624 protein-coding genes, 10 tRNA genes, 1 other RNA gene and 2 pseudogenes are annotated in these 683,368 nt (G+C 42.7%); 313 read left to right on the forward strand and 324 right to left on the reverse strand.

Annotation, left to right across the window (positions count from 1 at the left end; translation table 11 throughout):
- Nucleotides 1-334: 334 nt before the first annotated feature.
- From FW774_RS08685 to FW774_RS08740, 12 genes are all read right to left on the reverse strand, one after another.
- The gene (locus tag FW774_RS08685) at nt 335-1,282 is read right to left on the reverse strand and encodes an aldo/keto reductase (RefSeq protein ID WP_149347804.1); all 948 of its coding nucleotides are present in this window, start codon (nt 1,280-1,282) and stop codon (nt 335-337) included.
- Between the two features lie 19 nt (nt 1,283-1,301).
- Complete coding sequence (locus tag FW774_RS08690) at nt 1,302-1,892, reverse strand: NAD(P)H-dependent oxidoreductase (protein WP_149347805.1); 591 nt, start codon at nt 1,890-1,892, stop codon at nt 1,302-1,304.
- A gap of 29 nt (nt 1,893-1,921) precedes the next feature.
- Nucleotides 1,922-2,860, reverse strand: coding sequence for an MBL fold metallo-hydrolase (locus FW774_RS08695; RefSeq protein ID WP_149347806.1), 939 nt, complete (start codon nt 2,858-2,860; stop codon nt 1,922-1,924).
- A 12-nt stretch (nt 2,861-2,872) separates the two neighbouring features.
- Entirely contained in the window at nt 2,873-3,667 is a 795-nt protein-coding gene (locus FW774_RS08700; RefSeq protein ID WP_149347807.1) for an SDR family NAD(P)-dependent oxidoreductase, read from the reverse strand.
- Nucleotides 3,668-3,685: 18 nt separating this feature from the next.
- Nucleotides 3,686-4,798: a major royal jelly family protein gene (locus FW774_RS08705; protein ID WP_242457776.1), complete on the reverse strand. Its 1,113-nt coding sequence runs from the start codon at nt 4,796-4,798 to the stop codon at nt 3,686-3,688.
- Between the two features lie 2 nt (nt 4,799-4,800).
- A complete protein-coding gene (locus FW774_RS08710) occupies nt 4,801-5,856 on the reverse strand; it encodes a Gfo/Idh/MocA family oxidoreductase (protein WP_149347808.1) in 1,056 nt (351 codons plus the stop codon).
- 10 nt (nt 5,857-5,866) lie between these two features.
- Nucleotides 5,867-7,051 (reverse strand): MFS transporter, encoded by a 1,185-nt coding sequence (locus FW774_RS08715; RefSeq protein WP_149347809.1) that lies wholly within the window; start codon nt 7,049-7,051, stop codon nt 5,867-5,869.
- Entirely contained in the window at nt 7,051-8,052 is a 1,002-nt protein-coding gene (locus FW774_RS08720; protein WP_187774879.1) for an alpha/beta fold hydrolase, read from the reverse strand. Before FW774_RS08720 ends, FW774_RS08715 begins: the two co-directional genes overlap by 1 nt.
- 102 nt (nt 8,053-8,154) lie before the next feature.
- Nucleotides 8,155-8,931 carry a putative quinol monooxygenase gene (locus FW774_RS08725; protein WP_149347810.1) on the reverse strand — a complete coding sequence of 259 codons (777 nt, stop codon included), beginning with the start codon at nt 8,929-8,931 and terminating at the stop codon, nt 8,155-8,157.
- A 25-nt stretch (nt 8,932-8,956) separates the two neighbouring features.
- Nucleotides 8,957-9,244, reverse strand: a complete 288-nt coding sequence (locus FW774_RS08730; protein WP_149347811.1) for a putative quinol monooxygenase — start codon at nt 9,242-9,244, stop codon at nt 8,957-8,959.
- Nucleotides 9,245-9,270: 26 nt separating this feature from the next.
- Complete coding sequence (locus FW774_RS08735; protein WP_242457777.1) at nt 9,271-10,164, reverse strand: polysaccharide deacetylase family protein; 894 nt, start codon at nt 10,162-10,164, stop codon at nt 9,271-9,273.
- A 50-nt stretch (nt 10,165-10,214) separates the two neighbouring features.
- Nucleotides 10,215-10,607 (reverse strand): DoxX family protein, encoded by a 393-nt coding sequence (locus FW774_RS08740; protein ID WP_149347813.1) that lies wholly within the window; start codon nt 10,605-10,607, stop codon nt 10,215-10,217.
- Between the two features lie 99 nt (nt 10,608-10,706).
- Between FW774_RS08740 and FW774_RS08745 the strand changes: the two genes are divergently transcribed.
- Nucleotides 10,707-11,540, forward strand: a complete 834-nt coding sequence (locus tag FW774_RS08745; RefSeq protein ID WP_149347814.1) for an AraC family transcriptional regulator — start codon at nt 10,707-10,709, stop codon at nt 11,538-11,540.
- Between the two features lie 379 nt (nt 11,541-11,919).
- On the opposite strand, the gene FW774_RS08750 is transcribed toward FW774_RS08745, so the two are convergent.
- The 3 genes from FW774_RS08750 to FW774_RS08760 form a co-directional block, all read right to left on the reverse strand.
- Nucleotides 11,920-12,510: a MarC family protein gene (locus FW774_RS08750; protein ID WP_242457778.1), complete on the reverse strand. Its 591-nt coding sequence runs from the start codon at nt 12,508-12,510 to the stop codon at nt 11,920-11,922.
- Between the two features lie 75 nt (nt 12,511-12,585).
- Nucleotides 12,586-14,061, reverse strand: coding sequence for an amino acid permease (locus FW774_RS08755; protein ID WP_149347815.1), 1,476 nt, complete (start codon nt 14,059-14,061; stop codon nt 12,586-12,588).
- A 287-nt stretch (nt 14,062-14,348) separates the two neighbouring features.
- Nucleotides 14,349-16,610 carry a sodium-translocating pyrophosphatase gene (locus FW774_RS08760; protein WP_149347816.1) on the reverse strand — a complete coding sequence of 754 codons (2,262 nt, stop codon included), beginning with the start codon at nt 16,608-16,610 and terminating at the stop codon, nt 14,349-14,351.
- A 123-nt stretch (nt 16,611-16,733) separates the two neighbouring features.
- On the opposite strand from FW774_RS08760, the gene FW774_RS08765 reads away from it, so the two are divergent.
- Both FW774_RS08765 and FW774_RS08770 read left to right on the forward strand, forming a co-directional pair.
- A complete protein-coding gene (locus tag FW774_RS08765; RefSeq protein ID WP_149347817.1) occupies nt 16,734-18,179 on the forward strand; it encodes an APC family permease in 1,446 nt (481 codons plus the stop codon).
- Between the two features lie 153 nt (nt 18,180-18,332).
- A complete protein-coding gene (locus tag FW774_RS08770; RefSeq protein ID WP_149347818.1) occupies nt 18,333-20,330 on the forward strand; it encodes a glycoside hydrolase family 97 protein in 1,998 nt (665 codons plus the stop codon).
- Between the two features lie 83 nt (nt 20,331-20,413).
- Here FW774_RS08770 and FW774_RS08775 read toward each other — a convergent pair.
- From FW774_RS08775 to FW774_RS08800, 6 genes are all read right to left on the reverse strand, one after another.
- Nucleotides 20,414-20,497 (reverse strand) — tRNA-Leu (locus FW774_RS08775).
- Between the two features lie 20 nt (nt 20,498-20,517).
- Nucleotides 20,518-20,600: transfer RNA gene (locus FW774_RS08780), tRNA-Leu, on the reverse strand.
- A gap of 58 nt (nt 20,601-20,658) precedes the next feature.
- On the reverse strand, nt 20,659-21,261 hold the full coding sequence (locus FW774_RS08785) for a trimeric intracellular cation channel family protein (RefSeq protein ID WP_149347819.1): 603 nt from the start codon (nt 21,259-21,261) through the stop codon (nt 20,659-20,661).
- A gap of 82 nt (nt 21,262-21,343) precedes the next feature.
- A complete protein-coding gene (locus tag FW774_RS08790) occupies nt 21,344-22,699 on the reverse strand; it encodes an MATE family efflux transporter (protein WP_149347820.1) in 1,356 nt (451 codons plus the stop codon).
- Between the two features lie 107 nt (nt 22,700-22,806).
- Nucleotides 22,807-23,430, reverse strand: a complete 624-nt coding sequence (locus tag FW774_RS08795) for a helix-turn-helix domain-containing protein (RefSeq protein WP_149347821.1) — start codon at nt 23,428-23,430, stop codon at nt 22,807-22,809.
- Nucleotides 23,431-23,578: 148 nt separating this feature from the next.
- Nucleotides 23,579-24,064 carry a YiiD C-terminal domain-containing protein gene (locus FW774_RS08800; protein WP_149347822.1) on the reverse strand — a complete coding sequence of 162 codons (486 nt, stop codon included), beginning with the start codon at nt 24,062-24,064 and terminating at the stop codon, nt 23,579-23,581.
- Nucleotides 24,065-24,912: 848 nt separating this feature from the next.
- Here FW774_RS08800 and FW774_RS08805 point away from each other — a divergent pair.
- The 13 genes from FW774_RS08805 (at nt 24,913) to FW774_RS08865 (ending at nt 41,992) form a co-directional block, all read left to right on the forward strand.
- The gene (locus FW774_RS08805; RefSeq protein ID WP_149347823.1) at nt 24,913-26,139 is read left to right on the forward strand and encodes an MFS transporter; all 1,227 of its coding nucleotides are present in this window, start codon (nt 24,913-24,915) and stop codon (nt 26,137-26,139) included.
- 63 nt (nt 26,140-26,202) lie between these two features.
- Nucleotides 26,203-26,697 carry a D-glycero-alpha-D-manno-heptose-1,7-bisphosphate 7-phosphatase gene (locus FW774_RS08810; protein ID WP_242457779.1) on the forward strand — a complete coding sequence of 165 codons (495 nt, stop codon included), beginning with the start codon at nt 26,203-26,205 and terminating at the stop codon, nt 26,695-26,697.
- A gap of 332 nt (nt 26,698-27,029) precedes the next feature.
- On the forward strand, nt 27,030-27,770 hold the full coding sequence (locus FW774_RS08815; protein ID WP_149347824.1) for a tetratricopeptide repeat protein: 741 nt from the start codon (nt 27,030-27,032) through the stop codon (nt 27,768-27,770).
- A gap of 334 nt (nt 27,771-28,104) precedes the next feature.
- Nucleotides 28,105-28,998, forward strand: coding sequence for a hypothetical protein (locus FW774_RS08820; protein ID WP_149347825.1), 894 nt, complete (start codon nt 28,105-28,107; stop codon nt 28,996-28,998).
- A 63-nt stretch (nt 28,999-29,061) separates the two neighbouring features.
- Nucleotides 29,062-29,799: a FadR/GntR family transcriptional regulator gene (locus tag FW774_RS08825; protein ID WP_149347826.1), complete on the forward strand. Its 738-nt coding sequence runs from the start codon at nt 29,062-29,064 to the stop codon at nt 29,797-29,799.
- Between the two features lie 138 nt (nt 29,800-29,937).
- Nucleotides 29,938-31,986, forward strand: a complete 2,049-nt coding sequence (locus FW774_RS08830; protein ID WP_242457780.1) for a heparinase II/III family protein — start codon at nt 29,938-29,940, stop codon at nt 31,984-31,986.
- A gap of 26 nt (nt 31,987-32,012) precedes the next feature.
- Nucleotides 32,013-35,279: a SusC/RagA family TonB-linked outer membrane protein gene (locus FW774_RS08835; RefSeq protein ID WP_149347828.1), complete on the forward strand. Its 3,267-nt coding sequence runs from the start codon at nt 32,013-32,015 to the stop codon at nt 35,277-35,279.
- 39 nt (nt 35,280-35,318) lie between these two features.
- A complete protein-coding gene (locus FW774_RS08840) occupies nt 35,319-36,914 on the forward strand; it encodes a RagB/SusD family nutrient uptake outer membrane protein (protein ID WP_149347829.1) in 1,596 nt (531 codons plus the stop codon).
- Nucleotides 36,915-36,929: 15 nt separating this feature from the next.
- Nucleotides 36,930-38,516: a hypothetical protein gene (locus FW774_RS08845; RefSeq protein ID WP_149347830.1), complete on the forward strand. Its 1,587-nt coding sequence runs from the start codon at nt 36,930-36,932 to the stop codon at nt 38,514-38,516.
- Between the two features lie 183 nt (nt 38,517-38,699).
- Nucleotides 38,700-39,044, forward strand: a complete 345-nt coding sequence (locus FW774_RS08850; RefSeq protein ID WP_149347831.1) for a cupin domain-containing protein — start codon at nt 38,700-38,702, stop codon at nt 39,042-39,044.
- A 7-nt stretch (nt 39,045-39,051) separates the two neighbouring features.
- Nucleotides 39,052-39,945 carry an alpha/beta hydrolase gene (locus FW774_RS08855; protein ID WP_149347832.1) on the forward strand — a complete coding sequence of 298 codons (894 nt, stop codon included), beginning with the start codon at nt 39,052-39,054 and terminating at the stop codon, nt 39,943-39,945.
- 1 nt (nt 39,946) lies between these two features.
- A complete protein-coding gene (locus tag FW774_RS08860) occupies nt 39,947-41,236 on the forward strand; it encodes an MFS transporter (RefSeq protein ID WP_149347833.1) in 1,290 nt (429 codons plus the stop codon).
- A gap of 3 nt (nt 41,237-41,239) precedes the next feature.
- The gene (locus FW774_RS08865; RefSeq protein ID WP_149347834.1) at nt 41,240-41,992 is read left to right on the forward strand and encodes an SDR family NAD(P)-dependent oxidoreductase; all 753 of its coding nucleotides are present in this window, start codon (nt 41,240-41,242) and stop codon (nt 41,990-41,992) included.
- Nucleotides 41,993-42,117: 125 nt separating this feature from the next.
- On the opposite strand, the gene FW774_RS08870 is transcribed toward FW774_RS08865, so the two are convergent.
- From FW774_RS08870 to cobA, 4 genes are read right to left on the reverse strand one after another with little or no spacing between them, the layout of a single operon-like run.
- Nucleotides 42,118-42,825, reverse strand: a complete 708-nt coding sequence (locus FW774_RS08870; RefSeq protein ID WP_149347835.1) for an SMUG2 DNA glycosylase family protein — start codon at nt 42,823-42,825, stop codon at nt 42,118-42,120.
- Entirely contained in the window at nt 42,826-43,038 is a 213-nt protein-coding gene (locus FW774_RS08875; RefSeq protein ID WP_149347836.1) for a DUF2945 domain-containing protein, read from the reverse strand. It lies immediately after the preceding gene.
- On the reverse strand, nt 43,022-43,597 hold the full coding sequence (locus FW774_RS08880; protein ID WP_149347837.1) for a DUF488 family protein: 576 nt from the start codon (nt 43,595-43,597) through the stop codon (nt 43,022-43,024). The genes FW774_RS08875 and FW774_RS08880 overlap by 17 nt, the downstream gene beginning before the upstream one ends.
- Nucleotides 43,598-43,615: 18 nt before the next feature.
- Nucleotides 43,616-44,368 (reverse strand): uroporphyrinogen-III C-methyltransferase, encoded by a 753-nt coding sequence (gene cobA, locus FW774_RS08885; protein ID WP_149347838.1) that lies wholly within the window; start codon nt 44,366-44,368, stop codon nt 43,616-43,618.
- Between the two features lie 68 nt (nt 44,369-44,436).
- Here cobA and FW774_RS08890 point away from each other — a divergent pair, with 68 nt between their 5' ends.
- Nucleotides 44,437-45,000 (forward strand): helix-turn-helix domain-containing protein, encoded by a 564-nt coding sequence (locus FW774_RS08890; RefSeq protein ID WP_149347839.1) that lies wholly within the window; start codon nt 44,437-44,439, stop codon nt 44,998-45,000.
- Nucleotides 45,001-45,008: 8 nt separating this feature from the next.
- On the opposite strand, the gene FW774_RS08895 is transcribed toward FW774_RS08890, so the two are convergent.
- The 4 genes from FW774_RS08895 to FW774_RS08905 form a co-directional block, all read right to left on the reverse strand.
- Nucleotides 45,009-45,926 carry a class I SAM-dependent methyltransferase gene (locus FW774_RS08895; RefSeq protein ID WP_197739827.1) on the reverse strand — a complete coding sequence of 306 codons (918 nt, stop codon included), beginning with the start codon at nt 45,924-45,926 and terminating at the stop codon, nt 45,009-45,011.
- Between the two features lies 1 nt (nt 45,927).
- Nucleotides 45,928-46,107, reverse strand: coding sequence for a hypothetical protein (locus tag FW774_RS20510; protein WP_197739828.1), 180 nt, complete (start codon nt 46,105-46,107; stop codon nt 45,928-45,930).
- 150 nt (nt 46,108-46,257) lie between these two features.
- Nucleotides 46,258-47,235: a bifunctional heptose 7-phosphate kinase/heptose 1-phosphate adenyltransferase gene (locus FW774_RS08900; protein WP_149347840.1), complete on the reverse strand. Its 978-nt coding sequence runs from the start codon at nt 47,233-47,235 to the stop codon at nt 46,258-46,260.
- Nucleotides 47,210-48,430: a pyridoxal phosphate-dependent aminotransferase gene (locus FW774_RS08905; protein WP_187774862.1), complete on the reverse strand. Its 1,221-nt coding sequence runs from the start codon at nt 48,428-48,430 to the stop codon at nt 47,210-47,212. The genes FW774_RS08900 and FW774_RS08905 overlap by 26 nt, the downstream gene beginning before the upstream one ends.
- A gap of 717 nt (nt 48,431-49,147) precedes the next feature.
- Here FW774_RS08905 and FW774_RS08915 point away from each other — a divergent pair.
- The gene (locus FW774_RS08915; protein WP_197739829.1) at nt 49,148-50,362 is read left to right on the forward strand and encodes a glycoside hydrolase family 2 protein; all 1,215 of its coding nucleotides are present in this window, start codon (nt 49,148-49,150) and stop codon (nt 50,360-50,362) included.
- Between the two features lie 473 nt (nt 50,363-50,835).
- On the opposite strand, the gene mnmA is transcribed toward FW774_RS08915, so the two are convergent.
- Nucleotides 50,836-51,927, reverse strand: a complete 1,092-nt coding sequence (gene mnmA / locus FW774_RS08920; protein ID WP_149347841.1) for a tRNA 2-thiouridine(34) synthase MnmA — start codon at nt 51,925-51,927, stop codon at nt 50,836-50,838.
- A 158-nt stretch (nt 51,928-52,085) separates the two neighbouring features.
- Nucleotides 52,086-53,456 (reverse strand): NAD-dependent succinate-semialdehyde dehydrogenase, encoded by a 1,371-nt coding sequence (locus FW774_RS08925; protein ID WP_149347842.1) that lies wholly within the window; start codon nt 53,454-53,456, stop codon nt 52,086-52,088.
- A gap of 119 nt (nt 53,457-53,575) precedes the next feature.
- Here FW774_RS08925 and FW774_RS08930 point away from each other — a divergent pair, with 119 nt between their 5' ends.
- Together FW774_RS08930 and FW774_RS08935 are read left to right on the forward strand one after the other, a co-directional pair.
- The gene (locus FW774_RS08930) at nt 53,576-53,887 is read left to right on the forward strand and encodes a hypothetical protein (RefSeq protein ID WP_149347843.1); all 312 of its coding nucleotides are present in this window, start codon (nt 53,576-53,578) and stop codon (nt 53,885-53,887) included.
- Between the two features lie 97 nt (nt 53,888-53,984).
- Nucleotides 53,985-54,572 carry a TMEM175 family protein gene (locus FW774_RS08935; protein ID WP_149347844.1) on the forward strand — a complete coding sequence of 196 codons (588 nt, stop codon included), beginning with the start codon at nt 53,985-53,987 and terminating at the stop codon, nt 54,570-54,572.
- A 27-nt stretch (nt 54,573-54,599) separates the two neighbouring features.
- Here the strand turns inward: FW774_RS08935 and FW774_RS08940 are convergent, their stop codons facing one another.
- On the reverse strand, nt 54,600-54,887 hold the full coding sequence (locus FW774_RS08940; RefSeq protein ID WP_149347845.1) for a hypothetical protein: 288 nt from the start codon (nt 54,885-54,887) through the stop codon (nt 54,600-54,602).
- Between the two features lie 163 nt (nt 54,888-55,050).
- Here FW774_RS08940 and FW774_RS08945 point away from each other — a divergent pair, with 163 nt between their 5' ends.
- On the forward strand, nt 55,051-56,439 hold the full coding sequence (locus tag FW774_RS08945; RefSeq protein ID WP_149347846.1) for an arginine decarboxylase: 1,389 nt from the start codon (nt 55,051-55,053) through the stop codon (nt 56,437-56,439).
- 83 nt (nt 56,440-56,522) lie between these two features.
- A complete protein-coding gene (locus FW774_RS08950; RefSeq protein WP_149347847.1) occupies nt 56,523-56,735 on the forward strand; it encodes a hypothetical protein in 213 nt (70 codons plus the stop codon).
- Nucleotides 56,736-56,799: 64 nt separating this feature from the next.
- Here the strand turns inward: FW774_RS08950 and FW774_RS08955 are convergent, their stop codons facing one another.
- A complete protein-coding gene (locus FW774_RS08955) occupies nt 56,800-58,356 on the reverse strand; it encodes a carbohydrate-binding domain-containing protein (protein WP_197739830.1) in 1,557 nt (518 codons plus the stop codon).
- Nucleotides 58,357-58,472: 116 nt separating this feature from the next.
- Nucleotides 58,473-60,716, reverse strand: a complete 2,244-nt coding sequence (locus tag FW774_RS08960; RefSeq protein WP_149347848.1) for a TonB-dependent receptor — start codon at nt 60,714-60,716, stop codon at nt 58,473-58,475.
- 104 nt (nt 60,717-60,820) lie between these two features.
- Here FW774_RS08960 and FW774_RS08965 point away from each other — a divergent pair, with 104 nt between their 5' ends.
- The gene (locus FW774_RS08965; protein ID WP_149347849.1) at nt 60,821-61,480 is read left to right on the forward strand and encodes a metal-dependent transcriptional regulator; all 660 of its coding nucleotides are present in this window, start codon (nt 60,821-60,823) and stop codon (nt 61,478-61,480) included.
- 168 nt (nt 61,481-61,648) lie between these two features.
- Complete coding sequence (locus tag FW774_RS08970) at nt 61,649-61,939, forward strand: molybdenum ABC transporter permease (RefSeq protein ID WP_149347850.1); 291 nt, start codon at nt 61,649-61,651, stop codon at nt 61,937-61,939.
- Nucleotides 61,940-62,085: 146 nt separating this feature from the next.
- Here the strand turns inward: FW774_RS08970 and FW774_RS08975 are convergent, their stop codons facing one another.
- The gene (locus FW774_RS08975; RefSeq protein ID WP_149347851.1) at nt 62,086-62,523 is read right to left on the reverse strand and encodes an Hsp20/alpha crystallin family protein; all 438 of its coding nucleotides are present in this window, start codon (nt 62,521-62,523) and stop codon (nt 62,086-62,088) included.
- A gap of 159 nt (nt 62,524-62,682) precedes the next feature.
- Between FW774_RS08975 and FW774_RS08980 the strand changes: the two genes are divergently transcribed.
- From FW774_RS08980 to FW774_RS20875, 7 genes are all read left to right on the forward strand, one after another.
- Entirely contained in the window at nt 62,683-63,111 is a 429-nt protein-coding gene (locus FW774_RS08980; RefSeq protein ID WP_149347852.1) for an acyl-CoA thioesterase, read from the forward strand.
- A gap of 193 nt (nt 63,112-63,304) precedes the next feature.
- Nucleotides 63,305-64,267, forward strand: coding sequence for a YpdA family putative bacillithiol disulfide reductase (locus tag FW774_RS08985; RefSeq protein ID WP_149347853.1), 963 nt, complete (start codon nt 63,305-63,307; stop codon nt 64,265-64,267).
- Between the two features lie 401 nt (nt 64,268-64,668).
- A complete protein-coding gene (locus tag FW774_RS08990) occupies nt 64,669-65,685 on the forward strand; it encodes a hypothetical protein (RefSeq protein WP_149347854.1) in 1,017 nt (338 codons plus the stop codon).
- Between the two features lie 348 nt (nt 65,686-66,033).
- Nucleotides 66,034-66,606 carry a hypothetical protein gene (locus FW774_RS08995; RefSeq protein WP_149347855.1) on the forward strand — a complete coding sequence of 191 codons (573 nt, stop codon included), beginning with the start codon at nt 66,034-66,036 and terminating at the stop codon, nt 66,604-66,606.
- 42 nt (nt 66,607-66,648) lie between these two features.
- Nucleotides 66,649-66,900, forward strand: a complete 252-nt coding sequence (locus tag FW774_RS09000; protein ID WP_149347856.1) for a hypothetical protein — start codon at nt 66,649-66,651, stop codon at nt 66,898-66,900.
- A 465-nt stretch (nt 66,901-67,365) separates the two neighbouring features.
- Entirely contained in the window at nt 67,366-67,578 is a 213-nt protein-coding gene (locus tag FW774_RS09005; RefSeq protein WP_149347857.1) for a hypothetical protein, read from the forward strand.
- A gap of 113 nt (nt 67,579-67,691) precedes the next feature.
- Nucleotides 67,692-67,862 (forward strand): type II toxin-antitoxin system mRNA interferase toxin, RelE/StbE family, encoded by a 171-nt coding sequence (locus FW774_RS20875; RefSeq protein WP_197739831.1) that lies wholly within the window; start codon nt 67,692-67,694, stop codon nt 67,860-67,862.
- Nucleotides 67,863-67,938: 76 nt separating this feature from the next.
- Here the strand turns inward: FW774_RS20875 and FW774_RS09015 are convergent, their stop codons facing one another.
- The 13 genes from FW774_RS09015 to FW774_RS09075 all read right to left on the reverse strand — a co-directional run bounded on the left by FW774_RS09015 (nt 67,939) and on the right by FW774_RS09075 (nt 88,445).
- Complete coding sequence (locus FW774_RS09015; RefSeq protein ID WP_149347858.1) at nt 67,939-71,376, reverse strand: efflux RND transporter permease subunit; 3,438 nt, start codon at nt 71,374-71,376, stop codon at nt 67,939-67,941.
- A 186-nt stretch (nt 71,377-71,562) separates the two neighbouring features.
- On the reverse strand, nt 71,563-72,657 hold the full coding sequence (locus FW774_RS09020; RefSeq protein WP_149347859.1) for an efflux RND transporter periplasmic adaptor subunit: 1,095 nt from the start codon (nt 72,655-72,657) through the stop codon (nt 71,563-71,565).
- Nucleotides 72,658-72,676: 19 nt separating this feature from the next.
- Nucleotides 72,677-74,092, reverse strand: coding sequence for a TolC family protein (locus FW774_RS09025; protein WP_149347860.1), 1,416 nt, complete (start codon nt 74,090-74,092; stop codon nt 72,677-72,679).
- A 40-nt stretch (nt 74,093-74,132) separates the two neighbouring features.
- Nucleotides 74,133-74,756 carry a TetR/AcrR family transcriptional regulator gene (locus tag FW774_RS09030; RefSeq protein WP_149347861.1) on the reverse strand — a complete coding sequence of 208 codons (624 nt, stop codon included), beginning with the start codon at nt 74,754-74,756 and terminating at the stop codon, nt 74,133-74,135.
- Between the two features lie 453 nt (nt 74,757-75,209).
- Nucleotides 75,210-75,458, reverse strand: a complete 249-nt coding sequence (locus tag FW774_RS09035) for a twin-arginine translocase TatA/TatE family subunit (protein WP_149347862.1) — start codon at nt 75,456-75,458, stop codon at nt 75,210-75,212.
- Between the two features lie 108 nt (nt 75,459-75,566).
- Nucleotides 75,567-78,695: an efflux RND transporter permease subunit gene (locus tag FW774_RS09040; RefSeq protein WP_149347863.1), complete on the reverse strand. Its 3,129-nt coding sequence runs from the start codon at nt 78,693-78,695 to the stop codon at nt 75,567-75,569.
- A 38-nt stretch (nt 78,696-78,733) separates the two neighbouring features.
- Complete coding sequence (locus FW774_RS09045; protein ID WP_242457781.1) at nt 78,734-79,804, reverse strand: efflux RND transporter periplasmic adaptor subunit; 1,071 nt, start codon at nt 79,802-79,804, stop codon at nt 78,734-78,736.
- Nucleotides 79,805-79,844: 40 nt separating this feature from the next.
- Nucleotides 79,845-81,128 carry a TolC family protein gene (locus tag FW774_RS09050; protein ID WP_149347865.1) on the reverse strand — a complete coding sequence of 428 codons (1,284 nt, stop codon included), beginning with the start codon at nt 81,126-81,128 and terminating at the stop codon, nt 79,845-79,847.
- 162 nt (nt 81,129-81,290) lie between these two features.
- Nucleotides 81,291-82,661, reverse strand: coding sequence for a sensor histidine kinase (locus tag FW774_RS09055; protein ID WP_149347866.1), 1,371 nt, complete (start codon nt 82,659-82,661; stop codon nt 81,291-81,293).
- 13 nt (nt 82,662-82,674) lie between these two features.
- Complete coding sequence (locus tag FW774_RS09060) at nt 82,675-83,367, reverse strand: response regulator transcription factor (protein WP_149347867.1); 693 nt, start codon at nt 83,365-83,367, stop codon at nt 82,675-82,677.
- 3 nt (nt 83,368-83,370) lie between these two features.
- On the reverse strand, nt 83,371-85,068 hold the full coding sequence (locus FW774_RS09065) for a protein-disulfide reductase DsbD family protein (RefSeq protein ID WP_149347868.1): 1,698 nt from the start codon (nt 85,066-85,068) through the stop codon (nt 83,371-83,373).
- A gap of 238 nt (nt 85,069-85,306) precedes the next feature.
- The gene (locus tag FW774_RS09070) at nt 85,307-85,921 is read right to left on the reverse strand and encodes a DUF502 domain-containing protein (protein ID WP_149347869.1); all 615 of its coding nucleotides are present in this window, start codon (nt 85,919-85,921) and stop codon (nt 85,307-85,309) included.
- Between the two features lie 58 nt (nt 85,922-85,979).
- Nucleotides 85,980-88,445, reverse strand: coding sequence for a bifunctional UDP-N-acetylmuramoyl-tripeptide:D-alanyl-D-alanine ligase/alanine racemase (locus FW774_RS09075; protein ID WP_149347870.1), 2,466 nt, complete (start codon nt 88,443-88,445; stop codon nt 85,980-85,982).
- Between the two features lie 64 nt (nt 88,446-88,509).
- Here FW774_RS09075 and FW774_RS09080 point away from each other — a divergent pair, with 64 nt between their 5' ends.
- The 3 genes from FW774_RS09080 (at nt 88,510) to FW774_RS09090 (ending at nt 89,288) form a co-directional block, all read left to right on the forward strand.
- Nucleotides 88,510-88,983 (forward strand): regulatory protein RecX, encoded by a 474-nt coding sequence (locus FW774_RS09080; protein WP_149347871.1) that lies wholly within the window; start codon nt 88,510-88,512, stop codon nt 88,981-88,983.
- A 94-nt stretch (nt 88,984-89,077) separates the two neighbouring features.
- Nucleotides 89,078-89,153, forward strand: a tRNA-Gly gene (locus tag FW774_RS09085).
- A 49-nt stretch (nt 89,154-89,202) separates the two neighbouring features.
- Nucleotides 89,203-89,288: transfer RNA gene (locus FW774_RS09090), tRNA-Leu, on the forward strand.
- Between the two features lie 909 nt (nt 89,289-90,197).
- On the opposite strand, the gene FW774_RS09095 is transcribed toward FW774_RS09090, so the two are convergent.
- Nucleotides 90,198-90,584 carry a hypothetical protein gene (locus tag FW774_RS09095; RefSeq protein WP_149347872.1) on the reverse strand — a complete coding sequence of 129 codons (387 nt, stop codon included), beginning with the start codon at nt 90,582-90,584 and terminating at the stop codon, nt 90,198-90,200.
- Nucleotides 90,585-90,624: 40 nt separating this feature from the next.
- Nucleotides 90,625-91,509, reverse strand: coding sequence for a LysR family transcriptional regulator (locus FW774_RS09100; protein ID WP_149347873.1), 885 nt, complete (start codon nt 91,507-91,509; stop codon nt 90,625-90,627).
- A gap of 86 nt (nt 91,510-91,595) precedes the next feature.
- Between FW774_RS09100 and FW774_RS09105 the strand changes: the two genes are divergently transcribed.
- Together FW774_RS09105 and FW774_RS09110 are read left to right on the forward strand one after the other, a co-directional pair.
- Nucleotides 91,596-92,318 (forward strand): class I SAM-dependent methyltransferase, encoded by a 723-nt coding sequence (locus FW774_RS09105; protein WP_149347874.1) that lies wholly within the window; start codon nt 91,596-91,598, stop codon nt 92,316-92,318.
- 310 nt (nt 92,319-92,628) lie between these two features.
- Nucleotides 92,629-92,835, forward strand: a complete 207-nt coding sequence (locus FW774_RS09110) for a hypothetical protein (RefSeq protein WP_149347875.1) — start codon at nt 92,629-92,631, stop codon at nt 92,833-92,835.
- Between the two features lie 137 nt (nt 92,836-92,972).
- Here the strand turns inward: FW774_RS09110 and FW774_RS09115 are convergent, their stop codons facing one another.
- Nucleotides 92,973-93,863 (reverse strand): polyphosphate kinase 2 family protein, encoded by an 891-nt coding sequence (locus FW774_RS09115; protein WP_149347876.1) that lies wholly within the window; start codon nt 93,861-93,863, stop codon nt 92,973-92,975.
- A gap of 92 nt (nt 93,864-93,955) precedes the next feature.
- Between FW774_RS09115 and FW774_RS09120 the strand changes: the two genes are divergently transcribed.
- Nucleotides 93,956-96,427 carry a penicillin-binding protein 1A gene (locus FW774_RS09120; protein ID WP_149347877.1) on the forward strand — a complete coding sequence of 824 codons (2,472 nt, stop codon included), beginning with the start codon at nt 93,956-93,958 and terminating at the stop codon, nt 96,425-96,427.
- Nucleotides 96,428-96,591: 164 nt separating this feature from the next.
- Nucleotides 96,592-99,750 carry a DPP IV N-terminal domain-containing protein gene (locus FW774_RS09125; protein ID WP_149347878.1) on the forward strand — a complete coding sequence of 1,053 codons (3,159 nt, stop codon included), beginning with the start codon at nt 96,592-96,594 and terminating at the stop codon, nt 99,748-99,750.
- A gap of 256 nt (nt 99,751-100,006) precedes the next feature.
- On the opposite strand, the gene FW774_RS09130 is transcribed toward FW774_RS09125, so the two are convergent.
- The gene (locus FW774_RS09130; protein ID WP_149347879.1) at nt 100,007-100,375 is read right to left on the reverse strand and encodes a GIY-YIG nuclease family protein; all 369 of its coding nucleotides are present in this window, start codon (nt 100,373-100,375) and stop codon (nt 100,007-100,009) included.
- 128 nt (nt 100,376-100,503) lie between these two features.
- Between FW774_RS09130 and FW774_RS09135 the strand changes: the two genes are divergently transcribed.
- The 5 genes from FW774_RS09135 (at nt 100,504) to FW774_RS09155 (ending at nt 105,252) form a co-directional block, all read left to right on the forward strand.
- Entirely contained in the window at nt 100,504-101,277 is a 774-nt protein-coding gene (locus FW774_RS09135) for an XRE family transcriptional regulator (RefSeq protein ID WP_149347880.1), read from the forward strand.
- A 67-nt stretch (nt 101,278-101,344) separates the two neighbouring features.
- Nucleotides 101,345-101,746 carry a DUF4890 domain-containing protein gene (locus tag FW774_RS09140; RefSeq protein WP_149347881.1) on the forward strand — a complete coding sequence of 134 codons (402 nt, stop codon included), beginning with the start codon at nt 101,345-101,347 and terminating at the stop codon, nt 101,744-101,746.
- Between the two features lie 132 nt (nt 101,747-101,878).
- Nucleotides 101,879-102,724 (forward strand): alpha-1,2-fucosyltransferase, encoded by an 846-nt coding sequence (locus FW774_RS09145; RefSeq protein WP_149347882.1) that lies wholly within the window; start codon nt 101,879-101,881, stop codon nt 102,722-102,724.
- Between the two features lie 21 nt (nt 102,725-102,745).
- The gene (locus FW774_RS09150) at nt 102,746-104,287 is read left to right on the forward strand and encodes a sugar transporter (protein ID WP_149347883.1); all 1,542 of its coding nucleotides are present in this window, start codon (nt 102,746-102,748) and stop codon (nt 104,285-104,287) included.
- A gap of 17 nt (nt 104,288-104,304) precedes the next feature.
- Nucleotides 104,305-105,252 carry a glycosyltransferase family 2 protein gene (locus tag FW774_RS09155; RefSeq protein ID WP_187774863.1) on the forward strand — a complete coding sequence of 316 codons (948 nt, stop codon included), beginning with the start codon at nt 104,305-104,307 and terminating at the stop codon, nt 105,250-105,252.
- Here FW774_RS09155 and FW774_RS09160 read toward each other — a convergent pair.
- Nucleotides 105,236-106,402: a glycosyltransferase gene (locus tag FW774_RS09160; RefSeq protein WP_149347885.1), complete on the reverse strand. Its 1,167-nt coding sequence runs from the start codon at nt 106,400-106,402 to the stop codon at nt 105,236-105,238. The two genes, FW774_RS09155 and FW774_RS09160, sit on opposite strands and share 17 nt — an antisense overlap.
- A gap of 64 nt (nt 106,403-106,466) precedes the next feature.
- On the opposite strand from FW774_RS09160, the gene FW774_RS09165 reads away from it, so the two are divergent.
- A complete protein-coding gene (locus tag FW774_RS09165; RefSeq protein WP_149347886.1) occupies nt 106,467-111,383 on the forward strand; it encodes a C25 family cysteine peptidase in 4,917 nt (1,638 codons plus the stop codon).
- Nucleotides 111,383-113,188, forward strand: coding sequence for an asparagine synthase (glutamine-hydrolyzing) (gene asnB, locus FW774_RS09170; RefSeq protein ID WP_149347887.1), 1,806 nt, complete (start codon nt 111,383-111,385; stop codon nt 113,186-113,188). The genes FW774_RS09165 and asnB overlap by 1 nt, the downstream gene beginning before the upstream one ends.
- Here asnB and FW774_RS09175 read toward each other — a convergent pair.
- Both FW774_RS09175 and FW774_RS09180 read right to left on the reverse strand, forming a co-directional pair.
- Entirely contained in the window at nt 113,185-114,099 is a 915-nt protein-coding gene (locus tag FW774_RS09175; RefSeq protein ID WP_149347888.1) for a hypothetical protein, read from the reverse strand. The genes asnB and FW774_RS09175 overlap by 4 nt on opposite strands.
- A gap of 99 nt (nt 114,100-114,198) precedes the next feature.
- On the reverse strand, nt 114,199-115,101 hold the full coding sequence (locus FW774_RS09180; protein WP_149347889.1) for a histone deacetylase: 903 nt from the start codon (nt 115,099-115,101) through the stop codon (nt 114,199-114,201).
- Nucleotides 115,102-115,244: 143 nt separating this feature from the next.
- On the opposite strand from FW774_RS09180, the gene FW774_RS09185 reads away from it, so the two are divergent.
- Entirely contained in the window at nt 115,245-116,024 is a 780-nt protein-coding gene (locus FW774_RS09185) for a DUF4350 domain-containing protein (protein ID WP_242457782.1), read from the forward strand.
- A gap of 148 nt (nt 116,025-116,172) precedes the next feature.
- Here the strand turns inward: FW774_RS09185 and FW774_RS09190 are convergent, their stop codons facing one another.
- From FW774_RS09190 to FW774_RS09205, 4 genes are all read right to left on the reverse strand, one after another.
- Nucleotides 116,173-117,321, reverse strand: a complete 1,149-nt coding sequence (locus FW774_RS09190) for a T9SS type A sorting domain-containing protein (RefSeq protein ID WP_149347891.1) — start codon at nt 117,319-117,321, stop codon at nt 116,173-116,175.
- A gap of 46 nt (nt 117,322-117,367) precedes the next feature.
- Nucleotides 117,368-120,970: a T9SS type A sorting domain-containing protein gene (locus FW774_RS09195; RefSeq protein WP_149347892.1), complete on the reverse strand. Its 3,603-nt coding sequence runs from the start codon at nt 120,968-120,970 to the stop codon at nt 117,368-117,370.
- Nucleotides 120,971-121,049: 79 nt separating this feature from the next.
- On the reverse strand, nt 121,050-122,813 hold the full coding sequence (locus FW774_RS09200; RefSeq protein ID WP_149347893.1) for a RagB/SusD family nutrient uptake outer membrane protein: 1,764 nt from the start codon (nt 122,811-122,813) through the stop codon (nt 121,050-121,052).
- 12 nt (nt 122,814-122,825) lie between these two features.
- Nucleotides 122,826-126,086: a SusC/RagA family TonB-linked outer membrane protein gene (locus FW774_RS09205; RefSeq protein WP_149347894.1), complete on the reverse strand. Its 3,261-nt coding sequence runs from the start codon at nt 126,084-126,086 to the stop codon at nt 122,826-122,828.
- Nucleotides 126,087-126,265: 179 nt separating this feature from the next.
- Here FW774_RS09205 and FW774_RS09210 point away from each other — a divergent pair, with 179 nt between their 5' ends.
- Both FW774_RS09210 and FW774_RS09215 read left to right on the forward strand, forming a co-directional pair.
- A complete protein-coding gene (locus FW774_RS09210; protein ID WP_242457783.1) occupies nt 126,266-127,177 on the forward strand; it encodes a rhamnogalacturonan acetylesterase in 912 nt (303 codons plus the stop codon).
- Nucleotides 127,178-127,337: 160 nt separating this feature from the next.
- Nucleotides 127,338-128,099 (forward strand): rhamnogalacturonan acetylesterase, encoded by a 762-nt coding sequence (locus FW774_RS09215; RefSeq protein WP_149347895.1) that lies wholly within the window; start codon nt 127,338-127,340, stop codon nt 128,097-128,099.
- A gap of 485 nt (nt 128,100-128,584) precedes the next feature.
- Here the strand turns inward: FW774_RS09215 and FW774_RS09220 are convergent, their stop codons facing one another.
- From FW774_RS09220 to FW774_RS09235, 4 genes are all read right to left on the reverse strand, one after another.
- Nucleotides 128,585-130,711 (reverse strand): alpha-amylase family protein, encoded by a 2,127-nt coding sequence (locus FW774_RS09220; protein ID WP_149347896.1) that lies wholly within the window; start codon nt 130,709-130,711, stop codon nt 128,585-128,587.
- A 90-nt stretch (nt 130,712-130,801) separates the two neighbouring features.
- The gene (locus tag FW774_RS09225) at nt 130,802-132,001 is read right to left on the reverse strand and encodes a putative glycoside hydrolase (RefSeq protein ID WP_149347897.1); all 1,200 of its coding nucleotides are present in this window, start codon (nt 131,999-132,001) and stop codon (nt 130,802-130,804) included.
- Between the two features lie 10 nt (nt 132,002-132,011).
- The gene (locus FW774_RS09230) at nt 132,012-132,761 is read right to left on the reverse strand and encodes a glucosamine-6-phosphate deaminase (RefSeq protein WP_149347898.1); all 750 of its coding nucleotides are present in this window, start codon (nt 132,759-132,761) and stop codon (nt 132,012-132,014) included.
- Between the two features lie 55 nt (nt 132,762-132,816).
- The gene (locus FW774_RS09235) at nt 132,817-134,226 is read right to left on the reverse strand and encodes a Gfo/Idh/MocA family protein (protein WP_149347899.1); all 1,410 of its coding nucleotides are present in this window, start codon (nt 134,224-134,226) and stop codon (nt 132,817-132,819) included.
- 254 nt (nt 134,227-134,480) lie between these two features.
- On the opposite strand from FW774_RS09235, the gene FW774_RS09240 reads away from it, so the two are divergent.
- Genes FW774_RS09240 through FW774_RS09250 form a run of 3 tightly spaced genes read left to right on the forward strand, consistent with a single transcriptional unit; the run spans nt 134,481 to nt 138,343 of the window.
- Nucleotides 134,481-135,806, forward strand: coding sequence for a sugar MFS transporter (locus tag FW774_RS09240; RefSeq protein ID WP_149347900.1), 1,326 nt, complete (start codon nt 134,481-134,483; stop codon nt 135,804-135,806).
- 32 nt (nt 135,807-135,838) lie between these two features.
- Entirely contained in the window at nt 135,839-137,071 is a 1,233-nt protein-coding gene (gene nagA / locus FW774_RS09245) for an N-acetylglucosamine-6-phosphate deacetylase (protein WP_149347901.1), read from the forward strand.
- A gap of 48 nt (nt 137,072-137,119) precedes the next feature.
- Nucleotides 137,120-138,343: a Gfo/Idh/MocA family protein gene (locus FW774_RS09250; RefSeq protein ID WP_149347902.1), complete on the forward strand. Its 1,224-nt coding sequence runs from the start codon at nt 137,120-137,122 to the stop codon at nt 138,341-138,343.
- A 46-nt stretch (nt 138,344-138,389) separates the two neighbouring features.
- On the opposite strand, the gene FW774_RS09255 is transcribed toward FW774_RS09250, so the two are convergent.
- On the reverse strand, nt 138,390-139,400 hold the full coding sequence (locus FW774_RS09255; protein ID WP_149347903.1) for a LacI family DNA-binding transcriptional regulator: 1,011 nt from the start codon (nt 139,398-139,400) through the stop codon (nt 138,390-138,392).
- 359 nt (nt 139,401-139,759) lie between these two features.
- On the opposite strand from FW774_RS09255, the gene FW774_RS09260 reads away from it, so the two are divergent.
- From FW774_RS09260 to pbpC, 3 genes are all read left to right on the forward strand, one after another.
- Complete coding sequence (locus tag FW774_RS09260) at nt 139,760-145,339, forward strand: alpha-2-macroglobulin family protein (protein ID WP_149347904.1); 5,580 nt, start codon at nt 139,760-139,762, stop codon at nt 145,337-145,339.
- 468 nt (nt 145,340-145,807) lie between these two features.
- Nucleotides 145,808-146,365, forward strand: a complete 558-nt coding sequence (locus FW774_RS09265; RefSeq protein WP_197739832.1) for a transposase — start codon at nt 145,808-145,810, stop codon at nt 146,363-146,365.
- A gap of 106 nt (nt 146,366-146,471) precedes the next feature.
- The gene (gene pbpC / locus FW774_RS09270) at nt 146,472-148,922 is read left to right on the forward strand and encodes a penicillin-binding protein 1C (RefSeq protein WP_149347905.1); all 2,451 of its coding nucleotides are present in this window, start codon (nt 146,472-146,474) and stop codon (nt 148,920-148,922) included.
- A gap of 86 nt (nt 148,923-149,008) precedes the next feature.
- On the opposite strand, the gene FW774_RS09275 is transcribed toward pbpC, so the two are convergent.
- Together FW774_RS09275 and FW774_RS09280 are read right to left on the reverse strand one after the other, a co-directional pair.
- Nucleotides 149,009-149,668 (reverse strand): CAP domain-containing protein, encoded by a 660-nt coding sequence (locus FW774_RS09275; RefSeq protein ID WP_242457784.1) that lies wholly within the window; start codon nt 149,666-149,668, stop codon nt 149,009-149,011.
- Nucleotides 149,669-149,744: 76 nt separating this feature from the next.
- Complete coding sequence (locus FW774_RS09280; RefSeq protein WP_149347907.1) at nt 149,745-151,550, reverse strand: response regulator; 1,806 nt, start codon at nt 151,548-151,550, stop codon at nt 149,745-149,747.
- Nucleotides 151,551-151,677: 127 nt separating this feature from the next.
- On the opposite strand from FW774_RS09280, the gene FW774_RS09285 reads away from it, so the two are divergent.
- The 5 genes from FW774_RS09285 to FW774_RS09305 all read left to right on the forward strand — a co-directional run bounded on the left by FW774_RS09285 (nt 151,678) and on the right by FW774_RS09305 (nt 156,637).
- A complete protein-coding gene (locus FW774_RS09285) occupies nt 151,678-152,244 on the forward strand; it encodes a UbiX family flavin prenyltransferase (RefSeq protein ID WP_187774864.1) in 567 nt (188 codons plus the stop codon).
- 440 nt (nt 152,245-152,684) lie between these two features.
- Nucleotides 152,685-153,995, forward strand: a complete 1,311-nt coding sequence (locus FW774_RS09290) for an aspartate kinase (RefSeq protein WP_149347908.1) — start codon at nt 152,685-152,687, stop codon at nt 153,993-153,995.
- Between the two features lie 11 nt (nt 153,996-154,006).
- Complete coding sequence (gene lysA, locus FW774_RS09295; protein ID WP_149347909.1) at nt 154,007-155,164, forward strand: diaminopimelate decarboxylase; 1,158 nt, start codon at nt 154,007-154,009, stop codon at nt 155,162-155,164.
- Nucleotides 155,165-155,399: 235 nt separating this feature from the next.
- On the forward strand, nt 155,400-156,224 hold the full coding sequence (locus FW774_RS09300; protein ID WP_149347910.1) for a KilA-N domain-containing protein: 825 nt from the start codon (nt 155,400-155,402) through the stop codon (nt 156,222-156,224).
- A gap of 56 nt (nt 156,225-156,280) precedes the next feature.
- Nucleotides 156,281-156,637, forward strand: a complete 357-nt coding sequence (locus FW774_RS09305) for an MmcQ/YjbR family DNA-binding protein (RefSeq protein ID WP_149347911.1) — start codon at nt 156,281-156,283, stop codon at nt 156,635-156,637.
- 68 nt (nt 156,638-156,705) lie between these two features.
- Here the strand turns inward: FW774_RS09305 and FW774_RS09310 are convergent, their stop codons facing one another.
- Both FW774_RS09310 and FW774_RS09315 read right to left on the reverse strand, forming a co-directional pair.
- Nucleotides 156,706-157,494 (reverse strand): PhzF family phenazine biosynthesis protein, encoded by a 789-nt coding sequence (locus FW774_RS09310; protein WP_149347912.1) that lies wholly within the window; start codon nt 157,492-157,494, stop codon nt 156,706-156,708.
- A 294-nt stretch (nt 157,495-157,788) separates the two neighbouring features.
- A complete protein-coding gene (locus tag FW774_RS09315; RefSeq protein ID WP_149347913.1) occupies nt 157,789-158,076 on the reverse strand; it encodes a helix-turn-helix domain-containing protein in 288 nt (95 codons plus the stop codon).
- A 101-nt stretch (nt 158,077-158,177) separates the two neighbouring features.
- On the opposite strand from FW774_RS09315, the gene FW774_RS20715 reads away from it, so the two are divergent.
- From FW774_RS20715 to FW774_RS09335, 5 genes are all read left to right on the forward strand, one after another.
- Complete coding sequence (locus tag FW774_RS20715) at nt 158,178-158,306, forward strand: hypothetical protein (RefSeq protein WP_262714434.1); 129 nt, start codon at nt 158,178-158,180, stop codon at nt 158,304-158,306.
- Nucleotides 158,307-158,316: 10 nt separating this feature from the next.
- Nucleotides 158,317-158,565 (forward strand): hypothetical protein, encoded by a 249-nt coding sequence (locus FW774_RS09320; RefSeq protein ID WP_149347914.1) that lies wholly within the window; start codon nt 158,317-158,319, stop codon nt 158,563-158,565.
- Between the two features lie 25 nt (nt 158,566-158,590).
- Nucleotides 158,591-159,496: a hypothetical protein gene (locus tag FW774_RS09325; protein WP_149347915.1), complete on the forward strand. Its 906-nt coding sequence runs from the start codon at nt 158,591-158,593 to the stop codon at nt 159,494-159,496.
- Nucleotides 159,497-159,509: 13 nt separating this feature from the next.
- Entirely contained in the window at nt 159,510-159,782 is a 273-nt protein-coding gene (locus tag FW774_RS09330; protein WP_149347916.1) for a hypothetical protein, read from the forward strand.
- A gap of 240 nt (nt 159,783-160,022) precedes the next feature.
- Nucleotides 160,023-161,027 carry a hypothetical protein gene (locus tag FW774_RS09335; RefSeq protein WP_149347917.1) on the forward strand — a complete coding sequence of 335 codons (1,005 nt, stop codon included), beginning with the start codon at nt 160,023-160,025 and terminating at the stop codon, nt 161,025-161,027.
- Between the two features lie 99 nt (nt 161,028-161,126).
- Here FW774_RS09335 and FW774_RS09340 read toward each other — a convergent pair whose 3' ends face one another.
- From FW774_RS09340 to trpS, 6 genes are all read right to left on the reverse strand, one after another.
- Complete coding sequence (locus FW774_RS09340) at nt 161,127-161,363, reverse strand: hypothetical protein (protein WP_149347918.1); 237 nt, start codon at nt 161,361-161,363, stop codon at nt 161,127-161,129.
- A gap of 469 nt (nt 161,364-161,832) precedes the next feature.
- On the reverse strand, nt 161,833-163,761 hold the full coding sequence (locus tag FW774_RS09345; RefSeq protein ID WP_149347919.1) for an LTA synthase family protein: 1,929 nt from the start codon (nt 163,759-163,761) through the stop codon (nt 161,833-161,835).
- A 260-nt stretch (nt 163,762-164,021) separates the two neighbouring features.
- Nucleotides 164,022-164,861, reverse strand: coding sequence for a formyltetrahydrofolate deformylase (gene purU / locus FW774_RS09350; protein ID WP_149347920.1), 840 nt, complete (start codon nt 164,859-164,861; stop codon nt 164,022-164,024).
- A gap of 107 nt (nt 164,862-164,968) precedes the next feature.
- On the reverse strand, nt 164,969-165,709 hold the full coding sequence (gene kdsB, locus FW774_RS09355; protein ID WP_149347921.1) for a 3-deoxy-manno-octulosonate cytidylyltransferase: 741 nt from the start codon (nt 165,707-165,709) through the stop codon (nt 164,969-164,971).
- A gap of 75 nt (nt 165,710-165,784) precedes the next feature.
- On the reverse strand, nt 165,785-166,399 hold the full coding sequence (locus FW774_RS09360) for a deoxynucleoside kinase (RefSeq protein WP_149347922.1): 615 nt from the start codon (nt 166,397-166,399) through the stop codon (nt 165,785-165,787).
- Between the two features lie 52 nt (nt 166,400-166,451).
- Nucleotides 166,452-167,447, reverse strand: a complete 996-nt coding sequence (gene trpS, locus FW774_RS09365) for a tryptophan--tRNA ligase (protein WP_149347923.1) — start codon at nt 167,445-167,447, stop codon at nt 166,452-166,454.
- A 53-nt stretch (nt 167,448-167,500) separates the two neighbouring features.
- On the opposite strand from trpS, the gene FW774_RS09370 reads away from it, so the two are divergent.
- The 7 genes from FW774_RS09370 (at nt 167,501) to FW774_RS09395 (ending at nt 174,517) form a co-directional block, all read left to right on the forward strand.
- A complete protein-coding gene (locus FW774_RS09370) occupies nt 167,501-168,217 on the forward strand; it encodes a lysophospholipid acyltransferase family protein (RefSeq protein WP_317132759.1) in 717 nt (238 codons plus the stop codon).
- 62 nt (nt 168,218-168,279) lie between these two features.
- Nucleotides 168,280-168,573, forward strand: a complete 294-nt coding sequence (gene gatC, locus FW774_RS09375) for an Asp-tRNA(Asn)/Glu-tRNA(Gln) amidotransferase subunit GatC (protein ID WP_149347925.1) — start codon at nt 168,280-168,282, stop codon at nt 168,571-168,573.
- A 125-nt stretch (nt 168,574-168,698) separates the two neighbouring features.
- Entirely contained in the window at nt 168,699-169,460 is a 762-nt protein-coding gene (locus FW774_RS09380) for an ABC transporter ATP-binding protein (RefSeq protein WP_149347926.1), read from the forward strand.
- 363 nt (nt 169,461-169,823) lie between these two features.
- Nucleotides 169,824-170,363 carry a sterol desaturase family protein gene (locus FW774_RS09385; protein ID WP_242457785.1) on the forward strand — a complete coding sequence of 180 codons (540 nt, stop codon included), beginning with the start codon at nt 169,824-169,826 and terminating at the stop codon, nt 170,361-170,363.
- A gap of 368 nt (nt 170,364-170,731) precedes the next feature.
- Nucleotides 170,732-171,484, forward strand: a complete 753-nt coding sequence (locus FW774_RS09390) for a dienelactone hydrolase family protein (RefSeq protein WP_149347928.1) — start codon at nt 170,732-170,734, stop codon at nt 171,482-171,484.
- An 86-nt stretch (nt 171,485-171,570) separates the two neighbouring features.
- Nucleotides 171,571-171,699 carry a hypothetical protein gene (locus tag FW774_RS20720; protein ID WP_262714435.1) on the forward strand — a complete coding sequence of 43 codons (129 nt, stop codon included), beginning with the start codon at nt 171,571-171,573 and terminating at the stop codon, nt 171,697-171,699.
- A 238-nt stretch (nt 171,700-171,937) separates the two neighbouring features.
- Nucleotides 171,938-174,517 carry a TonB-dependent receptor gene (locus tag FW774_RS09395; protein WP_149347929.1) on the forward strand — a complete coding sequence of 860 codons (2,580 nt, stop codon included), beginning with the start codon at nt 171,938-171,940 and terminating at the stop codon, nt 174,515-174,517.
- 272 nt (nt 174,518-174,789) lie between these two features.
- On the opposite strand, the gene FW774_RS09400 is transcribed toward FW774_RS09395, so the two are convergent.
- A complete protein-coding gene (locus FW774_RS09400) occupies nt 174,790-175,665 on the reverse strand; it encodes a TIGR02757 family protein (RefSeq protein WP_149347930.1) in 876 nt (291 codons plus the stop codon).
- A gap of 19 nt (nt 175,666-175,684) precedes the next feature.
- On the reverse strand, nt 175,685-176,824 hold the full coding sequence (locus FW774_RS09405; RefSeq protein ID WP_149347931.1) for a cystathionine gamma-synthase: 1,140 nt from the start codon (nt 176,822-176,824) through the stop codon (nt 175,685-175,687).
- Between the two features lie 465 nt (nt 176,825-177,289).
- Here FW774_RS09405 and FW774_RS09410 point away from each other — a divergent pair, with 465 nt between their 5' ends.
- The gene (locus FW774_RS09410) at nt 177,290-177,505 is read left to right on the forward strand and encodes a hypothetical protein (RefSeq protein ID WP_149347932.1); all 216 of its coding nucleotides are present in this window, start codon (nt 177,290-177,292) and stop codon (nt 177,503-177,505) included.
- Between the two features lie 187 nt (nt 177,506-177,692).
- Here FW774_RS09410 and FW774_RS09415 read toward each other — a convergent pair whose 3' ends face one another.
- On the reverse strand, nt 177,693-178,325 hold the full coding sequence (locus FW774_RS09415; RefSeq protein WP_149347933.1) for a hypothetical protein: 633 nt from the start codon (nt 178,323-178,325) through the stop codon (nt 177,693-177,695).
- 154 nt (nt 178,326-178,479) lie between these two features.
- Nucleotides 178,480-179,463, reverse strand: a complete 984-nt coding sequence (locus FW774_RS09420; RefSeq protein WP_149347934.1) for a D-alanine--D-alanine ligase — start codon at nt 179,461-179,463, stop codon at nt 178,480-178,482.
- Nucleotides 179,464-179,565: 102 nt separating this feature from the next.
- Between FW774_RS09420 and FW774_RS09425 the strand changes: the two genes are divergently transcribed.
- The 6 genes from FW774_RS09425 (at nt 179,566) to FW774_RS09450 (ending at nt 183,880) form a co-directional block, all read left to right on the forward strand.
- Nucleotides 179,566-180,327 carry a PASTA domain-containing protein gene (locus FW774_RS09425; protein ID WP_149347935.1) on the forward strand — a complete coding sequence of 254 codons (762 nt, stop codon included), beginning with the start codon at nt 179,566-179,568 and terminating at the stop codon, nt 180,325-180,327.
- Between the two features lie 8 nt (nt 180,328-180,335).
- Entirely contained in the window at nt 180,336-180,635 is a 300-nt protein-coding gene (locus FW774_RS09430; protein WP_149347936.1) for a rhodanese-like domain-containing protein, read from the forward strand.
- A 49-nt stretch (nt 180,636-180,684) separates the two neighbouring features.
- Nucleotides 180,685-181,734: an endolytic transglycosylase MltG gene (gene mltG / locus FW774_RS09435; RefSeq protein ID WP_149347937.1), complete on the forward strand. Its 1,050-nt coding sequence runs from the start codon at nt 180,685-180,687 to the stop codon at nt 181,732-181,734.
- A complete protein-coding gene (locus FW774_RS09440) occupies nt 181,734-182,138 on the forward strand; it encodes an acyl-CoA thioesterase (protein WP_149347938.1) in 405 nt (134 codons plus the stop codon). The genes mltG and FW774_RS09440 overlap by 1 nt, the downstream gene beginning before the upstream one ends.
- A 127-nt stretch (nt 182,139-182,265) precedes the next feature.
- The gene (locus FW774_RS09445; RefSeq protein WP_149347939.1) at nt 182,266-183,240 is read left to right on the forward strand and encodes a YihY/virulence factor BrkB family protein; all 975 of its coding nucleotides are present in this window, start codon (nt 182,266-182,268) and stop codon (nt 183,238-183,240) included.
- A 319-nt stretch (nt 183,241-183,559) separates the two neighbouring features.
- A complete protein-coding gene (locus FW774_RS09450; protein ID WP_149347940.1) occupies nt 183,560-183,880 on the forward strand; it encodes an RNA recognition motif domain-containing protein in 321 nt (106 codons plus the stop codon).
- A gap of 146 nt (nt 183,881-184,026) precedes the next feature.
- Here FW774_RS09450 and FW774_RS09455 read toward each other — a convergent pair whose 3' ends face one another.
- From FW774_RS09455 to FW774_RS09465, 3 genes are all read right to left on the reverse strand, one after another.
- Nucleotides 184,027-184,500 carry a CinA family protein gene (locus FW774_RS09455; RefSeq protein WP_149347941.1) on the reverse strand — a complete coding sequence of 158 codons (474 nt, stop codon included), beginning with the start codon at nt 184,498-184,500 and terminating at the stop codon, nt 184,027-184,029.
- Nucleotides 184,501-184,575: 75 nt separating this feature from the next.
- A complete protein-coding gene (locus tag FW774_RS09460) occupies nt 184,576-185,238 on the reverse strand; it encodes a DUF6766 family protein (protein WP_149347942.1) in 663 nt (220 codons plus the stop codon).
- Between the two features lie 190 nt (nt 185,239-185,428).
- Nucleotides 185,429-185,833: a PleD family two-component system response regulator gene (locus FW774_RS09465; protein ID WP_187774865.1), complete on the reverse strand. Its 405-nt coding sequence runs from the start codon at nt 185,831-185,833 to the stop codon at nt 185,429-185,431.
- 249 nt (nt 185,834-186,082) lie between these two features.
- On the opposite strand from FW774_RS09465, the gene FW774_RS09470 reads away from it, so the two are divergent.
- A complete protein-coding gene (locus FW774_RS09470) occupies nt 186,083-188,230 on the forward strand; it encodes a PAS domain-containing protein (protein WP_149347944.1) in 2,148 nt (715 codons plus the stop codon).
- On the opposite strand, the gene FW774_RS09475 is transcribed toward FW774_RS09470, so the two are convergent.
- Nucleotides 188,220-188,867, reverse strand: coding sequence for a response regulator transcription factor (locus FW774_RS09475; protein WP_149347945.1), 648 nt, complete (start codon nt 188,865-188,867; stop codon nt 188,220-188,222). The genes FW774_RS09470 and FW774_RS09475 overlap by 11 nt on opposite strands.
- Before the next feature lie 485 nt (nt 188,868-189,352).
- Here FW774_RS09475 and FW774_RS09480 point away from each other — a divergent pair, with 485 nt between their 5' ends.
- The 13 genes from FW774_RS09480 (at nt 189,353) to lysS (ending at nt 202,385) form a co-directional block, all read left to right on the forward strand.
- Nucleotides 189,353-190,621, forward strand: a complete 1,269-nt coding sequence (locus tag FW774_RS09480) for a glycosyltransferase family 4 protein (RefSeq protein WP_149347946.1) — start codon at nt 189,353-189,355, stop codon at nt 190,619-190,621.
- 2 nt (nt 190,622-190,623) lie between these two features.
- Nucleotides 190,624-191,226: a D-glycero-alpha-D-manno-heptose-1,7-bisphosphate 7-phosphatase gene (locus FW774_RS09485; protein WP_149347947.1), complete on the forward strand. Its 603-nt coding sequence runs from the start codon at nt 190,624-190,626 to the stop codon at nt 191,224-191,226.
- Nucleotides 191,201-192,346, forward strand: coding sequence for a glycosyltransferase family 9 protein (locus FW774_RS09490; protein ID WP_149347948.1), 1,146 nt, complete (start codon nt 191,201-191,203; stop codon nt 192,344-192,346). The genes FW774_RS09485 and FW774_RS09490 overlap by 26 nt, the downstream gene beginning before the upstream one ends.
- A 146-nt stretch (nt 192,347-192,492) precedes the next feature.
- Nucleotides 192,493-193,128, forward strand: a complete 636-nt coding sequence (locus tag FW774_RS09495) for a TetR/AcrR family transcriptional regulator (protein ID WP_149347949.1) — start codon at nt 192,493-192,495, stop codon at nt 193,126-193,128.
- 50 nt (nt 193,129-193,178) lie between these two features.
- Nucleotides 193,179-194,468, forward strand: coding sequence for a TolC family protein (locus FW774_RS09500; RefSeq protein ID WP_149347950.1), 1,290 nt, complete (start codon nt 193,179-193,181; stop codon nt 194,466-194,468).
- 10 nt (nt 194,469-194,478) lie between these two features.
- Nucleotides 194,479-195,420 (forward strand): HlyD family secretion protein, encoded by a 942-nt coding sequence (locus FW774_RS09505; RefSeq protein WP_149347951.1) that lies wholly within the window; start codon nt 194,479-194,481, stop codon nt 195,418-195,420.
- Between the two features lie 152 nt (nt 195,421-195,572).
- Nucleotides 195,573-196,526: an ABC transporter ATP-binding protein gene (locus FW774_RS09510; protein ID WP_149347952.1), complete on the forward strand. Its 954-nt coding sequence runs from the start codon at nt 195,573-195,575 to the stop codon at nt 196,524-196,526.
- Nucleotide 196,527: 1 nt separating this feature from the next.
- Nucleotides 196,528-197,274 (forward strand): ABC transporter ATP-binding protein, encoded by a 747-nt coding sequence (locus FW774_RS09515; RefSeq protein WP_149347953.1) that lies wholly within the window; start codon nt 196,528-196,530, stop codon nt 197,272-197,274.
- Between the two features lie 215 nt (nt 197,275-197,489).
- Nucleotides 197,490-197,840 carry a four helix bundle protein gene (locus FW774_RS09520; protein WP_149347954.1) on the forward strand — a complete coding sequence of 117 codons (351 nt, stop codon included), beginning with the start codon at nt 197,490-197,492 and terminating at the stop codon, nt 197,838-197,840.
- Between the two features lie 36 nt (nt 197,841-197,876).
- Nucleotides 197,877-198,983, forward strand: coding sequence for an ABC transporter permease (locus FW774_RS09525; protein WP_149347955.1), 1,107 nt, complete (start codon nt 197,877-197,879; stop codon nt 198,981-198,983).
- Nucleotides 198,980-200,098: an ABC transporter permease gene (locus FW774_RS09530; protein WP_149347956.1), complete on the forward strand. Its 1,119-nt coding sequence runs from the start codon at nt 198,980-198,982 to the stop codon at nt 200,096-200,098. The genes FW774_RS09525 and FW774_RS09530 overlap by 4 nt, the downstream gene beginning before the upstream one ends.
- A 152-nt stretch (nt 200,099-200,250) precedes the next feature.
- Entirely contained in the window at nt 200,251-200,568 is a 318-nt protein-coding gene (locus tag FW774_RS09535; protein ID WP_149347957.1) for a DUF6686 family protein, read from the forward strand.
- A 98-nt stretch (nt 200,569-200,666) separates the two neighbouring features.
- A complete protein-coding gene (lysS, locus tag FW774_RS09540; protein ID WP_149347958.1) occupies nt 200,667-202,385 on the forward strand; it encodes a lysine--tRNA ligase in 1,719 nt (572 codons plus the stop codon).
- A 106-nt stretch (nt 202,386-202,491) separates the two neighbouring features.
- Here the strand turns inward: lysS and FW774_RS09545 are convergent, their stop codons facing one another.
- On the reverse strand, nt 202,492-203,052 hold the full coding sequence (locus FW774_RS09545; RefSeq protein ID WP_149347959.1) for an RNA polymerase sigma factor: 561 nt from the start codon (nt 203,050-203,052) through the stop codon (nt 202,492-202,494).
- A gap of 332 nt (nt 203,053-203,384) precedes the next feature.
- On the opposite strand from FW774_RS09545, the gene FW774_RS09550 reads away from it, so the two are divergent.
- Both FW774_RS09550 and FW774_RS09555 read left to right on the forward strand, forming a co-directional pair.
- Entirely contained in the window at nt 203,385-204,626 is a 1,242-nt protein-coding gene (locus FW774_RS09550) for a nucleoside recognition domain-containing protein (protein WP_149347960.1), read from the forward strand.
- A gap of 120 nt (nt 204,627-204,746) precedes the next feature.
- The gene (locus tag FW774_RS09555) at nt 204,747-205,124 is read left to right on the forward strand and encodes a methylglyoxal synthase (protein ID WP_149347961.1); all 378 of its coding nucleotides are present in this window, start codon (nt 204,747-204,749) and stop codon (nt 205,122-205,124) included.
- Nucleotides 205,125-205,495: 371 nt separating this feature from the next.
- Here FW774_RS09555 and FW774_RS09560 read toward each other — a convergent pair whose 3' ends face one another.
- Complete coding sequence (locus FW774_RS09560) at nt 205,496-206,404, reverse strand: AraC family transcriptional regulator (RefSeq protein ID WP_149347962.1); 909 nt, start codon at nt 206,402-206,404, stop codon at nt 205,496-205,498.
- Between the two features lie 278 nt (nt 206,405-206,682).
- Between FW774_RS09560 and FW774_RS09565 the strand changes: the two genes are divergently transcribed.
- The 3 genes from FW774_RS09565 to smpB all read left to right on the forward strand — a co-directional run bounded on the left by FW774_RS09565 (nt 206,683) and on the right by smpB (nt 210,064).
- Nucleotides 206,683-207,339, forward strand: coding sequence for a metal-dependent transcriptional regulator (locus tag FW774_RS09565; protein ID WP_317132760.1), 657 nt, complete (start codon nt 206,683-206,685; stop codon nt 207,337-207,339).
- Nucleotides 207,336-209,207: an Nramp family divalent metal transporter gene (locus tag FW774_RS09570; protein WP_410522732.1), complete on the forward strand. Its 1,872-nt coding sequence runs from the start codon at nt 207,336-207,338 to the stop codon at nt 209,205-209,207. Before FW774_RS09565 ends, FW774_RS09570 begins: the two co-directional genes overlap by 4 nt.
- Nucleotides 209,208-209,620: 413 nt before the next feature.
- On the forward strand, nt 209,621-210,064 hold the full coding sequence (gene smpB, locus FW774_RS09575; RefSeq protein ID WP_149347963.1) for an SsrA-binding protein SmpB: 444 nt from the start codon (nt 209,621-209,623) through the stop codon (nt 210,062-210,064).
- A 328-nt stretch (nt 210,065-210,392) separates the two neighbouring features.
- Here the strand turns inward: smpB and FW774_RS09580 are convergent, their stop codons facing one another.
- The 9 genes from FW774_RS09580 to recQ all read right to left on the reverse strand — a co-directional run bounded on the left by FW774_RS09580 (nt 210,393) and on the right by recQ (nt 220,278).
- Nucleotides 210,393-210,908, reverse strand: a complete 516-nt coding sequence (locus tag FW774_RS09580) for an outer membrane beta-barrel protein (RefSeq protein ID WP_149347964.1) — start codon at nt 210,906-210,908, stop codon at nt 210,393-210,395.
- Between the two features lie 159 nt (nt 210,909-211,067).
- The gene (locus FW774_RS09585) at nt 211,068-211,901 is read right to left on the reverse strand and encodes an aminotransferase class IV (RefSeq protein WP_149347965.1); all 834 of its coding nucleotides are present in this window, start codon (nt 211,899-211,901) and stop codon (nt 211,068-211,070) included.
- A gap of 81 nt (nt 211,902-211,982) precedes the next feature.
- Nucleotides 211,983-213,011, reverse strand: coding sequence for an RluA family pseudouridine synthase (locus tag FW774_RS09590; protein WP_149347966.1), 1,029 nt, complete (start codon nt 213,009-213,011; stop codon nt 211,983-211,985).
- A gap of 205 nt (nt 213,012-213,216) precedes the next feature.
- Nucleotides 213,217-213,903 carry a response regulator transcription factor gene (locus FW774_RS09595; protein ID WP_149347967.1) on the reverse strand — a complete coding sequence of 229 codons (687 nt, stop codon included), beginning with the start codon at nt 213,901-213,903 and terminating at the stop codon, nt 213,217-213,219.
- Nucleotides 213,904-214,021: 118 nt separating this feature from the next.
- Nucleotides 214,022-215,116: a redoxin domain-containing protein gene (locus FW774_RS09600; RefSeq protein WP_242457786.1), complete on the reverse strand. Its 1,095-nt coding sequence runs from the start codon at nt 215,114-215,116 to the stop codon at nt 214,022-214,024.
- Between the two features lie 19 nt (nt 215,117-215,135).
- Entirely contained in the window at nt 215,136-216,605 is a 1,470-nt protein-coding gene (gene gatB, locus FW774_RS09605) for an Asp-tRNA(Asn)/Glu-tRNA(Gln) amidotransferase subunit GatB (RefSeq protein ID WP_149347969.1), read from the reverse strand.
- Between the two features lie 197 nt (nt 216,606-216,802).
- Nucleotides 216,803-217,159 carry a hypothetical protein gene (locus FW774_RS09610; protein WP_149347970.1) on the reverse strand — a complete coding sequence of 119 codons (357 nt, stop codon included), beginning with the start codon at nt 217,157-217,159 and terminating at the stop codon, nt 216,803-216,805.
- Between the two features lie 23 nt (nt 217,160-217,182).
- Nucleotides 217,183-217,992: a 3-deoxy-8-phosphooctulonate synthase gene (gene kdsA, locus FW774_RS09615; protein WP_149347971.1), complete on the reverse strand. Its 810-nt coding sequence runs from the start codon at nt 217,990-217,992 to the stop codon at nt 217,183-217,185.
- A 96-nt stretch (nt 217,993-218,088) separates the two neighbouring features.
- Nucleotides 218,089-220,278: a DNA helicase RecQ gene (gene recQ, locus FW774_RS09620; protein ID WP_149347972.1), complete on the reverse strand. Its 2,190-nt coding sequence runs from the start codon at nt 220,276-220,278 to the stop codon at nt 218,089-218,091.
- Between the two features lie 282 nt (nt 220,279-220,560).
- On the opposite strand from recQ, the gene FW774_RS09625 reads away from it, so the two are divergent.
- Both FW774_RS09625 and FW774_RS09630 read left to right on the forward strand, forming a co-directional pair.
- Complete coding sequence (locus tag FW774_RS09625) at nt 220,561-221,526, forward strand: SIS domain-containing protein (RefSeq protein ID WP_149347973.1); 966 nt, start codon at nt 220,561-220,563, stop codon at nt 221,524-221,526.
- 216 nt (nt 221,527-221,742) lie between these two features.
- Nucleotides 221,743-222,825: a mannose-1-phosphate guanylyltransferase gene (locus tag FW774_RS09630; protein ID WP_149347974.1), complete on the forward strand. Its 1,083-nt coding sequence runs from the start codon at nt 221,743-221,745 to the stop codon at nt 222,823-222,825.
- 610 nt (nt 222,826-223,435) lie between these two features.
- Here the strand turns inward: FW774_RS09630 and FW774_RS09635 are convergent.
- From FW774_RS09635 to FW774_RS09695, 13 genes are all read right to left on the reverse strand, one after another.
- Nucleotides 223,436-224,008, reverse strand: a complete 573-nt coding sequence (locus FW774_RS09635) for a Maf family protein (RefSeq protein ID WP_149347975.1) — start codon at nt 224,006-224,008, stop codon at nt 223,436-223,438.
- Nucleotides 224,009-224,083: 75 nt separating this feature from the next.
- Nucleotides 224,084-224,620: a KdsC family phosphatase gene (locus FW774_RS09640; protein WP_149347976.1), complete on the reverse strand. Its 537-nt coding sequence runs from the start codon at nt 224,618-224,620 to the stop codon at nt 224,084-224,086.
- A gap of 57 nt (nt 224,621-224,677) precedes the next feature.
- The gene (gene iscX / locus FW774_RS09645) at nt 224,678-224,917 is read right to left on the reverse strand and encodes a Fe-S cluster assembly protein IscX (RefSeq protein WP_149347977.1); all 240 of its coding nucleotides are present in this window, start codon (nt 224,915-224,917) and stop codon (nt 224,678-224,680) included.
- A gap of 77 nt (nt 224,918-224,994) precedes the next feature.
- A complete protein-coding gene (locus FW774_RS09650; protein ID WP_149347978.1) occupies nt 224,995-225,327 on the reverse strand; it encodes a 2Fe-2S iron-sulfur cluster-binding protein in 333 nt (110 codons plus the stop codon).
- Between the two features lie 27 nt (nt 225,328-225,354).
- A complete protein-coding gene (locus tag FW774_RS09655) occupies nt 225,355-226,131 on the reverse strand; it encodes a Rossmann-like and DUF2520 domain-containing protein (protein WP_149347979.1) in 777 nt (258 codons plus the stop codon).
- Nucleotide 226,132: 1 nt separating this feature from the next.
- Nucleotides 226,133-228,586, reverse strand: coding sequence for a heme lyase CcmF/NrfE family subunit (locus FW774_RS09660; RefSeq protein WP_149347980.1), 2,454 nt, complete (start codon nt 228,584-228,586; stop codon nt 226,133-226,135).
- Nucleotides 228,587-228,594: 8 nt separating this feature from the next.
- Nucleotides 228,595-229,005, reverse strand: a complete 411-nt coding sequence (locus tag FW774_RS09665) for a cytochrome c maturation protein CcmE (RefSeq protein ID WP_149347981.1) — start codon at nt 229,003-229,005, stop codon at nt 228,595-228,597.
- A 345-nt stretch (nt 229,006-229,350) separates the two neighbouring features.
- Nucleotides 229,351-230,394: a hypothetical protein gene (locus FW774_RS09670; RefSeq protein ID WP_149347982.1), complete on the reverse strand. Its 1,044-nt coding sequence runs from the start codon at nt 230,392-230,394 to the stop codon at nt 229,351-229,353.
- A gap of 454 nt (nt 230,395-230,848) precedes the next feature.
- Nucleotides 230,849-231,634 (reverse strand): M48 family metallopeptidase, encoded by a 786-nt coding sequence (locus tag FW774_RS09675; RefSeq protein WP_149347983.1) that lies wholly within the window; start codon nt 231,632-231,634, stop codon nt 230,849-230,851.
- 37 nt (nt 231,635-231,671) lie between these two features.
- Nucleotides 231,672-232,319, reverse strand: coding sequence for a glycerol-3-phosphate 1-O-acyltransferase PlsY (gene plsY / locus FW774_RS09680; RefSeq protein WP_149347984.1), 648 nt, complete (start codon nt 232,317-232,319; stop codon nt 231,672-231,674).
- Between the two features lie 55 nt (nt 232,320-232,374).
- On the reverse strand, nt 232,375-233,229 hold the full coding sequence (gene nadC, locus FW774_RS09685) for a carboxylating nicotinate-nucleotide diphosphorylase (protein ID WP_149347985.1): 855 nt from the start codon (nt 233,227-233,229) through the stop codon (nt 232,375-232,377).
- A 28-nt stretch (nt 233,230-233,257) separates the two neighbouring features.
- Nucleotides 233,258-233,656: a DUF4783 domain-containing protein gene (locus FW774_RS09690; protein ID WP_149347986.1), complete on the reverse strand. Its 399-nt coding sequence runs from the start codon at nt 233,654-233,656 to the stop codon at nt 233,258-233,260.
- Nucleotides 233,657-233,805: 149 nt separating this feature from the next.
- Entirely contained in the window at nt 233,806-234,159 is a 354-nt protein-coding gene (locus tag FW774_RS09695; protein WP_149347987.1) for a 4Fe-4S dicluster domain-containing protein, read from the reverse strand.
- 97 nt (nt 234,160-234,256) lie between these two features.
- Between FW774_RS09695 and FW774_RS09700 the strand changes: the two genes are divergently transcribed.
- The gene (locus tag FW774_RS09700; protein ID WP_187774866.1) at nt 234,257-235,285 is read left to right on the forward strand and encodes an acyl-CoA reductase; all 1,029 of its coding nucleotides are present in this window, start codon (nt 234,257-234,259) and stop codon (nt 235,283-235,285) included.
- Nucleotides 235,286-235,495: 210 nt separating this feature from the next.
- Here the strand turns inward: FW774_RS09700 and FW774_RS09705 are convergent, their stop codons facing one another.
- The gene (locus tag FW774_RS09705) at nt 235,496-236,644 is read right to left on the reverse strand and encodes a putative sensor domain DACNV-containing protein (RefSeq protein WP_149347988.1); all 1,149 of its coding nucleotides are present in this window, start codon (nt 236,642-236,644) and stop codon (nt 235,496-235,498) included.
- 259 nt (nt 236,645-236,903) lie between these two features.
- On the opposite strand from FW774_RS09705, the gene FW774_RS09710 reads away from it, so the two are divergent.
- The gene (locus FW774_RS09710; protein WP_149348382.1) at nt 236,904-237,773 is read left to right on the forward strand and encodes a pirin family protein; all 870 of its coding nucleotides are present in this window, start codon (nt 236,904-236,906) and stop codon (nt 237,771-237,773) included.
- 1 nt (nt 237,774) lies between these two features.
- On the opposite strand, the gene coaD is transcribed toward FW774_RS09710, so the two are convergent.
- From coaD to ccsA, 5 genes are all read right to left on the reverse strand, one after another.
- Nucleotides 237,775-238,239 carry a pantetheine-phosphate adenylyltransferase gene (gene coaD, locus FW774_RS09715; protein ID WP_149347989.1) on the reverse strand — a complete coding sequence of 155 codons (465 nt, stop codon included), beginning with the start codon at nt 238,237-238,239 and terminating at the stop codon, nt 237,775-237,777.
- Between the two features lie 90 nt (nt 238,240-238,329).
- Nucleotides 238,330-238,473 carry a hypothetical protein gene (locus tag FW774_RS09720; RefSeq protein WP_197739833.1) on the reverse strand — a complete coding sequence of 48 codons (144 nt, stop codon included), beginning with the start codon at nt 238,471-238,473 and terminating at the stop codon, nt 238,330-238,332.
- A 294-nt stretch (nt 238,474-238,767) separates the two neighbouring features.
- Nucleotides 238,768-240,201: a Glu/Leu/Phe/Val family dehydrogenase gene (locus FW774_RS09725; protein WP_149347990.1), complete on the reverse strand. Its 1,434-nt coding sequence runs from the start codon at nt 240,199-240,201 to the stop codon at nt 238,768-238,770.
- A 94-nt stretch (nt 240,202-240,295) separates the two neighbouring features.
- Entirely contained in the window at nt 240,296-240,496 is a 201-nt protein-coding gene (locus tag FW774_RS09730; protein WP_149347991.1) for a CcmD family protein, read from the reverse strand.
- A gap of 216 nt (nt 240,497-240,712) precedes the next feature.
- Complete coding sequence (ccsA, locus tag FW774_RS09735) at nt 240,713-241,387, reverse strand: cytochrome c biogenesis protein CcsA (protein ID WP_410522733.1); 675 nt, start codon at nt 241,385-241,387, stop codon at nt 240,713-240,715.
- Nucleotides 241,388-241,506: 119 nt separating this feature from the next.
- Between ccsA and FW774_RS09740 the strand changes: the two genes are divergently transcribed.
- A complete protein-coding gene (locus FW774_RS09740) occupies nt 241,507-242,142 on the forward strand; it encodes an HAD family hydrolase (protein ID WP_149347992.1) in 636 nt (211 codons plus the stop codon).
- A 39-nt stretch (nt 242,143-242,181) separates the two neighbouring features.
- Nucleotides 242,182-242,487 carry a phosphoribosylpyrophosphate synthetase gene (locus tag FW774_RS09745; RefSeq protein WP_149347993.1) on the forward strand — a complete coding sequence of 102 codons (306 nt, stop codon included), beginning with the start codon at nt 242,182-242,184 and terminating at the stop codon, nt 242,485-242,487.
- A gap of 1 nt (nt 242,488) precedes the next feature.
- On the opposite strand, the gene FW774_RS09750 is transcribed toward FW774_RS09745, so the two are convergent.
- Entirely contained in the window at nt 242,489-243,691 is a 1,203-nt protein-coding gene (locus FW774_RS09750) for a proline dehydrogenase family protein (RefSeq protein ID WP_149347994.1), read from the reverse strand.
- A 58-nt stretch (nt 243,692-243,749) separates the two neighbouring features.
- Here FW774_RS09750 and FW774_RS09755 point away from each other — a divergent pair, with 58 nt between their 5' ends.
- From FW774_RS09755 to pabB, 8 genes are all read left to right on the forward strand, one after another.
- On the forward strand, nt 243,750-243,956 hold the full coding sequence (locus FW774_RS09755) for an RNA-binding S4 domain-containing protein (protein ID WP_149347995.1): 207 nt from the start codon (nt 243,750-243,752) through the stop codon (nt 243,954-243,956).
- Nucleotides 243,957-245,027 (forward strand): 3-dehydroquinate synthase, encoded by a 1,071-nt coding sequence (aroB, locus tag FW774_RS09760; RefSeq protein ID WP_149347996.1) that lies wholly within the window; start codon nt 243,957-243,959, stop codon nt 245,025-245,027. It abuts the gene before it with no gap.
- A gap of 2 nt (nt 245,028-245,029) precedes the next feature.
- A complete protein-coding gene (locus FW774_RS09765) occupies nt 245,030-245,989 on the forward strand; it encodes a sterol desaturase family protein (RefSeq protein WP_242457787.1) in 960 nt (319 codons plus the stop codon).
- Nucleotides 245,990-246,045: 56 nt separating this feature from the next.
- A complete protein-coding gene (locus FW774_RS09770; protein WP_149347997.1) occupies nt 246,046-246,519 on the forward strand; it encodes a Fur family transcriptional regulator in 474 nt (157 codons plus the stop codon).
- A 3-nt stretch (nt 246,520-246,522) separates the two neighbouring features.
- Nucleotides 246,523-246,822: a DUF6922 domain-containing protein gene (locus tag FW774_RS09775; protein ID WP_149347998.1), complete on the forward strand. Its 300-nt coding sequence runs from the start codon at nt 246,523-246,525 to the stop codon at nt 246,820-246,822.
- A gap of 14 nt (nt 246,823-246,836) precedes the next feature.
- Entirely contained in the window at nt 246,837-247,412 is a 576-nt protein-coding gene (locus FW774_RS09780; RefSeq protein ID WP_187774867.1) for a nucleotidyl transferase AbiEii/AbiGii toxin family protein, read from the forward strand.
- A complete protein-coding gene (locus FW774_RS09785) occupies nt 247,413-248,687 on the forward strand; it encodes an adenylosuccinate synthase (RefSeq protein WP_149348000.1) in 1,275 nt (424 codons plus the stop codon).
- Nucleotides 248,688-248,761: 74 nt separating this feature from the next.
- Nucleotides 248,762-250,045 carry an aminodeoxychorismate synthase component I gene (gene pabB, locus FW774_RS09790; protein ID WP_149348001.1) on the forward strand — a complete coding sequence of 428 codons (1,284 nt, stop codon included), beginning with the start codon at nt 248,762-248,764 and terminating at the stop codon, nt 250,043-250,045.
- A 174-nt stretch (nt 250,046-250,219) separates the two neighbouring features.
- On the opposite strand, the gene FW774_RS09795 is transcribed toward pabB, so the two are convergent.
- From FW774_RS09795 to FW774_RS09815, 5 genes are all read right to left on the reverse strand, one after another.
- Entirely contained in the window at nt 250,220-251,017 is a 798-nt protein-coding gene (locus tag FW774_RS09795) for a DUF4249 domain-containing protein (RefSeq protein ID WP_187774868.1), read from the reverse strand.
- A gap of 174 nt (nt 251,018-251,191) precedes the next feature.
- Entirely contained in the window at nt 251,192-253,513 is a 2,322-nt protein-coding gene (locus FW774_RS09800; RefSeq protein WP_149348003.1) for a TonB-dependent receptor, read from the reverse strand.
- 408 nt (nt 253,514-253,921) lie between these two features.
- Nucleotides 253,922-254,818, reverse strand: coding sequence for an exopolyphosphatase (locus FW774_RS09805; protein ID WP_149348004.1), 897 nt, complete (start codon nt 254,816-254,818; stop codon nt 253,922-253,924).
- Nucleotides 254,815-256,878, reverse strand: a complete 2,064-nt coding sequence (gene ppk1 / locus FW774_RS09810; protein WP_149348005.1) for a polyphosphate kinase 1 — start codon at nt 256,876-256,878, stop codon at nt 254,815-254,817. The genes FW774_RS09805 and ppk1 overlap by 4 nt, the downstream gene beginning before the upstream one ends.
- Before the next feature lie 353 nt (nt 256,879-257,231).
- Entirely contained in the window at nt 257,232-257,780 is a 549-nt protein-coding gene (locus FW774_RS09815; protein WP_149348006.1) for a hypothetical protein, read from the reverse strand.
- Between the two features lie 146 nt (nt 257,781-257,926).
- Between FW774_RS09815 and FW774_RS09820 the strand changes: the two genes are divergently transcribed.
- Both FW774_RS09820 and rnhA read left to right on the forward strand, forming a co-directional pair.
- Nucleotides 257,927-258,418: a YajQ family cyclic di-GMP-binding protein gene (locus tag FW774_RS09820; RefSeq protein WP_149348007.1), complete on the forward strand. Its 492-nt coding sequence runs from the start codon at nt 257,927-257,929 to the stop codon at nt 258,416-258,418.
- Nucleotides 258,419-258,458: 40 nt separating this feature from the next.
- Nucleotides 258,459-258,926: a ribonuclease HI gene (gene rnhA / locus FW774_RS09825; protein WP_149348008.1), complete on the forward strand. Its 468-nt coding sequence runs from the start codon at nt 258,459-258,461 to the stop codon at nt 258,924-258,926.
- A 321-nt stretch (nt 258,927-259,247) separates the two neighbouring features.
- Here rnhA and FW774_RS09830 read toward each other — a convergent pair whose 3' ends face one another.
- The 4 genes from FW774_RS09830 to FW774_RS09845 all read right to left on the reverse strand — a co-directional run bounded on the left by FW774_RS09830 (nt 259,248) and on the right by FW774_RS09845 (nt 260,461).
- Nucleotides 259,248-259,490 carry a 4a-hydroxytetrahydrobiopterin dehydratase gene (locus FW774_RS09830; RefSeq protein ID WP_149348009.1) on the reverse strand — a complete coding sequence of 81 codons (243 nt, stop codon included), beginning with the start codon at nt 259,488-259,490 and terminating at the stop codon, nt 259,248-259,250.
- A gap of 143 nt (nt 259,491-259,633) precedes the next feature.
- A complete protein-coding gene (locus FW774_RS09835) occupies nt 259,634-259,885 on the reverse strand; it encodes a hypothetical protein (RefSeq protein WP_149348010.1) in 252 nt (83 codons plus the stop codon).
- A gap of 73 nt (nt 259,886-259,958) precedes the next feature.
- Entirely contained in the window at nt 259,959-260,228 is a 270-nt protein-coding gene (locus tag FW774_RS09840) for a hypothetical protein (RefSeq protein WP_149348011.1), read from the reverse strand.
- A 35-nt stretch (nt 260,229-260,263) separates the two neighbouring features.
- Nucleotides 260,264-260,461, reverse strand: coding sequence for an entericidin (locus tag FW774_RS09845; protein WP_149348012.1), 198 nt, complete (start codon nt 260,459-260,461; stop codon nt 260,264-260,266).
- Nucleotides 260,462-261,080: 619 nt separating this feature from the next.
- Here FW774_RS09845 and FW774_RS09850 point away from each other — a divergent pair.
- A complete protein-coding gene (locus tag FW774_RS09850; RefSeq protein WP_149348013.1) occupies nt 261,081-261,659 on the forward strand; it encodes a DUF4142 domain-containing protein in 579 nt (192 codons plus the stop codon).
- A gap of 67 nt (nt 261,660-261,726) precedes the next feature.
- Here FW774_RS09850 and FW774_RS09855 read toward each other — a convergent pair whose 3' ends face one another.
- From FW774_RS09855 to FW774_RS09900, 10 genes are all read right to left on the reverse strand, one after another.
- Nucleotides 261,727-261,924, reverse strand: a complete 198-nt coding sequence (locus tag FW774_RS09855; protein WP_149348014.1) for a cold-shock protein — start codon at nt 261,922-261,924, stop codon at nt 261,727-261,729.
- 129 nt (nt 261,925-262,053) lie between these two features.
- Nucleotides 262,054-262,689, reverse strand: coding sequence for a peroxiredoxin (locus tag FW774_RS09860; RefSeq protein WP_149348015.1), 636 nt, complete (start codon nt 262,687-262,689; stop codon nt 262,054-262,056).
- Nucleotides 262,690-262,777: 88 nt separating this feature from the next.
- The gene (locus FW774_RS09865) at nt 262,778-263,695 is read right to left on the reverse strand and encodes a DUF72 domain-containing protein (protein WP_149348016.1); all 918 of its coding nucleotides are present in this window, start codon (nt 263,693-263,695) and stop codon (nt 262,778-262,780) included.
- Between the two features lie 92 nt (nt 263,696-263,787).
- Entirely contained in the window at nt 263,788-264,132 is a 345-nt protein-coding gene (gene rplT, locus FW774_RS09870) for a 50S ribosomal protein L20 (protein ID WP_149348017.1), read from the reverse strand.
- A 90-nt stretch (nt 264,133-264,222) separates the two neighbouring features.
- The gene (gene rpmI / locus FW774_RS09875) at nt 264,223-264,423 is read right to left on the reverse strand and encodes a 50S ribosomal protein L35 (protein WP_149348018.1); all 201 of its coding nucleotides are present in this window, start codon (nt 264,421-264,423) and stop codon (nt 264,223-264,225) included.
- A gap of 32 nt (nt 264,424-264,455) precedes the next feature.
- Complete coding sequence (infC, locus tag FW774_RS09880) at nt 264,456-265,025, reverse strand: translation initiation factor IF-3 (RefSeq protein ID WP_149348019.1); 570 nt, start codon at nt 265,023-265,025, stop codon at nt 264,456-264,458.
- Nucleotides 265,026-265,037: 12 nt separating this feature from the next.
- The gene (gene thrS / locus FW774_RS09885) at nt 265,038-266,963 is read right to left on the reverse strand and encodes a threonine--tRNA ligase (protein ID WP_149348020.1); all 1,926 of its coding nucleotides are present in this window, start codon (nt 266,961-266,963) and stop codon (nt 265,038-265,040) included.
- Nucleotides 266,964-267,321: 358 nt separating this feature from the next.
- The gene (locus FW774_RS09890) at nt 267,322-268,050 is read right to left on the reverse strand and encodes a (Fe-S)-binding protein (RefSeq protein ID WP_149348021.1); all 729 of its coding nucleotides are present in this window, start codon (nt 268,048-268,050) and stop codon (nt 267,322-267,324) included.
- 49 nt (nt 268,051-268,099) lie between these two features.
- A complete protein-coding gene (locus FW774_RS09895; RefSeq protein WP_149348022.1) occupies nt 268,100-269,407 on the reverse strand; it encodes an MFS transporter in 1,308 nt (435 codons plus the stop codon).
- A gap of 144 nt (nt 269,408-269,551) precedes the next feature.
- On the reverse strand, nt 269,552-270,970 hold the full coding sequence (locus FW774_RS09900) for an ATP-dependent RecD-like DNA helicase (protein WP_149348023.1): 1,419 nt from the start codon (nt 270,968-270,970) through the stop codon (nt 269,552-269,554).
- Nucleotides 270,971-271,026: 56 nt separating this feature from the next.
- On the opposite strand from FW774_RS09900, the gene FW774_RS09905 reads away from it, so the two are divergent.
- Nucleotides 271,027-271,860 (forward strand): DUF3822 family protein, encoded by an 834-nt coding sequence (locus FW774_RS09905; RefSeq protein WP_187774869.1) that lies wholly within the window; start codon nt 271,027-271,029, stop codon nt 271,858-271,860.
- Nucleotides 271,851-272,384: an RsmD family RNA methyltransferase gene (locus tag FW774_RS09910; RefSeq protein ID WP_149348025.1), complete on the forward strand. Its 534-nt coding sequence runs from the start codon at nt 271,851-271,853 to the stop codon at nt 272,382-272,384. The genes FW774_RS09905 and FW774_RS09910 overlap by 10 nt, the downstream gene beginning before the upstream one ends.
- 139 nt (nt 272,385-272,523) lie before the next feature.
- Here FW774_RS09910 and FW774_RS09915 read toward each other — a convergent pair whose 3' ends face one another.
- Together FW774_RS09915 and FW774_RS09920 are read right to left on the reverse strand one after the other, a co-directional pair.
- On the reverse strand, nt 272,524-273,864 hold the full coding sequence (locus tag FW774_RS09915) for a dihydrolipoamide acetyltransferase family protein (RefSeq protein WP_149348026.1): 1,341 nt from the start codon (nt 273,862-273,864) through the stop codon (nt 272,524-272,526).
- A 58-nt stretch (nt 273,865-273,922) separates the two neighbouring features.
- The gene (locus FW774_RS09920; RefSeq protein WP_149348027.1) at nt 273,923-275,179 is read right to left on the reverse strand and encodes a competence/damage-inducible protein A; all 1,257 of its coding nucleotides are present in this window, start codon (nt 275,177-275,179) and stop codon (nt 273,923-273,925) included.
- Nucleotides 275,180-275,439: 260 nt separating this feature from the next.
- Between FW774_RS09920 and FW774_RS09925 the strand changes: the two genes are divergently transcribed.
- Nucleotides 275,440-276,213, forward strand: coding sequence for a hypothetical protein (locus FW774_RS09925; RefSeq protein ID WP_149348028.1), 774 nt, complete (start codon nt 275,440-275,442; stop codon nt 276,211-276,213).
- Between the two features lie 78 nt (nt 276,214-276,291).
- On the forward strand, nt 276,292-277,044 hold the full coding sequence (locus tag FW774_RS09930; RefSeq protein WP_149348029.1) for a hypothetical protein: 753 nt from the start codon (nt 276,292-276,294) through the stop codon (nt 277,042-277,044).
- Between the two features lie 247 nt (nt 277,045-277,291).
- Here the strand turns inward: FW774_RS09930 and FW774_RS09935 are convergent, their stop codons facing one another.
- Complete coding sequence (locus FW774_RS09935; RefSeq protein ID WP_317132761.1) at nt 277,292-279,946, reverse strand: putative LPS assembly protein LptD; 2,655 nt, start codon at nt 279,944-279,946, stop codon at nt 277,292-277,294.
- 63 nt (nt 279,947-280,009) lie between these two features.
- Here FW774_RS09935 and FW774_RS09940 point away from each other — a divergent pair, with 63 nt between their 5' ends.
- A complete protein-coding gene (locus tag FW774_RS09940) occupies nt 280,010-280,879 on the forward strand; it encodes an N-acetylmuramoyl-L-alanine amidase (protein WP_149348030.1) in 870 nt (289 codons plus the stop codon).
- Nucleotides 280,880-281,070: 191 nt separating this feature from the next.
- Nucleotides 281,071-282,018 carry an MlaD family protein gene (locus FW774_RS09945; protein ID WP_149348031.1) on the forward strand — a complete coding sequence of 316 codons (948 nt, stop codon included), beginning with the start codon at nt 281,071-281,073 and terminating at the stop codon, nt 282,016-282,018.
- Nucleotides 282,019-282,283: 265 nt separating this feature from the next.
- Here the strand turns inward: FW774_RS09945 and fbp are convergent, their stop codons facing one another.
- The 15 genes from fbp to FW774_RS10020 all read right to left on the reverse strand — a co-directional run bounded on the left by fbp (nt 282,284) and on the right by FW774_RS10020 (nt 301,795).
- Nucleotides 282,284-283,315, reverse strand: coding sequence for a class 1 fructose-bisphosphatase (gene fbp / locus FW774_RS09950; RefSeq protein WP_149348032.1), 1,032 nt, complete (start codon nt 283,313-283,315; stop codon nt 282,284-282,286).
- A 19-nt stretch (nt 283,316-283,334) separates the two neighbouring features.
- A complete protein-coding gene (locus FW774_RS09955) occupies nt 283,335-283,826 on the reverse strand; it encodes a metallophosphoesterase family protein (RefSeq protein ID WP_149348033.1) in 492 nt (163 codons plus the stop codon).
- A gap of 30 nt (nt 283,827-283,856) precedes the next feature.
- A complete protein-coding gene (locus tag FW774_RS09960; RefSeq protein ID WP_149348034.1) occupies nt 283,857-284,564 on the reverse strand; it encodes a tRNA1(Val) (adenine(37)-N6)-methyltransferase in 708 nt (235 codons plus the stop codon).
- Nucleotides 284,554-284,937 (reverse strand): VOC family protein, encoded by a 384-nt coding sequence (locus FW774_RS09965; protein ID WP_149348035.1) that lies wholly within the window; start codon nt 284,935-284,937, stop codon nt 284,554-284,556. The genes FW774_RS09960 and FW774_RS09965 overlap by 11 nt, the downstream gene beginning before the upstream one ends.
- Before the next feature lie 257 nt (nt 284,938-285,194).
- Nucleotides 285,195-286,115 (reverse strand): carbohydrate kinase family protein, encoded by a 921-nt coding sequence (locus FW774_RS09970; protein ID WP_149348036.1) that lies wholly within the window; start codon nt 286,113-286,115, stop codon nt 285,195-285,197.
- 19 nt (nt 286,116-286,134) lie between these two features.
- On the reverse strand, nt 286,135-287,592 hold the full coding sequence (locus FW774_RS09975) for a mannitol dehydrogenase family protein (RefSeq protein ID WP_149348037.1): 1,458 nt from the start codon (nt 287,590-287,592) through the stop codon (nt 286,135-286,137).
- 75 nt (nt 287,593-287,667) lie between these two features.
- Nucleotides 287,668-288,612: an ABC transporter permease gene (locus FW774_RS09980; RefSeq protein ID WP_149348038.1), complete on the reverse strand. Its 945-nt coding sequence runs from the start codon at nt 288,610-288,612 to the stop codon at nt 287,668-287,670.
- A gap of 45 nt (nt 288,613-288,657) precedes the next feature.
- A complete protein-coding gene (locus FW774_RS09985) occupies nt 288,658-290,184 on the reverse strand; it encodes a sugar ABC transporter ATP-binding protein (protein ID WP_242457788.1) in 1,527 nt (508 codons plus the stop codon).
- Nucleotides 290,185-290,210: 26 nt separating this feature from the next.
- Nucleotides 290,211-291,263 (reverse strand): substrate-binding domain-containing protein, encoded by a 1,053-nt coding sequence (locus FW774_RS09990; protein WP_149348039.1) that lies wholly within the window; start codon nt 291,261-291,263, stop codon nt 290,211-290,213.
- A gap of 229 nt (nt 291,264-291,492) precedes the next feature.
- Entirely contained in the window at nt 291,493-292,371 is an 879-nt protein-coding gene (locus FW774_RS09995; RefSeq protein ID WP_149348387.1) for a glycerophosphodiester phosphodiesterase family protein, read from the reverse strand.
- A gap of 20 nt (nt 292,372-292,391) precedes the next feature.
- The gene (locus tag FW774_RS10000; RefSeq protein WP_149348040.1) at nt 292,392-293,822 is read right to left on the reverse strand and encodes a sialate O-acetylesterase; all 1,431 of its coding nucleotides are present in this window, start codon (nt 293,820-293,822) and stop codon (nt 292,392-292,394) included.
- A 48-nt stretch (nt 293,823-293,870) separates the two neighbouring features.
- Entirely contained in the window at nt 293,871-294,869 is a 999-nt protein-coding gene (locus FW774_RS10005; RefSeq protein ID WP_149348041.1) for a LacI family DNA-binding transcriptional regulator, read from the reverse strand.
- 219 nt (nt 294,870-295,088) lie between these two features.
- Entirely contained in the window at nt 295,089-296,645 is a 1,557-nt protein-coding gene (locus FW774_RS10010; protein WP_149348042.1) for a calcineurin-like phosphoesterase C-terminal domain-containing protein, read from the reverse strand.
- 31 nt (nt 296,646-296,676) lie between these two features.
- The gene (locus FW774_RS10015) at nt 296,677-298,491 is read right to left on the reverse strand and encodes a RagB/SusD family nutrient uptake outer membrane protein (protein ID WP_149348043.1); all 1,815 of its coding nucleotides are present in this window, start codon (nt 298,489-298,491) and stop codon (nt 296,677-296,679) included.
- A 19-nt stretch (nt 298,492-298,510) separates the two neighbouring features.
- A complete protein-coding gene (locus tag FW774_RS10020) occupies nt 298,511-301,795 on the reverse strand; it encodes a SusC/RagA family TonB-linked outer membrane protein (RefSeq protein ID WP_242457789.1) in 3,285 nt (1,094 codons plus the stop codon).
- Between the two features lie 352 nt (nt 301,796-302,147).
- On the opposite strand from FW774_RS10020, the gene FW774_RS10025 reads away from it, so the two are divergent.
- Nucleotides 302,148-303,464, forward strand: coding sequence for a BACON domain-containing protein (locus FW774_RS10025; protein WP_149348045.1), 1,317 nt, complete (start codon nt 302,148-302,150; stop codon nt 303,462-303,464).
- A gap of 10 nt (nt 303,465-303,474) precedes the next feature.
- Nucleotides 303,475-304,911, forward strand: coding sequence for a fibronectin type III domain-containing protein (locus FW774_RS10030; RefSeq protein WP_149348046.1), 1,437 nt, complete (start codon nt 303,475-303,477; stop codon nt 304,909-304,911).
- A gap of 160 nt (nt 304,912-305,071) precedes the next feature.
- Here the strand turns inward: FW774_RS10030 and FW774_RS20880 are convergent, their stop codons facing one another.
- The 8 genes from FW774_RS20880 to FW774_RS10065 form a co-directional block, all read right to left on the reverse strand.
- Nucleotides 305,072-305,356: an endonuclease/exonuclease/phosphatase family protein gene (locus tag FW774_RS20880; RefSeq protein ID WP_410522735.1), complete on the reverse strand. Its 285-nt coding sequence runs from the start codon at nt 305,354-305,356 to the stop codon at nt 305,072-305,074.
- Complete coding sequence (locus FW774_RS10035; protein WP_149348047.1) at nt 305,308-305,742, reverse strand: hypothetical protein; 435 nt, start codon at nt 305,740-305,742, stop codon at nt 305,308-305,310. The genes FW774_RS20880 and FW774_RS10035 overlap by 49 nt, the downstream gene beginning before the upstream one ends.
- Nucleotides 305,743-305,975: 233 nt before the next feature.
- A complete protein-coding gene (locus tag FW774_RS10040; protein ID WP_149348048.1) occupies nt 305,976-306,557 on the reverse strand; it encodes a hypothetical protein in 582 nt (193 codons plus the stop codon).
- Between the two features lie 69 nt (nt 306,558-306,626).
- On the reverse strand, nt 306,627-308,420 hold the full coding sequence (locus FW774_RS10045; protein WP_149348049.1) for a T9SS type A sorting domain-containing protein: 1,794 nt from the start codon (nt 308,418-308,420) through the stop codon (nt 306,627-306,629).
- Between the two features lie 114 nt (nt 308,421-308,534).
- On the reverse strand, nt 308,535-310,454 hold the full coding sequence (locus tag FW774_RS10050; RefSeq protein WP_149348050.1) for a DUF5689 domain-containing protein: 1,920 nt from the start codon (nt 310,452-310,454) through the stop codon (nt 308,535-308,537).
- Between the two features lie 51 nt (nt 310,455-310,505).
- Nucleotides 310,506-312,017 carry a SusD/RagB family nutrient-binding outer membrane lipoprotein gene (locus tag FW774_RS10055; RefSeq protein WP_149348051.1) on the reverse strand — a complete coding sequence of 504 codons (1,512 nt, stop codon included), beginning with the start codon at nt 312,015-312,017 and terminating at the stop codon, nt 310,506-310,508.
- A 10-nt stretch (nt 312,018-312,027) separates the two neighbouring features.
- Entirely contained in the window at nt 312,028-312,756 is a 729-nt protein-coding gene (locus tag FW774_RS10060; protein WP_149348052.1) for a hypothetical protein, read from the reverse strand.
- Nucleotides 312,757-312,769: 13 nt separating this feature from the next.
- Nucleotides 312,770-313,021 (reverse strand): RNA polymerase sigma factor, encoded by a 252-nt coding sequence (locus FW774_RS10065; protein ID WP_149348053.1) that lies wholly within the window; start codon nt 313,019-313,021, stop codon nt 312,770-312,772.
- A gap of 373 nt (nt 313,022-313,394) precedes the next feature.
- On the opposite strand from FW774_RS10065, the gene FW774_RS10070 reads away from it, so the two are divergent.
- The 3 genes from FW774_RS10070 (at nt 313,395) to FW774_RS10080 (ending at nt 315,325) form a co-directional block, all read left to right on the forward strand.
- On the forward strand, nt 313,395-314,252 hold the full coding sequence (locus tag FW774_RS10070) for a bifunctional helix-turn-helix domain-containing protein/methylated-DNA--[protein]-cysteine S-methyltransferase (protein WP_149348054.1): 858 nt from the start codon (nt 313,395-313,397) through the stop codon (nt 314,250-314,252).
- Nucleotides 314,253-314,344: 92 nt separating this feature from the next.
- Complete coding sequence (locus FW774_RS10075; RefSeq protein ID WP_149348055.1) at nt 314,345-314,701, forward strand: VOC family protein; 357 nt, start codon at nt 314,345-314,347, stop codon at nt 314,699-314,701.
- 9 nt (nt 314,702-314,710) lie between these two features.
- A complete protein-coding gene (locus tag FW774_RS10080) occupies nt 314,711-315,325 on the forward strand; it encodes an alpha-ketoglutarate-dependent dioxygenase AlkB family protein (protein ID WP_149348056.1) in 615 nt (204 codons plus the stop codon).
- 79 nt (nt 315,326-315,404) lie between these two features.
- Here the strand turns inward: FW774_RS10080 and bshB1 are convergent, their stop codons facing one another.
- The 3 genes from bshB1 to FW774_RS10095 are packed head-to-tail and all read right to left on the reverse strand — an operon-like array spanning nt 315,405 to nt 317,263.
- Nucleotides 315,405-316,124: a bacillithiol biosynthesis deacetylase BshB1 gene (gene bshB1, locus FW774_RS10085; RefSeq protein WP_149348057.1), complete on the reverse strand. Its 720-nt coding sequence runs from the start codon at nt 316,122-316,124 to the stop codon at nt 315,405-315,407.
- Entirely contained in the window at nt 316,121-316,642 is a 522-nt protein-coding gene (locus tag FW774_RS10090; RefSeq protein WP_149348058.1) for a glutathione peroxidase, read from the reverse strand. Before FW774_RS10090 ends, bshB1 begins: the two co-directional genes overlap by 4 nt.
- Nucleotides 316,643-316,645: 3 nt before the next feature.
- Entirely contained in the window at nt 316,646-317,263 is a 618-nt protein-coding gene (locus FW774_RS10095) for a DUF4294 domain-containing protein (protein ID WP_149348059.1), read from the reverse strand.
- 116 nt (nt 317,264-317,379) lie between these two features.
- Here FW774_RS10095 and FW774_RS10100 point away from each other — a divergent pair, with 116 nt between their 5' ends.
- Nucleotides 317,380-319,587, forward strand: coding sequence for a RelA/SpoT family protein (locus FW774_RS10100; RefSeq protein WP_149348060.1), 2,208 nt, complete (start codon nt 317,380-317,382; stop codon nt 319,585-319,587).
- A 6-nt stretch (nt 319,588-319,593) separates the two neighbouring features.
- Here FW774_RS10100 and FW774_RS10105 read toward each other — a convergent pair whose 3' ends face one another.
- Nucleotides 319,594-320,055 (reverse strand): hypothetical protein, encoded by a 462-nt coding sequence (locus tag FW774_RS10105; protein ID WP_149348061.1) that lies wholly within the window; start codon nt 320,053-320,055, stop codon nt 319,594-319,596.
- A gap of 317 nt (nt 320,056-320,372) precedes the next feature.
- Between FW774_RS10105 and FW774_RS10110 the strand changes: the two genes are divergently transcribed.
- The 11 genes from FW774_RS10110 to FW774_RS10160 all read left to right on the forward strand — a co-directional run bounded on the left by FW774_RS10110 (nt 320,373) and on the right by FW774_RS10160 (nt 331,627).
- A complete protein-coding gene (locus FW774_RS10110) occupies nt 320,373-321,080 on the forward strand; it encodes a hypothetical protein (protein WP_149348062.1) in 708 nt (235 codons plus the stop codon).
- A gap of 397 nt (nt 321,081-321,477) precedes the next feature.
- A complete protein-coding gene (locus tag FW774_RS10115; protein WP_149348063.1) occupies nt 321,478-322,305 on the forward strand; it encodes a prephenate dehydratase in 828 nt (275 codons plus the stop codon).
- Between the two features lie 170 nt (nt 322,306-322,475).
- Nucleotides 322,476-323,582 carry a chorismate mutase gene (locus tag FW774_RS10120; RefSeq protein ID WP_149348064.1) on the forward strand — a complete coding sequence of 369 codons (1,107 nt, stop codon included), beginning with the start codon at nt 322,476-322,478 and terminating at the stop codon, nt 323,580-323,582.
- A gap of 6 nt (nt 323,583-323,588) precedes the next feature.
- Nucleotides 323,589-324,854 (forward strand): 3-phosphoshikimate 1-carboxyvinyltransferase, encoded by a 1,266-nt coding sequence (gene aroA / locus FW774_RS10125; RefSeq protein ID WP_149348065.1) that lies wholly within the window; start codon nt 323,589-323,591, stop codon nt 324,852-324,854.
- A gap of 59 nt (nt 324,855-324,913) precedes the next feature.
- Nucleotides 324,914-326,011, forward strand: coding sequence for a chorismate synthase (gene aroC, locus FW774_RS10130; RefSeq protein WP_149348066.1), 1,098 nt, complete (start codon nt 324,914-324,916; stop codon nt 326,009-326,011).
- Nucleotides 326,012-326,369: 358 nt separating this feature from the next.
- A complete protein-coding gene (locus tag FW774_RS10135) occupies nt 326,370-327,728 on the forward strand; it encodes an acyl-CoA dehydrogenase family protein (RefSeq protein ID WP_149348067.1) in 1,359 nt (452 codons plus the stop codon).
- 68 nt (nt 327,729-327,796) lie between these two features.
- The gene (locus FW774_RS10140) at nt 327,797-329,239 is read left to right on the forward strand and encodes an exo-alpha-sialidase (RefSeq protein WP_149348068.1); all 1,443 of its coding nucleotides are present in this window, start codon (nt 327,797-327,799) and stop codon (nt 329,237-329,239) included.
- Nucleotides 329,240-329,395: 156 nt separating this feature from the next.
- Entirely contained in the window at nt 329,396-329,737 is a 342-nt protein-coding gene (locus FW774_RS10145) for an ArsR/SmtB family transcription factor (protein WP_149348069.1), read from the forward strand.
- The gene (locus FW774_RS10150) at nt 329,724-330,233 is read left to right on the forward strand and encodes an SRPBCC domain-containing protein (protein WP_149348070.1); all 510 of its coding nucleotides are present in this window, start codon (nt 329,724-329,726) and stop codon (nt 330,231-330,233) included. The genes FW774_RS10145 and FW774_RS10150 overlap by 14 nt, the downstream gene beginning before the upstream one ends.
- An 11-nt stretch (nt 330,234-330,244) precedes the next feature.
- Complete coding sequence (locus tag FW774_RS10155; RefSeq protein ID WP_149348071.1) at nt 330,245-331,129, forward strand: alpha/beta fold hydrolase; 885 nt, start codon at nt 330,245-330,247, stop codon at nt 331,127-331,129.
- 165 nt (nt 331,130-331,294) lie between these two features.
- Complete coding sequence (locus tag FW774_RS10160; RefSeq protein ID WP_149348072.1) at nt 331,295-331,627, forward strand: hypothetical protein; 333 nt, start codon at nt 331,295-331,297, stop codon at nt 331,625-331,627.
- Between the two features lie 296 nt (nt 331,628-331,923).
- Here the strand turns inward: FW774_RS10160 and FW774_RS10165 are convergent, their stop codons facing one another.
- The 5 genes from FW774_RS10165 to mqnE all read right to left on the reverse strand — a co-directional run bounded on the left by FW774_RS10165 (nt 331,924) and on the right by mqnE (nt 336,914).
- Nucleotides 331,924-332,361, reverse strand: coding sequence for a VOC family protein (locus FW774_RS10165; RefSeq protein WP_149348073.1), 438 nt, complete (start codon nt 332,359-332,361; stop codon nt 331,924-331,926).
- Between the two features lie 240 nt (nt 332,362-332,601).
- On the reverse strand, nt 332,602-333,195 hold the full coding sequence (locus FW774_RS10170; protein WP_149348074.1) for a dihydrofolate reductase family protein: 594 nt from the start codon (nt 333,193-333,195) through the stop codon (nt 332,602-332,604).
- A gap of 1,090 nt (nt 333,196-334,285) precedes the next feature.
- On the reverse strand, nt 334,286-335,026 hold the full coding sequence (locus tag FW774_RS10175) for a menaquinone biosynthetic enzyme MqnA/MqnD family protein (protein ID WP_149348075.1): 741 nt from the start codon (nt 335,024-335,026) through the stop codon (nt 334,286-334,288).
- Nucleotides 335,023-335,691 carry a histidine phosphatase family protein gene (locus tag FW774_RS10180; protein WP_149348076.1) on the reverse strand — a complete coding sequence of 223 codons (669 nt, stop codon included), beginning with the start codon at nt 335,689-335,691 and terminating at the stop codon, nt 335,023-335,025. The genes FW774_RS10175 and FW774_RS10180 overlap by 4 nt, the downstream gene beginning before the upstream one ends.
- 5 nt (nt 335,692-335,696) lie before the next feature.
- Nucleotides 335,697-336,914 carry an aminofutalosine synthase MqnE gene (mqnE, locus tag FW774_RS10185; protein ID WP_149348077.1) on the reverse strand — a complete coding sequence of 406 codons (1,218 nt, stop codon included), beginning with the start codon at nt 336,912-336,914 and terminating at the stop codon, nt 335,697-335,699.
- Nucleotides 336,915-337,071: 157 nt separating this feature from the next.
- On the opposite strand from mqnE, the gene FW774_RS20725 reads away from it, so the two are divergent.
- Nucleotides 337,072-337,194: a hypothetical protein gene (locus FW774_RS20725; protein WP_262714436.1), complete on the forward strand. Its 123-nt coding sequence runs from the start codon at nt 337,072-337,074 to the stop codon at nt 337,192-337,194.
- A 250-nt stretch (nt 337,195-337,444) separates the two neighbouring features.
- Here the strand turns inward: FW774_RS20725 and corA are convergent, their stop codons facing one another.
- Together corA and FW774_RS10195 are read right to left on the reverse strand one after the other, a co-directional pair.
- Complete coding sequence (gene corA, locus FW774_RS10190; protein ID WP_149348078.1) at nt 337,445-338,563, reverse strand: magnesium/cobalt transporter CorA; 1,119 nt, start codon at nt 338,561-338,563, stop codon at nt 337,445-337,447.
- A gap of 2 nt (nt 338,564-338,565) precedes the next feature.
- Nucleotides 338,566-339,174, reverse strand: coding sequence for a WbqC family protein (locus tag FW774_RS10195; RefSeq protein WP_149348079.1), 609 nt, complete (start codon nt 339,172-339,174; stop codon nt 338,566-338,568).
- 74 nt (nt 339,175-339,248) lie between these two features.
- Here FW774_RS10195 and FW774_RS10200 point away from each other — a divergent pair, with 74 nt between their 5' ends.
- The 7 genes and pseudogenes from FW774_RS10200 (at nt 339,249) to FW774_RS10235 (ending at nt 345,825) form a co-directional block, all read left to right on the forward strand.
- On the forward strand, nt 339,249-340,136 hold the full coding sequence (locus FW774_RS10200) for a lysophospholipid acyltransferase family protein (protein ID WP_149348080.1): 888 nt from the start codon (nt 339,249-339,251) through the stop codon (nt 340,134-340,136).
- Nucleotides 340,133-341,149, forward strand: a complete 1,017-nt coding sequence (locus FW774_RS10205; protein ID WP_149348081.1) for a glycosyltransferase family 2 protein — start codon at nt 340,133-340,135, stop codon at nt 341,147-341,149. The genes FW774_RS10200 and FW774_RS10205 overlap by 4 nt, the downstream gene beginning before the upstream one ends.
- A gap of 165 nt (nt 341,150-341,314) precedes the next feature.
- Nucleotides 341,315-341,655 (forward strand): annotated as a pseudogene (locus FW774_RS20885) (type II toxin-antitoxin system RelE/ParE family toxin).
- Nucleotides 341,642-341,944: a helix-turn-helix domain-containing protein gene (locus tag FW774_RS10215; protein WP_149348082.1), complete on the forward strand. Its 303-nt coding sequence runs from the start codon at nt 341,642-341,644 to the stop codon at nt 341,942-341,944. The pseudogene FW774_RS20885 and the gene FW774_RS10215 overlap by 14 nt, the downstream one beginning before the upstream one ends.
- A gap of 409 nt (nt 341,945-342,353) precedes the next feature.
- Nucleotides 342,354-344,951, forward strand: coding sequence for an ATP-dependent chaperone ClpB (clpB, locus tag FW774_RS10225; RefSeq protein ID WP_149348083.1), 2,598 nt, complete (start codon nt 342,354-342,356; stop codon nt 344,949-344,951).
- A gap of 21 nt (nt 344,952-344,972) precedes the next feature.
- On the forward strand, nt 344,973-345,242 hold the full coding sequence (locus tag FW774_RS10230; protein WP_149348084.1) for a hypothetical protein: 270 nt from the start codon (nt 344,973-344,975) through the stop codon (nt 345,240-345,242).
- Between the two features lie 148 nt (nt 345,243-345,390).
- Complete coding sequence (locus FW774_RS10235) at nt 345,391-345,825, forward strand: DUF2147 domain-containing protein (RefSeq protein ID WP_149348085.1); 435 nt, start codon at nt 345,391-345,393, stop codon at nt 345,823-345,825.
- A gap of 125 nt (nt 345,826-345,950) precedes the next feature.
- Here FW774_RS10235 and FW774_RS10240 read toward each other — a convergent pair whose 3' ends face one another.
- Nucleotides 345,951-347,483, reverse strand: a complete 1,533-nt coding sequence (locus FW774_RS10240) for an ArnT family glycosyltransferase (protein WP_149348086.1) — start codon at nt 347,481-347,483, stop codon at nt 345,951-345,953.
- A gap of 154 nt (nt 347,484-347,637) precedes the next feature.
- Between FW774_RS10240 and FW774_RS10245 the strand changes: the two genes are divergently transcribed.
- Entirely contained in the window at nt 347,638-350,400 is a 2,763-nt protein-coding gene (locus tag FW774_RS10245) for a family 78 glycoside hydrolase catalytic domain (protein WP_149348087.1), read from the forward strand.
- Nucleotides 350,401-350,451: 51 nt separating this feature from the next.
- Here the strand turns inward: FW774_RS10245 and gap are convergent, their stop codons facing one another.
- The 5 genes from gap to FW774_RS10270 all read right to left on the reverse strand — a co-directional run bounded on the left by gap (nt 350,452) and on the right by FW774_RS10270 (nt 354,597).
- Nucleotides 350,452-351,447, reverse strand: a complete 996-nt coding sequence (gene gap / locus FW774_RS10250; protein WP_149348088.1) for a type I glyceraldehyde-3-phosphate dehydrogenase — start codon at nt 351,445-351,447, stop codon at nt 350,452-350,454.
- A gap of 7 nt (nt 351,448-351,454) precedes the next feature.
- Nucleotides 351,455-352,303, reverse strand: a complete 849-nt coding sequence (locus FW774_RS10255) for a hypothetical protein (protein ID WP_149348089.1) — start codon at nt 352,301-352,303, stop codon at nt 351,455-351,457.
- A gap of 1 nt (nt 352,304) precedes the next feature.
- Nucleotides 352,305-353,288 (reverse strand): 6-phosphofructokinase, encoded by a 984-nt coding sequence (pfkA, locus tag FW774_RS10260; protein ID WP_149348090.1) that lies wholly within the window; start codon nt 353,286-353,288, stop codon nt 352,305-352,307.
- Between the two features lie 542 nt (nt 353,289-353,830).
- On the reverse strand, nt 353,831-354,343 hold the full coding sequence (locus FW774_RS10265) for a hypothetical protein (protein ID WP_149348091.1): 513 nt from the start codon (nt 354,341-354,343) through the stop codon (nt 353,831-353,833).
- 2 nt (nt 354,344-354,345) lie between these two features.
- Nucleotides 354,346-354,597: a hypothetical protein gene (locus FW774_RS10270; RefSeq protein ID WP_149348092.1), complete on the reverse strand. Its 252-nt coding sequence runs from the start codon at nt 354,595-354,597 to the stop codon at nt 354,346-354,348.
- Between FW774_RS10270 and FW774_RS10275 the strand changes: the two genes are divergently transcribed.
- Together FW774_RS10275 and FW774_RS10280 are read left to right on the forward strand one after the other, a co-directional pair.
- Nucleotides 354,587-354,889 carry a hypothetical protein gene (locus FW774_RS10275; protein ID WP_242457790.1) on the forward strand — a complete coding sequence of 101 codons (303 nt, stop codon included), beginning with the start codon at nt 354,587-354,589 and terminating at the stop codon, nt 354,887-354,889. The two genes, FW774_RS10270 and FW774_RS10275, sit on opposite strands and share 11 nt — an antisense overlap.
- Nucleotides 354,889-355,428, forward strand: coding sequence for an RNA methyltransferase (locus FW774_RS10280; RefSeq protein WP_149348093.1), 540 nt, complete (start codon nt 354,889-354,891; stop codon nt 355,426-355,428). The genes FW774_RS10275 and FW774_RS10280 overlap by 1 nt, the downstream gene beginning before the upstream one ends.
- 218 nt (nt 355,429-355,646) lie before the next feature.
- Here the strand turns inward: FW774_RS10280 and FW774_RS10285 are convergent, their stop codons facing one another.
- Nucleotides 355,647-358,391 (reverse strand): SusC/RagA family TonB-linked outer membrane protein, encoded by a 2,745-nt coding sequence (locus FW774_RS10285; RefSeq protein ID WP_149348094.1) that lies wholly within the window; start codon nt 358,389-358,391, stop codon nt 355,647-355,649.
- A 551-nt stretch (nt 358,392-358,942) separates the two neighbouring features.
- On the opposite strand from FW774_RS10285, the gene lpdA reads away from it, so the two are divergent.
- The 7 genes from lpdA to FW774_RS10320 all read left to right on the forward strand — a co-directional run bounded on the left by lpdA (nt 358,943) and on the right by FW774_RS10320 (nt 365,596).
- Nucleotides 358,943-360,331: a dihydrolipoyl dehydrogenase gene (lpdA, locus tag FW774_RS10290; RefSeq protein WP_149348095.1), complete on the forward strand. Its 1,389-nt coding sequence runs from the start codon at nt 358,943-358,945 to the stop codon at nt 360,329-360,331.
- Nucleotides 360,332-360,505: 174 nt separating this feature from the next.
- Nucleotides 360,506-361,348, forward strand: coding sequence for an MBL fold metallo-hydrolase (locus tag FW774_RS10295; RefSeq protein WP_149348096.1), 843 nt, complete (start codon nt 360,506-360,508; stop codon nt 361,346-361,348).
- An 81-nt stretch (nt 361,349-361,429) separates the two neighbouring features.
- Complete coding sequence (locus FW774_RS10300; protein ID WP_149348097.1) at nt 361,430-362,248, forward strand: metallophosphoesterase family protein; 819 nt, start codon at nt 361,430-361,432, stop codon at nt 362,246-362,248.
- A complete protein-coding gene (locus FW774_RS10305; RefSeq protein ID WP_242457791.1) occupies nt 362,229-362,837 on the forward strand; it encodes a hypothetical protein in 609 nt (202 codons plus the stop codon). Before FW774_RS10300 ends, FW774_RS10305 begins: the two co-directional genes overlap by 20 nt.
- Before the next feature lie 166 nt (nt 362,838-363,003).
- Nucleotides 363,004-363,864 (forward strand): RNA polymerase sigma factor RpoD/SigA, encoded by an 861-nt coding sequence (locus FW774_RS10310; RefSeq protein ID WP_149348098.1) that lies wholly within the window; start codon nt 363,004-363,006, stop codon nt 363,862-363,864.
- Nucleotides 363,865-364,118: 254 nt separating this feature from the next.
- Nucleotides 364,119-364,775 carry a deoxyribonuclease V gene (gene nfi / locus FW774_RS10315; protein WP_262714439.1) on the forward strand — a complete coding sequence of 219 codons (657 nt, stop codon included), beginning with the start codon at nt 364,119-364,121 and terminating at the stop codon, nt 364,773-364,775.
- Between the two features lie 104 nt (nt 364,776-364,879).
- Nucleotides 364,880-365,596 carry a 3'-5' exonuclease gene (locus FW774_RS10320; protein ID WP_149348100.1) on the forward strand — a complete coding sequence of 239 codons (717 nt, stop codon included), beginning with the start codon at nt 364,880-364,882 and terminating at the stop codon, nt 365,594-365,596.
- Here FW774_RS10320 and holA read toward each other — a convergent pair.
- Complete coding sequence (gene holA / locus FW774_RS10325) at nt 365,586-366,614, reverse strand: DNA polymerase III subunit delta (protein ID WP_149348101.1); 1,029 nt, start codon at nt 366,612-366,614, stop codon at nt 365,586-365,588. The two genes, FW774_RS10320 and holA, sit on opposite strands and share 11 nt — an antisense overlap.
- Nucleotides 366,615-366,892: 278 nt before the next feature.
- Here holA and FW774_RS10335 point away from each other — a divergent pair, with 278 nt between their 5' ends.
- From FW774_RS10335 to dnaJ, 4 genes are all read left to right on the forward strand, one after another.
- Nucleotides 366,893-367,096 carry a fructose-6-phosphate aldolase gene (locus FW774_RS10335; protein WP_149348103.1) on the forward strand — a complete coding sequence of 68 codons (204 nt, stop codon included), beginning with the start codon at nt 366,893-366,895 and terminating at the stop codon, nt 367,094-367,096.
- A gap of 132 nt (nt 367,097-367,228) precedes the next feature.
- On the forward strand, nt 367,229-367,912 hold the full coding sequence (locus FW774_RS10340) for a cell division ATP-binding protein FtsE (RefSeq protein WP_149348104.1): 684 nt from the start codon (nt 367,229-367,231) through the stop codon (nt 367,910-367,912).
- Between the two features lie 324 nt (nt 367,913-368,236).
- Entirely contained in the window at nt 368,237-368,818 is a 582-nt protein-coding gene (locus tag FW774_RS10345) for a nucleotide exchange factor GrpE (protein WP_149348105.1), read from the forward strand.
- Nucleotides 368,819-368,880: 62 nt separating this feature from the next.
- Nucleotides 368,881-370,020 (forward strand): molecular chaperone DnaJ, encoded by a 1,140-nt coding sequence (dnaJ, locus tag FW774_RS10350; RefSeq protein WP_149348106.1) that lies wholly within the window; start codon nt 368,881-368,883, stop codon nt 370,018-370,020.
- Between the two features lie 339 nt (nt 370,021-370,359).
- On the opposite strand, the gene FW774_RS10355 is transcribed toward dnaJ, so the two are convergent.
- The 4 genes from FW774_RS10355 to FW774_RS10370 all read right to left on the reverse strand — a co-directional run bounded on the left by FW774_RS10355 (nt 370,360) and on the right by FW774_RS10370 (nt 372,904).
- On the reverse strand, nt 370,360-370,767 hold the full coding sequence (locus FW774_RS10355; RefSeq protein ID WP_149348107.1) for a hypothetical protein: 408 nt from the start codon (nt 370,765-370,767) through the stop codon (nt 370,360-370,362).
- A 27-nt stretch (nt 370,768-370,794) separates the two neighbouring features.
- Complete coding sequence (gene gldC / locus FW774_RS10360; protein WP_149348108.1) at nt 370,795-371,130, reverse strand: gliding motility protein GldC; 336 nt, start codon at nt 371,128-371,130, stop codon at nt 370,795-370,797.
- A gap of 182 nt (nt 371,131-371,312) precedes the next feature.
- Nucleotides 371,313-371,573 carry a hypothetical protein gene (locus tag FW774_RS10365; protein WP_149348109.1) on the reverse strand — a complete coding sequence of 87 codons (261 nt, stop codon included), beginning with the start codon at nt 371,571-371,573 and terminating at the stop codon, nt 371,313-371,315.
- Entirely contained in the window at nt 371,570-372,904 is a 1,335-nt protein-coding gene (locus tag FW774_RS10370) for a DEAD/DEAH box helicase (RefSeq protein WP_149348110.1), read from the reverse strand. Before FW774_RS10370 ends, FW774_RS10365 begins: the two co-directional genes overlap by 4 nt.
- Before the next feature lie 669 nt (nt 372,905-373,573).
- On the opposite strand from FW774_RS10370, the gene FW774_RS10375 reads away from it, so the two are divergent.
- From FW774_RS10375 to FW774_RS10400, 6 genes are all read left to right on the forward strand, one after another.
- Nucleotides 373,574-374,848, forward strand: a complete 1,275-nt coding sequence (locus FW774_RS10375; protein WP_149348111.1) for a NupC/NupG family nucleoside CNT transporter — start codon at nt 373,574-373,576, stop codon at nt 374,846-374,848.
- A gap of 168 nt (nt 374,849-375,016) precedes the next feature.
- Complete coding sequence (locus FW774_RS10380; protein WP_149348112.1) at nt 375,017-376,924, forward strand: ABC-F family ATP-binding cassette domain-containing protein; 1,908 nt, start codon at nt 375,017-375,019, stop codon at nt 376,922-376,924.
- Between the two features lie 119 nt (nt 376,925-377,043).
- Nucleotides 377,044-378,342 (forward strand): DUF5103 domain-containing protein, encoded by a 1,299-nt coding sequence (locus tag FW774_RS10385; protein WP_149348113.1) that lies wholly within the window; start codon nt 377,044-377,046, stop codon nt 378,340-378,342.
- An 83-nt stretch (nt 378,343-378,425) separates the two neighbouring features.
- Nucleotides 378,426-378,935, forward strand: coding sequence for an acyl-CoA thioesterase (locus FW774_RS10390; protein ID WP_149348114.1), 510 nt, complete (start codon nt 378,426-378,428; stop codon nt 378,933-378,935).
- Nucleotides 378,936-378,993: 58 nt separating this feature from the next.
- Nucleotides 378,994-379,818 (forward strand): MBL fold metallo-hydrolase, encoded by an 825-nt coding sequence (locus FW774_RS10395; protein ID WP_149348115.1) that lies wholly within the window; start codon nt 378,994-378,996, stop codon nt 379,816-379,818.
- A 129-nt stretch (nt 379,819-379,947) separates the two neighbouring features.
- Nucleotides 379,948-382,182 carry a helix-turn-helix domain-containing protein gene (locus FW774_RS10400; protein ID WP_149348116.1) on the forward strand — a complete coding sequence of 745 codons (2,235 nt, stop codon included), beginning with the start codon at nt 379,948-379,950 and terminating at the stop codon, nt 382,180-382,182.
- Nucleotides 382,183-382,725: 543 nt separating this feature from the next.
- Here FW774_RS10400 and FW774_RS10405 read toward each other — a convergent pair.
- Complete coding sequence (locus FW774_RS10405) at nt 382,726-383,970, reverse strand: ABC transporter permease (RefSeq protein WP_262714437.1); 1,245 nt, start codon at nt 383,968-383,970, stop codon at nt 382,726-382,728.
- Between the two features lie 232 nt (nt 383,971-384,202).
- Here FW774_RS10405 and FW774_RS10410 point away from each other — a divergent pair, with 232 nt between their 5' ends.
- Entirely contained in the window at nt 384,203-385,468 is a 1,266-nt protein-coding gene (locus tag FW774_RS10410) for an exo-beta-N-acetylmuramidase NamZ domain-containing protein (RefSeq protein WP_149348391.1), read from the forward strand.
- Between the two features lie 107 nt (nt 385,469-385,575).
- Nucleotides 385,576-386,493 (forward strand): methionyl-tRNA formyltransferase, encoded by a 918-nt coding sequence (fmt, locus tag FW774_RS10415; protein WP_149348117.1) that lies wholly within the window; start codon nt 385,576-385,578, stop codon nt 386,491-386,493.
- Between the two features lie 297 nt (nt 386,494-386,790).
- Here the strand turns inward: fmt and rlmB are convergent, their stop codons facing one another.
- Nucleotides 386,791-387,546, reverse strand: a complete 756-nt coding sequence (gene rlmB / locus FW774_RS10420) for a 23S rRNA (guanosine(2251)-2'-O)-methyltransferase RlmB (RefSeq protein WP_149348118.1) — start codon at nt 387,544-387,546, stop codon at nt 386,791-386,793.
- Nucleotides 387,547-387,803: 257 nt separating this feature from the next.
- Here rlmB and dnaB point away from each other — a divergent pair, with 257 nt between their 5' ends.
- Nucleotides 387,804-389,372 carry a replicative DNA helicase gene (gene dnaB, locus FW774_RS10425; protein ID WP_149348119.1) on the forward strand — a complete coding sequence of 523 codons (1,569 nt, stop codon included), beginning with the start codon at nt 387,804-387,806 and terminating at the stop codon, nt 389,370-389,372.
- A gap of 634 nt (nt 389,373-390,006) precedes the next feature.
- Here dnaB and FW774_RS10430 read toward each other — a convergent pair.
- Complete coding sequence (locus FW774_RS10430; protein WP_149348120.1) at nt 390,007-391,440, reverse strand: arabinose isomerase; 1,434 nt, start codon at nt 391,438-391,440, stop codon at nt 390,007-390,009.
- Nucleotides 391,441-391,735: 295 nt separating this feature from the next.
- Here FW774_RS10430 and FW774_RS10435 point away from each other — a divergent pair, with 295 nt between their 5' ends.
- The 4 genes from FW774_RS10435 (at nt 391,736) to FW774_RS10450 (ending at nt 397,459) form a co-directional block, all read left to right on the forward strand.
- The gene (locus FW774_RS10435) at nt 391,736-392,374 is read left to right on the forward strand and encodes a PIG-L deacetylase family protein (RefSeq protein WP_149348121.1); all 639 of its coding nucleotides are present in this window, start codon (nt 391,736-391,738) and stop codon (nt 392,372-392,374) included.
- A complete protein-coding gene (locus tag FW774_RS10440; RefSeq protein WP_149348122.1) occupies nt 392,371-393,513 on the forward strand; it encodes a glycosyltransferase family 4 protein in 1,143 nt (380 codons plus the stop codon). Before FW774_RS10435 ends, FW774_RS10440 begins: the two co-directional genes overlap by 4 nt.
- Nucleotides 393,434-394,693, forward strand: a complete 1,260-nt coding sequence (locus tag FW774_RS10445) for a glycoside hydrolase 100 family protein (RefSeq protein WP_242457793.1) — start codon at nt 393,434-393,436, stop codon at nt 394,691-394,693. Before FW774_RS10440 ends, FW774_RS10445 begins: the two co-directional genes overlap by 80 nt.
- A gap of 396 nt (nt 394,694-395,089) precedes the next feature.
- The gene (locus FW774_RS10450; RefSeq protein ID WP_149348123.1) at nt 395,090-397,459 is read left to right on the forward strand and encodes an ATP-binding protein; all 2,370 of its coding nucleotides are present in this window, start codon (nt 395,090-395,092) and stop codon (nt 397,457-397,459) included.
- A 205-nt stretch (nt 397,460-397,664) separates the two neighbouring features.
- On the opposite strand, the gene pruA is transcribed toward FW774_RS10450, so the two are convergent.
- Nucleotides 397,665-399,293, reverse strand: a complete 1,629-nt coding sequence (gene pruA / locus FW774_RS10455; RefSeq protein WP_149348124.1) for an L-glutamate gamma-semialdehyde dehydrogenase — start codon at nt 399,291-399,293, stop codon at nt 397,665-397,667.
- A 120-nt stretch (nt 399,294-399,413) separates the two neighbouring features.
- Nucleotides 399,414-400,268, reverse strand: coding sequence for an energy transducer TonB (locus tag FW774_RS10460; protein ID WP_149348125.1), 855 nt, complete (start codon nt 400,266-400,268; stop codon nt 399,414-399,416).
- 236 nt (nt 400,269-400,504) lie between these two features.
- Here FW774_RS10460 and FW774_RS10465 point away from each other — a divergent pair, with 236 nt between their 5' ends.
- Complete coding sequence (locus FW774_RS10465; protein WP_149348126.1) at nt 400,505-402,676, forward strand: glutamine synthetase III; 2,172 nt, start codon at nt 400,505-400,507, stop codon at nt 402,674-402,676.
- A 202-nt stretch (nt 402,677-402,878) separates the two neighbouring features.
- Here the strand turns inward: FW774_RS10465 and abc-f are convergent, their stop codons facing one another.
- Nucleotides 402,879-404,468, reverse strand: a complete 1,590-nt coding sequence (gene abc-f, locus FW774_RS10470; protein WP_149348127.1) for a ribosomal protection-like ABC-F family protein — start codon at nt 404,466-404,468, stop codon at nt 402,879-402,881.
- Nucleotides 404,469-404,698: 230 nt separating this feature from the next.
- Complete coding sequence (locus FW774_RS10475) at nt 404,699-405,355, reverse strand: protein-L-isoaspartate(D-aspartate) O-methyltransferase (protein ID WP_149348128.1); 657 nt, start codon at nt 405,353-405,355, stop codon at nt 404,699-404,701.
- 152 nt (nt 405,356-405,507) lie between these two features.
- On the opposite strand from FW774_RS10475, the gene FW774_RS10480 reads away from it, so the two are divergent.
- The 3 genes from FW774_RS10480 (at nt 405,508) to FW774_RS10490 (ending at nt 407,780) form a co-directional block, all read left to right on the forward strand.
- The gene (locus FW774_RS10480; RefSeq protein WP_149348129.1) at nt 405,508-406,251 is read left to right on the forward strand and encodes a hypothetical protein; all 744 of its coding nucleotides are present in this window, start codon (nt 405,508-405,510) and stop codon (nt 406,249-406,251) included.
- Between the two features lie 221 nt (nt 406,252-406,472).
- The gene (locus FW774_RS10485; protein ID WP_149348130.1) at nt 406,473-407,168 is read left to right on the forward strand and encodes an NUDIX hydrolase; all 696 of its coding nucleotides are present in this window, start codon (nt 406,473-406,475) and stop codon (nt 407,166-407,168) included.
- 78 nt (nt 407,169-407,246) lie between these two features.
- Nucleotides 407,247-407,780 carry a hypothetical protein gene (locus FW774_RS10490; RefSeq protein ID WP_149348131.1) on the forward strand — a complete coding sequence of 178 codons (534 nt, stop codon included), beginning with the start codon at nt 407,247-407,249 and terminating at the stop codon, nt 407,778-407,780.
- 319 nt (nt 407,781-408,099) lie between these two features.
- Here FW774_RS10490 and FW774_RS10495 read toward each other — a convergent pair whose 3' ends face one another.
- From FW774_RS10495 to FW774_RS10530, 8 genes are all read right to left on the reverse strand, one after another.
- Complete coding sequence (locus FW774_RS10495; RefSeq protein ID WP_187774870.1) at nt 408,100-408,510, reverse strand: DUF5017 domain-containing protein; 411 nt, start codon at nt 408,508-408,510, stop codon at nt 408,100-408,102.
- A 59-nt stretch (nt 408,511-408,569) separates the two neighbouring features.
- Nucleotides 408,570-410,414, reverse strand: coding sequence for a RagB/SusD family nutrient uptake outer membrane protein (locus FW774_RS10500; protein WP_149348133.1), 1,845 nt, complete (start codon nt 410,412-410,414; stop codon nt 408,570-408,572).
- 46 nt (nt 410,415-410,460) lie between these two features.
- Complete coding sequence (locus FW774_RS10505) at nt 410,461-413,895, reverse strand: TonB-dependent receptor (RefSeq protein ID WP_149348134.1); 3,435 nt, start codon at nt 413,893-413,895, stop codon at nt 410,461-410,463.
- A 193-nt stretch (nt 413,896-414,088) separates the two neighbouring features.
- Nucleotides 414,089-415,096, reverse strand: a complete 1,008-nt coding sequence (locus FW774_RS10510) for a FecR family protein (protein ID WP_149348135.1) — start codon at nt 415,094-415,096, stop codon at nt 414,089-414,091.
- A gap of 66 nt (nt 415,097-415,162) precedes the next feature.
- A complete protein-coding gene (locus FW774_RS10515; protein ID WP_149348136.1) occupies nt 415,163-415,747 on the reverse strand; it encodes an RNA polymerase sigma-70 factor in 585 nt (194 codons plus the stop codon).
- Between the two features lie 143 nt (nt 415,748-415,890).
- The gene (locus FW774_RS10520) at nt 415,891-416,961 is read right to left on the reverse strand and encodes an agmatine/peptidylarginine deiminase (RefSeq protein ID WP_149348137.1); all 1,071 of its coding nucleotides are present in this window, start codon (nt 416,959-416,961) and stop codon (nt 415,891-415,893) included.
- A gap of 9 nt (nt 416,962-416,970) precedes the next feature.
- Nucleotides 416,971-417,321, reverse strand: a complete 351-nt coding sequence (locus tag FW774_RS10525; protein ID WP_149348138.1) for a four helix bundle protein — start codon at nt 417,319-417,321, stop codon at nt 416,971-416,973.
- A gap of 45 nt (nt 417,322-417,366) precedes the next feature.
- Nucleotides 417,367-418,239 carry a carbon-nitrogen hydrolase gene (locus FW774_RS10530; RefSeq protein ID WP_149348139.1) on the reverse strand — a complete coding sequence of 291 codons (873 nt, stop codon included), beginning with the start codon at nt 418,237-418,239 and terminating at the stop codon, nt 417,367-417,369.
- 252 nt (nt 418,240-418,491) lie between these two features.
- Between FW774_RS10530 and cmoA the strand changes: the two genes are divergently transcribed.
- Both cmoA and FW774_RS10540 read left to right on the forward strand, forming a co-directional pair.
- The gene (cmoA, locus tag FW774_RS10535; RefSeq protein ID WP_149348140.1) at nt 418,492-419,247 is read left to right on the forward strand and encodes a carboxy-S-adenosyl-L-methionine synthase CmoA; all 756 of its coding nucleotides are present in this window, start codon (nt 418,492-418,494) and stop codon (nt 419,245-419,247) included.
- The gene (locus FW774_RS10540; protein ID WP_149348141.1) at nt 419,244-419,966 is read left to right on the forward strand and encodes a methyltransferase family protein; all 723 of its coding nucleotides are present in this window, start codon (nt 419,244-419,246) and stop codon (nt 419,964-419,966) included. Before cmoA ends, FW774_RS10540 begins: the two co-directional genes overlap by 4 nt.
- A gap of 164 nt (nt 419,967-420,130) precedes the next feature.
- Here FW774_RS10540 and cysM read toward each other — a convergent pair whose 3' ends face one another.
- Together cysM and epsC are read right to left on the reverse strand one after the other, a co-directional pair.
- Nucleotides 420,131-421,003, reverse strand: coding sequence for a cysteine synthase CysM (cysM, locus tag FW774_RS10545; RefSeq protein ID WP_149348142.1), 873 nt, complete (start codon nt 421,001-421,003; stop codon nt 420,131-420,133).
- A 1-nt stretch (nt 421,004) separates the two neighbouring features.
- A complete protein-coding gene (gene epsC / locus FW774_RS10550; protein WP_149348143.1) occupies nt 421,005-421,814 on the reverse strand; it encodes a serine O-acetyltransferase EpsC in 810 nt (269 codons plus the stop codon).
- Between the two features lie 353 nt (nt 421,815-422,167).
- Here epsC and smc point away from each other — a divergent pair, with 353 nt between their 5' ends.
- Entirely contained in the window at nt 422,168-425,713 is a 3,546-nt protein-coding gene (gene smc / locus FW774_RS10555) for a chromosome segregation protein SMC (RefSeq protein ID WP_149348144.1), read from the forward strand.
- A 179-nt stretch (nt 425,714-425,892) separates the two neighbouring features.
- Here the strand turns inward: smc and FW774_RS10560 are convergent, their stop codons facing one another.
- On the reverse strand, nt 425,893-426,102 hold the full coding sequence (locus tag FW774_RS10560; protein WP_149348145.1) for a hypothetical protein: 210 nt from the start codon (nt 426,100-426,102) through the stop codon (nt 425,893-425,895).
- A 235-nt stretch (nt 426,103-426,337) separates the two neighbouring features.
- On the opposite strand from FW774_RS10560, the gene FW774_RS10565 reads away from it, so the two are divergent.
- The 7 genes from FW774_RS10565 to FW774_RS10595 all read left to right on the forward strand — a co-directional run bounded on the left by FW774_RS10565 (nt 426,338) and on the right by FW774_RS10595 (nt 431,808).
- Nucleotides 426,338-426,928, forward strand: coding sequence for an RNA polymerase sigma factor (locus FW774_RS10565; RefSeq protein WP_149348146.1), 591 nt, complete (start codon nt 426,338-426,340; stop codon nt 426,926-426,928).
- On the forward strand, nt 426,918-428,021 hold the full coding sequence (locus FW774_RS10570; protein WP_149348147.1) for a S1C family serine protease: 1,104 nt from the start codon (nt 426,918-426,920) through the stop codon (nt 428,019-428,021). Before FW774_RS10565 ends, FW774_RS10570 begins: the two co-directional genes overlap by 11 nt.
- Before the next feature lie 309 nt (nt 428,022-428,330).
- Nucleotides 428,331-429,680, forward strand: a complete 1,350-nt coding sequence (mgtE, locus tag FW774_RS10575; RefSeq protein ID WP_149348148.1) for a magnesium transporter — start codon at nt 428,331-428,333, stop codon at nt 429,678-429,680.
- Nucleotides 429,681-429,908: 228 nt separating this feature from the next.
- A complete protein-coding gene (gene bioB, locus FW774_RS10580) occupies nt 429,909-430,913 on the forward strand; it encodes a biotin synthase BioB (RefSeq protein ID WP_149348149.1) in 1,005 nt (334 codons plus the stop codon).
- A gap of 45 nt (nt 430,914-430,958) precedes the next feature.
- A complete protein-coding gene (locus FW774_RS10585; RefSeq protein ID WP_149348150.1) occupies nt 430,959-431,438 on the forward strand; it encodes a hypothetical protein in 480 nt (159 codons plus the stop codon).
- 158 nt (nt 431,439-431,596) lie between these two features.
- Nucleotides 431,597-431,681, forward strand: a tRNA-Ser gene (locus FW774_RS10590).
- A gap of 53 nt (nt 431,682-431,734) precedes the next feature.
- Nucleotides 431,735-431,808: transfer RNA gene (locus FW774_RS10595), tRNA-Pro, on the forward strand.
- Nucleotides 431,809-431,990: 182 nt separating this feature from the next.
- Here the strand turns inward: FW774_RS10595 and FW774_RS10600 are convergent.
- On the reverse strand, nt 431,991-432,830 hold the full coding sequence (locus FW774_RS10600) for a tyrosine-type recombinase/integrase (RefSeq protein WP_187774871.1): 840 nt from the start codon (nt 432,828-432,830) through the stop codon (nt 431,991-431,993).
- Between the two features lie 199 nt (nt 432,831-433,029).
- Here FW774_RS10600 and FW774_RS10605 point away from each other — a divergent pair, with 199 nt between their 5' ends.
- From FW774_RS10605 to FW774_RS10655, 12 genes are all read left to right on the forward strand, one after another.
- Nucleotides 433,030-434,871, forward strand: coding sequence for a serine/threonine-protein kinase (locus FW774_RS10605; protein ID WP_149348152.1), 1,842 nt, complete (start codon nt 433,030-433,032; stop codon nt 434,869-434,871).
- 642 nt (nt 434,872-435,513) lie between these two features.
- On the forward strand, nt 435,514-436,107 hold the full coding sequence (locus FW774_RS10610) for a TerD family protein (RefSeq protein WP_149348153.1): 594 nt from the start codon (nt 435,514-435,516) through the stop codon (nt 436,105-436,107).
- A gap of 11 nt (nt 436,108-436,118) precedes the next feature.
- Nucleotides 436,119-436,793 (forward strand): TerD family protein, encoded by a 675-nt coding sequence (locus tag FW774_RS10615; protein ID WP_149348154.1) that lies wholly within the window; start codon nt 436,119-436,121, stop codon nt 436,791-436,793.
- A gap of 2 nt (nt 436,794-436,795) precedes the next feature.
- Complete coding sequence (locus tag FW774_RS10620) at nt 436,796-437,434, forward strand: vWA domain-containing protein (RefSeq protein ID WP_149348155.1); 639 nt, start codon at nt 436,796-436,798, stop codon at nt 437,432-437,434.
- Nucleotides 437,435-437,451: 17 nt separating this feature from the next.
- On the forward strand, nt 437,452-437,829 hold the full coding sequence (locus FW774_RS10625; RefSeq protein ID WP_149348156.1) for a TerB family tellurite resistance protein: 378 nt from the start codon (nt 437,452-437,454) through the stop codon (nt 437,827-437,829).
- Between the two features lie 5 nt (nt 437,830-437,834).
- Nucleotides 437,835-438,002, forward strand: coding sequence for a hypothetical protein (locus FW774_RS20400; RefSeq protein ID WP_187774872.1), 168 nt, complete (start codon nt 437,835-437,837; stop codon nt 438,000-438,002).
- A 2-nt stretch (nt 438,003-438,004) separates the two neighbouring features.
- A complete protein-coding gene (locus FW774_RS10630) occupies nt 438,005-438,640 on the forward strand; it encodes a vWA domain-containing protein (protein WP_149348157.1) in 636 nt (211 codons plus the stop codon).
- 6 nt (nt 438,641-438,646) lie between these two features.
- Nucleotides 438,647-439,711 carry a TerY-C metal binding domain-containing protein gene (locus FW774_RS10635; RefSeq protein ID WP_149348158.1) on the forward strand — a complete coding sequence of 355 codons (1,065 nt, stop codon included), beginning with the start codon at nt 438,647-438,649 and terminating at the stop codon, nt 439,709-439,711.
- A gap of 10 nt (nt 439,712-439,721) precedes the next feature.
- A complete protein-coding gene (locus tag FW774_RS10640) occupies nt 439,722-441,182 on the forward strand; it encodes a PP2C family serine/threonine-protein phosphatase (protein WP_149348159.1) in 1,461 nt (486 codons plus the stop codon).
- 11 nt (nt 441,183-441,193) lie between these two features.
- Nucleotides 441,194-442,720, forward strand: coding sequence for a helix-hairpin-helix domain-containing protein (locus FW774_RS10645; RefSeq protein WP_149348160.1), 1,527 nt, complete (start codon nt 441,194-441,196; stop codon nt 442,718-442,720).
- A 34-nt stretch (nt 442,721-442,754) separates the two neighbouring features.
- On the forward strand, nt 442,755-443,774 hold the full coding sequence (locus tag FW774_RS10650) for a TerC family protein (RefSeq protein WP_149348161.1): 1,020 nt from the start codon (nt 442,755-442,757) through the stop codon (nt 443,772-443,774).
- A gap of 50 nt (nt 443,775-443,824) precedes the next feature.
- Nucleotides 443,825-444,511, forward strand: coding sequence for a BRO family protein (locus tag FW774_RS10655; RefSeq protein WP_197739835.1), 687 nt, complete (start codon nt 443,825-443,827; stop codon nt 444,509-444,511).
- A 455-nt stretch (nt 444,512-444,966) separates the two neighbouring features.
- On the opposite strand, the gene FW774_RS10660 is transcribed toward FW774_RS10655, so the two are convergent.
- Nucleotides 444,967-445,197, reverse strand: a complete 231-nt coding sequence (locus FW774_RS10660) for a hypothetical protein (RefSeq protein WP_149348162.1) — start codon at nt 445,195-445,197, stop codon at nt 444,967-444,969.
- A gap of 162 nt (nt 445,198-445,359) precedes the next feature.
- Nucleotides 445,360-445,905 (reverse strand): sugar-phospahte nucleotidyltransferase, encoded by a 546-nt coding sequence (locus tag FW774_RS10665; RefSeq protein ID WP_149348163.1) that lies wholly within the window; start codon nt 445,903-445,905, stop codon nt 445,360-445,362.
- Between the two features lie 474 nt (nt 445,906-446,379).
- On the opposite strand from FW774_RS10665, the gene FW774_RS10670 reads away from it, so the two are divergent.
- The 14 genes from FW774_RS10670 (at nt 446,380) to FW774_RS10730 (ending at nt 465,387) form a co-directional block, all read left to right on the forward strand.
- A complete protein-coding gene (locus FW774_RS10670; RefSeq protein WP_149348164.1) occupies nt 446,380-451,587 on the forward strand; it encodes an AAA domain-containing protein in 5,208 nt (1,735 codons plus the stop codon).
- A 6-nt stretch (nt 451,588-451,593) separates the two neighbouring features.
- On the forward strand, nt 451,594-452,358 hold the full coding sequence (locus FW774_RS10675) for a hypothetical protein (RefSeq protein ID WP_149348165.1): 765 nt from the start codon (nt 451,594-451,596) through the stop codon (nt 452,356-452,358).
- Between the two features lie 622 nt (nt 452,359-452,980).
- Nucleotides 452,981-453,103, forward strand: coding sequence for a hypothetical protein (locus FW774_RS20730; RefSeq protein WP_262714438.1), 123 nt, complete (start codon nt 452,981-452,983; stop codon nt 453,101-453,103).
- Nucleotides 453,103-454,566 carry an N-6 DNA methylase gene (locus tag FW774_RS10680; protein ID WP_149348166.1) on the forward strand — a complete coding sequence of 488 codons (1,464 nt, stop codon included), beginning with the start codon at nt 453,103-453,105 and terminating at the stop codon, nt 454,564-454,566. The genes FW774_RS20730 and FW774_RS10680 overlap by 1 nt, the downstream gene beginning before the upstream one ends.
- Nucleotides 454,559-455,914, forward strand: a complete 1,356-nt coding sequence (locus tag FW774_RS10685) for a restriction endonuclease subunit S (protein WP_197739836.1) — start codon at nt 454,559-454,561, stop codon at nt 455,912-455,914. The genes FW774_RS10680 and FW774_RS10685 overlap by 8 nt, the downstream gene beginning before the upstream one ends.
- A gap of 4 nt (nt 455,915-455,918) precedes the next feature.
- Nucleotides 455,919-456,380, forward strand: coding sequence for an IS200/IS605 family transposase (tnpA, locus tag FW774_RS10690; RefSeq protein WP_149348167.1), 462 nt, complete (start codon nt 455,919-455,921; stop codon nt 456,378-456,380).
- Between the two features lie 358 nt (nt 456,381-456,738).
- The gene (hsdR, locus tag FW774_RS10695; protein WP_149348168.1) at nt 456,739-459,129 is read left to right on the forward strand and encodes an EcoAI/FtnUII family type I restriction enzme subunit R; all 2,391 of its coding nucleotides are present in this window, start codon (nt 456,739-456,741) and stop codon (nt 459,127-459,129) included.
- The gene (locus FW774_RS10700; protein ID WP_149348169.1) at nt 459,129-459,503 is read left to right on the forward strand and encodes a hypothetical protein; all 375 of its coding nucleotides are present in this window, start codon (nt 459,129-459,131) and stop codon (nt 459,501-459,503) included. The genes hsdR and FW774_RS10700 overlap by 1 nt, the downstream gene beginning before the upstream one ends.
- A gap of 55 nt (nt 459,504-459,558) precedes the next feature.
- Entirely contained in the window at nt 459,559-461,838 is a 2,280-nt protein-coding gene (locus FW774_RS10705) for a hypothetical protein (protein WP_149348170.1), read from the forward strand.
- A 27-nt stretch (nt 461,839-461,865) separates the two neighbouring features.
- The gene (locus FW774_RS10710) at nt 461,866-463,146 is read left to right on the forward strand and encodes a tetratricopeptide repeat protein (protein WP_149348171.1); all 1,281 of its coding nucleotides are present in this window, start codon (nt 461,866-461,868) and stop codon (nt 463,144-463,146) included.
- A 379-nt stretch (nt 463,147-463,525) separates the two neighbouring features.
- Nucleotides 463,526-464,329, forward strand: coding sequence for a hypothetical protein (locus FW774_RS10715; protein ID WP_149348172.1), 804 nt, complete (start codon nt 463,526-463,528; stop codon nt 464,327-464,329).
- Nucleotides 464,330-464,396: 67 nt separating this feature from the next.
- The gene (locus FW774_RS10720; RefSeq protein ID WP_149348173.1) at nt 464,397-464,849 is read left to right on the forward strand and encodes a DUF5675 family protein; all 453 of its coding nucleotides are present in this window, start codon (nt 464,397-464,399) and stop codon (nt 464,847-464,849) included.
- 12 nt (nt 464,850-464,861) lie between these two features.
- Nucleotides 464,862-465,134, forward strand: a complete 273-nt coding sequence (locus tag FW774_RS10725; protein ID WP_149348174.1) for a DUF5426 family protein — start codon at nt 464,862-464,864, stop codon at nt 465,132-465,134.
- Nucleotides 465,115-465,387, forward strand: coding sequence for a hypothetical protein (locus FW774_RS10730; RefSeq protein WP_149348175.1), 273 nt, complete (start codon nt 465,115-465,117; stop codon nt 465,385-465,387). The genes FW774_RS10725 and FW774_RS10730 overlap by 20 nt, the downstream gene beginning before the upstream one ends.
- A gap of 183 nt (nt 465,388-465,570) precedes the next feature.
- On the opposite strand, the gene FW774_RS10735 is transcribed toward FW774_RS10730, so the two are convergent.
- The 3 genes from FW774_RS10735 to FW774_RS10745 all read right to left on the reverse strand — a co-directional run bounded on the left by FW774_RS10735 (nt 465,571) and on the right by FW774_RS10745 (nt 470,288).
- Entirely contained in the window at nt 465,571-465,993 is a 423-nt protein-coding gene (locus FW774_RS10735) for a DUF6943 family protein (protein WP_149348176.1), read from the reverse strand.
- Nucleotides 465,994-467,149: 1,156 nt separating this feature from the next.
- Nucleotides 467,150-468,421, reverse strand: coding sequence for a 5-methylcytosine restriction system specificity protein McrC (locus FW774_RS10740; RefSeq protein ID WP_149348177.1), 1,272 nt, complete (start codon nt 468,419-468,421; stop codon nt 467,150-467,152).
- Entirely contained in the window at nt 468,414-470,288 is a 1,875-nt protein-coding gene (locus tag FW774_RS10745; protein ID WP_149348178.1) for an McrB family protein, read from the reverse strand. The genes FW774_RS10740 and FW774_RS10745 overlap by 8 nt, the downstream gene beginning before the upstream one ends.
- A gap of 84 nt (nt 470,289-470,372) precedes the next feature.
- Between FW774_RS10745 and FW774_RS10750 the strand changes: the two genes are divergently transcribed.
- Complete coding sequence (locus FW774_RS10750; RefSeq protein ID WP_149348179.1) at nt 470,373-471,281, forward strand: IS1595 family transposase; 909 nt, start codon at nt 470,373-470,375, stop codon at nt 471,279-471,281.
- 34 nt (nt 471,282-471,315) lie between these two features.
- Here FW774_RS10750 and FW774_RS10755 read toward each other — a convergent pair whose 3' ends face one another.
- The 16 genes from FW774_RS10755 to FW774_RS10830 all read right to left on the reverse strand — a co-directional run bounded on the left by FW774_RS10755 (nt 471,316) and on the right by FW774_RS10830 (nt 482,854).
- Nucleotides 471,316-472,335, reverse strand: coding sequence for a YhcG family protein (locus FW774_RS10755; protein WP_149348180.1), 1,020 nt, complete (start codon nt 472,333-472,335; stop codon nt 471,316-471,318).
- A gap of 322 nt (nt 472,336-472,657) precedes the next feature.
- Entirely contained in the window at nt 472,658-474,832 is a 2,175-nt protein-coding gene (locus FW774_RS10760; protein ID WP_149348181.1) for a VapE domain-containing protein, read from the reverse strand.
- A gap of 39 nt (nt 474,833-474,871) precedes the next feature.
- Complete coding sequence (locus tag FW774_RS10765; protein WP_149348182.1) at nt 474,872-475,153, reverse strand: helix-turn-helix domain-containing protein; 282 nt, start codon at nt 475,151-475,153, stop codon at nt 474,872-474,874.
- 89 nt (nt 475,154-475,242) lie between these two features.
- A complete protein-coding gene (locus FW774_RS20405) occupies nt 475,243-476,154 on the reverse strand; it encodes a hypothetical protein (protein ID WP_242457794.1) in 912 nt (303 codons plus the stop codon).
- 10 nt (nt 476,155-476,164) lie between these two features.
- Nucleotides 476,165-476,509: a cupin domain-containing protein gene (locus FW774_RS10775; protein ID WP_149348395.1), complete on the reverse strand. Its 345-nt coding sequence runs from the start codon at nt 476,507-476,509 to the stop codon at nt 476,165-476,167.
- Nucleotides 476,510-476,522: 13 nt separating this feature from the next.
- Entirely contained in the window at nt 476,523-477,074 is a 552-nt protein-coding gene (locus FW774_RS10780; protein WP_149348183.1) for a DUF1572 domain-containing protein, read from the reverse strand.
- A gap of 4 nt (nt 477,075-477,078) precedes the next feature.
- Complete coding sequence (locus tag FW774_RS10785; protein ID WP_149348184.1) at nt 477,079-477,618, reverse strand: AAA family ATPase; 540 nt, start codon at nt 477,616-477,618, stop codon at nt 477,079-477,081.
- A complete protein-coding gene (locus FW774_RS10790) occupies nt 477,618-477,968 on the reverse strand; it encodes a nuclear transport factor 2 family protein (protein ID WP_149348185.1) in 351 nt (116 codons plus the stop codon). The genes FW774_RS10785 and FW774_RS10790 overlap by 1 nt, the downstream gene beginning before the upstream one ends.
- Nucleotides 477,969-477,974: 6 nt before the next feature.
- Nucleotides 477,975-478,478 carry a DinB family protein gene (locus tag FW774_RS10795; protein WP_149348186.1) on the reverse strand — a complete coding sequence of 168 codons (504 nt, stop codon included), beginning with the start codon at nt 478,476-478,478 and terminating at the stop codon, nt 477,975-477,977.
- 6 nt (nt 478,479-478,484) lie between these two features.
- Nucleotides 478,485-478,931 carry a PaaI family thioesterase gene (locus FW774_RS10800; protein WP_149348187.1) on the reverse strand — a complete coding sequence of 149 codons (447 nt, stop codon included), beginning with the start codon at nt 478,929-478,931 and terminating at the stop codon, nt 478,485-478,487.
- A gap of 3 nt (nt 478,932-478,934) precedes the next feature.
- The gene (locus tag FW774_RS10805; RefSeq protein WP_149348188.1) at nt 478,935-479,375 is read right to left on the reverse strand and encodes a GNAT family N-acetyltransferase; all 441 of its coding nucleotides are present in this window, start codon (nt 479,373-479,375) and stop codon (nt 478,935-478,937) included.
- Entirely contained in the window at nt 479,366-479,899 is a 534-nt protein-coding gene (locus tag FW774_RS10810) for a YfiT family bacillithiol transferase (protein WP_149348189.1), read from the reverse strand. The genes FW774_RS10805 and FW774_RS10810 overlap by 10 nt, the downstream gene beginning before the upstream one ends.
- Before the next feature lie 10 nt (nt 479,900-479,909).
- Nucleotides 479,910-480,956 carry a branched-chain amino acid aminotransferase gene (locus FW774_RS10815; protein ID WP_149348190.1) on the reverse strand — a complete coding sequence of 349 codons (1,047 nt, stop codon included), beginning with the start codon at nt 480,954-480,956 and terminating at the stop codon, nt 479,910-479,912.
- 13 nt (nt 480,957-480,969) lie between these two features.
- Nucleotides 480,970-481,443 carry a GNAT family N-acetyltransferase gene (locus tag FW774_RS10820; protein ID WP_149348191.1) on the reverse strand — a complete coding sequence of 158 codons (474 nt, stop codon included), beginning with the start codon at nt 481,441-481,443 and terminating at the stop codon, nt 480,970-480,972.
- Nucleotides 481,440-481,949, reverse strand: coding sequence for a GNAT family N-acetyltransferase (locus FW774_RS10825; RefSeq protein WP_149348192.1), 510 nt, complete (start codon nt 481,947-481,949; stop codon nt 481,440-481,442). The genes FW774_RS10820 and FW774_RS10825 overlap by 4 nt, the downstream gene beginning before the upstream one ends.
- Nucleotides 481,946-482,854 (reverse strand): EamA family transporter, encoded by a 909-nt coding sequence (locus FW774_RS10830; protein ID WP_197739837.1) that lies wholly within the window; start codon nt 482,852-482,854, stop codon nt 481,946-481,948. Before FW774_RS10830 ends, FW774_RS10825 begins: the two co-directional genes overlap by 4 nt.
- Nucleotides 482,855-482,948: 94 nt before the next feature.
- Between FW774_RS10830 and FW774_RS10835 the strand changes: the two genes are divergently transcribed.
- Entirely contained in the window at nt 482,949-484,358 is a 1,410-nt protein-coding gene (locus tag FW774_RS10835; protein WP_149348194.1) for a PLP-dependent aminotransferase family protein, read from the forward strand.
- Here FW774_RS10835 and FW774_RS10840 read toward each other — a convergent pair.
- The 7 genes from FW774_RS10840 to FW774_RS10870 form a co-directional block, all read right to left on the reverse strand.
- On the reverse strand, nt 484,355-485,062 hold the full coding sequence (locus FW774_RS10840; RefSeq protein ID WP_149348195.1) for a type 1 glutamine amidotransferase: 708 nt from the start codon (nt 485,060-485,062) through the stop codon (nt 484,355-484,357). The genes FW774_RS10835 and FW774_RS10840 overlap by 4 nt on opposite strands.
- A 3-nt stretch (nt 485,063-485,065) precedes the next feature.
- Nucleotides 485,066-485,851: a YggS family pyridoxal phosphate-dependent enzyme gene (locus FW774_RS10845; protein WP_242457795.1), complete on the reverse strand. Its 786-nt coding sequence runs from the start codon at nt 485,849-485,851 to the stop codon at nt 485,066-485,068.
- Nucleotides 485,828-485,898, reverse strand: a tRNA-Ala gene (locus FW774_RS10850). The genes FW774_RS10845 and FW774_RS10850 overlap by 24 nt, the downstream gene beginning before the upstream one ends.
- Nucleotides 485,899-485,943: 45 nt before the next feature.
- Nucleotides 485,944-486,381, reverse strand: a complete 438-nt coding sequence (locus tag FW774_RS10855) for a GNAT family N-acetyltransferase (RefSeq protein WP_149348196.1) — start codon at nt 486,379-486,381, stop codon at nt 485,944-485,946.
- A 95-nt stretch (nt 486,382-486,476) separates the two neighbouring features.
- A complete protein-coding gene (locus FW774_RS10860; protein WP_149348197.1) occupies nt 486,477-486,809 on the reverse strand; it encodes a 2Fe-2S iron-sulfur cluster-binding protein in 333 nt (110 codons plus the stop codon).
- A gap of 67 nt (nt 486,810-486,876) precedes the next feature.
- On the reverse strand, nt 486,877-487,773 hold the full coding sequence (locus FW774_RS10865; protein WP_149348198.1) for a dihydrodipicolinate synthase family protein: 897 nt from the start codon (nt 487,771-487,773) through the stop codon (nt 486,877-486,879).
- 20 nt (nt 487,774-487,793) lie between these two features.
- Complete coding sequence (locus FW774_RS10870; RefSeq protein WP_149348199.1) at nt 487,794-488,294, reverse strand: cupin domain-containing protein; 501 nt, start codon at nt 488,292-488,294, stop codon at nt 487,794-487,796.
- Between the two features lie 101 nt (nt 488,295-488,395).
- Between FW774_RS10870 and FW774_RS10875 the strand changes: the two genes are divergently transcribed.
- Nucleotides 488,396-489,817: a PLP-dependent aminotransferase family protein gene (locus FW774_RS10875; RefSeq protein WP_149348200.1), complete on the forward strand. Its 1,422-nt coding sequence runs from the start codon at nt 488,396-488,398 to the stop codon at nt 489,815-489,817.
- Nucleotides 489,818-489,839: 22 nt separating this feature from the next.
- Here FW774_RS10875 and FW774_RS10880 read toward each other — a convergent pair whose 3' ends face one another.
- Together FW774_RS10880 and FW774_RS10885 are read right to left on the reverse strand one after the other, a co-directional pair.
- On the reverse strand, nt 489,840-490,352 hold the full coding sequence (locus FW774_RS10880; RefSeq protein ID WP_149348201.1) for a nucleoside deaminase: 513 nt from the start codon (nt 490,350-490,352) through the stop codon (nt 489,840-489,842).
- A gap of 41 nt (nt 490,353-490,393) precedes the next feature.
- Entirely contained in the window at nt 490,394-491,611 is a 1,218-nt protein-coding gene (locus FW774_RS10885; protein ID WP_149348202.1) for a site-specific integrase, read from the reverse strand.
- A 481-nt stretch (nt 491,612-492,092) separates the two neighbouring features.
- On the opposite strand from FW774_RS10885, the gene FW774_RS10890 reads away from it, so the two are divergent.
- From FW774_RS10890 to FW774_RS10950, 13 genes are all read left to right on the forward strand, one after another.
- Nucleotides 492,093-493,019, forward strand: a complete 927-nt coding sequence (locus FW774_RS10890; RefSeq protein ID WP_149348203.1) for a DNA adenine methylase — start codon at nt 492,093-492,095, stop codon at nt 493,017-493,019.
- The gene (locus tag FW774_RS10895) at nt 493,003-493,842 is read left to right on the forward strand and encodes a type II restriction endonuclease (protein WP_149348204.1); all 840 of its coding nucleotides are present in this window, start codon (nt 493,003-493,005) and stop codon (nt 493,840-493,842) included. Before FW774_RS10890 ends, FW774_RS10895 begins: the two co-directional genes overlap by 17 nt.
- Complete coding sequence (locus FW774_RS10900) at nt 493,843-494,808, forward strand: DNA-methyltransferase (RefSeq protein ID WP_197739838.1); 966 nt, start codon at nt 493,843-493,845, stop codon at nt 494,806-494,808.
- Between the two features lie 116 nt (nt 494,809-494,924).
- Nucleotides 494,925-495,716 carry a DUF6597 domain-containing transcriptional factor gene (locus tag FW774_RS10905; RefSeq protein WP_149348205.1) on the forward strand — a complete coding sequence of 264 codons (792 nt, stop codon included), beginning with the start codon at nt 494,925-494,927 and terminating at the stop codon, nt 495,714-495,716.
- 76 nt (nt 495,717-495,792) lie between these two features.
- Nucleotides 495,793-496,188, forward strand: a complete 396-nt coding sequence (locus FW774_RS10910; protein WP_197739839.1) for a VOC family protein — start codon at nt 495,793-495,795, stop codon at nt 496,186-496,188.
- Between the two features lie 3 nt (nt 496,189-496,191).
- Nucleotides 496,192-496,617 (forward strand): LIC_13387 family protein, encoded by a 426-nt coding sequence (locus FW774_RS10915; protein ID WP_149348206.1) that lies wholly within the window; start codon nt 496,192-496,194, stop codon nt 496,615-496,617.
- Nucleotides 496,618-496,685: 68 nt separating this feature from the next.
- On the forward strand, nt 496,686-496,865 hold the full coding sequence (locus FW774_RS10920) for a hypothetical protein (protein WP_149348207.1): 180 nt from the start codon (nt 496,686-496,688) through the stop codon (nt 496,863-496,865).
- 209 nt (nt 496,866-497,074) lie between these two features.
- Nucleotides 497,075-497,899, forward strand: a complete 825-nt coding sequence (locus FW774_RS10925; RefSeq protein WP_149348208.1) for a helix-turn-helix domain-containing protein — start codon at nt 497,075-497,077, stop codon at nt 497,897-497,899.
- A gap of 71 nt (nt 497,900-497,970) precedes the next feature.
- Entirely contained in the window at nt 497,971-498,342 is a 372-nt protein-coding gene (locus FW774_RS10930; protein WP_149348209.1) for a VOC family protein, read from the forward strand.
- Between the two features lie 12 nt (nt 498,343-498,354).
- Nucleotides 498,355-498,786, forward strand: a complete 432-nt coding sequence (locus FW774_RS10935; protein ID WP_149348210.1) for an SRPBCC domain-containing protein — start codon at nt 498,355-498,357, stop codon at nt 498,784-498,786.
- A gap of 41 nt (nt 498,787-498,827) precedes the next feature.
- The gene (locus FW774_RS10940; RefSeq protein ID WP_149348211.1) at nt 498,828-499,091 is read left to right on the forward strand and encodes a YciI family protein; all 264 of its coding nucleotides are present in this window, start codon (nt 498,828-498,830) and stop codon (nt 499,089-499,091) included.
- A 192-nt stretch (nt 499,092-499,283) separates the two neighbouring features.
- The gene (locus tag FW774_RS10945) at nt 499,284-499,892 is read left to right on the forward strand and encodes a hypothetical protein (RefSeq protein ID WP_149348212.1); all 609 of its coding nucleotides are present in this window, start codon (nt 499,284-499,286) and stop codon (nt 499,890-499,892) included.
- 63 nt (nt 499,893-499,955) lie between these two features.
- The gene (locus FW774_RS10950) at nt 499,956-500,390 is read left to right on the forward strand and encodes an SRPBCC domain-containing protein (protein WP_149348213.1); all 435 of its coding nucleotides are present in this window, start codon (nt 499,956-499,958) and stop codon (nt 500,388-500,390) included.
- A gap of 199 nt (nt 500,391-500,589) precedes the next feature.
- On the opposite strand, the gene FW774_RS10955 is transcribed toward FW774_RS10950, so the two are convergent.
- The gene (locus tag FW774_RS10955; RefSeq protein WP_149348214.1) at nt 500,590-500,964 is read right to left on the reverse strand and encodes a Fur family transcriptional regulator; all 375 of its coding nucleotides are present in this window, start codon (nt 500,962-500,964) and stop codon (nt 500,590-500,592) included.
- 105 nt (nt 500,965-501,069) lie between these two features.
- Here FW774_RS10955 and FW774_RS10960 point away from each other — a divergent pair, with 105 nt between their 5' ends.
- From FW774_RS10960 to FW774_RS10995, 8 genes are all read left to right on the forward strand, one after another.
- Nucleotides 501,070-502,071, forward strand: a complete 1,002-nt coding sequence (locus tag FW774_RS10960; protein ID WP_187774873.1) for an NAD(P)/FAD-dependent oxidoreductase — start codon at nt 501,070-501,072, stop codon at nt 502,069-502,071.
- A gap of 228 nt (nt 502,072-502,299) precedes the next feature.
- Nucleotides 502,300-502,869, forward strand: coding sequence for a Crp/Fnr family transcriptional regulator (locus tag FW774_RS10965; protein WP_149348215.1), 570 nt, complete (start codon nt 502,300-502,302; stop codon nt 502,867-502,869).
- 80 nt (nt 502,870-502,949) lie between these two features.
- Nucleotides 502,950-503,924 (forward strand): aldo/keto reductase, encoded by a 975-nt coding sequence (locus tag FW774_RS10970; RefSeq protein WP_149348216.1) that lies wholly within the window; start codon nt 502,950-502,952, stop codon nt 503,922-503,924.
- A 281-nt stretch (nt 503,925-504,205) separates the two neighbouring features.
- A complete protein-coding gene (locus tag FW774_RS10975; RefSeq protein ID WP_149348217.1) occupies nt 504,206-504,796 on the forward strand; it encodes a TetR/AcrR family transcriptional regulator in 591 nt (196 codons plus the stop codon).
- Between the two features lie 77 nt (nt 504,797-504,873).
- A complete protein-coding gene (gene map / locus FW774_RS10980; protein WP_149348218.1) occupies nt 504,874-505,638 on the forward strand; it encodes a type I methionyl aminopeptidase in 765 nt (254 codons plus the stop codon).
- A gap of 206 nt (nt 505,639-505,844) precedes the next feature.
- Nucleotides 505,845-506,282 (forward strand): DUF6010 family protein, encoded by a 438-nt coding sequence (locus tag FW774_RS10985; protein ID WP_149348219.1) that lies wholly within the window; start codon nt 505,845-505,847, stop codon nt 506,280-506,282.
- A gap of 1 nt (nt 506,283) precedes the next feature.
- Complete coding sequence (locus tag FW774_RS10990; protein ID WP_149348220.1) at nt 506,284-506,748, forward strand: hypothetical protein; 465 nt, start codon at nt 506,284-506,286, stop codon at nt 506,746-506,748.
- A 2-nt stretch (nt 506,749-506,750) separates the two neighbouring features.
- Nucleotides 506,751-507,068 (forward strand): DUF3817 domain-containing protein, encoded by a 318-nt coding sequence (locus FW774_RS10995; RefSeq protein ID WP_149348221.1) that lies wholly within the window; start codon nt 506,751-506,753, stop codon nt 507,066-507,068.
- Between the two features lie 147 nt (nt 507,069-507,215).
- Here FW774_RS10995 and FW774_RS11000 read toward each other — a convergent pair whose 3' ends face one another.
- Genes FW774_RS11000 through mobC form a run of 4 tightly spaced genes read right to left on the reverse strand, consistent with a single transcriptional unit; the run spans nt 507,216 to nt 508,991 of the window.
- Nucleotides 507,216-507,890, reverse strand: a complete 675-nt coding sequence (locus FW774_RS11000) for a hypothetical protein (protein ID WP_149348222.1) — start codon at nt 507,888-507,890, stop codon at nt 507,216-507,218.
- A gap of 5 nt (nt 507,891-507,895) precedes the next feature.
- Nucleotides 507,896-508,060: a hypothetical protein gene (locus FW774_RS20660; protein ID WP_242457796.1), complete on the reverse strand. Its 165-nt coding sequence runs from the start codon at nt 508,058-508,060 to the stop codon at nt 507,896-507,898.
- A 9-nt stretch (nt 508,061-508,069) separates the two neighbouring features.
- A complete protein-coding gene (locus FW774_RS11005; protein WP_242457797.1) occupies nt 508,070-508,807 on the reverse strand; it encodes a relaxase/mobilization nuclease domain-containing protein in 738 nt (245 codons plus the stop codon).
- On the reverse strand, nt 508,788-508,991 hold the full coding sequence (gene mobC / locus FW774_RS11010; RefSeq protein WP_149348223.1) for a plasmid mobilization relaxosome protein MobC: 204 nt from the start codon (nt 508,989-508,991) through the stop codon (nt 508,788-508,790). Before mobC ends, FW774_RS11005 begins: the two co-directional genes overlap by 20 nt.
- Before the next feature lie 153 nt (nt 508,992-509,144).
- Between mobC and FW774_RS11015 the strand changes: the two genes are divergently transcribed.
- Nucleotides 509,145-509,372 carry a hypothetical protein gene (locus tag FW774_RS11015; RefSeq protein ID WP_149348224.1) on the forward strand — a complete coding sequence of 76 codons (228 nt, stop codon included), beginning with the start codon at nt 509,145-509,147 and terminating at the stop codon, nt 509,370-509,372.
- On the opposite strand, the gene FW774_RS11020 is transcribed toward FW774_RS11015, so the two are convergent.
- From FW774_RS11020 to mtaB, 9 genes are all read right to left on the reverse strand, one after another.
- Nucleotides 509,356-509,541, reverse strand: coding sequence for a plasmid mobilization protein (locus FW774_RS11020; protein WP_242457798.1), 186 nt, complete (start codon nt 509,539-509,541; stop codon nt 509,356-509,358). The two genes, FW774_RS11015 and FW774_RS11020, sit on opposite strands and share 17 nt — an antisense overlap.
- A 70-nt stretch (nt 509,542-509,611) precedes the next feature.
- Nucleotides 509,612-510,565 carry a toprim domain-containing protein gene (locus FW774_RS11025; protein WP_187774874.1) on the reverse strand — a complete coding sequence of 318 codons (954 nt, stop codon included), beginning with the start codon at nt 510,563-510,565 and terminating at the stop codon, nt 509,612-509,614.
- 70 nt (nt 510,566-510,635) lie between these two features.
- Nucleotides 510,636-511,676, reverse strand: a complete 1,041-nt coding sequence (locus tag FW774_RS11030; RefSeq protein ID WP_242457799.1) for an AAA family ATPase — start codon at nt 511,674-511,676, stop codon at nt 510,636-510,638.
- Entirely contained in the window at nt 511,673-511,972 is a 300-nt protein-coding gene (locus FW774_RS11035; RefSeq protein ID WP_149348226.1) for a helix-turn-helix domain-containing protein, read from the reverse strand. The genes FW774_RS11030 and FW774_RS11035 overlap by 4 nt, the downstream gene beginning before the upstream one ends.
- 164 nt (nt 511,973-512,136) lie before the next feature.
- Nucleotides 512,137-512,631 (reverse strand): hypothetical protein, encoded by a 495-nt coding sequence (locus FW774_RS11040; protein WP_149348227.1) that lies wholly within the window; start codon nt 512,629-512,631, stop codon nt 512,137-512,139.
- Nucleotides 512,632-513,042: 411 nt separating this feature from the next.
- A complete protein-coding gene (locus FW774_RS11045; protein WP_149348228.1) occupies nt 513,043-514,374 on the reverse strand; it encodes a site-specific integrase in 1,332 nt (443 codons plus the stop codon).
- 831 nt (nt 514,375-515,205) lie between these two features.
- Entirely contained in the window at nt 515,206-515,994 is a 789-nt protein-coding gene (locus FW774_RS11050) for an inositol monophosphatase family protein (protein ID WP_149348229.1), read from the reverse strand.
- A complete protein-coding gene (locus FW774_RS11055; RefSeq protein ID WP_149348230.1) occupies nt 515,984-517,153 on the reverse strand; it encodes a prolipoprotein diacylglyceryl transferase in 1,170 nt (389 codons plus the stop codon). Before FW774_RS11055 ends, FW774_RS11050 begins: the two co-directional genes overlap by 11 nt.
- 133 nt (nt 517,154-517,286) lie before the next feature.
- Nucleotides 517,287-518,606, reverse strand: coding sequence for a tRNA (N(6)-L-threonylcarbamoyladenosine(37)-C(2))-methylthiotransferase MtaB (mtaB, locus tag FW774_RS11060; RefSeq protein ID WP_149348231.1), 1,320 nt, complete (start codon nt 518,604-518,606; stop codon nt 517,287-517,289).
- A 154-nt stretch (nt 518,607-518,760) separates the two neighbouring features.
- Here mtaB and FW774_RS11065 point away from each other — a divergent pair, with 154 nt between their 5' ends.
- Nucleotides 518,761-520,623, forward strand: coding sequence for an LTA synthase family protein (locus FW774_RS11065; RefSeq protein WP_149348232.1), 1,863 nt, complete (start codon nt 518,761-518,763; stop codon nt 520,621-520,623).
- Nucleotides 520,624-520,743: 120 nt separating this feature from the next.
- Here FW774_RS11065 and FW774_RS11070 read toward each other — a convergent pair whose 3' ends face one another.
- From FW774_RS11070 to FW774_RS11085, 4 genes are all read right to left on the reverse strand, one after another.
- On the reverse strand, nt 520,744-521,349 hold the full coding sequence (locus FW774_RS11070; protein ID WP_149348233.1) for a hypothetical protein: 606 nt from the start codon (nt 521,347-521,349) through the stop codon (nt 520,744-520,746).
- Nucleotides 521,350-521,424: 75 nt separating this feature from the next.
- Complete coding sequence (bioA, locus tag FW774_RS11075; protein ID WP_149348234.1) at nt 521,425-522,699, reverse strand: adenosylmethionine--8-amino-7-oxononanoate transaminase; 1,275 nt, start codon at nt 522,697-522,699, stop codon at nt 521,425-521,427.
- Nucleotides 522,681-523,133: an NUDIX domain-containing protein gene (locus FW774_RS11080; RefSeq protein ID WP_149348235.1), complete on the reverse strand. Its 453-nt coding sequence runs from the start codon at nt 523,131-523,133 to the stop codon at nt 522,681-522,683. Before FW774_RS11080 ends, bioA begins: the two co-directional genes overlap by 19 nt.
- A complete protein-coding gene (locus FW774_RS11085; protein ID WP_149348236.1) occupies nt 523,126-524,109 on the reverse strand; it encodes a cation diffusion facilitator family transporter in 984 nt (327 codons plus the stop codon). The genes FW774_RS11080 and FW774_RS11085 overlap by 8 nt, the downstream gene beginning before the upstream one ends.
- 145 nt (nt 524,110-524,254) lie before the next feature.
- On the opposite strand from FW774_RS11085, the gene FW774_RS11090 reads away from it, so the two are divergent.
- From FW774_RS11090 to FW774_RS11115, 6 genes are all read left to right on the forward strand, one after another.
- The gene (locus FW774_RS11090; RefSeq protein WP_149348237.1) at nt 524,255-525,292 is read left to right on the forward strand and encodes a ligase-associated DNA damage response exonuclease; all 1,038 of its coding nucleotides are present in this window, start codon (nt 524,255-524,257) and stop codon (nt 525,290-525,292) included.
- A gap of 20 nt (nt 525,293-525,312) precedes the next feature.
- Nucleotides 525,313-526,929 (forward strand): ATP-dependent DNA ligase, encoded by a 1,617-nt coding sequence (locus FW774_RS11095; RefSeq protein WP_149348238.1) that lies wholly within the window; start codon nt 525,313-525,315, stop codon nt 526,927-526,929.
- Nucleotides 526,916-529,435 (forward strand): ligase-associated DNA damage response DEXH box helicase, encoded by a 2,520-nt coding sequence (locus tag FW774_RS11100; RefSeq protein ID WP_149348239.1) that lies wholly within the window; start codon nt 526,916-526,918, stop codon nt 529,433-529,435. Before FW774_RS11095 ends, FW774_RS11100 begins: the two co-directional genes overlap by 14 nt.
- Complete coding sequence (gene pdeM, locus FW774_RS11105) at nt 529,395-530,033, forward strand: ligase-associated DNA damage response endonuclease PdeM (protein ID WP_149348240.1); 639 nt, start codon at nt 529,395-529,397, stop codon at nt 530,031-530,033. The genes FW774_RS11100 and pdeM overlap by 41 nt, the downstream gene beginning before the upstream one ends.
- Before the next feature lie 348 nt (nt 530,034-530,381).
- A complete protein-coding gene (locus FW774_RS11110; RefSeq protein WP_149348241.1) occupies nt 530,382-530,846 on the forward strand; it encodes a hypothetical protein in 465 nt (154 codons plus the stop codon).
- Between the two features lie 23 nt (nt 530,847-530,869).
- Entirely contained in the window at nt 530,870-531,322 is a 453-nt protein-coding gene (locus FW774_RS11115; RefSeq protein WP_149348242.1) for a hypothetical protein, read from the forward strand.
- 131 nt (nt 531,323-531,453) lie between these two features.
- On the opposite strand, the gene FW774_RS11120 is transcribed toward FW774_RS11115, so the two are convergent.
- From FW774_RS11120 to FW774_RS11130, 3 genes are all read right to left on the reverse strand, one after another.
- Nucleotides 531,454-531,837 carry a DUF3037 domain-containing protein gene (locus FW774_RS11120; RefSeq protein ID WP_149348243.1) on the reverse strand — a complete coding sequence of 128 codons (384 nt, stop codon included), beginning with the start codon at nt 531,835-531,837 and terminating at the stop codon, nt 531,454-531,456.
- A complete protein-coding gene (locus FW774_RS11125) occupies nt 531,815-532,603 on the reverse strand; it encodes a HipA family kinase (RefSeq protein WP_149348244.1) in 789 nt (262 codons plus the stop codon). The genes FW774_RS11120 and FW774_RS11125 overlap by 23 nt, the downstream gene beginning before the upstream one ends.
- Nucleotides 532,604-532,673: 70 nt before the next feature.
- Nucleotides 532,674-533,129, reverse strand: a complete 456-nt coding sequence (locus FW774_RS11130; protein ID WP_149348245.1) for an NUDIX hydrolase — start codon at nt 533,127-533,129, stop codon at nt 532,674-532,676.
- 154 nt (nt 533,130-533,283) lie between these two features.
- Between FW774_RS11130 and FW774_RS11135 the strand changes: the two genes are divergently transcribed.
- Nucleotides 533,284-533,637, forward strand: a complete 354-nt coding sequence (locus FW774_RS11135; RefSeq protein ID WP_149348246.1) for a VOC family protein — start codon at nt 533,284-533,286, stop codon at nt 533,635-533,637.
- A 27-nt stretch (nt 533,638-533,664) separates the two neighbouring features.
- On the opposite strand, the gene FW774_RS11140 is transcribed toward FW774_RS11135, so the two are convergent.
- Entirely contained in the window at nt 533,665-534,225 is a 561-nt protein-coding gene (locus FW774_RS11140; protein WP_149348247.1) for a YqgE/AlgH family protein, read from the reverse strand.
- A 170-nt stretch (nt 534,226-534,395) separates the two neighbouring features.
- Between FW774_RS11140 and pdxH the strand changes: the two genes are divergently transcribed.
- From pdxH to FW774_RS11165, 5 genes and pseudogenes are all read left to right on the forward strand, one after another.
- Entirely contained in the window at nt 534,396-535,049 is a 654-nt protein-coding gene (gene pdxH / locus FW774_RS11145; protein ID WP_149348248.1) for a pyridoxamine 5'-phosphate oxidase, read from the forward strand.
- The gene (locus tag FW774_RS11150) at nt 535,046-535,543 is read left to right on the forward strand and encodes an NADH-quinone oxidoreductase subunit C (RefSeq protein WP_149348249.1); all 498 of its coding nucleotides are present in this window, start codon (nt 535,046-535,048) and stop codon (nt 535,541-535,543) included. Before pdxH ends, FW774_RS11150 begins: the two co-directional genes overlap by 4 nt.
- A 42-nt stretch (nt 535,544-535,585) precedes the next feature.
- A pseudogene (locus FW774_RS11155) lies at nt 535,586-535,687 on the forward strand (type II toxin-antitoxin system RelE/ParE family toxin); the annotation flags it as partial.
- The gene (locus FW774_RS11160; RefSeq protein WP_149348250.1) at nt 535,680-535,988 is read left to right on the forward strand and encodes a helix-turn-helix domain-containing protein; all 309 of its coding nucleotides are present in this window, start codon (nt 535,680-535,682) and stop codon (nt 535,986-535,988) included. The pseudogene FW774_RS11155 and the gene FW774_RS11160, both read left to right, overlap by 8 nt.
- Before the next feature lie 52 nt (nt 535,989-536,040).
- On the forward strand, nt 536,041-537,210 hold the full coding sequence (locus FW774_RS11165) for an NADH-quinone oxidoreductase subunit D (protein WP_149348251.1): 1,170 nt from the start codon (nt 536,041-536,043) through the stop codon (nt 537,208-537,210).
- Between the two features lie 304 nt (nt 537,211-537,514).
- Here FW774_RS11165 and FW774_RS11170 read toward each other — a convergent pair whose 3' ends face one another.
- Nucleotides 537,515-538,987, reverse strand: coding sequence for a glutamate synthase subunit beta (locus tag FW774_RS11170; RefSeq protein ID WP_149348252.1), 1,473 nt, complete (start codon nt 538,985-538,987; stop codon nt 537,515-537,517).
- Nucleotides 538,988-538,990: 3 nt separating this feature from the next.
- Nucleotides 538,991-543,514 carry a glutamate synthase large subunit gene (gene gltB / locus FW774_RS11175; protein WP_149348253.1) on the reverse strand — a complete coding sequence of 1,508 codons (4,524 nt, stop codon included), beginning with the start codon at nt 543,512-543,514 and terminating at the stop codon, nt 538,991-538,993.
- Nucleotides 543,515-544,123: 609 nt separating this feature from the next.
- Here gltB and ffs point away from each other — a divergent pair.
- Nucleotides 544,124-544,223, forward strand: an RNA gene (ffs, locus tag FW774_RS11180) — signal recognition particle sRNA small type.
- 78 nt (nt 544,224-544,301) lie between these two features.
- The gene (gene fsa / locus FW774_RS11185; RefSeq protein ID WP_149348254.1) at nt 544,302-544,961 is read left to right on the forward strand and encodes a fructose-6-phosphate aldolase; all 660 of its coding nucleotides are present in this window, start codon (nt 544,302-544,304) and stop codon (nt 544,959-544,961) included.
- A gap of 405 nt (nt 544,962-545,366) precedes the next feature.
- Here the strand turns inward: fsa and FW774_RS11190 are convergent, their stop codons facing one another.
- The gene (locus FW774_RS11190) at nt 545,367-546,560 is read right to left on the reverse strand and encodes an NAD(P)/FAD-dependent oxidoreductase (RefSeq protein WP_149348255.1); all 1,194 of its coding nucleotides are present in this window, start codon (nt 546,558-546,560) and stop codon (nt 545,367-545,369) included.
- Between the two features lie 29 nt (nt 546,561-546,589).
- Between FW774_RS11190 and FW774_RS11195 the strand changes: the two genes are divergently transcribed.
- The 7 genes from FW774_RS11195 to FW774_RS11225 all read left to right on the forward strand — a co-directional run bounded on the left by FW774_RS11195 (nt 546,590) and on the right by FW774_RS11225 (nt 553,227).
- Nucleotides 546,590-547,192 (forward strand): NADH-quinone oxidoreductase subunit A, encoded by a 603-nt coding sequence (locus FW774_RS11195; RefSeq protein WP_149348256.1) that lies wholly within the window; start codon nt 546,590-546,592, stop codon nt 547,190-547,192.
- A complete protein-coding gene (locus FW774_RS11200; RefSeq protein ID WP_149348257.1) occupies nt 547,189-547,671 on the forward strand; it encodes an NADH-quinone oxidoreductase subunit B in 483 nt (160 codons plus the stop codon). The genes FW774_RS11195 and FW774_RS11200 overlap by 4 nt, the downstream gene beginning before the upstream one ends.
- A gap of 8 nt (nt 547,672-547,679) precedes the next feature.
- Nucleotides 547,680-548,819, forward strand: coding sequence for a 5-(carboxyamino)imidazole ribonucleotide synthase (locus FW774_RS11205; protein WP_149348258.1), 1,140 nt, complete (start codon nt 547,680-547,682; stop codon nt 548,817-548,819).
- Nucleotides 548,820-548,915: 96 nt separating this feature from the next.
- Complete coding sequence (purE, locus tag FW774_RS11210) at nt 548,916-549,413, forward strand: 5-(carboxyamino)imidazole ribonucleotide mutase (RefSeq protein WP_149348259.1); 498 nt, start codon at nt 548,916-548,918, stop codon at nt 549,411-549,413.
- A 179-nt stretch (nt 549,414-549,592) separates the two neighbouring features.
- Nucleotides 549,593-550,762, forward strand: coding sequence for a Na+/H+ antiporter NhaA (nhaA, locus tag FW774_RS11215; RefSeq protein ID WP_149348260.1), 1,170 nt, complete (start codon nt 549,593-549,595; stop codon nt 550,760-550,762).
- A gap of 170 nt (nt 550,763-550,932) precedes the next feature.
- Nucleotides 550,933-552,594, forward strand: coding sequence for a hypothetical protein (locus FW774_RS11220; protein WP_149348261.1), 1,662 nt, complete (start codon nt 550,933-550,935; stop codon nt 552,592-552,594).
- A 228-nt stretch (nt 552,595-552,822) separates the two neighbouring features.
- Nucleotides 552,823-553,227: a hypothetical protein gene (locus FW774_RS11225; protein WP_149348262.1), complete on the forward strand. Its 405-nt coding sequence runs from the start codon at nt 552,823-552,825 to the stop codon at nt 553,225-553,227.
- Between the two features lie 184 nt (nt 553,228-553,411).
- On the opposite strand, the gene priA is transcribed toward FW774_RS11225, so the two are convergent.
- Nucleotides 553,412-555,892: a primosomal protein N' gene (gene priA / locus FW774_RS11230; protein ID WP_149348263.1), complete on the reverse strand. Its 2,481-nt coding sequence runs from the start codon at nt 555,890-555,892 to the stop codon at nt 553,412-553,414.
- On the reverse strand, nt 555,885-556,277 hold the full coding sequence (locus FW774_RS11235; protein ID WP_149348264.1) for a DUF423 domain-containing protein: 393 nt from the start codon (nt 556,275-556,277) through the stop codon (nt 555,885-555,887). Before FW774_RS11235 ends, priA begins: the two co-directional genes overlap by 8 nt.
- Before the next feature lie 189 nt (nt 556,278-556,466).
- Here FW774_RS11235 and FW774_RS11240 point away from each other — a divergent pair, with 189 nt between their 5' ends.
- Nucleotides 556,467-559,079: a hypothetical protein gene (locus FW774_RS11240; protein ID WP_149348265.1), complete on the forward strand. Its 2,613-nt coding sequence runs from the start codon at nt 556,467-556,469 to the stop codon at nt 559,077-559,079.
- A gap of 1 nt (nt 559,080) precedes the next feature.
- Nucleotides 559,081-560,514, forward strand: coding sequence for a DUF5723 family protein (locus FW774_RS11245; protein WP_149348266.1), 1,434 nt, complete (start codon nt 559,081-559,083; stop codon nt 560,512-560,514).
- Nucleotides 560,515-560,690: 176 nt separating this feature from the next.
- Here FW774_RS11245 and tsaB read toward each other — a convergent pair whose 3' ends face one another.
- A complete protein-coding gene (gene tsaB, locus FW774_RS11250; protein WP_149348267.1) occupies nt 560,691-561,362 on the reverse strand; it encodes a tRNA (adenosine(37)-N6)-threonylcarbamoyltransferase complex dimerization subunit type 1 TsaB in 672 nt (223 codons plus the stop codon).
- 197 nt (nt 561,363-561,559) lie between these two features.
- Between tsaB and FW774_RS11255 the strand changes: the two genes are divergently transcribed.
- On the forward strand, nt 561,560-561,856 hold the full coding sequence (locus FW774_RS11255; RefSeq protein WP_149348268.1) for a type II toxin-antitoxin system HigB family toxin: 297 nt from the start codon (nt 561,560-561,562) through the stop codon (nt 561,854-561,856).
- Nucleotides 561,857-561,858: 2 nt separating this feature from the next.
- A complete protein-coding gene (locus FW774_RS11260; protein ID WP_149348269.1) occupies nt 561,859-562,224 on the forward strand; it encodes a type II toxin-antitoxin system HigA family antitoxin in 366 nt (121 codons plus the stop codon).
- 165 nt (nt 562,225-562,389) lie between these two features.
- On the opposite strand, the gene FW774_RS11265 is transcribed toward FW774_RS11260, so the two are convergent.
- Together FW774_RS11265 and FW774_RS11270 are read right to left on the reverse strand one after the other, a co-directional pair.
- Nucleotides 562,390-564,288 (reverse strand): FAD-dependent oxidoreductase, encoded by a 1,899-nt coding sequence (locus FW774_RS11265; RefSeq protein ID WP_149348270.1) that lies wholly within the window; start codon nt 564,286-564,288, stop codon nt 562,390-562,392.
- Nucleotides 564,289-564,290: 2 nt separating this feature from the next.
- Nucleotides 564,291-565,277, reverse strand: coding sequence for a hypothetical protein (locus FW774_RS11270; RefSeq protein WP_149348271.1), 987 nt, complete (start codon nt 565,275-565,277; stop codon nt 564,291-564,293).
- 126 nt (nt 565,278-565,403) lie between these two features.
- Between FW774_RS11270 and FW774_RS11275 the strand changes: the two genes are divergently transcribed.
- Nucleotides 565,404-565,712 carry a HigA family addiction module antitoxin gene (locus FW774_RS11275; protein WP_149348272.1) on the forward strand — a complete coding sequence of 103 codons (309 nt, stop codon included), beginning with the start codon at nt 565,404-565,406 and terminating at the stop codon, nt 565,710-565,712.
- A 333-nt stretch (nt 565,713-566,045) separates the two neighbouring features.
- Here FW774_RS11275 and FW774_RS11280 read toward each other — a convergent pair whose 3' ends face one another.
- The 6 genes from FW774_RS11280 to FW774_RS11305 form a co-directional block, all read right to left on the reverse strand.
- Entirely contained in the window at nt 566,046-567,746 is a 1,701-nt protein-coding gene (locus FW774_RS11280; protein ID WP_149348273.1) for a hypothetical protein, read from the reverse strand.
- 124 nt (nt 567,747-567,870) lie between these two features.
- Nucleotides 567,871-569,442 carry an SLC5 family protein gene (locus FW774_RS11285; protein ID WP_149348274.1) on the reverse strand — a complete coding sequence of 524 codons (1,572 nt, stop codon included), beginning with the start codon at nt 569,440-569,442 and terminating at the stop codon, nt 567,871-567,873.
- 7 nt (nt 569,443-569,449) lie between these two features.
- Nucleotides 569,450-570,835 carry a neutral/alkaline non-lysosomal ceramidase N-terminal domain-containing protein gene (locus FW774_RS11290; protein ID WP_149348275.1) on the reverse strand — a complete coding sequence of 462 codons (1,386 nt, stop codon included), beginning with the start codon at nt 570,833-570,835 and terminating at the stop codon, nt 569,450-569,452.
- Between the two features lie 6 nt (nt 570,836-570,841).
- Nucleotides 570,842-571,609: an SDR family NAD(P)-dependent oxidoreductase gene (locus FW774_RS11295; protein WP_149348276.1), complete on the reverse strand. Its 768-nt coding sequence runs from the start codon at nt 571,607-571,609 to the stop codon at nt 570,842-570,844.
- A gap of 21 nt (nt 571,610-571,630) precedes the next feature.
- Nucleotides 571,631-572,803, reverse strand: a complete 1,173-nt coding sequence (gene dgoD / locus FW774_RS11300; RefSeq protein ID WP_149348277.1) for a galactonate dehydratase — start codon at nt 572,801-572,803, stop codon at nt 571,631-571,633.
- A 20-nt stretch (nt 572,804-572,823) separates the two neighbouring features.
- Complete coding sequence (locus FW774_RS11305; protein WP_149348278.1) at nt 572,824-574,179, reverse strand: aspartate aminotransferase family protein; 1,356 nt, start codon at nt 574,177-574,179, stop codon at nt 572,824-572,826.
- Between the two features lie 339 nt (nt 574,180-574,518).
- Here FW774_RS11305 and FW774_RS11310 point away from each other — a divergent pair, with 339 nt between their 5' ends.
- A complete protein-coding gene (locus tag FW774_RS11310) occupies nt 574,519-575,373 on the forward strand; it encodes an AraC family transcriptional regulator (RefSeq protein ID WP_187774875.1) in 855 nt (284 codons plus the stop codon).
- Between the two features lie 107 nt (nt 575,374-575,480).
- Here the strand turns inward: FW774_RS11310 and FW774_RS11315 are convergent, their stop codons facing one another.
- From FW774_RS11315 to FW774_RS11365, 11 genes are all read right to left on the reverse strand, one after another.
- Nucleotides 575,481-576,845 (reverse strand): pyridoxal-phosphate dependent enzyme, encoded by a 1,365-nt coding sequence (locus FW774_RS11315; RefSeq protein WP_149348280.1) that lies wholly within the window; start codon nt 576,843-576,845, stop codon nt 575,481-575,483.
- Nucleotides 576,846-577,001: 156 nt separating this feature from the next.
- Complete coding sequence (locus FW774_RS11320) at nt 577,002-578,351, reverse strand: ATP-binding protein (RefSeq protein WP_149348281.1); 1,350 nt, start codon at nt 578,349-578,351, stop codon at nt 577,002-577,004.
- A gap of 191 nt (nt 578,352-578,542) precedes the next feature.
- Nucleotides 578,543-579,406 (reverse strand): AMP nucleosidase, encoded by an 864-nt coding sequence (locus FW774_RS11325; RefSeq protein WP_149348282.1) that lies wholly within the window; start codon nt 579,404-579,406, stop codon nt 578,543-578,545.
- A 46-nt stretch (nt 579,407-579,452) separates the two neighbouring features.
- Nucleotides 579,453-580,694, reverse strand: coding sequence for an ATP-dependent Clp protease ATP-binding subunit ClpX (clpX, locus tag FW774_RS11330; RefSeq protein WP_149348283.1), 1,242 nt, complete (start codon nt 580,692-580,694; stop codon nt 579,453-579,455).
- A complete protein-coding gene (gene clpP / locus FW774_RS11335; RefSeq protein ID WP_149348284.1) occupies nt 580,687-581,394 on the reverse strand; it encodes an ATP-dependent Clp endopeptidase proteolytic subunit ClpP in 708 nt (235 codons plus the stop codon). The genes clpX and clpP overlap by 8 nt, the downstream gene beginning before the upstream one ends.
- A 276-nt stretch (nt 581,395-581,670) precedes the next feature.
- Nucleotides 581,671-583,014, reverse strand: coding sequence for a trigger factor (tig, locus tag FW774_RS11340; RefSeq protein WP_149348285.1), 1,344 nt, complete (start codon nt 583,012-583,014; stop codon nt 581,671-581,673).
- A gap of 61 nt (nt 583,015-583,075) precedes the next feature.
- Nucleotides 583,076-583,157 (reverse strand) — tRNA-Leu (locus tag FW774_RS11345).
- Between the two features lie 291 nt (nt 583,158-583,448).
- Nucleotides 583,449-585,062: a response regulator gene (locus FW774_RS11350; RefSeq protein WP_149348286.1), complete on the reverse strand. Its 1,614-nt coding sequence runs from the start codon at nt 585,060-585,062 to the stop codon at nt 583,449-583,451.
- Complete coding sequence (locus FW774_RS11355; protein WP_149348287.1) at nt 585,059-585,676, reverse strand: chemotaxis protein CheB; 618 nt, start codon at nt 585,674-585,676, stop codon at nt 585,059-585,061. The genes FW774_RS11350 and FW774_RS11355 overlap by 4 nt, the downstream gene beginning before the upstream one ends.
- Complete coding sequence (locus FW774_RS11360; protein WP_149348288.1) at nt 585,669-586,499, reverse strand: CheR family methyltransferase; 831 nt, start codon at nt 586,497-586,499, stop codon at nt 585,669-585,671. The genes FW774_RS11355 and FW774_RS11360 overlap by 8 nt, the downstream gene beginning before the upstream one ends.
- Before the next feature lie 74 nt (nt 586,500-586,573).
- Entirely contained in the window at nt 586,574-590,056 is a 3,483-nt protein-coding gene (locus FW774_RS11365; RefSeq protein WP_149348289.1) for a response regulator, read from the reverse strand.
- 64 nt (nt 590,057-590,120) lie between these two features.
- Here FW774_RS11365 and FW774_RS20410 point away from each other — a divergent pair, with 64 nt between their 5' ends.
- Nucleotides 590,121-590,282 carry a hypothetical protein gene (locus FW774_RS20410; protein ID WP_187774876.1) on the forward strand — a complete coding sequence of 54 codons (162 nt, stop codon included), beginning with the start codon at nt 590,121-590,123 and terminating at the stop codon, nt 590,280-590,282.
- Nucleotides 590,283-590,311: 29 nt separating this feature from the next.
- Here FW774_RS20410 and FW774_RS11370 read toward each other — a convergent pair whose 3' ends face one another.
- From FW774_RS11370 to FW774_RS11425, 12 genes are all read right to left on the reverse strand, one after another.
- Complete coding sequence (locus FW774_RS11370; RefSeq protein ID WP_149348290.1) at nt 590,312-590,635, reverse strand: 2Fe-2S iron-sulfur cluster-binding protein; 324 nt, start codon at nt 590,633-590,635, stop codon at nt 590,312-590,314.
- Entirely contained in the window at nt 590,635-591,108 is a 474-nt protein-coding gene (locus FW774_RS11375; protein ID WP_149348291.1) for a hemerythrin domain-containing protein, read from the reverse strand. Before FW774_RS11375 ends, FW774_RS11370 begins: the two co-directional genes overlap by 1 nt.
- A gap of 6 nt (nt 591,109-591,114) precedes the next feature.
- Nucleotides 591,115-591,471 carry a DUF488 domain-containing protein gene (locus FW774_RS11380; RefSeq protein WP_149348292.1) on the reverse strand — a complete coding sequence of 119 codons (357 nt, stop codon included), beginning with the start codon at nt 591,469-591,471 and terminating at the stop codon, nt 591,115-591,117.
- Nucleotides 591,472-591,523: 52 nt separating this feature from the next.
- Complete coding sequence (ric, locus tag FW774_RS11385; protein WP_149348293.1) at nt 591,524-592,249, reverse strand: iron-sulfur cluster repair di-iron protein; 726 nt, start codon at nt 592,247-592,249, stop codon at nt 591,524-591,526.
- Nucleotides 592,250-592,374: 125 nt separating this feature from the next.
- Nucleotides 592,375-592,815: a hypothetical protein gene (locus FW774_RS11390; protein WP_149348294.1), complete on the reverse strand. Its 441-nt coding sequence runs from the start codon at nt 592,813-592,815 to the stop codon at nt 592,375-592,377.
- Complete coding sequence (locus tag FW774_RS11395) at nt 592,815-593,216, reverse strand: group III truncated hemoglobin (RefSeq protein WP_242457801.1); 402 nt, start codon at nt 593,214-593,216, stop codon at nt 592,815-592,817. The genes FW774_RS11390 and FW774_RS11395 overlap by 1 nt, the downstream gene beginning before the upstream one ends.
- A 1-nt stretch (nt 593,217) precedes the next feature.
- Nucleotides 593,218-593,622 carry a cytochrome C gene (locus FW774_RS11400; RefSeq protein ID WP_149348295.1) on the reverse strand — a complete coding sequence of 135 codons (405 nt, stop codon included), beginning with the start codon at nt 593,620-593,622 and terminating at the stop codon, nt 593,218-593,220.
- A 1-nt stretch (nt 593,623) separates the two neighbouring features.
- On the reverse strand, nt 593,624-593,896 hold the full coding sequence (locus FW774_RS11405) for a hypothetical protein (protein WP_149348296.1): 273 nt from the start codon (nt 593,894-593,896) through the stop codon (nt 593,624-593,626).
- A complete protein-coding gene (locus tag FW774_RS11410) occupies nt 593,893-594,909 on the reverse strand; it encodes a cytochrome c (RefSeq protein WP_149348297.1) in 1,017 nt (338 codons plus the stop codon). Before FW774_RS11410 ends, FW774_RS11405 begins: the two co-directional genes overlap by 4 nt.
- Before the next feature lie 51 nt (nt 594,910-594,960).
- The gene (locus tag FW774_RS11415; RefSeq protein ID WP_197739840.1) at nt 594,961-597,108 is read right to left on the reverse strand and encodes a cbb3-type cytochrome c oxidase subunit I; all 2,148 of its coding nucleotides are present in this window, start codon (nt 597,106-597,108) and stop codon (nt 594,961-594,963) included.
- An 81-nt stretch (nt 597,109-597,189) separates the two neighbouring features.
- Nucleotides 597,190-597,624, reverse strand: coding sequence for an RrF2 family transcriptional regulator (locus FW774_RS11420; protein ID WP_149348298.1), 435 nt, complete (start codon nt 597,622-597,624; stop codon nt 597,190-597,192).
- Between the two features lie 442 nt (nt 597,625-598,066).
- Nucleotides 598,067-599,815, reverse strand: a complete 1,749-nt coding sequence (locus tag FW774_RS11425) for a M61 family metallopeptidase (RefSeq protein WP_149348402.1) — start codon at nt 599,813-599,815, stop codon at nt 598,067-598,069.
- A 447-nt stretch (nt 599,816-600,262) separates the two neighbouring features.
- On the opposite strand from FW774_RS11425, the gene FW774_RS11430 reads away from it, so the two are divergent.
- The 5 genes from FW774_RS11430 (at nt 600,263) to FW774_RS11450 (ending at nt 607,419) form a co-directional block, all read left to right on the forward strand.
- Nucleotides 600,263-601,339, forward strand: a complete 1,077-nt coding sequence (locus tag FW774_RS11430) for an efflux RND transporter periplasmic adaptor subunit (RefSeq protein ID WP_149348299.1) — start codon at nt 600,263-600,265, stop codon at nt 601,337-601,339.
- Nucleotides 601,340-601,629: 290 nt separating this feature from the next.
- Nucleotides 601,630-604,743 (forward strand): efflux RND transporter permease subunit, encoded by a 3,114-nt coding sequence (locus FW774_RS11435; protein ID WP_149348300.1) that lies wholly within the window; start codon nt 601,630-601,632, stop codon nt 604,741-604,743.
- Nucleotides 604,740-606,056: a TolC family protein gene (locus FW774_RS11440; RefSeq protein WP_149348301.1), complete on the forward strand. Its 1,317-nt coding sequence runs from the start codon at nt 604,740-604,742 to the stop codon at nt 606,054-606,056. Before FW774_RS11435 ends, FW774_RS11440 begins: the two co-directional genes overlap by 4 nt.
- A 114-nt stretch (nt 606,057-606,170) precedes the next feature.
- On the forward strand, nt 606,171-606,584 hold the full coding sequence (locus tag FW774_RS11445) for a response regulator (protein ID WP_149348302.1): 414 nt from the start codon (nt 606,171-606,173) through the stop codon (nt 606,582-606,584).
- On the forward strand, nt 606,565-607,419 hold the full coding sequence (locus FW774_RS11450) for an N-acetylglucosamine kinase (protein WP_149348303.1): 855 nt from the start codon (nt 606,565-606,567) through the stop codon (nt 607,417-607,419). Before FW774_RS11445 ends, FW774_RS11450 begins: the two co-directional genes overlap by 20 nt.
- Nucleotides 607,420-607,604: 185 nt before the next feature.
- Here FW774_RS11450 and FW774_RS11455 read toward each other — a convergent pair whose 3' ends face one another.
- Nucleotides 607,605-608,087, reverse strand: coding sequence for a hypothetical protein (locus FW774_RS11455; RefSeq protein WP_149348304.1), 483 nt, complete (start codon nt 608,085-608,087; stop codon nt 607,605-607,607).
- A gap of 6 nt (nt 608,088-608,093) precedes the next feature.
- Nucleotides 608,094-608,279 carry a hypothetical protein gene (locus FW774_RS11460; protein WP_149348305.1) on the reverse strand — a complete coding sequence of 62 codons (186 nt, stop codon included), beginning with the start codon at nt 608,277-608,279 and terminating at the stop codon, nt 608,094-608,096.
- A gap of 227 nt (nt 608,280-608,506) precedes the next feature.
- On the opposite strand from FW774_RS11460, the gene FW774_RS11465 reads away from it, so the two are divergent.
- Both FW774_RS11465 and FW774_RS11470 read left to right on the forward strand, forming a co-directional pair.
- Nucleotides 608,507-608,704 carry a hypothetical protein gene (locus FW774_RS11465; protein ID WP_149348306.1) on the forward strand — a complete coding sequence of 66 codons (198 nt, stop codon included), beginning with the start codon at nt 608,507-608,509 and terminating at the stop codon, nt 608,702-608,704.
- Between the two features lie 14 nt (nt 608,705-608,718).
- On the forward strand, nt 608,719-609,114 hold the full coding sequence (locus tag FW774_RS11470; RefSeq protein ID WP_262714440.1) for a PIN domain-containing protein: 396 nt from the start codon (nt 608,719-608,721) through the stop codon (nt 609,112-609,114).
- 220 nt (nt 609,115-609,334) lie between these two features.
- Here FW774_RS11470 and FW774_RS11475 read toward each other — a convergent pair whose 3' ends face one another.
- Complete coding sequence (locus FW774_RS11475) at nt 609,335-610,681, reverse strand: Gfo/Idh/MocA family protein (protein ID WP_149348308.1); 1,347 nt, start codon at nt 610,679-610,681, stop codon at nt 609,335-609,337.
- Between the two features lie 299 nt (nt 610,682-610,980).
- Here FW774_RS11475 and FW774_RS11480 point away from each other — a divergent pair, with 299 nt between their 5' ends.
- The 7 genes from FW774_RS11480 to FW774_RS11510 all read left to right on the forward strand — a co-directional run bounded on the left by FW774_RS11480 (nt 610,981) and on the right by FW774_RS11510 (nt 616,581).
- Entirely contained in the window at nt 610,981-611,994 is a 1,014-nt protein-coding gene (locus tag FW774_RS11480; protein WP_149348309.1) for a LacI family DNA-binding transcriptional regulator, read from the forward strand.
- A 78-nt stretch (nt 611,995-612,072) separates the two neighbouring features.
- Nucleotides 612,073-613,143 carry a phosphotransferase enzyme family protein gene (locus FW774_RS11485; protein WP_149348310.1) on the forward strand — a complete coding sequence of 357 codons (1,071 nt, stop codon included), beginning with the start codon at nt 612,073-612,075 and terminating at the stop codon, nt 613,141-613,143.
- Between the two features lie 360 nt (nt 613,144-613,503).
- Nucleotides 613,504-613,944, forward strand: coding sequence for a heavy metal-binding domain-containing protein (locus FW774_RS11490; RefSeq protein ID WP_149348311.1), 441 nt, complete (start codon nt 613,504-613,506; stop codon nt 613,942-613,944).
- Nucleotides 613,945-613,954: 10 nt separating this feature from the next.
- The gene (locus FW774_RS11495; protein WP_149348312.1) at nt 613,955-614,920 is read left to right on the forward strand and encodes a hypothetical protein; all 966 of its coding nucleotides are present in this window, start codon (nt 613,955-613,957) and stop codon (nt 614,918-614,920) included.
- Nucleotides 614,920-615,207, forward strand: a complete 288-nt coding sequence (locus FW774_RS11500) for a hypothetical protein (RefSeq protein ID WP_149348313.1) — start codon at nt 614,920-614,922, stop codon at nt 615,205-615,207. The genes FW774_RS11495 and FW774_RS11500 overlap by 1 nt, the downstream gene beginning before the upstream one ends.
- A gap of 9 nt (nt 615,208-615,216) precedes the next feature.
- Nucleotides 615,217-615,423, forward strand: a complete 207-nt coding sequence (locus tag FW774_RS11505; protein ID WP_149348314.1) for a hypothetical protein — start codon at nt 615,217-615,219, stop codon at nt 615,421-615,423.
- Nucleotides 615,424-615,948: 525 nt separating this feature from the next.
- Nucleotides 615,949-616,581 (forward strand): DUF6266 family protein, encoded by a 633-nt coding sequence (locus FW774_RS11510; protein WP_149348315.1) that lies wholly within the window; start codon nt 615,949-615,951, stop codon nt 616,579-616,581.
- Nucleotides 616,582-616,664: 83 nt separating this feature from the next.
- On the opposite strand, the gene FW774_RS11515 is transcribed toward FW774_RS11510, so the two are convergent.
- The 8 genes from FW774_RS11515 to FW774_RS11550 form a co-directional block, all read right to left on the reverse strand.
- Complete coding sequence (locus tag FW774_RS11515) at nt 616,665-617,672, reverse strand: hypothetical protein (RefSeq protein WP_149348316.1); 1,008 nt, start codon at nt 617,670-617,672, stop codon at nt 616,665-616,667.
- Nucleotides 617,663-618,988, reverse strand: coding sequence for a sulfatase-like hydrolase/transferase (locus FW774_RS11520; RefSeq protein ID WP_149348317.1), 1,326 nt, complete (start codon nt 618,986-618,988; stop codon nt 617,663-617,665). Before FW774_RS11520 ends, FW774_RS11515 begins: the two co-directional genes overlap by 10 nt.
- Before the next feature lie 14 nt (nt 618,989-619,002).
- The gene (locus FW774_RS11525) at nt 619,003-620,484 is read right to left on the reverse strand and encodes an arylsulfatase (RefSeq protein WP_149348318.1); all 1,482 of its coding nucleotides are present in this window, start codon (nt 620,482-620,484) and stop codon (nt 619,003-619,005) included.
- A 77-nt stretch (nt 620,485-620,561) separates the two neighbouring features.
- On the reverse strand, nt 620,562-622,109 hold the full coding sequence (locus FW774_RS11530; RefSeq protein ID WP_242457802.1) for a sulfatase: 1,548 nt from the start codon (nt 622,107-622,109) through the stop codon (nt 620,562-620,564).
- Between the two features lie 321 nt (nt 622,110-622,430).
- Nucleotides 622,431-623,432, reverse strand: a complete 1,002-nt coding sequence (gene obgE / locus FW774_RS11535) for a GTPase ObgE (RefSeq protein ID WP_149348319.1) — start codon at nt 623,430-623,432, stop codon at nt 622,431-622,433.
- A gap of 180 nt (nt 623,433-623,612) precedes the next feature.
- Complete coding sequence (locus FW774_RS11540) at nt 623,613-624,182, reverse strand: adenylate kinase (protein WP_149348320.1); 570 nt, start codon at nt 624,180-624,182, stop codon at nt 623,613-623,615.
- 77 nt (nt 624,183-624,259) lie between these two features.
- A tRNA-Arg gene (locus FW774_RS11545) sits at nt 624,260-624,333 on the reverse strand.
- Nucleotides 624,334-624,568: 235 nt separating this feature from the next.
- Nucleotides 624,569-625,294, reverse strand: coding sequence for a DUF72 domain-containing protein (locus tag FW774_RS11550; protein WP_149348321.1), 726 nt, complete (start codon nt 625,292-625,294; stop codon nt 624,569-624,571).
- Nucleotides 625,295-625,671: 377 nt separating this feature from the next.
- Between FW774_RS11550 and FW774_RS11555 the strand changes: the two genes are divergently transcribed.
- The 14 genes from FW774_RS11555 to FW774_RS20415 all read left to right on the forward strand — a co-directional run bounded on the left by FW774_RS11555 (nt 625,672) and on the right by FW774_RS20415 (nt 636,693).
- Nucleotides 625,672-627,486, forward strand: a complete 1,815-nt coding sequence (locus FW774_RS11555) for a tetratricopeptide repeat-containing sensor histidine kinase (protein WP_149348322.1) — start codon at nt 625,672-625,674, stop codon at nt 627,484-627,486.
- 48 nt (nt 627,487-627,534) lie between these two features.
- The gene (locus tag FW774_RS11560; RefSeq protein WP_149348323.1) at nt 627,535-628,170 is read left to right on the forward strand and encodes a response regulator transcription factor; all 636 of its coding nucleotides are present in this window, start codon (nt 627,535-627,537) and stop codon (nt 628,168-628,170) included.
- Nucleotides 628,171-628,594: 424 nt separating this feature from the next.
- Nucleotides 628,595-629,152 (forward strand): outer membrane beta-barrel protein, encoded by a 558-nt coding sequence (locus FW774_RS11565; RefSeq protein ID WP_149348324.1) that lies wholly within the window; start codon nt 628,595-628,597, stop codon nt 629,150-629,152.
- Nucleotides 629,153-629,435: 283 nt separating this feature from the next.
- Nucleotides 629,436-629,663, forward strand: a complete 228-nt coding sequence (locus tag FW774_RS11570; protein ID WP_197739841.1) for a WG repeat-containing protein — start codon at nt 629,436-629,438, stop codon at nt 629,661-629,663.
- A 13-nt stretch (nt 629,664-629,676) separates the two neighbouring features.
- Nucleotides 629,677-631,284 (forward strand): WG repeat-containing protein, encoded by a 1,608-nt coding sequence (locus tag FW774_RS11575; RefSeq protein ID WP_149348326.1) that lies wholly within the window; start codon nt 629,677-629,679, stop codon nt 631,282-631,284.
- Nucleotides 631,285-631,307: 23 nt separating this feature from the next.
- Nucleotides 631,308-631,814, forward strand: a complete 507-nt coding sequence (locus tag FW774_RS11580; RefSeq protein WP_149348327.1) for a PAS domain-containing protein — start codon at nt 631,308-631,310, stop codon at nt 631,812-631,814.
- A 17-nt stretch (nt 631,815-631,831) separates the two neighbouring features.
- The gene (locus tag FW774_RS20515; protein ID WP_197739842.1) at nt 631,832-632,107 is read left to right on the forward strand and encodes a response regulator transcription factor; all 276 of its coding nucleotides are present in this window, start codon (nt 631,832-631,834) and stop codon (nt 632,105-632,107) included.
- Nucleotides 632,108-632,197: 90 nt separating this feature from the next.
- Nucleotides 632,198-632,806, forward strand: coding sequence for a hypothetical protein (locus FW774_RS11590; RefSeq protein ID WP_149348328.1), 609 nt, complete (start codon nt 632,198-632,200; stop codon nt 632,804-632,806).
- 336 nt (nt 632,807-633,142) lie between these two features.
- Nucleotides 633,143-633,379: a WG repeat-containing protein gene (locus FW774_RS11595; RefSeq protein ID WP_149348329.1), complete on the forward strand. Its 237-nt coding sequence runs from the start codon at nt 633,143-633,145 to the stop codon at nt 633,377-633,379.
- Between the two features lie 139 nt (nt 633,380-633,518).
- Nucleotides 633,519-634,067, forward strand: a complete 549-nt coding sequence (locus FW774_RS11600; protein WP_149348330.1) for a WG repeat-containing protein — start codon at nt 633,519-633,521, stop codon at nt 634,065-634,067.
- Nucleotides 634,068-634,103: 36 nt separating this feature from the next.
- Nucleotides 634,104-634,652: a WG repeat-containing protein gene (locus tag FW774_RS11605; protein ID WP_149348331.1), complete on the forward strand. Its 549-nt coding sequence runs from the start codon at nt 634,104-634,106 to the stop codon at nt 634,650-634,652.
- Nucleotides 634,653-634,903: 251 nt separating this feature from the next.
- Complete coding sequence (locus FW774_RS11610; protein WP_149348332.1) at nt 634,904-636,133, forward strand: IS256 family transposase; 1,230 nt, start codon at nt 634,904-634,906, stop codon at nt 636,131-636,133.
- 2 nt (nt 636,134-636,135) lie between these two features.
- The gene (locus FW774_RS11615; protein WP_149348333.1) at nt 636,136-636,522 is read left to right on the forward strand and encodes a hypothetical protein; all 387 of its coding nucleotides are present in this window, start codon (nt 636,136-636,138) and stop codon (nt 636,520-636,522) included.
- A gap of 12 nt (nt 636,523-636,534) precedes the next feature.
- A complete protein-coding gene (locus FW774_RS20415; RefSeq protein ID WP_187774877.1) occupies nt 636,535-636,693 on the forward strand; it encodes a hypothetical protein in 159 nt (52 codons plus the stop codon).
- Nucleotides 636,694-636,926: 233 nt separating this feature from the next.
- Here the strand turns inward: FW774_RS20415 and FW774_RS11620 are convergent, their stop codons facing one another.
- A complete protein-coding gene (locus tag FW774_RS11620; protein ID WP_149348334.1) occupies nt 636,927-638,783 on the reverse strand; it encodes a DNA topoisomerase IV subunit B in 1,857 nt (618 codons plus the stop codon).
- Nucleotides 638,784-639,047: 264 nt separating this feature from the next.
- Between FW774_RS11620 and FW774_RS11625 the strand changes: the two genes are divergently transcribed.
- Both FW774_RS11625 and FW774_RS20420 read left to right on the forward strand, forming a co-directional pair.
- On the forward strand, nt 639,048-639,245 hold the full coding sequence (locus FW774_RS11625) for a hypothetical protein (RefSeq protein WP_149348335.1): 198 nt from the start codon (nt 639,048-639,050) through the stop codon (nt 639,243-639,245).
- Nucleotides 639,246-639,271: 26 nt separating this feature from the next.
- Entirely contained in the window at nt 639,272-639,439 is a 168-nt protein-coding gene (locus FW774_RS20420; protein WP_187774878.1) for a hypothetical protein, read from the forward strand.
- A gap of 171 nt (nt 639,440-639,610) precedes the next feature.
- Here FW774_RS20420 and FW774_RS11630 read toward each other — a convergent pair whose 3' ends face one another.
- The gene (locus FW774_RS11630) at nt 639,611-640,642 is read right to left on the reverse strand and encodes a GntR family transcriptional regulator (RefSeq protein ID WP_149348336.1); all 1,032 of its coding nucleotides are present in this window, start codon (nt 640,640-640,642) and stop codon (nt 639,611-639,613) included.
- Between the two features lie 333 nt (nt 640,643-640,975).
- Between FW774_RS11630 and pncB the strand changes: the two genes are divergently transcribed.
- The 3 genes from pncB (at nt 640,976) to FW774_RS11645 (ending at nt 644,036) form a co-directional block, all read left to right on the forward strand.
- Nucleotides 640,976-642,148, forward strand: coding sequence for a nicotinate phosphoribosyltransferase (gene pncB / locus FW774_RS11635; protein ID WP_149348337.1), 1,173 nt, complete (start codon nt 640,976-640,978; stop codon nt 642,146-642,148).
- Nucleotides 642,149-642,226: 78 nt separating this feature from the next.
- Nucleotides 642,227-643,351, forward strand: a complete 1,125-nt coding sequence (locus FW774_RS11640; RefSeq protein ID WP_197739843.1) for an ATP-binding protein — start codon at nt 642,227-642,229, stop codon at nt 643,349-643,351.
- A gap of 325 nt (nt 643,352-643,676) precedes the next feature.
- Nucleotides 643,677-644,036: a DUF6970 domain-containing protein gene (locus FW774_RS11645; protein WP_197739844.1), complete on the forward strand. Its 360-nt coding sequence runs from the start codon at nt 643,677-643,679 to the stop codon at nt 644,034-644,036.
- A 54-nt stretch (nt 644,037-644,090) separates the two neighbouring features.
- Here FW774_RS11645 and FW774_RS11650 read toward each other — a convergent pair whose 3' ends face one another.
- From FW774_RS11650 to rhaT, 7 genes are all read right to left on the reverse strand, one after another.
- Nucleotides 644,091-644,675, reverse strand: coding sequence for a lactate utilization protein C (locus tag FW774_RS11650; protein WP_149348339.1), 585 nt, complete (start codon nt 644,673-644,675; stop codon nt 644,091-644,093).
- Nucleotides 644,676-644,769: 94 nt separating this feature from the next.
- Complete coding sequence (locus tag FW774_RS11655; protein WP_149348340.1) at nt 644,770-646,143, reverse strand: lactate utilization protein B; 1,374 nt, start codon at nt 646,141-646,143, stop codon at nt 644,770-644,772.
- Between the two features lie 12 nt (nt 646,144-646,155).
- A complete protein-coding gene (locus tag FW774_RS11660) occupies nt 646,156-646,890 on the reverse strand; it encodes a (Fe-S)-binding protein (RefSeq protein WP_149348341.1) in 735 nt (244 codons plus the stop codon).
- Nucleotides 646,887-648,278: an FGGY-family carbohydrate kinase gene (locus FW774_RS11665; protein WP_149348342.1), complete on the reverse strand. Its 1,392-nt coding sequence runs from the start codon at nt 648,276-648,278 to the stop codon at nt 646,887-646,889. Before FW774_RS11665 ends, FW774_RS11660 begins: the two co-directional genes overlap by 4 nt.
- Nucleotides 648,279-648,396: 118 nt before the next feature.
- Entirely contained in the window at nt 648,397-649,671 is a 1,275-nt protein-coding gene (locus FW774_RS11670) for a sugar isomerase (RefSeq protein ID WP_149348343.1), read from the reverse strand.
- 114 nt (nt 649,672-649,785) lie between these two features.
- Nucleotides 649,786-651,906, reverse strand: a complete 2,121-nt coding sequence (locus FW774_RS11675) for a bifunctional aldolase/short-chain dehydrogenase (protein ID WP_149348344.1) — start codon at nt 651,904-651,906, stop codon at nt 649,786-649,788.
- 152 nt (nt 651,907-652,058) lie between these two features.
- Nucleotides 652,059-653,111: an L-rhamnose/proton symporter RhaT gene (gene rhaT / locus FW774_RS11680; RefSeq protein WP_149348345.1), complete on the reverse strand. Its 1,053-nt coding sequence runs from the start codon at nt 653,109-653,111 to the stop codon at nt 652,059-652,061.
- A gap of 489 nt (nt 653,112-653,600) precedes the next feature.
- On the opposite strand from rhaT, the gene FW774_RS11685 reads away from it, so the two are divergent.
- The 8 genes from FW774_RS11685 to FW774_RS11720 all read left to right on the forward strand — a co-directional run bounded on the left by FW774_RS11685 (nt 653,601) and on the right by FW774_RS11720 (nt 663,488).
- Complete coding sequence (locus FW774_RS11685) at nt 653,601-654,791, forward strand: sodium:proton antiporter (protein ID WP_149348346.1); 1,191 nt, start codon at nt 653,601-653,603, stop codon at nt 654,789-654,791.
- A gap of 211 nt (nt 654,792-655,002) precedes the next feature.
- Nucleotides 655,003-655,533 (forward strand): RNA polymerase sigma-70 factor, encoded by a 531-nt coding sequence (locus FW774_RS11690; RefSeq protein WP_149348347.1) that lies wholly within the window; start codon nt 655,003-655,005, stop codon nt 655,531-655,533.
- 67 nt (nt 655,534-655,600) lie between these two features.
- Nucleotides 655,601-656,251, forward strand: a complete 651-nt coding sequence (locus FW774_RS11695) for a hypothetical protein (protein WP_149348348.1) — start codon at nt 655,601-655,603, stop codon at nt 656,249-656,251.
- 19 nt (nt 656,252-656,270) lie between these two features.
- Complete coding sequence (locus FW774_RS11700) at nt 656,271-657,494, forward strand: hypothetical protein (RefSeq protein ID WP_149348349.1); 1,224 nt, start codon at nt 656,271-656,273, stop codon at nt 657,492-657,494.
- Between the two features lie 149 nt (nt 657,495-657,643).
- Complete coding sequence (locus FW774_RS11705) at nt 657,644-660,031, forward strand: TonB-dependent receptor (protein ID WP_149348350.1); 2,388 nt, start codon at nt 657,644-657,646, stop codon at nt 660,029-660,031.
- Between the two features lie 28 nt (nt 660,032-660,059).
- The gene (locus tag FW774_RS11710; RefSeq protein WP_149348351.1) at nt 660,060-661,262 is read left to right on the forward strand and encodes a hypothetical protein; all 1,203 of its coding nucleotides are present in this window, start codon (nt 660,060-660,062) and stop codon (nt 661,260-661,262) included.
- A gap of 69 nt (nt 661,263-661,331) precedes the next feature.
- The gene (locus FW774_RS11715) at nt 661,332-662,480 is read left to right on the forward strand and encodes a PepSY-associated TM helix domain-containing protein (protein WP_242457803.1); all 1,149 of its coding nucleotides are present in this window, start codon (nt 661,332-661,334) and stop codon (nt 662,478-662,480) included.
- A gap of 327 nt (nt 662,481-662,807) precedes the next feature.
- Nucleotides 662,808-663,488, forward strand: coding sequence for a hypothetical protein (locus FW774_RS11720; protein ID WP_149348352.1), 681 nt, complete (start codon nt 662,808-662,810; stop codon nt 663,486-663,488).
- 82 nt (nt 663,489-663,570) lie between these two features.
- Here the strand turns inward: FW774_RS11720 and FW774_RS11725 are convergent, their stop codons facing one another.
- Nucleotides 663,571-664,131, reverse strand: a complete 561-nt coding sequence (locus FW774_RS11725) for a helix-turn-helix transcriptional regulator (protein ID WP_149348353.1) — start codon at nt 664,129-664,131, stop codon at nt 663,571-663,573.
- 23 nt (nt 664,132-664,154) lie between these two features.
- On the opposite strand from FW774_RS11725, the gene FW774_RS11730 reads away from it, so the two are divergent.
- Entirely contained in the window at nt 664,155-665,105 is a 951-nt protein-coding gene (locus tag FW774_RS11730; RefSeq protein ID WP_197739845.1) for a PepSY-associated TM helix domain-containing protein, read from the forward strand.
- A 10-nt stretch (nt 665,106-665,115) separates the two neighbouring features.
- Nucleotides 665,116-665,337 (forward strand): hypothetical protein, encoded by a 222-nt coding sequence (locus FW774_RS11735; protein WP_149348354.1) that lies wholly within the window; start codon nt 665,116-665,118, stop codon nt 665,335-665,337.
- A gap of 221 nt (nt 665,338-665,558) precedes the next feature.
- Here FW774_RS11735 and FW774_RS11740 read toward each other — a convergent pair whose 3' ends face one another.
- Entirely contained in the window at nt 665,559-665,915 is a 357-nt protein-coding gene (locus tag FW774_RS11740) for a hypothetical protein (protein ID WP_149348355.1), read from the reverse strand.
- 190 nt (nt 665,916-666,105) lie between these two features.
- A complete protein-coding gene (locus FW774_RS11745) occupies nt 666,106-667,542 on the reverse strand; it encodes a sugar MFS transporter (protein WP_242457804.1) in 1,437 nt (478 codons plus the stop codon).
- Nucleotides 667,543-667,677: 135 nt separating this feature from the next.
- Between FW774_RS11745 and mgtA the strand changes: the two genes are divergently transcribed.
- Complete coding sequence (mgtA, locus tag FW774_RS11750) at nt 667,678-670,236, forward strand: magnesium-translocating P-type ATPase (protein WP_242457805.1); 2,559 nt, start codon at nt 667,678-667,680, stop codon at nt 670,234-670,236.
- A 79-nt stretch (nt 670,237-670,315) separates the two neighbouring features.
- Here mgtA and FW774_RS11755 read toward each other — a convergent pair whose 3' ends face one another.
- Genes FW774_RS11755 through FW774_RS11770 form a run of 4 tightly spaced genes read right to left on the reverse strand, consistent with a single transcriptional unit; the run spans nt 670,316 to nt 674,448 of the window.
- Entirely contained in the window at nt 670,316-671,704 is a 1,389-nt protein-coding gene (locus FW774_RS11755; protein WP_197739846.1) for a di-heme oxidoredictase family protein, read from the reverse strand.
- The gene (locus FW774_RS11760; protein ID WP_149348356.1) at nt 671,704-672,765 is read right to left on the reverse strand and encodes an imelysin family protein; all 1,062 of its coding nucleotides are present in this window, start codon (nt 672,763-672,765) and stop codon (nt 671,704-671,706) included. Before FW774_RS11760 ends, FW774_RS11755 begins: the two co-directional genes overlap by 1 nt.
- Complete coding sequence (locus tag FW774_RS11765) at nt 672,762-673,196, reverse strand: ubiquinol-cytochrome c reductase iron-sulfur subunit (protein ID WP_149348357.1); 435 nt, start codon at nt 673,194-673,196, stop codon at nt 672,762-672,764. The genes FW774_RS11760 and FW774_RS11765 overlap by 4 nt, the downstream gene beginning before the upstream one ends.
- A 4-nt stretch (nt 673,197-673,200) precedes the next feature.
- Nucleotides 673,201-674,448 (reverse strand): hypothetical protein, encoded by a 1,248-nt coding sequence (locus tag FW774_RS11770; RefSeq protein WP_149348358.1) that lies wholly within the window; start codon nt 674,446-674,448, stop codon nt 673,201-673,203.
- Nucleotides 674,449-674,688: 240 nt separating this feature from the next.
- Here FW774_RS11770 and FW774_RS11775 point away from each other — a divergent pair, with 240 nt between their 5' ends.
- Entirely contained in the window at nt 674,689-675,150 is a 462-nt protein-coding gene (locus FW774_RS11775) for an SRPBCC family protein (RefSeq protein WP_149348359.1), read from the forward strand.
- Between the two features lie 104 nt (nt 675,151-675,254).
- Nucleotides 675,255-675,608 carry a DUF2200 domain-containing protein gene (locus tag FW774_RS11780; RefSeq protein ID WP_149348360.1) on the forward strand — a complete coding sequence of 118 codons (354 nt, stop codon included), beginning with the start codon at nt 675,255-675,257 and terminating at the stop codon, nt 675,606-675,608.
- Between the two features lie 53 nt (nt 675,609-675,661).
- Here the strand turns inward: FW774_RS11780 and FW774_RS11785 are convergent.
- Nucleotides 675,662-675,735, reverse strand: a tRNA-Ala gene (locus FW774_RS11785).
- A 257-nt stretch (nt 675,736-675,992) separates the two neighbouring features.
- On the opposite strand from FW774_RS11785, the gene FW774_RS11790 reads away from it, so the two are divergent.
- On the forward strand, nt 675,993-677,822 hold the full coding sequence (locus FW774_RS11790) for an ATP-binding protein (RefSeq protein ID WP_149348361.1): 1,830 nt from the start codon (nt 675,993-675,995) through the stop codon (nt 677,820-677,822).
- Nucleotides 677,823-678,016: 194 nt separating this feature from the next.
- Here FW774_RS11790 and lpxB read toward each other — a convergent pair whose 3' ends face one another.
- The 7 genes from lpxB to bshA all read right to left on the reverse strand — a co-directional run bounded on the left by lpxB (nt 678,017) and on the right by bshA (nt 683,050).
- Complete coding sequence (gene lpxB, locus FW774_RS11795; RefSeq protein WP_149348362.1) at nt 678,017-679,126, reverse strand: lipid-A-disaccharide synthase; 1,110 nt, start codon at nt 679,124-679,126, stop codon at nt 678,017-678,019.
- A gap of 264 nt (nt 679,127-679,390) precedes the next feature.
- The gene (locus FW774_RS11800) at nt 679,391-679,660 is read right to left on the reverse strand and encodes a stationary phase survival protein SurE (RefSeq protein ID WP_149348363.1); all 270 of its coding nucleotides are present in this window, start codon (nt 679,658-679,660) and stop codon (nt 679,391-679,393) included.
- On the reverse strand, nt 679,644-680,429 hold the full coding sequence (gene surE / locus FW774_RS11805; RefSeq protein ID WP_149348364.1) for a 5'/3'-nucleotidase SurE: 786 nt from the start codon (nt 680,427-680,429) through the stop codon (nt 679,644-679,646). Before surE ends, FW774_RS11800 begins: the two co-directional genes overlap by 17 nt.
- A gap of 96 nt (nt 680,430-680,525) precedes the next feature.
- Complete coding sequence (locus tag FW774_RS11810) at nt 680,526-680,711, reverse strand: CsbD family protein (RefSeq protein WP_149348365.1); 186 nt, start codon at nt 680,709-680,711, stop codon at nt 680,526-680,528.
- A gap of 189 nt (nt 680,712-680,900) precedes the next feature.
- A complete protein-coding gene (locus tag FW774_RS11815; RefSeq protein ID WP_149348366.1) occupies nt 680,901-681,254 on the reverse strand; it encodes a septal ring lytic transglycosylase RlpA family protein in 354 nt (117 codons plus the stop codon).
- A gap of 104 nt (nt 681,255-681,358) precedes the next feature.
- Nucleotides 681,359-681,832, reverse strand: coding sequence for a methionine-R-sulfoxide reductase (locus tag FW774_RS11820; protein ID WP_410522734.1), 474 nt, complete (start codon nt 681,830-681,832; stop codon nt 681,359-681,361).
- A 69-nt stretch (nt 681,833-681,901) separates the two neighbouring features.
- Nucleotides 681,902-683,050, reverse strand: a complete 1,149-nt coding sequence (bshA, locus tag FW774_RS11825) for an N-acetyl-alpha-D-glucosaminyl L-malate synthase BshA (RefSeq protein ID WP_149348367.1) — start codon at nt 683,048-683,050, stop codon at nt 681,902-681,904.
- Nucleotides 683,051-683,368 lie beyond the last annotated feature (318 nt).

A 683,368-nucleotide genomic window follows, 5' to 3' on the forward strand; every position in this document is an offset into this window, starting at 1 on the left:
TAAAGTTCTGAATTTCTTTAATCACAATAGGAATGACCTACATCTTTTTTTACTTACACAAAATTCAAGACACTACCCCGGCCTTTGTCAGGATTTATTTACTTTTCCTTTTTCCTGCCATCTCTTTGGCAGCTTTGCTTTTTTCTTCTTTAGAAGTGTTTGAGCTTCTTAATTCGTGAGAGGCTTTGCTCTTCTCATCTTTCTTCATGTTACGCATAACGGTTCGGGGCTTGGCGTTCGGGCGTGAAAGTTCCTGCGGACTTTCACGTTTGAACGTCAGCCCGCCTGACGCCAAGCCCTTGTTGGTGGCTGCCCTTTTCTGTCTGTCGTGGTTTTACTTACTTGCTTTGTCCAACAATTCCAAATCTTCGCTGTCTAATTTCAATTCGGGTGCTGCAAACAAAGTTTCTAATTGTGCTTTGCTTGTTGCACTTACAATCGTTGCCCCGATGTGTGGTTGTGCCAACAACCAAGCTAATGCAACTGTTGCCTGTTGTGTGTTGTGTTTGCCTGCAACATTGTCTAATGCGTTCAATACTGCAAAACCTTTTTCGTTAAGATATTTTGAAGCACCGCCACCACGAACGCTTTTACTAAAATCGGCTTCGCTTCTGTATTTTCCTGTTAAGAAACCTGCTGCCAATGACCAATAAGGAAAAACAGTTAAACCGTATTTTTCTACTAACGGTAAGTATTCCGTTTCATATTTTGTTCGCTCCACTAAATTGTAATGCGGTTGCAAGGCTACATATTTCGGAAAGCCGTTTTTCTCGGAAACCTCAAATGATTGTTGCAAACGTTCGGGTGAAACGTTGGAAGCTGCGATGTAACGCACTTTTCCTGCTTTTACAATTTCATCGTAAGCCGATAATGTTTCTTCAATAGGTGTTACATTGTCGTCAAAATGGGTGTAATACAAATCAATGTAGTCTGTTTGTAAGCGTTGCAGACTTTCGTCCACTGATTTTAAGATGTGTTTTTTGCTGATGTCAAAACCGTGTTCTTTTGTTTCTGAACCTACTTTTGTAGCAATTACTAAATCCTTGCGGTTTCCTCTTGCTTTGAGCCAATTTCCAATTATGGTTTCCGACTGTCCGCCTTTTCCGTTTACCCACCACGAATAAGTGTCTGCAGTATCAATAAAGTTGAACCCTGCACCTGCAAAAGCATCTAAAATTTCAAATGATTTTTGCTCGTCTAATGTCCAACCAAATACATTTCCGCCAAAATTGATACGACTTACTTCTAAATCTGTATTGCTGATTTTAATTTTTGTTGCCATACTTTTTATTTTATAATTGTTAGATTATTTGTTCCAAATGTTGCTGATACGCCTGCCTGTATGCTTCAATTCTTTCGGGTGTTCCACCTTTTGCGACATCATAAAAATGCATACCGTCCAATTGGGTTAAGCCTACAAATTTCATGGCAATATGAAATCCATATAGAACTCCTTTGTCAGGCGAAAAGCCGTACATAATTTCACCCGGTATGGTAAATGCACCTTCCGGAGCATTCCAGCTGCTGGTAACCATGTATTTTCTTCCTTGCAACAAACCACCTGTACCATAGTTGTACTCCGGATTGCTGTGCGTACGGCCATCACTTTTGTAGATGGTACCGCGTCCCTGTTGGAAAACGTCATCAATAAAGAGTTTCAGTCTATTCGGAACCTGAAACCACCAAATCGGCGTGTGGAAGATGATAATATCTGCCCAGACAAAATTTTCAATTTCCTTTGCCGTGTCATACTCTTCCCCCGTCTTGGTGATTCGGACCTCAAATCCGTTTTCTGTCAAAAAACCTGAAGTCCAATCCGTTAAGGTATTGTTGAATTTTCCTCCACTTTCATCATAAACTTGTCCTCCGTTAATAATCAATACTTTTTTCATCTTTTCTTTATTTATTATTTACGTGATTTTTATCTCAAGATAAATCCCTTTTTCATGATTCCTTTTTTGATAAGCTGTGGCTGAATAATATCATCATGGCTTACTATCAGTTGGACTCCTTTAGACGGAAGTTGATTAAGCCAGTCCAGTTGATATTGGATTCTTACGGCATCTTCACCAATGCGTTTGACTTGCGATGCGGGTTTCTGTTTGCGTTCTTCTATACCGACATAGCTCCAGCTGACATCTCCCGTAAAGATGTATTCTTTACCGTTTTCAAATTGGGTGTATACCATAATTTCGCCAGGTGTATGTCCCGGAGCCTTGATTAAAACAATACCGGGAGCTACCGGAAGTACATCGTAAAAATCTACGGTAACAAAGTTTTTCACTTTTTCTATATCTGTTTTCAGTTGGGGCATCTGCGGTTTGTTGACCAAGGTGTTGAGCATCTGATAGGTAAGGATAGTCTTGGGGGCAATTTCATCAAAGTATTTTGTACGTAAAACACCTGCAACATGGTCGCCGTGTTCATGTGTGATGAGAATTTTCACAGCTTGTCTCAGGGCCTGTTGAACGCTGTCATTTGCCGATGGAAAGTACGGTTGTTTCTTTCCGTTTCCGAAAAATTCATGCACTTCTTCATCCATTCCGGCATCCAACATAATTGTGGAATGCGGAAAGACAATCTGATAAGCGGTTCTTGCCTGAATATACGGTTCATCGGTGCCGCCTTCTACGGTTTGTGCAAACGTACGGGGGCTTTCGGCAAATTTGATGTAGCGTATTTCGGTGGCTTTTTCGCCTTGAATGGTATTGGCTTCCAGCCGGATTTTTGCCAGCAAATCGTCATTGTATTGAATTTCCGGAAAGGTTAAATTTAGGGTTTCCTGAGCAGTCAAAGAATTGTGAAACAAACCCGAAAGCAACACAAAAAGAATACTGATTTTTAAATAGATATTATTCATAATTTCAATTAATTAAAAAGCACTATTTACCACACCGCCATCCACTCTCAGGGCAGCTCCGGTAGTAGCAGATGACAACGGGCTTGATATATATACGATTAAGTTGGCGACCTCTTCGGGTTCGGCGAAACGTTCAATGATGGATGAAGGTCTTTTTTCTCTGATAAATTCCAATGAAGCTTCAACCTCTGAAATGCCTCTTTCTTCTGCCAGTTTTTTCATTCCCGCATGATTTCCGGCAGACCAGGTAGGTCCGGGAAGAACGGCATTTACAGTAACATTTGTTCCACTCAGGTATTTTGCCAAACCACGGCTTAGTGCGAGATAGGCTGTTTTGGTGACGCCATACAGAATCATATCATCCGGAATATTGATAGCTGATTCGCTGGAAAGAAAAATGATTCTGCCCCAGTTTTTTGCTTTCATTTTCTGAACATAAAAACGGGAAAGACGCACACCGCTCATCACGTTTACTTCAAAATCCTGAAACCAGGCTTCATCATCGGTAGATTCAAACGGTTGCGGACTGTAAGTGCCGACATTGTTGATGAGAATGTCCACTTCGGGAAGTTTTTCCAAGAGTGCAACCACTTCTTCCACTTTGCTAAAATCCGCCGCAATTCCATGCACATCGGCATCACGAATATCTTTTTTGATTTCGACAATAACTTCTTCTATTTTAGCCAGATGACGGCCATTGATGTATACTTTTGCGCCTTCTTTGAGCAATCCTTTTGCTGTTGCTAAACCAATTCCATCTGTGGAACCGGTCACCAAAGCTGTTTTATTCTTTAACTGTAAATCCATTATATGATATTTTATAGGTTATGGTAATGCTATTTTGTATGCAGTATAGGGATATTCCGTTTTGTCCACACCGTTGTTCCACTGCGGAAGACGCTGTAATTGTGAATCGGAAAAATAAAGAAATCCATCGCTGCCGATGCCCAAAGAATCCGGCCAGTGGAGACGTTTGTCTTTTACCAATACTTTTAATTCCCCTTTGGGAGTCAGGTAAGAAATCGAATGTGATTCGGAAGTAGTGAGGTAAATATTTCCTTTTTTATCGGCGATTAAACCGTGCGTAACACCCACTTTGGCAACGGTTTCTACTTTGCTTTCTAGTGCTTCTTCGGAAAGATTTTTATCGGCTAGGTATCGGGTTTCAATACGGAAAAGTTCCCGTTTATTGATCGGTTTGAAATAGAAATACTTGAAGTCATCTGTTAAAGCGATTCCATTGACATTGGAGGAAAAAGGCTTTCCGTTCTTATCTTTCATTTCCACTCCATCATAATTTAAACTAATGTTGTCAGCCTTCGTAAATTTAGTATTTACTAAAACAGTTCTCGCTTCATCCGTGTTTAAGTCTAAAATAACGATAGCCGCTTGTGCAGGATCTGAAAGATAAGCAACGTTGTTTTTCAAATCTATACGGACGTCATTTAACGCGGATTTAGAAAAGTCCAGGTTTTTAAAAGAATACACTTTTTCTACCTGATTGGTTTGGGTGTTGATTTTTACGAGCTTAAATAGCCCTTTATCATTGCTGCTGCCATCAGCAAAAATATTTCCGGAAGCCGCAGGTTTGGAGTCTAAAACCCAAAGATTATCTTTTGCATCCACAAAAATATCCTGAACCCGTAAAAAGGAGTTTTTGTAGTTACCTTTTGTATTCCATGACAAAGTTGGATATGCAGTTATCTTCCCATTTTTTTCTTCTGCTAAAGCCAGATTGCCGTTGCCATCATAATTCGGGAAGGAAACAAAGACCCTGTCTTGCGAATTGATACTTAAGCCGATGACCATTTCTTTTTCAAAATGGGCGAAAGGAATCAGTTCCTGAGCAGAAACCGTATTCATAAGGTTAAGTGCCGAAACAATAAAAATGATGATGGGCAATTTCAAATCAGTATTTCCAAACGTTCTATATTGCATGATTATTGATTTTTTAGGTAAATAATCTTTCCTTCTTCTACGCTTTTGCGGACAGCGTCCATCACGAGCATATTTTGGTAGCCTTCAAAACCCGTCATGGGCGAGGGTTTGCTGTTTCTGAAATTTTGAAAAACAGCTTCAAAATAGTTGTAATAATTTCCGTCTTCGGTCGGAATCGTTTCGGAGATTTTCTGACCGTTTTCCATATAAGTCAGTGTTCCCTGTTCCGAAGCATCCTCCAAACTCCAAGATGTAGATTTCGGTTTTTCGCCTTTTAATAAACGTTCTTCCTGAATATCGGAACGCGATTTCAGAAAACTCCCTTTCGTTCCATGAATGATATATCCGGGCTGATTGCTCAGCGAAATATCCGTACCGCGGATCTTTACCCTTTTATCGGGATAATACAAAATCGCTTCAAAATAATCTTCCACCGGAGAATGCGGGCGGAATGCGGCAAAATCCGCAAACACTTTTTCCGGCAGACCGAACAATTTTACGGCTTGATCGGTAACGTGAGAACCTCTGTTATTAAATTCACCTCCACTTAATTTTTCTTCGGTATGGAAAGCACCACGAATTTCTGGCAGGTATATATCGTAAGAAAGTGTTGCCTCTTTTATCTCACCCAATTTACCGGATTTGATCACTTTTTCTACCGTTAAAAAATCGCTGTCGAATCTTCTGTTCTGATAAACATAAAGTTTTAATTTTTTTGCTTTTGCAAGGTCATCCAATTCTTTGGCTTGCGCTGCGGTATTTGTAAAAGCTTTTTCTACAATAGCTGATTTTCCTGCTTCCAGAACTTGTTTGGCTAATTCGTAATGTGTTCCGATGGGCGTATTGACTACTACCAATTCCACTTCGGAATCGGCGAGAATTTCCTCCAGCGTAGTGTAAGACCGGGTATAAGGATAATCGTTCTGAATTTTCTTTTTGCTTCGTTCCAAAGCACCAATTAATTGGAAACCCGGATGCAAATCCAAAAAAGGCGCAAAAAAAACAGAACCCGAAAATCCGTAACCGAGAATGACCGTATTTATTTTTTGTTGAGACATGAATGTTTTTTTATTTAATTTTATTTAAAACAAATTTTGTTCCTATAAAATGTACGATTAAAATGACAATACCGAAAAATAATCCCGCTACCGAAACGCCTAACCATTTATAATATTGCCAAAGCAGGCTGCCGATGAATGTTCCGAAAGCGCCCCCTACGAAATACCAAACCATATAGACCGTATTGATACGGTTTCTTGCGGAAGGATTTCCTTCAAAAATGATGGTCTGATTGGTAATGTGTACTGATTGTACGCCCAAATCCAAAACAAATGCACCAATGATGATTCCGATTAAGCTCCGGGAAGAAAAACCGAGAACTATCCATGCAAAGATGATCACCAAAGTTCCAGTATAGATGATGGTGTTTTTATTAAAGCGGTCGCTGAGCCTCCCAACGAAAGAAGCTACTGTAGCGCCTGCGATGCCGACCAGCCCCAATGAACCCGCCACATCACTTCCCATGTGGAACGGCTCGCCTTCCAATAGAAAAACCACCGTTGTCCAGAAAATCGTAAAAGCTCCAAAGTCAAATGCTCCGCGAACTGAAGCCAGACGAAGTTTCGGAATGCTCACAAACTGCTTTGTAATAGATTTTAAAAGCTGAGGATAAGTTCCTTTAAAGTCGGGATAGATTTCAGGTAAAAATTTCAATAGAGCGAAAAATAAAGCGGCCATGATGCCGGCTGCAATAAGAAACATTTCCTGCCAGCCGAGATGTGCTCCCACAAAACCACTTAACGTTCTTGACCCCAAAATCCCAATGAACATGCCCGTCATTACCGTACCAATGGCTGCACCACGTTTTTCGTCTTCGGCAAGTTGCGCCGCCATGGGTACCATGACCTGCGGAACCACCGATGTTAGGCCAATAAAGAAACTTGCCATTTTTAGTTGAAATGGTGTTTGTGAATATGCTGCTGCCAGAAGTGCTGCAATAATGAAAAAGAAATCTATCAGAATCAATCTTTTCCTCCTCAGCATATCGCCAAGCGGAACTATGAGAAACAGCCCGACAGCGTAGCCCACCTGTGTCAGCATGGGAACGGAAGAAATTTCCAATTCACTGACGTTGAAGTATTTCGCCATCAGACCGAGAAGCGGCTGGTTGTAATAATTATTGGCAACCACCAATCCGGTAGTTGCCGCCAGTAGAAACAGAAGCCCTTTGCTGAGTGTTTGATTTACTGTCATTAATTTTTCAAAAATTGTTTCATTGGCTGGATAAAGCGGTCAAATGCTTCTATGTGCGGCAAGTGCCCTACATTGTCTAATTCCACCAACTGTGAACCTGAAATTTTTTGTTGCGTTTTTTTTCCGAGTGTTTGGTATTGTCCCATTTTATCTGCTACTTCCGGATCTTTTACACCAGCTTTGCCAATGGCTGTTCGGTCTCTGGTACCGATAATCAAAAGCGTTGGAACTTTTATATTCTGAAATTCATAGACCACCGGTTGCGTGAAAATCATATCGGAAGTTTTCGCATTAACCAATGCAACTTTTGGATAATCCGGATGTTTCACCCAGCCGGTAAGCAGGTACACCCATTCGTCGTATTCTGGTTTCCACTTATTGTCGTAATAAAATCCCAGCTGATATTTTTTGGTCGTTTCATAATCAGCCTTCAATTCCTTTCCATAATTTGCATCAATGGAAGTGTAAGGAGCTACTAATTTCCAATCTTCCAAACCAAGCGGATTTTCCAGAATCAGTTTTTCAACCGTTTCGGGATACATCAATGTAAAACGCGTGGCAATCATCCCACCCATGGAATGACCTAACAAGTAGATTTTATTGATTTTTAATTCATCCAACACGGCTTTGGTATTTTGTGCAAGCTGTTGAAATGTAAACTGATAGTCAGTCGGTTTTGATGATTTTCCAAAACCGATTTGATCGGGCACCACCACACGATAACCTTCTTTTGTGAGGGCTTCAATAGTGGTTTTCCAATAAGCACCGTTGAAGTTTTTACCGTGCAACAAAACAATGGTTTTCCCATTTGGCTTTTCAGGATTTATGTCCATATACGCCATTTTCAACGCTTCGTTCTGCGATTTGAAATTCAGGTAATGCACTTCGTAGGGATATTCGTAATTGGTAAGCATAATATCCAGAACGGGACGTTGCTGTGCCATTGCCATATTTATAGAAACCAAACACAATAGGAATGTTGTGTATTTCTTTATTGTCATCATTTTTCTGTTTTTACGTATCTTCATTTATCTTCTTTCCCAATATGAACGGATAAAATGGCAGCACTATCAATGTCTTAACCCCACCAACCGATAGTATTACTATTTTGAAATATCTTTCGCCAACCAGCGTGTATCTACCGGATTGGAAACAAAAATGCCTTTGATGGCGGCATCAAATTTCTTGGAATAATCCTGTGCTAAATGTGCTTCGTGGTCGGGTACGCTTTCCCAGCTTTCTACTAAAAGAAATTTATTGGCATTTTCTACATATTGAAAAACATTGAAACGCGTATTTCCCTTCGCTTGCCGAGCACGGGGTGTTACTGCTGCTATTGCGTCCAAAAACACCTGTCTTTTTTCTGGTTTTACGTCAAAAGTTACCAATACGTTGCGTGGACTATATATCTCATCAGCATTTTCAGGTTCTACTGCAGGCACTTCCGCTAATTCTTTCAGCTCTTTCATTTCCATAGGATCATTAGCCTCTTTAGCTTCTTTCCACACCTGATGAGGCAAATACGGCTTTTTTAAATGGTCTTCAAATACCGCTCTGTTTTTGAATCGTTCCAGTAACGCTACTTCGTAACGACCATCTTCAGGCTGAAAGAACGTAAACAAAACGCTGCCCGGTTCCTTACGGGTTTGGACGACATTATTGTACATTGCCTTCATCAAGGTATCCCATTTTTCAGGTTTCACCTTGACAAACATAATGTGTTGATAACCTACCGTATCCACTATGGAAGTGGTATCTGAGGCTATGGTTTCTGTAAACTTTTCTTTTTTATTTGTATTGCCTGTACAACTGGTCAAAGCAAAAAGCAATGCTATTGCTCCTGTTTTTAGGGTTAAAATGTTTCTGTTTGAAGATGTCATGATTTTTTATTTTTTTGATAATAATTCACTTTAATAATTTAGCCTTTACTATCGACAATTCCTGCACTTTTTCTTGTATTACTTTTTGAAACTCTACGAAATACGGCTGCTTGTTATGTTCATTTAAGCCCTCTTGGTTTTCCCAATTTTCATAAAAGAAAAAGGTGTTTTCATCTTCTATACTTTGGTGTAGTTGGTATAAAATGGCAGCTTTTTCTTTTCGTGATTGCTCTAACAAATTCAACAAAAATGCTTTTACTTCGGTAGTAAATTCGGGTTTGCTTTTGATGATTGCTGTGATGTAAATGTTCATTTTCTTATTGTTTTATTGATTGTTCTTTACTCTCTGATTGTTGTTTTGTCGTGCAAAGCGATTTCGGCAATTTCATCTTTACGTTTGAATGAAACGCCTTTGTGCGACTGAATGTATTTTATCAAATCGTAGGCGGTTTTTACCATTTGCGGCGTTCCACCAATACGGTCGTGAAAACTGATTGAAAGTTGCCGTCTTTTATATTCACTCTCGGCATACAGTTGGTCAAACTCGGCTTTCACTTGGTTAAAAAACTGGTCGGTAGAAAAGCCTTTGCCCTCAATCAATAAAATATCGTTGCAACGCAAGGTGTAAGGCACTACAACAAAATCTTTATTGTTTACTTGAATGATAAAAGGTTCATCACGGCTCAAATCGTCAATGTGATATTTGAAACCTAATTCCTGCAAAACGCTTAATGTGTTTTCGCCCCTGCGAAGCCAATTTGCATTATAGCCGATTGGCGTTGCTCCTGTTGCATTTTTTACGGCATCAACTCCGTCTTTGATAAATTTTGTTTCATCTTCATAAGACATATTGTAAGAGTTGCTCCAATTCATTCCGTGTGCTGCTGCTTCGTGTCCTCTGCTTACAATTTCTTTTGCTAATTCGGGGTTTTTCAATACGGCTGCCCCAACCATATGCGAAGTAACTTTTATGCCTAACTTGTCCCAATTATCTAACATTCTCGGAATGCCCTCTTTGTAGCCGTATTGAAACCAAGTATCAGCGGGCAAATCTTTGAAGCCGTCTTTTATTTTAGGAAACGGACTATCGGCATTGTTCGGTTGATTGCCTGCTTCAAACTGCATAGAAACGGAAACAACCAAACGTGAGCCGTCAGCCCATTTTGTTTTTTCGTTTGTTGTTGCTTGTGGAATGGTTGCCAATGTTTCAAAAGGATTTACTACACTTGCCAAACCAACCAAACTGCTTTGCTTTATGAAATCTCGTCTTGTTCCCATTGCTTTTATTTTTTGAGTAAGTTATCTATCGACAAGGTGTTATACTGAATGAAAAAAAGTATAACGCCTAAATAAATAGAATGAATAAGCTGGGCAGTAATCGGGTCCCAATTTTCAATGGTAGTGTTTCCGAAAATGAACGCTGCCATTAGTAGTAATGCGGCATAAATTGCTTCCCGTGTGCGGAAGCCTGTCAAAATCATTACTCCTGTAACGACTTCAATAATAGGGACTGCATAACCAAAACCAAGTATTAAAGGTTTTGGTAAATAAGACTTTTCCATAAATCCGAGCATCCAATTAGCGAAGTCCTGCAATTTTGGCAAGCGAACTAATCCGTGCCCTAATAGTGATGCCGCTATTGGCAAACGTAGAAGAAAATAAGCTGTACTATTCATTGTTTTGCGTTGTTTTACTTTAAATTACTCTGCAAAGGTGCAATCATTTTTTCGTTCAACTGTTGTATAATCATTGGAAGTGTTTGTATCTTTGCAGGTATGGAAATACGGAATTTATATCAACCTTTTGAGTTGGATTTGGTTGAAGTAACCGAATATGAAGCCCAAAAGCATAAGAATACTTTTTTTGAAATGGTGTTTGTGCTTGACGGAAAGGGAACGCAGATAATCAACAATCACAAGCTGCCGTATTGCAGTGATAAATTGTTTCTGATTTTTCCGCAAGACACACATACTTTTGAAGTAAGCACACCAAGCAAATTTTTCTTTATTCGTTTCAACGAAACATATTTGAAAACACAAAGCAAAGAATGGGTGCAGAAGTTGGAATTTATTTTTCACAACAGCAATCATTCGCCAAGTTGTATTTTGAAGACTATAACTGACAAACCTTTGGTCAGGTCTTTGGTAGAAGCGTTAATAAGGGAACACGTTAATAATCAGCCACAACAACAGGAAGTAATTAAACAACTTATCAATACGATTATTACGATTGCTGCAAGAAATATCGTTTTAGCACCGTCTGCAACTTTGAATAACCTAAAATCAGAAAATGCCTTTCTATTGCTTAATTACATTCACCAAAACATTTATGAGCCAAAGAATTTGAAAGCCGAAACAATATCAAAGCATTTCAATGTTTCGCCTACTTATATCAGCGAATATTTTAAAACGCAAATAGGGCAAAGTCTACAAGAATATATAACATCTTATAAACTAAAACTGATTGAAACCCGATTGCAGTTTACGGATATGCAGATAAATGAAATTGTACACGAATTGGGTTTTAGCGATGCAAGCCATTTGAACAGGTTGTTCAAGAAATACAAAGGTGTTAGTCCAAGTGAGTTTAAGAAGTCTGTCAGCAAGTAATTTGGGTGGTGGGTGGGCTTGGTTTCCCGTTTTTGTCCGTCTGTTGATGTTAGCACGGTGGTCGGTTAGGGTTGCCACCAACAGTACTTTTTAAATGTTTAACAATAGGTTATTTGTTAGTACAACACAAGCCGTGAACGTTGGTTTGAAAATTTTGATTTTTTAAATAGGGATGCATATTGGGTTTTACATTGCTGAATTGTTCTATTGTTGAATTGCTAAATTGCTGCGGGTTAAAACCTAAAACGTACCACGTAAACCCTCTGCCGCTTCCGGTCTTTTCTGACTTTCCGACTTCCGGACTATCCGCCATGAACTATGAACCATAAGCTAATAGCTATCAGCCACGTAAAACGTATAACGTAAAACTTTTCACTCTCTACAGCCCCGTATTACTCCTGAATAATTTAATGGCGATAGCCAGCAGGATCACCCCAAACGCCTTACGAAGAACCTCTAATCCTGTTTTACCGATGAGTTGCTCAATACGTTGGGTGTTTTTTAATACAATATAAACAACGATGGTATTGAGCAGGATACCTACAATGATGTTGGGCATGGTATATTGTGTTTTAAGCGACAGCAAGGTCGTCATAGTACCCGCCCCGGCAATCAGCGGAAAGGCCAGCGGCACAATAGAAGCCGAGGCTGAAATTTCCTCTTCCTTAAAGAATTTTATCCCTAAAGTCATTTCCAGGGCAATGAAGAAGATAACCAGTGACCCCGCAATGGCGAAAGACGAGATATCCAAACCAATAATATCCAGCAGTTCATTACCCAAAAAGAGGAAGATGATCATCAGGGCCAGTACAGTAAGCGAGGCCTTTTCAGATTCAATATGGCCCACGCGGCGGCGCACATCGATGATAATAGGGATGGAGCCCAGTATATCAATGATGGCAAACAAGATCATGGTCACCGAGACAATCTGTTTCAGGTCAAACGTGGGCATAATTAAACAATTGGTCATGTAAAGCTACAGAAAAACCCATAAAAGCTGTCTCCGGATTTTCAGAAACAGCTTTTATAGTGCTTTAATATAAAACTACAGTTCCGGTTCCGGGGGATCTACCGGGAACTTAACAATACCTTTACGGATGTGTGAGTGCCTCTTGCTGTAGGTAAAATAAATGATCAATCCAATGATCAGCCAGATAATCAGCCGTTCCCAGGTGTGCCAGGGTAATCCGGCCATCAGGTAAAAGCAGGTTAACATGCCCAGAATAGGAACTACGGGAAAAAACGGAGTTTTAAATGGTCGTTTTAGTTCAGGGCTGGTATATCGTAAAACTAAAATGCCGCCGCATACAATGGTAAAGGCTAATAATGTACCTATCGATACCAATTCGCCTAATAAATTAATCGGCCCAAAACCAGCAATAGCCATAGCTATAATACCTGTAATAATGGTAGTAATGTACGGCGTTTTGAATTTAGGATGTATCTTACTGAAAACAGCAGGTAATAATCCATCATTTGCCATAGAATAAAATATACGGGGTTGCCCCATCAGCATAACCAGAATAACAGAGCTCAAACCGGCAATAGCGCCGATCTTGATCGGGAATCGCAGCCAGAATAAGCTACTGCCACCGGCATTTACGGCTACGGCAATCGGATCCGGAACATTAAGCTCTTTGTAATTAACCATACCCGTCATTACCCAACCTACCAGGATGTAAATGATTGTACAGATAACCAGCGAGCCTAAGATGCCTCTTGGCATGTCTTTTTGTGGATTTATAGCTTCCTGCGCTGCGGTAGAAACGGCATCAAACCCAATGTAAGCGAAGAAGATGATACCGGCTCCCCGTACAATGCCATCAAAGCCAAACTCTCCGGGGCCTTTAGCGTCAGGGATAAACGGTACCAGGTTATCCTGATTGATATATGAAATGCCGAATCCAACAAACAGCAGGATAACAGCAACTTTTACTACTACAATGATGTTATTAAAACGTGCCGATTCGCGTATACCGATAACCAGTAAGGTGGTAATAATGGCAATCACAAACATAGCCGGGAAATTGATGATAGCTCCCGTAGGCGTGAAAGTGCCAGCTGTGGAGTCGTAATTATAGGGGGCCTGAGCAATGTTTGCCGGTATATGAATACCAAAATCCTTTAAAAAGCTCACCACGTATCCCGACCAGCTTACGGCTACTGTAGATGATGCAAATAAATATTCGATGATCAGATCCCAACCGATGATCCAGGCCAGAAATTCACCCATAGTTGCGTATGCATACGTATACGCACTTCCTGCAATGGGGATCATAGAAGCAAACTCAGAGTAGCAAAGACCGGCAAAGGCACAGGCTACACCTGCCAGGATGAACGATAATACTACTGCTGGACCGGTATGCAATGCAGCAGCAGTTCCGGTTAATGTAAAAATACCGGCGCCTATAATGGCTCCAATGCCTAATGAGATAAGATTAGTGGCATTTAATGTGCGTTTTAGTCCACCTTCGGTTCCGGCCTCTTTAATTAATTGCGATATAGGTTTTTTGTAAAGCATAAAGTCGTATTAAGTGAAAAAGCATATTAAATTATAATCGAATATAAATAAAATTTAATTCCTACCTTTTTATAAGCTATTTTATTGGCATTGGATAATTATTGATAGCTTGAGCGTAAAATTTGTTTATAAACTAATTTGGTATAAAACTGATTCGTTTAAATTGTTGAATTTTCCTGTTAGATATTTGAAATACTTGCCTTTTGTTTTATTTTAAAATGATATCAATAATTGTTTCAAAACAAAAAAGAGAATGCTTGCATTCTCTTTTTTGTTAGGGGTGATTTTTACCGGATAACCGTATCTTTTTTATTCAGAATGGTATCACTTCCTGCGTTTTGCAGGCTATCGGTTTGAATAACCCGGATCTCTTTTTTAATTTCCTTTTCCCCTGCGTGTTCGGCAATGCCGTGCGAAAGGTGAGGGGCAATAATTAACGATACAATAGACATCAGCTTGATCAGGATATTCATCGATGGGCCGGATGTATCCTTGAATGGATCACCTACAGTATCGCCAGTAACGGAAGCCTTGTGCGGTTCTGATTTTTTGTAATGCGTTTCGCCGTTGATCTCCACACCCTGCTCAAATGATTTCTTGGCATTATCCCAGGCGCCGCCGGCATTGCTTTGGAACATGCCCATCAGTACGCCCGAAACGGTTACCCCGGCTAATAAACCGCCCAGGATTTCTGCTGAACTGGTATCGGCGAAAACACCTTTAAATCCAAATCCGACAATGATAGGAACCAACAGCGCAATAGCTCCCGGCAGCATCATCTCGCGAATAGATGCTTTGGTAGAAATGGCCACACATTTTTCGTATTCAGGTTTAGCCTTATATTCCATAATACCGGGAATTTCCCTGAACTGGCGGCGTACTTCCTGCACCATGTCCATGGCAGCACGTCCAACGGCAGAAATACATAAAGCCGAAAAGATGAACGGAATCATAGCGCCAATCAGTAATCCGGCTAAAACCGGTGCTTTATAAATATCGATACGGTCAATGCCCGCGATACCTACAAATGCGGCAAAAAGTGCCAGTGAGGTTAACGCTGCCGATGCGATGGCAAAGCCTTTTCCGGTAGCGGCGGTAGTGTTTCCAACGGCATCCAGGTTATCGGTACGGTGACGAACCTGCTCCGGCAACTGGCTCATTTCAGCGATTCCGCCTGCATTATCGGCAATAGGGCCAAAAGCATCAATAGCCAGTTGCATAGCCGTTGTGGCCATCATTCCGGCTGCCGCGATGGCTACACCATATAATCCCGCAAAGGAATATGAAAAGACAATTCCGGCAGCTAATACAATAACCGGTAATACGGTTGATTCCATCCCGATAGCCAAACCACCAATAATATTGGTAGCATGCCCGGTTGACGATTGCTGTACAATAGCCTTTACCGGACGTTTACCCATAGCGGTATAGTATTCGGTAATGATGCTCATCAGCGTACCTACAATAAGACCCACCACGATAGAAAGGAATACGTCTGTTTTAGTGAATTCGAATCCGCGGATCACCATAGTTTCGGGCAGCAGCCAGCGCACCGCGAAAAAGGCTGCAATTGCCGTCATAATAATGGATGACCAGTTTCCGGTATTCAGTGCGCTCTGAACACTGTCTGTTTCTTTTTTAATGCGAACAAAGGCAGTAGCAATGATAGAGAAGATCAATCCCAGGCCGGCAATAAGCATCGGTAATAACACGGGAGCAATGCCGCCGAAGTTATCATTGGAAATGATCTCACGGCCCAATACCATCGTAGCTAAAATGGTTGCCACGTACGAACCGAACAGATCGGCGCCCATACCGGCAACGTCACCCACGTTATCGCCTACGTTATCGGCAATAGTAGCAGGATTACGTACGTCATCTTCAGGAATACCGGCTTCCACTTTTCCTACCAGATCGGCGCCTACGTCAGCAGCTTTGGTATAGATGCCTCCGCCTACACGGGCAAACAACGCAATCGATTCCGCTCCGAGAGAAAAGCCAGCCAGCACTTCCAGGGCCTTCTCCATTTCCTTACCGTTAACCGAAGCGCCCATTACGTTAACCACGTAGATATGGTAAAATACAATAAATAATGAGCCTAATCCTAAAACCGCTAATCCGGCAACGCCGATACCCATCACGCTTCCACCGGTAAACGATACCTTTAACGCTTTTTCAAGGCTGGTACGTGCGGCCTGGGTAGTGCGCACATTAGCTTTAGTGGCGATGTTCATACCGATGTATCCCGCTAAGGCGGATGTAAAAGCACCAATAATAAAGGATATGGCAATAACAGGGCTCGAGGTTTCAACGAGCGTACCTGAATAAGCCAGCAGTATACCGGCTATAATAGCAAAATACGAAAGGATTTTCCATTCTGCCCTTAAAAAGGCCATTGCGCCGTTGGCAATGTACCCGGAAAGGGTTTTCATGTTCTCGTCACCTGCATCCTGTTTGCTTACCCATGCCGATTTTAACAGCATCACCACTATTCCTGCAAGTCCGAGTAGGGGTATTACGTAAATTAAATGATCTTGTAGATATTCCATATATAATAACAAATTGAAATTGGTTAAACCCCAAAAATAAGAGGGGAAATGAATTAATCAAATTTAATTTTGACGTAATAGAAAAGTAATTTTAATATATTCGTTTCTCTAAACCTTATAACAATGGAAAATACTGTACCCGGTACCGCTATGAAGCGGGAAATAAGCCTTCTGGATGCGACCCTGCTGGTGGCAGGAAGCATGATTGGCTCAGGGATTTTTATTGTAAGCGCAGACATTACCCGTAATGTGGGATCTGCCGGCTGGTTGATTTTAATTTGGCTGATAACCGGTTTTATGACCCTGACTGCCGCATTAAGCTATGGCGAACTAAGCGGCATGTATCCCAAAGCCGGCGGACAATATGTTTACCTGAAAGAAGCATATAACCCGTTAGTTGCCTTTTTATACGGATGGAGCCTGTTCCTGGTGATACAAACCGGAACGATTGCTGCGGTAGGAGTGGCTTTCTCTAAATTTATGGCTTACCTGGTTCCGCAGGTAAGCGAAGATAATTTTATTTTATCGATGCAAACCAGCACAGATGCAGCCGGAAACGCTACTTTTTTTCATGTCAGCGCTGCCCAACTGGTATCTATTTTACTGATCGTATGTCTCACGTATTTTAACACTAAAGGTATTAAAGGTGGAAAAATCGTGCAAACTACCTTTACGCTGACCAAAATTATGAGCTTGTTCGGCTTAATTGCTTTCGGCCTGATCATGCTGAAGCCGGATATCTGGCAGGCTAACTGGTCGGATATGTGGGATCTTCATAAACTAAACGTAGATGGTTCATTCACAGGCTATACCACGGCTGCTGCTATGGGCGCTATCGCCGCGGCTATGGTAGGATCTATCTTCAGCAGCGATGCCTGGAATAACGTAACCTTTGTTGCCGGCGAAGTAAGCAATCCTAAACGGAATATTGGCCTGAGCCTTTTCCTCGGGACACTGATTGTTACTATTATCTATGTTTTAATTAATGTGGTATATACTGCTGTTCTCCCGCTGCATGAAATTGCTACGGCAGAAAAAGATCGCGTGGCAGTTGCCGCGTCACATGCCATATTTGGCAATATCGGGACGGTAGTTATCGCCTTAATGATCATGATCTCTACATTTGGTTGTAATAACGGCTTAATTCTGTCGGGAGCGAGGGTATATTATACCATGGCTAAAGACGGCTTGTTTTTCAAAAAAACAGCCAGCTTAAATCAGTATTCTGTTCCCGGGTTTGCTTTATGGGTACAATGTATTGTTGCCTGTATACTGTGCCTGAGCGGGAAATATGGCGACCTGCTCGATATGATTTGCTTTGTGGTGGTAATTTTTTATGTGCTGACTATAGCGGGAGTGTATATTCTGCGGAAAAAGCGCCCGGATGCGGAGCGCCCGTACAAAGCTTTCGGATACCCCGTATTGCCTGCCATTTATATCCTGATGGGACTGGCTTTCTGTATCCTGCTCATTATCTATAAACCTAATTTTACCTGGCCGGGATTATTTATCGTGCTGATAGGTTTACCGGTGTATTATTTGTGGCGGTTAGGTAATAAGCGTAGTTGAATTGCTGGAAGCTTTTGTTTTATTCTTTTTTGCTTTGATGTAACTGGTAATTTGTTTAGAATTGTTCCGGTTTGTAACTGAAGATCATGATGTGTATTCAGTTATGAAGAAATGAACAGCCTTTATAATCCAGTTATAACTTTAGCATATCACATGAAACAATCCTTACTCTTTTTAGCGTTAAGTCTGGCTGTAAACACGGCAATGGCCGGGATAGGCTATGTCGTAAAATCGCCGGATGGGCAATTGAAAGCCGTAATCAGAACTAATGAAAAGCTTACCTATTTTGTTATGCACAATGCCGACACCTTACTTGCTCCGTCTGCTATCGCGATGCATTTAAGCGGAGGTGAGGTGTTGGGTCACAATGCCAAAGTGAAAAGCGCTAAAACCAGTACGGTAAACCAGGAAATAGAAGCGCCGTTTTATAAACGTAGCCGCATAAAAGATAATTACAATGAGTTAGTTATCAGCTTCAATAAAGATTACAGTGTTGTTTTCAGAGCGTATAACGAGGGTATTGCCTATCGTTTTGTAACCAGTCGGAAGCAGAATTTTAATGTAGAAAGTGAAGAAGCCACCTTTAGCTTTCCGGCAGATTACCCGGCAATAGTCCCTTACGTAAACAGCAAAAAGAAAAACGCCACTTTCGAGGAGCAGTTCTTTAATTCATTTGAGAATACCTATACACATGCACCGCTTTCCAAATTAGATGTAACGCGTTTAGCCTTTCTGCCCCTGGTTGTTGAGGCCGCTAACGGTAAAAAAGTATGTATTACCGAAGCCGATCTGGAAGAATATCCTGGCATGTACTTAAATCATCAGTCAGGAAATACGCTGACCGGCGTTTTTGCGCCTTATCCTAAAAAAATTGAGCAAGGCGGACATAACCAGTTGCAGCAGCTGGTAAAAGAGCGTGAAAATTACATCGCGAAAAGCAAAGGAACACGCAGTTTCCCCTGGCGGATCATAGCCGTTTCTACGCAGGATAAGCAACTGGCTGATAATGATCTGGTTTATAAGCTGGCTTCTCCATCCCGCGTAAGCGATGTTTCATGGATAAAGCCCGGTAAGGTTGCCTGGGATTGGTGGAACGACTGGAATATTTCAGGTGTTGATTTTAAATCGGGAGTAAATAATGCAACTTACAAATACTACATTGATTTCGCTTCAAAAAATAACATTGAATACGTTATCCTTGACGAAGGCTGGGCGGTAAACCTGAAAGCCGATCTGTTGCAGGTTGTGCCCGAAATTAATATCAAAGAGCTGGTTGATTATGCCCGGCAGAAAAATGTAGACATTATTCTCTGGGCCGGTTTTTATGCGGTAGACAGGGATATGGAAAACGTATTTAAGTATTATTCCGGTTTGGGTGTTAAAGGGTTTAAGGTCGATTTTATGGATCGCGACGATCAGCTGGCGGTAAATTTTTACTATCGCGTAGCTCAGTTGGCGGCAAAATATAAATTGCTGGTAGATTTTCACGGCGCCTATAAACCCACCGGTTTGCAGCGTACCTATCCCAATGTACTTAACTTTGAAGGAGTACACGGTTTAGAGCAAATGAAATGGGCCTCGCCGAAGGTTGACCAGGTTACTTACGATGTAACCATTCCCTTTATCAGGATGCTGGCCGGCCCCATGGATTATACGCAGGGAGCGATGCGTAATGCCATAAAGAAAAATTATTATCCCGTTTGGAATGACCCGATGAGTCAGGGTACACGTTGTCGTCAGCTGGCGGAATATGTGATATTCGAAGCGCCGCTGAATATGCTGTGCGATAATCCCACACATTATTTAAAAGAGCCTGAATGTGCTAAGTTTATTGCGTCCGTTCCCAAAATATGGGATGAAACCGTAGCCCTGGATGGCGAAATTGCCAAACACATTGCCATCGCCCGGAAAAAAGGTAACGATTGGTACGTGGGAGCCTTAACCAATTGGGATAGCCGGGATACCGAGCTCGACCTGAGTTTCCTGGGTAAGGGAAATTATAAAGCTGAAGTATTTCGCGACGGTGTCAATGCCGACCGTGAAGCATCGGATTATAAACATGAAGTGATAGATGTTCCCCAAAACCGTAAGCTGAAAATCAGCATGGCGCCGGGCGGGGGATATGTTGCCCGGATATTTGATGAAAAGTGAACGGATATTGTCCCCCTTCTTAAAGCTCGATGGCTTGTCCTGAAATAAAAAAACCGGCTTTAAAGGCCGGTTTTGCACTTTCGTGCCCAGGGAGAGACTCGAACTCTCAAGGGACAATTCCCAACGGCTTCTGAGACCGCAACGTTTACCAATTTCGCCACCTGGGCGGTGAGCTTTATTTTCGGTGTGCCCGGAAGCGGATTCGAACCGCTACGCCCGTAAGGCGCCACCCCCTCAAGATGGTGCGTCTACCAATTTCGCCACCCGGGCTCAAGGGACTGCAAATATAAGGGTTAGCACCAAATTGGAAACAGATTTTTTAAAAAAATCATATTTCGGGCAATTGCCAGCTTTTCCGGATAGAAACAATGCGGATAGCCACAATGGTTAACACGCAGATAACCAAATTGATATCGTGCGAAATAGGGTAGTGCAGTAACAGCATGTATAAGCCACCGCCAATGGCGCAGGCGGTAGCGTACAGCTCACCGCGTTTTAGCAGGCTGGGCACAGTGTTGCTGATAATGTCGACTACCAGGCCGCCAAAAGTGGCAGAAATTACGCCCATCAATACGGCATACACATCATTGATACCATTGGCCAGACTTCTCTCAATGCCCACCACGGTAAACATACCGATACCTATGGCATCGGTAATAATAATGGTACGTTGAAACCGGTGAAGACCTCTTTTCAGCAGAAAGGTGATAATAACAGCGCTGATAACCAGGATAAGCGCCAGATAATCGTTGAGCCAGTTAATGGGCCGGGTTCCTATCAGCAGGTCGCGTATGGTGCCACCGCCATACGCATTCACAAAGGCAATAACGCAGGCGCCGAAAATATCCATACGGTGCGTACGGGCTTTTAATGCACCCGTAATAGCGAAAACGAATATCCCGGTATAAACAATAATATCAACTAAATCCACAATACGGTTAACTCAAAATATGTGTAATTATAAGCGTTTTAAACGAATCTAAGTCAGAGACAGGTTTATAATTGACTTTTCACTAATAAATATGCAGTTTTTTGCTGCTTCGCTGGAATCGCAGGAACAGCAATACCGACGAGACCAGGAGGCCGAGTGTCAGGCCGTACCATATCCCGGTAGCACCTGCGTGAAGCTGTATTCCCAGGAAATAGGCAACAGGCAGTCCGATTATCCAATAGGCCAGTAAGGTGATCCAGGTGGGGATATTTACATCGCCGATGCCGCGTAAAATGCCTAAACCCACAACCTGTGCACCGTCAAACAGTTGAAAGACGCCAGCAATAACCAATAACCGTGATGCAATAGCGATAACCCGTTCGTCGCTGGTGTACAGCCAGGGCAGGTATTGGTTAAAGGTGATAAATAGCAGGGCGGTCACGCTCATAAATACCAGCACAATATGATAGCTGGATATGGCCGATAAACGCAACTGGACAAAATCTTTTTTGCCAAAATGGTTACCTGAGCGGATGGCTGCCGCTGCAGAAATACCGCTGGCCATCATATACGTAGTAGCTGCCAGGCTGATGGCCACCTGATGCGCAGCCTGCTCGGCTATACCGATAATCCCCATTAAAATGGCTGCACCGCTAAAGGCGCTAACCTCAAACGTGTATTGCAGGGCTACCGGGGCGCCGATCTTCAGGATATTAAACGTACGTTTTTTACTGAAACGTTTTAAAGCCCGGGCTTGCAGGTAAGGCTTAAAGTGCTTTGAAAAGAAAATGTAAAAGCCCATCGCGAAAGCCATTACAGTACGGTCAATAAGCGTGCTGTAACCCACGCCGCGTACCCCCATCGGCTCAATGCCGAACAGACCTTTTACAAAAATTATTCCCAGGATAATGTTCAGCACATTTCCCCAGATAGAGATCATCATAGCCTGTTTGGTGAAGCCCAGGCCTTCGGCAAATTGTTTGAAGGTATTAAATATCATCAGCGGAATAATAGAAATACCCAAAAGCGCTAAAAAAGATTTTGTCTGCTCAACAACCAACGGCGATTGATCTAAATGGTCAATAAAAGCCAGTATGCCCATATATACCGTAAGGAATAAAATAATCCCTGAAATGATATTGATGTACAGGCTGTTATATAGCAACCTTCCGCATTCATTAAAATTGTTCCTGCCGCTTTGCTGTGCAATAAGCGGGGTAAGGCCATAAGATATGCCGATACCAATAACCAGGATGATGGTAAATATACTATTGCCCAATGACACAGCCGCCAGGGGAATAGTGCCGGCAAAATGACCAACAATAACGCCATCGGCTACCTGAACCAGCGTATGGCCCAGTTGTGAAATAACCACCGGGATTGCCAGCTTTAAATTGCTGCTGTAATGCGATTTATAGGTATTATACAATGCTTTCAAGGTATCTGAGCATTAAAATGAGGTAAATGTTGTAATGAGATAATCTTTTATTTAAACACAGGTTGGCCTGTGCCTGGCCTTTTTGACTTTTGACTTTTGACTTTTTATCAGGATGCCGTATAATATTCCTCTTTCTCGGTAGTATGCAGCCTGATGATGCCAGCCAGCAGCAGGTTCACCAGTATTCGCTGTGCCTTTCGGCGGGGCAATTTCATCAGCTTGCCATATTCCTCCGAAGTAATACGCTGATGGTTATCCAGGTATTCCAGCAATGTTTTCTCCTTGTCAGAATATTCAATATGAGTTCCCGTAGTGTTGTTGCCGCGTTTTAATACATCAACAACTATTTTGCTGGCCAGCAGGCTTTTATCTTTCACGCGGATATATACCCACCATTTTTTGTCTTCGCCTAAAGCAGCATGAGGTTTGGTATCGCTTTCTTTTATTTCGGCTACCAGCACGACCTTGTCATCTACGTAAATTTCTTCAAAAACCGGTTCGAGAGCAGGCCGGCAATAAATATGAGCGGCCTTATTGAGCATGTATTTCTCTTCGTCCTCAGATTTAACACCCTTTATGGTGCCGTCATCGGCAACGCCCACTAATAGCCTGCCGCCTTTATTATTGGCAAAAGCTACCAGCGTTTTGGCTATTTTTTCACAATTGGTTATGGTCTTCTTAAAATCCAGCGTATCGCTTTCGCCTTCAAAAATTAGTTTCCTGATATTCATAACACGGGATGGCAAGTTAAAAGTAAAAAGTTGAAAGTAAAAAGTTGAACGTAGTGAAATCCCGACTATTCGGGATTGAGCCCGGTATGTGTGGGGAAAATCCCCCGGTACTTATCCCGAACAATTCGGGCTTCGGGATCAAAATGCCTCAATAAGCAATGGTCCGGTTTTCGCCGGGATGCAGATTGCGTATATAGACTTCGTTTAAAACAGTTGCGCACAGCTCGCCATGCTTATTTACAATTTCCATAGGGTAGGCTTTAACAAATTTACCGTTGGTATTTAAAGCCCTACAGGCCTCATCAATATCTTCATCGTGCAAACGTATGGCGAAATACAGATTAGAGCGTCCGGGTTTCAGGTAATTAATCTGTGCGCTTTTTAACCATACACGTACTTTATATCCTTTTCGCTGCATAATCTGGTCGAATAAAATGGCGTAAAACGGGTCGGATGCACTGTATATGCTACCTCCAAATATAGATTTATTGTAATTGATATTCAGAATGCTTTTGGCAATCTTTACCCTCACACCGGTAAAATCCCGGTCAAATTGTTGTACCCATACCCGCTGAAAAAACAAAGGAGGGTAGAGGCGGAGCGCCCATTTTAATATACCGGCTGAAACAATCATCTGTTGCTAATATCTGAAACTCTATGCAGCTAAAAAAATTACTTTTTAAAAGCAGGTTAACAGCATTGGTACATGGTGGAACTTTTCAGGATCAGGTTAGAGAAGAAGATATTTGGGCTCCTGCCGGTGTTTAAAATTGCCGGAGACCTTTCGTTGGTAAATCTATTTTTTTAATTTTACTAAAACTCTTTTGATTATGGATATCCAGGCAACAAAGTTGGAATTAATCCGCCACTTATTGAACACCCAAAAAGAATCGTTACTAATATAAGGTAAAAGAACTGGTTTTAAAGGAAATCGGGGAAGTTATCGGCTATGAGGCAAAAGCCGATTTGAAAGATATTTATACTTTCATCAAAAAGAGCATCCCGTGAAACTTTCGGAACTATGAAAAACCTAACCAGAATTAGGTTTGAAGGGCTCGATTTTTACAAATTAAACATTGTGCATTTTGCTGCTACCAAAGCAACACTGACCTGCGTAAGCTAAACCGGATAGGAGCGGATACCGGCCTCGCGGCTAAAGCCTTGCAGGGATTGTGGGTTGGCTGCGCAGTATAAGCGTATAGCCGGACTACCGGAAGTAAAGCAGCACAGGTTTAGCTTTTCACAAGAAACACCTCTCTCACCCCTCCACACTCGCTTACATTTAATTTTTGCTCTTGCAAAAGTCAACTTAAGCATATTCCATGCTAACCCGAAACCCAATCCGGCTTCTAAACTTAACCCGGTCAGAGCTAAAATATTTGAACCAATATCTATCTTTTTAATTTTTTTTAAAAAGATAGATGCGAGCATTTTGTTTATTCACTTTGATTTGTAATTTAGCCGCGTTAAAAAGCTAAACCAATGTCGCAAACCAAAATCTCAAACCGGAACGTTATTATCTTAGTTATTGTAGCCGCTTTAGGCTATTTCGTAGATATTTACGATCTGCTTTTATTTTCCATTGTACGTGTAGAGAGCTTTACGGATATTGGTGTTTCTGCTGCCGATATGCGTACTAAAGGCGAATTTGTGATCAATATGCAGATGCTCGGACTGCTGTTAGGCGGTATTATCTGGGGTATCATCGGCGACAAGCTGGGACGGGTTAAGGTGCTGTTTGGTTCTATTTTGCTGTATTCTATCGCCAACATCGCCAATGGTTTGGTAACCAGCGTAAATATGTATGCCCTGATACGGTTCATAGCCGGTATTGGTCTGGCCGGAGAGCTTGGCGCCGGTATCACACTGGTAAGCGAAACCATGGATAAAGAAAAACGCGGCTACGGAACCATGATCGTGGCCGGCGTAGGTTTACTTGGTGCCGCTACGGCAACTACCATAGCACATGAATTTACCTGGCAAACGGCATATTTTGTCGGCGGAGGTTTAGGTTTATTGCTGCTGCTATTGCGGGTAGGTACATTTGAATCCGGTATATACAAGGAAGCCGAGCATAAGAACATTGAGCGGGGAAACTTCCTGATGCTGTTTACCGACAGAAAACGTTTTCTGAAATACCTGTATTGCATATTGATCGGCGTTCCCCTGTGGTTTGTGGTAGGTATCCTGGTAACCCAATCGCCGGAATTTGGCAAGGCGCTTCATGCAGCGCAACCGCTCAGCGCTGGCGTTGGCGTAATGTACACCTATTTTGGTATCGCTATAGGCGATATAGCCGCCGGAGTATTTTCCCAGGTAACAAGGTCACGCCGTTTAACCGTATTGGTTTTCCAGGTACTCACAGTGATCAGCATCTGCATGTACCTGAACAGCCAGGGCATCACCGAAAGCCGTTTTATCTGGCTGTGCCTGTTCATGGGATTTGCCGTAGGCTATTGGGCCACGTTTGTAACCATTGCTTCCGAGCAGTTCGGTACCAACATCCGGGCAACCGTAACCACTACAGCGCCGAATTTTGTCAGAGGCTCGCTTATACCCATCACATTTGCGTTCGAGTTTTTCCTTGAAAAGTATAACATCATTACCGCGGCATATATCATGACGGCCATTCTGACCATCGTGGCCATGTTCGCCCTCAGCCAGCTAAAGGAAAGCTTTAACAAAGACCTGAACTATATTGAAGAATAAAGCGGTAACGAAATTACAGGCTGCGTAATTGCCAGCATCAGATTTTTTAATAGTTTTGGCGCCATGATGCAAAAAACTAAGGCTGTATTTCTCGACCGTGATGGCGTGCTAAACAAAGAAATGGGCGATTACGTATGTCGCCTGGAGGATTTTACCGTGCTGGAGCATAATTTTAAGTCGCTTAAAGAATTGCAGGACAGGGGATATCTGCTCATTGTCATTACCAACCAGGGCGGTTTGGCCAAAGGCTGGTACAGCGATGAGGTATTGCAGCAAATGCATCAGAAGCTGAAAAAGACTTACCAGGATCAGGGAATTACCTTGACCGATATTTATTACTGCAATCATCATCCCGAATACAATGGCAAATGCCTTTGCCGTAAACCAGGTTCGCTGATGCTGGAAAAAGCCGCCGCCCGTTATAATGCCGACCCTTCAAGATCTTATTTTATTGGTGACCGCGAACGTGATGTATTGGCCGGTGAGGCTGCCGGCATGACCGGTATTTTGATCGATTCAGACCAGCCCATAAGCGAGGTGTTACACCTGATAGCGTAGGCGGACAGGAAATGTTAGATGTTAGACAGTGAATACCTAACGGGCCGGACGGTTTAAGAAGTTGCCAGGATGCTGAAATACAGATAATAAAGCATTAACCTTTTGTGGCTTTGGAGCATTTCTTATAGATACCAATAAACTTCTACAAAGTTATTTCATAGCTTAGCACCTGTTAACGTTGAATTGCTTATTTTACCTGAAATCAGTAGGTTATGAAATTTTTGACTCCTTTGCTTCTGTTCACCTTCTTTATATCAGCTATTGAAGCTAAAGCACAATCCCAATCCCCGTTTCAATTCAATAAGCCTTTTTATGAGGCTATAGATAAATAGGTGGTATTTCCAAAAGCTGAGAAAGATTCTCTTTATGGCTATGGGTTCATTTATTTAGATGTAGTAGCTGGCCCCACAGTAAACTACGAAGGGAAAATAAAAGTTAACGGAGCTGAAATTGAAAAAATAATAGATCCCTCCACTCTTAAGGCGGGTTTTAAATACAGATTAGGCCAAAATACCAGACTGGTGCATATCTTATCCTCACAACAGGTGGAGAAGCTTCAGCTAAAACCTGTACCAGATTGGTTGTCTATATATAAAAGTGCTGATAATTCTACTTATCAAACCGCCTTAGGCTCTATGTATAATGCAGTGGGGAGATCTGATATGGCTTTGCCCTTGCTGGAGGCCATCTACCAGAAAGATACCAAAAATCAAAAGCTTGTTTTTGAGCTTGCTTTTGCCTACAATGCATTACAAAATTATAAAAAGGCCATTGATGTTCTGGTTGCGGCCCTTAAGCAGGATCCGGATAATGCCTTATATTACAAAGAATTGGTTTATAGTTACTGTAAACTCAACAACCCGAAACAGGCAGAAGATACTTATACGGATTTTTTGCAAAAAGCTCATAATAAAACGTACCAGTACGAAATGGCATACAATATTATGTACCAGTACTTTTTAGATAGAAACAGAGCAGGTTTTGATAAATGGGCATCTGTTGTTGAAGCATCCCGGCAGGCAGCAATGCTTAAGAATTTAGAAGCCATGCGGCAAGACTGGGATAAAAAATAAAGAGCGTCTTATTGACGGTTAGAGATATACTCCTATCCGATACGAAGGTTGCCTCCCCGAAGACCGCTCCGTACAAATGGTAAACGGACAGGTCATTACACTGCCGTTTGAACGATAAGCATTTTATTTTCGATAATAGCTATCGTTTGGATACATCTTTTGTGAGAGCTTTATTTTACTCATAGCTCATAGAAAGCCCCATCAATTGTCCACTGTCCATTATCCACTGTCACTTGTCCACTGTCAATTGCTAATATTCTTTTTTAAACAAAATTTGCTATTCCAATAATAATATCTAAATTTGGTAAACCAATTAATTGGATAACCAAATCAGATGAAGCGAACTTTCTTGTCATTAATATTGTTGTGTCATGTTTTAGCCGGTTTTTCATCCTGTAAAAAAGGAACGGCAACAGCAAACAAAGAAAAAGAAGACACTAATCCCCCGGTGAGTACTCCTCAGCAGCAGGGCGCTCTATTATCCGCAACCGGCAGTAAAGATACTTACGCGTTGATCAACAGTGTTTTGGGTGGAAAGGGCGATGTGGTTGAAGCGCCGGATTGTGCGCATCCTGACTTTGGAAAGCATATCCGTGAAGTATATGATAACGATCTTAAAAAATATGTATTTGCATTTTACCTGCATAAATCACCGGACAATGACCGGTGTAACGGTAAGACAGACCGGCAGCGGAATGAGATCAAAACCTACGATCAATCGCCTGATAGCTTAATTGCTCATAACGGCGAAAGCTTTACGTATAAATGGAAGTTTAAGCTGGATGCCGGTTTTCAGCCATCGCCGGGCTTTACCCATATTCACCAGATAAAACCAGGTGACGGTGATGCCGATATGCCTATCATTACGCTAACGGCACGTTATAAAAAAGATGGCGACCAACTGGAACTGATCCATACCGGTGGTTCGGATGTAAATACCTCTTTAGGAAAGGTTGCGTCGGTAGATTTGGCGCCCTTTAAAGGAAGCTGGGTGGAAGTGACAGAAAACGTAACATTTGGCGGAACAGGTAAATATGAAATTACGATTAAGAGTGTAGATAAGCAGAAGGTGTTGCTTTCATACAGCACGTCATCCATAGATTTATGGCGCAGCCAGACCACGTTTTGCCGGCCGAAATGGGGAATGTACCGCAGCTTATTGTATCCGGATTATATACGTGATGAGGAGATCAGGTTTGATGATTTCCGGATCATAAAGAATAAGTAAGTAAATTTTCACATTTTAGACAAAAATAAATGATTGATTAGCTTTTAACCTTCAACTTACATCATGAGTTCCTTTATTGAAAATATTAAAGCCATACAGGTAGAATCTACAGTTGATAAGATCATCAGCCAGCTAAAACAGCTGATTGTATCGGGCCAATTAAAACCCGGGGACAGGTTGCCGGCAGAACGTGTATTGGCAGAAAAATTTGGCGTGGGCCGCAGCTACGTCCGAGAAGCCATTTTGCGTCTTGAATTTTATGGCCTGCTCAGAACGTCGCCGCAAAGCGGAACATACGTTTCGGGATTGAGCATTAAGGTGCTGGATAACCTCATAACCGATATCATTAAGTTTAACAAAGATGATTTTAATGCGCTGATCGAAGCCCGTTATTACCTGGAGCTCGATTCTGTGAAACTTGCTGCCGAACGCCGTACCGATGAAGATCTGAAAATTATTGAAACTGCTCTTACTGATTACGAGAACAAAATTAACGAAGGTTTGCCGGCAGTAGAAGAAGACATGTTATTCCACATGCAGATTGCAAAGGCAACCAAAAACACGATCATTGAATCGATGATCTTTATTCTCATCCCTGATCTGATAAGGAACATTGTTGAAAGTAAAATTTGCGGCGACGGACGGGGACAACGGGCAATCCCGGAACACCGTAACATATTCGAAGCGCTTGTTAATAAAGATATTGATGCTGCTGAAAATGCAATGGCAGGTCACCTGGATGAGATATTCCAGGTTAGCCGTGCCGGCTTTGAAGCCAAGCGCCTGATCGATGAATCATAAATCTGATAGCGATTATAGTCTGATAGATAATTAAATAAAATACATAATTAATTGATAATGAATTACTTGAATAAAGTGATAAGGGCTCTTATTTTCCTGTGTTTTTCCTGTAGCTGCTTTGCCCAGGTACATCCTAACATGATGTTGACTAAAGGCAATGTTGCTGCGGTACGCCAGGGATGCCAGCAATATCCGTTATTGAAAAGCTCCTTTATAAAGGTAAAAGCGGATGCGGATAAGGCGATAAACAGCCCGATAGAAGTTCCTGTTCCTAAGGATGGCGGCGGTGGACCCACGCATGAGCAGCATAAAAGGAATTACCAGAACATTCTGAATTGCGGCATTGCCTACCAGATAACCGGAGAGAAAAAATATGCCGATTATGTACGTAACATCCTGTTAAAATATGCCGATCAGTACGAAAAATGGCCCATGCATCCAAAAGCCAAAGATGAGGAGCCCGGTCGCATATTCTGGCAATCGCTGAATGATTTTGTATGGCAGGTACACGTAATACAAGGATATGATCTGGTATACGATGCTATTCCGGCCACAGATCGTGCAACCATTGAGCAGCACCTGTTCATGCCCATCCTGAACTTTTTTACTAAAGACTGCTACAAAACCTTTAATCTCATTCATAATCACGGTACGTGGTGTCTGGCTGCCGTAGGCATGACCGGTTATGTGCTGCATAAGCCCGAATATGTGGAGATGGCCCTGAAAGGTTCCGCAAAAGATGGTAAAACCGGCTACCTGGCCCAATTGCAGCAATTATTTTCGCCCGTCGGGTATTATACCGAAGGCCCGTATTACCAGCGTTATGCCATTTTACCGTTCGTGATATTTGCCAAGGCCATTCAGCAATACCAACCGCAAATGCATATCTACAATTATGCAAACGGGGTGTTAGCCAAGGCAATCAATACCTCGTTACAGCTAACTTATACCAATGGGCTGTTTTTCCCGCTGAACGATGCTATAAAAGACAAAAGCTTTGAATCGGTAGAGCTGGTTTACGGCGTTGATCTGGCATACAGTGACATGGGTGGTTCTGCCGATCTGCTGGATATTGCACAGCAGCAAAACCAGGTTATCGTATCGGATGCCGGCCTGAAAGTGGCTAAAGCCGTTGCCGAAGGTAAAACACAGCCTTTCCGCTATAAAAGTATGTGGTTCAGAGATGGAAACAAAGGCGACGAAGGCGGTTTAGGCGTGCTCCGTTATGGAAAAAATACCGACCAGCAATGCGTGGTGGTGAAAGCCGCCGCTCAGGGTATGGGGCACGGCCATTTTGATCGCCTGAACCTGTTATATTATGATCACGGTACTGAAGTATTTTCAGATTACGGTTCAGCCCGTTTCCTGAACATTGATACCAAAAGCGGTGGCGGCTACCTGCCCGAAAATAAAAGCTGGGCGAAGCAAACGGTAGCGCATAATACGGTAGTTGTCGATCAAACGTCGCATTTTAAGGCCAAAGTAGGCGATGCTGAAAAATATTATCCCAAACTGTTGTCCTTCTCAGATAAACCCGGCTTACAGGTAGTAAGTGTAAAAGAAGAGCACGCTTACAAGGATGTTGCCCTGGTTCGTACCAGCATATTGTTCAAGCCGGAAGGAGCGGACAAGGAATTACTGATCGACGTGTTTAAAACGTTATCAGACCAGCCGCACCAATACGATCTGCCATTCTGGTATCAGGGGCACATTACCGATATCTCGTTCAAAACCGTATTTAATAGCAATAATTTGCAGGCTTTAGGCAAAGACTTCGGTTATCAGCACTTATGGTTAAATGCCGTTTCTGATGTCACAGACCAGGGCTATATCACAGTGCTCAATAACAAGCGCTTTTACACTACCTCGTTTTTGGCAGGCAAAGGCATGAAAGTACAGTTTGTTACAGTGGGCGCTAATGATCCGCAAAATAATTTAAGGAATGAAAAAGCATTCATCCTGTCGCAGAAAGCTAATAATGGCTGCTCTTTTATTTCACTTACCGAAACCCACGGTGCAACTGATCCCATAGCAGAAACGGTGGTGGGTTCAGTGAAGAGATCGGGTAACCTAAGCCTGATCAAAGACGATAAGCAGCAAACTTCATTCTCATTTGCTTATAAAAAACATACCTATACCGTCACTATAAACTATACCGATAACACTTCTAATGTGCAGATAAATTAACCAACGCTAAAATAAAACGAAAGATCATGTATTATAAACCAAAACGATTATTTAATTGCCGTAGCAGCGCCCTGGTTTGCGCCATTGCATTGCTTGGTTACTTTAATCCTGTAGCTGCCGAAACCACAGTGCCGGATAGCCGTTTGACATATCTTCTGAAGGATATCACCGTAAGCGGTCAAGTTACCGATACCAGGGGCGAGCCGCTGGCAGGCGTAAGCATCACCATAAAAGGTAAGGCAACCGGTACTACTACCGGTATTGATGGAAAATATGTTCTGAAAGGCGTGCCTGAACAAGGAACACTGCTGTTCAGGTATATCGGTTTTAAGCCGCTAACTGTTGCTGTAAATAACCGTAAAACCATTAATGTAAAGCTGGAAGAAGAAGTTAAAGACCTGGACGAAGTGGTGGTAGTAGGTTATGGTACGGTAAAAAAATCGCATTTAACAGGCGCTGTGGCCAAGCTGAAGAATGATAATTTGGATGAAATTCCCACATCGCGGCTGGATAATGCCTTGATCGGGAAACTGGCCGGGTTAACCGTTCAGAACAATACCTCTGAGGTTGGTACAGAGCCAACACTGCGCATCCGCGGGGCAAGCTCTATCAGCGCCAATGCCGATCCGTTGGTAGTAGTAGACGGTCACCCGATAGAAGATGGACTGGCATACGTTAACCCGCAGGATGTAGAATCCATCGAAGTGCTGAAAGATGCTGCATCGGCAGCTATCTACGGTTCTCGTGGAGCAAACGGGGTAATTATTGTAACTACTAAAAAGGGTGTGGCCGATAGGCCGAAGTTTACCTTTAAAACCTATTACGGCATTAAGCAGGCATACAGTACGTTGCCCATAATGAATACTACCGAATATACCAATTTACTGTTCGCTGAAGCCGCCTTGCGGGCCAATGATCCATCGGTTGCAACGGCAAACCAGAACCTGATAACCGCAAACGAGCGTGCCGCGTATATCATCGAAAACCAGATTAGCGGTACACCAACCGATTGGCAGCAGGTAGCTTTACGCGATGCCAGCATTTATAACGTACAATTGGCAGCATCCGGCGGGAAAAAAGATTTGCGTTATTATGTTTCAGGCAATTTGCAGCAGGATCAGGGGGTGATGAAGTTCAGCGAGAACAATCGTGGAAATTTTAAAGCCCGGATAGACGCAAATCTGAGTCCTAAGTTAAATATTAGTGTAAATATCAATCCTACTTATACCAAAACCCGGCGGCCTGCGGTAAACTTTACCGATTACTATCGCTTTTATTCCTTCCTGCCGGTATATCATACACCATTTACGGCAGAGTTTGTAGATCAGAATGCGCAATGGGCTGATATCCGTCCGGGAGATTATGCCCAGGCACGTCATTTTACCAATTTGTATTATGCAGGTACGATGCCTGATGGCTCTTTCTGGACAAGCAGCGGAACTATTGAGCCGTTCTCTACCCAGAATAACACGCCATTGTCTATTGCCAATCGCGAAAACCGCTATTCTACCACCTACCGCTTTCAGGGTAGTACCGATCTGAGCTACAATTTTACCAAAGACCTGGTGTTTAAAACTTCGGTAAGCGCCTACTACAGTAACCGCGAGGACGATACCTTTACCAAGAGCAATGCCCGTAAAGATGGAGATGTTAATTCAGGCACTATTCATACCCTTAGAACGATCGACCTGCTTTGGGAAAATACGCTGAATTATAATCGCAGCTTTGGCAGCCATAACTTTAGTGGGTTGTTAGGTTATACGGTACAAAAGACCACGCTGGATGAGTCGAATATCGTAGGTTCAGATTCACCTTCCGATGATTTTACAAGCCTGAGTCAGGCTGCTTATATCGATCAGCTGCAAACCTATACCACCAGGACGCCAATTGGCTTGCTTTCATACCTGGGACGTATTAATTACGATTATAAAGGAAAGTATCTTTTTTCAACCAGCCTGCGTACAGATGGCAGCTCTAAGTTCCGGGATGGCCGCCGCTGGGGATGGTTTCCCTCGGTTTCAGGAGGCTGGGTGATTAGCAGCGAGCCTTTTATGCAGAAATCACAAAGCTGGATGAACAACTTAAAAGTAAGGGCCAGCTACGGGGTGACCGGTAATAACCGGATCGAGGATTTTTCATACCTCGATCTGTTATACAAAACCACATATTCGTTTGGTGATGGCACCGGTACAGTATCGCAGGGACAGTCGCCCAATAATGCAGTAATATTCGGGCCTGATATTACCTGGGAAACCACCAGCTCATTTGATGCCGGCGTTGACTTTGGTTTTCTTAAAAACAGGTTCACGTTAACCGTAGATTATTACCGTTCGCAAACCGATAAATTATTGTTACAGCAAGGCACGCAATCCATTACGGGGTCTAACGTTTTCTGGAACAATAACGGTAAGATCCAGAATCATGGTCTGGAAATAGAGCTAAGCTCGGCCAACATCAATCACAAAAACTTTAAATGGAACACATCGCTTAACTTCTCAGCGAACCGCAATAAGCTGCTCAAATTAGGCGGCGAACCTTACCAGTACAACTATGGCGAGCGCAACGAAATTTATGCGTCCATTGTCGGACAGCCTTATATCCAGTTTTACGGATATAAAACCGACGGGGTATGGCTTTCGCAGGCCGATGCCGATGCAGCCGTAGCCGCCGGGCAGACATCCATCCTGCAAAAGTATTTCCAGGAAGGTGGTCTAAAGCTAAAAGACCTTAACGGCGATAACAAAATTGACGAACAGGACAGAACCGTAATAGGCTCGCCGTTCCCGGATTTTACCTGGGGAATTAACAACAGCTTCAGGTACAAGAACTTCGATCTGAATTTTCTTATCCAGGGTTCACAGGGCGGCCAGCTCATTGATGGCGATGTATATTACAACGAAACCAAAAAGCTGAACCGCAATTTTACGGATAATCGCTGGGTAAGTCCGGCAAATCCCGGCGACGGAAAAACGCCGTATTACACCAACGGTATAGCCGCCGATGTGCTGCTGACCGATTATGCTGTTGAAGATGCATCGTATGCTTTTTTACGTAATGTGAGTTTAGGATATACCTTCCAGAAGCCGTTGCTTAAAAAGCTGTCGGTTAAGTCACTACGATTATATGCTGCGGCAGACAATGTATTTTTTGTTACGGCAAAATCATACCGCGGAATCAATCCCGAAGCCCGGGTAACCTCTTCGGCTTATGCTTCGCCCGTAGTGGCAGGATACCAGCGTGGTGGCTTCCCGGTGAATCGTACATTTACCCTGGGCCTCGATGTTAATTTTTAGAATCCGATAGAACAGAATAAACCATAAAGGCATAAAGAGATGAAAAAGATCATACAAATACAGGTAATTGTGCTGCTGTTGGCAGGCATAAGCTCCTGTAAAAAAGTAATAGATGTCAGCCCGGTTTCAAACGAAGTGGCTTCAAACTATTACCGGAATTATACCGAAGTTAATGTAGCCCTTACGGGATGTTATAATGGTTTACAGGAACCGCTTACCACCGAGTGGATGATGACCGAGCTTCGCAGCGATATATCCAAGCAGCGTGCAACCAGCAGTACCAGTAACCCGAATATTGAGCTGAACCAGTTGAACCTGTATATGGTAAGTCCGCAGCATCAGCAGGTATATAATTACTGGCTTAGCTCGTATAAAAATATCCGTAACATCAATTATGTGCTCAGAAGCCTGGGCATAACGTACCAGAACGGGCAATTGGTTTACGGGCAGCCGACAGCAGTGGTAACCGATGCACAAAAAGCCGAGCTGGCCGGACAGGCTTTGTTCCTGCGGGCATATCATTATTTTAACCTCGTGCGTCTGTTCGGCGGCGTCTTCCTGGTCACAGAACCCTTAGATCCCAAAGCCGCCAAGCAGGTTAACCGTTCGTCGGTAGATGAATGTTACCAGTTAATTATGGCCGATCTGCTTGCAGCAGCAGAAATGCTTCCTAAAAATACCTATAGCCAGATACCGTCGGCCGATTTAGGCAGGGCCAATGCCTGGGCTGCCGAGGCGCTGCTGGCAAAAGTATATTTAACGTTGCCAACACCACGTAAAACCGATGCCCTTACACTGCTTAACGATATCATTGATAACAGCGGTTACGGGCTGGAAAGCAGTTACGACAGGGTATTTTCCATCACCAATGAGATGAATAAAGAAATACTGTTTGCTGTGCGCTATAAAGCAGGATTAGTAGGCCTGGGCAATCCCATGGCCAACCTGTTTGCACCGGCAAGCAGCGGCGATGCCATTGTAAACGGCGATGGCAGCGGTTATAATTATCCCACAACAGATCTGTACGCAGCCTATATATCCTCAACAAGCAGTTTTTCTGATGCCCGTAAGCCGGTGAACATTGGTGTTTTTACCAGTTCTACGCCATATTATGTAAATAAATTTATATCCAAAGTGGTTATCAAGAACGATGCAGAGAACGATTTTCCGGTTATCCGTTTCCCGGATGTACTGCTGATGAAAGCCGAAGCAACAGGCTTTGACGGCTCCTCGGGAACATCCGTAAGCATCATTAACCAGATACGCCAGCGGGCAGGGGCCGGCAATTACACTACCGGTTCATTTACCGCGGCATTTTATAAATATCCGGCAAGCGGAGCCAATGCCATCACTACATCCGATGCTTTCTTAACCGCCTTGTTAACCGAGCGGCGCCTGGAGTTTGCTTTTGAGAACCAGCGTTTGTTTGACCTGGAACGGAACGGGCAGGCTGTTACAGCGATACGTAATTATTACGCATCCGAATACAAATCACATTACAGTAAATACAAACCGGTAATAGCTTTGGAGACGTTACAGGCTAACGTTACACAGGAGCATTTGTTGCTGCCCATACCACAGCGTGAAATTGATACCAATAATGAAATTACCATACAGCAAAATCCGGGTTATTAATAAAAAGACAGGATAATGAAAACATTTTTAAAATTATCAATGTGCCTGCTGCTTGTGGGCGCATTGTTCAGCATATCATCCTGCAAAAAGGATGAGCTCAGTTCGGGAGACGGTACTGTAACTGCCGAAGGTTATACCTTCAATAAGGCAAATCAGAAATTTACGCCCGATGATGACGTAAAAGCTGAAATTACTTCGGGGCAGGGTATACGCTTTGTATATTGTTACCTGGTACGCAGCAACGCTACAGATTCATTGATCTATGTCACCAATAATACTTCCGATCTGCCGCGTGACTACACCCTGACCATACCGGCAGCATCATTTCCGGTTAATAATATGGCGCATGTAAAAGGCGTAAAAGTAATGGTGAAACAGGCGGATAACAGCTCACTTGAAGGTTTTATTACCATTACATTCTTTGATCCCGATCTACCACAGTTAACCGGTTTTCCTCAAAGCCTTACGGCTGATATTAATGGCGGGAATACCCAGATAAAAGGTACGGTTACATCAGCTTACGGATTGAAGCAGATAGACATATATGATGATTATCAGACAGAAAATACGTATGTGCTGGTAAACAGTATCACCGGTTTAAATGATGTTAAGCAATATGCCGTAGATTATGCCTATAAATACCGGAAAGCAGCACAGCATATAAAAGTAGCAGCAACCGATATCTATGGTCAGGTTAACGAGCTGATTATCGATATGCCGGTAGATGTTTCTATATTCAAGCCGCAGTTTACAGGCTTTGCCGCATCCATAACACCTAATCAGAGCGGTACAACACCGGTTACCGGTACCATTACTTCTGTAACCGGGTTAAAACGGATCGATATTTACGACGATTACCAGGGCAGCTATGAGCTGGTAGGCAGCATCAGTAACCTGAACAATGCGCTGAGCTATAACATGAGCTACGATTATACGTTTCGCAAGCGTGCCGCTCATATCAAAGTGGTGGCCGAAGATGCGGATGGTTTACAGGCCGAGCTTATTATCCCCTTAGATATTGTTTACTATACAACGCTTTATAAGGATGTGTTCATGACAGGTCAAACTACGGCAACCAACACCATCTTTTTTGACAGTAATGGCACTACCGGCAGTAATTGCGATATCAGTGCCAATGAGGCAACTATGGCATTTTTGTATTATGGAACAAGTACCGGCCCGGCATTTTACAGTCCGACCAATACCACCAATGTAGCTGCTAATTACAAATGTAGCGGTACATCGTGGGTAATAAGTAATCAATCGGTTTTACGGGCAACCCGCTTCCGCGTATTGGTTCCCGGTACAACCGGAATAGATAATGTGTACGCGTTATATAATGCCGATGCTATTGATAAACTGGATGATGCTTTTTTTGATGCCAATTCGATAGCTGCACCTGGAGGAAGTTCGGCTAAGTATGATCCCTCAGCATCAGCCACAACCAGCGTGTTTAATACTGCCAGCGCTTACCTGATCTATGCCCGCATACCGGATGCCAATGGAGGCACAACACATAAAAATGCACTAATCCGGGTAAAAGAAGCTACTTCTTCTACCGGAACGTCAACCATAAAGTTTGATATTATGATAGAGAAATAGTAATTGAGCTGAAAGTAAAAAGTGAAAAGTAAAAAGTTGAGCGAAGCCGATATTGTCCCGGGCAATTCGGGGTTTGGGATTGAAAATAAAAAGTAAACTTACCCGGGATAAGCAATTTAACAATACAACAATTAAACATAAACAATAACAGCAATCCAACAATAGAAAAGAAACAATAGCAAGATGATACAAAGCAGTTTATTTCAGATTGAAGCAGAAACTCAATGGAACGACCTCGGTAACGGCGTGCAACGTAAAATTTATGGTTATGATGACAAGATCATGCTGGTAAAGGCCAGGTTTGAAAAAGATGCCGTAGGTGAGTTGCACCAACATCCGCATTCGCAGGTAACCTACGTAGAAAGTGGTGTGTTCAGAATGACTATTGGCGAAGAAGTGCGTATTATCCGCACCGGCGATGGTTATTATGTTCCGCCGCATGTTATGCACGGTTGCGTTTGCATAGAGCCCGGCCTGTTGATCGATGTATTCAGCCCTCACCGTGAGGATTTTTTAACCAGTAAATAATCAGAAAATGATAAGGAAAATAAGCACCGCCGTTTTACTTTTTACGGCGTTAAACAGCAGCTACGCACAGGAGGAGACGGCGCCCGTAAAAAAAGTAGAATTTCCCGAAGGATATACCTCGCAAATTGATGTAGTATACACCAAAGTTGGCGATTGGGATGGACGGATGGACCTGTACCTTCCGCCAAACAAAGGAAAAGCTACTCCCATAGTGATAAACATCCACGGTGGTGGCTGGAACCACGGAACCAAAGAATCACAAACCGGGTTTTCAACCTTTTTTAAGATGGGCTTTGGTGTAGCCAATGTAGAATATCGCCTGACGCCACAGGCAACGGCGCCCGCAGCGGTAGAAGACGTACGTTGCGCACTGATCTACCTGATAAAAAACGCCAAAAAACTCAATATCGATCCTAACAGGATCGTGGTAATGGGTGGTAGTGCCGGCGGACACCTTGCGTTAATGGCCGGAATGCTGGGCAATAATCATATTTATGATACGAATTGTCCCGGCGTAGATAATATTAAAGTAGCCGCAATAGTAGATAAATACGGTATTACCGACGTTTGGGATTGGGCTTACGGACCAAACATTACCAGCAAATCGGCTACCAACTGGCTGGGCAGCCGGGCCAAAGACGAAGCCTTTGCACGGTCGCTATCGCCAGTTACCTATGTCTCAAAAAATACACCACCCACCTTTATTGTACATGGTGATGCCGACCCGACAGTGCCTTACCAGGAATCTGTTACATTGGCTGAGAAATTAAAGGAAGCCGGCGTTAACGTAAAGTTTATGACCGTCCCCGGAGGTAAGCACGGAAAGTTTGATGCAGATAAAAACCGTGAGGTGAACAAGGCAATTGCAGATTTCCTGAAAAGCCTTGGTTTAGACAAGTAGTATGAAGATCAGAGGATTAAGATGGTATATCATTAGCCTGATAGCGCTGGCTACGGTTATCAATTACATTGACCGTAGCGCTATCAACATCATGTGGCCGTATATCTATAAAGATTTTGGCATAGCCGATGTTGATAATAAAAATGCCCTGGCACTGATCACCACATTTTTTATGATAGCCTATGCCATCGGGCAGACCCTTACTGGTAAAATGATGGACAGCATCGGCACCCGGCTGGGCATGGCTGTGTCCATTGTGGGGTGGAGCATATCTATTGCCCTGCATTCGGTGGCACGGTCGCTGGCATCGTTCAATGTTTTCCGGTTTATGCTGGGTGTGAGCGAGGCTGGTAACTGGCCCGGGGCAACTAAAAATAATGCCGAGTGGTTCCCGGCCAGGGAGCGGGCCATAGCACAGGGCATTTTTGGTGCAGGTGCATCGTTGGGATCGGTGGTTTCGGCGCCGGTAATTGCCTTGTTATACTTAGCGTTTGGCTGGAAAGTGAGCTTTTTACTGATAGCTGTGCTAGGTTTTTTATGGCTTATTCCGTGGCTGGTGGTTAACAAGGCTACGCCCGATAAACATCCCTGGATAACCGAAGAAGAGCGAAACTATATACTGGATAACCGGGCAAAACCTGCCGAACGTGAGGTTGCGACCGAAGTGTATACCTGGAAACAATTGCTGCGGTTTAAAGATACCTGGGGCATTATCCTGTCGCGGTTTTTTATCGATCCCGTTTGGTGGTTGTTTGTAACCTGGCTACCCACATTTTTAAAAGAGCAGTTCCATTTTAATATCAAAGAGATAGGCGCTTTTGCATGGGTTCCGTACCTGTTTGCAGCCATAGGCGGCTTACTGGGCGGGTATTACTCGGCATACCTGATAAAAAGAGGAATGGCAGCCTCAAAAGCCCGGAAAAAAGCGATAGCAATAGGCAGTGTCATCATGCTTGTATCGCTGGCTGTAACCGCATTCTTCCTGGAAGATTTTAAAGATCGCCCGGATATTATAATTGGCCTGATCAGCGCCACGCTGTTCGGCTTCCAGTTCGTAATTGGCAATATACAAACGCTGCCAAGCGATTATTTTCACGGAAAGAACGTAGGCACGGTTGCCGGCTTAGGCGGTACAACGGCGGTGATAGGCACACTGTTCACCACCTGGGCCGTTCCGGCTATTACCCGGCAGCATTACGAAGGATTTTTTATACTGGGAGCGGTTCTTGTACCCGTTGCCTGGTTGTGCATCCGGTTTATTTATACAAAAACTAAAACAACAAATACATAATTTATGAAGCTTAAGAATAAAGTTGCGGTGATTACCGGAGGAGCCCGTGATATTGGCAGGGCCACATCGTTAAAACTGGCACGTGAAGGTGCCAAAGTGGTAATTAATTACTTTCAGCAGGAAGAACTGGCAAAAGAAACATTAGAGCTGATAAAACAACAGGGAGGTGAAGCCATTATTGTGCATGGCGATATGACCAAAGCCGCTGATGTATCAAACCTGATCAATAAAGCACGTGAAGCATTTGGCGATGAAATACATATTCTGGTAAATGTTGCCGGAGGTTTGGTAGCCCGGAAAACTATTACAGAAATGGATGAGGAGTTTTGGGACTTCGTGATGGATCTGAACCTGAAATCAGTTTTCCTGGTGAGTCGTGAAACCGTTCCGTACATGCCGCAGGGTTCGGCCATTATCAATTTCACTTCACTTGCCGGTCGCGACGGCGGCGGCCCCGGAGCCAGCGTATATGCTACAGCAAAAGGAGCTTTGATGACTTACACACGCTCGCTGGCGAAGGAATTAGGGCCTAAAGGCATCCGGGTAAATGCAGTGGCGCCGGGTATGATTGCCACTACATTTCACGATGTGTTTACCAAGCCCGAAGTACGTGCCAATGTAGCCAATGCTACTCCGTTGAAAAGAGAGGGTAGGGCAGAAGAAGTTGCCGATCTGGTTGCTTACCTTGCCTCAGATGAATCCAGCTTTATCACCGGAACAAATATCGACATTAACGGTGGTGTAGCATTTTCGTAGAAATATTATCCAAAAGGCTGTCCGAAAAGCCCGGTTTTCGTTGTCCTGTTCTTCGAAGAAGTCCTTTGTCCGATCGAGTACCTGGAAGCAAAATGACGTTAAGGATTTTTCGGACAGCCTTTTTATTATAAATCAGGAAGTTTTGCTTTCTGAAGCGCCAACAGGTAATTACACAAATACTTCTCTTTGTCTTTTGACCTGTATTGCTCGATGTAGCGGGGATGTTCCAGCACCACGATGTTATCGAAAAGCTTTTCTTTCTGGTTGATGCGGCTAATGAACGAAGCATTCTTCTTACCCAATACATAAACCTCCGAAGTATCAAGCCCCAAAGCAATGTGCTGTCGCAGCGATTGTACCATAAACGGCTCTACGCATTGCATTAACGCCTTATCATCGTAATAATTGGCATTCAGCCATTTGCCCATCCCATTATTGCGAATAATGGCCAGCGGGAACGGCGAATTAATGTAAAAATCAGCATAGAACTTGCTGGCTCCGCCATATTGTGCTATCAGATCGTAAATAAAAACAGATGATACCTCGTGCGAGTAAGCACTGTGCATTTTGATGCCGCAAACCGTATCAAGCCGTTTGGTATCGGTAAACGGAACGCCGGTTAAGCCTGCACCGTGCCTGCTGGGGTTGATACCAATAATAAACCGGCGTGCATTGTTGTCGTTGTAAAATTTGTAATAAAATGCTTCCATGGTCTGCATGGTCTCCGGGTTATCCTTAAAAGGATTTAACACACCAAAACCGTTTGGTAGTTCGCCGGTATAATGCAGGTTTTTATTGAAAGCGATAATGTTATCAGCTAACGTATTTCCCATTTACTTAATTTTGGTTAAGGCTGCACCTTTGTGCACAGCTATATGATCTGTTTTATCACTTTTAATTTCGTATTGCGGGTTATCTGCATCGGCATGATGCGTATAGCCTTTGTAATCGAAATCCTTGCGATGTACTTTGATGATCTTTCCCGAAACCCTGCCTGCTTCTGAGTTCCAGCTCACGTGGTCGCCTGTTTTAAATTTTGCTTTCATCGGTTTTACTATTATTATCAAACAATGTATCCTCGGTATAAAACACCTTATTATTTTTTATCCTGGCTGCCGCCGTATACGGATGTTCCTGCACTTTATCGGCCGACATAATATGCATCACCCGCCAGCCTTTCGCTTTCAGATAATCAGAGATCAGGGAGCGATGACAACGCCACCATACGGCCTCAGAGCACATATAAGCTGTTGTTTTCGCTAATGCAAGATGTTCCAGTTCATTCACCGATTTTTTAAAGGCAGACGTTTCCATATAATCGGCATAACCCCGAAAGGCTTCATTATGCCAGCGGGTATTGGGCGAATTTTTTTCAGCCTTACGCCGGCCACCTAAATCGGCCAGGTGAATGTATTGAATATCAACACCGGCTAATGATTTTTGCAGGTTTTGCTCGTTAAATTGAGGAAATTTCCTCGACATGGGAAAACGCCTGACATCCACCAGGAGCTGTATACCGTATGGCTGAAGCATGGCAATAAATTCTGCTATAGTATGCGTAGAATGTCCAATGGTATAAACGGTATGTACTGTTTGCTCAGGCATCAGATTATCAATACAATGTTATTGCAGGCTCTCCACCGCGACAACCCGGCCGATAATAATAATAGCCGGGTGAGTAATATTGTTTTCACGGGCCATAGCAGGCAAATCCTTCACCAAACCGCGGGCAAACTTTTTATGAGGCAATGAAGCATGCTGTATAATAGCTGCCGGAATATCGCCCTTACCGGAATGAATATAGGTTTCGGCTATAGCATCCAGTTTTTTCATACCCATATAAATTACCACGGTGGTATTGCTGTGCATCGCCAGTTTCAGGTCATCAGAAAGCGAACCGTCTTTCTTAGTGCCGGTAACCACCCAGATACCCTCGCTCACCGAACGGTGGGTCAGGGGGATATCCTCTAATCCGGCGGCTTGCATGCTGGTAATGCCCGGAATGTAATACGTTTTAATTCCCAGCGAACGGGCGAAAAGCACTTCCTCCAATCCGCGGCCGAAAATAAACGGGTCGCCGCCTTTTAAACGCACCACGCTTCCTTTTTCAAACGCTTTTTCACGGATAAGCTCATGGATAGTTTCCTGCCGGGTAGCAAGATCGTCATAAGGTAGCTTACCCACGTAGATCAGCTCGCAATCTGCAGGAGCCAAAGCCAATAGATCTTTATTGGCCAGGTTATCGTACAAAATTACTTTTGCCTGCTGCAGAATACGCTGCCCCTTCACAGTAATTAATTCCGGGTCGCCGGGACCTGCGCCAATAACATATAACTCGGGGACGGTAGAAGTGGAAGTATCTGGCTGCTTTATCATTTCATGGTAATTATACTCAATTTCTATGTTTTTTGTGGCAGGATATTTTGTATTATTACGTAGAAATTATGCAATTGTATATAAAAAATATGGTTTGCGACCGCTGTAAGCTGGTGGTTAAGGCTGAGTTGGAAAAGCTGGATCTGCATCCGGTTAACTTGGCGCTGGGTGAAGTAGATTTACAGGAAGAAGAGGTACCGGCCAAAACCCTGCAACAACTGGAGCAAGCCTTGCATAACCTGGGATTTGAGCTGCTTGGCGACAAGAAAGACCGGTTAGTAGAGAATATTAAACATATTGTTATAGAGCTGGTTCATCGTACAGACGATATCCCTAAAGAAAAATACAGTCATATTATTGCCGATAAGCTGAATTACGATTATTCTCACCTGAGCAAACTGTTCTCGGAAGCTGAGGGCGTTACGCTTGAGCATTATATTATTAACCAGAAAACAGAGCGAGTTAAAGAATTGCTGACATATAACGAGCTGTCGCTAAAAGAGATAGCTTATTTAATGGGATATAGTAGCGTGGCGCATTTATCGGCACAATTTAAAAAAGTTACAGGGCTTACGCCGAGCCAGTTTAAGTCGCAAAAAAATAAAACCCGGAAACCGCTGGATGCCGTTTGATCATTTTGTTACTGTATGAATTGGGCAAGTCTTAATCCCGAAAGGTGATGCAGGTGCTCATCCTTCTGTTGTACCAATACTTTGAATTTATTGCCCATTTCCATAAGGAAGGTATGTAACATGAGGGTTTGATTGGCTATATCGGCCGATTGTTCATTATTTTTCTCCATTCGGCGTATATGTTCGGTCAGTCCCAGGTCGAGCATAAACCGTGTTTGACTGGTTAGCCCGCAACAATCCAGGCCATACGCTGCCCCCCAGTGCTGTAAAGCAGAGAAATTTACATGAGCCGTAATATCCTGCCTGCCAATATCCTGGTAGGGATGAGTGTTTACCTGGTGCTTGTTATAGCAAAGCAGGGTTCCTGCGCTCCGGTAAGGGCGATAAAATTCATCGGATGGATAACCGTAATCTATGGTTATAACGAAGCCTTTTTTCAGAGCTTGGGCAATTTCTTGTATCCAATGGTTGGCTTCAAGGTTTATTTCGGTACGGAAGCCTTTGGGTAAGCTTACCTGCAACTGTTCCAAATAGGTATGAAGCTCCGGCGAAGCGGGTTGTAAAACCTCATGAAAGCCTTCGTTATAATCAACAAATACTTCCATAAGCTCCTGTTGCATAATTACCGGGTGCACAGCGAAATTATCCAGCACTTCGTTGGATAATACACAGGCCGAGGTATGCGGAATATCCTGTATGGAGCTGTGCCAGCTAACTTTCTCGCATAAATGAGCCTTCTCTTTTTCACGCATGGCCGGGCTTTTTTCAATGATGCAATAGTTGAGGTTATTATACATAACTTTATTGTTTTTTAGGTAGTTAAGAATATCCCGGCATAGAAGACCAGTTCCGGCGCCGTATTCAATAATGGTAAAGTCGGTTTTACCTAATATAGCCCACATTTCCTCGATCTGTGTGGCAATCATTTCACCGAACAGGCGGGGTAAGGCAGGGACTGGTATAATAGTCGCCCTGTTCACCAATAGTTTCTTTTGACGATGTGTAGTAACCCAATTCAGGATAATACAGGGCCATTTCCATAAAATCATGAAAACTTATTGGCCCCCGCGACCGTATCTCGCGAATGATAATATCAGTTAATGTCATAGGTAGTGGCAGATGAAATTACAACAACGGTACGCATTGATGGTTTGGCTGAGTTTTAGGCAGACAGGGCTTTTACCTGAATACAGTTTGCTGTTGTTCAGGGTAAAGGAAGTAAAGATAGGATGGAAGCTGTAATCGGGAGAAGAAGACCTAAATCTTCTTTTGCGCTTCGTTAAGCAGTTGTTCTTTATCAACAGGAACTACGCCTACGTATTCGCAGACTAAACCGCCGGCTAAATTGGCAATGGCTGCGGTGGTAAACTCATCCATACCGGATGCCAGGCATACGGCTGTGGTTGCAATCACGGTATCACCGGCGCCGGAAACGTCAGCAATATTGCGGATATGGGCCGGAATGCGTTGTTTGCCCTTTGCCGAGCTGATGTACACCCCACGCTCAGACAGGGTAACCATAGCCATTTTGCAGTTCAGCTTATCCTGTAAAAGGCTGATGGCATCTTCAACCTCGTTGGGAGACGAAGCGTCAATGGAAATTTTCAGCCCTTCGCGTAATTCTTTAAGATTGGGCTTGAAAAGTGTAACATCCTTATAATCCAGGAAATTGCGCTTTTTGGGGTCAACTACGGTGATGATCTGCTTTTGGTTGGCCAGTTCTACAATTTCGGTGATCAGATAAGGCGAAAGCACGCCTTTATCATAATCTTCAAATATAATGGCATGTATAGGCCTGCTTTCAATGATCTTCCGGATGGTATGGAGCAGGCTTTGCGTCATTTCTTCGTCCAGCAGCTCATCATTTTCAGAATCAATGCGAACGATCTGCTGGCTGTGACCAATAACGCGGGTTTTTACCGTGGTAGGCCGTGAAGGGTCTTTGATAATCCCTTCGGCGGGTAGGTTCAGCTCGTTTAACAGGTTGTGAAACTCTGCTGCATCCAGGTCATCGCCGGTAACGGCACATATTATGGGATTTGCGCCTAATGCCCGTACGTTCAGTGCTACGTTTGCAGCACCGCCGAGCCGGTTCTCCCGTTTGTTAACGGAGACAACCGGCACAGGGGCTTCTGGTGAGATGCGGTCGACCTTACCCCACAGGTAGGCATCGATCATCACATCCCCAACAATAAGTATATTCAGGTTATTAAACTGCCGGAACAGGTTTTCCATCCTTTAATTGCGCAAGGGCAGATTTAATGCGTTTAATAGCCTCAACTAATTTATCATCGGCAGCAGCGTACGATAAGCGTATCGATTTCGGATCACCGAACGCGTCGCCGCTAACGGTAGCAACATGCCCTTTGTTCAGCAGGTAAAGCGCTAAATCGTCGGCATCTTTAATAACCTCGCCATCATCGCTTACTTTACCAAAAAATGAGCTTACATCCGGGAAGAAATAGAAGGCGCCTCCGGGCAGGTTAACCTTTAATCCGTCAATATCTTTTAACAGGCTGTAAACCAGGTCTCTTCTGCGCAGGAAAACTTCCTTCATTTCATGAACGGTATCTAATCCGCCTTCGTAAGCTGCAATAGCGGCACGCTGGGTAATAGAGCAGGTTCCTGAAGTGATCTGGCTTTGCAGCTTATCGCAGGCAGCGGCAATTTCCTTGTTGCTGGCTGAATAACCCAGGCGCCAGCCGGTCATGGCATAGGCTTTAGATAAGCCGTTAATAACAATTACGCGGTCTTTTATGCTTTCAAACTCGGCAATAGAGGTGTGTTTGCCGATGAAGTTGATATGCTCGTAAATCTCGTCGGAAATGATGTAGATCTCCGGGTGCTTTTCGAACACTTTTACCAAAGCGGCCAGCTCATCGCGGGTATAAACGGTACCGGTAGGGTTGTTTGGCGATGAGAACATGAACAGCTTGCTTTTAGGCGTAATAACCGCCTCAAGCTCTTCAGGGGTGATCTTAAAGTCGCTTTCAATAGATGTATTGATGAATACCGATTCGCCTTCTGCCAGCTTAACCAGCTCTGAATACGATACCCAGTAAGGTGTAGGGATAATTACTTCGTCGCCGGGGTTGATCAGGCACATGATCACATTGGCCAATGCTTGTTTGGCGCCTGTTGAAACTACGATCTGGTCGATGCCGTATTCCAGGTTGTTTTCGCGTTTCAGTTTGGCGGCAATGGCTTTCCGCAGATCCGGGTAACCGGTAACCGGAGTGTAGTAAGAATAATTCTGGTCGATGGCTTCCTTAGCGGCCGATTTTACAAAATCAGGGGTATAAAAATCTGTTTCTCCGAGGCTCAGGCTGATCACATCAACGCCTTTTGCTGCTAATTCCCGGCCCAGTTTAGACATTTTGATGGTTGCCGACTCTGCCAGGTTGTTAATTCTATCCGATAAAACTGTCATGGTTATGATTAAAATATTGCAAATATAGAAAGCTAAAATCAATAGCCATAGAAAAAGTGGTAATAATCAGGAAAACACAATAATACCGTATCAGCTTATTTGTACTTTGATTCTAATAACGGCCTTGATATTTGCTGTTGAGATAAGGAAATTTGTTAACATTACCCTGCTAAGATAATTTTGCCTTTTGACTTAGTACCAGTATTGCCTGTTCCAAAACTGTTATCTTCTCTTTTTTCTTTAACATTTTAATCAACTGCTGTACGGTTATTTTTTTCTGGTTGCAATCCCTTAAATACTACGCAGCTTAGCGGCTGATTTTATAACTTTTATTCACATAAGCATCAATTTTGATTTATCAAAAATCAAGGCTAACCAGGCTGTTGGGCCGTATGAGTGTGTTTTTCAGAAAAATGCGCTGCAACATTTTTATATGAAGAATGCATGAAATTTCTACCATCGGGCACACCCCGGAGACCTACATTTGGCTTTATGTTTCTGATTAGCTGACGGGAAATTACAGCTAAGATTCATAACAATTATAAAACTAAAGTATAGCCTTTTATCTGTAAAACTCCTGTTTAGAGATGATTTTCAGCAACTGGAAAATTTGTCGTCTGTAAGTTTTGGTTATGAAAAAGGATAAAAGAGCGATACCAGGGACACATTAAATTATAAACGATACAACATTATTTATATCAGAATTATTTATATCAGATGAAGTTTTTGAAACCATTCTTCCTTCTTAATATTTGTTTTCTTTCTGCAATAACGGCACAGGAAAGGTTAGTTGCTACGATTAATAGTAACTGGTTGTTTTTTAAAGGCGACACGGCTAAAATATCTTCATCAGATACCTGGAAAAGAATATCCATACCTCATACCTGGAATGCCGAAGATGTAATGGATGATGAGCCTGGTTATTATAGGGGAGATGCCTGGTATAAAAAAACTATTTATGTGCCAGCCGGCTGGAAAGAAAAGGATGTGTATATTTTCTTCGAAGGAGCGGCACAGGTTGCAGAAGTATTTATTAATGGTAAACTGGTAGGAAAACATACAGGAAGCTATACTGCCTTCAGTTTTCTTATCAGCAAATACTTAACATATAAAAATGGTGCAAATGCAGCCAATCAGCTTGTAGTAAAATTAAATAATAGCCATAATGATGATATTCCGCCCCTTTCCGGAGATTACACGTTCTTCGGTGGTATCTATCGTGATGTTTATTTACAAGCTATCAATAAAGTTCATTTTGCTGCCGAAAATAATGCCTCAAGCGGAATTTTTATCACTACCCCATCTGTAACAGATCATACCGCGGTTGTAAACCTGAAAGGGGCCCTTGTAAATAAAAGCGATTCTGACAGAAACCTGGTGATCAGCCATCAGATTTTTGATGCTGAGGGGAAATTGATTGCAGTTCAAAAAAACAACTTCAGCGCAAAAGCAGGTGAGAAAATAACCTTTAACCAGGAGATCAGGAACATCCAGGATCCCAATCTATGGTCGATAGAAAACCCGTATTTATACCGTGTGGTGTCCACTATTACCGATGCTGATACTAACCAAAAAGTAGATGAAATAAGCAATCCATTAGGATTCAGGTGGTATGGTTTTGATGCTGCCAAAGGTTTTTTCCTGAATGGAAAACCGGTAAAGCTGATTGGCGCAAGCAGGCACCAGGATTTTAAAGGCTTGGGAAATGCCTTACCGGATGCTATGCATGTAAGAGATGTGAAATTGCTGAAAGAAATGGGAGGTAATTTTTTACGCATAGCGCATTACCCTCAGGATCCGGCCGTTTTACAGGCTTGCGACAGGTTAGGCATTTGGGCTTCTGTAGAAACACCCATAGCCAAGCTTCGTGTCTTCACGAAGCTTCTTATACCGATTCGTGAAGACACGAACCGGGGCGTATGTTTATCGTGATTTGTATTTTCGTTAAAAATCATTCTAAGCCAAGCTTTGTGTGGCCAAGCTTCGTGTCTTCACGAAGCTTCTTATTCCGATTCGTGGAGACACGAATCGGGGCGTTAGATTCGCTAAGACAGGAGCCGGGGCGAAATTAAAACTCAAATCTTAAATCTTTTAAAAAGGTATATTTATTTTCTCCCAATTCATAAAATGATGCGGAAGAATATTCATAATCACAGGGATGGGTAACAAGATTCCAATGTGCAGCCAAAGGATTGTTATGGATATAGTCCAATTTTTGAAAGGCTACCTCTCTGCTATACAATTCAACAGCCAGTGAGTCTTTCTGCCAGAATTCATATTGCTTATTACTGGCGTTTACCAAATAGGGGCTACAGCGGATGGCGGGACTATCAGCACAAAAATGCTGCCGCAAGTGCTTTTCAAAATCTTATTTTATTGATATAAAGGAATTTGAACAGGTATACTTAAATTAAAAATCCACCTCCAAGCAGATCATTCCCTTCGTAAAATACGGCGGATTGCCCGGGAGCTATGCCTGAAACCGCGTGATGAAAATCAATTTTCATCAGCTCGCCATCCTGCACAATGGTGCTGGTTGTACCGGCATCTTTATACCGTATTTTGGTTACGGCTTCAAGAGGTTGGATGATATGTTCGTATTTAACAAGGTTGAGGTTTTTAACAAAGGCTACAGAGCGTTTCAGCTCATCCTGTGTTCCCAAAGTAACCCGGTTGGTGGCAGGGTCTATATGCGTTACAAACATGGGTTGACCAAGCGCTATTCCCAAGCCTTTACGCTGGCCAATAGTATAAAAAGGGTAACCCTGGTGTTTTCCGACAACTGTGCCGTCTGTTAGCACAAAATCGCCACCGGCAACACGGGCATCCAGGTCGTCTACTTTATGGCGCAGAAAAGCCCGGTAATCGTTATCGGGCACAAAACAGATCTCGTAGCTTTCGCTTTTATGCGCAAGCTCTACCTGGCCCATTTCTAAAGCCATTTGCCTGATTTCAGCCTTGGTGAAGCTGCCTAAGGGAAATTTGGTGCGGGCAAGGTTTTGCTGAGACACACCCCAAAGCACATACGACTGGTCTTTATGCTCATCGCGACCTTTGGATATCACATAACGGTTGTTTTCGGGCTGTAAACGGATGTTGGCGTAATGCCCGGTGGCTATAAATTCGCAGTCCAGCTTATCGGCACGCTTTAAAAGCGCTTCCCATTTAATGTGCGTGTTGCACAATACGCAGGGGTTAGGCGTGCGGCCGGCCAGGTACTCATCAACAAAGTTATCGATGACAAAATCGCCAAATTCATTGCGTATATCCAGGATATAGTGCGGAAACCCATAGGCGACGGCCAGTGCACGGGCATCATTAATGCTGTCCAGGCTGCAACACCCGGTTTCTTTAGACGAACCTCCCGCCGAAGCATAATCCCAGGTTTTCATGGTAAGGCCGATAACCTCGTAGCCCTGCTCATGCAGCATTACCGCTGCTACAGAACTGTCAACCCCGCCACTCATGGCTACCAATATTCGGCCGTGCTTACTCATAATGCCGCAAAGATACGGAATATGCTTTTATCCGGCTTTGATAGTGGTCAGCCAGCGGTAAAATTCGCAGATTTGGAGAGGAGTGAGGGTTGAATTTGATATTTACTTTAAGTTAATTGATATTAATAATCAGATATTTAAGATGTTTATCTAATTTTTTATTTTATATAAATGGTTTTGATATTCACAAACTCCTTTATGCCATATATTCCCAATTCACGACCGTATCCGGATTGGTTAATTCCACCAAATGGCAGCCGTGGATCTGACTTAACCAATGAGTTGACAAAGCAGCTTCCGGCATTTAGCTGATGTGCGATTTCTTCGCCACGTTGTTTGTCGGAAGTAAATACGGCAGCTCCTAAGCCAAAAGAAGTGTCGTTTGCTATCGCGATAGCGTCCTTTTCGTTTTTAGCCGTAATTACGGAAGCAACCGGCCCGAACAGTTCTTCATTGTAGGCCGGCATGCCAGGTTTGACATTAACCAGTAAGGTGGGAGGGTAGAAGGCGTGCTTGCTTTTGAGTTTTGGTATTTCGCCACCCAGCATGCATTTAGCGCCGGCTTTTATGGATTTTTGCACCTGTTCGTGTAGATCGTCGCGAAGATCCATTCGTGCCAGCGGGCCGACAGTATTGACCGTATCTAAGGGATCGCCCACGGTATTAGCTGATAATTTCTCTTTAAACAGGGCTGTAAATTGCTTTTCGACCGCTTTTACCACGATAAAGCGTTTGGCGGCTATGCAGCTTTGTCCGCTGTTAATTAAGCGGCTTTCGGCGCAGATAGTGGCTGCCTGCTCCAGGTCGGCATCTTCCAATATGATATATGGATCGCTTCCGCCAAGCTCAAGTACCGTTTTTTTAAGCAGCGATGCGGCATGTTGTGCAACGGCCATGCCGGCCTGCGTGCTTCCTGTAAGGGTTACCGCTTTGACTAAGGGATGTTCAATAACCTGGTTAACACCTTCGCCGCCAATAAGCAGGATTTGGAAAACGTGTTTCGGGAACCGGGCTTCCTGAATAATTTGTTCAATAGCCAGTGCGCATTGCGGTACATTTGAGGCGTGTTTCAATACCCCGCAATTGCCGGCCATCAGGGCAGGGGCCAGGAAACGAAAAACCTGCCAAAAGGGGAAATTCCAGGGCATAACAGCCAGTACTACGCCCAACGGCTGAAACTGGATATAGCTTTTACCGGCATCGGTTTTAACCGGTTCATCGGCAAGAAAGGCCTCGGCATTTTTAGCATAATAATCGCATACCAGGGCACATTTCTCTATTTCGGAAATACCTTGCTTAAGTGGTTTTCCCATTTCTAAGGCCATCAGGTGTGCAAGCTCATCTTTACGTTTATGCAATACTGCGGCCATGTTCCGCATTAAAGCAGCACGTTCTGCAAAGGAGGTGTTTTTCCAACCAAGCCAGGCCTGGTGTGTTTGCTCAATTTTCCGGCTAACCGTCTCGGGATTTATCGGTTTAAAGCTTTTCAGCACCTTTCCGTTTACGGGATTTACAGACTGTATACTCATAATTAATGAAGGGTTTATGTTTATGAACAAGTGGTTTATCATGTCGGTTTTTGCAAAAAATATAAAACTTTAATGCCAGACCGGTTGTCATTTATATACCAACCTAATATTTAAACGCCATGATACCTGACAAAGAAAACAAAAAAGAAGACCTGCTTACTGAGGATAATAATTTTGGAACAGCAGGAACCGAAACCGATGCAGAATATCGCAAACCTCGCAATGATCATGCTGTAAAAACGAATGAATATGGCATTGCAGAGAATGAGGAGTGGCACAGTCCGCGTGATGCCGGACATCCTGTTATACACAGTTCCGGTGAAAGTCCAACCACCGGAGACCTGGAAAGTTACCCGGGCAACCAGCCGGCAAAAGACCAGATAACGCATTCGGATAATGTGGGCGGTACGCCGGCATCAGCAAGTGATTAAAAATGGTAAACGGAGCAGTAAGTGCTCCGTTTTTTTGAAGGGTAGGAGCTTTTCTATTTGAAAAAATATAAATTAGTAGCTGTAAAACAGCTAAAAGATGCACAAAAATCGTTTAGAGGCCTTTAGTGATGGCGTTATTGCCATTATCATCACCATTATGGTTTTAGAGCTGAAGGTTCCGCATAGCGATAACATCGCAGAGCTTAAGCCATTAATTCCGGTTTTAATGAGCTATGTTCTCAGCTTTCTTTACGTAGGCATTTACTGGAATAATCATCATCACATGCTGTTTGCGGTTGAAAAAATAAATGGAACCGCATTGTGGGCAAACCTGCATTTACTATTCTGGTTATCATTAATTCCGTTTGTAACCGCCTGGATGGGTGAGAATCATTTTACGCAATGGCCGGTAGTAATGTATGGCGTCGCATTGATTATGAATGCTATTGCATATACTATTCTGGCTACAGTTCTGATGAAACAGGAAGGCAAGGGTTCTAAACTTGCCAAAGCATTTGGAAACGACCGTAAAGGAAAATTATCCATACTGATTTATGCCGTAGCTATCGCGATGGCATTTGTGTCAACCACCATAAGCTTAATATTGTATTTTGTTGTTGCGGTTATCTGGTTTTTTCCTGACCCAAGAATTGAACGTACATTGTTAGGGAGAGAACAGTGTTAAAATCTATCTGTTAAAGCGCTTTCTAAATCATTGCCCATTTTTACACGATCTGTCCGGCCCATGGCTTTCCAGTTTATAGTAGAATTGGTTAACGTCATTAAAATGTGGAAATTTCAAATACACAAATGATGATACCAGATTTACGGAAACATAATGATCAATAACTTTTACAATCAGGTTGTGATACGGCTGTGATTTTAGAATTACACAATTCTCACCATTGAGCGTATAAGCGATCTTCTTCTTAGGGAAATTTTGCAGCAGGGCCAGGAAATAGGGAGCGTTATTAATATCTGTTATTTTATTACTTAACATAATATTAATTATAGGACAAAATATAGAATTATAATTCATCTATGCTTTTTCCATAATTCACAAACTTATTCCGGATAATTTAATTACATATAATATTACATCCATTAACATTAAAAAATTCACTAAAAAATCACATTTTTGCCAAAATTTTTTTAATTAAAAAATGCAGAGCTACCAGGAGTTTTTAGATTTAAGCGTAGGCTTTCCACAGGAAGGTTTTGAGATCATCGACGACGAGCTTTATTTTCACGACCTTAACCTCATGGAGATGATCGAGACGTATGGCACGCCTTTACGTTTTACATATCTTCCCATCATCTCAAAGAAAATACAGCAGGCAAAGCTGTTGTTTAAAAGGGCTATTGTAAATAACAATTACAGAGGTAGTTATAAATACTGTTATTGTACTAAAAGCTCGCACTTCAGGCATGTGGTTGAGGAAGCACTGAAGAACAATATTCACCTGGAAACTTCATCTGCATTCGACATGCCGGTTATTGACAACCTGGAGAAAAAAGGAATTGTAAATAAGGACATCACGGTAATCTGCAACGGCTTTAAAACCTACCAGTATAAACAGTATATTATTGATATGCTGCACGACGGCTTTTCTAACATTATTCCGGTGCTGGATAATAAGGAAGAGTTTAACCTGTACGATGATGAGCTGGATATTGCCTGTAACCTGGGGATCCGTATAGCAGCCGAAGAACAGCCCGATTCACAATTCTATACTTCCCGTTTAGGTATACGTATGGAAGATGTGATTGATTTTTACAACAGTAAAATAGCATCTAACCCCAATTTTAAGGTTAAGCTGCTGCATTTCTTTATTAATTCCGGCATTTCGGACACGCCGTATTACTGGAACGAGCTGGAGAAATACGTTACGTTGTATTGCAAATTCAAGAAAATCAACCCTGAGCTGGATACGCTGGATATTGGCGGCGGTATGCCATTTAAAGATTCGCTGGTATTTGATTTCGATTACGAATACATGGTAAATGAGATCGTTAAGCGTATCAAGGAAATTTGTTCGGAGCATGATGTGGTTGAGCCCGATATCATTACCGAGTTCGGGAAATATACAGTGGCCGAAGCATCGGGTATTTTATATAAGGTGCTTGGTCGTAAACAGCAGAATGACCGTGAGCGCTGGTTAATGCTCGATGGCTCGTTTATTACCAATTTACCTGATGTGTGGGCGCTGAACCAAAAATATATTTTGCTGCCGGTTAATAACTGGGATGCCGAATATGAGCGGGTAAACCTGGGTGGCATTACCTGCGACGGACAGGATTACTATAACCAGGAAGCGCACATGAACAGCGTATTTATGCCTAAAACCCGTAAGGTGCAATACCTGGGATTTTTCCATACAGGCGCTTACCAGGAAGTATTGAGCGGCTATGGAGGTATTCATCACTGCCTCCTGCCCTCTCCAAAGCATGTTATTATACGGCGCAATCGCGATGAAACGTTCAATTTTGAAGTTTTCGGCGAAGAACAGAACAGTAAGCAGGTGTTAAAAATACTGGGATATAGCTCGTGAACAAAACCGGATTAAAAATAATTGATAACTTTACCGGCGGTTATTCGGTCAGGATTAACTAAAAACAACTAAATAATTTTCAGATGAAAAAAACAAGTATAATTCTCATGGTGTTAGGGGTAATTGCTATCGCTATTTGCCTTTTCTATTTCAGAAGTCAGAATAATGTGGTTGATTCATTACCCATGACTGCTAATCCGAAAGGCGAATTAACTACAGAATGGCCATTATTTATCGGCATTATTCTGGTGTTTGTAGGCGGAACATTTTATTCCATCAGCACAGAGAAGCACTAAAGTTTTTGTTAAGGAAGCTGCTCATAACATTCAACCTGATAAAATGTTGAGCAGCTTCTTCAGTTTATCCCCTGCTTATGCTTCCCCCTATCTGGGTTACCATACCCGATGTGGTAAACGTAGCCGATTTCGTTCCTTTTGTGTAAGTCCCGGCCGAATAGAGTCCGGAAAAGTCAGTGCCATTGGCTACACTCCCACCGGTATACACATTATAGGTAGTGCTGCCTTTCAACTTAGCGCTGGCAAATAGTAACGTACTGTATGAAACGGGCGCCAGAAAAGTTAATGCCTCTGTTCCGTCAGCCGCTTCAATATGAACAATTTTACCGGCAGTTCCGCTGCCCATTACCACAGAATGAATGGTTGAAACCGATGAACTGGGCCCGCTGGTAGCCCCGGCAATTCCCACTAATGTACCGCCGGTAATTTTGAATGTACGGGCATCGCAATCAAAGCTGGCTTCGGGCGCTCTGGCTCCTACAGCAACAATAATACCGCCGGTAACAGTCAGCGTTCCGTTAGAATCAATAGCATCATTACCAGTACTGTAAGCATAGATATTACCACCGTTAATGTAAATGGCAGTACCCGCGTTCAGGCCGTCATCAGTTGTTTTTGTTGTAATATTACCCGCATTAATAGTGAGTATACTTTTACTTTCGATACCCTCGCCGGCAGTTGAATTAACGGTGATTGTGCCTCCGTTAATAGTTATATATGGCGTAATGGTTGTATCCGTTTCATCGTAAGAAGCCGCTATACCATCATCCCCGGTGTTAAGGGTAAACGTGCCATTATTAATAATGATATATCCTTCTTCCGTTTCAATACCATCGCTGCTTGCTGTTATTTTCAGTGTACCGCCATCGGCAATAAAGGCATCGTTGGTATGAATGCCATCGGTAACAGCTCCGGAAACGGTGATGTTCCCACTAACAATACGAATATAATCATCGCTGACTATAGCATGTTTATAGTTTCCTTTTACGGTTAAGCTACCATTTCCTGTAAAAATCAATTGTCCTTCGCTAAATATAGTACCTTTCATATCTTCCGTTGAAGTAGCGTATGCAGAGCCATCTGTCAGCGAATTTGTAGTGCCATCAGCTAAAACAATAAAGGCCCGTTTGGATGATTGTATATTAATGGCAGGGCCATCGTTGTTGGTAATTGACACGCCGTTCAGGGTGAGTTTGAACTTTTTATCGCTGTATATCTTTACCGAGCCGTTTGTGGTAGTACCGGATAACTGGTACTCCACCCCTGCAACGGTTGCATTGATAACCACATCTCCCCCGCTTTGCGTAATGGTTACACCGCTTCCGGATAATGGATTGCTAATGTTTAATGTGGTGCCAAAGGCAATGCTGACGATGCTTGAAAACGTAGAATTCTCGATATTGTCTTCATCATTAGCGCCGGTTTCTGTTGAACCTTCCACGGTACCCGATGTAACGGTAGTGCTTTCAATGGTAGTTGTTCCGCCCGATGAGCTTTCATCATCGCTAACTGTATTTTTGCTTTTGGAACATCCTCCCAGCATCCAAACGGAAAAAAATAGTAAGCCCATCAGGAACATGTTCCTGAAAAGGGCTGTCAACTGTTTTGTGGTGGTAATCATGATCTTATACTATTTGGTTAGTATAAAAATCCGGACTTCGAACCGAGAGGCATCATGAGTACCGATAAACAGGTGAATTATATCGATAAATTCAATGTAAACTCACATCTCCTAACTTAAAACAGATCGTACCGTATGCCCAAAAAACTCCGGATACCCTGTAACGACGCATAATTATATTCGGTATCAAACGTATAACCGTTCGGGTTGCTTACTGCATTATTTGCTGTTTTATCAAACGGGTCAAAAGGACGCATGAGCGGATATTTTGGAACGAAGTTCAGCAGATTCTTCACTCCGCCATAAATCGTAAAGCCTTTATTGAATTTTTTAGTTATCTGTAAATTGGCCATACAAAACCAGGGCGAATATTCCGGACGGTAATCATTAGGTTGAATTGGTAAACGCATAGGCCCATCCCACTGCCCGGTTAAATCTAATGTAAAATTCTTAGGCAACGTATAGCTGATGGTGAATGTTCCCGACCATTCAGGTGCATGTATCTGTTGCTTCTTTATATGATGCTCTACCTGGAAAACATCCATCCACGTAATGCCTGCGAGTATTTTTAAAGGGAAATTAAAGGTTAGATCAGAATTGAGCGAGATACCTTTTGATATGGCATGACCTGCCAGGTTACTGTAAATGATTTTATCAGGGTCTGTATCAAAATCGCCGGTAATTCTGTTGGTGAAATAGGAATAGAACCCGGTAACATCAAAACTGAGGAAAAATTTATCGGCAGGTATGCGAAGAACGTAGTTCAGGTTGCTGTTGTATGAACGTTCCGGGTTTAGCTTTTCTGCTATAACAACCTGCCTTGCTCCGGTCAGTGCAGCATGATCTTCGGTAAACAGGTTAACTACCCTGAAACCCGTTCCAAAACTCGTCCGGATAGTATTATTTTTATTAGGTGATAATTTATAAGCCAGTCTTGGCGAATGTACGCTGCCATGATATTGATCATAATCATACCTGTAACCCAGCAATAAGGTGTTTTTAGTATCGATAGCCCATTCGTCCTGTATAAACGCTCCTGGAAGCGGTGTTACAGATGGTTTATTTTTAGTGCCATCGGCAGAAGCCGTTGCCGGTGTATTATCGTCATAAACGGTATACCGCACAGCAGCGCCTAACAAAAAATTATGTTCAGTACCAAGCTTACGGTTCCAGTATGTTTGCAAAAATGCCACTTGCTGCGTAGCCATATAAGGCGTATTGCCATACCAGGAATTCTGGTTATGCCAGTTGTACGAGAACTGAACATAGATTTTTTCTTTTACGGGCAACTGATATAATCCAATTATTTCGGCACGTTTGGTATAAATGCTCTCACCGTACACCTCATCACTTCCCCGGAATGATTTATTCCAGTTCATTTCTCCACCCCAGCGATCTTCATATACATACCGGGCCGCCAGGCTGCCTGCCCGATTGTTCTTAGGCCCGAAATCCCATTTATTAAACAGCGAAATACGGTTTTGCAGGGTCATATCCGTAAAATTATCATGGTTATTATCCACCCTGTTTTCAAAATTATAATAGTTCAGCCCCAGCAATGCCGTTGCTTTACCCATTTTGAGTTTCATGCCGGCATCGGCGCTCAGCTCTCCCCACGAGGTACCAAATACATCGGCACTTAGTGCCGGTGCTTTAAGTGGATTTTTTGTAATAACGTTAATAATACCGCCCATGGCTTCAGAGCCATATAATGATGAAGCAGGTCCTTTTACTACTTCCAGCCGCTCAACCATGCTATTAGGAATACCGCTAAGACCATAAACCGTAGAGAGGGCGCTTACAATAGGCATACCATCAATTAAAATCATAGTATACGGCCCTTCCATACCGTTAATGTGGATGTCGCCGGTATTGCATACGTTACAGTTTAACTGTGGTTTTACGCCATTGATCATACATACAGCGTCAAATAAGCTGGGTGTAGGATTTTTCTTAAAGAAAGCGGGTGTATATACTTCTACAGGTACAGGGCTTTCCAGGCGGCTTACCTCACGCATAGTGCCTGTAATTACCACTTCGTTAAGCGCCGATAGATCCTGCATCTTCAGCGAGGTATCCGGTATGCGTGTAGTTTGTTTTTTTATCATGATCTCTTGCTGATAGGTTTTATAACCTGTATAACGCACCTGTAGCAACCAACTCCCGTAAGGGATTTTTTTCAATTGGTAAACGCCGGTGCTGTCGGTTGCTGTTGCGAGATTTAATTCAGGAATAGCAACAGTTGCCCCTTCCAGCTTTTTGCCATCAGCATCTGAAACAGTACCACTTATCTGTGCAGTTTGAGCCTGAACTGCCGAGCGGTATAGCATTAACAACAAGATTAATGAATATATTTTCATACTTCTAAATACAATATTAGAATACAAAAATATAAAAGTTAGAATAATCTAATAATTATATTGGCGAATTATTTTCTACCTTTAAATCCGTTAGATACTGAAGCATGTATTCGCAAACAGAGGAAAATTACCTGAAAGCGCTTTTTAACTTAGGCAATCACAAAGGTGAGGTCAATGTAAATGAACTGAGCAGGGAGCTGGATCTGAAAATGCCGACGGTAAACAGCATGATGAAAAAGCTGGCCGAAAAAGGGCTGATCCATTACGAAAGCTATAAACCGGTGCGACTATCTGAAAAAGGTAAGAAGGAAGCTGCCTTGATCATCAGGAAACATCGTTTAACGGAGATGTTCCTGGTAGAAAAAATGGGCTTTGGATGGGATGAAGTACATAATATTGCCGAGCAGGTAGAACATATTCAATCGCCGGAGTTTTTTGCAAAGATGGATGAACTGTTAGGGTTTCCAAAGATCGACCCGCATGGCTCACCCATCCCCGATCAAAGCGGAAAAATGGCCTGGCCGGAATATATTAAACTGAGCGAATGTAAAGCCGGTGACACTGTACGCTTTCGTGCCGTTACACATTCGTCGGATGAATTTTTAAAATTTCTGAACAGCCGCGAGCTGTTGTTGGGCACCATTATCCATATCCAGTCGGTTGAACCCTTTGATAATACGTTCACTGTAAGCTACGGTAACCGGGCATCGGCAATGCTAAGCCATATTGCTGCCGAAAAGCTGCTGACCGAAAAGGTTTCGTGATTTCCAGGCCTGATAAGCGTTTACGAAGACAAGGTCATCTTACGCCGATTCTGTTTTTGCGACTTTGGTATTAACTAATGGAGATTTTTCAGGCTTATTCTGGTAATACTGTTTAACTTTTAATACATTGCATCAGGGAGAGCGTGTTTTTTAATAAGGGAGGTGCGTATGAATTTTTACTACATTACCGGGATCATCATGATTGCAGTGGCGATAGTTATTAACTATTCAATTAACCGGAGAAGGTTTTACCGGAGAGGGCCGGGCGGATTACAGCACTTTAACAGGTATAGTGAATCGGTAATTGTAACCGTTGCAGAACGATTGGGAAAGTTTATTGCGCTTGTGCTGTTCCTGTTAGGTATTGGCGCCCTTATGGCAGGCCGTCATCAGCAAAACCTTCAAAAAAAGATAGGGCCAACAAGTGAGCATCTGCAGCGTAACAGTAACCGGCAATAGTACGTTTCATTTAATTTGCTAATAGTGATATATGCTGTAAAACTACCGGCAAACTGTACTGTAAAATAGTAGTTCTATGCTATAAAAATAAAAAAGCGCCCGCATTGGCGGGCACCCTAAACCAAACATCAAACAATCAACAAATCTTACTTCACCGCAATCTCTCTCGGTTGATATTTGGCTTCTTCCTTCTTAGCGACATTGATTTTCAATACACCATCGGTATATTCTGCATCGATTTTAGCATGATCTGCGCTTTCGGGCAAGGTGAATGAGCGTACAAACGAGGTGTAGCTGTATTCCCTGCGTGAATATTTTTTGTTTTCATCGGTAGTCTCGTTCTTGCTTTCTACAGATATACTCAATACGTCTTTGTCAAGGTTGATCTTAAAATCATCCTTTTTTAAACCCGGAGCTGCCAGTTCAATATGATACTCGTTCTCGGTTTCGGCAATATTAACGGCCGGAACACGACTGGTTAAACGGTCTGAAACAAATGAATCGTTAAAAAACGAATCAAATACATCATTAAACCAGGTAGCGGGTGTTGAACTTTTAGGATTAGCAAATTTTACCAGTGTCATTTTTATTTCCTCCTTAAATTAATTTATCGTTGTTCTGCAAAGAGATAATCAAGCACCATACCATAAACAAAAAGCCTGTAATATTGTTGATATATTAAGACAATTTGACATTAATTCGCGATATGTTAATGACAAATTGTCTTAATTTAAAACTAACTTATGAACCTGAAACAGTTCAATTTTAAAGCTTATATTCCCGTAAGGTTTGCCGACCTGGATGTTTCAGGTCATGTAAGTAATGCCACCTGTCTTACTTATTTTGAAATTGCCCGCTGCAATTATTGGAGAGAAGTGATCAACTGGAACTGGGAAGAAATGGGTATTGTCGTCGCCCGGGCTGAAATTGATTATATAAGCCCGGTAAAATTGTACGATGAGGTCTTTGTGTATGTACGAACCTCGCGGACAGGCAATACCAGCTTTGACCTGGAATATGTACTCACTGTTAAAAGAGGCAACGAAGATACGGTATGCGCCACCGGAAAAACGGTTTGTGTAGCATTTGATTATGATCAAAATAAACCGGCCCCTATTCCCGATCACCAGCTTGTGCGAATGAAAAGCTTTGAATTTTTATGTAATACCTGATCATACTGATCGCATTCAGCATTGTAGTCCCCTGCTGACGACAAGAGATTTTTGTAATCCGGGAGAATAAGATGAATATAAAGTGAAAATATTATAGATGCGCCTGCGCTACTACACTAACACAGGCTTTAATACTTGAACCAATATCCGGTCATCTAACCAACAACCGCTTTCTTTATGTACTTTTGCCTGCATGGCAACAATCTACGATGTTCTGGTTATTGGCGGAGGGCCTATCGGTCTGGCCTGCGGTATTGAGGCGAAAAAGGCCGGGTTGAATTATATTATTATCGAAAAAGGAAGCCTGACGAACTCGCTGTACAAATACCCGGCAAACATGACTTTTTTCTCTACATCCGAACGCCTGGAAATTGGCGGTGTGCCGTTTGTATCCAATAATCCCAAGCCTACCCGTCCCGAAGCGCTGGAATATTACCGCCGGGTTGCCCTGAAATTTGATCTGGATATCCGCCTGTTTGAAAAAGTGGAACAGGTAAGCGGCGAAAAGGGCAATTTCAGCATACAAACCTCAAAAACAACTTACCAGGCCCGGAATATCATCATAGCAACGGGCTTTTACGATATTCCTAACCTGATGCATATTCCGGGTGAAGATCTGCCGAAAGTGCGTCACTACTATGAGGAACCCCATTTTTATGCCATGCAAAACGTTATTGTAGTGGGCGCCAATAATTCTTCGGTCGATGCGGCGCTTGAAACCTACCGCAAGGGCGCCCAGGTAACCATGGTTATCCGCGGAAACGAAATTGGCAAACGGGTGAAATATTGGGTAAGACCTGATATCGAGAACCGCATAGCCGAGGGCAGCATTAAGGCTTACTTTAATTCAAGCCTCGCTGCCATACGACCAACCGAAGCGGATATCCAAACGCCTGATGGGCTTATAACAATTCCTAACGATTTTGTGCTGGCCATGACCGGCTATCAGCCTGACTTTAACCTGCTGGAGCGGTTCGGCCTAACGTTATCTGCCGATGAAAAACGGCTTCCGGTACATAATCCCGACACCATGGAAAGTAACCGGGAAGGCATTTACCTGGCCGGTGTGGTTTGCGGCGGCATGGAAACGCATATCTGGTTTATTGAAAACTCACGCGAGCATGCCGTAAAAATTATACGGAGTATTGTGGGTTAGTGGATTGTTGAATTGCTCAATTGTTGTATTGCGGCATTGTTACTCCTCCCGTAACACACAACAATTTAATTGTGAAATTGCGATATTGCTGTATTGTTAGCCACGTTGTATTGCTATTCCACGTAACCCATAATAAAACTCAAATCGCCGAAGCACTGAATATAACACAATAGCACTGCCAAGCTCCCTCCCTCAGGGAGGGTTGGGTTGGGCCTTCTTCCTCCTTTCAAAATCCGTATTTCTGGGTATATATCCGGCATAGGTACGCTATTACATTTACTTGTCTTTCTGTAATAGCATATCATAAACACTTACTGTTATGAAACCTATAAAACAGGGAAAGAGGTAACAATGACACAATGCCCATACATACTATTTATTAACAATCTAAATTTAAAAAAATGAACAAAAAAACTATTATCACTTTGGCGGTATTATTTGCCCTCAGCACGCCATCAATGGCTCAAAAGAAAAAAGACGACCCCAAGGAGAAGCCCGATGCTACCCAATTTAATTGGGAAAAGTCCAAACTCATCCCTAAACTTAAAAAGTTAGCCATTACCGAACTCACGGTTAACTACAAACTGACCACCACCGCAAGAACTGTTGTGCAGGAAAAAGGCTCACGTCAGATTGCCGGAGCAAGGGTTACAGCGTATCTTGAAACTACCGATGGTGATCTTACAAACGACGATTTTCAGGGCCTTACCGATCACTTTTATGATTACTTTCAAAAGAAGCTGAAAGAGAATGGTATCGATACCGTTGGATGGAACCAGGTTACAGCCACCGAATTTTACCAGAAAATTGGCAGTGATGACGAAAAATCAGAAGATGATTCAAAGAAAGAAACCGGTGGCAACAAATGGGTAGCATCAACCGCACATAAAGGAAAGATCGTGCACTCCGGCATGGCTGGTTTTGCTGGTGGAAAGGGTAAACGGGCACAGGATTTTGCGAAAGACCTTGACTGTGTAGCGGCAGCCTTCAAAGTAAATGTGGATTTTGCCGATGTAGTGCTTAATCTCGATCTCAAAACTACGGCCCGCAAAGATCTTTTCGATGGTTGGTACTACCCTGCAACCACCACTAAGAAATACACATGGGCAATCAACCCCGAGTTTCGTGTAGGCGATCAGGATAATAAACAATGGACTTATGCCTGGGGCTCTAAAGGCTGGCCTGAATACCTGTACCAATGGAATGATATTCCTGCCCCCGGAGCGTATGCAGAGACCATGACCGAAGACCCTTCGAAAGCCAGAAGCGGCCTTGCTAAGCAATTTGCCTTTGCAAAAGAATTGACACCCGTGCTCATTCAAACTACACGCAGTAAGTACAAGGCTGCCGCAACACATGCCATTGAAAAATGGGTGGATGCTTTTGTGGCACGTGCAGTGCAAATGCGCAAAGGCTAACTTATAATACTATAATTATGGAACGATTTGTATATGTAATAGTCGTTAAAATGCCTGTACTGATGCCCGGGCAGGTTGAAATGAATTAACCAATGGTTCAGGATAGTCCTTTTAAAATTATCCTGAACCATTAAAATCTCATAAACAAGAGAAACAGCACTCAGGATAATTTGCCTGTTGCTGCCCAAATACAACGCCATTGTTTTTGATGAAACTATAATAGAAAAGTCCACATTTAGTAAAGCGGCAGAGCCTTTTTATAGATGAAACCAGCAAAGAAGTGTAATAGACTTCCTGGTTAATCCTGGTTAAGTAATAAGTGATTAAAACTAAATTAAAAACAAAACTATGAATACCAGCTATATATTCAGAAAATCAGCGCTCGAAAAAACCCAGTATTGGGAGCTTACAGATGAAGGTATACTATGCCGGCAGGAAGGCAAAACCGATGCGTTAATTCCATACCAGAAAGTGCAAAGCATCAGGCTAAGCTACCTGGCCAATAACCGTTACCGGCTTAACAATTACTGCTGCAAAATAACCGCAGGGCAAAAAACAGCCGATATTCTTTCAAGCAGCTACGAAGGTATGGCCACATTTAATAACCAGGCCGATACGTACATACCCTTTGTTAAAGAGCTGGTAAAAAGGGTAAAGAACACAAACCCGTATTGCAATTTGTACGCCGGGCAAACGCCCTTTGTTTTTTATGGCAACATAGCGTTTACTTTTGTAATAGTAGTCATCCTGTTCCTGATATTTTATTACCTGCCTATATCCGGCGGGCTCAGCATATTCGTCAGGCTGATGCTGATCGGGTATTACGCGATATTTCTTGTCAAATCATTCCGGGTAAATAAACCGCAGCAGATTACGGGTTATGAAATTCCTGCTAATATTTTACCCGAAATCGCTAAGTAATCCGGGGGTGCTGCATTAACAACCCATTTAATAGCAAAACTTATGGTAACAAAAAATGACATCTGTTTTAGTATTGCCATGCTGTTTGCATGCTGGTTTGCCGTTACCGGAGTAGTCTGGGTTTACTGGATAGCCTTGGTTGTCGCCTACCCTTTTGGCATTGCCAGCTTTTTTATGTGGAGGGCCCTAAAAAAAGACAGGAAGAAAAGAAACGTCGCCATACCGGTTATCTTACTTGCAGGGTTGGTTGCTTCTGTCAGCGTATTAATTTACCTGGTTTTGGGCAACAGATGATTTATAAACTACCGTTTGTCTAATTCATACAAAAACCAGGTCAACAAACCCCATTTGAAGACAACAGCAGGCCTGAAGGTTTTGCAGTTTAATGGACGGTGAAGACACCGTCCATGACTTTCCGCCGCTGCTGGTGTCCCCCACCAGCAGCTAACTTAACAGACTCTAAAAGAATAGTGCGCTCAAAACACTGGGTCCCCTTTGCGGACTTGGCGTAAAACCGTCATGAGTTTTGCGTGAAGAATATCTGCCGAAAATAGTTATTGACCTGAGTTCCTTTAGATTTACAAAGTATTACAATTCAGTTGTTAATATTGCTTTTTCATTTTGCTTCTCTATTCTTTTGTTGACATAGCTTTGTCAGCTTTACTTTGCAACGGTACAGAAAGTTGACAAAGCCGGTTACTTGCGTGAAGAATATCCATCGAAAATATTTATTGGTATATTTGTATAAAACTCACAGGCATGACAACACTAACTATACAGGTACCTGATAAGAAAGCCAATCTGATTAAACAGCTTTTAAAAGAACTTGATGTTAAGATAGTGACCCCAACTAACGAAGGTTGTGACCTTGATCATACACCTAATACCGAAACTATTAAGGCTATAGAAGATGCCCGGAAAGGTAAAACAAAACGGATTACAGACTTAAAGGCGTTTTTTGATGGTATCTAATGTTTGTATTAGACTAATACTAACAAGTTTCTTAAAGATTTAAAACTGCTTAAGAAACGGTCTATAAAAGATTTTGGGCTGGTTAAAAATTTATAGAAAAAGAATTAGCGATCGTGGGTTCTAAAGGGCTTGATAGAAAGTACAAAGTCCATAAGTTATCTGGCAATTATAAAGATAATTGGGAATGCCATATTAAGTCCGACCTGCTTATTATTTGGATTGAAATAAGTAATGACAATACAATTAAACTAGTGCGATTGGGCTCTCATTCAGATCTTTTCTAAGCAAAACAATATTGTTTTAAGCGGAGATGCCTCTACCATTCAAACAAAAACGCCGGGTAAAGCCCGGCGTTTTCTATTATGCATGTTCAGTTGCTGGTTGCAGCACAGCTTGTTCGTTTGGCTTTTTGCCCAACTTTTTCCTGATCCAGTTTTTCACATTAATACGTATTAAATACATACATGGAACTAATATCAGGGTCAGGAATGTTCCGAAAGCCAAACCGAATATCATGGTCCACGATAATGGCCCCCAGAAAGCTACGTTATCGCCACCCAGGTAAATGTGCGGATTGAGTTCGGTGAACAATGCTACAAAGTCTATATTGAATCCTATTGCCAACGGCAGCAGACCCAATATAGCGGCAATAGCCGTTAAAATTACCGGCGTCATCCGGGTACGACCGGCCTCTACAGCCGCTTCATAGCCCGACATCCCTTGCACCATCATATAATCTGAGAACTCTACCAGCAAAATACCGTTACGTACCACCACACCGGCCAGGGCTATAATTCCGACCATGGTCATTACAATCACAAAGCTCATGTTAAAGATTGACAAGCCTAACAGCACACCGATGATACTAAAGAATATCTCGCTCAGGATGATGAGGGTTTTACCCACCGAGTTAAACAGCAGGATCAGGATCAGCACGATCATCCCAATGGCCGAAAGTAATGCTCCAAATAAGAATGAAGCAGCTTCTTTCTGGTCTTCCTGCTCACCGGCCATTTTTATGGTTACCCCTGCCGGAGCCTTGAAACTGTTGATATTTCGCTGTATAGCGGCTACCACCTCATTGGCGTTATATCCGGTAAGCACGTTTGACGACAATATAATGATGCGTTTTTGCTGCTTACGTTTGATGCCGCCATACGAGTTTACATAATTCACATCAGCTACAGCTGAAACGGGAACCTGCCTGATCTGACCGCCCATTGCCATATCCCGGTAGGTCATTTTCATGTTGCGCAAGGCATCTATACTGTTACGCTGCGATTCTATGGCCCGTACATTGATCGGGTAATCCTCTTTCTGGTCATGGAATTTGGAAGCCTCGGCACCATATATTGCTGCTCCCAGGTTTTGTGCAATCTGGTTCGATGTAATATTTTGCCGGTTGGCACGCTCACGGTCAACATCGAATACTACTTCGGGCTTATTATTCTGAAAATCAGATTTCAGCTCTTCAACACCCTCAATGTTCTTTTTAACCAGATAGTTTTTTAAACGTTCTGAAGCTTTGACCAGCGTATCCAGGTTATCGCCTGTAATTTCAATACTGATAGGCTTTTGCGTTGGCGGGCCGCCCTGCTCCTGCGCTACACTGATTTCGGCGCCAGGTATTCCCTGCACAGCATTCCGTATTTTCGACAAATATTGCTTGGTATCAGCCCCGTTACGCTTGCCGTATTCCACAAAGGCAACAGTCACCTTACCTTTATTCGGGTAATTTCCCTGGTCTTCATCCTGCGGGTCGGTCACCCCGATAGTCACGTTTGAAATAATGGAAGATACTGCAGGATCGATTTTGCCGTCTTTATTGGTTACCGCTTTCGTTACGCGATCTTCTACCTGTTTGGTTACCTGGTTGGTGTAAGCCTGATCGGTACCTACGGGCAACGAAATATATACATATACAAAGTTAGGGTCTGCCGATGGGAAAAACTCTACTTTGGGATTACGAACAATGGTAAACCCGATGGCAACAAAGAACAGCCCGAACGTTCCTAACAGGGTTGTCCACGGGCGATGCAGGAACCAAACCAGGCGTTTTACGTACCAGCCCTGGAACTTCGGCCAGGCGTTTTCCTGGAAACGCTTAATAATTCCTTCGAGCACAAAATGATGGAGCAGGTACAGCACCAGCATGAAAACCACGAAGTTGCCTATACCTATATTGATCAGGTAACCAATTATTGCGAAAATGGCAAAACCAATTACTGTACGTTTCACCTTACGATCAAAGGTCGGTTTGCCATGTTCATGCTCCTGATGAGGCTTCATGAAATCAACGGCAAAAACCGGATTGATGATGTAGGCCACAATAAGCGACGCGACCAGGGTAACAATCAGGGTTGCCGGCAGGAAGAACATGAACTTACCGATAATACTGTTCCAGAACAGCAGGGGCACAAACGGAGCCAACGTGGTCAGGGTTCCCGAAAGTACGGGCATGAACACTTCGCCAGCCGCGATTTTAGCAGCCTTTACAATCGGCACTTCCCCGTTATTAAAAATTCGGTGTGTATTTTCAATCACCACAATGGCATCGTCTACCACAATACCCAGAGCCAGCAGCAGCGAGAAGAGCACGATCATGTTCAGCGTAAACGAAAACCCGAATATCCCGCCCAGGGCCGGCATGGCAAGGAAAGCCAGGAAGCATGAAATAGGAACAGACAATGCCACAAACACGGCATTAGTTACGCCCATAAAGAACATCAGGATAACGGTTACCAGTATAAAGCCGATAATAATGGTATTTATCAGATCGTGCAGTGTAACACGGGTCTGGTCAGACTGGTCGCCGGTAATGGTCACCTTTAAACCTCTTGGAAGTTCGGTTTTCTGCATTTCGGTAATCAGATCCCGTATCTTATCCGATGCCTCGATCAGGTTCTGACCACTGCGTTTTACTACGTTCAGCGTGATCACATTTTTGCCATATAACCGGGCATAGCTTTCCTGTGTCTTAAAATCATCCTTTACCTCGGCAATATCACGCAGGTAAATAGCTTTCCCCGACGGATTTTCAATAACCAGGTTATTGATCTGGTCGGCAGCTTTAAAGTCCATCTTTACGTTAATGGTTCGACGTACACCATCAATGGGCACAGTCCCGCCAGATGACGTAATATTTTCATTGCCTACAGCCTGAATAATATCGGCGAAGCCCAATTGAGCTGCCGCCATCTTGTTCAGATCAACATTAATTTGTATCTCGCGGTCAAGCGCTCCCACAATATCTACCTTTGATATTTCGGGGAAGCTTTCAATGCGCTCCTGCAAACCATCGGCATACTCTTTTAACCGTTTCAGGTTATAATCTCCCGAAAGGTTAATATACATGATGGGCAAATCCGAAAGGTTAATGTCAATTACCTGCGGCTCCTTAAAGCGGCTGTCGCCTTGTGGAAGATCCGGCCGGGCTTTATCCACAGCATCCTGCACACGCTGCTTAGCCACCGTTTTATCCACATTAATATCAAACTCGGCGGTAATGAACGAGTAATCCTGGTAAGAGTTTGAGGTCAGCTTTTTTAGTCCTTGCGTAGACTTTAACTGCTTCTCAATCTGCTTGGTAACCAGCTTCTCCATATTTTCGGGCGATGTCCCCGGATATACGGTCTGTACAAATACCTTTGGTATCTGCACCTCGGGAAAGTTCTCTTTGGGCAGGTTTACATACCCGATAAGCCCCATAACGGCGATAATAAACGTAAGCACATAAATGGCCGTTTTATTATCAATGGCCCAGCTTGACGGCTTAAATTCTTTTTCTATGTCTTTCATGCTATACTTAAGTCAAAATTCAAAAGTTGAATCCCGTATCCCGAATGGTCGGGAGAAAAATTCCCCCGAGTAATTCGGGGTTCGGGATCAAAAGCCAAAACAGATAACAGACTTAAAATCAACAATATGAAAACCGATTTTATACATCTGTCTATATTTGACATAATCCTATTGATACCTTTATAATTACTCTACGATATTCACCTGATCGCCTTCTTCCAGCTCCTGGGCTCCTTCAACAATCACCTTATCGCCGGTTTTTAAACCTGAAAGCACTTCGGTTTTGCCGCCATACGTATTGCCAATTTTTATATCGGCTTTTTTGGCTTTATTGCCTTCGGCAAGAAATACAAATGTGCCCTGCCCGGTTTTCTGTATCGCTTTAAGCGGAACGGTAATGGCATTAGCTTTCTTATAGCCTACAATGTTCAGCTCGGCGGTCATATTAGGTTTCAGATTTTTCTTAGCGGGAAGTTTAACTTCAACATTAAAGCTTCGTGAGCTGGGATCAATTACTTTTGATGCGTAGCTGATGGTTGTGCTCACCGAATCAGCAGCATCCGGAATTTTAACCAGCACGCGATCGCCCTGGTTCACCATTCCGGCGTACGATTCTGCCACGCCGGCTTTAACTTTTAGCTTGTTAAGGTTAACAATGCGCAAGCCCTGCATTCCGGGTTGTATTGCCTGGCCTATTTTTAAATCCATCTGGTCTACCGTGCCATCAATAGGCGATACCATACGATACATGGATGCCTGTGCCTTTAATGTTGATAGCTGACGTTGTGCAACATCGCGGTTTGTTTTGGCCTGAAGATATTGTACTTCGGTGCCTATTTTCTGATCCCACAGGTTTTTCTGACGCTCATACAGGGTATTGGTTAACTGCACCTGGCTTTCGGCCTGGGCTATCTGCTGTTGCATGGCCTTGTTATCTAATTGCACCAGCACCTGACCTTTATGTACCTGCTGACCAGCCTTTACATAAATGTTGGTTATTACCCCGCCCATTTCAGCGTTAGCTGTTACATTCTCGTCGGCATCTATGGTTCCCTGTACCTGGATATAGGTGGTAAACGGAGCCGGTGCAATGGCAATTGCCGAAACATCTATGGTACGCGTAGAATCTTTAGTGCCCATTTCAGCTTCCAGCTTTTCTATTTTCTGGGCAATTTCGGCTTGCTGCTTTTTGAGCTTAGCCAGCTCTGCCTGTTTATTTTGTGGCTTATTTCCGCATGAGTAGAGGAAAACAAGCAATAATAAGTAAGTTACGTGTTTCATGTTTTTTATTGAGATATGATTATTTAATATTTCCGTATGCTTTGTTTAAATCAACTTTACTAACCAGTGCATTATATAATGCCTCGATATAGTTTACTTCGGCTGTTTCCAGCGATGTTTGCGCCTGGGTTACTTCAACGCTTGAACCCACGCCCTGCTGGTATTTGATCTTGGATACCCGCAACACCTCGTTAGCCAGATCCATGTTCTTTTTCTGGTTATTGAGCGAATTGATGTTATTGCGGAAATTGATCCGGGCCTGCTCTACTTCGAGGTTGATACCATTTTTGGCATTCAGCAGGGTATTTTTACTTTTTTCAACCTCTACTTTGGCCTGCCGAACCTGGTTTAAACGCTGTAATCCGCTAAAAATGGGCACGTTTAATTGTAAACCGACAACAGTAGTGGGATAGCTGGTGTCGTACAATTTTTTAAATGAGTTTTCCTGGTACATTAATGAGCTGCTTCCAAATGCCGCCAACGATGGCAGATACTGGCTTTTATACCGTTTCAGATCCAACTGGTTCAATTTTAACTGAGTTTCCAATAACTGATACTCTATCCTGTTCCGGTAAGCGGTTGTATCGGTTGTCGCGGCAAGCTCGCCTTCATCCAGTTTGATATCTTCTATCTTTTCCGGGATGATCAGCATGTCGGAAACCGGCATACCCATCTGGAATTTGAGCATCTGGTAGCCTAAGGCCATTGACCGTATGGCGTTATCGCGATTGGTTATCAGGTTATTGTACTGTACGGTGAGCCTGTCAACATCTACCTTTTCTGCAAAGCCTTGTTTGTTTAACGCGGTGGTTTCGTCAAGCTGCTGCTTCAGCGTTTTAATATTAGCATCAAATAACCTGATCTGCTGATCGCTTACCAAAACCTGGTAATAGGCTTTCGATACGGCCGCGTTTGTTTCCACACGGGTACGGGCATAGCTTCTGCTGGATAGTTCCTTGTATGTTTTTGATGCCTGCAGCCCTACTAAATAACTTCCGTCAAATAGCAACTGCGTTACATTCAATCCTAAGCTTGAATTGTATTTCTGCTGGAATGAAACTTCCTGCGTACCGCCTAAGTTGGAGGGCATGGTTATAGGCTGACCGTTAGCGTCGCGGATATCCTCATTTTTAATTACGCCATAAATTGCCTGGCTGATAAAATCGGGAAACAAGATGGTAGGACTTTTCACGTAATCCTGAAAATCGGCTTTTCCGCTAATTTGCGGCAGGCCAATGCCAATAGTTTCTTTTACTTTATACTCTGCTTTTTTAATATCCAGTGCAGCATTTTTCATATCTACCTGGTGCTCATAGGCGTAATCAATACATTGCTGTAAGTTAAATGTATGGGTACGGCTGGTATCGGGCTGCTGGGCATATAAACTTATCCCCGGAAGCAGCAGTGAATATGCTATAAGAAATAGTCGCTTCATTGATTATTTGTTTTAAATAGTTGTGTCTCTGTTTATGCTTTTATTGTAGTTTATTAGCTTCAGTATTTTGTTTCAGTTTCTCAATCATTTTATATCCCTTAGCATTGCAAATGCCGTACAAATAATGCTCCGTTAATTCTACCATAACCTGCAGCACACTGTGTTTGCTGTCGGGATGCAGGCTCTGGTTAAACGCTACGTCAATCTGCTCAACCCGCATCATGGTTATAATTTCAAGGTTCATTTCAGTCCTGAAATAACCTTCTTTTATTCCGCGTTCCAGGTTAGCATATACTTTATCATACAAGCACTTTTCCCTGAACCTTTTAAACAGCAACCACGCATCCGGATGATATTTCTGCAAGTCGTAAAATAACATCACATGGGTATTAGACAACAAATGCTGCATTTGTGTTACAGACAAATAAATTTCTTCTACCGCGTTGGTCGCAACCTGGCTGTTTTCGTCAATAATGCACATCTGACTTTGCAGCCGATTGTCTATTAACTGATAAACCAGGTCACTTTTGTCTTTAAAATGCTGGTATATTGTTTTCTTTGATATGCCCAGATGCCTGGCTATATCATCCATGGTAACACTTTTTATGCCATAACGGCAAAATAAAGTATCGCATTCTGTCAATATCCGTTCTTTTACATCCACATCGTCAAACTTAAAAAGCGATGCAAAACTATGGAAACTTTTTTCAATTCAAAAGTTTCCATAGCAAAATCATTAACTTTAGCTTTTAATTGCTTTGGTATGAAAAAAGATTGTTTACCTGTGTGAGGTTATCCAGCCCCCGTAGTCTTTTGCGGAGTAAAAGTCGGAAACTTATGGGTAATAGCCTAAGCCGGAGTTTAGCGTTATCGAACAGAACAACGGTTTTATATGAATTCTATACGGAGCTAACCAAAAAGCCCTCGTCACCCCTATCCTAAAGTTTCAGGAGAAGGATTTACGCCAGAAGTGCTTAGGAAGAAGATTTTGCTTCGCAGCTACTTCGTGGTCTCCTCTCCCGAGACTTCGGGATCGTCGAAATGACGCTGCTTTTTGACTTTTGGTCAGCCCTGTATCAGATAAAACCAGAGCAACGCAATAATTATATTTGAATTATTAATCCTGGTTCTCAGGATCTTCCGAAGAAGCTTGTTCAGGGTGCTCATTTTTTGCTTTGTCGGCAAAGTTATTTATCTCTGAGTTCAGATCACGCTTAATCCCTTCAGATGCATCCTTAAACTCCCGAATTCCTTTACCTAATCCCTTAGCAATTTCAGGTAATTTTTTACCACCGAATAGCAGCAGCACAACAAATAATATCAGCATGAGCTCCGGTGTACCAATGTTTAGAAATAATAATATCATTCTTATTGTTTGTTAGTATTGTTAGAGTATTGAGTATCAATTATTTAGTATCGAGTATCAAGGGCTGGGGCTATATTTTAACCTTATATATAACGTACAACGTATAACTTACAACGTACCAAGATGATGCTTCTGTACAGCTTTATTATACGCCCAGTAAAATATTACCGGGAATACAAATAGATTGAACAAAGTACCGCTTATCAGTCCGCTGATAACCACAATGGCTAGGGGTTTAGAGGCTTCAGAGCCGATACCTGTAGAGATTGCCGCCGGTAATAACCCGATGGCAGCCATCATAGCAGTCATAACAACCGGCCGGATGCGCACCTGCACCCCTTGCTTCAATGCATCTACCAGCGTAATGCCGGGGTGATGCCTCATCTCTTGTATGTTCGACTTAAATTTAGCGATAAGAATTACGCCGTTCTGTACGCAAATACCAAATAACGCGATAAACCCTATCCCCGCCGATATGCTGAAATTAACGCCGGTGAACAGTAAGGCTAATATGCCTCCCATAATGGCAAAAGGCACATTATTCAGCACCAGTAACGCGTCTTTCACATTACCAAACAATACAAAGAGGATAAAAAATATAATGAGCAAGCTCACAGGTACTACCTGCGAAAGACGTGCTGTAGCCCGTTGCTGGTTTTCAAAATCACCGGCCCACTCCAGGTGATAATCTTTATGAAGCTTTATCTGCGCATTAACTTTCTGACGGGCTTCCTGCACAGCGCTCCCCATATCACGGCCTCTTACCGAAAATTTAATCGCCCCGTAACGCTGGTGCTTATCCCGGTATATCATGCTTAGTCCTGTAATTTTACGGATGGTGGCAATTTCGCCTAAAGGCACTTTATTGCCGTTAAGGGCGGGTACACGCAGGGCGGCAATAGATTGCTCGTTATTCCTGAAATCTTCGGGATAGCGTATGCGCAAATCAAATTTACGTTCTCCTTCATAAATCTGTGTCGCGGCCTTCCCTCCTATGGCCATCTCTACTACAGCATTGGCATCGGCAGCCGTTACACCGTACAGGGCCATTTTTTGCTGGTCCAGCTCAATACGTAATTCCGGCTGACCCAGGTTCCGCAAAATCCCCAGATCTTCAATACCTTTTACCTTTGCCAGGATAGCCATTATCTGCTCTTCCTGCTGCTCGATATAATGAAAATCCTCCCCGAACAATTTCACCACAATAGAGCCTTTTACACCCGATACCGCTTCTTCCACATTATCCATAATGGGCTGCGAAAAATTCAGGTCGATACCGGGAAAAGCGCTTAATTTTTGCTGCATACGCTCAATAAGCTGCTCTTTGGTCTCCTTGCGTTTCCAGGTATTCTGCGGATAGATATCTACATGAAACTCTATATTATAAAAGCCGGTGGCATCGGTTCCGTCATTGGGGCGTCCCGTTTGCGATAATACCTGCTTCACCTCATCGAAGCTCAGAAATATCTTCCGGATATCATCAGCCATTTTTTTCGATTCGTCAAGCGAGATGCTCAGCGGCCCCGTAGCACGCACATAAATAGAGCCCTCGTTCAGCTCGGGCAGGAACTCCGTTCCCAGCAGCTTGAAGCAAAACAAGCTGACACCCAGGGTCAATAATGCCACCACAACCACCATTTTCCTGAATTTAAAGCAGAAATGAGACAGGCACATGGCATTACGGATAAGTCCTTCTACAAAAATGTTGTGCTTCTCCCTGACATTCTTTTTCAGCAATACGCCGGACAAAGCAGGAACCAGCGTAAACGTAAATATCAACGCTCCAAGCAAGGCAAAGCCCAGTGTCCAGGCCAGGGGCGAGAACATCTTGCCTTCCACTTTTTCAAATGTAAAAATGGGCATCAGGCCGGTGATGATAATGAGCTTGGCAAAAAATATCCCTTTACCATTCTCCAGACAGGCTTTTTTGATAATGCCGGCTTTGCTCAGGCGGTTAAACCGTTCCATACCCGTTTGCCGGGCCTTATGGTCTAACGCCACAAATATACCTTCTACCATAACCACGGCCCCGTCTATAATAATACCGAAGTCAATGGCGCCCATAGATAACAGGTTAGCCGACATTCCTTTAAGCTTGAGGCAGATAAAGGCAAACAGCAGAGCTAATGGTATGATAACGCCCACAACCAGCGTAGTGCGCCAATCGGCCATAAACAGGAATACAATCACGGTAACAAACAAAATCCCTTCAAGCATATTATGTATAACCGTATGCGAAGCCAGGTTTACCAGGTCTTCACGGTCATAAAACGGCTTTATCCTCACGTCATCAGGTAACGTATGCGTATTTAACTGCCTGATCTTTTCCTTGAGATTCCTGATCACTTCGCTGGGATTTTCGCCCTTACGCATCACCACAATACCTTCCAGCACATCGGGATCCCTGTCGCGGCCTACCTGTCCCAAACGGGGTAATGATGATTCCGTAACTTCGGCTATATTGCTCACATAAACCGGTGTCCCGTTAATGTTATCAACAATAATATTGTTGATCTCGCTGATATTATTCAATACCCCGATACCCCGCACCACATACGCCTGACCGCTCTGCACAATAACATCGCCGCCAACGTTTACATTGCTTTTTGATACAGCTTCGTACAGCTCCAGCGGGGTCACACCATATTGCATGGCTTTCTGGGCGTCAACAGTGATCTGGTAAGTCTTTACCTCGCCGCCAAAACTCACTACATCTGCCACGCCCGAAACGGACAGCAACTCACGTTCTATTACCCAGTCTTGCAGGGTTTTCAATTCGCGTATGGATTTTTTATTACTGGTAAGCGTATAGCGGTAGATCTCACCGGTTGGGCCGGTGTTAGGCTGAATTTCCGGCTGTATACCTTCGGGCAGGTCGGCATCGGCAATATGATTATTCACCTGGACACGTGCAAACGCATAATCCACATCATCGTCAAATGCTATTTTAACCACCGAAAGCCCAAACAGCGATGACGACCGGATGGAGATTTTCTTCTCGGCCGGATTAAGCGCTATTTCAATGGGCCGGGTTACAAAACGCTCTACCTCTTCGGCGCTTCTGCCAGGCCATTGGGTAATAATGGTTACCGAAGTATTGGTAACATCAGGATAAGCTTCGATGCTTATTTTTTTAAAGCTGACATATCCTAAAATGGCCAGCAGGCCTGTTACAAAGAATACAAAATATTTGTTTTTAAGCGCAAAAGCAATTACCGCTTTAATGAATTTGTTCATGCCGTTTGAAATGATTTGGGCAGATGTAGGTTCTTACTTTAGTTTTTTAATGATTCATACAAAAATACCTGCCGCGATGCAATGATCCTGTCGCCGGGATGAAGCCCTTTGCTGATAAAGACCTTATCGCCGGCTTTTCGGTCTATAACCACGGGCTGCACCCGCACATGGTTGGCGGTATCAACCGCCACCACATAACTTTTATCATCATCAAACACCAGGCAACGTGCATTAATTACCGGGAGTGTTTGCCGTTCGCGGGTCGTAATGGTCACCGTGGCAAACATACCGGGCTTCAGCAGCAATTGCGGATTATTTACCCGGATACGGGCTCCCATAACCTTGCTTTGCGGGTCAATAACGTTATAAACCTTGTCTATTTTCCCTTTAAATACTTTATCGGGGTATGACAGTGTGCTTATCCATACATCATCGCCCGTCTTTACTTTGGCAATATCAGATTCATACACGTTAGCCATTACCCACATATCCGAAAGGTTGGCCACGGTAAACAGGTTTTCCGCGTTATCGCTCCTTACCTGCATGTTATTGGTAATATTTTTCTCGATAACAAAACCTGATACCGGCGATTTAATTACATAACTCATACCCTTTGAGGGATTCAGCTGCATAGTAGCCTTTGCCCGCTGATACTCGGCTTCGGCTTTGCGGTATTCATCGGCAGCCAGCTCTACATCACGGTCTGAAGCTAACCCGCTTTTACTCCAATCGGCTGTTACCTGCTGATTACGCTGCGCTGTTTTTAACGCGGCTTCGGCGCTTATAAGTTCGGTAGAAAAACCGGCAACCTCGGCGCTTTGCAGGGTAGCCAGCACCTGTCCCCGGTTAACAAAATCGCCCGATTGCACTTTCACATCCTGCACTAATCCGCTTACCATAGGATATATTTTAACCATTTTATCTTCATCGGGAGTTACCTTACCGGTCAATGTAAGCTCTGAAACGGCTGCCTCACGGGCAACGGTATCAATAAGCAGCTGCTTTAACAAGGAATCTGTTACGGTAAACTTCTGGTCCGTTTTTTCCTGGATGGTGTTATTATCGCCAGTTGAGCAAGCGCTGAACAGCGAAACAATAATGGCTGGCATTATGATGACATATAAAAACAATCGTAGATTTTGCATGGCTTTAGCGGTTGAATGAAGAGTTGCCTGTTACATAGTTTATATTTTCAAGACTGGTTAGATAATTGAGCCTTGTTGTATTAAACTGGATAGCATTTTCTTTATAGGAATCATAAAAATCAAGAAATTCCAGTAAGCTGATGGTACGTTTCTGATAACTCCGGCCTACTTCGGCGATCAGGCGGTTATAGTCATCATTAAAATTTTTGTCAATACCTTCGTAAGCCTGTTGCATACGTACAGCATTCAGGTAGCTGCCCGATACCTCGTTCTCAATTAGCTGCTGCTGTTTCTGCTCCTGTATGCTGCCTGCATCCGCATCTATCCGTGCCTGCTTAATAGCTCCCTGGTTACGGTTAAACAAAGGCAAAGGCAGGCTTATACCGATGCCGGTATAATGTTTAATATAGCTGCCCTGTAGATCTGTGGTAAGCGACAGGGTAATATCGGGCACAGCCGACGCCTTTTGCAGGTTAAGATTTGCCCGGGCATATTGCAGGTTCAGCTTAACAAGCTGCATATCCGGACGGTGTAACATGGCCGAATCTACGAGCGCCTGGTACGAAATACCTGTTAACGAGGGGATATGATCAAAATCGGGCTGACAGGAAGCCTGAATACATGCCGGGGGCGCTATACCAACCAACTGTCGTAATTCTGCCTGGGTATCTTCAAGAGCAGCCAACGCTTCATTGTATTCTGATTGCAGGCTGTACAGCATAGATTGGATCCGCAGCAGATCCTTCAGCGCAATATTTCCTTTGCTGTATTGCTGCCGGAACGCCGCTAGTATTTCCTTTAGTGATTCTATCTGCCGAACATATACATCGGCGGTCTGCTGCTGGTAATATAGCTTATAAAAATCGGTGCGCAGGGTATAACGAAGCGTACGCAGCAAATCGTAAAAGCGGGCTTCGGCCATACGTGCATCGGTTTTTGCCAGCTGTATATTTTTATTGCGTTTGCCGGCAAGCGTGATCAGCTGCGAGAGCTGCGCTGAGTACTGCCCGTCGGGATATGATGATTGAAAGAATTTCTTCGTTTCTGGATTATAAAGCGCATTTTCAAAGCTAAGCTCCGGATTGTCGAACAACCGGGCGGTAATGATGCCGGCTTTTGCCCGGTCAATATCATAACGGCTTATTATTAAATCAAGATTATTGGCTAAAAAGCGTTTTTCCGCCTCACTAATAGTTAGGGTAACCGTGTCCCTGACCGGTATACTGGCCAATAATACAGACGGCATCAGGATGAATATTCCAACAAGATAGCGCTTTGCAAATAACATAGTATCGTTTGCAGGCAAAGCTACCGGGGCAACATTGGAGACGGATTAAAAGCAGATTAGAATTCCATTAGATTTATTACGTTATACGTTGTAAGTTATACGTTGTACGTTAGACCAGTCCTTGATACTTGATACTCACTACTTGATACCCAACACCCCAAACTAACCGGCACAAACGGCTGTAAACCTCACTGTAATAACGGTTCCTTCATGAACAACAGACGATACCTGTATTGTACCTCTGAACAGGTGAACTATTTTACCGGTAACATACAAACCGATACCGCTGCCTGAGTAAGTCCTGGCATTCGGAGCCCGGTAAAACGGTTCAAATAAATGCGTTATATCGCTTTCGCGGATGCCTATTCCCTGGTCACGAATGGCTATTTCAATAATATCGCCGGCAATAGTTAATGATAAGGTTACAGGCTGATGATTTGAAAACTTCAGGGCATTGCCAATAATGTTATTGAATGCAATGACAAGCAGTGTTTTGGTAGCCTGTATAGTTAACCGTTCTTCTTCGCTGGGCAGGTCATTCATTTCAACAAGTAGCAGTGGTTTTTCCTGCTTACTGTTCCATTCATCCTGCAACTGCCATACAACATCATCAATCCGTATATCCGAAAACGTCGCGGCAGTAAAGTTCATGTCAATCTGGGCCAGCTCCATCAGGCCGCTGATGGTTTCCTGTAAAACATCAGCTTCTGCCAATATCGCCTGCAGCACTTGTTTATATTCGTCAACATTGCGCTCTTTGAGCAAGGCTACATCGGCCTGACCGGTAATAGTGGTTACCGGCGTACGCAGCTCATGCGACGCATTGGCCACAAAAGTACGCTGCATTTCAAAGGCGTTCTGCAAATGGTCTAACAAGTGGTTAAAATCCTGCGCCAACATACCGATCTCATCGTGCTGATTGCTGACGTATATCCGTGTATCAAGGCTGCTTACCCGGATATCACGTATTTTTTTAATGAGCACCTGTAAAGGCGATAGCATTTTCCGGGCCAGCCACCTTCCGCTAATAAAAATCAGGATGCTAACCAGCACAAATACCAGCGCCATGACCCTGACCAGCCTGTTCAATCGCCACACGGTTTCGGCATCGCTGGCCGAGGCCAGTATCACAAAATTGCCTTGGTTATCATGATAATAAATGCCTACCACCTGCCGGGTATTATCACTGTATTGGATATAACCCTTTTTCCGGACTTCCTCGATAATACGCTGATCCCAGTATTGCTGCTTATCGGGGATGAAAGCGGCGGCATTCCTCGAATCATAAATGCGGATAACTTCGCCGGGGATTTTAATCAGGTAACGCTCCCTGATTTTATCTAACGAATCGCTGGATATTTCATCCGCTTCCAGGTAAAGCCGGGCGGCCACCATTGTACGGTCTTTCAGGCGGTGTGAAAATTCATTTTTCATGCTGCTTGAGAACACGAAGTAAATGACAATCATTGCCCCCACCATAATTCCCCCGCATAACAGGGTAAAATACAGCGATAATCGATCTTTAATTTTCATTGCCGGCAATACGCTACTTCTTTGATTTCAGAATATAACCCATACCAATCACCGTATGTATCAGCTTATCACCGAAGCTTTTATCCACCTTATTCCTCACGTAATTTACATACACATCGATAATATTGGTGCCGGTATCAAAATGTATTCCCCAGGCCTTATCTGCAATATATTGGCGGGACAAGAGCTTATCCGGGTTTTTAAGAAACAGCTCCAGCAGCACATATTCTTTAGCCGTCAATGCAATACTTTTACCGGAACGCTGCGCCGTTTTATTCCAGGTATCTAATGTCAGATCGGCATAGCTCAGGTAACGACTTTGCTTTTCTTCTGCCCTACGCCGGCGCAACAATGCTTCAATACGGGCAAGCAATTCGGCAAAATGGAAAGGTTTAACCAGGTAATCATCCGCCCCGGCCTTCAGGCCCGCAACCTTATCGTCTGTAGTTCCCAGCGCTGTGAGCATCAAGATAGGCAAGGTATCATCCTGCTGCCTGATATAACGGCAAAGCTCAATACCATTACTGCCATTGGCCAGCATAATGTCAATCAGCAACAACTGGAACGCTGCATGCTGAACCAGCTTTTTAGCGGATTCAACGTCGGGAGCATGCTCCACTTCGTACCCCTGCTCCGTAAGCCCTTTTTTTACAAATGATGCTACCTGCTCATCATCTTCAACCAAACAGATACGGACTTCTGACATAAACTAAAGGACTGTATTTTTCTTTTTAAATGCCTCCAATCCCTGATCTAAAAAGGCTGTAAAGCTTTTTACGTCGTAATCAGCGCCCCGAGGTTCAACAAGCAAATTACCCTGTGTATCCAGTAGCACATAAAATGGCTGCGAGTTGGCATGAAAACGACTAGCCTGATAATAGCTCCACTTTTTACCAATAGTAGTTAACTTTCTTCCATCGGGCATTACCAGCTCATCGCCGGGTAACAGGTCGGTTTTATCGTCTACATAAAGCTGGATAAGCACATAATCCTGGCTAATGCGTTTATATACTTCCTTATCCGGCCAAACGCTTGCTTCCATTTTCCGGCAATTTACACAGGCATGCCCGGTAAAATCAATCATTACCGGCTTATTTACTTTGCGGGCATAAGCTAACCCTTCATCGTAATCAAAAAAAGGTTCCAGGCCAAGTGGCTTGTCAAACCGGCCTGCATACTTACGTGAAGCTGTTTGTCCGGACGGTGAAGCACCTGATTTAAAACTGCTGGTGTATAAATCAAAATCCTGCGTTGCCTGCGGCGGTAAAAATGCAGCGATCGACTTTAACGGTGCTCCCCACAAACCCGGAACCATATATACTACAAAGGCAAATACAGCAATGGCCAAAAAGGTACGCGGGACAGAAAGATAAGGCGGCCCGCTGTCATGGGCAAAACGAATTTTTCCTAACAGGTATAATCCCATCAAGGCAAAAATAACGATCCAGAGCGCCAGAAATATTTCGCGGTCAAACCAATGCCAGCGATAAGCTAAATCAACATTGGATAAAAATTTCAGCGAAAGCGCCAGTTCCAGGAAGCCCAGCACGACTTTAACGCTGTTCAGCCATCTGCCTGATTTAGGCAGGGATTGCAACCATGAAGGGAACATGGCAAATAAAGTGAACGGAATGGCCAATGCCAGCGAAAAACCAAGCATACCCACCACCGGACCTAAAATGGCTCCTTTTACGGCCGCATCAACCAACAGGTAACCGATAATGGGGCCGGTGCAGGAAAACGATACCAATGCCAGCGTAGCTGCCATAAAAAATATACCGCTCAGGTTTTGCGCATTTGACTTTTCATCCATCTTGTTTACCCATTTGGATGGTAGCGTTAATTCAAAAGCCCCCAGAAAAGAGGCCGCAAATACTACGATAATCAGGAAGAAAATAAAATTGAATATCCCGTTCGTGGATAAATCGTTCAGGCTGTCGGCACCGAACAATACGGTGATCAGCAGCCCCAGCACAACGTAAATTACAATAATGGAAACCCCGTATAGTGTGGCTTTGCCTATAGCGCCGCTTTTTGATTTGGCTTTTTTAGTGAAATAACTAACGGTTAAAGGCAGCATGGGGAAAATACAAGGCATGATAAGCGCTGCAAAGCCGCCTAACAACCCGGCTATAAATATGCCCAAAAGTGATTTCTGTGAATTACTTTTTGTTTCTGTGTTTGTACCTGAAACCGCCGCTACAACCTGTTTTGAACTACTATCTGCCTTCGAAAGCGATGTATCTCCCTGCGTTGCGCTATCCGGATTGATCTCGGTAAACTCAATGCCTTCTGTTGAGATAGTATCCGGAACTTGTTGTGCTGTTGCCCAGGTAACTGTGCAAAGCGTGAAGAATATCACTAAAAAAAACAAAGGTATGTTGACAAGTTGAGGTTTTATCTGCATGCCGGTTTTAAAAGTTAAAAGTCAAAATTATCTTCGATGAGCTCGCTAAAGCTTGGTTAAAAGTCAAAAGTTGCATAAAGCGAAATCCCCCGAGCAATTCGGGATTTGTGATTAAAAATCAAGATCTGCAAAGTTTATTGTCATCTTTAATGAAATAAATACAAATTGACAATTTAAAACTCTGAAAGATTATATTTTCACAAAGTTATATTCTACAACTTACTTATCAGCCTGGAATCTATTCTTTTACAAAACGATGAGGCATACCGCTCACTCCACCTGAAACTACGAACTTCATCGCATCGGGGCCACTCATACTCAGCGGCTTTACTTTCTCCCTGCGCACCACACAAAGTTGTCCTGCAAATGAATAGCTGTAAGGAAAATATACAGCTACCTCGCCGGGAAGATTTAATACGGTCAGATCTTTCTGTGTAAGAAAGCCGATCTGTTTCAAGCCTGTCTCGTTAATTTCTACCAATACCGGCTCACTGAACTTTTTCTCATCCCCTACAAAAGCTTCTGTAAGGTCTTTAATGGACGAGTACAAGAAATTAAACAAAGGCAGGCGATTTAGCCAGCGACCTGCCCACTGTTTGATCGGGTCGGTTACAAAATTGGTAACAATAATACCGGCAAGTAAGATGATAAATAATACCGTAAGAATACCCAGACCGGGAATGTATATCGGCTTACGGGTTTTAGGGTCGACCCACAGCACATCACTTAAATTAAGCGATGAGTCCAGCGTAGCCATGATCCAGTATATCAGGAAGATAGCTGCACCTATAGGCACTACTACTAAAATTCCTTTAACAAAATAATTGAGTAAGGCCCTGAATACCCTGTTCATAGTTTTCGCAGCAATTTCTAACCCACGGCAAAGATAAGCTATTTAAGTGGCATATTGCTTACTCGTAATAATAAACGCGTTTAACCCGCTGCGAAATGCCGGTCAGGATTTCGTACGGAATAGTTCCAAGCTGATCTGCCAGTTGCTGAACGGGTACAGATTCGCCAAAAACAATCACTTCATCACCTTCTTCCGCATGAACGCCGGTAATATCCAGCATGCACATATCCATGCAAATGCTGCCAATAGTGGGTACAATATGACCGTTTACCTGCATTTTACCAACTCCATTGCCCAGCTTACGATTATAACCATCGGCATACCCGATTTTAACGGTGGCAATTTTTCCGCCTTCGGGCAATTTCCCGCGACGGTTATAACCTACGGTTTCTCCGGGCTCAATATGTTTGATCTGCGAGATGCTGGTTTTAAGCGTAGTTACCGTTTCTAAGGGTGATTTTTGTTTTATGGAGCTATCTATACCATACAGACCGATACCCAAACGCACCATATCCAACTGGGCTTCGGGCCAGCGACTTATGCCTGAAGTATTAGCGATATGGCGTAAAAACTGATATCCTATTCCCTTTTCTATATGATGGGTTGTTTCCGCAAATAATTGTACCTGTCGCTGGGTAAACTCATCTTCCACAGGATCTTCGCTTGCCGCAAGATGCGAAAACACGCTCTTGACAAGGACATCGTCCGAACTGTTCAGGATACTTACCAACGCTTCCACCTCATGTGGCATAAAACCTAACCGGTGCATGCCTGTATCTATTTTCAGGTGAACAGGATACCGGGTTTTATTTTTCTGTTTCAGTATCGTTATAAAATCATGTAAAATCCTGAAGCTGTAAATTTCAGGCTCTAACCGGTGCTCAATTAACGTATCATACGCAGCTTCTTCGGCATTCATTACCATAATGGGCAGCGTGATACCAGCCTTACGTAGGGCAACACCTTCATCGGCAAAAGCCACAGCCAGGTAATCTACCTTATTAAACTGCAACAGGTTGGCAATCTCAAAGCTGCCGCTGCCATACGAGAAGGCCTTGACCATTACCATCAGCTTTACGTTCGGGTGAAGTAATGATTTGTAATAATTCAGATTATGCTCTAACGCGTTCAGGTTAATTTCCAGAACAGTTTCGTGCACTTTCTGAATAAGTTGTTTACTGATTTTTTCAAATTCAAAGACTCTTGCGCCCTTTAACAGGATGGTTTCATCGCTAAAATTCAAGCTGCTCCAATTATTCAGCAATTCTTCCGTCGAAGAATAAAACTGCTTATCGATTGGAAATGATTCAGCGCAAGCGCTTATTTGCGGTCCCACACCTATCAAACGATCAACCTGTTTACTTTCAAGCAGATGTGCCACCTGTTGATAGAGCTCCTCCGGCTTTATACCGGCCTGAGGAATATCCGACAGGATAAGCGTTCTCCGGGGATGCTGATTTTGCTGTTTCAGAAAATCGAGCGCAATAGTTAAAGATGCCAAATCAAGACTATACGAATCGTCAATCACAGAACAATTATTAATGCCGGTTTTTAGTTCCAGCCGCATGGTTACTGGTTGGAGTTTCTCCAGTCGCTCATCGGGAATTGCCGGATGATAACCCAAAGCCAGCATTACCGCCCAACAGCAAACCGCGTTTTCTACCGAAGCGGCATCGGCAAACGGAACAAGGCACTGCACATCGTTATGCTGATAAATGCCACGCAGGTAGCGATATCTATTTTCCAGCACCTCCTCGCCTATTACTTCCAGGTCGGCAGGAGCATTAATGCACCAGGTAAACTGCTTTTTTCCGGGAATTTTGCCGCTGTAAGCCTGTAAGTATTTCGGCGAATAAATAAACAGATCGGCCTCCTGAAATAACGTCAGCTTTTCGGCGATCTTATCCTGCAGGGTTAAAAAACCCTCGTTGTGTGCATCGCCAATATTGGTCAATACGCCAATAGTTGGCTGAATGATATGGGCCAATGCGGCCATTTCATCGGCTTTGGAAATTCCGGTTTCAATAATGGCCAGCGTATGGTCATCGGTCATTTGCCATACCGACAAGGGCACGCCGATCTGTGAGTTGTAACTTTTCGGACTCCGGATAATGGTGTACTCCGGCGAAAGCAGCTGGTATAACCACTCTTTGACAATAGTTTTGCCATTGCTGCCGGTTATCGCAATCACCGGGTAAGTGAATTGCCGGCGATGATAAGCTGCCAGATCCTGCAACGCTTTCAGCGGGTTATTTACAACCAGGAAATTAGCCCCGGGATATGCTTGCCGGTCAATTTTCTTATCGGATATGACGAAATTCCGCACACCACTCCGGTAGGCATCCGGAATATACGTATGTCCATCCCGGCGACCATGCAAAGCAAAGAACAGGTTATGTTCCGTGTCCGATAATTTCCGGCTATCGTAGCTTAACGTTTGAATGACAGCTTCAGGAACAGTGATATATGCCGTTGCGCCTGCAATTTCAGCAACCTGCGTAATGGGATAAGGTTTGTGACTCATGCTATGCAAATTTCTACATTTTTTTAGGATATAGTCCGGTTTTTCACAACTTTGAACGGTTGTTATGAATTGTAAATCCCTCACCAAAAACCAGGCCATTGAAAAAGCCGAGCATTATTGCGCTTACCAGGAACGCTCTCAACAGGAAGTGCGGGATAAATTGTATGATTTGGGCATGAACACATCCGATGTTGACGACATTATCAGTTACCTGATATCAACAAATTTTCTGAATGAAGAACGCTTCGCATTGGCTTATACCCGCGGTAAGCTGCGGCAAAAGCATTGGGGGCGATTAAAAATCAAACAAGGATTAAAATTAAAAAAGGTCTCTGAACCGTTAATCCGCAAAGCGATGCGGAGCATAGATGCTGATGAATACATGGATATTCTGAGCCAAATATTACAGAAAAAAGCATCGCTATTACACGAAAAGGATACGTTTAAACGCTATTATAAGCTCATGCGTTTTGCCTTATCCCGCGGTTTTGAAACCGACCTGATTTCTGATGCACTGAAACAGAATAACTTAGCCTGAAAACAAAAATATTTTAAAAAAATATTGACAGATTTGCTTTTCTGCCTATATTTGCACTCACCAAAACGCAAGAAACATACTATATCTTGCAGATGCGAAAGTAGCTCAGTTGGTAGAGCGCAACCTTGCCAAGGTTGAGGTCGCGAGTTCGAACCTCGTCTTTCGCTCCACAAGTCCCTTCCACGTGAAGGGATTTAATGTTTTAAAAGGTAATCACCTGCCTGGGTGGTGGAACTGGTAGACACGCAGGACTTAAAATCCTGTTCGCCCTAAAGCGAGTGCGGGTTCGATTCCCGCCCCAGGTACTAAGCGGGACTTCTGTCCTGTTTTTGAAAGACTCCTCTACACAAAGGAGTCTTTTTTCATTGCTGGGTTTGAAATTCTATACATCTGCATACCAGTTCATCAGCGTCAAGCAGAATAATTCGTTTCACTATGTACTGGCACGAGAGTGCCAAAAATAGAAACGGGAACCCGCCTCTGTTCGATTTGGATTCCCGTTTACTTTCACTTAAACCGTAGTTTAAATGAAAAATATCAAGTGTTCTGTATCTTTGGCAGATTATCCGGATTACCCCGGTGGGCATCCTCGTAATCCTTATGAGCTGGCCTGTCTCCTATGAAACAGCTCGTCTCATAATTCCTGTTTAATCCCGCTGCATCAAAACCCGTAGGTTGCATGCTGCTTTGTTAACTTGAAAGTCCGAAACTGCTTTCCCGTAGGCGCTGGCTTCTTTTGGTCTTTCAATATCAGGCTGTCAAAGTACTTCCTTCTTGATATATACTAAGGTAGCACATTATCCCGGAACTGCAAAGAAAAAAAGGACATTTTTATAAACAGCTTATTAACAGCAATCCACATCCGTGATAATTACTAAATCAACGTCATATTATACTATAACTTGCTTATATTGAGTAAACTATAGGTCTTGTTTTTGACTTTTAATTGTTGAGTCTTGACTTTACAACGGGTTATCCACATCCAGTTGAAATCGGTTTTCCACCTGTTGCTAAGTAAAAAGTAAAAATTATCTTCGATGAGTTCGCCAAAGGCTCGGTTCAAAAGTAAAAACCTGCAAGGGTTCATTGGATACCTTAATGAAAAATTAAAAGTGTATCCATAGGTCCTGCTGCTCAACCTATATTTTTTGGACGTTTGAGTAAGATATTCGTAGTCACGACATTACCCTTTGATTTAGGGCAAAATTCTGCCGTTACTTTTTAGCCGTAACACGGGTAGATTGCTGTTCCATGTTCTGAAATACCAACTCATCGGGGGTAAGTTTTTGCACCAGGAACGGAAATTCGCGTATGCGTCCGCCGTCTAAAATTTCCTGGTAGCGTATCAGGTTGTCTGCTATGGTATATTTTCCGTGCGATAGCACTTTTCCGTTCCATACCATAATCAGGTCGCCATTCCTGGAAAATTCAATATACGGTTTGTTAGCCGCCACTTCCTGCGCATCCATTGCTTTTGCTTCAGGATTATTGAGGTATTCTACCTTAACATAATGCCACCGTCCGTATAGTAGCTCAGGCTTTATGCTGCTGTTGCAGGACACCAATACCAGACTGATGATTATCCAAATAAGATATTTCATTTTTTTAATGTCAAATGCTTAACGATGTAAAGCTATAAAACTATGGTAAAAGCACACAATCCGCATAGCGTTTGGTAAACCAGCGGATAGCCTCGTTACTGTGCCGGCTGGCCAGTACCACTTCTGTAGAAACCGGGATGTCATCCAGGTTATAATACCGCAATTTCAGGTACGGATATTGCCATTGAAGCGATTTGGGTAAGATGGAAACTCCTATCCCACTCTCTACCAGCCGCAAAATAGAGTGCACGTTGTTAGCTTCGTGACTGATATCGGGCTGAAAGCCCAATCGCTGACAGATTTCAACCAGCTTCCGGTGATAATCAGGCGCATAATCACCGTTGAAAAATATAAAAGGCTGCTGTTGCAGATATTCGCTCAAGGCTTCAGTGGTAGTAAACCCGCCGGTTTCCTGTGGCATAACCACTACAAACGGGTCATGAAAAAGCGACGTCAGCTTTAGCGTTTCCGTATTAACCGGCGTACGCATAATGCCTACATCAAGCTTATTACTGTTGAGCGCCTGCACCTGCTTAACGGTTGGAACCTCAAACAGCCTGATTTTGAGGAACGGAAATTCCTGGCGCATCTCTTTCAACACAGTAATTAGTTGTGTATGATACGTCGAGCTAATGTAACCGATGTTGAACTGTCCGCTTAGGTTATGGTGAATCTGTTTTACCATGTTCTGACTGTCGGTCAGTCGCCCCAGAATAGCATCCACTTCCTTTTTAAAATACAGGCCAGCGTCCGTGAGCTTCACCCGCTTATTGTTCCGTTCAAATAATTGCACGCCAAGCTCTTCTTCCAACTCACGTATCTGCCTGCTTAACGGCGGTTGCGAAATAAATAAACGTGAAGCCGCTTTCCTGAAATGCAGTTCCTCGGCCACAGTTTTAAAATAAAGCAGGTGTCGTAATTCCATTGATACCTAATTAATATCAATTATTAACAAAATTGATATTTTACAAATATCATACTTCCGGTTAACTTTGACAAAAACAAAACAACATGGAAACAGATTATTCGTCAAAATCCTCTTTAGAAGAAATCAGGGAACGGTTTGATAACGATGTGGAACGTTTTTCAAACCTTGAGACGGGGCAGCAAACTACACTCGATGCTGTTTTAAGTATGGAACTCATTACCGATGCCGCCAAATACATCAATCCACAGGCAACCGCGGTATTAGATATTGGCTGTGGCGCCGGAAACTATACCCTAAAGCTGCTTTCCAAAATTCCAAACCTGAACTGTACCCTGATTGACCTTAGCTTGCCAATGCTGGAACGGGCCCGGCAACGGGTTTTGGAAGCTACATGGGGGACTGTTGAAACAATTCAAACCGACATTCGCGAGGCGAATTTGGGCGACCAGCAGTTTGATGTAGTGCTTGCGGCCGCCGTATTGCATCATTTACGCGGCGATAACGATTGGGAGCTGGTATTCGCTAAGATATACCAGGCGCTTAAACCCGGCGGCAGCTTCTGGATTTCAGATTTGATTATTCACGACACTCCCGAACTTGATAAATTGTTCACCGACCGGTTTGCAACTTACCTGGAATCGCTTGGCGGAGCTGAATACCGGCAAAAAGTGTTCGATTACATTGAACACGAAGACACCCCTCGGTCTGTAAATTACCAGCTGAACCTGATGAAACGTGCAGGCTTCAGGCATACCGAAGTGCTGCACAAAAACGGATGCTTTGCCGCTTTTGGCGGAGTGAAGTAAGTTTAGTTTCAAACGAAAAGCAGAAGGCCTAAAGCAGAAAGCATTTTTTAGAAAAGCAAAGTTCTGTAATAATGGGTTCCGGTAGTCAGGCTGTACGCTCATACGCCTGCAACCTGCCCCCATACCTCGTGGGGCATTACACTCAAGGCCGGTATCCGCTCCCATCCTGTTTAGATTGGCCGGGATAGTGCTGTAAACTCAGTTCTGACTTAGTTTTGCCAACTTTTAAAAAGTTGGCAGAACTGTTAATATCACAAAGCAGTCTATTAATAAATTTTTAACTGTTGCAATACAGTTAAATTGAAAATTGATGAAACTACTGCTGGAGATAAAAGACGATAAGGCCTCATTTATAATGGAAGTTTTAAAAAACTTTAAGGACATAAAAGTTAAGCCTCTTACAGCTCATAAAGCAGACGTGCTGGAAGGTTTAAAAGAAGCTGTTAACGAAGTTAACCTTATAAAGCAGGGAAAGTTAAAAGGTATTTCAGCTAAAGAGTTACTAAATGAACTATGAAGTTATAGCCACTCCACGGTTTAGAAAAGACATTAAAAGTATCCGTAATATTTAATCCCGAAATTTCAGCACAATGCCAGATTGAAGCCCCGTAACACTTAACTCACAACACATAACAATCAAACAATCCGGCAATTCTACCCCTCCCCTTCCAACAACCGCTTACTTTCGGCTAATGCTTCGGTTTCTGATGCGGATAATTGAGGCATTTGAATATCCAGCGCTTTTAACCGTTCCGTAATAACCTGGCTGATGGCTATCCGGGTAAACCATTTTTTATCAGCAGGTACAATATACCAGGGCGCATGTTCAGTCGCAGTAGCGTTAATGGCATCTTCGTATGCGTTCATGTAATCATTCCAGTACGAACGTTCCTGCACATCAAACGAAGAAAATTTCCAGTTTTTTGCCGGGTCATCAATCCGTTCCAAAAAACGCTCTTTCTGCTCCTTTTTAGACACATGCAAAAAGAACTTGATAATTATCGTACCGTTACGGGCAAGATGCTTTTCAAAATCACGGATGCTTTCGTAACGCTGCTCCCAGAATTTCTTATCAACTTTATCAACATCTGTATAATCATGCAGACGCTCTTTCAAAACAATTTCCGGGTGAACCCTGCATATCAGCACATTTTCGTAGTGCGAGCGGTTATGTATCCCAATACGGCCTTTTTCGGGCAACGCCTTATAATGACGCCATAAAAAATCATGGTCATATTCTTCGACCGAAGGTTGTTTAAATGAATACACCTGGCAGCCCTGTGGATTCAGACCGCTCATGACATGCTCAATGGCGCTATCCTTACCGCCAGCATCCATTGCCTGAAAAAGTATCAGCACCGCATATTGATTGGCGGCATACAATTTCTCCTGTATTTCGCTAAGCTCTTTTTTAGCGGTATCCAATACCGATTCAGCTTCATCCTTATCATAATCGGCTGTAAAATCGGTATCAAACTGCTTTAGCGAGATTTTTTGTTTGCCGTCAACGGTTAGTTTCTCAATAAATTTATCTGGCTTGCTCATAAGCAGTGCTAAAATTTTTACAATCAAAATTCGTTATCATCCGTATTTATCAATAATTCCCCGTTATATTCGCATTTGAATAATACGATACAATGTTTAAAGAGATTAAGAATAAACCCCTGCGTTATATTATTATTTTTCTATACGCAGTTATACTATTTTTCTGTGCGCTTGAACTAAACTTTCTTGGCTTATTCGGCTACTCTCCTACCATCAAAGATATTAAATCGCCCAATATGCGCATAGCATCCGAGCTGTATACTGCCGACGGTAAACTAATTGGCCGGTATTATAAGGAAAATCGCAGCCCGGTAAGCTTTAATAAAATAGCCCCCAGCGTATTAAATGCTTTGGTAGCTACCGAAGATGTGCGCTTTTATCAGCATAGTGGTATCGATTTGCGTTCACTGATATCGAGCACTATTTCTACCGCTTCTGGCGATAAACGCGGCGCCAGTACCATTACACAACAGTTGGCCAAAAACCTGTACCGTACCCGTTATAATAAATCGCAGGGATTGGTAAAATATATTCCCTTAGTGCGCACTGTTGTGTTTAAGCTAAAAGAATGGATGACCGCCTTAAAGCTGGAACGGCAATACACCAAACAGGAAATCATCACCCTATATCTTAATACCGTTCCGTTTGGCAATAATACTTACGGTATTAAAACGGCGGCAAAAAAATACTTCAATAAAGAGCCTGATAAATTAAGTGTGGAAGAATCGGCATTGCTGGTAGGCATGCTAAAGGCAACTACTACCTATAACCCGGCACGTTATCCCGAAAAATCGCTGGAAAGGCGTAACACCGTGTTATCCCAAATGGAAAAATACCATTATATAACACCGCAGCAATATAAACAATACAGCGCCAAACCTTTGAAATTGTCGATGGGGCAGTTGGAGGACGACAACCAGGGAAACTCTTATTTACGTGCCGCCGTTGCCCGCTACCTGGATAAATGGTGCGAAGATAATAACTACGATTTGTACGAAGACGGCTTGAAAATATATACTACCATCGATTCTAAGCTCCAGCAATACGCAGAGGAAGCCGTACATGAAAAAATGAAAATGCTGCAACGACGCTTTGATAATGTGTGGGGCAATGAAATTCCCTGGCGGGATTCGCAGGGCAATGTTATTGCTGATTTTGTGGAAAAGGCCGTACAACGATTGCCTTTATATGAGCAGCTGCAAAAACAATATCATGGCAATAAAGACTCTATTGATGCCTGGTTGAACAGGAAGAAAAAAATGAAGGTTTTTACCTGGGATGGTGAGAAAGAAGTTGATTATTCTACCATTGACTCAATAAAATACTATGCCAAATTACTGAATACCGGTATGATGACGCTGGACCCATTTTCCGGAAAAATCAAGGTGTGGGTTGGCGGCATCGACTTCAAATATTTTAAATACGACCATGTGAACCAGGCCAAACGTCAGGCTGGCTCAACATTTAAACCATTTGCTTACCTGGCTGCGTTGGAAAGCGGCATGAGCCCTTGCGATAAGTTTGTAGATAAGCCGGTAAAAATAGCTTACCAGGAAGATGGGCAAACCAAATACTGGGAACCTAAAAACGCTGATTTTTCCTTTTCCGGCCGTGAGATGTCATTACGCTGGGCTATGGGAAAATCGGTCAATTCCATAACGGCACAAATTACCGAGAAGGTTGGCTGGGATAACGTAGTAAAATATGCCCATGAGTGCGGTATTGAAAGTCCGCTGAAGTCAGTGCCGTCTGTTAGCTTAGGTTCAAACGATGTGTCAGTGTACGAAATGGTAAAGGCTTACGGCACATTCCTAAACAAGGGAAATCGCGTTGAGCCTATATTGGTTGAAAAAATCACCGATCGCGAGGGCAATGTTCTTGCCAGCTTTAAACCCAAAACCCACCGGGCAATCAGCGAAGAAATAGCCTGGCTGATGTTGTATATGTTCCGTGGCGGCATGGACGAACCCGGAGGCACCTCGCAATCACTTTGGGAATACGACCTCTGGAAAAAGAACAACCAGATTGGCGGCAAAACCGGTACATCGTCTGACTACGTAGATGGCTGGTATATGGGTATCACCAAAGATCTGGTAACCGGTGTTTGGGTGGGCTGTGATGACCGGAGTATACATTTCCGTACGTCGGGTACCGGCGAAGGCGCACATACAGCCTTACCTATTTTCGGTCGGTTTATGGAAAAAGTTTACCACGATGCTTCAAGCGGTTATACCTATGGGCCTTTCCCGAAACCGGATGTTAAAATCACCCGCGAATACAATTGTCCAAGCCCGCGTATTGTAATCGATACAACAAGTGTAGATAGCACAGATATAGACTCTCTGGTAATACCACAGGAATTGACCGTGCCAGACATGGAAGAGCCAACATTTGATAATAATAAATCCGCTAAACCATCTAAAGTATCGCCACAGCAGCCTGCAGAAAAACAACCTGCAGAACAGGTAAAACCTCAACAGGATAATACTGTTGATGATAAGAAAACCCGGCGGGAAAAACGACAAGAAGCCAGAAGATTGCGACGAGAGGGTGCAGCTAATTAGTTAAAAAATTGCAATATTGTTATGTCAATATTCACCGGAACATATAAACTGTATCAAATCAGCTGTAGAAAACGTTATTTGCTTCTAATTAACAACAATTACATTTTTTAACATTTGCTTAGGCAGGAATTCCATAAATTTAGAATCTGTTAACAATCTGATAAATGAAACAACCAAACTTTTTTTTAAAAAAACGGTCGCTGAAACTCTTTGGGTATCTTTTGATCCTGATTTTCAGCACGTATTCTAATCAGGCTGATGCCCAATACTTCGGACAAAACAAGGTTCGCTATAAAAACCTGAAATTTAAGGTTTACGAAACACCACACTTCAATATTTACTATTATTTGCAGAATGATAGCTTATTAAAACGTTTCGCCAAAGAAAGTGAAGTTTGGTACGATTTACATCAGCAGGTATTTCGTGATACGTTCAAAAAGAAAAACCCGATCATCCTGTATGCCAATAGCCCTGATTTCCAACAAACTACCGCTATAGAAGGCGAAATCGGTGTTGGAACAGGCGGTGTTACCGAAGGAATGAAAAACCGTGTGGTCATGCCAGTGATGCAGATAAATCAGCAAACCCGTCACGTATTAGGACATGAGTTGGTACACGCGTTTCAATATCATTCGTTGATAGAAGGCGATTCTACAAACCTTGAAAATATCGGCAATCTGCCTTTATGGATGGTTGAAGGTATGGCCGAATATCTTTCTATCGGTAAAAAGGATGCTTATACCGCCATGTGGATGCGTGACGCCTACCTGAACAAAGACATTCCTTCGTTAAAAGACCTCACTACATCCAATAAATATTTCCCTTACCGTTACGGACAAGCCTTTTGGGCTTACATCGGTTCTACGTATGGCGATACGGTAATTGTTCCGTTTTTCAAGGCTACCGCTAAATATGGTTATGAAATGGCCATCAGGCGAACCTTTGGTTACGATGAACGCACATTATCCAATTTATGGAAAACAAGTATTGAAAATACGTATCGTCCCTTGTTAAAAGACACAGCCCAGGTTCCTATAGGACGCAAACTAATTGATGAAAAGAACGGCGGCGAAACGTATAACCTGGCTCCAGCGATATCGCCGGATGGCAAATATGTCGCTTTTTTATCAGAGCGTGATTTACTCAGCATCGACTTGTTTCTTGCCGATGCCCAGACGGGCAAAGTGATACGAAAACTTACCAGTAAGGCCCGTGACAGCCACATTGATGAAATAAGTTTTATTGAATCAGCCGGAGCATGGTCGCCGGATGGCTCAAAATTTGCCTTTGCCATTTACAGTGCCGGGCGCATCAAAATGCTGGTTGTAGATGCTAAAACAGGTCGCACACTGTTGACCCAAAGTATGGGTGATGTTGGTGAGTTCGGCAATCTTACGTGGTCGCCAAACGGTAGGGATATTGCTTTTGCCGGTTTGAAAAATGGTCAGAGCGATTTGTTTATGTTCAATTTCGATACCAAAAAAGTAACCCAGCTTACTAATGATGTGTATTCGGATTACCACCCGGCCTTTTCTAATGACGGAACTAAGATTGTTTTCAGCACCGACCGTAAAAGCTACGACCGCTCCGGAAAAAGCGCTGAAATTCCGTTTAACCTGGCCGTTATCGATGTAAATACCAAACAAATAACCAATATCGACGTATTTCCGGGAGCCAATAACCTGAACCCGCAATTTTCAGGAAATGACCAACAAATCTACTTCCTGTCAAATCACGATGGTTTCCGCAACCTGTATCGTTATACATTGGCTAATGGCAATTTAGAGCAGCTAACTGATTATTTTACCGGCATCAGTGGTATTACAGAATATTCGCCAGCATTGAGTATATCCCGTAATGATGATGTAGTGTATTCATACTACAGAGCCCAGAAATACCGGATATACAGCGCCAAAGCCAGCGATTTTAAGGCCGTTACTACACAATACAATGCCGTAAACTTTGATGCGGCTCTCTTGCCTCCGCAAAAATCGTACGGGGTTGACCTGATAAATGCCAATCTCAAAAACTTTGAACGCTTTGAACAGATACCCACATCCTCTATTCAGCAGATTCCATACAGGCCTTACTTCAAATTAGACTATATTGCAAGTAATGGTGTTGGTGCTTCTGTCGGACAGTTTGGAACAGGTTTGTCCAGCGGTATACAAGGTATATTCAGTGATATTTTGGGACGTAACCAGATTTACGCGGCAGCAGCCGTAAACGGCGAAATTTACGATTTTGGCGGACAGGTCGCTTATCTTAACCAGGAAGGCCGTATTAACTGGGGAGGTGCTATATCACATATCCCCTATTTATCGGCTTACTCATCCTATACTCCTGCAACCACTGATTCTTACGCGTCTATCAATACCGACCTGATACGAACTTTCGAAGACCAGATACAGATTTTGGGAAGTTACCCCTTTTCACGGATACATCGTTTTGAAGTTGGCGGTTCTTTTGCCAATTACAGTTACCGTATTGACCGTTATAGCGATTATTATGATTTGGCGGGGTATTATGTTGGAACAGAACGGCATAAGGTATCGTTGGATGAGGCAAACCAGTTTTATGAGCAATATTATGGCTTCGGCTTCAGAAGCTTTAAAATATTTGGTACCAGCGCCGCTTTTGTGGGTGATAATTCATTTTTCGGCGTTACAGCTCCGCTTAGCGGATTCAGGTACCGTTTAGGTTATTCCAACTATGCCGGCGATTATAATTTCGGTGAGATCATAGCCGATTTCAGGAAATATGTCCGTTTAAAGCCGATCACTATTGCCGGACGTATTTACAGCGACACACGTGTGGGAAGGGATCAGGACAGGTTATATTCCAATTTTGTGGGTTATCCTTACCTGATACGTGGATATGAATATAATTCGTTTTACAAAAACGGCAACCTGCAACAGACCGGCTCCGGATTTGACCTGGATCAGTTGATAGGTTCTAAAATCGCGGTAGCCAATTTTGAAGTACGCTTACCGTTTACCGGTCCTAAAAAACTGGCCGCCATAGAATCTAAGTTCCTGTTTACCGATTTGAACGCCTTTTTTGATATCGGTTTAGCTTATAACAAGGGCTCGAAAGTCGCGTTTCGGTCTAAACCTCGTGTAGTCGGTAAAACAGATTACATAAATCCTAATACTGGAGAACCTGATGATGTTTACGAACGAGTGCCGGCAATGAGTGCCGGTTTGTCGTTACGGGTTAATGTATTTGGTTATTTCGTACTGGAACCTTATGCGGCCTTTCCATTCCAGCGTACCGATGTTACCGGACCAGTATTCGGACTGACATTTGCACCTGGATGGTAGTTGGATTTATGAATTACGATGTTAGATTTACGAACCTGAGATTATCCGCTCATCGGGATTTGTAATCCCGATGCTCATAACCCCGGATTTATAATCTGGCATTATCTATATCTATACTATTACAATAAATCAAAACAATAAAAGCCCATTATTATCGGCGTTACAAACGCCGGAGATTGATGCGCTCGTTTTGCAAACGAGCGCAAACAGAAATCGTAATTCGTAAATCTAACATTATAAACTCCACAGCTATTTCCTACGCTGTTTTTCTTACAATCAACGTATCTCTAATCAATTTATGTGAAGGAATAGTTTCTAATTTGCGGTAAACCACATGCTCAAAATCCAGCCCGATAGTTAAATCAATCCAATCAGGATTTACCTGGCGTATAAGCCTCTCCTTTTGAGTGCGGGTATAGGTGCTGATCAATTGAAATCGATCTAAAGCGGCTTGTTCCGTATTCAACTCTTCAAAATATACCAACCGGGTAGCGTGGTTGCTTGTATCGAAAAATAAACTGGGCATATCCCGGTAAAACTTTACCGTTTTAATCAGATCTGTGCTGGTACCTACATGCAATGAATTTCTGTTGCGGTCTGTAACGATATAAACATATTTCTTCATAATAATAAACTTATCGGCTCTTGGATAACTAAGTTAATTAGCTATATTTGTTTTGTATTTTATTAAAGCTAAATTTATGAGCATAAAGTTACTAATAATATTAGCAATTGCAAATTAATTTTAAAATTATGAGCAACATCTCGCAAAACCTCAAATATCTGCGCAAAAAACAAGGGTTAACCCAGCAGCAATTCGCCGATAAAATGGATATCAAGCGTTCGTTGGTAGGCGCCTATGAAGAAGATCGTGCCGAACCAAGATATGAATTGCTAAAAAAATTCGCCGACTTCTATGACCTGAGCATGGACGAACTGGTTAATGAAAAGATCACGGATAAATGGAAACCCAAACCAAAAAATGATGGCAGTAACCTGCGCATTTTAAGTGTTACAGTAGACCGGGATGAACGCGAAAATATTGAGCTGGTTCCGGTTAAGGCCAGTGCCGGGTATTTAAACGGTTACGCAGATCCGGAATATATCAGCGAGCTGCCTAAATTTCATCTGCCCATGTTCAAACAAGGGACTTACCGGGCATTTGAAATTAAAGGCGATTCCATGCTTCCGTTGCAGTCGGGCACCATTATTATTGGCGAATATCTTGAGAACTGGAATGATATAAAGATCGGTGATACGTATGTTATTATCAGTAAAACCGAAGGTATTGTATACAAACGTGCCGGCAGCAAGCTAAAAGGTAACAAAAGCCTGAAACTGGTTTCGGACAATACAGTATATGGGCCCTACTCTATTCCGGCAGAAGATGTACTGGAAATATGGAAATCCAAGGCTTATATCTCGACATCGTTCCCTGAGCCAAGTCCGGAACCAACCATGGAAAGCCTGACCAGCATGATGGCACAAATGCAGAAATCGCTTTCACAACTGCAAGGCAATAAATAAAATTTATAAGTCGCATTAAACTATTTGCCATTGTCCATCTCTAAGCTACATTAAACTTAATAATGAGATGAAAAAATTAGCAATTATCTGCGCTTTTATGCTTGGAATAGTTTCCTTAAGCAACGCCCAAAACCGTAAAATGCCCTCTCCCGAAGAACGGGCAAAAAGAAACACCGACATGCTGGCAAGTAAATTGAACCTTTCTGATGATCAGAAAGCCAAAGTAATGGCCATCAACCTGGAACAAGCTACCCGTGTAGACAGTCTGATGAAAGCCTCGACCGACATGAAGGCAAATCGCAGCGCTATGAAAGGCATCCGCGAAACCGCTAATACCAAGATCAAAGCTGTTTTAACCGATGATCAGAAAAAGCAATACGAGACCATGCAGGAAGAAATGCGCAACAGAATGCAGAACCGGCAAGGCGGCGGCGCTCCCCGTCCGGCTGGACAAGCAGAAGAGAATTAACGATTATTAAATTGTTTAGCAAAAGCCCCGGAGATTTTTCTTTGGGGCTTTTTTGTTTGAATAAATAATATATTTGGAATAATATATTTAAATCAATGCCAGTTAATAATATCTAAAGTTATAGATCTGACTATGATTATTTCAAATGTTATGGGTGGATTGGGCAATCAACTGTTCCAATATGCTTTAGGCAGACATTTATCATTAAAAAATAATACTATTTTATTACTTGATATATCAGATTATAACACAGATTCTCGGAAGTTCGAATTACATAATTTTAATATAACTTTAAATATTGCCAGGCAAGAAGACTTACCATATAGTAAACGAAAGTCCAATACAAATAAATATAAAGCATATATTTACGATATGCTCTTTTCTAAACTCAAAGTTAGGCATGAACAATTTTTTCATTTCGACCCCACCGTTTTATATTATCCAGATAATACATATTTATATGGTTATTGGCAAAGTGAAAAATATTTCAGGTCTATCGAAGATACACTTAGACGAGATTTAACCTTCGTCAATAGATTAAGTAAAGAGCAACTACATTTAGAAGAGAGAATCAAAACAGAAAACTCTATTGCATTACATGTACGTAGAGGCGATTATATAAACCACATGCTTCACCCCACTTGTTCTCTGGAATACTATACGGATGCAATAACTATTATTACACAACAAATACCTAATCCAATATTTTATATTTTTTCCGATGACATAGAATGGGCTCAAAGAAATTTAAAAATCAGGCATCCGCATCAGTTCATAACAAATAATAATGCCATTACTGACCTGAGATTAATGAGTGCTTGTAAACATTATATCATAGCTAATAGCACCTTTAGTTGGTGGGGAGCTTATTTGGGCTCATTTGAAAAGAAAATAGTAATTGCTCCTAAAAAGTGGTTTAATGACACTGTAAACTATAGTATTCGAGATTTATTACCCAAGCATTGGATCAAAATATGATATATATTTTGACTTATTGACATGTCAAGAGTTAAAAATACCCTGTTAAATTCAAAGGTTAATCTAATATTTTATACGTTAACAACCTTAATTAGTATATATTCCAGAAAAATATTTTTAAACTATTTAGGAGCGGAATATTTAGGGCTGGGCACAACTGTAGGAAACCTACTTTCACTTTTAAACCTTGCTGAATTAGGTATGGGAACAGCTATTGCTTATTCCTTATACACCCCTCTGTATAATAATGATAAGCAACAGATAGAATATATAGTTTCAATATTAGGATATCTTTATAAAAGAATAGGTATATTAATCACTACCCTGGGAATTATTCTTAGCCTATTTCTCCCTCATATATTTAAAAAATCACAAATTTCGGAAACAGCCATTTATGCTACGTTCTTTTCTTACTTATTGGGTTCCACTATTAGTTATTTTATCAATTATAAACAGCTATTACTCATAGCTGACCAGAAAAACTATTTAGTAACAGTTTACTTAAATAGCACTACTATATGTAAAATTATGGTTCAGATCTTAGTTGTTATATATTCAAAGGGAAACTTCTATTTCTATCTTATCATAGAAGTTATATTTACATTAATTCAAGCACTCTTAATAAATCACAGAGTATCAAAGGAATATAATTGGCTAAAGCCACAACTTATAACCAGAAAAATCATTATCCATAAATACGATAAAATTTTATCAAATGTCAAACAGATATTTTCTCATCATTTAGCAAGCTTTGTATTAACTCAAACAGACCAACTTCTCATTTTTGCCTTTTTATCTTTAAAAATGGTTACATATTACTCCAATTATCTTCTTGTGATTCAGAAACTAATTATCTTATCTAACCAGATTCTGAGCAGTAATCTTGCGGGTATTGGACATCTGATAGCTTCCAATAATTATAGCAAAATAAAAGGTGTCTTTCAAGAATTATTGGTATTAAGATATTGGGCCGCAGGAATAATAATATTTTGTTTATATCAATTTCTTCCTTTATTTATAAACTTGTGGATAGGCCCTCAATTTATATTAAATAAATATATACTCGTTTTATTATTAATAAATTCATTTATTATAATTACAAGGCAAACTGTAGATAATTTCCTTACCGGGTATGGTATATTCAAGGATACCTGGGCTCCATGGACAGAAGCCGGCTTAAACATTATATTTTCAATTGCTTTAGGCTCTAAATTTGGCATAACAGGTATATTAATGGGTACAACAATCAGTTTGATTGCAATTGTTGTTATATGGAAACCTTGCTTACTTTATAAAAGTGGGTTTAAAGAAAGTGTACGTAATTATTGGACTTCAATTACAGGTTATATCATTTTATGTTTTACATGCATGATATTTATGAATTATTTTCTATCTCATACCTTTATCAAAATTGACAATAAATATTTTCTTTTTATCATACAAGTAATTATAGGTATATGTGGTTATAGTTTATTATATACAAGTTCCTTATATGTTACATCAAAGGCAATGCGTACATTATTACTTAGGTTTTGGAATTTGATAAAAAATGATAGCAAATGACTTTTGTTAGCATAATAATGCCCGTCTATAATGCAGAAAAGTATTTAAAGGAGTCCATTGAGAGTATACTAAACCAATCTTATCCAGACTTTGAGTTTATTATTATAAACGATGGCTCTACTGACGATAGTTTAAATATTATTCAGAGCTATCAAGAGCAGGATAAACGGATTAAAATAATCAATCAAAGTAATCAAGGCATTTCAAAAGCCTTAAACAATGGCATCAGTATAGCTAAAGGTAAATATATAGCTCGCATGGATGCTGACGATATCTCAATGCCTCATAGATTAAAAGTACAAATAGACTTCCTTAATAAAACTTCTAAGGCTTTAGCGGTGGGTTCAAATGCTATGTATATAGATGTTGATGGTAACTATCTCTATACTTCCAGTAGTGCTGTTTCATGGTTCGCAATACAAAGAGAATTGCCTCAAAATCCATTTTTCCATAGTTCTGTTATGTTTAAAAAAGCCGCTTGGAGCCAAGTCGGTGGATATAGAGAAGATATTGTGCATTATTTTGAAGATAAAATATTATGGAATCAATTTGCCCAAATAGGTGAACTACATAACATAAAAGAACCATTAATATATTATAGACTCAACCCTGAATCAGTATCGAACAACACTACATATACTATAAAATTATTAAGAGAGATATATGATAAAGTGATTAGAACTGGTAATTTATCTCAAAAACAGTTCTATGAGCTTAAGAAAATTACCTCAGTAAGTAAAAAAAAGAAACTTAGTAATTATTATTTACTGCTGGGAAGCATATATCTCAATCAAAATTTCAATAAAAATCTTGCTATTAAAAATTTATTACAAGGTCTTTATCATACTCCTATAAATATGTCTCTTTGGCTGAGAATCGGCATTTCGATTTTGCCTAAAACAACTATTCTATTTATAAGAAGGTTGAAAAACAGAATGGGAATAATCATTAACAGCTTAACTTAATAACCTTTTTATATATTTCACAAATAGATCGAGTAACATTATTATAATTAAATTTTTTTATAGCTTCCTTTGATATTTCTTCCCTATTGTAGGTATCAATGTTATCAATCATCGCACCTATTGCTTCGTTTAATGCGGTCTCACACTCAGATTTAATTAAAATGCCATTATATTGGCTTATCACCTCTCTTATACCACCTACATCTGTAGCAATTACAGGCAGACCGCAACACAATGCTTCTAATATTACACAAGGTAGGCTCTCATACCTGCTAAACATAACCAAGCAATCATGTTCTTTCATGTAATGAGAAACCTGGTTATATGCAATTTCCCCTTTATAGTCTATAACTGATTGTAGTACTCTTGACCCATTAATGATATGCCTAATATGATCAGGCATATACCCAATTAAACTCAATTCAACATTATCTCGTTCTATTGCGATATTCTCAAATACCCGCAACAACCCTTCGACATTCTTAGCATAGTACATAGATGATATATGCAAAAATTTAAATGTCTTCCCTCTATTTTCGTAACTATAGTTAAACGAAGATGTATCTACTACATTCGGGATCACTGTTTGTGGAATGCCGGGAGCCCATTGTTTTATAAAATATCCTAATTTATGAGCTACTGGTATAATATGATTAACGGATTTCAATAAATTTCTGATAAGCAGCCTTTTTAGAATGGAAGATCGCATAAAGCTATCTTTAGCTTCAGGATAATAGGCAGACCAATGTTCGGTAAGAATGATTGGAATTTTATATCGCCATTTAACGAACTTTGCCATTATACCTGCGGGAAATATCACATAACAATGAATAAGCTTAGGTAATCCAAATTTTCGGATTATTATGTTAGTATATTTTATGCTGATATAAGCATATCTACAGAATAAAAAAAACTTACTAATTATCGAGTTTCCTTTAGCAGGATAATAAATTATATAGGTAATTATTTTATCATCTTCCTCAACCTCAATTTGTGTTTCCTTAATAGTAGCATCCTTTATCACATACAATACTATTTGTTTAATATACTTTGATGTAGCATTAACCAAACGTTCATTGAAATCACCATTAAAACGATGAACCCTGCTTGGGTACCAACTTGGCAACACTAATACATAATCTTTATTCATTTAGAACAATATTGATAAAATTATTTAATATACAACAAACAGAAACTTTTATATTTGATGTAGAATGAAATATTTATTGGTCTTTATTTGCTTATTTGCAATCCTGCCAACAAACGCTCAAACTCCGTACGGTAACGATTGGATAAACTTTACTCAAACCTACTTTAAAATTAAAGTAGCTGAAGATGGCATTTACCGTATTAATCAGTCTCAGTTACAGCAAGCGGGGGTTTCTATATCGTCCATAAATCCAAAAAACATACAAATGTTTTATCGCGGGAAGGAAATAGCTTTATATGTTTCAGGAGAAGATGATAATCAATTTAACAATCAGGATTTTATTGAATTTTACGGTAAAAAAAATGACGGTGGCTTAGATAAACCTTTGTATAGTAATCCTAATGATCAACCACACGATTATTATAGTTTATATACAGATACTTCGGCCTATTTTTTAACCTGGTCCGCTACTACTCAGGGTAAACGTTATCAGAATGTTCGCTTAAGTAACGTAGGCCTGTCTCCCGAGCCATATTTTATGTACCAGGCTTATACCTATTTTACCGATGGGGGCTATTATCCGGGGAATTATATTTTAGCAGCCTTAAGTTTGTCAGAATATACGGAAGGTGAAGGTTTTTTGGGCGCATTAATCTCTAAAGGCACCTCTCAAATTAAAACGTTATCTACTCCAGGACTATATACAGGAACAGTTCAATCAATTCAAGCCGAAACTTATGTGGCGGGCAGGTCAAACGCCGGAACGTCAAATAGCCAAGGCATGAATCATCATTTCCGTATTGAGGTTAGCAATAATGGTTCTGTATTTAAAACCAGGAAAGATACATTATTTAAAGCATATCAAGTGGCAAAGAATAAGTTTCAGTTAGACTTATCGGATATTGGAACAACGACTTACTTTCGACTTTCATCCATTGATGATTTAGGGGCGGAGACAGATTACCTGGCACCTGGATACATAAAGGTTAGTTATCCAAGACAATATAATTTGCAAGGTGTTACTAACCTGAAATTTACTTTAAAAGGATTAAATACAGGCGAGAATTCATTTGTCCGTTTTAATAATTCGAGTCTTGCCAATCCTGTTTTACTGGATTTGACCAATGCCAAGCGAATTTATGTGAATAATATATCTAACACAATAGAAAGCGTCATTCCAGGAGCTGGTACGGAAAAAGACATTTTTCTATATGATAGTCTACAATACAGAACCACTACACTTATACCTGTTAATTTTACAAATTTAAATCCCTCAACCTCTGATAAAAATTTTATAATAATAACAAACCAATCTTTATTATCAAAAGCCCAGGAATATGCAGATTATAGAGATCAAACCGGATACAAAACCTTATTAATAACAACAGATCAGTTATATGATCAATTTTATTATGGTGTACATCATGCACTCGCTATTCGCAATTTTGCTAAATTTTTATTAGATAAAGCCGGCACAAAACCACAATATCTCTTACTTCTCGGAAAGGGATACTCTCATAGTTATTTGCGATCACCAACGGGATTAGCTAACGATCTGGTGCCTACAATTGGCAACCCGCCATCGGATAATATGTTTACCAGCGGTTTAAATGGAACTACATGGGAACCTGCTATCCCAACCGGGCGTGTATCGGCAAGAACGGTTAATGATGTTGAAGTGTATCTGCAAAAGCTAAAAATGTATGAACAACAGCCGGACTCATTATGGCGTAAAAATATTATTCATGTAAGTGGTGGTGGCCAATTATCAGAAAATCTGCAATGGTCTGGTTATCAAAAAAACTTTGAAAATATTTCCAAAGGGCCTTATTTCGGATCAAATACCATAAACTTTCACAAATTTGTTAATGAACCTATTTCAGATAATCTTCAAACAAAAATAGCAGGAGCAATTAATAACGGTGTAGCCTTCCTATCCTTTCTGGGACATGGTAGCACACAGGCAACTGAAGTAAATCTGGGAGAACCGGAAGAACTTCGTAATCAAAATAAGCTTATGGTTTATCAGATTAATGGATGCAGTGCTGGAAATGCATTTGTGGAAACATCTATTGGTGAAAAATTTCTTCTGCTGCCCCAAAAGGGTGCTATTGGATGGCTCGCTACTACAGACGAAGGAGTTGCCAGTTATCTTGCTTCTTTTACCATGATTTTTTATAACAATGCCTTCAATATTGGTTATGGTAAGCCAATAGCAGAAAACATTAAAGATGCTATAAAAGCATATCAACGATCTGGAGATCAATTAAATCAGGCACATTGCAGGGAATATCTGTGGCAGGGAGACCCGGCTTTGAAATTTTATAGTCCTGCCAAACCAGATTATTATATTGAGAACAAAGATCTGTTCATATATCCTGAAAACGCTACAGCAGTAAGCGATTCATTTGCAGTTGCTATTATAGCCAAAAATCTGGGCAAAGCGTTAAATGATTCATTATCCGTGTCTGTTAAACGCACTTTACCTGATAATAGTATAGTAACGTACACTATTAAGAATTTCAAGCCAGTATACAATACAGATACATTATTTTATTGGATAAAATCCAACGATGTTAAAACCGGAGGAAATAATAAGTTTAGTGTTACTCTTGATGCGAATAATCACTTCGATGAACTTTCAGAAGCTAACAATACAGCGTCTTTCGATTTTCTAATGCCTTCCAACGGGGTTAATATTTTGTATCCTAAATTATATAGCATCGTCGGCACCCCAGATATAGAGCTACAATGTGGTTCCAATAATCTTTTATCTCAAAATGCAGAATATTTGTTTGAAATAGATACAGTAAAGAATTTTAATAGCAGTTGGAAGAAAAGCTCAGGAGTTATTAATCAGGGCTTTATTGCAACATGGAAACCATCATTTACCCCCGAAAATAATAAAGTTTACTATTGGAGAGCAAAACTTAATAATTCAGGCCAATCGGAGCAGAGTTGGCAAGAGGGATCATTTACTTATATAACGCATAGTCCTGATGGTTGGAATCAATCGCATATACAACAATTTGACAATGTCGATTATAAATTTATTCATCAGGATAATATAACAAAGAAATTTAAGTTCGATAATACTTCGTTTAGTATTTCTGTACAGACTCGTGGTGACGATGCGTCAACCGCAGATGAACGGACCATACGGGTAAATTCAGGAGGACGAGTTGGATTTCAGGGATACGAATTTACCGGCTTATCATTAACAACGTTTATTCCAGAAAATTTTGATACCTATTCATATCCTTCCCCATACAATGTAGATGGTTACAAGACACCTTCCGGTGAATTTATCTTTAATATAAACAATAGCGTTGAAGTTGATAGCTTAATACGTTACATCAATAACATTCCCAATGGATATTTTGTTGTAGGGTACAATGGGAGGAATATATCATTAAAAGACTTGCCAGACGCAGCTAAAACAGCATTATCTCAATTAGGATGCTCATTATTTAGCACTGTTGGCCCTGGTGAGCCTTATATGTTCTGGGGGCAGAAAGGAAGTGCACCGGGATCGGCAATGGAAAGGACAGCAGATTATTCATCTATAGTCCCGGCACGAGGCCAACTTATAAAAGACCGATATGAATATCCATATCCATTCGATAGTGGAGGTTATGTCTCAGAAAAAGCCGGCCCTTCACAAAAATGGACAAAAGCTTATTATGAATTTGAGAAGGACGACGCCGATCAAATATCATTGTCATTAATGGGAATTAACAGAACCGGAACAGAAAGTACACTAATATCATCTCTACCTGCTGATTCAGTAGACCTGAGTAACATCGACGCAAATATTTATCCTTATTTAAGAATAAAGGCGGATGTTACAGATAATATAAATAGAACACCAGCCCAACTAAAGTCTTGGAAATTTCTATATGACGAATATCCGGAAGGAACAATAAATCCACTTATTAAAAATAATTTTTATTCAAAAACAGTGCAAGAGGGGGACTCTATTAAATGGGAACTCAGCTATCAGAACATTTCAAAGTATATTACAGATTCTATTCAAGCTTATTATACACTTACTAAAAGCGATCGAAGTGTCTCCCGTAGCTATTTAGGCACATATGGCCCGCTTAAAATAGACGAAAGTTTAACTTCAATGCTTACACTATCAACCCGTGGATTGCAAGGAATCAATAGTTTAAAATTTGAATTTGTTCCTAAAAATAATCAAGACTCTTATGTATTCAATAACATATTAACTCAAACGTTTACTGTTGAAACCGATAAAAAGACGCCGTTAGTTGATGTTCTATTTGATGGGAAGCATATTATTAATGGAGAAATTATATCTCCAAGGCCAAGTATCAATATAAACTTGACCGATGAGAACCAATATATCTTGTTAAACGATACTAGTGTAATTAATGTATATCTGAAAAGACAGGATGATGTTAGTTTTAAACGGATTAATTATTCTGATAATAAACTAATGTTTGTAGCAGCCGAATCAACCTCGAACAATAAAGCTTCGGTAATTTATCAGCCAGATAAGCTCGAAGATGGTATTTATACATTAAAAATACAGGGAAAAGATTCATCAGGAAATACTAATAATGTAAATGATTATCTCACTGATTTTGAGGTAATCAATGAGTCCTCCATCACAAACTTCTATCCATATCCTAATCCGTTTACTACAAAAATGAAGTTTGTATTTACATTAACCGGTGAGAAGGTCCCTGATAAAATAAAAATTCAGATTATGACTATAAGCGGTAAAATAGTTCGTGAAATTTTTAAAGATGAACTAGGCCCTGTACATATCGGCAATAACATATCTGAGTTTACCTGGGATGGAACGGATCAATATGGAGACAGATTGGCTAATGGTGTTTACTTTTATCACGTTATTACTGAAAATTCAGATAATTCAGAATTAAAGCACAGGTTTACCGCAGGCGATGCGTTTTATAAAAAGGGGTTTGGTAAAATTTATTTGATGCGCTAATGTGTGGAATTACCGGATTTGTTGATTTTGAGAATATATACGACCTAAATGACTTAAGACTTATTACGGATAGCATCAGGCATCGCGGACCGGATGATTCAGGCTATATATTTGAGCAAACAGATAGTTTTTCAATAGGTTTCGGTAACCGGAGACTATCTGTTATTGACTTATCAGAAAGAGGACATCAGCCATTTTGCAGTCCATGTGGTAATTATGTACTGGTTTTTAACGGGATGATCTATAATTACCGGCAACTACAGGTTGAGCTTATACAACTCGGCATACAGTTTCGTTCAAATTCAGATACTGAGGTGTTATTACAAGCCATTCTCAACTGGCCCGATAATTACCTGACCAAAATTGAAGGAATTTTTTCGTTTGCTTTTTATGATAAGCCTAAAGCTGAAGTCCATTTAGTACGTGATCCTATCGGTGTTAAACCGCTATTTTACACTTATACCGGTAACACACTGGTATGGGGGTCTGAGTTAAGAACCTTTCTAATAAACAGACACTTTAGAAAGCAACTTGACATACCTTCATTAAACTTATATTTTCAGTATGCTTATTTTCCAGGGAATAGCAGCATACTAAAGCATGTAAGGAAAATACTTCCGGGCGAAAAGTTGGTTTTTAAAATCAGAAACAGAGAACTAAAGGCAAATAAATACTGGCAGTTTTGCGGACAATCTATTACAAATCAGCTTCCTGAAAAAGAAGTTATTAACCGTACACACCAATTATTAAAGCAATCTATTGGCCAAAGATTGGTTGCCGACGTTCCCATCGGTGTGCTATTAAGCGGAGGCTATGATAGCACAACTGTTGCCGCTATTGCCAGAAACATCTCTGATAAAGTAATTAAAACGTTTACCGTTGGGTTTGAAGAAGATAAATTTAATGAAGCGCATTATGCGAAAGTAATAGCAAATTATTTAGGTACGGAGCACCATGAAATCTATTTCACACAAAAAGATGCAACAGACATTATACACAATATAGGAGAATACTTTGATGAGCCTATGGGCGATAGTGGGGCTGTATCGGTAATTCTTGCTGCACAGTTAGTTAAACCTTATGCAAAGGTAGTATTATCTTCAGAAGGTGGCGATGAACTTTTTGGCGGATATACCGGTTATTTCAAAGCGCTAAATGCAGCCAAACTTACATCATTTATTCCACAGGTTCCCCAGTTTAATAACAGGAAACTCTATCTTCTGAACCAGAAGAACGCTTTAGATTTATATGATGCCATAACACATTATTTCCCTCCTAATGAAGCTTTCCGACTTACCAATGTTCATGCGAAACGTTCATTATTAAAATCCACTCACCAAGGCCTCAATCAGTTACTTTATTATGATTTATCTTATTACTTGCCAGATGATTTATTAATGAAAACCGACCGGGCAATGATGCATTTCGGCATTGAAAACCGGGATCCCCTACTTTCACCTCAACTTGTTCAGTTTCTGATGCAGTTAGATGCGAAATTAAAATGTCCTCAACTTTCCCCTAAAGGATTACTGAAACAAATTACCCATCAATACATTCCTCAAGAGCTACTTAGCAGACCTAAAATGGGATTTTCTATTCCACTGCAAATATGGCTAACTACACTCCTTAGGGACTTTGTATCTGACAATATTTCATATCTAAAACGTACCAATTTACTGGATTCAAAGGTTATAGACAGGATATTGAGAAGTTCTCAAAATAAACCGGATTATCACATAATCAAAAAAGTATGGGCATTACTCGCTTTCTCATTATGGTATCAGCGCTGGTTTGTTGCAGATTAAAATTTTCTGATAACCCTTAGCAATATCCTAAGCAAAGGATTAGCAGGAGAATATGATACATAAAAATGATTCTCCAACTTTGGATTAAAAAATGCTTTAAACCGGGATATTCCTTCCATGTCTGCACCACAAAGATCCATATAGGTAAAATCGTTATTGCACATCCAGTCTATCCTTCCCTGATATAATAGTGTGTGCGCATAAGCATGCTCCCTATTTATTTTATTCGACAATAGTGTATATGATTTATTTTTTTTCTTATCCAGCAACACCAAGCTTGAACAGATATGCTTTTCTTCATAAAAAACATTAAAGGCTTGCAAATAACCTTTTATTGTAAGAAGCTGCATCAGCTTAATAAAGCTAACAGCTTTAATTTTGAAAAAAAACAGTTCGGATAAAAAAGCAACATTAATATCAATCGATTTATCGTCGGGGAAATGAGTTTCTAAGGTATAATGTGTTGCCTTATTCAAATTCTTATATATGCTTGGATGTACCGGTTCATCCGTTTTTTTGATATAGGTATATCGTATATCGGCTACAAACCCTTGCCATAAAAATGGACGGATATCTTTAATATCTACATCTAATTTAAGTGCTATTTTCCGGTACTGCCTTTTGAGGTGGGTAATAATTTCTTTTAAAATGTCATTACATTTTACCTCGCTCAACCCCTCCTCTACCCAAAAAGGTGTATAAGTAAACTGTTCAGGCATAACAATATTTCGGCCTTTTTTAAATACTGCGAGGGCTGCAAGAACCTTACCTTTTTTAGTATAAATATAATACTTGACCGAAACACGAAAGGCTTCTGCAACCGCGTTCAGGTAATCCGGTTGAAAGAAAATAGAATGCTGCTCCAGGTTTAACGCGGTTTTCCAGCCTGCTTCGTCAACTTCGGTTAGCATATTAATAGTTGTTCGTTTTTTGTTGTTCAGTTCAACTCTCTCAACCCGGGCATTATTGTCAGTTATTCTAATTGTCCATTATCAACTATACACTGTCAATTATCCCCATAACTCCTCCCCGATTTTGAAAGTATTACAGTGAGCGTTAACAATATCGCGAATGTCGGGTGAGTAACCTCCGCCCATGCTCACCTGAACCGGCACATCATAGCGCTTGCAATATTCAAGTACCAGTTTGTCACGTTGTTTACAGCCATCTGTGCTAAGAGCTAGCTTTCCCAACTTGTCAGTAGCAAGCACATCCACTCCCGAAAGATAAAAAACAAAATCGGGTTTTACATCCTGAAATAATGTTGATAAGGTATTTTGTAAGATTTGCAGGTATTCTTCATCGCCAATAACAGCCGGCAGACCAATATCCCAATCGGATTTTTCCTTACGGAACGGGAAATTATGCTCGGCATGCATGGAAAAGGTAAACACTTGTGGATTTTGTTGAAAAATTTCGGCAGTGCCATTGCCCTGATGCACATCCAGGTCAATAATCAATACCGATGTTGCCAGGTTTTGAGATAGTAAATAATTAGCTGCAATAGCCTGATCGTTTAACAGGCAAAAGCCTTCGCCCCAGTTGCTTCCGGCATGATGCGTGCCACCTGCAACATTAAACGCTATCCCCTCATTGAGCGCATAAACGGCTCCTTCAACCGTTCCTCCGGCTATTAACCGTTCCCGCTCAACTAATCGCGGTGATAATTTAAACCCTGTACGACGCTCTTCATCGGCAGTAAGCTGTAAATCGCGTAGGCGCCGCCAATAATCCATTTCGTGCGTAAGCAGGATAATTTCCTCATCAACCGGCTGTGGCTCAAAAAAATGATTTCGGCTGACAATACCTTCGTATAACAATTGCTCCGGGATAAGTTCATATTTCAGCATAGGAAAACGGTGTCCGGCCGGCAAAGGATGTACATACAACGGATGATAAGCTATCTTCAGCAAGATTATTTAACAAATTTTAGGCACGAATATACAAAGACACTGCCTATAGCAGCCCTAAGCATGTAAAAATAACATCACAAGTTTGTAGGATAAGATTTTGATTTGCATATTGGCAACATAAAAAGACAATTAAAATGATGAAAATGGCATTTAAATCCGCCGTGCTGCTTTTAGCCCTGACTTGTATTGGCAGTGCTCAGGCCCAGGTAGTAACCCTCGATTATTTTTTCAATCATGAAACCCGTAAAAGTAAAACCGGCGAAATGGTTCAGTATCATTACACCTGGGAAGATAAAACCAATACCGGCTATTCGGTATGGGGCGACATTTTCAAACAAAACGGGGCTCAGCTAAAATCATTGAGCGAAGCGCCTGCTGCCGCCAATTTGAAAGGAACGGATATCTATATCATCCCTGACCCGGACACAAAGAAAGAAAGCCCATCGCCTAATTATATTGAGCCAGCCCATATTAAGGCTATTTCGCAATGGGTAAAAGCCGGTGGTGTATTGGTAATGCTGGCTAATGATAGTGCCAACGTAGAATTACAGCATTTCAACAATCTTGCCGCAGCGTTCGGTATGCATTTCAACACAGACCTGCAAAATCATGTAATTGATGATAACCATTTTGAAGACGGAGCTATTGTAACAACCGGCAACCCTGTTTTTAAAACTGCAAAGAAGATCTTCATGAAAGATGTTTGCTCCATTTCGGTGCAGCGTCCGGCTCAAGCCGTTTTGAAGAATAAACAAGGAGCTATTGTTATTGCTTCGGCTAACGTTGGCAAAGGTAAAGTTGTTGCTGTTAGCGATCCCTGGATATACAATGAATATTGTAACGGGCGGCTACCTGCTCAATATGAGAATTACAAAGGTGCCGAGGATTTTTCGAAATGGCTGATTGGTTTGGCTAAGAAATAGGTAAGAGAGTATCCGAAAAGTAATATTTTGCCACAAAGGCTCTAAGGCATAAAGAAAATCAACATTGACAATCAAGCCTTTTGCATTCTCGTACCTTGGTGGCATCTTTTTAAACCAGGCCTTTTCGGACAATCTCTTATAATCACCTTTACTGCTTCACAAAAGTAGAACAACCTGATTTTCCGCCTGCCTTAAAAAACAGTATATATACTCCTGGTGCAAGAGCCGATACATCTGTTGATGCGCTTGTTGAGCCCGTTAAAACCAGCTGACTACTTAGCAGTTTTCCCTGGGTATTCATGATTTTTATTTCGCCGTTTGCGCTTGTTTCAGGGTAAGCTACAGTTACGTTCTGCAATGCAGGATTAGGATATAACGATATGGCTTGTACCCCAAGCTTATTATTAATGCTTTTTACATCACTGTACGTGAATTTGCCATCAATATCCAGTTGTCTGATACGATAATAATTCATTCCTGCCAAAGGATGATTGTCTGCAAATGTATAGCTGTGAGCACCCGGAGTATTTTTAGCAGGAATATTGCCTATGGTATAAAAAGCACCACTGTCATTAGCCCGTTCTATTTCAAACGTACGGGTATTCACTTCATTCGCGGTTGTCCACGACAGGTTAGTCTGATTACCGGTTGGGTTTAATTCAGCATCAAAGGATGTAAAATTCAGCGGCAGGGTGCCTTCGGCGCCGGTAAAGCCGCTAATAATAACATTTTTGCTGACAAAAAATTTATCAGCCTGAACTGAAGTAACCCACGGAGAAATACGAATAGTTAGCGATTTACCGGCAGGAGTAAACAAATTCAAATCATTAAAGGAATAATTTACTGTTGAATTGTTTGTACCATACGAAGCAATAGCATAATCTGTTACAATATTATTAAAATCAACTCCATCTATTGACCATGAAATGTTCACCTTACAGGCTGAACTTGAATTGAAGGCCATACCAATGGAAAGAGAGGTTATTAACATTTCGTCAGAGCTATTAGGGGCAAGGATATAATCGATATGCCTGCCAGCCTGTGGCCCTGTTTCTGCCGGCCAGTTAGCGTATGTATCACTTAATCTCTGCCCTTTTTCGCCATTTATATAAGCAGATACAGCCATTCCTGTTGGGGATTGTACCTGCGCTGTTATATTGCCTGTTGTTGTAGGTGTTCGTGTGGCTTCAGAAACTAAGCCCCAGGTTGCACTTGCCGCTGTTTGCGCATAAAGTTGTGCTGTGGTTAATACGATTATACCTGATAAGAGTGCCGAATACATACTTTTCTTTTTCATAATTGCTGATTATTAGTGATTTTTAATTTGGTTTTTTAGTTTTTGCTCATCTCTTTACAAACATTATCTGCTGTTTAGCAGTAACATTATTTAATTCAAGAATATATACCCCGGACGCAAGCGATGCTGTACCGACTTGTGTCTGTGTAACGCCTTGTTGAAGCGTTTGCCGGTACAATTGTTTGCCATCGCGGGTATAAATAATGATCTCTGCCGAAGCATTAGCATTGGAGTGGTTTACAGTTAATAAGCTGTTTACCGGGTTTGGATAAACTACCAGTTTTTTTACATCAGCCTGGTTTTTCACGGCAGTAGCGTTTTTTGAGGAATCTGCCACCAGGTTTAAAACAAGCAGGTCATCTGTGTTTACGGTTATTACATCGCTATAAACAGTATTCCCGCTTCCATCAGACCTATAGCTTCCTACTTTGTAATACACTAATCCTGCAGGTGCAGAAAGATCAGTGATAACATACCGGGTTTTGTTAATATCCGGAAAGATCTCTGTGATTTTGGTAAATGTGCTGTCATCCGTTGAGCGGTATAAGGCAAATTTGAACTGATCCTTCGCCCAATCGATAGTAAAATCCACGCTAACAGCATCGCCACTAAGGTGTGTACCGTTGATCTGTTCAAACGTAACAGGCTTATCGGGGGAAGGTATGGCATTCAGGTATTTTTCCAGCATGGTATAACCGTCATCGGCGTAGCTGGTTGCATTCACACTGGTGGAATCGGTTCCGCCGCCGTTAATTTTAGCTTCCCACCAATCCGGCATACCATCGTTATCGCTGTCGTTTGGATATGTGGTACTATTTAAGGCCGGCCATCCCCCTACCGTTTCCTGGCTATCTATAATGCCGGATGGGTTGCTTATTCCTGCCGGGTGATAGCTAGTATCGGCGTAGGTAGCTGTACCGGTACGGGTCTCACGGATAATACGGCGATCAAGCGTATCCCTGCGAGGCAAAATGGCCCCGGCGCTATCTGTTACCAATAAATAAGCGTTCTCTGCTGTTTGTGTGGTAACCGGGGTATACGGAAAAGGCGTATCCACACGGGCATTGATCACATCCTGTGAGGTTCCGTTAGCATCCGGATACACACCATACGTCCAGTTATTATCATCCGTATCACTTGCTTCTGTTACACACGAATAGCCCGGAACATAATTTCCTTTGATGTAAAATTTGCCCCCTCTTACGGTATCGCCCGAAGTATTTATACTATACGTTGTGTACGAAAGAATACGATGGCGATGGTTACCAATAGTACAGAACGCACTACCGGTAGTTGCAGGACCCGGCTTGTAATAATTATTAACCATGTTGATATGTCCCCCTTCGCCGCCATACGATGAACCGCCCCAGTTATAAATCACATTATTCCTAAAATCGACATACTCCAGCTCAGGCTGCATGGTAGCAAGGCTTCCCGAAAACCGGGGATTACGATTAGTGTTGCTGGCCAATAGATTGTGATGAAATGAAGCATTCTGCCCACCCCAGATACCGCCATATCCATGCCCGGTATGGTCGCCGCCGGTTGTTTTATGATGATATGAGTAATACAGGCTTTCGCTTAACAGGCTCCATTGAAGCGTAAAATCAGAAACAGCGTAAAATGATCCTATTTCGTCTGTTGACCAGCTCAGCGAACAATGATCTATAATAATATTGGAATAAGGATGTGTCAGCGGCACGCCAAATCCATTTCCCATGGCATCCAGATCGGTATGAGCCGGGTCGCCCGGACGTAAACGGATATAACGGATAATGATATTGTTGGCTTTAATGGCAATTCCCCATTTTTTCAGGCAAATGCCATCGCCCGGAGCCGTTTGCCCGGCTATGGTAATATTATCTTTGATGATATTAATCCGGCTTTGCAGTTCGATAGTCCCCGAAACCTTAAATAATACCGTCCGGAAAGGCTGACTGACAGCATCACGTAAGCTGCCCGGGCCGGAGTCGTTCAGGTTGGTAACATAGTAAACACTTCCTCCCCGCCCACCTTTGGCAAAGCGTCCTCCTCCTTCGGCTCCGGGAAACGCTACCTGCCGGAAAGGTTCTGTAAGACCGCTAATCACTACATTTCTTGATACCAGGTAACGGCCATCGCTAATCAAAGCGCCTGTCCAGGGAGAAACCTTCAGGTAAAGGGTTTTCCCGGTAGGGATTTCAATATTCAGGTTATCAAATGTATAGCTGTGCGGTACAGATCCTGATGCTAAAGGCTGGTCGGCCACCAGGTTAGTATAACTTACGTTATCCAGCGACCAGGAAATGCGGACATGGCCATAGCCGGATGAATTGAAGCTTAACGGTACCGTGATTTGATTAACGGTAAAGTTATTCCCGGCAACGGGAGAAACTGTGTACAGCACATAACGGCTATTGTTCGGGCCGGTTTCCGCGGGCCATATTCCTCCCGATGGCAGTAAGCGTTGTCCCCCATTTCCGGGAATGTAATTATTCACAGTCAAACCGGTCAGGGCCTGGTCTGTCGCAGCAATATTACCACTAACCGTAGCCGACTGGTTTGCGGTTAATGCCCAGGTGGCTACGGGAACGCTCCTGGCATAACCCGAAACGGTTACATTTTTTGAAACAAGGTATTTACCACTAATGGAGGCTGTTGTCCAGGGAAATACCCGCAGGTACAATGTTTTTCCTTCGGGGACATCAATATCCAGGTCGCTCCTGGTAAGTAATGTGGCATCTGTACCTGATGATAGCGTAACGGGCGCTCCCAGTTGTTCAAAATGAATACCATCGGTTGAGTATGCAAGCTGCGCCCTTGCCGCGGATGAGCTGTTAAAGCTTAGATAAAGCGAAATGTCGGTAACCGTTAATGCCTTGCCGCTGGTTGGAGAAACCGTATATTGCAGGTACCGGTTACTATTCGGGCCCGTTTCTGCAGGCCATGTTCCGGTGCCGTCTGTTACCTGCTGACCTTTATTCCCGGAGATATAACTGTAAACAGACAGGCCGGTTACTGTTTGTGCACCGGCAGTAATATCGCCGCTGGTTGTAACCTGCTGATTTGCTGTAAGCTGCCAGTTTGCAACCGGTGCTGTTGTAGTTGTACCGGAAATTGTTATCCCCTTAGTAACCAGGTATCTGGAATTGATTACCCCGGTTGTATACGGAGAAATCCTGAAATATAACGTTTTGCCACTCTGAACGGTAATATTCAAATCACTGAACGTGTATTCTGTTGGTGTGGATGAAGAAGTCAGCCAGAAATCGGGCGTGATACTGGTAAAATGAACACTATCTGTAGACCACGACAGGTTTGCCCGGGCCGCCCCGGAACTATTGAAACTCAACGCGATCTTAATTTCATCAACCAGCAGGTTATTGCCATTAACCGGGGCCACACGATATTGTAAAAAACGGGTACTATCCGGCGCTGTTTGCGCCGGCCATGAATTACCGGGCGGAATAGTCCGTTCGCCGCCGCTGATGTAATCGTAATGATTTAATCCTTCCAGTTGCCCGGCGGAAGCCGTAATATTACCAGTAACAATCGCATTATGATTAGCAGTAAGCGCCCATGTTGCACTGGCAGCAGTTTGTGCCATCGCATAAAAACAACTGCTGGTTAGCAGGCAAATAATGATTAGGCTGAGTAAAACTTTGTTCATGCGCACCGTTATTAAAAGTTCAATAAAACTTCCGGTAACAGGCGCTTATGTATCGACCTGTTCCCGGAAGCCTGAGTTATCAATACCCGTAATCCTGGGTTATTAGCGGATTCGCGTCCCGTGCCGATTGCGGTATGGGCAGCAGTTCACTGTGATTTGGCCGAAACAACTGTGCCAGATTGGTTATCCAGGTGGTGGTTATTGAGGCTACCCAATTTACCCGTGTATAGCCTGTTGGTGCGGTAGCCGGCGATGGTTCATACAATGAATTACCCCATATAACTTCTGTAGATCCCGGTTTATAATACATGTATTTCGGAAGCTTATCGTAAGGCGCCTCCTGGTTTAACATTTTGGTATAATTATCCCGGGCTTCCTGTATTTTCTGTCCCAGCAAATTCCACCGGATGAGATCGTACTTTCGTATACCCTCGCCCCCAAACTCAAAATAACGTTCATTTACAATAGCGTTAAAAAAATCTTCTTTGGTTGATGGCGTTACACCGATTTCTGTTTCATGGCCTTTAAAAGCCCGTTTTCTTACTTCTTCATACGCGTTTTTAGCATCAGCCGTAGGCCCATTGTTCAGCTCATTTTCGGCTTCGGCAAACATCAGCAGCACATCAGAAAAACGGATGATCGGCCAGTTAATACCGGTTGCCTGTATAGCTGAGGTTAGTGCCGGATTGATCCAGTCTGACCGGAATTTCCCGCTGGTCATATTTACCAGTGTTTGTACAGCCTTGGTTTTATCGGCATTATTGTAATACGGAGTTGTAGTTACATCGCGACGGGTATCCAGCGAATTAAAGGCGTAAAAATATACGGGAACAACACGTACCGAACCATTACCTAGTAAAGCAGTATTACCGGGAATGTAAAACCTCGGACCATCGTAATATCCCAGTTTACTGTCCACCTCACGAGCCATCGCTACCTCGAACATGACTTCGCCGTGAGGCTCTATTTTATAGGAATCTATACCATCTTTAAATACAGCCTGGAAACTTGGGTTCAGGGTATGCTGATCGCGATGCTGCATAATATCATAGCACTCATCGCGTGCAATCTGGTAATAGGTAAGATAGTCTGGCCGGCGCTCCATAACGCCGGATTCGCGGCGCAGCGAATATCCCCCACGGTACAGCGCCATGCGGGCACGCAAAGCCTTCACAGCCCCTTTGGTGATGCGTTCATCCGAAGCTACTTCTGTACGCCAGGGTACCAAATCTTCGGCAGTTTTCAGATCGGCTATCAATCGGTCGTAAATCTCATCGCGATCTGTTTTTGGCAGGAACAGATCCGGCTGATCGATAGATGGCTCAAACTGGGCCGGAATATCTCCCCAATTTCGGATAAGTTCAAGATAAAACTGGGCCCTGAGGGTAAGCGCCTCGCCATACAGGCGCTGCAACTGTTTTTTATCGTCAGCACTGCCATTGGTGTACAGATCCATGGCTGGTATATTCTTGATACAGATATTAGCCCGTTCTACCCCGGCATACAATTGGTTAAATGGTGCAGATAATTGGGCATTACTGGGTTGCAGATTATATCGCGAAAGATCCCGTGAACTGTTATCTGGTGAAGCTGCATTAGTAACACCGATCATTTCGTCGGTATCATAAGGATACATCATGCTGAGACGGCTGCCATAAGCCTGGTCGCCGGCAAGCCGATCATAAACGCCCAGAACAGCGCTTGTTGCACTGCTAACACTGCTGAACACGTATTTTTCGTCAAATGCAGATGGCGGTTCCAGGTCGAGGTATTTTTTACATGCGCTGCTCAATGTAATTAAGGCTGCAACCATCAGTACCAGGTAATATCTTGTTGTTTTCATCACGCTGAGTTTTTATAATGAAAGATTTAATCCTAAAATAAAGCTCCGGCTTCTGGGATATGCCGACCAGTCAACTCCCGGTGTAACCGGTGTAGTTCGCCGTGTATTCACTTCGGGGTCATACCCGGAATAACCGGTAATCACGGCCAGGTTATTGACTGTACCGTAAACCCGCAGATTTTTTATTTTCAGCGGGCTTAACAAACGGACTGGAAAAGTATAGCCGAGTGTAATGTTATTGATCCGCAAAAACGAGCCGTCTTCCATAGCCCATGATGTAGGATACCAGGCTCCCACGCCGCTTATCGGCATCCATATCGAAGCGTTTTTGTTAATGGCAGCCAATTCTTCCGGCGGCACACCGGTTACTACCTGCTGGCCTGAAATGGTAACTACCTGCTGAATAACATTACCATTATTATCAATGGTGCGCCAGCGGTTATTCATGATGGCCAGCGAATTGTTATTCCGGCTGTATCCGTTTGTAAATTCAATTTTATTGGCATTATACACTTTATTGCCGTACACAAAGTTTACGAATACGCTTAAATCGAAATTTTTATACGTAAACTGTTGGTTGAGGCCACCGGTAAACTTGGGATTGGCGTTACCGATAATAGTTTTGTCGCTTTCATCGATAACCTGGTTGCCATCCAGATCTTTCAGTTTCATCCATCCTGGCTGAGCAATACCTATTGCATTCGAAACATCGGTTACGCCGGGTTTGAGTGTGTACTGACTTGTTGCCGCATCGTAGTTAAAATCATCAACAGTATAAAACCCGTCGGAAACAAAGCCGTACATGGTTCCTACCGGCTCGCCTACTTTTACAATATAGTCTGCCGGCTGCCCCGATATTCCGAACCCTGAATTTGTAAGATAACTGTTTTGCTGATTGGATAGCTTTTCAATCTTGTTGCGGTTAAAAGCCATGTTGAAGTTAGTGCTCCAGGTAAAGTTTTTATGCCGGATGGCCACTGCATTTAGCTGAAATTCCAGTCCACGGTTGGATGTGCTTCCCACATTCTGCATTTGAGTAGTATAGCCAGCTGTGGGTGGTATGGGAACAAGGATCAGCAGATCACGCACAGAATTTTTATAGGCATCAACGGTTAGTTGGATACGGTCTTTAAGTAACGACAGGTCAAGCCCGATATTCCGCGATACGGTGGTCTCCCATTTCAGGTTCTTATTAGCCAGGCTGCTTACGGTATATCCCGGCACTACCTGCTCATTAAGCGCATATTTAACCGGCAGATCATTATACGTGCTGCTAAAAATATTCATGTACAAATAATCGTCCATACGGTTATTACCGGATGTACCGTAGCTGGCACGAAGTTTCAGATCGGATATTACCGGGATATTTTTCATAAAATCTTCCTGCGATATACGCCAGGCGACTGCTCCCGACGGGAAATAACCCCAGCGCTTATCGGGTGCGAATTTTGACGATCCGTCTGCACGCATACTGAATGTAGCCAGGTATTTGTCTTTGTAGGCGTAATTGGCCCGGCCAAAGAACGATACAATACGGCTCTCGTAAGCTGTTGCTAAAGGATATGAAGGAACAGATGTACCAATATTCAGCTGATTCAGCGCTTTTTCGGCCGTGATACCAACCGGAAAATTTTTCAGCTCGTTATCCAGGCTTTTTGCCGATACATTATAAAATTCGTTTCCAAGCAAGGCATCAAAATGATGATCTGACTTTTTTGAATTAGTATAAGAGAACACATTGGAATTGGTTAAGCTGCTGATATTATTGGTTACCACGCTAACCATCGGCATGCCGGCACCCTGGTTTCTTGCCTTCGATGTGATATAATCATAGAAGCTGTTTAGCGTTTGATTCGTATAATTTACGCCCAGTGTTGACTTGAATGAAAAGTGTTTATTAAACGTATAGTTGATATAGCCGTTCAGGTTGGTAACTTTAGTATACCGTTTACGGTACATGGCGTCACTTAATAGCACCGGATTAATAATGCCCACACCGTTACCGGTATTGGTTTCCTCATAATAGGCCTCGTCCAGATCTTCGGGCGATAAATTACCAATGAGCAAAGGCCGGTATTTAATGGTATGCCGTAACAAGTTATATGACACCGCTCCTGCATCAGATGTACCTGCGCCCGTAATAACCTGGTTGTTGTACCGTATATTAAAGCCTGCTCTTAACGCGTTACTTACGTGGGTATCAAACCTGAAATTAACAAGCTTACGGTCAAAATCAGAGTTGAGCATGATACCATCTTCGCCATTGCTGGTCATGCTCAGGTTAAATTGCGTGGTTTTGGTTCCGCCTACAATGCTTACATTATGGGTCTGGGTGATGGCATCGTTACCAAATGTTTTTTTCTGCCAGTCTATAAACGGTACACTTTTATACTGATCTAAATCTTCCCAATTGCCATACGTTTCGGCAAAACCGTTTTCTGTAGTGGTTAATCCGCGTGATCTTTCATATTGGCTGATCACGAAATCATAAGGATGCATAACATCAAGCTCATTAGCCAGGCTTTTAAGACCTACCAGGCCATTATAATTTACCCGTGTTTTCATCACCTTCCCTCCTTTGGTCGTGATAATAACCACTCCATTGGCCCCACGTGCACCATATATGGAAGTTGCCGAAGCATCTTTCAGTACATCCACAGATTCTATATCCTGCGGCGACAGGCTGGATAAACCATCATCCACAACAATACCATCTATAACATATAACGGTGAATTGTCCTGGGTAATTGAACCACCGCCCCGCACTTTAATCTGCACTTCAGAGCCCGGCGCTCCTTCGGAAGAAGTAACCTGTACACCAGCCAGCCGGCCGGCCAGCGCCTCGGCGGCAGAGTTAATGGGAATATCTTTTAACTGCTTTTCGCCAACTGAAGAAACCGAGCCGGTCAGATCTCTCCGGTTTACCGTAGCGTATCCGATAGCTACCACTTCATTGAGCTGAATATTATCATTTTTTAGCCGGAAATGAGCAGTATTCTGGTTACCGGTAACAGTAATTTCCTGTGTTTTATAACCTATATAACGTGCTACTAACGTAATGTTGCCCTTAGCAGAAGTAGTTATGCTGAAATTGCCATTCGCATCGGTCTGTGTGCCTTTTGTCTCCCCTTTTATTACAATACTTACGCCAATCAATGACTCGTTGGTATCTGCATCTTTTACATTGCCGGTAATTTGCCTGGCAGTTTGAGCATTGGTTAGTGTTGCAACTCCCAGCATCAGCGAAAAACAAAGCGGTAAAATCTTTTTCATCCTGTTTTTTTATTTCCTAATTATTAAACGTTATTTCAAAACAATCCTCATTGAATAACATATACGTTATCCAAGACCGATTCTTCATTTTAATCAGGTAATGGTTTATAATAGTTGACTATGGTTTATCATAATCGTCAGAACAAGCTTACGTATTTTTATAGGAATGTAGATGCAACATGCCGCTAAAAATCTATGCAAGCGTTCTCGATAACGCTACCGGTAACGATTGCACAAATTTTTCTGAAGGATACCGGATTACCGACAGGCAAAAGCAGGTATATTCGGTAAAAGAAAATAACCAACTGATCTTTCAGTTCAATTTAAAACCAACGAATATGAAAACCAATTTCAGAATTATCTTAACATCCGCTACCTTACTTTTAATATTCCTTTGCTGGAAAAACGACCACAAACTGACTATTTATTCCATTGGTGATTCTACCATGTGCAATACCACAACAATAGACAATTACCCCGGTCGCGGCTGGATGCAAATGATTGCTCCTTACTTCGACGAACAAACCACTATTAATAACATGGCCGCCAGCGGACGCAGCTCCAAGTCATTTCGCAGCGAAGGAAGATGGGCACAGGTTATCGCGAAGGTTCAGCCCGGCGATTATGTGTTTATTCAATTTGGACATAATGACGAAAAACCGGATACGTTACGGCATACCGACCCTGAAACGACTTTCCGCCAGAATATAATTAATTATGTTAACGAAGTAAAAGCTAAGGGCGCCCACCCCGTACTGTTCACTTCCATTACCCGAAGAAGGTTTGATAAAAGCGGGAAACTGATAGACACCCATGGAAAGTATGTTTCTGTAATACGTGAGTTAGCACCCGAATTAAATATTCCCCTGGTTGATTTAAATAAAAAAACCACCGAGATGGTGCAGGAATTTGGCCCCGAAGAATCTAAAAAGCTGTACATGTATGTTGAGCCCGGTGTAACATCCAGATTACCACAGGGTAGAAAAGACGATACGCATTTATGTATATATGGCGCTACCAAAGTTGCCGGCCTGGCTGCCCGGGAACTGAAGGCGTTAAACCTTCCGGGATTGAGCGAGCATATTAAATAGTCCACCTAACCCCTCTCCTTTGGAGAGGGGAACTGAACCATGCAGACATTGTAAACTATCCATTGTCCACTGTCAATTATTAAAACTTGCTTCCGGTCTTTTCTGACTTTCCGATATCCGGACTATCTGCTATGAACCTAAACCACAAAAAAAATAATTCATGAAAAAGAAACTATTGTTATTGTGCTGTGCGCTCGTATCGCTCTGTTTTAAAGATGACCCGAAAAACATCACCATCTATTCTATTGGCGATTCTACCATGTGCGACTTTAGCGAACGGTATTTATCAGCCTTTGGCGGCCCGAACTATCCTATACGGGGATGGATGCAAGTGATGCCCCAGTTTTTTAATGACCAGGTAATTATACATAATGCCGCCAGAAGCGGACGAAGCTCTAAAAGCTTTCGCGATGAAGGTTTCTGGAAACCAGTAATTGATAGTGTTAAACCCGGCGATTATGTATTCATTATGTTCGGCGGCAACGACCAGAAGCCGGACACGCTGCGCCATACAGAACCGTTTACCACCTACCGGGAAAACATGATGAACTATGTTAAGGAAGTGAGGGCAAAAGGCGCTAACCCCGTGCTGTTTACCTCTATTGTACGCCGTAAGTTTGATAAAAACGGCAAGCTGGTTGACACATACGGAGATTATGTTGTCGCAGTACGGAATTTGGCAAAAGAAATGCATGTCCCGATGATTGACCTGTATAAAAAAACAGGCGATTTAGTTCAAAGCTACGGCCCGGAAGAATCTAAAAAATTGTTCCTGTACATTGAACCCGGAAAATTCACCAAGTTACCCAATGGGAAGAAAGACGATAGCCATTTATGTATTTTCGGTGCAACGAAAGTTGCAGCATTAGCCGCCGAGGGATTAAAGGAACTAAAGCTCCCGATAGCAAAATACCTGAAATAGCTTCACACAACGAACTGTTAATTTTTTGCTCGATGGGATTTGTTCCTTTATAGGAGTCCTTTAGACACAGGAATCACTATGTACCTCAGTTTGATTAATAATCCTACTAAAAAACAGGTTGAACAGAGATTATTCATTAGTTTTTATGTTTTTCAATGGTATTCATGAGCTCACTTCGTTCGGTTGCTTCGTCGTACCTCCTCGCAATGACGTAAATAGGTACGTCATTGTCCCGAGATTTCGGGAAAGGGCTGGAATTGTGCGTTGGAATGAAGCAATCTGTTACTAATCAAATAAATAACAATCGAACTCAGGTTATTTGTAATCCCGTCGCCAATAGCACCGGATTTGTAATCCGAAGAACATAAAAAGAGACTTCTGAAGTTTAATTTGCAAGCGACTAGAAGACTTCGGAAGTTTTATAAAACAAAAACGCTGACAGGGTTTGAAACCCTGTCAGCGTTGAAAGAAAAACTAATTCTTTCTTACTTCAATTTCATCACAACCACATCGTAAACAGCTAATTGCGGGACTGTAAATGTAGCCCGGTTACTGTTTTCTTTAAAAGGTATCACGTTTTCAGAAGTATTATCAGGCGATAATATCATCACCTGCTTTACTTTCTTTCCTGCCGGTACTTTTACGTCGACATGGATATTCTGTACAGCCGATTTTTGATAATTAAAATTCACCAGGTGAAGCAGCATAGCGCTTTTGTCCGTTTTCTCTGTAAGCTCCATAGTCACAGTTTCAGGTCCGTCAATATACAGGGACAAATTGTCGCCCGACGCCCATTTTACCGATTCTATCAGTTCCTGGTTGTTAAGCGGAAGTTTCAGGTACTTGCCTGACATGGCTGCTGCAGTTGGTTTGGGCACTGCGGCACGTACTTCGGGAATATAAACCACCCGGCCTTTCCCAATTTGGTTTTTCTGTACCGGTATTTTTAAAATATCTTCCGGTTTGCTACGCAGATGCCATTCGGGAGCCTGTACTTTAAATAAATCACGAAGTCCGAAATCGGCCTTCCGCCGGTACCAGTCTGTATATAACGACGTATGCTCTGTAGCGACTAACCCGCCGCCTTTACTGACAAAATTCCGGATGAGGTTGAGCTGTTCTTCAGTTAAACATTCCTGATCAGCTAAAACCAATACTTTGTATTTACCCAGGTTATTCAGTTGATCATCAAAAATAATATCAAAAGGAATTTTACTCTGAATGAGGCTCTGCTCAAACAAAAATGTGCTTTGATACGGCCTGTCACTATCATACGTCATTGTGGCGTATGAATGAAGCACCGCTACATCGGCAATATTCGTTACATCACGATAGTAATCGAACTGCTTGTGAAAAAACTTCACATATTCTTTCTCATCATCAGACAAATGATATTCCTTACCCAGGTTCCCTCCTTCTATCTCTGTCATTCCGCCAATTAAACCCAGCCCCTGCCGGTCGTAGGCCATTGTTTCCGCCATTTCCAGTTTGTTTGTGGTATTAACCAGCACCCTGTTGTTTAGGGTACGACCCATTTTAAACGTGCGAATCTTGGAGATTAAAACGCCGTCTGCCATAAGCCCGGTTTTCTCACCTTCGGTCCAGAAAAAATCAGAGTGAGCCAGTATCCGTGGAAAATCAACACTCTGCTGCCACATGGTATTCATACCAGCCAGCCCATGCGGGTTACATTCTACCGCTACTTCGGGGTTAAGCTCACGAATATATTTTGCCATTTCGCCATAATAATCGGCAAGCTGCTGACACCTGAAATCTGTCCATTCCTGCAAAAGCGGATCATACATCCGGCTAACGTTCTTGTTGTACGGAGGCGGCTCCACATAGCTTACATCACTAAACCCGAACCGTTGCTTTAGTTGTGCCGGCGTATATTTATGCTTTAAAAACGTTCTGAAATTTTCCGCGGCCAACGGGTGATAAAACACCGGCGGAATACCCTGAACCGATGAATTATCAAAGTGGATCATATCAACTTTGAAATCTTCTATGGCGATTTTAAGTACACGCTTGATATAGGCTTTATAACCTTCGTGCTGAAAATATACGAGTTTACGGAAAGTCTGGCTGCCATAAGTAACCGGCTGCCCCATATAATCGGGAACAATCCAGGCCTTAGCTTCGGGCATTTCAGCTAAAAATGTTTCATACGCCATAGTCGCTCCAATATAAGCTGCTATTTTCAGACCGTATTTCTTACACAAAGCCACTTCCTTTTTGGCATCTTCAATTTCTTCCTTTTCAGCAGTTAACCCAAACCCTTTATAGAAATTCATCACAAGCACCGTTGCGCCCATTTCCTTAAACTTTTTAATACGCTCTTCGGTATGCGCTTGTGCGTAAGCATCATCCATCCATTCCGGGTTAGCCCCAACCCGGCGCCTGAATGTAAGCTTAATATCATGGTCGCAAACCAAAACCATCGGGTAATCGGCAACCCATGATGGCTGAGTCAATGCCTTTCCGGGGGCAGCGTTATTACGTTTTGCCTCTTGTGCAAAGCATAAAGTGGTTGCCAGGAAAAACAAGGCGGTTAAGCCGGACACATAACGCTTTTTATAAGGGGAATTGCTGTTAGTGATAACTTTTCTCATTATTCAGGTTTAGTTAGTGTTTAGAATTTTCTTAAAAGAATCCAATATAAACTTTATCGGGTTAATCTCAATAATAACAAATGCTTAACATTATTTCTTTGTCAGCACAGCGCCCGATGCCGGTTGCAATACCACAGTTCCGGATACGGTATCTCCGTTAAGCGTTTTCCATTTGCCTTTAGGCAGTTTTACGGTAACCGTATCTTTTGACGAAGGATTAACCAAAACCATTCCCTTCTGGTAAGCTCTCATCCAGGCATCACTGCTGTCTTTACGAGGGTCTTCAAGCGGTTTACCGATATTGACATCCATTTCGGGCCGGTAATTAAACTGCTGATACATGGCCTTCTTATTGGACATATCAAAACCTGCGACAGATAACATACTTTTCGGTCCGCGGCACAATAAAAAATTGGCGATTACCCATTCTATCTGCTCGTGCGGCGCTTCTTCAACGGTACCGTTAACCTGGTTAACACCAAAATAACCTTTTGAAGGGGTTATTTCCATAAGCGATGAGAATTCTCTTTCCCAGGACGCATCGGTTAGATTTTTTCCGCCATGGCTAAATCCTGTTTCGTCTCCCCATACATCAACGGCGTTTAACATTCTCAACCTTATCTCTTTGGGGGCGGTGGTAGCTTTTATATTGGCAGCAATGCTAACATCCAGAGGGTGCAGTCTGTCACGAAGAAACTCTATCCAGCTAACCAGGTCCTTTTGAAATGCCGGATCATCCCTTTTGCCTGAATATAACGGCACCCACTTTGTGCCCGAATAATGTCCAACGCATTTAGGCATATTGCTTAGACTCACATTATCCATAGCTACCATTTTATAACCGGCCTTTATAGCCGGTAATATGAACTCATTCATGTAATATTCCCTGACTTCGGGGTTGGAAATATCAAGCGGCGTTGCGCCACCCCAGCTGTAAATAAATCCATACGCGGGCGTTACGCGATCTTCCTGGTACATAATCCAATCCGGGTGATGCTCTTTATACCAGTCAATAGTTCGTTTTCTATCCGGGTTACGCATGGATGGAAAATATTTGCTGGCCATAACGCCATCGGGTTGCTGTGGTGACCTTGCGCCCCAGATGTAATATACTTTATTAGCATGCTGACGGTATACAGCAGGATCCGGCACTCTGGAGTCAAATGCCTGCGCCAAAGGCACTCCGTCGTACGGAATTTGCGATAACCAGGCTGTAGCGCTATCAGACTGCGCACTGGCGCTCAATGCTATTAAAATTACTGAAAGACAGCAAATAATGTTCTTTTTCATAACTTAAGGCTTAAACCAAATGTTTTGATGAAAGTAAAGCTGCCGATGACTGGTCTAAATAGAAGCTGCAGGATGGATGCAGTTGCAAAATACTTGCGGGAAAAAGATTGCTCACCGGCTGCTCCAGGCTGTCTCTTACGGCCTGGGCCTTGCGGCTATCAGGTACTGAACAAATAATGTGTTTTGATTTCATAATTTGCTTTACCGACATGCTGATGGCCTGCGAGGGAACATCATCTACCGATTTAAACCAGCCTTCGCCAAATTGCTGCATCCGGCATTTCTCGTCCAGGTCAACAATAATATAGGGGTCTTCCACGTCAAAATCTGCCGGCGGATCGTTAAACGCCAGATGCCCGTTTTCGCCAATACCTACCAGCGCCACGTCGATAGGATGCTGTTCAATGATGTTCTTTAACCGCCGGCGTTCTTCTTCCGGATCAGCTTCGCCATTAATCAGGTAACTGGCTTTTAACGCCGGTACTTTAGCCAGGAAACGTTCTTTAAGATATTTTCTGAAGCTTGCCGGCTCGGTAATGGGTAAACCGATATATTCATCCAAATGGAACATCACCACTTTGCTCCAGTCAATATCCTTTTCCGTGATTAACTGGTTCAGGGTTTCAAACTGACTGGTGCCGGTGGCAAGGATAACATTTGCCTGACCTTTTTCTTTAATTGCTTCTTTTATCAGGCTGGCCGCATCTTTTCCGGCCGCTTCACCTAATTCATAGTGGTTGTTTGTAACTATAATTTTCATAAACGATTAAATTATTTACTAATTATTGCGATAGATGTAATAAGAATGTTATTTATCAGATAATGCGGGTAGTACCTCCGGATTCAAGGGATATATCTACCGGTTTATTGGTTTTCCAGGAACCTGCAGTAAAATCAGGTACGTCAATAGAGTTAGATCGGTGTGCTACAGACCATTCACTAAGCGGACCTATAGCGCTCCATAAAGCGGCATCGTAAACATCCTGATCTAAAGGCAAACCGTTTCTTAAGCAATCGATAGTACGCCAGTCCATAAAGAAATCCATCCCCCCGTGACCGCCGTATTTTTTAGCCTTATCTCCTATTTTCTTTACCAAAGGCGGATTATATTGCTCCTGTAAAGCCTTAAATTCCTCTGCACTGGCCCACTTATCTCCTATGGCCAGCCGGTTTGGCAGCGGGTCGCCCTGGGCGGTAGCTTTAGTACCGCTAATCAGTTGTATGGTAGATTTCGGCCTGGGAGATGTTACATCGTGCTGAATCATGATAGTACGCCCTTTGCTGGTACGTATGGTCGTGGTATTCATGTTGCCCCGGTATGCTTTATCAACATAAGGCTTATAAAACGCGTCGTTAGCCGCCAGTTTTTTAGCCAGATCATTCATCATAAAATCATTGCTGGAAACAGAAGTAAGATATTCCATCTTGTCGCCGCGATTTATATTCATAACCTGTGCAACCGGACCCAGGCCATGTGTTGGATATAAATTACCGTTACGACCAATATTCTCTTTTAACCGCCACAGGTTCCAGTATTTCTCTTTGGAAAAATGCCCGGCAAGCAGGTTATGGATATAGGCGCCTTCGCAGTGAACTATCTCCCCGAAAAAGCCCTGTCTTGCCATACTTAACGTTAGCATTTCAAAAAAGCCGTAGCAATTATTTTCCAGCATCATGCAGTGCTTTTTAGTGCTTTCTGATGCTTTGACCAATTGCCAGCATTCATCAATAGTAGTAGCGGCAGGTACTTCCACGCAAACATGTTTACCATGATTCATGGCATATACCGCCATGGGCGTATGCAAATTCCACGGAGTAGCTATATAAACCAGGTCGATGTCGTCGCGTTCGCACATCTTCTTCCAGTCATCTTCCGTTTTACCGTATAGCACCGGTTGATGTGCTGTACCGGCCAGTTTTTTGTTTACTAACTGAAGTTTCTCCGGCCGCAGATCGCATAAGCCTTTAATTTCTACACCCTCAATATGGGTCATCCGGGTAACTGCTGCCGGACCGCGGTTACCTAACCCGATAAATCCAATCCGGACCTTGTCTAATTTAGGAGCGGCATAACCACACATATTAAACCGTTGAGCCGCGTTTTTTTCAGCGAAGTAACTTGCTGTCGCCTCATCTGCTGTAAATCCCTGCAGCAGTCCCGCCCCTGCAAGGCTCATGCCGGCAAGACCGGACAGTTTCAGAAATTCTCTGCGATTAGTTTCCATGATATTTAAAGGTGATTGTTAAGATTAAAAACACGGTTAGCACTTCCAATACCGGTTCAAATGTATTAATTAGACATTCCCGTTTTGAGCATTAAACCAATTAAAATAGCGAGAACGTTGCCGGGAACGGTATCGAGAACGTTACCATTTATTTATCCGGAAATAACGATATAAACCGAACCAATAATCAATACTTTAGTCGCATCAATTACAAGCATAAACTCTTAAATTAAACCTGACAATCACGTGTTTTTATGAGAAAAGACAGCTCAGCCATACATGCTTCATCGCTTACCAGGCAACAAACCACCATCTCTATACTGATTATTGGTGTGATGTTTTTTGTCATCGGCTTTATTTCCTGGGTAAACTCCATTCTGATTCCTTATTTTAAGATTGCCTGCGAGCTCACCAACTTTGAATCTTATTTTGTCACTTTCGCTTTTTATATCTCTTATTTCGTCATATCGGTGCCCTCCTCCTACCTGCTAAAAAAAACAGGGTTTAAAAAAGGAATCATGATTGGGTTCTGGATTATGGCCCTGGGAGCCTTTATTTTTGTACCGGCCGCCCTTGCCCGTACTTATGGATTATTTTTAACCGGTTTATTTTCTTTGGGCGTAGGTCTGGCTATTTTACAAACGGCAGCCAACCCGTACGTTACCATTCTGGGGCCTGTGGAACGGGCCGCACAACGCTTTAGCATATTGGGTATATGCAATAAAGGCGCAGGCATTGTAGCGCCACTAATTTTTGCCGCTGTAATTCTACGCAGCACCGACAGCGAATTGTTTAAGCAAATTCCCCTGATGGGAGAAGCCGAGCGGAGCGTGGTGCTCGATGAACTTATCCGGCGGGTGATAGTTCCCTATGCTATAGTAGGAAGCATCCTTGTTCTTCTTGGGCTGGTGGTATTGTATTCGCCGTTGCCCGAAATTGACACCGAACATGAAAACCCGGAAGTCGCCGAAGCTAATTCAGGTAAGAAGAACATCTTTCAGTTTCCGTACCTGGTACTGGGTGCTTTCGCCATTTTTCTGCATGTAGGCACACAGGTAATTTCCATCGATACCATTATCGGGTATGCCACATCCATGCATATTCCCCTGCTTGAAGCCAAGGTATTCCCGTCATATACCCTATTCGCCACAATATGCGGCTACCTGATTGGAATCGTCGCAATACCCAGATACATCAGCCAGAAAGCCGCTTTACAGCTTTGTACTCTATTGGGAACTATCCTTACCCTGCTTATTGTATTTGTAAAGGGACAAATGATACTGCTGGGACATACGGCCGATATTTCTATCTGGTTTGTAGTGTTGCTTGGTTTAGCTAACTCGCTGATATGGCCCGGAATATGGCCGTTAGCATTAAACAATCTGGGACGCTTTACTAAATTGGGCGCATCGCTTATGATTATGGGCTTATGCGGAAATGCCATACTGCCACTTTTTTACGGACATTTAGCCGATATTTATACTACCAGAACCGCATATTGGGTATTATTGCCCTGCTACGCCTACCTGGTTTATTATTCATTTTATGGATATAAAATAAAAAAGTGGTCCATTAAATAAAGGAACCCGTTTTCCATTAAACAATATATATTATGCAACAGCATCTGAAAATTTTTAACGCACAGGCAATTACACCGCATCGTATGATCAGGAATGCTACTATTGTGGTTACCGATGGGATTATCAGCTATGTGGGAGATAAAAATATGGAAATTGATGACGCATACGAAATAGATGCGCAGGGAAAATATGTCAGCCCCGGTTTTATCGACATCCACCTGCATGGCGGAGGTGGCGGTGATTTTATGGATGGTGATGTGAATGCCTTTTTAGCAATAGCCGAAACTCATGCCAGGTACGGAATGACGGCCATGTGTCCTACCACATTAACCAGTGAAAAGGAAGGGTTGCTTGAAACACTGAAAATTTACGAAAAAGCCGATAAGCTAAATACCAAAGGCGCTCAGTTTATCGGGATGCATCTTGAAGGGCCTTATTTCGCGTTGAGCCAGCGTGGCGCCCAGGATCCCAAGTATATCAGGGATCCCAACCCGGAAGAATACCAGGAGATAGTTGCCAGCTCGTCCGTTATTAAACGGTGGAGTGCCGCTCCTGAGCTGAATGGAGCCATAGAATTCGGCCGATATATGCGTTCTAACGGTATATTACCCGCCATTGCTCATACCGATGCCGTTTACGATGACGTAATCAAGGCGTTTGAAGCCGGTTATACGCTGGCCACCCATTTTTATTCGAGCATGTCCGGTGTTACCCGGCGCAACTGTTTCCGCCACGCCGGCGTAATAGAAAGCGGTTACCTCATTGATGAAATGGATATTGAAATGATTGCCGATGGTGTGCACTTGCCAGCCGAGCTACTAAAACTAATCTATAAAATTAAAGGCTCAGACCGGGTAGCTTTAATTACCGACGCCATGCGGGGAGCCGGAATGCCTCCGGGCGACAGCGTAATTGGCAACCTCCATACCGGACTTAAAGTAATTATAGAGGATGGCGTTGCTAAATTACCCGATCGCAGTTCGTTTGCAGGCAGCATTGCAACAGCAGACAGGCTGGTGAGAAATGTAATTCAGATGGCAGAAGTACCTCTTACCGAGGCGGTAAAAATGATGACCAGCACACCGGCCAGAATTATGGGTGTGGACGACAAAAAAGGTTCATTGTTTCCCGGGAAGGATGCCGACCTGGTAATTTTTGATGAGAATATAACTATTGAAACAACAATAATTAAAGGAAACATTATTTACCAGCGTGCAGGCTCACTTTCAACCGGAAAACCGGCAGAGGCGGTTTCTTTGGAATAGCTCCTTTTTTATTAATATTAACCGGTTCAATTATAATTCACTAACATAATGACAGGTAATACCATCTCCAGGAGAAAATTTGTGTCAGCCGGCGCTTTAGCTTTATCAGGAACGGTTTTAGGTACATTTCCGTTATCGCTTATTGGCCGGGAAAAAATAAGTGCGAATGATATCATTAACTTAGGAATTATCGGAACGGGTAATCGTGGCGGAGGAACGGCCAGATTAATTAAAGCTTTGCCGGGTATCAGGATAATGGCATGTTGCGATATTATTCCCGGAAATCTTCAGCGTGGTATGCAGCATGCGGCAACAGGTGCAAAAGCATATACCGATTATCGTGAGCTGATTGAGGATAAAAATATCGATGCTGTATTTATAGCTACTCCCTTGTATCTGCATGCACCGATGGCTCTCGATGCCATACGTAAGGGAAAGCACGTTTACCTCGAAAAAACCATGAGCTACAATATTCCGCAAACGCTTGACCTTGTTCAGGCTGTAAAAAAATCGGGACTGGCATTCCAGGTAGGACATCAATATCGTTACTATGCTTTATATCACCGGATTAAAGAAATTATATCACAAAACTGGTTAGGTGAAATCACACACTTCGAGTGCCAGTATCACCGGAATTCAAACTGGCGTTTTCCGGTTGTTCCGCCAGCTACGGAACGGCAGGTTAACTGGCGCATGTACAAGGAATATTCCGGGGGATTAATGGCCGAATTGTGCGGTCACCAGATTGACATTGTAAACTGGATGCTGGATAGCCATCCGGTTAAAGTAACCGGCATTGGCGGGATAAACTATTGGAAAGACGGCCGGGAAGTTTACGATAATGTCCGGGCGGTATTTGAGTATCCCAATGGTGTTAAGTCCAACGTATCGTCAATCCTCTCAAATGCTTATCACGGCTACGAAATCCGCATATTGGGCAGCAAGGCAACGCTGCAAATACAACGCGATGAAGCTTTGCTGTATGCAGAAGCCACTAAAAAGCAAACCGGAACTGTGGATGGCGTTACGGGAGCTACTATTCTGAATGCTACCCAGGGGAAAGCCGTTCCATTAACCTTTAATTATCAGGATAATGAGAAACGGGATCCCACATCGTACGCCTTTCTTGACTTTGCAGATTGTATCCGTACCGGCCGGAAACCCTTTTCTGGCGTGGACACAGGCAAAGACGCGGCTATAGCTGTACACCTGGCTAACCTTGCTATGGAAACCGAAACGTTTCAGCGATGGAAACCGGAGTATGATAGTTGAGCTAACACGCTTCAATTTTATTACCCCGGCACCGGTGGAGTGAATATTAACGCATTGTTGATTCCCGGGCAATCAGTCTGCCGGGCAACACAATTTCTTCGGGATGAAAATAACTTTTGGCGATGTGCTTTAGCAGTAGTTCACAGCTTTTTCGCCCGATATCAAAAGCAGGCTCGGCCATGGTAGTCAGCGTAGGCGAAATAATGGTCGATGCCGGATCGTTGGTAAAACCCATCACGCCCATCTCTTTACCTATTTTAATGTTTCGTTTTTTCAGGGTGAGCATTGCCCCGATTGCTTTACGATCGTTAACGGCAAAAATAGCATCCGGTACATCGGCACATTCCAGCAACTGGTACGCGTCAGATTCACCGCACTCCTGCGAAAAGCCCGAGCAGATAATCCAATCTTCTTTTACCGGGATATCGTGTTTTTTCAATGCGTCCAGGTATCCCTGCATCCGTCTTTGCGTAAAAGTAAGACCTTCCGGGCCGGCAATATGCGCTATTTTTTTATAACCACAGGATATCAGGTATTCAACAGCTTCAAAAGCGCCATTGTAATCGTCCTGCATTACTTTTGAAGTTTCTATGTTAGCGGCAACCCGGTCAAAAAATACAACCGGAACACCCATGTTCATCACTTCCTGGAAATGATTACAGGCATCTGAACTGGATGAAATGGAAACCAGCAGGCCATCTAAACTGGTAATGGGCAGGTTGTTAACAATAGATAACTCCCGTTCGGGAGAATCGTTGGTAACGTGCAGCACAATATTGTAACCGCCTTGGTAAGCCACTTCCTGGATACCCGTAATTACAGTTGAGAAATAGTAATTGGTAATAAAGGGCAATATGACGGCAATATTATGCGAGCTCCCTTTTGCCAGACCGGTGGCATTAAAATTGGGTTTGTAGTTCAGTTCAGCAGCCATTGCCAGCACTTTATCACGGGTTTCCTTATTGACATCATAAGTATCCCGCAAGGCACGCGACACCGTTGAAACCGATATATTTAGTTCCCTGGCTATATCCTTAATCGTGGTAAAATGCTTCATGTTACGTTAGTGTTAAATCAAAAGTGAAAAGTAAAAATATTAAAAAATGACGAACCGAAGCGTCGGAAATGTGGATAGAATATTCATCAGGCTTCTGCCGGAAAGCGATCTCGTCTTCAATTGAAAGATGATATGTCCGTCCAACCAGCAGCAAGCAATTAGATGCGCCTGCCGCAGCGTAACAAGTGACAACAGCGAATGCTCTGAGATTATGGATTATGATACATCCATATAGCAACAATCTGCCTTGAAAAGTATTTATACTATCTAACAACTAACATCTAACCATCCATCCAACAAATCCATTTGACTTTTCTCCTGACATTCCTTATTTTCAATCCATCTTTTATAAACCGGCTATGAAAAACCAAAATCCCAGTTCCTCGCTCAGTAAAAAGCTTATTGTAATTATTCCGGCGGTTATCTTGCTGGCACTGATTGCTTTTCTGGTAAGCAAACGGCATAAAAGCGTTACCGATAAGCAACGTTACGCTCAATACATTGATGCCTATACATCGGGTATCATTTCCAAAAAAAGCGCCATCCGCATTCACCTGACCGGTTCGGTGCAAACCCTTGGCGCTGTTGGCGAAGCTGATAAACGGGAACTGTTCAGCTTCTCGCCGGAGATAAAAGGAAAAGCCTACTGGATAGATGCCCAGACCATTGAGTTCAGGCCGGACGAAGACCTCTCTCCCGGCAAGGAATATGACGCTACTTTTCACCTCAGCGAGGTATCGCCTACGGAAAAGGGACTGGAAGATTTTGATTTTACTTTTACCATTATGAAACCGGGACTTAGCCTGAGCCAGAATGGCCTGGTTTCTCAAAACAATACTTCCCTGGATTACATGAAGCTTACGGGCGAGATCGTTACAGCCGATTCGGAAAAGCCGGAAACCATAGAGAAATGCCTGCAGGTTATGTACACTCAGCAGCTTCGTGTTAAATGGCAGCATAATCCCGAAAAAAAGACATCTGTATTTACCATAGACAGCATTAAGAGAGAAAAAACGGAGCAATCCTTACAATTAAACTGGAACGGCGACGCCATCCACGCGAACGATAACGGTAAAGAAATACTCCCCGTTCCTGCGGTAGGCGATTTTAAGGTGCTAGCTATTAAAGCCGTGCAGCAGGACGAAGATTACGCGTTGGTGCAGTTTTCCGATCCGGTAAGTGTATCGCAAGACCTTACGGGACTAATTACTCTTGGCACTTTAACCGATTTACGTTATACCATTGAGGGAAGCCAGGTTAAAGTTTATTCGCCCGACCCGCTGGAAGGCAATTATGCCGTAACGGTGCTTCAGGGCATTGAAAATATCAGCAATAAAAAACTTCAGGGCGGCGTCACTTCAAACGTTGTTTTTGAAAATAAGCTGCCGGCCGTAAGCATTGAAGGTACGGGAACCATCCTGCCCAATTCAGGAAAGCTGCTGCTACCCTTTGAGGCTATAAACCTGAACGCGGTTGATGTAACCATTATCAAAATTTATGAGAACAATGTGCCCCAGTTTTTCCAGAGCAATAATTACAAGGAAAGCAATGATTTACGGCGTGTCGGCAAGCCTGTTGTGCAGAAAACTATCCGCCTTGACGAAGATAAATCACTCAACCTGCACAAAAAGAACCGCTTTACCTTAGACCTGGACAAGCTGTTAAAAACAGAACCCGGCGCCATTTACCATGTCACCATCGGTTTCAGGCAGGAATATAACGTGTATAAATGCGGTTCGGCAAAACAGGCAGCCGACAATAACGAAGATGAAGGAGCGTATGATTATTATGGCTATGGCGAGAAAATTGACGAGGATGATGATTTCTGGGAACGTTATAATAATTACTACCCGCCGCATTATCGCTGGAACGACCGGGATAATCCCTGTACACCCTCCTACTACACTAACGACCGCTGGGCAAGCCGTAACCTGATGGCTTCTAACATTGGCCTTATGGCTAAACGCGGCAACGACAACAGCATGCTGGTTGCGGCAACCGATTTACTGACCACCCAGCCGCTCAGTGGTATCACCATAGAACTATTAGATTACCAGAAACAGGTGCTATATACAACAAAAACGGGTTCCGACGGCTTAGCTTCGTTTGAGCTGAAACGCAAACCGTTCCTGTTAATCGCCAAAAATGGTAGCGAACGCGGGTATCTTAAGCTGGATGACGGAAATTCCCTACCGCTTAGCCGCTTCGATGTAGGCGGCGATGTGATACAAAACGGGCTGAAAGGTTTCATCTATGGTGAACGTGGCGTATGGCGACCCGGCGATTCCATTTACCTGTCATTCATACTCGAAGATAAACAGCAAAAATTGCCTCCAACCTACCCGGTCACTTTTGAATTTTATAATCCCCGCGGGCAACTAGTGCAGAAAACCATTAACGGCAAACCGCTTAACGGGTTTTACACCTTTAAAACCGCAACCATAAGCACTGCTCCCACAGGTAACTGGACAGCTAAAGTAAAGGCCGGCGGCGCTGTTTTCCAGAAAACGGTAAAGGTAGAAACCATTATGCCCAACCGCCTGAAAATCAATTTCGATATTGGTAACCGCACCTATCTCACCAATCAGAACGGTTCGGCAGCGACACTCTCGGCAAAATGGCTGTTCGGCACCATTGCCAAAAATCTCAAAGCCAAAGTGGATGTAAACCTGAACACCATGCAAACCACGTTTAAAGGCTTTGAAGATTATACATTTGATAATCCAACTGTCGCGTTTCAATCGCAGCTAACATCGGTATTTGAAGGAACCTTAGATGAAAATGGCTCTACCCGTGTTAATACCAACCTGAACGAAGGACATGCCGCTCCCGGGGTGCTGAAAGCCAATTTTACCACCAAAGTGTTTGAGCCCGGCGGCAACTTCAGTATCGATAACTTCAGTATTCCCTATCACGTTTATAGCAATTACCTGGGAATAAGAACGCCGCAGGGCGATAAGCTGAGCGGCATGCTGGTAACCGGAAAAGACCATCGTATAGATTTCGTAGATGTTGACCGCGACGGCAAGCTGCTCAGCGGCACTAAAACCGTGCAGCTTGAATTGTATAAAGTGCAATGGCGCTGGTGGTGGGAACAGGATAACCAGGAAACGTATGCCAATTTCACGCAGGATAACTACAATAAAATCCTGAAGAAGGATTACGTTACACTAACCAACGGACGCGGCTCATGGACATTGCGTATCAATGAACCTGAATGGGGCCGTTATCTCATACTTGTCCGCGATTTAAGTGGCGGACATGTTACCGGTAAATCGGTATATGTCGACTGGCCGGGATGGGCACAGCGTGAACAACGCGACAACCCTACAGAAGCGTCCATGCTTTCGTTTACAGCCAATAAAACCAAATTTACCGTCGGCGAAAACATCGTGCTAACCATTCCTACCGCTAAGAACGGCCGGGCGCTTATTTCCATAGAAAATGGCAGCAAGATTTTAAAAACCTATTGGACGGATACCCGTGCGGGACAAACACAATTTACATTCAGGGCCGAAAAGGAAATGGCGCCTAACGTATTTGCCAATGTTACGCTGCTGCAGCCTCACGCCCAAACGGTGAATGACCTGCCTATACGCATGTACGGCGCTATTCCGCTCCTTATTGAAGACCCGCAGACCATACTGAAACCGGTTATCAGAATGGCGGATAAGCTGCGTCCCGAAACCGAAAGCAGCATCACGGTAAGCGAGCAGCAGGGCAAAGCCATGACGTATACCATCGCCCTGGTTGACGAAGGGCTGCTTGACCTCACCCGCTTTAAAACTCCCGATCCGCACAGCGTATTTTACGCCCGTGAAGGTCTCGGTGTAAAAACCTGGGATTTATTTGATAACGTACTGGGCGCCTGGGGCGGCGATTTACAACGCATACTCAGTATCGGCGGCGACGGAAGCATCAACCGGAATCTGAACCCGGCCAAGGCCAACCGATTTAAACCCGTAATTAAGTTCATGGGGCCGTTTTACCTGCCTAAAGGCGATAGTAAAACCCACCGCTTCAAGCTGCCGCAATATGTGGGCGCTGTACGGGCGATGGTCATTGCCGGTCAGGATGGCGCTTATGGCAATGCCGAGAAATCGGTGCAGGTTAAAAAGCCGTTAATGCTGATGGCTACCCTGCCGCGGGTAATCGGCCCCGGCGAAACCTTTACCCTACCGGCAACGGTATTTGCCACCGAAAACAATATCAAAAAGGTCAACGTACAGTTGCAAACCAGGAATCTACAGGTAAGCGGCAGCGCCACACAGCAGATAAGCTACGCACAACCCGGCGAGCAAATGGTATATTACCAGGTAAAAGTGCCCGAAATTACCGGTGTTGCTACCGTTCGCCTTATCGCACAAAGCGGTACTGAAAAAGCCGTTTATGATACCGAAATCGAAATCAGGAACCCGAACCCATATATTACCAATACCACGGCATCAGTTATACAGCCCGGTGATACCTGGAAAACAAGCTATACGGCCATCGGTATAGCTGGCACCAACTCCGGCAGTGTGGAAGTTTCGTCCATTCCGGCAATCAACCTCAAAAAACGCCTGGGCTTCCTGATACAATACCCGCATGGCTGTGTAGAGCAAACCACTTCATCCGTATTCCCGCAGTTGTATTTAGACCGGCTGATGGAGCTTTCGCAATCGCAAAAAGCGGGCACCGAACGAAACATTAAAGCCGGTATCAACAAATTAAGGGAATTTCAAACGGCCGATGGCGGTTTAAGTTACTGGCCGGGTAATTCCGAAGCCGACGAATGGGGCAGCAACTATGCCGGTCATTTCCTGGTCGAAGCCCAGAAATCAGGCTATAGCCTTCCTGTTGGTATGCTCGATGGCTTAACCCGGTATCTCAGGAACAAGGCGGCAAACTGGGCGCCCGGCACGACCAATTTCTATGGCGGCGATTTAGTGCAAGCCTATCGTTTATATGTGCTTGCGCTGGCCGGTAAAGCCGATATCGCGGCCATGAACCGCTTACGGGCATTTCAGTATCTTTCCGTGAGCGCCAAATGGCGACTCGCCGCGGCTTATAAGTTAGCCGGTCAGACTGATATTGCCGTAAAACTGATTAGCGGACTGGAAACCAGCATAAAACCCTACCACCAATCGGGCGGCACGTATGGCTCCGATGTTCGCGATGAAGCCATGATACTGGAAACCCTCACCTTGCTTGGTCAGCGGTCAAAAGCCGTACAACTGGTGCAGCACCTGGCGTCAAAGCTTGGCGAAGATAGCTGGTACAGCACGCAAACTACCGCTTACAGCCTGTTAGCCATCGCCAAATTCTGCGGTACCGGCAAAAGTCAGCTGAACTATACCTGCACATTAAATGGCAAAAAGGCTGCTGTTCACACCAATAAATACGTAAATACCATGCCGCTCGACTTTAACGGCAACAGCCTGGTTATCAATAATACCGGCAGCCAGGTGCTGTTTGTCACCGTAACGGTGCAGGGACAGCCTGCCGCGGGGCAGAATAATTTCATGCCCAACCGCAACGATGTGCTGCAAATGAACGTCAGCTATAAATATCTGAACGGAAAGCCCATCGACCCTGCCGAAATCAAACAGGGAACAGACTTTTACGCCGAAGTCACGTTGAAAAATCCGGGCGGCAGAGGTTATTACGAGCAAATGGCCTTAACGCAGATATTTCCGTCGGGTTGGGAGATTATCAATACCCGCTTAAACGACAACGAAGGAGCGCTGGCGTCGTCGCCCTATACGTACCGCGACATCCGCGACGACCGGGTGTTTACCTACTTTAATATCCGGGAATACGAAACGCTGACCTTTAAAGTGCTGCTCAACGCGTCGTACGCCGGGAGCTATTACCTGCCGGCCGTTCAATGCGAAGCCATGTACGATAATACCATCAGTGCGATGGAACGCGGCGAGTGGGTGCAGGTAGTACGGTAAATGAAGATGGCTTTTAGAAAAGCAGGTGCAGTAAAACGTGGGCAACGATAGTCCCGTGTTACGCTCATACGCCTACATGCGTTATGCACAAGGCCGGTATCCGCTGCACCCGGGTTTAACTGGCGGGGACTGTGCTGGTATGATGCAAACTAACGCCCCGATTCGTGTCTCCACGAATCGGTAAAAGGAGGCTTGATGGAGACACAAAATCTGGCTTGGATAAATAATAACTAAAATGGATAAGAACCTGTTTACTAACGCCCCGGTTCGTGTCTTCACGAATCGGTAAAAAGCATCGTGAAGACACGAAGCTTGGCCCGGAGATTTGATAATTGATTTAAACAAACGATAATGAGAAAGCTAATTGCAGCAATCAATATGGCTAACGCCCCGGTTCGTGTCTTCACGAACCGGCATAAGGAGGCTTGATGGAGACACAAAATCTGGCTTGGATAAATAATAACTAAAATGGATAAGAACCTGTTTACCGCCCGAAGAAAATCATTTATAGAAACTGGCAAAATTTACTTTTGGACAGCTACCATGAATAAGTGGATGCGCCTGTTTGAAAATAACTCTTTTAAAATACCGGTTTTAGATTCGTTATCCTATTTGAGCCGGATGGCCAAAATAGATGTTTTTGGATTTGTAATCATGCCCAATCACATTCACCTCATCTGGCGGATGAACGCATTAAACGGGAAAGAATCGGCACATGGCTCCTTTTTGAAATATACTGCTCATCAATTCAAGAAACTGATGCAGAAAGAGAAGATGAATATGCATCCCTATTTGGTAAACGCCAGTAATAAGCAATATGAATTCTGGCAGAAAGATTCTCTGGCTGTTGAATTGTATAGCAGAGAGGTAGCCTTTCAAAAATTGGACTATATTCATAACAATCCTTTGGCTGCACATTGGAATCTTGTTACCCATCCCTGTGATTATGAATATTCTTCCGCATCATTTTATGAATTGGGAGAAAATAAACATACCTTTTTAAAAGATTTAAGATTTGAGTTTTAATTTCGCCTTGACTCCTGTCTTCTAACGCCCCGATTCGTGTCTCCACGAATCGGAATAAGAAGCTTCGTGAAGACACGAAGCTTGGCCACACAAAGCTTGGCTTAGAATGATTTTTAACGAAAATACAAATCACGATAAACATACGCCCCGGTTCGTGTCTTCACGAATCGGTATAAAAAAGCTTCACGAAAAAATAAATTGGAGCATACTCATCAGCGATGGCGTATTTCTGCTGCTTTTCCTGGCATTCTGGTTTTCTCTGCCACGGAAATTGTTCCGGTCGCCTACCTCTTACGTTATTGAAGCAGCCGACGGGCGTTTGCTCAGCGCTGCCATTGCATCCGATGGGCAATGGCGTTTCCCCCCGCCCGATACCGTTCCGGATAAATTTATCAAGTGCATTCTCGCTTTCGAGGATAAGCGCTTTTACCATCATCCGGGTATCGACATTTTCGCTCTGGCACGTGCCATCCGGCAGGATATCCGGGCCAAAGCCATCGTGAGCGGTGGTAGCACCATCAGCATGCAGGTTATTCGCTTATCGCGAAACAGGGAACGTACCATTGGGCAAAAGTTAGTGGAAATGCTTCTTGCTGTGCGATTGGAATTGCGTTATTCCAAACAGCAGATTATGCAACTATATGCCGGTAACGCTCCCTTTGGCAGCAACGTAGTTGGTCTTGATGCGGCCGCGTGGCGCTATTACGGACGAAGCGCAGAAAACCTTTCCTGGGGCGAGATGGCTACGCTGGCCGTATTGCCCAACAGCCCGGCGCTGGTACATCCCGGCAGAAACGAAAAGCAGCTTATCCGCAAACGCAACCAGCTCATTGACCGTTTGCACGAGCTCGGGTACATCGACCCGTCAACCGCCGAACTTTCCAAGCTGGAGCCTGTTCCCGGAAAACCGTTTCCTTTGCCCAATGAAGCTCCTCACCTGCTCAGTCGTTTTAAAACCGAAAGGTCAAAGCTCCATGTGTCATCCACTCGGATTATCACCACCATCAATTATAACCTGCAAACCCAGATTAACGATTTACTGAAACGTTACAATAACCGTTACCGGGCCAATGATATCAATAATATTGCTGCCCTGGTGCTGGACGTAAAAACTGGTACTGTGCGGTGTTACGCCGGTAATATCTATGAGCCAGCCAATAAAGAGCTGGAAAGTCACGTGGATATGATACGTGCGCCTCGAAGCCCGGGCAGCACGCTGAAACCCTTGCTCTATGCCAGCATGCTTACCGATGGCTTTTTATTACCCCACACACTGGTGCCCGATATTCCAACCCAGATTGCCGGTTATTCGCCGCAAAACTATGATTTAGGCTACGATGGCGCCATCCCCGCAGATAAGGCGCTCAGTCGTTCGCTGAATGTACCAGCAGTCCGTATGCTTCAGCAATATAAATACGAGCGCTTTTATGACCAGCTGAAAAAGCTCGGTTTCTCCACCCTCACCCAGCCCGCCGACCATTATGGACTATCGCTGATACTGGGCGGCAGCGAGGTAACTCTGTGGGATTTGGCACGAACCTATATGGGTATGGCCCGGACATTAAACCATTTTAACGATTACCGGGGCCGCTACAATCCGCACGATTACGACAATCCGGTTTATATCCGGCAAAATGCCCCGGAACATATCCGGGTTGACCATTTACCGGCCAGGTATATATTAGACCATGCGGCAATCTGGTCGGCCTTTAACGCCATGGAAGAAGTGATGCGTCCCGGCGATGAAGGCTTATGGGAGCAGTTTACCTCGTCGCAGCGTATCGCCTGGAAAACCGGAACAAGCTTTGGCTTTCGTGATGCCTGGGCCGTGGGGTTAACACCCGGATATGTAGTATGCGTATGGGTGGGCAATGCCGACGGCGAAGGACGCCCGGGTCTTACCGGAATTGAAGCGGCGGCTCCGGTACTGTTTGATATTTTCAGGTTGCTGCCACAAGGCAAATGGTTCCCAGTTCCTAAAACCAAGCTCAGAAAACTGAAAGTTTGCAAGCAAAGCGGGTATAAGGCCGGCGATTACTGTACCGATATTGTCGAAGAGCTTGTTCCGGCAGCGGGATTACGCACCCCGGTTTGCCCCTATCACCGCCTCATCCACCTGGATAAAACCGGCACGTACCAGGTCACCGACCGTTGCGAAAGCGTGGTTAATATGATTCACAGATCGTGGTTCGTGCTTCCTCCTTCTATGGAATACTACTATAAGATCCGCAATAGCGGTTACAAAATGTTGCCTCCTTTTAAACCGGGCTGCGATGATACCGGCAGCAATGCGGTAATGGATATGATCTATCCTAAAAACAACGCATCGGTATATATTCCATTAGAAATTGACGGCAGCCGCGGTAAGCTGATCCTTTCGGTAGCGCACCGTAATCCCGGTATTACCATTTACTGGCACATCGATAATCAATATATCGGCAGCACACGAAGCTTTCATCAGATGGCTGTAAGTCCGCCACCCGGCAGGCATATCCTCACCTTGGTCGATGAAAACGGTGAGCGTTTGGTACAAACGTTTACGATATTGGAGAAGTAAGCCGGTTATTTATTGATCATTGTTTGGTTGATCGTATACGATCAACTGCTTTTGACTTCTGTTTTTAACCTTAACTTAAAAACTCTTTAATGTAACGCTACAAAATCTATAACTGAGCAAAACCGGTAAGAAGGATGACGGGCGATACTTACGCCGACAAAATTAAAGCGATAACTGGTATTCAGTATATTGATACGATGCCCCAACGAAGGTACGCCTTTATCAAGCAGCAGGTTGCATACAATGTTCAGGCCTTTGCTGTTACCAAATTCACAGTTCTCGGCCAAAGCTTTTCGCGGGTAAATTTTGCCAATACGCATAGCCGGCGTGGTTCCTGTGCTCGAAATATGTCCTGTAAGGTTGTGCCGGTTCAGGTCACCGGCCTGGTTGGCCGCTACCTGGCATAAGGCTTTATCGGGGTAAAGCATAGGCAATCCTTTAATTTGTTGCAGATCTTTTTTTAGCGACTTATAATAGGATGTGTGTTTTTCAATCTTAAGCTCATCGTAATTGCTGTACTGCTTCATTTCTTCGTTGTTGGCTTCAACATATTCCATAAAGCAGGTTTTAAAAAACTTCTCGCCGTCAAGGCGGGCAAGATTCATATAAAAGATAATATTTTTCTCCTCGGCGCTTAGATAGTTTGCATTGGCTGCGGTATTGGCAGCTTTCAATTCCCCGGAAGTCCAGGTTTGTGCATAAACAGGTACATACAATATCCAAAATAAGGCGGTGAGTAATTTCATAACCGGCATATAACGCAAATCGTGTCCTGATATTTTACCAGTATGGCCGTAAGCCGGTTTGCCGGAACAATATCTGTCAGGTAATATTTAATTTGGATACGGACGACAATTCCAGCAGTTTTCTGTACAAATGCTCAGGATTGAATGGTTTTGACAGGTATCCGTCCATTCCGGCTTCTATTACTTCTTTAGCTACGCTATTATTAACGGTAGCCGTAAACGCTATAATGGGTACATTGGCCTTAACGGGATTATCCATTTTCCGTATCGCTTTGGCTACCTCATAACCATCCATCTGCGGCATGTAAAGATCCATCAATATAATATCGAAGTCCTCCTGTTCTAATTTCCCGAGTGCAGCCGGCCCGTTTTCGGCCACTACCGGCTTTATGTTCCATAGTTCGAGTGTTTTTTTGACAACCAGGATATTTACAGCATTATCTTCGGCAACCAGAATTTTAAGATGTGCCAGCTCTGAGGTGCGGCTTGTTGATTTAAGAGCTACCGGCGCCGGCTCCTGCTGGTACCTGAAATCAATATCAAAAATAAATTTTGTGCCTACGGCAGGTGTACTGATCAGCCTGATCTGGCTTTTGAACATCTTTAAAACCTTTTTAACAATAGGAAGCCCCAAACCGGTACCCCCATAATGCCTGTTGGTGCTTGTTGAAGCCTGAATAAATGCATCGAAGATGGTTTGCTGCCTGTCCGGCTCAATACCAATACCGGTATCTTCAACAGTAAAACGAACGGTTATCTGGCTATCTTTTATCCTGGCAGTTTGGGCTTCCAAGCTAACAAAGCCTGTTTCTGTAAACTTTATAGCGTTGTTTAACAGGTTCAGCAACACCTGCGTTAAACGGGTAGGATCGCTGATCACCGTTTTATCTTCGATCTCCTTATCAATAGATAGCTTCAGCTCCAGGTGCTTTTCCTCGGCCTTTGGCTTAAGACTGGCGTGATTATTTCTTAAAACGTTTGCAAGATTGAATGGAATGCTCTCCAGCTCGGCCTTTTGAGAATCCAGCTTATTGAAATCGAGAATATCATTAATAAGCGACAATAAATTTTCGGCAGAGAACTTAAGCACAGAAAGGTTTTCCTGCTGGTCTTCACGCGGGTTTTGAAGCAATAAGGCGTTCGATAAGCCAATTACCCCGTTTAATGGCGTACGCAGTTCATGCGACATGGTCGACAGGAATTCCATACGGGCGTTGGCCAGTTTTTTAAGGTCGGCCAGGGTGACAGCCAGCTTTTTATTGAGCTCGTTCAGCTCGTTTTTGGTACGTGTAAGCTTAATGAAATTATGGTTGAATGCCCTAAAAAAGTAATAATGAAGAAAAATGATAAGCAGAAAATTGTAAGTGATCACAAACAGGTAAGTGGCCTGGCTAACCGGTTGAGCGCCCATACCGATATAGAAATAGTTTTTATTATCAATGGCGGTATATACCAATACCGGAAGCACATTAATGCTTGAATAAAACCATCCCCATTTTAACCCGTGCATATAAAAGCCCAGCGCTGCAGCCAGCCAGATGTATTGCAGGGTTGAGATATTTACTCCCTGTACAAACAATAATACATTGGTCCAAACCATCATGGTAACCAGCCAGAGCACAATGTGCGAAACCAGCTTCCAGGCATGGAAATAACGGACTATGGCAAAAAGTGACCAGGCAAATACCGAAGCTACACAGGCCCGGAGCAGTTGCAGGGTTTCGCCTCCGATAAAGTAAGATATGGTTAAAATGCCGGTAAACAGTATGTTTAAAAACAGCGCATATATAAATATTTTTACACGGGCCTGGTTTATAGGGTCTGTTTCGCGATTTACTGACTTGGCTACGATACTGTTAAGATAGTTAAGCAAGGGAGGCATTAATTTCGTTATGACCGTACAAATTTAAAACAATTGAATGTAATTTGTTATGAATTGTTATTTAAAGTTGTGATTGCTTTATGCCGGTAAGTTTATTCTTTACGAAAGCTATATTTGCAAGCATATTATGAAGAGAAAAATAGTAGTTGCGGTAACGGGTGCAAGCGGAGCTATTTATGCAAAAGTACTTCTGGATAGCCTGGGTACATTGTCAGACCAGATTGCAGATATAGGCTTTGTGATGTCTGATAATGCCCGTGAGGTTTGGAAGCATGAGCTGAGGAACGAAAGCTATACCACTTATCCGTTTCACTTGTACACTAAAAACGATTTCAATGCGCCGTTTGCATCAGGATCTGCCCATTACGATACCATGATCGTTTGTCCCTGCTCTATGGGTACCCTGGGCCGCATTGCCTCCGGTGTTTCAGACGATCTGCTTACCCGTGCTGCCGATGTGATGCTCAAAGAACGTCGCAGGCTTATTCTGGTAGTTCGGGATACTCCCTTCAACCTGATACATATCAATAACATGAAAACGGTAACCGAGGCCGGCGGTATTATTTGCCCTGCAAATCCCTCATTTTACAGCTTACCCAAAACCATTGAAGACGTAGCCGCCACAGTAACCAACCGGGTTTTAGATTTAGCAGGCTTTAAAGTGAACAGCTACCGCTGGCAGGAAGGATATTAATTGCCCGAAGGATGATTTATTGAGATACGATCTTAGCTGTACGAACAATACAGCACTACTACCCCGATTAACCGTTAAGCAGCAACCTTCCGGATACTTTAATAGCAGCGATGCCTGGTGTTAGCTAAACCGGATGGCAGCGGATACCGGCCTTGTGCGGTTAGGCTTGCAGGCGTATGAGCGTACAGCCGGGCTACCGGAACCCAAGCGATGCGGACACTGCTTTTCAAGAGCGAATGATGTGCTATAAGGCTCTTATCCGGGGTAAATTTACCGTCTTAAATTAATTTACTTTAACTACCCGTTTTATCAGGCTTTTAACTATTTTTAGCGCCGCAATGAAAAGGCCTTGTTTACCCTTTTTGACGGGTTTTTAACAAATTTTTTATTGTGGTTTCTGGTAAAATTGCAGATTAACGATTAAGTACAGTTTAAAACGAATGAAAATTTTAAAATTTGGCGGGACATCGGTAGGGAGCCCGGAGCGGATGAAAAGGTTATTGGATATCATCCGTCCCCAAGAGAAGCAAATTGTTGTATTATCGGCTGTGGCCGGAACAACAAACAGCCTGGTAGAAATTGCGAATGCGTATCAGAATAGCGATAAGCAAAAGGCCAAGGAGTTGATCAAGGCGCTTCATGCCAAATACGAAGTTTTTATTAAGGAGTTATTCAGTTCTGATGAGGGTTTGGCAAGCGGCCGGGAACTGATTGATTATCATTTTGCGCTGATATCGGATTTTGCCAATGAGCTATTTACACCGATAGAGGAAAAAATCATCCTGGCCCAGGGCGAATTGCTGTCAACTACTTTATATCATTTTTACCTGAAAGAAATTGGTGTGAAATCGGTGCTGCTGCCGGCGCTTGACTTCATGAAAATAGATGAAGATAACGAGCCGATGGTTGAGTATATCGGTGAGCATTTGCAGCCGTTGCTGGATAAACACGCCGATAATACCTTGTTCATCACACAGGGCTATATTTGCCGTAACTCTTTTGGCGAGATAGATAATTTGCGTCGTGGCGGAAGCGATTATACTGCATCGCTGATTGGCGCTGCCATTAAGGCGGAGGAAGTGCAGATATGGACCGATATTGACGGTATGCACAACAACGATCCGCGTATTGTGAAAGGAACAACGCCAATTGCCCAGCTTTCATTTGACGAGGCGGCCGAGCTGGCTTACTTCGGTGCAAAAATTCTGCATCCGCAGAGTGTTTTCCCGGCACAGAAGTATAAAATCCCGGTAAGGTTGCTGAATACGATGGAGCCAGCGGCTGCCGGTACATTGATCACCAACGAAAGCGAAAAAGGCAAAATCAAATCTATTGCAGCAAAAGACGGCATTACAGCCATAAAAATACAGTCGAGCCGGATGTTGCTGGCTTACGGGTTTTTGCGCCGCGTATTTGAGATCTTTGAACGGTACAAAACTCCTATCGATTTAATTACCACATCGGAAGTTGCGGTTTCGCTTACCATTGATGAGACCCGTTACTTAGATGATATTATACGTGAGCTTAAAGATTTCGGCACGGTAGAGGTTGATGATAACCAAACCATTATCTGCGTTGTTGGTGATTTTAGCGTGGGTGTACATGGTTTTGCATCGCGTGTATTGGATGCGCTGAAACATATTCCGCTGCGTATGGTATCGTACGGAGGCAGCAATCACAATATTTCCTTGCTGGTAAAAACCGATGATAAGACCGAGGCCCTGAGAAGTTTACATAACCGCTTATTTTAATTGTTTATTTTATGTTTAGCGAGGATGTTATTCAGCAGTTCGGGCAACAGGAAACCCCTTTTTATCACTATAACCTGGCATTGCTGAAAAAAACGCTATCGGCCTGCACACAGGCTGCTGCACGGTATGATTTCCATGTGCATTATGCGCTGAAAGCCAATTTTAACCCCAGGGTACTGGAAATGATCATGCAATGGGGCATAGGTGCCGATTGTGTAAGCGGCAACGAAGTGCAAAAGGCGGCTGAGGTTGGTTTTGACCGGAACAAAATTGTTTTTGCCGGTGTCGGTAAATCCGATAAGGAAATTAACCAGGCCATTGACCTGGATATTTTTTGCTTCAATGTGGAATCTATCCAGGAACTAACAGTAATAGATTCGCTGGCCGCAGCCAAAGGCAAAAAAGTTCGTGTTGCTATACGCATTAACCCTAACGTAGATGCGCACACACACCACAATATTACCACCGGGCTGGAAGAAAATAAATTTGGCATAAATAGTTGGGAATTAACCGATTGTATTCATGTAATTCAAGAATGCGATCATGTTGAACTGGTGGGTATTCATTTCCACGTAGGTTCCCAAATTACAGATATGACGGTATTCAAAAGCCTGTGCGTAAAGGTTAATGAGATTCACCAATGGTTTGAAGAACATGGCTTTAACCTAAAGGTATTGAACGTTGGTGGTGGTTTAGGTATAGATTATCACCAGCCGGACGAACAGCCCATTGCTGATTTTGAAAGCTATTTTGCTGTGTTCAACCAGTTCTTGGAGCGCAAACCGGGACAGGAAGTTCATTTTGAGTTGGGCCGGGCCCTGGTAGCACAATCGGGTAACCTGGTTAGCCGGGTGCTGTATGTAAAACATGGTATCAAGAAAAACTTTTTGATATTGGATGCCGGAATGACCGAGCTGATGAGGCCTATGCTGTACCAGGCTTATCATAAGATCGAAAACCTGTCAAAAAGCGAGTCGGATTTTGATGCAGTGAAATACGATGTGGTTGGTCCGATCTGTGAGTCGACCGATTGTTTCGGTAAAGAGGTAGATTTACCGGTTTCAGAGCGTGGCGACCTGATTGCCATACGTACCGCCGGCGCTTATGGCGAAGTAATGGCCTCAGGGTATAACCTGCGGGACACTATCCGGCATTTTTATACGGAGTAAACCGGTAATTATACCAAGTCAAGTTTCGTGTTACCATGAAGCTTTCCTTATACCGGTTCGTAAAGAACGAATCGGGACGTTAGCCTTATTTTTTCTGGATTACAAACAAAAATCACCCGGCTTTCGCCCCGGTTGGTGTCTCCACCAACCGGCGACAATTTGAATTGCACCCACAAAAATCACCTTAACTATATTAACGTTAGCTTTTTGTAGATTTAGCATTCACAAAAAGCGTATGGCGAAGAACACAAAGATAAATGTCCAGGGAGTTGATATTGTTTTATATGAAGACAATATCACAGACTTTATTTCACTCACCGATATAGCCCGGCATAAAGATCCTGAGCATATAGATACAATTATTCAGAATTGGATGAGGAACCGAAATACCATTGAACTTTTAGGATTTTGGGAAACGATTTACAACTCTGATTTTAAACCCCTCGAATTCGAGGGGTTTAGAAAACAGGCTGGGCTGAACAGCTTTGTAATGACGCCAAAACGTTGGATAGAGAGTACAAATGCCATTGGTATAGTTTCAAAATCGGGTAGATATGGCGGTACTTTTGCGCATAAAGATATTGCTTTAGAATTCGCTTCCTGGATTTCCATCGAATTCAAGTTGTATGTAATCAAGGAATTTCAGCGTCTGAAAGATGATGAAAACGACAGGCTTCAATTAGAGTGGAATTTACAACGGACTATTTCAAAAATTAATTATCAGATACATACCGATGCTATTAAAGAAAACATGGTGCCGAAAGAAGTTACCCGGCAACAGGCAAGCTATACTTATGCCAACGAAGCGGATTTACTGAACGTTGCTCTTTTCGGAATTACAGCAAAAGAATGGCGAGATAATAATCCCGGTAAAAGCGGAAATATGAGAGATTATGCAACTTTAGAGCAATTGGTTGTATTGAGCAATATGGAAAGCATCAATGCGTTACTTATTGGACAAAATTTGTCGCAAAGTGAACGGCTTATTCAGCTTAATAAGGTTGCTATTACTCAAATGAAATCTTTAACAGAAAGTAAAGCGATTAAGAAGCTGAACTAATGAATATTAAAAGCGGTGCTTACTACAAGTAATCCGCCAGTATCTGATTTAGCTCAATGGATATAGAAACGTTACGTGATTATTGCCTGTCTAAGCCAGCGGTAGAAGAGTGTATGCCGTTTGGCGATGATACCTTAGTGTTTAAGGTTGCGGGTAAGATTTTCCTGCTGGCCCCATTAAGTACCAGCCTGAGCATGAACGTAAAGTGCGATCCGGAGCTGGCTGTTGAGCTGCGGGAAAAGCATCCGGAAGTAAAGCCTGGATATCACATGAATAAAAAAATGTGGAATACGGTTGATTTAACCGGTACACTCAGCGACAAGCAAATTACCGGATTTATTGATCATTCATATCAGCAGGTTGTTGCAGGGCTGCCAAAGAAAATACAACAGGAAATTTTAAGTGCCGGATAACCCGGAAACCTCGTGCCTGTTATCGCGGATATTAGGATGTGACCGCTGTTTTCAGTCCTAAGCTCAACCTAAAGTACATATATTTCTCCTTTAAGATAAGTAACGGCCTTACCTGAAATCAATACGCGATCACCTTGCAGGGTGCACCAGAGTTCGCCTTGCCGGGATGACAACTGGAGGGCGTGAAGGTTGTTTTTGCCCAATCGTTTGGCCCAGTAGGGAATCAGGTTGCAATGTGCCGACCCGGTAACAGGATCTTCGTTAATACCTGCTTTTGGAGCAAAGCAACGGGAAACAAAATCGCTGTTATTGCCTGGAGCAGTAACAATAACGGCTATGGTGTCGAATTGGCTTAATGCGTTGAAATCGGGTTTTATTGCTTTTATCTGTTCTTCGGTCTCATAAACCAGCATATAATCGCGGGCACGCCGGCACTCAACAGGTATATCTGTGCCTAAGGCTTCTGCCATTCCGCCGGGTAACACTACCTGCTCTGTTGGCCGTGAGGGGAAATTAAGGGTGTATAATCCTTCCCGGCGGCTAACTATTAAGGTTCCGGCCTTTAGCGTATGAAAATGTATGGTGTCTTTTGAATAACCCAATTCGGTATATAAAATATGAGCCGTAGCCAGTGTGGCATGTCCGCATAAGTCTATTTCCAGCTCCGGGGTAAACCAACGCAGTTCAAAATCATCGCCTTGCGGAACGAAAAAAGCCGTTTCGGCCAGGTTATTTTCCGCTGCAATTTTTTGCATTTCAGGAACGGGCAGCCATTGTTCTAATGGGCAAATCGCCGCCGGGTTGCCACCAAATAGTTTACCGGTAAAAGCATCGGCCTGGTAAATAGGAATTTTCATAGTGTACAAATATAGTGTTAAGTTAAAATACAAAAGCTGAGTGAAACGAGATGCCTTTGCATACGCGTTAAGGTTAATTTTACGTAAGGGAGTCCCGGTATTCCGAATACCGGCAGGTAGAATGACGCAAGAGCTCTTAGCCTCTTAACGTGACGCTTATGTGAAACTGCAGGAAAATAACTCAATAAAAACAACCTGTCAAACCAGAAAGCCCCCGCAAGCCTACTTCCCAGCCAGCCTGCTTTCCAACTCTTTTATACGTTCTTCCAGCAGCTTTATTTTATCCTCGTATAGCTACTTAATTTCACGACTTATCTGGTATTGATGCACTATATTATTATTAGTTGAGTGCTCATTATTACTAAAGTTAAACACATATCGTTCATCAAAACCCAGGATAGATTCCTTGTCGGTTCCCAAAATATCCGCGATTTTTAGCAACCGGTCTTCACTCAAGCCTATATCTTCGTTTTCTATACGGGCATAATTGCTCTGGCTTATGCCCAAACGTTCGGCCACATATCCTTGTGTAAAATTCCGTAACTCCCTGAATTTCTTAATCTTTTTACCAGCGGCTCGCATAATTATAATAAATTATGCACGAATATACATAAAGTTTGCAAGCAGAGAAATAATATTTTAACCGGGTTTGAGAATATTTGGCAGAACTAAATTAAGAACTCATGAAAAAACTATTATTAAGCTCTATTGTACTGTTTATCTTTTCGCTCTCTATCCTGATTTTCCAGATAAGCTGTAAGAAATCAGCTAAAGGCAGATCAACCGAAAGAAACATCCACCGTCAGCAGTAAAATACTATACATGGTCTACAATTCTGACAATAGCTCATTTTGGATTGCAAACAACGATGGAACCGACAAGCAGAAATTAAATATTCCATTACCATCGGGGCATACATGGTCTTATGTCGAACATTTTGCTATATCTCCCGATGGGAAAAAGATTTTTATAGGATTTGCTGATGCTCCTAATGCCATTTATTCATGTAATATTGATGGAAGCGACATGAAAAAAATTGTAGATGACGCGGTGAACTTTGTATTGTATTAGATATATCTAATTCCTTTCCATTAAAATGAATAATAATTTTTGTAATGCGTGTGGGGCAAAATTCTATAGTCTGGAAAAGTTTTGTCCAAACTGTGGGACAAAACGAGAAACTACTGACAATAGCATAGAGAGTAATAAAAAAAGTCACTCCAAAAGCTTACCAGAAGGCTATAAAGAATTAAAACAAAGAATTTCGCATCTGGTAAAGAATAAAGGATTTATTGTCGCCAGTCTTCTGGAAGAATATTATATCCAATTTTTAAAAGAAGATAGCGATTTTCTATACTATGAAATTGTGACATCAGCCAATAATTCCAAAATCACCCAACAAATGGACGCAGAGGTTGAAGCATTGGGATATAAAGTAAATAAAGAAGGCACAAACTATTATAAAACGACAGATGATCTATCCATTACATCAATAAACAATATTATCGAAGAAGCACATCACATTTTTCACAATATATATAAAGTTGACAGCGACGAAAAGTTCAGTTTTGAAGAACAAATACAACTTGTCAGCGATACAATGCTTGCTTCTCATAACGAAGCCAGTTCTGTAAGTAGTGAACCAACCTCCAATCAGAAATATGGTTGTATAATAGGCATCATACTTTTGGCAGCTATAGGTTACTATAGTCAAAGCCCCTCAGAAAAAGCAGCAGATAAAGCCAGACAAGATATTGAATCAAAGTTTAGTGCTTGGGATGGTTCGCATATAAAATTGGTAGAATATGTTAAACCACGATTACGTGACCCCAGTAGTTTTGAACACGTTGAAACAACATACATAGATAAGGGAGATGAAATTTTTGTCACGATGCACTTTCGTTGTAAAAATGGATTTAATGGCGTAAACAACTGTTATGCTTATGCCTATTGTGATAAGGCCACAGGTGAGGTATTAAGTTGTAAAATTATGGATGAATAAAAAATCAAACATCATGACAGAGATCATAAGAAACAGAACTATTAGGCCCTCGTCCCGGCAAAGACAGTCAATAAGTTATAAAATAGATACTACAAAAATAGGTGCAGAGGATATATTAATAGTCAATATAACACATGAAAACAACTCCTTTAACAGAACATATAAATTTAAAGGGTCGGATGTTGCACACAGAAATAGTATTCACTTTATTGTTATTGATCCGGATACTTCAATAAATATTAGTTGGAGCGGAGCTCAACCCATAGAATCAATAATAAACACTTAAACAGCGACATTATGAAAGATGCTCAGGAAACGCCTGATGGAGCGAAGCTCCAGCTTCGTTCTGTCACTTTAAAGCCTTCGGCTTTACTTATACATCTTGATAGGAAAAATATCTTTACAGGATTCTCTGACACTATCAATGTCATTCATTCCTGTAACATGGATGAAACGACATGAAAAAATCATAGATAATGCGTGGGGCTTTGATTTGTATTAAAAGCTCTAATCGATCTCCATTAAAATGAATAATAACTTTTGTATTGCGTGTGGAACAAAATTCTATAATCTGGAAAAGTTTTGTCCGAACTGCGGAGTTAAGCGATTAACAGATAGTAGCAATACAGAAACTAATATAATTAAACTGCCATCTGTTGAGCTGCCAGAAAGCTACAAAGCACTAAAAACAAAACTTCTATATCTGATCAAAAGCGACGGCTTTTGCTTTCTTGTTGCTGATATTTCGGACTATTATATCCAGTTTGTAAAAGACAGCGGTTATCTGCATTACGAAGTTATTTCATCTGCCTACAATTCTAAAATTACGCAACAAATGGATATCGAAGTAGAGGCACTTGGATATAAATTAGATTCAGATCCCAATCGCAAAAACCGCTATAAAACAACTGAAGATCTCTCTGAGACTTCAATTGATGCTATTGTTAGAGAGGCGTATTATATATTTCGGCATATTTATAAAATCTCTGACAGCGAATTTTTTTCTTTTGAACAAGAAGACAACAATAAACGCTTAAACAGCGACATTATGAAAGATGCTCAGGAAACGTCCTCGGGAAAAACAATATTTTTTATTGTCATAGCTGTAATATTGGTCATTGCTTATTGTACCGGATCTAATAAAAATGAGTATACTAATAATTCACCAGCAGAAAACGAGACTGTAAATCTGAATAATTTCTCCGGGCGGCAATTTACATTTAAAAGCACATTATATGATAAGGAGGTTGATGGCACGACAGTATCAACCCGACATGAGGTCACTTATCATACGTTTGATTTTATAAATATGACGGTTACCCAGAAATCTCCCCTAAATGGAAAATGGGTAACAATAACATATTCTATAAACGATGTCTATCAGGAAAAAGGAATGCTTGCTACAACTTATGTCATAAAAGTCGGCACACTCGGTGTGCAGGAGATTTGGTTTAGCCCTGATGTACCTAATTTAGGCTATGATTATGATGATGGTTCCCGAATTGCTTTTTATAAAATTACAAAAGAATAAAATAATTAAAGTAATAGAGCGAAGCTTCCACCGCCGGATCAAACTTAAACAACTGACTGTGTGTCGGCTTAACTTGTGCCTTTGCTTTTAAAGGGTCGATTAAAGCTTTAAATACAATCCAATAATCATTAATGCTAATGTGAGAAAAAGCCCTACAAACCATTTGATCATATCTGTTTTAGCATTAGCCAAGTCGGCCTTTGATGCAAGATGCTGTGTTTTATCAACAACACTATGCTCTATTTTAGCCTCAATATAAGTTGTCAGACTTTCTGCTGTTTCTTTACCAACCTTCTCACTCAATAAAGTATATAACTGAGTTATCGTAATGTTCATAGCAATAAATTTAGAACTTTATATTAAAATGCCGCAAATCATAATCAATGTTTCGCACCCTCATAACAAAGATACGTGAATATATATAACTACAAAACCCTACTACCGGCGCAAGCCCAATGTCATTAAGTTAAGCCTTTTGAACTATAAACATTTTATCATATCTGATAATAGAAAGTATCTATTCGGGCTAAAAACAGATTCTTCACTACGTTCAGAATGACAGTATTCCTTAACTTAATGACATTGGGCGCAAGCTTAAGCGGCTGATTGCGTACCTGCTTAGCATGTGCCTTTATTTCTAAAAAGGTCCGAGCCGAAGGCTCGAACTAGCAAGTGATGTTTCTTTATAAACCGTAATAAAACAACGAGATAGAGCGAAGCTCCGGCTTCGCTCTTTTACCTTAAAGCCTCCGGCTTTACTTATAAAACATCCGTCATCCCGTATTTACCCGCAACCAATCAATTATCACCTCACTACCAAGGCATTATCCACCATGTGCCGGTTATATTGCTGTAAAAAGGCCTTTATGTATTGTTCCAGCTTCTGCTGTACCTCAGGCTGCTTGCCGCGTAAGTTGTGCTGTAGTAAAATATCCTCCCGGTAATTATATAAGCCAACCGTTTCCTTACCATCCCATTGCAGCACATAATCACCCGCAATAACCTGGTAAAGCCCGTTTATAGACTGAACAATAAAATGATCAGGCCGGTAATGAATCATATCATTACCAAAAGCGAAATACGGTTTATCAAAATGCAGGTAATTCAGCAGACTAGGCATAATATCCGCTTGCTGCACCGGCTGTTTCACTTCTCCTTTCAGCTCGCCCGAAGGGTCAAAAATTAAAATCGGTATGGCAAAAGCGCCAAGCGAAGTTTTATACTCATCATGCCACGCCACGCTCGAATGATCGGCGGTAATAACAAAAATGGTATTTTTATACCAGGGCATTTTTGATGCCGTAGCAAAAAATTCCTTTAAAGCCATATCCGTATAGCCAATTCCCTGATGTACCGGCAACGTGCCTTTCGGGAATTTCCCTTCATATTTTTCAGGAACCTTAAACGGATGATGCGACGAAAGCGTAAACACCGCACTGAAGAATGGCTGCTTAAACGTATTCAGCGTTTTAGCGAAATACTGCAAAAACGGCTCGTCCCATATCCCCCACATACCGTCAAAATCCGCGTCATTATTATATTCGGTTTTGCCGTAATAGTGCTCAATACCAGCCATCTTAATGTACGACGAGAAACCCATAGAGCCATTGGGCGCACCATGAAAAAACGCCGTATAATAACCCTTTTGCTTTAGCAAACCACCTATGCTGCTTATCTTGTTGCCCGAATAATAGCCCAGCACAAAAGGCTCATTAATACCCGGTATGCTCGAAATTACCGAAGGCAACGCTTCAATAGATTTCCGGCCATTAGCGTACGCATTGTCAAAAGCCAGTGATTGCTGCTTCAGCGAATCTATAAAAGGAGCATACCCTTTATAGTTACCATGTTCCAGGTCAGGATTAAAGCTGCCCACATATTCCCGGCTCAGGCTTTCCCAGATAATGATCACAATGTTTTTTGGTCTGAACCCCACGCTGTCTGCCGGTTGCTTAACCGGATTATAAATACTGTTTAATTGTTCAGTACTAAAGTAATTCAGCTTTTTTAAGGGTTGAGTATGAATTGTCCGGATAATAGAAAAAGGCGTATTGATCACAATACTAATTTCATCCGGGTGCGTCACATATTCCCCGGCATTGCTCAGGGTAATTGGCCGCGTACTGTGCCTGAAACCGCCCCGTATACCAGCCACCACACATCCCGAAACAAGCACCAGGGCCAGCAAAGACGATAAATAATAAGCCGGATAACCAAAATGCCGGGGCTTAGCCACCCTTATCTTCCGGTACAGCCAAACCATGGCAAACAGCAGCGCAACATAAAACAGGGTAATATACCAGTAATCTACAAAAATGAATTTAAACAGCAGCCGGCCCTTATTTTCCTCGTTGGCAAACTGCGAAAAAAGCGTGAATGTGGTACGTTTCAGCGTAAACGGATAATAGGCAACATCCGCCACGTTCATGGCAAGCGCAATGCCGTTGGTTACATAAAAAATCCAGGAGCTTATTTTCTGGTACGTTTTACCATACCGGAACCGGAAAGGAATGATCTGACTGACAATAAACAGCAGGTTAACGTACATAATAGCGCTGATGTCAAACTTCAGCCCACCCCATAGCATGGTCAGGAAATCCGGGATCCCGATCGGGTTAAAAAGCCCGGCATTCGCCCGGTAAAACACCAGCCGGCAAAGCGTAAACAAAACCAGAATAATACCTAAACGCAGAATGAGCGCCTTGTAGATATTCCCCTTCCAATATTCAGACATACTAAACTCTCAATGCCTGTGTTAACAGAAAACAGGCCGCAGCAAAGTTCCCGATGTTTTCACAGAATTACAAATAAACATAGTAGCACTACCCTAACAAAAATAAACCCGGGTGCAGCGGATACCGGCCTTGTGCGTAACGCCCCACGAGGTATCGGGGCAGGGTTGCAGGCGTATGAGCGCAACACGGGACTATCGGTGCCAACGCTTTACTGCATCTGCTTTTCTAATTATTTTGAAAAACTTGTTGGCTTTATTCTTTATTCAAATACGATGGTTTTATTTCCGGTGATAAAAACACGGTCTTCGAGCACCAGCTTGAGGGCCTGGCTCAATACGGCCTTTTCGATCTCTTTACCGGATGTTACCATTTGTGCTACGCCAAAAGTATGGTTTACCGGTATGGTTTGCTGGGCAATGATGGGGCCCTCGTCCAGATCATTAGTAACAAAATGTGCGGTTGCTCCGATCAGCTTCACGCCGCGTTCAAATGCCTGTTTATAGGGCCGGGCGCCAATAAAAGCGGGTAAAAAGGAATGATGAATATTGATGATACGGTTGGTGAATTGCGCTATAAATGCCGGGGAGAGAATACGCATGAACTTGGCAAGCACAATATAATCTATGTTATAATGGGTTAACAGGGCTGCAATTTCTGATTCAAATGCTTCTTTGCTTTTGTCTTCATGACTGATGTAATGGAACGGAACCTGGTTCTGTACGGTATATTGCTCTAACGTATTGTAATTACCTATCACGCAGCTAACTTCTGCACTTAAAGTGTTAAATGAGTTGCGGGCCAGTATATCGCTTAAACAGTGATACTCTTTGGTAACCAGTATGGCTATTTTTTTCCTGCTTTTGGGGTTAATGGTGATACCGGCATCGCCGGGCAGCTGATCTTTTAATTCGGTGTACAACAGTTGTTCATTGCCGAGGTTGCCGATGCAATCAATTCGTGTAAAAAAGCGTGAAGCCTGTTCATCTACAAATTCACGCATGGCGGTAATGTTGAGATTATGGCTTGCCAGTATTTGTGATATGAGCGCTACCAGTCCGACATTATCTTTACACTGAATTAAAATGAGATGTCTGTCCATTGAGAAGTCAAAAGTTAAAAATCAAAAGTCAAAAACTACGGATGCCTTAAAAATAAAAACCTGTTAATAATTCAGCGGGCAAAACGGGATGAATCGGTTTGCCCGTGTTATACTAACCCGGAGCGTAATATTTTTTGCAGGTCTTCGGGTGTATCAACGGCCTGCGTTTCCACATCGGTTACCGCTACTTTAATGCTATAGCCGTTCTCGATCCACCGTAGCTGCTCTAAACCTTCGGCCCGCTCAAGCGACGAAACCTCCAGGCCGGTGATGGCCAGCAAAGTATCTTTACGGTAACCGTAAATGCCGATATGCTTATAATATACCTGCTGGCGAAGCCATTCGGATTGCTCTTTTCCTTTGAGATAGGGAATGGGATTACGGCTAAAATAAATGGCTTGCGAAGCTTTATTTAAAACTACCTTGGGCGAATTGGGATTGAACAGTTCATCAGCAGAGGTGATCTCTTTTACCAATGTGGCCAGTGTTGTCTGCGGATCTGAGAAACAGGTGCATAGCAGGTTAATCTGTACCGGGTCAATAAAAGGTTCATCGCCCTGGATGTTGACGACCACATCAAAACCGGGTAATTTTTTAATGACTTCGGCACAACGGTCTGTTCCGCTTTGATGCTGATCGGACGTTAAAATAGCTTTGCCGCCAAAGTCATGTACGCACAGCAAAATACGTTCATCGTCGGTAGCAACTACCACATCATCCAGTTGGGTGGCGGTTTTAGCCTTTTCGTACACACGCTGTATCATGGTTTTGCCTCCGATTTCAATCAGCGGCTTTCCGGGATATCGCGTTGACGCGTAACGTGCAGGTATAATGCCCAGTATTTTCATCTACGATTTACGAATTTTGATTTACGATCTACTAATAACTAACCATCTAACCAACTAAAAAACTAACCAACCATCTTAAAAAAGTCCATGCATTTCACGTTCAATTCGCTGTATGATCAGTCCGAGATCTTCGGGGTTATTGGCAAAATCGAGCGTATCTTTATCTAATACCAGTAATTTACCTTCCTGGTAGCTGTTTATCCATTTGGTATATTTATCATTCAGCTTGGAGAGATAATCCAGCCGGATGCCGGCTTCGTATTCGCGACCCCGGCGTTGTATGTTGTTTACCAGTGTAGGCACCGAGGCTTTCAGATAGATCAGCAGATCGGGAGGCTTAATAAACGAGGTGATATTACTGAAAATAGACAGGTAATTTTCATAATCGCGGGTAGTCATTAAGCCCATTTCGTGCAGGTTTTCGGCAAAGATGTAAGCATCTTCATAAATGGTACGGTCTTGCACGATGTTACGATCCTGCTTTTGTATCTCTATTAGCTGGTTAAAGCGACTGTTCAGGAAGTAGATCTGGAGGTTAAAGCTCCAGCGTTTCATATCGCTGTAAAAATCTTCCAGATAGGGATTATGGTCAACTACCTCAAACTGCGGGTCCCAGCCTAAATATTTGGCCAACAGTTCGGTTAAGGTAGTTTTTCCGGCTCCGATATTACCTACTATAGCTATATGCATGGGTTTAATGTAAAAGTAAAGGCCTAAAATAAGTTATTCCTGCCATAAATACTCAGAATCGTTTAAAGCCAATAAATTCCCTGACAGCAGTGAGGGTTTTGCGGGCGCTTTCACGGGCTTTTTCTGCGCCAAAGGTGGCTACTTTATGGAGATAATTAGTATCTGATGCGATTTCCTGGATGCGTTCACGTACCGGTTGGGTAGCAATGATCATATCCTCGGCCAGTTGTTTCTTAAAATCGCCATAGCGTATCTGGCAGGAATTATACAACTGGTCAAAATGCTGATAAGTATCTTCGGAGGATACAATTTTCATCAGATCGAACAGATTTTGAATAGCTTCGGGCTTTTGCTGGTTCGGTTCCGTTGGGCCGCTATCGCTGACCGCCCGCATTACTTTTTTGCGGATTATTTCCGGTGTATCTGATAGATATACGGCGTTAGCCTCGCCTTCAGATTTTCCCATTTTGCCTTTCCCGTCGAGGCCGGGAACCTTAACCAGCTTATCAGAAAAGCTGAATGCATAAGGCTCGGGGAAATAGTCCACGTTATACATCCGGTTAAACCGGTTACCAAAAGTTCTTGCCATTTCCAGGTGCTGTTCCTGGTCTTTTCCAACCGGAACTTTGGTTGCCCGGTGGATCAGGATATCGGCGGCCATAAGCACCGGATAGGTTAACAATCCGGCATTAACGTTATTGGGCTGTGCCCGTACTTTATCTTTAAAAGAAGTGCTTCGCTCCAGTTCGCCCAGGTACGCATTCATATTTAAGAATAAATATAATTCGATCACCTCAGGCACGTCAGATTGCAGATATATGGTAGCTTTTTCGGGATCAATGCCTGCCGCCAGGTATTCAACCAGTACGTGCTTTACATTTTCGTGCAGGTTTTGCGGGGTTGGATGGGTAGTTAATGAATGATAATCAGCAATGAAGAAAAAACAATGATACTCATGCTGCATTTTTACAAAATTCTGAATGGCTCCGTAATAATTTCCTAAGTGAAGTTTTCCGGTACTCCGGATGCCGCTGACAACAGTTTCCATATACGGCGAAAGTAAGTATTTTTTCTATTTTTGATGGCGCTATGCTCCGACTTTTGAAAAAAGTACACCTTTGGTTTTACGCTATTGAAGTATGCTTATATTTCTTTTTGCTGTATCCGCTTTTGTACTACTTTTCACGCAAGGTATCGCGATTTTCACGTTTGAATAAAGTACGCCGGTTTTTAGGATTCATCAGCTCGGCAACAGCCGGATTTTTTTATTCCTTTTCATACGAAGTACCCGTTGACTGGTCAAAAACCTACATTATCTGTCCAAACCATACGTCTTTTCTGGATATATCTGCCGTTAGCGTAATGATAACCGGTAATTTTGCTTTTATGGGCAAGGATGAGCTGTTGGAGAACCCGGTAACCCGGTTGTTTTTTAAAACGATTGATATTCCTTTAAACCGTCAAAGTAAAATATCGTCGTTCAGGGCATTTAAGCGAGCCGAAACCTATCTGAAACAAGGCATCAGCATGGTCATCTTCCCCGAAGGAAAGATCGGAGATACTTATCCGCCGGTGTTACATTCGTTCAAAGACGGGCCGTTCAGGCTGGCCATAGAGCAGCAGATACCCATTGTACCGGTAACCATACGTGATACCTGGAAAAAAATGTGGGATAATGGTTTTAAATATGGAAGTAGACCGGGGATTTGCGATATTTGCGTGCACAAACCCATAGAAACATCCGGGTTAACGGTAAATGATGAGGATAGTTTGCGGGAAACGGTTTTCCGGATTATCCAAAAAGAGTTTCGGACATAGATGCAAAGATTGATTGGGATTTCGTTGTACTCAATTTTTAACTTTTGACTTTTTACTTAGAAATGAAGCTTGATAACGCTACTATTGATAAAATTGCTCACCTGGCACGTCTTAACGTTGCCGATAGCGAACGCGAAAACCTGCTGAAGGATATGAACAATATCCTCAATTTTATGGAAAAGCTGAACGAACTGGACACTACCGGCGTTGAGCCGCTTATTTACCTGACAGACAGCGTAAATGTTTGCCGCGAGGATGTGGTAAATAAGGAGATCACTGTTGAAGAAGCGCTTAGAAATGCTCCCTTGCACGATGAACACTATTTTAAGGTAGCTAAGGTTATTCATAAGCAGTAATTGGTTGGTTAGTGGTTAGTTGTTAGTGATTAGATGGCTGTATCTCCTATCTCCCTCCCTCAGGTAGGGTTGGGCTACCAACTCTGTAACAAATCTTACTGGCCGGTGTCTAAAGAAATAAAAACATGCCCGATAAGCCGTTAATCAGCATTAAAGACATTGGCCGGAAATACGTCATTGGTGCAGAAACCATCTATGCCCTGAAATCTGTAAGCCTGGAAATTCACAAAGGTGAGTTTGTTGCTTTGATGGGCCCGTCGGGTTCGGGAAAATCTACGCTGATGAATATTCTGGGCTGCCTGGATACGCCATCTAAAGGCGACTATATCCTTAACGGGATACACGTAAGCCAGATGAGCGATAGTGAGCTGGCTGAGGTACGTAATAAAGAGATCGGATTTGTTTTCCAGACATTTAACCTGCTGCCGCGTTCATCGTCGTTAGATAATGTGGCGTTGCCTTTAGTTTATGCCGGTATTAGTAAAAGCGAGCGTACCGAGCGGGCAAAAAAAGCTCTGGAGAATGTAGGTCTGGGAAACCGTATCGATCATAAGCCTAATGAATTATCCGGCGGACAGCGCCAGCGGGTGGCTGTAGCACGGGCGTTGATCAATGATCCATCTATTATTCTGGCCGATGAACCTACCGGTAACCTCGATACCAAAACCTCAGTAGAGATCATGGGCTTGCTGGAAGAGATCCATTCACGAGGCAATACGATTATCCTGGTGACCCACGAGGAAGATATTGCGCAACATGCCCATCGTATTGTGCGTATGCGTGACGGCCTGATAGAAAACGATTATAAAAACACTGATATCAAATCCGTTTCACCGCGTTTACAGGCCTTCAAAGATAACGGTTCAGACTGGGAGAAAATCCCATGAAGTCTGTTGCTTAGTTTTTTAGTTTGTTGGCTGTTTAGCAGGATTTGTATTTGCCCCATTTTTGAAGAATAAGACTGCATATTTTACAACTGTAATTCACTGCAACGTATCATGTACAGCATTTTCCATCATCATTTTTAAGTAAAAACTTCAAATGCGACGTTCATTAACCAGGCAAATATCTTTAAATTTACCCATCAAAAAACATCTGCGTAAACATCATTGTTTATAGTACAAATCCGTAACCGAGAAATTTTATTTTGTATGCATTTTGAGAAAATACATAACAAAGGTCAAGCCCGATTATTCCAGAACAATTTTTTAGAAAGTCTCACAAAAACCCGCCCCTGGGTTATTTATATCATGTATATTCCCCTGTCGGCCTGGATGCTTTATCACAGTTATGCAGCATTTGGCTGGTCGCTGGGTTTTATTGCCGGGCTATTTTTGCTGGCTTTTTTCAGCTGGACGTTATTTGAGTATTTTGCCCACCGTTACCTGTTCCACTACGAGGCAACCTCAACGTTGGGACAGCGTATTGTGTACATATTTCACGGCAACCATCATGAATATCCCCGCGACAGGATGCGCCTGTTTATGCCGCCCGTACCCAGCATTATCCTGGCAGCAGTTATATTTTCGCTCATTTACGGACTGTCGGCACTGTTTACCGGAAACGGCGATTACGCCTTTGTCTATTTTCCCGGCTTCCTGATGGGCTACCTGGCGTATGTCTCCATGCACTATGCCATACACGCCTACCCGCCGCCCAGAATGCTCAAATCCCTGTGGCGAAACCATCACCTGCATCATTACAAATATCCCGAAAAAGGCTTTGGCGTAAGCTCCGTTTTCTGGGACAAAGTGTTCAGAACCGAACCCAGGGAAGAAATACAATCGTAAAATTCTTCATTTTTATTGAAAAGCAAGTTCCGGCAACTATCGGTCACGATAGCCCGGCTTTACGCTTATACTGCACAAGCATTAGCCACAGGCCGGTATCCGCTCCAATCCGGTTTATTGATCAATGGTCAGTGCAGTTAATAAAAATGAGGGTGTCTCAAAAGTCAGTAAAACCATCTATTTACAGTCACGCTTCCCCCGAATTCTCGGGGGAAGCGCCTGTAGCCATAATGAACCAATCCTTCGACAGGCTCAGGATGACCATAGGGGACTTTTGAGACACCCTCATTTCAGTACGCCGGAATGCTATTGTCAAACTTTGCAGTGATTATATTGTTTTGGCTTATATTATTATTTAAAATAGCAACATGAAAATATTAACCTTATCAGCAGTAATGCTATATTTTTCTGTTCCGGTAATGGCACAAGACCTAAAACAAGTTAGCTACTGGGATGGGCAGCAAAAACTAAATGGCCTGGTAACCAAAAACACAGGTAAAAAGCTTCCCGGTGTTTTAATACTTCCCGCCTGGAAAGGAATTGACGAGGAAGCAAAGAATGCCGCGTTAGCATTAGAAAAGCAGGGCTACGTAGCATTCATCGCCGATATCTATGGTGAAGGCAATATTCCTGCCGATAATGCTGCGGCTGCCCGTATATCATCCAGCTTTAAAAACGATTACAAAGCCTACCAGAAAAGAATCAGTCTGGCGTTAGAGCAGCTAAAAAAGAACGCCAACAGTCAGAAGCTGGCTGTTATCGGTTATTGTTTTGGAGGAACAGGAGCATTGGAGGCGGCCCGTGCCAATCTCCCGGTGCAAGGCGTAGTGTCTATTCATGGCGGGCTTGGCAAAGCCAGCGACAGGAAAAACGGCCCATTAAGCACCAAGATACTGATTGAGAATCCCGCAGATGATAAGAGCGTAACTCCCGAAATCATGACCAACCTGATTGCGGAAATGAATGAAGCCAATGCCGATTGGCAGATCATCACTTATGCTCATTCAAAGCACACATTTACAGACCCCAAATCGCCGGATTATAATGAGATAATGGCTAAAAGAGCCTGGAACCATACCTTGTTATTTTTGAATGAGGTGCTGAGAAGTCAACAATTTTGATAGTTTTGACAACTTTAAAAAGTTGTCAAAACTCAGCTATCAAACCCAAAACTGTGTACAGCACTGCCCCACCCTATCTAAACCGGATGGCAGCGGATACCGGCCTTGTGCGGTTAGGCTTGCAGGCGTATGAGCGTACAGCCGGACTACCGGAACCCATCATTACAGAATCCTGCTTTTCTAAAATGCTAAACCAACCTATCTCCGGCTCATAGTTTATTTTTTATCGCTGATTATCAACGACTTAAACCTATAATTCTATATAATCTACAAAATATATAGATTTTATATAAAATATATTATTTTTGCAGCCAAATACACACGAATGATATCTTACAAGCTATTTATCAGGCCATACTGTATGGCGCAGGCAAATACCAGCACGCACTGAAAGCGTGATCCAATCCCGATTTCACTAAATCTATTATCAACAATTAATCATACACAACAATCATGAAACAACTTCTATATTTTACCTTATTCATTTTATTATGGGGCAGCACCGTATTTGCCCAGCAAAGTTTAACAGGAACGGTTAAAAACAACAAAGGCGAGGTTTTAGAAGGGACAACGCTCCGGATAAAAGGAACCACCGCGTATGCCATTTCAGATAACAACGGAAAGTTCACCATCACCCTGAGAAAAGCTCCCCCCTTCTCACTTCTGGTTAGCCAGGTTGGTTATAAACTAAGAGAAGTTCCGGTTAGCACATTACCTGATACCCCGTTAGAGATAGTTCTTGACAACGACGACCAATTGTCGGAAATTGTGGTTACAGCCCGGCGAAGAAAAGAAATCGTACAGGATATTCCTATCCCTATCTCGGTAGTAAGCGGCGCTGCAGCAGAGAATGCGGGTGCTTTTAATGTAAACCGCTTAAAGGAGCTGGTACCTTCTGTTCAGTTATATGCATCAAACGCCAGAAACACTACGCTCAATATCCGCGGATTGGGCTCTACCTTTGGATTAACCAATGATGGTATTGATCCGGGTGTTGGTTTTTATGTAGACGGAGTTTACTACGCTCGTCCGGCAGCTACCGCCGTAGATTTTATTGATGTAGATCAGATAGAAATATTGCGGGGCCCCCAGGGCACTTTATTTGGCAAGAACACTACTGCGGGCGCATTTAACATTACTACCAAAAAGCCCAGCCAGATACCCAGCGCAAAGGTAGAGCTTAGCTACGGAAACTATAATTACATACAGGCTAAAACATCGGTTACGGGGCCTGTAGCAAAAAATCTGGCGGCAAGAATATCCATTTCGGGCACGCAAAGAGATGGTACGATCTGGAACGCCAATGAAGAACGAAGGTATAATGGGCTAAATAACCTGGGCGCTAAAGGGCAATTATACTTTACACCGTCCGATAAATTTGAGCTGCTGTTAAGCGGAGACGTAAATATTCAGCATCCTGCCGGTTATCCTTTGGTAGTGGCAGGAATTACTACAACCGAAAGAAGCGCTTATCGTCAATACGACCGGATCATTGCCGATCTGGGCTATCAGCCAACTAAAGTTGATCCTTTTTCAAGAGTGATATATACGAATACGCCCTGGAAACAAGATCAATCCATAGGCGGAATATCGCTGAACGCGGATTATAAAATAGGCAAAGGGACATTAACCTCTACCACGGCCTGGAGATTCTGGAACTGGGATCCTACAAACGACAGGGATTTTACCGAGGTGGTGGCGCTTACCAAATCACAGGGCAATAGCCGCCATGACCAATATTCGCAGGAAGTGAGATATGCAGGTAACATCAATGATAAACTAAGCGGCGTTATTGGCGTTTTCCTGCTGGGACAAAAATTGCAGGGATTAGACCAAACCGAAGAGGTTGGCAAAGATCAGTGGCGGTTTGTGCAAACCAGCAACAACGGACAACAAGCAAAATATTCGACCCCGGGCCTGCTAGATGGGTACGGTATAAAAACAAATTCGGTAATTAACTCGTTAAGTACAGCCATATTTGCCCAGGTTGACTGGGAGTTTGTAAAGCATCTGCACATCTTACCGGGAATACGATTTACCTACGACAAAAAAGATGTTGATTACAACAGAACTACATACGGAGGATTGGAAACTACAGATCCGGACTTGCTTGCTCTGAAAAAGGCGGTTTATTCCGATCAAAAATTCAATACCAGTACACACAATAACAACATTTCGGGCAACTTAACCTTGTCTTACAGACCGGCAGATAAGTTTAACGTTTTCGCCACCTACTCTACTGCTTACAAACCGGTTGGTGTAAACGTAGGTGGATTGCCGACAACGTCTACCGGAGATCCGGATCTGTCTGTAGCGGTAGTAAAACCGGAATATGTGAAACATTACGAATTAGGTATTAAAACCCAACCGGTAAAAGGCGCTATATTCAATGTAACGGCATTCAATTCTGATATTAAGGATTATCAAACTACTGTTCAATCGCCGCAATTAGGTGTAAACAGGGGTTATCTGGCCAATGCGGAAAAAGTAAATGTAAAAGGTTTAGAAGTTGAAGGAAACTACCAGTTAGAACGTTTTTTGACCTTAAACGCCGCGGTTACCTATCTGGATGGTAAATATGTATCATTTAAAAACGCTCCTCTGCCATTGGAAGAAACCGGTCATACCGAAGTAATTGATGGTGTAAGCACGCAGGTGGCGTTCAAGGATGCTTCCGGAGGTGTACTACCGGGAATTTCAAAGTGGAACGCCGCGGGAGGTGCGGAATTTAGTACGGCGGGTAGTTTAATTAATAAACAAGGCCGGTATTTTATTGCGGGTGATGTTACCTACCGTTCATCTTACTCATCAAATGCAACACCTTCTAACGTGTTGGTAGTAGACGGTTATTCTTTATTGAATGTCCGGTTAGGATTCCAGTCGGCAGCATTCTCGCTGTTTGTTTGGAGCAGAAACCTAACCAATAAGAATTATTTTGAGCAGTTGCAGCCTGCTTCCGGAAACGCCGGTTTGTATGCCGGTGTACTTGGTGACCCAAGAACTTATGGAGCAACGGTACGTTATGCGTTTTAATATGATGGTTTAACTAACACCTATTGGAAAAGAAAGAGTGGTTTCGTACCACTCTTTTTTTGTTTGCTAGATTAACGTGAGTTCGGGATAGGAAACGCACAACCTGTTTGCGCTCGTTTGCAAAACGAGTGCATCAATCTCCGGCGTTTGTAACGCCGGTAATAGCGGCCTTTGCTTGTTTTAAGCAACATTGCGGCGTTGAAAACGCCGTTTTATGGCATCCCGATTGCAAATCGGGACGAGCCTCCGCCTTAACCCGAACTCACGTTAACTTAAAACCGCTCTTCTATCCCCAAACCAAATAAAGCAAAATCGTACTTCACGGGGTCATTGGCATCAAATTCCCGTAGCCGGGCAGTAAGTTCTACAGCGGTTTGCCAATCGGTTTGCTTGCGGGTAATCAGCCTAAGCTTACGGGCAACACGGTCAACATGCAAATCGCAGGGGCAAATAAGCTGCGATGGCTTAACCTGATTCCAGATTCCAAAGTCAACGCCATTGTTATCTTTTCTCACCATCCAGCGTAAAAACATGTTTAACCGCTTACAGGTAGATTTTTGCTGTGGTGACGATACGTGCTTAACCGTACGGTGGGGATAATCGGGCAAGCTGAAAAAATACCCGCGAAAGTAGTTCAATGCGCTTTCAATAGTCAGTCCTTTGAGCTCATGCTGATAACACACCGAAGATGTGTTCGCCTGTGCTTGTTCTGTTATAATTGAATTATCCAGGTATTCTTCACGGAAATTGTTTTTTTCCTTAAAAGGCATAAACGCTTGCTCCAGCGAGTCGAACTGCCGGTAATGTTCTGCAAAGAAACTGATAAAATATAGCAGGTCGGTATCGTTAAAAGTGCGATGCTTGAACCCGAGCAGGCTTTTTAAATCCGAGTCACTGTGATTTAAAACAAAATCGTGTGGCGCATTATCCATACGGGCCATCAGCTCGCGGCATTTGCTGATGATAGTTTTGCGTTGTCCCCAGGCTAATATCGCTGCAAAAAATCCCGAAATTTCAATATCCTGTTTTTTTGAAAAACCATGCGGAATTACAACAGGATCATTTTCGATAAAACCCGGCTGGTTATATTGTTCGGCTTTGGCATCCAGAAATGCCTTGAGATTTGTAATAACGGGCTGATAGTGCATCGTGTAAAGCTTACCTGGATTAGTTCAACGCCTGTTCTAAATCGGCCAGCAAATCATCAATATCCTCAACGCCCACACTTAAACGCAACAGGTTATCCACCACACCGGCCTTTTCGCGTTCTTCGCGGGGAATAGACGCATGAGTCATGGTTGCGGGGTGATTAACCAGCGACTCCACTCCTCCCAGCGATTCTGCCAGTGTAAACACTTTGAAAGATGAAGCGATTTTGAACGTTTCCTGCAACCCGGCGTTTTTCAATACGATGGAAATCATGCCGCCGAAATCACGCATCTGCGCTTTCGCGATGTGGTGATTGGGATGATGTTCAAAGCCCGGCCAATATACTTTTTCTATTCTGGGATGATTTTGCAGAAACTCCGCCACCCTGCGTCCGTTAGCGCAATGAGCCTGCATACGCAGATGCAGCGTTTTTATTCCACGTAGCACCAAAAAGCTATCCATTGGCCCCGGAGTTGCCCCACACGAATTATAGATAAACCATAAATCCTTATACAACTGTTCGTTGTTGGTCATTAATGCGCCCATAACCACGTCAGAATGGCCGCCAATGTATTTGGTAACCGAGTGCATGACTAAATCAGCACCTAAATCAATCGGGTTTTGCAGATAAGGCGAGGCAAAGGTATTATCTACGGTTAACAACACATTCTCCGCTTTCGCGATAGCTGCCACAGCCCGGATGTCAATAACCTGCATCGTAGGATTGGTAGGTGTTTCTATCCATATCAGGCGTGTTTTTTCTGAAATGTGATGACGAATAATTTCGGGATCAGAGAGATTGAGAAAATGGAATTTGATACCGTAATTAGCGAAAACCTTAGTAAAGATACGATAAGAACCACCGTACAGATCGTTACCGGTAATTACCTCATCGCCGGGTTTCAGCAGCTTCAAAACAGCATCGGTTGCAGCCATACCGCTGGCAAATGCCAATCCGAATTTTGCGTTTTCCAAAGCCGCCATACAATCCTCAAGCGCTTTTCGGGTAGGATTTGTTCCCCTCGAGTATTCATATCCTTTATGGTCGCCGGGCGATTTTTGGGCGTATGTAGATGTTTGATAAACGGGAGTCATTACAGCGCCGGTAGCCGGATCGGGATGCTGACCGGCATGTATGGCTTTGGTTGCAAATTTCATAGTATATTAATTCAAAAGTAAAAATTCAAAATTCAAAAGTTGAACGTAGTGAAATCCCGGCTTTCCGGGATTGAGTCCCGTATCCCGAATCGTTCCTCTCGGGACAGGCAGTACGGGAAAGTCCCGACCACTCGGGATAAAATCGGGTACGAAGCTCAATATCTCAGTATAAAAATCAGAGCGTACATTACTCATATCAGACTTTGTATTCAATTATCCTGCAAAGATAGCCTTTTTGAAAACGAGCTGAAAGCCTATAGAGAGGTAAAAGGTAGAAGGTAGAAGGTGTAAGGTATAAGGCTCAATACGCAAATGAGAAGCAAGAACATAGATGCAAGAAACAAGAGAGGAACATAGTCCTGCCCCTCTTCCGCCAGCCGGCGGAGGGTCGGGGGAGAGGCTTCTAACAACTAAAGCAAAACCGCAATGCCTGTACATTGTTCTATCAGTATAATTGATTTACTTATGAAAAATTCGAAAAACAAACCCGGGCAGGTGCGGGAGCAAAGCAGTGAGCAGGGAACTCCGCTTGGAAACAAGTATGATAAGGATAAAAAGTCTAAGCCTTCAGTTAAACCGGATGCGGAAAATAAAAAGCAGAAAATACACGAAGATAAAGGCAGTATAGAAGATTACAGCAAGGTTCAGCAGCACGGTGGTGATGAGGTGAAGACCTATTAACCTCAGTTCGATTAATAATACTGCTCAAAGCAGGTTTAACAAAGATTGCTTCGTCCTATCGTCCTCGCAAAGACGAAAATAGGAGCGTCATTGCGAATCGAAGGGCTGGAATTGAGCGTTGGAATGAAGCAATCTATTCATAATCAAGCAAATAATAATCGAACTGAGGTTATTAGCTTGTAAAGCTCTACTTCTTCTCCAGGTCTTCCGGCTTTAATTCATGCAGGTCAAAGCTGTTATTCCGGATGTCATATTGAACAATTTTTTTGCCTCCGGTAGGTTTATTGTCAGCATCGGCATCCTGGTAAAGCGGGAATTCACGTATCAGCTTACCTTCTTTCATATAAACAGAATCGCGGCCGCGATAACTTTCCTGCGTTTTAGCTGTTAGCTTCGGGAAGCTGATTTCGCGACCGTTGCCGTTGTTATCAAATTCGTACACATACATATCCAGGTAATTCCGTTCGCCGGAAATAACAGCCTGAATAAATATCTCCGGGTTACCGTCGTTATCCAGATCGGTATTCCAGACATCCACAATTTTACCACCCATCGCCCCGCTTAACGACTGAAATCTGTTATGCGTGGAATCAGAGCGCAGGATCACATAGGCTCCTTCCCCATCTTTACCTCTCCCCCACGCCAGCACGTCAAATATCAGTCCCGGCTTTACCTCCACTACTTTGTGATAGGTAAACGGTCTGGGCAATACCGTACGCACTACCGGCTTACTGGATTTCTCAGGTTGGTTATCTGTACAGGCCGAAAAAAGCGTAAGCCCGGACAGCAAACTTATGATGATAAAAACACTATGCTTCATTTTGTTAAGTCAAAATTAAAAATTTAAAAGTCAAAACATTTGAACCGGTTAAAATCAATAAATATAAAAACAGATTGATGTAACAGTCTGAAATTGACGATATACTAAGTTACAACGTTTATAGGTTAAGCCTATTATATTTATTTTCAGCATTTTACTTCATAAGCGCCTGCTCAATCAGCTCACCATAAAAATCAGCAATGTCTTTACCGGCCGCCTTTACCTGTTGCGGAATAAAGCTGGTTGCTGTTTGTCCCGGTATGGTATTGATTTCCACGAAATAAAAATTCCCGGTTTCATGTTCCAGGAAATAATCTACACGTACCATTCCACGGCAATTCAGAACCTGGTAAATATCGGTAATAATGCGCTCTACCCTGCTTCGTTCCTCCGCCGACATGCGCCCGGGAGTAATTTCTTCGGTAACGCCGGGAGTATATTTTGCTTCAAAATCAAAAAATTCCTTACTGCTAATCACCTCGGTCGCAGGCAGTACCTCGATACCATTTTTACCGGTGTAAGCGCCAACGGAAAATTCCCGGCCGTTAATAAATTCTTCTACCAGCACCTGCTCATCCTCGGCGAAAGCCTTTCTGAGCGCTTCGGGTAATTCATCTTCGGTCTTCACCTTGCTCATCCCGATGCTGCTGCCACCGTTATTGGGCTTTATAAAATAAGGCAGCTTAAGTGCACCGGTTACTTTTTGAATATTATCGGGCGAATCGTTAAACAACTGCAATGATTTAGCCACATGCAATTGTTCAACGTTGCTTACAATGGCCTTGGTATAACCCTTATTCATGGTAAGCGATGAAGTCAGCGCATTACAACTGGTATAGGGCAAACCTATCATATCAAAATATCCCTGTAGCCTACCGTCTTCGCCCGGCGAGCCGTGCAGGATAATAAAGGCCACATCAAACGTTATTTTTTTCCCCGAAAGGGTTAATGAAAAATCATTTTTATCGATGTTATGCCTGCCGCTTTCATCCTCGTAATACCATTGCTTTGGCGATATAATGATAGTATAAACAGTATATTTTTCGGGATTGAGCTTAGAGGCTACAAAGGCGGCGCTTTTTAACGAAACAACAGATTCGCCGGTAAAACCACCGGTTATTAGGGCAACGGTTTTCATGGTTTCAAAGATATTTTAAATTCACAGTTCCGCAATTACTGTGAATCATTATCTTACAAAAAATATTACTTTTGACAGCCCGAAAGACATAGATTTGAGATAATGAGTAAACTCTTTTTATACCTGAAAACAAAAACCTTCCGCAACAACCTGTTGGTTGCTATTGGTTCGGTCATTGGCTTTGTACTGATTGTATTTTTCTGTTTGCGCTTTTATACCCGTCATGGCGAGGGCCTGCCAGTACCTAAACTTAAAGGACTTTCGGTTGAAAATGCTATCCAGTTGCTGGAATCGCAGGGATTTAAGTACCAGATAGATTCGGTTTTCCAGATGGACAAAGCGCCGGGACTGGTTGTGGAACAAGACCCGGACCCGAATACGAACGTAAAAAATAACCGTACGATTTACCTTACCATTATCACCCGGCAGGCTCCGAATGTTGGTTTCCCTGATATACAAAACATCACCTTCCTGGAAGCTCAGGCTATTTTAAGCAATTACGGTCTTAAAATAGGCGATACTACCTATATTTCTGATATTGCCCGCGACCGGGTTCTGGCCGCTAAATTTGGTGGTGAACCGGTAGAAAAAGGTCAGATGCTACCCAAAGGTTCGAAAGTTGACCTGGTGCTGGGCGATGGCAAAGGTGCCAGCGAGGTTGACCTGCCCGATTTAAAAGGTTTAACGCTCAGCGAAGCCATCTTTTCGCTAAAAGGCGCATCACTCAGTTTAGGCACCGTGATGTACGAAGGCGCTATAACCGATTCGCTCAATGCGCATATCATCCGGCAATATCCCGCTTTAAGCGATTCGCTGAGCAAAGTTGCCATTGGAACAAAGGTTGATGTGGTGGTTTCAAATTAACGTATCCGATGATTATCAACCCGGCAGAACTTAAAGAGCGGCTGTCACACCACGAAGCATTAAACCTGGTTGATGTGCGGGAGCCTGTTGAATTCAGCACGTTCAATATTGGTGGCATCAACATCCCGTTACAGACATTGCATCAGCACATTGATGCCCTGAAGCACCTGGCTAACCAGGAAATTATTGTAATATGTCAACGCGGCCTACGCAGCCGAACCGCACAAAAGCTGCTGATTGACGCCGGGTTTACTTCGGTAAAAAACCTGGAAGGCGGCCTGCTGGCCTACAACCTCATAAATTCTTAAAACCCGTTTACAGTATACTTGTTAATAAAAACCGTTTCGTTTTAACTATATGGCATCCAAATCTTCATCCGGTTTGTTCAGAAAAACCATCATCGCATTAGTAATTATCCTGGTTATTGCCCTGGGGATTACGTTTGTAAATTACTACCTTAAATATTTTGGCCCAAACGTTACCGGCAACAAAAAGTACCTGTATATACGTACAGGCTCTGATTTTGCCGCAGTTTTCGATAGCATTAAGCAGGGCGATATGCTAAAAGACACTACCTCATTTTTATGGGCAGCCGATAAAATGAAGTATACCAACCACGTAAAACCGGGACGGTACACGCTTACCAAAGGGATGAGCAACCGCACCCTCATTAACATGCTGAAATCCGGCAACCAGCAACCCGTTACATTACGGTTCCATAACCTGCGCTTAAAGGAAGATTTTGCACGATACGTATCCAGCCAGTTGGAAACCGACTCTATGGAGTTAATTAACCTGCTGGACTCGGCAACATTTGTTGGCCGTTATGGCTTTACGCCGGATAACGTTTACACGATGTTTATACCCAACTCGTACGAAATTTACTGGAACACCAACGCTGCCAAATTTTATGAGCGCATGTACAGCGAGTACCAGAAATTCTGGAACAGCGACCGCAAGAACAAAGCCGAAGCCATCGGACTCTCCCCCATCCAGGTAACTATACTGGCATCCATTGTTGATGCCGAAGCCCTGCATGATGATGAAATGCCGGATATTGCCGGACTTTATATGAACCGCTATAAACGCGGCATGAAGCTGGAAGCTGACCCGACGGTAATTTTTGCCACCCAGGATTTCACCATCCGCAGGGTACTGAATAAGCATCTCAGAACCCTGTCGCCATACAATACCTATTTACATACCGGCTTGCCTCCCGGGCCCATTATGATGCCCAGCGTAAACGCGATAGATGCTGTTTTGAACTATAAACATCATGATTATTTGTACATGTGCGCCAAAGACGATTTTTCAGGCTACCATAATTTTGCATCGACAATGGCGCAGCACCTGGTTAATGCCCGGAAATTCCAGGAGGCTCTTAACAAGCGAAATATCAAGAAGTAATGTTTACACACGAAACTAAAATACGCGTACGTTATGGCGAAACCGACCAGATGGGTTACATGTATTACGGCAATTACGCTTCGTTTTACGAAGTCGGCCGGGTAGAAATGCTCCGCAGCCTCGGTTTAACCTATAAAGGTATGGAAGCATCCGGCATTATGCTGCCAGTGCTTGAGCTACGCTGCAAATACATCAAACCGGCTTTTTACGATGAGGAGATTCGTGTAAAAATCATTCTTGAAAAACTTCCGGGCATCCGGATACATTTCACTTATGAGCTGTATAATGAACAGGATGAGCTGATCAACATCGGCGAAACTACGCTGGTATTTGTTGATATGAAAAAAAACAAACCCTGCAATCCGCCGGAGGATTTTATTGAAAAACTAAAGCCGTATTTTTAGGTTAGCGTATACCTTTGTTGCTAAGTTAATTACGAATTGGTCTGTGTATTCTTTAACAGTATTTGATTTTAAACCGTTACCCATTTTTGACTTTTAACTTTTTACTTTTTACTTTCAACTACAACGTATGGGATGGATACATAAAACCTTGTTGAAATTTAAGCCTTACCATTACCTGATAGAATGGACCAAGGTTATTATTTTTCCGGGTTTTAGTCCGCTGCCTTTATATACTGTCGGCGTTTTCTTTTTCCAGGAGATAAAAAAGGAATCGCTAACAAATAAGGCATCGTCTCTGGCTTATAACTTTATGCTGGCCATATTTCCCGGCCTGCTGTTTTTATTCACCCTAATACCCTATATACCCATAGCCAATTTCCAGGATCAGCTGATCTCGCTGATCGCCCTGGTATTACCGCACAACGCTTACATGGCTGTTGAATCAACCTTACAGGATATTGTTAAAAAGCAAAACGGCGGATTGCTTTCTTTCGGTTTCTTTGCGGCATTATACTTTGCTACCAATGGCGTGCATAAGCTGATGCAGGCCTTTAACAAGGCATCGCTCACGTTAGAGACCCGGGGCTGGTTTAAACAACGTGTTATCGCCTTAAACCTTACTTTATTAATGGTTAGCGCCTTAATTGTAGGGCTTGTTATTATTACCATCGGCGAGTATATCCTGAACTTCTTAAAAAGCGAACTGGAATTAAAAGATTCATTCTGGATCTATGTGCTTATGCTTTCCCGCTGGATCATCATGATCGCCATTTATTTCACAACCATATCCATTTTATACCGCTATGGGCCGGCAAATCCTAAGCGATGGCGGCTTTTCAGCGCCGGAGCCTGGCTGGCTACCTTTCTGGCCATACTAACTTCCCTGGGTTTTGCCTTTTACATCAATAATTTTGGCAATTACAACAAATTATATGGTTCTATAGGTACACTTATCGTTATCATGATATGGCTTTACCTTAATTCGCTGATTATTTTAGTCGGATTCGAGCTAAATGCCAGCATAGACCTCTCCAAAAAGAGCATAAAAATTGTTAAACCGGTATTTAACTCGTTTAAGAGACAGCCTGCTGATAACCAGTGAGCCGCGTCATTGAATAAACCTGTGGATTTATTAAGGAATGTTTATAAAAACAGCCTTAAAAATATACGCAAAAACCTTTGGTTAAGTAACTTAAACCACTATCTTTGTGAAATAAATAACATATTTTATTACATTAAACATTTAAACACTGACAGAAGCTACACATAAGAGGCATATTTCTTCCAAGAATAGTTCTAAAACATCAGGCTTCCACATCATATAAATCCTTTTCTTCAGCGGTTTTCATCTCAAATATATTTCCCACATACGCTTCTTAATCCTGTTCTATTTAACCACTCAATTACATATCAATTATCAAATGAAAATTTTTGTTGCCAGTCTTCCTTTCCAATTAGAGGAAACAGACGTAAAGGAAACTTTTGAAGAGTACGGCGAGGTATCTTCAGTAAAGTTAATTCTGGACAAAGAAACCGGAAGAAAAAGAGGCTTTGGATTCGTAGAAATGCCTAACGACGACGAAGCCGGGAAAGCAATTGAAGAGCTGAACGGCTTTGAGATCTATGGCCGCTCTATTGCTGTTTCAAAAGCCGAAGACCGTAAGGAAGGTGCAAGACGCCCCGGCTTTAGCAGAGACAATAACCGCCGCCGGGATTTTACCCGTAACGAAAGAAGCTGGTAGCCTTAAAAGGTAAAGGTTTAAGGCGTAAGGTTTAGGCGAAGTGAAATCCCGATACCCGTCCCGGGTAATTCGGGGTTCGGGATACAAGGTTAAATACTGAAATAGCAGTAAGAAAAGCTGGTGTAATGGGGTATTATGCCTGCTTTTCAAATGATATCCAGCAATAGCTGCGCTACTCTATTGGCTGTTTGTAGCACAATGCTCTCCGGGCTGCCGTCAAAAACGTTGTAGTCCCGGTAATCCCGGGCTTTATGCCGGATGTGAATAAACATGCTTCCAACCGGCTTCTCGGGTGTTTCGCTACCACCGGGCTTTGTTAAACCCGTTACTGCAATGTGTATATCTGCCGGCATAATCTGAGATAACTGCACGGCAAGCGCTTCGGTCACCTCGGCTGATTCGGGTGTGTATTTATTGATCAGTTCATCAGAAACGCCCAGCACGTCTTTTTTAATACAAACATTATAACAAACTATTCCGCCACATAAAACCTCACCGGCAAACGGCGTTAACGAAAACTCTGCCGCCAGCCGGCCGGCCGTTGCACTTTCGGCAAAAGCAATAGTGAGCTTTTGCTTAGCCAGTTTTTCGCTGCTTGATATAATGTCTGATGATGGCATGTGTTAAAAAAGTTAAAAGTTAAAAGTTAAAAGTTAAAAGGTCTGAACGCACAACCATAAAAAAGCTAAAAAGAATTATTTCCCTGTTTCCGTATGCGGGGCATCAACCGGTTTGGATTCCGGTGAACCCTTTTGTCGCAGGTAAATGGTTAAAAACACAATAGAAGCAACAGACAAAAATTCGCTTTGCCAGTTCTGAAAAGTTTCAAACCAGAACTCAGGCTTACATAAATATTGTATAACAGTGTCAGGATGTTTGTGATGAATTAATTGCTCGGCGTTATTATCCTGCCAGCTTCCATAAAAATGGAGTCCCCAACTGGCTAAAAATAACAGTACAAAGCTTAACGATAAAGAGTGACTGTACAATTTCAGTATCCAGCCGCCTTTCTTCACCGGCCAGGGCGCATTGGGTGATTTCCGGGGTTCACGGTCAACATCTTCTTTTCCTGACAGCTTTTTCGATTCGCCGGAACCGATTTGCCGTAAAGAAATGGTGAGCACCACATATAAGGCCATTTGCAGAAACTCGCTTTGAAAATTCTCAAACGTTGCGGAAATAAAATGCCCGCAATGAAGGTAACCTGAAAAGCTGAGCGTTTGAACGTGTTCCTGTTTCCGTTCATCATTATACGCTTTCCACCCGGTAAACGCCTGCGCCAGCAGCGTAACCAGAAATAACGTCATGAAAACAATGGTTAACCCATTACGATAAAAGAAAGAGTATTTTTTTGTCATTGCGCCAGGTTAGTGCCATGTCAATGGAATAATGCCCTATTCAGACATTCAAAAACAAGGTTAGCCTGTGCGTGGCCTTTCTTATTTTTGACTTTTTCCTTTTGACTTAGCAACAGTTATGTAACAATAACTAACCTGATGGTATAAAAGTTTGATTAATGAATATCCCGAAACAATATTAGCCAGATATTCAGGTTAATAATTTGTCGTTCTTCTTTTTCTTTTTAGTGCCAGACCACGCTGCCGATACGTAATATTTTATCCGGTCAACCAGCTTAAACAAATCAAAAGGTTTAGGTATAAATTCATTACACCCATACGTTCCAAGCGATAAAAATACGCGGGGATACGCAGACATCATAATTACCGGCAGACTTTGAAAATTTCGCTTTAGCTGGTGGCATATTTCTCCGCCATTGATTCCATTCAATAAATAATCCAACAACACTAAATCAGGCTTGTACTCTTTGATTATTTCAAAAAAGCGGCTGTTATCATTGGTAGCCATTACTTCAAAATTTTCGTAATAGAGCGCTTCTGTAAGCACATCCAGAGTACCTGCGTCATCATCCAGTATTAAAATTCTCTTTTTCATCAGATTAGATTTAAGTGTAATCATTGCATTTTTTATTCCTGGAGAGCGCCTGAACTTACTGGTTATCCTGGTCTGGTTATATGATCCATTTTGAACTGTTTTACAAAGCAGAAAGTCAAATCTACAACTATATCATGCTAACATCAACGCGATTTATACCTGTTTTATCTGTAAAAATACGTTTTTTTTAAATCAATATATTATTAAAGATGTTAACCCTTCGCGGCAACCTATGAAATAATTTAAATTATGAATTTAAACATAGATTTTAAAGCTATAACAGAAAACTCGCCTGATATTATTACGCGGTGGAACAGGCAATGTAAATTAATCTATGCTAATGCCGGCTTCGAAGCAAAAACCGGCATGAAAAACGGCTTTCTGATAGGCAAAACCAAATTAGAAATGGGCTTACCGGCAGATATTGCTCTTCCATGGGCTCAAAGCCTGAAAAAGGTATTTAAAACAGGAATGCCGACAGAGCATTACAACCATTTTCCATTACCTCACGGCAACCTGCATCTTTTTTCGAGAATGGTTCCCGAACTGGATGAACGTGGGAAGGTACAGAGTGTGCTGGCTGTATCGCGTGATATTACCACGCTGAAAAAAATTGAAGAAACACTGAAAGAGCAGGCTCATTTCATAGAGCAGATCAGCAATGCCATGCCCGATATGCTGTATGTTATTGATCCTGTAAAAAAAGAAATAAGCTATGTAAACGAACGGGTACAGCAGATATTAAATATTAAGCCGGCAGATATTTATAAACGAGGCCTTAATGTTGCTAAAAAGGCCTTGCTGCCAGCTGATTATGAACGCTACATAGAACACCTGGATGAATGTACGCGGCTGAAAGACAACCAGGTAAAGGAAATAGAGCTGCCCATACGAACGGAAAATAAAACGATGCGCTGGTTCCGCATACGCGATAAAGTGTTTAAGCGTAATGCCGATGGCTCTGCCGCCCAGCTTATAGGCATTGCCCAGGATATTGACGATCATATTAAGGTGCGTGAAAAATTTACAGCCGATCACCGCCGGTTAAAAGAGGCCCAGGCTATCGGGCATATCGGCAGCTTTGAGTGGCAGGCCGGCGATATCCGCGAGTACTGGACGGATGAGCTTTATCACATCTATGGAATAAAGCCCCGCAACCGCGGAATAACGGTCAATGAGTTGCTCGGGTTTGTTCATAAAGCCGACCGCCCTGAACTGTTAAACGCCATTAAAACTGCCCGGAACGCAGGCCAACCAACAGATATTACGCATCAGATCATACGGAAAGACGGCACTATCCGGTACATCCAGCGACGTTCGCAAAGCATTTTCGATGAAAAGGGCCGCATCCGGAAGGTATATGGCACTGTTCAGGATATTACCGATATTAAGCAGGCCGAAAAAAGCCTGCGTAAAACTACCGAGCTGTTAGAATCTATATTTAATACCACCACAAACGGCATATTCGTACTTCGTTCTGTGCGTAACACCCGCGGCAGGTTAATCGGCTTTAAGCTGGAGCTGATGAACCGGATAGCCCAGGATATGATTGGCGGTAACCTGGTCGGCGAATCGTACACCAATGTGTTTCCGGCAGCCATAGCTGGCGATCTGTTTCATGAATACAGGAAAGTAATTGAAGAAAACAATATCATGGATGTCGAGCAACCTTACGAGCATTTTGGCACTAAAGGTTGTCTGCACCTTGTTGCCGTGAAATTGAACGACGGCCTGGTGGCTACCTGGAATGATATTACCAACCAGAAAAAACTGGAAAAAGAGCGCCGGGAGCTTGAGATCAAACACCGCAATGAGATTTTAGATGCCCAGGAAATTGAACGCAAACGCATCGCGGAAGCTATTCATAATGAAATCGGACAACTGTTGTCTATAGCCAAAATGAAAATAAGCCAGAACGGAGCTGAGGCGGAACGCATATTAAACGAGGCTATAAAAAAAGTGCGTAACATATCGTTTGAGCTGATGCCCGCCATTTTATACGATTTTGGCTTGGAAGCAGCTATCGTAGACCTTTTCCAGTCGAAGCTTCGCCTGGCAGATATTACCTATAACCTCAACTTAACAGGTACGCAATTGCAGCTTGCCAAAAACGCCGAGCTGGCTATATTTCGCATTATCCAGGAGCTGATAACCAACGTTATTAAACATTCGGGCGCCGACCATGTTAACCTGACCATCTCTAAAGAGGAAAACTGGCTGGTAATATACTTTACGGATAATGGCAAGGGCTTTAAAGAAACCGACAAAAAGCCTCGTTTTGGCTGGCGTACCATGGCCGATAGAATTAACCGGCTGAATGGTGAATATGAAATTAATACAGCGGCAAAAAAAGGGTCAGAAATTATTATCCGGATACCGGTAAAAGCTATTGAATAATATTGTTCCGGATAGCAAACCGGATGAGCGAAGCTGTATTTCTCGACCCGGTTTTATCCAGCAGGTTTTGCCGGTGCCCTTCTATGGTTCGCCGGCTTGAAAACAACTTATCGGCAATTTCCATATTGGTAAAACCATCGGCAATAAGCGATAGCACCTCAACTTCCCGCTCAGAAAGCTCCACAGGCGATTCTGACGGTGAAGCCGGAACAGCGCTGTAAAAATATTTTTTAAAGAGCTCGAAAACGAGTTCAGAACAAATATATTTATTCCCTGCGGCCACATGCCTGATGGCAAACACCATCTGGTCTTTATCAATATTTTTTAACAGGTAACCACTGGCGCCATTACGCATAGCCTCCACAATATAATTTTCGTGCTCAAGCATGGAAAGTACCACCGTAATAACGTTAGGGTAAGAAGCGCTTACCTGCTGAATAAGCTCTATGCCGCTTTGGCCCGGCATGTGTATATCGGTAAGCAAAATATCTACAGCTATACCACCTGCTAAAATATCCAGCGCCTCTTTCGCATCCGATGCCTCGGCAACAACCTCCATATCTGGCTCCATATTCAGCAGGGTTTTGATCCCGTTCCGAACAATGGTATGATCTTCAGCAAGTAGTATTTTTATCACAGCTATAACTTATCAGCGTTTATAACAGTTTGTTTATGCAACACCAGAGTGACTATCCTGTTTTAAATTCCGGTAAAATTTATTTCAAATATTATTTTAACCGCTATGATATTAATACGGTTTTTCTAAAGGAAATTACGTGTTTTGCAATTCGCATGTCCAGGTAATTTCAGCAGCAGCTATCCGTACCTGTCTGCTGACTAAGTGTCAGAACCGCTTCTAAACCAGCATTGTTCATCATTTTCAGCTTCCCCGGCCCAGCTCAATATCATTGATATTTATCGGCATAAATACGTTTGCAGGTGTTTTTGCCGGTAAACAAATGCTGATGTCTGTTTGTCAGAAAAGGGACACATCATCTATTAAAAATGGTTGCAAACTATTACATAAATGGTAAAGCTACACTCCGGTACATTGATGTGCCGGTAAACAGTACCTGAACGTCAACATGAATAAATTATCGTAAACATCCTATCTATCTAACCATGAAAAACAAAATTGCATTTATCAGTGAACACGCCTCCCCTTTGGCAACCTTGGGCGGGGCAGACAGCGGCGGACAGAATGTTTATGTTGCAGAGCTGGCTAAACACCTTGTAACCAAGGGTTATGAGGTTGATATATTTACCCGTTGGGATGACCCGCAATTGTCCCGGGTGGTAAACTGGCTGCCGGGAATCAGGATCATACATGCGGAAGCCGGTCCGGTATGCTATATTCCCAAAGAAGAGTTATTAGAATATATACCTGAATTTACCGAGAGCATGCTGGCATTTATCCAGCAGGAAGGTATCAGTTACCAACTGGTACATGCCAATTTCTGGATGTCGGGAATGGTAGCCTGCGAGCTGAAAGCCATTTTAAATATTCCCTTCGTCATTACATTCCATGCCCTGGGTTATATCAGGCTGATGTACCAGAAGGAAGCCGATAAATTCCCGGTAAAACGGGTGGCTATTGAAGAAGAGATTGTAAAATACGCCGACCATATTATTGCTGAGTGTCCGCAGGACAAAGACGATCTGACCATGTATTACCATGCTGCCGAAGATAAAATCAGCATTATTCCCTGCGGGTTCAGCAAACAGGAATTTTATCCTATACAAAAAACGCTGGCCAGAAAACGGCTCGGACTTAACCCGAACGACAACATTATTTTGCAGTTAGGAAGAATGGTTCCGCGTAAAGGCATTGATAATGTTATCAAAGCCATGGGCAAGCTCAAAAACCTGGCAGCATCCACCCGGCTGCTGGTTGTGGGTGGTGATACGGATAAACCTGATCCTGCGCTTAGTCCGGAACTTGCCCGGTTGCAGGATATAGCCCACCAGGAAAAAGTTTTTCAATCGGTGATATTTGCCGGCCGGAAAAACCGCGATATTTTAAAATACTATTATTCCGCGGCTGATATTTTTGTGACCACACCCTGGTACGAGCCTTTTGGTATTACCCCATTAGAAGCCATGGCCTGCGGAACACCGGTAATTGGTTCGGATGTAGGCGGTATCAAATACAGCGTTACCCATAACCATACCGGTTTCCTGGTTCCGCCAAACAATCCGCAGGCGCTTGCCGAAAAAATAAGGCATCTGCTTACTGATAAAAGCACTATGTTTAAAATGCGGCACAATGCTATTAAACGGGTCAACGCCGTATTTACATGGAGCCATGTAGCCAACCAGGTAGCGGCTTTGTATCAACATATAACTCAGCCGGTAAAACAGGTGTCCTCATCAGCTATTAAAGCGGCCTGAATATGAATAAAGCCATTTTCCTGGATAAAGACGGCACTCTCATTCCGGATATACCATTTAATGTCAACCCGGATGTTGTCTCTCTGGAGAAAAACGCAGTTGAGGGATTAATTCAACTACAGGCGCAGGGCTACCTACTTATTGTGGTAAGTAATCAGGCAGGCATTGCTCACGGTTACTTTAAGGAAGCACAGCTTGAACCGGTAAAGCAAAAGCTCTTTGAGCTTTTATCGCAACACGGATTGTACCTGAACGGCTTTTATTACTGCCCGCATCATCCTTACGGGATAATCCGGGCATACAGAAGAAACTGCGAATGCCGGAAACCACAGCCGGGATTACTGCTAAAAGCGGCTGCCGACTGGAATATCGACTTAACGGAATCATGGATGATTGGCGATATTTTACACGACGTGGAAGCAGGTAACCGGGCCGGCTGCAAAAGTATTCTTATTGATAACGGCAGTGAAACCGAATGGGAAATGAACGCTTATAATCAGCCTGATAAAATAGTACGGAATATTAACCAGGCAGCAAACTATATTATTAGTTGTCAGAAAAGTATAGCGAGGCAGGAAAATGCATACAAACTGGGAGAACTGTAAACATATCCTTTGTATCAGGCCCGATAATATGGGCGACCTGGTGATGTCGTCGCCGGCTATACGTGCATTAAAAGAAACGTTCGGTGCAAAAATATCTGTATTAACCTCGTCGGCAGCGGCCGGTATTGCCGGGTTTATTCCTGAAATTGATGATGTTATTGTTTACGATCTCCCCTGGGTTAAGCATCGTCAGCATATAGATCCTGATCAATTTCCATCATTGATCACAACACTTAAAAACAGGCAATTTGATGCCGCTGTGATGTTCTCGGTTTACAGCCAGAATATTCTTCCTACAGCCATGATACCTTACTTTGCCGGTATTCCTAAACGGCTGGCCTACTGCCGTGAAAATCCATACGCATTACTAACAGACTGGGTTCCGGATAAGGAACCGTACAGTTTTATCAGGCACCAGGTAAAACGTGACCTGGATCTGGTTGCTCATGTCGGGGCATTTACATTACAGCAGAAATTGGCATTAAGCATTTCCCCCGATGCATGGGAAAGTGCAAAAAACAAGCTCACACAAAACGGTATATTCACAGATAATTCCTGGTTAATTCTTCACGCGGGCGTCAGCGAAGCCAAGCGTGAATATCCCGAACAGCAATGGGCAGAAACCGCCAGGCAGTTAGTCAACATGGGATACCAGGTTTTATTTACTGGTGGTCCTGACGAAAAAACACTAACCGACCGTCTCTGCCAACTCAGCGGCCCGAACACCTTTTCGCTGGCCGGCAGTTTTTCGCTGGAGGAATATATTGCCTTAATCCGCTATGCCCCGCTGGTCATTTCGGTAAATACGGCCACGATACATCTGGCCGCTGCTACCGAAACACCGGTTATCGTTTTGTATGCATTGAGCAATCCGCAACATACCCCCTGGATGGCTAAAGGCAGCATATTAACGTTTGACGTCCCTTCCTGTTTGCAAAGTAAAAACGAAGTAATCCGGTATGTCTATCAGCTTACAGCAAAACCAGGCAGCATCGTTTCTCCGGATGAAATTGTACATGCGGCCTGGAAAATACTGAACGGTCATGCCGATTATATCCCCGAAATACTCCCGGTAGCTATTCCGGTTGAGTTGTCTGAATCAAGCAATCATACGGACTAAAAGCTGTTAAACAATTCAGTTTTAGTCATCCTGTCGCAGAAGCAGTATGAACTATCTCATACAATAAAGCAAATTTAAATTTTTGTTTTAAACACTTGTTTAATTTTATTGTTTAAACTACATTTGCCTTGTACACTCCATTTGTGATGAAAAAAATTACGAAAGAAAAATTGGATGCCTCTACCGAAGAGAAAATAAAGGAAGCTGCACATACGGTATTCACCCGTAAGGGATATGTGGCTACCAAAGTACGGGATATCGCCGCCGAGGCCGGAATTAACCTTGCCCTGGTTAATTACTATTTCAGGAGTAAGGAAAAACTTTTTGAACTGATTATGGCCGAAACTATCCAGAAAGTACTTTCGGAAGTTAAAATCATCATTACCGATGAGCAAACATCGCTCATTGAAAAAACAGAGCGTATTGCCGACCATTATATTACAATGCTGCTTGACAACCCCGATGTACCTTTATTCATCATTAACGAGACATTTTCCGGGTCCGATAAATTTTCTTCGCTGCTAAAAAACACTGAATTATTTTCCGGGTCGCATTTTGCCAGGCAATTAGCGGAATTAAGCACGGAGCGAAAAATAAACATACATCCTATACACATCCTCATGAACCTGATGGGCCTTATTGTATTCCCGTTTCTGGGAAGAAAAGTACTACTGAAAGCGGCAGGCATACAGGATGAGGAATTTAAAGCGCTGATGGAAGAACGGAAAAAACTTATCCCGGTCTGGATTAAAACGCTGGTGCTCAATAACACAACCAATTAAACCTGCAAACTTTAAAAGCACAATTGAACAAATTTTAAAATAGGTTCACCATGAATTTCAAAACTGTTTTTATCAGATACATTTCAATAGTATACGTCAGCCTTTCGGCGATACCGGTACATGCCCAAAACCAGGTGCTGACACTTGAAACGTGTTACCAACTGGCCCGTGAAAATTACCCGCTCATCCGCAAACAGCAACTGATAACAGAAACAGAGCAATATTCCATCGCTAATGCTTCAAAAGTATACCTGCCTACCCTGTCGTTTGCCGGACAAGCTACCTATCAGTCTGAAACCGTCCACTTTCCTGACGCATTGAGCAGTTTGTCTGGAATTTCTTTTCCCGAAATCAGCAAAGACCAGTACAAAGTACAGGGCGAACTTAACCAGCTGATTTTTGACGGAGGATTGAGCAAAGTCCGGAAAGATGCCGCCCGGGCACAGGCCGAAACTGAGCAGCAAAGCCTGGAAGTAAACCTGTATGCCCTGAAAGAGCGAATCACCCAGATTTATTTTGCCATTTTATTAATGGATGAGCAAATTAAGCAAAACGATTTACGAAAAGCTGATTTGGAAAATATCGCCGGCAAAACACGGGCGGCGCTTAAAAACGGAACAGCATATCGCAGTAATGTTGATGAGCTGGAAGCCGAACTAACCACAGCCGAAATGACCGATATTGAGCTTGCGGCAAACCGGAAGGCTTACCTGCAAATGCTATCGCTATTTACCGGCAAAAATATCAGCAGCAGCAAAGAACTGGTCATGCCGGCCGAACAACCGGTAAACTCAGAAATCAAGCGGCCTGAACTGGCCCTGTTTAACGCACAGAAAAAAACAATTGGTGTCCAAAAAGAACAGCTCCGTACCGGTTACCTGCCTCAAGTGAGCGCATTTTTCCAGGGCGCCTATGGCCGGCCAACGCTTAATTTCCTGGAGAATAAATTCGGGCTGTGGTACATCGGCGGACTAAGACTGAACTGGAACCTGGGAAGTTTATATACGCTCTCAAACAAAAAGCACATGTTGGATATCAGTCAGCAATCGCTTGAGGCCGACAAAGAAACATTCTTATACAACACACGGCTATCGCTGATTCAGCAGAACAGCGAAATAGAAAAATTCCGGCAATTAATCAGTAAAGACGAAAAGACCATCAGCCTTCGGGCATCGGTAAAAAAATCGGCGCAAGCCCAATTAGATAACGGTGTAATTACCGTCAGGGATTACATCAACTATGCCAATGCCGAAAACCAGGCCCGGCAAACACTCATTCTGCATAAAATTCAATTGCTGCAGGCTCAGTATCATTTCAACAATATTTCAGGCACAAACTAAACATATCTTTATGAACCGCTATCACCTATTTATCGCAGTAAACGCCATTTTATTATGCGCATCCTGTTCAGGAAATAAGAACGAATACACGGCTCCGGGCAATTTTGAGGTCGATGAGGTTATTGTCTCGGCTGAACAAACCGGCGAACTACTATCGTTTTCCGTTAACGAGGGCGACCATTTACAGGCGGGAGATGTGGTCGGGCAAATTGACGTCACCATTCCGAAACTTCAGCAAGAACAGGTTCAGGCATCGATTGCGGCATTAAAAAACAAAACGGCCAATGCAGGCGACCAGGTTGCCCTGATAAAAAATCAACTGGCAGTACAACAAACGCAGTTAGCGCATTTGCTGCATGAACAGCAACGCACAGCAAACCTGGTAAAAGCCGATGCCGCCACACAAAAGCAGTTGGACGACATGGATGCACAGGTTGAACAGCTACAAAAGCAAATTAAAGTGACCCGCCAGCAAATCAATGTAGCCATTTCTAATACATCTACACAAAACCGCGGCATTTTAAGCGAAAAAGCACCGCTCGAAAAAACAGCGCAGCAGTTTGAAAGGCAGGTTGAAAAAGGAACCATCATCAACCCCATAAATGGCATGGTGCTGACCCGCTATGCGCTTCGCGGTGAAATGGCCGTAACCGGGAAACCGCTGTATAAAATTGCCAATACCGATACGCTCACCCTAAAAGCGTATGTCACAGGCACACAGTTACCGCATATTAAAACCGGCGACACCGTAACCGTACGGGTTGACAAGGACAAGGATAGTTACAGGAACTACCCGGGAAAAATCACCTGGATTTCGGATAAAGCGGAATTTACCCCGAAAACCATCCAGACTAAAGATGAACGGGCTAACCTGGTTTATGCTATAAAAGTACGGGTTAAAAACGATGGTTACCTGAAAATAGGCATGTACGGGGAAGCCTTGTTTAATTGACAATGGGTAATTGATAGTTGACGGACAATGAACTGATTAATGAACAAATCAGATGAATTATGGAGAATATAATTGCCAGTAAAAGCTATGCTTTTATCTATCTTAAAGTTACTCATCAGCATTGTAAAAACAACTAAGCAAAAATCAGGCAAATGATACAATCATTATCAATTATCAATCGTCAATTGTCCATTAAATGTGAAAATATTACCAAAACCTACAACAAAGGTGAACTATTAGCTGTAGATGATGTATCGTTTGCTGTTGAAAAGGGCGAATTATTTGGTTTGATTGGCCCTGATGGAGCCGGGAAAACATCTATTTTCAGGATATTAACCACCGTTTTACTGGCAGATAAGGGTACAGCTACCGTTGCCGGATTTGATGTGGTGGATGATTACCGGGCCATCCGGAACCGCGTAGGTTATATGCCGGGCAAATTCAGCTTGTACCAGGACCTCACAATTAAAGAAAACCTGGAATTTTTCGCTACCGTCTTTGGAACTACCATCGAAGAGAACTACGAGCTGATTAAAGATATTTACGACCAGATTAAGCCCTTTAATAACCGCCGGGCCGGAAAGCTTTCGGGCGGAATGAAACAAAAGCTGGCTTTGTGCTGCGCCCTGATTCACAAACCGGAAGTATTGCTGCTGGACGAACCGACAACCGGCGTGGACGTAGTTTCGAGAAAGGAATTCTGGGATATGCTGAAAAAGCTGAAACAACAGGGAATCACCATCTTGGTTTCCACGCCTTACATGGACGAGGCTAATTTGTGCGAACGGATCGCCTTGATTCAGAACGGGAAAATCTTATCGGTTGATACACCGCAAAATATCATCAAAGCGTTCCCGGTATCCTTATATGCCGCTAAAGCCGATAATATTTACAAGCTCCTCACCGATTTCAGGAAAAGCGATTTTGTTGCCAGCGCTTACGCCTCCGGCGAATACATGCACCTTACCCTGAAAGAAGATAAGCCGGACAGCATCAGGATGTTAACACAATACGCGGCGCAGCACGGGCACAGCGATGCGGAAATAAAAAAGATAACACCGGGTATTGAAGACAGCTTTATCAGGCTGATGCAGCAACCAAACTAACATGGAAGAAAAAGTAATAACCTGCCGTAACCTCACCAAACAGTTTGGCAATTTTTATGCCGTAAACAATATCAGCTTTGATGTGTACCGGGGCGAAATTTTTGGTTTCCTTGGAGCAAACGGCGCCGGAAAAACTACAGCCATGCGCATTTTATGCGGCTTATCATTTCCCAGCTCCGGCGAGGCCAGCGTTGCCGGTTTTGACGTGTACAGGCAGCAGGAACTCATTAAACAGCATATCGGCTACATGAGCCAGAAATTCTCACTGTACGAAAACCTGACCGTATTAGAAAACATCGAGTTTTTTGGCGGAGCATACGGCATATCACGTAAGGAAATCAATAAACGCAGTGAGGAACTGGTGCGAAAACTCGGGCTACAACGCGAAGCAAAAAAACTGGTTGGTGAGCTTCCTTTAGGCTGGAAACAGAAGCTGGCATTCTCCGTGGCTATTTTTCATCAGCCCAAAATCGTTTTCCTGGATGAGCCCACCGGTGGTGTCGACCCTGTTACCCGGAGACAATTCTGGGACATGATTTACGAAGCCGCGGCTGCGGGCATCACCATTTTTGTAACCACTCATTACATGGATGAAGCTGAATACTGCAACCGGGTTACTATTATGGTTGACGGCAAAATCGAAGCACTCGACTCGCCCGCTAACCTGAAAAAGCAGTTTGCCGCCAATACCGTTGAAGATGTTTTTTATAAACTGGCCCGGGGAGCGAAGAGGGAGAATAGCGGATAGCCTTTGTTAGCTGATGGCTGTTGGCCGATAGCTATTAGCTAAATTTAGAAACATAAAAAAAGTAATAGCTAATAGCCAGCCAGTGGCCAAAGGCTAATAGCCCAAAAAATGTAAAAAGTAACAGCCAATAGCCAACAGCCAAAGGCTAATAGCCCAAAAAATGTAAAAAGTAACAGCCAATAGCCAACAGCTAAAGGCTAATAGCCAAAATAAAAATGAAAAATTATCAGGAATTAAAAACCTGGCAACAGGGAATTGAAATTGTGAAAGGAATTTTCAGATTAACCGAAGCATTACCAAAAACAGAAAAATATGGCTTAATTTCTCAAATGACAAGAGCTGCTGTGTCTATACCCGCCAACATTGCTGAAGGTAGCAGTAGAAACAGTGATAAAGATTATGCCCGTTTTTTACAAATAGCTTTAGGCTCTTCCTTTGAACTTCAAACCTATCTTGTCCTGATAAAAGAATTAGGATGGATAAGCTCAGGCACTGAAGACCTGGAACTATTGTTAGAACAGGAAATAAAAATGATACACGCTTTCATTAAAGCCATTAGCCAATAGCTATCAGCTAACAGCCAATAGCCCCAGATTCATAGAATGAAACAGCTTCTAACATTCGTAAAAAAAGAGTTTTACCATGTGTTTCGCGACAGACGGACATTACTCATTATGTTCGGGTTGCCGCTGGTGCAAATACTCCTGTTTGGCTATGCCCTGACTACAGAGGTAAGGAATATCACCATTGTGATTTCTGATAATGCCAAAGACATCAACTCGCAACAGCTTACCAACAAGATAAAATCATCCGCCTATTTTAACGTGCGTGAAGCCGTAACCGGCAGTAAGGATATTGAAAAGATTCTGAAAAAAGGCGAGGTCAAGGCCGTGGTTATTTTTCCATCCCAGTTCGGCAGCGACTTACAACATTCGGGCAAGGCCCGGGTACAGGTTATTACCGATGGCTCCGACCCTAATACCGCTAAAACCATTGTAAATTACCTTACGGCAATCATTGCCGGTTACCAGCAGCAAATCGCTCCGGCAAGTCCTCTACCCTATACCATTGTTCCCGAAATCCGCATGCTGTATAACGAGGAGGGAAACGGCTCGTTAAACTTTATTCCGGGCGTAATGGCGCTTATACTTATGCTGGTCTGCACAGCCCTTACATCGGTTTCGGTAGTAAAAGAAAAGGAGCTTGGAACCATGGAAGTGCTGCTGGTATCGCCGTTTAAGCCGGTTATGGTACTCATATCCAAAGCCGTACCCTACCTAGTGCTTTCTATGGTAAACTTCATACTCATCGTGCTTTTAGCCGTATTTGTACTGCATGTAGAAGTAAAAGGAAGCCTGTTGCTGCTATTCATGGAAAGCACTTTATTTATCATCACGTGCCTGTCATTCGGGTTAATGATTTCAAACGTTACGTCATCGCAGCAAACGGCCCTGCTCCTTTCTATGATGGGTATGATGATACCAACCATCGTATTTACCGGGTTTCTGTTTCCGCTGGAGAATATGCCCTACATTTTCCAGCTGATTTCAAATATCATCCCATCGCGATGGTATTTCCTCATTATAAAAGCCGTTATGCTGAAAGGTTTGGGATTTGCCTACATCTGGAAGGAAACACTCATCCTCATTGTCATGACGCTGGCTTTGCTGGGTATCGCATTAAAAAATTTTAAAATCAGGCTGGCATGAACAGGTTAACATTTTTATTACGGAAAGAATTCAGGCAGATATTTCGCGATAAAATCATCATTATCATGATGTTTGCCATGCCCACCGTTCAGCTCATTATTCTTCCGCTGGCTATGGATTTCGATGTAAAAAGCGTTAATCTTTCGGTTGTCGACCATGACCATAGCACTTACTCACAGCAGCTGATCACCAAAATCGCCTCCTCCGGATATTTCAAAATGGTAGGCGCAGAAGCCTCTTACCGCGATGCTTTAACTTATATTGAAAAAGGCAAAACCGACCTCATTCTTGAAATCCCGGCAGGATTTGAGCGAAACCTCGTAAGAGAAGGCGCTCAGAAAATAGGCATTTCTGCCGATGCCATTAACGGTACAAAGGCCGCTATTGGCGGAAATTATCTCAATACCGTTATTGCCTCATTCAACGCCGGTTTAGGTATAAATGTTACAGCTAATCTCACATCACCACCCGCAAGTATCATTGATATTACCTGGTCAAACTGGTTTAATCCGCTGGCAGAATACAAATATTACGTTGTTCCGGGAGTCCTGGTGCTGCTGCTTACCATGATTGGCGGTTTCCTTTCCGCGTTAAATATCGTGAAGGAAAAAGAAACAGGAACCATAGAGCAGATTAATGTAACACCCATTAAAAAATGGCAGTTCATTGCCGGGAAGCTTATCCCTTTCTGGATTATGGGCATGATTGTTTTCACATTGGGATTACTGGTTTGCCGTATAGTCTACGGCATTACACCAGAGGGAAGTATTCCGCTGCTTTACCTGTTTGCCGCCATTTACCTTATCGCCCTGCTCGGTTTCGGACTGCTGATTTCAACTTACAGCAACAGCCAGATACAGGCCATGTTTACGGCATTTTTTTTCATGATGATTTTTATGCTGATGAGCGGCCTGTTTACACCGGTAGAAAGCATGCCTCTCTGGGCCAGGTCAATAGCCAATCTTGTTCCTATTACCCATTTCATTAAAGTTGTGCGCATGATTGTGCTCAAAGGCAGCGGCTTTAGCGATGTACAGCCGGAGCTACTTTACATTATTGGTTTTGCCATTATTTTAAATGGCTGGGCCATCTGGAATTACCGGAAAACATCATAATGTTAGCCAGGCAGTATAATTTATCACTTCTTATTATTTTTATTTGGATTTATTATAAATAAGACATTACTTTGTCGAATTACCAATCGAATCTTTTGAATCAAAGGCTTTCCGGGAAAACTTTAGCGTACAGATAAACAAAAACAATAACTATGTGCCAGACCATCGTTTTAAGCAGTAAAGAATCAGTTGTTATCAGCCAGTGTATGGATTGTAAAATGCTGACCATCTGGCATCAGAATATCTTACTGACCTTTACACCGGCACAATTCAGGGCATTCAAATCCTACACCGCTAAGCTAAATATAGAAGAATCCCTGTTCCCTTTCCCTGACGGCGAAGAAAGACTTATCTTACATACCCCATACCATGATATCCGCTTTACATTTACCCTTGAAGAATGGGAGGATTTCAAGATAGCCTTAAACGAGGCTGTTTACATGCAAAACATTTACCAGATGATTTATTAAGCCGGGATTTTAGCCCAGCTTTCCCTATCATTCAAATCCAAAACCATTTCCTGTTTCGTTAGACCATGCAAAAATGTATTTTTGCAAAAATTTTAAACATGAGTATTGGTTTATCTGAACAGGAAATACTACGCCGCGAGGCATTGCAAGAGCTTCGTAAATTAGGTATTAATCCCTACCCTGCTGAATTATTTGATGTAAATGCCACTGCCGCCGATATAAAGAAAAACTTTACAGCCGATAACAACGCCTACCAAAACATCAGTTTTGCGGGCCGCATCATGAGTCGCCGCATTATGGGCAACGCCTCATTTGCAGAGTTGCAGGATTCTACCGGACGCATACAGATTTACATCAAACGCGACGATATTTGTCCCGATGAAGATAAAACCTTATACAATACTGTTTTTAAGAAATTACTGGATATTGGCGACTTCATCGGCGTTAAGGGTTACGTATTTACCACGCAAACCGGCGAAATTTCTATCCACGTTACACAATTTACAGTGCTGGCGAAATCATTAAAACCGCTTCCAGTGGTAAAAGAAGCCGACGGTAAGGTTTTTGATGCCGTTACCGATGCCGAGTTTCGTTACCGTCAGCGTTATGTAGACCTGGTTGTCAATCCCGGCGTACGCGATACCTTTAAGAAAATCACTAAAATAAAAAGCACTATCCGCGAATTTTTGGATGAACGCGGAGCACTTGAAGTAGATACTCCCGTGCTGCAAAGCATTCCCGGAGGCGCTGCTGCACGTCCGTTCATTACCCATCACAATGCGCTGGATATTCCGCTATATCTCCGTATCGCTAATGAGCTGTACCTCAAACGGCTGATTGTTGGCGGCTTTGACTGGGTGTATGAGTTTAGCCGGAACTTTCGCAACGAAGGCATGGATCGTACCCACAATCCCGAATTTACTGTTCTGGAGTTCTACGTGGCCTACAAAGATTATATCTGGATGATGGAAACCACCGAGCAGCTATTTGAGCGTATCGCCCTGGCTGCCAATGGGAATACAGTAGTTCAGGTTGGTGATAAACAGATTGATTTTAAAGCGCCTTACAAACGTATCAGCATATACGATGCTATTAAAGAACATACCGGATTTGACGTAAGCAATATGGACGAAAACGGCTTACGCGATGTTTGCCGCCAGTTAGGTATTGAAACTACCGAAGCGATGGGTAAAGGAAAGCTGATAGATGAAATTTTTGGCGAAAAATGCGAAGAGCACTATATCCAGCCTACTTTCATTATTGATTACCCGGTAGAAATGAGTCCACTTACCAAAAAGCACCGTAACAAAGAAGGGCTGGTTGAGCGTTTTGAGCTGATGATTAACGGCAAAGAGCTGGCTAATGCCTACAGCGAGCTAAACGACCCGATAGACCAGTTGGAACGTTTTGAAGAACAGGTAAAACTCATGGAACGCGGCGACGAGGAAGCCATGTACATTGATTACGATTTCCTGCGGGCATTGGAATACGGCATGCCACCTACTGCCGGAATCGGAATCGGAATAGACCGCCTGTGCATGCTGCTGACCAATCAGCCAAGCATACAGGATGTGCTGTTCTTCCCGCAAATGCGCCCTGAAAAGAAACAGGTAGTTTCATCTACCAAAGATTTTGTAGTTATCGGCGTGCCCGAAGAATGGGTTCCGGTGATCAACAAGATGGGCTTTAACACGGTTGATGAGCTTAAAGCAGCCAATCCAAACAAGGTATTTAACGACCTTGGCGGGATGCGAAAAAAACTAAAACTCGAAATCGCTATTCCTGCCAAGGATGTGGTGATGAGCTGGTTTGAGTAGGTGGTTTGGTGGTTCGTTGTTATTGGTTAGTGATTAGTTTGTTGGTATTTGCTTAGGATCATTTGCAGACCTAACTTCCGGTCTTTCCGACTTTCCGGACTACAATCTATAATTTTACTATAAACAGCAATAAGCTGGCTACGTCTATTAAAGGCCGGAGACGTTTAAGCGCCAGGTTTACCTGGTTTCTAACAGTTTGTTCTGAAATGTTCATCCGCTTGGCAATGTCGGCAACTTCAATATGCTGAATACGATGGAGATAAAACACCTCCCGCATACGTTCGGGAAGTTCGTCCATGCCACTTAAAACAAGCTGGTGCATATCCTTTTCCAATAAACGATCGAACGTATTATTATCCTCTTTAATATTCGCCAAAGCAAAAGCCTGCAAATGCTTATCTTTAATATGCCGGGCCTGAAAATGGTTTAACACCAGCCGCTTGGTACAGGTGAATAAATAAGCCTCAACCTGAGTCACTTCCGGTAATGTGGCATGCTTAACCCATAATTGACTAAATAATTCCTGGATAAGATCCTGTGCTTCATCTTTGTCCTGAAGCAGGCGGGATGCATAGCAGAATAAAGGTTTCCATAAGGATTTATATAACAACCGAAAGCCCTCTTCATCACCGCTACGCATTAAATTCCAGTAATTAACTACATCCATTATGCTTATTTGCTAAATCCGTCTGTCATTTAGATCATATCCAACAGGCAAGGCTAAAATCCGGAATCCTCGTTAGAAACAGGTTAATTTAATATTAAATATCCTTTTCAAACATTTATGTTTCCGCACACATAAGTCAAATATAATTACTGTATCAGATAAAACAAAAAGGGTAAGTTTCAAATTTTGGCCCAAGGCAAAGATTTACAGACTTAAAAATCGTTAGTTCTCCTGGTAATCAAAGACATTTTTCCACATTGATGGTAAAACTGTATCCTGTAGCACTATATCGTCGAAAAAAAGTATAAATTCAGCCCTGAAAATAAATCCTTATGGCATTAAATTATTTATGGATTGCCTTTTTCATCATCGCGTTTATTGTAGCCCTCATCAGGCTGATATTTTTTGGCGATACCGAGATCTTTAAACTGATCATCGACGGCACTTTTGATTCGGCCAAGGTTGGCGTAGTTGATATTGCCCTGCCGCTGATCGGCATTATGACACTATGGCTGGGATTTATGAATATCGGCGAAAAAGCCGGGGCTATTAATTTTCTTTCACGCATCATTGGTCCGTTTTTCAATCGTATTTTCCCGGATGTACCTAAAAATCATCCGGCAACGGGACACATGGTCATGAATTTTTCGGCAAACCTGCTGGGACTCGATAATGCCGCCACGCCCTTCGGCCTCAAGGCCATGCAAAGCCTACAGGATATCAATCCTAAAAAAGAGGAAGCCAGCAACGCCCAGATCATGTTCCTGGTGCTGCATACATCGGGATTAACCCTTATACCGTTAAGTATTATTGCACAGCGGGCTATTCTGGGAGCCAAAGATCCATCGGATATTTTTATTCCCTGCATTATTGCCACTTATGTAGCCACGGTAGTAGGCATGGTAGCCGTAGCCATAAAGCAACGTATTAACCTGTTTAACAGCGTAGTTATTGCCTGGCTGGGTGGTATTACGCTGTTTCTGGCCGGCACTATTTATTATTTCAGCGCTTTTTTAACCAAAGATGAAATAGAAACCGTTTCTAAAGTTGCATCGAATATCACCCTGTTTACCATTATTGTAGCCTTTATAACGGGCGCCCTGATTAAAAGAGTAAATGTGTACGATGCCTTCATTGAAGGCGCAAAAGGAGGTTTCCAGGTGTGCGTTACCATTATTCCGTACCTGGTGGGTATGCTGGTTGCTATTGGCGTGTTGCGAAATTCGGGTGTTTTAGGCTACATTGTCGACGGTTTTAACTGGTGCTTTACACAGGTGGGTATTGATACCGGCTTCACTCCCGCCCTGCCAACGGCGCTGATGAAACCGCTTAGCGGCAGCGGTGCTAAAGCCATGATGATCGACACCATGAAAACGTACGGCCCCGATTCGTTTATCGGACGCCTGTCATGTGTATTTAACGGTTCTGCCGATACTACATTTTATATCGTAGCCTTATATTTCGGCTCGGTGGGAATTAAAAAAACCCGCTATGCCATTCCGTATGGGTTAATTGCCGATCTTGCCGGGATCATAGCCGCTATTTTTGTATCGTACCTGTTCTTTGGAGGATAGCTAATGGTTCATGGTTCATAGCAACAATTAAACACGTCTCAATACACATTACCTAATACCGAATTGGATTAAAGCGAGGCCATTTTGACTTTTAACTTTAGACTTTTAACTTAAAAAGATATGCCAGAAAAAACAATTGCATTAATTGCCCACGACGGTCGTAAAGCAGAGATGGTAGCTTTTGTAAAAGACCATTTCGATGTACTGAACAAAGTAAAGCTGGTAGCTACGGGCACAACCGGTTCATACATTCAGCAAACCGGCTTAAAGGTAACCCGCAAGCTTAGCGGCCCTAAGGGCGGCGACGCACAGATTGCGGCCATGGCTGCCGAAGGAAAGATCGCTGCCATTATCTTTTTCCGCGATCCTTTGGGCAAGCACCCGCATGAACCTGATGTACAGATGCTGCTGCGGATATGCGATGTACACGATGTGCCTCTGGCAACCAACCCGGCAACAGCACGGTTATTGCTAAAGGGAATACAGTTGGAAGGCTAATTTATCATCACTGAAGAGGAAAAGACCCGCGATAAAATATTTTAGAAAAGCAATGCCGGAAAATCATCGGGAACGATAGCCCTGTGTTCCGCTCATACACCTGCAAGCATTCCGCACAAGGCCGGTATCCGCTGCACCCAGGTTTATATAACAAGGGAAAGTGCTGCTATTAACCTTCTAAAATCTAACCGCTTGCTTACTGCCCGTTTATACTAACAGGTGCATCATTATGAGGGTGTCTAAAAATTAAAGACATCGTTGTTTCGACGACTTCAACTTTTTATACACCCTCACTTTAAATAACAGCATTAAGCCGAAGACCTATAAGGTTTTGAAAACCTTATAGGTCTTTTAAACACTTAAATTTCACCTTATTCACTACTTAACCTTACTCCACCTTCACGGTATTTCGACGGCGAAAAGCCTATTTTCTTTTTGAATATCCGCGAAAAATGATATTCAGATACAAATCCGGTTAAAAAAGCTATTTCCGAAACTGTTAAAACAGTTTCTTTTAGCATTTGGCAGGCTTTTTCTAATTTCAAATTAAGATAATACTGTCCCGGAGATATACCCACAACTTCTTTAAACGCCTTTCTGAACCATATATAGCTCACATTATGTTGGGCAGCAAGTTCTTCCATCGTGAGGCCGGATGCCCAGTTTTCGTGCATTTTATACCGCAGGTTATTAATCATCTGCTCCTTACGGTTATGCGGCCTTTCTTTCAGTAAGGCCGATGCATAAACCAGGCCCAAAAGCTGTATGGTCAGGCACGACGAGATTTGAGAGAATGCCACTCCCTCAAACCGTAAAGTATCGATCAGCCGGATAAAAATATTCAGAAAATCTGTATTAAAACCCATGTGGATCAACGGTGTATCGGGATCAAAACATTCCTGCCGCATCAGGTATTCAGCGTAATGACCGTTAAAACCTACCCAATATTCTTCCCAGCCTTTATCATACAGCGGTTTATACCGATGCCATACACCAGGATACAATAAAAAAACAGTACCGGGATCAACAATTACCGAGCCGACTTTCTCCGCTTCAAAAACTCCTCCTCCCGAAGCGATATAAACCAGTTGATATTCATTCAGTACCCGTCCCTCATTCCAGTCAAAACAATACGGATTCGGATGATTTGTATCCGGGTATTTTTTATTACGGGGATGGATATTATGGCCTACGTTCAGCACGTTTACGCCCCAGTCGGGTTTGGTCTGGGCAATTTGCTCCAGTTGTTCAACGGTGAAGTACTTCCGGTATAGCTCCATATTACAAAAATAGCAATGAAAATATTTCATCGCTATTTTTTATGAAATGATAGTTAAGTCAAAATCAAGAATTAAAAAACAAAACAGTTAACGCTTTTAAGATCAGCAGCATAAAATATCTTAATACGACAGTTTATAATAACTCACGTCCTTTAGTAGTGTAACCTGATTTTCCATATAGCCCGGATCGAACAGATTTTTCACATCGGCAAACCAGTCTTAACTGGCATTATTACAATAAATTTAGACTTGTCTAAAAATATACTTAGATTTGCTAAATGATTTTATCGCTAACAGAAGAAAACTACCTGAAATCCATTTTTCATTTAAGCGATAATGGACAAACGGCAGTAAATACCAACCATATTGCCAACCAGCTGAATACGCGGGCTTCATCGGTAACCGATATGCTAAAAAAGCTCGCCGATAAAAGCCTGATCAATTACCAGCCTTACCAGGGCGTTACCTTAACGGCCGAGGGGCGGAAAAAGGCAATAAGCATTGTACGCCGGCATCGCTTATGGGAAGTATTCCTGGTAGATAAGCTCCATTTTGGCTGGGACGAGGTTCACGATATTGCCGAGCAGTTAGAGCATGTACAATCGGATGCACTGACCGACCGGCTGGCCGATTTCCTGGGCAATCCGGTTGCAGACCCTCATGGCGACCTGATACCGGATAAAAACGGTGAGTTTGAACAGACTAAATTCATTCCTGTTGATCAAATGAGTACGGGACACACAGGTATTATCTCGGGAGTTTCTGAACATTCGGTGAGCTTTCTCCAATACCTCCAGAAACACGACCTGGTATTAGGGAAACACATCGCCTTGCTTGAAACCACCGGCTTTGACGGTTCTGTAACCCTATTAATAAACCAAAGCAAAGAATTGACCATCAGTAAAGAAGCGGCAAAAAATATCCTTGTTTTATGATGAGTAAAAATTACGAATCATTAAGCGAAGTTCATTCATCGATACATATTGCCGGGAAAACCGGCTGGCGTAAGCTTCTGGCCTATATCGGGCCGGCTTACCTGGTAAGCGTGGGCTATATGGATCCCGGGAACTGGGCTACCGATATTGCCGGTGGAAGCCAGTTTGGCTACAAGCTGATCTGGGTGCTGCTCATGTCAAATCTCATCGCCCTGCTGCTGCAATCGTTAAGTGCACGCCTGGGTATTGTTAAACAGCTCGATTTGGCACAGGCATCACGCAAGGCATACCCGTCGGCAATTAATTTTTTCCTGTTCATTTTCGCCCAGATCGCCATTATTGCCTGCGACCTGGCCGAGATCATCGGTATGGCCATCGGCTTACAGCTACTGTTCAAGCTACCTTTATTGTGGGGTGTTTCCATCACCATATTAGATACCCTGCTACTGTTGGTTCTGCTCAACAAGGGCATGCGCATGATGGAAAGCTTCATTGTATCTATGGTGTTTATTGTGGGCATCTCATTCCTGGCCGAAATGTTCATTGTAGAGCCCGAGATCACAGAAATAGCCAAAGGACTAAAGCCATCAGCTCTTTCGGGCGATGCCCTGTATATTGCCATCGGTATTATTGGCGCCACGGTGATGCCGCATAACCTGTACCTGCATTCATCGCTGGTGCAAACCCGCAGAATTGACCGCAGCCATAAAGGCATAAAAGAAGCACTGAAATTTAACATTGCGGATACGGCCATTGCCCTTAACCTGGCGTTTTTTGTTAATGCAGCTATCCTGATACTGGCTGCGGCAGCTTTTTACCGCAATGGTTTATATGAGGTTGCCGACATCCGGGATGCCCACAAACTGCTCGAAAATATTTTTGGCCCGGTGGCTCCTGCCCTGTTCGCCATAGCGCTTATTGCATCGGGCCAAAGTTCTACCGTTACCGGCACACTTGCCGGACAGATCATCATGGAGGGACACCTGAACCTGCGTATCGCTCCCTGGGTGCGGCGCCTGCTTACACGATTACTGGCCATCATTCCAGCCTTTTTAACCATTGTTTATTATGGCGATGATGCCCTCGGCGGACTGCTTGTACTGAGCCAGGTAGTATTGAGCCTGCAGCTGGGTTTTGCTATTATTCCACTTATACATTTTACTTCAGATAAAACCCTGATGGATGGATTTGCCATTAAAACCGGCACCAAAATCATTGCCTGGATAAGCGCATTGGTTATTGTGGGCCTGAATATCAGGCTGGTTTCTGAGGAAATTTTAGGATGGATAAACCGCAGCAATAATAACTGGTGGGTGTATGCGCTTATTATTCCGGTTACGGGAGCGGTATTATTACTACTATTATACGTACTGTTTGCTCCCTGGATCGATAAGCGGAAGCACCGGGCAACTAAAACGCCGCATGGCAAAGCCCTGCAAATAGAAAGTATTGAAAATATCCTGTACCAGCATATCGGTATACCGGTAGATTTTTCACAAAACGACCGGAATATCATCCGGCATGCATTAATTCAGGGAGGTAAAAAAGCTGAATATTTCCTGATACACGTTGTTGAAACTGCAGCCGCAAGTTATCACGGCAACAAAGTGTTTGATCACGAAACACAAAGCGACAGGGAAAATCTTGAAAAATACCAGGAGAATCTGCAGGCATTGGGATACAACGTGCAGGTGCTCATCGGCTACGGAAAGGTTTCTAAAGCCATACCCGAATTTGCCAAAGACAAAAAGCTCGATCTGTTAGTAATGGGCGCACATGGTCATACCGGAATTTCAGATCTGATCTTTGGCACCACATTAGATATTGTACGACACCGGGTGAATATTCCTATTCTTGTTGTTAAGTAACAGATGCGTACTTTTGTGGGAAGGTAGAAGGGAGTAATTGGGATAGTTCATGGTTCATAGCTTAGTCCGAAAGCCGGGAAAGTTGAGCGCAACGAAATCCCGATTATTCGGGGTTAGAAAAGACAGGAAGCAACCTTTAATAATTAACAGTTGACAACTGACAGTTGACAATGCCTGTATGATTTATAGGTTATGATTGAGAGACAAAAACATAGAAACAAAACAAAGAGCACAATCCTACTCCCTCCCTCAGGGAGGGCCGGGGTGGGCTAATAGATAAGAAACAAGACGTAACACAGTCTGCTTACTCCCTCCCTTGCGCCACCGCTAAAGCTAAGGCGGCACGCGGTTGGGAGTACCAGAGTGGGCTTTCCAAACAACTAACAAACTAACCAAGCAACTAACAACTACACATGAATATTAACATCCGGAATAAAAAAGCTCACTTTGAGTACCATATTCTCGACACCTATATTGCCGGCATCCAGCTTTTGGGAACCGAGATTAAATCCATCCGCGAAAGCAAAGCGAATATTAATGATGCTTTTTGTGCATTCATAGATGACCATCTGTATGTACGCAACATGCACATTGCCGAATACTCGCATGGCTCATTTTACAATCATGAATCAAAACGCGACCGTATATTGCTGCTGCATAAAAAAGAGCTGAAAAAACTTCGGGAGAAAGGCGAAGAAAAGGGCTTTACCATTGTCCCCCTAAAGCTTTTTATTAACGAACGCGGTTTTGCCAAGCTGGAGATCGGGCTGGCGCAAGGTAAAAAAAGCTTTGATAAACGCGAAACCATCAAAGAACGCGATTCAAAAATTGAAATGGACCGGGCTATGAAGCGGTAGACAAAAGCTATCGCATAATCTTTATAACCTGCTTGCTCAAAACAGGTTTAACAAAGGTTATTCATTAGTTTTTATGTTTTTCAATGGCATTCATGAGCTACTGCGTTCGGGAACAAAAAAGGTACGTCATTGCGAACCGAAGCGTGGAAAATGTGCGCAAGGATGAAGCAATCTATTAATCGAGCTCAGGTTTATAAAAAGATACGCCTGGTTGCTGAGATATCCGGATCTTCCTTTGTGTATGTATTTATTTCTATATATCCAAAAAAAATCCCCAAAGGAAAACCTTTGAGGATCTTTCAATTAAAAGAGTTTTCTACTCAAATGCTTAGAATTTGAAAGCTACGTGGAAAGCAACCTGGTCAATAGAACCATTTTTGTTCCAGCTTTCGTAACGTACACCGGCATCGATATCATTTTTATCAGAAACCGGGAAAGATACACCCACACCAGGAGCCCAGGCAAATGCAGTACTTGAACCAGATTCTGTACCAATGGCGGCACCTAATTCAACCGCACCATAAATGTTTTGTGCAAAGAAATACTTTCCACCAACCTTTACAGGTACAAAGCCAGCTGCTTCAGCACCTAAATCTTTCCATTCTTTCTTAGGAGCCCAGCTGGTGTAACCAGCAGACACAGTACCAAAAAATGATTGCGCAAAAGGAATTTCGGCACGTAATGAGCCACCTAAAGCAACACTGTAAACATCTCCGGCATCGCCTACAGGAATTCCGGCTTCAAAAGCTACACCAAAACGGGTTTTACCTTTTGAGGTACTTTGAGCAGACGCAACGCTAACCGCTAACGCGATAACAGCTGTCAGTAAAAATAACTTTTTCATGTTTGATTAATTTGTTTTAAAACTCCGCTGCAAAAGTATAAAGTGTTTTAATATAAACAAATACTTTCTTCTACAGACGAAACAAACTACCCTCTCATGTAAATGATAAAGGCATAATCAAGGCTATTATCTTGACAAAACAATGACACAATCTGTCAGTTAAATGGAATTTAGCTTGTCTGTAAGGAAGCGGCTTACCTCATAAAAATATCGTTTACGGTTATAGCCCATTACCCATTGTATGCCTCGTGTTGCATTGGTTACAAATAGCTCGTCGGCTTCATTTAATATCTGCGGGTTAATTTGCGCTTCGGTAACCGGGAGCTGATGTTTGGCCGCGATATCCATTACTACACTACGCATAATTCCTTCTACACAACCCTCTGTTAGTGCCGGCGTATAAATTTGCTTATCATACACCACAAACACATTTGAACTGATAGCCTCACACAAAAAACCATGCTGGTTCAGTATTAACGCCTCATCCAGCTTGTGTTGCTGCTTAAATACGCCCGCCAGCACATACACCAGCGAATTACAGGTTTTGTAGTTAGACAATGCATTTACCGGCTTGGTCACATCCTGGAAAACATCAATGATCAGTCCATTACCGTTTGATTTATAAACCACATCCTCCGCTTTGCTGATCTCCATCGCGTAACCTGCCTTATTACCTGCCGGCGAGTATAATCCCTCACCTTCTCTGAAAACCGTTAACCGGATGCGTGCATTCTGTGTAATTTTGTTGCGTTTAGCCAGCTCTTCAACCCGCTGACGCAGAAACCAGGCGTCAAACTGCGAATATCCTTCCAGCTTCAGCGCTTTCATACCACGTTGTAACCGGTCGGCATGCAATTCGGCAAATTTCAACTCTCCCTTAACCATCTTCATCGATTCAAATAACCCATCACCATACCTGAAAGCCCGGTTATGAATGGTTACAACCGCCTGGCCCGATGGGTAAATCTCGCCGTTATAATTGATAAATTTCATTAGTAGTTGCTCGTCTTTCGTTGTTCGTCTTCCGTTGCTCGTTTATCGTTTATCGTGAACTTACAACTTATAACCTAAAACTTATTGCTTCGCATACGCCCGCCATTTTTCAAGTACCGCCGCAAAATCGGCAGGTAGCTCTGCTTCAAAATGCATGTACTCTTTTTTAGTAGGATGTTTAAATCCTAACGTTTGTGCATGCAGGGCCTGCCGGGGCATTAGCTCAAAGCAGTTCTCTATAAACTGCCGGTACTTGTTAAAAATTGTGCCTTTGAGAATTTTATCTCCACCATACATAGCATCACTAAATAAAGGATGGCCGATATGCTTCATGTGCGCCCGGATCTGATGGGTTCGCCCGGTTTCTAACTGGCATTCGATCAGTGTGACATAGCCAAACCGTTCAAGCACCCTGTAATGCGTTACGGCCCATTTGCCCTTGGTTTCATCATCGTAAATGGCCATCACCTTACGGTCTCTCAGGCTGCGACCGATATATCCGGTAACAGTTCCATCTTCTGCTAAATCGCCCCAAACTAATGCCAGATATTTACGGGTAATGGTATGATCAAAAAACTGTTTGGCCAGGTACGTCATAGAGCGCTCATTTTTACTGATGAGCAATAGCCCGGAGGTATCCTTATCAATACGGTGCACCAATCCGGGACGACCGTCATTTCCGGGCAACTGTGGCAATTGATTAAAATGATAAACCAGTGCGTTAACCAGCGTGCCGTGATAATTATTGTACCCGGGATGCACTACCATACCTGCGGGTTTATTCACCAGCAATACATCATCATCTTCGTAGCGTATATCCAGCGGAATATTTTCAGGGTACACCTCGGTGTCACGCGGCGGATGCGGTAATACCACCGAAATAACATCCTCAGGCTTTACCTTATAGCTTGATTTTACGGGTTTATTATTTACAAGGACGCTCTCTGATTCTATGGCGTTTTGTATGCGGTTGCGGGACGCGTTCTCAATACGATGCATCAGGAACTTGTCTATCCGCAACAAGCTCTGGCCTTTATCAACCACTACACGCAGGTGCTCATAAAGGTCCTGCTCATCGCCATCGTTTAATTCTAATGCATCATCAGACATGCTGCAAAAGTAATCTTTGCAAGCGTTATTTGCTATGGAAAGATGAAGAGTATTAAGTCAAAAGTTGAGCGCTGAGAAATCCCGACACCTACCCCGAGTAATTCGGGGTTCGGGATTAAAATTCAAAACCTGTAATCGACCTAATATTAGAGTATACAAATAGAACGATGTGTCAGGTTGAGGATTAACGGTTCAGGATACCCGATTAAGCATCAAACTTATATCCAACGCCTTTTACAGTACTTACGTATTTGTCGCCAAGCTTTTCGCGTATTTTACGGATGTGTACATCAATAGTCCGGTTGGTAACCACAACCGAATCTTCCCAGATGGATCGCAAAATCACTTCGCGGGTATATACTTTGCCGGGCTTTGATGCCAACAGGTATAACAGCTCAAATTCTTTTTTTGCCAGCACAACCTTTTCGCCATTGCGATATACCAGAAATGTTTCCCGGTCAATTACCAGGTCAGCAATCTCCAGCTTGCTATCCTGTATGGTTTCTGTTTGAGTATTGCGCCGTAATATGGCATTGATTCGGCTCACCAAGGCCCGCGGTTTAATGGGCTTGGCAATATAATCATCGGCTCCTACGTTAAAGCCTGCAATTTCTGAATATTCTTCGCTGCGTGCCGTTAAAAACACCATGAAAGTATTTTTAAATTCGGGCATTGTCCGCATGATCCGGCAGGCTTCAATACCGTCCATTTTGGGCATCATGATATCCAGGATGATCAGATCGGGCAAAATTTTACGGGCCAGGGCAACCCCTTCCTGACCATTGGCGGCAGTAAATACCTGGTAACCTTCTTTCTTAAGGCTATATTCTATCAGCTCTAAAATATCGGGTTCGTCGTCAACAATTACTATTTTTTGCCTTACAGTAGCCATACGGTATATATCTTTTCTTTTTTATGACGCTAAAATATAAACCCATTAACAGGATAACATTAACCCAATATTAAAAAATCGTTAACTATACCGATTTATTAACAGCAAGGCGATTTTGCTATAATGTTTTGTTTAAAAATTCTTTAAGCTCGTCGCCACGAAGATTTTTAGCGATAATTTTCCCCTGTGGATCCAATAAGAACGAAGCCGGAATGGCGTCTACCTTATACAAACGGGCTACCTGGCTCTCCCACTCTTTCAGCTCCGATGTTTGTTTCCAGGTAAGATTATCGTCTTTAATGGCTTTCAGCCAGGCATCTTTCTTCTTATCCAGCGAAACTCCCAGGATGGTGAAATTTTTGTCTTTGAACTGCTGATAGGTCTTTACCACATTAGGGTTCTCCTGGCGGCAAGGGCCACACCACGATGCCCAGAAATCAACCAATACATACTTACCTTTAAAATCAGAAAGCTTAACATCCTTGCCTTCGGTATCGGCAATGGTAAAATCTGGCGCCTGCTGACCAATCGATACGGGTTTTATTTCCATCATGTGCGATACAAAAGCCTGCACCGCTTTATTACCCGGAAATTTATTCTTGATATCTTCCGCATAACGGATGAGCTCCGGTTCATATTTTACCTGGTCTATAGAGCCAACCGCATAAAACCCGGCCAGGTTATCTTTATTTTCCGAGCCAAACTTCAGCGCCTCTTTAGAAAAAGCATCCATATTTTTCTGAAATTCGGGCATCAGCACATTATAAAGCGAATCTTTGGCATTGGGATTCTGGGCAACCTGCGTGTTGTACCGGTTCTGTATATCCATGTAGATTTTACCGTACTTATTGGTGATTTTGTTGAAATCCCTGATTTTTTCGGTATCTCCGGAACCCTTAATTTCAAATACACCGGCAGTATCGGTCAAATTGGCCTTAAAATCAAGCTCATCGCCATTACGGGCAATTACCAGGTAATTTTTATCACCTGCAACAATGGTATAAAAATTAGGCTCTGGCGATGTCCGTTTAAACCTGAATTCGTGATCCTCGTTCAGAAATGCCGAATCGACAACCTGGTCATTTTCATACAATAACACTTTTTTAATGGCCCCGGGATTATCAATCTTACCATTTATAACAAACTGGTCTTTGTTTTTACATGCTGAAAATATAGCTATCGCCAGCAAAATACCTTTAATACGTGTTTTCATGCGTAACATTTATTTAATATTATTTTAAAGCTTCAAGCTTCTGTACCATCAGCTTGTTAGCGGTTTTAGGGTCTATTTTTCCTTTGCTGCGTTTCATCACTTCGCCCATAAACAAACCTAAAACGCCTTTTTTACCTTTATTGTATTCAACTACCTTATCGGGATATTGGGCCAGGGCTTCGTTAATAAATTGCAGCAATTCATCTTCGTTGGTATCAATAAGCAGGTTCAAATCGTGCATAAGCCGCTCTACCGGGGTTTCCGGCTGCCGGATTAAGGCCGGGAATAACTGCTGCACCGCTGCTGTATTATTAATTTTCCCGTTGTCTACCAATGCTATAACCTGCGCAATGACCGATGTTTTTACCGGCAATTCGGAGATGGATGTATTACCTTCGTTCAGGTACGATTGAATTGGCCCGATTGTCCAGTTGGCGGCCGCTTTATAGTTCGAAGTATGTGTAATCAGCTCTTCATAAAATTCGGCCACTTCGCGTTCTATGGTGAGCAGGTTGGCATCGTATTCTGAAAGACCATAATCGGCCATATAACGGGCAATACGTTGCTCGGGAAGCTCGGGTAACGATTTTAACAGGTTATCAATCCAGGAATCTTCCAAAACCAGGGGCTGCAAATCGGGTTCGGGAAAATAACGGTAATCGTACGCCATTTCTTTAGAACGCAATACGGATGTTTTGCCAGTTGCAGCATCAAAATTCAACGTGTTCTGACCAATGGTTTCGCCGGCTTCCAGCAATGCTACCTGTCGCTGAAATTCGTAGTTTATAGCCCGCTGAAGGTTACGAATAGAGTTCAGATTCTTCACTTCACAGCGGTTTCCGTAGGTTTCCGCTCCTTTTAGCCTGACTGAAATATTGGCATCGCAACGGATACTGCCTTCTTCCATATTGCCATCGCAGATATCCAGGTAACGGGCTATCTTCCGGATTTCTGTTAAATAAGCAGCCGCTTCTTCGGCCGAACGGATATCCGGCTCCGACACAATTTCTATTAACGGCACACCGGCACGGTTCAGGTCAATCAGCGAGTAACGCGGGTCTTTATCGTGCATACTTTTACCGGCATCTTCTTCCATGTGGATGCGGTTTATGCGTATCTTTTTATCTTCCTTATCTTTAAATACCAGCTGAATGTAGCCGTTAACACATACCGGAGCTTCATCCTGGGTAATCTGGTAGCCTTTGGGCAAATCGGCATAAAAGTAATTTTTGCGGTCAAACCGGTTTTCGCGGTTAATGTGACAATGTGTAGCCAGGCCCATTTTTACAGCATACTCAACTACCTTTTTATTTAACATGGGCAATGTGCCGGGCAAACCTAAAGATACCGGACTGGTATGCTGGTTGGGGCCTGCGCCAAAGCTTGCCGGGTCTGATGAAAAGATTTTTGTTTGGGTAGATAGCTGAACGTGCACCTCAAGGCCAACAACAAGTTCGTATTTATGTAAAGCGCTCTGGCTGGTTTTCATTTTACTTTGCCTGCAACAATTTAATTCTTCAAATATAATGCTTTTTGCGATACCTGCCCGCCGGATTATAGTAAAGGATTTGTGAGGAACGCAGACTTACGGCTCTATGCATGCGGATTACAAATCCGAAGTTAACAATAACGGGATTGCAAATCCCGTTAAGCGTATAGTTACAAATCTCGTTATATGCAGGGATTTTATTTCTGAAATGTCATATAAGTAGTCGGATATTCCGGAATATGAGGATACAAATCTTCAATTTCAAATGTTGAACTATTGATTAATTTAAAACCTAACTCAACAGATGGTGAGTTGTCCCAGGTTGGTGTAAGTTTAATCTTATTTCCTGATATACTGTAATTAAATTCATCTTTTACAGAACTACCGGATTCAGTTTTTACAACCTTATTTTTACTAATAAAAGTAAGTTGAGAGCGCCCTTCAACCGGCGAAGTTTCCGCATAAACACCAGACAACGTTTCTTTATCGTTATCCTTACTACAGGAAATAAACCCAATAATTAGCATGAGCACTATTAAAAAGTTCCTTTTCATTTCATATAGATATTATAATCTACTTATCCCCTCACCGCTTCCCTAATCCGAACCAGCTTCACCAACAAATCTTCCAGCAAGGCAAGGTTTAGCATATTCGCCCCGTCGGATTTAGCGTTTTGCGGTTCGGGATGCGTTTCGATAAACAGGCCATCAGCACCTACGGCAATAGCGGCTTTCGCGATGGTTTCTATCAAGGCGGGCTTTCCCCCGGTTACGCCGCTGGCCTGGTTAGGCTGCTGCAACGAATGTGTACAATCCATCACCACCGGAATATTGAATGAGCGCATTTCGGGTATTCCCCTGAAATCTACAATCAAATCCTGGTAACCGAACGTGTTACCGCGGTCGGTAAGAATAACATTGTCATTCCCGGCCTCCTTAACTTTATCTACGGCATGTTTCATGGAACCTGCCGATAAAAACTGTCCTTTTTTAATGTTTACCGCTTTGCCGGTTTTAGCGGCGGCTATCAGCAAATCAGTTTGACGGCACAGAAAGGCCGGAATCTGCAATACATCTACATATTCGGCAGCCATAGCCGCCTCGGTAGTTTCGTGGATATCGGTAACAGTGGGAACACCAAACTCACGACCTATACGGGCCAATATTCTCAACGCTTTTTCATCGCCGATACCGGTAAATGAATCCACACGTGACCGATTAGCCTTGCGGTATGAACCTTTAAAAATATAGGGTATTTGCAGCTTATCAGTGATGGACACAATGCGTTCGGCAATACGCAAGGCAATATCTTCGCCTTCAATGGCGCAAGGGCCGGCCATAAGGAAAAAATTACCGGATGCCGTATGTTTTAATTTGTCAGAAATCATTGGATTTACGGGTTACGATTTTAGATTCACGAATTGCGCATTTTCAGGGCAGGAAGAAGCAATCATACTTTTTCCCACCCTTCTATGAGCATAATATTAGTTTCCTAACTCCGACAGGAACTTGATTCGCATGAGCTGAATTTCCTCACGGGTATAATCATCGCTGCCAAGCTCTTTCAAGGCCACATCAATAGAATCTACTTCTGAAGATCGGAAATAATCAAATACCTCGTCCTGACGGTCTTCATCAATCAGCTCATCAATATAATAATTCAGGTTCAATTTGGTTCCCGAATTAACAATGGATTCTACTTCGCGTAAAATATCCTCGTAAGAGATGCCTTTTGCCGATGCAATGTCTTCCAACGCAATATGCTTATCAATATTCTGGATAATGGAAACTTTCAACGCCGATTTATTGGCCGTGCTTTTGATAACCAGATCAACGGGACGCTCAATTTCATTTTCTTCCACGTATTTGCTGATAAGCTCAATGAAAGGTGCACCAAATTTCATGGCTTTACCCGCACCTACACCCTGAACCTGCTTTAGCTCATCAATGGTAATGGGATAATGATTACACATTTCCTCGAGCGACGGATCCTGGAATATCACGAACGGCGGCAGGTTTTTCTGCTTGGCGATTTTTTTACGCAGGTCTTTCAGCATTTGCAGCAACTGCGTATCTAACGAAGCACCACCCGAAGGCATATTGTCTTCCTGGTCTTCGTCGCCGGCCTCCATGGGCTGGTTAAGAACAAATTTAATGGCGTACGGGCTTTCGATAAAGGCCTTGCCGGATTTGGTTAACTGTAGCAGGCCGTAATTATCGGTATCCTTTTGCAGGAAATTATTCAGCACTGCCTGGCGCAACAGCGATTTCCATAGCAAAATACCATCTTCTTTACCGCTGCCAAATTCGGGTAGCTTATTATGCTCATACGATGATATTTGCTGATTATCAATACCCATTATCAGGTTAATGATGTGGTGGTCATCAAATTTCTCACCCAGACGCTGTATAAGCTCCAGCGTTTTCTGTAGCTTTTCGGACGCATCGAAATGAGTTTTCGGATGCCGGCAATTATCGCACATATTGCTGCAGCCGGCATCGTTAAAGTTTTCGCCAAAATAATGCAGTATCTGCTTGCGCCGGCATACCGACGATTCGGCATAATCGATAACTTCTTTCAGTATCTGGGTTCCTATTTCACGTTCAGAAACAGGCTTATCCTTCATGAACTTGGCCAGCTTATCAATGTCTTTCTCGGAGTAGAACGCCACGCATAAGCCTTCGCCGCCATCTCTGCCTGCCCGGCCGGTTTCCTGGTAATAACCTTCCATACTTTTGGGTATGTCATGGTGAATTACATAGCGAACGTCGGGTTTATCGATACCCATACCAAACGCAATGGTTGCCACAATGACCTCAACCTCTTCCATCAGGAATTTATCCTGGGTTTCGGCACGCATTTTGGCTTCCAAACCGGCATGATAAGGCAATGCCTTAATGCCATTCAGATTCAGAACTTCGGCTATCTCTTCTACTTTTTTCCGGCTCAGGCAATATACAATACCCGATTTTCCGGGATGCGATTTAATGAACCGGATAATCTCCTTGATGACATTGCGCTTGGCCCTTACCTCGTAATACAAGTTAGGCCGGTTAAATGACGATTTAAACAGCGTTGCGTCGTTCATTTGCAGGTTTTTGATAATATCCTGCTGAACTTTCGGCGTTGCTGTCGCGGTTAACGCAATAATGGGTATATTACTGCCTATATTATTGATTACCTGACGAATTTTGCGGTATTCGGGCCGGAAATCATGCCCCCACTCTGAAATACAGTGAGCTTCGTCAACAGCCACAAAAGAAACCTTGATAAGCCGTAAAAAGTCAACATTATCGGCTTTGGTAAGCGATTCCGGCGCTACATACAGCAGCTTCGTCTCGCCGCTCAATACATCCTGCTTTACCTTGGCAATATCTGTTTTGTTTAACGATGAGTTTAAAAAGTGCGCAATGCTGTCCGTTCCGCCAAAAGCTCTGAGCTGGTCAACCTGATTCTTCATCAGCGCAATAAGCGGCGATATCACAATGGCCGTACCATCGCTCATTAATGCAGGCAGCTGGTAGCAAATGGATTTCCCGCCACCGGTAGGCATAATTACAAATGTGTCTTTTTGCTGCAGGACATTGGTTATGATCGCTTCCTGCTCCCCTTTAAAATTATCAAACCCAAAAAAGTTTTGTAAATTATCAAATAATGATTTTTTTATCTCCATCTCCCGTTAGGAAAAATTATTTAGTAAATTTTAACCGGCGTATCTGTTTAACGCCCTTTTATATTTTTCAGTATATTTCTTTAAATATACAAGAAATAAGCAATAATAACATACCTGTTATAACAGAAATGACCAAAAGTTTTCACCGGGGCAGATTAATAACAGGTTTCGATGATTTTTACACAACAATTACATGCGCTCACAAAGTATAAACCACTTTTAAATAAAGTTCAAAATAACATATTTTTGCGGATATATCGTTACTTGAATTAAAAAAATCGTTTGAAAAATAACTCAGAAATATTACGGTCGGCACGCAGAACGCTACAGGCCGAACAGGAAGGCATTGCCGGGCTGATTGACCGTCTTGATGCTGATTTTGCCGAATGCGTGCAACATATCCTGAAAATTAAGGGAAGAGTGATTGTTACCGGTGTTGGTAAAAGCGCCATTATTGCTCAAAAAATAGTGGCAACGTTTAATTCTACCGGTACACCTGCCGTTTATATGCATGCCGGCGATGCCATACATGGCGATTTGGGTATCATCCAACAGGATGACCTGGTGATATGTATTTCAAAAAGCGGCAACACGCCGGAAATAAAAGTGCTTATTCCTTTTCTGAAATTGGCGGGCAACCTGCTTGTTGGTATGGTTGGCGACCGGGAATCGTACCTGGCCAAACAAGCCGACCTGATACTGGATACTACCGTAACAGCCGAAGCCTGTCCGCACAACCTGGCCCCTACTACCAGTACAACAGCCCAGTTGGCGCTGGGCGATGCGCTGGCCGTTTGCCTGCTGGAATGCCGTGAATTTAGCAGTCGCGATTTTGCACGGTACCATCCGGGCGGCTCATTAGGTAAAAAATTATACCTGAAAGTGGGCGACCTTTCTGTAAATAACGAAAAGCCACAGGTATCGCCTGCTGATAACATCAAGCATGTAATTATTGAGATTACCCGAAACCGGCTTGGTGCCGTTGCTGTTATTGACGATGAGCAGGTTAAGGGTATTATTACCGATGGCGACATCAGACGAATGATTGAAAAGTACGATAACATCGGCAGCCTGAAAGCCTCGGATATTATGGGGACATCGCCCAAAACAATTGATAAGAACGAGCTGGCGATAAACGCTTTTGAGCTGATGCGCAAAAACAATATCACCCAATTATTGGTATTAGATGATGGTTTATATGCTGGCATTGTGCATTTGCACGATTTATTACGCGAAGGAATCATCTAAGCGAAAATGCACTGCTGCCCTATCAAACCAAACTATTTCAAAATGTCCGGCTGTTCGGGTTATTGATACGTTTTTATTAATGCATCAATGAACCTGCCGGTTGACGGGGTTTTTAATTTTTAATTTTTAATTTTGACTTAGCACTAAAATTGTACGCTCGGGGAAATGAATATGCTTAAAACAGCTTCATTGCCATTGAAAAAACAACATACTCAAATGAAAAATTATTATGCCATCATTATGGCCGGCGGCATAGGGAGCCGCTTCTGGCCTATAAGCAGAACTGCACATCCAAAACAATTTATTGATATTCTTGGCACCGGAAAAACACTGATACAAAGCACTTATGACCGCTTTTTAAAAATAGTGCCTAAAGAAAATATTTATATCGCCACCAACGAAATTTACATCAATCTTATTAAGGAACAATTGCCGGATATAACCAGCCAACAAATTCTGGCTGAGCCTGTAATGCGTAACACGGCTCCGTGTATTGCATACGCGTCGCACAAGATATATTCGCTTAATCCGGACGCAACCGTTGTAGTTGCACCGTCAGACCATCTTATACTTGAACCCGAAAAATTTGTTGAAGACATACAGATTTCGCTGGATGCGGCTTCTAAGTATAACCGGTTAATTACTCTGGGTATAAAACCGTCACGCCCTGATACGGGATATGGATATATTCAATACGATACCACCGAATACGACAACGCGTTTTATAAAGTAAAAACCTTTACCGAAAAGCCCAACCTGGAACTGGCGAAAACCTTTATTCAAAGCGGCGATTTTCTATGGAATGCCGGTATCTTCGTCTGGTCGGTCAAATCTATTTTAAATGCCTTCGAGAATCATTTACCCGAGGTTAATGATATCTTTAAAGAAGGATATGCCCATTTCAACACCAATAACGAGCAAAACTTTATTCAGTCGGCATATTACCAGTGTACCAATATCTCAATAGATTACGCCATTATGGAAAAGGCCGATAATGTGTATGTGCTTCCGGCAGATTTTGGCTGGTCTGATTTAGGGACATGGGCCTCTATTTACGAATTAGCCGAAAAAGATTATGTAGGTAACGTGGTTATTCCTCCCGAAAAGGTAATTATGTACGATTCATCAAACTGTATGGTGAATGTCCCCAAAGGCAAACTGGTAGTTTTACAGGGATTACATGATTATATCGTAGTAGAATCCAATGATACGTTGCTTATTTGTCCCCGCGACCAGGAACAGAATGTAAAACGAGTGGTGGCCGATGTGAAATCTAATTTCGGGGTGGAGTATATTTAAGTTGTAGGTTGTACGTGGTAGGTTTTACGTTGTAAGCTTAAAGCAGAAAGCACGGAAGAGAAGCAAGAGCATAGAAGCAAGAGACAAGACAAAACGCAGAAAGGCGGAAGGTTGTACGTGGTAGGTTTTACGTTGTAAGCTTAAAGCAGAAAGCACGGAAGAGAAGCAAGAGCATAGAAGCAAGAGACAAGACAAAACGCAGAAAGGCGGAAGGTTATACGTGGTAAGTTTTACGTTGTAAGCTTAAAGCAGAAAGCACGGAAGAGAAGCAAGAGCATAGAAGCAAGAGACAAGACAAAACGCAGAAAGGCGGAAGGTTATACGTGGTAAGTTTTACGTTGTAAGCTAAAAGTGGAAGGCTCAAAGCAGAAAGCACGGGAGAGACAAAAAATATAATGAATGCATCTAAAAAAATGTAACGTCATTGCAAACTGAAGGGCTGGGCTTTGAGGCAGAGTGAAGCAATCTCGTTGTTAATTGAAGATTGCTTCGGCTCGCACTCCCCCAGACAGCCTCGCAATGACGAAGAAATCAAACGCGTTGTTCTGATAAGTTATGAGCTAAGACGCTCGTAACACGTAACTCATAACACGTAACAATTTACCTTTCACTACTCACTAACAACCAGTACTGATAATTCCCGGTATAGTTTTTCGGTAGGCAGACCCACAATATTGGTGTATGAGCCGTTAATTTTTTCTATGCCCACAAGGCCAATCCATTCCTGGATGCCGTAAGCTCCGGCTTTGTCCAACGGCTGGTATTTTTTTACATAATATTGTATCTGCTCTTCTGTAAGCTTGCGAAAATAAACATCAGAGATATCGGTAAATGTATGGTATCGCTGTTTATAAAGGATACAAACGCCCGTAATCACCTGGTGTTTTTTACCGGACAAAAGCGATAACATCGTTACGGCATGCTCTTCGGAAGATGGTTTACCCAATATTTGTCCGTCAATACAAACAATGGTATCCGCTGTGATAACCAGTTCATTCGTTACGCTTTCATCAAAAGCATGTGCCTTTTTTTCTGCAATATATCTTGCTATTTCTTCGGGCTGTAAATGCTCCGGGTACGATTCATCTACATCCTTTAAAACTACCCGAAAATCCAGGTTCATTAATTTAAGTAACTCCTGGCGCCGCGGCGATTTAGATGCAAGTATGATGGGTGGAAACATACGAAAAGTTGAAAGTTGAAGGTTTAAAGTTAAAAGTTGAGTGCAGCGAAATCCCGACTATTCGGGGTTGAACGGTTAAGCAGATGGAATGCTGTCATCATGTGCAGATGGCTCGGCATCAAACCATTTTCGCTGTACTTTCAGTAATTTTTCAAGAATATCGCGAACACAACCCGCTCCGCCAACTTTTGGCGATATATACATGCTGACCGCTTTTACTTCTTCGGCGGCATCGGCGGGACAAGCGGCAGCTCCGGCTATCTTCATAACCGGCACATCGGGAATATCATCGCCGATATATAATACTTCTCCGGCGTTGAGCGCATGCTGTTCCAGGAAACTGTTAAACACATCCAGCTTTTTATCAATACCTAAATGAATATCGGTAATGCCCAGGCTGTTTAACCTCAGAACCACACTTTTGGACTTTCCACCGGATATAGAACAAACTTTGAACCCCCGTTTAACGGCAAGCTGCATGGCATATCCGTCGCGAACATTAAAACGACGCAATTGCTCACCCGTTTCGGTTACCAGCACCGTAGCATCGGTAAGAACACCGTCTATATCCAGAATGATGCCCTTAATATGATGTAGCTTATCGAGAAACAAGTTTTAAAGTCAAAAGTAAAAATTCAAAAATCAAAACATTAAAACCACTAATCAGTACTATTGATTATCCCGCCATTCGTACACCCAGGCAGATTGTATCTGTTCCAGGTGACCTTCGTTACATTCCTCACGTGTACCGGCAAAATTAGGCAGGGACAGCACCCATTCCATTAAATCGGTAAAGCGTATGCGATATATCTGCGATTCGCCAAACTCATCGCCAAACTTTTCATAAAGTTCCATAGCGATATCCTCATAGTTATTCCAGTATATCGGTAAAGCGTATTTATCTGTCATTATGTAAAGTTAAAAGTTGAAAGCTAAAAGTTGAAAGTAGGCCAACAATAATATTACCCGTATCATTATTTTGGTTGTTAATGACCAAGAAACTGGGTTTGGTCGGGTAGTGTAACTTCAAGGTCGCCGTCTATTACCACACACTGGCAACCCAACCGCGAATTAATCCGTGGGTTTACCGCCCGGTCTATAAAATCTTCTTCCTTATCGGATATTTCCTGGATATTGTCCATTCCCTGATTTACATAGATATGGCAGGTGCTGCATCCGCAAACACCGCCGCAGTTGTGCTGAAGCTCTACACCGTTCTCCAGGCAAACATCCAGCACCGATTCGCCTTCAACAATAGGCAACTCTATGGACTCTTTGCCCGGTTCTTCAAAATTTATCTTGAGTTTAAAAACATTCATTGCTTTGCAAAATTAGTAAAATTGCCATTAGGCGCCGGGATTATCATACAAATTGATGATTTGCTGACTAATCTGCCGGTAAAGCTCTTGCAAAGCTGGTTGTGACAAAAGAAAATCGATATGTTTTTGCAGGATGTATTTATCGTTACGAACAGCGGGCCCTGTTTGTGCATCGGCAGGTAAATGTTCCTGGACTTTTGCTGCTGTTTCAGCTATCAGTGGACGAATAAGGTCAAAATCCAGGTCGTGTTTGGTCAGTATTTGCTGGGCAACGGTATAGAGGTAATTGGTGAAGTTACAGGCAAAAACAGCCGAAACATGCAGAGCAAGCCGTTTTTCGGATGTTAAATAAAACACCTTATCAGAAACATCCTGCATCAGTAAAGTCAGCACTTTTGCATTTTCTTCGCTATTAGCTTCAACAGCCACCGGAACATTCCTGAAATCCACTTCCTTCACCTTCGAAAAGGTTTGTAAGGGGTAAATAACACCGGTATTTTTGGAAACGGGTTTCAAAACGTCCATCCCGGTTGAACCGGATGTATGTACCACCAACGTTTTACCCAATTTTAGCTGCTGCACCAATTGCGGGATGGCATCATCGCTTACAGCGATAATGATCAAATCAACATCGGAATTAAGTTGGGCTAAACCGGTAATGGCTTGTGCACGTACGTGATAGGCCAGCAACGAAGCATGTTGTATATCACGACTGTAAACCTGTGCAATAACATGACCTGCGTTATACAAGGCAGCGGCCAGATGAGTTGCTACATTACCCGAACCGATGAATGAAATCTTCATATCATGCCTGCTTCAGCTCTTTATTCCGACGGAATATGGACAGCAGGAAGCCGATAACCATGATAATGGTTCCTCCCCAGAACAGGTTGATATAAGGGAACATAATGGCTTTCATCACAATCCATTTCTTTTCGGCGGGCTTGCTGCGATAAAGCATCACCTCTAACTTGTTTTTATCCGGTAAAACATTGGTAAAACGCAGTTTTACACCCAGGTTATCGATGGTTTTGCCAAAATCAAACTTATTGCCCGATTTAAGGAGGTAAACCGGCTCGGCTTCTTCGGTTTTGCCGTTCTGATGCACTTCTATCTTTAAGCCTACGGCAATATCGCCATTGGCTAAAGGAATATTGCTGATGCTTGCATTGCGATTAACTGATTTGATGACCAGGAAACCTTCCTTGTAACGTACCGTATCGCCGGGAGACACCTGGTAAGTTATTGGTTCCAGGTATTTACCGTCATCGGCATGGTCGTGGTCATCATGCCCTTCGTGCTCATGTTCCGCTTCCTCGGTTTTAATGGGCACACTGCTTACATGCGTATAAATATCGTATAACAGGTAGTGCTTGGTATCGGGCGAAGCAATCAATCCCATTTTGGGATTTTGCTGCGCATTGGGCAACAGGTTAAAATCTTCCTTAACCTTACCGTCTTTATCAAACGATTTATAATTTACCTTATAAAAGGTATTGGGGCCAATAGTGGTATCGCCAATATACGTTACCGTGTACCGGTCTATCTTAACCGGCTCATTCAGGTTCAGCATCAGGTTATCGCCGGGCTTATTCTCTTTCTCAAATCCGCTTACCGGGATAAATCCGCTTTTATTTACCGATATTACCTTGTTGGTTGCGGCGGCAATCAACGCACCGATAAGCAGCAACCCGAAACCGATATGCGCTACCGCAGAACCAGCCAGCTTCCATTTACCTTTCAAAGCATCGAGCATAATTTTGCCATTGCTCACCACGGTAAATGATGCGGCCAGTATCAAAGCTACAAATATGGGATTACTGTAGATGTGCGCCACATAAGCCAGGATAATGGTTATTACCACGGCTATACCAAACGACACCGCAAGGCTTTGCCAGAATTTCTTAGCGTTAGTGTCCTTGTATTTCAGGAACTGCGCTAAACCTGATAACAACGCCACGATAATTGCAAACGGGGTTTGCCATTTATTATAATGCTGCACCACATCAGTTGGCGGAGCTACCTTGGTTTTAAATACCGCATTAAATACAGGTATCGATGTGGTTGCCACAATCTGCACACAGGCTACCGTCAGCACCAAAGCGCCGATAAACAGCCAGAATTCACGGGAATACGTTTCTTCGTCTTTTTTGGTAATGGGCAGCTCTTTCCAGCGGGCAATAAGAAACCCAATGGCGATAACGGCAAAAACCAGAATGTCAATGACCAGGTGCCAGAACATTCCCAAATCGGTAAAGGCATGTACAGAAGTTTCGCCCAAGATGCCGCTCCGGGTAAGGAATGAAGCATACAACACCAGCACAAAACTAATCAATACCAGGAATGTGGCTGTAAAGTACGAATGTCCGCTGTTTTTATAAGCCAGCAGCACATGCACCGCCGCTATCAGCGTAAGCCAGGGAATAATCGAGGCATTTTCTACCGGGTCCCAGGCCCAGAAACCGCCAAAATTCAGCGCTTCGTAAGCCCAGAACGAACCCATAATAATGCCAGTACCTAAAACCATTACCGCGAACAGCGCCCAGGGCATTACCTGCTTCACCCATTCGGTATACCGTTTTTGCCACAAGCCGGCAATCGCGTAAGCAAACGGAACAACCATCGATGCAAAACCGAGGAAAAGTGTGGGCGGGTGAATCACCATCCAGTAATTTTGCAATAAAGGATTCAACCCGTTACCATCCTGTATCAGGCTCAGGTAATCCGGACGTGAAAAAATGGGCGCCTCAAGCGCATTGCGTAACAGGATGAACGGCGAGCTTCCAACCCGGGTTCCTAAAATATCCACACCGATAAGCATCGATGCAATCAGCGTCTGCGACAGCATAACGATAGCCAGCACCGGGCTTTCCCAGCTTTTGGCTACCCTTACCAGGATATTTGCCAGCACAATCTGCCAGAAAGTCCATAGCCAGAAACTGCCCTCCTGCCCTTCCCAAAAGCTGGAAATAATGTAATATACCGGCAACGAACGCGACGAATGCGCCCAGGCATAATGATATTCAAACAGGTGATTGTAAATGATATAAAACAGGCATGAGCCGATACCAACCACAGCCAGGGTGTTTACCCATAAGGCCGCACGACCGATATTGCGCCACGAATTACCGGGCCTGTCGTTAATTGCCGCGAAATAATAGCTAATGGTCGACAGCAACGCCGAACCAAAAGAAAGAATTACGAAAAATTGTCCTAATTTTCCGGGCAGCAGGTGTTCACCTACAAATTGTACGTCCATTAATTCAATTAGATTTTTGCCTGAGCAGCCGTATTGGCTTTTACCTCAACCTGGTCTTTATTATACTTGGAGGGGCATTTCATCAGTATTTTAGAGGCATGAAACTCATCGCCCTGCATTTTACCGGTCAATACAATTTGCTCTGACTTCTCAAAATCCTGGGGTTTGGTACCGTTAAACACTACCTTGCATTCGGTTCCCTTATTATCACGCATGTAAAAAGCGAAATAATTGGCATTCTCCTGCGGATTATAAATCATGGCTTTATTTTTTTCCAACTGCCCAACCACATGCAATTCGGTTTGTGTTTCCTTTGCTTCTGCAAACGAAGCGTAAGTACTTGAATCAGCGTAAGTACTGATAATAACACCTATTGCCACTGCAATAATAATAATACCAATGATGGCGCTTTTCTTCATAGCTTATCAGGATTTGAAAAAGCAATTACTTTTATGCTGCAAAGGTACGAAATAGTACGATGTTGATATAATATTAACAAGTCTGTTACTTATTAAGAACTGTTCTAAATTATTAGCTTGTAGCTTATGGTTCATAGTTCATGGTGGATAGTCCGGAAGTTGGGAAAGACAGAAAAGTCAGAAAGCAATCTTTACAATTAACAGTTGATAATGGACAGTTGATAATGTCTGTATGATTCATAGGGCATGGTTAATAGTATTTTTAGAGATAAGAATATAGAAACAAGAGACAAGACAAATCGCACAGTCCTACTCCCTCCCTTTGGGAGGGCCGGGGTGGGCTAACTACAACTTCACCTGCCTGATAATATTCTTAATGTTCAGCTCAATAATGTCGGTCATATTGCGGCAGGCACGGTAATTGGCATCCTGGTAATATGTGGCCATGCTTTCCTTCAGTTTAAGAATATTTTCCTGTGTAGTCAGCTCCTCTTTACAGGAGACATCCCGCAAATCGGTAAGGCGATGACGCTCACTGCGCACCCGGTGCACAATAGACGACAATTCTTCCTGCTGATACTGCTGTACGGTTTTTTCAGTGAGATGTTCCATACACAATTTTACCAGGGGATAATTTTCCTTAAAGAACTGCGGCATGTAAACCTTGATATTACCTTCATAAAATTGCTGGTCGAAATCTATAGCCCTGATGCGGAACTGGATATCATCAAAATCGGGCGTAATTTGTACCACAAAGTTGTAAGAGCGCATATCGCCCAACAAGGTTGTCAGACAACGTTCGTTAAATTTTACAAACTCTTTGGCTATACGGGTGGGATTAAAATCGCCCTGGTAAATTTTCCCTTTGTTAAATACATCGCCGGGCAGGCCCACAATATGTTCCTCTACCATAGTATCGCCGTCTACCAGGTAATTTACCTGGTTTGGTGACAATATTTCTTCCAGCTCCAGCCCGTAAATCCGTGAGGCGTCTGCCTTTTTCACGTAGAAATAATCGTAAACATCGTTTAAACGGTTCACTATCCTTATCCTGAAAGGATGCGTGTTGCCAAAAGTGCAATAATCAATCTTGTCTATATACTTATGCTCAACAATACGCAAATTACCCGATGCCTTTAGCTTGGCATAGATAATTTTCAAGCCATTATGCAGCTCTTCTATCTGGTTGGGAGAATAGATAGGGCTCTCCCACAACGTGTCTTTTCCGTCCTTATCTAAAATGGGAAAACTCTCGGTAAAGGCTTTTAGATCTTCGTACTTAACAGGAAACCGGGCATCACGCTGATAGGTACGCAGGTATTTATGCAGATTCTCGCTTACCGGGAAAATGGGTTTCTTTCGGGATATTTTAACCTCGCTGGCTGACATAATTGCATGGTTATGTAAGGCTGCAATTTACCAAAATAGCGGAATGAAAAGCAGGTTTTAATTGGAGACTTTGACAACTTTTAGAAAGTTGTCAAAGTTCAAAGTCTCAGAAAAACAGCACTGGCCTAACCAAACTAAACCCGACAGGAGCGGCAGCCCCGAATGCAATGAGGGCTATAGCGGATGGCGGGGCTATCTTTACCGATGACACTACTGTACCTGCTTTTCAGAAAATAAAATCTGCCTGGTAATATTTAAAGCCTGCAGCCTGTCCTAAACCCTTTAATAGCCATGTACGAGCTAACACCAGCGAAGAAACAGTGCTGCTATGTTCAAAAGAAAACCTCACAGATTTTTGAAACCTGTGAGGTTTACAAGCTTTTAGCATCCTAATTCTTGTCTCTCTTAACCGCTTTCGACTCACCCTACGCCTTAACCCTTTTACCTTAGCCCTCTATTTACCGGTATAATACTTCATCGCTTCCGGCAGGCGTTTCTGAATATCAGCTATCCGGGTAGCATCGCTGGGGTGTGTGCTTAAAAACTCAGGAGGAGCGCCGTTGCTTTGGCTTGCAGTTGCCATACGCTTCCAGAAATCTACAGCAGTATTGGGATTATATCCGGCCATTGCCATAAAAATTAATCCCAGGCGGTCGGCCTCACTTTCCTGGTTACGCGAATATTTCAGTAACGCCAACTGTCCGCCGATGCCATATAACTGGGTCAACGTTTCAGAGCCTGCGGCGCCAAGTAAGCCTCCGCCGGCCTGTGCCAAAGCGGTTTGCGAAGCACGCTCGGCAGAATGCCCTGCAATGGCGTGGGCTATTTCATGACCTAAAACTGTGGCCAGTCCGTTATCATCTTTTGTTACCGGTAATATAGCCGTGTAAACAGCAACTTTTCCGCCAGGCATGCACCAGGCATTAATGTCCTTACTTTGAACCAGGTTAAACTCCCAGGCATAATTATAGCGGTCGCCATAGCCGTTTTGCTGCATATAACGTGTTATTGCGGTAGCTATATTTGAGCCTACCCGTTTAACCCGCTGCGCATCGGTTGTGCCGGTAATAACTTTAGTTTTAGGATCGCTTAAAAACTCTTTATAAGCTGTTGTGGCCTGCTGTTGTATCTGCGATTCATCAACCAGGCTTAATTGTTTGCGACCGGTAAGCGGAACCGTTGAACATGCCGCCAGAATAAGAATGGCAATAAGAGCGGGCAATGATTTAATTCTTTTCATAGATCATATTGTTTGTTTTTTACAAAAAGCAATAAGGTTACGAAATTGTTTTTTTAAACAGCCTGACTTTTGATTCTTTTCCCTTTAATAATCGTTCAATATTTTTCTGGTGGGTTACCAGTATGAGCACACAGATACACATGCCGTATAATACCACCGAGCGCACCGGCGAATGAAACACGAAAATAACGCTTAACGGCAGTGTAAATCCGGCAGCGATAGAACCTAATGAAACATACCCAAATACCAGGAAGAAAACCAGGAAAACCAGTACGCACAGCAAAGCTGCCTGAAGGTGTACGGCCAGGATCATACCAAATAGCGTAGCAATGCCTTTGCCGCCCCTGAAACCGGCAAAAACCGGGAATAAATGCCCCATAACAGCCGTAATGCCCAGGGCTAACTGGTAATTTACAAATTGCACTGAGTTTTGAGGCCCTGTTACTGATAAACCAATAAAAAAAGCCAGATTAGTGGCGGTGTATCCTTTCAGAATATCAAGGATCATAACGGCCGTACCGGCCTTTTTACCCAACACCCGGAAGGTATTGGTAGCACCTGCATTACCGCTACCGTACTCGCGTACATCCACACCATAAAACGCCTGTCCTATCCATACGGCAGTAGGAATTGAACCAAACAAATATGCCCCGATCAGCGCTAAAATTGAATAAATGGAAATCATGCGTTACAATAATACTAAAAACAATAAGCCAGTGGCCCTAAAGTAATCAACATTTTTAATTGTTTACAGCCTTTAAGCTCATATCCAGGCTTTTAACCGAATGCGTTAATGCACCCATAGATACGTAATCTACACCGCACAGGGCATAATCACGCACATTATCTTCGGTTATTCCACCCGATGCCTCTGTAACGAACCTTCCGTTTACCAGCTGTACAGCTTTTTTAAGTGTATCGAAATCAAAATTATCCAGCAAGATCCGGTCCACACCACCGGCTTCTATTACTTCCTGCAGTTCCTGCATTGACCGCACTTCTATTTCTACCGGGATATTCAGCTGATTTTCGTGTACATATTTCTTAGCTGCCGATATAGCCGCCGTAATGCCTCCGGCATAATCCACATGATTATCTTTGATCAGGATCATATCGTACAAACCAAACCGGTGATTAACACCTCCACCGATTTTTACTGCAATCTTTTCTAAAAATCGCATATTAGGCGTGGTTTTACGGGTATCCAGTACCCTGGTACCGGTATCTTTGATCAACTGCGTAATGCGATGCGTAATGCTGGCAATACCGCTCATACGCTGCATGGTATTGAGTACCAAACGTTCGGCTATGAGTATGGCATACAGGTTACCGCGTATAATAAAAGCAACATCGCCGGGCTTTACGGCAGCGCCATCTTCTATAAAAATATCTAAGTGTAGTTGCGGATCTATTTGCCTGAAAATTTCGCGGGCCACTTCAACACCCGCCAAAATACCATCTTCTTTAATAAGCAACCTGGCTGTGCCCTGTTTACCCTGCGGAATGGTAGAAAGTGATGTATAATCGCCGGGGCCAACATCTTCTGCCAACGCAAGCTGCACAAACTGATGCAGTAATTTCTTAAAGTCTTCCATAAAATCGAAGCTAAATTAAGAAATCTCTTTACTCTTTGTTGGTTTCTATGCGTATTTCGGTAATAAGAAAATTACCCTTAAAGTTTTTCATAGAATATGAAACCCTGAAAACGCCGTTGGAGGTATTGAGTGATAGCACATTAAAACGGTAGTTCGGATTTGAGGTAAGCTTGTGAATAACTTTTAATGATTGCGGCAGGTGCTTGGCAAAAAAATCTTTCAATATAATTTCTGCCTGCGATTTAGAATAAACGTCCTCATCGTTCAGGATGGTAATTTCAACATTGCCGGCAAAATACTTTGCAAGTTCTTTGGTGTTAGCAGTGCGTATCAGATTATTTACATCATCTGTAATATCTGCCGCATCGTTAGCAAAACTTATATTTCCGGCAAATAATAATAAAATGAAACAACAAATTTTCACCATATTTAATTTTAGGGTTGCGTGTTCAAACTTACGTTAAAATAACTTAAAATCTGCACTTGCCCTCATTCAAAAATACCGAAAACAAATAAGGCGGTCTGAAAAAGACCGCCTTAAAAAATCATTGTATTGACTTTGTTACACACCAGGTATTATTCTTCGGCATGCAGCCAGGCTTTTTTAGCAAGCAACTCTTCTTTGGTTTCCCGCACATCCTCATCGTCTACACAACAATCAACCGGACATACTGCTGCACATTGCGGTTCATCGTGAAAACCCACACACTCTGTACACTTATCAGATACGATATAGTATACCTCGTCTGAAATTGCGGGTTGAGATTCCTCAGCATCCAGAGTAGTACCATCTCCAAAATCGATAACTCCTCTTAAGCTGGTTCCGTCCGAAAATCTCCATGCTGTGCCGGCATCATAAATTGCGTTATTAGGGCATTCCGGCTCACATGCCCCACAGTTTATGCACTCATCGGTGATTTTAATTGCCATCTTCTACTTAAAAAACTAAATTCTGAATACTTTTGCAGATCCTTATTCAGGTAACAAAAACAATGCAAATATAGTATCTTTCGGCGAACTTATTGGAATGATTGAGATTTTGACACATAATAAACGAATAACCGCACTGGCAAACCTGGGCGACTGGTTAAAACAGGGCGATACGGCCCTTGATACACTGATACAGCACACCAGCATGCATAATGCCTGGTTTACCCCTGCATATACTCAAAAAGCGTTACAGGCTATTGCCAACATGCTAACCATCAGCAATTTAGAACACTGGTTACAGCCATATCCCAATACCTATACAGAGGAACCTAAAAACGTAGGGCTGATACTGGCCGGAAACATTCCATTAGTTGGGTTTCACGATATTTTGTGCGTGCTGATGTCCGGGAACAGGGCTTTGATAAAAATGTCTTCACAAGATCAGCAGCTTATCCCCTATCTGCTTGATCAATTAGTTAAACAGGAACCGACCTTTGCGGGGCAGTTCCGTTTTGTGGAACGGCTTGAAAACTTCGATGCCGTAATTGCCACCGGCAGCAATAATACATCGCGTTATTTTGAATATTATTTCGGGAAAGTTCCGCACATTATCCGTAAAAACCGGAATAGTGTAGCCGTGCTGAACGGCAACGAAAACCCAGCTTCATTATACCGCTTAGGAAATGATATTTTTGATTATTTCGGTTTAGGATGCCGGAATGTCTCTAAAATCTTTGTACCGCAAGGTTATAATTTCAGTACACTGTTCGAGGCTATTGAACCTTTCAAAAAAGTGGCAGAACATCATAAATATAGCAACAATTACGATTACAACAAATCCATTTTCCTGGTAAACGGCGATCATCATTTGGATAACGGATTCGTGTTGCTTAGACCTGACAGCAAACTGGCCTCACCCCTGGCGGTGGTTTATTATGAAGAATATACCGGTTTACCCAGCCTGGAAAGACTATTGAGAGACCAAAGCGATAACATTCAATGTATTGTATCTGAAACACCATTATCAGTAAATAACCAGGTAATAGCCTTTGGACAAAGCCAGCAACCGCAATTATGGGATTATGCCGATGGAATAGATACCATGCAATTTTTGAGTAGCCTGTAAGTTTTACATGCAAATACGCAGGGAAATTGCTTTTAAGCTATTTTTATCCCGATGAACAAGCTATTTATAAATTGCAGTAAGATGGGATATACCGACAGTGTTACGGGTATTCCGGCTCTGTTTCTTTAAAGGAATCAATCATATCTCAATGCGCAATACTTACACACTGCCAAGTGATGGGCTTAGGAGAGCACCAACTAACCAACCAAACTACAGCAACAAGCTGTCAATACGATGCGCCTGCACCATAGACCGATGCTGCGACCATGTGAATATGGTAAAATGACCGTCCTGCGAAGCAACAAGCGCATGCGCATCCGGCTGATCGTGAACAAACTGCGCTGCCGAAAGATGCCTTGTTCCTCCTATTTGCGTTGAATGCACAATAACCGATTCGCCGCCAATAACAGGCTCGCTCATAGCAACCTGCTCCACCGGCTGACGCCCGCTTGCCCGGCCGATCTTTGCACCGAAAGCCAGCAGCTCATACTGCGTATTAATAATGGTAGCACCGTCTACCGCGGTAAGACCGGCCAGGTGCTCAATCTCCCGGTTCAGCGAACTTTGCCGGGCACTTTCGCTGCCGCGGCTTTCCACATCGGTAAAAATCAGTTCGCTAAGTCCCGAAAAAGTAGGCATTACCGGGTATTGTACAGGCTGTATAATAGAATGCTGCCAGCCGGCATCTTCTGCGGAAACCAGCAACAACGTTCCGCCATGCCGATGCGCCCGCATAGATACAGCCAACTGGATCAGCACATTTAACGGGTCATTCCACGACGCGGCCGAATAAAATCCCAGCAGATACTTCAGCATATCGGGGCAATCAGGCACTCCGCCATTATAAGCATCCACAATTTTCACCTGGTCGCCTTTCAACACCGCCACATTGGTATATTTACCATAGCCACATATCCGCCGGTGCTTGATCACCAGCAAACCCGGCTCCGACACATCCAGCACAAAACAGAAGTTCGGCACAGAAAGCGTTGTGCCCCACAAATACAATTCATCGCCATCCGTCCAGACACCCAAATGCACACCGGCCCGCTCCACACCCGGCGCCAGCTTGGTGAGTATAGCAGGACTTAACGGAATGCGATGCCCGAAAAGCAAGGGATTTCCAGCCTGCTCCGGCGGCAAAAAGGCCAGCGAGATACGTGGCGAATGTCCCTCTTCCCGGCGAAGACTGGCCCAGAACGCAGCATCGATCAACGCCTCAATAACTGCCGACGAGGGTACGGGAGCCCGGTTGCTATCTTCACAGGCAGGGTCGCCACCGGCGGCAAGCCTGTTAAAATGCTCTTCTATCGGTGCCGCCACAATTCCGGCGGCCTGGTAGGTTGATCTGTAAGTCATTCACAAAGTTAATGGATTCACATCATAAGCCATGTCAGTTATTTTTCAGAAAAGCAAAGTACGGATTACATCGCTTCCGGTAGTCCGGCTGTACGCTCATACGCCTGCAACCTGTCCCGATACCTCGTGGGGCCTTAACCACAAGGCCGGTATCCGCTGCCATCCGGTTTATTTTACACAGTTCATTGCAGCTATTAATGTTTTTCTTAGGTTTACTTTTAACTTTCGACTTTTAACCTACACTACATTACTAAAAATTATGTCGAACATCGGATTGATTATAGAAGAACGGGCAGCAAATATCGGTAACTTTATGGTGGGGCGCTTATTACCCTTTCGCCAGAAACGTGCAGTCGGCCCTTTTGTATTTATTGACCACATGGGTCCCGTTCATTTAAAAAATTACCAGAATTTTGATGTGCCGCCTCATCCGCATATCGGACTTTCTACACTCACCTACCTGTTCGAGGGAGCAATTATGCATCGCGATAGCCTGGGAACCGAAATGGAAATTCAACCCGGAGCCGTAAACTGGATGACCGCCGGCAAAGGTGTTGTTCACTCCGAGCGGACGCCGGAATATTTACGCACTTCGGATAAAAACCTGCATGGTTTACAGATCTGGGTTGCCCTGCCTAAAGCGATGGAGCAAACCGATCCCTCTTTTTCGCACATTGCTGCACATGAACTGCCTCATTGGGAACAAGACGGGGTTACACTGAGGCTAATTGCCGGAGAAGCCTTCGGCAGGAAATCACCAGTCCCGGTGTACAGTCCGTTATACCTTATTGAAATTAAAAGTACCGCACCGGCGCAACTTAACATTGGAGATGAACTATACGGCGAAAGTGCCCTGTATATCCTGGAAGGAGAAATACGAAACGATGGTAACACATATTCGCCCAGGCAGATACTGGTAGCAAAAGACAGTAAGCTATGCCAGTTTGAAATGGCCCCAAACACCACCGTTTATATTTTCGGCGGAGAACCTTTTCCCGAAGAGCATTTCATTTACTGGAACTTTGTAAGCTCAGACAAAGCATTAATTGAGCAGGCCAAGCAGAATTGGCGGGAACAAAAGTTTCCTGAAGTTCCGGGCGAAACAGGATTTGTTCCACTGCCACAATAAACTATTTCAAAAACGGCAAAGCCTCTTTAGGTACAAACTGGCTTACATCGCCTTTATAACGCAGAATATCACGAACAATGGTGGAGCTTATGGACGAATAACCGGGCTTGCTGACAATAAATATGCTTTCTATATCCGGCTCAAGCGCATGGTTCATTTGTGCAATAGCCTTTTCGTACTCAAAATCCGATACGGTGCGTATTCCCCTGATCATATAGTTAATACCGGCCTTCTTGCAATACTCAACCGTTAAACCCTCGTAGGTAACTATTTCAATCTTAGGCTCGTAGGCAAAAACAGCCTGTAACATGCTTTTACGTGTTTCCGGCGATAAATAGGCCTGCTTATTACTATTAAGTCCCACTCCAACTACAATCTTATCAAAAAGCGGAACAGAACGTTTCAGAATATCAACATGGGCCTTGGTTACGGGGTCAAACGAACCGGGGAATAACGCTGTTTTCATTGTTTAAGATTAAAGGTTTGAGACATTAGATTTGAGATTTGAAGCTGCACAGGTAAAATTAAGATTAACCAATGAAATTGTCATATTGCTTTACTTTCCTTCTTCAAAAGTTTCATCTTCAAAAACATCATCCATTAAAAGTTGGTCATCTTTGTTTTCATGCATCTTTCTGAAAGCTTGTTCCCAATTTTTTCTTGGCTTTTTCTTTTTACCATATTGTTGTAATAATAGCATGTTTAAATTTTCTGAATAAAGTTATTATCCATAGAGGGTGTCTAAAAAGTTCCCCAGACACCGAAAAAACGCGTCATTGCGAGGAAGCATGACGAAGCAATCTGCGTTTTGACATCACAGATTGCTTTCCCGTACGTACGGGATTCCTTCTCGCAATGACGGTAATGTTTGACTTTTTAAACACCCTCTTTAAAATCAAAGTAATTATTTTCTTTCAATTAACCAGGTTTATTTGATCTGGAACCACATTGTCCACTGTCCATTGTCCATTGTCCACTGTTCCATTATCAATTGCTACGGCCATATTCCCAGCGTATTATACGATACGGCAATTTTATCAATAGATTTCACAAATGCCGCTGTGCGTAAGCTGTCTATTTTAGGGTTACTCAGTTTCGTATTGCGAATTTCGTGGTACGAACGTATCATGGTATCTTCCAGTCCCGAATTAACCAGTTCCAGTTCGGAAGCCCCTTTTATAATCGTACGGCGTTGTGTATCAGTAAGCTGTATGCCGCTAACCGACTCCAGGATATTCACCATGTTCATGTTTGCGTTTTCTGCATAGCGTTTATCCATGCGACCAAAAGCTACATGCGACAGGTTTTTAAGCCACTCAAAATACGATACCGTAACACCGCCGGCATTGCAATACATATCCGGAATAATAATACCGCCTTTTTTAAGAAAAGCCCGTGCCGCTTCCGGCGAAGTTGGCCCATTTGCACCTTCAGCAATGATCTTGGCCTGGATACGGTTAATATTTTCCGTCGTGATCTGGTTTTCCAAAGCCGCAGGAACCAAAATATCACAAGGCTGCTCCAAACCTTCGGCCGGCTTCTTGAACTGCTTTTTAGCGCCTTTATATCCCATGATCGAACCGGTTTCCTTACGATGCGCCACAACTTCCTCTACATCCAGTCCGTCGGCATTATAAATAGCACCGTCATATTCGCAGATTCCTACGATCACAGCGCCAAACTCCTGTAAAAACTTTGCCGAATAATAACCCACATTACCCAATCCCTGAACAATTATCCGCTTACCGGTTAAGCCAGGAGTTAATCCGAGTGCTTTCATATCTTCGGCCACGCCTGCACATTCGCGAACAGCAATGGCAACTCCCCTGCCGGTAGCCTCTTTTCTGCCGGCTATTCCATGCAGCGCAATAGGTTTTCCGGTTACGCAGCCCAACGCATCCATCTGCCCGGTGTTCATGGTATAATACGTATCGGCAATCCAACTCATTTCACGCTCACCGGAACCGTAATCAGGTGCAGGGACATCAATACCGGGGCCAATAAAGTTTTTCTTCATCAGCTCTACGGTATAACGACGGGTAATGGTTTCAAGCTCCGCTACAGTATAATTTTTAGGATTAATTTTTATACCGCCCTTAGCTCCGCCGAAAGGCACATTCACAATGGCACATTTATAGGTCATCAGCGCAGCCAGCGCCATCACTTCGTCTTCATTGACCATCTCGCTGTAGCGGATACCGCCTTTGGTTGGCGACATGTGGTGTGAATGTTCCACCCGCCAGGCATGAATTACTTCAAAGCTGTTGCCTTTGCGAATGGGGAATTGGAACCGGTACACGCTGTTACAGGTTTTAATCTGTTCCAGCAGGCCTTTAGGATGTTTGGTAAATTGTGCAGCATAATCAAAAAATTCGCATACATCACCAAAAAATGAAACTTCTTTGGTAGCAGAGTTGGTTTTTGCCATAGCTTAATTTAGATAAAGGTTAGAAAGTTAGATAAAGATTAGAAAGGTGAATACTATTCGTTCGAAAGCATAACACCAAAAACTATATTTAGCTTTAAGAATCTTGTTCCAGTTTCTTTATTCTCCGCTCTATAGCGAATAAAAACAAGGCAATCCCGATAAATATTACCGTAATAACTGCCACCACCACGTAAATCATCCCTGAGCTGCGTATATCAAAACCAGTAGTGGCTGTTTGTGCAGATACCATGTAACTCATTAAAACAAAAGCAATTGCCAGTGATGTTTTTTTCATTGTTTAGTTTGTTAGTAGCCTCACCCCAACTCCGCCACCTGGCGGAAGAGGGAGTTGTTAGTGCATTTATGTTCTTAATTTCTTTATCGCTATTATATTTACTTCTACCATTCTTTCCGCTTCCGGTCTTTTCTGACCCCCGAATAATCGGGATTTCGTTGCGCTCAACTTTCCCGACTTGCGGACTATAAGCTATGAACCATGAACTATTAGCTTTTAATCATCATTCAGCTTTTTGCTTTCCAGCATCCGGATGCGAAACCGTAACGTAGCGATCCAGCTGCCTATCAATATCCAGCCTAAACATGCCGGATAAAACACGGTACGCATGGTATTGTCCAGGTCATATTTTCCGAAAGCAGGGTTTCCGCCGTTTCCGGGATGCAGCGAATCGGTCATACGGGGCAGAATAAAGATCAGCACGATCATTACCGGGAAGGCGAAAATATTATATATGGCCGATATTTTGGCCCGTTTTTGTTCCTCGTCTACAGAATTACGCAATACCAGGTAAGCACAATATACCAAAAAAGCAATGGCAGCGCTGTTCTGCTTCGGATCGTTGCTCCAGGGTTCGCCCCAGGTATAATTTGCCCAGATCATGCCGGTAACCAGGCCCAGTATATAGAACATCAGGCCGGTATTGACACATTCAACCGCAATAAAATCGTATTCCTCTTTCGGGTTACCCAGGTACTTAATGCTATAAAAAACAGAGATGCTGAACAGCACACACATGGCAAACCACATGGGCACGTGAAAATACAGGTTACGTATGGTTTCGTGAATGATAGGCAGCGGAGGAACCGGGAATAACAAACCCGCAATCATGGTGTAAGTTACCAGGATCACACCGAGAACCTTCCACCAGCTTTGATAAATCATTTTCATGCGATACAAAGTTAGAAAAATTGCCTTGTAAAAAGGATTAGCAAAATTGTTAAAGTATAAACAAATATTACTGCTGTTCAATTGAAATATTTCGGTTACTTTCGCAGTTCATCAAAGTTATGCAACATATCAAAAACATTATTTTTGATTACGGAAACGTAATTTTTAGAATTGACTTTAACCGTGCCCAGCACAGTTTTACCGAACTGGGCATTAAAAATGTAGAACGATTTTTTGCTCATAAAGGTCACGATCCGCTTTTTGACCGGTTCGAAACCGGTGACATCTCCGCTGCACAGTTCAGGGATGGCATTCGCCGGATAACCGAAAACTCCGATCTGACCGATGAACAGATTGACCGTGCCTGGAACTCACTGCTGATTGGCGTTCCGCCTGTGAATCACGAGATCCTGTTAAAGGCCAAACAGCAGTACCGTACATTTTTATTAAGCAATATCAACGAGATACACCTGGATTATATTCACAACTATCTTTACCAGGAATATCATATCCGTTCTAACGATGTATTTTTTGAAAAGGTTTATTATTCGCACCTGGTACGTAAGCGTAAACCCAATGCTGAAATTTTTGAGCAGGTGATCAACGAGAATGATCTTCAGATAAACGAAACCCTGTTTATTGATGATAGTCCCCAGCACCTGGAAACAGCGAAAAAATTAGGCTTACACACGCACCTGATGACGGCTGACGATTCCCTTGAGAAATTCATGTACCGGTCAGGACTGTTGCACTGATTGCATAAACAATTACAAGGCGGCAGATGTTAACAAGGTATGAATGATTACAGAACTTTGGTTGACGCCCTGAACGATTTACGTTCGAGAGGTTACACGTTAGATTTTAACCTGACAAAGGATGCACTGCATAACAGCACCCAAAATATCACCTTACACCCGGATGATTTTGAGATCACAGAGCTTTACCGCTTTGAAGGTGAATCAGATCCGGCAGATAACTCAATTTTATACGCTATTAATTCGGACAAACACCAGGTAAAAGGTGTATTTGTGGATGCGTATGGCGTGTATGCCGATGATATTTCGGAGGAATTATTACGTAAGCTGAACACTCCCGGGTAGATCAGTGTTTCCGGCGCTTTAATTCTGCTGAAAGCAAACTGAGCTCCCGTTTGGCGTGGCCGGTAACCGATGTATTTTCTTCCGCCCGCCTGAACAGGTATGGCAAAACAGCCTTTACCGGGCCATAAGGCATATATTTAGCTACACGATATCCCGCATGGGCCAGGTTAAAGCTGATGTGATCGGCCATACCCAGCAATTGTGCGAAATATACATGAGGATGCTGTTTATTGATACGCTGCAGATCCATCAGGCGGGTTAACAGCATACAGTTTTCCTCATTATGCGTGCCTGCAACCAGTGCAACCTGCTGCAGGTTTTCAATACAATATTGCAGACTTTTGTTGTAAGCATTGTCAGTATCGTCTTTATCCGGGTAAACCGGCGATGGATACCCCAATTCTGTTGCACGGGCCCGTTCTTTTTCCATATATGCTCCCCGCACCAGCTTTGCTCCCAATATATATCCACTATGCCTGGCAGTTTCAATATCCGCTTTAAGCGATTCTTCCTTGTGCCGCAAATAGAGCTGATAGGTATTGTATACCACGGCCTTATCGCGGTTAAAGCGCTTCATCATCTCTGTTGCCAGCTTATCAATGGCAGGCTGGATCCAGCTTTCTTCGGCATCGATCATTACCGGAACGCCGGCATGTTCGGCAGCAGCACAGATCATGCTTACCCGGCCGTTGAGCTTTGTCCATTCGGCCCGTTCTGCTGCCGTAAGCGATTCACCGGCGCTTACCTTTTTCAATAATTCAAACCGCCCGATGCCTGAAATCTTAAATACAGCCAGGGGTATGCGCTCATCATGCTGCGCCCGCTTAATGATCCGTATAATTTCATCGGCAGTACGACTAAACGATTGCTCGTCCTGGCTTCCCTCTACCGAGTAATCCAGGATGGTTCCCACACCTCCGTTCGCCAAACGGGCTATGGCAGGTTCGCAGCCGGCAATATCCTCACCGCCGCAAAATTGCTTGAAAACAGTAGATCTTATAACCGATGTCACCGGCAATCCTACCCTAACGGCCCATTTCACCAATTTCTGCCCCGTACGGGACAAAAACGGATTACTGATGATCTTAAATATCCGGTACGAAGTTTTTAGCTCCTTTACGGATTTATCCTGGAAAGCGATCTGTGTATTATTGAAGGATAAGGCTGACTGTTGGGAAACATTTCCACCGGGTTGTGCTGGCATGATACAAAGTTAAAAAATTACACCGGTAACATCGGCTTACATTTCGTAAGTTTGCGCCATGATTTCGTTCAAGCTCGAAAGAGATTACATTCCTTTAATCCAACTGCTCAAAGCCGTTAACCTGGTTGAAACCGGCGGTCAGGCACAGCTGGTGGTTGCAGAAGGACTGGTAAAATACAACGGCCACGTTGATTATCGCAAGCGACTGAAAGTAAAACGCGGCGATACCGTAGAGTTTGACGGCAACACTATACACATTCAGTAAATGCAATCTATAATCAGTAATTCATATTCCGTTTATTTCAATGAGCAGCTTGATGATCTGAAAACCTTCATCGCTCAAGGCAATTATTCAAAGATCTTTTTCCTGGCCGATCGTATCACGATGGATAAATGTCTTCCTTATGTTATTGAGCAGTTAGATACGCTGAAAGAATACGACCTGATCGAGGTGGATGAAGGCGAAGAGAACAAGAATATTGATTTCTGTATCGGGATATGGAATATGCTGCTTGATTTTGGCGCCGACCGTAACAGCCTGCTCATTAACGTGGGCGGCGGCGTGGTAACCGATATGGGAAGTTTTGCGGCGGCAACCTATAAACGCGGTATCGATTTTGTGCAGGTTCCCACTACCCTGCTATCGCAGGTTGACGCTTCTGTAGGCGGCAAAACGGGCATCGATCTGGGCAAAGTAAAAAATATCATCGGCACGTTTACCCAGCCGAAGGGTGTTTTTATTTCCTCTAAATTTTTAAAAACGCTGGATGAGAAGCAACTGGTTTCCGGCTTCGCCGAAGTTATTAAGCATGGCCTTATCTTTGATGAAGCCTATTTCAACGAGCTGAAAACCATCTCGCCACAGCAAATTACCACAGCACAGATTTACCGTTCGGTAGAAATAAAAAATGAAGTGGTTACTACCGATCCTTATGAGAAAGGATTACGGAAAATCCTGAATTTCGGACATACCATCGGCCATGCCATTGAGAGCTTTTCGCTTACCGGAAACCGCCAGCCGCTGCTGCATGGTGAGGCCATCGCCATCGGTATGATCTGCGAAAGCTATATATCACATCGCTGTAATAATTTGAGCCGGCAAAATCTCGACGAGATAACTGCGTATATTCGCAGCATATTTCCTGATTACAGGTTTACGCAGAACGATTACGCCGAGCTGCTCGATTTTATGCAAAACGATAAGAAAAACAGCAACGGTAAGATCGGTTTCGCCCTGTTAAATACCATCGGGAAATGTGATTATAACATCTACCCCACCGAAGAACAGATTTTTGAGAGCTTAGACTTTTACAGGAATTTGTTAAACAATAACTAAAATTGGAACGGAATTTAACTATTGGCATACTTTTCGGATTAGTAGCGCTGCTTACGTTAGCCGAAATGTTCTTCAGCTACTATCACGACCGGAAATATTATAATAAACGAGATACCTGGACCAACCTTTACCTCATGTCGGCCGCTTTTGTGGTTAACCTGGCAACCAAAACACTCACATTCTTTGTGCTCGATTTTTTTTACCGGTTCCGGCTCTTCGAAATTGAGAACGTATTTTGGTATTGGCTGGTATTGGTGCTTGCGCAGGATTTCCTGTACTGGGCATTACACACGTTAGGGCATTATTCCCGTTTTTTCTGGGCTATACATGTTACCCACCACTCCTCAGAGCATTTTAACCTGACTACAGGTTTCCGGTCAACGGTTTTTGAGCCATTGTACCGGATGCTATTTTATGTTCCGCTTGCGCTGATGGGTTTCAATGCCATCGATATTATGTTTTGCTACCTGGCCACACAGATTTACGGCAACCTGGTACACACCCAAACCGTAAAGAAGCTGCATCCTGTTATCGAATATATCTTTGTAACGCCATCACATCACCGGGTGCACCATGCCAGCAATGTGCGGTATTTAGACCGTAACATGGGTATGATACTGATTCTCTGGGACAGGATATTTAATACGTTTCAGGAGGAAACTGATGACGATAAGGTAAAATACGGCTTAACCAAACCGCTGGAAAATCCGGGGCCTGCCGATATTATCTTCCACGAATTTATTGCGCTCTGGCACGATATAAAGAAAGCGCCGACGCTTGCCGATAAAATCAGGTATGTTATCAATCCGCCCGGCTGGAGTCACGATGGCTCTACTCAAACCGCAAAAGTATTACAACGTGAGCTAAAAGCACAGGAATCGGCACAAAACCAAACGACCATTCAGCATATTAGCGATGCTTCTGTCAGAAAGAAGGATACTTTAGTTGAAGATATGGCCTAAAAGAGTTTTACGTTTTGGTATTTTTGAATAACTTTGAGCCTTAGTTATTACCGGATATGGCTGGACAAGAAACCATTGCTATGGTGAAAAAGATTTTCGAGGCCTACCTTGAAAACAAAAACCTTCGGAAAACACCCGAACGCTTCGCTATACTTGAAGAGATTTATTCCCGCTCGGATCATTTCGATGTGGAATCACTGTATATCCACATGAAAAACAAGAAATATCGTGTAAGCCGGGCTACTGTATACAACACGCTCGAATTACTGGTTTCGTGCGACCTGGTTACCAAACATCAGTTTGGTAAGAACATGGCGCAGTTTGAAAAATCGTATGGTTACAAGCAACACGACCACATCATTTGCATTGACTGCGGTAAAGTGGTAGAATTTTGCGATCCCCGGGTTGGCCAGATCCAATCCATGATGGGCGATCTGCTGAAATTCGACATCAAACATCACTCATTAAATCTCTACGGCAACTGTGCAAAGCTGAAAAATGGTTATTGCGAATCATTTTCAAAAAATTAAGCTATGGCCATCCGTAAACCGATATTAAGCAAACAGGCTTTCTGGGACGTAGATATGGAAAAAATAGACTACGAAAAGAATGCCCGTTTTGTGGTAGAAAAGGTGATTGACCGGGGAACTCACCAGGATTTTTTAAATATCCTGAACTTCTATGGCTTTAAAAAAACCAAAGAGCTGGCCCTCAATGCAGGCTGGCTTTCTGATATCAGCATCAATTTTTGCTGTACCTTGTTTGATGTAAATCCTAACGATTTTAAATGTTACGAGAAGAAACAGTTGAACCGTCAACACTGGAACTTCTAAAAAAACTGACATCCATGCCTGAATTATCAAACTTCAGACTGGTTGGTGGAACCGCACTATCGTTGCTGTTAGGACATCGTAAATCTATAGATATTGATCTGTTCACAGATATTCCTTTTGAAAAAGACGAACTGATAAATCTGTTAGATAGTAATTTTCCGGAATATTCCTCGCTCGAAAACAGGAGCAGGTCTATTTTTCAATGCATTATAAAAAATGTAAAAGTAGATTTTGTTTGTGTGAAAGATCCTTTTATTCACCCTGTTGATTACATAAACACTATTCCTTTTGCGAATATAAAAGACATTATTGCACTAAAGCTTAATACAATTAAAGGAAGAGGGGCCAAAAAAGATTTCTGGGATGTGGCAAAATTACTGCAACTTTATGAGCTTGGAGAACTTCTGAATTTCTATCAGGCAAGATATCCCTATGATGATACTTTTGCAGTGATGCGATCTATTGTTTACTTCGACGATGCTGAAGATGATGCAGATCCGGAAATTATTGAGAAGATATCCTGGGAACAGGTGAAAAACATTATAAAAAAAGCATTTAACGATTACTATAAACAAAATACCAAAAACTAAATGGCTGTTGACGTACTATTAGGCCTCCAGTGGGGCGATGAAGGAAAAGGAAAAATTGTCGATGTTTTAAGTCCGGAATATGATTTAATTGCCCGTTTTCAGGGCGGGCCAAACGCCGGGCATACGCTTGAATTTGATGGTCAGAAATATGTATTAAACACCATTCCATCAGGAATATTCAACACCAAAACCATGAACCTGATCGGCAATGGTGTGGTAATAGATCCTATCATTTTAAAACGGGAATTAGAAACGCTGAAAAAAAGCGGCTTTGACCCGGTTGCTGCTCAAAAGCTGGTTATTGCCCGTAAGGCGCACCTGATATTACCTACTCACCAATTACTGGATGCCGCATCCGAAAGTAAAATGGGCGATGGCAAAATAGGTTCAACGTTGAAAGGCATCGGGCCAACCTATATGGACAAAACCGGCCGCAATGGCTTACGTGTCGGCGATACCATGCTTCCTGATTTTAAAGAACGCTATGATAAGCTGGTGTCCAAACATCTTTCCATTTTATCGCATTATGGCGAAGTACCTGATTTCAGCGAGAAAGAACAGCAGCTTTTCGAAGCTATTGATTACCTGAAAACCATTCCGCAGGTTGACAGCGAGCATTTTGTAAATTCATACCTGAAAGCTGGTAAAACCGTACTGGCTGAAGGTGCACAAGGAACCATGCTCGATGTAGATTTCGGTTCTTACCCATTTGTCACCTCATCAAACACCACAACAGCCGGGGCATGCACCGGCTTGGGCATTGCTCCAAGCGCCATTGGAGAGGTAATTGGTATCTTTAAAGCTTACTGTACCCGTGTTGGCGGCGGCCCCTTTCCTACCGAGCTGCACGATGAAACCGGCGAGGAACTTCGTCGCGTAGGTCACGAATTTGGCGCAACAACCGGTCGTCCGCGTCGCTGCGGCTGGATTGATCTACCTGCTCTGCGTTACGCAATTATGCTAAACGGTGTTACCGAATTGGTAATGACCAAAGCCGACGTACTAAGCGGTTTTGATAAGATATATGCCTGTACGCATTATAATCACAATGGTGAGCTTATTGATTACATGCCTTATGACATTTGCTCGGTAAAACCGGAGCCTGTTTACGAAGAAATAGAAGGCTGGAACGAAGATCTGACAGGCATTAAATCGCCAGATGAGATTCCTGCCAAGCTAAAATCCTATGTAAGCTATTTGGAAACTGCGCTTGGCGTGCCGGTTAAATACCTTTCTGTAGGGCCAGACCGGGTACAAACCTTGGTTTTGAGGTAATACACTGAAACCTCACAGGTTTTGAAAACCTGTGAGGTTTTAACTTACTAAAAAACAGTCTGATAATATGCCTTATGGCACAAGAGCAGGTTTTTCATGTAGCTGATATTCCACAGTTCTGCCGGCAGGCTTTGATTTGGGCCTCCGGGTTCGATCAATGCTGTTATTTAGATTCCAATCACTACACCGATCCTTATTCCGCATTTGATGTACTGATCACTGCCGGAAGCGTATCAACGTATGTATTTTCGGCCAATAAACCGCTGCACTGTCTCGACACTTATCTTTCTCAGAATAACACCTATAAGTTCGGTTTTTTGACTTACGATCTGAAAAATGAGATTGAGGATCTACACTCGGCAAACAAAGATTACCTGAATTTTCCTTTGGCTTTCTTTTTCGAACCCAGGCATCTTATCCAGATCAAGAACCGGCAGGTGAGCATTATTTCCCCGGATGCCCGGAATGTATTTGAGAAGATTAGCACACAAGCTATTTCACCGGGAAATGCAGGTTTTACAGGTAAGATCAGCAGCCGTTTTAGCAAAGCCGAATACCTGGAAACCGTTAAACAGTTGCAGGAGCATATTCACCGTGGTGATATTTACGAGGTAAACTTCTGCCAGGAATTTTACGCCGATAAAACCACAATAGATCCTGTGCAATTGTTTTTGCGGTTAAATTCGCTGTCGCCTACTCCATTTGCAACCTTTTTTAAAAATGGATCGCAATATATTATATCGGCCAGCCCGGAACGCTTCCTGAGTAAACGTAACAACAAGCTCATATCGCAACCTATTAAAGGAACGGCTAAACGCGGAGCCACAGCAGCCGAGGATGAAGCTATCAAAGAACAGCTACGTCACGATGCTAAAGAACAGGCAGAGAATGTGATGATTGTAGACCTGGTACGTAATGATCTGACCCGTTGCGCTGAGCCTGGCACCGTAACCGTTGAAGAGCTTTTCGGTATATACAGCTTCAAACAGGTACACCAGATGATCTCTACAGTGGCCTGCACCATCTCCCCGGAAACCTCTTTTAGCGATATCATTAAAGCCACTTTTCCTATGGGTTCCATGACCGGCGCTCCTAAAATCAGGGCGATGCAGCTTATCGAAAAATTTGAGCGCAGTAAACGTGGCGTATTTTCTGGCGCCCTGGGTTATGTTTCCCCTGCCGGGGATTTTGATTTTAACGTGATCATACGCACCCTGCTGTACAATGCTGATACGGCTTATTTATCTTTCCAGGTAGGCAGCGCCATTACCGCCGCTTCGGTAGCCGAAAAAGAATACCAAGAATGCCTGTTAAAAGCTCAGGCGATTATGGAAGCGTTAAATAATTCCTTATTTTAGAAAAAGTTAACCCGTTTGCCTCTAAATACGTAAAACCCACAGGGCAACATTATATTTCTATAGGAGGCAAAAGCTTAAAGCTTTTAAAGCAATGATTAACGGCTAATGTACTAATAGCTATTAGCCATCAGCACGTAAAAACGTATAACGTACAACTTAAAACCTAAAAAACCTTCACTTCACGGTTACGGTTTGCCGGCTCACGGTATAGGCGCTGAAATATCCTAAGGCATTGTTGGTAATGTTTGACGGCGGATTATACGGCGTTGCCGATCCGGTTGGGCCTTTAGGTTGCTGCTGACTCAGGCTGTAAAAATAAGTGTACACATTTTTATCGATACACTGCATTTCCACCTGAACTTTATCGCCTGATTTCAGCTTAATATCGTCGTCATCAAAAAACAACGACTTTTTTACTTCACGTCCATTGGTTAGTTTATCATCATCGGTAAACAGCTCTTTCACCAGCCGGTTGTTGATAGCAACCACAAAACGGTACTGGTTACTCTCCTCTTCCGGATCATGATAGTAAACAAAAATGGACTTTCGGGTATTCGATGCAAAGCTTAATTCCTCAACTCCCAGCGAATCTATTCCAACCTGTTTGGGCATTACCGAAACGGCCTGGTACACCTGGTTATCCACAGCGATTTTTAATGAATAACTGCTACCCGGATTTCCTGTAAAAGTATTGGAAATATACGTACCCGGCTCTGTTTCTATGAAGGGATAAGTATGACCATTGCCGGCAGTAACGGTAACCACGGCGCCCGAAACTGTGGGAAACTGGCTGGTTTGGTTAAAGGGTACGGAGCGGCTTAGCTTCACGGTTTTTGCTTCGCCGGTGTTGGTTACCGTAGCTTCTACCACCAACTGACTGGCTGCATCGTTCACCTTGATATCTATTACTTTCTGACAGGATATGCCCAATATGCTTAACATAATAACTCCAAAAACAGCTCTGACCTTCATTACAGGATGCAGGACAAATTTCCGTTTTATCATACAAAGAGTGCAAAACAAGGTTCTTTGCGTTCTCTGCGCCGAGGCGAAGCGTCTTAATGCTCTTTGCGTGAACGCTTTTAACTCATAAAGGCTTGCTTCACAAGCAGTAACGATTTTTTTGGATACTCCCCTTATCATACCTCAAAATTTAAAATTCCAGCTAACCGAAGGTACTGCCCCAAACAAGCTGGTCTGCACGGCCTCGGTACGCGTAGGATCGTTTTCCTTATCCTGGAATGTAATGGTATACGGATTTTTATGGCTGTAAACATTGTATACGCTGAATGTCCAGCTTGAGCGGAACTTTTTGCCCGGTTTGCCTTCAAGCGTGGCTCCCAGGTCAAGCCGGTGGCTGGCCGGCATCCGGTAGCCGTTGCGTTCGGTATAATAAAATGTGGTCATCCCGGCAACCTGGTATTTCCCTGCCGGAAAAGTTACCGCATTGCCCGTACCATATACAAATGTTCCCGAAAACGTCCAGCGATTATTTAATTTATAGATGCCTACAGCAGTAATATCATGCAGCCTGTCCTGACGGGCCGGGAAATAGTTACCGTTGCTTATGGCATCAAACTTTCGCTCCGTACGCGATAAGGTATAGCCCAGCCATCCGTTAAAATTGCCGTATTTCTTTTTCAGGAATAATTCCAGCCCGTATGCCCGGCCAAGGCCATATAACAATTGTGATTCCACATTCTCATTGGCAATGAGCTGCGCCCCATCGCGATAATCGATCTGGTTTTGCAGCCATTTATAATACACTTCGGCAGAGAACTCAAACACATTGTCTCTGAAATTCCTGTAGTAACCCAAAGCAAGCTGATCGGCAATTTCGGGTTTTACGTTATTGCTGCTCATAATGTAGGCATCCATCGGCGAACCGGTGGTTGAATTGGAAAGTAAATGGATATTCTGCGTATTCCGGTTATACGATGCCTTGATGGAATTTCGATCGTTAAAAGTGTACGCTGCCGATAGACGGGGCTCCAGGCTGACATAATTAGCTACAGTGCGGCCTCCACCGTAATGTTTAGCAGATTGAACGTCTCCATCCTCATTATAGGTATTGAACGTACCTGGCCCCAGCAAGGCAAACCAGCTTGCCCGCAAACCGTACATCACATTCAGCTTACTGCTTATATGCCAATCGTCCGAAATGTACAGGGCATTTTCCATCCCATAACGGGATTCGATGGTTTTGGAATTAAAGCTCGACGTTTGCGAGGTGCTGATACTTCCCGGAAGGATAGTATGATGAATGGCATTTAAACCAAAACGCAGGCTGTGCCTGTTGTTGATAAAATACTGAAAATCTTCCTTAAGATTAACATCCCGGATGGTAGAGGTCGACCTGAAATCGTTACTGTTGCTGAGGCTTTCTACCACATAGTTATAATTGGTATATATCACCGACGAATTAAGAAACAATCTGTTGCTGAACAGATGATTCCACCTGAACGTGCCGGTTACATTGCCCCAATCGGTTGAAAACAACCTTCTTAGCCCCAGCACATCGCGACCGAAATATCCGGAAAGGTACACGGTATTTTTTTCGTTGAACTGGTAATTCAGCTTGGCATTGATATCATAAAAATACAGTGATGCTCCACGCACAGTGGTATCTGCGGACAAGCCCAGGAACATATCGGCATACGTACGTCGGGCGCTGACCATAAATGAGCCTTTGTTCTTTACCACGGGCCCTTCTACCTTTATCCGCGAAGCAATGAGGCCAATACCGCCTTCCACCCCGAATTGCTTGTTATTACCGTCGTTCATTTTGATATCCAGCACCGACGAGAGCCTTCCGCCAAACTGGGCGGGCATACCGCCTTTATATAAGCTGGCATCTTTAATGGCATCCGAATTAAAGGTTGAAAAAAAGCCGAACAGGTGCGATGCATTGTAAACCGTAGCCTCATCAAGCAATATTAAGTTCTGGTCTGCCCCGCCTCCGCGTACATAAAAGCCGGTATTGGCCTCGCCAAAAGTTTTTACGCCGGGCAATAGCTGAATGGTTTTGACGATATCTTTCTCGCCCATCACCACAGGCACACTGTTAATGGTACTCATGTTGAGCTTCTCTACACCCATTTGCACACCCGATACATTTTCATTACCTGATGATGCAGCGCTCACGGTTACTTCCTGCAATTCATTTCCCCCGGCGGTTAATTCTATATTTTGTCGCAGGTCTTTAACCAGAACTATCGTAACGGATTGGGTTGTATATCCCAGGTAACTGGTTACCAGCTCGTATTTCCCGGCAGGGGCCGACAAAGAAAAAAAGCCGTAAGCATTGGTCGATGTGCCGGTTTGCAGTTCCTTAATTTTAACAGATGCGCCAATCAATGTCTCGCCCGTTGCGGCATCTTTAACTGTTCCGCTGACGGTATACCGTGTTTGAGACAGACTGTATTGTGTATATAACAGGCAAAAGAAGCACAGGGCAAACCTTATCATACGTAGTCTGGTAAAAACAGGAAGCGTAACAGCAACGGGTAAAAAACTCATCAGAAAAATTTCCGGCACTAATGATATACGCTATAAACTTACAAAGACTTGCGGATATTGTTACCGGGTCATAGTATTTTTACGCTGTGGGGATTTTTCGAATGAGTTCGATTGATAAATAGCTAAAATTAACGTGAGTTCGGGTTAAGGCGCAGGCTCGTCCCGATTTGCAATCGGGATGCCAGAAAACGGCGTTTGCAACGCCGCAATGTTGCTTAAGACAATCAAAGGCAGCTATTTCCGGCGTTACAAACGCCGGAGATTGATGCACTCGTTTTGCAAACGAGCGCAAACAGGAACTCCGTAATACCATCCACCAGCAATCGGACAAGTTAGTTATAAATAATTATTCCTGTATCAGCTTACATGAGTGTTTTTAGCCAGGTTTTTGTCTATAAGCAGTTGTATAATACCGTCGACAAGCCCGACACGTGGTACGTAAATGCTTTTAACCCCTCCCCACTTCATTACGTTCTGGTAAATCTCGCAGGCAGGTATGATCACATCAGCACGATCCTGGCTGAGGCCTAATACAGTAATGCGATCTTTTAGTGAAAAGGAGTTGAGATAAACAGCAATGGATCTCAGTTTGGCTAAAGAAAGAGCTGTGCCGTCCTTTTCTTCCGACATGCGGAATATTTTGTTGATGTTGCCGCCCGTACCGATACCGTACAGGTTTTTAAATGTTTTGCTGTGGGTTTTGATCCATTCTTTCATTTCCTGCCAGGTTTCTTCTTTGTCCTGGTTGTCTAACATACGTATGGTACCGATGTTGAACGATTGCGATACCTGCGGCTTGCCGGCCGAGAAAAAGGATAATTCGGTGCTCCCGCCACCCACGTCAATGTATAAATAGTTTTTTGCCGGGTCTATCTGCTCGTTGATATTGCTGGCGTAAATAATGCTGGCTTCGCGTTGACCGGATATGATCTCGAGGTTTATATGGGCTTTGTCTTTAATTTCTGCCACGATATCATTTCCGTTAACTGCCTCACGCATAGCTGATGTAGCACATGCCATATAATCTGAAACTTTATATACATCCATCAGGTTACGGAATGCGCTCATGGTTTTAAGCAGGTCGGTTGCTTTTTTGGGGGATATTTTTTTGTCTAAAAAGGCGTCGTCGCCCAGGCGCAACGGAACACGTATCAGGCTGTTTTTTTTAGACGTAATGTTTTTCCCGGTCTGGTTAACTTCGGTTATTAGCATACGGATGGCGTTAGAGCCTATATCAATTGCTGCGTATCTCACGGTTGCTGATTTTTAGTTTTTAAATAAGTATAAATATCATCCTGCGCCCGGTACTTTATTTTGCCCTGCTTTTTGTACGGATTATTGTTCGATCGTGTTATTTCGCGGGCCTTGGTATTATCCTTTAGCTGTATGCTGATGATATCCCTGATCTCCCGGGCCACTTCTTTATCCAGTACCGGGAAGCCTACTTCTACGCGTTTATCCAGGTTGCGGGTCATTAGATCGGCCGAAGAAAGATAGATCTTTTCATCGCCTTCATTGCCGAATATCCACACACGGGCGTGCTCCAGGTATTTATCTACAATGCTTATTACCTCAATATTGGTGCTATACCCGGGCAAACCGGGAATAAGGCAGCACATTCCGCGTACAATGAGTTGGAGCTTAACACCGGCGTTACTGGCTTCGTACAATTTTGTGATCATAGCCTCGTCCGAAAGGCTGTTCATTTTTAAGATCATCCAGGCTTTTTTGCCGGCTAACGCGTTGTTGATCTCGGCATCGATCAGCGCCGTTAGTTTAGTGCGGGTTTCTAACGGAGAAACTATAAGATGCTGATAATGATGATGAAATGTTTTTTTATTTAAACTATTAAAGAAGGTTTTTACTTCGCTGGTTATTTTTTTGTTGGAAGTAAATAAGCTGTGATCGCAGTAAAGCTGGGCTGTTTTTTCATTGTAATTACCGGTTGCCAGGTTGGCGTAATGTACGGCTTTTCCCTTTTCGCGGCGTGTTACCAGGCATAATTTGGAATGAACCTTATAATCAAGCAAGCCGTAATTAACCATAACGCCCTCTTCTTCCAGCCGGTTTGTCCAGAAAATATTGGCTTGCTCATCAAAACGGGCTTTAAGCTCTAAAAAACAGGTTACTTTTTTTCCGTTGCGGGCCGCATTGATAAGCGCATTGATCACCTTGGAGTTTTCCGCCAGGCGGTACAATGTCATGTTTATCTCGGTAACTTTAGGGTCAATGGCTGCTTCGCGTAAAAAGTGGATGATATAATCGAACGACTGATACGGCAGGTTGATCAAAAAATCGCGGGTGGCAATCTGGGACAGGATGCTTTTATTGACTGTAAGCCCTTTAACACGCAAAGGGGGTAATTTGGGATATTCCAGCTCCGGCGAACCTACGTTAGGAAAATCAATAAAATCTTTAAAATTATGATACCTGTTACCGGGAATCAGCGCATCGGCGTCCAGATCGAGCTTGGCTACCAGGTAGGTCAGCATATCCAGTGGCATGCCATTATCGTACAGCAGGCGCATGGGCTTTCCTTTTTTTCGCTTTTGCAGGCTTTTGGTGAGCGCATCAATGAATTTTTCGCTCACGTTGGTATCTAAATCCAGCTCCGCATCCCGCGTAAGCTGTATGGAATAGGCTTCAACGGTATTGTGCTCAAAAATAAAGTAAATATCTTCCAGGCAATACCGGATAATATCATCCAGCAGGATAATGAATTTCAGGTTATTGGTTTCGGGTAGCACCAAAAAACGGCTCATGTTGTCCAGCGGAATTTCAATGAGACTGTACCGTACTTTTTGCTTGTGGTTATTGTGTGTTAATTTTACCAGGAAATAAATAGCACGGTCTTTCAGCTCGGGCAGCGGCTTGTCATCATCAAGCATTACAGGAACCAGGTTAGATAATACCTTTTGTAAGAAATACTGCCTTACGTATTGTCCACGCGATACATTGAGCTGGTTTTCGTTAATAATGAATATCCGCTCCTTGGCCAGCTCTTTGATGATAACATCTTCGTACAGGTGATCAAATTTGCGTTCCTGTTTAACTACAATGTTCTTTATTTCGCCAAGGATTTTTTTAGGATTATAACCCAATACTTCCTTAACCTGGCTGTTTACATTGGTAAGCCGGTTTAGGGTGGCTACACGCACCCGGTAAAACTCGTCGAGGTTGGAAGAAAATATAGCTAAAAACCGTATCCGCTCAATCAGGGGCACTGTTTCGTCGGCAGCTTCCTGCAACACCCGGTCGTTAAAATATAGCCAACTGATCTCGCGGTTTGTAAGCGGTATTTTGTGTTTAGACATGTATAAAAGGCAATTCCAATATAACCAACGGAATCACAAAACTGAACATTATTTTGTTAATATATTATCAATTAATTGTTAAGAGCATGTTTAAATTTCATATATGGTAATTCAGAATGAGGGTGTCTCACCGCCCTTAGCCTTCGCTGGGGCCGACCAAGAAGTCAAAAAGCAGCGCCATTTCGATCCCGAAATCTCGGGAGAGGAGACCACGAAGTAGCTGCGAAGCAAAATCTTCTTCCTAAGCACTTCTGGCGGAGATCCCTCTCCCGATCCCGTATGTACGGGAGGGAGAGGGAGGAGAGCTTTTTGGTCAGCCCCAAAAACATTATTTTATGAAATTTAAACACGTTTCAAGATTTTATTGCCCTTCCGGGTGATCCGGGTTGTTTATCTGCCGGTTTCGCTGTTGACTTTTTAGCGGCAGGTTTCCGGGCGGAAGTGGCTTTGGGTACAGCTGGCTGTTTCTGAACAGGTTTATCAGCAGCCGGCTTTTTGGTACTTTGCCTGTTATCTTCCAGCTTTACTACTGCCGATTTTGAACCAACCGTTGGCGCCGCCCGTTTAATGATTGGCTTAGCCTTTGGCGAAGCGTTTTGGGTTACTTTCTCAACTACCTTGCGGGCTTTGTTGACGGTTTTTTCACTTTGATTTTTTGGACTTTGTACCGGCTTTTTCTCTTTTTCGGGGATTGCTGCGGGGGCCGGAGCAGCGGAAAATTTACCGGCCAGCTTTTTTGCCATCCGTTTACCGGCCTTCCTGATATCTTTGGATAGCTGCTGAGCATCGTGACCTAAGCCCTTTATGGCTTCGATAAACTTTTCACTCAGGCTGTGCTCAATATCTTTTCTTAGCTGTTTTCTGCTTTCTTTTTTAGCAGTGGCTTTTTTACTTTTTTTCATCTTATTTTAGGTTTTATCGTTTTTTATTTGTCTGGCAATCATGATGATCAAATGTTTAATTCAATCAGGCAAGTTTATAACACTAACTTTTCATATTTTTATTTTAAATCTATCGACATATTTTTAAACACACAAATTATTTCACCATGCCATCATTTGATATTGTAAGCAAAATAGACGGACAAACGCTTGATAATGCCATTAACAACGCTAAAAAGGAAATATTGAACCGTTATGATTTCCATGATTCTAAAAGCAGCGTTGACCTGGATAAGAAAACGAATGAAATTACCATTGTTACTGAAAATGACATGCGGCTTAAAGCTATACAGGATGCTATCATATCCCGTATGGTTAAACAGCATCTTGACCCAAAAAGTTTAGATATGGGTAAAGAACAATATGCATCAGGCAATATGATACGTAAGGAGATCAAGGTTAAAGAGGGTATTGATAAGGAGGCGGCCAAGAAAATTGTTAAAAAAATTAAAGACAGCGGCCTTAAGGTGCAGGCTTCTATTATGGACGACCAGGTGCGTGTGCAGGGTAAAAAGATCGATGATCTGCAGGCGGTTATTGCGCTTTGCCGGAATGAAGATTTTGGTCAGCCGTTGCAGTTTATTAATATGCGGAATTAGGGGATAGTGAACCTGCTAAAATGCGTATACTTGTGCCCTAATGGCAATAGAGATTTTTACAGATGGCGCTTCAAGCGGCAATCCCGGCCCTGGCGGCTATGGTGTTATCTTACGTTCGGGGCAGCATTACAAGGAACTTTCGGCTGGATACCGGAAAACTACCAACAACCGGATGGAGCTGCTGGCTGTAATAACCGGCCTGGAAGCACTGAAAAAACCGGGACAAACGGTACTTATTTATTCCGATTCAAAATACATTATTGATGCCGTGGAGAAAAAATGGGTATTTGGCTGGCTGAAGAAAGGTTTTGCCGGCAAAAAGAACAAGGATCTCTGGCTGCGCTTTCTTGAACTGTATAAGCTACATTCCATCCGTTTTATCTGGGTTAAAGGCCATGCCGGTCATCCTGAAAATGAACGTTGCGACCAGTTGGCCGTGGCTGCATCGCAAAATAAACAAACCTGGCTTATTGATACGGTCTTTGAAGCCGAATGTCCGGTTGGTTAGGTAGGTTATACGCCTGATAATTCTGGAATATGTTTAAATTTCACGAAACAATGGTTTTATTGCGGCTGGTGTCTCCACCAGCAGCGGCTGAAGCCATGAGGGTGTCTAAAAAGCCTTCACGTCATTCCGCCCCGAGTACTCGGGGGATCAGGAATCTCCTAAATGTAGCATTGACGGTGCTTTAATATCCTAAATCGAGTTCAGGGTGACGGAAAAAACAAGCTTTTTAGACACCGTCCATCCACAATTACCCACATCTGTGAAATTTAAACATGTTCTAAGTCCCGTACTATTAATTTACAGCGCTTAGGGGGTGAATTTTTATTTACTTTGCCCCGTTAAAAGCTGATCTATTTCGGAGGCAAGCTGCTCGTCTTTTTCAGAAATACGTCCTTCATCATGGGTGTATAACCAGATCTCTACCTTATTCCACACATTAGTCCATTGCGGATGATGCTGGTGCTTTTCCGCCAGCAGAGCTACGCGGGTCATAAAGGCAAATGCCTCCGGGAAATCGGCGAATAAAAATTCCCTGTAAAGTTTGTTATCAATTTGCTGCCACATGAGAAAAAATCAAAAGTCAAAATTAAAAAGTCAAAAGTTAAATCCCGTACATACGGGAAAATCCTGAAGGGCTCATCGAGGTCTGAATAAAAACAAATACATCAATAATTAACAACCCGACTATTCGGATTATGGATTGAAAATTATTCCTGTGCTTTTTCTTTTATCTTTTGGTCAATATGAGCCGACAATTCATTGAGCTCCTCGATAGTTAAACGCCACTTTCCGGGGTCTTCTATTTCCAGCGTACCATCCACAGATCGCTTCAGTAAAACAGGGTTTGGAGCGCCGGTAATCATTTCTACCTTAAACCTGTTTAATTCGGCATCTAAAGGCGTCACAATGAGGCTCATGATCATTCCTCTTACCGGGAACTCTGTCGTAAACAAATCCATACCCTGCTGCATTTAACAGAACAACATACAAAACCGGCAGGAGTTTGCCGAACGCCTTAATTTATTACTTACGTTAAAGGGCATTCACTCCTGACGAAAATGGCTCGGCTTTATTAAGTTCATCGCTTATTTTTTGTCCCAATAGATGAATTTGCTCGTCATCAAGCGACCAATGATCCTGCGACTTACATTTCCAGGTATGATCACAAAGTTCTAAAAGTAATGGATGCGGGTCATTCACATTCCGCATTACGGAATAGCGCATATCATTTGCATCCATCGACTCAACGAGTAACTCGGTTTCCACGCCGTTAAGCGGAAACATTATTTTAAAGGATTTCATCTGTTTATTTATTTTTATGACAGATAATACATAAATCAGGGAGCCGGTGTTGGAGGTACGGTTGTAGTTGTATCGGTAACTCCGGTAGATGTGGTATCCATCATATTCATGCTATCCCGCATGCTTGTGTCAGACATCATGGAATCTGCATTCTGGTTATTCCGGTTTTTCGAATTACATCCTGCAAAAGCTATACCTGCAATGGCAAGAACTGTTAAAAGTTTTGTTTTCATGAGCTGTTTTTTTATAGGTAATACTTACAGTGTAACAATTGTTGCAGGATTCTGATTTCAGAAATTCACTTTTTATTAGCCTATCGCCCTTCCTTGGTTTAGCAAACCATCAACCTGGTAAAAACTATTACCAAACCCAATTGTGTTATACATCATCTTAAAATACATTACTATGAAAACAACAAATTTGGTTATTATTCAAACGCCCTGGTTTGTGTCTCCACGAACCGGTATTGGAGAAGTTTCGTGAAGGCATGAAACTTTGCCGGAGCCGGAGGCTCAAGGGTAAAACGGACGAAGCTGGAGCTTCGCCCGATCGCTACCTTATGAAATGACGTTACGAGAAAGCAACCGAACGAAGTGAGCCAACGCCCCGGTTTGAGTCTCCACGAGCCGGTATCAGAGAAGTTTCGTGAAGACACGAAATATGAGCGAAGCCGGAGGCTTAAATGTAAAACGGACGAAGCCGGAGCTTCGCCCGATCAATTGCAGGATTCTGATTTCAGAAATTCACTTTTTATTAGTCTATCGCCCCTCCTTGGTTTAGCAAACCATCAACCTGGTAAAAACTATTACCAAACCCAATTGTGTTATATACATCATCTTAAAATACATTACTATGAAAACAACAAATTTGGTTATTATTCTGACTGCCGCCCTTTTTCAGTGCTGCCAGAATAGCGGGGACAAGGCTTCTTCCGCCAATAACTTATCTAACGGCACTGCTTTAAACCGGACAGACTACAGCGAAGAATCAGGTGCGGATGCTGACTCTAATGACTTTATTAAAAAAGCTGCCGATGGCGGTATGCTGGAAGTAGAGCTGGGAAAGCTGGCGCAACAAAAGGCCGCATCGGTACGTGTTAAGAATTTCGGCACGATGATGGTCACCGACCATACAAAGGCAAATAATGAACTAAAGCAGATTGCACAGCAACACCAGGTAGTTGTACCATCCGGGCTTAGTCCTGAAAGTAAAAGCCATGTGGATGAACTGGGCAAGCTGTCAGGCTCTCAATTTGATAAAAACTATATCAATATGATGGTGACAGACCATGTAAAAGATATCGGCCTGTTTGAAAATACCGGCGCAAAAAGCAGGATGAATGATTTAAATCAATTTGCAAAGAAAACACTTCCTACCCTTAAAATGCACCTTGATTCGGCTAAGGCTATCCAAGCGGATATCAGCTTATAATTATCACAAAAAAAGAGGCATCCAAATAATGGAATGCCTCTTTTTTACTTCTTTGTATGGTATTTAACTAAGCTCTTTTTACATTAACAGCTTGAAGACCTTTGCGACCTTCGGCTTCTTCATACTCCACATCATCATTGTCGCGAAGCCCGTTTAAGCCTCCTGCAACATCTTTAAAATGTACGAAGATATCTTTACCGTCTTCGCCAACAATAAAACCATAACCTTTCTGGCTGTTAAACCATTTTACTTTTCCAGTTTTCATATATTCTATTTTTATTAATTATACTGTATTGTCTAACTGAAAAATAATGGCTTTTAATCAGAAATCCTGTATACAGTTTGTCAAAGATATGGTTTTATCTCAGAAGTCAACTATCAGCATATAAATAATTTATTTATTCGGCTGGGGCGTTAAACGCAGATAAGGCTTAACTTCTCTGAAACCTTTAGGAAATTTAGCCGGAATATCTTCTGTTTTGATAGCAGGCGAAACCACCACATCTTCACCCTCTTTCCAGTCGGCCGGCGTAGCTACACTATACTTATCGGTTAGCTGTAAGGAATCGATCACACGCAGGATCTCCTGGAAATTACGTCCGGTTGATGCCGGATAGGTGATAATTAACTTAATGGTTTTATCGGGTGCTATTACAAACAACGACCTTACGGTGGCTGTTGCCGATGCATTGGGGTGGATCATATTATAGGCTTCGGCAACTTCACGGTTTTCGTCGGCAATAATGGGGAAGTCAACTTCAACATCCTGGGTTTCGTTAATATCCTTGATCCATCCTTTATGTGATTCTGCCGAATCTACGCTTAACGCGATCACCTTTACGTTACGTTTGGCAAATTCATCTTTTAATGCAGCAGTGCGCCCTAATTCTGTTGTACAAACCGGTGTATAATCGGCCGGGTGCGAGAAAAGAACTGCCCAGCTATCGCCTAAATAATCGTAAAAGTCAATTTCGCCTTGCGAAGTTTGTGCTTTAAAGTTTGGTGCTTTATCACCTAATCGTAAGCTCATAGTTTTAATATTTATTGTTTAACAATTAATGTCTACTAAGTTAGTAGATTTAATATTGAAATAACCAATATAAATTATAATAGTTTGGTCAAAATAATGTATTTTGTTTTTTGATCAGCTTCGGGCCGCTGATATTGAGGCCCGTAAGCGCATTCAGTTTATTCACCGTATAATCAGCCAGTATAGGAGTATCTTTTTCATCATGCTGATGCAGGAAAAAATAAACCGACTGCAAACCGTTCTCTAACCATTCGGTGATGCGTTCGGCCCATTGATCTATACGTTCATAATCAGTAGGATGCAAACCGTTACCTACAAAGCGGACAAATGCTTCCGGTATAGTGAGCTCCATGTGCACGCAATCCCGGCGACCGCTGGCATCGGTAATTACGGCCCCCTTCTTTAATTCAGCAAGCATGGTAAATAATTCGTTCCTTGCTCCGGTATCACTAAACCAATCTTTATGGCGCACTTCAACAAATACCTTAAAATCTTCCGGTAAATGTTCAAGATAGCTTTTCAGAGCCGTAAAGTTCTTCGGGCCAAAGTTATCATTCAGCTGCAGAAAGGCCGGCCCCAGGTAATTGCCAAATGCGGCCATACTTTCCAGGTAACTGTTGGTTGCTTCTTCTGCCCCAAGTAACCGTTTAATATGTGTGATCTGACGTGGAAATTTAGGGCAAAACAAAAATTCCTTTCCGGCCGATTCAGCTTTTTCACGCCAGGCGCTTACCTGTTCAGGCTTTGGCATGGCATAAAAAATGCCATTCATTTCTATGCTGTTAAAATGCTTCACATATTCAGAAAGGAAATCGGCCTCTTTGGTTTTTTCGGGATAAATAAGACCGATCCATTCTTTTCGCCCCCATTTGGCACAACCGGTATATATTCCCGGATGCCGGGCTACGGTTTGCCCGGATAATACTTTTCGTGTAAGCAGGGTATCTTCGGGAAGATCAAAATCAACCTGCAAAAGTTCATTCAAAGGTAAACGGCCAAACTCCATAAGCGGATATTATCAGTTAGGTTTTACCTTACAAAAATAAAAAAGGGAAGCAGATAACTGCTCCCCTTTTTCTATGTTATTTCTGATACTGTTTATTTTACAGCATCAACAATAGCTTTGAACGCTTCCGGCTCATTCATGGCTAAATCGGCCAGTACTTTACGGTTTAAACCGATGTTTTTGGCTGATAATTTACCCATTAACTGTGAATAGGAAATTCCATGATGGCGGGCGCCTGCGTTGATACGTTGTATCCATAAAGCCCTGAATTCTCTCTTTTTAGCTTTACGATCGCGGTAAGCGTATTGTAAACCTTTTTCTACTGTGTTTTTGGCAATGGTGTAAACCTTGCTGCGTGATCCCCAATAACCTTTGGCTAATTTCAGGATCTTTTTTCTTCTTCTTCTTGAAGCTACTGCGTTAACCGAACGTGGCATGTTGTTTTGTTTTTTGGTAAACGGTGTTTAGTTACTCTAAATCTTTGGCCGGATTACCGGCACCGGGTACCTGGTTAAAAAATTTGTTGTTTACTTCCCGATACAAAGCATACGTTTTACGTTACCTAAATCAGCATCAGCTACTAAGCTGCTCTGACCTAAATTACGCTTACGTTTTTTAGACATCTTGGTTAAGATGTGGCTCATGTATGCGTTGTTTCTCTTGATTTTACCTGTTCCAGTAAGCTTAAACCGCTTTTTGGCACTGGAATTGGTTTTCATTTTTGGCATAACAGATATATTAACAATTAATAGTTTACTACTTATTTTTTTGAGCCTTTGGGCGCTACGGTAAGAAACATACGTTTCCCTTCCAGTTTCGGAAGCTGCTCAACCTTGCCGACTTCTTCTAATGCCTGGGCAAACTTTAATAAAAGTATTTCGCCCTGCTCTTTATATACAATTGCCCGGCCCTTAAAATGCACATAGGCCCGAACTTTCTCGCCGTTCTCTAAGAACCCAATGGCATGCTTCAGCTTAAACTGAAAATCATGATCGTTGGTATTAGGGCCAAAGCGTATCTCTTTAATAACGGTTTGCTTGGCGTTGGCCTTGATCTCCTTCAGCTTTTTCTTTTGCTCATATATAAACTTATTATAATCAATAACCTTACATACGGGCGGATTTGCATTCGGTGAGATCTCTACCAAATCTAACTCCTGCTCTTCGGCAATGGCAAGAGCCTGACGCAACGGAAAAATGCCCGGTTCAACATTATCGCCTACCAAACGCACTTCCGGTGCTTTGATATGCTCATTGATGTTGTGTTCTGCTTCTTTCTTTTTAAACGGAGGGCGTGGGCCCCTGTTAAAACCTGGTCTTCCTAATGCCAAATGAAATTAAATTTAAACTGTTATTTCTTTAATTAATTGATTTTTAAACTCTTCCGCTGTAAAGCTTCCCATATCTCCTGCTCCATGCCGGCGTACAGAAACCTTATTTTCATTCATTTCCTTCTCGCCGATGATTAGCATGTACGGGATTTTCTTCACTTCTGCATCACGTATCTTCCTGCCAATCTTCTCGTCTCTTAAATCAATCAAGCCGCGAATATCGGAATTATTAAGAGATTCTAAAACTTTTTTTGCATAATCTTCGAATTTTTCGGAGATGGGCAAAACGATAAATTGCTCAGGGCTAAGCCACAACGGGAAGTTTCCGGCGCAATGCTCAATAAGCACGGCAACAAAGCGTTCCAGCGAGCCAAAAGGCGCCCGGTGTATCATTACCGGCCGGTGTTTGGTATTATCGCTGCCGGTATATTCCAGCTCAAAACGTTCGGGTAAATTGTAGTCTACCTGTATGGTTCCCAGCTGCCATTTCCGGCCAAGCGCATCCTTAACCATAAAATCGAGCTTCGGCCCGTAAAAAGCGGCTTCGCCCAACTCTACAACGGTGTTCAGGCCTTTTTCTTCGGCTGCCTCAATAATAGCGGCTTCGGCCAGCCTCCAGTTTTCATCGCTGCCAATGTACTTTGACTTATTATCGGGATCACGAAGCGAAACCTGGGCGGTGTACTCGTCAAAGCCAAGCGCATTGAATACGTACAATACCAGGTCTATTACTTTCTTAAATTCGTCTTTTACCTGATCCGGACGGCAAAATAAATGGGCATCGTCCTGCGTAAATCCGCGAACGCGGGTCAATCCGTGTAACTCCCCGCTTTGCTCATACCGGTAAACGGTTCCAAACTCGGCGTAACGCACCGGCAAATCTTTGTACGAGCGTGGCTTGGATTTATAAATTTCGCAATGATGCGGGCAATTCATCGGCTTTAACAGGAACTCCTCTCCTTCCTGCGGTGTTTTGATGGGCTGGAAAGAATCGGCGCCATATTTCTCATAATGGCCGGATGTGATGTATAAGTTTTTATGCCCGATATGCGGGGTAACTACCTGCTCATATCCTGCCTTTGCCTGTGCATTTTGTAGAAAACGGGTGAGCTTTTCGCGTAAAGCGGTTCCCTTGGGTAACCATAAGGGAAGCCCCATACCTACTTTCTCTGAAAAAGTAAACAGCTCTAACTCTTTACCCAGCTTGCGATGATCGCGTTTTTTAGCTTCCTCGATCATCTGCAGATATTCGGTCAGCTCGCTTTGCTTGGGGAAGGTAACACCATAAATGCGGGTAAGCTGTTTGCGGGTTTCATCGCCACGCCAGTAAGCGCCAGCCACATTGGTAAGCTTTACGGCTTTTATAAAACCGGTATTGGGGATGTGCGGCCCACGACACAGATCGGTAAAATTACCTTGTGTATAGAAGGTGATGGTTCCGTCGGGCAGATCCTTGATCAGATCCAGCTTGTATTCATCGCCTTTTTCGGTAAAATAAGCTACTGCTTCGGCTTTGCTTACCGGCTTACGAACGTATTCTGACTTGTTCTTAGCCAGCTCAAGCATCTTATCTTCGATCTTTTTGAAATCATCTGAAGAGAATTCCTGATCGCCAAAATCCACATCATAATAAAAGCCGGTTTCTATGGCCGGCCCTATTCCGAATTTTATTCCCGGATAGAGCGCTTCTAATGCTTCGGCCAGTAAGTGAGCAGACGAATGCCAGAAGGTTGATTTTCCGGCGGTATCATTCCACGTAAGCAGCTTTAAGGTAGCATCGGTTTCTATCGGACGGCTGGCATCCCATACCTGTCCGTTAACTTCGGCGCCCAGTACATTGCGGGCTAAACCTTCTGAAATGGATTGAGCAACCTGGTATGAAGTTGTTCCTTTTTCGTATTGCCTGACCGAGCCGTCAGGAAGCGTAATGTTAATCATCTACAACTATGATTTTAATATTTAAGCTGCAAAAATAGATTTTTTACGGCTTGGTTAAGCTAAAAAATTACTTACTTTTTTTAACAACCTTTTTTACTTCTGCCCGTTTATATAGTCAGATTGAAAAAATGAGGTAACAATTCTACCGGTTGCCTGATTTAGTGTAAAAGGATATAGTCATGAGAACAAACTTGTTAACCCGGATTGCTTTTTCAATTATTGTTTATGCATTATTGGTAACAGCTATTATGATGTATATGCTGTAACATAATTAAAAACACTACCCTATGAGCGTTCTAAAAAAGAAAGCAGATAAACCTGATAAAAGCCTGAACAGTTCCTGACCGGTAGCGGCGGATTATACATTTCCCCAGCCGGATGTGAGCACATCGGCAATGTGCATGGTTTTTAGAGGCAGGTTATTTTTATCGATATAGGCTTGCAGGTGCAACAAGCACGAGGCATCTGTAGAAATGATGTATTCTGCGTCCATAGCCAGTGCATTGTCTGTTTTTTGCTGTGCCATAGCGCTTGAAATGGCTTCAAATTTTACAGCGAAGGTTCCGCCAAAACCGCAGCAGGTATCGGTATCTTTCATTTCAACCAAGTCCAGACCATGTACTTTAGACAGCAATTGACGGGGCTCATCCTTTATTTTACATTCCCGCAAGCCGGAGCATGAATCGTGATAAACTGCACGGCCTTCCAGTTCTGCGCCGAAATAGTCTTTCTTAGCGATATTGACCAGGAAATCAGACAATTCATGAATATGATTCTGCACATTGCGGCATTTGTTGTGCACTACCGTATTGGTAAACAGATCGCTGTAATAGTTTTTAACCATGCCCGTGCACGATGCGGATGGTGATACAATGTAACTTTCTTCGGAAAAATCGTTTAAGAATTTACTCCCTACTTTTTTAGCTTCATCCCAGAATCCCGCGTTAAAGGCAGGTTGTCCGCAGCATGTTTGTTGCGGGTTATACGATACCTTGCAACCGGCTTTTTCTAATAACCTGATGGTATTAAATGCGGTCTGAACAAATAGCTGATCAATAAAACAGGGAATAAAAACTTCTACTTTCATGCTTGCGGCTTGAATAATAACGCCCAAAATTCAGAAAAAATATCGGTTCTTACGCAGCCGGGATAGCATTATATGACTTTTTTACTTTCAGAACAGTAGCCAGGATCAGCAAACCAACAATGAAAAATACCGCCAGGGATAACGCCGAATTACGGATATTGTTGGTCAGCTCTTCAATAAATCCAAAACTGAACAAACCGATTACAATGGCTACCTTTTCGGTAACATCGTAAAAGCTGAAGAAGGATGTGGTATCCGGTGTGTTTTCTGGCAGGAACTTGGAATAGGTTGAGCGTGAAAGCGATTGAATACCACCCATAACCAGACCCACCACAACAGCCAGGCCATAAAACTGATACTCATTTTGCAGGTAGTAGGCAACTACACAGACACCTATCCATATACACACTACGCCGATCAGCACAGCGATATTGCCGATCTTTTTTGCGAAAACAGACATGATATACGCTCCCGGAATAGCCACCAGCTGAATAACCAATATAGTTGCTATTAATTTGGATGTACCGAGGTGCAGTACCTTCTCACCGAAGTTGGCGGCCACCAGCATAACGGTTTGTACGCCCATAGAATAAAAGAAAAAGGCCAATAAAAACCGTTTCAATACAGGCATCAGCTTTAGCTGGTGCCATACTTTGCCCAGTTCCTGGAAGCTGTTTCTTACCAGGCTTTTATTCAGCTTTGACTGGTTGCGGTTTCCTTCGGGAAGCTTACTGAAAGGAATTTGAGAAAAAGCTATCCACCATACGCCTACCAGCAGGAAAGATAGCCTTGCCGGGAAGGATTTATCGGCAAACCAGCTATCATTCAGCACGAAAACAAAACAGATGATCTGCAACAAAACACTGCCGATATAACCGTATGCGAAACCCTGGGCGCTTACGCGATCCTGTTCATCGGTAGTGGCAATTTCGGGCAGGTATGAATTGTTAAACAATACTCCGCCGATATAGCCCATGGCCGCAATGGCCGAACAGATCACGCCAAGCTCCAGCGTACTGAGCTTAAAAAAGAACAGGCCGCAACAGGCTAAACCACCCATGTAGGTAAAGAATTTCATGAATGATTTTTTATTGCCATGATAATCTGCCACCGATGATAAAACAGGCAGCAGAATAGCCATGATAAGATAAGCCACCGCCAACGAATAATTTGCCAGGGCCGTATTGATAAACTCCATTCCAAAGAAGCTGACACGGTCGCCGTGCTCTTTGGTAGTTGTAATAATGGTATAATATGCCGGGAATATGGTTGAGGTAATAACCAGGTTATAGGCTGAGTTAGCCCAGTCAAACATGGCCCAGGCACGAATAACGCCTTTATTGTTTTTTTGTTTCATGGCAGGCTAAAAGTATGTAAAAAACCGGAATTGCAACTAATCCGGAAGCAATGCAATTTTAGATGGTAAGCTTTCATGCGCCTCAGCAAAGCGAAGTTATAAAACGTTGCAGACAGGCGTAGCCATTTCAATACCCAATACGCACTACTCAATACCAGCTTGCTCAAAAAACGCGTCACCAAAGTTTACCAGAAACAGTTCTGTAGTAGCACGGGTAACGGCGGTGTACAGCCAGCGCAAAAACTCGGTATCTATCATATCCTCGGTCAAAAAGCCCTGGTCTACGAATACGGCATTCCACTGGCCGCCCTGGGCCTTATGACAGGTAACCGCGTACGCGAATTTAACCTGCAGGGCATTGTAATAGGGATTTGTTTTCAGTTCCAGCATACGCTGATGTTTATTACCGATATGCTCGTAATCCAGCATGACGGTTTCGTATAATCGCTTGCTGTCTTCGCCCGAAAGGCTTGGCGTATCACTATATAACGTATCGATTAAGATTTTGCAGCTTAATGGCTCCTCATCTGGATAATCTACAAATTCAAGCACCACATCGGCAAACCTAAAGCCATACATTTCGTGGATATTGCGCACCCGCCGGATGCGGGCAATATCACCGTTAGCAATAAACGTATTGGCTTCCTCATTTTGTTTCCAGTAATAATTGTTTCGAACAATCATCACGTAATCGCCGCCGGTAAGCTCTTCCTCACGGTACAATATGCGGTTTCGTATCTGCTGGTTGTAGCTGTTGGCACCTTTATTCGAACGGCATATCAGCAGCGTATTTTCCATGCCGTATTTATCATAAGCGTACTGCAAGCCTTCCGCCAAACGCTCACCATTCATCCGGTAAATATCCCTGTAGGATTTTACCGTGAACCGGGGCAGGATTTGCTTCTCCTTACGTATCAGCTCCCTGATGCGTGTGGCATTATACAAAATGCCCGAGCTTTTCTGCTGACGCACCACATCCGTCAGCTCATAACTGAACAAGGTTAGCCCGAAGGTGCTGCTTAGCAATTCCTGGTCTAACGCCGGGCTGCGTTTGCTGCCTACCGGCGGTAGCTGTGCCGTATCGCCAACCAGCATGAGCTTACAGTTTTTACCATTATACACGTAGCTTACCAGGTCATGAAGCAGGCCAAACCGGCTGAAATCCGCATGCTCATTGCTGATCATAGAAGCCTCATCCACAATAAACAGGGTATTTTCGGCCATATTGGGCGCCAGCATAAAAGCGGAAGCCGGGTCCATAGCCGATTTTTTACGGTATATTTTTTTGTGGATAGTAAAAGCCTTCCGGCCCGAATAATTACTGATAACCTTTGCCGCCCGGCCTGTTGGCGCCAGAAGCACCGCTTTTAGCCGTAAAACGGGTAAAGTTTTTACCAGGTTACTTATCAGTGTGGTTTTACCGGTTCCCGCGTATCCTTTCAGCAAAAAACAATCGTCGCCGTTATCAGCCTGTATAAACTGTTCAAAACGTAAAAAAACTTCTTCCTGCTGTTTGGTGGGTATATGATTAAATTGTTTATGAAGCAATGCGGCTACCTGCATGGTGTAAAGTTGCGGAATACTGCCTATTATCCAAAAAAATTTTAGCTTTGTTACGCATGTTAGTAAGTAAAGAATTATATCTGGCCGAAGAGGATTTTAAATCGCAGCATTCTTCCAAGTGTGATTTGCTCATAAAGATTACCGGAACGCAATGTATCTATGCCATTATTGACCAGTTGCACGACCGTATTAAAATACTGGCAGAACACCGCATTCAGAATACTGACGAACTTAAAGCCCTGCTGGATAGCGATGCTCTTTTTAATTACTATTACCGTAAGGTCAAAATTGCGCTGTACACTAAAAAGTTCACGTTTATACCGCACGAGGTTTACAATGTCAATAATCTGTCTGCTTACAGCAAATTTATACAGGCTAAACCCGAAACCGTTTCCGTTATCCCGGTAAAACAGGCCGCTATTCGTAACGTCACTGATTTAAGTCACCCGTTCAGGGAACTTTTACAGGAAAAATTTCCGCAGGCACGCTTCTACAGCCAGGTAGAAACACTGATTGAGCCCGCCATTAAACATCTCCAGAAAGAGGACGGCACGTATCTGCACCTCCATATCAACCAGCATAACCTGGAATTGCTGGCCACCCGCAATAAACAGGTGTTATTGTATAATGTATATCCGGCCGCTACGCCTGATGAATTCAATTATTTTCTACTACTGGCCATTCAGCAGCTTAATCTTTCTGAAACCGACACCGAGGTAACGCTCAGCGGTCAGGTTGATGAGCAGGATGAATGGTATAGCCGTGTGCAAAAGTATTTTCACCATATCCGCTTCGCGGGATGGAATGAAATGATACATATCCCCGAACTGTTTAACGAAATACCTGCTCATCGTTACTTTACCTTAGCCGGACTGAACGAATGCGAATAATCGGCGGTCGGTTAAAAGGATTGCGCTTAAATCCGCCGGCCAATCTGCCGGTAAGGCCAACCACCGACATGGCTAAGGAAGCCTTGTTTAACATCCTGAATAACCTGGTTGATTTTGACGGTCTTACCGTGCTGGATTTGTGCAGCGGTACGGGCAGCATCGCACTGGAATTTGCATCGCGTGGAGCTGCAAAAATTACTGCCGTGGATTTAAGTTCTGCATGCGTACAGTACCTGAAAAACACAGCCAAAAGCTATGAGCTAACCCAAGTAAAAACTATCAAAGGCGACATTTTCAAATATCTGGCTCATGAGACTGTGGCTTACGATTTAATTTTCGCCGACGCCCCTTACGACCATCCTAAGCTGCCTACTATTCCTCAACTGGTTTTTGACAATAACCTGCTCTCACCCGATGGATTGCTGATTGTGGAACACCCGTCTACCATTAAACTGGATTATTATCCGCAGTTTACGCAGCAACGTAAATACGGGTACTCTTCGTTTAGTTTTTTTGAAAATTAGAGTATTGCGTACAGCGTATTGAGTATTGCGACAATAGCTTGTGATTCATGGCTGATGGTCGAAAAGTTAGATAGAAAGTGAGCTAAACTCACTTCATCCCATATCTCAATACGCTATACTCACTACACAATACCGACTCCTAAATCTTCCTATCCACATCCCAGGCTTCCAGGTAATCGGCTATTTTACGTAAGAACATACCGCCCAGAGCGCCGTCAACAATACGATGGTCGTATGAAAGCGAGAGGAACATCATGTGGCGGATTCCAATTACATCGCCATATTGCGTTTCGATAACAGCAGGCTTTTTAATGATGGAACCGATGGCCAGGATAGCTACCTGCGGCTGGTTAATAATGGGCGTACCCATGATATTGCCAAACGAACCGATATTGGTAATGGTAAATGTGCCGTCCTTCACTTCGTCCGGTTGCAGTTTATTGGCCCGGGCACGGTTAGCCAAATCATTTACCGCCTTGGTTAAACCTACCAGGTTAAACTGGTCGGCAGATTTGATGACCGGAACAATTAAATTTCCGGACGGTAAGGCAGTAGCCATACCGATATTAATGCTCTTCTTCTTAATGATACGCGTTCCGTCGAGCGAAATATTTACCATCGGAAAATCGCGGATGGCACGTGCCGCTGCTTCAATAAATATCGGCGTAAAGGTTATCTTCTCCCCTTCCCGTTTCTCAAACTCGCCTTTTATCCGTTCACGCCATTTTACAATATTCGTTACATCAGCTTCCACAAACGAGGTTACGTGCGGCGCTATTTGCTTGCTGGCTACCATGTGGTCGGCAATGAGCTTACGCATACGGTCCATTTCTATAATCTCATCTGTACCGGAAACAGATGTGGCAGGCCTGTAACTATGGGGCTCAGGTTCCGGATGTGTTACCGGATTAGTATTTTCAGGCACAATAGCTGCACCAGACCGCTGTTTCTGTACAAAATCAAGAATATCCTGTTTGGTCACCCGGCCATCAATACCGGTTCCCGGAATTTGCTCAAGCTGCTCCGGGGATATGCCCTCTTCGGCAGCTATGCTTTTCACCAAAGGTGAATAAAAACGTGATGTATTTTTAAAACCGGCCTGTGCGGAGGGTTGAGAAGCACCCAACGATGGCAATTCTTCAGCAGGGCTTATTCCCGGAATAGCAGATAAGAGTTCTTCTGTTACGTTTTCTTCTGCAACTTCCTGCTCCGTAATCGTCGTTTCCGGTTCCGCAACATCTTCGGTTTCTATTAAGGCTATAACATCACCCACCTGAGCTACCTGCTCTTCAGAAAATAACTGCTTTAGCAAGGTACCACTTACCGGCGACGGAACATCGGAGTCTACCTTATCGGTAGCTATTTCAAGTATAGGTTCATCGGCTTCAATACGGTCGCCGGGTTGTTTTAACCATTTTACGATGGTAGCTTCGGCTACACTTTCGCCCATCCTGGGAAGTAATAATTCAAACTGAGCCATCTGTTTTTATTAGCCTTTACCGCAAAAATAAACCTTTTAACGAATTTTGCCCGGCTTATTATGGATTTATCTGAACTTCTTCCCGGAGCAACTGAAACAATAAAGCAAGTCCGGCAACAGCGCTCCGTTCAATATTCTGGATACGTTTGCTTCCGAAAATAAACTGCCGGGCAATGATTTTATCCCGGTTTGCAACTGCAATCCACACTGTTCCAACAGGTTTATCGGGCGTACCGCCATCAGGCCCGGCAATGCCGCTTATGGCGATGCTGTAATCTGCATTATAATGCGATATAACGCCCTTTGCCATTTCCTCTACCGTTTGCTGGCTTACTGCTCCATACTGTTCCAGCGTTTCGGGCGATACTCCAAGCATACGCTGTTTTAATGCATTGGAATACGATACGGCTCCGCCAAGAAACACAGCGCTGCAACCAGGATGCTGCGTAATAAGGTGCGACAAATAACCGCCGGTACAGCTTTCGGCAACAGCCAGCTTAAGATTATTTGCCAGCATCAGGTTCAGAATGGCTTCTTCTATGGCGATATCCTGCGTTGCAATAACATGGTCAGACAAACGCTTAGTAATTTCAGATGTAAACCGGCTAATCTCCTGCTCTATTGCTGCCAAATCATCGCCATAACCGCTTAACCGCAATCGAACATTACCCAGCTTGGGCAGGTAAGCCAGCCTGATATGCGCAGGCAGCCGGTCTTCAATATCGGCAATCTGCTCTGCAAGATACGATTCACCAAGGCCTGCTGTCAGTATCGTTTGATGCACGATGGCACCCATCTTAAACCGGGCCTGCAAACGTGGATATACGTATTGCTGCATGAGGTACTTCATCTCATGCGGTACACCGGGCAACGAAACCAGCACATTATCATCAAATTCAAACCACATTCCGGGAGCTGTACCGTTTTCGTTGAGCAGCACTGTACAATTTTCGGGCACATCAGCCTGCATCCTGTTAATTTCCAGCATCGGGCGATTGGTACGCGAAAATATGCGCTCCACGTTTTTTAATGTGGCCTCATCACGTTTAAAACCGACATTAAAATACCGGGCAAGTGTTTTTTTGGTAATATCATCTTTGGTTGGCCCCAATCCGCCGGTCATGATAATAATATTAGCCCGTTTCGCGGCGGCATTCAGCGCCTCGGTGATATGTCCGGCATCATCAGAAACAGAGGTAATCTGCTTTACGCGGATTCCCCTATCGTTAAGTCCGGTAGCAATCCATGCGGAATTGGTATCAATAACCTGCCCGATGAGTAATTCGTCTCCTATAGTAATAATCTCGGCTTGCATTTTTAGTTGCTGGTTGTTAGTATTAGTTGAAGGACGAAAGTACAAAAAGTGGCTTAATGACGCATTAACCTAAAAGAATAGTTAATAATTGACAAAACATTACGTATTAAACAGACCAAAGTTTATAACTTCGCCTTATTGAGATTTAACTCGTTTAGTTAACAATCCGTAGTTATAATGCTAAAGTCTGACAACAAGGCTATGGGGGCAAGGATAAATACCAGGGAGCCATATTTACATTTTATATTAATTGTTGAAAAATGAAAAATATAATTTACCCGTTGATAATTTTATTTTCTGCTTGCGCTCCAAAGAATAAACATCCTGCTAAACATATTCGGGCCGATGGAACAATAAGCACCGATTCTCTTCAAATAATAACAGATGGCGTCATTATTAAAAACAATCAACAATTAACTGATTCAGCTAAGACTTTTACCCTGCATCCGGGTTTAAAACCACCTCTCACAGGAGATTTACCTTTTGGCAGTGATATTTTGGCAAATACTAAGTTTCCGTCTAAATGGGATACTTCAGAAGAGGCGACTGACAAGGACAAGCAAATAGATGATTTATGGCTCCAAGCTTACCACTATTACAACGTAATAGATGAAAAAAAAGTCATTAGTAAACCTAATATTAAGAACGTTGAATATATACGGCTTAATTACCCCTATAATTTCATAGATTCAATTACAAATTCAATAGATTCAGTAAGATATCAGTTGCCAGATTTCGGCCCTTATAAATGTTACTACGCACAACTGACTTATCTCAAGGCAATAGAAAAGCCATATTGTCGTGAAGCCGGAAATTTAATTTTATATAACCCTGAAACAGGTCACGCAAAAGTTATCAATGTGTTTTTTAGTACAGAGGGTGAAATAGAAGCTGAATATAGATTATTTTATATAGGTAAAAATAGGGTAATTCAGATTTTTTACAGTAAAGGAGGGGAATTGGAGAGCTATTTTAAACGTGAGTTTTTGATAAGAGTAGATGACGATGGAAAAGTTGTAATTAAGAAACTATAAAATTGTTTTAGTTACGCGGTTTAACTCGTTTAGTTAATAAACCTGAATGTGAAATATGGAATAATAAACAGAAATACGATGAAAAGTAAGCAAACTCACCTTGTATACAATCTTAACTTCATATCAAATGGAAAGCGTACTGTTGATGGTCAAACATGCGATTTGATAGATAAAAATGCCAGTCCAAACTATTCGGGTATTTGCATGCTGCTTAATGCTATCCACACCAATTTAGAGGCATTGCTAACCGTGCGAATGCAACTTCAGGGTATTCCCGGCGAAAATTTCAATACAGCTGGCATAACATTAAAATTATTAGGGGATAATTGCCATATTTATGACAATGACAATATGATTGATAATGTTTCACGTGCAGACCTAAGACAAATTATAACAGAGTACAATAATTTCTTGCTGCAACCTTCAGATTGGGATATACTTTCAAGCAAAGCAAAACAATATCATTTAAAATTTGAAGTATTGAGATATGCAGATGGAACCAATTGGCCTAAGATATTTTGCAATAATGATTTTACCGGCTCAACAATTAATAGGTCATTAGCAGATTTCATTGATGGTATGGGACCTAAATCAATAGATTCGGTAATTTATGATATTACGAGCGAGAATCCTTTCAACAGGAGTATTTCTGAATATCAGGTTTGGGGTGGTTATGAAGAAGTAGTAGAAATTTTTTCATCCCCTGCCAGAGCCGTTTTCAATGATGGTATGGAAGTTCCGTTACAGGATTTTTTAGATATACTCCAGGAATGGAAAGATTTCCTGAATTCATTGCCGTACAAACATACACATACACTATCTAACATGTAACGGGCATATTCTGCAAGGCACGTTGAATATAGAACTTAAGCAGAGCGTTATTCATGTTTAGTCCACCCTAGGATTGTGCTCTTTGTATTGCTTCTTACTTCTTTATTCTTGTATCTAAAATAAATCCAACGTTTATCATTGTCAACTGTCAGTTATCAACTATCAATTAATATTGCTTCCGGTCTTTGCTGACTTTCCCGGCCTCCGGACTATAAGCTATGAACCATGAACTATAAGCTATCCGCTATCAATAATTATTAAAGTAATCGCGGCGGCGGTTCAGCTTCAAATCTTGTAAGATAGACGCTTTTACCCGCAGGTCAATGCTGTAACTGCGATATGGGCCGAACGGAACCCAGCGCATGGATAAATCCCAACAATGGAGGTCGCGGTAAATAGAAAACTGCGTAAGGCTTATTTTATGCTGCTGAAAGTCGAATCCCGAAGTGTATTGCACCTTCCATTTGGGCGTCACGTTAAAATCCCCGGAAAAATTCAGCGTATTGGTTATCGTTCGATAGGCGGCCAGTCCCGGGTTGCTGTAATTAAAGCTGTACGATGCCGATATATTCCATGGGATATTGAAATCAACAAACGCATTCGGGTCACGGCTTATGCGGGCCAGCGCTTCGGATAATTGCGGATTCATTGTTCCCTGCTTCATCTGCTCGGTAGCACTGTTCTTGCTTTTGGCGGCTTCGGAGTTGAAACTGAAATCGAACGACAAACCGAAGTTAGTCAAGCGGGCCAGCTTACCATCGGATAAGGCATACTTGTTGATACGTGTTCCGGCAGAATTAATCTCATAAGGGTCAAAGGTTCCGTAAAAGTTCACGCCGAATTTTTGCTTAAAGAAAGCAGTTCTTCCCGAAAAAGAGATGGTAGACAGTTTAAATGAATCGGCTACGAAATTGTAATTTCCACTAAAGGATAATCCCTGCAGAATGGGAATTTTCTCAAACTTTTCTGCGGCGGTATCGGCCTTAGCCTTCACTTTTGCCTCAATGTTGTTATCTACCGAAAAGCTGATACCAGCCTGTCGCCCCATGCCTGGGCCACCAAATATAGCACCGTCATAAATGGAGTATCGTTGGATGGTTCCTGCCGGGTCTATCACCTTATCACGGTAAAAACCGTACCGGTCGGCACCAAAATCAGGGGTGTACACAAAACTGGCTGAAGGTGTAATGACGTGCCTGATAGCTACCAGGTTACCTTTTTTAAAGTTCTTCATCCCATAAATTTTGGTTGAAAAGCCCGAGCTGATAGAATAATTATAAGCCCGGCTAAAGCCTGAGATGGTGTCGCGAACATCCGTGTTGGCCGGTGCAAATAAACGGCGTTGCCGGTATGTTTGCAGATACCAGCGTTCGGTATAGTTTACGCTGCTGTTAAATTGTAAATACTTAAGCACGTTAAGCGATAAGCTTACCGGGATATTGTGCTGAATACCGTTCTGGAAACGGCTCAAAAAGCCTTTTTTAAACAGCAGACTATCATAGGTGGCTATGCTGTTGCTTCCCTGCATGCTATAGCCTACAGAGATACGCTGATACCATTTTTGCTCGCCAACCCTGTCCTTCTTATCAAAAGGGTTAATGGTGCTCATGTTCAGGCTGAACTGGGGCAGTTGCAGATTCACCGTATGCGCCTGTAAGTCCTGGCTATGGCTAAGGCTGGATGTAAAGTTGAACAAACCATTGGCAAACACCTTACCATAGGCAATACTGGATGAAAGACTGTTCCGCGTAAGCTGGTCGATATCGTATGTACCGCCGGCCGCCGTAGTCTGGAAATACTGGCTGGTTCCTACGTTTACGCTTGCGCTGAAGGTTGTTCCGGGGTTAGCCTCCTGCCGCTGGCTATGGCTCCACTGGATGTTAAACTGCCGGGACGCTTTATTGCTTGGCGTACCTTCAATCCCACTTTTAATAGCCGCGTAATGGACGTTTACCGTTCCATCATATTTATAATTTTTACGATATCGGGCCAGTACGCTTCCTTCGTATGAACCTTTGCTGTAAAGCGTTCCGCGAATCTCGGCATCCCAATAATCACTCAAACCCAGATACCAGCCCAGATCACGCATGTAAAATCCACGGGCGCCGTCTTCGCCAAATGTGGGGAACAGCAGTCCCGAAGTACGTTTATTGGTTTTAGGAAAAAAGCCAAACGGTATAGCCGCCGGAATCGGAATGTCTTCAATAACCAGGTATGCCGGTCCGGTTACAATCTGCTTTTCGGTAACCACCCCTTTGACAATATGAATACCGAAATGCGGATGCGGCAGGTTACAAGTGGTGTAAATAGCATCCTTAATGGATATTTCGCCATACTGGTTCTTTTTGGACTGACCGGCCTGAATATATCCCCCTTCTACCTCGCTGGCAACGCCATACGTTTTACCTTTCTTGGTTTTGAAATTGAAATACAGCGAATCTGTTGCGGCGGGCGGCTCCTCGCCCTGTTTAAATATGGGTCGCCCGGTATAATGCTTCGTCTTATCGTCAACAACGCCACGGGCAAAAACCAGATTTTCTTTTTGTTTCAGCTCAATATAATTGGCATCCAGCTCAAAATCCTCATAGGTAATACGGGCTTTCCCGTACAGGTATACAATACTGTTTACCTTATCGAACCTGATAGAATCTTCGGCGCTGTATTTTACCTCGGTATTTAAGCCGGTAGCTGTTTTTACGTTTCCCTTTACCGAATCTGCCTTCACGGTATCTGTGCCTGCCATTTTTACGGTATCAGCAAGTATCAGGCGCTTATCTGGCTTAACCGTATCCTGAACGGTTGTTTGCGCAGACTGCGTTTGCGAAAACAGGTGCATTACACTCATTAACAGTAAAACCAGCAGGACAGCGCTTCGCACAAAAAAAACATTAATAAATTTCAAATTCGGTGCTGAATATTATTTTTGCAATAATAGTTTTCAAATCCGCCAAAATTAATGAAAATAATGCCATTGAAAAGATTGATTTATGGTTTCGTGTGTTTATTTGCAATCCTTCCATTAACATCATTTTCTAATAACTCACCAACAGACACTTATCGTATAAAGACCATCGTAATTGATGCCGGGCACGGCGGAAAAGATGGCTCAACCCACGGTGTTTATTCTAAAGAGAAAGACGTTGCCCTGAAAACCGCACTTAACCTGGGCAAAGCGATAGAAGCCAATTTAAAGGATGTAAAAGTAATTTATACCCGCACAGAGGATGTTTTTATACCTTTGTACGAACGTATCGGGATTGCAAACCGGGTAAAGGCTGACCTGTTTATATCGATACACTGTAACGATATGCCGGTGATATCACGTAAAGTGGCTAACGGTTACTATCGCGATAAGCGTGGCCGGAAGATCACACGATATAAGACAGTTTACAGCAAAAGTACTTCTACTCATGGTGTAGAGACGTTTGTATCGGGCTTTGGCCGTTTGGATGAGCAGGATGTGGTACTACGTGAAAATGCTTCTATCTTACTGGAAAATGATTACCAGGATAAATATGATGGATATGATCCGAAAGACCCGGAAAGTATCATTATGCTTTCGCTGATGAAAAATACGTTCAGAGACCAGAGCATTAAGCTGGCATCGCTGATACAGCAGGAATATGTTAAGGTTGGGCGTATTGATCGTGGTGTGCAGGAAAAAAGTCTGGCTGTACTGGCTCGTGCCGGAATGCCTGCGGTATTGACCGAAATCGGCTTTATCAGCAACCCGGAAGAAGAGGATTATATGAATTCAGAGAGCGGTCAAAACGAAATTGTGTCTTGTTTGTTAAACGCAATCCAGGCATATAAAAAACAAGTAGAAATAAACTAATGTCAAGTCAAAAGTAAAAATTCAAAAGTAAAAAGTTGAGTACAGCAAAATCTCGACTATTCGGGACAAAAACACATAACTATATTTTAATCAACAATATAAAAAATAAACTTATAGGTCGGTAAGGCGGGGGCAGATTGTGAGGCTGAATAAAACAACAATCATTTAATTAATTATATAACTCATATTTTGTGAAAATAACAAACGAAACCAAAGTAGGCGTTTTAACCGCTGTAGCTATCACCATATTAATTTTAGGATACAGCTTTTTAAAGGGAAACGAAATATTCACCAGCGAAAACGACCTGTACGCAAAATACGAGCGTGTAGACGGCCTGGCCGTATCAAAACCGGTACTGATTAACGGTTTCCAGGTTGGCCGCGTGTCGCAAATGCTGTTACAACCCGACGGCGCTATCCTGGTACAGTTAAAAGTTGATCCTAAATATGAGATCCCGAAAAATACTGTGGCCCGTTTAGCCAGCACCGACCTGCTGGGCAGCAAGGCCATTGTATTTGACCTGGGTAACAGTACTGATTACGTAAAAAGCGGTGATACACTGAAAGCCAACATCCAGAAAAACCTGCTGGAACAGGTTGAGCCTGTACAGAAAAAAGCGGAAGTAATGGTCAGTCGTGTGGATTCTATTCTTACTTCAGTTAACGAAACCTTAAGCCCTGATTTTCAGCGCAACTTTAACAGGAGCTTTGCCAGTATAGCACACATGCTCGAAACGCTGGAAGGTACTACCAAAAAGGTGGACAATATGGTGGGTACACAAAGCGACCACATTGCAGCCATCATAGCCAACCTGGAATCCATATCCAGTAATTTCAAGGAAAATAACCAGAAAATATCGGCTATTATGAGCAACCTTAACCAGATAACCGACCAGGTTGCCCGGGCGGATTTTTCACAAACCATTAACAGTGCCAATAAGGCTGTTGCCGATATGCAGACGGCTGTGGATAAAATCAATCGTGGCGAAGGCTCATTAGGTCAGTTAATTAATGATAAACGGCTTTATGAAAACCTGAATCATTCTGCCGAAAACCTGAACAACCTGATGATCGACCTGAAAGCCCATCCGAAACGCTATGTAAGCTTCTCTGTTTTTGGCGGTGGAAAGGATAGGTAGCGAGTGTAAGTCAAAATTCAAATAGTCAACGCATTAAAAATCGATAATGTAAAAACGCATCAACAAGACTATTTATAATTAAAACTTTGCAATAGTTTGTTAGTTGGTTGGGCTGATTAGCGTTATGTGTCGCTTCCGGACTTTTGGCCTTTTCCGACTTTCAGACTACTATCAGCTATGAACTATGAACCATAAGCCACTTAAAACGTATCACTTTTATTCCCGCTTCCGGACTTTCGGTCTTCCTGACTTTCGGACTATAATCTCAACACAGCACTGCTTTTTCCAAAGGCGAGTACTGACGCATATATTCCTCTGCTAACAACACCATATTTTCAGATCCTGCAAAAATAGATGCACGCTGGTGCAGCTCGGTGACTTCCATATCGAGAATACGCTGATACCCATTAGTTGCACGACCGCCTGCCTGCTCCAGTATAAACGCCATCGGGTTACACTCATAAACCAGGCGCAGCTTGCCCTGCGGGGCATGTGCTGTTGTGGGATAAATATAAATTCCTCCTTTTATCATATTACGGTGCAGATCGGCTATCATTGAGCCAATATAGCGTGAGGTATACGGCCGGTGCGTGGCGGGATCTTCCTCCTGGCAATATTTAATATACTTTTTCACACCATCCGGGAAACACTTATAATTACCTTCATTAATGGAATAAATGGTGCCATCTTTCGGGATTTTCATATTGGGGTGCGAAAGGCAAAACTCGCCGATAGAGGGATCGAGCGTAAAGCCATTGACGCCACAACCGGTGGTATAAACCAGCATGGTTGATGATCCGTATACAATATAACCCGCCGCAACCTGCTCTGTTCCCTTTTGTAATACATCTTCCATTGTTGGCCTGCCTTCAACAGATTTACGCCGGTAGATCGAAAAAATAGTACCAACAGCTACATTTACATCGATATTCGAAGAACCGTCAAGCGGATCGATAGCCACAATGTATTTAGCATTTTTTGAAACCGGCGACTCGATATGATTCACTTCCTCGTTTTCTTCAGAAACTACCATGCAACATTCGCCGCCACTGGTAAGGGCACCGATAAAATGATCATTGGCATATACATCCAGCTTTTTCTGCATTTCACCCTGAACATTCACTGTACCCACATCGCCGAGAATATCATTAACCAAGCCGGCTTTATTAATTTCACGGTTAACAACTTTGGCGGCAATTCCTATATCGCGAAGCAGGCGTGACAGCTCGCCTTTGGCATACGGAAATTCGGCTTGTTTTTCTATGATAAACTGACCTAACGTTACAAATCCAGACATACTTAGTGTATTTTATACATTATCTATTGGCTAATTCTATGGCCTCTAAGGTATGGATTTTTTCTTCAGAAACGCAAAAACGAAGCAATGTACGCACTTTTTGCCAACCATGCTTTCCGGCGGCGCCTGGATTTAAGTGTAAACAACCGATTTTTTTATCGTACATAACCTTTAAAATATGCGAGTGTCCGCACACAAACAACTTTGGCGGATTTGCGTAGATTTCTTCACGGATTGCGGGGTTATATTTTCCGGGATAACCGCCAATGTGCGTCATCCACACATCCACCAGTTCGCAATTAAAACGAAGGTGCTCCGGGTAATGAATCCGGATATTTTTTCCGTCAATATTACCGTACACGCCCCGCAAGGGTTTGAAAGCCGCGAGCTTTTCCGCTACGTCCGGACCAAAGTCCCCGGCATGCCATATTTCATCGCAATGCTCAAAGTGCTTAAAAACGGCGTCGTCTAAATAACCGTGCGTATCAGAAATTAATCCTATCTTTTTCAAAGTCAAAAGTTAAAATTCAAAAATTATCGATTAAAAGATCAGAAAAAAATCTTTTAACAGTTGCTTATAAGCTTCGGTATAGGCGCTGTGCGACTGGTAAATCATAAAATCCTGTTCTGTAAAATCTTCGTTCCGGTTACTGAAACAACATATTTGCCTGAAAGCCGGTTTTGAAACATCGGAATGAACCTGAATCCGTTCAGCTAATACCAATCCGAGTCCTGAAGCGTCAGCTATGATCTTCTCTGCCTGCTTTACCGGCAAAATCAGCCATAGCTCCCCTCCTTCGTTGAGCATTGCGGCTGATTTCTGTAAAAGGCACTGAAAAAACGATTCATTGGTGTGCCTTGCTGTTGTTTTCCGTACATCGGGATTTTTTAAATCGTTGACAAAAAACGGAGGGTTTGAAACGATCAGATCGTATTTCTTAGCGGCGCTAAAATCTTCAAATGATATGTGGTATACAACCGGGCGATTGACAAAACCGGAATTTTCAAAATTACGATTTGCCGTATCTGCGGCCTGCGCATCAATTTCTACAGCTTCTACCTGCGCTGCCAGAAAACGCTGTGCCAGCATCAGGGCAATAACACCGGTTCCGGTTCCGATATCAAGTATCTGCCGGGGAGACGGATGATGAGCCATCGCACCAAGCAAAACACCGTCCGTATTGATCTTCATGGGACAATGTGCCTGGTCTACCGAAAATTGCTTAAACCGGAACAGCTCATTTTTCATATAACTCCAAAGGCAATCCGTCAGGATCTGCGAAAAAGGTAAAACGCTTTCCGGTACATTCATCAATTCTTACCGGCTCGGTAATCACGCCTTTCCTGTTCAGTTGTTCGATAACGATATCCAGATTATCCACCTCAAACGCCAGGTGACGTAAACCAGTTGTTTCCGGTCGTGACGGACGTTTAGGTGGTTCGGGAAATGAAAATAATTCTATCTGGTATATGCCGCCAACCTCCAGATCCAGCTTAAAGGAATTTCTATCCTGCCGATATTCCTCATTTTTTATTTTCAGACCCAATATGTCTGTATAAAAATGCTTCGAAACTGCGTAATCGGAACAAATAATGGCGATATGATGAATGCAATTGAACATGATCCGGAGAACCAAACGCCAAAAGTAAAAAAATCCCGGGAGGATGTTCATTGCGAGTGCACGACAAATTCCTTTTGTTATGTTGATCCTGAGTAATTCGGGATCAACAGCTATAAGTCCTACTCCCGTACATACGGGTCAGGACGAACTGTTATATATGGAAAACCGGGGGCCAAGCTTCGTGTCTTCACGAAGCTTTTCTTATACCGGTTCGTGAAGACACAAACCGGGGCGTTAGGGGTTATGGATAACTTATGCTAAGAAATCACAGTCTTCAGTGAAGCCGTATTGTCTATAAATTTTTTGACATCGGCTGGTGTATACGGCGGACACGCTCCTGCCTGCGTGGTAACAAAAGCGGCCACGGCGGAAGCAAATTCCAGTATATGTTCGGGAGTTTCGCCCATTAATTGCTTTGATAGAAAAGCGGCCAGAAAGGAATCGCCGCTGCCAACGGTATCTTTTACCGCTATTTGATAAGCAGGACTATGATATACCTTACCGCCTTTATAATACGAAGCGCCTTTACCGCCTTTGGTCACAATAATCTCGCTAATGGCGAATTTTTCCTGTAACAATCTCACTTTATCTGGTTCATTACTATCTGAATCGCCATACCAGCCTGTAAGCAGGTTTAACTCATAAAGATTCAGTTTGAGCAGATTGGTTTTTGCCAGCAAAGAAGTGATATATGCCTGTTCATAAAACGGAGGTCGCAGGTTAACGTCAAACACGTTAAAAGCCGATAAATTCAGCAGCTTGTTCAATGTTGCCCGTGTTACCTCATTTCTCCCGGCCAGGCTGCCAAACACAAAGGCATCCGATTTTTTTATCAGTTCTTCAAACCGGTTTTCATATTGAATGTAATCCCAGGCTACCGGGAATACAATATCATACGTTACTTCATTATCCGGTGTAATCACTACCTCTACGGTAGAAGTGGACTGTAAATCATCTACCTGGCAATATGTTGTATTTAAATCCAATTGATGCAATACCTGTAGCAATTCCTTACCATTTGCATCATGACCAACCCTGCTGATCAGGCTGGCCGAAACACCCGACCTGGTTAAATGATAAGCGACATTCATGGGCGCACCACCCGGTTTTTTTCCGGAAGGCAGGTTATCCCAAAGTACCTCGCCGAAACATACGATATGCGGATTTTTTGATTGCATAAAATACTATCTAACGCTTTTATTGCATTTGTTCAACTGTTCTTTTGATGCCCTGTTTCCTGATGGATGTTAGTAATTCCAGGTATGTTTCGGTAACACGCTCTGAACCTGACAGTTCACCAAATAGTACCGGTAATTTCAGGAAAGCAAGGGGATCGCCGGAAACCGATTCACGGGCTTTTTGCTGTATTATTTCCCGCATATCATCCTGTATCTCAACAGTCGGAGTATTTTCAAGATAATAGCACCACATAGCAATTAACAGGCACTGTAATATAATTGGGCCATCTTTTTCCAGTTGCTCATTCAGCGTAGGCAAAATAAATTTAGGGATTTTAGCCGATGATTGGGAAATGATGCGGGTAAGCTGATCCTTGATAAACGGATTACCAAAGCGCTCGACAATAACCTGCTGATATGCAGAAAAATCAATCCCGGGAACTTCATCCAAAACCGGAATTACTTCATCGCTGATAAAGCGCTCTAACAGTTGCCGGATGGTTTGATTCTGAATGGCTTCATGCACATAGGTATAGCCAAACAACGTTCCCAGAAAGCCGGTTAAACTATGCCCGCCATTTAAAATCCGTATCTTCATCTTCTCATACGGGGTTACATCGGGAACAAATTGTACTCCTTCACCGCTCCAATCCGGACGCCCGTTACTGAATTTATCTTCAATAATCCATTGCCTGAAAGGTTCGCATACTACAGGCCAGGCATCGTCTATACCGTAATTTTTTTTGAGATTTTCAATATCTGCCGGAGTTGTAACGGGTGTAATGCGGTCTACCATGCTGTTGGGAAACGTCACTTCCCTTTCTACCCAAGCCATCAGCTTGGGGTCAGCTTTACTCAAATAAGCTAAAAGCATCCGCTTAGCGACATCACCATTGTGCTGGATATTATCGCACGATTGGATAGTTATTCCCCGCAATCGCTTGTCTTTACGACGTTTTAACGCGGCAGCCAGGTAACCAAAAACAGTTGTGGGCTGTTCGGGATACGTTAAATCCCATTGTATTGCCGGCGTTTCAAACTGAAACTCGCCGGTTGACGGGTTAAAATTATAGCCGCCTTCGGTAATGGTTAATGTAATGATTTTAATATCCGGGTCGGACATTTTCTCTATCACGGCATTCGGATTTCCGGGTGCAAACAAGCATTCTACAATAGAACCAATTACCCGGACAGCTTGTGAACCATCGGGATTAGTGATTACCAGCGTATATAATCCATCCTGTGCAGTTAAGATATCGTATATTTTTTTATCGGCATTTAGCAACGCTATACCGCAGATGCCCCAATTGCACTGGCCTTGCTGTAATGCTTCATCGGTATATAATGCCTGATGAGCACGATGAAAACCGCCAATACCAATATGAACAATTCCTGTTTTTATTTCTGAGCGGTTATATGCCGGCACTTCAACTTCCGAAGGAAGCGAGGCAAGATTGGCCGCATTAAGTTTAATCATGAGTGTTAATTCAAAAGTCAAAAGTTAAAATTCAAAACCGGCAAGGGCGAAAAATAATCGTACCCTGCTGGTATATTATTTTTCCTGGAAACGTTGCAGCAATACAGCCAGGATAATAATCAATCCCTTGATAACCTGCTGAGAATACGATGCGATATCCATCAGGTTCATGATATTGCCTATCATGCCTAAAATCAATACGCCTAAAAAGGTATTCAGCGCAGAACCTTTACCACCCATCAGGCTGGTGCCGCCAATTACCACAGCGGCTATCACATCCAGCTCCAGACCAATACCGATATTAGGCGAACCTACACCGGTGCGGGCCGTACCTATCATACCCGATATGGCCGCCAGTCCGCCGATAATCGCGTATACGCTGAATTTATAAACCGGTACTTTGATACCGGACAAACGTACCGCTTCTTCATTACTTCCAATAGCGATGAGGATGCGTCCGTAAATATTGTACTTTAACAGCACTGCCGTGATACCGAATACCAGGAACAAAATAATGGCCGGGTTAGGGATTCCCAAAAGACTGCCACTGCCGAAATCTGTCAGCGCCGAAGCTGAATCTGCAACCATAACGGGCGCTCCCTTTGAAAAGATAAAGCCCAGGCCGCGAACAATGGTCATTAAGGCCAGCGTTGCGATAAAGGGCGCCATTTTCTGAACAGACACCAGGTAACCTGAAATACTGCCTACTACTATCCCGGCTAATAAGGATGCCACGATTGCTAATGGTAATGACATGCTTTGTGTAAACAAGGCACATAATACGCCAATCATGGCTACTATTGAACCCACCGAAAGGTCGATACCGCCGGTTAAAATGACCAGCAGCATCCCCATGCTGATTATCCCTACAGGCGCAACCTGCCTGATTAGGTTAGCAAGGTTGTTGGGCGTAAAAAACGCATTTGAGGCTAATGCCGACAGCACCAACATCAGCAGGAAAATAATAATGGTATTGTGCTTTATAATAAAATGTATCGTTCTTTTTAAGCTGCTTTTCATATTTATAATACAGGTTAATCAATTGGTCTAAGGTGGTTCAGTTCGTTAATTTGTCGATAGTGGCTGCCGGTCTGCACCAATGGCGTAGCGTAAAATATGCTCTTCTGTAAACTCATGTTTCTCCAGTTCTCCATGTACCTGTCCATCCCGCATAACCAATATCCGGTCGCAGATGCCCATCAGCTCTGCTGTTTCTGAAGAGATAACCAGGATTGCTACTCCCCTGCCGGCAAGCTCATTTATCAGGTTATAAATCTCGGTTTTAGCGCCTACGTCAACGCCGCGAGTCGGCTCGTCAATAATAATAACATGGCAATCGCGGTTAAACCATTTCGCCAGCACTACTTTCTGCTGGTTTCCACCGCTCAACTGACCTGCCGGTATATCCTCGTGTTGTGTTTTAATAAGCAGCTTTTTAATCAGTTGCTGCACATGAGCGCTTTCCTTGTTACTGCGGATAAAACCCAGCTTACCGGTAACACCGGCAAGATTAGCGAGGCTGATATTCTGTTTAATGGAAAGCGAAAGAATAACGCCCTGTTGTTTACGGTCTTCGGGAACCATTCCAATGCCTTTTTCAACTGCCTGGTGCGGATTTCTCAACCGGACTTTCCGCCCATGTAAAAACACACTGCCTTTTTGCTTTTTATCGGCGGCGAATATGGCTCTTACCACTTCGGTACGACCGCTGCCTACTAACCCGGCAATACCGAGTACCTCACCCGCCTTTACGGTTAATGAAACATCTTTCACTTTATCAGATTGAATATGCTCAACCCGCAGCACTTCGTTTCCGATAACCGGTTTGCGAGGAGGAAACATGGCATCCAGCGACCGGCCCAGCATCAGTTTTATGATGGCATCCCGGTCTGTTTCCGCCACGTTCAGGCTCTCTGATGATTTACCATCTTTTAATACAGTCACACGGTCGGCTATCTGGAAGATTTCACTTAAGTGATGCGAGATATAAATAATGGTAACGCCTTCCTTTTTGAGCTTAAGCAATATATCAAACAGCTTTTGCACTTCGTTAGGCCCTAAAACCGCGGACGGCTCGTCTAATATCAATACCTTCACCTTTTCTGACAAGGCTTTCGCTATTTCAACAATCTGCTGCTGGGCAATGCTCAGGTTAGCCACTTTTGCCGAAGGATTTATGTTAAAACCAATGCTTTGTATCAGTTCCGCGGCTTCTTTCTTCAGGCTATTCCACTTCATCCACACGCCATGTTCGCTTAACCGATTCAGAAAAACATTTTCGGCTACAGACAGCTCGGGCACCAGTGAAAATTCCTGGTAGATAATCCCGATACCCAGTTTTTTACTATCATGCGTGTTTTTAATGTGTACTTCCTCACCATCTATCGCTATCCTGCCGCCATCTTTCTGATGTGCGCCGGAAAGGATTTTCATCAGCGTTGATTTACCGGCGCCGTTCTCTCCCATCAGGGCATGAATCTCACCGGGTAAAGCCTTTAACGTAACATCTTTTAACGCGGCAACACCGCCAAATGACTTGGAAATATTGCTCAGTTCTACCCTGTTCACTAATTGGTCATGAAGCATGTCCATAGGTTTATAAATTACTGGCCGGGATATTAAAATATAGATTTCGGGTCATAAAACTTGTTAACTTCTTCTTTTGAGATAAGCACCGAAGGTGTATAAATGACCTTATCCAGGTATTTATCGCCGTTTAAATACTTTACTACTGATTCGGTAACCAGCTTACCTAACCCTATCGGACTGTTAAGCGCCGTTGCTCCGTATTTGCCTTGTTTTATTAATTCCAGCGCTTCTTTTTGTCCGTCGAAACCAACAATAAGCATATTATCGGCTTTGCCCGCTTCCTGCGCCGCTTTCATTGCGCCCATTGCCATGGCATCGTTTTCGGCCATTAGTACGTTAATATCCGGATGGGCAGCCAGAATATCTTCCATCGCTTTCAGCCCGCCATTATTGGACCAACCGCCCCATCCCTGCGAAACAATGCTGAAATCGGTATAACCGAGGGTACGCAGCTGGGTTTCGGCGATGCCACGTACAAATCCAAGCCGTTTTTCCTTGCCTACCGGATTGCCTTGTGCGCCGCTTATAATAGCCGCCTTAATTTTGGTTTTGCCCAGTTTGTTGGCTATCCATTCGCCCACCAGTTCGCCGTTACCCTGGTTATCTGCCAGCACAGAGGTAATGTAACGGGCTGATGGCTCGATGTAACTATCTACAATAAATACCGGCAAACCGCTTTTTACAGCCGCATTCACAGAGGGAACCAACGCTTTGGGGTCCAACGGATTGATAATTAACACATCCACTCCTTTGGCTATCAGGTCTTCAACGCCTGTAATTTGCTTGGTGATATCTCCCTGGCCATCTACGGATATGAACTTCATTCCATAACCTTCCACGCTGTTCTGTATGGATTTTGATAAAGCCACATAAAAGGACGCATTGAGCGATGGCGTACAATACCCTACTTTAATGTGCGAAAGGTCTTTTTTACTGGTTACAGCGGCTTCACCGGATTGATTCTGTGAATCGCCTGGTTTGGAATTACAGGCTGTTAAACCGTACAACAATACCAGAGCCAGCACACACAGGAAGTTCTGCTTTACAGACAGCCCTCGTTTTAGAAAATTTGCGATTTGCATAATATTTAAGTTAAAAGTTGAAAGTCAAAAGTTAAAAGTCAAATAGCCAACTCATTTAAAATGAGCAACATAAAAATAAACTGGCATTGTTAATTCGAAATTGGTTTTTAAACGTCATAGGTCTTTAAAACCTATGACGTTTGGATATTTAACAGCACTAAAATTCTTAATGTGGTGGAGGGTGAAGACACTCGCCACAGCGATTTATTATTGTATACCTTCATTAAATTCACTTCTTTAAAGGTAATCCTATAAATAGCGACGGATAATCGGTTTCAATAATATCCGGTTTATTGGCTATTTCTTTCAGGTATCCTGCTTTCCTTTGCTTAGGCGGCAGCTTATCCAATGTTGACGGAACAGACGACATACACATCACGCCGTGCTTGTGCAACAAATCATACACCGCCTGTTGCTTCGGGTCCATCGCCAGGCCAACATAAGCCATAATCCGGTTCCACGGAATGCCTGATTGTTCAAATTCCTTGTACTCGTTCATGTTACTTATTTTTACGCAGAGTATGACATCGTCATTACGCTCATAGTAAAACAAGGCTTCTTTAATGCTGCGTACGCTGAGCATGATATTAGGGTATTTATGCGCTTTAAGCAGTTTGGAATACATTTCCCAGGGCACATGCTTATTATCCAGGTTGAATATGGTTTTATCTTTTCCCCAATCCAGCATTTCAATTAAGGTTGGGATTTTATACGATGTTACGTTTCCCTCCCTGTCCTTCAGGTTAAACTGCTGAATTTCTTTATAAGTATAATCCGATACGTTGCCTTTCCCGGTTGTGGTGCGGTCAAGCGTAGCATCATGCATCAGCACCAGCACACTGTCTTTGGTTAAACGGGGGTCTATCTCAAAAAAGGAAGGCATCAGGCTCAATGTCTTCTCACAAGAAGGAATACAGTTTTCCGGGTAACCGGGCAACATCCCTCCGCGGTGTCCGCTGATGATAATATCTTTTTTCGGGCTATACGTGAAATAGTTTTGCAGCTCTTTCAGGTTCTTTACTTTGATAGTGTGCAGTTTCTGGGCATACGTACTTCCTGTAAACCCTCCTGAAAGCATTAAGGCAATTGCAATTATTTTTTTTCTCATCATATTACGGTTAAATAGGTCTAATGATTAGCTGTGGTAAACTGGTTCCAGTCATCTGTCCGGAATAACGCTACCGGTAATCCGTTACTTGAATATAAATTGGTTTCCGCCGTTTCGGAAAAGGCAAATCTTACCGCTACCGGTTTTTTAACGTTATCGCTAAATACAATAAGCTTATTTTTATCTATCCTGGCTTTTGCCGGATAGAACTTTCTATCTTCCCCGGCAATATATAGCTCATTTACATTCTTCCCTTTGATTACTAAATGTTGATTATCCATAAAATAGAAATCTACAATAATCTTATCTCCTTTAACCTGGTGCGATTTGTATACGGGCGAATACGGGTTTTTATTAATTTTTTTGTAATGTTCTGCCAAAGCGATATCCGCCAGCCGCAAAGCGACCTCTTTTTTACGGGTTGGATGGATATCTTTCACATTGGTTACCAAATCTGAGGTGACCACCATTTTTACATCCTGGTTATGCAGCATGGTGTTGGTTTGAGCTTCTCTAAGCAGAGCTGCCTTAGGCAAATCTTTGTTTTTATAGGTATAAGGGGCTATCTGCGCAAAGTAGAACGGGAAGTTATAGCCCCATTCTTCACGCCATTTTGCAATCATTTTACTGAATAAAAGTTCATACGAATCCCAGGATACCACATTATTTTCTCCCTGGTACCATAATGCGCCTGCGATGGTGTAACCTGCATAAGGTGCAATCATGCTGTTCCATGCCCGTCCCGGCAAATTCGGCTTGCGAGGCGCTGTTACCTGTAATTTCGCTTTTTCTGATAACTCTTTATTGGCGGCAATTACTTCCTGCGGCGTCCATACCTCTGCTGACGTACCTCCCCAACTGGCATTGATGATACCCACAGGTATATTCAGCTCCTGTTGCAATTTCTCAGCAAAAAAATACCCAATGGCGCTGAACCTGGCCGCCGAGCTTGAATCGCAGGGCATCCAGACATTATATACATCACTTTGGGGATAAGCGGAGGCAATATTGGCAATTTGCAGCAAACGGATATTGGGATTGCTGATGGTGGGCAACCTGTCTACCATTTCCTGCAGCTTATCACCTGCGTTCCGCTGCATATTGGACTGGCCGGAACAAATCCACACTTCGCCCAGCAATACATCCCGCAAAATGAGGGTATCTCCATCTGAAACAGCCGTAATTTCATAAGGCCCGCCGGGCTTGGCAGTGGGCAGATTTATCTTCCATTGGGCTTCGCCTGTAGCAACGGTTTTTATAGTGTCTTTCATCCAGCCAGCATGTATCTTTACTTCTCTGCCCGCCCTGGCCCAACCCCAAAACGGTGTAATGGTATCGTGCTGAAGCACTAAATGGTCAGAAAAAAAACGCGGCAACCGTAATTGGGCAAAACCGGTTTGTACAATAAACAATGTACCTATAAGTGCTATAACATATTTTATATGTTTCATAATTAATAGTTCTTTATGGTTAGCTCTAAATCGCTATTTCATCCTGTTCTATACGTTTACGTCTATCAATTCACCCTGGAATTCGTAGATGCCATCCTGCGGCTTTTTACCGGTATCAACCAAAAATTGTACGGCCGATTGGCTCATGTCTTTAAGTGGCTGTTTCACATACGATAAGGGGTATGGGAACAAACGGTATGCTTCGGCCTCATCGTAACAGATGATACCCAGTTTTTTTGGCACTTCTATTCCATATTTAAGGATAATGGGCAATGTAGACATGGCAATTTTGTTGGTAAAACAGCAAAGGGCATCTATTTTATCATCATAAATGGCCTTATGAATCAGCGATTCTATCCGGTTGTTCATATCGGATTCATCTACTTCATACACAAATACATTTTCTTTTCCGATGTGTCGCTGAGCTGTTTCGGTGAATCCTCTTTTCCGCTCATGCAGATGGAAAAGATTGGTGCTTAATCCTATTGCTCCCAGGCGTTTATAGCCCCGTTTCAAAAAATCTTCCACTACCATCTCGGATGCTTTAAAGTTATCCAGGCAGATACTGGTAACGTGCTGAAACTTAGGGAAGACCCGGTCTATCACTACAAAGGGTATATTCAGATTTTGCAGGTAAGGGATAACGTCTTCGGCGCCATCGGGTATTGCCAGTATAAGACCATCCACCTGCCGGGACATCATCACATTCAACAGGCTTTTAAACCGCTCCGGGTCTTCGTAGGCGCTGCCAAATAAAACATTATTCCGATACCGGTTGGCCTCGTCTTCTATATACCGGGCAATGTAAGAGTAAAAGAAGTTAGAAATATCGGCCACTATCAATCCCAATGTATGTGTTTTATTGTTTTTTAAGCTTTTGGCTATCTGATTGGGGAAATAGTTTTTTTCACGGGCCAGGTCTAAAATCTTTTTAGCGGTATCGGCATTTATCCGTTTCTGATTTTTTCCATTTAAAACATACGAAACCAGGGCAATAGAAACGCCTAATTCGCCTGCAATGTCTTTCATGGATATTTTTTTCGCCATACTTGGAGCCTGTTTAAATTTTATATAACGGTTTTACAGATTTAATTAATGGACGGTGAAGACACCGTCTATGGCTTCCTGCCGCTGCTGGTGTCACCACCAGCAGCTTTGTATAACTTAACTTTTTCATTTTTAAATTATTCTAATAAACGCTGCTTTACTTGATTTAAAAGTGAATAAATTTAAAAAAATCCCATTACAGACATCCTAAATCAATTATTAATATCCCCCTATTTTAGAATAATCTACTTTTAGCTCGTTGGTTTTATACACGTTGCCAAACCGGTCTGTAGCCCTGACCTCTATATCAGCGCCGGTTACAGGCCCCTGAATCTGTCCGATATAAAAATGGTCAAGCGATTTATCAAAATCCGAACCTTTAGCCTTACCGAGTTCTTCGAGATGGTAGTAAGTAGCCCAGAAATCCCTGGTGGTACGTTTTTGCATATCGCCAACCTTTGTGCCATTTTGAAATAATTCAATTTTCCAGTCGGGGTCTGCGTTCCATACATTGGCCACTACCCACCCATTACCGGCCAGGTTAAGATTTACTGTTGCACCAAAAATATAGGTGTATTTATTTGCCGGCCCGTACATTTGCGAAGCATCGTAAGCTCTAATCTGATAATTCTCATCGTAGCCGGTTGCTTTATATTTCCAGTTTACGATGTTATTACCGTTAACCTGGTAAATAGCATAGCCGTTAGGCGTACCGTCTGAACAGATCGTTGAATTCCACCACGCACCGCAGGCAGCGCCATGTATATGCTCGTAAATCAGCTTACCATTTACCTGGTGTAAATAATTAGCCTGATAATGCGTATGCCCGGTCATGATGTGGGCTTGGGAGAATGTGGACAACAGGTTTAAAATCTCATCATGATAACCGATGTGGTCATATTGCCCACCGCTTCGAAAAGGTATATGGGCCGCATAAATCACCATATTGTCTTTAGGAACCTGCGCTAAATCCTCTTTAAGCCACTCCCACTGTTCATCTGTGATACCGCCCGTATATACCTGCTTAGCGGTATAGATTACATTGTCCATTACCACAACGTGGGTTTTCCCGCGATTGAACGAGTAATCGGTAGGCCCGAAAGTATCCTGGTAATTCTCCACGCTTTTCTCATCGTTGGGCGCTGTTTGCAAGTGGTCGTGGTTACCAATGGTTTGAAAAAACGGCAAACTTTTATTCGACATGGCCGATTTCATGTCACCCCATAGCTCAGGGGTATCAAAAACAATATCGCCTAAGGTAAAAGCGTACGCGTTTTTATATTTCTTCACCACTTCCTCTATGTCTTTCAGCGTCTCGTTTTTATAGCGTGCCAGCTCGTTAACATTACGGCACTGCGGATCGGCTACTGCAAACAGGGTAAATTCATTCTCAACGGCTTGCTTAACCAGCGAAAAATCCTGGCGAATCAACCGGTCTTTGCTTGTCAGTTTCTCATAAAACTTAGGGCAGTTGTTTGCATCAACCATTACCTTACAATCTGACGGTGTGCTGTAAAATACAAACTTCGCTTTCTTGTTTCTTACTAACTGATAAATGCCATTATCATCTGTTTTAGCTGCGGTAAAGCCATCGCTAACGACCACTCCTTCTACCGGCTGATTATTTTCATCGCTTACCAAACCGTAAAGCGTGGTTTTATCATCCAGCTTCGTTTTTATAGGATTTTCTTCCGGTGGAGGCGCTACAGCGTCTTTATGCTTAGAACATGCCACCAGAAAGAAAAAACCGATAACTAAAAACACTACTCTCTTCATAAATCTTACATTAAAAACTGCACAACCTCTGTTATTTATTTTCCCACAAATAATTCTGTTTCAAATTGGGATTTCTTGTAATGGCTTCGGTGGGTATTGGTTTCAGGTATTTATATTCTGCCCATACCCGCTGGTAGTTCCATACCAGGTTTTTATCAGTATTAAAGGAGAAGGTTTGATTGGCATTACTTGAACTTACGGGAACGGTATTGACCGTTTCGGATGAGCTTACGGCAAAATCAGTAATTCCGTCACCATTAAAATCATAGGACGCACCGGGATCTGGTATATAAATACCTGTCCAGGGATTATCGCTGCTATTTAACAAGTCGCCCATGTGCCAGCGCATTAAATCATTCCATCGTAATCCCATTTCCAGGCATAATTCGGTAGCACGTTCCCGGCGCACCTCTAAAATCAATGGGTCCGAAATGGTATTTTTGTAATAATCTTTCAAATAAGGGTCTGCAACGGTTGGATAAATAGAAGTAACTCCGGCCCTGTTGCGCAATAATGTAATGGAGCGAGCCCATTCAGAAATACCCAATTCGCCTAATTCCGCTTTCGCTTCCGCGTAGTTTAGCAGCACTTCTGCATACCTTAATATGGGTAAGCTGTTCCAGCTTGCAGCCCGCGAAAGAATATTATCGGCATCGTCATCTATTGACCATTTTATAGGCTGATAGCCTGTGCGTGTGGTTAACCAACTGGGTGAATAAAGAGCGTTTACCCCATTCCGTGTCATTCTGTACTTGGGCGATATCACCGTTTGCGCCAGCCTCAGATCCCTGTCAGTAAATTCATCACTGTACGTAATGGTTTTATAATTTGATTTTGAAGTAAAAGGCGTCCCGTCCTTCATCAAATAGGTATTGATAAACTTTTTGGTAAGCGACGCTTTACTTCCGTAGGTAGGCGAATAATACACCCAGGAAAGATCATGAAATGTAGAAAGTCCCTTACTAAACTGCCTTCCCCAGATTATTTCTGTGGTATTGAGCTTTTCTGAAGTAAACAAGCTTCTGTAAGCCGTTTCCTTGTTGCCATTCACCAAAGAAAATGTTCCCGACTGCATAATCTCTTCTGACGCGGAAATGGCGGCTCTTAAAAACTTCTTTATATTTTCATCCCTGTTCGTCCAGGCTTGCCCGGTAGATGGATCTACCTGGTGATACGTCCGGTAGGTTCCTTCAAATAAACAAACCCTGGATTTGAAAGCCAATGCCACCCATTTATTTATGGCCGTTCCCCCGGCGCTGTATTTATCGGCTCCTGAACAATTCTGAGAGGCAAAGTCTAAATCTTCCAATATTTTATCCATTACAAACTCCCTGGAATCTTTGGGTTTATTCAGCGCCTCCGTATCATTTGATTTGATAACCTGGTCGTAGAACGGAACCGCACCAAAGGTAGCAACCTTGTCATAGTAAAACCAGGCACGCCAAAACCGGCCGACGCCTTCATAGTGATTGTATACTTCATCGCTGATCTTACCTTTTAACTTTGTCATGTTGTTTAAGAAATAATTAATATTTCTAAGGTTGCTCCACGATCCTTCGGTCCAGCCTCCCTGGTTACCGGGTGACACATTACCGTCAGGGCGTAGCAGGTCGGTAGGAATCTGTACCGCACAATAATCTGCGTTGATATCATTATAGCCGATGGTTGTTGCGGATGGCGTCATATTTTGCAGAAAGCCATTGGCATATAGTTCAAGGTCAGATTCAGACTCAAAGAAATTATCCGAGCTAATGGAGTCATACGTATCTCTTTCCATAAACTTTTTACAGGATACAGCGGATATTATCAGCATGACCACCATGATATGTCTAATTATCTTATTCATTACAGTATATCTAATGTGGTTAAAAACTTAGGTTAAAGCCCAATGTAAAGGTTTTCAGCATCGGGTAGGAAAACCCGTTTCCTGTGCCGTTCAAGCCGGATGTTGTGGAGTTCGCGAAATCACTGTCACCAGATTCTATCACTTCAGGATCAAACATATCGGTGTATTTATACATGGGCGAATACGTCCATAGATTTTCTGCCGACAGGTACACCTTAAAGACATCAACTCCTATTTTTCGCGATATACGTTTTGGTATGGTATAATCTACCGTGATATTTTTCAAACGTATATAAGAAGCATTTTGGAGATAATGGGTATTTTCCCAGGTAAGCGGGCCATCATTTCTATTCGCTGCCAGCGATACCCGGCGTGTCCAGTATGGGTCTTTATCCATATTGGTTACCTGCCAGTTATCCGTAGATTTATCTACCTGCACAATGTTGTCACCGGTTTGCGATTTCATGAGAAATCCATAAGCCCTGTTATGCTGGCCCCAGAAAAATCCGGATTCAGTCCAGGGATACCAGTTTCTTTTTAACACGCCCTGGAAGAACGATGAAATACCAACGCCTTTCCAGTTTGCGGACAGGTTAAACCCGAACTGGTATCGCGGCGTAGTATTACCGATAATTTCCATATCGCCATGACTGCTGAGCGTACGGCTGCCTTTTGTCATAATGCCATCGCCATCAACATCTACAAATTTTAAGTCTCCGGCGTAAGCCTGAAACATCTCCCCGTTCTTAAAAAAATTATACGCGGGCCCGTTATTGGCTTCGGCATTACTTGCATAGATACCCGCCGTTCTGAATCCCCATATCTCTCCTAATTCCATGCCTTTGTAATAGGTTGTCAGGTCACCGTTAGCATTGTAGTAATCGGTCACCCAGCTCCGGCTATCCTCCCACATCATGGCTCTCACGCTGTAATTAAACGGCGATTTAGAAATCATAAATTGGTCTCTCCAGGTCAGGCTGGCTTCCCAGCCCCTGGTTTTCAGGCTGGCAAAATTGCCTTTTGGTGCGGCACTGCCTAATACCTGCGGTAAATTAGGCCCTACAGTATATAGATCATCTGTATAACGGTTATAGATGTCGCCGGTAAAGCTTAACCTGCTTTTCAAAAGCTCTATATCGGCTCCAAGGTTATAGGTTAATACTTTTTCCCAGGTAATACCATCAGGAATTAAATTGGGAACTTCGGTATAGGGCACCTTATTTCCGTTGACCAGTACCGAGCTTTTGCTGAAGTTCATGACTTCCAGGAATTGGTACGGACTGATATTGGCATTTCCTAAGGAACCTACGCTGCCCCGGATCTTAAGGTTATTCAACCACGGGCCTACGTTGTTTTTAAACCATTTTTCTTCTGAGACCAGCCAGCCCAGCGAAGCGGAAGGAAAGAAGCCCCATTGTGAATCTTTCGGAAATTTGGATGAGCCATCGTACCTGAAGCTAAATTCGCCCAGGTAACGGTTCTTAAAATTGTAATTGATACGTGAAAACACACCCATTAATCCCCAGGTATTACCGCCCGACAGCGTGGAGTAGTACTCGCCGTCCATCAGCGTAAAGCTTGGTTTTGAAGGATAAAGATTTCCTGTACGGTACGTTTTTTGATTTCTGTAATGACTGTCTTCCAAATTCCATCCGGCCACCAGGTTCAGCTCATGCCCGCCCGAAAGCTTTGGGGTAAATGTGCCCACTACATTGGATGATATATAATCGGTGTTATATCGCCAGTCTTCAAACGATGATTCATTATAATCTTTTCCCGAAGCCGTTATACCGGTGTAAAACGTGTATAAATTCTCTGCTCGTTGCCGTTGCGAACGCATGGATTTATAGGTAAAATCGGCCCGTACGTTAAATACTTTGGGGACAACATCAATAATCAGTGACGATGTATTGCCAACCTCGATATCTTTATTTTCCTGGAAAGACGTGCCTTCCGCAAAAGCGGCATAACCAACTTTTGCCGCGGTTTGCGTCCACGTTCCGTCAGGATTTTTAATATTGGCAACCGGGAACCCGAAAGCGTCTATTTGCCGGCCTACTACGTTCTGACCGTAATGAATCATGGGTTGCAGGTAATTCCCCTTAATCAGGCTGGTGTTATTTTCAAAAGTCAGCCAGGGGCGAAGCTTTATAGAACCTTTAGCTCTCAGATTATATCGCTTAAAATCTTCATTTCCTACTTTATAGATACCGCTTTGGTCATATATTCTTCCGGAAACATAATAATTAACCAAATCCTGGCCGCCCTGGAAATTTAAGGAGTGCACATACGAATAGTTATGGTTTTTATAAAACTCCTTTAACCAGTTTGTATTTCCATAGTACACATAATTCCCGTTTGCATCTACATTATAGTTATCTAACGTAGGATCGTTCTGCCGTCTCTTTAATTCTGTAAACCAGCTATCGGAATAAGGGAAATAATTATTCATTAAAGAAGGTACTGTAGCGGTAGGAGAAGAATTCAGGTACGATTCTCTGAATCCCTCTACCCATTGAACCGGATCACTCACGATATTATCTTCCCATAAAACGGTTCTTTGTAAAAATGAGGTGGAATTGGCGTACGATATTTTAGTTGTTCCCGCTTTTGGTTTGCGGGTGGTGATTAAAATCACACCAAAAGCCCCCCTGGCCCCATAAACCGCGGCAGACGAAGCGTCTTTAAGCACACTGATGCTCAATATGTCATCGGGATTAACCGTATTGATATCACCTTCCGCCCCATCAATCAAAATCAAGGCCCCGCCACCCTGGCCCAACGTATTACTGTACTGACCACCGCCCTCTTTTCTGGCTTTAAAGCTGGTATTCTGCCCCCGAATAGTCAGATCGCCACCGTGATCAGGTTTGCCGTCTACCTGTACAATGTTAAGACCGGGAACCTGGCCTTGCAATGCACGGGTTATGTTGGGCGTAGGCCGGTCTTTAAGATCGTCACCTGAAATCTCAGCCACAGCTCCCACAACCGATTTCTTTTTCAGTGTTCCGTATCCTACAACCACAACCTCGTCCATAAACAGATTATCGCTTACCATCGTTGTTGTAAGCGTAGCCTGACCCTGGTAAACCATTTCCTGGGTTTTATATCCCAAATAGGAAAATACCAGCGTATCCTGCCTGTTCAAAGCAATGGCGTATTTACCATCCTTATCAGACGAGGTGGCTTTGTTAGTACCTTTTACCTTGATGACCGCACCCTGGATAGGCAAATTGTCTTCTCTCGATAAAATTGTTCCATGTACGGTAGTTTGGGCATAAAGCGTCCCTTCTCCTACAAGCATGATGAAACACAAGGAGGCATTTCGAAATAAGTGTAAACACCTCTTATTTCGAAGTAGAAAATAAAAGTATTTCATTGTTCATTTCTGTTTTAGGTCTATTAGTTTGTTGTTAACAGCAAGTCGTTAATCTCAACCGGTAAGAACCTATCTGGCTAATTTTTTAATGTAATTGGTTAAACGTTTAAACAATGCGCTTCAAATATAGTTAAACGTTTAAACAATGCAAGTATTTTTTTATTTTTTTGATTTGGATATTCAATTATTTTTTTCTATGCTTGCATCAGCAAGTCGAAAAATTTCAACTATAAGAAATATTTGGTTTTAGCAATGTCTAACCAATAATTCTTATTATATGAAATTTCAAAAACCACTCATCACTTTACTCCTTCTTTCAGGGTTCGCTTTATTTTTCTCTTGTAAAGACAATAATAAAGAGCTCTTTCTGAAAAGGAATTTAGAAGAATTATCTTTTGACTATACCGAAAGCAGCCGGGAATTTACTGTTCGTGCCACCGGAGAATGGTCAATTGAAGTACCTTCTGAATATTCATGGATTAAAGTAGAACCATCTTCAGGGATTGGAGATGGCGTAACCTATCAAAAGGTTATTGTAACCTGTAGCCGGAATACGGCAGATTCCCGCGAAGGTACCATTTATTTAAATGGGGCCAATCAATCAAACGTTCCTATTAAGGTTAATCAAAAAGACGGCTTATTTGAATGGACAACTTATTCTAACGGTGCTCATTTAGAATTGCAGAATGCCTTAATTGTAGGGCAGGCTTCTACATCAACCATCAATATTCCTTATAGTAAAGCTGTGGGAAACGAATCTTTTCCCGTTACCGTTACGCTGTCAGGTAAAGGAGCATCGGGCTTATCTGTAGGAACTACAACGGTAACCATTCCTGAAGAGGGCGATGGCTTTATTCGTATCCCTGTATCGGGCACCCCCAACACACAGGGATATATACAAATAGGTGTTAAAATAGACAACCAGGATTTTGGCCAGATCAATTCCATTGCCGCTATGGGTAATACTGTTATAGAACAGCATTTTAATAAATTCTTGTGGGGCGGCGATTGCATTGGTAATAAAGAAGGTATCACTACGGTAAAAGCTACCGCCGAAATGTCTTTAGCAGACGAAACCAAAATTTGTGCTATTGGCGATAACGGAGCTAATGGGTCAGGTGTTACATCAACTATCCGAAGCAGCAATATTAGTTTCTATAAAGAAATAGAAATGGAAAACTGGTTCGGATTGCGGAATTATATGCGCCCCGGATACATCCAATTAGGCGCTGCCAGTGCAACAGCTACCGAATTTGGCTCGCTTATTACTCCCGGACTTGACTTGCCCGGTACTCAAGATCTGTTGGTAACATTCAGGGCAGCCATTTATAATAACCCGGCGCCCGCAACTATCCTCGTTGGTCTCATTCCTAAAAATACCGATGGTATTAAAACTACCAATGTAAACCTGATTAGTAATAAGGAAAGTATCCCGCTAAATATCAGAGCACAAACCTGGGTAAACATTACCTGTGTGGTTAAAAACGCCACTAACGCATCAAGCCTGGTTATCTCTTTACCGGAAGAGCTTAACCAGGGCGGTACCGTGCAGGCGTCACGGGTATATATTGACGATATAGTAGTAACTTATTAAACGATACAACATGAAAATTTTAAAAAATATTCAAGCCATACTCCTGTTATTTGTATGTGTATCTACACTAAACTCCTGCGAGGACAAAGGCGAGATTACCATTACCAATAAGTTTGCGGAAGATGTTCCGGGAAACGTACAGTTATTGGGGTATACCAGTAAAAGCATAACGGTAGCCTGGGATTTTAATGAAAAGGCGACGTCTTATACGGTACAACTTTTAGCCAGTGCTGATGCTGATAATCCATTGTACACTTACACTACTTCTACCGAGGATTATTTTGAATTCAGTAATTTAAATGCCCGGACATCTTATTATGCCCGGGTAAGGGCAAATTTCCCCTACTCGGAAACTTCAAAATGGGTGTATATCATGAACAATGATAGCCGGGCCCGGATTATCCCGGCTTACGGTATTGTTGATGACGATTTCGAGATCACCTATATTAAACTGGTCAATGCTTCTTCATCTACGGTAACGGCCGAATGGTCTTTCACTGATTTTCTTGACATGGACAGTGAAATAAATAACAAATTCACGCTAGGACTTTATAAAGATGCTGCCTGTACTGATCTGTATATCAGCTGGGAAAATATTTCAGGGTTATTCACGGTATCTACAGTAAGTTTACCCAAGCCATTACGCTTTACGTTCTCCGGCTTAGATGCCAATACCGAGTATTATCTCAAGATAAAGGATGAAACCAATAAAATGGAATCAAATGTGCTAAAAGTAAAAACATTAGCGGCTATTGCTGCTCCAAGCGGTAATCCTTCCAAAGCAGATGATATCTTATTATCGCAGGATTTTTCCAAATTTATTCATGGAGGCGATATACTTTTTTCTGCGGCTGGCTATACTGTTAGCACAGCATTGGGAAGAGGCACATGGTCTCCGGCAACGGGAGCAAATCCTGTAAAAGCAGACCTGGGCCAGAATGTATGTGATCTGACTACTGAGTTTAACGTATTTGACGGAGGTAACGTAGCAACGCCCTATACTGTTGGAACAGGCATGGAAAACTGGGGCAAAAATGGCAATACCTCTACCCGACCGGGTTACATAAAAATTGGCGGAAGCGGTGCTGTTGCAGCATTATACACGCCTAAACTAAGCAAGGTAGGTTCGTTTACATCTGTTACAGTGAGCGTTAAAGCAGCTGTATATTCTGAAGGAGCAAATAATTACTGCGACAACATTAAAATCGAAGCTATTGAAGGCGCCACGTTTTCGGCTAAAGGCGCTATAAGCAATTTAAGCAGCATCACGGTAAAAGATTCAAAAACCGTTAATATTGCCGGCTCACTTCACAAATTTGATGAATATTCGGTAACCTTAAATAATATAACACCCGAAACACGCATAGCCATATCCTCCGATCCGGCCGGTGTCAGCGGAAACAAGACCCGGTTCTTATTAGATGATGTTATTGTGAAAATAAAATAGGTAAACGAGGGTGTCTAAAAAGCTCACGTCGTCCCGAGGCATAGCCGAGGGATCTCCGCCAAAAGTGCTTGTGACGGAGATTTCTCCTCCTAAAATCATCGAAATGACGATGTCTTTTGACTTTTTAGACACCCTCGTTTTTCTTTCGTCTATACGTTTGCTATTTTACATTAGGGCTTATTTCTATTAACACAGGATAATGATCTGAAGGCAGCTTATCCTCATAGCTGTCCATAAGAATGTTATATTGCTCTATTTTAAACCGGGAGCCTGTAACAAAAATATGATCTATAGGGCCTTTAGCGGGTGAATTAACGTTAAAATGGTTGAAGGATCCACCGGATGAATACCTGAACGTTGCAAGCTCAAACGCATCTCTTAACAGTCCCGAATTATTCAGCAGTGAATAATCCGGGCTGTTCCGGTCAAAGTTAAAATCGCACAGATCCGTTCAAACTTGGCATCCCAACCTTTGCTTTCCGTATCGGGCGTTGCCGATAACCAGAAATGCCCGCTGTTTTGTAAGGTAAGCCGGTTTTTATTGTATAAAATTCCGGTAGGGATTTTAGTAAACACACCAATACTATCAAACCTGGGCAGTGTGTTGATTAAATAGCCGGCCATATCGGCCTCAGTTTCCTGTAAACCTATAATATCGAACTGGTATTTTTCAATAAGGTTTACTACAAGTAATTTTCTGTCTTCCCACAAATTTCCAATACCGGTGGCCACGTGACCACGAAGATTATAACTGGCTACTACCAGATCCTGACCTTTTGCCTGCAATAAATACAGGCAAAAGATGATTATTGCAGATATAGTACTTTTCATATAACTGGTTATTATCGGTTAGTAAAACGGGGTCAGTAAAAACTGAGCGGGTTGGGAGAGATAATTGAATGAGGGAGACTAAAAAATCGACAAAGTCAATCAGTTTACAGTCACGCTTCCCCCGAAGTATCGGGGGAAGCGTCTGTAACCATGATAAACTCATCCTTCGACAGGCTCAGGATGACTATAAAGGATTGTTTGCCTCTCTCATTCAATCTAATTTGTATTTAAGATCAGTTTTTATAAATGGCAAAATCATCCAGGCTTAACCTGCCGTTAGCAATAGACGGATCATTCTTATCGCTACCTAAAGCGAGCTTGACAATGCGAAAACGCACCTGTCCTTTAATATCTAAGTTATAGGTGGCCTGCTGCTTTACTTTACTTACCGCCTCAATAACTTCGCCGGTTTGTTGCCAGCTTTTGCCATTATCGGTAGAATACTCCAGACGAAATTTACTGGACTTATCTGCTTTAGTAGCATACGAGCTATACCAGAAGGTTACTTTTGATGCACCATCCGGCACGTCAAAATTCATTCTTAAATAGCACTCTTTGGTATTATTGCCCAGCATCCGGACTGCACTGGAACCTGTCACCGGCTTATCATTAGCAAAACTGTCTATTCTTGCACCATATAAAGTCCAGGAACCACTTTTTAATTCAAGGTTTTGCTTACCATACCCGGCCTCTCCGGCTGGTGCATTCTCAAAGCTTTCCGGAAAATTTGTATACAATGTACCTTTTTGAGCTTTCAATGAGCTTATACTAACGGATAAAATTAGAACTGTTAATAGCGTTTTAATAGTTTTCATGTGTGTGTTATTTCAAATAATAATTAATAGGGGTTATTTAATTTTTAAGAACGATAATAAAAGCGGGCATTAAAGCTTCATTATCTTTTTACTGATAACAGGATTACCCTGATTAACCAGCGTAGCTACGTATATACCATTTTGAGCAGATACAGGTACCTGCACCACATTTTGCCCGCTGTTTAACCGGATCAGCTTCCGGTAAATTATTCTGCCCGAAAGATCCGTTAGCAGAAAATCCGATGCTGCTGTTTTTTCTGATGTAAATGATATATTCAAAACATCTCCGTTAAAAAAAGCGTTAAACGCCGGTTGCGTTAAGCCCGATTTTACGGGTATAATGCCAGACAATTCCGCGTTACCGTTGTCATCTACCTGGCGCAGTTGATAGTAATTTGTTCCGTTAACCGGATTAACATCTGTAAAGCTGTATGATTGCGGCTCATTGGTAGTGCCTTTGCCCTGCACAATACCTAACACCAGCGGCTCCTGCCCCTCCCTTATCCGTAATACTTCAAAATAAGCGTTATTCTTTTCTGACGCCGTTTGCCAGTTCAGGAGAATATTACTCCCATTGCTTTTCCCTGTGAAGGAGGTAAGATTTACGGGCAATGTGCTTTCTACCGTACCATCTAAAGACAGTACATAGCTATTTGAAGCATACTGGTCTGATACACCAATATTGGTAGAACCGGTGGAATTATTAGAACCGCTAACATACACCCTGAAATAAACAGTAGTACCCGCAACAACATCTTGTAAGGCATTAACCGATGATAAATCTATTGAGGGCGCATAGATACCGTATGTATTATCTTCCGGCAACAGGTAAGGTTCTGCCAGCTTTACAAAGTGCGTACCATCTACACTATATTTCCAGTACCATACCTGCGATCCTCCGGCGCTCCGTCTCACTTTATAATTCAGCTTACTTAGGGAGATATTATAACCAGTCTTCGCTGTAGCGCTGAATGTAAAATACATATCGTTGGCTACAGCTATGGCCGTGTCTGCAAAGTCATTGGTTGAAGCAAACTTAGCAATAGCACTAAATGCCCGGGAATAAGTGGCGGTATTATTCAACCCGTCTCCACGTGATAAAGTTGCTGTTTCCAGATTACTATTATTCAGGCTGGCAGCAATACTAACTTCATTTCCCGCTGTTGATGGGTTACCAAATTGCCACGCCAATAAAGAAGCAGATGTGGATAGATTTTCTACTGAACCACCAACTGAAAGAGAAAAATCGGCTGATGTTCCGGCTGCAGAACGCCCGATAGCTGTGGTTCCTGTACCACTATTACCAGCGTATAGTCTTAAATAAACTGTAGTTCCGGCCGGAAGATCCTGCAAAGCCGGTATGCCAGACAGATTTACTGTAGGCTGAACAGCACCTTCGCCGGTTGGTGGATTCGCAGAAACATCAACAGGATCGTTAATTTTATTAAAATGAGTTCCGTCTAAGCTGTATTTCCAGAAATAGAGCTTTGCACCGGCCGCACTGCTTAACCTTAATTTATAAATAATATTGCTTAAAGAGGCCTTATAACCAGATTTCACTGTTACATTGAACCCAAAGTACATATCCTGGGCAACCATACCGGTTGTATCAGTAGCTGTACCCACGCGGCTTGAAACAAAGCCCCGTGGCAAAGTAGTACTTGGCGCCATCCAACCTGCACCTCTCGTCAAATCAGTTACTGTTAACCCATCATTTGCATACGAAGCCGGAGCACTGGCCTCATTACCAACACTTTCCGGAGTGGAGAATTGCCAGCCTACAATCTGCGAATAGGCTGCATTACGGATAAATCCTCCCAGCAAAACTGCCAGGATAAGAACACGTACGTAATTTTTCATCATCTTTTAATTTTTAATTGTTTACAACTGTTTTTTACCTTCTTGGGATTTATTAATTCTACTTAAAACGTTTTAGCATAAGGTTATCATTTTATTATATCTGTGTTATTTGTAGTGTTACTGAGAAAGAGAACCGCCTATGCTCAGCACATCAGTGGCAGTACCCGCAGGTGTGCGACCGATAGAGAAAGACCCTGAGCCGATATTAGAAAAACCCCAGCAATACATTCTTAATGTTACCGTAGTACCTGCCGGTATATTTTGCAATTCTGATGTTTGATAGATATAGTATGCCGGCATTTCAGTTCCTTCCGTGTCTGTCCCTTCATAGCTCATATCCCCTGTACCCAGGGTTTCATGGAAGTTGACACCATCTAAGCTGTAATACCATTTGTGATTTCTTGCCCCGGCAGCACTTCGCCTTAGCTTGACGTTAATGGCAGAAAGAGATAGCTTATATCCCGACTGTACGATAAACTTTACCTGGTAATATACATCCTGGCTAAGAGCCAGGGCCTTGGTTGAGGTGATAATGGTTCCCCCGGCAGTTGAGGCAAAGCTTCTTACTAACGACGACGCGGTTAAGCCCGGACCACGTTCAAGCACGGCATTGCTAAGTCCGGCGTGGGTTGTTGTTGAGGTTTTGCTTACTTCATTGCCTGCTGTAGCCGGAGTTCCGAATTGCCAGCCTAAAACCGTTGCGTATTCCGGTACCGGGTTGGTTATAGGGCCACCTGCTTCCGGATTTTTGTAAACCGCAAAATCGTCCATGCTGAAACGCCCGTTCTGGTTATTGGTGGTAGAGTTTCCGATGCCTATTTTGCCTATCCGGAAACGCACCGGCCCTCTGAGATCCATCAGGAAGGTAAATTGCTTTTTCACTTTGCTTATGGTTAGGATATCCTCTCCTACCTGGCTCCAGGTTATTCCCTGATCCTGTGAATACTCCAGGCGCCAGGTAGAACCGAGATCTGCTGATGCGCCATAGGAACCGGCCCATACCGTTACTTTTGTGGCTCCGTTAGGAAGATCATAGTTCATGGTACACCAGGAGCTTGTAGCAGAGCTTCCGACCAACCGTAAAGCATATTGACCTGTAACCGGTAAATCGTTAGCTGTATTTCCTACATATATATTTTGAAGCGTGTAATTTCCGGTACTGAAATTTCCTGTTTTGGTAGAGTAGCCATCAACAAATAAAGCTGCCTCTCCAGACTCAAAACTTTCCGGAAAACCTGTATATATCCTTCCGCTCTCATCTTCAATACCATCTGCATTAACTATCCATAATTGCTTCCTGTGTGTATCGTCAGCATCGCTGTTCCACCTGGCGACAGCTGTATAAGAAGCATTTAAGGCAACGGCTTTATCGGCAAAAGTGGCCGTAGGCTCAGTGTGTAAAATACCGGTGCTACCGGTTGGCTCTGTAATCACAACATCGCCCTGCATTACGTCTCCCGCGGCATCTACGTTGGCTATTTTTATCAGTGTGCCCTCATAATCGTCAAACTTTTCATTCAGCGTTTCGAGCGATACCAGTGTTGGCTCGGCCAGCCGGTTTTCTGCTACTTTGGTAACTCGTTCAATTGAAGATACATGAATTTGTAACGCACCTTTATTCCGGGTAATGGTTGCACCGTTTACATTGACCACTACAGAATCACCAATTTTATAAGGGATATTGGTGGCCTGCGTAACCGAAACTTCAATTCCCCTCTTCAATGTCCTGCTGGTTTGTTGTATGGCAAATACTCCCGGGGGAATGTTTCCCGATGTAGCATCTGAAACAACCACCCCGGTTATTTTGTCCGCACCATCCATATTACTTGTATTCAGCACCACATCAGCCCCTTTATAAATTTTGCGTACATCCAATATAGATATGTATTCATTAGGGGTTCCCGAAGCCGGGAATACATCTTTTTTCAGGCAGGACGCCAGCGTCAATACACATCCAAACAGCACTAAGAACAGGCTATATTTGTGTATTGCGCTTTTATTGACCTTTCTTATTTTAACAAGCTTCAAATTATTCATGAATATTTTATTTCAGAAATTGATTAACTCTTAAATTCCATTTACCAAAACTTATTCTACCTGCCACCAAACCTTAGCTTTAAGATCATCGCCGCCCATTCTCGCCGCAGCTTCCTGGTAATTACTCCGGTTTAACGATTGTACCGTTACGGGGTAATAAAGCCGTGTTGGCATGATGCCATCATTCTTAACTCCGGGCCCTATTGGCAAAGTGGGTCGTTTTGTACGCCTGTATTCAAACCATTGCTGAAAATCTGTAAAGAAGAGCGTGAAATACTTTTGGGTCATGATCTGCTCCATTTTCTGATCTTCCGTACCGGTTACAGGCCACATAATCTCGCCCGTAGTCAGATAGTTTGCCGGCATGATTAGTCCCCAATGTTCAATTCCGGCCTGTACGCCTGCATTATAATAGGTTTTGGGGTCGCCCGGAATATATCCTTTTAGGGCAGCCTCTGCCAGGATAAACTGCAACTCAGCATAATTCATGATATTGCCTAAAAGCGGTTCTAATTTTAAGGCGGAGACATACGTTGAACCACGGGCAGGAATATTTCCATCTGCATATCCGCTTTGTATCCCTTTATATTCATTATCTACCTTTGTGGCCCATAACGGTAAACGGGGATCGCCGGTTTCACTTAACGTATTGATGAAAAATTCGCTCAGGGAACCGGTTCCGCTAAAATCTACATCGCGATAGCCTGCAAAGGGCGAACGTAACGGAAAATCTTCACCGGTTAAACGTAATATCGCCGATTCGGCATTGCTGGTAAAAATTGGATATGTTGTTGGCGATGCAACTATCTCACCAATTTTTTGAACGGCCGTTTTTCCATCTATAACAGCTTCTGTTCTGGCCGATACCCGCATTAACAGGCGGAGATAAAGCGAATTGCCGAATTTACGCCAGCGATCCAGCTCAATGACATTGGTTGCCGAGCTGCCATAAAGTGCGTCGAGGCTTTTTTGATTGTCTGTAAGAAGCTGAGCTGTTACCAGACCGGTAAGCAAGGTATTCGCTTCTTCCAGCTTTCTGAAAATATCTTTGTAGATATCTTCTTGTTTATCAAAAACCGGTGTAAACCGATTTTCCTTTCCTTTATTTGCCTGCGAATAAGGAACATCTCCCCAGGTATCGGTTATCAGGGAGCTGGCCCATGCATCCAAAATATTGGCAATAGCCATATACGGCTCACTCTGACCGGTAACAGCGCTATGGCTGGCGACCGCCAAATTGTACATATCCAGAAAGTTTGTTTTTTCCAGGTACCAGGCATTCCATATCGGATCTGACAAATTGGGCCTGATAATATACTTGTGAATTTCTACCTGCTCGTTTAAGGGAACAAATACCTGCGTCAGCTGATTATTGATCTGCCAGCTCTTGGCAACGTTCGTCTGTACCATAGCGTATAAAGCAGGATTAAGCAAACGCTCAGGAGCGGCAACGCTTACTGCATTCGGGTTTTCGTTTAATTGCTGATAGTTTTTTGTGCAGGAAAAGAGAAGCAACAACACCGAAGATCCTGTTAAAAGCAATATTTTTCTTATTCTCATCATTTTAGTTCTGTTAGAAACTTACATTAAGATTTACTCCAAAGGTTCTGGTAGCGGGAAATTGCCCCACCTCAAAGCCTGATTGTATCAGCCCGTTATTAATGGTTCCGAACTCAGGATCAAAGGATGGCCAGTTACTGATAATAAACAGGTCTCTGCCGTAAATGCCTATCGCGGCCTTTTGGAGCTTCAGCTTTTTCAGAAATTTAGCAGCAAAGGTGTAATCCAGACGGGCTTCACGGAATTTTATAAAATCTGTACTGAAAATATTTGCTTCTACATTATCGGGTATAAAATGCTCTGTGTAGTAAGTCCATATCTCTGTAGCCGGTACATCGTTTTTCCGGAATGTTCCGTCGGGATTTTGTATTACACCATCGCCAACAAGCCCATTATAACGTCCGGGTAAGGTGCTTTTCAACTGCCCGGTCATAGCGTTATTAGCGTAGGTATGAGAATAAGCTTTAGCGCCAAATTGCGCATCGAATAGAACATTCAGCCTGAACCGTTTATACCTGAACTCGTTACCGATACTTGCTTTCCATTTAGGATAGATATTGGTTAAATACCTCACCGTTTGTGATTTTACGGGATAGCCGTTGGAATAGATGATCTGGCCATCGGGAGCCCGCTCGTAGCCAAGACCGTACAGATCGCCCATACTTCCGCCTACATGCGCTTCAACAGACCCACGTCCGCCCGGCCCGCTTTGTAATTGCAGCACCTCTACACTATCCGCCAATGAAAGTACCTTATTACGGTTTGCCGTAAATGTACCGGTAACATTCCATGAAAAACTTTAGCTTAAATTCAGAACGGTTGTTCCACAATACCGTAAATAAATCCTGGACAACATCACGGGCCTGTTCCCTATCCTTCAGCCGCTTATAAGCATGCAGGTATAACAGCCGTGAATACCGGTGGTAAATTTCTGTATAAGCGGCATGGTCGTCTTTTGTTAACAGATTGGCAAGTTCATTATCGGAATAGCGATTGTAAGAGAGCATACTAACAAACAATTTTTATCTTTAAGTATGAACTTGTTTATTACAATTCATCGTTAAAAAACAGTGAGGATATTGCCGTTTACAATGGATACTGTAGTTATAATTAGTAAGAATCCTGAACGAAAATATAAAATTCCGACATAATAAGAAAACGTATCGGTATAATAATACGCTGGAATGCGCTTATATAATTATCTTTATCGCATGGGCCCATTTGATATTTTCAATGATTGGTATGCCAGGGAACTTGCAGTTATTTGAATATATCAGCGGGCAATGGAAATCGCAAATTATCCAGCCGTAAATCAGCAAGTTTCGGGTTTTATAACAGGGACAGGCCCTTTAATTTTGTCCTGATAAAATGAGGTAAGCCATGAACGCACAGGATAATTTCAACTATAACCGTATAGCCCAGGCTATAAATTATATCAGGCAAAATTTCAAAAGCCAGCCTGATTTAGATGAGGTAGCCGAAAAAGTACATTTAAGCCCGTTCCATTTTCAGCGGTTATTTACCGAATGGGCCGGCGTGAGTCCGAAGAAGTTCCTGCAATACATTAGCATTGAACATGCCAAAAAGTTATTGAAAGAGAGCCAGGTAACGTTGTTTGAGGCAGCCGGCGAAACAGGGCTTTCGGGGACAGGCAGGCTGCATGATCTGTTTATTCATATTGAGGGAATGACACCGGCCGAATATAAAAACGGTGGCAGGAACCTGATGATCAATTACAGTTTCGCAGAAAGCCCATTTGGAAATATCCTTGTGGCTTCTACACAAAAAGGCATCTGTTATATGGCTTTCGCCGATGATGAACAACAGGCGTTACAAGGATTACACCATCATTTCCCGAATGCGCAATTCAGGCAAATGACTGACAGGATACAACAAAATGCCTTATCTGTTTTTACACATAACTGGCAGGAACTGAACCAGGTCAAACTCCACCTGAAAGGAACAGATTTCCAGCTAAAAGTTTGGGAGACATTGCTAAAAATTCCCCTGGGAAAAGTGTCTACTTATGGAACCATTGCCCAAACTATAGGAACTCCTCATGCGTCGCGTGCGGTTGGTACGGCAATCGGCAGTAATCCCGTAGCCTTTTTAATTCCCTGTCACCGGGTCATCCGGTCAACAGGCGTAGTTGGAGGTTATATGTGGGGAAATACCAGGAAAACAGCTATTATCGGGTGGGAAAGCGCAAGAGTAAGTGAAAAGTTGAGCACCGAGTAATTCGGGATTCGAAATTAAAAGTCTCAACGCAGCTATTTTGTATGGCTCATTTTATTTATTTTGCACCAACTCATAAAACACCCTTAAAACTCATGATAAATTTCCGTCGTGCAGATCATGTCCTGATCACTATTCCGGTTGGCAAACGTGAAGAAGCCCGCCGTTTTTATACCCAAAAACTCGTATTAACCGAAATACCGGGCGAACACCCGAATAATGCCCTCTGGTTTCAGATAGGCGATATTGAATTACACCTTATAGAAGAAGGAACAGAAAACGACCGGTCAGCACGGCATCCCGCATTTGAAGTAGATGATCTGGAAAAAGCTAAAGCTCACCTGCAAAACCAGGGAATTGAGATCAGCTTTTCTTCAAAGATCAAGGGTCGCGACCGTTGCTTTTTCAGGGATCCGTTTGGCAACCGGTTTGAGCTGTTGTGCTTTGAGTAATACGACGAAGTGGAACTTTTTAATATAGCACCCGACTCCACCAAAAACCTTCTCCCCTGCGATGGCACGGTACATTATTACGGAAAAGTGTTACCGGAAGAACAGGCAAACAATTACTTTAACCGCTTGCTGCACACCATTGAATGGCGAAACGATGAAGCCATGATCATGGGAAAACGAATAGTTACCAAACGCAAAGTAGCCTGGTACGGCGATGCAGCATTTGAGTACACCTATTCTAACGTTAACAAATATGCCCTGCCCTGGACAGAAGAGTTGCTGACACTGAAGCAATTAACAGAAGAGTTGTCGGGAGAATCGTATAATTCATGCCTGTTAAACTTATATCATAACGGAGAAGAAGGCATGGCCTGGCATAGCGATGGCGAAACCGATTTAAAAAAGAATGGTGCTATCGGCTCAGTAAGTTTCGGCGCCGAACGTAAATTTGCCTTCAAACATAAAAAGAGCAAGAAAACCGTATCGCTTATGCTGGAAAATGGCAGTCTACTGGTTATGAAAGGTACTACTCAAACGCACTGGCTGCATCGCCTTCCTCCATCCAGAAAAATTCATTCGGCAAGGATAAATCTCACATTCAGAACAATTGTAGAAAACCAGTAGTATACCGGACACTTCCGATCATTCCGGCCGGTAGTCAAACAAGTTGTGGTTCTATTTTTCAAGGCTTATACAGCTTCTCTTAAAGCAGCTCAAACAAATTGCTTACCCCCAGCTGCCGCCGGCAGGTAAAGCCTTCGCCAAAGGTTACCCCGATGTTTTTACCAAACTCCCGGGCCCGCCCCTCTACAATGTGCATAAATTCGGGCGAAGAGATGTATGTTGCTGTGGGTTCATCATATTCAGGATTATAAAACTGCGTTTTAAATGCCTGTATAGAAGCCACTTTCTGCTGCCAGAAATCCGTTACATCAACAATAATGTCGGGTTTTATGTAGCGGTCCTGTATAAATTGCAGCAGTAAACGCGGACGCCATGCCTGTTGCGGCTGCCCCTCATCATCTGTTACAATCTTGGTTAAACCCGATAAAAACACAGCATCGTTTACCAGGTCTCCGCCACGCCCGTGGTCGGGATGCCTGTCTTCCAGTGCATTACACAATACAATATCCGGCTGATATTGCCGTATCTTCCGGATAACCTGAAGCTGATGCTCCTCATCATTCCTGAAAAACGCGTCACGCATCCAAAGGTTTTCACGAACAGCAAGACCCAATATCCTGGCCGAATCGGCAGCTTCCACATCACGGGTTTCGGCTGTACCACGGCTACCAAGCTCACCGCGGGTAAGATCAATAATACCTACTTTCTTGCCCAGGGCAACATGCTTTAAAATTGTTCCGGAACAGCCTAATTCGGCATCGTCAGGATGTGCGGCAAATACCAGGATATCTAATTTCATGCGGTGCTTTTATCTTGCAATAATAACTGGATACGTTTTCTTACCCGTGTTGCGTTAGGCCGGGTAAACGGATAAAAATAGGTTTCTACCTCGCCATGCCGGTTAACCAGGTATTTATGAAAGTTCCACCTGGGCCGTGCATTCAGCTTACCGTTGCGCCTTCTATCCGACAGGAACTTGAACAAGGGATGCGTATGCTTCCCGCGAACGTGTACTTTCTCAAATAGCGGGTAATTGATCCCAAAATTGATCTTACAGAATTTTGAAATGGCTTTTTCAGGAAGAGGCTCCTGCCGGCCAAAATCATTGGATGGGAAGGCCAGTACCTCAAACCCGGAACCGGCAAACTCTTTTCGCAGGTTTTCCAGGTCTTTTAGCTGAGGCGTAAAACCACATTCGGACGCGGTATTGACAATCAGCAATACTTTGTCTTTAAACTCACTTAAACTTACCTCTTTGCCGTTTATTTGTTTTACAGTAAATTGATAGATGCTTTTCTGCTCACACTGATCGCTCATAGCTTAATTATACATATTATAGTATCCGGCAGTTTGAATGATGTTTTCAATATCGCGTTCACGCTGCGGATCGTACTTTTCTTTCAGGTCATGGCCAAAAACACGGGCAACTGACTGGTAAAAAAAGGCAGTAACCCCTCCCCTTAACTCCCTTACCAGGTCGTAACTGCTGTTACCGGTTTCCCGGTCAATCAGTTTGATCAGTATCTCGCCCTGCGTAATGGTCATATTCTTGATATCTTTATTAAATTTCTCTTTGATTTCCTGTTCACAAACCTTTACCAGCCGTTTTTGCTCCCTCCTGTCGCCGGTAAGCGAGAGGTCACGCTGTAGCTGGGCATAACGGTTTCGTGCATAAATGGCATAAGGGAGTACCTTCAGCACATTATAACGTAGTCTGTTGTAATCCATACGCTGCGCCGATGAACCAAAAACACGTTTGCCGTATATATTTACCTGGTCTAAAGGCAGCCAGGGTATCATTTCTCCGTCAACTTTTGTGACAGCTACTCTTATGGTATCGTTTTTGCCCTTATTAAAAATAGATGTTGTATCCTGTGCATACACTGACACACACAGCAAAAACAAACACAACATACATAAAGGGGCAAAAAATTTCATATTTTTAGACAATGCAAAAATAATTGTTTTTTGTTATTAATATCAGAAATTAACAATTGTAACCCAATTAATTACAGCAACCACAGGTTAACACCCGATTTTGATTTTTAGATGATATGAAGGAACTGGTTATTGATCTTGAAGCCGAGAAGAAAGAAATATTAAAACGATACCGTGCCTTATTGCGTGCCTGCAAGCCCACCTTGCAGAAAGGCGATAAACGTATGATTCGCCGTGCTTTTGACATGGCGCTTGACAGCCATCATGACATGCGGCGCAAATCGGGCGAGCCATATATATATCATCCCATTGCGGTTGCGCAAATAGCCGCAGAGGAAATCGGACTGGGAACTACCTCCATTGTGTGTGCATTGCTGCACGACGTAGTTGAGGATACGGCCATTACCCTTGAGGATATTGAACGTGAATTTGGCAAGAAAGTAGCCAAAATTATCGACGGTCTTACCAAGATATCCGGCGTGTTCGGAGCAAACAGCTCGTTGCAGGCAGAGAATTTCCGTAAGATGCTGCTGACGCTGGCTGATGATGTACGTGTGATACTGATCAAGCTGGCCGACAGGCTGCACAACATGCGGACTATGGATTACATGCCCCGCGATAAGCAGCTAAAGATATCATCCGAAACGGTGTACCTCTACGCTCCCCTCGCCCATCGTTTGGGTCTCTATGCCATGAAATCAGAGCTGGAAGACCTTGCCATGAAGTACATGGAATCTGAAACGTATAAGTTTATCGCTTACAAGCTTAATGAAAAGAAAGCCGAACGGGAGCTGTACATCAAAAACTTTATCGGCCCTATACAGGAGATTTTACAGGAACAGGGATTGAATGCCAAAGTATACGGACGACCAAAATCCATCCATTCCATCTGGAATAAAATGCGCAAAAAAGGTATTCCTTTTGAGGAAGTTTATGACCTGTTTGCCATCCGTATCATTTTAGACAGCACACTTGAAAACGAAAAATCCGACTGCTGGAAGGCGTATTCTATTGTTACTGACTTATACCGGCCCAACCCTGATCGTTTACGCGACTGGATTTCCTCACCGAAAGCAAACGGTTATGAATCATTGCACACTACCGTGATGGGCCCCAAAGGACAATGGGTAGAGGTGCAGATACGTACCGCACGCATGAACGAGATTGCCGAAAAGGGTTTTGCCGCACACTGGAAATATAAGGAATCCACATCTGATAGCGGACTGGATCAATGGATACAAAAGGTGCGTGAACTGTTAGGTAATCCAGAATCAAATGCGCTGGATTTCCTGGATGATTTTAAAATGAACCTGTTCTCTGACGAGATATTCATTTTTACCCCCAAAGGTGCGCTCATTCAGTTACCTATTGATGCTACAGCTCTTGATTTCGCTTTTGAGATACACTCCGATCTGGGCGCCCGGTGTATCGGCGCTAAAGTAAATCACAAGCTGGTTCCTTTATCGTATAAATTGCAGAACGGCGACCAGGTAGAGATCATTACCTCAAACAAGCAAACGCCCAAAGAAGACTGGCTGAATTTCGTGGTAACGGCAAAAGCCAAATCGCGTATCAAGGCTTCGCTTAAAGAAGAAAAACGTCGCAAGGCAGAAGACGGGAAAGACATCCTGGAACGCAAGCTAAAGTCGCTTAAGATCACCTACAATTCAGAAAACCTGCACAAGCTGGCTACATTTTTCAAGCTGAATTCCACTCTGGATCTCTTTTACGGGGTAGCCACAGGCGCCATCGATCTGAAAGACCTGAAAGATTTTCAGACATCCGAAAAATCGGTTGAAAACCGTACACCAAACACCATTGAGCCCAACCAGTTAGAAGGCATTATTAACCGGGTAAAAGCTAAAGACAGCGATACGCTGCTGATTGGCGAGGATATGCAGAAGATTGACTATAAGCTGGCCAATTGCTGCAACCCTATCCCAGGCGATGATGTATTTGGATTCATTACCGTAAACGATGGCATTAAGATCCATCGAACCAATTGTCCAAATGCGGCCAAGCTGATGGCAAGCTACGGTTACCGTATTGTCAAGGCGAAATGGACCTCGCAAAAAGAACTTGCCTTTTTAACCGGCCTGCGTATTACCGGCATTGACGATGTGGGTTTGATAAACAAATTAACCACGGTAATTTCCAACGATTTCAAGGTAAATATGCGCTCCATTACTGTTGACAGTGACAACGGTATATTTGAAGGCTCGATTATGGTGTATGTGAACGACACCCAACATTTAGATAACCTGATCAAAAAGCTGAAACAGGTAAAAGGTGTTACCAGCGTTACCCGATTTGACTCGGAGTAACCCGGATTATTTGACTTGCTTAAAGAAACTGATATTGCCGCCGGCAGGATCTACCTTTACCAGGAATTCCTCTTTGTCGTTCGCAAGATCAACAAAATACGCATGATCATCACCCAGGTACTTGATAACCAGACCGATGGTATATCCGGAATAGGCTTTAGCCAGCTCTTTACGGGCATCGGCAGGTAATTCTGAGGCCGCTACATGTTGTGTGGTAGCCACATGCACGTTGTTCATATCGTAAAATGCGGTAGTATAAACTCCGTCCAGTTCAAAGGTTGCTTTTTGAAGCCTTGAATCGGTTACCGCCCATTCTACATGTTTAGCATTTTCAAAATCAGCATCAAACTGCGCTTGCAGCAAATAAGATGCTTCGGCTTTTTTCTCAGATTTTTTGTCATCACCAAATGCATACGCCGATGCAGTTAGCATAGATACCATTGCTGTTGCGATAAATAACTTTTTCATAGTATTATAATTAATATTTACACAACAAAAATCCAAAATAAATGATAAAATATCAAATAATTAACATAAAAAATATAAATAATTCATAATTTTTACCATTTTATTAAAATAAGCATAAATAACACATCACACTTTAACACTTAAATATGAAAAACTCGATTTAAATGATAAAATATCAATATTATTCCAAATAAATTTTTAAAAAATCAATAAAACGCTTAAAATATTGAAATATTAAACCAAAAATCACCTTATAATTCTTTATCTAAACAAAAATTTTGCCTATTTTAGTATATAACCTAAATAAATCATTAAACATGGATACCAGAAAGGCCATATACTACTTGGCAACTACACTCCTTTCCACTATCCCGTCTTTTGGTCAAACCAATAAAGAAGCGACAGGCGCAACTAATTTCCTGAGCCAGATCAACTATACGGGATTTAAAGCTAAGCCTGAACGTTCAAAACATATTGATTTTATGGCAGAGCCGGCTTCTCCACCTAACTTTGCTTTAGATTCACTTTATCAACCGGAGAAGAACTACCAGTTTGAATTTAGATTGTATCAGGAAACAATGTATAACCAAGGGAATACGGTTTTTGTAATGACACTGGTACATAACCGGTGGACAGCCCGGTATTTTATATATGATACAAGCACTAAACAGGAAGGTCGGTTAAAAGAAGTTAGCATAGATCAGCAATACCTGGATGAGCTTTGGAGTTTACTTGTAAGCCACGCGGTATTGGAACTTCCCGATCAAAAAGCCCTTCAGAGCCAGCTCATTCATTACTCAGCGGACACGTTAGATCTGCCATTTTCACCACAAAAAAGCATAATCACCATAGATGGAACCATGTATCGATTCTCACTAAGCACTCCTCAAAAACAACGAACGTACACTTATGCCAATCCTAAAGGTCAACTGGCAATGAGTTCTAATATTAAAGAATTATACGATGCTTTTGCGATCATTGCGCTGATTAAAAAGTTTCTGAATATTCCATGTGAAGTTGGTTGAACGTGAGTAATATTTTACCACGAAGGCAAAAAAATTAATTTAAAATTTGTGCCTTCAGGATTTTGTGGCACCCTTAAATTTGTGGACTATCTCCCATGTACCAGCTCATGAAGACTATAAGGTATAAAAAAACCAGCCCATAACTTTGTGCCTCGGTGACTTCGTGGCACACCCTATTTTACAGCACATCTCAACCTGAAAAAAAATTATCTTTTTTCTTGATAAAAAAAAATTAGTCCGTACATTTGGCGCAGCAAATAACAAAACAGTGAATTTTACCTACGCATATTTTTACGGATACTTTTACAACAGTAAGAGCCGGGACAATATTGCGTAGACAAAAAAATATAAGCGTAGAGTCCCGGCCGAAAAGCCGGGACTTTTTTTTTAAATTTTTATGCAGAAAAGAATAGCAATACAGGGTATTAAGGCATCATTCCACGAAGAAGCCGCGTTCAAGTTTTTTGGCGAGGACATCAAAACCATTGAATGCGATTCGTTCCGTGCAACCTGCGAGGCCTTAAAAAACAAACAAGCCGATTTTGTGGTAATGGCCATTGAAAATTCCATTGCCGGTAGTATTTTACCCAACTATTCACTTTTGCGTGATTACCATTTTACCATTGTTGGCGAGGTTTATCTGCCGATACAATTACACCTGATGGCATTACCAGGCGTAAAATTCGAACAGATAAAATACGTGGAATCGCATCCAATCGCTATCCGGCAATGTATTGATTTCTTTTACGAATATCCTCACATCAAGGTAGTAGAAAGCACCGATACGGCCGCCTGTGCAAAAAAAATACGCGATAACAAGCTGACAGACACGGTAGCCATTGCCAACCAGCTGGCAGCAAAAACTTATGGTCTTGAAATACTGGAACGTCGCATTGAATCTAACAAGAAAAATTTTACCCGTTTCCTCATTCTTTCAGATAACGGCTCCGCGACCATCGAAAAACCGGATAAGGCCTCGTTAAGTTTCCAGGTGGGTAATGAAGTAGGTTCATTGGCAAAAATCCTGAATATCTTCGCCGAAAGGCAGATAAACCTCAGCAAAATCCAGTCGATGCCGGTGCTGGGAAAACGGAATGAATATAATTTTTACGTAGACATTGAATGGAAAAATCAGGCTGATTACGATTATGCCATCCGCAATGTTTTGCGATACGCCATTAACTTTACTATTATGGGAGAATATAAAAAGAACGAAAAAGCATAGACCTTAAAAAATCAAAAGAATGAAATTCTGAGCATTCAGGATTTAAAATTCAAAAAGCGAAGAAGTAAACAATAATATAAACAAATAACAAACAAATGTATAGCCCCCAAGCTCCCCTCTCCCTCGGAGAGGGGCCGGGGGTGAGGCCGAGTAACGAAATAAAAAACACTATGAAACTGAATTTAAATGTACAACCGCTGTCTACCTGGTTAAAGCCAGTAAATGAGAATACGCCCCTGGTAATTGCAGGGCCATGCAGCGCCGAAACCGAAGATCAATTACTGGCAACAGCACATTTGCTGGCCAAAACCGGTAAGGTTGCCGCCTTACGTGCCGGTATCTGGAAGCCCCGCACCCGCCCCGGCGAATTTGAAGGTATTGGAAGCATTGGCCTGGAATGGTTAAAACGGGCAAAAGCCGAAACCGGCTTACCGGTTGCCACCGAAGTAGCTACCGCTAAGCACGTTGAAGAAGCGCTGGCCGCCGGCGTAGATGTATTATGGGTTGGTGCACGCTCTACCGCGAATCCGTTTACCGTACAGGAAATTGCCGATGCCGTTCGCGGTGTCGACATCCCGGTTATTGTAAAAAACCCGGTTAATCCCGACCTTTCATTATGGATTGGCGCTTTGGAGCGTATCAACAATGCCGGCATTACCAAGCTTGCCGCCATTCACCGTGGATTCAGCTCGCACGAAAAAACAGCATTCCGCAATCAACCGATGTGGGAACTGGCCATCCAGCTAAAAACACTATGCCCGGAATTACCCATCATCAACGACCCAAGCCACATTTGCGGAAACCGGGAGATCATTCCGTACATCAGTCAGAAAGCCTTAGACCTGGATATGCAGGGACTGATCATCGAATCGCATATTGATCCGTCTATTGCCTGGACCGATGCCAAGCAACAGGTTACCCCTTCTGCCCTGGCGGATATTATCGATCACTTAACATTGCGCCACAGCGAAGCTCAGAATGCCGAATTTTCTGATAAGCTGGCTGAGCTCCGTAAAGAGATCGATCGTTTAGACGACCAGATCATCCAGAAAATTGCCGAGCGCATGAATGTGGCTGAGAAAATCGGTGAGTACAAACGCGATAACGATGTAACTGTTCTTCAGGTTAACCGCTGGGATGAGATCCTGCAAAAGCGTATTACGTTCGGAAAAGCGCTTAAACTGGATGAAGATTTCACAGCCAAGCTGCTGGAGCTTCTCCATAACGAATCTATTCGTAAGCAAACCGAAATTATGAACGCTAAACCCGTTGCTTAATAAGAAATGAGTTCCGAAAACGTCATCGTTTCTAACAGCAAACGCAGCTTTAACGGTATTATACAGCTTACCGGCTCTAAAAGCGAGAGCAACCGTGCCCTGATATTGCAGGCGCTCAGCAACGGGAATATCCGTATTGAAAACCTGTCGTCGGCTGCCGATACCGTTACACTGCATCGTATTCTGCAATCGGAAATTCATAATCCCGGTGCAACGGTAGATATCGGTCCGGCCGGTACGGCCATGCGTTTTCTTACCGCCTACAGCGCTGTGAAAGGCCTGGATGTTACGCTCACCGGAACAGCACGTATGAAGCAACGGCCTATCGGCATGTTGGTTGACGCGTTAAGGGTATTAGGAGCCGATATTTCCTATACAGAAAACGAAGGCTTCCCCCCTATTAAAACAGGGAGCAATTTTGTCCAGAAAGCCAATCGCGTAAGCATTAAAGGCAATGTCAGCTCGCAATACATTACAGCATTACTGTTAGTTGCGCCTACCCTGCCGCAAGGCCTCGATATATATATCGAAGGAGAGCTCACCTCGAAACCCTATGTGGAGATGACACTGACCATGCTCGAACAAAGCGGCATTGCGCATACCTGGACAGGCAATACCATTCATATTGACCCGCAGGCGTTCAAACCGGTTACACTGACTGTAGAGCCCGATTGGAGCGCAGCGTCTTACTGGTATTCCATCGCGGCACTTTCTCAGGAAGCTGTCATCGAACTTCCTTACCTGAAAGCCGATAGTTTGCAGGGCGATAGCCGCATTGCTGATATTATGGCGCATTTTGGGATTGTATCCACGTTCACCGGCAAAGGCCTTACCATCCGTAAAACGGATAAAGAGCTTACCCAGCGTGAGTTTGATTTTAAGGAATGCCCCGATTTGGCACAAACCGTTGTGGTTTGCTGCGCCGCATTGGGGCACAATGCTACCTTTACAGGATTAGAAACGCTTAAGATCAAAGAAACAGACCGGGTAAAAGCGTTACAAAACGAGCTGGCTAAGATCGGTGTAACCCTGACCGAGGATAACGAAACGTATTACCTGGATTGCTCGCAAAAGCATATCCCTGAAAAAGTAAGTATTCATACCTACGATGATCATCGCATGGCCATGGCCTTTGCCCCGCTTGCGCTGGTTATTGATGAGGTTGAAATTGAAGATCACCAGGTAGTAGAAAAATCGTATCCCCATTACTGGGATGATTTGAAAAAAGCAGGATTTAATGTACAAGTACAGACATCAGATGTGAGATGTTAGACGTGAGACCGAATTGGAAATCTCACATCTAAAATCGTATATCTAAAATCTAAAATAACATGGCAGGCAATTCATTCGGACAGTTGTTTCGTATCACTACCTTCGGCGAGTCGCATGGGGCGGCTATTGGAGTGGTAATAGACGGCTGTCCGCCCAATGTTGATATTGACGAGAATTTCATACAATCGGAGCTGGACAAGCGTAAACCCGGCCAGTCCAGGATAACCACCCAACGTCGCGAAAGCGATGAGTTCCAAATCCTTAGCGGAATATTTGAAGGAAAAAGTACCGGAACGCCTTTAACCCTGGTTATTCCTAATGCCGACCAACGCTCTAAAGACTACGACCATAACAAAGATATTTTCCGTCCCTCGCATGCTGATTATGTGTACCAGGAAAAATACGGCATCCGCGATCATCGCGGTGGTGGCCGTTCATCGGCACGGGAAACCGCGGCCCGCGTTGCTGCCGGAGCTGTGGCAAAACTGTTCCTGAAAAAACACGGTATCGAATTTTTTGCCCACGTAACCGGTGTGGGTCAGCTTGAAGCCCCCGAAATTACAATTACCGACATTCCTGCACTCACAGAGATCAGGGAAAGTAACCTGGTGCGTTGTGCCGATGCCCACTTTGCCGAAACCATGACCAACTATATTGACGAAGTACGAAAGGCAGGCGATACCGTTGGCGGACGTATTTCCTGTGTTATCCGTAACGTACCGGTTGGCCTGGGCGAGCCTGTTTTTGATAAGCTGCATGCCGACTTAGGCAAGGCCATGCTAAGTATTAACGCCGTACACGGTTTTGAATATGGCTCCGGCTTTGAGGGTTCTGAAATGAGGGGTTCCGAACATAACGACATTCCTGCACCATCGCAGGAAGGAACCGGCATTAAAACACTGACTAACTTTTCCGGTGGCATACAGGGCGGCATTTCCAACGGGATGGATATTACCTTTAAAGTAGCATTTAAGCCAGTAGCCACCATTATGCATAATCAGCCAACGGTTGATAAATATGGCCACGCTGCCGAAATTAAAGGCAAGGGCCGCCACGATCCTTGTGTAGTGCCGCGTGCCGTCGCTATTGTTGAGGCCATGGCAGCGCTGGTTATCGCCGATCATTTTTTACGGGATAAAATTTATAATAGGGAGTAACTCTTCCCAGGTCTGTCGGGGGGACAGACCTGGGAACGGAAACGTTAATTGTGATCTCTGATCATAAGACCGCTTTTTCAGCCAACCGGCAAATTGCAATAACGAGAAAACCAGATCGTTTGCCCCGGCATGAAGTCCCGGGTTTACCCACATCTTTAACTTAACCTTTACAGCCCTTATCTGCACTATACGCTGTTCTCCTTACTTCCTTCGTTAATCGCTGTCCTCTGCCAGCTGGCGGGTGTTAGCAGCAAGGGCATCGAATGGTATTTATCCTGAGCACTTAAAACGCTCCTTGTAAAAAGGCTTAGTATAACAGAGAATACCCCTATATTTACATCATAAAAAACTCACGGTCATGTCCGGAACATTTTCAAAGATCAAACAGGCTTATAAGCTCTTAACAACTATCGATTTTGCCCAGCTCAGCAAGTTATCAGAGAAAGTTGACCTGGCAAAGGTAATGGATAATGTGTCCCGTTTGGATGATAACCAGTTGAATGGCTTATTGAAAATGTTATCCTCGGGTGGCAAAAAAAAGGAATTGCCTCCGCTTAACGCGGATTTTTATGAGCTGGATCTTCGTTTGAGTGATGAAGACCGGGCTTTACAGCTGAAAGTCCGTGAGTTTATGGAAAAAGAGATCAAGCCCATTGTGAACAATTATTGGCTGCACGATGAATTTCCGTTTGATATTATCCCCAAATTTGCTGCCCTGAACATTTGCGGTGTTACTTACCAGGGTTATGGCTGTCCGGGCAGATCCTCGCTGATGGAAGGCATTATCGCTATGGAGATGGCCCGTGTAGACGCTTCCATAGCAACTTTTTTCGGTGTGCAAAGTGGTCTGGCGATGGGTTCGATATACCGGTGTGGTTCTGAAGAGCAAAAGCAGGAATGGCTGCCGGCCTTACAGCAGCTAAAGGTTATCGGTGCATTCGGTCTTACCGAGCCCGAAGTGGGTTCGGCGGTAGCGGGAGGACTGACCACTACAGCTAAAAAGACCGGAGCGGGATGGGTGCTTAACGGTCAGAAAAAATGGATTGGTAATGCTCCTTTTGCTGATGTAACCATTATCTGGGCCCGCGATGTGGACGACAACCAGGTAAAAGGTTTCCTGGTACGGAAAGGTACGTCCGGTTTTGCGGTTGAAAAAATCAAAGGTAAAATGGCTTTGCGCATTGTGCAGAATGGTTTAATTACGCTGACCGATTGTGTGGTTCCTGAAAGCGATCGTTTGCAGCAGGCCAATTCGTTTAAAGATACCGCCGAAATATTGCGCTTAACCCGTGCCGGTGTGGCCTGGATGGCCGTTGGCTGTGCCCGTGGCGCTTACGAGAGTGCGCTCAATTATACCCGTACCCGCAAGCAATTCGGAAAGCCCATCGCGGCGTTTCAGCTGGTGCAAAACCACCTGGTAGAAATGTTGTCGAATCTCACAGCCATGCAAACGCTGGTTTTCCGCTTATCAGAATTACAGGATGGCGGCCTGCTGAAAGATGAGCATGCTTCGCTGGCTAAGGTATTTTGTTCATTGCGTACCCGCGATATTGTAAGCAAGGCCCGTGAGGTAATGGGCGGAAATGGCATCCTGCTGGATTATGATGTGGCCCGTTTTGTTGCCGATGCCGAAGCGATTTATTCGTACGAAGGCACCAAAGAGATCAATTCACTGATCGTGGGACGGGCGATCACGGGTTTTAGTGCGTTTGTATAAGTAATAGAGGCAAGAATATAGAGACAAGAAACAAGAAAAAAGAAACAAGTTAATCTGAAGAAGAAAGAATGAAAAGGATAATCAATTTTTACTTGCTGTTGATATTGCTTTATGCAATGCCATCCTGCACTGGTAGCCATCAGAAGGACGAAAGCATTGCTTCTCCGGTTGCGCTTTCACATGCAGGCAGCAAGGCTTCCTGTGTTTTTATGACAACAGATGAAAAAGGCGCTCCTGTGGTAAGCTGGGTAGAGGCCGACAGCATGGATCACAAGCAATTTTATTTTGCATACTGGGATGCCGGAACCAGGAGGTTTACAGCGCCAAACCTTATTCCAATAGCAAATAATGCCAGCATCCATGAAGAAGGCATGCCCAAAATCGCCATTAAAGGAGATGGCAGCATCATAGCTATTTACGAAACCTCAATTCCTTCGCCTAAAAGTAAGTGGGGTATTTCCGATGTTCGTTATATTCAATCTTTTGATAAAGGTAAAAGCTGGACTGACGCCCGATCCGTCTCTCAAAATAAAACAGCTGAAGCATCCTGCTCTTTTGCAGGGTTATGCAGGCTTGGCGATGGTGAGATCGGCGCATGCTGGTTAGATACCGACCCGGATCCGAAAGAGAAAGGAAGACCGGTAATGTTTGCAAAAACAGCCGCTAAAGAAGGCTTTGAAAAGCCTGTACTGATTGAGCCACGTGCCTGCCAATGTTGCCGCACGGCTATTGCGAGTGATAAAAACGGACACGTAAGCATCGCGTACCGGGATTTGCTTCCCGGCTCCGTAAGAGATATTTCGGTAAGTCTTTCATCAAATGACGGAAAAACGTTTCAACGTCCTGCGCCTTTCAGCAACGACCATTGGGTAATAGACGGATGTCCTCATAATGGGCCTTCCATCGCTACCAGGAATAATAAAACGTATGTTGCCTGGTTTTCGGGCGGTATGAAAAGCGGCGTGCACTATGCTGAGCTTGATAATTCGGGAAAAATGCTGGTAAAGAAAGATATCAGTGCAAACGGCCGGTTTATACAACTGTGCTTGTTGCCCAATGGTACGCGGATTACCGCTTACAATAAAAACTATAAAGACAGGGATTCAATCTTTAGCAAAATCGTATTGAATAAAATTGACGGAAATACTATCCTTGAAAAGGAAATCACACCTCCTCACGTATTTGCTACATACCCTGTGGTACAACCGCTAAACGATAACCATGTTATTGTGGCCTGGAGCGATAGGGGAAGGGTTTATTACCAGGAACTGAATACGGATACTATTTTAGATAATACAAATGAATCCGCTGTGCAGACGATTTCGCCGGAAAAAATTCCGCCATCCGTTTTTGCTGCACTTTCTTCAAAAACTGATCCTGTTTGTGGTATGCCATTAACCAGCAGAACGATCAGCGATACTACCCTATTCCGGGGAAAAATAGCCGGATTTTGTAACAAACACTGTAAGGAACAATTTTTAAAAGAACCGGATAGATACAGCATCCATTGATCATTGTAATGCGTTCTTAGTTTCGCTGGCTGTAAAACACAGACTGATCTAATACAAATGATAGTTGCTACCATAAACGGATCAATATAAAAATCTATAAAAATTTGCGCAAGTAAATACTTGCATTTATATTTGCAAGCAAATAGTTGCATAATAATGAGAACCAGACGAGACGTATTTCAGGCGATAGCAGATCCAACCAGAAGACAGATCATTGACCTTGTTGCTACTCAACCGCTAAATCTTAATGCGCTTGCAGAAAAATTTGATGTAAGCAGGCAAGCAGTGTCACTTCATGTTAAAATCCTGACAGAATGCGGCCTTTTGGTTGCCCGGCAAAAGGGCAGAGAACGGTATTGCGAGGCACAGCTGGACAAACTGGCCGAGGTTTCTTCGTGGGTTGAGCAGTACAAGAAGTTCTGGACAAGCCGGTTTTCTGCCTTAGAAAAACATTTGGAAGAGGTTAAACTAAAAAATGAACAACATGATAGAAAATGAGCAAAACGAAGCAGAAAACCTTAAACAGGAGGAAGTACTGATAACTCATGTATTCGACGCCAGCCGGGAGTTGGTTTTCAGGGCCTGGACAGAGCCTGAACAATTAATAAAATGGTATGCTCCCGAAGGATGCACCATCACATTCAAGCAGATCGATGTCAGGAAAGGTGGGCGGTTTCATTCCTGTATTTACAATCCGTTATATGGAAATTGTTGGTGTAAAGGCACTTATCTGGAACTGGATTTCCCTGAGAGGATTGTGTTTACTATGGAAGTAACCGATGAGGCAGCAAACGATGTACAGCCTGCAGATGCCGGAATGTCTCCCGGCTGGCCGGCAGTAACTAAAGTGACCGTAACATTTGATGAATCAGGGGGCAAAACAAAAATGATCCTTCATCAAACCGTACCTGCATCGCTTGCCAAAGAAACGGGGGCTTATCCAAGCTGGATCCAGATGTTTAACCGGCTTAATCAGATGCTATGTGATGATTAAACAATGAGCAGATGAAAAGAGTCATTTTATGCATTATCCTGATACCGTTTGTGGTTTCAGGTTACGGAAAAGCGAAGTTAATAGACCATCGTATGTCGATAATAACGGATAGTTTGGGTTTTAAGAGCGGTTATGCTGAGGTGAACGGGCTGAAAATGTATTATGAGATTTACGGACAGGGACATCCGCTTGTATTAATTCATGGTGGTGGGTCTACCATTCAAACCACTTTCGGAAGGGTAATACCGCTTTTTGCCATGCACCGGCAGCTTATCTGTGTTGAATTACAGGCTCATGGCCGCACGGGCGACAGAAATACAGGTATTTCGTTTGAGCAGGATGCGGATGATGTTGCAGCCCTTCTGAAAAATCTTCACATTAAAAAAGCTGATATCTTCGGCTTTAGCAATGGCGGGAATACAGCCCTGCAAATGGCTATCAGGTATCCGCAGTTGTGCAATAAAATTATAGCTGGATCAGTATTGCTGAAGCGTAACGGAACGTTTCCGCAGTTTTGGGAGTTTATGAAGAATGGAACATTTAAGCAAATGCCGCAACCGTATAAAGAGGCCTTTTTAAAAGTTAACCCGGATAGCTCAAAGCTGTTCAATATGTATCAAAAGTGTGCAAACAGGATGATAAATTTCAAGGACTTTAGCGATGAACAAATCAAATCCATAAAGGCTCCTGTGCTTCTCATTAACGGCGATGCCGATGTAGCTACGCCAGAGCATATCGTGGCCATGTCAAGGTTAATCCCTAATTGTAGACTGGCTATTATTCCCGGAGGTCACGGAGCGTACATCGGGGAGATCACGTCCTTAAAGCCAAACTATACTGACAAGGATTTCATTGTACCTATAATAGAGCAATTTCTTGATCAGCCGGCAAAATAATATGGTTCATAATGGCTAAATCCCCACTCTTTTATAAACACATGCGGCTAAAAAGACAATGTTGCTATCTGCCAATGATGAGGCATGGTATGATTTTACAAGGATCATCATGTTGTTGAACGTTATATTAGCAATTTTCAAAGATCAAGCTATACCCATATTACAATGAGGATATTTATTATTCCCGCAGGCAGAAGCACTACTGCAATGGCATTGTGGCCTGTTATTTTGATAAACCGTAAATTACGGGGTAAACCGCTTTCAGCAGAGCTCATCAACCATGAACGGATACATCATCGCCAGCAGTTGGAAATGCTGCTCCTGCTATTTTACCTGTGGTATTGTAGTGAGTTCCTGGTACGTTACCTGAAATATCGCAACTGGAATCAGGCTTACAGGAATATATCGTTTGAACGTGAGGCTTATACCCACGAACACAACTTAAACTACCTGGATACCAGAAAACTTTGGAGTTTTATAAACTTATCTTTGAACTAAGCAGATTGGCCGGCAGCTATTACTATTTAGGAGATTCCGGGCTTGGCCCGGAATAATGACGACAGGAGCTTTTTAACTTGGCGCCTATGCGAAGCCCGAGGTCTCGGGAAAACAATCGAATGAAGTGAGCTCATCAAACTCAGGTTGATATAATTTTATTTACGCCCATTTACAATCCGGAGTTGTAAGGTCGTAGCTTTGGCAAAAACTCGTGGAAGTTCTATCCAAAAGCCCTCCTGTTAACAGTTTAAGTCAGACCTGCTCTACTCCCAAATTCCTAAATTAAGTTAGCTTTTTTACTGCTGCTTCTGTTTTTCATTAAAGCTCATCATCCAGTTAATGCCGAATTTATCGGTCAGCATACCGAAGTAATCGCCCCAAAATGTATTATTCATTGGCATGGTAACCTGTCCGCCTGCTGCCAGTGCATTGAAAATCCTGTCGGCTTCTTCTTTACTGTCTGCCGAAACGGAAATAGAAAAGTTATTGCCCTGCTTAAAGTTTGGAGCCCATTCGCAACCGTAATCGCTTCCCATAAGCATGGATGTCCCAATGGGTAATCCTACGTGCATGATTTTGTTCCTGTCTGCTTCGGGTACTTTATATTCCCCACTTTCGGGCATTTCGCCAAAGCGCCCGATATAGCTAAATTCTCCGCCGAATACGGATTTATAAAAGTTGAATGCTTCCTCGCAATTTCCGTTAAAGTTCAGATAGGTGTTTGTTGTTGCCATTGTTGTAATTGTTTAGAGATTAATAATTTTTGTTTTCACGTAGGCTTTTTAACATCCCCAAGCCTTTTTATACCCGATAAGAGCCAACATAAGTTCAAAATTAGTAATTAATTTTACAGGAACATGCTTCTTTATAGCGCTAATCCTGCATGTGCTATCTTTAAAAAAACAGATAGTGTATTGTGATTCTGTTGCCATTCGTCCTGATGAAACGTTATTTTTCTGCATTTTATTTCTTTCTTAAGCTCCAACAGTACCTGTTCTGACTTCTCCGGCCCGCTTGTAATGGGCAATAATTACTCCACCTGGTGTAAAAATACTTTCTATCAATGTAAATGCTGCCGGGATCGGGCCATTGTCAAATAACTTTTTTCCTTTACCTAAAGTCAGGGGATGGATTTTGAGCCGGAGCTCGTCTACAAGATCATTTTTAAGCAGCAGCTTAACAAGCTCACTGCTGCCCCAAACCTGAATGTCGGAGCCATTTGAATTTTTGAGCTTTTTGATATCTGCCACACTTTTGAGGAATACAGAATTTTTCCATTCTGATTCTTTCATGGTGTTTGACAGGACGTATTTTGTACCTTCATTGATACCCGGCCAAAAGTCGCCATGTTGAGGCCAGTAGCCGGCCCAGATCTCAAATGTTTTTCTGCCCAAAAGATAATCTGCAGGTTTCAGCTCCTCCTGCACCACCTTACTATAAACTTCGTCAGTATACGGTGCTACCCATCCGCCATATTTGAAGCCGCCGGATGTATCTTCCCCTGGTCCGCCGGGCGCCTGCATAACCCCATCTAATGTGATCATTGATAAGACGATTATTTTTCTCATAGCCTGTTCTTTAAAAATTGGTTTTGTTACAATACAAATCTCGCCAACAACCATCATGCTGTTGCTGTGCAAATGCGACAATCTTAGTGGCTGAATGCGAAATGTAGGGATAGTTCTACGTTAGCGGGCTATAGCTACCGGAAAGCGAAGCCAAGCTTCGTGTCTTCACGAAGCTTCCTTATACCGGTTCGTGAAGACACAAACCGGGGCGTTAGTACTATAAAGGATGGAAAAACCACTGCACTATCCGTAGAGTTCCGAAGGGCTCTACGGATCAACATATAGAAAAGAGTCTGCAGACTCTCGTAAAATAAATATAAAGGCCCACGCCAGTATGCCACGTATGTTTCTATGAGTTCAAAAACTCATCATCATTTTACCAATCCGGAGTGACGCTTGCGCTGAACACTCCGGACAGTTGAGTATCACTTAGTCAGTAATAATAAAGCCCGGAGGCTTTTAAGTAACAGCACTAAGCCGGAGCTTAGCGCTATCAGTACCGGAAAGCCAAGCTTCGTGTCTTCACGAAGCTTCCTTATACCGGTTCGTGAAGACACAAACCGGGGCGTTAGTACTATAAAGGATGGAAAAACCACTGCACTATCCGTAGAGTTCCGAAGGGCTCTACGGATCAACATATAGAAAAGAGTCTGCAGACTCTCGTAAAATAAATATAAAGGCCACGCCAGTATGCCAGGTATGTTTCTATGAGTTCAAAAACTCATCATCATTTTACCAATCCGGAGTGACGCTTGCGCTGAACACTCCGGACAGTTGAGTATCACTTAGTCAGTAATAATAAAGCCCGGAAGCTTTTAAGTAACAGCACTAAGCCGGAGCTTAGCGCTATCGGTACTATAGCTACCGGAAAGCGAAGCCAAGCTTCGTGTCTTCACGAAGCTTCCTTATACCGGTTCGTGAAGACACAAACCGGGGCGTTAGAGTTTGCATGGACATAACAGTACTGCCCTAACAAAGCTAAACCCGATAGCAGCAAATACCGGCCTCGTGTGGAATGCTTGCAGGCGTATATGCGGATAGCGGGACTACCGGAACAAACAGGGCTGTGAACCTGCTTTTCTAAAAAATATCAACCGGGCAACTCAACGGTATCTAAAGCCTGTACCAGGGCCAGAAATTTGTTTAAACCCTGCCGTTTGGCTGGTGTAAGCGCATAATCAATACGATTGGTGAGGTAGTCGTGCAGGTCAAAATCAGCACGGGGCGGCAAACCGGCAACCACTTCTTCGCGGTGATTGAGCCCGTATTGCAATGCCTGGTTAAACTCATCGATAAAATCCTGCGAAATGGGTTTATTGGCAGCCCACACGGCAAACACAAAAGGCAGACCGGTAAAGTTTATCCATTCTTCGGCCAGATCATACACATAAGGATATTGCGAGGTTTTACCGAAGGTACGGTCGCCGATCTCTACAAAAGCATCGGCCTGGCCGGAGCTAACCCATTGCGGCTGGTGCTGCCAGTAATTTTTAAGCAATACCCGCGACAGGCTATTGGAGGTACGCGACTGGGAATCGGACCGGATGGTTTTTATTTGCCGGATTGGTTTATTACTGAAAATAAATACCGAATTGACCGGCCCAACGGCGCCTATGCAAAAATCTGAAACGATATGCGCATCGGGTATCTGCAACAGGGCAACGGCCGGAACCAAACCGATATCAGCCTGGTTATCAATTAATTTCCTGGCGCAATCTGAAGGAATATCTAAGCTCAAATCTATTTTATTCAATACTTCGGCATGCTGAATGCCATACACAAAGGGACTGGTGTTGGTATATGAAACGGCTGAAACTCTGATGGTACTCACGGATGGGATAATAAATAGTGTAAATGATCGGTGTTATTAAAATCAACAATGGTGAAATCTGCTCCGTCATATTCCAGACGGTAAAGCGCTGTATTCTGGTGCGGAAACTTTTCCATATTGTAAAGCGGCTGGTTGGTAAGCAGGCACAGGAAAAGGCGTAAAGCCCGGCCGTGCATACAAATCAGTATATTTTTGTGATCGTTTTTTTCAATGAGCTTTTCGAGCACGGTCAGTTGGCGTTCTTTTACTTCCAGCGGACTTTCGCCGCTATCGAATTTAAGGTGAAGGTCGCCCTGCTGCCAGCTTTCGATCATATTTTTAAAGGCCTGGCGGATATCTTCGGTGCTCTCCTGCCCCTCGTAAACGCCCCAAGCCAGCTCATCTAAACCGGCATATTGTGTCCAGGGAATACCTGAATCAATAAACTGCTGTACGGTCTGGTGCGTACGTTTTAAGGTAGAGGTATAAATGTGGTCGAACGGGATATGTTTGTAAGCCCTGAAAAACGCGTCGGCCTGCTTACGGCCGGTTTCATTCAGGTCAGTATCTACGCCACGCCCCTGTACAATGCCGTGCTTATTTAAATCGGTTTCGCCATGCCGAATGATGTAGAGTGTTTTTAAGACAGATTTGTTATCGTTTTGATTTACAGTATTCTGGGACATTATGCTTAACTAAGGGCTTCATCTGTTGCAGGCGATATTACAGGCAGCTTATAAAAAGCCGGCTTTTCGGGTTCGTCTGCAAATACGTAATCGGAATAATCGGTAACCACATGATAAAGGGTATCGCGTTCTATGGGACGACGGCCTACGTGCTTAATGAGGTCTACCAACTGGCGGGTGCTCATAGCAGGATGCTGCTCTTCGGCGCCGGCCATGGAGTAGATTTTGGTGGTATCGTCCAGCGTACCGTCAATATCGTCTACGCCGTAATTCAGCGAAAGCTGGGCGGTATCGCGGCTGATCATGGCCCAATAGGCTTTGATATGGTCGAAGTTATCCAGGTAAATGCGGGCAATGGCGTAATTGCGTAAATCCTCAACTACCGAAACTTCGGGAACATTAGACATCTGGTTATCCTGGTTGCGGAATTTCAGCGGAATGAACGTCTGGAATCCGCCGGTTTTATCCTGGAGCTGCCGTAAGCGTTCCATGTGGTCTACCCGGTGCCAGAACTCCTCGATATGCCCGTACAGCATGGTAGCGTTTGAGCGCATGCCCAGTTTATGCCATTCCTCGTGGATTGCCAGCCATTGTTCGGCCGTACATTTATCTTTGGCTATCTTATCGCGTACCTCGCTGTGAAAAATCTCAGCGCCACCACCGGGAATAGATTCCAGGCCGGCATCTTTCATCAGCTTCATACCGGTAGCGTAATCTATCTTAGCCTTCTTAAAAATATAATGATACTCTACAGGAGTTAATGCCTTGACATGCAGTTCAGGGCGATGCTGCTTTATCCGTGTAAACAGCTCTGAATAAAACGGAACATCGTATTGCGGCAGCACTCCGCCTACAATGTGCACTTCGGTAACGGGCTGGTCATCGTATTTTTTTACGATATCCAGCATTTCATCCATGGTATATTCCCACCCTTCCGAACGCTGTTTTATAAGCCGCGAATACGAGCAGAATTTGCAATCGTACACACATAAATTGGTAGGCTCGATATGGAAATTACGGTTGAAATAGGTGTTATCGCCGTGGCGCTTTTCGCGGATGTAATTGGCAAGCGTACCCAGGTAGTTCAGTTCGCCTTTTTCGTACAGCAGCACGCCTTCATCAAAAGATATCCGCTCATTTTGCTGCACCTTACGGGCTATGGCCTTTAATGCTTCGGGTAAACCGGGGTCATTCAGTAAAACGTCTAACGCTGACTCGTTCATGAATTGTTCTTTACCAGACAAAAGTACAATAATGCGTTAAAAAGCCCTATCATTTGGATGTAACTCTTTTGAGGGAGGAAGGTGAAAGGTTTAATGGAGAATGGACAGTTGACAGATGACAATGGAGAATGGACAGATGACAGTTGAGAATGGACAGTTGACAGATGACAATGGAGAATGGACAGATGACAGTGGAGAATGGACAGATGACAATGGAGAATGGACAGATGACAATGGAGAATGGACAGATGACAGTGGAGAATGGGCAATGGACAGTTGAGAGGTGACAATGGAGAATGGAGAATGGACAGATGACAGTGGAGAATGGGCAGTGCTTTTTTAGTCCGAAAGTTGGAAAAGTCCGGAAGACCGGAAGCTTACTCCCTCCTTTGCGCCACCGCTAAGGCGACACGCGGTTGGGAGGGCCGGGGTGGGCCTCTATAGGGTCATCGTTCATGGTGGATAGTCCGCAGGCCGGGAAGCGGGAAAGTAAAGCACATATTGATGTATAGGGATCAGCCTGAACTATATTACTTAAACCAGCCTTTTCGCCAGAAATAGATAATTTGCAAAATGGCGATAAGCAGCATGGCAATGAGCGTATAGATGTAGCCATTGGGCGAGTATAATTCGGGCATATTATACTTTAAAATGCGGTGCGTAATGGGGTCTTCGTAGGCAAAATTCATACCGTATATACCGGCAATGAAGGTTAACGGAATGAAAATGGACGAAATAATGGTTAACACTTTCATGATCTCGTTCATACGGTTACTGATAATGGATAAATTCATGTCAATAAGCGTAGTGGTAACGTCCTTATAGCTTTCGATGAGGTCTACAGCCTGCATACAGTGGTCGTAAGCATCTTTCAGGAATGTGCGTGTATAATCCGTAACAAGAGGCGATTCTGAGCGCAGCATGTCGTTCAGCTTGTCGCGTTCGGGCCAGGCGGCCCGGCGGATCATGATCATTACCCGTTTAATATCCTGCATTTTATACATGATATTCCTGTTGGGCTTGCGATATAAAAGCTCTTCGATGGTGTCCAGTTCGTCGCCCAGCTTATAGATCAGATTGAAATAATAATCGATAATTAAATCGGTCAAGGCATATAGCATGTACGATGGTCCGGCGGTACGTATGCTGCCTTTACCGCCTCTAAGGCGCTCAATAACCGGCTTAAACGTATTGTTATGCGATTCCTGAAAACTTAGCAGCGTATTTTGGGTGAGGATGAAGGATACCTGCTCTGATTCAATTTCATGATGCTTGTTTATAAAAATGTGCCTGCTTACCGCAAAGTTATACCCTTCGTACTCATCGAGCTTAGAACGCTGGTTGTTGTTGGTAATATCTTCAACCACCAGGCTGTGGATATTATATCTTTTGCTGATGAAATTGTATATTTCAATATCGCCAAGCCCCTGGATGTCTATCCACGAAGTATGTTCGGGATACTTATCTAATATAATTTCAAGCTCATGCACATTGTCTGCCGTCTCTTCAACCAGCTCTTTCTCATTATAACAATACACATTGATCTTGGAGGCCAGCGCTGTTTCGCTTAAGCGGATGATTCCCGGACTGGAGCCCGGTTCTGTTACCGGCCTGGTATGCTTTATTACTAAGCGCTTTATTTTCGACATAATTACAGGTAATGGATGCTTTGTGGCCCCTGGCTAAACAACAAGTCGACAATACTCAGGTTTTTTAAAAATCCGCACTTATCTTCAAATACCTGAAAATACGGCTTAAAATCGCCTTCGGGCTCCTTTTTTGGATGTATGCTTTCGCGAAGATCGAGCATATCGGGATAATGCTTTTCGTAAGCCGTTGTTTTTTGCCAGGTGATATTGATTTTGAACAATTGCAGCAGCAATTGAAGCAATTGCTCATTAAGATCAAACAGGTAAGTGAATTTTTTTGAGTAAAAAGGCGCTAAGCTATCTTCATAAAACTCGAAAAACGATGATGTCCGATAACAAGTTTGCAGGCTCATCCAGTGAATGCGCTGCCAGTTAAAGTCGTTGCTTATTTTTACATCCTTAACGCAAGTATGCACTTTAGAGCCTTTCACTACAGGCACAATCAGGTCAAGGCGTCCGTTTGGCGATTGTATGCGGGCACGGTTACGATAAGTTTGTTTCGGAAAGTGCTCGTATTGTTCTATCAGGATATTTTGCTTATTGGCGATCAGCTTCTTGAAAAAATCTGTTGGTGGCAGGTAAAATAATGGTAAAATTGCGCCTTTATACATTGTAACACTTATGTTTGTAACACTTTTGCCAAAGGTACAGTATTAAACTGCTGTAGCCAATACACAATTAGCGGATGAGGAAAAGTTTATCGGGTATTATTTCATTTTTTCTTTACCTGGCATCGCTGCTGCCGTTTAGGGCGCTGTATGTATTAGCCGATATAACGTATGTGCTCATTTATTATATAGTGGGTTATCGCCGGCAGGTGGTTAAAATCAATCTGCAAAACGCGTTTCCTGAAAAGAGTGTTGCCGAACGTAAAGCCATAGAAAAGAAGTTTTATCGCTTTTTAAGCGACCAGGCTTTTGAGATATTAAAAATGCGCAGCGTCTCCCCGGCATGCATCAAAAAGAGATTCGTGTTAAATAACCTGGATGAATTAAGGCAGCATCTTGATGCCGGACGGGCGGTGATTGGCGCTACCGGACATTATGCTAACTGGGAATGGGGAACATTGATCATTAGCCTGGCTATAGATAACCCGATCATAGTGGTTTATAAGCCGATACAAAACCAGGGGTTTGAAACCTATATGAACCGGATGCGAGCCCGGTTTGGTGCTCATTTGGTGGCCATGAAACGTACATTACGCAAAATTGTTGAATTTAAAGGTCAGCCATTTCTTGCGCTGCTGGTAAGCGATCAAACACCGGTTCAGGGCGAGACCCAGTACTATACCCGGTTCTTAAATCAACCCACTGCTGTGTTTCTGGGTGTTGAAAAGATTGCCAGGCTGAACAACAGTCCCGTAGTTTTTTGCCACATAGATCGTTTAAAACGAGGTTATTATAATTGTACATTCAAAACATTAGTGGCCGACTCTGCTCAAACCGCCCCGCATGAAATAACAGAATTACACACCCGCGAGCTTGAGAGGATCATCCGGCAAAAACCCGAACTATGGCTTTGGTCGCACAGGCGCTGGAAGTTTAAACCGAAAGAAGAAACGGCACAATCATGAGTTATCCTAAAGTTGCTGTAATCATCCTGAACTGGAACGGACAAAAGTTCTTAGAGCAATTTTTGCCTTCGGTTTACAATTCAAGCTATCCAAATTTAGAGATCATTTTAGGCGACAATGCCTCTACGGATGATTCCGTGGCTTTCACCAAACAGGTTTTTCCGAGGATCACCATTCTTCAGAATGATAAAAACTACGGCTATGCCGGCGGTTACAATCACATCATCGACCGTGTTGAGGCAGATTATTATGTGCTGCTAAACTCGGATGTAGAAGTGACCGAAAACTGGATCGAACCGGTAATTGCGATGATGGAAGCCGATCCAACCATTGCCGTAACACAACCCAAGCTCCGCTCCTATTACCAACGCAACCAGTTTGAATATGCCGGCGCTGCCGGCGGCTATATAGACCGCTATGGTTACCCGTTTTGCCGCGGACGTATTTTTGACACCATAGAAACCGATACCGGCCAGTATGACGATAAGGCCGAAATATTCTGGGCATCGGGCGCCGCTTTGTTTATCCGCAGCTCCTGCTGGAAAGAAGTTAAAGGGCTTGATGCCGGATTTTTTGCTCACATGGAAGAAATTGACCTGTGCTGGCGTTTGAAAAACCGGGGTTATAAGGTAATGTATTGTCCTGATTCTGTGGTTTATCATGTTGGCGCCGGAACGCTGAACAGCGACAGCCCGCATAAAACCTATCTCAACTTCAGGAATAACCTGGCCATGCTGAAAAAGAACCTGCCGGCAGGCCAGGCTTTTGTTATCATATTTATCCGTTTCTGGCTGGATTTCCTTTCGCTGCTGCGCTTTGTGTTTCAGGGAAAATTTGGATGTGCCAGGGCCATCAGCAAGGCTCACATTCATTTTTTAGGTAACCTGGGCAAACATTCTTCCAAAGAAGAAAAAGATAAAAGCCGGTTTAATAACGCAGGTTTTTATAGGGGCAGCATTGTATGGCAATATTTTATCAATAAAAAGCATACGTTCAGGGGGTTGTTTTTCTAAGGCTGTTATTGTGCAATTAGGTATATTAAGCGAACGTACCATATTATCACTTAATAATCTGCCGACGAAAAGGCTGAGTAATATCGAATATAGCCAATTCTTTTTCGAAATAACAGGCAAAAATAGTTACACTTTCGGACAACTATCATTACCTTTGTATAAGGTATGAACAATGCGAAGATAAGAACTGTGTTCCTGTATAAACATTACTTCACTGATTTCTTCGAGAAACAGAGGCAAAAAGTGAAGGACAAAATTCTGTGGACATTTAGAATAATTGAAACGCAGTCACAAATACCTCAGGAATATTTAAAACATCTGGAAGGTACAGATGGACTTTACGAGATAAGAGTTCAAACAGGAAGCGATATATTTCGATTTTCTGCTTTTTTGACTACGGAAAACTCATTGTGCTGGCCAATGGATTTCAGAAAAAGACACAAAAAACACCCAAAACGGAAATTGAGAAAGCATTAAAAATAAAGAGGGAATATGAAAAAGAATAGTAATTTAAAATCGCTTGACCAATTTGTCGAAGAACAATATGGTAAGCGAGGCACTTCAAAACGTGATAAATTTGAAAAGGGATATGAAGCATTTAAACTTGGTTTTCTTATCCAACAAGCCCGGCTTGAAAAAGGAATGACGCAAGAAGAACTTGCTGAAAAGTGTGGAACAAACAAGGGCTATATCTCTAAAATAGAGAATAATATTAAAGAAGTTCGAATTTCAACACTCCAAAAAATAGTCGAACTCGGACTTGGTGGACATTTGGAGCTTTCCATAAAGTTATAACAAACAAAAAATTAGTTCAATTATATTTTGCAAAAATGAAAATGTTCATTTAAACTATTCCTATCTCACAAGCTCAAAATGCAATAGGAAGCAGAAAACAGAAAATAATATCACAACCCTTGACGAAATTCTCGATAAGAAATACGGTAAGCGGGGAGCAAAAAAAAGAGAGCAATGGGAACAAGAGTTTGAAGCATTTCAGCTTGGTGTCTTGCTTGAAGAAGCAAGACCTAACTTGTTTCTCTCAAATAACCAACTCAAATTATTCTAAACCAAAACTGCAATTATTTCAGGTTAAACCGCTATTTATCAGACATTTTTACAGAAATAATTTAAATCTAACCGACAAAATTTCCGGAAGCAGGAAACTAAACGTACATGGCAACTGTTTTGATGCTAACTTAGTACTATGAACTTCAACAACTTTACCATCAAAGCACAGGAAGCCATTCAAAAGGCTTCCGAAATTGCGGTTGGCAATCAGCAGCAGGCTATTGAAACCGCACACCTGTTAAAAGGTTTATTAACGGTTGATGAGAACGTGGTTAGCTACCTGCTAAAGAAGCTGAATGTGAACATTAACCGACTGAATAGTGTACTGGATGCACAAATCCAGAGCTTCCCCAAAGTAAGCGGAAGCGAAGTCTATTTATCATCAGGCGCAAACAGCGCTTTGCAAAAAGCACAATCGTATCTCAAAGAATTTAAAGACGAGTTTGTATCTGTTGAGCATATTTTGCTTGGCCTTTTAAATACCGGCGATAAGGTAAGCGGCATGCTGAAAGACGCTGGCGTTACCGAAAAAGACCTGAAAAAAGCCATCACCGAGTTACGTGGCGACAGTCGTGTAACCGACCAGAACGCTGAGGCAACCTATAATGCGCTCAACAAATATGCCCGTAACCTGAACGAATACGCCGAAAGCGGTAAACTCGATCCGGTAATTGGTCGCGATGAGGAAATACGCCGTGTAATACAGATACTCTCCCGCCGTACCAAGAACAACCCGATATTGATCGGTGAGCCCGGTGTAGGTAAAACCGCCATAGCCGAAGGTATCGCTTTTCGTATCATTAAAGGCGATGTTCCCGAAAACCTGAAGAGTAAAACCGTTTATTCGCTGGATATGGGAGCACTCATTGCCGGAGCCAAATACAAGGGCGAATTTGAGGAACGCCTGAAAGCCGTAGTGAAAGAAGTAACCCAGAGCGATGGCGAGATCATCCTGTTTATTGATGAGATCCACACACTCGTGGGAGCCGGTGGTGGCGGCGAAGGCGCTATGGACGCGGCCAATATCTTAAAACCTGCCCTCGCCCGTGGCGAGCTGAGAGCCATTGGTGCTACCACGCTGAACGAGTACCAGAAATATCTTGAAAAAGATAAAGCGCTGGAACGACGTTTTCAAAAGGTAATGGTAGATGAGCCGGACACCCAGGATGCCATTTCCATTCTGCGTGGGCTGAAAGAGCGGTACGAAACCCACCATAAAGTGCGTATCAAAGACGAAGCCATTATTGCGGCCGTCGAATTATCGCAACGCTATATTTCAGACCGCTTTTTGCCGGATAAAGCCATCGACCTGATGGACGAAGCGGCTTCAAAGCTTCGCCTGGAAATGGACTCTGTACCCGAAGAAGTCGATGAGCTCGACCGCCGGATCATGCAGCTGGAAATTGAACGTGAAGCCATCAAACGCGAAAAAGATGAAAAGAAAGTGGCCGATCTATCCGAAGAAATAGCCAACCTGTCATCGCAACGCGATTCGCTAAAAGCTAAATGGCAAAGCGAAAAAGACCTGGTTGATAAGGTGAACACCCAGATCGAGCAGATTGAAACGTATAAGCTGGAAGCCGAGCAAGCCGAACGTGCCGGCGATTACGGAAAAGTGGCCGAGCTGCGTTACGGTAAGATCAAAGAGGCTCAGGATGAGGTTGAACGCCTGAAAAAAGAGCTTGAAACCCAGCAGCATAACGAAAGCAGGATGCTGAAAGAAGAAGTCACCGCCGAGGATATTGCCGGCGTTGTATCACGCTGGACCGGCATACCGGTTACCAAAATGGTGCAGAGCGAACGTGAAAAGCTGCTTCACCTGGAAGAAGAGCTGCATAAACGTGTAGCCGGTCAGCAGGAAGCCATCGAAGCCATATCCGATGCCATCCGCCGTTCACGTGCCGGGCTGCACGATAAACGCAAGCCAATCGGCTCCTTTATCTTCCTGGGAACAACCGGTGTGGGTAAAACCGAGCTGGCCAAGGCTTTAGCCGAGTTCCTGTTTAATGATGAGCATGCCCTGGTACGTATCGACATGAGCGAATACCAGGAACGTCACGCCGTTTCACGCCTTATTGGCGCCCCTCCGGGATATGTTGGGTACGATGAAGGCGGTCAGCTAACTGAAGCCGTGCGCCGTAAGCCGTACAGCGTTATCCTGCTGGATGAGATTGAAAAGGCTCACCCCGATGTATTCAATATCCTGTTACAGGTACTGGATGATGGCCGCCTGACCGATAACAAAGGTCGTGTGGTGAACTTTAAAAACACCATCATTATCATGACCTCGAACATCGGCTCGCACCTTATCCAGGAAAACTTTAAGGATATAAATGAGGATAACCAGGAAGAGATCATGGCTAAAACCAAAAACGAGCTGTTTGAGCTGCTGAAACAAACCATCAGGCCCGAATTTTTAAACCGTATAGACGACCTGATCATGTTTACTCCGCTTGGCCGCGATGAGATACGCGAAATTGTGGATCTGCAATTCAAAGGCGTACAGCAAACCCTGGCCGAAATGGGTATCCAGATCGAAGCATCGCCCGAAGCGCTGGACTGGCTGGCTCAGCTGGGCTATGATCCGCAATTTGGCGCCCGTCCGTTAAAACGGGTTATCCAGAAACGCATTTTGAACGAGCTTTCGAAAGATATCCTTGCCGGGAAAGTAGATAAAGACAGCAAGATCAAGCTGGATGTGTTCGATAATCACTTTGTGTTCATGAACCAGTAATACTCCGGTTATCTCATTTAAGTGACGGAAGATAGCGGGCAGCCCGAAAAGCGGGGAAACAAATTCATAAACCTGGTTATCAGTGATGATCCCGGCAATGCCTTTGTCGATAAAACCGGGGTGAAGGATTTTCTGGCTATGCCTGGGAAACGCCGGTACCCCGCTCTTCGACATCAGCCCTATCAGATAACCTGGTATCAAGCAGATAAAAGGAACGTGGAACAACTAAGAGAACTTGTTAGCAGCCTGAACAAGAGATCACCTGTAAAAATCGGGGAAGTGATTTCGTAAATTGAATAGATATTCAGACAACTTCCTGTTCGCCCGGTATTTTGAAACAGGTAAGTCAGAATAGCTCAAAACGATGCCTGGAGCCTTTTAATCTTTAAACAATCGCCCGCACTGATACGTATATTAATATAATCATCGTTATCTGTTTATGAATAAACTGCTTTTAGTTGCCATTATGGCTATAGTGTATGCCGTACCAGGTATGGCACAAAACCCGGATGCTGTAACCGGCATTTGGTCCAGTCCTCACGGTAGCGGAAGAATACAGATCTATAAAAAAGGAGCTCAATATTTTGGAAAGCTGGTATGGATCAAAGAACCTAACGACGAGAACGGAAAGCCCAAACACGATATCCATAATCCCAATAAAAATCTGCGGTCCGCTCCTGTTATCGGATTAGATGTATTGAGAAACTTTAAATACGATGATGGTGAATGGGTAGACGGAACCGCCTACGACCCCAAATCCGGGAAAACCTACAGCTGTAAAATGTCATTAGAAAACCCCGATCGACTCAATATACGGGGTTATATCGGCATTAGTTTATTAGGCAGAACAGAAACCTGGTCGAGAGTGAAGTGATTTAATTGTTAGTTGGCTGGGGGTATATGGCCGGTTTTGCCCACTTATCATAAATTCGTAAATCTAAAATCGTAATTCGCAAATCCCTTATGCCTTAAACCCTTTACCTTCTACCCTCCTACCGTTTAACGGTGTTCTTTAAGTTCTTGGGTATAAATCGCGTTAATATCCTTAACGGGATTGGATAACAGGTAAACCGGCGTACCTTTTTCGCTGGCATGCGGACTGCTTACTTCGCCAACTTTTAGTATTTTCTCAAATGCCGAAAGCCATACTTCATTGTTACCGGCGTAAATGATATGTTTAGGTCTGATGGCTTCGGGAGCCCAAAGCATATAGCTGCTGCTGGTACAAATTACCGGGGGCAGATTTCCTGATTTGCCTAAATGGTCAATAGCGCCGGCAAGCCCGTAATTATCGGCAAGAATAATGGTGGTATCCTGCTCATCTCCCTGATGCTCCCAGGCGGTAACCGTGTATTGGGCAATTTCATCCCATCCCAACATATCGGCATAGGTTTGGTTGATCTCATGGTATTCCTGGTCGCTCCACTTCAGGGGAAATTTAATGTGCAGCCTATGGTACGTAAAGTCAAACAATGATAAAGTAGCAGGTAAAGGTAAAACCGGAATTGCCAGCGGCACAAATACCAGTGCCGGGACAAGGCAAACGGTTAACAGCACATAATGCGTTCGCTCTGATAAACGCATCAGTAATTTCTGCCAGGCTATTCCTCCTGCTGCAAATAAGGGCAGATAAGCGCCAAAACTGTATCGCAATTTAGAATGCAGCAATAGCAGTATGATCTGTATAATGATAAATGCAACCGACACAAAGGTGTATTTTATCCGGGTTCTGCTAACAAACAGGTAAACCAAACCCGGCAGCCAGATGAGTATCCCGGTAGCATAAATCAATACCTGTTCCAGCAAATAATCGTATGTGCTAATATAAATTGCCAGCGAATAGTACAAATGCTTAAAATGCGCTATAGCCGGGAAATGATGCTGATACTGCCATAATAAATTGGGCAGGGCAATCAGGAACGCCAGTAAAAGCGCTATAAAAACATGTTTGTTGAGTATGTATTTGCGCTGTGGAGAAAAAAGCAGGGCAATTAATAAACTGATAGCATACACGGCAATCGTATAATTAGTCAGCAAACCAAATCCAAAGGTCAATGCAAACCAGTAAACATAGTTAATATGCCGGGTCTGTACGTACTTAACCAGTAAATAGGCAATAACAATCCAGAAGAACTGCTCAAAAACTACCGGTTGCAGCAGATACTGGCTTCCCATAAAAGCCGGTGAGAATATGGCTCCCAGGCAGGCCACGCTTACAGCAAAACGTTTACCGCCAAACGCGATAGTAAGCAGACCGGTAAAATAGGTAGTAAGCGCACTAAAAATTGCGGGAAACAACCTGTACGCATACAAGCTATCACCGAATAAATGCCCTGATAACCAGGCTATATATCCTGTAAAAGGCGGCGCTTCGTTATATCCCCAACCTGGATGCTTGCTATAAGCAATATATAATAATTCATCGCGGTGAAAACCCAAATGTCGGTTGGCTAACAGATTGATAGCCAGTTTTAAACAAGCGTATAGCAGAATTAATTGCGCTTCTCTGGGGTTTCGCCGAAAAACAGACATCCATATCAGTTGGTTGCCTTAAAGATATATAAATTTATAATAACACGATAAAAAATGTATTAATGTTACAATTAAAAACTACTGCATAGTATATTCTTATATTTATATTAAATCCTTTATATTTCGGGGTCAAACACTCCCTTGTAACGGATACATGAAAAGCCTTTTTATTTGCCTGCTGAGTTTGTCGCCCCTGTTCGTCGCATCGCAAACCATCAATGTTACCCGTTTGCAATGTCAAAATGCAAACAATCCGCTGGGCGTAGAACAGCCCAACCCGGCCCTAAGCTGGCAGCTTACCAGCAACCAGCGAAATACGATGCAAACGGCCTATCGTATTTTGGTTTCTGATGATGTGAACCTGCTCAAAAGCAATAAGGGTAATATCTGGGATTCAGGGAAAATCAATTCCCAGTCGTCTATACAAGTGAAATATACCGGTCAAAAACTAAAGTCTGCCAAAACATACTACTGGAAAGTAAAAGTATGGGATAATAAAGGTCGTGTTTCAGATTGGTCAGACAAAGCTTCCTGGCAAATGGGGCTTCTAACCGCGGCAGATTGGAGTAAAGCGCAATGGATTGGCTATAACAGGCTACCGGATTCTGCACGGATTGTCCCGGCTTTACATTCACTAACCAAAGCCGGTAAAAATGTGCGCCTTAAACGGGATATTCTGCCATTGTTACGAAAAGAATTTACGGTAAGCACTTCTGTAAAAAGCGCTACCCTGTTTATATGCGGACTTGGGCAATTCGAGCTAAGCCTGAACGGAAAAAAAGTTAGCGACCATTTTTTAGACCCGGGCTGGACTCAATATGATAAACATGCATTATATGTAACGTTCGATGTAACCAAGATACTGCAACATGGAAAAAATGCGTTGGGCGTACAGCTTGGCAATGGCTTCTACTATATCCCTAACGAGCGCTATACCAAAATAACAGGCGCCTACGGCTTTCCCAAAATGCGATGTAAACTGATGATTGAATACCGAAACGGCGCTGTTGAAACCCTGGTTAGCGATACCTCCTGGCGTACGCATGAAAGTCCGACTGTTTTTTCAAGTATTTACGGTGGCGAAGATTATGACGCCCGCTTGGAGCAGAGCGGATGGGATAAACCGGGCTTTAACGACCGGCATTGGCAGCAAGCGGTCGTTGTTGACGGGCCTCCCCTGCTTCATTCGCAAACTGCCGAACCCGTTAAACTGTTCGATGAACTAAAACCACAAAAAATCACACAGCCTAAACCTGGTCTGCGGGTTTACGACCTTGGACAAAATGCGTCCGGTATTCCCGCTATCAGCGTAAAAGGTAAACGGGGAAGCGTCGTCAAAATCACTCCGGGCGAATTGCTCAATCCGGATGGCACGGTAAATCAGTCGGCTACGGGAAGACCTAACTACTTTAGCTATATCCTAAAAGGTGAAGGAGTGGAAAGCTGGCAGCCTAAATTTACCTATTATGGTTTCAGATACGTGCAGGTAGAAGGCGCAGCGCCAGCCCAGGAACATATTGACAGCCTGCCGGTTTTGTATTCCGTTAAGGGATTACACAACCATTACGATGCCCACGCCGATGGTACATTCTGGTGCTCGGACACCCTGTTTAACAGTACTTATAAACTGATAGACTGGGCGATACGGAGCAATATGGTGAGTGTACTTACCGACTGTCCGCACCGCGAAAAGCTCGGCTGGCTGGAAGAAGCACACCTGATGGGCAGTTCCGTTCGCTATGCGTATAACATTGCCTCCTTAGGCCGTAAAATTACCCACGATATGATGAATGCACAAACCGGTGAGGGTTTAGTGCCTGATATTGCCCCTGAATATGTACAGTTTAGCGGTGGCTTTCGCGATTCGCCCGAATGGGGCAGCAGCGCTATTATTTTGCCCTGGTACCTGTATCACTGGTATGGCGATATCGAAAACCTGAAAATGGCCTACCCCATGATGAAACGATACATCGCTTACCTGGATAAAAAATCCGAAAATCATATCCTCTCCTACGGTTTGGGCGATTGGTTCGACATTGGCCCTAAACGTCCCGGCGAGTCGCAGCTTACTCCAAAAGGCGTAACGGCTACTGCCATCTATTATTACGACCTCGATATTATCCGGCAGGTAGCCGCTTTATTGGGTGAAAAGCAAGACGCTGAACAATATGGTGCTTTGGCTGCTACGGTTAAAAAATCGTTTAACGAACAGTTTTTTGATAATAAAACGGCTCAATATGCCAGTGGAAGCCAGGCGGCCAACGCTATGGCGGTTTATATGAAGCTGGTTGAACTTTCTTACAAAAACGCTGTTGTGGCCAATCTGGTTAAAGATATCCGCGACCGGAATAACAGCCTTACGGCCGGTGATGTGGGTTTCAGGTATGTTTTACGGGTGCTGGAAGATGAAGGTTATCCGGATGTAATCTATGCCATGAACAGCCGCTCGGATGTGCCCGGCTATGGCTATCAGCTTGCTCATGGCGCTACCGCGTTAACCGAATCGTGGCAGGCTTACGGCTTTGTTTCCAATAACCACTTAATGCTTGGTCATTTAATGGAATGGTTTTACAGTGGTCTGGGCGGTATCCGTCAGGCGGATGGTTCTATCGCTTTTAAAACGATTGAGATCAGGCCTCAGCCCGTTGGTAGTGTCACTGCGGCAAAGGCATCATACTCCTCTCCTTACGGGGTAATCCGCACGGAATGGAATAAATTACCCAAAGGTTTTAACCTTACCGTTGAAATTCCAGCTAATGCTACAGCCCGTATCTATCTTCCGGCAAACGCCAGACAACAGGTTACCGAAAGTGGAAAGCCGGTTGAAAAGCTAACGGATATTCGTATCGCCGAAAGGCAGGAGAATTGCCTTGTTTTAACTGTTGGCTCCGGGAAATATCAGTTTTTGGTTAACTAAAAATGCCGGAATTGTGGTTCCGGCATTTTGTTGTATTAAAATAAATGAGGTTTAGATAGACCCAATGTGCTGAACAAGGTCAATCAGCTTGTTAGAGTAGCCCCACTCGTTATCGTACCATGATACCACTTTAACAAAGGTGTCGCTTAACGCGATACCGGCCTTGGCATCAAAAATTGATGTACGGGCATCACCTAAGAAATCCTGCGAAACCACTTCGTCTTCAGTGTAACCTAAAATACCTTTCAGCTCACCTTCCGAAGCTTCTTTCATGGCTTTCTTAACATCATCATAAGATGCCGGTTTGGCTAGGCGTACGGTTAAATCTACCACAGAAACATCGGCCACAGGCACACGGAACGACATACCGGTCAGTTTACCTTTTAATTCCGGTAATACCAAACCTACCGCTTTGGCTGCCCCGGTTGATGATGGAATGATGTTCTGGTATGCGCCACGTCCGCCACGCCAGTCTTTATGCGACGGGCCGTCAACGGTTTTTTGTGTAGCTGTTACGGCGTGGATAGTGCTCATTAGGCCTTCCAGGATGCCGAATTTATCGTTCAATACTTTTGCAATTGGCGCCAGGCAGTTCGTGGTACACGATGCGTTTGATACAATAGTTTGCTCTGGTTTTACCTGCTTGTGATTAACGCCCATTACAAATGTCGGGGTATCGTCTTTTGCGGGTGCAGACATTACTACTTTTTTAGCACCTGCCTGGATGTGCTTTTGCGCATCGGCCTGGGTTAAGAATAAACCGGTAGACTCGATGATGATCTCAGCGCCTACCTCGTTCCATTTCAGGTTTGCCGGGTCTTTTTCGGCAGTAACACGGATGGTTTTACCGTTAACCACTAAATGACCGTCCTTCACCTCAACGGTTCCTTTAAAAGCTCCATGGGTAGAATCGTACCGTAACATGTAAGCCATGTACTCGGGGTCTACCAGATCATTTATACCAACAACTTCAATATCGCTTCTTTCGCTGGCAGCTCTGAATGCCAGACGGCCAATACGACCGAATCCATTAATTCCAATTTTCATATTTGTACTAATTTTTATTTATGTAATAATTTAAAACGTTATATATCGGCGCTTTTACCACCGATTGTATCTCCATTCCGTTTTTATGCGCTGTTTCGTGCAGCCAGTCTTCAAAACCGGCGGCTACCGTACCGGCAAAATGTAAGGGATTGCCTGGATGCTTCTTGCTTAACGGAATGATATAATTTTTAAAATACTGGTCGAAACCTGTACTTACTATTTGCTTAATGAACGGATCTTTTTTGTTATCCATCAAAAATTCGGAAAACGAGCCTAAAAATAATATTGGATGCGGGTTCCGGTAAACTTTTTCAAGGATGTACTTGCGATCATAATTATATTTGTATATAAATTTCTCTCTGAGTGCGGCGGGCATCTCATTTACCAGGAAGCTTTTCAGCAACTTTCTTCCGATCCAGTTTGACGACCCTTCATCATTAAGAATAAATCCTAAGCCGTAATTGTTTTTTTTCAGGTGTTTTCCGTTGTAATAAGCGGCATTAGAACCGCTGCCTAATATACCAACAATACCTTTACTATCGCCACAGGTTCCCAAGGCGGCCGCTTTCATATCGGGCTCAACAACTACCTTACTGTGAATAAAAAAGGCTTCCAGTGCATTGCTAACAATGCTTTTTTGCTCTTTAGAGGTTATGCCGGCCCCAAAAAAATAGATCTTTTTTATTTTTTCGGCGTGGGTTATCAGCTCATTGTTTTTATTGAGCAGTTGTGTGATAACCTTTTCATCGTCGAAATACGGGTTTATACCTATTGTTCTGAACTCGGAAACCAGCGTATGTTTTTCGGCCAGTTTCCAGTTTGCATACCGCGAACCACTGTAAACAACGGCGATCATCTCAAATAGTAAGCACGTTAGCCATTTCCAACAGATCTTCCTCCAGCTTAAAGGTAGAATGATTAATTGCCTCGCTCAGATCGGTGAGCTGCACTTTATTGTTTTTTAGCCCTACCATTTTCCGGGTTTCGCCATTCAGCAAGGCATTAACAGCGCCATATCCTAAACGGCTGGCCAATACCCGGTCAAAGCTGCTGGGATTACCGCCCCGTTGTAAGTGGCCGAGAATGGTAACCTTAATATCGTAAAACTGTAATTTCTCTTTTACCCGCTTGGCTACGTTGTAAGCTCCACCATTTTTATCCCCCTCGGCAATAATTACAATGCTCGATGTTTTATTACTGTCGTATCCCTGCTCAAGCTTTGTAATAAGGTCTTCTATGGCGGTATCTTTTTCAGGAAGAAGAACGGCTTCTGCCCCACCGGCAATACCGGCCCACAAAGCGATACTTCCGGAATCACGTCCCATAACTTCTACAAAGAAAATGCGATCGTGAGAGGCTGCTGTGTCCCTGATCTTATCAATGGCTTCAATAACAGTATTGTTTGCCGTATCATAGCCTATGGTAAAATCAGTTCCGTGCAGATCATTATCTATGGTACCGGGAATTCCAATTACCGGGATCCCAAACTCTTTGGAAAGCAGCTCAGCGCCGGTAAATGTACCATCGCCACCTATGGCAACTAAGGCATCAATACCTTTTTCTACTAAATTTTTATAGGCTTTTTCACGGCCTTCCGGTGTTCTGAATTCCTGGCAGCGGGCTGTTTTTAACATCGTTCCGCCGTGCTGGATAATATTGCAAACTGAGCGGGCATCCATATCCAGGAAATTTTTATCAATCATGCCCTGATATCCCTGTACAATACCTACCATTTGCTTACCTTTATATAAACCAGTACGTACTACTGCCCTGATGGCAGCATTCATCCCGGGAGCATCGCCTCCTGATGTATAAACAGCTATTTTTTGTATGGATTTCACTAAGTGATTTAAATAATGTGAGCACGAATATACTGTGTATTTTTTACACTAAGGTAATTTTTGTAATAATTTTTTCCACTTTTATCTAAATACCCGAAGTTATTATTGATAATTATTGACTTTCAGTTTGTTATATTGTATAGGCTGAATCGCCGTAAAATGAGCAACAAAATCAGATCGCCTAACCTGCATTCATACTCCTGCAGCCAGTAGCAGGATTAACAGCAGACCATGCGTGTTGCTGCCCCAGGCTCATAGGGTGCCATCCGGCTAATCAGAATTAGCAATCAATATATTAGATATGGGGTTTGAAATGAGTCAATTAACATTTATTTATAATCCAGGTTTCATTAGATTAAGCAGTAATAGAACGCTTATTATTCCATATTACATGAATAGAAATGCGTCATTATTCGTATCCATCAAGAACAAACATTGGCTGAGAGCCGTCTCCAACAACTGCTAGGTTTTATACAATATAGTCTTATACCTTTTGCATAATAGTTGACTTTTAGTCGGCTACTTTTTGAGCCTGCACTTTATCAAATTTTAATTTTCTTTGCTTTAATCAGGGAGGTATAATTTGGATTTATATGCTCTTTAGTGAGCATTTGATATAGCCGCATCCAGCCATCGTGTTCAAAGGTTTCTCTCAATCGAGCTTTTTTCTCTTCAGGAGACAATGTCAATATAGAGCTTTTATAGAAAAACAATTGCTTGTCACTATTATAAAGCTTATCACTCTCTATTAACGTCAACTTATTTAAACCATAATCTGGTATATCTAAAACATTATTTTTAAACGTATATGCATGTGTTTTAACAGTGTCAACACCATCTTCTACTATATCTCCATAGTACACTGTTCTTAAAATCTCAACCTCTTTACTGGTTTTAAAATACAGTTCAAGCTCTGTGATATAGGTTACCTTTTTTATATCTAAACTATTACCAAGAAGAATATAAAGCTTTTTCCCTCTCAATAAATCTGATGTAGTATTAACACAAGACGTTACTAACATCAATAACAGAAATAAAGATAAATAACTTTTCATCTCTAATTGTCAATGTTAACGCCATATTCACTGAAGCACCCGGCCATTAATTTGGTAAAATGATCCTTATTATCCGGTAATGCTTGCTTCATATCTTCAACCCTCGGATATTCAGTAATAAGTTTATCAAGAAAACAATCTGCAACTTCATTCTTATGGGCAATAAGACGTTCATCGCCGATATTTCCTATAAGAAAATCTACATATTCACGAGTTTTCTGTTTATCTATTTCACTCCAATCATTGGCTGCCAACCGTATTGATGAATTTGGTAAGCTGATGTACGCCTCGCACCAATCACTTAAAGACCTGTACGAAGTATCCGGAAAAGAGCTGGACACTATTGTAGAATTTGCGTTAACACGCGATGATGTGGCCGGTGCACGCATGACCGGCGCCGGTTTCGGCGGTTGTGCTATCGCGTTGGTTAAAGGCGACTCTTTTGATGATTTCAGCGAAAAAATAATCGCTTATTATACCGACAAAATCGGTTATGCACCTTCGGTTTACAATTCGCTGATTGGCGATGGCGTGAAAGAACCATAATGCGCAAACTGAAACTGGAAAAATTAGGGCGGGTAAGTGTTCCCGAATTTCGGGAGCAGGAAAAACTGCCTGTTGTTATTGTACTCGATAATATCCGGAGCATGCATAATGTGGGCTCGGTATTCCGGACAACTGATGGTTTTGCCGTTGAGGAGATTGTACTTTGCGGCATTACGGGGCAGCCCCCGCACCGTGAAATTGAGAAAACGGCTTTAGGCGCTACCCATTCTGTTGCCTGGACGTATGAGGCTCATACCGTAACAGCGGTAAATCGCTTGCGAAAGGATGGTTATCAGCTTATCGCTATAGAACAGGCCGAGAACAGCACGATGCTTAACCATTTCCAGCCTGATACAGGTAAAAAATACGCTCTGATATTCGGCAACGAGGTAAATGGCGTTTCCGACGAGGTGATGAAACTTGTTGATACCTGCCTGGAAATTCCACAATTCGGAACTAAACATTCGTTCAATATCGTGATATCAGCTGGCATTGTGCTGTGGGATTTTTTTTCAAAACTGAATGTAAAAGAAAACTAACATATCCGGTATTGTTAAATTATTAACCCTATAACGATATCTAAAATTTCATAAGTAAATCACAATCAATCATTTACGATTAAACCCATTGGGTTAATAATATACAAACGTCATAGGTTTTTAAAACCTATGACGTTTAAAACTATGTTTTAACAGACGAAACACTATTTACGCCAGGTTAACCCGATTTTTACGATAGTGAAAGCTCATAAACTCTCCTACAAATTCAGCTCAAGCCCCGCCGATACAGTTCGTGGCCGGGGCAATGTTCCCCAATCTATTCCCCGGTTAATCACGCTATCGCCGTACGTATCAATATCCGGATCATAGCCCGAATAGTTGGTTATAGTGAAGATATTGGTAGCAGAAAGATATACCCTCAGCTTCTTTACTTTTGAATTCCGGTTCATTGCAAAAGTGTACCCAGCAGAAATATATTGAAGCCTGAGAAAAGAAGCGTCTTCAACGGCCCAATCAGGAACACGCGTATTAATTGGAGCATTTATTAAATTACTATAGGTCGCTCTCGGATACAGGTTACTGCTGCCTGGCCCTGTCCACCGGTTAGTATAGGCATCCTGCGACATATTGTAATTGTTGTAGGTATTATTGGTATGTGTAACCCATTTATTGAGGTTCAAAAGCTCATTTCCATAACTTCCGGTAATACCTAAGTTAACCGATATTTTTTTATAGCTCACAGCCGCGTTTAGCCCGTAAATAAAATCAGGATACGGGTTGCCTGTTACTGTTCTATCGGCATCTGTGATCTGGCTATCATGGTTCCAGTCTACCCATTTAATATCGCCCGGCTGGGCGGTAGCTGCTTCCGGGCCCGCGGCAACTTCTGCCGCAGTCTGGTAAATTCCATCAGTTTTATACGTATAAAAGGAAGATACTGTATTACCGGATTGCGCTGTTTGCACCACCATACCCAAACCTGAATTATAAGAAGTATAATAAGCCTGCCCCGCTCCTGCAATGCCTTGAGGAAGGTTAAGTTTATTACGCATGAAAGCGATATTGCCGCCAATGGTTACCGACCAGTTTGTTTTACAGAGCAAATAATTTCCGGTAATCTCCAAGCCGCTGTTGGCTATTTCACCCATGTTGGTATAATAACTTATCCCACCCGGTGCGCTAACATTTATTAACATATTACTGACATTTTTTCTGTAATAGTCCAGCGAAAAATTCCATGCGTTACCCGCTAAACCAATATCAGCGCCAATATTGAAATTTTTCACCAGGGATGGTTTCAAATTCGCGTTATTCATATCAGAGAGAACGTAGCCCGGTCCAACAGTGCTTCCCGGATAATAAACAAGTGACCCTGTCTCTACATAATTAGCAGATCTCACATATTCGATACCGGCCACACCATAACCGGTGCGCAGACGAAGCAACGAGATAACTTGCCAGTTAAAGTTCTTTTCGTTGGATATTGTCCAGTTAAAACCGGCTGAAGGAAAGAGTTTCCACCTTGAGTCCGGGGCATATCGCGACATGCCCTCGTAAGTTCCTGTCAATGTCAGAGCGTAGCGCTTATCATAGTCGTATCCGACACGGGCTTTAATGGAATGAAGACCGGCATTATAGCTCGAATAAGAGCGACTGCCCTCATAATCAAATAAGCTTGTACCGTTAACCGTTTCATTTTTCCATTTCTGCCAGGCATATATCGCGGAAACATCAAATGTATGCGCCTGCCGGGTCTCACGGTAGTTCAATTCATTGAAAATAGTGTATGATGTATTTTTATTCCCGTCATGAACGGCTACCTCATCTCCTGAAGTTGTTCTGACAAGCTCATTTTTAGCATGATAACGGTCTATCCCCGCAAGGAAATTATACGTCCATTTTTCGTTAAAGTGATACGATGCGTTAATGTTTCCCAGCAGTATATCCAGCTTTGCATCATTTTTATTTAGGTAAAAAGTAAGTGCGGAATCAGAAAATGCCGGATTATTTTCCAGGGGACTGTTGATGAGGGCAAAAAGCGGGGCGAAATTGGTTTCGCCAAAAGCCGCTTCCGTGGTATTTCCCGCATAGTTATGTCGTGTACCTGAATAGTAGGAACGCAAACCTACTTTCAGTTTTGAACCAAAGGTATGATCGGCATTGATTCGTAACCCTCCTGTCAAATAATCAGATTGCGACGCGATAGCATTCTGATCGTTATAATTACCGGAAACAAAATAATTGCTCTTATCATTACTGCCACTTAAAGAAAGGTAATGCATCTGAGAAAACGAGTTTTTGAACACCCTGTCCTGCCAGTTTATACTGTTTGCCGATAATGTATTTATCTGCTCATCGGTATACAACGGGCTTTGACCGGAATTCTGGCGACCTTCGTTAATAAACCGCATATAATCGCCGGCGTTTAATACAGATTGTTGCCGGGGTAAACCGGCCATATCCACACGGTTAAAGTAAGTCAGCTTACCTTGCTTTTTATCTTGCTTTGTGGTAATTTTAATAATCCCGTTACCAGCCATCGCTCCGTAAATTCCGGTTGTTGCCGCATCTTTAAGCACCTCAATCGTTTCTATATCTTCCAGACTTATCCCTCCTAATACATCCGTTGGCCGGGAATTATCTCCTGCAATGGTATGGCCCGGAGTTGCATTCAACACCTGCCCGTCTATCACAATCAGAGGATAATTACTTCCGGATATAGTCGTAATTCCACGAATATCTAACGTAGTTGCCGTGCCTGGCTGCCCGCTATAGGGCGTTACTTTCAGCCCGGCAACCCTGCCTTGTAAAAATCCGGCAATCGAATTGGCATGATAATCGGGACTGAGCTTATAATCGCAAACAGTAACAACAGATAAACAGGAATCATTAATGGTTTTTTCATGAGCATCCTGCGCTTTTAACAGTTGGGTAACAAATAGCGGAAACAAGATAAAAATCATTCTTATCCGCTGTAGGCGATAACGTAGATTTGTGGTCATAAGGAATTGGTTAATAGATGCTAAAGATGATTCTTTTTTAGTATAGATAAAAGCCAAAAAACTATAACTTTTGTAGAATACACCTTAACAGTAAAGAAAAAACAGGCAATTACCCTCTTAACTGTGGCAGCTATACCTTGATTTAAAACTCATATCAGCTATGCATAAACAAAAGCTCACTAATAGTATACAAGACTTTTTATTTAAACCCGTTTTACTTTCCAAATGATTACACTAAGTCCATTGTGATTATTTTTCCCCGAAGAGCACCCGAAGAACTCACAAGCTATAGCTTGCCGGGACAGCACATAGAAAACCATAAGACCATATATTTGTCGGTATTCCCTTAAAACAAAAACCCTGCTTATCATGCTTTAAACACAGAAACCAGGATTCCTTCCGGGTTACTTAGTGTATTGCTCCGGGACACATCCGGAAGTTTGGGGATTTTTCCCGAAGAAGTCCCGAACGTGTCCCGAAGAAGACTTCCCCCGATTTCCAGTTTTCATTAATCCTTAGTAGTTTTGGCCGCAACAAACTTTCAGTAAAATATGGATTACGACGTAATAGTTATTGGTAGCGGTCCGGGTGGTTATGTAGCCGCCATACGGGCGTCGCAGTTAGGGCTAAAAACGGCCATTGTAGAACGTGAATCGTTAGGTGGCATCTGCCTGAACTGGGGCTGTATACCAACCAAGGCATTACTAAAAAGCGCACAGGTTTTTGAATACATCAATCACGCACAAGAATACGGAATCAATGTACAGCAGGGTCAGGTTGATTTCAATGCGGTTATTAAACGCAGCCGTGGCGTTGCCGAAGGCATGAGCAAAGGTATCCAGTTCCTGATGAAGAAAAATAAAATTGACGTGATCATGGGAACCGCCCGCATTAAAAAAGGCGGGAAAACCGAAGTAAAGCTGGCCGACGGATCAACCAAAGAATATACCGCGAAACATACCATACTGGCTACCGGCGGCCGCTCACGCGAATTGCCGAACCTGAAACAGGACGGTAAGAAAGTGATCGGATATCGCCAGGCCATGAACCTGCCGGAACAGCCAAAATCAATGGTTGTTGTGGGTTCAGGAGCTATCGGAATTGAGTTTGCATACTTCTATAACGCTATAGGCACTAAAGTTACCGTGGTAGAATACCTGGATAATATTGTTCCGCTGGAAGATGAGGAAATATCAAAAGCCTTGGCCAAAAGCCTGAAAAAAGCAGGTATTGATATCATGACCGGCTCCAACGTCGAATCGGTTGATACATCCGGCAACGGCTGCAAGGTGCAGGTAAAAACCGCATCCGGAACGCAAACGTTAGAGGCCGACATTGTGCTATCGGCCGTAGGGGTAACGCCAAACCTGGAAAATATTGGCCTGGAAGAAGTTGGCGTAAAAGTTGAAAAAGGTAAAGTGGTGGTTGACGATTTCTACAAAACCAACGTAGAGGGCGTATACGCTATTGGCGATATTGTTAAGGGACAAGCGCTGGCCCACGTTGCTTCCGCCGAAGGTATTACCTGCGTGGAAAAAATAGCCGGACATCACCCTGAACCTATTAATTATAATAACATTCCGGGTTGTACCTATTGTTCGCCGGAAATTGCCTCTGTAGGTTATACAGAGAAAGCCGCCCGCGAAGCCGGATATGAAATCAAGGTAGGTAAATTTCCGTTCTCCGCATCCGGAAAAGCAAGCGCTGCCGGAGCAAAAGACGGCTTTGTGAAGGTAATATTCGATGCCAAATACGGCGAATTCCTGGGTGCGCACCTGATCGGCGCCAACGTAACCGAAATGATCGCCGAAGTAGTTGTTGCCCGCAAGCTGGAAACCACCGGAATAGAGATCATCAAATCGGTACACCCGCACCCTACCATGAGCGAAGCCATTATGGAAGCTACCGCCGACGCTTACGGCGAAGTGATACACTTGTAAGGTAGAAGGCGGAAGGTGTGAGGCGGAAGGTTAAAAGACCCAAGCCGAGCATTGCAGAATGCTATACATCCCGGCAACAAAACCCGTACAAAACCCTTTGATTCAGCCGAAGGGTTTTGTACTTTTATGGCATAACAGCCTTAAACCGTATACCTCTGACCTTAAACCCTTACCATGAAGCTATATACCATCGATACGGAACTTTTCAAACTGGATGGCGGGGCTATGTTCGGCGTGGTTCCTAAAACCATCTGGAACAAATCTAACCCGGCTGATGAAAACAACCTGTGCACCTGGGCCATGCGTTGCCTGCTGGTTGAAGATGGTAACCGCCTTATTCTGATCGATACCGGTATCGGTAATAAGCAAAGCGAAAAATTCTTCAGCCATTATTATCTCCACGGAAATGACACGCTGGATAAATCGCTGGCGAAATATGGTTTTAACCGCGATGATATTACCGACGTTTTCCTTACCCATTTGCATTTTGACCATGTTGGCGGCGCTATTATCCGTCAGGATGATAAGCTGGTTCCCGCCTTTAAGAATGCCGTTTACTGGAGCAATGAAAAACACTGGAACTGGGCAGTTTATCCCAACGCCCGCGAAAAAGCCTCGTTTTTTAAGGAAAATATTCTTCCTATCCAGGAAAGCGGGCAACTGCGATTTATTGAAGAACGTGCTAACATCAGGTTTACTGACAATATTTCCGTAAAATTTGCTTACGGCCATACCGATGCCATGATGCTGCCGGTTATCCGGCACCGGGATAAAACCATCGTCTACATGGCTGACCTGCTGCCTTCTGTGGGACACATCCCTCTCCCCTATGTCATGGCTTATGATATGTTCCCGATGACCACGCTAACCGAAAAGGAAGCGTTCTTAAAGGAAGCACTCGATAATAATTATATTCTTTACCTGGAGCACGACCCAACGGTAGAATGTTGTACGCTACAGCTTACAGAAAAAGGCATACGTGCTAAAGACACATTTCCCTTAACAGATATTGGCTAATTCTTATTTCAGGCAGAAATAAACAGACTTTCGACTGACAAACATAAACCTTACAGAGGCGGTTACTTGTAAGGTTTATATATGAAAATTTATCGTCGGCTTTTTTCTGTTACTGCACTCCCATTTGTTATATGCCTGTGCCTGAACGCATGTAACAGTTTTGAATACAGCCCGAATGTGGCTTTTGATGCTGATTCTCCTGAAAACCTGAATGCCCAAAACCTGGCAAAAATCCAGGCTCAAACCCCTGATGATACCATTAAGCTGATCTTATGCGGAGATACCCAACGGTCGTATGAATCGTGCGAAGCTTTTGTTAAAAAAGTAAATGCCATTGATAACGTAGATTTTGTATTGCTGGATGGCGATATTTCCGATTTCGGCCTTTTACAGGAAATGGAATGGGTGCATAAGATATTCAGCAAGCTGAAAGTGCCTTATCTCGGCGTAATCGGTAATCACGATGCCGTAGCCAACGGCAAAAACGTATTTGAGCACATGTATGGCCCATTGAACTACAGCTTTGTATATGATAGTGTGAAATTTGTTTGCCATGACACCAACAGTCGTGAAGTTAAGTTTGATCATACCGTGCCTAACCTGGACTGGCTTCGTAAAGAGTTTACGCCACAGCAGGGTGTCAACCATTTTGTCGCTGTAGCCCATGTGCCGCCCACAAGTGTAGACTTTGATCAATCGCTGTTTAATGAATATGGCAGAATTTTAGATGGCACACCCGGTTTCCTGGGTTCGTTAAATGCGCATAATCATACCATCGGCATAGAATATCCTTACAGCGACAACAAGCCCTATTACATTACAAACGGGGTTTATACACGGGGATTCTCAATTATCAAGATATTTAAAGGGCATTTTACCAATGAATTTATCCTGTATTAGACGAATAATCCTGCCACTGGCACTTATTTTACCGGGTAATTTTGCCAATGCCCAGAAGCTGGACTTCCTGATACCCCATACAGCTACTTTACAATATGCAGGTAGCATCGGCTTTTTCAGCGCAGGTGCAGGCTATAGCTTTTTCGGGAAAGATAAAGGCTCGCTGGATATAAGCTATGGGTTCGTTCCCAAAGCAGTTGGTGGTCCGTTGAATATCCTGGCCGCGAAATTCGCATGGCGTCCTTTTCTTATTCCCGTCAGCAACTGGGGAACGCTGTTCCCAATTAATCCCGGAATGTTTATTTCATACCACATGGGTAGTAATTATAGCCGGTTTTGGGATAAAAACACCTATGAAAAAGGGTACTACTGGTGGTCAACTGCCCTGCGACCACATATTTCACTAAGTACCGAAATAAAGATTAACGCGGCCAAACTGCTCGGTCAAAGCAAAATAAAGTATATCAGCCTGTACAATGAATTTAACACAAACGAATTGTATTTAATTAGTTACATACAGAACCGTCATGCGCTGCGATTACATCAAATTATCAAAATGGGGATAGGTGCAAAATTTTACTTTCAATAGATATTCATTTCGGCAAGTAGTGGAACGATTTTTGTGGATGAATCTTTACATAAAAGATTTCAAAAAAACAACAATTTTCAGCCAACTTTTTACACAATCCATCGTTAAAGCTATAAAAGTTTTTAACTTTGCAAACTTTCAAAAATGAAAGGGGCTAATACCGTACATGAGACAACTCAAAATAACCCAGTCCATTACCAACCGTGAGTCGCAATCGTTAGATAAATATCTTCACGAGATTGGTAAGGTAGATTTAATTACAGCAGAGGAAGAAGTAATTCTTGCCCAAAAGATCAGAGAAGGCGATCAAGGCGCATTAGAACGTTTAACAAAAACGAATTTACGTTTCGTAGTTTCTGTAGCGAAACAGTACCAGAACCAGGGTCTCACCCTCGGAGACCTGATTAACGAGGGAAATTTAGGCTTAATAAAAGCCGCCAAACGCTTTGATGAAACCAAAGGTTTCAAATTTATTTCGTACGCCGTATGGTGGATACGTCAGTCCATTTTGCAGGCTATTGCCGAGCAATCGCGTATTGTTCGTTTGCCTTTAAACCAGGTAGGCTCGCTGAGCAAGATCAGCAAGGCATTTTCCAAGCTGGAGCAGGAATATGAACGCGAACCATCACCGGAAGAACTGGCAGACATTCTGGAAACTACGGTTGACAAAATTTCAGATACGCTCAGCAATTCCGGCAGACACGTATCTATGGATGCACCGTTTGTTCAGGGTGAAGAAAATACCCTGCTCGACGTACTGGAAAACCGCGATCCGAATACGGACAGTAACCTGATCAACGAATCGCTTTCGGAGGAGATAAAACGCTCATTGGCAACCCTTACCGAACGTGAGCGTGAGATCATTGTACTGTTTTTCGGGTTAAGTACCAATCATCCGTTATCGCTGGAAGAGATCGGAGAGAAATTCAATCTTACCCGCGAACGCGTACGTCAGATCAAAGACAAAGCACTGCAACGCCTGCGTCATACATCCAGGAGCAAGATCCTGAAATCGTATTTAGGCTAAAGCGATAAAAGATCAAGAACAGAACGCCCTTTCTGCACAGGAAGGGCGTTTTGCATTTAGTATCTTTTCAAAACAAATAGCCTCATAAACCGGTTTTTGCTTTTAATCCCGAACGGCGAATTACTCGGGGGATTTCGCTGAACTCAACCTTTAACTTTAATAGTACACTTTGCAGTTTTTTACTTTTTAATTTTAACTTTTAACTTATTAAACTGTCTCCCGAACAATACCAAAACCTTACTGCCGCCGGGGCAATTGCATACCAGCACGAATTGCGCAAGCAAATCGTGCTCCGGCCATTGGATATCCCGGTAAAACACATTGGCGGAGCAGACATCTCGTTTAACAAGTACTCAGAAACCGTTTATGCCGGTATCATTGTACTAAGCTACCCGGAGCTGCATGTTGTTGATAAAATTACCGTTATTGACCAGACACGGTTTCCGTATATCCCTGGTCTGCTTGCCTTTCGCGAAGTACCGGCCTTACTGAAAGCCTGGAAGCAGCTACAGACTAAACCTGATGTGATGGTGCTCGACGGTCAGGGTATTGCCCATCAGCGTCGTTTAGGTATTGCCACACATTTCGGTTTAGTTACCGGGGCGCCCAGCATAGGCTGCGCTAAAAGCAGGCTCACCGGAAATTTTACCGAACCGGAAAATATCCCGTTTGCAGAAAGCATCCTGTATGACCAGGGCGAAGAAGTGGGCATTGTGCTTCGCACTAAACGGAACTGTGAACCGGTATATGTTTCGCCCGGACATCGTGTGAGTATGCGTGAAAGCGTTGATATCATTAAGCATTGTGTAGGTAAGCACCGTATTCCCGAGCCTACCCGGCTGGCGCATCTGCTGGTTAATCAAAGCCGGGTAGCAGCAAGCAATAATAACAACCAGCAGGAGCTATTCTGATACAATATCTTTTTGAATTATTGATATTTTTTTATTGTTTTATAAGATATCACTGAGCCCCCCAATTGGCGGGATTTTAATTTTTGAATTTTTTAATTTGTGCCATGCTTGAAAACCTCGACCTGCAAAATGTTTTAGTACTGGATATCGAAACCGTTCCGCAGTACCCCTCCTTTGAGCATGTGCCGGTGCAACTGGCAGAACTTTGGGCACAAAAAACCGTTTACAACCGTCGCGAAGGCGAAACCGCCGAGGAATATTATCACCGGGCCGGTATATGGGCCGAGTTTGGCAAAATAGTATGTATCTCGGTCGGGATCTTTACAAACACAAATGGCCAAACCGGTTTACGCCTTAAATCTTTTGCCGGCGAGGATGAAAAGATCGTACTGCAAGAATTTTCAGAGTTGCTCAGGCGTCAGCCTTCATCGCTGATCTTGTGCGCACACAATGGCAAAGAGTTTGATTTTCCATACCTGTGCCGGCGGATGCTGATCAACTGTATGCCTATACCTTCCCAGTTACAAATTGCCGGCAAAAAGCCCTGGGAGGTCAATCACCTGGATACCATGGAGCTCTGGAAGTTTGGCGATTATAAAAACTATACTTCCTTAAACCTTCTGGCAGCAATTTTTGATATCCCCACGCCAAAAGATGATATTACCGGGGCCGACGTTCACGCCGTATTCTGGCAGGATAAGGATATCGACCGGATAAAAATATACTGCCAGAAAGATGTTATCACTACGGCACAGCTACTGATGAAATTCAGGTGCAAACCGTTAATCCCCGACGAGCAGATCGTTATTGTTAATGAATAATTTTAAAGATCAGCTCTTTCAGTAATTCACCGTCGGTAGTATTGCCGGTAGCATCAACGCCTTTGGTTTTCAGGTCGTATTCTCTTAACCAGCCAATAACACTGAACACTTTAGGCCATGCATAATTACGGGCGGCAACATCATAATCCTTTACAAAAAACGGATTTACGCCCAGTTCCCGGGCTATTCCCTGCGGGGATTTATCGGTACTGTAATGGTATTTTAACAGGCGGGTAAAATACGTATTCAGGTTACCCAATACCATTTGTATGGGGTTCGACTTCGGATTAGCCGCGAAATAATCAATGATCTGGTTCGCTTTCAGCACATCGCGTTTACCGATGGCAGTTTGCAGCTCAAACACATTATATTCCTTGCTGATGCCAATATTTCGCTGCACATCATCCGCCGAGATCTCACGGCCTTTTTCTGTGCTCAATAATAATTTGTCAAGCTCATTGGCAATTTTAGAAAGGTCGTTGCCCAAATATTCGGCTATTAAAGCGGCGGCACGGGCATTTATCTTATATTCCTTTGCCTGCACATATTCCTCTATCCAGGCCGGGATCTTATTTTCATAAATAGTAGCCGATTCCAGTACCAGTCCATTTTTCTCAATGGCTTTATATACTTTTTTCCGCTTATCAAACTTATTATATTTATAGCAGAGCACCAGTATCGTCCCCCGAAGCGGGTTCTCCAGGTAAGCCAGAAACGGGTCAGGCGATTTTTTACTGTCATCCTCTTTTCCCCATTTTAATTCCTGGGCTTCCTTTACAATAACCACCTGGTAATCGCTCATCATCGGGTAGCGTTTCACCGTATTCAGAATGGTAACCATATCGGTATCCTTACCATACAGAATCGTCTGGTTAAAACCTTTCTCCGCATCACTAAGCACATTATCCTCAATATAATCACTGATCAGGTCAATATAATAAGGCTCCTCGCCATGCAACAGGTAAACCGGCTTAAACTTTCGGGCTTTTAGATCTGATAATACAGCTTTAACGGACATGAGATGAGGTCAAAAGTAAAAAGGAAAAAGGTAAAAGCCAAAAAAGGAAGGTTGATGGTAGAAGGTTGAAGGCAGAAGGTTGAAGGTTGAAGGTAGAAGGTTGATGGTTGATGGTTGATGGTTGAAGGCAGAAGGTAGAAGGCTGGAAGGTAAAAGGAGTAAGGTTTAGGGCGTAATGCGAACAACGAAGGACTAACAACGAACAACGAAGGACTAACAACTAACAACTAACAACTACAGACGAATAACGAACAAAAAAAATTATATCTTTGAAAGCCATGTATATTATCAAAGTAAAGGGTGTTGCTAAAATTCCGGATTATGTGCAGTTACGCGATGAAAAGTTCACATTGCTGGCTTATTTTCGCATCGACCGGCCTGACAAATCGTTAGAAAAAGCCGGCCTGGGTGCACACGCAGCTTATATTATGGAAAAGATCAGGGATCTGCCTTTCGGAAAGATCCTGGAATTAGATATTTAATTAAGTGAAAAGTAAAAAGTTGAACGTAGTGAAATCCCGGATATCCGGGATAAAAGCAGGTGGCAGTTCAATATTAACAGCACATAATCACAATATCCCTGTTTATTATAAAAGTGTAGCATTAATAAAATAATGATAGGAAACGCGGTAATAAAACTACAGAATGTAGACGTATATCAGCAAAAGCACCTGGTGCTTTCTAACGTAAATTTACAGGTAAATAAAGGCGAATTTATTTTCCTTATCGGGCAAACCGGATCAGGAAAAAGCAGCCTGTTGAAAATAATTTATGGCGATCTGCACATTGGCGCCGGTGAAGGGCAGGTTGCCGGATTCGACCTGAAAAAGCTCTCAGACCACGATGTGCCTTACCTGCGCCGGAAACTGGGCATTGTTTTCCAGGATTTCCAGTTGCTTACCGACCGTACCATTGAGCAAAACCTGCATTTTGTAATGAAAGCCACCGGCTGGAAAGACAAAAACCTGATCAATGAGCGTGTACGTGATGTGCTGGAAAAAGTAGGACTACGCTCCAAGCTCAAAAAAATGCCCCACGAAATGTCGGGTGGCGAGCAGCAACGCGTGGTAATTGCCCGTGCCCTGCTCAACGATCCTGAAATTATACTGGCCGACGAGCCTACCGGAAACTTAGATCCCGATACCTCCGAAGAAATTGTGCTGCTGTTACGCGAAATCAGCAGCTCTGGCACTGCCGTGCTTATGGCTACACATGATTACCATATTATCAGGACATTCCCATCGCGTATTATTAAGTGCGAGAACGGCCAGGTACACGAAGACGCAAAGATCAGCTAAGGCTATTAATCGAATAACACCTGCTCAAAATACAGGCCGGCCTGGTGTGCTTGGGCCATTTTGATGCGTTTTTGATTTTTTTAGCACATGGCCCCGCCTTATGCGCATAGGCGTTAAGTTAATTTTAGGGATTCTTACAAAGTTTTTCACTTTTCACTTTTCACTTAATTCCAACTCCGTCATTATTGCAACAAGGCAGACATTTTGCAGGTCTAAGTACGTTTTACACTGACAGGATGACCTGTTTTAGACTCTGGCAAAAGATTTGCCGTATGCCGGTGATCAATCTAAGCTATTAAGGAATAACCGATAAATTCAAATAACATGCAGAAGACTAATCAGCGAGAGCAACAACCCGTATCAAAAGATAAAAATAGTGCAGAGGAAATTGAACAAGTGAACGAAGCGACGCAAGATCACAAAGATGATGATGGTGCAGATGAGGGCGCTGAACTTTCTGAATTAGATAAGGCCAAAGCCGAAGCTGCAGATGCCAACGATAAATACCTGCGCCTATATGCCGAGTTTGATAACTTTAAGCGGCGTACCACAAAAGAACGCATAGACCTGCTGCAATCTGCCGGGAAGGATATATTACTTTCATTATTGCCCGTACTGGACGATTTTGAACGTGCTATCAAATCTATGGAAAACGCAACTGATATAGAATCGGTAAAAGAGGGTGTGATGCTGATTTATCACAAACTGAAAACCACGCTGCAGCAAAAAGGCGTTAAAGAAATGAAGTCTGTTGGCGAGCCTTTTAATGCCGATATTCATGAAGCGATCAGTAATATTCCGGCTCCATCCGACGATCTGAAAGGCAAGGTTGTTGATGAGCTGGAAAAAGGCTATTATCTAAACGACAAAGTGCTACGCTTTGCAAAAGTAATTGTAGGTGCATAGGCAGACAACAGTTTTGAACAGCCCGGGGTATACATGTTCCGGCGTTCTATTACTATACTAAAATGGCAAAAAGAGACTATTATGATGTATTGGGGGTATCGCGTAGCTCCAGCGCCGATGAGATAAAAAAAGCTTATCGCAAGCTGGCCATAAAATACCATCCTGATAAAAATCCTGGCGATAAAGCGGCAGAAGAGAAATTTAAAGAAGCCGCAGAGGCTTACGAGGTTTTAAGCAACCCCGAAAAAAGGCAGCGCTATGACCAGTTCGGGCACGCAGCCGGATCCGGTGGTTTTGGTGGCGGCATGAATATGGAAGACATATTCAGCCAGTTTGGCGATGTTTTTGGTGGCGGAAATCCCTTTGAGAGCTTCTTTGGAGGCGGCCAGTCCCGCGGAGGCCGGCGTGTTATCCGCGGCAGCAACCTGCGTATAAAAGTCAGGCTCACACTCGAAGAAGTTGCAAAAGGAACGGAAAAAAAGATAAAAGTAAACAAACAGGTGATCTGCAAGGTCTGCGATGGCACCGGGGCAAAAGACCGATCCTCATTCCACACCTGTCCTACCTGCGGCGGAACAGGGTCGGTACGCCGGGTTACCAACACCATTTTGGGCCAGATGCAAACTACCAGCACTTGCCCCACCTGTAACGGCGAAGGCACTACCATTACCAATAAATGTAACGCCTGCCATGGCGACGGCATTGTTCGCGGCGAAGAAACCATATCCATTAACATTCCGGCCGGCGTTAGCGAAGGCATGCAGCTTTCTATGAGCGGCAAGGGAAATGCGGCGCCAAGAGGCGGTATTCCCGGCGATCTGATCATCCTGGTAGAAGAAATTCCGCACGACCTGCTGAACCGTGAAGGCAACAATATTATTTACGACCTGCATATTAGCTTTACCGATGCCGCCCTGGGCACCAGCGTTGAAGTACCAACCATAGACGGCAAGGCCAAGATCAAGATCGATGCCGGTACACAACCCGGTAAGATCCTGCGCCTCAAAGGCAAAGGTATTCCCGAAGTAAACTCTTATCACCGTGGCGATCAGCTGATATACGTGAACATCTGGACACCCAAAGCCTTATCGCACGAAGAACGGGAGCTGCTCGAAAAATTGCATCACTCGCCCAACTTCAGGCCGCAGCCCGGTAAAAATGAGAAAAGCTTTTTCGAGCGCATGAAAGAGTATTTCGAGTAAGCTGTTTACATCATAAGTATGAGAGAGGGTGTCTCAAAAGTCATAAAGCACTGCCATTTCGACGACCTTAGGCGGAGACCACGAAGTAACTGCGAAGCAAAATCTCTTTCCTAAGTACTTCTGGCGGAGATCTCTCTCCCGATCCCGTATGTACTGGAGGGATCGGGATTACGGGAGCTTTCTGGTCAGCTCCCTCCGCAATAGCAGCACATAAATACTGCTTCAGTCCCCGAAGCCCCGCATGGGTGTCCAGGAACAAAAGAGAAGATAGCTAAAAGAGCGCTCCCTGCCTCCCCGCCTCCTGCTCATTATGCTCTTATCTTACCTCTAAAACGCCGCCTATTCCCTGTTTTCCTTCCCGGCCCCGGTAATAATAAAAAACACACCCAGGAAAATCACCAGCCAGGTATACCATTGGTATTCTACCATTTTTCCGGCAAACCGGGCCAGCTTTTTGAGCGGGATAAACGAAAAAGCACTGTCAACCTTAAACCAGATACCGGCCAGCGTTAAAACCACCAGGAACCATACAGCCCATCCGCAGAATTTAAGCATCCGGCTTTTATTCAGGATAGCAGCAATTAAAGACAAAACAGCAAACAAATAAACCAGCGAAGCCAGTGTAATATCTATGTTCCAGTAATTCCAGTTACCAACTATGGGTAAATGCAGCAACGGAAAGAAACCGGCCACTATAACTACCACGGCGCCCAAAGCACCTGCAATATTGACGTTTTTCAAGTTCAAGATTTAAAATCTAAAAATTTCCTATCGTTAGCTATCCTGCTTAAGCTGCATTTTATCAGCAAAATGAGCGCAATAATCACGCAGATCCTCTACAATATTCTTTTCGCCGGTTGCCCGCAAAAAGCTATCGCCCATAGTTTGCAGCGTTTCATAAAAAAAACGCTTCATTTCATCTACAGGCATATCCTTTGTCCAGAGGTCAATGCGTAATGAATTTTTATAATGATGATCCCAAAGCGCCAGCATCATAGATTTTACAGGCAACGCCTCCTTATTTTCAGCATCGCTCGATTCCCATAAAATATTCTCGGGCACATTGTTATCATCTAATTCAATAGTAAGTTTTATTTCTGCTTTTTTCATATAAACGTTTTCAGTATAACAAGGGTATTATGCTTGTGGTAAGCAAACCAAATGCACCTTGCAGGATTTCTTGATCCCGAATAACCGGGATTTCGCTTCGCTCAACTTTTAATTATTGATATGTTTTTTATTATTTCATAAGGCATTAATGAACCTTTCGGGTTTTTTAATTTTGACTTTAATTAAATCCTGCTGATAATCATCGTTAAAACGGCCACAAAGATGATGAATATTAGCTGCACTATCCAAATGCGTTTTGTACTTTTAATGTAATGTCTGAAAATCAAATCGGCAATAAAAAACAATAAAGCTATAGCTAAAACACCCCATACAGAAACCAGTTGCCTGTTTTCAATAGTCTGCCCAAATAAACCGGTACGGGTGTACAATATATACACCAGCATGGCAGCCAGCACCATATTTAAAGGCGTTACCCGTATCATTTTCTGCGTTTTTGCCTGGCAGATTTGTTAACCGGATTTCTACCACTCTTTGCAGCATTAGCTGTTTTGCCCTTAGCGGATGAAGGCGCATGCTTCTTCTCATGGAAAGCCCCTTTAAATTCAGGGTTCTCCTTTCGTTTCTGCATATCAATTTCACGGGCTATAGCCTGCCGTTCGTCAAAAGGCGTTTGCTCTATAAATACTTCCGCCGGAAGCTCCACTACCGGGATCTGCTGCCGTATCAGCTTCTCAATTTTGCGGACATAATATACCTCTGCCGGGTTACAGAAAGTAATGGCATCGCCGGTGTTAAAAGCCCGCCCCGTACGCCCGATCCGGTGCACATAATCCTCGATCACAATCGGAACGTCAAAATTGATCACATGGCTTACATGGCTTATATCCAGCCCACGGGCAGCAACATCCGTAGCCACCAGCATACGCACATCGCCCTCCTTAAACGCATTGATCGAGTTGATCCGGGTATTCTGCCCCTTATTAGCATGGATTACCCTCACCTGCTCCTCGCCGTACTTACGCTGCAAAAAGCTGTAAATATTATCGGCAACAGCCTTCGTTTTGCAAAAAATGATCAGACGGTTAAAGTCTTCATCATTTTTCAGCAGATGCTGCAGCAGGTTAAGCTTGGTTTTCAGGTTAGGCACTTCGTACAGTACCTGACGCACCGTTTGTGCCGGCGTTGCCTGCGGAGCCACCTCCACTACGGTAGGAAACTTCAGAAAATCGCCGGCAATTTTATGTACCAGCTCACTCATCGTAGCCGAAAACAGCAGGTTTTGCCGCTTACGGGGAACGATCTCCAAAATACGGTGTATGGAGCCGATAAAGCCCATATCCATCATTTTATCCGCTTCGTCAAGCACCAGCATCTGCAATTGCTTCACCACAATATGTCCGGCAAGGTATAAATCCAGAAAGCGGCCGGGTGTAGATACAATAATATCAACGCCCTTTTCCAGCGCTGAAATCTGCGCTTTAGGGCCTAATCCGCCATACAGCACCACCGTCCGTAAATCCGTATAACGGGCAAACAAAGCAATATTCTCCGCTATCTGCATAGCCAGCTCACGCGTAGGCGCCAGCACCAGGGCCCGCACATCATTGCCCTGCGCATATTTCAGCTTCATGAGCATGGGCAGCACATACGCCGCCGTTTTGCCGGTTCCCGTTTGCGCAATCCCCATCACATCCTGCCCGGCCAATATGGGATTAATCGCTTTCTGCTGTATCGGCGTAGGCTCGGTATAACCCGCATCGGCAATGGCATTTAACAGTTGCCGGTTCAACTTAAAATCTTCAAACGAAGGCATAACCGCAAAGATAAATTTATCAGGCAGCTTCAAGACAATAAATTATGAAAAGCAAAGCTATTACCTTATTTGCTCCGCCAGTCCCGCCATCCGCTATAGCCCTCATTGCAATCGGGGCTGCCGCTCCTGTCGGGTTTAGCTTGGTCAAGGCAGTGCTGCTATTCTGAGACTTTGACAACTTTTAGAAAGTTGTCAAAGTTAACGCAGGCAGTTTAAACTATAGGTTTGAGATACTGAAAAACAATACCTTATTTATGCAACAGCCACCGGAACTTAGCGCTATCTGGGCTGCACAAACCAATTGATTTCAATGTTACCCTTCTTCAACTCTTCAACGGAACAGCACCCTTTGTCCCATCGGGACAACCGCTTTGTAAAGAGTATTCATATCAAGCAAAATACCATTGTACCTACAGCACGTTTATCTCCTCTGATGTTAACTTCGAAGAGCTCGCTCAGCCCGGTTATTAATACCTAAGCCATGAGCCTGCGCCTATTGCAGAAACCATTTCAATCATTCAACAATCTAACAATGCAACAATTTTAGCAATAGAACAATTCAATCACAAATTCAAAATCGTAATTCGTAAATCCAAAATCGTAATCCACCAGTAGTTTTCTATCAATCTAATTTTTAAATTCAGGGCGTATTTAAGTTAAGCCCTTTATATGGAAAGATTTACCGGCCTTATCGGCATTGCGCTCATTTTTGCCATTGCCTTTTTAATTTCCAATAACCGCAAAGCAATCAATTACCGGGTAGTCCTGTCCGGTTTGGCTATTCAGGTGGCATTAGCGGTATTCATTCTCAAAGTACCTGTAGGTCAGGTTATTTTCGGATGGCTTGGTGCGGCCGTTACCAAAGTGCTTAACTTTTCGCAGGCCGGCGCATCGTTTGTATTTGGACCGCTGGTCAATAAAGAATACATGAGCAAAGCCTTCGGCGTAGGCAATGATTTCGTATTCTTTTTCGGCATCATCCCTACCATCATCTTTGTGGCCGTGCTGGTCAGCATGGCCTATTACCTGGGCATTATGCAGAAGGTGGTTCGTTTTTTTGCTTATATCGTATACAAGATCATGGGCGTTTCGGGAGCGGAAGCCTTATCGAATGTCGCCAGTGCTTTTGTTGGCCAGGTGGAAGCGCAGATCATGATCAAACCCTATCTTAAAGGTATGACCATGTCGGAGTTGCTGGCATCCATGTCCGGAAGCATGGCCTGTATAGCCGGCGGTGTGATGGCCGTTTACATCGCGTTGGGCGTTCCGGCCGAATACCTGATCGCGGCTAGCATTATGGCGGCGCCTGCGGCCTTGGTCATTTCCAAAATCGTATGGCCTGAAACGCAGGTATCCGAAACCAAAGGCGTGGTATCGCTCGACGTGAAAAAAAATGATGCCAACCTGGTCGACGCCGTTTCACACGGCGCCAGCGACGGCCTGAAAGTCGGACTTAACGTTATCGCCATGCTTATCGGCTTTATTGCTATCATCGCCCTGCTGGATTACGTGCTGGGCAAGCTCGGCCTGGGCTTATGGCACCTCGGCCTCTCGCTTGATTTTCTGGGAATTGATATTAAGACCCTGAGTCTGAACCAAATATTAGGAGCGTTATTCTCTGTTTTTGCCTGGGCAATGGGCGTTCCTGCCCGCGATGTACATGCAGCCGGCTCATTAATGGGCACTAAAATGGTGATTAACGAGTTTGTCGCTTACCTCGACCTTGCCAAAATCAAAAGCACGCTGGATCACAAAACCCTGATCATTACCAGCTTCGCCTTATGCGGATTTGCCAATTTCAGCTCCATCGCCATACAGGTTGGCGGCATCGGCGAGCTGGCTCCCGAACGGCGCTCAGACCTTGCCCGCTTAGGTTTGCGGGCATTAGTATGCGGCACACTGGCCTCTTACCTGTCGGCCACCATCGCGGGAATATTGTCGTAGTTGGTTGGTTAGTTGTTAGTTTGTTAGTGGTTAGTATCTGGCGTTTATCCATATCGTAACAATCCAACAATAGAGCAATTAAACAATCCCTACCTCAACTCGATACTCAATACTCAATACCCGATACTCAATACTCGATACTTGATTCGAAGTTTGTAACTTTGCGCCGTGATTGCGATTAACAACCTTACGTTTGAGATTGGTGCAAGGGCCTTATACGATGAAGCCAACTGGCACATTAAACCCGGTGAAAAAATTGGCCTGATTGGCGCCAACGGCACGGGAAAAACCACTTTACTGAAAATTATTGTAGGCACTTACACGCCTACCAGCGGCACCATTTCTATGGCTAAAGACCTGAAAATGGGTTACCTGAACCAGGATTTGCTGTCGTACCATTCCGAAAAAAGCATCCTGCATGTAGCGATGGAAGCCTTTGAGCGCCAAAACCAGTTACATACCGAGATTGAAAGCCTGCTGAAAAAGCTGGAAACCGATTATTCGGAGGAACTACTGCATAAATTAAGCGACAAGCAGCACGAATTTGAAACGCTTGACGGCTACAACATCGAGTATCGCACGCACGAAATACTGGCCGGACTTGGCTTCAGCGACGAAGACCAGCAACGTCCGCTGTCCGAATTTTCGGGCGGATGGCGCATGCGGGTCATGCTGGCACGTATCCTTTTGCAGGCGCCCGATATCCTGTTGCTCGATGAGCCTACCAACCACCTTGACTTACCCTCTATCAAATGGCTGGAATCGTATTTGCAGGCCTTCGAAGGCGCTATCGTGGTGGTGTCGCACGACCGCTATTTCCTGGATCGGGTAGTCAATAAAATTGTAGAATCCCGAAAAGGCAAGCTCATTCCTTATGCAGGCAATTACAGTTTCTATCTTGAAGAAAAAGCTTTACGCGAAGAAATTCAGGCCGGGCAGTATAAAAATCAGCAAGCCAAGATACGCCAGGAAGAGCGGCTGATCGAACGTTTCAGGGCCAAAGCCAGCAAGGCCAAAATGGCCCAATCACGCATCAAGGCGCTTGAACGGATGGAACGTGTGGAAGATGTGGATAACGACAACCCGACGGTTAATTTCAGCTTTAAATTCAGCAAGCAATCCGGTCGTCATGTGGTTCGGCTGGAAAATATCAGCAAATCATATCCTGGCATTGATATTCTCAAACATGCCAATGCCGTTATTGAGAAAGGCGATAAAATCGCCCTGATCGGCGCCAACGGACGGGGAAAATCTACCTTGCTACGCATCATTGCTAATGCCGATAAGGATTTTACCGGAACCAGCGAAACCGGCCATAATGTAACTACAACGTTTTTCGCCCAGCATCAGTTAGAATCACTGCACCTGGAAAATGAGATATTGCGGGAATTACAGGCCTTTGCGCCTAAACATACCGAAACCGAGCTTCGCTCTATCCTGGGCTGCTTCCTGTTCTCGGGCGATGACGTGTTCAAAAAGATCAAAGTATTATCCGGAGGTGAAAAATCGCGGGTAGCGCTGGCAAAAGCGCTTACAGCCGATGCTAACTTCCTGATACTGGACGAGCCTACCAATCACCTCGACATCCAGTCGGTGAATATCCTGATACAGGCCTTGCAGCAATACGAAGGCACCCTGATCGTCGTATCGCACGACCGTTATTTCCTGGATAGCATCGCTAACAAGATCTGGTTTATCGAAAACCAGCAGATCAAGGAGTACCCGGGCACGTATGCCGAGTATGAAGAATGGCAGGCCAAACGTCCGGTAGTTAAACAAGCAGTCTTGCCGAAGAAAGAGGATCTGAAACCTACAGAAAAGCCATCTCCTGAAAAGGATAAAAGTGCCGATCTCAAAAAGCTGAACCAAACGTTACAAAAGCTGGAGGATACCATCGCTCAGCTTAAAAAAGATATTAAAGCTACCGAGGATGCGCTTGCTGACAGCACTATTTACAGCGACAGCCGGAAACTTGCCCAAACCAACGAGGAATATCTCCGGTTGAAAACAGAACTTGAAACCGTACAAAGTGATTGGGAAATCCTGGCCGAGCAGATATTGGAAATGAGCAATTGAGAATTTATGACCAGGATTGCTATAGTGTTTGATTGTTAAATTGTTAACTACTAATTCTATCAACTATAATCAACAGGCAACAGATAACTCGTAACCTGTAACATAAAAACTAACAACTTTTGAAGTATTTAAGCATTTTATTCATTATCCTTTTTGGCTTCGTAGAAGCAAACGCACAAAAACGTAAACGTGATGTAGTAACCGAATCACCGAAACAAACGCTACGTTATGAGGATTATGTTTACCTGCCGGAGATTAAGTCGGTGGAATTTTACAATCGCAGCAAGGAGCAATCCATGCCGGTACTGGTTCTGGGCACTTCCGAGCAATTGCTGCTGGCCTTTGATGATCTCCGCGGAGGCACCCGCAATTACTGGTATTCCATAGAGCATTGCGATGCCGAATGGAACAGCAGCAGGCTGTCGCCAATGGATTATGTAGAGAGCTTTACGGAAGACCGTATTACCGATTACCGCTACTCGTTCAACACACTGCAAAAATACACACATTACGAGGTCACGCTGCCTAACTTCACCATTAAGCCTAAAATTTCGGGAAATTACCTGCTTAAAGTGTATGAAAACGGTGACCAGCAACGGCTTATTCTTACCCGCCGGTTTTACATTGTTACCCCCAAAGTTTCAATAGCAGCCGAAATGGTACGCTCTAACAGCATCGCCGAACGGGACAAGGCTCAAAAAATAAATGCAACCGTTGCCACCGGTGCCGTAGCTATCCAGAATCCTTATCAGGATGTCCGTTTAAAGGTATTGCAAAACAGCAGACCCGACAATGCGCAATGGGCCGGAAAACCAACTTTTATCCGGCAAAATCAGCTGGTTTATACCGACTTGCAAAACCTGGATTTCCTGGGTGGCAACGAATTCCGCTTCTTCGACCTGCGGAGCCTGCGCCTGCAATCAGAACGTGTTGGCAGAATTTATAAAGATACAGCCAACCTGGTGCTGCTTCTCCCCGACCCTGATCTGGGTAAGGTAGCTTATACCACCAATTTTGACAACAACGGCAATTTTTACATCCGCAACCAGGATGGCAGCGACAGTCGTACCGATGCTGATTACGCAACGATACAGTTATCCCTGGTAGCCAATGCGCCGGATAATACCGGCAATGCGTATATTGTAGGCAGGTTTAATGATTATACCCTGAACGATGCCAGCAAGCTGACATTTGACAACAACCGTAAACGATTCTACGGCACGCTTTTCTTAAAGCAGGGACTGTATAATTACCATTATGTGTGGGCCGATGAGAACGGGCGTATCATCAGCGATTCTGTTTTCGACGGCACACACTATGAAACAGAAAATAACTACCAGCTATTCTTTTATTACCGTCCCGTTGGTTCGCGATGGGAAGAGCTGGTTGGTTATACCGAATTTAACACAAGAAGATAATTTAAAAGTAAAAAGTAAAAAGGCCCTACACAGGCCATTCCGCATTTCTGAACATTTGAATAATTATACGATACTAATAATGTATGGAACCTAAAACTCCCAAAGATTCGCTGGTAATTATGAACGAACTGGTATTACCCAATGATACCAATATGCTGCACAACCTGATGGGCGGACGTATGCTGCACTGGATGGACATTGCGGCGGCCATCTCAGCGCAAAAACACTGCAATTCCATCGCCGTAACCGCATCGGTGGACAACGTATCGTTTAAACAGCCCATTAAATTAGGCGATGTGGTTACCATTGAAGCTAAAGTTACCCGGGCCTTTACTACATCTGTGGAAGTTAAGCTGACCGTTTGGGCGCAAAACATTCCGTCAAACACTAAAATAAAATCCAACGAAGCATATTATACGTTCGTAGCCGTTAATGAATTGGGAACCGTACCGGTACCCGAACTCATCCCCGAAACGGAAGAAGAAAAAACATTGTGGGAAGGCGCTTTACGGCGTCGTGAACTACGTTTAGTACTAAGCGGAAAAATGAAACCCGAAGACGCCACAGCCATACGCTCCTTATTTATTAGTTGAGCCAACTGTAAGATTAACTTTTGACTTTTTAACTTTTTACTTTTGACTTTGTAATTCTATGTCGCTTTTCATCGCATCATTAAATTCAGGCAGCAACGGTAATTGTTATTACATTGGCAATTCAACCGAAGCCATCCTGGTTGATGCAGGTATCTCCTGCCGGGAGACCGAACGGCGCATGAAACGACTTGGCCTGTCGCTTAACAACGTAAAGGCCATTTTTGTATCGCACGAACATACAGACCACATCCGTGGCATACCGGTGCTCGCGAAAAAATACCAGGTACCGGTATACATTACCGAAGCCACCTGCCGGCACGGAAGGCTGCTACCTGAAGAACACCTGTTCCTGTCCTTCTGTACCCATCAGCAGGTTAGTATTGGCGGATTTACCATTACCGCATTTCCCAAATTTCACGATGCTGCGGAACCGCACAGTTTCCTGGTTAGTTATGGAGATATTAACATAGGTGTGTTCACCGATATTGGCCGTGTTTGCGAACATGTTATCCATCACTTCAAGCAATGCCACGCCGCGTTTTTAGAAGCCAACTACGATGAAGTATTACTGGAAACAGGCCGCTATCCCTATTACCTGAAAAACCGCATACGCGGCGGGTACGGACACTTATCCAATACACAAGCGCTTGAGCTGTTTAAATTGCACAAACCGGATCACATGAGTCATCTCATTCTGGCGCATCTTTCTAAAGATAACAACCGCCCCGAGCTGGTACAGCAGCTATTCGACCAGCATGCAGGTAACACTCAAATCATTGTGGCCTCACGATACGAAGAAACAGCTGTTTACCGTATTGGCGCCGCTGCTGTGGATGATTCTGCAACGACTAATTCGGTAGCTCAGCAAATCCCGATGTTTTAGTGATTTGGCTATCAGCCAGGGCTTCTATCCACGTAAAACGTATAACTTAAAACCTACAACGTAAAACTTACAACCTTCCGCCTTCCTACCCTATTTCAAAGAATTTCTTACATTTGAAACTGCCAGTTTATGCAACTATCCGGAACAGACAATAAGTTATTTCAACAGGCGGCGGCTTTTGTTAACCAAACGCAGCGTCACATTTTCCTGACGGGAAAAGCAGGCACCGGCAAAACCACCTTTCTGAAACATATCCGCGAAAACAGTCATAAGAAAATGGCTGTCGTCGCTCCAACCGGTGTAGCGGCTATCAACGCCGGCGGTGTTACCATTCACTCGTTCTTCCAGATTCCTCCGGGATTATTTCTGCCTACCACGGCGGGAGGCAATTCACTGGGCGATAACGCGGTTTACAACAGCAGTAGCCTGTTATCAAAGCTTCGCCTTAACCAATCGCGACTGGAAACATTACGTGAACTTGAACTACTGATTATCGATGAAGTATCTATGGTACGGGCTGATGTTCTGGATGCGATGGACACCATCCTGCGTCATGTACGCAAACGCGGCTCACAGCCTTTTGGTGGTGTGCAGGTGCTCTATATCGGCGATTTGTTCCAGCTGCCGCCGGTGACCCGGAACGTGGAGTGGATGATGATGCAGGAATATTACCAGAGTCCCTTCTTTTTTGATGCACTGGTAATAAAACAGGCTCCGCCCGTATATATTGAGCTTAAAAAAATTTACCGCCAGGCCGATGATTCCTTTATCAGGATACTGAACAATATCCGTAACAATTGCTGCAATCCTGCCGATCTTGAACAGCTAAACACATATTACAAGCCCGATTTTGAGCCGGAGGACGACGCCAATTACATCACCCTGACTTCGCATAATCATCTTGCCGACCAGATTAATCGCAAAAAGCTGGAGAAGCTGCCCGGAGAAGCCCGAAAGTTTGAGGCCCGGGTTAAGGGTGATTTTTCGGAAAACGCTTACCCCGCCGATTATACGCTCACCTTGAAGGAGGGCGCACAGGTCATGTTCATCAAAAACGATAAAGGCGAGGAACGGCGGTACTATAATGGAAAGATCGGGATCATCAAAAAGATCCTATCCGAGGGCGATAAGATCCTTATCCACTTTCCGGGTGAGGAAGATGATTTTGAGATGACGACCGAAAGATGGCAAAATATCCGGTATAATTACAGTAAAGAAAACGACGCCATTGACGAGGAGGTTCTGGGCACGTTTACGCAATATCCCATACGGCTGGCCTGGGCCATCACCATCCATAAAAGCCAGGGCCTTACGTTCGATAAAGCCATTATTGATGCCGGCGCATCGTTTGCTCCGGGACAGGTATATGTAGCGTTAAGCCGGCTCACCTCCATGAATGGATTGGTGCTAACCTCAACCATACAGGCGCAAAGCATCCAAACCGACAAACGGATCGTTGATTTTACCCGGAATGAGCTTCCCGACGAGATTTTGCAGCAAACGCTTGAGCAGGAACAATTGCTTTACGTACAGCAAAGTTTGTTGAACGCCTTTGATTACAGTCGCTTTGCAGCCGAAATTGAGGAACACGCCGGCACTTACGAAAATCGCTTGTTGCCGGACGAGGAAGCTGCCGGCAACTGGCTGCTCAGCCTGCAACAGGCGGTAGAAAACCAGAAAACCGTATCAGAAAAATTTACCGGGCAACTGCAGAACATCATCAATATCGCACCGGTAAACTATGCCTTACTCCATGAACGCACCGCATCTGCCTCGGCATGGTTTACCCAACAGCTTGAACAGCATGTTTTAGTTCATATTGAAAATTATATCGATACGGTCAGGGCAAGGCCACGTACCAAAAAGTATGTGAAGGAGTTGAAGCTGCTTGCACTTTCGGCACGTCGCAAAAAGGAGCAGATATCGCAAGCTGCTGTCATTACCGGCAGCCTGCAATCGGCCACGCAGCTTAGCGAATTGCTGGAGCAGGTAGACCGCATGAACCGGCCTTCGCTCACTACAGAAAGCGCATCCATCAAACCGGCCCGTGGCGAAACCAAACTGATTACCCTTGAAATGTACAAGCAAGGGATGCCACCCGAAGAGATTGCAGCGAAGCGGGAACTTACAACAGGCACTATTATCGGACACCTGGCAGAATTTATCGGGAATGAAGTCCCGGCAACGGTCCTTATTCCAGAAGATAAGCTGAATCACATCCTGCAACTCATCAAAACCAACCCAAATGCACGTTCGTCAGAATTGAAACAGCAGCTAAGCGACGACTACAGCTATACGGATATTAAAGTGGCACAGAAGTATTTTGAGGTTAAGAAGGCGGAAGGTATAAGGCAAAAGGCTTAAGTTGTAGGTTTTAGGTTTTACGTACAAGCTGAAAAGAAAGGTATAACGATAGCACTACTAAACTTCAACTCTTTAATCGTCCGCGTTTGTAACCCGATTGCCCGGAAACAGCCATTGCATCGCTTTAACAAAATAAGCTAAGTCTGTGCACCAGCAGCTCAAGCTAAGCCAGCAGGCTTTAAAATGGTAGAATGAAGCTGGAGCTTCGCTCTATCGGGATTTTACGTTTTACGTACAAGCTGAAAAGAAAGGTAACGATAGCGCTACTAAACTTCAACTCTTTAATCGTCCGCGTTTGTAACCTGGTTGCCCGGAGACAGCCATTGCATCGCTTTAACAAAATAAGCTAAGTCTGTGCACCAGCAGCTCAAGCTAAGCCAGCAGGCTTTAAAATGGTAGAACGAAGCTGGAGCTTCGCTCTATCGGGATCACTTTAACAAACTTAGACAGAATAGCTTAAGCTTTCGGTAAGTAAAAGCCGGAGGCTTTAAAGTAGCAGAACGAAGCTGGAGCTTCGCTCTATCGGGCCCTTGGGTGGGCTACTTATTTAAACCCAATAGCCTTTACGGGAGTTATCCGGCTAACCAGCATGGATGGAATGATCAGCACCAGCAAGCATATAATTAATGTACCGGCATTGAGCAGTAACACATCCGGTAAATGTAACTCTATCGGCACAAAGTTCATATAGTACGATGCCTGATCGAGGGCAAAAAAGTGTGTGGATTGCTGAAACACGGCTACACCGAGCCCCAGCAGGTTCCCCAGCAACAGGCCCAGACCTATCAGGTATGCAGCGTTATAAAGAAACACTTTCCGCAGGTTCCAGTTGGTTGAACCTAAGGCTTTCAAAATACCGATCATATTGGTGCGTTCCAGGATAATGATCAGCAATGCCGACACCATATTGATAATGGCCACCGCCAGCATCAGCACCAGGATAACCTGCGCATTTACATCCAGCAAAGAGAGCCATTGAAAAATCATCGTATAGTATTCCTTTACGGTATAGGCCTTCAGATTTATCGCCGACCGATCGGCAATACGCATGGCCATATTATCCAAATCGCTGAAATTGCTGATACGTATTTCATAACCGCCAACCTCGCCATCTTTCCAGTTGTTTAATCGCTGGATCAGGCTTAAATCGCCAATAACATACATTTTATCTACGTCCTCTACCCCAAGTTCATAAATCCCTACAATCTTAAACTTGCGCTTACGTAGCGGCTGCTGCACAAAATACATCAGGAAATCATCTCCCACATCCAGGTTAAGCCTGTTAGCCGTATAGCGGGAAATGATGATCTGTTGCCGGGCTTTCAGGCTGTCTGTAAAGTCGATCACATTGCCTTTTACCAGGATGCTTTTAAAATACTGCCAGTTATAGGTTTTATCCACACCTTTCAACACCACACCTTCAATTTCATTATTGGCATTAATAATACCGGGCTTATTGGCATAGGGCTGTATAAATTCAACCCCTTTTAACCGGCGTATCGCCGCAATATTATTGGCATCGACGGTAACCGGCGTATTCTCAAGCGAAGTATTCAAATCGTATTTATTGATGATCACATCGCCGGCAAAACCGCGTATCTTATTGGTAACCTCCGATTTAAAGCCTTTTACAACAGCAACCGATAAGATCATAACGGCCAGTCCCAGCATAATGCCCAATACGGCAATCCGCACACTCAATTTTGAAAACGAGCGTTTGGATTGGAAAGTAATGCGCTTTGCGATGAATAAAGGCAGATTCAAAATCGTATTTTTGTATTTTAGCAAAGATGCAATTTTTTAAGATGCGGCAAAAACCGATTATACCGGGAATTGATCCGTGTTCTGTTCTGTTTAATAACAACAAACAGAGAGTGTTTGGGTGCATTTCAAATTTTCGCCGATTGGTGAAGACACCAACCGGGGCAGTTCGTCCACAAACAGTACGGCAAATTACGAAGATCTGAAATGCACCGAATGGTTAGGCATCATGCTGTTTTTTACTTTTAACTTTCAACTTATGCTAAACCGGATTCTATTTTTATTTGCTGCCCTGGTACTGCTCAGCGGCGATTTTGTTTGCGCTCAGATCATCTATAACGGCAATCGCGACCCGAGGAAAGTGCGTGTTGAAGATATTGACAAGCCTAAAATCAAAGGGAAGATCATCACCGGCGCCGATCAAACCGGTCAATATCTTTCCTATCTTAAAGGTAAACGCATCGGTATGGTGGTCAACCCCACTTCCATTATCGGCAATAAACCAAGTGTTGACAGCCTGTTATCGCTGGGGGTAAAAATTGTTAAGATATTTGGCCCCGAACATGGTTTCAGGGGTAATGCCAGCGCTGGCGTCAAAGTAGACGATAGTGTTGATCCTCAAACAGGCATCCCGGTTATTTCGCTTTACGGCAAGCATTATAAACCAACCAAACAGGATCTGGATGGCATTGACCTGATGATATTTGATATACAGGATGTTGGTGTTCGCTTTTACACGTATATCAACACCTTACAGCATGTTATGGAGGCTTGTGCCGCGAACAACATGGAGCTGATGATACTCGACCGGCCTAACCCGAACGGGTTTTATGTAGATGGCCCCATACTGGACAGCCGCCTTAAATCCGGGATCGGGTTACAGCCCATACCGATTGTACACGGGCTAACCGTAGCCGAGTATGCACAGATGCTTAATGGCGAGGGCTGGCTGGAAGATCATGTAAAATGCCGCTTAAAGATCATTAAAGTGGCCAATTACAGCCATGACCGGCCTTATACCTTACCGGTAAAGCCGTCACCAAATTTGAACACTCAGCAATCCATTTTGCTATATCCGTCGCTATGCTGGTTTGAAGGTACTATCATCAGCCAGGGACGCGGAACTTATTTCCCGTTCCAGGTACTGGGAAATCCCGATCTGAAGGGAAAATATACCTTTAGCTTTACACCGGTAAGCATACCCGGTATGAGTGAAACACCACTGCATCAGGATAAGGCTTGCTATGGCCTTGATCTGCGTAAATACAACACAGAAAAGATCCGCAAAAGCAGAAAACTTAACTTGCAATGGCTGATGGAGATGTACAATGCTTATCCTTACAAGGATAAATTTTTTGATGCCAAACAAAGTAACCAGATCGGCAATTTTGATAAGCTGGCAGGAACGTACGATCTGAAAAAACAAATTATAGCAGGCAAATCCGAAGCCGAGATACGCCAAAGCTGGGAACCCGATCTGTCACGTTACAAGCTGATGCGAAGGAAATATTTATTGTATCCCTGAGAATAAAGGTTACGAGTTATGTGTTACCTGTTATGGGTTGTAAGAGATAATTCTCGTAACTCATTTCCACTTTTAATTTTGAATTTTAACTTTTTACTTTTCACAACATGAGAATAGTTTTTATGGGTACGCCCGATTTCGCTGTAGCATCTTTAGATGCACTGGTTACTGCCGGTTTCGATGTTGTGGGCGTGATAACCGCTCCTGATAAACCTGCGGGACGTGGACAGAAAATTGCCGAACCGGCGGTAAAGAAATATGCTGTTTCTAAAAATCTGCCGGTATTACAACCCGAAAAATTAAAATCTCCTGAATTTATTGAGCAGTTGCGTGCCCTAAATGCCGACCTGCAGGTGGTTGTAGCATTCCGTATGCTGCCCGAAGTGGTCTGGAACATGCCTCCCAAGGGAACCATCAATCTTCACGCCTCGCTCCTTCCGCAATACCGCGGCGCCGCTCCTATTAACTGGGCGGTAATTAACGGCGAAACCGAAACCGGTGTTACTACCTTTTTCCTGAAACACGAAATTGATACCGGCAACATCCTGTTTTCTGAAAAAGTGCCTGTTGACGATGAAGATACCGCCGGCGACATCCACGATAAGCTGATGCAAACCGGAGCAGCCCTGCTGGTTAAAACCGTACAGGCCATAGCCGATGGTCAATACCAGGAGATTCCCCAAAGCTCAATTGACGATGAAGCGCTTAAACATGCGCCTAAGATATTTAAGGAAACCTGCCAGATAAACTGGAACCAGCCGGTTAAGCAGGTACATAACCTGATACGGGGATTAAGTCCTTATCCTACAGCGTTTACCACGTTCGACAACAAAACGTTAAAAATTTTCAAGGCCGAAGTACAAGAAAAAGAACCCGGTATCCAGCCCGGCGGTTACCTCACCGACAGCAAAACCTACCTTAAATTTGCCTGCCGTGACGGATTTATCTGTGCAAAAAATGTACAGCTTGAAGGCAAAAAGCGGATGGATATTGAAGAGTTTCTGCGGGGATTGCGGGTTGGTTAGTGGTTAGTGGTTAGTGGTTAGTTAGTTATTAGTTATTAGTTGGTTAGATCTTTAGTTATTGGAACATATTAAATTTCATATATGTGGTAATTACAAATGGACAGTGAAGACACACCGTCCATGGCTTCGGGCCCTGCTGGTGGAGATATCAGCAGCAATAAAACATGAGCCCACAACTCGTAATTCATAACATGTTTCTATTTCCGGTCCTTTCTGACTTTCCAGACTTCGGGACTATGAACTATGAACCATAAGCTATTAGCTACCCATGCCTTAAACCTTCTGCCTAAAACAAACCTACAACCATCGCTGCCTCACCGCCTCGTACAAAATAATTCCGGCCGAGACCGATACATTCAACGATTCTATCTCACCATACATGGGTATCTTAGCCAGGTGATCGGCTATCCGCAATAACTCGTTAGAGATACCATCCTCTTCAGAGCCCATAATTACCACGGTAGGAACCGTATAATCAGGCTTGTACAAATAATCGGAAGTTTTTTCGGTGCAGGCTACCAGCTGCAAGCCCGATCCCTGTAAAAATTTTGCAGTTTTTAATAAGCTCTCATGCCGGCATACCGGTATCTTATATAAAGCGCCGGCCGATGTTTTAATAGCATCCGGATTAACCTGTGCCGAACCTTTAGCCGGAACAATAATGGCATGTACACCGGCACATTCGGCGGTGCGTGCAATAGCCCCGAAATTACGCACATCGGTAATGCCATCCAGCATCAGCAACAGCGGAGTCTCGCCTTTCTCATAAATGGCGGGCACAATATCTTCAATCCTTTGGTAAATAATCGGTGAGATGAACGCAATAACGCCCTGGTGATTTTTAGCAGTGATACGGTTCAGCTTCTCAACGGGTACAGTTTGATAGGCCAGCTCACGCTCACGCAACAGGCTTTTCAGCTCGTGGAACAAACCACCGGCAAGGCCACGTTGCACCAAAACCGATTCCAGTTCCTTGCCGCTTTTCAGCGCCTCAATCACAGCCCGGATACCAAATACCATCTGGTTGGTTTCGCGTTTAGGGTTAGTGTGCATTAATAAAAAATTTAGCACGAAAAATAGGCAATATTTATTCAAAAAAAGGCTTCGCCCGGAAGGTTTCTCTTAATTATAAACATCCAAAAAATTTATTAACACTGGTTCGATGTGGTATATCCCTTGAATTTCATGCCTTTTAACAGTTTATTAACAGCTAAATGTGGAAATTAAACCAGCGTTTCTAATGCAAATAAGTAAGTGTAAAACGCACACTGTGTACAACACTTCGGCACTTTATAAGTACATTTGCGGTGATGAGCCTTGAAAACGATCAACCCTTTAATTCCGGCAGAAAAAATATCACTGCTGCCGATAAGCGCACACGGTTAAATAACCTGGTAAGCGGTCTGGGCAAACTACCACCACAAGCTGTAGACCTGGAAGAAGCCGTACTGGGCGCATTAATGCTCGAAAAAGATGCGCTATCGGCTGTTATCGATATCCTGAAGCCTGAAATTTTCTATAAAGAATCTCATCAAAAAATATTTGAAGCCATTTCAACGCTGTTCCAGAAATCGTCGCCGGTAGATATTCTTACCGTTACGGCACAGCTGCGCCAGCAGGGCGACCTGGAAATGGTTGGTGGCGCCTATTACATTACCGAGCTGACCAACCGTGTGGCATCGGCTGCCAATATTGAGTATCACGCCCGTATCATCTCGCAAAAATACATCCAGCGGGAGCTGATACGCATCTCTACCGAGATCATTAACAACGCTTACGAAGACACCACCGATATTTTCGACCTGCTGGATCACGCCGAAAAAAACCTGTTTGATATTGCCCAGAATAACCTCCGGCGTGACTCACGCAGAATGGACGACATTGTCCGCGAGTCGCTGGAATCGCTGGAAAAGCTCAAAGACCGCGTAGATGGCCTTACCGGCGTACCGTCCGGCTTCACCGCTTTAGACCGCATGACGTCCGGCTGGCAGGCGTCCGACCTGGTTATCATCGCCGCAAGGCCCGCCATGGGTAAAACGGCCTTTGTGCTAAGCTGTGCCCGTAATGCCGCCGTGCAGTTTGGTAAGCCGGTGGTGGTATTCTCGCTCGAAATGTCGTCGGTGCAGTTGGTAAACCGTTTAATATCCGGCGAAACCGAAATTGAACAGGAAAAAATACGAAAAGGGAACCTGGCAGAATGGGAATGGCAACAGCTGCATTCTAAGATCGGCAGGCTTACCGAAGCACCGCTCTTTATTGATGATACGCCCGGCCTGAATATTTTTGAATTCAGGGCCAAATGCCGGCGTCTGAAAGCACAGTACGATATCCAGATGATCATCATCGACTACCTGCAGCTGATGCACGGAAAAGGTGAAGGCAAGGGCGGAAACCGCGAACAGGAGATCGGCAGCATATCGCGGGCATTGAAATCGGTAGCCAAAGAGCTGAACGTTCCGGTAATTGCGCTTTCACAGCTAAGCCGGGCGGTAGAAAACCGGCCGGGAGGCAGCAAACGGCCTATGCTTTCAGACTTGCGTGAATCGGGCTCTATTGAGCAGGATGCAGATATGGTGCTTTTCCTATACCGCCCGGAATATTACGGTTTAACCGAAGATGAGAACGGGCAGCCAACGGCAGGTATCGGCGAGGTGATCATCGCCAAACACCGTAACGGCGAAACCGGTGTGGTTCCCCTGCGCTTTATTGGCAAGTACGTAAAATTTGCCGACCTCGATAATGATTTTGCGGCTTTCAACGGCGGCGGCTCACCCGATCCCTTTGCCGGAATGGCGCCATCAGCAGACTTCGATAAGCCCAATAATTTTATCATTCGCCCATCCCGAATGGACGACATAGACGAAGAACCGCCGTTCTGATCTTTATTAGAAAAGCAAAGCCTGTGCATTGTGGGGGCAGATAGCCCTGCTTTCCGTTCATACGCCTGCAAGCCTTGCCCCCGATACCTCGCAGGGGCATTCCGCACAGGCCGGTATCCACTTCAATCAGGTTTATTCTGGCCGGGGCAGTGCTAAAAAAGACTTCCGGAGCTGCTGTGTTACCAGCAAATTAAACTTCGGAAGCCTGGGTTACCCTATTTGTCTACTATATGAACAGATTTAACATTTTAAAAGATGAAAGAATACTAATTTCTTTTACCGCAGACAGCGTTTGGAACGCTGTCTGCGGTACTAATATAACCTGAGTTCGATTATTATTTAGTTGATTATTAGCAGATTACTTCACTCTAATGCTCACTTCCAACACTTTCCCGAAATCTCGGGACAATGACGCACCTTTTTTCGTCATTGCGAGGACGATAGGACGAAGCAATCTCTGTTAAACCTGTTTTGAGCAGGATTATTAATCGAACTCAATATAGGTCGGCATCCATTTACTTTTGCCGGGGCAGTGCATAAAAATGGCTTCCGAAGTTGCTGTGTTACCAACAAATTAAACAGTAAAAATCAGTCAATCACAACCGAACTTGAACGGCTGATCTTACTCTCTTCATCAGCATACCTGTACTGTTTCCATACCTAATAAACGGCCTAACTTCTGTATACGCGACGCGATATGCCCTACTCCTACAGCACAGTGATGTGCCGGCCCGTGAACATTCCAGTTATTTACAAAACTCCGGGCTCCAATCGGGAAGCGATAACGGCTGTTGGTATTACCGATCTGCAAAATAGGCCCTGCAACCGATTCTCCTTCGGCCATTAAAAGCATCAGCTTACCGTTAGCCTGCTGCACTACCGACAGCAACGTTACGGGGCCATTTTTCACCGACATTTCTACCGACAGCCCCCGGCCAACCTTACCATGATATACATACAGCGGTCGTACCTTGGTTTTGCCTTCGGCAATGGCAATGTGTCCCGGCCCGTCATGCCCCATCAAAACAATATCATCCTGGTAATCCATGGCGTAATATTCGGTAAACGAACCTCCTACACCAAAGCTGTCCATAATTTTCATGGCCTGGGCGTTTTTGATTTCATATTCGCCGGCCACCGGTATTCCCCTTGCTGTTAACAGGGAATTTCCCAGAATAATGGAGCTGATGGTATCCTCGTTGTCAAAATTTCCCGTTCCTTTATAATAATAAGCCATTGAGCCGAGCTGATGCCGTTCTACCAGGGCATCCAACGCCACCGATGTCCGTGCTGCACGTGCCAGCTCTTCGACAGCACAATCCGGCTGAACATCAAACACCTCGTTAAAATAATCAACCCGTTCTTTAATAGCGGCATCACTAACCTGCTTTCTCAGGTCGGCAAGCTCATCAACTTCAATAATTTCAATATGGCCGCCAAAATGAGCGTACTGCTGGGTCAGGTCAGAATAAATATCCAGCATGCCGCTGTAATAATGTCCCATACATCCCATACGGTTATGGAACATGGTATTAGCCACCCGTGCAGCTTCAATCCATTCCTTTACCTCGTTCCAGCAAAGCTCATCGTGATGAAGCATCCCGGTTATCTGATGAAAAGTAATGCCTGTACGGTTAAATACATTGGCAATCTCAGGAACGGGACAAGCCGAACAATACGCCAGCCACTCACCGGTCATTTTAGTACGATCGGTCATCCGGTTAAATGCATCGTAATCAATGGCAGCCTCCGGCGAAAGGTTGAGGATAATTACGGGTACCTTTGCCCGCTGAACAACCGGCAGCACCGTTGACGAAAGCGCATAGGTAGTAACGTGCAGGAAAATAATGTCCACATCTTCCTGCCTGAACCGGTGTCCCGCTTCAAAAGCCTTTTCGGGCGTATCAATGAGCCCCAGGTTAACAACCTGCGGGTGAATGCCGGCTAATTTCCGGTGCACTTCCGAAAGGTAGCCCTCCAATCGTTGTTTTAATCCATCGAACTGTTCCCAGTAGGCATCTAACCCGATGCCAAAAAGGCCTATTTTTAACGTATTGTTGTTCTGCATAAGAATAAAGTTAAGATCTAAAATTGAACGAATCGAAATCCCCACTTACCCGGGTAACTCGGAATCAAAATACTTTCCAACACACGCCCCGTGTAGTTAAGCTTAGTTTATAATTCGTAATTCCAAAGATAAGTTGCCAACCGGCGTATTTGTAATAGGTATTATGATGAAAGCCTTATCGTTTCTGATATAAATAGCTTCTCCTTATAAAATCATTGCAAAACGGTTGCAAGCCAAACATCCCCGACCATTGTATGTTACATTAACGAAAAAAGTTTTTCCTCTGCTCCTGCCGATGAAGCATCCGTTAAAAACAGTAGCCGTTATCATCGCCCATCCGGATGACGAGACCTTGTGGGCCGGAGGATTACTGCTAAGCCACCCGGAATGGCACAAATACATAGCCTGTCTTTGCCGGAAAAACGATGCAGACCGTGCACCCAGATTTCAGCAGGTATTGAAGCAATTGAATGCACAAGGCATTATGGGCAATTTAGATGATGGCCCCGAACAGGTTCCGCTGGCCGAAGATGTAGTGGAACAGGCCATATTGCAGCTCTTACCACAGCGCCGGTTCGATTTGGTGATCTCGCATAACCCGAACGGTGAATATACCCGGCATTTGCGTCACGAGGAGATCAGCAGGGCAGTAATTAAATTATGGCACGCAGGTAAGATCATTACCAATGAGCTCTGGACATTTGCCTACGAGGATGGCGGGCGCCAGTATTATCCCCGGCCGGTTAAAACTGCCGATCTGTATATACCGCTCACTTACAAAGACTGGCAACATAAATATCATATCATGACAAAAACTTACGGATTTCAGGAAGACGGCTGGGAGGCAAGGACATGCCCGCAGGCTGAAGCGTTCTGGCAATTTACCAGTTCTGGCCAGGCGGTAAGCTGGCTTAATCAGGGAGGGCGCCCATGAAAGTGTTGTTATTGTATGATTACCCGCCGTCGCCCAGCGGCCTGGCAACCCAGGGCGACCTGCTACGCAGGGGATTAACAGAAATGGGCATCGAAGCTCATGCGGCGCATCTTGAGTCTGCCCAGGAGAAAGAATGGTATTACCGCTGGTTTGCACCCGATGTAGTGGTTGGCGTTGGTTACTGGGGCTACACACCACACCTCATCCTGCATCCGCAGCAACATGGAGCACAACCTGTTCCCTGGCTGGTTGCCAACGGGTACATCGCCCGGTACCAGGATGTTCTGAACAGGCTTCCGCTGATACTGGTAACCTCGCACTGGGTAAAAGAAATGTACGTACGCGATGGCATTAAAGGCGATAATATTGAAGTGTTGCCTGTGGGATGCGATACAGATGCGTTCCGGCCATTCGTTAACGATGAGCCTAAAGTAACCGCCATTCGCCAGATGCTGGGCATTTCGCCGGATGAATTGCTGATACTGACCGTTGGTGGCGATGCCGCATCCAAAGGTGCCCGTGAAGTGATGCAGGCGCTGGCTGCCATTGACGGACAGGTACCTGCCTGGAAATATGTATGCAAGGTGTGGCCGCAGGAACGTACCCGGATACAAAACCTGGCGGATATGGAACTGGCCAAAGAATTGGGCATCGAGAAAAACATTATGTATGCTACCGATATTGTTTCGCGTAATTTTATACCTTACCTGCTGGGCGCCTGCGATATTTACGCAGGGCCGTCACGGCTGGAAGGATTTGGGATGCTGCAAGTGGAAGCCGGAGCATGCGAAAAACCTGTTATCGGCATTAACGCCATGGGCATGCTTGATACGCTGAAAAACGGCGAAACCGCTTTGCTGGCCGGTGTAGCCGAGAAAATAGTGGTGAGCCAGGTACAGATACAGGATGAGCTTGACCTGAATATATCACGAACAATAACCTTTAACGAACCCCGGACGGTAGATTACCGGGCAAGCGTGCAGGAGATAGCCACCCACCTGCTGGAGCTGATGAACAAGCCGCAGTTACGGCAGCAATTAGGCAAAGCCGCCCGCGAACATGTTATACAACATTTCGATTACCGGGTGGTGGCCCGGAAATTTGTGGATATTATTAACCGACGCCTGGGGATTACATAAACAATATGGTATGCAAACTGAAAACTGGCAGGAAATAGAACAGGCAAAAAAGGCGGCGCTGGATGTATTGATCTACAATGCACGGGGCCCGTTTCATGGCCTTCCGCGAACAGCCGGCTGGGGATACCCGGAACCTTACACCCGCGATCTGTTATTTTCTATCCTGGGTATCGGCGTTTCGGGTAACCAGCAATTACTGAAAAGCATCAGGAAAGTGCTGGAAACCCTGGCCAAAAATCAATCTAACAAAGGGCATATTCCCTCTCTGGTACACGATAGCGAAGACCGCGGCGCCAGCGATACCACGCCTTTGTTTTTACTGGGAACCGGCATTTTCAGGAAAATAAGCGGTGAGCCGGATTTCCTGGACAATGCCGTACAAAAAGCACTGACCTGGATGGAATACCAAAGCCCGTCGGATTGTTACCTGGTTGCCCAGCAACCTACCAGCGACTGGCGGGATGAACAATGGGTTATCGGCTATGGGTTGTTTGTTAATACATTAACGTACAGCTATCTCCGGCTTTTCGGACAGCATGAACGGGCCAGCGCTTTTAAGCGGGAAATGGATCGTTTTACCATTACCGGTGGAGTGCAGCATCATCATGTTCATGAAGGACTGGTTGTAAAACATAAGCCATATTATGCTTTTTGGTCGTATAAGGTGTATAGCAATGAGCGCTTTGACCTGCTGGGAAACAGCCTGGCTATTCTCTCTGGGTTGGCCTCACCGACACGGGCAGCCGAAATGGTTACCTGGATCGAAGAAGAATGTAAGCACCTGCAACAATGCGGTGATCTGGCGGTAAACCTTCCTCCTAATTTCTTTCCGTACACTCAACCTACAGATCCCGACTGGATTTCGCGTTACGCGGATTTTAATAATCCCGGCGATTACCATAACGGCGGCATCTGGCCTTTTATCTGCGGATTTTATATAGCTGCCTTAGTAGCCGCCAAACGTTATAAGCTGGCCCGTGAAAAACTGTACGAGCTCACCCAATTGGTTAAACAGTCACAAAACCCGGATCTGCAATACGGCTTTAACGAGTGGCACAAAGCCCAGACCGGTAAGGTTATGGGCCAGGACTGGCAAACATGGTCGGCCGCCTTGTACCTGTACGCCGCAACCTGTGTGCAGGAAAACCGCACACCTTTTTTTGATGAGATACGGGGATAACCTGACCGATCACAAACTTATTACTTTAACGTGAGTTCGGGTTAAGGCGCAGGCTCGTCCCGATTTGCAATCGGGATGCCATAAAACGGCGTTTGCAACGCCGCACTGTTGCTTAAAACAAGCAAAGGCAGCTATTATCGGCGTTACAAACGCCGGAGATTTATGCACTCGTTTTGCAAACGAGCGCAAACAGGTTTATGGATAAGATGATTTATGAATTACGATTTTAGATTTACGAGTAACAAACAACAATTTTGTTCGACTGTCACGTCTCATATCTAAAATCTCACATCTCAATACTCAAAATCAGGTAAATAGTTCTTGACGAACGTACACTAAACACCGAATATCATTATCTTTACCTAAAAAAAGTTAAACCATCCTTATTACCATATTATGAAGACCAAACAGCTTTTATATGCTGTAGTATTGTTATTATTTCATATTAGCGCTGCCTTTGGTACTTCATCCAAAACTGTTATTCCCGTTGCTAAAAACGGAACAATAGACCTCCGGCACGAATCATTTACTCAACCGATCCCGCTTGACGGCGAATGGAAATTTTACTGGCGCCAGTTGATCAATCCGCAAGACTCCTTGCCGGGCGAAAGCGAAAAAGTTCAGTTTCCGTCTACCTGGAATGGCTTTATATTTAACCATACCGGCCGGCCGGCTATGGGTTATGCAACCTATACACTTATCGTATTGTTACCTCGCAAAAGGGAGAAATTACAATTAGCCATGCCCGAGGTTTACTGCGCCTATAACCTGTTTATGAACGGTAGGCTGGTAGCAGCAAATGGCCGCGTAAGCACTAATAAAAAAGATTTTATTCCCTATTGGGAGTATAAAGCTGTGGGTATACCCAGAAACACAGACACGCTTCGGTTTGTATTACAGATCGCAAACTTTGTGCACAGCAAAGGCGGTATCAAAAAATCCATATATCTGGGTTTAAAAAATGATATTGAACTGGGCAGACGGCAAAAAGAAGCCATTGACTGGTTATTGTGCGGCTGTTTATTTATGGGCGGCCTGTTCTTCCTGGGGCTGTACCTGTTTGGCAGCCGCGATAAAGCCATCCTGCTTTTCTCACTATATTCCATTATATACAGCTACCGTATAGTGGGTATTGACAATTATGTGCTGCATACGGCATTCCCCGGAATTGACTGGTATATCACAGTACGGCTGGAATACATCACGCTGTTTCTGGGCATTGGTTTGTTTGGTATTTACACCCGTTATCTGTTTGATAAAGACGTCAATAAGCTTTTTATAAAAGTTATTACAGCAATATGCTTTACATTCGCATTAGCCTCATTACTACTGCCACCATTATATTTTACCCAACTGGTCAATCCGTTTCTGGTGGTCATGCTGATTTGCCTGATATACATTCCATACGTCTATATACAGGCGTATAAAAGGCGGCGTCCCGGCTCGGTATATACACTGATCAGTTCGCTTGCGCTGATGTTCGTATTCGCTATTTCATTGTTCCATTACTGGGGGCTTATTCCGCAGCTACAATTACTTAGCTTCGCCGGCTATGTCAGCTTTTTCTTTTTACAGTCGCTGGTATTATCGCACCGGGTTTCATTTGTCCTCAAACAAGCTAAACAGCAGGCAGAACAGGGGTTAACAGCCAAAAGCGAATTTTTAAGCACCATGAGCCACGAGATCAGAACACCGCTGAACTCGGTAATCGGCATGAGTCATTTACTGCTGAAAAACAACCCGCGTGAAGACCAGGTTGAGCAACTGAACGTGATGCTGTTCTCGGCAAACAATCTGCTGGCTATTGTGAATGACATCCTGGACTACACAAAAATTGAGGAGGGAAAAATTTCGTTCGAGCAGATTGAAATGGATGTTACTGCCATTACCCGGAACATTATTTCGGGCCTGCAAAACTATGCCGACGATAAGAACATTGCCCTGAAGCTTTCTATTGATAAGGCCTTACAAAATAAGGTATACGGAGATCCAACCCGTTTATCGCAGGTAATTACCAACCTGGTGCACAATGCCATTAAATTTACACAGGCAGGGTATGTAGAAGTACAGATCGGCGTACAATCACAGACCGATAAAGCCATTACGCTGCAAATCCAGGTAAAAGATACCGGCATTGGCATATCCAAGGAAAAGCAAAAGATCATTTTTGAGCGTTTTACCCAGGCCGATTCTTCTACCTCAAGAGGTTTTGGAGGTACCGGCCTCGGACTGGCCATCTGTAAAAAGATACTGGAGCTTCAAAATTCATCATTACAACTGGTAAGCGAAGAAGGCAAAGGTTCTACCTTTTACTTTGTGCAAACCTTCGAAAAAAGCAGCCGGATAATAGAACAGCAGAGATCGGCAAACAAAGTACCGGCCGAAGATGACAAACCCCTAACCGGCATCCATATTTTACTGGTTGAGGATAACCAGATGAATATCATGGTGGCGCAAACGTTTCTGAAACGCTGGGGTGCCAGTATTGATGTTGCCGTAAACGGGCTCGAAGCGCTGAATAAGCTCGATGTTTCAAAGCATAAGCTGGTATTGCTGGATCTGCACATGCCCGTAATGGATGGCTACGAAGCAGCAACAAGAATGCGTGCCAATGGCGTTACCATTCCAATTATTGCCCTTACTGCCATTCTTCCCAAAGAAATAGAAGACAAAGTAAAACAAACCGGCATCGACGATATGGTCATCAAGCCATTTTTACCCGATGAACTGTACAGGAAAGTGCTGCATTATGTTTTTAGGACATAAAGATGTGAGACGTGAGATTTTAGATGTGAGATTGTGAAATTCGTGACACCTTCTCTGATTATGTGAGCCACGTAAAACTTATAACGTAAAACCTACAACGTAAAACTTATAACGTAAAACCTACAACCTACAACCTGCTTCGCTTCCAGTCTTTTCCGACGTCCGGACTATATGCCATGAACCATGAACTATAAGCCATCTTCTTTCACTTTTCCTCAAAAACCGGGTAACGGTAATCAACCGGCGGATTAAACGTTTCTTTAATAATTCGCGGCGATACCCAACGCAATAAATTGATCATTGAACCGGCCTTATCATTTGTACCCGATGCCCTTGCTCCGCCAAAAGGCTGCTGGCCTACAACAGCGCCTGTACATTTATCATTGATATAAAAATTCCCGGCGGCATTTTTCAGTATTGAGCAGGCCTGCTCAATAACATGACGATCTGTAGCGATAATAGCCCCGGTCAAAGCGTAAACAGAAGTTTTATCTGCCAATTTAAGAGTCTCCTCATAGCTATCATCAGCATAAACAAATACCGTTAAGATTGGGCCGAACAGCTCCTCCTTCATGGTAAAATACTGCGGATCGGTAGTTTCTATAATGGTTGGCTCAATAAAATAGCCGCCCGACTTATCGTGACCGCCACCGGCAATAATAGTTGCTTCCACATCGTTTTCTGCCTGTTTAATTACATTCACCAGCTTATCAAAAGCATTTTCATCGATCACCGCATTTACAAAGTTGCTGAAATCTTCTACCGGGCCGGTGGTAATGGAAGCCAGATCTTCCAGCAGCTCCTTTTTTAATGAGGGCCAGACAGAAGCGGCCACATACAGCCTGGAAGCTGCCGAGCATTTTTGCCCCTGGTATTCAAAAGCGCCACGAACAATAGCCGCAGCAGCTACCTGGACATCGGCAGAATGATGTACAATGATAAAGTCTTTCCCGCCGGTTTCGCCTACAATACGCGGGTAGCTTTTATAGTTTTGGATATTAGCGCCAATAGTTTTCCATATTTGCTGGAAAACACCGGTAGAACCGGTAAAATGTATACCGGCAAAATCCGGATGGCTAAAAATCACTTCGCCCGCTACAGGGCCGGGCACATATATCAAGTTAATAACGCCATCGGGCAAACCGACTGCTTTGAGCACTTTCATAATAACGTGTGCCGAGTAAATTTGCGCATGCGATGGTTTCCAGACCACCACGTTGCCCATCATAGCTGCCGATGTGGGCAAATTACCCGCAATGGCTGTAAAATTGAACGGCGTAAGGGCAAACACAAAACCTTCCAGCGGCCGTTGCTCTGCCCTGTTCCAGGTGCCCTTGGCCGAAATGGGCTGCTGCGCATAAATCTCCGCCATATATTTTACGTTGAACCGCAAAAAATCAACCAGCTCGCAGGCCGAATCAATTTCTGCCTGGTAAGCATTTTTAGACTGCCCCAGCATGGTAGCCGCATTAATTTCGTAACGGTATGGCCCGGCAATCAGATCGGCAGCCTTTAAAAATATAGCGGCACGTTGTTCCCAGGGTAATTGCTCCCAGTTCGGTTTAGCCGCTAATGCGGCATGAATAGCGTTGGTAACATCTGCGTCTGTTCCCTGGTGATAATAACCCAGGATATGCTGATGATTGTGCGGTGGCCTGATGGCTACTTTTTGTCCTGTTCTCACTTCTCCGGCACCAATATACATCGGTATATCCGCCTGGGTCTCGTAAGCCTTATTGAGCGCCTGCTTCAGCAGCAAGCGCTCTGTACTTCCTGCACCATATTGCAATACCGGCTCGTTTACCGGCTCCGGAACATTAAAAAAACCGTTCATTACGTTATTTATTAGTTTAAAACTGATATTACCACAGTTTCAACACACCCCGACGAAACAAAAGAATATAAATAACACGCAGAACGGGCATTTTGTGTTCGTATCAGGTATGCAAAAAATCTATTGCAGGTTAAACGCAATCGGGACGGTATATTGTACGCGTACTTTTTTACCATTCTGCTCACCGGCCTGCCATTTAGGCGATCTTTTCAGCACACGCACCGCTTCTTCATCGCAACCAAAGCCTATACCTTTTATTACCTTGATATTTGATACCGAACCGTCTTTTTCAACGACAAAGCTTAGCACTACCTTTCCTGTGATGTTATTTTCCTGGGCATCGGCCGGATAACGGAGATTTCTTTGTAAAAATTTATAAAAAGCCTGCAAGCCACCGGCAAATTCAGGATTTTTTTCAACCCCTATAAAGATATCATTACTGCTTTCGCCCATATCTGTTCCCTGGCCACTCCCGGTTCCTGTGCCACTGCCCGAAAGGCTGGCGTTAACACCTGCACCGGCCATTTCACCTTTGCTATCTGTGCTGCCCACAGCAGCAGTTTTTAATTCCTCAATTGTTGGAATTTCATTAGTGGGCTGAGCAGCCGAAACCACTTTCACCGCAGCAGTAAACTTCCTGGTTTCTACTTTTTCCGGAGTAGTTTTTTCTACGGCAGGCGATGCCCCAGCAGCTTTAGGTTCTTTAGGTTTCACTTTTTTTAGCTGAACATCCACCATTCTAAATACCTCTTCGGTTGGCTTGGCTACAACTACATCCGGCTTATGACCTGATAATTTTTTCAGGTATGGCATCATGATCATCACCGATACGGCCGTACAGGCAATGAATAAAGAGTAGATAAGACGGCGTTCGTAATTTGCACGCAATTCATAAGCGCCATATTCTTTGTTCCGGTTTTTAAATACAATATCGAGCCACCCGGTATTGTAAAGATTTGACTTAGAGGTTAACATAATTGATTCAATTTATCTATAAGATGATGCAGCTAACCGGATTCCATAAATGAGAAATCTCAGGTAAAAAATCAGATTTCTCAATAAAAACAATTCAAATCCGGGCTTAAAAAAGATATTTTATCATTTTTACGACTTTTTTTTATTCTTTTTTGATTTTTTTCAAACTTTTTATGCTAATTTCACCGCCGAAAAGTATTTTTGTTTAAAACTTTACAAAACTCACATAAAACAATATGTCAAACCTTCGCTTTCAGGCATTAAATGCCGTTTTAACCAGGAACATTCCTGAAGTTAAACCACCTGCTGTAAAAGTTTCTGATTATTATAGCAGCAATGTTTTTGATAAAAAGAAGATGAAAGAATTTTTATCAAAAGAAGCATTTGAGAGTATCAGCAACTCTATTAATCTTGGTGTACCCATTGATCGTGAAATTGCAGAGCAGGTTGCTTCGGCAATGAAAGCATGGGCCATCAGCAAGGGCGCTACTCATTACACCCATTGGTTTCAGCCTTTAACCGGTACTACTGCCGAAAAGCATGATTCATTCTTTGAGCCAAGTGGCGATGGTGGCATCGAGAAATTTTCAGGCGAAGCCCTGGCACAGCAAGAACCTGATGCGTCAAGCTTCCCTAACGGTGGTATCCGCAGTACTTTCGAAGCCCGTGGTTACACCGCCTGGGATCCATCTTCACCGGCATTTATCATTGGTTCAACCCTATGTATACCTACTGTATTTGTTTCATATACCGGAGAAGCGCTGGACTACAAAGCCCCGTTATTGAAAGCGTTAAATGCTTTAGATAAAGCTGCCGTTGCCGTAGCACAATATTTTGATAAAAGCATTGAGAAAGTAAACGCCTCTTTAGGTATTGAGCAGGAATATTTCCTGGTTGACCTGGCGTTATACAACGCTCGTCCCGATCTGTACCTTACCGGCCGTGCTTTATTCGGCCACATGTCTGCCAAGAACCAGCAGTTAGAAGATCACTATTTTGGTTCAATCCCTGAGCGGGTTATTGCATTTATGCAGGATCTTGAGATCGAAGCATTAAAGCTGGGTATTCCATTAAAAACCCGCCATAACGAGGTTGCGCCTTCGCAATTTGAGTGCGCTCCTATTTATGAGGAGATCAACCTGGCCATAGACCACAACCAACTGTTAATGGATCTGATGGATAAGGTAGCCCGTCGTCATAACTTTAAAGTGCTTTTCCACGAAAAACCTTATGCCGGCATCAACGGTTCTGGTAAGCATAACAACTGGTCTATGATCACCAATACCGGCAGAAACCTGCTTGCTCCCGGTAAAACACCGAAAAATAACCTGATGTTCCTTACATTCTTCGTAAATACCATCAGGGCGGTATATGAATATTCAGACTTATTAAGAGCATCTATCGCATCCGTAAGCAACGATCACCGTTTAGGTGCCAACGAAGCTCCTCCGGCAATTATCTCGATCTTCCTGGGAAGCCAGCTAAACGATGTCCTGGATGAGATTGAAACATCACGTGTAACGTCTAAAATGAAACAGGAGTCGGCATTGTGGACCAACATCCCTAAAATTCCTCAAATTTTATTAGACAATACCGACCGTAACCGTACTTCGCCGTTTGCCTTTACAGGAAATAAATTCGAGCTGCGTGCCGTAGGTTCTTCCGCAAACTCTGCCAACCCGATGACAATTCTTAACCTGATTGTTGCCGATCAATTGAATAAGTTCAAGGTAGAAGTTGACAAGCTGCTAAAAAAAGGCGAGAAAAAAGATGTGGCTTTGATGACAGTTATCAAAAAGTACATCAAAGAATCTAAGGCTATCCGCTTTGAAGGAAACGGTTACAGCGACGAATGGGCTCAGGAAGCTGAAAAACGTGGCTTATCAAACATCAAAACTACGCCAAAGGCATTAGACGTGCTTGTTGCCGAGAAATCTGAAAAATTATTTGAAGAGACCGGTGTTTACAGCAAACGCGAATCGCATGCCCGCCATGAGATCCTGCTGGAAAACTACTATAAAAAGCTTCAGATTGAAGCCCGCGTTATGGGCGAGCTGGTAAACAACGTGATCATTCCGGCCGCAATTGCTTACCAAACTGAGCTGATTACCAACGTGAAAGGCCTAAAGGAAATTGGCCTGGGCGAAGAAACTTATTCAGCACAAATTGACCTGATCAAGAAGATCTCTACTCACGTAAACTTCATCAAAACCAATGTGCATGATATGATCGAGGAACGTAAAAAAGCAAACGTTATTGAGGATGCCCGTGAAAAAGCGATAGCTTACGATGAAAAAGTAAAATCTTACTTCGATCCTATCCGCTATCACGTTGATAAACTGGAGCAACTGATCGACGATACAAGATGGCCTCTACCAAAATTCAGGGAATTACTGTTCCTGAAATAGGCTGTTTTTAGATCACATTACAAGACAAAAAGTCCCGCAGCAATTCGGGACTTTTTGTCTTGTAATCGAAATTCTATCAGTGAAGTTGTTAAACTTTTTTTCCACATCGATGCCTTCGACTGAGCTCAGGCTGACCACATTGGTCATGTTGAGCTTGTCGAAACACATACAAATGCGGGTTATAAAAAAAGTTTAACAGTTTCTATAATTCAATTATTCGTGTGGCGTTTATCTGCTCCAAGAAGTATTCATCGTGCGATACGGCGATTAGCGTTCCCCGGTATTCGTTAATTGCGGCCGTCAGTATTTCTATATTCTGCATATCCAGGTTATTGGTAGGTTCGTCCAATATAATCATATCGGGCGATTGATTGCTAAGTGTCAGGCAGCACAATATCAATCGCATACGTTCTCCGCCGCTTAATGTATTACAAGGCTTGTCCCAATCTTCTTTGGAGAACAAAAACCGGTTAAGCCTGATTTTTATTTCATGTTCCTGTAACACGGTTGTACTGAATTGCCGGGCTTGTTCATATACACTTAACTGATTATTAATCAACGAGTAATCCTGGTCTATATATACAGCCGATTGATTCCCGGCTTTGTAAATCACTCCTGACTTGGGCAACAATTCTCCTAAAATAAGTTTTATCAACGTGGTCTTTCCAGACCCATTTAACCCTTTCAGGGCAATACGCTCTCCACTGGTTATTTGAAAGTTCAGGCCTTCTTTCCAAAGCGGCTGATTGCTATAATTAAAGTTGATATCCGAGGCTTTGAACAAGATTTTTCCTGTATGTAAGATGGAATTGCTAAAACCGAATTTCATCTTGTCCAGGTCGGGTAATGCCGAACGCAATTCCCGCAGTTCACGTGTAATATCTCCCACCTTTTCACGATGTACACTCTTTATTTTAGAAGTACTTCTTTCAGCATTATTCTTTAAGGTATTCATCATTATCCGGGCAACACCGGCTTTCTCCTGTTTCCTTTTCCCACGGATATCCGCCCGCTGTTGTCGTTCCAATGTTTCGCGTTCTTTTTCCTTAGCCTTTCGCAATACTTTTTCCTTACTCTGAATATCCTGGTTTAAAGCATCACTTGCCAACTGTTTTTGTTCGGCATAGAAATCGTAGTTGCCGCCATAACAGGTTATATCTTGTTTACTCAATTCGCAAACCGTATTCAAAAGATTTAACAATGTTCTGTCGTGACTTACAACAACCAGGGTACTGGCTGTTGACCGAACAAAATGGTACAACAATTGCCGGCCCCGGGAATCCAGATGATTGCTTGGCTCATCTAACAGCACAAACTCAGGCTGATGAATGGAAATACCGGCCAGAAAAACCTTTGTTTTTTGTCCGCCGCTCAATGTTCTCATTTCCTGCATCAAATCCAGGTCGTTTAATTGCCAATGCTCAAGGGCTTCTTTGCATCGTTCTTCAATTGTCCAGTCGTCATTAAGCAAATCCAGGTTATCCTCGGTTACTTCGCCATTAAGAATCTCTTTCAGGGCCTTAAGTTTATTTTCTACACGTAAAGCCTGTGCAATGGTCAGGTGGTTATATTGCCCGAACAATTGAGGTACGTAATACGGTGGAATATCCACATGTAGCTGTCCGCCGGAAGGCTGTAACTCACCTGCCATAATTTTAAGCAAGGTAGATTTTCCAACACCGTTATTGCCAATTAAGGCTATTTTATCGTGACGATTTACAGTAAGACTAATCTCGCTAAACAGCAAATCGTTATTAGCATGTATATATGAAATATCCTGAAGGGTAAGCATAATTTCTTTCTTTAAGGGGTTAATGAATCCGGCAAACCCTTATATAAGGCTGCCGTTTATTGTCCGAAAGAAATTATATCCTACATTAAATCGTTTTTTGTTTTTGGGTCTGCAAATATACGAATACTTTGGCGATTAGTTGTTACTCTCCATCCGGTATCAGGCAATGAGCGACAATTCAACAATCCTAACATTCGTAAACCTAAAATCTCAAATCGTAATTACCTCTATTACCACGCCTGGTCGCCAACTAAAGGCACAAAACGGAAGGTATCCAGCACAATCTTATCGTATTCGGTTTCGCTGACCCTCAGAACGGTAATCATTTTTTGTTGGTTCTCATCCCCTACCGGGATAACCATAATACCACCGATACGCAATTGCTTCAGTAATATTTCGGGCACAAACGGAGCTCCGGCTGTAACCAGTATCTTATCAAAGGGAGCCTGTTCCGGGATACCTTTTGAGCCATCGCCTAAGTAAAACTCCGGGCGATAACCCATTTTAGGCAGCACCAGGCGGGCCCGGTTATACAAATTCTCCTGCCGCTCTATGGTGTACACCTTTGCTTTCAGTTCCAGCAAGATACAGGTCTGGTAACCCGAGCCTGTACCTATCTCAAGCACCTTGTCGCCGGGCTGTATATGCAGTAATTCTGTTTGATAGGCCACGGTATACGGCTGCGATATGGTCTGACCGTCGCCGATAGGAAAAGCAATATCCTTATAAGCCTGCACCCAGAAGGTTTCGTCGAAAAAATAATGCCGCGGAACTTTCCCTATCGCACTCAGTACTGCTTCGTCAGCAATTCCCCGTTCTCTGAGCTTGACAACCAGACGTTTACGGGCACCTTTTTCGCGATAATTATCTATGAGTTTATAGGCCATTTCAGCACAAAAATACGGCCTAATCTTTATTTAAATACTATTTAAAACAAAAGCCGTTCAAAAACATTATATATCAGTAAAATACTTTTTAAGTACTTGTTCATGAAGATAATATTTTTGTTACTTTCGGGCAATTATTTATTTCAGGATAAATGAAAAGGACGCTCAACCTCACACTTCTTATTATTCTATTCGTCAATTATCTGTCTAACGCTCAGCAGATAGTTAAAATAGACACCGTAAAAACTAAATTTAGTTACAAGACCAAAAGCAATGAATATCCCCAGGAATATGCCTATTCCATAGGCTTCAATTTTATACAGTACCTGCAGATACCGGGTATATTAAGCACCCAGAACGACAGTTACTATACGCCTTATTTTAGCGGGGTGATACTGAAACTGACCGATAACCAGATCAGCTATCGCTTACAAGGGTCTTACTTTAAAAAAGATCTTTCGTTTGAGAACAATTGCCCCGATTGCGAAATAGCGAACGGCAAAGTAGAAGATTATACCGTAAAGGTAGGCTTTGAAAAAAACATCACCTACACACGCCTGCGCCCCTATTATGGCGCCGATATCGGGTACCGGGACAACGAATTTAAGGGTATTTCAAGCGATGGAAAAAGTCCGGGCACTACGCTTTACGATGCCCAGGCAAAGAAAAATTGCCTGGTGATAACCCCATTTATAGGTTTGCGGCTTAATATTATCGACCACTTAAGCATCACTGCCGAAGCCGCCATGGATATTATGTATGCTTACGAAAAGCAGGATAAAATTTATTATGACACCCCTCGTACGCATACACAGGTCAAATACAAAAAAATGGAGTACCTGTTCAGGCCGCTCAGCATGTTAACACTGCAATACAATTTCGGTACGCGTTACTAAGAGTGTTGTTGGTTGAAAAGCATGTTAATTTTGTGGATGGACGGTGTCTTCACCGTCCATGGTTTCCTGCCGGGGCTGGTGTTATCCCCAGCCCCAATAAAACCATTGTTTCATGAATGTTCTTAGGATAGTGGAGCATTCTTTACACTAAGGTAATTTTTGTAATAATTTTTTCCACTTTTATCTAATTAGTATCTTTAGCCCCTAAATATCAATATACTGTGCAGGAGCCCGAACATAAATTTGAATCTATCTTTACTGTTGACTGCGTAGTCTTTGGCTTTGATGAAGGTGAGCTGAAAATATTACTGATTGAACGTAATGAAGATCTTTTTAAAAGCTGGTGGGCTTTGCCTGGCTACTATGTAGGCCAGGATGAAGGTATAGAGCATGCGGCTGAACGTATTTTGTACGAGCTTACCGGTTTGCGGGATATTTACATGGAGCAGCTGTTTACCTTTGGCGATGTTGACCGGCACCCTAAAGGACGGGTTATCACAGTAGCCTATTTTGCCATGATCAGGCTCAATGGACAGAAGGAATTAAAGCCTGTAACCAGCTATGCCCGAAAAGCCTTCTGGCATCCCATCAAGGATCTGCCTCAACTGGCATTTGACCACGACAAGATCGTTGAGAAGAGCCTGCAAAAAATCCGACGCAAGATCAGTTATCAGCCTATAGCTTTTGAGCTCCTGCCTGAAAAGTTTACGCTGACGCAGTTGCAAAACCTGTACGAGATCATTCTAAACTGCAAACTGGATAAACGGAACTTCCGCAAGAAAATGCTTAATTATGATATCCTGAAAGAGCTGGATGAAAAACAGCGAGGCGTTTCATACCGTGCAGCCAAATACTACAAATTTGACCGGAGAAAATATAACCGGCTATTCCAGAAAGAACTATCATTTAATAAGTAGGTAACGAAAAACCAGACCTTAGGGATTGCTCATAGAGGAAAGTTAAAACAACTCAAATAAATTTAATTTTTTAATGCTATGAAAGGTCTATTCAATGGTTTAAAAATTTTGCCAGTGGCCACCTGTATGCTGGTTGCTTCGGCAAGCTTTGCGCAAAGCAAAGACATTGAGGTTTTCAAGGCTCAGGAGGTTATTCCTGATAAGCCTGCTACGCAGAACAAAAACAATGTTAAGCGACCTGCGTCTTCTAAAGTTACAGGCAATTTAAATGTATTTTTCGGCACGTATTATTACTGGGTTCCGGGAACTTCGTACGTTGTTCCGGATTATAGCCGAAAACAGGAAGTAATACATACTTCTGCCGGGACGGGTGTGTTACCCGGAAGCATCAGGATCAACGCTGACGGCACTTATGTTTGGAACAGCAGTTGGGATCAAAAGATTATTAAAGGAAAATGGCAACAAACGGGCGATAAAGATTATCCGATTGAAATGATCCATGCACAGGAACAAAAGAACTGGCAGGTAGGCCTCCACGATCGTCCTAAAGAAGCCGATATCTATATTAAAGATGGCAGTACATGGTATTGCGGTAAAAAGGTTAAGCAATAACATTTTGCCTGTTGGCCTGCCATATAAACGAAGCTAAAAAGCCACGGCTTGTTGACCGGGGCTTTTTTTAGCTAAAGCAGGTAAAAGGCTTACAAACCTGAGTTCGATTGATAACCCTGTCCAAAAGATTGCTTCGTCCTATCGTCCTCGCAATGACGAAAAAAAGTGCGTCATTGCGAGTGTAGCGAAGCAATCTCTTTGTTCATTTATGCATTAATACCCAGACATACCAAGAGCTGTTTAAAAATGAAAAAGTTAAGTTATACAGAGGCTGCTGGTGTCTCCACCGTCTATTGTTTAACCCTGTAAAACCATTCTTCTACGGCTCAATGGTTATTTCCAGCTCCTTTACATCTGTTTTTGAGCCATAAACGGTAGTATTGCTGGCTACAAATGTGACCTTGTAAGTACCTGCTGCCGTGTAAATATAAGAGTACGAATCCATCCGGGTAGACATATTCTTTAACGGAACTCCAATATCTGTTCTCACACTGGTAGTTGCTGTTTCATTCACCCTGTCCCTGAATTCATATTGTTTTCCGGTTTCGCCAGACCAAAATGTAATGTTATTGGGATTTCCCGAAAAAATAAACTTCACGTTTTCGCCGGCTTTATAGGTATTTGCAGGGTCGAGTGTAACCGAAAAATCGGGTGCAGCCACCTCTTTTTTGTTACAGGCATTGATTATAATTACCAGGAGAAACAAGGGTATATAAACTATCTTTTTCATCTGTGTTTTTTCTATTTTCTTGATCATCAAAGATTTCATGATGCCTAATTCTGTTAATGTTAATATCCTTCGTTTTGTACCATGGCTTTGTTGAGAGACATTTCCAGAATTGGTATCGGATACAATAAATGCTTTTTCTCAACCCGCTCGGCAGCATCGTGGCCCAGCTTATAAATGGTTGTGCTCATGCTGGCGTGGGCAGCAAAATCCTGCGCAGTTTGGTGCATAGCCGTAATAAAATCGCCCCAGCGAATTAAATCATGCTTGCGCAAACCTTCAAAGCAAAGCTCTCTTGCACGTTCATCTTTAATAGCCTGCAAAAAGTGTTCTTTACTGTCTGTTTGTGCCGCGGTAAGGTCGGCATCGGTAATAACTGATATTTCGGCAATAGCCGTTGCGCCGCTTCCGCCACCACCGCTAATGGTTATGGTTGGAGCAGAGGTATATCCCGAACCGGTATTAGTAAGGTTAATAGCAGTTACGGCATTGCCTGTGCGGGTTGCTGTAGCTGTTGCTCCGGTTCCACCACCGCCGGTAATGGTAACGGTCGGGTTGCTGGTGTATCCTGAACCGCCAGAGGTGAGCACTATTCTTTTAACTACTTCACCAATACTGTATTTTCCATATCCTCTTCTCCGTACATCATTTACTGCGGCTATAGCCTCGGGAGTGGGGCCACCATTTACTTCGTTCTCGGCTTCGGCGTACATCAGTAATACATCAGCGTAACGTAAGATCTGGAAATTCGTGGGCGTGTAGTTCTTATTCAAGGGCCGTACCGCTTCGTATTCACGACGCCATTTGGCACAATTCCTACCGTAAATATTAGTGGCAGCAATGTTTGATTTGGTACCAGCCGCATTGAGTGTGTAAGTTGAAATAGCCCAATCCCGCCGTAGATCTCTTTTACCGAAATTATCGGTAGTGTTATATTCGTACAGGTAGTACAGTTTCCAGGTGGTACTGTTAAAGCCATAAGCATAACCTACGTTTGCAGGATCTGAGGCTGAACATTTCACCCCATTCTCATTGCCAATACGACCGCCTTCACGAAAGGCATCGTTATTGGTTCCGTACTCCTCGGCTTCCCAGATACTTTCTTTGATATCGTATTTATCCTGGCACAGGTTAATAAAAACCTGCTTATAATCGGGATTTAATGAATGTATGCCAGAATTTTTCACCTTAAGAGCCCAATCCCGTGCATCTTTATACTTGGAAACATCCTTTAACGGCTCGCCGGCCATGGCCAGGCACACACGGGCAAGAATGCCTCTTACGGCAGATTTAGAAACTCTGCCGCCATAATTCAGGGTAGATATTTCGCTTACCAGCCCTTCTGCCTCTGTCATGTCCTGCAATATCCGGGCATAAACTTCTCTCATAGGCGTACGGGCAATATTGACATTATTTACCGATGAGGTTGGTGTTAGCTTTAACGGCACATCGCCCCAGTTCTGAACCAGCAGAAAATAATAATAGGCACGTAAAAACAGAGCTTCGCCCTTTACCTGCAAGCGCTTATCTTTATCCATATCTGCTTTATCCAGGTTAGCTAATAATACATTAGCCCGCTCTATACCATCGTACAGGTACTGCCATAAAATACGAATGGTGGCATCGTCTGAACCGAAATTGTAAAAGAACGGCCCTGTAGGAAAAGACGCATACGAGAAAAAGGATTCGTCTGTAGACGGAGTATGCCGGATGGGATACTGACCTCCGTAGATCTGCTCACGCCCGAGAATATCATACACGCCATTAAGCGCCATGTTTACTTCTTCTTCGTTATTAAAATAGTTGGCGGGAGAAACAAAAGTGGTAGGATGTTCTGCCAGAAATTTTTCACAACCGGCAAACGCAAATACAGTTACCAGAATGCCTGTAAAAATTATTTTTTTCATTGTTGCTCTGAGTTTAGTATTTAATCTTATTTGCATTATTACGTTACTACAGTGACACATTAACTCCAAACGTGATGGTTCGGGCCCGTGGATAGGCCGAATAATCAAATCCGGGAGTGAGTGCAGTACGTTTAACAGATACTTCCGGGTCTGAACCGCTGTATTTGGTCCAGGTGGCCAGGTTTTGTGCCGACGTATACACCCGCACACTCTTTACTTTTACATGCTGTAATAAACTTTTGGGAAGATTATACCCCAGCGATACGGTTTTTAACCGCAAAAATGAACCATCTTCAATAATGCGTGTAGAATAGGCGTAGCCGTACTGACCGCCGGCACGCGGCATATCGGTATCGGTATTATCAGGCGTCCAGCGGTTCTCAAAGGTGGCAAACTGGTTCAGGTAAAGTTTATTTCCTGCTTCAAATATCAGGCGGTTGGCATTAACAATGTCATTACCGTACGACCATTGAAGAAATACATTCAGATCAAAATCTTTGTACCTGAAATTATTTGAAAAACCGCCCTGGTGTAACGGGTAAGCCCGGCCTATAACGGTACGGTCAAAATCGTTCACAACGCCGTCACCATTAATATCGCGGTATTTCACATCTCCCGGCTTAATGGACGTCTGGCCATTGCCATTGGTTGCTACACTTGCTTTAAGCAGGTAAGAGCCATCCGGCTTTTTTATAAAATCGTCGTATTGATATACACCATCCCAGATATAACCATAGATCTGCCCCATAGGCTGCCCTATTTTGGCAATATATAAAGGCACGGCGCTATAAAAGCTGTCCCAGCTTATTGTACTGACCAGGCTTTCCTGGTTAGCGGTTAATCCTATAACCTTATTCCGGTTAAAGGCAATATTAAAGTTGGTGCTCCAGGTAAAGTCCTTTGTACGGATATTGGTACTGTTCAGGGTAAATTCCAAACCTTCATTTTGTGTTTGTCCAATATTCACCAGCGAGCTGGTGTATCCCGTAGTATACGGCAGCTGTGCATTGAGCAGCAATTTCTTCGTATTCTTTTTATAATAATCCACCGTTAAGGTAAACCGCTCTTTTAAAACACCAAGGTCTAAGCCGATATTGGCCATTTCGGTACTCTCCCATCTCAGATCAGGACTACCCACATTGGTTACAATAATGCCCTGTGCCAGCTCGTTGTTAAAAGAATAATAAGATGTAATAGGATAGGTCATTTGCGGAAAGGTAGAATATTCAACTACCCTGTTATTACCTGTAGCGCCCCAGCTAAGCCTTAGCTTGGCATTGGAAACAAACGACAGATCTTTCATAAAATCTTCCTTATTGATGCGCCATGATAAGGCTGCCGAAGGGAAATAGCTCCATTGATGGCCGGGAGCAAATTTAGAGGAAGCATCTGCACGCAATGATGCCGTAGCATAATATTTATCCTGGTAAGAATAATTAACACGGGCTAATCCTGACACCATTTGCCATGCCGAATTATAAGAAGAAACAGGCTGGGGTGTTCCTGATGATAAGCCGCTTAAGCCCAATGATTCGTTAGGCAAAGCATTGGCAGATAATCCGTAATAGCTGTAATTATTACCCGACAGATCGAAACCGGCCAACGCATCAAATTTATGTTTACCAATTTTAGTAGCGTAAGTAAGCAGGTTTGAATTTTGCCAGGCCCTGGTTTCATAATACATAATGCTGCCATTGGGGCCGTTTGAAAACGGATTGGATTTACTACCGCTGTAGGTATTGGAGTTATTAAATACTTCGCGACGGCGCACTGTTCTGTTTATACCGCCTGTGGTTTTAAATTTCAGTCCTTTTATAATGGTATACTCGGCATAAGCATTACCGATCAGGTTATTTGAGATATAGTTACGCAGTTGGTTTTGCGCTGTTTTAATCGGGTTAAAGCGATAATCGGTACCACTGGCCACAAAATCGTCGGTATCTTCATCAATAATTTCTGCTTCTGAACCATCAAGGGGCGCCAACGGACGGTATCCCCACACACTATACAGAAAGTTGTTCATGGATGAATTATTGGCATCAGACGTTGATGATCCATACGTTAACGAGTTGGTATACCTTAAGTCTCCACCTACTTTCAGCTTGTTGCTTACGGTTTGATCGAGCGTAATTTTTCCCTGATAACGTTTGTACCCGGAGTTGATGATGGTTCCCTCCTGCTCAAACAGCTGACCGGATATAGAATAACGTGTTTTTGGTGTTCCGCCCGACATGGATAGTGAATGGCTTTGCATTGGCGCTGTCTGGAATAACTGGTGCTGCCAGTCAATACCCTGCGCATCCTTATAGTCATCAAGTGTATACTGGTATTCCTGGGGAGTAGTTCCTGTTATCGGGCCAAAATAACGACTACGTGTGTCGCCCGGATTGATCTCATACTGGAGTTTCAGGTATTCATAAGCGTTCATAAGCGGCACCTCATAAATATTCTTTGAAAATCCGTAATAGCCATTGTAATTGATAACAGGCTCGCCAACCTTGCCGCGTTTGGTAGTGATGATAATTACACCATTTGCACCCCGTGCACCGTATATTGCGGTTGCCGAAGCATCCTGAAGCACGCTTATCGATTCTATTTCTGAAGGGTTGAAGATATTGTTATCCGGATTCTCTATCGGGAAACCATCAATAACATACAGCGGCGAGTTATCCTGGGTCAGTGAATTTGCGCCACGGATCAGGATGTCTGCAGTGGCTCCGGGCTGACCTTCGGATGAGGTAACCTGTACACCGGCTACGCGGCCAGCCAACGCTTCCTCGAACGAACGTACAGGCGCCTGTTCCATATCGCCCATTTTCACGGTACCAACCGCTCCGGTCAGATCGCTTTTGGTTGATGTACCGTAACCGATAACCACCACTTCGTTTAAGCTGTTGGCAGCTACCTGCATACTGGTATTAACGGTAGTGGTTTGCTTTGATTTTACCACCACATTTCTAACCACTTTCTCTTCAAAGCCGATATACCTGAACGATACGTCGTATGTTCCCGGCTGCAGGCTGATGGTAAACTTACCATCAGGGCCGGTCTGATAACTGCGTTGTACACCTTTTACTGTAATACTTACGCCAATCAGGGTTTCGTTGGTTGAAGCGTCAAAAACCTGGCCCGTTATTGTTCCCGGGTCAGCAGCCAGCGGTTTAACATCGATCATAATATACCTGCCGGCCTGCTTGTATATAAAAGGTGTATTGGCTAAGATGCGGCTCAACGCCTGCTCAAGACTGATATTATTGCCTGTAAGATTAACTTTCCGGGTTTCTTTATCTACCAAATCTTCACGGAATGAAAATTTATAGCCTGTCTGGTTTTCGAGCTTTAAAAAACTCTCTTTAAGAGAAAGGTTTTTAAAATTTACATTCACTGATACTTCATTGATACTTTGGCTTCTAACGGGCAGAGCCGATAAAACTCCCAGGGTTGATAGCTGGATAGCTATTATCGTTATGGAAATTCTCATGATTTTGAAAGCACATAAATGTACATGTAGTAATTTTTGCATAATTTTGGTTAGGGTTTAGTTTCATTGAATTACTCTTAGGTTCTTAATGGAAACATTGAATGTTTGCGGGTTTCTAAAACCGGCACAACACCCTGCCGCCCTGCTCGCAACAGGGCGGTTTTTACTTTTTCTTAGCTTAACTTTCTGGTCATTATTTAGATTTATGTGTTAGTGTGATTATTCCGTTATTTATCTGATAATTTATCCCCGCGGTATTGCCCAGTATTTTCATCACATCGGTAATACTGATCTGCTCAAAGGACGCCGATATACGATATGCCGCTATCCTGGGGTTAGCAAATACGATCTGTACATTGTAGTTACGCTCCAGTTCTTTGCAAAGCGAATCCATACGCACGTTGCGGAATACCAGTTCTCCCTGCTTCCACTTTTGAAGATCGGTTGTTCGTATTTCTGTTTTCTGAGCCGTTCCGGTCTCTGCATTCCATTGAATTTGCTCGCCCGGCGTAAGCAGGCCAAGCACCCGCGTTTGTCCGGCTTGTAATTGCGAAACCTGTACCTTACCGGTTGCCACACTCACTGTAGTTCTGTTTTCATTATCAAACGCCCGTACCTTAAAGGTTGTGCCCAAAACAGCGGTCTGAATATCGCCCGACTCGATAATGAAAGCCTTTGCGGGATTATGTTTCACTTCAAAAAAGGCCTCCCCGTTAAGCTTTACAACGCGTTTATGTTCATCAAAAACGGCAGGATAAACAATTTTACTGCCAGAGCCCAGGTATACTATGGAACTGTCTGACAACGTGATAATGGAACGCTGACCGTTAGGATTGTACTTTGTGATATATTCAATGTGCTTTGAATGCCCGGATCTGAGGTAATTATTCATTAGCTGCCCAACAGACAGGATGATTATCAGTACAGCAGCATATTTTAATAACCTGATAAACCTAAGCCCAGAGCGTTTGCCGGTATATTCGTCCGGCAATTGATATTTATCTTTAAATTTCAGGTAGAAATCCTGATTGGCAGGATTATCGTAGCTGTCAAAATGGATCCAATCCTCATCCAGAAACTCGCTTAAAACTTCGCGAAAGCGATCTTCTTTAATATATTTTTCAACAATGCGTCTTTCTGCATCGTTACAGGTTCCGTTTACATATTTTATAAGCAGATCCTTAAAGCGGATTTCATCCATTATAGCTGTCTTTTTCTGTACATACGCAGATTGTACAGACAGCCACTAATTGAATGCTAAAAAATTTTAAAGAAAGTAATTAACAAGCAGCAAGGAAAGGAAGGTTACCAGGTCATTTTGCCGCAGATAGGCCCTTAAAAAACGTAACGAGGCCGAAATATGATTTTCTACCGTATTAACTGATAAACCCAGGCGGGCCGCTATTTCGCGGTGACTCAGACCCTGAATGCGACTTAATTCATACACAGTCCGTCTTTGCGGACTGAGTTTTTCCAGCGCTTGCCGGTATATAAGGTTTAACTCTTTGTCTACCAGTATATCTTCTACAGAATTTGTGCAATACTGGCTGTCGGGTAAATCGGTAAATGACGCTGTTACCGGCGCCGGACGCCGGTAATGATCTATAATTCTGTTTTTAAGCGCTTTGTACAGGTATTGGTCAAACGGGCCGTTTAGTTGTATGGATTCCCTTCTTCGCCATACGCTAAAGAAAATATCCATGACGGTTTCTTCGGCATAACCATCATCCCGGAAATGACGGGCAGCAAATTTATACAGGCGCACAAAATGGCGACTGAATAACTCCTGGAAACAACGTTCATTGCCACCTTTCCATAACTCAAAAAGCTCATTATCAGAATGCGGCATCATACAATGTTAGTTTAAACTAATTTACAAATATAATTGCATGTCAAAACAAAAAGCAATTGCTTCTTATTCTCATTGTTTTCAATGCCAATATAGAATTGTTTCGATATATTATCTAAAATTATTTTTCAAGAATGGTTAACAGTTTATATCCGGGGTTCCTGCTGACTCAGGCAGTGGAAACTTCCCAAGCCCCAGATAATATCGGTTGAGTCCAGGCCTACCACCTGCCTTCCGGGGAAACAGGAGGCTATGATATCCAACGCTTTTTCGTCTTTAGCGCAGCGGTATGTGGGTACAATGACGTGCTTATTGCTGATGTAAAAATTAGCGTACGAGGCCGGCAGCCGTGTATCTTCATAAATTACCGCATCGGGCATAGGAAGTTCCACAATAGTAAGCTGCTTACCGTTAAGCAAACGCATAGCCTTCAATTCTTTCAGATTTTGTTGTAGCAATTCGTAGTTCTCATCGGTACGATCTTCTTCAACAACGGTTAATACGGTATCCTCATTCACAAAACGGATAGTATCGTCAATATGCCCGTCGGTATCATCACCAACTATGCCTTCGCTTACCCAAAGCACTTGCTCTACACCGTAGTAGCTGCATAAATATTCTTCAATTTGGGCCTGGGTTAAGTGCGGGTTACGGTTTTTATTCAGCAGGCAGCAGGTTGACGTAAGCACCGTTCCATTTCCGTTAAACTCAACTGAACCGCCTTCCATAATAATACCCGGATGAAATACTGGCAAGTTCAGCGCTTTGCCGATAAGCGTTGGAATGACATCATCCAGATCATACGGCGGATATTTGCCGCCCCAGGCATTAAATCCCCAATCTACAATAACTTTCTTTTGCTCTGCCTGCGGATTAATCAAAAATGCCGGGCCATGGTCGCGACACCAGGCATCGTTGGTTGGATGAAAAAAGAATTCTATCTGCGAAAGGTCTGCACCGGCCTGCTGGATGTATTTAATGGCCTTTGCCTTAAGCCATTCATCGGCTACGTTGATCCGTACTTTCTCGCCCTCAGACAATAATTTAATAAACTGGCTGTAAACCGGAAATATACTATCTATCTTCCCGGGCCAGCTCGCCTCTTTATGTGGCCAGCTTAACCAGGTAGCTTCATGCGGAGCCCATTCGGGGGGGAAGTGGTAGTTTAATTGTTGGGGGGTATTTTGTTGGCTTATAGCCGATGGTTCATAGTTCATGGTAATAGCTTATAAAGAATTTTTGAGCGATGTAATCATTTTAGACAAGCTTTCATATCCTGAATACAGCGCAGTAAATGTCTCATCATTAATATATCCTCTTTTCTTTGCCAGAAAGAGGCAACTTACAACTTCTATAGCAGAACGCAGGGCGTAAGTTAAGAATCTGGCAAATTCAGGCTTAGTTTGTCCTGTTGAACCTTCTGCAATATTTAAAACAACGGAATCTGACGCTCTCTTAATTTGAGTTGCTAAACTGAACATCTCAATTTTGGGGAAAGATTTAGCAATTTTATCGACCTCATCACTTAGCTCAAACGCCTTTTGCCATACCACAAGATTTTCGAAGCGAAAAGCCATATTTATGAGATAATTGACTATAAACTATGAACCATGAACTATCCGCTACTCCTCATCAATAAACCTCTTTGTTATCTGCTGGTATGAGTCAATGCGGCGGTCTCGCATAAAGGGCCAGTGAGTGCGGTAGCTGTCTGTTTTTGCCAGATCGAGTTCAACTATTTTAACCTCTTCATGATCATGCGATGCCTGGTAAAGCACCGTACCAAAAGGATTGGCTACAAACGAACCTCCCCAAAACCTGATACCGGCTTCAGAGCCTACCCGGTTTACGCTTACCACGTGAACACCATTAGCCACGGCATGGCTGCGCTGGATGGTTTGCCAGGCATTATATTGTTCGGTATTTGTTCCTTCATCCTGGGTGTGTGCCCAGCCTATAGCGGTTGGATAGAACAATATTTCGGCTCCCATCAATGAGGTGATACGTGCTGCTTCGGGATACCATTGATCCCAGCAGATAAGCACGCCAATGGTGGCATATTTTGTTTTGAATACCTTGTAGCCTAAATCGCCGGGAGTGAAATAGAATTTTTCGTAAAAACCCGGATCATCCGGAATGTGCATTTTGCGGTATTTACCCAGGTAAGCGCCATCGGCATCTAAAACAGCAGTGGTATTATGATAAATTCCCTGTGTGCGTTTCTCAAAAAGCGAAGCAATAATGACCACATTCAGTTCGGCGGATACTTTGCTCAACGCCTCTGTGGATGGCCCCGGAATAGATTCAGCCAGACTGAAATTGTCATATTTTTCTTCATCACAGAAATACAGCGATGTAAAAAGCTCCTGTAAACAAATAACATGCGCCCCTCCTGCTGCTGCCTCCCTTATCTTCACTACCGCTTTATCCAGGTTCTCCTGCTTGTTGCTGGTGCAGCTCATTTGCACTAATCCTACATTCACGTGTTGGCTCATGATATTTGATTTTTTGACGGGCACAAAGGTAACTAATGTTAAGTTAAAAGTTAAAGGTCAGAAGTTAAAAGACCTTAATTCCGGGCACGTAAGAGAAAGTCATAAAGATGAACAATAACCCCGGAAGAATCTCACCCCATGCTCCGGTTCAGTACTAACATAATTTATTTCAGGCTCTTTATACTTTCACAATAAATTAATACGTTTAGTGCCTGCAAACAAAACGCACATTTTAAGCATTATAAGGCAATTATGGGTAACAATACGCCAACAGCAGATAAAGACCAGGTCTTTAAAGATGAAATAAAAAAAGTCAGCGACTTTAAATTCGGCAGCAAGGTTGCCAGTGTGTTCGACGATATGGTGAGCCGGTCTGTTCCGTTTTACGGGGAAATACAACGGATGGTTGCCGAGCTGGCTACCGATTTTATACAGGAAAGCTCGGACGTTTATGACCTGGGTTGCTCTACCGGAACGACCATGATCGGCATGAATGAATTTGTTCCGGATAACATCCGATTTATCGGCATTGATGATTCGCAGGATATGCTTAATAAATGCGACAGTAAACTAAAAGAGGCCGGATTCAAAAGGCCTTATGAGTTACGGATTGCCGATTTAAACGAAGGAGTGAACATACAGAATGCATCCGTTGTAGTACTTTGCCTTACGCTACAATTCGTACGCCCCATCAGTCGCCAGAAATTATTAAATACTATTTTTAAAGGCCTTAAGCCAGGCGGTGCATTAATTATTGTTGAGAAAATTCTGGCTGAAGACAGTAATTTTAACCGCGATTTTATTAAATATTACTATAATTATAAACGACGCAATCACTACAGTGAGCTGGAGATCTCGCAAAAACGCGAGGCTTTAGAAAACGTGCTGATCCCTTATAAGCTGAGTGAAAATCATCATATACTTCGCGAAGCCGGCTTTGCACACTGTGAAACCTTTTTTAAATGGTATAATTTCTCCGGTATAATAGCAGTAAAAAATAAAATATGATCAGCATAGGTAATTTCTTTTTTAAGTACCGGAATTTTTTGTTCATTTTTCTGTACCTGGCACTTTTTATTCCTTCACCACGGGTATTTACCCCTGAATCTTTTGGCGAATCCTATTATCTATGGCCCATTATTATCGGCTTAATTATAACTGTCACCGGTCAGGCTATACGCGGCGCCACTATTGGCCTGGCCTATATTGTGCGTGGGGGAAAAGACAAAAAGGTTTACGCTGAAGATCTGGTAACCCAGGGCATCTTTAACCATTGCCGCAATCCGTTATATGTTGGCAATATCCTGATGCTTACCGGAGTAGGAATTTTATCTAATTCTGTTCTTTATCTGGTAATATTCATTCCGCTGTTCCTGTTTATTTACCAGGCTATTGTATTAGCGGAAGAAAACTTTCTTCGTCATAAATTCGGTCAGCAGTTTGATGCGTATTGCAGTCGTGTAAACCGTTGGTTTATTAACCTGAAGAATCTCGGTCAAACCTTTAAAGGAATGAAATTCAATGCCAAACGCTGGATCCTGAAAGAATATAATACACAATTTGTATGGCTTGCCGGTATTGCCCTAGTATTGCTAACCCGCTATCCTGAGATCACTGATTTTGATACTAATTTCAGGAATGTCTTACTCACCATCATATTAATTATCCTGGTATTGATCTACCTGACTGTACGTTACCTGAAAAAATCGGGAAAACTGGTGGCTTGATGGAGAGACAAGAATACAGATACAAGAGACAAGACAAGGCGACCTAAATGCGTGTCGCTCATGGTTCACAGAAACATGTTATGGGGTTATGAGCCCGTAACACGTAACTCATAACAGGTAACAATAGAACAATTCAGCAATCTAAAATCGCAATACCAGTTCTTCTAACCAAACAAATCGCTGCTCAGGTAACGGTCACCGCGATCACATACAATAAATACAATTACCCCCTGCTCTAATTCCCCGGCCAGTTTGATGGCTGCTGATGCGGCTCCCCCACTGCTCATGCCGGCAAATATGGCTTCTTCTTTTGCCAGTTTACGGGTTACATCCGTAGCTTCGGCTTGCGATACATCCATCACACGGTCTACCCTGGAGCTATCGAATATTTTAGGCAGGTATTCTTCCGGCCAACGGCGTATTCCCGGTATGGATGATTCTTCCGTGGGCTGGCATCCAACGATCTGCACCCCCGGATTCTGCTCTTTCAGATACATGGAGCATCCCATAATAGTACCTGTAGTACCCATGGCGCTCACAAAATGAGTAATGGTTCCCTTGGTATCCCGCCAGATCTCAGGCCCTGTGGTCTGGTAATGCGCCATATAATTATCCGGATTGGCAAACTGATTAAGCAGATAGTAGCCTCCTTCGGCAGCTTTTTCTTCGGCATAATCGCGGCAGGCTTCTATGCCATCCAGCAAAGTCACTTTGGCGCCGTAGGCTTCCATAATTAATGTGCGCTCGCGGGTTGAATTAGCCGGTAATACTATTTCTATGTCCAGATCGTAAATACGGGCCATCATAGCCAACGCAATACCGGTATTTCCGCTGGTTGCCTCGATAAGCCGTGTGCCGGGTTTGATATCGCCACGGGCAATGGCGCTTTTGATCATGTTCAATGCAGCCCGGTCTTTCACACTCCCGCCCGGATTATTGCCCTCAAGTTTAGCCAGTATCTTCACCGATGGCTTGGGGCTCAGCTTTCTAAGCTCCACTAAAGGTGTATTGCCTATTACATCTATAATTCCTGCCATGCTATTCTAAAACTCGTTTAACTACGCGTATTTCGGCTTTGTGATAAACCGTTGATCCCGGAGCTACACTTTTGGTGATCCACACGTTACCGCCAATAATGCTATCGCGACCGATGACTGTATCTCCTCCTAAAATGGTCGCACCGGAGTAAATAATTACATTATCTTCTACCGTTGGATGCCTCTTTACGCTGCTCATGCTTTTATCCACGCTCAATGCACCTAAGGTAACTCCCTGGTACAACTTAACGTGATTGCCTACCTTAGTAGTTTCGCCGATTACAATTCCGGTACCATGATCGATGTACAGGTATTCGCCAATATCAGCTCCCGGATGAATATCTATACCGGTTTTTGAATGGGCATATTCCGTCAATATCCGCGGCAGCAAAGGAATATCCAGCTTAAACAGCTCGTGCGCCAGGCGATAAAAACAAATAGCAAAAAAGCCGGGATAGGTACGGATGATCTCAAATTCGCTGCGTGCCGCCGGGTCGCCTTCCATAATGGCGGAAACATCGGTATTTAATATGCGGTGCAGCTCGGGTAAAGTCTCAAAAAACAGCTTTGCACGGGCTTCGTTATCACAATCGGTACATGCTTTGGTGGCATTCAAAATGTGCACCAGTTCGCTTTGCAGCTGTACAAAAGTATGTGCTACATCCTGCTCGGTTTTAAAAGGCTTGCCGGCCTGTTCCGGGTACAGCAGGCGGATAACCCGCAGAGCCCACTGGGCAATTTCCTTGTTTGAAGGAACGGCCTCTATTTGCTGCTGCTTTTGATATATCTGTTTATAAAAATCCTCGTTCATGTGCAGTGAATCGTCCGGGTAGGACGAAGATGCAATTTTAGGAAAAAGAATCTTGTTTTATTGTAAAATAATGATCGTGTAGTGCATATTGCAAAAGCCTCGCCCCAACTTGGAAGTGTTATCTGGTTATACCGGTGCCTAAAGCTCCTTATGCTTCCGCTTCAACTGTCAACTCTCCATTCTCAATTGTCCACTGTCCACTGTCAATTGTCAATTGTCCACTGTCAATTGTCCGCTGTCAATTATTAAAATTCTTTCCTGTCTTTCCTGACTTCCGGACTATCCTATCAAAAAACAAGAAAAGATTTTATTACTTTGCAGGTTGAACAAGCATATATACATTTACACAACAGATGCAGCTTAACCGGCTTGAAATTAAGGGGTTTAAGAGTTTCGGGGATAAAATTACCATTAACTTTAACGAAGGAGTAACCGCTATTGTAGGGCCTAACGGGTGCGGAAAATCCAACGTAGTAGATTCCATACGCTGGGTTTTAGGCGAGCAAAGTACCCGCATGCTTCGCTCCGAGAAAATGGAGAACATTATTTTTAACGGCAGCAAAACCCGCAAGCCCGCTAACCTGGCCGAAGTTTCGCTGACCTTCGACAATACCAAAAACATTCTGCCTACAGAATTCTCGCAGGTAACCATTACCCGAAAGCTCTATCGCAGCGGCGAAAGCGAATATCGCTTAAACGACGTACAGTGCCGGCTCAAGGATATTACCGATCTTTTCCTGGATACCGGCATCGGGCCCGACTCCTACTCGATTATTGAGCTGAAAATGATCGATGAGATCATCGCCAACAAAGAAGGCTCACGAAGGGCGCTTTTTGAGGAGGCTTCGGGCATATCGAAATACAAGCTTCGTAAAAAACAAACGTTTAACAAGCTGAAAGATACCGAGGCCGATTTAAGTCGTGTGGAGGATTTGCTGTTTGAAATTGAGAAAAACCTGAAAACCCTGGAAAACCAGGCGAAAAAAACCGAACGGTATTACCGCATTAAAGAGCAGTATAAAGCGCTGAGCGTTGCGCTGGCATCGTTTAAAATAACCGGTTTTCGTGAAGCGCTGGAACGCCTGGAAACCCAGGAGCAGGAACAGGTTACACAGAAAAACAACATCGCTGCCGAAATGGATAAAACCGAGGCGCTTTTACAGCAGCAAAAACTGGACAGCCTGACCAAAGAGAAAAACCTGTCGGTACAGCAAAAAGCTACTAACGAGTATATTGCCAAAATCCGGGCTTATGAAAGCGATAAGAAGATCAGGAATGAGCAGCTTCGTTTTTTGCAGGAAAAAGAAAAACGCCTCACTGAGGAAATTGACAGGGATAAAGGCCAGCTTAATCATATATTATATAATATCAAGCGCCTGACCGAAGAACATACGCTGGAATCGGAGAAACTGTTGGCATTGAAAGCGTCGCTCGAAGAGCAAAAAATCGCCCTTGATGAATTACGCGGCCAGCAACATTCGTCTAAAACCCGGCTGGATATTTTTAATAAAGAGAATACCGAACTGCAAAACCAGATTTATAAGCTGGAAAAGGATATTGCCGTGCTGCATATCCAGAAAGATGCGCTGGCACAGGAAAGCAGCCGGAATATTGCAGATGCCGAATCAAAAGAGATTGAGCTGAATGAGTTTAATAAGGCCATAGCCGACCTGGAAAGTCGCCTGGAAGGAAGGAAGGCCGAATACAGCTCGCTGCAGGAAATGGAAGATGCACTGCAACAGCAAATACAGGAAATCGAATCGCTTATTGTATCGGATAAAGACGAACTGAACGCATTAAGTCGCAAGCTGGATGCCCGGCAGAACGAATATAATTTAACCAAATCGCTGGTAGATAACCTCGAAGGTTTTCCGGAATCTATCCGTTTTCTGCGCAAGCATGCCGGGTGGACAAAAAATGCACCCTTATTGTCGGATGTATTGTTTTGCCGCGAGGAATACCGCATTGCCATTGAAAATTACCTGGAACCGGTGATGAACCATTACGTGGTTTCAACGGCTGCCGAAGCCGCGAAAGCCATTCACCTGCTCAGCGATTCGTCAAAGGGACGGGCTAACTTTTTCGTTTTGGATGCGATCCCAGCTAAGGAAAAAACCGCAGCTAAACCACAGGATGGTTTAATTCAGGCACTCGAAATCATTGATGTAGAAGCCCGGTATCGCCCGCTGTGCGAAATGCTGCTGCATAATGTGTTTATTTTGCCTTCCGGCGATGAGAAGGAACTGGAGCAGCCTCTGCCCGGCGAACCGGTGGTGATACTCAGCGGAACCGGTAAATTTTCTAAAAGCCGGTATACCCTGTCCGGGGGATCGGTAGGTTTATTTGAAGGTAAACGTATCGGCCGGGCAAAAAACCTGGAAAACCTGTCGAAAGAAATACGCCGGCTGGAAACCGAGATCGGAAAGCTGAAAACCGATATTGAACAGAACTCGCAAAAGCTGGTCACCTTAAAGGAAAGCTCTAAAAAAGCCGAGATACAGGAGCTGCAAACCCAGGTAAACCGCCTGCAAAACGAGCTGATCACGGTAAAAACCAAGCAGGAACAGTATGCCGCATTTATACAAAACAGCCAGAACCGCAAGCAGGATATCGAGACCAAAATTACGAACATTAATAATGAGCTGCTCACCGCCGAACCTGCATTAGCCGAACTAAAGGCTAACCTGCAGCTAAAAAGCGAAGAGCTCATTGAAAAACAACAGGCTTTCCAGGAACTGTCGGAACAGGTAACTACCGTTTCTACGGCTTACAACCAGGAAAATATCCGATTTCACCAGCAGCAAAATAAGGTTTCGGGCCTGGATAAAGACCTGGAATATCGCGACAGCCAGAAACGTAACCTGAGCGAACGGCTGGAAACTAATGGCTCTGAATTAACAAAAACCCAGGCTGATATTAAGGAAACGTTGCAGCATGTCGACCATTCGGACGATGATCTGCTGGCCATGTATACCGAAAAAGAGAATCTTGAAAAAGGGCTGAATGAAGCCGAGCAGGATTATTATGCTTCGAAAGGGCTGATCACTGAAACGGAAAACAGGCTTTCTGCACAGCGTAAGCTCAAGGAACAAGCCGACCTGCTGCTGAACGAGATCAAGGATAAAAAGAACAATCTGCGTATCGACCTGAACGCGTTGAAGGAACGTTTATCGGTAGAGTTCTCCATTGATATTAATGATCTGCTGGATAGTGAAGCCGATGAAAACATATCGGATGAAACCGAGGACAGCTTACGCGATAAAACCGAAAAGTTGAAACGGCAACTCGAAGATTTCGGCGCTATCAACCCAATGGCCATGGAAGCCTACCAGGAAATGGATGAACGCTACACGTTTATCCAGAACCAGAAAAAGGATTTGCTGGATGCCAAAACATCCCTGCTGGAAACCATTAAAGAAATTGACGACACTGCCCGTGAACAGTTTATGAAGGCCTTTACCGCCGTTCGCGAAAACTTTATTCATGTTTTCCGCTCCTTGTTTAACGAAGAGGATTCCTGCGATCTTATCCTAACTGATCCGGATCAGCCTTTAGATTCCGACATTGAAATTATGGCCCGTCCTAAAGGGAAACGCCCTTTGTCTATCAACCAGCTTTCGGGCGGCGAAAAAACGCTGACAGCCACTGCCCTGCTCTTCTCGCTGTACCTGCTTAAACCGGCGCCTTTCTGTATTTTCGACGAAGTTGATGCTCCTCTGGATGACACCAACATCGACAAATTCAACAACATTATCCGCAAATTCTCAGATAATTCGCAATTCATTGTAGTATCGCACAACAAGCGCACCATTGCCAGCACCGATATTATTTATGGCGTAACCATGGTTGAACAAGGTGTTTCGCGGGTGGTAGCTGTAGATATGCGGGAAGTAGCGTAACGTAGTTGGGTAGTTGTTCGCAGGTAGCGGTTAGTTTTTAGCCTGGTATCAGGCAGTAAGTTTATGCCAAGATAGCGCCAGACAGTGTAAATCCAGAAGAAGCTGATAAAATATAGGCTTAAAATCAAAAAAACCACGCTCTTTAAAAGACGTGGTTTTTTTCGTTAGGCTCTGTTAAATTATTTTGCAACAGAATCTTTAGCAGCAGAAGCAGCTGAATCTACAGTATCTTTAGCAGCAGAAGCAGTTGAATCTACAGTATCTTTAGCAGCAGAAGCAGCTGAATCAATAGTGTCAGAAGTAGATTCTGAAGTTTTGTTTGAGTTACAAGCAGCAACTGATAAAGAAATAGCTAAAGCTAAGAAACCGAATTTGAATAAATTTTTCATTGTCTTTTGTCTAAAAGTAATTAATAAGTTTACTCTTAATACCGGTATCATCAAAAGGTAACCTCAAAAAATAAAAAAAAATAAAAAAAGATATATAGTGTTGATTTCCAGTACGAAAAAAATAGCATAAAAATGAGATACCCTATCGCCATCACCTCAATGTATATAAATTGCTATTCGTGAATAATTTTTTTTCTATCATTGGGTTACAATTTACCGTATAGCGTATTAAGTAGTGAACAGACCGATAAAGAGATCATTTCCAGAAGATAAAGGGTTTATACTGGGTATTTTAAACAACTCAAAAGAAACCCTGGATGAATTGTATAGAACCTATTTCCCGGTGATCTTGCAGTTTGTCTTATCCAATAATGGTGATGAGGACGATGCTAAGGATATTTTTCAGGAGTCTGTTATTGTTCTTTATAACAAGGTAAAAAGCGGAAATTTTGAATTAAGCAGTAAGCTTAAAACGTTTCTTTATTCGGTTGCCCGGCGGTTGTGGTTAAAACGCTTAACACATCAAAGCCGTAATACCAGCAATATTTCCGATTTTGAAGAAATTATCCCGGTAGAGAATGATATTGAGATGCACGAGGAGCGGGATATACAATTTAAAAAAATGGAACAGGCCTTACACCAGATCGGCGAGCCCTGTAAAACCATTTTAGAAGATTTTTACATGAACGGCAGATCCATGCAGGAGATCTGCGAACGCTTTGGCTATACCAATGCAGATAATGCTAAAAATCAGAAATACAAATGCCTGCAACGCCTTAAAAAGCTGTTTTTTCAAGGCACAAACCAGATAGAATATGAAAAGTGAAACAGACATGATCGATCGTATTGAGGCATACCTGAGGGACGAGATGAATGCAGAAGAGCGTGCCGCTTTTGATCAGTTGCGCAGACAGCATCCCGGCATAGACCATCAGGTAGTAGCTCATCAAACCCTGATGAAGCAATTTGAAGATTACGCAGCTCAGAAAAAGCTGATGGCAGATATGGAAGATATTCATGCCAGCCTGGATATTGCCCGGATCAGGCAGGAAGTGATGCCTGAACCTGGTATGGTTGTTTCGCTTTGGAAAAAATATCAATCAATTGTATCTGTGGCTGCTTCGGTAGCGGTTGTTGCCGTAGTTGGCACCTTACTGGCCACCGGAACGCTGTTCAATAAAAACGCTCATTCTGATTACAATGCATTGCGCCGCGAAATGAGCCAGAAGATCAATAATATTGCCCGCTCGCAAAATGCGCTTATACGCGACATTAAAAAGCCGGCAAACAGCACTGTTAATCCCGGAGAATATGGCGGAACCGGCTTTGCTTTAACCGCAAACGGTTATGTGGTAACTAACTATCATGTGGTTAACGGCTCTGATTCTGTATACATCCAAAATACCGAAGGCGATTCGTATAAGGTGCGCACCGTGTATGTGGATCCGGCTTATGATATTGCCATTTTGCAAATCATTGATCCGGCCTTTAAAGCATACCGTTCATTACCCTACACTATTAAAAGATCCTCGTCAGACCTGGGAGAAAACGTATATACCATTGGTTTTCCGCGTGATGAACCCGTGTTAGGTATCGGTTACCTGAGTTCGCGAACAGGCTATTCAGGCGATACGACGGCATACCAGGTTTCTATCCCGGTAAACCCGGGCAACAGCGGCGGCCCTTTGCTGGATAATCGCGGAAATGTTATCGGTATCATCAGCGGCAAGCAAACCCAAACCGATGGCGCTGCTTTTGCCATCAAATCAAGCTACCTGCTTAAGGCCATACAAAATATCCCACAGGATTCACTGAAAGAAAAGCTGAGCCTGAGCAAAAAGAATACGTTGGCAGGATTAAGCCGGACAGACCAGATACGTAAAATGCAGGATTACATCTTTATGGTGAAAGTGTATTAAGCTGGCGCACCGTTTTGCAACTTACGGTCAATAGTTTCCAGCCCCCACCCCGAAGCCTAAAAGTTTTAAGCTCCTGCCGGGGCTGGTGTCTCCACCAGCAGCTCTGTATAACCTAACTTTTTCATTCTTAGACAGCTTCTTAGGTTTAAATACCGAAAATACCTGTTACAGGTCTCTCAATAATAACGGACGGCTCATAATCTGCCAGATCCCTGTTTGTTGTGCGGTCCGTTTTTCATATAAGGAAAGTAACCGCCTACGCATTTTACTTTCTGTTCCCTTTCGCCTTATTTTACTACCTTAGCAAGCATGCAATCATTTGAACTTGACAGATCCGATATCCAGCGGCTCAGGCAAGCCTTAGAGCAGGACGATGAAGCCTTACGGGTCTTGCTGAAAGAATATCATGCTTCAGAAATTGCTATTCTATTTGAGCGTTTACCGCAGGAATCACGAGAGCGCATTATTCATATCCTCCCGGCGGATGTCGCCTCAGAGGTGATCTCAGAAATGGATGCCGAGATCCATCCCGAGAAGATACTCGATAACCTGCATCCCGAAAAACGCTCTGAAATTGTGCAGGAGTTGGATTATGATGATGCAACCGACATTATCAGTCAGTTGCCTGAGCATCGCCAGAATGCTATTCTGGAAGATCTGACCGACGAAAATGCCCGTCACATACGCAGCCTGCTTGCTTATCCCCAGGATACCGCCGGTGGAATAATGAACACCCGGGTTATCAAGATCAACCAGGGATTAAGTAAAAAAGATGCTATCGATGAGATCATCCGGCAGTCGGAAGAAATGGAAGAATTTTATACCATTAACGTAGTCGACGACGATAATCGCCTGATAGGCATCGTTTCATTAAAAGATATTATCCGCTCAAAGCACAATGCCCACATCAATGAATTAGTTAATACCGAATTTGTATACGTAAAGGCCGAAACCGACCAGGAAGAAGTTGCCCGGCTCATTGCACAATATAATCTCACCAGCATTCCGGTAGTAGATGATACAATGTATTTATTGGGTCGTATCACATTCGATGATGTAATAGATGTACTGGAACAGGAAAATACCGAGGATATGCTGAAGTTTTCGGGCGTTTCTGAAGACGAGGAACTGTCAGGTAACTGGAAAGATGCTGTAAAAAGCCGTTTGCCCTGGCTGATAATTAACCTGGGAACAGCTTTTTTAGCAGCTTCTGTAATGCGTTATTTTGATTCAACCATTGCCCGGTTGGTAGTACTTGCCGGATACAGCACCATCATTGCCGGAATGGGCGGAAACGCCGCTACCCAATCGCTGGCTGTAACCATCCGGCGTATATCACTCAGCGATTTAACCGATATGCAGGCCTATCGCACCGTATTAAAAGAAGTAACCGTAGGCGTAATAAACGGCGCTGCAAACGGCTTTATCGTATTTTTATTTGCCCTGGTGTATGATCATAACCTGATGCTGGGTATTGTAATATTCCTGGCCATGATCGGCAACCTGTTTATTGCCGGTATTACGGGAGCATCCATACCGTTGTTGCTCAAACGTTTAGGCATTGATCCGGCCATAGCCTCATCCATCATCATCACTACCTTTACAGATGTATTCGGTTTTTTGCTTCTACTGGGTCTTGCCAGTAAGTTGCTGCTTTAATGTCATGCAAATAAAACAATGCCTTATTCACACGCTCAAAAATACGGACTGGGTTAACTTTTTGATTTTTTAATTATTGATATGCACTTTATATTTTCTTAGGTATCAATGAGCCCTGCAGGGTTTTAACTTTTTAATTAGCACCTGTTTAAAAGTATTTCATTAATATTTAGACAGCGTGGTTTGATTTTTTATTTTTGACATGGATTTATCAAATATCATCATTCAATGACCGAAATCAGGAATAACTGGACCAAAGAAGAAATTTCTGCCATATATCATAGTCCATTGCTGGATTTAATTTACCGGGCGGCAACCGTGCACCGTGAAAATAAGGACTATGCCGAAGTACAGATCAGCAGCCTGCTCTCCATCAAAACCGGCGGATGCCCGGAAGATTGCGCCTATTGTCCGCAGGCAGCACGTTATCACACCGATGTAGAGGTGCAGGCCTTAATGTCGGTAGAGCAGGTAACCGATGCAGCGCAAAAAGCAAAAGCAGCCGGTGCATCACGTTTATGTATGGGCGCTGCCTGGCGTGAAGTGCGTGATAACCGCGATTTTGACCGGGTTATTGATATGGTAAAAGCCGTTAATTCAATGGATATGGAAGTATGTTGCACTCTGGGCATGTTAACAGAATCGCAGGCCCAACGCTTAGCCGATGCCGGTTTGTATGCATACAACCATAACTTAGATACTTCTGAAGATGATTACAAACGCATTATTACCACACGCACCTACGATGAGCGCCTCAAGACCATAGAAAATGTCCGCAAAGCAAAGCTGACCGTATGTAGTGGCGGCATCATCGGTCTGGGCGAAACGGTAGAAGACCGGATAGCTATGCTGAAAACTTTATCCAATATGCCCAAGCATCCTGAATCGGTACCCATCAATGCATTGGTTCCGGTTAAAGGAACACCTTTGGCAGATCAACCCAGGGTTCCAGTATGGGATATGGTTAGAATGATCGCTACAGCACGCATTATTATGCCCAAAACAGTAGTACGTTTATCTGCAGGTCGTACGGAAATGAGCATGACCGACCAGGCCTTATGTTTTATGGCTGGAGCTAACTCCATTTTTGCCGGCGATAAATTACTCACTACACCAAATCCGGCATTCAGTGAAGATATGCAGATGTTTGAGATACTCGGATTAAAACCCCGTGAAGCATTTAAAAATGGACGGCCTGTTGTCACACAACAAGAAGCGCTTCATGTAGAATAAACTTTTTAATAAATATATTGTTAGAGAGTAAATTAGTTTAAAAACATGAAAAGAATAATTGCTATTATAGCCTTAGCCTGCGTCGCCTCATTTTTTGTTATTTCGTGCTCATCCACACGGAATACTTCCGGTACTTCGGTAAGTCGCGGTAAAATTACAGGCACCTGGACCGTTAGTACGGTTAATTACGAGAATTTGTTAGAAAATGCCGTACAATCTGCCTTTAACCAGGCTCCCCCTCGCGATTTCGTTGGCAGCACCTGGAAACTTACCAACAGCGGAAACGGTATGTACACCTTAACTAATGGAACCTCGCAATCCATTTACTGGTCGCTGTACGAGCAAAGTGATATGCGTCCGATGTTCCAGTTCAAAAAAGTATATCAGGGCGAAAAGCCAAAGGACATTGATGAAGCTTATCGTCTTGAAATAGGCACTGCCGATGGAAACAATCTGGTATTAAAAATTCCTGTACCTTATGGCGGAAAAACGGGTTATGTAGTGTTTACAATGGTTAAACAATAATACAAATTCTGCTAAAACGTATGTAAAAGGCCCTTCAGATAAGGGCCTTTTCTTTTTTAGATAAGTTTTGTATCTCATTTTTAGACACTTAAACAATGAGTGAAAAAAAAAGCAATTGGCTGTTTGCAGATTTAGGCAGAGTTTGTACTTTTGCCCCCGGAGAGATGGCAGAGTGGTCGATTGCGGCGGTCTTGAAAACCGTTGACTGTAACAGGTCCGGGGGTTCGAATCCCTCTCTCTCCGCAACAGTTGCCTGCAGCTGTTACCTGAAACACAAAGTGTTGAAGTTACAAGATCGGGGTGTAGCGTAGCCCGGTATCGCGCCACATTTGGGATGTGGAGGTCGTAGGTTCGAATCCTGCCACCCCGACAAAAGCCACTGATTATCAGTGGCTTTTTCTATTTTCGGACATATTTCGGACAAATTATATCTGAATATTGATTATTCAATAACCTAAGCAAAGTTAAGTTAAGCTAGAAGAATAACCCTTCTTAAAGAATGATTGGAGCATAATGTTTGTTTCTATAGAGCGTGAAAAGTTCATCTTATTCTTATAAAAAATCAAGAGGGCTAGGAGTCTTTTGCTTGTCTATGTCAGTGATATGAGTGTAGATCATAGTCGTTTTTATATTTTCATGACCCAATAACTCTTTTACAATTCGGATATCGATACCTGATTGGATTAAATGTGTGGCATAAGAATGTCGCAATGTATGTACAGAGCCTTCCGACTGAACATTTGCTTTGACCAATGCTTTTTTCAGAATCAACTGTACACTTCGTTCGCTATACTTGCCACCCTTCACACCTTCGAAGATGTACTCCTTTGGCTTGAATGCTTGATAATAATGTCTCAAAGTCGCCAGCAATTTGTCTGGTAATGATACAATCCGATCTTTATTACCTTTGCTTTGATGGATTCTGATAATTCCATCGGAAGATTTTATGTCTTTGATTTTGAGATTCAACAGTTCGCTAAGACGTAGTCCACAACTATAGATTGTCATCAGAATAGCCTTGTGTTTTAGATTTTGAGTGTTATCGAGAATATTTCTTACTTCTTCTTTTGAAAAGAATTTAGGTAATTTAGAAAAGGAGCGTTTCGGGTATAAGTAATCCAGTTGGATTTTTTTGTCCAATATCAGTTCGTACATCTTCTTGATTGCGCCCACTAATCCTTTTTGATAGGAAACACTAATTTTCCCATTTTGAACTTTTTCGTTTATAAACGCCTCAATATCTGACAGTGGAATTTCTTCGAGGGAGGGATATTTGCTAACATGTTTAAGAAATATACTAGCGTAATCCTTGTACGATCTAATGGTATTGCCAGCATATCTCTGCATCAGCAATCTCTTTTCGAAGGTTTCAAGTATGATTTCGCTATTCATATCAGGGAAATAGTATTTTATAATATTTTGTTTCGCTATTTGTGCGGTTTTATTTTTTAAAGACAAATATATCAACATCTTATGTAGAAAGAAAAGTCAAATAACGAAACACGTATATAGGGTTGGTTAAGCGAAATTTTCCGTATATTCGTTTCGTTAAAACAGATGTTATGTGGCATTTTAAAACGACACCGCACCAATGACAGAAACGAAGAAAACAATTGGCGGAGAATATAAAGTCCTGAAACAATTTGGTGGGGCAATGGGACACGTATTTCTTGTTGAAAAAGAAGGAATCTCGTTTCCCTTTGTTTTAAAAAGCTACCAAGACATAAAACCACACCTTGAAGAACTTTTTTTCACTGAAGCAAAAAATTGGACTTCTTTTGGGGTTCATCAAAACATCGTAAAGACACTTTTCGCAGAAAAAATTGAAGGAAGAATTTTTGTTGCTGCCGAATTTGTTGAGCCGAATGACAACAACGAAAATAGACTAACAAGTTACATAGGAAAAGACGTTCCTTTAGCGTTAATAATCAAATGGGCTATTCAGTTTACCTATGGTATGAATCATTGTGTTGGTAAGGGAATGATTGCACATTCAGACATTAAACCTGATAATATACTTATTGACCGTGAACTGAATTTAAAGATTACTGATTTTGGACTATCCAAATCTATTTTAAATGACGACAGAATTGGTGGTGGAACGCCACTTTACTATTCGCCTGAACAAATTTTTCAGCCTGATAGAATAGACCATAGAAGCGATATATATAGTTTTGGAATAGTATTGTATCAACTCATTACAAAAGGAAACTACCCTTATGTAATGTCAAGCCCCGACATAAGACAAGTTCACCTTAAAGAACCTGTGAAAAGTATTAACCATCCACTTTTTGAGATTTGCAAGAAGTGTATGGAAAAGGATTTATCTAAAAGATACCAGCAATTTCAAGAACTTTTTAAAGATTTGGTATCTGTTGCTAAAGAAAACTCAATTGACATTCCTAAACAAACTATAACCAAAGATGATAAATTAGAAGAGCTATACATTCTATCTCGTTCTTTATCTGCCATTGGAAATAAAAATGGTGCATTACAAGCAATAAACGAATATTTACGTCATCAGCCTGACCATTTTACAGCTTGGTCACAAAAAGGGCGACTTGAATATGAATTAGGTCAACTTCAAAATGCTTTAGAATCAACAAAAAAATCTGTTTTTCTATATCAATACAATCCAACCGCATTAAATAATCTTGGAATTATTTATTTAGAGCAAGACAATAATAAAGATGCGAAAACTTGTCTTTTAAGAGCCGTTGAACTTGACCCTAATAATAGTGGAGCGTTGATGAACTTGGCAAATACATTGGTTGAAACAGGAGATATTAGCGAATCAGCACAATGTATTTTACGTTGTTTTGAACTTACACCTGAAAAGCTATCATTACATATAAATGCAAAAAACCTTCTTCCTAAGTTTGTTCAAAACCAACTATTTGAGTTCGCTTCAAGAATTTACACAAAATTGGCTGACTATTCAGACCTAACAATTAACGAATCATTTAATGCGGCAATGTGTTGTTATCAGGTTCACGATTTCAAAAACGCTATCAAATTTTTTAAAGTTGTATTAAGCAATAACGAAAATGACGGAGAAACAATAATCAACTTATCTAAATCATATTTCTTCATTGGCGACATTTCAAATGCTATTAAATATGCAGAGTTTCTAATTGATAAACAAATTAATCCTGCACAAGGAATGTCAATGAAAGCACAATATTTACATCAATCAGGACTGTTCAATGAAGCGGTTTCATACCTTGACAACATACTAAAAAAGTATCCTATGACTGACTACTTATGGTTAACATTGGGTGATATCTATAAAAAAGAAGGACAGACAGACGAAGCATTAAATTGCTACTTAAAAACCAGACAAATTAAAATTCAAAAAGGAGCAAATATGAATGACAAAGACATACAATTTATTGACAACAAAATTAGAGAAACGAAACAAAACGCCACATAACATCGGTTTTGCGTAATGGCGGGTGACGGCTTTCTATTGAACATTTGTGCTAAATTGAACGATAGTAATTCTAATCAACAGCAGTGCTAAAATGCCGCCACTACGCAAAGCCGTGAACCGTTACCTGCAAGCCGATTTGAACAGCCGTACTAAATTGAAACTTCGGAAAAAACAAAAAACAACGAATGGAATTATTTTTATTTTTTGCCACACACATTTTAAAACAATTTTATCCAACCGCACAAACAGCACATTTGGTTTTTGCCGACACGCAAAGCCAACGCTGAAAAAACCAAAAGAGCCATTTTTTGCCTACATTCTAAAAACAAGGCTGTTAAATATTTACTAAAATTTTTATCTTTGAAATAACTAAAAACGAATTAATGAACTAAAAAGAAGAATTTAAACATATTAAAAAAATAGCGTTTCGCTTTAAAAATCCTGTATTCTGAAAAATTGCGAATTTTCAAAGTAGCACAGGAGAGTAAAAGTTGAAACGCCTACGATAAAGCGTGGGCGCTCCTTTTTGCTTTGTGCTACGGGTTTTGCAAGGACCTCAGGATACAAGAAGTGGGAATTAGCTCACGTTCTTTTTTTGCGTAAACGCCAAATTGAAACTAAAATTTTAAAACAATTATCAATATGGCAATCAACTTACAAAAAGGTCAGAAAATTGACATCGGACTTAGCAAAATGACCATTGGTTTGGGATGGGATCCAAACGAAGGAACAGGACACGACTTCGACTTAGATGCTTCGGCATTTATGATTGACGAAAAAAGACAAATTCCAAGCGAGCAGTTTTTCGTATTTTACAGCAACACAGATTCTCCTGACGGAGCATTACGCCACACAGGAGATGACCCAACAGGTGGAAACAGCGATGACGGAGATGACGAAAGTATCGAAGTGGATTTATCAAAAGTTGACCCTCGCATCAACGAAATCCTATTTGTGGTAACCATTCACGATGCAGCTACAAGAAAACAAAACTACGGACAGGTTCGTAACTCGTATATCAGAATTGTGGATGACAGCAATGGACAAGAAGTAGCAAAATATGAATTGGGAGAAGACTTCTCTATTGAAACTGCCGTAGAGTTTGGACGACTTTACAAAAGAAATGGACAATGGAAATTTGAAGCCTCTGGTATTGGCTATAAAGAAGACTTAGCTTTCTTCCTTTCTAAATATTACAAAGGAACAATCATTGATGAAAAAGGCAATAAAATTTAAACATTAAAACTATGGCTATCAATTTACAAAAAGGTCAAACTATTGACCTACGCAAAAACGATAAAGGAGAAAGTGTTTACGACTTATCACAAGTAACCATCGGTTTAGGTTGGGACGTTCGTCAAAAACAAAGTGGATTTCTTGGAAAACTATTTGGTGGGAAAGAAGAAGAATATGACTTAGATGCTATTGCATTTTTGTTGGATAGTAACGGAAAAGTGGCAAATCTTGGTAGAACTGTTCAAACTCAAAATGGTCGTCATGTTGGACTTTACGAAGGAGATGTAATATTTTTTAATTCAATGAAGCATCCAAGTGGACATATTTGGCTTACAGGTGATAATCGTACAGGTGCTGGAGATGGCGATGATGAGCAAATCATTGTAAAACTAGATCAGTTAGACCAACGTTACCAAAAAATTCTTTTTGTGGTTTCTATCTATCAAGGTCGCGAGAAAAATCAACATTTCGGAATGGTGGAAAATGCTTTTATCCGTGCGGTTGATGCCCGAGGCAAAGAAATTGCAAAATACAGTTTGTCGGGCGATGCTACAATGAATGGAAAATGCTCAATGGTATTCTCGGAAGTGTACAGACACAACGGAGAGTGGAAATTCAGAGCAATCGGAGAACCATATAACACCGACAACTTTGTTGATATTTTAAAAAATTATACTTACCAATAATTATGAGAAGATTACCAGTATATCTATTGTTAGACACATCAGGCTCAATGAGTGGCGAACCTATTGAAGCCGTAAAAAATGGTGTGCAGGTAATGATTAGTTCATTACGTCAAAATCCGCAAGCTATTGAAACCGCTTTTTTGAGTGTAATTACATTCGATAGTTCGGCAAGACAAATTATTCCATTGACCGATTTGGGAAGTTTCCAAATGGTGGATATTCGTGCAACAGGAACAACTGCTTTAGGAGATGCCCTAAAAGTAGTAAGTAATTGCATTGACAACGAAGTGGCTAAAACGACTGCCGAAACTAAAGGAGACTGGAAACCTTTGGTATTTATTATGACAGACGGTATTCCTACCGATGACTGGCAAAGCGGACTAAGAGAATTTCAAACCCGAAAAACGGCTTATACCGTAGCTTGTGCAGCAGGAAGCGGTGCAGATACCAATGTGTTGAAACAAATCACAGAAAATGTTGTGAGTTTAGATACCGCAGACAGCCAGAGTATTGCTAAATTCTTTGCTTGGGTTACAGCTTCTATTGGAGTTTCTTCAACAAAAGTAGAAGACAGCGGAAAAGAAGTTACAGGACTTAATGAATTGCCTCCTCCTCCATCAGAATTAAATATTGTAGTATAAACTTAAAAAAAATCAAAATGATAACATTAGCAGAGTTGAAAAATGAAATATTAGCAGACGGAATTATCGATGCTAATGAGGTAAAAGAATTGGAAACAGTACTTTTTGCAGACGGAAAAATTGATGAAGAAGAAGCAACATTGCTTTTTGAATTAAACGATGCCGTTTCGGGAAAAGACAACGATAGTTCGTGGTCAGATTTATTTGTAAAAGCTATTTCAAGCTATGTTTTGGATGATGAAAACTCAAACGGAGAAATTGACGAACAGGAAGCGAAATGGTTATACGACAAAATCAAAGGCGATGGACAAATAGATGATACAGAACGAGAACTCTTGAATTATCTAAAAGCTAAATCAAACAATTTCCCTGAAATTTTAGAAGGATTATTATAACAGAAATGGCAAAAAGAAAAAAATATGGTTTCTCTTTTTCTTGGAAAAGAGCTTTGGGAATTACGTCCGCAAAGCAAAGTTTTGCAAGGAAAACAGGTATTCCTACGTCAAAATCAGGAATAGAAAGAAAATTGGGAAATCAAATTCTTAAAATGCTATTCGGAAAAAAATAAAAATGAGAAGACTACCTGTTTATTTTTTGTTGGATACTTCCGGCTCTATGAATGGAGAACCCATTCAGGCATTGAACAATGCGTTGAGCGGAATGATAAATAATTTGCGTTCCGATGCACAAGCAGCCGAAACTTTGTGGATTAGCATTATCACTTTCGATAGAGAAGTAAAGGAGATTGTGCCTTTAACCGCATTGGAAACCTTTCAATTACCAGAAATTACTTGTCCCGAAAGTGGCCCCACTTTTACAGGAAAAGCATTAGAAGTGTTGTATGAAAAAGTAGGAAAAGAAATAAGAAAAGGTTCGCCAACTCAAAAAGGCGATTGGAGACCGCTTTTATTTCTTTTCACAGATGGGAAACCTTCGGACTTGCAACTTTACAGCGAAATGATACCAAAAATACAATCGGTAAATTTTGGTGCTATAGTTGCTTGTGCGGCGGGACATTCAGCAGATAACACCAAATTGCTACAACTAACAAATGATGTAGTACATCTGGATACCGCTGATAGTACCACCTTAAAACAATTCTTCAAATGGGTTTCGGACACCATCGAACAAGGCAATAAAAGTATGGGAACGACAGATAATGTTGCCTTGCCACCACCACCATCAGAAGTGCATTTAGTAATTTAATTTTTTATGAGCAGACGTTTACCAATCTATTTCTTAATAGACATTTCCGAATCAATGGTTGGAGAACCTATCCAACAAGTTGAGGAAGGATTATCAACGATTATTCAGGCATTAAAAACAGACCCTATTGCAATGGAAACGGTTTATGTTTCTATCATCGTATTTGCGGGAGAAGCAAAAACACTGATTCCGTTGCAGGAAATCATCAATTTTTATCCGCCAAAATTCCCAATCGGAAGCGGAACTTCATTGAGTAAAGGTTTAGGACATTTGATGTTTGAACTGCGAAGAAACATTATCAAAACCACTCCCGAGCAAAAAGGCGATTGGAAACCGATTGTTTTTCTGTTTACAGATGGTGTGCCAACTGATGAAACACACAATGCAATAAATGAATGGAAACAAAATTGGCAACGCTCTTCCAATATGGTGGCTGTTTCGTTTGGAGATGAAACCGACAGCAAACTATTAGGTGAACTCACCGAAAATGTGTTGCTATTCAAAAACACAAACGCTTCGTCTTACAAAGAATTTTTCAAATGGGTTACGGCTTCTATCAAAACTCATTCTACGAGAATTGCGGATGCAGAAATATCAGATGGAGGGATAAACTTAGGAAAATTGAATAATACAATCATCGAAAAAATAGATTTATCCAAAGAACAACCTAAACAATGGGTGGATAACAACTTTGTGGTGCTTTCAGCCAAATGTCAAAACACAAAACGTCCGTATTTGATGAAATACAAAAAGAATTTAAGGACAGAAGACTTTGGAGGGTTACCATTAGATACAATGCACTATCGACTTGTAGGAGCATATCAAATTGACAATAGCTATTTTGAATTGTCTGACCAAAATGCCATTTCACAAAAAATAAATACCGAAGAATTAAGAGGGGCACCCACTTGTCCGTGTTGCGGAAACCAATTTGCTTTTGCGGTATGTAGTTGTGGCAATCTGCATTGTATCGGAGATGAAGAAATAAGCACCTGCCCTTGGTGCAACACAACCGCAAAATACGGTTTTGGCGGAGATGGCGGATTTGACGTAAACAGAACACAAGGATAAATTAAAAATAATGATAGAGATAAAACCCTACATACAAAAGTTGTTTGCTCAAAAAGAGCTAATAATTTCGGATAAAAGACAAGCATTATTTGAAGAATTTATCCAAAACGAAAGTAACCAACAAGCCGTAAAAACCATAATCGAACAACAAAATTACCTGATGGATAAATGGAAACTCAAAAACAGGATTGAAGACATTATCGCTTTGCAAATCCTTATCCCTAATGCTACTGAAAGCAAAGAATACAATGCCAAAATTAATTTTGAAAAATTAGGTTTAAACGATTTGATTTTTGAAGAATGGCAAGGATTGGAAGAAATTGGCTTGCAATTCGATAAAGAAACGGATACAATAAAAGGCATTCCGAATCAAAGCGGAGAATTAAAATTCAAACTACTTTTCAAGGTAAAAGGCGAAGATGAAAATAGTGTGCCGAATGAAAAATACATCACACTTGTCGTAAATCCCGACCCTAAAACCCTTTGGAAAAATATTCCGAGTGATAAAGAAGCTATTTTCTGGAAAGAAGATGATGCAAAAGCTTTTGGAAAATTAGGCGAAAAACATATTGTTGTGGCTTCCAATCGTGGTCGCTCACACGAGAATGTTGGCTCTTTTCGAGATGATGATTTTGCTTTCAAGTTTATCGAAAAAACAGGTTGGTCGGTTGTCGCTGTTTCTGACGGAGCAGGCAGTTATCCACTTTCCAGAAAAGGTTCAGAACTGGCTTGTAATGCGGTTGTGGATTATTTTGAAAATCATTTGGATAAGGAGAATTTTCTGGAATTTGAAAACAAGCTATTAGAATTTAGTCAAACAAAAGAGGAGAATTTACATAAAGAAATAGAGATTGAAGCTAAACAAAAATTATATAAGGCAGTATTGTTTGCTCACAATCAAATAAAAGATTTGGCTGAAAAAACACAACAATCTAATCCCGAATTATTCAATAATCCGAAAGCAAAAAGTTTGTCCGATTATTTTCACGCAACTTTGATTTTTGCATTATTCAAGAAATTTGATTTCGGTTATGTAGTATTGACATTTGGCGTTGGAGATTGTCCTATTGCCATAATGGATAAAGACCAAGTTAATACTTCTCTGCTCAATACCTTAGATGTGGGAGAGTTTGGAGGTGGTACAAGGTTTGTAACACAAGGCGATATTTACCAGCAAGATGCTAAACCCTTGACTATGGCTCAGCGATTTAATATGCAGATTGTAACTGATTTTAGTTATTTATTTCTAATGACAGACGGAATTTACGATGCCAAATTTGTAGTAGAAGCCAATTTGGAAAAGCACGAAAAATGGATGGAGTTTTTGGAAGATTTAAATGGTAAAAATGAAGATAATGCCAAAGTAAATTTTAATCCCGAAAATGAACAAATAGCTGATGAATTGGCTCATTGGATGGATTTCTGGAGTGCAGGTAATCACGATGACAGAACTCTAGCCATAATATTTTAATCATAGAAATTATGAGTATAAAAACAGTACAATCCATCATCAACCAAGGCAAAACCTATCAATATGTTGACAATGGAGAACCCAAACAGGGAGGAGTAAAAGATGTTTATTTTAGTCCCGACAAAAAATATGTGGTTGCGTTTTACAGAGACAAACAAGATTTTAATTCTATAGAAAGACTCAAAAAAATTGCTACTCAATATTATGAAAGTTTTTTTGTAAAAGACCCAATTAGTGGTGCATTCTACAAAGAATTGTATGCTTGGCCAACCGATGTTATTGAAGACGGAGGCAGGACGGGTATCATCGTTCCGTTTTACAGCCAAAATTTCTTTTTCAAAAAGGGATACATTAATAATGACTTATTGAAAGGTGAGGAAAAAAATGGAAAATGGTTTGCGAGTGCAAAATTCAGAGTAGCATCATCAAGGTCGAGATTAGATGGTTCTGAATTGGGCAATTGGTTAAGCTATTTTCAGGTTTGCGTAAACATTGCAAGAGGTGTAAAACGATTACACGCTGCTGGCTTAGCCCATTCTGACTTATCTTACAATAATGTTTTGATTGACCCAATTAGTAAAACAGCCGCTATCATTGACATTGACGGTTTGGTTGTACCAAATCTTTTTCCTCCCGATGTTATCGGAACGGCTGATTTTATTGCTCCCGAAGTTTTAGCAACAAAACATCTTTCGAAAACCGATCCTAACAGAAAATTACCCAACCGTTTGACCGATTTACACGCTTTGGCTGTGTTGATTTATATGTATTTGTTGTACAGACATCCGTTGCGTGGAGGTAATTATTTTGGTGCTATGGAAACCGAAAAAGAGGAAGATTTACTAATGGGTGAAAAAGCTCTTTTTGTAGAACATCCTACCGATTTCAGTAACCGGAATTTTAAAAGAGAATATGGGGAAAACTTGCAAAAATTTGCTCCTTGGACAGATTTGCAAAAAACACCTTACACAATAACGGGACCTTATCTAAAAGAACTTTTTGACCAAGCATTCATTAAAGGACTTCATAATCCAATGCAACGACCGACAGCAAGTGAATGGGAACAAGCATTGATAAAAACTAATGATTTAAAGCTGGAATGTAGCAATCCAAGTTGCGAACAAAAATGGTTTATCTACAACAATACGCAAAATACTTGTTGCCCTTTTTGTGGAACAAAATACAAACATACCATTCCTGTTTTGGATTTTTATTATCAGTTCAAACCCAATGTTTGGAAACCAGAAAATCAAAGATTAGTAGTATATAATAATGCCACATTACATCAATGGCACTCTAACAGAAATATAATTCGCAACGAGCGACTGACAGATGCCGAAAAAATTCCCGTAGGATATTTTTCGTTTCACAACGGGAAATGGGTATTTGTCAATCAAAAATTAACCTCTCTTTCAGACAAAACCGAAGGAAAAGATATTCCAATCGGCTCAATGGTAGAAATAACAAACGGCAAACAATTATTGCTTTCTAAAGAAGATGGAGGACGCGTTGCTGTTATTTCTATCGCTAATAAATAATAATAAATAATTTATTTTTTAAAAAAACAATTAAATGGAACAAAGTATTTTACAATTACACCCAGGTTTAGTATGGGGGTTTGGGATCTTAGTAATAATTATGCTCTTATTGGATCTAGGAGTTTTTAATAAGAAAAGTCATATAGTATCTAATAAAGAGGCTACAATATGGTCAATAGTATGGATATCATTGGCAATGATTTTTTCTGGTGTTGTTTATTATGTATTTAATCAAGATGCAGGAGGGCATGAATTAGCAATCGAGAAATTCACACAATTTCAAGCAGCTTATTGGATAGAAAAAGCATTGTCGGTTGACAATCTATTTGTCTTTATTTTAGTCTTCGGATATTTTAAAGTTCCAAGAGAATTACATCACAAAGTCTTATTTTGGGGAATTTTAGGAGCATTATTGTTCAGAGCAATTTTCATTTTTGCAGGTGTTGGAATAATCAATGTAACGTATTTGCCAATATTTGAATTATTTGGAAAACCTGTTGAAATTAATGTAGTTTTAACACTGTTTGGGCTATTTCTTGTTTATGCTGGAATTAAATCTTGGGGAGGTGGAGATGATGACGAAGAACAAGATTTTGCAAATTCAGCAGGAGCTAAATTGGTAAAGAAACTTTACAAAGTAAGCGATAATTACGACAAAGATAAGTTTTTCACTATCCAAAACGGAATTAAAGTAGCAACCCCTTTGTTGGTTGTCGTAGCAGTAATTGAGTTTACAGATGTATTGTTTGCAGTAGATTCAATTCCCGCCATTTTTGCCATTTCAAAAGACCCTTTCATACTTTACACTTCAAACATTTTTGCTATTCTTGGATTACGTTCGTTGTATTTTCTGTTATCGAACTTTATCCATATGTTCAGCAAATTACCGTATGGATTAGCTATTATTTTAACTTTTATTGGTATTAAAATGATTATCTCACCTTGGTATCATATTCCATCGCCTGTTTCTTTAGGAATTGTAGGAGGTGTTTTGGTGCTTTCTGTAATTTTGTCGTTGATGTTTCCCGATAAGAAGGAAGAAGGGGAAATATAATTAAGGAGAAAGCATCTCATATAAAAGATATTTTTTGATAAATTTGCTTTTTGGGAAATATCAAATTATTTGAGAGCAAACATAGACGATCAACTTGGAACGAAGCAGAAGAAAAATGGTATTTCTCTGTTCAAGAAGTAGTTGAAGTTTTAACTGAAAGTGCTGACGTAAAACAATATATCAAAAGAATGTTGAGCCGTGATGAACAGCTAAAAAGCAACAGGGGTACAATTTGTACCCTAGTTGAAATGACTGCATCAGACGGTAAAAAACGAAAAATACAAGCATCTGATACTAAAGGATTATTGAGAATCATACAATCTGTTCCCTCACCAAAAGCAGAACCTTTTAAACTTTGGTTAGCACAAGTAGGTGCTGACTGTTTGGACGAAATTGAAAATCCAGAATTGGCTATACAAAGGACAAGAGAATTGTACAAACTAAAAGGCTATTCTGACGATTGGATTGAAAAACGTATGCGAAGTATCGCCATTCGTGAAGAACTAACAGACGAATGGAAAAACAGAAGAGTAAAAGAACAAATGGAATACGCTATTCTGACCGCAGAAATTTCTAAAGCAACATTTGGACTAACACCATCGGAGTATAAAAAAGTTAAAGGACTAAAAAATCAAAATTTGCGTGACCATATGACTGACCTTGAGTTGATTTTTTCAATGTTAGGCGAAGCGTCTACAACCGCAATACTAAAGACACAAAACCCAAAAGGATTTTAAGAAATCCAAAAAGCCGCTAAACAAGGAGGAGCGGTTGCTGGAAATGCAAGAAAAGAACTGGAAAGTAATACTGGCCAAAAAGTTGTATCAAATCAAAACTATCTTCCTGAAAAGAAGAAAAAGCAAATAGGCAAAAAAGATAATAACGAATAGCCCAACACTAAAGCAAGCACATTTGCAATTCGCACAAGCCAACACACAAAGCCAAAATTGCAAAAGAGCTTGCTTTTCCAACCTGAAAAAATTGTTTTAAAATTTTGCCAACGCTTCAAAAAAATAAAAATAAGCAGACAAGCATAACGAAAAGACGGCCAGCAGGTAACAAGGGTTTGGCGAAATGGCGGGTTAAGTGCTTCGTATGACAGTTTTGTGGTAGGTTCAAGTGCAGTTCTTCGATTGAACTTTTGTGCTAAAATCCGCCACTTACGCCAAGCCCAGAAACGTTATAGGCAATATTAAAAACTACCCACCCGCACATTGATAGTCACATCTGATATTGTCACTCGGTATCCATAAAATCCACTACAAAAATCAAGTAGTTTCATTGCCATCCAAGTTGCATCGCTTATTTTATCAAGGTCGTCTGCTTTTACAATCATTCGGGTAACATTTACGCCATCAACTTTATCTGGTCGCACAGTTACATATTTCGATTTCTTTACAAATTTTAGTAGTGGATTTTCCATCGCTCAAAAAAGTTTTTAATACAGCCTATAACATATGCTATACAAAAGTGGGGCTGTGTGCCAAATCTGTATAGTTGTGCATCTAATTTGCTTTTTAGGTAAGCGAAGGGTTGTGCATCTTTATCCCCACCTTCGTATAGCGTTTTGCCGTTATACGCAATATTATTTTTTTGCCAACGCTTCAAAGACAATCTGCTTCGGAAGTAAATCTTTGCAAATATACACACTTGAAAACGGTGGATTTAAACTCGGTTTTTGGTCTGCGTAACTTTTAAAATAGCTAATTCTTTTATCGAAATACATTATTTCAAAGTCATTGTTTTTGAACATTGTAAATCTTCTTTGGCTTTCAAATATTCCTACCACTCCAACAAGCATTGCAAAAGGTTTTCCAATCTCAAATAGTCGTTCAAAAACTTCTGCTTTTAATGAATAGGGTGGATTTGAAATAATGTAATCACATTCAGGAACTTCCATAGTAAAAAAGTCTTGATTTGTACATAAATGTGACCAAACAACAGGATGCCCATTTTCAGCCAACATTTTTACATAATTACTTTCTTGTGTATCAAAAGGACACCATATTCTACTTCCTTTCGGTAAGTATTTTAATAGTGGTGCAATCGCATAATTTGGAGTGTAAAATTCATCATTCGGATTTACTTCTCCTTGCTTTTCAGCTTTGTTTGTTATTAAATCTAATTTCATATTTTGTTTTTAAATTTTAGTTATTTGCCCACGCTCAAAAAAAAATAATACAGCGTATAACAGCGGTTTTGTGCAAGTTGCCCCAACGCTCAACTCCAACGCTTCGCAACCATCACAAAGCCGCAAAACGTTAGCGGTCATGCTATGGCGACAGTGCAAACATTAAGCGGACGGGCTGACAATAAACTTTAAGACAAGAAATTTTGACAAGTGGACAACGACATACAGGCAACATAACACCGGGACAGTTCGGGCGGACATTCCGACACTCATGCCTACGCAGTAAAAAAATTAAAACACCCCCACCGCGCAAAAAAAAATTGAATTTCTTTGGCAACCGCACAAGCGGCACATTTGGGGTTGCCGCCACGCTCAAAGCCAACCCAATGGCAACCCCAAAAGAGCCGCTTTTTGCCAACGCTTTATTTTGCTTCGGACTTCTTTCAAAACTTTACATTTGACTTTTAATCAGTAATGAAAAAAGATAAATACTTACAGATATTCAATTATTTACTTGAGTTCTCAAAACTCAGGAGTAATCCTGTAAGAGATATTGAGAGTTCCGACACTCAATATCCTGACAAAGTTTGGTTTGCTGACATTCCGCAATACGAAATTTTTGATTGCATTACTTTTCCGAATTACAATCAAGATGCTGACTACTGGTTGAAGATTGCCAAGCCGAAAGGCGAACCGCAAGAACCAACATTCCCCAAGTTAAGTGAAACGCTTACTGACTGGATTGTAAAGGAAAGTTTGACTGACGAAAACGGAACACCGATTTTGAAAGACACCGTTATTAAGAACGGCAAAACAATTTCTTTAGCAGACAAGCCCGAAGTTGAAACAGAGTTTCAAACTTATCTCAACAACAAATGGATTGACGATTTGGAATTATACAACAATGAACTTGAAACTTATGAAGTCAAACTTGTAGAATATGAAAAACAAAGCAAAACATACAGACATCTTTTCAGTATTTACAACAAAACCCAACAATTCGGGGAAGAGTTTGAATTAATTGTTGGCGTTGGACTTCTGCATTTTCAAGAAGATGCAAACAGCCCTGTAATTTGCCGACACATTCTTACATCAAAAGCCGAAATCACTTTTGAATTTTCAGCAAGAGAATCATTCGTAAAAGTTTCACCAAGCATTGAGAACGAAATACAAATTGAAACGGATGCAATACTTGATTTGTTTGAGCAGTTTGATTCGGCAGACATCATTGAAGCAGAGAAAAAAGTTGCTGAATTTCTAAAAGAGAAAAATATTACTGATAGTCCATTTGACAATCAGATTAAAGAAGCAATTCAAATTTTCGCTGACAGAATACGGACAGACGGACAATCAAAAGATGATTTAGCAAAAGCAAAAGAAGTTGCGAAAAAACCTACGGTTTTTTTCGCACCAGCTTTGCTATTGAGAAAAAGAAACACAAGAAGTTTCACTGCACTCTATGAAAAAATAATAGAGAACATAAGCACAGCAAATGATTCAATAGACATCCCCTCAATAAATGACATCATCGGTTATTTGCAAAGTCCCGAAGATTTTCCAAGCGATTCAGAAAATGAAAATTCAGGTTCGCTTAATGATGAAACGATTTACTTCCCGAAGAAATTCAACGATGAGCAAATTGAAATCATAGAGAAAGCAAGACGAAATAATAAAGTGTTGGTTCAGGGACCACCAGGAACAGGGAAATCCCACACCATTGCAAATTTGATTTGCCACCTTTTAGCAAACGGCAAAAAGGTTTTGGTTACTGCTTACACTAAAAGAGCATTAGAAGTTTTGAAAAACCAATTGCCAAAAGATTTTCAAAATTTAACTGTAAATCTTTTGAGTGGCGATTCATCTTCTATTCAAGACCTTGATGCAAGTGTGAACGCAATCAATGACGAACTTTCAAGAATTACAAATCTTGACGGCTACAAAAAAGAGATTGAGGAAAAAGAAATAGAATTGGCTTTGCTGAAAGAACAAAAAGCAAATACAAAAAACGAGTGGCTGAAAGTAAAAGAGAAAACCACAAGACGACAAAGCATAAATCGTATTTATCAGGGAACACTTTCAGAAATAGCAGAGAGAATTGAAAAAGAATTTTCCGCTTTCGCTTGGTTCAAGGATGAATTTACAGACATCAGCAAAATTGATTTGCTTACCGACACTGAAAAATTCAATTCGCTAACACGGTATTACCAAAGTATTGATTGCAGTGTTTTCAATTTTCTAATTCCACAGAAAGAAAAATTGCTTTCGCTTTCGGAACTTAAAGAGTGTCGCAAAATTGCAAACGAGTTAGTTCAAAACTATTCTTCCAAAGACGAACACATTTCAATCAACTGCAAAGATTATCCTGAATTAAAAAAGCAGTTGCAATCACTTCACAAATTGTTTTCAGAAATTGAAAACAATGTTTTGCCTTTCAAGGCAAAACTCATAAGTGATTATCGCAGCAACCTTTTTCTTTGGAAGGATAAACTTTCAAGAACTACTAACACATTAGCAGAATTACCAGACGAGAAACTAAAACAGTTTGACAGAAGTGTTGAAATAAAATATCCGAATGACAAAAGTTTGATTCAGATAAAGAGTGATGCCGAATTTCTTTTACAGTTATTGAGTGAGGGGAAAAAATTGAGAGGATTACTTTCTGTTTTCAATAGTCCGTTTGCACCTGCAAATGTGAAACAACGCAAATATTTTATTCAAGGAGTTCAGGTAAATGGTAGCGATTGTGATACCGAACATGAGTTTAAAACTGTTTTAGCTGACATAAAAACTAAACAGGATTTTGAAGAACTGAAAACCATTTGGGAAATAGAGCCAAACGGAAATGCAAAGTCCTATTCTGACAGAGCAAAGTTTTACAGACAACTCAAAGAAGATACAGAAAGTTTAATGACTTTGCTTTCAGAAGCAAACAAAATTAAATCACAGATAGAATCAATTTCATCAATAAGAATTCAAGATTACGGAAGTACCAATGTTCAAGACTTAATTGAAGAAACTGATTACAATTTTCTTCTTGCACAAGCAAAAGAATTTAAGGCAAAAATTGTTGATGCAAACAATCACCTCTCAATTCAAAACATTCATCCTATTGCAACAACAATTACAAAGACGGTTGCAAACATTGATACAGAAAAATACGAACAACATCTTTCAGAAATTGACACTTTAAATTCTGAGAAAGAAAAATACAACAACTACAAAAAACTTCAGGACAATCTTCACAGGTATTTGCCTACACTGGTGAGGGAGATTTTAGAAAACACTTTTGACTTTTCAAATTTCAGACAACTTGAAAATGCAATTCACTTCAAACATGCTTTTGCTGAAATTGAAAAGTTGTTAGCCGAAGATTACGAAACAAAACTTACTGTAAAATTATCAGACCTTGAACGAGATGAGGAAAAGCTAATTTCTTTAATAGGTTCAATGAAAGCATGGTACTACCTTTTAGAAAGACTTACTAAAGACGTATCATTGAAACAACATTTACAGAAATGGGTATTAGCTGTGAAGAAAATACCTAAAACAGCTACGGCAAAAACTTTACATTCTTCAAGAAAATTGGCTCAACAACAAATGGAAAAGTGTAAAGATTCAGTTCCATGTTGGATAATGCCACTTTACAAAGTTGCAGAAACAATTAAGCCTGAAGAAGGAATGTATGATTATGTAATCGTTGACGAAGCAAGCCAACTTGGTGCAGATGCAAACTTTCTTCATTATATAGGAAAAAAAATAATTATCGTTGGTGATGACAAACAGACATCGCCTGAATATGTTGCAGTTGATCCAAATACTATGCTTCCTTTCATAAAAAAGTACTTAGTTGATATACCAATTGGACCTTTTTTAGACATAAAATATAGTTTTTTTGATCAGGCTAAAATTATTTGTAACGGCATGACTGTTCTTCGAGAACATTTCAGGTGTATGCCCGAAATTATTGAATTTAGCAATAAGTATTTTTATGCACCAGACGGAAAAAGTTTATATCCATTAAAACAGTACTCAGAATATAGACTAAAGCCTTTAGAAACTGTTTATTGCCAAAGTGGATATGTTGAAGGTACATACCAAAATATAACCAATAAAGTAGAAGCAGAAGCAATCGCTAATAAAATATCAGAGATTATTACCGATGAAAGGTATTTTAAAATCGAAGGTGGAATTAGAAAACCCAAATCCATTGGTGTTATTACTTTACAAGGAAATCGACAAGCCGCATTAATTGAAAATTTGATAATTAAGAAAATTGGTGAAATAGAATTTAAAAAAAGAAATATAGTTTGTGGCAATTCAGCAAGTTTTCAGGGAGATGAGAGAGACATTATGTTTTTAAGTTTAATAACTGCGAATGAAGGGCATAGAAATAGAAGGGCTTTGATGCAACCAGAAGACGAAAGAAGATTTAATGTTGCAGTTAGCAGAGCAAAAGAACAAGTTTGGCTTTTCCATTCGGTGCTTTTAGATGATTTGAGTAACACAAATGATTTGCGTTACAAGTTGCTTGACCATTTTCTTAATTATAAACCGCAACCAATCCCACCGCAAAGAACTTTTGAAAGAACTTTGGGAACGCAACCCGAACCATTTGAAAGTTGGTTTGAAGTTGATGTTTACAATGACATCGTTACAAATAATTACAGTGTGATTCCACAATATGAAGTTGCTAAAGGAAGATACAGAATTGATTTAGTAACGCTATTATCAAACGGAATCAAAATAGCTATAGAATGTGACGGAGATAAATATCACGGTGCAGAGCAATTTCAGAATGATTTAATGCGGCAAAAAGTTTTGGAAAGGTGTGGTTGGCAATTTTTCAGAGTTAAAGGCGGTGAATATTATTCCAACCGAAAGAAAGCATTAGAACCTCTTTGGAAACTTCTTCGTGCAAACGACATTCAAAAAGAAGAAACGCCATTTACAAGCAATCATAAGCAGAACGGACAAGAGGAAATCACTAGTGAAGTCGTTGAAACAGTTCAACCCGAAGTGAAAATGCAAACCATTGTGAGCAACAAGAAAGTTGAGCAACCTGATTTATTCAGAAAGGAACGTCAAGTTGCAATGACTTTTACGAATGAAACGGAGCAGCCAAGTAAAATGAAAACGGCAACGAACTTGTTTTCATTTCCTGAAATTTTGGTTTTCACTTCGCAACACAATGTTTACAAAGTTGCAAATAGAAGTTTCACAAGTCAATCACAAGTCATTTCACAAATTGAATTTGAAGTAGGAGAAAAACCAATCTACTTTACAGGAACAAAAAACTATTCAGGTTATTTGATTGTAGCTTTTCAAAACGGAAAAGCAGGTAAAATTTCAATGACAGGGTTTCAGACCGAACATAATCGGAAAAAACTTAAAAATGCCTACAACGATGAATCAAAATTGATTTTCATTGAGCATATTGAAAACGACATTGACTTAGTTGCATTAAGCAGCATCAACAAAGTTGTTTTGTTCAATACAAGCAAAATAAATCCAGTTGAAAGCCGAACAACTAAAGGAGTTCAAGTAATGAAGCAAAAGGATAACAGCTTTATGACTAAGGTGAAACGATTGAATCAGGTAAAACTTCAAGATGCAGAATACTATCGGAAAGATGAAAGTTTGAATGTAGTTGGTTACTATTTAAAACAAGGTGATGAAATCTAAAAGTCTGTGGAAAAATATCAAAGAACTATGACAATAAAAAACATGGAAATTCAAACAAAAAAAGGTTCAATTGACATTCATAAACCTGACACAGCAACTTTAAAGCAGCTACAAAATATATTGACCTATGGAGTAATGCCGTTCAAGCAAACATTTAACGGTGCAGACTTTGGTGTTGTAATGCAATGCGGTGAGCAAGAAGTTTATTGCCTGAAACAACAGCCTTTGGAAGTGGAACGTAAACAAGCCGAACAGCTTTTCCAACTGCAACATTTTATGATAATGGACGCATATTGCAGATATATCAAAATAGGTTTTTCAGGTGCATATCTTGCTTCGCCATATCTAAGACAACGAGACAATGGACTTTGGGAAGCAGGTGTTTCACATTTCATATTTCCGTCTGACAACGAAAAGGTGTATTCTGAAAAATCTTTTGGAAAAGCGTATGACAACCAATTTGGAAGCGGTGCGACAAATATGTTTATGGCGTTTGTTGACAGTTTCAAACAAGCCTTTGCTGAATCCAAACTGACAATGCCTCAATATTTCGGAATTGACATTCGTCCCCGTTCTCACTTAAAAAGTTTGGCAATGTATTTTATGGTTGTTGGTTCAGACGTTTTTTGTTTGCGGACAAACTTACGTGAACAAGAAGATGTAGCGTGGACAATTTTAGCGAGTGGTGGAATAGACAAGGTATATCATTTACCTGCATTTCCTATGACAATAAATGAATCAGATTTGAATGAAGCGAAAGGACGAACTTAATTTGAAAAAAGCCGACACGCAAAAACACACACATTTGCAAGCCGCACAAGCAAACGCACAGACCAAAGCTTGCAAAAGAGTGTGTTTTTCACCGACCAAAGAAGAAATTCAATTTTTTTCCTCCCTCCCTTCGGTGTTTTAATTTTTTTGCAACCGCACAGACCATGACAAACAAGCAACTTGACAGTATATTGCAGACATTAGTTGGACAGTGCAACTTGACACGGACGACAGAAGCACGAACCGCTAACATGGTATTGCCGCAATGGGGGGGGTGAAGCGCTTCTATGAAACTTTTGTGCGTAAACAAACGGCAGTGCATCTATTGAACTTTGATGCTAAAAATCCCCCACTGCGGCAATACCCGAACCGTTATAGCCAATGGTAGGACGACACACCGAACATTGACAAGACAACCAAAACATAAACAGAAAGTAAACCATTTTGACAAGTGAACACAGACATAGATACGATACAACAATTGGACAACGAGTAAGCCGACACTCATTGCCTACCCTTCTGTGTTTTAATTTTTTTCCCACCGCACAAAATATTTTGAAATACGGAGTATTCACGAACACCTTTATAAACAAAAATGACGTGAGTAATTACCACCGCACAAATGGCACATTTGGTTTTGCCCCGCCCACAAGCCGACCCTTCAGCAAAACCAAAAGAGCCATTTTTTGCCAACGCCCTGACTAAAATTGTATCTTTACCAATTGATAAAAACAGAGATAAATAATGTTTGAACAGACCTTTAAGAATATTGACGATATACTGCACAAAGACGCAGGTTGCGGCAGTGAATTGGACTATGTGGAGCAAACCTCCTGGATTTTGTTCCTCAAATATTTGGACGACTTGGAGAAAGACCGAGCTACAGCAGCCGAACTAACAGGCAAGACTTACACGCCGATCATTGACAAGGAATATCAATGGACAGTTTGGGCAATGCCAAAAGGCAAAGACGGAAAACTCGACCACCACAAAGCCCTTACAGGTGACGACCTCACCGACTTTGTAAACAACAAACTCTTTCCTTATCTCAAAAAGTTTAAGCTAAGTGCCGAAAGTGCCGACACGATTGAATACAAGATTGGCGAGATTTTCAGCGAACTGAAAAACCGCATACAAAGCGGCTACAATTTGCGTGAAGTGATTAACCGCATTGACGAGTTGCGTTTCCGCACCCACGCAGAGAAGCACGAAATGAGCCATCTGTATGAAGACAAAATCAAAAATATGGGCAATGCAGGGCGAAACGGTGGCGAATATTACACACCCCGACCCCTCATTACCACCATTGTAAAAGTAGTTGCGCCAAAAATTGGCGACAAAATTTATGACGGTGCAGTAGGTAGTGCGGGCTTCCTTTGTGAAGCGTTTGACTATTTGCGTAGCAGCAAATCACTTTCTACCAAAGAAACCGAGATACTGCAAAAACGCACCTTTTACGGCAAGGAGAAAAAATCATTGGCCTATATCATTGGCATTATGAATATGATTTTGCACGGTGTGGAAGCGCCCAACATTATTCACACCAACACGCTTGCCGAAAACCTGGCTGACATACAGGAAAAAGACCGCTATGATGTGGTGCTTGCCAATCCGCCTTTTGGTGGAAAGGAACGTGCCGAAGTGCAACAAAACTTCCCCATTAAAACAGGCGAAACCGCTTCGCTCTTTTTGCAACACTTTATTAAAATATTGAAAGCAGGTGGCAAGGCAGGTGTGGTGATTAAAAACACCTTTTTGAGCAATACAGACAATGCCACCGTTGCCATACGCAAAACATTGTTGGAAAATTGCAACCTGCATACCGTGTTGGATTTGCCCGGTGGCACCTTTACCGGTGCGGGTGTAAAAACCGTTGTGTTGTTTTTTGAAAAAGGCAAAGCCACGCAAAAAGTTTGGTTTTACCAGTTGAACCTCGACCGCAATTTGGGCAAGACCAACCCACTCAACGAAAACGATTTAGCAGAATTTGTAGAACTGCAAAAAACCTTTGCCGATAGCGAAAACTCGTGGACGATAAATGTAAAAGACATTGACCAAAGCACATTTGATTTGAGTGTAAAAAACCCGAACAAAAAAGAAGAAGCTGCCCTACGCCAACCGCAAGCCATTTTGGAAGAAATGAAAGCATTAGACGAAGAAAGTGCTTTGATAATGGATAATTTACAATTGATAATTGACAATGAGTAAAATGACCAAAGAACATAATTATCCATTGTCAACTGTCCATTCTAAATTGCCAATGGGTTGGGAAATAAAGAAGTTGGGGGAAGTTTTAACGATTGAAAGGGGTGGTTCTCCACGTCCGATTGAAAAGTATTTAACAAATTCACCTGATGGAATTAATTGGATAAAAATTTCAGATGCGACAGCTTCTGACAAGTATATTTTTGAAACAAAGGAAAAAATAACCAAAGAAGGATTGCATAAGACAAGAATGGTAAATGAAGGCGATTTCATTTTATCAAATTCAATGAGTTTTGGCAGACCTTACATAATGAAAACATCAGGTTGCATTCACGATGGTTGGTTAGTGTTAAAAGAGAATGGTCAAAAGATTTTCGATACAGAGTTTTTATACTACCTACTTTCATCACCCTATGTTTTTAATCAATTCGATTATTTGGCAGCAGGTTCAACTGTGAGAAATTTGAATATTGCGTTGGTAAGTTCAGTTCAAGTTCCAATTCCCCCTCTCCCCGAACAACAACGCATTGTTTCCATATTAGATGAAGCCTTTGCCGCCATAGCCAGGGCAAAAGCCAATGCCGAACAAAACCTCAAAAATGCCAAAGAACTTTTTGAAAGCTATTTGCAGGGGGTGTTTGGTGGTTCGACAGGCTCACCAACCAAACGGGATGGTTGGGAAGAGAAGAAATTGGGAGAAGTTGGAAATCCCAAAATGTGCAAGAGAATTTTCAAGGAGCAAACAACAACCGTTGGGGATATTCCATTTTATAAAATTGGCACTTTCGGTAAAGAGCCAGATGCTTACATTTCAAAAGACATTTATGATGAATTCCGAGCAAAATATTCATTCCCTAAAAAAGGTGATGTTTTGATCTCTGCATCAGGAACAATCGGCAGACGTGTAAGATATGATGGAGAACCAGCATACTTCCAAGATTCAAATATTGTGTGGATTGAAAATGACGAAAAGAAAGTATCAAATGACTTTCTATTTGAATTTTACGGAGCTTGTAATTGGGGGTCAACTAAAGGAGCAACGATTTCAAGATTGTATAATGACAATTTGAAAAATATTAAAATCAGTTTTCCAAAATCAAAGGAAGAACAACAAACCATCGTCCGCCAATTAGATGCCCTGCGAGCCGAAACACAAAAATTGGAAGCGGTGTATCAACAAAAAATTGATGATTTGGAGGAACTGAAAAAGTCCATCTTGCAAAAGGCGTTTGCGGGGGAGTTGCGTGGTGGTGAGCCTGCCGAACCAAAAACAGAAAAATCCCGAAGGGATGATAAGATTATAGAAAACAAGATTAACCACCCACGAACCAACCCCGAAGGGGTGAAATAGCATTATGGCAGGAACATTTTCACAAATTTATATCCAATACGTTTTTGCTGTAAAAGGCAGAGAAAATTTATTGCAAAAACCTTGGCGTGATGAAGTGTTCAAATACATTGCAGGGATTATCAAAGGCAAAAATCAAAAACCAATTATTGTTAATGGTGTCACAGACCACATTCACGTATTTGTGGGTTTAAAGCCAGCAATGAGCATCTCCGATTTAGTGAGAGACATTAAAAACAATTCTTCCAATTTCATAAACGAACAAAAATTCATCAAAGGAAAATTCTCTTGGCAAGAAGGATACGGAGCATTCTCTTATGCTCATTCGCAAATTGAAAATGTGTATCAATACATTGCCAATCAGGAAGAACATCACAGGAAGAAAACATTCAAGGAAGAATATCTTGATTTTCTTCAAAAATTTGAAATTGAATACAATGAAAAATATTTATTTGAATGGATAGATTAAACATATCACCCCTTCGGGGTTTAGTTGACTTTTGGTTTGCATTGAGCTATAATCTTTTCATCCCTTCGGGATTGCAAAACAAAATCGGTATTCTTTTGAGCAAAATCTGCAAGAAAATCAATAATTGCTCAATAAAGATGCTCAATAGAAATCAAGAAAATATGCCAGTTACATACCATTTCGGGCTTAAAACCTTATTTGATGGTTATTTGATAACCTCGAAAATCTTATGTGATGGTTATGTAACAGAACGGCACAACAACAACTGTAACTATTTGATTTTCAATAACTATTTATGTGACGGTTATGTGATAGACAAAGCTATTTTATGTGACGGTCATTTGATAAAAGAAAAATTATGAACGAAGCAGAAACAAGAGCAGAACTCATAGACCCAAAGCTAAAGGCTTGTGGTTGGGGCGTTGTAGAAGGCTCAAAAGTCCTTCGTGAATACAACATAACCGCAGGTAAAATTCAAACAGGCGGTGGCAGGGGCAAAAGAGAAATTGCCGATTATGTGTTGGTTTACAAGGGCATCAAATTGGCTGTGGTAGAAGCCAAAAGTGATGAATTGGAAGTTGGCGAAGGCGTAATGCAAGCCAAGAAGTATGCAGAGAAATTAAAATTAGAAACCACATACAGCACCAACGGAAAAGCCATTTACCAAATCTGTATGAAATCAGGTGAAGAAGGTTTGGTAGCAGATTTTCTAAGTCCTGACGAACTTTGGAATAAAACCTTTGCCGAGCAAAACGAATGGAGAGAAAAATTTGCCAATGTTCCGTTTGAAGACAAAAGCGGAAGTTGGCAATTAAGATACTATCAGGAAATAGCCGTTCAAAGAACCGTTGAAGCCATTGCACAAAGCAAAGAAAGAATTTTGCTCACCCTTGCCACAGGAACAGGAAAAACGGCAATCGCTTTTCAAATTGCGTGGAAACTGTTTCAAACCCGTTGGAACTTAAAACAAGACGGCAACCGCAGACCAAGAATTTTATTTTTAGCAGACAGAAACATCTTAGCCGACCAAGCCTACAACTCATTTTCGGCATTTCCCGAAGATGCTTTGGTGCGGATAAAACCCAATGAGATAAAGAAAAGCGGAAAAGTGCCGACCAACGGCAGCATTTTCTTTACCATTTTTCAAACCTTTATGAGTGGCACGGATGCAGAAGGAAAACCTGCACCCTACTTTGGCGAATATCCCTCAGACTATTTTGATTTTATTATCATTGACGAGTGCCACCGTGGCGGAGCCAATGACGAAAGCAATTGGAGAAGCATTTTAGAGTATTTCAGTCCGGCAGTGCAATTGGGTTTAACCGCCACACCCAAGCGAAAAGACAATGTGGACACTTACAAATACTTTGGCGAGCCAGTTTACATCTATTCGCTGAAAGAAGGCATCAATGACGGATTCTTAACGCCATTCAAAGTAAAACGCATCAAAACCACGTTGGACGATTACCGCTACACTTCTGATGACACGATTGTAGAAGGAGAAATTGAAGAAGGAAAGTTGTATGAAGAAAAAGACTTTAACCGCACCATTGAAATTGTAGAGCGTGAAGCCAAGCGGGTAAATATCTTTTTAGATGAAGCCAACCAAAATGAAAAGGCAATTATCTTTTGTGCCAATCAAGGACACGCAGCATTGATACGAGATTTGGTAAACCAAAATGCCAAAAGCAAAGACCCGTTTTATTGCGTTCGTGTTACCGCTAATGACGGTGAAGAAGGCGAAAGACTGTTGCGTGAATTTCAGGACAACGAAAAAACAATCCCAACCATTCTGACCACTTCGCAAAAACTTTCTACGGGAGTTGATGCACGGAACATTCGGAATATCGTTTTGCTTCGTCCTGTTAATTCAATGATTGAGTTTAAACAAATCGTTGGACGTGGCACACGTTTGTTTGACGGCAAAGAATTTTTTACCATTTACGACTTTGTAGATGCTTACAAACACTTTTCAGACCCTGAATGGGACGGAGAACCTTTGGAAGAAGAACCTTGCAAAAAGTGCGGACTAAATCCGTGTGAATGTGAATACGTTCCGCCAAGACCTTGCCCCGTTTGCGGAGAAAGACCTTGCGTTTGCGAAAAACAACCGCCACAACCTTGTGAGAAATGCGGACAGCGTCCTTGTGTGTGTAAGAAGAAAGTAAAAATCAAACTGAAAAACGGTAAGGAAAGAGAAATCAAACATATGGTTTCCACTTCGTTTTGGAGTGCAGACGGCAAACCCATTTCGGCAGAAGAATTTTTGAATAATCTGTTTGGCGAGTTGCCCAAACTTTTCAAAGACGAAGAAGAATTACGGAAACTTTGGAGTAATCCAATAACCCGAAAAGTATTACTTGAAAATTTAGATGCAGCAGGTTTCCCGAAAGACGATTTACTGACTTTGCAAAAGTTGGTAGATATGGAAAAAAGCGACTTGTATGATGTGTTAGAATACGTTTTCAACGGTGACTATATCGCAATGACAAGAGAAGCCAGAGCCAAAGCAGCAGAAGCGACAATATTTGCCTTGCTCAACGACAAACAAAAAGAGTTTATCACTTTCGTATTGAGCAAATACATTGAAACAGGTGTGGACGAACTCGACCAAGAAAAACTCCCAATTTTACTGACAAACAAATATCAATCATTAGAAGATGCAAAAGAATTTTTAGGAGATGTGGCAAACATCAGCAGACTGTTTATAGAATTTCAAGAACATCTTTACAAACAGAAAGCAGCGTAATGACAGGACAACTAACACATACAGCCAACGCACAGCAGTCATACACATTGGCAAGCCGCACAAGCCAGCGCACAGACCAAAGCTTGCCAAAGAGTATGCCTGCCACAACGCAAGACAAAATTCAAAATATTTTTTCCTGCCCTTCAAAAAAAATTAAAACACCCGACACACAAGCCGACACGACAAAGACAGTGAAACTCAATGCTGGCAATGGTTTACAAAGGTGGACGACAAGAACCACTGGCTATAACAAGGTATTGCCAAAATGGCGGCAGAAGTGCTTCTATGAAACAATTGTGCAAGGTTCAACATTTGTGCTACTATTGAACTTTAGTGCTAATAATCCGCCACTTCGGCAATACCCAACCCGTTAGCGGTCATTGTAAAGCGACCGTTTAAACAACAAGCCAAACAACACGACAAAAAAGAATGAAAGTAATTTGGACATTTATTAGGTGGTTTTTCGGGCTAACATTTTGCTTAGCATCAATAGGCGGTTTTGCAAGCGGAGAATTTTGGCAAGCATTATTCACGCTTGGTTTAGGACTTTTACTATTACCACCTGTAACAAAAGCCCTATCAAAGAAAACGACAGACGCTAATTCCGACACGCAGATACAACCACAAATACTTAAAACAAAAACAACTCAACACTCTAACAGTTCACAGTCATCAGACAAGTTGGTAAATATAACAAGCAAAAGTGTTGGAAATAACACAACAGAAATGACGATTGAACTAAACGAAGAAGTTTTGCTCAAAAAACTAAAAGACGGAACTCTTGGAAGCGGAAAACGAGAAATAGACATTGAGGATATTACAGGATTTTACGGCACAAAAAAATACTCACTCAATAGACAGTACTGCGTTTCGTATGCTGACGGCTATTACGATAACAACAAATGGAAAAATGGCGACATTGCTTTAGTTAAAGACAATAAGCTGTTATTCAAAAAGAAACTTCAACGACCCAACGACTGTTTTGTAAACAATGACGGAACTGTAATTGTTTGCGATTGGCTAAATTCCGGAGCATTGACAGGAAAGTTTTTTGTTTTCAGCACAACTGGCGAAGAACTTTTTTCTAAAAAGACAACTGCAAATTTGGGAAATTGTGCTATCAGCGACAATTCACAAATCGCATTATTTGAAACACACAATTCTGACACCAATGACGGAGATAAAATTTTCATCGTTGATATTCCGAATAAGCAAATCATTAGAAAGTTTGAACGCCCCGCTTCATTCAATAATGCAATCATTGACACGGAAAACAAGCGTATAAGACTAAAAGACCACAGAGGATTTGTTTTTGAAATTGATTTTGAAGGAAATCAAACAAATGCAGAAGAATATGAAAATCATATTTTGACAAAGGGTTCTGTCTATGACAGACTTTGGGTTTATGCTGAAAAGCCAGACGAAACAAAACTGAAAGACCCGAAGTATTTGGAACTACTAAACAAGGCACTCACAGACAAAGACGCTTCTTACTCATTCGGGAAAGATAAAATCTATCGAATGATTGGCGAGTATTACGAGGCAAATGCGGACATTCCAAAAACGATTGAAAATTGGGAAAAAGCAATTCAGATAAATCCCAAGATTGGTGTAAAAAGAAAATTGGATAGCTTAAAGAAACAAGAAAGGAGACCGCAAGTTGTTGAAACTAAAGTTGCAGAAATCAATATTCCTGCACCAAAAGCCGAAAAAGAAATTACAGAGCAATATATCATAGCGTATCGTGAATTTGTAAACGTAGAACTTGCCCTAACAGCACAGCACAATGGCGAAGAATACGCCAAGCGAATGGCACCGTATTACGAGGGAATGTATAAGCACATTTCACAAAACCCAAGTGAATACATTGTATTTAATGACGATTGCGATGTAACGTATTACGAAATGGAGTTTATTGAAGCAGTTGAGCCAATCAGAGAACGACTATTTGAACTTGCAAAGCAAAACAACATTCCAACCGAAATTCTTTTTATTCCGAGAGTAAAAATTAAAGAGGGATTTTGGGGCAGTATTATCAATCGCAAAGTTATTAAAATTGTTCGTCAACTTTTTGATGAAGAACAAGGAGAAGAATACGCAACACTCAGACAATTTAAAGCGTTTGACAGAAGCAGTCCAATCAACAAATGGACAACATCAAAAAACGGAAAGAATTTTTTGTATGAGTTTCAAGTTTCACAAGGCATAAGAGCGGAAACGCTAATCAGAAAACGACTTTATCTTTTTGACAAAGAATTTGTTCGTCAGCAAATGATGTGGATGAGTGAAAAAATTTGGCTACATAACGAAGTTGTTACAGCTTACAAAAAGTGGGAACAAGACAATTCTTTGTGGAACAAGATTGACCACATCAAAAGAAAAATTGAGCAAAAGGAAATTTTAGACGAAAGCCGAAAAGAAATCAAGTTTTTAAGAATGCTTGAAAACGCAGGATTAAAAGGGCGATTTATTCACGATGAAAGTATAAGTTGGCAGTTAAAATATCGTCCCGATTTTTGGTTTATAAATGAGAACTTGATTGTAGAATATGACGAAATAGCCCACAAATTAAGAACAGATGAAGATGTGCAACGAGAAAAAATAATCAAAAAACATATCCCGAATGTTCATTTTATCAGAGTACAAGAAGGATTGGAAAAAGATGGATTACAAGAAGTATTGGATTTCCTTAAAAGTTTTAGCGAATAATTTATGGGAGTGTTTACATACAACGATGTGAATTGGAAAGTTTACAGTAATGTGAACAATGGAACGGTATTGAATATTCTGAACGCCAAAGAAGAACACCGGAGCAACTTGTTTGGCTTTCTACACAACACGTTGGGCATAATGAACTACACCAACAAAAGCGGACAGATTTTTTATGAAATAAAAGAAGTTGATTTTGGTTACACAATGACCCTAAATTGGACTTCAACAAAATTAAAATCAGAAACCACAAAGTATTACCTTGACTTACTTAATAACCAAAGCAAACCTACCGACCTTACAACCGATTGGCGAAATGCAATCTTTGGTTACTTACAAAGATTAGTGAATGATTGCCGAAAAATAGATTACAACTTTGTGCAAGAAGCGAAAGAATATAAAGCGAATTTGTATTGCGAAATTACTTACGAGAAATTGTATTCTTTCCCGAAAGGCGAAGACAAACCCGATGAAAATTTTGAAGTGAAAGCACAACGTTTTTCGGTTCCACACGAACTATTGGCTGACTTAATCAACGAAAATATTGAAGAAGCACTAAAGTATTTTGGCAATGACCACCAAAAACTATTTGATATTTTAAAACCGCTTGAAAGTAAAGAGTTTTTAGCTGATTTCTTAATTGGAGCAACTTATTTTATGTATTTAGATATGCCGAACAAAGCATATTCGTATTTCCAAAGAGCCATAAAAATTGCAGAAGAAAACCGCATTCAATTACCACCCGTATTGCTTGATTTTATTGGAAGCATTGAATTCCAAACGCTAAAAAATCCCGAAGAAGCCGAACAGTCATTCATAAAAAGTATGCTTATTGGCAATGAAGAAGCGTTTTTGAAATTGGCTTATCTTTATTTACAACAAGGACAAAACGATAAAAAAGAAATTGCCTTATCGTTTGCAAAAATGGGCGAACAAATTTTGCCTTATGATGAAGATGAAAGCCATAGATTAGCGGGTTATCACATTGTAGCTTCTGTGTATTTGTGGAATGAAGAATTTGATTTGGCAGAACAAGCACACAGTTATTTTCTAAAAAATGAAACGTGGTGCGAAGAATATGCAGACATCATAAAACCGTATTTGCTTTTGGCGATTGCCTATGACAACACAAATTTTATCACAAACATCATTACCGATTACATTTTTGTTACAAAAAAATTCCCTGCGATTTTTGATGTTTGGCACTTTGACACAATCAATCCATTTGACAAGCGGTTCAAAGGCGACTTTATTGAAACATTAAAACTTTTGGAACTTGTAAAGGAAATGTACAAAATAAACAACTGACTATGACCGAAAAACAACGAACCGCTAACAAGGTATTAACAAAAGCCTTATTATAACACATTGATTTTCAATATAAAAACTTACTATTTCAAACAGTAGGTACAACATAAGTACAACCTTTGGAAATATATTTTTCAAGGATTTCAAAGCAAGGATTTTTATATAAAAAGTTCTTGCTTTTTTGTTGGGCTACAACTTCAAATTTTCCCCTGTTATAACTTTCCGATTGCAGTAATGAACTAACGATTTTTCCATTTTCGGTGCGATAGCACCGTATTGCATTGCCTTATACCACGCTGTGTATTGCCCATAAAATGAGTTAAATAGAACTTTGTAAATGCGTACGCAACGTATTTATTAACTCATAAAATTTAAAAAAATGGCAAGACAAAAAGGACTTATGAAGTATGTCGGAACGATAGGTGATGTTCGGCACTTCAAAATAAAAGGTCAACAAGGATTTTTCGCCGGAATGGTTGGCGGTCCAACCGCAGAACAGGTAAAGACCGCCCCCGAATTTGAACGTACTCGTGAGAATATGAACGAATTTGGCGGTTGTGCAAGAGCTGGTAAGTCGGTAAGAACTGCCCTATCTGCATTGATGTCAAAAATGGCAGACAGTCAAGTTACAGGACGTTTAACGTCTGTAATGAAAAAAATCAATTTAGAGGACGGAACGGAAGCAAGGGGTTACAGAAAGGTTGAGATTTCAACCCAAAGAAACTATTTGTTAGGCTTTGAGTTTGACAAAAAACTTTCTTTAAGCGGTGTGTTCAATGCTCCGTATGATGTTACCCATACCGCAGGCAGGGATAGTGCAGATTTTACGGTTGCTCCGTTCAATCCTGCGGACTTAATCTCTGCACCGTCTGGAGCAACGCATTTCAGATTGATTAACGCATTGGCGGTTGTTGCCGACTTCGTGTACAATGCCACAACAGGAACGTATGAACCTGACGACATTGTAAACAACGAATTGAGCGTGATTGAATATTCGCCTTATATCCCTTTGAATACGGCATTTGCAGGAAGTACCCTAACGGCTACGTTTCCGACTGCTCCGACATTGGGAACGAATGTAACGGTTATTCAGTGCATAGGCATTGAGTTTTTCCAAGAGGTCAACGGAAACTATTACGCTTTCAATTCTGGTAACTGTTTACGGATTGAAGATGCTTTTTAAGCACACACAACGAAAGCCCCAAGCATTGCGAGGGGCTTTTCTTTCTAACCTTTAAAATCAATCTGCAATGAGAACAAAAATTTTAAGAGTAGCCGAAGGCAAGCAAAGCACATTGAGCCACCTTTATATTGATGATGTTTTCCAATGCTATTTATTGGAAGATAAAATCAGAAGTATAAAAATCCCAAAGCAAACCGCAATCCCGACAGGAAACTACACTTTAAGGCTGAACACTTGGGGCGGAATGAATGCCGAGTATCGGCAGAAATTCCCGAAGCTCCACAAAGGTATGATTGAAATAAACGGTCTGCCGAATTTCAGTTTTGTGTATATCCATATCGGCAACACATACAGACAAACCGCAGGTTGCCCGTTGTGTGGTTTCGGCTTTGAAATGGTCAATGGGGATTTTCAAGTCCTACGCAGTAAAGATGCTTACCAAATGATTTACCCGAAGCTGTTACAGTTGGCACAAGGCAATGAAAAAGGTATCATCATCGAAAACGATTTTCAATTTTAAAAAGCCAACAAAATGGAAAATGCAATCACATTAAATGTAGTGTTTGGCTCTTTGATTAGTATGCTTTTGGCGATTGTCGCCTACTTCATCAAACAGCTTCATTCCGATTTCAAAAGAATGGAAAAGGATTTAACGGAAGTAAAAACAATGGCATTACTGATAAAAACAGAGTTCAAAAACAGTTACGATTTGCTTAATAACAAAGTCGATTATCTGGAACACCGAGTAAACAATTTAGAAAAAATCATTTTAAAACAATTCAACAATGAAAAAGGACAGTCTTAATTTGGTCGAGCGTGTAACTGCTCCCACTCCGAAATGGTTTAAAATCATTCGGAATATAGGAATTACATTGACAGCCGTAGGCGGTGCAATTTTAACCGCACCCATTGCGTTACCTGCCACCATTGTAACGGTCGGCGGTTATCTGATATTGGGCGGAACTGTGGCAACTGCCATTTCTCAAACCGCAATGCGTGATGACAATGACGAAGAAACAAAACAGAGCGAAAGTTTTAACGAACCTAAAAAAGAGTAAAAACACGTTTTTCAGTTTTGTAGAATGTTTGAAATCCTGCCCAAATGGGCGGGATTTTTTGTTGCACCTGTTTTCACTCTTTTTATAAAAAGGTGCTTTTATATTGCCTTTATGTGTGGTTAATGGTGCAAGTATCGGGCAAGCGGTGGGAACTGTAAAGGCAAAAGAGTGTAGCCCATAGGGCTACCGCTTTAAATGCCTTGCAATATAAATGCGTTTGAGTTCGGAAATTAAAAGCAACTGTTCGTGTATGTGCCGTTCTCGTTGCTCCAATGTCTTAACCCTGCGAATATCATTTTTAAATACTTTTTCTTTGCCTTTCAAATGGCTTGCCTGTTCAAAAACGAAGTTTTTAAAATCGCCTATCCGAATGTAAGGGATAACCGAACCGATTAGGAACTGATGAAATGCTTTTGTTTTCCATAAGCCGAATAATAAGCTACGGTAAACGTCCAATTCTTCCGCATTACGGCAGGAAATTGCAAAGCAATTCGGGCAAGGGCTGTCTAACGGCTTGCCACTGTTTAAGCCTTTGGATAAGGCATAAAATTCAAAATCCGATTTTTGATTTTTCGGGTTGTAAGTGATGATTTTAACGGCTTTCATATCGCACAACTTTTGAGGTTAGCTCCGTTCCTTTCGTTGCTGTGGCTGAAAACCAAAACTTTTTTACAAAGAAAAAAACAGAAAAAAAAGAAAGCCATTCATCAGGCAGTGGGGCAAAAATCCAAAAGGAAACGGAATAAGTCCCGAAGGGTGGCAAGGCAAAAAAATTAACTCTGCGAAGCACCTTATTTGCCTTGCCATTATGCCGTAGTCTTTTGGATTTTTTTTGGTGCGGTGGACTTGTGCGGAACTGCCTACCTTTGCTTTCCTTTTTATTCTTTTTTCTTTTGGAAAATGTCTATTGACTTCCTTTTATTCCTTTGAAAAATCGCCTTTGAGCGTTGGCAATGGGGCAAACACTCCGCAGTAAAAAATAAAGCATACCATAATTTGAAGCGTTGGGAAAAAGCAAGGGTATGAGGTACGAAATACGCTTGCTGTGCGGTGCTGAAATAATGTGTGCAAGGAATGGAACGGAATAAATGTAGGTAGATTTGGCTTTCGCCTACCGAAATGTAATGAAGTGAAATGACTAAACACTTTATTCAGCACATCGGCAAAACAACCAATCAATACTTTATTTTTTTACTGCACCGCTAAAATGGGTGGTGGGGTGCTGTGGCTCAATGGGTGGGTGCGGTTGGGAAAAAAAATACGGCTTCTGAAACCCGAAAAATATCAGCATTGGCATTGTGCGGTTGGGATATTTTTTCGGGGTGAAGACTATGGCATTGGATATTTTACATAATGTTATTATAGGACAGCCTGTGCGGTTGGATGCTCGCATAAGCGAGGGAAAAGGCTGTGCGAAGCGAACCTATAATGCCACATTATGTAAACATAGCTTCCACCGATTTGCATACTGGCATAAACGGAACGGTGGTGGTGGTTGGAGTGAAGTGTCTTTTTGCTTTGTTTTTTTCGCATAGGGACAGCTCTTTGCAACCGCAGGAACGAGGATTGCAATGTGCTGTGGAGCATAGGCAAAAAAACAACGCAAAAAGTATGACAGTTGCAAACGGTGGCAATGCCATAGAAGACAGACGAAGCGTTGGCTTTGTGCGGTTAGGGTCTAGCTAAAGCCGTATTTTTTTTGCGTTGGCTGGGTGGGAGGTAATAATGAGGAACCGTTTATTTGCAAAAACGTCACTTATTTTCAATTATTTATGGTAGGTAATTTAATTGCTATTTTATAGAATTTTGTAAATCCTTTTATAGTGTTTTCTTTTAGATTAGTAGGAAGATTATAACAAGCATTTTGGTCTGGATAAATGATTAGACAATCAACAATATTATTCTGTTCCTCTGGTGTTTTATACCCTAATCGAGATAGAACTTTTTTATCTCTTGCATAGCCACTTAATTGTCTGATGTCATCCGCTTCGTATTTTTCTTGTTGATATTTTCTTTTGTATTTTGTGTCAATGATAATCTTTTCGTTTTCATTGACAAGAATAAAATCAGGTTGTCCATAAGTGCCTTTGATTTGAAACTGAACCTGATTGTAATATTTATCTTTAAGCAATCCTAAAACATACAATTCAAACAATTTTGGCATATCAACCCAAAAAGGAGGAACTTTGACTGTTTTAGTTTTTTGAGCTTCGACTTCTTTCAAATTGTAACCAAATCTTTTTAGAATTAGGAGGGCTATATGTATAGCTTCTTTATATTCTTTGTAAAACGAATTGTGAGATATTTTTTTTATGCTGTTTAAGTTAATATTCTCATCAACTTCTTGAAATGCAGGATAGCAAAAGTTAATAATTGGGGTTGTGAACTTTGAATATTCAGGAAATAAGCAAAGGTATTTTTGTACAAAAGTTAATGTACGTTTCAAAATTCTGTTTTCAATGCAGTTGAAGCCAAATTCTTCATATTCACAAAACGTTTTGGTCGGTTTGTTTTTTATGATATTTTGTTTCAGTGTTTGGGACATAACTACTTTCCCTTTTATTTTGGATGTTAAATTTCGCTCAACTCTGTAATACGATTTTTTAAGTCCTTTTCTAACAATTGATTTGAGTATTTGCAGGAATTGAATAACCAATAACGGTGTTAATAAATCTTGTTTTTGTTCAATTTCAATATGTGGTTCATCAAATTTAATCTCGTATAAATCTCCAGTGAAGTTTGCAACATCTGAATGCTTTAAACAAGAATAAAGCATCCTTAAATAATCGGTTTGTTGTGTTTGGTCATTTAGTTTGGGAGAAACATAAACAGCAAGTTCATTTTTCAAAAGCCAATCTACTCCAATGTAATAATTACAATGCAGATGTTTTGCGGTTTCGTTTTGAATAATTTCAACACACTTTATGCCATCTTTCTTCTTGAATAAGACAGAAGATGCAACCAGATTTTCAATTGAAGATATATCCTCAATTGAATGTTCTGAAAAAGACTTGTTTAATAATAATTTAGACATTTAGAGCTTCTATTTTTTCAGATGCAATTTCAAAGAAAATTCCGTCTTTTAAATACTCTCTTAAAATAGGTTTTATCTCAAATTCCAATTTTGTTTTAAGCTCATTATCATCATTAGTTAAAAAATAACTATGTCCTATCATCACGTCTTTAGGTTTGAAATCAGGAGATAAAAACTCATCAGAAAACAAGATTTTTACATCATTAAATAATTGTTTCGCTTTCTCATTTGCAATCACACTTTCATCAGGAAGAATATCCACAAATGCAAATCTTCTTCTTATTGCGTAGTCGATATGTCCAACCGAACGGTCTGCCGTATTCATTGTTCCAATGATAAACAGATTTTTAGGAAGAATAATATTTCTTTCATTTTCAAACTCATACATTGATGTTACAGGTTCATTTCTGTATTCTAATGCGTAAATGAGTTCTCCCAAAACCGATGGTAGATTAGCTCTGTTTATTTCGTCAATGATTAACACATAATTTCCATTAGGATTGTCTTTGGATTTCTGTGCAAATTCGGCTAAAATCTTGTTTTCAACTTTGTATGTGACATTTCCGTTTTCAGTTGTTTCTGCAATGATGCCACGAACAAAATCTTCATAAGAATATGCAGGATGAAACTGGATAATCTGAAATTCACCTTGGGCAATTAATTCATCTGAATGATTAATATCTTCTCCTGTTTTCAAATTAAAATTATCCCAAAGCAATCTCCCAAATTCGTAAGCTGTGATTTGATTTAGAAATTTTGCTTTCTTTTCAAGATAGATTTGGTTGAGTTTTTTATTTTTCTCAAATGCGTTTAATCCCTGATAATTAACTTTGAATATTTTCAAAGCATTGTCAATCATTCTTTCGCTGTTGATAGGGAAATATTCGTTAGGATAATAGGTATTTAAAAGTTTCAACAAAAAACTGTCTCCAAAATAATTGACTGCGTTATCTATTTTTTGTTCATTTACAACTTCAGAAATTACATCAGCAACTTTTTGCATTGCTTCTTCATCGTCTTGAACATCTTTTACAAAACCGTGTTTGCTATATTCTTCAATATCCTTTTTCCAGAAAATTAGATAAGAACGAGAACTACCAGGAAAGTAATAGCCTAAGGGTTGTAATCCTCTTTCAATCCACCAGCAAAAATTATCTCTATCCCCTTTACCTGTACAGTACTTTTCTAAAGTTATTTGACTTAGCGTTCCTTTAGGAAATAGTTCCTGAAACTTAGCAAGAAGCCTTTCGTTATTTTCCCTATAAGCTTTTAGAGTTTCTTCATTTGGGTTAAACTTTTCAAGCAAATTATCTATGATACTTTCAGGATTTCCAACTTTTTTAGGCTTTATTAACTCCTCTGCAATCAGTTTTGCTTGCCTTGTTTTTCCTGTTCCGGGAGGACCTTGTAGAATAATTTGATTTTTGTATTTGAGTAGGTCTATTGTTTTATTTTGTAGATAATTCATCATTGATGTTTTGTACCAATTAGTTATGGAAATATTTGATTGAGCATCACTATTGTTTGTGTTGCATCTTGTTAGTGTGCCTCTTGGGGAAACGTAAAAATTATAATCTTTTTTATACCAATCTAAAATTTCAACTTTTCTTCTTCTTTGAAACCAATCCAAATCTCCGACTTCATCGGTGTATTCATATTCTCCGATTACTTTAGTAAGTGCTATAAATTGACTTCCTCTTTTAATTGCTACAATATCGCCAACTTTCATTTTGTTTTCAAAATCATCTTGTTGCGATATTTGTTCTTCCCAATCTCCTAATCCGATTAAGTTATATTTTTCTAAAACTTCTTTCTCCTTTGACCAATTCAAGTCATTAGGATGAAGTTGCATATGCCAATAGTTCATTTATTTGTTGTTTTTATTATTGGATTTTGAATATCCGTAATTTGCAATAATGTATAAATTTTTTTAAATTTATTAAAAAAAGGGATGAATTTATTCAGTTTTACAGCTCATTTTGATAGTGAAGAAGCTTGCCGCACTCACTTCAAGGAACAACGTGATAAAATTGGTGTGGTTTGCCAATGTGGCTCAAAGGAACATTATTGGCATAAAAGCATTTGGAGCTACGAGTGTAAGAATTGCAAGCACCGAACTTCTTTAAGAAGCGGTACAATCATGCAAAACTCTAATCTTTCGTTTCTGGTATGGTATAAAACCATGTTTCTTTTAAGTGCTACCAAAAAGGGTTTTTCGAGCAAGGAAATACAAACCCAGTTGGGCCTGAAACGCTACGAACCAGTTTGGGCGATGGTTCATAAGCTTAGAAAAGCGATGGGCAAGCGTGAGGAGCGCTATACCCTTGAGGGCATGATAGAGTTTGACGAAGGATATTTCACGATCGAATCAGCTGAGATTGAGCAGCAAAAAGGCGTTAGAGGGCGTGGAGCTGTAGGCAAACAAAATGTCGCCATCATGGCAGAATCTACTCCGCTGGAGGATGTTGAAACTGGAAAGAAATCATCACACTGCAGATATTTCAAGGCAAAAGTACTCAATACTCATACCAAGGAAGAAATCAATGAAACTGTTCAGAAAAACATAGATAACCAAAGTATTGTCTTTACCGACCAGAGTACTTCATACGTAGATATTGCTGATTTTGTTGAGTTACATATTACCGAAAAGTCTGACAAGCAAACCACAAAGGAGAGCTTAAAGTGGGTTCATATTACCATCAGCAACGCTAAGAGGAATTTATTGGGAAACTACCACAAGATCAAAAGGAAATATCTGCAGCTTTATCTCAATGAGTTCGTCTATAAACTCAATAGAAGATACTTTGAAGATAAACTCTTCGATAGGCTAGTTATTGCAAATATAACTGGATATGAGTAATTACGGATATTCAAATTGGATTACATTTAAATGCTTATCCGTTAGTTTCTTCCTTTTTCCCCTCAAAACTTTCCAACTCCTTGTTTACTTCTTCCAACAATTGCTGTTCGGTTGGTAGATATAATTCGTATTGGCTTGCAATAATTTGTTTTTGATTTTCGGGTAGTGTGAATTTTACTACTCCATCATTCTTGTTGGCACAAAGCAAAATACCAATTGTCGGGTTTTCGTGTGGCAGTTTTTCTACTCTGTCGTAATAGTTCACATACATTTGTAACTGTCCGATGTCCTGGTGTGTGAGTTTAGTGGTTTTGATTTCTATAATGACAAAGCATTGCAAAATACGGTTGTAAAATACCAAGTCCACAAAAAACTCATCGCCCTCAATGTGTATTCTTTTCTGTCTTGCTACAAAAGAAAATCCGTTACCCAACTCCAATAAGAACTCCTGTAAGTGTGTGATAATGGCACTTTCCAAGTCTTTTTCGTAGTATGATGCTTCACGTTTTAGCCCCAAAAACTCTAAATACATTGGGTCTTTGATAATTTCTTTGGCATCAGACGGTTGTTTTTCGTTTTTGGCGACTGCCAAAACGCTTTCTTTATCATTGCTTAACAAAAGACGTTCATACAAACTGCTGTAAATCTGTCTTTCCAACTGCCTTACCGTCCAATTATTTTTTACGGTTTCGGCAATATAAAACGCTCTTTTATCTTGACTATCAACACTTAAAAGTAACTTGTATTGGCTCCAACTCAATTGTGCATACAGTGTATGCACATTCTCAAATGTGCGATAAAACTGCCTGTAAAGGTTTATTTGTCTTGTAGAAAAACCACTTCCGAACTCGGGTTGCAATTGTTCTGAAAGATATTTGATAAGAAACGTTCCGTAATCTGCCCGTTCTTTTCCCTCTTGTTCTTCTTCAAAAATACGTTTGCCAATATGCCAATACATCAGTGTTCGCTGATGGTCAACGGCACGTATAGCCTTGTCTTTCGATTGGGCTATAATGGCTTTTATATCTGTTATAATGGATTGGTTTACAAGCATTATTTTAGAAATGGTATTAAAAGAGCAAATATACAAATTTAAGAAATGCTTACTTCGTTTTACACCCAATTAATAGGATAAGTAGGATAACTAAACTTACTGAAAAACAATTTTTTGTGTTTCACAGAAATATAAAAACTGATTTATCGGGATTATTGAACGCAAAACAGGAAACCGTAGGTTTCTGTTTGCACTCAATAGTTTTGTTTTGGCTTGTTTTTTATCGAAGATAAAAAATGAAAAATGTTTTTGTTCAAAAAAGGTTATCTTACTTATCCCCTCCAACGAATGAAAAAAGGTGCATTTTGCACCTTTTGAATTTTTAGAACGGTAAGCCTGTTTGCTCCGGTGGTTTGGGCGGTTCGGGTGGTGGTTCTTTTTCCCTGTTTTGGTTGTCCACTTCTTCCCAAGTCAATTCTTTTACGGCATACACATAACCGTTCTTTTTGGATAATCTCAAATAGCCGTGTTTCTTCAATGCTTTGCCCAATTTCATAACTGTACCGTCTGTAATATTTAATTTGGCTCTCTCTGCTAATTTTGTGGCTATCTGTGTGGTGTTCAGAAAATTGTTTGCGGTATCTCTGTCGGCAATCTCAAACCAAGTTAAAAGCAATTCTTCTTCAGGGCTTCTGATTTGGTATTGCTCGTTGTTTAGGTTGATTTCTTTTATTTCTTCCTGATTGAACCAATAACGGAAATCGTCTTTATATAATTGCCTTGCCTGTGCATAAGCGTTGTTGATGTCAATGTTATGGGTGTACTCGATGTGTTCCACTTCAAAACATAAAAACCTACGTGAACCTGTTGTATCATTTAGGAATTGGGCAGTGTTTACACTGCCTGCAAACGATGCCCTGCGTGGCAGAGTTTCATTATTATGTCCGTAGGCTTTTCGCATTCGGATATGGGTTTTGGTAATCAGTTCTTTAAGTGTTCCGATTTCGGTACGGTTCAGGTTTTCGAGTTCGTCCAAATTGATGAGCATACATTCCGCTAAATGAATTAAAGTATCTTTATTGTTGGGGTTGATAGTTCCCGAAAACATATAATCTTTTAAGGGCTTTGGGATTAGCTTTTCTATCCACGTTGTTTTTCCTACGCCTTGTTTTCCGCTAAATACAATTACGGTCTGATTGATTGCTTTATCATTGGTTACACAAGCCACCATTGCCACAAACCATTTTTTAAAACATTCTATCCATAAATCCTGCTTTGTGGTGGTAATGGTATTGGCAAGCTCTGTAATGTAGTCGGTTTCATCTTCATTGTTCGGCAGGTTATCAAAATAGGCTTTGAACGGGTCGAACTGTTCGCAGAAATCGGAACGTAACAAATTGCGTAAGGTATTGATGTTGCATTTTACTTTTGCTTTCATAATCTCACGCAGGATTGAGTTTTCAACGAAATCCGTTACAGGTTTCCAAAGCGTAGCTTTGGTAGCCTTGTATTCCAACTTTCCCGAAACTACGTTATAGCGAAAGCTATAACGGTAGTTCAAAAAGTTCTCTAATCGGTCTATGAAACTTGGTTTTTCTTCTTCCTCGTTTTCATCATCTTCAGATGATTTTATGCTTTTGGATTGCTCGGAAATTTTGCCATTTGGCGAAATGGATAAGGTGCTTTTGTTGTGTTCGTGGGTATTGCTGTAGGCACTGTTTACGGTTGTTGCGACTTCCTTTGCATCGTAATTGTAATCAGAAAGTATATAACCCATTGCCGTAGGCAATGGCACGCCTTTACGGTTGAGATTGCAAGCCAACAAATGCACAAAGTTGTTTCTGTTGCCGTTTACATAGCTTTCCTTTTTCTCGGTAAATCTTACGCAATGTTCGTATGTTGCCAAATAATCATTACTAAAATTTTCGGTAGCAAAACCATTGCTTGCAATGGTTGTGTGTTCCTGTATTACTTCTTCTGATTGCTCAATGTAAGGCGTTAAATCTTCCGTAGAAATTACAGGATATACCGTTGCATTTTCATTCAAATACAAATCGGTGTCGTAAGACACAAAGCAAAGGCGTGTAACGTCTTTGCCCGATTTGTCAATGGGTAACGATAAAAATTCTTCATAGAATTTTTGAAGTGCCAAAAACGCTTCTTTGTGGTTTTCCTGTGCTGAATTTACACGAACGAAGATTTTTAAACCGTTTCCCGATGGACTGACGAACGAAGCAAAAGTGTAAGGCGTTTCTTTTGATAATTGCTTTGCTGTATTCAGTTGTTCCTTTGTCAATTTATCAATATCCAATACAACAATTTGTGTGTATGCTGTAAGATATTCCAACTTTCTACCACCTTTAAAGGAAGCCGAAGGCGTGAAAGCAGGCAAAGATTTCTTTGCCCTTTCGTATGCTTCCATTTTGCTTTCTGCCAGCGATTTTCTTAAATAAGTTATCACATTGATATACTTACCTGTTTTGATGTCGTTCAATACTTCAACTATTTTGGCATTTTCTACCACTTCATTGAAGTTTTTAAATATACTTACTACCATAAATTTCAGATGTTAGATATTAGACATTAGATTTTAGACTTATTTCTTTGAAAAAGCCTTGTTGTAATGTTCATTCAATAATCTCTCTACATCTGACAGCTTGTAATAAATTTTATTCCCGACTTGTGAGAATGAAATACGTCCCTCATCACGCCACGTCTGGGCAGTTCGTTTACTAATTTTCATCAGTTGTAAAAACTCCTGATTGTCTAAAAACGTGTCCTTTTTGGGTTCGTTCTTTGCGTTAAGACGTGTTGTGATTTCGTCTAACCTTGCTACCAATTCTGTGTACTGGTCTTTTGATAAAATAATTGCTTCCATTTTCAAATAATTTTATGATTATGGAAGCAAAGGACAGCAACATAAAAAAGTCTATTTGTCCGTATTTGGTCTTTCGGGACAAGAATTATTTACAGCATTTTATCAATGTCTATTCTTTTGTGGGGTTTGGGGCGTTTATCGATCTTTGACGGTGTGAGCATTGTCTTGACTGTTTCGGGACTTAATTCCCTGCCGTCTTTATCTACAAAGCTGTTTACAATGACTGCAACAAAATCATTTATATTTCCGTCAATGATAGGTTTTCCATTTACAAATAATTCCCTGTGCAGTTGGTAAAATATATCTACCAACTGATTGATATTGCTGTTTATTTTGAGCTTGTTGAATGGCATACCGTTTTTATTCTTGTTCATTTGCTCAACAGAAAATTCATTTGTTAAACGGTTTAAATGCTGTATCTGGTCTATTTCTTTCTGACATTGGTTAGAGTAGTCGGGTAGTTTGGGATTTATAAAGTCTATGCTTGCCTGTTCGTAATCAAATTTTTCTTTCGTCAGGAACATTATCTTGTCTGTATAATCTTTCAACTCTTCAACTTTTTGTTTTGTTTCCTTAAATGAAAAGTATCTTTTTTCACATTCTGCATTGACATATTGCATTGGAATTTTAGCCAAGGTGTGTTTATATCCAGTAAATTCAATTTCCTTTCTTTTGCTTTCAATAATGGTGTAACACTTTATCATTCGACCTCTATTGGTAGAACTGACAAACAGTTCTTCATTTTCGGCAATCAGTTTTTCAAACTTATTGAGCCATTTTATAGGGTCTGCTACATAGTTACAATGATGGGTAAAGAAGTCTGGAAGCTGCGCATAAGGTAATCTGAATAATTTATTGATAAGTTCTTGACAGTAAGCATTGTTATCCACCACATCTTCCTGCAGAATATCAAACAAAGCATTTTCGGACTGTTCTTTTGGAACGGTCGTTTGTTCTGTAAATTGAACAACTTGCTTTATTTGATAACGTTTTGACATCATTCAATCAAGTTCAATGTTGGATATTAATTCTGTCATTCATATTTCCCGGAAATGACATCACTAAAAACCGCAAGTCTTCAGAAGTTTCATTTCCAATTTTGTGTATTTGCTTAGCGGAAATTTTAATCCCTTCGTTTTTTAATAAAGAAACTTTTCCATTCTCTAATAAGAATGTGGCCTTACCTTCAAGGATATAGAAAAATTGCTCTGTTTCATTATGAAAATGAAGCTGTTCCTCCGTATGTGGTGGCATTAATTCTTCTTTGACAATAACGTTTTCAGATTGTATAAAAGTCCACGCTTGACAATTATTACCCCATTGATAATATTTTGTATTCTTTGTATTGATAATCATATCACTTTCATTTTTATAAATCATCTGTATAATGCCGTCTGTCTTTATCCTGCGAAAACTTGCGGCTGTTGTAATCTGCTGATTTGTTTCTTGCTATAGATAAGGTTTTCCAATCTTCATTTTTCAGCATTTTGGCTATGAAAACCATTTGTCCGATATGATAAGGATAATGAGCCAATTGCCTGTTAATCGCTTCAGTTACAGTATGACCGTCATTTCGGATGTAAATGATTTTCTCTAAATCTGCCTCCGTAAGTTGGTTTAAAGCATTCATCAGGCAATCCCAACCTTTATTCCAATGGGACATTAATTCAGCTTTATTCTGAAACGGGTTGGTAAACTCCGCATCACGGTTTCGCCAGGGCTTTTCTCCGTCTGTGGTCAGGAAATCGGTAAATCGTGACAACATATTTCCTGCAACGTGATTGACCAGAATAGCAATACTGTTGCTTTCCTCGTTATACTGCCAGAATAATTGTTCTTCCTGTAATTGTTCCATTGCTTTTTCTCCAAGCATTTTGTAATACAGGAATTGCTTTTTGATACTTTCTAAATAGCTGTCCATTTCTCTATTTTATATGGGTTAATACAAATTCTTTTCTTTCATCAATGTTTCCTATCGGTACGTTTATGACTTCATAACCGTACTTTTCATAAGTACTTTTCATTTGAAAATAAGTGTGTTCTGCCTCCTGCCAATCCTGTTTTCGTTCATTATCTGTTTGATAAATTTCTTTCCAGGGTGGCAGGATAAATACCTTTCTATTATATGGGCAATTCAACACTTTTTCCATAGTTTCCGTTGAAAGTACATAGCCAATCATATCCGCATAACAAACGGCATCCAAAATACTCCGGTCGAAAAAGCAAATTTCATTTGGCTGGCTTGCTGTTGCTCTGTTGTAATCTAAAATGGATGCGGCTATCATTTTATCGGTATAAAGTTGTTTGTTTTTCCAAGGCAAAGCATCTCCGTTTAGCGATGTTTCTTCACGGATAATCGTTCTGGCAGCTTCTGGAATAGTTTTATATCCATTTGCGGACAGAGCATTTAATAAGGTTGTTTTTCCGACACCGGGGCCACCCGTTATGACAAAAAAATCCTTCATTATTCGTCAAATTTATAATGTGCTCTCACTTTACTTACTTTCCCGTCATTATTCAATTCCATATATTCTGCCGAAAAGGAATTATTGACACTTCTGTAAAACAATACGGTTGAATTAGCTCCTTTGAGTTCGTGGTACAATTCAAAGTGCAGGTCGGGGTATTTTTGAAGGGCTTTTGAAAAGTAATTCTTTAAATCACTTTTATTGGAAATTTTACCTTCTGCGTTTATTCCCATTTGCTGGATAATGGGCGAAACAAAATCAATGTTTTCGCTGTAATGTTCCATTATTTTATCCAAATCGTGGCTGTTCCAGGCATCAAGCCATTCCTTTGCAAAGTCTGTATTCATATCCTTTTACTTTAATTGACTGTTTTGAATTACTTCTTCCGAACTCAACCCAAACATTGGCGGTGTTTTAACATCTAATAAATTCAAATAAATATATAGCTGTGCTCTGTGGTGAATTTCGTGTTCGGTCATCGCTCGAAGCCACTTCCAAATCGTTATGGGAGTATTGCCAGGTGTCAGGCATTTGCGTTGTAAATCTTCATCACTCAGACTTTTGAAAATAGCTAATGCTTCTTCGTGTTTCTCGTTGAAATAACTGATTACATTATTGTACCCGTCTGCAAGTTCTTTCCCACACCCATTGTACGTACAGGGATTTCCTGATATGGTTTCAGCAAACATATACCGCTCAATGGCTGCAATGTGTCTTATCTGGTCGGCAATAGTAAACTTACCGGGCTTGTATGCCCAATCCATATATTTCGGTGGGATAACGGCAATCAGGTGATTGGTGCGTTGCCTGATTTTTCCATAGTACTCCAGAAAACTTTCCATATTGGCTATTTCCATATCTTATTAATCTATTTGTTTGTCGGGTGACTTTTTTGACAACTGCATCAGTGTAACTAATGAAGTAGCCGCCAATATTTCTTTCCCTTCAGTTGTAATGGCAAATACATCTGAACGAACCACCGTCAACACTTTTCCGTTTTTGATAACCTGTGCTTTAGCCACAAGTTGTTTACCAATGGCAGGATTTAGGTAGTTTACTTTCAGCTCAACTGTTGTAAAATAACTGTCTTCCGGTTTAGCTGACGCTCCTGCGTAACCTGACGAAACATCCACCAATGAAGCAATGGTACTACCGTTGAACATTCCTGCCGGACGAGCCATAAAATCCTGTTTGGGAACAGTGATTTCAAAATAACCTTCGTCCATTCCGGTTACTTCCGCACCGAATAATTGCATTATTTTGGAACGCCCGAAACTTTCCAATAGTCGTGTTTTTCTTTCATCGTTCATAGCCTAAACATCTTCATAAAGATTATTTCTTTTTATTTCCATCAATCGCTCCGGATTCTCAGGAAGTTGAAATCCAAATTGGCTGTAAAGCAAATGAGCATCTAAGGTTGCCAATAATATCCTTCTCAAACTTCCTGCAAAATCCAATTCCATTATGTATTTCATCATCATTTTTGATAATCCCTTACCTCTGTATTCTTTCAAAACATACACATCCGCCAAATAGCCGAAAGTGGCATAGTCCGTTACCAATCGGGCAAAGCCAATCTGTTTTTCATCTTCAAATAGCCCAATACAAAATGAATTTTGCAATGCCGTTTTTACAGTTTCCAACGGAATGTCTTTTGCCCAATAACTTTCCTTACTCAAAAACTGATGGACGGCATTAATATCCATATTTTCAAAGTCAGTTTTTATTTCAATCACCTGATTGCTTATTTCCATTGCATTTGATTTTTCAGGTTTTTGATTTGTGCCAAATGATGATTGCAATGCCAACTGTATTTTGCCATAGCTTCAGCAATCGTTTGGCTTTTGTTTAAATCCGGATGAAAGAACGTTCGATTCCAATCCTGTTTTTCTAAACCTTTTAAAAGTATTGCCCAACGTTCGTGAATGCCTTCCAAGATACTTAATGATGGCAAAATGGATATATGTTTTGCATCAGATAATCCCGCCCATTTTTCTTCTGCAAACGATTTGATAGTCGGATTATCTTCCGTTAATGCAAACTTGATGCGGGCAAAACAATTGATATTGCTATCCGCTAAATGATGAACAACCTGCCTGACAGTCCAACTTCCTTTCCTGTAGGGTGTATCTAATTGTTCATCGCCTAAACTCATTACCACTGATTTTAGGTTTTTCGGGAATAAAGCAATAATATCAACGAATGATATACACATTTCTTCGGTAATTACTTCCGGCTCTTTGTATTTCCCAATCGGATATTGATTAATCTGTTCCATTTTCTGGTGTTTATATAAACCAGTTCCAATTATATTTATCTGAACTTCGCCCTTTTCTGATATCATCAAGTTGCTTTTTCAGTTTAAACATTATTGCATCATTTGCGGTATATGGATAATATTCTGTTCCCAAGATATTTATACACTTAACAGGTGAGATAACCGCAGCTGTGCCCACACCAAATATTTCTATCTTTTTATCGGATTGAAATTCATCAATAAGCTCTTGAAGTTGCACTTTCCTTTCTTCGACAATCATTCCCATATCTTTTGCAATTTGCATAATTGAACTTCTGGTAACACCGTCAAGAATTGAGGTACTCAACTTCGGTGTAATCAATCTATTGTCTATTACAATAGCGATATTCATTGTACCAGCTTCTTCGATATATTCGTGAGTTTTAGCATCTGTCCAAATTACTTGGTCATATCCCTGTATTTTGGCTTGCTGTGCCGGATAAAATGCAGCACCATAATTTCCTCCACATTTGGCATAACCTACTCCGCCTTCTGCCGCACGTACAAATTCTGTTTCTACTTTTAAACGTACAGGTTCAGAATAATATAATCCCATTGGTGTACATACTATGCAGAATAAATACTCATCCGAAACTTTAACTCCTAATCGAGGTTCTGTGGCAATCATAAACGGACGTATGTATAAACTTATTTCTTGTTCTTCTGGAAGCCAATGTTCTTCCAAACGAACCAATTCTTTCATTCCTTCGATAAATAAATCTTGCCCCACAGCAGGCATACACATTCTTTCCAATGAAACATTAAATCTTCTAAAATGCTTATCAGGACGAAATATGATAACTTGACCATTATCTTGACGAAATGCTTTCATTCCTTCAAATACGGTTTGCCCGTAATGTAAACACAGTGACATCGGGCTCATTTTAATATCGGCATATGGCATTATGCTTGGTGATTGCCAAGTGCCATCTTTGTAATTAGATAGTAAAATATGGTCTGTTGGCTGAACGCCAAATACAAAATCATCATAATTAAAATTCGATTTCATACTTCTTTCAGACTTTTGGATGTTTATCATTTTTTTACTTCATTTAATAGTTATCTTTTAAAATCATTTCCATTTTAGTATCTGCCCGCTTGTACTTTCCCTTTTCAATAGTAACTTCCGTAAAACCTAATTTTCTATAAATGCCCAAAGCAGGTTTCAATGCGGATTGCGTGTAGAGCAGCAATTTCTTCACGCCCAAATCTTTTGCCTTCTCAATAGCTGCCTGACACAACATCTTTCCTGCTCCGATACCCTGATAATTTTCATCCACTGCCATTTTGGTCAATTCCATTGTATCATTATTTACTTTTTTCAAAGCAACTGTTCCGATTACCTTACCTCCATAAACGGCAAACAAAATTTTTCCTCCGTCATTTAATATCGCTTCTTCAGGATTAGACAAAACGTATTTGTCAATATCTTCCAACACAAAATATTTTTCTATCCACGCTCGGTTTAATCTTTCAAAATAGATTTGCCATTCCGGACGGTAATTTTCTATGGTTATCGTTTTCATAATCTTATCTCAAATAAATTGACCTCAATATTGTTATAGTGTTCCGGCAAATCGCTTGTCGGTGGCAACTGTCTTTTACCTATCCATTCAAATCCTAATTTTCGGTAATAATCGGTCAATGCTTCATTGTTTGCCCAGGTATCTATCCGGATAAATTTCTTCTTATTTTTCCACGCTTCAACCATAGCCCAATCCACCACTTTCTTTGCTATATTCTTTCCTCTGTATGAATTACGTATCGCCATACGGTGTAAATAAATGGCATCCTTTCCGTCTTCGTCGTTCCAAATGATAGGTTCAGCTTTTACTATGGAAAATACACCTGCCATTTCATCGTTCTTATCTAAGACTTTAAAGTGTCTTTTCTCTGTAATTTCCTTTTCAATAAAAGATTTATTGAAAACAGGCCAACCGTATCCGCTTTGCTGAAACTGATAGGCTCTTGCTTCGCTGTATATCTTTTCCACCACAGGAATGTCGGCTATAACAGTTCGTTCTATTCTCATTTCTTTGCCATTTTCTGATAACCGCTATTGACACAATACACACCGCTTAAAGTAGCGACCAAAGCCAATAAAGTGATACCGGTTAGTTTTTCATTCAGGAATAAAAATCCGAGCATAATCGCAATGAACGGATTGATATATGCATACAGGGAAGAAATGCCTATCGGCAAATGTTTCAGTGCGTACACAAAAGCGGAATACGCAATAATGGAACCTACTATAATCAGGTAAACCAATGCCCAGATGCTGGACGATGTAACGGTTTTCAATTCGGTATAATCATCCAAAAAAACACTGAATACAAACAAGGCAATTCCACCTGAAAGCAATTGCAATGCAGCATTTTGTAATACATTCTTGCTATTGGGGATTTTGTATTTTGCAAATACACTTCCTGAAGCCCAAGCCAAACAAGCCCCGAAAGCTATCAGCATTCCCATAAAATATTCAGGGTTGGCAATGTCTTTCAAGTTATCTTTGAAAATAAGCGTTATTCCCAAACAACCTAATATCAATCCCACGATAATTAATAAATGTGGTTTTCTCCTGTCAAACCCAAACAAATAGCTGATGACAACCACAAAAACAGGAATGAGTGATAATATCAATGCTGCCAGTCCGCTCGAAATGTAGCGTTCGCACCAACCAATCACACCGTTTCCCAAAGCCACCATTAAAACGCCCGGAACAGATTGATAGAGGAAATCCGATTTATTCATATTCAGATTTCCTGTGAGTTTTAATCCTAAGAGTAAAGTTCCGCCCGCAATCACTTGACGAATAGCAGCAAACAAAAACGGCGGAAAGGTTTCCACCCCAATACGAATAGCAAAATAAGTCGTTCCCCAAACGATACAAACAATGAAAAGTGCTCCGTAAGCCAGAATGTTTTTATTATTATCCATAGCAATCTGATAAATTATAATGCAAAATAAGGAAGAAAAAACGTATGGTTACAGATACAATTTTTGTAATTTTGCAGGATACAGTTTTTAGACAATGAAAGAAGTATTATATCAAAGAATAGCAACGGTTCTTACGGAACAAATCAAAAACGGCACACTGAAAACAGGTGATAAAATGCCGTCATTGCGTACGCTGCATAAAGAATATGGTGTGAGTATGAACACAGCCATACAAGCGTATTTGGAGTTGGAAGCCAATGGCCTGATTGTTTCCCGACCACAGTCTGGCTATTATGTGAATTACAAGCCTTCCAATTTGTCCGTTCCTTCCGTGAGTAAGCCTGCTAATCAGGCAAAATCAGAAAGTGTAGAAGCACTGATTTCCAAAGTATATTCAACGTTAAGCTATAATGACGTTACCCGGCTTTCTTTGGGTGTTCCCGAAAACGAATTATTGCCTATTGCAAAACTCAACAAGGAATTGGTCAATGCTATGCGTAATCTCAAAGGAAGTGGTACGGAATACGAAGAAATTCAGGGAAACAGAAAGCTACGCAGGGATATTGCCCGATTGACTTATACCTGGAACGGGAATTTGAGTGAAGATGATATTGTTACGACTGCCGGGGCTATGAATGCTATTTCATTCGGGTTGATGGCACTTACACAAAAGGGCGATACCATTGCTGTGGAAAGCCCTGTTTATTTCGGCATATTGCAGTTGGCTAAAAGTTTGGGATTAAATGTCATTGAACTGCCGACACATCCGGTTACAGGTATTGAACCCGATGCTTTGAAAAAAATATTGCCCCAAATAAAAGTGTGTATGCTGGTTTCTAATTTCAACAATCCGTTGGGAAGCTGTATGCCTGATGAGCATAAAAAGGAAGTGGTAAAGATGCTTTCGGAACGAGGTATTCCGCTTATAGAAGATGATTTGTATGGCGATGTATATTTCGGAAACAGCCGCCCTAAACCTTGTAAAGCATTTGATGAAGAGGGGTTAGTACTTTGGAGTGGTTCTGTTTCCAAAACATTAGCTCCGGGTTATCGTGTGGGCTGGTTAGCTCCGGGAAAGTTTAAAGATAAAATCGTTCATCATAAACTTATTCATACCGTTTCTTCTACTACCATCACACAGGAAGCCATTGCCAACTTCCTTGAAAAAGGCAGGTATGAACATCATCTTCGGAAGTTGAGAACTGAATTGCACGCCAACAGTCTGCAATTTGCCAGGGCTGTTGCCGAGTATTTTCCGGAAAGGACTAAAATCAGCCGTCCGCAAGGCGGATTTATGCTTTGGGTAGAATTGGATAAAAATATTGATACTAAGGAATTGTACGACCGGGCTATTCGTCAAAAAATAAGCATTGCTCCGGGCAGAATGTTTTCATTACAAAACCAGTTTAACAACTGTATGCGGTTAAGTTACGGGCAACGCTGGTCGGAACAGATAGATGACAAGCTGAAACAGTTGGGAAGAATTGCTAAAGGGTTGATTTAAATCACGTTTATCCAATTTGAAAGAATTCTATCCATCAGTCTGTTGCATTGAGCAATATGGCTGTTGTTCTTCAATAATTCATTTTCACTTTGTACATAGGGTAGGTTATACAAAAGTTCATCTTTCCCGTTTTCGGTCATTTGCATTAAACTTTCTATAGTTACTTCTAAATGAAATTGTAAGCCGATGATATGTTGATTGTAGTAAAATGCCTGATTGATATTGGCTCCCGAATACAGTAAATTCAGACTGCTGTTTTGAGGAATTTCAAACTGGTCTCCGTGCCAATGGAATACAACCGGATTATGTTTGAACAGTTCATAAAACCAAGCGATTTGCTTACATCCCTCTGTAGGAAAAACAGGAAACCACCCGATTTCTTTGTTCTTTGCCGAAACTACTTTTGCTCCCAAACAATCGGCAATCAATTGAGCACCTAAGCAAATTCCCAACACATTTTTACCGGATTGGATACACGATTTTATAAATGCTTTTTCCTGTTTCAACCAAGGGAATTGTGTTTCATCATACACGCCCATCGGGCCACCCATTACAATCAACGCATCTATCTCTGAAATATCAGGCAATAGAAAATCTGTTTCAAAAAATTTTGTAACTGAAATATGATGATGATTCTCTTTTAACCAAGTCTCAATGTATCCTAATCCTTCAAATGGTACGTGTTGAAAATAATGTACATTCATTGTCTATGCTTTTTGTTCATTCCAATAATAACTATCAGGGTAAATACGCTGTCCGAAAACAGCTGTACCTACCCTTATGATGGTTGCGCCTTCCTCTATGGCTGTTTCCAAATCGCCGCTCATTCCCATTGACAATTCTTTCATTTGTATATCAGGAATGTTTATTGCGATAATTTCCTGTTGAATACTTTTCAATAATTTAAAGCATTGTCTCACTTTCTCGGTTTCAGCACTGAATAAACCAATGGTCATCAATCCTTTTATTTTTAGTCGGTTCAATCGGGCAATCTGCTGAACCAAAGCTATGGCTTTATCGGGATGCACCCCGAATTTACTTTCTTCATTGGACGTATTGACCTGTACAAGTACATCTATGGTTTTATTTTCATACTCCAAACGTTGCTGTAACTTTTCTGCCAAGTCTATACGGTCAAGCGATTGAATACAGGAAACATCATATTTTAAAACCTCTTTGATTTTATTGGTTTGCAAATGCCCAATGAAATGATTGGTATGCGAAACACCTTTCAATGCTTCATATTTTTCTTTGAGTTCCTGGACTTTGTTTTCTGCTATCAGTGTATGTCCTGCTTGCAATGCAATTTTGATACGTTCGGCAGGTACGGTTTTAGTTGCTAATAACAATTTTACTTCATTGGGATTTCTGTTACTTTCCTTGCAGGCATTGTTTATCCGTTCTTGTATGACTGCCATATTTCGCAAGATTTCTTCATTCATACGTTGATGTTTTCTTGGGATATTTTGAGGTCGGAAATGGATTTGAACCATTGTAAAAGATATTGCGTATCCTTGCCTTGCCACTCAGCCATCCGACCAATTGCAGGCGAACTGACTTAGTCCGCCTTTTCTTTTTATTTCCATCAATAGTAATAATTGTGCTTATCGTCATATTCAAATCCGCAACGTGGATAAAGCTTGTTGCCAATGTCGTTTGTTTTTTCGGTTTCCAGCATCAATCCGCAAGCCCCTGTTTCCTCGCACCATTGTTTTGCCCGGTCTATCAACGCTACCGAAAGCCCCTTACCTCTGTAATCGGGGTGAACAAACAAATCGCTCAATAACCATTGCTTTGCCAATTTGATGTAATGATAGAGTTTGTACAACTGAACAAAACCAACCGCTTTGCCGTCTGCATATACGACAAAAATGTTTGATTGGTCATTGTCCAATCGTTCTTTAATGAACTGTTTGCACTTTTCGTTATCGTCTGCCTGACGATAAAAAACCCGATAGAGGTTAAATAATTCTGCTGTTGTGTCTAAATCGTTTAGACCTACTTTTTTGATACTGTAATCCATTACTCTTCATTATTTTGATTAATGATACAAAAATATTGGATGATAGGATGAGCTTGATGGTACAGTTTGATGATATGTAAGTAGTCCAGAAACATTTAAAACTTGTCATAGTTTATCTTAATGCTTGCACTTATGGGAACTGCTACGCAAGCCAAAATCAAACCTTGCTGTATATGAGCTTCAGATAGGACAAAATTCCGTTTTAACCGCACTTCCCCCTCCTCCAGTTTGCATACACAAGTGCCACAGGTACCTCTGCAACAGGAATGTGGAGCATCAATTCCAGCATTGAGCATCGCATCAAGCAAAGGTGTCTGTTTTTTCCATTGGATATACTTTGTTTCTCCGTTGAGTGTCAATCTTACTTCTACAATGTTCGATTGCTCGTTTTGGGCTTCGGCAGGGTTGGTTTCTTCGTTTAAATTCATCTGCTTTACGAAATATTAATATATAAAGCCCGAAAGTTCTTTATCACTTTCAGGCTTTGATATTGCATTAAACAACTACTTCACTTTCAATGGCTGAAAGTATGTTATCTAATTCCGCTATTTCATTTTCACTAAGTGGTTTCAAAGGGCTTTTGAAGCCGCCTCCGCCTACTCCCAACAGGTCTAAACCTGCTTTTATAGAGCGTGGTAAACCTTTTGCCACAATGAACTTTAATAAATCAAACTGTTTATAAAATATGCTTTGGGCTTTTTCCAAATCGTTTGTCTGAATAGCATCGTAAAGAGCAATATTGAGTTCTGGAATCAAGTTAGGAGCGGCGGTACACCAACCTTTAGCACCAGCTGAAAAAGCGGCTAATGCCAATGGATTAGAGCCGTTGAAAAACGCTACATTTTCTCCCAATTCTTTTCTCAGATAGTGCATACGCTGAATATCGCCTGAACTTTCCTTTATCATTGTTACATTCGGAATTTCCAACAAACGCTTCAATAAAGCAGGTGACATATCCACTCCTCCTGTAGCAGGATTGTTATATGCCATTATCGGAATAGAAATTTTGGAAGCAACGGTATCATAGTGTTTCACAATTTCATCATCGGTCAGTTTCCAATAACTCATCGGAATAATCATTACTGCCGTTGCACCTGCTTTTTCAGCGAATTTTGCGTGGTAAACGGTTTTTTCGGTGGTAAGGTTGGAAACACCTACCAATGTAGGTACTCTACCTGCCACCTGTTGCATTGTCGCTTCCGTGATGGCTTCTTTTTCCGCATCATTGAGGTAAGGCATTACACCTGTACTTCCCAAGGGAGCAATGCCGTGAGAACCTGTGGTAACCAATCGCTCTACTTGCTTTTTGAATAGTGGAATATCAACGTTTTCGTTGTCGTCAAATGGTGTAACCGGGTATGCGATTACGCCTTTAAATGGTACTTTGTTCATTTTTTGTCCTGTTTTAAAAATTAAAAATCTCTGCCTTCTTCTTCACGCAATGCCACGCCTAAGTTTTGCAGTTGTGGTGCATTTTCACAAGCGATGTATTTTGCGGGTTCTGTTTCACTACGGTTTTGGTGCTGATGCCAAGCCCAAGACGGGATGTAAACCGCATCTCCAGCTTCCCATTCCACGATTTCATCCTCTACTTTTGTCCAGCCTTTTCCCTCAATGACATACAAAACAGTTTCGTAGGTATGGCGGTGCAAGTGTGTTTTTTGTCCGGGCAATAAACCGCCAATGGTCATACTTACGTTTTTGCTTGGCAAGTCCACAAAGAAAACCGGGTGCTTTCTTTCTTCGGAAAACTGATTGTGCACACCTGCATTTTCAACGTTCTTGTGAATGACGTGGGAGGGCTTCACATACGTTGGTCTTGCAAATGTCTGATGAAAGTCTTTCGAGCTGAACTGTTTTTGCTCTGCGTGGATTGATTTTTTTACTTCTGTAGCTGTTTCTAATTTTGACATAATTGAAAATTTTTATGGTTCTGTTGCATTATTGCATTACAAAAGTATTGTACCTTTGGACTATCATAGTGATACAGTTTATATAAAAACAGATAGTCCAGATGTTGAGAAAATGGAATTTTGAACTTCAATTAGATGAAAAATCAGACAAAGCCATTTATCTGCAAATAGCCGATGCCATCATAAAAGACATTCATTCAGGCAGGTTAAAACCAGGCGATGCTTTGCCCGGAAGCAGAAATCTTGCACAACTTTTAAAGGTCAATCGGAATACGGTTGTAGAAGCCCTTAATGTATTACTCGTTGAGGGTTGGTTAATTTCCAAAGAAAGACAAGGTACTTTTGTAGCCGATGCACTGCCAGATTTCAAAGCAGCAAAAAAAAGCAATCTTGTAACAACCGTAATAAAAGATACGGCAAACAGGCATTATCTCATACAATTTGATGATGGGCATCCCGATACTAAAATTGCTCCCGTTACGGAACTGGCAAGGGCATACCGTCAAATCTTCAACCAAAAAGCAAGGTGGCAGATGATGGGGTACGGTAATGAACTGGGCGATTTGGAATTTAGAAAAGCGATTGTTCAAATGTTGAACCATCAGAGAGGGATGCAGGTGGATAAGCAAAGTATTTGCATTACTCGTGGTAGTCAAATGGCGATGTATTTAACAGCCCAAAGTCTATTTACCAAAGGAGATTATGTACTTATTGAAAACCCTGGTTATAAGCCTGCTTGGAAAGCCTTTGAAAATGCCGGGGCAACATTATTGCCTGTAAGCTTAGATAAAGACGGCTTGGTGATTGATGAAGTCATTGCTTATCTGAAATCCGGCAAAAAGATAAAGGCAATTTACGTTACGCCTCACCGTCAATATCCCACTACTGTCACATTGAGCCTAAAAAGAAGGTTGGAATTGATAAAGTTGTCTAACAAATATGGATTTACGATTATCGAAGATGATTATGATAATGAGTTTCATTTTGGTTATCGACCCGTGTTCCCATTGTCAAGTTTTATAGAACTTACAAATTATGTTTATATAGGCACAATGAGCAAGGTTGTTGCACCTGCTCTGCGTATCGGTTATTTGGTAAGCAATGATGGGGGTTTGATTGAAAAGGCAGGTAATTTGCGAAAGATTATTGATGTGCAAGGCGATAGTATAATGGAACAGGCGGTTTTGCAACTGGTCAAAGACGGTACGATAAAAAGGCATATCAAAAAGGCGACAAACCACTACAAAGTTAAAAGGGATTTTATGACAACTTTATTGAATAAACATATCAGGACCAAAGCAACTTACGTAATTCCCGAAGGTGGTTTGGCTTTTTGGATTATGCCAAATAAACAAATAGATTGGTTGCAGGTTTCAGAAAAACTAAAAAACAAGGGCATCAAAATTATAACGCCCGATACCTACAGCTTTAATGAAACCATAAACGGTATAAGATTGGGCTATGGCTCACTTTCTGAAAAAGATTTGGAAGATGGGATTATTGTGTTAGCAAAAATGTTGTGATTTTAGTTTTAGCTTACCAAGATTAATCGGCATTGTTACTCCACGGTTGGGCAGATATTAAATCTTTGGATTTCCATTCTTCCAAAACAGTTAATGCACTTCTGTCGGGAATATATAAGAAACTAATTTTTCGTTCATTGGCATTTTTTCGTAATTCATCAAATATAAATGTATCATCAAAACCAACTTTTGATGCATCTGTATTAGAGTTTGCATAGTACACTTTACCGATTTTTGCCCAATAAACAGCACCTAAACACATAGGGCAGGGTTCTAACGTAGTGTACATTTGGCAGTCAGATAATTGAAGACTATTAATATTCTTACAAGCCCTTTCAATAGCAACCATTTCGCCGTGTGATGTAGGATTGACCCGCTCAAATATTTCATTATGTCCCTCTCCGATAATTTCGCCATCTCTGACAATCACGCAGCCAATAGGAAGCCCTTTGCCACTTTTGTATGCAATTTCAGAAAGTTCGATTGCTTTCAACATAAATTTAGGATTATAATCTTGGTCGATTGAGTTATTCATTGTTTCATCGTTTTAAGGGCAAATTTATTCAATCTGTCAGATTAATTAATATACTGCTCCACTGCTTTATCCAATTCCTCACTGACTACTTTGGCGTAAATCTGCGTAATGCCGATGTCTGAATGGTCTAACAGCTTTGAAACGTATTCTATACGCATACCATTGTTTAAGGCATTGGTAGCAAATGTATGACGGCTTAAATGGAATGACAAAGTAAATGGCAGTTCCATATCTTTACCCAACCTACGCAACTTTTGACCGCATAAAATATTTTTCGCATTGATGATATGTGCCTGGTAATCGGTATCTGCATCAAACCTCTCTACATCTTCCAATATCGGAAAAACAAAATCACTTGGTTGCGATATGGCTGTTTTGTATTGGTTCAGGATATCTATTGCAATCTGACCGATTTTAAAATTGTGAGTTCTCCCTGTTTTGCGAATAGTCTTGGTAATACGTTGCTCTTTCTCGTTATAGTCTTTCCATTTCAGACTAACGACATCACTGAAACGCAAACCACCTGCATACACCGAAAAAATGAACATATCCCGAAATACTTCATCTTTGCCTGTATATTCAATTTTTAAAGTGCGTAATTTCTCTATCTGTTCTTTATTCAGGAACAAGCGTTTGCTCTCGGATTTTTTTACCCTCACTTTTGAGAATGGGTAAATGTTTTCTTCTATCACATCTTCCCTTTGTGCATCACGAAACATTACGGATAAAATCAATAATGAATAGTGTATGGTGGTCGCTCCATTCTTCAAGGTATTGGACATATAATTGATATAATCTTTCAGCATCGTAACGGTTATATCATCAAAATACACATCTCTGTGTCCGATGAATTTTTCAAACTTAGCAACGTACTGTTTGTAGTTTTTGTAAGTAGCCACCGATACCGTTCCCTTGATACGCTCGCAACGATTGTAGGCATATTCAAAGAAGTTTGCCATATCCTTCCCCTTTATGGCTTCTTTGAGTTTTCGGGCTGATACGGATTTGCGTTTGCGTTCGTGGTCTGCAATAGTTCCCTCTGCATCTGCTACCTTTTGAGAAAGAAAGGCGTTCATTCTGGCACTATTGGCGTGGTTCTTCTTTACCTTTTGCTTGTCATCGTCCCATTCGTTACGTTTCAGCTTTACGCCTGTGGCTACAAATTTGGCTTTCCTATCCTTTATAACCCTTATATACAAAGGGCTATGACCTGTTTTATCTTCCTGATTTGTCCGAAGTACTAATTTTATCGAAGCCATAAGAAAAAGTATTATATTTGTTGTACTAAAAGAAACAATCGAGTGCAAACCAATGAAACCCCTTATAAATCAGCTATTTCAAAGCGGTGCAACCTGATACAAAGATACAACATTTGGTACAACAAACCTAACTTTTCATTGCTTTATCCTGCATTATTTTGTTCTTTATCATTTTATAACTTATTGATAATTATGTTTTTGAGTGCAAAAGGCGACATACGATTTAATACTTTTAATAACAAGGTATTGCCAAAAGCGGGGCTGAACGGCTTCGATTGGACATTTGTGCAAGGTTCAACATTTGTTCTTCGTTTGAACATTTGTGCTAAAAATCCCCGCCTTCGGCAATACCCAAAACGTTAGCCGACACCCCACAACGACAGTGCTAAAATTCAACCTTCGGACAAATTTCAACTTCAAACCGACCTTAATCAAAAATTAAAATCGTAAATTTGAAACGTATAACTGAATAAAAATTGGAATGACTGAAAACAAAATAGCAAAACCGTTTTTAAAGTGGGCTGGTGGGAAAACCCAGCTCATTTCTGACATTGAACGAGCTTTGCCGACCAACATAACGCAGAAAAATTTTACATACATCGAGCCATTTGTTGGAAGCGGTGCAGTTCTTTTTTGGGTGCTAAACAACTTCCAAAACTTAAAAAATGCTGTAATCAATGACATCAACGAAGATTTGATTAACACATATAAAACAATCGCTTCAAATCCAAAAGAATTGATTTCAATTCTTGAAATTTTGCAAAACGAGTACCACGCTTTGGAAGGAAACGAGGAGAACAAAAAACTCTATTACTACCAAAAAAGAGAACTATACAACACAAGAAAAGAAGAACAAAGCGGACAAGCCGCTTTGTTTATTTTTCTCAATCGTACTTGTTTTAACGGGTTGTATAGAGTTAATCGTAAGAACGAATATAACGTACCAATGGGAGGATATAAAAAGCCAACCATTTGCGACAAAGAAAATATTTTGGCGGTAAGTAATGCTCTACAAAAAGTCGAAATTTTGTGTGGAGATTTTGAGCAAACGCTTGATTTTGCAGATCAAAATACGATTTTCTATTTTGATCCGCCCTACAAACCATTGAGCGAAACATCAAGTTTTAATTCTTACGCAAAAGACGAGTTTAACGACAGCGAACAAGTTCGCTTAAAAGATTTTTGCAATAAACTTGACATTTTGAACCACACTTGGATATTGAGCAACTCGGATGTAAAAGGAAAAAACGAAAATGATAATTTCTTTGACGATTTATATTCTGATTTTAACATTCAGCGTGTGGAAGCGAAGCGAAGCATAAACGCAAATCCCGAAAAACGAGGAAAATTAACGGAATTACTAATTACAAATCAAGTGAACAATCAAGATTATGTCAGAGCAATTTAAAATCTTCTTATCGCAACTTTCGGAAACCAACGCAACGCTTGATTATTTCACTGACTTCAAAAAAATAAAAAGCAACGTAAACAAAATTTCAATCAAACTTAACCAACTGAATTACTTGATTGGTAAGGAAAATTTGAAGGAAGCCGTAAAAGAACTTTACGAAGAAAATCCGAAAGTTTTTGAAGTTTTGGACATTTTGATTGCAATCCGCAAAAACAAAAACGCCAAAACATTCAACAACAAAGGCGAAATTGTTTTGCTTGACACTTATTTCACTTCGCCCGAATTGATTTTAGAATATATAGAAGAAACAGGTTTGGCGGAAGTTTTCAGAAACAAAGATGTTACAAATCTTGTGGATTACGTTTTTGGAATTGAAGTCGGTTTGGACACAAACGCAAGAAAAAACAGAGGTGGCGATAATATGTCGAAAGCCGTTTCATTGATTTTTGACAAAGCAGGCGTTTTCTACAAAAAGGAAGTAAACAATACAATATTTTCCGAAATTATCAGTTTGGGTGCAGATGTGAAGCGTTTTGATTTCGTTATTAAAACAAAAAAGAAAACGTATGTAATTGAAACCAATTATTACAATGGAGGAGGTTCAAAACTAAACGAAACCGCAAGAGCTTATTCCGATGTTGCACCGAAAATTAATCAATACGAGAATTACGAGTTTGTTTGGATTACAGACGGACAAGGTTGGTTTTCTGCAAAGAATAAATTAGAAGAAGCGTACAACATTATTCCGAGTTTGTACAATTTGATAACGCTTGAAAATTTCATCAAGAAAATTCAAGCCGAAACAGTAATTGAGTTTTAGATGATAACGCCTTATTTCAAATCAGACGATAAAGACTTTTATCTTCTTCACGGAGATACAATGAAATTGTTGTCGGAATTTGAACATAAGTTTGATATGGTTTTTGCAGATCCGCCTTACTTTCTTTCTAACAACGGGCTGTCAATTCAAAGCGGAGAAATCGTAAGCGTAAACAAAGGCAAATGGGACAAATCCGAAGGGTTTGAGTTTATCAATGACTTCAATAGAAAATGGCTTTCGTTGGTTCGTGATAAAATGAAAGATGACGCAACCATTTGGATAAGCGGAACAATGCACAACATTTTTTCGGTCGGACAAATTCTCAATGAATTAGGTTTTAAAATTCTGAACGTAATCACTTGGGAAAAGACAAATCCACCGCCAAATTTTTCCTGTCGTTATTTTACTTATTCAACCGAACAAATCATTTGGGCAAGAAAAAGCGATAAAGTTCCGCATTACTTCAACTATGAACTAATGAAACAATTAAATGGCGACAAACAAATGAAAGATGTTTGGAAGTTGCCAGCAATCGCACCGTGGGAAAAATCTTGTGGAAAACACCCGACACAAAAACCGTTGTCGGTTTTAACCCGTTTAATTTTGGCTTCGACAAAGCCAAACGCTTGGATTTTAGATCCATTTACAGGAAGTTCAACAACAGGAATTGCAGCAAATTTAGCAAACCGTAGGTTTCTCGGAATTGACCAAGAAGAAGAGTTTTTGACGATAAGCAAAAACCGAAAAATCGAAATTGAAAACCCTAAAACTTCGGCAACGTACAAACAAAAAATTGGTGGTTTCAACGACAAAAAAGAACTTGAACTATTCCTTGTCGAAGAACCACAAACCGAATATAAAACAGAAATAAATCTCGAAAACAAAAGGGGCGATCGGCTAACAAGGGTTTTGCAAAATGGCGGGATAAGTGCTAAATTCAACGACAGTAATTCTATTGAACTTTAGTGCAAAACTGAACATTTGTGCTTCTAAGTCCGCCACTTCGCAAAGCCCCAAACCGTTAGTGGCAATGCTTTGGCGACCGTGCAACTTCCAACGAACTGACATAAATTAACCGACACTTGAAACTACAATTCATACAACCAAGACAGGAACTCAAACCTTACATCACCAAGATTTGGTTGTTTGAGAACGACATGGGGTTGGTTAATCATGGGACATTGATTGCTCCAAACGCAAAAGCAAAAATCATCATTCCGTTTCGCAATGCACTCACCACAACTGGCAACAGGAAAACGGCAATCTGCAAGGAAGGCGATATTTATTTTATCGGTATTCGTGATGTGCCTGTTACTCTTGGTTCACCGCAAGGTATTTCAGGTTCAATCGGAATTGAGCTGACAACAGAAGGTGCTTACAAGTTTTTGCAAGTGCCGATGTATCATCTTACGAACAATCTTTTCAGTTTTGCCGACTTGTATGGAAGCGAAGGAAGTGACCTGATAAATAAAATGTCTGACGAAGAAAATCCGCAGCAAAAAATAAAACTCATTCAGCAATTTTTGTTTCAGCAACTGCTCAAAGAAAATTCAGACAATAACATTTTAGATTTTTCCGTAAATTTTATTTCATCGCTTCACGGCTTGACAACCATAAAACATTTGGAGAAAAAAACAGGATACACAAAGCGCTATCTTGATTTACTTTTCAAAAATCATATTGGTATTTCTCCAAAAACTTTGGCAACCATTCAACGCTTCCAACACTTTTATCAGCAAATGGAAACCGACAGCACCAACATTTACGAATTGTATTACGACCAATCACATTTCATAAAAGAGTTCAAGCGTTACACGGGTTTCACTCCTATTCAGTATTCAAAGTTCAACAACGACTTCGGAAAGAACTTTTAGTCATTTCCCTTTTTTACAATGACAGGTGCTGAACAATTTTTTCCTTTGCACCTGTAACCAAAAAATTAAAGAAGTCATGAGTGCAAAAATGAGTGCCGAAACCAATGCACTGAATTGGTTTGAAATTGCAGTGAAAGATATTTCACGGGCAAAGAAATTCTATCAAAGCATCTTTGAAATTGAAATGGAGGAAATGGAAATGATGGGAATGAAAATGGCGATGTTTCCGTGGAACCCTGAACAGGGAAAAGTTGGCGGTGCATTGGTGCAAAGTCAAATGCACACACCAGGCATTACAGGTTCTTTCATTTATCTCAATGGAAATCCCGACTTGCAAAATGTTTTAAACAGAGTTGAAAAAGCCGGAGGGAAAATTTCAATGCCTAAAACATTTATTGATGAAAACACTGGCTACATGGCTTTCATCAACGACACCGAAGGAAACAATATCGGACTTCATTCAAACAACTAAACAATGAAAGCAAAATTAATTTTACGCATCGCATCAGTTATCATGTTCCTTCATCTTTTAGGACACATGGTAGGAGCAACAACATGGAAAACCAATCCTGATGCGACAGTTCAGGAAACAATAAAAGGAATGACAGAACATTCATTCGTGTTCATGGGTGCAAAACAAACTCTTGCGGGACACCATGAAGGATATGGTTATGCAGGTGCATTGGCATTACTCTTTTTCTCAATAATTCTTTGGATTATTTCAAATGCTGACGCCCAGACAAAATCAATAAGCAGTAAAATTGTTCTTGTTCTTTCCACCATTCTTCTTCTTTGGGGCATTGACGAGTTAATATATTTCTTTCCTTTTGCAGCAGCTTTCAGTTTAATCTCAAGCGTGTTGGGTTTTTATTCGCTGACACTTTTGAAGAAACTGCAATAAGTATTACACGACAAAATTTTGAGGGTAGCAGACAAATCTGTTACACTTTTTATTTACTTTGTGCTGATATGAAACGACACATCTTTGGACGAACAGTAGCACATGCCGCTAACATGGGCTTAGCGATAGCGGGCGGACTGTGCGTAATTGAACGGTTGTGCTTTCTATTTACATTTGTGCTTGCCAACAGTTTGGTGCTTCTAAATGCCCGCCATCGCCAAGCCCCGAACCGTTGGCAGCAAGGCTAAACGACCGCACAGCCCGACACTCGTAAAGTCATCGGTGGACTGTCTTTGACTGTCTTTATTTGGCTGACACAACTACATTTCAACATTCGTTCTTTTATCAACTTTTGCCGTAAGACAGTCCTTCGCTGACTTTTAGAAAATTATCACGGACAGACAATCATTCAGACTTATAGCCAACACTTCAAAATGCGTATATTAGCAGACAGAAAATGCAAATACAATTTCAACATATTGAACCTCATTCGCTACTCAAAAACTACATTGAAAAAATGTGGTTGTTTAAAAGTAGCGGACGAATGCCAATAGACGATATGAAATTGGTTGTGCCGAACGGAAATCTTAAACTCACTATTTCATACCAAAACGGAATTGTCGCTAATGTGAACGGACAAACTTTTTCGTCAAAAGAACACGAAATTACTTTGACGGGTTTGATTGATGTGCCTGTGATTTTAGACACTGCAAAAGACATTGCAACAGAAACTATCGGCATTGAATTTAATCCGCAAGGTGTGTATCGATTTTTTCATTTCAACCTGAACGAAATTAAAAATCAAATTTATTCGTTGGAAGATTTATTGGGCAAAACAGGTAAGCAATTAACCGAACAAATTGCCGACACAATTTCTGTTCAACAAAAAATTTCTGTGATACAACAATTTTTGCTCAATCAACTTTTGTTGAACAATGAGGATTTAATTTTTGAGTATTGCGTAGAGAAAATAAATGCTTCAAAAGGAAAAATAACGATTAAAGAATTAGAAAAGAAAACAGGTTACAGCAGTCGTTGGCTGAATATGAAATTCAATGAAAAGTTAGGCGTAAGCCCGAAAAACTTATCTTCTATCATTCGCTTCAAACAATACTATCAATTGTTCATTAGCGGAAATGAAAAATCTTTTTTCAAAAATGATTTTTACGAGTTGTATTACGACCAATCTCATTTCATTAAAGACTTCAAACGCTTTACAGGATTAGCCCCCACGAAATTTGAAAATCAAATAAACGATTTCGGCAAAAGCTATTACCGGTAACACTTCCGATTTTTACAATGCTGTGTTCATAATGTTGTCCATTTTTGCACTCAAAATAAAACGAGTAAAAAATGGCAAATGCAATTACTTGGGTAGAAATTCCCGTAAAAGATTTCGAGAGAGCAAAAAAGTTTTACGAAACTATTCTCAAAACAAAAATTCAACCAATCCCAACACCGAGAGGAAAATGGGGAAGTTTCCCTTTTGAAATGGGTGAAGTAAATGGCGGTGCAGCAATTGTTGAAGGCAAAGGCTACGAGCCATCAACAAAAGGTTCTCTTGTGTATTTAAGCGGTGGACAAGATTTAAGCAAACCGCTTTCAAGAGTAGAAGAAGCAGGTGGTAAAATAATTTTACCTAAAACCGAAAATGGCGGTTTTGGCTTCATTGCTTTGTTCACCGACACAGAGGGGAATAAAATTGGGTTTCATTCACAAAAATAAAAAGAACATCAAATGGAAAATAAAAGTTTTACAGCAACCATAGAAGTTGCAAAATCGGCAAAAGAAGTGTTTGAAGGCATTTGCAAAGTAAATGAATGGTGGGGGCACATTGAAGGAAAAACAGAAAAACTAAATGATGTGTTTCGTTATTTACCTAATGACACTTGGGTAAATTTCAAAATCACAGAATGTAACGACAATAAAATTGTTTGGCACGTTACCGATTGTTTTTTGCATTGGCAAAACAATAAAACGGAATGGACAAACACCGATGTAATTTTTGAAATTGTAGAAACCGGCAATTCAACACAAATCAATTTCACACACATTGGTTTAGTTCCCGAAGTTGAATGTTATGAAAATTGCAGTAAAGGTTGGACACATTATATTAAAATCAGTTTACAGCAATTCTTAACCACAGGCAAAGGACAACTGACAAAATAATTCTCTAATTTTGTGCATTAGAAATATCAACACCATAAAAGATGAAAGCGGTAGTAATTGGCGAAAGTTCGGGTGCAACAATGGAGCAAATTATGTTGGTTTATCCACGACATAAAATTGTTGTGGACAAGTATATTCAAAGAGGCGAAGTGATTGGGATTGGACCTTTTACTGACAGAGGAAATATGGCAATTTTCAGAACCCGAGAAGCAGCCGAACAGTTTGTAACCGAAGACCCTTTTATTTTGGAAGGACTTGTAAAATCTTATGCTATCAGAGATTGGGGCGACAATTTATTGGCTTGACAAAATGATAAACAAAACAGACGAATTAAAAGCCCAGCTGCCAACATCGGTTTGGCGTTATGGCGGCTGACGAACAAAAGCTCAACGGAAGTAATTCTATTGAGCTTTTGTGCTAAATTTGTGCTGACGGTTTTCAAATGCCGCCACAAACGCCAAGCCGTTGACCGTTGTGTACTATGTCTACCAATAAACATGAATAGTTTAGCAAAGAATAAATATGACCTAATTTATAAATCAATGGGATTTGAACGTTCCGAACTTTTCGAATTAATAAAACAGGAATTCAACCCACGTTCAGTAATTTATCCGGGATGTTCTGTCCATATCACACCTTCATTTTATTTTAACCATGTCGTTTACATTGATAAAAATCAAATAGCGTCGGATTTTTTTGCCAACGCTGATATGGTTACAGATTTGATTAATAAAAACAAGAGATACAAAGAAACGTCATATTGGAAATTTATACCTAAAGACTTTAAAATTGATCTGGGATTGAGATATGCTTCATTCGACTTGTTGCTGTCCTTGTTTGCTGGAAAACTGATAGATTATTGTGAGCAATACATAAAGCCAGGTGGTCTAATTTTAACAAGTAGTTTATTTTCTGATAATGAATCGATTAAAGAAAAAGATAATTTCGTGTTAATAGGTTTAATCAAACGAAAAAAGCACAAATATTTTATTGATTCTAATAGTAGCTTATCAAAATCGAAAAAATCAAAACTCCAACAAAAAAATAATGGATTAGAGTATATTGACAATGAGTGTTATTATCTATATCGAAAAATGAATAAATAATGTGCACAAAATACGATTCCAGCAATATAGTAGCGAAAACGAACAATTATATACTTTGTATCAATGAAAAGAATAGAAACAGAAATAATTTTAAATGCCGAGCCAACTAAGGTTTGGCAAGCTTTAACCGATTTTGAATCTTATGAAAAATGGTGTTCCTCTATTAAGTTCATTGAGGGTAAACCCAAACTGAATGAAATTGTAAAAATGGAAACCGTCACACCAGACGGTTCGGGAAAAACATATATAGGAAAAGGCAAGATTGTTGAATTAATACCTTTTAAATCATTAAAATGGAGAGGTGGAATTGTAGGTATTTTAGTCGGGCTTCATTTTTGGCATCTTGAACCAATTGAAAATAATAAAACAAGGCTCATTCAAGGAGAAGATTTTTATGGACTTTATCCATTTTTTGCAGGGAGAAAAAAGATTCAATCATTCAAACCATTTTATGAAAATATAAATCTTGAACTAAAGGAATATCTTTCTAAAATTTAGCCGAAACAACCCTTAGATATAATAAGTTAATGATAACGCAAAATTAAAAAACACAGCACACAACATCGCATTAGCAAAATGGCGGGGAAACGGTTAAGTTGAAAGTTTCTGCATTTTTTGCCGCCGAATGCGTTTCCCGTTGGCGGTAATGGTAAAACGACCGTGCTAAATTCAAATTTTCGGCTGACAAAGAACAGATTTACGAACAGTCCTTACAAATTCCCGTAAGAACACAATTTATATTTTCTACATTGTAACCATTCGGCACGGAAAAATGAACAGCTTCGGGAAGACATTCAATCGTTTCACATTTGGTACAGCGAAAATGAAAATGATTAACAGGCATTGCTTTTTCATCACATTTGATACATACGGCAAAATATTGTTTTCCGTCTTCGGCTACAATTTTGTGTACCATTCCGTCTTCACAAAAACGGTTTAAAACCCTGTAGATAGTAGCTCTGTCAATTTCTAAATCTAATTTTTGTTCGATAGCATCACGGCTCATCGCTTTTCCTGTATTCATCAATAAATCTAAAACAGCTTCTTTTGACGGTGTATTTCTACGTTTCATCTCTACTCTTTTTCTTTTGCAAATTTAATGCGAATAATTTGCATTAAATTATTGCGACATTGTCGCAATAATAAAAATCTTCTTATCTTTGCCCAAAAATAGATAATGACAAGACGAGAAATCATAAAACAAGGCGGACTTGCCTTAACCGCATTGGCATTGCCTTTTCCATTAACAGCATTTACAAAATTCAATCGTATGACAGACAATAAAAATTTTGACGTAATCATCATTGGTGGAAGTTACGCAGGACTTTCATCAGCAATGGCATTGGGACGAGCATTGCGAAATGTTTTAATCATTGACAGCGGTTTGCCTTGCAACCGACAAACACCACATTCGCACAACTTCATTACGCAAGACGGAGTAAAACCAAGTGAGATAGCAGAAAAAGCCAAAACACAAGTTTTGAAATATGAAACCGTAAAATTTCACAATGACCTTGCTGTTAGCGGAAAGAAAACCGAAAACGGTTTTAGTATCACAACAAAAACAGGCGAAGAATTTACAGCTAAAAAACTCGTTTTTGCAACAGGCGTAAAAGACACAATGCCCGACATCAAAGGTTTTTCTGAATGTTGGGGTATTTCGGTAATTCATTGTCCGTATTGTCACGGTTACGAAGTGAAAAATGAAAAAACAGGAATTTTAGCCAACGGAAACTTTGCCTATCACTATGCACAGTTAGTCAGAAACCTTACAAAAGACCTGACCATTTTTACCAATGGTAAAGCCGAATTTACACCTGAACAAAAAGGCAAATTTGCCAAACACAATATTCCAATAATCGAAAAAGAAATTGCTTATCTCAATCACAAAAACGGCTATCTGAAACAAATTATTTTCAAAGACAATTCAACTTTTGACCTTAAAGCAATTTATTCACGACCTGCATTTGAACAGCATTGCAAAATTCCCGAAACCTTGGGTTGTGAGCTTACAGAACAAGGACACATAAAAGTAGATATGTTCCAAAAAGCAACTGTAAATGGTATTTTTGCTTGTGGCGACAATGCAAGTCCAATGCGTTCGGTAGCTTATGCTGTATCCACAGGAAACATTGCAGGTTCGATGACAAACAACGCACTTACAGAAGAAGAATTTTAACGGAAGAAAACCACATACCACCAGCAAGGGTTTTGTAAAATGGCGGGGTAACGGCTTCGATTGAAACTTTTTTGCTAATTTTGAAGTCGGTACTTCGATTAAAAATTAGTGCTAATAATCCGCCACTTCACAAAGCCCTGATCCGTTACAGGCAATGTTAACGAACCGCCCTAACACTATTTGCCAAATGACAAATTTCCGATAGACAACAATTTCTAACTTTGCTAAATGAAAGAATTTATCGAATATGTGTTGCAATACGGCAATTTAAACAAGCAACAAATTGACCTCATTACCAGCAAAGCGACAGAAATTGAACTTTGCAAAGACGATTTTTATTGGGAAGCTGGAAAAACAGTTAGAAAAATCGGATTTCTTACGGACGGTGTTCTTCGTGTTTATTATTACAACAACAAAGGCGAAGAAATTACACGCTACTTTATTGACGAAAACCATTTGATTTTATCGGGTAACACGGTTGACGAAGTTTATACACCTTCCGAATATCTATCAGCAATTACCGACTGCAAAATGGTTGTTTTCTCGAAGCAAGATTGGAAAGAAATTGGCGAAACCATTATCGGTTGGGACGCTATTATTCAAAAAATAATTACCAAGCATCACAGCGAAAAAATTTCGAGAAGAAGTGAATTGATTTCCCAAGATGCTAAAGAACGTTATCTTGATTTTATGGAGAAATTCCCAACATTGGTAAATCGTGTACCGTTATCATTTATTGCTTCATATTTGGGAATTACCCAATCTTCATTAAGCAGAATTAGAAAAAACATTCACTAAAATCACTTTTTGCCATTTGACAAATGGTTTCATTTTTTATTAAGCAACCTTTGTAGTGTCAAACTTTAAACAAGAAAAAAATGAAATCAAGAAAATTAGGAAACAGCGGATTAGAAGTGTCTGCATTGGGTTTTGGAGCAATGGGTTTGAGCTTTCCAAACGCACCAACAAAAGAAGAAAGTATAAAATTAATTCGTTCGGCAGTTGAACACGGTATTACGTTTTTTGACACAGCACAAGGCTATGGCGAAAATGAATTGTTGGTAGGCGAAGCGTTGGAACCATTCAAAAACGAAGTGGTAATTGCTACGAAATTCGGTTTCAAAGACGGAAATGTAAGATTAGGTTTAGATAGTCGTCCCGAAAACATTATTGCCACTGCGGAAGCATCTTTGAAGCGATTAAGAACCGATGCAATTGATTTGTTTTACCAACATCGTTATGACCCGAATGTTCCGATTGAAGACGTTGCGGGAACAGTAAAAGATTTAATTCAACAAGGAAAAGTAAAACACTTTGGTTTGTCCGAAGCACCTGCCGAAATTATTCGCAAGGCTCACGCTGTTTTGCCTGTAACAGCTTTGCAAAGTGAGTATTCAATGTTTTACCGTGAGCCTGAAACTGACATCATTTCTACGTTGGAAGAATTGGGAATTGGTTTTGTTCCGTTCAGTCCATTAGGCAAAGGCTTTTTGACAGGAACAATCAACGCAAATGTTGAACTTGACAAGGACGATGTTAGAAATTATTCCCCACGTTTTAGTAAAGAAAACCGAGAAGCCAACCAAGCATTAGTTGATTTGGTTGTTTCCATTGCGACAGACAAAAACGCAACACCTGCACAAATTGCATTAGCTTGGTTGTTGGCTCAAAAACCATTCATCGTTCCAATTCCAGGAACTTCAAAGTTGCACCGTTTGCAAGAAAACATTGGTGCTGACAAAATTGCTTTGACAACTGACGAGTTAAGCAAAATCAACTCTACATTGGCGACAATTAAAATAGTTGGTGAACGCTATCCAGCACAAATACAAGAAGCAACAGGACGAAAATAAACACTGCCTGTAACAAGGGTAACGGTTGCGCAACCCTGAGAACCGACAGTGCAGCCATTGACGAGAGTAAAATTAGACATTGAATGACTGTCCTCGTGACGACTTTTATTTGACATCGAGACAAAATTTAAACTTTGGCACTTCTATTTTACGACTGTTTCGGGACAAAGTAATTCATTGTATTACGGACTTTATGAACTGCAGGACGACAATTCAAAAGATTACAGCTAACAACCCAACATTTTTTCGTTCCTTTGCATAAATACTAAGCAGTATCTTTTATGAAAAAGGCGGAAGCAACACGGTTGATGATTTTACAGAAGGCGTTTGAACTGATTTACGTTAAGGGTTACCAAACGACAAGCATTGACGATATCATCGCCACAACAAAAGTTACCAAAGGGGCTTTTTACTACCATTTCAAATCCAAGGACGAAATGGGGCTCGCCATCATCAACGAAATCCTAAAGCCGACACTTACAAATAGTTTTATTGAGCCGCTTCAAACCGAAGAGAATCCATTAGATGCAATTTATAACCTAATGGACAATCTTTTAATGAAAAATGATTTTCTGAAAGTGGAATACGGTTGTCCCGCATCCAATTTTACGCAAGAAATGACCCCGTGGAATTCGGAATTTAATAAGGCTTTGAATGTATTAACTCAGGAATGGACAAAAGCAATAACCGCTACCATCGAAAGAGGCAAGAAAAGCGACACGATCCGTAAGGACGTAAATGCGAAACAGGTAACCATCTTTGTTATGTCGGGCTATTGGGGCATTCGGAATTTGGGAAAATTAGAGAACAGCAAGAAAGTTTATGTTTCTTATTTAAAGCAACTTAAAATCTATTTAGATAGTTTGAAATAATTTTTATCGATCAGAAACATACTAAATAGTATTTTTTGTATTTTTGGCAATTACTAATAAAACAATTGAAATAAAAAATGTCCATAACAAAACACGAAGAATTAATCGGAATGCAAAAAGTAAGCGAAGCAGTTGCTTACACGCTTAAAGAAATGCGGAACTATGCAAGACCCGGTATCACTACAAAGCAATTAGACGACTTCGGTGCGAAAATACTTTCGGATTTCGGTGCAAAATCCGCACCTTATTTGACTTATGGTTTTCCAGGTTGGACTTGTATAAGTGTAAACAATGAGTTTTGCCATGGCATTCCGTCTGAGAAGAGAACTTTAAAAGAGGGCGATTTGGTTAACATTGACGTTTCGGCTGAACTTGACGGCTTTTGGTCAGACAATGGTGGTTCATTTGTACTTGGAGAAGACATCTACCAACATCAAAAATTAGTGGATGCATCCAAAGAAATTTTACACAAAGCCATTAACAGCGTTAAAGGAGGAATGAAAATTTCTGAAGTTGGGCACATCGTGGAAACCGAAGCCAAAAAAAGAGGATTCAGGGTCGTTAAAAATTTGGGTGGTCACGGTATCGGAAGGAGTTTACACGAACAGCCCGATGAAATAATGAACTATAAAAACCGCTTTGACCAAAGACGGTTTAGAAAAAATTCAGTGGTTGCCATAGAAACTTTTATTACCACAACTTCTACGTATGCAACAGAGTTAAATGATGGTTGGACAATGGTTGGCAACAAAGGTGGTTTTATGGCGCAACACGAACATACCATCGTCGTTACAGACGGTAAACCGATGATTCTAACTGAAATGAATGGAATTTGGAATTAATACACATACTCCATAATTAAAAAAAACGCTACCAGTTATTCTGACGATTGCGTTTATAGTTGAACTTTTGCTCGTTCTTCTGTTTACTTTCTTATTTAAAGCAACTTAAAATCTATTTAGACAGTTTGAAATCATTTTTTTTCTTCAAAAAACATACTAATTAGTATGTTTTTTTATCTTTGTATTCAAACATAAAAACAAGAAATATGCATACACATCATCACACCATTCCGGAATTTACAATCACCAATGCAATAGCTGCGGTGCTGATTGGTTTCGTATTTATCATCATCATGTCGTTTGTAAAAGAACCATCCCGACAAAAGATCAACGCCATCATCATTGCCGGTGCAGGCGGAGTTTATTGGAGCGGTGGATTAGGCATCTGGGAATATGTATTTGGTGCCGCCATGCTATTTGTTGCTTTCAAAGCCCTCAAGCACTACTATTTCATAGGTATTGGTTGGCTGATGCATACAGGCTGGGACATTATGCATCATCTATACGGTGATCCCATCATTCACTTTGCACCATTGTCGTCTGCCGGATGTGCCGTGTGCGACGCAGTTTTAGCCATTTGGTTTTTCTTTGGTGCACCTACCATTTGGGGCGTATTCAGAAAACAAAAAACAATTACGGCATAAAATGTATTCAACTTTATTAGTCTTTCACTCTTTAATTCGCTGGCTTGTTCTTGCCTTTTTGCTGTATTCTATTTACAGAGCATTTGTTGGTTACATCCATAACAAAACTTTTTCCAAAACGGACAATGCTTTTCGCCACTGGACCGCAACCATTGCCCATATTCAGTTAATGATTGGCATCATCCTTTACACGCAAAGCCCGATTGTAAATTACTTTTGGAGAAAAACCGAAACCGGTTTACAGAATTTGGACTTAACTTTCTATGGCATAATACACATTTTCTTAATGCTGACCGCCATTGTAGTATTGACAATCGGTTCTGCATTGGCAAAACGACAACCAACAGACAAAGAAAAATTTAAGACCACGTTCGTTTGGTTTTCTATTGCATTGATCATCATTTTCATTGCCATTCCTTGGTCATTTTCACCATTGTCGAGCAGACCTAATTTCAGAACATTTTAACTATGAAACAGTTTTTTACAACAACAATCGGACGTTTACGACTTTTAGCTTTTTTAGAAGGCTTTTCATTACTTGCTTTGGTTTTTGTAGCCGTTCCACTCAAATATTATTTTGACAATCCAACAATGTCAAAAACGCTTGGACCAATTCACGGTGCGTTATTTTTGTTATTTGTGTTTAACACTTTGCGTTTAGGTGTTGAGCAACAATGGAAATTTAAAGAAATCACTTGGAAAGTTCTTGTTGCTTGTTTCATTCCGTTCGGGACATTTTACATTGACTACAAAATACTTCGCAACATTCCGACAGACGAAAATTAACGACTGAAAAAAGGGCGTGCTGGTAACATAGTATTGGCGCAATAGCCAGATAAGCCTATGTTTTTGAAGTTTTTGGTTAATAATTAAGTTTGTTTCTAATTTAAAGTTTGTCTTAGTTATGGCTACTGCAAGCCAATACTCGGAACGTTATTCAACCTCTTTTAGCTTTTTGATTTCTTCTCGCCTCCTATCTATACTGTATAATAGTTTGTTTTCCTCTTCTCTTTTAATCACCAAATCGTGGAATTTATCAGAGTTTAGAGAGTATGCGGAATCGATGTGCGCAGTAATATCTGGCATTTCCAAAGTCATCATCCGGTAACGAAGTTCATACGATGTCTTATCACCGATCTGTCGATCCTTTTCCAGTAACATACCTAATCCCAATGAAATAATGACCGAAAATAATATCATGATAATAATCACGGGTGTGGATTTAAGGTCAACACCGTAAACGTGTTTTATATTCACGCTGTCGGGTATCTTGGATAATTTGGCAACTATTTCATTTTCCTTTTCAGTCAATATTGAAAGGTGTTTGCGTGTTGCTTCGGAACTCCTGTTTGCTACATCTTCCAAAGAGCCGTAATCCTTGATGATCTTGGATAAGATGTCGTGTTCCTGTTTGATAAAGGCTTTTATCTGGGTTAGATGTTCCTGATCCTTTGCACGCATATCGTGAAATTCCTGCATCGCTTTTTCATTTGCCGAGAGCAACGATACAATGGTCGGCATGATACGTACAATATCCTCCGTAATGAGGTCTGTGTTCTCCTGTAGGGAATCGACCTGCTGTTTGATGTTTTCCAGTTCTGTCTGCATAATTTCTAACGTTTTAAATTACTGTTCTTTTTCTTTTTTCGCTTTTTGATAAAGGGATCTTCCTGTTCTGGTGTAATTTCGGGGATCGAGAATAAAGCGGATGCTATATCACCGATAGTTTCGCCGATACTGGTATCTGTCAGGTGACCTGTCGAAACGTTGCTTTCCACCTTGTGGAATTATTCCTGAGCGTTATCGATCCCGTTTAATGCCTTGTCGATCTGCCCGAAGCTCAACGAACGGTCAACGGCAGACCCCTGAAATACCTGTCCGTTCTTGGAGAATGAAATGCCCTGTATTTCATCTGTTCCCGACCTGTACTTAAACTGGATTTCCACACCCCTGTACCGTATATAGTTTTCCAGTTCAGCCCAGTTTTTGCTGTGGCGTATACCTGCCTTGACAGTATCGTAAATCTGGTATCTTGTCCTGTCGTTACCTTTGAGCCGTCCCCTGTTGACATTCGTTTTACCCTCGGACTGCTTGAAGCCATACATGGCGTTGAGTTCCTTACAGGCTTTAAAACTCTTGTACCGCCCATTGCTGTTGGAGATAGTCTTGCCATAATCGTTTACACGGTTGTAAATGATGTGGATGTGATCGTGTTTGCGGTCGTGATGTCTGACCATCAGACACTGTGTATCCTTGATCCCCATTTTGGAGAGATACCGCTTGGCTGATGATACCATGATGTCATTGTTCAGCATGTTCTTGTCATTGGTATTCCATGAGAGAATAATATGCCCGACTGCCCTGCCCAATCTGGGGTTCAGCATCCGCTGAAAATTGAAATCCTGTGCAATGGTCTTAGCCGAATCCGTCCGCAGTCCGTTAGCGAGGATGATCTCACTGTCTTTTTTCAGCACATACCCCACACATCCGCCGAATGATTTCCCCTCAATTATCTTCGCAATCATGGCGCAGTAGTTTATTGATACAATGGTTGATGTGGCTGATCGTATTCCGGCACTCCGTTGCTACGTCTAGCAATCCTGTCTGGTTGGCTTTCTTTGTCAACTGGTTGAGGTTGTTCGATGCCCCCGTGATTGCCCTGAACGCTTTGAGTTGTTCCTCGGTAAACCTCGGGACGATCTTTCGCATAACGGTAAAATATTGGCGAAGGCAGGGATTTGAAGTGCTACTGCCGATGTCAGCACAAAAGTTAAATAAGTGTACTTCTGTTGGTTTAAGCACATCAGCCCTGCTTTTGGCAATACCTTGTTAGGTGCAGTGCTTCTCACAAATATAAATAAAATGAAAAGTGAAATTCAAATAAAAGAACAAATTGAAAAGTTGAAAAAAGCTATATCTAAAGATGAAGAATTTTTAAGAACAGCAACAGGTAATGATGTTACTTTAGAAAATAGAATTGCAATACAAAACGAAATCAACTTGAGAAAAGGGCAAAAAAGTATGTTAGAATGGTTGTTTAGCAAAGAACCAACAGAACGTGAACTTTCTCAATTTAGGATGCCGTCATAGCATTGCACCTAACGGCACTTTTGCGCACCCATTCCGATTTGCTCATGCCTGCGGTTTCCGCATTCTTCAGAACCCTTTTATGTTCCGTTTCATCGAAACGGACATTGATCCTAAACCGCTTTTTATTTTCCAGTGCGGGTCTACCGCCTTTGTTCTTTCTGTCTTTCATGATGTTCGTTTTTAGCTGTGACCATCGGGAGCCAATAGGTTTTGGGGTCACCAAAACACAACCTTGCTCCCTACCTATTCGATAGTTTTCTGCCAGTAGGGCGATTTTCGATTTTGGTGTCGGATAGACCATGCACCAGATAATCATTCACGTCTTTTATCATACTGTTCCTGCGCTGTAGCTCCCGTATTCCGTTTTTGAGACCGTGGGTTTTTCCAAAGCGGATTTCCAATTCCCTGTAAGCCTTTGTTCCCGACCCGTCCGTGTCCAGATAGCTGACGATAGTTTTGTGCCGTTCCAAAAACGGGAATGACCTTTTCAGGTGGGCAGTGGTGTTCAGGATACAATAATCTGTACTCGGAAACGGTCGGTCTGCAATCTTCCGTAGTGTCAAAAAAGAGAGCCAGTCCATAAACCCCTCGAACAGCATAACCCTGTCGCTTCCGTTGTCTACGGTGGTGATGTCCTTTGTCATTAACGACCGTTTGTCATAGGGGTTGCGCAGTTCAAACCCTCCCGAATCATTGGCAGAGCATACGGCAAAATACGTCTGTCCATTTGCCGTCCGGTAGTAGATTTCCTTGCAGAAAGCCCTTGCAATATCGGGGTCGATCCTGCGCTCATTGGACAGGTAGCCGAGCAATGCTTTGTTTTCAAGCGGTTTTACGGACAGTATCGTGTAGCCTGTATCTTTTTCTGTCTGTACGACGTGCCGACTGTCCAGAACGGTCTGCTGTTGAAAAGAAAGGGTATTTTTTCTTTCATCAGCCCACTCCAAGACTTTAGCGAGTTCGGACGTGCCTAAGAACTTCATCAGGAAATCAATGTTGTTCCCACCGATACCCTCGGAATGGGAGTACCATATATTTCGGTGTACGTCCACCTTTGTCGATGCCGTCCGTTCATCCCCTCCGTTAAAGGGGTTCTTGAACCATGCTTCCCTGCTGTTCATCTTGGCACACGGAATCTGTAAATGCTGTAATATGGATATGAGCGGTATTCGCTTTAATTCTTCACATGTCATACTCGTGATTTTTAGAGAGGTTTAGTTTAGTCTATCTATATATAGGGGCAGACTAAACTAAACCTGTTTTTCAGTAATAAAATTCGGGGTTGAACCGATAGGTCTTGTCGTTCTTGATGACCATCCGCTTGTTTTCCAAAAATGTCTTTAGCTGTTTTGCCTTGTTCGTTCCGAAATTGAACCCATGTGCCAAATAGCCCTCCTGTAGCTTGCTCACGAAGTCGCCATAACTACACGTTATTTCTCCGTCAGTGAACAACGCCTGTAACACCTCTCGGTGATTATCGGCAGACAGTTCCTGATAATCGAAGCCTTTCCTTGCTTTGGGGATTGCCATTTCCAGATTCTCTTCCAGTCGGGGCAAACCGTCCTCGATATAGAATGCGAACGGCTCAAATTCGATGTCACGGATAAACTTCGGCGATACGATGCTGTAATTTGCATCCAGATCGTTTTTGCTTATCTGTAGGACAGTTTCCGCCTTGTTGTTGATTTCAGTTCCCAGATGCCCTCGTGTATTGTCATCGCCTTTGTTGAGGTGCAGGACAACGTGGATATGTACATTGAGTTCCTGTGACCATTTCATGAGCTTGCTCGTTATTTCGGTGGCATTGTTGATGTCAAAGACAAGGTCACGGATGCCGTCAATGACGACCAGTCCGATCTTGCCTGCGTACTTGAAAAGTGCGTATTCGATGATATTGATACGCTCTTTGGTAGGGTACTCCCGCAGAGCGATAAAATTTAGGTTCTCGTGGACTTCGGTCGTTGGGTAGCCTATGAGCTTATACACTCTTGAAAGAAGCCTGTGGCAATGGTATTTCCCTTGCTCGGTATCGCAGTACAGCACCATGGGGCGATTGCGTGGCACGTCCACCCTGTACTGTAATATCTGTTTTCCGCTTAATGCCGATGCGATTAACGAAATGACGTTGAATGTCTTTCTGCTCTTTGCCTTGCCCGTAGAGGCACTGAAATTCCCAAGTGTTCCGATGACGGAATCCGAACTGCATATCTTTATCATGATGGGTGGCTCTAAAAATTCATCTGTAATCCTGACCAGTGAGCGGTCGAACGCTTCAACGGTCTCCTGCTTGAACGGCATCATCATTTACCTCCCTTGTTATGGTTGAAGTTCGTCATGGATGCCATAACGTCCTCTTTGTTGAAGTAAATGCGTTTTCCCATACGTCTGTACGGAATACGTCCCTGCTTCATCCATTCGGTCAGGCTCACAAGGGAAATATCCAGTTCGTCCGCCATTTCCTTTTTGGTCAACAGTTTTGCTGTCTGTGGTTTCTGTGGATTGTCAGCCGTTTTTTTGACGTCTGTAATAAAAAGGTGCAGTTCCTCCCTTACGGCATCCTTGATACAGTCTTTGAGGGCTTTTTGGTCAAGTAAAATCATACTTTGCTCATGTTTATCAATTTAATAATGTCGAAGTCGTGGCCACTTTCTCCGAGTGAGTTAACATGGGCAAAGTTGGGAAGTACACAAATCAAAAATCCCCTCAAAATTAATTTTGAGGGGATTTTTGATTCACAAATTACTGAAAAACAACTACATGTGTTTTACGTATATATTCTATTAGATTCTTTAATATTGAAATATTTACTCCTGTTTTTTGATTTGAGCATCTCTTTTCCCAAGTTGTCCTTAAAGTAATCGAGTATCGTATCGTAGCTAAGTAGTTGACGATTGTCTTCTTTGCTATTTGTGTGAGACAACGTGAAATAGTTGTGGATCAATCTTGCCCATAATTCAGGCTTTGCCGATAGGAAATTATTATCTGTTCTGGGAACTTTTAAGTCTCTCAATTGCATAAAAAGGTCAATTAATAGTTTTTGATCTCCGTTCAAAATTGCAATCCTATATTCCGGAGCAACATTTTTCAATTGATTCTGCAAATCCTTTACGGTTGACTGTTCTTTTTCCAAAAGCACCTCCAATTCATTTTTCCTCTCAATGATCCGTTGATATTCTATAAAAAACTGGTCAGAACCCCTCTCGTCAAACAGGAATTTGGACAATACGGATTTTGTGTCGTTGGTATTCTGCCAGTTCATTATTTACTGCACATAGGAGACGGACTGCCGTAGACGTTCTTCGTTGGTCACCGTCAGACCCCATTTGTCTACCTCTTTAAGAACTTCCCGAAATCTGGTCAATTTGTGTATCCTTGTCTTAGACCGTGTATTGTAGTAGTATAACGTTTCCCGTGATTTCCTGTCCTTATCGACAATTTCCAGTACTATTGCTAAAAACGTTTCTTCATTGCCGTCAGGGTTACATGCAAGGTAGTACTTTTTATGGTGTTGATAGAAAGGGATATACTCCTGTTCGGTTATGTTAAATATCCGCATGACAAAATACCCCGAAATGTGGATAGGATTCATATTGAAAAACGGTCCTATATCAAATCTGTTCTTTCGTTCCCTCAATGTTTTTCTCAACTTAAAGTATCTTTCGTCCATAACTCAAAATTTATTTAGTGCATCGATTAACGAATCCGTGCTTGCTGATTCGTATTTCATTAAAGTCCGTATATCGGAATGTGCCGTCAGTTTCTGTACAAGTGTAATCGGTACGTTCCTGCTCAATAGGTTTGTGACCATTGACCGCCTACCGACATGGCTCGATAGAAAATCGTATTTCTTTTTTTCTATCACCAGTTTTTGCTTGCCCGAATACCTCGTTATCTTTATGGTTTCGTTCAGCCCTGCCAGTTTTCCGACCGTTTTAATATATTCATTGAATTTCTGATTTGATATTTTGGGTACTTTGTAACCGATACGCTCCAGAATATCCTTTGCAGGGGCAATATACCCCTCGAATGGTACGATTACCCTTTTCTTGACCTTGATGGAAATAAAGTCCCAAGCATTGTTCCTGATGTCCTTTGGGTCAAAGTTGATCAGATCTTCAAACCTCTGCCCAGTGTAGCACAATAGACAGAACAGATCCCGTACCCTTTCCAGACTGGGCTTGTCCGAAAGGTCATGGTTCAGTAGCTTCTCGATTTCCTTTTCGGACAGCGCAATGATTTCGTTATATGCTTTCTTTTTAAAATTTGTTTTCTGTGTCTTGAAAACATCGGGATGCACTAAATAATCATTGTCGTTGCACCACTTTAGAAATACCTTTAACGTGGATATGTACTTGTGTATGGTATCATTCAGCAAGCCCGTCTTATCCTCATCGTTCGTGTTCTTTTTCTTGCTTAGAAATACCTCAAACTGATCGAGAAATTTACCGTCCATTTCCCTAAGAATAAGTTTTGTTCCTTTATGCTTCTCAAAATCCTCTAATCCCTTAAAGACTGTCCGGTATTCTTTTAACGTACCCTCTTTGACAAAATTGGATTTGTAGGAAAGGAACTGGGTTTTCAGGTGGGAAATGGATATTTCGCTGTTGACGGCATTGTCCTTGTCGATACAGTCCTGTATAATCTGCTTATAATCTTCTTTGGAAAGAAACTGGTTTGTGTCTTTTTTGCGCATTGCTTCCCTTGTACAGCAGTTTGCAAGGTTGTTCAGTTCGACATTGAACTCCAATGCACCGCTGACACTTGGCTTCATCCGCTCCTTTTCAAAGTCCCAGTTCTTGGGCAGTATCTTGTAGTTGGTTCTGTATTTTATCCTGCAGGACTTATCCGGCGAAAAGAAAAGATACAGCGCAGTCGGGGATGGATTCCAGAACTTCTGTGCAAGGTTCTTCTTTTTTCCGCCAACCTTAGCCAGTTCCTGCTTGATCTTTTCAGGGGCAACGTTGGGATTATACGGCTTATCTAAATAAAAATTCACTTTCATATTTCTCGGACATATTTCGGACAGAAATGCTTAATATTACCATATTTCACCTTTGTAAAGGTAGGTAAAGTTAAGAATTAGTTTTTATAAATGCCTAATAATCAGATTGAAATATAATAAATGGAATTGAGCTGTGATAAGGGTTCGAATCCTGGCACCCCGACTAAAAAAGGAAACCGTCTTGAAAGCAATTTTAAGGCGGTTTTTTGATTCTGGTAATTTTTGATATATCTATGAAAACCTGTTATCCAATAATTTAATGGTTCAAATCCCAGCTCCGCTGTTGAGTATGTAGATTAATGAAGGATTGTCTTCATTTATTCATGTTACGTTGAATATTGCCAGTTTCCACAGTATGTTTTAATGAATGCGACCCCTCCGGGAGCTAACTCCTTTTTTACTTCAATAATAATCTCCTTTGCTTTTACTTTTAAATCAGCATTTTCCTTTTTATGCTTTCCATAGATATTAGACCGATAAATTAACTTTCGATCAATTACACAACTATTTAACAGGTGATAATTACAACAAAGTAATATTAATAAAATATAGTAAGCAATAACACTTGTTTAATCGGTGTCATGCCATAGTATGGATCGAAGACTCCAGGAACATGGTTTTTAATTAGCTTCTGTTGAGTGTCAAATAAAGAAACAAAATACTGAATCTGCTTTTCAAGATGTTTGCTACTATAGATTCATTTTTTTTAAGGATTGTATTTAATTCATTGTATGTTTGACCAATTATGTGCTCCATTTCATGTTTTTATTTTTACACCGCCATTAATGCCTAAAGAGATTTACCTAAAAAGTACTTCTTTAAATAACCTGATCAAAAATGTTTTCCGATCACTTCCAATAGCGGTTCCTCGATTTTTCCATTGGTTGCAACGATCTCCCGCGAGTTGAACAGCTCGCTGCCGCCTGAAAAATTGCAGGTTTTACCCCCCGCTTCGCGGACAATGACCACGCCGGCAGCAATATCGTATGAGTTGAGGTTGTATTCAAAGTAACCATCAAAACGGCCGCAGGCTACATAAGCCAGATCGGTAGCGGCCGACCCAAAGCGACGTAAACCGTGGCATTTTTGAGTCAATTCCCTGAACACATTCAGGTATTTTTCCAGCTTGGCAAAATCATAATACGGAAAACCCGTAGCAATAAGCGATTTAGGTATAGTATCGTTATCGGTAACCCGGATGGGCTTGTCATTCAGGTAGGCCCCGCCACCTTTCCACGCATAAAAACATTCGTCCCGCGATATTTCATACACCACACCGGCAACCAGCTCACTCTTCTGTTGCAGCGCAATGCTCACCGCGTAAGCCGGCAAACCATGAATAAAATTTGTTGTCCCGTCAAGCGGATCTACGATCCAGTTAAACTCTTCGCCGGTAACATTTACGGTTTCCTCCTCGGTAATGAAACCGGCCTGTGGCAACAAGGCGGATAATTTCGCTACGATCAGCTTTTCCGACTCTTTATCCACGTATGAAACCAGGTTATTCAATCCCTTATATTCAATTTTTGAGGTGGTAAAGCCTGCCGACTCCTGGCGAATGAAATTCCCCGCTTCCTTAGCAATGGCGATAATATCAAACGTAATCTGTTTAAGATCCATAGGTGTATTGTGTCTTTTTAGCTTGCTGCGATGTCCATATCATCCCAACAATACCAATAATAACCATAATGAACGAGATAAGCTCAGCCTGCGTAAATGCCATGCCAAACACATGATACAATGAGTTTACACGGATATGCTCAATAAAGAACCGTTCAATTCCATTTAATACCAGGTACAGCGAGAACATAAAACCTGTGACCCTGATATGTTTACGTAACGACCATAAAACAGCAAATAAGATCAGGCACATCACCAGCTCATAAAATGAAGTAGGATACACGCCTACCGGCAGCTCATGGCAATATTTACCGGTACAACCCGGAATAGGCACACCTTCGTTAATTACGTTATGCGGAAACTTGAACGACCAAACCCAGTCCGGCAGCCAGCTTAACCAACCTGGTTTAGGATTCGGATTCGGTATTCCCCAGTCGCCATCGCCCGACAAATGGCAGCCGATACGCCCAACGGCATAAGCCAGCATCATTCCCGGGCTGCCAATATCCAGCATCACCAGGGGTTTTATTCCGTTTTTATAGGCAATATACAATACGGCTGCCCCCCCGCAGATCAAACCGCCATAAAACGTCAAACCACTAAACGACAATAAATCAGCAACCGGATCCTTTAAAAAGTTATCAAAATATTCCAGGCTATTGAACACCTTAGCTCCAACAAAACCACAAATAGCAGCCCACACCACAATAGAGCTCATCAACTGGTATGGATGAACGGTTTCCTCCACCAGCTTAGGCTGTGGCAAACGGGTTTTATTCTTCTCAGACCAGGCCCAGTAGGCAAATATGCCGCCCAGCAAAAGGCCCCCTATAACATTTCCTTTGGCAGAAAGAATAAATTCCTGCGGATTGTCTACAAATGCGCTGTAATTTAATATGCCATACAGTATTTTATATCCGATTATAAAGCCGAATACAGCATTAAAGATAAGTTCAGCAGGCGTTGCAGGCTCGCCAACTTTAACTTTTCGCTTAAACGGATGAATAATACCCAACGCCTCTTTACGCTTAAACTCCTGAACAAATGCCCAGTAACCTGCTATAAATGCGATGGCTACAAAAAATCCGAACGTCTGAACTGGCAACGGGATGCTGAGACCGGTTAGATACTGTATTAAATAAGAAATGGTTGGAAACATGGCGCTAAAGATAGCGGATTACAATGAAAAAGTTGTAAGGTATATTTAGGTTGTAAGTTTTAGGATGTGAGGCAAAAGGACTTATGGTTCATAGTTCATGGCAAATAGCCGGAGAGTCAGGCTTCAATACCCATTAATGCACCAGAACTTCAGCAACTTCCTCTACTTCAACATCGCCGTCGGGCAATACTGAAAGCAGCTTTACATTTCTGAGCTCGTTAACCGCCAGCGGATCATACTTAGCCTGTATTTTCACATAATTAGGTGTAAAACCATGCATCTGTCCGTCTTTATTATCGGCCTCGAACAGCACTTCGGTGGTCTTACCCAATTGCGTTTGGTAAAACGCCCGGCGTTTTTTGTCAGATAAGATATGAAGCATCCTGCTACGGTCGGCACGCTGCGATCCGGGAACAGAGCCATCCATTTCGGCAGCAGGCGTATTTTCACGTTCAGAATAGGTAAACACGTGCAGGTATGAGATATCCAGATCGTTCAAAAAATTATAGGTATCAATAAAGTCCTCGCGGGTTTCGCCGGGAAAGCCTACAATAACATCCACCCCGATGCAGCAGTCGGGCATGATACGTTTTATGGCCGCTATCCGCTCTACATACAATTCCCTGCGATAACGCCGGCGCATCAAGGCCAGAATTTTGTTTGAGCCTGATTGCAACGGGATATGAAAATGCGGAACAAAGCGTTTTGACTGCGCTACAAATTCAATAATTTCATTACTGAGCAGGTTGGGCTCTATAGACGATATGCGTATACGATGAATGCCTTCAACTTCATCCAGCGCTTTTACCAGATCTAAAAAACGATCCTGCCGTTTACCGTCGCGGATACCAAAATCGCCGATATTCACTCCCGTAAGAACAATTTCCTTCACGCCCGAAGCGGCAATCTCATTCGCCTGACGCACGATATTTTCGATAGTATCACTGCGGCTTGTTCCGCGTGCCAGCGGAATGGTACAGAATGTGCAGGAATAATCGCAGCCATCCTGTACTTTCAAGAAAGTACGGGTACGGTCGCCGTAAGAATACGAGGCGTTAAATGCCTGTGCCTCGGCTATAGGCTGATTATATACAAGAGCTTTCTCCTGCTTGGTCAGGTCGGTAATATAATCTACTATCTGGAACTTTTCTGATGCGCCCAGCACCATATCCACACCGGGAATTTCGGCTATCTCCTTTGGCTTTAGCTGGGCATAACATCCCACAATGGTTATATAGGCATTAGGCGAATGCTTAAGCGCTTCTTTAACCACCTTGCGGCATTTCTTATCGGCATTTTCAGTAACCGAGCAGGTATTGATCACATACACATCCGGCTTGCCGGTAAACTCCACGGTTTCAAAACCAGCCTGTGCAAACAACCGGCCTATAGCCGATGTCTCCGAATAGTTTAACTTACAGCCTAAGGTATAAAACGCTACTTTTTTGCCCATGATTCGGCGCAAAGATACGGCTTTGATTGTTAGCATGAAAATGAGACTGCCAGGGCAAATACATTTAATCTTTTCATAGTTTAGATCTGATGCTGTGCCCTGCTTGTTGCAATAGCCGTTTTTTAAACATCGTTGCAAATACATAACTTGCGCCATGTTCAAGGCCATTATTTTCCTGCTACGTTTCTATTTGTTCTGGCTCATCTTTTTTTTCGCCGAACGCCTGGTATTCATACTCTATTTTGCAGCACGGCTTAAGCACATCGCCTTAGCAGAGATCATTAAAAGTTTTTTATATGGTCTTTGGATGGACTGCTCTATGGCTGGATATATTTCGGCCCTGCCACTGCTGATTTTCATTTTCACCTGGCATTTTCGAAGCATACGTTTTCCTAAAAAAATAATGATCTGGTACACCCGTACTTTGATTGTGCTGTTTGCCATTTTATGTGCGGCAAACTTCAATATTTACCGTGAATGGGGTAGCAAGATCAACTATAAGGCGCTTGATTTTTTCTTCACCTCACCTACAGAGGCCGCTGCTTCAAGCGCATCGTCGCCTTTATTATTATCTTTTGTAATTATTACCCTGTTAATCGCATTTGGCTTCTGGTTGTCTGCCCGCATCATACAGCTCTCACTTCCTCCCAAACCGGGATATGCGGTTTCTATCCCTTTATCATTATTGACTTTGGGCCTTACCTTTCTGGCCATCAGGGGAAATACCGGCGTTACGCCCATGAATGAGAGTATGGCCTATTACTCATCCAATCAGCTACTTAATCATGCAGCGGTAAATACAGAATGGAGCCTGATACATGATATTCTGGCCAATCAATACGGCAACAAAAACCCGTATAATTATTTACCAAACCAGGAGGCCGAAGAGGTTGTCAGGCAGCTTTTTAAGCCTACAGATTCACCAACTGAAACTATAGTTAAGAATCAGAATATCAATATAGTGCCTATTATCATGGAAAGTTTTACTGCAAATATTGTAGAAAGCTTAGGCGGCGAAAAAGGCATCACGCCGGGTTTTGAGCAACTGGCAAAAAACGGCTTGCTGTTTACACATGCGTACGCTGCCGGCGACAGAACGGATAAAGGTATTATAGCTGTTTTAAGCGCATTTCCATCGCAGGCTGTACGAAGCATTATCAAGGTAAACAACAAGCTTACCAGGCTTCCTTCCCTTCCCGGCGAATTTGCAAAAAAAGGATATCATACCTCTTTTTATTATGGCGGCGAGAGCGAGTTCTACAATTTTAAATCATACATGCTAAGCCATTCCGTATCACGGATAGTGGATATTCATGACTTCTCTCAGAAAGATATGAACTCCAAATGGGGAACGTATGACCATGTGGTTTATCGCAGGCAACTGGAGGATATGGATAAAGAGCAGCAACCTTTCTTCTCTATTATTCTTACGCTGACCAACCATGAGCCGTTTGAATTGCCGGTAAAATCGCATTTTCCCGGCGATGCCATTGGTCAGAAATTTCGTAGTACAGCTTATTATGCCGATTCCTGCCTCACGGATTATCTCCAACAGGCCGAAAAACGCCCCTGGTTTGCCAATACCCTGTTTATTATTGTAGCCGATCATGGCCACCGCCTTCCCGACGAAAAATATGAAATTAACAGGCCGGAACGTTTTCATATCCCCATACTATTGTATGGCGGGGCTTTAAAGGATGAATATCGCGGAAAGCGGATCGACAAGGTTACCAGCCAGGTTGATATTGCCGCCATCCTGCTCAACCAGCTCCGCATGAACGCATCTGCTTTTACATGGAGTAAGGATGTGTTGAATCCAACTATTCCAGGATTCGCTTTTTACAATTGGGATAATGGTTTTGGCTTCACCACGGCACAACAGACCATATCTTTTGATAATACGGGAAAAACCATAACCTACCGCCGGGAAAATAATCTGCCGGAAACCGATAAGCAGTTATTACTGTATGGCAAAGCCTGCATGCAGGAGGTTTTTCAGCAATACCTGGATTATTGATGAGTATCACGCCGGAGATTGCCTAATTGTTGGATTGTGTAATTTGCTACATTACGACCTTAGGAAAAGGCTCACACTAAGAACTTTAAAATCTTTTTGCGTGAAATAACTTTCCAAACTCTAACACGAAGCAGCAATAGCTTCTATCCATTCTTCAAACAAACGGGTTTCAATAACAACGGCCTGTTGCGCATGCTTTTCCCATTCGGGCGAGAATTGTTTCAGTTGATTGATCATCTCCTCTAAATGTCCTTCTTCTTCCAGGATAATGGATTTAACGTTCACCTTACTTCCCGCATCATCCAATGCCTGCTGGTAAACCGGATATAACTCATCGGCACGGACTTCTATAGCATAGGTAACCAGCAAATATGCTGCAAAACGCAATTCATAACCACTTAAACCCAGCTCAGCTTTCAGGTAGCGGCAAACATCCACATCCAGCTTATTCAGGTAAAAACGGCTATCATCAGGGGCGATCAGGTAGTCATCCGCATACGTTGGACACAGGTTTTCACCCAGCTTGGCGATCTGCTTTTTCAGGTAATAAGCGTGGCGATGCTCTTCCGCGGCATGTTTCAGTATGATCAGCGTGACATCGGTTTTATGTTCACAGGCCGATATTTTGCGTGCACCGGTATTTTCCATCAGCGAAAGCGTATTCAACAAACGGGCATGCTTTTGTTTATCTGTTATCAGGCTGATGAAAAGTTGCGGTAAGGCCATTATGATCTGTTTTTAATCCGGCGTAAATATAGGCCGTTCAAGCGTATGGCTTTGTAAATTTTTGGCAAGAAATGCTTAAATGGTCTCCAGCGCCTCCTCTATGCTATCATACACATACGCTAAATCATCATCACTGATGCAATACGGAGGAAGAATATAAATGATATTGCCTAACGGGCGAAGAATAATATTTTTTTGCAGGAAAAACTGGTATAAGCGGTCACGCAGTGAGCTGAAATACGATGTATCGTTACCCGTTTGCCATTCAAAAGCGATAATAGTTCCCGTCTGGCGGATATCTTTCAGTTTGGGATGCCCGCTTATCTCCTTTTTAAAAGCAGCGTGACGCTCACTTATGCGCCTGATGTGCTGCATCGTTTCAGGCTGTTCCATTAAATCCATGCTGGCAAGCGCCGCCGAACAGGCTACAGGATTTGCCGTAAACGAATGTCCGTGAAACAGCGTTTTCAAGCGGTCGTCGGACAAAAAAGCGTTATAAATCTCATTGGTGCAGGAGGTAACACCCAAAGCCATCGTACCACCGGTAAGCCCTTTCGAGAGGCAAAAAATATCGGCTGTATGCTCCAGGTAATCCGATGCAAAAAAACGACCTGTACGCCCGAAGCCGGTCATTACTTCGTCGGCAATGGTTAAGATATTGTTTGCTTTGCAGGTTTTGAGTAGCTCATCCAGGTAGGCGGCTTCATACATCAGCATACCGCCTGAACCTTGCACCAGCGGTTCGAAAATAAATGCGGCCAAATCATCTTTGAGATGTGAAATTTGAGATTTGAGATTTGAGATATTATGTGCAGTGGGTAAATCGATAAACTCAACCTCAAACAACAGCTTCTCAAAAGGCGCTGTAAAGGCGCTGCGCCCACTTACCGCCATAGCGCCGAAAGTATCGCCATGATAGGCATTTTTAAACGCTAATATTTTAGTTTTGGGCTTGCCCTGGTTGCTCCAGAATTGCAGGCACATTTTTAGTGCCACCTCTACTGCTGTTGAACCGTTATCCGAATAAAATATCTTCTGTTGATTTTGAGGTAAAACGCCTAATACCCGTTCCGCCAGCTCAATAGCTGCCGGATGTGTGAAACCTGCAAAAATAGCGTGCTCTAAAACCCGCAACTGCTCAGCGACTTTTTGTGCGATATACGGATGTGCATGTCCGTGTGTAGTTACCCACCAGGATGAAACCGCGTCGATATACCTTTTTCCGGAATTATCGTACAGATACGTCCCCTGCCCTTTTACAATAGCCACGGGTGTTGCTGCGGTTTTCATTTGGGTATACGGATGCCATATTGCGGCTAAATCTCTGCTTACTAAATTTTCTTGTTCCATTGTTGTATTAATAGTTCTGTAACCCGCTTATCGGTTGGAAAAGTCACATCATCGGTAGTCAGCTTATCCAGCTTTCTCCAACGAAAAGCTTGTTTAATATCGCCTTCCATATCAAAATCAAACGGCTGATGCTTAAACGGTAAGGATAAATCAGTTAAAGGCTTTACGAGGTAATAAATGCTGATAACCTGGCTCTCATTAAAGGCCGATTTTACGAAGAAATCAGTCGTATAAAAATGCTCCAACACTTCTATTTCGGCCAGACATTCTTCCATAAATTCCCGCTTCAGAGCTTCTATCAATCCTTCACCATATTCCAGCCCTCCACCCGGAAATTTAGAAAACCGTATGCCATATTCTTCCTCATCGCTGATAAGAATCTCTCTATTATCGTTAATCAGCAAGCCGTAAACCCGTACGTTGAATTTATACATCGTTTTCAAAATGCTTAAAGTTCCGCGTAACGTTAACCGGAGTCCAGGTAATATCCGTTGTTTTTTCTTCGCTGCGTACCGGACAGTTTTTCATACGGCAATAATGACAGCATTGCGGCAAACACGGATCGGCATGAATAAACAGCTCGGTTTTTTCTTCTATTTTACTGTTTATCAGGGCATCTATCTGCGAAATTTCATCATGTACCCTACCTAAATCAAAATAATAGGGAAGCGTAACGTGACAATCCACATGCAAATCATGCCCGTACTGCTGTGTTCGCAGGTTATGCACATCAATCCACGAATCCTTCCGGTTGCGGTTCAGAATATCCACAACCCGTTGCAGCAATTTTGTATCCGATTCATCCATCAAAGCCCCCACCGAGCGCCGCACCAGCCGGTAACCGCTGTAAATAATATATATACCCAAACCGATGGATAAAACACTGTCCAGGTAATAAATCCCGGTAGAATAAATCAGCAGCAAACCCGTAACCAGCCCTGCGCTACTGTAAGCGTCCGTTTTCAGGTGCTTGCCATCCGCGTAAAGCGTAACCGAATTGAGCTTCCTGCTTTGTACAACCAGGTAATGTCCTAATACATAATTAATTACTCCGGCTGCAGCAATAATGATAGTACCATCAGCTAATTTACTGATTTGCTGAGGAGTAAATAAATTATAAACCGATTTAACCAGTATCAGTAACCCGGCAACCATAATCAGGATGCCTTCTACAAACATGGAAAAAAACTCTACCTTGCCGTGCCCGTAGGGGTGATTTTCATCCCGGGGTTGCGAAGAAAGATAGATGCTGTAAAACGCGAACGAGCTGGCCAGCACATTCACAATACTTTCGGCGGCGTCGGTTAGTATGGCGTTGGATGAGGTGATGAAATAAGCCACGAACTTGGCTGCCATCAGCAAAAAACCAATAATTAACGACAGTAAGATTGTTTTTTTATGCGCTTTCACCCGGCTGATTTTGCCTCCAAAGTTAGGTTTTTATTGCTAAGATATGAGATTTGAAACGAGAGATTTAAGATTGAGCTAATGGCTAACGGCCAATAGCTAATAGTTGCGAAACAAAAACTTCCCGGCATAAATTTGTTATCTCATCATGGCATTGGTAACATTTACTAAAAAAGGCATCTATTGCAGGCAGGGCGATTTTTATATTGACCCGTGGTTGCCGGTAGACTATGCCGTAATTACACATGGGCATGGCGACCATGTGCGTTTTGGCAATAAACATTACCTGTGCCATACCTTGACCGGCCCGATTATCAGGCAACGCATTAGCACGGATTTACAGGTTGAAACACAGGATTACGGCAAAACAGTTACCCGCAATGGTGTAAAAATATCCTTTTTCCCGGCCGGGCATATCATCGGTTCGGCACAGGTACGACTGGAATACCAAGGTGAGATTTGGGTAATTTCCGGGGATTATAAAACCGAATACGATGGCATCAGCACCCCGTTCGAACCGGTAAGATGCCATGCTTTTGTATCTGAAAGTACGTTCGGCCTGCCGGTATACAAATGGCAGAAACAGGATGTTATCTTTAACCAGGTAAAAAGCTGGATAGCCGATAACCGGCAACGCGATAAAACCAGCGTTCTGATTGCCTACAGTCTGGGCAAAGCGCAACGTTTAATTAAAAACCTTGCTGGAGACATGCCTATTTACGTGCATAACAGCATTGCCAACCTGAATGAAGCACTTGAGCAGGCCGGGGTACATTTGCCGGAAACCATCCGTATTACAGCGGATACCCGCAAAGAAGAATTAAAGAGCGGCATCGTCATTGTCCCTTCGGCTATGCGGAACAGCAGGTGGCTGAAGAATCTTTCTGGCCCTGTAACCGGCATTTGTTCCGGCTGGATGCAGGTGCGGGCGCACCGCCGCTGGCAAAGCGCCGACGCCGGTTTCGCGTTAAGCGACCATGCCGACTGGCCCGGTTTGTTAGAAGCTATTAAAGCCACAGGTGCGGAAAAGATTTATGTTACGCACGGTTTCACGGCAACATTCAGCCGCTTTCTGAACGAAAACGGGTTTGATGCTAAAGAAGTAATTACCCGGTACGGTGATGATGAAGCTGAAATTAAGCTGGACACACCCGAAAAAACGACCAATCAGGAACTAACCAACTAAACAACCAACTTGCCCATTGCATGAAACGTTTCGCCAAACTGATCCAACAGTTGGAACTGAGCAATAAAACCAACGATAAAATAGAGGCACTTGTTCACTATTTCAATTTTACCGACGATAAGGATAAGGTTTGGGTAATTGCCCTGTTTACCGGCAAAAAGCCCCGGCGGCCGGTAAAAGCGGCCTTGTTGCGGCAGTGGGTTAAAGAGCTTACGCAACTTCCTGACTGGCTGTTTACCGAAAGCTATCATAATGTAGGTGATCTGAGCGAAACCATTGCCCTGCTCCTGCCTCCGGCAGAACAGCTTTCCGACCATCCCCTGCATCAATGGATTGAAAGCCTGCATGAACTGGAAGGCAAAGATGATGAGCAGAAAAAGCAATTTATTCTCCATGCCTGGAACTCGCTGGAACCCCAGGAACGGTTTATCTTCAACAAGCTGATATCGGGAAACTTTCGCATCGGCGTGTCCAACAAGATGCTGGTTAACGCCCTGGCCAAACAAAGCAATACCGACAGCAGCCAGATTATGCACAGCATCATGGGTAAGTGGGATCCTTACCAGATCACGTTCCAGGAGCTCATCCAGGGTGTTCACGTCAATACCGACAATTCGTGGCCCTACCCCTTTTGCCTGGCCTATGCACTGGATACCGAACCTGAAAAATTAGGTGCGCCCGACGAATGGCAGGCTGAATGGAAATGGGACGGCATTCGTGGGCAGATCGTGAAACGGGCCGGCGAACTGTTTATCTGGTCGCGGGGTGAGGAACTGGTAACTGAGCAATTTCCCGAACTTTGGTTTTTACAGGATATGCTTCCAGACGGAACCGTGCTCGATGGCGAAATACTGGCTGCTAAAAACCGGCAGGTACTGCCGTTCAGCGTGTTACAGCAACGGCTTAACCGCAAAAAAATCAGTAAAAAGCAGTTGGAAGAAGCGCCCATCGGCTTTTTTGTTTATGACCTGCTGGAATACCAGGGTCAGGATTATCGAAGCCAGCCTTTGTCTGAACGGAGGAAAAAGGCCGAGGAGCTATTATCTGCACTGGACGACGATTCTCCGGTAAACCTTTCACCGATAATTTCCTGTTCCAGTTGGGGTGAGTTGGCCGCTTTACGCGAAACTTCGCGTTCGGTTAACAGCGAGGGAGTTATGCTCAAAAAACGCGATTCGCTGTACCACTCAGGCCGTAAGCGTGGCGACTGGTGGAAGTGGAAAATCAACCCGTACACGGTTGATACCGTGATGATTTATGCCCAGAAAGGCAGCGGACGCCGGGCTAATTTTTTTACCGATTATACCTTCGCTGTACGCGATGGCGAAAACCTGATTACTATCGCCAAAGCCTATTCCGGTTTAACCGACCAGGAAATCAGGGAAGTCAATACCTTTGTCACCAAAAACTCGTTAGAGAAATTTGGTCCCGTTCGTACCGTAAGGCCTGAACTGGTATTTGAAATTGCCTTTGAGGGAATAGCGGCCAGCAAACGACATAAAGCAGGCATCGCGTTACGCTTTCCGCGAATACTGCGGTGGCGAAAGGACAAAAACGTAAGCGAGATCAATACCTTAACCGACCTGCAGCAATTACTGCAATCAACACTGGAACAGCCCGGAGATGAAACGAACTAAAGGCTACAAAACCATTATACAATGGCTTAAAACGGCTGGGAACAAGCCTTTCCGTTTCCAGCAGGAAGCCTGGCAGCATTACCTGGACGGTTACAGCGGCCTGGTCAATGCGCCTACGGGTTTTGGCAAAACATTTTCCCTGTTCCTGGCCGTTCTTATCGAGGCCATCAACGAAAACCGGTTTCAGCAGGGCAAAAAGGCCGCCAAAGGTTTGCAGCTGATCTGGATCACACCGCTTCGTTCCCTGTCGAAAGACATTGCCCGAGCTATGCAGCAGGTTTTACGGGAACTGGAGTCGGACTGGATGGTAGGCATACGCAACGGCGACACTACCCAGGCAGAAAAGCTGCAACAGAAAAAGCTGATGCCGCAAATACTGCTCATTACACCCGAAAGTCTTCACCTGCTGCTGGCTCAGAAAGGTTCGTCGTCGATTTTTGAAAACCTGCGGTGTATTGTGGCCGATGAATGGCATGAGCTTATGGGCTCCAAACGCGGTGTCCTGGTAGAGCTGGCGCTTTCGCGGATCAAAGGAATCCTGGAAGAAAAGAACCGTCCGGTGCTTAAAATATGGGGAATTTCGGCTACTATCGGTAACATCGAAGAAGCGCTGGATGTGCTGCAACCCGATATCAATAATAAAAGAATCATTATCCGGACTGATTTACATAAGCGGGTTGAGATACGGTCGGTTTTACCCGATGATATTGAAACCCTACCCTGGGCCGGTCATCTGGGGTTGAAGCTGGCAGAAAAGCTGCTGCCCATTATTGCGAAAAGCAAAACCACGCTCATTTTTACCAATACCCGCGGCCAGGCCGAAGTATGGTACCAGCACCTGTTGCATATTGAACCTGATCTCGCCGGGCAAATCGCCATCCATCATGGTTCTATTGATGCCGAACTGCGCCTTTGGATTGAAGACGCTCTACATACCGGTGCGCTCAAAGCCGTGATCTGCACATCGTCCTTAGACTTGGGTGTAGACTTTAAGCCGGTAGATACCGTCGTACAGGTAGGTTCGCCGAAAGGCGTCGCCCGTTTCCTGCAACGAGCCGGACGAAGCGGCCACTCCCCTTTTGAAACCTCGGTCATTTATTTTCTGCCTACGCATGCCCTTGAACTGGTAGAAGCGGCAGCCATTAAAGAAGCGGCAAAAAACGGAAACATCGAAAGTCGCGAACCATTCATTCTATCTTTTGATGTATTGGTGCAATACCTCGTTAGCCTGGCGGTTGGCGACGGTTTCGACGATAAAATTATCTATCGCGAAATCAAAAATACCCATGCTTTCAGCGAGATCACCCAACAGGAATGGGACTGGTGTATGCAATTTATTACGTGGGGCGGCGACAGTCTGAGCGCCTATAATGAATTTAAAAAAGTTAGTCGCGATACGGACGGACTATGGAAGGTAAAAAACCGGTACCTAGCCATGCGTCACCGGCTGCATATCGGCACTATTGTGAGCGAGGCCATGCTCAAAGTTAAATGGCTGAAAGGCGGCTATATCGGCCTGGTGGAAGAGTATTTTATTTCCAAGCTCAAACCTGGTGATAGCTTTACACTGGCCGGTCGTGTGCTGGAATTCAGCGGTATTAAAGATATGACCGTTCTGGTGAAAAAAAGCCGTCAGAAACGGGCCATTTCGCCCAGCTGGCTGGGCGGACGCTTACCGCTCTCGGCTAACCTGGGCGCTGTTTTACGGAAAAAATACAACGAGGTATTGATCAAAAAACACCAGGATGTAGAACTGGAAACCGTTTATCCCCTGTTCCAGTTACAGGAGCAGCTCTCACACGTGCCGGCAAATGACGAACTGCTTATTGAATTGATCAGTAATAAGGAAGGCTTCCACCTATTCGCCTACCCGTTTGAAGGGCGCCTGGTGCATGAGGTTTTGGCTGCGCTGGTAGCTTACCGCCTCAGCAAACTTACACCCATCAGCTTTTCCATCGCCATGAATGATTATGGTTTTGAACTGCTCAGCGACCAGCAAATCCCCATGGATGATGCCATTGCCTACGATGTATTTTCGCCTGCTAATTTGGGCGAAGATATTGTGCAGAGCATTAATTCCACGGAGATGGCCCGCAGAAAATTCCGCGATATCGCTTGCATTTCGGGCCTGGTTTTTCAGGGCTATCCCGGCAAATATGTAGCCAACAAGCACCTGCAATCATCCGCCGGCCTATTTTTTAATGTTTTTACCGATTACGACCGGCATAACTTACTTTTGCGGCAGGCTTATGATGAAGTGTTTTACTACCAGTTGGAGGAGCCTCGTTTAGCGGCTGCCTTGCAGCGGATACAGCAAAGTCGCATCATCATTAAAACACCACATAGTTTTACACCATTGGCTTTCCCCATCAAGGTAGACAGCCTGCGGGAAAATATGAGCTCTGAGGAACTGGAACGCCGGGTGGAACGGATGAAAGCTGATGTGCGAATAATAATAGCGAATAATGAGAATAAACAGCCACGGCGAAGAGCTGATACTGGATGAAGAGCGGGCATTATTCTGGCCGGAGCATCATTTGTTGGTAATCAGCGACCTGCATTTGGGCAAAACAGCGCATTTCAGGCGTGGCGGTATACAGGTTCCCGCAACCCTGGCCCGTACCGATTTGCAACGGTTATCGGCCCTGTTTGACAAATACCGGCCACTCATCCTGCTGGTTACCGGCGACATGTTTCATCATGGATTAAATACTGATATTGATGAGTTTGAAGGCTGGCGGAAACAATATCCGCATATCCGTTTCATTCTGGTTAAAGGCAATCATGACAAGCTTAAAACCGCCGATTATGCCCGACTGGATATTGAAATTTGTGAACATTCGTTCTGCCTTGGGCCATTCTGCTTTATACACGATGCACCTCGCCGCACTGCGGATGAACTGTATGCCATTAGCGGGCACATTCATCCCGGCGTTTCGTTAAGCGGTAAGGCTAAACAACGCCTGCGTTTTCCCTGCTTTTATTTCGGAAGAGATTACGCCATATTACCGGCTTTCAGCGCTTTTACGGGTTTATCCATGATCTATCCCGAGACTGGCGAGCATATTTACGCTATTATGCCGGGTAAGGTTTTGCAGGTATAGATTAAGGTTATTTTAACGTGAGTTCGGGTTAAGGCGCAGGCTCGTCCCGATTTGCCATCGGGATGCCATAAAACGGCGTTTGCAACGCCGCAATGTTGCTTAAGACAATCAAAGGCAGCTATTACCGGCGTTACAAACGCCGGAGATTTATGCGCTCGTTTTGCAAACGAGCGCAAACAAGTTGTGCGTTTCCTATCCCGAACTCACGTTATTTTAAATAAGTCCATATTAAACACAAATAAAATCTCACTATACAAAGATAGCCAGCCAAATAATGTCATTATAATTACCTGATATATCAGACAGAGGTAGTATATTTGAATATTCCACCATAAAAAGTACTCAAACATGGAATGTCTGACAGAAAAAGATAAAATTGCAGCTACTGTAAATGAAGCGAAAGAAGTGTCGTTCAGGGAAAAGACCCATGCTTTAACTACAGATGAGCAAATTAACTCTTTCCTGGATAAAATACTGGAATTCAAACAGTTATTACACAAAAAGACAACCGAAATAGAAACTTTTTGCGAAAAATTAGAAGCGCTGACCTGGTTCAATAAAATAGATGAAGATAGCTTAAAACTATTAAATGATTTAATTGCTGCAACCAGAGACTGGCACAACACTTTAGTGAGACAATTCTTAAAAATGAATAAGCTTCTTGAAAAAGGAATTGCAACAAAAGATATCAAAAGCTTTAAACATGCTATTGATGATTTAAGAGAGAGCGCTGACGATTTGGAATCGGTATTTTTTCATCTGCCACAAAATCACGACTTCCAGGAAACCACCAAAGAACTGCAACTGGTGTAAATAATAGCATGAAGATCTATTGCTTGGAAGATTTTAAGGCTCAATTTGACAAGCTCAAGCGTAAAAGTACTTACAGATCCATAGAACAAGATATTCTGAACTATTTCTTTGCGCCAGAAAAAAGCGGCCAATCGTTTTTAGAAGGCACACGACTAAATGGGCAATCAGAAATCCCCTATATCAAAAAAAGGTTAAAAGGCCGGGGAGGATGGCGTTTTTATTATTTAGTTATTATCAAAGATGAATGTCTTTACCTGCTATTTTTTCATCCCAAAACCGGATCGGAAGGTGCAGAAAATATAGCAGATGATTTTAAGACTTCTATTTACAAAAAAGTATTAAGCTGTATAAAATCCGGCGATCTGTATGAAGTTGAAAAAGAAGAAAAAGCCAATAAGCTAAGATTCACTCATCTGTTACAAACAGCATCTGCCTTAGAGATAATCAAATATAAAACGATAAATAAGAATACTTAAATAAATCCAGGTGCTATATTTTATAGCGATGTAAAGAACACTACTTCATACATCACAATTGAGTAAAACTCCAGCTTCGTTTAACCACTTTTAAACTTCCATCTTTTTGAGCACAAACTTGCTTGTTTTACCTAAAGCACCAATTGCCGGTGCAAACGGAGCAATGTTGCATTGGCATCGGTACAAAAGCCGGGATGCACCTTTGAGGTTTGTACCATCGTACTGCGGGTAGCCGTAAGCCAGCGAAAGCGTGAAGCGATATCCAGCTGACCGATAGGCCCATTTTCTTTTCCACCTGTGCAAATCTGCTCAAAGGCCTGTAAATGCGCCTTGATCTCAGCACAATCCATATCCGGAGCAAGAGCCTGTAAACGTTCATGATTTACCTCAAAGATCATTTTGAGGTATTTTAGTCCCGCACAATATAGCACAACCCCCACATTGATAAACTCTTCCCGCTCAACCCTCGGAACCACCCGGATAACGGCGTACTCAAATAAGTATTTCTCTTGCATGTTGCACTTCGTTAACAAAAACCTCAGAAGATGCGATTCGTGTTTCCAGAAAATGAATGTAAGCCTCTCTATGCTCGGCTACAGAACTGAACTCTTTACCACTCAGCCACTCATCCGGAATCAAATTAACAATAGCCCGGATACGCTCCGGTGTAAGAACCACACGCAGTTCGGGATCAACTTCGGCCAGCATACTGGCATAAGGCAGTAAAACATGCTCCTTAACCTGCATAAAAGGCCGTTTGGCCTGCTTTTCCCAATCGTGCCAGGCATGGTGAAAGTACAATGAGGCGCCATGATCAATCAGCCACAGCTCTTTATGCCAAATCAACATATTGGTATTACGGGCAGTGCGATCAACATTGGTAAGCAGGCAATCCATCCAGACAATAGCAGATGCTGTTTTGGCATCAACCGCCGTTACTACCGGATCAAACGTAATAGCTCCCGAAAGATAATGCAAAGCCAGGTTCAACCCCACACTGAATTTCAGCAGATCCTGGATCTCCTCATCCGGTTCAGTTCTGCCAAAAGCTTCATCGAGGTTGGCAAATACAATTTCCGGCACACGAAAACCTAACGCCCGTGCAATTTCACCGCCAATCAGTTCGGCAATAAGCGCTTTTACACCCTGGCCGGCCCCGCGAAATTTAAGCACATATAAAAATCCGTCATCGGCCTCGGCAATGGCAGGTAATGAGCCTCCTTCGCGGAGCGGCGTGACGTAACGGGTTACATTAACGGTTCTGAGTGGATTTTCAATCATAATTTCCTGTTATGGAAAAACGTGTGAAAATTAACTGAAATTTATGAGAGTCGAAGAATATCTTCCTGGTTTAAGTAAGCATTCCGACGGCTTCATCCAGAAATGCGACCTGCTTTTCATTCATCTTTTGCCGGGCCTCATTCAAAGAAAACCAGGCTGCCCGGTCAATTTCGGGAAAGCTGGCCTTTTTTCCCGAACGGGGCGGCCATTCCAGCTCGAACGTATTACACGTTATCGTTTCGGGATCGAGATCACCAGCAACAAGCCAGCAATAAACCTTCTTCCCTCCTTTCTGCGTAACCGGCTGCAATGCCTTAAACTCCCCCGATGGACGATAACCGGTTTCCTCCTCAAATTCCCTGATGGCAGCATCCAAAGGTTCTTCATCCGGCATCATCTCCCCTTTAGGTATCGACCACCAACCGGCATCTTTCTTTATAAAAAAGGGCCCGCCGGGATGAACCAGGAAAAACTCCGGTGCCTTTCCCGTTAAACGGTAAAGCAATATTCCCGCACTTTGTTTCATCCGCTGATTGAATTATTACGCCAACAATTGTGTCCTACATCAGTTCAATATAAAGTTATTTGTTCAATTATATAATCTAAAAAGTTACTCATACATTTATATAATTAAACCTGACACCTAACTTCTTGGGAGACCAGTCTAAAAATCAAAACAAATGAAATCAATCGGTATTATTTCGGTTCCGGTAACCGATCAGCAAAAATCAAAGGAGTTTTATCTCAAAATGGGCTTATCAATCATAGCTGAAGCGCCTATGGGCAACGGCCAGACATGGGTTCAAATGGGATTTCCTGAAGGTGATGTCAGTATTACGTTGGTAACGTGGTTCCCCAAAATGCCCGCCGGAAGTCTTCATGGCGCAACTATTCTTACGGATGATATAGTTGCGGAAAAGAAACGCTTACTGGAGGCTGGCATTGAAACCGGCAAAATTGATGAAACGCCCTGGGGCAAGTTTGCCTTCGTGACCGATCCGGATGGCAACAGTTGGGTGCTGCATGAGAAATAATCTATTTGAGCGTCTTCCTGATAATCCTTAATTCCACATGGGATTTTCAGGAAAATTGGCGATATGAGCAAATTTCTGCCCCATGCTGACCACTACTTCTTTCCATAAATTCTCTTCATCCTCCACAAAAAGCAGCTCGCTATTATAGCGGTTATGTACCAGCCATGAGTTTTGTTTCAGCTCATCTTTCAACTGCTCAGAATCCCATCCGGAATAACCGATAAAAAACTTAACTTCTGTTCTGTCTATCAACTTATTCTGAATCAGCGTTTTCAGCGTTTCAAAATTACCGCCCCAGAATATATTCTCTGTAACCTCTACACCACTGTTCATCTTATCATAACAACGGTGTATAAAGTGCAACGTATCCGAGCCAACCGGCCCGCCGATATAAACCGGGAAATCACAGTCGGGCGTATCGGGCAGCACATCCTGCAACTGCAATGAGCTCATCTGGTTCAGGATAAATCCTACAACGGATTCATCATATTCAGTAAGCAGCACAACCGAACGCTTAAAGTTCGGGTCGAGCATAAAAGGCTCTGAAACCAGTAAACTTGAAACCTGAGGTATATTTTTACTTAGCATACTATTTTTTGTTTAAAGCACTTCACTGATTTATCATTCCCCTTAACTGTTTTTCCTTTTGCGTTAATCAGCGATATTAATGTTTTAACATTCATCTTCAAATTTATGTTTTATGTCAATTATATCATCCGATCAATTAAAAGCAAATTTCTATTGCTAAGTTTGCAGCTATGTCTGTAGATAAAACAACGCTTGAAAATCTGCGCCAGGATTACCGCTCGGCTATATTAACTGAAAAGGAAGCTCCGGCAGAACCATTCACGCTTTTTGGTACCTGGTTTAACCAGGCATTGGCAGCAGGGGTATCCGAACCTAACGCCATGACACTGGCAACCGCATCGCCGGCAGGAAAACCATCTGCCCGCATTGTGCTGTTAAAAGGCTTTTCGCCGGATGGATTTGTATTTTATACCAACTACCTGAGTAAAAAAGGTAAAGAAATAGCAAAAAACCCGGTCGCGGCGCTTGTATTTTTCTGGCCCGAAATAGAGCGCCAGGTGCGCATTGAAGGAACCATTGAGAAAGTGAGCAAAGAACAGTCGGAAGCCTACTTTCATTCGCGGCCAAAATCCAGCCAGATCGGTGCATTAACTTCGCCGCAAAGCCAGGTAATAGCCAGCCGCGACGTATTGGAAAATAAATGGGCGGAACTGGAATTGAAATATCACGACAGCGAAGTTCCAAAACCTTCGTACTGGGGTGGGTATCTTGTTAAACCTCAAACCATTGAGTTCTGGCAGGGTGGCGCCAGCAGGCTTCACGATCGCATCATTTACTTAAAAGCCGATAAAAGCAACTGGAAAATAGCCCGTTTAGCACCATGACAGCAGAAGATATTAAACAATTGCTTACCGATAAGCTGGGCGAGGTTGTTGAAGCCGTTGAAACCGGCGGGTTGCAACCGGCATTAATTATTCAGCCGGATAAGATTGATGAAGTATGCCTTGAACTACGCAATAACCCGAAATGTTATTTTGACTTTCTCTCGTGCTTAACCGGCGTTGATTATGGCGTGGAGGCTAATAAATTTGGCGTGGTATATCACCTGGCTTCCATTCCGTATAAAACCCAGCTTACACTTAAAGTGATTAAAGATCACGACCGTAACAGCGCTGATTTACCATCCTTTAAAACAGTAAGTCATATCTGGAAAACTGCCGACTGGCACGAGCGTGAAGCTTACGACCTGGTTGGAATTTACTTTGAAGGGCATTCCGACCTTCGGCGGATTTTATTACCTGATGACTGGGAAGGTTATCCTCTGCGGAAAGATTACAAAACGGCAGCGTACTACAAAGGTATTAAGATAGATTATTAGGATACGCTTGCATATTGATAACTTTTAAGTTAACTTTTCAATGCATTTCAAAAGAAAACACAAAAAACACCTAAAAAGGAAATCGAGCTGGCATTAAAATTAAAAGAAGAGTATTTTAACTCAAAAAAGCAAAGTGATGAATAACAACGAGTCTATCAGAAAGGCCAAAAACTTTGATGAGTTATTGGATATTAAATATGGAAAAATTGGAACCGAAAAACGGGATGCTTTTGAGGAAAAAGCCCAGTATTTTGTAATTAACGAGATATTGAAGGAGGCTCGCCGGGAAGCTAAAATGACACAGGAGCAATTAGCGGAAAAAGTAGGCACAAAAAAAAGTTACATTTCACGGCTTGAAAATGGTAAATGCGATATTCAGCTATCGACACTCTACCGGATTTTTGAATACGGTCTTGGGAAAAGAATAAACCTGCTGATTGGTTAAATGATAATATACTTTGTGATATAATATTCATGGCCGATATTCATCAAATAAAATGACACGATACGAAGAACTAACGCAGAACCTGGCTCCGGAAGAGATGATCCTGAATATGGGGCCTCAGCATCCGTCAACGCATGGCGTACTGCGTTTAGAACTGATTACTGATGGCGAAATTGTAAAGGAAGTAATTCCGCACCTGGGTTACCTGCATCGCTGTTTTGAAAAACATGCCGAGAACCTGACCATGCAGCAAACCATTCCTTTTACCGACCGCATGGACTACCTCGCTTCGATGAATAACAGTCACGCCTGGGTAATGGGCGTTGAACGCATGATGGGTATCGACCAGGATATTCCTAAACGGATTGAATACATACGGGTGCTGGTTTGTGAGCTGAACCGTATTGCATCACACCTCATCGCTATCGGGACTTATGGCATTGATATCGGAGCTTTCACTCCGTTCTTATGGTGCTTTCGTGACCGGGAACACATCATGAACATGCTGGAATGGGCTTCGGGGGCACGGATGCTATACAATTATATCTGGGTTGGCGGCTTATTTTACGATCTTCCCGTCGGCTTTGAAGAGCGCTGCCGCGAATTTGTGAATTACTTTAAGCCCAAATTAACAGAGCTGGATGAACTGCTTACCGAAAACCAGATATTTATATCACGAACAGCCAATGTGGGTGTATTACCGCTGGATGTGGCTATTAATTATGGCTGTTCCGGGCCCATGTTACGTGGTTCCGGATTAAAATGGGATCTTCGCCGTGTAGATGCCTATTCCGTTTATCCCGAACTCGAGTTTGATATTCCGGTTGGCAAAGGTGCAATGGGCACTGTTGGAGATTGCTGGGACAGATATAAAGTTCGTGTTGATGAAATTGTAGAGTCTGTACGCATTATTGAGCAATGCCTTAACCGGCTTCAGCATGAACTAAAACGTACTCCTGATTTCGACCCACGGGCAAAGCAACCCAAAAAAATTATTCCTAAAGCCCAGGATTTCTATATCCGGGCCGAAAATCCAAAAGGCGAATTAGGTTTTTACTTTATTTGCGATGGCCGCAGTGAAATTCCCAAGCGGGTTAAGGCTCGCGGGCCCAGCTTCAACAACCTTTCCGTTTTACCCGAAATCTCACGTAATGTACTGATAGCTGATTTAATTGCCACTATTGGCTCTATTGATATCGTATTAGGGGAAGTTGACCGGTAAAAAGTTTCCTATGGTCATTCCTAAGCTTGTCGAAGAATTGTTGTTGTGAAGGCGCTTCCCCCGAGAATTCGGGGTCAGCGTGACTATAAATTAATATTTTTTTGACTTTTGAGACATCCTCTTCTCTTAAACCGGTTCGGAAGATACCAATAGACTTTCACGTTGTCCAAACTTATTTTAGCAAGACATTAATTTCTACTGCAGACAGCGCTTAAACGCTGTCTGGCATGCCGAAACAAATCCGCCTTACAGATATATCTGCAAGGCGGCTTCTTTATTCTTTATTTCTACTAAGAAAACTTCCTCAGGCAAACATCGGGATAGCCTCTTTGCTTTCCAGCTCAGAGTGTCCGCCGTTTAAAAATTCATCTACCTTGCGGGCAGCTTCGCGGCCTTCGGAAATGGCCCACACTACCAGCGACTGGCCTCTGCGCATATCACCTGCGGCAAAAACCTTATTTACTGATGTCTGATATATGCCTTCACGGGCTTTTACGTTTCCACGCTCATCCAACTCAACGCCCAATTGTTCCAGCAAGCCCTCATGCTGCGGGTGCAAGAAGCCCATAGCCAGGAATACCCGCTGGCATTCCAGCTCCCGCTCTGAGCCTTCTACCTCTCTAAATTTAACCGGACGGCCCAAGGCATCCCGCTCCCACTCTACATCAGAAACCAATAAACCTTTCAGGTTACCGTTTTCATCGCCAATAAATTTCTTGGTATTGATGCTCCAGTAACGCTCACAACCTTCCTCGTGTGAGGTGGTTGTTTTCAGCAGCATCGGGTAAGTTGGCCAGGGCATTGCCTCCGTACGCTCTTTAGGCGGCTGGAACATCACCTCGAACTGATGTACAGAACGTGCTTTCTGACGGTTTGAGGTTCCTACGCAGTCAGAACCGGTATCGCCACCACCAATCACGATCACATCTTTATCCGTAGCCAGTATAGGCTCGGCATCCACTTCAATACCACTCACCCGTTTGTTTTGCTGTTTCAAAAATTCCATCGCAAAATAAATGCCCTTCAGTTCCCTTCCGGGGATATTCAGGTTACGCGGAATAGTTGAGCCCCCGGCAAGTACAATGGCGTCAAAATTATCCTGTAATTCTTTTGCGGATATATCTTTACCAACCTCGGTATTACATTTGAACAGGATACCGCTTTCTTCCATAATGGCAATACGGCGCTCAACCACTCCTTTATCCAGCTTAAAATCAGGGATGCCATAACGTAATAAACCACCCGGACGGTCATCGCGTTCAAAAACGGTAACCAGGTGCCCCGCTTTGTTCAGTTGTGCCGCGGCAGCAAGTCCGGCAGGACCGGAACCAACCACAGCAACCGATTTACCGGAACGGATATGACTTTTTTGTGGTTTAACATATCCTTTTGAGTAAGCAATTTCGATAATGTGCTTTTCTATTTCCTCAATGGTTACCGGCGGCTTATTGATGCCTAATACGCAGGCTGCCTCGCACGGGGCCGGGCAAATTCTGCCGGTAAATTCAGGAAAATTGTTGGTAGAGGTTAAGATATAATATGCTTCTTCCCAATTCTTTTTATAAACAGCGTCGTTAAATTCGGGTATCACATTACCCAGCGGACACCCGGAATGACAAAATGGGATACCACAGTTCATACAACGTGCAGCCTGTTTATTCAGCTTGTCTTCGGGAAACAGGCCAACAAACTCTTTATAATTATTTACCCGCTCTTCTACAGGTAATTTAGCAGGTAATTCTCTATCGAACTCTTTAAAACCAGTGATCTTTCCCATCTTTTAGTTAGCAGATTGATATTGTAAACGTTGTAATACTTTTTTGTATTCTGTTGGGAATACTTTAATGAACTTACCAGACTCATCGGCCCAATTGCTGATGAGGTACAGCGCCAGGCGGCTTTGTGTTAGCTGCATGTGCTTGCGCAACAGGGCCAGTATTTGTTCTTCGTCTTCTTTGGTAAGCGGGTCTAACTCTACCATTTCGGTGTTGCAGTTTTCGGGGAATGAGCCATCCGGATCATATACCCAGGCGATACCGCCGCTCATTCCGGCAGCAAAGTTACGGCCTGTTTTTCCGAGGATAAGCGCCCGTCCGCCGGTCATGTACTCGCAACCGTGGTCGCCAACTCCTTCAACAACAGCTGTTGCACCGGAGTTACGCACTGCAAAACGCTCGCCGGCTTGTCCGCGGACAAAAAGCTCGCCTGAGGTAGCACCGTACAAGGCAACGTTTCCAATAATGATATTATCTTCGGGAACAAACTTAGCTTCCGCCGACGGATAAATCGCTAACTGTGCTCCTGATAATCCTTTTCCTACGTAATCATTAGCCTCGCCTTCCAGCTCAAAGGAAATACCTTTGGTACAGAAAGCGCCAAAGCTTTGACCGGCAGAACCACTGAATTTATAGTTGATGGTATTATCCGGTAAACCTGCCGACTGGTAACGTTTAGATACTTCGTTAGACAGCATGGTTCCAATGGTACGGTCGGTATTTTTAACAATGAATGAGGCAAATACCGGAGTTTTACTTTCCAATGCCTGTTTAGCGTGCTCCAGCAGTTTCCAGTCGAGGATATCGCTCATACCATGATCCTGTGGCTCGCTGTTATACAATGTTTGTCCCGAAGGATTGTTGATAGCATAGAGTATACCAGAAAGATCAAGCTTGCTTGCTTTCCAGTGAGTAATGCCTTCGCGTACTTTGAGGAACTGGGCACGGCCAACCATCTCGTTAATGGTACGGAAGCCAAGCTCGGCCATAATTTCACGCAGCTCTTCGGCCATGAAACGGAACAGGTTTACAATATGCTCCGGTTTGCCGCTGAACAATTTCCTCAGTTCAGGATCCTGGGTTGCAACCCCTACAGGGCAGGTGTTCAGATGGCATTTACGCATCATGATACATCCGCCTGCTACCAGGGCAGCAGTTGCTACACCCCATTCTTCGGCTCCAAGCAATGTAGCTATTGCCAGGTCACGGCCGGTTTTCATCTGGCCGTCGGCCTGAAGCACCACACGGCTTCGTAACTGGTTGCGTACCAACGTTTGATGGGATTCGGCTAAACCAAGCTCCCAGGGTAATCCGGCATGTTTAATAGAGCTGATCGGTGATGCTCCTGTACCTCCGTCGTACCCGGCAATCAGGATAACGTCGGCGTGAGCTTTTGCCACACCTGCTGCAATGGTTCCTACCCCGGCTTTTGATACCAGCTTCACGTTGATACGGGCCGCACGGTTGGCATTTTTCAGATCGAATATCAATTGTGCCAAATCCTCGATAGAATAGATATCGTGGTGCGGCGGCGGCGAGATCAGACCAACTCCCGGCGTAGAGTGACGCACACGGGCAATCCAGTCGTCTACCTTATGCCCGGGTAACTGACCGCCTTCACCGGGTTTTGCACCCTGTGCCATTTTGATCTGCAACTCATCGGCATTGGTGAGGTAATTGGAAGTTACACCAAACCGGCCTGACGCAACCTGCTTAATGGCAGAGCGCATGGAATCGCCGTTAGGCAGCTTTTCATAGCGTATCTCATCTTCACCACCTTCGCCGGTATTACTTTTACCGCCAATACGGTTCATAGCAATAGCCAGTGTTGAGTGTGCCTCATGCGATATAGATCCGAAAGACATAGCCCCGGTGGCGAAACGTTTCATAATGTTTTCTGCCGGTTCAACTTCGTCAATCGGGATCGGGTCGTTATGATGGGCAAATTCCAGCAAACCACGCAGAGTATACATTTTGTCATCCTGATCATTTACCGCTTTTGCATAGTTTTTATAAATATCGTAGCTGCCGGTTCGGGTTGAATGTTGCAACAGGTGCACGGTTTGCGGGTTAAACAAGTGTGCTTCCCCACGCCGCTTCCATTGATAGATACCACCTTCGGGCAGTAAGTGATCTTCGGCCTTGGATTTACCGAAGCCATTATTATGCTTATACAGGTTCTCTTGGGCTATTTCATCCAGGCCAAGCCCTTCTATACGCGATACTGCTCCAACAAAGTATTTATCAACAACAGCCTTATTAATTCCCAGGATCTCAAATACTTGTGAGCCGTGATATGATTGCAGTGTTGAGATTCCCATTTTTGAGAAGATCTTCAGCAATCCGTCGCAAACGGCTTTAATATAGTTTTTATAGAGGTATTTCAGCTCAAGGGATGTATCTAATTTGCCTTCTTCCTTCATGGTCTGGATGGTGGCCAGTGCCAGGTAAGGGTTAATGGCTGTAGCGCCAAATGCCAGCAGGCAAGCGAAATGATGCACTTCCCAAACATCGCCGGCTTCTACAACTAATCCGACAGAGCCCCTGTAACCTGTACGGATCAGGTGGTGATGCACGGCCGATACAGCCAATAACGACGGAATTGCGGCATGTTCGGAGTCAAGTGCCCGGTCTGACAGGATCAGCACTTCAAATCCGTCTTTTACGGCATCCTCGGCATAGCGGCAAAGCCGGTCTAACCCGCTTTCTAACGAACCGGGTTTGCCATCGGCCCTGAAATAGGTTTGCAGGGTTTTGGCATTAAACGAGCCGGTATCAATACTGCGCAATTTTTCAAGCTCAATATTTGTAAGGATGGGTTGTTGCAAAGCCACACAGTGACAGTGCATTTTATCTTCGTCCAGGATGTTACCGTTTTTACCGATAAAGGTAGCCAGGCTCATTACCAGGCGCTCACGAATCGGGTCGATTGGCGGGTTGGTAACCTGCGCAAAAAATTGTTTGAAGTAGCTGGATAAGTGCTGCGGGCGGTCTGACAATACGGCCAGCGGCACATCGGTTCCCATTGAGCCAATGGGTTCTTTACCATCCAAGGCCATAGGTTTGATGATGCCATCCACGTCTTCGCGGCTATAACCAAATACCTGTTGATACTTATATACAGAATCTGCCGAAAGGTTGGTGAAAGTTACACGTGGCTCGGGCAGCTCTTCCATACGGATCTTGTAATTCTCTAACCACTGGCCGTAAGGCTGACGGGTAGCCAGCTGGTGTTTTACCTCGTCGTCTGTGATGATTCTGCCTTTAGTAGTATCTATCAGTAATATTTTACCGGGTTGTAAACGGCCTTTGCTAACAACGGTGGCTTCTGATAAAGGAAGTACGCCGGCTTCTGATGCGGCGATGACACGATCGTCGCTGGTAACTACATAGCGCAACGGCCTTAAACCGTTACGGTCTAACATGGCTCCTATGATCTTACCATCGGTAAAGGTTAAAGCGGCAGGACCATCCCAGGGCTCCATGATGGTGGCATGAAACTCATAGAATGCTTTTTTAAGCGGATCCATCTGTTCGTTTCCATCCCAGGCCTCGGGCACCAGCATCATCATTACATGGGGCAAAGAACGTCCTGAATGTAATAACAGCTCTACCACATTATCCAAACAGGCCGAGTCTGACTGATTACCATCGATTACGGGCAGCAGCATTTCCATTTCCTCATCGCTGAAATAGGGCGAGAAATAAGAACGCAGACCGGAATGGAACCAGTTGAGGTTACCGGTAAGGGTATTGATTTCACCGTTATGAGACATGATGCGGAACGGCTGCGCCAGTTTCCACGATGGGAATGTATTGGTTGAGAACCGGGAGTGAACCATGCCGAATGCTGATTTCACCCGTTTATCTGACAGATCTTTATAATAAGCCCGAACCTGGTAAGTGGTTAATTGTCCTTTATATACAATTATTTTAGCAGAGAACGTGGTGAAATAAAAACTGTCACCGATGTTTTTAACGTTCTCGCGAACTAGCTTGGTGATGTAGCTTCTTAATACGTATAATTTACGTTCAAAATCGTCGATATTGGTAATGGCTGCCGGGCGGCCTACAAATACCTGTTCAATATCGGGCTCTACTTCCAGTGCGGTTTTGCCAATGGTAGATGGATCTACGGGCACTTTACGATATCCTAATAAAGGTATACCTAATTTAGCGGCGGCCTGCTCGATGTATTGATGACATTGCTTTTTCAGAGATGCATCTTTAGGCAGGAATAGCATTCCCACGCCATAACAACCCGGCTCTGTTAACCGGATGTTTAATGAGATACATTCTTCCAGAAAAAACTCATGAGGTATTTGTAACAGGATACCCGCACCATCGCCGGATTCAGGATCACAACCACAGGCCCCGCGATGCTCCATATTTTCAAGTATAGTCAGGGCATCCGCAATGGTTTGATGCGATTTATGTCCATGAATATTGGTTATAAAACCGGTGCCACATGAGTCTTGTTCATATTCAGGTCTGTACAATCCCTGCTGCTCATTCTCTATTTGCTTCATCAGATCTATTGGTGTAAGTGGTGAGTTTACGAAAATACGGAAAATGTAAACAAGATTAAAATGCTCTTAAGATTTTTTTAATTTTAATCAGTTATAAGCCTATTATGGTGGTTTATTTTGTCAAATTATCAACAGAAACATACTTTCATTAAAAATTTAACAATCGTCATTTGGTTGCTTTTTCACCAAAAAAGCCTTAAATCAGGCGGTTTTTCGGGGTAAAATACGCAGTTTTTTGTAATAAGCCCCACGGATTTGATGAAACCTGTGAGTTTTCTTTTATCCCCGGCCTGTCTCCTGACAGGCTGGAATATTTATGGTCTGTCGGGGGACAGACCAAGGAGCAAGAGGTTTCTGAAGCCATAGCAGCACTGCTTTAACCAAACTAAACCCGACAGGAGCGGCAGCCCCGAATGCAATGAGGGCTATAGCGGATGGCGGGACTATCTTTGCCGATACAACGCTGTAAGTGCTTTTCAAAAAATTATTTTTCATATTCTCTACCCCAGTCAAACCCGCTAATTTTTTCAGTATCAAACAGTTCTATGCTAATGTACAAAACCTTACAAAAAATTTTACGATTGCCGGCTTTTTTTATACTTTTGCGACGGGTAAGTCTTTTACGACCAGCTCCCTTTGAACTCCCCCAGGGTGGGAACACAGCAAGGGTAGAAGGTTGTAGCGGTGCGATAAAAGGGGCTTGCCCATTTTTTATTTCCCCTATCCCCTGAAGGGGAAGCCGTAACATAATTCAGGGCTCTTTACAAGCAATATTAACCTTAACAAAATGAAATTTTTTATTGACACAGCAAACCTGCAACAAATTAAGGAAGCATACGATTTGGGTGTTCTGGACGGTGTAACTACTAACCCGAGCCTGATGGCCAAAGAAGGCATTAGCGGTGAACAGAACGTAATTAATCACTATAAAGCTATTTGCGATATTGTTGATGGCGACGTAAGCGCTGAAGTGATTTCTACCGATTTTGACGGCATGGTAAAGGAAGGTGAGCAACTGGCCGCGTTGAATGATAAAATTGTTGTTAAAGTTCCGATGATAAAGGAAGGTGTTAAAGCTATTAAATACTTTTCTTCAAAAGGCATTAAAACTAACTGTACGCTGGTATTTTCGGCTGGACAAGCCTTACTGGCCGCTAAAGCGGGAGCAACTTATGTTTCGCCGTTTATTGGCCGTTTGGACGATGTTTCTACCGATGGCCTGCAGCTTATTGAGGATATCCGCTTGATATACGACAACTACGGTTACGAAACACAAATTCTGGCGGCGTCTGTACGTCATGCTATGCACATTGTTAACTGTGCTAAAATTGGCGCTGATGTAATAACCGGTCCCCTGTCTGCTATTACAGCTTTATTGAAGCACCCATTAACCGATAACGGTTTGGCGCAATTCCTGGCAGACCATGCCAAGGCGGCGGGAAAATAAAGCGTCAGGAGCAAGAACAAGTGCAAAAAATAAAGACGAGGAGCAGGAATGATCTTCTCTCCTTGTCTTCTACAGAAATTCTATAGCTCTGAATTTAAAACTAACGGAAGATATACCTTCCAACTTCTTACTCTCCGCAGTGTTGCCACATGGCGTTGAGCATTGCAGCTACGGGTTGTTAGCTTAAACTCCCCCGGCGAGGTTATAAACTTTCCATTGCATTCTATTCAATCTGTAGTTTCATTTACCCCCACCTACCATAATAATTAATTATGGATAGAGTAAGCTTACAAACTCTTTTCATTCTTTATCCTTAGTCTGCCACTACATTAACAACCGCACAAGACTAAGGACAGTATGGGATTTTTACTTTTCACTTTTCACTTTTTACTTTTCACTTTACCCCTACAAATGCTGCGCAATAACATAACCGCTGGCCCAGGCCCACTGAAAGTTATAACCGCCCAGCCAACCCGTAACATCTACACATTCGCCGCCAAAGAACAGGCCGTTTACCTGCTTAGATTCCAGCGTTTTCGAATTCAATTCGTCGGTTGATACGCCGCCCCGCATAACTTCCGCTTTATCATATCCTTTGGTTCCGGCGGGCTTTACCCTGAAATGATGAATAAACTGCCGGATAGCATCTACTTCCCTACGGGATAAGGAAGCCAGGTTTTTATCGACAGGAAGATATTTTCCTAAAGCATCAGCGAACTTTTTGGTATAAATCCCCGCAAGGAAATTCAGCAACAGCTTTTTGCCGTTATGCTCACGCTCATGAGAAATGCGCTCAGATATATCGCCGGAAGGCAGCAAGTCCATGAAAATTTCCTCGCCGGGTTGCCAGTACGAAGAAATCTGCAATATGGCCGGACCGCTTAATCCCCAATGGGTAAACAGGATATTTTCCTCAAAGCTGGCTTTATTATTCCAAACACGACTATAAATGGTATTCCCCGCTAATGCGGCAAACCATTCGCTATCCTTACCGGTAATGGTAAGCGGAACCAGTGCCGGGGCTGTTTCGGTAACGGTCAGGTCAAAATTACGGGCAGCACGAAGGCCAAAATCCGTAGCGCCCATTTTAGCAATGGGCAGTCCGCCGCTGGCTATCACCAGTTTAGGAGCAGACAGGCTTCGGGCTATACCGTTTTCCTCATATTCCACCCGGAAGCCGTCGGCTGTTTTCCGGACAGCTTTTACCTCGCAGTTACAGCGTATCTCCTGCCCCAGCTCTTTACACAGGTTGGTAAAAACGGCAACAATATCCTGCGCCTTATTACTCACCGGGAACAGCTGCCCCAATGTCTTTTCCTGTCCCGTAATGCCGTAAGTCTCAAAAAAGGTAATGGTATCGTCAACCGTCCATTGTGAAAATGCCGATTTGCAGAAATGCTTATTCTGCGAAATAAAATTGGCTGCCGAAACATTCAGGTTGGTATAATTGCATCGTCCGCCGCCTGATATCAGGATTTTGGCGCCCGGCTTCGAATTTTTTTCGAGCACCAGCACCCGCTTTCCTAAAAATCCGGCTTGCACCGCACACATCAATCCGCAGGCGCCGCCGCCAATAATCACGGCATCAAATAGGTTCATTCGGCAAATATTGTTAATTTTGGGCTGAAATGAACGAAGTCTCGCAGATAACAGAATTTGGCAAGGTTTTCATTATGATGCTGATGGGTATTCTGATTGTTACCCTTACCTTTTTTGCATCGCGTTTTATCGCACCCCGCAAACCGAATCCCGAAAAATTAACTTCGTATGAGTGCGGCGAAAATCCATCCGGAAATTCGTGGGTACAATTTAACCTGCGGTTCTATGTCATAGCCCTGATATTCCTGCTGTTCGACGTTGAAATGGCTTTTATTATTCCGTGGACAACTATTTTTGGCAATGCCGATTTAGTTGCCGCTGATAGCCGCTGGGGATGGTTCACGCTCACCGAAATGTTTATTTTCATCGGTATTTTAATATTGGGATTGGTATATGCGTGGAAAAAAGGCGATTTGGAATGGGTAAAACCACAACCCAAAATCCCGGCAACCGACCAGGCAATTCCGCTATCCGTGTATGATACTATCAATAACGAGAGATATACCGTAAAACCATTTACAACAGAACGCACTGTCGAAGCTGTAGCAACTTCCGATGTACCGGATACGGCTGCGAAACCCGCTCCGAGACCAGCATTTAAACCCACATTCAGAAAACCGGCATCGTCATGAGCATAGATAAACTATCGGAAAGCGGCGGTGTGATGGTTACCCGCCTGGATGAATTGCTAAACTGGGCACGCATGTCGTCGTTATGGCCCATGAGTTTCGGGATAGCCTGCTGCGCTATAGAAATGATGGGCTCCATGGCTTCTACATACGATTTAGACCGTTTCGGTGTATTTCCGAGACCTTCACCACGACAATCGGACGTGATTATCATTGCCGGAACCGTAACCTTTAAAATGGCCGAACGCATTAAACGTTTATACGAACAAATGCCCGAACCTCGATACGTGATTTCGATGGGCTCATGCTCAAACTGCGGCGGCCCGTATTGGGAGCATGGTTATCACGTGGTAAAAGGTGTAGACCGCGTTATCCCGGTTGATGTGTATGTACAGGGATGTCCTCCGAGGCCCGAGGCGTTGATTGGTGCAATTTTAGAACTTCAGAAAAAAATAGCGGGCGAAAGCCTTATAAATTCATAAGAAAACCCATGAAATCATTTTACGGCGACCTTAAAGTTGGCATTTTAGGAGGCGGACAGTTAGGGCGCATGTTTATCCAGCAAGCCATCAATTACAATGTCAATATACGGGTGCTCGACCCCGACCCCGAAGCTCCATGCAAACATATCTGCGAGCAGTTCTCGGTAGGCTCGCTAACCGATTACGATACGGTTTACGAGTTTGGCAAAAAGCAGGATTTGATTACCATTGAGATTGAAAAAGTTAATGTCGACGCACTGGAACAACTGGAAAGCGAGGGAATCCTGGTATATCCGCAACCGCGAATTATCCGCTTAATACAGGATAAGGGGCTGCAAAAAGAATTTTTCAAGCAGAACGATATTCCCAGCGCACCGTTTCAGCTTATTTCCTCAAAAGCGGCATTAAAAAATGCCGATATTCCCCTACCCTACATCCAGAAGCTCCGTAAGGACGGCTACGACGGTCGCGGGGTTTACAAGGTGCTTACTGAACAGGATATAGAAAACGCGTTCGAGCAACCCAGCCTCATTGAGCAGTGGGTAGATTTTGAGAAGGAAATATCGGTAATTGTGGCCCGGAACGACAATGGCGACATTAAAACATTCCCGATGGTAGAAATGGAATTTAACCCGGACGCTAACCTGGTCGAATATCTGATATCGCCTTCGCTGCTGCCCTTTGCTGTTCACGAACAGGCCGAAAACCTGGCTATTAAAATTGCTGACGATTTGAAAATTGTGGGTATTCTGGCTGTTGAAATGTTCCTGACCAAAAGCGGCGAGATATTGGTTAATGAGCTGGCGCCACGTCCGCATAATAGCGGACACCAGTCTATTGAGGGTAATGTTACCAGCCAGTTTGAGCAGCACTTGCGTGCGATATTCAATCAGCCGCTGGGCGATACCAGTTGTACAGCCAACGCGGTTATGGTGAATATCCTGGGAGAAAAGGGTTACGAAGGTCTGGCTGATTATGAGGGCTTAAAGGATATTTTAAAGCTCGACGGTGTTTACGTGCACTTGTATGGTAAAAAACTAACCAAGCCTTTCCGGAAAATGGGCCACGTAACCGTGGTAGACCAGAATCGCGAAAAAGCTATTGAAAAAGCCCGTTATGTACAGCAAACTTTAAAGGTAAAGGTTTAATTTAGCTGGTAAATAACTATAAATTGTTTTATACCGCTAATTTTAAGCCGATTACTTCTTTTAACTTTTGACTCTTAACTTTCAACTTAACACAATATGGAGCAGCTATTATCTACAGCCAAAGTAGGCATTATTATGGGCAGTAAATCAGACCTTCCGACTATGCAGGATGCGGCAGATATACTTAAAGAATTAGGTGTAGAGTACGAAATCACCGTAGTTTCGGCACACCGTACCCCCGAACGGATGTTCAATTACGCTAAAACTGCCGCCGAACGGGGTCTGAAGATCATTATTGCCGGCGCCGGCGGAGCGGCTCACCTGCCCGGAATGGTTGCATCCATCACGCATTTGCCGGTCATTGGTGTTCCGGTAAAATCATCTAATTCCATTGATGGCTGGGATTCTATCCTATCCATTCTGCAAATGCCAAACGGCATCCCGGTTGCTACCGTCGCGTTAAACGCCGCAAAGAATGCCGGCATCCTTGCCGCCCAGATATTGGCCACATCCGACGAAAACCTGGCAAACCGGTTACTAACTTACAAAGAAGACCTGCGCAAGCATGTGGAACAATCTGCGAGGGAGTTGTAAGTTTTAGGTTTTAAGCAGAAGGTTGAGCGAAGCGAAATCCCGACAGTTCGGGATAAAAGGTGTAAGGCATAAGGTACTAATTAGCGATAAAACATACATATAAGAGACAAGATGAATAAGCTATCTCTACTCCCTCTCCTTTGGAGAGGGCTGGGGTGAGGCTTACTAACAACCACTTCATGTCCAAACTAATTAATTTACAAGCGTTTAAGGATTTTGCACAATCGGGGCAGTTTGGGGGTTTTCTGTTAATAGGATGCGTGATTATTTCCTTACTTATCGCTAACTCACCGCTTGCCGATGGTTTTATGCAGTTGCTCAATACTACTATCGGTTTTGACACGTCATCGTTACATCTCAATTATTCCATTTCATTATGGATCAATGATGGCCTGATGGCCGTCTTTTTTCTTCTGGTTGGCCTGGAAATTAAACGGGAACTGCTGGAAGGCGAGCTTTCATCGCCGGCCAAAGCGGCTATGCCTGTTTTCGCTGCCGTTGGCGGTATGATAGTCCCGGCACTGATATTCCTGTTGTTCAATTACAATAAACCTACCCATGATGGCTGGGGAATACCGATGGCTACCGATATTGCCTTCGCGTTGGCAGTGGTATCATTATTGGGCAATAAGGTTCCGGCCTCATTAAAGGTTTTTATGGCAGCCCTGGCCATTGTAGACGATTTAGGCGCCATACTGGTTATTGCCGCCTTTTACACCAACGAGCTGCATTTCAATTATCTTATTTATGCAGGATTGGTTGTTTTGCTGCTGATCATTTTAAATAAGACCGGCGTAAAAAATCTTGTTTTTTATCTCATTCCGGGAATTTTCCTGTGGTATTTTATACATCACTCAGGTATTCACGCTACCATTTCGGGCGTGCTGCTGGCTTTCACCATTCCTACTAATGAAACGGACGAGCCATCGCCCCTGGAAAACCTGGAGCATCTGCTGCACAAGCCGGTGAACTATATGATTATGCCACTTTTTGCATTGGCTAATACCAATATCCGCTTTGAGAAAGCCATGCTTTCCGGCATCACGCATCCCATCGGGCTGGGTATTATTTTTGGTTTGATTCTGGGCAAACCTATCGGCATTACACTCTTTTCCTGGCTGTCTGTTAAACTTAATCTCAGCACACTCCCGGATGAAGCCAACTGGAAACACATCACCGGCATCGGCATTATGGCCGGCATAGGTTTCACCATGTCGATATTTATCTCGCTGCTTTCATTCAACAATGAGCTGTTGCAATCCGAGGCCAAATTTTCTATTCTTATCGCTTCGGTTATTGCCGGTACGGCAGGGTTTATATATCTTAGAACATTGAGGACTCATCCCTAACTTCACTTTGTGCCGATTCGTGAAGACACGAACCGGGGCATTAGCTTCGTTTTTATTTGCTCTGAATTAATTTAGGCCTGTCTAAGTCTACCCAACAGATCAGTAAATTTTAGCATATTTTCTTAGTATATTCACCTGCATAAATCAAAAGACAGTTTGCACATACTAAAATGAGAAAACTTTTTCTTTGCTTTTTAACCTTTAGCTTGGTTATAGCAATAAACCTCCAGGCACAAACATATACAGAATATAAGCAGGGAGCAAACTATTGGGGCGGCGCTTATGTACCTCCTGTGTGGACTAAAACCTATGATTATAATTTAAAGGCGTATAATATCAAAACACCTTCTACTCCATCTTCAACCTCTTATTCATCCGGTTCACCGGCATCTTCTCCAGGTACCACGTATGTAAAGAAATCAAGGTGGTCTTTTCTTGACCAGGAAATTGATTATGAGTGGGCTGCCAGGCAAAAGGCTTTTAGAAATGCCAAGGCAAAAGAAATGGCTGAAGAATATGGAAGAACCCTAAACAGAGCTATCGAGTATTTTAATAAAGGTGCATTTATTCCCTGCTACAATACGCTAAGAGTTACTCTTCCCAAAACACTTGATAAGGAGGTCGCTGAGAATAATAACTATGATGAAGCTATACAATATATTGACCAATATCGTAATACTATAGGCTTATACATATTTTTATCCGGAGTAAAGTACGGGCATCTTAGTGATGCTGCTTATTATTACAATACATTTTTGAGCAAGGGACGAGATTACGATGATCCTGCCAAACTGGAATCTGATAAGCCTTACCCTCTTACCGGTAAATATTACCATTGCTTAGATACAACAAAACTGGCTATACAATATAATTTTAATAAATACCTGGCGAAAGAACGCTTCCTGGCAGACCTATATTTGGTTGAATTGTTTTGCGCAATGGGCAGAAAAGAAGAAGCTAATACACTATTTAAACGGGTTCTTGATTTTTACATTCCTAAAGTTGAGGATGTACATCCATTTTTACCACAGATTGCCATCAATCATTTCTATACGGGAAATGTAAAAGAAGCGGAGAAATTACTGGAGTATTACTGGAACGGTACAGAATCTTACTCCGCAAGATTAAACATTCTTAATGAGCTTATCATAAATCATAATTTCCCGGAAAAGTGGTCGCGGGCAAGCTACCCGGAAGGATATGAGTTTATCAAAAAGAATTACCTGTTTATTGATAGTCTTGTCAAAAGTCGCAATTTGAAGATTTTTGAGTACAACGAAAAAAACACCTATACGCTTTTTGCGGAAAGAGGGAACGATGTAGACAGCTATATCAAGTTTGCTAAACCGGTGTTTGAAGGCTCGCTGGAAGAACAGTATACACGAAAAGGAGATACAAGTGTATATCGCATAGACTACAGCGTTTTTAATTCCAGAGTTGAGTTCTACCTGACCGCCCTATTAAAGAAAGGAGACATCGAAGGAATAAAAACCACTCTGCAACGTGTATATGATGTTTCGCAAAAAGCAGCCGCCCTGATTCGTACCGACGAGGACAGAAGAATAAAAGAAAGTAAAGATTCCAAGATAGGAATGTCTTGGTGGATGTACTATTCGATAAAAGCAGATCCGTTAAGAAATGCATTGTGGTTCTTCGATATGCCAAACTTTGTACAAGCCGGAGGAGCCAAATACCTGAGAGAAGCCGCCGAACCTTTATTAAAGGAGATGTCTGCCTTTACAGAGAAGGAATTTTCCATAAACACACATTTTATTGAAAGCTGGGGTGTAAAACCCAAGTTCATGAAAAGCAGAAAGTATCCAAGTGATTAATTAAGCAACAGGCTACTTCCATGCCAGGCTTCGTGTCTCCTCGAAGCTTTACTTACCGGCTCGTGAAGATGTGAACGGGGGCGTTAGAGCATTGAGGCCTCATCCCTGACTTCACTTTGTGCCGGTTCGTGAAGACACGAACCGGGGCGTTAGATCAGTTATCGCTTACAAGGCTCTTACTTCAAAAAAAGTCTTTCGTTTGATAATAATTGTCCCAATTGCGAAATTGTGAACGGCAGAGTGGAAGATTATGCGGTAAAGATAGGTTTTGAAAAAAACATCACCTATACACGCCTGCGCCCTTATTATGGCGCCGATATCGGTTACCGAGACAACGAATTTAAAGGCATTTCGTGGGATGGCAAAAACCCAAACACTGCGCTTTACGATGCTCAAGCAAAGAAAAACTGCCTCGTGCTTACTCCTTTTATCGGCTTACGGCTCAATATTATTGACCATTTAAGCATTACCGCTGAAACCGGAATGGACATTATGTATGATTACGAAAAGCAGGATAAAATCTACTATGATGCTGCCCGTACACATACACAGGTTAAATACCAAAAAATGGAGTACCTGTTCAGGCCGCTCAGCATGTTAACACTGCAATATAATTTCGGTACGCGTTATTAACCTACCCTGAGGGAGGGAGCCGAACAGTGCTGTTTGTTCAGTCTGATTTTAGAATCGTTATGAGAGTAACAATACAACAATCTAACAATTGAGCAATCCTGACATTCGTAAATCTAAAATCCCAACTCGTAATTCACCTTCCACCTTAAGCCTTCCACCTTAAACCTTAAAACCTTCTACCCTCCTACGCCGGGTCAACGTCAACCCGTACCAGCATGCCGGCATTTAGTTTATCAGCTTCAAGCTGAAGCAGGGCACTTTTTAGAGCGGTTTTGATATTGTTGATAGCTACGCCCGACCGTTCTATTTTCAGCGTAAACGTAACGATATAATAATTACGCACTTTAGCGACCAATGGCTGTACGGGGCCAATGACACGCTGACCGAACAACGATTTTAAAACGCGTTCTGCCCGGACAGTGATTTGTGCCAGTGTCTGGAAGTTTTTATGCTTAAAATCCAGTTGGATCATGCGGCAATATGGTGGATAGTTAAAGTTCCTGCGTTCCACCAGTTCCGTTCGGGCCATTTCCTCGTAATCGTGCCGTATTACCTGGTTTATTACCCGGTGATTAACATCATAAGCCTGTATAATTACTGTTCCCGGTTTGTTACCCCTGCCCGAGCGCCCTGCTACCTGCGAAAGCAGCTGAAAACTGCGTTCATACGCTCTGAAATCCGGGTAATTCAGCAAGCTATCGGCACTGATAATACCAATTACCGTTACGCCCTCAAAATCCAGGCCTTTGGTTACCATTTGCGTACCCACCAGGATGTCTATTTTCCGTTCCTCCAGGTCGGTTATCAGCCGCTGAAAGCTGTTGCGGGTACGGGTGGCATCCAAGTCCATGCGGGCAATCCGTGCATCGGGAAAAATCCCGGCAAGGTCTTCTTCAATACGTTCCGTGCCAAAGCCTCTAGATTCGATATGCACCGAACCGCAAGCCGGACATACCGAAATGGTTTCCTGCTTGTAACCGCATAAATGACAGTGCAAACGACCGGTACTTTTATGGTAGGTCAACCCGATATCGCAGTTAATGCACTTTGGCGAATATCCGCAGCTGCGGCATAGCAGGTACGGATTATATCCCCGCCGGTTTTGGAATAAAATAACCTGCTCTTTACGGGCAAGCGCCGCTTCAATGGCATCCAGCAGTTTGCCGGAGAAATGCCCCCGGATTGTTTTTTTCCGGGTTTCTTCAGCAATATCGGCTATCTCAATCTGTGGCAATTGTGCTTCACCAAAACGTTCTGCCAGGTTTACCAACCCGAATTTTCCGGATTTGGCGTTGAAATAACTTTCCAGGGCCGGTGTTGCCGAGCCTAACAACACTTTAGCCCGGTGAATAGAAGCCAGGTACACCGACGAATCGCGGGCATTGTACCGGGGTGCCGGGTCAAACTGCTTGTATGATGGTTCATGCTCTTCATCAACTACAATAAGGCCAAGGTTTGAGAAAGGCAAAAAAACCGACGACCTTGCACCCAAAACTATCTGGTATTCGTTTTTCAGCAGCTTATTCCAGGTTTCGGCCCGTTCATTATCGCTGAATTTGGAATGATATACGCCAATGGTATTGCCAAAATATTTTTTCAGCCGCTCAATAAGCTGCGTGGTTAGTGCAATTTCAGGGACGAGATACAGCACCTGCCGTCCCCGGGCAATTGCTTTTTCAATGAGCCGGATGTAGAGCTGCGTTTTACCCGACGCCGTAACACCCTGAAGCAGCACCACATCTTTTTCCTCGAACTGAGCTTCAACAGCTTCCAGCGCCCCCTGCTGTGCAGGGCTCAGCACAAAATGTTGCAGCAACTCTTCCTCGTATTCGCTTAAACGGCTAACTACTTTATCCTGCTGCACGAAGATTTGCTTATCCAGCAAGGCTTTTAACGCCGAATTTCCGCAACCGCTTTCCTCCAACAACTGGCTTTTGGCAATTTCGGGATTGTCGCGGGACAATTTGAGATAAGCCAGCAGCGCATCCATCTGTTTGGGCGCCCGTTCCAGGATTTCAAACAAGGCTTTCCGGCTTTCCGGGTCGGCATATTCGCTGTTAAGGCGGATAAAAGCTTTTAACCGGGGCTGGTAACGTTGCACAATTTCCTCAGAAATATGAATAATGTTCTTGTCAAAGAGGGATTTTAATATCGGGAAAACCGTTTTTTGTCCCAATAGCTTGGCAATGTCGCTTACCTTAAGCTCATTTTGTATCTCAAGCGCATCAACAATCAGGTACTCTTTATCGTTCAGTTCCGCTTTATCGAAACCGTGGTCAGGGAGAAGGATAATGCGGGTCTCACTGGCCAGTTTTAAGGCCGCGGGTAGTGCGGCCTGCATCACATCGCCCAGGTTGCACAGGTAATAACCGGCCATCCATTGCCACAATTTGAGCTGGTGACTGTTTACAAGCGGTTCGTCATCCAGGATATCGATGATATATTTAGCCTCGTACAAGGTGGGTGCTTCGCGGGTGATGCCGTGTACAATTGCCGTATAAATTTTGCTCTTGCCAAACTGCACAACAACCCGCTTACCGATATCCGCCCTGTCGTTCAGGTTAAACGGAACGCGATAAGTATAGGTTTTAGATAATGCCAGCGGAAGTATGACTTCCACAAACAAGGTATCCCGCTCGCTATGTTCGGGATTCAGTTCAAGCATCGTTACGCTTTAAGGCCGCAATCAGCAAAATAATCCAGCCTGCTATAAATAATAAGCCGCCGATAGGCGTAATGGGGCCAATAATATGACTAAAACCGATATGCGTTAACGACCGGGTGGATAACAGGTATAGCGAGCCGCAAAAAAACAGCATCCCTACGATAAAGCAGCCATATATTTTGTTCACCAAATCCTGTTTCAACCCGTTAGCCAAAGCCAGAAACAACAAGGCGATGGTATGGTAAAACTGGTAGCTAACGGCTGTCTTCCAGATTTCAAGCTCGTCAACCGATAATCTATCGCGTAAAGCATGGGCGCCAAAAGCGCCAAAAATAACGGCCAGCATACCTGTTAAGGCCGCTGTAATTATTATTCGTGTCTTCATAATTAATATTAAGCTAATATAAACCGACCGGCAGAATCATCTTTATATTACTGTTCCAACTTTTCACTTTCAACCTTTTACTTTTCACTTTTGACTTTTTACTTAGTACTAATCAGGTCACTAAATTAATAAACCTGTAATGTTCTTTGGCTTAATGTTAAAAATATAATTTTGCAGAGAGGCCTCGTCATGAAGAAATTAATTATACTGATATCCCTGCTTGTTATTGCCATTATTGCTGTTGCTGTGCTGTATTTTTCGAGAATTAACATGGATGGACGCAGCAACGAACGGGCATTATCTTATATTCCCGACGATGCTACTGTTGTTGCCGAATTCAGAAACGATAAATCGTCGTACGAGATATTTAACGATTATCAGCTGCTCAATGCCGCTTTGGGCGATGCGCATTGGGATGAGCTGCAAACCCTGAAAAGCCTTTTTCTTGACCAGGAGCCGGTAAAAACCGCCTTAGCGGGACAAAACCTGTTCGTAAGCCTGCATCCCGATGCATCCGGACAGGTTCAACTACTATGGATAACAGCAGTTAATACGGCTGGGAATAATCTTACGGCACAAACCTTACAGGAAAAATTCAAGGCAAAAACCGTCAGCCTATCGGGTAAAAACGGCTTGCAGATTACCATACATTCTATAAAAAAAGAGTTCTACGTCTTTATAAACAACCAATCCGTTATCGGGAGCTTTTCTAAAGAACTGCTGGAACGAGCCCTGAACGGGAAGCATCAGAAAGCCACAGACAAATTTGTTACGCTGATTAATTCGGGCGGACAAAAAAGTGATAACTCCCCGCTAAATATTTACGTTAATCACCAAAATCTCCCCGGGTTTTTACAGCGTTTCATCTCCGGAAAATTATCAGGAAACCTGTCCCTATTGCAGCAGCTAAGCGGATTTACATCGCTTAACATGAATTTTAAAAGCGATGCGCTGATGTTTAACGGCATCAGTACGGTAGATACCACACAGGCTTCTTATCTCAACCTGTTTCTCAGACAACAGCCGGTAACCACTACGCTGTACAAGGCCTTCCCGGCGCAAACGGCCAGCTATCTTTCATTCGGCATATCCAACTACAAACGTTACCATGCCGCGTTAAGCCGCTTGTTTGAGCAGCGCCATGAACTGGATAAGCTAAAAGAACAAATACAACGCATTAAAGCGGAATCCGGCATTGACCTGGATGTTAACCTGAAAAAGTATATCGGCGATGAATTTGCACTGCTTGAGCTGGATAACCAGGATAAGCTGGCCTTAATAAAAGTCTCCAACGGCAGCCAGTTGGATTTCTTCCTGCAACCCATCAGCACCTTGTACGGCGAAATTATCCACCAGTTCAACAATTCAAACGTGCTGTATTATTACCTCGGCGACCCGCTGAAAAGTTATTCCCGCCCCTATTACTGCATTATAGACAACATGCTGGCAGTGGCTAACTCCGCAGCCGCCTTACAGCATTTTTTGGCTGCATATAAGCAGGAAAAGCTGTTGGCAGCTAACATGCAATATACCGCGTTCAGGCAGTATATTGCCAACCAGGGAAACATCTGTTTCTTTGCAGGTCTTCAAAATTCAAAAAATCTTATCCGCAGCACGCTGAAAAGAAGCTATGCCGCAGCATTTTCGGATGATAATTACGGTTTAAAAAACTTTTATGGAGTGGCCTACCAATGGAGCGCCGCCAACGATCATTTCCTCACAAACCTGTATGCCAATTATACCGACACGGCAAAAAATCCACTGAAACTGGCCTGGAAATACCAGCTGAACAGTCGCTTGGCCTCCGAACCGCAGGTGATATCCGGCAATACCGAAACATATATCATCCTGGTACAGGATAATGTTAACAACCTGTATGCCCTTACGGCTGATGGCAAACGACTGTGGGCTATCCAGGTAGACGGACGTATCCTGGGTAAAATCGCCCAGCTACCCGATGGAACGTTAATGTTCAACACCGCCTCCAAACTGTATGCCTTTACCACCGCAGGAGCGGTAAAACCGGGTTTTCCCGTTGCACTTAGTCCGAACGCATCGTACGGTTTAACCCTGGTTAATAATCAATTATTTATCCCTTGCGGGGATGTGGTCAAAGGATACGACCTTTCGGGGAAAAGCCTGGAGAACTGGAGTAAACCGGTTAACGGGAAGCTGTTATTCGACCTCAAAGCTGTTTCATTCGATAATAAGCAATACATTGTAGCCGGAACGGCCAATGGTGAATTTACTATTTTCAATGCCAACGGCTCGGTTTACCAACGCATACAGCATGCCGAACATGGCAGTTATAAAAATCCTATAGCGCTGATGCCGGCAAATAAGCTGGCCGATTTGAATATCGTTACCACCAACACTTCGGGAACATTGATATTGGTATCCGGCAACGGGAAAGTAAACCGGAAAATTATAGGAACCTGGTCTGAAAAACATTTCTTTGATGCCGGGAATATTACAGGCGATGAGACACCTGAGCTTGTCTTTTCCGATAAATCACAACTGGCGGTTTACAATGCCGACGGGACATTATCGTTCAGTTATGATTTTAAATATCCGCTTACCGGCAGGCCGCAATTGTTACGATTGGATGCATCAACCTTCAAAGTTGGCGCAGCTACTTCAGCCGATAACCAGATTTACCTCTTTAACGATGACGGCACGTTGGCAAACGGCTTCCCCGTAAAGGGAATTGCTAATTTTTATATCGGTACTTTAGACGATGACGGAAGAAAGTACCTGATTTGCGGAAACATGGACGCCTCTATAAGTGTATATAAACTTTAGTATGAAGAAGCTAATCATGCTGAGCATAGCACTTGCTGCCCTCCGGATACAGGCTCAGCAGTTTTCTCTGTATAATACCCGTACCCTGTACGATGCCTTTGAAAATCCCTCACAAAAGGCGTTCTATGCCGATAGCAGTCGCAAATACGCCTTTAACTTCCTGATACCCAACATCGGGGTAAATGCTGCCTTTTCGGGGCCGGTAGAGAATACTATCCGTACGCTTTTCTCAACCGGCAAATATAGCACAACAGGCCTTGTGCTGGGCCAGGAACAGAGCAACCAGCTTATTTCAAGCTCAAACAATTACATTGCCATGTTCCGTATATTTAAAACCGTTAAATATAACCGCGAACTGGGTTTTGCCTGGCAGGTCAGGGAAGATGTCAATATGCACCGGCTTACTAATGAAACGTTTGCCTTGCTGGATAAATTATCCCGCTTTAACGGCACACTATATCCTAATACCTTTAACAATGCAGGTTATGCGCAATTATATCACCAGTTCAGCATCAGCTACCGCGAAAACTACGACCGCAAACTGGCCCTGGGTGTCAAGCTAAGTTATTTAAGCGGCGTGGCCTTTAACCAGATGGATATTCAGCACTCGTCTATCCAGGTGGATAACACTACCAATTCGCTGCAACTTTACCTGGATGGCAGCATTAAACGTACATTCAATTACGAAAACCCGGAAGATGATATTAATCTTAAACCCGGATTCAGGAATCCCGGTATCGCCATAACCACCAGCGCCAGCTATAAATTTAACCGGGGCTGGTTTTTACTGGGAAATCTCAAAGACATTGGTTTTATCCACTGGAGCAAGCAGGCCCGCTCATACCGCATAAACGATAATATTGATATGAGCCATGTGCCGTCCACAGGTTCGGCTAAATATGTGTTAGGTCACCTGGACAGTGCGTTCAATACCCATATTGTGGGCAAAGGCTTTAACTCCATGATAAACGGTAAAGCCGAAGTACTCATCAGCAACGATAACATTGACAATTACCAACCCAGCCTGCTGATTTCTAAAAACCTGTTCTATAAGGGAATGGATATCGCATTAATTAACCGCCTGATGTATAAAAACTGGAATTTCGGTATTTCGGCGGCTTTTAACCCGGTTACCGATGTACAGCTGGGCGGAATGGTGATGTACAAAACTCCCAATTTTGAGCTGTTTACCGGCACAGATAATATTGTAAAAACCGTTAACGCCTCATCATCTGTCATAAAACAGGACGCGGGAACAAGCACCGGTTATATGGCAGGCTCGTTCTACTTTGGCTTCAGCTTTAAATTCGGCCCCGACATGGAGCACCAGGCCAATGCCAATACTATTCCCGGAATTGGTAAAGATGCCGATAAAGGCGGCTTCTTCCGGCGATTATTCGGCAAGAAAGAGAAGACGACGAAACCGAAAAGCTGATTAACAGTTGATATGGACAGTTGACAGTTGATAATGGACAGTTGACAGTTGATAATGGACAGTTGACAGTTGATAATGGACAGTTGACAATTGATAATGGCTTTTAGTCCGAAAGTTGGAAAAGTCCGGAAGACCGGAAGCTTACTCCCTCCCTTAGGGAGGGCCGGGGTGGGCTTCTATCTGCTAACCGTAGCCAAAAATTCTTTCAGGTAATAGGGCTCAAAGTAGGCGATATCCTCAAATTCCTGATGCTGAAATTTTTCATAGGCTAAAGCGCTGAGGTGTGCCGCCGAGTTGGTAAAATCATCCAAGAAAGTGGCATGTTCATGATGCAGCACCTGCTGATATTTAGGAGCGCCATCGCCAAAGAAGACTAATTTGTTCGTTGCAAGCAGGCTATCGAACGAATGTTCGTCCAGTACCTTAGCCTGCACCGGTTCTATTTCCGCTAATTGCGGGGTATAGACCGCGGTATATACCTCCATGCGCCGGGCATCAATCATGGGACATAACAGGCTGCCGGGATATTGCCCTGCCAGCGAGGCGGCCATAGCTTGTAACGTGGTCACACTAATGAGCGGAATATCCAACGCATAGCATAAACCCTTAGCCGTTGAAACGCCTATACGCAAACCGGTGTATGAGCCTGGTCCCTTACTGATGCAGACGGCATCCAGGTCGGTCATGGCTTTACCGGCAGACCGCATCACCTCCTCAATAAAAAGCGTGATGGATGCCGCGTGAATATTGGGTTCATTCCGTTCTTTTAACGCGATACATTTGCCGTTAAGCGCCAGGGCAACCGAGCAGCAGGTGGTTGCGGTTTCTAACTGTAAGATAAGTGCCATCAGGGGCAAAAGTAAGCATTGTACAGCCTGAATCAAACCGGAGGATAAAAAGCCCGGAGGCTTTTAAGAATTAGCACTAAGCCGGAGCTTAGCGCTATCGGGTCGTAACACAAAGTACGGACAGTATAGGGCACCAGAACAATTCCGCATATCAGATATTTTATTTACATTTCAAATATTGTATTTATATTTGTGTCATGCGGATATTCACAGAACAAGCCCTGAAGCTATTTGCAGAAAAGCACCCCGAGTCTAAAACAGCTTTGCAGGAATGGGTTAAAATTGTTAAAAAAAGTGAATGGACAAACTTCGCGGACGTTAAAAGTACCTTTAACACCGTTGATAATGTCGGCAACGGAAGGTTTGTTTTCAATATTAAAGGGAACGGCTTCCGTTTAGTGGCAGTAATCAGGTTCACCATTAAGTTTGTTTATATTCGTTTTGTGGGAACCCATAAAGAATATGATAACATTAACGATATTAAAAACATCTGATAATGACCAGAATAGAAAACGAAAATCAATACAATTGGGCAGTTGAAAGAGTAGAACAGCTTTTGCCCTTAGTGAATGACAACACTCCCGAAACAGATACTCATTTTATCGAACTGAAATTATTATCTGATCTAGTGGCAGATTATTCAGAGGAAAATTTCGCTATCGGCAACCCTAAGCTTTCTGATGTTTTACAGCTAAGGATGTATGAGCTGGGATTAAACCAAAAAAAACTTGCAGATCTTTTACAGGTAAGCCAGTCGAGAATAAGCGAATACCTTACGGGCAAAAGTGAGCCTACGTTAAAGGTGGCACGGACTATTAGCCAGAAGCTAAATATCAGTTCTGATATTATTTTAGGCGTTTGAGTACATATACACGGTGTGCGGTTCCTCCACTGGCACAAGTCTTATTGCCAATGCCCCAGCCTGAGATAAAAAGCCCGGAGGCTTTTAAGAATTAGCACTAAGCCGGAGCTTAGCGCTATCGGACTTGGCATAGCCAATAATTCAAAAAGCAGAAAAATGTACGTATTATCCGTAACACCGTATCTCAAAAATACGGGCTAAAGCATCGCCGTTGGTTTTGCTTATCACAACTTTTACTTCATCCGCTTTTACCCCGGTAAACGTATGTATCTTTTTACGCAGGTAATTATCCGTGACCTGTTGGGTATAAACCGGTTTCCCTTTGTAGCTGAGTACCAGCTTATAATCGGCTACGGTTTCCGGCTGCGGGCCCCTCACCTGCTTTTTCATCACCGATGCTTCGGCGGAAATACGCAGAAAACGGTTCAGACCGGTATCAAACGTAAATTCTACCGTATTGATCTGCTGCGGCTTCGGCCATTTTAAGGCTATCCATTGTTCGCTTCCGTTTAAGGGCGCCTGCCACTGGTGTGTGCTGCCATCGCCCACATTACGGTTATAGCCATCAATAACAGAAACGGCTTTTCCTTCGGCCGTTTCTACTGATGTCGAAACCTTAGCCTGCCGTGCCAGGTCGGCCGGGTCTGAATTAACGACACCGAGCAGGGCTTGATCCTGCCGTAGCAACAGTTGCTGATACGCGTTCAACAATTCTTTATTGGCATATACCTGTGCCGGACTACTATTTTTGCTGATACAAAATGCCGCGGCCGTACCTGCTGCCTGGCCTAAGGTAGCGCATGTGGCCATTACCCGCGTAGATGAGAGCGCCACGTGCGACACGCTGATGTTGCGACCGGCCATCAGCAGGTTCTTAAAGCTTTTGCTGTAGATGGAACGGAACGGAATGGAATAAGGGCCTTTGAGTTTAATGGAGCGGTACGGGTTCATGGAAGTATCGTCCATACCTTTGGGTAAATGATCGTCCAAAGGCCAGCCGCCGTAAGCTATACGATCTTCAAACAACCGGGGATTTTGTACATCCTGTTGTATCATCACGTAGTCGCCGGTAATGCGCCGGCTTTCGCGTTTGCCGGGAATCAGGCCAAACCAGGATAAAGCCCAGTTCTCTGATTCAGGATGATTTCCTGAATTTTTAATATAATCCCACACGCCAAAAAGCACGCTCATCAGATCATGCCGGATCTTTTGCCCGTCGTTCACAATATTTTCTGTTCCACCCAGTTCCAGCCACCAGTAGCCATATTCCCACGACTGTATTTTACGATACCTGAAATCGGTGAGCGTATACTTCCTGGCCCACGAGGGCGCTTTAAAAGGCATGGGCTTATCGTGTTTCTGCGCCATAAAAAGCAGGCTGTTACCCATGGTAATATCATCTGCCTTAGGCAATCCCAACGGTTCGTTCCAGGTTGATTTTGCCTCGCGGCCACGCATAAATTCCGCTCCGGCCAACGCAGCCAGCGTACCATCGCCGGTACAATCGATATAAAACTTCGCGTTTACTTCATAAAACTCTTCGGTTTGCGAACAATAGCCTTTGGCCAGTGTAATATGGTCGTTGCTGGTTTCAACCGAAAACAGCATGGTGTCCAGCAGCAGGGTAATGTTAGGCTCGTTGGCTATCTTATCGTAAAAAACGTAATCCAGCATTTCATAACAGGCCTGCGGATTGGTAACCGATTCGGTGAGCATCAGCTCTTCGATGATACCTGTTTCACGCCATATCTGCTTTAGCTGGGTTGCACCGCAGATGTGCATGCGTATCTCGCTGCTGGCATTTCCGCCAAGACGCGAACGGTTTTGAAAAAGCACTACCTTGCTGCCATTGCGGGCGGCGGCCAGCGCTGCACATACCCCGGCAAGGCCACCTCCGGCTATCAGCACATCGGCTGTTATAGCTCTTTTTACAAAAACCTCTTTCTCTTGTATGGCGTTGATCTCTTTTTTCTCGGTTTCGCCTAATACATCGAACGGGTTTAATAACAGGGCGCCTGAACCCAGGCCAACGGCTTTTAAAAAATCTCTTCTTGGTGTTTCCATGGTTAGTTCTTAGTAAGATGTAACAGTTGCTTTTTTTGTTCTGCAACTGCGGCCGGCAACTGGTCGGCTGCTACTGTAAGCTGCTTTTTCAGGCCGCTAATATCATTATTTTGAAGAATAAACAATACTTTGCTCAGTTGAAATTTATCCATTTGAGGAATATAGCTTACCAGTTGCTTTAATGCAGGCTGACTTAATTTCTGACCGCGGAATTTTTCAAGCAGGGCATTCTGCACTGTCCGTTGTGTTCCGGGAAACTTCTGCAGGATCGCCTCCTGCCCGGCCGGATCAGACCATATTGTTGCAGGTAACCGGATAAGGGCATAATGGGGCACAAAGGTGTCTTTATCGGTCAGCAGGTTTATCAACGCCTGCCGGTAAAGCGCCTGCTTATCTTTGGGCAGATGTTCAAGCACATAGATCTGGTAATCCGGCTTGCCCCAAAGGAATTGCCTGATCAGGTTATCATCCAAATGATTTTGTATATAGCTAATGATTCTCCCGGGGATCTCATCATGCACAAAATGCCACAGCGTGTACACCGTGTACACAGCTCCCGGCACAATAGATTCTGCAAATGTTTTGCTGGTTGCCCCGGTTACGGCATCAACCTTGGCTGAAAATACCTTTACACTGGTATCGATCATATCCTCGGGTTTATAATCCCGTAACAATGAATTTCCATCGGCCAGGATCTCATGCAGCCGGGCATGGTCATTCCGGGTAAACACGATATGATCAAACTTGGTCAGCGGGTGCCCTTCCGACGGTTTATAATCAGAAAATTTACCCAGCAGATCCCAGTAAATGGTGATGTCTACCGGGTAACATAAGCCATCAGTACAAACGCCTGTTTGAAGCAACGAAGAGAAATAAGCCGGTCTGCCGGATTTATCACGCCATAACAAAACATCTGCGGTAGTTGAATCTTTTACTACAACAGTAAAAACCTTCTCCGGCTGATAGTCCTGGGCAAATACAGCACACATAGGCATTATAAAGATCAACCAAGCCGGTATAATTATACGTATCAATTTAGCCGATGTCACCAGGCGCAAATTAAAAGAATTTGGCCGGAAAATCACCTGATCTGTTATATATAAATAATTAAAACCATGTTTAATCCAGCACATCCCGGTGAACTTATTCGTGAAACTATTGACGGAATTGCCGAAGAAACGGGTAAAAAGTTAACGGTAGAAGAAGTAGCAAGGGGTTTGGGTACTACACGTAAAACGCTTTCTGCAATTATAAATGGCAAACAAAGCGTTACCCCTGAAATGGCCCTCAAATTGGCCGCAGCATTTAGCAATACCACGCCGGAATTTTGGCTGCAGGTTCAGGATAGTTACGACTTGTTCCTTGCGAAAAATAGAGTTGACACTAAAAACAGTCGTGTGTTTTGGAAGGCAGCAGTGTTATAAGCTTTATAAAAATCAGCAGTAAAATAACTACAAAATAATCGTGCAAACTATTTAAAGCTTAAATCCGCTATTAACACAAATCAGATAGGAAATAGTTCGAGATTTGTAAAGTAGCCACCACTTTTAAGATGCTGCCTAAAGTTTCATTCTCCGCCATCCTGAACTTGTTTCAGGATCTGTTAAGGAGGTTCCGGATTCCCCCAGGTGCTCGGGGCGGAATGACGGTAGAATTTTTAGACAGCATCTTTTCTTATTTTAAGAGACGAGATATTTGCCTACCCGATTGAAGCAATCCCATATTTAATAATCAGCTAAATAACAATCGAACTCAGGTTAATAGTATAAAGCCTGTGGCTCGGCCTGGGATGTGTGCAAGGATCTGATATAATGATCTAACTGCAGTAAAGCAGAAACAGCTACCGCATTACATCCCGGCCAATCCATTGTTAGTAATGGCCTGCCAAAACGTACATCGAAGCCCCAGGTAGAATATGCACCTGTTTTTTGCTGGGCTTTCACAATAGCGTTACCTGCATTTATGGCTTTGGTCAGGTAATCTTTATTCCGGGTAGCCCTGTGCAAGGCCAGTAACGACATGATCCACATGCCGGTATGTACCTCCATAGGCACATAACAGGTATATTGTTCCATTACTGTAGGTGTAGGACAATGGTTAGTAACACAGGTATCGGTGGGCTGCCACATCACAAACTGGTCTTCAATATAACGGTTCAGCTTTTCAGCGATCTTTACCGAATCAGGATTTGTTTGCCCGTAATGGATCAGGTACCTGATCATCTCGTTTGTATCCCAGTGTTCCAGGTTTTGAAAAGGAGCCCGGACACCTATATCTTCATACATGCCCTGCCATCTGCTATTATTGACCGGGTTATTCATTACCCATTCAATGGCCTTTTCGCGTGATGCTGTATATTTTGCGTTGGGTTCAATTTCTTCCAGGATACCAAAAAGCCTGGCCGGCGAAACCGCATTGGAGGTATACGCTTCAACAGTTTTACCATCCCGTGGATTTACCCGGTATGGCCACGAACCATCTTCTTCCTGCAATTCAACAAAAACATTAGCAATATGGCGGGCATAATCCAGATATTTTTTATCGTTAAAGTGTCTGTATAAAGCTACCATAGCCTCTCCTACACGTGCCGCCCTGAACAACGTTATGTTTTTCCCTTCAATATATCCTTCGGTGCGGCCCTGCTCAATGGTAGAGAATGGAAATAATCCACAACGCCAATTAGCAGGGAGCCGGTTAGCCAGCAGCCAGTCGCCATATTGCTTAGCTTGTTTTAAAGCCGTTGGCGTTTGCCGGCTATCGGGAAATTGCCTGGCATAGTTCAGATAAGCAAATATAAAGCTGGGATGATGCAGAGCGGGAAAGGCCATTAGCCGGCGCTGTCCGCTGATACTTTCCTCGCAGCAGCTCCAGCATGAGCGTGGCATATCGCCTTCGAATGGTTCTACCTTATCCCGTGCGGGCGCAAGCAAATAAGCCATTGAACGCTCAATTGACTCTTTCCAGTTCAATGGTTCCTGTGCTTTACCATCAAAACCGGGCGATTTATGAAACCGCCTGCGCCAGGCTGAACATAGCGGCTTATCGTCAGCATCAACAGCCCAGGCAATTATGTCGACCGGGCCCGTGTGGATACGTTGCCAGTCATTTTCCATGTGATATTCGGGCTTATCTAAACGTATGGTCCGGGCTTTGGTATCTTTTGCGTCTGCAAAAGATACCATATAAGCTGCCGCACCTTTAATAGGTTCCCATGTCCAAAGGGGGGCGTACACATAACGGGGACTGTATGTGTTCCAACCGGTCTGAATCAGGTTAACTTCAAAGCGTACTTTTTCCTTTTTCTCGTCAGCTTGTTTCAGTATGTGGCCTGGATCTCGGCGTTCAGCCCTTGCAAGATCTACCGGAAGCAAGGCAGCTCCTACGGCTAAACCTGCATGTCCTAAAAAGCTTCGCCTTGAATGGCCGGCTTTTCTAATATTTTGCTTTTTTTCACTCATAACGCTGTTGTATTATAGTATGTAATTTCCTGTTATATTCCTGCCAGTCAGGCAGGTACCTGAACCTGATAAGATGTACCGATATATCCACCCGGGATGCTGTGTATGGCTGATCTTTTGCATATCAGGCATATTTAATGTAAAAGAATAATAGTATTACCGTAAGAATGGCCCACCAGATAAACGGATCACGAAGGCCCCGCTGCTGGGCTTTTTCTGCCGGTAAAAGCGAAAGACTTGCCCTGTTCCAGATCAAACCCTTCAATTCAGCCTCAGGCTTTGGCTTAGTTACCAGGCTTAACAAGGTGCATACGGCCATACAGAGCCAGAAAACTATCCCTGTACGGTTAAAAAAGGGCATCTGTGGAAATAAAAATTCTATAAATAATGATAATGGAATGGTTAACAATCCGGCGGCAAGCGCACCGGCAGCGGTGGTCCGTTTCCAGAGAATACCTAATAAAAACATAGTTGCAATGCCCGGGGTAAATAAACCATAGGCATTTAACAGGTATAAAAACACAGGCTTATCTGAATGAGACACCAAAATGATCGTACACAAAATGCCCAGTACAACAATGACGATCCCCGATATCCTGCCAAATCTTATAGATTGAACCTCGGTTGCGTTACTACGAAAATATGGCAGGTAGATATCCATTGTAATGATAGTGGTGCAAGAGTTGATAGCACCCGAAAGATGCGACATTACTGCCGAAATTAAACCCGCCATAACCAGCCCTACCAAACCTGCAGGCAGCAGTTTTTCAACCAATGTAGGAAACAACAGATCAGGTTTTTCCAGGTGTGGGAATAGCAGTGGTGCAACCAATGCGGGAATGGTAATGATAAGCGGGATAAGGAATTTGAGGTAATCGCCAAAAATAACACCCATACGTGCATGCCACTCATTTTTAGCCGCTAAAGTGCGCTGCACAATAAATTGATTAGTTGCACAATAAAACACACTGATACACAATAAACCTCCCAGATACATCGTCCAGGGAAAATCAGGGTCACTGGCAGGCAGCATAAGTTTCCAGTTTTTTGATGTTGCTATAACAGCAGATATCCCACCGGCGGCATGAACAGTGGCAACCGATAACGCGATCCCGCCTAACATCAGGATCATCAGCTGAAGCATCTCTGTCCAAACTACGGCACGTAAGCCTCCTGCAATAGTATAAATACCTGTTGCTATAGCCAGCAGCAGCGCACTGCTTAACACGGGCAAGGCCAGCAAGGAATGCAAGGCCAGTGCGCCAAAGTAAAGCACCGCATCAATCTCCACAAAAATATAAGTTAACAGTACCAGGATAGAATAAGTAATACGCGTACCGCTGCCAAAACGCTTTTGTAAGAATTCGGGCATGGTGTAAAAGCCATTTCTGATATAAAAAGGCAGAAATAGCCAAAGCAATGCGTTAAAGCCTATCAGTATGGCTCCCCATTCCATAGCAATAGCTACAAAGCCGCGGCTGTATGCTACACCCATAGCGCCTACCAGGTGGTGGCTACTGATATTGGAAGCTATAATGCTTCCCCCAATAATCCACCATGGCAGCTTATCACCGGCAAGAAAGTAATCCCGTTTGGTGCGCTTGCCCATACGCGACGCATACATACCTAAGGCAAGCACACCCAGTATGTACAGGCCAAAGATCACAGCATCCAGCGTTGTAAGATCTAATTTCATACCGGTATTATTTTTTATTGGCCATTAACTGTATGGCCTCGGTAGCTGTGCTGATGAGTGTTTCGAGCGAACCTTTTGCAAAGGGAGTTTGCCATACTGCATACCTATCATCGTTATACAAACCTTGCGGGGGAAGATAACCAATATGCCCGTTCACTACGTTCATTACCGCTATGGCATAAGAGGGAAAGCGCTCACGCAAATTTGTCTGAAAAAGAGAATAAGCTTCATTAGGCTGGCCGGTTAAAAATGAATTACCGAGTTGCCACACCCATAAAGGAACAGTAGCCATACTGCCGTTGCCTACGGCTTTACGCACGTTAAGCTTACGCCATAATCTTTCCTTTAATACGTGATCGGTGCAGTTTTCCCATTGCTTTTCAATAACCGACAAGGGCTCTAATTCTTTTAAGGGGAGCTTAACGCTCACAACCCGGGCAGATAGATCACGAAGCACCTGGCTCTCTTTCTGACGCCATACAGCCAGGGGGGCGCCCGATTCAACAATGCTGTCAAACGCCAGCAAATGGCCTGGTGCAAGCATAGCCTGAAGGGTTGAAAGTACCGCATAGCCTAACTGTTTGCCGTGACGTTCAGCCAATGTGGTATCACCTGAATATTGTTCGGTCGGGGCCAATTCTCCCGATGCGCCCTGAAGAAACATGCACGGAGCCTGGGTTCCATCCTGTACCACACTACGCATGGCTCCAACATAATCCGGAGAGATCAGCTGATTATCCCAAGCCAGGGTGGTAGGATGACAGGCATAGTTAACAATAGTGCCGGTTATATCGCCTTCGCTATTAGTTATGCGTCCAACCAAAAGGGTATTATCCGGAGCTGCGGCCGGGTTAAAACCAACAACCGTTCGCGTTTTCCCTGCTTCTGTCAAATCACGGTTGGCTGCCAGGTTGCAACTCCCGTAATGCCAGGTCAGGTTTGACCATGATGCTCCAGATAGCGCTTTGCGTACAGCAGCTATAGCACTGTCGCGTACATGAAGCAAATAAGGTTCAATATATTGACCGCCGGGCTTCGATACATCATCGCGACATAAACCGGGGCCTGCATGGGTATGCGACAGACAGATCATCAGGTTAGCATGATCTATTTTCAACGCATCTAATATCGCCTGGCGTACAAATCGTTCATCCTGGATGTTTTTCCACCACCCCAGGTCAACAGTGATAATTACCAGGGGCTGCGCTGTTGCAACCGACTGAAAGGTAATGCAGCCCAGTAGTAACGGCTGATGAACGCCTGTTGCCACATCCGTTTTTGCCGCACCCCAATTACGTGCATAAATGCCAACGGGGGGCGTAATATCACTTTGCGACAAACCAATAAGACCATAAAACCCGGAGTGCCTGAATTCAGGATAGATCGTTTTCATGATACGCTATGATAATAGTGATAAACCACCATCCATTACAATCGTGCTCCCTGTCATTTGGCTGTTTTCAGGGTGACAAAGATTCACCACCTGCCAGGCCACTTCATCCGGGCTGATCACTTTTTTTACAGGCACTTTTTGCCTGGCCTCTTCGGCCGCATCAGGCTGTTGTTTCCATACCCGGGCACTAAGCCCCGCAGCCACATAGCCCGGTGCAATCTCGTTTACTAATATTTGATACGGGGCCAGTTCCAGTGCCATGCACCGGCACAACATTCTGATACCGGCTTTTGAAACGCAGTATGCCGGAATGCCGGGATGCGGCGCATGTGCGGCCCAGCTACCTATAAATACTACCCGGCCCGGAATTTTGTGATGAACCATACGCCTGGTTGCCGCCTGCGTTACATAAAACGCCCCGTTTAAATTAACCTGTAATTCTTTTGACCATTGTTGGGCGGTTATGCTTTTTACATCTGCAAGCGTAACCATTGCCGCGTTGGCAATAACCATGCTGATTATACCCTGCGTGGTTTCTGTATCTATTATCCATTTGTTTACCGCGGTATCATCTGTAACATCAACAGTGGTGTAGCTGTATAAGCCTTTATAGGGTTGCAGCTCTTTCAAAAACGTGGCAGCCTCACTTTCCGGCAACAAATCTCCTATAGCAATATTTGCTCCCTGCTGTGCAAACCGGGTAACTATAGCCCGACCTATATCACCCAGGCCACCACTTATCAATACTGTTTTATCTTTAAATAAATTATCCATACCTGTTAGCCGTTAATAAGGTTACCAGTCGCCAATACTACCATCGCTGTAAAATGACCGCTGTAATACTTCTTGCTGAAAAGGATGCTTTCTGACTTCTGCTTCATTTATTTCTATACCGAGGCCAGGCAATTTGTTAGGTAACACCAACCGGCCTTTCTTTTTAACCGAATAACCTTCGGTCACTATATCTTTACGCCAGTGCACATCATTATGCACGCTCTCACAAATGATGTAAGAAGGTGTAGAAAACCCGAACTCAACAGATGCAGCAGTACTTACCGGCCCCTGGGGGTTATGAGGTGCTATTGCTACCCTGTATGCTTCGCCTAAGGCAGCAATCCGGCGTACCTCGCTTAAGCCGCCACAATGGGTAATATCTGGCTGAATGATGCTGGCTGCATGCTTTTCTAATAAATCTCTGAAGGCATATATACCAATCAGGCGTTCGCCGGTAGCTATGGGAGTTTTTACCGACCTTTGTATAAAGGCGATGTCGTCTGCTGTTTCGGGCCAGCAGGGTTCTTCTAAAAAATAAAGGCCGTATGGTTCCAGGGCTTTGGCAAACAACATACCCATTCTTGGGCTGGGCCTGGCGTGGCAATCTACCATTATATCTACTTCATCACCTACAGCCTCTCTCATGGCCCGCACACAATCTTCAGCATATTTTATAGGTTTAAGGCCTTCTATGGGCATTGTTTCGGGCACGGCCATTGATTTAAAAGCGGTAAAGCCATTTTCTACCGCCTCTTGTGCCAGCTCACCAAAACGTTTGGCGTTATCGGTTTGATAAAAGTCCTCCATTCTTCCGCCACCCAGGTGGCAATAAAGACGGATATGATCGCGTACGCGTCCTCCCCATAGTTCATGGCATGGTACACCGTGGATCTTTCCTAAAATATCCCACAGGGCTATATCAATGCCACTGATGGCCGTTCCCCTAACCACATTATCTCCATGCCAGAAATGCTGACGGTACATCATTTGCCATAGATATTCGATCCAACGCGGATCCTCGCCTACCAATAACTGAGCAATATCCTCAATAGCACCCACTACCGACCGGGTGTGCCATTCCAATGTTGCTTCGCCCCAGCCCCAAAGGCCAGGTTGATCTGTTATTACCTTAACAAATATCCAGTTGCGCATTTTGGCATGGCAAACCAGGGTTTCTATAGCGGTGATCTTCATTTTATCTGGTTAATTGATACTTACACAGATCGGTTACCTGTTTTTTTGTTCCTGAATAAATGGGCAACTACTTCCCTCGTTCTTTCTAATGTTACCTCGATATCTTTTTTATGATGGGCAAATGATATACTGCCCTGCTTAATGGGTAGCGGAAAATTAAATATGCCGTTTTCTATCAATTTTAACCGATAGGCCTTGTCCAGCTCAAAATTATGGTGCTGTGCAACATCATGAAAATCACGCGGCATATAATCCATGAAGTATACACAGAAAGCCGAGCCCTGACGGGCTATATAAAACGGCTGATCGTATTCGGAGAAAATAGTATTCAGTCCGTTCTCCATGATAAGGCCAAGCTCATTTACGTGCTGATATACACCATATTCGGCCGATGAGAGCTTGCGGAGTGTGGCAATAGCTGCCGCTGTAATAAAAGGGTGCGCATTAAATGTACCGGCTATCAGTACCCGTTTCGATTTTTCAGGATGGATAAAATAATCCATGTATTGCTTTTTTCCACCTATTACCCCCATCGGGTAGCCGTTGGCTACTGCCTTTCCGAACGTACTCAGGTCTGGTGTTACCCCGCAAAGGCTTTGATAACCGCCCAGTGCGTGCCTGAAACCGGTTTTCACCTCGTCAAATATTAAAAGGAAGCCTTTCTCATCGGCCATTGTTCTAAGTCCTTGCAGGTAACCGGGCAAAGGTTTTATAATACCAATATTCTGCAGAATCGGCTCAAGAATGATACAGGCCACCGGGTAACGTTTGGTAATATATTCTACCGATTCCAGGTCATTATAATTTACCACATGTACCAACGAGCGATGTGCAACGGGTATGCCTGCAGAAAGGCTATCGAAAGGATATTCGCCCGGGCTTACCCTGGGTCCAATATCTGCCAGATTGCTGATCACGTTACCTGCTACATCATTATGCCAGCCATTATAGCCGCCTTGCATAATGATCACATGATCGCGGCCGGTTACAGCACGTGATATACGGATAGCATGATAGGTAGCCTCTGAGCCTGTAGTGGTAAGCTGCACCGCTTCTGCCCCCGGTACACAATGGCAAAACAATTCGGCAAACTGACCTTCCAGATCGGTTGGGCCGGCACCCATTAATACCGTGTTATCATCCATAGCTTGCCGTACAGCCGCATTTACATCGGGATCGTTATGCCCCAGGAATGCTGCTGCAAAACCAGCCTGATAATCAATATATTTATTTCCTTCAATATCCCAAACATAAGCACCTTCGCCACGGGTAAAGCAGATATTAGGATCGCATTTGCGGTTAAGAGATACTACTCCACCCGGGATCCAGCGCTCATTATTTTTTAATAGCTTAGCTGATCTTGGCCAGTTATGCATGTTTAAATTTAACAGTGTTGGTTATTATAATTTTATTTATCGGTGAAATAAAGTTATGCAGCTGTTAAGCGTTACATTCTAAATAATTTGTCCAATGCTTAAACTATTTTATCCAGTTAAATAATAGCAGATCGAGCATAATGACAGTTGAGAACTATCTTATTAAGGATTTTATACTTATTTTATCAACCGGGAGGGATTTAAAGCAACCTACTCAATACCATAAATTATTTATTTGCATCTTTATGTTTTGTTTATAACGATCTTAAACCGGGGTTGATAGCAAAATAAATTTATAATGATGCAGTTTTTATAAGTATGGAGCCTATGCTATTGGATGTGGAATCCTTATTAAAAGATTCCATATACATTAAAGAGATCAAAACAAGTATATTAGATCATGACAGGTTCCATTATCATAATGCTTATGAAATAGCTTTGATCTTAAAAAGCAAGGGAACCCGGATTATTGGCGATAGCATTGAAAACTTTACCGAAGGAGACCTGGTTTTGTTAGGGCCTAATGTGCCGCATATTGCTTATTACAATAATGATGACAGCCCGGTTAAAAACAAAAAAGGATATATTATACATGCCATTGTTATTTACTTCAACCCAAACTGGTTAACTCAAACCCAGTTAGACTCTAACAACCTGGCAAAATTAAAACGGCTGTTGGATGATGCTAAACGCGGTATAAAAATAACAGGGAATACCAGGAAGAAGATCATTAAAAATATCGTTAGCTTACGAAAAGGTATTGGGCTTGAACGTATCATTATTATGCTGCATATATTACAGCTTATATCCAGTTCAAACGAGTATGAGTGCCTGGCAAGCCAGGGATATTCTAATTCATTTAGCCAGAAAGATATTAACCGGCTGGATAAGGTTTACCAATATATACGTGATAACTTTACCGAACCGATCAGGCTGGAAGATGCGGCGTATATAGCGAATATGACGCCGACAGCTTTTTGCAAGTTTTTTAAAAATAAAACCCAAAAAACATTCTCAAATTTTGTTAACGAAATAAGGATAGGGTACGCCTGCAAGCTTTTATGGAACCCCGATTTAACAATTTCTCAAATATGCTATAAATGCGGTTTTAATAACCTGACCAATTTCAACAAGAATTTTAAACGTTATACTAATATGACTCCTACAGTATATAAGATCAGTTTAAAGCACTAATCCCGATCTGTAAGAGGCGATCGGGAATCCCTAAAGTGTCAACAGACGCACCTCTATATTTGATCATCAGCCCAATAAACGTCAGGGGGCTGACCATACCATCATCACTACGCTCCGGATATAGCATTGATAATATCATACTGTGTAATGATCTCAAACCTTCCCTGCTCATCTTCTACCAGCACAGCACTGTTTTCTTTATTGATCATGGCTGATATTTTATCAATGGATGTATTCAGATCAACAAACGGAAAAGGTTTGGTTACTACAGCCTCTAACGTTTGTGATTTTACCGAAGGGTTTTCCAGCAAAGCATCCAGGATATCGCTTTCTGTAATTTTTCCCATCACTTTATCATGCTGTGTAACCGGAATTTGCGAGATATTCAGTGTTTTCATGGTATTGATAGCCTCGGTAACTGTTTTATCAATATCAATAGTTACAATCTCCTGCGATTCCCGTTTAGCCAGAATTGAACGTGCCGTAAGTTTTTCATCGGCAAGGAAACCGCGTTCACGCAGCCAGTCATCATTAAACATTTTACCCATGTAGCGTGAGCCGTGGTCATGAAAGATCACCACCACCACATCATCCGGTTTAAAATGCTGTTTCAGTTGAAGCAAGCCAGCAATAGCAGCGCCCGCCGAGTTGCCTACAAAAATGCCTTCTTTACGGGCAATTTCACGGGTCATTAGAGCGGCATCCTTATCAGTCACCTTTTCAAAATGGTCAATCACCGAAAAGTCAACGTTCCTGGGCAAAAAATCCTCGCCTATGCCTTCTGTAATGTAAGGATAGATCTCATTCTTGTCGAAGATCCCGGTCTCCTTGTACTTTTTAAATACCGAACCATAGGTATCTATTCCCCAAACTTTAATATTGGGATTTTTTTCCTTCAGGTAGCGGGCTGTTCCGGAAATAGTGCCGCCCGTGCCAACTCCAACTACCAAATGGGTAATTTTACCTTCGGTTTGCTCCCATATTTCGGGGCCGGTTTGTTCGTAATGCGCCTGCGTATTTGAGAGATTATCGTATTGATTGGGCTTCCACGAGTTAGGGGTTTCGCGTTCAAGCCGCGATGAAACGGAATAATACGACCGTGGATCTTCGGGTTCTACATTGGTGGGGCATACAATTACTTCGGCTCCAAAAGCCCGAAGCGCATCAACTTTTTCTTTAGATTGCTTATCGGTTGTAGTAAAAATACATTTATAACCTTTTATTACGGCTGCAATGGCCAATCCCATGCCGGTATTGCCTGATGTTCCTTCTATAATGGTTCCGCCGGGTTTTAGCTTTCCTTCCCGCTCGGCATCTTCTATCATTTTTACCGCCATACGGTCTTTAATGGAATTTCCGGGATTTGTAGTTTCTATCTTCGCCAGAATAGTTCCAGGCACATCTTTTACAATTTTGTTCAGCTTTACAAGCGGCGTATTGCCAATGGTCTCTAAAATATTGTTATACCACATAAATTAAGTTAAAAGTAAAAGTCACAAATCAAAACCCCGAAAGGCCGTTCAATGGCTCTAAAAGCCCCAAGACAAAGGTAGCAATTATGTACCTGAGAGAATGCCTGCAAGCAAACAAATAAACGTGAACTATGCCCAGCTATTCTAACCGGCAGTTTATTGTTGTAAAAACCACGCTATGTATGCAGGCAACTGGGAACCCAGGTAATAGGGTAAATTCATTAACGTATATGGCTGCTTATTGGGAGTTTGCGTTTGTATAACAGAAAATGAGCCTCCGTATATCCTGACGGCGTGGCGCACTCCTGAAATTTCGATGAACTGATGCAAGGAACGTAATGAGCCCGTAGCTCCTGATTTAATCTCAACGGGGACAACATTACTTCCGGATGTATAAAGCATGTCTACCTCAGCCTGCGACTGACTTTTCTCTCTTACCCAGAATATTGGAACAATATCCCGCTGGTTTTGAAGGGCGCTTACCTCCTGTGCAATAATATGCGGGATAATACTTCCCTTATATGCATTGCTCAGATCGTCCATAGCCAGCATCTCCGCCTGGATGTTCAGGCTGTAATTAACCAGTCCTGTATCAAGAAATTGTAACCGTGGCGACTTTTTAAGGTCAGGACGCAAGGGTGGCTGCACATCTGTGGTAGGATAGATCAACCGTATGATCCGGGCATCATGCAATGTCCTGAAAGCCTCACCTACTTCCCTGGATCGATAGTTGGAATTGCCAAAACCCTGAAATTTAACCCGCTCATCCACATAGAGTGGGGCTGTATCCATGATATGCCTGATGATTTTTCTCTCCGTAGGATTACTGGTATATTTCTCGATATCATTCTTGTAAGTTGCCCATATCCCCTCATATACCCGTGTTAAATCAGACAGACTTTTTTTCCGGATATCTGTTTTTACCACTTCTGGCATGCCTCCGGTAATAACATACCTGTTAAAAATGTCCATCAAAACAGTGTGGGCAGCAGGCTTAACAGGCACGGCAGTAAGCTGTGCCACTAAGTCTTCCCGGCCAATAGCTGTTAAATATTCGGGGAAGTTTAAGGGATGGAGATATAAAAATTCTACCCGGCCAACCGGAAAACTCTTTACTTTTTGAAGCGCAAACTCCAGTAGCGAGCCGGCACTGATCACGTGTAACCGGGGCATATCTTCATAAAAGTACCGCAGCTGCTGAATGGCCGCGGGGCACTCCTGTATCTCGTCTATAAATAATAAAGTATCTGCTGCATTGGCAGACGGAATGCCGTGGGCTATGAACAGGGCTTCGGTAAGGGTACCCACATCGGTATATTGTTCAAAATAGCTACGGTCATCCGACCTCTCCAGGTTTAGCAGTATACTGTGCTTGTACGTACGGCAAAAATCGCGTACAAGCGTTGTTTTGCCCACCTGCCTTGCCCCTCTGATGACCAATGGCTTCCTTGTTTCGCTTGATTTCCAATACGATAAGCGTTCTTCTGCTATACGTTTAAAAGTCATTTTCGACAAACAAAGTGCACTATTTGTAACAAAACAAAGGCAAAATTAGGATAAATTTGTAACAAAACAAGGGCAATTTATCAAAGATATTGTAACAAAGCAAGGGCAATTTAAAGCAAAATGTGTAACAGAACAAGGGCAAATCACAAGAGCTATTTGCTTTTTATGGGCTTCAGACCGCCCTGCGATCTTTAAAACTTGAGGTGCTTTACTGTTAAGCCATTATTGATGAGCTGCCGCAATGAATCTATACCTATGCGTAACTGCGTTTCCACGTATTGCTCGGTAACTTTAGAGTCGCTTTCGGTAGTTTTTACACCTTCGGGAATCATTGGCTGGTCTGATATCAGCAACAGCGCCCCGGTTGGTATTTTATTAGCGAAACCAGTGCTAAATATGGTTGCCGTTTCCATGTCAATGGCCATGGCCCGCAAGGTTTTCAGGTATTTTTTGAAATTCTTATCGTGCTCCCATACCCGCCGGTTGGTAGTATAAACCGTTCCGGTCCAGTAATCGCGTTGATAATCCCTGATGGTAGTTGATATGGCTTTTTGCAGAGCGAATGCCGGAAGAGCCGGAACTTCGGGAGGAAAATAGTCATTGGAAGTTCCTTCGCCCCGTATAGCTGCAATGGGCAAAATCAGATCGCCAATACTGTTCTTCTTTTTTAAACCGCCGCATTTACCCAGAAAAAGAACAGCCTTTGGCTTAATAGCGCTCAATAGATCCATCATGGTTGCTGCCAGCGGACTGCCCATCCCAAAGTTTATAATGGTAATTCCGTTTGCCGATACGCTCTGCATGGGTTTATCCAGTCCCATAATAGGTGCATTATCATGCCATTCTGAAAACAGCTGCAAATACCTGGAGAAGTTAGTTAGTAAAATAAAATCCGTAAACTCTTTCAGAGGCCTCCCTGTATATCGCGGCAGCCAGTTATTTACAATATCTTCTTTCGATTTGAGCCCCTTCTTTACGGGACTTTCTACCTCTTTTACCTGCTTTGCCTGCGCTACAATGGCTTCATCTTTTTTTACTTCTGTATGCTCGTTCATACTCCTGTTATTAAGCAAAAATCCCCCGCTTTCGGCGGGGGACTGGTTATGCCACTTTTAATTTTTTGATATCTGACTTGGCAAATTTTTCTATCGCATAATCGAGTGTGATGTACAGCTCCTTATCATGTTCCTTGTCTGATGGAACTTCAAACATGGCATCGATCATGATTGCTTCGCAGATGGATCTTAATCCGCGGGCTCCCAGCTTAAACTCCATCGCCTTATCTACAATAAACTCCAGCACATCTTTATCAAACTCCAGGTCGATATTTTCATATTCAAACAGCTTTTTATACTGTTTTATCAGGGAGTTTTTAGGCTCGGTTAAGATATTCAGCAACGCATTCCGATCAAGCGGATTTAAATGCGTAACTACAGGCAAGCGACCGATCAGCTCAGGTATCAGACCAAAAGCCTTTAAATCCTGGGGTGTGATATATTTATAGAGGTTTTTCAGATCGATCTCCACCTCATCTTTCTTCACCTTATATCCTACGGTTTGGGTGCGCAGCCTGTTGGCAATTTTCTTTTCGATACCGTCAAATGCACCGCCGCAAATAAACAGGATATTGCTGGTATTTACAGCTATCATTTTTTGATCCGGATGCTTGCGACCTCCTTGCGGCGGAACATTTACTACCGTACCTTCCAGGATTTTTAATAAGGCCTGCTGTACACCCTCGCCCGAAACATCCCGGGTAATGGATGGATTATCGCTTTTACGGGCAATTTTGTCCACTTCGTCGATGTACACAATACCGCGTTCTGCGGCGGTAACATCGTAATCTGCGGCCTGTAATAACCGGGTTAATATACTTTCAACATCCTCGCCTACGTAACCGGCTTCGGTTAATACGGTTGCATCGCAAATGCAGAAAGGTACGTGCAGAATTTTGGCAATGGTTTTAGCCAGTAAGGTTTTGCCGGTTCCTGTCTCGCCAACCATGATGATGTTTGATTTTTCAATCTCGATCTCATCTTTTTCTACCTTCTGGTTGAGGCGCTTGTAATGGTTGTAAACCGCTACAGCGAGCACTTTCTTGGCATCGTCCTGCCCGATAACATATTGATCAATATGCGCTTTGATTTCGGCAGGCTTCAGTAAGGTAAAATTGCCTTGCGGCGATTTACTTTTACGGGGCCCCAGCTCTTCGGTAAGTATCTGATTGGCCTGGGCCACACATTTATCGCATATATGCGCATCCAGTCCGGCTATTAGCATTAACGTATCCTGCTTACCAGATCCGCAAAAAGAGCACCGGACGTCTTTTATGTTTTTAGCCATTGTTATTTTCTTTTGTTGCTCCCAGCACTTCATCAATCATACCAAATTCTTTTGCTTCCTGTGCAATCATCCAGTAATCACGGTCTGATGCATCATGAACTTTCTGATATTCCTGACCACTGTGCTTTGCAAGGATCTCGTATAATTCACGCTTTAATTTTAAAATTTCACGGGCTGTGATCTCAATGTCTGAAGCCTGGCCCTGAACACCACCCAGGGGCTGGTGGATCATTACCCGGGAATGTGGTAAAGCGGCACGTTTGCCCGCAGTTCCGGCACATAACAGTACGGCAGCCATAGAAGCAGCCATACCGGTACAAATGGTTGCTACGTCGGGACTGATGTACTGCATGGTATCGTAAATTCCTAAACCGGCATAAACAGAGCCTCCCGGCGAGTTAATGTATATCTGGATATCGCGTTTGGCATCTGTTGACTGTAAAAACAGCAGCTGTGCCTGTATGATATTCGCATTGGCATCATAAATGGCATCGCCCATAAATATAATGCGATCCATCATTAAGCGTGAAAACACGTCCATCTGCGCCACATTCAGCTGTCTTTCTTCTATAATATAAGGCGTCATACCCATAGGAAGGGCATTTTTTTCTACCCGTGATATAAAGCCATCAACATGTAAACTATTAATGCGCTGATGCTTTACTGCATATTTTCTAAATTCGTTCTTATCTATTTTCATGAGCTTATATTGTTTTAATAATGAATGTACTCTTAATGATCTATGCGATAATGTGATGAATTAATTATCGCTAAAATATATATTTTAGTTTAGACTACGGTTATATCAGCGTCAATTCTATTTGAGATGTGAGATATGAGACGTGAGATGTGAGATGTGAGATGTGAGATGCTGGCCTCTAACCAATAAAGTTTACCGGATAAAAGAAATGCCGGAATAATCCGGCATGACCTGCAGGCTTTGTGAGCCTTATATTTTTACTGTACAGCTTTTTGCTTACGCTAATTCCAGGAACTTGTTATAAGCAATCTTCTTTTTATCAAGCGTAACTACCGTTTTAAGATGATCAAATACTTTCTGCGCTTTTACTTCTTCAATAATGCGGTTGGCATTTTCTTTATTCTGTAAAAATTGTACAGTGTATTGTGATAACTGATCTTCGGGTAATGGTTGTGGACTGTACATCCTGAATTGTGCATCTAAGCGCAGCTTAGCAGCATGAAACACCTCTTCGTACTTAATTTCGATGTTATTATCCTTGATGATCTTGTTTTCAATCAGTGTCCATTTCAGGTTGCGGGCAAATTCATCATAACCCTGAGCCAGCTCTTCTTCGGTAAGCTTCTCGTTGGTTGCTTTTAACCAGCGTTTTAAAAACTCATCGGGTAGCTGAAAATCTATTTTGGATAATACAAAAGCATGAAGATCGGTTTGCAGGCGCTGCTCGGCGTTTTGCTCCATCATTGCCTCCAGCTCCTTTTCAATCCGGGCCTTAAATTCTTCCTCGGTTTTAACCTCGTCTTTACCAAATAATTTATCAAAGAACTCCTGATTTAAATCGCTTTCTTCCAGACGGTTAATATTTTTTACGGTTAACCGGAAGTTTGATTTTAAATCTTTAGCATCTTCTTCACTGATATTCAGCAACCTGGCAATTTGCTCTGTATCGTTATCTAAGGCCTTCTGAATGTCAATGTCTACCGTATCGTCTTTTTTCAGGCCAATAAGCGACTTTTTAATTTTCGCATTTTTAACCTGGTCTAAACGCAATGTAGTGGTGCTGTTTATACCACCTTCAAAAACAGAGCCATCGGCTGCCAGCTGCTGAAATTCGGCATACAGCATGTCACCATCTGCCGAAACGTCAGGATTAGTGCGTTTACCATAGCTTTTGCGCAGGTTTGATATGCGTGATTCTAAGGTTTCCGGATCAACGGTAATATCGTACGAAGTGATTTTATCTTTGGATGAAAAATCAATGGTAAATTCGGGAGCCAGCCCTAACTCGTAATCGAACTCAAAATTATCGTTAAAATCCCAGTTAAACTGTGTATCAACCGGCTTGGGTAGCGGCTGACCTAAAATTTCGAGCTTATTGTCGTTGATGTAGTTGTTTAAGGTATCGGCAAGCAGATTATTTACTTCATCTACCAGGATGCTTTTACCATACATTTTTCTGATATGTGCAGGAGGCACCATACCGGGACGAAAGCCTGGTATTTTTGCTTTCTTAGCATGTTCTTTTATTGCTTTGTCAACACGTGCCTGATAATCTTCGGGATTGATGTTAATTTTTACTACCGAATTCAGGTTATCAATTTTCTCCTGTGTAATGTTCATTTGTTTTTGCGTTTATTGCCTCAATACAAAAAAACCCGGTTTTGAGCCGGGGTTAATTCAGTGCGGAAGAAGGGACTCGAACCCCCACGCCTCGCGGCGCCAGATCCTAAGTCTGGTGCGGCTACCAATTACGCCACTTCCGCATATAGGATTTATGTTAAAACAATCTTTAATCACCGTTATGATTAAGAATTATTTTGGTCGGCAAAGATACATTTAAAATTCAAAAGTAAAAAGCAAAAAGTAAAAAAGCAGTAGTTATCCAGAGAGGGTATCTCAAAAGTCAGCAAAACCATCAATTTACAGTCACGCTGACCCCGAAGTCTCGGGGGAAGCGCTTGTAGCCATGATGAACCAATCCTTCGACTAAGCTCAGGATGACCATAGGAGACTTTTAAGATACCCTCTTTAAAATCCTGCGAACGAGGTTTAATCTATTTAATACTTACCGGTTCCTGCTTCTTCTTTAACAGGCTTTCTATTTTACGGTACAATGTTAAGGGCTCAAAAGGTTTGTTCAATACATCATCTGCCCCGCTTTGCATGGCTGTTGCCTGCTCTTCTTCTAATATGGCTGCCGACAATGAAATTATCGGTATATCTTTTTTGTCTGCCGGCATATTAGTCCTGATCTGGTGAATAGCTTCATAACCGCTAAGCTTCGGCATGTGGGTATCCATCAGAACCAAATTGAAGTCTTTTTCCTTTAGTAGCTGAATAGCCTGCTCACCATCGCCTGCTATATCTACCTCGATATTCCAGCTACCAAGTATTTTAGTCAGCATAAACTGACTGACCGTATTGTCTTCGGCAAGCAATACCCTGATGTTATTAAATTTAGGTAATTCCACTGAATGTTGATCTATTTTTTTCGCCGCTGCCTTGTCATCGATCACGCGGTACCAATTGGTAAATTTAAAAGCGCTTCCTTCATTTTCGGTACTGGTTACCGATAATTCCCCGCCTTTTAGCTCGGCCAGCTTTTTCACAATAGAAAGACCCAATCCTGTGCCGCCATAGCTTTGCGCAATACTATCATCGGCCTGTTCAAATGAATCGAATATTACATTCAGCCGGTTACTGGCTATACCTATGCCTGTATCAATTACCGCAAATTCTATCCGGGCAGTATCACCGTCCCTATCAATAACCTTAATTGACAGTGTTACAGAACCATCGGTAGTAAATTTGATGCCATTGCTTACCAGGTTCATCAGTATCTGGTTTAAACGCAGGGCATCGGCCATGATCAGTGTGGGAACATCGGGACTAATATCCAATGCCAGGTGAATATTTTTTTCGTTTGCCCTGAACACAAAAAGCTCAATAATTGATTTGGCAAGCTGTAATAAATTGGTTTCTGAACGTACTATTTTGAATTTTCCTGATTCTATTTTTGATATATCTAAAACATCGTTAACAACTCCGATCAACGATTGTGACGATACATGCAATAGATCGGCAAGCTGTTTCTGCTCATCGTTTAACGACGTACTCATCAGCAGGTGAGTTAGCCCGATAATGCCGTTTACCGGCGTTCTGATCTCGTGGCTCATGTTGGCCAGAAAATTTTCCTTTGTACGCTTTTCCTGTTCGGCCTGCTCTTTTGCTTCAACCAGCTTTTTCTGGAATGCCTCCAGCTCCAGATTTTTCCGTTTCAGCTCTCTTTCTGTAACAACAAGCTTGATAAACGAGTTTACCTTGGCTGTGGTAATGTAGGGATCTAAGGGTTTGTACAGATAATCGATGGCCCCGGCATTCAGGCCTTTTACGGCATATTTACTTTCTTTAGATATGGCTGTAACAAAAATGATCAGGATATCGCGTGTACGCTGATTGCTTTTCAGTGTTTCGGCAAGCTCAAAGCCATCCATTCCCGGCATCTGAACATCGATCAGGGCGATACAAATATCCTGCTCCCAGCATATCCGCAAGGCTTCGTTAGGCGATGTTGTAGAAATAATATTGATATCGCCTTGCTTTAACAGCGCTTCAAGCGATATAATATTCTCCGGTTTATCGTCTACGATAAGGATGTTGACACTCATAGTTTAATGTTATGCAAAATGGCTATTTTATCTAACAATTCAAATAATGCCTCGTTATCTAAGATCAAATCGGGATTGCAGCGATCTAATGCAGCTTGGGGCATGATACGAACTTCGGCCACTTCGGGGTTTTGTATAACAGATAACCCGTTTTTACCGGCAATATAACATAAACCACCGGCGCCATCGGCATTAGCTCCCGATAATAATACTGCAATAACATGACTTCCGTACACATCGGCAACGCTTTTAAAGGTTACATCAATAGACGGGCGGCAATAATGCTCCGGCTCTGATGCATCAAGCGAGAGCATTTTCTCGGGCTCTGCCAGCACGTGATAGTTGGCCGGCGCAAAGTAAACCGTATTTCTCCTGATCTGCTCTTTGTCTTCTGCCAGCTTTACCCTAACCTGCGATTTCTGCTGCAATAATGCTTCTACAGATGATCTATAGTTTTTACCACGATGCATCACCACAATTACCGGCAGCGGGAAACCTCCCGGCAGATAGGTTACCATATCAAATACCAGGCTGAACCCACCGGCAGAACAGCCAATAAGCAAAATTTCTGCATCGGTAATTCTTCGTTCGATATGTTGGCTCAGATCAAGCAATTTTTTGATAAATATTTTCGATACGGTCTATGATCCTGAACCGGTTTTTAAGCTCATCGCTGCGCAGGCTTTCTTTAGAGCCCAGGCATAAAAAACCAAGCATACATAAACTGTTATAGAAAAGATCAATAATTTTTTGCTGCTGCTCTATATCAAAATAGATAAGCACATTGCGACATACGATCACCTGAAATTCATTAAATACTCCGTCTGACACCAGGTTATGCACTGAAAAAAGCGTGTGCTTTTTTAATTTCTGAAGTATACAGGCGGCATCGTATTTTGCAATGTAATATTCTGAAAGCGAGTGTATAGCCCCCGAGGCCTGGTAATTCTCTGAATACTGTTTCATGCTTCTGAGGTTGTAGATACCTTTTTTGGCTTGTTCTATTACCCGCGTGTTGATATCTGTACCATATAAGAATGCCCGCTTATACAATTGCTCTTCGTACAATAATATGGCAAACGAATACAGCTCCTCGCCGCTTGAACAGCCTGCATTCCATATTTTAATTCGCTGAAACGACGCCAGGTAAGGCAATACTTTTTCGCGAAATGCTTTATAAAAATCAGGATCGCGGAACATTTCTGTAACGTTGACCGTGATACCGGCTAAAAATTCATCAAAAAAATCAGGATCATTGATCAATACAGAGCGTAAATCAAATAGCGGCAAATGCTTAACGTGCATCAGGCGTGTTACCCGGCGTTTTAACGATGCCTTTGCATAACCAGTCAGATCAAGTCCGTAAATTTTGTACACCAGCTCCGTCAATTCATTCAATTCATTAAATGTTATGGTATATGTTGTGGATCCCTCCATAGTTTAGCGCAGGTGTTAAGTAAAAAGTCAAAACCCCGAAGGGCTAACAACAGCTCAATAGGTCATAGCTACATCTAACTTAACCAAACCCGCATCATTGAAAGCAACATATCGGCATCTATCGGTTTGGTGATATAATCGCTGGCCCCGGCCTCTATACATTTTTCCCGGTCGTTTTTCATCGCCTTTGCGGTAAGTGCAATTACAGGCAGCTTTTTAAACCGTTTTTGCTTACGCAGTTCCCTGATGGCCTCATAACCATCCATTTCGGGCATCATAATATCCATCAAAATAATGTCTGTTTCAGGTTTTTCATCCAGTTTTTTTAGTGCTTCATGTCCGTTTGTGGCAATTTCTATATTCAGATTATACTCCTGTAAAACACTGGTAAGGGCAAAAATGTTGCGCATATCATCATCTACAATCAGCACATTTTTATTTTCGAGCGCTTTTTCTAATGTTGATACCTGCTTACCGGATTTGCCTGTATGCGGCTTGCCGGGGTTTGTACTGATGGTACCGGCCTTAATTTTATGCATAAAGAGGTTTACCTCATCCAGCAAACGCTCGTTTGATTTATTATTTTTCAGCACCATAGCGTGGGTATGCTGCATTACACGTGCCAGGCTCTCCTCATCCAGCTCCATAGCCGTATTAATTATGATCGGGATCTCGGCCAGCTGCTTATCGGCTTTAATTTTATCCAGCAGGTCTAATCCCGACATATCGGGCAGGTTCAGATCAAGTATAATGCAGTCAATGCTACCAGTCCCCTGTAACTTTTGCAATGCTTCTTCACCGCTAAATGCCTGTATCACTTCGGCTGCATTTTCTGCCAATTGCTGCCGCAGGTTTTCACTTTGCACCTCGTGATCTTCTATCAGCAAAACCTTATTCAGGTTCAGCCGGCCGCTCTGGCTTAACAGGTTAAACGCATTTTCAAGCGATTCTTTATTGACCGGCTTTTTAAGGAAACCGATAGCTCCCTCCTGCCTGGCCTGCATGGCCCGCTCATCGCCGGCAGACATCATGTGTACCGGGATATGCCTTGTCTCGGGATTGGCCTTCAATGCTTTCAGCACTTCCCAACCATCCATCACCGGCAGCATAACATCCATTACAATAGCGTCCGGACGTTGTGCTAAAACCATCTCTACTACAATATCTCCCCGGTGTGCCAGTATGGGTTTAAACCCTCGTTCAAGGGCATAGCTTTTTAATATATCGGCAAATATTTCATCGTCTTCAACAATAAGCAGAATATGCTCTTCTGACTTATTTGTTGCCGCTTTATGTAATGCATCCTGCTTAACGGTATCCTTTTGTGATAAAGAATTTGCGGCGGCCGATTGTTGCAGTGATGTACCGGCCTTTACCGGAAGGTACAGGGTGAACGTGCTGCCTTCGCCAAGATTGCTCTTTACATGAATTTCGCCGCCCAGCATCAAGGCCAGCTGCCTGCTTATTGATAATCCGAGCCCGGTGCCGCCATACTGCCTGCTGGTTGAGCCATCGGCCTGCCTGAACGCCTCAAAAATCACCTGCTGCTTATCTTCTGAAATGCCTATGCCGGTATCAGATACGCTAATGGCAACAATTTGCTTATCGGCTACCTGTATCAGATCGGGATTATAATAGTTTATATCTGCCCCGGCCAGATGAATATCTACCGTAATACGACCGTTTTCGGGAGTAAACTTAAAGGAGTTGGATAACAGGTTTTTAATGATCTGCTCAATACGCATCCTGTCTGAGATCAACGTATCGGGCACGGCATCATCTACGTGAAACTCATAAGTAATATTCTTATTCTTAGCTACTTCGCTAAATAACAGCTCAAGCTCCTGCCTGATCTCTGCCAGGCTGACTTCTTCAACCGTAAGTTCCAGCTTGCCGGATTCAATTTTAGAAAGGTCGAGAATATCATTGATCAGCATCAGCAGGTCGCTGCCGGCATTATGTATCACACCGGCGTACTTTACCTGCTCATCTGCCAAATTATTGCTTTTGTTTTCCTTAAGTATACGGGCCAGGATAAGGATGCTGTTTAATGGCGTACGCAATTCATGGCTCATATTGGCCATAAATTCTGACTTGTACTTATTGGTTTGCTCCAGCTCCCGGGCTTTGGCGCTGATAGCTTCGCGGGCCCGCTCTACCGTTTTATGCTGTTCTTCAAGCAGTTCTGCTTTTTCTTCCAGCTCAGCATTGATTTGCCGCAATTCTTCCTGCTGTACGCGAAGCTCCTCTTCAGAGGCCTGCAATAGATGTGTTTTTTGCAACAGCTCCTCATTGGTGGTACGAAGCTCTTCCTGCTGGGTCTCTAATTCTTCGGCCTGCTGCTGGGTTTGTTCAAACAGATCACGCATTTTTACACGAGCCTGCGCTGCATTGATTGAAATGCCAATGCTATCGGCAATAATGCTTAGTAATTTTAGCGATTGCGTGCCAACTTTTTCTACAAAAGCAAGCTCGATAACCCCTTTCAGGTTACCGTTAAATAAAAAGGGTTGTAAAACTATCGAGCCTGGCCTGGTATCGCCCAACCCTGAGCTTACTTTAATGTAATTTTCGGGTACATTTTCTAAAACAATACGTTTTTTTTCAAGAGCCGCCTGTCCGAGCAAGCCTTCGCCTATTTTGTAGGTTACAGGCATTTTTTTATGCGAATATGCATAGCTGGCAGCAAGCTTTAAGACATCGCCGGCCTCATTGGCTAAATACAGCGCAGCCACTTTTGCATTCATATATTCGGCCATCCGGGTAATTACATTGGTTGCTATTTCTCCAACCTCCAGCTCACCACGCATCGATTCATCCAGCATCGATGTACCTTTTAATAACCAGTTCTTATTTCTATTTTCTTCAGAAACCTGCCGCAGGTTTTTGTTAGCCATACGCATCTGGTTTTCTATTACCTTTTGCTGCCTGAACGTGCGGATAATATACGATAGCAGTAACAATATCAGGCAAAGAATAATGAACGAGCCACTTAAAATAACCAGTAATGTCCGGTCAACGCCGGCCTCGCTCTGACTTCTGCGCTGAATCAGCTTTTTATTTTCAAATGCCTGGATACTTGCGATATACGAGCGCACTTTATCCATGTACAGCTTTCCGTGATTCTGTAATATTCTTTTCTGAACTGCCTCAAAACCCGCACTGTTACGTAAGCCGATAGTATATTTCATTTCGGCAATTTTCCGCGAAACATACAGTTGTAACGAGTCAACATTTACCAGTTGATCATTTGAACCGGCAAGTAATGATTTAAGCTGAAGTATGGCCGGATCAACGTTGTTAACAGACAGGTTATAAATATCCAGGTATGCTTCTGAACCGGTAATAATATATCCCCGCTGACCTGTTTCTGCATCAACAAGATATTGTTGTATGTTGCCTGAAAGGGTAACAATTTTCTCAGTACGGTTTGCCCAGTTTATATCCGATTGCAGCTTTTGTATGCTTAAATAAGATACTATAGCCAGAACAAATACAAAAAACAGGGTAATGCCAAACCCGGTTAAAACCTGCTGCTGAAAAGTAAACTTACGCATAGCCAATTATACAAAAAAAGCAAAGGATTTTAAGCACACTTAAATTTTTTATGTTGTTGCTGTTATGATGTATAGTCTGAAGCTCTGGAAGGAGAAAAGAAAGGCGGAAGAAACAAGGATGATCCCGGATACCAGGGAAGTAATTCTTCACCAGTTAAACGCTAATTTTTATAAAGTCAGGCAGTTTAGGGCGCTTGCATTAGCTGATAATTACCATGATACTTAAGGTATAAGCGCAATCTGCGATTCGCTTTCTCAGGTTATCCGGACAACGGCGCCATCCAGATCATCGGTAATATACACCTGGCAGGATAGCCGTACATTGGGATTGGCAATTCCGGCTTTTTCAATAGAAGTCTGCTCATTCCGCTGCCTGGGTGGCAACGGTGCCTTTGAATTAGTAATTTCAACCAGGCAAGTGGCACAACGCCCTGTGCCACCGCACTGGCCGAAATCATCTACGTCCATCGTATCATTGATCAATGCACGCAGATCGCGGTATTCCCCCCATCGGGTTTGTATAGAATGTTCACGCCCCGAATAAATAATGGTAAATGTAATAGCCGGGATATGCTCCATTATTTATCCAGCCAGAACTCATCCGCATAATTATCTTTTACGTTATCGTGCAAAGCGTTGAGTTGTTGTCCGACAGCTTCCAGTTGCGAAAGGCTCAGCACCTGCTCCATATACGGAAAAAGGATCCGTTCTTCATACCGCACATGCTCATTAACCTCATCGGCCAGTTGCAGCAGCAAAGTATCGGTGCAGTTATCGTTCAGCGCTTCAATTTGCCGCCTGATGCGCTGATGGTCGGCTGCCGCCTTTTGTACAGGTTCATCCTGCACCATACTGAAAAGTATCTCCTCTTCTTTACGGAAGTGCTCGCCCAAATGCTGCTGCCAGAAATAGTTTACATAACGGCATACTCTTTCAAGAGCTACTTGTTGCTTAACACCCTGTCTTATTTTCCAGCAAAACAATAAACTGTAATGATGTTCACGCGATAATTCGAGGATATTCTCGTTGCGCCTGATAGGTTTCTGTGCCATAGCCGATTATTTAAGCCGTTTGTGTATATATTTTTGCAATACCAGGGCCTGGTTATGCTCTTCGTCGTGAGCGGCATACAGCAAGGTAACGGTTTTGTGTTCTTTCACCTGCTCAATCAACGCTTCAACCGCTTCATTTTCTTTCAATTCTGCCTCATACCGGCGGCAGAACTCAGCCCATTTCTCAGGGTCGTGGTTAAACCACTTACGCAGCGCATCCGAAGGAGCGACCGCCTTCGCCCATTCATCCAGGTGCGCATTTTCTTTTTTTATGCCACGCGGCCAGAGCCGGTCAACCAGCACCCTAAAACCATCGGCTTTAGCAGCCGGCTCATATATCCGTTTAATAGTAATTGCAGACATGGGAAACGTTTTAGGCTATTAGCTGATAGCCATCAGCCAATAGCTATATTCTCTATGCATTAAACTCCTGTTCCAACAAAATTGATTTCGGAAAAAGGATATTATTTTCAAGGTGGATGTGCACATGCAGATCTTCCTCAAATGTTTTCAATGCCTCAAAAGCTACTTTATAGGTCGAGCAGGCATCATCCGCAGGGGTATAATTGTTGCTCAATCCGGCAATTTGCCGAAAACGCTCGCCCTCCTGGTTATGCTCTATCATCATCATTTGTACCGGGTTGCGCACCGTTCCGAACATGGGCAAAACCAATTCCGACTGTTCATTTTTTGCCTGAACCATTTTACGGATGAATGGAAAAAGCATCACTTCCTCTTTTTTCATGTGCATATTCAGCTCGGCAACCGATTCTGAAAACAGGTGATAGATATCCTTAAGCTCCGGATGCCGCTGGCCATGCACCTTGCAGATCTTATCTAAGTAAGCAGTGATCTCGGGCGATCTCTCCCGTATGCCACCGTGATACTTCTTCTGGATAAAGTCGGCCAGAAAATCTAACGACCAGGTATTGTAGCCGCTATAATTCTCGGGACTTCCTTCTAAAGCCGATGCAATTTCCCGCTCCAGTAACCGGGTATCCACATTTTCAGCTTTGCAGGCTTCATCTAACGTACGATCGCCATTACAGCAAAAATCAATATGATATTTTTGAAAAACGGATGCGGTTTTATAGTTGTCTGCTACAATTGCGCCAACGGTTTTTTGTGCTAAATTTTCCATGATCCTATATTATATATTAAGTCAAAAGTTAAAGTTGAGTTTAGCGAAACTCCCCCGAGTAATCCGGGGTTCGGGGTTAAAAGCTAAAAGTTATCTGCCTGTTCTCATTGGCATAAGCTAAATGGTTAAACAGTTTTAAACAGGCCTATGCCAAAAATAAACAGCCCTGCCACCTTAATTAATTCTCCAATTACATAATAGATGTGGTAGCTGGCCGATCCGGGTGTTTTACCGGCTATAAACATGGTAGCACGGGCGTCAAGGGTAGGCAGCAGCCACAGGGTTTGAACCAGCAAGATCAGTATAACCACAATAATAGCCGGCATATTTGCAGGCAGAAAAAACGGTTTGGCCCTCAGGAACATGGTCAGGATAATGGCTATGGCAAATACCCATTCTATTTTATTTAAAACGCTGTATACCAGCCTGCCGATACCCAACCCCAGCGGCATGGTAATACCCGGCGCACGAAATTTCAGCCAGGCTTCCAGGAAGCTGATAGCGCTTACAAAGCCGATCCATAAAAATACGCAGACAAGCACCAGGGGAAATTTTACGGTTACCATTATAAGATCTTTTTTAAAGGGTTCTCGCGGTAATAGTTGATTTTATATTCAAACATTTCGGCCATTTTATCGGCCCGCCATTTAGCTTCTTCGGCCTTTTCGCCGGTAAACAATTCATCAACCGTTTGGTAAAACAGCTTTAGCCATTGTTCAAAATGTGCATGATCTACCGGAAGATTAGCATGCGGAACAAACGGGCTGCCAAAATACGTGTGGTCTCCCAGCAGCACCGTTTGCCAGAAGGTGTACATTTTTTCCAGGTGCTGTGGCCAGCGATCCTGGATGCGCTCGTTAAATATCGGCGCAAGCAATTGATCATCCCGCACTTTGGTGTAAAAGGTGTCTACCAGTAATTTTACATCGTCCAGTGTAAGTATGTCTTTCGGCGTCTTCATCATCATATTATTTTATTGAAACATAGGTAACCAGGTAATACAGCGCCCAGCCTACAAAACCTATCATCAAAATCCATACCCATGACGGGATACTGTGCGGCGTCTCGCTGCCGGTTATCAGGAATTTTTTCTGATCGCCTTTACCATACGCATTGATCATAATAGGTAGCACACCGTCAACCACGGCATTCTCCGAAATACCTTCTATAGCTATTGCCGGGCCGTTTCTCACCTCAAACGGAATCAGGCGTATACCTTCTTTTCCTGTAGGATCTTTGCTTACTATTTTAAGCGTATGCTGTCCGTCAACCAGCTTTCGGGTATCAAGCTCAAAATTTACCGGCGAAACAAACTCTGCGATAGGCTTTTCTTTATCGTCTATAAAAATAAATATCCTGCTTTTATCTTCCATGTTATTCCTGCTCTAAAACAAACCGTTTAATATGATTTTCTGATCTTTCGCCGGGACGGATAAGCCACTTTACCGAAAAAAACAAGGTAAACAGCACAATACCAACGGCAATATACACAATGACATAATCCCAGTTGCTTTGCGGGCCGGTACCGTGGGTAATGCCTCTTAAAATCCTGGGCTGCTGTTTCTCACATGCCGGACACGCCCATGCGGCCACGCTAAGCAGCAATGCCGGAAACAATAACATCATGCGCTTCATATATTTTTTCATTTTTGAGCCGATTTTACTTTCACCGTTTCTATTAATTTTTTGATCTCATCAACCGTTACTTTGCGGGCATTATTTCCCCAGCTTGTTTTCTCATGGTTCATAATAGCCGCAATCTCTTCGGGTTTGAGGTTATTGGTTGTGCCAATGGCCGGCATCGGGCCAAAGCCTTCCTGTATACGTCCGCTGTAACCGTTCATAATGATATCTACCATCAGCTCCGGGTTATCGTCTAAAACTATTTTACTTCCTTTTAACGGCGGGAAAGCTCCTTTCAACCCTTCGCCATTAGCCTGGTGACAGCTCTGGCAATTAGCCGTATACAGTGATGCACCGTCTAATTGCTCTTCCTCTCCCGCTGCCCCGGGCTGCGCTTTGGGCGCCCGCTTATATAAAAATTCCGGAACCGGGCTGCCGTCAGGTAATTTGGTTTGTTTGAGCGATTGCAGGTACGCCACCAGTTGCAATGCTTCTTTTTTAGCTACCACTTTACCTGCCGAGCCATCCAGATATTCTTCTGGTATATTAACCACAACATCGCCTTCGGCAGGATGCTTTTTAACCTCGAACATCCAGGGATAAGCCGGCATAACTGATTCTTTTACCACGATACGCGGATTATACAAATGCACCAGGTTCCAGTCTAAACTGGGCTGGCGGTTACCGATATTGGTCAGATCGGGGCCGGTACGTTCTGTACCCATCAACGTTGCGGTATTACGCCAGAAATCGGTACGGTGGATGCCTGCATAATCGGCAGCTATGCTGGGCCGCTCGCCCCAGGTTTTGTCCATATCCACATTACGCACCTGCTGGGTATGACAGGCCACGCAGCCGTTGGCCACAAATACGGCTTTGCCGGCAATGGCATCTTCGCTCAGAGGCTCGGCATTTGGCAAAGGTTCATAGTTACGCTGGTTGTTCAATGCCGGAAATATGGCTACCAGCATAGTCAGCACAACGAAAAACAGGAATGCCGTCCAGAAAAGTTTTTTATGATTATCAAAAAAATCCATATTAATAAGTCAAAAATCAAAATTCAAAATTCAAAAGCTGAGTCTCAGCACTTAACCGGCTAATTCCTTTTCTTCGTTTAACGCAATATCCTGGCTTAACAGTTCAAATGCCTTTGTCTTTACATCGATGGTATTGTTGCGGGCAATCATCCTGTAAAAGTTATAGGCAAAAAACAAATGCGAGAGCCACATCAGGCTTCCGCCGATGGCACGCCACAGCCAGAACGGAGCCATAAACACCACACCTTCAATAAATGGCTTCCCTTCCAGCCACATCAGTCCTTTCATGGTGCTGCCATACATTAACGGGATGGTATAAAACAACAAGCCGATCAATGCCAGCCAGAAGTGGGCTCCCACGGTTATCTGAGGCGGCTCTTTTCCCGTTAAACGGGGAATTACGGCGTACATGCCCGCCCACAGGAAGAAGCAGATGATACCATACATGGTGAGGTGCGAGTGCGCCACCGTAAAATCGGTAAAATGCCAGATGAGGTTAGTGGAGCGAAATGCTTCGGCCGTACCCTGCATAGAGCCGGTAAAGTAAAACACAATTCCCACCAGGAAAAACGGCAAGGTGTAGCTGCCAGCTATTTTGTGCCAGGCGCCCTTAAAGGTCATTAAAAAGTTGGTTGTTCCGGCAATTACCGGGATGGCCATTCCGGCGCTTCCCACAATAGCCACCGTTTGTAATGCCCACGGAATGGAGCTGAACACAAAGTGGTGTGTACCGATCAAGGTGTAAAACAGAATCTGTGTCCAGAAAGCCAGTATACCCAGGCTGTACGAATAAATGGGTTTATTAAGCTGCTGTGGCAGGTAATAATACACAATACCAAGCGTGAACAGCATAAACCACATGCCCACGCCCTGGTGCATATAATAGCCCTGTATAATGGTTTCGCCCAGGCCATCCTGCCAAAGCGGAACGTAAGCCACAACGGCAATAACCAATGCAAACATTACCGCGGCTACAATGTACCAGTTTGATATGTATATTTCTTTGGTGGTACGGCGGGCAATGGTTTTCAGGTAATTGATCAGCGTAAGCACCAACCCGATGCCGAAAAGCAGCATAATGGGCCATATATATTCGCGATATTCGCCGCCGCCATTATTCAGGCCGGCCATTAAGCTGATCGAGCCTATTATTACCGCGGCATTAATTAAATAAAGTGCGTACCAGGCGGCTTTTAAGCTGTACAGGGGCGTATTGCTTACCCGCGGAACGACATAATAGCCTAAGCCTAACATCCCTAACGATGCCCATCCCCAGAATACCGAGTTGGTATGTACCGGCCGTAAGCGGCCAAAGCTCAGCCAGCTGAAATGGTCGGCATCAGGAGCTACAAACTTAATACCCAGGTATTCGCCTAAGGTTGTTCCGAATAACAGCCAGAAGGTAGCACAGCCGATGTACCACAATACCAACTTTGATAGCTGCGGGTCGATATTCGGGCGCTTCTGCGCTTTCTTTTTAACAGCTACAATAGGCAAAACGGCTTTATGATCTATATTGTTCAGCAAGCCAATTTCATCCTCGGCCGGAAGATTCCCTGATAATTCGGTGTGGCTCAACTGGAAATCCAGCGCAGCCTTGCGTTTTTGCAATTCCGGCGTAATGGCTTCTGCCGGTAAGGTTTTAAGGTAGGCCGCCAGCCGTTCGGCTTCGGCCAGATTTTGCTTATTCTGGTATTGCTTCAGGCTATTTATAATTTTAACAACCAGCAGCAGTATACCAACCACAATGGGTGTAAGAATTAAAACAACAGTAATGATAATCCCCCCTTCGCTGCTTAAAGAAGCCGATGCCGCATTGCTGGGCTGTGCCAACAAAGCGGTGCTGTTGCCGCATAAAAACAAGCCGGTTAGCAGGCTTAGCAGCTTCGCTTTGGTGTGCCTGCCTTTTCCCGGAGCAGCTTTCTGCCTGCTTACATTTATCAGCGTTTCAATCTGGCCGCTATCCAGGTTGGTGAGATAAGCGTCGAGCATGGTTTGTTTTGAGGCTTCCTTAATGTCGTTTTCGCGGGATGCAATGGCTTTGGTTTTTACCAGCAACCAGCTGACTGCTACAGCAATTACTACCAGGAGCAAAATGCCTATACTGATCAAGAAAGCATCACCATAGGCAAAATTACCTGCTCCCGCAGAAGCTGCCTGAGCTTTTGCCGGAGCCATCATCCCTCCTAAAAGGAGCATGCAGATTGCGAATTGTGAAAGTTTAATATACATATTATAATATAATAAGACCTTTTTATCTTTTATTAAGTTAAAAAAATGCTAATTTCTTCTCAGGTAGCTGATTCCGGCATTAAGCTCATCATTAAAGTTTTCTACAGTTACCGAGCCCAGCATAATTTGCAGCTGCTCCCTGATGGTTTTGAACTTGCTGTGCAACGGGCAGGGTTTGATCTCAGAGCATTGCTTTAACCCCAGGGCGCACCCGGTAAATATGCCATCGCCGTCAATGGCTTCTACCACGTCTGCCAGCGTATGTTTTTTAGATACCTCATCCAGGTAAAAACCCCCGTTCGGCCCTTTCAGTGATTGCACCAATCCTCTCTTGCCTAAATCCTGGAGTATTTTCGCAATAAAATGCTCGGGCGAGTCAATACCTTTGGCAATTTCCTTTATCCCCACCCTGCTTCCATCTGCTGATTTATGAGCAATGAATATTACCGCCCGGATTGCGTATTTACACGTTTTTGAGAACATCGTATCGCTTTACGCGGCAAATATACAGGTTATTTTTAATAAAAGATATTTTTATCTTTTATTTTTAAATTACATTAAAAGCACGCTATAAACGTTACATTTAATAGATCACTAACAAGCTGAACAATTCTGTTTTTTGAAAAGCACTTGCAATAGCATTTGGGTACTGATAGTCCCGCCATCCGCTATAGCCCTCATTGCATTCGGGGCTGCCGCTCCTGTCCGGGTTTAGCTTGGTCAGGACAGTGCTACTCTGAAACTTTGATACCTTTTAGAAGGCTGTCAAAGTTACCGCAGACAGCGTTTGGAACGCTGTCTGCGGTAAAATCGTAAAAGCCTGGAGGCTTTTGAGTAACAGCACTAAGCAGAGCTTAGCGCTATCGAGAACTTTGATACCTTTTAGAAAGTTGTCAAAGTTAGTGCAGACAGCCATTTACGTTGTCTACTCTCCTATCCATTTCTTCCTTACAGCAGCCTGCTGCGATGTAATTTGTTCCATAGGAACAATGCGGTATTGTACCGTTGGGTTCTCCTTCAATTCGGCAACAATGGTTTGTACCCGGTTGTCGCGGGAAATTAATATAGATATGGTATCGTCAACTTTTTTAGCAGAGATCATTTTATCAAGATCTTTGTCAGTGTTTACACGTTCACCGTCTATGGCAATAAGCTCATCGTTAACGTTAATACCGTTAGCCCAGGCGCCTGAATTTCGCACTATACCGGTAACCATAAGTTTACCATCTTTTACCGATGTGGATACACCCAGGTACGGCGTGCCGGAATCGGCATTGTTAACGAGCTTGTATCCGGCATAAGCCAGGTATTGGTTATATTTGATGGCTTCGGTTCCGTTGATATAGGCGGCATAAAATGCATCGAGATTTTTACCGGCAGCAATTTCCAGCAGATTTTTAAAGGCAGCATCGGTAAACCCTTTATTTTTCTTCTTGTAAAACTCGTTATAAGCAGCCTTCATCACATCGTCAAGGCTTCTTTTACCGTTACTGGCGTGAATAATTTCCAGGTCTAACAACATCCCGATAAGGGCTCCTTTAGTATAATACGAAATGCTGTTGTTACGCGAATTTTCGTTCGGGCGGTATTGCTTTATCCAGGCGTCAAAGCTCGATTCACTCACCGACTGGTATTTGTTCCCCGGTTGGTTCTCATACGTATTAATGTCCTTGACCAAAGCATTCAGGTAATTGCCGGGAGATTGCATGCCGCTTCTGGCTACAAACAATTTATCGTAATAAGCCGTAAAACCTTCGGAAATCCACAGGTTGGTAGTATAGTTCTCATGGTCATAATCAAACGGGCCCAAAGCCTCCGGGCGCAGGCGCTTTACGTTCCATAAATGAAAATATTCGTGCGCCACCAGCCGGAGAAAATTGATATAGCCGGATGGGTTGGCATACTCGTTACGCGAAGCGCCTAAAACCGTAGAATTCAGGTGCTCCAGTCCGCCGCCACCATCTGCATAATTATGCACAATAAATACATAACGCTTATTGGGATTCTCGCCAAAAACACGGGTTTCTTCTTCCACTATTTTCGCCATATCCACCTTAAGACGCTCTTTATCATAGTTTCCGCCGCCGTACATGGCAACTTCGTGCTTCACCCCTGCTGCATTAAATTCAAATATATCCTGGTTACCAACCTCAATCGGCGAGTCGTACAATATATCAAAATCGGGTGTGTAGTAGGTATTTGACGAACCTTTTACAGCTTCCAGGCCGGTGGAAATTTTTGTCCAGTTCCGGGCCGGAGAAACAGTTATGATTGCAGGCTGGTTTATCTGACCGTCTACGTACATAAATATCCCGGTAGGTGATATAAAAGCATGACTATTGTCAACAAAACTGGTACGAACCGATATTTCAAAACAATAGACACGGTAATTCAGCCATACCTCCTGCCCGGCAGTATGTACACGCCAGGTATTTTTATTGATTTTATTGTAGGATACCGGCCGGTTATTTTTATCATACGCCTTTACCTGCTCTACATTTTTGGCAAATTCGCGAACCAGGTAGGAACCCGGCGCCCATACCGGCATTTTTATATCCAGGTAATCGGCAGCAATGCCCGAAATGTGCATTTTAACATCCGTATAATGGGCTTGTGGTTCTGAAAAGGAAACTTCAAAAGCAATTTTGGTTTGTGCAGCAGAAAATTGTATCATAAACAAAAGAAATAACAGGAGCTTACAGTGTTTTTTCGACATAATCCGGTTGTTTGTTGGTGTATTTCAAATCGTCGCCGGCTGGTGTCTCAACAGCCGTGGCAGTTTGCCGTGAGCGGTGTACCCTACCGTCCGCAAAAGTAATATAATGCAACCATTTGAAATGCACCCGTTGTTTGTGCCGGCTAAAATTAACGTATTTTTATACAGCTTTTTAACCCGATTATAAAATTTATTGAATACCGGTTTGCTACAATTTAGCCCATAAATGATGCTGTAAAATAGTTGATACAACGTTTTATTAGAAAAAATTAACCAATAGATTTGACATCAGGATACCATTAGCGAGTATCGTTATATTAAACTAAACTGCATTTCAGAAACTTTTAGCCTGTAGTAACCGGCCTTAAAATGCCTGAAACCATCAATCAGAAGAGTGAACCTTATATGAAGACCAGATATATTATTTATTCCATGCTTGTTATCGGCCTGGTAGCTTTAATCGGCTATCGCATACATAAAAATAAAGAAGAAGGCGCAGGCGGTGGTAAAGGTAAAGGTGGCGGAAAACAGGGAAACGCTCCCGTACGCGTTTATGGTACGGTTGTAAAAACCGGCACATTCGCGAATACCCTGTCATTATCAGGAACGCTGGAAGCCAACGAGGAAATAAAGGTTACCGCTGAAGTATCGGGCATAGTACGCTCCATTAATTTCCAGGAGGGCAGCACGGTAAGTAAAGGCCAGGTTTTACTGCGTATCGACGATTCTGAACTACGGGCCCAGCTATCACAAGCTACTACAAAACAAGCACTTGCAGCACAAACCGAACATCGGGCCAAATTGTTACTGCAAAAAGAAGCTATTAGTCAGGAAGAATACGATACAGCGCTTGCCGACCTGAAATCGCAGCAGGCGCAAACTCAGCTAATTCAGGCCCAGATCGCAAAAACCATTATACGGGCTCCGTTCAGCGGCCGTATCGGGTTACGTACCATTTCTGTTGGCGATTATGTTACACCAGCTACTGTGATAGCTAATCTGGTAAGTATCAACCCACTTAAAGTGCAGTTGGCCGTACCGGAAAAGTATGCCGACCGGCTAAAAGTAGGCTCAGCCTTATCATTCACTGTAAATGGCTCGACCGAGAAACATACGGCAACCATTTACGCCCTTGAACCGGCTATTGATGCCAACACCCGTACGTTAAAACTAAGGGCTAAAGTACCTAATCCTGATGGGAAATTGTTGCCAGGCTCATTTGCCAAGATATCGTTACCGCTGGCAATAGTTAAAAACGCCATACTTATCCCCAGCGAAGCGGTTATTCCCGTGCTGAATGGTAAGCAGGTATATGTTTCTAAAAACGGAAAAGCCGAACAGGTGCTGATTGAAACTTCGGAACGTACCGATAAGGACGTTTTGGTAACATCAGGGTTGCATGTTGGTGATACGGTATTAACCAGCGGCATTATGGCACTAAAAGTTGATATGCCGGTTAAGGTGGAGCTGAAAGGAAGGTAGGAAGGTGGAAGGCTGAAGGTGGAAGGCTGAAGGTAGAAGGTAGAAGGTAGAAGGTGGAAGGTGGAAGGTGAGAATAAAAACAAGGCACAGCATAGTCTAACTCCCTCCCTGAGGGAGGGTCGGGGTGGGCTTTCTGCCTGCGCTCGTTTACAGAACGAGTGCATAAATATCCGGCGTTTATAACGCCGAAATAGCAGAACAGCTTTAAACCGGGATTAGGATATTGAACATGTTTTAGAATAGTGCACAGGGATTTTTACTTTTAATTTTTTGAATTTTTACTTATAAAAATGAGCTTATCAACCATAAGTATAAAGAGACCGGTTCTTACCATTGTAATGAACCTGATACTGATTTTGTTCGGTGTGATAGGTTATACCTTTCTCGGCATACGGGAGTTTCCATCTATCGATCCTCCTACCATATCTGTCCGTACCAGTTATTCGGGTGCAAACCCCGATATTATTGAATCGCAGATCACTGAACCGCTGGAAAAGTCCATCAACTCAATTGACGGTATACGCAATATCTCATCATCGAGCAGTTTGGGAACCAGTAACATTACGGTTGAATTTAACCTGGATAAAAACCTGGAAGAGGCGGCCAACGATATCCGCGATAAAGTTTCGCAGGCTGCACGCTCTTTACCTCAGGATATTGATGCTCCCCCGGTTGTAACCAAAGCCGATGCCGACTCGCAGCCCATTATGATATTAACGGCGCAAAGCAGCACCCGTAATATTATGGATTTGAGCGATTATGCCGAAAACGTTATCGCCCAGCAATTACAAACCATTGCCGGCGTAAGCAGTGTGTATATCTACGGACAAAAGCGCTATGCCATGCGCTTATGGATCGATCCTATGAAGCTGGCTTCGATGGGCTTAACCGTACAGGATGTTCGTAATGCGCTGGATCAGCAAAATGTAGAGCTGCCATCGGGTAAGCTTACCGGCCAGAACACCGAGCTTACCATTAAAACGCTGGGTAACATGTCTACTCCCGATCAGTTTGATAACCTGATCATTAAGACCGATGGAAGTAATATTATCCGCTTTAGCGATGTTGGCCGTGCCGAATATGGCCCTGAAAACCTGGAAACCAGCCTCAGCGAATCCGGTATCCCGATGGTAGGTCTGGCCATTATTCCGCAACCCGGCTCTAATTACCTGGATATATCCGAAGCTGTAAACAAGCGGTTTGAGTTACTGAAAAACGAGCTTCCGAAAGATATCCAGCTAAAAATGGCTATCGATTACACGCTGTTTATCAAAAAATCGGTAACCGAGGTGGCCGAAACCATCCTGGTGGCATTGGTATTGGTAATCCTGATCATTTACCTGTTTTTCAGGGATTGGGGCATTGCCTTCCGGCCATTAATAGATATTCCGGTATCGCTGATAGCGACGTTCTTTATCATGTACCTGTTCGGGTTCTCGGTAAACGTGCTCACCCTGCTGGCTATCGTGCTGGCAACAGGCTTAGTGGTCGATGACGGTATCGTGGTAACCGAAAACATCTTTAAAAAGGTGGAAGAAGGCATGTCGCCCGTAGAAGCAGCCATCAAAGGAGCCAATGAAATTTTTATAGCGGTTATTTCCATTTCGATAACGCTTGCCGCTGTGTTCCTGCCCGTAATATTTTTAGAGGGATTTGTAGGCCGGTTATTCCGTGAATTTGGTGTGGTAATAGCCGCAGCCGTTTTGATCTCTGCTTTTGTATCGCTTACGCTTACACCGATGCTGAATGCCTACCTGATGAAAGGCGGAACACACAAAAAATCAAAATTCTACAACCTCACCGAGCCTTATTTTGAGAAAATGACTTCGGGCTATGCTGAAGCGCTGACTTCGTTCATGAAACGCAAGTGGATCAGCTGGCCGGTCGTTATTGTTTGCTTAGGACTCATTGGCTTATTCTGGAAAATCCTGCAAAAGGAAACGGCTCCTTACGATGACCGTAACCAGCTCAAAGCCAGCATTACTACACCGGAAGGCTCGTCATTTGAGTACACCGAAAAATTTATGAACAAACTGGCTAAGCTGGTTAATGATTCTGTTCCTGAAAAGAACGTAAACTTGGTTATTACAGCCTCAAGCCAGGGTTCTGCCAGCTCAACCAACTCCGGCCGTTTGAGCATCAAGCTGGTTGATTCTGAAAAACGGCATCGCTCACAGCATGAAATTGTAACCAAGCTCAATAAGCTGGCCAAACAGTTTTCTGAAGGAAAAGTATTCTTTACCGAGCAGGCGACCATCGCGGTAAGCCGTAAAGGAGGATTACCGGTACAATATATTATACAGGCCCCGAACTTTGAAAAGCTTCGCGAAAAGCTGCCCGAATTTGTAAACCAGGTTAGTAGTGATCCTACGTTCTCGCAGTTTGATGTAGACCTGAAATTCAATAAGCCTGAGATTAACGTTACCATAAACCGTGATAAAGCGCAAAGCTTAGGAGTTTCTGTACTTGATGTGGCTCAAACGCTGCAACTGGCATTAAGCGGACAGCGCTTCGCTTATTTCTTAATGAACGGGCGGCAGTACCAGGTAGTCGGGCAGTTTGATAAGCACGACCGCGAAGAGCCTTTAGACCTCTCGTCTATTTTTGTGCGAAGCAATACCGGGCAGCTTATCCAGTTAGATAACCTGATCGAGATGAAAGAGCAAAGCAGTCCGCCACAGCTCTATCACAACAACCGGTTTATGTCGGCAACCATATCTGCTGGCCTGGCTCCTCACAAAACATTAGGTGACGGCATTGATGCGATGGATCGTATAGCCGCTAAAGTGCTCGACAAAAGTTTTTCTACCGATCTTGGCGGCGAATCGCGGGATTTCAGGGAAAGCGGCTCAAACACCATGTTTGCATTCGGACTGGCCTTGCTGCTGGTGTATCTCATCCTGGCTGCACAGTTTGAAAGTTTCATTGATCCGCTTATCATTATTATTACGGTTCCTTTAGCTGTGGCCGGTGCGATGGCTTCGCTGTGGCTATTCGGGCAAACCTGGAATATATTCAGCCAGATAGGTACGGTTATGCTTATCGGGCTGGTTACCAAAAACGGTATCCTGATTGTTGAATTTGCCAACCAGCTCAAAGAACAGGGTAAACCCAAAGCCGAAGCCATTATCCTGGCCGCGGAAGCCCGTCTTCGCCCGATATTGATGACCAGTATGGCTATTGTGCTGGGGGCCTTACCTATTGCCCTGGCTTTAGGTGCAGCAGCCAAAAGCCGTATGGGCATGGGTATTGTTATCGTAGGCGGAACTACCTTTTCGCTGATACTTACCCTGTTTGTTATTCCGGGCATCTATGCCATGTGGTCAAGAGAATTAAAACATCCAGCCGTTGAAGAAAAAGTTAAAGAAAAAGAAAACGCCGATCCGGTAGCCGTAGAGTTATGAGATATATCCTTGCTTTAGTTTACGCTTTTATAGCGCCACTATTTATCAATCAACAACTGGCTGCACAGGAGAAATTAACTGTAGAACAGGCCGTACAAATAGCATTACAGAACAACTACGATATTAAGCTGGTATCAAATTCATTGGATATCAGTAAAAATAATGTAAGCCTGGCAAATGCCGGCATTTTGCCAATGGTAAGCGGCGACTTCAATTCCAATGCAACCATCCAGAATACCGATCAAACCCAATCAACCGGCCAGGTGGTTCACCGTGAAGGTGCAAAAAACTCCAGCATGACTTATGGCGTGAATCTGAACTGGAAAATTTTTGATGGTTTTGAGATGTTTGCCAATTATGACCGTTTAAAAGAGCTGCAAAAGCTGGGCGAGGTGAATTTACGTTCAACTATCCTGGGAACAGTAACCAACGTAATAAATGCTTATTACAGCCTGGTAAGCCAGCAACAAGCATTAAATTCGGCCGAAACCACGCTTGAAATTTCACAATTGCGGTTACGCAATGCAACTAACCGGTACAGTATTGGTAAAGCCGCCAAACTGGAGGTGCTTAACGCTAAAGTTGACCTGAATACTGATACAACAAACCTGCTGCGCATGCAGGATGCGTTTAAAACATCCAAAATTCAGCTTAATGAGTTGCTGGCCAGGGATATTAATACCGATTTCACTATAACCGATACCATTATTATTGATAATCAGCTGGCGCTGAATACGCTTCAAAATCAAATGGCCAGCCTAAATCCCGATCTGCAGGCGGCTATTGTAAACCAACGCATTGCCGAGCTGAACCTTAAGCAGGTAAAAGCCAGCCGTTATCCTGATATTAGTTTCAATACCGGGTATAATTTCAGTAAAACTACCTCCGAACTGGGTTTTGCCCGGCAGTCGCAAGGAAAAGGTTTTAACTATGGCCTTACTGCCTCCATCAACATATTCAATGGTTTTTTGCAAAAAAAGAATGAAAAAAATGCTGCAATAGAAATAGAAAATGCCCGGCTTGAATACGATAAGCTACATCAGAATATTCAATCGCAGCTGCTGTCGGCCTACCAAACGTACCAAACCAATTTAAAGTTAGTAACGCTTGAACAGAAAAACCAGGCTGTGGCTAAGCAGAATCTGGACATCACGTTAGAAAAATTCAAATTAGGCACAGTTGCACCCATAGATTTCAGGGAGGCCCAGCTCAATTACGTAGAAGCCAGCGTACGGTATACCAATGCCCAGTATGCTGCAAAAATATCAGAAATTGCACTAAAACAGCTATCGGGAACGTTAGAATTACAATAAATCAGGAATTATATCCGTCTGGAAAATTATTTTAAAATAAACTTTAAACAATTTTCCGTTCATTATATTTTTACTTAATATTAATGGCAAAGTAAAAATACTAATTTCGTGTTTATGGAAATCCACCGATACAAAACCGTATTGCTGGTTGACGATAATTACATTGACAACCTGATAAGCCGCAAGTTATTGGAAAACAATGATTTTTCAGAAAACATCATTATTTATGAATCTCCGCAGGAAGCGCTGGATTTTATACAGCAGGCTTTAACAGAAAACCAAAATATACCCGAAATTATCTTCCTGGATATCAGGATGCCTGAAATAAGCGGTTTTGATTTTTTAAAACGACTTAATGCAATGGATAATATCCTGCAACACAACATTAAAATATATATGTTATCTTCGTCGCTTGATCCAACCGACCTTAAAAAGGTGGAAGAAAGTAAACTGGTAACAAACTTTATTGGTAAACCCTTAACCTCACAAAGCCTTACAGCAATTAAAAATGATATTAGTAGCAGATAGCGGATCGTCCAAAACAGACTGGATGCTGAAGTTACCCGATTCCAAAGCGCTTGAATTTCATACTCCCGGACTTAACCCCTACTTTCTCAACGAAAACGAAATAACCAAGATAATTGCCAATACCTCAGCCATTCAGCCCTATGCAGCTCAGGTAACAGAAATATACTTTTTCGGGGCCGGCTGCTCCACTCCCGATAAGCATGAAACAGTTTCTAACGGGTTATCGGCGTTCTTCAAAAATGCCTTTATCAGCGTTGACAGCGATAGTATTGGCTCCGCCTACGCAACCTGTGGAACAGGAAAAGGCTTCAGCTGCGTATTAGGAACTGGCTCCAACATTGCTTTCTTCGATGGAAAAAACGTTATAAACGGCGTACACGGTTTGGGCTATATCCTCGGCGATGAAGGCTCCGGCACGTACTACGGCAAGAAGCTTATCACCGATTACATGTACGGCAATATGCCTGATGAAGTGGCGCAGGCATTCAGCAGCAATTATACCGTTGACCACGAAACCATTACCAAAAAGCTGTACCAGCAACCGGGCGGCAACCTGTACCTGGCCTCGTTTGCAAGGTTTTTAAGCGAGGTACGAACACACGAGTACACCCAAAACCTGCTTAAAAACGGCTTTAACGAATTTATTGATACCCATATACTTACCTATCCCGATTACCATCAGCATACGTTTCATTTCGTAGGCTCCATTGCCTGGCATTTTAAGGATATATTACTGACAGCCTGTAAACAAAAATCAGTAAAAGTGGGTAAGGTACTCCAAAAGCCCATTCACGAGCTGTTCGAATTTATTGTTAAACGCGAAGCAGCAAGCTAATAACAGCTCTTTCTTCTTTTTTAGAAAAGCAAAACCATTGCCCGTGGGTTCCGGCAGCCCGGCTTTACGTTCATACGCCTGCGGCCTGCCCCGGTACCTCGCGGAGCATTCCGCACAGGGCCGGTATCCACTTCAATCCGGTTTAGTTAATATTTGCCTGTACTACTATCAAAACTTATCCAGTGTTATTCATTGTTTACACGAAGCTTTATAATATGCTCCAGTGCTTGTACATCAAGCTGGTCTTTGGGTCTGTTTACAGCCTTTTTGTTGGCAATAAGTTGATTGATATGCAAAAATGGCACATGGATACCATCTATATTAGCTACAGAAGCTAATGACAGACATGCATCAAAAGAATATTCTTCTAATCCTTTCATTTCTGTTAAAATATCCAATCGTAAACCATTATTGAGATGAAAGTCTGTCCAACCGGCAATAAAAGTTATGGTTTCCAATTGGGGGATATCTCCAAATCCATACGCATTGAATGCATTGCGAAGCCGTTTTCTATTTTCAGGAGAATCCTGTATCCAAATATCCAGGTCTCCGGTAAATCGTTGAAATCCATGTAAGTTTGTTGCATATCCTCCTACTATAATGTATGCTACATTACAGGTTTCCAGGCTTCTCCAAAAATTCAGAATATCCTCATCAAAAACATCCATATTAATTTATTTGCTAATGGATGGTTTATGAATTATAACTGCTTTCTGCAAGGTCTGTTGTACCTTATAAAGCCGGGTTGCCATTTCAAAGCGTTCTTTGTACGAGCGATTAAGACCCTCCTTAAGCAATGCTATTTCGGCCTCGGTAATACTGGTAATACTATTGTTGTCTTTCTTCCCAGATATGCTCATACAAGTTAATCTTATACCGATTATAAAAATACAAATTTACGACTTAGCAGTCAGGCGCAAAATTACAAAACACCCATATTATCTATATAGTATGCATCTTCTATTAGCCTGCCTCTCAAACAAACCAGTTATAGCATCCATTTAAAATATCATTACCACAAACGAATAAAATATTTTAGTATTTTTGAGTATTATGCAAACCACCTATCGTTTAACAGGAAATAAGTATGGCTTTTCTAAAGACTCTTAAAACTATGTTTGCAGGACAAGAAGTCGAAATTACGGTGAAATCGGTAAAGCCACAAGAAAAAACACAAACCGGCCTGCTCGAAATGATTCAGCAAAACCGGCAACAAGCACCCAAAATATCCCAGGAAACAGATATTCGTCGCCTTATTGATGACTCTCAATATCCTACCGAATAATTAACACGACGTATATTGATACAGATGTACTGATTCATTCCCTGGTTAATCAGAATACAGATCTGCATTTAAAAGCCAATAATATAATAGAGGCATTGGCCCTGGAAAATCGCTTTTCCATTTCATGGCTAAGTATACAGGAAGTTGGTTTTGTACCGGCGAAGCTCAGGCAGTCAGAATCTTTTATAATCTCAAAAGTGCATCCATTAATGTCTGCTATGCCGATACAATATGGGCTAATAGAATTTACCAGGGCAATAGAGCTGGCAAAGATTATCGGCTTTAAAGATTTTAACGATTGCCTGCATACCGCAATCGCGGAGCAATATTGCTCTGACATATATACCTGTAATTACAAAGATTTTATGCGTATTCAGCCTCATACTTCTTTATCAATTCATTTCCTGTAAGCAGATAAACAGCGTCAAATATTTTTGTATAAGAAATGCGGATTACAAATCCGGGATTATCAGCAACGGGATTGCAAATCCCGTCGAGCTATGGTTACAAATCCCGTCGAGCTATGGGATTGTATCGCTTTAACCAGATATGAATCTGGCACAAGCTAAGCCTCTGCACAAAGCAACCGCTTAAGCTTGCGCCAGATAAGATGAGCTCAGAAACAGCGGATTAATATCCACTATCATCTAATGCAAATGTATTCTTGCGTGTTTTCCATTTGCCACGGGTAAAGTCAGGAACTTCCTGTGGCTTATTGCCTTCTTTAATAGATTTCTCTGATAACGGACTGATTACGCTCATTGTTACCGAATCATACACATCAATCGGTGTTTGTTTCTTTTCTTTCACGGCTTTAACAAAAGCGTTAAACACAAACCAGTCTATACCGCCATGTCCTGCACCTTTAGCATTTGATCCGTACTTCTTCCACAGCGGATGATCGTATTTTTCAAACCACTCCTTGGTTGAATCCCATTGATCATCTTTCTTCGACTGATGTTCAATATAGATTGATTTGGCTACATCCATCCAGATACCTTTGGTTCCCTGTACCCTGAAACCAATAGAGTATGGCCTTGGCAGGTGTGTATCGTGCGTCAGCAAAACGGTTTCGCCATTGGCGCAATTCAACATCGTGGTAACCACATCGCCCTCTTTATAGTTAATTTTAGCGTTCGGATGTCCGGGCGACAGTTCTTCCACATAAGCGGCAAGTCCGCGGGCCTTAGAGCTAAAAGACACCAGGTTGGTAAAGCGGTTACCCCGGTTAATGTCAATATATTGCATTACCGGGCCTGCACCATGCGTCGGGTACAAATCGCCGTCCCGGTCAATGTTGAACTGGGTTCGCCATTGGGCTTCGCTATATCCCTCTTTACCAAATTTCACTCCGCCTCCGTAAGCCTGTTTTCCATCGTTAAACAGCACATTACGTAAATCGTGCTGATATCCGCCTTCAAGATGCACCAGCTCGCCGAACAAGCCCTGGCGCACCATATTTAATACGGCCAGCACATCCCGGCGATAACATACGTTTTCAAGCGTCATATAGGGTACACCCGTTTTCTCGGATGTATTCACAATATCCCAATGGTCTTGTACGGTTAAACCGGCAATTACCTCGCAACCCACGTATTTCCCAGCCTTCATGGCATCAACAGCCTGATCGCGGTGAAACTGCCAGGGTGTAGAAATAATTACAGCATCAATATCTTTTCTGTCCAGAAGTTTTTTATAAGCATCCAGGCCGCCGGTATATTCCTGTGCTGCCGGCTTACCGGCTTTGGCAATCTGCTCACGGCAATGTTTCAGCGAATCTTCCTGCGTATCGCATATCGCTACAATTTCAACATCGTCACGCAGTAACGCCGAGCCAATATGAACACGGCCACGCATACCTACTCCGATGTAGCCTAACCGTACTTTTCCTGTATCGGCAAACAGGCTGCCCGATGGTAAAATGGCAAAGCCCGCTGCCGCAATAGCCGAATTTTTAATAAAATCTCTTCTTTCCATGTTTAATTTTAATTGTTGTGTATAGATTACTGCCATGAAGTTAGGATTAACTATGACCTTAACCGAATTTTAACCCGATTATTACAACGCAAACGTTTGATATTTTACAATGAGGACATTCCGGAATGCCTTATTTCAAATAGTTGTCGGCTGGTGAAGACACCAGCCCCGGCAAGCCGTCGTCGCCACCGCCTGCAAAAATAAATATGATGCAACCATTTGAAAATGCATCCGCATTTCTCATATTTTACATTACAGTGCAAAATTCCTACTTTTAGGCTGCTTCTTTACCCGTGCGCATGTCAGACAAACCCGCTACCATAAAAGAAATTGCCAGGCTCTTGAACATTTCGGTATCAACCGTTTCACGGGCATTGCATGATCATCCGAGCATCGGCCTTACTACCCGTATCAAAGTTAAAAAGTTAGCGCAGGAACTACGGTATGAGCCTAATCAAACCGCTATATTCTTCCAGAAAGGCAAAACATACACTATCGGTGTTATCCTGCCCGAACTTTCTGAAGATTTCTTTTCATCCGCTATCAGCGCCATTGAAGATACGGCATATAAACGGAATTATACGGTTTTGCTGGCCCAATCGCACGATGATGAACAAAAGGAAAAACAGTTGGTAGAAAAGATGAAAAATCACCGGGTGGATGGCCTGCTGGTATCGGTAGCTAAAACCACTGCCAGCTTTGAGCATTTTGATATGCTTAAGCGATATCATATTCCTACGGTATTTTTTGACCGCATCCCTCCTATCCCGGATATTCATTATGTAGCCTGCAATATTGAAACCGGTACAATAGAAGCAGTGAGCTACCTGCTGAAACGCGGACATCGGACTATCGGCATGATAAACGGCCCCGCCACGCTATACGCCAGCAGCGAACGTCGCGAAGGGTATATTAAGGCCATGCTGAAAAACCGGCTAAAGTTTGACCCCAGCCTGGTTGTAAGCTGCGACCTTACCGAAGAAAGCACTCAGGCCGCCGTAGATGTGTTAATGGCCAATAAACGAAAACCATCGGCTATTGTAACATTTAACGATTATGTATCGCTTTTTACCATTAAATATGCCCGAAGCCTGAACCTGATAAAAGATATTGAGATTGTAAGCTATGCCAATCTTCCGGTAATTAATTACCTGGATCATACGCCGGTAGCTTCGGTAGAGCAGTTTCCCTATCAGCAGGGCCAGAAAGCCACCGAAATTTTACTGGATCTGCTCAATACCAAAAATGAACAGCAGGCATTTTATCAAACCATTATTGAATCGCAACTGGTAGAAAACAACGCTGTACATTGATACAGGCAAAATAAATCAAACGTTTGCGCAGAGAGTTAAGCCAATAATTCGTTAGGTTTGAGGGTAAATTTAATACGCATGCTTGGTGATATTCTTAAGGCTTTTGACCTGCAACCAGACAAATTTATTATTGAAGAATTTGGCAGCGGACTGATAAACCATACCTGGAAAGTCCGTAGAAATACTAACTCTTATATTCTTCAGCGGGTTAATACAAACGTTTTCAAGCATCCCGATCAGATTTCTGAAAATATTGAAAAAATAGACAATTACCTGGCACAACGTTATCCCAGGTATTTGTTTGTTTCGCCGGTTCGTACCCGGGATGGTAAATTCATGGTAAAAAACGGTAACGATTATTACCGGCTGGCGCCGTTTGTTGAAGGCTCTCATACCATAGATACGGTTTACACCGTGAAGCAGGCTTACCAGGCAGCAAGCCAGTTTGGTAAATTTACCTGTTTGCTTTCTGATTTTGACGCTAACAGCCTGCACTATACGCTTCCGGATTTTCACAACCTGTCGTTACGCATTGATCAGTTCAAAAGTGCTTATCACAACGCTCGTCCTGAACGAATCAAGGCTGCTCAGGCAGCTATTGACGAGGCTAATAAGCATCAGCATATTGCCGATCTATACGAGCATATTGTCAGCAATAATCACATTCCGAAACGGGTTATTCATCACGATACCAAAATCAGCAATGTACTGTTTGATGATGAGGATAACGGGCTTTGCGTTATTGACCTGGACACGGTAATGCCGGGTTACTTTATCAGCGACTTAGGTGATATGATGCGCACTTACCTGTCGCCGGCCAATGAGGAAGAAAAGGATTTCAGCAAAATCAGCGTGCGGGTTGAGTTCTTTAAAGCCATTATTGAGGGATATTATACCCAGTTAGCCCATTCGCTTACCGCCGAAGAAAAAGACCTGTTTGTTTATGCCGGCAAATTCATCATTTATATGCAGGCTATCCGTTTCCTTACCGATTACCTCAATAATGATATTTATTACGGAGAAGCCTATCCCGGCCATAACCTGGTAAGGGCGCAAAACCAGTTTGTATTGCTCAACAAATACATCGAAGCAGAACTGCAGTTTCAGGAAATTGTTCTGGGTTTCAGGGATGATGTTAAAATAGGATGATTAAAGCGAGAGTTGAGCAAAGTAAAATCCTAACCATTCACATTGGTGTCGGGTTAATATTGGTATAAGTCAGTGATACTAACGCCGACCAAGTTGTTTATTATTGCTTTCGCCCTTTGAAATTCTGATATTTAGAGCAACATTGGATGAGCACGGAATGAATAGATGGGGGGTTGTGAATTGCTTTCGCCCTTTGAAATTCTGATATTTAGAGCAACTCTTTTTTGTACGACCATGCAAATTGACCTGTTGTGAATTGCTTTCGCCCTTTGAAATTCTGATATTTAGAGCAACTAAGGCGACTTTGCTTATTGACTGATATATTGAAAAAATCAAATTATTAATTAAAATATAAATTTTATGAAAAATTTAATTTACACTTCCATTCTATTACTATTATTAAGCTCTTGTACAGTTAAGCAAATGGCAAGTTCTATAATAACTGTTGATTATCGCCCTTATTCTCAATCTGGATTCTTTATAACAGAATCAAATAGTGTGAACTTTGAATATACGCCATTGTCTAATGTCCAGAGCTATATATCAACTGGCTATGAGAAAGAAAAGGGTGACGAAATACCTAAAAAAGAAATTGATAATGTTTATGGGAATAGATATGAAGGCAAAATAAAGGTTATTTCAGCAACAGCACAAAAGGCAGTTGATTTATTAGTTGATAATGCTAAATCACAGGGTGCTAATGCAATCATAAATTTAAAAATAACCCCTATTTATAGCACTTCAAGTGGATTTAGTTTTATCCAAGGCTATTCAGCCTCTGGCATGGCGATAAAAAGGTGAAATAAAAGATATGGCAGCTAAAAAGAAACCAAACGAGCAAATAATACTCCAGCAGGAGATTGCTTTTAGTGTAGCCGGAAAAGATGAGAAAGACCATACCCTTAGCTGGGAGATATTAAAGAAGATAGGCGACAATACGCAACGCCTTATTGATGTTTTAATGAAGTACGCCAATACTAAGGATAAAATATCACCAGACCTAACGAAATTAGTTTTTACAGGCTTTTATCCCGGGTCTGCGCAACCGGCCTGGCGCATTAAAGAACTTCCCAACTTATTATTTCCCTTGGATGATGAGATGAAAGAATTAAACCATGATTTCAACTTTGTTATTCAAAATATAAATAAGGGTAATTTTAAGGCCATTGCGGATAAATATGATATTCCTGAAATAAGAAATGAGGTCATTGATGCGGTTTATAGTTTCAGCAATTCGGCAGGCACAAAGCCATTTACTATTATTAAAAGACTGCCTGATGGCAAACAGCAATATAAAAGTATCGCTAAGGTAAGACGAATGGATATAACTCATAAAAATGAGCTATACGCCAAAACGCCAAAAGAAAACCTGAAAAACAATGAACGCATAGAGGTATTCGCATCACTTAAAGTCAGTTCATTAGAAAGCAAAAAGCCTAAATTTTACAAAAAAGACTTGCATCTTTACACTGAAAAAGAAACAACATTGGCGGTCAGGCTGGAGTATATCGAGACAGAGCATAGAATCTATCATTTAAGGAGTGAGATTCCATTTACCTTAAATAAGGTAGATAAATCTGCATATACAATAGATAGTCCATTACTGGATATTTATGCTTACGGTAATAGCATCAAAGAGGCCGAAGAGGATTTTTACAGTCAGTTTGATTACACCTATCAAAGAATAGCAGGGCTTCCTGATAAACAGTTAAGTGAGCATTTGCAGCGTGCTAAGCAGTTTATATTGTTATTAGTTGATAATGTAAAAAACAAATAATGGCTGTTCTAAAAGACAAAAAGACCCGGCAAAACCTGCTTAAAAAAGGGTTTGTAAATTCTGATTCCCATCATCATTTTTATGAATTTTGGCATAATGGCACATTAATAGCCAAAACCAGGACAAGCCATAACGGGCAGGATATAGATGATTACCTTATTAAATCTATGAGCCAGCAATGCAAAGTAGATAAGGACTTTTTCAAAGCTTTTGCAAAATGCACCAAATCTCAAAATGATTATATCAATGAGCTTATTAAGAATAATATAATCACAAGCTCTAAATAATTATTTACCATGCCCAAAATAACCTACGAGGTAGATAAAGAGATTGCCGCCCGGCTAAAATACTTTAGAAAAACATATTGCGGCACGCTTGAAGAAGTTAGCGCTAAGACAGACATCACCGTTAAAGTGCTTAATTATTCGGAACGGGGATTAAGGGAAATTCCTTTACGCTTAGTTGCGGGGTATGCCGTTCATTACAATCTAAATGTATATTGACTGTTATTCAACACTGTTGTGAATTGCTTTCGCCCTTTGAAATTCTGATATTTAGAGCAACCCGTGTTGCTTTTCTAATTCAACACCATACGTTGTGAAAACATTCAAGGCGGGGCAACTCGCCTTTCTTATTTACATCAACTCCCTTTTATTCCCTAAACTTCTTTATACTAACCTAACGAAGCAATATTTCCCCCCCCTGAGAGCGTCGGCAGCAAATGGTTAGCAAAAGCAAGTTACACATTTAACCTTAATGCACAAAAAAACGTATAGAAACATATTATTATCAGACCACATATCGAATCAGGATGTGTACTAAGTCCTCAAAGCGCACATCATCAGTTAACCTTGAGTTAATCAGTGTAATTATTTAAACGGTATTTATAGGTATATTATTCGTATCTTGTTCGTCTATCATTCGACTAATTACGAATAAAATAGCTATTAATTATAAGTTATATATTATTATTGGTATCTTTAATTTCACAAAATTCACTCACACCTTTATGCAGGAGAATGTTACTTATGGGACGATTAAAATATGGCATTAACGGACCGGTAAGCGGCAAGGTTGGCAATGTAGTAGGCGCTACCTGGAGAGACATCGCATATATCAGGGCCTTACCGGCAAAGCCTGCCAAACGAACAAGCGGACAACTGGCCAACCAGAGCCGTTTTGCGACTGTAAACAAATGGCTGGCCCCTTTTAAACCGTTTACCAGCATCGGGTTAATGTATTATTCCGGGCGAATGACCGCTTATAACGCCGCTTATAATCTGAACCACCGGCTGTTACCTTTACAGGACGAAAGCGATGAAACTGTAGATTACGCCTCATTGGTATTAAGTGACGGCGATCTGCTGGGTGCAGATGAACCGGCGGTACAGGTAACCAACACCGGCATTGCAGAAATAAGCTGGAAGTCCCGCTATAATCACAGAGCCAAAGTCTCCGACGAGCTGATGGTGTTACTATACCTGCCCGAACAACACGACAGTATTTTTACAATAGCCCAGGCTACACGTGGGGACCTTCACTATACACTGGCCTATGATGTTAAACTACAAGGTTACCGTTCCGAGCTTTTTATCGGGTTTGCCTCTGCCGACCGAAAACGGGTTTCACGTAGTCAGTACCTGGGCAGTGTTATCTTGTAATACCTGGGTAACCGTTAAAATATTTTTACACTCGATAATAGCACAGCCGGGCACTTTTACACTTCCATCCTTTAACATACAACCTATTTCCCCTGCTGTTCTATAACCACCGTGCTGATCTTCCCGGTAAAAGGAAAAGGTCCGCTATACGATTTAGAAACCGGTGAATTCATGCTTTTACCTACCGATATGCCTACGCTATAGGCAGTATTACCCAGCAAACCTTTAGCTGCATTGGTCGGCATGACCGCCAGTTCCTGTTCATCGGCAAGCAGGCGTACCTTATCTGTTAAGAATTCCACACGGATAGTATGTTTACCTGTCGCCAAAGGCGCTGATGCCTGCAAGGATACTTCTTTCTGCGCCTTATTCATTACGAAATGCACCAGGCCGTTTTTAATATAGAGTACATTGCCACCGAATAAATCGCCATGAGCAAAAATAATCCCTTCGTTATTTGTGTTGGTTATTTCAATATTCGCCGTGATCTTCACCGGTAATTTGCCGATCGGTACCGGGAAACGGGAGGAACTTTGCCCGTATAATACCGTTTGGGGTTTCACCCGGTCTTTTGGCGTTCCCTCATGAAAGTCCTTAAGCGGATACACATGATTTTTGATGGCTTCCTGCCCGAAGAGCGCCTTCAGCTCTTTCAGCTTTTCAGGATACTTTGCAGCCAGGTTTGTGGTCTCCGTCCAGTCGTTATTCAGGTTATATAATTCCCATTGATCCTCATTATAATCCAGCGGTGCACGAAAATTAATATCCCGGGTATCCGGGCCGGATTCGGGCCTGAGCTTATAGGTTTTAGGGTGATAGGCTTCGGCCTTCCAGCCATCCTTATACATGGCCCGTCCGCCATGCAGCTCATAATACTGTACCGTATGTTTTGAGGGTGCATCAGGTTGGTTTATGGAATAGGCGAAACTGATACCCTGTATGGGCATTTGCGGATACCCGTTAATGGTATCGGGAATGGTTGTACCGGTTAGCTCTACCGTGGTCGGCAATACATCGATCACGTGGTTATACTGCATCCGTACGCCCCCCTTATCGTGAATACCTTTAGGATAGAATACGATCAGCGGCAATGACTGCCGCCCTCGCCATTGGCATCGCTCTTCCAGTATTTAAAGGGGGTATTGGTAGCCTGGGCCCAGCCCAGCGGGATAGTTGTATAGGTAGTTTCAGAGCCCAATTCATCGTACTTGCTCAACAAATAGTCCATGCCCTCGCCATGTTCCACATCGCCTGCATTAAAGCCATTGCGTGTACCGGCACGGCCATAATAGCTGCCCTCTTTGGTGGCGCCGTTGTCGCCGATCATGACAAAAATAAGGGTATTGTCCAGTTGACCGATATCCCGCAGGTAATCAATAAGCCGGCCAATCTCATGATCGGTATAAGACAAATATCCCGCGTATACTTCCATAAAATGTGCAAGTACTTTCTGTTCATCACCCGACAGGGAATTCCAGGCTTTTAATCCCGGTTGGCGAGGCGGCAGCTTCGTTCCTTTGGGAAACAAGCCCATAGCCTGCTGACGTTTAAATACGTCTTCACGATAACTATCCCAGCCTTTATCAAACTTACCCTTATACTCCGCGATCCATTCGGGCGCTACCTGTGCCGGGGCGTGTGTTGCACCAGGGGCGTAATACATAAAAAACGGTTTACCGGGCGCTGCCGATTTTTGATCGGCAATGTATTGAATGGCTTTGTCGGTTATCAGCTGATTGAGATGCTTCTTATTCGGTTCGATATTGATCTGACTGGTTTCTTCCACCATTTCAGGATGCCATTGATCGGTAGCACCGGCCATAAATCCGTAAAAGTGCTCAAATCCACGTCCCGTTGGCCACCGGTTAAAGGGGCCTGCGGGCGATATCTGATCTGGCCGGGTAGAATGCCATTTTCCCAGGGCAAACGTATTATAGCCATTTTCACGCATGATTTCAGCAATAGTGCCTGCCTCAAACGGAATATCGCCATTATATCCGGGGAAACCTGCCGCCCAGTCGGGATGATGACCCATACCCACCATGTGATGATTACGACCTGTTAACAGGGCCGCCCGGGTAGGCCCGCAAATGGCGGTATTATGGGCATTGGTATAGCGCAAGCCGTTATTGGCCAGGTAATCAAACGTGGGTGTTTCTATCAGGCCGCCAAAGGCACTGGCAGCGCCAAAACCCGTGTCGTCCAGCAATATCCAGATCACATTTGGAGCATCTGTAGGCGCTTTTACTTTGGGCGCCCACCATTGCCGTGAATCGGCCAGTGTCCGACCAACTTTGCCCTGAAACGGTTGTATAGGATCATGCTGCGCCCATCCGCGAGAAGCGATCAGCGACAGCATCAGGATGATCGCGAAAGCATTAACCCGCATTAATCTGTTTTTGTTCATGGTATATCTGCCTGTTAATTATCCTCGGTTGGCTCGCCGAAATTCCACTCGGGAATAACCGCCAACCTGCGGGTTTGAAAACAGGCTTCGGCTTTACGTACCAGATCCGGGTGCTGCTTAGCCACATTATTTTTTTCCGACATATCCTGTTTCAGGTTATACAGTTCTATCTTAACCTGGTTGTTCCCGGTTATTTTCAGCGCTTTCCAATCGCCGAAACGTACGGCCTGCTCATGCATACTTTTACCATTTTTGCCATGGCGCTCCCAATATAAAAATTCATGCTGCTGCTGTGCTCCCTGTTGTTTTAGCGTGGGCAAAAATGAGACGCCATCTATTCCTTTTACATGTTTTACACCGGCAGCATCCAGAAAGGTAGGCATCAGATCCCAAATGGCGCTTAAATGGCCGGATGTGGTTCCCGGTTTTATAACGCCGGGCCAGCAGGCAATAAAAGGCTCTTTGATACCGCCCTCGTAAATGGTTCCCTTACGGCCCCGCAAAGTTCCGCTGCACCCGAAATAATCCGGATCACAGCCGCCTACCTTGGCCGCACCGTTATCGCCGGTAAATACAATCAGCGTATTTTTATCCAATCCGTGTTTTTTAAGCAAGGCTACTACCTCTCCTACATAACTATCCAGCAAGGAGATCATGGCCGCATAGGTGGCCCGGGGATACTGGTTGGGAATATATCCTTTTTCTGCCAGGTAAGGTTTATCATCAAATTTACCTTTGTATTGTGCCAGCGCCCTGTCAGGAACCTGCAAGGCCATGTGCGGAAGCGTATAGGCCATTTCTAAAAAGAATGGTTTATCCTTGTGTGCTTCAATGAATTTCAGGGTCTCCCGGTGAATGGTATCGGCCGAATAGACCTTGCCTTTATAGACGGCATACGAACCCGGATCGTTAGGATCATTGATCTTTATATTTTTAGGATGTACGCTTACATAGGTATTCGGCAACGGCTCCCGTACTTCATTACGCCATAAATGTGTAGGATAATAATTTTGTGCCTGCTTCTGATCCAGGTATCCGTAAAAGAAGTCGATACCCTGCAGGTTAGGCACCCCGGTAGAATTCGGGCCACCTACGCCCCACTTGCCGGTTACTGCAGTTACATAACCGGCTTTCTGAAGCTCAGTGCCCATGGTTTGCATATTAGCCTGTAAAGGCATCTGCCCGTATTCCAGCGAATCGGCATAACCGCCCAGCTCATGGTTCCCGCGTATCAATCCATGCCCCTGGTGCATACCGGTTAGTAAACTTCCACGGCTTGGCGAGCACATCTGGTTGGAATAAAAGTTGGTGAACGTCATGCCATTGGCTGCCAGCTTATCCAGGTTAGGCGTTTTGATCAGTTTTTGTCCAAAAGCGCCCAGGCTGTAATATCCCAGGTCATCGGCCAGGATAAAAATAATATTTGGCTTTTGCTGGGCTATAACTGCTTCTGCAGCCAGGCCATAGCACAGTAGCACTAATATAAATTTCCTCATTGGTATGGTTTATTTATAGGTTTTTATCCTGATTTATTACCCGGCACTGAATATTGGCTTGTCTAATCCTGTCCGCATTACAATTTATCCGGCCAGGGAACCTGCTGCCCGCCTGCCTTATACGAGGGCATTAAAGCGCCCCAGCTTCTGAACTGCTCTCCCAGTAAAGCGGCCAGTTTTTTCACCTTATCGGGATATTGCGCCGCCAGGTCATGTTGTTCGCCAATATCGGTCTTCAGGTTATACAATTCCAGCTTTTTAGTGAGCATGCGGTAAACCAGCTTCCAATCGCCCTGGCGTATGGCGCTCAGGTAATCAATATCGTGCAGGTCTTTTTTCTTCCATTTATTGGGATAATGCCAGGTAAATATCCTGTCGGGATATACGTTACTATTCCCTTTCAGGATAGGCACAAAGGTTTTACCGTCAACCGGCTGTACCACTTTAGGATTTTTGACACCGGCCATCTCCAGCAGGCTGGGAAAATAATCTTCGATAATTACCGGCTGATCGGTCACCGAACCGGGTTTTACCACGCCTGGCCACTTTACGATCATAGGTTCGCGGATACCGCCTTCGTACACCGAACCCTTGCCTTCACGCAACGGCAAATTACCGGTATGTAGCTTATCTCCCTTGGCCGGCGATATGCTATTTCCGCCGTTATCAGACATGAACAGGATAATGGTGTTCTGATCTATATTCTTCTGCTTCAGGAAATCCATGATATCGCCCAGGCTTTTGTCCATGCCTTCGATCATGCTGGCATACTTTGCCTGTGCCGAGTCCAGGCCGGCTTTCAGGTATTTATCAAAGAAACGGTCATCGGCATTTACCGGAAGATGTACGGCATAATGCGCCATATATAAAAAGAACGGCTGGTGGGTACGGATGGGATGATCCAGGGTTTTAAGCGCCTCGCGTGTGAGCGCTTCGGTAAGGAAGGTATGCGTACCGTAATATTCCGTCATGTTCTGAACGGCATAATACGTGGTCTTACCGGGTATGTTGCCATAGTTATCCTCGCTCAGGTAACTCTGCGGCATACCAGCCACATTACCGGCTACATTGACCAGGAAACCCATATTATACGGGCTGGCTCCCGGTGTGCCTGCCGCCGCCCAATGCGCTTTACCAACATGAATGGTGAAATAACCGGCTTCCTTGAGCAGCTCTGCCAGCGGCGTGGCATATACCGTCTGCGAAATACCTTTGACCGGGCTCATGCCATTAATATTCCAGTCAGGAGTTTTCAGGGGATTTTTCTCATGATCAAAATCAGATGGTTCATCTTTCAGCACCGATGTCCAGTTGGTTACCCGGTGGTGGGCTGCATTCATTCCCGACATAAAGCTTACCCGCGATGGTGTACATACCGGCGCTGCGTAGGCATGGGTAAACTTCATGCCTTCGGTAGCCAAACGCTCCATATTGGGCGTGTGAAAACGTTTATTTAAGGGCATTACCTTATCGCCAAAAGGCAGCGAGGTATCCATCCAGCCCATATCATCTACCAGGAATACAATAATATTAGGTTTCTGTTGCGCATGCAGCCCTGCACTGGCTAATAATACCATGATGCAGAGTATAAACGAAATTCTTTTTGCTGTAAAAGACCGGTTCATGAAGTAAGAATTAATTGGTTACAGATCATTATGTTTTTGCCCGGCATTAATCACCGATAAAAACAAAACCAAATTAAACAAATAAAAACAAAAAGAATATAGAATAATAATATTTTTTAAGAATTTTAAAAAGACCGGGTGATCAATTCATCTTTCGTGAAATATCCCAGACAAAAACATTAAGAAGGTCACGCCGGGAGCATTGGCGTTTTATTTATTACCATGAATTTTGTGTGAAAATCTTACAAGTTTTGCATGAAAAAACTCCGTGGTGTCTGGCCCGGGAATACCTCACGTGAAAATCTTCAGATAATCAGGCAGCTACCCTTCGTTAATTTTCTTCCACAGCATATCTTTCAGTTCGGTCAATCCGGTTTGGGCAACCGAAGAGATGAAAACAAAGGGAATACCGGCCGGTAGTTGCTGTTTCATTTCTGCAATCAGCTCATTATCCAGCATATCCGATTTGGTAATGGCCAATAGCCGGGGTTTATGCATCAGCTCTGCATTGTACTGCTGCAATTCATGGAGTAATATTTCATACTCTTGGCGGATGGTACGTGAAGTATCGGCAGGAACCATAAACAGCAGCACGGAATTACGTTCTATATGCCGCAAAAAGCGAAATCCCAAACCTTTACCCTGCGAAGCGCCTTCTATAATGCCGGGAATATCGGCTACAATAAACGACTTTCCATCACGGTAGGAAACAATGCCCAAATTAGGCACGATGGTAGTAAAGGGATAATCGGCAATTTCAGGTTTTGCAGCGGATATAACAGAAAGCAGGGTTGATTTTCCAGCATTGGGAAAGCCCACCAAACCTACATCGGCCAGCACTTTAAGCTCAAGGATCATCCACTCTTCTTTACCCGGTTCGCCGGGCTGTGCAAAACGCGGCGTTTGCAAGGTAGCGGTTTTAAAATGCCAGTTGCCTAAACCTCCCCGGCCACCGGGAGTAAGAATTTTTGTCTGCCCGTCGCGGGTTATTTCAAACAGTATTTCGCCGGTTTCGGCATTTCGGGCAATGGTTCCCAATGGAACTTCCAGTATTTCATCCGTTCCGTTTTTACCATGCTTAAGCGCACTGCCTCCGGGTGTGCCATTCTCAGCAATAACATGCTTACGGTATTTCAGGTGCAACAACGTCCAAAGCTGGCTGTTGCCTTTTAAGATAATATGTCCGCCACGGCCTCCGTCTCCCCCGTCAGGGCCACCTTTTGAAGTAAATTTATCGCGATGCAAATGGGCAGAGCCTGCCCCACCATGCCCTGAGCGGCAACAAATTTTTACATAATCTACAAAGTTTGAACCCTGAGACATGGATTTAAAAGCTTTAAGCTAAAGGATAAGGCGTAAGGTTAAAAATAAAAGAAAGTATCTATAAATAAGCGTCATTGCGAGGAAGCATGACGAAGCAATCTTTTAATTCAAGACTGCTCTCCTTATACAGGATTCCTCATAACAACGATACTATACATTTTAGATACTTTCTACAATTACTTAATACGAATCAATTACTGCAGTTAACTCGGCAAAGATCTGGTCAATATCGCCAATGCCGTTTACCCGTGTGAGCTTTCCTTGCGCTTCATAATAAGGCAGCACATGAATAGTTTTATTGAAATATTCGTCAATGCGTTTTTTCAGCTTATCGGCATCATCATCTACCCGGTTGGTCAGCTTTTTGCGTTCTGCAATACGACGGCTTAGCTCTTCCTGGTCTACATCCAACGCAATAACACCGGTTATAGCTGTTCCTTTGCTCTTTAAAAATGCGTCAAGCGCTTCTGCCTGAGGAACCGTACGCGGAAAGCCATCGAAAATAAAGCCCCTGGCATCTTTATTTTTATCAGCCTCTTCTTCAAGCATGGCTATGGTAATCGCGTCGGGTACTAACTGGCCATCGGCAATCAGCTGACTTACCTTTTTACCAAGCCCGGTCTGTTCCTGGATATGAGCCCTGAACAGATCGCCTGTTGAGATGTGCACTAACTGATATTTATCAATTAACTTTTGGGATTGAGTGCCTTTTCCCGCTCCGGGAGGGCCAAATATAACCAGGTTAAGCATTTAGTATGGGGTTTAAAATTAAAAGCCTTTCCGGTTTTTATAGGGCGAAAAGGCTTCTTACTAAACTTTAATTATCGTGGACCTGAAGGGAGTCGAACCCCTAACCTCCTGATCCGTAGTCAGGTGCTCTATCCAATTAAGCTACAGGTCCGTTTAATTGGACTGCAAAGATAGAAGTTTACCTTTAATCTGCTAAATATTTTTAAAAAAATATCGTCCATGCAGCAATATTGCCGTTTTCTAACGCAGGTGCAGGGTGACGGGACTTTTTGAGCCTAATCATCAGGCCGGCGTGCCAAAACGAACAGACAGGCAGCAAGGAACTGTAATCTTTTGATAACTTTTTTATCAGAAAAAAGCGCTTAAGCTCAGTAAGGGATCGGGTTTCATGACCCGGCCAGTTTCTGAAGGTATTGCGCATTGCCAATGGCGTAGGCATGAATATCGTTATTAAAATACACATAAGCTTCTTTAACACCCTGGCTTGCTTTGATCTTCGAAGCCAGTTTCTCCAGTTGTTCATCCGAATAATTTGAGGCATAAAGCTGACTTTCGCCATGCATGCGGTAATACAGGTGCGGTGTATTGGCAATCACATCGCCGGGAAGCGAAGGATGGCTCATGCCGCAGAAACTGATATTGTGCCGGGCCAGTTCATCGTACACATCCTGCCGCCACCAGCTGGCATGCCTGAACTCTACCACGTTCAGAAAGGCTTCATCCAAACTGCTGATAATTTTTTCAAGACGTTCTTCTGCATACGTCAGGCTGGGCGGCATCTGGAACAGCACACAACCCAGCTTATGTTGCAGCCCCTGGTTGATAACCGAATAAAAATCGGCCAGAAGCTCTGCTGTACCGGTAAATTTTTTGTAGTGCGTAATCGTCCGCGGCGCTTTAACGGCAAAGCGGAAATTCCCGGGGCTTTTTGCATACCAGTTCTGCAAAAAAGAAAGCTTCGGAAAGCGGTAAAACGTTACATTCAGTTCCAGCGTGTTAAAATGCCGGCAGTAATAATCGAACCACTTTTTTTGCGGCAGGTCTTCGGGATAGAATGCACCTTTCCAGCTTTTGTAGTAAAATCCCGAGCAACCAATGTACCACGTCAGCATAATGTATTTTACAGGTTAACAGCTATGCAAGTTTTAGGTTTTAGGTTATACGAGCGAAGCTCAGGGCTTTGTTCTCTTCATTTCCGAGGCCAGTTTCTCCGGTTATTCACCTGAGTAATTGGAGGTGACAGGTTGGTTCCAAAACCGGGAAATTCCTTTGCTTCCTTCCCCTTACAGGGATCTGTCTCTAAAAACATGTTTAAATTTCATGAAATCAATGTTTTTATTGCTGCTGGTGGAGACACCAGCCCCGGCTGAGGCCCTGGACGGTGTCTCCACCGTCCTTCCAACAATGACCACATACATAAAATTTAAACATGTTCTAAACACATTATCACAGGACTATAATTATTACATTTACAAACAAATGCCTTGCTATGAGATTAAAACATCTTAGTAATGTTCTTAAAAAACTATTTATAGGAATTTTCGCCTCAACTTTTTTTGTTTCTTCCGCATCTTCCCAACAAACGGATCCTGTTCTTGTACAATCGGAGATACTTTACAGGCAGGGAAAATATGAGCAGGCCATTCAGATCTTAGCTGACAGGTTAAAAATCGCGGAGCAAAAAAAAGAAACGAAGCTAAAAACCATTATTTACAACAGCATTGGCAAATCCTACTCACAATTAGGAAAATCTATCGAGGCACTAAAAAATTACCAAACCGCTGCCCGCATGGCGGATGAGCAGAATGACCAGGCATCATTGGGAAAAATAGAAGAAAATATTGGTGCGCTTTATGAGGAGCAAAAAAACTTCGGACAAGCTTTGATCCATTATCAAAAAGCAGAAGTCATTGCCAGGGAAATCAAAGACGAATCGCTTTTAGCCGATATTTATAACAATACCGGCATTATTTACGAGCAGCAATTAAAATATCCTCTGGCCTTAGAGAATTATCAAAAAGCATTGCAGGTATATCAAAAATTAAAGAAAACAGACCGCATTGCACTCTCGCTAAATAATATGGGTATTGTTTACAAGTTTCTGGGCAATTACTCCAAAGCCCTCTCTTTTTACACACAATCTCTAAAATATTCGGAATTATTAGGCGATAATTTCCTTATTGCCGCCAACCTCAATAACATTGGCAACGTTTACGCCATGCTAAAAGACTACCCACAGGCCATCCGTTATAATACTAAAAGTTTAGCGCTGGCCAGATCTATCGGGGCAACTAATATTATTGTAGAGGCGTTGAGCAGCTTAGCGGATGATTATGCCGGGAAAGGCGATTTTAAAAACGCTTACCGGTGGAACCAGCAATTTATAAAGGTAAATAATGATTATATCAACCTGGAAAGCTCAAAAAAACTAGCGGAGCTGCAAACCCTGTATCAGACAGAAAAACAAAACCGGCAAATTGACCACTTAAAACAAAACGGACAAATTAATGCGCTGAAACTTAAAGCACAGGCGCTGCTTATCCAGAGACAAAATTATCAGCTATTTTTTATCAGCATTATCTTAATTATTAGCCTGGGCTTAGGTTATTCGTTATACCACATTCAACAAATCAAGCAGCTAAAAAAACATGCCGAAGCCATCAGGCAAACGCAAAATCAGGAACGCAGCCGGATAGCTAAGGATATGCATGACGATATAGGCTCGGGCTTATCAAAAATAACGCTGATGGCGGCTTCGGCTACTGCACGATTGCAAAACCATACGTTAGAAAGTTCTGAGATTACAAACATTGCCCGGGTTTCAAAAGACCTGGTAGAAAATATGCGGGATCTGATATGGGTTTTAAACCCCGAAAATGCCACTTTAGATAACCTGACATCCCGTATAAGAGAATATTGTTCTGATTATTTAGAAACCTGTGCCGTTGCCGCAGAAATAGATATACAGGACGAGATCCCTTGTTTAAAAATTTCGCAGCAGGTGCAAAGAAACCTGTTTTTAACCCTTAAGGAAGCCCTTCACAATTGTATTAAGCATGCCGACTGTAATTCCGTTTCTATAAAATTAACCTATACCAACCAGTTGCTAACTATCATTATTGCCGATAACGGAAAAGGATTCGATATTAACCACCTGAAGGGTAAGGGCAATGGTTTGCGAAATATGAAGTACCGGATAACAGCTATCGGCGGAGAATTTGAAAGCCTCTCCCATTTAGAAGCGGGGACTACCACAATTATCAAGATCACGCAGGAAAAACTGCAAAATACGTTACCGGTATAACACTAAAGTATAATTGCCAGATGATGTTTCAACTGCTATTTTTATCAGATGTCCATTAAAGTTGTAATTATCGAAGACCAAAAAGAACTGCGGGAAATGCTCGGCGCTTTAATTAATGGAAGTACGGGTTTTCAATGCATCGCTCAATTTGAGGATGCCGAAGATGCTACTGCGCAAATGCCCGGTTTAACCCCCGATGTTGCTTTGGTAGATATTCATCTGCCCGGAAAATCCGGAATTAACCTGATAAGTGCATTAAAAGACAAGATCCCCGGCACTAAATTTATGATTTGCAGCTCGCTGGAAGATGATGATAACATATTTAATGCGTTAAAAGCCGGGGCCGATGGCTATATTTCCAAATCATCGTCGCCGGTAAAAATATTAGAAGCCATCCAGGATGTTTATAACGGAGGCTCGCCCATGAGCAGCCATATTGCCCGCAGGGTTGTTTCGTATTTCAATCCCCGCGAAAAAGTAAATACCGAGCTTGCCAAGCTCTCCTCACGCGAAAAAGAAATTTTACAATACCTGGCAAAGGGCTACCGTTACAAAGAAGTTGCCGGTTTTTTATACATCAGCATTGAAACGGTAAGAAAACACATCCATAACATCTACGAAAAATTGCAGGTAAGCTCCCGTACAGATGCCTTGAATAAGATTTCGGGCGGTAACCTTTTTTAAAAACCGGGCATTGTCCCTTTCAAAACCTGCATCGCAGCTCCAACTACCGTTGCCCTGATAAAGCAGCGTTAAATGACAGTACGTAAACGCTGTCATTGGCAGAAGTTAAAAATTTGCATACAAATCTTTTGGCATGCGATGACAGTCCTCAAAAGTCTTCCATAGCCTGTTTGCGCTCGTTTGCAAAACGAGCGCATCAATCTCCGGCGTTTGTAACGCCGGTAATAGCGGCCTTGGATTGCTTTAAGCAACATTGCGGCGTTGCAAACGCCGTTTTATGGCATCCCGATTGCAAATCGGGACGAGCCTGCGCCTTCCCGGACTCACGTTAAATAATTCACACTAAAGTGTAATTGACCCCGCTGTTCATGCAACGTAGGTTTGGCAAACAATAAACACAAATCCTTAAACTAAAAACAACAACATGAAAAAAGCTTTATTCTTAGTTCCGCTTATGGCACTGGCCGTAGCGGTATCGGCGCAAACGTACAAAAAGGTAAAAGTAGACATCGGTCTTGGTTATGCCATTCCTAAAGAAAGTGGCGGAGGCACTAAGGCTGGCGCTACCTTTACCTTAGAACCACATTATCGTTTAACGGACGCCATTTCTCTGGGATTGCGCATGGAAGGTGCGGCTTTGGCTCATGTAAACAACCTGGGTGGCGAAGATTCTGATGCCAAAGTATCCGTATTGTACTCGTATTGCGCCACCGGTGAGTACTACCTGGGCAAAAGCAGTTTTCGCCCCTTTGTAGGCGCAGGACTTGGATTTTTCAAATCGGCATCTGTAACCCTTGACGATGAAACCATGAACGGTGGCAGCTCGCCCCAGGTTGTTCCCGGCTCGTCAGATTTTGGATTTTTCCCGCGTGTTGGTTTTGAAACCGGTCACTTCCGCATGTCTGCCGAATACAATATTGTAGGCAGCGGCGGATACTTTGCTGCCAAGATCGGCTTCTTCTTTGGCGGCGGCAAAAAATAGCAGAAAGTTAAAAGTTTAACTGACAGATGAGTGCAACACCGATTGAGCGAGGCTCCGGCTTCGCTCAATTACGTTAAAGCCCGCTTTATATTAGTGTTATGCTAATTATAAACAGACTTAGAAATATATTTTTATATTACTGATTATAAACAAATTACCTATTTTTAATTATGGATCTGTTTTTTGTTTTTTACTTTTAAGGTATCAATGAGCCCGCCAGCTGGCGGGGTTTTGATTTTTTACTTTTAACTTAACATTTAGTATTATATTATATTTAACCTGGTTGCCAGTTATTCCATTTAAGTATGAAGATGCGGATGTAAATGGTTTTAGTGGAGGATTGGCACCAGTGAAACTGAACGGGAAATGGGGATATGTTGATACAACGGGAAAAGAAGTTATTCCGTTTATTTATGATTTAGCATACTACTTTAAAAAAGATGGGAAGGCAAAAGTGATGTTAAACGGCAATTGGATTTACATCGACAAAACAGGTAAAGAAATGAAATAATAAATCGATAGAAATGAAAACCTCAATAATACAAACAAAAAAGCGCCACTCTATTTTAAAAGCGGCAAACAGGAAGAAAACAACTGTACTTTTTGCTTTAAACCTGTTCTTCATAACCATAAATGCACAAACTAATGGCACAGGCTACGGGCAATCAGTATCAGGTGCAAAAAGCGCTGAAGAGTTGAAGTCGTTTTCGGAAACGCACAATATTAACCATCAGTATCAAATTCCAGCCCAAAGTTCCAGCCCCGCTGCAAGCACCTACAATAATGATTACTATATTGATTTTGGTGCCCGACGGAGAGCCAGACAAGCAGAGAAAGCATCGTGGGAAGCCCGAAAAAAACAAATAGAAGCAGAAGAAAGCAGGACAACCGGGATACATTTTGCCTATCAGGACGCCATCAGTGCTGCAATAAAATACACATTGGACTCAATAGACGTACTTGCTAAAAAAGGAGATTTTAGAGACTACTTTGACGCCCTCAAAAGCAGCGGACTGGCTTATTATGTTTGCAACTATACAGCCATTCCGGAAAAATATTTCATTGGCAATGAAAAAAATGACCCGCAATACACTTCCGGCTACTATTTCCAGATTTCCCCTGTCCATTATGATAGCTATCCATTTTACAGCTATGAAGAATTTATAAAACACTGGCTCATTGCACAACTGGCACGGGATACTATTAACCAGGCATTGTCCTATCGAGCCATTAAAGAAAATATAGATCGCTTTGAAGCCTCAAATAAAAAGACTGATAAGACGCTGAAAGCTATGGCTTTTGATGAAGTAGCTGAAGGTGCTAACCGGGCCAGGAAGTGGATGTACCGCCAAATAATATACAACCCGGTTTTCAGCAGTATTGCGGTAGCAGATTTAGATAATTCAATTAGGAGACTGGCATTAGCTCTAAGCAAAGATTTCCCTGTTGATAAATTAGAAGCAACTGCGACAGTACCACATGAAACAGTTTTGCCCGGAGGTTATAAAGCCATACAGTTTTTCGACCAATGGAGCCTGACAGATAATACGGGTACAGAGCTCACCACCCGGTATTATGAAGGCATTTCATTTCTTTCCGAGGGTTATTTTAAAGCGAGCCGTGGCCACTTACAAGGTATTTTAGATAAAAACGGAGATGAAATAATACCACCAAAATATAAAGAAATAGAGCTCTGGGGTGATAAGTATTTTAAAATTGCTGCTGATATTAATGAGGGTTCCCGGTTGTATACGGTGTTTGGCCTGGCAGATAAAACCGGAAAAGAAATAATACCGCCAAAATATGACAGTATCAATAGCGTTAACAACGGATTTGCACTTGTTTACCTCAGCGGCCACGGATATTACAGAACTGATGCGTATGGTTTTATAGATACGACAGGGAAAGAAGTTATTCCCCTGAAATATGATATAGCCCATAATTTTTCCGAGGGGCTGGCGGCTGTGTATGTTTGGTTAAGCGGTGGCTGGAAATTTATTGACAAAACCGGGAAAGATGCAATACCAGGCAATTACAATGATGTATTGGAAGATTTTAAAAACGGCAAAGCCAAGGTAAAGCAAAACGGCAGGGAGTTTTACATCGATAAAACCGGCAAAGAAGTAAAATAATTTTCAGCTAAAACACCAGGGCAATGAAAAAGATAACACCTAAATCAGAAGCAGTTGCAAAAGCATATTCAGAACTTTCTAATGTTTGGAATAATTATGCTAAACCAGAAGAAAGCGCAGCGCAATTAAAAGTTGAATTAGAAATACACAAAAAGTTGCTGAGCTATTTCCAGATCGGAGAATTTTATTACTACATATTCAACCTTTCAACTATGGCATTCGACTATATGTCGCCAAGTGTTGAAAAAGTATTGGGGTATAAACCACAGGAAATGTCTCCTTTATTCATTACAAGTCTTATTCACCCGGAAGATATTATTTATTTCACCAACAATGAAAATAACACTATGAAATTTTTATGGAGCTTGCCAACAGAAAAATCGATGAAATACAAAGTGCAGGGCGACTACCGGTTTAGAAAAAAAATGGCGATTATGTACGCATTTTGCATCAGGCAGTTGTTTGTGCACAATATCCGGACGGAAGTCCGAGCACCGCATTGGGCATACACACTGACATCTCGCATTTAAAATTAGAGGGGAAGCCGGTGCTTTCTTATATTGGTTTAGACGGCGAACCATCTTTTGTAGATGTGAAAGTGGACAAGCCCCTGATTAAGTTTGAAGGAGCCTTAACTAACAGGGAAAGAGAAGTTATGAATTTACTGGCAAAGGGAAGATCGTATAAAGAGATCGGCGAAACATTATGCATCAGCACCGAAACGGTTCGCAGGCATCTTGCCAACATTTATGCAAAGCTCAACGTCAAATCAAAAGTAGAAGCCATAAACATGGCTTTGGGTAGCAACAACCTCTCCTGGTAAGCTTAACCCTGAGGTAAAAAATACAACTTTCGTGTTATTGTATGCCGCATCATCCGTATCTATTTTTATATTATTTTAAAATCAGAAAAGATGAAAAAGGTTTTATTAGGCATTATGACTTGTGCACTTTTGCTCGCCTCCTCCTGCAAAAAAGACAAGAACAAGGGAGAGGATAATGGTACAGATCCCATTAACAACAGCACCTGGATTTTCAAAGTAACCACCTTTAATGAAGATGGCGGGGTATCTGCTACACCACCGCCTTATACCACAACGGTAAAAGCACAAGAAGTTACTATAAACGGCTCTAAATGGCTGAATTTGGTAGATGTAACCGGAGTTACCGTTATTTCTATACAAAAAAGAGCTGATGGCTGGTGGTATATGGATCCCCAGTTATCAGGCACACAAAGCTCCTTGTGGTTCAAAACTTCGGCCGCTGTTGGTAATACCTATCCTTACCTGTATGGTACCTGTACCGTAAGTGAGGTAAACGCTTCGGTAACCGTACCGGCAGGTACATATACTGACATTACCCGGGTAAAAGGCAATGACAGTAACAGTCTTGAGGACGATTTTTGGTTTACAAACACGGGTGCAGTGCTAGTGAAATGGGAAACCTACGATGCTAAGAGCGGACGTCCCGAATCTGATGTATATAAGAAAACAAGTTGGGAACTGGTAGATTTTGACCGCTAATGATATGGTGCTGTAAGCCCAGCACCACATATTGGCACTGGCTAAACAGGTATCAGGATTTTTTATAGTAATGTACTACGGAGTATTAAGGGATATCAAGTTTTTCTTTTTAACCCTTTTACTGTTAGAACATATCTAAATTTCATGTATGTGGTCATTGTTGGAAGGACGGTGGAGACACCGTCCAGGGCCTCAGCCGGGGCTGGTGTCCCCACCAGCAGCAATAAAAACATGATTTCATGAAATTTAAACATATTCTTATAACCATTGAGAAAATGAAAACAACAATACTAACGCTATTAGGCATTATACTTACAGCAGGGCAAATGGGGTATTATGGATAATTCAGGCAAAGAGATAGTACCGCCCAAATACGATGAAATATTAGGGTTCGGGGCCGAGCATATTGTTCCCGTAAGAAACGGGCAAAAGTGGGGATTTATTGATAAAACCGGGAAAGTAGTAATCCCTATGCGTTATGATGAGTTAGGCTATTTTTTAGATGGCAAAGCCCGGGCAAAGCTCAACGGTAAAGAGCTTTATATCGATAAAACAGGAAAAGAAATACATTAGAGTTAAAAGTTAAAAAGTTGAATCCCGAATCGTTCCTTCCGGGACAGGCAGTACGGCTCCCCGAGTAATCCGGGGTTCGGGGCTGAAAGTCCAATAGAGCGAACCTCCGGCTTTACATTAACCATTAAAACCACAAAATATGATAAAAAAAGTACTCATCATTACCCTCCTGCTTACAAATGTGGCCATGCTATCGCAGGCGCAGAACTTAAAACCGTTTAAAGATGCTAACGGCAAATATGGCTTCGCAGACCAGGACAGCAAAACGGTTATTGAGCCTCAATATGACTATGCCGATAGTTTTTTTGAAGGGCTGGCTGCCGTAAAGCTGAACGGCAAATGGGGCATTATCGATAAAAAAGGCAAAGCAATAACCGCTATACAATACGATGCCCTCGATATTTTTGCAGGAGGGTTCTGTCCGGTTCGGCTGAACGGCAAGTGGGGTTACATAGACCATACCGGCAAACAGGTTGTTCAGCCCAAATACGATGTAACCCTGACCTTTTCTGAAGGGATGGCCATTGTAGGACTAAACCGCAAATTAGGCTTTGTTGATAAAACCGGGAAAGAAGTTATTCCTCTGCAATATGACGGTGCCGAAGAATTTAAAAACGGTAAGGCCAAAGTGCAATTGAACGGCAGGGAGCTTTATATCGATAAAACGGGAAAGGAAGTAGCCCCCTAACCACAAAAGAGGAATGGTCAATGACTAATTCAACCAATGACAAATAAACAAACCATCCTTTTCTTATCGCTTTGGTGTGTGGCAGCTATAACTGTACAGGCGCAAAACCTTAAATCTTTTAAAGGAAATAACGGCAAATACGGCTATTTGAACAGCAAGGGCGATACGATAGTGCAGCCTTTGTACGAGATCGCCTACAAATTTTCGGAAGGCTTGGCCGCTGTAAAACTGAACGACCAATACGGTTATATCAACCCAACGGGGAAATTGATAATCCCACATCAGTTTCGTATTGCAGGCGATTTTACACAAGGACTTGCTGCTGTAGAAATAAACGGAAAATGGGGCTTTATCAACAAAATGGGCAAAGAGGTGATTGCCCCGAAATACGAAATGGCCGGCGAATTCCATGAAGGCCTGGCTGCCGTAGTGTTGCACAATAAATACGGGTTTATCAACAAAGCAGGTAAAATTGTTATTCCCTGCCAATACGATTACGCTTATGATTTTGTAGCAGGAAAAGCAGCCGTAGAGTTGGGCAAACGCAAATTTCATATTGATAAAACAGGTAAAAAAGTTAAATGAAGTTGGGAAAGTCTGAAAGTCGGAACTATGAGGGCTTCCCCTTTGGGGGTTAGGGGAAGAAAGTCACATATCTCAATACGCAGTACGCTATACTCAATACCAATCCAACCAAAAAAATAAAAACGAAACGATAGGCAATATTAAACTTTAAAAACTTACGCCATGTTACGCAACAAACAAATAGTTCTTGCCATCGGCAGAGGATGTCCCGCAAACTGTGTCAGTAACAGAATGTTAAACTGATACAAATAATGGAAACACCAGACAATTTTGATTTTGAATCTTTCAAGAAAGAAGCCATGGCCGGCTTATCCGCCGGTAAGAAGATGACCGGCAGCGAAGGGGTATTAGCTCCTTTGATGAAACATTTCCTTGAATCGATGATGGCCGGGGAACTGGAGCACCACCTTTCCGAAAGCAGGCGGCAGGAACAGCCCAACCGCAGGAACGGGAAAAGCAGGAAGACCGTCCGCAGCCTCAATGCCGGCGAGTTTGAACTGGAGACGGGCAGGGACAGATTGAGCACCTTTGACCCTAAGATCGTCCCTAAGCGGCAGCTGATCATTACCGAGGAGCTGGAAGGGAACATCCTCTCGATGTATGCCAGAGGCATGAGCACGCGTGCCATGCGGGATTACATTCAGGAAATGTACGCCATGGAGATTTCTCCCGCGGAGATATCACGGATAACCGACAGTGTGCTTCCTGCCGTACAGGAGTGGCGCAGCCGTCCCTTGGAAGCTGTCTATCCCTTTGTGTTCTTGGACTGCATGTTTTTCAAGGTCCGGACAAACGGCAGTGTGGAAACCCGTGCGGTCTACAACATACTGGGTGTAAATATCGAAGGCAGAAAAGAAGTGCTGGGTCTTTACACCTCAGAAAATGAGGGTGCTAAATTCTGGCTTTCGGTACTGACCGACCTGAAAGCCCGCGGGGTGGAAGACATGCTCATTGCCTGCATCGACGGGCTGAAAGGTTTTCCTGAAGCGGTGGAAGCCGTTTTCCCGCAGACCCGGGTGCAGCTGTGCATCGTCCACCAGATACGCTCTTCCATGCGGTATGTGCCTGAAAAAGACAAGAAAGCCGTGATGGCAGACCTCAAGCCTGTTTACCAGGCCGCCAGCGAACAGCAGGGGTATGAGAAACTGCTGGAATTTGAGGAAAAGCGGGGCCGGAAATATCCGCTGAGCTGTAAATCCTGGCTGGACAACTGGGTAAACCTGTCTGCATTCTTTGAGTATGACCCGGTAATCCGAAAGGTAATTTACACTACAAACCCCATTGAGGGCGTACACCGGCAGATCCGCAAAATTACCAAGACTAAGGGCGCCTTTTCTTCCGAACAGGCTCTGCTTAAGCTGATGTACCTGGTCATCAGGAATATCAGCCGGAAATGGACGATGCCCATGCAGAACTGGGGCATGGTATTTTCCCAGCTTTATATTAAATTTGGAGAGCGCCTGCTCAAAGAGGGTATATAGTAATGAGAGCGTTAATTTTTAAGCATGACACAGTTCAGGATACACTCCCCATCGGCATCCTGTTCTCGGCCGTATCCGCATTTTTATTTTACCATGCAAGTCCTTACACCGACTCTTCCATATATTATATAGCCGCCACCCCAACCATTGTAGCACTTATCTATGTCTTGCTGAACGGCACAGTGGCCAACCTCTACTTCAAAACATTCCTCACGCCCTTCAACATTCTCTATTTCTTCGTCATTCTGGCACCTTCCCACCGCAAATTGGGCAATGCGCTTATTTTACCGCTCGTCTTCATATTTCCCCTTGGAGTAATTATCTCACTCATTGTTTTTTTAGTAAAGTTTGCCATATATAAAAGGCACACCAGAAAAGCTAATAGTTAAAAAATACACCTCATGAAAAAGATAATCATAACCGGCTTATGGTGTTTGGCTGTATTTACGGCACAAGCCCAGATTACCCGGATTACAGAGAAGAATATCATAAAATTTAAATTCAATACCGGCCCCCAACGCTATTTTTATGCAAAAATAGACCCGCTTACCAAAAGGTAACAAGCGATATAATATGTGGGCTATGTGGCGGAACTAAATATTTTAAAAAGACTTTAAACTTTGACAACTTTCTAAAAGTTGTCAAAATCAAATAAGCGCTGCCTGGCCAAACTAAACTCCGATTGCAGTGCATACCGGCCTGTGCGGAACGCCCGCAGGCGGCGTATGAATGGAAAACGGGACCACCCGATACAGAAATAACTGTAGTCCCACTTTTTCAGATAAACAGAAAACTACGCCGCATCTTCGTCAATAACATCCAACTCGATACGCAGGTTACCGATAATATGCTGCTGACGGTCGGGCGTGTTTTTACCCATATAGTATTCCAGCAGGTTTTTAATGCTTTGCTCTTTTGACAAAATAACAGGCTCAAGGCGAATGTCTTTACCGATAAACAGGCTGAACTCGTCGGGCGATATTTCGCCCAAACCTTTAAAGCGGGTGATCTCGGGTTTGGCGCCAAGCCTGGCAATGGCATTGCGTTTTTCTTCTTCGCTGTAGCAGTAAATGGTTTCTTTTTTATTGCGCACCCTGAACAGCGGCGTTTGCAGGATAGACACATGCCCGGCCTTGACCAGATCGGGGAAAAATTGCAGGAAAAACGTCATTAACAGCAGGCGAATGTGCATACCGTCCACATCGGCATCGGTAGCTATCACAATATTGTTGTAACGCAGGTTTTCTATGCCATCCTCAATATTGAGGGCGTGCTGCAGGAGGTTAAATTCTTCGTTTTCGTAAACCACTTTTTTGGTGAGGCCGAAGCAGTTCAGCGGCTTTCCTTTCAGGCTGAATACGGCCTGTGTCTGCACATCACGCGATTTGGTGATAGAACCGCTGGCTGAATCTCCCTCGGTGATGAACAGCGTGGTATCCTGGCGAAGCTCATGGCTATCGTCAAAATGCACCTTGCAATCGCGTAGCTTGCGGTTATGCAAAGAGGCTTTTTTGGCCCGCTCGTTTGCCAGCTTTTTAATTCCGGCAATATCCTTGCGTTCGCGTTCTGATTGAAGAATACGTTTTAAAAGAGCATCGGCCACGTCAGGATTTTTATGCAGGTGGTCGTCCAGCTCTTTTTTAACAAAATCGTTAATGAAGGTACGCACAGTTGGACCATCAGGGCCTACGTTCTGCGAACCCAGCTTGGTTTTTGTCTGCGATTCGAAAACCGGCTCCTGCACTTTAATGGCAATGGCCGCTACAATGGATGCCCGAATATCGGACGCGTCAAACTCCTTTTTATAAAATTCGCGGATGGTTTTTACTACGGCTTCGCGGAAAGCGGCCTGGTGCGTTCCGCCCTGCGTGGTGTGCTGCCCGTTAACAAACGAATAGTACTCCTCACCATATTGCTGGCCATGTGTCATGGCTATTTCAATATCATCGCCTTTCAGGTGGATGATAGGATAACGGATGGTTTCGGTATCGGTGTTGCGCACCAGCAGATCGTGCAGGCCTTTTTCTGAGAAATATTTTTGACCATTAAAATTAATGGTCAAACCAGAATTGAGGAACACGTAATTCCATATCATGTTCTCCACAAATTCAGGAATAAAGCGGTAGTGGCGAAAAATGGAATCGTCGGGAGTAAACATGATGGCGGTTCCGTTTCGCTGCGAGGTTTCCTTTTCCGGCTCATCGCGTACCAGGTCGCCTTTGTTAAATTCAGCAAACTTGGTACGTCCGTCGCGGTACGATTGTACGGTAAACGTAGTTGAGAGCGCATTTACAGCTTTGGTACCCACACCGTTCAATCCTACCGATTTCTGGAAAGCTTTGCTGTCGTACTTTCCGCCGGTATTGATCTTAGATACGCAATCAATCACTTTACCTAAGGGAATGCCACGACCGTAATCGCGAACAGCGACCTTGTGCTCGTGCATGGTGATATCAATGGTTTTACCGGCGCCCATCACAAACTCGTCGATGGAGTTATCGACAATCTCTTTCAGTAACACGTAAATACCATCATCGTAAGCCGAACCGTCGCCAAGCTTACCGATATACATACCGGGCCGTAAACGGATGTGCTCTTTCCAGTCTAACGACCGTATACTGTCTTCGCTATAATTTATCTGCTCTGCCATAACTTAAAAAACGGTGTATGCAAAACTAACGTATTCGCCGCTTTAAGCAACCGCTAAATATCAACATATACACTTTTTGTTTAGTAATGGCTACGTTGTTGTTATGACACTGTAGCGTGATTTATACAATGTGATTTACTTGTACTACAGACAGTGTATTACAATGTAAAAATAGATTTCTGTCAGCAGGAGTGATTTTTGAACCCAAAACCAAATTGGTAACACCTGTTAAGCCGGTATCTGGTACATTATTGGTTATCTCTAATGAAATTTTTAAACAACATGGTTGTTATTGGAAAGAAAATAAAGGAGCAAACCCGCGAACAGGAATGGGATAATCCGCAAAATCCGGAGCAGGCAACTGATATTCGTGACAAGGAACAACTTATCCGGCAAAAACGCGAGGCCGAACGCCATAAAAACACGTTGGAAAAGAACGAAAATAAAAGCGAGAACAAATAAATTTTAACCATTTAATCCTATTAAATATGAAAAATCAACTAAAAACCGCCTCATTAAGACTTACTGAAAAATTTGATCTGCAATTACGCGATATCCTTGAAAAAGAAATTAAACAAATCCGGAAAGTAAGGAACAATGTATTGTCAAGCTTTAAGGATAATGATTTGAATGGTGGCGGCCTTCAGGTGGCATAGCGACCATGTTTAAAGTGGAAAGTTAAAAGTTAAAAGTAGATCTACAATTTATATTGACTTTAAGCGCATTAACTGTTTTGAATTTCAACTTTTGAATTTAACACTGCCTATAGAAATCTTTTCATCCGCCTATGAAACATTAAAAAGACTGCGCAAGCGGTCTTTTTATTTTTACAGCGATTGCCGCAAGGTAAGGTAGAACGGCACTTCAACCTGCTTTCGGGAATTATCCAGTATGAGCTGCGCCGCCATAGCTCCCATCTGGTGAAAATCTGTTGAGATGGTGGTAATTCCATTCAGAATTAATTTCTTTAATGGTGTTTCGTTATATGAAATCAGGCCCACATCCTTCCCTATTTTCAGGTTCATGGCAATAACCCGGCTAATGAGCGTCACCAGGTCATCTTCCATTAAATTGATATACGCCTCGCCTGCTTTGATCGGTTCAACTTCTATATCAGACACCAGGCCGGGAGTAAAGGCATATTGCTGGCAAAAACGGCTAAAACCTTTGCGAATCTCTTTGGGATAATAGCTTTTTTCGGGGAATATAAGCTTTAACGTATGATATTTGCTCAACTGCGGACGGGCTTGTTCCAATGCCTGGTAAATATCATTTTCAAAATTCTCATACACGGCAGCATATTCACCGCTTACGCCGGGCAGGCGCTTATCCAGCAGCACCAGCTTCTCTTTGGGCAGCTCATTGATAATCTGGTAGCTGTCTGCATCGCCATCCATAAAATGCGGGATGATCACAAAATGTGAATAATCTTCGCGTTTATTATTCAGCAGCTTCTTGAACAGCTTGAAATCGTTATTATAAATGTAAAAATCTACGGCTACGTTCTCGCCAAGCGCCTGTATAAAGGCATCGTATATAATTTTTTTATGGGCGCTCAGCTTATTGAACATCAGGCAAATTTTCAGCGTTTGCCTGAATTCGGCATTCATAATATAGTATCCCTTACCGGGGATAGAACCCAGCACACCGATTTTTTTCAGGTATTTATATCCTTTCTCGGCGGTATCGCGTGATATTTCAAGCTCATAGCTCAACTCATTGATAGATGGCAGCAAATCATCCTTATTCAGCTTGCCTGCGCCTATGGCGGTTAAAATGGAATTGGTAAGCTGCAGGTATTTGGGTGTTGCAGAATACTCATCAATATGTACAAAGCTGAAGAAATTTACCGGTTTCATAATTATCTTAAGTAAAAAGTCAAAATTCAAAAGTAAAAACCTGTAAAGCTGGCTAAAATTACTATCTATACAGACCAGGATGGCCATTTTAACTTTTGAATTTTAATTTTTGAATTTTGACTTAGTACCGGCAAGTTTATATATTATCTGCAGAATGTACAAACGGGGGCTTATCATATCGTGCATTTATTAAGTCAAAATTCAAAAGTTGCACGTAGTGACCTTTAAACGTTTCACCTTCAACCTTCAACCTTCAACCTTCAACCTCAATATTGCTTTAGCTGATTTGAATTAAGGCTTTCAACTTTGTATTTTTAACTTTTTACTTTTATTATGATACCACGACCTGTTTCACTGCTGGATAACGATTTTTATAAATTTACCATGCAGCAGGGTGTTATTAAGCTATTCCCTCATGCAAAGGCACACTACCGGTTTATCAATCGCGGCAATCACCAGTTTCCTACCGGGTTTGCCCGCGAGCTGGAAAAAGCACTTGCTAATTTTTCCGACGTTGCGCTAACACTATCCGAAAAAGAATACCTGCGTGCTACCTGTCCGTACCTGGAGGCTACATATCTTGATTTTTTACAAGGCTACCGCTATGATCCTTCTGAAGTCACCATTAAACAGCAGGGAACAAACCTTTCGGTAGAAATTACCGGATACTGGTATCGTACCATTTTATGGGAAGTTCCTTTAATGGCTTTAATATCAGAGCTGTATTATCTTATTACTGATCAGGACCGGCTTAGCGATGATGAGATCATTATTAAAAATGAGCGGAAAATAAAAAGCTACCGGAATCTGGGCATTACTGTAGCCGAGTTTGGCACCCGGCGACGCTATTCGTTCAATGTGCATAAATTGGTGGTTCAGGCGCTTAAACAGTTTGGCGGAAGAACATTTATTGGCAGCAGTAATGTTTACCTGGCCATGCTTAACGGCATTAAACCGATAGGAACCCATGCTCATGAATGGTTTATGTTTCATGCTGCCCGCTATGGTTTTAAAATGGCCAATATCATGGGATTGGAACATTGGGTAGATGTGTATCGCGGCGACCTGGGTATTGCCCTCAGCGACACCTATACTACAGATGTCTTCTTCAGGCAATTTGATAAGATGTTCTCAAAGCTGTTTGACGGCATACGGCACGATAGCGGCGACCCGGTACTTTTTGCTCAAAAAGCCATTACGCATTACAAAAGAATGGGGATAGATCCTTTATCTAAAACCATTATTTTTTCTGATGGCCTTGATTACGACAAGGTAGCTCATATTGCCGGGTTTTGCCGCGGTAAAATCGGTATGTCTTTTGGCATTGGCACTAACCTTACCAATGATGTTGGCCCTCACCCACTGAATATTGTGATCAAAATGGTGCGGGCCCAGCCTGCAAACAGCGAATGGATGCCCGTTGTGAAACTATCGGACGAGCATGGCAAATATACCGGCGATGAACAGACGATAACACTGGCCAAAACGGTATTAGGGATATCATAACCCTGCAAATTTAAAAAATAATTTTAAATTTGCAGGGTTATGATAAAGCGATATCTATTTCAAATCATAAAAAAGAACTTGCAACAAGTACCGGCTGTTGCCATTCTAGGTCCACGGCAGGTTGGCAAAACCACACTTGTTAAGCAATTAATAGAAGGTGCTCCAGGCGATTTTATTTATCTCGATTTAGAAGACCCGGCGGATACTATCAAACTACAGGACACCGGCTTGTTTCTTACCAATAATGCAGATAAAACCATTATCATTGATGAGGTTCAACGCATGCCTGAACTCTTCCCGGTATTACGATCTGTTATTGATAAAAACAGGAAGCCCGGCAGGTTTATACTACTGGGCTCAGCTTCACCAGAACTTTTAAAACAAAGCTCAGAATCGCTGGCCGGCCGTATCAGGTACCAGGAGCTCTATCCATTTTCGTTAAACGAGGTCGGCCCCGAAAAATTAAACTCACTTTGGATCAAGGGAGGATTTCCGGAAGCTTTTTTAGCACAAAGCGATGAAGATGCCATGGAATGGCTTTCTGATTTTATTTACAGCTATGCTACCCGCGACCTTGCCCAACTGGGACTGGCTATGCCTGCTACGCAAATCATCCGGTTGCTGCAAATGCTGGCTCACATGCACGGACAGGTAATCAACTATTCCAGCTTATCACGATCTCTCGGTGTATCACAACCCACCGTTACCAATGCTATTTACTACCTGGAACAGGCTATGCTCGTTCGCACATTAAAACCCTGGTTCTCTAATTCGGGAAAACGTTTGGTGAAAAGTTCCAAAATATACATCCGCGATTCAGGAATGCTGCATAATCTTCTTTTCTTATCAGGATATAACCAGGTAATGGGGCATCCACAAGCCGGAAATTCATGGGAAGGGTTCGTCATTCAGCAAATACTCACTATACTGCCTAAAAACATTCAGCCCTGGTTTTACCGAAGCCAGGATGGTGCAGAAACCGATTTGCTATTAAGTAAGGGTAACCTTGTACAGTGCGCTGTTGAAATAAAGCTTAGTAACGTTCCGGATATTAAACGTGGTAATACTCAAACTATACAGGATATACAACCCCGGCACAGCATTGTTATTACACCTTCCTCAGATTCATTCACACTCAAACAAACGTGGCAAGTAACAAGCATCAGCACCTTTTTAAACGATATTGAAACATGGTTAGCATAACAGCTGTACCTGTTACCAGCCAAATACATATTTTCCCAATACACAAAAAAGTACAGTTATAACCAGAAGTATAATGACCAATGTATTAAATTGTTCGGCTTCCTCTAATTCACGGGTTGATCTTTTCTGGAGAAAACACTTCTTCTCTTCAACATTTCTCATAAGGCTTTATACTGGTAGATGGTATAGTAACGATCCAAACAATATTTTAGTTTAAGTTGTCTGGCAAAAATTGGTCTTGATTTATCGTTTATAAACAATAAACGCCCCGATACGTTGATTATTAACTTGTTTTATGATGAACCCGATTAGTATATTATCAATTATGGCTTTCACCGTTTTATGGTCGGCCTGTAAGACGCTTGAGGTAAGTACCGAAATACCGGCATGTATTAGAACTAAGATTGAGCAAATCAAAGCTGAACCGGTACGTAATCCACCGGCTAAAGTTTATGAATGGGATTATAACGGCACGAAATATTATTACATATCGGCTCACTGCTGTGATATTCCCAGCCAGCTTTTCGATAAAGATTGTAACCTGATCTGCGCTCCTGATGGCGGCTTTACCGGTAAAGGCGATGGGAAATGTCCTGATTTCGACAGCAACAAGCTTACAAAAAGATTAATCTGGGAAGATAACCGCCATCTAAGTGAAAAGTCGAAAGTGAAAAGTAAAAAGTGAAAACAGTCGCCGGGCTTAAAATTATTTTTACCAGTTATATTTATCATAACCTGGCTAACGCACTAAAAAGATAGTCATGCTTCGCGGGCCATGCGCTCCCAAAACCAGCGATTGCTCAATGTCCGCCGTTTTTGAGGGGCCGGCAATAAATCCGCCAAAGCCATAGTCGGCATTTGCAATACGCTCATAAGCCTGGTGCATGGTTGCAACGATATCCTGTACCGGAACAATGATAGCCAGATGCTGGCAAATAAATGGAACAATGCGCTGTCCCATGCGGTCTTCGGTTATCCATGCAGCACTGTTTTCGGCCACCGCAAAATGAGGCTGCAAAATAGCTAAATCCACATCTTTCAAGGTATGCGGATCATTTATTCCGGCCAAATCAGTTTCAGCAATCACAGCCATTTCAGGCAGTGGGGAAACTATACGCTTTGCAAAAGGAAACTGCTCTGTAATCATTCCCGGAATTTCACTAACCTGGTTTACCTCAAACAGTTTACTCCCAACGGCAAGCGCTACAGCTTTAAATGTTTCCAGCACATCGCCATCCGGCGTAAACGTAACATCTGCCGGTAAAGACAACGTTGCCGACTGATTTGCCGCCACTTTTGCTAAAATCTGTTCTCTGCTGTTCATTTATTCAGTATTGCCTAGTGAGATGTGTTACCAGTTATGTGTTGTGGGTTATGGGTATGGAACCCATAACAGGTAACCCGTAACCCATAACTAACTACTTTCTATTCTTCTTATACCATTCGCCGAAAGATTCCTTAGGCGCTTGGGGCATTTCGCGATGCTTATACCAGGGATTTAACGGATTATTTACCGCAAACGGTGCGATACGCATGACCGCTCGTCCCAGCTTCCCGGCAGTATGATACGCTCCGGGCGATGATAAAGTCCAGTTCATTACTTTTAAACCGACTCCCTTAGCCTTGTTTCCGTAACCTTCTTTTACAATAACCTGCCGCCATTTATACAGTTGATCGTGTATGTCGATTTTAACCGGACAAACGTTCGAGCAGGAGCCACACAGCGTGGATGCGAACGGCAGGTCGGCATACTGGCGCATATCAAGGTTAGGCGCTAAAATGGAACCTATCGGACCGGCAATAGCGCTGTGATAGCTGTGTCCTCCGCTGCGCCGGTACACCGGGCAGGTATTCATACAGGCGCCACAGCGAATACATTTCAGCGAATTCCTGAAATCAGGGCGCCCCAGTTGTGTACTACGCCCGTTATCTACCAGCACCAGGTGCATTTGCTGTCCCGGCCGGGGCTTACGGAAATGACTGGAATACGTCGTTATCGGCTGTCCGGTAGCGCTTCGCGTAAGCAAACGCAGAAAAATAGCCAGATGCCTGCGCTTGGGAATAAGCTTTTCAATCCCCATGCAAGCGATATGTACATCCGAAAGATGCGCTCCCATATCGGCATTACCTTCATTGGTACATACCACAAAATCGCCGGTTTCGGCTATCGCGAAGTTTACCCCCGTTAACGCTACCTTACGGGTAAGGAATGTTTCACGTAAATGCTGACGGGCGGTTTCTGTAAGCACCTGCGGGTCTGAAACACCCGCCGGGGTTCCGAGATTTTCGTGGAATATTTCGCCGATTTCTTCTTTCTTTTTATGGATGCAGGGCAGCACGATATGACTTGGCGGTTCCTTTGCCAGCTGCACAATGCGTTCGCCTAAGTCAGAATCGATAACATCAACACCCTGCTGGGCTAAATATTCATTCAGATGGCATTCTTCGGTAAGCATGGACTTACTTTTTACCATTTGAGTAATGCCATGCTCTTTTAAAATACCGTGAACAATCTGGTTATGTTCCTGGGCATTGGCCGCCCAGTGAACAATTATGCCATTGGCTTTGGCATTCGCCTCAAATTCTACCAGGTAATTATGCAGGTTAGACAGTACATGATTTTTGATAGCCGATGCCGTATTCCGCAGCGTTTCCCATTCGGGGATATTATGCGCTGATTTATCCCGTTTCTGCCGAATCCACCACAAGGTTTCATCGTGCCAGTTTACGCGGTCTTCATCCTTGTTAAAGGTTTCGGCTAATCCGGCATGTTCTTTCTGTTCGCTGTTCATGATATATTGTTGTTAACCGGCATTCAGAATTTCGGCGATATGCAGCACTTTCACGTTGCTTTTCTCACGCCGCAGGATACCTTCCATGTGCATCAGGCACGACATATCCGCCCCGGTTATGTATTCGGCCCCATGCCGGATATGGTCGGCAACGCGGTCTTTGCCCATTTTTACCGAAACTGCTTCTTCGGCTACACAAAACGTTCCGCCAAAGCCGCAGCATTCATCGGTACGGTCAAGTGGTACCAGTTCGATGCCTTCTACCATATTGAGCAACTGCAAGGGTTTGGAGAAAAACGGTTCGACTAATTCCGTCATCTGCGAAAGTTTTAAGCCCCGCTGACCATGGCAGCTTTGATGTACGCCAACTTTATGCGGAAACCTGGCCGGTAGCTTATCAACCTTTAGCACATCGGTGAGAAACTCGACCAGCTCATAAATGTGTGAACGTATGTGCTTAGCCTTTTCGGGATATTGGTGAGCATGCAAATGTTCTTTCACGTGCAATGTACAGCTGCCAGACGGCGCCACGATATAATCGAACGATGAAAAATTATCAACAAAAAGCTCATCGCATTTGCCGGTTAAATGTTCGTACCCTGAATTGGCCATCGGCTGACCGCAGCAGGTTTGATTTTCAGGATATACCACATTCACGCCCAGCTTTTCGAGCAGTTGCAGCGTGGCAATACCGGCATTAGGATAAAACTGGTCGACGTAGCAGGGTATAAATAAGCCAACGGTCATAATGCTGCGTTATGAGTAACCGAATAGTATTTCAGCTCAATAATATCGTTTGGCAGGGGCTTGCTGTTCCAGTGGCGATGTATGGCCAGCGCCGTGCCAATGGCGGTGGCCTGTGCCATAGAAGCGGCAAAAACTTCCATTTCGGGGAAAGCCGATGCCAGCAAATTCATATAAATGGCGTTTTTACTGAAGCCTCCGTCTACAAAAATGCGCCGAACCGGTGTATCTTTTAATACCAGTTGCGTGGAATAATATTGCTGTTCTATTAAATCCATAATCAGTTGATGATACGCTTCGGTATCTGATGCGAAACCGGCCAAATCGCGTGTAGCAAAGATAGATTCTTTCAGCGGGCCACGATTTGCATTTTCATCAGCTATTTTTGCATTTTTTTCCCGCAACGAGACGATCATCTCCGGATCAAACGGCATATTCCGGTAACGCACCGCATTCTGGTTAAAATGAGCCGCAATTCGTTTTACCTGCTGTTCATGCTCATAGCCGGCAAACAATCGCGAGGCTTTTACCGGCTTTCCCTGGTACTGCATGTAACATAAACAATCGTGATGCAACTCATCTTCTGTTAAAGGGGTATCGTTAAACGGGTTGAGGCTGATGCACCAGGTTCCGGTAGAAATGAGCACAAACGGCTCATGGAAATTAACGAGGTAAGGTATCAGGGCCGCCGAACTATCGTGCAAACCGACACCAACCGCATAGTTGTTTCCGGGAAAGGATGCGGGCATCACAGCGTCCGACGCACAAATGGGCGCCAGCTTATCAATAACACCTTCCCGCTTTACCCAATCGTGGTAATCATTCCGGGTAAAATCCCATAAATTAGTATGACAGCCGATGCTGGTGATGTCCGAACAAGGCGTTCCGGTTATCAGGTAGCTCAGGTATTGCGGCAAATGGAGCGCATACTTTATCTGCGCAAATAATTCGGGTTTCTGATGCTTTATGCGATACAGTTGCATACCGGAATTAAGGCTTCCTAATACCGGTGAGGCAGTTTCTTTCGAAAATTTTTCTTTACCGCCATAGGTGTTGTAGAACTGTTCCAGTAAATCTTCCGGGTAGCTTTTCAGGTAGTTGTACAAGGGCGCAAGCGGCTTTCCATCTTCATCAATATACACCAGGCTTGCCCCGTAAGTGGAAAAGTTAATCGCCTTAATCTCAAATTCGTTGCGCCGGAATACTTCTCGTAGCGAATCAAAAACCGAGAGACGAAGGCTTTCCAGGTTTTCGCAGGGATCGCCGTCTTCGTCGGTGGTTTCGGTAAAGCGGGCCGACTTTTCGTAAACGATTTTATAATTCTCGTCGAAAAGGAACAGCTTTTTATTGGTTTTCCCTACATCAAATATGGATATAACCGGAATCTTCATTTTTTATTATTAGATTTGAGATTTGAGACGTAAGATTTGAGATAAACTCTGCATCTAAAAATACATATATAAGACATCAGACAGTCTAACATCTGATATCTCATATCTAAAATCTTATTCACAATCCTGTGGCAACGGTTTTTGCACCGCGTTCGCTAATGAGCTTTTCCCTTACTTTAATTTCGCGGAACAATTGAACCGGGTTTAAGGCTCCGCCTGCACGCAAACGGGCTTCGGCAACCAAAGCACGTGCATCGGTACGGAAAGCCTGCTGTAAAATTTCCTGCGCCCGCACCACGTCGTTTTGCTGCTGTGCTTCGGCCAGAGCTTTGCGATCTACCATCAGGGCCTGCGTATAAGCCAGCATAATGGCTTCTACCGATTGCAGCAAATCTTCTAACGGATCTTTTACGTTATGCGACGCGTCGATCATCCAGCCCAAACCGGTTGCATGATCCATGCCGCGGGCGTCCATACCTTCCACCAATTCGTTAAATATTAAAAATAGCTGATACGGCTTAATGCTGCCCGTTGTCAAGTCGTCATCGCCATACTTGGAATCGTTAAAATGGAAGCCGCCAAGCTTACCCTCCATCAGCAGCAGCGACACAATCTGCTCAATATTGGCGTTTGGCAGGTGATGCCCCAAATCGACCAGGGTATAAGCTTTTGGGCCTAATTTACTGGCGTACAGGTATGATTGCCCCCAGTCACCAACCGTGGTTGAATAAAAGTTAGGCTCAAAGGCTTTGTACTCCACAAACATTTTCCAGTTGTCCGGCAGAGCCGCGTATACTTCCTGCAAACTTTCGAGGGTGTTCTGAAACGCTTTACGGAAATTCAGTTGTCCGGGGAAACAGGAGCCATCGGCCAGCCAAACGGTTAATGATTCTGACCCTAACTCGATACCATGTTTTATTACCTCGATATTATGCTCGACGGCTTGTTTACGAACCGCCTTATCCACATGCTGCATGGAGCCGAATTTATAGCTCAACGCCTGCCCGGGCTGATCCTGGAACGTGTTGGAGTTCATGGCATCAAATTTCAGCTCATGCTGTGCGGCCAGCGCCTTGATGGCCGAAGCGTCTTTGGGAATATCCCAGGGAATATGCAGCGATATGGCTCCGCTTGAACGGTTCAGCCTGTGAAGCAAGCCGATATCTTCTATCTTTTCTTCCAGGTTACGGGGCTCTCCCCCACCCGAAAAACGCCCGAAACGGGTTCCGCCGGTTCCTAATGCCCAGCTGGGTATAGCTATCTGGAACTTAACCAGTTTGCTGATAATTTCTTCGGCATTGGCCACTTCTGAACGTATAAACGATAAACGCTGTTCGTGCTTTGATTGCAGCCCGCTATTGTGCTGATCTATCTGATATTTTTCTACTTGCATATCTTAAAGTTATAAGTTGTAGGTTATACGTTATAAGTGCCTGACTAAATACTATTTTTAAGTTGTACGTTATAGGTTTTACGTTATAAGTATCTAAACTACTAATTCCTGTTCTTATCGCGTAAACGCCATGGCTACGCCGCCATCCACGTTGATAATATTACCGGTAGATTTATTGAGCAAACCTCCTGTCAACGCGAAACATGCGTTAGCTATATCTTCCGGCAGGATGATCTCGTTCAGCAAGGTACGTTTGGCATAGTATGCGGGCAACTCTTCAACGGTAATGCCGTAGGCTTTGGCACGGCCTTCGGCCCAGCCACCGGCCCAGATGTTTGAATCGGCAATAACCGCATCCGGATTAACGGTATTTACCCGTATTTTATCGCTACCCAGCTCGGCTGCCAGCAAACGCGACAAATGTGCCTGAGCCGCTTTCGCGGAACCATACCCGGCATTATTCGGCCCGGCAACGATGGAGTTTTTGGAAACGATGTTGACAATATCACCACCGAGCTCCTGCTTGCGCAATACTTCTACTCCTGCCTTCGACACCATGAACTGACCTTTCACCAGGATATCGTACAGCTTATCCCAATCGGCAGTAGTATGGTCGGTGATGGGTTTGGAAATGCTGATACCGGCATTATTGACAATAATATCAATTCCGCCAAAAGCAAGCGCCGCGTCGGCAAATGCCTGCCGAATGGTGGCTTCGTTGGTTACATCCAGTATTACAGCGGCGGCCGTATCTTTCCCGAACTGTTTTTTAAACTCTTCGATGGCCGTATCTAAACGCTCCTGGTTAATATCGTTAATAATTACACAGGCGCCTTCCTGGGCAAATTTTTTAGCGATGGCCTTGCCGATTCCGCCGGCGCTGCCGGTTACCAGCGCAATTTTCCCCGAAAGGGCTTTGGGCTTTGGCATGCGCTGCAATTTGGCTTCTTCAAGCAGCCAGTATTCTATATCAAACGCTTCCTGGCGGGGTAGCGAGGTATACTCGGACACCGCTTCGGCGCCTTTCATTACGTTGATGGCATTGGTATAAAATTCGGCAGCCACCCGTGCGGTTTGCTTGTCTTTTGAGAAGGAGAACATGCCTACTCCCGGATACAAGATGATGACCGGGTTACGGTCGCGGATGGCCGGACTGTTGGGATGCTTGCAGGTTTCGTAATAATCGCTGTACATCTTGCGATAAGCATCAAAAGCGGGCTGCAAACGCTCTTTCAGGGCTTTAACATCCGATAAATCTTCATCAGGTTTTAGATCAAGCACCAGCGGACTGATCTTTGTACGCAGAAAATGGTCGGGACAGCTTGTACCCATAGGCGCTAAGCGGCCGAGATCGTTTGAATTGATAAATTCAAGCACCCGGCTATCGTCTGTAAAATGCCCGATCATGTGGCGCTCGCTGGAACAAAAACCGCGGAGAACCGGGGCCAATGCGGCAGCCTGCTTTTTACGATCGGCTTCTGCGAGACTTTGGATTTTCTGCCCGCCAAATACCGGACCTTTCTTGCCATAGTTTTGTTCCAGGTATTCGGCGCAGGTTTCTATTACTTCCAGCGTGTTTACATAGCTTTCGTAAGCGGTATCGCCCCAGGTAAATAAACCGTGCGAACCAAGCATGATGCCCCGTATTCCGGGATTTTCATCGAGACATTGTTTCAGCTTCAGCCCCAGGTCAAAACCGGGACGCTGCCATTCTACCCAGCCAATTTTACCGTTAAACAATTCCTGCGTAATTTTTTTGCCGTCTTTAGCTGCAGCAATGGCAATAGCGGCATCGGGATGCAGGTGATCGATATGCTTAAACGGCAAAAATCCGTGCAGCGGCGTATCGATAGACGGTGCTTTGGATGCCAGATCGTAAATACAATGATTAAACAGCTCGACCATTTCATCCTCATACGCTATTCCGCGATAAACGTTTTGAAGACTGCGCAAGCGGTCAACATACAATGCAGCCAAACCGCTGCGGGTTAACGTACCGATATCGCCACCGGAACCTTTAATCCACATTACTTCGGTTTCTTCTTCCGTAAGGGGATCTTTCGCCATCGCCTTACAGGAGGTATTTCCTCCGCCATAGTTGGTCAGGCGTAAATCGGCGCCTAACAGGTTAGACCGGTATATCAGCAGGGCAACCTCATCGCCGGCAAGCTTAGCGGCTTCGGCCTCGTCCCATAAATAGCTTACATGCTTAAATCGTGTGGTTTCAACAGACATCTTGTATAAAGTAAAAAGTTAAAAGTCAAAAATTAAAGGTTAAAAGTTGAGCAAAGTGACAGCCTAACTGTTTGTAATTAAAACTCAAAAACCAGTACTAGCTTCTTCGCTGTTCGTCAATCGTCATTCGTAAATCGTAAATCACAATGGTATTATTTAATTGAGTTTCCATAACCTACCAGTATTACCGATAAAATGATAACCAGTATACCTGCTACTACGGTTAAATATGTTTTTTTGCGTACACCGCTCCATTCCTTTAACACCAATCCCCATACATTGGCTATCAGGATGATAAAGGCCATGTGCAATATCCACGAGCTGGCGCCGTTGCCCAGTTTACTTTCGCCCATGCCATAGAAAAAGAATTGCAGGAACCAGGTTGTTCCGGCCAGCGCCGAAAAAATATAATTACGCAGCAGCGGAGTTTGCTTATTGGTATAATCGCCAAAGGTTTTGTTGCTGGCATTAAGTATCATACACCAGATAAAGTTGGTGGTCAAGCCGCCCCAAAGCAGCACCACATAGATCACATTGCTTTGAAACAGGGGATTGATACCGCTTTTTACGGCCAATTCTGACATGGGTTTGCCTGCCTCGATACCGAAATTAAAACAGGCGCTCAGCACACCGGAAACAATAGCTACTACTAATCCTTTAACAATGTCATAGTCTTTGTTGGCTTCGCCGGTGTCTTTTGCCAGGTCTTTTTCTTTCATCATGCCGGCCTTACCGCAAATAATAATGCCGAGTATGCACACGGCAACACCCAGCAGCACCATTTGTCCCCAATGGCTGTTTACTATCATGGTAATGGTATCTTTTCCCGGCTGGGGATAGATATCGTAATAAACAGACGGTATCAGCGCTCCAAAAACAGAGCATAAACCGAGAATAATAGAACTGCCGAGCGAAACGCCCAAATACCTGACACCAAGGCCATAAGTTAGTCCTCCAATACCCCAGAGCACGCCCATAAAATAAGTCCATCCTAATACAGAGGCGCTGGTTTGACGAATAAGATCGGCAAAACCGGGAATGGTGAGCCAGGCCGCCAATGGTGGAACGATCAGCCAGGAGAAAAGGCCGCCAACAATCCAGTAGCTTTCCCAGGCCCATCCTTTTACCTTTTTGTAAGGTATGTAAAAGCTTCCGGAGGCAAACCCACCGATAAAGTGAAAAATAACACCTAAAATTACCTGCATACGTTTAATTGGTTTTAATGGGGCAAAAATAGATAACTGCTTGCATCCGGCTGTCATGTACTGTCATGGTTAGTTGTTAGTTGTTAGTATTAGCCGGAGGCTTAAAAGTAGGAGAACGAAGCTGGAGCTTCGCTCTATCGGGCGAACGAAGCTGGAGCTTTGCCCTATCGGGATTGCTTATGTAAACTAATTTTTACAAAAGCGTGCTTTTTAAAAGTAAGACAGGGCCAGCGCATCTACTATCCTTATTGAGACAAATAAATTAAAATCACATCTATACTATGCCGAAGGCCCTATTGTGTTGGTATAGCTGTATATAAAAACGATGTTTCTATCCGCCGGTAACCGGGCAAGTTGGGGCCTAAATTTTTGATGCGTTTGCCATTGCAAGTAAGATTTGAAATTTCCAGTTCTGATAAATTGGAATATTTTTGTTAGTAAGAAGCGTAGTAATTGTGCTTATTAACAAGGCACTTAATTTTTCAACTTATGACCGTAGGCATTATTCTGACACTTTGTGCACTTGTTTTATTAGCATATATATTTGACTTTACATCATCAAAAACCAAAATTCCATCGGTAATTTTATTGCTGGCCTTAGGGTACCTGGTGAAACAGCTTTGTATTTTATTTGATGTTAACCTGCCCGATCTTCAGGGGGTTTTACCTATTCTGGGCACTATCGGACTTGTGCTGATCGTTCTGGAAGGTTCATTAGAGCTGGAACTGGATAAGGGCAAGCTCCCGCTGATCGGAAAATCGGTTATTGTAGCTTGTATCCCGATAATGATCATGGCCTTCGGGCTGGCTTTTGCATTACATTATGCCAGTGGTTATGATTTTAAATCCTGCCTGGCCAGTGCCATACCCCTATGTATCATCAGCAGTTCAATAGCCATACCCAGCGTAAGAAATTACGCTCCTGCCGACCGGGAGTTTGTTGTTTACGAGAGCAGCATATCGGATATTATCGGGGTGATATTTTTCAATTTCGTGGTATTGCATACCAACTTCGGCGCTATGGCTTTTGGCTCGTTCTTCCTGCAACTCTGTGTAATTATCGTGGTTTCGTTTGTTGCTACGGGTGCACTTTCTTTTTTACTTAGCCGCATAGATCATCACATTAAATTTGTGCCTATCATATCGCTGGTGATATTGATTCACGAGGTTTCAAAGATATTTAACCTGCCATCGCTGGTATTTATCCTGGTGCTGGGATTGTTTCTGAACAACCTGAATCGTATCAGGCACATTCACTGGATACAAAAGCTGAATCCGCGATTGCTGCGCCGCGAAATTCATAAGTTTAAGGAGATAACCATCGAAGCTACCTTTTTGGTGCGGGCGTTGTTTTTCCTGCTGTTTGGCTATGTTATTGAAACCCGCGAACTGATCAGCACCTCCACGCTGATATGGTCTGTAAGCATTACTGCCAGCATTTATGTGCTGCGGATAATTGTCCTGAAACTATCGGGCATAAAGCTGAACCCGTTGGTTTTTGTGGCTCCCCGCGGATTAATTACTATTCTGCTTTTTCTTTCGGTAAGCCCCAATTTACGTGTTCCGCTGATAGACCGCTCGCTGCTGATACAGATCATCATTATGACGGCCCTTGTGATGATGATCGGTTCGATGATGGCGAAAAAGGCTGTTGCTGTACAAGAGGAAGTAGTTGGTTAGTTGTTAGTTGTTTGGTTGATTAGTGATTAGTGATTAGTTTGTTATTAGTAGCCGGAGGCTTAAAAGTTTCTGAACGAAGCTGGAGCTTCGCTCTGTCATTTTTGTGAGTAGCGCTTACCTTTCAGGAGGTGCAAATGGCTGATTTCATATACAATCATTTTCTATTTATAATCAGTCCAAATAAACTTATATTTGCCGAAACTTTTAAAAATTGTTAACAGCAACGGGCAGTATTGTATCTATAAACCGGAAAACATTTGAGGATGTTTACAACTGCTATTGGGAAAAAGTTTATGCTGTTTGTTACAATAACATCCGTGATGTTGAAGTTGCCAAAGAAATGGTACAAGACATCTTCAAATCCCTGTGGGAACGCCGTGAAGAATTAGCGCTGGAGAATGTGGCAAATTACCTCATCCGCTCTGCCAAGCTCAAAACGTTTGAATTTATCAGGAACAAAACCACCAGGCAAAGAATTGATGAATTTAATTACCAGGGATGTGTAAATTCCAGCAATTGTACAGAAGAGCAGGTGCTGTTCAACGATTTAAAAGATAACGTTAATTTGCTGGTAGATACCCTGCCCTGCCAATGTAAACGCGTTTATAGAATGAGCCGGGAGGAAGGTTTAAGCAATAAAGAGATCGCTGAAAAATTGTTGATCTCTGAAAGGGCGGTAGAATACCACATTACAAAGGCTATGGGTATGCTGAAACAGAAACTGGCTGTTTTCAATAAATAAATAATAAGCACTTACGGAAATTGGATACTCATGCTACTACTCTTTAAAAGTATCGTAAATTAGCCTGATGAAAGTAAACGCCGATCTGCTGAGAAAATATCATAACAACCAATGTACGCCATCAGAGCGTATAGCGGTTGAAGATTGGTTGCTGAACAGCGAGGTTGATGCGTTAGCATTTCATACCGAAAAAGATAAGGATGTAATAAAAGATGCCATTTGGAAAGATGTAGCTTCCGTTTTGCCTCCTAAAGCAATTTCAACTGAACAACTTTTAAAACCTGCTGCTTATTATGTGTGGAAAGGGGCTGTAGCGGCAACATTGTTTATTGCGCTTTTGGGCTCGGCAATATATTATTTCAACCGTAACAGTGAAAAACCTGCGGGCTTTATGGTGTTTCGCAATACATCCGCGTTAAAGGTAAACCACATTAATTCCAGGTCATACAGCCTGACCATTGGCACCGAAACCTCGGCAGAAATTAACGAGCATAACGGTGTAATAGATTTAGCAGGTAGTATCCTGATTTCCCCAAAAAAAGATATCGAGCTAAAGTTTGATGACTCCAACAGCAAAGTGCACTTAAAAAAAGGACAAACTTATATTATTATTAACAGCAAATCGGGGAACCACAGCTTGATTGTGGTGAACGAAAAAAACCTGATCAACTTGTCTCCGGTTATCCAAAAAAAGCTTATCCAGGAATTTGACATCTAATTATCCCCGCTATTTTTCAATGAAAAGAACCATTGCCTGGCAGTTAAGCACCGTTGTTTTTGTTTTATTGTTGGGTATCCTGCTTTTTGCGGCCTGCAAAAATCCATCTTCACGTGCGGATAAACCTCAAAAATACAGCCTTCATCTTATGGATATGGATGCGAGGGAATATATCGTAACTACAGATGATCTGGATAGCGGCCTGATCAAGCCCGAAGAGGTAACCGAAGCTTTGCCGGATACTATTTCCAGAAATATTATTGTAAAAAATGGCTATTACTATTCGTTACAGCGCAAGTCGGATATTTTAACCCGGTACGCATTGAAAGACCGCAAGCTTTTCCCGATCGGCCATTTACAGCTGCATAATTTCAGCCTGGAAAATTTTTTGTGGTTCGGCCGGGACTCTCTGCTGCTGAGCGGTTTAAACTATTCATCAGACACGGCAAAATATTACCTCATTGATACTAAAAACATGCAGGTACTGGCTAATGGATTACTGGATATAGAAAAGCCAACAGGAAAATTTGTTTCAACCTCTATCGGATTTGTAGAAAAAAGAAAGGATACGCTTTTTGTTGGCTATACGTTTCATCCGCCAATACAAGGGGCCAGCTACACCTCCAGCGATACCATGTATGTTTCCCGGTTGGTTTATCCTGAAATGAAAAGCATCGGCCTCCAAAAAGAATGGCGCTCAACCTATCCGGGAGGTATTAATAATGTACAGCATAATGAGTTTACGGATGAGCATGGCGATTTCTACTTCATGTCTTGCCCTGGTATTGCTATGGGCAACCGTCCCGACTTACCAACCGCTGTTTTCAGGATCAAGGCGAACAGCTCCATCGTTGACCCGGATTATTTTTTCAATCTTTCTTCATCAGTTATCCACAACCATGCCTATGGTTTATGGTATATCGGGCACGGGAAGGCTATTGTTCGTTCAGAACGGAAGGATCTGTATAAAGGACTGTCCGACCATTGGAGCACCCCGCATTTTGAGTTTTACGTATTGGATATTATCCATCAGAAAGTAATTAAAAAACTGGATCTGCCTTTAGATAAAGGAACCCGCAAAGAGTGCATACTGGTAAAAGGCGATAACGTGTACATCGCGGTGAACTCCCCTACCGACGGGAACTACATCTGGAAGTATAATCTCAAAACAGAACAGCTTACCAGGGGCCTGCAATTGGGCGGCGTATCCGCTTTTATTGTCCGTTTGGACCGGTTACAATAAACTTGTTTAAACTTTTTATTTCCACATATCCGCTTCTATGTCCGTTGAGACAGGTTTACTATATTAATTTAGACTTATTTTAAATTTTTCATTTCCGACCTTCGGAAAAAGGCGAGTTGTGCTACTATGCCTAAAAAAAGTACAACTTAATGTTCCGGTTTACAACACTATTATCTTTTATTTTTATCATCCTGGTAGTATCGGCTAACGCACAACAACATGCCCGCATTTCGGGCTTCGTAACAGACAGCATTGGCCCTGTTAGCGGCGCTTCAGTAATTATTAAGGGAACCAAAACAGGAACTACAACTGATAATAAGGGATATTTTGAGCTAAACAACGTCGCTACCGGCACGCATGTTATGGTAATATCCATAGTAGGATACCAAACGCAAAACAGGCAGGTTACTATCAGGAATAACGAGAAGCAACACCTAAACATCGTACTTACCAATACATCTCAATTACTTAACAATATTAACGTTACAGGGAAAACCACTACGCAAACTATAAAGGAATCGGCTTTTGCCGTAAACGCTATCGATACCTGGAAGTTTGCCAATACTACTGCCGATCTGAACCAGATCCTTAACAAAAGCACGGGCGTACACATTCGCGAACAGGGAGGTTTGGGCTCTAACTTCAATTTCTCTATCAATGGGCTTTCGGGGAAACAGGTTCGTTTCTTTTTAGACGGCATCCCTATGGATGATTTCGGCGGCGGTATGTCACTTAATAATATTCCGGTTAACCTTGCCGAACGCATCGAAGTATATAAAGGTGTGGTTCCTATAGAATTGGGCTCTGATGCGCTTGGCGGAGCGGTTAATGTTATTACCGACCAGCACACTAAAAAATTTCTTGATGCCAGCTTTAGCTACGGTTCGTTCAATACCAGCAGGGCTGCGCTATCTGGCAGGCTAACAGACGATAAAACCGGCCTTATTTTCAGTTTCAGTGGTTTCCATAACTATTCAGACAATAATTATTTAATGCGTAATAATCCGAAAAACGATGCCGAGATCAAAGTAATTGAAAACAATGAATTTGTATATAAAGACGTACGCCGTTTTCACGATGCTTACCGTTCTTCTATGGGGCAGGTCGAGGCCGGGCTCAACAACAGATCCTGGGCGGATAAGATCAGTCTTGGCTTTGTTTATTCTAATCTCTATAAAGAACTGCAAACCGGGGCCAGCCAGAACAATGTTTATGGAGCGGCATATCAGAAAGGGAATTTTTACATGTCTTCGCTAAAGTATAAAAAGAATGACTTTATACTTAAAGGGCTTTCCGCAAACATCGCGGCAAACTTGTCTATAGACCGTTCTGATGTTGTTGATACGTCTTCTTATGTTTATGGCTGGGGAGGGATCATCCGATCTGAAACTATTGCCGGCGAATTGAGGGATGTTAAAACGCTTACCCACTGGAAAAATATTGCGGCAATTGTCAGAGCTAATTTTACCTATAAAATTAACGACAACCAGAATCTGAACCTGAGCTACACCTTCAACCGTTTGGCAAGGTCATCAAAAGAAGAGCTGCGCCGGGAAGAACAAAATCCTTTTTACCGGCCTAATTACTTCACCAAAAACGTGGCGGGTCTGGCCTATCAGCACAATTCATTTAACAACAGGTTCACCAATACGCTTTTCGCAAAATACTTCGGGCTCAATATACTGGCAAGAGAAGTTGTTTTTGTTACCCAGCAAGACCCTTACCGGAGAAGGGATACCACCAGCCATAAAGGCTATTGGGGTTATGGGCTGGCATCGAGATATAAGCTTACGGAAAATGCCGGAGTGAAATTTTCTGCTGAACATGCCTACCGGCTACAGGAACAGGAGGAGTTTTTTGGCGACGGCATCAGTGTAGCCGCTAACATAAAGCTGCAGCCGGAAGAAAGCGACAATATCAATTTGGGTGCGTATTACAGCCTGCCATTGGGCAAACATAAGTTTTCGGCAGAAGGCGGCGCTTTTTACAGAAATGTTAAAAACCTGATATTCTCCACGCCGGGAGGTAGATTTTCTACGTATTCCAATGTAGGGATAGCCCGTGTAACAGGGCTTGAGGGCGAGCTGGGTTACAGGTACAACAAGCTGCTTGACTTCACAGTGAATGCAAGCTACCAAAACGCCATCAATAACCGGAAAATAAATCCACTTACAGGAATGGAAGATCCTGTGTACGGAGATCGCATACCTAACCAGCCCTGGTTCTTCGGTAATGCCAGTTTGGGTTTAGGGCAAGACAACCTGATAGGAAAAAATACCCGGTTGCAGCTGAACTACTCGGTAAACTACATACACTGGTTTTACATTTCATGGGAGAGCTTAGGCAGCCGCGAATCAAAGAACAAAATTCCTACGCAACTCATACATAATGTCTCATTGTCCTATTCTTTAAAGAATGGCAGATACAATATCTCTATAGAATCTTTCAACATAACTAATGAGTTGGCCTATGATAATTTCAGATTACAAAAACCAGGAAGGTCTGTATTCTTCAAACTAAGATATTTTATTAAATAAATTTTCAATTCAATAAAACCCCAATATCATGTTCTTAAAAAACAAAACCCTGATCATTGCATTTGCCGCCGTTTTATTTGGCTTTACAGCATGTAAAAAAGATAAATCTGATCCAACAGATGAAGCTCCGACAGAAAAAACGTATGGTTTCCTGGTCACCACCGGCACACCTGCCACCACTTATGTGGTACAAACCGGTTCCCTAACCGAAGGAACACTAACTACTGTTAACAATGGTGTTGCCACAACACTGTCTGTATTTACTTCCAGAGATGGCTATTACTATGCAATAGATTACAATTCAACAAGCCTGGTTAAGTTTACCTCCAATAATAAAACCAATACCATAGTTAAAGAAACCCCTTTTACACAAATACAAATGGCAGGCTGGTCTGGTTTCTTTGCCTGGAAAGACAGCAAAACACTGGTAATGCTTAATCTCAATAACAACAGGTTTGAATATGCGGAGCTCAATGTAGAAAGCATGAGCATTACCAGAAGCGGCGAAATTAATATTCCGGCACCGGCTGTTACAGGAGATTCCTACTGGGGATGCAATGCCGTATTTGTAGGTAGTAAGCTCTATATCACTTATATGAAACTGGTAAAAGCCAATAATGACCTGCCAGATAAAGCTTATGTTGCCTCTATGGATTACCCTAATGTAACCAACGTTACTATAGACAGCGATGACCGGTTTAATTATCCAAGTCCTTATGGTTTATACACACAAAGTAATTTGGTATACAATGGCTCGGCTTATTTCATCACTTCGCCTACTTTCTGGGCAGTTGGCAACATCGGCAGCCCTAATGGCATTTACAGGGTGTTAAACGGTAGCTCACAAATAGACGACAGCTATTTCTACGAGCTTACCGATCCGAATAAAGAAGAAACCATTGGTTTATATGATCTTGGCAATGGAAAAGCGATTGTTAAAATACTGGATAAAACCCTGATCACCTCTTACGACGATTACAGTGCTGTAAATGCTGCCAGCTACTATGCAGTGGATTTTATTAACAAAAGCAAAACACGCATTAATATACCGGTCAGCAGAAATGGCGCATACCAATGGAACGTGCTGGTAGATGACGGTAAAGCTTACATTGCTACCAACGCAGGCGACGGTTATTATGTATATGAATACAACCCTGCAACTTCAACCGTAACCAAAGGTTTGAAGCTGGAAGGTGTAGACAATGTTGCCAGGATATACAGAATTAAGTAATATTATGTATTAACAATAAGGGGCTGTACCATTCGTCTACAGCCCCTTTATAGTTTTAAAATTCCTGTTTTGTTCATACTTCTAAAAAAAATAAACGCCTGGCTCCATCTTTGGTTAGGATTGTTTTCCGGAATTATCGTATTTATTCTGGGTATCACCGGTTGTATATTGGTTTTCGAGCAGGAGATCAGGAGCATCAGTGAGCCCTGGCTGCATGTAGCAAAGCCAGCCGATGACACTTACCTGCCGCCATCCGTACTTTATAAGAAAGTACAGAAGCATTTTCCCGGCAAAGAACTTTCTTCAATGTGGTATCATGGAAAAGAAAGAACAGCACATTTCAACCTTGGTCATGATTCACTGGTTTATATCAACCCTTACACTGCCGAGATCGTCGCAGTTGTACATCACGAAGATTTTTTTCACTTTATAGAAGATGGGCATTTTCACCTGTGGCTTCCCGAAGCTATTGGAGAGCCAATTGTAGGTTGGGGAACATTTGTATTCTTTGTCCTTTTGATAACCGGACTTATTTTATGGTGGCCCAAACAATGGAATAAAAAATATATAAACAGCAGTTTTAAGATAAAATGGGGTGCAAAATTTAAGCGCCTGAATTATGACCTCCATAATGTACTTGGTTTTTATACCATTATCATCTCGCTGGTTTTTGCTTTAACAGGTTTGATCATGAGCTTTCCATGGTTCTCTAACGCTTTCTTTGTGGCTACCGGAGGCACCGTAAAAGAGCGTATCATATCTAAATCTGATACCACGGTTAACCCCTCGGTGGTACCCCTGTCGCAGGTGGATGCCGCCTGGAAAAAAGGGATCACAGAAATCGGGGAATATAACAAAGACGCCATCATTTTATCTTTCCCTAAAAAAGCGTCGGATGTAATTTCGCTGTGCGTAGATATGCACAACGGCACCTGGCGCTACGTAAATCTGGATCAACACACATTACAGCCGGTAGCATCTACCCAGAAAAAAATGAAAGAAGAAGATCTTGCATCTTACTTAAGACGTTCTAACTATACTTTTCACGTTGGCGCTTTTGGTGGCTTGTTTACCAAAATCCTGTTTTTCTTCGCAAGTTTAGTTTGCGCCAGCTTACCCCTTACCGGTTTTTATATATGGTGGGGCAGAAGAAAAAAACCGAAAACAAGAAGCAAAAAGCTGAACCGGAAACTCGCTTTATCAAACGCATATCTCTAAATTGTGTTTTCTCCGCTTTCGTTTGCTTATAAGGTCTTAGTTGTTTGGTTGGTTAATATCAGCCGGAGGCTTAAAAGTTTCTGAACGAAGCCGGAGCTTCGCTCTATCGGGGCTGTAACACCTTGCTATTTTAGTCTTTTGATTACCTGATCTTTAAGTGTTTCTGTACCATAAGTTTTTCCCAAAACCGGGCTCTATTTTGATTCATTCTAAATGTTCCCGATGACCTTTTTTTGACATTTTTATAATTTCTCTTTCCATACTTTTGCGCCAATCTTAAAAAATGGGTTATTTTTTAAGAAATTATTAACACTAATTAAAATTTTCATGAAGAGAGCATTTTTATTTTTAGGATTGGCAATCAGTGGATTAGCCGTACAAGCACAGGATTTTAAACCAGCCAAAGGTGATATTACTACCGAGTTTGGTCTGACCGGAGGAATTAACAGCACTAACTTTACACTGAACGAAAGCGCAACAGGCGGACTTTTGCGTTTCCGTTACTTCCAAAGCGAAGGTTTAGCTTACCGCTTAGGTTTTAACGTTTCTTCTTCAAGTGATAAAACAAATGTATATGGCCCCAACGATGAAAAAGGTACATTGACTCAAAGCCAGACTGTATTTGTAGTTAACTTAGGTGTTGAAAAGCACTTTGCAGGTACAGAGCGTCTTTCTCCTTATGCAGGCGGCGATATCTTAATTGGCGCTATGTCGCAAAAAGATAAGGCTGAAGATTATGCAGGAGGTGCTTATGCTGCTAATACCAATTCAGAAGTTAAAGGCCCCGGAACTTTCGGCTTTGGCCTTCGTGGTATTGTAGGTGCTGATTACTACATTGCTAAACATTTATTTTTAGGTGCAGAGGCAGGTTTCGGTTTCTTATATGCTAAAGAAGGTGAGACTAAAACTACTGCCAGTGGCACTACTACAACTGTTAAATCTGCCGGAAGCAACTTTGCTTTAAGCCCAAGCGTTATTACCGGTGTTCGTATCGGATTTGTTTTCTAAGACAGAGACATGATCAATCTTATAAAATCCCGAAACTGTTATACGGTTTCGGGATTTTTTGTATTCATGTTTTACAATCATTTTATGAAAAAGCCGTGGCTGTATTTTTAACATCCTTAGGCAAATAACCAAATTTCTTCTTAAAGGCTACAGAAAAGTGATTGGGATTTTTATACCCAATCTGACGGGCTATTTCGGCAATTTTAACATAATTGTCCTCTTTTAATAATCCCATAGCTTTATTCATACGCTCATCAGCCAGGTAACCATAAATCGTATTACCAAAAACTTCCTTAAAGCTATGCTGTAATTTTGTACGATTCATACCCGCAAGACTGGCCAAATCCTGTATAGAATGCGGGTTACTTAGATTTTGCAGCAACAATTCTTTAACATAATGAATACGCTCAATATCATCCTTCTTCAAAACGGTTGAGTTACCGCTTTTCTTAAAGGTCATTTGTTCTACCTGAAGCGACAGTAACTCTAATAACTTCCCTTCAATAAATATTTTCTTTAACGACCCTACAAAATGGCAATGATACATTTCCATCAATATACTGCGAATCCTGGCAGTAACCGGAAAGCTTTTGCCACCCAGCATCACCGGACGCTCTTTCCCGATCTGTACCACCCAATACACCGAAAGCCAGCCTGGACAGCCTGTTGCATAAGGTAAGCCTGATGCATCCGCAAAAAGTAGTGCGTTATATTTTTTGGGACGATGATGAGCCTAACCAGGTTATGATGGACGTAGCACCAAGCATGACAGCTCCGCCTGATAGCAGTAAATATGTTGTTTTGGATGAACGTACCGGCGAAATACTGAGCCGGCCTGTGCTGAACAAAGGCTTTATGTATATCATGCTCCAGCTGCATACTGATATGTTTGCCGGTATTGGCGGAAAGTTGTTTCTGGGCTTAATGGGTATACTGTTTATCATCGCTATCATTTCGGGCGTGATGCTGTACGGCCCCATCATGAAAAAGTATGATTTCGGTATGATCAGAAGCGATAAATCACGCCGTCTGAAATGGCTGGATATGCATAACCTGCTGGGCATTGTAGCCCTGGCCTGGACCCTGGTTGTTGGTGTAACCGGCGTAATAAATACCTTGCATGATGTAGTGCTCGGGCTGTGGCAGCAAGGACAACTGGCCGAAATGGTAGCGCCATATAAAAACGCCAAACCGGTAACCGGAAAACTCAGCTCATTAGACGAAGCGCTAAAAGTATCGCATAATGCTGCACCCGAAATGAAAGCATCCCTCATTACATTTCCCGGTACTATATTTTCAAGCAAGCACCACTATGCCGTATTCATGAAAGGCCAGACACCGGTTACATCACGGCTTTTAAAGCCGGCACTGGTAGACGCAAAAACCGGCGTGCTTACCGACCTCCGGACGATGCCCTGGTACGTAAATACCCTGTTCCTGTCGCAGCCCCTGCACTTCGGCGACTATGGCGGAATGCCACTCAAGATCATCTGGGCATTGTTTGACATCGCAACTATCGTAATCCTGATTAGCGGACTATACCTGTGGATAGCACGTATTAAAGCATCAAAAGCCCAGCTTGCCCGTCTTGAGGAAAAACAAACAGAATTGGCATAAATCTAAATCAATGAAAACAGAAAATTTATTCTTAAAAGTTTGGGGTATCCCGGTAATTCTGGCCATATTGAGTATTTTCGGGCTGTTATCCGCTTTAATTGGCGACAATTTCTGGGATGTATTATCCTGGGTAACCCTGGGGATCCCTGTTGCTGTCATGGCCTGGTTCCTGATTAAAAAGAAAGGTAACCGCGTTAAAGGCAATTACAAAACAGATTTTGTTGACGTTTAAGACCGGATGAGTATTTGCACAATACTATTTTGAAAAGCAAAGCCGGTAGCTTTTCGGCACCGGCAATCCTGCTTTCCGTTCATACGCCTGCAGCCTGCCCCGATACCTCGCGGGGCATTCCACACAGGCCGGTATCCACTGCAATCAGGTTTAAATAACGCAAGACAGTAGATTATCGGTTTTTTGAAAAAGCTGATTATTTACCTTATCCGTATTTCCCACTAAAATTCATCAGGCTCCCTTTCGGGGATATATTCTCCTGTCAGGGCCACTTCTCCGCTTTCCGGGTTAACCGCAAATTCAACAGTCATTTTAGCATCATCGGTATAATCCAGGTCGGCACAGGCATTAAACAACCCAATGGTATAATGCACGATGAAGCTGCCTCTACCCTGCCCATCAATATACAACGAGCTTTTATCTATGGTAATACCTGACACCCGCTCCCGGCTGCTGAAATGGTAAGCCATCAGCAATTCGCTGAGCTTATCCAGGTTTGCTGATAATAGCTCGTACACCCGGTTTCCGCAATCTAACCCTTTCGCGTCACTGCTATAAAAACTGACTGTCTCCTGCATGATATAAACTTAAGTACACTGAAAATCCCGGATCAAGATTACCAGTTTGCCCATTATCAACTATCCATTGTCCCTTGTCAACTGTCCATTGTCCATTATCCACTGTCAACTATCCATTGTCCATTATCCACTATCCACTGTCCATTGTCAACTATCCATTGTCCACTGTCCACTATCCATTGTCCACTGCTTAATGTCCCACCGATCCCCTGCCAACTTCAACTGTCCCGGTAATCTGTTTTGAACAGAAATAACCAAAATAGGCAATATACAGGTAACAAACCAGCGGCAATATCAACGAAACCTGTACACCAAACAAATCGGCGATACCACCCTGAATCAACGGGATCAATGCTCCGCCCAATATGGCCATCACCAGCAACGACGAACCCTGGCTGGTATATTTTCCCAAACCGGAGATGGAAAGTGTGAAAATGTTCGACCACATAACCGAGTTAAATAGCCCGATGCTTAGCAGTGCCCACATCGCTACCGAACCGGTATTAAATACCGCAGTTAGCAATAATATCACGTTGATCAGCGCAAAAATCACCAATGTTCTGGCAGCAGCCGAGCGTCCCACGAAAAAGGCAATCAGGTTTAAAACAATGAATATAATAAAGGTGCTTATCTGCTGAAAGCTCAGGTTAACAATGCTGAATATCAGCAGGAAAATCACAACAGCTATTCCAACCATATATCCGGCCTTTTTCGATGCAGATAAGGCATTATTTAATGCTACAGCTCCCAGAAAGCGACCGATCATAGCTCCGCCCCAGTAAAGCGCCAGGTAGTTTTTTGCAACAGCCTCGGTAAAGCCGCCTATTTGTTCCTGTCCCAAAAAGCTGATCATAAAGCTACCAATAGCAACTTCGGCCCCTACGTAAAAAAATATTCCGAATATGCCCAGCTTAAGCTGCGGAAATTTCAGAGCGCCCAAACCACGTTGCTCAGTTTCTTCGGTGCTGAACTTGGGGAGCTTGGCCTTATAAATAAACAGGGCAAGCAACAGAAACAACCCCGCAAATACCAGGTAAGGCAGCTTAGTAGAATCAGGAGAAAGATTTCCATCTTTCGCAAAAAACTCGAAAATAAAATATCCCCCAATAACCGGCGCAATGGTTGTACCGAACGAGTTAAAAGCCTGTACCAGATTTAAACGGCTGGAAGCCGTTTCCTCGCTTCCCAACAAGGATACATACGGATTAGCTGCTATCTGCAATACTGTAAAGCCAAGTCCCAGAATAAAAAAGGCTGCCAGAAACAAGCCGTATAAGGATAACGCCGCCGCAGGATAAAACAACAAACAGCCTAATGCCGATATAAATAAACCTAGCAGAATGCCATTTTTATAACCGATCTTATTGATCGGGTCGGTTTTGTAATAAGATATGATAAAATAGATTACCGAGCCGGTAAAGTATGCGCCAAAAAAGCAAAACTGCACCAGCATGGCCTTAACATAGGTTAGCTGAAACAGCTCTTTTAAATGTGGGATCAGAATGTCGTTCATACAGGTGATAAATCCCCACATAAAAAACAAAGAAGTTAGCGTAGCTAACGATGAATTGTGATTGGCAGGTTTTTCCATTGAATTTAAGTGTATAATGGTTAATCGTTTTAGCATTGCAAATAAACGATTCTGCTCCGCAAAAACAAAATAATTCTAACTGCAGCTACGGGATTGGCCCGCTATCAGGTTCTTTAGTATTGGTTGGTATTTTTACCAGGCAATGCTGCAAATACAAAAAATCAATTTATATTGATCTTTCAAAAAGCCAATCAGCGTTTGAACCAGGCAAAGACACCAGAGCCCTTTTGGGCGAAACCCGTACCTTACTGGTACCAGACATTAGAAAGCTCGGCCAACGGCCTTACCCGGCGTATTGCTCAGCAAAAAGCCGATGGAATAATGACGTCCAGGGCAAAACCCGCTTTTGTAAAAGATATCTCGCTCTTTTTGACACAGTTTAAAAGCCCGTTAATGCTTTTGCTTATTGGTGCCGTGTTGCTGTCCGCATTTTTGGGCGATATTTCAGATACCCTGATCATTCTATTTATTTTGCTGGCCAGCGGGCTGATCAGCTTCTTCCAGGAGCTTAATGCCAATAAGGTAGTTGAAAAGCTACAGGCAATAATCACACTGAAAAGCTGTGTTATCAGGGAGGGCGCTGAACAGGAAATCCTGGCATCGCAAATTGTGCCGGGAGATATCCTGCATATCAATGCCGGAGACATTATTCCCGCCGATTGTTTACTCATTGAGGCCAACGAGCTGAATGTTAATGAAGCCAGCTTAACGGGAGAATCTTTCCCGGTAAGGAAGACCCCGGAGACAGTGAGCGAAAGTGCTGCGCTTGCCCAAAGAACCAATTGCTTATGGCAGGGCACTAACGTTGTAAGCGGCAGCGGTAAAGCCATTATTATCCACACCGGAAAGGATACTGTTTTTGGAACAGTTATAAAGAGTGCCGCCAACGTTGTGGAAACTTCGTTTGAGAGTGGCTTAAAAAAGTTCGGGTTCCTGCTTATGCGAATCACGCTGGTATTAAGCGTATTCATTCTCATCGTTAACCTCATTAACCACAAAAGCCTGATCGACTCCGCGTTATTCTCATTAGCGCTTGCGGTAGGCATGGCACCTGAATTGCTGCCTGCCGTTACTACCATTGCCATGAGCGCCGGAGCGAAACGGCTCCTGAATAAAAAGGTAATTGTCAAAAAGCTGAATTCCATTCAAAACCTGGGCGAGATCACCTTACTCTGTACAGATAAAACGGGAACTATTACAGAAGGAGTGATTGAAATTGAAGATATTGTAGATCCACAAGGAAATACTTCTGATTTTGTAAAGAATCTCTCTTACTGGAACGCTTTTTTTGAAACCGGCTACTCAAATCCCATCGATGAAGCGCTCAAGCAAAAACCTGTAACCTATGACACTGTTCCGCAAAGGATAGGCGAGATACCCTATGATTTTACCCGGAAAAAATTAAGCATCGCCATAGACACCGGAAAAGAAAAGCTGCTGATAAGCAAGGGAGCATTTGCGCAATGTCTTGAAATCTGTACTACCGTCCGGATGCCGGACGGCAGCATTGAGGATATCTCCGGGCACAGGCAGCAAATAGAAGCCAGTTTTGAACAGTTTGGGAATAAAGGGATCAGGGCAATTGCCGTTTGTTATAAACCTATCAGCGGTCATGATATATCAAAGGCCGATGAAGCAGCCATGATATTCTGCGGGTTTATCCTGATGAAAGATCCTGTTAAACAGGGCGTAAGCGGCGCAATTCATGAATTACAGCAATTAAACATAGATCTCAAAATTATTACAGGCGATAATAAAGTTATTGCACGGTCTGTGGCCCAGGAGATCGGCATTGAAAACCCTATTGTTGTTACCGGGCAGGAACTGCTGCAAACAGATACCGCATTACTTGCTGAAAAAGTTAAGCAGGCACATATCTTTTCGGAGGTAGAACCGCAGCAAAAAGAGCAGATCATACAGGCATTACGTAATACACATTCGGTAGCTTACATGGGCGACGGTATAAACGATGTATCGGCAATTAACGCCGCCGACGTTGGCATTTCTGTTGATAATGCAACCGATGTTGCCCGTGAAGCCGCAGATTTTATCCTGCTGGAAAAGAACTTATCGGTTATAGCCGACGGTATCAGGGAAGGAAGAAAAACCTTTGCCAATACCTTAAAATACATTTACATCAGCACCGGATCAACCTTCGGGAACATGTGCAGTGTGGCGTTCGCATCGCTCCTGCTCCCCTTTCTCCCCATGCTGCCCAAACAGATCCTTCTCACTAATTTTCTTACAGACTTTCCTTTTCTGGCCATACCATCAGACAATGTTGATGACGAACAAACTGCCTTACCCGGGAAATGGGATATGAAGCTGATAAAAAACTACATGCTTGTATTCGGTATTCACAGCTCTGTATTTGACCTGATCACTTTTTGTACGTTATTATTCTATTTACGTTTGCGTGAAGTGAGGTTTCAGACCGGCTGGTTCATTGAATCCATATTTACCGAACTGCTGATCTTTTTCATTATCCGTACACGGCATAAATTTTTTAAAAGCAAGCCTTCGGCCGGCATTACCTTACTAAGCTTCGCCGCATTGATCATGACTATTGCACTGCCTTATGTACCCTTTACCAAAGAATTAGGATTTGCTCCTTTATCTTATACTCAGCTTATGCTGATACTTCTCATCGTTGCAACGTATGTAATCACTGCCGATATATTGAAGGTGTGGTTCTTCAGGAAACACCGGATAGCATTAAGTGAAAAGTAGAAAGCCGAGAGATCTACCTGAAATTTATAGACAAAACTTCCGGAAAAATACCAGAAGGGATGGTAAACTACCTGTTATATTACAGCGACTCTAAAAACGCCACCAATGCATCCCTGTCTTTTTTAGACAACTGGGCAAAATTATTCTTAGCGGTCTCAGCCTCTCCCCCATGCCACATAATGGCTTCTAACAGATTTCTGGCCCGTCCGTCATGCAGGAAATTGGTGTGGTTATTTACCTTTTGAGTTAACCCGATGCCCCATAAAGGTGCTGTTCTCCATTGCCTGCCGGAAGCATCAAAATCGGGACGGTTATCCGCCAACCCTTCACCCATATCGTGCAGCAGCAAATCGGTATAAGGATGGATAAGTTGATTGCTGATCTGTGGAAATGCTACATTAACCTGGGTTCTTAAATCAGAAACATGGCATTTTATACACCCTGTTTTGGCAAATAGATTTTTCCCCTGAATCACAGTCGGATTGGTTACATTACGCCTGACTGGCACAGCCAGGGTTTTAACATAAAATTCAACGCTGTATAATAAACTGTCGGCCAGTTCATAAGAAGCAGAGCCCGGATTGCTTGAAAACTGGGTTTGGCCTTCACTGCTTTCTTTGGGGAATAACAGGTTCGTGATACCCATATCGCCATTATAGGCAGCTGCAACCTGTTGTAATATAGAAGGCTGATTAGCTTTCCAGCCGAACCGGCCCAATACTTTCTGTTGCTTTAGTACATCCCAAACATAATTTGCCTGTCCTTTAATTCCATCGTGGTTGGTGTCATTCGGGTCCGCCATTTTTAGAATATCCGCTTCACTGACCGCTTCCAGCAAACCCAACCCGAATACGGGTGCGGCTACCCTTGGCGACAGCAGCACATTGGAAGGAATTGCTGTATACAGGTTAATGAACTTATAATCAGGTGTTCTTAAGCTACAAGTGGTTCCATCAGAAAATGTATAGATATGTTCGGTATAGGTTATTGAAACATCCCCTTCGGGAGATAGGCCCAACGTACTTCTGGGCTGAAGCTGGTCACCAAAATTAGGTACAGGAACAGGATTACCGTGTTCGCCGGTTCCGGGTATGCTGATCCTGAACAGCATATTGGCAGCAGATTCTCCTGTTCCCGGTACTTTACCTCTGCCATCAGAAACGTGACAGGATATACAGGATACATTGTTATAAATTGGACCAAGGCCTGGGTTTAAGGGGGCGGGGGCCGTAACAAAGGTGGCAGAAAACTGGCCATCGCCAACTTCATGCACCCTATTCTGTACGGTGGTCATTCCGCTGAACATGTGCGAAAATGAGCCGCTCCCACCATCAAATGCTGTCTGACTTCCCCCGCTCAACCATTCTGATTCGGGATTATCTATTGGCATCTGCATTTTGCTACAGGCAAGCTGAAAAAAAATAACAGCCGCCAGTATAGCTAACAAGGCCTTGGTTGTTTTTCGCATTATTGAACCTGTTGCTGTAAGAATGGTTTTAGCTTTCCATCCAGTACTTCTTCAAATTCTGCAATTTTATCCATTGCGTTTTGAATTTTGGTAGGCTCTGCGGTAATTGCCTGTCCAAATGGTACCGAAATTGCTCCCAATGCAGAAATAGCTGCAGTGTATTTGCTTTTTATTTCGGTGTCTAAAGAGAGATTCTTTAAACGTACCAGGTCCTCGATCCCTTTTCCATCTACAATGAATTTACCCTGGTACATAGCCATTACGCCTTTAATATTATTGGTAAAATCAACAATGGAGTTTTTTGCAAACGGGCTTTCTTCTTTAGAAGGATCTGCTGAGTCAAAAGGTTCTTTCAGTTTAGAATCGGCAACTTCACCACAGATATCGCTCATGGCATCAACTAATTGTATAAAAGCATCTTGCTGTGTGGCAAATTCTGTAGAGCCATTACCCGCGGTTGAAAGCTGGACGTTATAACCATTGCTCCAGGTATTTTTCACACTGGTTGTCAGCTTAACAAGATTCTGGGTAAGGCTTGTTAAATACTCTTTTTCCCTTGCGGTGAAAGATGTGGCTGTTTTATTGCCATTTACGCCCCATAATAAATATTCAATGGGATGAAAGCCTTTCAGGGCATCGTCAAGGTTATCTACATACGCTTCTGTCAGTACAGCGCTGCTGTTTAATATCTGATCTAACTGGGTAAAGTCAACCGGCCAGGTATCAATTCTCGGGTCGATCAGGTCTGCCTCTACCGGGCCAAACAACCAGGCTTCTGATTGTTCCCAGGTTACACGCATATTTTTCCATGCGGTACGTGCAGCGGTCAGGTTGGCATCGTTGGTAGTAGTTGTCAATGCAGTAACCGTGGACTGTAAAGCGTTGGCTTTATCCAGCATATCTACATACGAGTCGGTACAAACATTGACTGAAATGTCTTTTAAAATCTCTGTTTTTAATACCGTAACATCTGTGCCCTTATCTTTATTCTTTTTACAGGCGGGGGCAACCAGTATCACCGGTATCATTACCATCAGTGAAGTTTTAAATGCTTTTTTCATACTTTTTTATTGAGATAAACTGTTATATTGTTATTTATTAAAGCTGTTTTATACCGCGTAAGGGGTTTTAAAGCCGGTTCTTTTATCACGTTGCCTTCCAGGTCAAACTGGCTTCCATGTGCATTGCAGAAAATCTTACTGTCTGTGGGCGTTAGTGCATACCCCTCATGAGTGCACATAAGCAGCAGCGCATTGTACGAAGCATTATTTTTTACCAGCAGGATATCATTGTCTAAATGGTCGCTTCTCAATACCAGCATTTTAGTTTGCTCCGTAAATTTGTCAGCAGGAACCACCAATGTATTATCCGGTGTGTTGCCAAGCTTAACGACTTGCAACGGTGCTGAACAGGCTTCGAGCAACGTAGCAATGCCGGTCAATCCCATACAGGCAATACAGCCTTTTTTGATAAAATCCCGTCTGTTCACCATCTCACTAAAAATTATATGCTACACCCAGATTGATAAATCCATCGTTTTTGTAATAGAAAACTTGTTTAGGAAATGGGGTAACAATTAAAGCTGGATTGAAATCTCCTGTATTTAGCTGGGTATAATCAGCCTTTATGGCAATACCCCTGATTGGTTTATAGGTTAAACCAGTAATGAAGTATTGTTTCTGATTGGCTTTATTTTCAATACCGTTGCCGGGTATTTTGCCGTTCAGGTTTACGTATTCATAACGTCCAAAAACGATCAATGACTTTTCATTGTGATACCTGTTGTAAAGCAAGTCATACCCTAACTCACCGTAACCCCCATACATAGTTTCGGGCGTGTTATTAGCATAGGCCCGGTTAATATCTGCCGCATTTTTTATATTGACGATAGTGCCAATTACTCTTACAGAAACACCGTTTTTGCTATATACCACGTTGGCCTCTCCCAGCGTTACGGGATTTCCAAATGGCCCGGCATCTAATAGTAAGCTATCTGCTACCCGTTTCTCTTCAGCCGTTGACCCTCCCATGTAGCCGGAAACCTGTATTCTAAAATCTTTGATATAATAAAGCAATGCCGCACTTACACCCAGGTTTAACCCCTGAGCGGCCTGCCCAAGCTGCCTGCCCCCGGCTATACCATCGGCGCTGTTAAAGTTGGCCGACCGTAATCCGTTGGTCAATGAAAGGCTGTAGTTTAATCCCTGAACGCCTCTTACCTGTCCGTATAATCCCAAACCTACCTCACGCCAGGTGGATGGAATGATCTGCTCTTCCAGGTATGGTCTGTCTACACCGTTAAAGGTGGTTGGTAAATGGTTTTCATTAAGATAACCAATTCGCGGGATGAACAGACCGGCAACAATATAGGTAGCCGGATTAAGGTTGAACTTTAAGAACGCCTGCTCCATAGCAACCCCACCTTTGCCACCACTAACCTCGTCTGAAGCAGCTCCGGCAACTAAGGCATTTTCTACCTCCAGTTCACTGAAAAATGAAATGTTCTTGCTGAATTTGTGGCCTACAAAGAGCACCACTCTCCTAAGACTGGCTTCGGCACTTTTTCGTTTCGTGTCAATACCGTATTTGGCTTCTCCATAACCTGAAAGTACCGTGGTCTGGCTTTTGCTGACCAGGCCAACCGCCAGTGAATCTTCAGGGGTTAATACCTGGCCGGTACCGGTTAAACTAAATACTAATAAAGAGCATATAAGTAGAGATGATGCGTAAAGTTTGGATTTCATGTATGTATTAAAGCGGCAAATTTATATATTTTTTTTAATTGTATTTATTCTAAATACAAATTATATATCACTGAACAGGAATGCGATGTGAGGTATGAAGCTGGCCAAAAGGTTCATTCAGAATTTCTTCAAGATTCAATTAATAGATTTGCAAAGTGAAAATCCTGATAATAGAAGATGAGGAAGAACTGGCTAAAAGCAATTAAAATTTATAATCATTAGGCAATAATTAGTTGAGGTATGGAATCGACAAGTAAAAACTCGAAGATCATTCAGGCAACAAAAGAAAAAGTTTATGATGCCTTTACCGATAAAGAAGCATTAGAATTTTGGCTTGCGCCTGATAATATGACCGGAAAAATCCACGACTTTGACCTCAAAGTTGGCAGTGGTTACACGATGTCACTGTTCTATCTTGACAACAACAAAGGCAAAACATCAGAAAACGAAGATCGCTTTTCGGTAAAATTTGTTGAGTTAAAGCCTTACGAAAAGATTGTCCAAGCAATTCATTTCCAATCAGATAAAAATGAGTTTTCAGGCGAAATGAAAATGGAAATATCTTTAGAAGAACGTGAAAACAATTCAACTAAAGTAACCATCGTATTCAAGAATATTCCTCCCGGCATTGACCCTAAAGACAACGAAACAGGCACGGAACAGTCGCTTGAAAAGCTCGGCCGTTATCTTGAGAACAAATGATGCAATCAAAGAAAGCTATTTCCGGCAACATACCTTTTAGCTCTCAATCCGTTCTGTCGGTAACAACTTTTCATTAATTTTGAGAATAATCAGGATCAGTTACAATGAATAATAATACGAGAGTTTACAGAATGTCTTTTGCAAGCGTTTATCCGCATTATATCCAAAAAGCGGAAAAGAAAGGTCGCACAAAAGCAGAAGTAGATGAAATTATATTCTGGCTGACAGGATACGATCAGCAAACACTGCAACAGCACATTGACAATAAAACCGATTTTGAAACTTTCTTCGCCCAGGCACCACAAATCAATCCAAATGTCTCAAAAATTACCGGTGTAATCTGCGGTTACCGTGTGGAAGAAATCGAAGACCAACTGATACAAAAGGTTCGTTATTTAGATAAACTGATTGATGAATTGGCTAAAGGCAAGGCCATAGAGAAGATTTTAAGAAAATAAGCCAACAAATAAAAAAGCACTTACATTTTCCTGTAAGTGCCTGATAATCAGCGTGGAGAATATCGGAGTCGAACCGATGACCTTTTGCATGCCATGCAAACGCTCTAGCCAGCTGAGCTAATCCCCCGTTTCGTATTGAGGCTGCAAATATAAAATTTACAACAATAAAGCGCAATAAAATATTTTCATATATCCCATCTTTTAATACAATCAGTAAAAAGCGCCATTAAAATCACGGATTATCTGTATATCGTTGTTATCATAGCAACGGCTATTCAAAAATCCCGCTGTTGCATCCGTTCGCCCTATCAGCCTGATTATGACATTTATACAGTATGTGCTGCTTTTCCGAACGGCACATTCTTTGTTATTTTTTAACCTGATATGTGGCCATCCTCTTATTTCAACTCTCAACTTGAGAAGACTATCCAATTAGACAATGACCCTGTTTTACGGGCACGATTATCTATTTTGACCAACATTTTATGGATCACCATGCTGGTATCCGCAGCGGTAGCTGTGATCAATTATAACCAGCCAAATATCCTGCTATTCATCAGGCCCGCGGCCTGCTTTGTGCTGTTTGGAATTGTGCTGTGGCTGCTGGTTTATATGGGTAAATGGCGGGCCAGCGCACACCTGTTATTACTTACATTAAGCGCTTTATGCAGCACTCATATCTTTATATATGAGCAAAGCATCAGCATTATTACCTTACAATTTATCCTCATTATTTTACTGGGCAGCTTTTATTTACTGGGTAAAGACTGGGGTATAATCTACTCATTACTAAGCATCGCTCAAATAATTGGGTATTTTATTCTACACAGCCTGGCAAGCATCCATTTTGTTCTGCAACCCAAAGAGATGAACAGCCCTACGTTTATTATTGTATTGCTGTTTAACCTCCTGGTACTGGTATATATTCATTATAATTTTTTTAAATCGTTTGATTCTGTTGTAAAAAAACTATCGCAGATCAGGCAGGATGAAAGCTTACTAAACGAACGCCTGCAGGAAACTATCCGTTTGGCCGAAAAATCCAGCCAGGCAAAAACACAGTTCCTGTCAACCATGTCGCACGAGCTGCGTACACCGCTTAATGCAGTAATTGGCATGAGCAACGTGTTGTTGTCAGAAAATCCACGGGCCGACCAGGCCGAGAACCTCAATGTACTCCGCTTTTCGGCCCAGAACCTGCTAACGGTTATTAACGATGTGCTGGATTTCAATAAAATTGACTCGGGCAACCTGCAGTTAGAGCAGATCCCATTTAACCTGTATAAGCTGGTGCAGAACGTTTATGCCGGTTTCCGCACCAAAACCAACGAGAAAAAGCTCAACTTTGAGCTGAACTGCCATCCCAAAATACAGGGTCTTTACCTGGTTGGCGATCCCACCCGGCTTACACAAATACTATTTAACCTGCTAAGCAATGCCGTAAAGTTTACGGCCCAGGGAAGCATACTTTTCAAGGTAGACCTGGCAGAAAAAACGGTATCAAAGGCCAGCATTATCTTTACAATAACCGATACCGGCATCGGCATACATCCGGATCAGCACGAAAAGATATTTCAACCGTTTTCGCAGGCATACCAGAATATTACACGAAAATACGGCGGCACAGGCCTGGGGCTTGCCATTGTACGGCACTTGCTTGATCTGCATAACAGCCCTATTGAGCTGATCAGCCAACCGCAGCAGGGCTCTACATTCAGGTTCAAGATAGATTATAAGCTGGCTGAACAGCCCAAGCATGAAGAATCTGAAATTACTATTGAGACCGAGAAACCCGACCTGTCGGCATTAAAAGTGTTGATAGCCGAAGACAACGACATCAATATTCTTTTTATGCGTAAGCTTTTAAAAACCTGGCAACTAACACCGGTTTTTGCGCATAACGGACTTGAAGCGCTGAATGCTGTAAAGGAAGACGATTTTGACCTGTTATTGATGGATATTCACATGCCGGTAATGGATGGCTATGAAGCTACACGGCTGATCCGGCAGATTCCCGACAAGCGCAAATCAGGCATCCCCATCATTGCTCTTACTGCCTCTGTTATTATAGATGCTAATACCCGCCTATTCAGCATGGGAATAGATGATTATGTGATCAAGCCGTTTGATCCGAAGGTTTTATTGGATAAATTAACAGTTATCAAGAATAATAAATTAAAAATAAAGCACCTTCTTAAATTGAAAAGCTCCTGATGGGCAGGAGCTAATCAAACTAACCAATTATAAACCTAATTAAAATGAAGGGGCAACACCAAAATCGCATCAAAGCGATAAAAAAATCTAATTTACTTTACAAATAAAACACTTCGTTAAATAAATCACAACAATATTAGGAATATTTTGATTAAATATCAAATTTTATTGAAAATAATATCAATAATTACAAATTATTTTGACAAATATTCCAAAATAAGCAAAGAAGTTTTATCAGAAGCTCCAATATCACCCATTTTATTTTTCAAAATGGCATATTTTTTCAAAATGTCTCCTCTAAAAAAGGCATTTTCAGAAATTTTATTCAATTCAAGGATTATCTTTTCAGAATTACACTCATTTTGGATCAATTCTTTAACAATTTCCTGATCTGCTATCAAATTTACCAGGGAAATGTACCGGATCTTTATTACTAAACGGGCAATAAATATGGTTAATGGATTAGCTTTGTATACCACTACCTGTGGCACATTAAATAAAGCGGTTTCAAGCGTAGCTGTCCCCGAAGTAACTACAGCCATATACGCATTGGACAGAAGATCGTAAGTAGCATTAAACACTACCGGAATCTCGCCATGCGTATAAGCATCATAATACGCCTGGTCAAAATTAGGAGCACCAGCAATAACCAACTGGTATCCGGGAAAGGCCGTTTTTATCCCGATCATTTCAGGAAGAATTTTAGAAATTTCCTGTTTACGGCTGCCGGGAAGCAAGGCTATGATCGGTTTTCCGCTTAACTGGTAATGCTCTCTGAAATTCAGGTCTGGTTTATGAGCGGCAATAGCATCCAGCAGGGGATTACCCACATAGTCTACCTCCATGCCCCATTTACGATAAAAATTAACTTCAAACGGCAGGATACAGAATAAATGATCTACTGAACGCTTGATGCGCAGCACCCGTTTTTGATTCCAGGCCCAAACTTTTGGAGATATGTAATAGAAAACCTTTATCCCGTTTTTCTTAGCATATTCTGCTATTTTCAAATTAAAACCCGGAAAATCGATCAATATCAATGCGTCTGGCCGGTAATTCAATATATCGCGTTTAGCCAGGCTAATGTTATTAAGAATAGCACGCAGATTTACGGCTACCTCCACAAAACCCATGTACGATAGTTCTGAAATATGCTTAACGGCCTTTTTACCGCCTTCGGCCTGCATTAAATCGCCGCCAAAAAAACGGAACGCTGCATTCTCATCATGCTTTTTCAGCGCTTTCATCAGGTTTGCACCGTGTAAATCACCCGACGCTTCGCCGGCAATAAGGTAATATTTCATTTGTATGTTAAGATATGAAGCCTCTCCCCACTCTCCGAAGGAAAGGGAAGACGGGCTGTGCTCCTGTCTTGTTTCTTGTCTCTATGTTCTTGCTTGGCCTCACCCCAGCTCCACCAGTTGGCGGAAGAGGGGAGCTGAACCATGGAGACATTGTCAACTATCCATTGTCCACTGTCAATTACTAAAGATTGCTTCCGGTCTTTTCAGACTTTCCCGACTTCCGGACTATGAACCATGAACCATCCGCTATGAACCATAGCCCACTTACAATTTCCCCACCTGCATCTTATAATAGAAAAACACCAAGGCACATATAAATGTTGATGCTACGATGCCTCGTGCCGTATTATCGCAGTTTTGTTTAAAATAATATTTTACCAGGAGCAGATTGATCGCCACACAGCCGATATACAGCAAGTCGTCCTTATTTAAAAACCGGATATTCTTTTTCAGTATCTCAACAAAAAACGCAGCAATGCCGGGCAGCACCACACCCAGCAATAATCCCAGCCAGATATTATCCTTTTTCAACATGATCAAATTTCCAGGTATTTAATGTGGTAATGGCGTGGTGGGCCGTCATATCAAACTGTACCGGCACTACCGATACAAAGTGGTTATTCAGCGCCCAAACATCGGTATCTTCGCCATTATCTTTTAACTGGAACACGCCGGTAAGCCAGTAATAATTACGCTTATGCGGATCTATGCGCTCGTCAAATTCTTCGGCCCATTTTGCCCGTGCCTGCCGGCATACTTTTATTCCCTTTATCTTATCGCCTTGCGGGAAATTAACATTTAACAGGGTTCCTTCGGGCAAACCATGTTCCAGCACCTGCTGCGCAATGATCTTCACGTAAGGCGCACAATGAGAAAAATCGGCATCGTACGTAAAATCGTCCAGCGAAAAGCCGATAGACGGAATACTTTCTATGGCTCCTTCAACCGCTGCCGACATGGTGCCTGAATAAATAACATTGATGGAATGGTTCAGCCCGTGATTAATTCCGGATACGCACAAATCAGGTTTTTTCCCCTTAAAAACCTGGTTCACCGCCAGCTTTACACAATCTACCGGCGTGCCGGAACATTCGTACATTTCAACGCCCGGGTACAACTCCAGCTTATCCAGGCGCAAGGGTTTGGCAATGGTAATGGCATGGCCCATCCCCGACTGCGGACTGTCAGGAGCAACGACTACGACATGCCCAAGCTGCTGCATTTGCTCTATAAGCACCTTAATTCCCGGAGCGGTAATGCCATCGTCATTAACTACCAGAATAGTTGGTTTAGTTTTGTTCATGCAGCGAAATTACGAAAAGATGCTTGTGAAATCAGCGCAAAAAGAAAGCCCGCAGATTTAAATCTGTGGGCCTCCGGTTAAAAGTATATTGATCGTCTATAAACTTTTCAGCCAGTCGATAACCTGCTCGCGGGTTTTACCGGTTTTCTGCTGCAAGCGTCCGTACAGCTCATCATCCTGACCTTCTTCATATTTCAAATCATCATCGGTTAAATCGGCATAAGCCTGTTTAACTTTACCCTTTAACTCATTCCATTTGCCTTTAAGCTCTAATTTATCCATAGTAGTTTGTGTATATAATTAAAAAATAAAAATTCAAAATTCAAAAGTTGAACGTAGTGAAACCCCGATTATTCGGGGTAAAAATTCAAAATCACTGGCTGCCTGACATGCAACTGATACATTGCACCGTTTAGCCTATAAAAGTCTCTTTATAACACTTCCGTGGATATTTGGTTTGCAAGGCCTATGCTATTTATGCTTGCGATATTCCAAACGCACATTACCAACGCCCTCATCCAGCATACCGATTTTACGGGCTGCCTTTCTCGATAAATCGATGATACGGCCGGCTACAAACGGCCCCCGGTCTTCAATACGCACGTTTACACTTTTTCCATTTTTCAGGTTGATAACCTTTACCCTGGTACCAAACGGCAGGCTACGATGGGCCGCAATTTTCTTTGAATTTCTGAAGGTAATGCCACTGGCGGTTTTACGTCCGTTAAATTTACTGGCGTAATACGATGCCCTGCCGGTTTGGGTAACCTTTGGCGCACAGGAAAAAAGGAAAAGCATGCAGAAAACAGGGAGCAGAACTTTCATAGCTTACAAAATCGGGAACATGCCGGAAGCTTTTAGCGATTTACGATTGCCCCCCATTATCAATTATCAATTATCCATTGTCCATTGTCCATTGTCCATTATTCTCACTTTTTATCCGGAATAAAATTCATGGAAATGGAATTGACGCAATGACGGGTATTTTTAGGTGTAAATCCTTCGTTCAAAAAAACATGACCCAGATGGGCCCCGCATTTGGCACACCTGATCTCTGTACGCATGCCGTCCGGATCAGGAAAACGTTTCACTGCTCCCTTAATTTCATCATCAAAGCTGGGCCAGCCACATTCTGATTCAAATTTTGCTTCCGAACGATATAAAGGCGCTCCGCAACGTTTGCAGGTGTAAGTACCCTTTTGTGTGTTATGTAAATATTTACCCGTGCCAGGATACTCGGTTCCCTTGTTTACAATAACACGTTCTTCTTCCGGAGTGAGCTTATTCCAACCCGGATGCGCCGGATCTTCCTGACGAACGGCTTCTTTGTCTTTTTTCCGCTGCCCGCAGGCGGATAAGCTAACCAATACCAAAACCGCCCAAATACTTAATATCTTCATCATATATCAAGTTACAAAAATTATAGTATTGTCTATACGTATTGAGCATTGCGATAAGGTGCAATTTAACAATCAGATAGCACTGTCCGCAACCTTCGCTTTATCAATAATTTCCTGGTAATAAGCCTCGTAAACCGGCAGCACTAAGCTCAGGTCAAATTCCTTCGCCCGTTTTAATGCATTTTCTTTAAAGGTGTTCAAGCGAGCATCATCTTCTAATATATAAATAGCGTGTTCGGCCATATCATCAATATCACCCACATTACTCAGAAATCCGGTAACGCCCTGCACATTCAGCTCGGGCAAACCTCCTGTGTTGGATGAAATTACCGGTACCTTGCAAGCCATTGCCTCTAAAGCTGCCAACCCAAAGCTCTCGGAATCAGAAGGCATTAAAAACAGATCAGATACAGACAATATCTCTTCAATGGCATCCTGCTTACCTAAAAAACGTACATTTTCGCAAATGCCTAATTGCCGGCATAACTGCTCACAGTTAACACGATCTGGCCCATCGCCAACCATCAGCAATTTGGACGGAATTTTTTCTGACAGCTTTTTAAAGATATAGATCACATCGGTAGCCCGTTTTACCTTCCTGAAATTGGATGTATGCACCACGATCTTCTCATGATTAGGGGCAATAGCCTTTTTGAAATGGTCTTTTGGTTTCAGGCTAAACCGGTTAAGATCAATAAAATTTTGTATAACACGAATATCGGTTGTAATGTTAAAATGCTCATAAGTGGCTGCCTTGAGATGCTGGGAAACGGCAGTAACACCATCAGACTGGTTGATGGAGAACGTTACCACCGGATTGTACGTGGCATCTTTACCAACCAGCGTAATATCGGTTCCGTGTAGCGTGGTTACCACCGGGATATGTATGCCATACGTTGCCAGTATCTGCTTGGCCATAAACGCCGCCGAAGCATGCGGAATGGCATAATGTACATGCAATAAGTCCAGCTTTTCAAACCGAACCACATCTACCAGCTTACTGGCCAGTGCACTTTCATAAGGTGCAAAATCAAATAAGGGGTATTTGGATATGGCTACTTCGTGATAGAACAGGTTCTCGGAAAAGAAATCAAGTCTGGCCGGCTGACTGTACGTGATAAAGTGTACCTGATGGCCTTTGTCTGCCAGTGCTTTACCAAGTTCTGTAGCTACAACGCCACTACCGCCAAATGTAGGATAGCAAACAATGCCAATTCTCATATCATTAAGTTAAAAATCAAAAGTAGAAAGTCAAAAGTAAAGACGCACTTAAATTCAAAAATATAAAATTCATTACCGGTCAATTCAAATTAACTCAACGCTACATTCCGGATAAGAATTTCAGACTGCAAATTAACAACTTAATGCACCAGCTAATTGTTTCCTGCGGGTAAATTTCCTGAAAAGGTTATTTGTAAATGAGATTCATTTTAATTCAAAAGCCAGACAGCAATACAAGCTACCTGGCTTTAACAGCTACCTGGTAACTGTTATCTTACTATGGGAAAAAGATTCACAGGTATTATGCATTTATTTTTC

It is taken from the genome of Pedobacter sp. BS3, from assembly GCF_008274585.1.
Taxonomy (GTDB): Bacteria; Bacteroidota; Bacteroidia; order Sphingobacteriales; family Sphingobacteriaceae; genus Hufsiella_A.

Coding starts and splice junctions, on each gene's coding strand:
- FW774_RS10000 (WP_149348040.1), bottom strand. CDS start 293,822: ATGAAACATATAAAATATGTTATAGCACTTATAGGTACATTGTTTATT.
- FW774_RS10735 (WP_149348176.1), bottom strand. CDS start 465,993: ATGAAAGCCGTTAAAATCATCACTTACAACCCGAAAAATCAAAAATCG.
- FW774_RS09075 (WP_149347870.1), bottom strand. CDS start 88,445: ATGAGTCACAAACCTTATCCCATTACGCAGGTTGCTGAAATTGCAGGC.
- FW774_RS08970 (WP_149347850.1), top strand. CDS start 61,649: ATGAATTTTTACTACATTACCGGGATCATCATGATTGCAGTGGCGATA.
- FW774_RS10300 (WP_149348097.1), top strand. CDS start 361,430: ATGAAAATTTATCGTCGGCTTTTTTCTGTTACTGCACTCCCATTTGTT.
- pncB (WP_149348337.1), top strand. CDS start 640,976: ATGATACCACGACCTGTTTCACTGCTGGATAACGATTTTTATAAATTT.
- FW774_RS09325 (WP_149347915.1), top strand. CDS start 158,591: ATGAATAATAATTTTTGTAATGCGTGTGGGGCAAAATTCTATAGTCTG.
- FW774_RS10475 (WP_149348128.1), bottom strand. CDS start 405,355: ATGGCCTATAAACTCATAGATAATTATCGCGAAAAAGGTGCCCGTAAA.
- FW774_RS10540 (WP_149348141.1), top strand. CDS start 419,244: ATGATCAGCATAGGTAATTTCTTTTTTAAGTACCGGAATTTTTTGTTC.
- FW774_RS10525 (WP_149348138.1), bottom strand. CDS start 417,321: ATGGCTTTTCGCTTCGAAAATCTTGTGGTATGGCAAAAGGCGTTTGAG.
- FW774_RS11510 (WP_149348315.1), top strand. CDS start 615,949: ATGGGACGATTAAAATATGGCATTAACGGACCGGTAAGCGGCAAGGTT.
- FW774_RS09725 (WP_149347990.1), bottom strand. CDS start 240,201: ATGGCAAAAACCAACTCTGCTACCAAAGAAGTTTCATTTTTTGGTGAT.
- FW774_RS09555 (WP_149347961.1), top strand. CDS start 204,747: ATGCCAGAAAAAACAATTGCATTAATTGCCCACGACGGTCGTAAAGCA.
- FW774_RS09710 (WP_149348382.1), top strand. CDS start 236,904: ATGTCGAACATCGGATTGATTATAGAAGAACGGGCAGCAAATATCGGT.
- FW774_RS09675 (WP_149347983.1), bottom strand. CDS start 231,634: ATGAAAAGAATTAAATCATTGCCCGCTCTTATTGCCATTCTTATTCTG.
- FW774_RS09155 (WP_187774863.1), top strand. CDS start 104,305: ATGCCCGTCTATAATGCAGAAAAGTATTTAAAGGAGTCCATTGAGAGT.
- FW774_RS10865 (WP_149348198.1), bottom strand. CDS start 487,773: ATGAACAAAGTACCATTTAAAGGCGTAATCGCATACCCGGTTACACCA.
- FW774_RS11815 (WP_149348366.1), bottom strand. CDS start 681,254: ATGAAAGTTCTGCTCCCTGTTTTCTGCATGCTTTTCCTTTTTTCCTGT.
- FW774_RS10410 (WP_149348391.1), top strand. CDS start 384,203: ATGCTAAACCGGATTCTATTTTTATTTGCTGCCCTGGTACTGCTCAGC.
- tig (WP_149348285.1), bottom strand. CDS start 583,014: ATGAACATTACACAGGAGAAAATTGATAACCTGAATTCGGTAGTAAAA.
- FW774_RS09220 (WP_149347896.1), bottom strand. CDS start 130,711: ATGAGAAAAGTTATCACTAACAGCAATTCCCCTTATAAAAAGCGTTAT.
- FW774_RS10960 (WP_187774873.1), top strand. CDS start 501,070: ATGACAAGACGAGAAATCATAAAACAAGGCGGACTTGCCTTAACCGCA.
- FW774_RS09840 (WP_149348011.1), bottom strand. CDS start 260,228: ATGAAATCCTTTAAAATAATGTTTCCGCTTAACGGCGTGGAAACCGAG.
- FW774_RS08930 (WP_149347843.1), top strand. CDS start 53,576: ATGATACCTGACAAAGAAAACAAAAAAGAAGACCTGCTTACTGAGGAT.
- kdsB (WP_149347921.1), bottom strand. CDS start 165,709: ATGAAAATACTGGGCATTATACCTGCACGTTACGCGTCAACGCGATAT.
- FW774_RS09855 (WP_149348014.1), bottom strand. CDS start 261,924: ATGAAAACTGGAAAAGTAAAATGGTTTAACAGCCAGAAAGGTTATGGT.
- FW774_RS11440 (WP_149348301.1), top strand. CDS start 604,740: ATGAGATATATCCTTGCTTTAGTTTACGCTTTTATAGCGCCACTATTT.
- FW774_RS11435 (WP_149348300.1), top strand. CDS start 601,630: ATGAGCTTATCAACCATAAGTATAAAGAGACCGGTTCTTACCATTGTA.
- FW774_RS10970 (WP_149348216.1), top strand. CDS start 502,950: ATGAAATCAAGAAAATTAGGAAACAGCGGATTAGAAGTGTCTGCATTG.
- FW774_RS11550 (WP_149348321.1), bottom strand. CDS start 625,294: ATGCTGACGTGGTACATTGGTTGCTCGGGATTTTACTACAAAAGCTGG.
- FW774_RS09000 (WP_149347856.1), top strand. CDS start 66,649: ATGGTAACAAAAAATGACATCTGTTTTAGTATTGCCATGCTGTTTGCA.
- FW774_RS11465 (WP_149348306.1), top strand. CDS start 608,507: ATGGCTTTTCTAAAGACTCTTAAAACTATGTTTGCAGGACAAGAAGTC.
- FW774_RS11405 (WP_149348296.1), bottom strand. CDS start 593,896: ATGAAAAAATATATGAAGCGCATGATGTTATTGTTTCCGGCATTGCTG.
- FW774_RS10440 (WP_149348122.1), top strand. CDS start 392,371: ATGAAAGTGTTGTTATTGTATGATTACCCGCCGTCGCCCAGCGGCCTG.
- FW774_RS09265 (WP_197739832.1), top strand. CDS start 145,808: ATGGATAAGAACCTGTTTACCGCCCGAAGAAAATCATTTATAGAAACT.
- FW774_RS11305 (WP_149348278.1), bottom strand. CDS start 574,179: ATGCATAACTGGCCAAGATCAGCTAAGCTATTAAAAAATAATGAGCGC.
- FW774_RS10795 (WP_149348186.1), bottom strand. CDS start 478,478: ATGGAAATAGCCAATATGGAAAGTTTTCTGGAGTACTATGGAAAAATC.
- FW774_RS09800 (WP_149348003.1), bottom strand. CDS start 253,513: ATGATAAGGTTTGCCCTGTGCTTCTTTTGCCTGTTATATACACAATAC.
- pbpC (WP_149347905.1), top strand. CDS start 146,472: ATGATTTTTAACGAAAATACAAATCACGATAAACATACGCCCCGGTTC.
- iscX (WP_149347977.1), bottom strand. CDS start 224,917: ATGACAGATAAATACGCTTTACCGATATACTGGAATAACTATGAGGAT.
- FW774_RS09425 (WP_149347935.1), top strand. CDS start 179,566: ATGAGTAAACTCTTTTTATACCTGAAAACAAAAACCTTCCGCAACAAC.
- FW774_RS11020 (WP_242457798.1), bottom strand. CDS start 509,541: ATGAAAGACAGAAAGAACAAAGGCGGTAGACCCGCACTGGAAAATAAA.
- rhaT (WP_149348345.1), bottom strand. CDS start 653,111: ATGCAGGTAATTTTAGGTGTTATTTTTCACTTTATCGGTGGGTTTGCC.
- FW774_RS09700 (WP_187774866.1), top strand. CDS start 234,257: ATGATTGAGATTTTGACACATAATAAACGAATAACCGCACTGGCAAAC.
- FW774_RS09995 (WP_149348387.1), bottom strand. CDS start 292,371: ATGAGAAAAAAAATAATTGCAATTGCCTTAATGCTTTCAGGAGGGTTT.
- FW774_RS11270 (WP_149348271.1), bottom strand. CDS start 565,277: ATGTGTGCTGTATTTGCCCAGGACTATCAGCCGGAGAAGGTTTTTACT.
- FW774_RS09305 (WP_149347911.1), top strand. CDS start 156,281: ATGGATATAGAAACGTTACGTGATTATTGCCTGTCTAAGCCAGCGGTA.
- FW774_RS10845 (WP_242457795.1), bottom strand. CDS start 485,851: ATGGTTCAAATCCATTTCCGACCTCAAAATATCCCAAGAAAACATCAA.
- FW774_RS11015 (WP_149348224.1), top strand. CDS start 509,145: ATGAAAAGTGAAATTCAAATAAAAGAACAAATTGAAAAGTTGAAAAAA.
- FW774_RS11665 (WP_149348342.1), bottom strand. CDS start 648,278: ATGAAGATTCCGGTTATATCCATATTTGATGTAGGGAAAACCAATAAA.
- FW774_RS10170 (WP_149348074.1), bottom strand. CDS start 333,195: ATGAGAAAAATAATCGTCTTATCAATGATCACATTAGATGGGGTTATG.
- FW774_RS11120 (WP_149348243.1), bottom strand. CDS start 531,837: ATGCAAGAGAAATACTTATTTGAGTACGCCGTTATCCGGGTGGTTCCG.
- FW774_RS10520 (WP_149348137.1), bottom strand. CDS start 416,961: ATGAACTATGAACCATCGGCTATAAGCCAACAAAATACCCCCCAACAA.
- FW774_RS20405 (WP_242457794.1), bottom strand. CDS start 476,154: ATGATGTCAAAACGTTATCAAATAAAGCAAGTTGTTCAATTTACAGAA.
- FW774_RS09630 (WP_149347974.1), top strand. CDS start 221,743: ATGAAAAATTATTATGCCATCATTATGGCCGGCGGCATAGGGAGCCGC.
- FW774_RS09780 (WP_187774867.1), top strand. CDS start 246,837: ATGCCTGAATTATCAAACTTCAGACTGGTTGGTGGAACCGCACTATCG.
- FW774_RS11530 (WP_242457802.1), bottom strand. CDS start 622,109: ATGAACCGGTCTTTTACAGCAAAAAGAATTTCGTTTATACTCTGCATC.
- FW774_RS10280 (WP_149348093.1), top strand. CDS start 354,889: ATGCGCAAACTGAAACTGGAAAAATTAGGGCGGGTAAGTGTTCCCGAA.
- FW774_RS08850 (WP_149347831.1), top strand. CDS start 38,700: ATGATACAAAGCAGTTTATTTCAGATTGAAGCAGAAACTCAATGGAAC.
- FW774_RS10445 (WP_242457793.1), top strand. CDS start 393,434: ATGTTATACAACATTTCGATTACCGGGTGGTGGCCCGGAAATTTGTGG.
- FW774_RS10785 (WP_149348184.1), bottom strand. CDS start 477,618: ATGAAGGATTTTTTTGTCATAACGGGTGGCCCCGGTGTCGGAAAAACA.
- FW774_RS09910 (WP_149348025.1), top strand. CDS start 271,851: ATGCGAATAATCGGCGGTCGGTTAAAAGGATTGCGCTTAAATCCGCCG.
- FW774_RS10040 (WP_149348048.1), bottom strand. CDS start 306,557: ATGAAAACTATTAAAACGCTATTAACAGTTCTAATTTTATCCGTTAGT.
- FW774_RS10705 (WP_149348170.1), top strand. CDS start 459,559: ATGAAAGTAATTTGGACATTTATTAGGTGGTTTTTCGGGCTAACATTT.
- fmt (WP_149348117.1), top strand. CDS start 385,576: ATGAGAATAGTTTTTATGGGTACGCCCGATTTCGCTGTAGCATCTTTA.
- gldC (WP_149348108.1), bottom strand. CDS start 371,130: ATGAAAAAAGCAGAAATAAAACTTACTATTGAATTAGATGATAACAAT.
- FW774_RS11700 (WP_149348349.1), top strand. CDS start 656,271: ATGAAAAGAACCATTGCCTGGCAGTTAAGCACCGTTGTTTTTGTTTTA.
- FW774_RS10800 (WP_149348187.1), bottom strand. CDS start 478,931: ATGAACGATGAAAGAAAAACACGACTATTGGAAAGTTTCGGGCGTTCC.
- FW774_RS11315 (WP_149348280.1), bottom strand. CDS start 576,845: ATGTGGTATAACAATATTTTAGAGACCATTGGCAATACGCCGCTTGTA.
- FW774_RS11605 (WP_149348331.1), top strand. CDS start 634,104: ATGACAAATAAACAAACCATCCTTTTCTTATCGCTTTGGTGTGTGGCA.
- FW774_RS11360 (WP_149348288.1), bottom strand. CDS start 586,499: ATGGAGGGATCCACAACATATACCATAACATTTAATGAATTGAATGAA.
- FW774_RS10155 (WP_149348071.1), top strand. CDS start 330,245: ATGAAAAGAGTCATTTTATGCATTATCCTGATACCGTTTGTGGTTTCA.
- FW774_RS11565 (WP_149348324.1), top strand. CDS start 628,595: ATGAAAAAAGCTTTATTCTTAGTTCCGCTTATGGCACTGGCCGTAGCG.
- FW774_RS10790 (WP_149348185.1), bottom strand. CDS start 477,968: ATGAATACAGACTTTGCAAAGGAATGGCTTGATGCCTGGAACAGCCAC.
- FW774_RS09045 (WP_242457781.1), bottom strand. CDS start 79,804: ATGCCAGCCATTATTGTTTCGCTGTTCAGCGCTTGCTCAACTGGCGAT.
- kdsA (WP_149347971.1), bottom strand. CDS start 217,992: ATGATTTCTGACAAATTAAAACATACGGCATCCGGTAATTTTTTCCTT.
- FW774_RS10310 (WP_149348098.1), top strand. CDS start 363,004: ATGAGACAACTCAAAATAACCCAGTCCATTACCAACCGTGAGTCGCAA.
- FW774_RS08875 (WP_149347836.1), bottom strand. CDS start 43,038: ATGAAAGCAAAATTTAAAACAGGCGACCACGTGAGCTGGAACTCAGAA.
- FW774_RS11620 (WP_149348334.1), bottom strand. CDS start 638,783: ATGGCAGAGCAGATAAATTATAGCGAAGACAGTATACGGTCGTTAGAC.
- FW774_RS11095 (WP_149348238.1), top strand. CDS start 525,313: ATGAAACGTTTCGCCAAACTGATCCAACAGTTGGAACTGAGCAATAAA.
- FW774_RS09240 (WP_149347900.1), top strand. CDS start 134,481: ATGAGAAAAGACAGCTCAGCCATACATGCTTCATCGCTTACCAGGCAA.
- FW774_RS08760 (WP_149347816.1), bottom strand. CDS start 16,610: ATGGAATATCTACAAGATCATTTAATTTACGTAATACCCCTACTCGGA.
- FW774_RS10120 (WP_149348064.1), top strand. CDS start 322,476: ATGAAACTGAATTTAAATGTACAACCGCTGTCTACCTGGTTAAAGCCA.
- FW774_RS10605 (WP_149348152.1), top strand. CDS start 433,030: ATGACAGAAACGAAGAAAACAATTGGCGGAGAATATAAAGTCCTGAAA.
- purE (WP_149348259.1), top strand. CDS start 548,916: ATGGAGCAGCTATTATCTACAGCCAAAGTAGGCATTATTATGGGCAGT.
- FW774_RS10870 (WP_149348199.1), bottom strand. CDS start 488,294: ATGTCAAAATTAGAAACAGCTACAGAAGTAAAAAAATCAATCCACGCA.
- FW774_RS10660 (WP_149348162.1), bottom strand. CDS start 445,197: ATGGAAAATCCACTACTAAAATTTGTAAAGAAATCGAAATATGTAACT.
- FW774_RS10685 (WP_197739836.1), top strand. CDS start 454,559: ATGAGTAAAATGACCAAAGAACATAATTATCCATTGTCAACTGTCCAT.
- FW774_RS10585 (WP_149348150.1), top strand. CDS start 430,959: ATGAAAAGAATAATTGCTATTATAGCCTTAGCCTGCGTCGCCTCATTT.
- FW774_RS09125 (WP_149347878.1), top strand. CDS start 96,592: ATGAAACAACCAAACTTTTTTTTAAAAAAACGGTCGCTGAAACTCTTT.
- FW774_RS08740 (WP_149347813.1), bottom strand. CDS start 10,607: ATGAATAGTACAGCTTATTTTCTTCTACGTTTGCCAATAGCGGCATCA.
- dgoD (WP_149348277.1), bottom strand. CDS start 572,803: ATGAAGATCACCGCTATAGAAACCCTGGTTTGCCATGCCAAAATGCGC.
- FW774_RS08770 (WP_149347818.1), top strand. CDS start 18,333: ATGAAACAATCCTTACTCTTTTTAGCGTTAAGTCTGGCTGTAAACACG.
- FW774_RS08765 (WP_149347817.1), top strand. CDS start 16,734: ATGGAAAATACTGTACCCGGTACCGCTATGAAGCGGGAAATAAGCCTT.
- FW774_RS10110 (WP_149348062.1), top strand. CDS start 320,373: ATGGATACCAGAAAGGCCATATACTACTTGGCAACTACACTCCTTTCC.
- FW774_RS10700 (WP_149348169.1), top strand. CDS start 459,129: ATGACAGGACAACTAACACATACAGCCAACGCACAGCAGTCATACACA.
- FW774_RS11770 (WP_149348358.1), bottom strand. CDS start 674,448: ATGAAATCCAAACTTTACGCATCATCTCTACTTATATGCTCTTTATTA.
- FW774_RS09850 (WP_149348013.1), top strand. CDS start 261,081: ATGAAAACAACAAATTTGGTTATTATTCTGACTGCCGCCCTTTTTCAG.
- FW774_RS10940 (WP_149348211.1), top strand. CDS start 498,828: ATGAAAGCGGTAGTAATTGGCGAAAGTTCGGGTGCAACAATGGAGCAA.
- mtaB (WP_149348231.1), bottom strand. CDS start 518,606: ATGGGCAAAAAAGTAGCGTTTTATACCTTAGGCTGTAAGTTAAACTAT.
- FW774_RS10340 (WP_149348104.1), top strand. CDS start 367,229: ATGATAGGAAACGCGGTAATAAAACTACAGAATGTAGACGTATATCAG.
- FW774_RS10920 (WP_149348207.1), top strand. CDS start 496,686: ATGAAACGACACATCTTTGGACGAACAGTAGCACATGCCGCTAACATG.
- FW774_RS10755 (WP_149348180.1), bottom strand. CDS start 472,335: ATGCTTGTAAACCAATCCATTATAACAGATATAAAAGCCATTATAGCC.
- FW774_RS11765 (WP_149348357.1), bottom strand. CDS start 673,196: ATGGTGAACAGACGGGATTTTATCAAAAAAGGCTGTATTGCCTGTATG.
- FW774_RS11735 (WP_149348354.1), top strand. CDS start 665,116: ATGAAAACAGAAAATTTATTCTTAAAAGTTTGGGGTATCCCGGTAATT.
- FW774_RS09770 (WP_149347997.1), top strand. CDS start 246,046: ATGGCTGGACAAGAAACCATTGCTATGGTGAAAAAGATTTTCGAGGCC.
- FW774_RS08945 (WP_149347846.1), top strand. CDS start 55,051: ATGCAGAGCTACCAGGAGTTTTTAGATTTAAGCGTAGGCTTTCCACAG.
- FW774_RS11500 (WP_149348313.1), top strand. CDS start 614,920: ATGGCTGTTCTAAAAGACAAAAAGACCCGGCAAAACCTGCTTAAAAAA.
- clpP (WP_149348284.1), bottom strand. CDS start 581,394: ATGAAAATAGATAAGAACGAATTTAGAAAATATGCAGTAAAGCATCAG.
- FW774_RS08825 (WP_149347826.1), top strand. CDS start 29,062: ATGAGTTCCTTTATTGAAAATATTAAAGCCATACAGGTAGAATCTACA.
- FW774_RS10435 (WP_149348121.1), top strand. CDS start 391,736: ATGAAGCATCCGTTAAAAACAGTAGCCGTTATCATCGCCCATCCGGAT.
- FW774_RS09560 (WP_149347962.1), bottom strand. CDS start 206,404: ATGGAGCTATACCGGAAGTACTTCACCGTTGAACAACTGGAGCAAATT.
- FW774_RS09005 (WP_149347857.1), top strand. CDS start 67,366: ATGACAACACTAACTATACAGGTACCTGATAAGAAAGCCAATCTGATT.
- FW774_RS10145 (WP_149348069.1), top strand. CDS start 329,396: ATGAGAACCAGACGAGACGTATTTCAGGCGATAGCAGATCCAACCAGA.
- FW774_RS11415 (WP_197739840.1), bottom strand. CDS start 597,108: ATGCTCCTTTTAGGAGGGATGATGGCTCCGGCAAAAGCTCAGGCAGCT.
- surE (WP_149348364.1), bottom strand. CDS start 680,429: ATGAACAAAACTAAACCAACTATTCTGGTAGTTAATGACGATGGCATT.
- FW774_RS09705 (WP_149347988.1), bottom strand. CDS start 236,644: ATGACTTACAGATCAACCTACCAGGCCGCCGGAATTGTGGCGGCACCG.
- FW774_RS11135 (WP_149348246.1), top strand. CDS start 533,284: ATGAAATCAATCGGTATTATTTCGGTTCCGGTAACCGATCAGCAAAAA.
- FW774_RS09385 (WP_242457785.1), top strand. CDS start 169,824: ATGTATATTCCCCTGTCGGCCTGGATGCTTTATCACAGTTATGCAGCA.
- smc (WP_149348144.1), top strand. CDS start 422,168: ATGCAGCTTAACCGGCTTGAAATTAAGGGGTTTAAGAGTTTCGGGGAT.
- FW774_RS11460 (WP_149348305.1), bottom strand. CDS start 608,279: ATGAGCATATCTGGGAAGAAAGACAACAATAGTATTACCAGTATTACC.
- FW774_RS11475 (WP_149348308.1), bottom strand. CDS start 610,681: ATGGAAAGAAGAGATTTTATTAAAAATTCGGCTATTGCGGCAGCGGGC.
- FW774_RS09165 (WP_149347886.1), top strand. CDS start 106,467: ATGAAATATTTATTGGTCTTTATTTGCTTATTTGCAATCCTGCCAACA.
- FW774_RS10150 (WP_149348070.1), top strand. CDS start 329,724: ATGATAGAAAATGAGCAAAACGAAGCAGAAAACCTTAAACAGGAGGAA.
- FW774_RS10900 (WP_197739838.1), top strand. CDS start 493,843: ATGATAACGCCTTATTTCAAATCAGACGATAAAGACTTTTATCTTCTT.
- FW774_RS10830 (WP_197739837.1), bottom strand. CDS start 482,854: ATGGATAATAATAAAAACATTCTGGCTTACGGAGCACTTTTCATTGTT.
- FW774_RS11065 (WP_149348232.1), top strand. CDS start 518,761: ATGTTCAAGGCCATTATTTTCCTGCTACGTTTCTATTTGTTCTGGCTC.
- FW774_RS11450 (WP_149348303.1), top strand. CDS start 606,565: ATGATATTAGTAGCAGATAGCGGATCGTCCAAAACAGACTGGATGCTG.
- FW774_RS11280 (WP_149348273.1), bottom strand. CDS start 567,746: ATGAGTGAAAAAAAGCAAAATATTAGAAAAGCCGGCCATTCAAGGCGA.
- nagA (WP_149347901.1), top strand. CDS start 135,839: ATGCAACAGCATCTGAAAATTTTTAACGCACAGGCAATTACACCGCAT.
- FW774_RS10925 (WP_149348208.1), top strand. CDS start 497,075: ATGCAAATACAATTTCAACATATTGAACCTCATTCGCTACTCAAAAAC.
- FW774_RS09595 (WP_149347967.1), bottom strand. CDS start 213,903: ATGGCTACTGTAAGGCAAAAAATAGTAATTGTTGACGACGAACCCGAT.
- FW774_RS09335 (WP_149347917.1), top strand. CDS start 160,023: ATGAATAATAACTTTTGTATTGCGTGTGGAACAAAATTCTATAATCTG.
- FW774_RS09505 (WP_149347951.1), top strand. CDS start 194,479: ATGAACCGCTATCACCTATTTATCGCAGTAAACGCCATTTTATTATGC.
- FW774_RS09515 (WP_149347953.1), top strand. CDS start 196,528: ATGGAAGAAAAAGTAATAACCTGCCGTAACCTCACCAAACAGTTTGGC.
- FW774_RS09300 (WP_149347910.1), top strand. CDS start 155,400: ATGGCGAAGAACACAAAGATAAATGTCCAGGGAGTTGATATTGTTTTA.
- FW774_RS09845 (WP_149348012.1), bottom strand. CDS start 260,461: ATGAAAACAAAACTTTTAACAGTTCTTGCCATTGCAGGTATAGCTTTT.
- FW774_RS11080 (WP_149348235.1), bottom strand. CDS start 523,133: ATGTATAAATTCAACGTACGGGTTTACGGCTTGCTGATTAACGATAAT.
- FW774_RS11205 (WP_149348258.1), top strand. CDS start 547,680: ATGAAATCATTTTACGGCGACCTTAAAGTTGGCATTTTAGGAGGCGGA.
- FW774_RS08895 (WP_197739827.1), bottom strand. CDS start 45,926: ATGATTGCCACACAGATCGAGGAAATGTGGGCTATATTAGGTAAAACC.
- FW774_RS20720 (WP_262714435.1), top strand. CDS start 171,571: ATGGCAGCGGATACCGGCCTTGTGCGGTTAGGCTTGCAGGCGTATGAG.
- FW774_RS08720 (WP_187774879.1), bottom strand. CDS start 8,052: ATGACAATAAAGAAATACACAACATTCCTATTGTGTTTGGTTTCTATA.
- nhaA (WP_149348260.1), top strand. CDS start 549,593: ATGTCCAAACTAATTAATTTACAAGCGTTTAAGGATTTTGCACAATCG.
- FW774_RS09420 (WP_149347934.1), bottom strand. CDS start 179,463: ATGAAAACCGTTGCCCTAATAACCGGTGGTTTTACCGGCGAATCTGTT.
- FW774_RS09660 (WP_149347980.1), bottom strand. CDS start 228,586: ATGGACGTACAATTTGTAGGTGAACACCTGCTGCCCGGAAAATTAGGA.
- FW774_RS08730 (WP_149347811.1), bottom strand. CDS start 9,244: ATGAACATTTACATCACAGCAATCATCAAAAGCAAACCCGAATTTACT.
- FW774_RS10560 (WP_149348145.1), bottom strand. CDS start 426,102: ATGAAAAATTTATTCAAATTCGGTTTCTTAGCTTTAGCTATTTCTTTA.
- FW774_RS09835 (WP_149348010.1), bottom strand. CDS start 259,885: ATGGATTTGTTTACGACAGAGTTCCCGGTAAGAGGAATGATCATGAGC.
- FW774_RS11540 (WP_149348320.1), bottom strand. CDS start 624,182: ATGCTTAACCTGGTTATATTTGGCCCTCCCGGAGCGGGAAAAGGCACT.
- FW774_RS20420 (WP_187774878.1), top strand. CDS start 639,272: ATGAAAAATCAACTAAAAACCGCCTCATTAAGACTTACTGAAAAATTT.
- FW774_RS09495 (WP_149347949.1), top strand. CDS start 192,493: ATGAAAAAAATTACGAAAGAAAAATTGGATGCCTCTACCGAAGAGAAA.
- FW774_RS10490 (WP_149348131.1), top strand. CDS start 407,247: ATGAAAGGTCTATTCAATGGTTTAAAAATTTTGCCAGTGGCCACCTGT.
- FW774_RS10775 (WP_149348395.1), bottom strand. CDS start 476,509: ATGATTATCAATACAAAGAATACAAAATATTATCAATGGGGTAATAAT.
- FW774_RS09905 (WP_187774869.1), top strand. CDS start 271,027: ATGTTAGTAAGTAAAGAATTATATCTGGCCGAAGAGGATTTTAAATCG.
- dnaJ (WP_149348106.1), top strand. CDS start 368,881: ATGGCAAAAAGAGACTATTATGATGTATTGGGGGTATCGCGTAGCTCC.
- hsdR (WP_149348168.1), top strand. CDS start 456,739: ATGAACGAAGCAGAAACAAGAGCAGAACTCATAGACCCAAAGCTAAAG.
- FW774_RS11675 (WP_149348344.1), bottom strand. CDS start 651,906: ATGTCTGTTGAAACCACACGATTTAAGCATGTAAGCTATTTATGGGAC.
- FW774_RS10725 (WP_149348174.1), top strand. CDS start 464,862: ATGGAAAATGCAATCACATTAAATGTAGTGTTTGGCTCTTTGATTAGT.
- FW774_RS09485 (WP_149347947.1), top strand. CDS start 190,624: ATGAATAAAGCCATTTTCCTGGATAAAGACGGCACTCTCATTCCGGAT.
- FW774_RS08695 (WP_149347806.1), bottom strand. CDS start 2,860: ATGAATAATATCTATTTAAAAATCAGTATTCTTTTTGTGTTGCTTTCG.
- FW774_RS10950 (WP_149348213.1), top strand. CDS start 499,956: ATGAAAAGAATAGAAACAGAAATAATTTTAAATGCCGAGCCAACTAAG.
- FW774_RS10835 (WP_149348194.1), top strand. CDS start 482,949: ATGAAAGAAGTATTATATCAAAGAATAGCAACGGTTCTTACGGAACAA.
- FW774_RS10140 (WP_149348068.1), top strand. CDS start 327,797: ATGAAAAGGATAATCAATTTTTACTTGCTGTTGATATTGCTTTATGCA.
- FW774_RS10055 (WP_149348051.1), bottom strand. CDS start 312,017: ATGATGAGAATAAGAAAAATATTGCTTTTAACAGGATCTTCGGTGTTG.
- FW774_RS09920 (WP_149348027.1), bottom strand. CDS start 275,179: ATGCAAGCCGAGATTATTACTATAGGAGACGAATTACTCATCGGGCAG.
- FW774_RS11425 (WP_149348402.1), bottom strand. CDS start 599,815: ATGATACAATTTTCTGCTGCACAAACCAAAATTGCTTTTGAAGTTTCC.
- FW774_RS09330 (WP_149347916.1), top strand. CDS start 159,510: ATGACAGAGATCATAAGAAACAGAACTATTAGGCCCTCGTCCCGGCAA.
- FW774_RS08795 (WP_149347821.1), bottom strand. CDS start 23,430: ATGAATATCAGGAAACTAATTTTTGAAGGCGAAAGCGATACGCTGGAT.
- FW774_RS09260 (WP_149347904.1), top strand. CDS start 139,760: ATGAAAAACCAAAATCCCAGTTCCTCGCTCAGTAAAAAGCTTATTGTA.
- FW774_RS09865 (WP_149348016.1), bottom strand. CDS start 263,695: ATGGAGTTTGGCCGTTTACCTTTGAATGAACTTTTGCAGGTTGATTTT.
- cmoA (WP_149348140.1), top strand. CDS start 418,492: ATGGGTAACAATACGCCAACAGCAGATAAAGACCAGGTCTTTAAAGAT.
- FW774_RS09520 (WP_149347954.1), top strand. CDS start 197,490: ATGAAAAATTATCAGGAATTAAAAACCTGGCAACAGGGAATTGAAATT.
- FW774_RS09360 (WP_149347922.1), bottom strand. CDS start 166,399: ATGCATATAGCTATAGTAGGTAATATCGGAGCCGGAAAAACTACCTTA.
- FW774_RS10740 (WP_149348177.1), bottom strand. CDS start 468,421: ATGTCTAAATTATTATTAAACAAGTCTTTTTCAGAACATTCAATTGAG.
- FW774_RS09740 (WP_149347992.1), top strand. CDS start 241,507: ATGCAACATATCAAAAACATTATTTTTGATTACGGAAACGTAATTTTT.
- rlmB (WP_149348118.1), bottom strand. CDS start 387,546: ATGCACACTAACCCTAAACGCGAAACCAACCAGATGGTATTTGGTATC.
- FW774_RS09320 (WP_149347914.1), top strand. CDS start 158,317: ATGGTCTACAATTCTGACAATAGCTCATTTTGGATTGCAAACAACGAT.
- FW774_RS11610 (WP_149348332.1), top strand. CDS start 634,904: ATGGAAACACCAGACAATTTTGATTTTGAATCTTTCAAGAAAGAAGCC.
- FW774_RS10205 (WP_149348081.1), top strand. CDS start 340,133: ATGAGTTATCCTAAAGTTGCTGTAATCATCCTGAACTGGAACGGACAA.
- FW774_RS09080 (WP_149347871.1), top strand. CDS start 88,510: ATGAATTGTAAATCCCTCACCAAAAACCAGGCCATTGAAAAAGCCGAG.
- ccsA (WP_410522733.1), bottom strand. CDS start 241,387: ATGAAAATGATTTATCAAAGCTGGTGGAAGGTTCTCGGTGTGATCCTG.
- FW774_RS11125 (WP_149348244.1), bottom strand. CDS start 532,603: ATGATTGAAAATCCACTCAGAACCGTTAATGTAACCCGTTACGTCACG.
- FW774_RS08905 (WP_187774862.1), bottom strand. CDS start 48,430: ATGACAGTTTTATCGGATAGAATTAACAACCTGGCAGAGTCGGCAACC.
- FW774_RS10860 (WP_149348197.1), bottom strand. CDS start 486,809: ATGAATTTAAACGAAGAAACCAACCCTGCCGAAGCCCAAAACGAGCAA.
- FW774_RS10335 (WP_149348103.1), top strand. CDS start 366,893: ATGTATATTATCAAAGTAAAGGGTGTTGCTAAAATTCCGGATTATGTG.
- FW774_RS09530 (WP_149347956.1), top strand. CDS start 198,980: ATGAACAGGTTAACATTTTTATTACGGAAAGAATTCAGGCAGATATTT.
- FW774_RS09025 (WP_149347860.1), bottom strand. CDS start 74,092: ATGAAGCGACTATTTCTTATAGCATATTCACTGCTGCTTCCGGGGATA.
- FW774_RS09440 (WP_149347938.1), top strand. CDS start 181,734: ATGTTTACACACGAAACTAAAATACGCGTACGTTATGGCGAAACCGAC.
- FW774_RS09895 (WP_149348022.1), bottom strand. CDS start 269,407: ATGAAACAAAAAAACAATAAAGGCGTTATTCGTGCCTGGGCCATGTTT.
- FW774_RS10430 (WP_149348120.1), bottom strand. CDS start 391,440: ATGCAGAACAACAATACGTTAAAAATAGGCCTTTTTGGCATCGGGTTA.
- FW774_RS11375 (WP_149348291.1), bottom strand. CDS start 591,108: ATGGCACAGAAACCTATCAGGCGCAACGAGAATATCCTCGAATTATCG.
- FW774_RS09970 (WP_149348036.1), bottom strand. CDS start 286,115: ATGCAATCAAAAAATCCGCATATCGTATGTTTCGGCGAGGTACTTTGG.
- aroA (WP_149348065.1), top strand. CDS start 323,589: ATGAGTTCCGAAAACGTCATCGTTTCTAACAGCAAACGCAGCTTTAAC.
- FW774_RS09115 (WP_149347876.1), bottom strand. CDS start 93,863: ATGAGCAAGCCAGATAAATTTATTGAGAAACTAACCGTTGACGGCAAA.
- FW774_RS11455 (WP_149348304.1), bottom strand. CDS start 608,087: ATGGATGTTTTTGATGAGGATATTCTGAATTTTTGGAGAAGCCTGGAA.
- FW774_RS09380 (WP_149347926.1), top strand. CDS start 168,699: ATGCCCGATAAGCCGTTAATCAGCATTAAAGACATTGGCCGGAAATAC.
- FW774_RS08965 (WP_149347849.1), top strand. CDS start 60,821: ATGTATTCGCAAACAGAGGAAAATTACCTGAAAGCGCTTTTTAACTTA.
- FW774_RS10295 (WP_149348096.1), top strand. CDS start 360,506: ATGAAGCTATATACCATCGATACGGAACTTTTCAAACTGGATGGCGGG.
- FW774_RS10460 (WP_149348125.1), bottom strand. CDS start 400,268: ATGTTAACCTCTAAGTCAAATCTTTACAATACCGGGTGGCTCGATATT.
- FW774_RS09450 (WP_149347940.1), top strand. CDS start 183,560: ATGAAAATTTTTGTTGCCAGTCTTCCTTTCCAATTAGAGGAAACAGAC.
- FW774_RS10915 (WP_149348206.1), top strand. CDS start 496,192: ATGAAAGCAAAATTAATTTTACGCATCGCATCAGTTATCATGTTCCTT.
- FW774_RS11190 (WP_149348255.1), bottom strand. CDS start 546,560: ATGAACCTATTTGATGCCGTGATTATTGGCGGCGGCGCCTGCGGATTG.
- FW774_RS10670 (WP_149348164.1), top strand. CDS start 446,380: ATGAAAAAAGATAAATACTTACAGATATTCAATTATTTACTTGAGTTC.
- FW774_RS09930 (WP_149348029.1), top strand. CDS start 276,292: ATGAAAAGTAAGCAAACTCACCTTGTATACAATCTTAACTTCATATCA.
- FW774_RS09130 (WP_149347879.1), bottom strand. CDS start 100,375: ATGAAGAAATATGTTTATATCGTTACAGACCGCAACAGAAATTCATTG.
- FW774_RS10510 (WP_149348135.1), bottom strand. CDS start 415,096: ATGGATGAAATCCGCTTTAAGGATCTGCTTATAAAATATGTAAACGGA.
- tnpA (WP_149348167.1), top strand. CDS start 455,919: ATGGCAGGAACATTTTCACAAATTTATATCCAATACGTTTTTGCTGTA.
- FW774_RS20410 (WP_187774876.1), top strand. CDS start 590,121: ATGATGTATAGTCTGAAGCTCTGGAAGGAGAAAAGAAAGGCGGAAGAA.
- FW774_RS10400 (WP_149348116.1), top strand. CDS start 379,948: ATGCAACTATCCGGAACAGACAATAAGTTATTTCAACAGGCGGCGGCT.
- FW774_RS11050 (WP_149348229.1), bottom strand. CDS start 515,994: ATGGATCTTAAACAGATTACGTTTGATATTATCGCCATTGCTAAGGAA.
- smpB (WP_149347963.1), top strand. CDS start 209,621: ATGAATATTAACATCCGGAATAAAAAAGCTCACTTTGAGTACCATATT.
- FW774_RS09990 (WP_149348039.1), bottom strand. CDS start 291,263: ATGCAAATCGCAAATTTTCTAAAACGAGGGCTGTCTGTAAAGCAGAAC.
- FW774_RS09750 (WP_149347994.1), bottom strand. CDS start 243,691: ATGCCAGCACAACCCGGTGGAAATGTTTCCCAACAGTCAGCCTTATCC.
- FW774_RS10610 (WP_149348153.1), top strand. CDS start 435,514: ATGGCAATCAACTTACAAAAAGGTCAGAAAATTGACATCGGACTTAGC.
- FW774_RS08935 (WP_149347844.1), top strand. CDS start 53,985: ATGCACAAAAATCGTTTAGAGGCCTTTAGTGATGGCGTTATTGCCATT.
- map (WP_149348218.1), top strand. CDS start 504,874: ATGTCCATAACAAAACACGAAGAATTAATCGGAATGCAAAAAGTAAGC.
- FW774_RS10100 (WP_149348060.1), top strand. CDS start 317,380: ATGAAGGAACTGGTTATTGATCTTGAAGCCGAGAAGAAAGAAATATTA.
- FW774_RS09480 (WP_149347946.1), top strand. CDS start 189,353: ATGAAAAACAAAATTGCATTTATCAGTGAACACGCCTCCCCTTTGGCA.
- FW774_RS10375 (WP_149348111.1), top strand. CDS start 373,574: ATGGAAAGATTTACCGGCCTTATCGGCATTGCGCTCATTTTTGCCATT.
- FW774_RS11055 (WP_149348230.1), bottom strand. CDS start 517,153: ATGTTTCCAACCATTTCTTATTTAATACAGTATCTAACCGGTCTCAGC.
- FW774_RS11240 (WP_149348265.1), top strand. CDS start 556,467: ATGAAGAAATTAATTATACTGATATCCCTGCTTGTTATTGCCATTATT.
- FW774_RS09860 (WP_149348015.1), bottom strand. CDS start 262,689: ATGAGCTTACGATTAGGTGATAAAGCACCAAACTTTAAAGCACAAACT.
- FW774_RS11380 (WP_149348292.1), bottom strand. CDS start 591,471: ATGTCTGCAATTACTATTAAACGGATATATGAGCCGGCTGCTAAAGCC.
- FW774_RS10285 (WP_149348094.1), bottom strand. CDS start 358,391: ATGACCACAAATCTACGTTATCGCCTACAGCGGATAAGAATGATTTTT.
- FW774_RS08835 (WP_149347828.1), top strand. CDS start 32,013: ATGTATTATAAACCAAAACGATTATTTAATTGCCGTAGCAGCGCCCTG.
- FW774_RS11165 (WP_149348251.1), top strand. CDS start 536,041: ATGACACGATACGAAGAACTAACGCAGAACCTGGCTCCGGAAGAGATG.
- FW774_RS09195 (WP_149347892.1), bottom strand. CDS start 120,970: ATGAACAAAGTTTTACTCAGCCTAATCATTATTTGCCTGCTAACCAGC.
- FW774_RS10880 (WP_149348201.1), bottom strand. CDS start 490,352: ATGAATAACTCAATCGACCAAGATTATAATCCTAAATTTATGTTGAAA.
- FW774_RS08715 (WP_149347809.1), bottom strand. CDS start 7,051: ATGACAGTAAATCAAACACTCAGCAAAGGGCTTCTGTTTCTACTGGCG.
- FW774_RS08685 (WP_149347804.1), bottom strand. CDS start 1,282: ATGGCAACAAAAATTAAAATCAGCAATACAGATTTAGAAGTAAGTCGT.
- FW774_RS10895 (WP_149348204.1), top strand. CDS start 493,003: ATGTCAGAGCAATTTAAAATCTTCTTATCGCAACTTTCGGAAACCAAC.
- FW774_RS11000 (WP_149348222.1), bottom strand. CDS start 507,890: ATGCAGACAGAACTGGAAAACATCAAACAGCAGGTCGATTCCCTACAG.
- FW774_RS10855 (WP_149348196.1), bottom strand. CDS start 486,381: ATGGATTACAGTATCAAAAAAGTAGGTCTAAACGATTTAGACACAACA.
- priA (WP_149348263.1), bottom strand. CDS start 555,892: ATGCTTGAACTGAATCCCGAACATAGCGAGCGGGATACCTTGTTTGTG.
- FW774_RS10215 (WP_149348082.1), top strand. CDS start 341,642: ATGAAAAAGAATAGTAATTTAAAATCGCTTGACCAATTTGTCGAAGAA.
- FW774_RS11365 (WP_149348289.1), bottom strand. CDS start 590,056: ATGCGTAAGTTTACTTTTCAGCAGCAGGTTTTAACCGGGTTTGGCATT.
- FW774_RS10180 (WP_149348076.1), bottom strand. CDS start 335,691: ATGTCCCAGAATACTGTAAATCAAAACGATAACAAATCTGTCTTAAAA.
- FW774_RS10165 (WP_149348073.1), bottom strand. CDS start 332,361: ATGGCAACAACAAACACCTATCTGAACTTTAACGGAAATTGCGAGGAA.
- FW774_RS11595 (WP_149348329.1), top strand. CDS start 633,143: ATGGATAATTCAGGCAAAGAGATAGTACCGCCCAAATACGATGAAATA.
- FW774_RS10935 (WP_149348210.1), top strand. CDS start 498,355: ATGGAAAATAAAAGTTTTACAGCAACCATAGAAGTTGCAAAATCGGCA.
- rplT (WP_149348017.1), bottom strand. CDS start 264,132: ATGCCACGTTCGGTTAACGCAGTAGCTTCAAGAAGAAGAAGAAAAAAG.
- FW774_RS09315 (WP_149347913.1), bottom strand. CDS start 158,076: ATGCGAGCCGCTGGTAAAAAGATTAAGAAATTCAGGGAGTTACGGAAT.
- FW774_RS09190 (WP_149347891.1), bottom strand. CDS start 117,321: ATGAAAAAGAAAAGTATGTATTCGGCACTCTTATCAGGTATAATCGTA.
- mgtE (WP_149348148.1), top strand. CDS start 428,331: ATGCAATCATTTGAACTTGACAGATCCGATATCCAGCGGCTCAGGCAA.
- FW774_RS09340 (WP_149347918.1), bottom strand. CDS start 161,363: ATGAACATTACGATAACTCAGTTATATACTTTATTGAGTGAGAAGGTT.
- FW774_RS08755 (WP_149347815.1), bottom strand. CDS start 14,061: ATGCTTTACAAAAAACCTATATCGCAATTAATTAAAGAGGCCGGAACC.
- FW774_RS10070 (WP_149348054.1), top strand. CDS start 313,395: ATGAACGCACAGGATAATTTCAACTATAACCGTATAGCCCAGGCTATA.
- FW774_RS11195 (WP_149348256.1), top strand. CDS start 546,590: ATGAACGAAGTCTCGCAGATAACAGAATTTGGCAAGGTTTTCATTATG.
- FW774_RS11655 (WP_149348340.1), bottom strand. CDS start 646,143: ATGAACAGCGAACAGAAAGAACATGCCGGATTAGCCGAAACCTTTAAC.
- FW774_RS11430 (WP_149348299.1), top strand. CDS start 600,263: ATGAAGACCAGATATATTATTTATTCCATGCTTGTTATCGGCCTGGTA.
- FW774_RS11110 (WP_149348241.1), top strand. CDS start 530,382: ATGGAATGTCTGACAGAAAAAGATAAAATTGCAGCTACTGTAAATGAA.
- FW774_RS09525 (WP_149347955.1), top strand. CDS start 197,877: ATGAAACAGCTTCTAACATTCGTAAAAAAAGAGTTTTACCATGTGTTT.
- FW774_RS08845 (WP_149347830.1), top strand. CDS start 36,930: ATGAAAACATTTTTAAAATTATCAATGTGCCTGCTGCTTGTGGGCGCA.
- FW774_RS11670 (WP_149348343.1), bottom strand. CDS start 649,671: ATGCAAGTAGAAAAATATCAGATAGATCAGCACAATAGCGGGCTGCAA.
- FW774_RS09215 (WP_149347895.1), top strand. CDS start 127,338: ATGAAAAAGAAACTATTGTTATTGTGCTGTGCGCTCGTATCGCTCTGT.
- FW774_RS11790 (WP_149348361.1), top strand. CDS start 675,993: ATGTGGCCATCCTCTTATTTCAACTCTCAACTTGAGAAGACTATCCAA.
- FW774_RS09200 (WP_149347893.1), bottom strand. CDS start 122,813: ATGAAAACAACAAGATATTACCTGGTACTGATGGTTGCAGCCTTAATT.
- FW774_RS11290 (WP_149348275.1), bottom strand. CDS start 570,835: ATGAAAACGATCTATCCTGAATTCAGGCACTCCGGGTTTTATGGTCTT.
- FW774_RS09460 (WP_149347942.1), bottom strand. CDS start 185,238: ATGACAAAAAAATACTCTTTCTTTTATCGTAATGGGTTAACCATTGTT.
- FW774_RS10365 (WP_149348109.1), bottom strand. CDS start 371,573: ATGATACGGGTAACGCCTTTAAATATGGTGCTGGCTGCCATGCTGGTG.
- FW774_RS09100 (WP_149347873.1), bottom strand. CDS start 91,509: ATGGAATTACGACACCTGCTTTATTTTAAAACTGTGGCCGAGGAACTG.
- FW774_RS09535 (WP_149347957.1), top strand. CDS start 200,251: ATGTGCCAGACCATCGTTTTAAGCAGTAAAGAATCAGTTGTTATCAGC.
- bioA (WP_149348234.1), bottom strand. CDS start 522,699: ATGGAACAAGAAAATTTAGTAAGCAGAGATTTAGCCGCAATATGGCAT.
- FW774_RS11420 (WP_149348298.1), bottom strand. CDS start 597,624: ATGTTCTCAAAAACGTGTAAATACGCAATCCGGGCGGTAATATTCATT.
- FW774_RS11005 (WP_242457797.1), bottom strand. CDS start 508,807: ATGATTGCGAAGATAATTGAGGGGAAATCATTCGGCGGATGTGTGGGG.
- FW774_RS09290 (WP_149347908.1), top strand. CDS start 152,685: ATGAAAATTTTAAAATTTGGCGGGACATCGGTAGGGAGCCCGGAGCGG.
- holA (WP_149348101.1), bottom strand. CDS start 366,614: ATGTCCGTTAAAGCTGTATTATCAGATCTAAAAGCCCGAAAGTTTAAG.
- FW774_RS10320 (WP_149348100.1), top strand. CDS start 364,880: ATGCTTGAAAACCTCGACCTGCAAAATGTTTTAGTACTGGATATCGAA.
- FW774_RS11685 (WP_149348346.1), top strand. CDS start 653,601: ATGACCGTAGGCATTATTCTGACACTTTGTGCACTTGTTTTATTAGCA.
- FW774_RS11660 (WP_149348341.1), bottom strand. CDS start 646,890: ATGACCGTTGGCTTATTTATACCCTGCTACGTCGACCAGTTTTATCCT.
- FW774_RS09730 (WP_149347991.1), bottom strand. CDS start 240,496: ATGAAAAAAACATCACTGGCAATTGCTTTTGTTTTAATGAGTTACATG.
- FW774_RS09830 (WP_149348009.1), bottom strand. CDS start 259,490: ATGTGGCAGCAAATTGATAACAAACTTTACAGGGAATTTTTATTCGCC.
- corA (WP_149348078.1), bottom strand. CDS start 338,563: ATGTCGAAAATAAAGCGCTTAGTAATAAAGCATACCAGGCCGGTAACA.
- FW774_RS10200 (WP_149348080.1), top strand. CDS start 339,249: ATGAGGAAAAGTTTATCGGGTATTATTTCATTTTTTCTTTACCTGGCA.
- FW774_RS08750 (WP_242457778.1), bottom strand. CDS start 12,510: ATGACCAATTGTTTAATTATGCCCACGTTTGACCTGAAACAGATTGTC.
- FW774_RS10765 (WP_149348182.1), bottom strand. CDS start 475,153: ATGGAAGCAATTATTTTATCAAAAGACCAGTACACAGAATTGGTAGCA.
- FW774_RS09445 (WP_149347939.1), top strand. CDS start 182,266: ATGGGATGGATACATAAAACCTTGTTGAAATTTAAGCCTTACCATTAC.
- FW774_RS09610 (WP_149347970.1), bottom strand. CDS start 217,159: ATGAAAAGGAACTTTTTAATAGTGCTCATGCTAATTATTGGGTTTATT.
- FW774_RS09965 (WP_149348035.1), bottom strand. CDS start 284,937: ATGTTCAATTGCATTCATCATATCGCCATTATTTGTTCCGATTACGCA.
- pabB (WP_149348001.1), top strand. CDS start 248,762: ATGGCACAAGAGCAGGTTTTTCATGTAGCTGATATTCCACAGTTCTGC.
- FW774_RS10265 (WP_149348091.1), bottom strand. CDS start 354,343: ATGAAAAGTTATTTATCTTTATTTCTGTTATTGATGTTAGTAACGTCT.
- FW774_RS10015 (WP_149348043.1), bottom strand. CDS start 298,491: ATGAATAAGATAATTAGACATATCATGGTGGTCATGCTGATAATATCC.
- FW774_RS09275 (WP_242457784.1), bottom strand. CDS start 149,668: ATGAAATTACTCACCGCCTTATTTTGGATATTGTATGTACCTGTTTAT.
- obgE (WP_149348319.1), bottom strand. CDS start 623,432: ATGTCTCAGGGTTCAAACTTTGTAGATTATGTAAAAATTTGTTGCCGC.
- plsY (WP_149347984.1), bottom strand. CDS start 232,319: ATGATTTCCATTTATTCAATTTTAGCGCTGATCGGGGCATATTTGTTT.
- FW774_RS09915 (WP_149348026.1), bottom strand. CDS start 273,864: ATGGCTCAGTTTGAATTATTACTTCCCAGGATGGGCGAAAGTGTAGCC.
- FW774_RS11130 (WP_149348245.1), bottom strand. CDS start 533,129: ATGAAACAAAGTGCGGGAATATTGCTTTACCGTTTAACGGGAAAGGCA.
- FW774_RS11625 (WP_149348335.1), top strand. CDS start 639,048: ATGAAATTTTTAAACAACATGGTTGTTATTGGAAAGAAAATAAAGGAG.
- lpxB (WP_149348362.1), bottom strand. CDS start 679,126: ATGAAATATTACCTTATTGCCGGCGAAGCGTCGGGTGATTTACACGGT.
- FW774_RS11100 (WP_149348239.1), top strand. CDS start 526,916: ATGAAACGAACTAAAGGCTACAAAACCATTATACAATGGCTTAAAACG.
- FW774_RS09255 (WP_149347903.1), bottom strand. CDS start 139,400: ATGAAGCATTTTACCACGATTAAGGATATAGCCAGGGAACTAAATATA.
- FW774_RS09430 (WP_149347936.1), top strand. CDS start 180,336: ATGATTATCAACCCGGCAGAACTTAAAGAGCGGCTGTCACACCACGAA.
- FW774_RS08890 (WP_149347839.1), top strand. CDS start 44,437: ATGCAATTGTATATAAAAAATATGGTTTGCGACCGCTGTAAGCTGGTG.
- FW774_RS09105 (WP_149347874.1), top strand. CDS start 91,596: ATGGAAACAGATTATTCGTCAAAATCCTCTTTAGAAGAAATCAGGGAA.
- bshA (WP_149348367.1), bottom strand. CDS start 683,050: ATGAGAATTGGCATTGTTTGCTATCCTACATTTGGCGGTAGTGGCGTT.
- mobC (WP_149348223.1), bottom strand. CDS start 508,991: ATGCGAAAGATCGTCCCGAGGTTTACCGAGGAACAACTCAAAGCGTTC.
- FW774_RS10530 (WP_149348139.1), bottom strand. CDS start 418,239: ATGAGCCAACACGTGAATGTAGGATTAGTGCAAATGAGCTGCACCAGC.
- FW774_RS09345 (WP_149347919.1), bottom strand. CDS start 163,761: ATGTCTGAATATTGGAAGGGGAATATCTACAAGGCGCTCATTCTGCGT.
- FW774_RS09015 (WP_149347858.1), bottom strand. CDS start 71,376: ATGAAAGACATAGAAAAAGAATTTAAGCCGTCAAGCTGGGCCATTGAT.
- FW774_RS10930 (WP_149348209.1), top strand. CDS start 497,971: ATGGCAAATGCAATTACTTGGGTAGAAATTCCCGTAAAAGATTTCGAG.
- FW774_RS11285 (WP_149348274.1), bottom strand. CDS start 569,442: ATGAAATTAGATCTTACAACGCTGGATGCTGTGATCTTTGGCCTGTAC.
- FW774_RS09580 (WP_149347964.1), bottom strand. CDS start 210,908: ATGAAAAAGTTATTTTTACTGACAGCTGTTATCGCGTTAGCGGTTAGC.
- FW774_RS10255 (WP_149348089.1), bottom strand. CDS start 352,303: ATGATCGCCGTTGTTTACAGTGGTTCGCGGTATGCAAACTGGAAACTG.
- FW774_RS11245 (WP_149348266.1), top strand. CDS start 559,081: ATGAAGAAGCTAATCATGCTGAGCATAGCACTTGCTGCCCTCCGGATA.
- FW774_RS10495 (WP_187774870.1), bottom strand. CDS start 408,510: ATGAAAAAGATAGTTTATATACCCTTGTTTCTCCTGGTAATTATAATC.
- FW774_RS10975 (WP_149348217.1), top strand. CDS start 504,206: ATGAAAAAGGCGGAAGCAACACGGTTGATGATTTTACAGAAGGCGTTT.
- FW774_RS10030 (WP_149348046.1), top strand. CDS start 303,475: ATGAAAATTTTAAAAAATATTCAAGCCATACTCCTGTTATTTGTATGT.
- mqnE (WP_149348077.1), bottom strand. CDS start 336,914: ATGAACGAGTCAGCGTTAGACGTTTTACTGAATGACCCCGGTTTACCC.
- FW774_RS11755 (WP_197739846.1), bottom strand. CDS start 671,704: ATGCGAAAAACAACCAAGGCCTTGTTAGCTATACTGGCGGCTGTTATT.
- asnB (WP_149347887.1), top strand. CDS start 111,383: ATGTGTGGAATTACCGGATTTGTTGATTTTGAGAATATATACGACCTA.
- FW774_RS10715 (WP_149348172.1), top strand. CDS start 463,526: ATGGCAAGACAAAAAGGACTTATGAAGTATGTCGGAACGATAGGTGAT.
- clpB (WP_149348083.1), top strand. CDS start 342,354: ATGAACTTCAACAACTTTACCATCAAAGCACAGGAAGCCATTCAAAAG.
- bshB1 (WP_149348057.1), bottom strand. CDS start 316,124: ATGAAATTAGATATCCTGGTATTTGCCGCACATCCTGACGATGCCGAA.
- FW774_RS11720 (WP_149348352.1), top strand. CDS start 662,808: ATGAAGAGAGCATTTTTATTTTTAGGATTGGCAATCAGTGGATTAGCC.
- FW774_RS09565 (WP_317132760.1), top strand. CDS start 206,683: ATGATTTTATCGCTAACAGAAGAAAACTACCTGAAATCCATTTTTCAT.
- FW774_RS11630 (WP_149348336.1), bottom strand. CDS start 640,642: ATGAAACCGGTAAATTTCTTCAGCTTTGTACATATTGATGAGTATTCT.
- FW774_RS09020 (WP_149347859.1), bottom strand. CDS start 72,657: ATGAAACACGTAACTTACTTATTATTGCTTGTTTTCCTCTACTCATGC.
- FW774_RS08745 (WP_149347814.1), top strand. CDS start 10,707: ATGGAAATACGGAATTTATATCAACCTTTTGAGTTGGATTTGGTTGAA.
- thrS (WP_149348020.1), bottom strand. CDS start 266,963: ATGATTAACATTACGCTTCCTGACGGCTCGGTCAGGCAATACGAAAAA.
- ppk1 (WP_149348005.1), bottom strand. CDS start 256,878: ATGTCTAAACACAAAATACCGCTTACAAACCGCGAGATCAGTTGGCTA.
- FW774_RS09225 (WP_149347897.1), bottom strand. CDS start 132,001: ATGAAAAAGAACATTATTTGCTGTCTTTCAGTAATTTTAATAGCATTG.
- FW774_RS11320 (WP_149348281.1), bottom strand. CDS start 578,351: ATGACTTTTAAACGTATAGCAGAAGAACGCTTATCGTATTGGAAATCA.
- FW774_RS10500 (WP_149348133.1), bottom strand. CDS start 410,414: ATGAAAAAAATAATTTTTACAGGCATTCTGGTAACTGTATTTGCGTTT.
- FW774_RS09185 (WP_242457782.1), top strand. CDS start 115,245: ATGGCATTTAAATCCGCCGTGCTGCTTTTAGCCCTGACTTGTATTGGC.
- FW774_RS08690 (WP_149347805.1), bottom strand. CDS start 1,892: ATGAAAAAAGTATTGATTATTAACGGAGGACAAGTTTATGATGAAAGT.
- FW774_RS09470 (WP_149347944.1), top strand. CDS start 186,083: ATGAATTTAAACATAGATTTTAAAGCTATAACAGAAAACTCGCCTGAT.
- FW774_RS11485 (WP_149348310.1), top strand. CDS start 612,073: ATGCTTGGTGATATTCTTAAGGCTTTTGACCTGCAACCAGACAAATTT.
- FW774_RS10240 (WP_149348086.1), bottom strand. CDS start 347,483: ATGTCTGTTTTTCGGCGAAACCCCAGAGAAGCGCAATTAATTCTGCTA.
- FW774_RS09940 (WP_149348030.1), top strand. CDS start 280,010: ATGCCATTGAAAAGATTGATTTATGGTTTCGTGTGTTTATTTGCAATC.
- FW774_RS10235 (WP_149348085.1), top strand. CDS start 345,391: ATGAATAAACTGCTTTTAGTTGCCATTATGGCTATAGTGTATGCCGTA.
- FW774_RS11575 (WP_149348326.1), top strand. CDS start 629,677: ATGAAAACCTCAATAATACAAACAAAAAAGCGCCACTCTATTTTAAAA.
- FW774_RS10450 (WP_149348123.1), top strand. CDS start 395,090: ATGAAGACCAAACAGCTTTTATATGCTGTAGTATTGTTATTATTTCAT.
- FW774_RS11520 (WP_149348317.1), bottom strand. CDS start 618,988: ATGAACAAAAACAGATTAATGCGGGTTAATGCTTTCGCGATCATCCTG.
- ric (WP_149348293.1), bottom strand. CDS start 592,249: ATGGAAAATTTAGCACAAAAAACCGTTGGCGCAATTGTAGCAGACAAC.
- FW774_RS11480 (WP_149348309.1), top strand. CDS start 610,981: ATGTCAGACAAACCCGCTACCATAAAAGAAATTGCCAGGCTCTTGAAC.
- FW774_RS09775 (WP_149347998.1), top strand. CDS start 246,523: ATGGCCATCCGTAAACCGATATTAAGCAAACAGGCTTTCTGGGACGTA.
- FW774_RS09720 (WP_197739833.1), bottom strand. CDS start 238,473: ATGCTATTATTACAACAATATGGTAAAAAGAAAAAGCCAAGAAAAAAT.
- FW774_RS09570 (WP_410522732.1), top strand. CDS start 207,336: ATGATGAGTAAAAATTACGAATCATTAAGCGAAGTTCATTCATCGATA.
- FW774_RS11025 (WP_187774874.1), bottom strand. CDS start 510,565: ATGACATGTGAAGAATTAAAGCGAATACCGCTCATATCCATATTACAG.
- FW774_RS11490 (WP_149348311.1), top strand. CDS start 613,504: ATGAAAAATTTAATTTACACTTCCATTCTATTACTATTATTAAGCTCT.
- FW774_RS09650 (WP_149347978.1), bottom strand. CDS start 225,327: ATGAATGTTTTTAAACTCAAGATAAATTTTGAAGAACCGGGCAAAGAG.
- FW774_RS11590 (WP_149348328.1), top strand. CDS start 632,198: ATGAAAAAGGTTTTATTAGGCATTATGACTTGTGCACTTTTGCTCGCC.
- FW774_RS11260 (WP_149348269.1), top strand. CDS start 561,859: ATGACCAGAATAGAAAACGAAAATCAATACAATTGGGCAGTTGAAAGA.
- FW774_RS10075 (WP_149348055.1), top strand. CDS start 314,345: ATGATAAATTTCCGTCGTGCAGATCATGTCCTGATCACTATTCCGGTT.
- FW774_RS11780 (WP_149348360.1), top strand. CDS start 675,255: ATGAATAATAATACGAGAGTTTACAGAATGTCTTTTGCAAGCGTTTAT.
- FW774_RS08820 (WP_149347825.1), top strand. CDS start 28,105: ATGAAGCGAACTTTCTTGTCATTAATATTGTTGTGTCATGTTTTAGCC.
- FW774_RS11030 (WP_242457799.1), bottom strand. CDS start 511,676: ATGATGATGCCGTTCAAGCAGGAGACCGTTGAAGCGTTCGACCGCTCA.
- FW774_RS10065 (WP_149348053.1), bottom strand. CDS start 313,021: ATGCTCTCTTACAATCGCTATTCCGATAATGAACTTGCCAATCTGTTA.
- FW774_RS10600 (WP_187774871.1), bottom strand. CDS start 432,830: ATGAATAGCGAAATCATACTTGAAACCTTCGAAAAGAGATTGCTGATG.
- trpS (WP_149347923.1), bottom strand. CDS start 167,447: ATGGAAACTGTTGTCAGCGGCATCCGGAGTACCGGAAAACTTCACTTA.
- FW774_RS11580 (WP_149348327.1), top strand. CDS start 631,308: ATGAAAAAGATAACACCTAAATCAGAAGCAGTTGCAAAAGCATATTCA.
- FW774_RS10745 (WP_149348178.1), bottom strand. CDS start 470,288: ATGAACTATTGGCATATGCAACTTCATCCTAATGACTTGAATTGGTCA.
- FW774_RS09670 (WP_149347982.1), bottom strand. CDS start 230,394: ATGTCAGCCAGCGAGGTTAAAATATCCCGAAAGAAACCCATTTTCCCG.
- FW774_RS11255 (WP_149348268.1), top strand. CDS start 561,560: ATGCGGATATTCACAGAACAAGCCCTGAAGCTATTTGCAGAAAAGCAC.
- FW774_RS09095 (WP_149347872.1), bottom strand. CDS start 90,584: ATGAAATATCTTATTTGGATAATCATCAGTCTGGTATTGGTGTCCTGC.
- FW774_RS10640 (WP_149348159.1), top strand. CDS start 439,722: ATGATAGAGATAAAACCCTACATACAAAAGTTGTTTGCTCAAAAAGAG.
- FW774_RS09050 (WP_149347865.1), bottom strand. CDS start 81,128: ATGTTATTTGCAAAGCGCTATCTTGTTGGAATATTCATCCTGATGCCG.
- FW774_RS11400 (WP_149348295.1), bottom strand. CDS start 593,622: ATGGAAGATAAAAGCAGGATATTTATTTTTATAGACGATAAAGAAAAG.
- FW774_RS11370 (WP_149348290.1), bottom strand. CDS start 590,635: ATGGAGCATATCCCGGCTATTACATTTACCATTATTTATTCGGGGCGT.
- FW774_RS08975 (WP_149347851.1), bottom strand. CDS start 62,523: ATGACACTGGTAAAATTTGCTAATCCTAAAAGTTCAACACCCGCTACC.
- FW774_RS10095 (WP_149348059.1), bottom strand. CDS start 317,263: ATGAAATTTTTTGCCCCTTTATGTATGTTGTGTTTGTTTTTGCTGTGT.
- FW774_RS09975 (WP_149348037.1), bottom strand. CDS start 287,592: ATGATTAAACTTAATGCGGCCAATCTTGCCTCGCTTCCTTCGGAAGTT.
- FW774_RS11695 (WP_149348348.1), top strand. CDS start 655,601: ATGAAAGTAAACGCCGATCTGCTGAGAAAATATCATAACAACCAATGT.
- FW774_RS11650 (WP_149348339.1), bottom strand. CDS start 644,675: ATGAACAGCAGAGAACAGATTTTAGCAAAAGTGGCGGCAAATCAGTCG.
- FW774_RS09250 (WP_149347902.1), top strand. CDS start 137,120: ATGACAGGTAATACCATCTCCAGGAGAAAATTTGTGTCAGCCGGCGCT.
- nadC (WP_149347985.1), bottom strand. CDS start 233,229: ATGGAAGACTTTAAGAAATTACTGCATCAGTTTGTGCAGCTTGCGTTG.
- FW774_RS11395 (WP_242457801.1), bottom strand. CDS start 593,216: ATGATGATGAAGACGCCGAAAGACATACTTACACTGGACGATGTAAAA.
- mnmA (WP_149347841.1), bottom strand. CDS start 51,927: ATGAGTAAGCACGGCCGAATATTGGTAGCCATGAGTGGCGGGGTTGAC.
- FW774_RS09065 (WP_149347868.1), bottom strand. CDS start 85,068: ATGCAGATAAAACCTCAACTTGTCAACATACCTTTGTTTTTTTTAGTG.
- FW774_RS10875 (WP_149348200.1), top strand. CDS start 488,396: ATGTTGAGAAAATGGAATTTTGAACTTCAATTAGATGAAAAATCAGAC.
- FW774_RS10760 (WP_149348181.1), bottom strand. CDS start 474,832: ATGGTAGTAAGTATATTTAAAAACTTCAATGAAGTGGTAGAAAATGCC.
- FW774_RS08710 (WP_149347808.1), bottom strand. CDS start 5,856: ATGTCTCAACAAAAAATAAATACGGTCATTCTCGGTTACGGATTTTCG.
- FW774_RS11220 (WP_149348261.1), top strand. CDS start 550,933: ATGAGAAAACTTTTTCTTTGCTTTTTAACCTTTAGCTTGGTTATAGCA.
- FW774_RS10615 (WP_149348154.1), top strand. CDS start 436,119: ATGGCTATCAATTTACAAAAAGGTCAAACTATTGACCTACGCAAAAAC.
- FW774_RS09890 (WP_149348021.1), bottom strand. CDS start 268,050: ATGAAAGTAGAAGTTTTTATTCCCTGTTTTATTGATCAGCTATTTGTT.
- FW774_RS08995 (WP_149347855.1), top strand. CDS start 66,034: ATGAATACCAGCTATATATTCAGAAAATCAGCGCTCGAAAAAACCCAG.
- FW774_RS09665 (WP_149347981.1), bottom strand. CDS start 229,005: ATGAAGAAAAGCGCCATCATTGGTATTATTATTATTGCAGTGGCAATA.
- bioB (WP_149348149.1), top strand. CDS start 429,909: ATGACCGAAATCAGGAATAACTGGACCAAAGAAGAAATTTCTGCCATA.
- FW774_RS09490 (WP_149347948.1), top strand. CDS start 191,201: ATGCATACAAACTGGGAGAACTGTAAACATATCCTTTGTATCAGGCCC.
- FW774_RS10025 (WP_149348045.1), top strand. CDS start 302,148: ATGAAATTTCAAAAACCACTCATCACTTTACTCCTTCTTTCAGGGTTC.
- FW774_RS08900 (WP_149347840.1), bottom strand. CDS start 47,235: ATGGAAAACCTGTTCCGGCAGTTTAATAACCTGAATATACTTATTGTT.
- FW774_RS10995 (WP_149348221.1), top strand. CDS start 506,751: ATGAAACAGTTTTTTACAACAACAATCGGACGTTTACGACTTTTAGCT.
- FW774_RS11555 (WP_149348322.1), top strand. CDS start 625,672: ATGAGATTAAAACATCTTAGTAATGTTCTTAAAAAACTATTTATAGGA.
- FW774_RS11070 (WP_149348233.1), bottom strand. CDS start 521,349: ATGGCCTTACCGCAACTTTTCATCAGCCTGATAACAGATAAACAAAAG.
- FW774_RS10570 (WP_149348147.1), top strand. CDS start 426,918: ATGAAAAGTGAAACAGACATGATCGATCGTATTGAGGCATACCTGAGG.
- FW774_RS10395 (WP_149348115.1), top strand. CDS start 378,994: ATGTCGCTTTTCATCGCATCATTAAATTCAGGCAGCAACGGTAATTGT.
- FW774_RS10305 (WP_242457791.1), top strand. CDS start 362,229: ATGAATTTATCCTGTATTAGACGAATAATCCTGCCACTGGCACTTATT.
- FW774_RS10345 (WP_149348105.1), top strand. CDS start 368,237: ATGCAGAAGACTAATCAGCGAGAGCAACAACCCGTATCAAAAGATAAA.
- FW774_RS08955 (WP_197739830.1), bottom strand. CDS start 58,356: ATGATTACCACCACAAAACAGTTGACAGCCCTTTTCAGGAACATGTTC.
- FW774_RS08985 (WP_149347853.1), top strand. CDS start 63,305: ATGGCAACAATCTACGATGTTCTGGTTATTGGCGGAGGGCCTATCGGT.
- FW774_RS11775 (WP_149348359.1), top strand. CDS start 674,689: ATGGAATCGACAAGTAAAAACTCGAAGATCATTCAGGCAACAAAAGAA.
- FW774_RS09590 (WP_149347966.1), bottom strand. CDS start 213,011: ATGTCTGATGATGCATTAGAATTAAACGATGGCGATGAGCAGGACCTT.
- FW774_RS08810 (WP_242457779.1), top strand. CDS start 26,203: ATGATGCAAAAAACTAAGGCTGTATTTCTCGACCGTGATGGCGTGCTA.
- rpmI (WP_149348018.1), bottom strand. CDS start 264,423: ATGCCAAAAATGAAAACCAATTCCAGTGCCAAAAAGCGGTTTAAGCTT.
- FW774_RS09235 (WP_149347899.1), bottom strand. CDS start 134,226: ATGGAAACTAATCGCAGAGAATTTCTGAAACTGTCCGGTCTTGCCGGC.
- FW774_RS10010 (WP_149348042.1), bottom strand. CDS start 296,645: ATGAAGAGAGTAGTGTTTTTAGTTATCGGTTTTTTCTTTCTGGTGGCA.
- FW774_RS10515 (WP_149348136.1), bottom strand. CDS start 415,747: ATGATGCCGCATTCTGATAATGAGCTTTTTGAGTTATGGAAAGGTGGC.
- FW774_RS10730 (WP_149348175.1), top strand. CDS start 465,115: ATGAAAAAGGACAGTCTTAATTTGGTCGAGCGTGTAACTGCTCCCACT.
- FW774_RS08805 (WP_149347823.1), top strand. CDS start 24,913: ATGTCGCAAACCAAAATCTCAAACCGGAACGTTATTATCTTAGTTATT.
- FW774_RS10720 (WP_149348173.1), top strand. CDS start 464,397: ATGAGAACAAAAATTTTAAGAGTAGCCGAAGGCAAGCAAAGCACATTG.
- FW774_RS09060 (WP_149347867.1), bottom strand. CDS start 83,367: ATGTCAGAAGTCCGTATCTGTTTGGTTGAAGATGATGAGCAGGTAGCA.
- lysA (WP_149347909.1), top strand. CDS start 154,007: ATGTTTAGCGAGGATGTTATTCAGCAGTTCGGGCAACAGGAAACCCCT.
- lysS (WP_149347958.1), top strand. CDS start 200,667: ATGAGTATTGGTTTATCTGAACAGGAAATACTACGCCGCGAGGCATTG.
- FW774_RS20400 (WP_187774872.1), top strand. CDS start 437,835: ATGGCAAAAAGAAAAAAATATGGTTTCTCTTTTTCTTGGAAAAGAGCT.
- FW774_RS20510 (WP_197739828.1), bottom strand. CDS start 46,107: ATGACATTAACTGATATTATCATTCGCGAGATACGGTCGCGGGGGCCA.
- FW774_RS09585 (WP_149347965.1), bottom strand. CDS start 211,901: ATGAAATTTATCAATTATAACGGCGAGATTTACCCATCGGGCCAGGCG.
- FW774_RS10195 (WP_149348079.1), bottom strand. CDS start 339,174: ATGTATAAAGGCGCAATTTTACCATTATTTTACCTGCCACCAACAGAT.
- FW774_RS09035 (WP_149347862.1), bottom strand. CDS start 75,458: ATGATATTATTATTTCTAAACATTGGTACACCGGAGCTCATGCTGATA.
- FW774_RS08725 (WP_149347810.1), bottom strand. CDS start 8,931: ATGACATCTTCAAACAGAAACATTTTAACCCTAAAAACAGGAGCAATA.
- FW774_RS11705 (WP_149348350.1), top strand. CDS start 657,644: ATGTTCCGGTTTACAACACTATTATCTTTTATTTTTATCATCCTGGTA.
- FW774_RS09510 (WP_149347952.1), top strand. CDS start 195,573: ATGATACAATCATTATCAATTATCAATCGTCAATTGTCCATTAAATGT.
- FW774_RS10990 (WP_149348220.1), top strand. CDS start 506,284: ATGTATTCAACTTTATTAGTCTTTCACTCTTTAATTCGCTGGCTTGTT.
- FW774_RS08830 (WP_242457780.1), top strand. CDS start 29,938: ATGATGTTGACTAAAGGCAATGTTGCTGCGGTACGCCAGGGATGCCAG.
- FW774_RS10955 (WP_149348214.1), bottom strand. CDS start 500,964: ATGAAACGTAGAAATACACCGTCAAAAGAAGCTGTTTTAGATTTATTG.
- FW774_RS11265 (WP_149348270.1), bottom strand. CDS start 564,288: ATGGAAACACCAAGAAGAGATTTTTTAAAAGCCGTTGGCCTGGGTTCA.
- FW774_RS11525 (WP_149348318.1), bottom strand. CDS start 620,484: ATGAGGAAATTTATATTAGTGCTACTGTGCTATGGCCTGGCTGCAGAA.
- abc-f (WP_149348127.1), bottom strand. CDS start 404,468: ATGCTTACCCTTCAGGATATTTCATATATACATGCTAATAACGATTTG.
- FW774_RS08865 (WP_149347834.1), top strand. CDS start 41,240: ATGAAGCTTAAGAATAAAGTTGCGGTGATTACCGGAGGAGCCCGTGAT.
- FW774_RS10035 (WP_149348047.1), bottom strand. CDS start 305,742: ATGAAAAGTACTATATCTGCAATAATCATCTTTTGCCTGTATTTATTG.
- FW774_RS09410 (WP_149347932.1), top strand. CDS start 177,290: ATGAAAAATTCGAAAAACAAACCCGGGCAGGTGCGGGAGCAAAGCAGT.
- FW774_RS09960 (WP_149348034.1), bottom strand. CDS start 284,564: ATGAAAAATGAGCTGTTCCGGTTTAAGCAATTTTCGGTAGACCAGGCA.
- pdeM (WP_149348240.1), top strand. CDS start 529,395: ATGAGAATAAACAGCCACGGCGAAGAGCTGATACTGGATGAAGAGCGG.
- FW774_RS10680 (WP_149348166.1), top strand. CDS start 453,103: ATGTTTGAACAGACCTTTAAGAATATTGACGATATACTGCACAAAGAC.
- FW774_RS10005 (WP_149348041.1), bottom strand. CDS start 294,869: ATGGCGAAAAAAATATCCATGAAAGACATTGCAGGCGAATTAGGCGTT.
- FW774_RS11820 (WP_410522734.1), bottom strand. CDS start 681,832: ATGATGAAGATATTAAGTATTTGGGCGGTTTTGGTATTGGTTAGCTTA.
- FW774_RS09690 (WP_149347986.1), bottom strand. CDS start 233,656: ATGGTGAAAATTTGTTGTTTCATTTTATTATTATTTGCCGGAAATATA.
- FW774_RS10805 (WP_149348188.1), bottom strand. CDS start 479,375: ATGGAAATAAGCAATCAGGTGATTGAAATAAAAACTGACTTTGAAAAT.
- FW774_RS09120 (WP_149347877.1), top strand. CDS start 93,956: ATGTTTAAAGAGATTAAGAATAAACCCCTGCGTTATATTATTATTTTT.
- FW774_RS11235 (WP_149348264.1), bottom strand. CDS start 556,277: ATGAAGACACGAATAATAATTACAGCGGCCTTAACAGGTATGCTGGCC.
- FW774_RS09405 (WP_149347931.1), bottom strand. CDS start 176,824: ATGAAATTTGCAACCAAAGCCATACATGCCGGTCAGCATCCCGATCCG.
- FW774_RS09820 (WP_149348007.1), top strand. CDS start 257,927: ATGCCATCATTTGATATTGTAAGCAAAATAGACGGACAAACGCTTGAT.
- FW774_RS09695 (WP_149347987.1), bottom strand. CDS start 234,159: ATGGCAATTAAAATCACCGATGAGTGCATAAACTGTGGGGCATGTGAG.
- FW774_RS11390 (WP_149348294.1), bottom strand. CDS start 592,815: ATGGTAACCGTAAAATTTCCCCTGGTGCTTGTCTGCGTATTTTTATGG.
- FW774_RS08860 (WP_149347833.1), top strand. CDS start 39,947: ATGAAGATCAGAGGATTAAGATGGTATATCATTAGCCTGATAGCGCTG.
- FW774_RS10825 (WP_149348192.1), bottom strand. CDS start 481,949: ATGAGAATAGAACGAACTGTTATAGCCGACATTCCTGTGGTGGAAAAG.
- cobA (WP_149347838.1), bottom strand. CDS start 44,368: ATGATAAAGCAGCCAGATACTTCCACTTCTACCGTCCCCGAGTTATAT.
- gatC (WP_149347925.1), top strand. CDS start 168,280: ATGAAGCTTGATAACGCTACTATTGATAAAATTGCTCACCTGGCACGT.
- FW774_RS11090 (WP_149348237.1), top strand. CDS start 524,255: ATGGCATTGGTAACATTTACTAAAAAAGGCATCTATTGCAGGCAGGGC.
- FW774_RS10115 (WP_149348063.1), top strand. CDS start 321,478: ATGCAGAAAAGAATAGCAATACAGGGTATTAAGGCATCATTCCACGAA.
- FW774_RS10480 (WP_149348129.1), top strand. CDS start 405,508: ATGAAAAGGACGCTCAACCTCACACTTCTTATTATTCTATTCGTCAAT.
- FW774_RS09655 (WP_149347979.1), bottom strand. CDS start 226,131: ATGAAGATTTCATTCATCGGTTCGGGTAATGTAGCAACTCATCTGGCC.
- rnhA (WP_149348008.1), top strand. CDS start 258,459: ATGGCAATAGAGATTTTTACAGATGGCGCTTCAAGCGGCAATCCCGGC.
- FW774_RS09150 (WP_149347883.1), top strand. CDS start 102,746: ATGTCAAGAGTTAAAAATACCCTGTTAAATTCAAAGGTTAATCTAATA.
- FW774_RS08960 (WP_149347848.1), bottom strand. CDS start 60,716: ATGAAAATATATTCATTAATCTTGTTGTTAATGCTATACCGCTCGGCA.
- FW774_RS11615 (WP_149348333.1), top strand. CDS start 636,136: ATGAGAGCGTTAATTTTTAAGCATGACACAGTTCAGGATACACTCCCC.
- coaD (WP_149347989.1), bottom strand. CDS start 238,239: ATGAAAACAGCGTTATTCCCCGGTTCGTTTGACCCCGTAACCAAGGCC.
- FW774_RS09135 (WP_149347880.1), top strand. CDS start 100,504: ATGAGCAACATCTCGCAAAACCTCAAATATCTGCGCAAAAAACAAGGG.
- FW774_RS09070 (WP_149347869.1), bottom strand. CDS start 85,921: ATGAACAGGGTATTCAGGGCCTTACTCAATTATTTTGTTAAAGGAATT.
- gltB (WP_149348253.1), bottom strand. CDS start 543,514: ATGAAGCAAATAGAGAATGAGCAGCAGGGATTGTACAGACCTGAATAT.
- fbp (WP_149348032.1), bottom strand. CDS start 283,315: ATGTCTGGATTTGTAACGTTAGGTCAGTTTATCATAGAAAAACAAGCC.
- FW774_RS10625 (WP_149348156.1), top strand. CDS start 437,452: ATGATAACATTAGCAGAGTTGAAAAATGAAATATTAGCAGACGGAATT.
- FW774_RS10985 (WP_149348219.1), top strand. CDS start 505,845: ATGCATACACATCATCACACCATTCCGGAATTTACAATCACCAATGCA.
- FW774_RS10965 (WP_149348215.1), top strand. CDS start 502,300: ATGAAAGAATTTATCGAATATGTGTTGCAATACGGCAATTTAAACAAG.
- FW774_RS11710 (WP_149348351.1), top strand. CDS start 660,060: ATGTTCTTAAAAAACAAAACCCTGATCATTGCATTTGCCGCCGTTTTA.
- FW774_RS10105 (WP_149348061.1), bottom strand. CDS start 320,055: ATGAAAAAGTTATTTATCGCAACAGCAATGGTATCTATGCTAACTGCA.
- FW774_RS11410 (WP_149348297.1), bottom strand. CDS start 594,909: ATGGATTTTTTTGATAATCATAAAAAACTTTTCTGGACGGCATTCCTG.
- FW774_RS09600 (WP_242457786.1), bottom strand. CDS start 215,116: ATGAAAACACGTATTAAAGGTATTTTGCTGGCGATAGCTATATTTTCA.
- FW774_RS09400 (WP_149347930.1), bottom strand. CDS start 175,665: ATGCACTATCAGCCCGTTATTACAAATCTCAAGGCATTTCTGGATGCC.
- mltG (WP_149347937.1), top strand. CDS start 180,685: ATGGCATCCAAATCTTCATCCGGTTTGTTCAGAAAAACCATCATCGCA.
- tsaB (WP_149348267.1), bottom strand. CDS start 561,362: ATGGCACTTATCTTACAGTTAGAAACCGCAACCACCTGCTGCTCGGTT.
- FW774_RS09145 (WP_149347882.1), top strand. CDS start 101,879: ATGATTATTTCAAATGTTATGGGTGGATTGGGCAATCAACTGTTCCAA.
- FW774_RS11035 (WP_149348226.1), bottom strand. CDS start 511,972: ATGATTTTACTTGACCAAAAAGCCCTCAAAGACTGTATCAAGGATGCC.
- FW774_RS10645 (WP_149348160.1), top strand. CDS start 441,194: ATGAGTATAAAAACAGTACAATCCATCATCAACCAAGGCAAAACCTAT.
- FW774_RS08940 (WP_149347845.1), bottom strand. CDS start 54,887: ATGTTAAGTAATAAAATAACAGATATTAATAACGCTCCCTATTTCCTG.
- dnaB (WP_149348119.1), top strand. CDS start 387,804: ATGAGCCTTGAAAACGATCAACCCTTTAATTCCGGCAGAAAAAATATC.
- FW774_RS11045 (WP_149348228.1), bottom strand. CDS start 514,374: ATGAAAGTGAATTTTTATTTAGATAAGCCGTATAATCCCAACGTTGCC.
- aroC (WP_149348066.1), top strand. CDS start 324,914: ATGGCAGGCAATTCATTCGGACAGTTGTTTCGTATCACTACCTTCGGC.
- clpX (WP_149348283.1), bottom strand. CDS start 580,694: ATGGCTAAAAACATAAAAGACGTCCGGTGCTCTTTTTGCGGATCTGGT.
- cysM (WP_149348142.1), bottom strand. CDS start 421,003: ATGGCAGGAATTATAGATGTAATAGGCAATACACCTTTAGTGGAGCTT.
- gap (WP_149348088.1), bottom strand. CDS start 351,447: ATGAAAATTGGAATTAATGGATTCGGTCGTATTGGCCGTCTGGCATTC.
- FW774_RS10020 (WP_242457789.1), bottom strand. CDS start 301,795: ATGCTTGTAGGAGAAGGGACGCTTTATGCCCAAACTACCGTACATGGA.
- FW774_RS10750 (WP_149348179.1), top strand. CDS start 470,373: ATGAATTTATTCAGTTTTACAGCTCATTTTGATAGTGAAGAAGCTTGC.
- FW774_RS09390 (WP_149347928.1), top strand. CDS start 170,732: ATGAAAATATTAACCTTATCAGCAGTAATGCTATATTTTTCTGTTCCG.
- FW774_RS09785 (WP_149348000.1), top strand. CDS start 247,413: ATGGCTGTTGACGTACTATTAGGCCTCCAGTGGGGCGATGAAGGAAAA.
- FW774_RS09140 (WP_149347881.1), top strand. CDS start 101,345: ATGAAAAAATTAGCAATTATCTGCGCTTTTATGCTTGGAATAGTTTCC.
- pdxH (WP_149348248.1), top strand. CDS start 534,396: ATGTCTGTAGATAAAACAACGCTTGAAAATCTGCGCCAGGATTACCGC.
- FW774_RS11600 (WP_149348330.1), top strand. CDS start 633,519: ATGATAAAAAAAGTACTCATCATTACCCTCCTGCTTACAAATGTGGCC.
- FW774_RS09455 (WP_149347941.1), bottom strand. CDS start 184,500: ATGCCATCATCAGACATTATATCAAGCAGCGAAAAACTGGCTAAGCAA.
- FW774_RS10245 (WP_149348087.1), top strand. CDS start 347,638: ATGAAAAGCCTTTTTATTTGCCTGCTGAGTTTGTCGCCCCTGTTCGTC.
- FW774_RS11740 (WP_149348355.1), bottom strand. CDS start 665,915: ATGCAGGAGACAGTCAGTTTTTATAGCAGTGACGCGAAAGGGTTAGAT.
- epsC (WP_149348143.1), bottom strand. CDS start 421,814: ATGAACGAGGATTTTTATAAACAGATATATCAAAAGCAGCAGCAAATA.
- FW774_RS10135 (WP_149348067.1), top strand. CDS start 326,370: ATGTCCGGAACATTTTCAAAGATCAAACAGGCTTATAAGCTCTTAACA.
- FW774_RS09900 (WP_149348023.1), bottom strand. CDS start 270,970: ATGCAGGTAGCCGCATTGCTTCATAAACAATTTAATCATATACCCACC.
- FW774_RS10370 (WP_149348110.1), bottom strand. CDS start 372,904: ATGCCTTCGTTTGAAGATTTTAAGTTGAACCGGCAACTGTTAAATGCC.
- FW774_RS09205 (WP_149347894.1), bottom strand. CDS start 126,086: ATGAAAAAGATTTTACCGCTTTGTTTTTCGCTGATGCTGGGAGTTGCA.
- FW774_RS08980 (WP_149347852.1), top strand. CDS start 62,683: ATGAACCTGAAACAGTTCAATTTTAAAGCTTATATTCCCGTAAGGTTT.
- FW774_RS10650 (WP_149348161.1), top strand. CDS start 442,755: ATGGAACAAAGTATTTTACAATTACACCCAGGTTTAGTATGGGGGTTT.
- FW774_RS10090 (WP_149348058.1), bottom strand. CDS start 316,642: ATGAGCGATCAGTGTGAGCAGAAAAGCATCTATCAATTTACTGTAAAA.
- FW774_RS08915 (WP_197739829.1), top strand. CDS start 49,148: ATGAAGTTTTTGAAACCATTCTTCCTTCTTAATATTTGTTTTCTTTCT.
- FW774_RS10635 (WP_149348158.1), top strand. CDS start 438,647: ATGAGCAGACGTTTACCAATCTATTTCTTAATAGACATTTCCGAATCA.
- FW774_RS10050 (WP_149348050.1), bottom strand. CDS start 310,454: ATGAATAATTTGAAGCTTGTTAAAATAAGAAAGGTCAATAAAAGCGCA.
- FW774_RS11170 (WP_149348252.1), bottom strand. CDS start 538,987: ATGGGAAAGATCACTGGTTTTAAAGAGTTCGATAGAGAATTACCTGCT.
- FW774_RS11140 (WP_149348247.1), bottom strand. CDS start 534,225: ATGCTAAGTAAAAATATACCTCAGGTTTCAAGTTTACTGGTTTCAGAG.
- FW774_RS09745 (WP_149347993.1), top strand. CDS start 242,182: ATGAATGATTACAGAACTTTGGTTGACGCCCTGAACGATTTACGTTCG.
- FW774_RS11275 (WP_149348272.1), top strand. CDS start 565,404: ATGTTTAATCCAGCACATCCCGGTGAACTTATTCGTGAAACTATTGAC.
- FW774_RS09280 (WP_149347907.1), bottom strand. CDS start 151,550: ATGCCTCCCTTGCTTAACTATCTTAACAGTATCGTAGCCAAGTCAGTA.
- fsa (WP_149348254.1), top strand. CDS start 544,302: ATGAAATTTTTTATTGACACAGCAAACCTGCAACAAATTAAGGAAGCA.
- FW774_RS09040 (WP_149347863.1), bottom strand. CDS start 78,695: ATGAACAAATTCATTAAAGCGGTAATTGCTTTTGCGCTTAAAAACAAA.
- FW774_RS11800 (WP_149348363.1), bottom strand. CDS start 679,660: ATGTTGAAAAAGGATAATATCTGGCTGGGATTATTGCTGGGTGTGGTG.
- FW774_RS11505 (WP_149348314.1), top strand. CDS start 615,217: ATGCCCAAAATAACCTACGAGGTAGATAAAGAGATTGCCGCCCGGCTA.
- FW774_RS09980 (WP_149348038.1), bottom strand. CDS start 288,612: ATGAAAAGCAGCTTAAAAAGAACGATACATTTTATTATAAAGCACAAT.
- FW774_RS11495 (WP_149348312.1), top strand. CDS start 613,955: ATGGCAGCTAAAAAGAAACCAAACGAGCAAATAATACTCCAGCAGGAG.
- FW774_RS10045 (WP_149348049.1), bottom strand. CDS start 308,420: ATGATGAAAAATTACGTACGTGTTCTTATCCTGGCAGTTTTGCTGGGA.
- FW774_RS11040 (WP_149348227.1), bottom strand. CDS start 512,631: ATGAACTGGCAGAATACCAACGACACAAAATCCGTATTGTCCAAATTC.
- FW774_RS09210 (WP_242457783.1), top strand. CDS start 126,266: ATGCCGCTAAAAATCTATGCAAGCGTTCTCGATAACGCTACCGGTAAC.
- FW774_RS09985 (WP_242457788.1), bottom strand. CDS start 290,184: ATGGACATGCTTCATGACCAATTAGTGAACAGGGTAGAACTGAGCAAT.
- FW774_RS11150 (WP_149348249.1), top strand. CDS start 535,046: ATGACAGCAGAAGATATTAAACAATTGCTTACCGATAAGCTGGGCGAG.
- FW774_RS11325 (WP_149348282.1), bottom strand. CDS start 579,406: ATGAACGAGCATACAGAAGTAAAAAAAGATGAAGCCATTGTAGCGCAG.
- FW774_RS09175 (WP_149347888.1), bottom strand. CDS start 114,099: ATGCTAACCGAAGTTGACGAAGCAGGCTGGAAAACCGCGTTAAACCTG.
- FW774_RS10820 (WP_149348191.1), bottom strand. CDS start 481,443: ATGAAAACGATAACCATAGAAAATTACCGTCCGGAATGGCAAATCTAT.
- FW774_RS09395 (WP_149347929.1), top strand. CDS start 171,938: ATGAAACAACTTCTATATTTTACCTTATTCATTTTATTATGGGGCAGC.
- FW774_RS20415 (WP_187774877.1), top strand. CDS start 636,535: ATGAAAAAGATAATCATAACCGGCTTATGGTGTTTGGCTGTATTTACG.
- FW774_RS08705 (WP_242457776.1), bottom strand. CDS start 4,798: ATGCAATATAGAACGTTTGGAAATACTGATTTGAAATTGCCCATCATC.
- FW774_RS09550 (WP_149347960.1), top strand. CDS start 203,385: ATGGCATTAAATTATTTATGGATTGCCTTTTTCATCATCGCGTTTATT.
- FW774_RS09110 (WP_149347875.1), top strand. CDS start 92,629: ATGAAACTACTGCTGGAGATAAAAGACGATAAGGCCTCATTTATAATG.
- recQ (WP_149347972.1), bottom strand. CDS start 220,278: ATGGAGATAAAAAAATCATTATTTGATAATTTACAAAACTTTTTTGGG.
- FW774_RS10465 (WP_149348126.1), top strand. CDS start 400,505: ATGTCAAACCTTCGCTTTCAGGCATTAAATGCCGTTTTAACCAGGAAC.
- FW774_RS10780 (WP_149348183.1), bottom strand. CDS start 477,074: ATGGACAGCTATTTAGAAAGTATCAAAAAGCAATTCCTGTATTACAAA.
- FW774_RS11560 (WP_149348323.1), top strand. CDS start 627,535: ATGTCCATTAAAGTTGTAATTATCGAAGACCAAAAAGAACTGCGGGAA.
- lpdA (WP_149348095.1), top strand. CDS start 358,943: ATGGATTACGACGTAATAGTTATTGGTAGCGGTCCGGGTGGTTATGTA.
- FW774_RS10945 (WP_149348212.1), top strand. CDS start 499,284: ATGAATAGTTTAGCAAAGAATAAATATGACCTAATTTATAAATCAATG.
- FW774_RS08990 (WP_149347854.1), top strand. CDS start 64,669: ATGAACAAAAAAACTATTATCACTTTGGCGGTATTATTTGCCCTCAGC.
- FW774_RS11200 (WP_149348257.1), top strand. CDS start 547,189: ATGAGCATAGATAAACTATCGGAAAGCGGCGGTGTGATGGTTACCCGC.
- FW774_RS09230 (WP_149347898.1), bottom strand. CDS start 132,761: ATGAAAATTATAGTTACAAACAACCACTATGAATTAGGTGAAGCGGCC.
- FW774_RS10910 (WP_197739839.1), top strand. CDS start 495,793: ATGAGTGCAAAAATGAGTGCCGAAACCAATGCACTGAATTGGTTTGAA.
- FW774_RS09465 (WP_187774865.1), bottom strand. CDS start 185,833: ATGAAAAAGAGAATTTTAATACTGGATGATGACGCAGGTACTCTGGAT.
- FW774_RS09285 (WP_187774864.1), top strand. CDS start 151,678: ATGAAGAGAAAAATAGTAGTTGCGGTAACGGGTGCAAGCGGAGCTATT.
- FW774_RS11810 (WP_149348365.1), bottom strand. CDS start 680,711: ATGGATAAATTAGAGCTTAAAGGCAAATGGAATGAGTTAAAGGGTAAA.
- FW774_RS08800 (WP_149347822.1), bottom strand. CDS start 24,064: ATGATTGTTTCAGCCGGTATATTAAAATGGGCGCTCCGCCTCTACCCT.
- FW774_RS20715 (WP_262714434.1), top strand. CDS start 158,178: ATGAAAAAACTATTATTAAGCTCTATTGTACTGTTTATCTTTTCGCTC.
- FW774_RS09545 (WP_149347959.1), bottom strand. CDS start 203,052: ATGGATGTAGTTAATTACTGGAATTTAATGCGTAGCGGTGATGAAGAG.
- FW774_RS11445 (WP_149348302.1), top strand. CDS start 606,171: ATGGAAATCCACCGATACAAAACCGTATTGCTGGTTGACGATAATTAC.
- FW774_RS08880 (WP_149347837.1), bottom strand. CDS start 43,597: ATGCCTGAGCAAACAGTACATACCGTTTATACCATTGGACATTCTACG.
- FW774_RS09755 (WP_149347995.1), top strand. CDS start 243,750: ATGATTTCGTTCAAGCTCGAAAGAGATTACATTCCTTTAATCCAACTG.
- FW774_RS09055 (WP_149347866.1), bottom strand. CDS start 82,661: ATGAAAATTAAAGATCGATTATCGCTGTATTTTACCCTGTTATGCGGG.
- FW774_RS10160 (WP_149348072.1), top strand. CDS start 331,295: ATGAGGATATTTATTATTCCCGCAGGCAGAAGCACTACTGCAATGGCA.
- FW774_RS08855 (WP_149347832.1), top strand. CDS start 39,052: ATGATAAGGAAAATAAGCACCGCCGTTTTACTTTTTACGGCGTTAAAC.
- FW774_RS10815 (WP_149348190.1), bottom strand. CDS start 480,956: ATGATAAACATCCAAAAGTCTGAAAGAAGTATGAAATCGAATTTTAAT.
- aroB (WP_149347996.1), top strand. CDS start 243,957: ATGCAATCTATAATCAGTAATTCATATTCCGTTTATTTCAATGAGCAG.
- FW774_RS11295 (WP_149348276.1), bottom strand. CDS start 571,609: ATGGATAATTTATTTAAAGATAAAACAGTATTGATAAGTGGTGGCCTG.
- FW774_RS10885 (WP_149348202.1), bottom strand. CDS start 491,611: ATGGCTTCGATAAAATTAGTACTTCGGACAAATCAGGAAGATAAAACA.
- FW774_RS09415 (WP_149347933.1), bottom strand. CDS start 178,325: ATGAAGCATAGTGTTTTTATCATCATAAGTTTGCTGTCCGGGCTTACG.
- FW774_RS08925 (WP_149347842.1), bottom strand. CDS start 53,456: ATGAGTATACAGTCTGTAAATCCCGTAAACGGAAAGGTGCTGAAAAGC.
- FW774_RS10665 (WP_149348163.1), bottom strand. CDS start 445,905: ATGAAATTAGATTTAATAACAAACAAAGCTGAAAAGCAAGGAGAAGTA.
- FW774_RS11645 (WP_197739844.1), top strand. CDS start 643,677: ATGGCTTTCACCGTTTTATGGTCGGCCTGTAAGACGCTTGAGGTAAGT.
- FW774_RS11745 (WP_242457804.1), bottom strand. CDS start 667,542: ATGCTAAAACGATTAACCATTATACACTTAAATTCAATGGAAAAACCT.
- FW774_RS11160 (WP_149348250.1), top strand. CDS start 535,680: ATGAATAACAACGAGTCTATCAGAAAGGCCAAAAACTTTGATGAGTTA.
- FW774_RS10390 (WP_149348114.1), top strand. CDS start 378,426: ATGGAACCTAAAACTCCCAAAGATTCGCTGGTAATTATGAACGAACTG.
- FW774_RS09310 (WP_149347912.1), bottom strand. CDS start 157,494: ATGAAAATTCCTATTTACCAGGCCGATGCTTTTACCGGTAAACTATTT.
- FW774_RS10810 (WP_149348189.1), bottom strand. CDS start 479,899: ATGGAACAGATTAATCAATATCCGATTGGGAAATACAAAGAGCCGGAA.
- gatB (WP_149347969.1), bottom strand. CDS start 216,605: ATGAAAACCAGCCAGAGCGCTTTACATAAATACGAACTTGTTGTTGGC.
- FW774_RS09635 (WP_149347975.1), bottom strand. CDS start 224,008: ATGTTTCCACCCATCATACTTGCATCTAAATCGCCGCGGCGCCAGGAG.
- FW774_RS10620 (WP_149348155.1), top strand. CDS start 436,796: ATGAGAAGATTACCAGTATATCTATTGTTAGACACATCAGGCTCAATG.
- FW774_RS08950 (WP_149347847.1), top strand. CDS start 56,523: ATGAAAAAAACAAGTATAATTCTCATGGTGTTAGGGGTAATTGCTATC.
- FW774_RS08840 (WP_149347829.1), top strand. CDS start 35,319: ATGAAAAAGATCATACAAATACAGGTAATTGTGCTGCTGTTGGCAGGC.
- FW774_RS09160 (WP_149347885.1), bottom strand. CDS start 106,402: ATGAATAAAGATTATGTATTAGTGTTGCCAAGTTGGTACCCAAGCAGG.
- FW774_RS08870 (WP_149347835.1), bottom strand. CDS start 42,825: ATGGGAAATACGTTAGCTGATAACATTATCGCTTTCAATAAAAACCTG.
- FW774_RS09795 (WP_187774868.1), bottom strand. CDS start 251,017: ATGAAGGTCAGAGCTGTTTTTGGAGTTATTATGTTAAGCATATTGGGC.
- FW774_RS10840 (WP_149348195.1), bottom strand. CDS start 485,062: ATGAATGTACATTATTTTCAACACGTACCATTTGAAGGATTAGGATAC.
- FW774_RS10630 (WP_149348157.1), top strand. CDS start 438,005: ATGAGAAGACTACCTGTTTATTTTTTGTTGGATACTTCCGGCTCTATG.
- FW774_RS20730 (WP_262714438.1), top strand. CDS start 452,981: ATGGCACATTTGGTTTTGCCCCGCCCACAAGCCGACCCTTCAGCAAAA.
- FW774_RS08700 (WP_149347807.1), bottom strand. CDS start 3,667: ATGGATTTACAGTTAAAGAATAAAACAGCTTTGGTGACCGGTTCCACA.
- FW774_RS09500 (WP_149347950.1), top strand. CDS start 193,179: ATGAATTTCAAAACTGTTTTTATCAGATACATTTCAATAGTATACGTC.
- FW774_RS09925 (WP_149348028.1), top strand. CDS start 275,440: ATGAAAAATATAATTTACCCGTTGATAATTTTATTTTCTGCTTGCGCT.
- FW774_RS11350 (WP_149348286.1), bottom strand. CDS start 585,062: ATGAGTGTCAACATCCTTATCGTAGACGATAAACCGGAGAATATTATA.
- FW774_RS09815 (WP_149348006.1), bottom strand. CDS start 257,780: ATGAAAAAAAGTAAAAAAGCCACTGCTAAAAAAGAAAGCAGAAAACAG.
- FW774_RS10890 (WP_149348203.1), top strand. CDS start 492,093: ATGACTGAAAACAAAATAGCAAAACCGTTTTTAAAGTGGGCTGGTGGG.
- FW774_RS11760 (WP_149348356.1), bottom strand. CDS start 672,765: ATGAAAAAAGCATTTAAAACTTCACTGATGGTAATGATACCGGTGATA.
- purU (WP_149347920.1), bottom strand. CDS start 164,861: ATGGACAGACATCTCATTTTAATTCAGTGTAAAGATAATGTCGGACTG.
- pruA (WP_149348124.1), bottom strand. CDS start 399,293: ATGAACGGTTTTTTTAATGTTCCGGAGCCGGTAAACGAGCCGGTATTG.
- FW774_RS10505 (WP_149348134.1), bottom strand. CDS start 413,895: ATGAGAATTTCCATAACGATAATAGCTATCCAGCTATCAACCCTGGGA.